This is a genomic window from Nocardioides sp. zg-1228 (assembly GCF_017086465.1).
GTDB lineage: Bacteria > Actinomycetota > Actinomycetes > Propionibacteriales > Nocardioidaceae > Nocardioides.
In genome coordinates this window covers 1,074,213-1,982,020 of the sequence record NZ_CP070961.1, presented here as the reverse complement: position 1 = coordinate 1,982,020, position 907,808 = coordinate 1,074,213, and the positions used below count along the sequence as shown (strand labels likewise).

Below are 907,808 nucleotides of genomic sequence, written 5' to 3'. Positions count from 1 at the left end.
TCCACACCCGGCGGCCGTTGCCGACGGCACGGGGGTTCTTCGACGAGCCGGGCCTGCCCTTGCGGGGCGAGCGCCGGTCGCGCATCAACCGGGAGCTGGCCCAGTCGTCGCGTGCGATGCGGGTGAGCTCGTCGTTGACCGGGGCCCCCTCCTTGACGAACCCGGCGCTCGCGTCGACGTCGGAGGAGGCGAACAGGTCGAGCAGGCGGCGCCCCACCATGACGTGCTGGAACAGCGGCACCGGCCGCTTCTCCTCCACGATGGTGGTGGTCTCGCCGCGCACGGTCTCCAGCCACTCGCCGAACTCCTCGGCGTTGGACACCGTCGCCGACAGCGACACCAGCGTCACCGACTCGGGCAGGTGGATGATCACCTCCTCCCACACCGCGCCGCGCATCCGGTCGGCGAGGTAGTGGACCTCGTCCATCACGACGAAGCCGAGGTTGAGCAGCGTGCGCGAGCCGGCGTAGAGCATGTTGCGCAGCACCTCGGTGGTCATCACGACCACGGGTGCCTCGCCGTTGACGACGTTGTCGCCGGTCAGCAGGCCGACGTTGGCGGCGCCGTAGCGCTTGACCAGGTCGTGGTACTTCTGGTTGGACAGCGCCTTGATGGGCGTGGTGTAGAACGCCTTGCGCCCGGTCTGCAGGGCGAGGTGGATGGCGAACTCGCCGACGATCGTCTTGCCCGAGCCGGTCGGGGCCGCGACGAGCACTCCGCGCCCGTCCTCGATCTCGCGGCAGGCACGCACCTGGAAGTCGTCGAGCTCGAAGCCGTAGAGGCCGGCGAAGTCCTTGAGCATCGGGTAGGGCTTGTCGCGACGGAACGCGGCGTAGCGCTCCGCCGGGGTGGACTGGTCGTCGTGCTCGCTCATGCGATCACCTCCAGGGCGCCGGGGACGCAGTCGATGGTCAGGGGCAGTGGGCCGAAGCGCTCGCCGTCGGCGTACGACACGATGCCGGGCGCCGCGACCGTCACCGAGCGCACCCGGCGGTGGACGTACTCGGCGACGCCGTGGACCTTGCCGGTGAACAGCCGCGGGTAGGAGCGCACCAGCTTGGTCTTGCTCATCCGGGTGATCACGACGACGTCGAGCAGCCCGTCGTCGAGCAGCGCGCCCTCGGTGATGCGCATCCCGCCCCCGAACGACGGACCGTTGCCCACCGCGACGAGCATCGCCTCGTGCTCGACGGTGTCGTTGTCGAGCTGCAGCACGTAGGGAATCGGCCGGAACGTGCGTAGCTCGGCGAGGGTGGCGAGGTTGTAGCGCATCTGCCCGCGCGGCCACGTCATCGCGTTGGCGCGCTCGTTGACGATCGCGTCGAACCCGGCGGCGAGCACCGTGACGAACCAGCGGTCGCCGCTGCGGGCGAGGTCGATGGTGCGTCGCCGCGAGGCGATCACCCGATCGGCGGCCGCTGCCGGGTCGGTGCGCGGGAGGCCGAGGTAGCGCGCGACGTCGTTGCCGGTGCCGCTCGGGATCAGGCCGAGGGGTACGCCGGTGCCGGCCACGGCCTGCAGGCCGAGGTGGACCAGCCCGTCACCGCCGCACAGCACGAGCGCCTCGACACCGTCGGCGACGCAGGCGCTGGCCAGGTCGGCCGCCTCGTCAGCGTCGCGGCCCTGGAGGTTGCGCACCACGAACCCGGCCTCGCGGAGCCGGGCCAGCGCGACGTCGCGGTGCCGGGCTCCGCGGCCGCCGCCGGCCGTCGGGTTGGTCAGCAGGGCGATCTCGCGCCCTCGCACCTGGTGCTCGGGAGCCGCGGGGTGGAGCATGGCGCGACCCTATCCCCCGGCACCGACTCGGGCGGGCGGGTACGTCGCCGGTGCGCGCCGCGAGCGGTCAGCCGAGCCGCAGCAGGGCGGCGTAGCGCTCCGGGCGGGCCCCCACCGCGCGGGCCAGACGCCCGAGGGCCTCCAGGACCAGCTCGGGGCCGAAGCCGGTGCCCGGGACGGCCAGGGCCAGCCGCGACCCGCGCTCACCGACCATCACCTGGCCGTGCCGCCATGCCTGATGCACCCGCAGCCGCGTCGGGTCGTCGACCACCGGGGCGGGGTAGGCCTCGTCGACCGCCAGCAGGTCGCACACGATCTCCTGCGCCGGGTCGTCGGCGGCCGTCAACCGGCCCTCCACCAGGTGCCCGGTGCGCAGCCCGGCGTCGGCGCGCCAGACCACGTCACTGGTGCCCAGCCACTCCGGCAGGTCGAACGGGTCGATGTCGGTGAGGGCGGCGTGCTGCATGGCACCACCCTGTCAGAGCGCCCTCAGAGGGGTGACAGCTCGTCCGGCGCGAGGCCCGCGTTGGGCGCGCGCCGCTCGCGTCGCCGGTCGTTGAACCGGGCGATCGCCTCGGAGGCGAAGAACAGCAGCACCATCGGCACCGCCATCAGCGTCATGGTGAAGGGGTCGGCCGAGGGCGTCGCGACGGCGGCGAAGATGAAGGTGCCGATGACGATCCACGGCCGGTAGGCCTTGAGGGCGGAGCCCTTGACGACGCCCGCGAAGTTGAGGAGCACCACGAACACGGGGATGTTGAACGCCAGCCCGAACACGAACAGGGTGCGGGTGAAGAACTGCAGGTAGTCGTTGAAGTCGATGAGGTTGGTGACGCCCTCGGGGTTGAAGCCGATGAGCACCTCGAGCGCCACGGGCAGCGTCACGTAGCCCAGGACGATGCCGGCGAGGAAGAGGGGCCCGGCGACCGCCACGAAGATGCGGCTCATCCGCCGCTCCTGCTCGTAGAGCCCGGGGAGGACGAACGCCCAGATCTGGTAGAGCCAGTAGGGCGCGGTCACGATGGCGGCGGCGAACCCGCACAGGGTCAGCCAGAGCAGCAGGCCGGCTCCGGCGCCGCTGGTGGTCGCGGTGGTGGTGCCCTCGGGGAGCTTGGCCTGCGCGTCCTCGTAGGGGCCGTAGACGAGGTCGATCAGGAAGTGCCGGAACACCAGCGCCACGGCCAGTGCCAGCACGAAGACGAGCAGGCACCGCAGCAGCCGGGCCCGGAACTCGCGGAAGTGGTCGGCGAGCGCCATCCGGCCGTCGGGGCCCACGGCGTCCTTCGGCGGCCCCTTGAACAGGCCGACGAGACCGGCGATCCTCACGCTCCTCGGGACTCCTGGACTCAGGCGGTGGTGTCGTCGCGCCGCTCGCGGAGCACCTCACCCGACGCGTCACCCCGGGGCGCACGGTCGAGGGTCTGGTCGTGGGACTGGCCGTGGGTCTGGTCGCGGGCGGCGTCGGCGGCCTTGGCGCGCGCCTCGATCTCGCGCTGCTCGGGCGTCTTGTCGGTGTCGTCGTCGCGCAGGCCCTTGGTCTCCGTCTTGAAGATGCGGAGCGCCTGTCCGGAGCTGCGGGCGAGGTCGGGCAGCTTGGCGGCACCGAACACGAGCACCACGATCGCCAGGATCACGAGCCACTCGAGACCCTGCGGCATGCCGATCATCGGGTTGAACATGGTCTCACTCCGTCATTCGTGCGGTTGTGTGGATGTCGCTCGGGCGATCAGTCGGAGTCTACGCCGTCGTGCGCGTAGAGGCGGAGCGCCGCCCGGGCGGCCGCCGTGAACGCCTCGGCCCAGGCCGTCGGCGCGAGCAGGGTGGCGTGGGGCGCCAGCCGCAGCAGCAGCGACTTGGCCCACTCCTCGCTGGCGACCTCCAGGTCGACGTCGAGCGTGCCGTCCGGGCCGGGACGGCGCCCCGTCACCGGGTAGTACTCGGCCACCCACCGCGCGGGGGGCGCCAGGCGCAGCGTCACGGTGGTGGTCTCGGCGTCGGTGAACCAGCCGCCGGTGAGGTCGCGGGCGCGCGCCCCGGGGTCGGCGACGGGGCTGTCGAGCTCGGTGGCGGCCACGATGCGGTCGACCCGGAACGCCCGGTCGCCGCCGGCCGTGTGGCACCAGGCGTCGAGGTAGAGCAGGTCCTCGACGCGGGCGAGGCCGCGCGGGTCGACGACCCGCTGGGACTCCTGGTCGCGCGACGGCACGTGGTAGGTGATCTCGACCTGGTGGCCGTGGGAGATGGCCGACTCCAGGACCGGCACCACGGCGCTGCGCTCGAGCGGGGTGGGGGCGACGTGGAGGCGCAGGAGGCCCTCGTCGTCCTGGCCCGCCGCCTCCTCCAGCTTGGCGAGGGTGCGCTCGATGAGCTCGCGGGCCTCGGCCGGGGCGGTGTCGACCATGGTGCGGAGCGCGACGACGAGCGAGGTGGCCTCGGCGGGCGAGAAGCGCACCGGACGGGCGAGGTAGTCGGCGTTGTCGACGCGGATGACCCGGTCGCCCTCGAGCGCGTCGAGGTCCACCTCGATCAGGTCGCCGGGCAGCCCCGGGGAGAGCCCGGTCATGAACAGCAGCCGCAGATCACGCTCGATCTGCTCGGCGTCGGTGCCGAAGTGCGCCGCGGCGTCCTCGAGGCGCACCTCGCCGCGGGCGAGCAGGTAGGGCACCAGCGCGAGCAGGCGCGCGACCTGGTCGGGCGCGGTGTCTCCGGCCTGCGCGGTCATCGGTCCTCCCCCGCTCCGGCCACGGCGCGCAGCCGGGCGACGACCTCGTCGCGCAGCGACTGCGGCGCCTCGGCGACCGCGTCGGCGCCGCAGGTGAGCACCTCGTCGGACAGCTCGGGCACCGTGCCCTCGACCACCACGGCGTCCCAGCCGGGACGGTCCGCGAGCGGGGTGACCGACTCCGCGCGCCGGCGCAGCCCGACACCCGTGCCCTGGCGCACCCGGATCTCCGCGCGGACCGAAGGCACCGACGGCGAGAGCCGCCGCGCGACCTCACGGACGTCGGTGCCCGCGGGGACGTCGTACGCCCCGGACCGGCCGCTGGCCCGGACCGGGCCGACGATGCGCGAGAGCCGGAAGACGCGCTCGGCGCCGCGGTCGACGTCGAAGCCGACGACGTACCAGCGGCCCGACGACCGCACCAGGCCCCACGGCTGGACGCGGCGGGTGGTCGGCTCGGTCTCGTCGGCGCGCTGGTAGGGGAAGCTGACCTGTCGGCGCTTGCCGGTCGCGTCCCACAGCGGCTCGAACGCCGGCTCGTCGGCGGTGATGGCGGGAGCGACGACCTCGAGGCGCGAGGGGTCGATCTCGACGCCCTGTCCCTTCAGCTTGGCCAGGGCGCGGCCGGTCGCCTTGGCCAGCGTCGCCTGCTGCCAGACCTGCGCGGCGAGGCCCAGCACGGCGGCCTCGTCGGACTCGAAGCGGATCTCGGGGAGCGACGTCTGCTCGGTGGGGATGCGGTAGCCGATCTCGTCGTCGAAGAACGCGTCCGCGCTGCCGACCTCGATGACCGCGCCGATCTGGCGCAGCGCGTCCTTGTCGCGCTCGAAGGCCCGTTCGAACGCCTCGTCGCCGGCCGGCCCGCGGGGGTGCTCGGGATAGCACGCCTCGCGGATCGCGTCCTTGCCGATGAAGCGCTTGGCTCCGAGCAGCAGGATGTGCAGGTTCATCAGCCGCTCTGCTCGTGGCGTCGCCATGCCTGCCCCGCTCCTCCCGCCGGCCCCTCGGATCAGGAGGCGGCCAGGATGTCGACGACGAAGAACAGGGTGTCGGTGCCCTTGATGCCGGCCTGGTCGTTGCCCTTGCCACCGTAGCCCTTGGCCGGCGGGATCTCGATGATCACCCGCGAGCCGACGGTGCGTCCGACCAGCCGCTCGTCCCAGCCCGGGATGACCTGCCCGACGCCGATGGGGAACTCGGCCGGCTCGCCGCTGTAGGACTCGTCGAAGGGCGCGTCGGCCCCGTAGACCTGGCCGAGGTAGTCGACGGTCAGGGTCTGCCCCGCCTTCACCTTGGCGCCGTCGCCCTTGACGAGCGTGGTGGCGATCAGCTCGCCGCTGGGCTCGTGAGCCGTCGTGAAGTCGAGGCCGGTGATCACGCCGTCCTTCTCGACGAGGCTCGGCGCCCAGCCCGCGGGCTTCTTCTTCTCGCCCTGGGGGCCGTCGAGGGGCGGCACGGTCTCGGCCGTGCCGAGGATGTCGACGACCGCCAGCACGGCGTCGCGGTTGCCGATGCCGATGTCGGGGCGGCCGCCCTCGCCGAACGCCTTCTCGGCCGAGGTCAGCAGCACCACGCGGTCGCCCACCTGGTTGCCGATGATGGCCTCCCGCAGGAACGGCAGCACGTCGTCGGCCATCTCCACCGACTTGGTCCCGCCGCCCTTGGTCCAGGTGCTCTGCGCCTCCTCCTCGGTGAAGCCGTTGCCGATCCACCAGTTGGCCTGCACGGTGTCGCCGTCGGCGACCTCGTCGCCGTCTCCCTCGACGAGGACCTCGGTCTCGTCCTTCGAGCCGTCGAGGCGCCCGTCGAAGGTCACCTTGGGCTCCTCGCCCTGCTTGCCCTCGATGGTCACCGAGCTGAGCGGCGCGCCACCCTCGTCGGTGTCGCTGGACTCCGAGCCGCACGCGGCCAGTCCGAGCATGCTGAGGGCGAGGACACCGCTGAGGGCAGCGGAACGTACACGAGACACGGATTCACCTGTTCGATCGGTCGGCGTTGCCCGGTCACCCTATCCAGCGATCCCCACCCGGCAGGCCCCGACACCGCCACGCGCGGCGTCGAGGATCCTCACATGCCGTCGATCAGCCGCTGGACGCGCTCGTCGTAGGCCTTGAACGGGTCCTTGCAGAGCACGGTGCGCTGGGCCTGGTCGTTGAGCTTGAGGTGCACCCAGTCGACGGTGAAGTCGCGGCGGCGCTCCTGCGCGCGGCGGATGAACTCGCCGCGCAGCCGGGCGCGGGTGTTCTGCGGCGGCACGCTCTTGGCCTCGAAGATCTTGAGGTCGCTGCTGACCCGGGCGACGGCCCCGCGCTTCTCCAGCAGGTAGTAGAGGCCCCGGCCTCGGTGGATGTCGTGGTAGGCGAGGTCGAGCTGCGCGATCCGGGCGTCGCCCAGCGAGAGCCCGTGCTTGGCGCGGTAGCGCTCGATCAGCTTGAGCTTGATGACCCAGTCGATCTCGCGGTCCACCAGGCCCAGGTCGTCGGACTCGACGGCCTTGAGGCCGCGCTCCCACAGGTCGAGCGCCCGCTCGATCGTGGGGGTGGAGATCTGACGGCGGTCGACGAAGTCGCGGGCCTTGGACAGGTATTCGGCCTGGATCTCCAGCGCGCTCGCCTCGCGACCGTTGGCGAGGCGGACCTTGCGGCGCCCGGTGGTGTCGTGGCTGATCTCGCGGATGGCGCGGATGGGGTTCTCCATGCTGAGGTCGCGCATCACCACCCCCTCCTCGATCATCCGGAGCACGAGGTCGCAGGAGGCGACCTTGAGCAGGGTGGTCGTCTCGCTCATGTTGGAGTCGCCGACGATCACGTGCAGGCGGCGGAACCGCTCGGCGTCGGCGTGCGGCTCGTCGCGGGTGTTGATGATCGGGCGGCTGCGCGTCGTGGCGCTGCTGACGCCCTCCCAGATGTGCTCCGCGCGCTGGCTCACGCTGTAGGACGCGCCGCGCGGGGTCATCACGACCTTGCCGGCGCCGACCACGATCTGGCGCGTCACCAGGAACGGGATCAGGATGTCGGCCAGTCGGCTGAACTCGCCGGCGCGGCCGACCAGGTAGTTCTCGTGGCAGCCGTAGGAGTTGCCGGCGGAGTCGGTGTTGTTCTTGAACAGGTAGATGTCGCCCGCGATGCCCTCCTCGTGGAGGCGCTGCTCGGCGTCGAGGAGCAGGCCCTCGAGGATCCGCTCCCCCGCCTTGTCGTGCGTGACGAGGTCGACGATGTCGTCGCACTCGGGAGTGGCGTACTCCGGGTGGCTGCCGACGTCGAGGTAGAGGCGGGCGCCGTTGCGCAGGAAGACGTTGGACGAGCGTCCCCAGCTCACGACCTTGCGGAAGAGGTAGCGGGCCACCTCGTCGGGGCTCAGCCGGCGCTGCCCCTTGAACGTGCACGTGACGCCGTACTCGTTCTCGATGCCGAAGATGCGCCGGTCCATGTCCACACCCTAGGACGGGGTGCCACGCGCGGTGGTCCGCCACGCACCGAAATCCCGGTGGGCGGTCCACGCTCTTGCCCCGACGTCTACCTTCTCGGGCATGGACGACACCCTCCTCGCCCCTGCCCACCCCCCGCGCACCAGCGCGCTCGACTCGTGGCCGGCCCACCTGGTGACCGCGGCGCTCACCGGTGTCGCGACCGCGCGCCTGCCGATGCAGCGCTGGTCACGACCGGCGCGCTGGGCGATGCACGGCGGGATGGGGGCGCTGGCCGGAGCGAGCGCCGCGCTGGTGGCCCACGACCCCGGGCGCTTCACCCCGGCCTCCGGCCGGGACGGTGACGCCCGCGGGCTGGGCACGGGCACCGCGGCGGCCGTCGGCCTGGCCACGGGCCTCGTCGTCGGCGGGGTGAGCCGGGCGACCGAGTCGGTCGACGGCTGGGCCGAGGGCTGGCTGCGCCGGCGCGGCGTACGCCGCCCGCGCCTGTGGATGGGCGTCGCGGCGGCCGGTGCCTCGCTGGCGATCAGCGCGCTCGACCGCCGGGTCGCGGCGCAGCGTGAGACGAGCCGGGAGGCTCAGATATCGCCCGGCTCGGTGGGCGGCGGAGGGGTGCCCGGGGCCGGCGGCTGACCGGGGGCCGGAGACGGCGGCGGGGTCGTCGGAGGCGCGACCGGAGGAGCGACGGGAGGCGCCACGGGCGGCTCGGCCGTGACCGGGTCCTCCAGGGGCGCGATGGCTCCCGAGACCTGGTCGGTCGGGTCGGCCGGGTCGTCCTCGCCGGACTGGCGGGGACCGGCCCCGGCGACGGCGTCCTCGGGGGCGGCCTCGTCGGCCTGCTCCGCTCCGCGTCCGCCGAGGATCTCGGTGATGCGGGAGGCTCGCACGCGCAGGAACTTGCGCGGCTGGGTGCGGGTGCGGTCGAGCGCGGCGACCTCGAGGGCGTCGGCGGGGATCACCCGGTCCTCGGTGTCGCTGTGCCCCAACGCCGCCACCGCCACGCGGAGGACGTCCTCGAGCGAGGCGCCGGCGACGTAGTGCTCGGCCAGGTGGCTCGCCACGACGTCGGCGGCACCACCCATCACGGCGTAGCCGTGCTCGTCGGCCACCTGGCCGTCGTAGGTGAGCCGGTAGAGCTGGTCGTCCTCGGGCGCGTCGCCGATCTCGGCGACGAAGATCTCGACCTCGTACGGCTTCTCGCCGCCGGAGGAGAAGATCGTGCCGAGCGTCTGGGCGTAGGCGTTGGCCAGCCCGCGGCCGGTGACGTCGCGGCGGTCGTAGGCGTAGCCACGCATGTCGGCGAGGCGTACGCCGGCGATGCGCAGGTTCTCGAACTCGTTGTAGCGCCCGACCGCGGCGAAGGCGATCCGGTCGTAGATCTCGCTGACCTTGTGCAGCGCCTGCGACGGGTTCTCCGAGACGAACAGCACGCCGTCGGCGTACTGGACCGCGATGACCGAGCGCCCGCGGGCGATGCCCTTGCGGGCGAAGTCGGCCCGGTCCTTCATCAGCTGCTCGGGCGAGACGTAGAACGGCATGCTCATGGGATGGGTGACTCCTGCGTCAGGTGAGGGGCGCGGCGGGGCCGTCGGGCCGCAGCATGCGGGCGGCGATCATCCGGTCGGCGATGACGGCGACCTCCGCGTCGGTCAGCCGGTGGCCGCCGTCGGGGGTGATCACGTGGACGACCGGGAAGATGCGCCGGGTCAGGTCGGGCCCTCCGGTCGCCGAGTCGTCGTCGGCGGCGTCGTAGAGCGCCTGGACCACGGCCGTGACCGCTCCCTCGGCGTCGAGGTCCTCGCGGTAGAGCTTCTTGAGCGACCCGCGCGCGAACAGCGAGCCCGAGCCCACGGAGTGGAAGGCCGTCTCCTCGTAGCGCCCGCCGGTCACGTCGTAGCTGAAGATCCGGCCGTGGCCGGCGGCGACGTCGTAGCCGGCGAAGAGCGGCACGACGGCCAGGCCCTGCATCGCCAGGCCGAGGTTGGCGCGGATCAGCGCGGCGAGACGGTTGGACTTGCCGTCCATCGACAGCGTGGTGCCCTCGATCTTCTCGTAGTGCTCCAGCTCGGTCTGGAACAGCCGCACCATCTCCACCGCCAGGCCCGCCGTGCCGGCGATGCCGACCACGGAGAACTCGTCGGCCGGGAAGACCTTCTCGATGTCGCGCTGGGCGATGATGTTGCCCATCGTGGCCCGGCGGTCGCCGGCCATCACGACGCCGCCGTCGAACGTGGCAGCGACGATGGTGGTGCCGTGCGGGGCGAGGTCACCGGCCTCGCCGGCGGGCACGGCACGCCGCGACGGCAGCAGGTCGGGGGCCTGCGCCCCGAGGAAGTCGGCGAAGCTGGACGTGCCGGGGGTCATGAACGCCGTGGGCAGGCGGCTCTCGCTCACTGTCCGCCCTTCTGGATGAACGACTTCACGAAGTCCTCGGCGTTGGTCTCGAGGACCTCGTCGATCTCGTCGAGGATCGCGTCGACGTCCTCGTCGATCATCTCCTTGCGCTCGGCGACGTCGGTCTCGGCGACCTCCTCGGTCGCCGTCTCCTCCTGCGAGGACTTACGCGGCTGCTTCTGCTCCTGGGCCATGACTCGACCCTATCCACTCCCACCGACGCCACAAGGAGGTTCCACGTCGACGGGCCGGCGCGTCGGCCGGCGACTCGGCTGGCGACTTGGCTGGCGACATGGAGGGGAAGTCCGACACCTGGAGGGGGTTGCAACGGCTTCCAGGTGTCGGAGTCCCCGCTCGAGCGGGGACTCCGACAGCGGGCCGGCGAGAGCTCGCGGACCCGGAAAACCCTCCTCGAGCCCGTCAGCGGGTGATCGCGGCGACGAGCGCCTGGGCGGTGTCGCAGCGGTCGATCAGCTCGCCGACGTGGGCGCGGGTGCCGCGGAGCGGGTCGATCGTCGGGACCCGCTGGAGCGACTCGCGGCCGGGGAGGTCGAAGATCACCGAGTCCCAGGACGCGGCGGCCACCGAGTCGGCGTACTTGTCGAGGCAGCGGCCGCGGAAGTAGGCACGGGTGTCGGTCGGCGGGTCGTGCATGGCCGCCTCGATGGTGGCGTCGTCGAGCAGCCGCTCGATGCGGCCCGCGGCAGCGAGGCGGTGGTAGAGGCCCTTGTCGGGGCGTACGTCGGCGTACTGCAGGTCGATCAGGTGCAGCTTGGCGTCGTCCCAGTCGAGGTCGTCGCGGTCGCGGTACTGGCGCAGCAGCTTCAGCTTGGCGACCCAGTCGAGCTCGGTGGCGCACTCGAAGGGATCCCGCTCGAGGCGGGTCAGCACCGACTCCCATCGCGTGAGGACGTCGACGGTCTGCTCGTCGGCGTCGGCGCCGTAGCGGTCCTCGACGTACTTGCGGGCGAGCTCGAGGTACTCCAGCTGCAGCTGCACGGCGGTGAGCCGGCGCCCGTCACGCAGGGTCACCAGGTGCCGCAGCGTCGGGTCGTGCGAGACGTCGCGCAGCGCCTTGACGGCGCCGTCGACGCTGAGGTCGCGGTCGATGAAGCCGTCCTCGATCATCGCCAGCACGAGCGACGTGGTGCCGGACTTGAGGTAGATCGACACCTCGGCGAGGTTGGCGTCGCCGAGGATGACGTGCAGGCGGCGGTAGACCGCCGGGTCGGCGTGCGGCTCGTCGCGGGTGTTGATGATCGGTCGCTTGAGCGTGGTCTCGAGGCCGACCTCGACCTCGAAGTAGTCGGCGCGCTGGCTGATCTGGAAGCCGCGCTCGGCGGTGGTGTCGCGCCCGTCCTGGCCGATGCCGACGCGTCCCGCGCCCGTGACCACCTGGCGGGAGACGAAGAACGGCGTCAGGTGCCGCACGATCTCGGCGAACGGCGTCGAGCGCCGCGTCAGGTAGTTCTCGTGGGCCCCGTAGGAGGCGCCCTTGTTGTCGGTGTTGTTCTTGTAGAGCACGATCGGCGTGCTGCCGGGCACCTGAGCGGCCATCCGCGAGGCGTCGAGCATGACCTGCTCCCCCGCCTTCTCCCACCGCACGACGTCGAGCGGGGTCGTGACCTCCGGCGAGGAGTACTCCGGGTGCGCGTGGTCGACGTAGAGCCGCGCGCCGTTGGTGAGGATGACGTTGGCCAGGCCGAGGTCCTCGTCGGTGAGCTGGCTCGCGTCGGCCACCTGGCGGGCCATGTCGAAGCCGCGCGCGTCGCGCAGCGGGGACTCCTCCTCGAAGTCCCAGCGCGCCCGCCTGGCCCGCACCGTCGAGCTGGCGTAGGCGTTGACGATCTGCGACGACGCGACCATCGGGTTGGCCGACGGCAGCCCCTGCACCGAGATGCCGTACTCGACCTCCGTGCCCATCACGCGTCGTACGCTCATGAGATGAGCCTACGGGTGTGGGACGAGCGGGTGGTGCCGCGACTGACCGACCTGAGCCTGCGCGGCCACGAGGTGGGCGAGCTGCGCACGCTCGCCTGCGCGGGCCTCACCGGGCGGGTGCTCGAGGTCGGCTTCGGCAGCGGGCTCAACGTCCGCTGGTATCCCCCGGCGGTCACCTCGGTGACCGCGATCGAGCCCTCCGACCTGGGCTGGGAGCTCTCCGAGCCGCGACGGGCGCGCGGCGACGTGCCGATCGAGCGGGCCGGGCTCGACGGCCAGCGCCTCGACCTGCCGGACGGATCGCACGACAGCGCCCTGGTGACGTTCAGCCTGTGCACGATCCCCGACCCGGTCGCGGCGCTGCGCGAGGCGAGGCGGGTGGTCGGCCCGGGCGGACGGCTGCACGCGCTGGAGCACGGTGCGGCTCCCGAGGAGTCCGTACGCCGCTGGCAGCGGCGCCTCGAGCCCGTGCAGCGCGCCGTCGCCGGCGGCTGCCACCTCACCCGGGACGTCGTCGCGCTCGCGGCGGACGCCGGCTGGCGGGTGGACCAGGTCGAGCAGTCCTACCTCCCGGGTCCGGGATTGTCCCGGCCCTGGACGTACGTCTACCGGCTCGGGGCCGGCTGACGTCCGAGGTCAGCGGCCGCGGCGGAGGAACCCGACGAGGAAGAGCACGACAACGACGACGACGACGATGATCAGGATGGTTCGCATCCGCACAACCTAGTGGTCCGCGCGTCGGCGTCAACCCCTCCCAGGAGGGGTCAGGGATCGCGCCGCTGCCCGTTGACCGCGGAGGCATGGGCGGCGTTGACCCCGATGATGCCCAGCCACGCGACGACCACGGCGGGCAGGCCCCCTCCGTCGGTGGCGACGGTGGTCGCGACGGTGATCGGGATGCCCGCGCCGACGGAGACGAGGCCGAGCACGAACTGCCGGATCCGGGCGCCCTCGTTGCCCGTGGAGCGGCGATGCTCGAGCGCGCGCTCCTCGGCGACCCGCCGCTCCACGGCCCGGTGGATCCGCTCGGCGAACCCGTCGACGAGCTCGGCGTCGTAGCGGGCCCCGAGCTCGCGGCGGGTCTCGAGGGCGGCCTCGATGTCGCGGTGACCGAGGTCCTCGTCGCGCGTCACCACCGTGGCCTCAAAGGTACTGGCCGGTGTTGGCGACCGTGTCGATGGACCGGCCCGGCTCGGTGCCCTGCTTGCCGGTGATGAGCGTGCGGATGAAGACGATCCGCTCGCCCTTCTTGCCCGAGATCCGCGCCCAGTCGTCGGGGTTGGTGGTGTTGGGCAGGTCCTCGTTCTCCTTGAACTCGTCGACGCACGCCTGGAGCATGTGCTGGACCCGCAGCCCGCGCTGGGCGGGGTTGAGGTCGCTGTCGAGGAGGTCCTTGATCGCCATCTTCTTGGCGCGGTCGACGATGTTCTGGATCATCGCACCGGAGTTGAAGTCCTTGAAGTAGAGGACCTCCTTGTCGCCGTTGGCGTAGGTGACCTCGAGGAACCGGTTCTCCTCCGACTCGGTGTACATCCGCTCGACGGTGGCGCGGATCATCGCGTCGACCGTGGCGGTGCGGTCCTGGCCGAACTCGGCGAGGTCCTCGGCGTGCAGCGGCAGGGTCGGGGTGAGGTACTTGGAGAAGATGTCGCGTGCCGACTCGGCGTCGGGGCGCTCGATCTTGATCTTCACGTCGAGTCGTCCCGGGCGCAGGATCGCCGGGTCGATCATGTCCTCGCGGTTGGAGGCGCCGATGACCAGCACGTTCTCCAGCGCCTCGACACCGTCGATCTCGCTGAGCAGCTGGGGCACGATCGTGTTCTCCACGTCGGAGGAGACGCCCGAGCCGCGGGTGCGGAAGAGCGAGTCCATCTCGTCGAAGAACACGATGACGGGCGTGCCGAGCGAGGCCTTCTCCCGCGCGCGCTGGAAGACGAGGCGGATGTGGCGCTCGGTCTCGCCGACGTACTTGTTGAGCAGCTCGGGGCCCTTGATGTTGAGGAAGTAGGACTTGCCCGAGGCGCCGGTGCGCTCGGAGACCTTCTTGGCCAGCGAGTTGGCGACCGCCTTGGCGATCAGCGTCTTGCCGCAGCCGGGGGGCCCGTAGAGCAGCACGCCCTTGGGTGGCTTGAGCTCGTGGTCGCGGAACAGCTCGGGGTGCAGGTAGGGCAGCTCGACGGCGTCGCGGATGGCGTCGATCTGGGTGGTGAGGCCGCCGATCTGCGTGTAGTCGATGTCGGGCACCTCCTCCAGGACGAGCTCCTCGACCTCCGACTTCGGCACGACCTCGTAGACGTAGCCGGCGCGCGTGTCGAGCAGCAGCGAGTCGCCGGCGCGGATGGTGACGTCCTCCGCGCACAGCGGCTCGGCGAGGCGGACGACCCGCTCCTCGTCGGCGTTGGCGATCACCAGCGCGCGCTCGCCGTCGGCGAGGATCTCCTTGAGCATCACGACCTCGCCGACCTGCTCGAAGTCGAGCGCGGCGACGACGTTGAGCGCCTCGTTGAGCATGACCTCCTGCCCGCGCACCAGGCCGTCGAGCTCGACGGCCGGGCTCACGCTGACGCGGAGCTTGCGGCCGCCGGTGAACACGTCGACCGAGTCGTCGTCGTTGCGGGCGAGGAAGGTGCCGAAGCCCGCCGGCGGCTGCGCCAGCCGGTCGACCTCCTCCTTGAGCGTGGTGATCTGGTCGCGGGCGTCGCGCAGCGTCTGCGCGAGCCGCTCGTTCTGGCTCGAGACCGCCGCGAGGGAGCGCTGCGTGTCGGCGAGGCGGCTCTCGAGGCCGCGGGACTGCGCGGGCAGGTCCTCCAGCCGGCGGCGCAGGTCGGTGACCTCCGCCTCCAGGTATCGCACCTGCGTGGCAAGCTGCTCGCGTGTCGGCTCAGACATCTCGCACCTCCTGTCCGACGACACTACCCATCGGGCCACGGGACGGAAGTGGATATCTCGCGTGTTGCCACACCGTTTCGCGACGTCGCCGCCGGAGCCGGGTCACCCGCCGTTGAGGCGGCGGATCTCGTCGAGCTCCTCGGGGGCCAGCCGACCGGACGCCTCGAGCACCTGCTGCAGCACCGCCGACTTCCCGGCGAGGTAGGAGTCGATGTCCATCCCGGGCTCCGCCGCGAGGGCGCGCTTGACGGCGGCGTACGCGTCGCGCAGGTCGTCGCGGGTGCGCAGCACGTCGCGGACCGCGAGGTGGTTGCGCACGTGCAGGGTGCCGGCGGTGCACACGTAGACGTTGCGCCGTGGCGGGCCGGGCGCGTGGAACGCCTCGCGGCCGGTGACGCCGAGGTCTCCGCGGTGGACGTGTCCGACGGACTCCAGGGCGGCGACAGCGGCGGCCACGTGCTCGGCCGCCACGATGACGTCGATGTCGAGCACCGGTTTGGCCGCCAGACCGGGCACCGACGTGGAGCCCACGTGCTCGACCCGGGCGGTCGGGACCTCGGCCAGCGCGGCGCGCAGACCCGTGGCGACCTCCTCGAACTGCTCGGCCCAGCGGGGCGAGGGGTCGACGACCTCGATCCCGCTCATGCCTCGTCGGGCTGGGTGACCTCGGGCTGCTCGACCGGCTCGTGCGGAGGGATGTCGGCGGGGCGGGGCCCGGTGTAGTCGGGCCCGTAGGCGCCGGGTGCGGGGCGCCGGGTCTTGCGCGGCGGCTTCGCCCCCGGGGCCATGCGTCGCGCGGTGACCAGGAACGCCGTGTGTCCGATCATCTTGTGGCCCGGCCGCACAGCGAGCCCCTCGACGTGCCAGTCGCGGACCATGGACTCCCACGGCTGCGGCTCGGTGAAGCCGCCGTGGGTGCGCAGCGTCTCGACCACCCGGGACAGCTGCGTCGTGGTGGCGACGTAGGCACAGACGATCCCGCCGGGCACCAGGGCGTCGGCGACGACGTCGACGCAGTTCCAGGGGTCGAGCATGTCGAGGATGACCCGGTCCACCTGGCCGCCGAGGGCCGGCAGGCCCTCCTTGAGGTCACCGAGGCGCAGGTCCCACGCGGGGTGGGTCTGCCCGTCGGGAGCGGAGAAGAACTGGTGCACGTTGCGGCGGGCGACCTCGGCGAACTCCGAGCGCAGCTCGAACGACGTGACCCGTCCCCACGGACCCACGGCGCGCAGCAGCGAGCAGGTCAGCGCCCCCGACCCGGCCCCCGCCTCCACCACGCGGGCCCCGGGGTAGATGTCGGCCAGCGCGACGATCTGCGCCGCGTCCTTGGGGTAGACGACCGCCGCACCGCGCGGCATCGAGACCACGAACTCGTTGAGCAGCGGCCGGAAGACGAGGTACTGCCCGCCGGCCGACGAGGTGACGGTGAAGCCCTCGTCGCGACCGATCATGTCGTCGTGGTCGAGGTGGCCCTTGTTGGAGAAGAACCGCTTGCCGGCGACCAGCTCGAAGTTGTGCTTGCGGCCCTTCTGGTCGGTCAGGCGCACCCACTCGCCCACGCGCAGGGGGCCGCGGTGGACGCCGGACCATGCCTCGGCGGGGACGTCGGGAGAGGGCTCGGACGGCTCGGACATGGCCCGCACCCTAGTGTCAGGAGGCCGGATTCCCCTCAGCGGCGGGCGTTCTCGCGGAACGCCCGGTCGACGTCGGCGGTGGCCAGCACGCCGTAGATGCGGCCGTCGTCCTCGACGAGCAGGTACTCCTCGGCCGGGCGGCGGCTGATCGCCATGACGAGGTCCTCGCCGGCCACCGTGGCGGGCAGCATCAGCCCGTCCTCCATCGTGCGCGCCACCGCGGACACCGCGACCCACGGACGCCGGTCGGCGGGCATGGCCGTCACGGCCGCCTCGCTGACGATGCCCACGGGCGTGCCGTCGGCGGCGACGGTGACGATGCTGCCGGCCTGTGCCTCCTGGGCGCGGCGCACGGCCTCGGCGAGGGGGAGGTCCTCGGGGACGGTGAGCGTACGCCGGGCGAGCGGCCGGGCGACCAGGTCGGGCAGGCGGCGTCGGAGCTGGGCGTGCGCCATCGCGGCCGTCGCGCCCGTCCACAGGAACAGGCCGACGACGAAGACGAGCACGATGTCGAGGACGGTGGGCGTCGTCCCGGTCAACGGCTCCATCACGAGCGGCCACGCGAGCAGGGCCAACGCGGTGACCCGGCCGCCCCACCCCGCGACGATGGTGCCGCGGTGCGGATCGCCGCTGGCACCCCACACGGCCGCCTTGAGCACCCGGCCCCCGTCGAGCGGGAGCCCGGGCACGAGGTTGAGCACGCCGATCAGCAGGTTGGACGCGGCCAGGCCGCCCACCGCCATGCCCACGAGCCCGTCGGGGAGCACCAGCCACGCCGCACCCGCGACGAGGCCGACCCCGAGCGAGGTGAGCGGGCCGACCACGGCGATCCAGAACTCGTGGCGGGGCGTGCGGGACGTGCCGTCGATCTCGGTCATGCCGCCCAGGAAGTGGAGCGTGATCGAGTTGACGCCGTAGCCGAGGCGTTGGGCGACGACGGCGTGGGACGCCTCGTGGAGCAGCACGGAGAGGTAGAGCACGACCGCGAACACGAAGCCCGCGACGTACTTCCAGAACCCGAGGCCCGGCTCGACCGCCTCGATCCGTGGACCGAACGCGACGGAGATCAGCAGCGCGATGACGAACCACGAGGTGGTGATCAGCACGTCGATGCCGGCGATCGACCCGATCCGGAAGGTGCCCGGGGCGCGGGGCGCCGCCTGACGGCGTGCGTCGGCGGGGGCTGGTTCGGTCGGGTCGGCCACGTCTGAACCCTAACGAACCCCGCCCACAGCGGCCGTCCGCCGCTGCGCGCCGGGACCTCCGGTGTCGTACGCCTCGCCTAGGGTGAGCCGAGCCATGACGAACCCGCTTGCCGCTCCCACCGATGCCGTGACCGAGTCCCCCGCCGAGCGGGTCTCGACACCGGTGGACGGTGTGGACGTGCTGGGCGCGATCTCGCCCAGCCGGGCAGGCGACTTCATGGCCTGTCCCCTGATGTACCGCTTCCGCACGATCGACCGGCTGCCCGAGGAGCCGTCGCCCGACGCCGTGCGCGGCACGGTCGTGCACAAGGTGCTGGAGGACCTCTTCGACCTCCCCGCCCCCGACCGCACCCCCGCGCGCGCCGACGACATGCTCGAGCCGGCGTGGGAGGCGCTGCTGGAGGCCGAGCCCGACCTGGGCGCGATGTTCGGCGGCGAGGGCCCCGACGTGGCGGCGTGGCTGGCGTCCTGTCGCACGGTGCTGGCGCGCTACTTCGACCTCGAGGACCCCCGGCGCCTCGAGCCGGCCGAGCGCGAGCTCTACGTGGAGACGCTTCTCGACTCGCGACTGCTGCTACGCGGCTTCGTCGACCGGGTCGACGTCGCTCCCGACGGCCGGATCAGGGTGGTCGACTACAAGACCGGTCGCAGCCCCGGCGAGGGCTACGAGGCCAAGGCCCTGTTCCAGATGCGGTTCTACGCCCTGGTCCTCTGGCGGCTGCGCGGCGTCGTGCCGTCGGTGCTCCAGCTGATCTACCTCGGCAACGGCGAGATCCTGCGCTACGAGCCCGACGAGGACGACCTCCGCGCCACCGAGCGCAAGGTCGAGGCGGTGTGGCGGGCGATCCAGGCCGCCCGCGAGTCCGGCGACTGGCGGCCGAGCCCGTCGCGGCTGTGCGACTGGTGCTCCTTCCACCAGCACTGCCCGACCAAGGGCGGCACGATCCCGCCCCTCCCCGCTCCCACCCCGCCCGTCACCGACGCCTCGGCCGACGAGTCCGCCGACTGACCTCGTCAGGGCGTGACGTACGCGTCGGGAGGCGTCGTGGGACCCGCGTCGATCGCGCCCAGCCCCTCGGTCACCAGCTCGGCGTCGACGCGGTGCGGCTGGATCGTGCCCGCGGCGATCTCCTCGGCGAAGTGGCACGCGACGCGGTGGTCGGACGAGGCGCCCTCGACCTCCACGACGCGCAGCTGGGGACGCTCGGTGTCGCAGCGCGTCTCCTGCCGCCACGGGCAGCGCGTGTGGAAGCGGCACCCGGTCGGCGGGTTGGCGGGCGAGGGCAGGTCGCCGGTGAGCAGGATCTGCTCGCGCGAGTCCTCGACCAGCGGGTCGGGCACCGGCACCGCCGACATCAGCGCGCGCGTGTAGGGGTGCAGCGGCACGTCGTAGAGCTCGGCGGCGCCGGACTCCTCGACGAGCCCGCCGAGGTACATCACGCCGATCCGGTCGCTGATGTGACGCACGACCGCGAGGTCGTGGGCGACCACCAGGTAGGTCAGGCCGAGCTCGTCCTGGAGGTCCTGGAGCAGGTTGATGACCTGCGCCTGGATCGAGACGTCGAGCGCGCTGACCGGCTCGTCGGCGACGATGAGGTCGGGTCCCACGGACAGGGCCCGGGCGATCCCGATGCGCTGGCGCTGGCCGCCGGAGAACTCGTGGGGGTACTTGCTGAGCGCCGCGGGCGGCAGTCCGACCGCCGACATCAGCTCGCGGAGGCGGGCGTGGGTCTTCGCCTTGTCGTCGGCCATGCCGTGGGCGCGCATCCCCTCGAGCACGAGCGACTCCACGGTCTGACGGGGGTCGAGGCTCGACATCGGGTCCTGGAACACCATCTGGAAGCGCTTGCGCTCGCGCCGCAGCGCCTCGCCCTTGAGCGAGGCGATGTCGGTGCCGTCGAAGACCACCGAGCCGGCCGTGGGCGGCTCGAGGTTGAGGATGGCCTTGCCGAGCGTGGACTTGCCGCACCCCGACTCGCCCACCAGGCCGTAGGTCTCGCCGCGGCGGATGACCAGGTCGACGCCGTCGACGGCGCGCACGTGGCCGACCGTGCGGTCGAACAGCAGGCCGCTCTTGATCGGGAAGTGCACCTCGAGGCCACGGACCTCGACGAGGACGTCGGACTCCCCCGTGCCTCGTGCCGGCTCCGTCATCGGACGCCTCCCTCGGGGTTGAAGCAGCGGAACCCGACCACCTGGTCGCCCTCCCACTGGGGCGTCTCCTCGGTGCAGACGTCGACCCGGTTGGCGCAGCGCGGGGCGAACGCGCACGCGGAGTCCCACGGCAGGTTGTCGGCGACCGACCCCGGGACGGGGTCGAGCTTCTCCCCGCGTGGGGCGTCGAGGCGCGGGATGGAGTGGAGCAGGCCGACCGTGTAGGGGTGGCGCGGGCGGGCGAAGAGGCCGTGGCGACCGCCACGCTCGACGACCTTGCCGCCGTAGAGCACGTTGACCTCGTCGCACAGCCCGGCGACGACGCCGAGGTCGTGGGTGATCATCACGAGCGCGGTGCCGGTGTCGACCACGAGCTCCTTGAGCAGCGCCAGGATCTGGGCCTGGATCGTCACGTCGAGGGCGGTCGTCGGCTCGTCGGCGATGAGCAGCCGCGGGTTGCAGGCCAGCGCCATCGCGATCAGCGCCCGCTGGCGCATCCCGCCGCTGAGCTGGTGGGGGTAGTTGATCAGCCGGGCCTTGGGGTCGGGGATGCCGACGCGGTCGAGCAGGTCGGCTGCCTTCGGGGTGGCCGCCTTGCGGCTGAGGCCCTGGTGGCGCTCCATCACCTCGGTGACCTGGCGACCGATCGTCACGACGGGGTTGAGCGAGGACAGCGGGTCCTGGAAGATCATCGCGATGTCGGCCCCGCGGCGGTCGCGCATCTGCGACGGCGACAGCGTGAGCAGGTCCTCACCGTCGAAGAACGCCTGTCCCTCGACGGTGTTGCCGCGGCCGGGCAGCAGGCCCATGATCGCGAGCGACGTGACCGACTTTCCGCATCCGGACTCGCCGACCAGGCCGACGGTCTGTCCGGGGCGGACGTCGAAGCTCACGCCGTCGACCGCCCGGAACGGCTGCTCGCCGTGCCGGGTGAACGTGACGCGCAGGTCGCGCACGGAGAGCAGCGGCTCGCCGGACGCCGCCGAGCGAACGGGCTGGTGCAGGGACTGGGTCATCGAGATCACCTCCTCGACTTCGGATCGAGCGCCTCGCGGAGGGACTCCCCCATGAGCGTGAAGCCCAGCGCGACGACGATGATGCACCCGGCCGGGTAGAACGCCAGGTGCGGGGCCTCGGAGATATAGTCCTGGGCGAGGCCGAGCATCTGCCCCCACTCGGGCTGTCGCTGGTCGGGGTTGCCGAGGCCGAGGAAGGACAGCGCAGCGGCGTCGACGATCGCCACGGCCAGCGAGAGCGTGGCCTGGACGATCACCGGTCCGAGCGAGTTGGGCAGCATGTGGCGGAACACGATCGAGCTCGGTCGCACCCCCAGCGACCGCGCGGCGAGCACGTGGTCGCTGCCGCGCTGCGCGAGCATCGAGCCGCGCAGCAGGCGCGCGAAGACCGGCACCTGGATGATCGCGATGGCGATGATCAGCGTCCACTGGCTCGGCTCGCGGGCGAGCGAGGCGACCGTGAAGGCCAGGAGCAGCGACGGGATCGACAGCATCACGTCGACGATGCGCATCACGACCGCGTCGACCCAGCCGCCGATGGCACCGGCGATCGTGCCGAGCGTCAGGCCGCCGATGAGCCCGAACAGCGTGGCGAACACGCCCACGATGAGGGTCTGGCGGCTGCCGACGAGCAGGCGGGAGAGCAGGTCGCGCCCGCGGTCGTCCGCGCCGAGCAGGTGGCCGGCCTCGGGGCCCGGCACGGGGTTGGACTGCGGTCGCACCTTGTCGAGCAGCGGCCGCGCGGTGGGGTCCCACGGCGCGAGCCACGGCGAGATGATCGCGAGCACGACGAAGGCCACCGTGATCACGAGCCCGAGGATGAAGATCGGGTTGCGTCGCAGTCGCTTCCAGGCGCTGCGGATGAGGGAGACGCCGGGCTCGTCGTCGACGGTGCCCGCCGTGGCGAGGGCGTCGATGCGGTCCCTGCGCATCCGGCCGTACGACGGTCGCCGCGGCGCGCGCTCGGGCGTCGGGCTCGTGGGGGCCGGGGTGGGGGTCGGGTCGGGCACGGGGCTCACCTCGTCCTGATCCGGGGGTCGATGACCGCGTAGGCCATGTCGACCAGAAGGTTGACGAGGACGTAGATCACCGCGGCGGCCATGATCAGCACCTGCAGCACGGGATAGTCCTTCTCGCGGAAGGCGGTGGCCAGGGCCTCGCCGATGCCGCGGTAGGAGAAGACGGTCTCGGTCAGCACCGCGCCGGCGAGCAGGCCGCCGACCTGCAGGCCGATGGTGGTGACGACGGGCAGCATGGCGTTGCGGAGCACGTGCCGGGCGCGGATCACGCGGGTGGTGAGGCCCTTGGCCTCGGCCGTGCGCACGTAGTCCTCGTCGAGCACGTCGAGCACCGAGGCGCGGGTGATGCGGAAGATCACCGCGAACGGGATCGTGGCCAGCGCCAGCGCCGGCAGGATCAGGTGCTTGAGCGCGTCCCACGCGGCGTCCCACTCGCGCGTCAGGATCCCGTCGAGGACGAACATCCCGGTCACCCGGGTGGCGTCCATGCCGGTGCTCTGGCGCCCGGACACCGGCAGCAGGTTCCACTCGACGGCGAAGAAGTACTTGAGGAGGAAGGCGGTGAAGAACACCGGCACCGCCACGCCCACGAGGGAGAAGATGACCGCCCCCGTGTCGACGACGGAGCCCTTGCGCCGCGCGGCGAGGTAGCCGAGCGGGATGCCGAGGGCGATCGCCAGCGCGAGCGCGAGGAACGACAGCTCCACCGTGGCCGGCAGCCGGTCGAGGAAGATCTGGAGCGCGTCCTCACCGGGCAGCACCTTGGTGGAGACGCCGAAGTCGCCCTGCACGGCCCGCTCGAGGAACCGGAGGTACTGCACGGGCAGGGGCTGGTCGAGCCCGAGCGCCGCCTCGAGGGCGGCGCGCCGCTCGGGCGTCTGCCGCTCGCCCAGGATGGCGGACACCGGCCCGCCGGGCAGCGAGCGCAACCACGCGAAGACGAGCACGGACAGCACGAGGACCACCAGGCACATCTGCAGCAGTCGTCGTACGACGAAGCGGATCACACGTTCTCCTCACACACGCCGACACGGTCCGGGGGCCGTCGCTGGGACGGCCCCCGGACGTCGTGCACTGTCGATCGGTCAGCGGACGGGGGTCACTTCCCACCCACGACGACCGTGTCGAACTCCTCGGCGGTGAGCGGGCTCGGCGTCACGCCGTCCACGCCGGGTCCCACGACGAGCGCGGGCGGCGAGTGGCTGATCGCCAGGCCGGGGAGGTACTCCTCCATGATCTGGCGGTTGATCTCCTCGAACGCCGCGCCGCGCTCGCCCTCGTCGACGATCGCGTCGGCGGCCTGGAGGTCGTCGGCGAGCTGCTTGCCCCACGGGTAGGCGGTGGTGCCGAAGTCGTTCTCCTTGAGGTTGCCGAAGAACGTGCCGATGAAGTTGTGCGCGGAGTCGTAGTCGCCGGTCCAGCCCAGGATGTAGGCGTCGTAGCGGCCGGCGGTGACGTTGTCGAGGTAGCCGCCGTTCCACGAGGCGGTCTTGACGTTGACCTTGACGCCCACGGCCTCGAGGTCGCTGCGCAGCGCCTCGAAGATCTTCTCCGGGTCCGGCATGTAGGGCCGGCTGACCTCGGTCGGGTAGGCGAACGTGAGCTCCAGGCCCTCGGCCCCGGCCTCCTGCAGCAGGCGCTCGGCCTCGTCGGGGTCGTAGGGGTAGGCCTCGAGGCTGGTGTTGTAGCCGCTCACCGTGTCGGGCATGAACTGCGTGGCCACGGCGGCGCCCTCGGGCAGCTGCGTCTGGACCAGCTGCTCACGGTTGAGGGCGTGGTAGAGCGCCTGGCGGACCTTGAGGTCCTTGAGCTTCGGGTTGGCCTCGGGGTTGAAGCCGAGGTAGAGGATGTTGAACGGGTCGCGCACCTCGACGCTGTTGCCGTCCTCCTCCAGACCGGCCCAGTCGACCGGGTTGGGCAGGTCGTAGCCGTTGATGCTGCCGGCCTCGAGCTCCTGGCGGCGGGTGCTCTCGTCGGGGATCACCCGGAAGACCAGCTCGCTGACCTTGGCCTTGTCACCCCAGTAGTCGTCGTTGCGCTCGAGGGTGATCTCGCCGTTGGCCTCGTCGTACTCACCGAAGGTGAACGGACCGGTGCCGACCGGGTTGTCGGCGTAGGCGGGGAAGCTGAAGCCCTCGCCCTCGGCGGCGATGCCGTTGGCGTCGCCCTCCTCGAGCGCCTTGGGCGACTGCATCGAGAGCGACTCGAGGGTCAGCATCGTCGGGAAGCCGGACGTCGGACCGCTGATGGAGACCACGGCCTCGAACTCGTCGGTGGCCTCGCAGCCCCGGTAGAGCGAGTTCTTCGCGTCGTTGGCGAACGCCCCCATGACGTAGCCCCAGTACTCGCCGGCGGTCTGCCCGGCCTCGTTCTGGTCGAACATCCGCTCGAAGTTGGCGCACACGGCCTCGGCGTTGAAGGGCTCACCGTCGTGGAAGGTGACGTCGTCACGCAGCGTGAAGGTCCACTCGGTGCCGTCCTCGTTGGGCTCCCAGTCGGTGGCAAGCTCGGGCACGACCTCGGCGCTGCCCGGCTCGATGCCGAGCAGGCCCTCGAACATCTGGCGGGTGACGCGGAACGTCTCGCCGTCCGTCGCGTAGAAGGGGTCGAACATCTCCGGCGCACCGGCCGCACCGAAGACGAAGGTGCCGTCGTCCCCGCTGCCGCTGCCGCCGCTCTCGCCGTCGTTGCGCTCGCTGTCGGCGCAGCTCGCCAGGGTGGCGGCCGCCAGGACCGCCGTGGTCCAGGTCGCCACGGTGCGTCTCACAGACATCCTGAGTCCTTCCGTCCGGTATTCGATCAGGTGTGTCCCGCACCCTAGACCGGCGGACGTGGGCCGGACCACAACGACATGGTCACGGTCGGATCACAGGTGGTGGGCGCCGCGGCCCGCGTCGAGCGCCACCCCGCCGCGAGCCCCCCGTCGTCCGCGTCGTACGACGAGGGCGGCCAGCCGAGCGGCGTCGAGCCCGACGAGCGTCTCGGCGAACACCCGCCGCTCCCCCGCCGGGACCGGTACGTGGTGGGGCACGCAGAGAACCGTGCAACCGGCTGCGACGGCCGACGTGGCTCCGGTGTCGGAGTCCTCGATGGCCAGGCAGTCGCCCGGCGCCAGGCCCAGGTCGGCGGCAGCGGTGAGGTAGGGCTCCGGGTGCGGCTTGCCCTGCGTGACCCGGTCGCCGACGACGATGCTGTCGAACGTGCCCGGCGGGAGCTGGGCCAGGATGGGGTCGACGAAGCGCTGCCACGACATGGTCACCAGCGCGCACGGGACGCCGCTCTCGCGCAGGTCGGCCAGCAGCTCGCGGGCGCCGGGACGCCACGGCACCTGGGTCTGCACGCGCGCCACCACGCCGTCGAGCAGCTCGTCGACGATCTGCTCGGGGGTCCGGTCGATGCCCATGTGCTCGCGGATGTAGGCGCCCGAGTCGAGCAGCGCGCGCCCGACGAGGTTGAGCGCGTGCTCCTGCGACCACGTGCCGCCGCACCTCTGCGCGAGGGCGTACTCGGTGTCGATCCAGTAGGGCTCGGTGTCGACGAGGGTCCCGTCCATGTCCCACAGGACAGCTGCCGGCATCACGGGCACATCGTCCCACGCGGCGCCGGGCCGACCCGTCGCGGGTCAGCCCTCGGTGAGCTCGGCCAGGAAGGCCCGGCCACGCTCGCTCGTGGGACGTTCGAGCACCTGCTCCGGGGTGCCCTGCTCGGCGATCCCGCGATCGGCCATCAGCACGACGCGGTCGGCGGCCCGGCGGGCGAAGCGCATCTCGTGGGTCACCACGACCATCGTCATCCCGTCGTCGGCCAGCGAGCGCATCACCTGCAGCACCTCGCCGACCAGCTCGGGGTCGAGCGCCGAGGTCGGCTCGTCGAAGAGCATCAGCTCGGGATGCATGGCGAGCGCCCGGGCGATGGCCACCCGCTGCTGCTGGCCACCCGAGAGCCGGTCCGGGTAGGCGTCCACCTTGTCGGGCAGGCCGACCCGCTCGAGCAGCTCCACCGCCCGGGCCCGCGCCTCGGCCCGGGACCGGCCGAGCACGTCGACCTGGGCCATCGTCACGTTGTCGATGACCTTGAGGTGCGGGAAGAGGTTGAAGGACTGGAAGACCATGCCGATCCGGCTGCGGGCGCGGTTGAGCTCCTTCTCCTGGTAGGACAGCTCCTCCCCGGCGAACCGGATGGTGCCGCCCTGGATGCGCTCGAGACCGTTGATGCACCGCAGCAGGGTGCTCTTGCCGGCGCCGGACGGGCCGATGAGCACCACGACCTCGCCTCGGTGCACGTCGAGGTCGACCCCCTCGAGCACCACGGTGTCGCCGTAGGACTTGAGGATGTCGCGCATCTCGACGACGAGCTCGCCCCCCTGGGGCGCGGACGTCTCGGGGCTGGTCATGCCGCTCACCTCCGGTGGGCGCTGAGTCGGTGCTCGAGGCGGTTCACCACGAAGGTGAGCGCGAGCACGATGGCCAGGTAGTAGAGGGAGACGATGAGGTACATCGTCAGCGGCTCGTAGGTGGCCGCCGCCTCGTTGCGCGCGCTGAGGAAGAGCTCCTGCAGGCCGATGAACGCCACCAGGGAGGAGTCCTTCACCGCGATGATGAACTGGCTGCCGAGCACCGGGAGGATCGCCCGCAGCGCGAGCGGGGCGCGCACCCGGCGCAGCGTCTTGAGCCGCGACATCCCCAGCGACCTGGACGCCTCGTCGAGTCCCTTGGGGACGGACTGGAAGCCGGAGCGGATGATCTCGGCGATGTAGGCCGCGTTGTGGACTCCGAGCGCGATCGCTCCCGCCCAGAACTTGTCCAGCGTGACGATCTCGGCGATGCCGAAGTAGAGGACGAAGATCTGGGCGATCAGCGGCGTGCCGCGGATGAGCCCGATGAACCCGGTCGCGATCCAGCGCAGGACCGCGACCCCGCTCATGGACATCGCCGCCACCACGGAGCCGAGGAGCAGGGCGAACACGAGCGCCGTGGCGGTGAGCCGCAGCGTGATCCACGTGGCGTCGAGGAAGACCGGCGCCGTGTCGACGAGGTGGTCGAGGAAGCTCATGGCGTCAGGAGATGTCCTGTCCGAACCACTTCTCGCTGATCTCGGCGTAGGTGCCGTCGTCCTTGATGGCGGCCAAGGCATCGTTGAGCTCGTCGACGAGCGCGGTGTTGCCCTCGTCCACCGCGAACGCGGGCTCCTCGCTGTAGAGCGGGTCGCCGCACGCGCGCAGGTCGCGCTCGGCGCGGTCGATCTGGTAGAGCCCGACGAGCCGGTCGGTCATCGCGCCGTCGAGTCGTCCCGCGTCGACGTCCTGGAGGGCGGTGACGTCCGAGGTGAAGGTCACCACCTCGCCTGCGAGGCCCTCGTCCTCGAGGAAGGTCTGGTAGGTCGTGCCGGACGCGACCCCAACCTTGGGGGAGTCCATCTCCCGCGGGTCCTCGCAGTCGCTGTCCTGGGCGACGAACATCGTCGCGCCGGAGGTGTAGTAGCTGTCGGTGAAGTCGACGGCCCGGTCGCGCTCCTCGGTCGGCGTCATCGACGCGATGAGCACGTCGTAGCGCTGGCTCTTCACGCCCTGGATGAGGGTGTCGAAGGCGCCGGTCTCGGTCTTGGGCTCGAGGCCCATCTCCTCGGCGATCGCGACGCCGATGTCGTAGTCGAAGCCGGTGAGCTCGTTGTCCTCGAAGTAGCTGAACGGCTGGAACTCGCCGCTCATGGCGATGACCAGCTCGCCGTCGTTGATCAGGCGGGGCTCGTCGGAGGCCGCGTCGCCGCCGTCGTCGCCGCACGCGGCGAGGGTCATCAGGGCAGCCGTCGCGAGGGCCGCGATGGCCCCCGTCCGCCGTCGGTCGGTCATCCTGCGCGGGAGCTTGTTCATCGTCGTCCTGCCTCCGTTCGGCCACCCCACGCGGTCGTGGGGCCGAGAGTCTCGCTTCGGTCAGGCGCACGAGGGTAGCGCCAGTCGCGAGAGCGTCGGCGACGCCCCCTGTCGGCATCCGGCCGGGATCCGGGCCTGATCCCGGCGTGCTGGGCCTCCGGACAGCCTCTGGCGAACTCCCGCCGTCAGCGGTAGACAGGGGGCACTCGGGAGCGTCTCGGGCCGCTGTCATCGGGAGAACCATGGTCGCCCTGCACACCGCCATCGCGATCGTCCTGGTCGTCGCCCTGATCATCAAGGGACGCATCGACCCGGTGATCTCGCTGATCCTCGGCTCGCTCTACCTCGGGCTCGCGGGCGGGGTCGGCTTCGCCGGCACGGTCGAGGCGATCACGACCGGCTTCGGCGGGATCATGGCCGAGGTCGGGCTGCTGATCGGCTTCGGGGTGCTCATCGGGGCGCTGCTGCACTCCACGGGCGCCTTCCGTCGCCTCGTCGCGCTGCTCGTGCAGAAGGTCGGCTCGGGACGGCTGCCCTACGCGCTGAGCTCGATGCTGGCGGTGGTCATGCCGTCGATCTACGTCGACGTGCAGGTCGTCCTCGCCGCGCCGGTGGCCCGTTCGGCGTCGCCGTTCGTCGGCAAGGTGGGCCTTCCGGTGCTCGCCTCGGCGCTGGGCTGCGGGATCTTCGCCGGCTACGTCTTCGTCATCCCCGGCCTGGCCGCGATCTCGATCGCCGGGCTCCTCGACATCCGCCTCGGTGACTGGCTCGTGTACGGGGTCGTGATCGGCCTCGTGACGGCGCTGGTGTCCACCCTGCTGATGCGCCTGTTGTTCGCCGCCGGCGGCTTCTGGAAGCCCGAGACCGACGAGGAGCTCGACGAGGCGATGGCCGAGCAGGAGGCCGCCGACCGGGCCTACCTCACCGGTGAGGCCGGCACGGCGCGGGAGGCACTGGCCCAGCGGGAGTCGGAGGCCGCTGCCGCCGAGGCGAAGGAGGGCGTACGCCGCCTGCCGCTCGCGGTGCTCATGCTGCCGATCGTGGTGCCGCTGCTGCTGATCGCGCTCGGGGCGTTCGCGGAGCTCGGCGGCTGGTCCACCACCTTCATCGCCTTCCTCGGCGACGCCAACATCGCGCTCTTCCTCGGCCTGCTCGGGGCCTACGCCCTGTCCCGCGCCTCCTCGGGCGGCGAGCACACCAACGAGGCCATGGAGGACGGCTTCCACACCACCGGCGAGATCCTGCTGATCACCGGTGTCGGCGGCTCGCTCGGCGCCGTCATCGAGGCCACCGGGCTCGACAGCGTGCTGGGCGACCTGTTCCAGGCCGACGCGGGCGCGCCGGTCGTGCTGAGCATCCTGCTGGCGTGGTTCATCGCCGCGGTGCTGCACCTGGCGATCGGCTCGGTGTCGGTGGCCGCGATCACGGCCGCCGGCATCATCGCCCCGATCCTCGACTCGCTGACCGTCTCCCCCATCGTGATCGGCCTCGCGATCGCGTCGGGCGCGATGTTCGCGCTGCAGGTCAACAGCAACTTCTTCTGGATGTTCAAGTCGCTGCTCGGCCTGTCGACCAAGGGCACCCTCAAGACGCTGACGCTCGTCACGTCGGTCGCCTCGGTGGTCTCGCTGCCGCTGGTGATGCTGGCGGCCGTGGTGCTCTGAGGGGCGCCCCCCGGTCGCCCGACGGGTCGGTCCTCGGGGTCAGTCCTCGGGGTCAGTCCTCGGGGTCGTAGCCCAGGTTGGGCGAGAGCCAGCGCTCGGCCTCGGCGAGGGTCCAGCCCTTGCGCTCGGCGTAGTCGGCGACCTGGTCGCGGGCCAGGCGGCCCACCACGAAGTACTGCGACTGCGGGTGGGAGAGGTAGAAGCCGCTGACCGAGGCGCCCGGCCACATGGCCATCGACTCGGTGAGCGTGATCCCGGTGTGCTCCTCGACGTCGAGGAGCTCCCAGAGGGTGCGCTTCTCGGTGTGCTCGGGGCAAGCGGGGTAGCCCGGGGCGGGGCGGATGCCGTCGTACTGCTCCTTGATCAGCCCGACGTTGTCGAGGTGCTCGTCGGGCGCGTAGCCCCACAGCTCCTTGCGCACGCGCTCGTGGAGGCGCTCGGCGAACGCCTCCGCCAGCCGGTCGCCGAGCGACTCGAGCAGGATCGCGTTGTAGTCGTCGAGCTCGTCGCGGAAGGCCGCAACCCGCTCCGCGAGGCCGTCGCCGGCGGTCACCGCGAAGGCGCCGACGTGGTCGCGCAGGCCGGTCTCCTTGGGCGCGACGTAGTCGGCGAGCGAGCGGTTGGGCACGCCGTCGCGGTGCCGCCCCTGCTGGCGCAGGTGGTGCAGCGTGGCGTGGACCCGGCTGCGGTCGCCGTCGAGGTAGAGCTCGACGTCGTCGCCCACCGCGTTGGCGGGGAAGAACCCGACCACGCCGTGGGCGCGGATCCACTTCTCCTCGATGAGCCGGTCGAGCATCGCCTGCGCGTCGTCGTAGAGCCTGCGCGCGGCGGGGCCGGAGCTCGGGTTGTTGAGGATGTCGGGGAAGGCGCCCTTCATCTCCCACGCGTTGAAGAACGGCTGCCAGTCGATGTAGCGGCGCAGGGTCGTGAGGTCCTGGTCGCGGATCACGCGTACGTGCTGGGTGACGGCGGTGCCGGTGAACGGCGACACGTCGTGGTCCTGCTGGAGCAGCATGTGCGGCTTGGGCGGGTGGTAGTCGGACCAGTCGAGGGGCGTGGCGTTGGCGCGGGCCTGCTCCAGCGTCACGAGCGGGCGGTCGTTCTTGGCCGCGTGGCGCGTGCGGAGGGAGTCGAAGTCGGCCTGGACGTCGGCCATCAGCTTGTCGCGGCGGGTCGGGCTGAGCAGCGCGGCGGCGGTGGGCACCGAGCGCGAGGCGTCCTTGACCCAGACCACGGGGCCGTCGTACTTCTGGTCGATCTTGACCGCGGTGTGGGCCCGCGAGGTCGTCGCGCCGCCGATGAGGAGCGGCAGGTCGAGGCCGACGCGCTGCATCTCGGAGGCGAAGCTGACCATCTCGTCGAGCGAGGGGGTGATCAGCCCGGAGAGCCCGATGATGTCGGCGTCGTGCTCCTGCGCCGCGTCGAGGATCTTCTGGGCGGGCACCATCACGCCGAGGTCGATGACCTCGTAGTTGTTGCACTGCAGCACCACGCCGACGATGTTCTTGCCGATGTCGTGGACGTCGCCCTTCACCGTCGCCATGACGATGGTGCCGTTGGTCTCCTTCTGCGCCGCCAGCGCGGGGTCCTTGACCTTCTCCTCCTCGATGTAGGGGATCAGGTAGGCCACGGCCTTCTTCATCACGCGCGCGCTCTTGACCACCTGCGGGAGGAACATCTTGCCCGCGCCGAACAGGTCGCCGACGACGTTCATGCCGTCCATCAGCGGACCCTCGATCACCTCGATCGGACGCCCGCCGGCCGCGGCGATCTCGGCCCGCAGCGCCTCGGTGTCGGCCTCGACGTGGGCGTCGATGCCCTTGACCAGGGCGTGGGTGATCCGCTCGCGCAGCGGCAGGCCGCGCCACTCGTCCTCGGTCACCTCGACGGCGCCTGCAGCGACGTTGAAGCGCTCGGCGATCTCGAGCAGGCGCTCGGCGGCGTCGGGGCGGCGGTTGAGCACGACGTCCTCGATGCGCTCGCGCAGCTCGGGGTCGACCTCGTCGTAGACGACCAGCGCACCGGCGTTGACGATGCCCATGTCGAGCCCGGCTCGGATCGCGTGGAACAGGAAGACCGCGTGGATCGCCTCGCGCACGGGGCCGTTGCCGCGGAAGGAGAACGACACGTTGGAGATGCCGCCGCTGACCTTGGCCCCGGGGAGGTGGTGCTTGATCCAGCGGGTCGCCTCGATGAAGTCCTCGCCGTAGGTGGCGTGCTCCTCGATGCCCGTGGCGACGGCGAAGACGTTGGGGTCGAAGATGATGTCCTCGGGCGGGAAGCCGACCTCGTCGACGAGGATCCGGTAGGCCCGCTCGCAGATCGCCTTGCGGCGCGCGAGGTTGTCGGCCTGGCCGTCCTCGTCGAACGCCATCACCACCACCGCCGCGCCGTACTTGCGGCACAGCCGCGCGTGGTCGCGGAACGCCTCCTCGCCCTCCTTCATGGAGATGGAGTTGACGATGGGCTTGCCCTGCACGCACTTGAGCCCGGCCTCGATGACCTCCCACTTGGAGGAGTCGACCATCACCGGGACGCGGCTGATGTCGGGCTCGGCGGCGATCAGCTTGAGGAAGCGGTCCATCGCCGCGACCCCGTCGATCATGCCCTCGTCCATGTTGACGTCGATGACCTGCGCACCGGCCTCGACCTGCTGGGCCGCCACGCTGAGCGCGGCGTCGTAGTCGCCGTCCTTGATCAGCTTGCGGAAGCGGGCCGACCCGGTGATGTTGGTGCGCTCGCCGACGTTGACGAACAGGCTCTCGTCGGTGATCGTCAACGGCTCGAGCCCGGCCAGCCGCATGACCGGCTGGTGCTCCACGGGCTCGCGGCGGGTCTTGTCCGCCACCGCGCCCGCGATGGCGGCGATGTGCTCGGGGGTGGTGCCGCAGCAGCCACCGACCAGGTTGAGGAAGCCGGCCTCGGCGAACTCGGCGAGCACCGCCGCGGTCTGGTCGGGCGTCTCGTCGTACTCGCCGAACGCGTTGGGCAGCCCGGCGTTGGGGTAGACGCTCACGAAGGAGTCGGCCAGGCGGGACAGCTCGGCGACGTAGGGGCGCATGTCGCGCGCGCCGAGCGCGCAGTTGAGGCCGACGGCCAGCGGGCGGGCGTGGCGCACGGAGTCCCAGAACGCCTCGGTGACCTGGCCCGACAGGGTGCGCCCCGAGGCGTCGGTGATGGTGCCCGAGATGATCACCGGCCAGCGGCGGCCCTGCTCCTCGAAGAGCGTCTCGACCGCGAAGATCGCGGCCTTGGCGTTGAGCGTGTCGAAGATCGTCTCGATCATCAGCAGGTCGGCACCGCCGTCGACCAGGCCGCGGGCGGCGGTCAGATAGGCGTCGGCGAGCTGGTCGAAGGAGACGTTGCGGGCCCCCGGGTCGTTGACGTCGGGCGAGATCGACGCCGTGCGGGTGGTCGGGCCCAGCGCTCCGGCGACCCAGCGCGGCCGGTCGTCGGTCGAGACCGCGTCGGCGGCCTGGCGCGCCAGCCGGGCGGACTCGAGGTTGAGCTCGTAGGCGAGGTCCTCGAGGCCGTAGTCGGACAGCGAGATCGCGTTGGCGTTGAAGGTGTTGGTCTCGATGATGTCGGCCCCGGCGCCGAGGTAGTCCTCGTGGATCGCGCGGATCAGCTGGGGCTGCGTGAGCGTCAGCAGGTCGTTGTTGCCGACCAGGTCGCTGGGGTGGTCGGCGAAGCGCTCGCCGCGGTAGCCCGCCTCATCGGGACGGTCGCGCTGGATCGCCGTGCCCATCGCGCCGTCCAGCACCATGATCCGCTCGCTCAGGATCGCCGTCAGGGCGGCGGTGGCGTCAGGACGGTGCTGTGGCTCCACGGTGCGTGGCTCCTCTCGGGTGGCGGTGACACCAGCCTAGGAACGGCGTCCGACAGGCGGACCGGGTTCCCACATGGTGGCACCGGCGCGTCGGGCGGCGAAATCACGACGGACGCGCTGGGGACGGGCCCTAGGCTGGAGTGGTGATCGAGTTCGACGACGTGCAGGACCTGGTCTCCCCCGTGGTGATCGCCGCCTTCGAGGGCTGGAACGACGCCGCCGACGCGGCGTCCGGTCTCGTGGACCACCTCATCGAGCAGTGGAGGGCCGAGGTCATCGGGGCCATCGACCCCGAGGAGTTCTACGACTTCCAGGTCAACCGCCCGATCATCAGCACCGACCCCCACGGGCACCGCCGGCTCAGCTGGCCCACCACCCGCATCGCCGTCGCCCGCCCGGCCGAGCTCGACCGCGACGTCATCCTGGTGCGCGGCATCGAGCCCAACATGAAGTGGCGCCAGTTCTGCGCCGAGCTGCTCGCCGCGTGCGACGACCTCGGCGCCGAGCTCGTCGTGACGCTCGGCGCCCTGCTCGCCGACACGCCGCACACCCGGCCCATCCCGGTCACCGGCACCGCGAGCGAGCCCGAGCTGGTCGACCGCCTCGCGCTCGAGCAGTCGACCTACGAGGGCCCGACCGGCATCGTCGGGGTCTTCAACGACGCCTGCACCCAGCTCGACATCCCGGCCGTCTCCTACTGGGCGGCGGTCCCCCACTACGTCGCCCAGCCGCCCTGCCCCAAGGCGACCCTCGCGCTGCTCGGCCGGCTCGAGGAGCTGCTCCAGGCCCCGATGCCCATCGGCGACCTCGCCGACGACGCCAAGGCGTGGGAGCGCGGTGTCGACGAGCTCGCCGCGGAGGACGAGGACGTCGCCGACTACGTCAGGGCGCTCGAGGAGACCCGTGACACCGCCGACCTCCCCGAGGCGTCGGGCGAGGCGATCGCCCGGGAGTTCGAGCGCTACCTCAAGCGCCGCGACACCGACTGACCCGACTGACCGGGCGCCGCGCGCGGCGTACGTCAGAGCGACAGGCCGAGCGCGGCGTCGAGGAGGCGGTGCACGGTCGCCGCGGCCTCCGGGTCAGAGGTGTCGGCGAGCCCGGTGGTGCCGAGCGTCGACTCGACCCACTCCTGCACGGCGGCGACCGCCGACGGCGCGTCGAGGTCGTCGGCCAGCGCATCGAGGACGGCGGTGACGACGGGCGCCGAGGGTGCGCCGGCGCCCAGCGCCAGTGCCCGGCGCCAGGTGCCGAGGGTGTCGACGGCGTCCCACAGCTGGTCGTCGGTCCACTCCCAGTCACTGCGGTAGTGGTGGCGCAGCAGCGCGAGGCGGATCGCCATCGGGTCGACGTCGCTCCTGCGGAGCGCGGAGACGAAGACGAGGTTGCCGCGCGACTTCGACATCTTCTCGCCGTCGTAGGCGACCATGCCGGCGTGGGCGTAGGCCCGGGCGAACGGCTCACCGGGGTGCGCAACCTGGGCGTGACCCGCCGACATCTCGTGGTGCGGGAAGGCCAGGTCGCTGCCGCCGCCCTGGACGTCGAACGCGGCGCCGAGGTGGTCGAGCGCGATCGCGGAGCACTCGACGTGCCAGCCCGGTCGGCCCGGACCCCACGGGCTGTCCCACGAGGGCTCGCCCGGACGCTCGGCACGCCACAGCACGCAGTCGAGCGGGTCCTTCTTGCCCTCGCGGTCGGGGTCGCCGCCGCGCTCGGCGAAGATCGCGAGCATGGCGTCGCGGTCGAGGCGCGACACCGAGCCGAACGTGTCGTCGGCGCCGACCGAGAAGTAGAGGTCGTCCTCGACGCGGTAGACCGCGCCGGCCTCGCCGAGGCGCTGGATCAGCGCGACGACCTCGGGGATCGACTCGACCGCTCCGGTGTAGTGGGCCGGCGGCAGGACCCGCAGGGCCTCCATGTCCTCCCGGAACAGCTGGGTCTCGCGCAGGGCGAGATCTGCCCAGTCGACCCCGACCTTCGCGGCGCGCTCGAGCAGCGGGTCGTCGACGTCGGTGACGTTCTGGACGTAGCTCACCTCGTGCCCGGCGTTGCGCCACGCACGGTTGAGCAGGTCGAAGCCCACGTAGGTGGCGGCGTGGCCCATGTGGGTGGCGTCGTAGGGGGTGATGCCGCAGACGTACATCCGCGCCGCACCGTCGGGCCGGGTCTCGACCAGGGAGTCGCTCGCCGTGTCGTGCACCCGCACGACGGGGCCCGTCACGGGCAGGATGGGAACGTCGGGGGACGACCAGGCGCGCATGCCGCGCAGCCTATCCGCCGGTCGTGAGCGGCCCGCGGCGCGCCTCTGTCGGGGCTGCTCGGCTCAGAACGGCGGCCAGGGGATGACGGGGTACGCCGACGACGCGGGGCCGGGGAACTCGCCCGCGGCGAGGAGCCGGGCGACCCGCCGCACGGTGGTCGCCACCTCGTCGTCGACCAGGAGGCCCGAGAGGACAGCCCCGAGCGCGCCGTCGAGCGCGGCAGCGAGTCGGCGCAGGCCGTCGGCCTCGTCGGGGCTGATCGGCTCGCCGACGAAGCCCCACAGCACGGTGCGCAGCTTGTGCTCCACGTGGAAGGTCAACCCGTGGTCGACGCCGTGGCGGTGCCCGTCGGGCATGGGGAGGACGTGTCCGCCCTTGCGGTCGGCGTTGTTGACGACCACGTCGAAGAGCGCCATGCGGCGCAGGGGGTCGCTGTCCTCGTGCACCAGCGACACGGCCCGGTCGTGGGCGTCGAGGCCGTCGAAGACGTGGCGGTAGCCGGGCGGCACCTCCCCCTCGCCGACGATGTCGACGGGCGAGGCGTCAGGCACCTCGTCGCGCCACAGCTGCACCATGCCAGGCCCGTGCGGCCCCTCGCGCAGGACCGTGGGCGGCACGACGTCCCAGCCCAGCGCCTCCGAGACGGCGTACGCAGCCACCTCGCGCGCGGCCAGCGTGCCGTCGGGGAAGTCCCAGAGAGGCCGCTCCCCCGCGATCGGCTTGTAGACCACCCGCACGCCGTCGACCTCGCCGACGAAGGTCGCGTTGGAGGCCGGCAGCACCCGTCCGTGGAGCGTCAGCTCCCCGGTGGGGAAGCCCTCGGGCAGGTCAGGGATCACGGCGCCGGAAGCCGTTGGCACGCACGCACAGGTGCCCGTCCGGGTCGACGGGCTCCCCGCAGAACGGGCAGTCGGGGCGACCGGCGCCGATCACCGACAGCGCCCTCTCCACGAACGAACGGGCGGCGGCGGCGGTGAGGCGGACCAGGAAGATCTCCTCCGGATCGGGCTCGAGCAGCTCCTCGAGGCCCTCCTGGAGCTGCTCGGGCGAGACCACCGCGGCCTCGGTGAACGGGAACACCTCGATCACCACGCGCTCGGCGGCGCCGTCCCACGACAGCGTCATCGTGCCGGCGCGGAACTCCTCCTCGATCGGCTGCTCGAGGGGCTGGGTGTCGGTCATGTCCCGCGGGGCGATCGCCGGGATGAGCACGTCTCCCCCGACGGCCCGCATCAGCTCGTCGAGCAGCTCGTCGATGCGCTCGGCGAGCGCCTGCACCTGCTGCTTCTCCAGCGAGACGCTCACCAGCCGCGCGCCGTCACGCGCCTGGAGGAAGAACGTCCGCTGGCCGGGCTCGCCAACGGTGCCGGCGACGAAGCGCTCGGGCGGGTCGAAGCGGTGCACGACGGGCATGTCACTCACCCTAGGACCCGTCCGTCTGGGGGCCTGCGCCTCCACCCACCTCGGCGTCCGCGCGTCGGCCCCGCGGGGCTCGCCGTGACTTCGGCGGCGGGGTCAGCCAGGCGAGGTCGCCGGCATGGGTGTTGGTGCCGATGACGAAGGGACGCGACTCGGTGTAGCGCACGACCGACACCGAGGCCGGGTCGACGTGGATGCGCTGGAAGAGGTCGAGGTGGGTGCCCAGCGCGTCGGCGAGGATGGACTTGATGACGTCGCCGTGGCTCACCGCGACCCACACGGCGTCCTCGCCGTGCTCGGCCGCGACCCGCGCGTCGTGGCGCCGGACTGCGGCCACCGCTCGGTCCTGCATCGCCCGCATCGACTCCCCGCCCGGGAACGTCGCCGCCGACGGCTGGGCCTGGACGGTCGTCCAGAGCCTCTCCTTGGCGAGGTCCTTGAGGGGACGCCCCTGCCAGTCGCCGTAGTCGCACTCGGACAGCTGCTTGTCGGTGCCCGCGCGCAGCGGGCTCGCCTGGCGCCGGGTGATCTCGCGACACGTCTCGCGGCACCGCTCGAGCGGGCTGGTCACCGCCGCGGCGAGGCGTACGCCCGCCAACCGCTCGCCGACCGCGACCGCCTGCCGCAGTCCGGTCTCGTCGAGGTGGACGCCGGGCTGTCGTCCGGCCAGGACGCCGGTCGCGTTGGCCGTCGACCGGCCGTGGCGCACGAGGATCACGGTGGGCATGCACCCGAGGCTAGTGGGACTAGCCTCGAGGGGTGATCGTCGACAACGCGTACTACCACCAGGGCAGGCGGGTCCCGCTCGGCGGCGAGGACCAGAGCCTGGGCATCGCCCGGGTGCCGTGCGACTCCGGCGACTTCCAGTGGATCGGCATGCACGACCCGAGCCCCGAGGAGCTCGAGCGCGTCGCCAAGGAGTTCGACCTCCACCCGCTCGCGGTCGAGGACGCCGGCGACTCCCACCAGCGGCCCAAGCTCGAGCGCTACGGCGACACGTTGTTCCTCGTGCTCAAGACGCTGTGGTACGTCGACGAGGACGACGCGGTCGAGACCGGCGAGATCAACGTCTTCGTCGGCGCGGACTTCGTGGTGACCGTCCGCCACGGCCTGGGCCTCGACCTCGCCGACGCGCGCCGCGACCTCGAGCGCCGGGCGACCGTGCTCGAGCACGGGCCGATGGCGGTGCTCTACGCCATCTGCGACCGGGTCGTCGACGAGTACGAGCGCGTGGGCGCGTCGTTGGAGGAGGACGTCGACGAGGTCGAGGCCTCGGTGTTCTCCGCCATGCGCACCGACGACTCCTCCCGCATCTACGTCCTCAAGCGCGAGATCGCCGAGGTCCGGCGCGCCGTGCTCCCGCTCCGCGAGCCGATGCGCCAGCTCGAGGCGGGTGGCGACGACCGGATCACGGCCGAGACCGCCACCTACTTCCGCGACGTCGTCGACCACCTGCAACGCGTCGCCGAGGTGGTCGACAACCTCGACGCCCTGCTGTCGACGGCCTTCGACGCGCACACCGCCCGCATCTCGGTGCAGCAGAACGACGACATGCGCAAGATCTCCGCCGGGGCAGCGGTGATCGTGGTCCCCACCCTGATCGCCGGGATCTACGGGATGAACTTCACCCACATGCCCGAGCTGCAGTGGACCTACGGCTACCCGTTCGCGCTGCTGCTCATGGTCGGCTCCGCGATCGTTCTCATCGTCTGGTTCAAGCGGTCCGGCTGGCTGTGACCCGTCCGGTGACCCGACCCGGTCAGGCGGCCAGCACCCCGGCGCCGAGCAGGATCAGCGTGCCGGCGCCCAGCAGGATGCGGTAGACCACGAACGGCGTGTAGGAGCGGGTGCTGACGTAGCGCAGCAGCCAGGCGATGGCGGCGTAGCCGACGACGAAGGAGACGACCGTCGCGGTGAGGGTCGGTCCCCAGCCGAAGTCGTTGTGCCCGTGGGGGATCTCCTTCAGCTCGAACAGCCCGGCGCCGACGACGGCGGGGATGGCGAGCAGGAAGGCGAACCGGGTCGCGGCCTCGCGCTCGAAGCCGAGGAGGCGGCCCATCGAGATGGTGGCGCCGGAGCGGGAGACCCCGGGGATCAGGGCGAGCGCCTGGGCGCCCCCCATCAGCAGCGCGTCCTTGAGCGTCAGCTTGCGCAGCGGCCGGTCGGTGCGTCCGACGCGGTCGGCGACGCCCAGCACGACACCCATCACGATCAGCGTGCAGCCGATGATCCACAGGTTGCGGAAGTCGCGCTCGATGACGTCCTTGAGCAGCACGCCGAGGACCACGATCGGCAGGGAGCCGACGATGATGAACCAGCCCATCCGCGCGTCCAAGCTGCCGCGGTACTCGGCCTTGAACAGCGAGCGCACCCAGGCGTTGCCGATCCGCCAGATGTCCTTGCGGAAGTAGATGAGCACGGCCAGCTCGGTGCCGATCTGGATGACGGCGGTGAAGGCGGCTCCCGGGTCGCCCCAACCGAAGAGCTCGGGGTAGATGCGCAGGTGGGCGCTGCTCGAGATCGGGAGGAACTCGGTCAGTCCCTGGATCACGCCGAGGACCACGGCCTTGAGGAGATCGGTCACGGGGGACGAGCCTACGGGCGAGTCAGGTGTGATCCGCGCACCACCCGTGGCTACCCTCACCCCCATGCAGCAGCGTTCCCTCGGCGCGACCGGGCTCAAGGTCTCCCGGCTCGGCCTCGGCACCATGACCTGGGGCCGTGACACCGACGAGCACGAGGCACGCGACCAGCTCGTCGCGTTCGCCGAGGCCGGCGGCACCCTGCTCGACACGGCCGCCGGCTACGGCGACGGTGCGAGCGAGGAGCTCATCGGCACGCTCGTCGGCGACGTCGTCGCCCGTGCGGACCTGGTGCTCGCCACCAAGGCCGGCATCTCGCGCCGCACCGGCGAGCGGGTGACCGACACCTCGCGCGGCCACCTGCTGACCGCACTGGACGCCTCGCTCAAGCGGCTGCGCGTCGACCACGTCGACCTGTGGCAGGTCCACGTGTGGACCGACGAGACCCCGCTCGAGGAGACCCTCAGCGCCCTCGACCTCGCCGTCAGCTCCGGCCGGGCGTCCTACGTCGGGGTCTCCAACTACACCGGCTGGCAGACGGCCCAGGCCGCCACCTGGCAGCGCGCGGTCCCCGGGCGTACGCCACTGGCCTCCACCCAGGTGGAGTACTCGCTGCTCAACCGGCACGTCGAGCACGAGGTCGTGCCCGCGGCCCGGGCGCTCGGCCTCGGCGTGCTGCCCTGGTCGCCGCTGGGCCGTGGCGTGCTCACGGGCAAGTACCGCACCGGCACCCCGTCCGACTCCCGTGCCGCCACCGAGCACTTCGGCCGGTTCGTCGGCGCCTACCTCGACGAGCGGGCCCGCGGCATCGTCGAGGCCGTCGCCCGCGCCGCCGACGGACTGGGCTGGTCGCCGCTGGAGGTCGCCCTCGTCTGGGTGCGCGACCGCCCCGGGGTCACCGCACCGATCGTCGGCGCGCGCACCGCCGCCCAGCTCGACGGCGCTCTCGGCACCGAGGAGCTGACCCTGCCACCGGAGATCGTCGAGGCCCTCGACGACGTGTCCACCGACTGACGTCTCACCCCCCGCGAGAAGGGAGAGAAGACATGGCGAGGATCCAGCGCCGCCCGCCCGGGCGTGGCGTGGAGTGGGAGTTCGAGACGCTCGTGCTCCCCAAGGACTTCTCCCGCAACGTGGTGACCCGGGTGCTCGTGGAGCGGGCCGAGCACGGCGGCTGGGAGCTCGACCGGCTCCGCATCGGCAACGACGGCAAGCGGCGCGTGGTGCTGCGCCGCAAGATCATCCGCCAGCGGCTCACCCTCTTCGCCGGCTGACCCGACAGCACCGCGGACCTCGGTCTACGTCGATGGGGTCCGGACCCCATGTACGTCCCCCGACTCGGGTGGTCGACTCGAAGGGACGGGGCCACCCCGGACCCGGTGAGGGGACGACGCAGATGGCGACACGCAAGCACAGGCCGGCACTCGGGATCGTCGAGCTCGCGGTCGACCCGGCGGACGTGGACCGCGAGACCTACCCGGTGCGGATCCGGCTGACCCGGCCGCTGACGACCTACGAGGTGGACGGGCTGGCATCCGCCGAGCCCGGACTGCGGAGTGAGGGCGACGCGATCGTGCTGCCCGCCGCGCGGCTCGACGACGTCGCCCGCGAGGTCGACTCCTGGATCACGCGGCTCGAACAGGTGCAGGCGCGCGCCGACGAGCTGGAGGGCGGGACCCTGGTGGCCGACCACCGGCGGCTGGAGGAGCAGACGCGGCACGGCTCGCACCTGCGCAGCCAGCAGGTCGACGACCGCGGCCTGCACTGACGCGCGTCGTCGGAGCCACCAGCCCGAGGAGCCCGGCACGCCCTTCACCGGCCCGTCGGCCGAGCGCAGGAGCACCGCGTACGGCTCGCCCACGGCCGCGAGCTCGCTCACGACGTGAGTCATCCCCTCGAACCCGCGCAGCACCCAGTCGAGGACGAAGCCGGAGCACAGGACCCTGCCAGGGTGCCGGTCAACGCCAGCACGCGCGCCAGCACGCGCGCCGGGTGGGCCGCCTGAGCCGGCGCCTCATCCGGCACCCCCTCCGGCACCCCCTCCGGCCGTGGCCTCCCGGGGCCCCAGCGCGTAGTCCCGCGCCACCTGCCCACGGCGACCCCCGCGCCCAGCGCCACCACCGGAGGGCATCGCCGCGGACTCACCGTCGGCTCCGGGTCGGGCCCGGGCGTGCCGCGCAGGTCGAGGACCGGCAGGTCCCCGTCCGTCCGGATCCGGTCCCTCCCCCGTCGCGGTGGTGGTAGCCGGAGGAGAAGTTCGTGATCACCGAGAGCCCGGCCGAGGGCACCGCACGCTGGACCGACGCGAGCACGAAGTCGCGCTCGACGTCGACGTCCGCGTCGAGCGGTGCGTGAACTGCCCCGTGAAGAGCGAGAGTCCGACCCGGCGGTCGTAGGTGGCAGCGGCCAGCCAGTCGGCCCGGAACCCGCCCGGGAGCAACCAGCCGTCGAGGACGGAGGCGGAGTGCCTCCGGTCCTCCTGAGGCCCCTCCCCGTCGATGCCCCGCATCTGGTCAGGATCCACGAGGGACCCCCGGGCGACCAGAGTCTGTCGGGCTATCGTGGCAGGGTGCTCGCGGGACTGGTCGCTGCAGCAGGGGCCGCCTGGTGCTACGGCGTGTCCTCGATCCTCCAGGCGCTCGCCAGCCGCAGCGCCGCCCCGGTCGAAGGGCTGGACCCCCGGCTGCTGGTCCGACTGCTGCGAAACTGGCGGTACGTGCTGGGCGTCTGCCTCGACGGGCTCGGCTTCCTGCTCAGCCTGGTGGCGGTGCGCAGCCTCCCGCTCTTCGTCGTCCAGTCGGTGGTGGCGAGCTTCCTGGCGATCACCGCCATCCTCGGCGCCGTCTTCCTGCGGATGCCGTTGCGCCGGCTCGACAGGATCGGCCTGGTCGTCGTGGTCGCCGGCCTCGTGCTGGTCGGGGTCTCGGCGACCGAGGACCGCAGCGTGGACGTCAGCCGCGCCGAGCAGTGGGGGACGTTGGTCGCCGCCGTGCTCCTCGGGCTGGCGGCGGTCCCGTTGGCCCGGCTCCGCGGTGCGGCGGGCGCCACCGCCCTGGGCGCTGTCGCCGGCCTCGCGTACGGCGTCACCGCGGTGGCCTCCCGGATCCTCCCGGGCGACCTCTCCCCCGAGCACCTCCTCGACGAGGTCGGACCCCTGCTGCGTAGTCCGGCCACCTATGCGTTGGCGGTCGCCGGCGGGGTGGCCATGCTCACCTACTCGATCGCCCTGCAGCGCGGCAGCGTCACCCGGGCGACCGCGCCGCTGGTGGTCGGTGAGACGGTCGGGCCGGCGCTGGTCGGGCTCTTCCTCCTCGGCGACCAGACGCGGGCCGGCTGGGGACCGGTCGCCGCCGCCGGCTTCCTGCTCTCGGTCTGCGGTGCGGTCAGCCTGGCGCGGCACGGCGAGGTGGAGGCACCCAGCGAGGAGGCCGCCAGCGTGCCGTAGTCCCCTTGCCGCACGCGATTCGCAACAAGGGGCCATCCGTGCGCCCCACCGGGCTCACCGACGAGAGCCCGCCGGCTGGCCGGGCGTGCCCTGCGAACTCGTCAGCCTCGGTCATGCGGCCGATCCGCGGACCGCCCCCACCCCGACGGCCGGCTCAGGTCGCGGCGGCCTCCGCGGCCGCGCGGAGCTCGCGCACCATGGCGTCGGGGTCGTCGGCGGAGTAGACGGCCGAGCCCGCGACGAAGACGTCGGCCCCGGCCTCGGCGCAGCGCTCGATGGTCTCCAGCGACACCCCGCCGTCCACCTGGAGCCAGGTCTCCACGCCGTGCTTGCGCATGAGCGCGCGGGCGGTGCGGATCTTGGGCAGGCACAGGTCGAGGAACTTCTGCCCGCCGAAGCCGGGCTCCACGGTCATCACGAGCACCATGTCGAGCTCGGGCAGCAGCGCCTCGTAGGGCTCGATCGGCGTCGCCGGATTGAGCGCCATCGCCGCGCGGGCGCCCTGCGCCCGGATCTCGCGGGCGAGCCGCACCGGCGCCCGCGTCGCCTCGACGTGGAAGGTGACCGACGCGCAGCCCGCCTCGGCGTACGCCGGCGCCCACCGGTCGGCGTCCTCGATCATCAGGTGCGCGTCGAGGGGCTGGCTCGCGTGTCGGCCGAGCGCCTCGACGACCGGCAGGCCGAGCGTGAGGTTGGGGACGAAGTGATTGTCCATCACGTCGACGTGGACCCAGTCGGCGCTGGGGATCCGGGCGACCTCGTCGGCGAGGCGCGACAGGTCGGCGTTGAGGATGCTCGGCGTGATCTGGATGCCCACGGGACGAGCCTAGTGACTACGCCGGGCCGCACGGTCCCGGGTCGTCCCCGACCCGTGGGGGCCGTGGCGATCGACTGCTCCCGGGCGGGCATCGTGGTGGCGCTGCCCGGCGACGCACCACCGCCCTGGAGGCGTGGCCAGGAGGCGAGTCCTCACGTAGGGTCGCCCGCCATGAGCTCGGCTGCCCGCGACGCCCGGGACCGCGTGTTCACGCGACGTGAGTACATGGTCTACCGCGCGGTCATGGCCGGCGCACCCGCGCTGCAGGCGACCGCGGCGGTCTCCTCCACGGCGCTCGACCACCCCGACTGGGACATGGACGAGACGATGACGTGGGCCCAGTGGGAGGCCCACGTCCGTCGCGTCAGGGCAGCGGGTCGGCGCTCGCCCACGACCCGCTGACGGACGTCAGGCCGCCGCGGTCGGTGGGGCTGGGGACTACGCGTCCTCGGGCTCGGGAGGCGCCTCCGCGCCCGCGGCCTCGTCGCGGTCGGCCCACGCCAGCAGGGGCGCGATGTCGAAGGGGTGGTCGTCGATGTCGGCGTGGAGGTCACCGATCTCGGCGAACCGCGCGGGCATCGTGAAGAGGGTGAAGTCGTCGGGCACGCAGTCGTCGACCTCGTCCCACCGGACCGGCGCGGAGACGCGCGCCTCCGGCACGCCACGCACCGAGTAGGCGGCGGCGATCGTGTGGTCGCGGGCGTTCTGGTTGTAGTCGACGAAGAGCTGCGAGGGGTCGCGATCCTTGCGCCACCACGCGGTGGTGACCTCTCCCCCGGCGCGCCGCTCGACCTCCCGCGCGAACGCCAGCGCGCCACGCCGTACGTCCTGGAAGCCGTGGTCGGGTGAAATCCGCACGTACACGTGCATCCCGGACCCGCCACTGGTCTTGGGGAAGCCGACGGCGCCGAGCTCGTCGAGCACCTCGTGGGCCACGTGGGCGACCCGTTGCACCACCTCCCAGGGGCACTCCGGGCCGGGGTCGAGGTCGATGCGCCACTCGTCGGGCTTCTCGGTGTCGGAGCGCCGGCTGTTCCACGGATGGAACTCGACGGTCGACATCTGCACCGCCCAGATCACGCTGCCCAGCTCGGTCACGCACAGCTCGTCGGCCGTGCGCTTCCAGCGCGGGAAGAACAGCTGCACCGTCTCGACCCAGTCCGGGGCGCCGGCCGGCAGCCGCTTCTGGTGCACCTTGTCGCCGGCCAGGCCCTTGGGGAAGCGGTGCAGCATGCACGGGCGCTCGAGGAGTGCGTTGACGATACCGTCGCCCACGGCGAGGTAGTACTCGACGAGGTCGAGCTTGGTCGCCCCCTGGGGCGCGGCCGAGGTGGGCGGGAAGTAGACGCGGTCGGGGTTGGTGACCTTGACGACGCGGTCGTCGACCTCGATCTCGGTGAACGGCGACGGCACGTCAGGAGCCTAGCCGGGACGGGCGGCTCCGGCGCGCTACTGCGAGGTGGGGGTCTCCGACGCGGGCTCGGGCTGCTGCTCGCCCGGCTGGCCACCGCCGTTGCCCTGGCCGCCGGCCTGACCCTGGCCGCCGCCCTGACTCTGGCCGCCTGCCTGGCCCTCGGGGCCGTCCTGCGGCGCGACGCTGACCGTCACGGTGTCCGACCAGCCCTCGTCGGCGTACTGGCTCTCGGGGCGGTGCCAGCGGTAGTCGGTGGTCGCCGAGACGGGGACGACGACGCGCGAGACCGCGTCGCGGCCGGCGAGGACGGGCTTGCCGACCGGGGCCCACTGGCGGCCCGGCGAGCGGGACTCGAGCACGAGCGGGTCGCCGGTCAGGCGTCCGGAGGCGTCGGTGACGCGTCCGGTGAGCTCGACCTCCTGGCCCGCCTGCACCTGCTGCCTGCCGGCGGCCACGGTGGTCGTGAGGGAGACGCCCTCGAAGTCGAGGGTGGACCCGGAGGCGCGCACGGCGTCGAGGTTGAACGCCCGGCCGTCGCAGCCGAAGCCGGTGATCGCGAAGCCCGGGCCGTCACCGTGCTCGGCGGCGAAGCCCGCGGGCGTCGCCGTCCCGGCGCGGTCGAGCACCCTGCCGGAGGCCAGGTCGACCAGCGCCCAGTCGTAGGTGGTCGCGGAGGTCGACACGGTCGTCCACCCCCCGGGCGGCGCCGAGAGCGCGGCCCGGCCGCGCCAGGCGGTGCCCCGGGGGCTCTGCCGTGTGACGGCCATGACCCACGAGACGCCGGAGCTGCCGCCCGTCGCCGCGACCGCGACCGAGGAGTCGAGGCGGGCCAGCGACGGGAACGATGCGTAGGGCCCGGAGGCGCTGCCCCCGCCGGCCGGGACGAGACCCAGCGAGCGGCGGCCGAGCGGAGCGGCGTAGGGACCGAGGTTGATGCGGGAGCCGGGCGCGGCCGCGTCGGCCATGAGGTCGTCGCAACGGACGTAGGTGAGGTAGAGATCGGGGTCGCCCGTGGCGGGACCCGACAGCGTGTGGGAGCCGCCCTCGGCGCCGGCGGGACCGGACAGGGACGTCCCCAGCGTCACCGCCACGGCGGTGGCGGCGACGGCCCCCCAGATCCTGCGCACCCGCATGTCCCCTGCTCTCGTGCCACGGCACGCCCTTGGCGGTGCGCCGAGCTTGTGTCCCATCATGCGCGTCCGTCACGCGGATGGGAACCTTCCGGGTCTCGAAGTCACCCCGATGGTGACCCGCCCCGGGCCGTTCGGCCGGAGCCCGATCGCGCTCGCTAGGTTGTCGCCATGCCACTGCGGGGAGAGGACCTTGCCCGCCATCCCGTACGCCGGATCGAGGCGCGCGGTGACCACGAGCTCGCTCCCGGCCGCTATCCCGCCTCCGTCCCCGCCGTCGCCCAGGTGATGAACGAGGGGCTCGACCTGGGGCCGGGAGTCACCTTCCTCGTCGGCGAGAACGGCTCGGGCAAGTCGACCCTGGTCGAGGCAGTGGCCGTGGCATTCGGGCTCTCGCCTGAGGGCGGCAGCACCCACAGCCGGCACTCGACACGGCCCACCGAGTCGCCGCTCAGCGACGCGCTCCAGCTGGTGCGTGGCGCCGGGGCGAGCAGGTGGGGCTTCTTCCTGCGGGCCGAGACGATGCACGGGTGGTACTCCTACGTCGAGGACCTCGGCGGCGACATCGCGTTCCACGAGATGAGCCACGGCGAGTCGTTCCTGGCCGTGCTGGAGTCGCGGTTCACCGGGCCGGGGTTCTTCTGCCTCGACGAGCCGGAGGCCGCCCTGTCGTTCTCCTCGACGCTGGGCCTGGTCGCGGCCCTGCAGCGGGTGGTCGCGCGACGCGGTCAGGTGCTGTGCGCGACGCACTCCCCCGTGCTGGCCGCCATGCCCGGGGCGCGGATCCTGGAGGCCGGGCCGTGGGGGCTGCGCGAGGCGGCCTGGGACGAGCTCGAGGTGGTGGAGCACTGGCGTCGCTACCTCGCCGACCCGTGGGCCTACCTGCGGCACCTCCAGGACGACTGAGGTCCGCGTCCGGTCAGTCCCTGTCGGACCAGGCCCGGCGCCGCAGGGTGGAGGCGAACATCGCGTCGGTGCCGTCGCGGTGCGGCCAGAGCTGGAAGCGGTCGACCTCGTCGGCGTCGGCGCGTCGGGCGAGCACCGAGCGCACCACCTCGGTGGTCTCGGCGACGACGGGCGAGCAGGTCGCGTAGACCACCACGCCGCCGGGTCGCACCGACTCCAGCGCGGCGTCGAGCAGCGCCTGCTGGAGGCCCGCCAGCTCCGCGACGTCGTCGGGCCGTCGCCGCCAGCGCGACTCGGGTCGGCGTCGGAGCGCGCCCAGCCCGGAGCAGGGGGCGTCGACGAGCACGCGGTCGAAGGTGCCCGGCACCCACGCCGGCCGGACGCCGTCGCCGGCGACCACGTGTGCGGTCCCGTCGGGCAGTGCCCGCAGGGCCGACGCGACGAGCGCCGCACGGTGGGGCTGGCGCTCGTTGGCGAGGAGCACGGCTCCGCGTCGAGCGGCGAGGGCGCCGAGCAGCGCCGACTTGCCGCCGGGGCCGGCGCACAGGTCGAGCCAGCGGGAGTCGCGGCCCTCCAGCGGAGCGTCGGCGAGGGCGATCGCGACGAGCTGGGACCCCTCGTCCTGCACGCCGGCGCGGCCCTCGGCGACGGCCGGGACGGCACCCGGGTCGCCACCGGTCAGCGTGACGGCGTAGGGCGAGCGTCCGGTGCGGGTGCCGCCGGCGGCCTCGAGCTCCTCGACGCTCGCCAGGCCGGGTCGGGCGACGAGGGTGACCCGCGGGGCCGCGTTGTCGGCCTCGAGCAGCGCGTCGAGCTCGTCGTCGGAGCCGAGCGCCTCGGCCAGCGCGTCGACCACCCAGCGGGGATGGGAGCGGGCCACGGCGAGGTGGCCGTGCGGGTCGGTCGCCGCATCGGGCGCGACCTCGGCGACCCACCCGGCGAGGTCGCGGCGGCTGACGGTGCGCAGCACGGCGTTGACCAGCCCCGCCGGGCCCTGGCCCACGCTCGCCCGGACGAGGTCGACGCTGGTGGAGATCGCGGCGTGGTCGGGCACCCGCATGGAGAGCAGCTGGTGCGTGCCGAGCCGCAGCACGTCGCGCACCTCGGGCTGCAGGCGCGGACGGGTGAGGCAGGCGTCGATGACGGCGTCGTAGAGCCCGTGCATCCGGATGGCGCCCGACGCCAGCTCGGTGGCCAGGCCGGCGTCGCGGCCGTCGAGCCCGTGCTTGCGCAGCACCTGGGGCAGCACGAGGTTGGCGTACGCGTCGTCCACGCGCACGGCGGTCAGGACGTCGAGCGCGGCACGGCGCGCCTTGTCGACCGGCCGGCGTCGGCTAGTCACCGAGGTGCTCCCGCACCAGCTTCCTGGGCGCCTTGGCGGCCCAGGCGTCGGTGATGATCTCCTCCAGCTCGTCGCGGTCGATCTCCCCGAGCCGCGAGAGCCGCACCAGCACGGCGCTGTGGCCGCGGAAGTGGTCGATGGTGAAGAACGGGGTCGACTCGTCCGCGACGAGCGCGTTCTTCTCGACCTCGGTCGGGGTCGTGATGACCACCAGGTCGTCCCACATCTCGCCGGTCTCGGGGTCGACCGCCGTCTTGTGCGGTGCCCGGTAGAGCACGAAGCCCTTGCCCTTCTCGCCGCGAGGGACCTTCCAGGTCGGCCGGTCGCCCCACGAGATCCCCAGCTCGGTCTCCGGCAGGCCGCCGCAGATCGCGTCGACGTCCTCGGGGCAGGCCGGCCTGGTCACGACGGCACGTCCGCCTCGCCAAGCGTCGCCCCGGACTGCAGGCGTACGCCCCGGGCCCAGTCGGCCGCGGACATCTGCTTCTTGCCGAAGGCCTTGACCTGGCCCAGCTCGACCGGCGTGGTGGCGGTGCCGACGAAGACGGCGTTCTTGGTGACCTCGAGGACGCCGGGAGCCAGTGCGTCCCGATCGACCGGGCGGACGGGGCCGAGCTTGATGCGCTCGCCCTCGTACGTGCTCCACGCGCCCGGCGCGGGGTCGCACGCGCGCACCTGGCGGTCGATGGCGACGGCGGGGTGGGTCCAGTCGACCCGGGCGTCCTCGACCAGGATCTTGGGCGCGAACGAGACGCCGTCCTCGGGCTGCTCACGCGCCTCGAGGGTGCCGTCCTCGATCCCGTCGAGGGTCTGCACCAGCAGTCCGGCGCCGCCCTCCGCGAGCCGGGCGAGGAGGTCGCCCGCCGTGTCGGTCGGGCGGATCCGCTCGGTCATCACCCCGAAGACGGGTCCGGCGTCGAGCGCCTTGACGATGCGGAACGTCGTGGCGCCGGTGACCTCGTCACCGGCCCAGAGCGAGTGCTGCACCGGCGCGGCGCCGCGCCAGGACGGGAGCACGGAGAAGTGGAGGTTGATCCACCCGTGCGGCACCAGGTCGAGCGCCGACTGCGGCAGCAGGGCACCGTAGGCCACCACGGGGCACGCGTCGGGGCGCAGCGCGGCGAGCGCCTCCTGGAACTCGGGGTCGCGCGGGTGCTCGGGCTTGAGCACGGGGACGCCGAGCTCCTCGGCACGCTGGGCGACCGGGCTGGCGACCAGCCTGCGACCGCGGCCGCTGGGGGCGTCGGGGCGGGTGACGACGCCGACGAGCTCGTGGCGGCTGTCGGCGATCGCGTCGAGCGCGGGCAGGGCGACCTCGGGAGTGCCGGCGAAGACGACGCGCATCAGAGGCCCAGTCCGTGGGTGGCGTGCGGGCTGACCCGGACGGTCGGTCGCTCGAGGCCGAACCAGTCGGACTCGCGGATCTCCTTCATCGCCGCCTTGCGGGCTGCGGTGTCGAGCTTGTCGATGAACAGGATCCCGTCGAGGTGGTCGGTCTCGTGCTGCATCGCGCGGGCGAGCAGGTCGGAGGCCACGATGCGCTGCGGCTCGCCGTACATGTCGAACCCCGTCGCGACCACCGACAGGGCGCGGATGCAGTCGTAGGTCAGCTCGGGCAGCGACAGGCACCCCTCGGCGCCGTCCTGGGTCTCCTCGGAGAGCTCCAGGGTGGGGTTGACCAGGTGGCCGACCTCGCCGTCGACGTTCCAGGTGAAGACGCGCAGGCCCACGCCGATCTGCGGTGCCGCGAGGCCGGCACCGGGCGCGGCGAGCATGGTGTCGGTGAGGTCGGTGACGAGCTGGCGGACCTCGCGGTCGAAGTCGTCGACCTCGATCGCTCGCTGGCGGAGCACGGGGTCACCGAAGAGGCGGATGGGCTGGACGGCCACGGAGCTCCCTTGGACGAGGTGGACGAGGTGGACGGTGGGGCCTGGGCAGGCGGCGTCAAGTCTAGGGACGCGTCCGTGGCCCCGTCATGGCGGCCGGGTCTGCGCCGCCTCAGACCGTGAGCGGATCGACCTGCACCCGGACGGGGTCGAGCTTGCGGGCCGAGCGGATCCGCTGGAGGTCGCCCAGCGAGCGCGAGAGCGCCTCGCCGCTCCCCCGAGGGACCCGGACCAGCACGCGGTGCTCGTCGTCCACCGGGACGGGGCCCAGCACCTCGGCGCCGTCGGGGAGGTCGAGCAGGTGGAGGACGTCGTCGAGGGCGCCGAGGTCGCCGGTCACGGTCGCCAGGCGCGCGGCCGGGGGCAGGTGGGCCTGGGAGCGCTCCTCGGCCTCGCGCCGCGCGAAGCCGGCCGGGTCCCACCGGACCAGCGCCTGGAGCGCGGGATGGGCCGGGTCACCCACGGCGACGACGTGGCCGCCGACCCGAGCCAGCGCGGCGGCGTTGAGCCAGCGGCGCAGCGCCTCCTCCGCGGCGCGCATGTCGTCGCGGGCCAGGCTCAGCCACGTGTCGAGGACGACGACGGCCGCGTAGCCCCCCTCGGCGACCGGCTCGGCCCCGACCGTCGCGACGACGAGGTCGGCGGCCGCGTCGACCCGGTCGACCACGCGCTCGCCACTGGAGGTGCGGACCGTGGTGCCGGGGAACATCCGCCCCAGCTCCTCGGCGGTGCGGGCCCCGCCCCGCACGGGGGCGCGCAGGCCGTGGCCGCCGCACGTCGGGCACGACCACGGCGCCTCGACGTGCCCGCACCAGCGGCACCGCGGCGGCACCACGGGGCCGTCGACCACCAGCGGGCCGGTGCACGCGGTGCACCGGGCCGGCGTACGACACGTGTCGCAGGCCAGCGAGGCGGCATAGCCGGCGCGCGGCGTCTGCACCAGCACCGGCCCGGCGGTCAGTCCCTGCCGGATCGCGTCGTAGGCGGCCCGCGGGATGCGCGTGCCGACGGAGCGGTCCTCGGCCGGCACCGCCTCGACCCGCACCCGGCGGCGCAGCACCTCGCGGGGCACCGCCAGCTCGTGGGCCCAGCCGCTCGCGACCAGCTGCTGCGCCTCGGGCGTACGGGCGACGCCGCCGAGCAGCGCGGCCGTGCCCTGCTGCTCGGCGCGCAGCAGGAGCACCTCGCGGGTGTGGGGGTAGGGCGCGCGGGGCTCGGCGTGCAGGTCGTCGCCGTCGTCCCACAGCGCCACCAGCCCGAGGTCGTGCACCGGGGCGAACGCGGCGGAGCGGGTGCCGACGACGACCCGCCGAGCGCCGCGCGAGACGGCGAGGAAGTCGCGGTAGCGGGCGGCCGGACCGCCGTCGGCGCTCAGGCAGACGTGGTGGCCCTCCCCCAGCAGCTCGGTGAGCGCCGCGTCGACGCGCGCGACGTCACGGCGGTCGGGCACGCAGACCAGCGCGCCCCGGCCTGCGGCGTAGGTCGCGGCGACGGCCTCGGCGATCATCGCCGGCCAGTCGTCGCCCGGGGCGGCCGACCAGACCGCGCGGGGGGCGCCGCCGGTGGCGACGTGGCTCAGGAACGCGTCGGCGTGGGGCACCTCGGCCCAGGCCGCGGGGACCGGCGGGGACGGCGCGGGCGGCGCGGGCGGGGAGGGCAGCTTCTCGGTGGCGGCGTGGCGGGGCGGCACCGCCAGGCGCAGCACGTCGGAGCGCGCGCCGGCGTACCGGTGGGCGATCGTGGCGCTGAGCTCGGCGATCTCCGGCGCCAGCACCGGCTCGGGGCTCACCACCCGGCGCAGCGGCTGGAGGATGCCCGTGTGGTCGGTGCGGCTCGCCCGCTCGACGACATAGCCGTCGACGTCCTGGCCGGCGAAGCGGACCTTCACCCGCGCTCCGGGCACGGCCGTCTCAGCCATGGCGATCGGGACGGCGTAGTCGAAGGGGCGGTCGAGGTGGGCCAGGGCGATGTCGACGAGCACCCGCGCGACGGGATCGACGGCGGCCGGCTCCCACGCGGCGGCCTTCCGGCGCCGCGTCGCGGCCGCCTTGGCGCGAGCGTCGTCCACGGCAGCACGAAGCCCCGGGAGCATGTCTGCTTCCGGGGCTTCGCGTGAGGTCATGCGGGCGATTGTGTCAGCGGCCACCGACCGTCGTACCTGGTGGGGAAGTCTGACACCTGGAGGGGGTTGCAACGGCCTCCAGGTGTCGGAGTCCCCGCTCGAGCGGGGACTCCGACAGCGACAGCGACAGCGACGGCGAGCGAACGACGGACGACGCCCGCCGCGGCGTCAGACGCCCGCGGCGGCCTTCAGCTTGTCGGCGCGGTCGGTGTTCTCCCAGGTGAACTCCGGCAGCTCGCGGCCGAAGTGGCCGTAGGCGGAGGTCTCGGCGTAGATCGGGCGGAGCAGGTCGAGGTCGCGGATGATCGCGGCCGGACGCAGGTCGAAGACCTCGAGGACGGCGTCCTGGATCAACTCGTCGGACACGACGCCGGTGCCGAAGGTCTCGATGAACACGCCGACCGGGGCGGCCTTGCCGATCGCGTAGGCGACCTGGGCCTCGCACCGGCGGGCCAGCCCGGCCGCGACGACGTTCTTCGCGACCCAGCGCATGGCGTAGGCGGCGGAGCGGTCGACCTTCGAGGGGTCCTTGCCGGAGAACGCGCCGCCACCGTGGCGGGCCATCCCGCCGTAGGTGTCGACGATGATCTTGCGACCGGTCAGGCCGGCGTCACCCATCGGGCCGCCGATGACGAAGGTGCCGGTCGGGTTGACCAGCATGCGGTAGCCCTCGGAGGGCAGGTCGACGTCGGCGAGCACGGGGTCGATGACGTGCTGCTTGATCTCGGCCTCGAGCTGGGCGTGCTCGACGCCGGGGTCGTGCTGGGTGGACAGCACGACGGTGTCGACGCGCACCGGGCGGTCGTCCTCGTCGTACTCGATCGTCACCTGGGTCTTGCCGTCGGGACGCAGGTAGCCGAGCGTCCCGCTCTTGCGGACCTGCGTCAGGCGCTGGGCGAGCCGCTGCGCGATGGTGATCGGGAGCGGCATCAGCTGCGGGGTGTCGTCGCAGGCGTAGCCGAACATCAGGCCCTGGTCGCCCGCGCCGCGCTTGTCGAGCTCGTCCTCCGACGAGCCGACGCGCGACTCGTGGCCGGCGTCGACGCCGGCGGCGATGTCGGTCGACTGGGCGCCGATGGCGACCTGGACGCCGCACGTGTGGCCGTCGAAGCCCTTCTCCGAGGAGTCGTAGCCGATCTCGAGGATCGCCCTGCGGACGATGTCGGCGACCGGTGCGTAGGCACCCGTGCGCACCTCGCCGGCGACGACCACGAGTCCGGTGGTCAGCAGCGTCTCGACGGCCACCCGCAGGTTGGCCTTGTCGGGGTCGGTGGCCATGAGGTGGTCGAGCACCGAGTCGCTGATGCGGTCGGCGATCTTGTCGGGGTGCCCCTCGGTCACGGACTCGGAGGTGAACAGGCGTCCAGCCACGTTGCTCTCGATTCTTCTCTGGGTCGGTCGGATGAAACGTACCTGCTGGCCGGCAGCTGGGACGCAGGTCTCAGTCGGCGAATCGCCGGACGACCTCGTCCCAGATCACGTGGGCCAGGGCGGTCTTGGTGCCGCGGGGCACCTCGACGGCCGCGCCGTCGGAGCCGAGCACCACGGCCTCGTTGTCGGCGCTGCCGAAGACCGCTCCGCCGCTGACGTCGTTGACGACGAGCAGGTCGCAGCCCTTGCGCGCGAGCTTGGCCCGCCCGAGGTCGAGCACGGAGCCGGTGGCGTCGCCGGTCTCGGCGGCGAAGCCGACGATGACGGCGTCCTCGCGGGCCCGGTCGTGGGAGATCTCGGCCAGGATGTCGGGATTCTGCTCGAGCGCGATGGCGGGCGCCGAGCCGTCGTCGGCCTTCTTGATCTTCGCCTCGCTCGTCGAGGTGGGCCGGAAGTCGGCGGGAGCCGCCGCCATCACGACCGCGTCGGCCGTGGCGGTCGCGGCGACGACCGCCTCGCGCAGCTGCGCGGTGGTCTCGACGCGTACGACGCTGGCGCCGGCCGGGTCGACGAGGCTGACGTTGGCGCTGACCAGGGTGACGTGCGCGCCCCGCGCGGCGGCGGCCCGGGCGAGGGCGTAGCCCTGCAGGCCCGAGGACCGGTTGCCGAGGAAGCGGACCGGGTCGAGGTACTCGCGGGTGCCCCCGGCGGACACGACGACCTTGCGCCCGGCGAGGTCCTGCGGGGCGTCGGCGCCGCGGTCGAGGACCTCGCGCACGAGCTCGAAGATCGGACCGGGCTCGGGAAGGCGGCCCTTGCCGGTGTCGGCGCCGGTGAGGCGCCCCACGGCGGGCTCGATGACGACCGCTCCCCGCTGGCGCAGCGTCGCGACGTTGGCCTGGGTCGCGGGGTGCTCCCACATCTCGGTGTGCATCGCCGGGGCGAACACCACCGGGCAGCGGGCCGTGAGCAGGGTGTTGGTGAGGAGGTCGTCCGCAAGGCCGTGCGCTGCTCGCGCGAGCAGGTCGGCGGTCGCCGGAGCGACCACGACCACGTCGGCCTGCTGGCCGATGTGGACGTGGGGCACGGCGTGGACGCCGGTCCACACGTCGGTCGCGACCGGCTTGCCCGAGAGCGCGGCCCACGTGGGCGCGCCGACGAACTCCAGCGCGGAGGCCGTGGGCACGACGGTGACGTCGTGCCCCGACTCGGTGAACCGGCGCAGCAGCTCGCAGGACTTGTAGGCCGCGATCCCGCCGGAGACGCCCAGGACGACCCGTGCGGTCATCGGGAGGCTCGCGTCACTCCGTGGCGTCGCCGGCAGCGGCCTCGGCGGCAGCGGCCTCGGCGGCGGGGTCGATGTCCTCGCAGGTCAGGAGGTCGTCGTTGATCTCGCGGAGCGCGATCGACAGCGGCTTCTCCTGCACGTGGGTGTCGACGAGCGGGCCGACGTACTCCAGCAGGCCCTCGCCGAGCTGGGAGTAGTAGGCGTTGATCTGGCGGGCACGCTGGGCGCTGTAGAGCACCAGCTTGTACTTGCTGTCGGTCTTGGTGAGCAGGTCGTCGATCGAGGGGTTGGTGACGCCCTCGGCGGCGATGGTGGGAGAAGCCACGGTGTGAGTGCCTCGCTAGTCGGTGGTGGAGGGGGTGGACGGAGCGGGTCCAACCATCAAGGCTACCAACTCGTCGGCTGCGGCGTGAACTTCGTGGTTGACGATGGTGACGTCGAACTCACTCTCCGCGGCCAGCTCGGCCCGGGCGGTCTCCAGCCGGCGCTCGCGCTGGGCCTCGGTCTCGGTGCCGCGGCCGACCAGGCGGCGGACGAGCTCCTCCCACGACGGCGGCTTGAGGAACACGAACAGCGCCTCGGGCATCGTCTCGCGCACCTGGCGCGCGCCCTGCAGGTCGATCTCCAGCATCGCCGGGCGACCCGCTGCCAGCGCGGCGTCGACGGGCCCGCGGGGGGTGCCGTAGCGGGCGGCGCCATGGACGACGGCCCACTCGAGCAGCTCGCCCCTGGCGATCATCGCGTCGAACTCCTCGTCGGAGACGAACCAGTAGTGGACGCCGTGCTCCTCACCCGGGCGCGGGGCGCGGGTGGTGGCGGAGACCGAGATCCACACCTCGGGGTGCGTGTCGCGCACCGCGGCGGCGACCGTCCCCTTGCCGACGGCCGTCGGACCGGCGAGGACGATCAGGCGCGAACGGGACGCCCGGGGGCCGGGCTGGTCGTCGGCGGGCGTCGGAGCGGGGTCGGTCACGACGCGTCGGGGCCGAACTCACGCTCGAGCGCGGCGACCTGCTTGACGCCGAGGCCCCGCACGCGTCGGCTCTCGGCGATGCCGAGGCGCTCCATCACCTGGCGGGCGCGCACCCGCCCCAGGCCGGGCACCGACTGGAGCAGCTCCACGACCCGCATCTTGCCGATGACCTCGTTGGTCTGGCCCTCGTGGAGGACGTCGACGACGGAGCCGCCGGAGTTCTTCAGCCGGTTCTTCACCTCGGCCCGCTCACGTCGGGAGGCCGCAGCCTTGTCGAGGGCTGCCTGGCGCTGCTCGGGCGTCAGAGGGGGCAAGGCCACGGAGGAGATCCTTCGGGGGTCGGGCAGGGGTCGGAAGGGGAGTTCCGGCTGGTGCGGATCAATCTAGTCACGTCGCGTCGGGTCGGGCAATCGGGCCCACGGCCCCGCCCGCTCGACGTGATGTTCCCCATGGGCGGCGCTGCGGGACACCGCGACGCTCACCCCGAGAGCGGCGTCCCGCAGACGTCGAGCGTGTGCTGCTCGACCTCGGCCATCGCCTCGACCGTCCGTGCGGAGCCGACGGCGCGGGCGGCAGCCTCGATCTCCGCCCGCGCGTCACCCGACAGTCCGGGCGGCGGGTCCTGGGCGGCGTAGGTCGAGGGGTCGACGTCGTGCTCGGCCAGGGCCCGGTCGAGCCGGTGGAGCGGCCGCAGGACCGTCGACCAGTCGTCGGCGATGCCGCGCGGCGCTCGGTCGGCGAGGTCGTCGTAGGCGTCCAGCGCCTCGAGGACGGCGCCGGGGTCGTCGGAGGACGCCACCTCGGAGAGCTCGGCCTGGTGCTCCTCCACGGCCTCGCAGTAGTCCTGCTCGCGGTCGCCCGAACACCCGCCGGCGGCGAGGCACGCCACCAGCAGCGCCGGGACGAGGAGTCTCACGCCCCGAGGCCCCGCACGGCGTCGTTGCCCCGCCGGGCGGCGTCGCGCAGCGCGGCCACGTCGGGCCCGGCCCGCAGCACCTCGCGCGAGGAGCTCGGCAGCGCCCAGCGCGCCGCGGCGCCGAGGATGCGGGTCAGGTCGTCCACCGTGCCGCCCTGGGCGCCGTAGCCCGGCACCAGCAGCGGCCCGTTGATGTCGAGGTCCTCGTCGGTGTCGCCGATCGTCGCCCCGACCACGGCGCCGAAGGAGCCGACCGGCTCCGCCCCGGCGTTGGCCTCCCGCAGGTGGGCCAGCACCGTGCCCGCGACCGTCGCGTCGCCGCTGCGGGCGTGCTGCACCTCCGGGCCCTCCTTGTTGGAGGTCAGCGCGAGGACGAACACCCCGCCGCCGTGGCGCCGCCCGGCCTCGATCATGGGCGCGAGCGACCCGAACCCGAGGTAGGGGCTCGCCGTGACGGCGTCCGAGCCGAGCGGCGAGGTGGGATCGAGGTAGGCGTCGGCGTAGGCCTGGCTCGTCGAGCCGATGTCACCGCGCTTGGCGTCCATCAGCACGAGCGCCCCCGCAGCCCGCGACTCGGCCACCACCCGCTCGAGCACGGCGATGCCGCGGCTGCCGAAGCGCTCGTAGAACGCGCTCTGCGGCTTGACGACACCGACCACCGGGGCGACCGCCTCGACGACGGTGAGCGCGAAGCGCTCCAACGAGGCGACGTCGTCGTCGAGCCCCCACTCGCGCAGCAGCCCGGAGTGCGGGTCGATGCCCACGCAGAACCTCCCCCGGTCCTCGATGGCGTGGGCCAGGCGGGTGCCGAACGGGGTCATCGGGTCTCCTCGGGTCGGGCATTCGGTCGGGGCGCGGGTCGGGCTGCGAGGTCGGCGCGCAGCCGGGTGACGGTCGTGGGGTCGTGGAGCAGAGCGGTGCCGACCTGCACGGCGCTCGCGCCGGCGTCGAGGTAGGCCTCGGCCGAGCGCAGGTCGTGCACGCCACCACACCCGACGACGGGCACCTCGGGCACGGCGCGGCGCACCTCCGCGACGCAGCGCAGGACGATCGGCGCGATCGCGGGCCCGCTGAGCCCGCCCGCCCGCCCGTCGAGCAGGGCGGCGGGGACGGCGTTTCCGATCACGACGGCCGTCGCGCCCGCCTCGTGGCAGGCGCGGGCGCCCTCGACGACGCGGGACACGTCGGGACGCACCTTGGCCAGGACCGGCCGGTCGGCGGGGAACTCGCGCCGCACCGCCGCGATCACGCTGGCCGCGTGGTAGGGCTCACGCACCGCGAACAGCCCGGCGCCCGCCTCGTCCGGCGCGCCGACGTTGATCTCGAGGCCGGCGACCCCGGGGGCGCGGCTGAGCCGGCGGGCGAGGTCGGCGTACTCCCCCATCGTCGCGCCGGCGATCGAGACGAGGACGGTGGCCCCGGCGCGCACCAGCCACGGCAGCTCGGTGGCGAGGAAGTGCTCGAGGCCGGGGTTGGGCAGGCCCACGGCGTTGACCAGCCCGCCCGGCACCTCGCAGACGCGCGGACCGGGGCCGCCGCTGCGGGGGTCGAGGGTGATCGAGCGGGTGACGAACGCGAGCCCGGCCAGACCGTCGGGACCGGCGTAGGCCTCGAGCTCGCGCCCGGTGCCGCCGCAGCCGGCGGCGACCATGACCGGGCCGGGGATCCCGACGACGGGGGCGGCACTCACAGGGCGTCCCACTGGACGCGGTCGCCGCGCACGACGGGACCCTCGGTGCAGGCACGGACGACGCGCTCGACGCCGTCCTCGCCGACGACGGGGAGCGGGCACCCGTGGCACAGCCCGGTGCCGCAGGGCGTCGGCGCCTCCACGGCGACCTGGCTCCAGGCGCCCGCACGCTCGGCGGCTGCCGCGGCGCTGCGGAGGACGTCGTGGGGGCCGGCGGCGTAGACGACGTCGGCGTCGCTGCGGCGGACGAGGTCGTCGACGTGGTCGGCGACCGGCCCGCGCAGGCCGACCGAGCCGTCGGCGGTGAGCACGGTGACGGACCGGGCGGACCGGCGGGCCTCGAGGGCCGACAGCAGGCGCGACTCGTCGGGGGCGGAGACCACCAGCGACACCGCGCAGCCGCGCTCGCGCAGGCGTTCGGCGAGCGGGAAGAGGGGCGCGGCGGCGTAGCCCTCCCCGACGAGCAGGCACGACACGGCGTCCTTGGGCAGCGCGAAGGGCCGCCCCAGTGGTCCGGTGATCGCGATCCGCGCGCCGACGGGCTGGGCGGCGAGCCACCGGGTGCCGCTCCCCCGGGGCTCCACGACGACGTCGAGGGTGGGGCCGAACGCGCTCGACGCGCGCACCCGGTGGATCCACAGCGCACGCCGCGCGACGTGCCCGGCGACGCTGACGGCCACGAAGTTGCCGGCCCGGAAGCGCTCGGGCACGCCCGGCGCGGTCAGGGTCAGGTGGCGGTAGCGCCCGGCGCGCTTGGTGCCGACGACCGCGCCGTCGACATGGACGCTGGAGGGGACGCTGGGGTGGACGCGGTCCCGGTCCCTGGTCCGGTCGCTCGCCTGCCCGCCGCCCGGCACCGGCCGTGGCTCAGCCATCCGTGGCGAGACCCCGCACGATCCGGCGCGGCCACAGCGGACCCTCGTAGACGAACGCCGTGTAGGCCTGCAGCAGGTCGGCGCCGGCCGCGAGCCGACGCCGCGCGTCGTCGACGGTGGTGATGCCGCCGACCCCGATGAGGGTGAGGCCGGGGCCCACGCGCTCGCGGAGCATCCGCACGACGTCCTCGGAGCGCTGGGTCAGCGGACGCCCGCTCAGCCCGCCGGCGCCGACCTCCTGCACGCGGGCGGCGGGAGTGGCGAGGCCGTCGCGGCTGATCGTGGTGTTGGTGGCGATGATGCCGTCGAGCCCGGTGGCGAGGGCGAGGTCGGCCACGGCCAGCACGTCGTCGTCGCTGAGGTCGGGCGCGATCTTCACCAGCAGCGGCACCCGGTCGTCGGGGCGCACCTCGTCGGCGCGACGGCGTACGGCGCCCAGCAGCGGCTCGAGCTTCTCCACCGCCTGGAGGTCGCGCAGGCCGGGCGTGTTGGGCGAGGACACGTTGACGACGAGGTAGTCGGCGTAGGGGGCGAGCAGGCCGGCCGACTTCTCGTAGTCGCGGGCGGCCTCCTCCTCGGGGACGACCTTGGTCTTGCCGATGTTGACGCCGAGGACGGTCGAGCCGCCCTCCGCGCGCCAGGCCGCCAGCCGCCGGGCCACGACCTCCGCGCCGTCGTTGTTGAACCCCATCCGGTTGACGATCGCCCGGTCGTCGGTGAGCCGGAAGAGCCGTGGCGCGGGGTTGCCGGGCTGTGCCTCACCGGTGACGGTGCCGATCTCGACGTGGCCGAAGCCGAGCGCGGCGAGCCCGTCGATCCCGACGGCGTTCTTGTCGAAGCCGGCGGCCAGGCCGAGGGGATGGGGGAAGCTCAGGCCGAGGGCCTGCACGGGCGCGGACGGGACGCGGAGGGCCCGGGCCGTCACGGGCGTCGCCGCCCGGATCGCCCGGAACGCGGCGTGGTGCGCCCGCTCGGGGTCGATCCGGGTCAGGCCCCGCTCGAAGACGATGTCGTAGGCCCCCACGGTCAGGCGTTCCGCTCGGCGCTCAGCGCCGCCCAGTCCTGCAGTGACCGCACCCCGATGTCGCCGCGCCGCATCGCCTCCAGGCCCTGCACCGCGGCGCCGAGGCCCTGGATGGTGGTGATGCACGGGATGTCGGTGATGACGGCGGCCGTGCGGATGTCGTAGCCGTCGGCGCGCGGCGAGCCGCCGCTGGTGGCGCCGTGGGGCGTGTTGATCACCAGGTCGACCTCACGGTCGCGGATCAGTCCCACGATCGTGCGCTCCCCGCCGGGGCCCTCGCCCTCGGACTGCTTGCGGACCACGGTGGCCTGGACGCCGTTGCGCCGCAGCACCTCGGCCGTGCCGGCGGTGGCGAGGATCTCGAAGCCCATGTCGGCGATCTGCTTGACCGGGAAGATCATGTGCCGCTTGTCGCGGTTGGCGACCGACACGAAGACCTTCCCCGACAGCGGCAGCGACCCGTAGGCGGCGGCCTGCGCCTTGGCGAAGGCAGTGCCGAAGAAGGCGTCGAAGCCCATCACCTCGCCGGTCGAGCGCATCTCGGGGCCGAGGAGCGCGTCGACCGTGCGGCCGTCGGCGGTCTTGAAGCGGTCGAAGGGCATGACCGCCTCCTTGACCGCGATCGGCGACCCGTCGGGCAGGTGGCCGCCGTCGCCCTCGGCCGGCAGCACCCCGGCCGCGCGGAGGTCGGCGATCGACTCCCCCAGCATCACCCGGGCCGCGGCCTTCGCCAGCGGCGTGGCGGTGGCCTTGGAGACGAACGGCACGGTGCGCGAGGCGCGGGGGTTGGCCTCCAGGACGTAGAGCACGTCGGAGGCCAGGGCGAACTGGATGTTGAGCAGCCCGCGCACCCCCAGCCCGCGCGCGATGGCGTCCGTGGAGCGGCGGATGCGCTCGACCTCCTCGCGTCCGAGCGTGATCGGCGGCAGCGCGCACGACGAGTCGCCGGAGTGGATGCCGGCCTCCTCGATGTGCTCCATGACCCCGCCCAGGAAGAGCTCGTCGCCGTCGAAGATCGCGTCGACGTCGATCTCCACCGCGTCGTCGAGGAACCGGTCGACCAGCACCGGCTGGCGCTCGTTGATCAGCCCGTTGGCGACGTACTTCGCCAGGTAGGCCTCCAGCGCGGCGTCGTCGTAGACGATCTCCATGCCGCGCCCGCCGAGGACGTACGACGGCCGCACCAGGACGGGGTAGCCGATCTCGTGGGCGATGCGGTGGGCCTGGGGGTAGGACGTCGCCGTGCCGTGCTTGGGCGCCGGCAGGCCGGCGTCGGCGAGCACCCGGCCGAACGCGCCGCGCTCCTCGGCGAGGTGGATCGCCTCCGGCGTGGTGCCGACGATCGGCACGCCGGCGTCGGCGAGGCCCTGCGCCAGGCCGAGCGGAGTCTGGCCGCCCAGCTGGCACACCACGCCGGCGACCGGGCCCGCCAGCTGCTCGGCGTGGACGATCTCGAGGACGTCCTCCAGCGTGAGCGGCTCGAAGTAGAGCCGGTCGGAGGTGTCGTAGTCGGTGCTCACCGTCTCGGGGTTGCAGTTGACCATGATCGTCTCGTAGCCGGCCTCTGCCAGCGCGAGGGAGGCGTGGACGCAGCTGTAGTCGAACTCGATGCCCTGGCCGATCCGGTTGGGACCCGAGCCGAGGATGATCACCGCCTCCTTGCCCTCCGTGCGGGGCCGCACCTCGGTCTCCTCGTCGTAGGACGAGTAGTGGTAGGGCGTGCGCGCGGCGAACTCGGCGGCGCAGGTGTCCACGGTCTTGAACACGGGCCGGATGCCGAGCGCATGGCGTACGCCGCGCACGACGTCGGCGCTGAGGCCGCGGATCTTGCCGACCTGCTCGTCGGAGAAGCCGTGGCGCTTGGCGAGGCGGAGCAGGCCGGGGGTCAGCTCGGTGGCCTCGATGAGCTCCACCGCGACCTCGTTGATCAGCGCGAGCTGGTCGACGAACCACGGGTCGATGGCGGTGGCCTCGAAGATCTCCTCGGCCGTCGCGCCGGCGCGGATCGCGTCCATCACCTTCTTGAGCCGACCGTCGTGCGGGACCCTGATCTCCTCGAGCAGCGCCGCCTTGTCGAGCTCGACGAACTCCTTGTGCCAGTCGAACGGCGCGTGGCTGCTCTCCAGCGACCGCAGCGCCTTCTGCAGCGCCTCGGTGAAGTTGCGCCCGATGGCCATCGCCTCGCCGACCGACTTCATGTGGGTGGTCAGCGTCGGGTCGGCCTCGGGGAACTTCTCGAAGGCGAAGCGCGGCACCTTGACCACGACGTAGTCGAGCGTGGGCTCGAAGGACGCGGGGGTCTCCTGGGTGATGTCGTTGCGGATCTCGTCGAGGGTGTAGCCGATGGCGACCTTGGCCGCGATCTTGGCGATGGGGAAGCCGGTGGCCTTGGACGCCAGCGCGGAGGACCGCGAGACCCGGGGGTTCATCTCGATGACGATCAGCCGGCCGTCCGCCGGATTGACGGCGTACTGGATGTTGCAGCCGCCGGTGTCGACGCCGACGGCGCGGATGATGCCGATCGCGAGGTCGCGCATCGCCTGGTACTCACGGTCGGTGAGCGTCATCGCCGGCGCGACGGTGATCGAGTCGCCGGTGTGGACCCCCATCGGGTCGAGGTTCTCGATGGAGCAGACGATGACGCTGTTGTCGGCGCCGTCGCGCATCACCTCGAGCTCGTACTCCTTCCAGCCGAGGATCGACTCCTCGAGGAGCACCTCGGTGGTCGGGCTGGCCGCCAGTCCGGCCCCGCCGATGCGGCGCAGGTCGGCCTCGTCGTACGCCATGCCGGAGCCGGTGCCGCCCATGGTGAACGACGGGCGGACCACCATGGGGTAGCCCAGGTCGTCGGCGGCGGCGAGCAGGTCGTCGATCGAGTGGCAGATGACGCTGCGCGCCGACTCGCCGCCGAGCTGCTCGACGATCTTCTTGAACTGCTGGCGGTTCTCCCCGCGCTCGATCGCCTCGATCGAGGCGCCGATCAGCTCCACGCCGTACTTCTCCAGCACGCCGGCCTTGTCGAGGGCCATCGCGCAGTTGAGCGCGGTCTGCCCGCCGAGGGTGGCCAGCAGGGCGTCGGGACGCTCCTTGGCGATCACCTTCTCGACGTAGTCGGGGGTGATCGGCTCGACGTAGGTCGCGTCGGCGAACTCCGGGTCGGTCATGATCGTGGCCGGGTTGGAGTTGACCAGGATGACCCGCAGGCCCTCCTCGCGCAGCACGCGGCAGGCCTGGGTGCCGGAGTAGTCGAACTCCGCCGCCTGGCCGATGATGATCGGCCCGGAGCCGATGACCAGGACGCTCTCGATGTCCGTGCGCTTGGGCATGTCAGGCGTCCTTCCGCTGGGGCCGCTGGGAGCTGACGTCGGCCATCAGGTCGCAGAACCGGTCGAAGAGGTAGGCGGCGTCGTGCGGGCCCGCGGCCGCCTCGGGGTGGTACTGCACGGAGAAGCTGACGAGCCGGCCGTCGGCGTCGCGCAGCTCGAGCCCCTCGACGACGTCGTCGTTGAGGCACACGTGGCTGACCGACGCCTCGCCGAACTCGGTCGTCGTCGAGCCCTCGAGCGGTGCGTCGACCGCGAAGCCGTGGTTGTGGGCGGTGACCTCCACCTTGCCGGTGGTGCGGTCCATCACCGGCTGGTTGATGCCGCGGTGGCCGTACTTCAGCTTGTAGGTGCCGAAGCCGAGCGCGCGGCCGAAGAGCTGGTTGCCGAAGCAGATGCCGAAGTAGGGCACGCCGGCGCGCAGCGCGTCCTGCAGCAGCCGGACCTGGCCGGTGGTGGCGGCCGGGTCACCGGGACCGTTGGAGAAGAAGAGCCCGTCGGGGGCGACGGCGAGGACGTCGTCGATGCCGGCGGTGGCCGGCAGCACGTGCACCTCGATGCCGCGCTCGCTCATCATCCGCGGGGTGTTGGCCTTGATCCCGAGGTCGACGGCGGCGACCGTGAAGCGCTTCTCGCCCACCGCGGGGACGACGTAGGGCTCCGCGGTGGTGACGGCCTCACTGAGGTTGGCGCCGCTCATCTGCGCCGACTCCCGCACCCGGTCGAGCAGGCGCTGCGGGTCGGTCTCTGTCGTCGAGATGCCCACGCGCATCGCGCCCCGCTCGCGCAGGTGGCGGGTCAGCGCGCGGGTGTCGACGCCGCTGATGCCCACCACGCCCTGTGCGCGCAGGTCGTCGTCCAGGGTGCGCACGCTGCGCCAGCTGCTCGGCACCCGGGCGGGGTCGCGCACGACGTAGCCGGCGACCCAGATGCGCGAGGACTCGACGTCCTCGTCGTTCATGCCGGTGTTGCCGACGTGCGGGGCCGTCATCACGACGACCTGGCGGTGGTAGCTGGGGTCGGTCAGCGTCTCCTGGTAGCCGGACATGCCGGTGGAGAAGACCGCCTCGCCGAAGGTCTCGCCCTCGGCTCCGAACGACTCACCGCGAAAGGTGCGCCCGTCCTCGAGGACCAAGAGCGCTGGGGCAGGCAGAGCCATGCCGTACCTCCTTCTCCGCCTCACGGGACGGATCGTTAAAGGATGTTCGAGCCGTCGCCGACCCTACCAGCGAGATCACGTGCCTGCGGCATCGTGCCGGCCTGTCGAGACACCGTGTGCGGGCCAGTCCGACGGCGGGTCGGGAGGCCGGTCGGGAGGCGGGCCGGACCCACCTGATGACCAAGGTCTCACCACGACGGGCCGGTCGGCCCCGTGAGCAGGGGCGCCGGGCTGCCACGCTGTGGCCATGCGCATCGTCGAGATCGACCAGGCCGTCCGCGAGGTGCGGGAGCACTGTGCCCCGCTCGGGAGTCCGCGGGTGGTGACCAGCGGCAACCACGCCACTCCGGTCACCCTCCTCGGCCCGCTGCTGGCGGAGCTGCCGCAGGCCCGCCTCCACGCCCTCAACGCCCAGCCCGACGTCCCGATCCACGACGGCGTGGTGCCCGAGACGACGTTCGTGGGGCCCGGTTTCCGCCGGCACCCTCGGCTGGCCTACGTGCCGTGCCGGCTCTCGATGGTCCCGCGGCTCTTCCACGGCCCGCTCGCGCCCGACGTGGTCGTGGTGCACACGACCACACCACGCGACGGCCAGGTCTCGCTGGGACTGGAGGTCAACGTGCTCCCGGCCGCGATCGAGGCGGCCCGCGAGCGCGGCGCCCTGGTCGTCGCCCAGCTCAACCCCCGGATGCCGTGGACCTTCGGCGACGCCGTCGTGTCGGTGGACGACCTCGACCTCGGCGTCGAGGTCGACGTCGCCCTGACGACCCACGTGGCCCGCCCACCGAGCGAGGACGCCCGCCTGATCGGGTCGCTGGTGGCCGCCGAGATCGGCGACGGCGCGACCCTGCAGGCCGGCATCGGCGAGGTGCCGGACGCCACGATCGCCGGAGTGCTCGAGCGCCGCGGCCTCAAGGTGTGGACCGAGATGTTCAGCGACGGCGTCCTGGTGCTGGAGGAGGCAGGAGCGCTCGACACCGCCACCCCCGTGCGCACGTCGTTCGTGTTCGGCAGCAGCGAGCTGTACGCGTGGGTGGACGACAACCCGCGGGTGCTGATGCTGCGCACCGAGACGACCAACTCCCCCGCCGTCATCGCCCAGCAGCCGGCGATGACGTCGATCAACACCGCTCTGCAGGTCGACCTGTTCGACCAGGCCAACGCGTCGCGGATCGGCGCCCGGATCCACAGCGGGTTCGGCGGCCAGACCGACTTCACCGTCGGCGCCAGCCACTCCCCGGGCGGGCGGGCGTTCATGGCGCTGCGCAGCTGGCACCCGCGCGCGGACGTGTCGACGATCGTGCCGCTCGTCGACGAGCCGGTCACCTCGCTCCAGCACGGGGCGGTGGTCACCGAGCAGGGCGTGGCGTGGATGTGGGGGCGCAGCGAGCGCGAGCAGGCGCGCAACCTCATCGAGCACGCCGCCCACCCGAGCGTGCGCGACGACCTCTGGGAGGAAGCGAGGGCGCTCGGCCTGGCCTGACGGGCGGCGCGCCCTCCCACCTCCAAACGTCATGGGAGTCCCCGGTCCCGACCGGGCGTCCTCATGACGTCCTGCCGGCGGATCAGGCGTACGTCAGGAGACGAGCACGCAAAACACGTGCCCCGCGGGGCTGGCGTAGGCCCGCAGCGGCTCCTCCTCGTCGTCGGTGCGGTCCAGGCGCGGCTCACCTCCGAGCTCGAGCACCAGGTCGTGCACGGCGTCCAGGGCCGACACCGACGGCACGGTCGTGTCGAGGTGCGACACCGCCGGATGTCCCGGCTCGGGCCAGCGGCTCGGCGGGAGGGCGTCGACCTGCTGGATCGCCAGGGCGCGGTGTCCGTCGGGGTGGGTGAGCACCACCCAGTCGGCGTCGTCGTCCGACCCGTCGTCCGGGGGCTCGTCGCCGGCTCGGTAGGCCAGGCCGAGCAGGCCGCGCCAGAACTCCGACTCCTGGCGAACGTCGACCGCGTCGAGGACGGTGTGCAGCAGGTGCGGCACGACGGGTGGGAAGTCGCTCATCAGTAGAGCCCCTTGTCGTAGTTGGCCGGGCGGTAGTAGTCCTCGAGCTCGGCGAGCCCCTGGCCGGCGACCGGCTCGAGCTCGTGGGCGATGACCGCGCGCGGCGGCACCTGCTCGGGGTCCCACGTGCCGGGCTCCCACAGCTGCGCACGCCGGAACGCCTTGGAGCAGTGGAAGAAGACAGTCTCGATCTCCACGACCATCGCCAGCACCGGGCGGCGACCCCGCACCGCGAGGGCGTCGAAGAACGGCGCGTCGGACACCAGGCGCGCGCGACCGTTGATGCGCAGCGTGTCGCCGCGCCCGGGCACGACGAACACCAGGCCGACGTGGGGGTTGGCCAGCACGTTGCGGTAGCCGTCGACGCGTCGGTTGCCCGGACGCTCGGCGATCGCGATGGTCGCGTCGTCCACGACGTGCACGAGCGTGCCGGCCGGGTCGCCCTTCGGGCTGGCGTCGCAGCGTCCGTCGGCGTCGGCGGTGGCGAGCACGCAGAACGGCGACGCCGCGAGCCAGGCGCGGTCGATGTCGCTCAGCCGTGCGCGCTCCTTGGTGCGCGCGCGCTCCCCCGGTCGTCCCACCAGGTCTTCGAGCTGATCGGGCGTGGTCACGGCGGGCCAGGCGGCCTCGTCCTCGGTCGTCGACGTGCGCATGACGCCGACGCTACTCGCCCCCGGTGGCAGGATGACCGACATGACGGCGTGGATCCAGGTCTTCCTCGACACGCCCGCGAGCGCGTTCGACGAGACCGTGCGGTTCTGGTCCGCCGTGACCGGGTGGACGCCGTCCGAGCGGCGCGGGGAGGACGGCCAGTTCCTCACCCTGGTGCCTGCGTCGGGTGCGGCGTACGTCAGGGTGCAGGCCGTCGACGCCCCGGCGGGCGTGCACCTCGACCTCGACTCGTCCGACCGGTCGGCGGCCGTGGCCCGCGCGACCTCGCTGGGCGCGACGCCGGCCTGGACCTACCACGACGTGGAGGTGATGCGCTCCCCCGGCGGCCTCGCGTTCTGCCACACGCTCGTGGACGGCGAGCCGCGACTGGTGCGCGACGGCGCCACGATCCTCGACCAGGTGTGCCTCGACGTGCCCTCCCGCCAGTGGGACGCCGAGATCGCCTTCTGGGCCGACCTCACCGGGCGCGGTCCGCAGCAGGGGCCGTCGCCCGCGTTCGTCCGACTGGTCGAGTACGGCATGCTCCGCCTGCTGCTGCAGCGCCTCGACGAGCCCGACGGGACGGTGCGCGCCCACGTCGACCTCGCGACCGCCGACCGCACGGCTGACGTGGCGCAGCACGTGCGGCTCGGCGCCCGGCTCGAGGCCGTCCGCGACCACTGGACCGTGCTCACCGCGCCGGGCGGGCAGGTCTACTGCCTCACCGACCGCGACCCGGCCACCGGCCGCGCCGGCTGAGGGCGCGGCTCAGACCAGGGCCCCGTCACGCACGGTGACCCGGCCGCCGTAGACCGTATGCACGACCCGCGAGGTGAGGCTGCGGCCGTGCCACGGGTTGTTGCGCGAGAGCGACGCCGAGCTGTCGCGGTCGACGGTGACCTGCGCGTCGGGGTCGACGAGCACGACGTGCGCCGGCGATCCCGCGGCGAGCGGCCTGCCCTGGTCGGCGAGCCCCGCGATCCGCGCCGGCGTCGCCGACATGACCCGCGCGATGTCGCTCCACGACAGCTCGGGCAGCGCGGTGCGTACGACGGCGAGCGCGGTCTCGATGCCGGTCATGCCGAAGGCGGCGTCGACGAACGCGTGCTCCTTGTCGTGGCGGGCGTGCGGCGCGTGGTCGGTGGCGACGGCGTCGATCGTGCCGTCGGCCAGCGCCTCGCGGAGCGCGTCGACGTCCTCCTGCGGGCGCAGGGGCGGGTTGACCTTGAACGTCGGGTCGTAGCCGGTGAGCAGGTCGGTGGTCAGCAGCAGGTGGTGGGGCGTGACCTCGGCGGTGACGTCGATGCCCTGGGCCTTGGCCCACCGAAGCACCTCGACCGAGCCGGCGGTCGAGACGTGTGCGACGTGCACGCGCGAGCCGGTGTGGCGGGCGAGCATCACGTCGCGGGCGACGATGACCTCCTCGGCGATCCCCGGCCAGCCGGGCAGCCCGAGGCGACCGGAGAGCTCGCCCTCGTGGCAGCAGGCGGCCGGCCCGGCGAGGGTCGGGTCCTGGGAGTGCTGCGACACCACGCCGTCGAACGCCTTGACGTACTCCAGCGCCCGGCGCATCACCCGCGCGTCGTGGACGCACTTCCCGTCGTCGGAGAACACCGTCACCGCCGCCCTCGACCGGTGCATCAGCCCCAGCTCGGCCAGCTCCTCGCCGGCCAGCCCGCGGGTCACCGCCCCGACGGGCTGCACGTGCACCAGCCCGGCCTCGCGGCCCAGCTCCCACACCCGGGTGGCCGCCTCGGCGGTGTCGGTCACGGGTGAGGTGTTGGCCATCGCCAGCACGGCCGTGTAGCCGCCCAGCGCCGCGGCCCGGGAGCCGGTCAGGATCGTCTCGGCGTCCTCGCGCCCGGGCTCGCGCAGGTGCGTGTGCAGGTCGACGAGCCCGGGCAGGGCGACCAGGCCGTCGGCGTCGATGGTCTCGGCGCCCGCCGGCGGCTCGTCGACCAGCCGCCCCGCGTCGTCGACGTACAGGTCCGCGGCCGCCTCGCCGAGCAGCGAGGCCCCCTTGATCACCAGCGACATCAGGCGTTCCCTCCCCGGGTCGCCCCGGCCAGCAGGTGGTAGAGCACGGCCATCCGGATCGCGAGCCCGCTGGAGACCTGCTCCAGCACCACCGACTGGGCCGCGTCGGCGGCGTCGGCGGCGATCTCGAGGCCGCGGTTCATCGGGCCCGGGTGGCAGATCGGCACGTCGGGCTTGAGCAGCGCGAGCCGGTCGCGGGTGAGCCCGTAGCCGACGGTGTACTCGCGCGGGCTCGGGAAGAACGCGCCCGACATCCGCTCGCGCTGGACCCGCAGCATCATCACGGCGTCGGCGTCGGGAAGCACCGCGTCGAGGTCGTACGACGTCTCGAAGCCCGCCGCGGCGGACCACGCGGCGATCCCGCTCGGCATCAGCGTGGGCGGCGCCACGACCGTGACGCGCGCCCCGAGCCTGGCCAGGCACTGGACGTTGGAGCGGAAGACGCGGCTGTGGGTCAGGTCGCCGACGATCGCGACGTGCCGGCCCTCGAGCGAGCCGAGGTGGCGCCGCAACGTGTAGGCGTCGAGCAGCGCCTGGGTGGGGTGCTCGTGCATGCCGTCGCCGGCGTTGACGACGGCCGCGTCGACCCACTGGCTGACCTGGAGCGCCGCGCCGCTGGCGGGGTGGCGGATCACGAGGCCGTCAACGCCCATCGCGCAGACCGTCAGCACGGTGTCGCGCAGGCTCTCGCCCTTCGACGTGCTCGAGCCCTTGGCGCTGACGTTGATGACGTCGGCGGAGAGCCACTTGCCGGCGATCTCGAACGACGACCGGGTGCGGGTGGAGTCCTCGAAGAACATGTTGACGACCGTGCGACCACGCAGGGCCGGCAGCTTCTTGACGTCGCGGGTCTGCACGTCGTGCATGTCGGCGGCCGTCTCGAACAGCTGGAGGATCTCGTCGGTCGTCAGGTCGTCGATGGAGAGCAGGTGCTTCACGAGATCGTCACCTCGTCGGCGCCGTCGACCTCGGCCAGCCGCACGCTGACGCGCTCGGCGAGGGCGCTGGGCAGGTTCTTGCCGACGTGGTCGGCGCGGATCGGCAGCTCGCGGTGGCCGCGGTCGACCAGCACGGCGAGGCGTACGGCGCCGGGCCGGCCGAGGTCGGCGAGCGCGTCGAGCGCCGCCCGGATGGTGCGCCCGGAGAACAGCACGTCGTCGACCAGGACGACGACCTTCCCGTCGATGCCACCGGGGGGCAGGGCCGTCTTGTGGGCCCGCCGGGTGGGCTGGGAGCGCAGGTCGTCGCGATACATCGTCACGTCGAGCTCGCCCACCGCGACCGGTGCGCCCTCGACCGCGGCGATCCTCTCGGCGATGCGTCGCGCGAGGGGCACTCCGCGGGTGTGCAGGCCGAGCAGCACCAGGTCGGTGGCGCCCTTGTTGCGCTCGAGCAGCTCGTGCGAGATCCGCGTCAGCGCCCGGGAGATGTCGTGGGCGTCGAGGACGGTGCGCTCGGTGCGGTCCGCGCTCCCGGTCGGTGCGGTCGCGTCGGGGACGGCGTCTGTCGCGGTGTCGTCGGTGGCAGGCATCTGCGCGCCGGACCTCCTTCTCCGCCTCACGGGACGGCTCGTTAAAGGATGTCGATCGGGAGCGACCCTAGCAGTCGGGCCCGCCAGGAGCGCCGGAGTAGTACGCTCGCAGAGCAGCGGTACTCTCCGCGCACGCAGGTCAGGAACTTCATATGGGCATCGGCTACGCCACCGCATATCGCGCCGGGATCACTCCCTGGGAGAAGGCGAGCCGCGAGGACCAGCCCACCCTCCTGCACCTCCTCGATCACGAGGAGACCCTTCGCCCCGACCGGCTCCGTCGCGCGATCGACCTCGGCTGCGGCCGCGGCGCCAACACCAAGCTCCTCGTCGACCGCGGCTGGGACGCCATGGGGATCGACTTCGTCCGCCAGGCCGTCGACGTCGCCGTGCGCCGCAACGGCCTCGACGACGCCCGGTTCGTCATCGGCGACGTGCGCCACCTGGTGCACTCCGGCGTGGGCAACCGGTTCGACCTGTTCCTCGACGTCGGGTGCTTCCAGAGCCTCGACGACGCCGGCCGCACCCTCATGGCCGGCGGTGTCACCGAGCTCGCCGAGCCCGACGCCACCATCCTGATGCGTACGGGCGGCCCGCGGGCGTGGCCCATCCGCGCGCGCAACGCCGTGCGTCACGACATCGAGCGCGCCTACCGCGGCTGGGACGTGACGGCCGTGTCGGGCATCGGCTCGACCGACGCCGCAGCTCCCGCCCGCGCGCCCGGCGGGCGTCGCGGCGAGTGGTTCCGCCTCACCCGCGCCTGATCCTGTCCGGGGGCCCAACTGGCTGCTGTCGGAGTCCCCGCTCGAGCGGGGAGTCTGACACTTGGAGGCCTTTGCAACCGCCTCCAGGTGTCGAAGTCCCCGCTCGAGCGGGGACTTCGACGACGACACGGGACGGCCAGGGACGGGGCCCGCGGGAGCTCAGCGCTCCAGGATGGCGACGACCCCCTGGCCGCCGGCGGCGCAGATCGAGATCAGCGCCCGGCCCGAGCCCTTCTGGGCGAGCAGCTTCGCGGCGACGGGGAGGATCCGGCCGCCGGTGGCGGCGAAGGGGTGGGCCGCGGCGAGCGAGGAGCCGTTGACGTTGAGCCGGTCGTGGTCGATGGCGCCGAGCGGGGCGTCGAGGCCGAGCCGCTCGGTGCAGAACACCGGGTCCTCCCAGGCCGCGAGCGTCGCCAGCACCTGCGAGGCGAACGCCTCGTGGATCTCGTAGTAGTCGAAGTCCTGCAGCGTGAGCCCGTTGCGCGCGAGCATCCGCGGCACGGCGTACGCCGGAGCCATCAGCAGGCCCTCGTGCCCGTTGACGTAGTCGACGGCCGCGGTCTCGGCGTCGACGAGGTGCGCGAGCACCGGCAGGCCGCGCTCCTGCGCCCACTCGTCGCTGGAGAGCAGCACCGCGGACGCACCGTCGGACAGCGGGGTGCTGTTGCCGGCGGTCATCGTGGCCGCTGCGCCCTTGCCGAAGACAGGCGGGAGCGCCGCGAGCCGCTCCACCGACGTGTCGGGGCGCAGGTTGTTGTCGCGCTCGACCCCGCGGAACGGCGTCACGAGGTCGTCGTGGAAGCCCTCGTCGTACGAGCGGGCGAGGTGGTGGTGCGAGCGCGCGGCCAGCTCGTCCTGGGCCTCGCGGGTGATCCGCCACTCGAGGGCGGTCAGCGCCGCGTGCTCGCCCATGGAGAGGCCGGTGCGGGGCTCGCCGTTCTGCGGGATGTCGAGGCCGATGTCGCCGGGACGGATCGAGCCGAGGGCCTTGAGCCGGCCGGCGGTGTCCTTGGCGGCGCTGACGCGCATCAGCTTGCGACGGAGCTTGTCGCTGATCGCGACCGGAGCGTCGGAGGTGGTGTCGGTGCCGCCCGCGACGCCGGCGTCCACGACGCCGAGGGCGATCTTGTCGGCCACCTGGATCGCGGCCTGCAGCCCGGTGCCGCACGCCTGCTGGATGTCGATGGCCGGGGTCTCGGGCGCGAGGCGGGAGCCGAGGACGCACTCGCGGGTCAGGTTGAAGTCGCGCGAGTGTTTGAGCACGGCGCCGGCGACGACCTCGCCGAGCCGCTCGCCCCGCAGGTCGAACCGGTCGACCAGGCCGTCGATCGCCGCGGTGAGCATCTCCTGGTTGGAGACCCCGGCGTAGACGGTGTGGGAGCGCGCGAACGGGATGCGGTTGCCGCCGACGACGGCGACGGGGCGGGTGGTGGGCTGCATGTTCCTATCCTTGCCGCAGCGCCGGCTCCCGCCAACGGCGGGAGGGCCACGCCACCCGAAGCGGACTCCGAGCCGCGCCCGTCCCGTCCCCCACCCCGCGAAGAGGCAGGCTCCCACCATGCGTGACCGCTACCAGGGCTTCGTGTCCTCCCCGATCGGCAAGCAGCTCGTCAAGGTCCTCGGCCTGCCCGACCCGACCCCGCTCCAGCGCTGGTCCGAGGGTGCGCCCCTGGTCGACGGGCTCGTGATCCTCGGCGGTGCGGGCCGCCTGGCCGAGACCCTCCCCACCACGCTCGACGGGCTCGGCATCGCCTCGGCGACGACCCTCGGGGACGACGCCCGCGCCAAGGCGCTCGTGTTCGACGCCACCGGCATCACCGACACCACCGCCCTGGTCGCGCTGCAGGAGTTCTTCACCCCGCTCATGCGGCGCCTCGAGCCGTGCCCGCGGGTCGTCGTCCTCGGGACGCCGCCCGAGCAGCGCACCGGCTCCGAGCGGGTCGCCCAGCGCGCGCTCGAGGGGTTCACCCGCTCGCTCAGCAAGGAGATCGGCCGCGGTGGCACCGTGCAGCTCGTCTACGTCGCCCCGGCCGCCGACGGCGCGATCGCCTCGACCCTGGCGTTCCTGCTCTCCCCCAGGTCGGCCTACGTCTCCGGCCAGGTGGTGCGCGTCGGCAGCCACGGCGCCGCGACCACCACCGTGCCGGCCACCGACCCGGAGCGCCCGCTGGCCGGCAAGGTCGCGCTGGTGACCGGGGCCAGCCGCGGCATCGGCGAGGAGATCGCGCGCGTCCTGCACCGCGACGGCGCGCGGGTCGTCGGCGTCGACGTGCCGCAGGCGGCCAGCGAGCTGCAGACCCTGATGGCCGAGCTCGACGGTGACCACCTGGTGCTCGACATCACCGTCAAGGACGCGCCGCAGCGCATCGCCCACCACCTGCGCGAGCACCACGGCGGCGTCGACGTGGTCGTGCACAACGCGGGCATCACCCGCGACCGGAGGCTCGCCAACATGGACGCCGAGCGCTGGAGCAGCGTCATCGCCGTCAACCTCACCGCGCCCGAGCGGATCACCCGCGAGCTGCTCGACTCGGGGGTCCTCCGCGCCGACGGCCGGATCGTCGGCGTCGCCTCCACCTCGGGCATCGCCGGCAACGTCGGCCAGACCAACTACGCCACGTCGAAGGCCGGCGTGATCGGGCTCGTCGAGAGCCTGCGCGACGAGCTCGACGGCGGCACCACCGTCAACGCCGTCGCTCCCGGCTTCATCGTCACTCAGATGACCGGGGCCGTGCCGTTCCTGACCCGGGAGGTCGGCCAGCGCCTCAACGCCATGTCGCAGGGCGGCCTGCCGATCGACGTCGCAGAGACGGTCGCGTGGCTCGCGAGCCCCGGGTCGGCGGCCGTCAACGGCAACGTCGTGCGGGTGTGCGGCCAGATGATGCTGGGGGCGTGATGGCGGGCGACTCGGTCGCCGCGCTGGTGCGCGCCGCGCTCCCGGCGGTGCCGCTCGTCAACCGGCTGCCCGGCATCCGCAAGGGCGACGTCGGCGAGTTCAGCGGCCTGGCCCGCAGCCGTGGCGGCGTGGTCGTCGAGCGGGCCCGCGTCGACGCGTACGCCGACGTGTGCGGCTTCCCCCGCCGCGACGTCGTGCCCGTCACGTACCCGCACCTGTTGGCGTTCCCGCTGCACGTGGCGATCATGACCGACCGGGCGTTCCCCTACGCCGCTATCGGGATGGTGCACGTGGCGAACAGCATCACCGCGCGCCGTGAGGTCGCGGTGGGTGAGCGCCTCGACGTCGCCACAGCGGTGGGCCGGCCGCGACCGCACGCGAGGGGCGTGCTGCTCGACTTCACCACCACGGTCTCCGGCGACGACGGCAGCGCGTGGGAGTCCACCTCCACCTACCTCCGCCGCGGGGCGTCCGTCCCCGGCGAGCCCGCACCCGGCCTGCAGGTCCCGGACCCGCCCAGCGGAGGCGTCGAGTGGCGGCTGCCCGCCGGCCTCGGGCGCACGTACGCCGGGGTGTCAGGCGACGCCAACCCGATCCACCTGCACGCCCTGCCGGCGCGGGCACTGGGGTTCCCGCGCCAGATCGCCCACGGCATGTGGACGCTCGCCCGGTCGGTGGCCGCGATCGAGAACCGGCTCCCGGCGGCCGTGACGGTCGAGGCTGCGTTCAAGAAGCCGGTGCTGCTGCCCGCCACCGTGGCCTACGCCGCGCGCCACGACGACCACGGCTGGACCTTGGCGCTGACCAACCCGACCGACGGGTCCCCGCACCTGCTCGGCCGGACCTCCCCCGCCTGACGGTTCATCAAGGTATGCAGGGCAACCCGCACTTCCCGGCCTCAATTGATCGAGGGAAGTGCCGGTCCAGCGACATACCTTGATGAACCATCGGCGACGGCGCGCCGCACCGCGGATCGGGCTAGGCGCGGTCGTCGCGCAGCCGGATCAGGCCCTCCTGGGCGACGGTCGCGACGAGCTCACCCGTCCGCGAGAACACCCGCGCCAGGGCGAGCCCGCGCGCTCCCCCGGCGAACGGCGCGAACTGGTCGTAGAGCCACCAGTCGTCGGCGCGGAAGGGACGGTGGAACCAGATCGTGTGGTCGAGCGAGGCGGGCTGGAGGCGGGGCGAGCCGATGTGGATGCCGTGCGGGACCAGGGTCGCGCCGAGCAGCGTCAGGTCGCTGGCGTAGGTGAACGCCGCCTGCTGCGTCGTGACGTCGTCGCCGAGGTCGCCGTCGACCTTGATCCAGAGCCGGGCGCGGGCCGGCTGGTCCGGGTCCTCGGGGATCCCCATCCCCGTCATGCCGACGTGGCGGATATCGAGCGCCGCCCACTCGCGCTCCCACTGCCCGACGGCGCCGGGCGACAGGCCGCGTGCGAGCTCCGACAGCGGCATCCCCTGCTCCGGGGTCGGCACCTCGGGCATCCGGTCCTGGTGCTCGAGGCCGGGCTCGACCACCTGGAAGTCGGCGGTCATGTAGTAGATCGCCCGCCCGTGCTGGCGCGCAGAGACGCGCCGGGTGACGAACGAGCGGCCGTCGCGGATGCGCTCGACGTCGTAGACGATCGGCACCGTGGTGTCGCCGGGGCGCAGGAAGTAGGAGTGCATCGAGTGCATCACGAAGGTGCTCTCGACGCTGCGGGTGGCGGCCACGACGGCCTGGGCCGCGACCTGGCCGCCGAACACCCGCTGCCGCTCGGTGTCGGCCTGGGCACCCCGGTAGAGGTCCACCTCGAGCTGCTCGAGGTCGAGGAGCGCGGTGAGCTCCGCGGCGCTGCCGGCCATCAGCGGCCGTCCCAGCCGGGGTCGTCGTCGCGCGAGCCGGAGTCGTCCTTGGGGTCGCCGTCGAGGTTGGCCAGGAACGCCTCGAACGCGCTGCCGATCTCCTCGCCGGTGGGCAGCGGGCCGTCGCCGGCCAGCAGGGACGACCCGCTCGCCTCGGCCTCGCGGAAGGAGTCGTACTGCTGCTCCAGGCCACGCACCACCTCGCCGACCTCGTCGTGGCTGGCGAGGTAGCGGTCGACCTCGGTCATGGTGATCTCGGCGGCCTCGCGGAGCTCGGTGAGGTCGATGGTGAGGTGGCCGCCGATCTCGAGGTGCTCGAGCAGCACCAGGGCGGCCTGGGGGTACTCCATCTGGGCGAGGTAGTGCGGGATGTGCGCGACGAAGCCGAGCGCGTCGACGCCCCACTCCCCCAGCCGGATCTCCAGCAGCGCCTGCGCGCTGGCCGGGACCCGCAGCTCGCCCTGCCACGGGCTCTCGCCCGGGACGAGGTCGGGGCGGTTGGCGTGCGGCGTGATGGCGATCGGCCGGGTGTGCGGCACCGCCATCGGCACGGCGCCCATGCTGACCACCCGCGAGACGCCGAAGCGCTCCACGACCTCCCGCACGGCGCGGGCGAAGCCCTCCCACCGGATGTCGGGCTCGGGGCCGGCGAGCAGCAGGAACGGCGTACCGCCGGTGTCGCGCATCGCGCGGACCACCAGCCGGGGCGCCTCGTAGTCGGTGTAGTGGTCGCGGATGAACGTCACGGGCGGGCGGCGCGCGCGGTAGTCGTGCAGCGAGTCGACGTCGAAGGTCGCCACGACCTTGCCCTCCGTCAGCCCGGCGAGGTGGCGCGCGGCGAGCTCGGCGGACTTGCCGGCGTCGAGGAATCCGGTGAGGACGACGACGAGCGTGAGGTCGCCGGCGTCGGCCGGCATCGACAGCTCGGCGTCGTCGACGATGTGCACGAGTCGTTCGGCCATGAGCAGGAGCCTAGTGAGTGCGACCTCGTGACCCGACACACACCCGCCGATGATGGGCAGGCGTTGTTACCCAAGGGTAACGTGGTCTCACCCTGTCCACTGAGAGCCTGGGAGTAGCCAGTGTCCCGACCACAGCGTGAGGTCGTCTTCGTCGACGGCGTACGCACCCCGTTCGGCAAGGCCAAGGGCCAGTACGCCGAGACGCGGGCCGACGACCTCGTCATCAAGTGCATCCGCGAGCTGATGCGCCGCAACCCGTCGCTGCCGCCCGAGCGCGTCGACGAGGTGGCCGTCGCCGCCACCACCCAGATCGGCGACCAGGGCCTGACGATCGGGCGCACCGCCGCCCTCCTCGCCGGACTGCCGCAGAGCGTGCCCGGCTACTCCATCGACCGCATGTGCGCGGGCGCGATGACCGCCGTCACCAACACCGCGTCCGGCATCGCTTTCGGTGCCTACGACGTCGCGATCGCCGGCGGCGTCGAGCACATGGGCCGCCACCCCATGGGCGAGGGCGTCGACCCCAACCCGCGCATCCTCTCGGAGCGGATCGTCGACCCCGACGCGCTCGTGATGGGCAAGACCGCGGAGAACCTGCACGACCGCTACCCCACGATCACCAAGCAGCGCGTCGACGAGTACGCCGTGCGCAGCCAGCAGAAGACCAAGGCCGCCTACGACGCCGGCAAGATCCAGCCCGACCTGGTGCCGGTCGCGACCCGCTCCGCCGAGGCGGGCTGGGGCCTGGCCACGCTCGACGAGCCGATGCGGCCCGAGACGACCATGGAGTCGCTCGCCGGGCTCAAGACCCCCTTCCGCTCCCACGGCAACGTGACCGCGGGCAACGCCGCCGGCATCAACGACGGCGCCACCGCCGCGCTGCTCGCCGACGAGGAGACCGCGCGCGAGCTCGGCCTCCCGGTGAAGATGCGCCTGGTCACCTACGCCTTCGTCGGCGTCGAGCCCGAGGTGATGGGCGCCGGCCCGATCCCGGCGACCGAGAAGGCGCTCAGGCTCGCCGGTCTCACCATCGACGACATCGACGCGTTCGAGGTCAACGAGGCGTTCGCCGTGCAGGTGCTCGCATTCCTCGAGCACTACGGCATCGCCGACGACGACCCGCGGGTCAACCCCTACGGCGGCGCGATCGCGATGGGCCACCCGCTGGCCTCCTCCGGCGTACGCCTGATGAACCAGCTGGCGCGCCAGTTCGAGGAGCGTCCCGAGGTCCGCTACGGCCTCACGACCATGTGCATCGGCATCGGCATGGGCGGCACCGTGATCTGGGAGAACCCGCACTGGACCGGCGCCGGCTCCAGCAGCTCCGACTCGACGGGAGAGACCAAGTGAGCACGCACGACACCAGCATCTACGAGCGCGCGCAGGCGATCGTCTCCGACGCCGAGCGCGTGACCCGCGCCCACCTGCGCACGGTGGCGCTGCCGGGCGTGACGTTCGGGCTGATCACCCTCGACAACGGCGAGGACCACACCAAGCCCAACACGTTCGGGCCGGCGTCGCTGCTCGCCCTCAACGAGGCGATCGACGCGGCCCTGGCCGACGAGACGATCGACGCGATCGCGGTGACGGGCAAGCCGTTCATCCTGGCGGCCGGCGCCGACCTCACCGCCATCCAGGGCGGCGGACCCGACGCCGTACGCACCGTCGGCGAGCTCGGCCACGCGGTGTTCCGCAAGCTGCAGGACGGCGGCAAGCCGTCGTTCGGCCTCGTCAACGGCCTCGCCCTCGGCGGCGGCCTCGAGGTGGCCCTGCACTGCACCTACCGCACCGTCATGGACTCCGCGCCGGCCCTCGGCCTGCCCGAGGTCATGCTCGGCCTGGTCCCCGGCTGGGGCGGCGCCTGGCTGGTGCCCAACCTGGTCGGTGCCGACAAGGCCGTCACGCTGATCGTCGAGAACCCGCTCAACCAGGGCAGGACGCTGGGCGGCCAGGCGGCCTACGACTTCGGGCTGGCCGACGCGGTGTTCGGCGGTGCCGACTTCCTGGAGCAGTCGCTGCTGTGGGCCGCGTCCGTCGTACGTGGCGAGACCGTCGTCGAGCGCCCAGAGGTCGACCGGGGCGAGGCCTGGGACGCCGCGATCGAGCGCGCCCGGGGCATCGTCGCGGCCAAGACCGGCGGCGCGTCCCCTGCCGCCGCGAAGGCCGTCGAGCTCATCGCCGCGGCGCGCGACAGCGACCGCGACACCGGCTTCGCGGCCGAGGACGACGCCCTCGAGGAGCTGTCGAGGACCGCCGAGCTGCTCGCCTCGCTCTACTCGTTCGACCTCGTGCAGAAGCGCGCCAAGCGGCCTGCCGGGGCGCCCGACCGGTCGCTCGCCCGTCCGGTGACGAAGGTCGGCATCGTCGGCGCCGGCCTGATGGCCAGCCAGCTCGCGCTGCTGTTCGTCCGTCGCCTGCAGGTGCCGGTCGTGCTGACCGACCTCGACCAGGAGCGTGCCGACAAGGGCGTGGCCTACGTCCACGCCGAGATCGACAAGCTCCTCGCCAAGGGCCGGATCAACCAGGACAAGGCCAACCGGCACAAGGCGCTGGTCACGGGTGAGACCGACAAGCAGGTCGCCTTCGGTGACGCCGACTTCGTGATCGAGGCCGTCTTCGAGGAGATGGCGATCAAGAAGACGGTCTTCGCCGACGTCGAGAAGGTCGTCTCGCCCGAGTGCGTGCTGGCGACCAACACCTCCTCGCTGTCGATCACCGAGATGGCGGCCGACCTCCAGCACCCCGAGCGGGTCGTGGGCTTCCACTTCTTCAACCCGGTCGCGGTCATGCCGCTGCTGGAGATCGTGAAGGGCGACGCCACCGACGACGCCACCCTGGCCACCGCGTTCGCGACCGGCAAGGCGCTGAAGAAGACCTCGATCCTGGTCAAGGACAGCCCGTCGTTCATCGTCAACCGCCTCCTCGGCCGCTTCCTGGGCGAGGTCGCCAAGGCGGTCGACGCCGGCACCCCGATCGAGACCGCGGACGCCGCGTTCGCCGGCATCGCCCCGATGCCGCCGTTCATGCTGCTCGGCCTCGTCGGCCCGGCGATCGCGCTGCACAACAACGAGACCCTGGCCGGAGCGTTCCCCGACCGCTTCTACGTCTCGCCGCTCCTGGAGCGGGTCGTGGCGGAGAAGAAGACCTCGTTCTACCTGCCCGACCTCTCCATCGACCCGGAGATCAAGGCCCTGCAGGAGCAGCCGGCGTCTCCGGTCGAGCTGACCAAGGAGGAGCTGCGCGTGGCGGCCCTCTCCGGGCTCGCCGAGGAGGCGCGCCTGATGCTCGACGAGGGCGTCGTCGCGGCCCCGCAGGACATCGACCTGGCGATGATCACCGGCGCCGGGTTCTCCTTCTGGAACGGCGGGCTCACCTTCATGCTCGACGTCCAGGGCATCTCGGAGAAGGTGACCGGCAAGCGGTTCCACTGAGCGGCACACGCCGAGCACGCCGAGTCGGCGCGTCCTGACGCCCCTGACACGTCGAGTCGGCGCGTCCTGACCATTGCGAGGTCAGGATGCGCCGACTCGGCGCCATTTCGGGGTCAGGATGAGCCGACTCGGCGCCATTTCGGGGTCAGGACGAGCCGACTCGGCGCCATTTCGGGGTCAGGACGAGCCGACTCGTGCCTGGGTGGGGTCAGCCGCCGGAGGGTGTGTCGGACGGCCGGGCGTGCTTGTCGTACTCCCCGCGGCCGAGCCGGGAGTGGGTGCGGCCGTACGCGAAGTAGACGACGAGGCCGATCGCCATCCACACCACGAACCGGACCCAGGTGTCGCCCTTGAGGTTGAGCATCAGGTAGCCGCACAGCAGCACCGAGACGCTCGCGACCAGCGGGGCGGCGGGCGTCCGGAAGCCGCGCGGGAGGTCGGGACGCTGGCGGCGCAGCACCACGACGCCCGCGCTGACCAGCACGAACGCGAACAGCGTGCCGATGTTGACCATCTCGACGAGGGTGGCGAGGTCGACGAACCCGCCCAGGCAGGCCACGGCGACGCCGGTGATGGCGGTGAAGATGTAGGGCGTCCCGAACCTCGGGTGGACCCGCGCCAGGCGTCGGGGTAGGAGACCGTCGCGCGCCATGGCGAACCCCACGCGCGTCTGGCCGAGCATCAGGATCATCACGACCACGATCAGGCCGATGCAGGCGCCGATCGCGATGAGCCGTCCCATCCATTCCATGCCGACCGCGTCGAACGCCGTCGCCAGCGGGGCGGCGTCGTTCTCGTCGATGTCGCGGTAGTTCTGCATGCCGGTGACGACCAGGCTGACGGCCATGTAGAGCACCGTGACGATCGCCAGCGACCCGAGGATGCCGCGCGGGATGTCGCGCTGGGGGTTGCGCGTCTCCTCGGCGGTCGTCGCGACGATGTCGAAGCCGATGAACGCGAAGAAGACCGTGGCCGCGGCGGCGATGACGCCGGCCACGCCGTACACCGCCGGGTCGATGCCGAGGAGGGTGCTGATGAGGGAGGAGTCCATGAAGCCGGCGTCGCCCGCGGGTGCCGGCTCCGAGGGCGGGATGAACGGCGAGTAGTTGGCGGTGTCGATGTGGCTGATGCCGAAGACGATGACGGCCGCGACGACCAGCAGCTTGATGGCGACGACGACCTGGTTGAGCACGCTGGAGAACTTGATGCCGGCGATCAGCACGACCGTCACGAGCAGCGAGATGATGATCGCCGGGAGGTCCATGGTGCCGCCGGCGGCCGAGCCCAGCGAGGCCGGCACCTCCAGGAACGTGCCGTCGAACACCTCCTGGAAGTAGCCGGAGAAGCTGGTCGCGAGCGCCGCCGACCCGATGGTGAACTCCAGCACGAGGTCCCAGCCGATGATCCAGGCGATCAGCTCGCCGAACGTGGCGTAGGAGAACGTGTACGCGCTCCCCGCGACGGGCACCGTCGAGGCGAACTCGGCGTAGCAGAGGGCGGCGAGCGCGCAGGCCAGGCCCGCGATCGCGAAGGCCAGGGTGATCGCCGGGCCGGCGTTGGTCTTGGCCACGGTGCCGGTGATGACGAAGATGCCGGCGCCGATGATGACCCCGACACCGAACACCATCAGGTCGAGGACGCCGAGGTTCTTCTTCAGCCGGTGCTCGGGCTCGTCGGTCTCGGCGATCGACTGCTCGACTGACTTCGTCCGGAAGACGCTCATCACAGCAACCTAGGACCGCCCGGCCCCGACCGTCGACCCCTCCGCCGAGCCTCCCGTCGGCAGGGACACCCGGGTGCTGTTCAGGCGGTGTGGTCGACCTCGACGACGGTGAGCCCCCGGTCGAGGGCGGTGACGTCCTCGACGATCGAGCGGGCGAGGGTCTGCGCGTCGAGCCCGATGCGGGCGAGGATGGCGTCGCGCTTGGCGTGGTCGAGGAACTCCTGCGGGATGCCGTGGAGGCGGAACGGCGTACGCACGCCCGCGTCGGTGAGCGCCTGGAGCAGCGCGGTGCCACACCCGCCGACGCGCCCGTTGTCCTCGACGCTCACCACGAGGCGGTGCTCGCGGGCGAGGTCGATCAGAGCGGGGTCGACCGGCTTCACCCAGCGGGGGTCCACCACCGTGACCCCGATCCCCTGGGCGGTCAGTCGCGACGCCACGTCGACGGCGGTCGTGGCCATCGACCCGACGGCCACGATCAGCACGTCGCGCTCACCCGAGCGCACGAGCACGTCGGCGCCGCCGGCGCGGCCGATGGCGGGGACGTCCTCCGGCGGCGGGCCCTTGGGGAAGCGCACCACCGTCGGGGCGTCGTCGACCTGGACCGCCTCGTCGAGCAGCTCGCCCAGCCGCGTGACGTCGCGCGGTGCCGCCAGCCGCAGGCCCGGGACGACCTGGAGGATCGACATGTCCCACATGCCGTTGTGGCTGGCCCCGTCGTCGCCGGTGACGCCCGAGCGGTCGAGCACGAACGTGACGCCGCAGCGGTGCAGGGCGACGTCCATCAGCACCTGGTCGAAGGCGCGGTTGAGGAAGGTCGCGTAGACGGCGAAGACGGGGTGCAGGCCACCCATCGCCAGGCCGGCGGCCGACGTGACGGCGTGCTGCTCGGCGATGCCGACGTCGAACGTGCGCTCGGGGTACTTCTCGGCGAACACGTCGAGGCCGACGGGGTGCATCATGGCCGCGGTGATCGCCACCACGTCCTCGCGGCGGGCGCCGAGGTCGACGATGGCCTCGGAGAAGTGGTCGGTCCAGATCTTGCCCTTGGGCTTCTCCGCACCGGTCTGCACGTCGAACGGGCCGGGCGCGTGGAACTGGTCGGCCTCGTGGCGCAGCGCCGGGTCGTAGCCCTGGCCCTTGCGGGTCAGGGCGTGGACGATCACGGGGCCGTCGAAGCGCTTGGCGCTGGCCAGCGCCTGCTCCATCGCGGTCCGGTCGTGTCCGTCGACGGGGCCGACGTACTTCAGGCCGAGGTCCTCGAAGAGGCCCTGCGGGGCGATCGCGTCCTTCATCCCCTTCTTGACGGCGTGGAGGGCGTCGTAGGCCGCGTGGCCGACGCCGGGCACGGCGTTGAGCCGCTTCTTCACCAGGTCGAGGACCTGCTCGTAGCGGGGGTTGGTGCGCAGCGAGGTCAGCGCGGTGGCGAGCCCGCCGATGGTCGGCGTGTAGGAGCGCTCGTTGTCGTTGACGACGATCACCAGGCGGCTCTTCTTCGCGATGGCGATGTTGTTGAGGGCCTCCCACGCCATGCCGCCGGTCAGCGCGCCGTCGCCGATGACGGCGACGACGTGGCGCTCGTCACCGCGGATCGCGTAGGCCTTGGCGAGCCCGTCGGCGTAGGACAGGGCGGTCGAGGCGTGCGAGTTCTCGACGATGTCGTGCTCGGACTCGGCCTGGCTCGGGTAGCCGCTGAGGCCGCCCTCCTTGCGCAGGGTGTCGAAGTCGGTGTGGCGCCCGGTGACGAGCTTGTGCACGTACGACTGGTGGCCGGTGTCGAAGACGACGCGGTCGTGGGGAGAGTCGAAGACGCGGTGGATCGCGAGCGTCAGCTCGACCACACCGAGGTTGGGGCCCAGGTGACCCGAGTTGGTCGCGACCGTGCGGATCATCACGTCGCGGATCTCGGCCGCGAGCTCGTCGAGCTGCTCCGCGGTGAGGCCGCGGAGGTCGCGCGGGGAGGCGATCGAGTCGAGGAGAGCCATGGGGCAGGAGTCTATTTCATGGACGGTCGATGACTGCTACCGACGGCTCGTGCAGGCTGCCCAGCCAGACGCGTCCGTCGTGCTCCCGCACCCCGGTCACCATGTGGAAGCCGGGGCCGTCGCCGGGCCGCTCGAGGTCGAGGTCGTGCACCAGCCGCCCTGTGTCGTCGTAGGCCTGCACCCGGATCGTCTGCGCCGGCCTGGGCTGGAGCCTCTCGGGGATCCGCGTGATCGCCCGACGCAGTAGGAGCGGCGCGGACCCCAGGCGCTCGACGAGGCCGTCGACCGGGCTCGCGACGGCCACCCAGATGAGCCCGTCGCTCCCCCGGCTGATGTTGTCGGGGTAGCCCGGGAGGTCGGTGACGAGGTGGTCGCGCTCCCCCGCCCTCGGCCCGGCCAGCCACAGGCGTACGACGGTGCGCCCGCGGCACTCGGCGACCGCGACGTAGGACTCGTCGGCGGCCAGCGCCACGCCGTTGGCGAACGCCAACCCGGTGAGCACCACCTCGACGGAGCCGTCGGGGTCGCGGCGCACCAGCCGGCCGGTGCGGGTGTCCTGGACGAAGTCGTCCTTCCACCGCTCGACGCCGAAGTGCAGCGAGGAGTCGCTGAACCAGATGGTGCCGTCGGCCGCGACGGCCGCGTTGTTGCAGAACATCATCGCCCGGCCCTCGACCCGGTCGACCAGCACCTCCACGGCGCCGGTCCCGAGCGACACCCGCAGCACGCCGCGGCGCGCGTCGCACACCACGAGGTCGCCGTCGGGCAGCAGCTCGAGCCCGAGCGGGCGGCCACCTGTGTCGGCGACCCGTCGGGTGCTGCCGGTGGCCGGGTCGAGCGCCCAGATCACGCCGTCCTCGGTGCCGGTGAGGACGGTGCCGTCCATGGTGACGACCACGTCCTCGGCACCCATCGACGGGACGGGGTGCACGGTCAGGCTGGGGCGGCTCATGGGGTCATCGTGGCGTAGACGTCGCTGCCGAGGAAGGCCGGAACGATGTCGATCGCGGCCGAGGTCAGGTCGAGCCCGCGCGCGACCTCGGGGTCGACGAAGATGATCCGGCGGCCCTCGCGGCAGTCGATGTCGGCGTCGGTCAGGTCGGTGGCGGCGACGAACACCTGCATCACGTCCCAGGTGCCGTAGGCCTCCCGGTGGTCGACGACGAACTCGCGGAAGAGCCGCAGCCCGCCGGGCGGAAGGCGTACGCCGGTCTCCTCCTCCAGCTCGCGGTGGGCAGCGGGCTCGAAGTCCTCCCCGGGCTCGACGTGGCCTCCGGCGAGTCCCCACTTCTCGGGGTCGATGCGCGGGTGCTCGTCGCGCTCCTGCAGCAGGATCCAACCCCTGCGGTCGACCAGGATGACGCCGGCGAAGCGGCGCGGGTCGGGGCCGGGGTCGAAGGGGTGGTCGTCGATCCACCGACCGAGGGACGGCTCGACGAGCCGGGTGGACGGGACGAGGTCGAGGTCGGCCAACCGAGCCGGCGCGACGAACACCATCTGCCGGCCCTCGTGGCACTCCAGGTCGCGGTCGCCGAGCGTCGTACGGGCCACGAAGGCGTGGAACCGGAAGGTCCCGCGGTCGGTGGCGAGCTCGAACCGGCCGAGGTCGGTGAGCTCATCGGGCGCCGCCGCGACGCCCGTCTCCTCGGCGAGCTCGCGCGCGGCTCCGACCACGGGCTCCTCACCCTCCTCGAGACCGCCACCGGGAAAGCACCACATGTCGGGCCAGACCGGGGCGTGCTCGTCGCGCTCCTGCATCAGCACGCGCCCGCGCGGATCGACCAGCGTCACCTGCACGAAGTCGGTCCGGATCGCGCTCGCGCACCACTGCCGCACCAGATCGAGGGTCAGCTCCGTTGCGCGGTGGAGCGGCCGGCCGGCGAGGTCGTCGAGGTCGACGAAGTCCATCTGCCGGCCCTCGCCGCACACGACGTCCTCGTCGGTGGCCCTCGTCCGCACCGCGAAGAGCTCGAACTCGTCGTCGCCGCCGCACCCGTCGCTGTGGAAGCGTCGTACCCCCAACGACTCGAGGTCGTCGGCCGCGACGACCAGTCCGGTCTCCTCCGCGAGCTCGCGGACGGCCGCCGCCGCGAAGTCCTCGCCGTCCTCGAGGTCGCCGCCGGGATAGCCCCAACGCCCCGGCTCGTGGACGGCGTCGTGCCCGCGCTCCTGCACCAGGACCCGCCCGTGTGGGTCGACGACGGCCACCGCGGCGAATCGATGCATCCGCCGACCCTAGCCAGCCCTCACATCCGCACCCGGTAGCGACGCCCGCGGAGCGCGTCCTCGACGAGACCCACCTCGCGGCGTACGCCGAGCAGGCGGGCGTCCTCGAGCTGGAAGGTCTGCACGGCCGCGAGGACGACCGCCTCGTCGGCCACGTCCTTGAGGTCGCCGCGGATCTCGCTCAGCCCCCGGCGCGTGGCGAGCTGCTGGGCCTCGACGTGCAGCACGGCGAAGCGGGCGAGCACGACGACGTGGCGGCGCAGGCCGGAGAAGCGGCGGTAGTCGGGTGGACAGATGTCGAGCAACCAGCTGGCGGCGGTCGCCTCCCAGTCGGGGGCGTCGGGAGGACGGACCTGCCGGGGCCAGCCGGGCGGGGCCACGCCGGGGTGGCCCGACGGCGGCGTGGGCCGTTGGCGGGGCTGCGGCGCAGGGAACACGCCGGCCATTCTATCGAACAGGTGTTCGATCCTACCGACCACCGCCGAGCGCCCGCTCCACCTCCCCGAGCTCCGGGTCGCGCAGGCCGACCAGGTCGAGGCGCCACCACGCGTCCGGGTAGACCAGCCGCCCCGTCATCCACGGTTCGTGGCCCGCGAGCAGCAGGACCTGGCAGGCCGGCTCGGGGATGCGGAACGAGGGCCGCTCGAGGCCGTGTGTCGAGGCCGGGCTCCAGCCGCGGTTGCCGTAGTAGCCGGGCGCACCCTCGAGGAACACCAGTGGCGCGCCGAGACGCTCGGCCACCGGGGGGACCTCGGCGAGCAGCCGGCTCCCGATGCCCCTGCCCTGGCGCTCGGGAGCGACCGCCAGCGGGCTGAGCACCAGCACGTCCACCAGCCGCTCGCGGGCGTCGAGCCAGGCACGGGACAGCGCGACGCACCCGACGATCTCGTCGTCGGCGACGGCGACCAGCTCGACCGCCATGTCCTCCTCGACACCGCGCAGCCGCGCCATCACGTCGTTGATGGCCACCCCGTGCTCACCGAACGCGGCCTCCACGATCCTCTCGACCGCGGGGGTGTCCACGTCGCCGGCCTCGCGCACCTCGACCGTGCCGCCGAGCGCCCTGCCGTCGCTCACGTCGTCACGCCGCGAGGAACGACCAGCGCACCTGGCGCTCGGCATTGTCGACGTTGAGGTCCACCAGGCAGATGCTCTGCCAGGTGCCGAGGGCGAGCGTCCCCCCGAGCACCGGCACGGTGCAGTGGGGCGGGACGATCGCGGGCATGACGTGGGAGCGCCCGTGGCCGGCAGAGCCGTGGCGGTGCCGCCACCGGTCGTCGGCGGGGAGCAGGTCGCCGAGCGCGGCCAGCAGGTCGTCGTCGGAGCCGGCGCCGGTCTCGATGACCGCGATCCCCGCGGTCGCGTGCGGGACGAAGACCTGGAGGAGCCCGTCGCCGCGCCCCGACACGAAGTCGGCCGCGTCCCGGGTCAGGTCGAGCACGACCTCGTCGCCACCGGTGCGATAGCTGCGCACCTCACTGTCCATCGCGCAACGCCTCCTCGATCCGCTCGACCTTGGCCCTCAGCTGGCCGTCGTAGCCGGGGCGGATGTCGGCCTTCAGCACGAGCCCGACCCGCGGGGACACCTCGGCGACGACGTCGACGGCTCGCTTGACCACCGCCATCACCTCGTCCCACTCCCCCTCGATGTTGGTGAACATGGCGTTGGTCTCGTGCGGCAGGCCGGACTCGCGTACGACGCGCACTGCGGCGGCGACCGCGTCCGTGACCGAGCCGGTCGGGTCGCTGGTCATGGGTGACAGTGAGAAGGCGACGATCATGTCGCCCACGCTAGGCCACTCCCGGCCTCCCCCGGCCCGCTGACCACCGCATCGTGACATCGTGGCGGATCCGAGCCACCTGGTGACTCGGATCCGCCACGGTGTGCGGCCGGAGCCGCGGTCAGGCGTTGGTGCCGGCGCCCGGCAGCCCACCCTGCGGGTCGGGCGTGCCGCCGCGACAGCTCACCCCGAACTCCGGGGCGGTGTGCCCGTCGCCGTACTCCTCGAGGAACAGCCCCAGCCGGCGGTCGTCGGCGCCGTCCAGGTGCAGCTGGGCGCCCCAGACCGTCACCACGACGGGCGAGGGGAGGTCCTCGCGCGGCGACATGATCCCGTTGGCGGGCAGCTGCTCGGCGAGCAGCGCACGGTCGGAGTCGGACAGGTCCGGGTCGTGGGTGATCCACACGGTGCCGTGCTCGAGGTCGTGCACCGCGTTCTCCTCGCGCACCGGCTCGTCGTAGACGCCGCAGTCCAGCCAGATCGGCGCGTGTGGCCCGCCCGCGGGCGGGTCCTGCGGATAGTCGACGTCGCCCTCCGTGTGGGTCCCGTCGGTGATCTCCCACGTCTCGACCAGGGTGAGGTCGAGGGCGCGCTGCGCGCGCTCGTCGCCCCGGATCGCCCGATCGACGAGGGGTGCCACGAGCGCGGCGCCCAGCACCAGGGCCGACGCGACGCTCGCCAGCACGAGCGGCAGGTTGCGGTGCGGCTGCTGGGCGGCGGGCGGGTACGCCGCCGCAGGCGCGGGCCGTGCGTCCGGCGCGTCGGTCCCCTGGACGGACCCGGGCGCACCCGTGGGACCGGACAGGTGAGGGTCGTCCACGTCGTCGGGTCGGTCGGTCACGACAGTGCCGCGCGCACGGCCTCGGCGCGCTCGTCGTACTCGGCCTGCGGGATGTCGGGCAGCATGTCGGCCCAGACCGGCAGGTTGGAGCCGCGGAGCTCGAGGACGCCGAGGGGCCGGGCCATCACGTTGACCGAGAGGTGGCCGCTGCCGTTCTCCCACTTGGTGAGGTGCACGTTGCCGACGCCGTCGAGCGCGGACACCGCGGCGTAGGTGCGGCCGATGAGCCGGCCGAGCTCGGCGTGGCCGTCGTCGTCCAGGTCGTCGATGAGCACGTGCTGGCGCGCGACGATGTTGGCCACGAAGGGCAGGCTGGTGCCGCCCGGGCGGATCACGGCGAGCCGATCACCGGTGTGCAGGACCTGGGCGGGCACGGTGAGGGACCGGCAGGTGCGGCAGTCCGCGGCGTCGCGGGACCGATCGGGCTCGGGGACGACCCGCTCCCCCATCGCCTTCGGGGTCAGGCCGTCGCGCTCGAAGGGGAAGACCTCCCAGTCGGCCATGCCGCCGAGCGGCGGCCGGCCGGCCGCGTCCAGGTGGTCCTGGACGCGGCCGCGCCACACGTCTGCCGGGTCGGCAGCGCGGTCGTTCATCCGCGCAGCAGGTTGCGCAGGACGTACTGCATGATCCCGCCGTTGCGGTAGTAGTTGGCCTCGCCCGGGGTGTCGATGCGGACGACGGCCTCGAACTCGCTGGCCTCACCGTGCGCCTGGTCGGTGCCGGGGGCCGGCTCGACCTTGACGGTGACCGTCCTGGGCGTGGTGCCGTCGTTGAGCTCGGTGATGCCGGAGATCGAGATGATCTCGGCACCGGTGAGGCCGAGGTCGTCGGCGGTCTTGCCCTCGGGGAACTGCAGCGGGATGACGCCCATGCCGATGAGGTTGGAGCGGTGGATGCGCTCGTAGGACTCGGCGATGACGGCCTTCACCCCCAGCAGCGCAGTGCCCTTGGCGGCCCAGTCGCGCGAGGAGCCCGAGCCGTACTCCTTGCCGGCCAGGACGACCAGCGGGACGCCGGCCTCCTGGTAGCTCTGGCTGGCCTCGTAGACGCTGGTGACCTCGCCGTCCTTGGTGAAGTCCTTGGTGACGCCACCCTCGGTGCCGGGCGCGATCTGGTTGCGCAGCCGGATGTTGGCGAAGGTGCCGCGGATCATCACCTCGTGGTTGCCGCGCCGCGAGCCGTAGGAGTTGAAGTCGCGCTGCTCCACGCCGTGCTCGGCGAGGTAGGCGCCCGCCGGGCTGTCCTTCTTGATGGCGCCGGCCGGGCTGATGTGGTCGGTCGTGACCGAGTCGCCCAGCTTGAGCAGCACCCGCGCGCCGACGATGTCCTGCACCGGCTCGGGCTCCCGCGGCATGCCGTCGAAGTAGGGAGGACGGCGCACGTAGGTGGAGTCCTCGTCCCACTCGAAGGTGTTGCCCTCCGGGGTGGACAGCGACTGCCAGCGCTCGTCGCCCTTGAAGACGTCGGCGTAGGACGAGCCGAACATGTCGGAGGTGATCGCCTGGGCGATCGTCTCCTCGACCTCCTGCGGGCTCGGCCAGATGTCCTTGAGGAACACGTCGTTGCCGTCGGTGTCCTGGCCCAGCGGGTCGTCGAACAGGTCGACGTCCATCGAGCCGGCGAGGGCGTACGCCACCACGAGCGGCGGCGACGCGAGGTAGTTCATCTTCACGTCCGGGTTGATCCGGCCCTCGAAGTTGCGGTTGCCCGAGAGCACCGAGACGACCGCGAGGTCGGCCTCGTTGACCGCGGCGGAGACCTCGGGGATCAGCGGCCCGGAGTTGCCGATGCAGGTGGTGCAGCCGTAGCCGACGAGGTTGAACCCGAGCTTGTCGAGGTAGGGCGTGAGGCCGGCGCGCTCGTAGTAGTCGGAGACGACCTTGGAGCCCGGCGCGAGCGTGGTCTTGACCCACGGCTTGCGCGAGAGGCCCTTCTCGACGGCCTTCTTGGCGAGCAGCGCGGCGCCGATCATCACGCTCGGGTTGGAGGTGTTGGTGCACGAGGTGATCGCGGCGATCACGACGGCGCCGTGGTCGATCTCGAACTCCTGGCCGTCGAGCGAGACACGCGTCGGGCTGCTCGCGCGGCCCTCGGCCTTGCTGGGGTGGACGGGCGCGCCGTTGCCGCCGCTGTGGCTCGGGGCGTCGGAGGCCGGGAACGACTCCTCCACGGCCTCGTCGTAGCCGCTCGCCTCGGCCGCGTCGTCGGGGTCGTTGTCACCCTCGTCGACGTAGTCCTTCAGCGCGCCGCGGAACGACTCCTTGGCGGCGGTGACCTCGACGCGGTCCTGGGGACGCTTCGGACCGGCGAGCGAGGGCACCACGGTCGAGACGTCGAGCTCGAGGCGCTCGCTGAAGCGCGGCTCCGCGCTCGGGTCGTGCCACAGGCCCTGCTCCTTGGCGTACGCCTCGACGAGCGCGAGCTGCTCCTCGGAGCGGCCGGTCATCCGCAGGTAGTCGACGGTCTGGTCGTCGATCGGGAAGACGGCGATGGTCGAGCCGAACTCGGGGCTCATGTTGCCGATCGTGGCGCGGTTGGCCAGCGGCAGCGCGGAGACGCCCTCGCCGTAGAACTCGACGAACTTGCCGACGACGCCGTGCTCGCGCAGCATCTCGGTGATCGTCAGCACGAGGTCGGTGGCGGTCGAGCCCTCGGGGAGCTCGCCGGAGAGCTTGAAGCCCACGACGCGCGGGATCAGCATGGAGACCGGCTGGCCGAGCATCGCGGCCTCGGCCTCGATGCCGCCGACGCCCCAGCCCACCACGCCGATGCCGTTGACCATCGTGGTGTGCGAGTCGGTGCCGACGCAGGTGTCGGGGTAGGCCACGCCGTCGCGCACCATGACCACGCGGGCGAGGTGCTCGATGTTGACCTGGTGGACGATGCCGGTGCCGGGCGGGACGACCTTGAAGTCGTCGAAGGCCCCCTGGCCCCAGCGCAGGAACTGGTAGCGCTCGCGGTTGCGCTCGTACTCGATCTCGACGTTGCGCTGGAAGGCGTCGGCCGAGCCGAAGACGTCGGCGATCACCGAGTGGTCGATGACCATCTCGGCGGGGGCGAGCGGGTTGATCCTGGTGGCGTCGCCGCCGAGCTCGGCCATCGCCTCGCGCATCGTGGCGAGGTCGACGACGCAGGGCACGCCGGTGAAGTCCTGCATGATCACGCGAGCGGGCGTGAACTGGATCTCCTGGTCGGGCGCCGCGCTGGCGTCCCAGCCGGCGATCGCCTTGATGTGGTCGGCCGTGATGTCGGCGCCGTCCTCGGTGCGGAGCAGGTTCTCCAGCAGCACCTTGAGCGAGAAGGGCAGGCTCTCGACGTCGAGGCCCTCGCCCTTGACCGCATCGAGGCGGTAGATCTCGTAGGACTGTCCGTCCACGTCCAGGGTGCCCTTGGCACCGAAGCTGTCCTGACTGGCCATCAGCCGTCTCCTCGGGAGTTCGCGGGTTCGCGTCCATCTTGCCGTCGCACCCTGGGGCGCGGGAAGTCAGGCGACCCTTAGTACCGGTCAAACTATCTCGATATCAAGATACACGAGGTCGAGGAGAGTGCCAACCGGGTACGCCCGCGTGTCGCGGCGCTCGGGCTACAGTCCGCCGGTGCCCACCCTCGTCCACCTCAACGGCCCCTCCGGCGTCGGCAAGACGACCCTGGCGCACGACCTCGCCGCCGCGCGACCCGGCACCCTCGTGTGCGACATCGATGAGCTCCGGTCGTGGGTCTCGGGCTGGGGGGACGACTTCGTCGGCACCGGGGAGGCGGTGCGCTCCTCCGCGCTGGCGCTGCTGACGGCCTACCTGCGCACGGGCCGCGACGTCGTGCTCCCCCAGCTCATCGTCACCCCCGCCCAGGCCGAGCGCTTCGAGGCGGCCGCGGCCGCGGCGGGAGCGGCGTACGCCGGCGTGGTGTTGGACGTGGCACCGGACGTCCTGCTGGCGCGGCTCCGCGGGCGTCCGCGGACCGCGGTCAACGTGGTGGTCTCGCGGATCATCGAGGAGCGCGGCGGCGACGAGCTCGTGCTGGAGGGTCGGCGCCAGCTGCTCGACCTCGCCACTGAGCACGGGTGGGCGGTCGTGGACGCGACCGACCGGCAAGCCGCCCTGGCGGAGCTCACCTCGCTCCTCGGAGGTTGACCGCTCAGTCGATGCCGGCCATCTGGTCGAGGCGCTGGAGCAGGTCGTGGGCGGCGAGCTCGACCGCCTTGTGACGCCACTCCGCCGCGCGGTAGACGCAGGCGATCAGGCCCGAGCGGTGCACGCGCCGCAGGTCGCCGTAGACGAAGGCGTAGCGCGCCTTCGTCCCGTCGTTCGCACCATCCGTGAGGCCGAGGTGCCAGGCGCTGTAGTCGTCCCACGAGTGCCGCTCGAGGTAGGCGTTCTCCGCCTCCGCGTCGGGCTGCACCTGCCCCCAGTCGCTGTCGAGGACGTACTGCCGGCCGTCGATGAGGCGGCGCGCGTGGGTGACGGCGGCCGGGTTGACGTCGTAGCTGGCCATGCGACCAGCCTCGCGCCGCACCGCGGACGTGGCAAGCACGCTCAGCGGCGCCGCGGCTCCAGCAGTGCCACGCACTCGACGTGGTGCGTCATCGGGACCCGCTATCTGAGCAGGTGCTCGAAGGCTCGCTCGAGCACCTGCGTGTGGGCAAGGTCGCCGTGGTCGGGGCGGAGGAAGTAGCTGCCGATCAACAGCGAGTACGCCTGGAGGCAGCGGGCCTCTGCATCGAGTGGTTCGGGACAGAACTGAAGGAAGAGGGACCGCATGAAGTCCATCCGCCGGCCGTCAATGCGACGAAGCCTCTCAGCGACGGCGGGATCCCGCCGGGCCCAATCTCGAATCGCAGGCTCTGCGCGAAGCCCGCCGTCCACGTCGGCCAGGAGGACGGCCACTTCGAAGAGCCCCGACAGGCGCTCCCGCGCCGCACCGCCATGAGTCTCGATGTGGCTGATGACCTCCTCGACGACCGTGGTCTCCCACGCGTCCAGCAACTTGTCGAGGAAGTCGCGCCGGTCCGCGAAATGCCAGTAGAAGCCACCTTTGGTTACGCCCAGTTCGGCGGCGAGTCGTTCGACCCGGACCGCGTCGGGACCACCCGAAGCCAGGGCCCGGAGGCCCGCGGCGATCCACTCCACAGCAGGGGTCTTCGCAGTTGCCATGCCCGGAATATACGCCAGCGTATTGACGCCGGCGCCACCCACGTCCTACGTTCCATACGCCGGCGTACACATCGTGGATGGAGATCACATGCGGGTATCCAGAGCAGAGCACCTGAACCTGAACCGGGCTTGGCGCATCCACGAGCTACTGCCGGACTTCACGCTCGAGGACGTCTGGGCCCAGCCGGAGATCTCCGGACCTGCTGCAGACTTTGAGCGCGTGGTCCGCTTGGCGACTGCGAGCAATCCCGCCACGTCTCCGCACAGACCAACGCGATTCCTGTGGCAGGTTCGCGACCTTCTTGGGCGCTGGTTCGATCTGGGTGGGATCTCGGCACCGCACGAGCCTGCGGGGTTGGCGATCCCCGGGACCGCGGAGCGAACATTGGCCGGGCGCCTTCCCTCGGACCTCATTGGCACGGCCGACGGCGTGAGATTCGAGCACCTGCCCTTTGTGCCGCTGTACCTCACCGCGGACGAGTTCGCCGCCGAGATCTCCAACAAGACCGTCCATGGAGTGATGCACCTGGGTTGGGCGCCTCGGGCCGGCGGTTCCTTCCACGCGCAGATGGCCGTGTATGTGAAGCCGCGCGGGCTTCTCGGAGAGGCCTACCTGGCCTTCATCAGGCCGTTCCGCTACCTCGTCGTGTACCCAGCCCTCGAGCGCCAGTCGGCCAGGACGTGGCGCCGCGATCTGCTCGCTGAGGCCACCTCGATGAACGTATCCGATGACCGGGCTGAGTCGGATCTGGGCTGGCGGCCGGCTCACCGCACATACCGCGAGGGGTTTGCCGCCTGGGCCAACAAGAGCACGGCAGGACGAGTGAAATGAGCACCGCCCGTGCCTTGCCCCCCGGACAGAGACGCATCGAGGGATTTCCGCGCTTCGGAACTCATCTGCACCGTCCGCCGCCGCAGACCCCGCGCGACCATCACATCGAGATCAGGGGTGCCGGCATGGACGCCTTCGTTGTTCCACTGCCCACTTTCCGCGCCCTCCCGAGGGTCTCCCGGACTCGCGACTTCCACTGCGTCGGAGGCTGGACCGCGACGGACGTGCACTGGGAGGGCGTCACCTTCCCCACGCTCTACGAGCATCTCATCGCACCTCGGTTGGCCACTGGAACGGAGATCACCCACGTCACGTTCGGCGGACTCGATGGCTACCGCTCAGTCGTCTGCGCCGAGGACGTCATGGACGACGACGTGCTGGTGGTCGACGTCCTGGACGGAGAACCGCTCTCGCCGGACCACGGCGCGCCGCTGCGCCTGGTCAGCCCGAAGCAGTACGGCTTCATCAGCACGAAGCATCTGTCCCTCATCGAGTTGCACACCGTCGAACCCGACTTCGACTTCGGCGCCGCCTCGAGCCTCGCGAGACTCGGCCTACGGCTCATCGTGTTCCGTCGCCACCCGCGCTCCAGGGTGTGGCTCGAGGAACGCCACGGATACCTCCCAGGCCCCGTCGTCCGGCGCTTCTACCGCCCCCTGATCCCACTGATCCGCCGGGTGTCAGCAACTCGAAGCCTGTCCCGTCCGGGGTCTGACCGGGGGCTCTCATTCCGCGGAGGGATGAGAGTTCAGGGCAGCACCGAGGATGTACCCGGATGAGCGTCGGGAGCGGGTGATCCGGATGGCGAGGCGCAGCGGATCGCTGAGCTCGAACGTGAGGTCAAGGAGCTGCGTCGGGCGAATCGAGGACCCGAATCGCATCACCGCAGGTCAGAGCCGGTTCTCTCCAGCAGCGCCACGCACTCGACGTGGTGCGTCATCGGGAAGAGGTCGAAGGCCCGGATCGCGGTGAGCTCGTAGTCGTGCTCGGCGAAGATGGCGACGTCGCGGCCGAGCGCGGCCGGGTCGCAGGCGACGTACGCCACCGCACGGGGGTGCCGGTCGACGACCTGCTCGACGACCGCCCGCTTGGCACCCTCGCGGGGCGGGTCGAGCACGACGAGGTCGAACGGCTCGTCGAGCCCGTCGCGCAGCACGCGGTCGGTCGGGCCGCACTCGACGGCGGCAGCAGTGAGGGCCGACAGGTTGGCCTTGGCGTGGCGGCAGGCGGTGCGGTCGGCCTCCACGGCCACCACGCGGGCGCCGGTGGCCTCGCCGACGAACCGGGCGAACAGCCCGACCCCGGCGTAGAGGTCGAGCGCGCGCTCCCCCGGCGCCGGCTGCAGCAGGTCGAGCACCGTCTCGACCAGGACGCCGGGGGCCGCGGGGTGGACCTGCCAGAAGCCGTCGGCGGCGACGGAGAACGGGTGGGTGGCGCTCCCCACGGTCACGTCGTGCGACGCCACGTCGGCCTCGGGCTCGCCCGGCGACCATTCGCCGTGCGGCCCCGGCTCGGCGCCGGGACGCGGACGCGCGTCCTCGGCAGCGATCAGGCAGTCGTCGACGGCGACCAGGCGGTGCGAGCGGTGTGCGCGCATCGCCGGGCGGCCGTCCGGGAGCACGGCGTAGCGCTGCCGGGTGCGCCAGCGCAGCCCGTCGTCGGCGCGACCGGGCACGGGGACCGCCTCGACGGTCAGCCCGCCGACCAGCTCGGAGTCGGGGTCGAGCCGGCCGAGCCGTACGAGCTGCTCGCGGACGACGGCGGCCTTGAGGTCACGCTGGGCCGGCAGCGCGACGTGCTGGAAGTCGCAGCCGCCGCAGAGGCCCGGCCCGGCGTAGGGGCACGGCGGCTCGACACGGTCCGGGGACGGCTGGTCGACGCGCACCGCGTCGCCGCGCCAGAAGCGGTCGCCGTCGGTGCCCTCGGTGATCTCGACGAGCACCCGCTCGCCGGGAAGCGCGTGGCGTACGAACACCACCCGCGACTCGGGCTCGGGGAGGCGGGCGACGCAGTGGCCGCCGTGGGCGACCGGCCCGACCTCGACCTCGAAGCGCTCCCCCACCCGCGAGCGGCCCCGGGCGCGGCGGGGGCGGTTGGTGCGGCTCACGACTCGTCCTCCTGCCGACCGGGATCGCGCCGGCCCACGCGGCCCCGGCGCAGGTCACCGGCGTGCACGCGTACCTCGTCGCGGCGCCGCTCCTCGGCCACCTGCGACGAGCGCAGCTGGTAGGGCACGGAGATGACCATGACGCCCGGCGTGAACAGCAGGCGGCCCTTGAGCCGCAGCGCGGTCTGGTTGTGGAGCAGCTGCTCCCACCAGCGGCCGACGACGTACTCGGGGATGTAGACCGCGACCACGCCGCGCGGGCTCGCCCGGCGGATCTCCTGGGTGTACTCCACGATCGGGCGCACGACCTCGCGGTAGGGCGAGTACAGCACCTTGAGCGGGATGTCGAGGTTGCGGTCGTCCCACTCCTCCAGCAGCTTGCTGGTGGCGCGGGGGTCGACGCCGACGTAGATCGCCTCGAGGACGTTGGGCCGGGTGGCGCGCGCGAAGGCGAGGGCCCGCAGCGTCGGCTTGTGCAGCTTGGACGCGAGCACGATGGCGTGGACCCGGGTCGGCATCACCTTGTCCTGCTCGTCGGCCGCCAGCTCCAGCTCCACCCGTGCGTAGTGGCGCCCGATCGCCTTCATGAGCAGGAAGAAGAAGCCCATCGCGAGGATCGTGATCCACGCGCCTGCCAGGAACTTGGTCACCAGCACGATCACCAGGACCACCGCGGTCATGCCGAGCCCGAACGTGTTGATCGCGCGCGAGCGGATCATCCGGCGCCGCTCGGCCGGGTCGCGCTCGGTGCGCAGGTGCCGCGACCAGTGCCGGATCATCCCGAGCTGGCTGAGGTTGAAGGAGACGAACACCCCGACGATGTAGAGCTGGATGAGCTTGGTGGTCTCGGCGTCGAAGATCCAGATCAGCAGGATCGACATCGCCGCGAGGAACACGATGCCGTTGCTGTAGGCGAGTCGGTCACCGCGCGAGCCCAGCGAGCGCGGCGCGAGTCCGTCCTGGGCGAGGATCGAGCCGAGCACGGGGAAGCCGTTGAAGGCGGTGTTGGCGGCCAGCACCAGGATGATGCCGGTGACCGTGAGCACGAAGTAGAAGCCCGGCGAGAAGTGGTCGAAGACGCCCGCGGCGATCTGGGCGATCACGGGGTGCTGGTCGTAGCCTGCGGGCAGGGCGTCGCCCGACGCCGTACGCAGCCGGTCGAGCTCGTGCGGGTCGACGTAGCGGATCGCCATCTGCTTGGCGAGCACGATGACGCTCATCATCATCGTGATCGCGATCAGCGCGAGCAGCAGCAGCGTGGTGGCCGCGTTGCTGCTCTTGGGCTTGCGGAACGCCGGCACACCGTTGCTGATCGCCTCGACCCCCGTCAGGGCCGCACAGCCCGACGAGAACGCCCGGGCCAGCAGGAACATCAGCCCGATCTGGGTCAACGGCTCCTCCCAGCCCGGCTGGGGCTGGATGACGAGGTCGGCGCTCTCCGCCTGCGGCAGGTCGCCGGCCACCAGGCGGAGCAGCCCGTAGGCGCACATGCCCAGGATCGCGACCATGAACAGGTAGGTGGGCACGGCGAAGAACGCGCCGGACTCGCGCACGCCACGCAGGTTCATCGCCGTCAGCAGCACGACGGCCACCACACCCACGGTCGCCTCGTGTCCGATGAAGACCGGGATCGCGCCGGCGGCGTACTGCGAGGCCGACGAGATCGACACCGCGACGGTGAGCACGTAGTCCACCAGCAGCGCGCTCGCCACGGTGACGCCGGCGTTGCGGCCGAGGTTGACGGTGGCGACCTCGTAGTCGCCGCCGCCGGACGGGTAGGCGTGCACCGTCTGCCGGTAGCTCGCCACCACCGTGAGCATCACCAGCGCGACGGCGAGGCCGATCTTCCACGACCAGACGTACGTCGACGCGCCGGCCACGGCCAGCATGATGAACACCTCGTCGGGCGCGTAGGCGACCGAGGACAGGGCGTCGCTGGCGAACACCGGCAACGCGATCCGCTTGGGGAGCAGGGTCTCGCCCAGCTGGCTGCTGCGCAGCTTGCGGCCCAGCAGGATCCGCTTGGACACATCCCCGACACTCACGGCGGCAGCCTAGACCCGCAGCGGACCGGGCCCCGGCTGGGATACGGTTCCGGCGTGCACGTCGTGATCATGGGTTGTGGCCGCGTCGGGTCGACGCTCGCCCGCAGCCTCGAGGACCGCAACCACACCGTGTCCATCATCGACAGCGAGCCCGACGCGTTCCGGCGACTCGGCCCCGAGTTCAACGGCGACAAGATCACCGGCTACGGCTTCGACCAGCAGGTGCTGGAGAAGGCGGGCATCCGCCGCGCCGACGCGTTCGCAGCGGTCTCCAGCGGCGACAACTCCAACATCATCGCCGCGCGGGTCGCCCGCGAGACGTTCGGCCTGCAGCAGGTCGTCGCCCGCATCTACGACCCGGGTCGCGCCGAGGTCTACCAGCGCCTCGGCATCACGACGGTGGCCACGGTGAAGTGGACGGCCGACCAGGTCCTGCGGCGCATCCTGCCCGCCGGTGCCGAGCCAGACTTCCGCGACCCGTCCGGCACGATCCGCGTCGACCACGTGCCGGTCCCCGACCCCTGGGTCGGCAACCGGACCGTCGAGTTCCAGATGCAGTCGCTCAGCCGGATCGCCTGGATCGACCGCCTCGGCGAGGGCATGCTGCCGACGCGCGAGACGGTGCTGCAGGAGGGCGACATGCTCCACCTGGTCATCCGCGAGGAGAACGCCGCCCACGCCTACGCCGTGCTCGAGTCCGGCCCCGAAGACGACTGACCCACCCCACGACACCCCGAGCCAGGAGCACTGCACATGCGCGTCGCCATCGCCGGAGCCGGAGCCGTGGGGCGATCGATCGCCCGGGAGCTGATCGAGAACGGCCACCAGATCCTCCTCATCGACAAGAGCCCGTCAGCGATCCGGCCCGAGCGCGTGCCGGACGCCGAGTGGCTGCTCGCCGACTCGTGCGAGCTGTCCTCGCTGACCGAGGCCCAGCTCGGCAAGTGCGACGTGGTCATCGCGGCCACCGGCGACGACAAGGCCAACCTGGTCACCTCGCTCCTGGCCAAGACCGAGTTCGGGGTGCCCCGCACGGTGGGTCGGGTCAACCACCCCAACAACGAGTGGCTCTTCACCGAGGCGTGGGGTGTCGACGTCAACGTCTCGACGCCGCGCATCATGTCCGCGCTGGTCGAGGAGGCCGTCTCCATCGGCGACCTGGTGCGGCTCTTCACCTTCCGCCAGGGCAACGCCAACCTCGTCGAGCTCACCCTGTCGGCCGACTCACCCTACGTCGGCACGCCTGCCGGCCTGGTGCCGTTCCCCGACAACTGCGCGCTCGTCACGATCCTGCGCGACGGCCAGGTCTACCCGCCCGACGCCGAGCAGCCGCTGGAGTCCGGCGACGAGCTCCTCTTCGTGGTGCCGGCCGAGGTCGAGGCCGAGCTCGAGCAGCTGCTCTCCCCCAGCCACCACCGCTGATCCGAGCTCGGTCCGCCGAGCTCGTGCGTCGGCTCGGTTCGGCTCAGGTGGGCTCAGGTGGGCTCAGGTGGGCGAGGCCTCCGGCGCGACGGGCGTGCGGTTGCGCGAGAGCAGCCAGATCATCGACCCGAGCGCGGCGAGCTGCAGCGGCCAGCCGAGCGCGATCTTGAGCACGCCGAGGGCCGCCACGGCGGCGTCGGCGTCGATCGAGCCGGAGCTGCCGGCGAGCCAGATGGGGGCCTGGATCGCGACCCGGAGGATGCACGGCGCGACCAGCAGCCACGTCAAGCGGCTGCACAGCTTCACGATCTGCTTGTCGGAGTGCCAGGCCGTCGGGTCGCCGGTGATGCTGCCCACCATGAAGCCGACCAGCGGCCAGCCGATCAGGCACGTGAAGGCGAGCACCACGGCGTACCCGCCGTTGTAGAGCAGGCCCGGCAGGAAGTAGGCGAGCGCCTGCTCCTGCTCCGAGCCTCCCGACTGCGCGGCGCGGTGGACGAAGAACCACCCGATGCCGATGCCGACGAGCGCGTTGACGACGAACTGCACCGTCGAGCGCTGCACCAGCCGCACGACCAGCAGCACGAGAGCCGCCCCGACGCTGACCGACAGCGCGAGCCGCAGGTCCTTCATGGTGAGCCAGGTGACGGTGAACAGGATCGTCGGCAGCGCGGCCTCGACCATCCCGCGCCGGCCGCCGAGCGCCTTGGCGAGCTGGCTGCGGACCACCGCCTCGACCGTGTCGGTGGCGACGGTGCTGCCGGTGCTCCCGGTGCTCCCCGTGCTCGCGGGGTGGCTGGGCTCGGTCACGGGCGCAGCTCGTAGCGCGGGTTGAACATGATCGGTACGCCGCCCTGCCGGCCGATGCAGCCGGCGACGCTCAGCGAGCGTCCCGGGTCGACGCCGGTGATGCGGCGACGGCCGAGCCACACGACGGTGATCACGCCGGAGCCGTCGTCGAGCTCGGCCTCGAGGGCCGGGACGCCGCCTCGCGGGCGCAGGGTCACGGTGCGGAGCACGCCGTTGACCACGACGGGCTCACGCTCGGGCGCGTCCGCGATGGCCAGCGCCTCGTCGTTGGTGTGCGACTCCCGCAGCTCGCGCTGGCGGGCCTCCGAGCTGTCGGCCCACCGTGACAGCGCGTGGCGCAGCCGGCCCTTCTCGCCCACCGCTCACCTGACCCGGCGGGCGTCGTCGGGCAGCTTCACGGGCAGCGGCTCACCCACGGGCATCGCCTGCTCCCCTCGGCGTACGACGACCTGCGCGAGGGCGTCCTCCCACTCGGGCGCCGCGTCGGGGTCGACGGCCGGTCGGCCGAGGAACGAGGCGCGCAGCATCCAGCGGTCGCCGTTGATCCCGACGATGCGCGACGGCTGGGTCGCGGTCGTCCCGTCGGGGCGCTTGACGGGCATCTGGCACACCAGCTCGGTGCCCCAGCGGCCCTCACGCTCGGTGGCCTGGCCGCCTCGGCGGACCATGTCCGCGGCGATCTGCGGGCGCACCTCCGACCACAGGTCGCCGTTGCGGGGGGCGGCGAACGGCTGGAACTCGCACGCGCCGTCCGAGCCGGCGAGCATCACCGCACGCACCTGGCCGCTCTTCTCGTCGACCTGCAGCCGCAGCTCGCGCTCGGCGATGGCCGGCACGAGCACGGAGCCGAGGTCGGCGCGCTCGATGCCGTCGCCCTCGACCTGCGAGGCGTCGAAGGGGCCTCCGGTCGGCGCCTCCCGGGCACCGGTGGCAGCGGTGTCGTCGGTCGCGTCTGCGGTCTCCGAGGACGGGTCGGCCTTACGGCGGAACTTCACGTCAGCACTCCTTCGATCAGCGCTCCTTCGAACGGGCCTCGGCTCATCGACGTGAACCGGTACCTGTAGAACCGTAGCCCCCGGCGCCCCGGACCGACTCCGGCAGCACCCCCACCTCGACGAACCGCGCCCGCTCGAAGCGCTGGATGACGAGCTGGGCGATCCGGTCGCCGCGGGCCAGGCTCACCGGCTCACCGGGGTCGTGGTTGACGAGGAGCACCTTGATCTCGCCGCGGTATCCGGCGTCGATCGTGCCGGGCGTGTTGACGATGGACAGTCCGTGCCGGTGCGCCAGGCCCGAGCGGGGGTGCACCAGGGCGACGAAGCCGTCCGGCAGCGCGATCGAGATCCCGGTCGGCACGAGTGCCCGCTCGCCGGGCGCGAGGGTGAGGTCGACGGTCGTGTGCAGGTCGGCCCCGGCGTCCCCCGGGTGGGCGTACGACGGCAGCGGGAGGTCGGGGTCGAGGCGGACGACCGCGACGTCCAGGTCGGGCTCCAGGTCGGGCGCGGGACGAGGGGTCGGGTCGTGGTCGGGCACGAGAAGTGAATCTATAGGCTCTGCGCCGTGGACTACGCCGAACGCCTCACCGTTCCGCTGCGCTGGTGGGTGCAGGGCACGATGCTCGTGGCCTCGCTGTGGCTGGCCGTCCTCGCCGCCACCCCCGAGGCCATCGCCTGGACGATCACGGCCGTCGCGATGCTGCTGCTGGTCGCCCTGCTGGGGGCCTACGGCCGGCCCCGGGTCTCGGTCGACAGCACGACCTTCCGGGCGGGCCGGGCACACATCCCGCTCGAGCTCATCGGCGACGTCACGCCGCTCGACGCCGAGGGCGTACGCCGTCAGGCGGGCGTCGACGCGGACGCGCGGGCCTACCTGTTGCTGCGTCCCTACATCAAGCGCGGCGTGCGCGTGGACATCGCGGATCCCTCCGACCCGAGCCCCTACTGGCTGGTCAGCACTCGTCGTCCCGAAGAGCTCGTCTCAGCCCTCGAGGCGGGGCGGGTGCGCCGATCTGCTGGGTAGGGTGACCACATGGCCTCCTCTTCCTCCTCGGACAACAGCAAGCTCTACTCCGCGTTCTCCCTCGTCGCCGCCATCGCCGCCGCGGCGGTGGCCAAGAAGGCCCTCAACACCTCGTGGCGCGCGGCCACCGGCAAGAACCCGCCCGCCAACCCCGCCGACCCCGACGTCAGCGTCGGCGAGGCCGTCCTGTGGGCGGCCGTCAGCGGCACGCTGATCGGCGTCGCGCGCATGTTCGCAGCCCGCCGCACCGCGCAGTACTACGCCAAGTCGACCGGCCACCTCCCCCCGCAGCTCAAGAAGGACGGCCAGGACGCCGACAGGGCCCCCGTCCCCGAGTCCTGAGCCACCACCGGGCCGCCCCGCGCCCGTAGGCATCCCGAGGTCGTCGCGCCCCGCCCGCCCGCAGGGCACCCCACGCCCGCCCTGGGCCGACCGGGCCCTCTCCGCCCGGGCACACCCGCGGTCGACGCGTGCTGCACCCACCGTCGCCACTGGCCAGTGAGTCGCTCAGCGACTCAACGTCGCCGCCCCGCCCCCCGACCCCGGCCTTTGGCCAGTGAGTCTCCCAGCGACTCACTGGCCAGTGGCCAGCACCGAGGGCGGGGGTCGGCCGGCAGCGCGCCCGGCTGGCCGCTGGGCGTCCACAGAGCGGCCTCGGACGGTGTGAGGGGCTCGCTTGTGGACGGATGGCGCCGGGTGTCGGCGGTGCGCGGTTCGCTCCTCGTACGACGACACGCGATCGCAGAGGAGGACGGCGGATGGGCCACACCGCGACGGCACCCGGGCCACCCGGGGCCCCGATCGAGCTGACTGAGGACGGGCAGGACTGGCTGCTGCTGATGGGGCCGGTCGAGGGGGACGTGCCGGGGCTGGTGCGACGCATCAGGCGGATCCTCGACGTGTCCCAGCGCGGGCTGGCCGAGGTGCTGGGGGTGTCCCAGTCGATGGTCGCCCGCTGGGAGACCGCGCGTACGAGCCCGCGCGCGAACGTCCTGCAGCAGCTGCTGCGGCTCGCCGGCATCGGGGTCGCGCTCCGCGACGAGTGGACCGGCGAACCCGTGGAGCCGATGCGCGAGGACGGCGCGCGCACCCGCGGTGGGAGCCGCTATCCCGCACACGTGGACCTCCGGGTCACCGGGTGGTGGGTGCCACGCGCGCTGAGGACGATGACGAGCGTCGAGTACGCCCGGAGCCGCGACCTGTCGCGCCGGTTCGGCGTGCCCTCGGTCCGCTACCGCGTCGCTCGGTGGATGAGGGCGATCGAGCGCAGGCACCACGGGACGCCCGCGGACCATCCGTCCTTCCGGCAGCTCGTGGCCGAGGCCGAGCACCTCGAGGAGGAGCGTCAGGCGCGCCGCGAGCGCGCCCTGCGAGCCCGGCGCCTCGCAGCCTGAGCAGCCGTCGGGCCGCCGTACGTGCCGCCGGACCGCCGTCACCCGCCGCGCACGACACAGCGCCCGGCCCCCTCGCGAGGACCAGGCGCTGTCGAGTCAGGTGGTGCCGGTCAGATGCAGTCGCGGCAGATGAGCTTCTTCTCATCAGCGAGCTGGGACCGGTGGTGCACCAGGAAGCAGCTCATGCACGTGAACTCGTCGTCCTGTCGAGGCATGACCTCGACCGCGAGCTCCTCGTGCGAGAGATCGGCTCCCGGCAGCTCGAAGGACTCGGCCGCCTCGGTCTCGTCCTCATCGACCTTGCCCGAGTTCTTGTCGTGGCGTCGGGCCTTGAGCTCCTCGATGCTCTCCTCGCTCTGGTCCTCCTCGGACTTGCGCGGTGCGTCGTAGTCGGTGGCCATCGAAATCTCTCCCCAATGCTGTGGACTCGTACCCGACCGGATTGCGGCGGGTCGTCCGAAGGTTTTGTGCGCGTCGTCGGCGCCAGATTGTGCACCATGGACAGGCCCCGTGGTGAGCCGGTCCGGAACGTGTCGCCTGAACAGTGGGCAAGGTCTGGGTATTCCCGCGCTCGCCCCACCTCGTCAGGTGTACCTCGGACCCCCTCAGGGTCCCCGTGGACGGGCCAGGAAGCGGCTCGCGGACGGGCCTGGACGCGCCTGGACGCCCGTCCCGCGCCGCCGTCAGGCGAGGAAGCCGGCCTCGGTGATCGCCGACACGAAGTCGTCCCACCCGTCGGCGGGCGCGCCCACGACGACGCGGCGCGCGGCGTGCTCCTCGACGTCGAAGGTCCCTTCGAGGAGCGCGAAGCGACCGCCCGCCTCACGCAGCACGAGCCCGCCGGCCGACCAGTCCCACGGCTGGGGCCCCGCCTCGACGTACCCGTCGCCGCTGCCGTCCGCCACGTGGCACAGGTCGAGCGCGCACGAGCCCATCCGGCGGATGTCGCGCACCTCCGGCAGCAGCGCGGCGACACAGCGGGCCTGGTGCTCGCGCACCCGGCGCTCGTAGCCGAAGCCGGTCAGCACCAGCCGCTCGGCCAGCGGCGGCGAGGGGCGTACGCCGATGGGGCGGCCGTCGCGCGTGGCGCCCTGGCCGACGGCGGCGGCGTACTCGACGTCGGTCGGGATGGTCACCACGGCTCCGGCGACGACCTCGCCGTCGACCTCCGCGGCCACCGAGACGGCGCAGTCGGGCAGGCCGTAGAGGTAGTTGACGGTGCCGTCGATCGGGTCGAGGACCCACCGCACGCCGGAGGAGCCGGACCGGTCGTCCCCCTCCTCGCCCAGGACGGCGTCGTCGGGCCGCTGGGCGGCGAGGCGCGAGCGCAGCAGCGTCTCGACCGCACGGTCGGCCTCGGTGACCACGTCGACGGCGCTGGTCTTGGTGTCGGCGACGTCGATCCCGCCCAGCCGCATCTCACGGGCCAGGGCGGCCCCCTCGTGGGCGAGCGTGCGGGCCAGGTCGCGCAGCTCCACGGGCGTGACGGTCACGAGTCGGCACCGCAGAGGGCCGGGCGGGGTCCGCGCGCGTTGGGGCAGCAGCCCGCCCCGCAGATGTCGGGACCGGCGGGCATCGAGCCGATGGCGGGTCGCTCGGGACGCTCCCCGCGCTCGGTCGCCGCCCGCTCCAGCAGGAGGTCGCGGACCATCGCCACGAACCGCGGGTCGGTGCCGGCCGTCGCGGCGCGGACCGCCCGCATGCCCAGGCGCTCGGCCGTCGCCATCGCCTCGGTGTCGAGGTCGTAGATGACCTCCATGTGGTCGGACACGAAGCCGATCGGCACCATCACGACCTGGCTCACGCCGTCGCTGGCCAGCCCCTCGAGGTGGTCGTTGACGTCCGGCTCGAGCCACGGCGTCGCAGGCGACCCCGAGCGCGAGCAGTAGACGAGGTCGTGGCGGTGGGAGCGGCCCGTGGCCGCCTTCACCCGGTCGGCCACCTCGTCGACGACGCTGCGGTGCTGCTTGACGTAGGCGCCGCGCGGCTGGGCGTGGGCCTCCGGCGGGGCTCCGCTCGTCTCGGCCATCTCCGTGGGGATGGAGTGGGTGACGAAGACCAGGTGTGCCGCCTCGCCGTTGGTGGGCAGGTCGGCCAGGGCCGCCAGGCACGCGTCGACGACCGGCTCCACGAAGCCGGGGTGGTTGTAGTACTGCCGCAGCTTGTCGAGCCGGGGCGCGCCCTCGGTCTGCTCGACCGCGTCCCACAGGTTCTCGCGGTACTGCCGGCACGACGACCACGACGAGTACGCCGAGGTGGCGAAGACCGCGGCGCGCTGCACGCCGTCGGCGGCCATCCGGGCGAGGGTGTCGGCCAGGTAGGGCTCCCAGTTGCGGTTGCCGAAGTAGACCGGCAGGTCGATCCCCTGGTCGGCGAAGTCCTTCTCCAGCGCCGCGATGAGCGCGCGATTCTGGTCGTTGATGGGGCTCTTGCCGCCGAACAGGAAGTAGTGCTCCCCCACCTGCTCGAGACGCTCGCGGGGGATGCCCCGGCCACGGGTGACGTTCTCCAGGAACGGCACCACGTCCTCCGGCCTCTCCGGGCCCCCGAAGGAGAGGACCAGCAGGGCGTCGTACGGCTTCACGTCGGGGCGACCCGCAGGATTCATGGTGCCAGCGTAGAGCGGCCTACCATGCGCGTGATGCTCGACTCCTACGGCCGGGTGCTGGCGCGCCCGGGTGCGCTGGCGTTCAGCAGCGCCGCCCTCGTCGCCCGGCTGCCGATCGCCATGGTCGGACTGGGCATCGTGCTCCTCGTCGAGCAGCGCACCGGCTCCTACGGCCTGGCCGGCACGGTGTCGGCCGTGTTCGTGCTCGCCGAGGCGGCGTTCGCGGTGCTGCACGGCCGGTGGGTCGACCACTACGGCCAGTCCCGCGTGCTGCCGCTGGCCATCTCGGTGTTCGCCGCCGGACTCGCCCTGATGATGCTCGCGGTCGAGCAGGACTGGCCCCGGATCTGGACCTACGTCTTCGCCGCAGTCGCCGGGGCCGCGCTCCCCCAGGTCGGCGCGAGCGTGCGCACGCGCTGGTCGCACCTGCTCGACGACCCCCGCGAGAAGCAGACCGCCTTCGCCCTCGAGGCGGTGCTCGACGAGGTGGTCTTCGTCGTGGGCCCCGTGCTGGTCACCCTGCTCGCCACGAGCTGGCACCCGGTCGCCGGACTCACCGCGGCGATCGTCAGCGGGCTCGTCGGCACGTACGCCTTCGCGGCCCAGCGACGCACCGAGCCGCCCCCCGGCCGCACGACGCCGACAGAGGTCCGGGCGCCGATGCCGTGGCGCCTGGTGCTGCCGCTCGCGCTCGTCTGCCTGACGCTCGGCGCGCTGTTCGGGGCCGCCGAGGTCACCACCGTCGCCTTCGCCGAGGAGCACGGCAAGCGCTGGGTGGCCGGCTGGCTCCTGGCGGTGTGGTCCCTCGGCAGCCTGGTCGCCGGGCTGGTGACCGGCGCGGTCGCCTGGCGCAGCGGTCCCGAGGTGCGGTTGCGCTGGGGCTCGGCCGCCATGGCCCTGGCGATGGCACCGCTGATGTTCGTCGACTCGATCCCGCTCATGGCGGTCGTGCTGCTCGTCGGAGGGCTGGCGATCGCCCCGACCATGATCAGCGCGATGACGATGGTCGAGCAGGGCGTCCCGTCCGGACGTCTCACCGAGGGGATGGCGATCCTGCACACCGGGATCGTCGCGGGGGTGGCCCCGGGCGCGAGCATCGCCGGGTTCGTCGTGGACCACAGCGGCGCCTCGGCGGCGTACGCCGTCGCCCTGGCCGGCGGCCTGCTGGGGGCGCTCGCGGCGCAGACCGCACGTGGCGGACGCCAGGCGGACCGGGCCCCTAGTCTGCGGGCATGAGCCCCGCCCTGCACGGCCACCTCTGGCGCAACTGGTCCGGTCTCGAGGAGGCGGTCCCCCGCCACGTCGAGACGCCGCGCTCGGTCGACGACGTGGTCGACGTCGTGTGCCGTGCCCGCGAGGCCGGGACGACGGTCAAGATGACCGGCACCGGGCACAGCTTCACCGCGATCGCCGCCCCGGAGCACACCCTGCTGCGACCGGACGGGCTCCGTGGGATCGTCACGGTCGACCGCCAGGCGATGACGGTCACCGCCCTGGCGGGCACGCCGCTGAAGGACCTCAACCTCGCACTCGAGCGCCTCGGGCTGTCCCTGCACAACATGGGGGACATCGCCGAGCAGACGCTCGCCGGCGCCACCTCGACCGGCACGCACGGCACGGGCGGCACCGCTGCCGGGCTGGCTGCCCAGGTCGCCGGCCTGGAGCTCGTCACCGGCACCGGCGAGGTGGTCCGCGCCACCGCCACCGAGAACGCCGACGTGCTCGACCTGGCCCGGGTCGGCCTCGGCGCGCTCGGCATCCTCACCACCCTGACCTTCCACGTCGAGCCGCTCTTCGTCGTGGAGGCCCACGAGCAGCCGATGGACTGGGACGGGGCGCTGTCGTCGTACGACGAGATGGTGGCCGCCGCGCACCACGTCGACATGTACTGGTTCCCCCACACCGACCGGATGCTGGTCAAGCAGAACGTGCGCACCGATCTCGACCCCGGCGAGCAGCAGCCGCCGTCCGCGCTCGCCGCGTGGTGGGAGGACGAGCTCGTCTCCAACACGGCGTTCGGCGCGTTGTGCCGGGTGGGCTCGCGGGCCCCGGCCGTGGTCCCCCGGATCAACCGCTTCGCCGGCCGCGCCCTGTCCGAGCGCCGCTACACCGACGTCGCCCACCGCGTCTTCGTGAGCCCGCGACGGGTGCGCTTCCGGGAGATGGAGTACGCCGTGCCGCGCGAGGTCGGGCTCGACGTGCTGCGCGAGTGCCGGCGGATCGTCGAGGCGAGCGACTGGCGGATCGCCTTCCCCGTCGAGGTCCGGACGGCGCCCGCCGACGACGTCGCGCTGTCGACCGCGCACGGTCGCGACACCCTCTACCTCGCCTTCCACGTGCCGGCCGACACCGACCACACGGCCTACTTCGGCGGGCTCGAGCCGGTGCTGCGCGAGGCCGGCGGGCGGCCGCACTGGGGCAAGGTGCACACCCGCACCGCCGCCGACCTGGCGCCGGCCTACGACCGGTTCGACGACTTCCTGGCGCTGCGCGACCGGCTCGACCCCGACCGGGTCTTCGCCAACGCCCACCTGCGCCGGGTGCTCGGCGACTGACCCGGCGACTGACCCGCGGGACGGGTCACACGCTGGCGGGTCCCTTCGGCAGCGGCGCCTGCCAGCCCCGCACGAGGGCGAGCAGCCGCCAGACCAGGCACGTGGCGAACCCCGCGGCCGCCACCACCAGCAGGGGCAGGTCGGTGCGGTCGAGCAGGACCGCCACGACCGCCCCGGCGAGGGCCGGGGTGGCGTAGAGGACGCCCTCGAAGATGACCGGGACGGTGCCCGCGAGGACGTCGCGGATCATCCCGCCGCCGATGCCGGTCACCATGCCCATCAGCGCGGCGGCGACCGGGTCGAGCCCGTAGTCGACCGCCTTGAGCGCGCCGGTGACGCAGAACATCGACAGGCCGACGGCGTCGAAGACCGTGACCACCCGCTCGAGCCGCCCCACCGTGGGGTGGAACGTGAAGGTGAGGAACCCCGCGACGACCGGGACGACCAGGTAGCGCCAGTCGGCCAGCGCTGCCGGCGGGGTGTCCCCGATCATCACGTCGCGGATGATGCCCCCGCCCAGCCCGGTGACCCCGCCCAGGACGAGCGCCGCGAACAGGTCGAGGTTGCGGCGCACGGCGACCAGCGCGCCCGCGACGGCGAAGAAGAAGATCCCGATGAGGTCGAGCGCGACGATCGTCGTCGCGAAGTCCGTAACGGGCACCACTCCAGCCTAGGGCGCGCCGCGGAGGTGCCCGCTCCGGCGCGCTGCGCTGGCGTAGGCTCGAGCGCACGGATGCCACCCGCACCCGCGACCATCCCCCGACCACCAGCCAGGCAGGAGCCCGCCGTCGATGGCCAAGCTGACGTTCACCGGACGCAGCAGGGACGGCAAGCGCCTGCTGCTGGTGGACGAGTCGGGCCAGGAGCACACCCTGGCGATCGACGCCCGGCTCCGCCGCGCGCTCGCCGGCGCCCACGACAGCAACGGCCAGTTGGAGATCCCGATGGAATCAAGCCTCCGTCCACGCGACATCCAGACGCGCATCCGAGCCGGTGAGTCACCGGAGGCGGTCGCCCACGCGGCGGGCACCTCGGTGGAGAAGATCATGCCGTTCGCCGCGCCGGTGATGGCCGAGCGCGCCCACGTCGCCGAGCGCGCCCAGCTCGCGTCCGTACGCCGCCGCGCCAGCGAGTCGGGTGCCCGGACGCTGGGCGAGGCGGTGAGCGCGCACCTGCGCTCGCACAACGTCGACCCGGCCACCATCGAGTGGGACGCCTGGCGCCGCGAGGACGGCCGGTGGACCCTCACGGCCCTCTACGAGGTGGCCGGCCGCGTCGGCACCGCCACCTTCTCCCACGACCCGCGCGGCAGCTTCGTCACCATCGACGACGACGACGCCCGCTGGCTCGTCGGCGACGCCGCCCCCGCCGCCACCAGCTCGCCGGCCGCCGACGACCTCACCGCCGCGCGCCAGCGTCGCCTCAGCGCGGTGGACGGCGACGTGCCCCTGGGCGACGACGCGATCGAGATGGTCACCGGCGAGGAGGCCTCCCCCGAGGAGACCACCATGGAGCTCGCCGACCCCGGCCTGGGCACCGACCGGCCCGTCACGGCCCACCGCGACGAGCACGAGACCCCGAGCGGTGGCGCCGCTCGCACGCCGGACGCGACCGAGCAGCAGTCCGACCGGCAAGACCCGCAGTCCGACCCGCAGTCCGACCCGCAGTCGGACGTGGCCACGGGCGAGCCCCGGTCCAAGCCGACCCGCAAGCGCGGTCGGGCGTCGGTGCCGAGCTGGGACGAGATCATGTTCGGCGGCGGCAAGGGCGACTGAGGGTCGCGCCCGGTCCACGCGCCGGTCAGCGACCGTCAGCCGGTCGCGACGGGCCGGTCGGGGTCGGTGATCCAGCCGCTCCAGCTCCCCGGGTAGAGCGCCGCGCGGATGCCCACCAGTTCCATCGCGAGCAGGTCGTGCGCCGCGGTGACGCCGGAGCCGCAGTAGGCCGCGACGGACGCGGCCGTGTCGGCGCCGACACGGGCGTACGCCTCGCGCAGCAGCGGCGGTGGCAGGAACCGGCCGCGGTCGTCGAGGTTGGCGGTGGTCGGCACGTTGACGGCGCCGGGGATGTGACCGGCGACGGGGTCGACGGGCTCGGTGTCGCCGCGGAAGCGCTCCGGCGCCCGCGCGTCGACGAGCACCTCGACGTCGAGCACCTGATCAGGCCCCACGACGGGCGTCTGTGGCACCGCCGCGACCGTGAAGTCGCCCGGCGCGACGTCCACCGGCCCCGTCTCGGCGGGATGGCCGTCCTCGAGCCAGGCGGTCCACCCGCCGTCGAGCACCCGCACGTCGCGGTGCCCGTGGTGGCGCAGCAGCCACCACGCCCGCGCGGCCGCCCGCCCCTGCCAGTCGTCGTACACGACGACCGGGCGGTCCCCGCGCACGCCCGCGCGCCGCATGGCCGCCTCGAACCGTGCCGGGTCGGGCAGCGGGTGGCGGCCCCCGGCGCCCGGCGGATCGGCGAGGTCGACGTCGAGGTCGACGTAGACCGCTCCCGGGACGTGCCCGGCCTCGTGCAGTCCGCGTCCCGGTGGCCCGCCCTGGAGGTAGCGCACGTCGAGGACGGTGACCTGCTCGGGGTCGGAGGCGCGCTCGGCGGCGAGCTCGTCAGGGCTGACCAGCGGCCCGCGGGAGAAGTCGTCCATGCGCGGCACGGTAGCCGCCCTTACGGGTCGGCACTGTGACAGGATTCCCCGGACATGGCTGAACTGCACTTCTTCACGGGCACGATGGACTCCGGCAAGTCGACGCTGGCGCTCCAGACCAACCACAACCACGCCGCCCGCGGACGCGTCGGCCGGATCTTCACGACCCACGACCGGTCCGGGCAGGCGGTGGTCTCCAGCCGGCTCGGGCTCACCCACGACGCGCTCGAGGTCGACGCCGGCTTCGACTTCTGGGCCTACGTCGTCGACACCCTGACCCGCGGGGGGCGCATCGACTACCTCGTGTGCGACGAGGCGCAGTTCTACTCCGCCGCGCAGATCGACCAGCTCGCGAAGGTCGTCGACGAGCTGCAGATCGACGTGTTCGCCTTCGGGATCCTCACCGACTTCCGCTCCCAGCTCTTCCCGGGCAGCGCGCGCCTGGTCGAGCTCGCCGACCGGATGAACGTCCTCCAGGTCGAGGCGCTGTGCTGGTGCGGCAAGCGCGCCACCCACAACGCCCGCACCGAGAACGGCGCGATGGTCGTCGAGGGCGACGTCGTCGTCGTCGGCGACGTGGACAGCGTCGACGAGCCGCCCGCCGACGTGGCCTACGAGGTGCTGTGCCGCCAGCACCACCGCCGACGGCTCACGGCGGCGCGCGCCAAGGCGGTCTCGCTGGCGCCGGAGCCGCTGCCGTTCGGCTGACCCGCGCCGCGGACCGGTCCTACCGGCGTCAGTCGACGAGGATCGGGATCAGCATCTCGGCCGAGGTGAGCGACCCGTGCAACCCGACCAGGGTGTCCTCGTAGGCGAAGTCGCGCGACGACATCACCGCGGCGTCGCCGTGGCAGGCGACCATCACGTCGCCCAGCCGTGGCAGCACGCCCGGGGCGACCGGGCCGAACCACCCCAGTCCGACGGCCTCGTCGCGGGTCACGACGCTCGCCCGCTCCCCCAGCACCTCGCGCCAGGTCGCGACCACGTCGGGGACGGCGCCGGCCGCGCAGTAGAGGTGGCGGAACCTGGCCTCGCCGCCGAGCAGCGCCACCCCGTCGCGCATGCCGGCGACCTCGTCGACGTCGACCCGCGCGTCGCGCGGGCTGTCGACCATGCCGTGGTCGGCGACCACCACGAGCCGGGTCGCGGGCGGCAGCGCCTCGCGCAGCTGCTCGGCCTCGGCGTCGACCATCGCGAGCTGCTGCAGCCACTGGGTCGAGGCGACGCCGAACTTGTGGCCCGTCCAGTCGAGGTCGGAGTCGTAGACGTAGGTCAGCGACGGCTGGTCGGCGGAGGCGGCCACGGCCGCGGCGATCCGCTCGCCGACGCGGTCTGCCCCGACGTACGCCGTCCCTCGCTGCGAGGCCACGGTGAGGCCGGAGCCCTCGAAGTCGCGCTTGTTGACCGAGGTGACGCTCACTCCGGCGTGCGCGAGGCGGCCGAGCGCGGTGGGGTGCGGCTGCCACTCGACCGGGTCGACGCCCTTGTCCCACCACAGGTGGTTGAGCAGCCGGTCGGTGCCCGGGATGCGCGCGGTGAACCCGACCAGCCCGTGCGCGCCCGGCACCAGCCCGGTGCCCAGCGAGGTGAGGGACGTCGCGGTGGTCGAGGGCACGCCGGCCGTGCCGGTGGCCGCACCGTCGAGGAGCGACGACAGGTAGGGGGCTGAGTGGGCGTAGCGGGCGAGCAGCTCGGCGCCCATCCCGTCGACGAGGAAGACGACGTAGGACGGTGCCGGCGGGAGCTCGAACCCGACGGGGTGACCGTCGAGCTCGACCCCGAGGGCGCGGGCCACCGAGGGCACCACGTCGGCGAGCGAGCGGTCACCGTAGGCCGGCGCGGTGAATCCGGCCGGCGCCTGGTCGGCCGTCACCGGTGGGTGCTCATCCGCGGGTGCGGGACGACAGCGCCTCGGCGAACGCCAGCAGGCCGGCCACGGCGTCGGCGCCCTCGGCGGCCGCCGACACCCGCAGGGTGTAGTCGTCGCCGGCGAGCGTGCCGGTGTAGCCGTGGTCGGCGTCGCAGCTCGGGTCGGAGCAGGCGGCCGGCTCGAGGTCGAGGCGACCCACACCGCCCCAGCCGATGGTCAGCACGGCCTCGGCGGGCGGTGCGACGCCCTTGGTCGGGTTGGCCACCATCCGCGTCACGACGACGGTGCGGATCGAGGTGAGGGTGACCGCCTCGGTGGTCGTCGACGTGTAGGGCTCGGGCAGCAGGTCGTCGCCCGGGTGCTCGTCGGTGTGCGCGATCACCAGGCGGGTGGGCGTGAGCAGGAGCGCCGTCAGGTGGCGACGCACCTCCTCGTGGTCGAACGTCGTCTCGTGGTGGACGAAGTAGGAAAGGACCTCCTCGCCGCCGGCCGCGGAGAAGACGCCGTCGGCGACGACCTCGGGGTAGTAGCCGGTGCGGTGGATCGCCTTGCGGAGGTCGTGGGAGACGTCCGCGTCACGGGTCGAGCGGGGCATGGTGGCAGTCTGTCACGCCTGGCTCAGTCGGTCAGGGTGTCCCCAGCCATCGTGCTCAGCCGTCGGACGAACCAGTCGGAGCGCGGGTCCTTGACCGGCTCGACCCGGACCGTGGCGCCGAGCACGGTCGCGCCCTTGGCGCCTGCCAGCACGAGGGGCAGCTGCAGCGCCCGGACCTGCGGCAGGTCGTGCTGGAGCTGGGCCACCTGCCGCACCAGGCGCTCGATCTCGGCCACGTCGACGCTCTCGCCGCCGCGGTAGCCGAAGAGGAGCGGGGAGGCCTTGATGTCGCGCACCATGTCCTGGGCGTCGTGGTCGGCGAGCGGCGGGATCCGGTAGGCCCGATCCCCCAGCAGCTCCGTGAGCGCGCCGCCGATGCCGAAGGACAGCACCGGGCCGAAGAGCGGGTCCTCCATCGTCGCGATGGTGACCGGCACTCCGGGCGGGGCGTTGCGCTGCACCACGAAGCCGGCCCGGTCGGGGTCGGTGATGACGTGGCTCAGCGAGCGCCACGCCTGCGCCATCTCCGCGGGCGTGTCGATGTTGCGCCACACGTGTGCCAGGTCGGGCCGGTCGCGCAGGTGGTCGGCGGTCGCCTTCAGCACCACGTCCCACCCCAGCGCCTCCCCCGCCGTGGTCGCCTCGTCGAGCGACGCGACGGCATAGGTGTCCCAGAGGTCGATGCCGTAGGCGGCCAGGAGCCGCTTCTGCTCCTGGTAGTCGAGGTCGCGGCCCTCGGGGTGGCGCATCAGGACCTCGTTGACGAGGTGGCGGGCCGCGTCCGCGTCGTGGGCGACCGGCGCGAGGGCCGGCGCCTGCGGCACCCGCAGCCACACGGCGTACTCGACGACGTGCGCGAGCGCGCGCACGGCGGCCTCGACCGCGGGGTACGACGGCACCGACCCGCGACCCGCGCTGGAGCCGGCCACGTCGGGCACCCGCAGCAGCTCCGGGACGCCCTCGGTGCCGAGGAAGGTCGACACGATCGGCTTGTCGGACTGCTCGCCGACGGCGGCGAGCACGTTGGCGACGTCCTCGCGGGCGCCCGCGACGTTGAGCGGCGGGATGAAGATCGCGACGACGGCGTCGACGTCGGGGTCGTCGATGGCGGCGTCGAGGGCGTCCTCGAAGTCCTCGGCGGTCGCGTCGGCACCGAGCGCCTCCTGGCGGTTGACGACCAGCCCGACGGAGTTGGCGGCGTCGGCGGCGAGCAGGCCGAGCGCGTCGGAGTTGCCCACGACGGCGACCCGGCGACCGCGCGGCAGGGGCTGGTGGGCGAGCAGCTGGGCGACGTCGAACATCTCCTCGAGCGACTCGACCTGGATGATCCCGGCCTGGCGGAACATCGCGTCGACCGCCTGGCCCGGGGCGCCGATCCGGCGCACGGCGTGGCCCATGGGCACGCCCTGGGAGCTGCGCCCCGAGCGGACCGCGACGATCGGCTTGCGGCGACTCACCCGCCGGGCGATGCGGGAGAACTTGCGCGGGTTGCCGATCGACTCGAGGTAGAGCAGCACCACCTCGGTGGCGTCGTCCTCCTCCCAGTACTGCAGGAGGTCGTTGCCCGACACGTCGGCGCGGTTGCCGGCGCTGACGAAGGTGGTGAGTCCCAGACCACGGTTCTGCACCTTCTCCAGGATCGCGGTGCCGAGCGCGCCCGACTGGCAGAAGAACCCGGCACGGCCGCGGGGCGGCATCACCGACGACAGCGAGGCGTTGAGCTGGACGTCGGGGTGGGTGTTGATGATGCCGAGGGCGTTGGGCCCGATCAGGCGCAGGCCGTAGGAGCGGGACAGCCCGACCAGGCGGCGCTGCCGCATGCGGCCCTCCTCGCCGGTCTCGGCGAAGCCCGAGGAGATGACCACCAGCCCGTGGACGCCCTTGGCGGCGCAGTCGAGCACGACGTCCTGGACCGCCTCGGCGGGCACCGCGACGATCGCCACGTCGACGTCGCCGGGGATGTCGCCCACCGACTTCCACGCCGGCATCCCCGACACCGAGTCGGCGCTGGGGTTGACCACGTGGATCCGGCCGGTGAAGTTGCCGAGCACGAGGTGGCGCACCAGGGCACGGCCGATGGTGTCTTGGCGTCGGCTGGCGCCGATGATGGCGACCGACCGCGGCGAGAAGAAGCGCTCGATCGAGGCGTACTCGGCCCGGTGCTCGCGCTGCTCCATCACGCCGAGCGCGGTGTCGGTCGGGTCGATCCGGAACACCATCTCCATCACGCCCTCCTCGAAGGCGCTCTTCACCTGGTAGCCGGCGTCGCGGAACGTGTGGATCATCGCCTGGTTGTCGGGCAGGACCTCGGCGACGAACTCCTCGACGCCGCGCTCGCGGCCGGCCTGGGCGAGGTGCTCGAGGAGGAGCTGGCCGATGCCGCGACCCTGGTGGGCGTCCTCGACGAGGAAGGCCACCTCGGCGTAGCCGGGGCGGATCGTGTCGTAGCGGCCGACCGCGATCATCTGGCCGGCCACGAGCAGGATCAGCGCGACCCGGTCGCGGTGGTCGACGCGGGTGAACCGGTCGAGGTCGCGCTCGGACAGCTCGGGCATCGGCGAGAAGAAGCGGTAGTACTTCGACTGGTCCGAGACCCGGCTGTAGAACTCGACGAGCAGCTCGCGGTCCTCGGGCTGGATCGGCCGGATGTGGGCCGTGCGCCCGTCGCGGAGCAGGACGTCGGCCTCCCAGTGCCGGGGCGCGGGCGTCGTACGCGGCTCGGGTGCTGCGGCGTCCGTGTCGGTCACGGTGGCAATCTATCGGGACTCCGCCCCCGCCCCACGGCGAGTGGGCGCGTCCTGGCCGCAATTTCCCGTCGAGGCGGCGCATTCTGACCGCGAAGCACCGCCGAGTCGGCGCATCCTGACCCCAAACCACCGCCGAGTCGGCGCATCCTGACCGGCGGTCGGCGAGGACGCGCCGACTCGACCCCGTATGCGCGCGAGGACACGCCGACTCGACCCCGAATGCGCGCCAGGACGCGCCGACTCGACCCCGTGCGTGAACCGGCGCGCCGCCGTCGGCGTGCCCCCGGTCGTCGGCGGCAGGGCAGCGGGGACAATGACCGCCATGGCACGACGCACGAAGCAGCAGCCCCTGCCGGACGACTTCGAGGAGCACATCCTCGACACCGACATCCGCGACGAGATGCAGACGTCGTTCCTGGAGTACGCCTACTCGGTCATCTACTCCCGGGCGCTGCCCGACGCGCGCGACGGCCTCAAGCCGGTGCAGCGGCGCATCCTCTACACGATGGACGAGATGTCGTTGCGCCCCGACCGCGGGCACGTCAAGAGCGCCCGCGTCGTCGGCGAGGTCATGGGCCGTCTCCACCCCCACGGCGACGGGGCGATCTACGACGCGCTGGTGCGGATGGCGCAGCCCTGGTCGATGCGCCTGCGCACCGTCGACGGCCACGGCAACTTCGGCTCCCCCGACGACTCCCCCGCCGCGATGCGCTACACCGAGTGCCGGATGGCGCCGGCCGCGGTGGCGATGACGGCCTCGATCGACGAGGACACGGTCGACTTCAAGCCCAACTACGACTCACGCGAGATGGAGCCGGTCGTGCTGCCGGCGGCCATCCCCCACCTGCTGGTCAACGGCTCGGCCGGCATCGCGGTCGGCATGGCCACCAACATCGCCCCGCACAACCTGGTCGAGGTGGTGCAGGCGCTCAAGCACCTCGTCACCCACCCGAAGGCCCCCCTCGACGACCTCATGCGGTTCATCCCCGGTCCCGACCTGCCGACCGGCGGCAAGATCGTCGGCCTCGACGGCATCCGCGACGCGTACGAGTCGGGCCGCGGCACCTTCAAGATGCGGGCCACCGCGCGCATCGAGTCGGTGACGCCGCGTCGCAAGGGCATCGTCGTCACCGAGCTCCCCTACGGCGTGGGCACCGAGCGCGTGATGGAGCAGATCAAGAAGCTCGTGATGGCCAAGAAGCTGCAGGGCATCGCCGACATCAAGGACCTCAGCGACCGCGAGCACGGCCTGCGGCTGGTGATCGAGATCAAGAACGGCTTCGTGCCCGAGGCGATCCTCGAGCAGCTCTACCGACAGACCGCGCTGGAGGACTCCTTCGGCATCAACGCGGTGGCGCTCGTCGACGGCCAGCCCCGCACCCTCGGGCTCAAGGAGATGCTCGACGTCTTCCTCGGCCACCGCTTCGACGTCGTCCGCCGCCGCTCGACCTTCCGCCGCGCCAAGGCCGCCGACCGGCTCCACCTCGTCGACGGCCTCCTCATCGCGATCCTCGACATCGACGAGGTCATCCAGGTGATCCGCGGCTCCGACAACGCGGCCGCCGCCAAGGAGCGGCTCATCGAGATCTTCGAGCTCTCCGAGGTCCAGGCCGACTACATCCTCGACATGCCGCTGCGCCGCCTGACCAGGTTCAGCAGGCTGGAGCTGGAGAAGGAGAAGAGCGAGCTCGAGCGCACGATCGAGTACCTCGACGCGATCCTGGCCGACGAGAAGCTGCTGCGGAAGGTGGTCTCCGACGAGCTCACCGAGGTGGCCAAGGAGCACGGCACCCCCCGGCGTACGGTGCTGCTCGGCGCGGCCCCCGCCGTCACGGCGGCCACCGACGTCGAGGTCAGCGACGACCCGTGCTTCGTGCTGCTCTCCTCCACCGGCCTGCTGGCGCGCACCAAGGACGCCGCCCTGCCGGGGCGCGGCGGTGGCCGCACCAACCACGACGTCACCGTCTCGGCGGTGCGCACCACCAAGCGCGGCGAGGTGGGGGTGCTCACCAACAACGGCCGCCTGGTCCGGCTCTCGGTGCTCGACCTGGGCAACGCCGAGCTCCCGTCGACCGCCAACGACCCCAACCTCCAGGGCACCCTGTCGCTGAGCGAGCTCGTGGCCCTCGAGCCCGGCGAGCGGCCGCTGGCCCTCACCTCGCTCGCCACCGACGGCCCGGGCCTGGCGCTCGGCACCCGCGACGGCGTGGTCAAGCGGGTCAACCCCGAGGTCCTCAACCGCGACGAGTGGGAGGTCATCGGGCTCAAGGACGGCGACGAGGTGGTCGGCGCGGTCGAGCTCACCACCGGCGAGGAGGAGCTCTGCTTCATCTCCACCGACGCCCAGCTGCTCCACTTCCCGGCGTCCGTGGTCCGGCCCCAGGGCCGGTCCGGCGGCGGCATGGCAGGCATCAAGCTGGGCGCCGGCCAGCACGTCGCGTTCTTTGGCGCCTTCGACTCCGCCGACGCGGTCGTCGTGACCGCGTCCGGGTCGTCCACGGCCCTGCCCGGCACCGAGGCGGGCTCGGTGAAGGTCACGCCGTTCACCGAGTATCCCGGCAAGGGGCGCGCCACCGGCGGCGTGCGCAGCCACCGCTTCCTCAAGGGCGAGGACACGCTGGTCACGGCGTGGGCCGGCCCCGGCCCGGCCCGTGCGGCGGCGTCGAGCGGCGCGCCGGTCGAGCTGCCCGACGCCGACGGCCGGCGCGACGGCTCGGGCGTTCCCGCGTCCCAGCCGATCGCCGCGGTGGCCTCCCCCGTGGCCGCCCAGGTGGCGTCTCGCGCCTCGGCGCACCCAGCGGCAGACGCGGACGCCGGTGACGCGCCCGCCCCTGTGGAAGGCTGAGCCGCATGTCCGCCCGTGCCCGCACCTCAGGACGACTCGTCACGACGGTCGCCGCCCTCGTCCTCGCCCTCCCCGCCCTGGCCGCCTGCTCCGGCGACGACGGAGGCGGCGGCGGTGCCGACGACGGTCCCACCCCCGAGGAGGCCCTCGCCGTGGCCGCGACCACCCTCGCCGAGACCAGCGGTGTCGACCTGACCCTGTCGACGCCGACCCTGCCCGACGGCGTCTCGGGCATCACCCGCGCGGTCGGCACCATCACCGACGCGCCCGCCTTCGACGGCTCGATCACCGTCGTGTTCGCCGGCCAGACCGTCGACGTTCCGGTCATCGCGGTCGGCAAGACCGTCCACGCCCAGCTGCCGTTCACCCCGGGCTGGAACGTGGTCAACCCCAAGGAGTACGGCGCGCCCAACCCGGCCAACCTGATCGGCGAGAAGGGCTTCGCCGGGCTGCTCGGGCTCACCGAGTCGCTCGAGGCCGGAGACAGCGTGCGCGGCGGCGCCGACAACTCCGAGATCCTCACCACCTACACCGGCACCGTGCCCGGCACGGCGATGAAGGCGATCATCCCGTCCTCCTCCGGCGACACCTTCGACGTCGAGTGGCAGGTCACCGACGAGGGCGAGCTGCGCAAGGCCACCCTCACCGGTGTCTTCTACCCGCGCGCCGAGCCGATGACCTACACCGTCGACTTCGCCGACTACGGGATCGACAAGGACATCACCGCCCCGTGAGCCGGACCGCGGGCGCGGCCGGACGGCAGCCCGGCGACGGGGCCCCGCGCGGCTCCCGGCTGCTGCTCGCCCTGGCGGCCGTCGCCGTGGCGTTCGCCGCCGCCGACACCTACGTCGTCGTCCTCGCGCTGCCCGACATGATGACCGGCGTCGGCGTGCCGATCGACCAGCTCCAGCGCGCCGCACCGATCGTCAGCGGGTTCCTCCTGGGCTACGTCGCGATGCTCCCGCTGATCGGCCGCATCGCCGACCTGCGCGGACGCGTACCTGTGCTGGTGATGGCCCTCGTGCTCTTCGCGCTCGGGTCGCTCATCACCACGGCGGCCTACGACATGCCCAGCATCGTGGCCGGCCGGTTCCTGCAGGGCGTCGGCGGCGGCGGGCTCGTGCCGGCGACGCTTGCCCTGGTCGCCGACCTCTACCCCGTCGAGCGCCGCGGCGTCCCCCTCGGCGTGGTCTCGGCCGTGCAGGAGATCGGCTCGGTCCTCGGCCCGCTCTTCGGCGCCGCGGTGCTCGCGTTCGCCGACTGGCGCGCGATCTTCGCGATCAACCTCGCCGTCGGCCTGGTGCTCGCCGTCGCGATCCGCTCGCTGGCGCCGCGTGCGACCACCACGGGCGGCACCGGCGACACGGACGGCATGGCCGGTACGACCGGTACGCCCGGCCGGCGCCGGCTGCCGGACCTCGTCGGTCTGCTGCTCGTGGCGGCCGCCCTCGCCGGCGCCGCCGTGGTGTTCGTGCGGCCCGCGTCGTTGATGCGCGACCTCACCTGGGGCCGGCTCTTCGTGCCGTTCGCCGGTGACGGCCGGTGGCTCACCCCGATCGGCGCCGTCACCGTCGTCGCGCTCGTGCTGCTGGTGGCGTGGTGCTGGCTCGCGCGCCGACCGCTGCTCGACCTGCGCGGCTGGGTCCGGGTGCTGGTGGACGCCGACCTCGTCGGCGCCCTGCTGCTCGCGGGGGCGCTGGGCGGCGTCATCCTCGCCTTCGCCACCGCCGACCCCAAGGTCGAGGTGTTCTCGCCGCAGGGGCGCTGGTACCTCCTCGGCGCCGCCCTGGCCGCCGTCGCCCTCGCGTGGCACCTGCGCCGCGCCGCGCAGCCGCTCGTGCCCCGCGGCGCGCTGCGGCGTACGCCGGCGTGGGGGGCGCTGCTGGTCAGCTTCTTCGTCGGCGCCGCGCTGATCGCCGCCCTCATCGACATCCCGCTCTTCGCGCGCACCACCGTCTACCCCGACGACCAGCTGCCGGCCGCGCTGGTGCTGGTGCGCTTCTTGCTGGCGCTCCCCGTCGGGGCGGTCGTCGGCGGCTACCTGATCCGCGTCGTCGCACCCGGCCCCGTCACGGCCGTCGGGATGCTGCTCGCCGCCGCCGGCTTCGTGCTGATGACCCGCTGGGGCCTCACCACGATCGAGGAGCCGATCGCCAACCTGGCCCTGGTGACGGGCGGGCTCGGCTTCGGCCTGGCGCTCGCCCCGATCAACGCCGCGCTGCTCGCGTCGACCGACGACGACGCCCACGGCGTCGCCAGCGCCTTCGTGGTGGTCGCCCGGATGGTGGGGATGCTCGTGGGCATCTCCGCGCTGACCACCATCGGACTGCGCCGCTACTACTCCGAGCAGCTCGCCGTGCCCCCGGTGCAGGAGGTCTGCGCCGGCAAGAGCCGGTGCTCCGAGTTCTCCGACCTGCTCCGCGTGGCCGGCATCGCCCAAGAGCACGCGGTCTTCTGGGGAGCGGCCGGCTGCGCGGTCGTCGCCGCCGTCCTCGCGCTGGTGCTGTTCCGCGAGGTGCGCCCCACCCGGCTCGCGGCGCGGGACGTCTTCCCGGCCGGCAGCTGAGGCGCGCTAGCCTGCCGGGCGTGAGCGACTTCGACGACCTCCTGCAGGCCAACCGCGAGTTCGCGGGCTCCTTCGACCTCGGCGGCTTCGACGGCAAGGCCCATGCCGGCATCGCGCTGGTGACGTGCATGGACTCGCGCATCGACCCGCTGGGCATGCTCGGGCTCCGGCACGGCGACGCCAAGATCTTCCGCAACCCGGGCGCCCGGGTGACCCCCCAGGCCCTCGAGGCGCTCGTCCTCGGCGTGCACCTGCTCAACGTGCAGCGGATCCTCGTCGTCCCGCACACCCGCTGCGCCATGGCGTCGGCCACCGAGCAGGAGCTGCGCGCCACGATCGGCGAGTCCGCCGGCGTCGACGCCAGCTGGGCGTCGTTCGACGTCGTCACCGACCAGCTCGACCAGCTGCGCCAGGACGTCGCCAAGGTGCGTACGCACCCGCTGATCGGCGAGCGCGCCAAGGTCGGCGGCTTCCTCTACGACGTCGACACCGGCCTGCTGGACGAGCAGGTCTGAGCGCCCGGCCCTCCGGGACGCCGGTTCGTACGCGGTCCGCTCAGTCTCCCGCGGACGACGGCCGGCCCGGCCGGAGGTCGGCCTGCATCGCCGCGATGCGCTGGTCCGTGCGGTCGATGCGGTAGGCGTCGAGTGTGCCGTGCCGCACCCCGAGCCGGATGATCCAGTAGAGCACCGCGGCCGGGAACGTCCACAGGATCACCAGGACGATCACTTCGGAGATGCTCGCGTCAGGCACGCGCGCAGCCTAGTCCCATCCGGCGTGCTGCGTGTCGGACAGGACAAACCCGCGCCCCGGTGGTCGGGCCAGCCGCGCACGCGGCCGCCGGCCGCACGTCGTCCTGTCCGACACGCCGGGGTACGCCCCGGGGGGCCGGCAGGGCGTGGGCGGGCGCGGGGCGGGCCGTCAGGCGTCCAGGGACTCCATGTCGACCTCGTAGGCGCCCTGCACGATGAACTCCTTGCGCGGGGCGACGTCGGAGCCCATGAGCAGGTCGAAGACCTTGCTGGCCTCGTCGACGTCGTCGATGGTCAGCTTGCGCAGCGTGCGGTGGCGGGGGTCCATGGTGGTCTCGGCCAGCTGGTCGGCGTCCATCTCGCCGAGGCCCTTGTAGCGCTGGATGGGGTCCTTCCAGCGCACGTTCTTCTTCTTCAGCTCCGCGAGCCTGCGCTGGAGCTCGTCGTCGGAGTAGGTGTAGATGTACTTCTCCATCCCCTTCTTGGGGTTGGACAGCTCGATGCGGTGCAGCGGTGGCACGGCCGAGAACAGCCGCCCGTCGCGCACCAGGTCGGGCATGTACTTGAAGAACAGCGTCGCGAGCAGGCAGCGGATGTGGGCGCCGTCGGAGTCGGCGTCGGCCATCAGGATGATCCGGCCGTAGCGCGCCGCCTCGAGGTCGAACGTACGGCCCGAGCCGGCGCCGACGACCTGGATGATCGAGGCGCACTCGGCGTTCTTGAGCATGTCGCCGACGCTGGCCTTCTGCACGTTGAGGATCTTGCCGCGGATCGGCAGCAGCGCCTGGAACTCGCTGCTCCGCGCGGCCTTGGCCGTGCCCATCGCCGAGTCGCCCTCGACGATGAAGAGCTCGGTGCGCTCGGTGTCGGAGCTGCGGCAGTCGAAGAGCTTGGCAGGGAGCGCCGAGGACTCCAGGGCGTTCTTGCGGCGCTGGTTCTCCTTGTGCTGCCGCGCGGCCAGGCGGGTCTTCGAGGCGCCGGCGACCTTCTCCATCAGGAGCTTGGCCTGGGCCCTCTCGGCCCGCTTGGTGGAGGTCAGGAACGCCTTGAGCTCGCCGGCCACCACCTTGCGGACGACGCCGCGAGCCGCCGGGGTGCCGAGGATCTCCTTGGTCTGGCCCTCGAACTGCGGCTCGGCGAGGCGCACGGTGACGACGGCCGTCAGCCCTTCGAGGACGTCGTCCTTGATCACGTCCGCGTCCGCGGCCTTGAGGACCTTCGCGGCGCGCATCGAGTCGTTGAACGTCTTGGTCAGCGCCGACTCGAAGCCGCTGACGTGGGTGCCGCCCTTGGGCGTGGCGATGACGTTGACGAAGGAGCGGACCTCGGTGTCGTAGGCGGTGTCCCAGCGCACCGCGACGTCGACGAACAGCTCGCGCTCGATCTCCTGGGGCGTCATGTGCCCCTTGTCGTCGAGCAGCGGCACCGTCTCGGTGAAGGTGTCCGTGCCCTGCAGGCGCAGGATGTCGGTGACCGGCTCGCCGTGGGAGAGGAAGTCCACGAACTCGGCGATGCCGCCGTCGTGGCGGAACTTCTCCTCGACCATCTCCGAGGAGCGCTGGTCGCGGATGACGAGCTCGAGGCCCGGCACGATGTACGACGTCTGGCGCGCGCGGCCGACCAGGCCCTCCATCTCGAAGCGGGCGTCCTTGGTGAAGATCTGCCGGTCGGGCCAGAAGCGGATGCGGGTGCCGGTGCGGCCCTTGGCGACCCGCTTGCCCTTGCGGGTCAGCCCGGACTGCGGGGTGAACGGCGCGTCGGGGCCCTCGCCGTCGAAGACGCCCGGCACACCGCGCTGGAACGACAGTCCCCGCTGGGAGGGCGAGCGGTCGACGTCGATGTCCATCCGCGAGGACAGCGCGTTGACCACCGACAGCCCGACGCCGTGCAGGCCGCCGGTCGCGACGTAGGACCCGCCGCCGAACTTGCCGCCGGCGTGCAGCTTGGTCGCCACGACCTCGACGCCCGACAGGCCCGTCTTGGGCTCCTTGTCGGTCGGGATGCCGCGCCCGTCGTCGTAGACCTCGACCGACCCGTCGTCGTGCAGGGTCACCTCGACGTGGTGGGCGACGCCGGCCAGCGCCTCGTCCACGCCGTTGTCGATGATCTCCCAGAGGCAGTGCATCAGCCCGCGCGTGTCGGTCGAGCCGATGTACATGCCCGGTCGCTTGCGGACCGCGTCGAGTCCCTCGAGGACGAGGAGGTGCGCGGCGTTGTAGGTGTTGTCTGCCGGTGCTGCCACAAGGGAAGAACCTACCCGCGACACGCCGGACGCCGACGGAGGCACGCCTGCCCCGCCACGCGCATGCTCGGGTCTAGCGTGGGGCACCTCACAGGCGTCGCCTCGGCGACGAACGGTCCACTGTCGGGGACATCACCACCGGGAAGGGGCACGGCGTGGTTGACTTGAAGCGTCCAGGGTCCGGGGGCCGGCGGGGAATCTTTGCCCCACTGGTTACGTTGGGCCTGACACCGATGAACAGAAACGAGGCTGACGTGACCACTGCCACCGCACCCACCCAAGCCGTCCTCACGGCCGGTGACCGCTGCGACCGCTGCGGTGCCCAGGCCTACCTCCGTGTGGAGCTCCAGACCGGCGGCGAGCTGCTCTTCTGCGCCCACCACGCGCGCGAGCACGGCGAGAAGCTCCGCGAGATCGCGGCCAACGTGCACGACGAGACGCACAGGCTCGACTCCCCCGCCGCGGGCAGCGAGGCCTGAGCTCGACCCACCCCCGACCACCGACTCCCAGCACGGCCCCGGACACGCTCTCCGGGGCCGTTCTGCGTGTCGGGACGGTTCCGCCCACCAGGGCGGGCGGGTGTCTGGGAGTCTGTGCCGCGTGAGCTCCACCGAGATCCTCGTCGCCCTCGTGATCGCCGTCGGCATCGCCGGCATCATCGTGCCCGTCCTGCCCGGGTCGATCCTCGTGCTGGGCGCCGTCCTCGTCTGGACGCTCGACATCGGTACGACGACGGCGTGGGCCGTCTTCGCCGTGTGCGCGGTGGTCCTGGCCGTCGGGGCGGTGGTGAAGTACCTCGTGCCGGGTCGCAGCCTCAAGGCCTCGGGTGTGCCCAACCGCACGCTCCTGGTCGGCGCCCTGCTCGCCTTCATCGGGTTCTTCGTCGTCCCCGTGGTCGGCGTCTTCCTCGGCTTCGTCCTGGGCATCTACGTCGCCGAGCGCGCCCGCGTCGGGGCCGCCGCGGCCGGGCCGTCGACCCGGTCGGCGCTCCGCGCCGTCGGCGTCTCGATCCTCATCGAGCTCGCGGCGGCAGCCGTCGCGGCGCTCGCATGGGTCGTCGGCGTCGCGGTCACCTGAGCGGCGGGGACCGGCCTCAGGCCGCCAGGCCCGGCGCGAGCGGCAGGCTCCAGCGACGCTGTCTGGGCGCCCAGTCGCGCACGGGGCGCGCCCCGGCCTGGTCGATCATCTTGACCGAGACCCGCACCGACGGCGACCGGTCGAGGCAGTCGCGGCTCACGACCGCGCGGAACACGTCCTGGCCCCACTTGGGACGCGCTCGGTAGTCGCACCGGACCTGGCCGTCGCTGCCTCGCCAGCCCTCGGCCGCGGTGAGGATGTAGTCGGTGCCGTCGCCCAGTCCGCTGCTGAGGACGTACTCGGGCCCCTTGCGGTCCCGGTCGGTGTCGAAGTAGACCGAGACCCCGGCCATGCTCGAGCGCATCAGCTCGGCGAACCGCACCTTGACGACCACGGCCTTGTCCCCGTGGCGGGCCTCGAGCCCGTAGATGTCGGTGAGTGAGCCCTTGGCGTCCGCAGGGTCGTCGACGGCGTAGAACTCCGCGTGCGCGGGCGCGGCGACGAGGACGGTCAGCGCCAGGACGTGGACGGCCAGGAGAGCGATCCGAGTTCTCATGCGTCGAGTGTGACACCGCGCACCCGTGCCGCGTCGACCGACTTCCGAGGGCTGGACTCCCCCGCGGTGGCACGATGGCCGCATGACCGGAGCGGGCGGCGCCGACACACGTCGTGGCGCCACGGTCCGCGCGCTCGTCGTCTGGCTCCTGGTCGGCCCGGCCCTCGCGGCGTGCGCCGCGGGCGCCCCGCCCGCGGACCCGAGCGAGCGGCCCGCGGGGACGTCGGCGGCGACGCCCGCCGCCCCGGAGCCGGACCGCACCGACGACGGGGCAGAGGAGGGGGGAGAGGAGGGGGCCGGACGCGGGCGCCCCGCCCCCGTGCGGATCGCCGTGGCGGGCGACATCCACTTCGAGGGCGCCCTCGCCGAGCGCCTGCGCCGCCCGGCGGACGCCCTGGCGCCGGCCGCCCGCGTCCTGGCCGAGGCCGACGTCGCCATCGTCAACCTGGAGACGTCCGTGGGTGACGGCGGCAGGCCTGAGCCCGGCAAGCGGTTCACCTTCTCCGCCGGCCCGCGTGCCCTCGCCGCGTTGGGGGCCGCCGGGATCGACGTCGCCAGCATGGCCAACAACCACGCGCTGGACTTCGGGCGGGACCGGCTCCCCTCGACGCTGCGCGCGGCCCGACGCGCGGCAGCCGCCGACCCGCCGCTCCGGGTGGTCGGCATCGGGGCCGACGCCGACGAGGCGCACCGCGCCGCTCGCACCGTGGTGGGCGGCACGGTGGTCGCCACCCTCGCGGCGTCCGCCGCCGACCAGGACCCGACCGCCGACCCCACCGGCCACTGGGCCGCCCGCCCGGGCCGCTCCGGCGTCGCCGACGCCACGGACCCTCGGCGACTGCTGCGCGAGGTCCGGCGCGCCGACAGCGAAGCCGACGTGGTCGTGGCCTACCTCCACTGGGGCGTGCAGGGCGAGCGTTGCCCGTCCCCCGACCAGCGGCGCCTGGCCCGCGCCCTGGTCGCGGCGGGCGCGGACGTGGTGGTCGGCAGCCACGCCCACGAGGTGCAGGGCGACGGCCGCCTCGGGGCGGGCTACGTCGCCTACGGGCTCGGCAACTTCGCGTGGTACTCCCCCGGCCCGACGGGCGTCCTCACCCTCACCGTCCGCCCCCCGCGCGAGCGGACCGGCCGGGCCCGGGTCACGGCGTCACGGTGGTGGCCCGCGACGATCGGTCCTGACGGGCTGGCCGCAGCCGACGCCGGCCCCGCGGCGGCCGCGTCACACGCCAGACGCGCGGCGCTGCGTTCATGCGCCGGCCTGGCACCGCCCCGGGCCCGCTAGCGCGGCGCCAGCCACGCGAGCACCACCCGACCGACCCGCTCGAGCTGCGCGGGCGACACGACGCCGGGCACGTCGCCGGCGGAGTGGTAGCCGGCGTAGGGGGTCGATCCCAGCCGGGCGGCCGGGAGCCCGTCGCGCACGAACGACCAGTGGTCGCTGCTGCGCTGCTCGGCGTCGGCGAGCGTCGGCACGCCGGCGCGCCGGGCCGCGGCCAGCAGCGACCGCTGCACCGGGTCCGTGGCGCCGGCCGACCCGATCGGCACCCGGTCGCCCACGCCGACCCGGTCCAGCGAGACCATCGCCCGCAGTGCGCGCCGCTCGGCGGGCGTCATCGCGGCCACGTAGCGTCGTGACCCGTAGTGGTGGTCGTCGTCGGAGGGGCCGCGGGGCTCCTCGGCACCGAACGCGACCAGCACCACCGGCAGCCGCGTACGCCGGCCCGCCACGGCCTCCGCCACCGCCAGCAGGACACCCACGCCGGAGGCGTTGTCCTCGGCGCCGGGCGCCTGCGGCACCGTGTCGAGGTGGGCGCCCACCACGAGGTGCGGCGCGGCGGGGTCCATCCCCGGGGGCCGGGCGACGACGTTGACGGAGGAGCCGCCCGCCACCGGGACGCCCCACGAGACGCCGGCCGGCACCTCGACGCGCTGGCGGGTGACGTCGTAGCCCAGCCGGCGCATCTCGCCGCCCACCCAGCGGGCGGCACGGGCGTACGACGCCCCGGTCGCCTCCCGCGGTCCGATCCGTCCGGCCAGCCGACGCACCGCACCGACGGCCGTCGCCCGGTCGAGGTCGTCCGGGGAGACGGCGACGGGCTCGGGTCGGGCGTCGGTCGGGGTCCCAGCGGATGCCGGCGGGTCGACGGGCCGGTCGGTGGCGGCCGCCCCGCTGCCCTCGCCGGGGCCGGGCTCCGGGGAGCCGACCTCGTCGCCGGCCGAGCAGCCCGCGGCCAGCACGAGGGCCGCGAGGACGGCGGCCAGCGCCCCTCGCCCACGACCCGTGCCCGGCTCCATGGGTCCACCCTGCCAGCACCCGCCCACCCCGGCCTGCCGTGCGCTCAACGCAGGCGGGCCGCGAGGTAGGCCGCGATCATCAGCTGGAGCTCGGCGAGGAGCGGGTCGCGGGCCGGGTCGCCGGCGGGGTGGCGGGCGAGGGCGTGCCGCACGGTCTCGATGCAGAGCCCCAGCACCTCGCGCAGCTCCGGGTCGGGCGTGGTGACCCCTGCACCGCGGAGGGCGCGGGCGAACTCGTCGACCAGCTGCTCGCGCACGACGTGGGCGGGCGAGTCGACGCGCTCGGGACTGACCTCCTCGGTGAGGCGGTAGTAGCCGGGATGCTTCAGCTGGAGGGCGGCCGCGCGTCGGAGCAGCTCGCCGAGCACGGGTCCGAGGTCGTCGAGGGACGCCATCTGGGCCACCGCGTCGGCGTACGCCCGGGTGGCCGCCTCGAGGTAGCGCGCGGCGAGGGCGCCCACGATCGCGTCGAGGTCGGGGAAGAACCGGTAGAGCGCGCCCACCGACAGGCCGGCGCGCGCCGCGATCCGGGTGGTGCTGGACAGGGCCACCCCGCGCTCGCCGACCTCCTCGTCGGCCGCCCGCAGGATGCGGTCGACGGTCTCCCGGGAGCGGTGCTGCTGGGGGTCGCGCCGGGCGCGGGTCACTGCGTGGTGATGACGCCCGACGAGGCGCGCGTGCAGGTCACCGACGCGCGGGCGGCCAACCACGCCCCGCGCAGGCACTGGCCGAGCGCGCGGTGCCCGGCCGCGTTGGGGTGCCACGACTCCTGGCAGGTCTGGTAGTAGTCGGAGCAGGTGTCGGTGACCCGCTTGATGTCGAGCTTGTCGTAGGGCCCGAAGCTCTGCACGTGGACACCGCTCGGGCCGTCCATCACCCGCAGGGGCGTCGCGAGGGAGTTGCCGGGGCTGCCCGGTGCCTCGCACAGCCGCGCCCCGTCGAAGGCGCGCTGCACGTTGAGGTAGGTGATCTTCGCGGCGGGTCGCTCGGCCCGCAACGTGGCGGCGACGCCGCCGACGAGGCTGCCGAGGTTCTGGCTGAACCGGTGGGCGGGAGCCAGCGAGTCGATGTCCGCGGGACATCCCGCGGCGTAGCGCTCGTCCACCAGGGCGCGGTACTTGTCGCGGGTGTCGCTGCGCCCGTCCTCGGTGCGGTACTGCTCGGCGTACGCCGGCGGGAGCGGGTTGGTGTAGTCCTGCAGCACGACCCGGTGGTCGCCGTCGGCGTCCACCTCGTCGAGCACGTCGAGCACCTGGCGCACGGCCGCGGTGGTCTCGGCGCGCGCCGCGGCGAGCTGGGCCGCGGTCGCGAAGTCGGCGTCGCTGCACGCGCGCTCGTTGAGCTCCTCCCCGGTCACCCAGTTGATGAAGTGGATCCACACCTCCCACCAGCCGGTGTAGCCGTCGGCGACGAAGCGGCCCGCGCACTCCGCGGCGACGCCGCCGAAGGTGAACTGGCTGTTGTTGGACCCCAGTCCCAGGAGCACGAGGTCGATGTCGCCGGTCTGCGCGACCGTCCGCAGCTGCGCGATCTGGGCGGCGACCGTACGTCCCGCTGGGCGCGCGCTCGACGCCGCGGCCATGTCGGCGGGCTGCGCCCCCGAGCACGCGAGGTTGACCCGGCGCGAGATGCCCGGCAGGTCGGCGACCTGGATGGACGCGTTGGCCGAGCGGTGGCAGAAGTAGGGGTTGCTGTTCGGCGACGCCCACCCGGGGAAGCCCTGCGCCACGCCGTTCTGGTCGGTCACCGCGACGTAGCCGCCCGCCCCCTCACCGCTGATGAAGCTGTCGCCCATCGCCACCGCGGTCGGCGGCAGCGGGTCGGCCGAGGCCGACGGCGCGAGCGCCAGCGTGCCGGCGGCGGTCGCCGCGGCCACGAGCAGCGCCCCGGCGAGCGAGGTCAGCGTACGAGCACCACGTCCGAGCATGGGGGCCTCCCGAGAGGAACGCGAAAGAGGATTCGCGTTCTCGATCGTGCGCCCGTCCACGGCTCCCGTCAAGGGTGGCCGTGGGTGGGCCTCAGCCGATGCCGAGGACGTTGGCCATCGTGGTGACGCCGGCGACGATGATCACGATGCCGATGATGTCGAAGACGATGCCCGAGCGCACCATCCGGGTGATCGGGACCAGCCCGGTGCCGTAGACGATCGCGTTGGGCGGCGTCGACACGGGCAGCATGAACCCGTAGGACGCGCCGAAGACCGCGGCGAGCGCCGGGATCGACGGGTTGACGTCGGCGGCGAGCGCGAGCTGGATCGCGATCGGCGCCACCACGCCCACGCTGGCGGTGTTGCTCGTCGTCTCGCTGATGACGACCGCGATGACGGTCGACAGGAGCGTGATCGACAGCAACGAGCTGACCCCGAGCAGGTCGCTCAGCCCGGTGCCCATCGACTCCGCCAGGCCCGTCGATCCCAGCAGGCCGCCGAGTGCGATGCCGGAGCCGAAGAGCACGATGGTGCCCCAGTCGATGCGCGACGCGTCGTTCCAGGTGATGGTGAACTGCCGCCGCGGCCAGTCGACGGGCAGCAGGAAGAGCAGGCTGGCGCCGAGGATGGCGACCGCCCCCTCCTGCAGGTGCGCCGACACGGACTCGTAGAACGAGCCCTCGCCGCCGGTCAGGAGCGCCACGAAGCCGGGCAGGATCCAGAGCGTCACCGTGACCGCGAACGCGATGAGCGTGTTGCGCCCGCCCCGGCCCATGGGGCCGAGGTTGGCGCGCTGCTCGCGAATGAACTGCTCGGCACCCTCGATCCGCTTGGTCTCGGGCTTGTTGAGCCGCAGCAGCACGATGCAGAGCGCGACGAACATCAGCGCCACGATGGGGAAGGCGAGCAGCATCCAGGTGAAGAACGGGATCTCCTCGCCGGTCTCCTGGGTGATCAGCTCGCGACCGATGAGGTTGGGCGGGCTGCCGACCGGCGTCAGCAGGCCGCCGACGCTGGCGCCGTAGGCCACCATCAGCAGCAGCGCGGTCGAGAACCGAAGCCGGCGTACGTCGTCGGGGTCGGCGTCCTCGTCGGACTGCGCCGACACGCGCCCGGCCAGGAAGCCGATGATCCCCATCGCGATCGGCATCAGCATCGCGGCGCTGGCGGTGTTGGACACGAACGCGCTCAGGCCCGCGCTGATCAGGCCGAAGGCGACCACGACCCGCACCGTGGAGGATGCGACACCGGGGATGCTCAGCACCCCGTAGGCGAACCGCTGGTCCAGGCCGTGCTTGCGCATCGCCTCGGCCAGCACGAAGCCACCGATGAAGACGAAGATCGTGGAGTTGCCGAAGAGGGCGAAGACATCCTCGGCCGGGGCGACGCCCAGCAGGACGCACGCCGCCATCGCGAGCATCGCGGTGACCGGGATCGGGATCGCCTCGGTCATCCACCACACGATCACCAGGCTGAGGATCCCGGCGAGCTTCTGGGCCGGCTCGTCGAGGCCGGAGCAGATCAGGTAGACCACGACGGCGACGACCGGGCCGATGGCCAGGCCCGACGTGCGCCGCAGCCGCTCGAAGCGCTGCTCGGCCGGGCTGAGCGTCTCCTCGACCTCGTCGAGGGTGCGGTACGTCGCGGGGCGGGCGTGGTCGGACACGGCGGGCTCCTCGGGTCGGAAGGCCCAGACGCTAGCCATCGCCGACGGGCCCGTCCACACCCCAACCGGTCGCCCCCGCGGACGCGACGACGGCCCGGATCCGCGGGGATCCGGGCCGTCGTCGTCAGGTCGTCCAGACGACCGGTGGTCGATCAGTCCAGGTAGTCGCGCAGCACCTGCGAGCGGCTGGGGTGACGCAGCTTCGACATCGTCTTCGACTCGATCTGGCGGATCCGCTCGCGGGTCACGCCGTAGACCTTGCCGATCTCGTCGAGCGTCTTGGGCTGGCCGTCGGTGAGGCCGAACCGCATCGACACGACACCCGCCTCGCGCTCGGAGAGCGTGTCGAGGACGGCGTGCAGCTGCTCCTGCAGGAGCGTGAACGACACCGCGTCGGCCGGGACGATCGCCTCGGAGTCCTCGATCAGGTCACCGAACTCCGAGTCGCCGTCCTCGCCGAGCGGCGTGTGCAGCGAGATCGGCTCGCGGCCGTACTTCTGGACCTCGATGACCTTCTCGGGGGTCATGTCGAGCTCCTTGGCCAGCTCCTCCGGAGTGGGCTCGCGGCCCAGGTCCTGGAGCATCTGGCGCTGGACGCGGGCGAGCTTGTTGATGACCTCGACCATGTGCACCGGGATGCGGATGGTGCGGGCCTGGTCGGCCATCGCGCGGGTGATCGCCTGGCGGATCCACCACGTCGCGTAGGTCGAGAACTTGTAGCCCTTGGTGTAGTCGAACTTCTCGACCGCACGGATCAGGCCGAGGTTGCCCTCCTGGATGAGGTCGAGGAAGAGCATGCCGCGCCCGGTGTAGCGCTTGGCGAGCGAGACGACCAGACGGAGGTTGGCCTCGAGCAGGTGGTTCTTCGCCCGGCGACCGTCCTCGGCGATCCACTCGTACTCCTCGAGCATCTTCGGGCTGATCCGGCCGCCCTTGGCGAGCTTCTCCTCCGAGAACAGCCCGGCCTCGATGCGCTTGGCGAGCTCGACCTCCATCTCGGCGTTGAGCAGCGGGACCTTGCCGATCTGCTTGAGGTAGTCCTTGACCGGGTCGGCGGTGGCGCCGGCCACCATGACCTGCTGCTCCGGCTCGTCGGTCTCGTCCGCCGCGGAGACCGTGAAGGCCTGCTTCTCGTCCTCCTTGATGGTCGGGTCGGCGACGACGTCCTTCTCGAACTGGTCGTCGGGGATGTCCGGGAGCACCTTCTTGCCGTCCGGTCCGACCACGACGGGCTCGACGGCACCGAGGTCGACGACCTCGTCGGCCGGGGCCGCGGCGGCCTTCTTGGCCGCACCCTTCTTGGCCGGGGCGGCGCTCTTGGCGGCGCTCTTCGGCGCGGCCTTCTTCGCCGCCGCGCTCTTGGCGGGCGCCTTCTTGGCCGCCGACGAGGTGGCGGCACGCTTGCTGGTCGCGGCGACCGCGCGAGTGCCCTCCGCGTCGATCTGGACCGAGATCCCGAGACCGCTGAGATGCACCAGCAGCGCCTTCAGGTGCCGAGGCTCGACCCCGGCCTCCTCACTGGCTCGCCGGACGTCCTCGGGGGACACGGTGCCCGCTGGGGTGGCACCGGCCAGGAGTGCGGCGATGGAGGGGTGCGTGAGCACCTCGGCGGGGAGCAACTTGCGTGCGTGTGAGGACACGAACACCTCTCGTCAAACAGCTTCGGGGCGCGGCGAGGCCCGGTGACGTCAAGAGCCGCGCCGTAATTGTGCCACGGCCCTCCTGAGGACCAACCACCGGTCGCACCACCGCGCGTGTCGGCGCCCGGCTGCGCTCAGCCGGAGACCTTCGGGGCGGACTTCGCGGCCGCCTTCGCGGCCTTCTTGTGGTCGCGCACCTTCTGCAGCGACTCGGCGTCGACGACGTCCGCGACCGAGCGGTGGCCGTCGAGCGCGTAGTCGCCGACGGCGGCCTCCCAGCCCTCGGGGCGCACTCCCAGCTGCTTGGCCAGCAGTGCGACGAAGATCTGCGCCTTCTGCTTGCCGAAGCCCGGCAGCGCCATCACGCGCTTGAGCAGGTCCTTGCCGTCCGCGGCCTCGGTCCACAGTCGCGAGGCGTCCCCGCCGTAGGTCTCCTCCACGATGCGGGCCAGCTCCTGGAGCCGGGCCGCCATCGAGCCCGGGAAGCGGTGGATGGCCGGCGGCGTCGCAGCCATCGCCGCGAACTCCTCCGGGTCGGCGGCCGCGATCGCCTCGGGGTCCACGCTGCCGAAGCGGTCGAGCACCTTCGCCGGGCCGCGGAACGCGTGCTCCATCGGGTACTGCTGATCGAGCATCATGCCCACGAGCAGCGCGAACGCGGAGTCGTCGAGAACCTTGTCGGCGGCGGGGTCGCCGGTGATCTGGAAGCCCATGGGGCGATTGTGCCCGACGTCGTGACCGCCTCGCGCGGGCTACGTGGCCTTGACCGCCAGGACGGGGCACGGGGCGTCGAGCAGGACGCGCTGGGCGTTGCTGCCGAGGATGAGCTTGCCCACGGGCGAGCGGCGGCGCAGGCCGATGACGAGCAGCTCGGCGCCGTTGGCCTCGGCGATGCTGATCAGGTCCTCGGCCGGCTCGAAGCCGCGCACCAGCTGGCGGACCTCGTGGTCGACGCCGCTGTCCTGGAGCTGCTTCTCGATCCCGGTGAGCTCGTCCTCGGCGGCGCGGGCGGCCGACCCGTCGAAGTCCTGGCCACCCCGGTGGGAGTTCACCACCACGAGCTTGCTGCCGCGCAGCTTCGCCTCGTTGATCCCGGCGGCGAGGGCGGCCTCGCCCTCCGGCTTGGGGACGTATCCGACGACGACGGTGCCCATGGTGTCTCTCCTCTTCTCGTGGCCACAGCGCCTCGCCGTTGGCCTGGTGGCACCGTAACGGAAACCACAGGTCTTACGCAGCCTGTGGAGGGGTGGGTCGCGAACCGCTCACTGGGGCACGCTGGGCGCGTGCCCCCGCCCCCTCCCGCGACAGGCCCCGCGACCCCTCCGGCGAGCCCGGTACGCATGCCGGTCGGTCCCCGGGTCGGCGCACCGCCCGCGGCCCAGCCGCCCGTGCTGGCGGCGGTGCACGCCCCGGTCGAGCGGTGGACCCACGACGTCCTGCGCGCCGCCACCCTCGAGCTCGTCGAGGGTGAGACCCGACGCCGGTTCCCGCCCGCGATCCACGCCGGCGTCCCGGGGCGCTCGGCCCGCCACGTCGAGGACCCTCCGGTCGCCGACGCCGGGGCGCGCGCCGACGTCGTCCTCGCCCTGCTGCGCACCGCGACGTCGCTGGCCCCCCGGCCGCTGCTGTGGCTGACCCGTCCCGGCGAGCTCTCGCCGCACGACGACGACCTGCGCTGGCTCGGTCCCGCCGCGTGGGCCGCGCGGGCCCTGGGCCTGCCGGTGGGCCTGGTGGTGGTGACCCGGCGCGGGTGGTTCGACCCGGTGAGCGACGTGCGCCGCGAGTGGCGTCGCCTGCGCCCGCGCCCCGGCGCCCGCTGAGCACCCGCACTCCCCCGTGCTGCGCGCGAGGTCGGTCCCGGGTCAGTCCCAGGTGTGCACGGGCTCGTTGCTGTGCATTCGGTCGCGGTAGTCGAGCAGGGTCGCCCGCAGCGCGTCGAAGCGGTCGGGGCCCCCGCGGGCGCGCACCCGGTCGACGAACCAGCCCGCGCCGCTCGCCTCGGTCTGGCAGCGCTGCTCGATGATGCCGAGGTAGCGGTCGCTCTCCTCGGTGGGCACGCCCCACGACTCGAGGCCCGCGCGCGCCATCGGCAGCAGCCGGCGCAGCATGAGCTCCGTGGCGCGGACCTGTCCCAGGCCCGGCCAGTAGACCTGCGCGTCGACGCCCATCTGGGCCGCGACGTGGAAGTTCTCCTCGGCCGCGGAGAAGGACATCTGCGACCACAGCGGGCGCTCGCTCTCGACGAGGTAGCGCACCAGGCCGAACCACAGCGCCGCGTTGGCGATGGTGTCGGCGACCGTCGGCCCGGCGGCGAGCAGCCGGTTCTCGACGCGGAGGTGCGGCATGCCCAGCGAGATGTCGTAGACGGGACGGTTCCAGCGGTAGACGGTGCCGTTGTGGAGCTTGAGCTCGTGGAGGGCGGGCGTGCCGCCCGACTCGAGCACCTCGAGCGGGTCCTCCTCGTCGGTGACGGGCAGCAGCGCCGGGAAGTAGCGGACGTTCTCCTCGAAGAGGTCGAACACCGAGGTGATCCACCGCTCGCCGAACCACACCCGCGGCCGCACCCCCTGCGCCTTGAGCTCCTCGCTGCGGGTGTCGGTCGCCTGCTCGAACAGCGGGATGCGCGTCTCGCGCCACAGCTCCTTGCCGAGGAGGTAGGGAGAGTTGGCCGACACCGCGAGCTGCACGCCGGCGATCGCCTGGGCGGCGTTCCAGTAGGCGGCGAACTGGTCGGGTGAGGTCTGCACGTGGAACTGGGTGCTGGTGCACGCCGCCTCGGGCACGATCGAGTCGGCCGTCGTGGTGAGCCGCTCCCTGCCGGAGATGCTGATCGTGATGTCCTCGCCACGCGCGGCGAGGATCTGCTCGGACAGGAGCTTGTAGCGCGGGTTGGAGCTGAGTGACGAGACGGTCATGTGGCCCTCGGCGAGCGTCGGGAGGATGCCGATCATCACCTGCTGGGCGCCCACCTCGGCGCCCTTCTCCTCGGCGTCGTTGAGGGAGCGGCGCAGGCTCGCCTCGAACTCCGAGAGCCCGCCCTCGCGCAGCTTGGCCGGCGCCACGTTGATCTCGATGTTGAACTGGCCGAGCTCGGTCTGGAAGTCGGGGTCGGCGATGGCCTCGAGGACCTCGGCGTTCTTCAGCGCCGGGTCGCCCACCTCGTCGATGAGGTTGAGCTCCATCTCGAGACCCGTCATCGGGTCGTCGGTGTCGAACGCCGACTCGCGGAGCATCCGCGCGAACACGTCGAGGTTGCGACGCACCTTCTCGCGGTGCCGCGTCCGGTCGGCCCGGCTGAACTCCTGCTGCGCGACCTCTTCACCCATGGCGGCACCCTAACCACGCGGCTGCCCGGTGGACACCGTCCCGAGGGCTGGGCTCACGCCGCCGGGTCGCCGCTCGCGCCGAGCGACGGGCGCAGGGCCGCCCAGGCGTCGGGCGGCGTGGCCGCCTCGAGGAGCTGGGCCACCAGCCCGGCGAGGGAGTGCGCCTCCTCGACCTCGCGGCACCGGTCGACCGCGCACCACGCGAGGGCGCCGTCGCCGGAGAGCCACGCGGCGAACGCCAGCACCGCGGCGGGGCCCGCGACGTGCGACGTCGGCAGCCGTCGCACCGCGTCGGACCACAGCTCCACCGCCGGGCGGGCCGTCGACCGGTCGAGCCACACCCACGCCTCATCGCGGCGGGCACCGACGCGGACGCTCGCCGCCACAGAGGCGAGCTCCGCGGCCGACAGCGTGGTGCCGGCCCGGACGTGACGACGCACCAGGCCGCCGAGGGCGCCCTCGGGCAGCGGCACCGCCCCCCGGAGGTGGGTGTCGGTGCGGCGAGCCGCGGCGGGGTCGGGGGCGAGCGTGGCGCGCAGGGCGTCGCGGCTGGCGTGGGTGACCCGGCCCTCGAAGACCGACCGGGCCGTGAACGGGTGCTCGGAGCGGGCGAACGGCACGCCCTGGTAGGCGGCGAGCGGGGCGCCCGGCAGCACGGCGTACCAGTGGTCGTCGTGGACGCGCAGCACCTCGCGCACGCCGATGCCGGCGGCGGTGAACTCGTCGTGGAGCGACCAGGCGGCCTCGTCGGCGACGGTCGTGTCGTCGTCGTAGACCACGGCGACGACCTCGCGGACGTCGTTGAGCCGGGCGGCACGCAGGAGCGCCTCCACGACGTCGTCGACGTCGTCGGGGTCGTGCGGCAGGTCGACGCGGGCATGCATCCCGCCCGGGCCGACGCTCACCACCACCGCGGAGCGCTGGGGCACGAAGCCGAGCGCGAGGGGCACGAAGGCGACGATGTCCTCGGGGGTGCGCGCGCGCATGGGGGCGGCGCCCGGGGCGAGGGCTGACGGAGGGACGGGCTCGAGGGGTTCCATGCCGAGGACGCTTCCCGCCGGCACCGACCGTCCACGCCCTCCGGCGCGCGGCGCTGTGGACGACGGCGGATCCGGCGGACCTGTGGACGACTGGCGGCCAGCCCTCGTGCCGTTCGGGAGGAGGGGGCGGCGGTGACGGGGACGCCGACCGGGATGCGGGAGGATGGCGGCGTGACGCAGTCCTCCGCCTCGGGCCGCACCGGCTGATGCGCGGCACCGCGTCGATCCTGCACCTCGACCTGGACGCGTTCTTCGCCGCGGTCGAGCAGCGCGACAAGCCCTCGCTGCGCGGCAAGCCCGTCGTCGTCGGCGGCACCGGCGGGCGGGGCGTGGTGTCCACCGCGTCCTACGAGGCTCGCAGGTACGGCGTGGGGTCGGCGATGTCCACGCGCGAGGCCAGGGCCCGGTGCCCCCACGCCGCGTTCCTCAGCGGGCGCTTCCACGCCTACCGCGACACCAGCCGACGGGTGATGCAGGTGCTGCGGGAGCTGTCCCCGCTGGTCGAGCCGCTGTCGCTGGACGAGGCCTTCGTCGACCTCGCGGCCGCCGACCTCCCCGACCTCGAGGTCGCCACCGTCACCGAGGCCGGCGCCGAGCTGCGGCGGCGCGTGCAGGAGGTGACGGGCGGGCTGACGGCGACGGTGGGCATCGCATCGTCGAAGTTCCTCGCCAAGGTGGCCAGCGAGCTCGACAAGCCCGACGGCATGACCGTGGTCCCGCCCGGCACCGAGCTCGACCTGCTCCGCCCGATGCGGGTCAAGGTCATCCCGGGCGTCGGGCCGGCCACGGCCGAGCGGCTGCGCCGCGCGGGCATCCACACCGTCGCAGAGCTCGAGGCGGTGACCGAGGACGAGCTCGTCCGGCTGCTCGGGCAGGCCCAGGGCCACGGCCTGTGGCAGCTCGCCCGGGCCCAGGACTCGCGGCCGGTGGTCGCCGAGCGGGAGGCCAAGTCGATCAGCGTGGAGAGCACCTACGACTCCGACCTCACCGACCGCCGGCTGATGGAGGGACTGCTGACCCGGCAGGCCCGCGAGGTGGGCGCTCGCATGCGCAAGAGCGGCTACAGCGGGCGCACCGTGACGATCAAGGCACGGCTGCACGACTTCACCACGCTCAGCCGGTCGAGCACCCTCCCCAGCCCGACCGACGACGCCGGCACCATCGCCCGGGTGGCCCGCGCGCTGCTGGCCGACCTCGACACGACCGGCGGCGTGCGCCTGCTCGGCGTCGGCGTGTCCGGTCTCGCCGACTGGGTGCAGGAGGACCTCTTCGGGGAGGCCGAGGAGGAGGACGAGGCCGAGATCGTGCTGCCCGAGCCGCCGCGGCGCACGTGGCCCCCCGGCGCGGACGTGGTGCACGACGAGATGGGCGCCGGGTGGGTGTGGGGCTCCGGCGCCGGGGTGGTGACCGTCCGCTTCGAGACCGCCGACACTCCCCCGGGGCCGGTGCGCAGCTTCCGGGTCGACGACCCGGCGCTGCGTCGCCTCGAGCCGCCGCCCGAGGACTGAGTCCCGCCGGCCGAGTCGGCCCGTCCTGACACGCCCAGCCCGTCGAGTCGGCCCGTCCTGACACGCCCAGCCCGTCGAGTCGGCCCGTCCTGACACGCCCAGCCCGTCGAGTCGACCCGTCCTGACACGCCCAGCCCGTCGAGTCGGCCCGTCCTGACATACCCAGCGCGTCGAGTCGAGGGTCAGGACGCGCCGACTCGACCCTGTTCGGCGGTCAGGACGCGCCCACTCGACCCTGTTCGGCGGTCAGGACGCGCCCACTCGACCCTGTTCGGCGGTCAGGACGCGCCCACTCGACCCTCCGACACCGCGACTCCGGCCGTCGCCAGCGCCCCCGCCGCCGAGCTCCACCTGGTGCTCGACGGCCGCATCACCCAGCTGCGGATCATCTTCGACCGGCTTCCGTTCGCCCTGGCGCGCGGCGACGTCGTCCGGCCGCCGGCCCCGTGAGCCCCCTCACACGACGCGGACCAGCACCTCGTCGCCGGGGCGCAGCTGGGCGCACCCGTCGAGGTCGTCGTCGTCGACCGTCGCGACGACCGGGTAGCCCCCGGTCGTGGGGTGGTCGGCCAGGAACACCACGGGCTGGCCCGACGGCGGCAGCTGCACCGACCCGAGCACGATGCCCTCGCTCGCGACCTCGCCCGCCCGCCGGGCCAGCCGCGGCCCCGTGAGCCGGAGGCCGACGCGGTCGCTGTCGGCGGCGACCGCGTACGTCGCCCCGTCGAGGTGGGCCCATCCGCGCGCGTCGAGCCAGTCGGCCCGCGGCCCGCGCCGCAGGCGCAGCACCGGCTCGCGCGGGCGTACGACGACCGCGGGCGGCGGCAGCGGCAGCCGCCCGGGGGTCCCCAGTGCGAGCACGTCGCCGGCGGCGAGCCGGGGCGGACCGATCCAGGCGAGGGTGTCGGTGGACCGCGACCCGAGCACCGCGTCGACCACGAGACCGCCGGAGAAGGCGACGTAGGACCGGACGCCCGTCGTGGCCGGTCCCACGGTGACCAGCGCACCCTCCGGCGCCGTGACCGCCGCGCCGTGCTCTACCGCCCTGCCCCCGACCCGCACGGCGCACGTCGCGCCGGTGACCGCCAGGGTCACCGCGCGCAGCGGCCGCAGCACCACCCCGCCCACCGTCGTCTCGACGACCGCGTCATCGGGAAGCCCGCCGACCAGGCGCCGGGCCAGCGCCGCGGCGCCGCGGTCCAGCGCGCCCGCTCGGGGGACGCCGAGGTGGGCCCACCCACACCTCCCCCGGTCCTGCAGCGTGGACAGCGGGCCGGGATCGACGACCTCGACGCCGCTCACCCGACGGCCTCGAACCGCACGCGGGTGCCCGGGGCCAGGAGCGCCGGCGGGTCGCGTCGGACGTCCCACAGCGCGGCGTCGGTCGTGCCGATGAGCAGCCAGCCGCCGGGCGATGCCGCGGGATAGACCCCGCACCAGGCGTCGGCGAGGCCGACCGCGCCGGCGGGCACTCGGGCCCGCGGCGACTCCAGCCGCGGCACGGCGCGCTCGGCGGGCAGCCCGGCGAGGTAGGCGAAGCCCGGCGCGAAGCCGCAGAAGGCCGCCGTCAGCTCGAGCGAGGTGTGGAGGTCCACCACCTCGGCGCTCGTGCAGCCCCAGTGCTCCGCCACGCGGGCGAGGTCGGGACCGTCGTAGCGCACCGGCACCCGCACGAGCGGGCCCTCGTCCGCGGACCCGTCGCTCGACCACGCGGGCAGCACCTCGCGCACCGCCTGCGGGTCGACACCGTCGAGCAGCACGGTCGCGGCGGCCGGGACGACCTCGTCGACCCGCAGCCCCGAGCGCCGCACCCAGGTGGCGAGAGCGGCGGCGGCCACCGCGTCCTGCACCTCGACCAGGCAGGCGCGGGCGCCGACGTCGATGACCCTCACGGCGGCCATTGTGCACCGGGGCGCCGCGCTCCCGGGCCTGTTCCCGCCGCCGGCCGACGGGCCGGAACGCCGCCGGAACGCGGCTGGAACGCGGCTGGAACGCTGGGGCATCATGGAGACGGATCCCGGTGCGCTGGGCGCACACAGGTGAGGGGCTCCCGGTGGTATGAGCACCAGGAGCCCCTCAATGTGATCGGGGTGGTGACGTCCGATCCACCGAACCGGCCTCCCGGCCCCCACAGTCCCCGCCACCGGGCCTGCGCGGCGAGCAAGTCGCCGTCTGGAGCTGTTCGTCCGATCCGATCCCCGACCCCGCCGGAGCGGTGTCGGTAGGCAGAGTTCTACGTGGTGCGGCGGGCGTCCCGCAAGGCTTTCGAGCGACAAACCCGCGGTCCCACAGGGTTGCCCACAGAAGTCATCCCGTGATCCACATCACAGCCCCTCTCCTCCACAGGGACGGGCTCAGCCTGTGGACGGCCAGCAGGTGGCGACGGACAGGCCCGCCAGCTCGAGCGAACGCCGGACGGCCGCCGCGGTCCGCACCGCCCCCGGCGAGTCGCCGTGGACGCAGACCGAGTGCACCGTGGCGGCGAGCTCGACGGCGCGCATCGCCACCTGGTCGGGATCGCTCACCAGCGCGCCCGGCCGGTCGCGCGCGAGCAGCCCGCCGTCGGCGGTGTAGCCGCGGTCGGGGAAGCCCTCGTGCCGCACCCCGCGGCCGCGGCGCTGCGCCATAGCCAGCAGGAGCGAGCCGGGCATCCCGAGCACCGGCAGCCGGCCCGAGCCGTCCAGCACGGCGGCCGCCTGCTCCTCGTCGCGGGCGACCCGGTGGTAGAGCGCGCCGTGCGGCTTGAGGTAGGACACGGCTGTCCCCTCGGCCGCCGCGAGCTCGGTCAGGACGCCCACCTGCTCGGCCACCTGCTCGCGCAGCACGTCGCCGGCCACGTCCAGCTCCACGCGGCCGAAGCCCGCGCGGTCGGCGTACGACACCTGGGCGCCGACCGCCACGCCCCGCCGGACCGCACCCGCGCACACCGCCCGCATCGTGGCGCGGGTGCCGGCGTGGAAGCCGCACGCGACGTTGGCGCTGGTGACCAGGGCGAGCAGCCCTTCGTCGTCGGTGACCTCCTCGCCGAGGTCGGCGTTGAGGTCCACCGCGAAGGGGTCGACGGCGTGAGGGTCGACCGCGTGGGAGTCGTCGGGGGCCGGCATGGGCCCAGTCTCCCCGGACGACCCCTGAGAAGTCCCTGAGAGTTGGTGGATCGTGCAACTCGAGTGGGTACTGACTCGTCAAGCCAGATGAAGGCACCGGATCCGGTGGGGAATCCCGCGACGGACACAGGCGTTGGATCAGATGTGCGACACGGGGTGGTCGCACGGGAGCAGGAGGACGAGATGAGCACCGCACAGGCCAACCGCACGACCACCACTCGTGAGATCGAGGGCCGCGACAGCGTGGGCCTCTACCTCGACGAGATCGCTCGCACCCCGCTCCTCGACGCCGAGACCGAGGTCGAGCTGTCCAAGACCATCGAGGCCGGCCTGCTGGCCCAGCACCTCCTCGACACCGGCCGGGTCGGTCGCCGCAAGGGCGGCGCCCCGATGAGCGCCAACGAGGCCGAGCTCGAGTGGCTCGCCGAGCAGGGTCGGCTCGCCGTCGACCGGTTCATCGAGGCCAACCTGCGCCTGGTGGTGTCCATCGCGCGCAAGTACGGCCGCTCGCAGATGCCGATGCTCGACCTGATCCAGGAGGGCAACACCGGCCTGATCCGCGCGGTCGAGAAGTTCGACTACACCAAGGGCTACAAGTTCTCGACCTACGCCACGTGGTGGGTGCGCCAGGCGATCACCCGCGGCATCGCCCAGCAGGCGCGCGTCGTACGCCTGCCCGTGCACGTCGTCGAGGAGCTCAACCAGGTCGGCAGCGCCCGCCGCACCCTCGAGCGCCAGCTGGGCCGCGACCCGGAGCCCCACGAGATCGCCACCGAGCTCGGCATGGACCTCGACCGCGTCCTCGACCTGATGAGCTGGGGACGCGACCACGTGTCGCTCGACACGCCGGTCGACGAGGACGGCGACACGTCGCTGGGTGACCTGATGGCTCAGGAGACCGCGCCCGGTCCCGACCTCAACGTGCTCGACGCGGAGGCCCGCCAGCGGCTCGACGACCTCGTCGGGATCCTCGACGAGCGTTCCGCCGACATCGTCCGCGCGCGCTACGGGCTCGCCGACGGGCGCCAGCACAAGCTGGCCGACATCGGTGCCCGCCACGGCATCTCCGCCGAGCGGGTCCGCCAGCTCGAGCGCGAGGCGCTGCAGAAGCTGCGCCGCGCCGGCGACCCGGACCTCGCTGCCTGACCCCGACCGGCAGCCTCAGTACGCCGCGGACTCCAGGTCCGCGCTCGCGGCCCGTGCCCGCTCGACCACGTCGGCGGGGACGGGCCGTCGTGCTGCCACCCGCGCCTGCCACAGCTGCACCGCCACGACCCGGGCCGCGGCCTCCTCCACGCGGCTGCGCGAGACCAGCCCGGAGTCGATGGCGTCGGCGACGATGCCGTGGGTGGTGGCGGTGTCGACCGGCATCAGGAGCAGGTCGGCGCCCGCCTGGAGGGCCTGCAGGGCCGGGGTCGGCCTGCCACCGACAGCGCCCATGCCGAGCGAGTCGGTGATGGCGACGCCCTCGAAGCCGAGGTCCTCGCGCAGCAGGTCGTAGACCTCCGGCGCCATGCTGGCCGGCACCCCGGGAGCGATGGCGGTCAGGTCGAGGTGGCTGAGCATGACCGCCGGCGCCTCCTGCCGGAACGCCGACTCGAACGGCGGCAGGTCCTGCGCCGCCAGCTCGGCGCGGGTCGAGTCGAGCACGGGGAGCGTGTCGTGGCTGTCGCTCGTGGCGCCGCCGTGGCCCGGGAAGTGCTTGACGGTCGACACGACGCCCGCGTCGTCGTAGCCCTTGATCGCCGCGCCCACCGCCTGGGACGCCAGCCGGGGGTCGGTCGAGGGAGACCGGGCGCCGATCGTGGGGTCGGCGGCTCCGATCGTGACATCGGCGACGGGGGCGAAGACCCAGGTGAAGCCGAGGTCGCGCAGCTCGAGGCCGGTGGCGAAGGCCGCGGCCCGGGTGACCCGGCGCCCGAGGCGGGCGTCGGCGGCGATGGCGAGGCCGGCGGTCTGGAAGTGCGGGAACTCGGTCGCGATGCCGCGCAGGTGCGACACGTAGCCGCCCTCCTGGTCGACGCCGATGACGGGCGGGTGGTCGCGGCCGTCGGCCGCGGCGGCGTCGACGATCGCCGACGTCATCGCCAGCACCTGGTCACGGTCGCTCACGTTGGCGCCGGTCACGGAGACGCCCGCGAGGTGCAGCTCGCGCACCATCCGGGCCGGCTCCTGGGGGTCGGTGCCGTGGAAGCGGCCCACGATCACCCCGCCGGCGAGCTGCTCGGAGCTCCACGAGCCGACCAGCTCGCGGGCCTGCTCGAGCTCACCCGTCGTCGGGCCCCAGCTCGTGGGGGCGTCGGGGTCCTCGGACTCCTCCGCCTCGGGGGCGGCCTGCCCGGAGTCGTCGGTCGTGGAGGGCGACGACGAGGACGTCGACGGATCCGCGTCGTCACTCGTCGAGGTGAGACCGGCGCACCCGCCCAGGAGCAGGACGCTCGTCGCGATCACGGCCAGGCGGGGTCGGAGCTGGGACACCCCGCGGAGGTTACCGGCCAGACCCGCGTCAGCCGGAAACGCGGGCGCGCTCCGCCAGCTCGGCGTGGATCGCCTCGACCTGTCGGCGCAGGTCGTCCAGCGAGCCGGTGTTGTCGACCACGTGGGTGGCGATCGCGAGCCGCTGCTCCCGCGTCGCCTGCGCGGCGATGCGGGCCTCGGCGTCCTCCCGCGTCCAGCCCCGGTCGCCCGTCATCCGCTCGACCTGCAGCTCGGCGGGCGCGTCGACGACCACGACCGCGTCGAACGACCCGGCCCGCCCCACCTCGGCGAGCAGGGGGATGTCGTGCACGACGACCGCGTCCGCGGGTGCGGCGGCCTCGAGCTCCGCGCTGCGCCGGTGCACCAGCGGGTGGATGATCGCCTCGAGTCGCCGGCGCGCGTCGGGGTCGGCGAAGACGAGCGCGCCCATGGCGGGCCGGTCGAGCTCGCCCTCCGGGGTCAGCAGCTCGGGCCCGAACTCCTCGACCACCGCCTCCAGCCCGGGCGTGCCCCGAGCCACCACCTCGCGGGCGATCAGGTCGGCGTCGACGACGACCGCCCCCAGCTCGGCGAGGACCGCCGACACGGTGCTCTTGCCCGAGGCGATGCCTCCCGTCAGGCCGACACGCACGGTCACAGGTCCTCCCCCACGACGACGGATCAGGAGGCCGTGGCGCGCTCGACGGCCTGCTCCGCCGCGGCCAGCAGCACGCAGGTCGCCACCGCCTCCATCGCGGCGGTGACCTCCTCGAGCGGCGGCATCGTGGGCGCCAGCCGGATGTTGGTGTCGTCCGGGTCCTGCTTGTAGGGGAACGACGACCCGGCCGGGGTCAGCGCGATGCCGGCGTCCTTGGCGAGCGCCACCACCCGGCTCGCGGTGCCGGGCACCACGTCGAGGTTGACGAAGTAGCCGCCGGCCGGGGCGTTCCAGGTCGCCACTCCGCGACCGCCGAGGCGCTCGGAGAGCACCCGGTCGACCTCGGCGAACTTGGGCGCGATGATCGCGCGGTGCCTGGCCATGTGGTCGCGCACGCCCTGCGGCGAGCCGAAGAACTCGGCGTGGCGAAGGTGGTTGACCTTGTCGGGGCCGATCGACCCGGTGCCGAGGTGCTGGAGGTACCAGCGGATGTTGTCGGTCGACGCGGCGAGGAACGCCACCCCCGCACCGGCGAAGGTGATCTTCGACGTGGAGGCGAACATGACCGGCCGGTCGGGGTGGTCGGCGGCCGCGGCGAGGCTCAGGATGTCGGCAGTCTCGGTCTCGTCGTCGCCGAGGTGGTGCAGCGCGTAGGCGTTGTCCCAGAAGATCTTGAAGTCGGGGGCCGCGGTCGGCATGGCCGCCAGCCGCTCGGCGACCTCGACGCTGCAGACGGCGCCCGTCGGGTTGGCGTACGTCGGCACGACCCACATGCCCTTGACGCTCGGGTCGTCGGCGACCAGCGCCGCGATGGCGTCGACGTCGGGACCGTCGTCGTTCATCGGCACCGTCAGCATCTCGATGCCGAGGCTCTCCAGCAGCGTGAAGTGGCGGTCGTAGCCCGGCACCGGGCACACGAACCTGACCTGGTCCTCCTTGCTCCACGGGCGCTTGGAGTCGACGGCGCCGAAGAGCATCATCCAGACCAGGCAGTCACGCATCATCGACAGGCTGGAGTTGCCGCCGGCGACGACCTGGTCGACCTCGACGCCCAGCAGCTCGGCGAACATCTCGCGCAGCTCGCGCAGGCCCTCGAGGCCGCCGTAGTTGCGCACGTCGACCCCGTTGGCGTCGCGGGCCTCGCTCGGGAGCCGCAGCAGGTCGTCGGCGAGGTCGAGCTGCTCGGCCGACGGCTTGCCGCGCGTGAGGTCCAGCTTGAGGCCCCGCGCCTTCAGGTCCTCGTAGGCCGCCCGCTGCTCCTCGAGCAGGGTGGCGAGGTCGGCGGCGGACATGTCGGCCAGCGGAGTCGCGTTCACCCCCCAAGGTTACCGAGCCGCGACGCGCTCCGGGCCGGTCGTACCCACGGAGCGGGACGCCCCGGCGACCGTTCGTGCGCACCCAACGGCGGGATCTCGCCGGGCACGCGCGGGATCGAGCGACGGGCTCGCCCGTTGGGTCCGTCCGACCGGCGCCGGATGCGGGCCGCGCGATCAGGCGGGCGTGCGGAACGTACGCCGGTACTCCTGGGGGCTGACGCCGCGGGCGCGGCCGAAGTGGTGGCGCAGGGTGGCGGCGTTGCCGAAGCCCACCTCGGCGGCCACCCAGTCGACCGAGTGGTCGGTCTGCTCGAGCAGCTCCTGGGCGGCCCGCACCCGCTCGCCGAGGATCCAGCTGTAGGGCGTGGTGCCGGTCTCGTCCTTGAAGCGCCTGGCGAAGGTGCGCCCCGACATGTGCATCTGCCGCGCCAGCGTCTCGACGTCCAGGTCGTCGGCGAGGTGGGCGCTGATCCACGCCAGCAGGGGCGCCAGCGCCTCCGACTCGCACAACGGCACCGGGCGGGCGATGAACTGCGCCTGCCCGCCGTCGCGGTGCGGGGGCACCACCATGCGCCGGGCGGTAGTGGCCGCCACCCTCGCGCCGAAGTGCTGGCGCATCACGTGGAGCGCGGCGTCGAGACCGGCCGCCGAGCCGGCGCCGGTCACGATCGGCCCGTCCTGCACGTAGAGGACATTGCCGTCGATGCTTGCCTCGGGGTGGCGGGCGGCGAGCTCGTCGACATAGCGCCAGTGCGTGGTCGCGCGCCGCCCGTCGAGCAGGCCGGCCTCGCCGAGGATGAACGCGGCGGTGCAGTGGGCGAACACCTGCGCGCCCCGGTCGTACGCGCCCCGCACCAGCTCGACGACCTCCGGCGACGGCTCGAGGTAGCCGCGCTTGGGGATCAGGCACACCAGGTCGGCGTCGGCGGCGTCGTCGAGGGAGTGCTCGACGTGCAGGTCGTATCCCGTCGCGCCCCGCACCCGCCCGGGTCGTGGCGTGGTGACGACGAAGTCGAAGACGGGGTTGTCGTCCTGGGGGTGGTAGGGCTCGCCCCACACCTCGCACATCGAGCCGAGGCCGAACGGCTCGGCGCCGTCCTGCACCACGGCTGCGACCTTCCTCATGCCGCCAGCCTGCTCCCCCGGTGGCAGGAAATCAACCAGTATCACGATTCCTGCCACGGGCGACCGGCTCGCGACAGCGGGGCCCGTTCCGGCGAGACGAAATCATCTTTTGCTTGACGTCACGCAAAAGTCGGCTCTAGCGTGACACAGGTCACAGGGCGCGACGCCCTGCGGCGCCCCGAACTCGGTTGTGGGAAGGCCCGCCATGCACCAGCGGTCTCGTCAGCTCGTCGTCTCGTTGCTCGCCCTGGTGACCGGCCTGGCGCTGGCCCTCGGCCTCACCGCCCCGGTCATGGCCGCGGTGCCCGACCCGGTCGCGCCACCGGCCGCCGCCGAGCGCGGGGACGGCTCCCCCGCCCCCGGCAAGGGGGCGAAGGACGCGGGCGCCCGCGCGCCGGCGGCGACGAGGGCGGCGGGCGCTGCCGCTCCCGACCTGACGAAGTTCCAGAAGGTCGTCCTCGGCCAGGGCACCGGCCTCGGCGAGGTCATGGAGCTGACCGTCGCGCCGGACGGTCGGGTCTTCTTCATCACCCGCGCCGGCGACATCTCGATGTACGACCCGGCCGACGGCAGCATCGAGATCATCATGAACAACCCCAGCCTCGGGGTGTGGAGCGGCCTCGAGGACGGCGGGCTGGGCATCACGCTCGACCCCGCCTTCGCCGACAACGGCTGGGTCTACGTCTACTACGCCCCGCTGCCCGCCTCGCTCACCGCCAACCGGCTCTCCCGCCTGACGGTCGAGACCGACGAGGACGGCGAGACGTTCATCGACAAGTCGTCGGAGAAGGTCATCCTCGAGGTCGGCACCCAGCGCAACGTGTGCTGCCACTCCGCCGGCTCGCTGCAGTTCGGCGACGGCGGCGTGCTCCACCTCGCGACCGGTGACAACACCTCCTCCTCCGACAACGACGGCTACTCCCCCCACGACGAACGGCCCGGGCGCTCCGACTACGACGCGCAGAAGTCCTCGGCCAACACCAACGACCTGCGCGGCAAGATCCTGCGGGTCGTCCCCCGCGACGACGACGCGGGCGACGTCGACCCGACCCCCGGTGACGGCGTCTCCTACGACATCCCCGACGGCAACCTGTTCGGCGAGGGCGGCGCCTACCCGTCCGCGCTCTACCCCGACGCCGACCCGGCCCGCACCCGCCCCGAGATCTACGTGATGGGCCTGCGCAACCCCTACCGCCTCGGCGTCGACCCCGACACCGACGCGCTCTACTGGGGCGAGGTCGGTCCGGACTCGCGGGTCAACAGCCCCAACCGCGGCCCGCGCCACTTCGAGGAGTTCAACCGCACCGAGGTCGCGATGAACGGCGGCTGGCCCTACTGTGGCGGCGAGGTCGGCCCCGACCTGACCAAGATGGACTTCGGCGGCGCGTACGTCGACTGGGACTTCGTGGCCAACCGCTACCGCACCAACCCCGACGGCAGCCCCAAGCGCTTCCCCTGCGACGACCCCGACGCGATGACGGGCGTCAACGACTCGCCCAACAGCACCGGCCTGCAGACCCTGCCCCCGATGACCGACGCGTGGATCCCCTACTCCGACGTGGGTCCCTACAAGTACGCCGCCGTCCAGGGCGCCACCCCGACGGGCGGCCAGGTCTACCGGCAGTCGCAGAACACCGCGGCCAAGGACACCGCCTTCCCTGCCGACTACGAGGGCTCCTACTTCATGTCGGAGATGAGCCGCGGCTGGATCAAGGAGGTCCGGATGGACGCCGCGGGCAACATCACCGCCATCAACGACTTCATGGACGGGTTTGTCGCCCCCGGTGACCTCGAGTTCGGCCCCGACGGCTCGATGTACGTCCTCGAGTACGGCACCGGCTTCTTCTCCGGCTCCCCCCAGACCAAGCTCGTCCGCATCGACTACGCCATCAACGGCTCCGCCCCGGTGGCGCGCGCCGGCGCCGACGTGACCGAGGGGCCGGCGCCGCTGGCCGTCCAGTTCACCAGCGCGGGCACGAGCGACCCCGACGGTGACGCCGTCACCTACGCCTGGGACCTCGACGGGGACGGCGACACCGACTCGACCGACGCCTCCCCCTCCCGCACCTACGACACCCCCGGCGACTACACGGTGCTGCTCACCGTGACCGACTCGACCGGCAAGTCCGCCACGTCGCAGGTCGTGATCAACGTCGGCAACACCGCGCCGAAGGTGACGATCGAGCTGCCCGCCGACGGCGGGTTCTACGCCTCCGGCGACGACATCCCGTTCGTCGTCGACGTGCAGGACGCCGAGGAGACGGTCGACTGCAGCGAGGTCGTGGTGCAGGAGGGCCTCGGCCACGACATCCACGTCCACCCCAACCTGTCGGTCACCGGCTGCGAGGGCACGATCCGCACGGCCGCCTCGGGCGACCACGGCCCGGACGCCAACACCTACGGCGTCCTCATCGCCACCTACCGCGACGGCGGCGCCAACGACGGCGCCAACGCGCCGCTGCAGGGCAGCGACACGGTCATCCTCCAGCCCAAGCTGCGCCAGGCCGAGCACGCGACCAACCGTCAGGGCGTCGGCTACACCGGCTACGACGACAAGTCCGGCACCCGACCCGGCGGCGGCGGCCTGATCACGGGCATGGGCAACGGCGACTGGGTGATGTTCGACCCGATGAGCCTGGTCAACATGACCGACGTGTCGATCCGCTACTCCGGCGGACCGCAGGCCGGCGCCACCATCGCGGTGCGTGCGGGCGCGGCCAACGGTCCCGTCGTGGCCACCGTGCCGCTCGCCGGGGGCACCGAGGGCCAGTACTTCTACAAGACCGTCAGCGCGCGCATCACCGCCCGAGACGCCGACCCGGGCGGGCGTCCGCTCTACTTCGTCTACTCCGGCAACGGCGAGATGAACTTCGACGAGTTCTCCGTCGCCGGCAAGGGCGTCGCGGGCAACACCTCCCCCGTCATCGCCTCCGCCACCGCGACGCCCGCCGACGGACTCGCGCCGCTCGAGGTGGAGTTCGCGGCCGAGGCCAGCGACCCCGACGGCGACGCCATCACCTACGCATGGGACTTCGGCGTCGAGGGCACCGACGACGACACCGCCACCACGCCCACCGCGTCGTGGACCTACCCCGAGACCGGCACCTACACCGCGACCCTGACCGTCGAGGACGCGACCGGCAAGTCCACCAGCCGTGCCGTCGAGGTCATCGTGCGGCAGCCCTGCGCCAGTGCGCCCACCGCGGACGACGGCTACGAGCTGCTCTTCGACGGCACCGACGCGTCGGCATGGAAGCAGGCCGGTCCCGGCGGCTTCACCGTGGAGGACTGCGCGCTCACCAGCCGCGGCGGCCTCGGCCTGTTCTGGTACTCCGAGCGCACCTTCGACGACTACGTGCTCAAGGTGCAGTTCAAGCTGTCCGACGACGGTGACAACTCCGGCGTCTTCACCCGCTTCCCCGACCCGGGCACCGACCCGTGGGTGGCCGTCGACGAGGGTCACGAGATCCAGATCAAGGAGGGCCAGCCGGGCGACGAGCCGCAGAAGACCGGCTCGGTCTACAACTTCGACCGCGAGGACGCGCGCAACGCCAAGCCGGTCGGCGAGTGGAACGACTACGAGATCCGGGTCGAGGGCCAGACCTACACGATGACGCTCAATGGCCAGGTGGTGAACGAGTACACCTCCGACGGCTCGCGCGGCACCGAGGGCTACGTCGGCCTGCAGAACCACGGCGACGCCGACGAGGTGAGCTTCCGCAACATCCAGATCCGGGAGCTCGACGTCGAGGAGCCGTTCGTCAACACGCTCACCGCGGAGCCCGTGCGCGGCGCCGCACCGCTCGAGGTCGACTTCACCGCCGAGGGCATCGACCGCCAGGGCGACGCGATCACCTACGAGTGGGACTTCGGCGACGGCTCCGACCCGGTCACCGGCGCGGGCGAGGTCTCGCACACCTACACCGAGGGCGGCACCTTCACCGCCGAGGTGACCCCCGTCGACGCCGACGGCAACCGCGGCCTGACCCGCACCACCGAGGAGATCACCGTCCTGGTCGACCCGGTCGCCACGGCGACCGCGACCCCGCGCTGCGGCGTGCTCCCCCTCGAGGTCGACTTCGACGCCTCGGCCACCGACCCGCAGGACCAGTCCGTCACCTGGCGCTGGGACTTCGGGGTCGACGGCACCGACGACGACACCTCCACCGAGCAGTCGCCCACCTACACCTACACGGAGGCGGGCGAGTACACCGCCACGGTCACCGCCACCGACCCCGACGGCAACACCGGCACGAGCTCGGTGCGCATCGAGGTGCTCGCCGACGGCGAGTGCCGCCCGGTGGCCGACCTGTCCGAGCTGTTCAACAACGACGGCATCTCCACCGACGCCAACCCCGGCGACGGCAACTTCGACGGCGGCGGGTGGACCTTCGCCGCCGAGCTCCTCCCCCAGGCCGTGCAGGAGGACGGCGGCCCGGTGCGGCTCAACGGCGTGGACTACGACTTCGGCAGCCCCGCCGACGGGAGGCTCAACAACGTCGAGGCCGACGGCCAGGTCATCACCCTGCCCACCGGCACCTACGACCAGCTCAGCGTCCTGGCCACCGCCCACAACGGCGACGTGCAGAAGGACGCCACCCTCGCCTACAACGACGGCACGACCGTCCAGGTGCCGCTGCGGTTCACCGACTGGGCGGTGGCGCCCAAGTTCGGCGAGGAGATCGCCATCGACATGCCCTACCGCCACAACGGGGGCGGCGACACCTCGCCGCGGGTCATGATCTTCACCCAGCCGATCCCGCTCGCGGCCGGCAAGCAGCCCGACACCCTGACCCTGCCGGTCGACCCGAAGCTTCACGTCTTCGCGGTCTCCGGCATGCGGTCGGAGGAGCCGGCGCCGCCGTGCGAGCAGCCCGAGCGCTCCGACGAGTTCAACGACACCGATCTGCTCGACAACTGCCACTGGACGGTGCGCCGGCCCGACGAGACGGCGTACGACGTCTCCGACGGCGCGCTGCACCTGACGGCGCGACCGGGCGAGTACAACGACACCCCCAACATCATCACCCAGGCCGCACCCGAGGGCCCGTGGACCGCGACGACCAAGCTCACCTGGGACCCGCTCGACGCCGGCCAGCAGGCCGGGCTGGTGGTCGCCGGCAGCGGCGGCTCCGGCTTCGCGAAGCTGACCTTCGTCGACAAGGGCAGCGACCGGGAGTGGATCGAGTTCCTGCGCTCGTCGAGCCCGAGCAACAGCGACTTCGACTTCAGCGGCAACTGGAACACCGGCGGCGGCAGCTTCGACGGGCCGTTCCTGCCCACGAGCTTCCCCACCACGTTCTGGCTGCGCTTCACCTCCGACGGCGCCCAGCTGCGCGGGTGGTACTCCACCGACGGCGAGCAGTTCACCGAGGTCGGCGACCCGCGCGCCCTGGCCGGGATCAGCAACCCCCGCGTCGGCGTGATGGCACTCACCGGAGGCGCGGCGGGCGGCCCCGTCGCGGACTTCGACTTCTTCCGCTGGTCGGGCGTCCAGGAGGGCGAGGACCCGACCGTGACCGCCACGGCCGAGCCGACCTCCGGCACCGCGCCGCTCGACGTCGACTTCCGCGCCGAGGGCACCGACCCGGAGGGTGGGGACCTCACCTACACCTGGGACTTCGGCGTGGCCGGCACCCAGGACGACACGGCCACGGGCGCGGACGCGAGCTGGACCTACACCGATCCCGGCACCTACACGGCGACCGTGACGGTCACCGACCCCGACGGCCAGACGGGTGAGGACACCGTCGAGGTGGTGGTCGAGGAGCCGGCCGGCGGCGACGTCTTCGTCGTCGACGCGGTCGACACGGCCACCGACAACCAGTGGGTCGCCGAGCAGACCGGCACGTCGACGGTCACCGTCGAGGTGGGCGACACCGTCGAGTGGCAGTTCGACCGGGCCACGATGGGCCACGACCTGACCTCGCGTGACACCGCCGACACGTGGTCCCCGCCCCTCCAGGAGTACCGCGACGCCAACGGCGCGCCGGTGCGCTACACCTTCACCCGCCCGGGCACCTACGAGTACTGGTGCAGCATCCACGGCGCCACCATGCGCGGCACGGTGGTCGTGGAGGAGCCCGCCGAGGACAACGAACCTCCGACGGCCGAGCCGTTCGTCTCGCCGCGCACCGGGCCCGCCCCGCTCTACGTCCACTTCGAGGCCCGCGCCAGCGACGCCGACGGCGACGCCCTCACCTACCTGTGGGACTTCGGCCAGAGCGACCAGCCGTCCGACCAGTCGACGCAGTCGCACGCCCACGTGACGTACGCCGACCCCGGCAGGTACGTCGCGACCCTGACCGTCAGCGACGGCAAGGGCGGGACCTACGAGGAGGAGTTCGAGATCTCGGTCACCGGGGAGGCGCCGCGCGTCAGCGTCTCGGCCACTCCCACGAGCGGCCGTGCTCCGCTGCCCGTCGCGTTCACCATCAACGCGATCGACGACCAGGGAGGTCCGCTGACCTACACATGGGACTGGGGGGACGGGACGACGTATACCGGCCCCAAGCCGCCGCTCAACCACGTCTACACGGCTTCCGGCAGCTACACCGCCACGTTGACCGTGACCGACCCCGACGGCAACGAGGGCAGCGACAGCGTCGAGATCAGCGTCGACGCGCTGCCGGACGTCGAGGCGAGCGCCACACCCGCGAGGGGCAGCGCCCCGCTGGAGGTCGACTTCGCCACGGCGGTCACCACGGGCGGTGAGCTCACCGCCTTCGCCGACGGCACCACGACCTACCCCGAGCTGTCCGGCACCGCCTCGATGGTCCGCTCGCGGGACACCACGGTGACCACGCTGGACGTCACCGGGCTCAAGCCCTCGGCCGCCCACATGGTGCACGTGCACGAGCAGTCGTGCGCGGACGGCAACGGCGGGGCGCACTTCCGCTTCGACACCGATCTCCCCTTCAGCGAGGACAACGAGATCTGGCTGCCGTTCACCAGCGATGCGGAGGGAGCCAGCGGCGAGGTGGTGGTGACCAGCGACCAGCGTGCCGACTCCGACGCCGTCGCCATCGTGATCCACGACCCGGACAACCCGGCCAGGCGGATCGGCTGCGTCGACCTCGACCCGAGCACCGCCGGGCTCACCTACGCGTGGGACTTCGGTGACGGCGCGAAGGCCGAGGGTCCTGACCCGACGCACACCTATGCCACGCCCGGCACCTACCGGGCCACGGTGACGGTGGGCAGCGCGGACGGGACCGACACGGTCACCGACACGGTCGAGATCGTCGTCACCGGCGACGGCCCGCCCCCTCCGGGCGACACCACTCCCCCGGACACCACCATCACCAGTGGTCCGAAGGGCCACGGCCGCGGGCGGGCGGCGACGTTCGCCTTCGTCTCCACCGAGCCCGGCAGCAGGTTCGAGTGCAGCCTGGACGGCGGAGCCTGGGCGGCGTGCTCGTCACCGAAGACGTTCACCAGGCTCGGCCAGGGCGAGCACGAGCTGAAGGTGCGCGCCACCGACGCGGCGGGCAACACCGACGCCAGCCCGGCGGTCCGCACCTGGACGGTCGACCGCGGCAAGCCCAAGGTCACGGTGGTCTCCGGGAGCGAGCCGACCCGCGACCGGACGCCGACCGTCCGCGCGCGGATCAGCGACCGCCATGACCAGCTCCGGGCGAGCGACGTGACGGTGCGCTTCGGCGGCCGGTCCGCGGCGGACGTGCGGGTGACCCGCAAGGGCCTCCTCATCGCGACGTCGAGGACCCTGGCCCCCGGACGCCACCGGGTGGTGCTCGTGGTCCGCGACGAGGCGGGCAACAAGCGCGTGGTCCGCTGGTGGCTGCGGGTGCTCCGCTGACGCAGTGCCTGACCAGCACCACCTCGCAGCGGCACCCGCCGGTCCCCCGACGGGTGCGGCTCCCCGTCGTACGTCGACCTGGTGCTGGCGCTGCTCGCCGACTCTGGGGCTTCGTCCCCGACGACGTCCACCTCGTGGTGAGCCCGACCACGATGTTCTGCGTGCCCACCCACCTGCAGCGCCTCTTCGCCCACTGGGACCGCGTCGGCGTGCCGGACCTCTCGTCGTTCCGGCTCGTCGCCACGCCGGCGCGCCGTGCCCCGCGCCGATCAAGCGCCGCCTGGTCGAGCTCTTCCCCGACGGCGCGGCTTGGGAGTTCTACGGGTCGACGGAGGGCCAGGTCACCACGTGCCGCTCGGAGGAGTGGCCCGAGGGCCCGCCTTCACCGTCGGCGACGTCGGGCGCCTCGACGCCGACGGCTACCTCCACCTCGACGGCCGGCGCCGAGCCCGAACTGTTTCTGCGACCTCACTACGTGCCCACTTCGATGCGCAATAGCTGCGGGCCGTCGAGCGTGGCTAGGCGAGGAACGGCGCCACCAGTCGGCGGAACCGCTCGGCGCCGTTGCGCCATGGGAAGTGGCCTGCACCTGGTTGGACGACGAAGTCGGCGTTCGCGAACAGTCTGGCGACCTGCTCGGCCAGCGCGGGTGGAACTCCGACGTCTAGGCCTCCGGCAAGCACAAGCACGGGCGCGTCGAGCCGTGACAGGGCGTCGCGCGTCGATGTTGCGTCGAAGGCACCGTCCGCACCGAAGGCCTGGATGTGTCGCGGATCGCGTCGCGCGTCCATCCGAGCGACGTACGCGCGGGTCGCGTCGTCCCAGCATCCGTGGCTGAACGGCTCCAGCAGTCCAAGTTGCTCAGCCGTCGCGGTGCCGACCCACGCCGCCTCGAGCGCCCCCATCGCGTCGGCGAACCACGGCTCTTCCGAGCGGAGGCGCGCTACCGTGCGCCGCGCATCATTCGGCACCTCAAGGTCCAGGCCGCGTACGGATGGCGCCACCAAGACGAGTCGACACACTCGACCGGGGCTTCTTTCGGCATAGCGATACACGACATTGGCGCCGGCGGAGTGCCCGAGCAGCTCGATGCGCGCTTCACCGAGGTGCTCTCGGAGCGCCTCGAGATCGTCGGCAAGCCGGTCGCAGCGACACGCTGACGGGTCGTCGGCCCCGCCCGATGAGCCGGTGCCCCGTGGATCAAGCAGGGCAAGTGCGCGGTCGGCGTGCAGTCCGCCGAGGTCGCCGAGGTAGTCGGAGTCGAGCATCGGCCCGCCGGGCACGCAGATCAAGGGCGGACGGGACGGCGAGGTGGAGCCGAGCAGGCGGAATGTCAGGCGTGCGCCGTCGCGAGCGAAGAAGGAGTGCAAGGTGAGGTCCATAAGGACTGCCTTTCGAAGTACTGGACAGTGGTAATCGGACTCACCTCCTCTGGTCGTTCGCGGGGCTGAGACCCTACATCTGCTGAGCCCCCGATGGAACGGTTGTTGTATCAACGGGTCGCGCGAGCCCGAAGACTTGGATCTGCCGAGATGAGTGCGCCTACCGCGCGGACAGGTTGTGCTACGCCAACACACGCTGGGCGAAAGTGCGGACGTCGATTTCACGAAGGTCTAGTTCGTCGAAGACCATGCCCGTCGTCACCATCTGGTTCTCAAGACCTGCCCACACGACGTCAACATGATATTCGCCCCACACGACGGCGACTCCGACCTGGCCGACCTGCAGTTCCTCGACGCCGTGGCCCGCGCGAGGTGCGTACTCGACGTAGACGCTGCGGCGCATTGCCTGAGTGTAGACCGCCAAGACATCCGGATCTGCCGCGATGATTCCATGATCGGCGGGGAGGCGGGGTCTACGTCCCAGCACTTCTTCCACCCTCCGGCGGAACCCGTCTCTCCCTCTTACCTGCCGCGATGGCCGGGGGCCGAACTCTCGGTTCTAGCGAAGGAACCCCCACCAGCCGCGCGCCAAGTCCATCGCCCAGTCTGCCTGGCAGATCAACGGGTATCCGACAATCATGGCGAACTCGGGTTCGCCCAACCGTTGGATCCCCGCGATATCGACAACCGCGGCGAGACTCGGGGTGAAGGTGCGGCTGCCGATCACAGACGCGGCCATTGTCACCATCGGCACCTCAAGGCTGTTGCCCATCGAGTCGATGCCGTTCGATGTGCCGTGCGACTCGAACAGGTATGGATGGGTGAGAACGAATGCTTGATCGACGACAGTCACTGCTGCGCCCGTATCCCAGATCGCACGGGCGGTCCCGCCGTGCTCAAACTCGACGTCGACGTGCGGGTGTCCGCCGGAGGACTGCACGAGAGGATGCTTGCCCTCGACGGGAGTCTCCGCATCGAGAGCAATCTCCGCGTCCGACATGCTGAGGTTGAGTCGGTGGTAGCGAAGGACGTCCAAGCCGAGGATCGCCGCGAGGTAATCCGGCCTAGGCTCCGCAAGTTCCACAGCCAGAGACTCGGCCCTGACTCCACCGACCTCAAGGGATGGCGCTACGACGCGAACCTCGGCTCCGGCGGCTTCGCCCAGTGCCCCGCGGCCGCCGCTCCCCTCGTCGCCCGCCCGTGCGAACGCCCGGGTGAAGTCGTTGGCCGGGATGCGGCTGCTCGACGCTCCGGTGTCGAGGAGCATGCGCACCGGCCGCCCGTCGACCAACACGTCGACGTACAACTCGGCGGCACCCAGTTCTTCGCGATCGGGATGCACGATTAGCGGGACTGGGCGCACATTGGCACCCTAGCCAGGGTGACCGGTGTGCGAGCAGGTGACGGCGACGGGATCGGAGGGACCCGGACACGCCCTACGTCGCAGATAAGGAAACGCACTCATCTGCCGCGATGAGTCCATGGTCGGCGGGGAGGCGGGGTCTACTTCCCAGCACTTCTCCCACCCTGGGGTGGAACCCGTCTCTCCCTCTTACCTGCCGGGATGGCCGGGTTCACCCTACGCACTTCCAGCGTCCGGATCTGCCGCGATCAGGTCGTCTTCTGCGCGCTGTCGGCGGCCGGCACTGCCGGGGCGAAGCCTTCGGCGGCGAGCCAGGCTCGGGCGCGTCCCCGCCGCCGTTCCGCGGAGTACACATACCAGCGATCTTGAAGGTCGGGCCAGCGTGTCAGCTCGTCTCTGAAACGGCGGAACGCGCCCCGACCCTCCAACGTCCGCGCCAAGCGGTCGACGAGGTCTGGTTCGGCGACCCCGGCGACGAACAGTTCCATGTCGCGGTACCCGGCGCGCGAGCCCTCGCTGACGACCCACAGCCAGCGTTCGCCGTCGTCGAGATCCTTATCCTTCCCCTCCTCCTCGCTCTCGATCCCGTACTCAAACACCGCCTCGGGCCACACCTCACCGGTGTGAAGATCGATGCGGCCGCCGCCCGCGACCGCGTCACCCTCGAGCACATCGACGAGTTGGTCGAGATCGACCGGCAAGCTCCTCAACAACGGGGCCGGCCCAGCGCCCAGTCTTGCCAACAACGCAGCAACCAGATCCTCGTCGCCCTCCCAGTCCCTCTCGCGCAGATCGGTCACGCACCGCTCAGCCAGCTCGCGCGCTGCCTCGATGTTCTGACCTAACGCCGCGAGCAGCCCATCACCGATCAACTGGAGCGCGTGACTTGGCCACGGACCCGCGCGGAGGAGCGACACCAGCGCCTCTCCATCCGCTGTGAACACGGCAGCGCGAAACTCTCGTAGCCGCTTTCGCTGGGACATGTCGGCATTCTTCCCATCGCTGCCATCCCGCGCACTACTCGCGGCATGTCCGGACGTTCATGGGCAACGGTGAAGCGTGCTCAAACGTCCCATGCCCGTGATGCAATTGCGAATGGCCGCTGCGAGTCTCTTGGTCCTCGCGCTCGGTGCCGCCTGTGGCGGCGATGAAAGCGCCGTTGTCGCCTCAACTTCCAACGGGAACGGTCCAGTCGTTGCGCACCCTGCCGAGGAAGACGGTTCCGGCGCCAGCGCCCAGATCGAAGGCCCACTATCTATGTCGAGCGGGTGCCTACTGGTCGGCGGGTATCCGGTGGTCTGGCCTTACGGCACGACGTGGGATGCGGACGCCCAAGCAGTCCGCTTGTCCGATGGTCAAGTAGTCGCCTTGGGCGATCGGGTTAGCGGAGGCGGCGGATACCCGCACTTGCCCGACCTTGGAACCGAGTTTGCCGAGCCACTGACGGACTGCCCGACGAACGAGTACGAGGAAGTCGCGATGTTCAATGCCGGGGATCAGATCACCGTCACCAAGTGATCGATGTTCTCACCAGCCAGCTGCAGACCCTTCGACGACCGGGGCGCATGCCACGCTCGCTCATCGGTGCGGGTTCAGGCGGTCAGCGCAACACCTCGGCTAGTGCTTGTGATGGTGTCTTGAAGCCGAGGGTCTGTCGAGGGCGTTCGTTGAGCTCTTGAGCGATGGCATCGAAGTCGTCTTGGGTCAAGGTGCGGAAGTCGACCCGGCGGGGCAGGTACTGACGCAGAAGTCCGTTGGTGTTCTCGTTGCTGCCACGCTGCCACGGCGACTTCGGATCGCAGAAGTAGACCTGCACACCGGTGGCGACGGTGAACCGCTGGTGTTGGGCCATCTCGTGGCCGAGGTCCCAGGTCAGGGACTTCGTCAGTTGCTGCGGCAGCGTCGTGACTGCGGCAGCCAGCGCATCGGCGACCGCGTCAGCCTTGTGATTGCCACCAGGTAGCGCGACCAGCATCAGGAACCGGGTCGAGCGCTCCACCAAGGTGGCAACGGGGCTCATCCCTTTGCCGAACACCAGGTCGCCTTCCCAGTGGCCGGGTACCGCCCGGTCCTCTACCTCGGCCGGTCGCTCGGAGATGTGCAGCGTGTTGGGCCGGCCGCCACGACCGTCGGGCAACCGAACTCCCTTGGGTCGCCGGATCACCCGCCCGGTGCGCAGGTGAGCGGTCAGTTCTTTGCGCAGCGCGCCGCGGGACTGGACGAACAGGGTGCGGTAGATGCTCTCGTGGGACACGTGCATCTCCGGGTCGTCGGGGTAGGTGGACTTGAGCCAGCCTGCGATCTGCTGGGGTGACCATCGTCGCTGAAGCTTCTCGGCCACGATGCCAGCCAGCACCGGGTTCACAGCCAGCTTGCACGCCTTGGGACGGGTCGCACGCGACCACGCCTCACGATCGGCTCTGGCTGCTCTGTATCGCCTGGGCCCGCCGTTGGTGTTGATCTCTCGGCTAACCGTCGAGGGCGCTCGACCCAATCGAGTCGCGATGGCTCGGATCGACTCCTGGGCCGCCAAGCCCCGAGAGATCTCCTCGCGCTCCGCCATCGACAGGCGACAACGTGATCGACGCCGAGGATCGGGTCTGACCCCACCACAGCGCAGCAGGTAGGTACGCACCGTGCTCGGTGACAGACCCAGTTGCCGAGCTGTCGGCTTCGCTGCCTGCCCCTCACGCAGCCTCGCCCACAGCGCGTCGATCGTCTCTGGCGTCAGCTTCTCGTAGTCACCACGTCCCACCGCAACCTCCTCGAGTTAAGGAAGTGTTGCGCTGACCCCTTGAGAGCACCGGCAGATCCGCGCTCTGAACGCGGCACACCTGGCCGTCACTCGGCGCAAGAGCGGACACTCGGATCGAGATGGTGCGGACGTGCGGCTCATGCGAACACGGACTACGGTGCTGAGGATGAGACTGCGTCACGTGACGATCGATTGCGCGGACCCCTACGAGCTGGCAACGTTCTGGAGCCGATTGATCGACTGGCCGATCTCCGACATCGATGAAGCCGGCGACGACGAGGTGCTAGTCGAAGCGCCGGACCAAGTGCCGGGTCTCCTGTTCGTCCGTGTACCCGAGCCGCGATCGGCCAAGAACCGGGTTCACCTCGACTGGGCGCCCGACCGGCGCTCCCGCGACGAGGAGGTCGAGCGGGCGGTCAGCCTCGGCGCCACGATCCACGAGGATCACAGGGGTCCAGAGGATCGCGGCTGGGTGACCCTGCGTGACCCCGAGGGCAACGAGTTCTGTATCGAACCACAATGAACTCAGGCGGCGCCCCAGACCGTGGGCACGGACATCGGCATGTGCGGTCGTCAGGTCGCTGAGGCCATGAACGCGGTCGTGCGCGGGTCGGCATGTCGAGCAGCGATCTGGACGTCGCGTAGGTCGACGCCGGCGTCGAGCATCGTGGTCACGAACGTGTGGCGCAGCATGTGTGGGTGCATGCGGGCGGTCGTGACGTTGGCCGACCTGGCGAGTGCTCGCAGGCGGCGGGTGGCTGCATGCCGGTCCATCCGTCGGCCGTAGCGGTTGAGCAGGATCGGGCCGACCGTTCGTTCGGCGATCGCCTGGTCGATGGCACGGCCGACAGCGGGAGGAAGCGGCACCAGGGCGGTCTTGTCGCCCTTTCCGTGCACGGTGAGGACACGGTGACCGCGAGCTTCGCCAAGCGCTTGGACGTTCGAGCCGGTCGCCTCGAACACGCGTAGGCCGAGCAGTCCGAGCATCGCGACGAGTGCAAAGTCGTTGGGGTTGGCGGAGTGGCGGCCGGCGGTGAGGATGGCCTCGAACTGCAGGTGGCTGAGCCCGAGTGTCGGCGACTCGAGTGGGACGTGCGGGCGTCGGACGTACTCGGCGGGTGAGTGCTCAAGATCTGGTCGATGACGCAGGTTCGGTAGAACGTGGCCAGCACGGATAGACGCCGCGACACCGTCGATGGTCGCAGGTGGCGGACTTCTTGCAGCCAGCGCAGGTAGAGCTCGACATGTGCTGGCTGCGCTTGCAGCCTGAGGTCCTTCTCCAGGCACCAGCGCAGGTAGGTGTTGAGGTCGGATGCGGTGTGGGCGCGGCTCTGCCCCTTGTAGCGGGCCAGGTGTGCGGCGACAGCAAGTCGCAGCATCGGGTCGTCGACGTCGGTCAGGGCGGGGAGAGTGTTGGTGTCCATCGGTCCACGACGCCTCGCCTCGGCAGGTTCGTCAACGCGCGCATGGTTCCCTCGCTCAGCTTCCTCGAGCCAGTCGGGATCCGCACATGCCGAGATGAGTGCCAGATCCGGACGTCGGGACACGCGGCACTGGTGGCTTCTGCCGGTCTGCCGCGATGAGGGCGCAGGACTACCAGCGTCCTGGCCGCCTCGATCGCGGTCCGCGGGCGCCGATCACCCGGCGCGGCACGCTCGAAGAGCTCGAGCACACGTTCAGCGCCTCACGCGGCGAAGCTCACCACCTCGCGCAGCTCGTCCCCAGTGAGGTCGATGCGCCCGTCCGGATCCAGACCCATCGTCTCGTTCCTGTCGTCGTTCGCCGTCAGCCGGCATCCTCCAGCACGAGCCCGGAGCCCGTCACCTGTCGGCGTCGGTGCCGAAGCCGGGCCTCCTCGCCCTGGTGGCCTGGTCCTCGAGCTCCTGGAAGACGGTGATCTCGAGTCCTGCGGGCGCGTTGAGCCGCGAGTTGAGGGAACGCCACGGCGTCTCGCGAGGGCTGGCGAGGAGCTCGGCGCCGGCAGCGGTGGCGGCGTCGGTCGTGGCGGCCGCGTCGTCGACCTCGAAGGCCACCCGCAGGGACGCCCCGGGGCGCCCTTCGTTCTCCACCTCGTCGATCACGCGCTTGTGGGTCGGGTTGGCGATCTCGAGGGTGGCGCGTCCGGCGTCGAGGATGGCGACGAGGTCGTCGCCCCCGTTGGCGAACGCGGCGACCTCCTCCATCCCGAGGACGTCACGGTAGAAGTGGAGTGCCTGCTCGTAGTCAGCGGCCTCGACGACCAGCCGCAGCTGCCTGACGTTCCTGTCGGTGTCGGTGTCCATGCTCCACAGGATCGGCCCTGACACCGGTGTCAGGTGCAAGCCGGGTCGCGCCGGGTCGCGTCGGGTCGCACGACCGACAGCTCGGCCCGCAGCCCGTCCAGCACGCGCTGGGCACGGTCGAGCTCGCGACGCTCGTCCTCGATGCGCTGCTGCTCCTCGCGCAGCCTCTCCTCGAGGAAGCCCGTGCGCTGCGAGACAGGTACGTCGAGGCACGGGAGGATCTCGGCGATGATGCGGGTGCCGAGACCGGCCGCGAGCATCTCCTGGATGCGGATGACGCGGTCGACGTCCTCGGGGGCGAACAGGCGCTGGCCCGAGCGGTCGCGGGTCGGGCGCACCAGCCCGCGGGCCTCGTAGTAGCGGATGGACCGCACGCTGACCCCGGTCAGGTGGGAGAGTCGGCCGATCTTCACCGGCACAGGATCCCACGGCCCGGAGGGCCCCGGCTGCGTGCCGCCGGCGAGCGGACCGACCGGCCCGCTCAGGCGGCCCAGACCGCGCCGACCCGGTCGACCAGGTCGCGCGACTGGCGCAGGCCCGCCTCCGCGGCCACGGCGCGCTTGGCCGGGTCGAGCAGGTTGCGGCCGAAGGCGGCCAGCGCGTCGGCGTCGGGGGTGACGACCGACCACGCCCGGGGCGCGACGCGCTCGACCTGAGCCCGGATCGACATCTTCCTGCTGACCGAGCGCGGCAGCGGCGCGAGCACCACGAGCCGCTCGGCGCCCGCGGCCACGTCGACGTTGGCGGTCGAACGCATGCCGCCGTCCATGTAGGTGCGCCCGTCGATCTCGACCGGCGGCCACACCGTCGGCACGGCACAGCTCGCCGCGACCGCCGCGACGAGGTCGGCCCCGGAGTCGGCCGTGAAGACGGTGAACTCCCCGCTGGTGGCGTCGACGGCGGTGATCCGTAGGTCGCGCTCGGGCCAGGCCCGGACCGGCAGCCGCGAGCGGATCACGGCCTCGCGGTCGACGCTTCCCGGCGCGTGCGAGGCCAGGGCGACCCGGCCGACGCGCGCCAGCTTGTCGCGTCCGCTGCCGGGCAGGACGTAGGGCGGGACGAGCTTGAGCGCCGCGATGCGCGACAGCCGTCCGCCGAGCTCGGCGTCGGCGGGCTCGAGCTGGGTGGCGTAGAGCTCCTCGAGGGACGGCCCGCCGGTCACCTGGGCACCGACCACGGAGCCGGCCGAGGTGCCCACCACGACGTCCGCGCCGGTGAGGTCGACGCCCTCGCGGGCGAGTCCGGTGAGGATGCCGAGCTCCCACGCGATGCCGGTGATCCCCCCACCGCCGAGCACCAGCGCCGACGTGCCATGACCAGTCATGTCGCCAGTTCTATCGGACCGACCCTGACGGGCAGCCCGACGACACGGGCACCACGGCCGCCGCGGCACCACGAACGACGACGGCCCGCCGGGAGTCCCGGCGGGCCGTCGTGGTGCTGCGTGGTGGTGCGTGTCGATCAGCGGATCAGTTGGAACCGCCGGTCAGCTTCTCGCGGAGCGCCTGCAGCGCCTCGTCCGAGGCGAGCGACCCGCCGGTCTCCTCACCGGGCTCGGCCGCGGTGTCGCCACCGGAGGAGTACGAGGTGGCCTCGCCGGCCTCGGCCTCGGCGACCTTGGCGTCGGCCTGCTGCTTGACGTGCTGCTCCCAGCGGGCGTGCGCCTTGGCGTACTGGTCCTCCCAGATCGCACGCTGCTCGTCGAAGCCCTCGAGCCACTCGCCCGTCTCGGGGTCGAAGCCCTCGGGGTAGACGTAGTTGCCCTGCTCGTCGTAGGTGGCGGTCATGCCGTAGAGCGTGGGGTCGAACTCCTCCACGTCGGAGGCGGCAGCGGTCTCGTTGGCCTGCTTGAGCGACAGCGAGATCCGGCGACGCTCGAGGTCGATGTCGATGATCTTGACCATGACGTCGTCGTTGACCTGCACGACCTGCTCGGGGATCTCCACGTGGCGCTCGGCCAGCTCGGAGATGTGCACCAGGCCCTCGATGCCCTCCTCGACGCGGACGAACGAGCCGAAGGGCACCAGCTTGGTGACCTTGCCCGGCACGATCTGGCCGATCTGGTGGGTGCGGGCGAAGTGCTGCCACGGGTCCTCCTGCGTCGCCTTCAGCGACAGGGAGACACGCTCGCGGTCCATGTCGACGTCGAGGACCTCGACGGTGACCTCGTCGCCCACGGCGACGACCTCGGACGGGTGGTCGATGTGCTTCCACGACAGCTCGGAGACGTGGACGAGACCGTCGACGCCGCCGAGGTCCACGAACGCACCGAAGTTGACGATCGAGGAGACGACACCCTTGCGGATCTGACCCTTCTGGAGCTGGGTCAGGAAGCCGTGGCGGACCTCGGACTGGGTCTGCTCGAGCCAGGCGCGACGCGACAGGACCACGTTGTTGCGGTTCTTGTCGAGCTCGATGATCTTCGCCTCGAGCGTCTGGCCGACGTAGGGCTGCAGGTCGCGCACGCGACGCATCTCCACCAGCGACGCCGGGAGGAAGCCGCGCAGGCCGATGTCGAGGATGAGGCCACCCTTGACGACCTCGATGACGGTGCCCTCGACGACGCCGTCCTCCTCCTTGACCTGCTCGATGGTGCCCCAGGCACGCTCGTACTGAGCACGCTTCTTGGACAGGATCAGGCGGCCTTCCTTGTCCTCCTTCTGGAGGACCAGGGCCTCGACCTTGTCGCCGACGCTGACGACCTCGTTGGGGTCGACGTCGTGCTTGATCGACAGCTCGCGCGAGGGGATGACGCCCTCGGTCTTGTAGCCGATGTCGAGGAGGACCTCGTCGCGGTCCACCTTGACGATGGTGCCGTCGACGATGTCACCGTCGTTGAAGTACTTGATGGTCGCGTCGATCGCCGCGAGGAAGTCCTCTTCGGACCCGATGTCGTTGATCGCCACCTGGGGGGCGTCGTAGTCCGGAAGAGTGGAGAGGGTGCTCGTCATGTGGAAGGAGGTTCCCTTGGATGGATGGAGTCGTGCGGACGCGTGCAGCGGTCCGTTTCACTGGTCCCCGACGGTGACAGATCACGCGCGGTGACACGGCGAGCCCGAGTTCGCTCGGTATGGAAGCCGGGCAGACGACTGACGCAACACCCAAGCCTACGCGTGCGCGCACCATCGCGTCCAACCGGCGCCGCACGCTCAGCCCACGCTCAGCGACCGCTGCCGCCCGCGGGCGCCGCAGCCCGCCCGACGCTCAGGTGCCGAAGGGCCAGGCGTGCAGGTCGCCGGTCGCCGCGACGGCCCGGAGCAGGGTCGCCGAGCGGTCCGCCACGGGGTTGGTCCCCTCCCGCGCGGCGAGGTCGACCAGCGCCCACAGGTCCGCGGCGCGGGCGCCCTCGAGGACGGCGTCGCGCTCGCCCCCGCGCAGTGACGTCCACGCGGTGAGGACCCCGTCGACGTAGGCCGGCTGCCGGTCGAACCGCAGCAGGTTGCCCAGGTCGGTCCACGGGTGGCCGGCGTGGGCGTACTCCCAGTCCAGGACGCCGGTCACCTCCAGCGTGTGCGGGTCGACCAGCAGGTTCTTGGGGTTGAGGTCGCTGTGGACCAGGCATGAGCGCCGCACCGTGTCCAGCAGCTCCAGGGCGGGCCACACCACCTCCCCCAGCGCCGCGCGGTCCTCCTCGGGCCAGTGCGCGAGCCGCGCCTCGACCCACTCGAGCAGGCCGATGTCGGGGAAGCGGCCCAGGCCGAGGTCGGGGTCGGTGAAGTGCCCCGGCCGCAGCATCGGCATCCCGGCCAGCGCGCCCGCGACCGCGCCCGTGTGGCCGCCCAGCCGGCGCAGTGCCTCGGCGTCCCCGGCGGCGGTGAGTCGCTGGACGACGAGGTCGCCGCGCTCCCCCGGCAGCCACGAGGTCACCAGCAGCCCGGGACGGCCCGCGGCCGGGTCGGCCCGCCGCACCTCGAGCACCTCGGGCACCGGCAGCAGGCCGCGCACCAGCTGCAGGGCCGCCTGGTCCACCTCCGGCGCGGCCGCGCCGCGCGGGTCGTCCGGAGGATAGAGGCGTACGACGGCGCGCTCCCCGCCGGCCTCGCCGAGGAAGGTCCGCCCCGAGTGACCGCCGGCCAGGGGTGCGAGGGACGCGTCGAAGGCACTCATCGCCCCGCATCGTGCCACGCGCCGTCCGGGCCACCGGCGGGCGGGAAGTACGCTCCGGGACGTGGAGGATCACCTGCCCCAGTCCGTGCGTGTCGAGCGGCGGTCGGTCTCCGAGCAGGAGTCGCGTCGCGCCAACGGTCCCGACTGGGACCGCTACGCCGACGAGTACCAGGCCACCCACGGCGCGTTCCTCGGCGACGCGGGCTTCGTCTGGGGGCCCGAGGGCCACACCGAGGACGAGCTGCGGGTCCTGGGCGACGTCGAGGGCCTCGACGTCCTCGAGGTCGGCAGCGGCGCCGGACAGTGCTCGCGCTGGGTGCGCCTGCACGGCGGCCGCGGCTTCGGCCTCGACCTGTCGCACCGCCAGCTGCAGCACTCGCTGCGCCTCGACGAGGAGACCGGCGTCGCGGTCCCGTCCGTGCGCGGCACCGCCACGGCCCTCCCCTTCACCGACCACAGCTTCGACGTCGTCTTCTGCTCCTTCGGCGCCCTGCAGTTCGTCAGCGAGATCGACGTCGCGGTCGCCGAGGTGGCGCGGGTGCTGCGCCCGGGGGGGCGCTTCGCGTTCTCCGTCACCCACCCGACGCGCTGGATGTTCCCCGACGACCCGGGCGAGGCGGGCCTCACCGCGACCCAGTCCTACTGGGACCGCACGCCCTACGTCGAGGTCGACGACGCCACCGGGGTGGTGTCCTACGTCGAGCACCACCGCACGATCGGCGACTGGGTGCGGCTGCTCGCGGCGCACCGCTTCCAGCTGGTCGACCTCGTCGAGCCCGAGTGGCCCGAGGACCACGACCGCGTGTGGGGCGGCTGGTCACGCGTCCGCGGGCTGCTGACGCCGGGCACGGCGATCTTCGTGGCGCACCTGCCGGGCTGAGCGGCTCCCCCGAGCCCTGGCCCGGCTCGCCAGGAGCGACGCCGGGTTGAGGTGCGACCACCACCGGCGGCGCCTGCCGGCCTCCGCCACGAGGCGGCGCCGCACCACCTGGCAGGCGTCCCAGAACTCCCTGCCGTCCTCTGCGGGCGGGGCCACCGGGGCGAAGACGGCCGCGTCGGCCCGCCGCGCGAGGTCGGGAGCGACGCCGAGCTGCCGGGCCTGCGCCAGGCGGCTCCACCCCTCCGGCACCGGGGTGCCGCGGTCGCGGGCCGCGTCGAGCACCTCCTGCCATCCTCCGACGTAGAGCGCCGACCACGACGGCGTACGCCGACGGCGCGCGCGGCGCAGCACCTTGACCAGCGGCACCAGCAGCAGACCGAGGAGGCCCGCACCCAGCACCACCGCGGCACCGGCCGCGGCGACCTGCCAGCCGGGCGTCCGCTCGACGGGGACCGGCGGCGGGTCGATCTCGCCGTCCGTCCCCCGCGCCGCCTGGTCGAGCTCGCGCTCGACGAACTGCGCGGGGTCGGTGGCCGGCGGTGGTGCGACGGTCGGGTCCTGGACCACCCGCGTGGACAGGTAGCGCTCGAGGTCGAGGGGGCGCCAGGTGCCGTCCGCGAACTGCAGCTCCACCCACGTCGTCAGGTCGCCGTAGTCGACCAGGCCCCGCCGGTCGGGCTCGGCCCCCGTCACCACCCGGGCGGCCACGCCGAGGCGGGAGGCACCGAGGGCCATGAGCGCGCTGTACTGGAACGGCGTGCCGCTCATCCGCTGCGAGCCCAGCATCCGCCGCCCGAGCATGTCGGGCGACTGGTCGAACTCCTCCGCCACCCGCACCGTGCCCTGGGTCCGCAGGTAGCGGGCCAGCAGCAGCACCCGCTCCAGCGGCAGCAGGTCGTCGCGGGCGAACGGGCGCAGGTAGGGGTCGGGGAACGCGCCCGCGCGCTGCCGCTGCTCGTCGGTGGGCTCACGCGTCGCGTCGCGGCGGGTGAAGTCGACCTCGCCGAGCACCGACTCGAAGCGGTACTCGTCGCGCACGTCGACCCCGCCGAGCACGAGCGCGCTGGCCGTGGCCTGGTTGTAGCGCACGTCGCCGACGTCGGTCCGGCCCGGGTTGAAGGCGAAGTCGATGCTGGTCAGCTCGCCGAGCATCGGCAGCCAGTCGCTGGAGTAGCCCGGCCGGAACCGCACCCGCACGACCTCCGTCGCGCCGGGGTGCAGGGCGGAGACGTCGGACCCGATCCGCTTGAACGTGCCGTAGCCGTCCGAGCCCGGGGAGCTGTCGGCGGGCACCCAGGCCGTCCCGGTGTAGAGGTCGAGCGCGGCCAGCCGAAGGCGGCGGCCCTCGGGCACGCCCCTGGCCCGGAACAGGCGGATGTCCTGGGTCCGGGCGGCGGGGAGCACCCGGGTGTCGGCGACGAAGGGGGTGTCGTTGCGGCCCCGGAGCAGCACGCGATCGGGGTCGTCGGCGTCCGGCACGACGAGCGCGGCCAGGCCCGACACCAGCACCACCGTCAGCACCGCTGACACCGCGGACGCGCCGGACCCGCGGGCGCCGTGCGCCGACGACTCGCTCCGCCGCGCGCGCACGGCCGCCCAGCCGAGCAGCACCACCCCGATGAGGACGGCCCGCGGCACCAGCAGGGTCGGTGCCAGCACGCCGAGCGGGATGGTCGCGGCGAGCGCGGCCAGCAGCGGGACCACCGGTGCCAGCGGGCGCGTCGAGGCGACGGCGAGCCAGGCCGCCGGGAGTGCGGCGAGGAAGCCGACGAGGAACGGCACCAGCATCACCTGGCCGGCCGCCTCCACGGGCGGGACCGTGCTGACCAGGGTGGTGGGCGCGTGGACGGAGTCGACGATCACCCGGCTGGCCGTGCGCAGCGTGGGCACCAGCCACGGTCCGGGCTCGCGCAGCGCGGCCCATGCCGCGACCGGGACGGCCGCCGCGAGCGCGACGAGGGAGTACCACCACCCGCCCTCGTGGACCCGGCGGGTCACCAGGGCCAGCCCGGCGAGCAGCACCACCGGCACCAGCCCGGCCACCAGGTAGCTGCGGTCGGCGAAGGTGTCGTCGAGGATCGAGAGGATCGTCGCGCAGACGACCACGACGACGAGCGCGTCAGCGACCCCTCCCTGCCGGGTCCTCACCGGATCCCCCGGGCCAGGAGCGCGCGGAGGCCGGCGAGGTCGGGCACCACGAGCTCACGCAGGGCACCGCTGTCGCGCGCGGACGCCTCGGTGGCACTGTCGGCGCGTACGACGAGCCAGTCCGCGCCGCGGCCGAAGCGGGCGGCCGCGGCGTCGAGGTCGACGAGGTCGCGGGCGGCACCGGTGACCTGGACGACGAGGCCGCTGCCGACTCCCGCCTCCGCCGCCTCCGCGGCGCAGGCCACGTGGTCGTCGCCGTCGTGGAGCGCGAAGCGGCACGCGACGTCGGTCATGGCGACCGGGTGGCGGCTGCGGGCCAGGTGCGGCCCGCACCGCAGGTAGGTGTCGAGGTCGTCACGCACCGCGCGCAGTGCGATCGAGGTCGCCGCCGACACCGCCAGCTCGAAGTCGTGCTCGCGCGGGTAGGAGGCGCGTGAGGCATCGACGAGCACCGTCACGTGACCGCGCCGCGTCTCGTGGAACTGCCGGACGAGCAGCTGCCCGGCCTTGGCCGAGGAGCGCCAGTGCACGTGGCGCAGGTCGTCGCCCACGGCGTACTCGCGCAGCGCGTGGAAGGCCAGGTCACTCATCGACAGCTGCCGGCTGGTCGCCCCGTCGAGGTCGCTGGTCATGCCGCCGGCGAAGACGGCGAGGTCGCACACCTGCGGGGACACGAGCAGGTCGAGCTCGTCGCCGAGCCGGTGGCTGCGGGTCATCAGGCCCACGGGGTCGGTCTTCTGGTAGGTCACCGTGCCGACGGTGTGCACGCCGCGGGGCAGGTCGGGGACCTCGACCACCTCCTGGTGTCGCGCGAACGGCCGCAGGAACGGCAGCCGCAGCCGCACGGCGGCCGGTCCCACTGGCACCACCACGCGCGGGAAGAGCATCGGGGCCGCTCCCGCCTCGACCTCGAGGACGGCGACAGGGGGCGGCGCCCCGACGACGGTGCGGTGCTGCCTGAGCGAGAGGGTGCCCGACAGCGCGCCGGGAAGCACCTGCCACACCAGCGCCACCAGCAGCAGGCCGAACGCGGCGACGGCGAGCTGGGTGAACTCGTGCCAGCTGAGCCACACGGCGAGGCCCGTCGCGACCACGGCGGTCGCCAGCACGCCGCGACCGAGCGGCGTCAGCAGGCGGGGCGGGCGAGCGAGCCGCGGCATCCGCCGCGCGGGCGCCCGGCGGGCCCCCCTGCGGGCGCCGGCCCGCTTGCTCACGCGCGGTCGCGCGGGGCGGGCACCTGCGCGAGCAGGTCGTCGATGACCGCGGCGGAGGTGGTGCCGCCGTAGACCGCCCCCGGTGCCATCAGGAGCCGGTGCCCGAGCACCGGGTGCGCCAGCGTGGCGACGTCCTCCGGGACCACGTGGCCCCGCCGCTCGGCCAGGGCCCAGGCCTTGGCGGCACGGATCCAGGCCAGGCAGCCGCGCGTGGACAGCCCCATGCGTACCTCGGGCACCTCGCGGGAGGCCTCGGCGAGGCGGCGTACGTAGCTGATGATCGCCGGGTCGACGTGGACGAGGTCGGCGAGTCGGCCCATCCGCTCGATGTCGCCGACCGTGACGACCGGGACGAGGTCGGCGGCCCGGTCACGGATGCGTGACTCGGCCAGCAGCGCCTCGGTGGACGCCGCGTCGGGGTGTCCGATGCTGGTGCGCATCAGGAAGCGGTCGAGCTGGGCCTCGGGGAGCTCGTAGGTGCCCGCCTGCTCGATCGGGTTCTGGGTGGCGATCACCATGAACGGGCGCCCGACCTGGTGGGTCGTGCCGTCGACGGTGACCTGTCCCTCCTCCATCACCTCGAGGAGCGCCGACTGCGTCTTGGGCGACGCCCGGTTGATCTCGTCGGCCAGGACCAGGCTGTGGAAGAGGGGGCCGGGGTGGAAGGAGAACTCGCCGTGCGCCTGGTCGTAGACCGTCACTCCGGTGACGTCGGAGGGCAGCAGGTCGGGGGTGAACTGGATCCGCGCGAACGAACAGTCCAGCGACCTCGCCAGCGCGCGGGCGAGCATCGTCTTGCCGGTGCCGGGGAGGTCCTCCAGCAGCAGGTGCCCTCCCGAGACCAGGCAGGCCAGCGAGAGGCGTACGACATGCGGCTTGCCGAGCACGGCCGTCTCGACGTTGCGCTGGACCCGCTCGAACGTGTCGGCGTACCACCCGACGTCGTCGGGTCCGACCGTGGTGAGCTCGGACATTGCCTCGGGGCGTCCCGGCCCCGGCTCAGGCGGTCTTGTCGCGGCGTCCGCGCAGCATCAGGAACCCGCCGGCCAGGAGCGCGATCGCCCCGCCGATGAACCCGACCAGCGGCAGCGTGGTGGTCAGCAGGCCGAGCAGCTGGCCGTTGTCCTTCGCCTCGGCGACGTTCTTCTCGACCTGCTCGTCGGTGAAGGCGAGCTGCATGTCGAGCAGCGTCGAGCCGTCCTCGAGCTCGCGCACCTCGTGCTGGGTCTGGTTGATGATCGAGCCGGTCGTCGGATCGATCCACAGGTACTTGTCCTGGGAGTAGACGCCCTCGATGCCGTCGACGACCTCGGCGGGCTGGTCCTCGATCAGCACGTGGTACTTGTACGTCTCGAGGCCCTCGATCGTCTCCGTGCCGTCGTAGGTGGCGTCGACCGCCTCGCCCAACATGCCGTCCCAGTAGGTGTAGTCCTTCTTCTGGGCGTCGAAGGGCCACTTGTTGACGAGGCCCGACTTCTCCTCGGAGCTCGGCGGCACGTACTTCGGGTCGTTGACCGCCTGGGCGGTGTTGCGGTTGGTGGCGAACACGTCGCTGCTGGCACTGACGAGCCGGTCGTCGGACTCGTCGACGCACTGGGGCGTGTCGCCGTCGTCGATCACCAGGCAGGTGGTGCTGACGAAGACCACGACGTCGTCGCTCGAGAGCTCGGCGTCGGCCTTCGTCACGCTGGCTGCCTTGACCTGGAGCGACTCGACCTCGCTCGTGGCGGGGTTGAGCTTGTCGGCCGTGCCGGACAGGTTGGTCAACGTGTCCGTGTCGAGCGGCGTCTTCTGGACGGCCGTGCCGCCCCAGAGCACCACGGTCAGCGCAGCGACGAGCAGGAACGAACCAAGACCGAGCAAGACGCCGGCAATGACCTTGCGCACGGGTACCCCCATAGATCAGTGAAGTCGCCGAAGGCTACCAGCAAGTAGATCCCTCGGGTAGGGAATCGTGACCACCCCTGCCGAGCGTGTTCCGGGGGGCCTCGAGGGGGCCGTGACTGGCATAGTCACGCCCGTGTCCCACGACGACGTCGCCCGCGAGAGCGAACACCTCCGCCGGCTCTACGCGCACCGCTTCGACCAGGACGCGGCCCAGCGCACGGCGCTCTGGCGCACCCTGTGCCGCTCCTACTTCCAGCGCTGGGTGCCGTCCGACGCGGTGGTGCTCGACCTGGCCGCCGGGCACTGCGAGTTCGCCAACAACATCGTGGCCGCGCGCCGGATCGCGGTCGACCTCAACCCGGCGGTGCACGAGCACGCCGACGAGGGCGTCGAGGCCCACGTCGCCAGCTCCACCGACCTGCACATGCTCGCCGACGCCACCGTCGACCGCGTGTTCGTGAGCAACTTCTTCGAGCACATCACCCGCGACGACATCCTCGCCACGCTCGCGGAGGTGCGACGCGTGCTGCGGCCGACCGGCAAGCTGCTGGTCCTGCAGCCCAACATCCGCTACTGCGCCCGCGACTACTGGATGTTCTTCGACCACGTCACGCCGGTCGACGACCGTGCCCTGGCCGAGGCGTTCGCCTCCACCGGCTTCCGCGTCGAGCTCAACCACCCGCGGTTCCTGCCCTACACGACCAAGAGCCGGCTCCCCTCGACCGACCGCCTGGTGCGGCTCTACCTCAGGTCGCCCTGGGCCTGGCGGGTGCTGGGCGGCCAGGCGTTCATGGTCGCCGTGCCGGACTGAACGGACAACCGACGGACGCGGGCCTCAGATGATCCCGTCGGCCATCGCCTGGCGCACCCACGGGACCACGACGTCGAGCATCTCGTCGAGGGACGTGGTGGCCTCGAAGCCCAGCACCTCGCGCGCCTTCGACACGTCGGGGACGCGTCGCTGCACGTCGTGCTCGAACGCGGGGTCGTGCTCGAGCGTGAGGGGGCGGTCGCCGTTGACCTTGGCCCAGATGATCGCGGCGAGCTCGCGGACGGTCGTGGACTCGGCCGTGGACAGGTTGAAGTCGTCGTTGCGGGCGGCCGGCGACTCCATCGCCTCGACGATGCCGCGCGCCAGGTCGGCGCCGTAGGTGTAGTGGCGCACCTGCTCGCCGTCGCCCAGCACGTGCAGCGGGTCCTGGCCCTTGAGCACCTTCTGGATCAGGTCGGGGACGACGTGGCTCATCGCGAGCTTGACGTTGCCGCTGGGGATCTCGACGTCCCCGAGGGCCCGCCCCTCCCCCACGCCCACGCAGTTGAAGGGCCGCACGATCGTGAACGGCAGGCCGTACTGGTCCCACGCGGCCCGAGCGAAGTACTCCACGGCGAGCTTCTGGAAGCCATAGGACGACAACGGCGGTGGGATCCTCCGCTCGTCACCCTCCACCGACGGCCAGTGCGTCGTGGACTCGAAGACCATCGACGACGACAGGTAGGTGACCTTCTCCAGGCCCCCCGTCGCGCGGGCCTTGATCGCGGCGTCGCAGGTGGCCGCGATGATCCGCTCGTTGGCGGCGAGCAGGTCGTAGGGGTAGGCATGGAAGTACGAGATGCCGCCGATCAGTGCGGCACCCGCGACCAGGTGCTCGCACCCGTCCAGCAGCCGCTCCATCAGCGCCACGTCGCGCACGTCTCCCTCGACGAAGGTGTAGCGCGGGTGGTCGTCATAGGACTTCGTCACCGGGCCGTACTTGGAGTAGTTGTCCACCCCGACCACCTCGTGCCCGCGCGCGAGCAGCTCCTCGACGACGTAGCCGCCGATGAAGCCGGCCGAGCCGGTGACCAGGACGCGACTCATGGGTGGACCTCCTGCTGGTTCCTGAGGGCGATGGCCGCCGAGCGTCGACGGACCTCCTCGAGCGAGAGCTCCGGGCCGAAGGCGAACCGGTACCACCGGAGGTACTTCGGGATCCACGCCCTCAGCTCGAAGCGCGAGTGCCCGACGGTGCGGTCGAGCCAGATCGTGGGCAGCTCGGCCACCGGCCGGCGCAGCCGCCGGGCCTTCGCCGTGAGCTCCAGGCCGATCTCGAACCCGGTCCGGCTGTCGATGCCGACCTCGCGCACGAACGCGGTGTCGTAGGCCTTGAAGCTGTTGGTGGCGTCGTCGGTGCCGACGCGGGCGAGCATCCCGAGCGAGCGCCCGGCCGCGTGGGAGAGGGCCGACTTGAGCAGAGGGCCCCCGACCTGCTGGCCGCCCGGGGCGTAGCGGGACGCAGCGGCCACGACGACGCCGCGCTCGACCAGCCGGGCCAGCGGGTCGATCAGCCGCGGGTCGTCCGAGCCGTCGGCCATCGTCACCACGACCACCGGGTGCGCCGCGTTGTCGATGCCGAAGCGGATTGCGTTGGCCGGGCCGCGGCCGTAGGTGCTCACGAGCGTGCGGACGCGGGGGTCGCCGCCGACGTGGTCGGCGACCGCCGCCAAGGTGCGGTCGTCGGGGAAGTCCACGACCACCAGCACCTCGAAGTCGAGCGTGATCGCGTCGACGATGCGGTCGAGCACGGGGCGGATCGCCTCGTCCTCCTGGTAGGCGGGGATCACCACCGACACGCTGGTCGCGCTCACGTGAGCGACCCCTCGCCGCGCAGGTTCCACACGTCGACGACCTCGCACGCGATCGGGAGGTCGCGGTAGGCCTCGTGGGGGGCGCCGATGACGACGAGGTCGGCCGCGGCCAGGACCTCGTCGAGCGGGAGGAGCTCCGGGTCGTCACGGACGAAGGGGTCGCTCGTGAGCACGCGTCCGGCGCGGAACCGCAGCACGCGCTTGAGCCGGTAGGACAGGCTGGAGCGCCGGTCGTCGCTCTCGGCCTTGAACGCCATGCCCAGGATCGCGACCGTCATCGTGGAGAGGTCGTGGCTGGCCTCGATCCGCTTGACGATGTAGTCGGGCAGGCCCTCGTTGACCAGCATCGCCGAGTGCCCCAGCGGGAACGACCCGCCCGTCACCGACGCCAGCTGCATCGTGTCCTTGAACAGGCACGGCCCGGCGGCCAGGCCCGGCCCGGGCAGGTCGGCGGCCCGCGGGTAGTCCTGCGTCATCGCGTCGCGGATCCGCGCGAAGTCGAGGCCGAGGTCGTTGGCCATCATGAAGTACTGGTTGGCCGCGGCGAACTTGATGTAGCGCCACGAGTTGGTGAACAGCTTGGCCAGCTCGGCCTCCTCGGGCTCGAGCTCGACGATGCGGTCGGTGAGCCGGCGGAACAGGTCGCCTGCGCGCTTCACCGCTCCGGGCGTACGGGCCGAGACGATCTGCGGGAGCTCGAAGAGCTCGGTCATCGCTCGCCCTTCGGCGATCCGCTCGGGGCAGAACGCCAGGTCGACCCCGCTGCGGCCGGCGAGCAGCTGCTCGACGCGTCGGGTGACCCCGGGGAACACCGTGCTCCGCAGCACCAGCAGCTGACCCGCCCGCAGCTGGCCGAGCAGGTCGCCCACCGCGCGCGGGACGGCCTCCGGGTCGGGACTGAGGTACTGGTCGACGGGCGTGCCCACCACGACGATCACGACCTCGGCGCAGGAGACCAGGGACAGGTCGTTGCGGGCGATCAGCGCGCCGCTGGCGAGCGCCTCCGCGAGGGGGCCCTCGACCCCCGGCTCGAGGAACGGCGCGACGCCGTCGCTGATCGACGCGACGGCGGCGTCGTTGATGTCGTGGATGGCCACGCGGAGGCCGCGCGAGGCGAAGGCGACCGCGAGCGGGAAGCCGACGTGCCCGGCACCGCCCACGATGCAGACGTCGAAGTCGAATGTGGTGCTCACCGTTTGCCTGCGCTCCTTCGTACGATCGCAGACAACCTACGTTACTGGCGGGTTGGACGCCGCCGATCGACACGACTCGGTGTGGCATGATGCGGCGCCGAAGGGGGCCACAGTGCGGCAGCTGGACTCGAAGTCGGTCTCGTGGAGACCGGCGTACACGCCATCTGTGGCACACGTCGTGACGGTCGGGGTCATTGTCGTGCTGCTGCACGCCGCCTTCCGTGGATGGGCCATTTGGTCGAGCTGGTTCCTCCTCGACGACTTCAATCTCCTGGATCAAGGCTCAGTCGGCTCGCCGGCCTGGTCCTATCTCGTCCAGACCTACAACGGGCACCTCATGCCCGGAGGACGTCTGATCGCATGGGCCGTCGCCCAGAGCGGGCACGTGAACTGGGGTCTGGCGGCACTGATCATGTGGGGACTACAGGTTCTCGCGAGCCTCTCGTGCTTGTGGATGCTCATCGTCCTCTTCGGCAAACGGTGGGGCGTGCTCGCACCGCTTCTTCTCTACACGACGAGCGCGCTGAGCGTCCCGTCGTTCGTGTGGTGGGCTGCAAGTCTCAACCAGACGCCCATCCACGTGTCCTTCTTCTGCGCGGTGGCGTGCTGGATCCACTACCTGCGTAGCCGCCAAGTTGGTTGGCTCGCGGGGACCTTGCTGGCGCTGGCATTCGGGCTCTTCTTCTGGGTCAAAGCGATTCTCCTGGTGCCGGTGCTGGCATTTCTCGCGTTGGCCTACTTCGCGCACGGCGGTCCAGTTGGGCGGCTGGTCGGTGTGGTCCGGACGTACTGGCTGGCGTGCGTCGTCGGGGCAGTGCTTGTGGCGTCGTACCTGGCCGTGTACCTCAGCCAAGGTGGAACCGAGCCGCTCGATGTCTCACCTTCGCTGTTCGGCGCCCTCGCCGAGACAATGCTCGGCAGCGCCTTCGCCACCGGGATCGTGGGCGGGCCCTGGCGCTGGAACAACTTCGCCCCTCCCACGGCCTACGCGGACCCACCTCTCTGGGCCCAGCAGGCAGCATGGGTCCTCATCTCTCTGGTCGTCGTCTATGCGTGGCTCCGCCGCACCAACACGCTGCGCGTCTGGGTGTTGGTCGCGGGCTACCTTGCAGCGCTGCTGGTCCTTCTCGCTACGTCCAGAGCCCCGCTGTTCGGCGCGGGTATCGGCATGGAGCTCCGTTACGTCGCGGACGCCATCCTCGTCACGACACTGGCGCTGGGCTTGATCACCATGCCTGTCGTCGGATCGCTGGAATCGAGCGCTCTACGGCAAGCACCACTTCTGGTCCGGCCGGCTCCCCGCTGGGTGGCTGGGGCGGTCGTGGGTGTCGTCGCCATTGGCGGCATCTACAGCTCAATCACCTACGCGGGCTATTGGCATCACGAGAATCCCGGCAAGTCCTACCTCCTGACATTGAAGTCCGACCTCGACCGGCGACCGCCCACCGAGATGGCCGCTCAGATCGTTCCCGAGGAGGTGTTCTCCTCTCTCGCCGCGCCGGCCAACAACACGGCGTTCCTCGCTCCCCTGTTGTCGGACAATGCAACCTTCGTCGACCGGTCATCGAACCTGGCGACTGTCGGTCCTGACGGGAGCCTGCGGCAGACCCTTATTGGGCCGGGAGTCGCGTCGCGGCCAGGCCCGATCGAGGACTGCGGATGGAAGGTCCGGACTCGGGGCCGCACCATTCCGTTGGTAGGACGCGCGTTCCACTACGTCTGGTGGGTGCGAATCGCCTACCTCTCCTCGGACGACTCACCAGTGAGGATCCGCGCAGGCGGGGTCGAGCACAGTTCGTGGATCATGTCTGGTCTCAACAACCTGTACGTTCGCGTCGAGGGGTCCTTCGATGACGTTCGGATCGACGGCCTGGACCCAGGTGTGACCATGTGCGTCGACGTGGTGGAAGTCGGTCCGCCGGAACCGGGAGGGCGGTTGCCATGAAGTTGCCGAGGTCGCCACGTTGGAGGGCCGCGTCGCCTCACGCTGACCCGGCAGTCGAGTTCCCCGTCCTCGACACGCTGCGCGCGATCGGGGCGCTCGCCGTCCTGACGACGCACACCGCGTTCCAGTCCGGCGACTACCTCCGCAACGGGGTCTGGGGGACGATCCTCGCGCGTCTGGACGTGGGCGTGGCGATCTTCTTCGTGCTGTCCGGATTCCTCCTCTCCCGGCCATGGCTCGCGCGCGCGGCCGACTCGGCCCGTCCGCCCTCGACGCGGCGCTACTACGAGAAGCGCCTGCTGCGGATCTACCCGGTCTACCTCGTGACGGTGGTGATCGCGCTCGTCCTGATCCCGGACAACGAAGGCGCCGGGCTCGGCACCTGGGTCTCGTCACTGCTTCTCGCCGACCCCTACACGTCCGAGAAGCTGCCCCACGGACTGACACAGATGTGGAGCCTGACCGCGGAGGCGGCGTTCTACGTGCTGCTGCCGATCCTGATGCGGCTGGCCATCGGATCGGGCCGGGGCTTGCGCCCGTGGCGGGTGCTCGCCGTGGCGACGGGAATGGTCGCCGTCAACGTCCTGTGGATCTACGTCCTCGCCGGCCTGGTGCAGGACCACACCGACGGAGCCCCCGGGCTGTGGCTCCCGGCGTTCGCCTCGTGGTTCGCCGTAGGGATCGTCCTCGCGTTGGTCCAGGTGCTGCACGACCGCGGACAGCTCCCCGTCCGTGCGCGTGCGATCGTCGACGTCGCCCGGATGCCTGGCGTCTGTTGGGCGATCATCGGCGGCCTGGTGCTCGTGGCCGCGACGCCGGTGGCCGGCCCGGTCATGTTCCAGGTCGGGAGCGACGGTCAGATCTTCGCCAAGCACCTGCTCTACGCGGTGATCGGTGGCCTGATGGTCCTCACCGGGGTGTTCGCCGACCGAGCAGGCACCTATGCGAGGGTCATGTCGTGGCCGCTCCTGCGGCACCTCGGCCACATCTCCTACGGGGTGTTCTGCATCCACCTCGCGATGCTGTCGTTGATCTACGCCGTCACCGACTACTCCGTGTTCAGCGGCGACGGGTTGCCTGTCTGGGCGCTGAGCGTCGTGCTCAGCGTCCTCGCCGCCGAGCTGCTCTACCGCGTGATCGAGGTGCCGTCAGCCCGGATCGCGGATCGGTGGCGTCGTGAGGAGTCGAGGGCGAGCGCGCCGAGGACCGAGCAGACCGCGGCCAGCACGAGGTAGTGGGGCCAGCCCCACGAGCCCGCCCACCCCGCGTTGGCGCCCCACGGACGCACGACGTACGACGCAGCTGCCGGGAGCAACAGGACGCCGACCAGCCACGCCGAACCCGTGGTAGGTGCCCGGCGGTGCACCAGCGCTCCTGCGGCCGCCGACGCCGCGGCGACGAGCAGGCCGGGTGTCCCCGCGAGCACGCCGCCAGCCGCGAGCGCGGTGGCCGCGGCAACGATGGATGAGCCGCGTCGTCCGGCTACCGGGGGAAGGTCCCTCCGCCTCGCGTCAGACCGGAGCAGCAGGAGCAGCAGGAGCAGCAGGGCCACCCCACCCACCAGGAGGGCAGCGCGGTAGGCCGTGTCAGGGGTGAACTTGGCGTCCACGCGCTCCCCTGCTCCGGCATCCAGTCGCCACCCCTGGCGCCATCCGTCGTAGGTCGCCGACTCGAGTGGTTGCGACCCCGCGTCGGCGGTCCACCCCGGGTTGACGTTCATGCCCGTGACGAGGTGGCGGCCAGCCTCCGGCGCGCCTGCCAGCAGCCGGGTGGGCGAGTCCATCGTCGACGAGAGTCCTTGCGCCGAAGCCGCGGGGGCGTCCCCGAGCACGACCGAGTCGACGACGAAGCCGCCGCCGGCCTCGACCTCGACCTCGTTGGCACCGGCTCGCAGCTCCAGCTCGTCGACACCGCACAGCTCGGCGCGTCCGGTCGCCCCGTCGTACAGCGCGGCAGGGTTCGCCGTGACCCGCGTGTCGTACGTCGTCTCGTTGATCCGCACGCGGGGTCCGGTCCCGCAGGCGGTGGTGCGGTCGGAGTCCGGGAGAAGGAACGGCACGAGCGGTAGCCCGCGCAGGCGCAGCTCGGAAATTCCGACTGGCACGGACGACATCGAGCCGTCGAATGCGATGTCCGTCGCCGGCTCGGCCTCGATCACACGGAGCGCCAGGCGCGTCGTGCGGATCGGCGGGAATCGCACCGTGCCGCGCTTGTTGGGGCGCACCGTCCGAGTGCCTCCGGGCCAGGTGAGCTCGAGCACCTCGGGGAGGCGCGCGGCGGCGCCCGGATCGACCGCGATGGACAGCCCGGTGATCTTCCGCCTGCCCAGCCAGTTGAGCGTCAGCTCCGGTCGAATGTCATCGGAGTCCGCGATCCAGGTCGTCGATGCCGTTCCGTCCACCGCCGCGACCGCGCGTGCCCGCGGGTCCGGTGCCACTGTGCTGGACGCGGAAACGGACACAGGCTGGTCGTCGAAGAGGTAGGCGTCCCAGGCCTCTCCCGGGTCGGCCGAGATCGCGATCCGGGCGGTGGTGGTCATCGGCCGCGGCAGGGTGAAGCGGCGCGCGAAGCCGAGCGGTTCCTCGTCGGCGGCCGCCTGGCCTGCGCGGCACCGAACGTTCGTCGCCACTCGGGCGCACCCCGTCCGGTCGTCCCGCACCCGACGCATGACCACAGCTGCGGGTGGGGCTGCGCCCTCCGGCGCGGCGGGCATGACCAGGGTTCGGTCGAGGTCCAGTCCCGCGACGCTCACGTCAGCGAGTGACAGCCGGTTGTCCGGTCGGCCGGACTGGTCCTCGATGCGCAGGACACGGGTGGGTCCTGGGATGGTGACCGTGCGGGTGTCGCCGGGCTCGAAGGTCAGCAGCGGGCTGGTCCACTCGTCGGTGCGGACCTGGAGCACCTCGCGCCCGTGGTCGGCCCCGACCGTGATCGAGGTACGCCCCGGGTAGGCCGGCGCACCCAGGTCGAGCTGCCACCAGTGCCCCAGGACCGAGCCAGGGCCGGAGACCCACGTGGATCGCGGGTCGTCGTCGATGGCTGCGAAGGGCATCGCGCCGGGCTGCACGGCCCCCGGCGAGTTGGCGTCGGACTGAGAGCTCGAGGCAGTGACGCTCGTGGCACCGTCCAGCTCGGCCCACGTCGACCAACGGGTGCCGTCGCCCACTTTGTAGTCCGGCGACCGGCTGGGCAGGTTTCGCGGCTGGTCGATCGTGCGGGTCTGGGACGTCGAGTCGTGCAACCGCCCGAAGTTGCGCTCCACGGCACGCATCCCGTCGGTCAGCACGACGGGCCATGAGGGATCGATGTCCTGCTCGTCAGCCGCGAGCAGCGCGGGGGCGGTGCCGAGCACCCCGAGCTCGGCTAGGTCACCGAGGTCCTCGGGGCCCCCGACGACCACCGTGGGACGGTCCGTCGACGAGACGCGTGAGACCTCGGCCCGCACGGCGTAGATCTCGATCGCGGGGTACTCGTCCTGCCATCCACCGTTGACCATGGCCTTGCCGAGCTCACCCTCGATCCGGGGTGCGCCGCCGATGAGGGGACCGAACGACCGCACACGCTCGATGCCGGGCGACTCGTCGAGTGCCTGGTGCACGAGCACGGGGTCCGGGACGTCGGCCGTGCGGGTCAGGTCGTTGCGCACCACGACGTGGCTGACCCCCGAGCGCGCGAGCAGACGGGCCAGACCGGCACCACCGCGCCCCTGCGCGAGCCGAGACTCCACGGCGTCGAGCATGCGGATGTTGCCCGCCGGCGCGAGCGGCACGGCGTTGCGGACCGCCCACGGCTTGTCGGCCAGCGACTGGAAGGGCTCGTCGCGGGGCGACCCCCAGACGTAGGTGCCGAAGGACGAGCCCGGGACCAGGAGCGCAGTGCCCTCGTCCTGGTCCTCCGCGAGCCAGTCTGCGGCAGCGGCCCAGTATCCGGGGACGTCGGCGAACCCGCCGGCCGGCGCGACGCGACCTACCGCCGCTGGCAATGAAGCGCCCAGGACCCCGACGACGCAGATCCCCACCAGTGGGACCAGCGTCACCCGCTGAGCGATCGCGCCGGGGCTGTGGTCACGGGCCAGCGCGGACCGGCGAGCCACCAGCTCATCGACGACGAACGCGAGTCCCACGACCATGGGCAGGCGGACCACCGGGTCGAACTTGTGGACGTTGCGCAAGGGCGCGAGCACCCCGTCGAGCAGGTCCTGCAGCTGGGGGGCGAACCACCCCTGCACCTGTCCGAGGTGTCCCATCGTGACGAGGACGAGCCCCACGAGCAGCCCCGAGAGCAGGAAGCCACGGTGCGGGTTTCGACGCAGCGCCAGTCCCACCAGGCCCAACAGCATGACCACGGCGCTGTTGAGGACGAGGTGCGCCTGCCGCAGGAGGTCGTTGCCTGCCCGAGATCCCGCGTCGACGTACGGGACCCAGTTCGACGTGCCCCGGAGCGCGTCGAAGAGCGTCGTCGGGAACGTGGTGTTGGCGCTCGACTCGATGAAGTCGAGGAAGGGAGGGCTGTAGCTGCCGAGCAGGAAGAGCGGGACGAGCCACCACAGCGTGGCCAGCAGGGTGAAGACCGGCCACCAGATCATCATCTGGCGCCGGCGGGGGCCCGGGGTGCGGGTGAGCAGCCAGAGGACCCCGAGCGGCAGCACGGCGCTGGTGGCCGCCGCGTTGACGCCGCCGACCATCGCGATCGCCAGCGCCGACAGCGCCGCGGCCCGCCGGGGGGAGCCGCGCTCCGCGCCCACGACGAGCGGGAGCAGCACCCAGGGGACGAGCGCCATCGGCCAGACCTCGATGGAGCTGGGCCCGATGACGGTGAGCATGCGCGGCGACAGCGCGTACGCCACGCCGCCGAGGACGCAGGCCAGGTCGGAGCGCACCCCGAGGGCGCGCGCGAGTCGGGCCGCGCCGACGAACGCGACGCACAGCACGAGCGCCGTCCAGAGGCGCTGCACCACCCAGCCGGGCGCGCCGAGGAGGTCGCCGAGCGCGAAGAACGGTCCCATCGGCCACAGGTAGCCGTAGGCCTGGTTCTGGAGCTGGCCGAACGCGCCCTCGCCGTCCCACAGGTGGGCGGCGCGCGACAGGAAGTCCCACGGAGCGATCGCCAGGTCGAGCTTGGTGTCGGCCACGAGCAGGCCCGGCGACTGGGTCATGGCCAGGCCGAGCAGCAGCACGCAGCCGGCGGTCAGCCGCCAGCGCCACGTCGTGCGGGCGCGGGTCACCTCCTCCTCAGCACGAGCACGAGGTTCCACGTCACCACCTCTCGCAGTCCGGGCACCCGTAGGAGCCAGCGGCTCCACCACGGGTTGTAGCGCGGGAGCACGTGCACGACGTCGGCCCCCTGCTGGGTGCGTGCCCACCGCAGTCCGTCGGCGACAGAGACCGCGAACAGCGACTCGCCGAACCGGTTCTTGGGCTCGTGGCTGTGGCGGCGAGCGTACCGGCGCCGGGCCCGGCGGCCCCCCAGGTAGTGCCACGGCGCCGTCTCGTGCCCGCCCCACGGGCCCCACCAGGTGGTGTAGCTGATGAAGACCAGCCCGCCGGGCCGGGTGACCCGCACCATCTCCTCCGCCATCCGCCACGGCTGCTCGACGTGCTCGAGCACGTTGGAGGAGTAGCACACGTCCACGGACGCGTCGCGGAACGGGAGCTGCATGCCGCTGCCGAGGACGGTGCGCGCGTCGATCTCACCCGTCCCGGCCAGCTCGCCGGCGTCCGCATCGAGGGCGACGTAGGAGGCCCCCGCCGACTCGAACGCCTGCCGGAAGTAGCCCGGCCCTCCCCCGACGTCGAGCATCAGCTGGCCGTGCAGGTCGTGGTACTGGGAGACCTGGAGGGCGGAGTCACGGGCCAGCGCGGTGTAGAACCGCGCCGGGTCGGACTGCTCGTGCCGGAACTCCCGGAACAGGTGCAGCGACCGGGAGAGGTCGGCGCGCCACGGCGGGTTCCTCGTCAGCACCCGCAGACCTTAGCCGACAAGTGACTCGGCGGTAGGGTTCGGCCCGATGACCGACCACGACGAGCTCGCGGGCCGCCATGTGGCCTTCCTCAGCTGGCGCGACACCCGCAACCCCGAGGGCGGCGGCGCCGAGCGCTACCTCGAGAAGATGGCGCACGGGCTGGTCGCGCGCGGCGCCGACGTCACCATCTTCTGCGCCGCCCACGCCGCGGCTCCGCCCGAGGAGGTCGTCGACGGCGTCCGCTTCGTCCGGCGCGGGTCCAAGCTCAGCGTCTACGCCGAGGGCTTCCGCGCGCTCGCCCGGGGCCGGCTCGGGCCGGTCGACCTCGTGGTCGACGTGCAGAACGGCCTGCCGTTCTTCACCCGGGCCGCCACCCGCGCACCCGTCGTCGTGCTCGTGCACCACGTGCACCGCGAGCAGTGGCCGGTCGTCTACCCGGGCCTCGTCGGCAAGGTGGGCTGGGCCGTCGAGCACCGGCTCGCACCATGGCTCTACCGCTCCAGTCAGTACGTCGCGGTGTCCCGGGCCACCCGCGACGAGCTCGCCACCCTCGGCGTGGACCGACGCCGCATCGCCGTCGTGCACAACGGCACCGACCCCGTCGTCGGCTCCGGGACGGGCACGTCGGCGCACCCCATGGTCGCGGTCGTCGGCCGGCTGGTCCCGCACAAGCAGGTGGAGCACGCGATCGACGCCGCCCTCACGCTGCGCGAGCGGTACCCCGACCTGCGCCTGCACGTCGTGGGCGGCGGGTGGTGGGAGGCCGAGCTGCACCGCTACGCGTCCGAGCGTGGCGCGAGCGACACGATCGTCTTCGAGGGGCACGTCGACGAGCGGCGCAAGCACGAGATCTACGAGCAGGCGTGGACACTGGCCCTCCCCTCGCTGAAAGAGGGGTGGGGGCTCGTCGTCGGCGAGGCCGGCATGCACCGCACACCCACCGTGGCCTACCGCTCAGCAGGCGGCACGCGCGAGTCGATCGCCCACGACCGCTCGGGGGTGCTGGTGGACCGGCAGCAGGACTTCGTCGAGGCCCTGGGGGCGCTGCTCGGCGACCCGGCGCTGCGGGCCCGCCTGGGCGACGGGGCGCTCGAGATGAGTCACCGGTTCACGTGGGAGCACGCGCAGGAGTCGTTCGCCCACGTCGTGGCGGCCGTGCTGCGTGGCGAGAGGGTCGACGCCCAGGACCCCGACGCCGAGTGAGCGGGACCGAGGCCGCTCAGCGCGACGTCACTCGCTGGTGACCCCGTAGCTGAACTCGGGCGAGTTGATCGTCCCCGGGGACTGCTCGGGCGCGCTGGTCTGGTTGGTGACCACGCCCATCAGGGTGGCAACGGCGAGCCCGCCGCCCACGATGCAGCTGACGATGGGTGCGACGATTGATCCCATGTGCGTGTGATCCTCCCTAGGCGATGCCAGCAAGGTACCAGCCGGTAGCCCCTACTGCGCAACTATCCGTCCGGCCCGTCGCCGGCGCCACACGGCCAGGAACAGCGCGAGGACCGGCAGGCCGCACCAGCCTGTCCACGCCAGCGCCATCACGACCGTCCACGCGGCCGGCACGCCCGAGGGCGGCCGTCCGGGACCGACGTCGACGAGGGTGAGGTCGTCGAGCTCGCCGACCTCCTCGCCGGCGACCTCGGGCACCTCGACGCCCGGCAGCCGCTCCACCACGACGTACCGGACCCCGGCCTCGCGCAGTCGCGCGGCGCGCTGACCGGGATCGGGCGCGGCCAGGGCGCGGCGCACGTCGGCGGCGCTCGGGTCCTCCCCCGCGAGTGCCCGCCCGTCGACGACGAGACGGTCCTCGACGACGACACGGCCCGGCAGGTAGCGGCCGAGAGGGGCCAGCACGGGGCGGGCGTCGTTGTTCCACGCCGGTGCCCGATAGCTCTGGAACGGCAGCACGGCGACGGTGCCCTCGGGCAGCGCGCGCAACTCGTCGACGAGCGCGTCGTAGGACGCGGGGTAGTCGACCGCGCTCACCCTCCCCGACAGGCCGAGAGCCGGGTCCGGCATGAGGGCGACGGGCACCAGCACGCACGCCAGCGCGATCATCGCGCGGGAGAGCGCGTCCGGCAGCAGCCGCACCAGCGCCTCCGCCCCCCGCCCGGCCAGCACCGCGGTCAACGGCGCCGCGAGTGCCAGCAGCCGCGAGCCGTCGCGCAGCACGCCCGCTCCGGGCACGGTGCTCGCCAGCCAGCCCGTGACCCCCGGCAGCGCCCACGCCGCCAGGGTGAGGCCCAGTCCCACGGCCCAGCACCACACCAGCGCCCGGCGCGGTCCCTGCGGCACCTTCGACCAGCCGCGGCGGACGCCGAGGACGGCAAGCGCCACGAGCACGAGGGCCATCGCCACCGCCAGCGGACCCGTGCGCGAGTCGGGGACCACCGCGGCGTTCCAGATCCCGCCGAGCGAGAGGAACGTCAGCGGCGCGGGCAGCATCCCCTCACCGCTCGGCGCGAAGACGTCCGCCCCCGCGGCGCTCGACGTGGCGCTGCCGGCGTGAAGCAGGCCCGAGACGACCCACGGAAGGTTGGCCAGCACGACGAGTCCCGCGAGCGCCAGCCATCGGTCGCGCCGGCGGCGGGCGGCGGAGACGCAGGCGGCGAACGCCGTGACGAGCCCCGTCGACGCGCTCAGGCTGCCCAGCAGGAGCAGCACGGGGAGCCGGGCGGGCATGACGCCGGACCTGCGCCACGCCGTGCCGGCGAGCAGGACCCACGGCAGCACGCCGTAGCCCACCAGAACCGGCCAGTGGCCGATCGCCAGCCGCTCGACCACGAACGGGTTCCACACCGCCACCGACACCGCCACGAGGCGTGCCACGACCCCCGGCCCGACCAGGGCCGCCGCACCGGTGCCCGCGGCCACGAGGGGCAGCAGCAGCACGAGCTTCTGCAGGAGCATCCCGCCCAGCACCTCGTCGAGGACCGCCACCACCGCGTCGGACGGGACCGCCCGCGGCAGGGCGGTGCCGAGGCCCAGCGCGTCCGCGCCCAGACGCAGGTCGGGCACCCACACCATGTCGTAGCTCAGGACGTACCCCGGGCCGAGCGCGCCGCCCAGCAGCAGCACGGCGAGCGCGGTGGCCCAGGCCCCCGGCCACAGCAGCGAGCGGGTGCGCGCCGTCGCCCGATCGCCCCGTGCTCCCACGGTGGGACACCTTAGGGTGTGCCGCATGCCCACACGAGCGCGCGACCGGTCCGACGCGGTCGCCGGTCCCCGCGGCAGGCTCGAGCGTCTGCTGGGCGGCAGCGGGCAGATCGCCGTGGCGATGCTGCTGATGAACCTCGCGACCTACGGCTTCACCATGACGGCGGCGCGGATCATCGGGCCGGTCCCCTACGGCGCGTTCTTCGCGCTGATGAACCTCGTGATGATCATCAGCGTCGTCATGCTCGGCCTCCAGGCGACCGCGGCCCGCCGGATCAGCTCGGATCCCGCCCACGTCGGGCAGATCGAGCGCGAGATCCTCCGGGTCTCGCTGCGGGCGTCCCTCCTCCTCGGCGCCGTCCTCCTCATGGGGGCGCCACTCCTCAACACGCTGCTCGACCTCGACAGCCTGCCGACAGCGGTGCTGGCCGCCTTCGCCGCGGTGCCGATGACGATGACCGGCGCCCAGGCGGGGATCCTCCAGGGTGAGCGGCGCTGGCGCGAGCTGGCCGTGCTGTACGTGCTCTCGGGGGTGCCGCGGCTCCTCGTCGGGGTCGTGCTGATCCTCTGGCAGCCGACCGAGTTCATGGCCTTCCTCGGCGTCACGATCGGCTTCTACGCACCATTCCTCTATGGGCTCGCCGTGCTGCGCCACGGGCGCGTGTCCGGCGAGACCCACGAGCGCCACGGGTTCGGGCCGATCATCAAGGAGGCGGTCGTCAACTCGCAGGCCCTCTTCGCCTACTTCGCGCTCACCAACGTCGACATGCTGGTCGGGCGCTCGGTCCTCGACTCGCACGACTCCGGGCTGTACGCCGCCGGCCTGATCGTCTCGCGGGCGGTGATGTTCCTGCCGCAGTTCGTCGTGGTCGTCGCGTTCCCCTCGATGTCGACGAGCCGCAACCGCTCGCGCGCCCTGGCCGGCAGTCTGCTGCTCGTCGGCGGCCTCGGCGGCGCGTGCGTGCTGGCCACCGCCGTGCTCCCCGACCTCGTGCTGGTCTTCGCCGGCGGCGGCGACTACGAGGAGGTGCGGAGCCTGCTGTGGGTGTTCGCGCTGCTGGGCACGTGCATGGCCGTGCTCCAGCTGCTGGTCTACTCGGTGCTCGCCCGCCAGGGCACGATGTCGATGGTGCTGATCTGGGTCGCGTTCGGCGTCGTGGTCGCCGTCGCGTCGACGCTGGTCTCGACCGTCGGCGAGCTGCTCGCGCTCGTGCTGAGCGTCGACGTGATGCTGCTGGTGGTGCTGCTGGCGATCAGCGCGGTCACGCTGCGCGGGCGGTCCCCCGCTCAGTGAGCGGCGTCGTGCCAGCTGCGCCCGGTGCCGATCGACACGTCGAGGGGCACGGCCAGGTCGGCGGCGCCGCCCATCTCGGCGCGGACGACCTCCGCGAGCGCGTCGCCCTCCCCCGGCGCGACCTCCAGGACGAGCTCGTCGTGGACCTGGAGGAGCATCCGTGAGCGCAGCCCGTGCTCGGCCAGGGCGCGCTCGACGCCGAGCATCGCGACCTTCACCAGGTCGGCAGCCGAGCCCTGGATGGGGGCGTTGAGCGCCATCCGCTCGGCGGTCTCGCGGCGCTGGCGGTTGTCGCTGGTGAGGTCGGGCAGGTAGCGACGACGCCCCATGATCGTCTCGGTGAAGCCCGAGCGGCGCGCCTCGTCGACGACGCCGGTCAGGTAGTCGCGGACCCCGCCGAACGTCTCGAAGTACTCGTCCATCAGGGCCTTGGCCTCCGAGGTGGAGATCCGCAGCTGCTGGGACAGTCCGAACGCCGACAGGCCGTAGGCGAGCCCGTAGTTCATCGCCTTGATCTTGGCGCGCTGCTCGACGGTGACGTCCTCGGCCGCGACACCGAAGACCCGGGCCGCGGTGATGGAGTGGAAGTCCTGGCCGGAGCGGAACGCCTCGATGAGCAGGGCGTCCTCGGACAGGTGCGCCATGATGCGCATCTCCACCTGGCTGTAGTCGGCCGTCAGCAGGGCCTCGCCGTCCTTGCCGACGACGAAGCCCTCACGGATGCGCCGGCCCGCCTCGGTGCGGATCGGGATGTTCTGCAGGTTGGGGTCGGTGCTGGAGAGCCGACCCGTGGCCGCGATGATCTGGTTGTAGGTCGTGTGGATCCGCCCGTCGGGGGCCACCGACTTGAGCAGGCCCTCCACCGTCTGGCGCAGCCGGATCACGTCGCGGTGGCGCAGCAGGTGCTGGAGGAAGGGGTGCTCGGTCTTCTCGAACAGCTGCTGCAGCGCGTCGGCGTCGGTGGTGTAGCCGGTCTTGGTGCGCTTGGTCTTGGGCATGTCGAGCTCGTCGAACAGCACCACCTGCAGCTGCTTGGGCGAGCCGAGGTTGATCTCCTTGCCGATCACGTCGTAGGCGTCCTGGGCCGCGGCGCGCACCTGGTCGCCGAACTCCGACTCGAGTCCCTCGAGGTAGTCGACGTCGACGGCGATGCCCACCTGCTCCATCCGCGCGAGCGTGCCGATCAGCGGCAGCTCGACCTCGTGCAGCAGGCGGGTGCCGCCGTGCTCCTCGACCGCGTCGTCGAGCGCGTCGGCGAGGTCGAGGACGGCCCGGGCGGTCAGCATGGCCGTGTCGCTGGCCGTCGTGTCGTCCATCGCGTCGAAGCTCAGCTGGTCGGCGTCGACGGTGTCCTGGCGCAGCTCGCGCTTGAGGTAGCGCAGGGTGAGGTCGGCGAGGTCGTAGGAGCGCTGGTCGGGCTGGACGAGGTAGGCCGCGAGGGCGGTGTCGACCTCGAGGCCGGCGAGCTCCCAGCCCCGGGCGGCCAGCGCGAGGCTCGGGCCCTTCGCATCGTGGACGGCCTTGGGGCGCGAGGGGTCGGCGAGCCAGGCTGCGACAGCGGCGTCGTCGTCGGTGTCGATGTCGGTCACGTCGATCCAAGCCGCCTGGCCCTCGCGCGTCGCCACGGCGAGGGAGACCACGTCGCCGGTGCCGGCGCGCCAGCTGCCCTGGACGGACAGCCCGACCCGGGTGCCCTCGGGGGCGTGCTCGGCGAGCCACGCGGCCGCCTCGCCCGTGCCGAGACGACGGCCGTCGAGCTCGAAGCCCGACTCGGCCTCGACGGCGTCGTCGGGGGCGGGGTCGATGGTGTCGAGCAGCCGGGCGCGCAGCTCCCCGCGGAACTCGAGCTCGTCGAGCAGCTCGAGGCCGGCGGTGCGGTCCCACGGCTGCCGGACCAGCCCGTCGGGGCGTACGGGCAGGGTGAGGTCGCGGACCAGGGCGTTGAGGCGGCGGTTGCGGATGACGTCGCCGAGGTGGGCGCGCAACGACTCGCCCTTCTTGCCGGTGATCTCGTCGGCGCGGGCGATCACGTTGTCGAGGCCGTCGAACTGGTTGATCCACTTGGCGGCGTAGCCCTGGCCGACTCCCGGCACGCCGGGCAGGTTGTCGGAGGTCTCGCCGACGATCGCCGCCAGCTCGGGGTAGCGCTCGGGCGGGACGCCGTACTTCTCCTGCACCGCTGCCGGCGTCAGCCGGGCCAGCTCGCTGACCCCTCGCATCGTGTAGAGCACGGTCGAGTCGTCGGTGACGAGCTGGATGGAGTCGCGGTCGCCGGTCATGATCAGCACCTCCATGCCCTCGGCGAGGCCCTGCGTGGCGAGCGTGGCGATGATGTCGTCGGCCTCGTAGCCGTCCATCGACAGGTGCTGGATGCGCAGCGCGTCGAGCACCCGGCGGATCAACGGCAGCTGGCTGCCGAACTCGTCGGGGGTCTTGTTGCGCTTGGCCTTGTAGTCGCTGTACTCCTCGAGCCGGAAGGTCTGGCGCGACTTGTCGAACGCCACGGCGACGTGGGTCGGCCGCTCGTCGCGGAGCACGTTGACCAGCATCGAGGTGAACCCGTAGACCGCGTTGGTGTGCTGTCCGGACGCGGTCGCGAAGTTCTCCACCGGGAGGGCGAAGAACGCGCGGTAGGCCAGGGAGTGGCCGTCCAGCAGGAGGAGGCGGGGGCGGGTCGTCTCGCTCGTCTCGGGCACCCGCCGACTCTAGCCGCCGCCGACGACAGGGGGCCCCGAGCCCCGGCACCGCACGGGCCCGCGGCTCGGCCACAATGGCGCCATGAGCGAGACATCCCCCACGCCCCCCGAGTCCCTGGCCGACCTCAGCATCGACGAGCTCATCGCGTTCCTCCCCCAGGGCAACGGGCGGCTCAACGACAAGATGGGGGTGCAGCTGGTCGAGGTCTCCGCCGAGCGGGTCGTGGCCACCATGCCCGTGGAGGGCAACACCCAGCCGTTCGGCCTCCTCCACGGGGGCGCGTCGGTCGTGCTGGCCGAGACGCTGGGCTCGATCGGGTCGGCCATCCACGCCTACCCGGCCAAGATCGCCGTCGGCGTCGACATCAACGCCACGCACCACCGCTCCGCCACCGAGGGCCTGGTCACCGGCGTCGCGACCCCGATCCACCTCGGCCGGTCGTCGACGAGCTACGAGGTCGTGATCACCGACGAGCAGGGCCGCCGGGTGTGCACCTCGCGCATCACCTGCGCGCTGCTCGACGCCCCCCAGGGCTGAGCGGGCCGTCGGGCTCAGCCGGGGACGCGCTCGCGGCGCACCCGGCGAGCGGCCAGCACCCGGTCGATGCGCTGGCGGCTCGACGCGGCCGGGCTCGCCTGGCGCCCCTGCGGCAGCCGCGCGCGCAGGGCGCCGGTGGTGGCCGCGCGGAGCGTGGCCTGCGGCGCGAGCGAGAGGCGGGCCATGAAGCGGTTGGCGTCTCGCGCCTCGGCGGCGGCGGCCGTCTGCACGTGGCTGATGCCGTGCTCCTCGGCGAAGCGACAGGCCGCCTCCATGAGTGCGCTGCCCACTCCCCTGCGCCGGAACTGCGCGAACACGTGCGGCGAGACCGCCAGCACGGCCGGCTCGAGGTTGAGCGGGGTGAAGGTGGCGGCCTCGAGGTAGACGGCCCCGGCCACCTCGCCGTCGATCTCCGCGACGACGACACACCGTTCGTCGCTCGCGCAGGCCGTCGAGACGATGCTCGTCACGTCGGCGAGCTGCTCGTCGGGACGGCCCTTGCGGAGGATGTCGCACCACAGCTCGCGCAGCGACGGTGCGTCGGAGGGATCGGCCGCTCGCACGACCACCGCAGTCCTGCTCATGTCGACTCCCAAGGATCAGCTCGATGTGACCGCTTCCCCCGTGCCCTGCCGCATCCGGCTCGGGCAGTGCCGCAGACCCTACGCCGTCGCGAGGGCTCTGTCAGGAGGGCCCCCACAAGGGTCTGCGGACAAGCGTCATCGGATCGTTGCCGACGCACCTGCCAAAGCCATCTTCCGGTCCGGTCCTTGTGGTCTAGGCTCCGCCGCATGCGCACTCGCACCCTTCACCGATCCCTGACCCTGGTCCCCGCTCTGGCCCTGGCCCTCACGCTCAGCGCGTGCGGCGACGACGCCGGCGACGACTCCACCGACGCCGGCAACGACACCAGCAGCGAGAGCAGCCTCGACACGGTGTCCTCGGGCACCCTCACGGTCTGCTCCGACGTGCCCTACCCGCCGTTCGAGGACTTCGACGACACGTCCGACTCCGGCTTCAAGGGCTTCGACATCGACATCGTGCAGGAGATCGCCGACGGCCTCGACCTCGAGCTCGCGGTCAAGGACTCCTCCTTCGACGCCCTCCAGAGCGGTCAGGCGCTCAACGCGGCCCAGTGCGACCTCGCCGCCAGCGCGATGACCATCACCGACGAGCGCAAGGCCGCCCTCGACTTCTCCGACGGCTACTACGACTCCCAGCAGTCCCTCCTCGTCGCCGACGACTCCGACATCGCCTCGATCGACGACCTCGACGGCGTGAAGATCGGCGTCCAGCAGGGCACCACCGGCAAGGCCTACGCCGAGGAGAACGCGAGCGGCGCGGAGATCGTGTCGTTCCCCAGCGACGCCGAGATGTTCCAGGCGATCAAGGCCGGCCAGGTCGAGGCGCTGCTGCAGGACCTCCCGGTCAACATCAACCACCAGGAGTCGGGCGGCTTCAAGGTCGTCGAGACCTACTCGACCGAGGAGTCCTACGGCCTCGCCATGAAGAAGGGCAACACCGCCCTCGTGGACGCGGTCAACGAGCAGCTCGGTGAGATGCGCGACGACGGCACCTACGACGAGATCTACAACACCTACTTCGCCACCGAGTGATCGGCACGTGGCTCTGAAGCGTTCGACGAAGCGCATCCTCAGCAGGGCGGTCCTCTACGCCGTCCTGCTGGGAGTGCTCCTCCTGGTGGGGTTCAGTGCCGACTGGGCGACCATCCGCGCCAACTTCTTCGCCCCGGCCGGCATCGGCAACCCGTTCAAGGGCGACTGGGGCACCTGGCCCGACCTCATCACGATCGGCGTCAAGAACTCCCTGATCTACACGGCCGTCGCCTTCGCGGCGGGCCTGGTGATCGGGGTCGTGCTCGCGCTCATGCGGCTGTCCCCCGTGGCGGCCTACCGCTGGCTCGCCACCGCCTACATCGAGTTCTTCCGCGGCCTGCCGGTGCTGCTCGTCGTCCTGGTGATGGCGTTCGGCATCCCGATCGCGTTCAACGGGTGGACCCCGCCCGGCGGCACCGTCGGTGCCGGCGTGGTCGGCCTGATCCTGGTCGCCGCCGCCTACATGGCCGAGACCATCCGCGCCGGCATCCAGGCCGTGCCGAAGGGCCAGACCGAGGCCGCTCGCTCGCTCGGCATGAGCGCCGGGCGCACCACGGCCACGGTGGTCCTGCCGCAGGCGTTCCGGATCGTGATCCCGCCGCTCACCAACGAGTTCGTGCTCCTCATCAAGGACACCGCGCTGCTCTTCGTCATCGGCTTCGCTGCCAGCCAGCGCGAGCTCACCACAATCGCGCGCGACTTCATGGCGTCCAGCGCCACGGCCGGGACCGCGACGAGCCTGATCCAGGCCTCGATCCTCTACCTCCTGATCACCCTGCCGCTCACCCGACTGGTGTCGTGGCTCGAGCGCAAGCAGCAGAAGGCCCGGTGACCATGACCGAGAGCGTCCAGGCGGCTCCCGCCATCCAGATCCGCGACCTGCACAAGTCGTTCGGGTCCAACGAGGTGCTCAAGGGCATCGACTTCCACGTCGACGACGGCGAGGTGGTCTGCGTGATCGGACCCTCGGGCTCGGGCAAGTCGACCCTGTTGCGATGCGTCAACCGGCTCGAGGAGCCCGACAGCGGCCAGATCCTCGTCGAGGGCATCGACATCACCGATCCGGAGACCGATCTCGACGCCATGCGCTCGCGCATCGGGATGGTGTTCCAGCAGTTCAACCTCTTCCCCCACATGAACGTGCTGCGCAACCTCACCGTCGCGCAGCAGAAGGTGAAGGGTCGTTCCAAGAAGGAGGCGATCGAGGTCGCCCGCGCCAACCTCGACAAGGTCGGGCTCAGCGGTCGCGAGAACGTCTATCCCGCCCACCTCTCGGGCGGGCAGCAGCAGCGCGTGGCCATCGCCCGGGCGCTGTCGATGGACCCCGACATGATGCTCTTCGACGAGCCCACCTCGGCGCTCGACCCCGAGCTGGTCGGCGACGTGCTCGAGGTGATGAAGACGCTCGCCTCCGAGGGCATGACGATGATGGTCGTGACCCACGAGATGGGCTTCGCCCGCGAGGTCGGCGACAAGCTGGTCTTCATGGACGACGGCGTCATCGTGGAGGAGGGCGACCCGCGCGAGGTGCTCGCCCACCCGCAGCACGAGCGGACCCAGGCCTTCTTGTCGAAGGTGCTCTGACGCTCCTCCGACGCCTCCCTCGACGACTCCCGCCCGGAGGCGCCACCACCTACGACGCAGGGCCCAGCCGGATCGGCTGGGCCCTGTGTCGTACGTGGTGGGTGACTCAGATGTCTCCGCCGAGGTAGGCGGCCTTGACGGCGTCGTCGCCGGCGAGGTCCCTCCCCTTGCCCGAGCGGACGATCTCGCCCGTCTCGAGGATGTGGGCGTCGTCGGCCGCCTTGAGCGCCTGGGCGGCGTTCTGCTCCACGAGCAGCACCGTGGTGCCCTGAGCGTTGATCTCCTTGATGATCGCGAAGATCTGCGCGATGAGCTTGGGCGCCAGGCCCATCGACGGCTCGTCGAGCAGGAGCAGCCGCGGCCGCGCCATGAGGGCACGCCCGATGGCGAGCATCTGCTGCTCGCCGCCCGACATCGTGCCGGCGGACTGGTTGATCCGCTCGGCCAGGCGCGGGAACAGCGCGAGCACTCGGTCGACGTCGTCCTGATAGGCCTGGGTCTTGCGGTCGTTGCGCACGAAGGCGCCCATCTCCAGGTTCTCGCGCACGGTCATGCCCACGAAGCAGCGACGTCCCTCCGGGGACTGGCTGATCCCCAGCTTGACCCGGTCGTAGGGGGCGTCGTGGGTGATGTCCTTGCCGTCGAACTTCACCGACCCGGTCCGCACCTTGCGGATGCCGGAGAGGGTCTTGAGCGTCGTCGTCTTCCCGGCGCCGTTGGCGCCGATCAGGGTCGTGACGCTGCCCTCGGGCACGCTGAAGCTGATGTCACGGATGGCCTCGATGTGCCCGTAGTTGACACACAGCCCCTCCACCTCAAGAAGCATCTTCTTCCTCCACTCCGAGGTAGGCGGCGATGACCGCAGGGTTGTCGCGGATCTCCGCCGGGGCGCCCTCGGCGATCAACTTGCCGAACTCGAGCACGACGATCCGGTCGGTGACGCCCATGACCAGACGCATGTCGTGCTCGATGAGCAGCACGGTGAAGCCCCGGTCGCGCACCTTGCGGATCAGGTCCATCAGGGTGCGCTTCTCCTGCGGGTTGAAGCCGGCCGCCGGCTCGTCGAGGCAGATCAGCTTGGGCTGGGTCGCCATGGCGCGGGCGATCTCGAGACGGCGCTGGTCGCCGTAGGACAGGTTGGCGGCCAGCTCGTCGGCCTGCCGGGCCAGTCCCATGAACCGCAGCAGCTCCATCGCCCGGTCGTGGCCGGCCGCCTCCTCCCGGCGGTGCTTGGGCAGCCGGAAGAGGGCGCTGACGATGCCCGTGGTGTGCTGGGCGTCGGCGCCCACGAGCACGTTCTCCAGCGCGGTCATGGCCGGGAAGAGTCGGATGTTCTGGAACGTCCGGGCGATCCCGGCCTGGGTGATCTGGAAGCGCTTCTTGCCCGCCAGCGACTCGCCCTGGAAGCGGATCGTCCCGGAGGTGGGCTTGTAGACGCCGGTGATGGCGTTGAAGCAGGTGGTCTTGCCGGCCCCGTTGGGGCCGATGAGGCCGAGGATCTCGCCCTCCTTGATGTCGAAGCTCACGTCGTCGAGCGCCGTGAGGCCGCCGAACCTGAGCGTCAGGTGGTCCACTTCGAGGATGCGTGCGTCAGACACGTGCCCCCTCCTCTCCTTCGGTGCCTTCTTCGAGCTCGTCGAGCTCGTGCTCCAGCTGCTTGGCTCGCACGGTCCGCTTCGGCGGGAACAGGCCCTCGGGTCGCAGGACCGCGAGCAGGACCAGTGCCAGGCCGAAGACGAGCACGCGGAAGTCGTCGAACTCGCGGAACCGCTGGGGCAGGTAGGCCACCAGCGCGGCGCCGACGAGGACGCCCCAGCGGTTGCCCTGTCCACCGACCACGACGGCGGCCAGGAACAGGATCGAGAAGAGCAGCAGGAAGGAGGCGGGGTTGATGAAGCTCTGTCGACTCGCGTAGAGCGAACCGGCCAGTCCGCCGATGAAGGCACCCGTGGCGAAGGCCAGCAGCTTGAACCGGAAGGTCGGCACGCCCATCAGCTCGGCGGCGTCCTCGTCCTCGCGGGTGGCCTCCCAGGCGCGGCCGACGCGGCTGTTCTTGATGAGGTAGTCGGCGAACAGGACGACGATGACGACCGTCAGGCCCATCCAGTAGTAGGGGATCTGGTCGAGCACGCCGAACACCAGGAACTTGGTGGTGTCCTGGGTGTCGAGCAGCACGGTGCCGTCGCCCCAGTAGAGGTGCGGGACCTCGAACAGGCCCTCGGTGCCGCCCAGGCTCGGCGGGCGGGCGATGTTGCTGATGCCCTTCGCGTCGCCCAGCCACTCGGTGTTGACCGCGACGAGGCGGATGATCTCGCCGAAGCCGAGGGTCACGATGGCGAGGTAGTCACCCCGCACCCGCAGCGTCGGCGCCCCCAGCATGACGCCGGAGATGGTGGTGGCCACGACGGCCGCGGGGATGGCCAGCAGCAGCGGCCAGTGGGCGTGGTACGACGTCAGGATGGCCGCGGTGTAGGCGCCGATCGCGTAGAACCCGACGTAGCCGAGGTCGAGCAGTCCGGCGTAGCCGACGACGATGTTGAGACCTAGCGCGACCAGCATGTACATGGTGACGATGAAGAGCACGCCGCCGAAGTCGACCCCGGGCGTGGTGATGAACGGGGGCTCCAGGAGCGGGAGCGCGTAGGCGAAGAGTGCGAGGAGGACCCAGAGCACGATCTTGACCGGCTTGGGCATCCGCGAGAGGGAGTCCTTGAGCTTGCTCATGCGCGGGCCTTTCCGAGCGACTCACCCAACAGGCCCGTGGGCCGGACGAGAAGGATGACCACCAGCAGAACGAAGGCGACGACGTGGCGCCACTCGGTGCCGAGGAGCGCAGCGCCCCAGTTCTCGGCGACGCCCAGCACCAGCCCGCCCAACAGAGCGCCGCGCAGGTTGCCGATGCCGCCGAGGACGGCGGCGGTGAACGCCTTGACGCCGAGCAGGAAGCCCATGTCGAACTTCGTCGTCTCGATCTTGAGCATGTAGAGGAACGCCGCGACGCCGGCCATCAGGCCGCCGATGAGGAACGTCATCTGGATGGTGCGCGTCGGGTTGACGCCCATCATCGACGCCGTCTCGGCGTCCTGGGCCGTGGCCCGGATGCCCTTGCCCAGCTTGGAGCGGCGCACGAACTGGTCCACGACGACCATCATCCCGACGGCGGAGCAGATCACCAGGATGTCGATGCTCGACACGTTGACGCCCCCGATCTCCCAGCGGGGCGCGTTGACGACGTCGGCGATGCTGTTGTTGATGCGGGCCTTGCCGACGTAGGCCGAGAGGTCGTCATCGAGCCCGAACCAGCCGGCGACCCGGTCGCGCAGGCCCATCAGCTCGGCGAGCACGAAGCTCGCGCCGATGGCCGAGATGAGCGCGATCAGGCGGGGGGCGTTGCGCTTGATCAGCGGGCGGTAGGCCACCCGTTCGAGGATCAGCGCGATGGCGGCGGACATCAGCATCGCCGCCACCAAGGAGGCCAACAGGATCAGCACGAGCTGCACACCGCTCGCGTCCGCTCCCCCCAGCGCCATGACGGTCCACAGCATGGCGAAGGTGCCGTACATGAACACCTCGGAGTGCGCGAAGTTGATCAGCTGCAGCACGCCGTAGACCATCGTGTAGCCCAGGGCGATCAGCGCGTAGATGGCGCCGAACGCGAGCCCGGACACGGTGAGCCCGGGCAGGTTGTTGAAGAAGAACTCGAAGTTCACGCAAGGCCTCCTGGCCGCAGTATCCAGCGCGTCGGATCGTGGACGTCGGCGCGGCCGGGGACGTCGTCCCCGGCCGCGCCTGTCGTGCGTACGATCTAGCGGTCGATCACTTGATCTCGCCCTCGGGGACGATCTCGCCGCCGTCCACCGTGTAGGCGTAGACGTGGACGTCCGCGGGCTCACCGGTCTCGTCGAACTTGAGCTGCTTGGTGATGCCGGCCTCGTCGTAGCTGTTGACGAACTCGAGCATCGCCTCGCGGTCGGTGACGCCGTCCTTGATGCCGTCGAGGAAGATCGTCGCGGCGTCGTAGGCCTCGGCGGCGTAGGTGCCGGGAGCCTCGCCGAACTCGTCCTCGTAGGCGGAGGCGAAGTCGGCCACGGCCGGGTCGGTGTCGGGGATGCAGGGGCAGGTGATGATCGTGCCCTCGGCAGAGCCACCGGCGTCGAGGAAGGCCGGGTCCTTCACGCCGTCCGCCACGACGAACGTGCCGTCGAAGCCGCCGTCGCGGAGCTGCCCGATGAGGATGGTCGCCTCGGCGTAGTAGCCACCGAAGAAGACGGCGTCGGCGCCGGAGTCGACGACCTTGCTGACGGTGGCGGAGAAGTCGGTGTCACCGGTCTGGATGGTGTCGGTGCCGGCCACGGCGTCGGCGCCGAGGTCCTTCTCGACGATGCCGGCCAGGCCTGCGCCGTACTCCGTGGCGTCGTCGATGATGTAGGACTTCTTGGCCTTGAGGGTGTCCTTGATGTAGGCCGCGGCGGCCGGACCCTGGGTGGCGTCGTTGCCGAGGGCGCGGTGGAAGGTGTCCCACCCGTTCTCGGACAGCGCCGGGTTGGTGGCCGACGGGCTGACGGTCGCGACGCCGGCCTCGGCGAAGATCGGGCCGGCGGCCGCGGACTCGCCGGAGAAGGCGGGACCGACGACACCGATGATCGACTCGTCGCCGGCGACCTCGGTGGCCAGGGACGGGGCCTCGTCGGGCGAGCCCTGCGAGTCGTAGTTGACCAGCTCGACCTCGCACTCGGCCTCGTCGTTGTACTGGTCGACGGCGAGCTCGGCACCCTGGATGATCGGCTTGCCGAGACCGGACGCGGGGCCCGTCTCCGGGCCGAAGAACGCCAGCTTCAGGTCGCAGGCGGCCTCGCTGCTGCCGCCGCCGCTGCCGCCCCCTCCGGCGCTCTCGCCGTCGTCCTCGGTCGTGCCGCACGCGGTCAGTACCAAACCGGCGACTGCCGCTGCAGCGACGGCCTGCCAGGACTTGGATGAGCGGATCATGGACCCCTCCGTAGTTCTCGGTGGACTGCCCACCTCGGCAGCCTCGTGGCGGGAACCTAACACTCGCGATGTGGCCCAGGACACGATTGCAGCCGCCGAGTTGCGGGCCGTTGCCGTTTCGTGACCAAGCGGTCCGTACCGGGGGCGAGCGCGAGCGCAGTGGCCCTCGACCCTCTTGAGGAACGCTTGACGAACGGCTGCGTCAGGCGGGATCCGCGGTCGCGCCGCCCTCGTCGGCCAGCCCGGCCACGCCGTGCTCCACGACCCCGTCGGCGACCTGCCTCATCGACAGCCGCAGGTCCATGGCGGTCTTCTGGATCCAGCGGAACGCCTCGGGCTCGGTCAGCCCCAGCTGCGCCTGCAGCACGCCCTTGGCACGGTCGACCGACTTGCGCGTGGCGAGCGACTCCCGGAGGTCGGAGACCTCGCGCTCGAGGACGGCGATCTCGGCGAAGCGGCTCACCGCCATCTCGATCGCCGGCACCAGGTCGCTGCGCTGGAAGGGCTTGACGAGGTAGGCCATCGCCCCGGCGTCGCGCGCGCGCGCCACCAGGTCGCGCTGGGCGAACGCGGTGAGGATGACCACCGGGGCGATCCGCTCCCCCGCGATCAGCTCGGCGGCGGCGATGCCGTCGAGGACCGGCATCTTGACGTCGAGGATCACCAGGTCGGGCCGGAGGTCGCGGGCCAGCTCGACGGCCCGCCGGCCGTCGCCGGCCTGCCCGACCACGTCGTAGCCCTCCTCGGCGAGCATCTCGGCCAGGTCCATCCGGATCAGCGCCTCGTCCTCGGCGATCACGACCCGGCGCACGTCGTCCGCGTCGGGGCTGGCGAGGGGTCGTCCGGCGTCGGGCTGCGTCACGACGCCAAGGCTAGTTCGGATAGGGTTCCGACGCCGACTCGGCCCCGGTAGCCCAACGGCAGAGGCGATGCTCTCAAACAGCATTCAGTGTGAGTTCGAATCTCACCCGGGGCACCCGCGACCTGGCGCCCCGCTGTCGGTGCCGCGGTCCACGATGGCGTCCGTGTACGGAGTCAGCGAGCGGACCCGGGCGCTTGCCCTGCTGTCGGCCGGGGCCACGGTGAGCGCCGTCAGCCGCGCGACGGGGGTGGCCCGGTCGACGATCCGATCGTGGGCGCACGGTCCGCCCACGCTCGGGCCCGGCTGTGCCGTCTGCTGGGGCGCGGCACCCTCGCCGGGGGCCGACTACGCGGCCCTGCTCGGCTTCTACCTCGGCGACGGCTGCGTCTCGCGGCACGGCAGCCACACCACCCTCCGCATCTCCTGCGACGCCACCCTCGCCGGCATCGTGGCAGACGTGGCGGGCCTGATGCGTTCGCTGCACCCGGGCGCGGTCTGCACCGTCGATGCTCCGGGCACGAGCGTCGTCCAGAGCAGCTGGAAGCACTGGCCGTGCCTGCTCCCCCAGCACGGCCCGGGCCGCAAGCACGAGCGACCCATCGTGCTCGAGGCGTGGCAGGAGGAGGTGGTGGCGGCGCACCCTGACCACTTCCTGCGCGGTCTCTTCCACTCCGACGGGTGCCGGGTGGTCAACCGCGCCACGCGCACCGTCGACGGCGTCACGCGCCGCCACGACTATCCGAGGTGGCAGTTCGTCAACGCCTCCGACGACATCCTCGGCCTGTGCACGTGGGCGCTCGACCTGGCCGGCGTCGCGTGGCGCCGGTCGGCGCCGCGGGTCGTGTCGGTCTCCCGCCGCGAGGCCGTCGCCCGGCTCGACGACCTGATCGGGCCCAAGCGCTGATCAGCCGGGACGGCGGTAGGCCGGGGCCACCCCGTGGATGGCGTCGCCCATCCGGTGGATGCGCAGCGCGTTGGTCGAGCCGGGGATGCCGGGCGGGGCGCCCGCGATGATCACCACGAGGTCGCCCTCCTTGACCCGGCCGATGGCGAGGAGGGCCTCGTCGACCTGGCGCACCATCTCGTCGGTGTGCTCGACCTGGGCGCCCTGGAAGGTCTCGACGCCCCAGGTGAGCGCGAGCTGCGAGCGCGTGCGGGCCCGAGGGGTGAAGGCGAGGATCGGGATCGGCCCGCGATAGCGCGAGAGACGCTTGGCCGAGTCTCCGCTGGTCGTGAACGCCACGACGTACTTGGCGTGCACGGCCTCGGCGACCTCGGCGGCCGCCTTGGCGATGATGCCCCCGCGGGTGTGCGGCTGCCACGTGACTGCCGCCATGTGGCTCAGCCCGTGGTCCTCGGTGGACTCCACGATGCGCGCCATCGTGCGCACGGCGACGATCGGGTACTCCCCCACGCTGGTCTCTCCGGACAGCATGACCGCGTCGGCACCGTCGAGGACGGCGTTGGCCACGTCGCTGGCCTCGGCGCGCGTCGGCGCGGGCGAGCTGATCATCGACTCCAGCATCTGCGTGGCGACGATGACGGGCTTGGCGTTGCGCCGGGCCTTGTCGATGATGCGCTTCTGGTGGATCGGCACGTCCTCGAGCGGGCACTCCACGCCGAGGTCGCCGCGCGCGACCATGATGCCGTCGAAGGCGTCGACGATCTCGTCGATGTTGTCGAGGGCCTGGGGCTTCTCGATCTTGGCGATGACGGGGACGTGGATGTTCTCCTCGCGCATCACCGCGCGCACGTCCTCGGCGTCCCCGGCGTGGCGCACGAAGCTCAGCGCCACGAAGTCCACCCCGAGCTTGAGGGCCCACCGCAGGTCCTCGGTGTCCTTGGCCGACAGCGCCGGCACCGACACCGCGACGCCCGGCAGGTTGATGCCCTTGTTGTTGGACACCCTGCCCGGCACGACGACCTCGGTGACGACGTCCGTGTCGTCGACGGAGACGACCCTGAGCCGCACCTTGCCGTCGTCGATGAGCAGCGGGTCGCCGGGCTTCACGTCGCGCGGCAGGCCCTTGTAGGTCGTGCCGCAGATCTCCGCGGTGCCCTCCACGTCACGGGTGGTGATGGTGAAGGTCGCGCTGCGCTTGAGCCTGACCGGACCGGCGGCGAACGTCTCGAGGCGGATCTTGGGTCCCTGCAGGTCGGCGAAGATGCCGATCGCGTGGCCGGTGTCGTCGGAGGCCTGCCGGACCAGCCGGTAGACGGCCTCGTGGTCGGCGTACGCGCCGTGGCTCATGTTGAGCCGGGCGACGTCCATGCCGGCATCGACGAGTGATCGGATCCCCTCGGGGGTGTTCACCGCGGGGCCGAGGGTGCAGACGATCTTTGCTCTACGCACGTACCTCACCCTATCGGAGATTGGATCGTTCCAAGCCCCTCCGCGCCTGCCGGCGGAGGTCTCGCCTCCCGGCGACGCGTCGAGCGCCGGCCCCGTCGCACGCCGCGCTGGGCCGGCGCCCGACGCGGTTCAGACGACGAGGGGGCGCTCGTGCGGCTTGATCGGGGCTGGCAGCGTCGTCGAGCCGGTGAGGTGGGCGTCCACCGCGGCGGCCGCGCTGCGGCCCTCCGCGATGGCCCAGACGATGAGCGACTGGCCGCGACCCACGTCGCCGGCGACGTAGACGCCCGGCACGGAGGCGGCGTACGACGCGTCGCGCCGCACGTTGCCCCGCTCGTCGAGGTCGACCCCGAGCTGGTCGATCAGACCCGGTCCCTCGGGACGGTCGCGCTCGGGACCGGTGAAGCCCATGGCCAGCAGCACCAGCTGCGCCGGGATCTCCCGCTCGGTGCCCTCGACGGGCTGGAACGACCCGTCGACCTCGACCAGGCGCAGCGCGGACACCCGGCCGTCGGCGTCGCCGAGGAACTCCTGCGTCGACACGGCGTAGACCCGCTCGCCGCCCTCCTCGTGGGCCGAGGAGACGCGGAAGGTCATCGGGTAGGTCGGCCACGGCTGTGCGGTGGGCCGGTCCTCGCCGGGCTGCGGCATGATCTCGAGCTGGGTGATCGACTGGGCACCCTGGCGGATCGAGGTGCCGAGGCAGTCGGCGCCGGTGTCGCCGCCGCCGATGATGACGACGTCCTTGCCGGTGGCCACGATCTGGTCGGAGCCGTCGGCGGTCGGGGCCTCGCCGAGCGCCACGCGGTTGGCCTGCGGCAGGAACTCCATGGCCTGGTGGATGCCGCCGAGCTCGCGTCCCGGGACGGGCAGGTCGCGCGCGGCGGTGGCGCCCATCGCGAGCACGACCGCGTCGTAGCGCTCGAGCAGCTTGTCGCCGGTGAGGTCTCCCCCGACGTCGACCCCGGGCCGGAAGACGGTGCCCTCGCGGCGCATCTGGTCGAGGCGCCGGTCGAGGTGCTTCTTCTCCATCTTGAACTCGGGGATGCCGTAGCGCAGCAGGCCGCCGATCTTGTCGGCCCGCTCGTAGACGGCGACGGTGTGTCCGGCCCGGGTGAGCTGCTGGGCGGCGGCCAGCCCGGCGGGGCCGGAGCCGATCACCGCGACGGTCTTGCCCGAGAGCCACTCCGGCGGCTGGGGACGGACGTAGCCCGAGCCCCACGCGCGGTCGATGATCGAGACCTCGACGTTCTTGATCGTCACCGGGTCCTGGTTGATGCCCAGGACGCACGCGGTCTCGCACGGGGCCGGGCACAGCCGCCCGGTGAACTCGGGGAAGTTGTTGGTGGCGTGGAGGCGGTCCATCGCGCCGTCCCAGTCGTCGCGCCACACCAGGTCGTTCCACTCCGGGATGATGTTGCCCAGCGGGCAGCCCTGGTGGCAGAACGGGATGCCGCAGTCCATGCAGCGCCCGGCCTGGGTGTTGATGATCGGCAGCAGCGCGCGCCCGATGCCGTCGGGGTAGACCTCGTCCCAGTCGTGGACGCGCTCGGCGACCTCGCGCCGGGAGGCGACCTCGCGGCCGTACTTCAAGAAGCCCTTGGGGTCAGCCATGCTGGTTCACCTTCTTCGCGTGCGGGCGGGCGGTGGAGGCGGTGCGTCGGGCGGGGTGCCCGCTCGCCGGGGCAGCCGGGTCAGCCATGGAGCACCTCCATGATGCGCGCGGCCGCCTCGTCCTCGTCGAGGCCCTCCTCGAGGGCCTCCTCCCGGGCCTCGAGCACGCGCTTGAAGTCGCTGGGCATCACCTCGGTGAAGCGGGCCAGCGAGGCGTCCCAGTCGGCCAGCAACGCGGCGGCGACGGCCGAGCCGGTCTCCTCCGCGTGCTGCTCGACCAGCGTCCTGAGCTCGTCGGCGGCCTTGCCGGTGACGGGCGACAACTCGACCAGCTCGGGGTTGACCCGCCCCTCGTCGAGGTCGAGCACGAACGCGTAGCCGCCCGACATGCCGGCGGCGAAGTTGCGCCCCGTGGGCCCGAGGACGACGACGACACCGCCGGTCATGTACTCGCAGCCGTGGTCGCCCACCCCCTCGACGACGGCGGCGGCGCCGGAGTTGCGCACGCAGAACCGCTCGCCCACGCGACCGCTGAGGAAGATCTGGCCAGACGTGGCGCCGTAGCCGATCGTGTTGCCGGCGATGATCTGCTCGGCCGCCTCGAACCTCGCGGCCCGGTCGGGCCGCACGACCAGGCGGCCACCCGAGAGCCCCTTGCCGACGTAGTCGTTGGCGTCGCCCTCGAGCCGCAGCGTGACGCCACGGGGCACGAACGCGCCGAACGACTGCCCGGCCGAGCCGGTCAGCGTGATGTCGATGGTGCCGTCGGGCAGGCCGGCGCCGCGGTGGCGCTTGGTGACCTCGTGCCCGAGCATCGTGCCGACGGTGCGGTTGACGTTGCGGATCCGCACCTGCGCGCGCACCGGCTCCCCGTGCTCCAGCGCCGGTGCGGCGATGGCGATGAGCTCGTTGTCGAGCGCCTTGTCGAGACCGTGGTCCTGCGTCCTGGTGTTGCGCAGGTCCTGGTGCTCGAACTGGCCGTACTCGCCGTGGGCGGAGGCCTGGTGGAGGATGGGCGTGAGGTCGAGCCCGGAGGCCTTCCAGTGCTCGACCGCCTCGACCACGTCGAGCGAGTCGACCTGGCCGATCGCCTCGTCGAGGCTGCGGAAGCCGAGCTCGGCGAGCAGCTCGCGCACCTCCTGCGCGATGAACTCGAAGAAGTTGACGACGTACTCGGCCTTGCCGCTGTAGCGCTCGCGCAGCACCGGGTTCTGGGTCGCGACGCCCACCGGGCACGTGTCGAGGTGGCAGACCCGCATCATGATGCAGCCGCTGACGACCAGCGGGGCGGTGGCGAAGCCGTACTCCTCGGCCCCGAGCAGGGCCGCCACGACGACGTCGCGCCCGGTCTTGAGCTGGCCGTCGGCCTGCACCACGATCCGGTCGCGCAGCCCGTTGAGCAGCAGCGTCTGCTGGGTCTCGGCCAGGCCCAGCTCCCAGGGACCGCCCGCGTGCTTGAGCGAGGTCAGCGGCGAGGCGCCGGTGCCGCCGTCGTGGCCGGAGACCAGGACGACGTCGGCGTGCGCCTTCGACACCCCCGCCGCGACGGTCCCGATGCCCACCTCGGACACCAGCTTGACGTGGACGCGCGCCGACGGGTTGGCGTTCTTGAGGTCGTGGATCAGCTGCGCGAGGTCCTCGATGGAGTAGATGTCGTGGTGCGGCGGCGGGCTGATCAGGCCCACGCCCGGCGTGGAGTGCCGGGTCTTGGCCACCCACGGGTAGACCTTGTGACCGGGCAGCTGGCCGCCCTCGCCGGGCTTGGCGCCCTGGGCCATCTTGATCTGGATGTCGTCGGCGTTGGTGAGGTACTCCGACGTGACGCCGAAGCGGCCCGAGGCGACCTGCTTGATCGCCGAGCGGCGCTCCGGGTCGTAGAGCCGGTCGGGGTCCTCGCCGCCCTCACCGGTGTTGGACTTGCCGCCCAGCCGGTTCATCGCGATGGCGAGGGTCTCGTGCGCCTCCTGGCTGATCGAGCCGTAGGACATCGCGCCGGTCGAGAAGCGCTTGACGATCTCGGAGACGGGCTCGACCTCGTCGATGTCGATCGGGTCGCGGACGCCGTCCTTGAAGGTGAACAGCCCGCGCAGCGTCATCAGCCGCTCCGACTGGTTGTTCACCCGGTCGGTGTACTGCTTGAAGATGTCGTAGCTGCCGGTGCGGGTGGCGTGCTGCAGCCGGAAGACCGTCTCGGGGTCGAACAGGTGCGGCTCGCCGTCGCGGCGCCACTGGTACTCACCGCCGGTCGCGAGCTCGCGGTGCGTCGGGGAGATGCCGCCACGCGGGTACGCCGTCGCGTGCCGGCGGGCCACCTCCTCGGCGATCGTGTCGAGCTCGATGCCGCCCAGCTTGGACGTCGTGCCGGTGAAGTAGCGGTCGATGACGGCCTGCGACAGGCCGACCGACTCGAAGATCTTCGCCCCGGTGTAGGAGGCGACGGTGGAGACGCCCATCTTGGACATCACCTTGAGCACGCCCTTGCCGAGGGCCTTGATCAGGTTGGCGACGGCCCTCTCCGGGTCGACCTTGACGTAGTAGGCCTCGCGGGCGAGGTCCTCGACCGACTCCATGGCCAGGTAGGGGTTGACCGCGGCCGCGCCGTAGCCGACGAGGAGGGCCACGTGGTGGACCTCGCGGACGTCGCCGGCCTCCACGAGCAGGCCCACCTGCGTGCGGGTCTTCTCGCGGACCAGGTGGTGGTGGACCGCGCCGGTGAGCAGCAGCGACGGGATCGGCGCCAGCTCGGCGGTGGCGTGGCGGTCGGAGAGCACGATGATGCGCGCGCCGGCGGCGATGGCGGTCGACACCTCGGCGCAGAGCTCGTCGAGCCTGGCCTCGAGCGCCGCTCCCCCGCCCTCGACGGGGTAGAGGCCGCGTACGACGTGCACCTGGAACCCCGGCATGTCGCCGTTGCGGTTGATGTGGCGGATCTTGGCCAGGTCGTCGTTGGAGAACACCGGGAACGGCAGCACGATCTGGCGGCACGACGCCGGGCTCGGGTCGAGCAGGTTGGCCTCGGGGCCGATGGAGCCGCTCAGCGAGGTGACGAGCTCCTCGCGGATCGCGTCGAGCGGCGGGTTGGTCACCTGGGCGAACAGCTGGGAGAAGTAGTCGAAGAGCAGGCGCGGCTTGTCGCTCAGCGCCGCGATGGGGGTGTCGGTGCCCATCGAGCCCAGCGCCTCGCCGCCCGTGTTGGCCATCGGCGTCAGCAGGATGCGCAGCTCCTCCTCGGTGTAGCCGAAGATCTGCTGGCGGCGGGTGACCGAGGCGTGGGTGTGCACGATGTGCTCGAGGTCGTCGATGTCGTCGAGGTGGATCTGGCCCGCGTGCAGCCACTCGTCGTAGGGCTGCTCGGCGGCGAGCTGGCCCTTGATCTCCTCGTCCTCGATGATGCGGTGCTCCTCGGTGTCGACGAGGAACATCCGGCCCGGCTGCAGCCGGCCCTTGCGGACGACGGCGGCGGGGTCGAGGTCGAGCACGCCGACCTCGGAGGCCAGCACGACCAGGCCGTCGTCGGTGACCCAGTAGCGCGACGGGCGCAGCCCGTTGCGGTCGAGGACCGCGCCGATCTGGGTGCCGTCGGTGAACACGACGCACGCCGGCCCGTCCCAGGGCTCCATGAGCATCGAGTGGAACTCGTAGAACGCCCGGCGCCGGGCGTCCATCTCGCGGTGGTTCTCCCAGGCCTCGGGGATCATCATCAGCACGGCGTGCGGCAGCGAGCGCCCCGCGAGGTGCAGCAGCTCGAGGACCTCGTCGAACGACGCGGAGTCCGACGCCCCGGGGGTGCAGATCGGGAACAGCCGCTCGAGGTCGCCGGGGATCAGGTCGCTCTCGAGCAGGGCCTCGCGCGCCCGCATCCAGTTGCGGTTGCCCATCACGGTGTTGATCTCGCCGTTGTGGGCGATGAACCGGAACGGGTGGGCCAGCGGCCAGCTCGGAAACGTGTTGGTGGAGAAGCGGGAGTGCACCACGGCCATCGCCGAGGCGACCCGCTCGTCGGTCAGGTCGGGGAAGACCCGGTCGAGCTGGTCGGTGGTGAGCATCCCCTTGTAGGCGAGGGTGCGCGAGGAGAGCGACGGGAAGTAGACGTCGGTCTCGGACTCGGCGCGCTTGCGCAGGCAGAACGCGAGGCGCTCGAGCGCCATGCCGCTCACCCGGGCGCCGCGGCCGGCGACGAACAGCTGGGCGAAGCGCGGCATCACGCTGCGCGCCGTGGCACCGAGGGTGGAGTCGTCGACGGGGACCTCGCGCCAGCCGAGGACGGCGAGCCCCTCCTCGTCGGCGATCTCCTCGATCCGCTTGCGGATGCCGGCCACCGCCTCGTCGTCACCGGGCAGGAAGGCGGTGCCGACGGCGTACGCCCTGGCGGGCGGGAGCTCGAAGTCGACCACCTCGCGGAGGAACGCGTCGGGCACCTGGAGCAGGATCCCGGCGCCGTCGCCGGAGTTGACCTCGGCGCCCGCGGCCCCGCGGTGGTCGAGGTTGCGCAGCGCGGTGAGGGCCTTCACCACGATGTCGTGGCTCGGCTCGCCGGTGAGCGTCGCGACCATGGCGACGCCGCAGGCGTCCTTCTCGTGGCGAGGGTCGTAGAGACCCTGGCTCGGCGGGAATGCGTGCATAGGGGCATTCTCCCGTCGTCGTCTCCGCTCGCCGCGGACCAGGTGCTGCGGTGGACCCACGGCAGGCGAGGGGGTGGAAGTTACCGCTGGGGACGACGTTGGCCCGAGCAACCGAAACCTACCACCGGCGCCGCCCGCCGGGGCGCGCCGTGTCAGGCCGTGGGACCGGCGGGCCGCTCGCCGCGGGTGCCGTCCACCGGCTCCGGCGTCTCGGGCCCGGGGTCGTCGTGGCTGGCGTCCTCGTGGTCGGCGTCGTCCGGCTCTCGGGTGCGGACGGACTCCTCCCGCCCGGGGTGGCGTCTCGCCGACCACACGAACCACGCCGCGGCGAGCACGAACAGCACGATCGAGGTCCACACGTTGAGCCGGAGGCCGAGGACGTCGTCCATCTGGACGTCGTCGATGCGCATGTTCTCGATCCAGCCGCGGCCGAGCGTGTAGAGCATGACGTAGAGCGCCACGACGCGGCCGTGGCCGAGGCGGAAGCGTCGGTCGGCCCACACGAGCAGCGCGAACGCGGCGAGGTTCCACAGGCACTCGTAGAGGAAGGTGGGGTGGAAGGTCGCCTGGTCGAGGTACTGGCTCGGCCGGTGCGCGACGTCGATCTCGAGACCCCACGGCAGGTCGGTGGGCCGGCCGTAGAGCTCCTGGTTGAACCAGTTGCCCCAGCGCCCCACCGCCTGGGCGACGAGGACGCCGGGCGCCATCGCGTCGAGCAGCGGCAGCACCTTGATCCCCCGCAGCCGGGCACCGATCCACACGCCGACGGCACCCAGGGCGATCGCGCCCCACACCCCGAGCCCGCCACGCCACACGTACAGCGCGGTGATCGGGTTGCGGCCCTCGCCGAAGTAGAGCTCCCAGTCGGTCAGCACGTGGTAGAGCCGGCCACCGACCAGGCCAAACGGGACCGCCCAGATGGCGAGGTCGCTGACCTCGCCGGGGCGCCCGCCGCGGGCCACCCAGCGTCGCTCACCGATCCAGATCGCGAGCACGATGCCGAGGATGATGCTCAGCGCGTAGCCGCGGATCGGGACGGGACCGAGGTTCCACACGCCGTCGGCGGGACTCGGGATGGACATCAGGGTCACCAACGGCGATCCGACGAGGGTGGGCACGGTGAGCATGGGCAGCATCATCCCTCGTCGAGCAGCATGGTGACGTCACCGGCCAGCTGTGCCTGCGAGACGTCGTGGTCCCACATGACGGGCGCCTGGTCGTCGGCGTCGACGGCGTAGACGCGCGTGCCGTGGGTGACGTCGTAGCCGCCGCTCGGGAGCCTCTCGCCCTTCTCGATGCCCACGGCGAGGCTGCGGCCCACCTCGACGATGTCGTCGAGGTCGCCGGTGAGCCCGATGATGCTGGGGTCGAACGCGCTGACGTAGGCCTCGGTCGCCTGCTCGTCGTCGCGCTTCGGGTCGGTGGTCACGAAGACCACGTCGAGGCGCTCCTTCTGCTCGTCGTCGAGGCGGGCGAGGGTGCCCGCGAGGGTGAACATCACCTGCCCGCAGATGTCGGGGCACGCGCTGTAGCCGAAGAACACGAGGGTGAGGTCCTTGTCGGTGTCCTCGGCCAGGCTGAAGGGCTTGCCGTCGGTGTCGACGAGCGGGGTCGAGGAGACCTCGAACGGCGGGTCGAGCACCGTGCCGGTCAGCTCGGCCGGACCGGCCTCGGCGCCCCCGCACGCGGTGGTGAGGAGCAGGACGGGCAGGGCGAGCAGGGTCCTAGCGCGCACGTCGTACGCCCTCCGCGAGGTCGGCGGTCAACGTGCGCAGGGCCTCGAGCCCGGCAGCCGGGTCGTCCGGGTGGTCGAGCAGGCAGCGGACGAACGCGGAGCCCACGATGACACCGTCGGCGTAGCGCGCCACGTCGGCGGCCTGGTCGCCGTTGCTGACGCCGATGCCGACCGCGACGGGGACGTCGCCGGCGGCGCGGACCCGGGCCACGAGCGGTCCTGCGAGGTCGGAGGTCGCCGCGCGCGTCCCGGTGACGCCCATGACGGCGGCGGCGTAGACGAAGCCGCGGCTCGCGGCGGCGGTCATCGCGATGCGCTCGTCGGTCGAGCTGGGCGCCACGAGGAACACCTTGTCGAGGCCGTGCTCGTCGGCCGCGGCGACCCACCGCGGGCCGTGGTCGGGGGTGATGTCGGGGGTGATCAGGCCGGCACCGCCGGCGGCGGCCAGATCGGCGGCGAAGCGCTCCACGCCGTAGCGCTCGACCGGGTTCCAGTAGGTCATCACGAGGGTGGGCACGCCGGTCGCGGCGACCGCCTCGACGACCCGCATCACGTCGGAGGTGCGGACGCCGCCGTCGAGGGCCGCCTGGGCCGCCGCCTGGATCGTGGGGCCGTCCATGACGGGGTCGCTGTAGGGCAGGCCTATCTCGATCGCGTCGCAGCCGGCCTCGACCATGACCTGCATCGCCTCGATGGAGCCGTCGACGCTCGGATAGCCGGCGGGCAGGTAGCCGATCAGCGCGGCGCGCTGCTCGGCCCTCGCGCGCTCGAAGGCCGTGCTGGTCGACGTCACTGCTGCTCCTCCGCGTCGAGCTCGGCCCCCGCCTCGGCCTCGGCCTCGACCCGGTCGAGGTCGGCATCGGGGCCCAGATCGGCGTCGCCGAGACCGAACCACTCGATGGCCGTGCCCATGTCCTTGTCGCCGCGTCCGCTCAGGTTGATGATGACGGTCGCGTCGGGGCCCTTCTCCCGGCCGAGCCGCTTGGCCACCTCGAGCGCGCCCGCGATGGCGTGCGCCGACTCGATGGCGGGGATGATCCCCTCGGTGCGGCTCAGCAGCGCCATCGCGTCCATCGCCTCGGCGTCGGTGACCGGCGTGTACGACGCCCGCCCGGCCGCGGCCAGCCATGAGTGCTGCGGACCGACGCCGGGGTAGTCGAGCCCGGCCGAGATGGAGTGCGACTCGACCGTCTGGCCGTCCTCGTCCTGCAGGACGTAGGTGCGGGCCCCGTGGAGCACGCCCGCCTCGCCGGCGTGGATCGTCGCCGCGTGGCGACCGGTCTCGACGCCGTCACCGCCGGGCTCGAAGCCGTGGATCTCCACGCCCTCGTCCTCCAGGAACGCGGTGAACAGGCCGATGGCGTTGGAGCCGCCGCCGACGCAGGCCGCGACGGCGTCCGGCAGGACGCCGTACTGCTCGAGGCACTGGGCGCGGGCCTCGTCGCCGATGCCGCGGCAGAAGTCGCGGACCATGCTCGGGAACGGGTGCGGGCCGGCGGCGGTGCCGAACAGGTAGGCCGTGTGGTCGACGCTGGCGACCCAGTCGCGCAGCGCCTCGTTGATCGCGTCCTTGAGCGTCGCGCTGCCCGACTCGACCGGCACCACGGTGGCGCCAAGGAGCTGCATGCGGGCGACGTTGAGCGCCTGGCGTCGGGTGTCGACGGCGCCCATGTAGACGGTGCAGTCGAGGTCGAACCAGGCGGCCGCGGTCGCGCTGGCGACGCCGTGCTGCCCGGCGCCGGTCTCGGCGATCACGCGCGTCTTGCCCATCCGCCGCGTGAGCAGCGCCTGGCCGAGCACGTTGCGGATCTTGTGGGCGCCCGTGTGGTTGAGGTCCTCGCGCTTGAGCAGCACCCGCGCCCCGGCGAGCTCGGAGAGCCGCTCGGCGTGGTAGAGCCGGCTGGGCGTGCCGGCGTAGTCGCGCAGCACCCGCTCGAAGTCGGCGACGAAGGACGCGTCGGCCATGGCGTCCTGCCAGGCCTCGGTGAGCTCGTCCAGGGCGGCGACGAGGGCCTCGGGCATGAAGCGCCCGCCCCACGTCTCGCCGAAGTAGCCGCGCTCGTCGGCCTCGAACCTGCCGGGCCCGGGCGCGCGTCCACCTGCCTGCCCACTCGTCTGCACGCTCACGGTGTGCCCACTCCTGTCATCGTGCGTACGGCAGCCTCGGGGTCGCCGTCCTTGACCAGCGCCTCGCCGACCAGCACCACGTCCGCGCCCTCCGCGACGAAGCGCTGCACGTCGGCGAGACCGGTGATGCCGCTCTCGGCGACGCTGACGCGGTCGTCGGGGATCTGCGGGACGAGGCGGCCGAAGACGTCGGGGTCGACGTCGAGGGTCTTGAGGTTGCGGCTGTTGACGCCGATGAGCTCGGCGCCGAGGTCGACGGCGCGGGCCGTCTCGTCCTCGTCGTGCACCTCGACCAGCACGTGGAGGCCGAGCTCGGTGGCCTCGGCGTGGAGCCGGCGCAGGGCGTCGTCGTCGAGGGCGGCGACGATCAGCAGGGCCAGGTCGGCGCCGGCCGCCCGGGCCTCGACGAGCTGGTAGGACTCGACGATGAAGTCCTTGCGCAGGATCGGGGTGTCGACGGCCGCGCGCACGGCGCGGAGGTCGGCCAGGCTGCCGCCGAAGCGGCGCTCCTCGGTGAGCACCGAGATGGCCGCGGCCCCGCCCCGGGCGTAGGCACGGGCCAGCGACGCGGGGTCGGGGATGTCGGCGAGAGCGCCCTTGCTGGGACTGCGGCGCTTGACCTCGGCGATCACGCTCGACCCCGCTGCCCGGAAGTGGGGCATCGGGTCGCGCGGCGCGGGGGCGTCGGCGAGGCGGGCACGCAGCTCGCGGAGCGGGAGCGCGGCCTCGCGGCGTGCGAGGTCGTCGCGGGCCCCCGCGATGATCTCGTCGAGCACGGATGCGGTCGCTGGCATGCCGTCAGCCTCTCACCCGGGCCCAGCCGCGACCGGGCCGGTGCCCAGTGGACGGACCGGCCGGACGGCAGGGCTGCGGGGTCAGTGGTCGGAGGCGTTGAAGCCGAGCCTGGACAGCACGAGGAACAGCGGGAAGGCGACGAGCGCGACGGCCACGCCGATCCAGAAGAGCGTCATCTGGGCGGGCTGCTGCAGCAGCGCGATGCTGCCCAGGACGAATCCGAGCATCGCGACCCCCACGGCGATCCATGCAGCGGGAGTGTTGCCGTGGCCTGCAGCCATCGTGGGTGCTCCTTCGTCGACTCGTGCGGTTGCGGGAGGAAGTCTAGGCGGTGCCTCAGGCGGTGGGGTCGCGGCCCTCGTCGAGGGCCTTCCAGATGTCGATGTTGTCGGTCGGACGGCCCGTCGCGTCCGTGTCGCCGGACGTCGGCGCGCCGGTCGGTGCGTCGTACCGCGTGCCCATCTCGGGCCAGCTGCGCACCAGCCGCAGGGCGAGGACGGCCGACGCCAGGACGAGGAGCCCGGCGAGGCACGCCAGCCAGAACCAGCCGGTCAGCGCGGTGTCGTCGAGCGTCGCGCCCGTGCGGCGGCGTACCTGCTCGACGAGATGGTCGGGCAGCGTGAACGGCGCCCACACGACGGTGGCGGCGTAGCCGAGCGCAGCCAGCACCCCCAGCGCTGCGATGGCCCGGCGGAACCGACCGCGGGTGACCAGCAGGACGCCCCAGCAGGCAAGCACGACGAAGGCGAGCGCCGTGCCGAGCGGCGAGGAGGCGACCTCACCGGGGTCCATCGTCGCGACACCGGGCGTGGTCTCGGCACCCGTGCCGTCCACCCACGGCTTGCTCGCCACCCAGGCCGCCAGCGCGGCGGAGGCGACGCCGAGGAGGACGACGGGACCGAAGGTGCGACGCGCGGGCGCTCGCCGTTCGGGCCGCTCGGGCTGCTCTGGCTGCTCAGCCATCGACCCGGTGCACCAGGCCGGCGTCGAAGCAGGTGCGGTCTCCGGTGTGGCACGCGGCCCCGACCTGGTCGACCACGAAGAGGAGGGTGTCGCCGTCGCAGTCGAGGCGGACCTCCTTGACCCACTGCACGTGCCCGGAGGTGTCGCCCTTGACCCAGTACTCGCGTCGCGAGCGCGACCAGTAGGTCGCCCGGCCGGTGTCGATCGTGCGGGCGAGCGCCTCGTCGTCGGCCCAGGCGAGCATCAGCACCTCGCCGGTGCCCTGCTGCTGCACGACGACGGGGACCAGGCCCTCCGCCGTGTGGCGCAGTCGTGCGGAGATCGCCGGGTCGAGGCCGGTGTCGGGGGTGCTCACGGATCCATGGTCTCAGCCTCGCGGGCGGACCACGTCTGCGCACACCGCCGGGTCACCGGGCCGGGCGCCGGCAGGTCGCGGTCGTCCCAACGGGCGATGGCCTGGACGTCGCGCGTGGTGGACACGAGGAACGCCTCGCTCGCCGCCGCCCGGACCTCGGCCAGCCGCGCGTCGACCTCGCGCGCCCCGCACCACTCGATGACCAGCTCGCGGGTGATGCCGGCCAGGCAGCCGGCGGCGAGCGTCGGGGTGCGCAGCTCGCCGTCGAGGACGTAGAACACGTTGGACCCGGTGCCCTCGCACAGGTCGCCGGCGGTGTTGGCGAACACGGCCTCGGTGCCGCCGTGGCGCTGCGCGTGGGCCAGGGCGATCACGTTCTCTGCGTACGACGTGGTCTTGAGGCCGGCGGTCGCGCCGTTCTCGTTGCGCGTCCACGGCACGGTGACGACGGTCGTCTCGGGCGCGGCGTGCGGGATCGGGCTGTAGGCGACCACGAGCGTGGCCGGCCCCTCGCCGCGTCCCGACCCCATCGGCTGCGGCCCCGCCGTCCAGGTGATGCGCAGCCGGCCGAGGGGGTCGGCCTCCGCGCCGTCGAGCACCGCCGCCACCCCGCGGCGTACGTCGTCGAGGTCGGGCGCGGGCAGCCCGAGGCCGGCGGCGCTGCGCTCGAGCCGGGTGAGGTGCCGGGTCAGCGCGAACGGTGCGCCGTGCAGCGTCTTCACCGCCTCGAACACCCCGTCGCCGACGGTGAACCCGTGGTCGGTGACCGCGACGGCCCCCTGGATCGGGTCGGCCAGCAGGTCACCGTCGATCCACGCGCGCATGGCGTCACTCTAGGGCGCCGGAGCAGGTGTCCGGACACTCGGACCTGGGGGTCGGTTTTGTGGCCTCGTCGGGCATGGGCTACTGTTCCACTCGCACTCAGGGCCGGTGAAACGGCCACGGGATGCAGGCGGACATAGCTCAGTTGGTAGAGCGCAACCTTGCCAAGGTTGAGGTCGCGAGTTCGAGTCTCGTTGTCCGCTCGGAAGGTCTCCCCCGTTCATTTCGGAACCTCCACGGTGGGTTGGCCGAGAGGCGAGGCAACGGACTGCAAATCCGTCTACACGGGTTCAAATCCCGTACCCACCTCGCAGTCACAACTCAAGACCCGGGCGATTGGCGCAGCGGTAGCGCGCTTCCTTGACACGGAAGAGGTCACTGGTTCAAACCCAGTATCGCCCACCAGAGAACATGCAGGTCAGAGGCCGGTTTCCGTCAGGAAGCCGGCCTCTCGTGCAACATACGTGCAACAAGGCCGACGCTGACCGGGCGCACTTGCAGCACCAGATGCGGGTTGTTGGGCAGTTCAGCCGCAGCGCCGGTCCTACCGGCAACGGCGTTTCAATCCTCAGGATTGGCCGGCCGGGATCTTCCGGTTCCGGAGATCGCTGAGAACCGGGCGGAACGCCTCAGGCGCAGCAGCGATGTAAGAGTCGTGATCGGTGATGGTGGCCATTATGTTCCTTCTCCTTAGGCAGGCGCCCTGGCATCGGGTGAAGGTCGCAGCATGACCGAGCATCGAAGCTCGACGAGCGTTGCGGATAGTCACGCGACGTCATCGGCATCCCGACGAGGCCCTGTGGGTGGAGCATCCGACTTGGCACGGTGAGCGTGCCCGGTTGGGGGTGCCACGGGCAACGTTTTTTGGGACGCGAACGTCCAATCTGGCGCGATGACCGCGCGGGCCTGTCGAGACACGTATGCACTCGTTTCGACTTCGGAGACCGCCCGACCGCAGAACGCGTCAGTCTCGTCCTTCGCGAACGTCGATGCCTTCTTCGGCGAACGCCTTGAAGTCGAGCATGTGCTGCCTCGTTTGCTTGATGAAGCTGCGCCGCATGAGCGGCGCGATCAGTCGCATGGGGCCGGAGAACCGGTACTCGTTCGCGCTCACCCAGCCAGTGGTGCCGGGCGAGGACTCGGACAGGGTCTCCTGTGCGGCGCTCCACATTCCCTCGGCGACGATCTCGCGGTCGAAGTGGACGACCTTGTCGTCGGGGAAGTCGCGGAGGTCGGTCGGCTCACGACGCGTAATGGTCTCGGTGCACTCCATGGTGCCCTTGCCTTGCCCGAAGACCACCCGCGACTCGGTCCCCACATGACCGTCCACGCCGGTCAACGGCTCGTGCGACACGAGTCCCTTTAGCCACTTCGGTCGGTTGGCCGGGTCGGTGAGCAGCTCGACCACGTGTTGGCGTGGCAACGCGATCTCGATCGAGGTAGTGAACTTCATGCGAGCCACGACGACCTTTCGTTGTGAACCGTTGTCTGCAGGTTAGCGAGCGCTTCTACGTCTCAGCGATGTAGGAACCGGAACCGTTCCATGCCCGAGTGCTGCTGGTGACCACCGCCTCCAACATCGTCATGATCCTCAGCCCGACGGCGGTCAACGGCACCAGGCTCCGACGCCGAATGTCCGGATCTGTCGCGATGAGTGCGTCCCGCAGACGGATCCGTGTGCGGCTCAGGGCGCCCCACGTGCGCCGGCCGTGCCGGAAGTAGCGGGTCCGCCCCGCCCGGCACGCGGGCGAGCAGCACTGCGGGACGCGCCTGGGCTGGTGGGAGGTTGTCGAACGTCTCCCAGGCGACGAGGACCATTCGGCCGATCCGCTCGGCGCGCTCGAGGACGACCACGAACTGGGGTGCTCCCCAGTCGTTCACTACGAGAGTGACGTCGCGCAGGTCGAGGGCGGCGTCGATGAAGTCGGCCAGGATCCGCGCCTGTCCTCCTTGCGAGAGGGTCGGCGTCCGCGCGCATCGGCAGTCGGTGGGCGCCGAGCGGAACGGTTGGTAGGACGCTCGGACGCCGAGGAGCAGCGGGACGACCTTGCGCCACTGCAGGTGGTTCATCGGGAAGCCGTGGGTGAGCACGAGGACGGGACCGCCGCCGCCGGTGTCGACGTACTCGACGGGTCCGGCCGGCGTGTCGACCCGGTGTGTCGTGGTCCTTGGCAGTTCCTTGGATCTCTCTTCCTCTGGAATGGTCGTTCTAGCGGGATCGTTCTAGGTTCGACTCACCCGGACGCAGGGATGCGGATGCCCTCCCAGGCGAGCCGTCTGCCTCGCTCCGGGTCAGCCTCCAGGCGCGAAGGGTCGTCGAAGACCAGCGTGCTGCGAAGCTCCACCGTGTACTGCGGCCACGGCGCCGACGGCCTGCCGTCGCGCGCGAACGCCAGCCAGTGGTCCTGCACCTCGTCTTGCACGGCGAGGAAGCCGCGCCGTCCGCCCGGCAGCGTCAGCAGCCGCACGGGCCAGCTGGACACGCCACCGAACACCGCCAGCAGCTCGATGCCGTGGATCGCCCCCAGCCCCGTAGCCCGCAACAGCTGCGGAGCGAAGTCGAACCGGTAGCAGAACGTCGGCGCGACGCCGCTGTGCCCTTGGAGCACTTCAAGCATCGGCCGCCATAGCACGAAGTCGGTGCTGACCTGGAGTGCGACCGCCCGCTGAGGGTAGCCGGGATAGGCGGCAACGACCCGCTCGTAGTCCGCCCCGCACCGGCCCAGTGCGGCCCGCAGCACCGACGGGCTCGTCGGCACGGTCAGGTCGAACTGGAACAGCGTGCACTCATCCCGATTGCTGCCGATGATCAGTGGCACCCGGTGCCCGTCCCCGGCCGCCAGCGCGTCCAGCGGGTTGACCGGCAGAAACTCCCCGTCGACGACCGGCGAAACCGCATACGTGCCTGGGTTGGCGTGCAGGGCCCCCTGCAGCGCTTGGTGCCCGGCGTCGAGCAGGGCCTTGACCGGCGCGGTGGCCAGCGCCTGCCTAGCGGTCTCCCGGCCCACACCGAGACACCCGATGAACCGCCGGGCGAACCGCTGGGCCTCCACGTCACCGATGGCCGCCCAGTCGGCCGCGGTGCTCTGCGCGATCGCCCGGTGAAATAGCCCCTCGGCCGACGGGGTCACCATCAGCGTGAGCACCGCGTCGCCGCCCGACGATTCGCCGAAGACGGTGACATTGTCCGGGTCGCCGCCGAACGCGGCGATGTTGCGCCGCACCCACCGCAGGGCAGCCACTTGGTCGCGCAGCCCCAGGTTGGCGTCGAAGCCGAACTCGCTGAAGTCGAAGTACCCGAGCGCGCCGAGCCTGTAGTTGATCGACACCACGACCACGTCGCCGCGCGCCGCCAGCGACTCGCCGGTGTACCGCGCGCCGGTGTCGAAGACATAGCTGCCCCCGTGGATGTACACCAGCACCGGCCGGGGCCGCGATGACGGCTCCAGCGGCGCGGTCACGTTCAGCGTTAGGCAGTCCTCGCCGGTCGGCCGCAGTCCTACCATCGGGTTGCGCCGCTGCGCCGCAGCGCTGCCGAAGCGCGTGGCGTCGCGCACTCCCGTCCACGGCCGTACCGGCTGGGGAGCGCGAAGCCGCAGCTCCCCGACCGGCGCTGCGGCGTACGGGATGCCGCGCCATTGCCGCGCGCGCTTGCCGACCCGGCCGCGGACGATGCCGTCCGCCGTCTCGACGTCAGTCACGCCGGTACCCGGCCGCTCGCGACCTGGTGGGCGCGACCGACCGGACCAGCGCGTTCGGTCAGGTCTTGGCCGTTCTGCGGCAGAGTTTGTGCGCTGATGAGGGCGAGTGTCGCGTCGAGAAGCGCGCAGGTCAGGGCGGGGAGCTGATCTGGGGATTCGGACAGCAGGAACAGCCAGGCGAAGACGGGGCCGACCAGCAAGGCGTTGAGGGTCGCTAAGTCGGGACGCGTGGTGAGTTCGCCGCGTGCGGTCGCGCGGTCCAGGACCTCCGCAAGGGTCTGGCGCTGGGCTCCGAGGTACTTCGCGTCGAACCGGTCCTGCAGTGCGGGGTCGGCGTGAATATCGGCCAGCAGACCTGGAATCGTCCCCGGCGGCGGCGTGGCCATGCTGTCAGCGATTTCGGCGAGCACGGCGGCTAGGTCGGCGCGCAGCGATCCGCGATCAGGTGCAGCGGCCAGGAACCGATTCGGCATGAGAACGTCAAAGATCATTTCCTGCTTCGTGGCATGGCGCCGGTAGATCGCAGCCTTGCCCACGGCGGCTCGCGCCGCCACCTCGGTCACCGTGAGCCGCGTGTATCCCACCTCGGTCAGCAGCTCTCGAACGGCGCAGGCGACGGCCTCGTCGACGCGACTGTCTCGGGGGCGCCCCCCTTGGTTGCGGGCTTGCTTCTCAACGGACATGGATGCAGGATACGAAACTAGGAGTTCCGATACAACCAGTTCCATAAACGTTTGGCCTATTGCGTCCCAAAGGGGCCGTCCGCGGTAGTGGCATGGCTTCACGCCGACAGTGCTGGTCGCCACCGACGACCGGTGCGCGCTGGCGGCGACGCCATCGCCGGGCCCTACCCGACCGGGTGGGCCCACCGCTCGAGAGGAATGACCGATGCGAATCCCGAAAGCAGCCCACACCGCACAGCCCTGGCGGATCCACGAGTTCACTCACGACTTCAAGATCGAGGACGTGTGGTCCTTCCGCGCGCCCGGCGCTGGCCCCGACGACTTCTTGGTGATGCTCAATGCGCTCAGGACGGCATACGACAACCGCAAGGATCCTGCTCCGGTTCGTTTCCTGTTCGCGGTGCGCTGGAAGCTGGGTGCCCTGCTCGGCTGGGACGCCCCTCGGGCGGGCCTGGGTGGTCGGGTCGTCTCGCTGCGGGACCGCCTCCCACACGACCTCGCGCAGACCGCGACCCATGCCGCCCCCTGCACCGACCCGTTCACCGAGGTCTACCAGCTCGACAACGAAGCGGCCCGCGAACTGGCCAACAAAACCGTCCACGACATCATGCATCTGGGCTGGGTGCCATCCGGTGACGGCGCATACGAACTGCGCATGGCGGCCCTGGTCAAACCCAACGGACTGTTCGGACGGCTCTACATGGCCGCCATCGCTCCATTCCGTTACCTCATCGTCTACCCGGCACTGACTCGCCAATGGGAACGTGCCTGGCTTGACCTCGGCCGCCCACACCGACACGCCGTACAGACCGCAGGCAGAGAAGCCGGCAACGCGGATTCCTAGCACGAAGCGAGCGCACGACGCAGGCTATGTCGACGTGCCGTCGCCCCAATCCTGCAACAGCATCGGTCGGACTGCTGCACGGACAGGTGACAGGGTTGGGACACGCCCCGCGTGACGGTCCCGCACTGGTCACGCTCGCGTCAGAGCCACGCTCGGATCGCGGTTCGCGCTCGTGGGAGGGTGTGCTCATGACCGACGGAGCGGCGCAGGGCCCCGAGATCATGCTGGAGACGGATCGCCTGCTGGTCCGGCCGTGGCGGGTTTCCGAGGCCGCCGCTCAGCGTCAGATGTGGGCCGAACGTGATCCACGAGTGCCGCCCCATCGCCGCATCGACGCCAACGGGCGCCCCACGGTCGCAGACTTCGAACAGGCGATTCGCTTGCGGGTGGTCGTAGCCGCGACGGTAGCGTCGATGACGCACGTCGCGAATGGGCGGACTCGTTGTCGAGTTCAGGATCCAGTGCTCCCCAGCTCAGCAAGCTCCTGGGGCGAGAGCCGCAGACCGCCGGCGGCTACGTTCTCCTCTAGGTGCGCGACGCTGCCGGTGCCGGGGATGACCAACATGTGGGGTCCTTGCTGAAGCGCCCAGGCGAGGCGGACCTGTTGGGTGGTCGCTCCGCGCGCCCGGGCGGCGGCTTGAACGGCAGCGTTCGCCTCCGTGGTCGCCCCCTGCTCACGGGCCGTTCCGGCGAGCGTGAAGAACGGGACGAACGCGATGTCGCGCTCGCCGCAAACGCGTACGACTTCATCATGCTGGCGCCGATAGTCGAGACCATAACTGTTCTGCAGACACACAACGGGGGCGATCGTCTGTGCCTCATCGACGTGATCAAGGGTGGCCGCGGATAGGCCGAGGTGCCTGATCAGACCCTCGGCCCTCATCTCCGCGAGCGCGCCGAATTCGTCCGCCAAGGTGCCATGGCCAGGGCCGGTCAGCCTGAGGTTGACGACGTCGAGATGGTCGCGTCCAAGACGGCGCAGGTTTTCCACCACCTGCGACCGCAACGCCGACGGCGTCCGGGCCCACCCCTCTTCGCCGGGTCCAACCTTGGTAGCTATCACCAAGTCATTCGGATATGGCCACAACGCTTCCCGAATCAGGTCAGTCGCCCATCTGGGAGATCCCGTTCCTACGCCAAGAGTTCCACCGGGTGAGACGTAAAACGCTGCAGTATCGAGATGATTGATCCCGAGCTCGATCGCGCGACGCAACAGTGCGACAGCCCGCGATCGATCGCGGTGAACGGTGATCCGCATGGTGCCGAAGCCCATCCTCCGCACCATCAGATCGCCCCCCAGCGACCAGGACCCGGCCGAGGAGACGCCGTCTTCGACAGTCAGCATTTTGTGTGACTGCTGATGACGCATTACCGAGCGCCGTCATAGGGGTGGCACCGCGTGGGCGAGCCGGCAGACCCATCAACGCCGCAGGTGACGTGTCGAGCGAGGTGCACGGATTCGGCTTCGTTCACTTGCATAGCTCCCGTTGTTTGCTGGATACCTGGTCACCACTCGAGCCAAGTCGAGTCGCGCCCTATCGGGACACGAGTCGATTCGGGCCGTCGTCGCGTCGCCCGGACGCGGGCTCATGCGGGGGTAACAGAGGCAGAGTCTCCGGCAGGACAGGGGCCTTGCGGCAAGCCCCCCACTGTGCTAGATGATAGTTGGAGGGGAGTTCGCATTTGGTGCTGTGGTGCTCCGCGGTTGGGATCTGCCGAGGCGCCCTGCGACTTCCGACGCCATGCTCGTCACCGACAGGCGTACGTCGTCGCCGCCAGCCCAGCCGTTCGTGTTCGAGTTCTCTGCTCGCGTCAGCACGCTCCCCCGGCTTCCGACACCCCAGCGGGACAACCGGCCACCGATCAGCCAACACTCGGACCGCTGCATCTGCAGAGGTTCGCTTACGGGATCCCGGAAAGCGACTGGACGGACGTTCAGCGTGTCAACGGTCCGTGAACGGCAGCCGCGGAGCGTGACCAGTACGGGATCGGCAATCGAAACGCTTCGACCTATACCAGTGAGTCGTCGTACGCGGCTGTAAGAGTGCCACCAGCGCTTCCGGTGTTCACTACGCCGACGGGTTCGATGAGCACGGCGTGGACCTCGCCGTCAGCGATTGGGCAGTGCTCAACGCCGCGCGGAACGACGAACATCTGGCCAGGACGAAGAGTGACGTCGCCATCGCGCAGTTGGATGGTCAACTCGCCGTCGATCACGAGAAACAGCTCGTCAGTGTCGTCATGGGTATGCCACACGAACTCGCCCTTGAGCTTGACGACCTTGACCTCGTAGTCGTTCAACCGCGCCACCACCTTCGGCGACCAATGCTCGGAGAACGACAAGAACTTCCCGGCGAGGTCTATGGGTACGTTGGTCATGGGCAAGTGTGACACACCAGGTCGGTCAGGCTCGGTCCGTAAGCGGATGGTGAACTGGCTTGCTTGGCGCCAGGCCGAGAGGTCCTTCGTCGCCAGGTTCGACAGGGCTTCGGCCATGACCTTGTCGCGGTTCTTGGCCGCGTGTTGGTAGCGCCGTGCTGCTTGATCTCGCGACGTCGGTCAGTGAGCCAGCCCTCGGCATCCTCAGCCGTCTCGAAGGTGACCCGCGCCTTGTGTCGAAGGGTGTCGGGGCCGAGGTAGGAGGCCTGCCACCGTCTAGATGGGAGCTTCGAGATGGCTCCGAAACCGCGCCTGCGGGCCATCCCTGGATCCCCCTCGCGTGCAAATTCGAACCCAGTATCGCCCACCAGCACCGCACGAGAGGCCGGCTCAGCCCTTGCCGCCCGGCACCACGAGCGTCGAGCGCGAGACCGCCGGCCGTACGAGGTCGGTGCCCGCGAAGCGGACGACCACGGGCCTGGTGCCCGGCGCGACGTCGCGGACGACGACGCGGGCCGTCCCTGCGACCAGCTCGCCCTCGACGGTGCGGCGGCCGATGGTGACGGTGATCGCGCCGGACGGCTTGGGTGCTCCCACGGCCCTGACGCGCAGGTCGACGACCACGCGGCCCCGCTTGACCTCCGGGCGGACCCGCAGGGTGGGCACGGCCCTGACGGGGGAAGCCACCGTGAGGGTCTCGGTCGTGGCCCGGAAGTGGCGGCGCGTCATCGTGACCTCGACCGCCAGCGCGTGACCGACGTCGCCCTTGCGGACGGTGTACGTGGCCTTCGTCGCCTTGGCGATGCGTCGCCCGTCGCGGAGCCAGCGGTAGGTGGCGGACGCGTCGCCCGGCTTGGCGCGACCGGGCTCCACGACGAGCCGGCGCCCCACCTGGGCCCTGCCCGTCACCCGGGATGGGCTGAGCAGCGTGACCGGCTTGGCCTGGACGGCCGCGGTCGCCGGTGCGTTCGACCTGGACTTGCGGTAGCCGTTCGCGCTCGCCGTGACGCGTGCGCTGATCTGCTGCCCGATCTGGTCACGGGTGAGGGTCAGGGTGTTGCCGGTGGCGTCGGCGAGGGGCTTGCCGTCGGCGTACCACTGGGTCGTGGACTTCTTCGGCTGCGGGGACCACGTCGACGGGGTGAGCGTGAGGGTCGAGCCGACCTGGGGCTCGCCCTGGATCGTCGGCAGCTGGGTGCGTGCGAAGGTGCCGGGTGCGACCGGAGGGGTCGCCAGGGCCGCGGCGCCGGGGGTGTAGCCGTCCAGCTGCGCCGTCACCTCGGCGGTCAGGGTCTTGCCCTTGACGTCGGGCGTGGGCACGTAGGCGGACCCGGTGGCTCCGGGGATGGCCGCTCCGTCGGCCAGCCAGCGGAAGGTGATGCTCGAGGGCGCGGGCGTCCAGGATCCGACGGCCACCTCGAGCGGCGAGCCGACCATGGCCGACCCGGCGATCGTGGGGGGCGAGGTGGGCTGCACCACGCGGTCGTTGAAGTGGATGAACCCGCTCGGCCAGCCGCCGCCGGTCTTGGTGATGCGGCGCCAGTAGAAGTCGCCGCCCCAGTAGTCCTCGGAGACGATGATCTCGGTGTCGGAGATGACCTGCTCCACGATGGCGACGTGCCCGTTCCCGCCGGCCGGCGTGACGTGCGGCCGATACCAGGCGACGGAGCCGACGGTGGGCGTCTGGTCGGTGATGGCGGCCATCGCGACGCCCCAGTTCGACGCGTTGCCGTTGCCCTCCCACGGCCGGACGTCGGGCATGCCCGACTGGATGAGCCGGTAGGCCACGTAGTTCGTGCAGTTGTGCCCGGCGTACATGCGCCAGTACTGCTTCGAGGAGACCTGTCGGTAGCCACCGTCGCCGTACCCCGCGGCCGCGCACCCCTGGTAGCCCGAGCACAGGTAGGTGGACGACGCGAGGGTGATCCGACCCGCGGTGGTCGGCACGACCAGGGCGAGCAGGACGAGCAACCCGGTGAGGAGCTTGGCCGTCCCGAGCGCCCGACCGACGACGTTCCGGACGGTCGTCAGGCGTGCTCGAACCGGGTGTGACTCGTGAGACTCGTGTGACGTTTGGGGCACAAGCGACGATCGTATGGGTCAAATGTCAAGCGCGCCACGCCGATGGGTGAACATCAAACGTGTAATTCGTCGCTCCAGCGGGAATCGACCGCCTCCCGGGGCGGACTTGGTGGGGAAGTCTGACACCTGGAGGCCGTTGCAACCCCCTCCAGGTGTCGGAGTCCCCGCTCGAGCGGGGACTCCGACGGGCGCGAGCGACCTCCGACCACGCCGCCACCTCAGAACCCGTAGCCGAACTCCTCGATCGTCCGGCGGAAGCGGGCGGCCACGATGTCGGCGTCCCCGGGGCCGTAGAGCTCGCGGTAGTGAGGCCCGCTCCCCTGCTTGGCGTGGGGCAGGTCGAGCTCGATGCCGAGGCGCGACGACAGGTCCGCCACCGCGGCGGGCAGCTCCTCGTAGCGGTAGACCCGGTCGACGACGACCCGCCCACCGAGCCGGTAGAGCCGCTCGTTGAGGGCGAGGCGCTCCATCCGCTTCGGGGTGCGGACGAACTCGGCGAAGGTCTTGGTGAACGACGGCTTGCGCGCGCTGTAGCGGTAGGACGAGGCGACCACGTCGAACGGGTTGCGCTCCACCGCGAAGGTGAAGTAGTCGTCCCACGTCTCGCGCCCGATCACCTCGATGACCCGGCGCGCGCCCATGTGGGCGTACGAGCTGGGCTCGGTGTCGTCGTTCTGCGGGCCCACTCCCCCGGCGGCCGCGCGCAGCTCCTCGTCCTCGGGGCTGATCCGGGTGACGATGTCGTCGGGGCCGCAGTGGCGCGACAACGCGATCTCGAGGCTGGTGCCGGCGGTCTTGCGGGTCTTGACGAACACGAAGCGGTGTCGGTGCGAGGCGATCACGGCTCAGTCGTCCTCGTCGGCCAGTTCCTCGCCGTGGGTGCCCGGGCGCGGCGCCCACGGCAGCTCCTTCGCCGGGCGTACGACGATGAGCCGGTCGCCGCGCGCGAGCAGGGACACCACGGGGTCGAAGTAGCGGTACACCTTCTCGTCGCGGATCACCGCGATGACCTGGTCGGGCAGCCGCTGGGGCTGCTTGCCGACCTCGGCGACGAGCAGGTCGCGCTCGGCGACCTCGAGGCCCTCGCCGTAGGTCATCAGGTCCTCCATCACCGAGCCGAGCATCGGCGACATCGACGACAGGCCGAGCAGCCGCCCGACCGCGTCGGAGGAGGTGATGACCGAGTTGGCCCCCGACTGGCGCATCAGCGGGACGTTCTCCTGCTCGCGCACCGACGCCACGATCCAGGCGTCGGGGTTGATCTGACGGACGGTGAGGGTGACGAGCACGTTGGAGTCGTCGCGGTCGGTGGTGATGATGACGTGGGTCGCCTTCTCCACCCCCGCCTGGCGCAGCACCCCGCGCCGCGTGGCGTCGCCGACGATGGCCACGAGCCGGTCGCGGTTGGCCTCCTCGACGGGCACGGGCTCGGGGTCGACGACCACGATCGACCTGCGGTCGTAGCCGTTGCTGACGAGGGTGTCGATCGCGCTGCGGCCCTTGGTGCCGTAGCCGACGACGACGACGTGCTGGTCCATCTTCTTGTTCCTCCACCGGGAGACCCGGAACATCTCGCGTCCCTGCGAGGCGAGGACCTCGAGGGTGGTGCCGATCAGCAGCACCAGGAAGGCGATGCGGGCCGGCGTGATCACCAGCGCGTTGACCAGCCGGGCCTGCTCCGACTCCGGTGCGATGTCGCCGTAGCCGGTCGTGCTGAGCGTGACGGTCGTGTAGTAGAACGCGTCGAGCAGGGTCAGGTCGCGGCCGGGGTGCGCGTTGTCGCGGTAGCCCTCGCGGTCGAGGTAGACGAGCAGGACGGTGCCGAACAGGATCGCGGCCGCCATCAGGATCCGGCGGCCGAGCTCCCACCAGGGAGACCGTTCGGTCTCCGGGAGGGAGACCCGGCCGACGCCGGGCTCCACGCTGTCAGCAGACACGGTCAGGAGTCTCGCACGCTCCTCCGCTCCCGCAGCCGCTGCACCATCTCGAGCCGCGCGCGCGTCGTGCTCTTCTGCGGGTAGACGGTGTCGAACGCCGCGTTGACCGCCGCCCCTATGAGCACGGATAGGGCCAGCAGGTAGAGCCACAGCAGCACGGCGATCGGCGCCGCCAGCGGCCCGTAGATCGACCGCGACTCCGCCGCGGTGACGGTGAGCACCCAGCGCAGCGTGTAGGACCCGGCGATCCAGCAGAACAGCGCGAAGACGGCGCCGGGCAGGTTGAAGCTCCAGTTGGTCCGCACCGGGACCGACACGTGGTAGAGCGTGGCGAGGAAGCAGATGCACACCACGAGCACGACGGGCCAGTAGAGGCTGTTGACGAAGTCGAGGCGCTCGGGCACCACCCGGTCGACCAGGCTCGGGCCGGCGACGACGAGCGGGATGCTCACCGCGCCGGTCACCATCGCGAGGACGTAGAGCACGAACGACAGCGCGCGGGTGGCGACGATCCCCCGATGCCCGCCGAGGCCGTGCATGATCGTGATGGTGTCGACGAAGACGTTGAGCGCGCGCGAGCCCGACCAGAGCGCCAGGATGAACCCGATCGAGATCACGTCGTAGCGCCCGCCGTCGAGGACCTGGTCGATCGTCGGGCGGATGATCGTGTTGACGGCCCTCTCGGTCAGGCCCTGCCGCGACATCTCGAGGACGGCATTGCGCACGTCCTCCACCTGGGTGTCGGTGAACCGCTCGCTGACGAAGCCGACCGCGCCGGCGAGGGCGAAGATCAGCGGCGGCACCGACAGCACCGCGAAGAACGCCGCCTCCGCGGCCAGGCCGGTGACGCGGTGCCGCAGGCACGACCCGACGCTCGTGACGATGATGCGCCAGGCCTGCTCCCGCCACCGGCGGAGGAGGACCTCGACGCGGCGCGGGGCAGGGGTGTCCTCCCGCGCCTCGACCATGCGGCCACGCTATCGAGCCGGCACGCTCGGTCACCGGACCCACGCGGCGGTTCCGCGTGCGACGTGACCGACCCCTCGTGGAGGGAGGAGCGGGGCCCTACCGTGGCGCCATGAGCGAGCGCCCCATCGTCGACCTCCGGACCGCGACCAACCAGGCGCCGCCCCTCGTCGGGCACAACGTGGTCACCTCCGACGTCGCCCTCACCGACGCGCTGGCCCGACACGGCGCCCCCGGGCTGGTCGACGAGCTCGCCCCGCTGGGCGCCGAGGCGGGCACCACCGAGGCGCGCGAGCACGGCATGCTCGCCAACCGCCACCACCCCGAGCTCGTGCCGTACGACCGCTGGGGCAACCGCATCGACGAGGTCGCGTTCCACCCCTCGTGGCACTGGCTGATGGAGCGCGCCGTCGGCCACGGCCTCCAGGCCGCGCCGTGGGAGCAGCAGGAGGCCGGCGACCCGCACGCCCACCTGCGGCGCGCGGCCGGGTTCTACGCGTGGTCCCAGACCGAGCCGGGGCACGGGTGCCCGATCTCGATGACGTACGCCGCCGTGCCGGCGCTGCGGGCCGACGAGGCGCTCGCCGAGGAGTGGACGCCGCTGCTGGCCTCACGCTCCTACGACCCGGGCGTGCGCAGCCGGTCGGCCAAGGCCGGCGCGCTCGCCGGGATGGGCATGACGGAGAAGCAGGGCGGCTCCGACGTGCGGGCCAACCAGACCCGCGCGACCCCGACCGCCGACGACGGTTGGTACCGCCTCGACGGCCACAAGTGGTTCACCTCCGCGCCGATGAACGACGTCTTCCTCGTCCTCGCCCAGGCCGAGGGCGGCCTCACCTGCTTCGTCGTGCCGCGCGTGCTGGACGACGGCACGCGCAACCGGATCGACGTCGTGCGGCTCAAGGACAAGCTCGGCAACCGGTCCAACGCCTCCAGCGAGCTCGAGCTCACCGGCACGCTGGCCCGGCGCCTGGGCGACGAGGGCCGCGGGGTGCGGACCATCATCGAGATGGTGGCGGCGACCCGGCTGGACTGCGTGCTGGGCTCGGCGGCGCTGATGCGCCACGCCCTGGCCGAGGCGTCCTGGCACGTCGCGCACCGCTTCGCGTTCGGCAGGCTGCTGGCCGACGCGCCGCTCATGCAGAACGTCGTGGCCGACCTCGCCGTCGAGTCGGAGGCGGCGACCGCGCTCGCGATGCGCCTCGCCGCGGCCGTCGACCGGCCCGGCGACCCGCACGAGGTGGCGCTGCGCCGCATCGCGCTCCCGCTGGCCAAGTTCTGGGTGTGCAAGCGCACCCCGGCGATGGTCGCCGAGGCGCTCGAGTGCCTCGGCGGCAACGGCTACGTCGAGGACTCGGGCCTCCCGCTGATGTTCCGGGAGTCGCCGCTCAACTCGGTCTGGGAGGGCTCGGGCAACGTCAACGCGCTCGACGTGCTCCGTGCCCTCGGCCGCGAGCCCGAGGTGCTCCACGCCTGGATCACGGAGGTCGGTGCGGCGCGCGGGGGCGACAGCCGGCTCGACCGGGCGGTCGACGACACCCTCGCCCTCCTTGGCGAGGCTGCCGGTGTCGAGGCGGGCGCGCGGCGGTTGGCCGGCCGGATGGCCGCGTGCCTCCAGGGCTCCCTCCTGGTGCGCTTCGCGCCGGGCGAGGTGGCCGACGCCTTCTGCGGCAGCCGCTTCGGCACGTCGTACGGTGGGACGTTCGGGATGCTGGAGAGCGGATCCCTCCGCGCCGTTGTCGAGCGGGCGACCCCGATGCTGTGACAGGCTCGTCGCGCGCACCGTCAGGACCAGCCCGACGGTGCGCCTAGCCGGGTCCGCGCTGTGGGAGCGCGGGCATGCCGGGAGGGGGAGGCCATGTCGGCCAAGGGCAGCACGTTGTTCACCGTCGGGACCCTGCTGCGGCACGCGCAGGACGCCGGCGCCGCCGTGCGACTGCTCGTCCAGGGCACGTGGCTCGAGGGCCGCATCGTCGGCGCCGACGGGCTCGGGGTGGTGCTCGACGACGGCAACGCCCAGCAGGTGCTGGTCCGTCTCGACGCGATCGTGGCGGTCAGCTTCTCCCGCACCGACATCGACGACCCCGACGGCAAGGACGGCCAGGACGCGCGGTCGCACGGGCGACGGCGCCGCGACCCGATCGAGGCGGGTCCGGTCGGCGGCTGACCTCGCCACCCCGCGGGTGCTCCTCAGCCCAGCGCCGCGCCGACCACCTGACGGGCCTCCTCCTGCACCTGCGCGAGGTGCTCGGGCCCCCGGAACGACTCGGCGTAGATCTTGTAGACGTCCTCGGTGCCGCTGGGCCGCGCCGCGAACCAGGCCGACTCGGTCGTCACCTTGAGCCCGCCGATCTTCGCCCCGTTGCCGGGCGCCTCGGTGAGCTTGCCGGTGATCGGCTCGCCCGCGAGCTCGGTCGCGGCCACGTCGTCGGGGGTCAGGGCGGCCAGCCGGGCCTTCTGCTCGCGGTCGGCGGGTGCGTCGATGCGCGCGTACGCCGGGTCGCCGTGGCGCTCGACCAGCTCGGCGTAGTGCTGGCTGGGCGTGCGACCGGTCGCGCCGAGGATCTCGCTCGCCAGCAGCGCGAGCACGATGCCGTCCTTGTCGGTGGTCCAGGTGGAGCCGTCACGCCGCAGGAACGACGCCCCCGCGGACTCCTCTCCCCCGAACCCGAACGACCCGTCCATCAGCCCGGGCACGAACCACTTGAAGCCGACGGGCACCTCGACCAGCGGCGCGCCGATCGACGCAGCGACCCGGTCGATCATCGAGCTCGAGACCAGCGTCTTGCCGATCCGGGCGCCGTCGGGCCAGCCGGGACGCGCCCCGCCGAAGAGGTGGGCGATGGCGACCGCGAGGAAGTGGTTGGGGTTCATCAGGCCCGCGTCGGGGGTCACGATGCCGTGCCGGTCGGCGTCGGCGTCGTTGCCCGTGGCGATGGCGTACTCGTCCTTGCGGCCCACCAGCGAGGCCATCGCGTAGGGCGAGGAGCAGTCCATCCGGATCTTGCCGTCCCAGTCGAGCGTCATGAAGCGCCAGGTCGGGTCGACGAGCGGGTTGACCACCGTCAGGTCGAGCCGGTGCCGCTCCGCGATCTCGCCCCAGTAGGCCACGCTCGCCCCGCCGAGCGGGTCGGCGCCGATGCGCACGCCGGCGTCCCGGATCACGTCGAGGTCGAGGACGGTCGGCAGGTCGTCGACGTAGGTGCCCAGGAAGTCGTAGGACCCGGCGGCGGCGCGGGCCTTGGCGAACGACACGCGGCGCACGCCCGCGACGTTGCCGCGGATCAGCTCGTTGGCCCGCGCGGCGATGACGCTCGTGGCGTCGGTGTCGGCCGGGCCGCCGTGGGGCGGGTTGTACTTGAATCCACCGTCCTGGGGCGGGTTGTGCGAGGGGGTGACCACGATGCCGTCGGCGAGCCCCGCACCGGTCGTACGCCCCCGGTTGGCGCGGATGATCGCGTGGCTGACCGCCGGGGTCGGGGTGAAGCCGTCGCGGTCGTCGACCAGCACGGTGACGTCGTTGGCGACCAGCACCTCCAGCGCCGTGGCCCACGCCGGCTCGGACAGCGCGTGGGTGTCGCGCCCGATGAACAGCGGGCCGTCGTAGCCCTGCTCGCGCCGGTAGTCGCAGATGGCCTGCGTGGTCGCGGCGATGTGCATCTCGTTGAACGAGGTGGCGAGCGAGGTGCCGCGGTGCCCGCTGGTGCCGAAGGCGACCTGCTGCGACACCTCGTCCGGGTCGGGCTCGAGGTCGAAGTAGGCCGTCACGAGGTGGGAGACGTCCACCAGGTCCTCGGTGCGGGCGGGCTGTCCGGCTCTCTCGTGGGTGGCCATGGCCCCATCTTGTCGGGTTTCGCGGTGGGTTCAGCAAGACCCACCCGAGAATGTGCCGTGTCGGCTGTCGATCCGGACGGGGGCCGTCCGTCAGAGTGGTGAGGCCGCAGCCGCGGCCCACGACACGAAGGAGCCACCGGCGATGAGCCGATACCTGATCCTGCTGCCCGCCCCCGAGGCGGCGTGGGACGACCTGCCGCCCGAGGAGCACGAGATGGGGCACCGCTCGCACGGCGAGTTCCAGCGCGACCTCGAGGCCGAGGGCCACATCCTCGTCACCGGCGGCCCGCTCGAGCCGTCCGTGCAGGCGACGTCCATGCGCCCCGACGGGGCCGGGGGCGCGCTGGTCACCGACGGGCCGTTCAGCGAGACCACCGAGCAGGTGGTCGGCTTCTACCTCGTCGACTCCACCGACGAGACGGCACTGCGCGCGACGTGCGAGCGGTTCGCCGCCCGCGGCGAGCACATCGAGTTCCGTCGGATGGCGGAGTGAAGGGGACCGACATGAGCCGCTACGTGCTGTTCATCGCCTACGAGTCCTCGGAGTGGGACGCCGCGAGTGCGGAGGTCCGCGAGTCCTACTACCGCGACCACGAGGCGTTCTCCGCCTTCGTCGCCGCGCACGGCACCGAGCACGCCTCGGGTGCCCTCGCCGACGCCGAGCGGGCGACGACGGTGCGACACCGCGGCGGCACCCGCGACGGCGAGATCGTGGTGACCGAGGGCCCGTTCGCGGAGACCGCCGAGCAGCTGGGCGGCTACTACGACGTGGAGCTGCCCGACCTCGACCACGCCGTCCGGGCTGCGGCGCTGCTGCCCGCCACGTACTCGGTCGAGATCCGACCCACCATCTCCATCGGCTGAGCGCCGTGACACGACGACGAGAGGACGAGCGATGAAGTACCTGGTGCTGTTGATGGACGACGGCGACGAGTTGCCCTGGGACGAGCAGACGGACGAGGAGAAGGCCGCCACCATGGCGAAGTTCGGCGAGTTCGACGCGGCCTGCGCGGCGCGCGACGGCGTGGAGATCCTCGCCGGCGAGGCGCTCGCCGGCCCGGAGTCGGCGACCACCGTCCGCCCGCGCGGCGGGCGGCTGCAGGTGAGCGAGGGCCCCTTCGCCGAGGCGGTCGAGGCGATGGGCGGCTTCTACCTGGTCGAGGCACCCGACCTCGACGTGCTCCTCGAGGTGCTCCCGGCGTTGCCCGCCTACGACCTGCACGTGCAGCCCGCGGTGGACATGGGCTGAGCGACCGCATGACCCTCCCCCAGGACCCCCTCGCCGAGGTCGTGCGCGAGGAGTGGGGCCGTCTGGTGGCCCTGCTCCTCGCGCAGTTCCGTCGCCTCGACCTCGTCGAGGACGCGCTGGGCGACGCCGTCGAGGCGGCCAGCCGCACCTGGCCGCTCGACGGTGTGCCCGCCAGCCCGCCCGCCTGGCTGATGACCGCCGCGCGCCGCCGGGTGCTCGACCGGCTGCGCACCGAGGACGTGGCCCGGCGCAAGGAGCAGCTGCTGCTCGTCGACGCCGAGCAGCACCAGCAAGGAGCCCGCACGATGGCCGACGCCGGCAGCCTGGTCGAGGACGACGTGCTGCGCCTGGTGCTGATGTGCGCCCACCCGGCGCTGGCGCCGGAGGCGGCCAGCGCCCTCAGCCTCCGGCTGGTGCTCGGCGTGCCGACCGCCGACATCGCACGGCTCTTCCTCGTGCCCGAGCCGACGATGGCCGCGCGGATCACCCGGGCCAAGAAGCGCATCGTCGGGGCCGGCATCCCCTTCGGGGTCCCCGACGCCTCCGTGCTGCCCGACCGGATGGACATGGTCGCCCAGACGGCCTACCTCGCCTTCACCGCCGGCTACGCCCCCGGCACAGGCCCCGACCTGCTGCGCGCCGACCAGGCCGGCGAGGCGATCAGGCTGGTGCGCGTGGTGCTCGCCCTGCGCCCTGGCGAGCCCGCGCTCGTCGCGCTGCTTGCGCTGATGCTGCTGCAGCACTCGCGGCGCGACGCCCGGGTGCGCGACGGGCGGCTGGTGCTGCTCGCCGACCAGGATCGCGACCGCTGGCACCACGACGACATCGCCGAGGCGACGCGGCTGCTCGCCCACCCCGTCCTGACCGGCGCGCTGACCGCGCTCGCCGCGTCCTACGTCCTGCAGGCACGCATCGCCGCCGAGCACGCCACCGCGCCGAGCACCGAGGACACCCGCTGGGACCGCGTCGTCGGCCTCTACGACCTGCTGCTGCGGGTGGCGCCGTCGCCCTCGGCACGGCTGGCGCGAGCGGTCGCGGTCGCGGTCGCCGAGCAGCACGGGCCGGCCGCCGGGCTCGAGGCGCTGGAGGGCCTGGAGATCCCCGCCAGCCACCGTCCGGCCGCCGTGCGCGCCGAGCTGCTCTCCCGCGCCGGCGACACCGACGCGGCGCGGGCGGCGTACGACCAAGCCATCGCCGCCTGCCGCAACGAGGTCGAGCTGGCGTTCCTCGTGGCCCAGCGCGATGCGCTCTAGTCCTCCGGGACCGACTGCTGCTTGGCCAGGACGGTGAGTCCCTCCTCGACGACGAACCCGCGAGCGCGGTCGGCGTCGTGGTCGACGCCGATGTGCACGCCGGGAGGCACGACGACGCCCTTGTCGAGGATCGCGTTGCGCACGACCGCTCCCTCGCCGACCCACACCCCGTCCATCAGCACCGAGTCGGACACCTCCGCGCCGTCCTTGACCCACGCGGCCGGCGAGAGCACCGACCGGTTGACCCGGCCGCCGCTGATCACCACGCCCGGCGACAGGATCGAGTTGAAGGTCGACACCTGGGCGCCGCTCGCGCCCTCGACCAGCTTGGCCGGCGGGTGCGGGCCGTAGCTGGTGTAGATCGGCCACGCGGTGTTGTAGAGGTTGAAGACGGGCAGCGGCGAGACCAGGTCCATGTGCGCGTCGTAGTAGGAGCGCATCGTCCCGACGTCGCGCCAGTAGCCGCGGTCGCGGTCGGTCGCGCCGGGGACCTCGTTGTCCTTGTAGTCGTAGACGGCCGACTCCGACTTGTCGACGAACCACGGCACGATGTCGCCGCCCATGTCGTGCTTGGACTCGTCGCGATCGGCGTCGCGGGTCACGGCGTCGCGCAGCGCGTCGGCGTCGAAGACGTAGTTGCCCATGCTGGCCAGCACCTCGTCGGGCGCGTCGGGGAGGCCGACGGGGTCGGTCGGCTTCTCGAGGAACGCGCGGATCCGCGACGGGCTGGCCGGGTCGACGTCGATCACGCCGAACTGGTCGGCCAGGCCGATCGGCTGACGGATCGCGGCGACGGTGCAGCCGGCGCCGGACTCGACGTGGTCGGCGACCATCTGGGCGAAGTCCATGCGGTAGACGTGGTCGGCGCCCACCACGACCACGATGTCGGGCCGCTCGTCGGTGAGCAGGTTGAGCGACTGGAAGATCGCGTCGGCGCTGCCGAGGTACCACCGCTTGCCGACGCGCTGCTGCGCGGGCACCGGGGTGACGTAGTTGCCCAGCAGGTTGGACATCCGCCAGGTCGTGGTGACGTGCCGGTCGAGGCTGTGCGACTTGTACTGCGTCAGCACGACGACCTTGAGGTAGCCGGAGTTGACGACGTTGGACAGCGCGAAGTCGATCAGCCGGTAGATGCCGCCGAACGGCACCGCGGGCTTGGCCCGGTCGGCCGTCAGCGGCATCAGGCGCTTGCCCTCACCCCCGGCCAGCACGACGGCGAGCACCTTCTTGCGCGGGGGCGTGATGGCCATGCCCCGAAACTAGCCGTCCGGTGGGGACGCGGTCGACCACCCCCGGGGACTACCTTCACCTCATGCGCATCGACGTCCTCAGCAAGGAGTACCCACCGGAGGTCTACGGCGGCGCCGGGGTGCACGTCGCCGAGCTGGTCCGCGCCCTGCGGGTGCTGCCCGACGTCGACGCCCGGGTGCGCTGCTTCGGCGCCCCCCGCTCCGAGGCCGGCACCACGGCGTACGCCGAGCCCGACTCGCTCGCCGGGGCCAACCCGGCGATCCGCACGCTCGGCGTCGACCTCGCGATGGTCGACGACTGCGACGGCGCCGACCTGGTCCACTCCCACACCTGGTACGCCAACATGGCCGGCCACCTCGCCGGGCTGATGCACGGCATCCCCCACGTCGTCAGCGCCCACTCGCTCGAGCCGATGCGGCCGTGGAAGGCCGAGCAGCTCGGCGGCGGCTACGCGCTGTCGAGCTGGGTCGAGCAGACGGCGTACGAGGGCGCTGCGGCCATCGTCGCGGTCAGCGCGGCGATGCGGGACGACGTGCTGCGCAGCTATCCGGCCGTCGACCCCGCCCAGGTGCACGTCGTGCACAACGGCATCGACACCACCGAGTGGGCGCCGCTCGACGACCCCGACCGGGTGCGCGAGCTGGGCGTCGACCCCGACCGGCCGAGCGTCGTCTTCGTCGGCCGGATCACCCGGCAGAAGGGCCTGCCGCTGTTCCTGCGGGCGGCCGCCGCGCTGCCCCCCGAGGTCCAGCTGGTGCTGTGCGCGGGCGCGCCCGACACCCCGGAGATCGAGGCCGAGGTGCGGGTCCTGGTCGAGGACCTCGCCGCCACCCGCTCGGGCGTCGTGTGGATCCCCGAGATGCTCCCCCGCACCGACGTCGTGGCGCTGCTGACCGCGGCGACCGTGTTCGCCTGCCCGTCGATCTACGAGCCGCTCGGCATCGTCAACCTCGAGGCGATGGCCTGCGAGACCGCCGTCGTCGCCACCGCGACGGGCGGCATCCCCGAGGTCGTGGTCGACGGCGAGACCGGGTGGCTGGTGCCGATCGAGCAGGCCACCGACGGCACGGGCACCCCCCTCGACCCCGAGCGCTACGTCGCCGACCTCGCCGCCGCGCTCACCGATGCCGTCAGCGACCCCGACCGCGCCCGCGCCTTCGGCGTCGCCGGCCGGCGGCGCGCCGAGGAGCACTTCAGCTGGGGCTCCATCGCCGCCCGCACGCTCGAGCTCTACCGCTCCCTGGTCTGACGGCAGTCGAGTCGGCGCATCCTGACCACGAGATCGAGTCGAGTCGGCGCACCCTGACCGCGACGTCGCGGCGAGTCGGCGCATCCTGACCGTCGTCCGCTCAACCTGACATGTCGTGGGCGTTAGGACGAGCCGACTCGACCCCGCCAGAGCGTCACAACGAGCCGACTCGATCCCGCCAGAGCGTCACAACGAGCCCACTCGACCCCGCCTGAGCGCCACGACGAGCCCACTCGTCAGCCGAGGACGAGGCCCGGGTAGAGCGGGTGCTTGTCGAGCATCTCGGCCGACCGCTTGGTGACGCGGTCGGCGACGCCGTCGCCGAGCACGTACGACGCCTTGCTGGGCCCGCCGGCCTTGGTGGTGCCTGCCCGGGTGTTGGCCAGCACGTCGACGATGAGCTCGGCCACGGTGTCGAACTCCTCGTGGCCGAAGCCGCGGGTGGTCAGGGCGGGGGTGCCGAGCCGGACGCCGGAGGTGTACCAGGCGCCGTTGGGGTCGGCGGGCACCGAGTTGCGGTTGGTCACGACGCCGGCCTCCAGGAGCGCGGACTCCGCCTGGCGGCCGGTGAGGCCGAACGACGACACGTCGAGTAGGACGAGGTGGTTGTCGGTGCCGCCGGTGACGAGGGTGGCGCCGCGGGTGAGGAAGCCCTCGGCCAGCGACTTGGCGTTGTCGGCGATGCGCTGCGCGTAGTCCTGGAACGCGTTGGTGCGGGCCTCCGCGAACGCGACGGCCTTGGCCGCCATCACGTGCGCCAGCGGGCCGCCGAGCACCATCGGGCAGCCACGGTCGACGTCGGCGGCGAACTCCTCCTGCGCCAGCACCATGCCGCCGCGCGGGCCGCGCAGCGACTTGTGCGTCGTGGTGGTGGTGATGTGGGCGTAGGGGACGGGGTCCTCCTCGCCGGTGAACACCTTGCCGGCCACCAGACCGGCGAAGTGGGCCATGTCGACCATCAGCACGGCGCCGACCTCGTCGGCGATCTCGCGCATCCGGGCGAAGTTGACCCGGCGCGGGTAGGCGGAGTAACCGGCGACGAGCACCAGCGGCTTGAACTCGCGCGCCTTGGCCGCGACCGCGTCGTAGTCGAGCAGCCCCGTCTCCGGGTCGGTGCCGTACTGCTGCTGGTGGAACATCTTGCCGCTGATGTTGGGCCGGAAGCCGTGCGTGAGGTGGCCGCCGGCGTCGAGCGACATGCCGAGCAGGCGCTGGTTGCCGAACTCGTGGCGCAGCCGCTCCCAGTCGGCCTCGCTGAGCTCGTTGACGTTCTTGGCCTGCATCTTCTCCAGGTAGGGCGACTCCACCTTGTTGGCCAGGATCGACCAGAACGCGACGAGGTTGGCGTCGATGCCGGAGTGCGGCTGCACGTAGGCGTAGGGCGCCCCGAACAGCTCGCGGGCGTGCTCCGCGGCCAGCGACTCGACGGTGTCGACGTTCTGGCAGCCGGCGTAGAAGCGGTGGCCGACGGTGCCCTCGGCGTACTTGTCGCTGAACCAGGTGCCCATCGTGAGCAGCACGGCGGGCGAGGCGTAGTTCTCCGAGGCGATCAGCTTGAGGGAGGCCCGCTGGTCGGCGAGCTCCTGCCGGGTGGCCTCCGCGACGCGGGGTTCGACCGAGGCGATGACCTCGAGGGCCTGGGAGTACGCACTGCTGATCAGGGAGTCCGTCATGGCGACAGCCTAGAGGCCGACCGGGCCCGGACCGCCCGCCACCCGCGCGCGCTGGACACCGCGGCACGGGAACCCCGGCGACGGGTGGCGCGTTGGACCCGCATGGCCCTCCCCTCTCCGTCCGACCAGGCCGAGCGGCTCGTCCGGCTCGGCGTCCACGACCTCTCCGGGACCGCCCCCGACCGGCTGCGGGGGGTGGCCGCCGGCGCGCCCTCCGGCGCGCTCCTGGTGACGTCGGCGCCCGCCTCGGCGCTGGCCCCGCTGCTGCGGCGCGGGGACCTGGCCGGCTTCGTCGTCAAGGACATGACCGACGTGGACGCGTTCGCCCCCGTCGAGGAGGTGCCACCGATGCCCTACGTCGCGATCGGTCTCGACCGGGGCGAGGCGTTCCTCGGCCGCACCCCCGCCGAGTCGGTGCCCGAGATCGTCGCCGCGGGCCGCTCGCCCCTCACCCTGGCCGAAGGCCTCCACTGGGTGCTTCAGGAGCCCGAGGTGCTGGAGCGCAACGCCTGCTTCATGGCGCCCGGCTCGCGACTGCGTCGCGCCAACGGGACGTACGACGCCCGCACCCCCGCGCTGTGGATCAGCAACGGCACCGGCCGCGACGGCGCCCAGCGCCGCGGCGCCACCAAGCTGGGCTGGTGCTGGTGGGGCAACCACCACACCTGGCTCGGCGTCGCCTCATGCGCGAGCCGCGGCTGAGGACTGGACCACCGGTGTGACCTGGGTCGCACTCCAGCCGCGCGGAGGCGTGACGCCCCGGGGCGCGTCTCACATCGTGGCGCTTGGTCTCGCGATACGAGATTCCGCCTTGTGGAACATCTGTCCAAGCCCTGAGACTTCTTGACATGGTCACCGCCTGCACCCACGCACACCTTGTGGTCCGACGTCATGTCGACCTCATGCGCGTGGGCAGCGCGACCTGTTGGCATCGCTGAACGCCGCCCAGCACATCCCCCTCCGCGCTCACCGTCGCGCGCGGCACCATCAGCGAACAGGACTCTCCTGACATGCCCGACCTCCGGTTCACGCCCCAGGCCGCCCAGCGCACCGAGATCCCGCGCCCCAAGCGCGCCGAGGGCCAGTGGGCGCTCGGCTACACCGAGCCGCTCAACAAGAACGAGCAGTCCAAGAAGGACGACGACCCGCTCAACGTGCGCGATCGCATCCTCCACACATACTCGCGCCGCGGCTTCGACTCGATCGACCCCGCCGACCTGCGCGGCCGCTTCCGGTGGATGGGCCTCTACACGCAGCGCGCTCCCGGCTTCGACGGCGGCAAGACCGCCCAGCTCGAGGAGGAGGAGCTCGACGACCGCTACTTCATGATGCGCGTGCGCACCGACGGCGCGGTCCTCGACGCGGCCGCCCTGCGGGCACTCGGCGAGGTGTCGACGGCCTACGCCCGCAACACCGCCGACATCACCGACCGCAACAACATCCAGTACCACTGGATCGAGATCGAGGACGTCCCGGCGATCTGGGAGCGGCTCGAGGCCGTCGGACTCAGCACGCTGGAGGCGTGCGGCGACAGCCCGCGACCGTTCCTCGGCTCCCCCGTCGCCGGCATCGCGAAGGACGAGATCATCGACGGCAGCGAGGCGCTGGCCGAGATCAAGCGCCGCGCGCTCGACAACCCGGAGTTCTCCAACCTGCCCCGCAAGTTCAAGACCGCGCTGACCGGGCACCCCAGCCACGACGTCGCCCCCGAGGTCAACGACGTGTCGTTCGTGGGCACCGTCCACCCCGAGCACGGCCCCGGCTTCGACCTCTGGGTCGGCGGCGGCCTGTCCACCAATCCCATGCTCGCGCACAAGCTCGGCGTGTGGATCCCCCTCGACGAGGTCGCCGACGCGTGGGAGGGCGTGGCCGGGATCTTCCGCGACTACGGCTACCGCCGGCTGCGCTCCAAGGCCCGCCTCAAGTTCCTCCTCGCCGACTGGGGCAAGGACAAGTTCCGCGAGGTGCTGGAGAACGAGTACCTCCACCGCGCGCTCGTCGACAACCCCTCCCCCGAGGCTCCCGTCACCCAGGGCGACCACATCGGCATCCACGAGCAGAAGGACGGGCGCTACTACATCGGCGCCGCGCCGGTGGTGGGCCGCATCGACGGCACCACCCTCACCGCGCTCTCCGAGGTGGTCGAGCGCCACGGCGCCCGCGGCGCCCGGCTCACCGCCTACCAGAAGCTGGTGGTGATCGGTGTGGCCGCCGAGGACACCGAGGCGTTCGCCGACGACCTGGAGCGGATCGGCCTCACCGCGCGCCCGAGCAACTGGCGCCGCTCCACGATGGCCTGCACCGGCATCGAGTTCTGCAAGCTCGCCATCGTCGACACCAAGGAGCGCGCCCGCCGCCTGGTCACCGAGCTCGAGAAGCGCTTCCCCGACCTCGACACCGCCATCTCGGTCAACGTCAACGGCTGCCCCAACGCCTGCGCGCGCACCCAGATCGCCGACATCGGCCTCAAGGGCCAGCTCGTCATGGACACCGACGGCCGCCAGGTCGAGGGCTTCCAGGTGCACCTCGGCGGTGCCCTCGGGCTCAACCCCGCGATGGGTCGCAAGCTGCGCGCCCACAAGGTCACCAGCGCCGGCCTCGACGACTACGTCTCCGCCGTCGTGTCGGCCTACCTGCGCGACCACACCGACGGCGAGCGCTTCGCCACCTGGGTCGCCCGCGCCGACGAGGTGCTGCTGCGCGGGGAGCCGGTGGCGTCCTGATGTCCGAGCGAGCCGTGCCCTTCCACTGCCCCTACTGCGGGGACGAGAACCTGTTCCCCCGCGAGGGCGCAGGCGCCTGGGAGTGCCGCTCGTGCCTGCGCAGCTTCACCGTGCAGATGACCGGGATGCTCCCGCACCCCGGCACCGACGGAGGCGCGCCGTGAGCCTCTCGACCCGCGCCGCCCGCGCGTTCAAGGGCACCCACACCGAGGGGCGTACGCCCGAGGAGCTGCGCGAGCTCGTCTCCCACGTCGGCGCCGAGCTCGAGCTCGCCCCCGCCGAGGTGATCATCGAGTGGGCCGTGGCGACGTTCGGCGAGCGGTTCGCCATCACCTCCTCGATGGGCGACGCCGTGCTGGCACACCTCGCCTCCACGGTGGCCCCCGGCATCGACGTGGTCTTCCTCGACACCGGCTACCACTTCCCGGAGACCATCGGCACCCGCGACGCCGTCGAGGCCACGCTGCCGGTCAACCTGCTGACCATCACGCCGGTCCAGAGCGTCGCCGAGCAGGACGCCGCGCACGGCACGGACCTCTACCGCACCGACCCCGACCTGTGCTGCGCGCTGCGCAAGGTCGCGCCACTCAACGAGGCCCTGTCGCGCTACGACGCCTGGGCCACCGGCCTGCGCCGCGCCGAGACCCACAACCGGGTCATCGCGCCCGTCGTCGGCTGGGACGCCCGCAAGGGCAAGGTCAAGGTCTCCCCCCTGGCCCGCTGGAGCGACGAGCAGGTGGACCGCTACGTCCTCGACCACGGCGTCCTGGTCAACCCGCTCGTCCACGACGGCTACCCGAGCATCGGCTGCCGGCCCTGCACGCGCCGCGTCGCCCCCGGCGACGACCCGCGCAGCGGGCGGTGGGCCGGCACCGGCAAGACCGAGTGCGGGATCCACGCATGACGTCACCCACGACCCTCGAGACCATCTCCCGCTCGACGCAGCGCGACAACGTCGTCCCGCCGCAGCACCACACCCTGATGCACCGCTCCACTCACGAACGGAGGCACGCCTGATGGCTGCTCCTGCTCTGGTTGCCCTGGCCCACGGAAGCCGGGACCCGCGTTCGGCCGCGACGATCAAGGCGCTCGTCGCCGAGGTCAAGGCGATGCGACCCGACCTCAAGATCGAGACGGCGTTCCTCGACCTCTCCAAGCCGAGCTTCGACACGGTCGTCGACCGGCTGGTGAAGGCGGGCCACGACGAGATCGTCGTCGTCCCGCTGCTGCTCACCGAGGCCTACCACGCCAAGGTGGACGTGCCCGAGGCCATCGCCGCCGCGATGGCCCGCCACGACGGGGTCCGGATCCAGGCCAGCCGCATCCTCGGCATGGAGGCCGCCTTCCTCGAGGTGCTCGACCTGCGCCTGCGCGATGCGCTCAAGGCCGCCCGGGTGCGTGAGCTCGACGCGCTGGTGCTGACGGCGGCCGGGTCGTCCGACCCGCTCGCCAACCAGGCGGTCGCCCGCATCGCCCGCACCTGGGGCGCGCGTCACCGGCTCCCGGTCACCGCGGCCTTCGCCTCGGCCGCTCCCCCGGCCGCCGGCGAGGCGGTGCGTGCGTTCCGTGCCGAGGGCAAGCGCCACGTCGCCGTCGCGTCGTTCTTCCTCGCTCCCGGCAGGCTGCCCGACCGGGCCACCGAGCTGGCCGTCGAGGCCGGTGCCGTGGCGGTCTCCGACCCGCTCGGGGCGCACCCGGCGGTCGCCCGCGCGATCCTCGCCCGCTACGCCGTGGGCGCCGTGGAGCTCGTCCCCGTCTGATCCGGCACGACGTCGTCGCGGTCGGTCGCTCGGGCGACCGGTCACCCGAGGTCAGGTGAGGTGCTTGAGCGCCTCGCGCCGCGACAGCCCGCTCAGCCGGTCGGCGTGGTCCTGCACGAAGGTGCGGACCCACGCCGGGTCGGTGCGCGCATGCTGTCGCAGCGCCCACCCCACCGCCTTGCGGACGAAGAACTCGCGCCCGTACGTCGTGTCATCGAGGTTGGCGACGAGCACCCGCTCCAGCAGGTCGGTGTCGGTCTGCTCGCCGTGGCGCAGCTGCGCCAGCACGGCCGTACGCCGCACCCACAGGCTGCCGGGGTCGACCGACCAGCCCTCGACGACCGGCGTGGCCGCACCCCGGTGGTCGAGCAGCACCTGGCCGACGGGCTGCGAGGCGATCTCGTCGACGACGTCCCACCAGGAGCCGAGCCGGACGAGGTGCTCGAGCAGGCGCAGCAGGTCGGGGTCGAGCCACGCGCGGTAGGCCGGGTCGCGCAGCAGCGCGACCGCGGCGTACCACTCCTCGCGGTGCTCGACGTCCTCGAACAGCTCGAGCACCGCGGCCTCCCACTGCGCCCGGTCGACGAAGCGGTGCTCGACCAGCAGGGGCCGCAGCAGGGCCCTGAGCTCCGGCGCCGTCAGGCCGGCGAACGGCAGCGCGGACTTCATGTAGGCCTGCTGCTGGGCCGCGCGCACCGGGTCGCCGGCCACGGCGAGGGCCGCGCGCACCGCACCGACGTACGTCATGGGCTAGCCGACGAGCCGCTCGCGCAGGTGGGCGAGCTGTCGCGCCGGGTCGGCGGTGAGACCTCCGTGCACCGGGCCCGGCTGCAGCACCGTGCTCCGCGGCGCCTTGAGGAACCCGAAGCGCTGCCCCAGCGACTGCCGGGCCGCCTCGCCGGCGCGCTCGTCGCCGCGGCACACCCGGTCGGCGAAGGTGAGGGCCTCGCACACGTGGTCGACGTCGATGCCGGGGTGGAGGGCGCGGAGCCGATCGGCGTCGACCGACCACGAGGCGTCGAGGTAGTCGGCGGCCTGGCAGTGCAGCACGACGCCGACGTTGACGAACTCCTCGCGCTCCGGGCGGGGCACGCACCGCAGCACGACGTACTGGTAGGCCATCCGGCGAGCGGTCATCGTGCGACCTCCGGCAGCCACTGGCGGGTGCCCAGGCGCGCGAGGAGGAACTCGACGTACGCCTCGCGCAGCGCACCGGGCGTCTCCGCGCCGGGCACCGGCTCCAGCCACACGTCGGGGACCGCGGCCAGCACGTCGACGAAGGCGTCCCGGTCGAGCCGGGCGGCGATCTCCTCGTCGAGCTCGCGCGCCCGGCCGGCGCAGGTCTCGAACACGTGGCCGGCGGCGTCCCACGGCTGCGCGGCGAACCGCGCCGGGTCGGTGACGCCCGAGCGCCAGCCGTGGTGGAAGTAGAGCGAGGCGCCGTGGTCGATCACCCAGAGGTCGCCGTGCCACAGCAGCAGGTTGGGGTTGCGCCACGAACGGTCGACGTTGGCGGTGAAGGCGTCGAGCCACAGCACCCGCGCCCCCTCGTCGTCCGCCGTGCCGACCTGGCCGTCGACGCCGAACGAGCCGGGCAGGAAGTCGATGCCGAGGTTGGGCCCGACGCTGGCGTTGAGCAGGTCCTGGACCTCCTCGTCGGCCTCGTAGCGCGCGAGCTCGGGGTCGAGGTCCAGCACGACCAGCCGCGGGGTGCGCAGGCCGAGGCGGGTGGCCAGGCCGCTGACGATGACCTCGGCGACGAGCACCTTCGCGCCCTGGCCGGCGCCGCGGAACTTGCACACGTAGGTGCCGAGGTCGTCGCCCTCCACGACGCCGGGCAGGCTGCCGCCCTCGCGCAGCGGGGTGACGTAGCGGGTGACCTGGACCGTCGGGAGGGGGCCGGTGACTGCGGTGCTCGTCACCGGACCGGTGCCTCCTCGGCGAGCCGCCGGATCTCGGCCGCGACGTCGAAGCGGGCGGCCGGCCAGTGCAGGTCGAGGCCGCGCAGGGTGTCGAGGAGGATGTGGGCGATCGCCAGGTTGCGATACCACTTCTTGTCCGACGGCACGACGTACCACGGCGCGGCGTCCGTGCCCGTGCGCTCGAGGGCGATCTCGTAGGCCTGGCGGTAGGCCGACCACATCGTCCGCTCGTCGAGGTCGCTCGTGTCGTACTTCCAGTGCTTGTCGGGGTTGGCCAGCCGCGCCGCGAGGCGGTCGTTCTGCTCGGCGGCGCTGATGTGGAGCATGCACTTGACGACCGAGACGCCCTCGTCGGTCAGCCGGGCCTCGAAGTCGTTGATCGCGCCGTAGCGGCGCTCGATCTCGGCGGGGTCGGCGAAGGAGCGGACGCGGCCGATGAGGACGTCCTCGTAGTGGGAGCGGTCGAAGACCCCGATGTAGCCGGCCTCCGGCAGCCCCTTCTCGATGCGCCACAGGAAGTCGTGCGCGAGCTCCTCCTCCGTGGGCGCCTTGAAGCTGGTGATGCGGATGCCCTGGGGGTCGACCAGGCCGATGGTGTGGCGCAGCACGCCGCCCTTGCCGCTGGTGTCCATGCCCTGGAGCACCAGCAGGATGCGCCGCTGGGAGCCGGCGGTGCGCTCGGCCCACAGCCGCTCCTGGAGGTCGGCCAGCTCGACCTGCATGTCGGCGAGCGCGGCCCTGCCGTCGGTCTTGGTGCCGTCGAAGCCGGGCGTGGCGTCGGTCGCGATCGTCGTGAGGTCGACGGGTCCGCCCGGCAGGCGGAGCGCGTCGGCGATGGCGGGTCTCATGGGGTCATCATGGCCCACCGGCGCCCGTACGACGGCGTACGCGTCAGTGCGCCATCGCGTCGGGATCCACGACCGGCGGCAGCACCGACCAGGGGAAGTCGATCCAGCGCTCGGTGACCCGCCACGAGTAGTCGGGTCGGATGACCGACTGGGGCTTCTCGTAGATGACGACCGTGCGCACCTCGGCGACGTGTCCCTCGCAGAACGCGTGGACGAGCTCCAGCGTGCGCCCGGTGTCGGCGACGTCGTCGGCCACCAGCACCTTCAGGCCCGACAGGTCGACGGCCGCCGGGGTCGGGGGGAGCATGATCGGGACGTCGAGGCGCTGGTCGACGCCGGTGTAGAACTCCACGTTGACCACGGAGATGTTCTTCACCGCCAGCGCGTATCCGAGCCCCATGCCGAGGGCGAGTCCGCCCCGGGCGATCGCGAGGATCATGTCGGGATGGAACCCCGAGTCGGCCACCTCCTGGGCCAGCTCGCGCGTCGCCGTGCCGAACAGGTCGTAGGTCAGGACCTCGCGCTCGCTCACGGCACCATCCCACCAGAGGCGGTCGCCCGTGGGAGAGGCGGGCCCGCAGCCCGGCCCCGGGTCAGAAGTCGGGGTGGGGCTCGTCGACCTCGGCTGCCCCGGCCAGCGCCTCGCGGACGACGGAGAACGCGAGGCCGGCGGGGTAGCCCTTGCGAGCGAGGAGGCCGGCCAGGCGGCGGGTGGCGACCTGGGGGTCGAGCCCTGCCATCGAGCGCAGCTTCTTGTCGACGAGCGCCCGGGCGGCGATGCGCTGGTCGTCCTCGTCGATCTGCTCGAGCGCGGCCTTGGCGTCGTCGTCGCCGACGCCCTTGCGCCGCAGCTCCTGGGCCAGGGCGCGTGGGGCGAGGCCGCGACTGCGGTGCCGGCTCTCCACCCACTGCCGGGCGTAGGCGGCGTCGTCGATCAGCCCGACCTCGGTGAAGCGGTCGAGCAGGCCGGCGGCGAGGTCGTCGGGCACGCCCCGCTTGGCCAGCTTGTCGGCCAGCTCCTGGCGCGAGCGCGCCTGCCCGGTGAGGGTGTCGAGGAGGATCCTGCGGGCCACCGCCTCGGGGTCGGCCTCGACCTCCGCGGCGGCAGCCTCCTCGCGGGCGAGCCTGGCCGCCTCGCGCTCCTCCCAGGTGCGGGTGCGTCCGCGACCACCCGAGCGACGGCCACCTCGACCCCCACCTCGATCGCTGCCGCGCCCAGCGCGATCGCCTCGGGCAGGGCGATCGGTGCCGGGCTCCGGGGTCTCGGCGCCGGTCCCGGTGGGCGTGGGTGGGACCTTCCCCACCCACGCCTCCACGCCGAGGCCGACGTCGCCGACCCACGACGGGGCCGGCCGGGTCTCCGGCCCGACCGCACCCGACGAGGGTCCGGATGCGGAGCCGGGCGCCCGGTCAGAAGTCATTGACCCCGATGGGCTCGTCGCTCAGGTCGTCGGCGGGCTTGTCGACGGCGGGAGTGACGCCCAGCTTCTCGAGGATGAGCTTCTCGATCTCGTTGGCGAGGTCGGGGTTGTCCTTGAGGAAGTTGCGCGAGTTCTCCTTGCCCTGGCCGAGCTGGTCGCCCTCGTAGGTGTACCAGGCGCCGGCCTTGCGGATGATGCCCGCCTCGACGCCAACGTCGATGAGACCGCCCTCGCGGCTGATGCCCTTGCCGTACATGATGTCGAACTCGGCCTGCTTGAACGGCGGGGCCACCTTGTTCTTGACGACCTTGACGCGGGTGCGGTTGCCGACCATGTCGGTGCCGTCCTTGAGCGTCTCGATGCGACGCACGTCGAGGCGCACCGAGGAGTAGAACTTCAGCGCGCGACCACCGGTCGTGGTCTCCGGCGAGCCGAACATCACGCCGATCTTCTCGCGCAGCTGGTTGATGAAGATGGCCGTGGTGCCGGAGTTGTTGAGGGCACCGGTCATCTTGCGCAGCGCCTGGCTCATCAGGCGGGCCTGGAGGCCGACGTGGCTGTCGCCCATCTCACCCTCGATCTCGGCGCGGGGCACGAGCGCGGCCACGGAGTCGATGACGATCAGCGACAGCGCGCCGGAGCGGACCAGCATGTCGGCGATCTCGAGGGCCTGCTCACCCGAGTCGGGCTGCGAGACCAGGAGCGCGTCGGTGTCGACGCCGAGCGCCTTCGCGTAGTCGGGGTCGAGCGCGTGCTCGGCGTCGATGAAGGCGACGATGCCGCCGGCCGCCTGCGCGCTGGCCACCGCGTGGAGGGCGACCGTCGTCTTTCCGGAGGACTCCGGACCGTAGATCTCCACGACGCGCCCGCGCGGCAGGCCGCCCAGGCCGAGTGCGACGTCGAGGGCGATCGACCCCGTGGGGATCACCTCGAGCGGGGCACGCGTCTCGTCGCCCAGTCGCATGACCGAGCCCTTGCCGAACTGCTTCTCCACCTGAGCGAGCGCGGCATCCAGGGCCTTCTCGCGGTCTGCACCAGCCATTGCAGTGTCCCGTCTTGTCGTCGTGTCGTGAGAGGTACGTCTGCGACGCTAGGGCGAGCCACCGACAGTCCCTGATCAGGACGGTCGAACGCTGTGGACAACCTCGCCCCTCGTCATACCTGTGGAAGCACAGTAGCCCGAACAGGTGTTCGATGTCGGCTCCGGGTGCGGCGTGTCGCGCCCGGTTCGTGAGTGGGCGGGGCGGGGTCGGGAGCAGGTCAGGCGTGGCGGTGGGTGAGGGTGCCCGCGACCAGCACCGCGCCCGCCAGCAGCGCGGCGAACATCGCGAGCACCGGATAGCCGAGCGAGCCGACGATGACGCCGGCGAGCGCGCCTCCCCCGGCGGCGGTGAGCGACATCGCCATGTCGGAGGTGCCCTGCACGTCGGTGCGCGCCTCGATGGGCGTGCGGTCGGCGATCACCGTCGACGCCGCGACGGTCGCGCACGACCAGCCGACGCCGAGCAGGAACAGCCCCGCGAAGATCTGCCACGACGTGCCCTGCGGCGACAGGCCGCACAGCGCGAGCGAGACCAGCAGCACGACTCCCCCGGCGACCAGGACCGCGGCGCGGCCGTAGCGGTCGGCGGCCCAGCCTACGAGCGGCGAGAAGGCGAACATGCCGAGCACGTGCACCGAGATCACGAAGCCGATGACCTCGAGGTGCGCACCGCCGTGCTCCATGTGGAGCGGCGTCATGATCATCACGGTGACCATGGCGGCGTGGGCGCAGGCCATCGCCACCACCGCGGCGCCGACCGCCGGCACGTCGCGTACGACGACGACGAACCGACGCCACGACCGCCCGCGCGGCTCGCGGTCGTCGGGCGCGGCGCCGGCCTCCTGCTGCGCGAGCAGCAACGGGTCGGGGCGCAGCCGCCACCAGACCCACCCCGCCGCGAGCACGAGGACGACGGCACCGATGGCGAAGCCGCCGGTCAGCTCGGGCACGCCGATCGACCGGGCGACGCTCGCGCCCACGCCGGTGAGGTTGGGCCCGGCGACGGCGCCGATCGTGGTGGCCCACACCACGACCGACAGCGCTCGGGCGCGGTGCTCCTCAGTGGCGAGGTCGGTGGCGGCGTAGCGCGAGCCGTTGTTGACCGCCGTCGTGGCGCCGAGCAGCACCGCGCCGAGCAGCAGCACCGCCATCGAGTCGACGACGCCGGCGACGACCGCCAGCACCGCGCCCGCCGCGCCCGCGAGGTAGCCGAGGACGAGCCCGACGCGTCGTCCGCGGCGTCGCATCACCCGCGCCAGGGAGTAGGCCGCCGCAGCCGTGCCGAGGACCTGGAAGGTCTGCGCGAGGCCGGCCATCGTCTCGCTGCCGGAGATGTCACGAGCCAGCAGGGAGGCCGTCGCCACGCCGATGGTCACGCCGACGGCGCCGACGGCCTGCGAGACGACGAGGGTGCGCACCGTGCGCCGCTGCACGTCGGCCACGGAGAGGCCAGCCTCCAGCCGGGTGGTCACCGCTCGCTGTCCGGGAGCTCGAGGTGGCGGCGCACCGCGGACCAGACCTGCTTGGGAGGGATGCCGGCGTCGAGCGCCTCGCGCGTCGTGCGCCCGTCGAGCTCGCGCACGACGGTCAGCTCGGCCCAGGTGCGCGAGTAGTCACGCCCGAGGACCTGGTCGAGCCGCGCCCAGAGCTCCGTGTGCCTCATGGGGACACCCCATCACGGACCGCCGACACCTCGAGCCACGACTCCGACCGCTTGCCCGAGATCTCGCCGCGCACCTCGACCTCGGCCCAGCCGGCACCGAGGACGACGGCGTGCAGGGCGTCGGCACGCCAGTAGGTGAAGTGGCGCCGGTGGCGGATCGACCCGTGCGTCGACCACCCCTCGCCGTCACCCTCCTTGAGGGAGATCCGCAGCAGCCCGCCGGGCCGGGTGACCTCGGCGAGGCGCCCGAGCACCGTCGGCAGGTCCGCCCGGGCGACGTGGAGCAGCGAGGCGTTGGCCCACACGGCGTCGTACGGGCCCTCCGGCGAGGTGAGGTCGTCGACGAGCGGGTCGAGGAGATCGGCCTGCCACCCCCGCTGGCGCAGGAGGTCGACGAAGCCCTGCGAGACGTCCGTACGCCGCACCCGCAGGCCGAGCTCCTCGATCAGCCGGGCGTCGCGACCCCCGCCGGACCCGATCTCCAGCACCCGGGCGCCCGGAGCCAGCCGGTCGACGAAGTCCTCGATGTCGGCACGGACCGAGGCCGGCATGACCGGTGACGCGTCGGCGTACGCCGCGGCGTCGAGGTCGTAGGCCCGGACCGTCTCGTTCACCCGAGCCCGGCCCCCACGTCGTGCAGGTGGTGCACGACGTCGTGCAGGTGGTAGGTGCCGAGGGAGGCGACGGTGAAGCGGTCGCCGTTGGAGCGCAGCCCGGGGCGGTCCGCGGCCGCGCCCGTCACACCGGCGTAGAGGTCGGCCACGTCTCCCGCCGCGCGCACCAGCTCGGCGGACACGACGGCCGGGTCCTGCCCGGCGTAGTCGCTCTCGACGGCGGTGGTGTCCTGGTCCCAGTTGGCGAAGGTCGGCTCGTCCTCGGTCAGCATCAGCCGCAGCCGCTCGCCGAAGAGCACGTGCACGTCACGGACGTGGCAGCCGTACTCCAGCGGCGACCACACGTCGGGCGCGGGCCGCCGGCGCGCGTCGCCGCGGGCGAGCGCCCGGGCCCACTCCGCGGCGCTCGCGCGCACCAGGTCGGGGAGGTCGGCCAGCCCCTGCGCTGCCGGGTCGAACCCGCACTCCGGGCACGACCGCTCCAGGACCCAGGTCCAGTCCTTGGTGTCGGGCGAGATGCTCATGCGTGCCATCCAACCAGCCGCCGGACGGGGGACAATGGCCGGAATGGACATCCGTCGCGCACTTCCCGCCGACCTTCCCGCCGTCGCGGCGATCTACGCCCGCGAGGCGCGCGAGGGCCATGCCACCTTCGACCTCGAGCCCCGGCCGATGGAGCTGTGGGAGGAGCGGCTGGCCGCCTCCGGGCCGCGCGACCACTTCCTGGTCGCCGAGCACGAGGGCGCCGTCGCCGGCTACGCCACCTCGTCGCCGTTCCGGCCCAAGCCGGCCTACTCCCACACCCGCGAGACCACGGTCTACGTCGCGCCCGGGCACCAGGGCCGCGGCGTGGGCCGGCGGCTGTACGACGCCCTGCTGGCGCGGCTCACCGACGACGGCGTGCACCTCGTCGTCGCCGCCGTCGCCCTGCCGAACGACGCGAGCCTCGCGCTGCACCGCGCGTGCGGCTTCGAGGAGGTGGGCGTGATGCGCGAGGTGGGCCGCAAGCACGACCGCTGGATCGACGTGGCGTGGATGCAGAGGGTGGTGGGCTGACCAGCGGTCAGCCCAGGCCGAGGCGCTGGGCGGACACCTCGCGCATCTCGACCTTGCGCACCTTGCCGGTCACCGTCATCGGGAGCTCCTCGACGACCATCACGTCACCGCGAGCGTAGGCGTCCATCGTCCGAACCCAGCCCGCCGGAGCGCCTCAGGTCAGCAGCAGCTTGTCGAGCCGGCGGCGCACGACGAGCAGCCCGACGATGCCCATCGCGACGAGGTAGACCACGGAGACGGCCGACTCCCAGGTCACCACGCCCGTGGTCAGCTCGCGGCACAGCACGACGCCGCGGTAGAGCGGGGTGGCCTCCACGACCCAGCGGAGCACACCGTCGCCGAACGCCTCGATGGGGAAGAACGTCGCCGAGAAGAGGAACAGCGGCATCTGCGCGAGCTGGATCTTGTCGAAGTCCTGCCATGACGTCATCCACGTCGTCAGGGCCATGCACACGGCCGAGAACGCGAACGCGATCAGGATCGCGGCCGGCAGGGCGAGGACGGCCCACCAGGTGTCGGTCAGGCCCATCAGCGCCATCACGACGAGGAACGCGGCGGAGTAGACCGAGCCGCGCATCAGGCCCCACGTGATCTCGCCGCGCGCGATGTCGCCGGTGGAGAGCGGCGTGGCGAGCATCTGGTCGTAGAGCTTCTCGTAGCGCAGCTTGAAGAACACGTTGTAGGTCGAGTCCAGCAGCGCGCCGTTGAACGCCGACGTGGCGAGCATGGCGGGTGCGACGAACTCGGCGTAGGGGATCGCCTCGCCGTGGAACTCGAAGGTGTCGATGAGCTTGCCGACGCCGATGCCGATGGAGAAGAGGTAGAAGACGGGCTCGAGGAAGCCGGTGATGAAGAGCTTCCACGCGTCCTTGTAGACGACGTAGTTGCGCAGCACCAGCACCTTGGTGGCGGCTGCGGGGGTGAGCGGGGCGGGGATCGGGTCGACGAGTGCCATATCAGACCTCCAGCCGACGGTCGAGGTGGCGCACGGCGAGGAACCAGCCGACGACGGTGAGCGAGACCAGGACCACGACGTGCACGGCGACGAGCGACCAGTCGACCTGGCCCACGCAGAACATCCGCGACAGCGAGACGCCGTGCCACAGCGGGGTCAGCCGGGCGAGCCACTCGAGCACCGGGCCGAGGTTGCTGATCGGGAAGAACGCCCCGGAGAACAGCGTCAGCGGGATCACGCCGAGGCGGAACAGCAGGCCGAACCCCTCCTCCGACCGCAGCCGCGCGCTGTAGGCGAAGACCAGGGTGGCGAAGGCGCAGCCGACCAGCACCTGCGACACCCACGCCAGGATCGGCCCCCACCACGTGGTGAAGACGCCGAACGGCGCGAGGACCAGCATGAAGACCGCGCAGGCCGAGGCGACCCGGAACACCACGAACGCGACGAAGGCGTTGACCAGGTCGCGCACGGCGAGCGGCGTGGCCAGCTGGGCGTAGAAGGTCTTGTGCCACTTGATGGCCCCCATGACGGGGTACGTCGACTCGTTGACCGCGATCGTCATGGCGTGCGAGGCGACGAGGCCGGGGACGACGAAGGCGAGGTAGGACGTCGCGCCGTCGAGCCGGTCGGGGTCGGCCTCGATGAAGCCACCGAGCAGCACGCCCATCGCGACGACGTAGAGCAGCGGCGTGAGGAAGCTGCTCACCACTCCCCCGCGCCAGGTGCGCTTGAGGACGGTGAGCCAGTAGTCGTACTGGCGGGCCATGCCCTCCCACGCCGACAGGGCGCCCGTCGGCGCCGGTCGGGCGGTGGTCACGGCGGCGCCGTCGGGGGCCGTGTGCGGTGTCGTCACGTCAGTCCGCCAGGCTCCGGCCGGTGAGGCGCAGGAAGACGTCCTCCAGGGTGGAGCGGCGCACCAGCGTCGCGATGGGGTGCAGGCCGCGGTCGATGACGGCCGCGACGACGTCCTCGCCGTGGTCGCTGTAGACGAGCAGCCGGTCGGGCAGCACCTCGACGCGCTCGCCGAGGTCCTCGATCTTCTCCGCGAGGGCCTCGTGCTCGCCGACCCCGAAGCGGAGCTCGGCCACCTCGCGGGTCGAGTGGGCGTCGATGAGCTCGCGCGGCGACCCCTCGGCCGCGATGCGCCCCTTGTCCATCACGACCAGGCGGTCACACAGCTGCTCTGCCTCGTCCATGTAGTGGGTGGTGATGACGAGGGTGACGCCGGCCTGCTTGAGCCGGAAGAGCTGGTCCCACAGGACGTGACGCGCCTGCGGGTCGAGACCGGTGGTCGGCTCGTCGAGCAGCAGCAGGTCGGGCCGGTTGATGAGGCTGCGGGCGATGGTGAGCCGGCGCTTCATGCCGCCCGAGAGGTTCTCGACCTTCGCCTTGGCCTTGTCGGTGATCTGCGCGAACTCGAGCAGCTCGTTGGCCCGCTCGCGGCAGGTGGCCCGGTCGATGCCGAAGTAGCGGCCGTAGATGTAGAGGTTGTCGAAGACGTTGAGCTCGTTGTCGAGCGTGTCCTCCTGCGGGCAGACGCCGAGCCGCCCGCGGATGGCCGGGCCGTCGGTGGCGGGGTCCATGCCGAGGATCCGCAGCTCGCCGCCGCTCACCGGGCTGACCGAGGCGATCATCCGCATCGTGCTCGACTTGCCCGCGCCGTTGGGGCCGAGGAAGCCGAACGCCTCGCCCCGGCGCACCTCCACGTCGATGCCCTTGACGGCTTCGAAGTCACCGAAGGACTTGCGCAGTCCCCGCGCCGAGATCATCGCTTCTGTCACAGGGGTCGACCCTAGAACAGCACGGGCCCGCCCGACCAACCCGTCACCCACAGGTCGCGCCTCCGGGCCCGCTGCTCGACGCCTGCCGCGGCCGCGTCGGGGTGCGCCGAACGCCGCACGGTGCGCTCCGGCCGGACCTAGGGTGGGGCCGTGGACGAGGCATGCGTCGAGCCCGTGTCGCCGGAGGCTCCGGCCCTGGCGGGCACCGTGATGATGAGCCAGCAGTGGCGCGACCTCACCTTCCTCCACTGGGCGCTCGACCCCGCCGACGTGGCCCGCCGGATGCCGCCCGGGGTCCGGCCCGACACGTTCCGGGGGCGGACCTACGTCGGGCTCGTCCCGTTCCGCCTGGTCGACGCCGGGGCGGGGCGGGGTCCGGCGGTCCCGTGGCTGGGCACCTTCCTGGAGACCAACGTGCGCCTCTACTCCGTCGACCGCACCGGGCGGCGCGGCGTCGTCTTCCTCGCCCTCGCCGCCGAGCGGGCCGCGGTGGTGCTCGGGGCCCGCTCCGCCCTGGGCCTGCCCTACCGCTGGGCGCGGATGCGCCACCACCGCGACGGCGACGTGCACACCTACGACGCGCGCCTGCGCGGGGCCGGTGCGCGGCCGGCCAGCCACGTCGTCGTACGTGCCGGAGCGCAGCGCGCGCCCACCGACCTCGACCACTTCCTCACCGCCAGGTGGGGACTCCACACGCGGTGGTGGGGACGCACCCTCCACGTCCCCAACCGGCACGAGCCGTGGCCGCTGCACGACGCCGAGGTGCTCGCTCTCGACGACGAGCTGATGGCGTCGCTGGGGCTCCCGGGCCTCGCCTCGCGCCCGCCCGACCACGTGGCCTTCAGTCCCGGCGTGCACGCGGACTTCGCGCTACCGGGCGACGCGGCCCGCCCGCGTCCGCGCTGACGCCTCTTGGCAGGCCGGGCGGGCCGGCGGAAAGATGTGGGACACCGATGTCGAAGCGCGTCGCGCCCGTTCGACGTACGTGCGAGAACACACCGACCCGCACACAGGAGGAGCGATCACGATGCCGCGTTTCATGGGATTCGTCAGGATGGAGGAGAACATCGACATGCCGCCGCAGTCGTTGTTCGACGCGATGGACGTCTTCATCGGCGAGCGGGCCGCCAACGGCTCGTTCCTCGACGGGGGCGGGCTCTACGGCACGGAGGACGCCGTCAACTTCGTCGTCCGCTCGGGCGAGGTGACCCGCGTCGACGGGCCCTACGCCGAGGGCAAGGAGGTCGTCGGCGGCTGGTCGCTGATGGAGTACGCCAGCCTCGAGGAGGCCGTCGCCGACCAGCGCCTCTTCGCCGAGCTGCACGCCAAGCACTGGCCGGACGCCACCGTCGTGGCCACGCTGCGCCAGGTGTCGGAGGGCCCTGAGGCCCCCGGCGACTGAGTCGGGACCGCACTACGCTGGCCGCGTGCCGGCAGGGACGACGTACGACGACCCCTCGGGGCCCCCGGGGCCCGACGGGGTCGTGATCGCCACGTGGCGGGCCGAGTCGGCCCGCCTCGTCGGCGCCCTCACCCGGATGACGCGCGACGTCGACCTCGCCGAGGACCTCGCGCAGGACGCGCTCGTGGCCGCGCTGGAGCAGTGGCCGGTGTCCGGCGTCCCGGACAACCCGTCGGCGTGGCTGATGACGACGGCGAAGCGCCGCGGCGTCGACCACTTCCGGCGTGCCGACACGCTGCGGCGCAAGGTCGCCGAGCTCGAGCACGCGCGGGGCGGGGAGGAGGCACAGGTGCCCGACCTCGACGACCAGGTCGACCACATCGAGGACGACGTGCTGCGGCTGGTCTTCCTCTCCTGCCACCCCTCGTTGACGCCCGAGTCGCGTGCCGCCCTCACCCTGCGCCTGGTGGGCGGGCTCACCACGGCCGAGATCGCCCGCGGCTTCCTCACCAGCGAGTCGACGCTGGGCCAGCGGATCTCGCGCGCCAAGCGGACGCTCGCCGAGGCCGGCGCCGAGCTCGAGCTGCCCACCGGCGCCGAGCGGACGGCGCGACTCGACGACGTGATGGCCGTGGTCTACCTGATCTTCAACGAGGGCTACACCGCCACCGCCGGCAGCGACTGGATGCGCCCCGACCTGGCGGCCGAGGCCACCCGGCTGGCCCGGATGCTCGCCGACCTCGCCCCCGACGAGCCCGAGGTGCTTGGCCTCCAGGCGCTGCTGGAGCTGCAGGGGTCGCGCACGGCCGCCCGCCTCTCCCCCGACGGCACGCCCGTGCTGCTCGACGACCAGGACCGCACGCAGTGGGACCAGCTGATGGTGCGGCGCGGGCTCGCCGCCCTGCGCGCCGCCTCCCGCCTGGCCGCCGGCGGCGCGCCGGTCGGCCGCTACTTCCTGCAGGCCTCCATCGCCGCCGAGCACGCGAGCGCCGCGCGGGCCGAGGACACCGACTGGACCAGGATCGCGGCGTTGTACGACGTCCTGGCACAGGCGGTGCCCGGACCGGTCGTCGAGGTCAACCGGGCCGTCGCCCACGGACGGGCCCACGGCCCCGCGGCCGGGCTGGCGGTGCTGGCCGCCGTCGACCCGTCGGCGCTGGGCGCCTCACCGCTCCTGCCGAGCGTGCGGGGCGACCTGCTCGAGCTGGCCGGGCGGCACGCCGAGGCGGCCGTGGCGTTCACCCGGGCGGCCTCGCTGACCCGCAACGAGGGTGAGCGCCGGGTGCTGCTGCGGCGGGCCGCGGGCAACGAGGCACGCTCCGCCGAGTGACCCCGGCCCGGCGAGGGCGTTCCGCTGGAGCGCCCACCGGGACATGATGGGACGACCCGGCGTTCGGACGATCGGGCGTTCGGACGATCGGGCGTTCGGACGATCGGGCGTTCGGACGATCCGGGTGGGAGGCGCCATGACGAGCGACGCACCGGTCTCCCGACGCGCGCGCCGACGAGGCCGAGGCCGGTTCGTCCTCGCCGACCTCGCGCGGCTGCTGGCCACCTGGCTGGTCTCCACCCTCCTCCTGTGGCTGGCTGACGCGCTGCTCCCCGACCTCGAGGCCTCCTCACTCGGGAGCCTGGCGGCGGTCGCGGCGGTCAGCGGTGTCGTCGGCTCGCTGGTGCGTCCGCTGCTGGTGGAGGTCGGCGTCCGCCTCGGCTGGCTGACGGTGCTCCCGCTGGCCTTCTGCGCCCAGGGGGTGGTGCTGCACGTCGCGATCCTCCTCGTCCCGGGGATCACCGCGACCTGGCCGGCCGCCTTCTGGGCGAGCTGGGTGTCCGCCGCCGGCGCGACGATCGCGGCCTACGTCCTGACCGCCGGCACCGACGAGTCGCTCACCACCGCCCTCGCCCGTCGGGGCCGGCCGGTGCGGCCGACCGACCCGGAGGTCGACGGCCTGGTCGTCGTCCAGCTCGACGGGGTGCCGTTCCCGGTGCTGCGCTGGGCCGTCCAGGCCGGCGGGGTGCCGACGATCCGCCGGTGGGTGACCACGGGCGCCTACCAGCTCCGCGAGTGGACCCCCCAGCTGCCGTGCACCACCCCGGCCAGCCAGCTCGGCCTGCTGCACGGCACCGTCGCCGGCATCCCGGGCTTCCGGTGGTACGACCGCGAGCTCGGCCGCGTCCTGGTCGCCAACCACCCCGGCGACGCGCGCATCATCGAGGAGCGCGCGAGCGACGGCCGCGGCCTGCTCTGCGAGGACGGCGTCTCGATCTCCAACCTCTTCTCCGGCGACGCGGACAACGCGCTGCTGACGATGAGCCGGGCCAGCCCCCGGGTCGGCTCGGCCCAGACCAGGAGGGCGTTGGCGTGGTTCATGCTCACCCCCACGGGCTTCTCCCGGAGCCTCACCCGCACGCTCGGCCAGGTGGCGAAGGAGCGCTGGCAGGCGCGCGCCCAGGTGCGGCACGACCTGGTGCCCCGCGTCCCCAGGAGCTGGACCTTCGCGCTGCTCCGGTCCGTCACCAACGGCCTGCTGCGCGACCTCAACACCGCGCTGATCGCCGAGGAGATGCAGGCGGGGCGCAAGGTGATCTACGTCGACTACGTCGACTACGACGAGGTCGCGCACCACGCCGGTCTCTTCCGGCACGAGTCCCTGGACGCCCTCGAGGGCCTCGACCGGGTGCTCGGCAACCTGGAGCTGCTCGCCGCGCACGCCGCCCGCCGCTACCGCCTGGTCGTCGTCTCCGACCACGGCCAGGCCCAGGGCCAGCCGTTCGCCGACCGCCACGGCGTGGACCTGCCGACCCTCTGCACCCGGCTGATGGGCGAGGACGTCCACGACTTCGAGGAGACCGACGAGGGCTGGGGCAGGGCCCACGCGCTGGTGCAGGACATCGGTGAGGAGGGCGTCGCGGGCCGGCTCACGGCTCCGGCCCGACGCCGGGTCGAGAGGGAGGGCGAGGACCGCGACGGCAGCCGTGCTCCGGACCGCCCGACCACCCGGCCCGTGGTCCTGGGCTCGGGCAACCTGGGACTGTTCTACGTGCCGGGCCCGACCCGTCAGAGCCTGGACGCGCTCACGGCTCGCTGGCCGCGCCTGCTCCCCGGACTGAGCAAGCACCCGGGCGTGGGGTTCATCGCCGGGATCGACGACCACGGGGTCCCCTGGGCCCACGGCGACGGCGGCCGGGTCGACCTGGCCTCGGGCGCCGTCACCGGCACCGACCCGTTGGCCCGGTTCGGCGAGCACGCCCGGCGGGTGCTGCTGCGGGCGGTGCTCGACCCGCGGGCCCCCGACCTCTACGTCAACAGCTCGGTGGACGACCACACCCTCGACATCGCGGCGTTCGAGGAGCTGGTCGGTGCGCACGGCGGCCTGGGCGGATGGCAGGACAGTGCGGTCCTGCTCGCGCCGCAGGACCTCGCCGGCTCCGTGCCGGAGCGCGTCGAGGGCGCCGAGCAGCTCCACCAGGTCCTGCTGGGGTTCCTCCGGCAGTCCGGCCAGCGCCTCGAGTCCGGGCCGCCGCACCCCGCCGTACCCGGCGGCGAAGGCCGACTTGGCGGGGAAGTCTGACACTTGGAGGGGGTTGCAACGGCCTCCAAGTGTCGGAGTCCCCGCTCGAGCGGGGACTCCGACAGCGCCCGGCTCCGACAGCGCCCGGCTCCGGCAGCGCCCGGCTCCGACAGCGCCCGGCTCCGGCAGCGCCCGGCTCCGGCAGCGCCCGACCCGCCCCGGACCCGACCCGACGAGCGAGACGTACGCCCGGGTCAGGTGTCGCCCGCGGGGGACCAGGTCTCCCCGTGCTCGACGGTGATCACCCGGCAGTCCGGCGCCGTGGCCGCGACCTCGGCCTCGAAGGCGGCGAGGGGGCGTTCGAACCAGTCGCCGAAGGTCGTCATCAGCGGGGCGTGCAGGGTGCCCCAGTGCACCGGCAGGGCGTAGCGCGCCCCGGTCGCGGCGCACGCCCGCGCCGCCTGCGCCGGTCCCATGTGGTTGGCCGACAGCCGCGGGCCCCACCCGCCGATCGGCACGATCGCCACGTCCACCCGCTCGGCGCCGGCCAGCGCGGGCAGGTCGGCCATCCCGTCGTACCAGGCGGTGTCCCCCGCCACCCACAGCGTGGTCGCGTCCGAGCGCACCAGGTGCCCGTGCGCCTCGTTGGGACGGTGCGGCATCGGGCGGCCGTGGTGGACGGCGGGCACCAGCCGCACCCGGACGGGGCCGACGTCGGTCCAGTCCTCCGCGCCCTGGCCGAGCAGGCCCTTGCCTCGCAGCCAGGCCGCGTTGCGGCTGCCGGTCAGGACGGGCACTCCCGCCACCATCCGCAGCGACCGGACCTCGGCGTGGTCGAGGTGCAGGTGGGAGAGCAGCACCGCGTCGGGGTCCGCCCACTGCTCGCGACTCGGCGGCACGGCCCTGCGGCGGAGCACGTTGTTGTGGGTGCGCAGCAGGGGGTCGGTCAGCAGTCGGCAGCCCGCGAGGTCGATCACCACCGTCGAGTGGCCCAACCACGTGAGCCTCAGCCGGTCGCCGGACGCGCGCACCTCATCGAGACTAGCCCTCGCCCGGCGGGCTCGCCGTACGACGTCATGGGGCTCAGCCGTCCGAACCGCGGATCCTCATGACGTCCCGCGTCGTTCGGCGACCAGCGCGACCCGACCTGCCACACGCCCGCGAGCCGCGGCCGGTCAGTCGACGACGTCGCCCGAACGGTCACCTGCCGCGTCGAGTGCAGCGGTCCCGGCCGTGTTGTGGGCGATGCCGACGAGCAGTCGGAGCGTCTCCTCCAGCCAACCGAACGTGACGTAGATCGACACCACGGCGACGAAGGCCCACAGGACCAGCACCGGCGCGGCGTCCGACCCGAGGTTGAGGACGGCGCCCAGGACCGCCATTGCGATGAACAGGATCTTGGCGGTCCCGATCGCGTTGGCGAGGCGCTTCGCGGGCAGCACGTAGGCGTGGCCGGCGTACGGCTCGGCAGCGATTCGTGGCGTGGTGGTGTCCCCCATGGCAGCACCGTAGGGGAAGCAAGACGCACGGGCGGACGGAATCGCCGCCACCGACCCGACGGCCGCCGGGGGCGTACGCCCGAGCAGGGCGCCGCGGCCCGCTCGGGCTCGCGACGCCCCCACTTCGGGGCCCAGCGGCGTCATCGCGCGACGAGGCCGGGACCGTGCCGTGGTGACGCGACCCGTGCGGCGCCCTCAGCGCGCCGGACGGGTCGAGGTGCCCACGGTCCGCCCGGCCGTGACGAGGGTGGCGACGACGGCCAGGGCGACGACACCCGCGCTCAGCGCGAGGTAGGCCGGGAGGTCGACGACGGGGACTCCCCAGCCGACGAGCCCGACGCTCGTGCCGAGCACGGCGGGCAGGACGGACACGGTGCCGATGACCCACGCCGCCAGCCCGGTGAGCACCGACTCGGCGCCGGTCATCGCGAGCAGCTGCCGCGGCGTCGCGCCGGTGCGGTGCAGCAGGCGGAACTCCCCGCCGCGGCCGGCCGTGAGCAGCACCAGGGCGTTGAGCGAGCCGAGCCCCACGAAGAGGAGCAGCATCAGGGTGAGGAGCGTCGAGAGGCGCTGGGCGCCCGCGTCGGCACTGGCGGCCGTGGCCACGTGGCGTGCGGTCGGCACGACCTCGACACCGTCGACGCGCACGGCCGCGTCCGCGGACACCAGCGCCAGCTCGGTCGTCGCGTCCACGCCGAGCCCGGCCGGCGTGGCCGGACCGACGATGTGGGGTCCGAGCCCGAGCCCGCGGTCGTACACCGCCACCACGCGCAGGTCCGTCTCGTGACCGTCCGACCGGACCCGGAGCGTGTCGCCCACGCCGGTGCTCGTCTCGAACGAGCTGTCGGAGCTGACGGCCACGGTGCCCGGCTCGGCCAGGTCGGCGAGGTCCCCGCTCACGACGCCGGGGTCCAGCACGGCGCGCTCGACGTCCGGCGGCACGACCAGCAGCCGGGTCGCCTCCCAGGCGAGCGCCTCGGGTCCTTCGTCGTCGACGCGGACCTCGGCCGGGGCGCCCGCGAGGGGGACGACGCCCGTGACGCCGGGGGCGCCGGCGAGGCGCGCGAGCCGGTCGGCGTCCAGGCCCCGGTCGGACGTCGCCACCATGCTGGTGCCGATGGCGTCCCCGAGCTGCCGGGTCGCGGCCTCCTGAAGGGCTCGGTCGACCGTGGTCTGCGTGGTGCCGACCGCCACGACGAGCGCCAGCGGGACGACCACGGCGGTGAGGCGGCGCGAGAATCCGTGCAGGTTGCCGACGGCCAGTCGGGTGCTGGCGCTGCCGCGACCGCCCGACACGGCCGCGGCGCGGCCGAAGGTCCACTCGACCAGCAGCGGGCCGGCCAGCGCGGCGGCACCGATCAGCAGGAACGCCGAGCTGGCGGCGAGGGCGCCGCCCATGGCGCCGGGCAGCACGGCCGGCGTCAGCGCGGCGGACAGCCCTCCGACGGCGGTCACGACCGCGGCGACCCGGCGCACCGGGCCGACCCGGCGCGAGTCCGCCGCGCTGTCGCGTACGGCCGTGGTGGGCGCCGTGCGCAGGGTCTCGCGTGCGGCGAGCCGTCCGGCCAGCAGCGCGGTCGGGACGACGACGAGGACGGCCGCGAGGACGGGGAGCGGCGAGAGGCTCGAGGTGTACCCGGCGTCGACGAGTCCCGCGTCCCGCAGCGCCTGGTCCAGCCAGCGGGCGAGGAACATCCCGGGGACCGCGCCGAGCGGCGCGGCGACCGCGCTGAGCAGCAGCAGCTCGGTGGACACCTGGCGGCGCACCTGGCCGCGGGTGGCGCCGACGACGCGCAGCAGGGCGAACTCGTGTCGGCGCCTGCGCAGCGCCAGGGTCGTCGTGGCGGCGACGACGAGGACGACGAGGACGAGCGCGGTGCCGGCGAACGACGTGCCGAGGGCGACCAGCATGCCGCCCTCGGGGCCGGGCAGCCGCAGCCCCGACTCGATGAGCACTCCGGTGACGGTCACGAGGGCCGACGCGAGCCCGACGACCAGTCCGGTCCCGATCGAGCCGGGCAGGTCGGCGCGGGCGCCCGAGGCGGCCAGCCGCAGCGCGCTCATCGGCTCGTCTCCAGCACGCGGGCGTTGACCTGCTCGGCACTCGGCGCGACGAGCGCGTCGACGACCAGGCCGTCGGCCAGCACGAGGACCTGCTCGGCGCTCGCCGCCACCCGGCTGTCGTGGGTGACGACCACGACGGTCTGCTCGAGGTCGCGCGCCGTGCTGCTCAGCAGCTCCAGCACGGCCGCGCCGGTCGCCGAGTCCAGCGCTCCGGTCGGCTCGTCGGCGAAGACGACGGTCGGGCGGGTGATCAGGGCGCGGGCGATCGCCACGCGCTTGGCCTGGCCTCCCGAGAGCTCGCCGGGCCGGCGCTCGAGCAGCCGCCCGAGGTCGGTGCGGGCGAGGAGGTGGTCGGTCCACGCCGGGTCGGGCCGGCGGCCCGCGAGCAGGAGGGGCAGCTCGAGGTTGTCCCGCACGCTCAGGTGGCCGACGAGGTTGTAGGACTGGAAGACGAACCCGACGTGCTCGCGGCGGAACCGGGTCAGCGCGTCGTCCGACAGGGTGCTGATGTCGTGCCCGCCGACGACGACGCTCCCGCTCGTCGGGCGGTCGAGCCCGGCGGCGCAGTTGAGCCCGCGCAGGATGCAACTTCCGGGCTTGCACCTTTGGGTGCAAGCCTCAGCCGTCGACCTCGACCACACCGTTCTGATAGGCCCACACGACCGCCTGCAGCCGCGACTTCACGCCCAGCTTGGGCAGCATCCGGGCGAGGTGCGACTTCACCGTCGAGGTCTCCACCACCAGCGTGCGGGCGACCTCGTCGTTCGACATCCCCTGCGCCAGGAGCAGCAGGATGTCGAGCTCGCGCGGGGTCAGCAGGTCGGTGGCGCGGGCGGCGACGACCGGCTGGGTGCGTCGCCGGGTGACCATCTCGGCCACGACCCGTCGGGTGAGGCTGTTGTCGAGCGTGCCGTGCCCGCCGGCGACCGCGCGGACGGCGTCGACGACGGTCTCCGGCTCGGCGTCCTTGAGCAGGAACCCCGAGGCGCCCGCCTCGAGCGCACCGAACAGGTAGTCGTCGACGTCGAACGTCGTGATGACCAGCACCGGGATCGGGTCGGCCACGTCCGGGCCGCACAGCTCGGCCGTCGCGGTGATGCCGTCGGTCCCGGGCATCCGGATGTCCATGCAGACCACGTCGGCGGCGAGGGACCGCGCGGCGTCGACGGCCGCCCGGCCGTCGGCCACGGCGGCCACCACCTCGAGGTCGGGCTCGGCGCCGATCATGGTCGTCAGCCCCGCGCGTACGAGCGGCTGGTCGTCGGCGACCACCACGCGGATCACGGCGTCGCTCACCGGTCCTCCTCCTCGCGCGGCACGGTCAGGGTGACCACGAAGCCGCCGTCGGGCGTCGGGCCGGTGACGAGGTCGGACCCGGTGAGCTCGGCCCGCTCGCGCATCCCGAGGATGCCGAACCCCCCACCACCACCGGGCAGCGGCGCCGAGGAGGGCGCGACGTTGCGGACGGTGAGGACGAGCGCGGCCGGGTCGCGGGCGTCGACGACGACCTCGCACGCGGCGGCCGGTGCGTGGCGCGCCGCGTTGGCCAGCGCCTCCTGCACCGTGCGGTGCGCCGCCAGCTGGGCCAGCGGCCCGACGTCCAGCTCGGCGAGGCGGTCCGTCGCCGCGCCCAGCACGGTGAGGGCGACGTCGCGACCGGCGGCGCGCGCGTCGCGCACCAGGCGCACCACGCCGTCCAGGGTCTCCGGCTCCACCTCCCGCGCGCCCTCGCCGGTGCCGCCGTCGTCGTCGCGCAGCAGCGCCACGAGTTGTCGTAGGTCCTTGAGCATCGCCGTGCTCTGCTGCCGGACCTGGCGCACCGCCACCTTGGCCCCGGCCGGGTCGGTGTCGATCTGCCGGTCGAGCGCGGCGGTCATCACCGCGATGCCCGAGAGGTGGTGCGCCGCGATGTCGTGCAGCTCGCGCGCCATCGCCGTGCGTTGCCGGGCGACCGCGGCCTGGGTGAGCGCGGCCTGCTCCCCCGCTTGGGCCCGGGCCTGCGCGGCGCGGGCCACGACGGCGTCGCGGCGCGCGACGACGACCGCCCCGACCACCGCGGCGAGCGCCACCGTTCCCACGCCCTGAGCCACCGCCAGACCCACCGATCCCGTCGTGAGTCCCTCGTCGCGGCTCGCGCGCACGACCTCCCCGAGGGCGAGCAGGATGCCCGCTCCCGCCAGCACCGGCACGGCCCGCCCCCACGCGGTCGTGAGCACCACGGCGTACGCCGCGACGAGCGCCGCCACCGTGGTGACGCCGGTTGCCACCCCCAGCCCCGCGGCTGCCGCCAGCGGCACGATCGCGCAGACCGCGAGGAGCGCCACCGCCGCCGACGTACGCCGTTGGACCAGGCCCCCGAGCAGCACGGCGGCCTGGGCGGTGATGGCCACCAGCCCCACGACGAAAGTGGCGAGCGTCGGTGCCGACTGCCCGTCCAGCGCGCGGGGCGACGAGGCCCCCACCACCCCGACACCGGCGAGGAGGACCAGCGCCACAGCCCACGCACCGACCACCGTCACGGGACGGAGCTGACTTGCCACAGCGGGGAGCCTACCCAGTACGCCGCCCTCTTCGCCCCGCCCTCGTCGCCCCGTGCGTTTCGGGGTAGTGAGGGACGGAACGGGTGGTCCGGGGGCCGATTTCCGACCAGACCGTCCCTCACTACCCCGAAACGGGACGAGGCGGGCGGCCGCCGGAGACAACGGAGTCCTGAGCCCCCATGGGCCCAGGACTCCGTCGGTTCTGGTGTCGGCCGGGTGCCGGCCGGGTGGGTCAGGCCTGCTGGCCGAGCGCGAACTGGATGTTGCCCTCCTCGTCCACGCCTCCGTCCAGCACCTTGTCGGCGAGGAACTCCGACGCCGGCCCGTCGACGTAGATCGTGGCTCCGTCCTGCTCGACGACCAAGTCGTCGGCCTCCGCGTGGTCGGCAGGGCTCACGGACAGGGACTGCCCGTCCGCCTCGGTGGCGATGCGGAGCGCGGAGATCTCCGGCACCTCCTCGGCGAGCCTCTTGACGATGTCGGTCACGTTCTCGGTGAGAGCAAGCACGGGCTCTCCTTCCGTAGGGAGAATGTGTCTGCTCCACCCTTGCTCGCACGTGCCGGTCAGGCAAACCGGCAGGTCACGAGGCGCTGTCGAGCACCCGCCGCACCACGCGCCGCCGCAGGGTGGGCGAGGCCACCACCTCGTAGCCGGCCTCGAGGAAGACCTGCACCAGGCCCACCGAGGCCTCGTCCCAGATCACGGTCTTTCCCGCCGGGGGGTCGATCGGGTAGCCCTCCAGGACGCGGGCGCCGGCCTGCTCGCCGTACGCCACGGTGGCAGCGGCGAGCTCGTAGGTCAGTCCCGCACGTCGCCAGCCCTTGCGCACGACGAAGCAGGTGACCGACCAGACCCCCTCGAGGTCGGGGTCCATCCGCATCCAGGCCTGCTTGCGGCTCCACAGCCGGGGGTAGTTCTCCCGCGGCTCCACCGCCACCCACCCGGCCGGCTCGCCGTCGACGTACCCGATCAGCCCGGACGTCGGACCGGCGGTGCCGCAGGCGGTCTGCTCGACCAGCGCGGTGTCCCTCTGCTCCTGGGTGGTGTCGCGCCAGATCCAGCCCGGCACCTTCATGGCCTGGCAACGGCACTTGTGAGCTCCCCCGGTGGCGAACACCGCCTCGACGTCCTCAGCCGTCGCGCGGTTGGCCGGGAGCCAGGTGAAGTCGGGCATGGGCCGACCCTACGACCGGCCGGGCCCGTGCGCGGGACGGATCGGAGACAGGGCGGGCGCCGGCGACGAGACCCTAGGGGAGCGCCTCGACGCGGATCCGGTCGACCAGGAGCACCGCAGGGAGCTCCGGGGCGTCGGTGTCGTGGCCGGGCCAGTCGCCCCCGATCGCCAGGTTGACGAGGAGGAAGAAGGCATGGTCGAACGGCCAGGGGCCGGGGACGTCGGACGGCGCCACCCGGTGGTGCTCCCGGCCGTCGAGGCGCCACGTGATCCCGGACCGGTCCCAGACGACGGCGTAGTCGTGGAAGTCCTCGGACAGGTCCGTGCCTGCGTCCATCGCCGAGCCGATGCCCCCGCCGATCCCGCTGAAGCCCGGGCCGTGGACCGTGCCGTGCGCGCGCCCGGGATCGGCTCCGACGTGCTCCATGACGTCGATCTCGCCACACCCGGGCCAGCCGACCTCGTCGATGTCGGTGCCCAGCATCCAGAAGGCGGGCCACGTGCCGCGGCCACCCGGCACCTTGATGCGCGCCTCGACCCGGCCGTACGTCGTGGCGAAGCCGGTGCGCGTCGTCAGGCGCGCCGAGGTGACCGTGCCGTCGGGCTCGCGTCGCGCCGTGATCGCGAGGTGTCCGGCGCCGTCGAGGGCGGCGTTGGCCACGTCGTCGGTGTAGACCTGTCGCTGCCGATCACCCCAGCCTCCGCCGCCGAGGTCGTGGGTCCACACCCGCGGGTCGGGCCGCTGCCCCGCTGCCCCCGCGAAGTCCTGGACCCACATCGGCCCAGTATGGCGGTCCCGGCGCCCTCACGGGCCGGGGCGGAGCGGCGCGCAACGGCTGCGGCTTCACCCGGACGTCGAGCACTCCAGCTCCGCGATCCGCACCCGGAGACACCGCTCCGCCGTACGCCAGAGGGTGGCGGAGTGCGCGTGGCGGTGCTGGACGGCGGTGCCGGGTCGCGCCCGGTCGCGGCAGGCCTCCTGCTCCTCGGCCCGCGCCGCGAACGAGTCGGCAGCGACGGCCAGCTCACGGACCACCGTGGCCGTCTCGTCGAGAAGAACTGCCGTCATGGCCCCACTCTGCGCGCGTGGACGCCGCACGCGCGGCTGTCGGCGCGAACATCCACCATTTGGTGGGGGCGACGCCGGACGGCCGCGCACCGCCTTCGGGCGGGTCCGGTGTCGGACCCCGGTGCAAGACTGCAGGCATGACCGCCCTCGACCGTTTCAGCGCGCCCACGCGCGCGTGGTTCGAGGCGTCGTTCGCGAGCCCGACCCCGGCGCAGGAGGGCGCGTGGGACGCCATCGCCGCCGGCAAGCACGCGCTCGTCGTCGCCCCGACCGGCAGCGGCAAGACGCTGAGTGCGTTCCTCCACGCCATCGACCGGCTGCTCAGCACGGAGCGCCCCGACGACAAGACCCGGCGCACCCGCGTCCTCTACATCTCCCCGCTCAAGGCGCTCGGCGTCGACGTCGAGCGCAACCTCCGCGCTCCCCTGACCGGCATCCGCCACACCGCCGAGCGGCTCGAGACCACGGTCCCCGACCTCACGGTCGGCCTGCGCTCCGGCGACACCAGCCCCGCCGAGCGGCGCAAGCTCGGCACCACCCCGCCCGACATCCTGATCACCACGCCCGAGTCGCTGTTCCTGATGCTCACCAGCCAGGCGCGCGAGACGCTGCGTGGCGTCGACACGGTGATCATCGACGAGGTCCACGCCGTCGCCGGCACCAAGCGCGGCGCCCACCTCGGCATCAGCCTCGAGCGCCTCGACGCCCTGCTCGACCGGCCCGCTCAGCGCATCGGCCTCAGCGCGACGGTGCGTCCCCTGGAGGAGGTGGCGCGGTTCCTCGGCGGCACCCAGCCCGTCGAGATCGTCGCCCCGCCGAGCACCAAGGAGTGGGACCTGCGGGTCGTCGTGCCGGTCGAGGACATGACGATGCCCGAGGAGTACGACGAGGAGTCGGGCGACCCGGGTCGCTCGAGCAGCATCTGGCCGCACGTCGAGGAGCACGTCGTCGACCTCGTCGAGCAGCACCGCTCCACGATCGTCTTCGCCAACTCGCGCCGCCTCGCCGAGCGGCTCACCGCGCGGCTCAACGAGATCGCCACCGACCGCGCCGAGCGGGCCGCCGCAGGAGTCGGGGAGGCCGACGGCCGGGAGGCTCCCGGCCACGGACCGCCGGCCCAGGTCATGGCCCAGTCGGGGCAGAGCAGCGGCGCCGGCACGATCATCGCCAAGGCCCACCACGGCTCGGTCTCCAAGGAGCAGCGCGCCGTCATCGAGGACGACCTCAAGCGCGGGCGGCTGCCCTGCGTGGTCGCCACCAGCAGCCTCGAGCTCGGCATCGACATGGGATCGGTCGACCTCGTCGTCCAGATCGAGTCCCCGCCGAGCGTCGCCAGCGCGCTCCAGCGCGTCGGTCGCGCCGGCCACCAGGTCGGCGAGGTCAGCCGCGGCGTGCTGTTCCCCAAGCACCGCGGCGACCTCGCGCAGACCGCCGTGTCGGTCGAGCGGATGCGCTCGGGCGCCATCGAGCGGATGGCGGTGCCGACCAACCCCCTCGACGTCCTCGCCCAGCAGGTCGTCGCCGCCCTCGCGATGGAGGAGTGGCACGTCGACGAGCTGTTCGCCCTCGTCACCCGCTCCGCCTCCTACACCCAGCTCCCCCGCTCGGCGTTCGACGCCACCCTCGACCTGCTGAGCGGGCGCTACCCCAGCGAGGAGTTCGCCGAGCTGCGCCCCCGCATCGTGTGGGACCGGGTGACCGACAAGCTCAGCGGACGCCCCGGCGCCCAGCGGCTCGCCGTCACCAGCGGCGGCACCATCCCCGACCGCGGGCTGTTCGGCGTCTTCCTCGTCGGCGAGAAGGCCAGCCGGGTCGGCGAGCTCGACGAGGAGATGGTCTACGAGTCGCGCGTGGGCGACGTCTTCGCCCTCGGCGCCACCAGCTGGCGCATCGAGGACATCACCCACGACCGCGTGCTCGTGACGCCGGCGCCCGGCATCCCGGGCCGCCTGCCGTTCTGGAAGGGCGACGCCCTCGGCCGCCCCGCCGAGCTCGGCGCGGCCGTCGGCGCGTTCACCCGCGAGCTGGCCGCCAAGCCGGCGGCCGCGGCGATCGCGAGTGTCCGCGAACGGGGCCTCGACGTCAACGCGGCCACCAACCTCGTCACCTACCTCGGCGAGCAGCGCGAGGCCACGCAGGTCGTGCCCAACGACGCCCAGATCGTGGTCGAGCGGTTCCGCGACGAGCTCGGCGACTGGCGCCTGGTCGTCCACTCCCCCTACGGCACCCCGGTCCACGCCCCCTGGGCGCTGGCCATCAACGCCCGGCTGCGTGAGCGCTTCGACATCGACGGCCAGGCGGTCGCCTCCGACGACGGCATCGTCATCCGCATCCCCGACACCGACGCCGAGCCGCCCACCGGCGAGGTCATCGTCTTCGAGCCCGAGGAGATCGAGCAGCTCGTCACCCAGGAGGTCGGCGGGTCGGCGCTGTTCGCCAGCCGCTTCCGCGAGTGCGCCGCCCGCGCCCTGCTGCTCCCCCGCCGCGACCCGGGACGGCGCAGCCCCCTGTGGCAGCAGCGCCAGCGCAGCGCCCAGCTCCTCGAGGTCGCGAGCCGCTACCCCGCGTTCCCCATCGTGCTGGAGGCCGTGCGCGAGTGCCTGCAGGACGTCTACGACCTGCCCGCCCTGGTCACGCTGCTGGGTCGCGTGCAGCGGCGCGAGGTCACCGTCCTCGACGTCGCGACCACCCAGCCCAGCCCGTTCGCCCGCAGCCTGCTCTTCGGCTACGTCGCGCAGTTCGTCTACGAGGGCGACTCCCCCATCGCCGAGCGCCGCGCCGCCGCGCTGTCCCTCGACCAGGGTCTGCTGGCCGAGCTGCTCGGCCGGGCCGAGCTGCGCGAGCTGCTCGACCCGGAGGTGCTGACCGAGGTCGAGTCCGAGCTCCAGTGGCTCGCCCCCGACCGTCGCGCCCGCGACGCCGAGGCCGTCGCCGACCTGCTGCGCCTGGTCGGGCCGCTGTCGACCGACGAGATCCGGGCGAGGTCGGTCGACGGCGCCGACGTCGAGGCGTGGCTGGCCTCCCTCGACCGCCGGGTCGCGCTGGTCCGGATGGCCGGGGAGGACCGGTGGACCGCGATCGAGGACATCGGCCGGCTGCGCGACGGCCTCGGCGTGCCCGTCCCCGTCGGCACCCCCGAGGCGTTCCTCCAGCTGCCCGACGACCCGCTCGGCGACCTCGTCTCGCGCTACGCCCGCAGCCACGGCCCGTTCACCACCGCCGAGGTCGCCACCCGGCTCGGGCTGGGCGAGGCGGTCGCGCGACAGACCCTCCAGCGGCTCGCGCACCGCGGGCGGGTGCTCGACGGCGAGTTCCGGCCCTCGGGATCGGGCACCGAGTGGTGCGACGCCGAGGTGCTGCGCAAGCTGCGTCGCCGCTCGCTCGCCCGCCTGCGCCAGGAGATCGAGCCGGTCGGCCACGACGCGGTCGCCCGCTTCCTGCCCGCGTGGCAGCGGGTGGGCGGCTCGCTGCGCGGGGTCGACGGGGTCGTCGCCGCCATCGACCAGCTGGCCGGCTGTCCCGTCCCCGCCAGCGCCCTCGAGCCGCTGGTCCTCGCGGCCCGCGTCCGCGACTACGAGCCGTCGATGCTCGACGAGCTCACCGCCTCCGGAGAGGTCATCTGGACCGGCCACGCGCCACTGCCGGGCAGCGACGGCTGGGTCAGCCTCCACCTCGCCGACCAGGCGCACCTGACCCTGCCCGAGGTCGAGGGCGACGAGCCCGACGGCCTCCAGCGGGCCGTCCTCGACGCGCTCGACCCGGGAGGGGCCTGGTTCTTCCGCCAGCTCGCCGACCGGGTCGGCTCCACCACCGACGCCGAGCTCAGCACCGCCCTGTGGGAGCTGGTGTGGAAGGGCCTGGTCACCAACGACACGCTCGCCCCGCTGCGTGCGCTCGTCCGCAGCGGCACGCCCTCCCACCGCACCCGGCGTACGCCACCGCGGATGGGGCGCACGACCCGGGGCCGGATGCCGGTGCGCACCGGCCCGCCCGAGACGGCAGGCCGCTGGGCGCTGCTCCCCGAGCGCGACGGCGACCCGACCCGGCGCGCCCATGCCCGCGCCGAGCACCTCCTCGAGCGGCACGGCGTCGTCACCCGCGGTGCCGTCGTCAGCGAGCGGGTGGCGGGCGGCTTCGCGGGTGTCTACAAGGTGCTCAGCGCCTTCGAGGACACCGGCCGCTGCCGCCGCGGCTACTTCATCGAGGGCCTGGGGGCCGCTCAGTTCGGCACCGCCGGCGCGATCGACCGGCTGCGCACCTTCGCCGAGCCCGACAGCGCCAGGGCCGGCACCAAGCCGACCGTCGTCGCCCTCGCGGCCACCGATCCGGCCAACGTCTACGGCGCCGCCCTGCCGTGGCCCGACGCCGGCGACCCCCAGCGCGCCGGGCACCGGCCCGGCCGCAAGGCCGGCGCGCTGGTCGTGCTCGTCGACGGCGCGCTGACCGTCTACGTGGAGCGTGGCGGCCGCACGTTGCTCACCTGGAGCGACGACCTCGACGTGCTCGGTCCCGCGATGGCCGCTCTGGCCGAGGCCGCCCGGCGCGGCGCGCTCGGCCGGCTCACCGTGGAGAAGGCCGACGGGCAGGCGCTCATCGGCAGCGGCGGAGAGACCCCGATCCGGCTGGCGCTGACGGCGGCGGGGTTCGTGGCGACGCCGAAGGGGTTGAGGCTGCGTGCCTGAGGGGGACACCGTCTACCGGGCCGCGGCCAGGCTCGACCGCGCGCTCACGGGCCACCGGCTCACGCTCACCGACTTCCGCGTGCCGGCCTTCGCCACCGTCGACCTCCGCGAGGGCACCGTCATCCGCACCCTGTCGCGCGGCAAGCACCTGCTCACCCGCGTCGACCACGAGCGCGCCTGGACGATCCACACGCACCTCAAGATGGAGGGCTCGTGGCACGTCTACCCCACCGGTGAGCGGTGGCGACGTCCCGACGCCCAGGTCCGCCTGGTGCTGGGCATCGCGGGCCGCACGGCCGTCGGCTTCCAGCTCGGCGTCGTCGAGCTGGTGCCGCGCGAGCAGGAGGCCGGGCTCGTGGCGCACCTCGGCCCCGACCTGCTCGGGCCCGACTGGGACGTCGACCGTGCCCTGGCCAACCTGCGCTCCCAGCCGGCTCGCGCGATCGGCGAGGCGCTGCTCGACCAGCGCAACCTGGCGGGCATCGGCAACATGTACATGGCCGAGCTGTGCTTCACGATGGGTGTCAACCCCGCCGACGCCGTGGCGACGGTCGACCAGCTCCCCCGGCTCGTGCGCCGCGGCCAGCAGATGCTCCAGGCCAACAAGGAGCGGGCGATCCAGACCACGACCGGCGACCTCCGTCCCCGGGAGCGGATGTGGGTCTACCGGCGCGACCGCTCGCCGTGTCGGCGCTGCGGCACGCCGATCGCGGTCGCGATGCTCGGCGACCCGGGGCGTGAGCGGGCCGCCTACTGGTGCCCGAGCTGCCAGCCCGCGCGATGAGCCGGGTCAGGCGGCGGAGGCCACCACGTCGCGGGCCGGGCGGGCGCTGACGACCATGCCGAGGGCCGCCTCCTCGATCGAGACCGCGTCGGCGACCTCGCGCAGCACGTCCGACAGCGGCAGGTCCATCGCCTGGCACAGCGACGCCAGGAGCTCGGACGACGCCTCCTTCTGGCCCCGCTCGATCTCGGAGATGTAGCCCAGGCTGACGCGAGCCTCGGCCGACAGCTCCCGCAGGGTCATCCCGCGCTGCATCCGCGCACGCCGGAGCACGTCGCCGAGCAGTCGTCGGAAGAGCACCATGCGTGAGTCCTTGCTCTCGGAGTTGCGTGGGTGAGGAAGTCTCTGCCCCAACGCTACCCGAGGGCCCCTTCTTCCCGACCGGTTACCCGCACTTCGACGCCGATCAGGACCTCAGCTGGTCCGCCAGGAGCGCCAGGACCGCGTCGCACGTGGCCTCGCGGATCGCCGCCCGGTCGCCGTCGAGGCCCAGCAGGCGCGCCGTCGACCCGTCCGGACCGGCCACCGCCACCCAGACCGTCCCGACCGGCCGGCCCTCCTGCTCGTCGGGCCCGGCGACCCCGGTGGTGGCCAGGCCCCACGTGGTCGCGAGGCGGTCGCGCACGCCGCTCGCCATCGCGAGCGCGCACTCCTGGGACACCACGCCGTGCTCCTCGACCACCGCGGCGGGGATGCCGAGCGTCGCGACCTTGACCCTCGTGGCGTATGACACCACTCCCCCGACGAAGCCGCGTGACGCGCCCGGCACGTCCGTCAGCCGCGCCGCCAGCAGCCCGCCGGTCAGCGACTCGGCCGTCGCGAGGGTCTCGTCGCGCCGCGCCAGGGACGCCAGGACGCGCGCGGCGGTGTCGCCTGCCCGATCCCCTGACCACATGTCGGCGAGACTAGCCGCATGGCACTTCCCATCGAGGACTACGCACTCATCGGCGACCGCGGCACGGCCGCTCTGGTGGGCAAGGACGGCTCGATCGACTGGCTCTGCCTGCCGCGCTTCGACTCCCCCGCGTGCTTCGCGGCGCTGCTGGGCACCGAGGACAACGGCCGGTGGCTGCTGGCTCCGGCCGACGAGGTCGTCGCCACCAGCAGGCGCTACGTCGACGGCACCGCGGTGCTCGAGACGACGTTCACCACCGCGGACGGCGAGGTGGTGCTGCTCGACGCGATGCCGGCCCGCGACGGCCGCGCGGACGTCGTACGCCGCCTGACGTGCACCCGCGGCACGGTGCGGATCCGCCACGACTGGGTGGTGCGCACCGACTACGGCCAGGTGCGGCCGTGGGTGAGCCGCGAGAGCGCGCACGGCAGTGAGCTGGTGGTGGCGGTCGCGGGTCCCGACAAGCTCGTCCTCCGGGGGCCCCACCTGCCCCGGGGCCACGACGGCCGCCACAGCGACGAGTTCGACCTCTCGGCCGGCGACGAGGTGACGTTCTCCACCACCTGGGTGCACTCGTGGAACGACGTGCCCGAGCCCCTGGACTTCGATCGGCGCATCGCCGCCACGATCGCCGACCAGCGTGCCTGGTCCGACCACGCGCCCGGCGACGTCGCGCACGCCGACCTGGTGCAGCGCAGCCTGCTCACGCTGCTGCTCATGACGCACGACGAGACGGGCGGGATCGTCGCCGCCCCGACCACCTCGCTCCCCGAGCACTTCGGCGGCGAGCGCAACTGGGACTACCGCTTCTGCTGGTTGCGCGACGCGGCCCTCACCCTGGAGTCGCTGCTCGGGGCCGGATACCCCGACGAGGCGCTCCAGTGGCGTGACTGGCTGCTGCGGGCAGTGGCCGGCGACCCGGCCGACCTGCAGATCATGTATGCCGTCGACGGCGGCCGCCAGCTGCCCGAGCGCGAGGTGCCGCACCTGCCGGGGTATGCCGACAGCAGGCCCGTGCGCATCGGCAACGGCGCCGTGTCGCAGCGCCAGAACGACGTGCTGGGCGAGGTGATGATCGCGCTCGAGCTGGCCCGCGAGGCGGGCCTGCACGAGACGCCCAACTCGTGGGCGCTCCAGCGCGCCCTCGTCGACGAGCTCGCCGAGCACTGGGACGAGCCCGACAACGGCCTGTGGGAGATCCGCGGTCCCCAGCGGCACTTCACGCACTCGCGCGTCATGGTGTGGGTCGCCTTCGACCGCGGCGTGCGGGCGATCGAGCGGCACGGCCTCGACGGCCCGCTGGAGCGGTGGCGCGAGCTGCGCGACCGGGTGCGCGAGGAGGTGCTCGACAAGGGCTTCGACCACCAGCGCGGCACCTTCACCCAGCACTACGACACCACCGAGGTGGACGCGTCGCTGCTCACGATCCCGCTGGTCGGCTTCCTGCCCGGTGACGACCCCCGCGTACTGGGCACGATCGGCGCGGTGCGCGCCGACCTGTCGGTCGACGGCCTCCTCCTGCGCTACCGCACCGAGACGGGGGTCGACGGGATCCCCGGCGACGAGAACCCGTTCCTGGCCTGCTCGTTCTGGCTGGTCTCCGCGCTTGCGGCCGCCGGGCGCCGCGACGAGGCGCACGCGCTGATGGATCGCCTCTGCGCACTGGCCAACGACGTGGGCCTGCTCTCGGAGGAGTACGACGTCGGTCACCGCCGGATGGCGGGCAACTTCCCGCAGGCCTTCAGCCACCTGACCCTCGTGCAAGCGGCCCTCGCCCTGCGCTGAGCAGGACGAGGGCCGCGAGCCGGGACAGGTGGACCGTCAGCTGCGACGGACCTTGACCGTGATGACCTCGCGGGCGCCGCGGACCTTGCGGCTCCCGGCGTACGACACGACGATCTTCTTCTTGCCGGCCTTGGCGAACCGGTCGAGGCGGACGAACGCCTTGCCCTTCTTGAGCTTGACCGTGTACTTCTTGCCACCGACCTTGACCACGACCTTGCCGGTGACGCCGGCGATGCCGAGCGCGGAGGTCTTGATCTTGAGCCGGGTGCGGGTCTCGCCGCGCACGATGCGTCCGGGCTTGGTGCGGACCTTGAGCGCGGCCTTGGCCTTGCGGACGTCGATCGGCAGCGAGAACGTCGTGCCGGTGGTCGGGCCGGTGAAGGTGATCAGCTGCTTGCCGGTCCTGACCTTGCCCTTGAGCTTCACCGACACCGCGGCGGTGCCGTAGTCGTCGTAGACGGCGGTGCCGAGGGTGTTGTTGACGGCCTGCGCGTCGAGCCCCTTGTCGCCGACCTTGACGTCGAGCTTGGCGTCCTTGGGGTCGGTGGGACCGGTCATCGCGAGCGACGACAGCGCGAGCTCCACCTTCTGGCCGAGCCGGTAGAAGCGCGGGGCGCCTGCCGGCCAGGTGACGTTGACGTGCTGCTGGTTGGTGTTCACGGCCAGCGGAGCCTTCGCGGCGAACTGGGCCATGTAGTCGACCATGGCCTGCAGGTCGACCTTGCCGGTGTCGCGCTTGGCCGTGGCCTGGTTGAAGGCGCGGAAGTTGTCGCCACCGCCCGCGAGGAACGAGTTGGCCGTCACCGAGTACTGCGTGGCGGGCTCGATCAGCTTGCCGTCGAGCCACATGCCGGTGACGCGGTCACCCTCGGCACGGGTGGGGTCGTAGGTGGCGAAGAAGCCCTTCGACACGCCCAGGCGCAGGAACGGCCGGGTCGGGACCGGGCCACCCGGGTTGGTCTGCCACTGCTGCTCGAGCAGCGTCTTGATCTGCGCGCCCGTCATCTTCATGTTGACCAGCGTGTTGGCGAACGACTGGACGTTGGCCGCCTGCTTGTAGGTCAGCTTGGCGGGGAAGCCGCCGGCCACGCCGCGCATGTCGTCGCGCAGGCCGCCGGGGTTCATGAACGCGATCTGCGCCGCTCCCGCCTCGGGCGTGGACGTGGCCCAGCGCTGGACCTCGGCGACCAGGTTGCTGAGGGTGGACTCGCCGCCCCGGTTCTCGGTGCCGCTCGCCAGGCGTGCCCGGTCGAACGCCCCCGCGACGGAGCCGAGCTCGGCGGCGCCGAGCACGTTGCCACGGGCGACGGCGGCGTCGACGGTCTGCTTGACCTCGGCCTTCAGGTCGATCGCGGCCTGCGCGGTGAGCGCGAGCGTGCCGGCAGCGACGACCTCCTGGCTCACGACGCTGACCGCGTCGGTGTCGGGGTCGACGCTGAAGACCAGCTTGTTGAGGTTGGTGCCGTACTGACCGGCCGAGACGACCGGGCGACCGTTGATCGTGTGGTTGTAGGCCAGGTGCGTGTGACCGGAGATGATCGCGCTGACGTCGTTGTCGACCCCGTTGACGATCCGGCCGAACGCGTTGTCGTTGCTCTGGGCGTCGGCCAGCTTGGTCGTCGGAGCGCCCTCGTGGACGAGCAGGATGACGAGGTCGGCGCCGTCCGCCTTGAGCGCGTCGGCCGCGGCGTTGGTCTCGGCGATGATGCTGCTCACCTTGACGTCGGCGATGCCGGTGGGGCTCACGAGCGAGGAGAGCTCCTCGGTGACGCCGCCGATGAAGCCGACCTTCACGCCGCCGACGGTCGTGGTCCAGGTGCCGCCGTCGGAGGCGTCGGCCGGGTCGGGCGTACGCGCGGTGATGTCGGGCAGCGCGTAGGAGCTGTCGGACTTCTTGCGGACGTTGGCGGCGATGTACTGCCACGTCGCCCCGCCGTAGGGGTTGCCGGTGGCGTCGAAGGGCGCCATCACGCGGTTGACGAGGTCGGCGTAGCCGCCGTCGAACTCGTGGTTGCCCGCCGCGGACACGTCGAGGCCGGCCGCGTTGAGGGCGTCGAGGGTGGGCTTGTCCTTCTGGATGAAGGAGTCGAAGGTCGAGGCGCCGATGAGGTCTCCGCCGGCGGCGAAGACGGTCGGGCCCGAGTGGTCGGCCTCGAGCTGGGCGACGGCGCCGGCGAACTGGGCGGCACCCGCCTCGGCGCCGTTGGCGAGCAGTCGACCGTGGAAGTCGTTGGTGGCGAGGATCTGGACGTCCGTCGGCACGGCGTTGGCCGGGGCGGCGGTGGCGACGACCGCGAGCGGTGCTGCGAGCAGCGCCGTCAGGGATGTCGCGAGGGCGAATCTGCGACCGGTTCGTGATGCTGGCACGAGTGGGTGGCCTTTCATCAGGGTGGGTGGGGGCACACCCTAACCCGCTCGCACGGCGGCTGACCGGCGAAGAACGAACCCGCTGTGGACATCTCCCGGCCCGGGCACGACAGCGGCCCCCGGCCTGCCGTAGCAGGGCGGGGGCCGCCGGTGGCCGAGGTGTCAGGTCAGCGCCTGATCCTCACCTTGACCACCGTCTTGTCGCGCTTGACCGTGTCGTCACCGAGGTAACGCACGACCACCTTCTTGGTGCCGGGACGGTTGAAGGCGGGGAGCTTGACCATGGCCTTGCCGTCCTTGACCTTGAACCGGAACACCTTCTTCGAGCCCTTGACGTTGACCTTGATCCAGCCGGTGGCCCTCTCGTCGCCGGCCTTGACCCGCACGGTGAACCGCACCTTCTTGCCGACCGTGCCCTTGGCGTCGCGCACCTTGAGGGTCGGGTCCACCTTCGTCGGCTCCGTGGTCGGCGGGACCGGTGCGTCCTTGGCGGTCACCGTGACGGTCACGGTGCCCTTCGAGGACGCGTGACGGTCGTCGCCGGTGTAGCCGATCGGCAGCCGGTGCACGCCGACCGGCAGGGCGCCGGCGGCGATCGCGATCGAGGCCTTCCCACCGACCAGCGTGGCGTCCAGCGTCATCTGCCCGAGGCCGAGGACGACCTGGCCGGTGGCGCTGCTGGGCGTGACCGCGACAGGGATCGATCCCGCGGAGCCGTCCTTGATGGTCACGTCGGTGGCCACCACGGTCGTCTCGATGCAGTCGACCTCGATCGGAACGAGCACAGTCGTGCCGGTCTTGTCACCGGTCAACGTCAACGTCTCGCCACTCGCGCAGTCGGGCAGCACGACGTCGACCGAGGCAGTGCCGGTCTCGTCGAAGCCCGGCAGCGCCGCCTGGACGGCCGTGGTCACCGGCGTCGTGCCGAGGACCTGGTCGCCGAGCGCGATCTCGAGCTCGGTGTCGGTCAGGTCGCCCGGACCGCTCATCGAGAGCGAGGACACGCTGAACTCGACGTCGTCGCCCGGAGCGTACGACGCCGGCGCCTGCGCCGGGAACGTGACGTTGACAGCGCGCTGCGAGTAGTCCACCGGCAAGGGCTGGTCGCCCGCGTCGGTGTCGGCGAACTCGGCCATGTACTCGACCATCGCGGCCAGGTCCACCTTGCCGGTGTCCTGCTTGCCCGTCGCCTGGTTGAACGCGCCGAAGTTGTCGCCGCCTCCTGCCAGGAACGAGTTGGCCGTCACCGAGTACGACGTGGTCGCATCGACCGGCTCACCGTCGAGCCACATGGCCGTGATGCGGGATCCCGCGGGCTTCGTGGCGTCGTAGGTGTAGGTGAAGCCCTCGGAGACGCCGAGTCGCAGGAACGGCCGGCTCGCGCCGGTCGGCTGCCACTGCTGCTCGAGGACGTCCTTGATCTGGGCACCGGTCATGTCCATGTTCACCAGGGTGTTGGCGAACGACTGGACGTTGGCCGCCTGGCGATAGGTCAGCGTGCGCGGGAATTCGCCCGACACGCCGACCATGTCGTCACGCATGCCGCCAGGGTTCATGAACGCGATCTGTGCGCCTCCCACTGTGGCGGGCGTCGCCCAGCGCTGCACCTCGGCCACCAGGTTGCCCAGGGTGGACTCGTTGCCGCGGTTCTCGGTCGTGCCGTTGGCCAGCTTGGACCGGTAGAACGGGCCGTTGATCTTGCCCAGCTCCTCCGCGCCGAGGGTGTCGGCCGCGTCGACGGCCGCGTCGACGATCGCCTTGGTCGGGGCATCGACGGGGTAGAGAGCCGCACCCGTGCCGTTCTCCAGGTCGAGCAGGGTCTGCGTCACGGCCTCCACCTCGCCGGTGGCGGGGTCGACCTCGAACAGCAGCTGGTTGAGGCGCGTGCCGTACTGACCGGCGGAGACCACCGGCCGCTCGGTCACCTCGCGGTCCGCCCAGCCCGCAACCGGGAAGGAGCAGTTGTAGGCGAGGTGGGTGTGGCCCGAGACGATGGCGTCGACGTTGTCGTTGACGCTGGTGATGATCGAGCCGAAGTCCGAGGCCGGGTCGTCGTCCATGGTGGCGCACGCGGTGCTCGGAGCACCCTCGTGGACCAGCAGGACGATCACGTCGACGCCGTCGGCCCGCAGGGCGTCGGCCTCGCGGTTGGTGGCGGTGACGATGTCCTCGATCTCGACGCCCTCGATGCCGGCCGGGGAGACCAGCTCGTCGAGGTGCTCGGTGACCGCGCCGATGAAGCCGACCTGGACGCCGTCCATCTCCTTGACGAACGTCGGCTCGAGCAGGTCCTCGGCGGCAGCGCCGGGCTTGTCGACGTTGGCGCCGATGTACTCCCAGTCGGCGAGCGGGATCACCCGGTCGACGAGGTCGGCGTAGCCGGCGTCGAACTCGTGGTTGCCGACCGCGGAGACCTCGAGGCCCGCCTCGTTGAGCGCGTCGATCGTCGGGACGTCCTTCTGGATGAAGGACTCGAACGTCGAGGCGCCGATGAGGTCACCGGCCGCGGCGAACACCGTGTTGGGCCGCTGCCCCCGCAGCTGCTTCACGGCACCGGACAGCACCGCTGCGCCGGCGTCGTTGGGGAACGGGGCGCCGGTGCTGTTGAGCAGGCGACCGTGGAAGTCGTTGGTGCCGAGCACCTGGATCTCCACCGGCCCGTCCGCGGCGGGCGCCGTGTCGATGCCCACGATCTCCGGGTTGTGGTCGGAGGAGCGGTACGGGTTGGCCACGTAGAGGTTGGTGACGTTGGTGTTGAAGCGCGCGTACTCGTAGTAGACCGACTCGTAGGCGTTGATGTCCCACACGTCGACGCCCTCGACGGTCGCGAGCGCCGCCTCGTTGGCGAGCACGTGGTCGAGCGAGCCGACCATGCCGTCGAAGTTGTAGCTCTCCTCGCCCTCAGTGTCGGAGTCGAGGTTGGTGTAGCCGGCCGCCTCGAGGACCTGGATCGGGTCCTCCTCGGAGTAGGCGTTGAAGTCGCCCGCCAGGAAGACGCGCGAGATGCCCCGAGCGGTCTTGAACTCGTTGGCGAACGTCACGAGCGCGTTGGCCTGCAGGATCCGACGGTCGTTGGCGTTGCCCTGACCGTTGGGATCTGCCGTGCCGGAGCCCTTGGACTTGAAGTGGTTGACGATGACGGCGAAGGCGTCGGCGTCAGCCGTTCCGACCTTCTTGAACGCCTGGGCGACCGGCTCACGGGCGTCGGCGAAGGCCTCGGTGCCCGTGGAGAGGTCGGCCAGGACGTCGGACGCCCCGACCAGCGCGACGTTGGCCGGCTGGTAGATGAATCCGTTGCGGATCACGTCCTGCTCGCTGAGCGGGGGCAGCTCGCTCGCCGCGGGCGACGGCACCGCGGCCCAGGTGCCCGCGCCGGCGGCCGCGTTGAGGGCGTCGACGAGCTTGTTGATCGCGAAGTCACGGTCCTTGCCGAACTGGACCGAGTTCTCGAGCTCCTCGAGCGAGACGATGTCGGCGTCGGCGGTGTTGATCGCCGCGACGATCTTGTCCCGCTGCCTGACGAGGTTCGCCTCGTTGGCCGCCCCGCGAGGTCCGTTGGGGTTGCACTGGTTGTTGCTGATGGGAGCGCCGCTGCGGTCGTTGTAGTAGGTGCACGTGCCCAGGCCCGAGCTCACGAACTCCGCGCCCGTGGTCGGGAAGAAGTTGAGCACGTTGAACGTGGCGAGCTTCAGGTCGCCGCCCACCTCCTCGGGAGCCGAGGGACGCGTCTGGCTGAAGTTGATCGTTCCGGTCGGGTCGCCGACGACCTGCGACTGGGGCAGGACGCGCCAGGCGTTGAAGCCGTAGGTGAACACGACGGGCTTGGGGAACGTGATCGCCGATCCCACGCGGACGCTGTGGGTGTCGGTGAACCACGGGAAGGGCTTGTCGTTGTTCTGCGTCGTGGAGAAGGTCCACGACGAGCCGTCGTCGAGGATGATCCGGTGCGCGTCGTTGTAGCGCTTGCGCTCGGCGACCTGAGCGGTGGCCTGCGCGTCGATGATCTCGGTCGGGGCGACGAGCGGCTCGGCGCTGTTGGCCACGACGCCGAGCTCGCCGCGGAAGGCGGTGGAGTTCGAGCCGTCGTTGTAGTAGGGGCCACCGTCGTAGACGTCGGTCGCGGTCCACGGGGCGGTCGGCTGGAAGAGCTCACCCTCGGCGAGCTCGCGGGCCTGGTCGAGCGCGGTGCCGGTGAGGCAGCTCGTGCCCGGCAGCGCGCAGTCGGTGCCGGGGATCACGGTCTTCGGCGTCACCGTGCCGAGCGAGGCGATCGAGGTCACGCCCGAGTCGGTGGCGACGATCTGGGTGGCCCCGGAGAACTCGGCGGCCTGGCCGGTCACCTTGACCGAGTCGCCCACGGCCGGGTAGCTCGCGAAGCCGGACGTGCCGCCATAGACGAACACGGCGTCGGACGCGTCAGGGGTGTCGGCACCCGGGGTCTGGATGTAGAAGCCGTTGAGGCCGCCCGCCGGGTACGACGCCGTGACGACGCCCTGGGTGGTGACGGTCTGGCCGTCGAGCGGGGTCGCCGCCCCGGTGCCCTGGATCTGGGCGATCGGGGTGACCGCGCCGGCTGCGGGCGTCACGGAGATGGTGAACGTCGTGGAGCCGGAGTCCTCATCGGCGTCGGTCGCCGTGACAGTCACCGAGGAGTTGCCGGTCGTCGCCGGCGTGCCGGAGACCTCGCCCGACGTGGAGCTGATCGAGAGCCCGGCGGGCAGGCCCGTCGCGGACCACGTGTACGGCGTCGCGCCGCCCGTCGCGGTGACGGTGAACGGCGTGATCGGCTCGCCGACCACGAAGGACTTGTTGGTCACGGTGGCGACAGCCGGGCCGGTGACCGGGCCGGCCGCGGACGCGGTCGGCGACGGTCCGGCGGTGGTGAAGTCCGCGCTGTTGTTGTCGGTGTCCTGGTTCCGGTTGAGCGACACGGTGGCCGACGCAGGTGCGCTGGTGGCGGCCGTCTCGAAGCTCGTCGCACCCGTCGTACCGACCATGTCGAGGATGCCCGGGGCGCCCGCGAGGTTGCCGGCAGTCGTGTTGGGGATGACCGAGGGGATGGTCGCGAGGATGACCTGACCACCCGCGCCAGCCATGCCGATGACCGGGCTGGCGGTCTGGTCAGGGGCCGGTAGCGCATCTCCCACCGCACCCACCCCAGACATCTGGACGAGCCACGTGCCACCCGCGGGGACGCTGCCACTCAGGGCGACCGGGTTGCCCCCGGAGTTGCCGGTGGCAGCGCGGTAGTGCAGGTACTTGCCCGCCAAGCTGATCGGGGCGGCCGTCGGGTTTCGCAGCTCGACGAAGTCTGCGTTGTAGACGGCGCCGGTGTTGCCGCCGGCGCCATAGACCTCGCTGATGACGAGGTCGGTGCCGGCAGGGTTGGCGGTTGCTGCTGCGATCGGGGTGAGTCCGGCGGCCAGGACGGCCAGACCCGCTCCCACCGCGATACGACGCGGTGAGGGGAGCGCGGGTGTGCGCATAGGTGCTCCGAATGTTCGGCTGGATGTGTCCGACGCATCTTCGCCTACGGCGGCCCGGAATCCGTTCCGCCCCTCGGGGCAATTCGTGCGAGTGTTGCCAAAACTTCACCGGCGGGTTGGTGATCGCGCGCAACCGCCGTCTCAGGCGCCTCGCGAGCCCCTCTGGCGCCTCACGTCACGGAAGAACTCGTACCCCGACCACATCGTCATGACGACCGCGGCGGCCAGCGTCGCCTGGGCGAGGTAGAAGACCACCTCGCCGAGCGGGCCGGGCCAGAAGTCGAAGGCCCCGCCGTGCGCGTCACCGTGCGGCAGCGGCATGATCAGGCCGGACAGGGCGACGGCCTGCAGCACCGTCTTGATCTTGCCGCTCTGCGCGGCGGGGATGACGACGTCCTTGAGGACCGACAGGCGCAGCAGCGTCACGCTCCACTCGCGCAGCAGCACCAGGATCGTGACCCACCACCAGACGTCGCCCACGACCGACAGCCCGATGAGGGCCATGCCGGTGATCGCCTTGTCGGCGATGGGGTCGGCGATCTTGCCGAAGTCGGTGATGAGGTTGTGCTTGCGCGCGAGGTCGCCGTCGATCTTGTCGGTGATCATGGCGACGGCGAACAGGCCGAACGCGACCCAGCGCCAGAGCGGGTCGTTGCCGCCGTCGTGCAGCAGCGCCCACCCGAAGAAGGGCACCATCACGATGCGCAGCGTCGTGAGCACGTTGGCGATGTTGAAGTTGGACGCCTGCTGGTGCTGGGTCGTCATGCGGCTGCCCCGTCCACCCGTGCGACGAGGTCGACGCCGTCGGTGCCGGTGACGGTGGCGCTCACCAGGTCGCCGACCCGGGCGTTGCCGGCGCCGGTCAGCAGGGTCGTGCCGTCCACCTCGGGGCCCTGGTGCGCGGCGCGTCCCTCGATCACGCCGTCCTCGACGGACTCGACGAGGACCACGACCCGCTCGCCGACGCGCTCCTCGGCCCGCTGGGAGTTGAGCTCCTCCACGAGCGCGGTGACGTGCTCGGTGCGGGCCCGGATCTCGTCCTCGTCGAGCTTGAGGTCGTCGGCGAACCCGGCCGCCTCGGTGCCGTCCTCGTCGGAGTAGCCGAAGACGCCGGTGACGTCCATGCGCGCGGCCTCGAGGAAGTCGCACAGGGCCTGCAGGTCGTCCTCGGTCTCCCCCGGGAAGCCCACGATGACGTTGGACCGAACGCCCGCCTCCGGGGCCAGCGAGCGGATCCGCTCGAGCAGGCCGAGGAAGCTCTCGGGGTCGCCGAAGCGGCGCATCCGTCGCAGCACCGCGGCGCTGGCGTGCTGGAACGACAGGTCGAAGTAGGGCACCACTCCGGGGGTGGAGGCGATCGCCTCGATGAGGCCCGGCCGGGTCTCCGCGGGCTGCAGGTAGGACACCCGGACGCGCTCGATGCCGTCGATGGCGCTCAGCTCGGGCAGCAGGGTCTCCAGCAGCCGGAGGTCACCGAGGTCCTTGCCGTAGGACGTGGAGTTCTCGCTGACGAGGAACAGCTCCTTGACGCCCTGGGTGGCCAGCCACTGGCCCTCCTGCAGGACGTCGCTGGGACGACGGCTCAGGAAGGACCCGCGGAAGCTGGGGATCGCGCAGAACGAGCAGCGCCGGTCGCAGCCGCTGGCCAGCTTGAGCGGCGCCATCGGGCCGGCGTCGAGGCGACGGCGTACGGCGCGCGGGCCGGTGGCGGGCGCACCGGCACCGATCTCACCCACCTCCCCGACCACGTCGTGGCCGGGCACCGACACCGCTGCGGCGTCGCGCTCGACCGGCGAGATGGGCAGGAGCCGGCGCCGGTCGGAGGGGGTGTGCGGGTGGTGGGTCTCCCCCGCCACGATCGCGCGCAGCCGCGCGGCGATGTCGGGGTAGTCGTCGAAGCCGAGCACCGCGTCGGCCTCGGGCAGCGACTCGGCGAGGTCCTTGCCGTACCTCTCGGCCAGGCAGCCGACGGCCACCACGGCCTGCGCCCGGCCGCCGTGCCCGGCCGACGCCTTGAGGTCAGCGGCCTCGAGCAGCGTGTCGACCGAGTCCTTCTTGGCCGCCTCGACGAAGCCGCACGTGTTGACCACGACGGTGTCGGCCTCCTCGGCGTCGTCGACGAGCACGAAGCCGCCCGCCTCGAGCCGTCCGGCGAGCTCCTCGGAGTCGACCTCGTTGCGGGCGCAGCCCAGCGTGACGACGGCGACCTGCAGCGGGGCCGGCAGGGCGTCGGTCAGGATCTCGGATTCAGTGGTGGTCATCGCACCCGTGAGTATGACGGGTCCAGGCCCGCGACCCCGCACCGCCGAGGCGTGAGGGCCGCCACGCGCGCCCCTGAGACGCACCCCTCACCGTTCATCCGTTGGGGCGTCACGCACCCCCCGGGATCAACCGTCGTCACCGGGGGTACTGCACCGGCATGGAGTTCACCACCATCAGAGGAGACCTCGGGGCGCCCCTCGAGGACGTCGCGCAGGAGGCCGTGGACGCCACGGCCGCGACGTACGCCCGCACGCCGGGAGTCGACGTGGCGGCGACGCTGCGCGAGCACCTGCGCGGGCGAGGCATCGACACCACCGACGCGACCGTCGAGCAGCTCGCCGAGGCGATCCGCGCCGGCCGCGAGGTGCGGCTCGGCCGGCACGACGGCTCGGTCGACCCGCACCCCTGACCGGGTCAGTCGACGACGAACGTCCCCTGGCCGGCGACACCCGGCTCGCCCACCGGGCGGGGGTCGCCGCCGGCGAGCGACACGGTCACGGCGCCGTCGGTCGAGTCGACCCGCACCGGCGGGGAGGCCTTGAGCTCGCGGCTCCCGCCGACGGCGAGGTTGCCCTTGAAGACCTGCTCCCCCGCGCCGTCGCGCACCACGACGCGCGCACCACCCGACGCGGCGGTGATGACGACAGCGACCGGCTCGGCCACGGGCGCGTTGCCCGCGCCCTGCGGGCCGCCCGAGCCGTTGAGCACCGGTGTCGTGCTGCGCAGCTCCGGCGGGGTGTCCATGACCAGGCGCGCGATCGACCAGGCCAGCACGAGGGCCATCACCACGGCGACGAGCACCGACCAGTTGGGTCCGCCGCGGGTGCCGCGGATCGAGCCGTGCGCGCCCGTGGCCAGCTCGGCCTCGAACACCCGGCGCGGGTTGATGGGCGCGTGGGCATAGCGCTCGTCGTAGGACGCCAGCAGGGGCGCGACGTCGATGCCCAGCACGCGGGCGAGGGTGCGCAGGTGGCCGCGGGCGTAGAAGTCGCCGCCGCACGGCTCGAAGTCGTCGACCTCGACCGCCTCGATGACGTGGGGGCGGATCCGGGTGCGCTCGGCCAGCTGGTCGACCGTGAGCCCCAGCCGGGTGCGCGCCGCCGCCAGCTCCGGGCCGATGACCGGGTCCTCGGCGGGCTCCACCTCGAAGTCGTCGAGCACCAACGGCTCGACCGGCTCACCGGGCCGCGCGATGGCCCGGACGCGGTCGCCCCACGACTGGGTCTCCTCCACCAGGCTCACCCGTCCCGGCCGGCGCAGCTCGCGTCCCTCGAGCTCGTCGTCCTCGGCCGTGACGATGTCGCGCCGCACCTCCGAGCGCCGGGCGGCACCGGTCTCGCGCAACGCCACCGGGGTGGGGCTCGCCACGACCGGCGACGCGACGTGCTCGGCAGGCTCGACCGGCTGGACGACCTCGGCGGGCTCGACGGCCTCGGCGGGCTCGACCACCTCGCCCTCCACGACCTCGTGCTCGGCGTGCTCGGCGGCGTCCGCCGACCCGGGGAGCTCCGCGTGCTCGGGCGCCTCGGGCTCGAGGACGACGATCTGGCTGCTGTCGCGGGCGACCCGGCCGAGCGCCTCGGCGAGGTCACCCGCGGTGCCCGTGACGTGGGTGGAGAGCCCGAGCGGCACGGCGAACGGCGCCCCGTGGAGCAGCCGCGACAGGCTGGTGTGGCGCCGGCCGGCGCGGGTCAGCTCGGCCTCGACCAGCTCGGGGTTGTGGGGCACGACGACGAGCCGGCCGTCGCGGAGCAGGCCGCGGCGCGGCGTGTGCTCGACGTGGTGCACCGCCGACCAGGGCAGGCCCCGCCAGGTGCGGCCCAGGCGGATCCGGATGCCCTGGGTGTCGGCGACGAGGAGCGGCGTGCGGGCGTCGACGAGGCCGGCGAGCCAGTAGGCGCCCAGCAGGCCCATCGCGACCACGAACGCCCAGTCGAGCGCCGAGCCGCTCTGCGTGGCGCGCGCCAGGTAGGCGATGGCGACCGCGGACGCGGTCAGTCCGACGCCCGCGGCGACGGCCGCGCTGCGGCGTACCTCCACCGCGTCCGGTGCGACCGCGAGCCCTCCGGGCTCACCGGTCGCGGCATGGTTGTCGTCCTCGTGCACTGCTGCCTGCATCGACGTGGCGCCCATCAGGCTCCCCCCTCCAACGTGGCGATCACGGAATCGATCTCGTCCGGCTTGACCAGGACGTCACGCGCCTTCGAGCCCTCGCTCGGCCCGACGACCCCGCGGCTCTCCAGGATGTCCATCAGCCGGCCGGCCTTGGCGAACCCGACGCGCAGCTTGCGCTGGAGCATCGAGGTGGAGCCGAACTGAGTGGAGACGACCAGCTCGATGGCCTGCACCACGAGCTCCATGTCGTCGCCGATGTCGTCGTCGAGCTCGCGCTTGGACTCCTTCGGCGCCGTCACGTCCTCGACGTAGGTCGGCTCGAGCTGGTCCTTGCAGTGCTTGACGACCTGGTGGATCTCGGCCTCGGTGACCCACGAGCCCTGGACGCGCACCGGCTTGGACGCGCCCATCGGCAGGAAGAGGCCGTCACCCTGACCGACGAGCTTCTCCGCACCCGGCTGGTCGAGGATGACCCGGCTGTCGCCGAGCGAGCTCGTCGCGAACGCGAGTCGCGAGGGGACGTTGGCCTTGATCAGGCCGGTCACCACGTCGACCGACGGGCGCTGCGTCGCGAGCACCAGGTGGATGCCGGCGGCGCGGGCGAGCTGGGTGATGCGCACGACCGAGTCCTCGACGTCGCGTGGCGAGACCATCATCAGGTCGGCGAGCTCGTCGACGATCACGAGCAGGTAGGGGTAGGGGGTGAGCGTGCGCTCGCTGCCCGCCGGCACCTCGACCTTGCCGGCGCGCACCGCCTTGTTGAAGTCGTCGATGTGGCGGAACCCGAAGTTGGCCAGGTCGTCGTAGCGCATGTCCATCTCGCGCACGACCCACGCCAGCGCCTCGGCGGCCTTCTTGGGGTTGGTAATGATCGGCGTGATCAGGTGCGGCACGCCCTCGTAGGCGTTGAGCTCCACCCGCTTGGGGTCGACCATGATCATCCGCACCTCGTCGGGCGTGGCCCGCATGAGGATCGAGGTGATCAGCGAGTTGATGAACGACGACTTTCCGGAGCCGGTGGCGCCGGCGACCAGCAGGTGCGGCATCTTCGCCATGTTGGCGACCACGAAGCCGCCCTCGACGTCCTTGCCGAGGCCGGCGACCATCGGGTGGTGGTCGGCGCGGGCCGTGCCGGAGCGCAGCACGTCGCCCAGCGACACGATCTCCTTGTCGACGTTCGGGATCTCGATGCCGATGGCCGACTTGCCGGGGATCGGGCTCAGGATGCGCACGTCGGCCGACGCCACGGCGTAGGCGATGTTCTTCGAGAGCGCGGTGACCTTCTCCACCTTGACCGCGGGGCCGAGCTCGACCTCGTAGCGGGTGACCGTCGGGCCACGGGTGTAGCCGGTGACTGTGGCGTCGATGCCGAACTCGTCCATCACCTGCATCAGCCGCTCGACGACCGCGTCGCTGGCCTTGGAGCGCGCCTTGTGCGGCGAGCCCGGCTTGAGCGCCGAGTTGTCGGGCAGCGAGTAGGTGATGTCGCCCGAGAGCGCGAGCTGCTCCACGCGGGCCGGGAGGGGCGTGTGGGGTGGCGGCTCGAGGGTGCCGGTGTCGTCCCTGCCGGCCCCCGCGACGGCCGGGGTGACCTCGGTGGGCGCGTCGCCCGAGAGGTCGGGGTCGGCGAACAGGTCGATGCCGTAGTCCTCCATCGGCTCGGCGTCCTTCTTGCGCCGACGCTTGGAGAGCTCGCGGTCGGCGAGCACCGGGCTGTCGTAGGCGGGATCGCCCATGTCGGGGTCGACCCCGTCGTCGAGCGCGGAGCGCCGGCGCGCGCGCACCGGCTTGGTCGGCTCCTCCGACCCCGGCTCGGGGGCCGGGGTGCGGCCCAGGGCCCGGTCGCGCAGCGCGGCGAGCCTCGCCGGCACCTGGTAGACGGGGGTCGCGGTGATGATGAGGACCCCGAAGACGGCGAGCAGCGTCAGCAGCGGCACCACGACGTACGTCGTCTGCATGAGGTCGAGCAGCAGGCTCGAGGTGACGTAGCCGATCGCGCCCCCGGCCTCCTGGAGGTTGGTCGCGTCGCCGAGGACGGGCTGCGGGTTGCCGTTGGCGATGTGGACGATGCCGAGCAGGCCGAGCCCGAACGCGGTCCAGCCGATCACCTGGCGGCCCGCGGGGCCGTTGCGCTCGGGGTCGCGCAGGGTGCGCCAGCCGGCGTAGACCAGGAACAGCGGCACCAGCCAGCCGACCTTGCCGACCGCGCCGGCGGTCATCGAGCGGGCGACGTCCATGACGCCGCCGGGCAGCTGCCACCACACGGCGGCGGCCGCGACCATCGCGAGGCCGAAGAGGAAGAGCCCGACCCCGTCACGGCGGTGCTCGGGGTCGAGGTCGCGGGCCGACTGCCCGATCGAGCGCGCGACCGCACCGACGGCGTGGGCGGCGCCGAGCCACACGGCGGCGACCACGCGGCCGAGGGCGCCGAACGCCCTCGCCACCGGTCCCGACCCGTTGCGCACCGCGCGGGGCGCGGGCCGCGAGCCGGAGCCTCGTGCGGACGCGCTCGAGCGGCTCCGACCCTTCGCCGAGGAGCGAGGGGCGGGAGGCTTGCTGGTACTCCGTGATCGGGTGCTCGAACCCTTGGTGGTGCGCTTGGATCCAGACGTGCTCGAGCTCCGCGACCCCGGCGGGGAAGACGTACGGGTCGCCATGGTCCGACCCTACGGCCACGTCACACCAGTCACAGGGACCACAGAGGTGCGTGTCGTCCGCCCGGGCCGGGCGGAGCGGAGGACGGGCGGCCCCGGCGCAGGGGGGCGGGAATTGGTCACCAAGGGGTCTTCCTGACCGACCGGACGGGCGCTTATGGTGACCCCGATCACCCGGCCGACCGGTGCCGGGGGACGTCTCGTCTCAGGGAAGAAGAACTACGTGAAGCTCCTCAACAGGGGGCTTGCACTCGCCGTCGTGGGCGCCGGCCTGGCCGCCGTCCCCACGCTCGGAGTGCAGGCAACAGCGGCACCGAGTGCCGAACCTTCGCTGCTCTCGCAGCTGCGCGACCAGGCCGAGGGCTCGGTCGCCATCAGCAAGGAAGCCGCCACCGGCAAGGCCGGTTTCGTCCGCACCAACGGTGACCTGCTTCCCGGCAGGGCCGCCCGCGATGCGGCCGGTGCCAGCGCCAAGGCCGACGCCTACCTCGACGAGTTCGCCGGTGTGCTCGGCGCGCGCAGCAGCGAGCTCGAGCAGGTGCGGGTGGACGCCGGCCCGCTCGGCTGGACCGTCACCTACACCCAGGCCTACCAAGGCGTCCCGGTCTTCGGATCGACCCTCAAGGCCAACGTGGACAAGCAGGGCGACCTCACCTCGGTCACCGGCTATGCCGCGCCCGACCTGTCGCTGAGCACCACGCCGGCGACCACCGCCGGCGAGGCCGGCGAGGCCGCGGTCGCGATCGTCAAGGAGTTCCCGCCCACCTCCGCCGACTCCTCTGCCGCCGACACCACCGGCCTGCGCGCGGGCGACGCCGAGCTCGTCGTCTACCGCAAGGGCTCGGTCAAGGGCGAGGACGGCGACGCCGTGCTCGCCTGGCAGGTGGACGTGTCCAACGTGACCGCGAAGGGCGGGAGCGTCCACGACGTCCTGTTCCTCGACGCCACCAGCCTCAAGCCGGTCAACCGCTACTCGCGCATCCACGAGGCGCTCGACCGCGAGCTGCTGACCGTCACCGACGACGGCGGCACCCCTGACGAGGTCAGCGACGACGTGCGCGAGCGGGTGTGGCAGGAGGGCGACCCGTTCCCGGGCGCCCTCGACCAGGACCAGCAGAACCTGCTGATCTCGAGCGAGGAGACCTACAACCTCTACGCGAACATGTTCGGCCGCGACTCCTGGGACGGCGCCGGTGCTCGGATGATCACCGTGCACAACCGCTCGGACCGCTGCCCCAACGCCTCGTGGAACGGCACCTTCGCCAGCTACTGCCCCGGTGTCTACGACGACGACACCGTGGCGCACGAGTGGAGCCACGCCTACACCCAGGAGACCTCCGGGCTGATCTACCAGTGGCAGGCCGGTGCGCTCAACGAGTCGATGTCGGACGTGTTCGGCGAGGTCGTGGACCTGGTCAACAACCGTGAGGACGAGGGTGAGGGCGACCTCTCCGCCAAGCGTCCCGACGGACTGTGCTCCACGCACTCCCCCGCGCTCCCGCAGCTCACGATCAACTCGCCCTCGTCGATCGCGAAGGACTGCCTCACCGGCGGTGCGTCGTTCGGCAGGCCGCTGACGGGCGCGGGCATCAGCGGCGACGTCGCGGCCCCCACCGACGCGGTCGAGGCCGGCGGCGGCACCAACCTCGACGGCTGCTCGCCCTACGACCAGGACGTGACCGGCAAGGTCGTCCTCGTCAACCGCGGCCTGTGCTCCTTCGAGGAGAAGGCCGAGGTCGCCACCGCCGAGGGCGCAGCCGCGCTCATCATCGGCAACCGCGAGGAGGCGCCGCTGGGCATGTCGGGTGCCGACCAGACCCTCGTCAGCACCGTCTCGATCGGTCTCTCCGACCGCGAGTCCATCCGCACCGCCATCGCCTCCGGCGCGACGGTCAACGTCACCATGCGCGACGTGGGCGGCGACCGCTTCGACTCCTACCGCTGGCTGCTGAGCGAGAAGTCGTCGGCGTTCGGCGGTGCCATCCGCGACATGTGGAACCCGACCTGCCACGGCGACCCGGGCAAGGTGTCGGACGCCGAGTACAAGTGCGGCACCGACGACGCCGGCGGCGTGCACAGCAACTCCGGCGTCCCCAACCACGCGTTCGCCCTCGCGGTGGACGGTGGCGCCTACAACGGCCAGACCTCGACCGGTCTCGGTCTCGACAAGGCCGTCAACCTCTGGTGGCGTGCGCAGTCGGCCTACCTGACGCCGACGTCGGACTTCACCGACCTGGCCGACGGCCTCGAGGCGTCCTGCGCCGACCTGACCGGCAAGCCGATCAACAAGATCACCCTGGGTGCCGGCGACGTCCAGCCGGCGGCGCCGATCACGGCCGCCGACTGCGGCGAGCTCGCCAAGGTCATCTCGGCCACGGAGCTCCGCAAGGAGCCGGTGCAGTGCGACTTCCAGCCGCTGCTCGACCCGAGCGCGCCGTCGCTGTGCGGTGACGGCTTCGTCACCGACGTCGCCTGGAGCGAGGACTTCGAGGACGGCCTGGCCGGCTGGACCGCCGGCAAGGAGGTCGTCTACCCGGGCGGCCTCAACGAGCCGTGGGTCTCCACGTCGGTCGAGGGACACCCGGGCAAGGTCGCCTTCGGCCCCGCCCCGGACAAGGGCGAGTGCTCCGGCACGGCCGGCGACTTCTCCAGCCGCGACTCGATCTCCAGCCCGGTGGTCGAGGTCGGTGAGATGCTCCACCCCAAGCTGACCTTCGACCACTCGGTCTCGACCGAGCTCGGCTACGACGGCGGCAACCTCAAGGTGAGCATCAACGGCGGCGCGTTCGAGACGGTCCCGGCGGACGCGTACCTCTACAACGCACCGATCGAGCTCGCCGAGGCGGGCAACACCAACCCGCTGGCCGGGGAGCCGGGCTTCACCGGCACCGACGGTGGCACCCTCAAGTCGGGCTGGGGCACGTCCGTGGTCGACATGGACGCGCTCGGCCTGGTCTCCGGCGACACGATGCAGCTGCGCTTCGACATCGGTCGCGACGGCTGCGGCGGCGTCATCGGCTGGTCGGTCGACAACGTCAAGCTGGTCGACTGCAAGCTGCCGACCAAGGTCGCCGTGGTGCGCAAGCCCGAGCCGAGCACGTTCGGCGAGGCCTCCACGGTGGACGTGACCGTGTCCCGCGACGGCAGCGTCGGCTCGGCCCCCACCGGCACCGTCAAGGTGACCGACGCCGCGGGCAAGGAGCTCGGCACCGCCGAGCTCGGCGCCAACGGCAAGGCCACCGTGGCCCTGCCGGCCGACCTCCCGATCGGCGCCAACGCGCTGACCGCGAGCTACCTCGGCAACCGTACGCAGGCGCCGTCGAAGGCGGCGTTCACCGCGACGGTCGTCGGCGCCTCCTCCACCAAGGCCCGGTCGAAGACCAAGGTCACGGTCAAGCCGAGCAGGCCGAAGGCCGGCACGAAGGTGACCTTCGTCGTCAAGGTCAAGGCCGACGTCAAGGTCACCGGCAAGGTCACGGTCAAGATCGGCGGCAAGAAGTACAAGGCCACGGTCAAGAAGGGCAAGGCCACGGTGTCGATCGCCAAGGGCCTGAAGGCCGGAAAGTACAAGGCGAAGGCGACCTACCTCGGGTCCGACACCGTCAAGCGCAGCACCGACACGGTGAAGTTCACCGTCAGGCGCTGACCGGCACCCAGCAGCACCCAGCACCATCACCGGAGGCCCCGGCGGAGCAGTCCGTCGGGGCCTTCGGCCTGCCTCAGGTCGCGTCGAGGCCGCTCAGCCAGGGCAGGACCACCTGCAGCGTGGGCGCGGCCAGGATCAGCACGGCGAGCAGCGAGACGGCTGCGGCCTGCACCCGGCGCGGACGCGGGTCGCGCAGCACCTCGACCCGGGCCGCGATCGAGCCGCCCGACCCGAGGGCGCCGGCAGGGGCGGGCGTGCCGGCCAGCGTCAGCAGGGCCGAGAGCAGGGCCCGTCGGTGGCCGTCCTGGCACGCTGCCCGGTCGGCGAGCACCTCGACCAGCACCTCCACCTCGTCGCGGGCGGCCGCACTGGCGACCCAGCGCGGGAACGCGCGGTGCAGCACCGTGAACGCCTCGAGCGCCAGGTCGTGGCGTGAGCGCAGGTGGGAGCGCTCGTGCTCGAGGACGGCGGCGAGCTCGGCGGGGGCGAGCCGGGTCAGGGTGGAGTGCGACACCACGATGCGCGAGCCACTCATGCCGGGCACGCAGTAGGCCACCGGCAGTGGGTGCTCGAGCACCGACAGCTCACCGTCACGACGGGCGACCAGGTCGACCCGGTCGCGGTGCTCGCGCCGGATCCGCCGCAAGGAGGTGCCGGTGCGGTGGCCGCTCAGCAGCAGCCTCGCCAGCACCACGAGGGTCATGCCGAGCGCGAGCGCCGCCACGGCGACGTCGCTCCTCGAGGCTCCGGGCCCCCACAGGCAGGCGGTCACCAGGGACAACCCGACACCGAGGGCAGCCAGGACGGCAGCCAGCGCCGTGCTCTGCCACAGCAGCATCGCCGCGGCCGGCGTCCGCCGCAGACGGGTCCAGCGCGACAGGGCCCACGGCAGCGGCCCGGCCAGCAGCACGGCGAGCACGCCGAGGACGAGGGGGGTCGGCATCGACAGGCCCGGTCAGCCGATCTCGTGGAGGGCGCGACGCAGCGCGGCGAGGTCCTCGGGGCTGGCCTCGCCGACGAACGAGACGAGGGCCTGCTCGCGGTCGCGGCCGGTCTCGGGGAGCGCCTCGTGCATCAGCTCGGCCGTCATCGCGGCGCGGGTGAGCCGCGGGGAGTAGCGGAACGCACGACCGTCGCGACGGCGTACGACGACGTCCTTGCGCGCGAGCCGGTCGAGGACGGTCATCACGGTCGTGTAGGCGAGCTCGCGGTCGCGGTGGCTGGTGAGGCGCTCGTGCACCTCGCGCCCGCTCGCGCCCGGAGCGTCCCGGCCGGAGGTGGCGTCGAGGTCCCAGAGCACCTCGAGGACGGCCTGCTCGAGCTCTCCCATCCGGGGGGACCTTGGACTCATGGACAGGAGTCTAGGGGCCCTGTCGGCCCACCTACGACTGACCGTAGTATCTACTACGCTCTGTAGTAATCTTGCGCCGAAAGGGTGCCCATGGACGTCCTCGACATCGCCCGGTGGCAGTTCGGGATCATCACCGTCTACCACTTCCTCTTCGTCCCGTTGACGATCGGGCTCACCGCCGTCATCGCCGGCCTGGAGACCGCCTGGGTGCGCACCGGCAAGGAGGAGTACCTCCGCCTGACCAAGTTCTTCGGCAAGCTCTTCCTGATCAACTTCGCGATCGGCGTCGTCACCGGCATCGTGCAGGAGTTCCAGTTCGGGATGAACTGGTCGGACTACTCACGCTTCGTCGGAGACATCTTCGGCGCCCCGCTGGCCGTGGAGGGCCTGCTGGCCTTCTTCCTCGAGTCGACGTTCCTGGGCCTGTGGATCTTCGGGTGGGACAAGCTCCCCCGCGGCCTGCACGCCGCGTGCATGTGGCTGGTGCACCTCGGCACGCTCGCGTCGGCGTGGTTCATCCTCGCCGCCAACTCGTGGATGCAGCACCCGGTCGGCTACCGGTTCAACCCCGACTCCGGGCGGGCCGAGCTCATCGACTTCTGGGCCGTGATGTTCAACAAGGTCCAGGTCATCACGTTCCCGCACGTGATCCTCGCGGCCTACATGACCGCCGGCACCTTCGTGCTCGGCGTGGCGGCCTACCTCTACATGAAGAAGCGCCACGAGGCCGACCGGCCGATGTACTACGGGGCGATCCGGCTCGGTGCGGCCATCACCCTGCTCGCCGGGCTCGGCGTCGCGATCACCGGCGACGTGCAGGGCAAGGTGATGACCGAGGTCCAGCCGATGAAGATGGCGGCGGCCGAGGGCCTCTACGAGACGAGCGACCGCTGCGCGCCGTTCTCCATCTTCACCGTCGGCACCCCCGACGGGAAGGAGGAGAAGTTCGCCATCACCGTCCCGTGCGTGCTCTCCTTCCTCGCCACCGGCTCCATCGACGGCAAGGTCCAGGGCATCGACCCGCTGAGCGAGGAGTACGTCGAGAAGTACGGCTCCGACCCGACGTCCAAGGCCTACACCGACGGCGACTACACCCCGGTCATCCCGGTGACCTACTGGTCGTTCCGGTTCATGATGGGCCTCGGCGTCTTCGCGGCGGCCGGTGCCGCGCTGATCCTGTGGATGACCCGCAAGGGCCGCCAGCCCCAGGTCCGATGGCTCGGCGCGCTCGGCATCAGCCTGCCCATCGCGACGACGCTGGCCTCGTCCTGGGGGTGGATCTTCACCGAGATGGGTCGCCAGCCCTGGGTCGTGTTCGGGCTGATGACCACCGAGTCCGGGGTGTCGCCGGGAGTCTCGGTCTTCGAGGCGGCGACGTCGCTCATCGTGCTGACGGCGATCTACGCCGTGCTCGCGGTGATCGAGGTCAAGCTGCTCATCACCTACGTGAACAAGGGCGCCGACCCCTACGAGGAGCCGCCCCGCGTCCCGGTCGGCGGCGGCTCCGACGAGGACGCCCCGCTCACCTTCGCCTACTGACCTGCCGACCCTGTTGCCCCGGAGAGAGACACCATGGAACTGACCACCGTCTGGTTCGCCCTGATCGCCGTGTTGTGGGTCGGCTACTTCTGCCTGGAGGGCTTCGACTTCGGCGTCGGCATGCTCCTGCCGGTGCTGGCCCGCGACGAGACCGAGCGCCGCGTCATGATCAACACCATCGGCCCGGTGTGGGACGGCAACGAGGTGTGGGTGCTGGTCGCAGGCGGCGCCACCTTCGCGGCCTTCCCCGAGTGGTACGCGACGCTGTTCAGCGGGTTCTACCTCCCGCTGCTGCTGATCCTCGTCGCGCTGATCGTGCGCGGCGTCTCCTTCGAGTACCGCCACAAGCGGGAGGAGATCGCGTGGAAGGGGCGCTGGGACCAGGCGATCATCTGGGGGTCGTTCGTGCCCGCCGTGCTCTGGGGCGTCGCGTTCGCCAACATCGTCGCGGGCGTGCCGATCGACGCCGACAAGGAGTTCACCGGCAGCATGCTCACGCTGCTCAACCCCTACGGGCTGCTCGGCGGCCTGGTCACGCTGACGCTCTTCGCCACGCACGGCGCCCTGTTCGTCGCCCTCAAGACCGACGGCGACATCCGCCACCGCGCCCGCGACCTCGCCCTGCGGATCGGCGTGCTCGCCGCTGTGCTCGCCGTGGTGTTCCTGGTCTGGACCCAGCTCAAGACCGGCGACACCCTGAGCGCGATCGCCTTCGCGGGCGCCGCCCTCGCCCTCATCGGCGGGCTCGTCTCGGCCGCCGCGGGCCGGGAGGGCTGGGCCTTCACCGGCACCTTCGTCACCATCGCGCTGGCGGTCGGCGGGCTGTTCCTGGCGCTGTTCCCCGACGTGATGCCCTCGACGACCGACCCCGCCTTCTCGCTCACCACCACCAACGCGGCCGCGACGGCCTACACGCTGAAGGTGATGACGTGGGTCGCGGTGATCTTCACCCCGATCGTCCTGGGCTACCAGGCCTGGACCTACTGGGTGTTCCGCCGGCGGATCTCCACGCACCACATCCCCACCGCGGTCCTCGCGGAATCCCCCCAGTGAAGCCGCTCGACCCGGCCGTCCTCACCCACCTCCGACCCGCTCGCGGCGCGCTGGCCGTCGTCGTCGCCGGCGGGATCGTGGGCGGCGTCGCCACGGTGGCGCAGGCGTTCGCCCTCGGGGCGCTCGTCGTCGCGGCCGTCTCGCCGCCCGACGGTGGGTGGCAGACCGCCGCCTTGGCGTTCGGTGCGGCCGTGCTGGTGCGCACGCTCGCGGCCTACGCCGGCCAGCGGGCGGCGGCGCGCGCCGGCGGCGAGGTGTCGGGCGCGCTGCGCCAGCGGCTGCTGGACGCCGCCCGCCGCACCGACGGCGTCGCCCCGGCCCGGCTCGTCGTCCTCGCCACGCGCGGGGTGGCGGGCGTCGAGCCCTACGTGACCCGCTACCTGCCGTCCCTGGTGCCGGCCGCCGTGCTGCCGGTCCTCACCCTCGCGGCGATCACCTGGCTCGACCCGCTGTCGGGCCTCGTCGTCGCCCTCACCCTCCCCCTCATCCCGGTCTTCGCGGTCCTCGTCGGGCTCACCACCCGCGACCGCGCCCGGACGCAGTGGCGCGCCCTCGAGGCGCTCTCGGGCCACTTCCTCGACGTGGTGCGCGGCCTGCCGACGCTCGTCGCGCACAACCGCGCGGAGGCGCAGGTCGCGACGATCCGCTCGGTCACCCACCGCTACCGCCGCGCCACGGTCGACACCCTCCGCCTCGCGTTCGCCTCCTCGTCGGTGCTCGAGCTCGTCGCGACGCTGTCCGTGGCGCTGGTGGCCGTGACCGTGGGCCTGCGGCTCGCCTCCGGGTCCGTCGGCTTCGAGGTCGCCCTCACCGTCCTGCTCCTCGCCCCCGAGGCCTACTGGCCGCTGCGCCGGGTCGGTGCCGAGTTCCACGCCGCCGCCGAGGGCACCGCCGCCCTGGCCGACGCCGACGCGCTCCTCGCCGAGGCCGCGGGCGACTCCCCCGCCGCCGCCGCGCGGCCCGACTCCCCGGCGCTGGCGACGAGGGGCCTCGAGATCGGCTACGCCGGCCCCCTCGCGGCACCCCTCACCGCGCCGCTCGACCTCGACCTCCCCCTCCGCGGGCTGGTCGCCGTCGCCGGTCCGTCCGGGTGCGGCAAGTCCACCCTCCTGGCCACCCTCCGCGGCGAGCTCGCCCCGCTCGCGGGCGACGTGCTCGTGGGCGGCACCGCGCTCGACCAGGTCGACCCGGCGTGGTGGCACGCGCAGGTCGCCTGGGCGCCGCAGCGGCCGTTCCTGCTCGCCGACACGATCACCGCCAACGTCCGGCTCGGCCGTCCCGGGGCGAGCGACGCGGAGGTCCGCGAGGCGCTGCGCAGCGTCGGGATGGACGACGTCGTGCGCGCCCTGCCCGACGGGCCGGCCACCGTGCTCGGCGAGGACGGAGCCGGGCTGTCCGCGGGCCAGCGGGCCCGCATCGGGCTCGCCCGCGTCGTGCTCGCCGATCGCCCGGTCGTGCTCCTCGACGAGCCCAGCGCCCACCTGGACGAGGAGACCGAGCAGGTGCTGCTCGACACCCTGGCCGTCCTCGCCCGCCGCAGCCTGGTCGTCGTGGTGGCCCACCGCCCGGCCGTGCTCGCCGCCGCCGACCGCGTCGTACGCCTGACCCCCTCCCCCGCCGCCGGGAGCGCCGAGCCCACCGGGGCCGTCGGGTCCCCCGAGGCTGCCGAGGCCGCCGCAGGCGCGCCCGCCGATCGCCCCGCGACCGCGCCCGTCGTGGTGGCCGCCGAGGACGACGACGCCCGACCCCGCTGGGGACTCCGGACCGCCACGGTGCTCGGCGCGCTGTCCACCGCCTCCGGCGTCGCGCTCACCGCCACCGCCGGCTGGCTGATCACCCGCGCCAGCGAGCAGCCGCCCGTGCTCTACCTCATGGTCGCGATCGTCGGCGTGCGCCTCTTCGGCCTCGCCCGGCCCGTGCTGCGGCACGCCGAGCGCGTGCTGAGCCACGACGTGGTGCTGCGCGAGCTGGCCGAGCGGCGGGCCGCCGTCTTCGCCGACCTGGTGCCCCTCGTTCCCGGTCGCCTCGGGCCACGCCGTGGCGACCTGCTCACCCAGGTCGTTGACGACGTCGACGCGCTGCTCGACGACCGCCTGCGGGTCCGCCAGCCGGTCGTGACCGCCGTGCTGGTCGGCGTGGCGGCGGCCTGCCTCGCGGCACTCGTGTCCCCCGTCGCCGGCGCCGTCGTGCTGGCGGTCGCGGCCACGGGCGGCCTCGCCTTCGTGCTCGCGCGGCGCGGCACCGCGGCGGCCGAGCCGCAGGTGGTGGCCCACCGGGCGCTGCTGGGCACCCGGGTCGAGGAGCTCGTCCACGGCGTGCGCGAGCTCGAGCAGTGGGGCGCGACCCAGCGTGCGCTGGACTCCGTGCGGGCGGAGTCGGACGCGCTCTCGCGCGCCCTGCGACGCTCGGCGCGCGCCGTCGCGGCCGGCACCGCCCTGACCACCGTCGCGGCGGGTGCCGGCGTCGTCGCGGTCGCGGCGCTCGTCGACCCGTCGAGCACCACCCCGGCCCGCCTGGCCCTGCTGCTCCTGGTGCCGCTGGCCCTGGCCGACGCCACCGGGACCCTCGCCGACGCCGGCGCGCTGGCGGTCCGCGCCCGCGCCGCGCGCGAGCGCCTCGACCGGCTCGCCCAGACTCCCCCCGCGGTCACCGACCCCGACGTGCCCGCCGCGATGCCCGAGGCGTACGACGTCGCGATGCACCACGCCGAGCTCGGCTGGACCGAGCGGCCGGCGCTGGCGCTGGAGCACCTCGCGCTGCGTCCCGGTGAGCACCTCGGCGTCACGGGGCCGTCCGGCTCGGGCAAGTCGACGCTCGCCGCCACGCTGGTCCGCTTCATCGACCCCCTCGCGGGAGAGGTCATGCTCGGCGGCACCGACCTGCGGCGGCTCGCGCTCCACGACGTACGCCGGCGCGTGGGGCTCGTCGACGACGACCCGCACGTCTTCGCCTCCACCGTCGCCGAGAACGTCCGGCTCGCGCGCCCCGGGGCCGACGACGACGCGGTCCGCGCCGCGCTCGACCGCGCGTCGCTCGGCCCCTGGGTCGACGCGCTCCCGGCCGGCATCCACACCCACGTCGGCGACGGCCGGCGCGAGGTGTCCGGCGGCGAGAGGGCGCGACTGGCGCTGGCCCGCTCCCTGCTGGCGGATCCGCCCGTCCTGGTCCTCGACGAGCCGACCGCCCACCTCGACGGCCCGACCGCTCGCGCCGTCGCCGACGAGATGCTCGGCTCCGCCGCGCGCGCGGGCCGCTCGATCGTGTGGATCACCCACGGCACCGTGGGCCTCGACGCGATGGACCGGGTGGTCCACCTGGAGCCGGGGGCGGCGCCCTCGGTCAGTGGGCGTGCTCTCGCGAGGAGCGCAACGGCAGGGTGAAGCGGAAGGTGCTCCCCCGGTCGAGCTCGGAGGACACCGACAGCGTGCCGCCGTGCGACTCCGCGATGCGCTGCGCGATCGGCAGCCCCAGCCCGGTGCCCGGCACCGACAGTGCGTTGGGGTTGGTGGAGCGGTGGAACGCTGAGAACACGCTCTGCTGATCGGCCGGGGAGATGCCGATGCCGGTGTCGGTGACCTCGACGCTCACCTCGTCGTCGCCCACCGACATGGCCACGGTCACCGCGCCGTCCTCGGGGGTGTACTTCACGGCGTTGTCGACCATGTTGTCGATGACCCGGGCGAGCTCCTCGGGATCGCCGAACACCACCACGGACCCCAGGGCGGGGCGGTCGAAGCGCAGCCTCACCCCGGCCTGGTTGGCCCGGATGCTCAGCAGGTCGACGCTGGCCTCGCACAGCTCGGCGAGGTCGACCGCACGCCGCACGGTCTCGCGCCGGCCCTGGATGCGGGAGTAGTGGAGCAGGTTGGCGACGAGGTTGTTGAGCCGGCCGGCGTTGCGGATGATCGCGTCGATCGACGCCAGCTCGGGATGCCGGTCGGCGATCAGCTCGGCGTGGCCGAGGATCGCGGTCAGCGGCGTCTTGAGCTCGTGGGAGATGGTCGCGATCAGCTCGCTGCGGTAGCGGGCCAGCTCGCGGAGCTCCTGCACGAGGCGCTGCTCGGTCTCCAGGACGCGGGACGCGCGCACGGTCTGCGCGACGAGCCTCCCCACCTCGAGCACCGCGTCGGCCTCGGCCGGGGTGACCGGGCGCGCCCGTCCACCGAAGCCGAGCACGAGGTAGCCGACGAGGTCGTCCTGGGAGACCAGCGGGCACACCAGCACCCGGTCGACCCGCAGGCCTCGCATCAGTCGTTGCAGGCCGGCCGCGCTCCGCGGCAGCTCCTCCGGCGTCTCGTCGTCGACCCCGAGCTCGAGGAGCACGAGCCGGTCCGCGAGGCGGGTGAGGTCCTCGCGGAGCCCGGGCACGTCCTGCTCGGGGGTGAAGGCGTGCGGGGCGCCGACGCCGAGCTCGCTGCCCTGGGCATCGCTGGGGAAGGTGCGCACCACCGTCTGCACGGTGCCGAGCGACTCGGCGACGGCCACCACGGCCGCCCCGAGCGCCTGGGCGAGGTGCTGCGCGGTGGCGGCGCCCGCGACCGTGGTGAGCATGCGGTCGAGGCGTACGCGGTCGGTGAGCCGCTCCCGCTCCCGGGCGTTGGAGAGCGCCACGCCGGCCTGCACCGCGAACATCTCCAGCAGCTCGCGGTCGGCCTCGTCGGGCACCCGTTCGTCGGCCGGCAGGTCGACGGCCATGTTGCCCAGCAGCTCCCCGCCCGCCGAGTAGAGCGGGGCGTAGAGCGCGTGCTCGGGGTGCCACGCCTGCGGGTCGGGGACGGGGTCGAGCTCGGGGATCCACGCCGCCTGCAGGCGCTCGGGCGACATCCGTCCGGCCGGGACGAAGCGGAGGATGCCCCACTTGTCGGCCTCGCGGAACTCGTCGAGGATCTGCTCGGCCGGGGTGCGGCGGTGCAGGATCTGCGCGACCACCTCGGGCGGTCCGGCGACGTGGGTCATCACGAGCGCGTCTCCCTCGAGCCGGGCGATCGCCGCGACGCCGTAGCCCAGCACGTCGACGACGCCGTGCGCGATCTCCTCGAGGATCACCTCGGTGTCGGTGGAGGAGTTGACCCGCCGCATCAGCTCGGCCAGCCGGCTGAGCGCGCCCTGGTTGCGCGGCATCCCCACCTCCCCTCGACGCCGACCGGCGCCCTGGTCCCTGTGCTGCCGGTCCCGCCCGGGGTCCTGCGTCGATGCTAGGGCCCGTCAGGCCTCGATCACCACAGGGATGATCATCGGACGACGCCGGTGCGCGCGGTTGACCCACCGGCCGACCACGCGGCGCACGGTCTGCTGGAGCTGGTAGCTGTCGTTGGTCCCCTCGGCGACGGCGGCGTCGATGGCGTCGATGATCGGCTGGCGGATGTCCTGGAGCGTCGCCTCGTCCTCGGCGAAGCCGCGGGCGTGGATCTCGGGCCCGGAGACGACCTTGCCCGTCACCGAGTCGACGACGACGATGACCGACAGGAAGCCCTCCTCGCCGAGGATCCGGCGGTCCTTCATCGAGGCCTCGGACACGTCGCCGATCGTGGTGCCGTCGACGAACACGTAGCCGACGTCGACCTTGCCGACGATGCGCGCCACCCCGTCGATGAGGTCGACGACGACCCCGTCCTCGGCCAGCACGACGTTCTCGACGCCCGTGGCGCGCGCGAGGTCGGCGTTGGCCCGCATGTGGCGGAACTCGCCGTGCACCGGCAGCACGTTGCGCGGCTTGACGATGTTGTAGCAGTAGAGGAGCTCGCCGGCGCTCGCGTGACCCGACACGTGCACCAGCGCGTTGCCCTTGTGCACGACGTTGGCGCCCAGGCGCGAGAGCCCGTTGATCACCCGGTAGACGGCGTTCTCGTTGCCGGGGATCAGGGAGCTGGCCAGGATGACGGTGTCGCCCTCCTCGAGGTGGACGAAGCTGTGGCTGCGCTGGGCGATCCGGCTCAGGGCCGACAGCGGCTCGCCCTGCGAGCCGGTGGAGACCAGCACCTGCTTCTCCGGCGGCAGGTCGGCGAGCTCCTTGGCGTCGACCATCACGCCGGGCGGGACGTTGAGGTAGCCGAGCTCCTGGGCGATGGCCATGTTGCGCACCATCGAGCGGCCGACGTAGCCGACCTTGCGACCGTGCGCCACGGCGGCGTCCAGCACCTGCTGAACGCGGTGCACGTGGGAGGCGAAGCAGGCGACGATGATCCGCTGGTCGCTCTTGGCGAAGACCCGCTCCAGGACCGGCGAGATGTCCTTCTCCGAGGTGGTGAAGCCCGGCACCTCGGCGTTGGTGGAGTCGGTGAGGAAGAGGTCGACGCCCTCGTCGCCGAGGCGGGCGAACTCGTTGAGGTCGGTGATCCGGCCGTCGAGCGGGAGCTGGTCCATCTTGAAGTCGCCGGTGTGCAGCACGACGCCGGCACCGGTGCGGATGACGACCGCGAGCGCGTCGGGGATCGAGTGGTTGACCGCGACGAACTCGAGCACGAACGGGCCGAACGTGATCGTCTGGCCCTCGGCCACCTCGTAGTGCACCGTCTCCTTGAGCCGGTGCTCGCGCAGCTTGGAGCCGAGCAGCGCCAGGGTCAGCTTGGAGCCGACGAGCGGGATGTCGCCCCGCTCGCGCAGCAGGTAGGGGGTCGCGCCGATGTGGTCCTCGTGACCGTGGGTGAGCACCAGCGCCTCGACGGCGTCGAGGCGGTCGCGGATGGGCGCGAAGTCGGGGAGGATCAGGTCGACGCCGGGGTGGTGGTCCTCGGGGAACAGCACGCCGCAGTCGACCAGCAGCAGCCGGCCGTCGTACTCGAACGCGGTCATGTTGCGGCCCACCTCGCCCAGTCCGCCGAGAGGGATGACCCGGAGGCCTCCTGCCGGCAGTGGGGCGGGCGCGCTCAGGTCGGGGTGGGGATGGCTCAAGGGATTCCTCGTGTTGGTGTGGTCGATCAGATCAGGCCGGCGGCTGCCAGGCCGGTGCGCAGCGCAGCGACCTCGTCCTCGTCGAGTGCGACGAGCGGGCCGCGGACGCGGCGGTTGTCCAGCACCCCGAGCAGCTCGAGGGCTGCCTTCGCGGTGGTGGCTCCGTAGTTGGGGACGCCCATGACGGCCGCGAAGGCCGGCACGAGCGCCGTGTGGATGCGCAGGGCCTCGGCGTGGTCGCCGCGGACCCAGGCGTCGATCATCGACGCCAGCTGGTCGCCCGCCGCGTGGCCGACGACCGAGACCAGGCCGACGCCGCCGTAGGCGAGGTAGCCCAGCGTGGCGACGTCGTCGCCGGAGTAGACGGAGTAGCCCATCTCGGTCAGCTGCGCGGCGCGGGGCAGCAGGCCGGAGGCGTCCTTGACCGAGGCGACGTGGTCGTAGCGCCGCATCGCCTCGTAGGTGTCGAGCTCGATGAGGCTCGCGGTGCGACCGGGCACGTCGTAGAGCATGACGGGCAGGTCGGTCGCCTCGGCCACGGCGGAGAAGTGGTGGCGCAGGCCGACCTGGCCGGGCTTGTTGTAGTAGGGGCTGACCAGCAGCACCCCGTCGACGCCGATCTTCTCGGCCTGGCGCGCCAGCTCGACCGAGTGGGCGGTGGAGTTGGTGCCCACGCCGGCCACCACCGTCGCGCGGTCGCCGACCGCGTCCTGGACGGCTCGCAGGATCTCGCCGTCCTCGGCCACCGACGTCGTCGGGCTCTCGCCCGTCGTGCCACTGACGACCACGCCGTCGTTGCCGTGGGCGACGAGGTGGGCGGCGATGCGCCCGGTGCCCTCGAGATCGACGCTGCCGTCCTCGTGGAACGCGGTGGCCATCGCGGTGAGGAGGCGACCGAACGGGGCGTTGGAGCTCATGGTCGAAGGTTATCGCCCCACCTCCGCGCGAGTCGCGGCGCCGAGCCGCACACGGGTGTCGGCGGGTCGCCCCATACTGGGCCGATGGCGTACGACGAGGTGCTGGCGCAGCGGATCGACGAGCTCCTGACGGGCGAGCAGGGCCTGACGTCGAGGAGGATGTTCGGCGGCCTGGGCTACCTGGTCGACGGCCACATGGCGGTGGCCGCCGGCAGCCAGGGCTCCCTCATGGTGCGAGCCGACCCCGCCGACGCCGAGGCGTGGGTCGACGGCGCCGCGGTGAGCCCGATGGTGATGCGCGGGCGACCGATGGCCGGCTGGCTCCTGGTGGCCGCCGAGGCGCTCGCCACCGACGACCAGCTGCAGCTCTGGCTCGACCGCGGCGTGGGCTACGTCCGCACCCTCCCGCCCACCTAGGGGCCGGCCTCCGTCAGCGCGCGGCGACCCGGGCCCGGAGCACCGGCAGCACGTGGTGCTCGAGCATCGGGGCCAGGTCGTCGGGGTGGTCGTCGAGCGGGGTCCAGCGCACCTCCGCGATCTCGCCCGCCGCGACCGGGTCGGCGTCCGACTCCACCCAGAAGACCGTGGAGTGCAGCGAGTGGCCGGGCTCGTTGGCCGCCTCGGAGAGGAACTCGCCCAGGAGGGTCGCCGACCCGATCTCGAGGCCGACCTCCTCGCGGGTCTCGCGCAGCGCGGCGTCGCGGGCCGACTCCCCCGGCTCGAGCTTGCCACCGACCAGCATGAAGCGTGCCGTCCCGCGCTTGCGGACCGTCAGCACGCAGCCGTCGCGCACCAGCGCGACCGCGGCGACGACGATGTGCCTGTCGTCCGTCTCGTCCATGGCTCGAGGATCCCATCCCACCGCAGCCCATCCCACCGCAGCCCATCCCGCCCGGACGGCACGCAGCCACCCTGACGGGGCTTACCCGCGGGTGGCTGCGTGGTGCTGCTCGCTGGTCCGTCAGCCGCCTCTCGGCGAAGGGCCGCTCGCAGCGGCGAAGGGTGAGGCCCGGGGGCATGATGCGGAGCCAGCTGTCCATACCAACGACCACCCGAGCACGGTCATTCCCGCGCATCGGCGCGCATCCACGGGGACGACCCCCTACGACCCCAGCGCGCGGCGCACCGCCGCGAGTGCGTCGGCCTCGGACGCGCCGAGCGAGCGGACCGTGTCGGCGTACGACGCCGCGGCCTCGCGCAGCGTCCGCTCCACGCCCGCGCCGCTCACGTACGTCCCGGCGCGCCCGCGGGTCTCGACGACCCCGAGGGCCTCGAGCTCCTTGTAGGCCCGCGCGACGGTGTTGGGCGCGAGGTCGAGGGAGGTGGCCAGGCTGCGGACCGGCGGGAGCCGGACGCCGGGAGCGAGCGCGCCGGAGTCGACCTGCGCCCGGATGGCCTCGCGCACCTGCTCGAAGGGCGGCACGCCCGACGCGGGGTCGACGGCGATCCGCACGGCGGGGCTCACGCCGCGGGCTCCATGCGCTCGAGCCACACGCGGTCGTAGCCGTCGAAGCGCTCGCGCCGCGTCTCGACCCACTCGTCGGCCGGGAACTGCGGGTAGTGCACGTCGCCCTCCGGCTCGAGGTCGACCTCGGTCAGCACCTGGTGCGTCGCCCAGGGCAGCAGCGCGGCGTAGACCTCACCGCCGCCGGCGACCATCACGTCGCCGGGCTGGGCGCCGGCGAGTGCGAGCGCCTCCTCGACCGTGTGGGCGACGAGGACGCCCTCGTGCGACCACCCGAGGTGCCGGGTCAGGACGATCGTCGTGCGCCCGGGCAGGGGGCGGCCGATCGACTCGAAGGTCGTGCGACCCATCAGCAACGTGTGGCCCCAGGTGAGCTCCTTGAACTGCGCCTGCTCGCCGGGCAGCCGCCACGGGATGTCGGGACCGTTGCCGATCACCCGGTTGCGGGCGTGGGCCGCCACCAGCACCACGCGCTGCTCGGGCCGGAGCGATCCGGTCGCACCGCCGGTCATACGGCGATGGGGGCCTTGATGCCCGGGTGGGGGTCGTAGCCCTCGACGGCGATGTGCTCGAGGTCGAAGCCGTCGATCTCCGTCACGGACGGGTCGAGCACCAGGCGCGGCAGCGCGCGTGGCTCGCGGGTGAGCTGGAGGCGGGCCTGGTCGACGTGGTTGAGGTAGAGGTGGGCGTCGCCCATGGTGTGCACGAAGTCGCCGACCTCGAGCCCGGTCACCTGCGCGACCATGTGGGTCAGCAGGGCGTAGGACGCGATGTTGAACGGCACGCCGAGGAACGTGTCGGCCGAGCGCTGGTAGAGCTGGCACGACAGCCTGCCGGGGCCGGCCGGGGTGGGCTCGACGTAGAACTGGAACAGCGTGTGGCACGGCGGCAGCGCCATGTCGTCGACGTCGGCGACGTTCCACGCCGAGACGATGTGGCGGCGCGAGTCGGGGTTGGTGCGGATGCCGTCGACGAGCCGGGCGATCTGGTCGACGTGCCGCCCGTCGGGCGTGGGCCAGGAGCGCCACTGGTAGCCGTAGACCGGGCCGAGGTCGCCCTGCTCGTCGGCCCACTCGTCCCAGATCGTGATGCCGCGGTCCTGCAGCCACTTGACGTTGGTGTCACCGCGCAGGAACCACAGCAGCTCGCCGAAGACCGAGCGCGTGTGCACCCTCTTGGTGGTCACCAGCGGGAAGCCCTCCGCCAGGTCGAAGCGCATCTGGTGGCCGAAGACGCTGAGCGTGCCGGTGCCGGTGCGGTCGGTCTTCTCCACGCCCTCGTCGAGGATCCGCTGGAGCAGGTCGAGGTAGGCGCGCACGGGGCGACTCTACGACGCAGGCTCAGGTCAGCAGCACAACCTTGCCGGTGGTTCGTCGCTCGGACAGCGCCCGGTGCGCCTCGGCTGCCTCGGCGAGGGGGAACCTGGTGGTCGCGGGCCGCCACTCGTCGGCGGCGAGTCGATCCACCGCCTCGCGTGCCAGCCCCTGGATCCCGTCCGGCCGGGCGAACATGCGGGCTCCGATGGCGGCGGTCACCGCGACCCCGCGCTCGAACACGTCCTGCGCCGACAGGGCGATCGCCTCGCCGGCCGTCCAGCCGAACATGACCAGCCGGCCGCCCGGAGCGACCAGGTCGAACGCCGCCCGGCCCACCGTGCCGCCCACCCCGTCGAGGGCGACGGTCACCGGGCGCTCGGCGCCGAGGAGGGCAGCCACCTCGGCGGGCCACCCGGGCTCGAGGTAGTCGACCGGGTGCGCGCCGTACGACGCCACGAGCGCCGACTTGGCCGCACCGCCGGCCACCCCGACGACGCGGGCGCCGGCCTGCACGCCGGCCTGGACCAGCAGCGTCCCCAGCCCACCGGCCGCGCTGGTGACCAGCACCGTGTCGTCCGGCCCGATCGCCGCCTCCTCGAGGATGCCCAGCGCGGTGCGGCCGGTCCCGACCATCGCGACCGCCTCTGCCTCGTCCACGTGCTCGGCCAGGGGGATCAGCGCCGCGGCAGGCGCCAGAGCGCGCGCGGCGTAGCCGCCACTGAGCACACCGAGGTGGGCGACCACCCGTCGACCGAGCCAGGACCCCTCGACGTCCGGCCCGACCGCGTCCACCACCCCGGCGACCTCGCGGCCGGGCGTCATGGGCAGCGCCGCTCGTCCGAAGGGACCGGCGACGCCCTCACGCAGGGTGGCGTCCAACAGGTGAACGCCGGCTGCGGACACGGCGATCCGCACCTGTCCCGCCGCCGGGTCCGGCTCGAGGACGTCCTCGAGCACGAGCACCTCCGGACCGCCGTAGTCCCTCTGCACGATCGCCTGCATCACGTCGGTCCTCGCTCGGTCGTCCTCGGCTCCTCCATGCCCAGGACGCTAGGAGCTCACGTGGACGTGAGGTCAAGCAGTCGCCGCACGAGGCGTGCCACCGGGGCACACCCCGTTCAGGACCGCGGCAGCCGGGCCTCCACCAGCACGCACTCGACGTCGAAGGCGTGGTGCGGGCCGAGGGCGTCGTACGCCGACCGCAGGCGGGCCCGCACGGCCTCGGGCTGGGCGCGCCACGCAACGCCGAAGTTGCCCACCGTGGTCAGACCGCACCAGAGGTCGTCGGCAGCGACGCGCCACGTCCACGAGCGGGCGCCGGCGGCGGTGACCGTGAGCCCGGCTTCGGCGAGGATGCCGGCGAGGCCGTCGGCGGAGCGCTCGAAGTCGCGCTCCGGCGCGAGCCGCGGTGACGCCACCCGCCGGGCGCCGGCGGCGTCGAGGAGCCCGCCCCACATCACCGCCTGCGGCGGCGGGGTCGCTCCCCAGATCGTCGCGCGCACCACCGCCCCGGGCGCCGCCACGCGTGCCAGCTCCCGCGCACCCGCGCGGGGGTCCTCGACGTGGTTGAGCACGAAGGCGGCCGTCACCACCTCGTAGCCGTCGTCGGCCATCGGCAGCTCGGGCAGGCCTCCCACGAGGACGTGCTCCCGGCCGAGGGCGGCAGCGGCCAGCCCGGCCATCTCGAGGTCGGGCTCGACCCCGACGGCGTCGTGCCCGGCCTGTCGTGCGGCTCCGACCAGCGCGCCGGTGCCGCAGCCCACGTCGAGCAGTCGCGCGCCGCGCGGCAGCCCGTCGAGGAGAGCCGGGATCGTGCCGGCACAGAGGCCGGCGAAGCTGCGCGCGTACGCCTGCGCCACGCCCGTCCAGAGTGCCTCCGCCACGAGGCGTGACCCTAGCGGTGGGGCTCAGCGCAGCAGGATGGTGCCGCCGGCGACGACGGTCACCGGCTCCCCGCACGCCGTCGGCGTACGGCACACGACGAGCGCCCGCCGGCCGGACTCCGACTGCCGGACGGCGTCCTGCGCGCCGTCGCGGCGCGAGGAGTCGATGAGGTGTGCCCAGCCCCCGTCGGCCATCGGCACGCTCTGCACCAGCACGTCGTAGGGGCCGAGCGCGACGACGGGTGGCGGCACCGGCACGTCGTCGAGCGCCGCGGGAGCCTCCTCCACCGGCTCGACGCCGCCCTCGGCGTCCACGCGGAGCACCTCACCGGACCGGAGCCGGGCGACCACGGCGGAGCCGTCGGCGACGAACGCCTCCACCCCGCGCAGCCGGACGACCACGTCCGCCAGGTGCAGCTCGCCCTCGGCGTACCACGCGACGGGCAGCGGGTTGGCCTCCTCGCGCACCGGGGGCGGCGCCGGCCGGGCGGCCCACCACGCCCACCCGGCGGCGAGCACCGCCGCGACCGCGACGCCCGCGAGCGCGCGGCGCGCCGCCAGCCGGCGACGTGCGGCCCGCACCCGCTCGGCCCGCTCGAGCCACCGTTCGGGACCGTCGCCGGGGTCGCGCGGGCCGAGTCCGTGGGGCGCCGGCTCCCCGGGCCGGGGCGCCAGCGCGGCCCGCTCGCGGGCCTCGGCCCACAGGGTGACGTCGACCTGCTCCTCGCGCACGCGGCGCCGCCACGAGCGCCGCGCGGCCACCAGGGTCTGGGCGACCGCGAGCCGCGCGTCGTCGGGCGCGACGCCGTCCTCCTCCAGGCCGGCGACGAGGTCGGGCCAGCGCGCGTCGACGTAGGTCTCGAAGTCCGACCCGTCCGCCGTGCCCACCTCGGTCCCCTCCCGTGCGTTCCTCGACCTCGCGTGCGGTCTCCCGGCTCGGCCTCGGGAGGCGTTCGGGGCCGGGGCCGGGGCGGATGGGTCAGGCGCTCAGCGACATCGGCCCGTAGACCTGGCGGTCGTGCTCGAACAACGTCACCGCGGCGACGCCGTGGTCGGCGAGGTCGGCCCAGATCTCGCCCACCCACGACTCAGCGTCGCCCTGCGTGGCGAACCGCTGGTCGGAGTGGCCGGCGACCTCGACCTCGGCGCCGGCCGCGTCCTCGAGGCGCCACCACCAGGGCCGGTCGGCGGCCGAGGGCTGGCGGAAGGTCGGGGGCTGTCCGGGGAGCACGTCAGGACTCCTTCACGGACGGGTCGACGAAGGGCGGCTTGACCAGCTGGAAGACCTCGCGCCGCCCACGGATGTCGACGCCCACCTCGGCGTCCTCGGCGACCATGGTCGGGATCAGCGCCAGGCCGATGCCCTTCCTCAGCGTCGGGGAGAACGTGCCGGACGTGATCTCGGCCAGTGGCACGTCGGGGGTCAGCGAGACGCTCATCCCGGGTCGGGGGATGCCTCGGCCGACGGCGAGCAGCCCGCGCAGCCGGCGCATCGGGCCCTCCTCCTTCACCTTCCGCACCGCGTCGCGGCCCCAGAAGGCGTCCTTCCTCCACCCGACCGCCCACGAGAGGCCGGCCTCGAGGGGGTTGGTGTCGAGACCGATGTCCTGGCCGTGGAGGGGGTAGCCCATCTCGGTGCGCAGCGTGTCGCGCGCACCGAGCCCGCACGCGACGATGCCCCACTCCTCGCCGGCGGCCATCAGGTCGTCCCACAGCCGTCCGGCGACGGAGTTGTCGACGACCAGCTCGTAGCCGCGCTCGCCGGTGTAGCCCGTGCGGCACACCACGACACCGACGCCGGTGTCGTGCAGCTCGGCCTCGACGAAGGACATGTACTCGTGCCCGACCGGCAGCCCGACCTTCTCGAGCACCTCGTCGGACCGGGTGCCCTGCACCGCCAGCACCGCGTAGTCGTCGTGGTGGCTGACCACCTTCACGCCCTCCGGGGCCGCGGCCTGCAGCCGCGCCACGACCTCGGCCGTGTTGGCCGCGTTGGGGACGAGCAGGACGTGCTCGTCGTCGTGCCAGTAGGCGATGAGGTCGTCGACGATGCCGCCGGACTCGTCGAGGCACAGCGTGTACTGGGCCTTGCCCGGCCGGATCTTGGCCAGGTCGTTGGACAGGGTGGCGTTGACGAAGTCGGCCGCACCCGGACCCGACACCATCGCCTTGCCGAGGTGGCTCACGTCGAACACGCCGACCGACTCCCGCACCGCCGTGTGCTCCTTCACCACGCCCGTCCGGTACTCCAGGGGCATCGACCACCCGCCGAACTCGGCGAACTTCGCGCCGAGGGCCTCGTGACGGTCGTGGAGCGGCGACTGCTTGAGCGATGCGGCCATGGCGCCGAACCTACCGCAGCGTGCCGCCCGTCCCCCCTCGCCTAACATGCCCGGGTGACCACCTACTCGTTGCGCAGCGCCAGCCCCGCCAAGACCCGAGCCGACGCCGTCGTGGTGGGAGTGGTCACCGGCGCCAAGGGTCCACGGCTGTGCGACGCCGCCGCCGACATCAGCGAGGCCTACGGTCGCCGGCTGCGCCCCTTCCTCAGCACGATGGGCGTCACCGGCAAGGCCGGCGAGTCGGTCAAGGCCCCGACCCGCGACGGCGTCAACGCACCCCTGCTGGTGTTCGTCGGGCTCGGTGCCGACCAGGCCGACCCCGTCGCCGTACGCCGGGCCGCGGGCGTCGCCGCCCGCAGCGTGCCCAACGCCGCCTCGGTCGCCCTCGCCCTGCCGAGCGACACGCCCGAGCTGGTCGAGGCCGTGGTCGAGGGACACCGCCTCGGCGGCTACACCTTCACCGGCTACAAGTCCCGCCAGCCCGACACGTCCGCGCCCAACGACGTCGTGGTGCTCACCGGGATCGCCCGCCGCGCCGAGGCCGTCGCCGCCCTGGAGCGCGCCGAGGTGCTCGCCGACGCGGTCGCGCTGACCCGCGACTGGGTCAACACCCCGCCCCGCGACTGCACTCCCCCGCTCCTCGCCGAGCTCGTGCGCGCCGCGCACAAGGACGTCACCTCCGGCCGCGGCGCCCCCAAGGTCACGCTCGAGGTCTTCGACCACGAGCAGCTCGCGGAGATGGGCTGCGGCGGCATCCTCAGCGTCGGCGACTCCTCCGCCGCGCCCTCCCGCCTGGTCAAGCTCACCTGGGCACCGCGGGGCGCGACCGTGCACCTCGCGCTGGTCGGCAAGGGTGTCACCTTCGACTCCGGCGGCCTGACGATCAAGCCGTCGTCGAGCATGGTCAACATGAAGGGCGACATGGCCGGCGCGGCCAGCGTCGTGGCCGCCACCCTCGCGATCGCGCGGCTGGGCCTGCCGGTCAAGGTCACGGCGTTCGCCCCGATGGCCGAGAACATGGTCTCCGGCACCGCGACCCGCCCCGGCGACGTGATCACCATGCACAACGGCTCGACGGTCGAGATCGCCAACACCGACGCCGAGGGCCGCATGCTGCTCGGCGACGCGCTGTCGATGGCGGTGCAGGACGAGCCCGACGTCGTGGTCGACATCGCCACCCTCACCGGGCACATGCAGCTCGCCCTCGGCGACAAGGTCGGCGCCGTCATGGGCACCGACCCGGAGGTGCAGTCGGTCCTGGCGGCGGGCGCGGCGGCGGGCGAGCAGCACTGGCCGATGCCGATCCCCGAGGAGATGCACGAGCGCGTCACCAGCTCCAAGGTCGCCGACCTGCTCCAGCACGACTGGGTGCGCTGGGGCGGCGGCCTCTACGCCTCGGCGTTCCTGCGCGAGTTCACCGGCGGCCTGCCGTGGGCCCACCTCGACATCGCCGGCAAGGAGATGAACACCGGCGGCCCCTACGGCCACGTCCCGTCCGGCGCGACCGGCTTCGGCGTCACCACGCTCGTCGAGCTCGCCCGGTCGCTGGCCGAGGCCCGGTCGAAGGGCTAGATCCCCTCGGCCTTCTTGCGCCGGTTGTAGTCGCGCATCCGCTGCGGCACGCCGACCACCGCGGCGTCGTACGACGGCACGCGGTGGCGGTTGGCGAAGTCGTGGGCCCACCGGACGCTCGGCACCCGGCGCCGGGTCCACTCCCCGTCGTGGGCGACCAGCAGCAGCGTCACGTCGCTGACCGCCGTGCGCGGCTCGACGAACCCCTCGACCCCCTGACGGGTGGTGACGAACCGCTCGAGGTGTCGCACGTCCTCCCCGTCGGAGGCCCGCACCCGGGTGGACCCGGTGCGGGTGGCGTCCTGCGCGGGGGCGCTGGTGCGGCCCTTGCGGCGGAGTCGGTCGAACAGGCCCATGGCGCACATTGTGCAGGGAGGGGCCGCATCGCGCTCGCGATCGCCGCTTCGACCCACCCGACCCGGTGTGGACAGCGTCACGAAGAGTGCAAAGATGGACGCGCCCCGAGATGGTCGGTGCGAGTCGAGCACGTGTGGAGGGAATGCAGTGGCGGACGCTGAGTTCGACGTACTCGTGCTCGGGGCCGGATCAGGCGGCTACGCCTGCGCCCTGCGAGCGGCCCAGCTGGGCCTGAGCGTCGGACTCGTCGAGAAGGGCAACCTCGGCGGCACCTGCCTCCACGTGGGCTGCATCCCGACCAAGGCCCTCCTCCACGCCGCGGAGGTCGCCGACTCCGCGCGCGACGCCGCCCGGTTCGGCGTGACCGCGTCGCTCGAGGGCATCGACATGGTCGGGGTCAACGCCTACAAGGACAAGGTCGTCGAGCGGCTCTTCAAGGGCCTCACCGGCCTGATCGCGTCGCGCGGCATCACGGTCATCCCGGGCACCGGCACGCTGAGCGGCCCGCGCGAGGTCACCGTCGACGGCACCGCCTACACCGGCCGGTCGGTCGTGCTGGCGTCCGGCTCCTACAGCAGGTCGCTGCCGGGCCTCGAGGTCGACGGCGACAAGGTCATCACCTCCGAGCACGCGCTGCGCCTCGACCGCGTCCCCGCCTCGGTCATCGTGCTCGGCGGCGGCGTCATCGGCTGCGAGTTCGCAAGCGTGTGGAGGTCGTTCGGCTCCGAGGTCACCATCGTCGAGGCCCTGCCGCGGCTCGTGGCCGCCGAGGACGAGGCCTCCTCGAAGGCGCTCGAGCGCGCCTTCCGCAAGCGCAGGATCGACTTCCGCACGGCGACCTCCTACAAGAGCGTCAAGGTCACCGACACCGGCGTCGCCGTCACCGTCGAGGGCGCCACGGACGGGGAGAGCGTGATCGAGGCCGAGGTGCTGCTCGTCGCCGTCGGGCGCGGACCCGTCACCGACGGCCTCGGCTACGTCGAGCAGGGCATCGAGATGGACCGCGGGTTCGTGCTCACCGACGAGCGGTGCCGCACCAACGTCGAGGGCGTCTACGCCGTCGGCGACATCGTCCCCGGCCTCCAGCTCGCCCACCGCGGCTTCCAGCAGGGCATCTTCGTCGCCGAGGACATCGCCGGGCTCGACCCGCGCCCCATCGACGAGACCGGCATCCCGCGGGTCACCTACTCCCACCCCGAGATCGCGTCGGTCGGCCTCGACGAGGCGGCGGCACGCGAGGTCCACGGCGACGCCGTCACCACCCTGACCTACGACCTCGGCGGCAACGGCAAGAGCCAGATCCTGCAGACCCAGGGCTTCGTCAAGCTCGTCGGCCTCGTCGACGGGCCGGTGCTCGGCGTCCACATGGTGGGAGATCGCGTCGGTGAGCTCATCGGCGAGGCGCAGCTGATCTACAACTGGGAGGCGCACGCCGACGACGTCGCGCCCCTGGTGCACGCCCACCCCACGCAGAACGAGGCCCTCGGCGAGGCGCACCTCGCGCTCGCCGGCAAGCCGCTCCACGCCCACTCCTGATCCACCCGCGACATACCTCCCCACCCACACGCGAGCGAAGGAACCACATGGCCTCCGAAGTCACCCTCCCCGCACTCGGCGAGTCCGTCACCGAGGGCACCGTCACCCGCTGGCTGAAGCAGGTCGGTGACACGGTCGCCGTCGACGAGCCGCTGCTCGAGGTCTCCACCGACAAGGTCGACACCGAGATCCCCTCACCGGTCGCCGGCACGCTGCTGGAGATCAAGGCCAACGAGGACGACACCGTCGAGGTCGGCACGGTCCTGGCCGTGGTCGGCGAGGAGGGCGAGTCGGCCGGTGACGCCTCCGGGACGGCCCAGCCCGAGGCGCAGCCCCAGGACGACGCCGAGTCGGAGAAGAAGGCCGAGCAGGAGGAGCAGGTCGCCGAGGAGACCGGCGAGCTCCCCGACGGCGACCAGACCCCCGAGTCGGAGAAGGACGACGCGCCCGCCCAGGAGGAGCCCGCAGCCGAGCAGGCCGCGTCCGGCGACTCCGGCTCCGGCGACTCGTCCGGCGGTGGTGGCGGCGGCGGTACGCCCGTGACGCTGCCCGCGCTCGGCGAGTCGGTCACCGAGGGCACGGTCACCCGCTGGCTCAAGCAGGTCGGCGACGAGGTCGCCGTGGACGAGCCGCTGCTCGAGGTCTCCACCGACAAGGTCGACACCGAGATCCCCTCCCCGATCGCCGGCACGCTGCTGGAGATCAAGGCCGCCGAGGACGAGACCGTCGAGGTCGGCGCCGAGCTCGCGATCATCGGCTCCGGCGACGCCGGGTCGGGCGCGACGTCGCAGCCGCAGTCGGACCAGGCGCAGTCGGACCAGGCGCAGTCGGACCAGGCGCAGTCGGACCAGGCGCAGTCGGACCCGGCGCAGGCCGAGGACGACGCCCCGACGGAGGCCGAGCAGGAGCGGTGGACCGCCGAGGAGCAGGGCGAGCAGCCCCAGCAGGTCGAGCCCGAGGCCAAGGGCGAGGCGCCCTATGCGCCGGCCCCGCAGGGCGAGCCCGAGCCGCAGCGCACCGACGCGGCCGCGCAGGCCCCGTCGGGTGGATCCTCCTCGTCGGCGTCCTCCTCCGACGGCGGCCGCGACCAGTCCGCGTACGTGACCCCGCTGGTCCGCAAGATGGCCGAGCAGCACGGTGTCGACCTCGCCTCGGTGCAGGGCACCGGCGTCGGCGGCCGCATCCGCAAGCAGGACGTCCTCGACGCTGCCGCCGCCGCCCAGCAGGCCAAGGCCCCGGCCGAGGCACCCGCCGCCGCGCCTGCTGCCGCCAGCGCTCCCCCGGCCGCCGCGGCTCCGTCGTCGGCGTCGCCGTCGCCGCTGCGCGGCACCACCGAGCCGCTGTCGCGGCTGCGCAAGGTGATCGCCTCGCGCATGGTCGAGTCGCTGCACGAGGCCGCCCAGCTCACGCAGGTGATGGAGGTCGACGTCACCGTGATCGCCCGCCTGCGGGAGTCGGTGAAGGCCGACTTCCTGGCGCGCGAGGGCGTGAAGCTGACCTACCTGCCCTTCTTCGCCAAGGCCGCGATCGACGCGCTCAAGCTGCACCCCAAGCTCAACGCGGCGATCGACGCCGAGAAGGGCGAGGTGACCTACTACGACCGCGAGAACATCGCGTTCGCCGTGGACACCGAGAAGGGCCTGCTGACGCCGGTCGTCAAGGAGGCGGGCGACCTGTCGATCGCCGGGCTGGCGAAGAAGATCGCCGACGTCGCCGAGCGCACGCGCACCAACAAGATCACCCCCGACGAGCTGTCGGGCGGCACGTTCACCATCACCAACCTCGGCAGCTTCGGGGCGCTCTTCGACACCCCGATCATCAACAAGCCGCAGGTCGCCATCCTCGGCCCCGGTGCCGTGGTGAAGCGGCCCGTCGTGATCGACGACCCCAACCTGGGCGAGACGATCGCGGTGCGGCACATGGTCCACCTCTCGCTGACCTACGACCACCGCCTGGTCGACGGAGCCGACGCCGGCCGGTTCCTCCAGGAGGTCAAGAAGCGCCTCGAGGCAGGACAGTTCGAGGTCTGATCCGGCTCGCACGACGCCCCGCCCACGCCACGTGGGCGGGGCGTCGTCGTCCCGGGCCCGCCGGTGGCCGTGTCGACATCGTCACAGCGGCGTGAGTCACACGAAAACGAGGCGCGCGATGTCGGTGCGGCCACGTAGCGTCTGGTGCTTGTGACGGTGACCGAGATCCAGACCCACGAGGCACCGGCGGCGACGTCCGCGACCGATGGGCTGCCGCCGGGCCGGGTGCCCGTCGACTGGCGCCGCGTGCGGCGTCCGCTGACCTATCTCTGCTTCTCGATGTCCCTGCTGGGCGCGGTCGCCGCGTCCCTCGGCTCCATGGTCGCGGGCCGGCTCGCCGACAGCCCCACCGAGCGCCTCCTGGTGCTCCTGGCGCTGTGCGTGGTGGGCGGCGCGGTCATCGACACCGTCGCCAAGACCGTCTGGGCCACGATCTGCGACCGCGCCGAGGGCCAGCTGCGCGCCGACCTGCTCGACGCGGCGATGGCGCAGCCGCTGTCCGAGCTGTCCGAGCAGGCCGTGGGCGAGGTGCTCGACCGCATCGACGACGACACCTGGGAGGTCGGCCAGCTGATGCGCTGGGGCGTGTGGCAGGCCGCGCGCACCCTCCTCGCGTCCGGCCCGCTGTGGGTGGTCGCCTCGCTCACCTGGTGGCCGGCCGTCTTCCTCTTCCCGCTGACCGCCGTCGTCACGTTCACGGTGATCCGCCGGCTGCTGCCGCTCGTCGCGCAGCGCAAGGTCATCGAGGAGGCCGCCTGGACCGACCACGCGGCGTCCACCGAGGAGGGCGTCGCCGCCCGCGACGACCTGCGCACCTCGCTCGGCCAGGCCCACGTCCTGCGCCGCAACGCCCACCTGGCGTCCGTCGTCCACCGCACCCTCGACGCCGTCCTGGCCGTCGAGGTGCGCATCACCCGCCGCAGCGGCGGCATGCTCCACGGCGCCCTGGCCGCGGTCGGAGTGGTCGGGGTGGCGCTGGTGCTCTCCGGCGACCTGAGCACGGCCCGCCTGGTCACCCTCTTCCTCGTCACCACGATGTTCGTCGGCGGCGTCGACATGCTCGCGCGCCACCTGCCCGACCTCCAGGAGGGGTTCGGCGCGGTGCTGCGGCTGCGCGGGATGCTCGCCTCGCCGGCCGAGCCCACGGGCGGCCTGCCCGTGCCCGACGGGCCCCTCGACGTCGAGTTCCGCCACCTCGAGTTCAGCTACGGCACCGGCACGTTCGCCCTTCGCGACGTCGACCTGCGGCTCAGCGCCGGCCACACCTGCGCGCTCGTCGGTCGCACCGGCTCGGGCAAGTCGACGCTGGCCTCCCTGCTCTCCCGCGCGGTCGAGCCCCCGCGCGGCACGGTCTTCCTCGGCGGGGTCGACGTCCTCGACCTCGACCTCCAGCAGCTGCGCTCCGCCGTCGGCGTGGTCACCCAGCGCACCGAGGTGCTCGCCGGCACGCTCGCCGACAACATCACCCTCTTCACCGACGTCCCGTCCGCCGTGGTGGAGGCGGCCGTGGCCGAGCTCGGCCTGACCGACTGGGTGGCCGGCCTGCCCGAGGGCCTCGACACCGTCCTCGGCCCCGGCGGCACCAGCCTGTCGGCCGGCGAGGAGCAGCTCGTCGCGTTCGCGCGGCTGCTCGTGCGCGACGTCAGCGTCGTGGTCCTCGACGAGGCCACCGCCCGCATGGACCCAGTCACCGAGGCCCGCGTGGTGCAGGCCGCCGACCGGCTGATCTCCGGGCGCACCGGCATCCTGGTCGCGCACCGGCTCTCCACCACCGAGCGGGCCGAGCAGGTGGCTGTGCTCGAGTCCGGGCGCGTCGTCCAGCAGGGCCCCCGCGGCCGCCTGGCCGCCGAGGACGGGCCCTTCCGCGACCTCCTCGAGGCAGCGGCCCACGAGCCCGTCGTCGAGGAGCACCACCACGACGAGTCGACGATCGGGTCCGTGCGCCGCAGCACCACTCCCCCGGCACCGCCCCGGCTCGCCCCGACGCCGAGCCTGGCCCGCCAGGTGGTCCACACGATCAGCATCCAGCCGCAGTGGGGCATGCTCGGCGCGTTCCTCTTCCTCGCCTCGTCGCTGACCGGCGCGTTCGGCGCGGTCACGGGGTGGGTGTGGGGTCACATCGTCACCGACCTGCAGGCGGGCGAGCGGCCCACCCTCCTGGTGGTGGCCCTGGTCGCCTCGCTCCTCATCGGCCCGCTCCTGCTCGCCCAGGCCTTCCGCTCCTACCCCCACTGGTGGGTGGAGGTACGGCTGCGGGTGCGCGCCGCGGTGCTGCACGGGCAGACCGCGCAGCGCCGGCTGCTCCGCACGCCGCCCGGCGAGGTCGTCGCTCGCACCATGGACGCCGACCGGCTGGCCCGCTACACCGACCGCTGGGTCGACTTCGTCAACGGTCTCGTCGTTGCGCTGGTGACCGCGCTCATCGCCCAGACCTGGCTCGCCGGCGCGGTCCTGCTGACGGTCATGGTCGCCTCGGCGCTGGCCTCCACCCTCGGGCGCCGGGTCGCCGGCCGCTCGGCCGCGGCCGCGTCGACGGCCCGCGCGCGGTTCGGCCAGTCGCTCGTCTCCGCGCTCGAGTCTGCCCGCACGGTCAAGCTGGCCGCCGCCACGCCGCAGGTCCACCAGCACCTGCGCGCCGTCGACGGCGGGCGCGTCGACGCCGCCGTGCGCGAGCACCGCGTCCAGGCCCTCCTCGACGGCGTTCCCGTCGTGATGGTGCAGTGTGGCGTCGTGGCCGCCTGGGCAGGTCTGCTCACCGGCCGCTGGGAGCTCGCGACCGCACTCCTCGTGGCCAACGCCGTCAGCGGCTTCGACTGGTTCGGCCGCGTGGCCGGGTCCGTCGTCACCGAGGCCCCCGGCACCCGCGCGTGGATGAACGCCACCAGCGAGCTCGCCGGCGGCGGCGACCTGATGGACCTCCCGCCGGGCGTCGACCTGGTGCGCGGCACCGGCCCGGTGCCCGCGACGGCGCACCGCGAGCCGCTGCGCACGCTGACGCTCCGCGACGTCTCCGCGGTGCACGACGACGGCACGCTGGGCGTCGAGGGCGTCGATCTCGACGTGCAGGCCGGCGAGCTCGTGCTCCTGCTCGGCCAGGTCGGCTCCGGCAAGTCGAGCCTGCTCGGCGCGCTCGCCGGGCTCGTCGGCAGCACGGGCGAGATCCGCTGGAACGACCGGCTCGTCGACAACCCCCAGATCGCGCTGCGCCCCGGCCGCGTGGCCCACGTCGCGCAGGTGCCGCGGGTGCTGTCCGGCACGTTCACCGACAACGTCGCCCTCGACCACGCCGACAGGTCGGTGATGCCCGCCCTCGAGGCGGCCCGCATGGGGCGCGACGTCACCGAGGCCGGCGGTCCCGACGCGCTCGTCGGCCACCGCGGCGTACGCCTGTCCGGTGGGCAGGTGCAGCGCCTCGCGCTGGCGCGGGCGCTGGCCACCGAGTCCGACGTGCTCCTGGCCGACGACGTGTCGTCCGCGCTCGACGCCGCCACCGAGATCGAGCTGTGGCAGGCGCTGCGCGCCCGGGGCACCGCCGTCGTGGGCGCGACCAGCAAGGCGGCCGCGCTCGCGCAGGCCGACCGGGTCGTGGTGCTCGACTCGGGCCGGGTGGTCGACCAGGGGCCCTGGCGCGAGCTCGCCGGGCGCTGGGCCCACCTGGCCGGCTGAGCCGGGCGCACGTCCCGTCCGCCCCCACCCGTCACGCCTCCCCGTCCCACCGCCGTCCCTCCCGCCTGCGTTCGTCGCGGCGCCCACGGGGCGTCCGGGCGGCTTGTGGCCCCATGGTTGGGTGGGGACATGCGCGTCGTCATCGCCGGTGCCTCGGGATTCCTCGGCACCCACCTGTCCGACCACCTCCGGGTGCACGGGCACGAGGTGACCGCCCTCGTCCGCAGCGAGCCGGCCTCCGCGCACCAGTCGCGCTGGGACCCCGCCGAGGGCGTGATCGACAAGGAGCTCGTCGGGCGCGCCCACGCGGTGGTCAACCTCGCCGGGGCGCCCATCGCCGGCAACCCGCACTCGAGGAAGTGGGCGGGCGAGGTGCTCGACTCCCGGGTCTCCACCACCCGCCTGCTCGCCGAGACCATCGCGGCCTCGGAGCGCCCGGCGGCCTTCATCGCCGGCAACGGCATCGCCTGGTACGGCGACCACGGCACGTCGGCGGTCACCGAGGACACGCCCAGCGCGGGCGACACGTTCCTCACCCGGGTCTCGCACGCGTGGTCGGCCGCCGCCGACGCGGCCCGCGACGCCGGGGCGCGGGTGTGCGAGCTGCGCACGGCCCCCGTCATGGACCGCACCTCCCCGCCGCTGAAGCAGCTGCGCCTGCTCTTCCAGGCCGGCGGCGGCGCCCGGCTCGGGTCCGGCGAGCAGTTCATGCCGATGATCTCGCTGCGCGACTGGATCGGCGCGGTGAGCTACCTCATCGAGTCACGTGACGTGTCCGGGGCGTTCAACCTCTGCTGCCCCCGCACGCCCACCAACGCCGAGTTCACCCGCGCGCTGGCCGCGGCGCTGCACCGCAAGGCGTTCCTCGCCGTGCCCGCGCCGCTCATGCGCCGCGCCGCCGGCGATCTGGCCCCCGAGCTCCTGGGCTCCGTCAACGCCCGGCCCGCCGCGCTCGAGCGGGCGGGCTACGACTTCGAGGACGAGGACGTGCGCGAGGTGCTGGCGGCCGCGCTGTCCTGAGCGCGGCCGACGTGGCGCACCTCCGCCACCAGCCACCTCCCGTCCGCACGGACCAGCACCACCCGTCGCGTCGACGGACGGCCGGCGGGCAGCGCGACGGGCGTCCCGGCCCCCACGGCCGTGCCGCCGACCACGCGGTCGGTCACGACGAGCTCCCGTCGACCGGGCGCCCGGGCGACCACCCGCAGCGCCAGCACCTGGGTGGTCAGCCCCTCCACGCGCAGGCCACGGCGTCGGTAGTCGCGCAGCTGGCCCACGTCGGCCGCGCCGGCCGCGGAGCCGTCGGCGTAGAGCCGCGCCAGCGCCTCGGCGTCCCCCGCCGCCCACGCCGCGGCCCGCTCGGCGTCCCAGGCGGCCAGCACCGCCGCGGGGCCGGTGCGCCGGGTCGCACTGGCGGCGGCGTCGCGCGACCGGCGCTCCGAGCCGGACTCCGGACGGGCCGCGGGGCCGCCCCGGTCAGGACGCGCCAGGGCCACCACGAGGGTCGCGACGACCAGGGCGCAGGCGAGCGCGGTGAGCGCGGGCAGCAGGCGGCGCGGATCCATCCCGCCAGCGTGCCGGATCCCCCACCCGCCCGCAGGCGTCATCCACAGCCTCCGCGGTACGTACGCCCTCCGGCAGCCGCGTAGGCTCGGGCACATGCCGCTCGAGCACGACGCCACCACCGCGCTGGACTTCGAGGTCGCCGGGCTGGGCGACGACGCCGTCGACTACCTGGCCGCGTGGGACCTCCAGCGCCGGGTGCACGAGGAGGTCGTCGCCGGCGAGCGGCCCGGCACCGTGCTGCTGCTCGAGCACCCGCCGGTCTTCACCGCCGGCAAGCGCACCGACCCGCACGAGCGGCCGCTCGACCCCGGGGGCGCCGACGTCATCGACGTCGACCGCGGCGGCAAGATCACCTTCCACGGCCCCGGCCAGCTCGTCGGCTACCCGATCGTGGCCCTGCCCGACCACGTGAAGGTCGTCGACTACGTGCGCCGCGTCGAGGAGGCGCTCATCGCCGTGTGCACCGACCTCGGCGTCACCACGGCCCGCATCCCCGGCCGCAGCGGCGTGTGGCTGCGCGAGGACGAGCGCGGACCGGAGCGCAAGATCGCCGCCATCGGGATCCGCGTGAGCCGCGGGGTGACGATGCACGGCTTCGCGATCAACTGCGACGTCGACCTCGGCTGGTACGACCGGTTCGTCCCCTGCGGGATCGCCGACGCCGGCGTGACCTCGCTGTCGCACGAGCTCGGCCGTGACGTCACCGTCGCCGACGTGCTGCCCGCCGTGCGCCGCCACTTGGCGACGTACCTGGCGTGGCAGCCCTACGACGCCACCCCCGACTACGACCCGCGCCCCGAGCCGGGCCGCGCTCGCATCGAGCTGGTGCGCCCGGGCGGCTGAGCCCCGACCCGGCACGTCGCCTCGCAGCAGGCGAGCCCGCGTGCGGATGCTGGTTGGGGGCGCTCGGAGCCCCGTCGTAGAGTGGCAGGTGTGACGACTGCTCCCGCACCCGAAGGACGCAAGCTCCTCCGACTGGAGATCCGCAACGCGGAGACCCCGATCGAGCGCAAGCCGGAGTGGATCAAGACCCGCGCCAAGATGGGCCCGGAGTACACCTCCCTGCAGAACCTGGTGAAGTCCGAAGGGCTCCACACGGTGTGCCAGGAGGCCGGCTGCCCCAACATCTTCGAGTGCTGGGAGGACCGCGAGGCCACCTTCCTCATCGGCGGCGACCAGTGCACGCGTCGGTGCGACTTCTGCCAGATCGACACGGGCAAGCCGCAGCCGCTCGACCGCGACGAGCCGCGCCGGGTGGCGGAGTCGGTGCAGAAGATGCAGCTGCGCTACGCCACCATCACCGGCGTCGCGCGCGACGACCTGCCCGACGGCGGCGCCTGGCTCTACGCCGAGACCGTGCGCGCGATCCACGAGCTCAACCCCGACACGGGCGTGGAGAACCTGATCCCCGACTTCAACGGCAAGCCCGACCTGCTGCGGGAGGTCTTCGAGTCGCGGCCCGAGGTGCTCGCCCACAACGTCGAGACCGTGCCGCGGATCTTCAAGCGGATCCGCCCGGCGTTCCGCTACGACCGCTCCCTCGACGTCATCACCCAGGCCCGCGACTTCGGCCTGGTCACCAAGTCCAACCTGATCCTCGGCATGGGCGAGACCCGCGAGGAGGTCAGCCAGGCGCTGCGCGACCTCCACGAGGCGGGCTGCGAGCTGATCACCATCACCCAATACCTGCGCCCCTCCCCCCGCCACCACCCCGTCGAGCGGTGGGTCAAGCCGGAGGAGTTCGTCGAGCTCAAGGCCGAGGCCGACGAGATCGGCTTCGCCGGCGCCCTGTCCGGCCCGCTGGTCCGCTCGTCCTACCGCGCCGGACGCCTGTACGGTCAGGCGATGGACGCGCGCGCCGCCGCCACCGCCTGACAGCACCACCGCTCCACCTCCCGAAGCACCTGTCGAAGCACCTGTTGAACACCTGACCGGACAAGGCCACCTCATGTCGACCCCCGCCACCACGCCCACCTCGCGCCGTGGGCAGATCATGCAGACCTACCAGATGGCCAAGCGGAGCGACCCGCGCCTGGGCCTGATCGTGATGGGCGTGTTCGTGCTCGGCGCGGCCCTCGGCTTCGCCGTGATGTGGGTGCTGCCGGGCGAGGGCCTGCTCGGCTGGATCATGTCCGTCGTCGGCGCGGTGCTCTTCGGCGCGCTCTTCGCGCTCCTCGTCTTCGGCCGCCGCGCCCAGAAGGCGGCGTACACGCAGATGGAGGGCCAGCCGGCCGCGGCCGCGGGCGCCCTGCAGATGCTGCGTCGCGGCTGGAAGGTCGACCCCGTCGTCGGGTTCACCAAGCAGCAGGACGTCGTGCACCGCGTCGTCGGTCCCCCCGGCATCGTCCTCGTCGGAGAGGGCTCCAGCCCCGCCCGCGTCCGCCAGCTGCTCACCACCGAGCACCGCAAGCACGAGCGCGTGGCCTACGGCGTGCCGATCCACGAGGTCGTGTGCGGTCGCGGCGAGGGCGAGGTGCCGCTGCCCAAGCTCGTGCGCCACGTCCAGAAGCTCGGCCGCAACGTCAAGCCGGCCGAGATGACCGACATCCTCCAGCGGCTCCGGGCCCTCGACGCCCAGCGCGGCAAGCTGCCGCTGCCCAAGGGGCCGATGCCGACCTCGATGAAGGGCATGCGCTCGCAGCAGCGCGGCCGCTGACCGCAGCCGGGATGCCTGCGCTCGACGGACTGACCGACGCCGAGGTGGCGATCGCGGCGGCTCGAGCAGGCGCCGACGTGGTGGCCCGCGCCTACGGATCCGCGCACGTGCGCTTCGCGAAGACCCCCACCGACTTCGCCACCGATACCGACCTCCGCGCCGAAGAGGCGATCGTCCGGGTCCTGCAGGAGCACCGCCCGGCCGACGCGCGCACGGGCGAGGAGTCGGGAGCCGGCGGCCCGGCCGCGGCGTCGCGGCGGTGGCTCATCGATCCGCTCTGCGGCACGCTCAACTTCGCGGCCACCACGCCTCTCATGGCGGTCAACGTCGCGCTCACCCACGACGGCGCCACCATCGCGGCCGCCGTCGTCGACCCGATCGCCGACGAGCTGTTCTGGACCGACGGATCCCGCGCGCTCGTCCGCCCGGGTGGCGGCACGGATCGGGCGCTCGAGCCGACCCCGGCATCCGGCCTGCTCGAGATCAACTGCGACGGGCCGCTGGACCGGCCGTTCGTCGGCGGGCAGCTCGTCCACGATCCCGGGGTCCGAGCCGCCTACGGTCCCCGGGTCATCTCCTCGACGCTGGGCGTCGTCTGGGTCGCCGTGGGTCGCCGGGCGTCCTACGTCTCCGACGGCTCGTTCCGGGGCAACCTCCACTTCGCCGCCGGGATCGCGGTGGCCGAGGCCGCCGGCTGCGTCGTCACGGACCTCGCGGGAGACCCCCTCCACACCGGCCGCGGCCTCGTCGTCTCGGCGGATCCCACGACGCACCAGGAGGTGCTCGCGCTGGTGCGGCCGCACCTGTCGGCCGTCGCCACCGTCGGCTGACGGGCGTACGCACCCTGGGTGCGGGCGCGGGTCAGATCCGGACGGTGCGCGTGCCGGCGGCGACGTCGTGCAGCCCGCGTCCGTCGTACGTCAGCAGCGGCGGCACGAGCAGCGCGACGAGCACCGAGCGGACGAGCGCCCGCAGCAGCGACACCGGTCGGCCGGAGCCGTCCGACCTGACCACCCGGAGCCGGGTCGCGAGCTTGCCGAACGACCCGCCGGCCAGGGCGGTGAACACCGCCGACTCGAGGACGAAGAGCGCCAGCGTGCCGAGGCCGTTGGGGTTGCCACCGAGCACGCCGGCCGCCACGAGGCCCTCGACCACGGCGAGGCACGCGATCCAGTCGACGACGAGCGCGAGGACCCGCCTGCGGAAGCTGGCTGACTCGAGCTCCGGTGTTACAGCGCTGGTCACGTGGCCAGCCTAGGAGGCGCGAGCAGCGGCCCATCGGCCGGTCACCTGTTACACGCGCGAAACAATCGGGATACGGTCAGGAAACTGCTCCCGCCTAGCGTGGCGGCACGGTGCAACGAGGCTCCGCTCCCGAACGCTGCAATCGACGTGCGCGCGCCGCCGTCAAGGAGGAACCGAATGTTCAACAACTCCGATGAGCTCCTGAAGTTCATCAAGGACGAGCGCGTCGAGATGGTCGACGTGCGCTTCTGCGACCTTCCCGGCGTGATGCAGCACTTCACGGTGCCCGCCGGCGCGTTCGGTCCGGAGGTGTTCGAGGACGGCCTCGCCTTCGACGGCTCGTCGATCCGTGGCTTCCAGGCGATCCACGAGTCGGACATGTCGCTGCTGCCCGACCCGACCACGGCCTACATCGACCCGTTCCGCACCGCGAAGACGCTGGTCATCAACTTCTTCATCCACGACCCGATCACCGGCGAGGCCTACAGCCGCGACCCGCGCAACATCGCCAAGAAGGCGATGGCCTACCTCGCCTCGACCGGCATCGGCGACACCGCCTACTTCGCCCCCGAGGCAGAGTTCTACGTCTTCGACGAGGTCCGCTTCGCCACCTCCGCCAACGAGGGCTTCTACCGCGTCGACTCCGAGGCGGGCGCGTGGAACTCCGGCGCCGCCGGCACCGCCGACCGCCCCAACCGCGGCTACAAGGTCAAGTACAAGGGCGGCTACTTCCCGGTCGCGCCCTACGACCACTTCGGCGAGCTGCGCGACGAGATGGTCAAGGAGCTCGAGGCCTCCGGCCTCTCCGTGGAGCGTGCCCACCACGAGGTCGGCACCGCCGGCCAGGCCGAGATCAACTACCGCTTCGACGAGCTGCTCAAGGCCGCCGACGACGTGATGAAGTTCAAGTACATCGTCAAGAACGTCGCCTGGCGCAACGGCAAGACAGCCACCTTCATGCCGAAGCCCATCTTCGGCGACAACGGCTCGGGCATGCACGCCCACCAGTCGATCTGGAAGGACGGCGAGCCGCTGTTCTACGACGAGACCGGCTACGCCGGCCTGTCGGACATGGCCCGCTACTACATCGGCGGCATCCTCAAGCACGCCCCGTCGCTGCTGGCGTTCACCAACCCGACGGTGAACTCCTACCACCGCCTGGTCCCGGGCTTCGAGGCCCCGGTCTCGCTGGTCTACTCCCAGCGCAACCGCTCGGCCTGCGTGCGCATCCCGATCACGGGCGCCAACCCCAAGGCCAAGCGCATCGAGTTCCGCTGCCCCGACCCGTCGGCCAACCCCTACCTCGCGTTCTCCGCGCTGCTACTCGCCGGCATCGACGGCATCCAGAACAAGATCGAGCCGCCGGCCCCGATCGACAAGGACATCTACGAGCTGCCGCCGGACGAGATGGCCGACATCGCCCAGGTCCCCACCTCGCTCGGCGCGGTGATGGAGAACCTCGAGCGGGACCACGAGTTCCTCACGGCCGGCAACGTCTTCACGCCCGACCTGATCGAGACCTGGATCGACTACAAGCGCACCAACGAGATCCTCCCGATCCAGCTGCGCCCCCACCCGCACGAGTTCGAGCTCTACTACGACATCTGAGCCACGCTCAGCGCTGACCTGCGGAGTCACCCGCTGATCCGCGTCTGACCTGCGAGAACGTCCCTGGACAGCTTCGGTTGTCCAGGGACGTTTTCAGTTGGCTGATGGGATGGGTGTCGCACGGACGCGACGGCGTCCGTTGGTCGCGGCCCGTAGCCCAACCCGCCCAGAATGACGCGACCCCCTGTAGCGGGCCGCGAGTTGGCCCCTAGGCGCGCCGCACACTTCGAGCGCCCACTTACTTGGCCTGGAGTACGCCGCGACGGGCCTGATTGGTCTGGTGTCGAGTCGGACTGATACCGGATGCGCCGGCATGCTTCCTTGTAGTATCGAATAGTGACGTATCCCCCGTCGGTGTGGCGCGAGTTTGGCTATCGTGGAAACCTCTATTCGACTGACCCGATCGAAGTGAGCAACGAAGGCAGGGCCCTTCTCGTTGGTCGAGAGACTGAACTGGCAAAAATCGCCAGACAACTAAGCGGTGGTGCCAGTGTCATCGCACTTGAGGGTGACTTCGGCGTAGGGAAGACCAGTCTCGCGGCGGCTGCTGCGTATGACGCTACGGGGTGGCGCGCGACTGGCGGCCCCTTGTTTATTGCGGCGAAATCGCGACTCAGTCTCCGTCCGGATGACACGCGAGATAGTTTTGAGCGCCGGACGATGCGCGTCGTAGCGGCTGCACTGATCGAAGCTGCCGAGCTACTCCGGGGCGAGGGGCGAGCCCTCGGGGCCGTCGACGCAATGAATCGCTGGCTCAACGAGCCCGAAGCTGTTTCTAGAAACGGCCAAGTCAGCGTGTCTGTCCTCGGCAGCGGCGGCGGCGGGGGCCTCGGCACCACGCGCACACCAAACGAAACTCAGGGGTTCGCCGAAGATGGCATGATCGCGCTCGTTGACGAGTGGCTCAAACAAGCGTTTCCTGACCGTGAATCCGGCGGCGTTATCTGCTTTCTGGACAACCTAGAGGAGTTGCGCGACAGTGCAACGGCCCTCGCAGTCATGGAGCCCCTCAGGGATGCGCTCTTCAAGCGTCCCGGCTTGAGATGGATCGTCGGCGGCGCACAGGGGATGGTGCGAGCAGCCTATTCCAGTCCAAAAATGACAGGCGTCTTCTTGAATCCTATCGACGTCTATCCCTTGTCCGACGATGTCGCCCCGGCGGTCATTGGGGCACGAGCATTAGCCCTGCGAGAGTCAGATGACGCCTTTCCTCCGGTGTCGGAACAGGCCTTTGCGCATCTCTATGTGTCAATCGGCAAGAACCTCCGCTATGCACTGAACCTCGCTGAGAGATACTCATTCGATCAGGATGCGGAGGCGCTTCGCGCGGTGACTGGAGCAGAACGCGACGCGCAGTTCGGCGAGTCGATCCTTCGCGAGGCGGACGCCGTGTACGGATCTTATGCATCGAATCTGACGAAAGCAGACTGGAAGGTGTTCGACACACTGCTTCGCGAGAAGTCGGGCTCGTGTAGCCCCAGCGACTTCAATGCGTTTGGCTACGCGGCGATGCCCCCTCTACTTGTGAGGGTACGAAAGCTGGAGAGCGCCCACTTGGTCAGCTATACGACGGATGACGCAGATCAACGCAGGCGTACGATTTCGGTGACTGATCACGGACGACTTGCGTACTATCGGCACGTGAATTCTTAACCCCCATACAGCGCGCCTGGGGGTTGGCGGCTCCTCCCGTGCAAATGGACAGAACGTCCGGATGCACAATGAGCGTTAGCCTCCGGTCCACGGCTCTGCGCGATGAGTTCGTCGCCGCCTGAGGGCTGCGCGAGACAACCTGGCTTATCGGTAGCAACGTGAGTCGCGTCCTCGTACGGTGTCGCCATGACACGGGGATCAAAGAGTAGGCCGCTGGTCGGTGCTCACGGACTCTTCTGGGACCGGCACGAGATCGACTGGAACGCGGGTCGCGGAACCACTTACCAAATGCTCGGATATGGAGGGGACCGACGACCGCGACTTGAGATCTGCGACTTCCGGAGAGCGCGCGGCACCTACGTTCTTTACAATGATTATGGACCGACCTACGTTGGCAGAGCGCGAGGCAACCAAGGTTTCGGAAACCGCTTGTCCGCTCATCACAGGGATAAGTCCAAGCGCTGGGTTAGGTTTTCGTGGTTCGCCTTCGACTCAGTAGAGAACTGGCCTGAACACGATTGCTGGCGGCGGCCCGCCGCCGACGATGCGTCCAATGCAGTCGGCAGCCAGAGCGCGATCGACGGTGTTGAAGCCTTGATGATCGTGGCCTTCGGCCTGAGCGGTCAAAGTCAGATGAAACTAGGCGACGGCGGGCCTTGGAAGCAATTGACCTACCAAGACTGCGGCCCTGGGGGCATCGGCAGACGAGTGGCCGCGAAACCGATCCGTACGCCGACGCTCCGCGAGGCCCTAGCCTTTCAGTGGGGGTAGAACCGGTTGCACGAGAGTTGGCCGAACTAGTCTCTGCCGCTGGTGGGCCTGCTGCCCCAATGGTTGGTAGCCCGATCTAGCCCATTCCGCCGCCTGACGGCGCAGCTCAGACTGGACGGCCGCCATGCGGCCCCCAATGACCCCTAGCCATGGTCGCCGGCGCTCACAAGGCGGAGCGAGCTACATCGTGGTTCCGCAAGCGGACATTGGCAGACACCCCGTGCGCCCGCACGAGCAACTTGGACACGTGCAAACCACGCTCGCTTCCAGCGGGCCGTCGCGGCCGCGATCGGTCGAGTGAACTGGACGCAATCGTCGGCGTGCTCCCATATCCGTTTGGCCGGTCCGCCGGCATCAAGGGCCAACTGCGCCCACGCCACCAGCACAAACAATGGGGTCCCATGAACGCTGCAGTCCGCCTACCTCGACATCGCGCGGGCGCTGGAATCGGACCCGAATCCGTATGACAGCAACTTGTCAATCGCCAGTTCGGGCCATTGACGGTGCCTCGATCGCCCAACACGATCGGCGTGTCCAGTTCGGACATACCTTTTTTCGGGAGGAAGAATGACATCTCGGGGTTGGAGAGGCATCGCTGCTATTGCGATCGCCTGCGTAGCCACTTTCCTACCTGCAACTTCAAGTAGTGCGGAGGACATGGCGGGAGACTGGACGGTCGTCGGACGTGCCGAGGATCCGTGCGGGAAAATGAATCCGATTCGGTACGGCTACTACAGCTTTGGCGACGATCGCGGGTGGGGCTGGAGCAAGATGTACTTCAAGCACGGCGTGACCGCGATGAACGTATGGCGCGGCACGATGACGGACTCGTGCGGCACCCCGGACGTCCCCGGGTCCACTACGTGGATTTATCGGTCGAAGCTCGTCTACGAGGTGTACCAGAACGGCCAGTGGGAGGAGGTAGACTCCGTAATCACTCGAGCCATCAACCAACGCGCTCAGTTCAACGGAGAGCGCAAGGGACTGATCACCCTCTACTGTGAGGGATACATGGGTCCTTGCCCCGCCTGGGTGAACCAAGTCATTGGTGGCTCACGAGTTGAAATGCGCCGAGGAGGGCTCGCTGTGGGAAAGGACGATCAGGAAGCGTCACGCGTGACGAGCCAGCCGGCACCCGCGCTGGATCCAGCGCCTGAATCAGTCCACGTGCCGGCCGTGATGGGCGCTGCGAAGGGCGGCCGGGCGACAGCCGTACTGGCTCGGTTGGAAGCCCAGGTTCGGAAACTGACGTACGGCCTCACACCTACCCTCGTGGAGTTGCGGCAATCGGATCCCAATACCGTTGAGATCATCTACACCTATCCCGGCTACGACGGCTTGATCGGGCTTCGCCGTGACGTTTCGGTGGAATCCCCGAACGTCGATCCGAACAGCAGGGTATACGCGCTGGCCGCCAATGAGAACAACCCCGAAGAGGTCGCGACGATGTTGCGGGTAGACCTCGAAGCGCCACCCCCTGTTGATCTGTTGAAGAAGGATCAGGCGGGTGTCGCGTGGTGGGGAACTACCCAGACGGACTAGCAATTCCTTGAGTCGAATCCGCCCCTTGGGATAACCAACACGGGGCGGATTCGGCACATTTCGCGAACCCCCTCCGATCCGCACGGGGTCCGGGTACGGGCGGCGCAGCGACACCCGTATGAAGTCGCGCAGACTCGGTCGCGACCCTTTGTCGGGGAAGACGGTTCGCAGGTGCGGCGGCGCAACGCGCAGACCTGCCGCCCCTCCCCGTCCAGGAACTCGCGTCATTGCGCCGCGTTCGTTCCCGGACCGCTGGGCCAGTCCTATACGCCACACTCTTGTCGGTCCTGTTTGGGAGTGGGTCTGAGGTCGAGTCGGCAGCTCGCGGGCACCGGCGCCAGGGACTGGCCCGACCGCCGTAGTCTTCGTTCCTCTCGCCTATCTTCGGTCAGGTCTGTGGCAAACCTTCGCCCGCGGCCGGGGCCTCGAGACCCGCGATCTAGATCTAGGAGTGCCATGGTCAGGACCTACACACCTGCAGACCAGGGCGCGCTGGTCGACCTGTTTGCCCGCGTGGGCGCAGACTCGCCGAGTGGCGACCTGTGGAAGCACTTGCCGTCTGAGCGAATGGCATACCTCGACCCCTACATCGAGCACTGCCCCGACACCCTCTTCCTCGCCGAAGCCGATGGCGACCTGGTCGGCTACCTCACTGGCTGTCCGGACACTGCCCTCCTGCCCGGGGAGGACGAACGCCTGACCCAGGCGATCATCCGGCACAAGGTGATGATCAGACCGCGCTCGCTGCCGTTCTTCGCCCGGAGCCTGTTCGACGTCGTCCGGGCGAAGGTGCGAGGCGTGGAGGTCGCGTCGGGTGAGAGTGTGGACCAACGCTGGCCCGCTCACCTGCACATCAACCTCGTGCCGGAGGCCCGCGGGACCGGCGCTGCGAACGAGTTGATGGCCGCTTGGCAGAGCTGGCTCACGCACACCGCGAGTCCTGGCTGCCACCTGCAGACCTTGGTCGAGAACTCGCGGGCCACGCGGTTCTTCGAGAAGTGCGGATTCGTCCCGCACGGTTCGACGCCCTTGGTACCGGGTGTTCGATTCCGGGGAAAGCCTGTGCATCAGCAGACCATGGTCTGGTCTCCCTCGCAGCAGGGTTGAGCCCCTGCTGGGCGACGTCCTTCCCGAGAGTCTGGTGCCACGGCCGCAAGGCCTGGAGGCCAAAAGTGTGGTGGCTGCTGTGTGCGGATCTGATGAACCGGTCGACGTTCATGAGCGGGTGGACTCGACGCTGCCGACCTGCGAGCTTCCACTTGGCTACCCGGCGCAGCGGTTTCGGAGAAGCGGTGCCGCGCCAGCTTGACTAGCGTCAATGGCACACGACTAAAGGGAATCACGATGAGCTACCAGGCTTACCTCGACGCTATCGAGAAGAAGACCCGCAAGACGCCCGAGGAGCTGTTGAGGGAGGCCGCTGCGCGCGGGTTCACTCCGCAGAGCAAGGCGGGCGATTTCGCGGCGTGGCTCAAGGACGACTACGACGTCGGCCGGGGACATGCGATGGCGCTGTTTGGCGTACTCAAGAATGGAGCGACGATCAGTGACAAGCACGTCAACAGCGGCACCACCCACTCCGATGCCTCCACCCAGCTGCGTTTGGACGGCGTCGACCGCCGCTGACGGGAGTCGTCGGCTCGGCGCACGCGCCGTCGGGCGCGTCATTGCGCCGCGACTACCGCACCCGGCGGATGCGAGGCCGTCCGAGGTAGCTTCTTCATTATTGGGGCAGAGCTGTCGACAGCCCGGGCAGCCCCTGGTAGTTCAATGCGCGCTCGTGAGCTACCCCGCACGCCGTCATTGACATTAGCCCCGCGCTGATCCTCAATCCGGCGAAACCCTTGTTCCCGCCGCCGAACCCAAGGCCAAGCCCTGCATCGAGCCCGCCGTGCGCCGCACCATTGAGCAGACGCCAGAACGGCTCGAAGGCTTCGGCGAGCAGATTGACTTCAGAGGTGAGGTATTCGCGCGTCAGTGAGGTCATCGATGGCCGTGGCTCGTCGCCGAACTGGCGCACATGCCCGGACTTGTCGAACTGCGCAGGGATGTCCAAACGTCTCGCCGTAGACAGGAGTGCCCCCTTGTTGTCACCCCTAATCGCGACGCTGTCGCGGCGCAGAGAATGCAACGCGTCGTTGAGGGCGCGGGAAGCTCGCGTCTGCGGTTCTACATCGGGGTCAAGGACGGCCACAGCTCGGGCACTCGCCTCGCAGCAACCTCGAGCAAGCGCGCTCAACGCAATGTCGATCCCGTCCAACGGCAGCAGTGCCGCCATGCCGCGCAGATGGTGCCGTGCGGCCTCTAGGAGGCCGGCGCTAACGAACGCGGGCAAGATGCTGTCGATGTCTGCGGTGCGGGCGCACCACGCCCGATCGAGGTCGTACAGGTTGCCCGGCGTTCGATCCCCGCGCGCAATGGCAAGCTTGTGATGAAACTCCGCGAGGTCGAGATGCCTCTCAATCAGAACGGCCACTTGCGCAGGGTCACCGACGAAGTCCCTCCACTGCTGGCCGCCTGGCTGCTGCCACTCCTGTCATCCTGTTTATCCACCCGCTCAATATGACGGCCCCAGGTCGTGACATCAGCACAACACCCAGGTCCGACTGGGCGCAGGGCGGCCGTGTGCGCCCGCCGAGTCGCTCTCGTCGAACGACTTGCGCCGTTTTGGAGGCGAGGGGTAGACCCGCGTCCTTCCGCCGCGTGTCGGCGCCGGGAGAACATCCGGATCTGATGGGCGGACCACTACCTGTCGAAGGGTCCCGGCACCGAATCCACTCGCTGGGGAGCTCAGCCAAACAGCTCGCCCAGCCAATGCTCCTTCTTCTTGCCGCGGTACCCGCTGGACCCCTCCGAGCGACGGTCACGATCGTCGGAGGTGGCTCGCGTGGGGTTCTGCACATCGCGGGCCGGTGCGGCGGGGGGTACGGCGGAACGCGACGCCTCCGCCTCCGCACGTTCGAGGATCTTGTCGAGCTCACCACGGTCGAGCCATACGCCCCGGCATTCCGGGCAGTAGTCGATCTCCACGCTGGCGCGCTCGCTCATGACCAGAGTCGTTGAATCGTTGGGGCACTTCATGGGAATCCTCCTTGGCACGGACAACTTCACTCAGACTAGGTCGGCATTGCGCGAGCAACGGCTCCGCTCCTCACACGCGTGGACCACCTCGCCTGGATCGGCCGCGACAGTGGCGTCACTCTGCCGCCTGACGGCGCCCTCGCAAACACCCCGGTCATGCGATGTCCGGATGACATAAGGCAGGTCTCAATGCCTTCGGCGGCTTCGATCTGGGCCTCCCGTCTGCCGAGCCACCGCGACCACGTTCTCGGCGGCAGTTCCTTGCGAAGATGCTCGGAGCCGCCGCCGCGATATCGTCGTCACAAGGTCATGCGCCTACTCAGGTTGGTCCTGCTGCCTGTGTTCGTCTTCGCGGCCATGCTGGTGCCTGTGGGCCCAGGGCCGGCGTACGCGTGTTCATGTGCGTACCAGCACACCGCTGACTTCGTGGAAGGTGCTGACGAGATCTTCGCGGGCACCCTGGTCAGCATGGCGGACCCACCGGAGCACGACGTCATGAGCAGCGCCGACCAGATCACCTACACCGTGGCAGTCGACGCGGTCTATCAAGGCGATGTCGCCTCTACCACCGTGTTCGAGTCACCCATATCCGGTGCTTCGTGCGGTCTGGAGGGAATGGTTGTCGACCGTCGCTACCTAGTTTTCGTGAGCACGGATGGCTCGGGCCGGACTGCGAGCCTTTGTGGCGGCACGGCGCCTGCTACGCCTGGACGGGTGAACGCCGTCGAACGGCTGACAGGAGCACCCGCGCAACCCGCGGTCGGGATGGACGATGCAGCAGCGGCGTCGGGAGGTGTGGCTGGAGCCACCGATGACGATGAGCCTGCACAGCCGGCCATCTCGCGGTGGACCATCAGCACCGCCGGCATCATCGGGGTTGCTGCGCTGCTGGGCGCAGGTCTCCAACTGCGTCGCCGCGCGACCCAAGGCGGAGCGCGCCAACGCTGATGCCCTGGGTTGGGCCCAGCGGGCGGGGGTCATGGACTTGCGGATCTCCCGCGACGATTGCGTCTTATCGCCGTCTGTACCGGTGGTTCCCTGCGTCTGGGCGACATCACGACTCGAGGACAGAAGCGGGTCTAATCGAGGGACTCCCACAGGCCGTTCTCGACCTCGCCACGGGAAAACGACTCTGCCCAACCCGCCCGGTGCGCGGCGTTGGCCTGGAACCGAGCCGGCAACTGGTTCTGCAGGTTGTACACGTCGCCCCTGGCGAAGATGTCGTCCGCGGCCGCGTTGACCTCCGAGCTCGTGCCCGTCAGGGCCGTCAAGAAGCCCTTGGGCTGGCCAGTGCCGGACCCGGTGGACGCGGTCGCCTGCAGCTGGTCGGCGGCGTCTCGCAGGACGGCTGACAGCTCTTCGGTGAACCGGGCCGGGTCCATGCCGACTTCGAAGCTGTAGGGCACGAACACGTCACCGAAGTGCACCGGGATCGGCTGGTCGTCGATCGTCGGGGATTCGTCCGCGGCTTGGGCGGCCTCGGCCTTCCACTCCGCGGTCGCGCCGGCCGACGTGATGCCCGTCCAGCCCTCGGTCGCGGTCTGCACCACCCGGGCGACCTGCCGCAGCGGGTTGATGCTTCCCGACCAAGGGCCCGGTCCGCCACTACCGGCCTGCCACCAGGCAGGTCCTTCGGCCGTGACCCGCGGGCCTTGACCATGACCTTGAGCTCGGCCATGGACCTGTTCCCTTCGTTCGCCCGCGACCAAGATCGGCGGCGGTGCTTCTCGCTCTGGGTCAGGTGCTTGACGGCGACGCGGATGGAGTAGGCAATGGCCTGCCGGCTCGGACGCGGTGAATGCGTGGGAAACTCCGGCGAGCTCCACGGTGTCGTTCGCTCCGGCTCGCTCGGCCATGAACCTCGATACGACCTACATCATCCCAGCCTCTATCCGACCGGCCCCGATTCGCCGCCGCTGCTCAGCTCGCGATCTGAACAGCGGCGGCGACTTCGGCCACAACAGCATCCCGGCGTCAGTCCGAGAGCCGCCCGGCGGCGTGGTTTGCAGCGATGTAGCCAAACACCAGACCTTGGGCGATCGTCGCACCCGGTCCGGGGTAGACCCGGCCGAAGGCGTTGCCGGCCGCGTTACCAGCGGCGTACAGGCCCTCGATGACCGATCCGTCTGGGCGCAGGGCGCGGGCGAACTCGTCGGCCTTCACGCCGCCGCAGGTGCCCAGGTCGCCAGGGACGACCTTGACCGCGTAGAACGGGCCCTGGTCGATCGGACCCAGGCACGGGTTCGGCTTGACGGCGGGGTCGCCGTAGTAGCGGTCATAGGCGCTGTCGCCGCGGCCGAAGTCGTCATCGTGCCCCGTGGCACACAGGGTATTGAAGCGTTGGACGCTCTGAGGCAGCGCCGGCATGCCCATCTCCGCGGCCAATTTCTCCAATGAGTCGGCCTTCTTGACAACGCCGGCGTCGTACCACTCCTGCGGGAAGGACTGGCGCGGGAAGATCGAGCCGCCGAAGACGTACCGGTTGCGGTAGCGCTGGTCGAAGACCATCCACACCGGCAGATCCTGGCGGAGCAGTTCCTTGCCGGCCGACATGTAGTTGACGGCCTCATTCATGAAGCGCTCGCCGGCCTGGTTGACGATGATCTGGCCCGGCAGTGAACGCTCGGCCAGCAGCGTGCCGGGCATGGGGCCGGGAATCGGCACCGCCGGGAACCACCAGGCCTCCTCCATGAAGGCCAGGTCCGCGCCCACATCCTGGGCGGCGATGGTGATCGCGTCGCCGGTGTTCGCCGGGTTGCCCAACGCCCAGTCGGTGTCGAGCTTCTCGGACTGGTACGCGTGTCGCATCGCCTCATTGCGGTCGAAACCGCCCGCCGACAGGATCACGCCGCGCTTCGCCCGGACACTGATGTCCTTGCCGTCACGATGCACCACCACGCCGACGACGCGGTCGTCCTCGACGAGCAGCTCCTTCAGGGGCGAGTCAAGCCACACCGGGATGTTCCGGTCCCGGACCCCGGCGTACAGCCCTGCGGCCAAAGCACCGCCACCGGCGATGTACTCCCGGCGAATGGCCAGGCCGCCGACGCCCATGCCCAGTAGGCGCGCCGCGACGGCGATGCCGCGCGGGGTCCGGGCGACCAGGTTGAGCCACTTGTAACTGCTGCCGGTCACCGGCATCGGGAACGGCGCTTCCAGCGCGGGCGGACGCAACTTGTCACGGTCGGTACCCAGCTTGCGGGCGTTGAAGGGTTTTGGCTCCATGGCCCGCCCGACGGCCGACCCTCCCGGGAGCTCCGGGAAGTAGTCGGCGTAGTTGGCCATGTGGCCGAACTTCAGCGGCGTCAAGCGGCGCAACGCATTCACCGCCTCGGCCCCATGAGACAGGAACGACTTCCAGCGCGCTTCGGGTGCTTCCCCGCCCGTGACCGCAGTGAGGTACTCAGTCGCCTGAGACATCGAGTCCGGCGCTCCGGCCTCGGCCAGCATCGAGTTGCACGGCACCCAGAAACCACCCCCCGACAGGGCAGTCGACCCGCCCACATACTCCGACTTCTCCACGAGCAGCACCGACATGCCTGCCTCGGCCGCCGCCAGCGCGGCGAGCATCCCTGTTCCCGTCCCAACGACCACGATGTCGAACGACTTGTTGTCCATCTCACACTCCCTTGTTTCGCAAATCTAACCACATGGCAGGTTTTCGCAGCGCCGAACCCGCCTACATCCCGCGAGTGGCGTGGCCGTGAGAGATAGTGGAGCCGTGACGAGGGTGGTGCGCGGGCCGTACAAGGTCGGATTGGCGAAACGAGCCGCGATCCTCGACGCGGCGCTGGAGGAGTTCTCGCGAGCGGGTTTCGAGGTCGCTTCACTACGGGCCATCGCCGCTCGGGTCGGGATCACCCACGCCGGCCTGCAGCACCACTTCGCGTCCAAGGACGACCTTCTGCTGGGCGTGCTCATCGCTCAGGAGGACGCCGACCGCCAGTTCTTCGACGAGGGCGCCCTGCTAGACATTGACGACCTCATCAGTGCGTACGCACGCGTCGCTGAGCGCCGCCGCTCCACCCCTGCCTGGACCCGGCTATGGATCAGCCTCAAGCTGAACGTCGCTGCGCAACCCGACCACGTCGCTGCCGACTTCGTCCGTCAGCGCGTCGCGGCATGGGATCAGGAACTGACCGAAGTGCTGAGTCGGGCTCAGAGCACCGGTGTCATCGCAGCCGACGTCGACTGCGTCGAGGCCGCCCGCGGCCTGCTCACCCTCCACGAGGGCCTGATGATCCGACAGATGCTCGACCCGAGCACCGACGTGGACAGCCCACTGCTCTGGACGCTGACCCAACTCCGCGCAAGCGCCCGTGAGTAGGCGGGTCTGCTGTACGAACCGCTGTCAGCTCGACGAAGGAGCCTGAGTGCCAGCCGTCTGGGGACCGCGACGCCAACATCGGGTGGGTGCGCTCCCCCGCTCAAAGCGCCCCTTAAAGCGGTCGCCGGCCAACATGCAATAGGGAGCGTGCAGGCAACTCGCGCACGCGGCGCCCGCCGGCGCGGTCAACCGGCCCGAGGCAGCCTGTCACCGGATCGCGCAGCAGACCCGAACGGCCGAACGGGCGTCCTCGAACTAGGTGAGTGACTCGGCGACCGCCCCGGTCTGGACGCCATGCAACTGTGCTGATCATGGACCCAGCTCCGAGTCACACCGAGCGCCGCCCGGCACACGGGACCCTTCGCTCGCACAGGACGACGACGGCAAGGACCGGCAGCCAGAGGTAGCCCGGCCAGAACGCCAGCCGCTCGAACAGACCACCGAGCTCGGCGCTGCCGGTGCGCGCCAGAAACGCGACCAGTCCGACGAGCGAGACCGCCCCGGCCACCAGCGCCGACCCCGACACCCCGCGTCGGTGGCGCAGGACGTAGGCGATGACGAGCAGGGCCAACGACTGCGCCACGAACGCTGGCAGCGCCACGAGACTGTGCAGGTCCAGGTCCTGGTCGAGCGGTACCAGCCCGGTCGCGACCGAGCTGAGCCCCGTGATGACCCACAACCCCACCGAGGTTGTAGCCGCAGCGCCCTTGGGGAGCCACCCTCGCAGCAGCACCGCACCAATAGCGAGCAGCAGGCCGAATACGATGAACGCACCGTTCACCAGCGGGTGCAGCGGTGAGCACACCGGGACGTCGCCGTAGGGGTAGGCGATGGTGGTGCACGTGGTCGCACCGAGGTCACTGATGGTGTTGTCGAGCAGGCTGTATGGAGCCGTGGCGGCCGCGGCGGCGATGAGCTCACAGACCACGTACAGAGGCTGAGGCACCCACATCAGTGCCCCGGCCGGGGCACGAGTCGATGAGGTGGCCGGCATCGTGGGAGTTGCGGTCATGGTGTGCGTCCTCCTGACGGGACGGTCCGATCGGCGCGAAGGACCTGGATGGTCAGCTGGTCGGCGTGCGTCGTCTGCGTCGCCACGCGAGCAGAACGACGAGACCGTAGATCACCACGCCGGCGGTGACCCCCGCAACGACCCATCCGATCTCCGACGCAGACCCGGTTCATGTCCGCACTCGCGCGTGAGGCGTTCCCCTCAGCGGGGGGGCGCCACTGCTAGCCCAGGAGGACGGTTGGGCCAGCAGTGGAGAAGGCGCGCACCGAGCGCACGTCCGCACAACCGTTGAACGGGGCACGGGCACAGGGCGCAGGTGTGAGTGACGACCATGGTCGGACCCGAGATGTGCCCCGGCACGTATGTCGGGACGCCGAGCGTGTCACCGCGGGGGCGCATAACGGCGGACGCCTAGACGGTATGGATTGACCGGCTCGTCCTGAGTTGGTCGTTGAACGCAGCCGGGATCCGCCGCGAGGTCGTGGCGCCGTCGAAGCTGCAACGGCCCAGCGGCGACAGGGTCAAGACCGACGCCAAGGACATCACCGCGGTGAGCGTTCCCAGCGTCGGCCAAGAGGCCGCACGTGACCTGGTCCGCGCCCGCGAGGACGCCCGGGGTGACCTGATGCCGGCCCGGCACCGGTCGTCGAAGCTCTTGCTGCGCCAGGGTTACGTCTACTCCGGCGCGAAGGCGTGAACCGGCGCCCACGACGTGTGGCTGCGCCGCGCCGGCGCCCAACTGGACTCCGCCGCGACCAGGCTGACCTTCGAGTCCGACTACGACGCCGTGCTCCACGTGAAGGCATGCCGCGACCGCCTCGACGACGCGATCACCACCACGGCCGCAGACTGCGAAGCTCACCCCGGTGCTGCGGCGGCTGGGCTGCCTGCGCGGAATCGGGCCCCTGACCGGGCTCGCGTTGGCGGGCGAGGTCGGCGACTGGGACCGATTCACCGGCAAGACCATCGGCTCGTTCATCGGGCTGGTGCCCAGCGAGTACTCCTCGGGCCAGTCACGGGTCCAGGGGTCGATCACCAAGACCGGCAACACCCACCTGCGGCGCCTGCTGGTCGAAGCCGCGTGGCACCACCGGCCCGCCTACCGCATCGGCAAGACCATGCGGGACCGGTGGGAGCTTGCCGGGCCTGCTGCTCGCGCCCGCTGCGACGAGGGCAACCGGCGACTCCACCACCGCTGGAGCACCATGCGCGCACGACCCAAGAGGCACACGATCGCCAACGTCGCGATCGCCCGCGAGCTGGCCGGCTGGTGCTGGTCGCTGGCCGTCCTCGAAGAATGAGGACCGATCCCTGAACTGCTTCGTCGACCCAGGCCCGCTGGCAGCAGCGCGAGGAGCGACCCGCGACACAGCTATGAGCAGCACCGAGAGCCACACCAGTGATCGGCGCGACGCTCGACCCTAGACACGCGATCCGCTCCAGCCGAACGGCCCGTCCTGCGGTAACCAACCCGCGCATATCAGCCTGACCGTGCGTCGCCAACGACACGCGACCAGCCGCCACACCCCGACGAAGCACGAGGCGCCCGCCCCACCATCAGTGGGACGGGCGCCTCAACCTGCCCTTGACAAGAGGTGCCTACATATCAGCTGACCGCCTGCCTTGCATTGGCCCCTGCGCGTGCGGGTGCCTACCTCTGGGTGCTGCACGTCACCCAGGATGCCGCAAGACGCGAGCGGAGGTGCTGGCACCGACGGTGTCGGCTCGGGACGAGTCAAGCGCTTGGCGTCTTGGAACGTAGGAACGAGGTCCGCGGTAGCCCGTCCGAGCCCCGAGTCGGGTATTCGCAGACCGGCGCACTCCCGAGGATCGTCGTCCTGCCAGCGCCGCTGGGTCCAATGATGCCGAAGATCTCCCTTCGTCAACGGTGAAGGAGACGTCGTTGACGGCAACGTGCTGTCCGTACAGCTTGTACAGATTTCGGACTTCCAAATGCCATCATGCGCGAAGTTGAGGGCCACCGAACCCCGTCACATCGACTGCAGCCTCTGAGCTTGGGTTGGTTCGTGCCTCCACCGTTCGGTGGGTGGGGCTGCATCGCAGTCCCGGGTCATCTCTTAGGCGAGCAGGGCGTAAAGCGCTGCGCGGTGGGCCCGGTAGGCACGATCGCCTGGGCGCGTCATGGTGTACGTCGTGGCCGAGCCCGGTCCGCGCCCGCGCTTGTTGACTTTGACGTAACCAGCCGACTCCAGCGCAGACATTTGTTTGGACAGGTCCGAGTCGGTCAGGTCGAGTTGTTCTTTGAGGAACCGGAATGTGGCGTACTCGGTGTTCGCCAGCACGGCCATCGCTATGAGCCGCTTCGGTGCGTGTAAGACAGGGTCGAGGTCGCCCAGGCTCATGGCAGCCGCTCCCGCACGACGGCCGCCGCACGCTCGTAGCGGGCTTGGAACAGCCGCAGGCCCACGGTCACCAGAGCGAACGCGGCACCGGACGCTGCCGGGACCCCGGCCAACCACATCACGCCCGCCACAAGGACGGCGATGCCCACCGCTCCGATGGCGTAGCACCGGTACTCCCGCCGGATCTCCGGCGGAGGAGTGCCACGACCGGGCATGGGGAAGGCATCGTACCGCCGGGCACACCACCCCACGAACGCGCCGACGCCGGCGGCGAGCGTGATCATCGCCAAAACGAAGGCGAACTCGCTCTCGCTCCAGAACGCGAATGCTCCCACATAGGCGGCGAACCACACGCCAAAGAGTGGTGGCACCCACCAAGGCGAAGGCCGCATCCGGATGTAGGGCGCCGCCTCGCCGCGCTCCAGCTCACGGATGCGCTCCAACGGCCCCAAAGAACTTTCCATAGGCGCAAGCATAAGAGAAGTTGCCATTTATGCAAGTAACATTCCGGGAGTCGCCCCCGGATGCGAGGGCGAGCCCGGGGGCGCGGCTAGCAGCTCAGCGCTCCGCTGGGTCTTGCTGTCACCAGAGGATGCAGCAGTCCCTCCGGCCTACTACCGGCGGTTCGGTTTCGTGCCGGCGAGTGAACTTGGACTGGCCCCCCAGACGTCGGCTACGGCGACGAGTTCCAGGTCGGTCCTCAAATGGGGCTTACATCCGCGGGCGCTCCCAGTTCACGGCCCCCCGCTCGCCTCTAATGACCAACGGTGCCGCCGGTCATCGAGTCGCTGGTCGCGCCGCGGTCCGCGACGGGTCGGGCGCGCGCGGGGCCTTCAATGTGCGTTGCTCCTGAACGGGCCGCATGCGCCGAGCCAACGTGGGCGGCTCCGCACCGTGACGCTGCGGCCGAGCGTCCCGGTCGGGAGGCGCTGGTGACAAGAAGTTCGGCTGTTGTTGCATACACCGCACACCCGGGGGGTACCCCCCGCTGTCCCCAACAGCCCAGCAACGGCGATCACGGGGCATCCAAATCAGGACACCAACATGTCGCACCACGTCTCCTCGTTCCATTTCGCCGGTCCCGATCACCTCATCGCACCCGCTGAGCTGGACCTAGCCGCTGTCCCCGACCTCGTGCGCTCCGTCCAGCAGGCGCATCGCAACGCCACCGGTCGGTGCCTGACCGTGGATCTGTCCGGGGTCGTGCGGATGGACCCACGCCTGGTCCGCTCGCTCACCTGGGCCAGCCGATTCACACGATGCCACGGAGGACGGATGCGGATCGTCCCACCCCGAACCGGTGTCCTGACCCCGCTTGCAACACTGGCGTTGCTACGCCACTGCGCGCCCACAGTCGTACCTCGGCACGCCCAGCTGCTCGACGTCGCTTAGCGCGTCACGCGGACCAGACCCTACTGACCTCTTCGGAGTGCTTCCTCCGCTTGAAGAACGGCTTCTCCATGAGCCTGGTGACCACCGAGTCCGGCCACCCATACATTGACCCCCATAGGGCGCCGAGGCGACCGTGGCGGCACGACGAGCATCGCCCATGCGGCAACTCCGAAGATCGATCCTGCTGATACCGCCGCGAGTCGGCTCGACGGTTCAAGGCGCGGGTTTTCCTCGACGCAGGTCCCGGGGAATCACGGACCGATCCGTTGCAATCGCGTGCATGTGCTGTGCCAGCGCCGGGGTCAACGGTCGCGTAGTCTGGAGTCAGAACCGCCCACGGACCCGAGACCGTGGGCGGTTCTTTCATGCCCGGCGGAGAACTTCAGCATCCGTCCAGCACAGCGCCGCTTCAGGCAGGGCATCATCTGTGCTCAGGGCACGCAGCGCCTCCCGCGACGCATCGGCAGGTGCGTCCTCACACCGCCGCCTTCGAGCTACTCAGCGGACGGCGCCGTGACCTATACCCGAGCCGCACGCGCTGGCACCTTGTCCCGCGGTCATACACCCACGCAGGTTGCAGCTCGAGCCCCAGTGCAGACCGACGCCTGGCGGACCAACGGCGAGTAGCGATGTCGATCTGTGCGCCGGCCGTTCGACGTACGGGTGACACCACTCTGGAGGAGCCATGCGCGACGTGACCCTGTACGCCCTGCTGTCCTTGGACGGAGTCGCGGAGGAGCCGGGCGACTGGATGTTCGAGGCGGACGAGACCGTGTTCCGCAACCTCGCTGACGTCATCGGGGTCCAGGACGACGTCGTCCTCGGCCGCGGTACGTACGACTACTGGGCCGACTACTGGCCGACGTCGGACGTGCAACCGTTCGCAGACTTCATCAACACGACCATCAAACACGTCGTGACCTCACATCCCCTGGACAAGGGCTGGGAGCAGTCGGTCGTCGTCGACTCCCCGCTCCCGTCCTACGTCAGACGGCTGAAGGCAGGGTCGGGAGGCGACATCGGCGTCCATGGCAGCATCGCCGTCGCCCAGACTCTGCTGGCCGAGGACCTGGTGGATCGTCTCGAGCTCGTCGTCGTCCCGACGTTGGCCGGCTCTGGGCGGCGTCTCTTCGAGGACGGCTCAGATCCCCTCAGACTGACCCTGGCGCGGGCTGAATCGTCGCCGACCGGTTGCGTGTTCCTGAGCTACCGGCGTCCTTCGTCCGATTGAGCTCAGACGCGCTACCGGGAGATCACGACCTTCAGCGCCTTGGTCTCCGCCGCCCGGCCGAAGGTGTCGTACGCGTCCATCATCTCGTCGAGCGTGAAGTGGTGGGTCGCGAACTTCTCGACCGCCAGCTTGTGCTGGGCCACCAGCTTCAGGAGCATCGGTGTGGTCGAGGTGCTGACCAGGCCCGTGGTGATGGTGAGGTCCATGATCCACAGGTCCTGCAGCTGCAGCTCCACGGGTGATCCGTGCACGCCCACGTTGGCGATGGAGCCACCGGGTCGGACGATCGTGGTGCAGGCGTCGAACGTCGCCGGGATGCCGACGGCCTCGATCGCCACGTCGACGCCGAGCCCGTCGGTCATCGCGAGCACCTGCTCACGCCAGTCCGCGCTGCCGCTGTCGACGGTGTCGGTCGCCCCGAAGCCCAACGCCTGTTCCAGCCGGTTGGCGTCGAGGTCGAGCGCGATGATCCGGGCCGCGCCGTAGAGCGTGGCGGTCATCATCGCGGCCAGTCCGATCGGCCCGGAGCCGACCACCGCGACCACGTCGCCGGGCTTCACCCGGCCATACCTGACACCGATCTCGAACGAGGTCGGGATGATGTCGGACAGCATGACCGCGGCCTCGTCGCTCACCCCGTCGGGCAGCTTGTAGACGGAGTTGTCCGCGAACGGCACCCGGACCAGCTCGGCCTGGGTGCCGTCGATCAGGTGACCGAAGATCCAACCGATGCCGCTGGCGCCCTCCTCGGCCAGGCAGTGCGCGTAGAGGCCCTGGTGACAGTACGAGCAGGCGCCGCACGCGCTGACGCACGAGAGCAGCACGCGGTCGCCGACGGCCACCGTGGACACCGCCGAGCCCACCTCGGTGACGGTGCCGACGCCCTCGTGGCCGAGGATCCGACCGTCGGTCACCGCCGGCACGTCCCCCTTGAGGATGTGCAGGTCCGTGCCGCAGATCGTGGTCGTGTCGATCCGCACGATGATGTCGGTGGGTTGCTGGATCTGGGGATCGGGAACGTCCTCCCAAGCCTTGTTGCCCGGACCGTGGTAGACCAGTGCCTTCATCTGTCCTCCTGATGTGCGTCGGCTGCCCGGTGGCGATCGCGAGCTCAGCTGCTCGATCCACGGGTGGTCGCTCCACTGGGGGCAGATCGCGGGGCTTCCGGCGATCGAGCGTGGATTTCGACGGTACGCCGCACCCGGACTCCGCGCACGAGGCGTATGGCCCCGGTCTTCCGCGCGCCGCCGCCGAGCCCTACCGGGTCAGCCCTCGCAGCGACTCCCTACGCGGACGGCGCGTCGGCGACCTCACGCGCTCCTCGACCCTGCCGCTCGGCGCGCCGCTGCGCGCGGCGCTCCTTGCGCCGCTCGACGAGCACGTAGAGGGCCGGCACCAGGAGGAGGGTCAGGAACGTCGAGGACAGCAGGCCGCCGATGACCACGACCGCGAGCGGCTGGGAGATGAAGGCGCTGCCGCCGGTGACGCCGAACGCCATCGGGGTGAGGGCGAGGATCGTGGCGAGCGCGGTCATCACGATGGGACGTACGCGCTTCCCGCCGCCGTCGGCCAGCGCCTCGGCGATGCTGGCCCCAGCCTCGCGGCGCTGGTTGACGAGGTCGATGAGCACGATGGCGTTGGTGACCACGATGCCCACCAGCATGAGCGCGCCGATGAGCGACGGGACGCCGAGCGGGATGCCCGTGAGGACCAGCAGCAGCATCGCACCGGTGGCCGCGAACGGCACCGAGACGAGCAGGATCAGCGGCTGCACGAGCGACTTGAAGGTCGCCACCATGACGACGTAGACGATCGCGATGGCGATGAGGAGCGCGAGGCCGAGCTGGCCGAACGCCTCGGCCTGGTCCTCCGACACGCCGCCGATGGAGACGTCGGTGCCCTCGGGGAGGTCGAGGTCGTCGACCAGGGCCTGCACGTCGGCGGTCACCGAGCCGAGGTCGTCGGCCGCGGGCTCGGCGGTGATGGTGACCGTGCGCTCGCCGTCGGAGCGGGTGATCGCGGTCGCGACGTCCTGCTCGACCAGCTCGGCGACCTGTCCCAGCGAGGCGCCGTCGCCGACGGGCAGCTGCCGCAGCTCGGCGATCGAGCTCGGCCGCGGGCCGCCGACCACGACGACGTCGAGCTGCTCGCCGTCGATGGTGGCCTGGCCGACGGGCGGCTGCGACAGGGCCTGGGCCAGCACGCCACCGAGGAACCCTGAGGTGAGGCCGGCGGCCTCGGCCTCGGGGCGGGCCCGGACCGACAGCACCGGCTGGGCCGCTGCGGCGTCCGAGGTCACCGTGCCGATGCCGTCGACGCCCTCCAGCTCGGTGGCCACGATCTCGGCGGCCTCGCCGAGTCGGGACTGGTCGGTCGCGGTCACCACGAGCTCGAGCGCCGAGGCGAAGCCGGCGTCGCCGGCGGTGACGGTGACGTCGCCGGTGGCGTCGGCCAGGGCCGCCTCGATCCGCTCAGCGGCCGCCTCGCTGTCGGCGTCCTCCGCCAGCGTGAGGGCGAAGGTCGTCGCGCCGCCGCCGAAGATGGCGGCCACGCCCTCCCCGGTGCCGACGGTGCTCTGGACCGTCTCGACCTCGTCGTCCTCGACGAGGACCGATTCGACCTCCCGCGCTGCGGCGTCCTGCCGGTCGAGCGTGGCGCCGGGCTCGAGCTCCTGGGTCACCGTGAGGGTGTTCTGGCCGCTGCTGCCCAGGAAGTTGGTCTTGATGAAGGGGGTCAGCCCCAGCGTCGCCACCAGGACGACGACGGCGACACCGACGGTGCGCCACGGGCGGCGGACCACCCAGCGCACGGTGGGGTCGTACGCGCGGCGCAGCCACGAGCGCTCCTCCTTGGCCTCGGCGTCCGCCTGCACCCGTGCCGGGTCGACGACCGTGTCGGGGCTCTTGAGGAACCAGTAGGCCAGCACCGGGATGATCGTGAGCGACACCAGGAGCGAGGCCAGCAGGGCGAGCGCCACGGTGACGGCGAAGGGGCGGAACAGCTCGCCGACCTGGCCGCCGACGACGCCGATCGGCAGGAACACCGCGGCCGTGGCGATCGTCGAGGAGGTGATGGCACCGCCGACCTCGCGCACCGCGGTGGTGATCGCGGCGACCTTGGACTCCCCGTAGGACAGGTGTCGCTTGATGTTCTCGATCACCACGATCGAGTCGTCGACCACGCGGCCGATCGCGACGGTCAGCGCGCCGAGGGTGAGGATGTTGAGCGTGTAGCCGCCCAGCCGCAGGCCGATCAGCGTCACCAGGAGCGACAGCGGGATCGACAGGGCCGTGACGAGCGTGGACCGGACGGAGAAGAGGAACAGCAGGATCACCAGGACCGCGAAGAAGAGCCCGAGGGCGCCCTCGGTGGTCAGGTCCTCCACCGACTTCTCGATGAAGGGTGCCTGGTCGAAGGCGACGGAGAACTCGGCACCGTCGCCCAGGTCGTCCTCGAGCTCGGGGATGAGCTCGGCGACCGCGTGGGAGATGTCGACGGTGTTGCCGTCGGGCGTCTTGGTGATCGCAACGGCGAGGCTCGTCTCGCCGTTGGTGCGGGAGTACGACGTCGGCGTCGCCTGCGCGGTGCGCACCTCGGCCACCTCGCCGAGCGGTCGCGTACCGCCCTCGGGCAGCGACACCGGCACCCGGCGCAGCTCGGCGAGGGTCGTCGGCGTGGCGCCGACCTGGACCGACAGGCTCGACCCGGCGTCGTCGACGGTGCCGGCAGGCACGAGCGAGGCGTTGGTCGACAGCGCGTCGGACACGTCCGCGGCGCTCACTCCGAGTTGGCGGGCCGCGGGCGTCGGGGTGACCTCGACGCGGTCGGTGGGGGCACCGGTGACGTCGACCTGGCGGACGCCCTCGACGTCCTCGAGGGACGGCACGACGAGGCGGTCGATGCGCTCGGCGAGCTGCGCGGGGTCGGCGTCGGAGGTGACCGCGAGCTGCACCACGGGGAACTGGTCGAAGCTGCCGGCGAAGACGACCGGCTCGACGGACTCCGGCAGGCCCTGCGCACTGCTCATCGCGCTCTCGGCCTGCTGCTGGGCGCGCTGGAGGTCGGTGCCGTACTCGAGGGTGAGCAGGACCAGCGAGACGCCGCTCGACGACGTGGAGTCGACCTGCTCGAGCCCGTCGACCCCGGAGAGTGCCTGCTCGGCGGGCGCCGTGACCTCCTGCTCGACCGCCTCCGGGGAGGCGCCGGCGTAGGGCAGGACCACGCCCACGGCCGGGAACTCCAGGTTGGGGATCAGCTCCTGCTTCAGCGCCCCCGCGGACAGCACGCCGAAGATCGCCACCATGACCGTGGAGAGGGCGATGAGGGCTCGGTTGCGAAGCGAGAAGGACGCGAGATGACCCACGGGGTGCGGCTCCTGTGTCAGGGCGGACCGGAGGTCCACGAAATCGTTAGCGCGATGCTAACGATATGGTGGTGACCGTGAGCAATCGGGACGAGGACGTCCGCGAGGTGGAGGCGCTCTCCTGCCGGCTGCAGGAGGCCTTCGCCCACGTCCGGGTCGACGAGGTCGTCGCCACCGAGCTGTCGGTCCAGCAGCTCAAGGTGCTCATGCTCGTGCAGTACCGCGCCCCGATGACGGCCCACGCCGTCGCCGACGCCCTCTGCGTCAGCGCGGCGACCGTGTCGGGCCTCGTCTCGCGACTGGTGGCGGGCGGGTTCCTCGTCCAGGAGCCGGCCCCGGACGACCGGCGCGCCCTGCTCCTGCGTACGACCGCGGCGGGCAGCGAGGCGCTCGAGGACGTCGCCGCCATGCAGCTGCGGCACTGGCGCGACGTCGTGCCCGGGCTCACCGACGCCGAGGTCGCCGGCCTCCGGCTCGGGCTCGCCGGCATCGAGCGCGTGATGCGCGGCACCCCAGGCGGCACGCGCGAGGGGTGACGACCTCCTGACCGCGGGGACGCGTGCGTCAGGACGCGCCGCCTCGACCCCGATTGGGCGTCAGGACGCGCCGCCTCGACCCCGAAGAGGCGTCAGGACGCGCCGCCTCGACCCCCAAAGGCTGTCAGGACGCGCCGCCTCGACCCCTAAGAGGCGTCAGGACGCGCCGCCTCGCGGCGGCGGCGGACGAGCACCCAGCCGCCCACCCCGACCAGCACGATCAGGAGCAGGACGTCGGCCGCGAGCCCGATGTCGTGCTCGAGCGCGCGGTAGGACGCGCCGACCAGGTAGCCCCCGACCGCGACCGCGCTCGCCCAGAGGACGCCACCGACGACGTTGAAGACGGTGAACCTGAGCCGCGCCATCCCGATCGCGCCGGCGGCACCGGGCAGCAGCGCGCGCACGACCGCGATCCAGCGTCCCAGCGCCACCGCCAGGCCCCCGCGACGCCGGAGCAGGTCGTAGGTGCGGTCGATGTCCCCGGGCCGGACGACGTGGCCCAGCAGGCGTCCCGCGAGCCGACCACCGTGGCGCCGGCCGAGCTCGTACCCGGCCTGGTCGCCGATCAACGCGCCCGACGACGCGGTGAGGATCACCGCCCACAGCGGCAGCTCGCCCTCGTGGGCGACGACACCGCCGATGAGCACGGCGATCTCCCCCGGGATGAAGACCCCGACCATCAGACCGGCCTCCGCAGCGGGGAGCGCGAAGACCACGAGCAGCACCAGCCACGGCGGCAGTGCGACCAGTGCGTCGACGATGCCCGTCACGAGCCCCTCTCCCCTCACCCTGGCGCGAGGTCCGCGCGACCCGCCGGGTACCGGGCACGCTACGAGGACCCCAGCCCCTCGGACAGTGCCGAAGGACCAGTGGGTTCCGGGGCCGGTGTGCTCCGCCGGCCGGCCCCCGCAGCGACGAGCATGGCGGTGTGCCGGCCCTGACCCCTCGCACCGCCTGGGCGATCGCCGTCGTGTCGGTGGCCTGCCGCCTGGCGCTGCGGGGCACCCACGGCGACCTCGTGCCCGACGTCATCGACCTCGCCGTCTACCGCGCCGAGGGCATGGCGCTCCGGCACGGGTGGGACCTCTACGGCGCCCTGCCGGGGGTGCGCGGCCTGATGACCTACCCGCCGTTCGCCGCGATCGTCTTCTCCCCGGTGAGCCTCCTGCCGATGGGCGTCCTCGCCCCGGCGTCCGTGCTGGCCAACGTGGCGCTGCTGGCGGTGGTGGGCCACCTCTCGCTCCGTCTCGCCGGCACCGAGGGCCGCCGGCTGAGCACGGGCACGGCCGTCGTGACCGCGGTCGCCGTGTGGTGCGAGCCGGTGCAGTCCACGATCGCGCTCGGCCAGGTCGACCTGCTGGTCGTCGCCCTCGTCCTTGCCGACCTGACCGTGCTGCGCGGCACCCGGTGGGCCGGGGTGGGCACCGGTCTGGCCGCCGGGCTCAAGGTGACCCCCGCGATCGTCGTCGGCTACCTGCTGCTGGCCGGCCCCCGGCGGACCGGGGTGAGAGCCGCCGTGACGGCGCTCGGCACGGTGGCGCTCTCCGCGATCGTGGACCGGCAGGCGACGTGGGACTACTGGACGCGCCACCTCTACGACGACCGACGGGTCGGGAGTCCGGAGAGGATCACCAACCAGTCGGTCCGAGGATGGCTGGTCCGTGCCTTCGGTGAGCGCGATCTCGCGGGTTGGCAGCTCGCCACGACGATGGTGGCCGTCCTCGCCGTGCTGCTGGTCGGGACGTACGTGGCCATCCGGGCCGGGCGCGCCGGCGACGACCTGGGCGGCCTGGTGGCCATCGCCGCCACCGGGCTGATGGTCTCGCCGATCTCGTGGACCCATCACTGGGTCTGGTGCGTGCCGATGCTGGTGCTGGGCTGGCAGCGCTCCCGGCTGCTGCTCGTCACCGTGCTGGCGACCACCGCGACGTACGTCGTCCGACGGATCGACGACGACCGACCGGAGCTGTCGTGGGACGCGCTCCAGGTGGCGGCCTCCGGTCCCTACGTCGTGCTCGGGCTCGTGGCCCTGGCCGTCGTCGCGCGGGGCGTGCCGCTGGCCCGTCGTACGGCCGGGACCTCGCCGGCTCGCGCGGCCTGACGTCGCCTCAGCCGGGCAGGACCGACCGGGCCGCGGTCACGCCGCGCCCGCCGCGACGGGGAGCCCGGACGTACGCCACTCCAGCATCCCGTCCTCGAGGCGCCGTGCCTCGACGCCGGCCCCGCCCAGGATGCGGACGGCGTCGTGCGCCATCACGCAGAAGCTGCCGCGGCAGTAGGCCACCACCGGCGGCGCGTGCCGCAAGGCGTCCGTCTCGCCGTCCAGCGTCTCGAGCGGCATGCTCCGGGCGCCCGGGATGTGGCCGGCGAGGTACTCCTCGGCGGGACGCACGTCGAGGAGGGTGACCTCGCCGGACGCCAGCAGCTGCTCGAGCTCGTCGCGCGTCACCAGGCCCACCTCCCCCGAGCCGGGCAGGTCGAGGTAGGCCTCGAGGGCCCGGCCGACGTCGGCGGAGCGGTCGCGGGCGACGGCGCGCATCGCGGCGTAGAGGTCGGCCACGTCGTCGCCCGCGAGGCGGTAGAACACCTTGGTCCCCTCGCGCCGGGTCAGCACCAGGTGGGCGAGCTTGAGGACCTGCAGGTGCGCCGAGACCGTGCTCACCCCCATCCCCGCGGCCCGGGCCAGCCCGTCGACCGTGCGCTCGCCCTGGGCGAGCAGGTCGACCAGCTCGAGCCGCTTGGCGCTGCCGAAGGCCTTGCCGACGACGGCGAGCTCGTCGAACAGGTGGTGGCGACGCTCTTCGTTCATCGTTCCTCCAATGATCTTTGGAAGATCGTAGGTTGTCTTGCTACGGTCCTCCCATACCCCCCAGGGTATCCATCGAACCTAGGAGGCCCCATGCCCATCCCCGTCACCGTCGTCCCGATCGACACCCCCGGCCTCGGCGACCGCACGTACGTGGCCCACGACGGCGCCGTCGCGCTCGTCGTCGACCCGCAGCGCGACATCGACCGCGTCCTGGCCGCCGCCGACGAGGCGGGCGTGCGGATCACCCACGTCTTCGAGACCCACATCCACAACGACTACGTCACGGGCGGGCTGGCCCTGGCCGAGGCGGTCGGCGCCGCCTACCTCGTCAACGTCGACGACCCGGTCGCCTTCGAGCGCACCCCCGTCCGCGACGGCGACGTCGTCGCCGTCGGCGACACCATGCGGGTGCGCGTGGTCCACACCCCCGGCCACACCCACACCCACCTGTCCTTTGCGCTCTCGGCCGGCGACGAGCCCGTCGCGGTGTTCACCGGCGGGTCGCTGCTCCACGGCTCCACCGGCCGTCCCGACCTGCTCGGCCCCGACCACACCGACGCCCTGGTCCACGCGCAGTGGCACTCCGCCCAACGCCTCGCCGACGAGCTGCCTGACGACACGTCGGTCTTCCCGACCCACGGCTTCGGCAGCTTCTGCTCGGCCACCCAGTCCGACGCGACCGCGAGCACCATCGGCGACGAGAAGCGGACCAACCCGGCCCTGACCAAGGACGAGGCGGACTACGTCGACGGCCTGCTCGCGGGCCTCGAGGAGTTCCCCGCCTACTACGCCGAGATGGGCCCCGCGAACACCGCCGGCCCGCGGGCGGCCGACCTGTCCGACCCCGAGCTCGCCGACCCGGCCGAGCTGCGCCGCCGCATCGACGCCGGCGAGTGGGTCGTGGACCTGCGGACCCGGTCGGCGTTCGCCGCCGGTCACCTCAGCGGCAGCGTCAACTTCGGCCTCGACGGCCAGTTCGTCACCTACCTGGGCTGGATCCTCCCCTACGACGCGACCATCACGCTGCTCGGCGAGACCCCCGAGCAGGTGGCCGAGGCGCAGCGCGAGATGGTCCGCATCGGCATGGACCCGGCCGCGATGGCCACCGGCACGCCCGAGGACTGGGCCGACGGCGCCCCGCTCGGCAGCTTCCCGGTCACCGACTTCGCCGGGCTCGCCGCGGAGATCCGCGAGGACCCTGCCGGCGAGCGCGTGGTCCTCGACGTGCGCCGCCCGGCGGAGTACGACGCCGGCCACATCGCCGGCGCCGTCAACGTCCCCGTCCACGCCGTCCTGGCCCACCTCGAGTCGATCCCGCAGCAGAGGCTCTGGATCCACTGTGCCGGCGGCTACCGCGCCGGCGTCGTCGCCTCGGTCCTCGCCGCGCGCGGCCACGACGTCGTCGCCATCGACGACTCGTACGACGAGAGCGCTGCCGAGGCCGGGCTCACGCTCGTCTGAACCTCGCACTCCCCCACCCCCCGATCAGGAGACACCTGCCATGACCAGCACCCCCACCGAAGCCCGCACCCTCGACGCCCACACCCTCCAGGAGCGCCTCGCCGACGGCGAGCCGCCGCGCATCCTGGACGTCCGGACCCCGGCGGAGTTCGACACCTCACACATCCCCGGCGCCTACAACGTCCCGCTCGACACGCTCCGCGAGCACCGCGACGAGCTGCGCCGCCACCTCGACGAGGACGTCGTCCTGGTCTGCCGCTCGGGCGCCCGGGCGACGCAGGCCGAGGGCGCGCTGCGCGAGTCCGGGCTCCCCGGCGTCCGGGTGCTCGACGGCGGCATGACCAGCTGGGAGGCCATCGGCGCCCCGGTCAACCGTGGCCGTCAGACCTGGGAGCTCGAGCGCCAGGTCCGCCTCGTGGCGGGCACCATCGTCGCCGGCAGCGTCCTCGCGAGCACCGCCGTCCCGCGGCTCAAGTGGGTCGCCGCGGCCATCGGCACCGGACTCACCGGCGCGGCGCTGACCAACACCTGCGCCATGGGCGTCGCGCTGTCGAAGATGCCGTGGAACCGCACCGCCGACTCGTGCGACATCGACGAGATCGTCGCCGCGCTCTCCGGGGACGACGCCGCATGAGCCCCACCGTCGCCGTCGTCGTGGTGCTGGCCGTGCTCGTCGGCGTCTCGCTCGGGATGCTCGGCGGCGGCGGCTCGATCCTGACCGTCCCGCTGCTCGTGTACGTCGCCGGGCTGGACGCCAAGGTCGCCATCGCGGCCTCGCTCTTCGTCGTCGGCGTCACCTCCGTGGCGGGCCTGGTCAGCCACGCCCGCCACGGGCGGGTCAAGTGGCGCACCGGCCTGATCTTCGGACTGGCCGGCATGATCGGCGCCTACTCCGCCGGTCTCGTCGGCGGGCACCTGCCCGGCAACGTGCTGCTCATCGCGTTCGCGGCGATGATGGTCGCGACCTCGCTGGCCATGCTCCGTGGGCGCAAGAACCCGCCGGCCCACGCGTCGGACGGCGAGCTGCCGGTCAGGCGGATCGTCGTCGACGGCCTCGTGGTCGGCGTGGCCACCGGCCTGGTCGGAGCCGGCGGCGGGTTCCTCGTCGTGCCGGCCCTGGTCCTGCTCGGCGGGCTGCCCATGTCGGTCGCGGTCGGCACGTCGCTGCTGGTCATCTCGATGAAGTCGTTCGCCGGGCTGGCCGGCTACCTCAGCTCGGTCGAGCTGCCGTGGGGACTCGTCCTCAGCGTCACCGCCGCCGCGGTCGTCGGCAGCGTTCTCGGCGGCCGGCTCGCGGGCCGGGTGCCCGAGGCCCGGCTCCGGCGGGCGTTCGGCTGGTTCGTGCTCGTCATGGGCGGCTTCGTCCTGGTGCAGCAGGGCCCGGCCTGGGCCGCCCCCGCCGCGCTGACGGTCATCGTCACGGCAGGGCTCGCCGCCGGCGCGTGCTGGCAGTTCGTCCGGGCCTGCCCGCTGCGCCGCGTGGTCGCCGGATAGCTCCGGTCGGTCAGTCCTGCCGTCCGGAGCGGTGCGGGTGGTCGTCGTGGCGCGGGTCCTGCTCGGGATAGCCCGCCTTGGGCTCGACGCCCTCCGGCTGCGGCTCCTCACCGCCCGGGCTCTGCTCGGGAGGTGCGTCGACCGGGGACCCCTGGGCCGAGGTGTCGCGGAGGCCGTCGGCCCCCTGCTGTCCCGGGCCGGTGTGACCGACCCACTCGCTGCTCGAGCCCATGCCGCCCGCGGCACCGTCGGGCCCCGAGCTGTTGGGGGTCGACTCCCGCTCGACCTGTTCCGGCTTGTCGTTTGTCATCGGCGCCTCTTCCTGTCGCGACGACCGGTCCGGGTCGTGCGTACGCGTGACGCCCGGACGCGGCCTGCCACCGGCGGTGGTGGTGACGCCCGGTACCCCCGCTCCCGCCTCGCATGTGCGGGCGCGTCGCCGATCCGGAGAGTCCACGGGGTCACGCCAGGGCCGAACGGCGCACGCCGGAACCGTGCACGTCGCACGCCCCGGACGTGCCACCCGAGCCGGCCGGGTTGCAGCCCCCGGCCGGCTCGGGAGCTCAGGTGGCCATGTCGAAGACCAGGCGCGCCGGGACCGCTCCCGACAGCACCTCCTCGAAGCAGGCGTTGACGTCCTCGAGGCGACGCGGCTCGGCGACCACGCGGGTGCGCCCGTTGGCGTGGAGGGCGAAGCAGTCGGCGAGGTCGTTGCGGGTGCCGACCAGCGACCCCGTCACCGAGATCCCCTTGAGCACCGTCTCGAACACCGGGAGCTCGAGCCGGTTGTCGGCGGGCAGGCCGACCAGCACGAGGCGGCCGTTGGGGTTGAGCGAGGCGTGGGCGGCACGCATCGCGGCGGGCGACGGGACGGTGACGACCGCGATGTCCACCCCGCCGAGGGCCTCGAGCTCCACGGCCTGGTTGCCCCGCCCATCCACGACGTGGTCGGCGCCGAGCTTCTTGGCCAGGTCGAGCTTGGCGTCCTCGACGTCGACGGCCACCGTGGTGGTGCCGAACACCTTGGCGTACTGCAGCGCGAGGTGGCCCAGGCCGCCGATGCCGACGACCATCGCGGTCTCGTTGGGCTGCGGGTGCGCCACCTTGAGCGCCTTGTAGGTGGTGACTCCCGCACAGGTGAGCGGCGCGGCGTCGAAGGCCGACACGCCGTCGGGCACCGGCACGGCGTGGCTGGCGTAGCCGATCGCGTACTCGGCGTAGGAGCCGTCGATCGTGTAGCCGGTGAACTCCGGGGTCACGCAGTAGGTCTCCCACCCACTGACGCAGTAGCGGCACCGACCGCAGGCACGACCGAGCCACGGCAGGGCGACCCGCGTGCCGACGACGGGCGTGTCCACGTCCGGGCCGACCGCGACGACCTTGCCGACGCCCTCGTGACCCGGGATGAGCGGCATCTTGGGCTTGATCGGCCACTCGCCGCGCGCGGCGTGGATGTCGGTGTGGCACAGCCCGCTCGCCTCGATCTTGACCAGCACCTGCCCGGGGCCGGGCTCCGGCGTCGGGATGTCGCGGATCTCCAGCGGCGCGCCCATCTCCGGGACTACTGCTGCTCGCATGTCGTTCTCCTCAGGTCGGTGCTGCGTGGGTGCTGCGTGGGCGCTACGGCGGTGCTGCGGGTGCTACTTGTTGAGCTCTCCTGCGTCCTCCAGGACCAGGTCGGCGGTCGACAGCCCGCGGTCGGACGGCACGATCCGCACCGGGCAGTGCGCATTGGCCATCACGGCGCGCGCGGTCGGGCCCAGGTGCAGGGCGGCCGCGACCCCGCGCGGCCTGCGGACCAGCACGATCTCGTCGACCCGCTCCGAGGCGCTCACCAGGGCGTGGGCCGGCTGGTCGTGGACGACGCGCACCTCGACCTCGACGTCGGGGTAGACCGCCCGCCACTGCTCGAGCTCGCGGTCGACCTCCTCGTGGGCGCGCTCGGCCCAGTCGGTCTCGGCGACGCGGTGGGCCACCACGTCCTCGTAGAAGCTGGGCAGTCGCCACGCGTGCAGGACCACCAGCCGGGCTCCGCGGGTCTGCGCGGTGGCGAACGCCTCGGCCAGGAGCTCGGGCGAGCCGTCGGGCCGCTTGATGCCGACCAGGACGGTCCCGGTGGGCTCGCCCCCGGGCCACGTCTCGGGCACCGTGACGACGGGGGCCCGCGAGCTCGCCGCGACGGCGGTCGACACGTTGCCGGTGAAGATGCGGGCGGCCACCGGACGACGGTCGGCGCCGAGCACCACGAGCGGGGCGTCCTCGCTGACCGCCAGCAGCGCCGGCACCGCGCCCTCGCGGGAGAGGCTCGTCGCGAGCCGGGTCGACTCCGGGGCCCGGGCCTCGTCCACCGTCCTCTGCACCACTGCCTGTCCGGCGGTGGTCAGGTCATCGACCGGCAGGGGGTACATCGGCGTCATCGGCACGAAGATCGGCACGGCGTGCACGACGTGCACGCCCGCCCCGAGGCGCGCAGCCTCGGCGACGGCGTAGCGCAACGCCTGGACGCCTGCCCGGGACCCGTCGACGCCCACCACCACGTCGCCGTCCCCTGCAGCCGACCTCCGGTCCTTCGACATCTCCACGCCTCCTCGTCCCGGCGGGCACCTCCCGCCACCACCATCCTTTCGGTGGACCGCGGCCGTTGGGGAGGGCCGACGGCCCGTCAGGACATGGGACCTTGTGCCCGGACGCCCTCAGCGGAGCGGGTCGAACGCGACGAGCTCGGCCGGCGTGGCTCCGGTCGCGATGCGCCGGGCGAGCAGCCTCCCGGTGAGCGGCCCGAGGGCGATGCCCCACATGCCGTGTCCCCCGGCGACGAAGACGTCCGGCGCGTCGGTCGCACCGATCAGCGGGAGCCCGTCCGGGGTGCACGGACGGGCGCCCACCCACTCGTCGCGCCGGTCGTCGAGGTCGATGCCGTCGAACAGCGGGCGGGTCGCCTCGACGATCGCCTCGATCCGGCGCGGGTCGAGGGGGGCGTCGGTGTCGCGGAACTCCATCATCCCCGCGACCCTCAGCCGGGGCCCGTCGGCGGTGGGCAGCGGCGTGCACGCGACGCGCTGGGCCGGGAAGTAGACCGGCGTCTCGGGCAGCCGGTCACCGCCGACGCTGAACGAGTAGCCGCGGCCCGCCTGCACCGGCTGGCGCACGCCGAACCGGCGGGCCAGGGTGCCGATCCACGCGCCATTGGCCAGCACGACGGCGTCGTAGCGCAGCGGTCCGGCAGCGGGGTCGTCGGTGGTGACCAAGGCGCCCCCAGCGGTCTGGCGCACGTCCGTCACGGCGCTCGACTCGCGGATCTCGCCGCCTCGCGCGACGAACGAGTCGGCGAGGGCCGCCAGGAACGCCGGCGGGTCGAGGTAGCGCTGCCCGTGCAGGACGACGGCGCCGCCGATGGCTGCGGTCAGCGACGGCTCCAGCGCGCGGGCCTCGCTGCCCGACAGGACGTCGTACGTCACGTCCTGTCCGGCGCTGCGCACGTGCTCGAGCTCCTCGACGAGCACCGCCCGCTCCTCGGCGGTGCGGAAACAGGCGAGGAACGGGTCCGCGAGGCGCGTGGTCGCCTCGACTCCCCCGGTGGCCAGCTCGTCGAACGCCGCCAGCGCCTGGCGGTTCATCGGGGCGTAGGCGCGCATGCCGATGCCCCACCGGCGCGCCGTGCTGTGGCGGACGAACCCGGCGAGGAAGCGCGCGAGCCGCGGGTCGAGCCGCGGCGGCAGGTAGACCGGCGAGGACGGGCTGAGCACGGCCCGCACCCCGTAGGTGAGCACGGCCGGCTCGGGCAGGGGCGCGGTCAGGGAGGGGGTGAGCCAGCCGGCGTTGCCCCAGGAGGAGCCGCCGGCGACGTGGCGGCGTTCGTGGACGGTGACGTGGAAGCCGTGCTCCTGGAGGAACCAGCCGGTGGACAGGCCCACCATCCCGGCTCCGACGATGGCGACGCGCTTGGTCATGGCTCTGCTTTCTGCAAGGGGAGGTCGGGAGGAACGCCGACGGGGCCGTCGTCGTCGCGGGGTCGGCGGGACGAGCGGCCGGGGCAGCGCGGCGCGACCCGGTGCGGGCGCGCGAGGGCTGCGTGCGGCGGGTGGGCGCGACGGTGGGCGCACCCGGGGCGGTCAGGTCAGCGGGGCCGGAGGGGCGCGGTCGACACTGCGCCGCAGGACGTCGAGGCCGCGGACGCCGCGGGCCTCCTCGCTGAGCTCGAGCGCCAGCAGCGCGGCGCCCGACGGCACCCGCGACGGCCGGTGGACGCGGTCGGCCGACGCCGCCGCCACACCCGTGCCGTCCACCATGGGGCGACCCTAGCGGGAGGGCCCGGTCGGCCCGCACCGGCCCGGGAGGGCGCGGCGACGGGCCGACGTGGTGGGACTGCGCGGCTCAGCGCCGGACGGTGAACCGCCACCTCTCCACGGTCCGGTTGCCCAGCGCATCCTCGGCGACGAGACGCACGGTGTGACGGCCGGGAGACAGCGCCCGCCTGGGCGTCCAGCTCATCCGCCCGCTCCGCGCGTCGTAGCGCACCCCGCCGACCTTGGTGCCGTCGACGAAGAGGGTCAGGTCGTCGGCGCGCACCCGGGAGTGCCGGTCGGAGACGACCGCGCCCACGGTGGGCGTCCGGTCGCGCGTGGTGCCGGTCGGGGTCAGCTTCCGTACCGTGGGCCCCGTGCGGTCGACCGTCCAGGTGGCCGTCGCCGGCGTGGCGTCGGTGCCGCCCGCTCCCACCGCCCGGACCCGCACCCGGTGCCGCCCGTCGTCGAGGTCGCGGTAGGTCTTCGGCGACGTGCACGCCCGCCAGGCCGACCCGTCGATGGAGCACTCGAACCTCGCTCCCCCGGCGCCGGGACCGGTGGCGGTGAACCGGATGGTCGCCGTCCGCGCCCGGGTGGCGTCACGCGGGGCGCCCGTGATCCTCGTGTCCGGGACCGGCTGCTCGGCCCGGGTGACCGTCACCGTCACGGTGCCGGTGTCGGTGTCGGTGCCGTCGGTCACGACGTAGTCGAACGTGTCGGTCCCGAGGTGGCCGGCGTCGGGGGTGTAGGTCACCGTGCCGTCGGCTGCCGCGACGGCCGTGCCGTGTGCGGGCTTGGTCACCGACTGCACCGAGAGCTCGTCGCCCTCGTCGGCGTCGGTGTCGTTGGCCAGCACGGCGACCCTGACAGCGGTGCCCTGCGGAGTGGTCGCCGTGTCGTCGACCGCCTTCGGGGCGGCGTTGCCCGGGTCGACCGGGTCCTCGCCGTCGACGAGGAAGGTGTCGAAGGAGACCTCGTCACCCTCCTGCAGCACGCCCGCGGCGAACACACCGAACCGCGGGCCGGTCATCGGGTTGACGACCGCCCGGGGCATCTCCACCCAGGTCGCGCCGCCGTCGAAGGACGCCTCCCCGGTGTAGGACGTGCCGGCCTTGGTGAGCCGGAACCGCATGTCGCTCAGGTCGGTGCCGTCGGGGATGGCGAGCTCGGGCTGCGGGTCGCCACCCACGATCCGGTCGTCGACCTCCGAGCGCAGCTCGACGCGGTTGGGCGCCGTCCGGCCATCGTCGGAGATCACTACGAGCTTCACGTAGTTGGCATCGTCGCCGTAGGCCATCAGGCCGGCCTGGCTGTAGCCGCCGTCGAGTCCCTCCACGTCGGCGTGTGCCTCGAGCGTCCAGTCGTCACCGGCGTGGTCGGGCGACTGCAGGATCAGGTTGGACTTGCCGGTGCCGCCCTGGTAGATCTCGCCCCGCGTCGTGGTGAGGAACAGCCGCCCGTCGGCCACCCGGCGCGTGGCCGGATCGTCGGCGACGATCGCGTCCCACCGGCAGGTGTCGAGCGCGTCCCCGTCGAACGTGTCGTCGGGGGTGTCGGTCTCACAGGTCTCGGCGACCGTGACGGTGACGGTGCCCGTGTCGGTGCCGCCGTTGCCGTCGCTGACCACGTAGTCGAACGTGTCGGTCCCGGAGTAGCCGGCCTCGGGCGTGTAGCGGACAGTGCCGTCGGTGTTGATCCTCGCCGTGCCGTGGGCGGGCGTGGTGACGGACTCGACGGTGAGGTCGTCGCCGTCGGGGTCGGTGTCACCGGCGAGCACCGAGATGGTGACCTCCCGCCCGGCCGTGGTGACGGCGGTGTCGTCGTCGGCGACGGGCGGACGGTTCTCCGCCGCTGCCGGGGTGAGCCGGAAGTAGTCGAACGACGCGGTCCGGCCCGGTTGCTGCACGCCGAGGGCGAACAGGCCGAGGTCCAGGTCGGCCGTGGGGTGGGTGACGGTGCCCACGGCCTGCCACTCGCCGCCGTCGACGGCGACCTCACCGGTGTAGCTCGACCCGTCCTTGGTCAGCCGCAGGCGGTACGACGTCACGTTGGCCGGCAGGTCGACCTGCGGCTGCGGGTCCTGGATGGCCCCACCCAGCTCGGAGCGCAGCTCGACCCGGTTGATCCGGCCCTGCCCGGTGTCGGAGATGACGTCGAGCTTGACGTAGTTGTCGTCGTCGCCGTAGGCGAGCAGGCCGCCCTGGGCGTAGCCGTCGGTGAACGTCGCCGACAGCCTGGTCTCCGCGACGTAGTCCGTCGGGAGGTTGGCGGCCGACTGCAGCACGAAGTTGGTCGCCCCCGCCGCGTTGGGCGTCTGGTAGATGTCACCTTCCGTGGTGGTGATGGTGAGCTCGCCGTCGGCCACCTCGTAGGTGGTCGGGTCCTCGCGGACGATGGCGTTCCAGCGGCACTCGTCGAGGGAGGTGCCGGTGAACTCGTCGCTCGGGTCGGTGGCGCCGCTCGTGCCGTCGGGCTCGAAGCGGATCCAGTCGAACGTCGCGGTCGGGCTCGTCGTCGCGCCGCCCGACACCGCGGCCGGACCGATCCGCGGCGTGGCGAACGTGCTCATCGGCGCGGGCCGCCCGACCGGGGAGAACGTCTCGCCGTCGGCGGAGTAGGACGCCCGAAGGTCGGTGCCGTCGGAGGTCAGCCGCACGTAGTAGGTCGACGGGAACCCGGCAGGCACGCCGCCGAGCTTGTCGGCCGCCTCGTTGCGCGGTGCGCCCTGCGCCTCGTAGATGAACTCCACGTCGCGGTTGCCGCCGGCGGAGATGAGGTGGACCGAGGCCCAGTTCTCGTCGTCGGAGTAGAGCCGCAGCCCGGCCTGGTGGTAGTTCTCGGTCACCTCGGCGGTGACCTTCGCGGTCACCTCGAACGCGCCGTCGGGCGCCTCCTGCACGATGATGTCCTTGGCGTTGCCGCCGATGCCGTAGAGGCTCCCGGTGTCGATCGGCAGCTGGAGACCGCCGTCGGCCACGCTCCAGGTGCCGCTGTCGCGGATGACGTCCCACTTGCCGTCGAGCGAGGTGCCGTCGAACTCGTCGGACTGCTGGACCCCGCAGGCGTTGAGCACCCGGATCGGGACCGTGGCCGAGCCCGACGCGCCGGACGGGTCGGTGGCGGTCAGCCGCGCGGTGTAGGAGCCCGGCTCGGTGTAGGTGTACTGGGCGTCGAGGCTGGTGGCCGTGTCGGCGTCACCCGGCACGCCGAAGTCCCAGCGGTAGGTCAGCTCGTCACCGTCGAAGTCGGACGCGGAGCCCTCGAAGTCGACGGTCAGCGGCGCGGTGCCCTGGCTGGGGGTGCCCTGCGCGCCCACCTGCGGACGTGAGTTGACCGAGACGCCCTTGCCGGCGGCGTCGAAGAAGTTGACGTTGAACAGCCCCGTGGCGGCGGGGTCGTCGTTGGTGAAGACCAGGAACAGCTCGTGCGAGCCCTCCCGCGCCGACTCGGCGATGTCCATGTCGACGAACTGCCACTGCTGCCAGCCCCCGGTCACCGGGACGTCGACCGAGCCGGCCAGCGGCCCGGTGGGGCTGTCGAGGTGGGCCTCGATGGTGCCTCCGACGCCTCCCGACGCGACCCGGAAGCGCAGGCGCGGCACCTGGTGGAGGCTGATCGGCGCGTAGGACACGTGGTCGCCCGCGTCGATGTTGGACAGGTTGCGCGAGCCGCCGAGGGGATCGGTCGTCGCCTCGGTGGCGACTCCCTGCTGGGTGTCGACGTGCTCGGCCTGCTTGCGCTTGGGCTGCAGGACGACCTCGTCCTCACCGGTCAGCGTGCGGACGCCGCCCCCTCCCTCGTCGGTGTAGCTGGCGTTGATCACCCCGAAGATGTCGGCGGAGGCGTCGTGGCCCTCGTCGCGGACGGTCGGCAGGACGACGTCGCAGCCGGTGCGCGAGCTGAGCGGGTGGCCGTGGGAGTCGTGGCCGAGGATGTAGTCGATCTCGACCCGGTCGCAGTCGATCTCCCCGTCCTCGGGGTCGGTCACGGTGACCTTGACCCGCACGGAGTCGCCGAACTCGAAGAACGCGCCGTCGGGCGGCATCTCGATCTCGACCGTGGGCCGGGTGTTGCCGACCGTCACGACCGCGGTGGCCACGCCGGTGCGACCGGTGGTGTCGGTGACGGTCAGACGGGCGTCGTAGACGCCGTTCTCGGTGTAGACGAACGTCGGGTCGGCCTCCCTGGAGTCGACGGTGCCGTCGTTCTGGAAGTCCCAGGCGTAGGACACGATCGAGTCGCCCTCGTCGGGGTCGCTCGATCCGGCGCTGGAGAACCGCACGGTCAGCGGGGCGGTGCCCGAGTCGGGCGTCGCGGTGGCCGACGCCGACGGCGAGCGGGCGCCCTCGTTGATGGCGTTGATCTTGTAGACGGCCGAGTTCTCGTTGCCGGTGAAGTAGCCGCCGTTGCCGTAGTCGAGGACGTAGAGCGAGCCGTCGGGTCCGAACTCCATGTCCATCGCGGCGTAGAGGGTCGAGGAGTCGAAGAACGGGTCGATGCCGGCCACGTCGCCCTCGGCGTCCATGGCGATGTCGCGGATCCAGCCGCGGGTCCACTCGCCGGCGAAGAAGTGGTTGTCGAAGTACTCGGGGAACTTCACGTCGGAGTCGAGGTCGGGGTCGTAGTTGTAGACGGGGCCCGCCATCGGGCCCTCGCCACCGCCGCCGAACTCGTTGGTGGTGACGCCGCCGTAGGTGACGCTCCCCCCGTCGTACTTGATCCAGGCGGGCTGGGCCGGCGGGAGGTTGGTCAGGCCGGTGTTGTGCGGGCTGTTGTTGACCGGCGCCGTGCAGTCGAACTTGGGGCCGGTGGTGTTGGTCGCGAAGTCCCACTCGTTGTAGGTCTCGGCCGGGGTGTTGGTGCCGGTGCAGTAGGGCCAGCCGAAGTTGCCGGCCTCGCGGATCTGGTTGAACTCCACGATGCCCCCGGGGCCACGGTTGGGGTTGGCGCCGCCGGCGTCGGGTCCGTACTCACCGAGGTAGACGTAGCCGGTGCGCTTGTCGACCGTCATCCGGAACGGGTTGCGGAAGCCCATCGCGTAGATCTCCGGGCGGGTCTTGCCCTGGGCGTCGTCGGCCTCCGGGAACAGGTTGCCGTCGGGCACTGTGTAGCTCGCGGCGGTCGGGTCGGGCGTGATGCGCAGCACCTTGCCCCGCAGGTCGTTGGTGTTGGCCGAGCTGCGCTGCGCGTCGTAGGCCGGGTTGCGGGTGGCGCGCTCGTCGAGCGGCGCGTAGCCGTCGGAGGCGAACGGGTTGGAGTCGTCGCCGGTGGAGAGGTAGAGGTTGCCGTCGGCGTCGAAGTCGATCGCTCCGCCGGCGTGGCAGCAGATGCCGCGGTTGGCGTCGACGCGCAGCAGCTCCTGCTCGGTGGAGGGGTCGAGGTCGTCGTCGACCATCTTCATCCGGGTCAGGACGTTGTAGCCCTGCCACGTCGCGAACTGCTCGGCGGTGCCCTCGTTGGGGGCGTCGCCGGCCGGCGTGGCGAGCGGCGGTGCGTAGTAGAGGTAGACCCAGCCGTCGTCCTCGAAGTCGGGACTGACGGTGAGGCTCTGCAGGCCGTCCTCGTCGTGGGAGTAGATCGGGACGTCGTGGAGGAGCGTGGTGTTGCCCTCGAGGTCGGTGAGGAAGATGCGGCCGTCGCGCGCGTTGTGCAGCACGCGGCCGTCCGGCAGCACCGAGATGCTCATCGGCTCGCCGACCTTGTCGACGCCCTTGGCCAGGGTGACCTGCTCGAACGACGCGTCGGTGGGCGGCGGCGCCGTGCAGCCGTCGGGTGCCTCGCCCGCGGCGTACTGGATGCCGCCGAGCAGGTGCAGACGGAAGAGGGGCTCGGAGAAGGACGCGTCGGTGTGGCCGCCGCCGGTGTAGAAGCTGCGGCCGCCGTCGAACTCCTGGTACCAGGCGATCGGGTGGTCGTCGTCGCCCGGAGCGCCGTCGTTCTCGTCGTAGGTCGACTCGTCGAGCGAGGCGATGACGTTGATGTCGCTGTTGGTGCGGGGGCTGTAGTCGGCGCCCCCGCCGTTGACGACGGGGTCGGTCGGCGACTGGAAGTTGTACCACTCGTCGGTGCGCGTCCACCGTGCCGGCAGCGCGCAGGACGACGGCGTGCTCCGGTCCTCGACGTCGATGGTGGCGGTGGGAGTGCCGGCGGGGTGGCTCTGGAAGTAGGCGCCGACGAGCCGGCCGTACCAGGGCCAGGTGTACTCGGTGTCGGAGGCCGCGTGGATGCCGACGTAGCCGCCGCCGGCACGGATGTAGGCCTCGAACGCCGCCTGCTGGGCGTCGTCGAGCACATCGCTGGTGGTGGACAGCCACACCACCGCCTCGTACTTCGCGAGGTTGGCCTCGGTGAACTGGGCGGGGTCCTCGGTGGCGTCGACGGTGAAGCCGTACTGCGCCCCGAGCCGCCTGACGGCCCGGACGCCCGCCGGGATCGAGTCGTGGCGGAACCCGGTGGTCCTGCTGAAGACGAGGACGTCGAAGGTCGGCTCCACCGCGGCGGCCACCGCAGCCGTGGGCGCCGCCGTCCGCTGGGTGGTGCCGGCCAGCGGTGGCGGGGCGGCGGCCGCGGCGGGGGCGGTGGCGATGCCCCCGGCGGCGACGGCCACCGCCACCAGTCCCGCGAGGGATGTCCTGACACGTGCCGCGGGTGAACGGAAGCTGCGCATGCTGTCCTGCCTTCTCATGGCCGTGCGGGGTTGCTGGCGCCGCTCGGGGACCGGGCGGCGAGGCCGGCTGCGAGGGCAGCGGCGCGGGAACGGGGCCGGAACGGGAGCCGCGACGAGCGCGGCGAGGACCCGGGGCGGGGCAGAGGGGAACTCGCCATGGCGACCGTGGCCCCTCTCCCGACGCGGGTGGCCGAGAGTCACCCGTGATGCTCGTCACACTAAGGACCCCATTTCGCCGGAGTCAACACACAAGTGCCCCCACTTCTCGCGATCGGCCGCCAGAACCCTCCCGACATCCGGCGGATCGGGGCGCGCGCAGGACGAGCCGGACGTCGGCCCGGTGAGGACCGACGCCCGGCTCGGCGTGGTGATCGACCCGGTCAGGGCAGGGGCGTCGGGTCGGTCGGGTCCGGCGGCACCGGCACCGATCCGCGGATCTGGTTCTGCGCCTGGCAGTGGCTGGTGCAGTTGGTGGCGCCGGCCGAGAGCTCGATGGCGTCCTCGCCGAGGACCCCGCCGAGCCGACCACCCGGCGCGACCGACCACCGGGTCGTGCGGCCGTCCTGGAACAGCTTCGTGGCGGCCTGGGGGCTGTCCTTGCCGAGCAGCATCTGGTGCGACCCCGGACCGGACGTCACCGCGTCGACGCCGTTGCCGAAGTTGATCTTCCCGGTGTAGCTGTTGACGAAGTAGAACAGGCCCGGGCCGAGCGTGTGCACGAGCTCGACGTTGCCGGCGAACTCCGGCTCCATCTGGAGGATCCCGCCCTGGGGAGCGTCCTTGGCCTGGACCTTGAGCTTGCCCGCGGCGGTGCTGAAGATCGCCTCGAACCGGTCGTCGCGGACCTCGAGCCGTTTGAGCACGGGCGCGCGGAGCTGCGCCGGCGTCAGCACCGGGACCTTGGAGGCGAAGACCACCGTCGGCTCCGTGACCATCCGCTCCGGCGACGCAGCGCCGGTGAGGGTGTAGTCCCGGACGCCGAACGTCGCCGCGTCGAGGGTGAACCGCGTGTGGGTGCCGACGACCGTCACGACGCCCGAGACCGGGAGGTCGCGCAGCCGGACGTCGCGCCCGGGAGCCGGGTCGTAGGTGCGGCCGTTGACGGTGACGGCGTAGTTGCCGGACGACGAGCCGCCGTGGTCGCGATCGTCGTCGCCCCCGTCGCCACCGCCCTTGGCGTGGGCGATGCCGGTGGTGGGGACGAGGAGCACGGCGCTCGCGAGGGCGGCAGTGGCGAGTCGGAGCTTGTTCATGGTGGCGGTTCCTCCCGGGACGTGCCGACCCGGTGGTCGGCTGGTGACCCCAGTCAAGGCCCGGCCGGGTCCCGGTCGACAGATGTCCGATGGTGCTAGTACCGCCTCGCCCGGGCGCGGATCAGCGCCGGCGACCTCGGGCCGCCAGGCCTACTCCCCGCCGGACGCGTCCTGCTCGCCGACGACGGCGAGCGCCTGCCGGGCGATCTCCCACTCCTCGTTGGTCGGCACCACCAGGACCGCGACGTCGGAGCCGTCGGCCGACACCGTGGCGGCCTCCTTGCGCCCCACGGCGACGTTGCGCTCGGGGTCGAGGACGATGCCGAGCCGATCGAGGCCGCCGAGGGCCGCGGCCCTCACGTCAGGGCTGTACTGGCCGACCCCGCCGGTGCAGACGACGGCGTGCACCTCGCCGAGCGCGGCGTAGTAGGCGCCGACGTACTTGCGCACCCGGTAGGCGAAGACGTCGAAGGCCAGCGCCGCAGCGGCATCGCCGTCCTCGCGGCGCTGCTCGAGCACGCGGAAGTCGTTGACGCCGGAGAGGCCGAGGACGCCCGACTCGCGGGTCAGCGCGCGGTCGATGTCCTCCAGCGACCAGCCGAGCGTGCGCTGCAGGTGGCCGAGGATCGCCGGGTCGATGTCACCGGAGCGGGTGCCCATCACCAGGCCCTCGAGCGGGGTGAACCCCATCGAGGTGTCGATCGACCGACCGCCCCGGATCGCGGCGGCCGACGCCCCGTTGCCGAGGTGCAGCACGATGAGGTTGGTGTCCTCGACCGTGCGGCCCAGCATCTCGGCGGCACGACGGGAGACGAAGGCGTACGACGTGCCGTGGAAGCCGTAGCGCCGGACGCGGTGCTCGTCGCGCCAGGCCACCGGCACCGCGTAGGTGTAGGCGTGCTCGGGCATCGTCTGGTGGAAGGCGGTGTCGAAGACCGCGACCTGCGGCACGTCGGGGAAGAGCTCGCGCGCGACCCGTAGTCCCTCCAGGTTGGCGGGGTTGTGCAGCGGCGCGAGCGGCACCAGGTCCTCGAGGGTCGCGAGCACGCGGTCGTCGACCACCGCCGGCTCCGAGAAGGAGCTGCCGCCGTGCACCACCCGGTGGCCGACCGCGGCCAGCGCGTCGCGGTCGATGGCGGGCCCGTGCTGGCGGAAGGCCTCGACGGTCGAGCGGAGCGCGTCCTCGAAGTCGGCGACAGGCCGCTCCTCGACGTGGGCCCGGCCGTCGACGGAGTGGGTGAGCCGGCCGGACTCCTCCCCGATCCGCTCCACCGACCCGGTCGCCTCGGCCACGCCGGTGATGCCGTCGAGGAGGCGGTACTTCAGCGAGGAAGAGCCGGCGTTGAGCACCAGCACCTGGGTGGTCATGAGAGCTCCTGTGCCTGGATGGCGGTGATCGCGACGGTGTTGACGATGTCGCGGACCAGCGCGCCGCGCGAGAGGTCGTTGACGGGTTTGCGCAGGCCCTGCAGCACCGGCCCCACCGCCAGCGCCCCGGCCGAGCGCTGCACGGCCTTGTAGGTGTTGTTGCCCGTGTTGAGGTCGGGGAAGACGAAGACGGTGGCCCGCCCGGCGACGGCGGAGTCGGGCAGCTTGGTGCGGGCGACGGCGGCGTCGATCGCGGCGTCGTACTGGATCGGGCCCTCGACGAGCAGGTCGGGCGCCCGCTCACGCACCCGCGCCGTGGCCTCGGTGACCTTGACGACGTCGGTGCCGCTGCCCGACGTGCCGGTCGAGTAGGACAGCATCGCCACCCGCGGCTCGATCCCGAACGCGGCGGCGGTGCGGGCGGAGGCGATCGCGATGTCGGCGAGCTGCTCGGCCGTGGGGTCGGGGTTGACGGCGCAGTCGCCGTAGACGAGCACCTGGTCGCGCAGGCACATGAAGAACACCGACGACACCACCGAGACCTCCGGCACCGTGCGGATCACCTCGAGCGCCGGGCGGATCGTGTGGGCCGTGGTGTGCACCGACCCCGAGACCATCCCGTCGGCCAGGCCGAGCTCGACCATCATCGTGCCGAAGTAGGAGACGTCGACCACGATGTCGCGTGCCGCCTCGAGCGTCACGCCCTTGTGCGCGCGCCGCTGGTGGTACTCCTGGGCGAACCTCTCGCGCAGCTCCTCGTCGTAGGGGCTGAGCAGCCGGGCGCCCGAGACGTCGATGCCGAGGTGGGCCGCCTTGGCCCGCACCGACATCGGGTCGCCGAGCAGGGTCAGGTCGGCGACGTTGCGCCGTAGCAGGACGTCGGCGGCGCGCAGGATGCGCTCCTCCTCCCCCTCCGGCAGCACGATGTGGCGCCGGTCGGCGATCGCGTCGTCGAGGACCTGGTGCTCGAACATCAGCGGCGTGACGACCGACGTGCGGGCCACCTCCAGGCCGCTCATCAGCTCCTCGCCGTCGACGTGGTCGGCGAACATGGTCAGCGCGGTCGCGATCTTGCGCGGGGAGTCCTTGTCGAGGCGGCCGCGCCGGTTGGTCAGCGCGGTCGAGGTGGCGTGGGTGCCGAGGTCGGTGGCCACGATCGGCAGCGCCACGTCGATCCCGTCGAGCAGCCGGTCGATCTGCTCTGGCAGCGGCAACCCGCCGTTGAGCACGATGCCCGAGATCTGCGGGAAGCTGGCCGACTGGTGCGCGCTCAGCACGCCGAGCACCACCTCGGGCCGGTCGCCGGGGGTGACCACGAGGGCGCCGTCGAAGAGCCGGTCCAGCACGTTGGGCAGCGTCATCGCCGCGACCACGAGGCCCGGCACCTCGCGCGCCAGCTGCTCCTCCTCGCCCCGCACGAGGCGCCCGTCGCAGGCCGCCATCAGGTCGGCCACCGAGGGGGCGCTCAGCAGCGGCTGCTCGGGCAGCGCGAACGCCGGCACGCCGTCTTGGCGCAGGGCCGTCGCCGTGCGGTCGAGGGCGGCGGGGTCGACGCGGTTGGCGATGACCGCGAAGAGCGTCGCGTGGTTGGCCGCGAGCTCGGCCTGGGCCATCGCGGCCGCCGTGCGCAGCTGCTCGACGCCCCGCTCGTGGCCGTTGAGCACCAGCAGCACCGGGGACCCGAGGTTGGCCGCGACCCGCGCGTTGAACGCGAACTCGGCCGGGGCGCCGACGTCGGTGTAGTCGCTGCCGACGACGACGACGGCGTCGCTCTTCTCCGCGACCTGGTGGTAGCGCGCGACGATGCGCTCCATCGCCGCGTCGGGGTCGGCGTGCACGTCGTCGTAGCTGACCCCCGCGCACTCGTCGTACGTCAGCGCGACGGCGTCGTGCGAGACGAGCAGGTCCAGGACATAGTCGTGGACCTCGCCGGCCGACGCCTCGGCACGGACCACGGGCCGGAAGACCGCGACCCGCGCCACCCGCCGCGAGAGCTGTTCGAGAACGCCGAGCGCCACCGCCGACTTGCCCGTGAAGCCCTCGACCCCCGCCACGTACACGCTGCGTGCCATGTGTCGAGACTAGACCGCTCGCCGGTGGGCTCTCCGGGGGGTACGAGAGCCCGGGCGCCCGCGCCGCTCGGACGGAGGCGGCGGGGTGGCTCCGGACCCGCGCTGTGATCTTGTACACGGTCTGTCCATGGTTTTCGCTTTTCGGCTGTTGGGCAGACCGTGGGCACGTCAGGATTCTGGGAGCTCGTACCCGAGCCACGACGCCGACAGACACCCCCGCCGGAAGGAGAACTCGTGGCCACCCTCACGACGCCCCCGCGTCTTGCGCAGGTCACCGTCCAGCCCACCACGATCGAACGTGAGGAGCGCGCGCGCCGCACGGCGTCGATCGTCGACGACCTCCGCCGTGCGAGCACCGAGGCCGAGCGCCAGGAGCTCGTCCACGAGCTGATCGAGGCCAACCTCGCTGTGGCCCGCTCGATGGCCGCCCGCTACCGCAACCGCGGGATCGACCTCGACGACCTCGAGCAGGTCGCCCTCGTGGGGCTCACCAAGGCGGCCCGCCGCTTCGACCCGGCCGCCGGCCACGACTTCCTGTCCTACGCCGTGCCCACCGTGCGAGGAGAGCTGCGCCGGCACTTCCGCGACTCCGGCTGGATGATCCGGGTGCCGCGACGCATCCAGGAGCTCCAGGCGCGCATCGGCGCGGTCCAGCACGAGCTCGAGGCCGAGCTCGGACGTTCCCCGCGCCCCTCCGAGGTGGCGACGCACCTCGGCGTCGACCTCGACGACGTGGTCGAGGCCCTGTCGGCCGACGGCTGCTTCCGCCCCACCTCCATCGACAGCAGCGACGACGAGGGCGCCGGGCCCATCGCCGACGTCCTCGGCTTCGAGGACCGCGGGTTCGCCTCGCTGGAGGCCCGGCTCGTGCTCGACTCGGCGGTCAGCCGGCTGCCCGAGCGCGACCGCAGGATCATCCACTGGCGCTTCGTCGACGAACGCACCCAGCAGGAGATCGCCGACCTCGTCGGGCTGACCCAGGCCCAGGTGTCACGGATCCTGGCCAAGGCCCTCGAGCGCCTGCGCGGCGACCTGTCCGACCTGGCCCCGGCCGCCTGAGCCACCGCGACGGGGCGGGCAGCCGGGCTACCAGGCGACCTGGTCGACGTCGGTGACGAGCGCCGCGCCCTCGCGCCTCAGGTCGTCGGGCGCGGCGTGCTCGCGCAGGCTCGCGAACGCGAGCCCGGTGCGCTGCTCGAGCAGGTCGAGCGGCACGAGGTAGGTGTCGAACTCGTCGAGGAAGTCGGGCACCGCGCGCTCGAGCCCGCTGAGGTCCTGGGTGAGCACGAACGCCTTGGCCCGCAGCTGGTCGTCGGCGACGTAGACGACCACCTTCCAGTACTCGACGGGCAGCCGGACGCCCCGGTAGAGCGGGTCGGTCGGCGCCAGCACCGGCCCGGCGAACAGGCTCAACCGGCGGTCCTGGAGCCCGTCGAGGGCGAGCACGGCGTTCTCGAGCAGGCCCCACACCCCGCCGCGACCGGACTGGTTGAAGTCCTGGTGCTGCGGGGTGATGTTGGTGAAGAAGAACGAGTCGGAGTTGGCCTGCCGGGCCTCCGCGAGGGTGCCCCACAGCAGGTCGGAGCGGCGCGCCACGTGGCCGCGGTCGAGGTCGTTGTCGGCGTACGCCGCCTCGCCGACCTGGGCGTCGGCGGGCAGGCGCGGGTCGAGCCGGAAGCGCTCGCCCGAGCGGCTGATGCTCTCCCCCGGGAACAGGCGCAGGCCGTCGATGTTCCACGCCACCCACCAGGCGAGCCTGCGCTCGGGATGCATCCGGACGGTGAAGTGCGTGTAGTCCAGCGGGGACGCCGCCACGGGGTCGTCGTCCTCGCCCGGCGCGGGCGCCGTGGGCGGGGCGAGCTCCGCCCCCGCGCCGGGATCGGCGTCGGGGTCGGGCCGCAGGAACCGCGCGTCGTACCCCAGTGCCATGGGTGCCGTGTCGCGCAGTCCGGGCGGTCGTGGCGGCGGCCGGCCCGCTCCCCGCGTCAGTCGGCCTCCCAGTAGGGCCCGGGCAGGTAGCGGTCGGGCTCGACCGTGGTGACCGGGCGGCGCACGGTGCGCCACACCGTGCGGGTGGTGCCGTCCGGGTCGACCACCGTGCGACGGACCCGGAAGTTGGCGTAGGTCGTGGTGTAGGCGTTGCGGGTGTTGCGCTTGTTGTTCCACTGGTAGTTGAAGTTCCTGAGGTACTTCTTCGCCACCTTCGCGCCCCGGATGGTGAACCACACCTCGTCGTTGGCCGTGCTCAGGCTGGACCAGTTGACCGAGCCGGTGAGCACCATCGAGGTGTTGGGCACGCCGTTGTAGGTGCCCTGGATGACGAGGTACTTCTGGTGGCTGTAGTAGTCGAGGATCAGGTCGTCCACGCCGTCGTTGTTGAGGTCGAAGTTGTCCTCGGTGTTGTAGTCCATCCCGGTGGAGCGCAGCGGGATCCGGCCCCGCCTGGTCGGGGCGCCGATGATGCCCTTGGTGCGATAGCCGATGAGCCCGTAGCTCACCCGCACGTCGCAGCCCTGGATCCACTTCTGGCGGATGGCCTCGGCCAGGTAGTCGCCGCGACTGCCGCGCATGGTGTGCATCGACAGGGCCAGGCGGGTGCGGGTGACCTTCCCGGTGACGGGGTCGACGTTGCGGCACCCGACCCGGTTGAGCAGGGTGACGACCAGGTCGTCCTTGAGGGGCGCGACCCGCGGGAAGGCGACGACGGTGTGCTTGTCGACGGAGTCGTCGCACACCGGCCCGACCGGGGTGCCGCAGAACGAGATCGGCGGCTGGCGGGTGTCGTAGTCGCGGCGCATGTCGTTGAAGAGGCCGACGAACTGGCGGTACAGCTCGTGGTCGCCCGAGGTGAAGTAGAGGTCGTTCCACTGGTGGATGGCGGCGTTGCGCGTCATGTTGGCCGAGCCCACCGCGATCACGTCCTCGCTCGCGCCGGCCTGGCTGAAGAGGTAGAACTTCGAGTGCAGGTTGTTGAACTCGTTGGCCGTCCCGCGGCAGCTCTGCTTGCACTTGTAGATGAAGCTGTTGCGACGCGGGTTCTTGCCGACCTCGGCCCGGATCAGCTTCATCGCCCTGGTCTCCCAGTGGTCGTTGAGCAGCATCTGGACCCGTACGCCGCGGCGGTGCGCCGCGACCAGCGCCTGGGCGACCGGCACCCGGTCGAGCGAGTAGATCGCGATCCGGATCGTCGACCCCTTCGGCGTGTGGTTGATCGTCTCGATCACCCGTCGCTCGATCTGGAAGTGCCCCTTGCGCAGGTGGGGGTCGTTGAAGAAGGGGCCCTTGAAGGCCTCCCAGCGCGCCGGTCTGGCCGACGTGCCGGCACTCGGACCGGCCTGGGCCGCGACCGTCCCTCCGGGCACTGCCCGACCGGGGGCGACCGGACCCAGCATCGCCACCACCAGGCCGACCAGCACCAGGCAGAGGCTCCCCACGAACCTCGACTTCATCGACACGACCCCCACCTCTCGACGCGCTGTGCCCTTCAGGATAAGCAGACCGGCCCGGCTCTGGGGGCCTCTGCGGCCACGTCCTCGGACCGCTTCTAGCACCTCGCCCGCAAGTCCGGCAGGGCAGGTCGACTGGCTTGACTCGTTCGAACGCCTGTTCGATCATGAGGGCATGTCGTCCGCCCGCTCCGTCGCCCTCGACCCGGGTCGCTCCGTGGTCGAGCAGCTGCGCGAGCGGGTGGCGGCCATGGAGAGCAGGATGGAGATCAAGGCGGCCGGGGAGCCCGTCCCCACCCTCCCCGGGCTGGCCGGCCTGATGTCCCTGCACGCGGGGGCAACCTACGCCGTCGACTCGGCGTCCCTGGCGCTGGCCCTCGCCGCCGGGGCCTCCCGGGCCGGGGAGTGGGTCGGCTTCGCCGGCTGGCCCGACTTCGGCGCCGAGGCCGCCGCCGAGCTCGGGATCGAGCTGTCCCGCACGGTGCTGGTGCCCGATCCCGGCGAGCACTGGCTCGAGGTGACGGCGGCGCTGGTCGACGTGCTCCGGGTCGTGGTGCTGCGCCCGCCGGCCACCGTCGACGAGCGCACGGCGGCGGTCCTCGACTCGCGGCTGCGCACCCGGTCGGCGGTGCTGGTCGTGCAGGGCGACTGGCCGCGCGTCGAGGCGCGGTTGAGCCTCGAGGGGTCGACGTGGAGCGGTCCCGCCGCGGGCGCCGGGCAGCTGGAGCAGCGCCGCGCGCACGTCGTCGTCCGCCGCGGGGCGCGGCCGGCCCGGCGTGTCGAGCTGGCCTGGCCGGGTGTGCGGCCGGTCGCCCCTGACGTCCCGCGGCGGGTGCGGGAGATCCACCGGGCCTCCGGATGAGCTCGCGGGTGGGGTCGCAGGTGAGGTCGCGGGTGGTGTCGCGGTGAGGGTGATGGTCGTGTGGTGCCCCGACTGGTCGGTGGTGGCCGCGCTCGACGAGGCGGGCAGGTCGCTGCGCTCCCCCGCTGCCGTGCTGGCGGCCAATGCCGTCGAGGTGTGCAACGGTCCGGCGCGCGCCGAGGGCGTACGCCGCGGGCAGCGCCGGCGCGACGCGCAGGCCAGGTGCCCGGAGCTGGTGCTGCTGCCGGCCAACCCCGACCGCGACGCCCGCGCCTTCGAGCCGGTGCTGGCCACCGTGGAGGACCTGCGTCCCGGGGTCGCGGCCCTGCGCCCCGGACTGCTGGCCGTCCGCGCCCCCGGCAGCTGGTACGGCAGCGAGACGGCCGCGGCCGCCACCGCCTGCCAGGCCATCGTGGAGGGCGGCGTGTGGGACGTGCGGGTGGGCATCGCCGACGACCTCTTCACCGCCGAGCAGGCCGCCCGCACGGCCGACGTGCAGGCGTGGACGGTCGTGCCGGCCGGCGGGTCGGCGGCGTTCCTGCGCGACCTGCCCGTGCAGGTGCTGGCCGACGACGGGGCGCGCGGGCGCGAGCTCGTCGGGCTGCTGCAGCGGCTCGGGCTGCCCACGCTCGGCGACCTCGCCGACCTGCCCGGCGACGCCGTCGAGCACCGGCTCGGCGCCTACGGGGCGAGCGTGCGCCGCCGGGCACGCGGCGAGGACCCCGCGCTGTTCGCCGCCCGGACGCCGCCCCCCGACCTCGACGCGGAGGTGGCGTTCGAGCCCGCCCTCGACTCGGTGGAGGCGATCACGTTCAGCGTGCGCACCACCGCCGAGCGCTTCGTCTCCCAGCTGGCGCACCACCAGCTGCTCGCGACGGGGGTGCGGGTCGAGGCGGAGTCCGACGGCGCCGTCTGCTCGTCGCGCACCTGGCTGCACCCCCGCCACTTCACCGCGCGCGACCTCGTCGACCGCGTGCACTGGCAGCTGCAGTCGGCGACCGTGGGCGGCTCGCTGCGGGCTCGCAAGCACGCCGGTGTCGTACACGCGCCCATCGACCGGGTCAGGTTCGTGCCCGACGTGGTCGAGCCCGCGGCGGCGCACGGCGAGGCGCTGTGGGGCAGCGCCTCCGACGACCTCGTCGAGCGCGGCGTGGCCAGGGTCCAGGGGATGGTCGGCTTCGACGCGGTGCGCCGACCGGTGCTCCAGGGCGGGCGCACCCCCGCCGCACGCCAGGCCCTGGTGCCGTGGGGCGAGCGGGCCGTCGACCTCCGACCCGTCGACCGGCCGTGGCCGGGCCGGGTGCCGGGGCCGGCGCCGGTGCGGGTCTTCGCCGCTCCCCCGGCGGCCGAGGTCGTCGACGAGGCGGGCCGCGAGGTGCGGGTCACCGACCGGGGCGTCGTCACCGGCGAGCCGCGACGCTTCCGGGTCGGCGGTGGCGTGCTGCCCTGGCAGCCGGTGACCGCGTGGGCCGGGCCGTGGCCGGTCGACGAGGGCTGGTGGTCGGGCGCGTCCGGGCCCACCGCCCGCTTCCAGGTCGTCGGGGCAGACGGCCGCGCCTGGCTGCTGGTGCGCGCCCCGGACGGGTGGGCCCTGGAGGCCGGCTATGACTGAGCGCCACGTGCACCACGTGCACCACGTGCACCACGGCAGGCGTCGGCTCGGTCGTGGGTGTGGGACCGGAGGCGTGCGCTGATGGGCTGGAACAACCCCGCCATGCGGTGGAAGGAGCTCGAGCGCCGGCTGAGCGGGCTGCCGGGCGCCGACGACGCCCCCGTGTCGCGACGCAAGCGCGCCACCCCCGAGGCGCGGGCGATCGAGCGACCCGCCACGGTGACGCCCTACGCCGAGCTGCACTGCCACAGCCACTTCAGCTTCCTCGACGGCGCCAGTTCGCCGGCGGAGCTCGTCGAGGAGGCCGTGCGGCTGGGCCTGTCCGCGCTGGCGATCACCGACCACGACGGCTTCTACGGGGCCCCGATGCTGGCCGAGGCCGCCGCGGCCTACGACCTGCCCACCGTCTTCGGCGCCGAGCTGTCGCTCGGGCTGAGCGGTCCGCAGAACGGCGTTCCCGACCCCGAGGGCAGCCACCTGCTCGTGCTGGCGCGGGGCGTGGAGGGCTACCACCGCCTCGCCGCGGCCATGACCGACGCGCACCTGCGCGGCGACGAGAAGGGCCGGCCCGTCTACGACCTCGACGAGCTCGGCGAGCGCGGGCGCGGGCACTGGGTGGTGCTGACCGGCTGCCGCAAGGGCACCGTGCGGCAGGCGCTGGCCGCCGGCGGCGAGCCCGCGGCGGCCGCGGCGCTCGACCGGCTGACGTCGCTCTTCGGCCTCGACGACGTGCTCGTCGAGCTCTCCCCACGACCGGGGTCCGACGCCACCAACGCCGCGCTCGCCGGGCTCGCGGCCGTCCACGGGCTCGACGTCGTCGCCGCCGGCAACGTCCACCACGCCACCCCCCAACGGCACCGGCTGGCCTCGGCGATGGCGGCGGTGCGGGCCCGCCGCAGCCTCGCCGAGCTCGACGGCTGGCTCGACCTGTCGGGCTCGGCCCACCTGCGCAGCGGCGCCGAGACCGCCGCCGCGCTGGCGTCCCACCCCGGGGCGGTCGAGCGCAGCGTCTCCCTGGCCGAGGAGCTGGCCTTCGACCTGCGCAAGGCCTCCCCCGCCCTGCCCAAGCGGCAGATCCCCGAGGGCCACACGGCCGACTCCTGGCTGCGGGTGCTCGCCGAGCGCGGCTTCGCCGAGCGCTACGCCGGGGTGCCCCACGAGCGCGAGGCCCGCGAGCGGCTCGAGCACGAGCTCCGGGTCATCGCCGAGAAGGACTTCGCCGGCTACTTCGTCATCGTCCACGACATCGTCGCCTTCGCCCGCGAGCGGCGCATCCTGTGCCAGGGCCGCGGCTCGGCCGCGAGCTCGGCGGTCTGCTACGCCCTGGGCATCACCGCCGTCGACGCGGTCTTCTACAAGCTGCCCTTCGAGCGCTTCATCTCCGCCCACCGCGACGAGGAGCCCGACATCGACGTCGACTTCGACTCCGACCGCCGCGAGGAGGTCATCCAGTGGGTCTACGACACCTACGGGCGGCGCAACGCCGCGCAGGTGGCCAACGTCATCGCCTACCGCCCCCGCATGGCCGTGCGCGACGCCGCCAAGGCGCTCGGCTTCTCCCCCGGCCAGCAGGACGCGTGGTCCAAGCAGATCGACGGGTGGAGCTCGGTCGTGTCCGGCGACCTGGGCGACCCGGCGGCCCACGACGTGCCCCCGGCGGTGGTCGCGCTCGCCGACGAGCTGATGGGCGCGCCGCGCCACCTCGGCATCCACTCCGGCGGCATGGTCCTCACCGAACGCCCGATCGGCGAGGTGTGCCCCATCGAGCGGGCCCGGATGGACCGGCGCACCGTGCTGCAGTGGGACAAGGACGCCTGCGAGTCGATGGGGCTGGTGAAGTTCGACCTGCTGGGCCTGGGCATGCTCGGCGCGCTCGACCACATGATGCGCCTGGTGGGCGAGCACCTCGGCGAGCACTGGGACCTCGCCACTATGCCCAAGGAGGAGCCGGCGGTCTACGACATGCTGTGCCGCGCCGACTCGATCGGGGTCTTCCAGGTGGAGAGCCGGGCCCAGATCGGCACGCTGCCCCGGCTGCGCCCGCGCGAGTTCTACGACCTCGCCATCGAGATCGCCCTCATCCGTCCCGGTCCGATCCAGGGTGGTGCCGTCCACCCCTACGTGCGCCGGGCCACCGGGCAGGAGCCGGTGACCTACGACCACCCCGAGCTGGTGCCGGTGCTCGAGCGCACCAAGGGCGTGCCGCTGTTCCAGGAGCAGCTGATGGCGATGGCGGTGACCCTCGGCGACTGCAGCCGCGACGACGCCGACCTGCTGCGCCGCGCCATGGGCTCCAAGCGCGGCGTCGAGCGCATCGAGTCGGTCAAGGCCAAGCTCTACGCCGGCATGCGGCGCCGCGGCATCACCGGCGAGCTCGCCGACTCGATCTACGTCAAGATCCTCTCCTTCGCCAACTTCGGCTTCGCCGAGTCGCACGCCCTGTCCTTCGCCCTGCTGGTCTACGCCTCGTCCTGGTTCAAGCTGCACTACCCCGCGGCGTTCCTCGCCGGCCTGCTGCGCAACCAGCCGATGGGCTTCTACTCCCCGCAGTCGCTGGTCCACGACGCCCGGCGCCACGACGTCGACGTACGCCGTCCCGACGTCACGCGCTCGGCCGCCCAGGCCGACCTCGAGCCCCTCGAGCCCCTCGAGCCCACCGAGTCCACCGGTGCCCGGCCGGTGGCCGCGACCGGGCTCGACGCGTGCCGCCGGCCGCGCTTCGAGCGGGTCGAGTGGGTGCCCGGCACGCCCGACCCGGTGCCCGCCCACCGGCGCGACGGCGCGCTCGCCGTACGCCTGGGCCTCGACTCGGTGCGCGGCATCGGCCTCGACGTGGCGCGCCGCATCGTGGCCGCGCGTGAGGAGGCCCCCTTCACCGACATCACCGACCTCTCCCGGCGCGCCGGGCTGACGTCGGCCCAGCTCGAGGCCCTGGCCACCGCCGGCGCGTTCGAGGCGTGGGGGCTCGATCGTCGTTCGGCGCTCTGGGCGGCCGGCTTCGCCGAGGGTGCCGAGCACCTCCCCGGCACCACCCCTGCCCCGGCCGCGCCCACGCTGCCCGGGATGTCCGAGCCCGAGATCACCCTCGCCGACCTCTGGGCCACCGGCGTCTCCCCGGAGCGGCACCCCGTCGAGCACCTGCGCGCCCAGCTCCGGCGAGCCGGCGTGCGCTCGATCGCCGAGCTCGCCACCGCCGAGGCGGGGCGGCGCGTCCACGTCGGCGGCCTGATCACCCACCGGCAGCGTCCCGGCACCGCCATGGGGGTCACCTTCCTCAACCTCGAGGACGAGACGGGCATGCTCAACGTCGTCTGCTCGATCGGGGTGATGAAGGCCCACCGGCAGGCCGCCCGCAACTCGGTGGCCGTGGTCGTGCGCGGCCGCCTCGAGCGCAACGAGGGGGTCACCAACCTCGTCGCCGACCGGGTCGAGGGCATCGACGTCGTCGTCCCCGGCGCCGGCGCGGTGCTGCAGGCCCGCGCCTCGTCCCGCGACTTCCGCTGACCCGGATCCCGTGGTCGGTGCGACCACGAGGCGACGCTCCCCCACCGTGGGTCCACCGCCGGGCGTCCCATCGCTGAGCCCAGCGTGGCGCCGCGGTCTGTGGACGACGTCGAGCTTCGTGGGGTGGTCCGACACCTGGTGGGGGTTGCAACGGCCTCCAGGTGTCGGAGTCCCCGCTCGAGCGGGGACTCCGACCCGGGGACTCCGACCACGGGCGAAACGAGACGCGCCACGCCCGTCGTCGCCCCTATGCTCGACACGAGCCGACCGTCCGGGTCGTGTCGCCGAGGGAAGGGAAAGCGTGAGCCCCGCCCCCACCGACCCCACCGACTTCTCCTACTCCGTCGTCATCCCGGTCTACAACAGCCAGGACGTCGTCGGGCGCACCGTCGCCGCCGTGCTCGAGGTCTTCGAGGCCGCCGGCCTGCGCCACCAGGTCGTGCTGGTCAACGACGGCAGCCGCGACGGCAGCTGGGACGTCATCGCCGCCCTCGCCGCCCAGTCGCCCCACGTCGTCGCCCTCGACCTGCTGCGCAACTACGGCCAGCACCACGCCAACCTCGCCGGCATGCGGGAGGCGAGCGGCGACTACGTCATCACCCTCGACGACGACCTGCAGAACCCGCCCGACCAGGCGCTGCTGCTGATCGACAAGGCGATGGAGGGCCACGACGTGGTCTTCGGCCGCTTCGAGCGCAAGCAGGCCCGTGGCCACCGCCGGCTCGGCAGCAAGGTGATCAGCATGATCAACCGCCGCGTCTTCGACCAGCCTGCGGGCCTCGCGGTGTCCAACTTCCGGATCCTGCGCCGCGACGTGGTGGACCGGATCTGCGCCTCGCGCACCGCCCACCCCTACATCACCGGCCAGGCGCTGATGTATTCCAGCGACCCCGCCGACGTGCTGGTGCGCCACGACCCGCGCCCGGTCGGCACCAGCTCCTACGGCCTGCGCCGCATCGCCTCGCTCGTGCTGACCATCCTGTTCAGCTACTCCGTCTTCCCGCTGCGCCTCGCCGCCGGCGTGGGGTTCGCGGTCGCCGGGGGCAGCTTCCTGCTCGGGCTCTTCTACCTCGTCCGGTCGCTGTTCGTGGACTCCCCCGTGCCCGGCTGGACGACGATCGCGGTGCTGCTGGCGCTGCTCAACGGCTTCGTCATCATGCTGCTGTCGATGCTCGGCGAGTACGTCGTGCGCACCCTCAACGCCGTCAGCGCCGTCAGCACCTACCACGTCGCGCGCCGGGTCTCCTCGTGAGCGGGTGCACCCATCGGCACCTGCTCGTGGTCGGCGCGCAGCGGTGCGGCACGACCTACCTCGCCACCGCGCTCGACGCCCACCCCGACGTGGCGATGGCCCGCCCGTCGCCCCCCGAGCCCAAGGTCTTCTGCGACGCGGAGCTGTCGACACGCGGTGCCGAGTGGTACGACCGGACGTGGTTCGCGCACGCAACCGACGAGGACCTGCTCGGCGACAAGAGCACCAGCTACCTCGAGGACCCGCGCGCCCCCGCCCGCGCCGCGGCGATGCTCGGCGAGCCGCATGTGGTCGTGCTGCTGCGCGACCCGGTGCGCCGGGCGGTGTCGCACTGGCGCCTCAGCACTGCGCACGGGATCGAGACCCGCGGGCTCGAGGAGGCGCTGCTCGCCGACCTTGGCGACGACCAGCCGTGGGACCGGCGGCGCTCGTCGGTGTCCCCGTTCGCCTACCTGCGGCGCGGTCGCTACGCCGAGCAGCTGGTCCCGTGGACGACTGCGTTCCCGGCGACGACCCACGTGCTGTTCCTCGAGGAGCTGCTCGCCGACCCCGCCGTCCTGCCGGCACTGGTGGGCGACCTGGGCCTCGACCCGGCCCGTACGCCGCCGCCGGCGGCCGGGCCGGTCAACGCGAGCGCCGGCGACCGGCCCGACCTCGACGCAGGCGTGAGCGAGGCCCTCGCGGGGTACTTCCGGGAGAGCAACGCCGACCTCGCGGCCCGGCTGCGGCGTCCGCTGCCGTGGTGAGCGGGAGCGGGATCGGCGACGACGAGAGGGAGGTGCCGGTGGTGGCACACGCACAGCAGCCGGGACCCGGCGGCACCGGCGACCTGCCGGACATCGCCTTCAACGTGCCCGCGGTCGTGGGACGCGAGCTCGACTACGTCCAGGAGGCCGTGCTCGGCGGCCACCTGTCCTCGGGGGGCGAGTTCGCCCGCCGCGCGGCGGAGATCCTGGCCGCCGACACCGGGTCCCCCGAGGTGCTGATGACCACCTCCTGCACCGCGGCGCTCGAGCTCTCGGCGATGCTGATGGACCTCCAGGAGGGCGACACCGTCATCGTGCCGTCGTTCACCTTCACCAGCACCGGGCTGGCCTACGCCCGCCAGGGGGCCGGGCTGCTGTTCTGCGACATCGAGCGCCGCACCCTCGGCCTCGATCCCGAGCACCTCTCCACCCTGCTCGACGAGCACGTCCGGGCGGTCGTGGTGGTGCACTACGCCGGCGTCGCCTGCGACGTCGAGGCGATCCGCGAGGTCCTCGCCGAGTGGCCCGAGGTGCGCCTGGTCGAGGACAACGCCCACGGCCTGTTCGGCACCTGGCGCGGCGAGCCGCTCGGCAGCCTCGGGCGCTACGCGACGCTGAGCTTCCACGAGACCAAGAACTTCACCTGCGGCGAGGGCGGGGCGCTCGTCCTCAACGACGCACGCGACGTCGACCGGGCCCGGGTGCTCTACGACAAGGGCACCAACCGCCACGCCTTCATGCTCGGCCAGGTCGACAAGTACACCTGGAAGGACACCGGCTCCTCGTTCGGCCTCTCCGACGTGCTGGCCGCCTACCTCCTCGCCCAGCTCGAGCAGCGCGAGGCGGTGCAGGCCGTGCGGCGGCGCATCCACGACCACTACGAGGCCGCGCTCTCGCCCCACGGCGACGAGCTGGGCTTCGAGGTGATGCGGGTGCCGGAGGAGCGGGAGCCGGCCCACCACATGTACTACGTGCTGCTGTCCGACCACGGCCGCCGCAACGACGTCCTGGAGCTGATGCGCAAGTCGGGGGTGCAGGCGACCTTCCACTACCAGCCGCTGCACACCTCGGACGCCGGGCGGGCCTTCGCCGTCCGGGCGACGCAGTGCCCGGTCGCCGAGGACGTCAGCGGCCGGCTGCTGCGCCTGCCGTTCCACAACACCCTCACCGACGGGGACCTCGACCGGGTCGTCGCGGCCTTCCTCGAGGCGGGCGCGGCCACCGCGCCCGCCCGGTGAGACCCCGATGAGCACCTCGATGAGCGCCGAGACGGACGCGCAGCCCGGCTCCTCCTCGCTGCGCCGCGAGGGCTACTGGTGGCACCGGGCCCGCGCCGACCTGCTGGACGCCGTGATGGCGCCCCACCTGGGCACCCCGCGGCGCACCCTCGACGTCGGCAGCGCCGACGCGCCCAGCGTCGCGTGGATGCGCGGCGCGCAGCAGCACGTCGCGCTGGACCTGTTCCCCGACGGGCTGAGGCCGGGCGAGGGCGTGGTCGGCTCGGCCACCGAGCTGCCGTTCGCCGACGCCACCTTCGACGTGGTCTCGGCGTTCGACGTCGTCGAGCACTGCGCGGACGACGCCCGCGCGGTCGCCGAGCTGCTGCGCGTCCTGGCGCCCGGCGGCCGGATGCTGATCTCGGTGCCCGCCTACCAGTGGGCGTGGTCGGACCACGACGTCCAGGCCGGCCACCACCGGCGCTACACCAGGCGCTCGGTCGTCGCGCTGGTCGAGGGTGCGGGTGCGCGGGTGCTGCGCACGACCTACGCCTTCGGTGGGGTCTTCCCGCTCTTCGCCGCCGAGCGGCTGCGCCGCCGGGTCCGGCCCGCACCCGCGGGCGACTCGCGCCTGCCCGAGGTGTCGCCGGCGCTCGACCGGGTGCTGAGCGGCGTGTGCCGTGCGGAGGCGCGGGTGCTGCGCCGCGGCGACCTTCCCTTCGGCTCCTCGGTGTTCGTCGCCGCGGTCAGGCCGACGTCCTCCGACCCGGCCTGAGCGCGCCGGACGCCACCACCGCGAGGAGCGCCGTGGCCACGACCTCGGCGGCCAGGAAGGCGACGGCCACGCGCTCGAGGGGCGCCGCCGCGCCGGTCGTGAGCAGCACGAGCGCCCCGGCGACGACGGCCAGGCACCAGGCGCCGCTCACCCGGCCCGGACGCTCCAGCGCGAGGGCGACCACCATCAGCACCACGTTGACCAGGGCCAGGGCGCACCCCGCCGCCACGAGCGTCGCGACGCCCGGCCCGACCTCGACGGAGCGACCGAAGACGGCCCGCACGAGCGGCGACCCCGCGACGAGCCCGACGACGGCGCCGATCGCCACGGTCGCGACAGCGAGCACGGCCAGCCGCCCCGCGAGCGCGCGAAGCGCCTGCCGGTCCTCCGCCGCGACGAGCCCGGTCACGTGGTGGGTGAGCTGGGGCAGCGTGCCCAGCACGACCATGTAGGGCGCCCGGAACAGCGCCAGCGTCGCGAACATGACCGTCACCTCGGCCGGCGACCCGCCGACGAGGGCCACCACCACCGCTCCCCCGGTGAGCACGCCCTGGGCGAACAGCTGGGCGGTGGCGGCGCCGCCCAGGAAGGCCAGCGACCCCGCCCGGCCCGCCTCGTCGTCGGCCGCGTGGAGGCGCCAGGCCGCCGGCCAGAGTGCGACCAGCGAGCCGGCGACGAGGGCCAGGCCGTGGGCGACGGGGTCGTGCACCCCCGCCAGCAGCAGCACGCCGACGAGCACGCACCGCAGCGCGTTCTCCGCGACCAGGCTCCACGCCGCCGCCCCCATCCGGCCGCGGCCGGCCAGGCCGCCACGCAGCACGCCGACGCACGCAGAGCCCCCGAACACCAGCGCGACGAGCACCGGGAACCAGCCGTCGTCGCGGCCGAAGAGCCGCTCGCGCAGCAGCCACGACAGCACCCCGGCGGTCACCGAGACGAGCACCACCACCGTCGCGACGCCCCCGGCCGAGCGGCCTACGTCGCCCTCGCGCCCGGCGGCGACGCACCGGGTGATCCAGTGCTGGAGCGGGAACGTGAGGGCGGCGCCCGCCAGCGCCCACGCGGTCCACAGCACCGAGACCGGAGCCGCCGCGGTGGCCCCCAGGGCGCGGGTGACCAGGACGAAGACGAGGTAGGCCAGCAGCCCGCTGACCACCGAGCCGGCGGCGAGCAGGGCCGGTGCCCGGCGGCTGCTCATCCGGCGGGCACCGGTGCGCGGGCGAGCGGACTGCTCGGGTCGTAGCCCGCCGCCGCCCGCAGGTCGGCGATGGTCGCCGGCCCGAGCGAGGCGCGGGCGTACCAGTCCCACAGCGGCGCGCTGCCGACGTAGACGTAGGCGGGCCGCAGCGACTCGCGCCACCCGGTCGAGACCGTCTCCCCCACCGCGACGAGGTCGGTGCCGTCGGCGACCAGGTCGCTGCGGAAGCCGGCCAGGCCTCCGGGCCAGGTGTCGTCCATGTAGTCCTGCAGGCCGCTGCGGAACATCTGGTAGCGGGTGGGGTTGGTGCGCCCGGCCAGGACGAGCGGCTGCGGTGCCTCGATCGAGGTGAGGGTGGCGCCGGGAGGCAGGGTCGCCAGCACGGCCTCCGTCGCCTCGCGCTGCTCGCGCAGCGTGTCGTCGCGCGAGGTCAGCGAATAGGTCAGGGCGAGCGCCACCCCGCCGACGGCCAGGGCGGCCGCCACCGCCGCCCGGCGCCGCGGCGCGAGCCCGTGCGCGGCCACCGCGTAGGCCGCGCCGAGACCGAGGGCGGCGAAGGGCAGCACCGCGAACAGGTCGGGCCAGGCGTCGTACTCCCGCCAGATCCAGGCCAGCCCGGCCACCAGGCCGGCCGCCATCGCGGGCAGCACCCGGAGCCCCGGCTCGGCGTCGCGGGCCCGGCGCGACACCGCGGCGAGGGAGACCAGCACCAGCAGCACCGTGCCGGCGAGGAGCAGCCACACCGTCACGCCGTAGGCCACCTGCAGGTCGTCCCACACCCGTTCCAGGTCCTCGGCGAGCGGATCGGGCACCGTGTAGCGGCGGTTGATCCCGTAGAAGCCGTCGTAGGCCTCGCGCAGCGAGCCGGCCAGGGCGAACCAGGCGGCGAGCACGGCGACGGGCACCAGCCCGCCCACGCCCACCTGCACCAGGGCGCGCACCCGTCGTCCGTGGGCGAGCAGCAGCGCCGCCACGACCACGGCGGTGACGGTGCTGAAGAACGCCGTCTGCAGGCACAGGGTGGCGAGGCTGGTGAACAGCCCCGCGGTGAACCAGCGGCGCCGGGTCGCCGCCCACAGCGCGACGAGGACGAACAGCGTCATCGGGGTCTTCTCGCGCGGCCCGCTCGAGGCGTACTGGATGAAGCCGTGGAAGGCGAGCATCGCGCTCGCGGTGACGAGGCCCGCCGGGCGGGAGCCGAGCAGGTCGCGACCGAGCAGGTAGGACACGCACACCGCGGCCGTGGCGAGGAGCATGAACAGCACGCGCATGGTGACCACGTCGTCGAGGCCGCCGACGCGCGCCACGAGCGCCCCTGCCCCCGGCAGCACGTGCGCCAGCGGCCCGGCGCGGTTGAGCACCCCGAGATAGGGCGGCACCCCGTCCGCGACCTGCTGGCCGGCATAGCTGTAGATGCCCAGGTCACGGGTCAGCGCGCCGTGGAAGCCGTGGAGCACGTAGACGACGACCGCGACGATCCCGACCACCGGGACGAGCGGGTCGACGGCGCGCAGCCGGGATGCCCCGCCGCGCCGGACGCCGTCGGACCGGTCGGGACGAGGGGGCACGCCCGCCACCCTACGGGGGCGCCACCCTGATTCGGCGGTGGTCCGATCGGCCTCCTAGGATGGATGCCAGCAGAGGGTTCAACGCGTCCTTGGAGGTGGGTTCGGCGCGTCGTACCGACGCACCCTGAAGGATCCCGTGAGCCCCCTCGCCTCCTACCGCCGACTCCTGTCGATCGCCGGCCCCTCCTACGTCCTCGTGGCCTTCGTCGGCCGCCTGCCGTTGGCGATGAGCCAGCTCGGCACCCTCCTGCTCGTCTCGACGGCCACCGGCAGCTACGGCCTCGGCGGGCTGAGCGCCGGCGCCCTGGCCGTCGCCAACGCCGCGGGCGCGCCGGTCGCGGGGTCGCTCGCCGACCGCATCGGGCAACGCCCCGTCGTCCTCGTCCAGTCGCTGCTCGGCGCCGCCGGGCTGGCCCTGCTCGTCGCGGTCGTGGCCGCCGACGCCGCCGACGGGCTGGTCGTCCTCACCGCGGCCGCCACCGGACTGGTGCTCCCCCAGGTCGGGCCGCTGGCCCGGGTGAGGTGGCGCCCCCTGACGCGCGCGACCGGTGCCCACCAGCGCCGGCTCGTCGACGCCGCCTTCTCCTACGAGGGCGCCGCCGACGAGGCGTCGTTCGCGATCGGCCCGGCGCTGGTGGGCCTCTCGGTCGCCGTCGTCTCGCCGTCCGGGGCGCTCCTGCTCGCCGCGGTGCTGCTCGCCGTCTTCGGCTCCGCGTTCGCGCTCGACCCGTCCGCCCGCCTGACCCACGAGACGGAGCGGGCCGTCGGCTCGGGCCGGCTCATCGCGCCCGCCTTCGTCGTGCTGGCCGCCGCGCAGGTCTCGATCGGCATGCTGTTCGGCGCCACCCAGACCGGCGCCACCGTGCTCGCCACGGAGGCCGGGACGCCGGGCGCCGCCGGGCTGGTGCACGCGACCCTCGGCGTCGGCAGCGCGGTCGCCGGTCTCGCCACGGCCTTCGTCCCCGAGCGGATCGGTCACGAGCGCCGCGCCCTCGTCGCCGCCTGGGTGCTGCTCGTGCTGTCGCTGCCGCTGCTGGCCGTCGGCTCGTTGGGCACCGCGACCGCGACCGTGCTGGTCCTCGGCTGCGCCGTCGCGCCCTACATGATCGCCGTCTTCTCGCTCGCCGAGCGGGCCGTGCCGCCGGCCCAGGTCGGCGCGGCGATGACGACGCTGGCCAGCGCGACCGGGCTGGGCTACGCCCTCGGCTCGAGCCTCGCCGGCCGCCTCGCCGACGAGTCGGGCGCCACTGCCGCGTTCGCCATCACCGTCGGCGCGACGGTGCTCGCGGTCGCGCTGATGTCGACGCAGCAGCGCCGTCTCCGCGCGGCAGCAGCCGACCGGAGCATCCCGCCGGCGACGCCCGGCGAGCACCGCGCGGACGTCCCGGTGGGCGGCAGCCGCTAGGTTGGACCCGTCCACCACGCGGAGGCACCGGGTCCCCGCCCCTGGCTGGACAGGTCGGACAAGCCATGGTGGAAGCATCAGGACGACAGCTCGATCCCGGCCGGCACGAGCAGCTGGCCGCGCTCCTCGACGACGTGCTCGTGGCCCGGCGTACGCTCGACCAGTCGCGGCACGCCACCCGGCTCGGCGAGCAGCAGCAGCTGCGCCAGGCGCTGCTCGACGCGCTGGAGGCCTACGCCGCGGCGCTGGCCGCGGCGGGCGCCCCGCTGCCACCGCGGCTGCGGTCGGAGATCGACCTCTACAAGGGCCTCCGCGGCCGGATGTGACCCACCCGGGGGCCGACGACGCACTCCGTGGGGAGGGCGACCCGGGTGCCCGCTTCTTGAGCACCCGGGTCTGGGGGCCGGTGACCTCCGGAGGTCACCCGCACCTGTGACTGGCGGTACCCCTGTGTCGACGACTCATGCCGCGTGCCGGCCGCGCGATGCCCGACCCGGATCGCGGCGCCGGTCACCGCGGGCGTCGGCGGCATGACGCCGCGCCTCGCGGGGTACGACACGAGCGTGGAACCGATCCCCGAGACGCTGCGCGCCCTGGACGACCTCGGTGCCCACGTCGACGACGACGCCGCACTCGCGACGAGCCTGTCGGCGGCCACCGAGACCGCGCGCCGCGTCGCGCCGGGGCTGGTCGGGGTGAGCCTGGCGTCCCGCGAGCTCGGCGTGACCTTCACCCTGGTCGCGTCCGACGACGAGATCGCGACCCTCGACGCGGTGCAGTACGTCGACAGCGGACCGTGCGTCGACGCCATCGACCTCGGCCACGGCATCACCACCTCCCCCGGCGGCCTGCTCAGTGAGTCGCGCTGGCACGACTTCGCCCGCGCGAGCGCCGCTGCCGGGGTGCAGAGCACCCTCACGCTCCCGGTCGTGCTCGACGACGAGGTGGTCGCGACGGTCAACCTCTACGGGGCCGCCACCGACACCTTCGCCGGCCGGCACCAGCAGCTGGCCGACGCCTTCGGGGCGTGGGCTCCCGGCGCGATCACCAACGCCGACCTCTCGTTCACCACCCGCACCCTGGCGCAGGAGGCCCCGGCGCACCTCGAAGGGCTGGCGCTGCTCGACGCCGCCACCGGGCTCGTCGCGGCCCAGCGCGACATCCCGGTCGCGCAGGCCCGCGCCCACCTCGAGGACGCCGCCCGTCGCGCCGGCGTCCCCGCCGTCCGGTTGGCCCGCGTCATCGTCGGGCTCCACGACGGCTGACCCGCGCACGGGTCCAGCCCGACCGGCCATCCGCAGGGACCGCGGCCCTACGCCGGCGTGACGTGGGTCTCGGGCGCTGGCGGCGAAGCGGAGGTCGGGGCCGCGGGCCGGTAGGTTCGCGCGGTGCCCGACACCCGCCCTCGCCGGACCTTCGCGGTCATCAGCCACCCCGACGCAGGCAAGTCCACGCTGACCGAGGCGCTCGCCCTGCACGCCCGGGTCATCACCGAGGCGGGCGCCGTGCACGGCAAGGGCGACCGGCGGGCCACCGTGTCGGACTGGATGGCGATGGAGAAGGCCCGCGGCATCTCGATCACCTCGGCCGCGCTCCAGTTCGTCTACCGCGACCACGTGGTCAACCTCGTCGACACCCCCGGTCACAGCGACTTCTCCGAGGACACCTACCGCGTGCTGTCGGCCGTGGACTCGGCGGTGATGCTGGTCGACGCCGGCAAGGGGCTCGAGCCGCAGACGCTCAAGCTCTTCAAGGTCTGCGCCCTGCGCGGCATCCCGGTGATGACGGTGATCAACAAGTGGGACCGTCCCGGCCTCTCGGCACTCGAGCTGATGGACCTGATCCAGGAGAAGATCGGGCTGCGACCCACGCCCCTCACCTGGCCCGTCGGCGAGGCCGGCGACTTCCGCGGCGTGCTCGACCGGCGTACGGGAGAGTTCGTGAAGTACACCCGCACCGCGGGCGGCGCGACCCGCGCGCCCGAGCGGCGGATGGCCGCCGACGAGGTCGACGACGCCGACGCGGAGACCTGGGCGGCCGCCGTGGAGGAGCACGAGCTGCTCACCCTCGACGAGGCCGACCACGACCAGGACCGGTTCCTGGCCGGCGAGACCACGCCCGTGATGTTCGCCTCGGCGCTGCAGAACTTCGGCGTGGCCCAGCTCCTCGACCTGCTGCTCGACATCGCGCCCGACCCCAGCGCGACCGCCGGCGTCGACGGGTCGGTCCGCGAGACCGGCGACGACTTCAGCGCCTTCGTGTTCAAGGTGCAGTCGGGGATGAACAACGCCCACCGCGACCGCCTCGCCTACGCCCGCGTCGTGTCCGGCACGTTCGAGCGCGGCATGGTGGTCACCCACGCCGGCAGCGGCCGCCCCTTCGCGACCAAGTTCGCCCAGTCGGTCTTCGGCCGCGACACCGCGGCGGTCGAGACCGCCGAGCCCGGCGACATCATCGGCTTCGTCAACGCCCAGTCCCTGCGGGTGGGCGACACCGTCTACGTCGGCGACCCGATCGAGTACCCGCCCGTGCCGAGCTTCGCGCCGGAGCACTTCGTCACCGCCAGCGCCAGCGACATCGGCCGCTACAAGCAGTTCCGCCGCGGCATCGAGCAGCTCGACCAGGAGGGCGTGGTGCAGGTGCTGCGCTCGGACCTGCGCGGCGACCAGAACCCCGTCCTCGCCGCCGTCGGACCGATGCAGTTCGAGGTCGTCGAGGACCGGATGACCAACGAGTTCAACTCGCCCATCCGGCTCTCCCGGCTCGACTACCAGGTCGCCCGCCGCACCGACGCCGACGGGGCGAGCGCCCTGGCCGGCAAGCGCGGCGTCGAGGTGCTCCAGCGCAGCGACGGCACCCGGCTCGCCCTCTTCGTCGACCAGTGGCGGGCGATGGTCACCGCCCGCGACAACCCCGACATCATGCTCGAGCCCCTGCCCGCCGGCGGCGGCTGACGCACGGGCCGTCCCCGCCGTCGGCGTACAGTCGAGGAGGTGACCTCGGCTCCCTCCCCGACCCTCGTCCTCGACGGCCGCTTCGCGCGCGAGCTGCCCGAGCTGGCCCTGCCGTGGCAGGCCGTCGCCACCCCGGATCCGCGGCTGCTCGCCCTCAACGCGCTGCTCGCCGCCGACCTCGGCCTCGACCCCGACTGGCTGCGCGCCGACGGCCTCGGGCTCCTCACCGGCACCCTCCTCCCCGAGGGCGCCACTCCTGTGGCCCAGGCCTACGCTGGCCACCAGTTCGGCGGCTACTCACCGCGCCTGGGCGACGGCCGCGCCCTCCTGCTCGGCGAGCTCGCCGACGACGACGGGCGGCTGCGCGACCTGCACCTCAAGGGCTCGGGCCGCACGCCGTTCTCCCGCGGCGGCGACGGTCTCGCCGCGGTCGGCCCGATGCTGCGCGAGTACGTCGTCAGCGAGGCCATGCACGCACTCGGGATCCCCACCACCCGCAGCCTCGCGGTCGTCGCCACCGGGCGTCCGGTGCAGCGCGAGACGGTGCTGCCGGGAGCCGTGCTGGCGCGGGTGGCGAGCAGCCACCTCCGGGTGGGCACGTTCCAGTACGCCCGCGCGAGCGACGACGTCGACCTGCTGCGCCGCCTCGCCGACCACGCGATCGCCCGCCACCACCCGGCCGCGGCCGAGGCAGACCACCCCCACCTCGCGCTCCTCGACTCCGTCGTCGCCGCCCAGGCCTCCCTGGTGGCGCAATGGATGCACGTCGGGTTCGTCCACGGCGTGATGAACACCGACAACATGACGATCTCCGGCGAGACGATCGACTACGGCCCGTGCGCGTTCATGGACGCCTTCGACCCCGCGACGGTCTACAGCTCCATCGACACCGGCGGGCGCTACGCCTACGGCAACCAGCCCGTCGTCGCCGAGTGGAACCTCGCCCGATTCGCCGAGTCGCTGCTCCCGCTGCTGGCCGACGAGCAGGACGCGGCGGTGGCGCTCGCGGTCGAGTCGCTCGGCAGGTTCCGCGACCTCTACTCCACCGCATGGTCGACCGGGATGCGCGCCAAGCTCGGCCTGCCCGACGACGTCGACCCGGCCGAGGCGTCGAGCATCGTCGCCGACCTGGTCGGCCTGCTCCAGGCCGAGCACGTCGACCACACGTCGTTCTTCCGCAGCCTCGGGGCCGCCGCCCGCGGGGACACCGAGCCCGCTCGCGGCCTGGTCCTCGACCTCGCCGCCTTCGACGCATGGGCCGCCCGCTGGCTGCGCCTGGGACCCGACGCGACCGCGATGGACCGGACCAACCCGGTCTACGTGCCGCGCAACCACCTCGTGGAGGAGGCGCTGGACGCCGCCACCGCGGGCGACCTCGCCCCGTTCGACCGGCTGGTCGAGGCCGTCACCTCGCCCTACGACGAGCGTCCGGGGCTGGAGCGCTACGCCGAGCCGGCTCCCGAGTCGTTCGCCGGCTACCAGACCTTCTGCGGCACGTGAAGGGCCCCGCGGACGTTCCGCGCTGAGCAGAACGCGTGAGGGCAACCGACCCCGAGGAGCTAGGTTCGAGCACATGGGAGACATCGTGCGGTTCCCCGATCCCGCGACCGGTCGCCTCGCCCGCCCGCCGGACGAGTCGGCAGACCAGGCGCCCGAGCCGCTGTGGCGCGAGCTCGTCGGACGCGAGCTGCACCGCGAGCGCCGGCGGCGCGGCGAGCGGCTCGTCGACGTCGCGGGCCGCGCGGGAGTGTCGGTGCAGTACCTCTCCGAGGTGGAGCGCGGCCTCAAGGACCCGTCGTCGGAGATGCTGCACGCCATCGCCGGCGCGCTCGAGTTGAGCGTGCGGCGGCTCGCGGTGCGTGCCGGCCGACCGGACGCCCTCGCCCTGGCCGCCTGACCCGCCCGGGCCCGCCCCGCCGCGCCCTCCCCGCCCTCCCTGCCCGCCTGTCAGCCCAGCGCCGGGCCCTGCTCGTGCAGCACGGTGTCGACGATCCCGTAGTCCACGGCGGCCGCTCCCGGCAGCACGAGCGTCCGGTCGGTGTCCTGCCGGATCTGCTCCGCGGTGCGGCCCGTGTGCCGGGCCAGCACCTCCTCGAGCAGCAGCCGCACGCGTGCCACCTCGTCGGCCTCCAGGATCAGGTCGGGGATGGTGCCGCGTCCCTGGGTGGCGGGCTGGTGCAGCACGACCCGGCCGTGGGGCAGGATCGCGCGGCGACCGGGTGCTCCGCCGGCCAGCAGGACCGCGGCGGTCCACGCGGCCTGTCCGACGCAGACGGTCTCGACCGGCGGCCGCACGAACTGCATCGCGTCGTAGACGGCCAGCATCGCGGTGATCGACCCGCCGGGCGAGTTGACGTAGAGGCTGATCGGGAGCTCGGAGTTCTCCGAGGCGAGGTGGAGCAGCTGGGCGATGACCGTGTTGGCCACGCCGTCGTCGATCTCCGTGCCGAGGTAGACGATCCGCTCGGACAGCAGGCGGGAGTAGAGGTCGAGGGTGCGCTCGCCGCGCGGCGTCTGCTGCACGACGTACGGGATCGCGTAGCTGCTCATCGCACACCCGCCAGGCCGACGGTGCGGGCGCGCGCCGGCGTCACGTGATCGACCGAGCTGATCACCTGGTCGACGAAGCCGTAGGCCAGGGCGTCGGGAGCGCTGAACCATCGGTCGCGGCGCGAGTCGCGCTCGACGGTCTCGCGGTCCTGCCCCGTGTGCTCGGAGATCAGCCCGAGCACGGTGTCGCGGGTGTGCCGCAGGTCGTCGGCCTGGATCTCGATGTCGACGGCCGTGCCGCCGATGCCCGCGGATCCCTGGTGGAGCAGGACCCGCGAGTGCGGCAGCGCGTAGCGCTTGCCGGGTGTGCCGGCGGAGAGGAGGAACTGCCCGGCGCTGGCGGCCATGCCCATCGCGAGCGTGCTGACGTCGTTGGGGATCAGCTGCATGACGTCGTGGACGGCGAGCATCGACGACACCGAGCCGCCCGGGGAGTTGATCCAGAGGCTGATGTCGGCGCGGGGATCCTCGGCCGACAGGAGCAGCAGCTGGTGCATGAGGCGGTTGCCGTTGTCCTCGCGCAGCTCCTCGCCCAGGACGATGATCCGCTGGAGCATCAGGCGGCGGACGAGCTCGTCCTCGATGCCGGAGGTGGTGTGGGTGGTCATGCCGCCAGCCTGACGGGCGCCGGGCGGGCGCCACAGGGCGTTCCGCCCGGGGCGGATCCGCTCCGGGCGGAGCCGGCTCAGTCGATCGGTGCGGAGGTGTCGCACACGAGCGCCGCCGGCGCACGCGTCAACCGACGCGCACTCCGCTACGTTGCTGCTCCATGTCGACAGTCTCGGAGACCCAGGAAGAACGCGGCCTCGCCCGCCTCGCCCAGCGCAGCGCCGCATGGACCGAGAAGTGGTTCCCCGACGCCTACGTCTTCGCCCTCGCCGGCGTCGTGCTGGTGTCGGTCGCGGCGATGGTCAACGGCTCGAGCCCGGTCACGGTGGCGGAGACCTTCGGCGGCGGCTTCTGGGACCTCGCGACGTTCACGCTGCAGATGGCGATGGTCGTGCTGACCGGCTACGTCGTCGCCACGTCCCCGCCGGTCGCGCGGATCATCGAGCGCATCGCGCTCTACCCCTCGACGCCGCGCGGTGCCGTGGCGTTCGTCGCGCTGCTGTCGTGCGTGGTGTCGATGCTCAACTGGGGGCTCAGCCTGGTCTTCAGCGGCTTGCTGGCCCGGGCGATCGCGCGCCGCGCCGACCTGCGCGCCGACTACCGGGCGCTCGGCGCGGCGGCCTACCTCGGCCTCGGCGCGGTCTGGGCGCTCGGCCTGTCCTCGTCCGCCGCCCAGCTGCAGGCGACCCCGGCGTCGCTGCCGCCGGAGCTGCTCGAGATCACCGGTGTCCTCGACTTCGGCGCGACGATCCTCACCTGGCAGTCGCTCGTGATGGCGGTCGTCCTCATCGTCCTCAGCGTCGCCGTCGCCTGGGCGTCGGCGCCACAGGGCGACGCGGTCCGCACGGCCGAGGACATGGACGTCGACCTCTCCGACGAGGTCGAGCCGATGGCGCCGCGCACCCGTCCCGGCGAGCGCCTCGAGTACTCGCGGGTGCTGCCGGCCCTCGTCGGGCTGCTGACCCTCGGCTGGCTCGTCCACCAGCTCGCGACCCTGCCCTTCCTCACCGTGATCAGCAGCCTCAACGGCTACCTCATGGTGTTCCTGATCCTCGGCCTGGTCCTCCACGGCACCCCGCGCGGGTTCCTCAACGCGGTCACCAAGGCCGTGCCGACCACCGCCGGCGTGCTGGTGCAGTTCCCGCTGTACGCCGCGATGGCCGCCGTGCTGACCCGCGCCGAGGGCCGCGGCGGGATCACCGTCTCCGAGCACCTCGCCGACCTGTTCACCGACATCGGCGGCGGCGGCGCGTTCGCCGTCGTCATCGCCATCTACACGGCGCTGCTCGGGCTCCTCGTCCCGTCCGGTGGGGGCAAGTGGCTGGTGGAGGCGCCGTACGTCATGCAGTCGGCCACCGACGTCGGGATGAACCTCGGCTGGACGGTGCAGATCTACAACGCCGCCGAGGCGCTGCCCAACCTGGTCAACCCGTTCTTCATGCTGCCTCTGCTGGCGGTGCTCGGGGTGCGTGCCCGCGACCTCGTCGGATTCACCTTCCTGCAGTTCGTCTTCCACCTGCCGGTCGTGCTGATCCTGCTGTGGCTGCTCGGGATGACCTTTGAGTTCGTCCCGCCCGTCATGCCCTGACCGGGCGCCGACGCGTCAACGCCGCAGCCGGATGCGGATCGGTCCGGTGGCCGCGGCCGGGTCGACGACCCGGCCGCCCTGGGTGATCTCGACCCGGCCCCGGTCGACGAGGCGACGGGCCGCCCGGCGCGCCGGCTCCATCAGCTCGCGCCACGAGTCGGCGTCGCCGACCGCCCGCGCCGCGTCGGACGGGCAGATCGTCGAGGTGGGGGCGCGGCGGGCCAGCAGCTCGAGGATGCTCGCCTCGAGCCGCCGATCCACATCGGCCGTCGCGGGCCGGCCCGACGGCGCGCCGGGTGTCGGGTCGCCGGGCATGCCCCCAGCGTGCGCCGCTCGCGCCGCTCCGACCTCACCCCCATGGGCACGGTCCGGCATAGCCGGCCCGGATCGGTGGTTGTGCCCTCTGTCCGTTCGACCTTCATCCGAGAGGCAGTCCCATGCGCGCACTCGTCCAGCCCAGGTTCGGCGACCCCTCCGAGGTGCTCTCGGTCCAGGAGGTGCCCGACCCCGAGCCCGGCCCGGGCCAGGCCCTCGTGCGCGTGCTGCTCTCGCCGATCCACAACCACGACCTCTGGACCGTGCGTGGCAGCTACGGCTTCAAGCCCGAGATGCCGGCCCGTGCCGGCACCGAGCTGGTCGGCGTGGTGGAGGCGCTCGGCGAGGGCGTCGACGGTCTCACCGTCGGCCAGCGCGTCGCCACGGGCGGCACCTTCGGCGCCTGGGCCGAGCGGGTCGTCGCCCCGGCAGCCGGGCTGACCCCCGTGCCCGACGGCATCAGCGACGAGGCCGCCGCGCAGCTGGTCTCGATGCCGTTCAGCGCCATCGCGCTGCTCGACTTCCTCGAGGTCTCCGAGGGCGACTGGATCGTGCAGAACGCCGCCAACGGCGCGGTCGGCCGCCTGGTCGCCCAGCTGGCCGCGGCGCGCGGCGTCAACGTCCTCGGCCTCGTCCGCCGCTCCGACGGCGTCGGCGAGCTGCGCGAGCAGGGCATCGAGCGGGTCGTCGCGACCGACGACGACGGCTGGCGCGAGCGGGTGCGCGAGATCGTCGGCGAGGCGCCCGTCGTCGCCGGCGTCGACTCGGTCGGAGGCACCTCGGCCGGCGACGTCGTCTCCCTCCTGGCGGAGGACGGGGTGCTGGTGGTCTTCGGCGCCATGGCCTCGCCCACGATGGAGATCAGCTCGGGTGACGTGATCTTCAAGCAGGTCGTCATCAAGGGCTTCTGGGGCAGCAAGGTCTTCCCCGCCATGGCGCGCGACAAGCGGGCAGCGCTGATGGGTGAGCTGGTCACCGGCATCGCGTCCGGGACGCTGACGCTGCCGGTCGAGAAGGTCTACGGCCTCGACGAGATCGCCGACGCCGCGCGTGCCAGTGCGGCGCCGGGGCGACGCGGCAAGATCCTGCTGCGCCCGTGACACCCACGCCGCGGGGTCACGCGCGCGCGACGCCGCGGCCCCTAGGCTGGGCGCACGGGGCGCGAGGAGCGCCCGACGGCCACCGAACGACGGGACGGGGACGATGATGAGGCGTGGTGTGGGAGCAGCACTCGCCGTGACGGCGGGCGGGCTGCTGCTGGCCGCGTGCGGCACCGGCGTCACGCCCACCGGGGTGAGCGCGACCGATCCGCCCGCCACCGAGCCCACCAGCGAGCCCACCGAGCCCAGCACCGAGCCGCCGAGCGAGCCCAGCACGGAGCCGGCGACCGAGCCCAGCACGGAGCCGCCGACCGCGCCGGCGACGCCCGACGGGCCCGCATTCGGTCCGGCCACCGAGGTGCAGCTCAGCGAGCCCTCCGGCGAGTGGGACCTGCAGCTGGCCGACGTGCGCCTCGGCGAGCACGACGGCTTCGACCGGCTGGTGCTGGAGCTCGCCGGCAGCGGTGCGCCGGGCTGGGCCGTGGAGTTTGCCGACCAGGCAGTCGCCGAGGGCAGCGGCGAGATCGTGCCGCTCGAGGGTGACCGCGTCCTGACGATCAGCGCGTCCGGCACCGCCATGCCCGAGCCGGGGTCCTACGAGACCCCCCGTCGCCTCGGCCCGTCCGGTGACCTGGCCGAGGTCCGCGTCGGCGGCTGGTTCGAGGGATACCTCCAGGTGTTCGTGGGCCTCGACGGCGACGCGCGCCCCTTCCGGGCGTTCGCGCTCACCGACCCGCCGCGCCTCGTCGTCGACGTCAGCCACCCGCCCTCCTGACCGGGCCGCGGCGCCTCACCCACCCACCGGTCAGCCGACCCGCATCTCGCCGAGCTCGTTCCAGCCGTCCTGGTCGACCTCGGTGCTCACGATGTCCGGGGTGCGGGCGAGGTACTGCGGGAGCTCGGCCTGGGCGGCCTTGAAGTGCTCCGAGCCGACGTGGGCAGCCCCGGCCGCACCGTCGCGGAAGGCCTCGACGAGGACGTACTCGTGGGGGTCGGCCAGGCTCCGCGACCAGTCGAACCACAGGCAGCCCTCCTCGGCGCGCGTCGCCTCGGTGAAGGCGCGCGAGATCTCGGGCCAGTCGTCGGCGTGATCGGGCTTCACGGAGAACTTCGCGGTGATGAAGATCAAGGTCTCACTCCTGGGGTGGACGGGGTTGTCACCCCCGAGCCTAGGACGCTGGCCGCTCGCTATCGTGGGCGCATGACCGGCCCGGCGCACCCCACCGCCCGATGACCCGGTCCCGTCGCCTGCTGCTCGTCGTCGACGCGCCGTCGCTGCTCCACCGCAACCACCACGCCCGCTCGCACACCGGGCTCCGCGACCGCCAGGGCCGGCCCATCTGGGCACTGCACGGGATGCTCCGCCAGATCCTCGAGTCGATCGACTCGTTCGCCCCCGACGCCGTGGTCTTCGGCCTCGACGACCGCACGGGCTCGCTGCGGCGCGACCGCTACCCCGACTACAAGGCCGGGCGGGCCGAGAAGGACCCCGAGCTCGTCGACCAGCTCGACCGGGCCGGTGCCCTCCTCGACGCGCTGGGGCTCGCGACCGTGACCCCGGCCGGGCTGGAGGCCGACGACGTGAACGCGTCAGGGGCCACCTGGGCCACCGCCAACGGCTGGGACTGCGTGATCATCACCTCCGACCGCGACGCCTTCGCGCACATCAGCCCCCACACCCGGGTGCTGCGCCTGATCGACGGCGGCATCCACGGCTCGCCGATGCTCAACCCCGCGCGGCTGTTCGACCTCTACGGGGTGCGCCCGGCCAACTACCTCGCGTTCGCGGCGCTGCGCGGCGACTCCAGCGACAACCTGCCGGGCGTGCAGGGCATCGGCGAGAAGACCGCCGCGATCCTGCTCGACGTCGCCGGGTCGATGGACGCCGCCTGGGCCGACGTCGACCACAACGACGGCGACGGGCTGCGTGCGGCCCTCGACGACTGGGCGGCCGAGACGGGCGGTCGCCGCGTCGGCAGCACCGTCGTACGCCGGCTGCGCGCCGACGGCGCCCGCGAGCGCTACGACTTCAACGTCGCGATGATGTCGGGCCGCGACGACCTCGACCTCGGGCTCACCCCCGACGTGCCCGGCTCGCGCGGGCTGCTGCCGCTCGACCTCGACCGGGTGACCAAGGTGGTCGGCTTCCTCGACAACGACTTCACCACCGACTTCGCGGTGCGGGTGCTCACCGGCCGGCCGGCGTCAGGCTGACTCCCGCCGCTCATCGCCCGACTCATCGCCCGACTCATCGCCCGACTCATTGCCCGACTCATCGCCCGCCTCGTCGAGCCGCGCCCGGAGCCGGTCGACCTCGTCCTCGAGGTCCAGCACCCGGGCGACGCCGGCGAGGTTGAGCCCGTCGGCCAGCAGGTCGCGGATCCGCGCGAGGCGCGCGACGTCGTCGGCGCTGTAGAGCCGGGTGCCGCCCTCCGTGCGGTCGGGGCGCAGCAGCCCGCGCCGCTCGTAGACGCGCAGGTTCTGGATCTCCATCGAGACCATCGAGGCCGCCACCGAGATGGCGTACACACCGTGGTCGTCAGCCGCCACGCGGGCACCTCCTCGGGTCGTCGGGATCGCGTCCCTCGTCGGTGTCGCGAGGGGCTTGCACCAAGTCTGACAGATGGGCTATAAGAAACCTATAACCATTAATACAGGTTGTGGACCCACGGTCCACCCGGCACCGAACCAGGAGGAGACGATGTTGCTTCGCACCACTGACCCGTTCCGTGACCTCGACCGGCTCACCCAGCAGCTGCTGGGCACGACCAACCGTCCCGCGGTGATGCCGATGGACGCCTGGCGCGAGGGTGACCGCTTCGTCATCGAGTTCGACCTGCCCGGCGTCAACGCCGACACCATCGACCTCGACGTCGAGCGCAACGTGCTCACCGTGCGCGCCGAGCGCGTCGCCCGCAACGGCGACTGGGAGCCGCTGGCCTCCGAGCGCCCGCGCGGCGCGTTCAGCCGCCAGCTCGTGCTGGGCGACAACCTCGACCTCGAGCGGATCGAGGCGTCCTACACCGACGGCGTGCTGCGGCTGATCGTCCCGGTCGCCGAGAAGGCCAAGCCCCGCAAGATCGAGATCACCCAGACGGGATCGGGGCGCGGCAGCGAGCACGCCGAGCTGAGCGCCTGATCCTCGCCCGATCCGTCGCCCGATCCCTCGCCCCTGGTCGCGGGACCGCAGCCCTTGCGCAGTGTGCTGCGGTCTCGCGACCGCTCCACGTCCGGACCCGGCAGACCACGGCGGCGCCGCGATCAGTTGCCGCTCGTCACCACGATCGGCACGACGACGGCGGTCATCATGGCCACGTTCATCGCCGCCACGGCCTTCGCCACCGCCTCGCCGGCGACGACGTCGGTGGAGATCTCCGCGATGCGCCGCTTGAGGTCCTTCCTGCCCAGGGCCCCCGACTCGTCCTCGAGCACCTTCGGCGCCACCTCGAGACCCTGCAGGATGCAGAGCAGGCTCGCGTCGGCGGGCGTCGGGGTGCTGCCCAGCAGGACCGCACGCAGCCGCTCGCGGACCCGTCGCTCCGGCTCGGGATCGCGCACGGGGTACTTCTCCGGCACCAGGCCGAGCGCGCGCTTCTCCTCGATGTCGATCGTCCCGGCCGCCTCGAGTGCCACCGCCACCTCGCGCTCGACGGCGAGCTTGCCGTCGGTCACCAGCGACGACAGCTTCTTGCCGTCCTTCTGCTCCAGGCGCGCCATCGCCGCGTCGAGCGCCGGGTGCCCGACCGGTCCCGGCACGAGCACCGTCATCCGGGGGTCCTTGTCGTCGCTCAGGGTGATCCGCTCCGCGACCACCAGGTCGGTGACGATGGCCGCGGCCAGGCCGTAGCCCCGGTGCGCCATGGCGCTCTCGGGCTTGCCGTCGTCGCGTCGCAGCAGCAGGAACAGCTCCTCGCAGATCAACATGGCGCTCAGACTAGGTCGACCGCTGATCGGCGGGATCCGCCTCCTGGTGGAGATCCAGCGACAGGATCCGCGCCGTGAGGTCCACCGCTGGACCGAGGAGCAGGATCACCGCGAGCGTCCCCACCCCCACGGTCGCGCCGAGCAGCCAGCCGCCCAGCGCTCCCCCGCCCTGCACGACGCTGTAGCTCCACCGGAAGGGCACCGGCGGGTCCCACGCGAGAGCCGCCGCCTCCGCCGGACCGGCGCCGGTGTGGCTGCCGAGGTAGAGCGCGATGCCCACCGCGAGCAGCGGGAACGCCGCGACGAGCAGCGCCACGCGCCACCCCAGCGCGTCCGGCGTCGCCAGCAGGTCGAGCACCGCCGACACGACGATGCCCACGAGCACCACCTGCACGACGGTGCCCACCCCCGGGCGGACCCCGCGCAGCATCGCCAGCAGCACCAGCACCACGCCGACCACCAGGTTGACGATCCAGAAGGCCACCCCGGAGGTGAGGGTGAGGCCGTTGACGAACGTCGAGTACCCGTCGGAGCCCAGGTCGGCCGCCAGCAGCAGCGCGACGCCGGTGCCGAGCACGACGCACCCGACGAGGAGCATGGCCGTACGCCGGGGGCTGGGGATCACGGGCGACAGCATCGCAGGGCCCGTCGTGGGGTCGGTGCCCTGGCAGCGATGTGGACGGCCGCACCCGTCTTCCACGACCGGGCGGCTGCGTCGTACGTTGGCGACCCCCTGACTCGGAAGGCACCCACCCCCATGCGCTCTCGGCACACCCGCCTCGCCCTCGCCGCCGTCGCGGCCCTCACCGTCGCCGGACTCGGCGGGCCCGCGCTCGCCTCGCCGGCCGCAGGGCCGGGCGGCACAGCCAGCGCCAAACCCGGCAATCCCACCAAGCCCGGCAAGCCCGGCACGCCGCCCCGGTCCACCGAGGTCCGCTTCGCCACCTTCAACGCCTCGCTCAACCGCGGCACCGAGGGCGGGCTGGTCGCCGACCTCTCGACGCCCGGCAACCCGCAGGCCGCCGGAGCCGCGGAGACGATCCAGCGCGCCGACGCCGACGTGGTGCTGGTCAACGAGTTCGACTACGCGCCGGACGGTGAGGCGGCCGAGCTGTTCCGCGACAACTACCTCGCCGTGGGCCAGAACGGCGCCGCCCCGGTGGACTACCCCTACTACTACGTCGCGCCGAGCAACACCGGCGTGCCGAGCGGCTACGACCTCGACAACAACGGCGTCGTCGGCGTCCCCGGCACCCAAGCCGGCGGCGACGACTCCCTGGGGTTCGGGCTGTTCCCCGGGCAGTACGGCATGGTCGTCTACTCGAAGTACCCGATCGCCACCGACGAGGTGCGCACCTTCCAGCGATTCCTGTGGAAGGACATGCGGGGCGCGGTGCTGCCCGACGGCTGGTACTCCCCCGCCGAGCTCGACGTCCTCCGGCTGTCCTCGAAGTCGCACTGGGACGTGCCGATCCGCATCCCGGGGCGCAAGCCGGTCCACTTCCTCGTCTCCCACCCGACGCCGCCGAGCTTCGACGGCCCGGAGGACCGCAACGGGCGGCGCAACCACGACGAGATCCGCTTCTGGGCCGACTACGTCAGCGGCGGCCGGGCGGCGTCCTACATCTACGACGACGAGGGCGCCACGGGTGGCCTCGGTCGCGGCCAGGACTTCGTGGTCGCCGGAGACCAGAACGCCGACCCGTTCGACGGCGACTCCTACGCCGACGCGATCCTCCAGCTGCTCGACCACCCGGGCATCCAGGATCCCCACCCCACCTCGGCCGGCGCGGTCGAGGCCACCGCACGCGACCGGGGCGCCAACCTCACCCACACCGGCCCGGCGGCCGAGGACACCGCCGACTTCGCCGACAACGCCCCCGGCAACCTGCGCGTCGACTACGTGCTGCCGAGCAGCCGCCTCGCGGTCGCGGGCGCCGGCGTGTTCTGGCCGGTCGCGGCCGACCCCCTGTTCCGCCTCGTCGGCACCTACCCGTTCCCGGTCACCGACCACCGCCTGGTCTGGCTCGACGTGCGGACCGGGCACGGGCACGGGCACGGGCACGGGCACGGGCACGGGCACTGACCGTCGCCGAGGGGGCGGCGGAGGCCGATCCGGTGCCCCCAGATCGCGGTCCGGGTCAGACGTAGTCCTTGGCCACGTAGCGGCCGTCGGGGGTGATCGGGTCGTCGACGTTGATCGCCTCGACGGCCTCGGTGAGCTCGGCCTCCGCCAGCGGCGGGCGCCGGTCGAGGTGGATGCCGGCGATCATGCACCGCACCGACCCGCCGGCCAGCTCGATGGTCGGGATCTCGACCGAGACGATCTCGCACGTCTCCTCGATGGCGGCCACCTGCGCGGGGCGCAGCGAGCGTCGGGCGCGGCCCGACATCGCCATCACGTAGCGACGCCTGCCGTCGGGCGTACGGCCGCACAGCTCGACGGCGTTGCCGGCGAACTCGCGCACCTGCGCCTCGGTGAGCTCGACGATGGTCCGCCCGGTGACGGCGAGCCGCTCGCGCACCTGCTCGCGGCGGTGCTCGTCGGGGATCATCTCCAGGGCGATCAGCGCGACGTCGGTGCCGATGCAGGCCAGCACGTTGGTGTGGTAGACCGGCACGCCGTCGGAGTCGACGGCGTCGAAGGCCATCGGCTCGTAGTTGAAGTCGGTGCAGAAGCGCTCGAGCACGGCGACATCGGCGCGGTGGCTGCGCGCGGTGTAGGCCACCCGCGAGACGTGGTCGAGCACCATGGCGCCGGTGCCCTCGAGGAAGACGCCGTCGGGCTCCAGGCCGGAGTAGTCGATGATCGCCTGCACGCGGTACTCCGACTTCAGCAGCTCCAGGACGTCGGCACGCCGCTCGTGGCGGCGGTTGGAGGCGTACATCGGGTAGACCGCCACGGTGCCACCGGCGTGGGTGGACACCCAGTTGTTGGGGAACACGCTGTCGGGGCGGGTGTGGTCGTCGTCGTCGAAGACGTGCACCCGTACGCCGACGTCGCGCAGCGCCGCGGCCAGCGCGTCCATCTCGGCCAGCGCCTTCTCGGCCGTCGTGTAGTCGGTCTGCCCCGCAGGGGCCTCGGACTGGAACGCGTTGTCGGCCGCGGTCGCGGGGTTGGGGACGAAGCTGGTCGCGCGGACGAGGATCACCGCGGTTGGGGCCTGGGCACTCACGGGAGGAATGTAGGCCACGGCCCCGCGACGCCCGGAGGCGCGGCGACCACGCCGGGCTAGGGGTGAGCCGCGCCCAGCCCGACGGCCGCGGCCATGGTGTCGGCCACCTCGGCCGGGTCGCGCCGGGACGCCGACTCGTAGCAGGTCAGCTCCGTCTGCACCCAGCCCGGCACGTCGGCGCCGCTCCACAGCCCGCACGGGACGAGGCCACGCTCCTCGACGAAGGCGATGACGCGCTCGTTGACCTCCTCGGCCGTGCCGGGCGCGTAGGCCAGGAAGGTGGCGATGTGGGGCTCGTCGGGCACGGTGCGGAAGCCGCGCTCGCGCAGCGCCACCGCCAGCGCGACCGCCCAGGCCCGATGCTCTGCGAAGTCGGACAGGTGCTCGTCGAGGCCCTTCAGCCCGCCGAGCGCCGCCGTCGTCATGGAGTAGAGCGTGCCGCCCATCCGCTGCCGCCACGACCGCAGCTCGCCGGCGAGGTCCTCGGGGCAGGCGACCAGTGCCCCGCTCGAGCCGCCGAGCCCCTTGTAGAGCGAGACGTAGACCGAGTCGAACAGCTCGGCCACCTCGGCCAGGTCGCGGCCCCAGTAGGAGACCGACTCCCAGATCCGGGCCCCGTCGGCGTGCAGCCGCACCCGGCGCTCGCGGGCGGCGGCGGAGAGGGCGACGAGCTCGTCCCACGGCGGCAGCAGACAGCCGGCGTCGCGCAGCGGCAGCTCGACCAGCGCCGCCCCGAGCCGGCCGCCGACGGCGGCGAGGTCCTCGTCGGTGGCGGTGCGGGGGCCGGTGGTGAGCCACTCCAGCTCCAGGCCGAGCACCCGCCGGGGACCGTCCTGCTCGTGCCGCACGAGGTGCGACAGGTCGGGCAGGGCGACGCGGCGTGAGCCCGCGCGGTCGCACCACGCGCGCAGGGTGGCCTGCTGGGCCATCACGCCGCTGGGGAACATCACCGCCGCCGGCTTGCCGAGCAGGCCGGCGACCCGCGCCTCGAGCTCGGCGACGGCCCCGCGCTCGCCGTAGCGGTCCCACCCGATGTCGTGGGCCTCGGCGAAGTCGGCGAGGTCGCGCAGCATCGCCGCGGGCGTCGACGGCGGACGGTGGAAGATCCACTCGGCGCCCGCCGACGCCGACCGGAAGCGGTCGTGGACCTCGCTCACGCCGGGATCAGGACTGGCGCTTGAACCAGTAGGTGGTCTCGACGCCCGGGATGACCTGCACCAGCTCCCAGCCGCTGAGGCCGAGGGTGGACAGCAGGTCCTCCCACGACTCGGTGTCCTCCACGAGGGCCTCGGGGTCGGCGTTGTAGCCGCCGACCTCCACGTTGCCCTGGTCGTCGACGGTGATCTCGAGGTGTGCCCAGGTAGCCATGCGGTGATCCTCGCACGTCCGGTCACCGACCGAGCGGCCACTCCGCCAGCACATGGCAGCGGTCGGTCTCCCACCAGGCGAGCTGGAGCCGGTCGAGCACGACGTCGACGGGCACGACGTCGGCGAGCCGCGCGGCGGTGGAGGCCAGGTCGACGTCGTCGGAGGCCGCGTCCACGGTCAGGTGGGGGCGCACGTCGCTGCCGAACTCCCCGCCGTACGGCGGCCACGCGGGGAACGCCGCGACAAGGCGCGCGGTCAGGTCTCGGAGCGCCTCGTCGGGCTCCGGCACGAGGTGGATGATCCCGCTGGGGAACTGGTCCAGCCGCGCCAGCCTGACCGCGACCGGCGGGGTCGCGGCCGCGATCGCCGCGACCGTGCCGAGGTCCGCGTCGGTGGGGCTGGGCGCGAAGGGACCGAGCGCGGTGATGTGCGCGTGCCCGAAGCGCGCGTCGGTCGAGACGAAACCGGCGTCGTAGTGGGCGGTGCGCTCGCGCACCCACTCCTCGAGCGCCGGCACCGGGAGCTGCAGGACGGAGTGGCCGGTCACCCGGGCAAGACTCGCAGGCCGTCCGGGCGCGCGCCTCACTAGGCTGGTGGCGCCATGACCCAGTCGCCGCGCATCGCCCCGCCCCCGTCCGAGATCGCCACCCTCGCGCGCGATCGCGTCGCCGCACTCGCCACCCCACCGGGGGCGCTCGGCCGTCTCGGCGAGCTCGGGGCGTGGCTGTGCGCCGCGCAGGGCGTCGTGCCCCCGCGCCCGCTGACCGACGTCCGCCTCGTGGTGCTGGCGGGCGACCACGGCGTCGCCGCCCACGGCGTGTCCGCCTACCCGGCGGCCGTGACCGAGGCGATGGTGCGCACCCTCGTGGCGGGGAGCGCGGGCGTGAGCGCGCTGGCGCGTGCGCACGGCGTCGCGGTGAGCGTGGTCGACGTCGCCGTCGACGCCGACCTCGACGACCTGCCCGACGCGGTCACCGCCCGCAAGGTGCGCCGCGGCTCCGAGCCCATCCACCTGGCCGACGCCCTGACGCGCGACGAGGCCGAGCGCTCGCTCGCCCTCGGCGCCGAGCTCGCCGCGGAGCAGATCGACGACGGCGCCCAGCTGCTCATGACCGGCGACCTCGGCATCGGCAACACCACGGCCGCGGCGGCTCTCGTCGCGACCGTGCTCGGGCTGCCCGCCGACGAGGTGACCGGTCGCGGCACCGGCATCGACGACGACGGGTGGCGCCGCAAGCGCGACGTGATCGAGCAGGCGCTGGCCCGCGCGCAGGGCCGCACGTCCGACCCGGTCGAGGTGCTCGCCGCGCTCGGCAGCGCCGACCTGGCCGCCACCGTCGGCTTCCTGGTCGAGGCGTCCACGCGGGGCGTCCCGGTCCTCCTCGACGGCCTGATGTCGCTCGCCTGCGCGGTCGTGGCCGAGGCGCACGCGCCGGGCGCCGCGGCGTGGTGGCTGGCCGGGCACCGCTCGACCGAGCCGGCGCAGGCGCACGCCCTGAAGTCCCTGGGCCTGGAGCCGGTCCTCGACCTCGGCATGCGGCTGGGCGAGGGGTCCGGTGCGGTCGCCGCCGTCCCGGTGCTGCGCTCGGCGATCGCCGTCCTGCGCGAAGTGGCGCTGCTGTCGGAGATCATGCCTTCGTGATCGTGCGCGACGCCTGGCTGCTCGCGACCGGGACCCTCACCGCCGTGCGGGTCCCGCCCCCGAGCCGGGTCGACCGCGGGGTCGCCGGGCTGGCGATGGCTCTCGCGCCGCTGGCCGTGCTGCCGCTCGCGGCCGCCGCGGCGGTCGTGGTGCTGGTCGGCGGCTGGATCGGCCTGCCTCCGCTTGCGACGGCGTACGTCGTGGTGCTGACGCTGGCCCTCGGCACCCGGGCGTTCCACTGGGACGGGCTCGCCGACACCGCCGACGGGCTCACCGCCTCCTACTCCCCCGCCCGCTCGCTGGAGGTGATGCGCACCGGCCCGGTCGGCCCGGCCGGGGTGGTCGCCGTGGTGCTCGTCGCCGGGCTCCAGGCGGCCGGGCTGACGGCCGTGGTGCGCGACGACCGGGGCTGGTGGGTCGTCGGGCTGCTGGTGTGCGTCTCGCGCGTCGCGCTGACCGTCTCGTGCGTGCGCGGTGTGCCCGCGGCACGCCCGGACGGCCTGGGAGCGACGCACGTCGGCTCGGTGCCGGTCGTCGCCGCCGTCGCGTCGCTCCTGGTCTGCGGCGCGGCCGCGGCCCTCGCGGGCCACGGGCTCGGCTCGGCCGCATCGACCGTGGTGGGACTGGCGGCTGCGGTGGCCGTCGTGCTGGCCCTGCTGCTGCGGTGCGTACGCCGCCTCGGCGGCATCACCGGCGACGTGCTCGGCGCGGCCGTGGAGGTCACCTTCGCCGTGCTGGTCCTGGCCGCCGCCACTGGCTGACGGCTGCTGCGCGCGGCCCTCTCCCGGGGTCGGTCAGTCGCCGGAGCCCGGCTCGGCCATCCTGCGGTGCATCGCCGCCTTGAGCTTGTCGGGCATCGCCTTGCCGGCGGCCTCCTGCACCTTGGTCTTCAGTCCGCCGCCGACCACCCGGGCCTTGCCGTCCATCAGCGCCTCGAAGCCCTGGCGGGCCACCTGCGCGGGGTCGTCCTTCTTCGACGTGCCGACCGCGGTGTCGTCGGCCATGTCGGCGCGCTCGAAGAAGTCGGTGTCCGTCGGTCCGGGCATCAGCGAGGTCAGCGTGACGCCGGTGTCCTTGAGCTCGTCCTGCAGCGCCTCGGTGAAGGACTGGAGGAACGACTTCGACGCGTTGTAGACCGCCTGGAACGAGCCCGGCATCGTCGCGGCGATCGACGACGTCACCAGCACCCGGCCCGCGTCGGCGGCCACCATGTCGCGGAGCACGAGCTTGGCCAGGCGCACGGTCGAGACGACGTTGAGGTCGATGATCGAGAGCTCGTCGGCGAGGTCCGTGTCGACGAACGCGCCGCCCTGTCCGTGGCCGGCGTTGAGCGCGATGGCGGCCACGGGGCGACCGTCCGCACGGATGGCGGTGTAGAGGGCGGCCACTCCCTGCTCGTTGCGCAGGTCAACCTGCACCGCCTCGACTTCCCCGTCGCCCTCGGCCCGCAGGACGGCCGCGGCGACCGTGATCTCGTCGTCCTCGGCCGCGACGAGGAGGTCGAAGCCGTGCTCGGCGAACTGCTTGGCGAGCTCGAGACCGATGCCGCTCGAGGCGCCCGTCACGACCGCGAGCGGACGACCGCCTCCCGAGGCGGTGTCGCCGGTCGTGTCGCCGGTCGTCTCTGCGGTGGCGTCGGCGGGACTGGACGGGGTCGGGTCGTCGGCGGTCATGTCGACCCGTACCCATGCGGCTGCGTCCGATCCGCGGCGACCTGACAGGATCGCGCCATGCGGATCCTGGTCACCGGCGGCGTGCGGTCGGGCAAGTCCACCCACGCGGAGGACCTGATCGGAGGCGCACCGGCCACCTACGTCGCCACCGGGACGCCCCCCGACCGCGAGCAGGACCCCGACTGGGCGGCCCGGATCGACGCCCACCGCGCCCGGCGCCCCGACTCCTGGGGCACCCTCGAGACGCAGGACCTGGCCGGGGCGCTCACCGCGGCCCGCGACCCCCTCCTCGTCGACTGCCTCGGCACCTGGCTGACCGCGATCATCGACACCCACGACGCGTGGGAGGACGACTCCGACGCCGTCCACGACCTCGTGCTGGCGCGCACCGACGAGGTCGTCGAGGCGCTGGTGCGGTGCGAGCAGGACGTCGTCCTGGTCACCAACGAGGTCGGCCTCGGCGTGGTGCCCGAGCACCGCTCCGGTCGCCTCTTCCGCGACCTGCTCGGCGTGGTCAACCAACGCGTCGCCGCCGCCTGCGACGAGGTGCACCTCGTCGTCGCCGGGCGCGTGCTGCGACTCTGACCGGACCCGTCCCTGCGTGACGACCGCGATGACCACCGCAGGTTCGTCCGCGCTGTGGTGCAATCGCGCCATGGTGAACATGCTGGCCGTCCCCGCAGGGCTCTACCGAGGGACGGTGACCGGGCCGGAGAGCGGGGACTGCCAGTGCCGCATCGATGTACGCCGACTGACCGAGCACGCGATGAGCGTCGACTACGAGGCCGTCGGTGTCTCCGGACTCCAGCACGTCGAGCACACCATCGTGACGGCTTCCGCTCTGCACGTCGTCGCCAGTGAGTTCCCCACGGTCGTCACCTTCCGGAGGACGGGCCCCGGACGCTACGTCGCGGACGTCGAGGGACCTGCCATGGAGATCCACCCGGGCTGGGACGGCGCCTCCCTGACATGGGCGTGGCACTGGGCTCCTCCGGGCGAGGAGGCCCGCGAGCAGTCCCGCGCGGTCGCGCGCCAGGTGCGCTGACGCAGGAGCGCGTTCATCGCGCGGCAGACCGTCGTCGTCGCGGTTGCAGGACAGGCTGATCCTGTGGCTGGCCCGTCAGGTGACGGCGGGCGGATGGTTGGGCTTGATCATCGCGCACCGCAGGGAGGCGTCGATCCCTGGGAGCGACGCCTCGTGTGCCATCGCCCGAGCCAGCTCCGGGCCGACGTGGTTGCTTGCAAGGACCCGATAGCCGAGACGGAGGTAGTAGGGGCCGTTCCACGGGACGTCTCTGAAGGTCGTCAACGTGGTGGCAGGAAGCCCGGCGTCGCGACCCCAGGCTTCCACGAACTCGAGCAAGGCCCGACCGATACGTCGACCGGCGTACGCGGGTGCTACCGACACCTGGGCCACGTGCGCGTTCCCGTCGAGCACCTCCGCGGTGATGTACGCCGCGATCTCCGCACCGAACTGCGCCACCCAGACCTGCGCTCGCTCAATGGCCTCGCGCAGATCGCTTCTGTCCGGCACGTCCTCAGCGACCTGTGACATGCCAACGGTGTGGAACAGCTGCCCCGCCTTGACCTCCACATCGACCAGACGCTCCATGTCGGCCTCATGAGCAGGACGAATGGTCGGGACGGTCACGGCTCCCACGCTCCCACACGTCGTGGACGGGCCCTCCACCTCGGGTGACCGGGGCGTCCGCACCTACGTCGGCGCGTACGTCAGGGCGGCCGGCTACAGGGGCGAGGATCAGGTGTTGCCCACGTTCGACCTTCACGGTGGTCCGGGGATGCGGAGTCTGGTGGCCTCCGACGACGTGGAAGGTTCGCTGAGGCTGGGTCTGGTCCCCGGGGCGAGTCGTCCGTGCGGGTCCAGTCAGTCAGCGCGCGAGCCAGATCTCGGTGCTGTCGCAGTAGGACGGGACGACCAGCCCGCCGACCCGACCCGTGGTGCTCCTGTCCACGCCTCCGTCGACGGAGACCTTCTCGCCGACAGCGATCTCGCCAACGCCGGGGAGCTCGATGGTGGTGGGGGCGTCGCTCGTCACCTCGGTGCCGTGCGGCCATACGACGACCGTGTCGCGATACGTAGTGACATCAGTGATGCCCAAGCACCCATCGACGACCGCAAGGGTTCCCTCGAGGCGTGCGTCCATGCCTCCACCAGTTCGTTCGGCAACCAGCACGGTCGCGTCACCGCCGTCGACGGCTCGTGCCCCGCCGCACGCGCTGAGCGAAATCACGACACAGGCAAGAGATACGGCTCTCCCCATCCGCCCGGCGCTCACTGAGGCAGTGTGGCGCACTCGCGCGACGCCTGCAGGGAGGTCGCTTGAAACGCCGGACCCGCCGCGAACCGAGCGCCCGCTCATGCCTGCGGGTTCAGGCGGTCAGCGCAACACCTCGGCTAGTGCTTGTGATGGTGTCTTGAAGCCGAGGGTCTGTCGAGGGCGTTCGTTGAGCTCTTGAGCGATGGCATCGAAGTCGTCTTGGGTCAAGGTGCGGAAGTCGACCCGGCGGGGCAGGTACTGACGCAGAAGTCCGTTGGTGTTCTCGTTGCTGCCACGCTGCCACGGCGACTTCGGATCGCAGAAGTAGACCTGCACACCGGTGGCGACGGTGAACCGCTGGTGTTGGGCCATCTCGTGGCCGAGGTCCCAGGTCAGGGACTTCGTCAGTTGCTGCGGCAGCGTCGTGACTGCGGCAGCCAGCGCATCGGCGACCGCGTCAGCCTTGTGATTGCCACAGGTAGCGCGACCAGCATCAGGAAACCGGGTCGAGCGCTCCACCAAGGTGGCAACGGGGCTCATCCCTTTGCCGAACACCAGGTCGCCTTCCCAGTGGCCGGGTACCGCCCGGTCCTCTACCTCGGCCGGTCGCTCGGAGATGTGCAGCGTGTTGGGCCGGCCGCCACGACCGTCGGGCAACCGAACTCCCTTGGGTCGCCGGATCACCCGCCCGGTGCGCAGGTGAGCGGTCAGTTCTTTGCGCAGCGCGCCGCGGGACTGGACGAACAGGGTGCGGTAGATGCTCTCGTGGGACACGTGCATCTCCGGGTCGTCGGGGTAGGTGGACTTGAGCCAGCCTGCGATCTGCTGGGGTGACCATCGTCGCTGAAGCTTCTCGGCCACGATGCCAGCCAGCACCGGGTTCACAGCCAGCTTGCACGCCTTGGGACGGGTCGCACGCGACCACGCCTCACGATCGGCTCTGGCTGCTCTGTATCGCCTGGGCCCGCCGTTGGTGTTGATCTCTCGGCTAACCGTCGAGGGCGCTCGACCCAATCGAGTCGCGATGGCTCGGATCGACTCCTGGGCCGCCAAGCCCCGAGAGATCTCCTCGCGCTCCGCCATCGACAGGCGACAACGTGATCGACGCCGAGGATCGGGTCTGACCCCACCACAGCGCAGCAGGTAGGTACGCACCGTGCTCGGTGACAGACCCAGTTGCCGAGCTGTCGGCTTCGCTGCCTGCCCCTCACGCAGCCTCGCCCACAGCGCGTCGATCGTCTCTGGCGTCAGCTTCTCGTAGTCACCACGTCCCACCGCAACCTCCTCGAGTTAAGGAAGTGTTGCGCTGACCCCTTGAGAGCACCCCGAGATGCGCGCGTAGAGGGCGCCATGTCCTGAGGTGTTTTCGGAGGTCGCCGCCCACTGAGGGACGGCGCCTCCTGGGGCCTGGCCCGACTCGAACGGTGCCGTCATCCTTGGGTTCAGTGACGCCCAGTACCAGCGCTGGGCGTTGAGCAGGCTGGCCGCTAACGATAAGGCAGGGTGCCAGAGTCGTCATCCGTGATGCACCCGGATCTGGCACCCCTCTGTGTCAAGGAGCGGCTTCGGCGTGGGTCTTCCGGGTGGCTGGGGGTGGGCGTCGACACACCCCCCGGATCGCCCCCTACCTTGGGTCGCGTGACCTTCTGGCAGCTGGCCTTCGACGCGAACGACCCGCGGCGGCTCGCGCAGCAGATCCGGTGCTGCGTCGCCGTGAGGGACGAACCCCGTGAGGTCTCCCGCTCGGCTGCGGACGTCAGCCCGGGCCGTGGGGGTGGGCGAGGTCGTAGGCGCGCGAGACCTTCTGCGGCACGACCAGGCGCCAGGCGTCGACGACGAGCTCGCGGGCCTCGGCAGGGTCCAGCGTCGCAAGGTCGGCGTGGACCCAGTGGAAGCGCAGGTCGGCCTGCGGGGGCAGGTGGAACCTGTGCGGCTCGCTCTCCACGAGTGCGGCGCGCTCCTCCTTGGGGAACCCGAACCCCATCACGCGCTCGTCGAGGGAGAACGCGACGTAGACGATCTGCTTGACCCGGAACTTCAGGCGCCCTCGTACGTAGACCTCGTAGGAACGTTCGAGCTCCGACCCGAGCGCGCGGACGTCGTCGATCACCGCCACTCTCGCACCACCACCGCACCGCCCCTCAGGACGCGGCCGCGGGGATCGCGAGTCGGCCCATCGAGACATCGTCCTCCCTCGTTGACCGGGTGTCACCGGCTCCTGCTCGCCCGATGACCGACCAAGACTGTCCCGCCCGTGCCTCCTATCTGCGTCGATGGAAGCGGAGGTCGCCGTTGGGGAGCCGGTCGACCCGGTGTCCGGCGTCGTGGACGCGGTGATGGTGGTGGGTGCAGAGCAGGAGGCCGTTGGCGAGGTCGGTGGGTCCGCCGTGGTGCCAGGGCTCGAGGTGGTGGGCCTCGCACCAGGTGGCGGGGATCTCGCAGCCCTCGGCACGGCAGGTGCGGTCGCGGACCAGGAGCGCCTTGCGCTGCGCGGGGGTGAAGAGGCGCCGGACACGGCCGAGGTCGATCGGCAGGCCCTCGCCGCCGAGGACCACCGGAAGGATCCTGGCGCTGCACGCCAGGCGGCGCGCCTCGGCGGCGGTGATCCGGTCCCCCGTGAGCTCGTCGCCCGGCACCAGCCCCGAGCCGAGCAGGTCCGCCGTGGCGAGCTCGGCCCTGAGCGACTCCAACGAGATGGTGACGACCACGGTGGTCGCGTCGCCGCCGTGGACCGGCAGCCGACCGGCGTCGAGGGTCTCGAGGAGCTGGATCCACGCCTCGCCCATCCGGCGCGGGTGGGGAAGCCGCTCGGCGACGTCGCCCCCGGCGGGACCAGCCAGTCGCGGGTTGGTCAAGGCCTCCAGGTAGGTCACCCACCGTGTCGCCGCGGCGTCGGGGAGCCGGCCGGAGATGCGGGTCGTGCCGTCGCCGAGCCGACGCATCGTCAGCCGGGTGTGCTCGCGGGCGTGGGCCTCGAGGTCGGCGAGCCGAGCGGCTTCGGCTCGCTCGGCGACCTCGGGCGCGACGACGTCGAGGATGCGGCGCCCGATGCGACCGAGCTCCTTGGGACCGAACTCCCCCGCCCGGTCGACGAGGTGCGCCTCGGCCAGCGACACCGTCTCGGCGTCGACGGCACCGGGCAGCGCGGTGAGCGCACGATCGATCACCCGCGCCTGCGCCAGGCTCGCGGCGCCCTCCCGCATGGCGGCCGCGAGGACCGGCCGGTGGCGGTCCAACGACTCGGCCAGGCGCAGGTCGGACCGCGCGTCCGCGAACGACGTGCGGGTCTGCTGCGCCAGCCAGCCGGCGGCGTCCCGGGCCGCGGTGTCGGCAGCGAGGTCGCCGGCCTCGGCGAGGATCCGCAACCGCAGCTCGGCCAGCTGTCCCTCGGCCCGACCCAGCTCACCCAACGCGCTCGCCTTCTCGGCGGTGGTCATGAACGTCGGGTTGGCCCCGGACACCGACTTGAGGCGCGCGCGGACGTCGCAGGCGGCGGCGATGATCGGGTGCACCACCACGGACCTCCTCCACGTCGACGACGAGCCGATCGCGCACGCGCGCGATCGATCGATGGTCGTCGCTCCTGGAGGCCCGGGTCCCCGGACTATTACGTCACCCTCGCAACTCGCTCCACTCAGCCATGGCCCGGGCGACGCCCTGGAGCCATGGACCTATGGTGCGTCCGATCAGACTACCCGCTCTTGCGCATATTCGCAAGCGTGTTCGATCGCGGACGAGCGGCGCGGAGCCCACCGTCGCGGGGACGGACGCCGCAGCGCCGCACCCGCCCGGGCGTCTCCCCCTCCGCAGGGAGCGGCTGCTGCTCGTACCGCCCGCGGGGCGACCCGCCCCGACCTGAGGTCCCCGCTCGCCGCCCGAGGCAGACACTCGCGCGGGGTGCGCCTATCGTCGCAGGGTGACGGCACGGGTGGCAGAGGTGATGCTGCGGTCCCCGATCGTCCTGGACGGGGAGGCGACGGTGGCCGATGTACAGGAGGTCCTCGCCAGCCCTCACGTCCACATGGTGCTGCTCACCGGCACGGGCCGGGTCGGCGAGCAGCTGCTCGGCACGCTCGTGCGCCGGGACCTCGCCGCCGCCGGGTCCGGGGAGCAGCCCGCGCTCGCGCATGCCGTGCTCGAGGGGCGCACCATCGGCGCCGACCTGCCCGCGGAGCAGGTACGCCGGGCGATGCGCGCCGTGGGCGAGCGGCGCGTCGCCGTGGTCGACCGCCAGGGGCTGCTGGTCGGGCTGCTCTGCCTCAAGCGCCACGGAGGTGGCTTCTGCACCGACGCCGGCGTCGCCTCGCGGCGCGCCGAGCGCACCGACGGCCCCGGCGCTCAGGCCAGCAGGACGTAGGAGCCCAGGGCCACCAGCCACGACACGAACGACCCCAGCAGGAAGTACTCGGTGAGCTGGTGGATCCGGTCCTGGTCGCGCCGCGACGAGAGCTCGGGGAAGCGCAGCAGCCCCTTGGCGGCGACGACCACGCTGGCCGCCGTCACCTGCCCGCCGAGGGCGAGGGCGAGGATGAAGACGCGCTCGAGCGGACCCAGCAGGCGCCCGCCCTTGAGCCGGGTGGGCGGCATCGCGCCGTCGGCCCGCGGGTTGATGGTGCCGGTCGCCTTGAGCACCAGCCGGACCAGCACGTTGCCGGTGGAGAGCTGGATCGCGAACGCGCCGAGAAGCAGCAGGAACCGGTCGGGACCGACGCCGTCGAGATCGCCCACGGCGAGGGAGTCGAGCCACCGGGCCAGCGGGCCGGAGGCCTCCGGCGCCAGCCCGGAGCAGGCGATCGCGCCCACCAGCGCCACCAGGAACACGCCGAGCGGCAGCCGGGCCGCCTTCGGTCCCGGGTGGCCGAAGCCCCACGTGACCGTCAGGCCCCACAGCAGCACCACGACCGCGATGCCCAGGAGCGCCGCCACGTCCCGCCCCGACGTCAGCCCGGCCAGCAGGCCGGTGCACAGCGCCACCAGCGCCCCGACGCACTCGGGCAGGTAGCGCGTGCGGCGCACGGCGTGGATCAGGTCGGTGACCGCGAACCCGATCAGCAGGATCCCGAGCCAGCTCATCGGTCTCCTTCCTCCCGGTCGTCGCCCCCACTGGCGGGCGCGAGCAGGTCGTGGGCCGCGACGATCGCCGCGAGCCCGTCGGCGCGCACCCGCTGCGACACCGCGGACGCGCTGATCCCCAGGGCGTCGGCGACGTCGCGCTGGGTCTCGTGGGACAGCAGACCACGCAGCACCGACACCGAGCGCGCCGACAGGCCGCTGACCCGCTCGTCACGCAGCACCAGCCCGGCGTTGACCAGGGCGGGGTCCGCTCCCCCGGCGGCGCCGTCGGCCACGACGTACGCCGTGCGCAGCCACCGCTGGGCCGGGCTGTGCTCCGCGCTGGCGGCGGCCTCGATCGCCACCCGGGCCGCCCACCACCCGGGTCCGTCCTCGATGCCGGTGTCCGCGTCGAGGACGGTCGTCGCTCCCCAGCCGATGCCGTGGCGCACGTCGTGGTCCGGGAGCAGCCGCGTCCGGACCAGCAGCGTGGCCCGCACGGCCTCCGCGACCGTCGCGAAGGCACCCTGGTACTCGTCCCCGACGGTGACCCACAGCGGCCGGAGCGGGTGCACCAGGTCGTTGACCTCGCCCAGCGCCGACTCGAGGCGCTGGTGGAGGTCGGCGCGGTCGTGGGAGGCTCGAGACCCCACGAGGTCGCCGATCAGCGTCGCGACGGCAGTCCTGGGCACTCCTCGATAATGAAGGTCATTGCTTCATTTGTCCATCGATGAAGCACATCGCTTCATTCCCAGAAGACCCGCTCGACCACGGCGTGGGCGCGGCGGGTGGTGCGCAGGTAGTCGTTGACCATCTCGTCCGACGCGCCCTGCGGGTAGCCCAGCACCCGCGCGACCGCGGCGCGCTCGCGGGCGTCGCTGGGCAGCTGGTCGGCCGGTCTGCCGCGCACGAGCGTGACGGCGTTGCGCACCCGGCTCACCAGCCGCCAGGCCTCCGCCAGCGTCGCCGCGTCGGCCTCGGCGACCAGCCCCGCCCCGGCCGCCGCCTCCAGGGCGGGCAGCGTCTGCGTCGTGCGCAGCCCCTCGACCCGCCCCGCGTGCCGCATCTGCAGCAGCTGCACGGTCCACTCGACGTCGGCCAGCCCGCCGCGACCGAGCTTGAGGTGGGTGTGCCGGTCCGCGCCGCGCGGCAGGCGCTCGTCGTCGACGCGTGCCTTGATCCGACGCACCTCGAGCACGGCGGACTCCGCGATGCCGTCGAGGGGGAAGCGCAGCGGGTCGATGAGCTCGGTGAAGCGGGCGCGCAGGTTGGGGTCGCCGACCACCGCGTCGGCTCGCAGCAGGGCCTGGAACTCCCACACGTCCGACCACTTCGCGTAGTAGGCGGCGTAGGACTCCACGGTGCGCACCATCGGGCCGTTCTTGCCCTCCGGGCGCAGGTCGGCGTCGATCTCCAGCGGCGGGTCGCTGGCCGGCAGCGAGAGCAGGCGACGTACCTCCGAGACGACCGCGGTCGCGAACGACGCCGAGGCCTGGGTGTCCGCACCGTGGGCGGCCTCGTGCACGAACATCACGTCGGCGTCGCTGCCGTACGACAGCTCGAACCCGCCGTAGCGACCCATCGCGACCACGGCGATCCGGCTCGGCGGCGCGTCCAGGCCACGCTGGCGCCGCACCGCCTCGATCGCGATGTCGAGCGTCGCCTGCAAGGTGGCGTCGGTGAGCCGGGTCAGCCCCTGGCCGACCACTGCCACGTCCGTGCCCGCGACGAGGTCGCCGCAGGCGATGCGGAGCAGCTCGCGCCGGCGCACCGAGCGCACAGCGGCGACCGCGGCCTCGGGCGAGTCGGCGCGCTCGGCGACCGCCTGCATCTCCGCCAGCGCCGCCTCGGCGGTCAGCGGCACCAGCGACTCCCCCAGCATCCTCACGCCCTGCGGCTCGCGCTCGAGCAGGTCGGTGGCGTAGCGCGAGGTGCCGAGGACGAGGGCGAGCCGCTGGGCGACCTCGCCCTCGTCGCGCAGCATCGTGAGGTACCACGGGGTGCGGCCGAGGCTCTCGCTGATCCGCCGGAAGCCGAACAGCCCCGCGTCGGGGTCGGGCGAGTCGGCGAACCACCCCAGCAGCACCGGCAGCAGGGTGCGCTGGATGTCGGAGGTGCGCGAGACCCCGCTCGTCAGCGCCTCGAGGTGGCGCAGCGCGGCCCGCGGGTCGGCGTAGCCCAGGGCGGACAGCCGGGCCTCCGCGGCCTCCAGCGACAGCCGTGCCTCCGAGCCGGGGAGCTTGGCGACGGCCCCGAGCAGCGGTCGGTAGAACAGCTTCTCGTGGAGCCGGCGCACCTCGCGGCGGTGGTGGCGCCAGCGCCGGTCGACCTGGGTGGCCGGCTCGGAGAAGATGCCGATGGAGCGGCCGAGACGACGCAGCGACGCCTCATCCTCGGGCAGCACGTGCGTGCGCCGCAGCTGGTAGAGCTGGATCCGGTGCTCGAGGGTGCGGAGGAACGTGTAGGCCTCGTGCAGCTTCTCGCCGTCCTCGCGACCGACGTAGCCGCCGTCGGTGAGGCGGCTCAGCGCGCTCAGCGTCGCGCCCTCGCGCAACGACGGGTCGGCCCGGCCGTGGACGAGTTGGAGCAGCTGCACCGCGAACTCGACGTCGCGCAGGCCGCCGGAGCCGAGCTTGAGCTGCCGCTCGGCCTCGTGCGCCGGGATGTGCTCGACGACTCGTCGGCGCATCGCCCGCACGTCCTCGACGAAGCCGTCGCGACCCGCGGCGCTCCACACCATCGGGGCCACCATCTCGCGGTAGCGACGGCCCAGGTCGGCGTCCCCCGCGACCGGTCGCGCCTTGAGCAACGCCTGGAACTCCCAGGTCTTGGCCCACTTCTCGTAGTAGCCCTGGTGGCTGGCGAGGGTGCGCACCAGCGGGCCCTGGCTGCCCTCGGGTCGGAGGTTGGCGTCGACCGGCCAGATCGTCCCCTCGCGCGTGTGGTCGGAGCAGATCCGCATCAGGTGCGAGGCGAGCTGGGTGGCCGCGCGCAGGGCGGCGCCCTCGTCGGCCCCGGGTGCCGGCTCGTGGACGAAGACGACGTCGACGTCGGAGATGTAGTTGAGCTCGTGGCCGCCGCACTTGCCCATCGCGACGACCGCGAGCCGCACCGTGCGGGCGCCGTCGCCGACCCGCGCGCGGGCCACGGCCAGCGCGCCCTCCAGGGTGGCCGCGGCGAGGTCGGAGATCTCGGCCGCCGCGTCGTCGAGCGCCACGTGGTGGGAGAGGTCGCGCGAGGCCAGCCGCAGCAGGTGCCTGCGGTACTCCACGCGCAGCGCGTCGACGGCCTCGGCGTCGGGGAGTCCGGCCACCGGCTCCCCAGCACGCGGGTCGGCGCCCACCGCGCGCAGCATCGCCTCGCGCAGGGCGTACGCGGCGGCCCGGGTGGTGCCGAGGGTGGGGTCGGTCAGCTCGCGCCAGTGCTCCGGGTGGCGGACCAGGTGCAGGGTCAGGGCGGCGCTCGCGCCGAGCACGCTGCACAGTCGCATCGCGGTGCCCTCGTCGTCGGCCACCTCGGTGAGCATCTCCGCGCCGGTGCCCTCGGCCTGCTCGTCGAGGGCCTCGGCGAGCCGGAGCAGGCCCTCGAGCGCGGCGTCCGGGTCGGCCGACGCGGCGAGCTCGTCGGTCAGCGGCGGACCCGCCTCGCCGAGCCGCGCGATCCCGCGGGCAGCGGCGGCGCCGTCGACGAAGCCCTTGCGGACGTACGACCCCGGCGTGTCCCCCATCTGCGTCAGTCCGCCGGGCTCAGAGGACCGGCAGCATCCGGTCGCGCTCGTAGGCGGAGACCTGGGTGCGGTACTCCTCCCACTCGGCGCGCTTGTTGCGCAGGAAGAAGTCGAAGACGTGCTCGCCGAGCGTCTCGGCCAGCAGCTCGGAGTCCTCGGCGATCCCGATGGCGTCCCACAGGCTGCGCGGCAGCGGCGCGATGCCGAGTGCCCTGCGCTCCCGCTCGGTCAGCGACCAGACGTCGTCCTCGGCCTCGCGGGGCAGCTCGTAGCCCTCCTCGATGCCCTTCATGCCCGCGGCCAGGACGACCGCGAAGGCGAGGTAGGGGTTGCAGGCCGGGTCGATCGTGCGCAGCTCGATGCGGGTGGACTGGCCCTTGTTGGGCTTGTACATCGGCACCCGGATCATGGCGGACCGGTTGTTGTGGCCCCAGCACACGCCGGACGGGGCCTCGCCCCCACCGAGCAGGCGCTTGTAGGAGTTGACCCACTGGTTGGTGACCACGCTGATCTCGCCCGCGTGGCGCAGGATCCCGGCGATGAACTGCCGGCCGGTCTTGGAGAGCTGGTACTGCGCGCCGGCCTCGAAGAAGGCGTTGCGATCGCCCTCGAAGAGCGACACGTGGGTGTGCATGCCCGACCCAGGGTGGGTGGTGAACGGCTTGGGCATGAAGGACGCCCAGATCCCGTGGCCGAGGGCGACCTCCCGGATGACCGTGCGGAAGGTCATGATGTTGTCGGCGGTGGTCAGCGCGTCGGCGTAGCGCAGGTCGATCTCCTGCTGGCCCGGGCCGCCCTCGTGGTGGCTGAACTCGACCGAGATGCCCATCGCCTCGAGCATCGTGATGGCGTCGCGGCGGAAGTCGGCTCCTCGCGACTGGGCGGTGTGGTCGAAGAAGCCGCTGCGGTCGACCGGCTCCGGCTCGTCGCCCTTCCCCGGCACGTCCTTGAACAGGTAGAACTCGATCTCGGGGTGGGTGTAGAAGGTGAAGCCCTTGTCGGCGGCGGTGCTCAGGGTCCGCTTCAGCACATGGCGCGGGTCGGCGTAGGACGGGCTGCCGTCGGGCATCACGATGTCGCAGAACATCCGCGCGGTGGCCGGGCCGCCCTCGTCGCCGGTGCGCCATGGCAGGATCTGGAACGTCGAGGCGTCGGGGTGCGCGAGCATGTCGGACTCGTAGACGCGGGCGAATCCCTCGATGGCCGAGCCGTCGAACCCGATGCCCTCCTCGAACGCGTTCTCGAGCTCGGCCGGTGCGACGCTCACGCTCTTGAGGAAGCCCAGCACGTCGGTGAACCACAGCCGCACGAACCGGACGTCACGCTCCTCGAGCGCCCGGATCACGAAGTCCTCTTGCTTGCCCATGCCACCAGCCTAGGGCCAGCGCGACGCGACGGTCGTTGGGTGTCCGCAGCCGAGTCAGAAACCCGCGTCCGACGGCATCCCGCCGCCGATCAGCGCCTCGCGCCGGGCCCTGTCGGCGATGTGCAGCTCGCGAAGCAGGCGCCGCAGCTCGGCCTCTTCGGCCACCAGCCCGACGCGCAGGTGGATGCCCGGCGGGTCGGGCTCGCGGTCGAGGGGAAGCAGTAGCCGGCTCGGTCGCCACCGGTACGACGGCGCGCCCGCCGCGGCGGTCAGCACCAGCGCGGCCCAGCGGGTGCCGAGGCTGTCGGGCACCACGGCGCCGACGTCGTCCCACGCCAGCTCGCTGTCGATGCCAATGCCGTGCAGCTCGACGAGGTCGGCCGAGATCCGCAGCTCGGGTCGCCGCGACCACGCACGCCACATCTCGGCGGCCAGCACCAGCACGAGCAGCGCCGGGACGCCGGCCACCACACGCACCCCGGTGCGCTCGTCGAGCACGGCCGCCAGCCCCAGGCCGATGCCGAGCGTCGTCAGCACGACGGCGACCGCGGGGGCCTGGCCGCGCTCGCCGAGCGCCAGCGCCCACGCGGGGCGTCCGCGCAGCTCGGTGCGCCGCCACGTCGAGGTGCTGCGCCGTTGGCCGAGGCCGACCATCGCGGCCACCGACACCATGAACGCGCCGAGCACGAGGTTGAGCAGGCGCTGCTCCGCGCGCGTCGCGGCCAGGTAGAGGGCGCCGACGCCGATCACGCCCGTGACCACGACGGTGAAGACACCGACGGGGCGCGAGGTGAACGCGTGGCGCCCGCTCATGCGCTCGGACGCTAGCACCACCGTCAGCCGCAGATGTTGACGTCCTGCGACCCGAGGACGCCGTCCCAGACCTCGCGCATCGGCGCGAGCCAGCTCTGGGTGGTGGGCACGAAGGCGATGCTTCCGTTGACCTTCTTGCGCACCCCGTCGACCCACACCTTCTCCACGACGAGCGGCACGATGACCCTCCGGCTGCGGACGCCCTCCCAGCACGCCGACGCGCGTCGCTTGGTCACGGCCTCCTCCACGGTGACGGGGTCGCCGACGCGCTTGCCGTTGTAGCGCCACGCGACCGTGGTGAGATAGCCGGTCTGGCCCTCCCAGGGCGCGACGACGGTGGCCGACATCCCCCACGTGCGCCTGGCGGCGACGCGGAAGGTCACCGATCCGTCGCGCACCTTCCTGGTGCGCGACTGCCACACGTGGACCACGACGTCCAGCGTGCGCCGGGCGTTGACGAGCTGGATCTCGCAGCCCTCGCAGTCGTCGACGGTGAAGGTCAGCGTCGTGCGGGCGGCGGCGCGCTCGGCGGGCTCAGCGGGGGCCGGCCGGGCGTGGGCGGGCGCGGACGCCAGCGAGCCGGCGAGCAGCGCGACGCCCGCGAGCGCGGTGGCCAGCGACCGGAGGGCGCCGGATGGGACGGTGGGACGGGCGGTGGATCGGTGGGTCATCTCTGTCTCCCCGTGAGGTGGTGTCAGCGATGGGGACGCGGGCTGCGGTCCATCGGGTGACACCGAGACTGGCACAAGGATCAGTCGTCGCCCAGCGTGTTTCGCTCGAGGTCGCCGAGCGTGGGCCGTCCGCGGTTGCAGAAGACGTCGAGCTCGACCGAGCTGCGACCGTCGCTGAAGACCGCCTCGACGTCGTCGTCCGGGCCCCGCTCCCAGCTCACGGCGCGCCAGCCCGCCTGCTTGTCCGCGCGCACACCGACGCCGTACGCCCAGGTGTCGCGGCACTCGACGAGGAAGGCCCCCCACTCCCCCGTGATCTCGTCGGACACGGCCGGACCGTCGGGCTCGGGCACGGTGGGGGACGGCACAGAGGCGTCGCGGGCGACCTCGTCGCCCACGGGACCGCGGTCGCGGATGGTGGCGCCCACGGTCGACACCGCGAACACGCCGGCGACCACGGCGAGGAGCGTGGCCGCGACCCACAGGCCCACGAGCAGCATCCGACGTCTCACGGGGCGCATCTTGCCGGTTCGCCGGTCAGCGTGGGGTGAGGAGCCGGTTAAGGCGCGGCTAAGGCCGCGGTGGCGCGCGTCGGGGACGGTACGGTCGATGGGTGGCCGAGGTGCTGATCATCGAGGACGACGACCGGATCAGGCCGTTGCTGGTGCGGGGCCTGCGCGAGTGCGGCCACACGGTCACCTCGGCGCCGACCGGGATGGGCGGGCTGCAGCTCGCCGTCGACTCCTCCCCCGACCTGGTCGTGCTCGACCTCGGCCTGCCCGACGTCGACGGCACCCAGGTGCTGTCGATGCTGCGGGCGGTGAGCGAGGTGCCGGTGATCATCGCCAGTGCCCGCGCCGACGACCCGTCGCTCGTCGGGGCCCTCGACGCCGGCGCCGACGACTACGTCGTCAAGCCCTTCACCAGCGCCCAGCTCGACGCCCGCGTCCGCGCGGTGCTGCGCCGCGCCGCGTCCGGCCGGCGGCGGCCCACGACCCTCACCGTCGGCGGCCTGTCCGTCGACCTGGCCGGTCGCCGCGTGCAGCTCGACGGCCGGGCGATCGACCTGACGCCGCGCGAGTTCGACCTGCTCGCCCACCTCGCCGAGCGACCCGGCGAGGTGGTGACCAAGCGTGACCTGCTGGTCGACGTGTGGCGCCAGCCGTGGGGCGGCTCGGACAAGACCGTCGACGTGCACCTGTCGTGGCTGCGCCGCAAGCTCGGCGAGACCGCCGGCTCGCCCCGCTACCTGACCACCGTGCGCGGCGTCGGCGTACGACTCGCCGCGCCCGGGCCCGACCAGGCCGAGGACGACTGAGGTGCGCCGCAGCCTCCTCGTGACGGCGGCGGCCGCGATCTCCATGGTCCTGCTCGCGATGCTCGTGCCGATGATGATCCTGGTGCGCAGCTACGCCCTGGAGGACCGGCTGGCCCGCGCCGCGCTGGAGGTCCAGGCGGTGGAGACCGTCGTGTCGGGCCAGGACGCGGGCGCGGTCGCGCAGTACGTCGACCGCGTCAACGACAGCGACCGCGACGCACGGGTGACCGTGCTCTACCCCGACGGGCCGGAGATCGGCCCCGACCCCGGACAGGGCGCGCTGGTCCTCGACGCCCGCAACACCGGTCGGGCGCGCGTGGACGACGTGCCCGGTGGGTCGCAGCTCCTCGTGCCGGTCTCGCGGGGCGGCAACTCCGCGCTCCCGTCGCAGACCCCGGTGATCCGTGTCGTCGTGGACGAGCCCGGCCTCGACTCGGCCGTCGGGGCGGCGTGGGGGCTCCTCGCGCTGCTCGCGCTCGTGCTCCTGGCCGGCTCGCTCGCCGTGGTCGACCGCCTGGGGCGCTCGTTCGTGCTTCCGATCCGGCAGCTCGCCCGGCACACCCGCTCGCTCGGCGGCACCGGCGTCGTCACCCCGCTCCCTGCGGTGTCGGGCCCGCCCGAGGTGCAGGAGCTCGCCAGCGCGGTGGACCGGCTGGTCGGGCGCATCCAGCTGCTCCTCGCGCGCGAGCGGGCCAACGTCGCCGACCTCTCCCACCGCCTGCGGACGCCGGTCACCGCCCTGCGGCTGCGGGTCGAGGCGGTCGACGACCCGTTGCTGCGCCACCGGCTCGGCGGCGACCTCGACGCCCTGCAGGCCACCGTCGACGAGATCGTCCGCGAGGCCCGGCGCTCCGAGCGCGAGGGGCTGGACCCCCGCACCGACGCGGTCGCGGTGATCACCGAGCGCGTACGCCACTGGGAGCCGCTGGCCGAGGACCAGGGCCGCCCCTACGAGGTCCACCTCGCACCGGCGGGGCCGCTCCTGCGGGCCAGCCGCGCCGACCTGGAGGCGCTGGTCGACGTGCTGCTCGACAACGTCTTCTCCCACACCCCCGACGACGCGGCCGTGCGGATCACCCTCGACGCGCAGGACGACGTGGTCGAGCTGGTCGTCGAGGACGCCGGCCCGGGCCTGCCGCCCGGGCTCGACGCCACCGGCCGCGGGTCGAGCGGAGGCGGCTCCACCGGGCTCGGCCTCTCGATCGCGGCCCGCACGGCCGAGAGCTGCGGCGGCGCGTTGGAGGCGGGCACCTCGGACATGGGAGGAGCCCGGGTCGCCGTCACGTTGCGGACGGCCTGACCCAGGCCCCTGCGGAGCCGTCGCTCAGCGCACGGTGACCTTCAGCGAGCAGGACTTCCCGCCGGCGGGCGTCACCGTCAGCTTGAAGGTGTCCTTGCCGGGGGTGTTGCGGCGGAACGTGTCGAGGCTGAGCTCGCCCTCGTCGTCCGCGCGCAGCACGCGGGACACCGCCAGCTTGCCGTCGTGACGGATGGCCACGCGCCACTGGCTGCCCGGGCGGGCCCGGTCGATGTCGGCGTCGACCTCGAAGCCGCGGCGGCCCTCGCGGTCGACGTTGAGCTCGAAGGTCGCGCCGGCGCAGGTGCCGCGCCGCTCGACGTCGGCGCTGGCGGGCGACGCGACGAGGACGGTGGTGCCGGCCGCGGCGGTGGCGACCAGGGCGGTGGTGGCGATGAGCGTCTTCTTCATGGGGTACTCCTCAGGTCGGGTGGCCCGGACGGGCCGCGCTTCGTGGTGGGTCAGGAGCCGATCGTGGCCGTGCAGGGCTCCCCGTCGGCGGGGGTGAAGGTGACGGAGTAGGACGCGTCGCCCGAGTCGCCGGAGCTGAAGGCGTCGACGTCGATCTCGCCGTCCTCGTCGGTCGTGCGGACGCCGCTGAGCAGGGACGTGTCGTCGCGGGTCAGCTCGACCTGCCACTCCTCGCCCGGTCCGGCCGACTGCAGCTCGGCGCTGACCTCGGTGCCGCCGTCCTCCCGCTCGGTCGTGAGCTCCCAGGTGGCGCCGCCGCACGTGCCGCGCTCGGTGGCGCTCTTGTCGGCCGCGTCGTCCACGGCCCACCACACGCCCAGCCCGATCGCGACCGCCACGACCACGACCACGGCGATGACCACGTTCATCCGCACATTTCCTCCTTCGTCGTCGGACGCCCGGGTGGCGTCCGTCGACCACGAGGTTGGCGGGCGGGGGGCTAAGCGCGCTCCAGCCGGCCGTTAAGGGCAGGCAAAGACCTCAGGAGGTCGGCACGTCCCGCTCGATCTCGGCGAGCCACGCGGTGCCCTTGGCGTCGCTGGGCATCCGCCAGTCGCCGCGCGGGCTCATGGTGCCGCTCGGGCTGACCTTCGGCCCGTTGGGCAGCGCCGAGCGCTTGAACTGGTTGGCGAAGAAGCGCTTGACGAAGACCTGCAGCCAGGTGCGGACCTCCTCGAGCGAGTACGCCACCCGCGCGTCCTCGGGGAACCCGGGCGGCCACTCCCCCGCCGCGGCGTCCTGCCACGCGTGCCAGGCCAGGAAGGCGACCTTGCGGGGCCGGAAGCCGTGGCGCACGACGAGCGCGAGCGTGAAGTCCTGCAGGTTGTAGGGACCGACGGTGTCCTGCGTGGCCTGCGGCCGCTGTCCCTCCTCGACCGGGATCAGCTCGGGGGTGATCTCCTGCTCCAGGATCTCCGCGAGGACCTCGTTGGCCTCCTCGAGCTCCCCGTGGCTGATCACCCAGCGGATGAGGTGCTGCACGAGCGTCTTGGGCACGCCGGCGTTGACGCTGTAGTGCGACATCTGGTCGCCGACGCCGTAGGTGCACCAGCCGAGCGCGAGCTCGGAGAGGTCGCCGGTGCCGACGACGATGCCCCCGCGCTGGTTGGCCAGCCGGAAGAGGTAGTCGTAGCGAAGCCCGGCCTGGACGTTCTCGAACGTGACGTCGTAGACCTTCTCCCCCTCGCTGTAGGGGTGGCCCATGTCGGCGAGCATCTGCTCGGCGGCGGGCCGGATGTCGAGCTCCTCGAACGTCACCCCGAGCGCCTGCGAGAGCCGGGTGGCGTACGACTTGGTGGTCGAGCCGGTCGCGAAGCCGGGCATCGTGAAGGCCAGCACGTCGCTGCGCGGGCGCCCGAGCCGGTCCATCGCCTTGCACGCGACGATCAGCGCGTGGGTGGAGTCGAGACCGCCGCTCACGCCGATCACGGCCTTCGGCGCGCCGATCGCGGTGAGCCGCTGCTCGAGCCCGGAGACCTGGATGTTGTAGGCCTCGTAGCAGTCGAGCTCGAGGCGCTCGGGGTCGTCGGGGACGAACGGGAAGCGGTCGACCTTGCGCATCAGCCCGATGTCGCCGACGGGCGGCTCGAGCTCCCACTCGACGGTGCGGAAGCGGTTGACCCGCTCGTGGTGGGTGCGCCGGTTGTCGTCGAAGGTGACCTGCCGCATCCGCTCCTGCCGGATCAGGTCGAGGTCGACGTCGACCACCGTGCGGCGCGGGCCGTCGGGGAACCGCTCGCTCTCGCCGAGGAGCGAGCCGCACTCGTAGACCATCGTCTGGCCGTCCCAGCTCAGGTCGGTCGTCGACTCGCCCTGGCCGGCGGCGGCGTAGACGTACGCCGCGGCGCACCGCGCGCTGGCGCTGCGCACCAGGAGCCGGCGGTCCTCGGCGCGGGCGATGGTGATCGGCGAGCCGCTCAGGTTGGCCAGCACGGTGGCCCCGGCGAGCGCGGCCTCGGCGCTCGGCGGCACCGGCACCCACAGGTCCTCGCAGACCTCGACGTGCAGGTCGAGGCCGGGCACGTCGAGGCAGCGGAAGATGAGGTCCGGCCCGAAGCGGACCTCCTGGCCGGCGACCGTGATCCACTCCAGCTCGCGGTCGTCGCCCGGGGCGAACCAGCGGCGTTCGTAGAACTCACGGTAGTTGGGCAGGTAGGACTTGGGCGCCACGCCGAGGACCGACCCGCGCTGCACCACGACAGCGCAGTTGAAGACCCGGGTGCCGTGCACCACCGGCGCCCCGATGACGAGCATCGTCATCAGGTCGGCGCTGGCCGCCACGATGTCGGCGATCGCCTCCTCGACCGCGGCGAGCAGGGTGTCCTGGAGGAAGAGGTCGTCGACCGAGTAGCCCGTCAGGCCCAGCTCGGGGAACACCGCGACCGCGACCGAGTCGTCGTGGCAGGCCCGCGCCTGCTCGATCACCTCGGCGGCGTTGGCGGCCGGGTCGGCCAGGTGCACGGGCACGGTGACGGCGGCGATGCGGGCGAACCCTTGGGCGTAGGCGGAGTAGAAGTCCACGCCGCCACTCTAGGGAAGCGGACCGGGCCGAGATCCCACCCCTCGGGGCACGCGGGCCGGCAAATGGGTGGGAGGACCGGGCCGACACGTCCTACGGTGCGGTCATGGCCCTCGTCATCACCCCGTGTGCCTCCGACGAGGACCTCGAGGCGTGGCGACAGGTGCGGATCGCGGTCGTGCCCTACGAGCGCGCCCAGTCGGTGGAGGAGATGCGCGCGCACGCCGGGCCCGATCGGCTGATGGTGCTGGCCCGTGAGGACGGCGTGGTGGTCGGCTCCGGCCTGGCCGACCGCTCGGAGACCAGCGGCGGCGGCTCGGTCGTGCCGCGCGTGCTCCCCGAGCACCGCAGGCGCGGCGTGGGCACGGCCCTGCTCGACCGGCTCGTCGCGCACGTCGCCGGCCTCGGCGTCCCGACGCTGCGCGCGGGCGCGGACGACGAGGGCTCGCTCGCCTTCGCACAGCGCTTCGGGTTCGAGGAGGTCAACCGCGAGGTCGAGCAGACCTTCCGCATCGACGCCCCGATCGCGGTGGCGCCGGCCCCTGATGGGATCGAGGTCGTCACCGCCCAGGAGCGGCCCGGGCTGTGGGAGGCGGCGTACGACGGCCTCGGGCTCGAGGCGCTGGCGGACTTCGCCGTCGACACCCCGCTCGACGTGACGCCGGAGCGCTGGGCGACGTCCTGGCTCGCCGACCCGATGTTCCTCGCGCTGCACGACGGGGAGGTCGTCGGCTGCGCGGGCCTGGGCCGCGACCCCGACCAGCCGACCCGCGCCGAGAACGGCCTGACCGCCGTGCGCCGTGCCTGGCGCGGGCGCGGCCTGGCAGTCCACCTCAAGCAGCGCGCCCTCGCCTGGGCGGCCGACCACGGGATCCACGAGGTCTACACCTGGACCCAGGACGGCAACGCAGCGATGCGCGCCCTCAACACCCGGCTCGGCTACGCCACCACCCGGGTCGGCATCCAGCTCGCCCGTCCCCTGCCGCCCGGCGAGCCACCCTTTACCGGCGCCCTCGCGCAGTCGTAGCGTCGGCGCCGTGCGCCAGCCCCTCCGCAGCACCCGGTGGTCCCTGTCCGTCGCCCTCGCCGCGCTCGTCGCCGGGCTCGTCACCCTTCCGCCGCCGGCGACCGGGGCCGGCGAACGTGCCGCCCCTCGCGACGAGCGAGCCCCACAGCTGCGGGTCCGCACCGTCGTCCGCGGGCTCCAGCACCCCTGGGACGTCCAGCAGGGACCGGGTGGCCGGCTGCTCGTCTCCGAGCGCGACCGCGCCCGGCTCAGCGTCGTACGGAAGGGGAAGCGCCGGACCCTCGCCGACCTCTCGACGCAGGTCTGGGTCTCCGGCGAGACCGGCCTGCTGTCGATCGCGGTGGACGCCGGCTCGCGGACGCTGTGGGCGTGCCACGGCGCCTCGACCCGGCGGGGCACGGAGGTGCGGGTGACGCGGTGGCGGGTCGACCCGCGGTGGCGCAGGCTCTCGCAGCCGCGCCTCGTGGTCGGCGACTTCCCGGCGACGTCGGGACGCCACGGTGGCTGCCGGCTGCTGCTCGACCGCGACAGCGACGCCCTGTTCGTCGGCACCGGCGACGCCGCCGTCGGCACCAACCCGCGCTCCCTCGACTCCCTCGGCGGCAAGGTGCTGCGGGTACACCGCCGCACCGGCGCGCCGATGCCCGGCAACCCGTTCGCGGACGCGAGCGGTGCCCGCCCGCTCGTGTGGACCTACGGCCACCGCAACGTCCAGGGCCTGGCCCAGCGCGACGACGGGACCCTCTGGTCGGTCGAGCACGGCAGCGACCGCGACGACGAGGTCAACCTGCTCGTCCCGGGCGGTGACTACGGCTGGAACCCGGTCCCGGGCTACGACGAGACCGTGCCGATGACCGACCAGTCGCTCCCGGGCCAGCAGCAGGAGGCCGCGTGGTCCTCCGGTACCCCGACGATCGCGACCTCCGGCGCCGCCTGGGTGCGCGGCTCCCAGTGGGGACCGCTCGAGGGGACGCTCGCCGTCGCCGCGCTCAAGGGCTCCGCGGTCCTGTTCCTCCGCTTCGACGCCGCCGGTCGGCTCACCTCCGTCACCCGTCCGCCCCGGCTGCAGCGCCTGGGCCGACTGCGCTCGGTCACCGCGGCGCGCGACGGCGACCTCCTCCTCACCACCGACAACGGCGCGCGCGACCGGGTCGTCCGCGTCTCGCCGCGCTGACGTCCGCCGCCGAGCGTGACGGCCGCCACAGCGCCCTACCGACCGGTCGCCACTAGCCTGACGAGTGGTCCGTGGACTCCAGCAGGGAGCCGCGAGATGACGAGGAGCGAGCATGCCCGAAGAGACTGCCCCCTACGGCTCCGGCCCGGCACCGTCGGCGCCCGTGAAGCGCGTACGCACCCATCACCTGCGGGAGATGAAGGAGCGCGGCGAGAAGATCACCATGCTCACGGTCTACGACATGTACACCGCGGCGGTCTTCGACGAGGCCGGCATCGACATCCTGTTCATCGGTGACTCCGCGGCCAACAACGTCCTCGGCTACGAGACGACGCTGCCCGTGACGGTCGACGAGCTCATCCCCCTCGTCCGCGCCGTCTCGCGCGCCGCGCGGCGCGGGCTGGTCCTCGCCGACCTCCCGTTCGGCTCCTACCAGGCGTCGCCGGAGCAGGCCTTCCACACGGCCGTCCGCTTCATGAAGGAGGCCGACGCGCACGCCGTCAAGCTCGAGGGCGGCGTCGAGGTGGCGCCCCAGGTGGAGAAGCTGTCGACCAACGGCATCCCCGTCATGGCCCACATCGGCTTCACCCCGCAGAGCGAGCACGCCCTCGGCGGCTACCGGGTCCAGGGGCGCGGCGAGGCGGCCGACCGGATCCTGGCCGCCGCGCACGCGATGGAGGACGCCGGCGCGTTCGCCGTGGTGATGGAGATGGTGCCCGGCGACGTCGCCGAGCAGGTCAGCAAGGAGCTGACCATCCCCACCATCGGCATCGGCGCCGGTCCGGCGTGCGACGGCCAGGTGCTCGTGTGGCAGGACGCGTTCGGCCTGCGCACGGGCCGGATGGCGCGCTTCGTCAAGCAGTACGCCGACGTCCACGGCGTGCTGCTCGAGGCGGCGCGGGCCTACGCCGACGACGTCCGCGGGGGCACGTTCCCCGGCCCCGAGCACACCTTCTGAGGTCCCCGGTCCGGCCCGCCGCGCTGCCGCCGGCGGGCCGGTGGCGGTGACAAGTCGGCCCCGGCACGGAAGGATCGAGGTCCCGACGACGCGAGGAGCCCGACGTGAGCGAGACCCCGGCCGGCAGGACGGCAGCCAAGAAGTCCCCGGCGAAGAAGTCGACCGCCACCAAGTCCGCGGCGAAGAAGTCCGCCACCACCAAGTCCGCGGCGAAGAAGTCCCCCGCGAAGTCAACGGCGAAGAAGTCCCCCGCGAAGTCAACGGCCAAGAAGTCGACCGCGACGAAGACCCCCGCCACGAAGTCTGCGGCGAAGAAGTCGCCGGCCACGAAGTCCGCCGCGAAGTCCGCCACGAAGAAGTCGACAGCCACGAAGACCACAGGCACGAAGTCGTCGTCGGCCACGGCGCCGGCGCGCCCGTCGGCCTCCCCGCCCGCTGGGCGGTCGGCCCAGCAGTCGACGCCGAGGCCAACGGCCAAGCCCATCGCGTCGTCGGCGCGGCGCTCGCCCGCCGAGCGCGCGGTCGACGTCGGCGCCCAGGCCATCAGCACCGCCGCGATGATCCAGAAGGTCGCGCAGGAGACCGCCGAGCGGGTCGCGGCCGAGACGGCAGCGCGGGTGAGCAAGCAGTACGAGGCGGCGATCGCCGACCTCACCCGCACCCTCGACAAGAACACCAAGCGCGCCCTCAAGAGCGTCCGCGCCGCGGCCGACCTGGCTCAGGCGGCCAACCCCGTCACCGGCAAGAAGGGCAGGAAGAAGTGATCACCTGTCGGGAGTCGCGTCGCTGACGCCGTCCCCCGGGGTCGCGGCCTCGTCGTTCCAGGCCGGGTCGTTGTCCCACTCCTCGTTGCGCTCCTCGACCTTCTCGAGCGCGCGGGAGGCCTCCGCCGCCGAGGCGTAGGGGCCGAGCCGGTCGCTGTTCTTGCAGCCGTCTCGTCCCTCGACCGTGCGGTGGGTCAGGCAGAACCAGTATTCGTTCTCGCTCATGGGCCGAAACTACACTCGGGCCGTGCCAGCCGTATCCCCCGCAGAGGTATCCGCACGCCGTGCCGTGCCCGCCCACATCGTCCGCCCGGAGTACGTCGACCAGCCGGCGCCGCAGCGCTTCACCGGCGAGGAGGTCAAGGACGCCGAGACGATCGAGCGGATGCGGGTCGCCGGCCGGCTCGCGGCCCAGGCGCGCGAGCTCGTCGGCTCGCACGTCGTGCCCGGCGTGACCACCGACGAGCTCGACCGGATCGGCCACGAGTTCCTCTGCGACCACGGCGCGTACCCGTCGACCCTCGGCTACCGCGGCTTCCCCAAGTCGCTGTGCGCCAGCGTCAACGAGGTCATCTGCCACGGCATCCCCGACAGCCGGGTCGTCGAGGACGGAGACATCGTCAACATCGACATCACCGCCTTCCTCGACGGCGTGCACGGCGACACCAACGCCACCTTCCTCGCCGGCGACGTCGACGAGGAGTCGCGGCTGCTCGTCGAGCGGACGAAGGAGGCGCTCGACCGGGCGATCAAGGCCGTCAAGCCCGGTCGCCGCGTCAACGTCATCGGCCGGGTGATCGAGGCCTACGCCAAGCGCTTCGGCTACGGCGTCGTGCGCGACTTCACCGGCCACGGCATCGGCACGGCGTTCCACTCCGGCCTGATCATCCCCCACTACGACGACGCGCGCTTCGACGACGAGATCCGGGTCGGGATGACCTTCACCATCGAGCCGATGCTCAACCTCGGCACCCCCGACTACGACATCTGGGACGACGGCTGGACGGCCGTGACCAAGGACGGGCTCCGCTCCGCGCAGTTCGAGCACACCTTGGTCGTCACCGACGATGGCGCCGAGGTGCTCACGCACCCCTAGACTTCCCCCTGAGTGGGTCGGCCGGGCGGCCGCGGCTCCACGTGAGTGGGGTCGAGGAAGGTCCGGGCTCCACAGGGCAGGGTGGTGGCCAACAGCCACCCGGGGCAACCCGCGGGATCAGTGCCACAGAGAACAGACCGCCTCCCTCTCCGGAGGGCGGTAAGGGTGAAACGGTGGTGCAAGAGACCACCAGTGCGCCGGGCGACCGGCGCAGCTAGGCAAACCCCACCCGGAGCAAGATCAGACAGGATGCGTTTGAGGGCGGCCCGCCCGAGCATCCGGGTAGATCGCACCAGGCGGCCGGCAACGGTCGTCGCAGATGGATGGTCGCCCCCGCGCGAGCGGGACAGAACCCGGCCTACAGGCCGACCCACTCCTCACCCCATCTGCCCCTCGGCAACGCCCGAGGCGATCAGCGGTTCGGCTTCACCAGCGGGAACAGGATGGTGTCGCGGATGCTGTGCCCGGTCAGGTTCATCACCAGGCGGTCGATCCCCAGCCCCATGCCGCCGGTCGGCGGCATGCCGTACTCGAGTGCGGCGAGGAAGTCCTCGTCGACCTGCATGGCCTCCACGTCGCCGGCAGCGGCGAGCAGCGACTGCGCCACCAGCCGCGCCCGTTGGTCGACCGGGTCCACCAGCTCGGAGTAGGCCGTGCCCTGCTCCGCGCCGAACATCACGAGGTCCCACTTCTCGGCCAGCCGCGGGTCGTCGCGGTGCGCGCGCGTCAGCGGGGCGTTCTCCTTGGGGAAGTCGGTGTAGAAGACGGGAGTGGTGGTCCGGGCCTCGCAGAGCTCCTCGTAGATCGCCTCGAGCACCGGACCCCAGGAGGGCTCGAGGTCGACCTCGAGGCCGATCCGCTCGGCGTGCCGGACGAGCTCGGCCAGGGGGGTGTCCGCGGTGACCTCCTCCCCCAGTGCCCCGGACACGGCCTCGCACACGGTGCGGGCCGGCCACTGGCCCGAGAGGTCGATCTCCACGATCGTGCCGTCCGCGTCCGCGCGACGGGCGACCGGTGAGCCGTAGACGGCCGTCGCGGCCTCCTGGACGAGCTCCTGGGTCAGGACCCGCATGCTGTCGTAGTCGCCGTAGGTCTCGTACACCTCGAGCGAGGTGAACTCCGGGTTGTGCTTGACGTCGGCGCCCTCGTTGCGGAACTGCCGACCGATCTCGAAGACCCGCTCCATCCCACCCACCACCAGCCGCTTGAGGTGCAGCTCGGTCGCGATGCGCAGGTAGAGGTCGAGGTCGTAGGCGTTGATGTGAGTCTCGAACGGCCGCGCGTTGGCCCCGCCGTGGATCGTCTGGAGGATCGGCGTCTCGACCTCGGTGAAGCCCCGCTCGTGCAGGCTGTCGCGGACGCTGCGGACGATGGCGGCGCGCCGGTAGGCCATCGTGCGGGAGTCGGGCCGCACGATCAGGTCGACGTAGCGCATCCGCACGCGAGCGTCCGGGTCGGTGAGCCCCCTGTGCTTGTCGGGCAGCGGGCGCAGCGCCTTGCCCGCCAGCAGGACCGACGTCGCCCGCACGCTGAGCTCGCCCGCGTGCGTCGTGACGACCTCGCCCGTGACGCTCACGTGGTCGCCGAGGTCGACGGAGTGCTCCCAGAACGCGAGCTGCTCGCGCCCGCCGTGGTCGGCGTCGACCATCACCTGGAGGTCACCGCTGCCGTCGCGCAGGGTCGCGAACCCCACCCCTCCCATGTCTCGCTTGAGCAGCACCCGGCCGGCCACCGAGACCCGGTGGCCGGTGTCGACGTCGGGGCCGACGTCGCCGACGATCGAGCGCACCTCCGCCAGCGTGTGCGTGCGCGGCACGGTGACCGGATAGGGCTCCACGCCGTCGGCGCGCAGCCGGTCGAGCTTGTCGCGCCGCACCCGCATCTGCTCCGGGAGGTGCGCACTCGACAGCGCCTCCGCGACCACGTCGCGCTCGGGACGCATCAGCGCCAGGACCTCCGCGGCGTGCTCGTCCCCGCCCGTGGCGAGCAGGTGCTCCTTCGTGTGGTGACGCAGCAGCGCGATGGACGGGGCGGTCAGGAAGCCCTCGGCGCTGCCCGCCGCCGTCCCGACCCGGGGCAGGTCGGAGGCGTACTCGAAGCCCATGTAGCGGGGCTGCCACTCCGGCTGGTACTTGGCGTTGGAGCGGTAGAGCGACTCCAGCTGCCAGTTCTTGCTCGCGAGGAGGAGGCCCTGGCGCCACAGCCGGGCCACCGGTCCCGCCCCGACCTCCGCACCGCGCTCGAAGGCCTCGCGGAACATCGCGAAGTTGAGCGAGACCGGCCCGACACCGAGGCGCGGGGCCTGGTCGGCGAGACTGGCGACCATCAGCTCGACGAGTCCGTTGTCGGCGGTGGGATCGCGACGCATCAGGTCGAGCGACAGCCCGGTGCGACCCCACGGGACGAAGCTCAGGAAGCCGCGCAGCCGACGGTCGGCGTCGTGCGCACGCACCAGCACGCACATCCCGTCCAGCGGGTCGCCGAGTCGTCCGAGCGCCATCGAGAACCCCCGCTCGTCCCCACCGTCACCGCGCCACTGGCCGGCGGCGACGGCCAGGGTGGCGAAGTCGTCCTCGCCGAGCGTGGCGTGGCGGACGACCGTCGCGGTGTAGCCGCGGCGGCGCAGACGCGACACCGACTGGCGCACGGGCTTCATGCCGGTCCCGTGGAGGGAGAAGGCGGCCAGGTCGACGATCGCCTCGTCGCCGATGTCGAGCATCGTCAGGCCCGCGTCGGCGAAGGCGAGCGCACCCTCGTGTCCCGCCCCCATGACCGCGAGCGACCACCCGCTCCGACGCGCCTCCTGGCGCCAGCGCCCGATCGCGTCGGGCCAGTAGCGCGGGTCACCGATCGGGTTGCCGCTGGCGAGGCTCACCGAGCCGACGACGCGGTACGACACCCCGGCTCGGGCGGTCGTGGGGGCGCCGGTGTCCCAGACGACCGACTTGTCGCGCCGCGTCGCGAAGTAGCCGAGCGAGTCGTGGTCGCCGGCGTCGCGCAGCATCGAGCGCACCGTGGCCTCCTCGGCGACGTCGGGCACCCGGCTGTCGCGGGGCGAGCGGAACAGCAGGACCGCGGTGGACAGCGCGACCACCGTGCCGACCGCGCCGATGAGTGCACGCACCCACCAGGGGGCGGTGACGTCGGTGCCCGGACCGACCCGTCCGACGTCGACAAGCGTGGCGTTCAGGACGTACGTCACCGCCTCGCCGAGGCCGGACGCCGTGCCGAAGCGCTGGGTGAGCAGCCCTCCACCCACGAGCAGGATCGCGCTGCCGGCGAGGACGAGCGCCGCCGCCGACCGGAGGGTGCCGGCGGCGCTGCGGGCGACGAACTGGTGCCGCACCCGCACCGCGAGCACGAGGACCGCGGTGATGACCACGAAGCCGATGCTCGCCGGCACGACCCGCTCGCCCTGGACGATCCACACCACCCGGCCGACCTGCGGCACGACCAGCAACCAGACCACCAGGACCCACCACGCGGCCCGCATCCGGCGTCGTAGCGCGACCGCGACGACGAGCACGAGCGAGGCGTAGACGACGCTGGGCACCACCGGCAGCAGCAGCAGCGACACGACGTCGTCGTTGCGTGCGAAGTGGCGCCCCCAGGAGGGGACGAGCGCCACGACGAGCACGAGGAACGCCCATGCGTAGGCGGCCGAGGCGAACAGGTCCGGCCACCGGTCGTCGGCAGGCGCGTGCTGCGGGACGCTGCGCTGGGGGGACGCCTCGGCGGGCGACCAGCGGGACCTCGTGCTCATCGGTCATCGGTCCTTGTCTCTGACGCGGCAGGTCTCTGCTCGTCCGGTCCGGCCGGGCGCTCGGGCCTCGAGCTCGGGTCGAGGTGGTGGGGGTGGGCGGCGACGACACCCAGGCAGACGATCCAGGCGCTGACGAAGAGGATGTGGATCCGTTGCGCGGCGCTGGCGATCCACATCGCGTCACTGAAGTAGCCGAAGTAGGCGAACAGGCTGGTGAAGACGACCCCGCCGATCCAGAAGTCCCAGAAGGCGACCCGGCGCAACCACACGGGGCCGGTCGCGTGGGTCGCGCGCCACACCGCCGCCATGCCGACGAAGAGCGCACCCTCCGAGACGAGGCTGGCACCGTTGTGGATGAGGGACTGCACCAGCTGGCGCGGGGCGTCGCAGGTCTCGCCCGGTCCGCAGGGCGTCGGGACCGCAGCCGCGGCGGCCGCTCCGATCGCGAACACGACGGTCCCCCAGACCGCGACCTCGCGCCACGGCCCGGGCGGGAGCAGCGAGCGTACGCGCGGCAGGAGCGCCAGGACCAGCACGCCGCACACCACGTCGGTGACCCGCAGCGCGACCGCGTGGGGCTCGCCGGGCGCCCCGAGCGTGCTGACGACCAGGTCCATCCCCTCGAACCCGCGCAGGATCCAGTCGAGGATGAAGTTGGCGTAGAGCAGCGCCGCCACGCATCCGACGACCAGCAGCCCGGGACGACGATCCGACCGCGCGCGGCTCACGGGTGCCCGCTTCGTGTCCGAGCACGACGGGCGACGGCGGACGCGTCGCGCGGCACGAGGTGGCTCGAGGGCGCGGCAGCCAGCGGGTCGGCCGGTTGCCAGCGCGCCACCTCGTGGCGCTCGCTGTCCGTGAGGGACATATCGACAGTGTGCCGGACGACCGACCGGGCCGGTCGCGTCGCAGCCGCGCTCCCCGGCGCGTCGGACAGGACGAACTCAGCTGGGGCGCCCGCCTCACGCGGTGGCCGCGAGCCCGCCGTCGACTTCGTCCTGTCCGACACCTACGAGCTGGGCGAGGGTCCAGCGGACATAGGTCCGCTCGAGCCTCACCTGCTCCCACGTGAACCGGAGCACCCGCCACCCGTGGAGCACCAGCAGGTTGTAGCGGGCGCAGTCGCGCGCATGGGCCCCTCGGGTCGCGTGGAAGGTCCACGAGTCGGCCTCGAGGACGACCTTCGGGGCCGGCACGACCAGGTCGGGATGCACGGTCCCCGACCCCAGGTCGACTGCGAGCTGCGGGTGCACGTCCAGCGAGGCATCGAGGCACAGCGCCCGGAGGACGGACCACCTGACCGGTCTCGACCGCGGCCCGGAGCAGGCGACGTGTCGTCAGCTGCAGGAGCTGCTGGTGCGAGGCGTGGCCGCCGTAGCGCTGCAGCGCCTCGACGGGTCCCCATGCCCGTCAGCCTGCCGACATCGGGCCGCGCCCGCTCCCGCTCTCCACAGCCGGGCCTCAGACGAGGCGGAACGCCACCTTCCGCGTGCGCGGGTCTGCCTCGACCAGCTCGACGGTGACCTCCTCGCCGAGGGGCAGGTCGGTGGTGGCGATGACCCGGGCCTCGATGGCGGGATCCTGGATGGTGATGTCGCCCTTCTGCCTGCTCTTGTCGTCGAGCTCGACGACGACGGCGGCGAAGCGCTCGCCCACCCGCTCGTGGAGCAGCTCGGCCTCGCAGAGGTCGACGACGGCGTTCTCGTAGCGGTTGGCCCGGCGGCCCGACTCGGTCATCGCGTCGGGCAGGCCGGCCATCGCCTCGACCACCCAGGTCGGCACCTCGGTGCCCGCGCACAGCGCCACGCAGATCTCGCCGGCGTAGCGGTCGACGAGCCGGCGCAGCGGCGCCGTCACGTGGGCGTACTCCGAGGCGAGGGCGGAGTGCTGGGCCTGCTCGGGCAGCTCTCCGTTGAACGTGACGTAGCCGGCGCCGCGCAGCAGGCGGGTGCACGCCACGATCATCGCCGCGTGCGTCGGCGTCGACGGGTCGAGCGTGCGGATGAAGTCGGGGTAGAGCTGCTCGGCCGGCCAGGCGATGCCGAGCGCGCGGGCGGTGCGGTGGAGGCGCTGCACGTCGCGGGGGTCGGCCGGCGGCAGGGTGCGCAGGATGCCCGTGCGGGCGTAGACCATCAGCGACGCGGCGGCCATCCCGGTGAGCAGCGAGATCTGCGCGTTCCACGTCTCGACCGGCGTGAGTCGCCGGAACTCCAGCTCCCAGTGGCCGCCCTCGCTCTCGACGAGCTCCTGCTCGGGCAGCGGCAACGAGACCCCGCCGCGGGCGGCCTCGCGGGCCAGGCGCAGCTCCCCGACCTCCCGCAGCAGGCCGACGAGGTCGGAGGCCTTGCCGGCGTCGAGCTCGGCCTGCACGCCCTCGTAGGACAGTTTGGCGCGCGAGCGGACCAGCGCCCGCTGCACGTCGACGTCGGTGCCCTCGCCCGTCTCGTCGACCTTGATGGTCCACAGCAGCGCCGGGCGGACCTCGTCGGGGAGCAGCGACGCCGCACCCTCGCTCAGCACGGGCGGGTGCAGCGGGATCTTGGAGTCGGCGCCGTAGAGCGTCTCGCCGCGACGGTTGGCCTCGACGTCGACCGGGTCGCCCGGCGCGACGAACGCCGCCACGTCGGCGATCGCGTAGTGCACGACGTAGCCGGTGCCGTCGCGCTCGATGTGCATCGCCTGGTCGAGGTCGCGGGCCGACTCGGGGTCGATCGTCACGAACGGGATGTCGGTGCGGTCGAGCTCGGGCAGCCGCGGCGAGGCGGCCGCCTCGGCGGCGGCGCGCTCGACGGCGTCGGGGAACGCCGCCGACACCTCGAGCTCCTGCTGGATCGCCGCGATGCCGTCGCGCATCTCCTGCGCCGTGACGCTGTCGCCCGTCGATCGGACCTTCACCACGCGGTTGCTCGGCATGCCCGCACCCTAGCCGTGCGGCCGGCAGCGGCGCTGCCTACGCTTGCGCCCGTGCTGATCCTGCTGCCACCCAGCGAGGGCAAGACCGCTCCGCGCCGGGGCAAGCCCCTCGACCTCGACGCGCTGTCGTCCCCGTCGCTCACCCCGACCCGCGCGTCGCTGCTCGAGTCGCTTGTACGCCTCTGCCGCGACGACCCGGAGGCCGCGGCCGCCGTGCTCGGCCTGGGTCCCGCCCAGCGCGACCTGGTGCAGCGCAACGCCGACCTGGTGGACGCCCCGACCGCCCGCGCCGACGCCGTCTACACGGGCGTGCTCTACGACGCGCTCGACCTCGCCACCCTCTCCCCCGCGGCCCGCCGGCGCGCCACGTCGCGCGTCGCCGTCACCAGCGCGCTGTTCGGCCTCGTGCGCCCGGGCGACAGGATCCCGGCCTACCGGCTCTCCGGCGACGCGTCCCTGCCCGACACCGGGTCGGTCGCCGGGGCGTGGCGCGAGATGCTCGGCGACGCCGTCACCGAGGCACTGGGCGCGGGGCTGCTCGTCGACCTGCGCTCCGGCACCTACGCCGCCTTCTGGCGCCCCGACGCGTCACTGGCCCGCCGCGTCGCGACCGTGCGCGTGCTGCACGAGGCCGACGGCCGGCGCACGGTCGTCAGCCACTTCAACAAGGCGACCAAGGGCCGGATCGTCCGGGCCCTCCTCGAGGACGGCGCCAACCCGCGCACGCCGCGCGCGCTCGCCGACGCGCTCACCCGGCTCGGCTGGACCGTCGAGGTCGGCGAGCCGACCGCCAAGGGCACCCAGCTCGACGTCGTCGTGACCGCCGTCTAGTTGTGATGTCCAGCTAGCGCAGCGGGATCGCGTCGGTCGCCTCGAGCGGGTCCATCCCGCAGAGCGCGAGCATGTCGGCGATGATCGAGCGCACCTGCGCGAGGATCACCTCCGCCGACAGGTCGTCGCTGTGCTCCACCTGCGCCGTGGCGCACCCGAGCGAGATCAGGTCCTCGATGACGGCGGCGGCCATCCGGTCGGAGACGAGCTCGTCGGCGACGCGGTCGCAGAGCGCGGCCAAGTCGCGCGTCAGGGAGGCGTACGACGCCGGCACGGGCTCACGGCGGTGACACGCCACCGCCACCCGGCGCACGACGACCCGGGTGTTGCGCAGCGCCACGTCGAGCGGCTCGACGAGCTCGGCGAGCCGGCGCTGGTGCTCGCCGTGCCGTCGCCGGAAGGGCGAGGAGCTCACCACCGACAGCCCTTCCTCCGACGCGGCGCGCAGCTCGGCGATGAGCACGTCGGTGGAGCGCGCGTCGCGCAGCGCGGCCAGCGCCCGCTCGACGTCGCCGTCGCCGAGCCGGTCGGCACTGGAGCGCAGCAGCTCGGCGATCTTGCGCACCACCACCGCGGCCTGGTCGCGCGGCTTGCGGAGCGGCGCCCGGGGCACGACGGTGGCCGCCACGAGCGCCACCGCTCCCCCGATGATCGCGTCGGTCCAGCGCAGGAACGCCTCGCCCGGGGCGGGGGCGAGCGCCGCGACCACGATGCCCTGCACCGCCGCCTGGATGACCAACAGCTGCCCCGCGTCGAGCAGCAGCGCGATCGACATGCCGGCGGCCACGATCAGCGCGATCTGCACGCCGCCCGACCCGATCAGGTGGGTCGTCGCGTCGCCGAGGAAGACCCCGAGCGCCACGCCCACGGTCACCTCCGCGACCCGGCGCTGCCGCTGGCCGTAGGACATGCCCAGCGAGACGACCGCCGCGATCGGCGCGAAGAACGGCAGACGGTGGCCGAAGACGTCCGAGGCGAGCCACCACGCGACGCCCGCGGCGACCGCGCACTGCCCGATCACCCAGCCCTTCGCCCGCAGCCGCGCCACCCGGGCGCGCAACGACATGCGACTGCGCTCCGCGACCACCTCGGCGTCGACGAAGCGCACGACGCGTCGTCCTCTCAGAGGCCGGACTCGTCGGTGCGCACCAGGATGCGCTGGCACTCCTCGCACCGGATGACCTCGTCGGCCGGCGCGGAGCGGATCCGCGACAGCTCGGAGGCGTCGAGGCCCATGTTGCAGCCGCCGCACTGGCGGGCCCGCAGCAGGGCGGCGCCGATGCCCTTCTGCTCGCGCAGCCGCTCGTAGAGCGCCATCAGGTCCTCCGGCATCCCCTCGGTCGCGGGGCCGCGGGCGGCGGTGACCTCGTCGAGGGCGCGGTCGATCTCGACGCGCTTGTCGTCGCGCGCGGTCACGAGCTCGGCGAGCCGCGCGTCGATGTCGTCGGCGCGGATGCCGAGGCCGTCGAGCACCTGCTGGGCCTCCTCGAGATTCTCCATCACCTCCAGCTCGGCGTCCTCGAGCGTGGTGATGCGGCGCTCGAGCGAGACCAGCTCGTGCTGCATCCGCTCGAGGTCCTTGGGGTTGGTGACCTGTCCGGTGTCCATCCGGGTGCGGTCCCGCTCGCGGCGGGCCTTGACCTGCTCGACCTCGCGGTCGGCCTTGGCCTGCTCGACGGTGAGGTCGTCGACGACGATGCGCGCGTCGCGGACCCGGTCGGTGAGCTCGGTGCGCTCGGCCTCCAACGCGCTGATCTCCGCCAGCTCGGGGAGGTGGGCTCGCTGGTGCCGCAGCTGGGCGGCGCGCGAGTCGAGCTCGGCGACGCCGAGCAGCGCGACCTGGTGGGTGGGATCGGCCTTCAACGGCTCTCCTGCTTCAGTGGCGGAACGTCCACGGGTCGGTGCACCGCGTGCTGACCCGGGTGTCGACCCTATCGTCCAGCGCCCGGCGCAGCCGAGCCTCCACCACCGGCAGCCACGTCCACTCCGCCGCCCAGTGGGCGACGTCGACCAGCGCAGGCCCTCCGTGCTCGAGGAACTCCCCGGCCCGGTGGTGCCGGAGGTCGCTGGTGACATAGGCGTCGACGTCGCTGTGCGCGAGCTCGTCGAGCAGGAAGTCGCCCGCCCCGCCGCACACCGCGACGCGGCGCACCGGCCGCTGCGGGTCGCCTGCGACGCGTACGCCGTGGGCGGTCGCCGGCAGCGCGGCCGCCACCCGTGCCGCGAACTGCTCCAGCGTGGTCTCCTCGACGCTGCCGGTGCGCCCGGTGCCGGTCGGGGCGAGGCCGGGGTCGGCGAGGGACACGACGTCGTAGGCCGGCTCCTCGTAGGGGTGGGCGGCGAGCATCGCCCGCACGACGGCCGTCCGGCGCCCGGGCGGCACGACCGCCTCGATCCGGGCCTCCTCGACCGCCTCGAGGCCGCCCACCGCGCCGATCGCGGGCGAGGCCCCCTCGAGCGGACGGAAGCGGCCCTCGCCGGTCGTGGTCCACGTGCAGGAGTCGTAGTCGCCGAGTCGGCCTGCCCCCGCCTCGGTCATGGCCGTGCGGACGGCGTCGGCCTGCGCCAGCGGCACGAAGACGACGACCTTGTCGAGCGGCTGCGCGGGTGCCGGGCGGATCGGGGCGAGGTCGCGCAGGCCGAGGGCCAGCGCCAGCGCCTCGGACACGCCGGAGGACGCCTGGTCGGCGTTGGTGTGGGCGGCGAGCAGGGCGCACCCGCCCGCGGTCAGCGTGTGCAGCGTGCGCCCCTTGGGGGTGTCCGCGGCGACCGAGCTGACCGGCGTGAGGAACAGCGGGTGGTGCACGACGAGCAGGTCGGCACCCCACGCGACGGCCTCGCGGGCGACCTCGACGGTCGGGTCGACGGCGAACATCACCCGCGCGACCTCCGCGGTCGGGTCGCCCGCCACCAGGCCCACGGCGTCCCAGCCGTCGGCCGTGCCGGGCGGGTACCACGCGTGGAGCAGGTCGACGACGTCGGCGAGGCTGGGCATCTGCGCAGGCTAGACGACGACCCCGGGGCGGCGGGGGTGGCGGGGCGTCCGGTGGGGCTAGTTGACCTGGCGCTCCTGCGCCTGCCAGTAGGGCTGGCGCAGCTTGAACTTCTGCAGCTTGCCCGTCGCCGTGCGCGCGAGCTCGTCGCGGAACTCCACCGAGGTCGGGGCCTTGTAGCCCGCGGCCTTGTCCTTGCACCACGCGATCAGCTCGGCCTCGTCGGCACTGGCGCCGTCGGCGAGCACGACCAGGGCCTTGATCGTCTCGCCCCACCTCTCGCTCGGCACGCCGATGACGGCGACCTCGGCGACCGCCGGGTGAGAGAACAGCACGTCCTCGACCTCGATCGAGGACACGTTCTCACCGCCGGTGATGATCACGTCCTTCTTGCGGTCGCTGATCGTGAGGTAGCCGTCGTCGCCGATCACGCCGCCGTCGCCGGTGTGGAACCAGCCGTCGACCAGGGCCTTGGCGGTCTCGTCGGGACGCTCCCAGTAGCCCTCGAGGATCACGTTGGAGCGCGCCAGCACCTCGCCCTGCGCGTCGGTGCGCAGGCGTACGCCGATGGCCGGCGCGCCGGCCCGCACCAGCTTGGCCGCCCGCTCCTCGGCCGACAGGTCGTCCCACTCCGCACGGCAGCGGTTGACCGTGAGCAGGGGCGAGGTCTCGGTGAGGCCGTAGATCTGGACGAACTCCCAGCCGAGCTCCTCCTCGACGCGCACCACGGTCCTGGTGGGCGGCGGGGCGCCGGCCATGATGATCCGCACGCGGTCGCGTCCGGGGATCTCGCCCTCCCAGTCCTGCGCCGCGTCGAGCACCGCGGCCGCCACGGCAGGCGCCGCGCACATCACGGTCACGCCGTGCTGCTCCACCCGGCGCAGGATCTCGGCGCCGTCGACCTTGCGCAGCACGACCTGCGGCACGCCCAGCCCGGTCATCGCGAACGGCATCCCCCAACCGTTGGCGTGGAACATCGGCAGCGTGTGCAGGTAGACGTCGCGGTCGCTCACCCCGGCGTGCAGCCCGAAGGTCACGGCGTTGGTCCAGAGGTTGCGGTGGGTCAGCTGCACGCCCTTGGGCCGGGCGGTCGTGCCGGAGGTGTAGTTGATCGTCGCGGTCGCGTTCTCGTCGGGCTCCCACGCCCGCGGCTCGGCGCCGGGCGCGGCGAACATCGCCTCGTCCTGCCCCAGCACGAACGTGTGCTCCACGTCGACCCCCCGCAGCGGCTCCACCAGTTCGGGGTCGACGTAGAGCACCCGGGCGCCGGAGTGCGACACGATGTAGGAGATCTCGTCGGGGCGCAGCCGGAAGTTGATCGGCACCAGCACCCGCCCCGAGCCGCACACGCCGAAGAACGACGTGAGCAGCCGCGCCGAGTTGTGGCTGATGATCGCCACCCGGTCCCCGACCTCGAGCCCGAGCTCGTCGAGACGGGCCGCCTGGCGCCGGGCCAGCTCGTACGCCTCCGCGTAGGTCACCGTGCCCAGCGACTCGGCCGGCTGGTCGGGCTCGTCGATGAAGCCCGGGCGCTCGCCGTAGACGGCCGCCGCGCGCTCGATGAAGTCGCTGACGCTGAAGGGGACGATCATGGACCCACTGTGGCACGCGTCACGCGCGCCGATCGAGGCCCGCGCGACGGACGGCAGGCAGGCCGCGACGAGCGGAGCCCGCCGCGCGACGGGCGGGAGACGCACCCGGTGGAAGGAGTGCGTCGGGACGGTTTCGAACCGCCGACCGCTCGGGTGTAAACCGAGTGCTCTACCGCTGAGCTACCGACGCGCAGTGGCACACCCTACGGGACCGCGCACCGCGCTCGGCAAACCGTCGGAGCGGGCCGTCTCACGCGGGGGCACCGTGCCCGGAAATGAGTTGAACCGCTGGCGTCTCGGGTCACCAGCGGTTCAACAAGAAGAACGTTACACGACCCCCTCAAGGGGGTGCCCCGAATCGCGGATCTGGGGACGATCGGTCTAGACCGCAGCGGCCCGGAGGCCCGGCTGGAGACCGGCTAGAGAGCCGCGTGCAGCTCGCGCAGGTGCTCCTCGAGGTCACGACCGTCGAGGCTCGCGTTGTGCACCGACCAGCGCAGCCGGCCCTCACGATCGATGACGTAGGACGAGCGGCGCGGGGCGCCCTTGGTCTCGTCGAAGACCTCGTAGGCGGAGGTGACGGCGCCGTGCGGCCACCAGTCGGACAGCAGCGGGAAGTTGAGCCCCTCGGCCTCGGCGAAGGTGCGCAGCGCGTAGACCGAGTCGCACGAGACGGCCAGCACCTCGGTGTCGAAGGTGAGGAACTCGTCGAGCCGGTCGCGGACCCCCGACAGCTCGCCGGTGCACACGCCGGAGAAGGCGAACGGGAAGAACATCAGCACGACCGCCTTGCGGCCGTGGAAGTCGCTGAGCCGCACGTCCTGGCCGAACTGGTCGCGCAGCGTGAAGTCGGGAGCCGCCTCACCCATGCACAGTCCGTTGCTCGTCACGTGGTCCCTCGCCGTCCTTCTCGTCGTCCGTCTCGTCGTCCCACCGGGCCAGGTCGCGCCTGAGGACCTTGCCCGTTGCGTTGCGCGGGAGCTCGTCGACGAAGACGATCTCGCGCGGCACCTTGAACCGGGCCAGGCTGACCCGCACGTGCTCGCGCAGCTCGTCGGCCGAGACCTCGCCGGTGCGCACCACGAAGGCGCGCAGACGCTGACCATAGTCCTCGTCGGCGACACCGACGGCGGCGACCTCCCCCACCGCCTCGTGGGCGACGAGGCAGTCCTCGACCTCGCGCGGAAAGACGTTCTCGCCGCCCGAGACGATCATGTCGTCGTCGCGGCCCGCGACGTGCAGGCGACCGGCCGCGTCGAGGTGGCCCAGGTCGCCGGAGCACATGAGCCCGTCGACGACCTCCTTCGAGCCGCCTCCGGTGTAGCCCTCGAAGAGCAGGCCGTTGCCGACGAAGATCCGCCCGGTCTCGCCGCGCGGGACCTCGTGGCCGGCGTCGTCGAGGATCCTCACGACCGTGCCGTGGGGCGGGCGACCGGCGGACGTCGGGTCGGCCCGCAGGTCCTCCGGCGTCGCGACCGAGGCGTAGGCGACCTCGGTCGAGCCGTAGATGTTGTAGAGGTTGTCGCCGAAGCGGTCCATCCACGCGTGCGCGAGGGTCGCGGGCAGCGCCGACCCGGACGAGGCGACGACTCGCACGCGGGAGAGGTCGACGCGGTCGAGGGCGGCGGGGTCGAGGGCGAGCATCCGCTGGAGCATCACCGGGATGACGACCAGCGACTCGCAGCGCTCGGACTCGGCGGTGCGCAGGGCATCCTCCGGGTCGAAGCCGCGCCGCAGCACGATCGTCGAGCCGAGCAGCATCGACAGCGCGAGGTGCGCGAAGCCCCAGGTGTGGAACAGCGGCGCCGCGATGTGGGTGCGGCGTCCGGCCCGCAGCGGCATCCGCGAGAGCAGCGCCACCGCCGCGTCGACCCCCGCCTCGCGGCGCGGGGCGCCCTTGGGCGGGCCGGTCGTGCCGGACGTCAGGACCACCACCCGGGCGTGGCGCGCCGGCGGGTGCAGGTCGCCGTCGTCGTACGCCGTCACCAGCCGCTCGACGGTCTCCTCGACGGCCTCCTCGCCCCCCACGACGGCGCCGGTCGAGGTGTCAGCCGGGGTGTCGGCCGGGGTGTCGGTGGGGGCGTCGGTCCAGGCCAGCACCCGCCGCTCGACCTCCGCGCGGGCGAGCAGGGGCGTGAACTCCTCGTCGTGCACGACCAGGCGCGGCGCCTCGCGGGCGAGCACGTCGACGAGCTGGGGGCCGGCGAAGGCGGTGTTGAGGTAGAGGATGTCGGCGCCCAGCTTGGCCGCCGCGACGGACGCCTCGACGAAGCCGCGGTGGTTGCGGCACATGATCGCGACCGCGTCGCCCTCGGCCACGCCGCGATCGGCCAGCGCGCGGGCCAGGGCGTTGGAGCGCCGGTCCAGCTCGCCCCAGGTGAGCTCACCGAGCTCGTCGACGATCCCCACCTGGTGCGGGGCTCGGGCGGCGAGGCTCGCGAAGCCGCCGGCCGGGCCGGTGCCCCAGCGCACGACCGTGCGCCCGACGTCGAGCAGGGTGCGGGGGGCGTAGGGGCGGATCACGCCCGCGCGGCCCAGCACGCGGACGGTGGTGGCGGCGCCCGACGCCCGGCCCACCAGGGTCGAGGCGAGGGCGCGAGCCGTCACGCGGGGGTCTTCGGGGCGACCAGCCGGGTGGCCTGCCAGTCCTTGCTCACTGCCGCGGTCGTCGTCTGCGCGAGGCCCGCGATCGGGGCCGCCTCGGAGATGTCGGCCGCGTCCACGCTCCCCGACCGGCCCACCTTCGGGGTGAGCAGCCAGATCGAGCCACCGCCGACGAGGTCGGTGAGCGCGTCGACGAGGCCGTCCACGAGGTCGCCGTCGTCGTCGCGCCACCACAGCAGGACCGCGTCGACGACGTTGCCGTAGTCGCCGTCGACCATGTCGGCGTCGATGGTGTCCTCGACCGCGACGCGAAGCTCGTCATCGGTGTCGTTGTCCCAGCCGAGTTCCTGGACGACCATGCCGGGCTTGAGGCCCAGCCGGTCCCCCGCTCCTGTCACCGGGGCAGAATCGCCCACCGTCGAGCTCACGCAGTGCCTCCCATGTCCGGGTGCCCGACCGTTGTGGTCAGGCAGTGCGCACAGTCCACAGGAACACGGCAGGCGCCGCAACCCCGGGCCACCCCCACCGGGTGGTCGCGCGTGCCCACGCGCCACGTCCGCGACCGTCCGGACGCCTCGGGCCGGGGCTGAGACGGCGCGTGCGTGCACGCACGATGGGACTACCCGCCGGTAGATTTCGTGGCGCGGTGGACCGTGACACGATGAGCAGGTGAGTGACGCCGAGAAGTCCAGCGAGAAGTCCAGCAAGAACCCGGCCATCGCGTCGGTGATCCACGAGGGTCTGCCCACCCAGCTGCCCGACATCGATCCCGACGAGACGCAGGAGTGGCTCGCGTCCTTCGACGCGATGCTGGACGATCGCGGCCGCGACCGGGCCCGCTACCTCATGCTGCGACTGCTCGAGCGCTCGCGCGAGAAGCAGGTCGGCGTTCCCGCGCTGCGCTCGACCGACTACATCAACACCATCCCGCCCGAGCGCGAGCCGTGGTTCCCCGGCGACGAGGAGGTGGAGCGCCGCATCCGCGCCTTCATCCGGTGGAACGCCGCGGTGATGGTGTCCTCGGCCAACCGCAAGGGCCTCGAGGTCGGCGGCCACATCGCCACCTACCAGTCCTCGGCCAGCCTCTACGAGGTCGGCTTCAACCACTTCTTCCGCGGCAAGGACCACGAGGGCGGCGGCGACCAGGTCTACATCCAGGGCCACGGCTCGCCGGGCGTCTACGCCCGCGCGTTCCTCGAGGGTCGGCTGAGCGAGTCGCAGCTCTACCGCTTCCGCCAGGAGGTCCAGCACGGCAAGGGCGCCGGCCTGCCGTCCTACCCGCACCCGCGCCTGATGCCCGACTTCTGGGAGTTCCCGACCGTGTCGATGGGCCTGACGGCCATCAACTCGATCTACCAGGCCCGCTTCAACCGCTACCTCGACAACCGCGGCATCAAGGGCACCGACCAGCAGCGCGTGTGGGCGTTCATGGGCGACGGCGAGATGGCAGAGCCTGAGTCGCTCGGCGCCATCCGCGTGGCGGCGCGCGAGGAGCTCGACAACCTCACCTGGGTCATCAACTGCAACCTCCAGCAGCTCGACGGCCCGGTCACCGGCAACGGCAAGATCATCCAGGAGCTCGAGGCCAACTTCCGCGGCGCCGGGTGGAACGTCATCAAGGTCGTGTGGGGCCGCGAGTGGGACGCGCTGCTGGCGCGCGACGTCGACGGCGTCCTGGTCAACCAGATGAACTCCACGCCCGACGGCGCGTTCCAGACCTACTCCACCGAGGACGGCGCCTACGTCCGCGAGCACTTCTTCGGCGGCGACCCGCGCCTGCGCGCGATGGTCCAGCACATGTCGGACTCGCAGATCGAGAAGCTGCCGCGCGGCGGTCACGACTACCGCAAGGTCTACGCCGCGTTCGACGCCGCGACCAAGCACACCGGTCAGCCGACGGTGATCCTCGCCCACACCATCAAGGGCTGGACGATCGACGCCCTCGAGGGCAAGAACGCCACCCACCAGATGAAGAAGCTGACCCTGGGCGACCTCAAGAAGTTCCGCGACCGGCTCTACCTGCCGATCAGCGACCGCGACCTCGAGGAGTCCTACGAGAAGACGGGCGGCGCCCCGTTCTTCCACCCCGGCTCCGAGGCCCCGGAGGTCGAGTACATGCTCGAGCGCCGCAGGGCCCTCGGCGGCTCGATCCCCCGCCGCGTCAACCGCGCCTCGTCCCTCAAGCTGCCCGGCGACGAGATGTACGCCGAGCTCAAGCAGGGCTCGGGCAAGAACAAGATCGCCACCACGATGGCCGTCGTGCGCCAGCTGCGCGACTGGATGAAGGACCCCGGCATCGGCGAGCGCATCGTGCCGATCGCGCCCGACGAGTACCGCACCTTCGGCATGGACTCGATGTTCCCGAGCGCCAAGGTCTACAACCCGGGCGGGCAGCAGTACGAGTCGGTCGACCGCAAGCTGCTGCTGTCCTACAAGGAGTCCGCGCAGGGCCAGATGCTCCACGAGGGCATCTCCGAGGCAGGTGCCGTGGCGTCGGCGACGGCCGCCGGCTCGGCCTACTCCACGCACGGCGAGCACATGATCCCGTTCTACATCTTCTACTCGATGTTCGGCTTCCAGCGCACGGGCGACTCGATCTGGGCGATGGCCGACCAGCTCGCCCGCGGCTTCCTCATCGGCGCCACCGCGGGTCGCACCACCCTGACCGGCGAGGGCCTCCAGCACGCCGACGGCCACTCGCCGCTGCTGGCGGCGACCAACCCGGCGGTCGTCCACTACGACCCCGCGTTCGCCTACGAGATCGCCCACATCATGCAGAGCGGCCTCCAGCGGATGTACGGCACCGGCGGGCCCGAGGGCCACGGCGAGGACGTCATCTTCTACCTCACCGTCTACAACGAGCCGGTCTCCCAGCCCGCCGAGCCGGCCGACGTCGACGTCGACGGGATCCTGCGGGGCATCCACCGCGTCGCCACCGCCGACGGCGAGGGTCCGCGGGTCCAGCTGATGGCCTCGGGCGTCGGCTACCCGTGGATCCAGGAGGCGGCCCGCCTGCTGGCCGAGGACTGGGGCGTCCAGTCCGACCTGTGGTCCGTGACGTCGTGGAACGAGCTGGCCCGCGACGGTGCCGCCGCCGAGCAGTGGAACCTGCTCAACCCGGGCGAGCAGCGCCGCACCCCCTACGTCAGCGAGAGGCTCGCCGACGTGCAGGGCCCGGTCGTCGCCGTGTCCGACTACATGCGGGCGGTCCCGCTCCAGATCGCGCGCTGGGTGCCGGCCGACTACCGCGTCCTCGGTGCGGACGGGTTCGGCTTCGCCGACACCCGCCCGGCCGCGCGCCGGTTCTTCCACATCGACGCCGTCAGCGTCGTCGTCCAGGCGCTCCAGGCCCTGGCCGACGCCGGCGACTTCCCGGTGGAGAAGGTCGTCGAGGCCGCCCAGCGCTACCGCATCGACGACCCGACCGCGACCCAGGACATCAAGCAGGAGGGTGGCGACGCCTGACGGCTCGCCGACGTCCGCGAAGCGCCGACGCCCGCCCGACCCGGACCACCGCCCGGGTCAGGCGGGCGTCGCGCGTACGTCGTCCAGCGGCGCGACGGGCGCGTCGCCGGCAGCCGCCTCGGCCGGGGCGAGCGCCGCACCGTCGTGCAGCAGCTCGCGCCACCGGTCTCGGTCGTGCCGGCTGGGCTCGGTGGTGCGGATGAAGTCGCGCACGATCCTGGCGAACCGCTCGGGGTGGTCGCGGTGCGGGAAGTGGCCGGCGTTGGGGATGATCTCGATCCGCGCGGTCGGCGCGAGGGTGCGGGCGGTGCCGGCGTGGCGGGCCGGGATGACCATGTCGTCGGAGCCCCACACGACGCACATCGGCATCGCCTCGGTGAGGTAGGCCCGGTCGGCCATCGTGACGACCTGGCCCCTCCAGTCCACGACGGCCCGCACGACGTGTCGGATCGCCGCCCGGGCGCTGGGGTCCTTGAACGAGTCGTAGATCGCGGCGACCTCGTCGAGGTCGCGCAGCCGGGACACCCCGGTGCCGGCGAGCACGCGCAGGGTGGTCGTGGCGGCGTGGCGCAGTCCCGGTGCGGTGAGCACGCCCATGACCTGGTGGAACCCCGGCGTGGTGATCGCGCGGATGGCCGGGTGCACCTCGGGGCCGAGGCCGCCGGACCCGACGAGCACCAGGCGCTCGGTCCGCTCGGGGTACTGGTAGGCGAACTGCATCGCCACTCCCCCACCGAAGCTGTGCCCGACCACCGTGGCGGTGTCGATGCCCAGCACGGTCAGCAGGTCGCGCATGCCGTTGGCGTAGCCGCCGACGCTGTAGTCGGCCCGGGGCTTGTCGGACGAGCCGTGGCCCAGCAGGTCGGGAGCGAGCACGGTGTGGGTCCGCGACAGCGAGGTGATCACCGGGTCCCAGGTGGTGTGGTCGCAGCCGAGGCCGTGGAGCAGCAGCACCACGGGCCCCGACCCGGCGCGGACGAAGGCGCGCCGGTGGCCGTGGACGGTCACGTGCTCGACCTGCGGGCTGCTGTTGCTGGGCACTCTCGACCTCCCCCTCGGCCGCGCGGCGCGGACTGTCGCGGATTCAACCAGAGTGGACGTCCACGTACCCCGCACCGCCCGCAGCGATGCGGACTCGTGACCTTCGACCCCACCCGCCCCCGACCCGGCCCCCCACCCGGCTCCCGCCCGCGCCACGCGGGTGGGCTTCGTGGGAATCCCACTACCCGGCCGGTCCCACTACAGTCGTGCCGTGTCCGCCTCCAGACGTCGCGCCGCCGAGGCGCTGCGCAACTCCACGGGAGCGCTCAGCACCGCGGCCACGGCCCGGATGTCGACCGACCTCCCGTGGTTCGACGACCTGAGCGCCGAGGACCGGTCGTGGGTCGGGCTGATCGTGCAGGCCGGCATCCGCGGCTTCGTCGACTGGTACGACCGCGAGATCGAGGCGTCGTCGCACGACCCGCTCGACGTGGTGGTGTTCGGCGCCGCGCCGCGCGAGCTGACCGGCGTGATCTCGCTCCAGCAGACGGTCGAGCTGGTGCGGCTCAGCATCCGGGTCGTCGAGACCACCATCGACGCCCTCCTCCACCCCGAGGACGCCCGCGAGGTGCACGACGCGGTGCTGCGCTACGCCCGCGAGGTCGCCTTCGCCACCGCCGCCGTCTACGCCCGCGCCGCGGAGTCGCGCGGCGCCTGGGACGCCCGCCTCGAGGCCCTCGTGGTCGACGCGGTGGTGCGGGCCGAGGCCGACGAGGCCGTGCTCTCCCGGGCGAGCGCGCTGGGCTGGGGAGCCCACGGCGACGTCGCCGTGGTGCTGGGCTCGCCGCCTCCGCACCGGGCGGAGCTCGACGTCTTCGAGTCCGTACGCCGCTCGGCGCGCGCCGGCGGGATGGACGCCCTGTGCGCCACGCAGGGTGATCGGCTCGTCGTCGTCCTCGGCGGGGTGAGCGACCCGCTGCCGGCCGCGACCCGGCTCCTCGAGCACTTCGGCGACGGCCCAGTGGTGGTGGGGCAGGTGACCGCCGACCTCGCCCACGCCAGCGCCTCGGCCCGCGACGCCCTGTCGGCCCACCGGGCCGCCACCGGTTGGCCCGACGCCCCGCGTCCGGTGGCCAGCCGCGACCTGCTCCCCGAGCGGGCGCTGGCCGGCGACGGGCACGCGCGCCGGCACCTCGTCGACGAGGTCTACCTCCCGCTGGTCGCGGCTCGCGGCACCCTCCTCGAGACGCTCGGGGCGTGGTTCGAGCAGGGCTCCTCGATCGAGGCGACCGCACGTGCGCTCTTCGTGCACCCCAACACCGTGCGCTACCGGCTGCGCCAGATCACCGACACCACCGGCTGGTCGCCGACGCGTCCGCGCGAGGCGTTCGCGCTCCAGCTCGCCCTGATCCTGGGACGCCAGTCCGGACGCACGGAGTTGTAGGAACCCTACAAGGATCCGGGGGTCAGATTCGTCGGCGTCGGACCGGCGGCGTGCGGTCGCCACCCGGCAGAGTGGGCGTGTGCTCGTCATCGTCGCCCCCGGCCAAGGGGCCCAGTCCCCCGGTTTCCTCACGCCCTGGCTGGAGGACCCGACCTTCGCCGCGCGCTTCGACTGGCTGGCGACCGTCGCCGGCGTCGACCTGGCGCACTACGGCACCGAGGCCGACGCGGAGACCATCCGCGACACCAAGATCGCCCAGCCGCTGCTGGTCGCGACCGGCCTGGTCGCCGCCCTCGACCTCTTCCCGCACCCGGGCGACGCGTTCGCCCGCATCGGCGCGGTCGCCGGCCACAGCGTCGGCGAGCTGACCGCCGCGACGGGTGCGCGCGTGATGACCGCCGAGCAGGCGATGGTGCTGGTGCGCGAGCGGGGCAACGCGATGGCCGACGCGGCCACCACCAGCGCCACCGGGATGACGGCCGTCCTCGGTGGCGACCGCGACGAGGTCCTCGCCACGATCGAGCGCCACGGACTCACCGCCGCCAACGACAACGGTCCCGGTCAGGTCGTCGCCGCCGGCACCATCGAGCAGCTGGCCGCGTTCGCCGACGACCCGCCCGCCAAGGCGCGGCTGATGCCGTTGAGCGTCGCCGGCGCGTTCCACACCGAGCACATGGCGCCCGCGGTCGACCGCCTCGCCTCCCTGGCCCGCTCGGTCTCCACCCACGACCCGCGCACCCCGGTGATCTCCAACCGCGACGGCCAGGTCGTCCACGACGGTCGCGACGTGCTCCGCCGCATCGTCGGGCAGATCGCCAATCCGGTCCGCTGGGACCTGTGCATGGAGACGATGGGCGACCTCGGCGTCACCGGCATCCTGGAGATGCCGCCCGCCGGCACGCTCACGGGCATCGCCAAGCGCGCGCTCAAGGGCGTGGAGACCTTCGCCCTCAAGACGCCCGACCAGCTCGACGCGGCCCGCGAGTTCTGCGACAAGCACGGCGAGGCCTCGATGATCGAGACCACCCCGACCTGGCGGATGATCGTCTCGCCCGCCAAGGGCACCTTCCACCTCTCCGCGGAGGCCGCGCAGCTCCACCTGCTCGCCCCCGGCGCCACGATCGGCGCGGTGGCGAGCCTGCGCGAACGCACCGACATCACCGCGCCGCACGGCGGCTCGGTCGTCGAGTGGCTCGTCGAGGACGGCGACCTGGTCTCCCCCGGCCAGCCCCTCCTGCGCCTGCACCCCGAGGCCTCGCTCTGATGGCGGCGATCACCGTCCCGACCGGCGCCGCCCACGCCCGCATCCTCGGCCTCGGCGTCTACCGCCCCTCGCGCATCGTGCCCAACTCCGAGGTGGTCGAGGCGATCGAGTCCAGCGACGAGTGGATCCAGCAGCGCTCCGGCATCCGCACCCGCCGCTTCGCCGCCCCCGAGGAGACGGTGCAGATGATGAGCGTCGCCGCCTCGCGGCAGGCCCTCGAGCGCGCCGGCATCAGCGCCGAGCAGATCGACTGCGTCGTCGTCGCGACGGTCAGCCATCTCCTCCAGACCCCGGCCATCGCGCCGGCGATCGCCACCGAGCTCGGCACCGACCACGCGGCGGCGTTCGACATCTCGGCCGCGTGCGCCGGCTTCTGCCACGCCGTCGCGCTGGGCGCCGACATGGTGCGCGGCGGCAGCGCCGGGCACGTCCTGGTGATCGGCGTCGAGCGGCTCTCCGACATCACCGACATGAACGACCGCGGCACCGCGTTCATCTTCGCCGACGGCGCAGGCGCCGCGGTGATCGGCCCCAGCGACGTCGCCGGCATCGGCCCCGTGGTGTGGGGCTCCGACGGGGAGCAGTACGACCTCATCCGCCAGCGCGAGGACTGGCGCGACGTCGTCGGCAGCGACACCACGCCCGGGTCCGGCGTGATGCCGCACCTGACGATGCAGGGCAACCCGGTCTTCCGGTGGGCGTCCTTCACGATGGCCAAGGTCGCCCAGCAGGCCATGGACGCCGCCGGCGTCAGCCCCGACGACCTCGACATCTTCGTCCCCCACCAGGCCAACATGCGCATCATCGACGCGATGGCGCGCTCGATGAAGCTGCCCGAGCACGTGCGGATCGGCCGCGACATCGCCGACCAGGGCAACACGTCGGCGGCCTCGGTCCCGCTCGCGCTCGACCGGATGATGCTCGAGGGCGACGCCCGCAGCGGCGACACCGCCCTCCTCATCGCGTTCGGCGCCGGACTGGCCTACGCCGCCCAGGTCGTCACCGTCCCCTGACCCCGCCCGGCCGCGCCGGGCACGGCGGAACGGCATCCCCACAGACCCGCACCAGCACAGACCGAGCAGCACCCACACAACAAGAAGGGAAGGCCCCATGGCCAGCACCGAAGAAATCCGTGCCGACCTCGCTGAGATCGTCAACGAGGTGGCCGGCGTCGACGCCGACGACGTCCAGCTGGACAAGTCCTTCGTGGACGACCTCGACGTCGACTCGCTCTCCATGGTGGAGGTCGTCGTGGCCGCCGAGGAGAAGTTCGGCGTGACCATCCCCGACGACGAGGTCAAGAACCTGAAGACCGTGGGCGACGCCGTCGCCTACATCGAGCGCGCCCAGGGCTGACGCTCGTCCCCTCACGTCACGGGTGGCCGGAGTCCAGCCCGGCCCCCGTGACCCAGGACCCCCCACAAGCGAGAACGGAACCTCACCTGATGCCCTCGACCCGCGTAGTCGTCACCGGCCTCGGCACCACCTCCCCCCTCGGAGGGGACGTCGCCTCCACGTGGCAGGCGATGCTGTCCGGCACCTCCGGCATCGCACGCCTGACCGACGAGTGGGTCGACCAGCTGCCGGTGAAGATCGGCGGCCGGGTCGCCGTCGAGCCGTCCGAGGTCCTCGAGCGCGTCAAGGCGCGCCGGCTCGACCGGTCCAGCCAGTTCGCCATGGTCGCCGCCGACCAGGCGTGGGCCGACGCGGGCCTCGAAGGGTCCGGCCTCGAGCCCGAGCGGCTGGGAGTGGCCCTCGCGTCGGGCATCGGCGGAGTCACCACGCTCCTGGCCAACTACGACGCGCTGCTCGAGAAGGGCGCCCGCCGGGTCTCCCCGCTGGCCGTGCCGATGCTCATGCCCAACGCGCCGGCGGCCAACGTGAGCCTCAAGTACGGCGCCCGCGCCGCCGTGCACGCCCCCACCTCGGCGTGCGCATCGGGCAACGAGGCCATCTCGATGGCCCTCGACCTGATCCGACTCGGTCGCGCCGACGTCGTCCTGGCCGGCGGCACGGAGGCCGCGATCCACCCGCTGCCCATGGCGGCGTTCGCCAACATGATGGCGCTGTCCAAGACCGCGAGCGACGACGGCGGCGACCCGACGACGGTCTCCCGCCCCTGGGACACCGGCCGCGACGGCTTCGTCCTCGGCGAGGGCGGTGCCGTGCTCGTGCTCGAGTCCGAGGAGCACGCCCGGGCCCGCGGCGCGACGATCTACGCCGAGGTGCGCGGCGCCGGCATCAGCAACGACGCCCACGACATCGCCCAGCCCGACCCCGAGGGTCGCGGCGGCACCCGGGCGATCCGGATGGCGCTGCGCGAGGGCGACGTCGACCCGGCCACCGTGGTCCACGTCAACGCCCACGCCACGTCCACGCCGAAGGGCGACATCGCCGAGGGCCTGATGCTCCACGCCGTGCTCGGCGAGCACGTCGACCGCTGCGTGGTCACGAGCACCAAGTCGATGACCGGCCACCTGCTCGGCGGGGCCGGCGCACTGGAGGCCGTCGCGACCGTGATGGCCCTCCGCGACCGGGTCAGCCCGCCCACGATCAACCTCGACGAGCGTGACCCCGAGGTCGAGCTCGACATCCCGACGGCCCGGCGCGACCTGCCCGACGGCGACATCGTGGCGCTCAACAACTCCTTCGGCTTCGGCGGCGCCAACGTCGCGGTGGCCTTCGGCAGCGTCTGAGCACCACCCCCACCCACGAAAGCCCCGCTCGCGACTCTCCCGGACGACACCGCGGGGAACCGGAAGGATCCTGATGACGACGACGGCCACCAAGCCCGCCAAGCTGCCCCGCGAGCAGGACCCGCGCAACCCGGTCCACCGGCTCACCGCGCTGCTCGACGAGGGCACGCTCGAGCTGATCACCCCCGACGACGACTCGGGGATGCTCGCCGCGGTGGGCCGCGTCGACGGCACGTCCGTGGTGGCCTTCTGCAGCGACGCCACCGTCATGGGCGGCGCGATGGGCGACGTGGGCTGCCGGGTGGTGGTCGACGCCTACCACCGCGCGATCACCGACGGTGTCCCGATCATCGGGCTGTGGCACTCCGGCGGCGCCCGCCTCGCCGAGGGGGTGCTGTCCCTCCACGCCGTCGGACGCATCTTCCAGGTGATGACGCAGGCCTCCGGCGTGATCCCGCAGATCTCGGTGGTGCTCGGCCCCGCCGCCGGCGGCGCCGCCTACGGGCCCGCGCTCACCGACGTGGTCATCCTCGGTCCCGAGGGCCGCATCTTCGTCACCGGCCCCGACGTGGTGCGCTCGGTCACCGGCGAGGACGTCGACATGCTCCGCCTCGGCGGGCCAGAGCCCCACGGCCGGCGCTCCGGCGTGGTGCACATCCTCACCGAGTCCGAGCGCGAGGCGCTCGACCGCGCCCGCACGGTCGCCTCGCTCCTCGGCGCCCAGGGCAGCCTGGCCGCCGACTCCGTGGAGGACCGCGACCTCGAGGCCCTGCTCCCGGAGTCGAAGAAGCGGGCCTACGACGTCCACCCGCTCGTCGAGGGAGTGCTCGACGAGGGCACGATGCAGGAGCTGCACGCCCGGTGGGCGCCCAACATCGTCACCGCCCTGGGCCGTTTCGGCGGCCGCACGGTCGGCGTGGTCGCCAACAACCCGCTGCGCCTCGGCGGCTGCCTCGACTCCCTGTCGGCCGAGAAGGCGTCCCGCTTCGTGCGCATGTGCGACGCGTTCGGGGTGCCGCTGATCGTTCTCGTCGACGTGCCCGGCTACCTCCCCGGCGTCGGCCAGGAGTGGGACGGCGTCGTGCGACGCGGTGCCAAGCTGCTGCACGCCTTCGGCGAGTGCGTCGTGCCCCGCGTCACGCTCGTGACCCGCAAGACCTACGGCGGCGCCTACATCGCGATGAACTCCCGTTCGCTCGGAGCCACCCGGGTGTTCGCCTGGCCCGGCGCGGAGGTGGCCGTGATGGGAGCGGTGGCCGCGATCCGGATCCTGCACCGCCGCCGGCTGGCCGAGGTCTCCCCCGAGATCCGTCCGCAGGTCGAGGCGGAGCTGGCCGCCGAGCACGAGCGCATCGCCGGCGGCGTCGACAAGGCCGTCGAGATCGGCGTGGTGGACGAGGTCGTCGAGCCCACCCGCACCCGCAGCGCGATCGCGCAGGCGATGCGCCACGAGATCGACACCTCGGGCGTACGCCGCGGGCACCACGGCAACATCCCGCTCTGACGCCGGCCCCTCCCGCCGCGGAGAGGATCAGGCCGAGAGGCGTCCCGGCTCGCTCACACCACCTGGTGGAGCCAGCGGACCGGGGCGCCCTCGCCCGCGTGCCGGAAGGTCTCCAGCTCGTCGTCCCACGGCTTGCCGAGCAGCTGGTCGATCTCGAGCAGCAGCGTGGTGTCGCCGAGGGCGGCCTTGACCACGGCCGCCTTGAGGCGGTCCTCGGGGATCAGGATGTCACCGTGCGGCCCGGTGATCGCGTGGAAGATGCCGAGGTCGGGGGTGCAGGAGAAGCGGGTGCCCTCGGTCGAGCTCGTCGGCTCCTCGGTGATCTCGAAGCGCAGGTGGTTCCAGCCACGCAGCGCCGACGCGACGGCCGCGGCGGTGCCGGCCGAGCCCGTCCACGACAGCTCGGCACGGTAGGAGCCCGGCTGGGCAGGCTGAGGCGTCCAGTCGAGGGACACGGCCACGCCCAGCACTCCGCCCACGGCCCACTCGATGTGCGGGCAGAGTGCGGAGGGAGCTGAGTGCACGTAAAGGATGCCCCTCGTGGCCGGACCGTCCGGACGGGAAGCAATGCGTGTGGTCACGGTGACCTCCTTGAGTTCCGACGCTCCAGATGCGCCTTCCCCAGCGGTCTGTCGTCAGTGCTCAACGAATGTCGAGTGACACGTATGTGATTAGGCCACCATTGTGACGCATGTGGCGTCCGAGCGCCAGTGATCACGCCGAACGCCCGTCCCGGGACCCGTCCCCCGCTGGCGCCGGGGCCGGCTCAGGACTGCCGCCGCTCCAGGGCGTCGGCTCGCTGCGCGGCGTCGGTCAGCTCCTCGGCGTCGATCGCGTGCGTGCGGTGGAACCACGCCAGCGCGTCGGACTCGCGCCCGGCGGCCTCGAGCGTGTCGGCGTAGGCGTAGCGCAGCCGCACCACCCAGGGCGCCCGACTGTTGGAGGTCAGCGGGGCGAGCTCCAGGGTGCGCAGCGCGGCATCGAGCTGGCCCATGTCACGGCGCGCTCCGGCCTCGACCAGCGTCATCTCGGCCTTCGCCTCGGCGCTGAAGTTGGCCACCGACGGGCTCTTGGCCAGCTTGATGGCCTGCTCGGGGTTGCCCAACGCGCGGTGACAGTCCGCCATGATCGGCAGGTAGTCGGTGGCGCCGTTCATCCGCTTGGCCGCCCGCAGCTCCGACAGCGCCTCGGCGTAGTGGCCGGCGGCGTAGGCGGTCTCGCCGGCAGCCTCGCGCACGACCGCGATCCGCGACGCGCGGGCGCGTGCGGCGAGGGCGTGACGGTAGGCGAGCTCGGGGTCCTGGTCGATGAACGCCCCGGCGGCAGCGAGGTGCCTGGCCACCCGGGCCGCGAGCTTCTCGGGCAGGCCCTTGAGCTGCGCGCGTACGCCGCGGTCGAGCTCGGCACCCGTGATCCCCTCGGGCAGGTCGGGTCCGTCGTAGGCGGCCTGGTCGACGGTGCGCGGTGCCTGCTCGGAGCGCCCGCGGAAGGAGCGCTCCTGACCGCGCTCGGGCCGCTTGCCACCGGTCGGCTTGCCCCCGGAGGCCTTGCCCCCGGAGGCCTTGCCCCCGGACGTCGGGCGGCCCGACGCGCTCCGACCCTCGCCGGAGCGGCTCGCGCCGCGGGCGTCGCCACGCGTGCTGCTGTCGCGTGAGTCGCTGCGCGGGCCACTGCGTGAGCTGGAGCCACCACGGCCGCCGGCGGTCGAGCCTCCTCGGCCGGCGCCGCTCCCGCCCCGTGACGGTCGCTGTCCTCGACGGTCCTCGGCCACAGCCGCACTTCCCTTCTCCTCGCGTTGTCCCCGTCCAGGGCCAACGCTACTCACACGTGGCGCAAAATGACGCAGGGGCCACCAGATCACTGGTGGCCCCTGCCAAATGTATGTCCGGCGGCGTCCTACTCTCCCACAACCTCTCGGTTGCAGTACCATCGGCGCTGAAAGGCTTAACTTCCGGGTTCGGTATGGGACCGGGTGTTTCCCGTTTCGCTATGGCCGCCGTAACTCTTTCAACTCAATCAAACCCTGCTGGGTTTGTTGGGTGGGAACTGCTTAGTGGACGCGAACATGTGTGTTCGTCTTTTGCGCGTGTGTGGTCTTGTACGGTGTTGGGACAAGCCCTCGGCCTATTAGTACCGGTCGGCTAGGCATTACTGCTGTACACCTCCGGCCTATCAACCCCATGTTCTGTGGGGGGCCTTACCCCATCTCTGGGTGGGAAACCTCATCTTGAAACGTGCTTCCCGCTTAGATGCATTCAGCGGTTATCACTTCCGAACGTAGCCAACCAGCCGTGCTCTTGGCAGAACAACTGGCACACCAGAGGTTCGTCCATCCCGGTCCTCTCGTACTAGGGACAGCCTTTCTCAAGTTTCCTGCGCGCGCGGCGGATAGGGACCGAACTGTCTCACGACGTTCTAAACCCAGCTCGCGTGCCGCTTTAATGGGCGAACAGCCCAACCCTTGGGACCTACTCCAGCCCCAGGATGCGACGAGCCGACATCGAGGTGCCAAACCATCCCGTCGATATGGACTCTTGGGGAAGATCAGCCTGTTATCCCCGGGGTACCTTTTATCCGTTGAGTGACCACGCTTCCACATGCCGTGGCCAGATCACTAGTTCCGACTTTCGTCCCTGCTCGACATGTCTGTCTCACAGTCAAGCTCCCTTGTGCACTTACACTCGCTACCTGATTGCCAACCAGGCTGAGGGAACCTTTGAGCGCCTCCGTTACATTTTAGGAGGCAACCGCCCCAGTTAAACTACCCATCAGGCACTGTCCCTGATCCGGATAACGGACCTAGGTTAGACATCTAGTACGACCAGAGTGGTATTTCAACGTTGACTCCACCTCCACTGGCGTGAAAGCTTCACAGTCTCCCACCTATCCTACACAAGCCGTACCAAACACCAATACCAAACTATAGTAAAGGTCCCGGGGTCTTTCCGTCCTGCCGCGCGTAACGAGCATCTTTACTCGTAGTGCAATTTCGCCGAGTCCATGGTTGAGACAGTAGGAAAGTCGTTACTCCATTCGTGCAGGTCGGAACTTACCCGACAAGGAATTTCGCTACCTTAGGATGGTTATAGTTACCACCGCCGTTTACTGGGGCTTAAATTCTCAGCTTCGACCACAAGTGGTCTAACCGGTCCTCTTAACCTTCCAGCACCGGGCAGGAGTCAGTCCGTATACATCGTCTTACAACTTCGCACGGACCTGTGTTTTTAGTAAACAGTCGCTTTCCCCTGGTCTCTGCGGCCATCACCGCTTCCCCCAGCAAGTGGGTTCACGGATCCGGCCCCCCTTCTCCCGAAGTTACGGGGGCATTTTGCCGAGTTCCTTAACCATGGTTGTCTCGATCGCCTTAGTATTCTCTACTTGATCACCTGAGTCGGTTTGGGGTACGGGCGGCTCGTTGCTCGCTAGAGGTTTTTCTCGACAGCATAGGATCACCCACTTCGCCAAGATTGGCTCCGCGTCACGTCTCAGACTCCACACTGAAGTGGATGGTGCGGATTTGCCTACACCACGTCCTACGCGCTTGCCCACAGACAACCATCGCTGTGGCTGGGCTACCTTCCTGCGTCACCCCATCGCTTGACTACTACCAGCTCGGGTCCCACGCTCCGCCTCCCAGCCTCGCCCCGAAGGGTCCGGTCCGAGAGGTTTCGGGTGGTTAGCATCACCAGGTTCGTCATGGGCGCAACTTCGCCGGTACGGGAATATCAACCCGTTGTCCATCGACTACGCCTGTCGGCCTCGCCTTAGGTCCCGACTTACCCAGGGCAGATTAGCTTGACCCTGGAACCCTTGATCATTCGGCGCACGGGTTTCTCACCCGTGATTCGCTACTCATGCCTGCATTCTCACTCGTGTGGCCTCCACGCCTGGATCACTCCGACGCTTCACTGCCCACACGACGCTCCCCTACCCATCCAGCGCACTGAACACCGATTCCTCGATGCTGATGTATTCGCTGAATGCCATAGCTTCGGCGGATGACTTGAGCCCCGCTACATTGTCGGCGCGGAATCACTTGACCAGTGAGCTATTACGCACTCTTTCAAGGGTGGCTGCTTCCAAGCCAACCTCCTGGTTGTCAATGCGACTCCACATCCTTTTCCACTTAGTCACCGCTTAGGGGCCTTAGCTGATGGTCTGGGCTGTTTCCCTCTCGACTACGGAGCTTATCCCCCGCAGTCTCACTGCTGCGCTCTCACTTACCGGCATTCGGAGTTTGGCTAACGTCAGTAACCTTGTAGGGCCCATTAGCTATCCAGTGCTCTACCTCCGGCAAGAAACACGCAACGCTGCACCTAAATGCATTTCGGGGAGAACCAGCTATCACGAAGTTTGATTGGCCTTTCACCCCTATCCACAGGTCATCCCCTCAGTTTTCAACCTAAGTGGGTTCGGTCCTCCACGTCGTCTTACCGACGCTTCAACCTGCCCATGGATAGATCACTTCGCTTCGGGTCTTGAGCGCGCTACTGAATCGCCCTATTCGGACTCGCTTTCGCTACGGCTTCCCCACACGGGTTAACCTCGCAACACACCGCAAACTCGCAGGCTCATTCTTCAAAAGGCACGCCGTCACCCACACACACCCCAAAGGGAATGCACAAGCTCCGACGGATTGTAGGCACACGGTTTCAGGTACTATTTCACTCCCCGCCAGGGGTACTTTTCACCTTTCCCTCACGGTACTTGTCCGCTATCGGTCATCAAGGAGTATTTAGGCTTAACGGGTGGTCCCGCCAGATTCACACGGAATTTCAGGGGTTCCGTGTTACTTGGGAACACGCTCCAGAGCCAGCGCTTTACGTCTACGGGCCTATCACCCTACGGTACGGCTTTCCAACCGACTTCGACTTCCACACTGGTTTCTTACTCTGCTCCTCACCGGCAGATGAGAATGAGCGGTCCCACAACCCCCCGAGTGCAACCCCTGCCGGGTATCACACACTCGAGGTTTGGCCTCTTCCGATTTCGCTCGCCACTACTCTCGGAATCACTGTTGTTTTCTCTTCCTGTCGGTACTGAGATGTTTCACTTCCCGACGTTCCCTCCACACACCCTATGTGTTCAGATGTGGGTAACACGACATGACTCGTGCTGGGTTTCCCCATTCGGACACCCCCGGATCACAGTTCGGTTGCCAACTCCCCAGGGCTTATCGCAGGCTCCAACGTCCTTCATCGGCTCTTGATGCCAAGGCATCCACCATGTGCCCTTCATAGCTTGTCTCAACAACGTCAAAACAACACACGCTGAAACAAAAAACGAAAAAACACACCACCCACCCCCAATCAAAGGGCAGGTGATTCACTCACAACCCACACCACACCCAGCCCACACCCACACCACCGCACCCCCCCCCCCAACAAACAAGAAAGGAAAGGATCCGACACGTGCGTGCGCACCAAGGCGGCATCGGTTGCAAAGATGCTCGCGTCCACTATGCAGATCTCAAACAACAACCCCACCAACCCCCACCACCACCCCAACGGGCACCAGCAGACGAAGAGGGAACAGAAGGCGCCTCACGGCTGATCCTTCAGGACCCAACAGTGTGTCTGACCCCACCCCCACCAACGCAGGACCTGGGTGAACCACCCACCACCAACCCCCCACCCACGAACCCGTCCCGAAGAACAAGCCCATGCATGAGCGACCAGCAGCAGCTGACGTCGACGATTCCACTAGTGAGACACCACCATGCGTGCCGAAACATTCGCCCGGCATCGGGGTGTGTGCTCCTTAGAAAGGAGGTGATCCAGCCGCACCTTCCGGTACGGCTACCTTGTTACGACTTCGTCCCAATCGCCAGCCCCACCTTCGACGGCTCCCTCCACAAGGGTTGGGCCACCGGCTTCGGGTGTTGCCGACTTTCGTGACGTGACGGGCGGTGTGTACAAGGCCCGGGAACGTATTCACCGCAGCGTTGCTGATCTGCGATTACTAGCGACTCCGACTTCATGGGGTCGAGTTGCAGACCCCAATCCGAACTGAGACCGGCTTTTTGGGATTCGCTCCCCCTTACGGGATCGCAGCCCTTTGTACCGGCCATTGTAGCATGCGTGAAGCCCTGGACATAAGGGGCATGATGACTTGACGTCATCCCCACCTTCCTCCGAGTTGACCCCGGCAGTCTCCTATGAGTCCCCACCATTACGTGCTGGCAACATAGAACGAGGGTTGCGCTCGTTGCGGGACTTAACCCAACATCTCACGACACGAGCTGACGACAGCCATGCACCACCTGTACACCCCCAAAAAAGCCCCATCTCTGGAGCGGCAGGGTGTATGTCAAACCCAGGTAAGGTTCTTCGCGTTGCATCGAATTAATCCGCATGCTCCGCCGCTTGTGCGGGCCCCCGTCAATTCCTTTGAGTTTTAGCCTTGCGGCCGTACTCCCCAGGCGGGGCGCTTAATGCGTTAGCTGCGGCACGGAATCCGTGGAATGGACCCCACACCTAGCGCCCAACGTTTACGGTGTGGACTACCAGGGTATCTAATCCTGTTCGCTCCCCACACTTTCGCTCCTCAGCGTCAGGTAATTCCCAGAGAACCGCCTTCGCCACCGGTGTTCCTCCTGATATCTGCGCATTTCACCGCTACACCAGGAATTCCGTTCTCCCCTGAATACCTCTAGTCTGCCCGTATCGAAAGCAAGCGCCGTGTTAAGCACGGCGTTTTCACTCCCGACGCGACAAACCGCCTACGAGCCCTTTACGCCCAATAATTCCGGACAACGCTCGCACCCTACGTATTACCGCGGCTGCTGGCACGTAGTTGGCCGGTGCTTCTTTACCTGTTACCGTCACTTGCGCTTCGTCACAGGCGAAAGAGGTTTACAACCCGAAGGCCGTCATCCCTCACGCGGCGTTGCTGGATCAGGCTTCCGCCCATTGTCCAATATTCCCCACTGCTGCCTCCCGTAGGAGTCTGGGCCGTGTCTCAGTCCCAGTGTGGCCGGTCACCCTCTCAGGCCGGCTACCCGTCGAAGCCATGGTGAGCCATTACCTCACCATCAAGCTGATAGGCCGCGAGCACATCCCTGGCCGAAAAACTTTCCACCACACCGCATGCACGACATGGTCATATCCGGTATTAATCACCGTTTCCGGTGGCTATCCCGAAGCCAAGGGCAGATTACTCACGTGTTACTCACCCGTTCGCCGCTCGAGTACCCCCGAAAGGGCCTTTCCGCTCGACTTGCATGTGTTAAGCACGCCGCCAGCGTTCGTCCTGAGCCAGGATCAAACTCTCCATCGAAAAACACGCACCCACACCCACCACCAACAGGCAGCAGACACAAGCACGACAATCAATAAGAGCCACATCCATGACAAAAAACGAAACTGACATGTTGTCAGAATCATCGTCAAAGAAACCGCGACACCATCCACCAACCCACACCCAAAGGCACAAGCCAGAACATGACGTCAACGGGGCAAAACAAACTAATTCGTCGACTAATCAAACACACTGTTGAGTTCTCAAGTATCAGACGCACCCACATCGCGATCCGGTGAGGATCTCGGTTGCGTGAGGCAACTGGTCAAACCTAGCGAGCGACTTTCTGCCGTGGCAAATCCTCGGCTGTTTCGCTCTGACCCGGTGGTGTCACCGTGACCGATGACCGCTTCGGGTTGTCCTGCCCGGGGCCGGGAGCCCGACCTGACCGGTCTTGCTCCCCGCCGCTCCCTGGCGACAAAGAGAACATTATTCACTCCGCACCGATCGCGCAAATCGAAACGGTGTGACCGCGCGCACATCTGCGTTTCCGCAGGTCAGCGGCCTGTTGGGGCCCCTGGGGCGGGTGGGAGCGCGTCCCCGCACCCCGTGGGAGGGGTCCGCGAGCGCCCGCCCACCGCGTCCTCAGGACACCTCGACACCGGCGAAGTTCTTCTTCCCGCGCCGCAGCACCAGCCACGATCCGGCGACGAGGTCGGCGTCGGTCGGCCGGAGCTCGGGGTCCTCCACGCGGACGTTGTTGAGGTAGGCGCCGCCCTCGGCGACGGTGCGCCGGGCCTCCCCCTTGCTCTTGGCGAGACCGGCTGCCACGAGCAGGTCGAGGATGCCGGGCAGCTCGCCGGCGGGGAGCGTCGTGCCGCCGGCCTCGCGCAGGGCGGCGGCGAGGGTGTCGGGCTTGATGGCGGCGAGGTCTCCCCCACCGAACAGCGCGGCGGCGGCGGCCTTGGCGTGCTCGACCTCCTCCTCGGAGTGCACCAGCGCGGTGACCTCGTCGGCGAGCCGCTTCTGGCCCGCGCGCAGGAACGGCTTGTCGACCGTCTGCTGCTCGAGGTCCTCGATCTCCTCGCGCGAGAGGAAGGTGAAGATGCGCAGCAGCTCACCGACCTTCTCGTCCTCGACGTTGAGCCAGAACTGGTGGAAGGCGTAGGGGGAGAGCATCTCGGGGTCGAGCCACAGGGCGCCGCCCTCGGTCTTGCCGTACTTGGTGCCGTCGGTCTTGGTGATGAGCGGCGTCGCGAAGCCGTACGCGTTCTCGCCCGTGACCCGGCGGACCAGGTCGGCTCCCCCGGTGATGTTGCCCCACTGGTCCGAGCCCCCGAACTGCAGCCGCACGCCGTGCTCGCGGAAGAGGTTGAGGTAGTCCATCGACTGCAGCAGGACGTAGGAGAACTCGGTGTAGCTGATGCCCGACTCGAGCCGGCGCCGCACGGTGTCGCGGGCGAGCATCCGGTTGACCGGGAAGTGCTTGCCGATGTCGCGCAGGAAGTCGATCGTCGACAGCGACGCCGTCCAGTCGTAGTTGTTGACCGTGGTGGCGGCGTTGTCGCCCTCGAAGCTGACGAAGCGCGAGACCTGCCGGCGCACCCGCTCGGTCCACTCCTTCACCGTGTCGAGGGAGTTGAGGGTGCGCTCGCCGGAGTCGCGCGGGTCACCGATCATCCCGGTGGCCCCGCCGACCAGGATGTACGGCGTGTGACCGGCGTCCTGGAGGCGCCGGGCGGTGACCAGCTGGACCAGGTTGCCCATGTGGAGGCTGGGGGCCGTGGGGTCGAAGCCCACGTAGAACCTGACGCTCCCCTCGCCCAGCGCGGCGCGGAGCGCATCGCGGTCGGTGGAGTGCGCGACGAGGCCGCGCCACTCCAGCTCGTCGAGGACATTGGGCGTCGTCACGGGGGTGTTCCTTCTGCTGGGGCGGACTCGGGTACGGGCACTAGCCTAGGGCGACGACGCAGGAGGGACGGCACGTGATCGCAGGCAGGTACACGCTCGAGAGGCAGATCGGGCGCGGCGGGTCCGGCACGGTGCACCTCGCCCGCGACGAGGTGCTGGGCCGGCTGGTGGCGATCAAGCGGATCGGTGTGATCCCGGGCTCCGACAGCGCCGGGGTGGAGCGTGCCGAGCGCGAGGCGCGGCTGGCCGCGGCGCTCAACCACCCCCACGTCGTCTCGGTCTTCGACCTCGTCGACGAGCAGGACGTGCGCTGGCTGGTGATGGAGTACGTCGACGGCGAGACGCTGAGCGAGCGCGTGGCGACGTCCGGGCCACTGGCCGCCGAGGAGGCCGCCGCCCTGCTCGCCCAGACTGCCGACGCGCTCGTCGAGGCCCACGCGCACGGCATCGTCCACCGCGACGTCAAGCCGAGCAACATCCTGATCTCCGGCGGGTCGGCCAAGCTCAACGACTTCGGGATCGCCCGGTCGGAGGACGACCACTCGCTCACCCAGACCGGCCTGGTCACCGGCTCCCCCGCCTACCTGGCTCCCGAGGTCGCCTCCGGCGCGTCGGCCACCCCCGCGAGCGACGTGTGGTCGCTGGGCGCGACGCTCTACCACGCCGTCACCGGCACGCCGCCCTACGACGTCGGCGACAACCTCATCGGCGCGCTCTACAAGATCGTGCACGAGGACCCGCCGCGACTGCCCGACGACCACCCGCTGGCCGGCCTGCTCACCATGATGATGAACCGCGACCCCGACGCCCGCTGGCCGATGGCCCGCGTGCGCGACGAGCTGGCCCGCGTCGCGCGCGGACAGGCCTCCACCGTCGCCCCGGCGCCGGTCACGACCACGGCCCGCCGTGAACGCACCGGCGAGCTGCCGACCCTTCGCGAGCCGGCACCCGCACCCGGCCCGCCGCGGCGTCGGCGCGCCGCCCGCTGGGCGTGGCCGGTGGCCGCGGCCGCGCTGGCGCTCGCCGCAATCGCCGCGGCGTACGTCTGGGCCGGCCGCGGCACGCCCGAGGCGCTCCCCGAGGAACGACAGCGCACGTCGCCGGAGACCTCGCAGACCCCGGTCGGCAGCGCTCCCCCGGCCACCGCCGAGGACACCCGCAAGCAGATGGACGCCTTCATCGGCTCCTACCTCTCCACCGTGACCAGCGACCCCCGGGACGCGTTCGACCAGCTCACCCCGGAGTTCCAGGACGCCAGCGGGGGCTTCGAGGGCTACATGGGGTGGTGGAGTCAGGTGCGCTCCGCCTCGCTGGTGGACGTCACCAGCGATCCCTCCGACCTCACGGTGGGCTACACCGTCGACTACGTGATGAAGTCGGGCGAGCGCAGCACCCAGCGCGTACGGCTCCAGCTCGAGCGGCGCGACGACCGGCTGCTCATCGCCGGCGAGGGCTAGGGCGCCGCAGGGCTGGTCGACGGCCCGTCGAGGTCGTGACGCTGGACCCACAGCGCTGCCTGGGTCCGGTCGGCGACCCCGATCCGCTGGTAGGCCGAGGTGAGGTGGGCCTTGACGGTGCGCTCCGTGATGCCGAGGCGTTGGGCGATCTGCTTGTTGAGCAGCCCCTCGACCACGAGGCGCAGCACCTCCGCCTCCCGCGGGGACAGCTCTGCTTGCGCCGTGCCCTGGCCGGTCGCGCCGGGCGCCGAGCGGCGGCGCGACAGCACGCGCCTCGCGGCGCGGGGGTCGAGGGGGGACTCCCCGCGTGCGACCGCGCGGATGCCGTCGAGGAGGACGTCCGGCTCGGCGTCCTTGAGCAGGTAGCCCACCGCACCGGCCTCGATGGCCGCGTCGATCCGCGCGTGGTCGGAGAACGATGTCAGCACCAGCACCTCGGTGCTCCCGCCGGCCCCGACGATCGCGCGGGTCGCGGCGACACCGTCGAGTTCGGGCATCTGCAGGTCCATCACCACCACGTCCGGGGTGTGCTCGCGCACCTGCTCGACCGCCTCGTTGCCGTCCCTGGCCACGCCGACGACCTCGAGGTCGTCGGACGACTCGATCAGGCCGGCCAGGCCGCGGCGCACGACTGCGTGGTCGTCGGCCACCACCACACGGATCATCCGACCGGCACCTCCACGCGCACCATCGTCCCCGAGCCGGGTGCCGACTCCACCTCCCAGGTGCCGCCGTGCTCGCGCACGAGGCTCTCGGCCGCCCGCAGGCCGAAGTGGTCGTCGTCGCCGCTGGCGCCCGGGTCGAACCCGACGCCGTCGTCGACCACCTCCAGGACCAGTCGGTCGTCCTCCCGACGCACGGTGAGCGACATCCGGTCGGCGCGGGCGTGCCTCGCGACGTTGCGCACGCTCTCCTGCGCCACCCGCCACACCAGCGCGAGCGCCGAGCGGGGCACGTCGCCGGTGCCGCTCACGTCGACGTCGACCCGGGTGCCCGACGCGGCGAGCGGGGCGACCAGGTCGTCGATCGACGCCGCCAGGCCCGCGGTGTGCAGGTCGGGCGGGTAGATGTCGACCAGCAGCGAGCGCAGTGACCGCATGCTGACCCGCAGGGACCGGCCGACGTCCTCGAGCTCGCGCCGGTGCTGCTCGTCGGACCGCGCCGCCAGCGCCGAGAGCGCCATCGACGAGCCGGACAGGTCCTGGACGACGCCGTCGTGCAGATCACGGGCGATGCGCAGCCGCTCGGCGTCGGAGGCGTGTACCGCCGCCTCCAGGAGGCGCTCGCGCTCGCGCGCCGCCCGCGTGAGACGCCGCGACAGGAGCACGACCAGCGGGGTGCCGAGCGCCACCAGGGCGACGAGGGCGCCGATGGTGATCGGCAGGAAGCGGTCGAGGATCTGCGCGCGGCTGGCCCGGATGTCGTCGACGCCGAGGTAGGCCTCGAAGAGCAGGGGCTCGCCCTCGGGGGACCGGACGCGGGTGTAGACCTCCAGCAGGTCGCCACCGAGGTCGCGCTCGTAGCGGTTCTCGGGGCGGGAGAGGTCGGACAGCTCGGCATCGGTGCCGCCCTCGCGCAGCACCTCGAGCTCGTCGTCGCCGAGCGGGTAGACCGTGCCGATCAGCTCGGTGCGGTCGCTGTAGACCACCGTGCCGTCGGCGTCCCAGAGCTTGATCCGCAGCACGTCGTCGACGAGCAGCCGGTCGAGCGCCGTGCGGTCCATCCGGTCGATGGCGGCGGCGTCGCCGTCGCGGAGGCCCGGCGGGATCGCCGGCTCGGCCACCGACGCGGCGAGCACGCGGGTCAGCGAGCGGGCATCGGCGACGGCCTCCTCGTCGGCGGCCGAGCGGCTCAGGGCGCTGGTCGCGACGACGACGACCACGAGCGTGGCGAATCCCGCGGCCAGGAACTGCACCACGGGACTCGTGAGCCATCGCATGCGGATCGTCCCCCGGGGAGATCAGTGGAAGGTCAGTAGTTGACCACACCAGCGCACGTCTGCCCGGCACGGACGGCGCGGAACGCGAGGGTGTCGGTGCCGCGCAGGTCGACGACCTTGCGCTCGACCTCGAAGGAGCCGCTGCGCGCGGTGGTGGTGCCGACCCCGCGGTCGCTGACCGAGCCGTTGTGGCGCAGCGTCCAGCGCCACTGCTGGCCGGCGACGAAGCTGTCGATCTCACCCTCGACCTCGAGCCGGCCGTCATCGGTCTTGACCTTGAGCTTCCAGTCGGCACCGGCGCCGCAGGCGCCGGTGCGGATCACCCGGTCGTCGTCGCGCCCGCCGCTGTCGCCGCTGCCGCCGTTGTCGTCGCCCGGACCGTCGTCGGTGCCGCCACCGTGACTGCCGTGGTCGTCATCGTGGTCGTCATCGTGGTCGTGGTCGTCACCACCGCCGCGCCACGACGTCGGGTGCTCGGCGCTCGCCGGGTCGACGGCGTCAGCCGCGTCGGCGGCCACCGTCGTGAGCGACCCGAGCAGCAGGGCGGCCAGGGCGACGGCCGCGGCGAGCAACCCGGCGAGGAAGCCGGCGAGGTCGCGGGTCGCCGACGTGGGAGGGGTGGGACGGGCTGGGGTACGGGCGGTGGTGCGGGTCATGGGTCCTCCTCGGTAGGTGTGACCCAGCCTGCGCGAGCGCCGCAGCGCCGGCGAGATGGCCGATGGTGCTAGTACCCCCTGGGCGGGCCCCGTGGGGTGAGGACGCCGCCGCGCAGATGACTAGCCTTGTGCGTCAGCCACGAGAGGGGGACACGTGATCGCAGGCAGGTATCGCCTGGAGAGGGAGATCGGCCGCGGTGGAGCCGGGGTGGTCCACCTCGCGCACGACGAGCTGCTCGACCGCCCGGTCGCGGTGAAGCGCATCGGCCTGCTCCCGGGCACCACCGACGACGACGTCGTACGAGCCCAGCGCGAGGCGCGCCTGGCCGCCGGGATCAACCACCCCCACGTCGTGTCGATCTTCGACCTGGTCAAGGACGAGGACTGCTACTGGCTCGTCATGGAGCACGTCGACGGCCGCACGCTGGCGGAGCTGGTCGCGAGCGAGGGCCCGCTGCCCGACCGTCGCGCGGCGGCGATCCTCGCCCAGGCCGCCGACGCGCTGCTGGAGGCCGGGTCGGCCGGCATCGTGCACCGCGACGTCAAGCCCAGCAACATCATCCTCACCGGCGCCGACCGGGCCAAGCTCGGCGACTTCGGCATCGCCCGGTCCGCGAGCGACACGGCGCTGACGCAGACGGGGCTGATCACCGGGTCGCCCGCCTACATCGCCCCCGAGGTCGCGTCGGGACAACCGGCCAGCGAGGCCAGCGACGTCTGGTCGCTCGGGGCGACGCTCTACCACGCCGTCGTCGGGCGACCTCCCTACGACGTGGGCGACAACGTCCTCGGTGGCCTCTACCGGATCGTGAACGAGGACCCGCCCCGCCTCACCGGCGACCACGCCGTCGCGGGTCTGCTATCGGTGATGATGGTCAAGGACCCCGCGCAGCGCTGGCCCGTGGCGCGCGTGCGCGACGACCTGCGACGGATCGCGCGGGGCGAGCCGAGCACCGCCCCGCTGCCCGCGACGCCCGTCCCCGTCTCCGAGCAGACCGACCCCGACGCGACCGTCGCGATGGCGGCCCCGACGGGGACGTCGGGCCCGGGGTCCGCCCGGGGGGACGCCACGCGGACCACCCCGACCACCCCGGCACAGGCGGCCGCCGCGTCGACACCGGTCACCGACCACGACCCGCCACCGCCGCAGGGGCCGACCCCCACTCCCCCGCCGGCCACGACCCCGGCCGGGTCGCGCGGCCGGTCGGCGGGGTGGCTGGCCGCGGCGCTCGCGCTGGCGCTGGTGGCGGGCCTCGGCGCATGGCTGCTGTGGCCGCGCGACGAGGACCCGACCGGGTCCACCGCCGGCGACGACGCGCCGGGCGCGTCGGCCGACCCGAGCTCGGAGGAGCCGTCCGACTCGACGTCCGAGCCCACCTCCGAGCCCACGTCCGACCCGACCTCCCAGCCCACCGAGAGCCCGACCGAGAGCCCGTCCGAGGAGACGACCACCGACCCCGGCGCGTCCGGGGCGACGCCGGCCGCCGCGCGGGCGTTCGTCCGCGACTACTTCGCGCAGGTCACCTCCGACCCCGCGTCGACGTTCGAGCTGCTGACCCCGGAGTTCCAGGCCGCGAGCGGCGGCCTCGGGAGTTACACGGGGTTCTGGAGCACGATCGAGTCGGCGACACCTCGTGCCGTCCGGGTGGATCCGCAGACCCTGACGGCGTCCTACACGATCGACTTCGTGACGACGTCCGGCCGGACCATGACCGAGCAGGGCCGGCTGCAGCTCGAGGAGCAGGGCGACCAGCTCCTCATCGCCGGGGAGGGCTGATCGCCGCGACGCGAGCCTGCGTAGGGCGGGTGGGGCTCGAACCCACGACCCAAGGATTATGAGTCCTCTGCTCTGACCGACTGAGCTACCGCCCCTCGGGGCGCACCCTAGGCGATCCGCGCCTCGACCTCGTACATGTGCTCCACCACCCGGAAGCCGAGGGCGGTGTTGGTGCGGTGCATCGCGGTGTTGGAGGGGGCGGTCCAGGTGTGCACGAGCCGGACGTGCGGGGGCAGGCCGGCGTAGTTGGCGGCCTTGAGCGCCGCACCCAGCCGGTGACCGCGGTGCTCGGGCATCACCAGGGTGTCGTCCTGCCAGCCGTAGTCGGTGCCGTGCGGGACGAAGAGCAGCGAGTAGCCGCCGAAGGTGCCGTCCGAACGCCGGCGAGCGGCGGCCACCCGGACGTCGTACGCCCGCATCAGCCGCTCCTCCGAGGAGGCCAGCCGCTCGTCGTCGAGGACCTCGGGGTCGAGCTCGAGGTCGCCGGTCGGGACGTCGGAGTTCATCTGGTTGCGCATCGCCAGGTAGGCGGCCCGGTGCTCGTCGGGGCACCGGCCGCGCCAGGTCACCAGGTCGTAGGCAGGGTCCGCCGGCGAGGCGGTCACGGGCAGGTCGGCGACGAGGTGGTCCTCGCGGTGCTTGTCGACCGCTCCCATGGCGGCGGCGAACTCGTGGGCCGGTCCCGGCTCGGCGACGTCGACGGTGACCTCTCCCCCGAGCCGGGTGCGGCCCGCAGCGCCGGCGCGCTCCACGAGCGCCTGCCAGAGCGCACGGCCGATGCCGGCACGCCGGTGCGCGGGGAGCACCTGCACCTCGCCCCAGGCGACATCGGTGTTCTCGGTCAGGGGCAGCTCGAGCTCGGCCACGCCGATCACCTCACCGCCCGCCACGGCCTGGAGCCAGGTGCGCGCGTAGTGGGTGCTGGGCGAGGTGGCGGTCACCTCGAACGCCTGCAGCGTCGTGGTCAGCGCGTGCGGGCGGTCGGCCCGGACCGCGCGCTCCATGACGTCGTGCCACGCAGCCCTGGCCACCGGGTCGGTCGGGTCGAGCTCGACGATCTCCACGACCGCATGGGACCGCACGCGAGCGTCCGCACGCAAAATGGGATCTCGGTTCGGCTTCGCAAGGGGTCCTCGGCGTGGGACAGTGGCCCGTCGCAGAAGCGGCGCGCGTAGGGGAGGACCTCGGTGGCCAAGGATCGATCTGCACTGCTGCCACCGTCGCAGCGCCACCTCGTGACGCGCTTCGGCTACGGCGTCGACGCCACCCTCGCGCGCGACGTGCAGCGCGCAGGCGGCGCGTCGGCGTGGTTCGAGCAGCAGCTCACCGCGCCCGGCTCCTTCCCCGACGGGTCGGCCGACGCCGTCCGCGGGTGGTGGCCCGACCTCGACCGGAAGCCTGCCGACCTGTGGAAGCGCCAGGCCCAGGAGATCCGCGGCGGCTGGCAGGTGATGGAGGACTACGGGCGCTGGCTGCTGCTCCGGCGCATCCGCACGCGCCGCCCGGTGCTGGAGAAGATGACCGAGTTCTGGGAGGCGATGCTCCACGTCCCGGTGACCGGCGACGCCCAGTTCACGTGGCGCGCCGACTACGGCGACACGATCCGGCGCCACGCCCTCGGCCGCTTCGACCAGATGCTGGTCGAGACCACCACCCATCCGGCGATGCTGATCTTCCTCTCCGCCGCGACCTCCACCAAGCGGGCCCCCAACGAGAACCTCGGGCGCGAGCTGCTCGAGCTGCACACCCTCGGCGCGGGCAACTACGACGAGGACGACGTCAAGGCCTCCGCGCGGATCCTCACCGGCTGGCACGTGGACCTCTGGAAGACGTGGAAGCGGTCCTACGTCAAGGAGGACCACTGGACCGGACGGGTCAAGGTGCGCGGCTTCCGCCACGACAACCGCAAGGCCGACGGCCGCGAGGTCACCCGCGAGTACCTGCGCTACCTCGCCCACCACCCGTCGACCGCGCAGCACGTCGCGACGCGACTGGCGACCAAGTTCGTCCACGACGAGCCGCCGCCGGCGCTGGTCCGCCGGCTCGCGAAGGTCTACCTGCGCAACGACACCGCGATCGTCCCGGTGCTCCGCGCCCTCGTGGCGAGCAAGGAGTTCCGCAGGTCGGCCGGCGACAAGCTGCGCGACCCCGGCGAGGACGTCGTCGCGACCTACCGCGCCCTCGGCGTCGAGGTCGGGCGTCCGCGCCGCAACGACTCCGCCGCCAACGCGATCCTGTGGCAGGCCGGAAGCCTGGGCCTCACCCCCCACGCCTGGCCGCGACCCGACGGCACCCCGGTCACCGACACCACCTGGGCGTCCCCGTCCCGTGCGCTCGGCTCGATGAGCATGCACTGGTCGATGGCGGGCGGCTGGTGGCCCTCCGAGGGCCTGCGCCACCGCAGGCCGAGCGCCTGGGTGCCGGCCACGAAGCCGATCCGGTTCGAGGACCTCGTCGACGCCGTGAGCCGCGACCTGCTGCACCGGCCGGCCACCGCGCGCCTCGTCGAGACCGCCTGCCTGGCCACCGGCTGCAAGGCCAGGGAGAAGATCGACCGCGAGCACGGCCTCTACGAATGGGGCTTCCCGCGGCTGCTGGCCGCTGTCCTCGACTCCCCCGACCACCTGGCGTGCTGACATGACTGATCCCCACACCCCGTCCGGCGCGGCGTCGCCCCGCTCGTGCGGATGCCCCGACTACGACCAGGCCCGGATGGCGCTGAGCCGGCGCTCGCTGCTGGGCACCGCCCTCGCCGGCGGTGCCGTCGCGCTCGGCCCCTCGCTGTCCGGCGCGGGTCCCCGTGCGTACGCCGTCACCGGCCGGTCGGCGTCGTCGCTGGCCATGCCCGGCGGCTCCGTGCTGGTGCTGCTCTCGCTGCGCGGCGCGGCCGACGGGCTCTCGCTCGTCGTCCCGCACGGCGACCCGGTCTACTACGCCGCGCGCCCCCGGCTCGCCATCGCCGCCCCGTCGCTCCTGGCGGCCGACGCGATGTTCGGGCTGCACCCCGCCCTCGCCCCGCTGCTGCCGATGTGGGAGGCCGGATCGCTCGCGGCCGTGCACGCCACCGGCATGGCGACGCCCAACCGGTCGCACTTCGCGGCGATGGAGGCCATCGAGGACGCCGCCCCGGGATCGAGCGAGCGCACGGGGTGGCTCAACCGGCTCCTCGGCGAGCTGCCCGGCACGACGCCCCTGCAGGGCACCGCGATGGGCAACCAGGTGCCGACGTCGCTGTTCGGCACCCAGCCCGCGTTCGTGGTCAGCCGCGTCGACCAGGCCAAGGTCGCCGGTGCCGAGGCGGACGGGCGCCGGCTGGCCTCGCTGTCCCACGCCTGGAAGGGCAGCAGCCCCATGGGACGAGCCGTGCGCGACGCGATCTCCGGGGTCCAGTCCTTCGGTGCGGCGCGCGAGACCACGGCCGGCACGCCCACCCCGGCGTTCCCGTCCAGCGGACTCGGCAAGGCGCTCTCCGACGTCTCCCGGATCGTGCGCTCCGGCGTCGCCGCCGAGGTGATCACCGTCGACCAGGGCGACTGGGACATGCACACCGACGCCGGCACGCTCGAGTGGGGCGACATGCGGCGCAACGCCGGCGACCTGGCGAGCTCGATCGCGGCGTTCTTCGCCGACCTCGGCCCCGCCGCGGACCGGGTCACCCTCGTCACCCTCAGCGAGTTCGGCCGCCGGGTGAAGGAGAACGACGACTACGGCACCGACCACGGCTTCGGCAACGTCATGTTCGTCGCCGGCGCCGGCGTCCGCGGCGGGCAGTACTACGGCTCCTGGCCGGGCCTGCAGGACACGCTCGACGCCGACGTGCTCGTCACCACCGACTACCGCAGCGTGCTGGCCGAGGTCGTGACCAGACGGTTCGGGGTCTCGGTCGCCCAGGTGTTCCCCGGCTTCGCCCCGCAGGCAGTCGGCGTGATGGCCTGACCCGCGGACGGCGGGCTCACGCGACGCGTACGGGGTGGCGCACCACGGCGTCGAAGAAGTAGCCCTGCGTGTTGTGGACGGCCGCGAGCGGCTGCGTGCGCCCCTGGTCGTCAGTGGCACGTGCGAGCAGCTCGTGGCGCCCGGGCCGCGGGCGGGCCCAGCGCACCGACCACTGCGTCCAGCCCTCCTCCTGGCGCGAGCGCCGGTCGAGGACGGCGGGGCGCCAGCTGGCGCCGCCGTCCAGGCTCACCGAGACGCGACTGATCCGGCCGGCGCCGCTCCACGACCGCCCGGTCAGGGTGACCGGGCGCGCCGGCAGCACCTGGTCGCGGGCGAGCTCCCACGCCGAGCGCACCGGGTTGACGGTCAGCGGCGGGGAGTCGGCCGGCCACTCGGGCCCGGTCATCCGGTAGAAGGTGGTGTTCCACGGCGACGTCAGCTCGGTCGTGGAGACCTCGAGCGAGCCGAGCCACTTGATGCTCGCGATGCCCACCCACCCCGGGAGCACGAGGCGCAGCGGGTAGCCGTGGTCGGGCAGCAGGTCCTCGCCGTTCATGCCCCACGCCAGGAGGGCGTCGTCGAGCGCCTTCGCGACCGGGAACGGGCGTCGCACGCGGCCGTAGTCGGTGCCGCCGGAGACGAACGGGTCGTCCAGTCCCGTCGCCTGGATCGACACCGCATCCGGGGACAGCCCCACCGCGGCCAGCACGTCGCGCAGGCGTACGCCGCTCCACCGCACCGTCCCGACGGCACCCAGCCCCCACGAGGTGCCGGACACCGACTGCCCCTGCTGGTCGCGGAACAGGCTGCGGCCGTTGCCCGTGCACTCGAGCACGGCGGTGAGCTCGTGGCGCGGCAGCCGCCGGAGGTCGGCGTAGGAGAGGCTCAGCGCCTGGGCCTCGGTGCGCGGGGTGGCCAGCCCGTCGCCGTGCACCCGGAGCGCGTAGGTCGAGCGGTCGATCACGGGCGTGCGCGTGTGGTTTCGCACGAACAGACGCGACTGCGGCGTGAGGTAGCGCCCGGGGTCGACCGAGCTCCAGAGCATCTCGGCGTTGGTGCCGAAGTCGGTGAACCAGGCCGGCGGCGTCGGCTTGAGCACGAAGGGGGACGCCGCGAAGGCGGAGCCGGTGCGCCAGAGGGCGGGCGGCGCGGCCGCGAGGCCGGCGGCCGCGGCGGCGGCGGTGAGGAAGCCACGACGGGTGGGCGTGATCGAGGTCATGGACGGACCATATACGAGTAAGTGACCTATTTGACTAGACAACACGTCGCGGTGTCATGCTCCCCCCATGACCGACACCCGACCCGAGCCCCCCGCCTACGAGCCGCTCCCCGAGGACTGGGAGACCGCGTTGTTCGTCGTGGCGCACCCCGACGACATCGAGTACGGCTCGGCGGCGGCGGTCGCCCGCTGGACCGGGCAGGGCAAGAAGGTCGTCTACTGCATGGTGACCAGCGGGGAGGCCGGGATCGACGGCCTGCACCCCGACGAGTGCGGTCCCCTGCGCGAGGCGGAGGAGATCGCCTCGGCCGCCACGGTCGGCGTCGACGAGGTGGTGTTCCTCCGCCTCCCCGACGGGATCCTGGAGTACGGCGTGGAGCTGCGGCGCGCGCTGGCGAAGGTGGTCCGCGAGCAGCGACCGGACGTCGCCCTGACCATCAACTTCCGCGACACCTTCGGCGGCACCCGGCTCAACCAGGCCGACCACATCGCCGTCGGCAAGGCGCTCCTCGACGCCGTGCGCGACGCGGGCAACCGGTGGGTGTTCCCCGAGCAGCTCACCGACGGCCTCGAGCCGTGGGGCGGCGTCGGGGCGGTGTGGGTGGGCGGGTCACCGCAGGCGACGCACGCCGTCGACGTCACCGACACCTTCGCGGCGGGGGTGGCGTCACTGAAGGAGCACAGGGCCTACATCGAGGGCCTCGGGTGGGAGGGCTGGGACCCCGAGGAGTTCCTCGACGGCATCCTCCGCGCCGGCGGCCAGGGCATCGGCGTCACGCACGCGTCGACCTTCGAGGTGTTTGCGATGGGGTGGGGCTGAGCGACTGGCGGCCGAACCGCCGGCGGCGCGGCGCGCGGGGCTCGCGTTCCCCCGCCCCGGCGAACCGGGCGCCCACCAGGGGCGGCGGGCTCGGCGCCACCGGCGCGGCCTCCTCCTGGGCTGGCGCAGCGGCCCCGCTGTCCGGGACGACCGGCGCCGACGCCGTGGACAGGTCGTGGCCCGCGAGGACCGCACGCACCTCGTCGACCATCGCCAGGAGCGCGTCGTCGTCGGTGACGTCCGTCTGGGCGACCAGGGCGTGGCGCCCCAGCGAGGCGCCCACCACGGCGCCCTGCTCGAAGCGCAGCCGCACGAACCCGGCGGCGCTCTGGTCCTCCAGCGAGCGCAGGATGGCGAGCATCCGGTTGCCCACGTCGGCGAGCTGGTCCGACCCGTCATGGCCGGACACGGCGACGACGCGCGAGGCGGCCGTGACGACAGCGCTCCACCGCACCCCGTCGATCGCCGTCATCCGGGAGACGCAGTGGGCGAGCGCCGACGACGTGTCGGCGGCTCCCACCACGGTGTAGGTCGGCACCTCGCGGGGCCCGGCGGGAGTCGCCACCGCCCGGTAGGTGCCCTCCCCGGCGGGGGTCCACGTCACGCCGACGACGAAGCGGCGCAGGCCGGACGCCTCCATCGCCCGCAGGTCGCCCACGTCGAGGAGCTCCCCCGCTCGCCGCGCCAGCCGCCCGGTGTAGGGCAGCGCGGCCGCCACCGCGCCCGCGGCGCCGTCGTCGCCGACCAGCGTCCCGTCGGGGCGTACGACGAACTCGGCCGTCCCCTGCCCGCTCGGCACCCGGTCTGCGCACATGGCACCACCCTGACGCAGCGCGCGACCCTCCGCGAGCGGCGTAACGCACAGTTCACACGGGGCGGCGAAAGCGTTACGCCACGGCAACCGGCGCTAGGTGGTCGGGGTGGCGGAGGCCGTCGAGGTGATCGAGGTGGTCGAGCCCGGCAGGGTGCCCGTCTCGACCACGTGCTGGGCGACGGCGAAGAGCTTGATGTTGTGCTGGGAGGAGAGCCGCTTGAGCACGGCGAACGCCTGCTCCGAGGTCAGCGAGAAGCGCTCGCGCAGGATGCCGGTGGCCTCGCCGATCAGCTGGCGGCTGCTGATCGCCGTGTGCATCTGGTCGTGCTGCACCGTGGCGCTGAGGGCCACGGCTGCGTGGGCGGCCACGACGAGGCCGTCGAGGCGGTCGTCGTGGTCGAACGCGCCGGGCTCGTAGGCGTAGAGGTTGAGCATCCCGATGCTGTCGCGCTCGACGAACAGCCGGAAGCCCAGGTAGGAGCGGACCCCGGTGCGCTCGACCACGCCGGCCGCCCACCGGGGCCACGGCGCGTCCCCGGCCAGGTCGGGCACGGCGACCACGTCGGCGGTCGGGGCGTCCTCCATGGCCGGCCCCTCGGCGAGGTCGTGCTGCAGGTCGTCCATGAGCTGGAGCGAGACATGGGAGTGCGCGCAGGTGTCGTGGCGCGACGAGCGCAGCACGCAGACACCGGCGACGTCGCAGGCATCGATGAGCTCGACGGCCATCTCGGCGATGCGCCGCACCGTGTCGCCGGGTCCCTGGTTGCCCGACATCCCCCTGGCGGCGTCGGCAAGGCGTCGGCCGAACTCCTGACGATCCATGTACGGCCTTCTCTCCGAGTCCCACGACCCCTCACGCATCGTATCGACGGACCGGTGACGCGGGCCTCGCCGCGCCCGGCCACTCGTCCCGGGCCGGACGCAGAACCGCCTCCGACCTGTCGGAACAGGTCGGAGGCGGTGGACGCTCCCCCGGTTGGACTCGAACCAACAACCCTCCGGTTAACAGCCGAATGCTCTGCCAGTTGAGCTACAGGGGATCGCTTGTGCAGCGAGGCGAAACCTTAGCAAGCCCAGAGTACGCGGGCGAAATCAGGGCAGGCCGACATCGCGCCGAGCCAGCTCCAGGGCCTCGCGGGCGGCGACGCGGACCAGCGGGTCGTCGGGGTCGACGCCCTCGTCGTACTCGTAGACCCACTGCACGCCCCCCGCCCCGGACGGGGCGCGCCGCGCGATCACCCGCAGGGCACGACGCCCGTCGAGCGAGACGTGGCGCTGCAGCACCACGCTCGCCGTGACCCGCTCGTGGACCAGCTCGAGGAGCCGTCCGGGCTCGTCGAGGACGGCGGTGTGGACGGGCCGCTCCTCGCCCCAGCTGCCCACCTCGGTGAGCCGGAACGTCTCGGTGTCGAGGTCCCAGCCGGCGGCCTCGACCTGCTCCCACGGCACCCGACGGGACCCGCCCGAGCCGTCGACGACGTAGAACGCGTCGCGGGTGCCGGCAAGCACCGTGCCGTCGGTCGCGATCGCCGTGGCGAGCACCCGCTCCCCCGGCGCGACCTCGACGGACGCGCGCGGTCCGCGGCGGCGCCACCTGCTCACGACTGTCCTCCCGGCTGGCCGACGGCGCCCTCGCGCAGCCGTCGGCGGTGCTGCTCGAGGACCACGAGCTCGCCGAACATGCGGTTGTAGTCGAGCGCCTGCTCGACCGGGTTGGTGCGCTGGAGACGGGCCTTGACGTCGGCGATGCGGCGGGACGTGGTGAGCTCCTGGAGTCGGTAGACGTAGGCCACGGCGAACGTCGGGGTGGGGTCGGAGGTGCCGCGCACCGGCTCGACGCCGAGCTCGGTGACGGCGGCGATCACGGCGGGGTCGGTGGCCGCCGCTCGCACCCGGGCGGCCCACCCCGGGTCGTCGCCGGCGCCGGCCGGGCCGCCTGCGGCGGTGACGGCGGCCCACACGCCCTGGAAGGTGGGGTGGGTGAAGTCGTCGGTGGTCACGTGGGCGGTGGTGCGCCCCACCCCGGCGGGGTGCTGGATGACGAGCTTGAGCATCTCGCGCTCGATCAGGAACCGCGGGTCGGACAGGCTCGGCAGGGCGGGCCGGGCCGGCTCGGCCGGGGCGGCCTCCGGGACGCGGGAGGTGCGCCGGTCATCGGTGCGCGGGGGCCGGCTGGCGGCCCGGCGGACCTCGGCGCGCACCTCGTCGACGTCCATGCCGACCATGTGGGCGAGCTCGCGGGAGAAGGAGTCGACCTTGGTCCGGTCGCGGATGCTCGCGACCAGCCCGGCCGCGTCGCGCAGCGCGTCGACCCGGCCGTCGGCGCGGTCGAGGTCGTAGCGGGCGAGGATGTTGCCGAGCGCGAAGCGGTAGAGCGGCTGGCGCTTGGCGACCAGCTCGCGCACCGCCTCGTCGCCCTCCCGCAGCCGCAGGTCGCAGGGGTCCATCCCCTCGGGCGCGACGGCGACGTAGGTCTGCGAGGCGAAGACCTGGTCGCTCTCGAGCACCTTCATCGCGGCCTTCTGCCCGGCGGAGTCGCCGTCGAAGGTGAAGATCACCTCGCCGCCGGAGGAGCCGTGGTCGCCGAGGAACCGGCGCAGCACGCGGGCGTGGTCCTGGCCGAACGCCGTGCCGCACGAGGCGACCGCCGTCGTGACGCCCGCGAGGTGGCACGCCATCACGTCGGTGTAGCCCTCGACGACCACCGCCTGCTGGCTGTCCTTCATCGCGGTGCGGGCCAGGTCGATGCCGTAGAGCACCTGGCTCTTCTTGTAGATCGCGGTCTCGGAGGTGTTGAGGTACTTCGCCTCGATGCGGTCGTCGTCGAAGATGCGCCGGGCGCCGAAGCCGATGGTGTCGCCGTTGGCCTCGCGGATCGGCCACACCAGCCGGCCACGGAAGCGGTCGTAGGCCGAGCGCCCGAGCGCGGCCAGACCGGCCGCGACCTGCTCCTCGTCGGTGAACCGTCGCCCGCGCAGGTGGCGCACCAGCGCCTCGCCGTCGCGGGGGGCGAAGCCCACACCGAACATCTCCGCCGCGGCCTGGTCGAAGCCACGCTCGTGGAGGAACTGGCGCGCCACGACGGCGTCGGGACCGCCCAGTTGCTCGGCGTAGAACTCCTGGGCCACCTTGTGCGCCTCGATCAGCCGGCCGCGCGAGGGGCCCCGGGGGCGGGCGGGCTGGTCGTCTCCGTCCTCGCGGCGCAGCTGGACGCCGAACTTCTCCGCGAGCCGCTCCACCGACTCGGTGAAGGTGAGCCCGTCGACCTTCATCAGGAACGAGATGACGTCGCCGCCCTCTCCGCACCCGAAGCAGTGGAAGAACTGGCGGGCCGGATTGACGTTGAACGACGGGGTCTTCTCGTCGTGGAACGGGCACAGGCCCTTCAGCGAGCCGCCGCCGGCGCGCTTGAGCGTGACGTAGCCGGACACCACGTCGTCGATCCGCGCCTTCTCGCGCACCTCGGCGATGTCGTCGTCGCGTATCCGGCCTGCCACGCCGGGGAGTCTACGGGCGGGCTCCCACGCCCACCGCGGGGTCTCCACAACCCCCGCGACGGGCTCGCGCGCGGGACCGGCCACCCCTTGGGGCGTACGGCGCTGGTGTGGGCCCGGTGGGTCTGCCAAGGTCGACGCATGACTGCTCAGCACGGAGCGCCAGAGAGTCAGACTCTCGGAGCGCTCGTCCACCAGCTGTCCGAGCAGATCCCAGAGCTGGTCCGCTCGGAGATCCGCCTAGCGCAGGCCGAGGTCACTCAGAAGGGCAAACGGGCCGGCGTCGGGATCGGCATGTTCAGCGTCGCCGGGCTGCTCGCCTTCTTCGCCCTCGGCTCGCTGGTCGCCACCGCGATCCTCGGCCTCGCCCACGTCGTCGACGCCTGGCTCGCCGCGCTCATCGTGGCGCTGGTCCTGCTCGCCGCCGCTGCCGTGGCAGGGCTGATCGGCAGGAGCAAGGTCGCCGAGGCCGGGCCGCCGGCCCCCGAGAAGGCGATCCAGGGCGTCAAGGAGGACATCGCGACCGTGAAGGGTGAGCACCGTGGATGATCAGCAGAAGACGCCCGAGGAGCTGGAGGCCGAGATCGCGCTGCAGCGCGAGCAGCTCGCGCACACCGTCGACGAGCTGACGGCCAAGCTCGACGTGAAGTCGCAGGCGCGCCAGAAGCTCGCCTCGCTGAAGGACTCCGCCACCACCGAGACGGGCGAGCCGCGCACCGAGGTGCTCGCGGCCGCCGCGTCGCTCGTGGCGATGGCCGTGGTGCTGCTGCTCTGGCGGCGCCGCGGCGCCCACTGACCGACCAGGGAAGGGAGAACCATGAAGAAGCTCATGCTGCTCGTCGCCGGAGGTGTCGGCTACGTGCTCGGCGCCCGCGCCGGCAGGGAACGCTACGAACAGATCAAGAGGACGGCCACCCGGGTCAAGGAGGACCCGCGGGTGCAGGAGAAGGCTCACCAGGCCGCCGACCTCGCCAAGGACAAGGCTCCGGTGGTGAAGGACAAGGTCGCCTCGGTCGCCGGCACCGCCGCCGACAAGGTCACCCCGTCGAACAACGGCGGGCACCGCTCCGACCTCGAGGACCAGCTCCACCCCGACAGCACCGCCCGGCAGGACGACCCCTACCCGCAGGGCGACCTGCCGTAGCCCGTCCCCGACCCGCCGCGCAGGCCGCTCAGCCGAGCGCCGCGTGGCGGGTCACGGCACTGGCGTCGGTCAGCGACGCGACCTGGTCGATGACCACGCGTCGCCGGCCGGCGTCGTCGCCTGCCCGCTCCCAGTCCTCGACGAAGACCCGGTCGAGCGCGGCGGCGCCGCGCACCCAGATCCGCTCGACGAGCTCGGCGACGAGCTCACGCTGGCGCTCCATCAGCACCACCCGGTCGTCGGCCTGCATCACGTAGTGGGCCGCGATGCCCTTGAGCACCCCGATCTCGACCTCGGTCGCCTCCGGGACGACGAGGTCGGCGCGGTGGCGCACCGGCGGCTCCCCGTCGGTCGCGGCGAACGTCGCCTGCTGGACGCTGCCGCAGAAGCGCCCGATGAGGTCGCTGGTGAGGTTCTTGATGGCGGCGAGGCTGCGCCGGCTCCCGTCGTAGGACGACCGCGGCCAGCTCCCGACGGCGCGCAGTCCGGCCAGCGCGGCGTCGAGCGCCGCGTCATCCGCGCCGGGGAGGTACCACGAGCGCACGGTCTCCCACAGGGCGTCGCGGTCGAGGCGGGTGAGGTCGAGGCGGCCCGCCACGATGCCGTCCTCCACGTCGTGCACCGAGTAGGCGACGTCGTCGGCGAGGTCCATCACCTGCGCCTCCAGGCAGCGGCGCCTGCCCGGCACGCCGGCGCGCACCCAGTCGAAGACCGGCCGGTCGTCGTCGTAGACGCCGAACTTGACGACCACCCGTGGGGTGCCGTCGGCGTGCACGCCGTGCGGGCCGGTGGCCTCCGTGCGAGACCACGGATACTTCGTGCAGGCGTCGAGGGTCGCCCGGGTCAGGTTGAGGCCGACCGATCGGCCGTCGGCGTCGAAGGTCTTCGACTCCAGCCGGGTGAGCAGCCGCAGGGTCTGGGCGTTGCCCTCGAACCCGCCGCAGTCGCCGCTCAGCTCGGCGAGCACCCGCTCGCCGTTGTGGCCGAACGGGGGGTGGCCCAGGTCGTGGGCCAGCGCGGCCGTCTCGGTGATGTCCGGGTGGGTGCCGATGGCGCGGGCCAGGTCACGGGCGATCTGCGCCACCTCGAGGCTGTGGGTGAGCCGGTTGCGGACGAAGTCGTCGGTCTGCGGGCCGACCACCTGGGTCTTGGCGGCCAGGCGCCGCGACGCCGCGGCGTGCACCACGCGCGCCCGGTCGCGCTCGAACGCCAGGCGCACGGGCGCGTCGACCCGCTTGGGCGGCTCGGCGACGATGCGCTCGCGCGCCGCGTCGTCGTAGAGATCCTCGATGCTCATCGGCCGGTCAGCCTAGCGACGCCCCCTGCCGTCCGCCGACACCCGCCCACATCGAGGGAGGCGACCGCGTAGGCTGGCGGGGAAGGACCGGTGACCCGGCTGCCACCAGGCAGGCCTTCCCGGTCGAGAGGCGGACGTCATGACGACGCCGGACAGTTCCCAGCACGCGCGCGACACCCTGGACCAGATGGTCGAGGAGACCGAGGCACCGGTGCGGCTGCGGCTGGCCCAGCACCTCGGGCGCAACGCCCTCGACGGCGGCTGGTGGCCGCGCACCCGCGACCTCGGCAGCGAGCTGCGCCTGCTCGTCGACCAGTTCCCGGTCGACCTGGGCCGGATCACCCAGGTGCGCGTCTCGCCCTCCGACTGGGGGACGCGACCGCGCACCGTCCAGGTCGCCCGCGGCCTGGTGAGGGTCGGCTCGTTCACCACCGACGACAGCCACGTCGCCCACCTCAGCACCTCCAACCGCACGCTGCTGCGCGTGCTGGTGGTGCCGGCCGAGCTCACCGACTACCAGGGCGAGGAGGCACTCCTCGCGGCCGCGACGGCGGGCAACGCCCACTCGGCGCTCGAGCTGATCCGCACGGTCACCGACAGCCCGGACGTGGACCCGCGCGACCGCTGGACCTGATCCCGGGCCGAGCCTCGCGGCCGGACCCAGGTGCCGGGATCCGTCAGTAGACCGTGACGTGCACGTGGTCGTAGTGGTTGGCGGTGACCGACCCGCGGTCGGACATCGCGCGCCACCCCTCGCCGGAGCGCTCCACCGACCAGATCTTCTGGGCGTAGATGATGTACTCGATCCCCAGCGCGCCGTAGTTGGCGCGCAGGAAGTCGGCGATCGCCCAGCCGGTGGCGCCGCTGACCATGATGTCGATCGCGCGGCCCTGGCCGTGCTCGCCGTCGCCGCGCCACGTGCCGTAGCTGGTGATCGAGGGCCAGTTGGCGCAGACCACCTCGTGGATCTCGTGGAGCGACGCGCGCCCGGCCTCGATCGAGGAGCCGTTGGCGCAGGATCCGCCCAGGCTCGGGCCGGAGGCGGCCCGCTTGGCCTCGACGACCTTCTCGGGCTTCGGCTTCTTCTGGCTGAGGTAGTCGGCGGTGACCCAGCGCGACTGACCGTCGACGACGATCTGGGCGCGACCGAGCTGCTGGCGACCGGTGATGGAGACCCGCTTCAGCGCCGCGACCAGGCCGAGCTTGTCCGCCTTGTCCGACGGGCCCTCCCAGAGGTTGAGCGGCGCGGTGGTCCACATCGTGTCGTCGAGCCTCTTGGCGAGCCGGCGGGCCTTGCGGTCCACGCTCATGTCCTCGCGGGCGGCAGCCTCGGCCCTGGCCGCGTGACGGATCTGCGAGCGGGACACGGGGGTCCCGCTGCGGCGGCTGAGCGCCGTGGCGCCCGCCGCCGAGGAGCCGGCCGCGGCGTTGTCGGCCTGGTCGGTGGTGGCCGACGACGTGCCGGAGGCCGCGAGCAGGCTGTCATCGGGGCTCGCCGGCGCTGCGGCGAGGACGCCCATGGTCACCGCGGACAACGTCGCCACCACGGCGAGCGGCGCGGACACCAGGACGGAACGGGGGACTCGGGACGGACGGGGGGAGATAGCAGGGGCTTCCCGCTTGTGGCGATGCTGAGCCACAGCGCTGATCCTTTGCACTTGCTGACGGGGGACGGTGCGCCGAACCACGAGGTGGAACCAGGGGAAGGACTCGTGCCCACGTCGACGCGGATCATCGAGTGAAGCACAGGATTCTCGGCCTGTCCCAATCTCCCCCAGTTAATTTCGGCGTGTTCCGACTCACCCCTACGGATGCGCGCATACGCCGACCCCACCGGGGCTCAGCCGCCGGTGGCCTCGTCGGCGTCCTCGCGCAGCTGCGCCCCGCGCCCGTCGGTGTCGTCGAGCCACCCCTCGGGGAGCACGACCTTCTTGCGTGGCGCACCCTGGCGGCCCCGCGGCGTGCCCAGCTCGCGAGCAGGGAACGGCGCGTCATCGTCGAGGCCGTCGAGCAGCACGTCGAGCGAGGCCAGCGAGTCGACCAGGGCCAGCTGGTGGCGCAGCTCGCCCCCGGCCGGGAAGCCCTTGAGGTACCAGGCGATGTGCTTGCGGAACTCCTTGCAGCCCCGCTCCTGGCCCATGTGCTCGGAGAGCAGCTCGGCGTGGCGGCGCATCATCGCCTTCACCTCGCCGAGCCTCGGCAGGGTCGCGACGGCCTCGCCGTGGAAGGCAGCGGCCAGGTCGCGGAAGAGCCAGGGTCGGCCGAGGCAGCCGCGGCCCACGACGACGCCCGCGGCGCCGGTCTGCTCGACCATCCGCAGCGCGTCTGCCGCCTCCCAGATGTCGCCGTTGCCCAGCACGGGGATGTCGACGTGGTCGACGAGCGCGGCGATGGCGTCCCAGTCGGCCTGGCCGGAGTAGGCCTGCTGGACCGTGCGCCCGTGCAGGGCGATGGCCGCGACGCCGGTCTCCTGGGCGATGCGCCCGGCGTCGAGGTAGGTCAGGTGGTCGTCGTCGAGGCCCTTGCGGGTCTTCATCGTCACCGGGACGTCGTACGGCGCCGCCGCGGCGACCGCGTGCTCGAGCACCTCGCCGAGCAGGCCGCGCTTCCACGGCAGCGCTCCCCCGCCACCCTTGCGGGTCACCTTGGGCACGGGGCAGCCGAAGTTGAGGTCGACGTGCGAGACCCCGAAGTCGGCGCAGAGGATCTCCACGGCCTTGCCGACGTAGACGGGGTCGGTGCCGTAGAGCTGCACCGAGCGGACCGACTCGAGGTCGTCGAAGACGAGCATCTTCCTCGTCGTCTCGTCACCCTCGACGAGACCCCGGCTGGTGATCATCTCGCAGACGTAGAGGCCCGCGCCCTGCTCGGCGCACAGGCGGCGGTAGGCGGCGTTGGTGATGCCGGCCATCGGCGCCAGCACGACCGGCGTCTCCACGCGCAGCGACCCCAGCGTGAGGGAGTCGGGCACGGCGGGCATGGGCCCATTCTCCGAGCGCGGGCCGTCCGGGCCCAAATCAGGCGGCTTCGGCCCCGGCCATGATCGCCACCCCTACTGCGAGGCTCACCACCACATGAAGGACTCGTGCGGGAACGAGATGTTGCCCCCGACGTCCGACGCGCGCTGGCACGACTGCGCGAGGTCGCAGCGCACGAGCACCGCACCACCGCGCGCGGGCAGCTGGAAGACGAAGCGCCGGTTGCCCTCCCACGCGGCCGTCTGCTCGTGCTCGGAGGTGATCGACCAGCTGTCCTCGGTGATCCTGCGCCCGAAGGCGATCGAGTCGAGCAGGGCACCGTCGCTCATCCGGCGCACGTCGAGGACGGCGGGGCTGTTGAACCCCGAGCCGGAGATCCGCAGCCCCACGGCGGTCTCGCCGTCAGGCGAGATCGCGAGCGGCGAGAACGGCGCGGCCCACGCGGGCTCGACGGGCGCCGAGATCGGGCTCGGGCCGTAGAGCCGCCCGGTCGTGCGCACGAACATCAGGTCGTCGCGCAGCGAGACCCAGGTGGCGTTCCGTGCGATCTCGGTGCGCGACGTGCGCGGCACCCAGTCCATGACCCGCAGGCGGTAGTGCTTGTCCTCCCCCCAGGTCGCGATGTGGCCGGCGTCGGCGTCGAAGGGGGTGAAGTAGCTGCTGCTGTAGCGGCCACCGAGGTAGTCCCCGGCCAGGGTCAGCACGCTGCTCGTGCCGCCGCCGCGGTCGTACGTCGTGGAGACGAGCATCTCGCCGTCGCGGGACAGCAGCCAGCCGATCGCCGCGTCACCTTGGCCGTAGGTCGTGGTGCGGGTGTGCCGCACCTCCTGCGGGGCCTTGCCCTTCCGGATCGCGACGACGCGGCCGAGGTAGCCCTTGCGCACGGCGACGAGCCAGCCCATGCGGCTCTCCCCCAGCAGCATCCGCTGCTCGCCGTTGGCGGGCGTGCGGATCGACAGCGTGTCGCCGCCGGCGGTGTGGATCACGCCGTCCTGCATGTGGTCGAGCCGGGCGTCGCTCCCGCGCGGGAGCCGCATGGGCGTGATCGTGCGGGTCGGCGGATCGTCCGCGCGGGCCGTCACGACCTGAGGCGGTGCCGAGGCCGCGGAGGCCACTGCGCCGGGCGCGAGCCCGACGAGCAGCGTGAGTGCGAGCAGTCGCGCGCGAGCTCCCATGACATCCCCCGATGCGTGCGTGTGGGTCATCGCCCACACTGCCACACCTCATGGGCGCGGGGACCCTCAGCAGCCGAGCAGCTTCTCCGCGAAGTAGCGGCTGATGCCGTCCAGGCTGACCCGCTCCTGCGCCATGGTGTCGCGCTCGCGGACGGTGACCGCGTCGTCGTCGAGGGTCTCGAAGTCGACGGTCACGCAGAACGGGGTGCCGATCTCGTCCTGGCGGCGGTAGCGCCGGCCGATGGCACCGGAGTCGTCGAACTCGACGTTCCAGTTCTGCCGCAGCTCGGCGGCGAGCGCCTTGGCCTTGGGCGAGAGGTCGGAGTTGCGGCTCAGCGGCAGCACCGCGACCTTCACCGGCGCCAGGCGCGGGTCGAGCTTGAGCACGACGCGCTTGTCGACGCCACCCTTGGTGTTGGGGGCCTCGTCCTCGGTGTAGGCGTCGATGAGGAACGCCATCAGCGACCGGGTCAGGCCGGCCGCGGGCTCGATGACGTAGGGCACGTAGCGCTCGTCGGCGGCCTGGTCGTAGTAGGACAGGTCCTTGCCGGAGAACTCGCTGTGCTGCTTGAGGTCGAAGTCGGTGCGGTTGGCGATGCCCTCGAGCTCCTCGAAGTCACGACCCGAGAACCCGAAGCGGTACTCGATGTCGGTCGTGCCCTTGGAGTAGTGGGACAGCTTCTCCTTCGGGTGCTCGTAGTGGCGCAGGTTGGCCGGGTCGATGCCGAGGTCGACGTACCAGCGGGTGCGCTCCTCGATCCAGTAGCGGAACCACTCCTCGTCCTCGCCGGGCTTGACGAAGAACTCCATCTCCATCTGCTCGAACTCGCGGGTGCGGAAGATGAAGTTGCCCGGCGTGATCTCGTTGCGGAAGCTCTTGCCCATCTGGGCGATGCCGAAGGGCGGCTTCTGGCGGCTCGAGGTCACCACGTTGGCGAAGTTGAGGAAGATGCCCTGCGCGGTCTCGGGCCGCAGGTAGTGCAGGCCGGACTCGTCCTCGATGACGCCGAGGTAGGTCTTGAGCATCATGTTGAAGTTGCGCGGCTCGGTCCACGCGTTGCGGGTGCCGCAGTTGGGGCAGGCGACCGACTCGTTGATGTCGACGGTGTCGGGGTCGTCGATGCCCTTCTTGGCCGCGTGGTCCTCCTGCAGGTGGTCCTCGCGGAACCGCTTGTGGCAGGACTGGCACTCCACCAGGGGGTCGCTGAACGTGCTCAGGTGGCCGGAGGCCTCCCAGGTGCGCGTGGGCAGGATGACGCTGGAGTCGAGGCCGACGACGTCGTCGCGGCGGGTGACCATGAACTTCCACCACTGGCGCTTGATGTTCTCCTTGAGCTCCACGCCGAGCGGGCCGTAGTCCCAGGCCGACTTGGTGCCGCCGTAGATCTCACCGCACGGGTAGACGAAACCTCGGCGCTTGGCGAGGGAGACGACGTTGTCCAGGGCGGTCGGGGCGGGCTTGGCCACGGTGGGTTTCCTCGGGGTGGGAGCAGGTCGGGCCGGCTGGCTGCCGGCTCGCGCGAACGAGCGCTCAGCCTATCGAGCGCGGCTGCGCCTCGTTGAGGTCGGTCCCCTCCTCGACCACCTCGTACGCGCTGGGCTCGTCGACCGCGTGCACCATCAGCGGCTGGATGTGCATCTTGCCCTCGTAGGAGCCGAGTGCCCGCCGGTAGGAGCCGACGTTCTCCCAGCGGGTGGTGAGCACCCACAGCGCCGGGTCGTCGACGTTGCGGCCCACCTCGCCGCCGATCCACCCGGGCTTCGCGGCGAGGATGTCGCGGGCGCGGAGTAGACCGCTGCGCAGCTCGGCCTCGGCGGCGGGGTCGGGACGTGGGACGCGGAGGCGGGTGACGACGAGCACGCCACCAGCCTAGAGGTGCACGGTTTTGACAATGGTTCTCAACCGGCGTGAGAATCGTTCTCATGTCGCCTCGGCCCCTCGCCCTCGCCGCCACCCTCGCCTCCACCGCCCTGCTCGCCGCCTGCGGCGGGTCGGGCGACACGAGCGGGAGCGACGGGAGCAGGCACTCCGCCGTCGCCGCGTTCTACCCCCTGGCGTGGGTGACCGAAGAGGTGGCCGGCGACGACTGGGACGTCACCAACCTCACCGCGCCGGGCTCGGAGCCGCACGACCTCTCCCTCGACATCCGGCAGACCGCGGCCGTCGCCGAGGCCGACCTCGTCGTGCTCGAGCACGACTTCCAGCCCGCCGTCGACGCCACCGTCGAGGCCAACGCCGGCGATGCCGCGGTGCTCGACGCCGCCGAGGTGCTCGAGCTCATGCCGACCTCCGACCACGACCACGCGCACGACGAGGCCGGCCACGACCACGGCGAGCTCGACCCGCACTTCTGGCTCGACCCGCTCCTGATGGCCGACCTCGGCGACGCCGTGGCCGAGCAGCTCGCCGAGATCGACCCCGACCGGGCGGCGACCTACCGGGACAACGCGGCGGCGCTGCGCGAGGAGCTGGAGGCCCTCGACCAGCAGTACGCCGACGGCCTGGCCGAGTGCGCGCGCACCACCACCGTCGTCAGCCACGAGGCGTTCTCCTACCTCTCCCGCTACGGCCTGCAGTTCGAGGCGATCGCCGGCCTCTCCCCCGACGCCGAGCCGACCCCCGCCGACCTGGCCCGGCTGCAGGAGCTGATCCGGGAGGAGGGCATCACCACGGTGTTCTCCGAGCGGCTCGCCAGCAGCAAGATGGCCGACTCCCTCGCCGGCGACCTCGGGCTCGCGACCGCTGTGCTCGACCCGATCGAAGGCCTCTCCGACGACACGGCCGACGACGACTACCTTTCCCTCATGGGCCACAACCTCGAGGCACTCCGCAAGGCCAACGGATGCCGGTGAGCGCAGGGCCCCCTCCGGTCGCGGTCCGCGGCGGGTCGGTCGCCATCGGCGGCCGCCCGATCCTGCGCGGGATCGAGCTCACCGTCGAGCCCGGTGAGTTCGTGGCGCTGATGGGCGCCAACGGCTCCGGCAAGTCGACGCTCGTACGCGCGATCACCGGCCTGCTGCCGCTGACCGGCGGCGCCGTCGACCTCTTCGGCACGCCGTTCGACGACTTCCGCGACTGGCACCGCGTCGGCTACGTGCCGCAGCGGCCGTCCGCGGCGAGCGGGGTGCCCGCGACCGTGTGGGAGGTCGTCGCGTCCGGGCGCATCACCCGCCGCCGGCTCTTCCGCCCCATGTCGCGCCAGGACCGGCAGGCCGTCACCGACGCGATCGACGTCGTCGGCCTCGCCGACCGCGCCGGCGTCGGCGTCTCGCAGCTCAGCGGCGGGCAGCAGCAGCGCGTCCTCATCGCCCGCGCGCTCGCCGGGCAGCCCGACCTCCTGGTGCTGGACGAGCCGACCGCGGGGGTCGACCTGGAGAACCAGCGCGCCCTGGCCGACGCGCTCGCCACCTTCAAGGACCGGGGAGCCACGATCGTGCTGGTCGCCCACGAGCTCGGCCCGATGGCGCCGCTCATCGACCGCGCCGTGGTGATGCGCGACGGGCGCATCGCCTACGACGGCCCCGCCCTCGACGAGGAGGACGCACACGGCCACCACCACCCGGTGGACGGCACCCACGACCACGTCCCCCACGTGGGCTCACCGCTCGACGGGCTGGGCGGCGGACGATGAGCGAGTTCCTCGACCTGTTCTCGTTGCCCTTCATGCAGCGCGCGCTGCTCGCCGCGCTGCTCACGGGCCTGGCCGCACCCGCCATCGGCACGTTCCTCGTCCAGCGGCGCCTCGCCCTCCTCGGTGACGGCATCGGCCACGTGGCCGTGACCGGCGTGGCCATCGGCCTGCTGACCAACACCTCGCCGACCTGGACGGCCGTGCTGGTCGCCGTTCTCGGCGCGGTGCTCATCGAGTTCATCCGCGAGCGCGGCCACACCAACGGCGACGTCGCCCTGGCGCTGCTCTTCTACGGCGGCCTGGCGGGCGGCGTGCTGATCACCGGGCTCGCCGGTCAGGGCGCGGCACGGCTCCAGGAGTTCCTCTTCGGCTCGTTGACCAGCATCACCGCCGGCGACGTGTGGTTCACCCTCGGCCTGACCGTGGTGCTGCTCGGGGCGACCCTGGGCCTGCTCCCCCAGCTCTTCGCCGTCGCGAGCGACCCCGACTTCGCCCGGGTCGCGGGACTGAGGGTGCGCTTCTACAACCTGCTCGTCGCCGTGCTGGCCGCGGTGACGGTCACCGTCGCGATGCGCACGGTCGGCCTGCTCCTGGTCTCGGCACTCATGGTGGTGCCGGTCGCCACCGCTCAGCAGCTCGCCCGCTCCTTCCGCACGACCATCGCCGGGGCGATGGTGGTCGGCGTCCTGGCCGCCCTCGGCGGACTGCTGCTGAGCGCCGCCCTGTCGTTCCGCGCGACGGTGGCCCCGGGGCCCACCATCGTGCTGCTGGCCCTCGTGATGTTCGCCTCGACGTGGCCGATCGGCGTGTGGCTGCGACGCCGGCGGCGGCTCCACTCGCCGTTCCCCAGCGTGACGGTCGCAGACCACACCGTCACCGACGAGCACCCGCACGAGCACGGCACGGACTGCGGCCACCCCGCGGTGCCGCACGACGACCACGTCGACTACGTGCACGACGGCCACCGCCACGCCGCCCACGGAGAGCACTATGACGAGCACTGACCCGAGCCCGCGGCCCTCGGTGCGGCCCACCCGCCAGCGTCGCGCGGTGGCGGCCGCGCTGGCCGGGTTCGACGACTTCCGCAGCGCGCAGGAGATCCACGACCTGATCTCACGACAGGGCGACTCGGTGGGGCTGGCGACCGTCTATCGCACCCTGGCCGCGCTGGCGGACACCGGCGAGGTCGACATGCTGCGCAACGAGGACGGCGAGGCGATCTGGCGCAGGTGCTCCGACACGCACCACCACCACCTCGTCTGCCGCGCCTGCGGCGCGACCGTGGAGGTCGAGGGCCCGGCCGTGGAACGCTGGACCAACGCGATCGCGACCGAGCACGGGTTCGCCGACATCAGCCACACGCTGGAGATCTTCGGGACCTGCCCGGCCTGCCGCTAGCCCTGCTGCTCGTTGGGCAGGGCGCCGCCGTAGCGCCGGTCCCGGCTGGCGTAGGTCTCGATGGCCGACCACAGGTGGCGCCGGTCGACGTCGGGCCACAGCACGTTGGTGAAGACCATCTCGCTGTAGGCCGCCTGCCAGAGCATGAAGTTGGACAGCCGCTGCTCCCCCGACGTGCGCCAGACGAGGTCGGCGTCGGGCAGCTCGGGGACGTAGAGGTGACGAGCGAAGGTCCTCTCGTCGATCTTGTCGGGATTCAGCCGTCCAGCGGCGACCTCGCGGCCGATCGAGCGGGCGGCGTCGGCGAGCTCGGCCCGGCCGCCGTAGTTGACGCACATCGTCAGGGTCAGGACGTCGTTGTCCTTGGTCATCTCCTCGGCGACCTGGAGCTCCCTGATCACCGACTTCCACAGCCGCGGCGCGCGGCCCGCCCACCGCACCCGTACGCCGAGCTCGTGCATCTCGTCGCGGCGGCGTCTGATCACGTCGCGGTTGAACCCCATCAGGAAGCGCACCTCGTCGGGCGAGCGCGACCAGTTCTCGGTGGAGAACGCGTAGGCGGAGATCGCCTTCACTCCGATCTCGATGGCTCCCTCGACGACGTCGAAGAGCGTGCTCTCGCCCTCCTCGTGCCCCTTGGTGCGCGGGAGCCCGCGCTGCTTGGCCCACCGGCCGTTGCCGTCCATGATGATCGCGACGTGCTCGGGCACCAGGTCGCGCTGCACCTGCGGCGGCGTCGCCCCACTCGGATGCGGTGTCGGCGGCCTCACCTCTCGCTTCACGGTGGAGAGCCTAGAACGGCGGCCCGTCCGAGCGCCGAGCCGGCCGGGCTGGACCCTGAGTCGCCCAGAGACTCAACGCGCATCCCGGGCGTGTCGCGGGCCGCCCCTGCCGCACGCTGGACTCTGAGTCGCCCAGAGACTCAACGCGCATCCCGGGCGTGTCGCAGAGTCGGGCAGCCGGCACTGGGCCTTGAGTCGCTGGGAGACTCAAGGGCCAGCGCAACGCGGGCGTCATGAGATCTCGCGGTTCGCACCGCGGATTCCCCTGACGTCAGCCCAGGCGAGTCGATCGGCCGGTCAGCGCTCGACATAGGCCATCGAGCGCAGGCCGCGCTCGAGGTGCCAGGCGAGGTAGGCCGAGACGAGGTTGCTCGCCTCGCGCAGGTGGCGCGGGTCGGCGGCGTGGACGACCGGCCAGTCGCCGACGAGGAGGGCGCCCAGCACCAGCACCGTCTCGGCGGCGGGGGTGGCCGAGCCCGGCAGCCGGTCGGAGGCGCACAGCACGCCACCGGCGGAGGGGTTGAAGAAGCGGTGCGGGCCCTCGACGCCGCACTGGACGCAGTGGTCGAACGACGGCGCGTAGCCGGCGACCGACAGCGAGCGCAGGAGGTAGGAGTCGAGCACCTGCTTGGCCGGGTGCTCGCCGCCGGCCATCGCGCGCAGGCCACCCACGAGCAGCAGGAACTGCTGCACCGCCGGCTCCTTCTCCTCCGTGACCAGCCGCTCGGCGGTCTCGAGCATCACGGTGCCGGCGGTGTAGCGGTCGTAGTCGAGCCCAAGCCGGGCATGGAACGGGTCGAGGGTCTCGGCCTGGGTGATCACGTCGAGGCTGCGGCCCTCGGCGAGCTGGAGGTCGACGTGGGTGAACGGCTCGAGGCGCGAGCCCCAGCGCGACGTCGTACGCCGCACGCCCTTGGCGACCGCGCGCACGCGCCCGTGCTGACGCGTCAGCAGGGTGATGATGCGGTCGGCCTCGCCCAGCTTGTGGGTGCGGAGCACGACCGCCTCGTCGCGGTAGAGGGGCACCCGTCCATTGTCCCCCACCGGCTGCGTCCGGAGCCTGCCGGACGCCGCGCGGCGCGTCAGCGTGTCCGGGAACCGGAGTCGCTCGTGGCCGGCTGGTCGCTCCAGCAGTCCAGGGCGAAGTCGGTCGCGGCGGCGGTGAGCCGCTCGGGGCGCAGGCGCCACTCGAGGATGGAGGACGCCCGCTCCAGGCGTGCGTGGGGCAGCTCGGCGGCCAGCATGTCGGCGTCGACGAAGGGGTGGATCGGGTCGACCGGGTGGCCGATGAGGAGCACCGGGGCCTGGATCCGGCGGCGCTGGCTCGACGACGGGGCGATGCGACCGAAGATGACCCCGTGGAGCACCGAGGCGACGGCATCGGCGCGGTGGTCGAGGGTGTCGAGCCCGATCCCCGCCCAGAACGGGACGATGCCACGAGGCACCGACCGCGCCAGCCGCTGCACGGTGTTGGCGGTGACCGGGAGGTAGCGCGCGGCCAGCATGATGGGGACGAACGCGAGGACGCCGGCCACCAGCGCGTTGTTGAGCACCGGCATCTCCACGAGCAGACCCCGCACCCGCTCGGGCGCGATGACCGCCACCTCGAGCGAGACGTTGGCGCCCAGCGACGTGCCGCCGATGACCGCCTGGTCGGCGCCGAGGTGGTCGAGCAGCTCCACCACCTGCTCGCCGAAGGACGTCATCGAGTAGACGAGCGGGTCGGCCGGCTGGTCCGAGCGGCCGTGGCCCAGCAGGTCGAGCGTCACCACGTGCAGCCCCCGCACGGCCATCGCCCGGGCCAGCGGCTGCTGCATCCGCCGCGGCATGAGCAGCCCGTGCAGCAGCACCACCCAGTCGTCGCCCGAGCCGTACTCGGTGTACTCCAGTCGGTCGCGCCCGCCGTCGGACTCGACGAAGAACTGGCCGACCCGCTCGCTGACCACCATGGCGCGAATCTAGCGCCGCCGGCGCTCAGGCGCGGTTGATCGCGCTGATGACGGCCTTGAGCGAGGCGGTGACGATGTTGGCGTCGAGCCCCACGCCCCAGAGCACCTTGTCGCCGACCGCGCACTCGACGTACGCCGCGGCGGTGGCGTCGCCACCGGCCGACAGGGCGTGCTCGGCGTAGTCGAGGACGCGTACGTCGCCGCGGCCGACGTAGGCCGGGTTGCCGGCCGCCTGCTCGGCCTCGACGAGCTCGTTGAGCGCGTTGGTGAAGGCGTTGATGGGCCCGTTGCCGGAGCCCGTGAGCTCGCGCCGCTCGCCGTCGACGTAGACGTGGACGGTGAGCTGGTCCTTCTCCCCCGCAGCGCTGGAGGTGTGGACCGAGTCGAGCTTGAGCGGCGCCTCGCGGTCGAGGTACTCGCTGCGGAAGGCGGCCCAGATCGCGGCCGGGGCGACCTCTCCGCCCTCGGCGTCGGTGCGCTGCTGGATGACCCGGCTGAACTCGATCTGCGCGCGACGCGGCAGGTCGAGCTTGTGCTCGTGCTTGAGGATGTAGGCCACGCCGCCCTTGCCCGACTGGCTGTTGACCCGGATGACCGCCTCGTAGGTGCGGCCGACGTCCTTGGGGTCGATGGGCAGGTAGGGCACCGCCCACTCGTGGTCGTCGACCGGGACGCCGGCGCGCTGGGCGTCGGCCTCCAGCGCCTCGAACCCCTTCTTGATCGCGTCCTGGTGGGAGCCGGAGAACGCGGTGTAGACGAGGTCGCCCCCGTAGGGGTGGCGCTCGTGGACCGGCAGCTGGTTGCAGTACTCCACCGTGCGTCGGATGCCGTCGATGTCGGAGAAGTCGATCTCGGGGTCGATGCCCTGGGTCAGCAGGTTGAGCCCCAGCGTGACCAGGCAGACGTTGCCGGTGCGCTCGCCGTTGCCGAACAGGCACCCCTCGATCCGGTCGGCGCCGGCCAGGTAGCCGAGCTCGGCCGCCGCGACCGCGGTGCCGCGGTCGTTGTGCGGGTGGAGGGACAGGACGACGTGCTCGCGGTGGTGCAGGTGGCGGCTCATCCACTCGATGGAGTCGGCGTAGACGTTGGGCGTGGCCATCTCGACGGTCGCGGGCAGGTTGATGATCACCGGTCGCTCGGCGGTGGGCTCGAACACGTCGAGGACGGCGTTGCAGACGCGGACCGCGAACTCGAGCTCGGTGCCGGTGTAGGACTCGGGCGAGTACTCGTAGAAGACCTCGGTGCCGGGGACGAGCTCCTCGTACTTCTTGCAGATCTCCGCACCGCGCACCGCGATGTCCTGGATGCCGTCCTCGTCGAGGCCGAAGACCACCCGGCGCTGCAGGGTGGAGGTCGAGTTGTAGAGGTGGACGATCGCCTGCTTGGCGCCGCGCAGCGACTCGTACGTGCGCTCGATGAGCTCCTCGCGGGCCTGGGTGAGCACCTGGATGACGACGTCGTCGGGGATCAGGTCCTCCTCGATGAGCATCCGCACGAAGTCGAAGTCGGTCTGCGACGCGGCCGGGAAGCCGACCTCGATCTCCTTGTAGCCCATCTGGACCAGGAGCTCGAACATCTCCCGCTTGCGCGCCGGGCTCATCGGGTCGATGAGCGCCTGGTTGCCGTCACGCAGGTCGACCGCGCACCAGCGCGGCGCCTGGGTCATCCGCTTGGTGGGCCAGGTGCGGTCGGCCAGGTCGACCGGGATGAAGGGGAGGTAGCGCTGGGGCTTCATGCCGCTGGGGCGCTGGGGGTTCCGCTCGTGGGGCGGGGTGCTGCTCAGGGTGGTCATGAGTTCCTCGGTCTGCTCGAAGGGGCGACCGGCACGCGCCACACTCCGCAACGAGGGGGCCGGGTCAGGCCTCGCTGCGGCGGCGAAGGAGAAGGCTGCGCATCATGACGCAGACATGCTAGCCCGTCTCCACGACGGCGCGCCGCCCGGCTCCCGGGTCGTGAGACGGGGGGTCAGGCACGGCCGCGGGCGGCGTGCGCCACGGCGGTGATCTCGAACGGTCCCGCGCCGAGGCGACGACGCAGCACCGACTCGAGGTCCCGGCGCCCGTCGGGGCCGAGCGCGGCGACCGCCTCCCCTGCCGGACCGACGCCGAGGAGGTAGGGCTCCCACCACTCCTCGAAGCTCGAATGGGTGACGCTCACGTCGATCTCCACCGACTCGACGTCGTCGAGCCCGGCGTCGGCCAGGATCGCCACGAGCGACTCGCGGGAGCTGCCCGGGAGGTCGCCGCGCTCGCCCGGATGGTCCGGCCTGAGCTCGGCCACCGCCTCCCACAGCGGCCACATCGGCGCGCGCGAGCCGGCCAGGTCCCACACGGTGGCGCCGACCCGGCCGCCCGGCCGGGTCACCCGGGACATCTCCGCGACGCCCGCGACGGGGTCGGTCATGAAGTGCACCACCAGACAGGCGGCGGCGACGTCGCACGTGTCGTCGCCGAACGGCAGGGACTCGGCCGTTCCCAATCGCACGTCCACGCCGGGGAAGCGCTCGCCGCACGCCGCGACGAAGGGCTCGGACGGATCGATCGCGCGGACCCGCTCGACCCCCAGCCGCTCGACCAGCACGCCGGTCAGCGCTCCCGGCCCGGAGCCGACGTCGACGGCCTGCTGCCCGGGCGACACCTCGAGCCAGTCGGCCAGACGCGCCGCCAGCGGCCGCGAGTACCGCCCCATGAAGCGGTCGTAGGTCTCACCCGCCACGTCGAACGTCATGCCTCGACGGTACGCCGCGCACAGGCTGGGTGAGTAGCCTCAGCCCCGTGCCGCGCCTGCTGATCGTCCACCACTCGCCGACGCCGTCGGTCGCCACGCTGACCGAGGCGGTCGTGGCCGGCGCCTCGGACGAGGCGATCGAGGGTGTCGAGGTGGTCGTCCGCCCCGCGCTGGAGGCCGACGCCGACGACGTGCTGGCCGCCGACGGCTACGTGCTCGGCACCACCGCCAACTTCGGCTACATGAGCGGCGCGCTCAAGCACTTCTTCGACTCCATCTTCCTGCAGGCCGGCGGTGCGCTGACCGACGACGGGTCGGCGGCGACGGTCGACGGCGGCCCGAAGCCGTTCGGCCTCTACGTCCACGGTCGCTACGACACGACAGGGGCGGTGCGCTCCGTGCAGTCGATCGTGGGCGCCCTCGGCTGGCGGCAGAGCGCACCGGTCCTCGAGGTGCTCGGCGACGTCGGCGAGCCGGCGCGCGAGTCGGCGTACGAGCTCGGCGGCACGATCGCCGCCCTGGTGATGGGATGAGGCGCGTGCTCGTGGCCGCGGCCGCCGCGCTCGTGCTGTCGGGATGCACGTCGGGGCCGACCACGCCCGACGACGATCCGACGCCCTCGGGATCGCCGACCTCCGCCGGGAGCGAGCCCCGGGCGGACCCGGGCCCACGGCCCAAGGTCGGCGAGTGCCACGCGCTCACCTTCCGCCAGGCCGTCGCGGTGGTCGGCCGCACCGCGCCGGTGGCGTGCCGCAAGCCGCACACCGCCCAGACCTACTTCGTCGGCCGGCTCGACCTCACCACCAAGTCCGGCTTCACCCGGCGCGTGGACTCCGGTGCCGCCCAGCGGCAGATGAGCCGGGCCTGCACCCGGCGGCTCCCCGCCCACCTCGGGCGTACGCCCCGCGAGCTGCGGCTGCGGATGGTGCGCGCGGTCTGGTTCAGCCCGAGCCAGGCACGTGCCGACGTGGGCGCCGACTGGTTCCGGTGCGACGTCGTGGCGGTCGCGGCACCCCGCCGGCTGCTGCGCCTGCCGCGCCGGACCACGGGGTGGGCGGGCCCCGCGATGTGCGCCACGGCGCCCCCCGGCACCCCGCGCTTCGAGCGGGTCGCCTGCAGCGCGAGGCACTCGTGGCGGGCGGTCGCCACCGTCGACATCCCCGGCAAGCGCCTCCCCCGGCGCCCCGCGATCACCGACCGGATGGAGCCGGTGTGCCGCAACGCCGCCGCCGGCCGCACCGACGACCCGCTCGACCTCACCTGGTCGCAGGAGAGCCCGACCCGCGCCCAGTGGGCCGCCGGCCAGCGCTACGGGATCTGCTGGGTGCCCGCCTGAGCGCGGGCGAGCCGGTCAGAAGCCCAGCTTGCGCAGCTGGCGCGGGTCGCGCTGCCAGTCCTTGGCGATCTTGACCTGCAGGTCGAGGTAGACCGGGGTGCCCAGCAGCGCCTCGATCTGCTGACGAGCGGCCGTCCCGACGGCACGCAGGCGCGAGCCCTTGTGGCCGATCATGATGCCCTTCTGGGAGTCGCGCTCGACGTAGAGGTTGGCGACGATGTCGAGCAGCGGCTTGTCGTCGGGGCGCCCCTCGCGCAGGCCCATCTCCTCCACCACGACGGCGATGGAGTGCGGCAGCTCGTCGCGCACGCCCTCGAGCGCCGCCTCGCGGATCAGGTCGGCGGCCAGCGCCTCCTCGGGAGCGTCGGTGAGGTCGCCGTCGGGATAGAGCGGCGGACCCTCCGGCAGCAGCTTGACGAGCAGGTCGGCGAGCAGGTCGACCTGGTCGCCGGCGACCGCCGACACCGGGACGATCTCGGCCCACTCGGTCTTCGTCTCCTCACCGAGCGCGGCGATGTCCATCAGGTGGTGGGCGAGCTGCTCGGGCGTCACCAGGTCGGTCTTGGTGGCGACCGCGATGCGCACGGTGCGGCGCACCTTCGCCAGCTCGGTGACGAGGAACCGGTCACCGGGCCCGATCTTCTCGTTGGCCGGGAAGCACACCGCGACCACGTCGACCTCGGCCCAGGTCGTGCGGACGAGGTCGTTGAGCCGCTCGCCCAGCAGGGTGCGCGGGCGGTGCAGGCCGGGGGTGTCGACGAGGATCAGCTGGGCGTCGTCGCGGTGCACGATGCCGCGCACGACGTTGCGGGTGGTCTGCGGCTTGGAGGACGTGATGACGATCTTCTGGCCCACCAGCGCGTTGGTCAGCGTCGACTTCCCCGCGTTGGGGCGCCCGACGAAGCTGGCGAACCCGCTGCGGTAGCCCTCGGGCGCCTCGTAGAACGCGCCGGCCGGGGCGACCCCGGAGAGGTCGAAGTCGTCGTCCAGCTCGTCGTCCAGCTCGTCGTCGTCCTCGTCCGGCTGGTCGTGCGGCTCGTCGTGCGGCTCGCCGCCCGGCTCGTCGTTCGGCTCGTCGTGCGGCTCGTCGTGGTCAGCCATCGGTCGTCTCCCTGGCGGCGTCGTAGTCGGCCCAGATCTGCTCATCAGTCTTTCCTGCTGCCGTGCCTGCGCGCCAGATCGGGCCGGGGTCGACGGCGCGCGGCTGGCGCCCGGCCGTGGCGCGCCAGTAGCCCATCACGTCGTAGTGGCTGGTCGGCAGCGCGACCTCGCGCATCAGGTGCTTGCGGATCGCGCGCATCTGTGCCGACTCGCCCGCCATCCAGAAGTAGCCCTCGCCCTCTGGCCAGTCGATGCCTTCCACGACCTCCGCCAGCGCGCTCTGACCGGGGGCGGGCGGGGTGAGCCAGGTGACGTCGACGTCGGCGGGCAGGTAGCCGGCGAGGTCGTCGGGCACCTCCGCGAGGACGCGGGTCGGCAGCTCCGGGTGGGACTCGGTGATGCGGGCCATCGCGGGCATCGCGGTCAGGTCGCCCACGAGCAGCAGCCACCCGGCACCGGGAGGCGGGGCGAACGACGCCTTGGGCTCCGTGACCGTGACCGTGTCGCCGACGCAGTCGCGCATCGCCCACTCGGTGACCAGGCCGACGTCGTGGACGACGACGTCGAGGGTCAGCTCGCCGTCAGTGAAGGACCGCACGGTGTAGTAGCGGCTCTGGAACTGCCCGGGCACCACGAGGCCGACCCACTCGTCGGGGACGCCCGTCGAGACGAACCCGTCGAGCCCGTCGAGCACGAGGCGCACGAGGTGGTCCGACAGCGACTCCCGGCGGCGCACGGTCGCCTGGAACTGCGCTGCGCGGGTGCTCACCAGAGGAGGCTATCGGTGGCTCACCAGTGCGGACGCATCGGGAAGTCGGAGCGGCCGTCGTCGTGGTTGCGAGTGGCGAGGACCTGGTGCAGCTCGACCTCGTCGCGCTCGAAGCCGAGCCGCGAACCGGCGATGTAGAGGCCCCACACCCGGGCCGTGCCCTCCCCGACCTCGGCCACGCACTCGTCCCAGTGCTCGACGAGGTTGCGGTTCCAGTCGCGGAGCGTGGCGGCGTAGTGCGGGCGCAGGTTCTCGCTGTGCTGCACCTCCAGGTCCTGGTCCTGGGCGGCCGCGATGATCGTGCCCGAGGCGATGAGCTCCCCGTCGGGGAACACGTAGCGGTCGATGAACCGCCCGGTCTCCCGGCGGGTGTTGTGGCGCCGGGTGATGCAGTGGTTGAGCAGCCGCCCGCCGGGTCGGAGCCGGTCGCGCAGGTGGCGGAAGTAGCTCGGGTAGTTGCGCACGCCGATGTGCTCGGTGAGCCCGATCGAGCTGACCGCGTCGAACCCGGTCTCCGCCACGTCGCGGTAGTCGAGGTGGCGCACCTCGGCCAGGTCGCCCAGCCCCTCGCGGTCGATGGCCTCCTTGGCCCACTGGGCCTGCTCGAGCGACAGCGTCACCCCCAGCGCGCGTACGCCGTGCTCGCGGGCCGCGTGGCGGACCATCGTCCCCCAGCCGCAGCCCACGTCGAGCAGGCGCTGGCCGGGACGGAGGTCGAGCTTGCGGCAGACCAGCTCGAACTTCGCCGCCTGCGCCTCCTCGAGCGTCGCGTCGGGTGTCTCGTAGAGGGCGCACGTGTAGGCCATCGAGGGCCCCAGCACCATCTCGTAGAAGCGGTTGGACACGTCGTAGTGGTGCGCGATGACCTCGGCGTCGCGGGTCATCGAGTGCCGCAGCCCCTCCACCGCGCGCCGCCACCGCGGCAGGTGCTCCTGCGGCGGCGGGGCCGGCGGTCGGAGGTGGGCGAGTCCGAGGTCGCGGGCGATGTGCAGCGCCTCGGACGGCGTCGGCACCCGGAACCGCGTGTGGTCCTTGAGCAGCGCCAGTGCGTCGTAGGGGTCGCCGGGGTGGACGCCCGAGAGGTCGAGGTCGCCGCTGACGTAGGCGCGGGCCAGGCCGAGGTCGCCCGGCGCCGTCATCACGTAGGCGAGCCCGCGCTCGCTGCGCAGGTGCATCCCCACGCCGGCGTCGGGCGGGCCGGCGCTGCTGCCGTCGTAGGCCGTGAAGAGCAGCGGCAGCCCTCCCCGCACGAGCCGGTCCATGGCGTCGCCGATGGACATCCGTCCACGCGCGCCCGAGCCGAGGTCGGAGCTGGTCATCGTCGTCGCACCACCTTGTCGTAGAGGCAGGTCAGCCGGTCGTCGGGGTCGTGCACGGCCTTGACGCGGGCCAGCTGCGCGCCGCCGTAGAGGCGGTCGAACTCGTCGGGCGGGTAGAAGGCCTCGGAGTAGAGGCTCTTGTGGCCGCCGAGCTCGGAGACCTTCGCCTCGATGGCGCGGTTGCGGGGCGACGAGGGGGCCTCCGGCCCGACGTTGACGATCCCCCAGAAGCCCACGTTGACGTAGGTCGTGCCGGCGCTCAGCGGGTAGCCCGGCCACGGGCGCTCGCCGTCGGCCTCCCCCGAACGGCGCAGCCGCAGGGGGCACAGCCACACCGGCCGCATCCCGACCTCGCGGTCGAACCAGTCGAGGAACTCCGCGAGCCGCTCGACCGGCACCTCGACGTCCTGCACGACGCGCTCGCCCTGCGGCCGGCCCGCACGCCGGTCGAGCCGGTCGGCGACGCCGAGGCGGCGGTCGAGCGCGACGAGCTTCCAGTAGACGTCGGAGCGGCGCAGCCGGCGCGGCCACACCCGGCGCACCACCGGGTGCTGGGCCCCGAACGCCCGCGAGCACCAGAACCAGTCGGTGTCCCAGCGCCAGAGGTAGTCGTGGACGGTGAGCCGGTCGGTGGAGCGCTGCTGCAGGGAGCGGTAGAAGACCTGCCGGCCCGTGTAGTCACTGGTCGGGCCGGGGGCGTCGGTCCACCGGGCGAGGGTGAGGTAGAGCTCGTCGGGCGCGAACGCGACCCCGTCGAGGGCGTCGACCCGCTCGCCCTGCCACGCCCGGTCGCGGACGACCTGCCCGACCCCGTCGGCGAGCGCGGCGGGGCCGTCGAAGCGCACGTGGCGCAGCGCGACGTACGACGGGACCGGCTCGAGCTCGATGCGCAGCCGGGTGGCGTAGCCCAGTGAGCCGTAGGAGTTGGGGAACGCGTCGAACAGCTCGTCGCCGGGCTTGGTCGTCACGATCTCGCCGGCCCCGGTGAGCACGTCCATCTCGAGGACCGACTCGTGGGGCAGGCCGCTGCGGAAGCTCGTCGCCTCGATCCCGAGCCCGGTGACCGCGCCGCCGAGCGTGATGGTGCGCAGCTGCGGGACCACGAGCGGGATGCGGCCGTGCGCCAGCGTCACCTCGACGAGGTGCTCGTAGGTGCACATGCCCTGCACCTCGGCGACGTCGCCGTCGACCTCGATGACGCCGGTGAGCCCGGAGACGTCGAGACCCGGGCCGGCGTCGGAACGGCCGCGGAAGAGGTTGCTCGTGCGCTTGGCCAGGCGGACCGGGGCGCCGGGCGGCACCGCGGCGTACGAGGCGACGAGCCTCGCCGTCCCAGCGGCGTGCTCGGCCCATCCGACGGGGGTGCGCACGCGCCCACGCTAGCGAGACGAGGCGACGTCCGCGAGGCTCACGGGCCGATCGGCAGGGGCCCTCAGGTGGCGAGGGTGCGGGCGAGGTCTCCGCGGGCGTCGCCCACGTGGACGGGCACGCCCGGGCCGGCGAGGTCGCGGACCGCGTCGAGGCCGGGGTCGCCGTCGAGGAGCACCACCGCCGCCTCGAGGCCGCTCGCCCCCGACGAGAGCGCCATCGCCACGCACACCTCCAGCGCGGAGAGGGAGAGGTGCTCGAGCCGCACGCTCGCCGCGGCGTAGGTGCGGCCGTCGAGGTCGCGCACCGCGGCTCCCTCGTCGGAGCGTGCCCTCGCCCGGGTCGCCCGCGCGAGGGTCACCAGCTTGGCGTCCTCGGCGCTCAGCGCGTCCGGGGAGCCGGCGGGCAGGTCGTTGCTCATGGCAGCACCCTAGTGAGCGCCCGAGCGTCCCGCCGAGGTGACCGGGTGGTCGTCCTCGGCCCCCTGCTCCTCGTCGGCGAGCACCGTGACCAGGACGGTCTCGATCTTGTTGCGACGTCCGGTGGCGCGCTCGGCCTCCAGCCGCAGGCCGTGGCACTCCACCACGGACCCGGGGATCGGCACCTTGCCGAGGTGCTTGGCCATCAGGCCGCCGACGCTGTCGACGTCGTCGTCCTCGACCGAGAAGCCGACCAGCTCGTCGAGGTCGTCGACCGGGTAGCGCGAGGAGACGCGGATGGCGCCGCCCTCGACGTGCTCGACCTCCACCTCGTCGTCGTCGTACTCGTCGGTGATCTCCCCGACGATCTCCTCCAGGACGTCCTCGATGGTGATCAGCCCGGCCGTGCCGCCGTACTCGTCGACCACGACGGCGATGTGCTGGCGCCGGGCCTGCAGCTCGCGCAGCAGGTCGTCGACCGGCTTGGAGTCGGGGACGTAGTGCACCGGGCGCATCACCTCGTCGACGCGCTGGGTGAACTCCACGTCGGGCGCCTCGAAGTCGCGGCGGACCAGGTCCTTGAGGTAGGCCATCCCCACGATGTCGTCGAGGTTGTCGCCGATCACCGGGATGCGGGAGTAGCCGCTGCGCAGGAACAGCGAGAGCGTCTGGCGGATGTTCTTGTGGCGCTCGATGTAGACCACGTCGGGGCGCGGCACCATCACCTCGCGGGTGATCGTGTCGCCGAGCTCGAAGACCGAGTGGATCATCCGCCGCTCGCCGGACTCGATGATCGCGCCGGCCTCGGCGAGGTCGACGAGCTCGCGCAGCTCGGTCTCGGTCGAGAACGGGCCCTCGCTGAATCCCTTGCCGGGCGTGATCGCGTTGCCGAGCAGGATCAGCAGCGCCGGGATCGGGCCGAGGATCGTCGTGACGAGGGAGAGCGGGCCCGCCGAGGCGAGCGCCACGCGTACGTCGTGCTGGCGACCCACGGTGCGCGGCGCGACGCCGATGACGACGAACGAGACGACCAGCATCACGCCGATGGTGGTGAGGAACGTCGGGACGGGCGAGCCCTGGTAGGCGTCGCGCGCCCACGTGGCCACCAGGACGATGGCGCTGATCTCGCACAGCAGGCGCATCAGCAGCGCCGTGTTGAGGTAGCGCGCGGGGTCGTCGAGGAGCTTGACCAGGCGCACCGCGCCGGGTCGCCCCTCGGCCTTCAGCTCCTCGGCACGCGCCCGGGAGAACGCCCCCAGCGCCGCGTCCGCCGCGGAGAACAGGCCCGCGAGGACGACGAGCAGGGCGGCCGAGCCGAGCTGCCAGATGTCAGCGGTCATGTCAGGCGGGATCGGCGGTGGAACGCCACTTGTCGAGCAGCTCGCCCTGGAGACCGAACATCACCGCGTGCTCCTCGGGCTCGGCGTGGTCGTAGCCGAGGAGGTGCAGGATGCCGTGCACCGTCAGCAGGTCGATCTCCGCCTCGCGGCCGTGACCGGCCTCCTCGCCCTGCCGCCCGGCGACCGCCGGCGCCAGCACCAGGTCGCCGAGCACGCCCTCCTCGGGCTCCTCGTTGACCTTGCCGGGGCGCAGCTCGTCCATCGGGAAGGCGAGCACGTCGGTCGGCCCCTCCTTCTCCATCCACTGGCCGTTGAGCTCGGCGATGGTGTCCTCGTCGACGGCCTTGATGCACAGCTCGGCCTGCGGGTGCACGCGCATCTGGTCCATCACGAAGCGCGCCAGCTGCGAGAGGCGGCGCACGTCGACCTCCTGGCCGGACTCGTTGAGGACCTCGATGCTCATCGCTGGCTCCGCGGGCCGGACGTCGCGCCGCCGGACTTCGGGCCCGCCTGCGGGCCCGACTTCGGCGCGCCGGTCCTCGGACCGGGGCGGGTCGCCTCGCGCTCGGCGTCGAAGACCTCGTAGGCCTCCACGATGCGTCCCACCAGGCGGTGGCGCACGACGTCGGTGCCGGTGAGGCGGCAGAAGGTGATGTCGTCGACGCCGTCGAGGATGCCCTCCACGACGCGCAGGCCCGACTGGGTGCCCGAGGGCAGGTCGACCTGGCTGGTGTCGCCGGTGACGACGATGCGCGAGCCGAAGCCGAGCCGGGTGAGGAACATCTTCATCTGCTCGGGCGTGGTGTTCTGCGCCTCGTCGAGGATGATGAACGAGTCGTTGAGCGAGCGGCCGCGCAGGAACGCCAGCGGGGCGACCTCGATGGTGCCGGCGGCCAGCAGCTTGGGGATCGTCTCGGGGTCGACCATGTCGTGCAGCGCGTCGTAGAGCGGGCGCAGGTAGGGGTCGATCTTCTCGCTGAGCGTGCCGGGCAGGAACCCGAGCCGCTCCCCCGCCTCGACGGCCGGCCGGCTCAGGATGATCCGGTTGACCTCCTTGGCCTGCAGGGCCTGCACGGCCTTCGCCATCGCGAGGTAGGTCTTGCCGGTGCCGGCGGGGCCGATGCCGAACGTGACGGTGCTCTTGTCGATCGCCTCGACGTAGCGCTTCTGGTTGAGCGTCTTGGGCCGGATCGTGCGTCCGCGGTTGGACAGGATGTTGAGGCTCAGCACGTCGGCCGGCCGCTCCTGCGTCTCCGTGCGGAGCATCTGGATGATCCGCTCGACCGTCTCGCCGGTGACGCCCTGGCCGGTGCGCACCAGCGTGACGATCTCGTCGAGGAGCCGCTCGGCCGTCGCCACCTCGGCGGACTCCCCGGCAAGCGTGATCCGGTTGCCGCGCACGTGCACGGTGGCCTCGAAGGCCCGCTCGATCAGCCGGAGGTGCTCGTCACCGGGCCCCAGGACGGAGACCATGTCGATGCTGTTGGGGACGACCACGGTGTGGGTGGGTCGGTCCTGTGGGGTGCCGGGTTGGTTCGTCGCAGTCATGGATGCCCGTGTCGGGCGGCCTTCCGGGTCGATGGCGGAGCCCTCCCATGCTACCGACCGGGAGGCGTCCGGCCCACCTCGTTGTCGCCCCGCCCCGCGACGGCGCCCGCGCGAGGGGCGACGCGGGGGTCAGACGAGGGACTCGGACAGCCGCGAGGTGCCACCGAGCACGTGGAGGTGGGTGTGGAAGACCGTCTGGCCGGCGCCCGCACCGGTGTTGGCGACCAGGCGGTAGTCGTCGTTGCCCGACGCCCGCGCCACCTCGTCGGCGAGGGACACCAGCCGACCGATGACGGCGGGGTCGGCGGCCGCGGAGGCGGCGGCGTTCTCGTGGTGCTCCACCGGGACCACCAGCACGTGGAAGGGCGCCTGCGGGTGGAGGTCCCGGATGGCGATGGCGTGGTCGTTGCGGGCGAGGACCTCGGCGGGGATCTCCCCGGCGACGATCCGGCAGAAGACGCAGTCGTCGGACGTGGTGCTCATCGCCCCAGCCTAGGGTCTGCCCGGGCGTGCCCGTGGGCGGCGTGTGACCCGTCGTCCGGGCCGTCGGCCCCACTACCGTGAGCGCCATGACCTCCCCCGGACCCGTACGACGCTGGGTCGGCGCGGCCGCCGTCGTCGTGGCGAGCACCCTGTCGCTGGCCGCGTGCAGCGCCGACCCCGCCCCGGTATCCGGAGAGGCGAGCCAGCCCACCGCGACCGACGACGCGCAGCCGTCCTCCCCGGGGTCGCCGACCGGGTCCCCCACCTCGTCGAGGTCACCGTCCGGGTCGTCCGGGTCGCCGTCTGCGCCCTCCGCTGCCGGCACGGCCGTCCCGGTCTACTTCGCCGGCGACGGACCGGGCGGGCGCACCGTGCTGTTCCGCGAGTTCCACCGGGTGCAGGGCGACCCGCTCACCGAGGCGGCCCGGCTGGTCGCGGGCGGCGGCCAGCCCGCCGACCCCGACTACCGCACGCTCTGGCCGGGGGTGGAGATCTCCTCGGTGCGGGCGACCGACGGTGTGCTGCTCGTGGAGGTGCCCGCCGACGGGTTCACCGACCGCCCGGACGGGATGTCGCGGCGCGACGCCCGCCTCGCGCTCCAGCAGCTGGTCTACACGCTGCAGGGCGTGCAGCAGGAACGGGTGCCCGTGGTCGTCCGCCGCCCGGACGCCGAGCCGCTGCTCTTCGGCCTCCGCACCGACCGCGAGCTCACCGCGGCCAACGCCCTGCGCACCCTCAACCTGGTCAGCATCACCTCGCCCGCCGAGGGCGACACGGTCACCGGCGACACCCTGACCGTGACCGGGGTCGCCAACTCCTTCGAGGCCAGTGGGCCGTGCCGGCTCCTGCAGGGCGGCACGGAGATCGCGCTCGAGGGCTACCAGGCAGAGGCCTGGATGGACAAGCGGCTCTTCCCGTTCGAGGTGGACCTGCCGCTCGGCGACGTCTCCGGTGAGGTCGTGGTCCAGTGCGAGACCGACGACCCCACGGGTGGCACCGAGGGCCCCGGCCCGGCCGTCGACACCAAGACGATCACGGTCACGTAGCCGTCACCCGGGCGGCGTCCCGCGCGGCCGGCCGATGCGTCCCGCGCGTGTCGGACAGGAGGAAGTCGCCGAGGTCGTACGCCGGGAGGCGCAGTCGTACGCCCGCCCGGCGGGTTCGTCCTGTCGGACGCGCCGTCAGGCCCAGCGGTTGGTGCGGGCGAGCACCGCGGCCACGGCGACGACCCCGGCGGTGGACGTGCGCAGCACCTCGGCCCCGAGGCGTACGACGTGGGCGCCGGCGTCGGCCAGCACCGCGAGCTCGTCGGGGCTGATGCCGCCCTCCGGTCCGACGACGAGCACGATCCGGCCTGCTTCGGGGACCTCCAGCGCACCCAGGGGCAAGGTGGCGTCCTCGTGCAGCACCAGTGCGAGGTCGGCCTCGGTGACCAGGGCCGCCAGGTCGGCCGTGGTCGCCAGCGGGGCGACCGTGGGCAGCCACGACCGGCGCGACTGCTTGGCTGCCTCGCGGGCGGTGGCCTGCCACTTCGCGTGCGACTTCGTCGCCCGCTCGCCCTTCCACACCGCCACCGAGCGCGACGCGGCCCACGGGACGATGCGGTCGACGCCGACCTCGGTGAGCACCTCGACGGCGAGCTCGCCGCGCTCGCCCTTGGGCAGCGCCTGGACGACGGTGATGGCCGGCTCGGGGCGCTCGTCGTGGGAGACGTCCTCGACAGTGACGGCGAAGACCCGCTTGCCCGTCGACGCAACCGACCCCGTGGCGCAGGTGCCCCGGCCGTCGGTGAGGACGACCCGCTCACCCTCGCGGAGCCGGCGTACGGCGACCGCGTGGTGCGCCTCGTCGCCGCTCACCTCGACGAGCGTGCCGGGCGCTGCTCCGTCCAGCGACTCGACGAGATGGACCGGGAGCGACACCCCGGCTCAGCCCTGGAAGGCGTCGCGGAGCCGGCCGAACATCGACTTGTGCGGCGCCTCGTTCTTGCCGTCGGGCTGCTCCTCGCCGCGGATGGCGGCCAGCTCGCGCAGCAGCTCCTCCTGGCGGGGATCGAGACGGGTGGGGGTCTCCACGGCGATGCTGACGACGAGGTCGCCGCGACCGCCGCGCAGGCTGGGCACGCCGAAGCCGCGGATCACCTGCTCGCTGCCCGACTGCGTGCCGGGACGGATGTCGACGTCGTAGGTCGTCACGGTCTCCGAGGACTCCTCGGACGACGCGGACAGGTCGGCCTCGAGCAGCGGCAGCGTGAGGTGCGTGCCGAGGGCGGCCGCGGTCATGGGCAGCGAGATCGTGGTGTGCAGGTCGTTGCCGTGACGGGTGAAGGTCGGGTGCGGCTCGACGTGGATCTCGACGTAGAGGTCGCCCGCGGGGCCACCGCCGGGACCGACCTCGCCCTGACCGGTGAGCTGCACGCGCGTGCCGTGGTCGACCCCGGCCGGGATCTTGACCGTCAGCGTGCGCCGGGAGCGGATCCGGCCGTCGCCGGAGCACTCACGGCACGGGTCGGGGATGATCGAGCCGTAGCCGCGGCAGGCCGCGCAGGGGCGCAGGGTGCGGATCTCGCCGAGGAACGAGCGCTGCACGACCGCGACCTCGCCCTGGCCGTGGCAGGTCTCGCAGGTGACCGGCTTGGTGCCGGGCGCGGTGCCCTCGCCGTGGCAGGCCTCGCACCGCAGCGCGGTGTCGACCTTGAGGTCGCGGGTCACGCCGAAGGCGGCCTCGGCGAGCTCGACGTCGAGCCGGATCAGCGCGTCCTGGCCGCGCCGGGCGCGCGAGCGCGGGCCGCGGGTCTGCGCGCCGCCTGCGGCACCGCCGCCGAAGAACGCGTCCATGATGTCGGTGAAGCTGAAGCCCTGCCCGGCGCCGAACCCCTGGCTGAACGCGTCGCCGCCGCGGTCGTACGCGGCACGCTTGCCGGGGTCGCTCAGCACCTCGTAGGCGCGCGAGACGTCCTTGAAGCGCTCCTGCGTGGCCGGGTCGGGGTTGACGTCGGGGTGGAGCTGCCGCGCGAGCTTGCGGTAGGCCTTCTTGATGTCGTCGGCGCTCGCGTCGCGCGAGACGCCGAGGATGTCGTAGGGATCCTGGGTCACTGGTTTCCTTCATCGAGGATCCGCGAGACGTAGCGCGCGACCGCGCGCACGGCTGCCATGGATCCGGGGTAGTCCATGCGGGTGGGGCCGACCACGCCGAGGGAGCCGAGGTGCAGCTCCTGCGGGCCGTAGCCGGTGGCCACGACGCTCGTGGCCGCGAGCTCGGAGTAGGGGCCCTCGTGGCCGATGCGCACCGTCAGCGCGTCGACGCCCGACTCCCCGAGCAGCTTGAGCAGCACGACGTGCTCCTCGAGCGCCTCGAGGAGCGGACGGACGGCGGTGTCGAAGTCGCCGTAGCGGGCGAGGTTGGCGGTGCCGCCCACGGCGACCCGCTCGTCGCTGCGGTGGTCGGACATCGCCTCGGTGAGCACGCCCACGATCGCCCGGGCCGAGTCGGCCTGCTCGGGGCGCAGTCCGTCCGGGAGGTCGGCGAGCGCGGCGGCGGCCGCGGCGATCTGCACGCCGGAGCTGGCCTGGTTGACCGCCACGCGGAGCTCGGCGAGGTCGCTGTCCACCGTGGGCTCGTCGAGCTCGACGAGGCGCTGCTCGACCCGGCCGGTGCTCAGGATGAGGATCACCATCACCCGGGTCGGGGTCAGCGACACCAGCTCGATGTGGCGCACGGTCGAGCGGGAGAGGGTGGGGTACTGGACGATGGCGACCTGCCGGGTCAGCTGGCTGAGCAGCCGCACCGAGCGCTGCACCACGTCGTCGAGGTCGACCGCCCCGTCGAGGAGGGTGGCGATCGCGCGCCGCTCGGCCGCGCTCATCGGCTTGAGCGTGGCGAGCCTGTCGACGAAGAGCCGGTAGCCCTTGTCGGTGGGCACCCGCCCGGCGCTGGTGTGGGGCTGGTGGATGTAGCCCTCCTCCTCCAGCGCGGCCATGTCGTTGCGCACCGTGGCCGGTGAGACGCCCAGTCCGTGGCGCTCGACCAGCGCCTTGGACCCGACCGGCTCCTCGGTGGCGACGTAGTCCTCCACGATCGCGCGGAGCACGTCGAGCTTGCGGTCGTCGACCATCTGCTCTCCTCTCGCATCGGATCCGGTTTCTGGCACTCGTTCGCCCTGAGTGCCAAGACTACTCGCACTCCGTAGGCTCGCGCCCATGCCCGACGACACCCCGCGGTTCACCGAGGTCGCCCCGCGCGTGTGGGTCGCGCACTACGACTGGATGCACGTCAACATCACCCTCGTCGGCGGCTCCGACGGCCTGCTGATGGTCGACACCCACGGATCCGCCGCGCAGGCGCGCGCGGTCGCCGACGACGTACGCCGGCTCGGCGCCGGACCGCTCACCGCGCTGGTCAACACCCACGAGCACTGGGACCACCACTTCGGCAACGCGACCATGGTCGAGCAGTTCGGCGACCTGCCCATCCACGCCACCGACTGGGCGGTCGAGCACATGGAGGAGTCGGCGGCCCGCACCTTCGAGAAGTTCGAGCAGGACGCCGACGACCCGCGACGCGACGAGGTGCTGGCGACCACGCTCCGGCTGCCCACCCGCACCTTCTCCTCCGCCGTCCAGCTCGACCTCGGCGACCGGGCGGTCGAGCTGATCCACCCCGGGCGCGGGCACACCGCCGGCGACCTCGTCGTCCGCGTGCCCGATGCCGACGTGCTGCTGGGCGGCGACCTGGTCGAGGAGTCCGACCCGCCGTTCATCGGCGACGACTCCTGGCCGCTGGAGTGGCCGCTCACGCTCGACCTGGTCCTGGGCCTGATGACCGATGCGACCGTCGTCGTGCCCGGGCACGGCGCGGTGGTGGACAAGGCGTTCGTGCAGGACCAGCGACTCGAGCTCGGCGTGATCGCCGAGACCATCCGCGACCTCGCCGGCCGCGGCGTGCCGCAGTCCGAGGCCCTCGCCGCCGGGGAGTGGCCGTGGGACCCGGAGCGGCTGGTGAGCGCGGTCCGGCTGGGCTACGAGCACCTGCCCCGCAGCCAGAAGCGACTGCCCCTCATCTGAGCCCCCACCCCGCGGGGGCTGGTCTCGGCGGCGCCGGGCCAGTAGGACTGGTGCATGAGCGAGAACAGCGAGTCCCAGACCGACAACACCGAGTCGACCGACACGCCGAAGGCGGGCAGCCGCACCAGCCCGGCCGACTCCGACCACTCCGGCGGCACCGCGTCGCCCGACGAGGCCACCCTCGGCGGCATCTCCGACGACCAGCTCCCCGACGACCTCCAGCCGGGCGAGGACAACCCGCTGGCCGAGCCGCTCGACCCCGACGACGAGGCCACCAAGAGCCGCGACGAGCTCGAGATGGACGCCACCCAGGAGGACCTGGGCAACAGCGACAGCGGGGACGGCGGGGAGACCGGCGACGACGCCAACAGTGGCGACGGCGCCCAGGGCGCCGGCATCGCCGGGGGCTGAGCCCCGTCAGGTGCGGTGTCGCGGGTGGTGGCTGACGACCGCTCGGCGTGCCACCCCCACCTCGGGGCGTCGGGCCCCTACCGTGGTCCGGTGCCTCAGGATCGCTACGGAACCGACGTCCTCTCCGGTGACTGGCGCGCGCCTCGCAACGGTCGCGCCACCGAGGTGCCGACCGCGCTCGGCATGGTCGTCGAGGAGGTCACCACCGACTGGTGCGGCGAGGTCGTCGCCGTCGACCGCGACATCGACACCCTCACGCTGGAGGACCGCCGTGGCAAGCGACGCACCTTCCCGCTCGGCCCCGGCTTCCTGCTCGAGGGCAAGCCGGTGATCCTCACCCGACCCGTCCGCGCCGGCGCGCCCGCCGCCCCCACGCGTACGGCGTCGGGCTCGGTGGCGGTGCCCCACGCACCGGCCCGCGTCGCCCGAGCGAGCCGCATCTTCGTCGAGGGCCGCCACGACGCGGAGCTGGTCGAGAAGGTCTGGGGCGACGACCTGCGCATCGAGGGCGTGGTGGTGGAGTACCTCGGCGGCGTCGACGACCTCGCCGAGCACCTGCGCGACTTCCGGCCCGGCCCGCAGCGCCGCGTCGGCGTACTGGTCGACCACCTCGTGCCCGGCTCGAAGGAGGCGCGGATCGCCGAAGCCATCGCCCGCTCCCCCATCGGCAAGCACGTCCTGGTGGTCGGGCACCCGTTCATCGACATCTGGCAGGCGGTCAAGCCCGACCGGCTCGGGATCCCGGCGTGGCCCAGCGTCCCCCGCGGCATCGACTGGAAGACCGGCACCTGCCAGCAGCTCGGCTGGCCGCACCGCGACCAGGCCGACATCGCCCGCGCCTGGAAGCACATCCTCGGCCGGGTGAGCTCCTACGCCGACCTCGAGCCGGCCCTCCTCGGCCGGGTCGAGGAGCTCATCGACTTCACGACGGCGCCGTAGCCGTATTTCCCGTGACGATGGTTCATCAAGGTATGCAGGCGAACCCGCACTTCCCGGCGTGAACTGATCGAGGGAAGTGCCTGCTGGGCTGCATACCTTGATGAACCGTCAGCGGGAGCGGCGGGTCAGTCCACGAGGTCGCGGACGATGGCGTCGGCGAGGAGACGGCCGCGCTGGGTGAGCACGAGGCGCTCGGTGGCCAGCTCGACGAGGCCGTCGGCGACGAGCCGGGCCACCTGCGAACGGCCGGTCGCCTCGAGCGCGGTGACCGGGAGTCCCTCGACGAGGCGGATCTCGAGCAGGATCCGCTCGACCCGCTGGTCCTGGTAGCCGAGGACCTCGCGAGCGAGGGCGGGCGAGACGCCGCGGGCCAGCCGCGCGGCATAGGCCGCCGGGTGCTTGACGTTCCACCAGCGGACACCGCCGACGTGCGAGTGCGCCCCCGGCCCGACGCCCCACCAGTGCCCGCCGGTCCAGTAGAGGAGGTTGTGGCGGCACCAGTGCTGGGGCGAGGTCGCCCAGTTGGACACCTCGTACCAGCTCATCCCCGCGGACGAGAGCTTCTCGTCGACGAGGTGGTACTTGTCGGCGAGGTCGTCCTCGTCGGGCATCGGCAGCTCGCCGCGGGCGACCTGGCGGCCCATCGCGGTGCCCTCCTCGACGATGAGCGAGTAGGCCGATACGTGGTCGGGACGGCAGGCGAGGGCGGCGTCGACGGAGGTCTCCCAGTCGGCCAGCGACTCCCCCGGCGTGCCGTAGATCAGGTCGAGGCTGACGTCGTCGAAGCCCGCCTGGCGCGCCCACTCGACGACCGCGGGCACCCGCATCGGGTCGTGGGTGCGGTCGAGGGTGCGCAGCACGTGGTCGACGGCCGACTGCATGCCGAAGGAGATCCGGTTGAAGCCGGCGGTGCGCAGCTCCTCGAGGTCCCAGACGGCGACGCTGTCGGGGTTGGCCTCGGTCGTGATCTCGATGCCGTCGGACAGGCCGAACTCGGCGGCCGCGCTGGCCACCACGGCGCCGAGGTCGGCCGGCTTGAGCAGGGTCGGCGTGCCGCCGCCGAAGAAGATGGTGTCGATCTTGACGTCGCGGTGGCCGAGCACCTGGCGGGCGAACCGGATCTCGCGGATCGCCGCCTCGGCGTAGGACGAGCGGCCGGCGCCGACCTCGTCACCGAGCTCCTCGGCGGTGTAGGTGTTGAAGTCGCAGTAGCCGCAGCGCACCGAGCAGAACGGGACGTGGACGTAGAGACCGAACGGCTTGGTGCCGAACTGGGCCCACGCCTCGTCGGGCAGCAGGCCGTCCTCGGGGGCGACGTCGCCGTCGGGCTGGGCGGGGGGCACGCCGGTATCCAACCATGTGGGCCACGTGCGAACGGGTGCCAGTGGTCTCCCACCGGCACCCGTTCACCAGTACGCGCGTGCGCCCGCGGCCGGGCGCGCCGGATCCGTCAGGCGTACATCTCCTCGATGATCGCGCGGTGGTTGTCCTGCACCACGTTGCGCTTGACCTTCATGGAGGGGGTCAGCTCGCCCGACTCGATGGTGAGGTCGTGGTCGAGGAGCCGCCACCTCTTGATGGTCTCCCAGCGGTTGAGGTGGCTGTTGAGCTCCTCGACGTAGTCGCCGACCATCTTCTGCACCGCGTCGGAGGTGACGATCTCGGTGTAGGAGGCCCCGCTCATGCCGTTCTCCTCGGCCCAGCCGGCCATGGCGTCCGGGTCGAGGGTGACGAGCGCGACGCAGTAGTTGCGCTCGTCGCCGAACACCATGAACTGGCTGGCGTAGGGGCACACGGCCTTGAACTTCGACTCGATCGCCGGCGGGGCGATGTACTTGCCGCCGGACGTCTTGAAGAGCTCCTTGATCCGCCCGGTGATGACCAGGTGGCCGTCCTCGTCGATGGCGCCCTTGTCACCGGTGTGCAGCCAGCCGTCGGAGGTCAGCGTCTTCGCGGTCTCCTCGGGAAGGTTGTGGTAGCCGTCCATGATGCCGGGGCCCTTGATCATGACCTCGTCGTTCTCGCCGAGCTTGACCTCGCTGCCCGGGAAGACCGAGCCGACCGTGCCGAACTTGTTGTCGTCGGGGTGGTTGACGAAGGACCCCGCCGAGCTCTCGGTGAGGCCGTAGCCCTCGAGGATGGTGATGCCGGCGGCGCCGAACCACTCGGCGATGTCGCGGTTGAGCGCGGCGGCGCCGGAGATGAAGAAGCGGACGTTTCCGCCGAACCGGTCGCGGATCTTGCTGAACACCAGCTTGTCGAACAGGCCGTGCTGCACCTTGAGGCCCAGCGGCACCGGCTTGCCCTCGCGCTTGCGGCGCTCGACGTCGAGACCGACCTCGAAGGCCTTCTTGAAGATCTTCTCCTTGGCTCCACCCTCGGCGGCCTGCATGGTGACGATCCGGCCGTGGGCCTTCTCGAAGATGCGCGGCGCGGCGCCCATGAACGTCGGCTTCACCACGCCCAGGTTGTCGACGATCTTGTCGACGCGACCGTCGATCGCCGCGGCGAACCCGCACGCCATCTGCGTCGACATCAGCACCTTGCCGAACGAGTGCGCCATCGGCAGCCAGCGGAACTCGAGGTCGTCGGGGCCGAGGATGCCCTGCGCGCGGATCGCCTCGCCCTCGTAGACCCAGGACGAGTGCCGCAGCCGCACGCCCTTGGGGCGTCCGGTCGTGCCGGAGGTGTAGATGAGGGTGGCGAGCTGGTCGGGACGGATGGCCTGCGACGTCGTACGCACCACGTCGGGCTCGGTGGCGAGCCGCTCCGCGCCGAGCGCGGCGAGGTCGTCGAGGGAGATGATCCAGTCGCCGTCGGTGGCGCCGTCGAAGACGACGACCTTGGTGACGTGGGGCAGCTCGCCGCGGTGCGCGGTCAGCTTGGCGACCTGCTCGTCGTCCTCGGCGAAGACCACCCGGCTCTCGGAGTCGGCGAGGATGTAGACGGTGTCCTCGGCGTTGGTGGTCGGGTAGACGGTGGTGGTCGCCCCGGCCGCGCACATGACGGCGAGGTCGGCCAGGATCCACTCGTAGCGCGTGCCGGAGGCGATGCCGACGCGCTGCTCGGGCTCGACGCCCACCGCGATCAGGCCGGCGGCGAGCGCCTCGACCTTGTCGCCCGCCTGCTTCCAGGTGACGGACTCCCACGCCTCCCCCCGCGGGAAGCGGAACGCCTCGGCGTCGGGAGTGGCGCTCACGCGGTCGAAGAACTGCACGGCGACGTTGGGCGGCATCTGGTCGAGGAAGGCCGTGTCGATCGTGGTCGGCATCTGTTACCTACTCATTCGTCGGGACGTGGCGGCGGGCGCCACAGGGGATGCTGGGGGGCGTGCTGGAGGGGGATGCTGGTGACGTGTGGGCTGTAACCTAGATCACTGCGTTTACCGAGCGGTAGCAAATGGGGGGAATGTCCAGTCCTGCCGCCGACTTTCCGACTTTCGACCCACTCCGACGCGATCGCGGGACACGTCCGTGGGCCGTCGCGTCGCGGCCCGGGGCGCAGGAGCCGAGACGCTCCCGTCAGTCCTGCACGGCCTTGATCACCGCGATGCAGCGGGTGATCCAGTCCCGTTCGTCACCCGTCAGCCGGCGCCCGGCCCCCTGGGCGTCCTGCACCGTCCAGCCGGCGTTGAGCACCATGCGGACCACGACCCAGTCACGGGCGCGCGCCTCGTCGAGGCCGCCCGCGTCGACGAGCGCGTGGAAGCGCCGGCGCAGCCCGTCGCGCACCGACCCGACCGCGAGCGGGCCGCTGAGCTCCTCCATCCGGTTCCAGAGCATCGGCGCCGGCTCGTAGTGGGGGTCGCCGGCCATCGGCTTGGGGTCGATCGCGCGCCACTCCCCCGTCTCGTCGGCCATCACGTTGGCGTAGTGCAGGTCGCCGTGGACGACGACCGGGGGCGCGTCGGTGGCGAGGAGGTCGGGGCCGAGGGACAGGGCCTGCTCGACGTAGCGCCGCGGCACCGGGATGTCGAGGCCGAGCGCCTCGAGCTCGCTCAGCCACCGCTCGACGTACGACGTGACGCTCGCCAGCTGCGGCAGGGCGGGGATGTGGAGCCGGGTGTAGAGCTCGCCCACCACCTCGCACGCCTCGACGTCCCACGCGTCGGTGAGGTCGGGCCCGGGGAGCCAGTCGAGCAGCAGTGCGCGCCTGCGCGGGTCGGCCGTGCGCAGCCGGACGGCACCGCTCCCGCCCCAGTGCTGCAGCGCCAGCCCTTCGTGGAGGGACTCCTCGTCGCCGTCGAAGCTGATCTTGAGCGCCCCGGTGAGGCCGTCGGCGTCGCGCACCGGGACGACCAGCGAGCACCAGCCGTGGAGCGGGTCCCCGTCCGGGCGCAGCCCCCAGTCGGCGAGCAGCTCGCTCGTCAGTCGCGGCAGCCGGTCGAGCCAGCGCGCCCAGTCCTCCCCGAGCGCACGGCGCGACTGCAGCCCCGAAGGGATGGTGACCGGCATGCGGGCGAGCCTAGGGTGGCCCGCATGGGTGAGCGCCAGCAGCCGTGGTCCGACGACAGGGCCGAGCACGGCCGCATCCTGGTCCTGACCGACAACCCCATCTCCCGCGCCATCGCCGCCATCGCCTCCGCGGCCGGTCGCAACGTCGTGGTGGAGGCCATGGACGACGGCGGTCCGGGGCTCGACCCGCAGCCCGGCGACGCCGTGGTGCTCTGCGACCACGACGCCCCCGACGCCCCCGCGGTGCTGCGCGCGGCACTGGCCTCGGACGCCTCCTACGTGGCGATGATGGCCAGCCGCGCCCGCGCCGCCGGCCTGCTCGACGAGCTCGCCGCGGAGGGCGTCGACACGTCGGCCCTCCACGTGCCGGCCGGCCACGACCTCGGCGGCAAGGGGCCGGGCGAGATCGCGCTCTCGGTGGTCGCGGAGGTCGTCGCCGAGTCCTACGGCCGCCCCGGCGGTCCGATGCGCGGCTGAGGTGGCGCTCGGCTGGGACGACCTCGCGGCAGCCGCGCTCGCGCGTCAGTTCCCCGACGACCCCGGCACGGTCGCGGAGCAGGTGCGCGCCATCGGCGCCATGCAGACCCAGACCGCGCGGTCGGCGTTCATCGGCCTCGGGGCGCGCTTCCCCGGCGTGAGCCACGCGGCGATCAGCGAGGCGTACGACCGTGGCGAGATCGTCCGCGGCAGCACGATCCGCGGCACCGTCCACACCGCGACGCCGGAGACCTACACCGTGCTCGCCGAGGCGACCCGCGTCGGGCAGCACCAGCGGTGGGCCCGGATGCTCGGCATCACCGACGAGCAGATCGCCGACCTGTGGGCGTCGGTCGAGGACCACGCCCGGGAGTGGCGCAGCCCCGACGACCTGCGCGAGCACGCGCGTCGCTGGCTCGCCGAGCACGCTCCCGCGTCGGCGGGCGTGGTCGACGACGGCCCCGCCCGCCACGTGGCGCTCACCCATGGCGGCCTCGTGCGGCGACCGGCCTCGGGTGACCGGTGGGAGGGCCAGGGCACGCCGGTCTACGGCACCTTCCACCCCACGGGCCCGGCCACGCTGGCCGACGTCGTCGCACTGCACCTGCGCGCGCACGGCCCCGCGTCGCGCCAGGACGTCGGCTGGTGGGCCGGGCTGCCGCTCAGGGCGGTCGAGGAGGGCATCGCCGGGCTCGAGGTGGTCGAGCACGAGGGACCCGGCGGGCGGGCGTACGTCGACCTGCCGCACGCGCCGCCCCCGCGCGACCTCCCCGGGGTGCGCCTGCTGCCGGAGTTCGACGCGCTGCTCTGCGGCTACGACTCCAAGGCGCGGGACCGGTTCGTGACCCCGGAGCACCACAGGCGGCTGTGGAGCGAGTCCAACGGCATGCTGCTGCCGCCGCTGCTCGTCGACGGCCGGATCACCGGCCACTGGCGTGCCGGCGGGACGGCACGACGCCGGCCGATGGAGGTGACGTGGTTCGCCCGCACCCGTCGTCCACGCCGCGCGGAGCTCGAGCAGCCGGTGGCGGCGCTCGAGACAGCGCTCGGCATCACGGTGACCGAGGTGGGGATCACGCGCGAGTCCGTGTGAGCGCGCGACCCGGACCGGCGGCCTGCGGCGAGGGCTAGGGGCGAGCGGGCTGGTCGAGCGAGGGCTCGCCGCCGCGCTCCTCGCGCAGGGTCACCCAGGCCGCGCGGACGTGGGCGCGCATGACCGACTCCGCCCACACGGCGTCGCCCGCCCGCAGGGCATGCACGATCTCGTGGTGGTGGGCCAGGCTGCGCTGCATCGCCTCGGCCGAGTAGTGCGAGAACGTGCGCCACACCAGGGGCACCTCCACCACCGACGACACCAGCCCGACCAGGCGGGTGTTGCCCGAGGCCTCCAGGATCGCGCGGTGGAAGCGGTTGTTGAGCTCGGTGATGGCGTCGAGGTCGGGCGGCACGCGCCGGGCCTCGCGGTCCATGCCGTCGGCGAGCCCGGCGAGCAGCTCGAGGTCGGCACCGCCGGTGGTCGCGGCGAGGCCGCACCCCCACGGCTCGAGCTGCGAGCGGAGGCTGAAGATCTCGTCGAGGTCGCCCACGCCCCAGTCCTCGACCTGCACCCCGCGATTGGGCTCGTGCCTGACCAGGCCCTCCGCGGCCAGCCGGCGCAGCGCCTCGCGCACCGGCGTACGGCTCACGCCGATCACCGCGGCGAGGTCGCCCTCGCGCAGCCACTCGCCGCCGGCCCGCTCGCCGCTGAGGATCTGGCGGCGGATGGTCAGGTAGGTGACCTCGGCGGCCTTGCCGGCGTCCGCGCCCGCGTCGAGGGTCATGGTCGCGAACCCTAGCAGCGCCGCTCGCGGGGACGATTGTATGCAACTTTCTGCACGGCCGTTGACGGGTCGCCGGACACAGCGCTAGCGTCGCGTCATCGCCGTATGATCTACCTCACACTCGGCGCCGCGTTTGCATACGAAAGGCTCCGCTGTGCCGGATCCAGGCCCCCTCCCCCTCGACGACCTGCGCGTGGTGGAGCTCGGCCAGCTGCTGGCCGGGCCCTTCTGCGGCCAGCTGCTCGGCGACTTCGGTGCCGAGGTGATCAAGGTGGAGGACCCCGCCCACGGCGACCCCATGCGCCAGTGGGGCCGGGAGAAGCCCTACGGCCAGTCGCTGTGGTGGCCGGTCGTGGCCCGCAACAAGCAGTCGGTGACCGCCGACCTGCGCACCGAGCGCGGCCAGGACCTCGCGCGGCGCCTGGTGGACAGGGCCGACGTGCTCATCGAGAACTTCCGCCCGGGCACCCTCGAGCGCTGGGGGCTGGCCCCCGAGACGCTGTGGGAGACCAACCCCGGCCTGGTCGTCACCCGGGTCACCGGCTTCGGCCAGACCGGCCCCTACGCCGCGCGCGCCGGCTACGGCTCGATCGGCGAGGCGATGGGCGGCATCCGCTACGTCACCGGCGACCCCGACCGCCCCCCGGCCCGCGCCGGGGTCTCCCTCGGCGACTCCCTCGCCGCCACCTTCGCCTGCCTGGGCACCCTCGTCGCCCTGCACCAGCGCGGGCGTACGGGCCGGGGCCAGGTGGTCGACTCCGCCATCTACGAGGCGGTGCTGGCGATGATGGAGTCGCTCGTGCCGGAGTGGCAGGTGGCGGGCTACCAGCGCGAGCGGACCGGCACGACGCTGCCCAACGTGTCGCCGAGCAACGTCTACCCCACCGCCGACGGCGAGATGGTGCTCATCGCGGCCAACCAGGACACGGTCTTCCGTCGCCTCGCCGAGGTGATGGGGCAGCCCGGGCTCGCCAGCGACGAGCGCTACGCGACCCACGGCGCCCGCGGCCGGCACATGGACGAGCTCGACGGCCTGATCGCCCAGTGGAGCAGCACGATCGCGGCCGACGACCTGCTCGAGCGGCTGCACGCCGGCGGTGTCCCGGCGGGCCGGATCTTCCGCGCCAAGGACATGCTGGCCGACGAGCACTTCGCCGCCCGCGAGGCGATCGTGCGGCTCGCGCACCCCGACCTGGGCGAGTTCGCCATGCACAACGTCGCCCCCAGGCTCTCGGAGACCCCCGGGTCCGTCCGGCACGTCGGACCGGCCCTGGGCGAGCACAACGACGCCGTCTACCGCGGCCTGCTCGGCATCAGCGACGACGAGCTCTCGTCCCTGCGCGCCGCGGGCGTCATCTGATCCGCACCACTCCCTCCGACCCCACTCACCCGACCCCGGCACCGACCACCAAGGAGAGCACCCATGACCTATCGGCTCGGAGTCGACGTGGGCGGCACGTTCACCGACATCCTGCTCATCGACGAGGACTCCGGCGCGACCTTCCGCGCCAAGACCTCCTCCACACCCGAGGACCAGTCGGTGGGCGTGCTGCGCGGCATCGACCAGGCGTGCGCCGCGGCCGGGATCGACCGCGGCGTCGTCGGCGACGTCTTCCACGGCACGACGGTCGCCACCAACGCGATCCTGGAGGGCAAGGGCGCGCGGGTCGGCCTGGTGACCACCCACGGCTTCCGCCAGGTGCTGCAGATCGGACGGTCGTTCGTCCCGGGCGGGCTGGCCGGCTGGATCATCTGGCCCAAGCCCGAGCCCCTCGCGGCCCTCGAGGACACCGTCGAGGTGCGCGGTCGCATCGCGAGCGACGGCAGCGTCGTGACCGAGCTCGACGAGGACGACGTCCGCGCCCAGCTCCGCAGGCTGGCCGGGCGTGGCATCGAGGCGCTGAGCATCTGCCTGATCAACTCCTACGCCAACCCCGCTCACGAGCAGCGGGTGGGCGAGATCGCCGCCGAGGAGCTGCCCGACATCGCCGTGTCGCTGTCGTCGGAGGTGCTGCCCGAGCTGCGGGAGTACGAGCGCACGATCACGACCGTCGCCAACGCGGCCGTGCAGCCGCACGTCACGAGGTACGTCGCCAACCTGGCTGGCCAGCTGCAGGACTCCGGGGTCGACGGCTCGCTGTCGATCCTGCGCAGCGACGGCGGTCTGGTCTCGGCGGGCGTGGCCGCCGACAACCCCGTCAACCTGCTCCTGTCCGGCCCCGCCGGAGGGGTCACCGGCGCCGCCTGGGTGGCCGCGCAGACGGGCCACCGCGACTTCCTCACCTTCGACATGGGCGGCACCTCGACCGACGTGGCCCTGGTCGAGGACCTCACCCCCCGCATCGGCCGCGAGACCACCGTCGGTGACCTCAAGGTGCGCGCGACCTCGGTCGACGTCCGCACGGTGGGGGCCGGCGGCGGCTCCGTCGCCCACGTGCCGGCGCTGACCCAGGCGCTGCGGGTCGGCCCGCAGTCGGCGGGCGCCGCGCCCGGGCCCGCTGCGTACGGCGCCGGGGGCGTCGAGCCCACCGTGACCGACGCCAACGTCGTGCTCGGCCACCTGCCCACCGCGCTCGCGGGCGGCGAGGTCACCCTCGACCCCCACGCCGCCAGGACCGCGGTGCAGACGATCGCCGACGCGACCGGACTGGACTCGGTGGAGGCCGCGGCGGCCGGGATCATCGACATCGTCAACGAGAACATGTTCGGTGCGCTGCGGCTGGTGTCGGTCCAGCAGGGCTACGACCCCCGCGACTTCGCACTCGTCGCCTTCGGCGGCGCGGGCCCGCTGCACGCCAACGCCCTCGGTCGGCTCACCGGCTCCTGGCCCGTGATCATCCCGCCGTCCCCGGGCGTGCTCTGCGCCTACGGCGACGCCACCACCAGCCTGCGCGACGAGTCGGTCCGCACCCTGGTCCGCCGCTTCGGCGACCTCACCGACGGCGCCCTGCGCACCATCCTCGACGACCTCGCCACCGCGGCCCGGGCGACGCTGAGCGCCGAGGGCGTCCCTGACCACCAGCTGCGGGTCACCTACGCGGCCGACCTGCGCTACCACGGGCAGGGCTTCGAGATCCCCGTCACCGTCGACATCGACGGCTTCGACGGCCGCGGGGGTGGGCTCGAGGCGCTCGGCAAGGCGTTCGACACCGAGCACGACCGGCTCTTCTCCTTCGTGCTCGACACCGAGCACGAGCTGGTCACCCTCAGGGCCACCGCGGACGCCCCCCGCCCCGACGTCGGCGCCGTCGTGCTGGCCGAGGGCGGCGACGACCCCTCGGTGGCGCGGGTGCAGCAGCACCGGATCTGGTCGGACGGCGCGATGGTCGATGCCGACGTCTACGACCGCTCGCTGCTGCGGGCCGGCAACGTCGTCGTCGGCCCCGCGGTGATCACCGAGATGGACTCCACCACCCTCGTGCTGCGCGACCACGCCGCCACCGTGCATCCCAGTGGCAGCCTCCTCATCCGACCCGTCGACCAGGCCCAGGAGGGCTGAGCCGTGGCACACCTCATCGAGACCAACACCTCCCCCCTGCAGCAGGTCGACGTCGACCTGGTCACCCTCGACCTCGTCGAGAACGCCCTGCGCAACGCGCGCTACGAGATGGACGAGGTGCTCTTCCGCACCGCCCTCTCCCCCGGCATCCGCGAGCAGCACGACGAGTTCCCCCTCATCGCCAACCGCGACGGGAAGATGATGGTCGGCCAGTTCGGGCTGTCCATCCCCGACTTCCTCGACAACTTCGACGGCACGATCGAGGAGGGCGACGTCCTGCTCACCTCCGACCCCTACTCGTGCGGGGCCGCGATCAGCCACGCCAACGACTGGCTGGTGGTCATCCCGGTGTTCTTCGACGGCCGCATCGTCGGGTGGACGTCGATGTTCGGCCACATGTCCGACGTCGGGGGCAAGACCCCGGCCTCGATGCCGACCGACGCCCGCACCATCTTCGAGGAGGGCGTCGTCATCCCGCCCTTCCGCCTCTACAAGAAGGGCGTCCTCGACGAGGACGCGCTCCGGATCATCCTCAACCAGGTGCGCAAGCCCGACTGGAACCGCGCCGACCTCAACGGCATCGTGGCGGCCTGCCGCACGGCCGCCCGTCGGGTGCAGGAGCTGTGCGCCCGCTTCGGCGTCGACACCTACAGCTCCGCGCTCGACGCGCTGCTGGAGCGCAACTACCGCGCCATGAAGACGCTGCTGGCGATGGTGTTCGAGGAGGGCCGGACGCTGTCGTTCACCGACTACATCTGCGACGACGGCCTCGGCTACGGCCCCTACGAGCTCCGGCTCAGCCTGACCCGCACCGGCGACAAGGTGCTGCTCGACTTCACCGGCAGCAGCCCGCAGGCCCAGGGCCCGATCAACTACTACATCAACGAGAACCTGGTGCGGATGTTCTTCGGGATCTACATGATCACCGTCGCCGACCCGCAGATCCTCTGGAACGACGGCTTCTACCCACTCGTCGACGTCGAGATCCCCGACGACTCGTTCTGGAAGCCGCAGTACCCCGCCGCCCTCAACGCCCGCAACCACGGCATCGGACGGGTCTTCGACCTCTTCGGCGGCCTGCTCGGGCAGACCAACCCCGACCTGCTCAACGCCGCCGGGTTCTCCTCCTCCCCCCACTTCATGTACTCCGGCACCTACGGCGAGGGCGACCGCAAGGGCGAGTGGTTCCAGCTCTACTCCATCGGCTTCGGCGGCATCCCGGGCCGGCCGATCGGCGACGGCCCGGACGGCCACTCGCTGTGGCCGTCGTTCGTCAACATCCCGTGTGAGTACCTCGAGTCCTACTACCCGCTGCGGATCGAACGCTGGGAGACCGTCACCGACACCGGTGGGGCCGGGCTGCACCGCGGCGGCAACGGCGTCGACGTCACCTACCGCTTCCTCGAGGGCGGCACCATCGCGATCCACGACGACCGGTGGCTGACCTACCCGTGGGGCGTCAACGGCGGCGAGCCCGGCGCGCGTGGGCGCAAGTGGCTCGTGCGCGCCGACGGCACCACCGAGGTGCTGCCCAGCAAGGTCCACGACGTCCCCGTCGCGCCGGGCGACCTGCTGCACTTCGTCACCTGGGGCGGCGGCGGCTGGGGAGACCCGCTCGCCCGCGACCCCGCGCTGGTCGGGCTGGAGGTCACCCGCGGCCTGGTCAGCGCCGAGGGCGCGCGCCGCTACGGCGTGGTGTGCGACGAGTCGGGCACGGTGGACGCCCCCGCCACCGAGTCGCTGCGCGCCGAGCTGGGCGCCGGGCGCCCCAGCCCGCTGCCGACCTTCGACATGGGACCGCCGATGGAGACGATCCTCGAGCGGGCGCTCGAGGAGACCGGGCTGCCCGCCCCGCGTCCCCCGGTCCCCCGGTGACGCCCGTGGGCGACCAGCCCTCCGAGGCCGGGACGCCGCAGCCCTTCGGGGGCTCGCTGCGTCCCGGCGCGGTCCCGGCGGTGCTCGCGGTCGACATGATGCGCGCCTACTTCGACCCCGCCAGCGCACTGTGCCTGCCGTCGGACGCGTGCCTGGACTCCGCCGCGCGGGTGCTGGCGTGCGCCCGGCAGCAGGGGGTGCCCGTGGTGCACACCCGGGTCCGCTACGCCGCCGGCGGCGCCGACGGGGGCGTGTTCTTCCGCAAGGTGCCCGCGCTGCGCGACCTGGTCGGCGACGGACCCATGGGCGAGCTGGTGCCGCAGGTGGCGCCCTCGGACGACGAGCTGGTGGTGGTCAAGCAGTACGCGAGCGCGTTCTTCGGCACCACGCTCGCCTCGACCCTGCACGCCTGGGGCGTCGACACCGTCGTCGTGGTCGGGGTCAGCACCAGCGGCTGCATCCGGGCCAGCGCCGTCGACGCGGTCCAGCACGGCTTCGTGCCGCTGGTGGTGGCCGACGCGGTCGGCGACCGCGAGCCCGGGCCGCACCACGCCAACCTGCACGACCTGTCCACCAAGTACGCCGAGGTGGTCGACGAGGCGACGGCGCTCGCCTACCTCGCCGACCGCCCCGCCCCGGGAGCGCCCGCGTGAGCGCCCCCGGCTCGGTCACCGTCCTCGAGGTGGCACCGCGCGACGGGCTCCAGAACGAGGAGACGATCCTCTCCACCGACGACAAGGTCGAGCTCGTCGAGCGCGCCGTGCGCGCCGGGTCGAGGCGCATCGAGGTCACCAGCTTCGTCAACCCCGCCCGCGTGCCGCAGATGGCCGACGCCGACGAGGTGATGGCCGCCCTGCCTCGCCCCGACGGCGTCAGCTATGCCGGGCTGGTGATGAACGGGCGCGGCCTCGACCGTGCCCTCGCCGCCGGAGTCGACGAGGTCGACGTGGTGGTCGTGGCGACCGACACGTTCTGCCGGCGCAACCAGGGCGTCGGCACGGCCGAGGCGTGCGAGCAGGCGGCCACGATCGTGGCGCGGGCCCGCGACGCCGGCGTCCTCACGACGGTCACGATCGGCGCGGCGTTCGGGTGCCCGTTCGAGGGGGAGGTCGCTGAGGGCAGGCTGCGCGAGGTGGTGCGCCGCGTCGCCGACGCGGGCCCCGACGAGCTGGCGCTGGCCGACACGATCGGGGTGGCGGTGCCCAGCGACGTCTCGGCCCGGGTGGCCCTGGCCGCCGAGGTCGCCGGTCCGGGGGTGTCGCTGCGCCTGCACCTGCACGACACCCGCCACACCGGAGTGGCCAACGCCGTGGCCGGGCTCACCGCCGGCGTCACCACCCTCGACGCCAGCATCGGCGGCACGGGCGGGTGTCCCTTCGCCCCCGACGCGACGGGCAACGTCGCCACCGAGGACCTCGTCTACCTCCTCGACCGGATGGGCGTGGCCACCGGCATCGACCTGGCCGCCACCACCGCGACGACGGCCTGGCTGGAGGAGCGGCTGCACAAGCGTCTGCCCGGCGCCCTGCTCAGGTCCGGCGGCTTCCCCGACCAGGAGCGCTAGGTGTGAGGCCCAGCGAGGTTGTCCGACTTGGTGATGGGTGATTGCTTGCCGGTGGCCGAGTGGGGCCGGTGGTCGGTGTACACGTGGAAGCGTTCGATCTTGCCGTCGGTCTGCGGGCGGTAGGGCCGAGTGCGCTGCGGGTGATGGCAAGCTCGGCACAGGTGTCGCGCCACAGGTGCGAGCGGTGGCAGCCGCCGTTGTCGGTCAGGACTCGCGGACGGTGACGCCGCGCCCGGCGAACCACGCCACCGCGTTGCGCAGCACTGCGGCTGCGGTCTCTTTCGTCTCGTCGTCGTGAGCCTCGACGTAGGACGCGGGCGTGTCGTCACACGATCTCGACCAACGTTCCTGAACATCACAACTAGACACGTCCCGTCCCCGCTAGGACACCCGGATCCGGGCCGTTGAGCGGGGACATCCCCGCTCAACCCCGGGGGTTTCCACCTTCCGAGCTCATTCAGATCGTGTCGGCACCGTCCCCGGTCGACGCCTCCCGGGCGCGGGTGGCGGCGGGCGTCAGCACGCCGGCGAAGACGAACCCGACCGACCAGAACGCCGCGTTGCCGTCGCCGACCAGGTACATCGCGTAGCCGAGCGCCAGGGCGACGGCGGCCGAGACGGCGTAGTGGCGCAGCTCCACGCGCTCCGTCCCCTCGCCGGGCGGACGGCCGAAGGAGCCGAGGAAGAGCATCATCCAGAGGGCCAGCGCGAGGACGGCGCCCACCAGGAAGTGCCAGCCGCCACCGGAGGCACCGCCGACGACGAGCGTGACGGCGAGCGCGACGGCCAGGTGTCCGAGGAGCGGGCGCACGCCCGCACCATGCCCGCGAGGACGCGGTCTGTCAACCGTTGGTTGACGGCGGGGCCGGCTGGTCGCGGAGGTACTCCCCCGGCGTCATGCCGGTGACGGTGCGGAAGTCGTGGGTGAAGTGCGCCTGGTCGGCGTAGCCCAGGTCGGCCGCGACCTCGGCGAGGGTGCCGGCGCCGGCCTTGAGCGCCTCGACGGCCCCGTGCAGCCGGCGCCGCTGGAGCAGCCACTTGGGGCTCAGCCCGACGCGCTGCTCGACCAGGCGCTGGAGGCTGCGCTCGGACAGCCCCACGGCCCGGGCGAGCTCGTCGACACGGGTCACCTCCGGGTGCTCGCCCAGCCACGCCACCAGCCGGTTGACCAGCAGGCCCGGGGCGTCGACGGGCAGGTGGGTGGCCAGCCACCCCTCGACGTGCCCGATCGCCGCGAGGTGGGCGGCCGGGCCGTGGGGGTCGGCGGCCATCGCCGCGCGCACCTCGTCGACGAGGCCGGGGTCGGGCAGCAGGCCGCGCAGCTCGATCCACGTGTCGGTGACCTCGGCGACCGAGCGCCCGAGCACGAGCCGCCCGGCGGCGGGGCTGAGCATCGTGCCGACCGCCCAGCCGTCGCCCTCGAGCGTCACGCTCGACCGGCCGCGCGCGACGCCGTAGAAGCGGGCGTAGGTGTTGCTCACCACCACCAGGCAGACGGGGTGCTGGAGGGTGCTCTGGGTGGACGGCTCGGGCAGCGACCAGACGGGGATCCAGTGGCGGTCGACGAGGTCGGCGAGGCGCTCGCTCGGGGCGTAGCGGTGGATCGGCGGCGAGGGCCGGCTCACCCCCGTCAGGTGGGCCCGGTCGATCGGGTCCACCGGCCGGGGACCTCCCGCACTCGTCCGGCTGCTCATCTGTCGGATTATTCCAAGCAGCACCGACAGCGCGGCGGCGAGAGTGGGCGCATGACCCAGACCACCACCTCCTCACCGACCCCGTCACCCGCCCACCAGCTCTCCCTGTTCCAACAGCGCGCCGACCGGTTCGCCCGGGTCCTCGACGCCGTCGAGGTCGCGGGCGGCGACTGGGACGTGCCGTCGCCGTGCGAGGGCTGGACCGCCCGCGACGTCGTCGGGCACGTGATCGAGACCCAGCGCGACTTCCTGCGCCAGCGCGACCTCGACGCCGGCCCGGATCCCGACCTCGCCGACCCGGCCGCCGCCTGGCGACGCCAGCGCGCGCACGTCACCTCGGTGCTCGCCGACGGCGTGGCGGCTCGCGAGTACGACAGCTACTTCGGTCCCACGACCATCGCCGCCACCATCGCCGACTTCTACGGCTGGGACCTCGTGGTGCACGGCTCGGACGTCGCCCGGGCCACCGGCCAGGAGTGGACCGTCAGCGACGAGGAGGCCGCCGCGCTCCACGCCACCGCCGACGGCTGGGGCGACACCCTGCACTCCGAGGGGATCTGCGCCCCGGCGGTCGAGGTGGGCCCGGACGCCTCGGTCACCGACCGGCTGCTCGCGCGGCTGGGCCGCGACCCCGGCTGGCGGCCGGCGCGCTGACCGGCCCGGTCCGTCCGGCCGGTCCCGGCGGTCCGCTCAGCCGATGCGCTCGAGGGTGACGACCGCGACGGTGCAGCGTCCGGTGACCTCGCCGGGACCGATCACGAGCGTGCCCGTCGCGATCGCGTCGCGGGTGCCGGAGACGACGTACGCCGCCTGGTCGGCCGCGAGCGGCAGCGCCGAGGACCGGCCCAGCTCGAGCACGGTCACGAACGGTCGCACGAGGGTGGGGTCGACGACGACGTCGAGCGCGCGTACGGCTCCCTCGGGCACCGACGCCACGGCGGCCGCGTCGCCGGGGAGGGCGAACGGGCGTTGCGGCTCGACGACGTGCGCCTCGTCGTCCACCTCGAGGTCGAGGACCGGGCCGTCGACCACGGTGAGCACGCGCAGCGTGCCCGCCGACGTCGGGACCGGGCCGTCCGCGGTGACCTCGGCGAGGCCGATGCGCCACGCTCCGTCGTCGCCGCGTGCCAGCTCGCGGATGGTGCTGCGGCCCGCGGCCCACGGCTGCGGCGCCACGTCCTCGCTGCGGACGACGGATCCCACGTCGAGTCCTCCCTCGTCGACTCCTACTTCTTGCCCGGCTTGTCGGAGGGCTGCGTGGTGGACAGCGCGGCGACGAACGCCTCCGGCGGCACCTCCACGGACCCGATGTTCTTCATCCGCTTCTTGCCCGCCTTCTGCTTCTCCAGCAGCTTGCGCTTGCGGCTGATGTCGCCGCCGTAGCACTTGGCGAGCACGTCCTTGCGGATCGCGCGGATGGTCTCGCGGGCGATGACGCGGGCGCCGATGGCGGCCTGGATCGGCACCTCGAACTGCTGGCGCGGGATGAGCTCCTTGAGCTTGCCGGCCATCATCACGCCGTAGGAGTAGGCGGCGTCGCGGTGCACGATCGCGCTGAACGCGTCGACGGGCTCGCCCTGGAGCAGGATGTCGACCTTGACCAGGTCGGCGGCCTGCTCGCCGGAGCGCTCGTAGTCGAGGGACGCGTAGCCCTTGGTGCGCGACTTGAGCTGGTCGAAGAAGTCGAAGACGATCTCGCCCATCGGCAGGGTGTAGCGCATCTCGACGCGGTCCTCGGAGAGGTAGTCCATCCCCTGCAGGTTGCCGCGCTTGAGCTGGCACAGCTCCATGATCGTGCCGATGTAGTCCGACGGCGCGAGGATCGTCGCCTTCACGACCGGCTCCCGCACCTCGGCGACCTTGCCGTCGGGGTACTCACTCGGGTTGGTCACCTCGACCTCGGTGCCGTCGTCGAGGACGACCTCGTAGACCACGTTGGGAGCCGTCGAGATGAGGTCGAGGTCGAACTCGCGCTCGAGGCGGTCGCGGGTGATCTCCATGTGGAGCAGACCGAGGAACCCGCAGCGGAAGCCGAAGCCCAGCGCGCCCGAGGTCTCCGGCTCGTAGGTCAGCGCCGCGTCGTTGAGCTGGAGCTTCTCCAGGGCGTCGCGCAGCGTCGGGTAGTCGTCGCCGTCGATCGGGTAGAGACCGGCGTAGACCATCGGGTTGGGGTGCTTGTAGCCGCCCAGCGACTCGGTGGCCCCGTGGTGCTGGGAGGTGACGGTGTCACCGACGCGCGACTGGCGCACGTCCTTCACACCGGTGATCAGGTAGCCGACCTCGCCGACGCCGATCTCGCGGGCCTTGACGGGCTCGGGGCTGATCACGCCGACCTCGAGCATCTCGTGGACCGCGTTGGTCGACATCATCTTGATCCGGTCGCGGTGGCTGAGCTTGCCGTCGACGACCCGCACGTAGGTGACCACGCCGCGGTAGGTGTCGTAGACGGAGTCGAAGATCAGGGCACGGGCCGGGGCGTCCGCGTCGCCCACCGGCGCCGGGGTCTGCTTCACGATCTCGTTGAGGAGCGTCTCGACGCCGACGCCGGTCTTGGCGCTGGTGAGCAGCACCTCCTCCGGCTCGCAGCCGACCAGGCCGGCCAGCTCGGCGGCGTACTTCTCGACGTTGGCGCTCGGCAGGTCGATCTTGTTGAGCACCGGGATGATGTGGAGATCGGCGCCCATCGCGAGGTAGAGGTTGGCCAGGGTCTGCGCCTCGATGCCCTGTGCGGCGTCGACGAGCAGGACGGCGGCCTCGCAGGCCTCGAGGCTGCGGGAGACCTCGTAGGTGAAGTCGACGTGGCCCGGGGTGTCGATCATGTTGAGGACGTAGGTGCCGGGCTCGGCGCCCTCGGCGTTGCCCGCCGGCACCGTCCACGGCATCCGCACGGCCTGCGACTTGATGGTGATGCCGCGCTCGCGCTCGATGTCCATCCGGTCGAGGTACTGCGCACGCGACGCCCGCTCGTCGACGACCCCGGTGAGCTGCAGCATCCGGTCGGCCAGGGTCGACTTGCCGTGGTCGATGTGCGCGATGATGCAGAAGTTGCGGATGATCGACGGGTCGGTCGAGCCAGGCTGCGGCGCGTTGGTGAGGCTCACGGACTGCTTTCGGGGGTACGACGGCTGGGTCGGCTCATTCTTCCACGCGCGCCGCGGGCCGCCGAACCGGCGACGCGGCGCGGGCGCGAGCCCGCAGCCGGCCGCTGCGCGCCGGGCTACCGCCCCGTCGCCACCCAGTAGCGCCGCTTGTCCCCCCGCACGTCCTCCAGCACGCCGCCGGCCGCCTCGATGACCCCGATCGAGCCGATGTTGTCGGTGTCGCAGGTGACCAGCGCGGGGTCGATGCCGAGCCCGCGCGCCCACGGCAGGGCGTGTCGCAGCATGGCCGTCGCGTGCCCCTCTCGCCGCCGGGTGGGGCGCACGTCGTAGCCGATGTGCCCGCCCACCTCGAGCAGGAAGTCGTTGAGCCGGTGCCGCACGGCGATCCGGCCGAGGTAGTGCTCGCCGTCTACCCACCACAGCGTCGTGCACGGCACGTGCACCCGCGGACGCGGCGTCTCCTCGAGGGCGTCGGCACGCACCGCCTCGACGAAGGCCGCGAAGACGTCGGGGTCGCTCCAGCCCGGGGCGTTGCGCGCGATCCAGGCCGCCGTCTGGCTGTCCTCGGCGCCCTCGGCGACGAACTCGTCCATCGCCTCGAGGAAGGACTCACGGACGGCGGTGGTCGGCAGCACGAGCTCGGGCATGGCGTCAGTCTGGTCCGCACGCCGCCTGCCCTGTCCAGCGGATATCCCGTCGTGGTCCGCGTCGGGGTGGGCAAGGATGGCGCCATGGCCCGCTCCCCCTCGATCGCCCCCTACCCCGCACCGCACGGCAGGACCGCGCGTCGCCTCGAGTGGGCGTTCCTCCCGCCCGGCCTGCGGGCCTGGATCGAGCGCACGTGCGGCTCACCGGTCGCGTCGGCGATCTCGCAGACCAGCGGGTTCACCCCCGGGTTCGCGTCCGTGCTGGTGTGCGAGGACGGCTCGCGCCACTTCGTGAAGGCGGCCTCGGTGAAGGCCCAGCGGATGTTCGCCGACTCCTACCGCGAGGAGGCGCGCAAGCTCGCCGCACTGCCTCCGGAGGTGCCGGCCCCGAGGCTGCTGTGGCACCTCGACGACGACTGGGTGGTGCTCGGCATCGAGTACGTCGCCGCCCGGACGCCCGAGCGGCCGTGGCGGGCCGACGAGCTCGACGCCGTGCTCGACGCGCTCGAGCAGGTCGCCGACGCGCTCACCCCGCCGCCCGCGGGGCTCGACCTCGACCCGGCCGAGTCCGACTTCGCGCCGCTGCTCGAGGGATGGCCGGCGCTTCGCGACCGGCGTACGGACCTCGGCGCCGCCCGGCTGGAGGAGGCCGAGGCGCTCGCACGCCGCTACGCCGAGGTGGTCGGCGGCGACACCGTGGTCCACACCGACGTCCGCTCCGACAACGTCCTCATCGACGCCGACGGTCGCGCGCTGGTCTGCGACTGGAACTGGCCGGTGCGCGGAGCCGCGTGGTTCGACTCCCTCGCCGCCCTCATCGGCCCGCGCGGGGAGGGCATCGACGTCGAGCCGGTCATCGCCGGGCGCCGCCTGCTGGCCGGGGTCGACCCCGAGGCGATCGACATCGCCCTCGCGCTCTACGTCGGCTACTTCCTCACCCAGTGCGAGCTCCCGGTGCCGCCGACGTCGCCGCACATCCGCGACCACCAGCGCTGGCAGGGCGAGGTGTGCTGGGACTGGCTCGGCGAGCGCCGGGGCTGGTGGTGACCGCACCGCGCGCGGTCGGCGTCCGCCTGGCCTACGACGCCGTCCCCGCCGCGGTCCGCGCCTGGGTCGAGGACACCCTCGGCTCCCCCGTCGTGGCCACCGCCGAGCAGGTCGGCGGCATGTCGCCGGGCTGCGCGACCCGGCTGACGTGCGCCGACGGCACCCGCGCGTTCGTCAAGGCCGTCGGTGCCGAGCTCAACCCCGACACTCCGGGGTTGTTCCGGCGCGAGGCCGGGGTGCTCGCCCACCTCGGCGCGCACGAGCTCTGGGCACGGCTGTTGGCGTCGTACGACGACGGCGCGTGGGTGGCGCTGCTGGTCGAGGACGTCGAGGGGCGCCACCCCGACTTCGGCGATCCTGCCGAGCTCGATGCGGTCCTCACGGGCGTCGACCGGCTGGGCGCGGTGCTGCGGCAGCGTGACCTGCCGGTCTCGGTCGACCTCCTCGACGTCGGCCGCGTGCTCGGCACGTGGGCCGACACCCTCGCCTCCCTCGCCGACGCCCCGGCCGCCGCTCCCGTGCCGCACTGGCTGCGCGACGACCCGTACGGCTGGGCCGACGTGCTCCGCCACCACGCCGCCGCCCCGATGCCGCACGTCATCCACTGGGACATCCGCGTCGACAACCTGCTGCGCCGCCCCAGTGGCGAGGTCGTCTTCGTCGACTGGGGCACGGCGGCCCGCGGCCCCGCCTGGGCCGACCCCCTCCTGGCCCGGCTCGAGCGCGTCGACGAGGCGTGGTTCGACACCTCCGTCCTCGCCTCGCCCGCCCTGTGTGCGGTCGGCGACGACCTCGTCACGGCGGTCCTCGCCGGGTTCGGCGCGCACCTCGCCGCCCGGTCGGTCGTCGCGGTGGACGTCAACCTGCCGACGCTCAACGATTTCCGCATCCGGGAGTCGGAGCGCATGCTGGGGGCCGTCGCGCGCCGCACGGGCCGGTGAGCACCGGCCAGGGGCGCGGCAGGCGATTTGGGCGCCCACGGAGGGTGACGGTAGAGTTCACCACTGCGTGTCCGGCGCCCGACCCTGTCCGGGGTTGCCAGGCAGCCGACAGCACCAGACTTCTCATCCTGACCAGTTCGAGCATTCGAGGATCCGCACGTGGCGAACATCAAGTCCCAGATCAAGCGCAACAAGCAGAACGAGAAGGCGCGCCAGCGCAACCAGGCCGTCAAGTCTCGCCTGAAGACTGCCGTGCGCAAGTTCCGCGAGCTGTCGGAGGCCGGCGACAAGGACGCCGCCGTCGCGGCGGGCCGTGACGCCATGAAGGCCCTCGACAAGGCCGCCTCGAAGGGCGTCATCCACGCCAACCAGGCCGCCAACCGCAAGTCCTCGATCGCCAAGAAGGCCGCGTCGCTCTGACGTCCCGCTTTCACCGTCGACACCCGCCCTCGTGGCGGGTGTCGTGCATTTCGGGGGCGTACGCGGTGGTCACGCGGGCGCGGGTCAGCGCCCGTCGCGCAGGCCCGCCACGGTGAGCACCAGCCGCTCGAGCGTGTAGGACGCGTCGTGGGCGCGGCCCTTGATGTCGGCGTCGGCCAGGGCGACCGCACGCACCGCGGCCGCGATGCCCTCGGCGCTCCACGACCGTGACTGGTCGCGCACCGTGCGCACCTTCCACGGCGGCACGCCGAGGTCGCGGGCCAGGTCGCCGTCGCGGGCTCCGCGAGGAGCGCCGAGGTAGCGCGCCAGGCTGCGCGCGGACGCCGCCATCGCGGAGGTGACCAGCACCGGCGACGTGCCGGAGTCGAGCGCCCAGCGCAGCTCCTCCAGGGCGGCCGCCCGCCGGCCGGCGAACGCGGCGTCGGCGACGGTGAACGACTTGGCCTCGGCCCGGCCGCCGAAGTAGCGCTGGACCTTGTCGACGGTGAGCTGCTCGCCGTGGAAGTCGTTGGTGAGCTGGTCGGCAGCGGCCGCCAGCGAGCGCAGGTCGGTGCCGACGGCCTGCACGAGGAACGCCGCGGCGTCGGGGTCGATGCGCGCGCCGTGGGAGGCGACCTCGGAGGTCACGAAGCCCGGCATGTCGCTGGCCCTGATCTCCTCGGACTTCACCTCGGTGACGGGCGACAGCTTGCGCAGCTTGGTGAGCACGCCGCTGCCCTTCGGCCCGCCGGAGTGCACGAGCACGAGCGCCACGTCGTCGGCAGGGGCGGCGCAGTAGGCCAGCAGGCCGTCGACCGACTCGTCGGGCAGGTCCTCCAGGCCGCGCACGACGACGCACCGGATCGAGGAGAACAGCGACGGCGCGGACATCTCGCCGAGTGACGCGAGCGTGAGGTCGGCGGCCGCCGACTCCGCCATCTCCGCCTCGGGGTCGTGGGCGCGGACGGCGTCACGGACCGAGACGACGGTGCGCGCGGAGAGGTATTCCTCCTTGCCCGTCACCAGGACGACGTGGCCGAGGACCTGCGCGGCGGAGGGGGTGCGAGCCATGGTGGCCACACCCTATCCGCGGCCCACGACACCGGGCGTCCCGTCCTCGACCACCACGACCACGTCGCCGCCCACGTCGGTGCGGCGTACGTCGGCGCCGGCCGCCGCGAGCGCGTGGAGCAGGTCGGGGGCGGGGTGACCGTAGTCGTTGTCCTCCCCCACCGACACCAGCGCGAGGCGCGCGCCCAGGGACGTCAGCCAGTCGAGGTCCTGGTGCCGGCTGCCGTGGTGCGGCACCTTGAGCACGTCGACCTGCACCCCCGCGAGGTCACGGGCGAGCGCGGCCTGGGCCGACGGCTCGAGGTCGCCGGTGAGCAGGATCCGGACCCCGGCCACCTCGGCGAGCAGCACGACGCTGGCGTTGTTGGCCGCGCTCTCCCCCGCGTCGCCAGCGGCGACGCCCGGGCGGGGCCACACGGCCTGCAGCGTGACCTGTCCGACCCGGCGGGTGAGGCCGTACGCCGCCGGCACGGCCGGGCGCCCGGTCACCTCCTCGACCGACCTCGCCCCGGCCTCGGGTTCGCGCAGGGCCGTGCCCTCGACGACGTCGATGCGGCGCCCGTCGGCCACCCCGGCGACTCCGCCCACGTGGTCGGCGTGGAAGTGGGTCAGCACGAGCAGCGGCACCGACGCGACGTCGAGGCGGTCGAGGCAGGCGTCCGTCACCGCCGGCTCGGGTCCCGCGTCGACGACCACCGCGCTGTGCTCGCCGGCCCGCAGCACCAGGGCGTCGCCCTGGTCGACGTCGCACATGGCGAGCACCCAGCCCTCCGGCGGCCAGCCGGGTGAGGGAGGGCGGACGAGCATGACCACGACGAGCAGGCCGGTGCAGGCGAGGGTCGTACCCGCCCGGCCGAGCACCCGCGGGGCGAGGGGCACCGCCAGCACGCACAGGAGCGTGAGCAGCCCCAGGGACACCGGGCCGGTGCCCCAGTCGACCGCCGCCGTCGGCACGCCCGCGCCCCACCGGGCGACCGCGATGATCCACGCCGCCGACCACGCCGCCGGGGCGGCGACCACCGCGCCGAGCGGACCCCACACCAGCCCGAGGAGTCCCCCGGCCAGTCCCAGCACCGTCGCCGGGGCGACCGCCGGCGCCGCCAGCAGGTTGGCGCCCACGGCGACCAGGCTGACCTGACCCGAGAGGGCCGCCACCACCGGCGTGCAGGCGACCTGCGCGGCCAGGGGCACCGACACCGCCTCCGCCACCCACCGGGGCGTCCAACGCATCAGCGCGTCGCGCCACACCGGCGCCAGCAGCAGGATGCCGGCCGTGGCCAGGGCGGACAGCGCGAACCCGGGCGTGAGCGCCAGTCGCGGCCAGACCAGCAGCAGCGCCAGTACCGCCACGCCCAGCCCCCGCACGCCCCGCGAGAGGCCGTTGCGCCCCATCCCGACCAGCGCGACCGTGCCCATCGCGGCGGCGCGCACGACGCTGGGCTCGGCGCGCGCGGTCAGCACGAAGCCGACGATGCCGAGCACGCCGAGGGCGTAGAGCCAGGGTCCGCGCACCCCGACCCACCGCCCGAGCACCAGCAGCGAGCCGACGACGAGGGTCAGGTTGGTGCCGCTCACCGCGAGCAGGTGGGTGAGCCCGGTCGTGCGGAAGTCGTCGGCCAGGTCCGAGTCGAGGCCGCCGTCGTCCCCGACCACCAGCGCCGGCACCAGCTCACGCGCGTCGACGCCGCGCCCGGAGACCGCGTCGCGCACCGACCGTCGTACGGCCGCCGCGGCGTCCCACCACGGGCCGGGCCGGTCGAGCACCCTCGGCTCACCCGTCGGCCGGACCAGCGCCGCCACGTCGTCGTCCGCGGCGACCAGCCGCGCCGTCGTCTCGAGCGTGGTGCCGAGCGGCAGCCGGGGCCAGTCGGCGCCGGCCATCACCACGACCGGCGCGTCCAGGGTCCACGCCGTCCCGCGACCCGCCACCTGGGTGGCATCGGCCCGCACCACCTGCAGGTCGCCATAGGCCCCGCTCACCACGCGCACGTCGGAGGTCAGCTCCAGGCGCACCGACACCACCGCTCCCTCGGCGGCGAGCGCCGTCAGCGGCGAGGTGGCGACCAGGGCGTGGTGGAGCGCGGCGACGCCCGCCACCGAGACCAGCGCCGCCAGCGGCCCGAGCCACGCCGGAGACCACCACCGGCGCCCCACGCCGGCGACGAGCACGCCGGTGACCAGCGCGACCGAGCCCAGGGCCGGCCGGGCCGGCAGGACCAGCACGAGCAGCGCCCCGGCCCAGGCCCCCGCGCCGAGCGCCACCGCGCGCAGGTCGGGCACCGGGCGCCCCGCTCAGAGGGTGACGAGCGGGGCGAGGTCGGCGAGCGTGGCCTCACCGATGCCGTCGACCTCGAGCAGCTCCTCGACCGAGGTGAAGGCGCCGTTGGCGTCGCGCCAGGCCAGGATCGCGCCGGCGGTCACCGGCCCCACGCCGGGCAGGGTGTCGAGCGCCGCCTCGTCGGCGGTGTTGAGGTTGACCAGCGCCGTCCCGGCCGGGACCTGCGAGTCGATCGTGCCGGCGACCCCGGCCGCCGGGGCGACCCCGACCAGGATCTGCTCGCCGTCGACCACCGGTCGGGCGAGGTTGAGGGCGGTCAGGTCGACACCCCGCCGCGCCCCACCGGCCGCCTCGAGGGCGTCGACCACCCGCGAGCCCGGGGGCAGGACGGCGATGCCCGGGCTCCGCACCTTGCCGGCGACGTCGACCACCAGGTCGGCGCCGTCCTCCCCCTCGGCGCCAGCCCCGGCCGTGCCGGGCGGCCCGACCGGCACCAGCGGGGTCGCCGCCACGGCAGGGGTCTCGGAGGTGCCGGTCGCGGCCGTCTCGAGCGGCACCACCCGCGCCTGGTCGCGCACCACCCACCAGGCCGCGAGGCCCACGGCGAGGGCCGCGACCACGGCCACCACCGCGAGGTGCACCGGTCCGAGCCGGAACGCCCCGACCCGCAGCCGGCGAGAGGCGTGGCGGCCCGGGAGCGGCGCGACGAGCGGTGCGGGCGCCCCCGCCCGGCCGGTGGGGTCGGCGCCCGCGGACGTCCGGTCGACGGTCGGGTCCGGGCGCTCGCGCACGCGGGTGTGGCCCTCGACGGGGCCGGGTGGCTCGTGGCGCACAGCGGCGAGCTCGGCGCTGAGCGTCGCCAGTCGCCGCGACACCGCCTCGGCGTGCTCGGAGGAGGACTGGGAACGGCGCATGCCTCCACGCTAGGAACGCCGGAGCACGGCCGACAGGTGGCGTCGGCAATCTGTGGAGAGCCGACGGACGACGCGCGCCGAGACCGGCCGGAGCCGGGGCGGCGTCAGCCGGCGGGTCGCGGGGAGACGCAGACCGCCACCATGCCCGGGCCGACGTGCGCCCCCAGCACCGCGCCGAGCTCGCCGCACATCACCTCGCGACCCTCGAGGCCGTCGGAGAGCCGCTCCCCCAGCGCCTCGGCGAGCTCCTCGGCGCGAGCGGCGTTGGCCAGGTGCGACACGCAGACGTCGACGGGGCGATCGCCGGCCGACTCGACGGCCAGCTCGGCGAGTCGGGCCAGGGCGCGCGAGGCCGTGCGGACGCGCTCGCGGGGGGCGACGCGGCCCTCGGCGATCTCCAGCAGCGGCTTGACCGACAGCGCACTGCCGACGATCGCGGCCGCGGCGCCGATGCGCCCACCCCGCCGCAGGTGCTCGAGCGTGTCGACGTAGAACAGCGAGGTGGCCGCCTGGCCGCGAGCGAGCGCCGCCTGAGCCGCCTGCTCCCCGGTGCCACCGGCGTCGAGGACGTCTGCGGCGGTCAGGGCGGCGTAGCCCGTGGCGATGCCGACCTGGCCGGAGTCGACGACGTGCACCGGCAGGTCGACCTCGAGCCCCGCCAGCTGCGCGGACTCGAAGGTGCCGCTCATCTCGCGGGAGAGGTGGACCGAGACGACCTCCTCGGCCCCCTCGGCCGCCAGCGAGCGATAGAGCTCGGCGAAGAGCGCCGGCGCCGGGCGCGAAGTGCTCACCGGGACGAAGTCGCGCAGCGCCTCGGCCACCACGTCGGGCGTCGCGCCGTCGGGGCCCTCGTCGAGCACCTGCGCCCCGATCACGACCTGGAGCGGGACGACTCGGATGTCGCGACTCTTCGCCAGCTCGGCGGGAAGGCTCGCGGTCGAGTCGGTCACCACCACCACACGGGACATGGCGTGACCCTAGCCTCCGGGCGGCCGCGGCCGGCCCGCCTCCTCCCCGGTCCGCGTCGCTGGGCGGGCGCGCCCGGACGCCGTACCGTGGGAGCACGCGCCGTTCTCCAGGGGGGCCGATGGCCGAGTCAGCGATCCGAGTGCTCGTGCTCGAGGACGACCGTGACGCCGCCCACTTCATGCGGGCCAGCCTGAGCAGGCTCGGCGGCATGGAGGTCGACCTCGCGGGCACGGCCGACGAGGCCGTCGCGGCGATGCGACGCCAGCGCTACGACGTGCTCGTGACCGACATCCGGCTCCCGGGCCGCTCCGGGCTCCAGGCGCTGCCGGAGTTCCGCGCGATCGACGCGACCGTGGCGGTCCTCGTGCTCACTGCCTACCCGACGTTCGACCACGCCGTGGGGGCGCTGCGCGAGGACGTCGACGACTTCCTCGTCAAGCCGGTCGGCGCCGAGGAGCTGGTCAGCCGCGTCGAGGAGCTCGCCGACCTGGCCCGCCGTCGTCGCGCGCCGTCCCGGCTGCGGGTGCTCGCCGTCGGTGCGCACCCCGACGACGTCGAGCTGGGGGTCGGGGCGACGCTGGCGGCCCACGCGGCGGCCGGCGACGAGATCACCACCCTCGTGCTGTCCGGGGGCGCGGTCGGCGGCAGCACGGACATGCGCCACGGGGAGGCCGTGAGCGCGGCCGCGCTGGTGGGCGCCCGCCTCATCCACCTCGACTTCGCCGACACCCACATGTCGCCGGCCGACGGCCTGATCACCGCGGTCGAGCGGGCCGTCGCCGAGGTCGCCCCCGACCGCATCTACACCCACGGCATCCACGACCGCCACCAGGACCACCGCGCCGTGCACGAGGCCGTCGAGATCGGCGCGCGCTCGGTCGGCGACCTGTGGTGCTTCCAGAGCCCGTCGTCGACCGTCGACTTCCGGCCCAACCGGTTCGTCACCGTCGACGGCTTCGTCGACACCAAGCTCGAGATGCTCGCCGCCTTCGCGTCCCAGGCGCACCGCGACTACATGCAGCCCGACGCTGTGCGGGCGAGCGCGCGCTACTGGGCGCGTTTCACCACGGCCCGGGAGGTCGAGCCCCTCGAGACCGTCCGGGTGACCCAGACGGTGCGCGTCGCGACCAGCGTGCAGGCGCCGCAGGCCGTCGACGACCCGGCGGCCGACGCCGCGCACGGCGGCTGCGGCTGATGGTGCGCACCTCGGTGGGCGCCCGGGCGCGGGAGCTGTCCAACCGGATGATGATCGCCTGGCCGACCCCGGACGCCTCGGGCTGGCGCCACCTGCCGTTCTCGGTGCTGGTGCTGGTGGTCGCCTACATCCTCTACGAGATCCCGCTGCACCACCGACCGCTGCTGCTCGCCGCCGGCGTGGCCGTCGCGCTGGCGGTCCAGGCAGCCGCGAGCCTGGGCAGACCGGCCCGGTGGCCCCCCGGCTGGCGCCTGGCGCTCCCCCTCGGCCAGATGCTGGCGGTCGGCCTGCTCGACCTCGGCAGCGGCGATCCCATGGGATCGGTCATCATGCTGCTCTTCGTGCCAGGAGTGAGCCTGGCGCTCGCGCCCGGGGGCCGCCCGCTGCTGGCTGGGCTGCTCGGCGTGGTGGTGGTGTCCCTCGTCCCGGTGATCTTCACGACCGGCCGTCTCTACCCGGGACTGCACAGCACGATCAACGCCGTGCTCATCGGCGCGGTCATGCTCCATGTCCACGCGATCATGGAGACCACGCGGCGCCAGGAGCGCCAGCTCCTCGCCGCCTACGACCTGTTGCGCAGCATCATGCTCGCCGCCACCGAGCAGGCGATCATGGCCACCGACGAGACGGGCCGGCTGCTCACGGCGAGCAGCGGCGCCGAGCGCCTCTTCGAGGTCCCGCGGGAGCAGCTGAGGGGCACCGACCTGACCGAGCTGGTCGACGGCCCCTCGCTGGGCGAGCTGGTCGGGGCGGCCGCCGACGGTGGCTCGCACGTGTCCCTGTGGCGCCGCTCCGTCGGCAGCTCGCCGCGCATGGTCGAGTACGTCGTGACGTCCCGCCCGTCCATCGGGCCCGCGGACGAGCCCGACCCGATGCGCGGCTACCTCGTCGTCGCCACCGACGTCACCGACCGCGAGGAGGAGCTGCGGCGCCAGGAGCAGCTCATCGGCCTGGTCAGCCACGAGCTGCGCACCCCGTTGGTGTCGATCCTCGGCTACGTCGACCTGCTCCGGCTGGATCCCGGTGGGCTCACCGACGAGCAGCGCGAGTACGTCGACGTGCTGACGCGCAACGCCCGCCGCCTGCGGTCCCTCGTCGACGAGCTGCTGATGAGCGCCCGCGTCGTCGCCGGCGACCCGATGTCGCCCGAGGAGGTCGACGCCGTGCAGGTCGCGCGCGCCGCGATCGCGAGCGTGCGGCCCATGGCCGAGGCCGCGGACGTGAGGGTGGCCCTCTCCGGCGACGAGGTCGTGCCGCTCGTCTCCGACCCACAGCGGCTCGGGCAGGTCGTCGACAACCTGCTCACCAACGCGATCAAGTACAGCGACGCCGGGGGCGAGGTCCGCGTCGAGGTCGTGGCCGAGCCCTCGCCCGACGGGCAGCGGGGGGTGCGGATCCGGGTCGCCGACGACGGCACCGGCATCACCGCCGACGAGCTGCGCCGGATCACCCAGCCGTTCTACCGCACGCGCGACACCCGGCGACGCCACATCGCCGGGGTCGGCCTCGGCCTCACGCTCGTCCAGGCACTGGTCTCCGACCACCGGGGCACGCTCGTCATCGACAGCGAGCCCGGGCGTGGCACCGAGGTGACCGTCCGGCTGCCCGACGTACCCCTCGCCGCAGACCCCGAGGCCGCCCCTCCCCGCTAGGTGCCGTCCGGGTTCCACACCGACGCGAGGGCGCTCCAGTACTCCGGCGACATCAGCGACAGGGGCGTGACGTTGACCGAGGTGATGCCGTGGGTCTCCGCCGCGCGCAGGGCGGCGACGAACGGCGCGAGGTCGATCGGCCCGACCGGCGGTCCGGGCGGGCGCTCCCACAGGCCGACCGACACGGTGAGCCGCGACGTGTCGAGCCCTTCGGCCTCCAGGCGCCCGAGTATCCGCTCGACGTCCGCCGGTCTCCGGGTGCGGTAGAGGTAGGCCCACAGGACCAGGCGCTCGACCTCGCCGAGCAGGACGTCGTACTCGTGCCCGCTGGCCAGGTCGCCCCGGGCCGGGTACTTCCAGTTGATCCGTACGTCCATGGCGAGGTCGACGCGCGCCCCGTCGCCGCCCCGGGTCGCGTCCATCCGCTCCCGCATCCGCGCGAGCAGGTCGGCGATCACCGCCGCCCGCCAGGCCTTGATGCTGGACGCGTCCTCCTTGATCGACCCGTCGCTGGCGCGGGGCCAGTCGGGCAGTCCGGTCATCCGCCGGAAGAGCCGCAGGTCGTCGTCACCGAACGTGAAGTCGCTGAGGAACAGCTCGGTGATCGAGATCTGGCTTGGGTGATAGCGCTCGCACAGCGTGCCGACGAGGTCCACCAGGCGCCTGCCGACCTCGCCGTCGACGAGCTCGCTCGCCGAGGCCTGGTAGACCGCCCGCCGACCGTCGGCGGCGACCCCGGCAGCCTCCGGGTGGTCGGCCAGCCAGTTCGGCGCCATCGTGTCGACGATGAGACCGACCTGGCGGTTCGAGCCGTCCGCCGCCCGGTGCAGCGCCCGGGCCGCGCGGGTGAGGTGGTCGGTGCCCGGCTCCGCGGCCGCGTCGGGGTGCGCCTCCCAGTCGAAGGCGGTGAACTCGATCCGGCCCGCGTTCAGCTCGACCGCGTTGGCCCCGGCCTCGTCGAGGCGGGCGTTCACCGCCGCCCAGTCGGTGTCCCGGTCGACGACGCTCGCGAAGTCGATGCTCACCGACCTGGTCCGGTCGGGGAGCTGCGCGGGGCGCATCGTCGGCGGCGTCTCAGCCGTGGGCGGCGTGCCCGACTCGCCCGACTGCCACGGCCGCGAGATCGCCAGCGCAGCCACCAGCGAGGTGACCACGATGCCGGCCACGATCAGGAGCCAGGGCCATCGTCGTCGCTCAGGCCACGCACCGACACCGTCCCGGTCCGCTCCAGCTTGTTCCATCGGTTCTCCGCATTCCCGAGCTCGAGCCGGACGGCATCGAGCACGACGAAGGTCATCAGGGTCGAGTAGAGCGGCCACAACGGGACGGTCCACAGGTGGCGCAGGTCATCGGCGGCCCGGTCGAGCGCGAGGGCGAGCGCCAGCAGCGCCAGCGACGCCGGCACCCCCAGCAGGAGCACCCACGACCACCAGGTGCCGGGCAGCCAGCCGGAGCCGTCCACGGCGACCAGCCACCCCACGTTCACCGCGGCTGCGAGCTGGAGGAAGGGGGCGATCACCTGGGTGACGGTGTTGAAGAGCAGGTAGACGCCGAACGCGCCGTAGCGCGGGTTGCCGATCATCGACCAGTGCATCTCGGTGGCCTGCAGCAGCCCACGCGCCCAGCGGACCCGCTGCCGCCACAGGCCACGCAGGGTGGAGGGAGACTCGGCGTACACGAGCGCGTCGGGGGCGAACGCCACCTGGAAGCCCGCCTCGTGCACCCGCCAGGTCAGCTCCAGGTCCTCGCCGAGCGTGTCCGTGCGCAGCGGACCCACCCGCTCGAGCACGTCACGGCGGAAGGCGCCGATGTTGCCGGAGACGACGGGCAGGCAGCCCAGCACGTCGAGGGCGCGACGCATCAGGCCGGTGCCGACGTGGCTGATGACGGAGAGGAGGCGGGTGAGCGTCCGGTCGAGGTTGACGGGCTTGTCGTTGCCGCAGACCGCACCGATCCGCGGGCTGCGGAAGCCCCGCAGCAAGCGGGCCAGCGTGTCGGGGCGGAACACCCCGTCGGCGTCGACGAGCACGAGGACCTCGCCTCGGGCGGCGGCGATGCCGGTGTTGAGGGCGGCGCCCTTGCCGGCGTTGTCCTGCCGCAGCGCCCGCACCATCCCGGGGTGTGCGGCGGCCAGCTGCCGCATCCGCGCGAAGGTGTCGTCGGACGACCCGTCGTCGACGCACACGATCTCGAGGCGTGGGTAGTCGCTGCGCGCGATCGAGCGCACGCACTGGTCGATGACGCGTGCCTCGTCGAAGGCCGGCACCACCACGCTCAGGGAGGGGGCCTCGGCGAACATCGGGCCGTAGCCGGCCCGTCCGGACCGGCTGCGCCGGGCCCGGACCTCGAAGACCAGCGCGAACGGCACCATCGCGAGGCGCACGACTCCGGCGACCGCGAGCGGGACGAGCAGCACGAGGACCAACGCCGCCATGAACGCGACCACGGGTCACCCTGTCCACTCGGCAAGCACGTCGGCGAGGAGCTCCGGGGCCTGCGCGGACAGCGCACCGAACCTGCTGTTGACCTCGAGCACCACGGGGGTGCCGTCGCTCGACCTGCGTACGTCCAGGTCGACCGGTCCGACCAGGTCGAGTGCCTCCACGGCACGCACGGCGAGCGCCTCGACGTCGGGCTCGGCACCGTCGCCGAGTCTCTCGACCGCCGCGGCGTTGCCCACCCGGCCCTGCGTGAGCTCGGTCTTGCGCAGCACCACGACCCGGCACCTGCCGCTGTGCGGTGAGCGGTAGACCTGGGGGCTGTACTCCACCCCCGGCGCGTAGCCCTGGACCAGCCAGGTGGCGTCGAGGGAGTCCCACACCGGGTCGCCACCGTCCTCGACGACGTGCACGCCGCGACCACCGCGGCTCACCCGCGGCTTCACCACCACGGGCCCGCCGCCCCAGGCCACGGCGTCGGCGGCGGAGCCGGCCTCGGCGACGGTGGCGTGCGGAGGCACCGCGACGCCGCTCGCGGCCAGCGCCCACATCGTCAGCAGCTTGTCCGCGGCGACGGCGACGGGGCCCGGCGCCGAGAGCACCAGTCCCGGGCCCATCCCCGCCGCGAGCCCGAGCACGGCGAGCCGGGGCAGCTCCTCGGCCACGGTGGGGACGACGAGGTCAGGGTCGAGGCGAGACACCAGGTCGCGCATGTCCTCGTCGTACGCCGGGTCGGGCGCGCCCGGCACCGGCAGGACCGTCTCGTAGCCGGGCACGGGGGCCGGCGCGAGGTCGACCCCCAGCAGGCGCAGCCCACCACCGCGCTCGGCGCGCGCCAGGACCTGCGCGCCGAGGGCCCGCCCCGCGGGTCCGGCCGCACCGGTGACGAGGATGGTCGTGCGCTCCGAGGCGGCACCCATCCGCCGAGTCTAGGCGCGGCGCCGCTCCGGGCGGCGCCGCGCGCTCAGACGACGATGTTGACGAGCTTGGGCGCGCGCACGATCACCTTGCGCACCGTCGCCCCCTCGAGCGCCCGCTGCACGGCGGGATCGGCCAGCGCCGCGGCCTCGAGGTCGGCGTCGGAGACGTCGGGCGAGACCTCCAGGCGCGCCCGGACCTTGCCCTTGACCTGGACGACGGCGGTGACGGTGTCCTCGACCAGCAGCGCCTCGTCGACCTCGGGCCAGCCGGTGCGCGCGACGGTGGGCTCGTGACCCAGCCTTTCCCACATCTCCTCGGCCGTGTAGGGCGCGACGAGCGACAGCAGCACGGCCACCGCCTCGGTGGCCTCCCGCACGGCCGGGTCGGCCGGACCGCAGCCGGAGTCGATGGCCTTGCGGGTGGCGTTGACCAGCTCCATCACCCGCGCCACCATCACGTTGAAGCGGTAGGTCTCGACCAGCTCGGCGGCGTCGTGCACGGTGCGCGCGGTCGTACGCCGCAGCGCGAGGTCGCCGGTCGACACGTCGGCACCGGGCGCCGAGGTGACGTCGCCCGAGAGCCGCCAGGCCCGCTGCAGGAAGCGCAGCGACCCCTCCGGCGACATGGTGGCCCAGTCGATGTCGTCCTCGGGCGGTCCGGCGAACACGAGGGTCAGCCGCACCGCGTCGACGCCGAAGGCCGACAGCTGCTCGCCCAGGTTGACGCCGTTGCCCAGGGACTTGCTCATCTTCTTGCCCTGGTTGATCACGAAGCCCTGGTTGAGCTGCGCCGACCACGGCTCGCGGAAGTCGACCAGGCCCATGTCGTTGAGGACCTTGGTGAAGAAGCGGCCGTAGAGCAGGTGCAGCACCGCGTGCTCGACGCCGCCGACGTAGAGGTTGCACGGCATCCAGGCGTTGACCTTCGCGCTGTCGAACGGCGCCTCGGTCTCGTGCGGGGAGCAGTAGCGGAACATGTACCACGACGAGTCGACGAACGTGTCCATCGTGTCGGTGTCGCGGGTGGCCGGGCCCCCGCAGGTCGGGCAGGTCGTCTCGACCCACTCCGTCGCCCCTCCCAGCGGCGAGGTGCCCTTGGGCTTCAGGTCCGCGCCCTTCAGCATCGGCAGCGTCACCGGCAGCTGGTCCTCGGGCACCGGGACCTCGCCGTCCACCGGGCAGTGGACGATCGGGATCGGCGCGCCCCAGTAGCGCTGGCGGCTCAGCAGCCAGTCGCGCAGGCGGAAGTTGACCGCCCCGGAGCCGCGGCCCTCGGCCTCGAGCCGCTCGATGATCGTGCGGATGCCCGACGCCTTGTCGCTCAGCCCGTCCAGTGGCCCGGAGTTGACGTAGGTGCCGTCGCCCGAGGTCGCCACCCCGGACTCCGCCGGGTCGTCCTGCCCGGGCACGTCGATGACCCGCCGCACCGGCAGTCCCATCGCCCGGGCGAAGTCGAGGTCGCGCTGGTCGTGCGCGGGCACGGCCATGATCGCGCCGGTGCCGTAGTCGGCCAGCACGTAGTCGCTCGCCCAGACCGGGATCTCCTCGCCCGACACCGGGTTGGTGGCGGTGATGCCCAGGTCGACGCCCGTCTTGGGGCGGTCGGTGGCCAGCCGGTCGATGTCGGAGGCCTTGCGCACCTCCACCAGGTAGTCCTGCAGCGCCTGCGCGCGGTCGGGGTGCACGATCTCCGCGGCCAGCGCCGCATCGGCGGCCACCACCATGAACGTCGCGCCGTACAGCGTGTCGGGACGCGTGGTGTAGACCTCGACGTCGCGCTCACCGCCGGCGGTGTGCAGCGTGAAGGTGACGTGGGCACCCTCGGAGCGGCCGATCCAGTTGCGCTGCGCGGTGACGACGCGGTCGGGCCACGTGTCCTCCAGCTCGTCCAGGCCGTCGAGCAGCTCCTGGGCGTAGTCGGTGATCTTGAAGTACCACTGGGTCAGCTCCTTCTTGGTCACCTCCGCACCGCACCGCTCGCAGGTGCCGCCGACGACCTGCTCGTTGGCCAGCACGGTCTGGTCGACCGGGCACCAGTTGACCGGGCTGTTCTTGCGGTAGGCCAGCCCGCGCTCGTAGAACTTCAGGAACAGCCACTGCGTCCAGCGGTAGTAGTCGGGGTCGCTGGTGTTGAACGTGCGCGACCAGTCGAACGACGCGGCGTAGGTGCGGCACGACTCGATCGAGCGGGCGATGTTGGCGCGGGTGTAGGTGTCGGGGTGCTCGTCGTTGCGGATGGCGGCGTTCTCCGCCGGCAGGCCGAAGGAGTCGAAGCCCATCGGGTTGAGCACCTCGTAGCCGCGCTGCCACCAGTAGCGCGCGACCACGTCGTGCAGCGCGAACACCTCGGCGTGGCCCATGTGGAGGTCCCCGCTCGGGTACGGGAACATCGTGAGCGCGTAGCGCTTCTCACGCGGGCTGTCGTCGTCGGCCCGGAAGGGCTCGAGCTCCTCCCAGACCCGCTGCCACTTCGTCTCGGTGGCCTCGATGTCGTACGTCGCGCGCGCCTCGCTCGCGTCGTGGGCTCCGGTGTCGGTCGTCATCGCGTGTCCTCGTGCTGGCTGTTGCTGTGGCGGGGGTCGGGCATGAAAAAACCCCTCGCATGGAGGGGTGGCCGCGCGTCGGTCTCCGTGGGTGGGAGGACTCGATCAGCGCGGCTGGGCAAGAAGGAGCTGCTCGTGCACGGCACCAGCATACTCGCCCCCCGGGCCGCCTGCCGATCAGGTGGGGCGGCGCCCCGACCCCGCTGGGGCCCGGTCGGGATACCGGGCACCGGAGCCCTGCCTCCGCGGCGCCGGCCGGCCCGACGACAATGTCTGTCCAAGTCTTCCCACCGGTCCCCCACCGGGGTACAACGAGATTCCCACGTTTCTCGGACACGGCGGCCGCGGTCGCCGGAAGGGACCCACCGATGCACCTCAGTTCTCGGGTCGGAGGAGTCGGCGCTGCCCTCGTGACGCTCTCCCTGGCAGCAGCTCTCGCACCGTTCGCCTCGCCGGCCTCCTCGGCCGGCCCACCACCAGGGGGTCCGCCCGGCGCCGGCGCCGGGTTCCAGGGAGAGGACTCCACCTCCCGCGACAAGGACGTCCGCGACGGCCGGGCCGCGCCGACCGCGAAGCAGCGGTCCGCTGCCGCGGACCTCGACGCCACGGCCCGGTGGAACAAGCTCGGCACGCCGGCCGTGCTGATGGCCACGGACGCGCCCCTCGCCACGGGGCTTCCCGCCGACCCCGAGGCGGCCGCGCTCGCGTTCCTCGCCGGGTCCCGCGACGTCCTGGGCCTCACCGCCCGGGCCGCCGAGTCCGTCGAGGTGCTCGCCAGCCGCCCGCTGGGCGAGGACGCCGACGTGGTGATCGTGCGCCAGCAGTTCGGCGACCTCGCGGCGGGCGTCGACGGCATCGCCGCCGTGGGCCTCCGCAACGGCAAGGTGCTCTACGTCAGCTCGTCGCTGGCACGCGACGCGGCCGCGCCGGCTCCGGCCACCCTGACGGCGGCCGACGCCGAGCGGCTCGCCGCCCGCGACGCCGGCATCGCCGCGCCCGTCGTGCTCGGCACGACCGAGGTCGCGGTGCCTGTGCCGGGCGCCGCGGCGCGCGCCGCCTTCCAGGTGGTGCTCCGCTCCGAGGGCGACGAGGCCGTCGGCTTCGCCAGCTACGTCGACGCCCGCTCCGGCGAGGTGCTGGTCCGCGAGGACCTCGTCGACCACGACGCCGACAACCCCGAGTGGGAGGTGTTCCCGAGCAGCCCGCCGGTGGACTACTCCTCCCGCGACGCCCGGGCGACGTGGTGCTGGACGCCGCTGACCGGCTGCGAGGAGACGGTCGGCACCAGCGCCTCGCTGCCCTGGGACGTCGACCCGGCGACCAACCTGCCGACGTTCACCACGCTGGGCAACAACGCCATCGCGGTCGAGAACCGCAACAGCAACAACTCGCGGACCGTCGGCACCGAGACGGCGACCGCGTCGCCGACCCGTGACTACGCCTACCCGTGGACCAACCAGTGGTACGAGGAGGGCTGCAACCCCGCGACGTTCGGGTCCCCCGACAACGTCGACCTCGACGCCGCCCGCGCCAACCTCTTCGCGATGCACAACCGCATGCACGACTGGTCCTACCACCTCGGGTTCGTCGAGAGCACCTGGAACATGCAGAAGGACAACCTCGGCCGGGGTGGCCTCGGCAACGACTACGAGCAGGGCAACGCCCAGGCAGGCGCGATCTCGGGCGGTCCGCCGACCTTCGCCGCGCGCAACAACGCCAACCAGTTCACCCCGCCCGACGGCCAGGCGCCGATCACCAACATGTACATGTGGCAGCCGATCGCCGGCTCCTTCTACGCCCCGTGCGTCGACGGCGACTACGACATGAGCGTCATCGGCCACGAGTACGGCCACGCGATCAGCAACCGGATGATCGCCGGCCCCAACGGCGGCGTCAGCTCGCCGCAGGGCATGAGCGAGAGCTGGAGCGACCAGCTGGCCATGGAGTACCTCCACGAGCACGGCTACGCCGCCTCCGGTCTCCAGGCCTTCACGATCGGCCAGTACACGACCGGCGACCCGGTGGCCGGCATCCGCAACTACAACATGAGCCGCAGCCCGCTCAACTACACCGACATCGGCTACGACGTCACCGGCCCGCAGGTGCACGCCGACGGCGAGATCTGGACCGCGACCAACTTCGACATCCGGCAGGCCTTCATCGATCGCTACGGTGCCGGCGACGCGGCCCTCAACAAGTCGTGCGCCAACGGCCAGACACCGGTCAGCGGGTGCCCGGGCAACCGGCGCTGGATGCAGCTGGTGTTCGACTCGTTCCTCCTGATGGCCAACAGCCAGGTCAGTCAGGTCGACTCCCGCAACGCGATGCTGGCCGCCGACCTGCTCCGCTTCAACGGGGCCAACCAGGACATCCTCTGGAACGCCTTCGCCCGTCGCGGCCTCGGCGAGGGTGCCACCAGCGCCGGCAACGCCGACGCCGACCCGGTGCCGAGCTTCCGCTCGGCCTACGCCGACGAGTCGGCGGTCACCTTCGCGCCGCGCGACGAGCAGGGTCGCCTGGTGCGCGGAGCCCAGCTCTTCGTGGGCCACTACCAGGCACGGGCCGTGCCGGTGGCCGACACCGACCCGACCACGGCGCTGCCCAACCGGGTGGAGCTGGTGCCGGGCAACTACGAGTTCGTGGCCCGCGCCCCCGGGCACGGCCACGCCCGCATCCCGCTGACGGCGTTCGCCGCCGGCCGGGCCAAGACCCTCAAGCCACGGATGGACACCAACCTGGCGTCCGTCACCAACGGCGCGGCGGTCGAGGGCACGGGCACCGACCTGGTCAGCCTCGTCGACGACGAGGAGGGCACCCAGTGGGCGGCCCTGGGCGCTCCGGTCGCGGAGCAGCACGTGATCGTCGACCTGGCCGGCACCAAGCGCCAGGACGTGCGGCGGGTGCAGGTCAGCACCCACCTGCGACCGGCCCGGACCAACCCCGACGGCACCCCGGCCGAGCCGAGCCAGAGCCGCTACTCGGCCCTGCGGCAGTTCGAGGTCTGGTCGTGCTCCATCGCCCGCGGGGTCGACTGCGACGAGCAGGACGAGTTCACCCGGGTGTTCGTCAGCCCGGAGGACGCGTTCCCGGCCACGGCCCCCCGGCCGCGGGCGCCGGACCTGATCCTCCGCTCGTTCGACATCCGGCGCACCAAGGCGACCCACCTGTGGCTCCAGGTCGTCACCAACCAGTGCACCGGCGGGCCCGACTACGCCGGTGAGCAGGACCAGGACCCGCGTGCGGTGAGCGACTGCTCGGCAGGCAGCGACCAGGACCTCAACGTGCGGGCGACGGAGTTCCAGGCCTTCGGCCGCTGATCGACACGGCTGCACCCCCGAGGCCCCGGCACGTGAACGTGTCGGGGCCTCGGCGCGTCGGCTCGCTCGGGTGGGCTCGGGTGGGATCAGGTGGGCCCAGGTGTGGTCAGCGGACGAACTGCGGGGTGAAAGGCGGGTTCCACCACTCCCCGTTGTAGGCCTTGACCGCTCCGATGACGTGCAGGACGGCCGCGACGACGAACGGGACTGCGAACACCGGCAGGAACACGACGAAGCCGATGCCGAGCGTGATGACGCCCAGGACGACGTAGATCACCCCGGCGACGAGGAGCCAGATGAACATCGAGATCTGCACGTTGATCGAGTTGGCTGCGTGCGCCCGCACGAACGGGCCCCGGTCCTTGTGGACCACGTAGACGGCGATCGACGCCAGGAACCCGAGGAAGCCTGCCGAGCACACCATCGCGACCACCGCGCCGGCGTGGCTGATCGCTCCCCAGGTGCGCTCGTCCTGCGGCGACATGGTCGTGGGCGTCGCCCGGTAGGCGGTCGTGGGCTGCTGGGGGTCCCGCTGGTAGCCCCCCGGGTCGTACGGGCTCGGGTACTGGTCGGACATCTGGCTCACTCCTCGGCGGGCCGGGCGCCCGCTCTCATCAAGGCAAGCCAAGCACGTCGAGGGCGCCGAATCACGTGGTTCGACCCGGTTCAGGGCCGGATTCAGGGCCGGATCCAGGGGTGGATTCAGGGTCGGGTCAGGGGTGTGCCGGAGGCCTCCGGCGCAGCCGAGCCATAGTCGGCCGGCCAGACCACCCAAGAAGTGTTTGACAGTCGAGACCCACCCGCGCAGACTTGCCCCCCAAGACTTCTTGGAGGGTGAGCCTTGACCGACGACCTGACGGACCCGGAAGCGGTCTCGGCACTGCGCGCGGTGGCGCACCCGGTACGACTCCGGATCCTCTCGCTGCTGACCGCGGAGGCGATGAGCGCGGCCGAGGTCGCCCGCGAGCTGGACCTGACCCACGCCAACGCGTCCTACCACCTCCGGGTGCTGCACGAGGCGGGCGAGCTGGTGGTCGAGAGCGAGGAACGCATCCGCGGCGGCGTCGCGAAGCGCTACCGCTACGTGGTGGTCGACGCCCCGCCCGCCACGCGCGCGAGCAACGACGACCGCATCGCCTACGTGCGTGCCACCGCCCGCGAGATCACCCGACGCCAGCTCTCGCACCGGTCCGGGGTCGGGCAGATGTCCGACATCGAGACCTGGGTCGATCCCGAGACCTGGGCCCGGGCCGTGGACCTGTTGCGCGAGGCCGGCGACCTCCTCCACGCCGAGGCCCGAGCGCCCCGCTCCCCCGGCACCATCCACGTCAGCGCGTCCCTGTTCGCCTTCCGGATGTCCGACCCGGGCCAGGAGTCGTCGTGACCTGGTCGAGCGCCCTGGCTCCGCTGCGCAACCGCAACTTCGCGTGGTACTTCGCCTCCCGCACCACCAACACCCTCGGCACGATGATGGCCAACATCGCGCTGACCTTCGCGGTGCTCGACATCGACGGCCGGGCCGTCGCCATCGGCCAGGTGCTGGCCGCCCACACGATCCCGATGATCCTGCTCCTGCTGTGGGGCGGTGTGCTGTCCGACCGCTTCCCCCGGGCGGTCGTGCTCCAGGCCTCCAACATCGCCTCCGCCCTCACCCAGGGCGTGATCGCGGTGCTCGTCCTCACCGGCACCGCCGAGCTCTGGATGGTGATCGTGCTGAGTGCCGTGCACGGCGCGGTGTCGGCGATCTCGATGCCGGCGATGGCCGGCATGGTCCCGCAGCTGGTGGCGCGCGAGCAGCTGCAGCCGGCCAACGCGCTGCTGTCGCTGACCCGCAACGGGCTCACGGTCCTCGGGCCCACCGTCGGCGCGCTGCTGGTCGTCACGGCCGGTGCCGGCTGGGCGCTCGCCATCGACGCGCTCGCGTGGGCGCTGGCCGCACTGTGCCTGACCCGGGTCCGGATCCCCCCACTGGAGCGGGCCGCGTCCGACAGCACCATCGCGGAGCTCCGCGAGGGCTGGACGTTCTTCCGCCGGACCACCTGGCTGTGGGTGGTCGTGCTCGGCTTCGGTGGTCTCAACGCCATCCACCACGGCGCGATCTTCACCCTCGGGCCGGTGGTCGCCGAGGACACCATCGGCCGGCAGGGCTGGGGCTACGTGCTGTCCGCCGAGGCGCTCGGCCTGCTGGTGATGACGGTGATCCTGCTGCGGGTGCGCCTCGAGCGGCCGCTGCTGTGGGGCATGCTCGCCTGCGCGTCCATGTCGTTGCCGATGCTCATGCTCGGCCTCGACCCGGTGCTCGTCGCCCTCGTCGTCGCCGCCTTCGTCGGCGGCATGGGCCTCGAGGTCTTCGGCATGGGGTGGAACCTGGCCATGCAGGAGAACATCGACGACCACCTGCTGTCGCGGGCCTACTCCTACGACATGCTCGGCTCCTTCATCGCGATGCCCATCGGCCAGCTCGCGTGGGGTCCGCTGGGCGAGGTGTTCGGCAACGACCGCGTGCTCGTGGCCTCGGGGGTGGCCTACGCCGTGATCTGCGCGCTCGTGCTGTGCTCGCGGTCGGTGCGCACCCTGCCGCGCGCGCCCGTCGCACCGGCGGCGACGGCGAGCGGCCCCACGCCGTAGGGTCTCGACATGACCGTCATGGACCTCTTCCGTCTCGACGACAAGGTCGTCATCGTCACCGGCGCGTCGAGCGGGCTGGGCGTGGCGTTCGCCCACTGCTTCGCCGAGGGCGGGGCCGACCTGGTGCTCGGAGCCCGCCGCGCCGACCGGCTCGAGCGGGTCGCCGACTCCGTGCGCTCGACCGGCCGCCGCGTGCAGACCGTCGTGACCGACGTCGCCGACCCCGAGCAGTGCCAGCACCTCGTCGACGAGACGATGGCGACGTTCGGCCGGGTCGACGTGCTCATCAACAACGCCGGCGTCGGCACCGCGGTGCCGGCCACGCGCGAGACGCCCGAGCAGTTCCGCTCGGTGATCGACGTCAACCTCAACGGCTGCTACTGGATGGCACAGGCGTGCGGCCGGGTGATGCAGCCCGGATCGAGCATCATCAACATCTCCTCCGTCCTCGGCATCACCACCGGCGCCCTCCCGCAGGCGGCCTACTCCGCGTCCAAGGCCGGGCTCGGCGGACTCACCCGGGACCTCGCCCAGCAGTGGACGGGCCGCAAGGGGATCCGGGTCAACGCGCTCGCGCCGGGCTTCTTCGCCTCCGAGATGACCGACACCTACCCCGAGGGCTACCTCGACCTCGCCCTGCAGCGCGTGCCCGCCGGACGCACCGGCCGCCCGCACGAGCTCGCCGCGACCGCCATGTGGCTGGCCTCCGACGCCGCCGGCTACGTCACCGGGCAGATGATCCCGGTGGACGGCGGCCTCACGATCGCCTGAGCCCGGCCCGAGCCGGCCCCGGCCGGGGTCGGGCGCGTCAGAGCCAGGCCGCGCCCGCGACGACGCCGTCCCTGCGCCGTCCCTGCGCGGCGTCGGCGAGCCACCGCTCGCCGTCGTCGACCCCGGAGCTCCCCCAGCCGTCGAGCGAGCGGCGCACGACCCGCTCGCCGTCGCGGACCGCGTAGACGCCGCCGGACAGGGCCAGCACGAACGCGTCGTCGACCCTCTCGAGGAGGTCGGCGGACCCGGTGTCGCACGCGTCGCAGCCGCAGTCGGGCTGGCTCACCAGGACCTCCGCGGGGTCCCCGACCCCGATGGCGACGAACGCCTCGGTGGCGCCCGGCGACGGCGCGACGCCCACGACGACCGGTTGCGTGCCCGCTCGTCCGCGGACCACGGTGACCCGGCTGGACTCGAGCACCGGCGCGCCCCACCGCACCGACCGCGGGTCGACCTGCTCGGCGACGCCGAGCCCGGCCGACACGATGGCCTCCACCCACGCGTCCGCACGCACGGCGAGCAGCCGGTACTTCCCCGGGTCGAGGCAGCGCGAGTACTCCTCCTCGTCCGCGGGGGCACCCTGCGGGTGCGGGTCCGGCCAGTCGGCGAGGTCGCCGCGCAGCCGCGCGAACACCTCGTCGACCGCCGGGAGCAGCGCGGCGGCGGCGAACCGCCGACGATCGGGGCGGGTGGTGACCACGACGCCGTCCAGGGTGAGGCGGGTGGACGCCTCGACGGGCAGCGCGAGGGACAGCTCGGCGAGCTCCCCCCGCCCGTCGTCCGTCCCCACGATCGCCCACACGACGCCCTCGCTCCGCTCCGGGCGCCCGAGCGGCAGCAGGGAAATGTGGGTGCCGCCGGGCTCGAGGAAGACCCGGCGCGGGAAGTGGCGGTCGGCGTGGAGGCCCAGGGCCAGCAGCAGGTCGGCGAGCCGGTCCGGGTCGGGCGGGGTCAGCTGAAGGTGCTCCACGACCGGCCCGTCGCCCGGCCCCGGGCCCATCGGCGACGTCCACTCGATGAGGAACGGCAGGAAGCCCTCGTCCGACCCTCCGTCGACCTCGCACACGCGCCACTCGATGAGCTCCCCGTCGGGGGTGCGGCGCGAGCCGGGCATCGGCGGATCGGGCGCGAAGCCCGCGGCGAGCAGTGCCCGTCGCGCGTCGTCGAGGTCGTCGACCGCGATCGCCCACGCGATCGGTCCACGGCTCGCACGGAGCCGGTCGAGCCACGGGCCGGTCGCGTGCCTCCCCGGTGCCACCAGCTCGACGTAGGCCGGTCGTGGGCCGCGGACGAGCAGGTTCTCCGTGCCGCCCGGGTGGGCTCCCCCGCGCTCGGCGCGGATGCCGGCCGCGCGCCACCGCTGCGCCGCCTCGTCGAGGTCGGCGACGGCGATGACGAGGTGGTCGAAGCGTGCCTCCATGCCCGACAGGCTAGGAGCACCGTCCAGCCATTTGGCGGGTCGTCAGGCGGTGAGGACCTCGGTGACGGCGGCGACGAGCACCGCGACGTCCTCGTCGCTGGCGACGAGCGGCGGGGCGAAGCGGACGGTCGAGCCGTGGGTGTCCTTGGCCAGGATGCCGCGCGCCATCAGCGCCTCGGACATCTGCCGGCCCGTCATGAGCGTCGGGTCGATGTCGATGCCGGCCCAGGCACCGCGGACCCGGACCTCGGACAGACCCCGACCGACCAGCGGCGAGAAGCCCGCCTCGAGCAGCTCGCCGATCTCGGTCGAGCGCCTCTGGAACGTGCCCTCCTCGAGCATCGCGACGACCTCGGTGCCGATGGCGGCGGCCAGCGGGTTGCCGCCGAACGTCGAGCCGTGGGAGCCGGGCGTGATGACGTCCATGACCTCGTGGTCGGCCGCGATCGCGGAGACCGGGTAGAGGCCGCCGCCGAGTGCCTTGCCCATCACGTAGATGTCGGGCACGACGTCCTCGTGGTCGCAGGCGAAGGTGCGCCCGGAGCGGGCCAGGCCCGACTGGATCTCGTCGGCGACCATCAGCACGTTGCGCTCGGTGCAGAGCGCGCGGAGGTCGCGCAGGAAGCCCTCGGGCGGCATCACGACGCCGCCCTCGCCCTGGATGGGCTCGAAGAGGACGGCGACCGTCGTCTCGTCGATGGCCGACGCCACCGCCTCGATGTCGCCGTACTTCACGCCGCGGAAACCGGTGGTGAACGGCGCGTACCCCGAGGTCGCGACGTCGTCGTCGGAGAAGCTGACGATCGTGGTGGTGCGGCCGTGGAAGTTGCCCTCCATCGTGATGATGGTGGCCTGCCCGGCCGGCACGCCCTTGACCTCGTAGCCCCACTTGCGGCTGACCTTGATCGCGGTCTCGACGGCCTCGGCCCCGGAGTTCATCGGCAGGACCATGTCCTTGCCGGTCAGCCGGCACAGCGCCTCGGCGAACCCGCCGAGCTTGTCGTTGAAGAACGCGCGGCTGGTCAGGGTCAGCCGGCCGAGCTGCTCGCGCGCGACCGCGACGAGGCGCTCGTTGGAGTGACCGAAGTTGAGCGCGGAGTAGCCCGCGAGGCAGTCGAGGTAGCGGTTGCCGTCGACGTCGACGACCCAGGCGCCCTCACCCTCGGCGAGGACGACGGGCAGCGGGTGGTAGTTGTGCGCGGCGTAGCGCTCGGTGGCCTCGATGTGGGCCCGGGTGCGCTCGGAGACGGCGGGGGTGGTGCCGTGCGGAACGTCGGTCGCGGTCATGGGCCCATCGTGCCACCGGGTGTTTCAGTTCGCCGACTCGGCGGACCGGTGCTCCGGAGTCGCTGGCTGCTCCGGTCGCGACCGGCCCAGCGACAGGCTGGCGAGCAGGCCCAGGATCAAGAACATGGCCGCGGCGGCCGCGGAGATGCGGGTCGCGTCGGTGAACGCCTCGCGCGCGTCCTGCGCCGCCGACGCGGTGGCCGGGTTCTTGCCCAGCTCCGGGATCGCGGCGCCGGCGCTGCCCTTGACCGCCTCGACGATGCGGGTGCGTTCCTGGTCGGGCACGTCCTGGTCGGCGAGGTGCGCGTCGAGCCGGGCGCCCAGCACGGTGAAGAGGATGGTGCCCAGGATCGCGATGCCGAATGCCGACCCCACCTGCCTGGCGGTGCTCTGCGTGCCGGATCCCTGGCCGCTGAGCTCGACCGGGACGTCGACCAGCACGACGCCGGTGAGCTGGGCCGTGGCGAAGCCGACGCCGACGCCGTAGACGAACAGCAGCGGAGCCGTGACCCACCACGGCGAGTCGGTGCGCAGCAGCAGCGCGATGCCCGCGATGCCCGTGATCTCCAGCGAGATGCCGAGGCGCACGATGAAGACCGGCGAGTGGTTGCGTCCGATCACCGTCGTCATCCCGCTCGCCGCGAAGCTGCCGACGGCGAGCGCGAGGAGCACGAGTCCGGTCTGGAACGCCGTGTAGCCCAGCACGTTCTGGAACCACAGCGGCAGCGCGAACAGCAGCCCGAACTCGCCCAGGCTGACGATCAACGCGGCGATGTTGCCGTTGCGGAACGAGGTGATGCCGAACAGCGACAGGTCGAGCATCGCGACCCGTCCGGCCGCGTTGCGCCGCCGCTGGACCGCGACGAACATCCCCAGCAGGGCGAGGCCGATGACGAACGAGAGGGGGATCGGCGAGACCTCCCACGGCCAGCGGCGGCCGAAGAGGGTCAGCGTCTCGTCGGTGCGCAGCCAGCCGTAGGTGCGCCCCTCGATGAGGGCGAACACCACCGCGCCGAAGCCGAGCGTGGCGAGGAGCGCACCGACCCAGTCCAGGCCCTTCTTCGTGCTGGGCTCGCGCGACTCGCTGACCAGGAGGTAGAGGCCGGTGATGACGACGATCGTGAACGGCACGTTGAGCCCGAACGCCCACCGCCAGGAGAAGTCGGTGGTGAGCCACCCGCCCAGGAGCGGGCCGAGGGCGGCCGTGCCGCCGATCGTCGCGCCCCACACGCCGAACGCGATCCCGCGCTCACGGCCACGGAAGGTGGCGTTGAGCAGCGACAGGGAGGTGGGCAGCATCATCGCGCCACCGAGGCCCTGCAGCGCGCGGGCGCCGATCAGCCAGGCGCCGCTCTCGGCGGTGGCGGCCAGGATGCTCGAGAGCCCGAAGACCAGCGCGCCGATGGCGAACAGGCGTCGTCGTCCCCACTGGTCGGACAGGCGGCCGAAGACGAGCAGCAGTGCCGCGAAGACCAGCGTGTAGACCTCCTGCACCCACTGCGCCTGCGTGGAGGTGATGCCGAGGTCGTCGATGATGGACGGCACGGCGACGTTGACGATCGTCGAGTCGACGATGATCAGCGAGACGCCGAGGCTGATGACGACCAGTCCGTACCACCGCCGCCGGTCGGGCGGAGCAGCGGCGACGTCGGGCTGTGCGGTCGGGTCGGTGGCCATGCCATCCACGGTAAGCCGCCCGCCCGCGCGTGGCGGCGGCGCGCCGCGCGCCACCGCGATCGGCGCGGCACCCCCCGAAAGAACGAGAGGCCGGGCCCTCGGGCCCGGCCTCTCGTGTCCATCTCCTCCTGGTGGAGCTGAGGGGACTCGAACCCCTGACCCTCTGCATGCCATGCAGATGCGCTACCAGCTGCGCCACAGCCCCAACAGCCGAGAACACTAGCCGACGCCCGACGGCAGGTGAAATCCGGGGGGTCCTGCTCAGGTCAGCCAGCGCCAGAGGAACCAGATCCCGAGCACCGTCGCCACCACACCGGCGACCACCGGCACCAGCATCAGCGCCACGGCGCCGACGACGTACGCCGTGCTCGGGGGCTCGCGCAGCGGCTGGCGCTCGATCTCGCGCATCAGCAGGCGCACGTTCTTGCGGTTGGCCCGGTGGGCGACGTCGAGCAGGTCGCCGACCCCCGGGACGAGGCCCAGCAGCGCGTCGACGAGGAGGTTGAGGCCCATCCACGCCAGCACCGGCATCGGCACCCGGGCACGGATGGCGTCGCGGACGATGATCCCCGACAGGGCGCTGCCGACGGCGTCGCCGATGCCCGGCACGAGCCCGACGAGGGCGTCGAGACCGACGCCGATGCGCGTCCCGGGCACCGTCACCGCGTCGTCCATCACCCGCGCCAGCTGGCGGCTCAGGGTGACGTCGACCTCGCGGGCCCGCTCGCTCACGCCACGACCCGGTTCCACGCCGTGAGCCGCCAGCGCACGGCGCCACCGGTCCACGCGGAGGCCGAGTGGGTGAGCTCGACCCACCCGCAGTTGGCCAGCACGCCCAGACCGTCCCCGGCGTCGTCGCCCCAGCCGAGGAAGGCAGGGACCGCGGTGCGCAGGGCGGCCCCGTGCGAGACGACGATGCCGGTCTCGCCCTCCCCCAGCCCGTCGGCGTACGACGTCAGCGCCGGCAGGAGCCGCGCCACCACGTCGGCGCGGGTCTCCCGGCCCGGGATCGCCGCGATGTCGCCGGCCAGCAGGGCGGCGTGCTCGTCGGGGTGGGCGCCGGCGTACTGCTCGTCGGTGAGCCCGACGCGGTTGCGCCCGACGTCGTACTCGCGCAGCCGCGGGTCCAGCACGGGCTCCAGCCCGGCCTCCGCGGCCACGACGGCCGCCGTCGCGGCCGCCCGGGCCAGGTCGGAGGACCACACCGCGACGGGCCGCAGCGCGGCCAGGACGGGTGCGACCGCCTTGGCCTGCGCCTCACCGACCTCGTCGAGGGGGACGTCGGCGTGGCCCTGCGCGCGCCCGGTGTCGTTCCACTCCGTGCGGCCGTGGCGGAGCAGGACGAGGCGTCTCACGTCAAGGTCAGCGGGATGAGCGGGCAGTCGCTCCACAGGCGCTCGAGGGCGTAGAAGGTGCGCTCCTCCTCGTGCTGCACGTGCACGACGATCTCGCCGTAGTCGAGCAGCACCCACCGCCCCTCCTTGTGGCCCTCGCGCCGGATCGGCTTGGCGCCCACCTCGCGGAGCTTGTCCTCCACCTCGTCGACGATGGCGCCGACCGCGCGCTCGTTGCTGGCGCTGGCCAGCACGAAGGCGTCGGTGATCGCGAGCTGGTCGCTGACGTCGAACGCCAGGACCTGGTCGGCCTTCTTGTCGTGGGCGGCCTGGGCCGCGACGGCGACGAGGTCGAGGGCGTGGTCGGTGGCAGTCATGCCGTGTCCTTGCTGCTGGAGGTGCTGCGGGGAGTGCTGCGGGGAGTGCTGCGGGGAGTGCTGCTGGGAGTGCTGCTGGTGACGCGGGCGGCCCCGGGGCCGGAGCGGCCGGGAGCCGACGCGCCGTCGGTGTAGAGGCCGTGCTTGGCGATGTACTGCACCACACCGTCCGGCACGAGGTACCACACGGGCTCGCCGCGACGCTTGCGCTCGCGGCAGTCGGTCGAGGAGATCGCCAACGCCGGGATCTCGACCATGGTCACCCGGTCGGCCGGGATCTTGGCCAGCGCGCTGGGGTCCATCTCGTAGCCGGGCCGGGTGCAGCCCACGAAGTTGGCGAGCGCGAAGAGCTCGTCGGCGTCGCGCCAGGTGAAGATGTCGGCGAGCGCGTCGGCACCGGTGATGAAGAACAGCTCGGCGTCGGGCATCTCCGCCTTGAGGTCGCGCAGCGTGTCGATCGTGTAGGTCTTGCCCGCGCGGTCGATGTCGACGCGGGAGACGTTGAAGCGCGGGTTGGCGGCCGTGGCCACCACGGTCATCAGGTAGCGGTGCTCGGCGCCCGCGACCTCCCGGTCGCTCTTCTGCCACGGGTCGCCGGTGGGCACGAAGACGACCTCGTCGAGGTCGAACCAGGCCTGCACCTCGGACGCCGCGACCAGGTGGCCGTGGTGGATGGGGTCGAAGGTGCCACCCATCACCCCGACGCGACGCTGCCCCACCGGACCGGCCACGGGCTCAGCTGTGCTCGCGACCGCCACCGAAGGAGACCACGGCGAACAGCAGGACGAGCAGCAGGCCCAGGGCGATGGCCCCCACGGCGTAGGGGTGGATCGCGGGCGAGTGCTCGCCGGTCTCGGCGGCAAGCGGGATGACGGTGCTCAGCATGGACTCACCCTACCGGCATCACCGGACGTGGCCCTCGCCGACCACGACGTACTTGCTCGACGTCATCTCCGGGAGCCCCATCGGGCCGCGTGCGTGGAGCTTCTGGGTGGAGATGCCGATCTCGGCCCCGAAGCCGAACTCACCGCCGTCGGTGAACCGGGTGGACGCGTTGACGATCACCGCGGCGGAGTCGACGGCGGCGACGAAGCGGCGGATCGTGGCCTGGTCGCGCGCGACGATCGCCTCGGTGTGGCCCGAGGACCAGCGGCGGATGTGCGCGATCGCGCCCTCGACGTCGGTGACGACGGCTGCGGAGATCTCCGGGCCCAGGAACTCGGCGGCGTGGTCCTCGTCGGTCACCGGGACCACGTCGTCGTACTCCGCGAACGAGCGGTCGCCGTGGATCAGCACCCCGGCGTCCTGCAACGCCTCGACGACGGTCGGCAGGAACTCGTCGGCGACGTCCTCGTGCACGAGGAGCGACTCGGCCGCGTTGCACACGCTCGTGCGGTGGGTCTTGGAGTTGAGCACGATCGCGAGCGCCTGCTCGAGGTCGGCCGAGGCGTCGACGTAGACGTGGCAGTTGCCCACCCCCGTCTCGATGACGGGCACGGTCGACTCCTCGACGACGCTGCGGATCAGCCCGGCACCGCCGCGCGGGATGAGCACGTCGACGAGGCCGCGCGCCCGCATCAACGCCTTGACGCTGTCGTGCGACTCCCCCGGCACGAGCTGCACGGCGTCCTCCGGCAGGCCGCTGCCGGCCAGCGCACCGCGCATCGCGGCGACGATGGCGCCGTTGCTCGACCGGGCGCTCGACGAGCCCCGCAGCAGCACCGCGTTGCCGGCCTTGAGGCAGATCCCGGCCGCGTCGGCCGTGACGTTGGGACGCGCCTCGTAGATCATCCCGACGACCCCGAACGGCACCCGCACCTGACGCAGCTCCAGGCCGTTGGCGAGCGTGCTGCCGCGCAGCACCTCGCCGACGGGGTCGGGCAGCGCGGCCACGTCGCGCAGGCCCTGCGCCATCGCCTCGAGGCGGGAGTCGTCGAGCCGGAGCCGGTCGACGATGTGGGCGGGCGTGCCGGCCGCGTCGGCCCGGGCGACGTCCTCGGCGTTGGCGGCCAGGATCTCCGGGCTGGACGACACGAGGGCGTCGGCCATCGCCCGCAGCGCGGCATCCTTGGTCGCCCGTGTCGCCGTGGCCAGGTCGTGGCTCGCGGTCCGGGCGCGCTGGGCCGCCTGCCTGACGTCGTCCTCGCTGCTCATGCGCACGAGGGTAGGCCGAGCCGGCCGGCCCGCGGGCGGCGTCTCGCATCACGACGGCGGGGTCGTGGCCCGGACGCGCAGCGACCCGGCAGGAGTCCTGCCGGGTCGCTGTGCACGGTCGGGCGTGCGGGTCGCTCAGCCCTTGCGCTCGGCGATCTTCTCGGTGGCGGCGGGCAGCACCGTGTGGAGGTCTCCGACGACACCGAAGTCGACGAGCTCGAAGATCGGGGCCTCCGGGTCCTTGTTGACCGCGACGATGGTCTTCGAGGTCTGCATGCCGGCGCGGTGCTGGATCGCACCGGAGATGCCGTTGGCCACGTAGAGCTGCGGCGAGACGGTCTTGCCGGTCTGGCCGACCTGGAACGCGTGCGGCATCCAGCCCGAGTCGACCGCGGCACGCGAGGCGCCCACCGCGGCACCGAGCGAGTCGGCGAAGCCCTCGATCGGGTCGAAGTTGCCGCCGGTGCCACGACCGCCCGAGACCACGATCGCGGCCTCGGTCAGCTCGGGACGACCGGTGGACTGGCGCGGCTGGGTGGCCACGACCTGCGCACCCTTGGCGGCGTCGGACACGGTCGCGGCGAACGCCTCGACCACACCCGCGCCCTCGGCCTCCTCCGGAGCAGCGGAGTTGGGCTTGACCGTGATGATCGGCGTACCGGTGGTGACCTTCGCCTGGACGGTGAAGTTGCCGGCGAACACGCTCTGCGTCGTGACGCCGCCCTCCTGCACGTCGACGGCGTCGGTGATCAGCCCGGAGCCGATCTTGATCGCCAGCCGCGCGGCGACCTCCTTGTTCTCGAACGTCGAGGGCAGCAGGATCGCGGCCGGGTTGCTCTTCTCGACCAGCTGCTGCAGCGCCTCGGCCTTGGGCGCGACGAGGAAGCCCTTGATCGGGGCGTCGTCGATCACGTAGACCTTCGCGGCCCCGTACTTCTTGACCTTCTCGGCCACCGCGTCGCCCTGCTCGGGCGAGCCGAAGAACACCGCGGACGGCTCGCCGAGGCGGCGCGCGATGGTGAGCAGCTCGTAGGTCGGCTTCTTGACCTCGCCGGCGGCGTGGTCGATGACAACAAGAACCTCAGACATGTGGTGTCTCTCTCCAGTCTCGGCAGCCGGCTCAGATGAACTTCTTGGACGCGAGGAAGTCGACCAGCGCGCCGGCGCCCGAGCCGTCCTCGTCGGTGACGATCTCACCGGCGGTGCGCGGCGGACGCGCGGTGGTGTCCTCGACCCGGCTGTAGGCCACCGACAGCCCGACCTGGTCGGCATCGAGCCCGAGGTCCGACAGCGACCACGTCTCCAGCGGCTTCTTCTTCGCCGCCATGATGCCCTTGAACGACGGGTAGCGGGCCTCGCCCGACTGGTCGGTCACGCTGAGCACGATCGGCAGCGTCGCGCCGATGACCTCGGTCGAGCCCTCGTTGTCACGCTTGATCCGCACCTGGTCGCCCTGCGACTCCACCACCGAGGCCAGTGTCACCTGCGGCAGGCCCAGGCGCTCGGCCAGCATCGCCGGCACCACGGACCCCGCGGCGTCGGTCGAGGCCATCCCGCAGATCACCAGGTCGGCACCGGTGTCGGCCTTGACCTTCTCGATCGCCTTGGCCAGCACCAGCGAGGTGCCGAGGTAGTCGGAGCCCGCGATCGCGTCGTCGACCACGTGGACACCGGCGTCGGCGCCCATCTGCAGCGCCTTGCGCACCGCGTCCACGGCCTTCTCCGGCCCCACGGTCAGCGCGGTCACGGTGATCTCCTCACCCTCGCGCTTCTCGCGGAACTGCAGCGCCTGCTCCACGGCGTACTCGTCCAGCTCGGACAACAGCCCGTCGACGCCGACGCGGTCGACCGTGAAGTCGTCCTCGAACTTGCGGTCGGCCGTCGCGTCCGGCACGTACTTCACACAGACAACAATGTTCATGGTGGTGTGGCCTCGCGGCCCCTCCTGTGCACTCGGATGTGTGGGTGAGGCTACCGGCCGGTCATGACCGATCGGAATGGTCGTGCGGGTGCGGTGGCTCACAGTGGCGCACAGTGGCGCACAGTGGCGCCGACGGCGTCAGGGTCGGACGATGCGCTCGAGGATCCGCCCGGCGACCAGCCAGGCCACCGCGCCGAGGCCCCAGTTGAGCAGCGCGTTCTTGACCTCCGCGCCCCGCCCGCGGAAGTCCTTGATCCCGTCGTGGCGGGAGAACACCCCGAGGTCGGCGAGGTCGGCGGCGCGGAGCACGACGTCGACGAGGGCGTTGGACCTGTTGGCCTCGAGGGCGATCAGCAGCGCCCCGACCGCCAGCAGCAGTGCCGCGAGCGCGCACGCCAGCCAGATGAGCTGGGCGAGCGTCGCCCGGATCTTGGTGACCACAGCGCAGTGCCTCCCCGTGTCTTCCCGTGTCTTGCCGGCGTCGTTCAGCGGCCCACGAACGTGGCCTTGCCGGGCCCGTTCTCGACGAACGACGTCATGCCGCGGGTGCGGTCCTCGGTGGCGAAGATGCCGGCGAACTGCTGGCGCTCGATCTCCAGCCCCGTCTCGAGGTCGACCTCGCTCCCCCGGTCGATGCACTCCTTGGCGGCGCGGATCGCCAGCGCGGCGGCCCCGCGGAACTGCGCGGCGTAGGCCACCGACTCCTCCAGCACCTTCGCGGCCGGGACCACCCGGTCGACCAGGCCGATGCGGAGCGCCTCGTCGGCCTTGACGAAGCGGCCGGTGAAGACGATGTCCTTCGCCTTGGCCGTCCCGACCAGGCGGGCGAGCCGCTGCGTGCCGCCCGCGCCGGGGATGATGCCGAGCAGCACCTCGGGCTGGCCGAACACGGCGTCCTCGGCCGCGAAGCGCAGGTCTGCGGCCAGGGTGAGCTCGCAGCCGCCGCCCAGGGCGTAGCCGTTGACGGCGGCGATGACGGGCTTCGGGATCCGGGCGATGGCCGTCGTGGCCGAGCTCACCGACGCGGAGAGCTTGACCATCTCGGCGTGGGTCATGCCCGCCATCTCCTTGACGTCGTTGCCGGCCGCGAAGACCCGCTCGCCGCCCCACAGCACCACGGCCCGTACGTCGTCGCGCTCGGTCACCTCGGCGGCGGCCTCGCGCAGGTCGGCCTGCACCTGGCTGCTGATCGCGTTCATCTTCGGACGGTCCAGCCGCAGCACCGCGACCCCGTCGGTCACGTCGATCGAGACGAACTCCATGGTGGCTCCCTGGTCGAGTGGTTGGCGCGGCCCGTGCGTGGCGCATTGTGCCGTGCCGCGGCGATGGCACCACAATGGCCCGCGTGACGCCACCCCCGGAGACGACGCCCGTGTGGAACCACGACGGCGAGACCCGGTCGGTGTGGCCGGGTCGCAACCACCCGCTGGGGGCGACGTGGTCCGCCGAGTCGACCAACTTCGCCGTCTACGCCCCGGAGGCGACGGCGATGTGGGTGTGCCTGTTCGACGAGGACGGCTCCGAGACCCGCCACCGGCTCACCGAGCACTCGCTGGGCGTGTGGCACGGCGCCCTGCCCGACGTGGCGCCGGGCACCCGCTACGGCTACCGGGCCGACGGTCCGTGGAACCCCGACGCCGGGCTGAGGTTCAACCCCGCCAAGCTGCTGCTCGACCCCTACGCCAGGGCCGTCTCGGGCGACCTGGTCGTGGACGACGCCATCTTCGGCTACGTCAAGGGCGAGCCGGCGAGGCGCAGCGACCTCGACTCGGCGCCCTACGTCCCGCGCAGCGTCGTGGTCCACGACGACTTCGACTGGGGCGAGGACCGGTCGCCGGACCGGCGGTGGCGCGACACGGTCATCTACGAGCTGCACGTCAAGGGCATGACCGAGCTGCACGACCGCGTGCCCGAGCACCTGCGCGGCACCTATGCCGGCCTCGCCGCCCCCGCGGTGACCGACTACCTCAAGGACCTCGGCGTGACCGCGGTCGAGCTGCTGCCGGTCCACCAGTTCTTCTCCGAGCCCGCCCTCTCCGCGCGTGGGCTGGTCAACTACTGGGGCTACAACTCGCTGTGCTTCTTCGCCCCGCACAACGCGTACTCCTCCTCGGGCGACCGCGGCGAGCAGGTCGCCGAGTTCAAGCAGATGGTCAAGGACCTCCATGCCGCCGGGCTCGAGGTCATCCTCGACGTGGTCTACAACCACACCGCCGAGGCGGGTCCGTCGGGGCCGACGCTGAGCTTCCGGGGCCTCGACGACCGCGGCTACTACCAGCACGTCGTGCCGCGCGAGCCCGCGACGGGCAAGGCGCCGGAGCCGGTGCGCTACTGGGACGTGACCGGGTGCGGCAACACCGTCGACGCCACCCGCACCCAGAGCCTGCGGCTGATCCTCGACTCGCTCCGCTACTGGGTCGACGAGATGCACGTCGACGGGTTCCGGTTCGACCTGATGAGCGCGCTGTCACGCACCGACCAGGCGGTCGACATGGGCTCGCACCTGCTCACGGCGATCGGCCAGGACCCCGTGCTGCGGCACGTGAAGCTGATCGCGGAGCCGTGGGACGCCTCCATGGAGGGCTACCGGGTCGGACAGTTCCCCCCGCCGTGGATCGAGTGGAACGACCAGTTCCGCGACACCGTGCGCGACTTCTGGCGCGGCCACTCCGGCGGCGTACGCACGGTCGCGACGCGGCTGGCCGGATCGAGCGACCTCTACGCAGACGACGGCCGCTCCCCCTACGCGTCGGTCAACTTCATCACCGCCCACGACGGCTTCACGCTGCGCGACCTGGTGTCCTACGACGTCAAGCACAACGAGGCCAACGGGGAGGACAACCGCGACGGCAGCGACAACAACCGGTCGTGGAACTGCGGCGTCGAGGGCGAGACCGACGACCCCACCATCCTCGCGCTGCGCCGCCGCCAGGCGGCCAACCTGATGGCCACGCTCTGCTTCTCCAGTGGCGTGCCGATGCTCACCGCCGGCGACGAGCGCGGGCGCACCCAGCACGGCAACAACAACGCCTACGGCCAGGACAACGAGACGTCGTGGATCGACTGGCGCCCCGACGACGCGTGGCTCGACGTCTACGAGATCACCAAGGCCGCGCTGCGACTGCGCCGGGAGCACCCGGTGCTGCGCCAGCGGCACTGGTTCGCGGGCCGCCCCACCATCAAGGGCGGGATGAAGGACCTCGTCTGGGTGCACCCGAGCGGACGCGAGATGACCGTCGCGGACTGGAACGACGACTCCATCCGGACCATCGGGATGTTCCTCAACGGCGCCCCGCTCCGCTCCCCCGGCCCACGCGGGGAGCAGGTGCGGGACCGCTCGTTCATGATCTGGCTCAACGCCGGGGTCGACGACGTCGAGCTGGTCCTGCCCGCCAACACGTGGGTCCACCACGGCGAGGTGGTGCTGTCGACCAACCCCGACGTGGCGGTCGGCACGCCGGTCGTGGCGGGCGGGACGCTCGGGCTCCAGGCCCGCTCGGTGCTGGTGCTGCGCGAGACCTGAGACCCCGGCCAGGTACGGCTAGGCGGGTGCGCCCACCCACTCCATCGGGTCGCCGGCGTCGAGGTCGGCGATCCCCAGCTTCTCCAACGCGCCGAGCACGACGAGGCGTCGTACGGCCGCGAAGGTCAGCACGTGCGCGACCATCCCGCCGTAGGTGAAGACCCGCGGCGTCTCGCAGGTGACGTCGACGAAGGTGTCGTCGAGACGCCCCTCCTCGACGGTCGTGCGCACCTGGCTGAGGAACGCCGGGCCCTCCTCGGCGAGCTCGCGCCGCAGGGCGCTGGGCGACTTGCCCCGCTCCTGGGCCCAGTCGTAGGAGCGCTGGTCGACGGCGGCGTTCCACTGGGCCAGCTGGCCGACCAGGCGGCCGAGCACCGACCGGACGGTCATGTCGTCGTCGATGGTGCCGATGGGCACCTCGATCGGGGCGTCGAGCTGTTCGTCGGTCAGGCGCGAGGCCCGCTCGATCATCTCGCCGGTCAGCCAGATGTGGTGCTCGATCATGCGTGTCACCAGGTCCATCGGTGTCACCTTTCGTGAGGTCGGCAGCCGCAGGCTGCCGGGCGGGTGGAAGTGCACTCCGCTCGCGCCCTCGATCTGGGTGCGGGTGGGGTGCAGACGCCAGCGGCTCGGCGGGGTGCCGTACTCCCGCGCGAACGCCCGGGTGAACGCCTCGTGGGAGCCGAAGCCGGCCTCGAACGCGATGTCGACCACCTGGTGGTCGCTGGTGATCAGGCGGTGGGCCGCGCGCTCGAGCAGCAGCCGGCGACGCATCCGCTCCGGTGCCTCCCCACCGGCCGCCGACACCACCCGGGTGAGGTGGAACCGGGACAGGTGGAGCCGGCGGGCCCGCGCCTCGCCACCGAGGTCGAGGGTCTCGGCCAGGGCGTCGAGGAAGGCCGCGAAGGTGTCGGCCGCTGTCGTCATGACCACCACCTTCGTCCGTGGCGGGACGGGGCGCTTGATCGCACGTGCGCAGTCTGCACCCGTCAGGCCGGCGCGGTCTCCGTCGCTGCCTTGGCGGCGCCGATGACCTCGGTCAGCCGGTCGCGCAGATCCACCAGATCGGCCAGGTCCATCCCGAGCCGGCACAGGATGGTGCCGGGCACCTCGAGCGCCTGCGCCCGCAGGCCGCGGCCCTTCTCGGTCAGCGCCACCGCGAGGCTGCGCTCGTCCGCCGGGTTGCGGTCGCGGCGGACCAGCTCGGCCGCCTCCAGCCGCTTGAGCAGCCGCGACAGCGTGCCCGGGTCGAGCTCGAGGCGGCGGCTGAGCTCGGTCACCGACAGCGGCTCCTCGCCCCACAGCGCCAGCATCACGAGGTACTGCGGGTGGGTCAGCCCCATCGGCTCCAGCACGGGCCGGTAGACCGAGATCACCGTGCGGGACGCCACCGCGAGCGCGAAGCAGACCTGCTGCTCGAGGGCGAGAGGATCCTCGATTGGGCGCGGCGTGGACACCTTGTTAGCCTAGCAATCGTTGTCGCAACAACCGATTCGTCGAGAGAGGCACCTCAGATGGCTGGCAGCGTCCCCGCGCGACGTACCGAGAAGGGCCGCGGCCACCTCCTCGACCTCGACGCGCCGCGCCGGGTGGTCGCCGATCCCGAGAAGGACGCCCGCGACCTCGCCCGCGTGCAGCGATGGGTGATGTCCACCCTCGCCGTCAGCACGATCCTGCACCTCGTCGTCGGCCTCGTCGCCGCGGCCGTGATGCTCGACGACGTCCCCGACTCCTCCAAGATCGGGCTCACCATCATCGCGGGCATCTTCGGCGCCTTCGCGGTCGCGGCCGGCCTGGCGATCCACGGCCGGCGCATCGTGTCGCCGTGGCTGCTGCTGGGGCTGGTCCCCACCGGCGTCGGGCTCTGGCTGACCTTCGCCTGACCGTCGACGCGGCCCTACAGACCCAGCACCCGGGCGGCGACCAGGTAGGCCGCGCGCACCCCGTCGGGGTCGTGGGGGCCGGCGTGGCCCTCGACGCCCGCCGCGCGCGAGCGCACGGCCGCGCCCGGGTCGGACGCCACCAGGTCGGCGGCGAGCGCCGTGACAGCGATCGTGCGGTCGTGCTCGTCGAGGTGGTCGAGCGCGAGGCTGTCGTGCAACCGCCCGGCCGCCTCCGCCATCAGCTCCCGGGCGAGCTCCCCGTCGACCTCGGGCCGGGCAGCGGCCGCCGAGTCGGCCGCAGCGAGGAAGGGTGCCAGGAGGTCCGGGGGCGGCGGCGCGGCCATGGGGCCATGGGGCCATCGTCGTCGCGACGCCCGGCGGTGGCAACGGGGTTTCGCCCGCCCCGCGCGCGACGCTCAGGCGGGCTCGGCCACCAGGCCCAGCTCGGCCACCGAGGCCAGCGACGGGTTGCGCGGCACCACGCGGACGGTGTAGCCGAACGGTCCGGAGACCGCCAACGGCACCGAGGCGTCGAAGCGGTGGCGGTTGCCGTCGTAGGACTCCCCCACCTGCATCGGCGTGACCGTGGTCGCGGTCAGCACGTCGTCGGCGCCGGTGCGGCCGTGCACGACCTGGACCTCGACGTCGTCCGGGGAGAGCGAGCCGAGCGCCACGTAGGCGCGCACGCCGAGCGTGGCACCCACCACCGCCTGGTCGCCGACGCCCTCGGAGTCGACGTGCTCGACACGGACGCCGGGCCACGCGGCGCGCACCTCGGCCTTCCAGTGCGACAGCGTGCGGGCGCCGGTGTAGTCGGAGTTGAGGGTGCGCGCGGTGCGCGCGGCCGGGGCGTAGAGCTCACGGACGTAGTCGCGCACCTGGCGGGTGGCGAGCACCTTGGGGCCGAGCGACTTGAGCGTGTGGCGCACCATCTCCAGCCACCGCGGGGGCACGCCCTCGTCGTTGGTCTCGTAGAAGCGCGGGACGACCTCGATCTCGATGAGGTCGTAGAGCGCGGCGGCCTCGAGGTCGTCGCGCCGGTCGGGGTCGACGATCCCGTCGGCTGACGGGATCGCCCAGCCGCTGTCGCCGTCGTACCACTCGTCCCACCAGCCGTCGAGGATCGAGAGGTTGAGGCCGCCGTTGAGCGCGGCCTTCATGCCGGAGGTGCCGCAGGCCTCGTAGGGCCGCAGCGGGTTGTTGAGCCACACGTCGCAACCGGGGTAGAGCGGCTGCGCCATCGCGATGTCGTAGTTGGGCAGGAACGCGATGCGGTGGCGGACCTCGGGGTCGTCGGCGAAGCGCACCATCTCCTGGATCAGCCGCTTGCCGGTCTCGTCGGCCGGGTGGGCCTTGCCGGCGATGACGAGCTGGACGGGACGCTCGGGGTCGAGCAGCAGCCTCTTCAGGCGCGCGGGGTCGCGCAGCATGAGCGTGAGCCGCTTGTAGGTCGGCACGCGCCGCGCGAAGCCGATCGTCAGCACGTCGGGGTCGAGTGCGGTGTCGATCCACGTCGTCTCGGCGGGGGCGAAGCCCCGCTTGGCCGCCGAGCGACGCATCCGGTCGCGGGCGTCGTCGACGAAGCGCGTGCGCAGGCGGCGCTTGAGGTCCCAGATCTCGCTGTCGGCGACCTGGTCGACCAGCGGCCACAGGGCGTCGGTGTCGTCGCCGTCGACGTCGGCGCCGCGACTGGCGGCGAGCTCGACGACCTCACGTGCGATCCACGTCGGTCCGTGGACGCCGTTGGTGATGGAGGTGATCGGCACCTCCGCCTCGTCGAACGCCGGCCAGAGGCCGTTGAACATGCCGCGCGAGACGTGCCCGTGCAGCTCGGAGACGCCGTTGGCGCGCTGGGCGAGGCGGAAGCCCATCACCGCCATGTTGAACACGTTGGCGTCGCCGCCCTCGTAGTCCTCGGCGCCCAGCGCCAGCACGCGCTCGACCGGCACGCCCGGCGTCGGGGAGTTGCCCCCGAAGTACTGCGAGACGAGCTCGCGCGGGAAGCGGTCGATGCCGGCGGGCACCGGCGTGTGGGTGGTGAACACGGTGCCGGCACGGGAGACCTCGAGCGCGGTGTCGAAGTCGAGGTGCGGTCCGTCGTCGGCGACGGTGAGCTCGCGGATGCGCTCGATGCCGAGGAACCCGGCGTGCCCCTCGTTGGTGTGGAAGACCTCCGGGACCGGGGCGCCGGTGATGCGCGACCACGCCCGGAGCGCACGGACGCCGCCGACGCCCAGCAGCAGCTCCTGGCGCAGCCGGTGCTCGGAGGTGCCGCCGTAGAGCCGGTCGGTGACGTCGCGGTAGTGGGCGCTGTTGTCCTCGATGTCGGTGTCGAGCAGGAGCAGCGGCACCCGCCCGACCTGCGCGACCAGGATCCGGGCGATGAGGTCGGGGCCGTCGGGCAGCGCGATCGACACCGTGGCGCGGGTGCCGTCTGCCTCCCGCAGCTGCGAGAGCGGGAGCTCGTCGGGGTCGAGCACCGGATAGCTCTCCTGCTGCCAGCCGTCGCGGTCGAGGGACTGCTCGAAGTAGCCGTGGCGGTAGAACAGCCCGACACCGATCAGCGGGATGCCGAGGTCGGAGGAGGCCTTCAGGTGGTCGCCGGCGAGGATGCCGAGGCCGCCGGAGTACTGCGGCAGCACCGAGGTGATGCCGAACTCGGGCGAGAAGTACGCGATCGCGCGCGGGGCGTCGGCGCCCGCCTTGCGGGCGTACCACCGGTCCTCGGAGAGGTAGCGCTCCAGGTCGGCGTGGGCGGCGTCGAGGCGCGCGCGGAAGTCGGCGTCGCCGGCCAGCTCGTCGAGCCGCTCGCGACCGACGGCGCCGAGGAAGCGCACCGGGTCGCCGGACACCTCGCGCCACAGCGCCGGGTCGATCGAGGAGAACACGTCCTGGGTGGGCGGGTGCCACGACCAGCGCAGGTTTCCGGCCAGGACGGACAGCGCCGTCAGCGGCTCGGGCAGGACGGGACGGACAGTGATTCGTCTGAACGCTCGCACCGGCATGACGCTAGGGCATTTGTTGGAACGCTCAAAGGGCGCCCCCGCTTCGCCGGACCGCGTCGCCACGACACCGTCGGTCGCGTGCGTCACACGCACGCCCCGGCCGGCCACCAGCGAGCCGTCCCAAGGGGTGGCCTCGACCCCGGTCGGCTTGCGTGCGCGGGGTCGGGTTCGCAAGTGTGGGGCCATGGTTGGACGGATACCCGTGATGGATGTCTCGCCCGTGGTCGACCTCGGTCGGCAGTCGGCCAAGGCGACGGTCGGCGAGCCGATGCCCGTACGCGCGTCGGTGTTCCGCGAGGGGCACGACCAGCTGTCCGCCGAGGTGGTCGCCATCGATCCGTCGGGCCGTTCGCGCCCCCCGGTCCGGATGACCCCCGAAGGCGCGGAGCCCAACCGCTACGTGGCGCACATCACCCCGGACGTCGAGGGCGAGTGGACCTTCGAGATCCACTCCTGGTCCGACCCGATCGCGACCTGGCAGCACGACGCCGGTCTCAAGATCCCTGCCGGCGTCGACGTCGAGCTCATGTTCACCGAGGCCCGGTTGCTGCTCGAGCGCGTCTCCAGCGCCACCGGGGCCGACGCGCTCGACGAGCACGCGGCAGCGGTGGTGGCCGGCGCCCACGCGGCCGCGAGCGACACCGAGCGGCCCGTGGCGGCTCGGCTGGCCGCCCTCCAGGACCCCGAGCTCGACGCCGTGCTGCTCGCCCACCCGGTGCGCGAGCTGCTGACCGTCACCGGCCCGTTCCGCTTCCGCGCCGACCGCACCCGCGCCCTCTACGGCAGCTGGTACGAGTTCTTCCCCCGCTCGGAGGGCGCGACCCGCGACGAGAGGACCGGCAAGGTCACCACCGGCACCCTCCGCACGGCCGCCGAGCGGCTCGACCGGGTCGCCGAGATGGGCTTCGACGTCATCTACCTCCCCCCGATCCACCCGATCGGCGAGGTCAACCGCAAGGGACCCAACAACAGCCTCGACCCCGGCCCCGACGACCCCGGCTCGCCGTGGGCGATCGGCAGCCGGCACGGCGGTCACGACGCCATCCACCCCGACCTCGGGACGTTCGAGGACTTCGACGCGTTCGTGGCCCGCGCGCGCGAGCTCGGCCTGGAGGTCGCCCTCGACCTGGCGCTGCAGGCGGCGCCCGACCACCCGTGGGTGACCACGCACCCGGAGTTCTTCACCACCCGGGCCGACGGCACGATCGCCTTCGCCGAGAACCCGCCGAAGAAGTACCAGGACATCTACCCGGTCAACTTCGACAACGACCCCGCCGGCATCTGCCGCGAGGTGCTGCGCATCGTCAAGCTGTGGATGGCGCACGGGGTGCGGGTCTTCCGCGTCGACAACCCCCACACCAAGCCGCTCGCCTTCTGGGAGTGGCTGCTGGCCGAGGTCCGGCGCACCGACCCCGACGTGGTCTTCCTGTCCGAGGCGTTCACCAAGCCGGCGATGATGCACGGCCTCGGCGCGGTGGGCTTCCACCAGAGCTACACCTACTTCACCTGGCGCACGGCCCGGCGCGAGATCGAGGACTACCTCCTCGAGCTCTCGCACCGGTCCGACCACCTGATGCGGCCCAACTTCTGGGTCAACACCCCCGACATCCTCCACGCCTACCTGCAGTACGGCGGCCCGGCGGCGTTCAAGGTGCGCGCCGCGCTCGCGGCCACCGGCTCGCCGAGCTGGGGCGTCTACGCCGGCTACGAGCTCTTCGAGCACGTGGCCGTCAAGCCCGGCTCGGAGGAGTACCTCGACTCGGAGAAGTACCAGATCCGCATCCGCGACTGGGAGCGGCACGACGCCGAGGGGACGACCCTGGCGCCCTACCTGACCCGGCTCAACGAGATCCGTCGACAGCACCCCGCGCTCCAGCTGCTGCGCAACGTGACGATCCATTCCAGCGACGACGAGCAGGTGCTGGTGTTCTCCAAGTCGCACACCCTCCCCGACGGGCAGCGAGACATCGTCATCAGCGTCATCAACCTCGACCCGCACGGCACCCGCGAGACGATGGTCCACCTCGACATGCCCGCGCTCGGCATGGACTGGCACGACTCCTTCATCGCCCACGACGAGATCACCGGCGCCGACTGGAGCTGGACCGCGCACAACTACGTACGCCTCGACCCCGGTTACGAACCCGCCCACGTCATCTCCATCAGGAGGACCCCTTGACCGACCACCCCACGTCCGCCGCGATGCCGACGGACGCCACCCGTGCGACCGCCGTGCTCAACGCGGAGCCCGAGTGGTTCCGCACGGCGGTGTTCTACGAGGTGCTGGTGCGGTCCTTCCACGACTCCAACGGGGACGGGACGGGCGACTTCAAGGGGCTGATCGAGAAGCTCGACTACCTCGAGTGGCTGGGCGTCGACTGCCTGTGGGTGCCGCCGTTCTTCACCTCGCCCCTGCGCGACGGCGGCTACGACGTGGCCGACTACAACAACATCCTCCCCGAGTGCGGCACGGTCGAGGACTTCCACGAGTTCATCGACGCCTGCCACCAGCGCGGCATCCGGGTGATCATCGACTTCGTCATGAACCACACGAGTGACGCCCACCCGTGGTTCCAGGCCAGCCGCAGCGACCCCGAGGGCCCCTACGGCGACTTCTACGTGTGGTCCGACACCGACGAGCTCTACCAGGACGCCCGCGTCATCTTCGTCGACACCGAGCCGTCCAACTGGACGTGGGACCCGGTGCGCCAGCAGTACTTCTGGCACCGCTTCTTCCACCACCAGCCCGACCTCAACTTCGACAACCCCAAGGTCCACGACGCGATGCTGGACGCGATGGCGTTCTGGCTCGACATGGGCCTCGACGGCTTCCGCCTCGACGCGGTGCCCTACCTCTACGAGCGCCCCGGCACCAACGGCGAGAACCTCCCCGAGACCCACGAGTTCCTCAAGAAGTGCCGCCGCTTCGTCGACGAGAACTATCCCGGCCGCGTGCTGCTGTGCGAGGCCAACCAGTGGCCGGCCGACGTGGTGGAGTACTTCGGCCCCGAGCGCACCGAGGACGGCCGCTGGGTCGGCACCGAGTGCCACATGGCGTTCCACTTCCCCGTCATGCCGCGCATCTTCATGGCGGTGCGGCGCGAGTCGCGCTTCCCGATCTCGGAGATCCTCGAGCAGACGCCCCAGATCCCCGAGGGCTGCCAGTGGGGCATCTTCCTGCGCAACCACGACGAGCTCACGCTCGAGATGGTCACCGACGAGGACCGCGACTACATGTGGTCGGAGTACGCCCACGACCCGCGGATGAAGGCCAACATCGGCATCCGCCGTCGGCTCGCGCCGCTGCTCGACAACGACGTGAACCGGATGGAGCTGTTCACCGCGCTGCTGCTCTCGCTGCCCGGCTCCCCCGTGCTCTACTACGGCGACGAGATCGGGATGGGCGACAACATCTGGCTCGGCGACCGCGACGGCGTCCGCACCCCGATGCAGTGGACGCCCGACCGCAACGCGGGCTTCTCCGCGGCGACGCCGGGCAAGCTGCACCTGCCGGCCATCCAGGACCCGGTCTACGGCTACCAGTCGGTCAACGTCGAGGCGCAGCTGGAGAACACGTCCTCGCTGCTGCACTGGACCCGGCGGCTCGTGCACGCGCGGCGGCGGCACCCCGCGTTCGGCCTCGGCGACTTCGTCGACCTCGGCGGCTCCAACCCGAGCGTGCTGTCCTACATCCGCGAGCACGACGGACCCGACGGGCGCGACGTGATCCTCTGCGTCAACAACCTGTCGCGCTTCCCGCAGCCGGTCGAGCTCGACCTGCGGCAGTGGGAGGGCATGATCCCGGTCGAGCTGCTCGGCGGCGTGCCGTTCCCGGCGATCGGCGAGCTGCCCTACCTGCTGACGCTGGGCGGCTACGGCTTCCTCTGGCTGAGGCTGACCGATCCGAGCACCACGAGGGTGGAGCCATGAGCAGGACAGAGATCAGGAGCTGGATCGACGGCGCGCGCTGGTTCGGCGGCAAGGGGCGCGACTGGGAGCTGGGCGACGTACGCCGCGTGGGCGTCCTGCCCGGGGCGCCCGACGGCCTGCGCGTGACCGTCGAGCTCGCCGAGGTGGCGTTCGACGACGGGTCGAGCGAGCTCTACCAGCTGCCGCTGGCGTTCTACACCGAGCCGCAGGAGCGCATCGCGCACGCCCTCATCGGCGAGTGGGACGACGAGGAGGCGGGACACGCCTTCGTCTACGACGCACTCCACGACCGGCAGGCGATGGCCCTGTGGCTGGCCGGGTTCGCCCGCCACGGAGTCGCCCCGGCACCGCCGTCCGACGCGCGCGGCGACCTGATGTTCCACCGGCTCCCGGGCCACGAGCTCGACCTCGAGGCGCACTCCACGCTCTTCTCCGGAGAGCAGTCCAACTCCTCGGTCGCCTTCGGCGAGGACGCGCTGATGAAGGTCTTCCGCAAGGTGACCCCGGGCGTCAACCCCGACATCGCGATCCACCAGGTGCTGACCGAGGCCGGCTCGACCCACGTCGCCGCGCTCTACGGGTGGCTCGACCTGGTCGACGAGGAGACCAACACCACCATCCAGCTCGCGATGCTCCAGCAGTTCCTCCGCACCGCCAGCGACGGGTGGGACCTCGCGCTGGCCAGTGTGCGCAACCTCTTCGCCGAGGCCGACCTGCACGCCGACGAGGTCGGCGGCGACTTCGCGGGCGAGGCCGCCCGGCTCGGCGTGGCGCTCGCCGAGGTGCACGCCGACCTGGCCGCGCACTTCCCCGTCGAGCGGCGCGACGCCACGGCCATCGACGAGCTCGCCAGGGCGATGGAGGAGCGGCTGGTCGCGGCCCTCGACGTGGTGCCCGACCTCGCCCCCCACGAGGCCGGGCTGCGTGAGCGGTTCGCCCGCCTGCGCGAGCTCGACGCCGTCGAGGTGCAGCAGGTCCACGGCGACCTGCACCTGGGGCAGACGCTGCGGACGGTCAAGGGCTGGAAGATCGTCGACTTCGAGGGCGAGCCGGCCAAGCCGCTCGCCGAGCGTCTCCGGCCCGACTCGGTGTGGCGCGACGTCGCCGGCATGGTCCGCTCGTTCGACTACGCGCCGCGCGTCGTGGCCCTCTCGAGCACCGGCGCCGAGGCGCCCGGCGAGGCCGAGCAGCGTGCCTACCGGGCCTCGGAGTGGGCCGCGCGCAACCGTGCGGCGTTCCTGGACGCCTACACCGCCCAGCTGGGCGAGGACTCCCAGGACGCCAACGGGGTACTGCTCGACGCCTACCTCGCCGACAAGGTCGTCTACGAGGCGGTCTACGAAGCCCGCAACCGTCCGGGATGGATCTCCATCCCCCTGGCAGCGTTGGAGGAGACGTCATGACCCAGCCCCCCCGCACCCCCCGCACCCCCCGCTCGGGGTCCCCGAGCCAGGCGCCCGCGGCCCCCGCCGCTCCCCCCGTCACTCCCCCGGCCTCGCCGGTCTCCCCTCCCGCCTCCCCTCCCGTCGAGGCCCCTCCCGTGTCCCCGCCTGCTCCCCCCGTCTCCGCCCCCGGGACCCCGGCCGGCGACCCGCACGCCCCGGGCGAGCTCGACCTGCACCTGATCGGCGAGGGCCGCCACGAGCTGCTGTGGACCGTGCTCGGCGCGCAGGCCGGCGCCGACGGCACGTCGTTCCGCGTCTGGGCCCCCAACGCGCTCGAGGTCCAGGTGGCCGGCGACTGGGCCGGCTGGGACGGTGCCGCGCACCCGATGACCCGGCTCGACGGCTCGGGCGTCTGGCACGCCCACGTCGAGGCCGCCGGCGTCGGCTCGCACTACAAGTACCGCATCCGTGGCGCCGACGGGCAGTGGGTCGACCGTGCCGACCCGCTCGCCCAGTACGCCGAGAAGCCGCCGCGCTCGGCCTCGGTCGTGTGGAGGTCCCAGCACGAGTGGAACGACGACGCGTGGCTGGAGAGGCGCCGCACCGCCCAGCCCGTCGACGAGGCGATGTCCACCTACGAGGTGCACCTCGCGTCGTGGCGCAAGCACTACTCCGGCGAGCTCTACTCGTGGGACGAGATCGCCGACGCGCTCGTGCCCTACGTCTCCGACCTCGGCTTCACCCACGTCGAGTTCATGCCCGTGATGCAGCACCCGTTCGGCGGCTCCTGGGGCTACCACGTCACCTCCTACTTCGCCCCCGACTCGCGCTTCGGCGACCCCGACGGCCTCAAGCGGCTCATCGACCGGCTGCACCAGGCCGGCATCGGCGTGATCCTCGACTGGGTGCCCGGCCACTTCGCCACCGACGAGTGGGCGCTGGCCCGCTTCGACGGCACCCCGCTCTACGAGGACCCCAACCCGCAGCGCGGGTGGCACAAGGAGTGGGGCTCCCACATCTTCAACTTCGGGCGCAACGAGGTGCGCAACTTCCTCTACGCCAACGCGGTCTACTGGCTCGAGGAGTACCACGCCGACGGTCTGCGCGTGGACGGCGTCGCCTCGATGCTCTACCTCGACTACGCCCGCGAGCACGGCGAGTGGTCGCCCAACAAGCACGGCGGACGCGAGAACCTCGAGGCCGTGCAGTTCCTCCAGGAGATGAACGCCACCGTCTACAAGCGGGTGCCCGGCATCGTCACCATCGCCGAGGAGTCGACCGCGTGGCCCGGGGTCACCGGACCCACCAGCGAGGGCGGCCTCGGGTTCGGCTTCAAGTGGAACATGGGCTGGATGCACGACTCGCTCAACTACGTCGCCAAGGACCCGCTCTACCGCAGCCACCACCACGGCCAGCTGACCTTCTCCCTGGTCTACGCCTACGCCGAGAACTACGTGCTGCCCATCAGCCACGACGAGGTCGTGCACGGCAAGGGCTCCCTGCTGCGCAAGATGCCGGGCGACCGGTGGCAGCAGCTGGCCAACCTGCGCGCCTACCTCGCCTACATGTGGGCGCACCCCGGCAAGCAGCTGCTCTTCATGGGCTGCGAGTTCGGCCAGGAGTCGGAGTGGGCGGAGAGCCGGGAGCTCGACTGGTGGCTCCTCGAGCACCCCGAGCACGCCGGCGTCCACGCGCTCGTACGCGACATGAACCACGCCTACACCGAGACCGCCGCGCTGTGGGGCCGGGACAACGACCCGTCCGGGTTCCAGTGGATCGACGCCAACGACGCGGGGCGCAACACCTTCTCGTTCGTGCGCCGCTCCCCCGGCGAGCCCGACTTGGTGTGCGTGGCCAACTTCGCCGGCACCCCCCACGAGGGCTACCGCCTCGGCATGCCGTCGGCCGGCACGTGGACCGAGATCCTCAACACGGACGCCGACGCCTACCACGGCTCCGGCGTGGGCAACCTCGGCTCGGTGACGGCGGTCGCGGGCGACCACCACGGGCAGCCGGCGTACGCCGACATCGTCGTACCCCCGCTCGCCACCGTCTGGTTCCGCAAGGCCGACTGACCCCCGCGCTCGCCGCTGGTTCATCAAGGTATGTCGTCGAACCCGCACTTCCCACGGTCAGCTCACCGTGGGAGGTGCGGGTTCGTCTGCATCCCTTGATGAACCAGCAGACGGCGACACGGAGAGGTGCGCGGACCACGAGCCGTCCCCAGCCCTCCTTCGCGGGTGGTTGTCCACAGTGAGGTGGACCGCCACTGCCGGCGTGGGCATTGCGCGGTCGAGGGTGCTGTCATGGATGACCCGCTTCGTGCCGTCTCCCGGGAGAGCGGCTTCTTCACGCGTGCCCACGCCCGTGAGGCCGGGTACGACGATCGCGCGGTGGCGCGCGAGCACCGGTCGGGCAGGTGGCTGCGGATCCGGCGCGGCTACTACGTCTTCCCCGACGTGTGGCACGCCGCCAGTGCCGAGGAACGACACCTCGTGCGCTGTCGTGCGGTCCTCGACTCGTTGGGCGACGTCGTCGCCCTGAGCCACGTCTCGGCGTGCCTCGCGTGGGGGATCGACGTCTGGGGCGTGCCGCTGGACCGCGTCCACGTCACCCGGCTCGACGGTGGCCCCGGGCGCGTGGAGGGCGATGTGGTCCACCACGAGGGCTTCGTGGCCGACGACGAGGTGACCGAGGCTGGTGGCGTCCGCGTGCTGACGGCGCCGAGATGCGTCCTCGAGGCGGGTTCCGCGGCGACCGCGGAGGCGGCGCTCGTGCTGCTCAACTCAGCGCTGCACCGAGGAGAGTGCACGATCGCCGACATCGGCAACCAGTTCGACCTCATGGCTCGGTGGCCGCGCATGCGCCATCTCCACGTGCCGGTGCGCATGGCGACCGACCAGGCGGAGTCGGTAGGCGAGTCCCGCGGGCTGTGGCTCTTCTGGGTCGAGCACCTGCCCGCGCCCGTCCTGCAGCACGAGGTGTACGCCGGCGCACGGCTCGTGGGGCGTACGGACTGGGCATGGCCGCGCCACCACGGCCTGGGTGAGTTCGACGGCAGGGTGAAGTACGGCCGGCTCCTCCGGCCGGACCAGGAGCCCGGCGAGGTGGTCTTCCGCGAGAAGCGACGTGAGGACGAGCTCAGGGAGGTCACCGGCGCCTGGATGGTCCGGCTCGTCTGGGCCGACCTCGACCAGCCTGCTCCCACGGCCGCACGCCTGCGCCGGCTGATGTCTGCGGCCAGCTGACGTCGTGCGCCCCGCTCGCGGGCCGCATGAGCGGTGACGGTTCATCAAGGTATGCAGCCGAACCAGCACTTCCCGCGCTCAACTCGCCGAGGGAAGTGCGGGCTGGGCTGCATACCTTGATGAACCAGCAGGGGGCCGCCCCCACCCCGCTCTGGCTAGGGTGGTCCGGTGCCTGCCCCCCAGCCGACGCTGACTGACGGGACCGTCACGCTTCGACCGTGGCGCGACGACGACATCGAGCCCGCCGCGGCGGGACACGACGACGACATCGACTTCTGGTTCGGCAACGCCGAGCGCCCCACGGTCGAGGCGCAGCGCGAGATCGTGCGCGGGTGGCGCGAGCGCGCCGCGAGCGGCGACTTCGCCAGCTTCGTCATCGAGGAGGCGACGACCGGCGGACCGGCGGGGGTGGTCGAGGTGCGCCGGATCGCCGAGCGGGGCGTCGAGCTCTCCTGGTGGTTGTACGCCGGCCGGCGCGGTCGCGGGCTGGCGACGCGTGCCGTGCGCGTGGTCACCGACTGGGCGCTGACCGGCGCCGACCAGGGCGGCTGGGGCGCGACCCGCGTCCAGGCCCGGGTCGAGCCGGGCAACCGGGCGAGCATGCGCGTGGCCACCCGGGCCGGCCTGCGCCAGGAGGGTGTCCAGCGGGTCGAGCCCGGGTCGGGCGACCGCCCGGAGACCACCGAGTACGTCGTGCTGGCGCGGCTGGCCGGCGACCCGCCGCTGTCGGACCCCGAGAGCTTCCGCTCGCTGCTCAACTCCTTCCTGCCCCGCAAGCGGGCCATCTCCCAGATGCTGCTGCGCGACCCCGACGGCCGCGTGCTGCTGTGCCAGCTCACCTACAAGCGCGACTGGGACCTCCCCGGCGGCGTCGTCGAGGTCGGCGAGTCCCCGCGGCTCGCGGTGCAGCGCGAGGTGGAGGAGGAGCTCGGCCTCGAGGTGGAGCCCGGCGCCCTCGTGCTCACCGACTGGTTGCCGCCGTGGGGCGGCTGGGACGACGCGCTGTGCCTGGTCTACGACGGCGGCACCCACGCCCCGGAGGTGCTGGAGGACGTGGTGATGCAGGAGCGCGAGATCCGCGACGTGCGCTTCTGCACGCTCGAGGAGGTCGACGAGCTGGCCGCGGACTTCACCGCCAGGCGGGTGCGCGCGGCCGTTGAGGGGACACTGCCGTATACGGAGTCCGGCCGCTGAGGCAGGATGCGACCATGACCTGGGTCTACGACTTTGCGGACGGAAACAAGGACCAGAAGGACCTCCTGGGCGGCAAGGGAGCCAACCTGGCGGAGATGACGAGGCTCGGGCTGCCGGTCCCACCGGGCTTCACCATCTCGACCGAGACCTGTCGCGCCTACCTCGCCGAGGGTGGCGAGCCCGAGGGCCTGGCCGAGGAGGTCACCGCCCACCTCGCGGCGCTCGAGGAGGCCATGGGCAAGAGGCTCGGCGACGCCGACGACCCGCTCCTGGTCTCGGTGCGCTCGGGCGCGAAGTTCTCCATGCCGGGCATGATGGAGACCGTCCTCAACGTCGGCCTCAACGACACCTCCGTCGCCGGTCTCGCCGCGCGCAGCGAGTCGGACCGCTTCGCCCAGGACTCCTACCGTCGGCTCCTCCAGATGTTCGGCAGCACCGTCCTGCACGTCGACGCCGAGCTGTTCTCCGACGCGCTCGACGAGGCCAAGCGGGCCAAGGGCACCGACTCCGACCTCGACCTCGACGCCGACGACCTGCGCGGGGTCGTCGAGGCGTTCAAGGCGATCATCGTCGACCAGACCGGCAGCGAGTTCCCGCAGGACCCCCGCGACCAGCTGGACCTGGCGGTCCGGGCGGTCTTCGACTCCTGGAACACCGATCGCGCCCGCCTCTACCGCCGCCAGGAGCGCATCCCCGAGGACCTCGGCACCGCGGTCAACGTGCAGGCGATGGTCTTCGGCAACTTCGGCATGGACTCCGGCTCGGGCGTGGCCTTCACCCGCGACCCCGCCAGCGGCGAGCAGGGGGTCTACGGCGACTACCTCCAGAACGCCCAGGGCGAGGACGTCGTCGCCGGCATCCGCAACACCGTCCCCCTCGCCGACATGGCCGAGATCGACCGTCGGTCCTACGACGACCTGATGGGGATCATGACGCGCCTGGAGCGGCACTACCGCGACATGTGCGACATCGAGTTCACCGTCGAGCGCGGCAAGCTGTGGATGCTCCAGACGCGCGTGGGCAAGCGCACGCCGGAGGCGGCCTTCCGCATCGCGGTGCACATGGTCGACGAGGGCCTGATCCAGCTCGACGAGGCCGTGCTCCGGGTGAGCGGTGACCAGCTCGCCCAGCTGATGTTCCCCCGCTTCGACGAGACGTCGGAGCGCACCCTGCTCGCCACCGGCATGAACGCCTCCCCCGGCGCGGCCGTGGGCAAGGCGGTCTTCGACTCCGACACCGCGGTCGAGTGGGCCGAGCGCGGTGAGGACGTGATCCTGGTCCGCAAGGAGACCAACCCCGACGACCTGCGCGGCATGGTCGCCGCCCGCGGCATCCTCACCAGCCGCGGCGGCAAGACCTCCCACGCCGCGGTCGTCGCGCGCGGCATGGGACGTACGTGCGTGTGCGGGGCCGAGTCGCTCGACGTCGACGCGCGGGCCAAGGAGTTCCGCGTGCGCGACGGCGAGATCGTCCGCGAGGGCGACGTGATCTCGATCGACGGCACGACCGGCGAGGTGTTCGCCGGTGCGGTGCCCGTCGCCGACTCCGTCGTGGTGCGCCACTTCGAGGGCGAGAGCCTCGACGACGACCTCGCGCACGCCGTCGCCCGCATCATGGCCCACGCCGACGGCGCCCGGCGGCTGCGCGTGCGCACCAACGCCGACACCCCCGACGATGCCGCCCGCGCCCGCCGCTTCGGCGCCCAGGGCATCGGCCTGTGCCGCACCGAGCACATGTTCCTCGGCGAGCGCCGCGAGCTCGTGGAGCAGCTCATCGTGGCCCAGGGCGAGGACGGCGTGGAGGACGCGCTGGCCGCGCTGCTGCCCCTGCAGCGCCAGGACTTCACCGAGATCCTCGAGGCGATGGACGGGCTCCCGGTGACGATCCGGCTCCTCGACCCGCCCCTGCACGAGTTCCTCCCCGACCTCACCGACCTGAGCGTCGAGGTGGCGCTCGCCGAGGAGCGGGGCGAGGTCGACGAGCGCGCGGCGACCCTGCTCACCCACGTGCGGCGCCTGCACGAGCAGAACCCGATGCTCGGCCTGCGCGGCGTGCGGCTCGGCATCCAGATCCCCGGACTGTTCCGCATGCAGGCCCGGGCCATCGCCGAGGCCGCGGCCGACCGGATGGCCGCCAACGGCAGCCCCCGCCCCGAGATCATGGTGCCGCTGGTCGCCAGCGTCCGCGAGCTCGAGATCGTGCGCGCCGCGATCGAGCAGCAGGTCGCCGCGGTCGAGGAGGAACGCGGCATCACGCTCGACATCGCGATCGGCACGATGATCGAGCTCCCCCGCGCGGCGTTCCTCGCCGACCGCATCGCCCAGGCGGCCGACTTCTTCTCCTTCGGCACCAACGACCTCACCCAGATGGCGTGGGGCTTCTCCCGCGACGACGTGGAGTCGTCGTTCTTCTCCCGCTACTTCGAGCACGGCATCTTCGACGTCTCGCCGTTCGAGTCGCTCGACCAGCGCGGCGTGGGCGGCATGGTGGAGATGGGCACGACGAAGGGCCGCGAGACCCGTCCCGACCTCAAGGTCGGCGTCTGCGGGGAGCACGGCGGCGACCCGCGGTCGGTGCACTTCTTCGACGACGTCGGCCTCAACTACGTCTCGTGCTCGCCCTTCCGCGTGCCGGTGGCCCGCCTCGAGGCCGGACGCTCGGTGCTGGCGAAGCGCGACTCAGAAGAGCGCTGAGGCCAGGTTGCGACGACCCGCCAGCACGCGCGGGTCGTCGTTGCCGACGGCCGCGAACAGACCGAGCAGGTGGTCGCGGGCGCGCTCGCGGTCCTTGTCGCTCGTGCGGGCGACCAGGCCGACCAGCCGGGCGAAGGCGTCCTCGACGTGGCCGCCGAGCATGTCGAGGTCGGCGACCATGGTCTGGGCATCGACGTCGTCGGGGTTGTCGGCGGCCGCCGCACGCGCGGCGGCGAGGTCGACCCCCTGCGTACGCTGCATGACCTTGGCGATCGCGAGCCCGCCCGCGGCCTCGACGTCGGCCGGGTTGGCGTCCACGAGCTTCTGGTACTCCGCGACGGCGGCGTCGATGTCGCCGGCGGCGAGCGCGTCCTGGGCGGGCGCGTAGCGCGGGTCGACGGTCTCCTCCTCGCCCTCGGCGTCGGGCACCGCGCCGGTGCGCGGCTGGTGGCGGCCCGTGATGCCCTGGGCGGTGAGCTGCTGGGCGACCTGCGTGAGCGCGGTGCGCAGCTCGTCAATCGGCAGCGGGTCCTGCAGCAGCGGCATCGGGCGGCCGTCGACCACGGCGACGACCAGCGGGATCGACGGGATCTGCATGGCCTGCGCGATCTGCGGCGTGGCGTCGATGTCGACGAGGCCGAGCAGGTAGCGACCCTCGTGCTCCTCGACCACGGTCGCGAGGTCGTCGGCGAGCTGCCCACTCTCGGGCATCCGGGAGCGCGAGTAGAAGGCGAGGAGCACGGGCGCGGTCGTCGACTGCTCGAGCAGGCCCTGGAAGCTCTGCTCGTCGACGGTCACGCTGTAGGAGTGCGCGCCGGTCGGCGAGGTGGGGTGGGGAGCGGGTGCGCCCGCCTGGGGTGCGGGCCGGCCGAGACCGGACAGGTCGATGGCACCGGGGCGGCTGAACGGCTGCTGCGTCATGGGCCCAATCCTAGGGAGCGCGACCATGCTCGCGCGCCCGGGTCGGTAGCCTCACGGCATGGGATCCCGGGCGGCCGCCCTGCTGACGCGGCACCGGCGCAACGTCGGCCTGCTCGCCCGCTTCGGTGTGGTGGGCGCCTCGGGCGTGCTGGTCAACCTGCTCACGCTGGTCGTGCTGCGCCGCCTCGGCCCGCACTTCGACGACGCCGTCGTCGCGATCGGCTCGTCCGGCTTCAACCTGCGCTGGTACCACGTCTACTCCACGATCGCCTTCCTCGTGGCCAACCTGTCCAACTTCCAGCTCAACCGCACGTGGACCTTCAAGAGCAGCGGCGCCGCGCCCTGGTGGCGCGAGTACTGGCCGTTCTTCGTGGTGGGCGTCGGCTGCCAGGTGGTCGGACTCGCGCTGCTCACCCTCCTCATGCATCCCCACTCCCCGATCGGCCTGTCGCGCGAGCTGCTCGACGACTCCTCGGGCCTGCGCAACCGGCTCTACTGGGCCCAGCTGATCGTGATCACGCTGGTGACCCCCCTGTCGTTCGTGGTCAACAAGCTGTGGACGTTCGCCGCGGTGCGCACGGCCCGCGTCGACCTGGGCGAGCCGCGCCGGGCCGACGACGTACGGACGCGGTGAGCGTCGGCGCGCGACGGGGCTGAAGAGGCCCCCTCCAGCACCTGTCACTGGGGGGCTACTGCGTGGTACAACAAGCCGGGGTCCGACGGGAGGGGTGCGACGGGCATGACGACATCCGGGTCGTACGACTTCACCGGCTACCAGGTGCTGGTCGTCGGTGGCGCGCGCGGCGAAGGGCACGCCATCGCCTCCGACTTCGCGTCCTCCGGCGCCTCCGTGACCGTGACCGGCACGATGATGCTGCGCTCCCTCTACGACACCGATCTCTCGGCGTTCGACTACGAGTCGGTCAACCTCGCTCGGCAGGACTCGATCGACCACCTCGCCGCGTCGATCACGCACATCGACGTCCTGGTGCTGGCGGCGCCCTGCGCCCTCCCCCACGGCCTTCCCCCCGACGAGCAGGCCTTCATCGCCCAGGCCGTCCGGTCGGGGCTGCTCGGACCGACGTTCCTCACCACTCGGCTACGGCTCAAGCTCGGGCAGAGCCCGGCCCTGGGCGGGGGGTGCGTCGTCCACACGGGGGCGGTGACGAGCTGGCTGCAGCTCTCCGGCACCCCGGAGGCGGCCCGCCGCGACCTCGTCGAGACGACGGCCCGCGCCGGCCACAACTGGGCCGGACTCGGCGTGCGCGTCAACGCCGTGCTCCCGATGTCGCCGTCGGTGCTGCCGCGCCAGTACGCCCCCGGCCCCGCGTCTGGCGGCGGCAGCCGGACCGCCGGCGGCACGCTCGTGCGGGCCCGCTCGCCGCAGGTCGCCGACGCCGTCGCCGATGCGACGCTCTTCCTGGCGAGCAGTGCCGCCGCCCGGATCACCGGCCAGACCCTGCTGATCAGCTGACGCCGCAGCCCCGGGCGGTTCCCGCTCAGTCGGCCAGCAGCTCGTCGGCCGCCGCGTAGGGGTCGACGTCGCCCGCGGCCACCCGCCGGGCCAGGACGTCGAGCTCGGCTCCCGCCTCGGTGCGCCCCCAACGCTCCCGCAGCGCGGCGAGCGCGATCGCCTCGACCTCGTGCCGGGCACGGAGCGTACGACGGCGCGCGAGCTCGCCCGACTCCGCGAGCCACGCGGCGTGCCGGTCGACCTCGCCGAGCAGCGCGTCGACCCCCTCGCCGGTGCTCGCCACGGTCTGGACCACGGGCGGACGCCACGCCCCGTCTCGACGCTCCGCCATGGACAGCATGGTGCGCAGCTCGCGGCGGGTGCGGTCGGCGCCCTCGCGGTCGGCCTTGTTGACCGCGTAGACGTCACCGACCTCGAGGATCCCCGCCTTGGCGGCCTGGATCCCGTCACCCATTCCCGGGGCGAGCAGCACGAGCGTCGTGTCGGCCAGCCCGGCGACCTCGACCTCGCTCTGCCCCACGCCGACGGTCTCGACGACCACGACGTCGCACCCGGCCGCGTCGAGGACGCGGACCGCCTGCGGCGTGGACCACGCGAGCCCGCCGAGGTGGCCGCGGGCACCCATCGAGCGGATGTAGACGTCGCGGTCGAGGGCGTGGTCGCCCATCCGGACCCGGTCGCCGAGCAGCGCCCCACCGGAGAACGGCGACGAGGGGTCGATGGCCAGGACGCCGACGCGCCTGCCCGAGCGCCTCAGCCCGGTGACGAGCGCGTTGGTCGTGGTCGACTTGCCCACGCCCGGCGCGCCGGTGATGCCCAGCACGTGGGCGCGCCCGGCGTGCGGGCCGAGCGCGGCCATCACCTCCCGCAGGAGCGGGGACGCGTCCTCGACGAGCGTGATCAGCCGGGCCACGGCGGCCGGGTCGCCCCGGCGGGCGCGATCGACGAGGTCGGGCACCGTTACGGCGCCACGCCTCGTCATGCCGCCGGACACGCCCCCGCCGCCGCGCCGGTGCGCTCAGGCAGAGGGGACCCGGACGATCAGGGCGTCGCCCTGGCCGCCGCCGCCGCACAGCGCGGCCGCGCCGACGCCCCCGCCGCGGCGCTGGAGCTCCAGCGCGAGGGTGAGCACGACCCGGGTGCCGGACATGCCCACGGGGTGGCCGAGGGCGATCGCGCCGCCGTTGACGTTGACCTTGGCGTCGTCGATGCCGAGCTCGCGCGCCGAGGCGATCCCGACGGCGGCGAACGCCTCGTTGAACTCCACGAGGTCGAGGTCGGTGGGCGAGATGCCCTCCTTCTCGCAGGCCCTCGCGGTGGCGGCGGCCGGCTGCAGCTGGAGGGTCGAGTCGGGCCCGGCGACCTGGCCGTGCGCGCCGATCTCCGCGAGCCAGGTCAGACCGAGCTCCTCGGCCTTCGCCTTGCTCATCACGACCACCGCGGCGGCGCCGTCGGAGATCTGCGAGGCCGAGCCCGCCGTGACGGTGCCGGCCTTGCTGAAGGCGGGCCGCAGCTTGCCCAGCGACTCGACCGTGGTGTCACCGCGCACGCCCTCGTCCTCGGCCACCACGACCGGCTCGCCCCGGCGCTGCGGGACCTCGACCGGCACCACCTCGTCGGCGAAGACGCCGTTCTTCCAGGCGACGGCGGCCTTCTGGTGCGAGTAGGCGGCGAAGGTGTCCTGCTCCTCGCGGGTGAGGTTGGCGCCCGCGGCGTTGCACTCCTCGGTCAGCAGGCCCATCGCCTGCGAGGTGAACTGGTCGAACAGCGCGTCGTAGGCCATCGAGTCGACGAGCGAGACGTCGCCGAACTTCACGCCCTCGCGCGACTTGGGAAGGAAGTGGGGCGCGTTGGTCATCGACTCCATGCCGCCCGCGACCACGATCTCGCACTCGCCCGCCCGCACGAGCTGGTCGGCCAGCGCGATGGCGTTGAGCCCGGAGAGACAGACCTTGTTGATCGTGATCGAGGGGACGTCCATCGGGACCCCGCCCTTCACCGCGGCCATGCGGGCCGGGTTCTGGCCGGCGCCGGCCTGGATGACCTGGCCCATGATCACGTAGTCGACCTGGTCGCCCGTGACCCCGGCCTTCTCGAGGGCGCCCTTGATCGCGACGCCGCCGAGGTCGGCGGCGGTGAGGTCCTTCAGCCCGCCGAGCAGGCGGCCGATCGGGGTGCGGGCCCCGGCGACGATGACGGATCCGGACATTGAGGTGCCTCCAGTCGAAAGGATCGAGGTGCTGCTCCTTCGGACCCTACCCACCTCGGTGACGGCGCCGGGAGGGTGTGGTGCCGGCGTCCCGTGAGGCACGCGTCACACCCCGGGTCGGCGCTCTCGTTCCGGGACCCCCGCTCAGTCCGCGTGGTGACGCTCACACCCCCTCGCCCCCGGGCGCCGCGTCGGCCACCATGTGCGCATGAGCCCCGACCTGCCCGGACACCCCCTCGGTGACGTCCAGCACCTGTTCACCGCCATCGACCACGTGGGCATCGCCGTCCCCGACCTCGACGAGGCGATGGCCTTCTACCGCGACACCTACGGCATGGAGGTCCTCCACGAGGAGGTCAACGAGGAGCAGGGCGTGCGCGAGGCGATGGTCGGGGTGGGCGACTCCGGCTCGTGCATCCAGCTGCTCGCCCCGCTGACCCCCGAGTCCACGATCGCGAAGTTCCTCGACCGCAACGGCCCGGGCATCCAACAGCTCGCCTTCCGCGTCGACGACGTCGAGCACGTGGCGGGCGTCCTGCGCGAGCGTGGGCTGCGCCTGCTCTACGACGCCCCGCGCCGTGGCACCTCCGACAGCCGGGTCAACTTCATCCACCCCAAGGACGCGGGCGGCGTGCTGGTCGAGCTCGTCGAGCCCGCCGCGTCCGCGCACTGACGCCCCCGCCCACCAGCACCCGCGGGCTCGCCCCGGGCCCCACCGCGACGTACGTCACACCACCCACCACCAGTGGTTACTCGCCGGTATCGTCCCCGGCACTCGTCCCCCCGATGCCGCACCAGGAGACACCCGTGCACCACATCCTCGACGCCATCCAGTCCGGCAGCGCCACGGCGGAGGACTTCGCCAGCCTCGACCTCCCGGAGTCCTACCGCGCCGCCTTCGTCAAGAAGGACGAGGTCGACATGTTCGAGGGGGTGGCGTCGAAGGACAAGGACCCGCGCGCGTCGCTCCACGTCGAGGACGTGCCGCTGCCCGAGCTCGGACCCGGCGAGGCCTTCGTGGCCGTGATGGCGAGCGCCATCAACTACAACACCGTGTGGACCTCCATCTTCGAGCCGGTGTCCACCTTCGGGTTCCTCGAGCGCTACGGCCGCAACAGCGAGCTGACCAAGCGCCACGACCTGCCCTACCACGTGGTGGGCTCCGACCTGTCCGGCGTCGTGCTCAAGACCGGCCCCGGCGTCACCAAGTGGAAGCCCGGCGACCGGGTGGTGGCCCACTGCCTCTCCGTCGAGCTCGAGGGTCCCGACGGCCACAACGACACCATGCTCGACACCGAGCAGCGGATCTGGGGCTTCGAGACCAACTTCGGCGGCCTGGCCGACGTGGCGATGGTCAAGGCCAACCAGCTCATGCCCAAGCCGGAGCACCTGACCTGGGAGGAGGCCGCCTCCCCCGGCCTGGTCAACTGCACCGCCTACCGCCAGCTCGTCAGCAAGAACGGCGGCGACATGAAGCAGGGCGACAACGTCCTGATCTGGGGCGCCTCCGGCGGCCTGGGCGGGTTCGCGACGCAGTACGCCCTCAACGGCGGGGCGACCCCGGTGTGCGTGGTCTCCAACGAGGAGAAGGCTTCCATCGCCCGCAGCATGGGCGCGGAGCTGATCATCAACCGCTCCGAGGAGGACTACAGGTTCTGGAACGACGAGGGCACCCAGCAGGACCCGCGGGAGTGGAAGCGCTTCGGCGCCCGCATCCGCGAGCTCACCGGCGGCGAGGACATCGACATCGTCTTCGAGCACCCCGGCCGGGAGACCTTCGGCGCCTCGGTCTTCGTCACCCGCAAGGGCGGCACCATCACCACCTGCGCGTCCACCTCGGGCTACATGCACGAGTACGACAACCGCTACCTGTGGATGAACCTCAAGCGCATCATCTCCAGCCACTTCGCCAACTACCGCGAGTCGTGGGAGGCCAACCGCCTCATCGCCAAGGGCAAGATCCACCCGACCCTGTCGAAGACCTACACCCTCCAGGAGGTCGGGCAGGCGGCCCTCGACGTCCACCAGAACGCCCACCAGGGCAAGGTCGGCGTGCTCTGCCTGGCCCCCGAGGAGGGCCTCGGCGTCCTCGACCACGAGATGCGCGCCCAGCACGAGACCGCGATCAACCGCTTCCGCGGCGTCTGAACGCCCCGCGCCCGCACCCGGCCTGCGAGGGTCGTCACACCCCGGTTCGCCGACCAGATCCCGGTCGCCCGCGAGCCGGGGTGTGAACTTGAGGACCCATCGGAGAGACTGGCCGGGACGCAGTCCGTACGACGTGAGAGTGGGTGCCGCAGCATGGCTTCCGACCAGGGCCTGTCCATCTTCGACGAGCCGGAGCCCGCCGACGGCAAGGCCACCCCTTCCGGCCCCGCCGGCGCCGGCACCGAGAGTCGGACGACCCCGGACTCCGCCGCCGAGGAGACCCAGGTCCTCCCGGTGACCCCGAAGGAGACGCCGGACGACGAGCCACGCCGCGCCCCCGCCGGTGGGGCGACGACCCCCGCTCCCCCGCCGGCCACCCCGCCGGCCACCCCGCAGGCCACCCAGCCGGTCCGCGCAGCGGCCCCGGTGCCGCGGGGCGAGACCACCCGGCGAGCGCCCGTGGTCCCCCCGCCCGCGCAGCTCCCCCCGGTGCCCGCACCGGCAGCCGGTCCGCTGCCGGTGGTGCGGCGCGGTGGCTACGACAAGGCGGCCGTCGACCAGCGCCTCGGCCAGCTCCTGAGCGAGAAGTCGGGCCTGGCCACCAGCCTGGCCAGCAGCGAGCAGCAGGTCATCGAGCTCGAGGCCGAGCTCGAGCGGCTGCGGGTCGAGGTCGCGGAGAACGCCAACCCGACCTACGCCGGACTGGGCGGCCGGGCGACCTCCATGCTCAAGATGGCCGAGGACGAGGCCGCCGACGTGCGCGCCGCCGCCCGCCGCGAGGCCGACGAGATCCGCGCGCAGGCCGAGCGCGACGCCCACAGCATCCGGGCCGACGCGGCCCGCGAGGCCGACGACATGCGGATGGTCCAGCTCAAGGAGCTCGACGAGATGCGCTCGCGCCTGACCACCGACGCCGAGACCGAGCGCGCCCTCGCAAAGGCCGAGGCCGACGACCTGCTCGCGGCCGCCCGGCGCGAGGCCGACCAGCTCCGCCTCGCCGCACAGCAGGAGACCAACGAGGTGCGCGTGACGGCGACCCGCGAGGCCGAGCAGGCCCGCGCCGCCGCCGACCGCGAGGTCCAGGAGGCGCGGCGCACCCTGGCGGTGGAGAAGGAGCGCCTCGCCCGCGAGGCCGCCGAGCACCACAGCAACGCCACCGCCGAGACCCAGCGCCTGGTCGCCGAGGCCGAGGCACGCGCCAACGCCGCCGAGCAGCGGGCGCGCGAGGCGACGGCCCAGGCCACGGCCCACCGCCAGCAGGCCCAGTCGGAGTCCGAGGGCCTGCTCTCCCGCGCCCGGCGCGAGGCCGAGCAGATCGTCGCCTCGGCCCGCACCCAGGCCGACTCCATCGGCGCCACCCGCATCGCCCAGGCGGAGCGGGAGCTGGCCAACATCCAGGCGGAGGTCGATCGCGCGGCCAAGCGCCGCGACGCGATCACCGCCCAGCTCGGCGCCCTGCGCGACGTGGTCGCGGGCTTCGCCGAGGACGAGTCCTGAGCTGGCGCGACCGGCTCCGGGCGCTGGTCGCCTCCGGGTCCGGGAACTCGCCCGACCACTCGGGCCGCATCTCCGTGGACACCCGGACCGCCGAGACGCCGCGCTCGCTCGACGGGGTCGCCGCACGGGTCGCCGAGCAGGTCGCCGATGACGCCGACCGCGCCGAGGCGGCCGCCGACGCGGCAGAGGGGGCGGCCCACGACTCCGCGCGCTCGGCCGTCGACATCGCGGAGCGGATCGACGACGCCACCGATCTCGTGGTCGACGAGGCCCTCGACGTGCCCTACGTCCCGGCCGAGCCGGTCCCCTCGCCGATGCTGTTGCGGCACTCCCCCTTCAACATCGGGTTCTTCGGCGCGCTCGGCGCGGTCGTCGCGATCTTCCTCAGCCAGCAGCTGTTGAGCATCTCCTCGATCCTCGTGCTGCTGGTGATGTCGATGTTCCTGGCCATCGGCCTCAATCCCACGGTCGAGTTCTTCATGCGGCGCGGCGTGCGGCGCGGGCTGTCGGTGCTCCTGGTCCTCGTCGTCGTGCTCGGCGTGCTCGCCCTCTTCGTCGTGGCCGTCGCGCCGGTGATCAGCGAGCAGATCGCCGCGATCACCCGGAGCGCCCCCGGCTGGCTCGACGACCTGCAGTCCAACGCCCAGGTGCAGAGGCTCGACGACAAGTACGACGTGATCGCCAAGGTGCGCGACTACATCCAGAACGGCGACTTCGGCCAGCGCGTCTTCGGCGGCGCGCTCGGCGTCGGCCTGCGGGTGCTCTCGGTGGTCACCAACAGCCTCATCGTCCTCGTGCTGATGATCTACTTCCTGGCCTCGCTGCCGAGCATCAAGCACGCGGCCTACTCCCTGGCGCCGGCGTCGCGGCGTCGGCGCGTCAGCGAGCTGGGCGACGGCATCATCCGCTCGACGGGCGCCTACGTCGCGGGCGCCTTCTTCGTCGCGTTGTGCGCGGGCATCAGCACGCTGGTGTTCTCGACCCTCATCGGGCTGGGTGACTACGCCTTCGCGCTGGCCTTCGTCGTGGGCCTCTTCTCGCTCATCCCGATCGTGGGCGCCTTCGTGTCCGGCGCGATCATGACGCTGCTCGGCCTGACGGTCTCCCCCACGGTCGCCCTGGTGGCGCTGGTCTACTACCTGGCCTACCAGCAGTTCGAGTCCTACGTGATCTACCCGCGCATCATGAAGAGGTCGGTCGACCTGCCGGGCTCGGTCACCGTGGTCGCGGCCCTCGTGGGCGGGTCGCTGATGGGCGTGGTGGGCGCGCTGCTGGCCGTCCCGGTCGCCGCGGCGCTGCTCCTGCTGCACCGCGAGGTCTTCCTCACCCGGCAGGACGCCCGCTGACGGGGTCAGGGTCCGCCGCGGGGAGCGGCTCCGCCAGGAGCGGCGCCCGCTCCTCGCCCAGCTTGACCACGACCACACCGGCCAGCACCAGCAGCCCGCCGGCGAGCTGGATCGGTCGCGGCAGCTCGTCGAGCAGGAGCCAGGCCCACACCACCGCGGCCAGCACCTCCCCGAGCGCGACGAACGACGCCAGCCGGCTCCCGAGCCGGCGCCCGGCCTCGATGCCGGTGACGTAGGCGAACGCGGCCGTGACCAGCCCGAGCGCCAGGACCGTGACCCACCAGGGCACCGCGACGCCGGCGTAGGCCGCGTCGGCCGTCGAGGTGCGGAACGGCAGGACGCCGATGGCCCCGGCCGCGCCGAGGACCGCGGTCGCGACGAACAGCCCGCCCGCGGCGAGGCTGATGCCGGGCAGCCCGTTGCCCTCGTCGGCGGAGATGACGAAGTAGCTCGCCGCCCCGACCATGGCGCCGAGCGCCCACAGCACCCCGGCCGTGCTCAGCTCGGCGCCCGAGACGACGTCCAGCACGAGCACCAGTCCGGCAGCGGCGATCGCCGCGCCGATCACCGTGAGCCCCGAGGGCCGGTGGCCGTGGCGCACCCAGAGCCAGACGACCACCGCGACCGGCGCGGTGTACTCCAGCAGCAGCGCCACGCTCACCTGCATGTAGGTGACGGCGTAGAAGTAGCACAGCTGGGCGCCGGCGACCGCCGTGATGCCGTAGACGGTGACGAGCCCGGCATTGGCCCGGAGCACGTGGAGGCGCCCGCGCAGGGCCAGCAGGCCGGGCACCAGCAGGACGAGCGCGGCGATCGCGGTGCGCAGCGTCACCGCGGCGCCCGCGCTCCAGCCGGTGTCGAGCAGCCCGCGGGCGAGCGCGCCGGAGAGGCCGAAGGTGAGCGCCGACGCGAGCGCGAGGAGCAGGCCCGCTGCGGTCCGGGACGATCGCGCGTCATGGGTCAAAGCTGTCACACCCATGACGCTAGGCGCGGTGACTGTAATGTGTCAACGTGCATTTCACCGATGACACGGACGCCGCGCTCCAAGCGGCCGTCGCCCTCGCCAACTCCACCGACGAGCCCGGAGATCCCCTCGGCTCGATCGACGACCTGTCCGCCTTCCTCGCCCGGTGGACCTACACGGGCCGCCACGACGCGACGACCGCCGAGCTGGAGGCGGTGCGCCGGCTGCGTCCCGACCTCCGCTCCCTGCTGCTCGCCGAGCGCGACCGGGCCGCAGAGATCGTCAACGACATGCTCGCCCGGTCCCGTGCGCTGCCCCAGCTCCAGCGGCACGGCGACTGGGACTGGCACCTGCACGCCGTCGACCCCGACCGTCCCCTCGACGAGCGGGTGGTCGTCGAGACGGCGATGGCGATGGTCGACGTGATCCGCGCCGACGAGATGTCGCGCCTGGCCACGTGCGCGGCCGACGACTGCGAGGACGTCGTGCTCGACCTCTCGCGCAACCGCTCCCGCCGCTTCTGCTCGACGACCTGCGGCAACCGCGAGGCCGTCGCCGCCTACCGGGCGCGCCGGCGCAGCTGATCCACGCCGAGGTCAGGCGAGGAAGCGCCGCAGCACCTCGAGGAAGACCTCCGGCTGCTCGGAGTGCACCCAGTGCCCGGCGCCCTTGACCAGGACCCGGCGGTTGCGCGGGAACCGGCGGTCCATCTCGGCGGCGTGCTCGTCGGAGATGTAGTCCGAGCGCGCGCCGCCGACCCACAGCACCGGCCCGTCGTACGTCGCGTCGCCGAGCTCCTCGTCGGGCCAGCCGACGAGCTGGTCCATGTGCTCGCCCAGCAGCTCGAGGTTGACCTGCCAGTGCCAGCCGTCGTCGGTGCGGCGCAGGTTCTGCAGCAGGAACCCGCGCACCGTCGGGCTGGGCACCGCCTCCGCGAGGGCGGCCTCGGCCTGGTCGCGGCGCTCGAGCGAGCCGAGGTCGAGGGCGCGCATCGTCTCGATGTAGCCGACGAACTCCCGCCCGCTCTCGTACGCCACCGGGGCGATGTCGACGACCGCCAGCCGGTCGACGAGCTCGGGGTGCCGCAGCGCGACGCACATCGCGATCTTGCCGCCCATCGAGTGCCCGACCAGGGCGACCGGCTCGTCGCCGAGCTCGGCGGCGACGAGGTCGGCCAGCTCGAGGAAGTCGAAGCGCTCGGTCCACGACGACCGCCCGTGGTTGGGCATGTCGAGCAGCAGGACGCGGTGGTCGGCGCTGAGCGCCTTCGCGACCTGCGTCCAGTTCTTGCCCTGGCCGAAGAGTCCGTGGCAGAACACGACGCGGGGTCCGGACTCACCGAGCTCGGTGCGGTGCAGGCTCACGCGGCCATCCTGACGCACCCCGCTCGACCGCCCGCCACCGACCCTTCGCCGGCCGGTGCGGGTGGTGACCGGACTCAGAAGTCGAAGCCGTCGAAGAGGTCGCCGATGCCGTCGCCGATGCCGCCGAACAGGTCGCCGATCCCCTCACCGATCGCCCCGATCCCCTCACCGAGGCCGTCGAAGCCGCCCCCGAACAGCATGCCCATGAACATCCAGTCCATCGGCGAGAAGGCACCGAAGTAGCCTTGGGCGTAGGGCTGGTAGGCGCGCCCGCCCTGCCAGTAGGGCACGCGCCGCGAGCCGACCATCACCTTGCGGATGTCGGGCTCGGCCCCGGCCCGCACCCGCTCGATGTCGAGCGCGCAGGCCGGCACGTCGCGCGGGGCGCCGCCGGGCGGGGTCCACGGAACGTCGGCGACCGACAGGCCGTGCCGGGGGTCGAAGAAGCACGGAGGGCGGCGCTGGGGCAGCGGCTCGCCCGCGACCCGCGCTCGCACGCACGCCATCGCGTAGCGCCCGTCCTCGAGGATCTCGGTGACGTGCTTGACGTCCTCGGCGCGGGTGAGTCCCGCGGCAGCCGTCTTGGCCGACTCGTAGGAGTCGAGGGCGCGCTGGTAGTCGGCGTTGGCACCGGCGTCGAGCGGCTCGCCGGCCAGGTCGATGTCGAGGTCCTGCAGCTCCACGCCGAGGGCGGTGACGTCCTCCTCGGCGAGCCTCCTCACGGGGGCGACCTCCGCCTCGGCGCGCGCCAGCTCACGCTTCTTGCCCGTCCGCCCCGCGGCGACCGCGACCGCGGTGAGCCCGCCGAGGACGATCAGCACGAGCACGAGTTCCATGGCTCAAGCCTACGCAGTCGCGACAACGTGCCCGCACCGGATCCGACGCCCGTTCGCGGCGGCCCGCGAAGGCGGGGCGAGACCTGCGAGGGCAGGTCGCCCATCGACCCCCGACGATGTGCGACCTGCCCTGACAAGCGGCCGGTGGGCGGCGGGGCCATCCCCTCGCGCGGCCCCGTCCCCTCGGCGTACGCCAACCCTCCCGCGACGGAGGCCGGCCCGGCATCCGTAGTCCTACCTAACTGCGGTCCCCGGGGGCGATAGATTCGTACCCGTGCTGTCCCCCTGTCTCGGTCGCGACGACGTCCAGCGAGCACTGGAGGAGGCCCTCGGGGAGGCGCGGTGGGTGACGGTCGTGGGCCCGCCCGGCAGCGGCAAGACCCTGCTGGTGCGCCACGCGGCCGCCGGCGTGCCCGTGTCCTGGGTCGACGCGCGCACCCTCCGCACCCTCGACGAGGTGCTCGTGGCGGCGCTCGAGAGCCTGGGCGCGGAGACCGCCCCGGGCGACTCGCTGGTCGGCGCGCTGGGGCGCGCGGTCGACGGCCGCGACTGCCTGCTCGTGCTCGACGGGCTCGACCTCGACACCACCGGCGCCGGCCCGGTGCTGCAGTCGGTGCTGGATGGCACCACCGACGCGCGCGTGGTCGTCACGGCGCTGACGACGGCCGGCCAACCCGCCGAGTCGGTCGTCCGGGTCGGACCGCTGCCCGTCCCCTCTGTCCGCGGGCCGCTCGAGGGACCCGCGGTGGAGCTGTTCCTCCAGCGCATCCGCGCGGCCGGGGGCCAGCGGGTCGACCTCGACGTGCAGGCGCCCGAGGTGCGCCGCCTGCTGCGCGCCACGGGTGGCCTGCCGCTGCTGATCGAGCAGGTCGCCGTGCAGTCGGCGCTCGTCGGGCTCAGCAACGCGATGGCCACCGTGAGCCTGGACCAGGCCGTCGACTCCGCCCACGACCTCCTCGACCCCGCCAGCGCCACCGCGCTGCGCCGCATCGGCCTGCTCGACTTCGGCGTCGGGCTCGGGGTGCTCGCGCAGGTGCTCGACGTGCCGGTGCCCGAGGCCGCCGAGCTCGCCGGCAACCTGGTGCGCCGCAGCCTCCTCGAGGTCGACGCCCAGGGTCGCTTCGACATGCTCTCGCCCATCCGCGGTCGGGCCCGCGTCCTCGCCGGGCCCGACGACGAGGCGGCGGTCCGCACCGGCCTCCTCGCCTGGGCCCAGGCGCACGCGCCCGCCCACGACAACTACGGCGCGGCCGACGCCGAGTGGCTCGGCGACCTGCCCGCGATGCGCCAGGCGGTCCTCGCCGCGTGCGCCGACCCGGCCACCCGGGCCGAGGGCTACTCCGTGGCCAACCGCATCTTCTCCTCCCTCTACACCTCGATGCGCGCCCGGGAGGCCGTCGAGATCCTCGAGGGGGCCCTCGCGAGCGGCGACGGCCCGCCCGCCATCGGCGCGCAGGTGGCGCGTCGCGCGGGCATCGCCGCCTCCGAGATGCGCGGCACCTACGAGGGGCTGTGGCTGCTCGAGCGCGCCGACCAGCACGCCTCGTCGGCCCCCCGTCCCGAGGAGCAGCTCGCCAAGACGGCCTCGATCCGCGCCGAGATGCACCTCGACGCCGGCGACCTGGCGAGCGCGGAGTCCGAGGCCAGGCGCGCCATCGAGCTCGACCCCGACGGGTCGATCGGCCGGCAGGCCACGCGCACGCTGGCCGACCTCTACGCCTCGCAGGGCCGCTTCGCCGAGGCCACCCGGGCCGTGGCGGACGCGATGCCGTCTCGTACGACCCGCGACGAGCGCTGGATCGACCTGTCCGCGCGCACCATCCTGGCCCGCATCGCGCTCGAGCAGGGCCGCATCGCCGAGGCCGTCGCCGGCACCCGCGCGGTCGTCGTCGAGGCCCGCGAGCTGGCCGAGGACCGGGTCGGGCTGCTGGCCGAGACACTGCTGCGCGGTCTCGATCCGACCTGGGTGGCCAGCGACGTCGTGCGCGAGACGCTGCCCTGGGCGGTGCGGCTGCCGGTGCTGGCCCAGGACGGCCGCGAGCTGCTGGCCCGGGGCGACGCGCGCCAGGCCGCCGGACTCGCCGCCGACGTCGTCGCGCTGGCCGACTCGGCGCGGCTCGGACGCGACGGCGTCGACGCCCGGCTGCTGCTCGGGCGGGCGCTGGTCCAGCTCGACGACCTCGACCAGGCCACCACCACCTACCTCACCGCGCTCGAGCAGTGCGCCACGATGCGCCTGCCGCTCCGCGCCGCCGACGTGCTCGACGGCCTCGCGGGCGTGGCCCGGGCACGCGAGTTGCCCGAGGCGCGCTCGCTCGCGGCGGCGGCGTTGGCGCTGCGCAGCCCGCGGATGGCGGTGCGCTGGGGCTACTCCGCCGACTATGACGTGGTGCCCGCGAGCCGGCCGCCCGCGGAGTGGCTCGACGGCGACGACCTGTCCGCGCACGCCGTCGCGCTCGTGACGGAGATCTTCGTCGGCGCGCCGTCCCTGCGCCCCTCGGTGCTCGACGTCCTGACCCCCGCTGAGCGGCAGGTCGCCGACCGGGTCGCCCACGGCCTGACGAGCCGCCAGATCGCCCAGGAGCTCTACGTCTCACCGCGGACCGTCGACGCGCACCTGACCCACATCTACCGCAAGCTCGACATCAACACGCGGGCGCGGCTCGCGGCCCTGGTGGTCGACAACCGCTGACTGTCGGTGGGCGGGTGCAGGATGACGGGATGAGCCGGACCATCCAGGTGACCTTCGACGCCCACGACCCCGAGACGCTCTCCCGCTTCTGGGCAGCCGCCATGGGCTACGTCAACCCGCCACCACCCGGGCGCGAGCTCGCGCCGGGCCAGGACGTCTTCGAGGCGTGGCACGACTTCCTCCGCGAGGTCGGCGTGCCCGAGTCGGAGTGGAACTCCGCGTCCGCGGCGCAGGACCCCGACGGCGTGGGGCCGCGGCTGTTCTTCCAGCGCGTGCCCGAGGGCAAGGCGGCGAAGAACCGCGTGCACCTCGACCTGCGCGCCGCCCCCGGCCTCGAGGGCGAGGAGCGGATGTCCGCGCTGGAGACCGAGTCCGAGCGTCTCGTGGCCCTCGGCGCGACGCGGGTGGAGCGTCACGAGCCGTCACCCCCGATGGACGCGGGTCACCTGGTGATGACCGACCCCGAGGGCAACGAGTTCTGCCTCGACTGAGGTGCCGGCCGGCTCAGCGGCTGCTGTAGTCGCGGAAGCCGCGACCGGCCTTGCGCCCGAGGTAGCCGGCGGTGACCAGGTGCTCGAGCAGCGGTGCCGGGGCGAAGCCCGGCTCGCGGAACTCCAGGTAGAGCTCGCGCTGGATGGCCAGCGACACGTCGTTGCCCACCACGTCGAGCAGCTCGAACGGCCCCATCGGCAGCGCACAGCCCTGCTTCATCGCGGTGTCGATGTCGTCGGCCGTGGCGTAGTGCGCCTCCAGCATCTTGACGGCGTCGTTGAGGTAGGGGAAGAGCAGCGCGTTGACGATGAAGCCCGAGCGGTCCCCGCACCTCACCGGCACCTTGCCGACCTTCTCGGCGATCGCGAGCACGGTCTCGGTGACGGCCTCGTCGGTGGCCACGGTGGAGACCACCTCGACCAGCTTCATGACCGCGGCCGGGTTGAAGAAGTGCATGCCGATGACGTCCTGCGGGCGCGAGGTCGCCCTGGCGATGGAGATGATCGGGAGCGACGAGGTGGTCGTCGCCAGGATCGCGCCCGGCTTGCAGATCTCGTCGAGGTTCTCGAACAGGGTGGTCTTGACCGCGAGGTCCTCGGCGATGGCCTCGACCACGAGGTCCACGTCCTTGAGGTCGTCGAGCGAGGTGGTGCCGCGCACCCGGGCCAGGGCGTCGGCCTTCTGCTCCTCGGTGGCCCGGCCGCGCTGGATCTGCTTGTCGAAGCTCTTGGTGATGCCCGCGACGACGCCGTCGACCTTGTCCTGCCCGCGGCCGGTGAAGACCACGTCGTAGCCGGCCTTCGCGAAGACCTCCACGATCCCCGACGCCATGGTGCCCGTGCCGACGACGCCGACGAGCTCGACGTCGTGGCGCAGCTGGGGCTTGTCCTCCGAGCTCGGGGTCTGGGCGTCCGCGACGACCACCGGGCTGTCGGGCGCCTCGTAGGTGTAGAAGCCACGTCCCGACTTGCGGCCCAGCAGGCCGGCGGTGACGTACTGCTTGAGGATCGGCGCGGGGGCGTGCAGGCGGTCGCGGCCCTGCTTGTACATCGTGTCGAGGATCTCGTAGGCCGTGTCGAGGCCGATCAGGTCGAGCAGCGCCAGGGGGCCCATCGGGTAGCCGCAGCCGAAGCGCATCGCCGCGTCGATGTCCTCGCGCGAGGCGTACTTGCCCTCGTACATCGACACGGCGTGGTTGAGGTAGCCGAACAGCAGGGTGTTGGCGATGAAGCCCGCCTTGTCGCCGCACACGACGGGGTTCTTGCCGACGCTGCGCAGCAGTCCCTGCACGCTCGCCAGGACGTCGGGCTCGGTGACCACGGTGCGGACGATCTCGACGAGGTCCTGCACCGGCGCGGGGTTGAAGAAGTGCACGCCGACGACCCGTCCCGGCCGGGAGCTGGCCGTCGAGATCTCGGTGACGCTCAGCGACGAGGTGTTGGTGGCCAGGATCGCGTCGGGGCGCACCACGTCGTCCAGCGCGCGGAAGATCGACTTCTTCAGCTCCAGCGACTCCACCACTGCCTCGACGACGAAGTCGGCGTCGGCCAGGTCGGCCATCGAGGTGGTGAAGGTGACGCGGCCCAGCAGCTCGGCCTGCTCCTCGGGCGTCATCTTCTCGCGCTTCACCGCCCGCGCCGTGGAGTGCTCCAGGTGCTCGCGTCCGCGCTGGACGGCGGCCTCGGTGACCTCCACGCCGACGACCGAGTAGCCGTTGCGGGCGAACACCTCGGCGATGCCGGCGCCCATGGTGCCGAGGCCGATGACGCCGACGGTGGTGAACTCGCGAACGGGCGTGTCAGTCATGGACGCATGCTCCCACGGCGCGGGGCCCGCGGGGCTGTGGGAAGCGTCACGCAGGCGGGTGCCCCGGCACCCCGGGTGCTCCCCCACTCCGCACCACGGACGCACGGTAGATTCCCCCGTCGTGAGGATCGTCGTCGCGCGCTGCCAGGTGGACTACGCCGGACGGCTCACCGCCCACCTGCCGCTGGCCACCCGGGTGCTGATGCTGAAGTCGGACGGCTCCGTGCTGATCCACTCCGACGGCGGCTCCTACAAGCCGCTCAACTGGATGTCGCCGCCGTGCACGGTGCGTGAGGGGCTCTCCGAGGACGGCCGCGCCGAGTGGCTGGTGAGCGCCACCAAGTCCGACGACACCCTGCGCATCCTCATCGACGAGGTGCTCCACGACAGCTCGCACGACCTCGGCATCGACCCCGGCCTGCAGAAGGACGGCGTCGAGAAGCACCTCCAGGAGCTGCTCGCCGAGCACCCCGCCACCCTCGCCGACGGCCTGACCCTGGTCCGCCGCGAGTACATGACCGCCATCGGTCCGGTCGACCTGATGTGCCGCGACGCCGACGGCCTGTCGGTCGCGGTCGAGATCAAGCGCCGCGGCGAGATCGACGGCGTCGAGCAGCTCACCCGCTACCTCGAGCTCCTCAACCGCGACCCGATGCTCACCAGCCGGGGGCCGGTCCGCGGCATCTACGCGGCGCAGGAGATCAAGCCCCAGGCGCGGGTGCTCGCCACCGACCGCGGCATCGCCTGCGCCCTGGTCGACTACGACGCCCTGCGCGGGATGGACGACGCCGAGCACCGGCTGTTCTGACCACCGGGCCCGGGCGGACCTCGTGGATGGTCCGAGCCACCAGGTGACGCGGATCGTCCACGATCGTGCGTCGGCGCTCGCCCGGGGTCGTGAGGGCGTGGGGCTCGCTACGCTCGCACGGTGACCGCCACCCCGCCCGAGCGCATCTTCCACATCGCCACGGCGGCCGACTGGCGACGGGCCCTGGCCACCGGGACCTACACGACCTCGACCCTCGGGCGCAGCCTCGAGGAGGAGGGGTTCATCCACGCCAGCCGGCGTGACCAGGTGCAGGGCGTCTTCGACCGCTACTACCGCGACGTCCGCGAGCACCTGGTCCTGCTCACCATCGACCCGGCGCGCCTGACCGCGGCGGACGTACGCGTCGAGCCCGTCGGCGACGACACCTATCCGCACGTCTACGGACCCCTCGACCGCCGCGCCGTGGTCGACGTCGTCCCGCTGGATCGCCGCGGGCGCAGCGAGAGCCTGATGTCGCTGTGGGTCAAGGGGATGGCGGCGCGGATGGGCGTCGCGCTGCTCGTGATGGCCGCGATCGTGGCGCTGCTGTGGGCGCTCGGCGTGACGCGCTGACCGAGGCCGGCGGGCCGGCCGGCCGTCAGTCGAGCGTGCGCCCCGCCCACGACCGGGCGACCCAGCCGTCGGCGTCGGCCTCCAGCGCGACCAGCTCGCAGTTGCCCAGCGGCAGGTCGAGGGCGTGCTCGGGGGCGAGGTTGCGGGCCAGCACCGGCAGCGCCAGGCACGTCGCGCCGCCGTGGCTGACCACGAGCACCGCCTCGCCGCGGTGCGCGTCGGCGACCTCGTCGAGGACGGCGCCGTAGCGGGCCAGCACCTCCAGACCCGTCTCGGCGCCGGGGATCCGGGCGGACAGGTCGCCGCCGAGCCAGGCGGCGAACGTCTCGGCGAACGGGTCCGGGTCACCGGTCGTGCCCGCCGCGTGCCCGACGCCGAACTCGCGCAGGCCCTCCCGCACCACCACGTCGACGCCGAGCCCCGCGGCGGCGATCTCGGCCGTCTGCACGGCCCGCGACATCGGGCTCGACCACACGGCCGCGACCCGCTCGCCCCCCAGCCGGGCGGCGAGGTCGCGCGACTGCTCGCGCCCGCGCCGGGTCAGCCAGCCGCCGGAGTCGCTGAGCAGCTCGCTCTCGTAGGACGCCTCGCCGTGCCTGGCCACGAACACCCGGGCGGCGCACTGCAGGTCAGTCACCGGCGAGCCCCACCACGTCGTCGGCGCAGCCCCACGACAGGGTCACGCCGGCGCCACCGTGGCCGTAGCAGTGGATGACCTCGCCGACCCGCTCGAGGCGCACCGCGGGCCGCGCGGGCCGCAGCCCGACCTTGTGCCGCAGCACGCGGGCGCCCTCCAGCTCGGGCACCAGTGCGCAGGCCCGGTGCAGCACCTGCCGGGCGACCTCCGGGTCCGGCGTGCGGCTCCACTCGCCCTCGACGTCGGTGCCGCCGAGCACGATCTCGGCGCTGCGGGGCACGACGTACGTCAGTCCGCCACCGTCGAGCGTCCAGCGGTCCAGGCCCACCTGCTCCACCACCACGACCTGGCCACGCACGGGTGTCACCGTCGGGTCCGCGCCGAAGTGCCGTGCGCCGAGCCCGGTCGCGTTGACGACGAGACTGCCGTCGTCGGGCAGCGTCGAGAGGTTCATCCGGGTCAGCGTGCCCCCGAGCTCCTCGATCCGAGCGACCAGCCAGCGGAGGTGGACCGGCATGTCGATCACCGGCGCGACGAAGGTCCATCCGTCGTCGTAGCCCGGCGGCAGCGCCGTCTCGCGGTCCAGCGACGGGACCGCCGAGCGCCACCACGGGTCGGGCTGCGGTGAGCGGAGCACCTCGGTGCCGGTGAGCATCCGCACGCCGCTCTCGTCGTCGGCGGCGAGCTCCGCGAGGACGCCGTACGACGTCGCGGACCACGCGGTCACGTGGTCCTGGGGCAGCGCACGGTAGGGGTACCAGAGCGCGGCCGCGATCGCCGACGTGGTCTCGAGCGGCAGGTCGCGCGCGACGACGTCGACGCGGTGCCCGGCCTCGAGCAGGCGCACGGCGCAGGTCAGCCCGACCACGCCCGCCCCCACCACGATGACGCGTCGCGGGAAGGTGGCCATGGCCGCAGTCTGCCAGCGTCAGGCGCCGGCCTGCCGCGGAGCGGTCGGGTCGACGCCTTCGGCGCCCTGCTCGCGCGCGACGTACTCCTCGATGTCCTCGATGTCGTCGCGGTTGCGCGTGGTGACGGCGAGCAGGTCGGTCATGGTGGCGACCTCCTCGACCTGCTCCTTGATGAACCACTGCATGAACTGCTCGGAGGCGAAGTCGCCTTCCTCCCGGGCGATGCGCAGCAGGCCGTTGATCTGCTCGGTCACCGTGCGCTCCTGGTCGAGCGCGAGCTGCACGGGCTCCACGACGTCGGCGAAGTCCGAGCGCGGGGCCGGGACCGCCGGGACGACGACGTCGGCGTCGGTGTCGAGGAGGTACTGCACCATCATCATCGCGTGTGCCCGCTCCTCGAGCGCCTGCTCGTAGAAGAAGGCCGCCATCCGGGGCATGGTCAGCGCGTCGTAGTGGATCGCGCAGGCGAGGTACTGGTTGTGGGCGGCCAGCTCGTTGCCGATCTGGGTGTTGAGCTGGTCGATGAAGCGGGGTGCCGGCACGTGGGCTCCTGGGTCGGGGACGAACGGGGTGGGATGAGGCTCAGGCGGCCTTGGCGAGCTTCTTCTTGGTGACCTTCTTGCCGTCGAGTCGCACCAGCTTGCGCTTGTGGACCGTGTAGCCGGCGGGCAGCGTGCCCTCCTTCAGCATCCGGAGCGGGCACCGCTCGCAGCGCTTCTTCGACACGCAGCACTCGGTCTTGGGGAGCTTGCGCGGGGTCGTCCGGGCGGCGGCCTTGGCCGTGGCCCGCGCCTTCTTGCCCTCCTGCTTGCCCTTGCCCACGCCCCGGACCCTAGCATGTGGTTAGGGTTGCCTTACCTCTGGTTCGAGCCCGTGGGCGCGACGGATGACGTCGACGAAGCCGTCCATGATCTCGGTGAGCCCGAAGTCCTTGGGGGTGTAGACCGCGGCGACCCCGCGCTCGACGAGCGCCCGGGCGTCCGAGGCGGGGATGATGCCGCCGACGATCACGGGCAGGTCGCCCAGCCCGGCGGCGGCGAGGCCGTCGAGCACGTCGGGCACCAGCTCCATGTGCGAGCCGGACAGGATCGACAGCCCGACGAGGTGGACGTCCTCGGCCACCGCGGCGGCGACGATCTGCTCCGGCGTGAGCCGGATGCCCTGGTAGATCACCTCGAACCCGGCGTCGCGGGCGCGTACGGCGACCTGCTCGGCACCGTTGGAGTGCCCGTCGAGCCCCGGCTTGCCGACGAGCACCCGCAGCCGGCCGCCCAGCTCCTCACCCGTCCGGCGCACCCGCTCGCGCACCGCGCCGAGCTCGGCACCGGCGTCGGCCACGCCCACCGCGCCGCTGACGCCGGTGGGCGCGCGGAACTCGCCGAAGACCTCGCGCAGGGTGCCGGCCCACTCCCCCGTCGTCGCGCCAGCGCGGGCGGCGACGAGCGTGGGGTGCATCAGGTTGGCGTCGGTCTTCGCCGCCTCGGCCAGCGCGGCCAGCGCCTCGGCCACCGCGATCTCGTCGCGCTCGGCCCGCCACGCCTCCAGGCTGGCCAGCGCCGAGCGCTCCGCCTCCGGGTCGGCGGCCTGGATGGCGGCGTCGAGGTCGGCGGTCAGCGGGGACGGCTCGGTCGTCTCGAACCTGTTGACGCCGACCACCACCTCCTCGCCCGACTCGATCCGGGCGCGGCGCGCGGCGTGCGCCGAGACGAGGTTCTGCTTCATGTAGCCCGACTCGACGGCGGCGACGGCGCCACCCATCGCCTGGACCCGTTCGATCTCGGCCCGGGCGCCCTCGACCAGCTCGGCCACCTTGGCCTCGATCACGTGGCTGCCGGCGAAGATGTCGTCGTACTCCAGCAGGTCGGACTCGTAGGCGAGCACCTGCTGGAAGCGCAGCGACCACTGCTGGTCCCACGGACGCGGGAGGCCGAGGGCCTCGTTCCACGCGGGGAGCTGCACGGCGCGGGCGCGGGCGTCCTTGGACAGGGTGACGCCGAGCATCTCGAGCACGATGCGCTGGACGTTGTTCTCGGGCTGCGCCTCGGTGAGGCCGAGCGAGTTGACCTGGACGCCGTAGCGGAAGCGGCGCATCTTCGGGTCCTGCACGCCGTAGCGCTCGCGGGTGATCTCGTCCCACAGCTGCACGAACGCGCGCATCTTGCAGGTCTCCTCGATGAAGCGGACACCGGCGTTGACGAAGAAGGAGATCCGGCCGACGACCTTCTCGAAGTCGTCCTCCGAGACCTGCCCCGAGCCCCTCACCTGGTCGAGCACGGCGATCGCGGTGCACATGGCGTAGGCCAGCTCCTGCACGGGCGTCGCGCCGGCCTCCTGCAGGTGGTAGCTGCAGATGTTGATCGGGTTCCACTTCGGGATCTCGTGGACGGTGTAGGCGATCAGGTCGCCGATCAGCCGCAGCGACGGCTCGGGCCCGAAGACGTAGGTGCCCCGGGAGAGGTACTCCTTGATGATGTCGTTCTGGGTCGTGCCGGCGAGCAGGTGGGCGACCTCGTCTGGCGAGAGGTCGGGGTTCTGCTCCTCGGCGACGACCTGGTACATCGCGAGCAGCCACATGGCCGTCGCGTTGATCGTCATCGAGGTGTTCATCTCCGTCAGCGGGATGTCGCGGAAGAGCTTGCGCATCTCGCCGAGGTGCGGGACGGGCACGCCGACCTTGCCGACCTCGCCGCGGCTGAGCGGGCTGTCGGGGTCGTAGCCGGTCTGCGTCGGCAGGTCGAAGGCGACGCTGAGGCCGGTCTGGCCCTTGGCCAGGTTGGTGCGGTAGAGCGCGTTGGAGGCCTCGGCCGTGGAGTGGCCGGCGTAGGTGCGCATCACCCAGGGGCGGTCCTTCTGGTGGACCGGAGCCGCAGATTCCGTCATGGCGACACAGTAGGGCGGCGGTTACCCGTCAGTCACCGCCGCGGGCTGTGACTGATGCCTCACCTCGGACCGTCAGGCGGTCGCGGCCACCCGCTCGACCTCGATGGCGTGGGCGAGGCGGGTGAGGTGGGCCATCCGGCGCACGGCGGGCCCGGGGTTGCGGACGGTGAGGCTGTGTCCCGACAGCCACGCATGACGGGTGGCGACCACCAGCACGCGGAGGGCCGTGGCGTCGATGGTCGACACGTCGGTCATGTCGATGACCACGTCGTCGTCGAGCCCGTCGAGGTGCTCGTAGATCGCGTGGCGCACCTCGCCGGTGCTGCGCACGTCGAACGCTCCGTGCAGGACGAGCGTGTGACCGTCCGAGACGATGTCCATCCGGTGCTCCTCACCGGCGTCCCCCGACGCCTGCTGTGACTGCTGTCACCTCTCCTGACGTAGTTGTACCTCGCGGGGTTGCCCCCGTGCCTCATCTTTTCCGGCGAGTCCGGCCCGTTAGGCTCCGCCCATGGTCAACCTGACGCGCATCTACACCCGCACCGGTGACGCCGGCCGCACCCGGCTCGGCGACATGAGCGAGACCTCGAAGACCGACCCGCGGCTCGAGGCGTACGCCTGCGTCGACGAGGCCAACGCCCACATCGGCGTCACCCTCGCCCACGGCGGACTGGAGGACGACGTCGTCGAGGTGCTCACCCGGGTGCAGAACGACCTCTTCGACGTCGGCGCCGACTTCTGCACCCCGGTGGTGCCCGACCCGGAGTACCCGCCGCTGCGCGTGGAGCAGGACTACGTCGACCGCCTCGAGGCGTGGTGCGACCACTACAACGAGCACCTGCCCGCCCTGCGGTCGTTCATCCTCAACGGCGGCACCGTCGCCGCGGCCAACCTGCACGTGGCGCGCACGGTGGCGCGACGCGCGGAGCGGGCCGCGTGGGCGGCCTGGGCCGAGCACGAGGAGACCATGAACATCCTCGCCATCACCTACCTCAACCGGCTCTCAGACCTGCTGTTCATCCTCGCCCGCCACGCCAACCGCGCCAACGGCGACGTGCTCTGGGTGCCCGGCGGCGACCGCTGACCCGACGGGCGCCCACAGGCTGACGCACTCCGAGGAGGACGCCCCGGAGCCGACCCCCGACTCCGCGCGCTGGGTCTAGGGCCCCTCGCCGGCGGCCGGCCGCTCCCCCGTCCGCTGCTCGCGGGCGGCGGGCACGACGAGGGCGGCGGGCACCAGCAGCAGCGCGACCACCAGCAGCGCGTCGAGCGTGCCGACCCGGTCGCCGACGAACCCGAGGAGCGGCGGTCCGGCGAGGAACGCCGCGTAGCCGATCGTCGACACCACGCTCACCCGCGCCGCGGCCCGGGCCGGGTCGTCGGCGGCCGCGCTCATCCCGACGGGGAAGCCGAGCGAGGCACCGATCCCCCACAGCACGATGCCGGTGACCACGAGTGCCGGGTGGTCGGCCAGCACCATCAGCAGCACCCCCACGGCGGCGACGACCATGGTGGCCCAGAGCACCGCCACCCGGCCGAACCGGTCGATGAGCCCGGTGCCGGCGAACCGGCCGGCGGTCATCGCCAGCACGAAGACCGCGAAGCCCGCGACGCCGACCGCGTGCGAGACGTCGTGGCCGTCGACGAGCGCGACGGCGAGCCAGTCGTTGGCGGTGCCCTCCGTCATCGCCAGCGCCAGCACCATCACGCCGATGAGGAGCGTGCGCGGCTCGAGCCACGCACGCGCCGCCGACGCGGCGCTCTCCTGGTGCCGATCGGCCACGGGCAGGAACGACGGCGAGGAGCGCCACACCAGCACGACGGACACCGCGACCACCGCGACGAGGTGGACGGCGGCGGGCACGCCGAGCTCGATCAGCAGCGCGCCCGCGAGCGCGCCGACCACGGTGCCCGCGCTGAACCCGGCGTGGAAGCGGGGCATGATCGTGCGGCGCAAGCCCCGCTCGACCTCGGCGCCCTCCACGTTCATCGCCACGTCCCACACCCCGATGCCGAGGCCGTAGACGAACAGCCCTGCGACGGTCACCGCGAGCAGGTGGCCCAGGCCGAGGGCGGCGGCCGCCATGCCGAGCGCCGCCGCCGTGGCCCCGAGCCGCACGACGCGCACGGTGCCCAGCGCGTTGATCGCGGCGCCCGTCGTGGGCAGGGCGAGCACGGAGCCGAGCGCGATCGCGAGGAGCACGAGCCCGAGCTGGCCGTTGGTGAGGTCGAAGCCGGAGCGGACCTCCGGGATGCGCGAGACCCAGCTGGCGAAGACGAGCCCGTTGAGGAAGAACGTCAGCCCGACCGCGTTGCGGGCGACCCTCAGCGCGGGCACGCTACTGGCGCCGGTTCCAGTCCGTGCCGGGCGGGCCCGACTCCAGCCACGACTGGAAGCCGGTGAGCGACGCCTCGCTCATCGCGATCTCCAGCGGCTCGCCGTCGTAGCGGCAGCTCGCCACCAGGTGCCCGGCGTAGAGCGACATCTCCTCGGCCCCCTCCGGCGAGCGGCGGCCGGTGTACTCGAGGTGGTCGCGCGCCCACACGCGCTTGGGGCGCGGCGACAGCGAGAAGATGCGGAACCACTCCAGCGTCTGGCCCGAGTAGCGACCGATGCCCAGCAGCCAGCCGCGACCAGGGTGATCGGTGCGCGCGCGGTAGCTGAGCTCGAAGGTGCCGCCGTGGCGCGCGAGGAGGCGGCGGCGGACGATGAGGGTGATGCCGTAGAGCAGGACGAGGAGAAGGCAGAGCCCGACGATGTCGAGCGCCCATTCCCAGACCGCCATCCACACCCTCCGAAACGCAGTGAGCGCACGAACCGGTCGGTTCGTGCGCCCACCCTAGCGAGTCAGCTCGGAGGCCTCGTCAGGAGGCCCGCTCCACGGCGCGGATCCGCGCCTCGGCACGCCTCACGGCCTCGTTGGCGGCGTCGTCGTTCTCGCCGGAGGCCTGGGCCCGCTCGAGCTCCTGGCGTGCCTTCTCCAGGTCGATCTCGTGCGACATCTCGGCCCGCTCCGACAGGATCGAGACCCGGTTGTCGGCCACCGACAAGAAGCCGGCGTCGACCGCGGCGATCCAGGTCTCTCCGTCCACCGTCTGCACGTCCACCACACCCTCGATGATCGAGGACAGCAGCGGGGCGTGGTTGGGCAGGATGCCGACGTCGCCCTCGGTGGTGCGGGCGATGACCATCGTGGCCTGGCCCGACCAGACGAGCCGGTCGGCGGCGACCAGCTCGACCTGGAGGGACTTGTCGGTGGAGGCCATCAGAGGCTCTTCTGGATCTCGGCCCACTTCTTCTCGACGTCGTCCAGACCGCCGCACATGAAGAAGGCCTGCTCGGCCACGTGGTCGTACTCGCCGTCGGCGATCTTGTTGAACGCCTCGATGGTGTCGGCCACCGGGACGGTCGAGCCCTCGATGCCGGTGAACTGCTTGGCCACGTAGGTGTTCTGCGACAGGAACCGCTGGATGCGACGCGCCCGGGACACGATGATCTTGTCCTCCTCGGAGAGCTCGTCGACACCGAGGATGGCGATGATGTCCTGGAGCTCCTTGTTGCGCTGCAGGATCTGCTTGATCCGCACCGCGCAGCGGTAGTGCTCCTCGCCGATGTACTGCGGGTCGAGGATCCGCGAGGTCGACGTCAGCGGGTCGACGGCCGGGTAGATGCCGAGCGAGGCGATCTCTCGCGAGAGCTCCGTCGTGGCGTCGAGGTGCGCGAACGTCGTGGCGGGCGCAGGGTCGGTGTAGTCGTCGGCGGGCACGTAGATCGCCTGCATCGAGGTGATCGAGTGACCACGCGTCGAGGTGATGCGCTCCTGCAGCTGGCCCATCTCGTCGGCGAGGTTGGGCTGGTAGCCCACCGCCGACGGCATGCGGCCCAGGAGCGTGGAGACCTCGGAGCCCGCCTGGGTGAAGCGGAAGATGTTGTCGATGAAGAGCAGCACGTCCTGCTGCTGCACGTCGCGGAAGTACTCCGCCATCGTCAGCGCCGACAGGGCGACCCGCAGGCGGGTGCCCGGCGGCTCGTCCATCTGGCCGAAGACCAGGGCGGTCTGGCCGATGACGCCGGCCTCCTCCATCTCGACGATGAGGTCGTTGCCCTCACGGGTGCGCTCGCCGACTCCGGCGAACACCGACACGCCACCGTGGTCCTTGGCGACGCGGGCGATCATCTCCTGGATGAGCACGGTCTTGCCGACGCCGGCACCACCGAACAGGCCGATCTTGCCGCCCTGCACGTAGGGGGTGAGCAGGTCGATGACCTTGATGCCGGTCTCGAACATCTGGGTCTTCGCCTCGAGCTGGTCGAACGCCGGGGCCTTGCGGTGGATGCCCCACCGCTCCTTGACGTCGAGGGTCTCGCCCTCCGCCAGGTTGAGGCAGTCACCGGTGGTGTTGAACACCTTGCCGAGGGTCGCGTCCCCGACGGGCACGGTGATGGACTCACCCGTGTCGGTCACCTGGGCGCCTCGGACGAGGCCGTCGGTCGGCTTCATCGAGATGGCACGGACCATGCCGTCACCGATGTGCTGGGCGACCTCGAGGGTGATCGTCGTGGTCTCGCCGCTCAGGGTCAGGTCGACCTTCAGGGCGTTGTAGATCGCCGGCATGGCGTCGGTCGGGAACTCGATGTCCACGACCGGGCCGATGACGCGCGTGATGCGACCGACCGAGCCGGCGTTGCCGCTCGTGGTGGTCTCTTCAACAGTGGCAGTCATTTCTCTCACTCACTCCCGGCGTTGGCGTCGGCAAGGGCGTTGACGCCACCGACGATCTCGCTGATTTCCTGGGTAATGCCGGCCTGGCGGGCCTGGTTGGCGATTCGGGTGTACTTCTTGATGAGCTCGTCGGCGTTGTCCGTCGCGGACTTCATCGCCTTCTGGCGGGCGGCCAGCTCGGAGGCGGCCGCCTGCAGCAGGGCGAAGAAGATCCGGCTCTGGACGTAGCGCGGCAGCAGGGAGTCGAGCACGTCGGACGGAGACGGCTCGAACTCGTAGAGGGGCAGCAGGTCGCCCTCGGCGGGCGGCTCGGTGCCCTCGACGACCTCCAGCGGGAGGAGTCGTACGGCCGTGGGCTCCTGGCTGAGCATCGAGCGGAACCGCGTGAAGACCACGTGGACCTCGTCGACCGGCCGGGCGTCGGTGTCGTCGTCCTCGTCAGCGAGGAACGCCGCGATCAGCGTGGCGCCGATCTCGGCCGCGACGTCGTAGGTGGGCTGGTCGGAGAAGCCCGTCCAGGCCCGCACGACGTCGCGCTGACGGAACTTGAAGTAGGCCTCACCCTTGCGACCGCTGGTGTAGAGGTCGACGTCCTTGCCCTCGCCCTTGAGCTTCTCGACGAGGCGCTCGGCCTCCTTGAGCACGCTCGAGGAGTAGGCGCCGGCCAGGCCGCGGTCGGAGGTGACCACCAGGACGGCGGCCCGCTTGGGGTCCGCCGGCTCGGTGGTCAGCGCGTGGTCGACGTTGGAGAACGTCGCCACGGCCGACACGGCGCGGGTCAGCTCGCGGGCGTAGGGCGCAGCCGCCTGCGCGCGCTGCTGGGCCTTGATGATCCGCGAGGCAGCGATGAGCTCCATCGCACGCGTGATCTTCTTCATCGACTCCGTCGACTTGATCCGCGCGCGGTACTCGCGTACGGAGAGGGCCATTGCGTCAGCTCCGCTTCTGCTTGACGATCTGCTCCTGCTCGACGTCCTCGTCCGCGAGGGCGACGTGCTCTTCCTTGCCGGCCTTGATGCTCTGGCCGTCGGAAGTCTCGAACTGGTCGAGGAAGGAGTCGTAGGCGCTCGCGAGCTCGGCGTCGGCGTCGTCGTCGAACTTCGTGGTCTCACGGATGCCGGCGAGGATGCCCTCGTGGCTGCGCCGCAGGTAGTCGAGGAACTCGTGCTCGAAGCGCAGCACGTCGTCGGTCGGGACGCGGTCGAGGCGGCCGGTGGTGCCGAGCCACAGCGAGGCGGTCATCTCCTCGACCGGGTACGGCGAGTACTGCGGCTGCTTGAGCAGGGCCATCAGCCGCTGCCCGCGATCGAGCTGCTGGCGCGAGGCCGCGTCGAGGTCGGAGGCGAACATGGCGAACGCCTCCATCGCGCGGAACTGCGCCAGGTCGACCTTGAGCGAGCCGGTGACGGCCTTCATCGCCTTGGTCATCGCCGAGCCGCCCACACGCGAGACCGAGACGCCCACGTCGATGGCAGGGCGCTGGTTGGCCGCGAAGAGGTCGGACTGCAAGAAGATCTGGCCGTCGGTGATCGAGATGACGTTGGTCGGGATGAACGCCGAGACGTCGTTGGCCTTGGTCTCGATGATCGGCAGGCCGGTCATCGAGCCCTTGCCCATCTCGTCGGACAGCTTCGCGCAGCGCTCGAGCAGCCGGCTGTGCAGGTAGAACACGTCGCCCGGGTAGGCCTCGCGGCCCGGCGGGCGGCGCAGCAGCAGCGACACGGCGCGGTAGGCCTCGGCCTGCTTGGTGAGGTCGTCGAAGACGATGAGGACGTGCTTGCCCTCGTACATCCAGTGCTGGCCGATGGCCGAGCCGGTGTAGGGGGCGAGGTACTTGAAGCCCGCCGAGTCGGACGCCGGCGAGGCCACGATGGTGGTGTACTCGAGGGCGCCGGCCTCCTCGAGCGCGCCACGCACGGAGGCGATGGTCGAGCCCTTCTGGCCGATGGCGACGTAGATGCAGCGGACCTGCTTCTCCGGGTCGCCCGACTCCCAGTTGGCCTTCTGGTTGATGATCGTGTCGATCGCGATCGTGGTCTTGCCGGTCGCGCGGTCACCGATGATCAGCTGGCGCTGGCCACGGCCGATCGGGGTCAGCGCGTCGATGGCCTTGATGCCGGTCGCGAGCGGCTCGTGCACCGACTTGCGCTCCATCACGGACGCGGCCTGGAGCTCCAGGGGGCGACGACCGGAGGTCTCGACGTCGCCGAGACCGTCGATCGGGGTGCCGAGCGGGTCGACCACGCGGCCGAGGTAGCCGTCGCCGACCGGGACGGAGAGGATCTCGCCGGTGCGGCGGACCGGCTGGCCCTCCTCGATCTTGTCGAAGTCACCGAGGACCACGACGCCGATCTCGCGGGTGTCGAGGTTGAGGGCGATGCCCAGCGTGCCGTCCTCGAACTCGAGCAGCTCGTTGGCCATGACCGAGGGCAGGCCGCTGACGCGGGCGATGCCGTCGCCGGCCTCCGCGACGGTGCCGACCTCCTCCGTGGTCGCCGTGTCGGGCTTGTAGTCGGACACGAAGCGCTGGAGCGCGTCCCGGATCTCGTCCGGACGGATGGAAAGCTCCGTCATCTCATCTCACCTGTTCCTGGTCTGGTCTGCTCGAAGGTTCTGGGTGGTGCTGGGTGGCGTGCCTGGCGCCGGGGTGCTCAGCCGGCGAGGCGGCGGCGGGCTTCGTCGAGACGGCTGGAGACCGTCCCGTCGATCACGTCGTCACCGGTCTCGACGCGGATGCCGCCGATGACCTCGGGGTCGACGACGACGTTGAGGTGGATCTCCCGACCGTAGTTGCGGGAGAGGGCGTCGGCCAGCCGCTGGCGGTCGGCGTCGGACAGGGGACGCGCGACGCGGACGGTCGCGACTCCCTGGCCGCGGACCTCTGCGGCCACCTTCTGGTAGTCGGCCAGGGCCACCCCGACCGTGCGGTAGCTGCCGGACAGCGACTGCTGCACCAGCGCCACCGTCGCCGGGAGCACCTTGTCCCCCAGCAGGTCGGCCAGCAGGCGCGACTTGTCGTCGCGGCTGCGGGCCGGGTCGGACAGCGCGTCGCGCAGCCCGGGGTTGTCCTTCACGACCTGTCCGAAGGCGAACAGCTCGTCCTCGAGCCGACCGGCGTCGCCGCCGGCCGACGTCACCACCGAGACCACGCCGAGACGCTCGAGGGCGTCGGCGAGGTCGCGGCCGTTGGTCCAGCGCTGCCCGACCGCGATGGTCACCACGGCAAGCGCCAGCTCGGAGACCTTGCCGGCCAGCACCTCGCGGAGCAGGCCGGCCTTCGCGTCGCCGTCGATCGACGCATCGGTCATGACCCGCCGCAGCGCGGGCTCGGCGCGGAGCAGGTCCGCCACGCCGAACAGCTCCCGACCGACGGTCCCCGCGTCACCGGCGCCCGTGAGGGCACCGGCGGTGGCGGCGTACGCGTCGGCAGACGCACCTCGGAACATCAGTTGACACTCCCTGCGGTGGTGCCGCCGCGCGCCTCGAGCTCGGAGAGGAACCGGTCGACCACGCGGCTCTGGCGAGCCTCGTCGTCCAGGCTCTCGCCGACGATGCGACCGGCGAGACCGGTCGCCAGGGCGCCGACCTCGGCCCGCAGCGAGGTGACCGCCTGCTGGCGCTCGGCCTCGATCTGCGTCTTGCCGTGCTCCACGATCCGGGTGGACTCGGCCTGGGCCTGCTCCCGCATCTCGGCGATGATCGCGGCGCCCTGCTCGCGCGCCTCCTCACGGATGCGCGCTGCCTCGTGCCGGGCGTCGGCGAGCTGCTTCTCGAGCTCGGCGAGCTTGGCGTCGGCCTCGGCCTGCTTGGACTCGGCCGCGCTGAGCCCACCCTCGATGGCCGCCGTGCGCTCCGCGAACGTCTTCTCGAACATCGGGACGACGAACTTCGTCACGAGGACATAGAGGATCGCGAAGACGATGAGGGCGAGGATGACCTCTGACCAGACCGGCAGCACCGGACTGTGGGTCTCGCCCTCCGCCGCCGCCAGGACGATGTGGTCCATGAGTCGAACTCCTACGGTCTAGAGCTGGGGTGCGACGGTCGTCAGAGAGGCAGGACGAACGCGAGCGCGACGGTGATGATGAAGAGCGCCTCGGCGAGAACGAAGCCGAGAATCGCGATCGACTGCAGACGGCTCTGGGCCTCGGGCTGGCGGGCGACACCGGAGATGAACGCGGCGAAGATGAGGCCGATGCCTACGCCGGGACCGATGGCGGACAGGCCGAGACCGACCAGGTTGATGGAGCCTTCCACGGCTTTTCCTTTCGTCGGCGACGCGTCTCTCGCGCCGCTGTTTGGCGAAACTTGTGGGTGGTGCGGATCAGTGCTCGTCGGCGAGGGCCTCGCCGATGTACATCGAGCTCAGGAGGGTGAAGACGTAGGCCTGGAGGAACATGACCAGCATCTCCAGGAAGCTGACGCCGATGCCGAGCCCGAAGGACAGCACGCCGACGGCGCCGTAGAGGATGTTGCCGCTGGCCAGCAGGGCCGCACCGCCGGTCGCGAACAGGATCAGCAGCAGGTGGCCGGCGAACATGTTGCCGAACAGACGCAGCGTGAGCGTGACCGGGCGGATGATGATGTTGGAGAAGAACTCCAGGGGCACGAGCAGCAGCAGGATCGGACCCTTGACGCCGCCGGGCATGGTGGCGTGCTTGAGGTAGCCGAGCGGGCCGTGCTTCCAGATGCCGGCACCGACGTAGATCAGCCAGCTCAGCATGGCGAGCGGCACGATGAAGCCGATGCGGGAGAAGCTGGGGAACTGCAGGAAGGGGATCACGCCGTAGTAGTTGTTCACCAGGATGAAGGTGAACAGCGTGAAGAGGTAGGGCACGAACTTCATGTAGTGCTCGCTGCCGATGTTGTCGCGAGCCATGTTGTTGCGCACGAAGCCGTAGATCATCTCGCCGGCGAACTGCAGGCGGCCCGGCACGAGCGAGGCCTTGCGCGAGGCGGCGTAGAAGAACCCGAAGACCAGCACCGCCGACAGGACCAGCAGCACCATCGGCTTGGTGACGTCACCGAAGATCGGCGGCAGCTCGAAGCTCCCGGGGCCGGGGGCGTGGAATCCCGAACCGCCCTCTGCCGCGACAGGCTGGCTGATGATCACTCCGACTCCTCGTTGTTCGTGTTGCTCGTGGTGTGACGCGTGTTGCTCGTGCCGCCGTCGTGCTCGTGCTCGGCCGCTGTCTGGCGGTTGAGCTGCACGACCATCATGTAGGTGCCCAGCGCGCCTCCGAGCAGGACCCCCGCCGCCACGAGGAAGCGGGTGTCCAGCCACTGGTCCAGCAGCCAACCGACCGCCCCGTAGAAGAGCACCCCCGCCACCAGGTAGCTGGGGGCACTGATGCGCGACGGCTGGGAGGAAGAGGCACCGGACTCGGCCATGGCGCTGCGGACTTTAGCAGTCGTGGCACTCACGACTCACCCCCGGGGAGGTCGAAGTAGGGCGTGCGCTGCCGCGCGGTCAGCACGAGGTGAGCGGCGGTCCACACGACGGTGGCGAGCACCATCGAGGCGGCCAGCCAGCCACGGGCCTGGTCGCCGGGGAACAGCCCGCCCCGGGTGATGGCCACGAACACCAGCAGCACGATCGCGAGCTGCGTCGCGTAGGTCGCCAGGGCGACCAGCAGGGACGCCGTCGGCATCGCGCTGGCGACGACGTGCAGCGACAGCGTGCCGAAGGACACGACCAGCACCACCAGGCCCGCCCCCACGGCGGCAGCGGCAGCGGCCTCCGACCCGTGCACCACGGCGGCGAGGGCCACCAGCACGGCGCCGGCGAGCACCGTCGCGACCGCGGCACCGGCGACGACTCGCGCGCCCGCCGCGAGGCTGCGGCGGCGGGTGGCCGCGCTGCTCTCGCTGGTCTCGGTCGTCATGTCGGCGGCCTGTCTGGTCTGGTGCGGGCGGTGCGGGTACGCTCGTGAAAACTATCACAAAGTCGTCGAACGGCTGAATTCAGGGACCCGCCGCGGGCTCGTCGGCCCGCCCCTCCACGGTCGCGTTGTGGGGCAGTCCGGTGTCGCCGAGGCCGGTCTTGCGCGGGCGGTGCATCTTGGGCAGCACGAACGTCAGGGCGACCGCCAGCGCCAGCATCGTGCCCACGCTCCACCACACCCACGCGGCGTCGAACAGGCTCACCACGACCGCGCCGGTGGCGATCGTGAACGCCCACGTCCACATGATCAGCACCGCGCGGCGCTGCGAGTGGCCGATCTCGAGGAGCCGGTGGTGCAGGTGCTGCTTGTCGGCGCTCATCGGCGAGCGGCCCGCCCGCGTGCGTCGTACGACCGCCAGCACCAGGTCGACGATCGGCACCATCAGCAGGGAGATCGGCAGCAGCACCGGCAGCACGGTCACGAACAGGCTGTTGCCGGTCGTGACGGGCATGCCGACGAACTGGCCGGTGAGCGTCAGCGCGCTCGCCGAGAGGACGAGCCCGATCAGCATCGACCCGGAATCGCCCATGAACAGGCGCGCGGGGTGGAAGTTGTGGGGCAGGAACCCGGCGCACGCCCCCGCCAGCGCGGCGCTCAGCAGCGCCCCCGTGGTCGCGAGCGTGAGGTTGGCCTGCGCCGAGGCGAAGTAGCAGTAGAAGAAGAACGCGGCCGCGCCGATGCCCACCACGCCGGCCGCCAGCCCGTCGAGGCCGTCGACGAAGTTGACGGCGTTCATCGTGCCGATCACCACGACCAGGGTCAGCACCGCGCCCTGCACGTCGTCGAGTGAGAACTGCGTGCCGTCGGCACCCGGGAAGTAGTAGAAGCGCACCCCCATCGCGACCAGCAGCCCGGCGGCGAGGACCTGCCCGCCCAGCTTGGTCAGGGCGTCGAGGTCGAAGATGTCGTCGATGACGCCGACGGCGCAGACCAGCGCCCCGGCGAGGAGCACCACGCCGGCGTCCTTGAAGACGAAGCCCTCGCTGCGCTGGCCCAGGAAGGGCAGCTCGCGCGCCACGAGGTAGGCGGCGGAGAGGCCTCCGAGCATGGCCAGGCCGCCGAGGTAGGGGATCGGCTCGGCGTGCACGTCACGGTCGCGGACCGCGGCCACCGCACCGGTGCGCAGGGCGATCTCGCGGGCGATGACGGTCAGCAGGTAGGTCACCGAGAGGGCGACCAGGAAGACGAGGAGGTACTCCCGCATCCGCCTATCCCTGGTCCTGGAGCACCACGCCGTGCTCCTCGATCGCCGCGTTGAGCTGCTCCAGCGAGAGCGCGCCGAGGCGCAGCACCCGTCCGTCCGGGACCGTGACGTCGACGATGGTGGACGCCTCGCCGCCCGGCGAGGGGCCGGCGTCGACGATGACGGCCACCGCGTCGCCGAGCATCTCCTCGGCCTGGTCGGCATCGGCGGCCGCGGGACGGCCGGTGAGGTTGGCCGAGCTGACCGCGAGAGGGCCGGTGCGCTCGAGGACGGCGAGCGCCACCTCGTCGTCGGGCATCCGCACCGCGACGGTGCCCCGGGTCTCGCCGAGGTCCCACATCAGCGAGCCCTGCTGGTGGCACACGAGGGTCAGCGGGCCGGGCCAGAACTCCTCGACCAGCGTGCGCGCCCACGGCGGCACCCGCTCGGCGAGCGCGTCGAGGGTGGTGGCGGCCGAGACGAGCACCGGCGGCGGCATGTCACGGCCGCGCCCCTTGGCCTCGAGCAGTGCCCGCACGGCGTCGTGGGAGAACGCGTCGGCGGCGATGCCGTAGACGGTGTCGGTGGGGATGACCACCAGCTCGCCACGGCGTACGGCGGCCGCGGCGGCGCTGACCGCCGCCTCCCGCTCCTCCTCGGTCGAGGTCGCACGCCTGTCCACGACGCTCATCGTGCCAGCCGAGCCGTGAGGAAGCGCGCCCGACCCGCGAGGTCGGTGTGGTCGCTGACCTCGACCCACCGCCCGGTGGCGGCGAAGACGCCCGGAGCCGACTCGCCCTGGACGTCGGCGTGCTCGGCTCCCACCACTCCCCCGGGCCGCAGCAGCACCGCCGCGCGCCGCTCGAGCAGCCGCATCGCGTCGAGGCCGTCCTGGCCGGAGAACAGTGCGAGGTGCGGGTCGTGGTCGCGGGCCTCGACGGCCACCGACTCCCATGCCTCCAGCGGGATGTAGGGCGGGTTGCAGACCACCACGTCGACGGTGCCGGCCAGGTCGTCGAAGGCGGCGAACGCGTCGCCGAGGCGCAGGTCGACGTCGGCGAGGTTGGTCCGGGCGTAGGCGTGGGCCTCCGGGCTCAGCTCGACGGCGTGCACGTCGGCGTGCGGCACCTCGTCCTTGACGGCCGCGGCGATCGCCCCCGAGCCGGTGCACAGGTCGACGACGACCGGCACACCGGGGACGGCGCTCGCCTCCTCGACGGCCCAGCCGGCGAGGAGCTCGGTCTCGGGTCGCGGCACGAAGACCCCGGGGCCGACGGCCAGCTCGACGTGGCGGAAGGCGGCGGTGCCGGTCAGGTGCTGCAACGGCTCGCGGGCGGCCCGGCGCGCCACCAGCGCGTCGTACGCCGCCTCCTGCTCGGGAGCCAGGGCGTCGACCAGCGGCAGTCGACCGAGCGGGACGTTCAGGACGTGGGCGAGCAGCAGGTCGGCGTCGCGCTCGGGCGAGGCCACCCCCGCCTCGCGCAGGCGCTCGGCCGCGGCGCGGCGCAGCTGCCTCACGACTCGAGCGCCGCGAGCCTGGCGGCCATGTCGGTCTCCACGCACGAGTCGAGCACCGGCTGGAGGTCGCCGTCGAGCACCTGGTCGAGGTTGTAGGCCTTGTAGCCGGTGCGGTGGTCGCTGATCCGGTTCTCGGCGTAGTTGTAGGTGCGGATCCGCTCGGAGCGATCGACGGTGCGCACCTGCGAGCGCCGGGCCTGGCTGGCCTCGGCGTCGGCGGCGTCCTGCGCGGCCTGGAGCAGCCGCGCGCGCAGGATGCGCATGGCCTGCTCCTTGTTCTGCAGCTGGCTCTTCTCGTTCTGGCAGCTCACCACGATCCCGGTCGGCAGGTGGGTGATCCGCACGGCCGAGTCGGTGGTGTTGACGCTCTGCCCACCGGGCCCGCTCGAGCGGAAGACGTCGATGCGCAGGTCGTTGTCGTCGATCGTGACGTCGACCTGCTCGGCCTCGGGCATCACGAGCACGCCGGCGGCCGAGGTGTGGACGCGCCCCTGCGACTCGGTGACCGGCACGCGCTGGACGCGGTGCACGCCGCCCTCGAACTTGAGGAGTGCGTAGGGCGCGCGGCCGGGCTCGACGGCGCCGCGGGCCTTGACCGCGGCGGTGACGGACTTGTAGCCGCCGAGGTCGGACTCGGTCGCGTCGAGGATCTCGACGCTCCAGCCGCGGGTCTCGGCGTAGCGGGAGTACATCCGCAGCAGGTCGCCGGCGAAGAGCGCCGACTCCTCGCCGCCCTCCCCCGACTTGATCTCGAGCAGCGCGTCCTTGCCGTCGGCAGCGTCGCGGGGCACCAGCAACCGCCGGAGGCGCTCGCCCGCTGCCTCACGGCGAGCCGCGAGGTCGTCGGCCTCGGCCGCGAACGCGGGGTCGTCGGCGGCGAGCTCGCGCGCGGCCTCGATGTCGTCGCCGAGCCGCAGCCACTCCTGCCAGGTCGAGACGACCGCCGTCAGCTCGGCGTAGCGCTGGTTGAGCTGCTTGGCCAGGCGCTGGTCGGCATGGGTCTCGGGGAGCGAGAGGCGCCGCTCGAGGTCGGCGTGCTCCTCGCGCATGCCCTCGACGGCCTCGAACATCGGGTGGGCTCCTCGGGGTCGGACGCGTGGCGGGGACGGTGTGGCTGGTCTGGCCGGGGTGCGAGACGGCAGACGGCAAGGCGCCGGCCACCCGCTCGAAGCGGGCGACCGGCGCCTGACGTGGGCTACTTCTTCTCGGCCGGGGCCTTCTTGGCGTAGCGGGCCTCGAAGCGGGCGACGCGGCCGCCGGTGTCGAGGATCTTCTGCTTGCCGGTGTAGAACGGGTGGCACTGCGAGCAGACGTCGGCGTGGATGGAGCCGGAGGTCGCGGTGCTGCGGGTCGTGAACGACGCGCCGCAGGTGCAGGTCACCTGGGTCTCGACGTACTCGGGGTGGGTGTCCTTCTTCATGGGTGTCCTCTCGAAGTGTTCCGGGTCGCCCGCGTGGATCGCGTACTGACGTGAACCGGAACCGGCGCACAAGTGTGCCACCGGTCTGAACAACAGCGCCAATCCCGAGATTCCCGGCCCGGGGCCGGCGCCGCCTGCGATCGTCAGCGGCCGCTGACGACCTTGGCCACGGCCTGCTGCGAGTCGGCCGCGGCCAGCTTCTTGCGGATGTCGCCGACCACCGCGCCCTCGGCCGGGGCGAGCAGCCGCTCCTCGTGTCGCGTGCCCGAGGCGGTCACGTCGACGGCGGGGACGATGCCCTTGGCGGCCCGCTCGGCGCTGAGCGCGAGCTCCCAGTTCTCGGTGCCGGCGATCTCCTCGAGGAAGAACTCGTCGGTCGCCGACCCGGTGCCCACCGCCACCGTCGCGAGGACGGTCAGGGAGCCGGCGTCCTCGATCGTGCGGGCGGCGCCGAAGAACTCCTTGGTGGGGTGCACGGCGGACGCGTCCACGATGCCGGCCAGCACCCGGCCGTTGGCGGGGGCGGCCAGGTTGTAGGCGCGGCCGAGGCGGGTCAGCGAGTCGAGCAGCACGACCACGTCGTGGCCGAGCTCGACGAGTCGCTTGGCCCGCTCGATCGCCAGCTCGGCCACCAGGGTGTGGTCGGCGGGCTGCCGGTCGAACGTCGACGCCACGACCTCGCCCTTGACCGCGCGCTGGAAGTCGGTGACCTCCTCGGGCCGCGCGTCGACCAGCACCACCATCACGTGGCACTCGGGGTTGTTGGTCGTCACCGACTGCGCGATCGACTGCAGCAGCGACGTGGCGCCCGTGCGGGGCGGGGTCAGGATCAGCCCGCGCTGGCCCTTGCCCACCGGCGCGGCGATGTCGATGACCTTGCCGGTGAGGTTGTCGTCGGCCGTGGCCAGGCGCAGCCGCTGGTGGGGGTGCACCGGCACCGCGTCGGAGAACTGCGGCCGCTCCTTGGCGCCGTCGGCCTCGGTGCCGTTGACGCTGTCGATGCGGACCATCGGGTTGAACTTCTCGCGGCGCTCTCCCTCGCGGGGCTGGCGCACCTGGCCCACGACGGCGTCACCACGGCGCAGGTGGTACTTCCGCACCATCGACAGCGACAGGTAGACGTCCTCGGGTCCGGGGAGGTAGCCCGAGGTGCGCACGAACGCACAGTTGTCGAGGACGTCGAGGATGCCCGCGGCCGGCACGAGCACGTCGTCCTCGAGGATCGTGGTGTCGGGCTCGTTGCGGCTGCCCTGGCGCGCGACCGTCCGGTCACGCCCGCGACGACGCCGGTTGCGCCGGCTGCCGCCCTCGCCGTCGTCGTCGTCGTCGGGGTGCTGGCCCTGGTCCTGCTGGTCCTGGCGGTCCTGCCGGTCCTGCCGGTCCTGCCGGTCCTGCCGGTCCTGCCGGTCCTGCCGGTCCTGCCGGTCCTGGCGGTCCTGGCGGTCCTGCTTGCCCTGGCCCTGCTGGTCCTGCTGCTTGTGCTTGCCCTGGCCCTGCTGGCCCTGCTGGCCCTGCTGCTGCTTCTGCTTGCCCTGCTTCTGGTCCTGCTTCTGGTCCTGCTGCTTGCCCTGCCGGGCGCCCGCGCGCTGCTCGGACCCCTGCTCGGACCCCTGCTCGGACGCCTGGTCGGCCCCCTGCTCGGACGACTGCTCGGACGACTGCTCGGACGACCGGCCCGGCTGCTCCGGTGCCTGCTCGGACTGCTGACGGTCGGCCTGCTGCTCGGCCTGGCGCTGCTTGCGGGTGCGGGTGCGCACGGTCGTCTGCACGGCCGTCGGGGCGGCCGACTCCTCGCCGCCGGCGGTCTCGACCGTGCGCGCCTCGGGACGCGACTGCGCCTGCGGTGCCTGCTCGGCGCCATCCCGCTCGGGCCGGGTCTCGGTGCGGGTCCTCTCGGCGGGCGCGCCTCCCGACTGGTGGGTCCGGATGGCCTCCACGAGCTGGGCCTTCTTCATCGCACCGGCGCCGGGGATGCCGAGGCCGGCGGCCATCGACTTGAGGTCGGCGAGCAGCATCGAGCTGAGGCCGCCCGATCGCTTGGCGGGCTTGGCCGCCCCGGTGGTGCCGGCCGTCTCGGGGGCGGCGTTCTCCGCAGGGGTGGCGGGGGTCTCGGTCACGTGGATCCTTCGCACGTTGCGTCGCCCGCGACGCCGCGAAGGCGGTGCGCGAGGCGGATGGTGGGCGCCCGTCCACGCGGACCCCGAGGAGGCACGGGATCCGGGACGAGCAGGTACGCCGAGCGGCGCGCGGTCAGGTTAGCAGGAGCGCGCCGTGGGGCTCGATCGACAGGGCGTGGCAGGCCCAGCCGTCCGGGCAGGCGGCGGTGAGCGCCGAGGAGTCGGCGGTGCCGAAGGCCAGCACCGTCGGCCCCGCTCCCGACACCACGGCCGGCACGCCGGCGGCGCGCAGGCGGCGCACCAGCGCCAGCGTGTCGGGCATCGCCGGCTCGCGCTGGTCCTGGTGCAGCCAGTCGCGGGTCGCGGCGAGCAGGTGCTCGGGCTGCCCGGCCAGGGCGGCCACGAGCAGCGCGGCCCGACCGGCGTTGGCGGCGGCGTCCGCGTGGGGCACCGTCGCGGGCAGCAGCCCGCGGGCGACCGACGTCTCGACCCCGGTGGGCGGGACGAAGACGACCGCGGTGACCCGCGGGTCGACGCCCACCCGCACGGCGTACCAGTGCCCGTCCTCGCGCCCCGAGACGACGAAGCCGCCGTAGAACGCGGGCGCGACGTTGTCGGGGTGGCCCTCGAGGTCGGCGGCGAGGTCGAAGAGCGCGTCGTCGGAGGCCAGCAGCTGCCCGCCCGGCACGAGCGCGCGCGCGAGCACGACGCCGGCGACGATCGCCGCCGAGGAGGAGCCCAGGCCGCGGGCGTGCGGGACGACGTTGTGACACGACAGCCGCAGGCCGGGCGGCTGCTGGCCCATCAGCTCGAACGCCGCCCGCATGGAGCGGACCACCAGGTGCGACTCGTCGCGCGGCACCCCGTCGGCACCGGCCCCGTCGACCTCGACGACCAGGCCTTCGGGCAGCACCTCGGCCTCGAGCTCGTCGCGCAGCGACAGCGCCAGGCCGAGGGAGTCGAAGCCGGGGCCCAGGTTGGCCGACGTCGCCGGGACCGAGACCCGCACGGGACCGTCGACGAACCGTCCCATCAGGCCAGGCCGGCGGCTGCGGCGGCGGCGTCCACGTCGGCGTCGATCACCGTGTCGACGATGTCGCCGCAGGACTCCAACGCGGTCGCGGTGTCCTTGAGGCCGTGCCCGGTGACCGTGATCGCCACGGTGGCGCCGGTGAACACCTGGCCGGACTCCAGCGCTGCGAGCAGCCCGGCGACGCCCGCCGCCGAGGCGGGCTCGACGAAGACGCCGTCGTTGCGGGCCAGCTCGAGCTGCGCGGCGAGGATCTGGGCGTCCGAGAGCGCGGCGAAGCCGCCCTCGGACTCCTTGGCCGCCTGCTCGGCGAGGTGCCACGAGGCGGGGTTGCCGACGCGGATCGCGGTCGCCCTGGTCTCGGGGTCGGGGAACGGCTCGCCGGTCACCAGCGGGGCGGCGCCCTCGGCCTGGAAGCCGAGCATCCGGGGCCTCCGGGTCGCGCGGCCGAGCTCGGCGTACTGCTGGTAGCCCAGCCAGTAGGCGGAGATGTTGCCGGCGTTGCCGACCGGCAGCAGGTGCAGGTCGGGGGCGTCGCCGAGGAAGTCGACGATCTCGAACGACGCGGTCTTCTGCCCCTGCAGGCGCACCGGGTTGACGGAGTTGACCAGCTCGACGGCGTAGCCCTTCGACAGCCCGATCGCCATCGCCAGGCAGTCGTCGAAGTTGCCCCGCACCATGATCACCTGCGCGCCGTGCACGACCGCCTGGGCCAGCTTGCCGGCCGCGATCTTGCCCTCGGGGATCAGCACCAGCGGCTTGAGGCCCGCCTTGGCTGCGTAGGCGGCCATCGACGCCGAGGTGTTGCCCGTCGAGGCGCACACGACCGCCTCGGCCCCGAGGTGGCGGGCGTGGGAGATCGCGGCGGTCATCCCCCGGTCCTTGAAGGAGCCGGTCGGGTTGTCGCCCTCCACCTTGAGCCACACCTGGCCACCGGTCAGCCCCGAGAGCCACTCGGAGTGCACCAGCGGCGTGCCGCCCTCGCGGAGGGTCACCGCAGGCATGTCCTGGGGAAGGTCGAGCAGGTCGCGGTACTCCTCGATCACCCCGCGCCACTGGTGGGTGGTCGTGCTCGCCTGCGTGCTCATTCGTCTCCTCCCTCGACGCGCATCACCGAGGTGACCTCGCGCACGATCTCCATGCTGCGGAGCTGGTCGACGGTCGCCCGGAGGGCGGCGTCGGGTGCGGTGTGCGAGACGACGACGAGCTGCGCGTCGGCGCCGCGGCCCTCCTGGCGCACCGTCTGGATCGAGACGTCGTGGTCGGCGAACGCGTTGGCCACGGCGGCCAGCACGCCGGCGCGGTCGTCGACGTCGATCGCCACGTGGTAGCGCGTGAGGGTCTCCCCCATCGGCTGGACGGTCCGGTCGGCGTAGGCCGACTCGCCCGCGCCGCGGGTCTCGGCGAGCCTGTTGCGGGCCACCGTGACGAGGTCGCCGAGCACCGCGCTCGCGGTCGGCGCGCCGCCGGCGCCCGGCCCGTAGAACATCAGCTGCCCCGCGGCCTCCGACTCGACGAAGACCGCGTTGAACGCCTCGCGCACGCTGGCCAGCGGGTGGGAGCGCGGGATCATCGCCGGGTGGACGCGGGCGGCCACCTGCTCCTGCCCGTCGGGCCCCCGTCGCAGCTCGCAGATCGCGAGCAGCTTGACGACCGCGCCCATGTCGCGGGCGCTCGCGACGTCGGCCGCGGTCACCTCCGAGATGCCCTCGCGGTGCACGTCGGCCGCCGTCACCCGCGAGTGGAACGCCAGGCTGGCCAGGATCGCGGCCTTGGCCGCGGCGTCGAAGCCCTCCACGTCGGCGGTCGGGTCGGCCTCGGCGTAGCCGAGCTCCTGGGCCTCCTCGAGCGCCTCGGAGAATCCCGCGCCGGAGGTGTCCATCTTGTCGAGGATGAAGTTGGTCGTGCCGTTGACGATGCCCAGCACGCGGGTCACCCGGTCGCCGGCGAGCGACTCGCGCAGCGGCCGCAGGATCGGGATGGCGCCGGCCACGGACGCCTCGTAGTAGAGGTCGCGCCCGGCCTCGGCGGCCGCCTCGAACAGTGTCGGCCCGTCCTCGGCGAGCAGGGCCTTGTTGGCCGTCACCACGCTGGCGCCGTTGTCGAGCGCGGCGAGGATCAGCGACCGGGCGGGCTCGATGCCCCCGATCACCTCCACGACGAGGTCGACGTCGTCACGCGCCACCAGGCCGTGGGCGTCGGTGGTCAGCAGTCCCTCGGGCACGTCGACCTCGCGGGGCGCGTCGAGGCGTCGTACGGCCACCCCCACCAGCTCCACCGGCGCGCCGACGCGCGCGGCCAGGTCGTCGTGCTGCTCGGCCAGCAGCCGCACCACCTGCGACCCGACCGCACCGCAGCCCAGGACCGCGACGCCGAGCCGCCGCTTGTCACCCTCACTCATCAGAGAACACCCACATCGGTCGCCAACAGGTCGGCCACAGTCTCTCGTCGCAGCACGGTGAAAGTCTTCCCGTCCCGCACTCCGATCACCGGAGGACGCAGCACATGGTTGTAGTTGGACGCCATGGATCTGCAGTAGGCGCCCGTGCCGGGCACCGCGACGAGGTCGCCGGGGCGCACGTCGGCGGGCAGGAACTCGTCCTTGACGACGATGTCGCCGGCCTCGCAGTGCTTGCCGACGACCCGCGACAGCGCGGGCCGCGCCGCGGAGGCCCGGGAGGCGAGCGTCGCGGAGTAGTCGGCGTCGTAGAGGGCGGTGCGGATGTTGTCGCTCATCCCACCGTCGACCGAGACGTAGGTGCGCCGGGCGCCGCCGTCGAGGGCGACCTCCTTGACCGTGCCGACCTCGTAGACGGTGCACATCGACGGCCCCACGATCGCCCGGCCGGGCTCGATCGACAGGCGCGGGACGGCCACCCCGTGCGCGCGGCACTCGTGCTCGACGATCGCGGTGATCTCGGCGGCCAGCCGCGCGGGGTCGGACGGGTCGTCCTGGGTCGTGTAGGCGATGCCGAAGCCGCCGCCGAGGTCCATCTCGGGCATCTCGACGCCCAGCTCGGCGCCGATCCGGGCGTGCAGCGCGAGCACCCGGCGGGCCGCCACCTCGAAGCCGGACGTGTCGAAGATCTGGCTGCCGATGTGGGAGTGCAGCCCCAGCAGTCGCAGCCCCGGGGCCTCGTGGACGCGTCGTACGGCCTCGAGGGCGTCGCCGCTGGCGATCGAGAAGCCGAACTTCTGGTCCTCGTGGGCGGTGGCGATGTACTCGTGGGTGTGGGCCTCCACCCCCGCGGTGACCCGCACCATGACCCCCGTCGTGCGGCCGAGCTCCGCGGTGACGGACGCGAGCCGCTCGACCTCGTGGAAGGAGTCGACGATGATCCGGCCCACACCGAGCTCGACGGCGACCCCGAGCTCGCCCAGCGTCTTGTTGTTGCCGTGGAAGCCGACCCGCTCCATCGGGAAGCCGGCCCGCTCGGCGACGGCCAGCTCCCCACCCGAGCAGACGTCGAGCGAGAGGCCCTCGTCGGCGAGCCACCCGGCGACGGTGGTGCAGAGGAAGGCCTTGCCGGCGTAGTAGACGTCATAGCCGGAGAACGCGTCGCGGAACGCAGCGGCGCGGCTGCGGAAGTCGGCCTCGTCGAGCACGTAGGCCGGGGAGCCGTGCTCGCGGACGAGCTCGGGCAGCGGCACGCCCCCGACGCTCAGGACGCCGTCGGCCTTGGCCGCGGTGCGCGACCAGAGCAGCGGCACGAGGGCGTCAGGGTCACTCGGCTCGCGCAGCCACTGGGGCCCGCGGAGCGCACCGTCAGCGTGGGCCCAACCGGACGGGTGCGCGGTGGGCACGCCCGCTCACATCCTCTCGGGAGCCGAGACGCCGAGCAGGTCGAGGCCGTTGGCCAGCACCACCCGGGTGGCGTCGACGAGCATCAGGCGCGCCCGGTGCAGGTCGCTGACCTCCTCGTCGCCGCGCGGGAGCACCCGGCAGCTGTCGTAGAAGCGGTGGTAGGTGCCGGCCAGCTCCTCGAGGTAGCGCGCGACGCGGTGGGGCTCGCGCAGCTCGGCGGCCGCCTTGACCACGCGCGGGAACTCCGCCAGCGCGCGCAGCAGCTCACCCTCCTTCTCGTGGGTGAGCAGCTCGGGGTGCGACTCGGCCGTGACCCCGAGGTCGGCGGCGTTGCGCATCAGGCTCGAGACCCGGGCGTGGGCGTACTGCACGGTGTAGACCGGGTTGTCGTTGGTCGCGCGCGACCAGATGTCGAGGTCGATGTCGATGGGGCTGTCGCTGTGGTAGCGCGCCAGGGCGTAGCGGCTGGCGTCGACCCCGATCGCGTCGACGAGATCGTCGATGGTGACGACCGTGCCGGCGCGCTTGGACATCCGCATCGGCTCGCCGTCCTTGAGCAGGTTGACCATCTGCCCGATGAGGATCTCGAGGTTCTTGCCCGGCTCGTCGCCGAACGCGCTGCACATCGCGTTCATCCGGCCGACGTAGCCGTGGTGGTCGGCGCCGAGCATGATGAAGCAGCGGTCGAAGCCACGCTCGCGCTTGTCGAGGTAGTAGCCGAGGTCGCCGGAGATGTAGGCCGGGGTGCCGTTGGACCGGATGATCACCCGGTCCTTGTCGTCGCCGTACTTCTCGGTGCGCAGCCACAGCGCGCCGTCGGCCTCGTAGGTGTTGCCCATCTCGGTCAGCCGCTCGATCGCGCGCTCGACCGCGCCGGAGTCGTGCAGCGACTTCTCGTGGAAGTAGACGTCGAAGTCGACGCCGAAGTCGTGCAGCGACTTCTTGATCTCCTCGAACATCATCTCGACGCCGACCTCGCGGAAGACCTCCTGCGCCTGCGCGTCGTCGAGGTCGGTGACGTCGGGGCGCTGGGCGACGACGGCGGCGGCGATGTCGTGGATGTACTGCCCGCCGTAGCCGTCCTCCGGGGGCGGCTCGCCCTTGGCGCTGGCCAGGAGCGAGGAGCTGAAGCGGTCGATCTGCGCGCCGTGGTCGTTGAAGTAGTACTCCCGCGTCACGTCGGCGCCGGTCTTCGCGAAGATCCGGCCCAGCGCGTCGCCGACCGCGGCCCAGCGCACGCCACCGAGGTGCAGCGGCCCCGTCGGGTTGGCGGAGACGAACTCGAGGTTGATCTTCTCGCCGGCGAAGGCGTCGGAGGAGCCGTAGTCGGCCCCGGCCGCGACGATGTCGGCGGCCACCTGGCCCTGCGCGCCGGCCTCGACGGTGATGTTGAGGAAGCCCGGCCCGGCGACCTCCACCTCGGCGATGCCGTCGGACGCCCGGAGCCGCTCGGCCACCAGGTCGGCGAAGGCACGGGGGTTGGTGCCCGCCTTCTTGGCCAGCTGGAGGGCGACGTTGGTGGCGTAGTCGCCGTGCCCCTTCTGCCGGGGTCGCTCCACCGTGACCTGGGCCGGCACGCCGTCAGGCAGCGTGACCGCGCCGTCGGCCACGAGGGCCTCCAGCGCATCGACGATGGTCGAGGAGAGCTGATCGGGGTTCACCTGACAAGCCTATCGGCGCCGCCTCCGGCGAGCCGATCGGGTTTCACGCCCTGGCCCGTGGGCCGTCCACAGGGCTGCCCTAGGCTTGCCGGCGTGACGACGCACCCGACCTACGACCAGCTTCTCGAGCTCCCCGCCTACGTCGAGCAGCCCGTGCCGATGCCCTTCGAGGACATCAACGGCCACCTCAACGTCCGGCACTACATCGGCATCGCCAGCGAGGGCCTCGACGAGTCGCTCGTCGAGGTGGGCATCCCGCAGATGTGGCCGCTCACCGACGGGCACGCCTGCTTCACCGCCGAGCACCACGTCACCTACTTCCACGAGCTGCGCACCGGCGACACCATGTCGGCGCGGGTGATCCTGCTCGGACGCTCCGAGCGGGCGGCACACGTGCTGATCTACCTGCTCGACGAGACCCACCAGCGAGTGGCGTGCGTCGTGGAGGAGATCTTCCTGCACATCGACCTGGAGACTCGGCGCACCGCGCCCTGGCCCGAGGACGTCGCGGCCAAGCTCGACGCCCGGATCGCCGAGCACAGGGCCCTGCCCCTCCCCATCACGACCTCGGGGTCGATGGCCCTGCGCTGAGGCGGTTTCACCACCGCGACCGAGGACCGGTAGTCTTCACCGCGCACCGGCCCCGGGTCACCCCGGACCGGTGCGGGCCTCCGTAGCTCAGGGGATAGAGCACTGGTTTCCGGTACCAGGTGCCGCAGGTTCGAATCCTGCCGGAGGCGCTTTCCGGACGGACCCACGAGACGTGGGTCCGTTCGTCATTTCGGCTCGCGCCAGGCGGGGAGGAACCCGCTCAGCACCCGCGGAGGGTGGCGTCGGGCCGGGCCGCGCCCCCGAGGCGCCGCGCCTGCGCCACGTCGGGGAAGACCACGCTCGCGGCGCCCACGAAGCCGACGCGACCGCGTACGACGCACGTGGTGATCCGACGCGGGTCGACCTGGGCGACCGCCTGGGCGATCTCGAACAGCTCGGCCGGCGAGGCGTTGGTGTCGGTGTGGGCCATCACGGTCATCACGCCGCGCTCGATGAACCCGGGCACGGCGGCCTGCGCGCGGATCCGGGCGTGGATGCCGCGCAGCGTGCGCTGCTGGTTGGCCGAGCGGTCGAAGTCGCCCCCGGCCAGCCCCTTGCGGATCCGGGAGAACGCCATCGCGTTGTAGCCGTCGAGGTGGATGCGACCCTGCTTGAAGCCCTCCTTCTTGAGGTAGGGATCGGCGAAGCGGCGCGGGTTGGTGACGGTGATGCCGCCGATGTCGTCGACCATGTCCTCGAAGAACGGGAAGCGCGAGACGACCACGTAGTCGGGCTCGATGCCGACGAGGTTGCGCACCGCCCCGGCCATGCCGCGCGGTCCTGCGAAGTAGAGCGCGGAGTTGATCTTCTCCCGGCCGTGGCCGGGGATGGCGACCCAGGAGTCGCGGGGGACGCCGATCGCGGTCGCGGCACCCGTGCGGGTGTTGATGCCGACGAGCTGGATGGCGTCGCCGCGGGCACGGGTCATCGCCTGGCCCGGACGGGCGTCGGAGCCGACCGCGAGGATCCACACCACGTCCTTGCCGCCGGTGGCGACGCCCTGGGCGTGCCGGATCCTGACCAGGCTGACGTCGCTCGGCTGCACCGCCGACGGGGGCACGACCAGCGCGGTCACCGCGAGCACGGCCGCCAGCACGGTCGCCTTGACCAGCCTCATCGACCGCTTCATCACCGGGCTCCCTTCGCGACGTCGTAGCCGAAGATCCGCCATGCCCCGCGCTTGTGGGTCAGGAACAGGCGCCCCCGCACCGTGGTGGTGCCGGTCTTGGGCCCGGTGGTGTCGAACGCGAGCACGAAGTGGGCGGTCACGGCGCGCGCCCGGCCGCCGGTGGCGAGGATGTCGAGGGTGATCCTGCGCTTGCGGGGGGTCACCGACTCGATGCGCGGCCCGCCGGTCTGGTTGGTCAGCAGCGCCTTGTCGGCGCGGGCGCGCTGCTCGGCCGCGGCGGTGAAGCCGGGGAACGCCGCGGGGAACCTGCTGCGGGGGTAGGTGCCGCCGAGGTAGGACGCCTCCCACCACCGGTCGACCACGGCCCCGACCTGGCGACGCACGGCCTTGCGCCGGGCCACCGGCAGCCGACCGTGGACCCGGTGGATCCCGGTCCTGGTGGGCGCCGGGTGGGAGGTCAGCGTCGCCTGGGCGTCGTTGCGGCTGAGCCGCTCGGGTGCGGACGCGGGCTCGTCCGCCGACTGGCAGGAGGCGAGGGGGACGAGCAGGACGAGCGCGAGTCCCACGAGGCGACGACGGGCCCGGTGGGCACGGCCCGGTGCGGGGCGGGGCATGAGGACTCCAGCGGTGCGTACGACGAAGGATGAGCGCGGAACGGGGCAGACCCGGGAAGAAGGATGAACGAGCGACGGACGGGCGGTGCACGCGGGGTGGACGAGGGGCCGGTGCCTGTGGTCCACACCATGCCCCAAAGGTCGAGCCCGCTCCTGCATTTGCCTGCGTGTGCGACTAGCCTTGTCGGCTACGTGGTCTAACTCTCGCGCGATGAGATCTGGAAGAGGCGAAACAAGCGTGGCGCAGTCCCCCAACGGGCAGTCCGGCAACCAGTCCTCGGTTGCACCGTCATCTGACCTGGGAGCCAACGAGTGGCTCGTGGAGGAGATGAAGGAGCAGTACGACAAGGATCCCTCGAGCGTGGGTCCGGAGTGGGCACGCTACTTCGGCAACGGCAGCTCGGCCGCCGTGTCGACCAGCGCCTCCGGCGCAGGCTCCGCCACCGGCGCGCGGACCGCCTCGGCCCCGACCGCCTCGAAGGCGCCCGCCGCGGCTCCCCCGCGCGCCGCGCAGCAGGGCCAGCAGCAGGCCCCGAAGCCGGCCGCCAAGCCCGCCGCGACCGCCACCAAGACCGACGCGAAGCCCGACAGCAAGCCCGACAGCAAGGCCGACACCAAGCCCGACACCGAGCCCGCCTCCGCGACCCCGCGCCCGAAGGCCACCGCCGACGAGCCGGCCAAGGGCACCAGCAGCCCGGTCGCCAAGGACGCCAAGCCGGCCGCCCCGGCCGCCTCGGCCGACGAGCCGACCTACACCGTGCTGCGCGGCGCACCGGCGCGCACCGCCGCCAACATGGACGCCTCGCTGTCGGTCCCGACGGCGACGTCGGTGCGCTCGGTGCCGGTCAAGCTGCTCTGGGACAACCGCACCGTCATCAACAACCACCTCGCCCGCGCCCGCGGCGGCAAGGTGTCCTTCACCCACCTCATCGGCTACGCGCTGGTCAAGGCGCTCCGGTCGATGCCGGAGATGAACGTCGGCTTCGAGGTCGTCGACGGCAAGCCCAACCTGATCACTCCCGCGCACATCAACCTCGGTCTCGCGATCGACATGAAGAAGCCCGACGGCACCCGGCAGCTGCTGGTGCCGAGCATCAAGGGCGCCGAGGCGATGGACTTCGCGGCGTTCTGGACGGCCTACGAGGACGTGGTCCGCAAGGCCCGCGACAACAAGCTCACCGTCGCCGACTTCCAGGGCACCACGATCTCGCTGACCAACCCCGGCGGCATCGGCACGGTGCACTCCGTGCCCCGCCTGATGGCCGGCCAGGGCGCGATCATCGGCGTCGGCGCGATGGAGTACCCCCCGGAGTGGCAGGGCGCCTCCGAGGAGGCGATCAACCGCAACGCGATCAGCAAGTCGATGACGCTGACCTCGACCTACGACCACCGCGTCATCCAGGGCGCCCAGTCGGGCGAGTTCCTCAAGCGGGTGCACAGCCTGCTGCTCGGCGAGGACGGCTTCTACGACGAGATCTTCCGCTCGCTGCGCATCCCCTACGAGCCGATCCGCTGGGCTCGCGACGTGGTCGCCACGCACGACGACGACATCGTCAAGCAGGCGCGCATCCTCGAGCTCATCCACGCCTACCGCGTGCGCGGCCACCTGATGGCCGACACCGACCCGCTGGAGTACCGCCAGCGCACCCACCCCGACCTCGAGATCGAGTCGCACGGCCTGACCCTGTGGGACCTCGACCGCGAGTTCGCCACCGGCTCGTTCGGCGGCGAGGGCCGCCGGTTCATGAAGCTGCGCAACATCCTCGGGATCCTGCGCGACTCCTACTGCCGCACCACCGGCATCGAGTACATGCACATCATGGATCCCGAGCAGCGCAAGTGGATCCAGGAGCGCGTCGAGCAGCCGCACGTCAAGCCGCCCCGCGAGGAGCAGCTGCGCATCCTGCTCAAGCTCAACCAGGCCGAGGCGTTCGAGACGTTCCTGCAGACCAAGTTCGTCGGCCAGAAGCGCTTCAGCCTCGAGGGTGGCGAGACGACCGTCCCGCTGATCGACGAGATCTGCGAGGCGGCGGCCGAGACCGGGCTCGACGAGGTCTGCATCGGCATGGCGCACCGTGGCCGGCTCAACGTGCTGGCCAACATCGTGGGCAAGAAGTACAGCCAGATCTTCCGCGAGTTCGAGGGCAACATCGACCCGCGCACGGTCCAGGGCTCCGGCGACGTGAAGTACCACCTCGGCGCCGAGGGCGAGTTCGTCGCCGGCTCCGGCGACAAGATCAAGGTCTCCGTGGCGGCCAACCCCTCGCACCTCGAGGCCGTCAACCCGGTCCTCGAGGGCATCGCCCGCGCCAAGCAGGACATCCTCGACCAGGGCGAGAAGTTCCCGGTCCTCCCGCTCCTGGTGCACGGCGACGCCGCCTTCGCCGGGCAGGGCGTGGTCGCCGAGACGCTCAACCTCTCGCAGCTGCGCGGCTACCGCACCGGCGGCACGGTGCACCTGGTGATCAACAACCAGGTCGGCTTCACGACCGCGCCGGGCTCGTCGCGCTCGTCCCTCTACGCCACCGACGTGGCGCGGATGGTGCAGGCGCCGATCTTCCACGTCAACGGCGACGACCCCGAGGCGTGCATCCGCGTCGCGCGGCTCGCCTTCGACTACCGCCAGACCTTCAACAAGGACGTCGTCATCGACCTCGTGTGCTACCGCCGCCGCGGCCACAACGAGGGCGACGACCCGTCCTACACCCAGCCGCTGATGTACGACCTGATCGAGCAGAAGCGCTCGGTGCGCAAGCTCTACACCGAGTCGCTCATCGGTCGTGGCGACATCACGATCGAGGAGGCCGAGCAGGTCCTCAAGGACTACCAGCAGCAGCTCGAGCGGGTCTTCACCGAGGTGCGCCAGGCCAGCTCGGAGGCGCCCACCGAGTGGACGACCGTCCCCGACTACCCGGACAAGCCGGCCGGCGACTTCTCGACCGCCGTCACGCCGGAGGTGCTCAAGCGCATCGCCGACAGCTACATCACGCCTCCGCAGGACTTCACCGTCCACCCCAAGGTGATGCCGCAGCTGCAGCGTCGCTCCGCCGCGATCACCGATGGCCCGATCGACTGGGGCACCGGCGAGATCCTCGCCTTCGGCTCGCTGCTCATGGACGGCCGCCCGGTCCGCCTGGCCGGCCAGGACTCGCGCCGTGGCACGTTCGTGCAGCGGTTCGCGACGATCATCGACCGCACCAACGCCGACGAGTGGACGCCGCTGACCAACCTCACCGAGGACCAGGCGAAGTTCCACGCCTACGACTCGCTGCTCTCCGAGTACGCCGCCCTCGGCTTCGAGTACGGCTACTCCGTGGCGCGTCCCGAGGCGCTGGTGCTGTGGGAGGCGCAGTTCGGCGACTTCGTCAACGGCGCCCAGACCATCATCGACGAGTTCATCTCCGCCGGCGAGACCAAGTGGCGCCAGCAGTCCGGCGTCGTGCTGCTGCTCCCCCACGGCTACGAGGGCCAGGGTCCCGACCACTCGTCGGCGCGCATCGAGCGCTTCCTGACCATGTGCGCCGAGGACGCGATGGTCGTCGCGCAGCCCTCGACGCCCGCGTCCTACTTCCACCTGCTCCGCCGCCACTCCCTCGGCGAGGAGCACCGCCCGCTGATCGTCTTCACCCCCAAGTCGATGCTCAAGCGCAAGGAGGCCGCCTCGCAGCCGGCCGACTTCGTCGGCGACACCACCTTCCGCCCGTTCATCGGCGACGACGCGGCCGACCGCGACAAGGTGGAGACGCTCATCATGTGCTCGGGCCGGGTGACGTGGGACCTGATGGTCGACCGCGCCAAGCGCGAGAACGGCGAGAAGTTCGCCATCGGCCGCGTGGAGCGCCTCTACCCCAACCCGGTCGAGGAGATCCGCGCCGAGCTGGCGAAGTACCCCAACCTCAAGGCGGTCCGCTGGGTGCAGGACGAGCCGCGCAACATGGGCCCGTGGCCGCACTACCAGCTCAACGTGTGGCCGCATCTCGACGTGGAGGTCGAGCCGGTGACCCGCCCGTCGTCGGCGTCCCCGTCGGTGGGCACGGTCAAGCGCCACGTCGAGGAGCAGAAGACGCTGCTCGACGCCGCCTTCGAGTCGCCGCGCAGCGTCGGCAACGACTACTGAGGCGGAGCGGGCGGTGTACTTCACCGATCGGGGGATCGAGGAGCTCGAGCGGCGCCGGGGTGACGAGGAGGTCACCCTGGCGTGGCTCGCCGAGCAGCTGCAGGCCTTCGTCGACGCCCACCCCGACTTCGAGGTGCCGATCGAGCGGCTCGCCACGTGGCTGGCGCGCCTCGACGACCCCGAGGACTGAGCCCCGGTGCGACCCCCTGACGCGGGCCTGGCCGCGGAGCTCGGCTACGCGCACAGCACGGCCAACCCGCTCCACCGGCTCGTGCGCTGGGGCGCCGGCACCGCCGCGGGCGGGTGGCTGTTCTCCCGCACCCTGCGCCATCTCGACGACCTGGTCGCCCGGCTCTCCCGCGGCCGGCACAGCGGCCCGGCCCTGCTGGCGGGTCTGGCGGTGCTCGACGTCACGACCACCGGCCGGCGCTCGGGTCAGAGGCGCACCAGCCACCTCATCGCGACGCCGTACGCCGGCGGGCTGGCGCTGATCGGCAGCAACTTCGGCCAGCAGGCCACACCGGCGTGGGCGCTCAACCTCGAGGCCGACCCCCGGGGCCGGGTGTCCTACCGCGGCACGTCGCGCGAGGTCGTGGCCCGGGCGGCGACACCGGCGGAGGCCGAGGAGGTCTTCACGCGGGCTGAGCGGTTCTACCCCGGCTACCTGCGCTACCGCGCCCGGGTCGGCCAGGCCCGGCGGATCCGGGTGTTCGTGCTCGAGCCGGCCTGATCATGAGCCTGATCAGGAGCCCGGTCGCGGCGCGACCGGGCGCAGGGTCACGTCGGGGATCGTGGCGCCAGCCGGCAGGTCGACGACGTGCAGGATCGTGTCGGCCACGGCCTCCGGGCTGAGCCACCGGGAGGCGTCGTAGTCGCGGCCCTCCTGTCCGTGCACCTTCTCCTGCATCGGCGTCGCGGTGCGGCTGGGGTAGACCGTGCTGACCCGCACGCCGTGCTCGGCCTCCTCGGCCCGCAGCGCGTCGGCGAGCGAGCGCAGGCCCGACTTGGAGGCGGCGTACGCCGACCAGTCGGCGTGGGCGACCAGGCCGGCGGAGGAGTTGACGAAGACGACCGTGCCGCGGCCGGCGCGCACGTGCGGCAGCATCTCGCGGGTCAGCACCGCCGGCGCGGTGAGGTTGACCGTGAGCTGCTCCTCCCACTCCGCCAGCCGCAGCCGCTCGACCGGGGCCAGGTCGACCACCCCCGCCACGTGGACCACCGAGTCGACGGGACCGTCGACCAGGCGGCCGACACCGTTGAGGGTGCCCGGGTCGGCCAGGTCGGCGACCAGGAGCTGGGCCTGGGGGAAGGTGCGCGCGAGCTCGGCGGCACGCGCCTCGCTGCGGGCGAGGAGCACCAGCTCGTCGCCGCGCCCGGCGAGCCGGTGCGCGAGCGCGAGCCCGATGCCCGAGCCCGCCCCGGTGAGGACGTGCCGGCGCGTCATCGCGTGAAGACGACCTTGCCGAAGACGTCACCGTCCGCCATCGCGGCGAACCCCTCCCGGGCCTGCTCCATGGGCAGGGTGCGGTCGATGACCGGCCGGGCGCCGGTGGCGTGGAGGAACTTGACCAGCAGGTCGAGCTCGCCGCGGGTGCCCATCGTCGAGCCGATCACCGAGAGCTGGGTGAAGAAGATCCGGGTCAGACCGGCGTCGTCGACGTTGGGGCCCGACGTCGTGCCGCTGATGACGATGCGGCCGCCCGGGCGCAGCGAGCGGACCGAGTGGCTCCAGGTGGCCCGGCCGACCGTCTCCATGACCGCGTCGACCTTGACGGGCAGGCGGGTGCCGGACTCGAAGACCTCGTGGGCGCCGAGCTCCAGCGCACGTGCGCGCTTGGCCTCGTCGCGGCTGGTCGCGAGGACCCGCAGGCCGCCGGCACGGCCCAGCGTGATGAGCGCGGTGGCGACGCCGCCCCCGGCACCCTGCACCAGCACCGTCTCGCCCGGCTTGCAGGCGCCCTGCACGAAGAGCATGCGGTAGGCGGTGAGCCACGCGGTGGGCAGGCAGGCCGCCTCCTCGAACGACAGCGACTCGGGCTTGGGCACGAGGTTGCGCCGCGGCACGACCACCTGGTCGGCGAAGGTGCCCTGGTGGCGCTCGGAGAGCAGCGACCGGCCGGGGTCGTCGGCCTCGTCCCCGGTCCAGCGCGGGTCGCCGATCACCCCGTGCACCACGACCTCGTTGCCCTCGTCGTCGACGCCGGCGGCGTCGCAGCCCAGGATCATCGGCAGCGCCTCCTCGCGCAGCCCGATGCCCCGCAGCGACCACAGGTCGTGGTGGTTGAGGCTCGCGGCCCTGACGGTCACGGTGGCCCACCCGTCGGGAGCCTCCGGTGCGGGCCGCTCCCCCACCACCAGGCCGCTCAGCGGGTCGTCAGGGGAGAAGGACTCGGCGTAGACGGCGAACATGCACCGACCCTAGCGAGTGACCCCCGTTAACCGGTTGCAGGTCGGCACCGGCGCAGATTGGCTGGGCGGGTGAGCATTGTCGTACGCCCGTCCGAGGACGCCGGGAAGTACCTGGCCACCGACCAGCTCGTCTGGTTCGGCGAGGTCACCGACGACGACGCCGAGCACCTGCGGCTCGGCCTGCCCGAGGACCAGCGGTTCGTCGTCGACCTGCCCGACGGCCCCGACGACCTGCACAGCGGGATCTACGGCGTGCGGCCGATGTCGATGTCGCTGCCCGGCGGCAGCGTCGTCCCGGTCGCCGGCCTCACCTGGGTCGGCGTCCACCCCGACGCGCGGCGCCGCGGCGTGCTCGCGGCGATGATCCGCGACCACCTCGACCGCACCCGTGCGGCCGGCACCGCGATCTCGGTGCTGCACGCCAGCGAGGCGGCGATCTACGGCCGCTTCGGCTACGGCAACGCCGTGCTGACGCACCAGGTCGACCTGGGCCGCGGCACGACGTTCACCGCGCCGCACCTCGAGGACGAGGTCGCCGGCGTGACGACCCACCTCCACGACATGGCCGCGCCCGGCATCGCCGAGCGGATGCGCGCCTGCCAGCTGGCGTCGGCACCCCACTTCCCCGGCACCGTCGTCGGCTCCCCCGACTACGTCTCGCTCCTGGGCCACGAGGCGCCCGAGCAGCTGCGCGACAAGGAGCCCCGTCGCGTCCTCATCGCCCGCCGCGCGGGCGCCGACGTCGGCTTCGTCGGCCTGCGCCGCCAGCACAAGTGGGACAACGCCCGGCCCGCGGGCACGGTGGTGGTCGGCACCTTCTTCGGCGACCCCGCGGCCAGGCTCGCCCTCGCCCGCCGCGTCGTCGAGCTCGACCTGATGGGGACGAGCAGGTTGGAGAGCATCGGCCTCGACGACCCGCTGCTGGCCTGGATCGGCGGCCACCGCAGCACCGGTGACCTCAAGACCTGGGACAGCACCTGGGTGCGCCTGGTCGACCTGGAGGCCGCGTGGGCACTGCGGTCCTACGAGGCCGACTGCGACGTGGTCGTCGAGGTGGCCGACCGCCACGTGCCGGGCAACGCCGGGCGTTGGCGCCTGACGGCCTCCGCGGGCCGCGGCACGGCGTCCCCCGCCGGCTCCCCCGCCGGCACCCCCGCCGACGTCACCCTCGACATCGGCGTGCTGGGAGCGGGCTACCTGGGGCACGGGATCGGTGCGCTGCTCCGGGCCGGCCTCGTCGCCGAGCACCGCGCGGGGGCCTACGCCGAGCTGGCCCGGGCGATGCGCACGCTGGTCGCGCCGGAGCCGTCGATCGGGTTCTGAGCGATCAGCCAGATCGCTCAGCCAGATCGCTCAGCCCGACCGCTCAGCCAGCCGCTCGAGGTCGCGCCGGACGTAGCGCAGGTGGGCCCACTCCTCCTCCAGGACCACGCGCACGCAGTCGCCGACGCTGGGGTGCCAGTCGAAGCCCCACGGGTCGTCGCGCTCCTCGGCGAGCACCTCCGGTGTGACCGTGGCCAGGAAGTCGGTGACCAGCTGCTGCCGCTCGGCGCGCACGGCGAGGACCTCGTCGTAGTCGGGCGGATCGGTGCGGAAGGCGGAGGTGTCGACGCCCATCTCCTCGGCTCCGGTGAAGAGCAGGCCGACCTCGTGGAACGGCTGCTCCACCCGCAGGATCGCGCCGCGCAGCCAGGTGTCGGTCGCCAGCACGAGGTGCCGCAGCGTCTGGGCGAGGGACCACTCGTCCTCGACGTGGGCGTCCACCAGCTCGGGCGGCGTGCTCGCCACCGTGTCGGCCCACGCGGCCTGCACCGCGACCCACGCGTCACGGAGCCCGTCGGGCGTCTGGGCGTTCTGCAGCTCGCGGCCCGGGAAGCGGCGGTTGAGCTCGGCGTCGACCAGCGGCACCACGTCGACCCCGTTGACGACCAGGCTGCCCGTGAACAGGTCGTGGCTGTCGATGTCGAGCCCGTCGACGTCGACGCCGCGCATGGTCACGCCGCTGACGTCGGAGAAGCGCAGGGTCGCGCCCTTGAAGCTCGTCCCGGTGAAGGTCACGCCCTCGAAGTCCTGGGGGTCCGCAGGGGTCGTCATCGCCCCATCATGGCCCGAGCGCGCGCCCACCGGAACCGTCCCGCACGCGGGCGGCCGGGACGAGTGCCCGCAGCGCGGATCAGCGCCGGGCGACCCCGTCGCGCCTCGCCGCGTCGGCGACCGCCTGCCGCACGGCGCCGGGCACCCGCGGGTCGAACGGGGACGGGATGACCAGCTCCTCGCTCAGGTCGTCGCCGACCAGCTCGGCCAGGGCCGTGGCCGCGGCGACCTTCATGCCCTCGGTGATCGCGGTGGCGTGGACGTCGAAGGCGCCGCGGAAGATGCCGGGGAAGGCGAGCACGTTGTTGATCTGGTTGGGGTAGTCGGAGCGCCCCGTGGCGACGACGCGGGCGTACTTGTGCGCCAGGTCGGGGTGCACCTCGGGCGTCGGGTTGGCGAGGCCGAAGATGATCGCGTCGTCGGCCATCGAGGCGACGATCTCCTCGGGCACCTGGCCACCGGAGACGCCGATGTAGACGTCGGCTCCGGCCATCACGTCGGCGAGCGTGCCGCGGCGGTCGAAGTGGTCGGCGGTGTCGCGGGCGAGGGCCGCCTTGACCTCGGTGAGGTCGGAGCGCGAGGAGTGGAGCACGCCCTTGCGGTCGAGGACCGCGATGTCGGTGATCCCGGCCTCGAGGAGGATGCGCGCGACCGCGACGCCGGCGGCGCCGGCTCCCTGCACCACCACCCGCGCGGTCGCCGCGTCGCGACCGGTGAGCCGCAGCGCGTTGGTCAGCGCGGCCAGGGCGACGACGGCGGTGCCGTGCTGGTCGTCGTGGAAGACGGGGATGTCGAGGCGCTCCTTGAGCCGCGCCTCGATCTCGAAGCAGCGGGGCGCCGAGATGTCCTCGAGGTTGATGCCGCCGAAGCTCGGGGCGAGCCGCACGACGGTCTCGATGATCTCCTCGACGTCGGTGGTGTCGAGGCAGATCGGCACCGCGTCGACGCCGCCGAACTGCTTGAAGAGCACGGCCTTGCCCTCCATGACCGGCATCGCGGCGGCCGGGCCGATGTCACCGAGGCCCAGGACGGCGGTGCCGTCGGTGACGACGGCGACCGTGTTGGGCACCCACGTGTAGTGCTGGGTCATCGACGGGTCGGCGGCGATCGCCTCGCACACCCGGGCGACGCCGGGGGTGTAGGCGAGGGACAGCTCGTCGGGACCGGTCAGTGCGACCGTCGAGACGATCTCCATCTTGCCGCCGACGTGCAGGTCGAACACGGGGTCGCCGGCGTGCGGGTGCGAAGCCATGCTGGCGATACTCGCACAGCTCAGTGGCCCCGAAGCGCGCGTCCCACACGTGGGGAAGGCCACACCCGCAGTCGTACGACACCCAGCACGTCGCCCTCCGGCACGGTGCCGCGGTGGCGCGAGTCGACGCCCTCGGCGGGGTTGTCGCTCAGCAGCCACCAGCCCGCCCCGCCCGATCGAGTACGCCGCTCCTCCACCGCCCGCTTGACCGCCACGGTGCCGTCGGGGAAGCGGGCGACCACGAGGTCTCCCGGGCGGGGCGGGACGCCGTGCCGGACGAGGAGCAGGTCTCCCTCGCGCAGCGTCGGGAGCATCGAGCGACCACGCACGACGGCGGTCCCGAAGGGGGGTCCGGACCGCCCACCCCGCGGGGCGAGACCCCGCTGCCGACGCCACTCCACGCGGAGTAGTGTCGCAGCAGATGCACATCTTCCCGATCGAGAGGAACCCGATGCTTCGCCACCTGCTCGCCCCCACTGTCGAGGTCTCCGCGCACTGCGACCTCCCCTGCGGCGTCTACGACCCCGCCCAGGCCCGCATCGAGGCGGAGTCGATCAAGGCGATCATCGCCAAGGTCGCCGACAACGACGACCCCGACTTCCGCACCCGCGCCATCCTGATCAAGGAGCAGCGCTCGGAGCTCGTCAAGCACCACCTGTGGGTGCTGTGGACCGACTACTTCAAGCCCCCGCACTTCGAGAAGTACCCCCAGCTGCACACGCTGGTCAACGAGGCCACCAAGCTGGCCGGCGCCTCGGGCACCAAGGGTGAGCTCGACGCCGCCAAGGCCGACGAGCTGCTCGCCAAGATCGACGAGATCGCCGAGATCTTCTGGGAGACGAAGAAGGCCTGAACGAAGTGAAGGCCTTCGAGTCATCCAGCGCGAGCGAGCCTGCGAGGTCGCGACCGCGGAAGAAGGCCTGAACGAAGTGAAGGCCTTCGAGTCATCCAGCGCGAGCGAGCCTGCGAGGTCGCGACCGCGGAAGAAGGCCTGAACGAAGTGAGGGCCCTCGAGGCCTGACCCGCACCCTCCGACGCCGCCCCGGTCCCCTGTGGACCGAGGCGGCGTCCGGCTTCTCGCCGCTGGCTAGGCTCGAGACGAGGGACGGAGGCCCGATGATCGAGCAGGTCGCGCTGCGCGACGGCACCGACGCGTTCGTCGTGCCGCTCGAGCGCACCGACCGGGCGACGCTCGCGGCCGAGTTCGACTCGCTGTCGCCTGAGTCGCAGCGCCGCAGGTTCCTGGCGCCCGTGCGGCACCTGTCCGACGCCATGCTGGCGCACCTCGTCGACGACGTCGACGGCATCAACCACATCGCTCTCGTGCTGTGCGCGGAGACGAGTCCCGACGTCTACGACCCTGTCGCCCTGGCGCGACTCGTGCGCTACACCGACGCCTCCGAGGCCGCCGACCTGGCGGTCACCGTCAAGGACGCGTGGCAGGGCCGCGGCGTGGCCACGGCGCTCCTCTCGGTGCTGATGCGGCACCGACCCGCGGGCGTGCACCGCATCGTGACCGAGGTGCTGCGCGACAACCCGGCGTCGCTCGCGATGCTGCGCAGGCTCGGCCGGCTGAGCCTGCGCGACGACGGCAGCGGGGTCTACAGCGTGGTCGTCGAGCTCGAGCCGCTGTCGGACGAGGAAGCAACCGGGGAAGCGCGCCCGGCAGCGACGGACGCGGTCGCGCAGGCAGGCCGACCGGCGCCCCCGACGGCGCCGCCCGAGGAGGAGGCCCGAGCCCCCGCGCTCGTGGGCGACGCCGAGCAGCGCCACGCGTTGCGCACGCGCGACCAGGTGTGTCCGTGGTTCGACTGAGCGGCACGGCTAGGGTGTGCGCAGCATCGGCCTCGAGGATGGGACATTGACGCAGATGGCAGACAACACGGGGGATTCGCGCGCCGACGTGGAGCTGAGGCTGCCCGCGGAGAGTGCGTTCGCGACGATCGTGCGTACGACCGCGGCCGGGCTCGCGGCGCGCCTCGATTTCACCATCGACGACATCGAGGACCTCCGCATCGCCATCGGCGAGGCGACCGCACTCGTCATCCCCGAGGCCGACCCCGGCACCGACCTCGTGGCCTCCTTCTGGTTCGGCCGGGGCTCGATGACCGTCGAGCTGCTGGCCGAGGCGGTGGACGACCCGCCACTCGACACCGAGAGCTTCGCTTGGCAGGTGCTCGACACGATGGCGCAGGAAGCGTCGGCGGGACCGGAGGGAGGACGCTTCCGCGTCCGCTTCACGGTCTCGTCGGCGGTCGGCGCGGGAATGACAGGTGCCGAGCTCTGACATGAGCACAGACACGGGGGACACGGGGGGCGAGACGGGGCTCGAGGCCACCGTCGACCACGGGCTCGACGACGACGTCGTGCCTCGTGGTCTGGAGCACGTGCGCGCGCGCAGCGCCGAGCTCTTCGCGGTGATGCGCGACGACGAGGCGAGCAGCGCCGAGCGGGCGGCGGCACGCGACGACCTGGTGCACCTGCACCTCTCGCTGGTCGAGCACTGCGCGCGCCGCTTCCGCAACCGCGGCGAGCCGTTCGAGGACCTCGTGCAGGTCGGCACGATCGGCCTGATCAAGGCGGTCGACCGCTTCGAGACCGACCGCGGCGTCGAGTTCTCGACCTACGCCACGCCGACGGTGATCGGCGAGATCAAGCGCCACTTCCGCGACAAGGGCTGGGCGATCCGGGTGCCGCGCCGGCTCCAGGAGCTGCGGATGCAGATCGGCGGGGCGACCGGTGAGCTGACCCAGAGGCTGGGCCGCTCCCCCACGCCCCGTGAGCTCGCCGAGGTCATCGGCTGCACGGTCGAGGAGATCATGGAGGGCATCGAGTCGTCCCACGCCTACGCGACGCTCTCCCTCGACGCCTCCGACGACAACGACGAGGGCCCGCCCGCGATGCTCGCCACGCTGGGGATCGAGGACGCCAACATCGAGCACGTCGAGATCCGCGAGTCGATCAAGCCGCTGCTCGACGGCCTCGGGGAGCGGGAGAAGCGGATCCTGCTGCTGCGCTTCTTCAAGAACATGACCCAGTCGCAGATCGCCGAGGAGATCGGCGTCTCCCAGATGCACGTCTCCCGGCTGCTGACCCGCACGCTCGCCCAGCTGCGCACCTCTCTCGAGGCCGACTGAGCATCCGTCTCCCCACGCCCGCCTGGCTAGACATCCCAGCTAGGCGTCGAGCCGGTCGTTCTCCTCCAGCACCCGCGTCGTCGCGGGGTGGAGCAGCCCGCCGATGACCAGCAGCGCGGCCAGCGCGAGCCCTCCCGGCAGCACGACCGACCAGACGTCGCGGAGGTTCCAGGCCATGCCCAGCTGGATCAGCTGCGCCATCACGACCGGCCCGCGGGCCGAGCGGCGTGCGTTGCGCAGCGCCCACGCGCACCAGGCGAGCGCGGCCGCGCCGGCCACGAAGAACGCCGCGGTGGTGACACCCATGGCGAGCCGGACGGCGCGCAGGTGGAACAGCTCGACGACGCCCAGGCCCAGCAGCAGGAGTGCCTCGAGCCCCACCAGCGCCGCCGCGACCAGGAGCGGGGGCGGGGCGTCGAGCGCGGGACGGGAGGGACCTGGCGGGGGCGTAACGGTCACCGGACAACAGTAGTTGTGACGGACGCGACGGGTGGTGGGGGTTGTGGGAACGTTCAAAGGTTGGGAGTCTGGACGTTGCGCACATCGGCGCCCGGGCCAGCTGAACGTCCGTAAACAGCAACCGACGTGATGTGAAAGAGGGATTCCCCGACCCATGGATTGGCGCAGCCGCTCAGCATGCCTCGACGAGGACCCCGAGCTGTTCTTCCCCATCGGCAACACCGGTCCTGCGATCCTCCAGATCGAGGAGGCCAAGCAGGTGTGCCGTCGATGTGAGGTACGCGAGCAGTGTCTCGCGTGGGCCCTCGAGGCCGGCCAGGACCACGGAGTGTGGGGTGGCCTCAGCGAGGACGAGCGCCGCGCGCTCAAGCGGCGCAACGCCAGGGCGCGCATCCGCACCGCCTGAGGACGGTCAGTCGACCGGCAGGTCCGCCTGCACCCGCGCGCCCCGGCTTCCGGGGCCGATCTCGAGCACGCCGCCGAGCTCGGACTCCACGAGCGTGCGCACGATCGACAGCCCGAGCTGGGTGGACGCCTCGGGGTCGAAGTCGTCGGGCAGGCCTCGGCCGTCGTCCTCGACCACCAGGTGCAGCCGGCCCGTGATGCGGCGCGCCGTGACCACCACGCGCCCCGGCTGCTCGAGCGTCGCCGGGTCCTGGCCCGCGTAGCCGTGCTCGACGGCGTTCTGCAGCAGCTCGGTGAGCACCATCGCGAGCGGCGTGGCGGCCTCCGAGGCCAGCTTGCCGAAGGAGCCCTCACGCACCACGCGCACCGGCACCTCCACCCCGCTGACGTCGACGACCATCGAGCCGAGCCGGTCGGCGATCTCGTCGAAGTCGACGGTCTCCTCCACGGCGTGGCTCAGCGTCTCGTGCACGATGGCGATGGAGCCCACCCGGCGCACCGCCTCCTCCAGGGCCGCCCTGGCGTCCTCGGCGCGGGTGCGCCGCGCCTGGAGGCGCAGCAGCGCCGCGACGGTCTGGAGGTTGTTCTTCACCCGGTGGTGGATCTCGCGGATGGTGACGTCCTTGGTGACCAGCTCGCGGTCGCGGCGACGCAGCTCGGTGACGTCGCGCACCAGCAGCAGCGCGCCGGTGCGCTCGCCTTGCGGGCGCAGCGGGATGCTGCGGACGATCAGGGTCACCTCGTCGGTGCCGACCTCGGTGGCCCGGCCGTCGCGACCGCCCAGCACGGCGCTGAGCGTCTCCTCGTCGGGGCGCTTGCGCGCCGGCACCAGCTCGCGGGTCAGGTCGGTGAGGACGAGCCCGGCGAGGTCGCCCTGCAGGCCGAGGCGGCGGTAGGCCGAGAGGCCGTTGGGGCTGGCGTAGACGACGCGCCCCGTGTCGTCGAGCCGGACGAAGCCGTCGCCCACCCGCGGCGAGTCGGCGTGGTCGCTGCGCTGCCCGCTCAGCGGGAAGCGGCCCGCGGCGATCATCTGGGTCAGGTCGGACGCGGTCTGCAGATAGCTGAGCTCGAGCCGGCTCGGGGTGCGTACGCCGATGAGGTTGGTGTTGCGGGCGATGGTGGCGATCACCCGACCCGCGCGGCGCACCGGGATGACCTCCACCCGCACCGGCACGTCGTCGCGCCACTCGGGGTCGCCCTCGCGCACGACGCGGCCGGTGCCGAAGGCCTCGTCGAGCATCCGGCGCCGGCCGACGGGGACGAAGGTGCCCAGCACGTCGTCCACGAGGGCGGTCGGCCCGGTGGTCGGCCGCATCTGGCCGCCCGCCCAGTAGCCCTTGCCCTCCCGGTCCGGCAGCCAGAGCACGAGGTCGGCGAACGACAGGTCGGCCAGGATCTGCCAGTCCGCCATGAGCCGCTGGAGCCAGGCGATGTCGTCCTCGACGAGGTCGGTGTGGGCTCGCACGAGCTCGGGGAGGGAGGGCACCCGCCCAGACTAGGGCGGTGCGGGAGGCGGCTGGCAGGATGTCCCCCATGTCGCTCGGGTACTGGAACCAGGTGCAGGCCACCGGGTTCGAGGTGCCCTCGGACCGTCCGCTCGACGACCTCACCGCCGAGCTGACCACCATGCTCGGCTCGACCCGGGCCGAGGTCCGCGACGGCACCGCCTACCCCGCCCTGGCGACCTGGATCGACAACGGCGTCTACGACGACCTGCTGGCCGGGCTCGGCGACGGCATGGTCGCGGGGCTCGCGGTCGGGCTGGGCGAGTCCGGCACCGACACCGTCTTCCGCCGCAGCTTCAGCGCGCTCATCGTCGCCGAGTGCCTCGAGCGCGACACCGCGCACCGCCTCCTGCCGGCCGCCAGGATCCTCGACTGGGGCGACCGCATCGCCGTGTGGTTCCTCGCCGAGCGCGACACCCGGGGCTTCGTGCCGGGCAAGGGCTGGGCGCACGCGGTGGCTCACGGCGCAGACGCGATCGGCGCCCTCGCCGAGTCGCCCCACCTCGGCGGGCCCGAGCACGAGGTGCTCCTCGACGTCCTGGCCGAGCGCGTGCTGCGGCAGCCTGCCGACGAGCCACTGGCGTCCGGCGAGCTCGACCGGATGGCCCACGCCGCGATGCGCGTCCTGCGCCGCGACACGCTCGGCAGCGACGCGCTCGAGCCGTGGGTGCACCGCATCGCCGCGGCGGGCAACGCGTTCGGCAAGGGTGGCGACTCCGACCCGTTCCTGACGACGGCGATGCCCCAGGCGTACCTCCGTGCCCTGTTCGTCCACCTCTCCCTGGCGCCCGACCCGCCCGAGGTGCGTTCCGACCTGCTGCTCACGGTCATCGAGGCGCTGCGCCTGACCAACGTGCACTACCTGCAGGCACCCACCCACTAGCCTGCTCGCATGACCGAGATCACCGGCCACAGCGGCGAGCTCGCCGTCCATGTCGCCCGCGCCCACGGCGTCCAGACGATGTTCACCCTCTCCGGGGCCCACGTGTTCCCGATGTACGACGGCGTGGTGCGGATCAACAAGGACGGCCAGGACCCGCCGATGCGCCTGATCGACGTGCGCCACGAGCAGACCGCCGCGTTCGCCGCCGAGGCCACGGGCAAGCTCACCCGCGTGCCGGGCCTCGCCGTCCTCACCGCCGGCCCCGGCGTCACCAACGGCATCAGCGCGATCGCGCAGGCCCAGTTCGCCGGCTCGCCGATGGTCGTGGTCGGCGGTCGCGCCCCGCAGAACCGCTGGGGCACCGGCTCGCTCCAGGAGCTCGACCAGCCGCCGATCATCGCGCCCGTCGCGAAGGCGGCGACCACGCTGATGACGGCCGGCGAGGTCGCGGCCGGCATCGACGAGGCGTTCACCCTCGCGCGCTCCAGCCACCGCGGTCCGGTCTTCGTCGACGTGCCGATGGACGAGTTCTTCAACTCCGCCTCCGGCACCGTCGGCTCGGGCGAGGGCACCCGCATCGAGCCCGACGGCGACGCGATCGAGACGGTCGCGCGCCTGCTCGCCCGCGCCGAGCGGCCCGTGCTGGTGCTGGGCACCGACGTGTGGGCCGACCACGCCGAGGCGGCAGCCCTCCGCTTCGTCGACGACCTCGGCATCCCCACGCTGACCAACGGCATGGGACGCGGCCTGATCCCCGGCGGGCACCGCAGTCTCGTCGCCAAGGCCCGCGGCGCCGCCCTCGCCGGTGCCGACCTCGTGGTCGTGGTGGGCACGCCCCTCGACTTCCGCCTCGGCTACGGCGTCTTCGGCGGGCCCGACAAGAGCCCGACGGGCGCGTTCGCCCGGGTCGTCCACATCGCCGACTCCCCCGGCCAGGTCTCCCACCACGCCGACCTCGCGGCGTCCGTCTCGGGCGACCTCACCACGGTGCTCGACGGCCTGCAGGCCGCGATCGAGCGCGGCGACAAGCCCGACTGGCGGGCCTGGTCCGACCAGCTCGCCGACCAGGTGAAGGCCGCCGCCGAGCGCGACGCCCAGCTCCTCACGGCCGAGGCCGACCCGATCCACCCCGCGCGGATCTACGGCGAGCTCGTGCCCCGCCTCGAGGACGACTCGGTGGTGATCGGCGACGGTGGCGACTTCGTGTCGTTCGCCGGCAAGTACGTCGAGCCGAAGCGTCCCGGCGGCTGGCTCGACCCCGGCCCCTACGGCTGCCTCGGCGCCGGACTCGGCGCCGCGATCGCGGCTCGCATCGCCCGCCCCGACGCCCAGGTCACCCTGCTGCTCGGCGACGGCGCGGCCGGCTTCTCACTGATGGACGTCGACACCCTGGTCCGCCACGACCTGCCGGTCGTCATGGTGATGGGCAACAACTCCGCCTGGGGCCTGGAGAAGGGCCCCATGCAGATGCTCTACGGCTACGACGTCGCCGCCGACCTGGCCCAGCGCACGCCCTACGACCAGGTGGTCACGGCGCTCGGCGGCGCCGGGGAGACCGTGACCGACCCCCGCCAGATCGGGCCCGCGCTGGACCGGGCGTACGCCTCCGGCGTGCCCTACCTCGTCAACGTCATCACCGACGTCGACGCGGCCTACCCGCGCAACACCTTCGGCATCTGAGGCTGCGTCGGTGACCGGGCTGGAGCTGCGCAGGATCCACCGCCCGGAGACGTCCGCCGCCGGCGACGTGTGCGTGGCGGCCTACGGGCCGTTCCTCGCCCGCGCCGGCGACGACTACCGCCGCCGCCTGCACGACGTGGCCACCCGCGACGAGCAGGCCGAGGTGTGGGTGGCGCTCGACGGCGACCAGGTGCTCGGCAACGTGACCTACTGCCCGCTCGGGTCGCGCTGGCGCGAGATCGCGCGTGACGACGAGGGTGAGTTCCGGATGCTGGCGGTCGCCCCGGCCGCGCAGGGCCGCGGGGTCGGCACGGCGCTCGCCCGCCTGTGCGAGGACCGCGCCCGCGAGGACGGTGCCACGTCCATGGTGCTGTCGTCGCTGGCGGTCATGTCGGCGGCGCACCGCGTCTACGAGCGCCGGGGCTACGCCCGTGACCCGGGCCGCGACTGGTCGCCGCGGCCCGGCGTGGACCTGCTCGCCTTCACCAAGCCGCTCTGAGGCCTCAGCAGGAGCGGGCCGTCGTCGGGTCGTCGACGTCGTCGAGGCAGACGGTCCCCCACGGCAGCGCGGCCATCTCGGTGCCGGAGACCATCTGCCACCGCCACGCCCCCCAGGTGCCGTCCTCGCCCTCGACGGTCGAGACGAGGTCACCGTCGGTGGTCAGCCACGTGCGGGTGCCGTCGGCGGTGAGCGCGATCTCGCCGGTCGGCACGAGGACACGCAGCCGGTCGCCGTCCTGCACCACGACCTGGACCCGCGACGGGTCCGAGGCCGAGGTCACCACCAACGCGGCACCGTCGGACAGGACCGAGGCCGGCTGCACCGTCGAGACGCGCGGGTCGGCCACGTCGAGCCGGTGGCGTGCGGTGCCGTCGCCCCCCTCGACGACGAGCACCGGGGGGGCGCCCGCCTCGATGCGGGCGGTGAAGCGGTAGCCGATGTCGAAGGCGGCGCCCTCCCCCGGCCCGAAGGTGTCCTCCGACGCAGGGGCCAGGTCGGGCAGCGCGTCCTCCGTGTCGTCGCCGCACGGCCGGTCCGGCGACGGCTGCCCGAGCCCCATCCGCAGGCACCCGGCCCCCGTCGCCCGGAGCACCCCGTCGTCGTCGAGGCCCCACCGCCACGCGTCGACCACGATGGTCTCGGGCCGCAGCAGGCTCATGCCGCCCTCGGCGTACGCGTCGACCGACCGGCTCGACCACAGCTCGCCGTCCTCGATCCAGTAGTCGTGGAGGTGGACCATCCGGTAGTGCTCGGTCTCGCTCCCCCCGACGGGGACGTAGCCGCGCACCAGCAGGTCGGGCTCCTCGGGCACCGCCTGCACGAGCAGCCCGGCGCGCAGGTCGAAGACCAGCGGGTGGCCCAGCCCTCCGGGGCCGCCCTCGCCGAGGTCGTCGTAGTAGAGCACCAGCTCCTGGTCGCCGTCGCCGTCGGCGTCGACGGGCTCGAGGGCAGTGGTGCCGATGGTGGAGCCGAGCTCGGCGATGCCGTAGGCCTCCCGGCCGGTGCTGCTGACGATCGTCTGGATCCGGATCCGACCGTCGTAGTCCTTGGTGCGCTCGGCGAGGAACTGGACCTTCTCCTTCACCCCGTCGCCGTCGAGGTCGAGCCGGGCCGGGCTCGACAGGTCGTCGGCCTTCCAGTCGCGCCCGACGTCGGCGGGCAGCTCCACCTCCGGCGCATCGGGCCTCGGCGCGACGTCGTCGGACCGGGTGTCGCGGCCGAGGCCCTGGACGACGATGCCCAGCACGAGCAGCACCGCGGCGGCCGTGGCCAGCAGCACCCACGGCGAGCGCCAGCGCGGGCGCAGCGGCGCCACCGGGGCGGGTGGCGCGAGGTCCTCGGGGCGGACCAGCTCGGCGCGAGCGGCCAGGGCGGCGCGCAGCCGGTCCTCGATGGCGGGACCGGCGCCGGGTGTGGTGCTCATCGCTGCTCCTCCCCCAGGTCGTGGGCGGACGTCATGGCCCTCTCCAGCGCGACCAGCGCGCGGCTGGCGGTCGACTTCACGGTGCCCGGGCTGATGTCGAGCGTCCGGGCGATCTCCGCCTCCGACAGGTTGGACCAGTAGCGCAGCACCAGGACCTCCCGCTGCCGCGGGGCGAGCCGCTGCAACGCCTCGATGACCTCGCGGTGCTCCTCCGCCAGCACGGCGCTGTCCTCCGGCGTCGGCGGCGAGGGATCGTGCGGTGGCGAGTACGCCCGCGCCGTACGCCGCCGGCGCAGCGCCGAACGGGCGGTGTTGACGACCGAGACCCGCAGGTAGGCCAGCGCCCTCGACGGGTCCCGGACCGCGTCGGGGCGACGGGCGAGCGCGGCGAAGGCGTCCTGCACGACGTCCTCCGCGGACGCGAGGTCGTCGACGAGGAGCACGGCGAGCCGCACCAGGCCGAGTCGGTGGGCGGCGTAGAGCTCGGTGATGTCCACGGACGGCTCCATCCCCATCCCCACCCCTGCGGTCCTCGCGCTCATGTCTGGTAGACGTGTGTGTGCTCCTCAGGTTGCCGCACCGACCTCACGTTCCCCGGAAGGCCTGCCCATGCCCGACCTCGCGCCCGCCACGCTGACCTACACCGTCACCGACGACGACACCGCAGCCGCGGTGGGCAGCGGGTCCCTCCCCGTGCTCGGCACCCCGCGGCTGCTCGCCTGGCTGGAGGCCGCCACCTGCGCCAGCCTCGACCCCGCGCTCGACGAGGGGTCCACCAGCGTGGGCACGCGGGTGCAGGTCGAGCACCTCGCAGCCAGCCCCGTCGGCGCCGAGGTGGAGGTCAGCGCCTCCAGCGCCTACGCGGACGGCCGGCTGCACCGCTTCACCGTCAGCGCCCGCGACACCACCACGGGCAAGGTGCTCGCGGCCGGCGAGATCACCCGCGTCGTCGTCGACGCCGAGCGGTTCCTCTCGCGCCTCTGACGACGGAGGATGCGGGCTCAGGCGGTCAGTGCGACACCTCGGCTGCGACAGTGGTCGATAGCCAGCCCGCACACGCGGATCAGCCGATGCCGAAGAGGTCTTCCCGGATCTCACCGATCAGCGCCACCACGGAATGATCGATGGGGCACACCCACGCCGCATTCGACGCGGCAACGCTCGCGCGCAACGGGTGGCTTGCGGGATGGATCGGACACGGAGGCCAGTTGGTGGGCGCCGAGGTCCACAGCCGATTCTCGATGGCCCACTCCTGCACCTGGTCGGCCGCGTGCGCAACGCGTTCTTCGCGGGATGCTGCCCGTCGCACGGACAATCCCGAACCGCTGCCGTCTGCGCTCCACATCATGCACGACACGTACTCGCGGTCGCCGATCCAGTCGTGGTCGTCGAACCTCGGCGCGTCCACCTGCGTGCGGGCGAGGTCCCGCAGGACGGGCTCGACCGACTCGGACAGGACTGGATCCATGGCCGCACCATGTCAGGTCGGGGTCCTCGACGTCCGGGCATGCGCACTGGTGGTGCGCGGATCTGCAGGTCAGCGGGCCCCGGGTGATCGAGTGCCGCCGGAGCGCGGCGTCACAGGGCGGTGCGTGCGAAACTGGCCCACGTGCGCCGTGCCGCAGTCGTGCTCACGCTGGCCCTGGCAGGGTGCAGCACCGGTCCGTCTGTCGATCAGCCCCCGGCCCCGTCCCTCCGCCCCGACCACGTCGCTCCACCGCGCCAGGTCTTCCACGAGGACCGCCCCTACCGGCTTCAGAACTCGATGCGCGGCCTGCGCCTGGCCGCTCGGACAGCCACCTGGATCGACATCGACTCCAACTACTGCTGGGACGCTGCCCGACGACACCGCGTCCCCCTCGCAACGCATTGGCCAAACGTCGCCCGCGAGCGGTTCCGCGACCCCCTGGGCCTCATCAGCCCGGACGCGGCCTTCGCCGACCTGACCCTTCCGGAGGTCCGCCGGCTCAGGTCGGGCGACCCCGTGCCCTACCGGATCTCGACGATGGTGGAGATGGTCCGCGCGGCGGCCCGCGTCGGGCTGACGGGGATCGAGTGGGAGGTCAAGGGTGGACGGGCCTTCGAGCGGCCCGGCACCTACCGCCGGGTCCTCGGTGCGGCGGACGAGGTCGGCATCGCGATCAACGTCAAGACGCTTGCCCACATCGGCGGCAGGGACGCCGCCCTGCGCCGACTGCGCGCCGCCAAGCGGGCAGGGGCCGCGACGATGCTCCTCGGCGGAGGCGACCGGCCACCCCGGATCACGGACTCGCAGTCCCGCTACATCGACTTCGTGCGTTGAGCCTGCACGTCCGGGGTGGCCACCCGGGACACACCGACCGAGGCCGACGGCGCCCGTCAGAGCTCGCGGATCACCCGGGCCGGAGAGCCCACCGCGACGACTCCGGAGGGCAGGTCGCGGGTCACGACCGACCCCGCCCCGACGACCGTGTCTGCCCCGATCGTCACTCCGGGGCACACGATCACCCCGCCGCCGAGCCAGCCGTTGTCGCCGATCGTGATGGGCTCCGCGGCCTCCCACTTGTCGCGCCGCGGGCCGGGCTCGATCGGGTGCGTGGCGGTGAGCAGCTGGACGTGGGGGCCGATCTGCACGTCGTCGCCGATCGTGATCCGCGCGACGTCGAGGAGCACCACGCCCCAGTTGATGAAGGTCCGGGCGCCGATCGTCGTCTGGTAGCCGAAGTCGCAGTGCAGGGGCGGGCGCAGCTGGCTGCCCTCCCCGAAGCCCTCGAACAGCTCCTCCAGCAGCTCGCGACGCCCCACCGTGTCGTTCGGGCTCAGCGTGTTGATCCGGTGGGCCAGCAGCTGGGCGCGCCGGGACTCCTCGGCCAGGACGGGGTCGTCGGCGATGTAGGGCTCGCCGGCGAGCATCCGATCGCGCATCGTCTTCTCGCTCATCTCGCCACCGTACAAGCCACCCGGCCCGTGCCCGGACGTGCAAAAGTCCCCGCCGCAGCGGGGACTTCTACGAGATGACGGCGCGGGTGCGCGTCAGGCGTTGGGGCGCTTGCCGTGGTTCGCGCCCTTCTTCTTGCGAGCGCGGCGCTTGCGTCCGGTCTTGCCCATGGTGGTCCTCCTGGAGTCGGTGCTCGGAGCAGTGTCTCAAATCCGCCCGGAGGCGGCGAATCGGGTCGGCCTCGGGGCCTGTCGGCTCAGGCGCCGGCGTCCGTGATCCGGACGTGGACCTGGTGCAGCTGCAGTCGTACGCGGTCGCGCAGCGACTCCGGCGCCGACTCCGAGCACGACCGCGCGACGAGCTGCTTGACCGCACGCTGGAGGTCGTAGCGCTCGAGGCAGGGACCGCACTCGCGCAGGTGCATCTCGACGACGGTGCAGTCGGCCTGGTCGAGCTCGTTGTCGAGGAGGTAGACGATGCGCTCGATGTAGTCGACGCAGTCGTCGTCGCTGTCGTCGGGGCCGTGGTGCTCGTGGCTGCTCACGCCTTGCTCCCCTCTCCCGGTCCGGGCACCGTGGACGCCGGCAGGAGGTCGTTGGTCCGCACGTAGTCGGCCAGCATGTCGCGGAGCTGGCGACGACCGCGGTGCAGGCGGGACATCACGGTGCCGATGGGCGTGTCCATGATCTCCGCGATCTCCTTGTAGGGGAATCCCTCGACGTCGGCGAGGTAGACCGCGAGGCGGAACTCCTCGGGAAGGCGCTGCAGGGCGTCCTTGACCTCCGAGTCGGGCAGGTGCTCGAGCGCCTCCATCTCGGCCGACCGCAACCCGGTCGAGGAGTGCGACTCCGCGCGGGCGAGCTGCCAGTCCTCCACGTCCTCCGACATCGACTGCTGCGGCTGCCGCTGCTTCTTGCGGTAGGTGTTGATGTAGGTGTTGGTGAGGATGCGGTAGAGCCAGGCCTTGAGATTGGTGCCCGGCTTGAACTGGTGGAAGGCGCTGTAGGCCTTGGCGAAGGTCTCCTGCACGAGGTCCTCGGCGTCGGCGGGGTTGCGGGTCATCCGCATCGCCGCGCCGTAGAGCTGGTCCAGGTAGGGCAGCGCATCGCGCTCGAAGCGCGTGGTGCGCTCGTCGGAGCTCTCGTCCTCGACGGCGATCTCGACAGGGGGGGACGTCTCGTCCCGGAGCGATTCAGTCATCGCGTCCCAGCGTACCGCCGTGGGTGGATCCAGGGTCGTCGCAGTCACACCGACCCAACACCTCACCCCGCCCGGGGATTCCCGACGATCTCGCGCACCAGCCACTCCAGGGTCGACTCGACCACGATGCCCATCGCCTCGTCCTGGCTGATGTCACCCCGCGCGGGGACCTTGAGCCCGTGATCGGCCCCCGGGACCACGACCAGGTCGAGCCCGCCGAGGTCGCCGGGGAACTCCTCGGGCCGCCCCATCGCGTCGCGCTCGCCCTGCACCACGAGCGTCGGCAGGCCGACGGACCGCAGCTCGGGGAGGCGGGTGGGCTCGGCGCGACCGGGCGCGTGGAGCGGGAACGACAGCGCCAGGCAGCCGCTGGCGCCGAGCGAGCGGGCCGTGCGGGCCGCCGAGCGGGCGCCGGCGGAGCGTCCACCGACCACGAGGGGCGTACGCACCCGCATCGCGTCGGCGGCGCACGTCAGCGCGACGTCGAGGGTCGGCGGTGCGGTGGCGATCTTGCGCCCCGCGACGCGCCACGGCTGCTCGAACAGCACGACGGAGAAGCCCTGCGCGGGCAGCGCGTCGGCCAGGGCCCACAGGTCGCGGGCGTCCACGCCCCCGCCGGCGCCATGACTGAGCAGGAGGGTGGCGATCGGCCGGTTGGCGCGCCGGGTGTGGAGGCGGCCCTCCCCGTGCGGGGTGGCGACGGTGCGGACGGAGGCCTTCTTCACTCGTCCTCCAGGGGCAGCGGCTCGATCAGCTCGGGGCCGTTGTTGCGCACGTTGCTGACCAGCCTCGGCACGGCGTAGGCCTCGAGGCGGCCCGGTGCGGCCGGCACCAGGAGGGAGGTGTCGCCCGGCGTCGTCGGGTCGAGCCACTCGTGCCAGCGCTCGCGCTCCACCATCAGCGGCATCCGGTCGTGGATGTGCCCGAGCGAGTCCTCTGCCTCCGTGGTCAGCACCGTGCAGGTCCAGCGGAAGCGGTCGGGGTCGTCCTCGGCCCTCGACGGGTCGCGCCAGATCTCGTAGAGCCCCGCCATCGCGAGCACCCCGCCGTCCTTGGGACGGATGAAGAACGGCTGCTTGACCGGCTTGCCCTTCGCGTCGGTGCGCGAGGTGGGATACCACTCGAAGTAGCCGTCGGCGGGCAGCAGCGCGCGACGGGACGCGAACGCCTTGCGGTAGGCCGGCTTGTCCGCCACCGTCTCCATCCGCGCGTTGATCATCCGGTTGCCGATGGAGGGGTCCTTCGCCCACGACGGCACCAGGCCCCAGGTGAGGACCCGCAGCTGGCGCTGCGGGGGCTCGTCGGAGTCGCGCGACGGCGGCCGCTCGACGACGGCCGCTCGACGACGGCGTAGACCTCCTTGGTGGGCGCGACGTTGTAGTCGGCCGCCAAGGGGGCAGCGATGCGGCTCTCGACGACCTCGAACTCCTCGACGAGGTCGTCGGCGCTCCGGGACGACGCATAGCGACCACACACGTGGCCCACCCTAGGGGAGCCGGGCGTCGGCCTCAGTGGCACGGCGCGAGTGGCACCGCGCGGCACCGGCGCACCCCTGCGGGCGCGGCAGCGCCGCGAGGACATCGTGTAGACAGGGCGCATGACGATCACCCGGTTGCTCGCACGCCCCATGTTGGCCACGATCTTCGTCGCGGGCGGCATCAACGCCCTCCGCAATACCGAGGGGCACGCTCAGAGGGCCAAGAAGGTGGTCGACCAGGTCGTGCCGGTCGTGGAGCAGGTCGCGCCCGGCGCGCCGATCCCCACCGACCCGGCCACGCTGGTCCGGATCAACGCCGGCGCCCAGATCGTCGCCGCCGCCGCCCTCGCCACCGGCCGGGCGCCGCGCCTGAGCGCGACCGTGCTCGCGGCCTCGCTCGTGCCGACCACGCTGGCGGGGCACGCCTTCTGGAACGAGACCGAGCCGCAGGCCAAGAACGCCCAGCGCCTGCAGTTCTTCAAGAACACCTCCGTCCTCGGTGGCCTCCTGCTGGCCGCGGTCGACACCGAGGGCAGGCCCGGGCTGGCCTGGCGGGCCCGGCGCGCCGCGTCCGACGTGCGCCGCGAGGCCCGGCACGTCGCCAAAAACGCCCGCCGCGAGGCCAAGCTGGCCAAGGCCCAGCTGACCTGAGGTCTCGATAGGGTGCGCGGGTGAGTGAGCTCTGGCCGGCCCCGCGCCCCCACGACCCCGTCGACCGGGTCGTGTCGCTGCCGGGCAGCAAGTCGCTGACCAACCGGGCGCTCGTCCTCGCGGCGCTCGCCGACGGCCCCAGCGTCGTACGACGTCCGCTGCGCTCGCGCGACACCCTGCTCATGGTCGGCGCGCTCACCGCGCTCGGCACGGAGGTCCACGACACCAGCGGCCCCGGCTCGGGCGACTGGGCCGTCTCCCCCGCCCCCTGGGACCGCGACGCCGACGTCGACTGCGGCCTGGCCGGCACGGTGATGCGCTTCGTGCCGCCGATCGCCGGCCTGGCGCGCGGCACGGTGCGCTTCGACGGCGACCCGCACATGCGGCAGCGCCCCGTCGGCCCGATGCTCGCGGCGCTGGGCGCGCTCGGGGTGCGGGTCGACGACGGCGGCCGGGGAGCGCTGCCCTTCGCGGTGGCGGGCACGGGATCGGTGCCCGGCGGCACGGTCACCATCGACGCCAGCGCCTCGTCGCAGTTCGTATCCGCCCTGCTGCTCGCCGGCGCCCGCTACGAGCACGGTGTCGACGTGCGCCACGTCGGCAAGCCCGTGCCGTCGCTGCCCCACATCGAGATGACCGTGCAGATGCTGCGCCGCCACGGTGTCGAGGTCGACGACGGCGACGCCAACCGCTGGGCGGTCTCCCCCGGCCCGGTGCGGGCGGTCGACCACGACATCGAGCCCGACCTCTCCAACGCCGCGCCGTTCCTCGCCCTCGCGGCCGCGACCGGAGGCCGCGTGACCGTCACCGACTGGCCTTCCTCGACCACGCAGCCAGGCGACGAGCTGCGCGAGATCCTCACGCTGATGGGCTGCGAGGTCGCCCTCGGCGACAACGGCCTCACCGTGGTCGGGCCGCCGCGGCTCTCGGGTGTCGACCTCGACCTGCACGACGTCGGCGAGCTGACTCCCGCCGTGGCCGCCCTCTGCGCGCTGGCCGACTCGCCCTCCCACCTGCGCGGCGTCGCGCACATCCGCGGCCACGAGACCGACCGGATCGCCGCGCTCGCCGCCGAGCTCGGCCGGCTCGGGGCCGACGTGACCGAGCGCGAGGACGGACTGACCATCCGGCCGGCGCCCCTGCACGGCGGCACGTTCCGCACCTATGCCGACCATCGCATGGCCCACGCCGGCGTCATCCTCGGCCTCGCCGTGGACGACGTGCTCGTGGAGGACATCGCCACCACCTCCAAGACCTTCCCCGACTTCGCCGGGGCCTGGAGCCGGGCCGTAGGCGCCGCCCCGAGCGGCGTCGGGGCGAGCTCGTGACGGGTCGCTACTCCGAGCACGACCACGAGCACTACGAGCGGCCACGGCGCCGCACCCGTCCCCGCACCAAGGACCGGCCCACCTACGACGACGCCGTCGAGGCCCGGGTGGTCACCGTCGACCGCGGCCGCTTCACGCTGCTCGTCGACGGCCACCGCGCGATGGCGATGAAGTCGCGCCCGCTCGGACGCAAGGGCGTCGTGGTGGGCGACCGGGTGCGGGTCGTCGGCGACACCAGTGGCGCCGACGGGTCGCTGGCCCGCATCGTCGAGGTGGTCGAGCGCACCACCACGCTGCGCCGCACGGCCGACGACGACGACCCGGTCGAGCGGGTCATCGTCTCCAACGCCGACCAGCTGGTCGTCGTGACCGCCCTGGCCGACCCCGAGCCGCGCCCGCGGCTGATCGACCGTGCGCTGGTGGCGGCCTACGACGCCGGGATGGCGCCGCTGCTGTGCCTGACCAAGGCCGACCTGGCCGACCCCGAGACGCTGCTCTCGACCTACCGGTCGCTGGGGGTGCCGTGGGTGGTGACCCAGCTCAAGGGCGAGGGCGCCGGCGACCTCACCGAGCTGCGCGACCGGCTGAGGGGGCGCACGAGCGTGCTGGTGGGCCACAGCGGCGTCGGCAAGTCCACCCTGGTCAACGCGCTGATCCCCGACGCCGGCCGCGAGGTCGGCATCGTCAACGCCGTGACCGGCCGCGGGCGCCACACCTCGACCAGCGCCTACCTGCTCGAGCTGCCCGACGGCGACGGCTGGATCATCGACACCCCCGGCATCCGGTCCTTCGGGCTCGCCCACGTGCGGCCGGAGAACCTCATCGAGGCGTTCCCCGACCTCGACGAGATGACCGAGACGTGCCCGCGCGGCTGCACCCACGGCGGCGACGAGCCGGAGTGCGGCCTCGACGAGGCGATCGCGGCGGGCGAGGCCGACCCCGACCGGGTGGAGTCGTTCCGGCGGCTGCTCGCCGCCCGTGAGGCCTCCACCGACTGGTGAGCGCCCGGCGCCGGACCGGAGCGCCTAGCCCCAGACCGCCGTCGTGCCGGAGTCCCCGGCGAGGTAGACCGTGACGAGGACGGCCACCGACGCGGCGACGAGCAGCACCGCCACCGGGACGCCGAAGCGGGTCTCGCGGGCACCCCGGCCGGAGGCGAGCGCCGAGGCGCCGCCCAGGGCCCAGGCGGCGAGTCCGGCGACCACGACGTAGCCGAGGACCACGTTGCGCAGCATCCCCCCCGCATCCTCGTGGTCGGCCACGATGGGCGCGAGCTCGGGGCGCGACGCCAGCAGGTCCTCCCCGGCCTGCACCGCGAGGAGCGCCGCGCCGGCCACCACGACCGCGAGGACCACGAGCGGCCACCGCAGCAGCCAGCGCCACCGCGGCACGGCGGCGTACGCCAGTCCCGTCAGGGCGGCCAGCGGCCCGAGCACGACGACGGCGTGGACGACGAGCGGGTGCAGCGGCACCCCGTTGAGCTCCATGGGGTGCAGGCTAGGGCGCGAGGCTGGGAATAGCCTGTGAACATGCCCCGCACCGGCTCGACCGATCACACCGACGACCTGCGCCTGGCCCACGTCCTGGCCGACGACGCGGACTCGCTGACCCAGTCCCGCTTCAAGGCCCTCGACCTCCACGTCATGAGCAAGCCCGACCTGACCCCGGTCACCGACGCCGACCGGGCCGTCGAGGAGGGGATCCGGCGCACCCTCTCGCGGGTCCGCTCGCGCGACGCCGTGGTCGGCGAGGAGCAGGGCACGACCGGGCACGGACAGCGGCGGTGGATCGTGGACCCGATCGACGGCACGAAGAACTTCGTGCGCGGCGTGCCGGTCTGGGCGACCCTGATCGCGCTCGCCATCGACGACGAGGTCGTGCTCGGCGTGGTCTCCGCGCCCCAGCTGCAGCGCCGGTGGTGGGCCTCGGCGGGCAACGGCGCGTGGACGGGCCGCTCCCTGCTCAAGGCCACGCGGTGCGAGGTGTCCGACGTGCGACGCCTCGAGGACGCGTCGCTCAGCTACTCCTCGCTGTCGGGCTGGGACGAGCGCGACCGCCTCGACGACTTCGTCTCCCTCTCCCGGCGCTGCTGGCGCACCCGCGCCTACGGCGACTTCTGGTCCTACATGCTGCTCGCCGAGGGGGCCGTCGACCTGGCGGCCGAGCCGGAGCTCGAGCTCTACGACATGGCCGCCCTCGACGTCATCGTGCGCGAGGCGGGCGGCCGGTTCACCTCGCTCGACGGCACCGACGGGCCGTGGGGCGGCAACGCGCTGGCCTCCAACGGCCACCTCCACGACGCCGCCCTGTCGTTCCTGGGCGCGGCGGACGACGACACCGACCCCGACGTGCCCCGTCGCGGCCCCGGCTCGGTCAGCACCCTGCGCACCCGGCAGGCGCCGCCGGTGCTCGACTGACGGGGACGCGGCACCCCTGTCCCTCGGTGCCGGGCTTGGCTACGGTGACCTCTCACCCGTTCTGCCGGACGAGAGGTCGAGACCATGAAGATCAAGGACGTCATCCAGGGCAAGGGCAGCCAGGAGGTCGTGACGATCGGCCCCGACGCCTCCGTGCGCGAGCTGGTGGCCCTGCTGGCCGAGCACAACGTCGGCGCCCTGGTGGTGAGCGAGGACGGCGAGCACGTGGCGGGCATCGTCAGCGAGCGCGACGTCGTACGCCGCCTGCACGACGACTCCGGCGTGCTGGAGAGCACCGTCAGCTCGATCATGACCGCCGACGTGCGCACGTGCACGGCCGGCGACGGGCTCACCGAGCTGATGCAGACCATGACCGAGCACCGCGTCCGGCACGTCCCGGTGGTGGACTCCGGACGGCTCACCGGCATCATCAGCATCGGTGACGTGGTCAAGAGCCGGATCGGTGAGCTCGAGTTCGAGCGCGACCAGCTCGACAGCTACGTCCACCAGACCTGACCCACCTGCCTGACTCGAATGGAGAGATCGTGAGCGAGAAGCCCGACGTCGACCCCCACATGGGCGACGCGCCCGCCGACCTGGAGGTCACCGACCTCGTCGAGGGAGAGGGTGCCGAGGCCACAGCCGGCTCCACCGTCTCCGTGCACTACGTCGGCGTCGCCCACTCCACGGGCGAGGAGTTCGACGCGTCCTACAACCGCGGCACGCCGCTGGAGTTCCGCCTCGGCATCGGCCAGGTCATCTCCGGCTGGGACACCGGCGTGCAGGGCATGAAGGTCGGCGGCCGCCGCCGCCTGGTCATCCCGCCGCACCTGGGTTACGGCGACCGCGGCGCCCCCGGTGCCATCAAGCCGGGCGAGACGCTGATCTTCGTGGTCGACCTGCTCGACGTGCGCTGAGCCCCCGGACCCCTCACCCAGCCTGGGCGTCGTGGACCGGGATCGCGACCTGCACCCGGTCCTCGACGCCCAGCTCGGTGAACACCGCCCGACAGGGTCCTCACCGACGGACGCCCTCGGTCCGCAAGACTGGGCCCATGATCAGAGTCGAGAACCTCACCAAGCGCTACGGCGGGTTCACCGCCGTGGACGACATCTCGTTCGAGGTCCGCCCGGGCAGCGTCGTCGGCTTCCTCGGACCCAACGGGGCCGGCAAGTCCACCGCCATGCGGATGATGACGGGCCTCACGCCGCCACGTCCGGACGCGCCACCATCCTCGGTCGCCCCTACCGCGACCTCCACAACCCCGGACGCCAGGTCGGCGTCATGCTCGACGCGTCCGCCCAGCACCCCGGCCGGACCGGCCGCGAGGTGCTGCGGGTCGCCGCGATCTCGCTCGGCGTCTCCAAGGCCCGCGTCGAGGAGGCCCTCGCCCTCGTGGGGCTGACCGACGAGGAGGCCGGCCGCCGGGTGCGCAACTACTCCCTCGGCATGCGCCAGCGCCTCGGCCTCGCCGCCGCGCTGCTCGGCGAGCCGCAGGTGCTCGTCCTCGACGAGCCGGCCAACGGGCTCGACCCGCAGGGCATCCACTGGATGCGCGGCCTGCTGCGCCGCTTCGCCGACGGTGGCGGGACGGTGCTGCTCTCGAGCCACCTGCTCCACGAGGTGCAGGTCGTCGCCGACGACCTGGTGATGATCGGCCGCGGGCGGATCGTGGCGATGGGCTCCAAGGACGAGCTCCTCCGGCGCGGCGGCACCTCGGTCACCTCGACCGACGACGACCGACTGGCCCGGCTCCTGCAGGACAACGGGGTCGACGTGACGCGGACCGGCGCCGGCCTCGTCGTCGACGCCGAGCCCCGGGTGGTCGGCGAGATCGCCGCCCGCGAGTCCGTCGTGCTCCTCGAGCTGCGCAGCGGCGGCTCGGACGGCCTGGAGGAGATGTTCCTCGACCTCACCGCCGCCACCTCTCGTGAAGGAGACGCAGCATGAGCACCGACACCGCCACCACCACCCCCGCCGTCGGCGACGGGTCCACCGGCCGACCGGGCGACCCGACGCCGCTGGCCGGCCGCCCCGGCGTGCCGTTCTCGCGCACCCTGCACGCCGAGGTGCGCAAGATGGTGGACACCCGCGCCGGCCGGTGGATGGTCATCGTGATGGCCGCGCTGACCGTGCTGATCCTGGGCGCGTTCGTGATCTGGGGCCCGACGGACGACGCGTCGTTCACCGACCTCGTGCAGATCGCCATCCAGCCGCTCGCGATGCTGCTCCCGGTGATCGGCATCATGGCCGCCACCGCCGAGTGGTCCCAGCGCACCGGCCTGGTCACCTTCACCCTGGAGCCGCGCCGCGGGCGCGTCGTGCTCGCCAAGGCGCTGGGCGCACTGGTGCTCGGGCTCGTCGTCATGGCCGTCGCCTTCGCCGCGGCCGCGCTCGCCAACCTGGCCAGCGGCGGCACCTGGGACCTCGGGGCGGGCGCCGCCGGCAAGCTCGTCCTGGCCCTCCTGATCTTCGTCCTGCAGGGCGTCGCGTTCGGGCTGCTGTTCCTCAACACACCGGTCGCCATCGTGACGGTGCTCGTCCTGCCGACCGCGTGGACCATCGTCACCCAGGTCGTCGGCTCGCTCTCCGGCGTCGGCGCGTGGCTCGACCTGAACGCTGTCACCCGCCCCCTGCTGAGTGGGGACATCACCGCCCGCGACTGGGCGCAGCTCGGCACCGGGGTCGGCGTGTGGGTGCTGCTGCCCCTGGCCGTCGGCACCTGGCGGGTGCTGGCGCGCGAGGTGAAGTAGCCCGCTACCGGAGACGACCGCAAGGGACGTCACCAGGGGACGTCACAGGGGACGTCACAGGGGACGTCACCAGGGGACGTCACCAGGGGACGTCGATCTCGACCTCTCCGGTGGCGACCCGGGCCGCCTGCCCGCCCAGCGCGACCACGTCGCCGGGGGCGAGCTGGCGGCCCCGGCGCGTCTCGACCTCCCCGTTGACGAGCACCGCGCCGTCGGCGAGCACCGGCTTGGCATCGGCACCGCTCTCGACGAGGTTGGCCAGCTTGAGGAACTGACCGAGCCGGATCGACTCGTCGCGGATCGGCACGTCGACCGGCTCGGGCTGTGCGGACGGGGACGACGGCGACTCGGGCGACATGAGGCCAGTGAACCAGCCCGGGCGCGTTCCGTGCCAAGGTGTGCGGGTGGTGCGACGTGTGGGACTGGTGGCCGGGCTCCTGTCGTGCCTGCTCGCGCCGCTCCTGGCGCTCACCGCACCCGCCAGCACCGCACCCGCCAGCACCGCACCCGCCAGCACCGCACCCGCCAGCACCGCACCCGCCAGCACCGCACCGGCCCCGGGCGAGCGCCCGGTCGCCGCGCCCGGGCAGAGCGGGTGCCGGGCCGAGGGCGGCATCGAGGTGTGCTTCACCTCGCCGCCGACCGTGCCGCGCGACCCGACCGTGCTCGACCGGCCCAGCCGGCTCTTCGACACCGCGGGCCCGGGTGACACGATCCGCATCGCGATGTTCCGGTGGGACATCAAGCCGCCGACCGACGCGATCCTGGCCGCGCAGCGGCGCGGCGCGACGGTGCTGCTCGTCGGCGACGACGACCTGCGGCTCAACAAGCAGGGCCGCCGGCTCATCGAGACGCTCGAGCAGCAGGACCCCACGATCCGCAACGTGACCATCTGCAAGGGCGCCTGCCTCCCGTGGCGCGCCCCGGGACCCTTCCCCGACAGCCAGGACGTGCAGCACCTGAAGTTCTTCCTGACCGACATCGGCGGGGTGCAGTCCTTCATCACGTCCTCGGCCAACCTCGAGGACCGTCAGTACCGCCAGTACAACTCGTTCATCAAGATCGACGACCCCGGGCTCCACGCCTTCGGCGTCGACTACTTCGCCCGGCTGCAGGCCCAGCGGCTGACGGTGGACGGCGAGCGCTGGGACGACCGACGCAAGGTGTGGTCCAGCGGGGACGTCACGGCGGCCGTCTACCCCAACCGCAGCGACCTGCTCCTCTCGACGCTCAGGTCCCTCCGGTGCACCCCGGGCGCCCGCGACGTGTCGGCGATGATCGCGGTGATCCAGCGCGCCGACGTGCGCGCCCAGCTGGCCCGGCTCTCCGCCCGCGGCTGCCGGGTGCGGATCGTGACCTCGCGCGACACGGTGGAGAACTGGGTGCAGCGCGCGCTGCCCAGCGGCGACATCCCCGACGGCCGGGTCCGCACCGTCCTCACCCACGACAAGATGCTCGTCGCGCACGCGCGCTTCCGGGGCAGGACCACGCACCTCGTGGTGACCGGCACCTCCAACACCACCTGCGGCGGCCTGCTCTACAACGACGAGGTCATGCTGCGCGTGGTGGGCAACCGATGGCTGCACGACCAGTACCTCGCACACTTCGACGACGCGTACGCCCGTGCGCACCAGAGCCGCTCGCGGGTCATGCCGGTCATGAGGCCCTGCCGGCGCTGACCCCCGCCGACCGGGTGGGTTGCCGGGGGCCCGGTCAGTGCACCGCCAGGCTCACCGCGTGGATCACGACGCCCACGAGGCCGCCGACGATCGTGCCGTTGATGCGGATGAACTGGAGGTCGCGCCCGACGTGCAGCTCGATGCGCCGCGCCGCCTCCTTGCCGTCCCACCGCTCGATCGTCGAGGTGATGACCGTCGTCACCTCGGCGCCGTAGCGCTCGACCGCGAAGACCGTGAGGTCGGCCGCGACGCGGTCGAGCCGCTCGCGCAGTGCCGCGTCGTCGCGCAGCCGCTCGGCGAACACGCCGAGCTCCTCGAGCACCCGCTGGCGCACGGCGCCCTCGGGGTCGCGGATGGAGCCGAGCAGCGCCGAGCGCATCGCCTTCCACAGCGAGATCGCCGTCGTGACGACCTGGGGGTGCTCGAGCAGGCGCTCCTTGAGGGCCTCCGTGCGGCGCACCGTCTCCCCGTCGTTGAGCAGGTCGTGGGCGAGCTGGCCGAGCATCGAGTCGAGTGCTTCGCGGGCCCGGTGGTGCGGGTCGTCGCGGATGTCCTCCAGCCAGGCCATCGCCTGCACGTGCATCCGCGAGGTGACGACGTCGTTGAGCCGGGGCGGCGCCCACCAGGGCGCCCTCTCCTCCAGCACCCGGATGAACGTGTCGGGGTTGTCGCGCAGCCAGGTGTGCAGCTCGTCGACGGCGAGGTCGACCAGCCCGTGGTGCAGGTCGTCGCGCAGCACCTCCATCAGGGTCGTGCCCAGCAGCGGCGAGATCGGCTCGTCGCGGAACCGCGGGACGAGCGCCTGGCTGACCAGGTCGGCGACGTGGTCGTCGCGCACCTTCCCGAGGGCGATCACCGCCACCTCGGCGGCCTCGTCGACCACGCGGCGCGCGTGGGCGGGGTCCCCCAGCCATGCGCCCACCCGCGCCGAGATCGTCGCGGCGGCCACCCGCTCGCGGATGATGTCCTCCTGGAGGAAGTTCTCCCCGACGAACTCCTGGAGCCCCCTGCCCAGCTCGTCCTTGCGCTTGGGCACGAGGGCGGTGTGCGGGATCGGCAGCCCCAGGGGGTGCTTGAACAGCGCGGTCACGGCGAACCAGTCGGCGATCGCGCCGACCATCGACGCCTCCGCGCCGGCGTTGACGAACCCCCAGAAGCCGTCGCGACCGAGAGTCGCGACGTAGACGCAGGCGGCGAGCAGCAGCAGCCCGACCGCGACCGTGCGCATCCGGCGCAGCCCTCGTCGCCGGGCCTCGTCGGCGCCCGGGTCGGGGGTGATCAGCGTGATCGGCGGGGGGCTCGGGGACGAGCCGGCCGGCGAGGTGGCGGAGGTGGCGACCATGCGGGCCATCCTCCCCCACCACCCGTCACGCACCGCGTGCCAGAATGCCGCGCATGCCTCGCACCGTGATCACCTTCGGCACGTTCGACGTGTTCCATGTCGGACACCTGCGCGTGCTCGAGCGTGCCGCCGAGCTCGGCGAGCGACTGGTCGTCGGCGTCTCCGCCGACGCGCTCAACGAGCGCAAGAAGGGTCGTGCGCCGATCTTCAGCCAGCGCGAGCGCCTCGCGATCGTCGGGGCGCTCAAGGTCGTCGACGAGGTGTTCGTCGAGGAGAGCCTCGAGCAGAAGCGTGACTACCTCCTCGAGCACGGCGCCGACGTGCTGGTGATGGGCGACGACTGGGCCGGGAGGTTCGACGACCTGGCCGACGTCTGCGAGGTCGTCTACCTGCCCCGCACGCCCGCCATCTCCACCACGGCCATCATCGAGCACATCGCCGACCTCTGAGCCGACCTCTGAGCCGACCTCTGAGCCGCCGAGACCCCCGGCCACACCCGCCCGTCGACACCCTCGTCGGGTCGCGGCGGGGTTAGGGTCGGGCACGACATGATCGACACGAGGGGAACCATGCGCAGATTCGTCACCACCGCTGTGGCCATCGCACTGGTGGGCGGGGCGCTCGGCGCTCCGGCCGTCGCGGCCGCCAACGACCGTCCGGGCAGCACGCCCGGCACATCCGGGGTCCTCGACCCCTCTGACCTGTTCGAGCTCACTCCGGAGCCGGCCCTGCCCGTGCTGGAGGAGGACCTCGAGCCCACCGCCTCCGAGACCCTCGCGACCGCTCGCCGTGTGCTCGCCGGCGACGCCCGGGCGGGCGACCCGTCGGCGACCCTGGTGCTGCGCGACCTCTGGATGAAGCGCACCCAGCTCGAGGGCGACCAGCGTCGCCAGGCCGACGCGCTCCTCGCGCGCCCGACCGACGGCGTCACCGACCCCCAGGGGTTCGGCTACACCGAGGCCGAGGCAGCGCCGCTGTGCAACACCCGCATCTGCGTCCACTACGTCCCGACCGGGATCGACGCCCCGCCGTCGCCCGACTGGCCGGCCCAGAACCTCGCGGTCATGGACTCGGTGTGGTCGACCATCGTCGACCAGATGGGCTTCCGCGCGCCGGTGACCGACGGCAGCAAGGGCGGCGGCCCGCAGTTCGACGTCTACCTCAAGGACCTCGGCGGCTCCCTCTACGGCTTCTGCGCCGGCGAGAAGCGGGCCAAGAAGCGCACCGCGTCGGGCTACTGCGTGCTCGACAACGACTTCGCCGCGTCGCAGTTCCCCAACGGGACGCCGCTGGACAACCTGACCGTCACGGCAGGCCACGAGTTCTTCCACGCCGTCCAGTACGCCTACGACTACGCCGAGGACCCGTGGATGATGGAGTCCACGGCGACCTGGATGGAGGAGCGGATCGCGACCGCGGTCAACGACAACCGCCAGTACCTCCCGGTCAGCCAGATCTACGCCCCCAACATCCCGCTCGACGCGTTCAGCCGCACCAACGGGTTCCAGTACGGCAACTGGGTGTTCTGGGAGTACCTCACCTCGCGCTACGGCAACGGGCTGATGCTCAAGACCTGGAAGCAGGCCGGCAGCCTGAAGAAGGACGGCAAGAAGTACAGCCTCCAGGCCCTGCAGAAGGTGCTCAAGCGCAAGGGTGGCTTCACCAAGAACTACGCCCTGTTCGCCGCCGGCAACCTCACGCCCGCCGCCAACTTCCCCGAGGGCGCCGAGTATCCCGGCCCCAAGGTCCGCGGCGCCAAGCTGCTGAGCAAGCGCAAGCGCGCCAAGCGGTTCGGCACCAAGATCGACCACCTGGCCTCCGCGTCCTACGTCTACGGCCCCGGCAAGGGCCTCGACGGCAAGAAGTGGAAGCTCGCGCTGCGCATCACGGGCCCGGACAAGCGCACCTCGCCGGCCGCCGTGGTGGTCGTCCACCGTCTCGACGGCAAGCGCAAGGTCAAGCTGGTCAAGCTCAACCGGCGCGGCGACGGCACCACCAGGGTGCCCTTCGACAACCGCAAGGTCGCCGCGGTGTCGGTGACGCTGGTCAACGCCTCGACCCGCTTCCGCTGCGGGCGCAACACGGTGCTGGCCTGCGCGGGCAAGCCGATCGACGACCGGCTGCGCTTCGCGGTGAAGGCGCGCGCCACCAAGTGACGCGCCGATGATCAGGAGCTGATCCGCAGCAGGGCGTGGAGCGCGGCGACGCACTCCTCCACCAGTTGCGACAACGGGACCGGGCGCTCGTCTGGCGGCACAGCCGACCAGGTGAGCGCCCGGTCCTCCGTGTAGGCCCACCAGGCGTGCACGACGATCCTGGTCGAGGAGCGCTGCGACTCCGGCACGCCGAGCGCCGCCACGACGCGGTCCGTGCTGACGTCGCGCACGGAGTCCATCACCTCGCTGACCCGCGGGTCGGCGACCCCGTGCCCGTGGACGAGCGCGAGGTAGGACCGGCGCCGGCGGTCGATCTGCTCGATCATCAGGCGCGTGGTCATCTCGACCTGCGCCTCCCCCGCCAGCGACTCGTCGGGAGCCGTGTTGCGCAGGATCCGGCGACCGGCCGCCGCGATGCAGGCGAGGTAGAAGTCGGTCTTGGTCGGGAAGTAGTGGAACAGTAGTCCGCGCGAGATGCCGGCCTCCGCGGCGATGTCGTCCATCGACAGGTCCTGGATCGGCGTCTCGACGATCATCGCGAGGCCGATGCCCACCAGCTGGCGGCGCCGGTCGTCGGCGCTCAGCCGTCGTCGTACGACGGGCGCGTCGGCGGGCGGCACCGGGGCGTCGGACATCTGTTGAGCATTGCTCAACAGTGTGCGAAGGTCAACGCCATGGACTTCTCCCTCTCCCCGCGCGCGGCCGACCTGCGCGAGCGCGTGCGCGCGTTCGTCACCGACGAGATCGAGCCCGTCGAGGCCGAGGCGCACCGCCGGATCACCCGGCTCCGCGAGTCCGGCGGCGACAACTGGACCCCCGACCCCGTCATCGCCGAGCTGCAGGCCAAGGCCCGCGCCGAGGGTCTGTGGAACCTCTTCCTCCCCGCCTCGCACGCCGGGCGGTACGCCGCCGACTTCGGCACCGACGGCGGCGACGGGCTCACCAACGTCGACTACGCGCCGGTCGCCGAGGCGATGGGCCGCTCGTTCCTGGCCCCGCTGGTCTTCAACTCCAACGCCCCCGACACCGGCAACATGGAGGTGCTGCTCAAGTACGGCACCGAGGAGCAGAAGCAGCAGTGGCTCGAGCCGCTCCTGCGCGCGGAGATCCGCAGCGCCTTCTGCATGACGGAGCCCGACGTGGCGTCGTCGGATGCCACCAACATGGCCGCCACCGCGGTGCTCGACGGCGACGAGGTCGTCATCAACGGCCGCAAGTGGTGGTCGACCGGCGTCGGCAACCCCGACTGCAAGGTCTTCATCTTCATGGGGCTCTCCGACCCCGACGCCGACCGGCACTCGCGCCACACCATGGTGCTGGTGCCCCGTGACGCCGAGGGCGTCGCCGTCGAGCGGATGCTCACCACGATGGGCTACTACGACGAGCCGCTGGGCCACGGCGAGGTCTCCTTCGACGACGTGCGGGTCCCGGCCTCCCACGTCCTGCTCGGCCCGGGACGCGCGTTCGAGATCGCCCAGGGCCGGCTCGGTCCCGGCCGGGTCCACCACTGCATGCGAGCGATCGGCCTCGCCGAGCGGGCCCTCGAGCTCGCCTGCGCCCGTGCGCTCTCGCGCACCGCCTTCGGCAAGCCGATCGCCAGCCTCGGCGGCAACCGCGAACGCATCGCCGACGCGCGGATCGCCATCAACCGCTCGCGACTGCTGGTGATGCACGCCGCCTGGCTGCTCGACCAGGGCATGAGCCGGGAGGCCTACTCCGCGGTGAGCGAGATCAAGGTCGAGGTGCCGGCGATGGCCCTGGACGTGATCGACATGGCGATCCAGCTGCACGGCGGGGCCGGGATGTCCGACGACTTCCCGCTCGCGGCCGCCTGGGTCGGGGCCCGCACGCTGCGGCTGGCGGACGGACCCGACGAGGTGCACCGCAACGTGGTCGCCAAGATCGAGCTCGGGAAGCACGCCTCGTGAGCGCCCCGTCGAGCAGCAGCGCGCGACGCGTCCTGGTCACCGGTGCCGCCTCGGGGCTCGGTGCCGCGCTGGTCACCGCCTTCCGCGAGAGGGGTGACGAGGTGCTCGCCACCGACCGGGTCGACGCCGACGGCATCGACCTCGTCCTCGACATCACCTCCGACGCCGACTGGGACGCGGCCGTGGACGCCGTCCGGGAGCGGTGGGGCGGTCTCGACGTGCTGGTCAACAACGCCGGCGTCGCCGGTGGCGGGCGGGTCGACCGCTGCACGATCGAGGAGTGGCAGTGGATCACCGACGTCAACCTCTTCGGCGCGGTCCGCGGCACCCGGGCGTTCGTCCCGATGCTCAAGGAGCGGCGCTCGGGCCACCTCGTCAACGTCGCCTCCCTCGCCGGGCTCGTGCACCCGGGCGGGATGGGCTCCTACAACGCGGTGAAGGCTGCTGTCGTGGCCTTCACCGAGACGTGCGGCCACGAGCTGGCGTCCCACGGCATCCGCGCGAGCGTCGTCTGCCCGTCCTACTTCCGCACCAACCTGATGGACTCCCTGCAGGGCAGCGACGAGGCCGTGGGCCGGGTGGTCGCCGGGCTGGTCGAGCGCTCGACCACCACCGCTGACGACATCGCCGCCGCGGTCCTGGCCGGCATCGACGCCGGCGACGACGTGATCGTGCCGGACGAGGCGGCCCGGCAGGCCTTCTTCCTCAAGTGGGCCGACCGACCGGCCTACGACGCGATCATGCGCGACCAGGCCGCGAAGCTCGAGGCGGGAGCGGGCTCGTGAGCGACGTGCCGGGCGCCCGCGAGGTGCGCGCGGAGGACGCGTTCGACGTCCCCCGGGTCGCGGCCTGGCTCCGCGACCACGCCGAGCACGCCGACGGGCTCGACGGCGAGCCGGAGGTCCGCCAGTTCACCGGCGGCGCCTCCAACCTCACCTACCTGCTGCGCTACCCCTCGGGCCGCGACCTCATCGTGCGACGCGCCCCGGCCGGCACCAAGGCGCGTGGGGCGCACGACATGCACCGCGAGCACGCCATCCAGTCGGCGCTCGCGCCGGTCTTCGGCTACGTCGCCCCGATGGTCGCCTTCTGCGACGACGCCGACGTCATCGGCGCCGACTTCTACGCGATGGAGCGGATCCCCGGCGTGATCCCGCGCAGCGAGTGGCCGGGCGACGTGCCCCTGTCCGCCGAGCAGGCGCGCGAGCTGTGCCTGCACGCCGTCGACGTGCTCGCCGAGCTGCACGGCATCGACCCCGGGGCGGCGGGCCTCACCGGTCTCGGCAAGGGCCGCGGCTACGTCCGCCGCCAGGTCGAGGGCTGGTCGACGCGCTACCGCAACGCCCGCACCGACGACGTGCCCGACCTCGAGTCGGTGATGGCGTGGCTCGACGCGCACCAGCCCGACGACGTGGCCACCTGCGTGATCCACAACGACTACAAGCTCGACAACCTGGTGCTCGCCGAGGACGACGTGACGCGCGTGGTCGGGGTGCTCGACTGGGAGATGGCGACCCTGGGCGACCCGCTGATGGACCTCGCGGGCTCGATGGCCTACTGGGTGCAGGCCGACGACGACGAGGAGTTCCAGCTGATGCGGCGGGTGCCGACGCACCTGCCGGGGATGCTGACCCGCGGCGAGTTCGTGGCGGCGTACGCCGAGCGCACCGGCCGGTCCGTCACGCCCGAGCAGTGGCGCTTCTACGAGGTCTTCGGGCTCTTCCGGATGGCCGTGATCGCCCAGCAGATCTACTACCGCTACGTCCACCGCCAGACGACCAACGAGATGTACGCCCTGTTCGGCGCGGCCGTGCAGGTCATCGGCCGCCGCGTCGACGGACTGATCGTCCGGTGAGCAGCATCCTCCTCGTGCGGCACGGGCAGGCCTCGTTCGGCGCCGCCGACTACGACGAGCTCTCCCGGACCGGCCACGAGCAGTCGCGGCTGCTGGGCGCCGCCCTCGCCGCCCGGGGGGTCGTGCCCGACCTGGTCGTGACGGGCGGGATGAGGCGCCACGCCCAGACGGCGGCCGGCGTGCTCGACGGCGCGGGCTGGTCGACCCCGGCGGACGTCGACCGCGGCTGGAGCGAGTTCGACCACCTGCAGGTGCTGGCCGTCCACGACCAGCCCACCACGGCCGGCGGCGAGTCGGAGAAGGCCGCCTTCCAGCGGTGGTTCGAGGAGGCGACGCGCCGCTGGACGTCGGGCGACCACGACGAGTCCTACGACGAGTCGTTCGCGGCGTTCACCGCCCGGGTGGGCGCGGCGCTCGACCGGCTGGCCGACGCGCTGCCCCGCAGCGGCACGGCCGTCGTGCTGACCAGCGGCGGACCGGTGGCCTGGGCGGCGGCCTCGCTCCTCGCCGACGGCGAGCCCACGCGGACCGACCTGTGGCTGCGGCTCAACCCCGTGTCGATCAACACCGGCACCTCGACCGTCGTCCGTGGCTCGCGCGGCACCACGCTCGTGACGTTCAACGCCGCCGACCACCTCTCCCCCGACCTGATCACCTACCGCTAGGACCCCCGTGCCGACCACCCTCATCACCGGAGCGAGCAGCGGCCTGGGCGCCGAGATGGCCCGCCAGCTGGCCGCCCGCGGCCACGACCTCGCGCTCTGCGCGCGGCGGACCGACCGGCTCGACGCGCTGCGCGACGAGATCGTGGCCGCCCACCCCGAGCGCCGCGTGGCGGTCAAGGCGCTCGACGTCGACGACCACGACGCGGTCTTCCGCGTCTTCGGCGAGCTCCGCGACGAGCTCGGCGGACTCGACCGGGTCGTCGTCAACGCCGGGATCGGGAAGGGCCAGCCGCTCGGCACGGGCCGCTTCGACGCCAACCGCCAGACCGCGATGACCAACTTCGTCGGTGCGCTGGCCCAGACCGAAGCGGCGGCGGCGATCTTCCGCGCCCAGGACTCCGGCCACCTGGTGGTGGTCTCCAGCTTCTCGGCCCTGCGCGGCATGCCGCGCAACATGACGACGTACGCCGCCTCCAAGGCCGCGGTCGCCCACCTCGCCGAGGGCTTCCGCGCCGACGTCCACGGCACGCCGATCAAGGTCACCGTGCTCTACCCGGGCTTCATCGTCTCGGAGATGTCGGCCACCGCCACCGCCACTCTCCTGGTCGCCTCGACCGAGAAGGGCGTGCGCGCCATGGTCGAGGCGATGGAGAAGGAGAAGGGCTCCGCCGTGGTCCCCGCCTGGCCCTGGGTGCCGCTGGGGTTCCTGATCAGGCGCGTGCCGCTCGGGGTGCTTCGGCGCCTGGCATAGCGCCGGCGCCGGTGCCTCGTTCGCCCGGGTGAGCCCGAGCCTGCTCGGGCCATGGCGGGGTGGATGTCGGTATGGCGGTGCAGAGTGTCCGGCATGGTCACATTCGAGGATCAAGACATGACTGGTGCCGAGTTTCGCGAGTGAGACATGACCCGGGCTCGTCTGATCGGCGTGGTGATGCAGGACGCGGTCATCGACGGGCTGGTCACCAACCTGGTGGCAACGGAGTCGAAGTGACGGCGTACGTCGAGGCCGAGCTGGACCGGCGGCACCCGGTGCGAGCGCTGATGCGATCAACCGACCCCACAGACCTACGCGAGGCCGAGCGAGGCCTGCGGGACAGCTGGGCATCCACGGTCGCGCGACTGCGCGGCATGCCCGAGGGGTCAGAGCACCAGCGCGTCGGCGGCGAATGGTCGGCGGTAGAGACCCTGCGCCACCTGGTGTTCGTGCACGACTCGTGGTTCCGTCGCTGCTGCCTTGGGTCACCTCGACGGTTCACGGCAATCGGGTTGGCACCGGCCTTCGTGCCTGACCAGGAGGAGCAAGGCCTGGACCGAGCGGCTGCGCCTGGCCTCGACGAGGTGCTGACGGTGCGCGAGGAGCAGGCCGCCGAGCTCGAGCGTTGGTTGGCGAGCGTGACGACCGATGAGCTGTCGGCGCCCGCGCCCGTGCCTGCTGGGCCGGGCTGGCCGCCGTACGCCGCGGGGAAGACGGTGCTCGAGTGTCTGCGGGTGGTCTTGAACGAAGAGTGGGCGCATCACGGGTTCTGCGAGCGCGACCTCGACCTGCTGGGGGGTGATCGTCGGACGCGATGAGCCATCGGTGGGTACGAGCGGGGGCAGACCCGCGAGGTTCCCCTCCATCTCGACGGCAGGTCGACGAACAACGGCTGGGAAACCGCCGCCCTTCTCCGTCACGCGGCGATGACGCACCCTCCCGACGCACGCCCAGCGGCAGCTCCGGATGGCCGACGCCTCGCACGCCATGGGCATGAGCGGGCGCCTTGAGTCGTCCTTGCCACACATCGGAACTGGTAGTTTCGCCAGGTGCGTCGTGGCGAGCTGTGGTGGGCAGAGATCGACGGGAAGCGACCGGTGGTTGTGCTGTCGGACGAGGCGCGCTCTGAGGTCCACGTCATGCAGATCGTCGCACCGGCCACGTCGGCCGAGAAACGCGGCTTCCTGATCATGTCCGGCGACCAGGCGGTCGACGCCGACAACCGGCGCCGCATGGTCGCCGAAGCCGGTCAGGTTCAAGCCATCGGGATCGAGGTCTGGTTCGGCAGCTCGGAGGGGCTGGCCGAGGAAGGTGTCGTGCGAGTCGCGCTCCCGCAGAACGCGACGGTCTTCTGCACCTGGGGTACGCGCCTCGGCGAGGAACTTCTTGTCGAGCGGATCGGCGCCTGTTCGCCGGAGAAGCTCCGTGAGCTCGACGCCGCCATCCAGTTGGCCGGCCCCTGACGTTCACAGGTGCAGCGTTGTCGGCAACCGGATGGCACAACCAGACCATGCAGGAGGCGGACAGCGGCTGTCCGGGTGCTTTCCAGGTGGCGCGGACAGGCGGCCGAACGGCCAAGGTCGGGGCCGGCACCGATTCGTGCAGCGGACCCCACCTGGTCAGGGCAGCGTCACAGGCGCGTCGTACACGAACCAGGCAAGTGCCACGCAGTTGGCGATGACCGTGAACCAGAAGATCGTGCGGAACGGTTGCTTGGTCGTCTTGTGTCGGAAGACCCGTCGCGCGACCAGCGCACCCGGCCAGCCACCCAGGAGGGCGATCGTGTGGAGGGTGGACTCCGACGTGCGCCACCTACCCTGTTCCGCTGCGGACTTGTCGGCGCCGTACATCAGGAACGCCACTCCGCTGCACAGGCCGTAAGCAGCCAACAGCGTGACTGGCAGCTCGTCCAGCACGAGAAGGCCCACCAGGAGGGTGAAGAACAGCGTCGCTGAGGCGAGCGCCAAGGGCATCCCGGTGACGCCTGGACGGCCGGCCCAGACGGCGCCGACGTATCGCACCTCCGATGCACGCGCCCGGTTGCGCTCGTCTCGAAGCTCGGCGTAGGTGACCTCGCACCCGGTGACGGGCCGCCGACCACGAGGGAACGCACTTACGTGCACGAACACACGCGGGCCTCCAACAGCGGGCGTGATGAAGCCGAAGCCCCGGTCGTCGTTCCAATCCGCCAGGACCCCCTGCTGCCGCCCGACGACGGCGTCAGAAGTCACGTCTTCGGCTCCTTGGCTCGGGTGTCGCCAGGCTGGTCAGCCTGGATCGCGGCACAGGTGGCTCCCGCCCTCGGAGCACCGAGCACCTGTGATCGGCATTATGCGACGTTCGATCTCGCGACGGGTCGAACTCCGAGAAGACGTGACACGAGCGTGCCCAGGCGAGCGGAGACATCGTCGGTCAAACGGCGATGACCCTCACGTCCTCCTGGTGAAGCGGACGTCGCCGTTGGGGAGGCGCGCAGCGTTGTACGCCGGATCGTGGGCGCGGTGGTGATGGTGGCTGCAGAGCAGGACGCCGTCGTCGAGGTCGGTGCGGCCGCCGGAGAGCCAGGGGTTCCAGTGGTGGGCCTCTGCCCAGGTGCCGGGGATGTCGCAGCCCTCGCCGCGGCAGGTGCGGTCCCGGATGAGCAGGGCGCGCTGCTGGGCGGGGCTGAACAGGCGGCGGGTGCGGCCGAGGTCGAGGACCTCCGAGGGGCCGCCGAGGACGGCGGGCAGGATCCTCGCGCTGCACGCGAGTCGGCGGGCCTCGACGGCGGTGATCATGTCCCCGGACCCCGCCGGCCCGTCGGCGTCGCCGGGCACGGCCGGGGCGATGAGCCCGGCGGTGGCGAGGTCGGCACGCAGTGAGTCGAGACCGATCGTGACGACGAGGGTGGTGGCGTCGCCGCCGTGGACCGGGAGGCGGCGCGGGTCGACGGCCTCGAGGAGCCGGCAGAACGCCTCGCCGAGCTTGCGCGGGTGCGGGAGCCGTCCGACCGCGTCTCCCGCGGCAGGGGCGGTCGTGCCGTCGTCGCGGCGGGGGTTGGTGTACGCCGTGAGGTAGGTGACGAACCGGTGCGCGACGGCGTCGGGGACGAGCGAGGTGATCCGGGTGGTGCCGTCACCGAGCCGGCGCACGGTGGTGCGGGTCTTGCGGTGCGCCTCGGCCTCGAGCTCGGCCAGCCGCCGGGCCTCGGCGTCGTCGACGACCTCGGGGGCGACGGTGGCGAGGATGTGTCGGCCGACCTTCGCGAGCCGCTGCGGGTCCAGGGTCGCGGCGTGGCCGACCAGGGCGCCCTCGGCAGCGGCGAGGACGTCGCCGGGGACGGTGTCGGGCAGGTTGTCCAGCGCCCGCACGATGACGCGGGCCTGGGCGAGGTTGGCCGACCCCTCCCGCAGCGCGGCACCGACCACCGGCCAGCGCCGGTCGACCGCCGACGCGAGGCGCAGGTCGGCGCGGGCGTCCTCGGGACGCGACAGCGTGGCCCACGCGAGCCAGCCGGCGGCGTCGCGGGCGGCCGCACCCGCGGCCACGTCACCGGCGCCAGCCAGCACCCGCAACCTCAGCTCCGCCAGCCGGGTCTCGAGCCGGATCAGCTCGCCCAACGCGGCGGCCTTGTCGGACGTCGACATGAACGTCGGGTTGGCGTCCGCGACGCTCTTGAGCGTCTCGTCGATGATGCCCGCGGCAGCGAGGATCGGGTGGGCCACTGATGGTCCTCCTCCCCCGTCGGCGTCGTTCGAGCGTCGCTCGATCCTACCGCTATTCGGGCTCTATTCGAACAAAGTTTCGATCAAGGATCCGGCAATCATTCCCCCATCCGAGGGACATTCGCGCGCCCGTCGAGCGTCGTCGTACGGGTGTGGCGCTCCCGATCGGGGGTAGGTTCGCGCGCATGGACATGCTGCGGGGGCCCCAGATCGCCGAGGCGGACCTGACCGACTGGCGCAAGCTCGCCCAAGGACTGCACGCGCGCTACCTGACCGACGGCTTCGGCGCCGCGGTCCGGTTCGTGACCGCGATCGGTGAGGCGGGCGACGCGATCGGCCACCACCCGAGGGTGAGCATCGGCACCGGGCACGTCGACCTCGAGCTGGTCACGGGCGACGCGATCTACCGCGACGACGAGGGCACCGAGCACGTCGTCGAGTGGGTGACCCAGCAGGACATCGACCTCGCCCGCCGGATCACCGACATCGCCGCCGACCACGGGCTGACTGCCGACCCGGCGTCCGTCAGCGAGGTCGAGCTCGGCCTCGACACCTCGCGCTCGGCGACGGTCGCGCCTGTGTGGGCCGCGCTCCTCACGGGAGATGCCGACTCACAGGGCAGGGGCTCGCCCGGCGACGAGGTCCGCGACGCCACCGGACGCGTGCCCAACCTGTGGTTCGACGACAGCGCCGACGAGGGCGCGTCCCACCAGCGGCTCCACGTCGAGGTGTACGTGCCGCTCGAGGTGGTCGAGGAGCGGATCGCCGCCGCCGTCGCCGCGGGCGGGACGGTCGTCGACGACACCCAGTCGCCCGGGCTCACCGTCCTCGCCGACCCCGACGGCAACACCGGCGTCGTCTGCGCCGACGTGTCCGCGGCCGGCAGGGGCTGACGCAGTCGATCGCCCGTCGTCTCGCCTGAGCCCGTCCAGGAGCCGGGTCAGGACAGTCCCACCTCCCTGAGCTGGCGGCGGCGAGAGCCGATGTCCAGCCTGCGGAAGATGTGGCGCAGGTGGGCGTCGATCGTGCGCGGGCTGAGGAACGGCTGCGAGGCCGCCTCCCGCGAGGTCGCCCCGGTGGTCATCACCGACGCGACCCGGACCCGCAACGCCTCCCGTCCCTGGAGGCCGACGATCCGGCGAGCACATCGGTGACTTTCACCGACGCGGTGGTGCCGTCATCAGCACGAGCCTGATGACACACCACCACCTCGACCCGAAGGATCCCCATGTCCACCAGTCCCGTCATCGATGTCGCCGACCTCCACGTCACGTACGGCGACTTCACCGCCGTCAAGGACCTCTCGTTCCAGGTCGGACAAGGCGAGCTCTACGCCCTCCTGGGCACGAACGGGGCCGGCAAGACGTCCAGCCTCGAGGTCGTGGAGGGTCACCGGCCGGCCGCCTCCGGCGCGGTCCGGATCTTCGGGCAGAGCCCGATGGACAGGCGCGCGGTGCGGCCGCGGATGGGCATCATGCTGCAGGAGAGCGGCTTCTCCGCCGACCTGACGGTGCGGGAGTCGGTGGGCCTGGTCGGCTCGTTGAGCGGGCGGCTGGACGACGTCGACCGGTTGCTCGACGTCTCCGGTCTCACCCGCCGGGCCGACACCCGCGTGGCGCAGCTGTCGGGGGGCGAGAAGCGCCGCCTCGACTTCGCCACGACGATCTACGGCGGGCCCGACCTGGTCATCTTGGACGAGCCCACGACGGGTCTGGACATCCAGTCCCGCGACGCGCTCTGGGACGCCGTCGAGCGGCTGCGCGAGGACGGCGCCACGATCGTGCTCACCACCCACTACCTGGAGGAGGCGCAGGAGCGCGCGGACCGCATCGGGCTCATGCACGAGGGCACCCTGCGACGCGAGGGCACCGTCACCGAGCTCACCGAGTCCCTGCCCTCCGTCATCACCTTCACGCTCCCCCCCGGCGCGCCCGAGCCGCCCCTCGTCGGCGCGCTCAACGGCGCCTTCCATGTCGAGACCTTCCGCCTGCAGGAGGACCTCCACCGGCTGCTGGGCTGGGCGGACGACTCCGGGGTGGAGCTGCGGGAGCTGGCCGCCGGGCCGACGCGGCTCGACGACGTCTTCCGCACGCTCGATGCGGCCTGAGGCCTCTGCGCCGCCACCCACCGCACCCGCGCCCGCCGACCGGCGTACGCCCCCACACCCGAAGGGAACCACCCATGCTCGAGATCGCTCGCAGCGAGCTCATCCAGATCTTTCGCAACCGGCTCGTCCTGGTCACCGGACTCGTCATCCCGGTCGCCGTCGGCGGCTACTTCGTCCGCCAGCACGAGACCTTCTCCGAGCTCGGCAGCCTCGGCTACGTCGCCGGGATCGTGATGTTCACCGTGCTCGCGTTCGGCCTCTACACCACCGCCGTGACCACCCTGGCCGCGCGCCGGCAGAACCTCTTCCTCAAGCGACTGCGCTCGACCGCGGCGAGCGACCGGAGCATCCTCGCCGGGCTGGTCCTGCCCATCACGGTCATCTCGCTCATCCAGGTCGTCGCCATCCTGGTCGTGCTGGGGGCGGTGGTCCGCAGCCCCGCGCACGTGCCGCTGCTGGTCGTCGCGGTGCTCGCGACGACGGCGATGATGCTCGCCCTCGCGCTGGCCACCGCCGGGCTCACGAACTCGCCCGAGCACGCCCAGGTCACCACCCTGCCGGTCAGCCTCGCGGTGATCGCGATCGCGAGCTGGGTGGGGATCACCGGCACGGAGGAGCTGGCCTACCTCAAGCGCCTCCTTCCCGGTGGCGCGGCGACCGAGCTGGTCGTCGACGCCTGGAACGGTGGGGTGCCCCTCCGCGACTCGCTCCCCCTGCTGGCGCCCACGCTCGCCTGGGTCGCCGCCTCCGTGGCGCTCGCCGAGCGATTGTTCCGGTGGGAGCCGCGCCGATGATCGCGGAGTCGGTCGTCGACGGCCGCTACGCGGTGGGTGACGTCATCGGGCGGGGCGCCACGGCCGAGGTCCACCGCGGCCACGACCTCCGCTCGGGGCGCCCCGTCGCCATCAAGGTGCTGCGCCAGGACCTCGCCCGCGACCCTGCGGCCCGGTCCCGGTTCCGGCGCGAGGCACGGACCGTGGCTCGCCTGGACCACCCCGCCATCGTGTCGGTCTACGCCGCTGGCGACAGCGCCGACGAGGGGCTCGGGGGCGAGACTGCCGGCGGGGTCCCGTTCCTCGTCCTGGAGTACGTGGCGGGGCGCACCCTGCGCGAGCTCCTGGCGACCCGCGACCTCGGGCGCGACGAGGCGATCCACTACCAGACCGGGATCCTCGCCGCGCTCGACGCCAGCCACCGGGCGGGCGTCGTCCATCGCGACGTCAAGCCGGCCAACGTGATGATCACGCCCGAGGGCGCCGTCAAGCTGCTGGACTTCGGCATCTCGAGCGCCGGGACCGACCCCGCCGCGACCCAGACCCACGGGCGGACGTTCCTCGGGACCCCGTCGTACACCTCCCCCGAGCAGGTGCGGGGTCACCCGGTGGATGCCCGCAGCGACCTCTACGCCGCCGGCTGCGTGCTCCACGAGCTGCTGACGGGGCGGCCGCCGTTCGTCGGGGACGACGCCGTCTCCGTGGCCTACCAGCACGTCCACGAGGCGCCCGCCGCCGTCAGCACCGCCCTCGCCCCGCTCGACGCGGTGCTGGCGAGGGCCCTGGCCAAGGAGCCGGACGACCGGTTCCAGGACGCGTCCACGTTCCGCGACGCGCTCCTGTCCGCGGCGTAGCAGCGACGCGAGGGCGGTCGTTCCTCGCCCGAGGGGCTGTCAGCCGCCGCCCGGCGAGGCGCTGGTCGGCCGGGCGTCAGGGTCGTGGATCGGGTCACCGCGCTCGTCGAGGTGCGCGTGCACGGCCCGCTGCGCGTACGTCGTGGGTGGGCCACCGACGCGCAGCCTCGAGTGACCGTGGCCCGTCGCCCCCGGCGGGCCGACCTCGACGAAGAGGTCCTCGTGCTCGGCGGCGTAGAGCTGCTCGCACGTCTCCAGGTCCGCCAACGACCACAACTCGCCCAGCTCGTGGTCGAGCGCGGCGGCGACGGCGGCTCGTCGCTCGTCCCACCGGCCGTCGTCGGCGAAGAGCCGCAGGAACCGCGAAGGGGTCATGTCGGCGAGGAGCGCCCGCACCGACTCGCGGGACACGACACCCGCGCCGCCGCCGACGGGGTCGGGCGCGGGGCCGGGGCGGGCGGTGGCGAGGAGGACGCGCGCCACCCAGTCGGCCCCGGCGTCGAACGCCACGGGCACCTGCTGCGCAGCGGCATGGTCCATGACCCGGCCCAGCCACCAGATCCGGCGCATCGTCGCTCCCGCGTAGATCACCGAGCCGGCAGGCGAGATCCCGCGGCCCTGGCGAAGCGCGACGAGCGCGTCGACGTCGTCGCGGGAGAAGTCGCTGTCGACGTGGGCGAGCCGGGAGGGCGCCGGCATCTCGGTGAGCCGCTCCCCTGCCCGGGCGGCGCTCGCCTCAGCGGCCAGGCACTGGAGCATCGAGCGGATCCAGACGCAGAGGACCGCGACGCGCGCGGCGGCCAGGTCGGTGCCCGGCCTCGCGGGGCCGGTGGGGTCGGTCCCGTCCGCGGTCAGGGTCGGTCGTGCCCCGTCGACGGTGCCGCGGCTCGAGCAGTCGAGCAGCAGCCCGTCCGGCGTGCACCCGGCCACCGCGATGACGCCCGGGGCGCGGGCGAGGTCGTCGAGGGTGCCCGGGCGCGGCCCCCAGTCGCCCGCGGCCGCCACCACGAGCCGGTTCCTCTCGCGCAGGAACCGGGTGGCGTGCGCCAGCGGGTCGGACTCGGGATCCCGCGAGCGGGTCACCCCCAGGCTGAGGCGGTAGACGTGCGCGTCGTGGGCCTTGGCGGCATCCAGCGCGTGGAGGAGGCGCAGCCGGGTGCGCGGGTAGCGCGGCCACGTGCGCAGCACCTCGAACCTCGGGTCGGGAGGCACTCCGGCGGGCCAGGCCAGGAGGGGCAGCCCGCGGAACACGATCCCGCCGTCGGCGGTGTCGTACGGGTCGCCGTCGCGCAGGTCCGGAGGGGCGGGCAGGAGGTGCACGTCGAAGCGTCGTGCCATGCCTGCCTCCCTCGGTCCCCGGCCACGTGGCGGGACCGCCCTCACTCGTGGGGCGTGGACGTCACCGTGGCGGTGCCGCGGACCTGCCGGTCCCGGGCCATGGCCCGGACCCCGTCGGTCACGCCCATCCGCTCTCCCGTTCCTGCGGCTCCCCCTGCTCGGGGCGCCTACGTCCACGGTGACCCCTGCCCCGCGCCACGGTCAAGGCCGGACGGCCCGGGTCGCCGACGCCGATCGGGGAGGATCCGAGCCACCTGGTGGCCTTGATCCACCACGATCACGCGGGCGCGGTCAGTAGTCGTCGGGCTCCGCGGGCTCGGGCTCGCGGGTGACGTGCATCGCGGCCTCCTCGGCCGACGCGCCGGCGCCGTCGATGCCGACGTCGTGGGCGATCTCCTGCTTGTCGCGGTCCTCGCCCAGACCCTGGTCGGGAGCGACGAGGCGGCCGGTGCGCTCGTCGGGCTCGTCGAGGCCGAGCTGCTCGTCGAGCGCGTTCTCGTCCTCGCTGTCGTCGTCGGCGTCGTCCTGGGCGTAGGGGTCGGGGTCCGGCTCCTCCTCGGCCAGCCGCTCGTCGAGGGACTCGCCCTGGCGGCGCTCGGCCTCGGTCGGGTAGTCGTCGTAGCCCTTCGGCGCGCGGTCGGGCGGGGAGTAGCCGCGGTCGAGCACGTCGTCGAGGTCGGTGTCGTCGAGCGTGTCCTCGGGCTGGAGCTGGTCCTCGTCGTCGATGGACATGTCGAGGTAGGTCTCGCGGTCCTCCGTCATGCCTACAGGCCTACCCGACCCGCGCGGGGCGGGCAAGGGCCGGACGGGACCGCTCAGCCGAGCTCGCGCTCGAGCGCCTCGGTCAGCAGCGTCACCAGCGCCTCGGTCTGGATGTTGGCCGAGGACGACACCTCCTCGTCGGAGCCGTCGAGCGCCCGGGCGGCGAGGCCGGCCTTGGAGTCGATCAGCTCGGCGATGCGGGTGTCGATGGTCTGCGCGGCGATGATGCGCCACGCGGTGACCGGGTCGCTCTGGCCGATGCGGTGCACGCGGTCGATCGCCTGGGTCTGCTCGGCGTCGGTCCACGACAGCTCGGAGAGCACGACGTTGGAGGCGACCTGCAGGTTGACGCCGACGCCGGCCGCGGCCAGCGAGCAGACGATGACCTGGACGTCGGGGTCGTTGACGAAGGCGTCGATCGCCTTCTCGCGGGCCCGGGGCGTCTGGTCACCGCGGATCGAGGTGTGCTTGAGGCCGCGGCGGGTGAACGTGTCCTCGGCGATGTCCATCACGTCGACGTGGCGGGCGAAGAAGACGACCTTGCCGACGTTGCGGGCCAGCTGCGCGGCGTAGTCGGCGGCCAGGCCGGCCTTGGCGCGCCCGATCCTGCGGAACATCGAGAAGACGTTCTCGCCGCCGGTGCCGGAGTCCATCTCCTCGCGCTCCCACGTCGCGACGCGGCGGACGAGCTCGTGGTCGATGCCGTCGACGACCGAGCCCGTACGACGTGTCTCGAGCGCGGCCCTGTAGCGCTGCACGAGGCGACGGGCGAGGTCGTCCTCGGCCGCCCGGATGGAGCGGGTGTCCTCGTCGTCGAGCTCGACGGGGATGTCGGCGATGCGGCGGGCCGGGATGTCCTCGGCCACGTCGACCTTGCGGCGACGCACGATGCCCATGTCGATCACGGCCTTGCGCGCCGCGGGGTAGAACGGCGGGTCGGCCGGGGTCAGGTCGGTCTCCTCGAGCGCCTCCATCAGCCGGGCCAGCGGCTTGGTGTCGTCGATCCAGCCCAGGAACTGCCAGATCGCGCGGAAGTCCTCGATGTCGTTGATCAGCGGGGTGCCGGTCAGCGCCATGAGCAGCGGGCGGGCGGTGCGCGCGCGGAGCTGCTCGGAGAGCTCGAGCACGTGGCGCGAGCGCTGCGAGGTCTTGTTCTTGATGAAGTGGGCCTCGTCGACGACCATCCCGCGGAAGCCGAAGGAGCCGAGCCAGCCGACGTGCCGGTCGAGGATCTCGTAGTTGACGATGATGACGTCGGCGAACGCGTCGACCTCGTCGCCGTCGCCGTGGATCACGGTGGCCCGGCGGCGGGGCGTCCAGCGCTCGGTCTCGCGGGCCCAGTTGGTCTTGACGACGTTGGGGCACACCACGAGCAGCGGGAACGCGTCGGCGGCCTGCGCGGCGAGCAGCGCCTGCGCGGTCTTGCCGAGGCCGGGCTCGTCGGCGAGGAGGAAGGTGCGGTGGCCCTCGGCCGCGGCGGCGATGAGTCGCGCCTGGTGCGGCATCAGCTCGAGCTTGCCGGGGGCGCTGAGCGAGGTGGCCTCGGGCAGGTCCATGCACGAGGAGGCGCCACCGAGCTCGAAGGAGCGGAAGAGCGGGCCGAGGAGCTCCCACGACGACAGCCGGCCGTGGATGCTGCGGCGCTCGCGGCCGATGCCGAAGTCGGGCACGAGGAACGGGTTGGCCAGCTGGTGCTGGACCACCGAGCGGGGCACCACGCGGCGCTCGCCGAGACCGGGGCCGGCCTCGTCGTCGGGCTTGGGCTCCTCGGGGGCCACCTCGACGCCGGCCCGGCGCAGCATCTCCAGGCGCAGGTCGCGGGCGCTGTCGGTGACCACGGCCTCCTCCGAGAGCAGGCCGAAGAGCGAGGGGTCGCGGGTGGCGGTCTTGGCCAGGATCGTGGCGATGCCGTCGAGGCGCTTGAGCTCGTCGGCCTTCTGGGCCTCGCTCAGCTCGGTGGAGGCCCGCACGTCGGTGCGGTGCTCGCGCACCAGCAGCGCGACGACCTGGAAGCGCACCCGCTGGCCGGGGGCGAGCGGGCCGCGCTGCACCGCCGACTCGAGCTCGCGCACGGCGCGCGCCAGGACCGGGACGATGCCCTCGTTGTCCTTGTGGCGGGCGTGCGCAGGGGTGCGGCGACTGCCGCGTTGGCGCTGGCGCTGGGCCAAGGTGGTCCTCCCGGACTGGGTACGCGTCGTGGAGCAGGCGACCCGTACGGCTCTGCCTGGCACGCCACGGCGTGGAGGTGTGGAGCGGGCGTCAGGTGCGCGGTGGCGACGGATCAGGGGCGATCACTGCGGCACGGCGTCTGGACGCTCGGACCACTGTACCGCCCGCGCGGCGGTTGCCGGTAAACGCATTGCCTCAGCGCGCCGCGCGGTGGTCGACGATGCGGCGCATCTTGCCCACCGAGCGCTCGATGGAGGCCACGTCGACGACCTCGACGCCGACACTGACGCCGATGGAGGCCTTGATCCGCTGCTGCAGCTCGGACTGCGCGTGGGCGGCCTCGGTGTCCGTCGTGGCGTCGCGTCGCTCGACCCGCACGGTGAGGCTGTCGAGGTTGCCCCGGCGCTCGAGGTGGCACTGGAAGTGCGGCGAGAGGGTCGCGATGCCGAGCACGATCTCCTCGATCTGCGTGGGGAACAGGTTGACCCCGCGCAGGATGATCATGTCGTCGGTGCGTCCGGTGATCTTCTCCATCCGCCGCATGCTGCGGGCGGTGCCGGGCAGCAGCCGGGTCAGGTCGCGGGTGCGGTAGCGCAGGACCGGCATCGCCTGCTTGGTGAGCGTGGTGAGGACCAGCTCGCCCTCCTCGCCGTCGGGCAGCACCTCGCCGCTGACGGGGTCGATCACCTCGGGGTAGAAGTGGTCCTCCCAGACGTGCAGGCCGTCCTTGGACTCCACGCACTCGCTCGCCACCCCGGGACCGATCACCTCGGACAGGCCGTAGATGTCGACCGCGTGCATGTCGGTGCGCTCCTCCATCTCCCGGCGCATGTCGTTGGTCCACGGCTCGGCGCCGAAGATGCCGACCTTCAGCGACGTCGAGCGCGGGTCGACGCCCTGCGCCTCGAGCTCGTCGAGGACCGAGAGCATGTAGGACGGGGTGACCATGATGATGTCGGGCTCGAAGTCGAGGATCAGCTGCACCTGGCGCTGCGTCATGCCGCCCGAGACGGGCACGACGGTGCATCCCAGCCGCTCGGCGCCCGCGTGCGCGCCGAGGCCGCCGGTGAAGAGCCCGTAGCCGTAGGCGTTGTGCAGCACCATCCCCCGCCGGCCGCCCGCGGCCCGGATCGAGCGGGCCACGACGTCGGCCCACATGTCGAGGTCGTCGCGGGTGTAGCCGACGACGGTCGGCTTGCCGGTCGTCCCGCTGGAGGCGTGCACGCGCACGACGTCCTCGCGCGGCACCGCGAACATCCCGAACGGGTAGTTGTCGCGCAGCGTCGCCTTGGTGGTGAACGGCAGCCGGCCCAGGTCCTCCAGCGACCGTACGTCGTCGGGGACGACGCCGGCCTCGTCGAGGGCGCTGCGGTAGTGCGGGACGTTGTCGTAGGCGTGGCGCACCGACCACCGGAGCCGCTCGAGCTGGAGGGCGCGCAGCTGCTCGACGGGTGCGGTCTCGATCGGCTCGAGGTCGCCGGGCTGCGGAGTCAGGTCGTGCACGGTGGGGTCCTCAGGGTGGCGGGTCGGGTCGCGGGTCGGGTCGTGGGAGGCTGGGGCTCATGACGGAGGGAGCGACGCGGCGCGGACGCCCGGGCCACGACCAGCACTCCGTGGTGCGGGTGGCGGTCGAGCTCTTCAACCGGCAGGGCTACGACGCCACCAGCGTCGGCGACGTGGCCCGCGAGCTGGGGCTGACCAAGTCGGCGATCTACCACCACGTGCCGAGCAAGGAGCACCTGCTGCAGAGCGCTGTGGACGAGGCGCTCGACGCGCTCACCGCCGCGCTCGACGAGGTGGCGGACACCGAGGGCCTCGACGCCGGCCAGCGGCTGCGGGTGGCCGTGCGGGCCAGCGTGACGGTGCTGGTGCACCACCTGCCGGCGGTCACGCTGCTGCTCCGGGTGCACGGCAACACGCCCGTCGAGAAGGCGGCCCTCGCGCGCCGGCGCGCGATCGACGAGCGACTGGCCGACATGGTGCGCGACGCGGTCGACGAGGGCGTGCTGCGCGACGACCTCGACCCGCTCGTGATCAGCCGGCTGCTGTTCGGGATGGTCAACTCGCTGGTCGAGTGGGTGCGTCCCGGCATCGACGCCGACGCGCTCGGCGACGCCCTGGTGGCGCTGGCCTTCGACGGTCTCACCCACGGGACAGCACCCGGCTCCGGCCGCGGAACTGCGCGATGACCTCGCCGGCGTCGGGGTCGTCGGCACGCACGGTCACGTCGTAGAGCCCGGACCGACCGCGCAGCCACACCTCGCGCGCCCCGGCGTGGAGCGTCTGGCCCAGGCGCGCGGGCGCCAGCAGGTCGACGGAGAACCCCGCCGCCACCGTCACGGGCCCGCGGGAGTTGCAGGCGAGCGCGAACGCCGAGTCGGCGAGCGACGCGACCAGGCCGCCGTGGCACAGGTCGTGGCCGTTGACCATGTCGGGACGCACGACCATCGAGACCCGCGCGGCGCCGTCGCCGACGTCGGCGAGCCGCATCCCGAGCATGGCGCTGGCCGCGTCGGCCGCCCACATCTCGCGCGCCGGGTCAGGCATCGAAGTCGATGGTCACGGCGTCGCCGACCGGATAGGTCTGGCAGGTCAGCACGAACTGCCGGGCGACCTCGTCGGGCTCGAGGGCGTAGTTGCGCACCATCTCCACGTCGCCCGCGACGACCTTGGCCCGGCAGGTGCCGCACACCCCTCCCTTGCACGCGAACGGCAGGTCGCTGCGCACGGCCTGGGCGGAGTCGAGCACCGTCGCGCCCCGCGGCATCGGCGTGGTCGTCGTACGCCCGTCGAGGACGACGGTGACGTCGCTCGTCACGCCCTCGACCACGCGGTCGGCGTGGTGCAGCTCCGGCGGCGGCTCGTCGACGTAGAACAGCTCGAAGTGCACCTTGTCCTCGGGCACACCCAGCTCGGCGAGCACGGCGCGGGAGTCCTCGATGAGGCCGAGCGGGCCGCAGAGCCACACGTGGTCGAGCGCCCCCAGCGGCACCTTCAGCGGCAGCAGCCGGCGCAGTCGGGCGGCGTCGAGGCGCCCGCTGAAGAGCTCGACGTCGCGGGGCTCGCGCGAGAGGACGTGCACGAGGTCGAAGCGCGGGCCGTGCAGGTTCTTGAGGTCGCTGAGCTCCTCGGCGAACATCACCGACGTCGTCTCGCGGTTGCCGTAGAGCAGGGTGACCGAGCTGGCCGGGTTGGCCAGCACGGACGCAGCGATCGAGAGCATCGGGGTGACGCCCGACCCGGCGGCGATGCACAGGTGGCGCCCGGCCATCGCCGGGTCGGCACGGAAGCTGCCCGACGGCGCGGCGACCTCGATCCGCTCCCCCGGCCCGACCTCGCGGATGAGCCAGGACGAGAACATGCCCCCGGGGATCTCGCGCACCCCGATCCGGGGCGCGGCGCCGGCCGGGGCGCAGATGGAGTAGCTGCGGCGGTGCTCGACCCCGTCGACGACCCGGCGCAGCGTCAGCGACTCCCCCGGCTCGAAGGCGAACACGTCACGCAGGTCGTCGGGGACCTCGAAGGTGACGGCGGCCGAGTCGTCGGTGAGCGGCTCGACGCGGCTCACGGTCAGCTCGTGGAAGGCGGTGGCCACGCTCAGATCTCCTTGACGTGGTCGAAGGGCTCGCGGCAGGCGGTGCAGCGGTAGTGCGCCTTGCAGGCGGTGGAGCCGAACTCCGAGACCAGCTCGGTCGCGGCCGAGCCGCACTGCGGGCAGCGGACCTGGCGGGCCGTCGGCAGCAGGGTGAGCGGGATCGGCCCGGTCGCCGACGGCGCAGGTCCGGGAGGCGAGATGCCGGCCGCGGCGAGGGCGGCGCGGCCGGCGGGCGTGATCCAGTCGGTCGTCCAGGCCGGGGTGAGGCTGACGCGCACCTCGACGCGGGCGAAGCCCGCCGCCTGCAGCTCGCGCACCAGGTCGTCGCGCATCGTCGCCATCGCCGGACAGCCGGAGTAGGTCGGGGTGATCTCGACGACGACGTGGGAGTCGCCGACCACCTCGACGTCACGCAGCACGCCGAGGTCGGCCAGCGTCAGCACCGGGAGCTCGGGATCGGTGACCCGCTCCGCCACGCGGCGGGCGCGCTCGGTCGTGCGGCTCGTCAGCCTCACCACAGCCCCCTCGGGTGGGCCCGCGCGACCGACTGCATCTCGGCGAGCATCCGGCTCAGCGGCTCGCCGTGCATGCCGTCGCGGCCGGTGCGGCCGAGCACCCCGGCGCGCCGGGCGACCTCGGGGCGCGGCACGTCGGCGGCGGCCAGCACCTGCCCGAGGACGGCCTCGGCATCGTCGCGCACCGTCGCGGGGTCGACGCCCACCCCGCCCGCGGCCGCGGCCGCCTCGACCGGGTGGGTGTCGAACAGCTCGGGCCACAGCGGCCACAGGGCGTCGAGCGCGGCGACGAGCCGGCGACGCGACTCGTCGGTGCCCCCGGCGAGGGTGACGAACCACCGGGCGGCGTAGTCGCGGTGGTAGGCCAGCTCCTTGACGCCCTTGGCCGCGACGGCCGCGAGCACGTGGTCGCGGCTCTCCCGCAGCCGCTCGAAGGTCGCCAGCCGCCAGACCGAGAACAGCAGCACCCGCACCGTGGCCTCGGCGAAGTCGCCGTTGACCAGCTCGACGAGCCGCACGTTGCGGAACTGGTGGGCGTCGCGGAAGAACGCCAGCGCGTCGTCGGGCGGGGCAGGCGAGCCCTCGGGGAGCGTCGGCACGAGTGACGCGTCGGCCTTCGCGGCGCGGGCGAGCAGGAGCCGCGCCTGGCCGAGCAGGTCGAGCGCCAGGTTGGACAGCGCGATGTCGTCCTCGAGGTCGGGCGCGTTGCTCGTCCACTCCGAGACCCGGTGCGACATCACCAGCGCGTCGTCGCCGAGCATCAGCGCGTACGCCGCCAGCTCCGCGGCGTCGACGCCCTCGGGGACGCTCGTGTCGACGCCGGCGAGCGGGTCCTCGCCGTGTCCGTCAGGAACGGGGGCGGCGCCGAACGCCCAGTGGGCGTCGTTGACGAGCAGCCCGGAGTAGGCGCTGTCGTGCTCGTCCTCGTCGGGTGTCGCGATGTGGGAGTCCATGGCCTCGATCCGTCGACTGTCGGCAGGGGGTGGGACGACGTCACATGTGCGGGACGTCGGCGGGGATGTCGTAGAACGTCGGGTGGCGGTAGACCTTGTCGCCGCTCGGAGCGAACATCGGGTCCTTCTCGTCCGGGCTCGAGGCGGTGATCGCGGCGGCGCGCACGACCCAGATGCTCACGCCCTCGCTGCGCCGGGTGTAGACGTCGCGGGCGTGGAGCAGGGCCATCCGGTCGTCGGCGGCGTGCAGCGAGCCGACGTGGACGTGGTTGAGCCCGCGCTTGCCACGCACGAAGACCTCGTAGAGCGGCCACTCCGGCTCGGGGGCGGGCACCCCCTGCCCCGTCGGGACGCCCTGGAGCGGGACGGCGCCGTGGCCGCCCTCGGCGGAGAGGTCGGCCCCGGTCGGCTGGTCGCTCATCGGGCGCCTCCCTGCGTGCGGGCGTACGCCGTCGCGGCCTCGCGCACCCAGGCGCCGTCCTCGTGGGCGCGGCGCCGGTGGGCCATCCGCTGGGCGTTGCACGGGCCGTTGCCCTTGACGCCCTCCATGAACTCGTCCCAGTCGGGCTGGCCGAAGTCGTGGTGACCGCGCTCGGCGTTCCACCGCAGCTCGGGGTCGGGCAGCGTGACGCCGAGCGCTTCGGCCTGCGGCACGGACATGTCGACGAACTTCTGGCGCAGCTCGTCGTTGGTGTGGCGCTTGATCCCCCACGCCATCGACTGGGCGGTGTTGGGCGAGGCGTCGTCGGGCGGGCCGAACATCATCAGCGCCGGCCACCAGAAGCGGTCGACCGACTCCTGCACCATCGCGCGCTGCTCGTCGGTGCCGCGCATCATCGTGGCGAGCAGCTCGTAGCCCTGGCGCTGGTGGAAGGACTCCTCCTTGCACACGCGGATCATCGCGCGGCCGTAGGGTCCGTAGGACGTGCGGCACAGCGGCACCTGGTTGCAGATCGCGGCGCCGTCGACCAGCCAGCCGATCGTGCCGACGTCGGCGTAGGTCAACGTCGGGTAGTTGAAGATGGAGGAGTACTTCTGCTTGCCGGCGACGAGGAGCTCGGTGAGCTCGAGCCGGGAGACGCCGAGCGTCTCCGCGGCGGAGTAGAGGTAGAGCCCGTGACCGGCCTCGTCCTGCACCTTGGCGAGCAGGATCGCCTTGCGGCGCAGGCTCGGGGCGCGGGTGATCCAGCTGCCCTCGGGCTGCATCCCGATGATCTCGCTGTGCGCGTGCTGGGCGATCTGGCGCACGAGCGTGCGGCGGTAGCCCTCGGGCATCCAGTCGCGCGGCTCGATGCGCTCGTTGCGCGCGACGGTGGCCTCGAAATGGCGCTCGAGCTCCTCCTCGGACGCCCCGGGCGCGGTCTGGGTCAGCGTCATCCGTCCTCCAGCCTGGGCAGTGCGGCCACATTTACTGACCGATCGGTCTGTATTAGTGTGGCATCCATCACCCCCTGGAAGCAAACACCGATCGGCGAGGAGCCCACCGTGACCCGACTGCTCGAGAGCTATGCCGCCGGCCGGTGGTACGCCGCCCCCACCGAGGGCGATCCGCTGCTCGACGCCGCGACCGGCGAGGAGGTCGCCCGGATCTCGAGCGCCGGCCTCGACCTCGGGGCGATGACGCACCACGCGCGCGCCGTCGGCGGGCCGGCGATCCGCGAGCTGACCTTCCACGAGCGCGCGCTGCTGCTCAAGGAGCTCGCGACGCACCTGAACGGGCTCAAGGACGAGCTCTACGAGGTCTCCCTGGCCACGGGGGCGACCCGGCGCGACTCGATGATCGACATCGACGGCGGCTTCGGCACGGTCTTCAGCTATTCGTCCAAGGCCCGGCGCGAGCTGCCCAACGACGTCGTGGTGTGCGACGGCGACCTCGAGCAGCTCGGCCGCACCGGGGTCTTCCTCGGCCAGCACGTCTACACCTCGCGCCCCGGGGTGGCGGTGCAGATCAACGCCTTCAACTTCCCCGTCTGGGGCATGCTCGAGAAGCTCGCGCCGGCCTTCGTGGCCGGCCTGCCGACGATCGTCAAGCCCGCCAGCCAGACGGCCTACCTCACCGAGCTGGTGGTGCGCCGCATCATCGAGTCCGGCATCCTCCCCGAGGGCTCGCTGCAGCTGCTCGCCGGCTCGGCCGGCGACCTGCTCGACCACCTCGGGGTGCAGGACTCGGTCGCCTTCACCGGCTCGGCGCACACCGCGGGCATCCTGCGGCAGCACCCCTCGGTCCTGCACGGTGGCGTCGAGCTCCAGGTCGAGGCCGACTCGCTCAACTGCTCGGTCCTCGGCCCGGACGTCACCCCGGACGAGCCCGAGTGGGACCTCTTCGTCAAGGGCGTGGTGACCGAGATGACCGCCAAGGCCGGCCAGAAGTGCACGGCGATCCGGCGCGCGATCGTGCCGTCCGCGGTGGCCGGGGAGGTGACCGAGGCGATCGCGGCTCGGCTGGCCACCATCACCGTCGGCGACCCCGGCGACGAGTCGGTGCGGATGGGCCCGCTCGCCTCCCTCGGTCAGCGCGAGGAGGTGCGCAAGGCGGTCGAGGCGCTGCGCTCCTCCGCGGACGTGGTCCACGGCGACCCCACGGCCACCTCGGGCTTCCTCGGCGACGCCGAGCGCGGCGCGTTCATGCAGCCCGTGCTGCTGCGGGCCCGTTCCGGGGCGCTCGAGCCCCACGACGTCGAGCCGTTCGGGCCGGTCTCGACGGTGCTGACCTACGACTCGCTCGACGAGGCGGTCACCCTCGCGGCACGCGGCAAGGGGTCGCTGGTCGGCTCGGTCGTGACGCACGACCCGGGCGTGGCCCGCACGCTCGTGCTCGGCCTCGCGCCGTGGCACGGGGCGGATCCTGGTCCTCGACCGCGACGACGCCCCGGAGAGCACCGGGCACGGCTCGCCCCTGCCGACGCTCGTGCACGGCGGCCCGGGCCGCGCCGGCGGCGGCGAGGAGCTCGGCGGCGTACGCGGGGTGCTCCACCACATGCAGCGCTCCGCGATCCAGGCCTCCCCCGACATGCTGACCGCGATCACCGGGCGGTGGACGCGCGGCTCCCGGCGCACCGAGACCCCGGAGCACCCGTTCCGCCACTCGCTCGCCACGCTGCGCATCGGCGACACCATCACCTCCGAGCCGCGCACGATCTCGCGCGACGACATCGACCACTTCTCCGACTTCACCGGCGACACCTTCTACGCCCACACCGACCCGGAGGCGGCGGCGCGCAACCCGCTGTTCGGGGGCATCGTCGCCCACGGCTACCTCATCGTCTCGATGGCCGCCGGGCTCTTCGTCGACCCGGCGCCCGGCCCGGTGCTGGCCAACTTCGGCGTCGACGACCTGCGTTTCCTCACCCCGGTCAAGGCCGGTGACACGATCCGGGTGACGCTCACGGTCAAGCAGATGACCCCGCGCGCGTCGGCCGACTACGGCGAGGTGCGGTGGGACGCCCTGGTGACCAACCAGGACGGCGACCCCGTGGCGACCTACGACGTGCTGACGCTGGTGGCCAAGGAGGCCTGAGCGCGCCGGCCCGGCGCCGGCCCCGGTAGCGTGCGGCCATGGCACAGAAGAAGTCGTGGAGCGACCTGACGCCCACCCAGAGGAAGCTCGTCGCCGCGGCCGGGATCGTCGAGGTCGCCCTCACCGCCTGGTGCGCCCGCGACCTCAAACGGCGCCCCTCCGACCAGGTGCGCGGGCCCAAGCTGCTGTGGGTACCGGCGCTGTCGGTGCAGCCGGTCGGCCCGATCGCCTACCTCGTCCTCGGCCGCAAGGGCTGAGGCCCGCGCCTCATCCGTCGTAGGGGACCTCGGAGCGCCAGTCGGCCTCGTCCGTCCTCACGGCCGACCACAGCGCCTCGGCGACCCGGTCCGGGGCGAACGCGCCCTCGCGTGCCAGGGCGCCGCGCACCGTCACCGAGACGGCGCGGATCCCGTGGGGCGCGAGCGTCTTGTCGATGCTCTGCACGAGGTTGCGCACGCCGGCCTTCTGCACGCCGAGGGACGCCGCGCCCTCCCACGGCTCGTCGGCGGCCACGCTGCCGGTCACGCTGATCCGCGCGCCGGCCGACATGAAGGGCCGCGCTGCCTGCACGGCCGTCAGCAGCGCACCCACTCCCAGCGCGACGTCGGCGAGCAGCTCGGCGACGGTGAGCTCCAGCGGGTCCTTCTGCCGGAAGACGCTGGGGTTGAAGTGCAGCACGTCGATCCGGCCGCTGTGCTCGCCGAACCGGCGTACGGCCGCCCGGGTGGCCTCGTCGTCGGTGACGTCCACGCGGGCGTGCCCGACCGTGGCGCCCCGGCGCTCGAGGTCGGCCGCGAGGTCGTCGAGGACGTGCTGGTCCTGGCCGAGCAGCGCCACGTCGTACCCCTCGTCGGCGGAGCGGCGCGCGAGCGACCCGCTCACGCCCGGACCGGCACCCACGACGACGATCACTGGTCGGCTCATGGGACGTTCCTACAGGACCAGCGTGCGGGTCCCGGCCCAGGGGGCCGGTGGGCTCAGGGCTTGTGGGGGTGCTCGCCGGTCGGGTCGTCCGGGATCGCGTCGGGTCCTTGCGCGCCCTCGTCGACCTCGCCGGGGTGGGGGTCGGGCTGCCCGGCCACGGAGTCGCCGGAGCTGATCGGCTCGGGCTCACCGCCGGCCGCGGCCATCTCGGAGACCTGCCCGTCCTGCTGGTCCTGCTGATCGTCGTGTCCGTCGGTGCCGCTCATGCGTGCCTCCTGCTTCGTCGGGGACCCTCCACACAACCAGCAGGCCCGCGCGCACACCTCACCTCGCCGGGTGGTGGGTGCCCTGCGGCGGCTGGCTACCGTCGCAGCATGACGCGTTTCGGCTACACCCTGATGACCGAGCAGAGCGGCCCGCGGGAGCTGGTGTCGTACGCCGTCGCCGCGGAGCGGGCCGGCTTCGACTTCGAGGTGATGAGCGACCACTACTCCCCGTGGCTGACCGAGCAGGGGCACGCCCCGTACGCCTGGACGACGCTGGGAGCGGTGGCGCAGGCGACCGAGCAGGTCGGGCTGATGACCTACGTGACGTGCCCGACCCTGCGCTACCACCCGGCCGTGGTGGCGCAGAAGTCCGCGACGCTGCAGATCCTCGCCGAGGGCAGGTTCGTCCTCGGCCTCGGCAGCGGGGAGAACCTCAACGAGCACGTGGTGGGCCAGGGCTGGCCGGCGCTCGCCGAACGGCAGGACATGCTGGCCGAGGCCATCGAGGTCATCCGCGCGCTGCACACCGGCGACCTGGTCGACCACCGCGGCGAGTTCTTCCAGGTCGACTCCGCCCGGGTCTGGGACATTCCCGAGCAGGGCGTCGACATCGGCGTCGCCGTGGCCGGCGATCGCGCGATCGAGCGCTTCGCGCCCCTGGCCGACCACCTGGTGGCCGTCGAGCCCAAGGCGGAGATCGTGGAGTCGTGGAACTCCGTCGACGGGGCCCCGCGCATCGGCGACGGAGCCCGCGCGGTCGGCCAGATCCCCATCTGCTGGGACCCCGACGAGGACGCGGCCCTCGCGCGCGCCCACGAGCAGTTCCGCTGGTTCGGCGGCGGCTGGTCGGTCAACGCCGACCTCCCCACCCCCGCCGGCTTCTCCGGCGCGACGACCTTCGTCCGCCCCGAGGACGTCGCGGAGTCGATCCCCTGCGGGCCCGACCTCGACAAGATCGTCGAGGCCGTCTCGGCCTACTGGGAGGCGGGCTTCACCGACGTGGCGCTCGTGCAGGTCGGCGACGAGGGCCAGGACCGCTTCCTCACCGAGGCCGCCCGGCCGCTCCTCGACAAGCTCCGGGCCGCCGCCCCCTGACCCCGCGGGGTTGCTCCGCCCGCCCTCGTCGGAGTCCCCGCTCCGCCCGCCCTCGTCGGAGTCCCCGCTCGAGCGGGGAGTTCGACACCTGGAGGGGGTTGCGAAGGCCTCCAGGTGTCCGACTCGCCCTCCAAGTCCGGCCCGAGGACGTACGCCGAGCGGCCGCGCCCAGCGGAGTCAGCGCCAGCCGAGGCCGGGGGCCACGTCGGTGAGCACCGACTCCAGCAGGTGCGCGTTGTAGTCGACCCCGAGCTGGTTGGGCACCGTGAGCAGGAGCGTGTCGGCGGCGGCGACCGCCTCGTCGCCGGCGAGCTCCTCGACCAGCACGTCGGGCTCGGCGGCGTAGGTCTTGCCGAAGACCGCGCGCAGGTTGGCCTCGATCTGGCCGAACTGGTCGGAGCTGCTGCCCTCGTGGCCGAAGTACATCCGGTCGAGGTCGGTGGTGATCGGCATGATCGAGCGGCTGACCGACACCCGCGGCTCGCCCGCGTGCCCGGCCTCGCGCCAGGCCTCGCGGAACACCTCGATCTGCTTGCGCTGCTGGACGTGGAAGGGCTCGCCCGTCTCGTCGGCCTTGAGCGTGGAGCTCATCAGGTGCATGCCCTTCTCCGCCGCCCACCGGGCGGTGGCGTCGGAGGCGGCGCCCCACCAGATGCGCTCGCGCAGGCCCTCGGAGTGCGGCTCGATGCGCAGCAGGCCGGGCGGGTTGGGGAACATCGGGCGCGGGTTGGGCTGGGCGAACCCCTCGCCCTCCAGCACCTGCAGCAGCACCTCGGTGTGGCGGCGGGCCATCTCGGCCTGGTCCTCGCCCTCGGCGGGGGCGTAGCCGAAGTAGCGCCACCCCTCGATCACCTGCTCCGGTGACCCGCGGCTGATGCCGAGCTGCAGCCTGCCGCCGGCGATGAGGTCTGCCGAGCCGGCGTCCTCGGCCATGTAGAGAGGGTTCTCGTAGCGCATGTCGATCACGCCGGTGCCGATCTCGATCCGGCTGGTGCGCGCGCCGACGGCGGCCAGCAGCGGGAACGGCGAGGCGAGCTGGCGGGCGAAGTGGTGCACGCGGAAGTACGCACCGTCCGCGCCGAGCTCCTCGGCGGCCACGGCGAGGTCGATCGACTGCAGGAGCGTGTCGGAGGCCGAGCGCACCGCGGACTGCGGCGAGTCGGTCCAGTGGCCGAAGTTGAGGAACCCGATCTTCTTCATGACTGGTTCAACGCTCAACCATCGTGGATGTTCCCGGGCACGCGTACGACGCTCGGCGGGCGCCCCGGCGCGGCCAGCGACAGCACCGCCCGCATGATGTCCGGGCGTTGCGCGAGCTCGTCCTCGAGCCGCTGCAGCTGCTCGGCGGCCTCGCTCTCGACGTGGTCGCCGACCAGGTCGACCGACCCGACGAGGAAGAGCCGCTCCGGGCCGACGTACTCCAGGTGCAGGGTGTTGACCGACTGCACCTCGGGTCGCTCCTCCAGCCAGCGGAGCACCGAGGCGTAGATGCGCGGATCGGCGACCTGGCCGACGAGGAACGCCATGTTGCGGCGCAGCAGGTAGATCGCGATGAAGCCGAGCAGCAGGCCGACGAGGATCGACCCGATCGCGTCCCACGCGGCGTCGCCGGTGACCTGGTGCAGCGCCAGCCCGGAGATCGCGATGACGATGCCGACCAGCGCCGCGGCGTCCTCGAAGAAGACCCCCCGCAGCGTCGGGTCGGACGTCTGGTCCACGAACTGCGCCCCGCTCACCTTCGCCGAGAGCGCGCCCCGCCTGACCTCCCGGCGGGCCTGGAGGAACGACGTGCCCTCGAGCACGAACGCGGCGCCCAGCACGAGGTAGGCCCACAGGTAGTCGGCGTCGCGCTCGTCGGCGCCGAGCGACTGGATCCCGTGGATGACCGACACCGCCGCGCCGACGGCGAACAGGCCGAACGCGGCGATCATCGACCACACGTAGGCGGCACGGCCGTAGCCGAGGGGGTGCTCGTCGTCGGGCGGCTTGTCCGACCTGCGCTCGGCCACCACCAGGAAGATCTCGTTGCCGGTGTCGGCCCAGGAGTGCGAGGCCTCGGCGACCATCGACGCGGAGCCGGTGACGACCGCGGCGACGGTCTTGAGCACGGCCAGGATCGCGTTGGCGGTGAGCGCCACGATGACGGTCAGCATGACCTCAGTGTGCGCCCTCCCCGCCCTTCCGCGGCTGGCCCGCGCGACTGCCGACGTACGCACGCTCGCGCACCGCGGCCAGCCAGTGCGGGCCGAGCCGCCACGGCCGCGGCCGGTGCAGCACCGGGTCGAGGTCGGGACGCGGCGCCTCGGACCGGCGCTCCACCCGGACCGTGGCCGTCTGCACGTCACCGCCCGCCCCCACGACGCGCAGGGTGAGGTCGACGGGCAGCCGCCCGACGAGCACGTCGGGCTCCGGCGAGTCCAGGCGCGGGTCGGGCACGTCCACGACGACCTGGAGCCGCTCCCCCGACGGCGAGCGCCACCACATCAGGGAGGTCAGCGTCGCGCCGCCCCACCGCATCCCCGGCGCGAGCAGGTAGCGCTGCCACCGCGCGCCCCCCGGCGCCGTCGTGCACAGCACGTCGACGGGCGGGTCGTGGAGCAGGCGGACGCCGAGGCCGAGCAGGTCCGGCACCCCGCGCGGCGTGCCGATGCCCTTCGAGAGCCGGACCAGGCAGTGCACCACGCCCACCGGCAGCGGCCCGGCGCCGTGCACCTCGGCGCGACCCTCGTACACCACGCCGCGGGGATGGAACGCCGGCGCGGAGCGGGCCGCGGCGAGCGCGGCGAAGGAGCGCACGACGGCGCGGGTGGCGAGCGAGGGCATGGTCGGTGGGTACCCCCTTGACCGGTCCGCCATATTGAGGGACCCACCCCGATGCAGGGAGACCCCGTGATCCTCGACCGGTTCGAGCGCCACCCGCTCACCTTCGGACCCTCGCCCGTGCACCACCTCCGGCGCCTGAGCGAGCACCTCGCCGCCCGCGGTGGCGGGGCGCAGGTGTGGGCCAAGCGCGAGGACGTCAGCAGCGGCCTGGCCTACGGCGGCAACAAGGTCCGCAAGCTCGAGTACATCGTCCCCGACGTGCTGGCCAGCGGCGCAGACACGCTGGTCTCCATCGGCGGCTACCAGTCCAACCACACCCGCCAGGTGGCCGCCGTCGCCGCCCACCTCGGCCTGAAGTGCCGCCTGGTGCAGGAGAGGTGGGTGCCGTGGGACGACCCGGCCGCCACGCAGGTCGGCAACATCCTGCTCAGCCGCATGATGGGCGCCGACTCCCGGCTCGACCCGAGCGGCTTCGACATCGGCATCCGCGACTCGTGGAAGGACGCGATCCGCGAGGTCGAGGAGGCCGGCGGCACGCCGTACGCCATCCCGGCCGGCGCGAGCGAGCACCGGCTCGGCGGCCTCGGCTTCGCCCGCTGGGCCTTCGAGCTGGCCGAGCAGGAGCAGGCGCTCGGCGTCACCTTCGACACGATCGTCGTCTGCACGGTGACCGGCTCCACCCACGCGGGCATGGTCGCCGGCTTCGCGGCCCTCGAGGACCTCACCGGCGTCCGCCGCCGCGTCCTCGGCATCGACGCCAGCGCGACCATCGACAGGACCCGCGACCAGGTCGAGCGCATCGCGCGGCACACCGCCGAGCTCATCGAGCTCGGCCGCGACCTGCGCGACGACGAGGTCACGGTGCTCGAGGGGTGGGCGGGCGACCTCTACGGGATCCCGGTCGACGCGACGATGGAGGCGATGGCGCTGGGCGCGCAGCTCGAGGCGATGATCACCGACCCGGTCTACGAGGGGAAGTCGCTCGCCGGCCTGGTCGACCTGGTGAGCGCCGGCGACATCCCCCGCGACTCGCACGTGCTCGACGCCCACCTGGGCGGTCAGCCGGCCGTCAACGCCTACCACTCCCTCTGGCCGGCGCCGGGCTGACCGACCGCCGCTCCCCGGGGCCGGGGCGACGTCAGGCCAGCGCGAAGTCGACGGCCGCCAGCGCGTGGAGGCGGGTGGTGGCGAAGACCGGGACGTCGACGTCGTCGGGGCCGAGCAGCAGCTCGATCTCGGTGCAGCCGAGCACCACGCCCTCGGCGCCGCGGGCGACCAGCCGCGCGACCACGTCGACGTAGGCCGCCCGCGACTGCGGGCGTACGACGCCGCGGACCAGCTCGTCGTAGATCACCCGGTGCACGACCTCGAGGTCGTCGCCCGCGGGCACGATCGCCTCCACGCCGTGGCCGGCGAGCCGCTCGCGCACGAACGTCTGCTCCATGGTGAACCGCGTGCCGAGCAGGGCGACCCGGCGCAGCCCGGCGCCGCGGACCGCTGCCGCGGTCACGTCGACGATGTGGATCAACGGGATCCGGATCGCCGCCTCGATCGCCCCGGCCACCTTGTGCATCGTGTTGGTGCACAGCACCAGGCACTCCGCGCCCGCCGACTCGAGCGCCGCGGCCTCGGCCGCCAGCAGCGCGCCCGCCGCGTCCCAGTCGCCCGCCGCCTGGAGTGCCTCGACGTCGGCGAAATCGACCGAGGCCATCACCACCCGCGCCGAGTGGTAGCCGCCGAGCCGGTCGCGGACGGCCTCGTTGACGATCGCGTAGTAGAGCGCCGAGCTCTCCCAGCTCATCCCGCCGAGGAGCCCGATCCGGCGCACGACCGGTGTCGCTGGTGCGTCCATCGCCCCATTCAACATCGCGCCGTCCACCACCGTCGCCGGCCGCACGATGTCGGCGCGCAGCGCTAGCGTGCACCATGGCCACGACTCCCCTCGTCGCCTCAGGCGACCTCACCGTCCACCCGGCCACCCACGCCCGCTTCGACGACGTGCGCACCATGGTCGGCCCGAAGAACCCAGGCTCCAACGTGTGCTGGTGCCTCAGCCACCGCATCCCGGCCAAGGACAACCGCGAGCTGGTCGGTTCCGCGCGCGCGGCCCGGGTCGAGGCGCTGACCCGCCGCGCGACCAAGCCGGGCGTGCTGGCGTACGACGGGAGCGAGGTCGTGGGGTGGGCGGCCGTCGCCCCGCGCGCCGAGCTGCCCTTCGCCCGCTCCACCAGGATCCCGGTGATCGACGACCAGTCCGCCTGGTCGGTGTGGTGCATCCGGGTCCGTCCCGGCCACCGCGGCCGCGGCATCTCGCACGTCCTGCTCGAGGGTGCCGTGGCCTACGCCGCCCGCCGCGGCGCGCCGGTCGTCGAGGGCTACCCCGTCGACAACCGCGGGGAGAAGGTCGACCTGACGATGGCCTACGTCGGCACCCGCAAGCTCTTCGAGGACGCCGGCTTCGAGGTGGCCGCTCCCACCACGGCCACGTCGGCCGGGTTTCCCCGCGTGGTGATGCGCCGCACGACGTGATCGCCACGCCGAGACCCGGATGCGCGGGAGGCCGCCTGCTCCTGATATCGTAAGTCGAGTAAACCAGTTGACTAAAGGAGAATGCGCTGTGGTGACGAACGAGGGGGACTGTCGGGTCGTCGTGGTCGGAGCGGGCGCCGGCGGCACGCTGGTCGCCACCCACCTCGTGACGGCGCTCTCCTCCCGCTTCCGGGTCGAGCTGGTCGACCCGGCCCCCGGCACCGGTCGCGGCCAGGCCTACTCCACCACCGACGAGCGGCACCTCCTCAACGTCCCGGCGTCGGGCATGAGCGCCTTCCCCCGCGATCCCGAGCACTTCCTGCGCTGGCTCCGCGCGCACCACGACCCCGACTTCCAGCCCCACGACTTCGCCCCGCGCGCCGTCTTCGGTCGCTACGTCGAGACCCTGCTGACGACCGCGACCGAGTTCCCGGGCAACGCCCAGCTCGTACGCCGTCGCGCGGAGGTCGCCGACATCGCCCGCTCCGGCGACGGGTTCGTCGTGGACCTCTCCGACGGCGACCGGCTCGAGGCGCGCGCGGTCGTGCTCGCGACCGGCAGCCGCCCCGGCACCGGCTGGGCCCCGCCCGAGCTGGCCGACGACCCCCGGCTGGTGGCCGACCCGTGGACGCAGCCGATCCCGGCTGTCGGCGACGTGCTGATGCTCGGCTCGGGCCTGACGATGGTCGACCTCGCGATCAGCGCCGACCGCCCCGACCGCACCATCCACGTCGTCTCGCGCACCGACGCGATGCCGCACGCCCACGTGCTGCCGACCACCCCGCCCGTCCCGCCGCCGCCCGGCATCACCCGCACCCAGGACCTCGACACGCTGCGCTCCACGCTCGCCGCGCACGTCCACGAGACCGTCGAGGCCACCGGCGACTGGCGCGCCGCCATCGACGGGCTGCGCCCGGTCACCGCCCAGCTCTGGCGCGGCCTGTCGGAGGCCGACAAGCGTCGCTTCATCGCCGAGGACGCCCGCGCGTGGGACGTCCGTCGCCACCGGATGGCCCCCGCCACGGCGCGCCGCCTCGACGCCGTCGCCGCCGAGGGCCGGCTCGTGCGCCACCGGGGCACCCTCGCCGCCGTGCGGGCCGACGACACGGCCCTTCACGTCACCCTCGACGACGGCACGACGCTGCGGGTCGCGGCGGTCGTCAACTGCACCGGCCCCGTCGGCTCCATCGCGGCCGACCCGCTGCTGACCCGGCTGGCCCAGTCGGGCCTCGTCCGACCCGGCCCCGCGGGCCTGGGCATCGACACCGCCGACGACGGCCGCATCCTCGGCACCCTGCCCGACACGCTCCCGTTCCTCGCCGTCGGCTCGCTGCGCCGCGGCAACCTGTGGGAGTCCACGGCCATGCCCGAGATCCGCGAGCAGGCCTACGACGTCGCCCGCATCGTCAGCCGCTCGCTGCACGGCGAGTCGCGCCGCCGCCCGGTCGACCCCTACGGACTCACCCTGTCCACCAGCCAGGACGCCGCCGAGCGCTACAACGCGGCCCTCGGCCGTCTGCTCCGCCTGCAGGAAGGCGTCGAGGAGGGGCTCATCGACGCCGTCGCCGCCGATGAGGGCTTCGTGCTCGCCCACGCCGCCCTGGCGCTGCTCGGGCACGAGTGGGGCACCACCGCCCAGTGGCGGGAGTCCCTGCGCGCCGCGCACCGGGCGGCGGCCGAGCGCCACCTCGACGACCGCGAGTCGTCGTTCCTCGACGCCGTCACCACGCGCCTGCGCACCGACGAGGCCACCGGCGCCGCCGCCCTCCTGCGGCACGTGCGCCTGTTCCCCCGCGACGCGCTCGCCGTCAGCGTCGCGGTGCCGACCGTCGCCTTCGGCGGCCTGACCAGCGGCCCCCAGACCGCCGACCTCGTCGAGTCGCTGGGCCGTGCCTACGGCGACGACTGGTGGTACGCCGGCCAGCTGGCGTTCGTCCGGCAGGACCAGGAGCGCTGGGCCGAGGCCGAGGACCTGGCCTCCTACGCCCTCTCGGTCGAGCCGGCCTCGGGCCACGCGGTCCACGCCCGCGCCCACGTCCACTACGAGACCGGCGACCACGCCGCCGGGCTGGCCTGGCTCGACGAGTGGATCCACACCCGCGGTCCGGAGGCCAACCACCGCTCCCACTTCTCCTGGCACGCCGCGCTCCACGAGCTGATGCAGGACGACGTGGAGGCGGTCCGCCGCCGCTACGCCCGCGAGCTCGCCCCCTCGGTCGTGAGCGGCAGCCGGGTCGTGGTGGACAGCGGGTCGCTGCTGTGGCGCGGGCGGATGACCGGCGCCTGGACCGACGACCTGCCCGTCGCCGAGGTGCGCGCCCAGGCCCCCGCCGAGTGGCTCACGACCCCGCCCACGCCGTTCGCGGCGATGCACAGCGCGGTGCTGCTCGCGGCCGACGGCGACGCGTCCGCGCTGGCCGCGCTGGCCGTCCGGTCCCGCGCGAGCGACGACCGGGTGCTCCGCGACGTGGTCGCCCCGCTCTGCGACGGACTCCTGCAGGTCGTCGAGGAGCGCTGGGACGCCGCCGCGACGACCCTCACCGGCATCGTCGGCAGGTTGTCGCCGCTGGGCGGCAGCCGGGCGCAGCGCGAGGTCGTCGAGGACACCCTCGTGCACACGCTCGCGATGGCCGGCCGCACCACGGAGGCCGCGGGGCTGCTCGACCAGCGGCTCACCCGCCGCTCCTCGGCCCTCGACGCGCGGCGCCGGGCGGCGGTCACCGCCGCCCGCGCGGCGGCCCCCGGCACGACCCCGCAGCACAGTCGGTCGCTCGGGCGCTGATCGCGGTGCACCTCGACGGGTTCGGCTCGGTCGCGGCGACCACGATGGTCGCCGTGGTCATGGCCGACCTGCACGTCGAGGTGGTCGCCGGCGCCGCCGCGTGGCTGGCGGGGTGGTGGCTGCTGCGCGAGGCCGGTCCGCCCCGCGCTGACGGCTAGGGAACGGGTGCCGCGGGCGTGCGCGCCACGACCGCGAGGTGGTCGACGTGCACGGCTCAGCCCTCCAGGTCGCCGGTGCGGGCGACGAGGTCGGCGAGCAGGGCCGGCATGCCGCCGGCGGCCACCACCCGGCGCTGGCGGTTGGGCTCGGTCTCCCCCGCCAGCGTCGCGTCCAGCGCGTCGAGCGGTGCGTCGATCCGATCGGGAGCCAGCACCGCGCGCGCCTCGGCGACCACCCGGCCCGCGATCTCGCGCATCGGCCGGAGGTGCTGGTCGACGTCGACCACGCGGGTGTCGAGGCCGTAGCGCGACGCCCGGTGGTCGTTGACGGCCAGCACGTCGTCGTCGAGGTCGTGCTCGTCGGGCGCCTCCACGGCGCGACGTGCGATGCCCTGCACGAGGGCGGTCAGCGCGGCGACGCTCGTCAGGGACGGCACGGAGTCCATCACCCGGACCTCGAGGGTCCCGAGCAACGGGCGCGGGCGCATCTCCCACCACACGTAGGTGTGGTCGGACGCCTCGGCGGCCCGCATCAGCGACTCGGTGCGCGCGACGTAGTCGTCCCACGACCGCAGCAGCGGCGGCATCGTGGTGCGCGGGTAGGAGCGGATGATCGCGGCGCGGGCCGTGGCCTGCCCGGAGTCGAGCCCGTGCCAGTAGGGCGATCCGGCGGCGAGGGCGCGCAGCAGCGGCAGCCGGTTGCGCAGCCCGCGGTAGGCCAGGATCGCGGTGCGCTCGTCTGGCAGCCCGACGTGCACCTGCAGCGCGGCCGTCGGCGTGCGCAGCAGGCCGGCGTACTCGTCGATGATCCGGTCGTAGCGCGGCGACGCGGCGATGTCGGCGACGCCGACCGGGGCGGTCGGGTGCACCCCTGCGGCGAGGACCCGGCCGCCGTTCTTGCCGACGAGCGCGCGCAGCTCGCGCAGCGCGCGCCACGCGTCCTCCGCGGTGGCGCAGACGGGCGTGTTGAGCTCGACCTGGTCGACGTAGATCTCCCCGGTCACCACACCCGCGTCGGGCCTCGACTGCGACATCGCCGCGACCAGCGGGCCCGCCGCCGCGCCCATCAGCGCGTCCTGGTCGTCGACGAGCATCAGCTCCTCCTCGACGCCGACGGAGAACTCACCGCCCGGCACGTGCGCCGGCACACCCACGTCGTCCGGGACCTCCCCCGACATCCCGTTCGTCATGCGCCCCTCGTGCCCCGCGGACGACCCCGGCATGCGCCCTCGCCGCGCCCGTCCTCGCGGGTCAGCGGTCGGTCCTCGTGGGTCAGCGGCGCGGGGGCAGCGACAGCCGGAGGACCCGGTGCCAGGCGCTGGCGACCTGGCGCAGCAGCGGGGCGCTCCGGTAGGCCAGGCCGTGCCGCTCGAAGAGGTCGCGGACGGGACCGGCGATCTCGCGGTAGCGGTTGCTCGGGAGGTCGGGGAACAGGTGGTGCTCGATCTGGTGCGACAGGTTGCCGCAGAGCACGTGCAGCAGCGGCGGGCCGGAGATGTCGGCAGAGCCGAGCATCTGGCGCAGGTACCACCGCCCGCGCGTCTCGTGCTCGTCGACCTCCTCGACCTCGAAGACCTCCACGCCCTCGGGGAAGTGGCCGCACATGATCACCGAGTGGCTCCACACGTTGCGGGCCAGGTTGGCGACCAGGTTGGCGGTCAGCGTGGTGCGCGCCGAGCCGGTGGGCAGCGACAGCAGCGGGTGGAGCACGTAGTCGCGGAACGCGCTGCGCGCCACCCGGCGCCCCGTCGTGCGCATCTCCTCACGCTGCTCCGGGGAGAAGCCGGTGCCCGAGCGGAGCGACTCGCCCAGGTCGAGGTCGTACATCGCGATGCCGTACTCGAAGATGCAGGCGTTGACGAGGTTCAACAGCGGCTGGGCCAGGTGGCGCGGCTCCCACTCCTGGGCCTCGTCGACGCGCAGGATGCCGTAGCCGAGGTCGTTGTCCTTGCCGAGCACGTTGGTGTTGGCGTGGTGGCGGTCGTTGTGGGCGCGCCGCCACTGCTCCGGCGCCGAGGCGTGGTCCCAGTCCCAGGTCGAGGAGTGGATCTTGGGGTCGCGCATCCAGTCCCACTGCCCGTGCAGGACGTTGTGGCCGATCTCCATGTTGTCGAGCACCTTCGACAGCGCGAGCGAGGTCGTGCCCAGCCACCACGCGACGCGGCTGCGGCTGCCGAGGAGGACCACCCGACCGCCCACCTCCAGGCACCGCTGCACGGCGATGACGCGGCGGACGTAGGCCGCGTCCCGTGCCCCGCGGTCGGCCAGCACCTCCTCGCGCAGCGCGTCGAGCGTGCGGCCGATCTCCTCGATCTCGGCGTCCGTCAGGTCGGCGTACGAGCGGGTGGCCGGCGGCGGCGCAGGGGCGTGCTGGAGGAGGGGGGCCATCGTTCCCAGTGCCCCTCTCCGGCCTCCCCCATGCATCTCGAAAAGTCCGCCCCCAGGGGTGGAGTGTGCGGCAGGTCGATGGGTACGGAGCGCCATGACAGACGACTCGTACCACGACCAGGACGCCGACCCGCCGACCCCTGACGGCCGAGAGCCCGACCAGGAGCAGCTCGAGCCGGACTCCGAGCCGGCGAGCGACCCCGACCCGGATCCGGGCGCAGGCCCGGGCACATCCACCCAGTCCGAGGAGGACGAATGACGACCTACGGAAACGAACCAGCAGGCACCACCACCGGCAGCGACCCGGCCAGCACGGGCGGCTACGACGCGAGCGGCTTCACCCCGGGCTCGACCGGCACCGGTGACTCGAGCACGACCGACAAGGCCAAGGAGACGGCCGCCACGGCCGCCGACCAGGGCAAGCAGGTGGCCGGGACCGCCAAGGACGAGGCGCTCAACGTCGCCGGGACCGCGGCCGCGCAGGCCCGCACCGTCGTCGGCGAGGCCCGTCAGCAGGTCACCAGCCAGCTGAGCGACCAGGCCACCACGGGGCGCGACAAGCTGGCCCAGACGCTCGTCACGCTGGGTGACGACCTCCAGCAGATGGCCCAGGGCGAGGGTGCGTCGCAGGGCCTCGCGAAGGACCTGGCCCAGGAGGTCTCCGACCGCGTCCGCGCGCTCGGCAGCCACCTCGAGGACCGCGACCCCGCGCAGCTGCTCGACGACGCCCGCGACTTCGCGCGGCGCCGCCCGGGCACCTTCCTGCTGGGCGCCCTCGCCGCGGGCGTGGTCGCCGGGCGGATGTTCCGGGCCACCGCCGACGGCGCGGCTGCGGCGTCGCTCGCCGACTCCGGCACCACCGGCACGCCGGGCACGACCTACGGCAGCACCGGCGTGGGCACGGGACCGATGGCCACCGCCAGTGGGGACGCGCCGCTCGCCGCGCACTCCAGCACCGACAGCCCGGGCACGACGGGCTACGACACCCCGGCGACGGACCCGGCGCCCTCGTCCCTCGACCCGACGACGTCCGGCCTCCCGGGACAGCGCACCCAGGACACGCCGTGACGGGCGTCCCGGGCGCGGATCCGGTGTCGGGCGTGGGTCCCCTGCCGACCGGCTCACCGGAGCCCGGCCCCCACGTGGCCGGCGCCGCGGACGAGCGCAGCCTCGGCCAGATCGTGGGCGACCTGAGCCACGACCTGACGACGCTGGTCAAGCAGGAGCTCGACCTGGCCCGCACCGAGCTCAAGGCGGAGGCGGCCAAGGCCGGCAAGGGCGCCGGGATGCTCGGTGGCGCCGGCGTCGCCGGCCTGCTGACGCTGATCCTGGCGAGCTTCGCGCTGAGCTACCTGCTCGACAACTGGATGCCGGTGGAGCTGGCGTTCCTGATCACGACCGTGCTCTGGGCCGTCGTGGCCGCCGTCCTGGCGGCCCGTGGACGCGCGGAGCTGAAGAAGACCAACCCCCAGCTGCCGGAGACGCAGCAGACACTCAAGGAGGACGCGGCATGGGCCAGAGCACAGAAGAGCTGAGCAACGACATCGCGCACACGCGCGAGTCGATGACCGCCAACGTCGACGCGCTGCAGGACCGCGTGAGCCCGTCGGCCATCGTCGAGCGGCGCAAGCAGGCGACCCGCAACCGCCTGCTCGGCGTGCGCGACAAGGTGATGGGCACCGCCCAGGGCGTGGGCTCCTCGGCCTCGGGCACGTCGGGGTCCGCCAAGGACTCCGCGACCGGCGCCGTCGACTCGATCAAGGGCACCGCACAGGGCGCCGTCAGCGGGGCCCAGGACAGGGTGCAGGGCACGCCCCTCGCCGCCGGCCTGGTCGCCTTCGGCCTGGGGATGGTCGTCTCGGCGCTGATCCCCGCCTCGGAGAAGGAGGCGGTGGCCGCAGGACATGCCGTCGACGCGGCCAAGGAGCACGGTCAGCCGATCGTGGACCAGGCGAGGTCGGTGGCGCAGGACGTCGCCGACGGCGTCAAGGAGACGGCCACCCAGGCTGCTCAGGAGGTCAAGGACGCCGCCACCGACAGCGCCGGGCGGGTGAAGTCCGAGGGCCAGTCGGGAGTCGACGAGGTCCGCTCGCAGACGCAGTCCTGACCCGACCCCTCCTCCCCACCGGTTCGCCGGCCGGCCCCCACCGGGGCCGGCCGGCGAACCGGTGGCCCAGCCCCTCCCGGTCCAGCTCCGCCCCGCCCCGCCCCATCACAGGAGGCACGCCGTGCGCGCCATGGTCTACCGCGGTCCCTACCGCGTCCGCGTCGAGGACAAGCCCCGCCCGCGGATCGAGCACCCCGCCGACGCCATCGTGCGGGTGCGACGCGCCGCCATCTGCGGCTCCGACCTCCACCTGTTCCACGGGATGATGCCCGACACGCGGGTCGGGCACACGTTCGGCCACGAGTTCGTCGGCGTGGTCGACGAGGTCGGTCCCGCGGTGCGCGACCTGCAGGTCGGCGACCGCGTGATGGTGCCGTTCAACATCTACTGCGGCACCTGCTTCTTCTGCGCCCGCGGGCTCTACTCCAACTGCCACAACGTCAACGCCAACGCCACGGCCGTCGGCGGCATCTACGGCTACTCCCACACCACCGGCGGCTACGACGGCGGGCAGGCGGAGTACGTCCGCGTCCCCTTCGCCGACGTCGGTCCGATGGTGATCCCCGAGTGGCTCGACGAGGAGGACGCCCTCCTGATGACCGACGCCTTGGCCACCGGCTACTTCGGCGCCCAGCTCGCCGACATCCGCGAGGGCGACACGGTCGCCGTGCTCGGCGCCGGGCCGGTCGGGCTCTACGCCGCCCGCAGCGCCTGGCTGATGGGCGCGGGCCGCGTCGTCGTGATCGACCACCTCGCCGAGCGGCTGGCCAAGGCACAGACGTTCGCGCACGCCGAGGTCCTGGACTACGACCAGATCGACGACGTGGTCGTGGCGATGAAGGAGACGACCGGTCACCTCGGCTTCGACCGCGTCATCGAGGCCGTGGGCGCCGAGGCCGACGGCAACCTCACCCAGCACCTGACCGCGGCGCGGTTCAAGCTCCAGGGCGGCGCCCCGACCGCGCTCAACTGGGCGATCGACGGCGTGCGCAAGGGCGGCACCGTGTCGGTCATGGGCGCCTACGGCCCGATCTTCAGCGCCGTCAAGATGGGCGACGCCGTCAACAAAGGGCTGACCCTGCGGATGAACCAGTGCCCCGTCAGGCGCCAGTGGCCCCGGCTGCTCGAGCACGTGCGCAACGGCCACCTCAAGCCCAACGACATCGTCACCCACCGCTTCGACCTCGAGGACATCGCCGAGGCCTACCACGTGTTCTCCGCCAAGCTCGACGGCTGCATCAAGCCGGTCATCGTGGTCGGCGACTGAGGAAGGACGACCCATGCCCTACACCCCGGACAAGCCCGCACTCCCCGAGGACGTCGAGCAGCTCCGCGCGCGCATCCCCGGCTGGGGTGCCGACCTCGACCCCGCGGACCGGCCCTCCTTCCCGCGCGAGGTCCTCGACCCGGCCGTCGTCGGGCGGCCCCTCCCGGAGCAGCAGCCCGGCGGGCAGGGACGCGAGCGCTCGATCGAGCACGCCCGGCTCACCCCCGCCTTCGGCACCGCGCAGCCCATGACCGGACTCTCCGGGACCATCCGCCGCTACGCCTACGCCAGGCACAGCGAGGCCAAGGCGGCGCACTGGCTGCTCCTCATGGCCGCCGACCGCGTCGACGTCACCGAGCACGTGGTCCGCTCCCTCGCGACGACACGGCCCGACAACCCGCTCACGCAGAGCGGGATCCGCGCCGAGGCGACCTACGGCGGCATCCGCTCGCGCCGCGGACGCAGCGACGTGCGCCACCAGGTGCTCGACCCGGTCGTCAACGGACTGCCGTGGGCGCTCGCGACCTACGTCGCCTGGCGGGCGGCGCGGTCCCTGCGCCGGGGGTGACCGGACCGGCCCGCGGGCGCGTGCGAGGGCGCACGCGTGGGTACGACGGAGGATGACCTCACTCGCAGAGCAGGACCTCGACCAGCTCGGCGGCCGGCTGAGCATCCTCACCCGCCAGAAGCGCGACCACGAGCGGCTCGACCGGCTGCTGCACCGCCTCGGCCGGAGCGCGCCGGGCGAGGAGGAGGACGCCACGCTGCACGCGATCGCCCGACTTGTCTTCCCGCACGCGTTCGCGGAGGAGTCGGTGCTGTGGCCCGAGGCCCGGCGGGTGCTCCCCGACGGCGAGGCGCTCACGCTCCAGGTGGAGCGGGAGCACCAGGAGGTCAACGAGCTGTGGACCTCGCTCGAGCGGCTGCCCTCGGGCAGCCCCGATCGCCGCGAGGTACTCACCCGGCTCGCCGCGGTGCTGCGCGAGGACGTCCGCGACGAGGAGGACGAGCTGCTGCCCCGCCTGCAGGACGCCGTGGACACCCGCCGCCTCCAGGTGCTCGGCGTCGCGTGGGAGGCCGTGCGGCGCACGGCGCCCACCCGCCCCCACCCGGTCGTGTCGCGCCGCCCTCCCGGCAACGCGCTGGCGGCCGTGCCGCTCACGGTGCTCGACCGCAGCCGCGACCTGCTCGACGCCGGCGCCCGGCGCTTCCCGCGGGCCCACGAGCCCGCCTCACGGGCCAGCCGCGGTCTGGCCCGCGCTGCCGGACGGGTGGAGCGGGCCGGGGTGCTGCGCCGCGGCGAGCACCCCTCCACGCACCGCGACTGATGCGCCTGCCGAGCGCACCACCGCCCGGCGAGCCGCGTGCTGCGCCGCCAGGACGCCGAGCACGACCAGGGCCATCGTCACGCCCCACCAGGTGCCGGTGAGCGCGCAGCACAGGGCGAGCACCCGCTGCAGCCCGTCGTGGTGGCTCGGGCGGGCGGCGTGGCGCGCATGACGGACGGGCTGAAGGACCGGGGGAACGACGGGCACGGACATGATCTGCCTCCGGGATGAGGTGGTCAGGTGAGGACGAGGAACGCCAGCCCCACGAGCAGCGCGGGGATGGTGGTGAGCACGGTGGCGGCCAGGGCCGAGCGGTGCTCGAGGGCCAGGAGGGGCAGCAGGGCGTCCCCGTCCTGGCTGATGGTGTTGGCGACGAAGGTCGCCAGCGGCATGCCCCCGGCGGCGAAGATGCCGACGAAGACGATCTGCACCGCGCACCCCGGCACGAGGCCGATCAGTGCTCCCACCAGCACCCCCGCGAGGCCCAGCACGGGCAGCTGCGAGCCGTCGAAGCCGGTGAGGTGCGTGAGCAGCGACCACGCGAGGTAGGCCACGGCCACCCACACGGTCACGAACGCCACCTCGTGACCACCGTGGCGCAGCACCGCGGCCATCGACGTCTCCCCCGCGCTGCGCTCGTCGTCGTCGGCGAGCCGGCAGCCGCTGCGCACGAACACCACCAGCGCCACGACGGCGCCCAGCACGCCCAGCGCGAGGTAGACCGTCTCGGGGTCGAGGAGCTGGAAGGTGACCGGGACGCTGACCGTGGCTCCCCCGCCGATCGCCAGCCAGAGCAGCACCGGCAGCACGCCGACCTCGTGGAGCGCGAGCACCGGGCGCGCCCGCACCGGTCGGGCCGCCGTCACGACGGGCGACGGCACGAGCGCCGCCCGCGCGCCGGCGTCCACCGGGGCGGGCGCGGGGGACGGCGTACGCTGGCGCGGGTCGATGCCGATCGCGTCGACCAGCCATCCGGTCGTGGCCCCCACGACGAGCAGCAGCCCCTTGAGCTGCACCGTGAGCCACGGGTCGTGGGCCAGGAGCACCCACGACGCGTCGCCCATCGTGGCGACCAGCGCCGCGACGGCCGCCCCGTAGGACACGGCCCCTCGGCCGTAGGCGGCCATCACCAGGATCGCCCCGCCGCACCCGGGCGGCATGGTGAGGGCGGCCGCCACCAGCGGACCCGCCGCCCGACGCCGCTCCAGTGCGGCGTCGAGGCGGTGGCCCCACCGGCAGCGGGCCCAGCCGAAGGGCGCGACCATGAGGGCGACGAACACGCCGACCTGCATGAACGCGTCGGCCAGCGGCCGGAGCAGGAGCTCGGTCATCCCAGGCGCTCGCTCGGCAGCTCACTCGCCGGGAGTGAGCTTCTCCTTGGCCTTGTTCATCAGGTTCTGCATGCCCTGTGCGTAGGCGCCACCGGCGGTGCCGGGCTTGCCCGGCCCCTTCGACCCGTCGTAGGTCGCGAAGTGCAGCGGGTCGGGAGCCGGCAGCTCCTGCACGTCGTCGGTGAGCGCGCGGCCCTCCTCGAACCTGATCTCGCCCTCCCCGGTGAGGGAGGCGCCCTGGGCCCAGCGGCCCTCGCCGGCGGTGCTGCCCTCGTGGAAGCTGTAGAACACGGTGGCCTGCTCGGACGCCTCCTCGTCCTTGCGGGAGCTCTCGAAGCCGTCGGTGTGCCCGTCCTCGATGAGCTGCTCGATGCCGAGCAGCCACTGCTGCTGGTGGAAGGTGTCGCGGGCCAGCGCGAACGACAGCGTCTCCTTCACGCCCGGGTCGTCGGTCATGCCGATGAGGCGCGACACCTGCAGCCGGCCCTGGGCCTCGGCGGCGACGTTGTGCCGGAAGTCGGCGAGCAGGTTGCCGCTGGCCACGATGTAGCCGGCGTTCCAGGGCACGCCCTGGCTGTTGGTCGGCATCGCGAAGCCGCCGCTGACGATGGCCTGTTGCGGGTTCTGCCCGCCGAGGATCGCCGCGAGCGCCGGGTTGGCGGCGGCCGCCTCGGCCTGCGTCTCCGACGGGGCCCCCTCGAGCAGCCGGGCCAGAAGCGTGGTGAGCATCTCGACGTGGCCGATCTCCTCCGTGCCGATGTCGAGGATCATGTCCTTGTACTTGCCCGGCGTGCGGCAGGCCCAGCCCTGCCACATGTACTGCATCATCACGGTCATCTCGCCGAACTGGCCGCCGATCACCTCCTGCAGCTTGGCGGCGTAGAGGGCGTCGGGGCGCTCGGGCCGGGCGCTCCACTGGAGCTCCTTGGTGTGCCGGTACATGTCGTGCCTCGCAATCTGTCGGGTGAGGCGGAGCGGTCGGCTCCGCTGCGACGACCACGATTCCGGGGGCCCGTCGCGGGGTCGTGACGCCGGCGACCACACCGGCGTACGTCCGTCGGTCCGCCCGCCATTCGACGGGCGTCCGGCCGTCGGCTCCGAGGCGTCACCGTTGCGTCACGCATGCATGCACACCGGGGCGAGGGGCACTGTCTTCGCACGCGATCCTGGAGGCGCACGTGGCGTTGGCGGCACGACTCGACCTGCTGGGCGGGTTCCGGCTGGACCTCGACGGTCAGCCGCACCCCGTCCCGGCCAGTGCGCGCCGGCTGCTCGCCCTGCTCGCGGTGTGCCACCGCGGACGTCGCGCCCCCCGCGCGGCGCTCGCCGAGATGATGCGCCCCGACTCCGACCCCGCGCGGGCGACCTCGACGCTGCGCTCGGTGCTGTGGCGGCTGCCCCGCGACCGCGGGCGGGCGCTGGTGCAGGGCGACGCGCTGGAGGTCTGGCTGCACCCCGAGCTCACCGTCGACCTCTGGGAGGCCGAGGCGGAGGCCCAGCGGCTGTGCCGCAGCGAGGCGCCGCCGGTCGACGAGCTGCCCGACCTGTCCCTGCTGGCCCAGGACCTGCTGCCCACCTGGCACGACGACTGGCTGACGGTGGAGCAGGAGGCGTTCCGGCAGCGTCGGCTCCACGCCCTCGAGCGGAGCGCCGACCTGCTGTGCCGCGCCGGTCACTACCACGACGCCCTGAGCGCCGGGCTCGGAGCGGTGCGTGCGGAGCCGCTGCGCGAGAGCGCGCACCGGCGGGTGATCGCGGTGCACCTCGCCGAGGACAACCACGCTGAGGCGCTGCGGCAGTACGACGGCTACCGCCGCCTGCTGGCGTCCGAGCTCGGACTCGCGCCGAGCCCGTCGATCCGCAGCCTGGTCGCGCCCCTGCTCGGGCGCCCGGTCGACCTGCCGACCGGCACCGACTGACCCCGGCTCAGGACGGCGGCGCCGACGGGTCGAGGCTCACGACCTCCCCCCGGGCCGGGCAGCGCAGCTCGGCCTCGAGCCCGGCGTCGCGGGCGCGGGTGACGAAGTCGGACAGCGGCGAGCGGAAGACGGTGTAGTCGTCGTGGTGCACCGGCACCACGACCCTGGGCCGCGTCCGCTGGACGAAGTCGACGCCCATCCGGCCGTCCATCGTGACGGTCCGCAGCAGCACCCGGGTGCCGCCGAGGTGCACGACGGCGGCGTCGATGTCGGGGAACCGCTCCCGCACCTCGTCGACGTGCGCGCCGGTCAGCGTGTCGCCGCTGACGTAGACGCGCCGGCGCACCTCGCCGTCCACGAGGTGCTCCAGGACGCTGCCCATCACCGGCGGCAGCATCCGCCCGAGGAGGCCACGCGCGTGCACGGCGGGCACGGCGGTCACCCGCAGCTCCTCGCTCCCCTTGACCAGCGTGTGCCGGTCCCAGGTCTCGATCGCCCGTGCGTCGAAGCCCCAGGGGCCGAGGCGACGCACTGCGTGCGGGGTCGAGAGCACGGGAGGCGACCTGTCGAGGCGTGCGCGGGCGACCCGGTCGAAGTGGTCGCCGTGCAGGTGCGAGAGCAGCACCGCGTCGAGCGCCGGGAGCTCCTCCGGCTCGACGGCCGGGTCGGTCAGCCGGCGGCTGGACAGCCCCCAGCCGAGGTAGGCGCGCTGCCCGCGGTGCAGGAAGTTGGGGTCGGTGAGCAGCGTGAAGGAGCCCAACGACAGCACCGTCGTGGCGGTGCCGATGAAGTGGAGCCGGTCGCTGGTCGTCATCGGCTCGCTCCTCAGCGTCCGAGGCCGGTCGTGCCCGGCCGCCTGGCGAGCACGACGGCGAGGGCGATCATGCCCACGCCGAGGACGAAGTGCAGCCAGTCGTCGGCGGTGTTGAGCGGGACGAAGTTGGCCTGCGAGTCCTTGTCGACGACGAGCCCGTAGAGCCACAGGGCGAGGTAGACCGCGCCCCCGCCGAGCAGGTAGCCGCGAGCGCTCGCCGCGGTGCGGGCGAGCACCATGCCGGCGACGCCGAACAGCAGGTGAAGGACGTTGTGCAGCACCGAGACCTGGAAGAGGCCGAGGAGCTCGGCGTGCGACTCGTGCCCGGCGGCCTCGAGGCCGTCGTGGCCGGTCGTGACGCCCGGGATGAAGCCCAGCACCCCGACGAGGAGGAACGCTGCCCCGACGAGGACGGCGGCCGCCTGGATGGGTGATCCGGTCGCGGTCGCGGTCGACGTCGAACGCAGGCGCATGTCGTCGGTCATCGGAGGCTCCTTCGGTGGTGCCGGTCCGTTCCGGGAGCGGCGTGGCTGGGGCTCGGTCCGTACCCTGCTGCGGTCGAGGCACACGTCGTCCCACCCGTTGTGACGTGCTCGAACGACGTGCTGGGCCCGTGGTGAAGATCACGGATGCCGGGGGCCGCACCGGGGTACGTGGACCGCGTCCGTCGACGCCGAGAACTGACGAGAGGACCGCAGGTGAACCCGATCCGCCTGGTCTCCGGAGCCATCGCCCTGCCCGCCCACGCCGCTGCCGCCGTGCTCGGAGCGTCCGTCGGGATCGCCACGACCGGCGCCCTCGCCACCGCGCGAGCCGTGGGACGGGTCATCGAGCGCGCGTCTGCCGCCGACCGCGCCGCTCCCGGCCCGTGGCCGGAGCCTCCGGCGGCCCGCGAGGTCGACCCGATCCCCGGCACCCGTACGCACCCGGCGGCAGGCGCCGAGCCGGCCGCGGCCCCCGAGCAGGCGCCGGCACGCAAGCAGCCCACGGCGACGCCCGCGACGCGGCCTGCGCGGAAGACCGCCACGAAGACTGCGAAGACGACTGCGAAGACGGCTGCGAAGAAGGCCCCGTCGAAGGCCCCGAGGAAGGCCTCGTCGAAGCAGGCGGCCGTGCTCGCGCCCGCGCTGGGCCTGAGCGAGACCGAGGTCGAGAAGGCCGTGGCCGACTCGGGCACCGGCTCCGACGACGGACCGACCACGCCGTCCGGCATCCCCGCGGCCGGCGCCGGGGTCAACCCCGACACCACCGAGACCGACCTCCACCAGCCCGGCACGGAGCCCCTCATGGACCCCGCCACGGTGAAGTCGGTGGCGAGCGAGTCCGACGTGCTCAGGCGGGCCGCCGAGGTCGACAAGGGCTGAGGGTCCCGGGAGCGGCCAAGGCCGAGCGCACGGGCCGCCCCCAGGCCGAGGTCGACCGGGTGATCGAGTGGCTGGCCGGATCCGCTCGTGCGGCGGATCCGCTCCCTCGACAAGCTCGTCGACGAGCTCGCCCAGGGACGCCCGATGGAGAAGGTGCTGCGCGCCTGAGCCCCGCCCGCGCGTGCTCCGCCTCGCGCTGGGTACGGGGGCCGCATGGATCCCCGACCCGACCCCGGCGCGTGGCGACGGCGCACCGTGCGCGGCGACGGCGTCGACCTGGCAGTGCTCGAGGCAGGCGACCCGGAGGCACCCGCCCTCGTCCTGGTGCACGGCTGGCCCGACACGCACCGGGTCTGGCTGCCCGTGGCACAACGGCTCGCCGCCGACCTCCGGGTCGTGGTCTACGACACGCGCGGCCAGGGCCTGTCCCCCACGGACGCCCCCGACAGCGCGTTCGCCCTCCCGCACCTCGCGGCCGACCTGATGGCCGTGCTCGACGACGTCGACCCGGCCCACCCGGTCCACGTCGCCGGTCACGACTGGGGCTCCGTGCAGGCGTGGGAGGCGGTGTGCGAGCCCGGTGCCACGGACCGGATCGCCTCGTTCACCTCGATCAGCGGTCCCAACCTCGACCACGTCGGGGCGTGGGCCCGCAGCACGCTGCGGCACCCGACCCCGGCCGGCGTGGCAGGTCTCCTGGGGCAGGCCGTGTCGTCGTCCTACGTGCCGTTCCTCGTCTCCCCCCTCGCGCCTGCGGTGCTGCGCGTCCTCGGGCACCGCGACATGGTCTCCGGGCTGCGCTACTACCGCGGCAACGTGGGCCGACCGGCCCGCGGCCCCCGCCCGCGACGTACGAGCGTGCCGGTCCTCCAGCTCGCCCTGGACCGCGACCCCGCGATCCGCGAGGCGGCGCTCGTCGCCAGCGAGCCGTGGTGCGACGACCTGCGTCGCCACCACCTCCCCCTCGGCCACTGGGCGCTGCGGACCGACCCCGATGCGGTGGCCGAGGCGGTGCTCGGCCACGTCTCCGCCGTCGAGGCACGTCGGCCCGCCACCGACGCGTGAGCCGGGCGCCGTCACGGGCGGGCACGGGGCGGGGAGCCTGCCCCCGGGTGTCACGTGCCGATCGTGACGTGGGCGACCAGCACCCCGACCAGCCGCACCAGCACCATCCCCACCGCGCCTCCGACGAGGAGGCCCACGGTGACGAGGACCAGCACGGCCATCGCGGTCGCGATCCACGGCCGGCGCTCGGGGAAGTAGCGCTCCGGGAGCGTGCGCCTGTGGAGCAGCGGCGTACCTGCGAGCCGGACGGTGGGGAGTCTCATCGCCGCAGCGGCGCGACGCGCCCCGCGCCCGCCTGCCTCTCGGGTCGCACCGTGGCACGGGCGGCACCCCGCCCGTCCTGCGGACCGTGCCGGCCGGCGGCTGCGTGGTCGCGGATCAGCCGGCGGGCGAGCGCCTCGCACAGCGCGAGGGCGTCGGGGCCGCTGACGGCGATGGGGGCCACGAGACGGTCGGCGCGGTGGACCATGCGCAGCACCCGGCCCGCCGGGACCACGGGGCCGTACTCCGCGACGAGCCGCTCCCCCAGGTCCGCGACGCTCCTGCGGTGGTCGAGCGGCGTGGTGACGAGGTCGGCGGCGTGGTCGTCGAGCAGCCCGCGGGCGACCGCCTCGCAGAGGGCGAGGGCGTCCGCCGCGTCGCTCGCGGCTGTGGCCACGAGCCGGTCGGCGCGATGCACGATCCGCAGCACCCGGCCGGCGGGGATGTGTGCCGCGAACTCCGCGGCGAGCCGCTCGCAGAGCTGGTCGAGCTGCCTCCTGTGCGCCGTTGGGTCCATGGGGTGCTCCTTCGTCGCGCATCAGGTGGCTCACCTGAAGCATCGAAGGAGCGGGGGCAGGGCGCGCAGAGGCCAAGTGCTCGCTGCCGCGATGACCTCCGCAATGGGCCCCCGGTCCGCGCGCACCGGAGCCTCGTGACCGGCAGGGGAAGGGCGGCGCACACCGCGGGATGACGGGCACCGCTGGTCGGCCGGAACCGGATCGCAGACGGCATGTTAGACGTGGTCCGGGCGCCGCGGTAGTGCCGAACGGCCGCCAACACGCGTGACTTCATACCACGTCACGGAACCGGTGCACAGCGGTACTTTGGTCGCATGGCACAGCCTTCTCGGGCGGCGGCCGGCACGTCGCGACGACCCGTCTCCGTCTATCTGCTCGACGACCACGAAGTGGTGCGTCGCGGGCTCCGCAGCGTCCTCGAGCACGACGGCGACATCGTCGTCGTCGGCGAGTCCGGACTGGCCCAGCAGGCGGCCCGGCAGATCCCTGCCCTGCGCCCGCAGGTCGCCATCCTCGACGTCCGGCTGCCCGACGGCTCGGGCGTCGAGGTGTGTCGCCAGATCCGCTCGGTCGATCCCGGCATCGCCGCGCTGATGCTCACGTCCTACGACGAGGACGAGGCGCTGTTCGCGGCCATCATGGCCGGAGCGGCCGGCTACCTGCTCAAGCGGGTCAAGCCCGCGGACCTCGCCGAGACGGTGCGCCGGGTCGCCGACGGGCAGTCGATGCTCGACCCCGCGGTCACCTCGCACGTCCTCGCCCGCCTGCGCGACACGCGCCCCGAGGACCCGCTCACCCGCCACCTCACCCCCAAGGAGCAGCAGGTCCTCGAGCTGCTCGGCGAGGGCATGACCAACCGCGAGATCGCCTTCGCGCTGCACCTGTCCGAGAAGACCACGAAGAACTACGTGTCGTCGGTGCTCGGCAAGCTCGGGGTGAGGTCGCGCACGCAGGCCGCCATCCTCGCCAAGAGCCCGCAGGCCCACCTCGGCGATCGTCACGGCTGAGCCATGCAGCGGGGGGAGACGGGTCGGACCAGGGTCCGCCGCTGCGGCGGCCGGTGCTGTCGCTCGCGCGGTCGCGGTCGTGCCCGACCCCCTAGGGGTGAATGTCGGATGAAGGAGACGCCGTCAGGGCGCATGATCATGTGACACAGCGACACATCTTGGGGGGAACAGGAATGCAGGAGATCTCGCACGACGTCGGGGGCGGCACCCAGGCGTGGAGGCAGGAGAGGTCGACCTTCGACGACCTCATGCACATGGCCAGCCGTGGCGGCCGGGCCGACGACGAGACCGACCGGTGGGAGCGGCTGCTGGCTGCCGCGTCGACCCTGTCGTCGGGCTCGGCGCTCGACGACGTGCTCAACCAGGTGCTCCGGGTGGGGGCCGAGATCACCGGCGCGCGCTTCGGGGCCCTCGCCATCGCCGACTGGGGCGCGCCCCGGCCGATGCGCCTGCTCTTCACCCACGGCGACCTCGGCAGCCACGACACGCGGCTCGACGACCTGCTCACCCAGGGGCTCGTGGTCTCCCCCGACGATGCCGGGTCGCCCTCGGCGGCCGACGAGACCGCCGCCCGGCGCCCCCCTCGCCGCGCCGAAGGGGGCGCGCGCGACATCCTCAGCGTGCCGGTGCGCGTCGCCGACCGCGCCGTCGGCACGCTCTACTTCTCCGAGAAGACGAGCGGGCCGGCCTTCCTCGACCGCGACGAGCAGGTCGCGCGGGCCCTGGTCGGCGTCGCTGCGATGGCCATCGAGAACTCCCGGCTCCACGACCAGGCCTCGCACCGCGAGCGGTGGGTCTCGGCTGCCAGCGAGCTCGTCACGTCCAACCCCGACGACATGTCGCTGCAGATCGTCGCCGACTGGGCCCGCGACCTGTCCGGTGCCGACGCCGCCTGGATCGCCTCGGGCGAGGACCCGGCCCACCTGCAGCTGCGCGTGGTGTCCGGCTTCGACGCCGACCCCGACGGCATGGCCGAGGTCGACTTCACCACCTCGCTCACCCGGTGCGTGACCTTCAGCGGCCGTCCGCTGAAGGTGCAGAACATCTTCGAGCACGGTCGCGGGGTCGACGTCTCGGCGGCGCTCGGCCACGGCCCGATGGCCTCCGCCCTCGTCGTCCCGCTCTACAGCTCCGCCGACGGCGACGCCGCGGTCACCCTCGCCTGGGTGGACGAGGTCGACCCGGCACGCCTGCACCACGACGCCGCCCTCCCCACCCTGCTGGCGCAGCAGGCGCCGCTGGTGCTCCACGTCGCCCGCATCCGCCAGGACGAGAGGCGCCTCGCCGTCCTCGAGGAGCGCGACCGGATCGCCCGCGACCTGCACGACCTGGTCATCCAGCAGCTGTTCGCGCTGGGCCTCGAGCTGCACAGCGCGTCGTGGGTCGAGGACCCCTGCGACATGGCCGCGCGCATCGACCGCGCGACCGAGGAGATCGACGACGTCATCCGCGAGATCCGTACGACGATCTTCCGCCTCGGCCCGGTCGCCGCCGCGTCCGACCCGCGGGCGGCCGTCGTGGAGGTGGTCGAGCGCGCCGCCCGGACGATGAAGGTGCGTCCGGTCGTGCGCTTCGACGGCCCCGTGGGGTCCGTGCTCGACACCGACCTGCTGCCCGAGGTCCTCGCGGTGATCACCGAGGCGCTGTCCAACGTGGTGCGCCACGCCCACGCCTCGACGTGCGCGGTCGACGTGGCCGTCGACTCCGAGGTCGTCGTGCGGGTGCGCGACGACGGGGTCGGGATGCCCGACGGCGTGCACGAGACCGGCGGGCTGGCCAACCTCCGGCTGCGGGCCGAGCAGCGCCACGGGCACCTGCACGTCGCGACGGCCGATGGCCGTGGGACCACGGTGACCTGGTCGGCGCCCCTCACCTGACCGCGGCGCCGGGTGGCCGACGAGGCACGGCTAACCTGAGCCCGACGACGCGCCGCGGCAGCACCGGCGGGTCCCGGACCCTCAGGAGGGGCGACATGTACGGCGAGGTGGTCTCCACCCGACAGCTGGGCTCCCACCTGGTCCGCGTGGTGCTGGGCGGGCCCGGGCTCGACGGCTTCACGACGACCGGGAACGCCGACGAGTACGTCAACTGCTACTTCCTCCCCCCGGACGCGCCCTACGCGCCTCCCTTCGAGGACGAGGCGGTCCGCGACCTGCCCCGCCCGCAGCGCCCACGACCGCGCCGCATCACGGTGCGGAGCTGGGACGACGCGCGCCGCGAGCTCACCCTCGACATCGCCGCCCACGGCGACGTCGGGCACGCCGGCCGCTGGGCGACCCGGGCCCGGCCCGGTGACCGGCTGCAGCTGCGCGGACCGGCGGGTGGCTACCACCCCCATCCCGACGCCGCGTCCTACCTGCTGGTGGGCGACGAGAGCGCCCTGCCGGCGATCGCCGCGTGCGCCGAGGCCGTGCCCGAGGGTCGGCCCGTGACGGCCGTGCTCGAGGTCGAGGACGCCGCCGGTGAGGTGCCGCTCCACTCCCCCGGTGTGCTCCACGTCCGGTGGGTCCACCGCACCGGTCACGCCGACCCCGAGGGCCTGCTCGCCGACGCGGTGCGCGCCCTGCCTCCAGCACCGGGGCCGGTGAGCGCCTTCGTGCACGGCGAGGCGGGCGCGACGCGGGCCGTGCGGCGGGTGCTCCTGGGCGAGGGCGTCGTCGACGAGCAGATGCTCTCCTGCTCGCCCTACTGGCGGCGCGGGCTCGACGACGAGCAGTGGCGCGCGGTCAAGGCAGACTGGGTGCGGGCGCTCGCCGCGGAGGACGTCACCGCCTGAGCGGTGGCCGGAGGCCCGCCCGCCGCACGCAGGGCGTACGCCCGCCCTCAGGCGAGCGACAGGAAGAGCTTCTCCATCTTCTTCACGTCGATGTCGTCGGCGCCGCCGTCGCCGTTGAGCAGGCACTGCTGCAGGCCGTTGGCCACGATGGCGAAGCCCGCGCGGTCCAACGCCTTGGAGACCGCAGCGAGCTGGGTGACGACGTCCTCGCAGTCGCGCCCCTCCTCGAGGAGGCGGAGCACGCCCGCGAGCTGGCCCTGGGCGCGCTTGATCCGGTTGATGACCGGCTTCATCGAGGTGGGGTCGAGCTCCATCGGTTCTCCTGGGTGCGAGGGTCGGGGCGCTGGGTGCGGCAGCGCAGCCCGGCGTCGGCCGCGATACCCCCCATCGTATGCCGGGGCGCGGGCACCTCCACGGCGCCCGTCGCGCGCACGTAGCGTCGATCGCCTCGACCGTCGGCTCGTCCCGGCAGCGACGCCGTATGGTGATGGTGAACGCATCAGGCGAGAACGGCCGCGAGGGAGCGAGCGTATGAGCCAGGTAGAGCCGCCGCGGATCGCGGCGCTGCTGGCCCAGGCGGCCACGAGCATCACAGCCGCCCGCACCACCCACGACATGGTCGAGGCGATCGTCGCCGCCGCACCGGACGCCGTGCCGGGCTTCGACCACGCCAGCGTGACCATCCGGGGCAAGGACGGGCAGAACGAGACCTACGCCGCCTCCAGCAACGTGGTGGAGAAGCTCGACCTCATCCAGTACGACTGCGGTGAAGGACCGTGCCTGGACGCCCTGGTCGACGGGGGCACGGTCATCTCGGACCACATGCGACATGAGCACCGTTGGCCCAGCTTCGTACCCCGCGCCCTCGAGGCCGGGGTCACGGCCCAGATGGGGATCGGGCTGCACGAGGTCGACAGCGCCGGCGGCGCCGTGCTCAACCTCTGCAGCACCACCGGTGATGGCATCGGCCCCGAGTCGCGAGACCTCGCTCAGCTCTTCGCGCTCTATGCCGCCACCGCCCTGGGAGGGCGACACAACGAGGAGCACCTCACCACCGCCCTGTCCAGCCGGAAGGTGATCGGACAGGCCGTCGGCATCCTCATGGAGCGCTACCGGATCAACGAGTCGAATGCCTTCGACTACCTGGTACGCGTCTCCTCCACCGCCAACATCAAGCTCCGCGACGTCGCCGCGGAGGTCGTGACGCAGAGCGACACCCGCTACACGACCGACCCACCGCACTGAGCGGGGCCAGCGCGGCCCAGGCGCGAGTCGAGTGCTGGAGGCGTCGTCGTCCGCGCGAGGGACAGCACTCGACGCCGGCAGCGGACGGCCGGGACACCCGCTCGCGGCTTCCGCCCGCAGTGGGCCGACGTGCTGGCCCGCCGGGGGCCGAGCCAGGTCCGATGGACAACCCGCTCGGCGCCTTCAGCGGGTACGACGGCTACCAGGTCCTGCTGTTCCTGCACGAGGCCGGACACTTCTCGGTGCTCTTCGGCTGCCCGATGGCCGACGACGGGCTGAAGCCACTCCGGCTCGACGCCGTCTTCGACGCTGCCTGTCGCGCCGTCCCCGCACTCGCCCGCTGGACCGACCCGGAGCGGGCGCGACCGCCCAGCCCGGTGATGGTGGGCGGCGCCCTGCGCAACGTGTACCGGCCCCAGCGGCGGATCGCGGCTCGCATCGGTGGGTGACGTCGTGGCCACCACGACACCCACCCGCGGCCGCGGCATCGCGATGGCGTTCACCCAGATCGACAACCTCCTCCGCCTGCTCGACGACGGCGCGGATCCGGCGTCGCTCGCCGACCCGTTCGGTGCCTGGTGCGACGAGCAGATCCGCCCCTGGGTCGAGGACCACATCGCCATCGACACCGATGCCGTGGCGCGCTGGCAGGGCGCCGAGCTCGACCTGGCCCGGCCGTTGACGACCGAGCGGATCCGCGAGGCCGCCCAGGCGGACCCCCGGATCGGCGAGTACGCCGGACCGTACTTCTCGATGACCGCGCTCCCCAGCTGCCCCACGCCGGCCGAGCCCCTGGCGCGGGCGGTCTACGAGACCGGCTGGCGGGCGCCGTACGCCGCCGGCCCCAGCCGGGACGAGCTGGTCGCCGTGATCGAGGAGACCCGAGCGCGCCTGGACCGAGGGAAGTGAGCGGGGGGATCCCCGGGGAAGCGACAAGGCCTGATCCGCATCGCTGCAGATCAGGCCTCGTCCTTTGTAGCGGGGGCAGGATTTGAACCTGCGACCTCTGGGTTATGAGCCCAGCGAGCTACCGAGCTGCTCCACCCCGCGTCGGTGAACAGAACCTTACAGGGGTGGTCGGGCGGAGCCCAAATCGGGGTCAGCGTGCCGCTCGGACCGCCTCCTCGATGAGCGCGCGACCCTCGTCCATGAGGCGTGCCCAGCGCACGGTGTCGCCGTTGCGCTGCGCCTCGTCGGCCCGGGAGAACTTGTCCTCGGCCTGCTCCAGCAGCTCGCGGACCGTGGACGGGGTGCCGGGCTCCGTGGTCGGCTGCTCACCCGGCGACTCCGACGGCTCCTCGGTCGGCTCCTCCGTGGGGTCCTCCGTGGGGTCCTCCGTCGGGTCGGTCGTCCCGTCGTCCGAGGCGTCGGAGGTCAGGGCGTCCTCGATCGCGTCGACGAGCGTGGTGCCGATGCCGACCCGGTTCTCGTAGGAGACGAGCACGAACCGCAGGATCGGGAAGTTGGACTCACCGTCACGGCGCGTGTAGACCGGCTGCACGTACATGAACGTGTCGTCGATCGGCAGCGTGAGCAGGTTGCCCGGCACCCGGTCGGCGTCACCGGTCGTGTAGGGCAGCAGCGCCTGGCTGATGTCCTCGTTGGTGGCGAACGTGTTGGCGATCTGCAGCGGCCCGCCCGTGGGCTCGTTGGGCAGCTGCAGCACCCTGACCTTGCCGTAGTCGTCGCTCGTCGCGTCGCTGTTGACCGACAGGTAGGCGGCGAGGTTGTTCTCCTTGCGCCGCGGCACGTAGACCGAGGTCAGCGACCAGGTCTCGCCGTCGCCGGTGTCGGCGAAGAGGCGGTAGGGCGGCTGCAGCCGGGTGGTGCGCTGCGGGTCGCTCGGCACCTCCCAACGGCTGGAGCCCTCGAACCACGCCGACGCGGACGTCTCGTGGTAGCGCTGGAACTGGAAGCGCTGGGCCTTGAACAGGTCCTCGGGGTAGCGCAGGTGCTCGCGCAGCGAGTCGGGGATGTCGTCCTTGGGCTGCACGACGTCGGGGAAGACCGCCTCCCACGCCTGCAGGATCGGGTCCGCCTCGTCCCACTCGTAGAGCGACACGGTGCCGTCGTAGGCGTCGACGGTGGCCTTGACCGAGTTGCGCAGGTAGTTGATCTCGTCGGTCGGCAGGGTCTGGAACCCGGTGTTCTCCTGCAGCGAGTCGTCGGTCATCTCCTCGAGCGACTCCCGCTGCGACAGCGGGTACTTGTCGGTGACCGTGTAGCCGTCGAGGATCCACAGGATCCGCCCGTCGACCACCGCCGGGTAGGGGTCGGAGTCGACGGTCAGCCACGGCGCGACCTTCTCCACCATGCGGCGCGGGTTGCGGTCGTAGAGGATCTTGGAGTTCTCGTGCACGCGGCTCGACAGCAGCAGGTTGGGCTCGCTGAAGCGCACCGCGTAGAGCAGCTGGTTGACGATGTTGCCGATCGGCACGCCCGCCTTGCCGTCATAGGTCGTCGCGACGTCCTCGTCGGTGCGCTCGCCGCGCGGCAGGTCGAACTCCACCGGCTTCCCGTCGGGGTTGAGCCCGACGATGCTGTAGGTCGGGCTCTGCTCGCCGAAGTAGACGCGGGTCTCGTAGCCCTCGTCGCCGGCGAGCCTGGTGAGTGCGTCCTCGTCGGCCTCCTGGCCCTCGGCCCACTGGATGCCGGTCTGCTGGACCGAGTCATCCCCCGGGCGCTGGTTGGCGTACGCGGCGATCACGCCGTTGCCGTGGGTGTAGGCGGTGTGCAGGTTGGACCAGTTCTGGTCGCCCTCGGCGAGGCCGCTCTGGTCGAGCTCGCGCACGCCGAGCACGACGGCGCGGTCCTTGCCGTCGATCTCGTAACGGTCGACGTCGAGCACGTTGGGCACCGAGTAGTAGGCGCGCACCTGCTGCTGCTGCTCGAAGATCTCGCTGACGATCTGGGGGTCGACCAGCGGGATGCCGGCGGTCATGCCGTCGAGCTCCTCGAGCCGGCCGTCGTTGGCCACACCGGTGCCGGCGACGTTGCGGACCTCGATCTGGTCGAGCTGGTAGGCGGCGCGGGTCGCGTCGATGTTGGCCTTGATGTAGGGGCCCTCGCGGTCCGGCACGTTGGGGTTGACGCGGATCGCCTGGACCACCGTCGGCACGATCAGGCCGAGGATGATCGCGGACAGGGCGAACAACGCGACACCGACCGACGGCAGCAGCCAGGTGCGTCGCCAGATGTTGGCGAGGAACAGCAGCGCGCAGACGATCGCGATGCCGGCGAGGATCTCCTTGGCCGGCAGGACTGCCTTGTCGTCGGTGTAGCCCATGCCGGTGAAGATCGAGCCCGAGTTGGTGACGAGGTCGAAGCGGTCGAGCCAGTAGTCCACGGCCTTGGCGAGCACGAACAGCGCGAGAAGCGCGGAGACCTGGATCTGCGCGGCACTGGTCAGCCGCTCACCGGGGCGGGCGGAGAGCCGGATGCCGCCGAAGAGGTAGTTGGTCAGCAGCGAGGCGATCAGGCCGACGACGGCAGCGGCCATCACGAAGTCGACGAGGTAGTGCCAGAACGGCAGCTGGAAGACGTAGAACCCGACGTCCTTGTTGAAGTAGGGGTCGGTGGTGCCGAACTGCTCGCCGTGGCGCCACAGCGAGAAGCTGCGCCACTGGCCGGAGGCCGACGCGCCCGCGAAGAGCCCCATCACGCCGGCGGCGACCGCGATCACCAGGCCCATCCGCGGGGCGAGGAGCGCGCGGTAGCGGTCCATGCCGTCATCGGGCGTCCCGGGCATCCCCGGCCACAGCAGCGGGCGGAAGCGGTAGGCCATCGCCATGGCGATGGCCACCGCGGCCGCCATCAGCCCGGCGAAGACGAAGAACAGCCCGACGCGGGTCAGCAGCAGGGTGTTGAAGACCTCCTGGTAGCCGACCGAGCCGAACCACAGTCGCTCGGTCCAGAAGGAGGCGAACGCGCTCAGCAGCATGAACCCCACGACCAGGACGATCGCGGTGATGACCAGCGCTCCCGGCCGGCGTGACGCGGCTGCGGGCCGTGCGCCTCCTGTGCCGCCGGGTCCGCCAGGCCGCTGGGGGCCGTCGGGTCCGGAGGGTCCTGTGGGTCGGTCGAACGGATTGCTCATCTTGACTAGGCCTGCTCAGGGTTCTCGTCGGGGCGGGGAGGGGTGTCGTGCAGTGTCTCGTGGAGCAGCTGGAGGAGTCCGGGCACCAGCTCGGTGCCGTTGACCACCGACTGCTCGTCGTCGTGGGCCCGCAGCCGCAGGGCGCAGTAGGACGCACCGGCGCGGGTCACGCCCGCGACCATGCGCACCTCCTGGCGGTCGGGGTGCTCGCGCGCGAACAGCTCGGCCGCGGCGGGGTCGTCGGGGATGTCGTCGTCGACGCCGGGCGGCAGCACCAGTCGCTCGATGACGGCGGCGCAGCCGGCCACGCTGTCGGGCCAGGCGATGCCGTGCAGCACGTCCTCGAGGACCTGGCCGGGGGGCAGCCCGTCCTGCTCGATCGGCGTGAGCGAGCCGTCCTCGGCGGGACCGTCGATCTCCATCACCGCGGCGAGCGCCGGCTCCTGCGCGACCAGCTCGGCGGTGTCGACCAGGGCGTAGAGGCGGGCCGGCTGGTCCCAGCCGTCCTGGGCGACGTGCGCCTCGATCTCGAGGACGGCAGTGGCCAGGGCGGGGTCCTCCGGCAGCGCGTCGGGTGCGGCCGCGTCGGCCGGACCGGCGTCGGGCGCCGGTGGGGTGGGGTCGGTCATGAAGCGGTGTCCTCGCAGGTCGGCAGGTCGGTGTCGGGGTCGGCCACCCAGTCGGACAGGGTCTCGACGGCGGCGTGCATCGTGGTGGCCTTCGCCAGGCGCATGTCGCCGGGGTCCACTCCCCCGATGCCGCCGCAGTTGGCGGCCGGCACGAAGAACAGGTCGGCTCCGGCGTCGCGGGCGGCGGCGATCTTCTGCTGGATGCCGCCGATGGGGCCGACCTCCCCGGTGGGGGTGATCGTCCCGGTGCCGGCGATCTCGGCGCCGCCGGTGAGCGAGCCCGGCGTCAGGGTGTCGTAGATGGCGAGAGCCATCATCAGCCCGGCGCTGGGGCCCCCGATCCGTTCGGAGATGTCGACGCTCACGTCGAAGGGGAAGTCGAAGCCGAGGCCGGGCGCGATGCCGATGCGGAGGTCGCCCTCGACCTCCTCGGGGGTGACGTCGACGCTGACCTCCTTCTCGCCGCGGCGCACGAGGAAGGTGAGGGGCTCGCCGGGGGACGCCTCGTCGACGGCATCCACCACGTCCTGGGCCTCCCGGATCGGCGTGTCGCCGACGCGCAGCAGCACGTCGCGCACCTCGAGCTTGCCGTCGGCGGGCAGCCCGGGGGTCACGTCGAGGATCTTCACGACGGAGTCGACCTCCTCGCCGAGCTCGGTGAGGGCCGCCGCCACGGCTGTGTCCTGGGAGGACGCCATCGCCGCCTCCGACTCGCGGTCGGTGGACTCGTCGGTCTCGTCGGGAGCGTAGATCGAGGACCGCGGCCACACGGCGGCGTCGGGGTCGAAGTAGGCCTGCAGCAGCTCGGGCAGGGAGACGTCCTCCTGCGGCGTGCTGACGTAGACGGTGGTCATCCGCAGCTCGCCGTCGTCGTGGTAGGCCTTGCGGCCCGCGACCTGGACGATCTCCTTGCCGTCGTCGTCGGCGAGTATGTCGACGGTCGGTCCTGGGTAGTAGGTGACGTAGGGCAACGGCACGAACGCCGCCGCCGCCCACAGTGCTGCGAGCAGGCAGAGCGCGAGCAATCCCGCACCTGTCCGCTCCTTCATGTCCCCAACTCTCTCAAATGGCGGCAACCGGCCGACGACGAGCCACCCCGGGCGGACTCCTCAGGAGGCGCGCCGGCCCGCGTCGTCGCGGGGCGCGGCGCCGTGGCTGGGGCGGACGGCGATGCCGGTGCTGCGGTCGCGCCCGGGCGCCGGCGTACGCCGGGGGGGCGCCGGCAGGTCCTTCGACAGCGCCCTGCCGAGGCGCTCGGCGGCCACGTCACGGTCGACCTCGCCGCGGCCGTCGCGCCCGGCCCACGACACCCACGCCATGGCGGCGACAGTGACGACGGCCGACGGCACGAGCCACAGGAGGATCTCCACCCGACGAGCGTAGGCGCAGGGACCTCCCGGGACCGGGAGGCCTACGGCGTGCCGACCCACTCCTCGCTCTGGTCGTCGAAGACCTGGTGCTTCCAGATCGGCACCTCGGCCTTGAGGGTGTCGATGAGTGCCCGGGACGCCGCGAAGGCATCACCGCGGTGGGCTGCGGTGGTGGCGACGACGACTGCGAGGTCGCCGATGCGCAGCTCGCCGACCCGGTGCACGGCCACCACTCCCCTGACGTCGTGGTCCCGCGCCACCTGCCGGCAGACGTCCTCGAGCCGGGCCAGTGCGGACGGGTGGGCGGAGTAGTCGAGCGCCACCACGCCCTTGCCCCCGTCGTGGTCGCGGACCTGGCCGACGAAGAGGACGAGGCCGCCGGCCCCGTCGTCGCCGAGGGCGTCGAGCACCTCGACGACGTCGAGCGGGGTGTCGCGGATGTCGACGAGGCGCAGCGGATCACGGACGGGGTCACGGACGGGGTCACGAAGCGGGTCACGACGCGGGTCGCGGAGGGGGTCGCTCACCCGGGCGAGTCTAGGTCCGGCGCGCCCGTGGGGGCAGGCGTGGCGCAGGCGCGGGGGCTGCTGGGCCGGGTGGGTAACGTTGGCCCCATGAGTGACACCCCCGGCGGACCCGGGTCGTCCGGTCAGGGTCCCGATGACAACAACCCCTTCAAGGGCACGCCCTTCGAGCAGATCTTCTCCCAGATGGGCGGGTTCGGCGCGGGAGGCGGGATGCCCGACCTCAACTCGCTGATGGCGCAGATGCAGTCCCTGTTCGCGCCCCACGACGGGGCGGTCAACTGGGACACGGTCACCGACCTGGCCCGCCGCACGGCCGCGCAGGAGCCCGACCCGACCGTCAGCGCGGCGCAGTCCGCCGCGGTCGACGACGCGGTGCGCCTGGCCGACCACTGGCTCGACACCACCACCGAGTTCCCGTCCGGGGTGAGCACCACCGCCGCGTGGTCGCGGGCCGAGTGGATCGTGGAGACCATCCCCGTGTGGAAGGTGCTCGTCGAGCCGATCGCCGGCTCCGCCACCCAGGCGCTCGGCCAGGCCATGCCCGAGGAGATGAAGCAGCTGGCCGGCCCGTTGATGGCCATGATCGGCAGGGCCAGCGTTGCGATGGTCGCCACCCAGGTCGGCAGCGGCCTGGGCGCGCTGGCCGGTGACGTGCTCAGCGCCTCCGACATCGGCCTGCCCCTCGGCCCCATCGGCAAGGCGGCCCTGCTGCCGACCAACGTCGCGGTCTTCGCCGAGGAGCTCCCCGACGTCTCGGCCGACGACGTGCTGCTCTACCTCGCGCTGCGCGAGGCGGCGCACCAGCGGCTGTTCGCCGGGGTGCCGTGGCTGCGCGACCACCTCATCGGGGCGGTCGCCGAGTACGGCGCCGGCATGGACTTCGACACCTCCGGCATGGAGGCCAAGCTCCGAGAGGTCGACATCGCCAACCCGCAGGCGATGCAGGACGCCCTCACCGGTGGCCTGTTCGACCCCGAGCCGTCGGCCGCCCAGAAGGCGGCGCTGGAGAAGCTCGAGGTGACGCTCGCGCTGGTGGAGGGCTGGGTGGACGAGGTGGTCGGCCAGGCCACCGCCGAGCGGATGCCCGCCGCGGCCAAGCTGCAGGAGACCGTACGCCGCCGGCGCGCCGCCGGCGGTCCCGCCGAGCACACCTTCGCCACCCTCGTCGGACTCGAGCTGCGGCCCCGGCGCCTGCGCGACGCCTCCACCCTGTGGGGCTCGCTGCGCACCCGGCAGGGCACCGAGGCCCGCGACGGCGTCTGGATGTCGCCGCACCTGCTGCCCACCGCCGCCGACCTCGACGACCCGCTGGGCTTCCGGGAGGACTCGGTGACGCCCGACGAGCTGTCGGAGGAGGAGTTCGACGCCGGCCTGCGCGACCTGCTCGGCGGCGGCCAGGACGACCCCGACGACGGCCCCGACAAGGGCCCGGAGCACAGCCCGGAGGACGGCCCGGAGGACGGCCCGGAGGACAGTGCCGACGGCGGGTCCCGCCCCACCGGGTGAGCGCTCAGCTCCACGCGACCGCGGTCGCCACGCTGACGGGCTGGGTCGCCCCGACCCCCGGCCAGGACGCCCTGCGCAGGCGCTTCCTCGCCCACCTCGCCGCGCACCCCGACGGGCTGGCCAAGGCCTGCTTCCCCGACCACCTCACCGCCGGGGCGATCGTCGTGTCGCCCGACGGCGGCCGGGTGCTGCTCAACCACCACCGCAAGGCCGACGCGTGGCTGGCCTTCGGCGGTCACCTCGAGCCGGGCGACGCCTCGCTCGCCGACGGCGCACGACGCGAGCTCGTGGAGGAGTCGGGGTTGGCGTCGTTCGACCTCGCCGAGGAGCCGTTGTCGGTCGACGAGCACGCCGTGGAGTTCTGCTCCGAGCGGGGCACCGTGCACCACCTCGACGTGCGCTTCCTCGCCACGGCGGAGCCCACGGCCGCCCACGCCACGAGCGAGGAGTCGATCGACGTGCGGTGGTGGCCCGTCGACGCGCTGCCGGCGACGTTCGACGACATGTACGTCCTCGTCGACGCCGCCGTGGCGCGCGTGCGGTCGCGTCAGTCGACGTCGTCGCCCGGCGGCGGCTCGAGCCGCGCGGCCGCGGAGTAGCCCTCGAGGTAGCCCTTCGCCTTCTCCGCGCGGGGGTAGCGGTCGACCCACGCCCAGAACGCGGGCGTGTGGCCCGACTCCAGCAGGTGGGCCAGCTCGTGGACCAGGACGTAGTCGACCACCCAGGCGGGCACCTTCTGGAGCCTGTCGCTGAGCCGGATGGTGCGCTCGCCCGGGGTGCACGAGCCCCAGCGCGCGTTCTGGTTGCTCACCCACCGCACCGAGGCGGGGATGGCGAGGCCACCGAAGTAGAGGTCGTTGAGCTTGGCCGCCCGCACCACCAGGTCGCCGTCGGAGCGCAGCCGCCGCTTCTCCTGCCGCTCGATGCGGGCGACCATGTCGGCGACCCAGGTCGCCTCGTCGCGCTTGCTCATCGAGGCCGGGATGAGCACCACGATGCGGTCGCCGTCGCGGTAGGCCGAGACCGTGCGCCGCCGGCGGCGCGAGCGGCGCACCTCCACCTCGGGCGGGCTGGCCGGCGTGCTCATGTGCCGAACCTAGCCTCCTGCACCCACATCGGCAGGCGAACGCGCTGGCCGCCTGCCGGGGCGGCCAGCGCTCAGGACCGCGAGCCGGCCCACTCCAGCAGGCGGTCGCGATCCCACGTGTTGACGATGCGCTCGGGGTCGATCCCGGCCTCGGTGGCCCGGGCGGCGCCGTGGTCGAGCATGTCGAGCTGGCCCGGGGCATGGGCGTCGGAGTCGATGGAGAACAGGCAGCCGAGGTCGCGCGCCAGCTCGAGCAGCCGGGTGGGCGGGTCGCGCCGCTCGGGCCGGGAGTTGATCTCGACGGCCACCCCCTCCTCCGCGCAGGCGGTGAAGACGGCCGTCGCGTCGAACCTGCTCGGCGGACGCACGCCCCGGTTGCCGGTCACCAGGCGGCCCGTGCAGTGGCCCAGCACGTTGGTGTGCCGGTTGCGCACCGCGGCGACCATCCGCCTCGTCATCGGCTCGGGGTCCATCTTGAGCTTGGAGTGCACCGATGCGACCCGCACGTCGAGCCGGTCGAGCATCTCCGGTGTCTGGTCGAGCGAGCCGTCGTCGAGGATGTCCACCTCGATCCCCTTCAGCAGGGTGAACGACCCGCCGAGGTGCTCGTTGACCGCGTCGACGACCCCGAGCTGGCGGGTCAGCCGCTCCGCGCTGAGCCCGTTGGCGACCCGCAGCCGCGGGCTGTGGTCGGTGAGCACGAGGTAGTCGTGGCCCAGCTCCATGGCCGTCATCGCCATCTCCTCCAGCGGCGAGCCGCCGTCGGACCAGTCGGAGTGGGAGTGCAGGTCGCCGCGCAGCCTGGCGCGCAGCTCCTCCCCACCCCGGGCGAGCGGTCCCGCGGTGGTCTCCAGCCGGGCCAGGCGCTCGGGGACGACGCCGTTGCAGGCGTCGGTGATCACGGCGGCGGTGCTCGGCCCGATGCCCGGCAGGTCGGTGAGCGTGCCGTCGGCGGCGCGGCGGCGTACCTCCTCGTCGGGCAGCGGCAGGATCGTGCGGGCGGCCTTGCGGAACGCCTCGATCCGCCGGCTCTCCTCGCGCTGGCGCTCCATCAGGAACGCGATGCGCCGCAGGGTCGCGACCGGCCCGCGCGCGCCGCCCTGCTCCGTCTGGTCCACTACTTCTCCTCCACAGCCCCCGCACCGGCTCGTGCGCTGGTCAGGGGCACAGTACGGCGCGCGGGCCGGGCGTGTCGCGCACAGGCCCGTCCCCATGTGGGAGGCCGTCGTCCACGGCCCGCGGGCCACGGTGCACACGGTCTCCACAGGGCTGTCCACAGGCGTGGACATCGCGCTGTTGACCGCCCGGGGGGTCGGCCCTAGCGTTGCGGCCAGAAGGGCCCCGCGGCTCCTCGACGCCAGCAGGGGAAGGCAGGCGCCAAGGGCCGTGGGGCCCTCCTACGTGCAGCGTGCCTCAGCGGCCGCGGAACTCCGGCGCCCGCTTCTCCCGCGCTGCCGCGATGCCCTCCTGGAGGTCGGCGGTGGCGAGGGTCACCGGCTGGGCGAGCGCCTCCCACTGGAGCGCCGACTCGACGTCGGCGGGTCCGCCGCCCGCCAGCGCGACCTTGGTCAGCCGCGACGCGATGGGAGCCGTGGCCGCGATGCCGGCCGCCGTCTCGAGCACGTCGTCGAGGAAGGTCGCGCGGTCCACGACCCGGGAGACGAGCCCGAGGCGCAGCGCCTCGTCGGCCTCCACGACCCGGCCGGTGAGCAGCAGGTCGCGTGCGTGCGCCGCCCCCACGACGTCGGGCAGCAGTCGGGTGGCGGCCATGCCGGCGTGCATGCCCAGCTTGGTGAAGGGCACGCCGAGCTTGGCACCCTCGGCGGCGTAGCGGATGTCGCAGGCAAGTGCGAGGCAGAGCCCGGCGCCGATCGCGTGCCCGTTGACCGCCGCGATCGTGGGCACCTCCAGGCGCCGGATCGAGAGCCACGAGCGGTAGAACGGCAGCATCCGCGAGCGGAGCCGGTCGACGCCGGCGTCGGGCTCGCTCGCGATCCACGAGGTGTCGCCGCCGGAGCAGAAGGCACTGCCCTCCCCCGTGACGACGACTGCCCGCACCGACGGGTCCGCCGCGATCGCGTCGGTGGCCGCGACCCAGGACGAGGTCATCTGCTCGCTCATCGCGTTGCGCATGGCGGGGTTGTCGAGGGTCAGCAGGACGACCCCCTCTGACGGGCGCTCGAGGCGCAGGTGCGTGAGGTCTGGGGACTTCGCTGGCATGGGCCGAGGGTACTGATCCGGCCGGGGCGCGGCCGGGCCGGGCGGGCGCCCGACGGCGGTCCGGCGACGGTCGGGCGGTGGTCGGGCGGTGGTCGGGAGGGAGCCGGGAGGGGGCCAAACGGCGGCCGAACGGGTGCCGGTCCCGGAAGCGGGTTTCCACGCGTGGCGCGTGTGGTGCGTGAGCGTGGCCCGAGCGTGGCGTAGGGTCGTCCGCGGAGCGCTGGCAACCGCCAGTTATCCCCGGCGGGCTTCCCCTACGACAACCCCGTCGCGACGACCACGAAGAAACAAGCAAGGAGGCCGTCATGGCGGAGACCTGGAGCGGTGAGTTCTACTGCGTCAAGTGCAAGGAGAAGCGCGAGGCGGAGGGCGAGATCAAGGTCAACGACAAGGGCACCAAGATGGCCAAGGGCGTCTGCCCGGTCTGCGGCACCAACCTGAACCGCATCCTCGGCAAGGCGTGAGCCTCACCTCTTGAGCTCACTGCGGCGGCGTCACCCCTGGGGTGGCGCCGCCGCTGTCGTTCCCGGGCACGGATCCGCCTGTGGAGGACGCCCCGACCGGGGCCCCGAGGTGGCACGGTCGAGGGGTGACCGCGCGTCCTAGTCCGCCGTACGCCCACCTGCTGCGGGCGCAGCTCGACTGCCCTGACGCGTGGACCCCGCCCGTGGTCGCGGCGCTGACCGCCGCCGGCGTCCTCCTCGACCGCGAGGCGCCCGTGGGCGTCGCGGTGACGCCGGGGCGGACCGTGTCGAGCACCGTCGATGCGTGGTCGGTCGACTCGCTGCCGCACGTCCTGCTCGCGGTGCACCCGTGGGCGGTGGAGGTGGGACCGTGGGTGGCCCCGGGCCTGGGCCCGTGCGCGAGGTGCGTCGCCGCGGCGGTCCTCGAGGAGGGCGGCGCGCCGGGCGCCGACGACGTGCCGCGCCCGCTGCTCGCCCTCGGGGTGGGCACGGCCGCGCGCGACCTCGCCGCCTGGTCGCGCGGCGAGCTGCCGCACACGTGGCTGACATCGTGGCGCCTCGACCACGAGCCGCTGCCGGCCGTGCGGCGCTGGCGGCGCCACCCCTATTGCGGGTGCGGGTGGTTCGAGGCCCCGTGAGGCGGGGTCGCGGTCACCACCACTCGCTGTCGAGCTTGCTCTCCATGGCCCGCAGGTGCGTGCGTGAGCACGTGTCGCAGAAGGCGCGGCGGCGGCCGTTCTCGACGGCGACGGTCCAGGTGAGGGTCTGCTCCTGCGGGGCGCTGGCGCCACAGAAGTCGCACGTGACGGGCTCGCTCACGCCCCGAGGCTACTCCGCACGGGCCGCACGGGCCGCTCGGAGACGCCGGTGAGCCGGTGCGTCGTCACCGTGACGACGCACCGGCTCACCGGGTGTGGACTCACCCGCGATCAGGGCGAGGGGGTCCGGGGCCGAGGGGCCCCGGAGCATCAGAGCGCGCGGGCGAGGGCGAGGCGCGCCTGCTGCGCGGCCTGCTCGGCCTTGCGGCTCATCCGACGGGCCAGGGCCAGCTGGTGGCCGCGTCGCAGCTCGTGCGCCTCTCCCAGGCGCGCGGTCATTTGCGCGCGTGCGAGTTCTTCGTGCATGAGATTCATGTCGTGTCGTCCGTTTCGGTAGGTCTTCATGGGATGTGTGTCCTGTGGTTCCTCGGAGGTGGGTGAGCGGGTGGCGCCTACGCGGCGGCCCCGTCCTTCTGGTTCTGGCCGGCCTGGGTGGCGACCTGCTCGGACTTGCGGGGCCGGCCTCGCGGCCGCTTGCGCGGGATCACCACGCCCTGGAGGAAGAGCTCGCCTCCCCAGACGCCCCACGGCTCGCGCCGTTGGAGGGCTCCGTCGAGGCACAGCGCCTGCACGGGGCAGTCGATGCAGAGGGCCTTGGCCTGCTCCACGTCCGCGGGGGACTCGGCAAACCACAGCTCTGCGTCGTTGACGCGGCAGGGCAGCAACTCCTCATCCACTCCGGCAGCTGCGTCGTGCAGGGCTCCGAGCGGGGCCTGGGGCTCCATCCCGGTTGCGTCGGCAGCTCGGTTGCGGTCGAGAACGCTGATGGTCATGTGTTCACCTCCTGTCGTTGACCTGATCGCGGGTGGTTAGGACAAACAGAAAGGCCGCGGATCCCGGGTGTCGGGTTCCGCGGCCTGGAGGCTGCCGATGTAGGTGGATGACCTATGTCGACGGACTCCAGGCGGGAGGACCCGGGAAATCGCCCTTGATGCGCACGATCGCGGCGGCGTCGCCCTGGACAGCCTCCACGCCGGCACCGACAACGCGCGTGTGCGCACAGGGGCGGCCGAGGGCGGACATGCCGAAGGACGGCGACCACGCCGTCATCGTCTTCGTGTAGTTCTCCACGGGGGGCACCTCCTTCGGGGCGTCAGGCGCGGATCGTCGTCAGCGATCCCATGCGCGGGTTGTCGTGAGAGGAAACGTTAGACCCCTCACATCGTGAGGGGCAAACCATTTACTGGGTATTACCGTGATTTCTTCTGCGGAGGCGTCTCGGACCCCGCAGCGGCACCCTCGACGGGCCTCTCGACGGCCCTCTCGGCGGGCCTCTCGACGGCCCCGCCGGCGACGAGCGCGAGCACCTCGTCGCCGTACTTGGCGATCTTGCCGGGCCCGACGCCGCTGATGGCGCGCAGCCCTTTCTCGTCGGTCGGGACGTGCTCGGCGATGAGCTGCAAGGTGGCGTCGGTGAACACGACGAACGCCGGGACGCTGTCGTCGGCCGAGCGCGCCAGGCGCCACTCGCGCAGCCGCTCGAAGAGTGCCTCGTCGTAGGAGGCCGGGCAGTCGGCGCACCGCCCGGTCTTCTTCTCCACCGAGGTCGACAGCGCGCCGCCGCACTCGCGGCAGTGCATCGCCGCCCGGTTGCGCCGCGTGCGCTCGCGCCGCTGCCCGGTCAGGCCGGGGACGCCGTCGAGCAGGGGCGCGAGGAACGGCGAGCTCCGCCGGTGGGAACGTCCGCCCGGCTCGCGCGCGGTGGCCCACGAGACGGTGAGCTCGTCGCGGGCGCGGGTCATCGCGACGTAGAGGAGGCGGCGCTCCTCCTCGACCTCCGCCGGCGTCTGGGCCTGGGAGATCGGCATCATCTTGTCGTGCATGCCGGCCACGAAGACGGCGTCCCACTCCAGGCCCTTGGCGGAGTGGATCGTGGCGACGGTGACCGCGTCGGCGACGGGTGCGTGCTGCTCGCTGGCGCGCCGGTCGAGGTCGTCGACGAAGTCGCCGACCCCGGCGTCGGGGCGATCGCGGCTGAAGTCGGCGGCCAGGTCGACGAGCGCCTGCAGCGACTCCCACCGGTTGCGCACCTCTCCCCTGCCCTCGGGCGGCTCGGTGGAGTGGCCCATCTGCGACAGCACGGCCAGGACCGCCTCGGACACGGGTCCGGAGGCCTCGCCGGAGCGCGCCGCGCCCCGCACGAGGGTGATCGCCTGGCGCACCTCGGGACGGTCGAAGAAGCGGGCCGCGCCGCGCACGACGTAGGGGATGCCGCGGGCGGCGAGCGCCTCCTCGAAGCGCTCCGACTGGGCGTTGATCCGCAGCAGCACCGCCATCCGGCTGGCGGGCGTGCCGGAGGCACGGAGCGCGGCCACGCGGTCGGCCACGCCGTCGGCCTCCGCGACCTCGTCGGCGGCCTCGCGCCAGGTGATGCGGGCCCCCGAGGGTCGCTGGGCGCGGAGGTCGACGCCCTTGCTGGGCGTGCCGTCGAGCAGCCGGTTGGCCGCGGAGACGATCTCGGGGGTGGAGCGGTAGTTGCGGACCAGCTCGACGCTCGTGGCCGAGGGAAAGCGCTGGGTGAACTCGCGCAGGTAGCGGGCGTCGGCGCCGGCGAAGGAGTAGATCGTCTGGGCGGGGTCGCCGACGACGCACAGCTCGTCGCGGCCGCCGAGCCACAGGTCGAGGAGGGCGTACTGGAGGGGCGAGACGTCCTGGAACTCGTCGACGACGAACCACTTGTACTGGCGGCGCACCTGGGCGGCGACGGCGTCGTTGTCGGCGAGCAGCCCGGCGCCGAAGAGGAGCACGTCCTCCATGTCCATCCGGCCCTGGCCGCGCTTGACCTCCTCGTAGGCGTCGAAGGCGCGCGCCACGACCTCCGGGGCGAGGCCGGACACCGCCCGGCCGCGGCTGCGCGCGACCGCGGCGTAGGTGTCGGGGCTGACGTTGGAGACCTTGGCCCACTCGATCTCGCTGGCGAGGTCGCGCAGCGTGGCCTGGTCGACGCCGAGGCGCTGGCGACGGGCCGCCAGCGCGATCATGCCGAGCTTGGACTCGACCAGCTCGGGCAGCTCGCGCTGGTGCACCCGGGGCCAGAAGAACCGCAGCTGGCGCAGGGCCGCGGAGTGGAAGGTGCGCGCCTGCACCCCGGGCGCGCCCAGCGCCCGCAGCCGCTCGCGCATCTCGCCCGCAGCGCGCGTGGTGAACGACAGGGCCAGCACCTCGGTGGGGGCATAGACCCCCTGCGCGACCCCGTGGGCGATGCGGTGGGTGATGGCCCGGGTCTTGCCGGTGCCGGCGCCGGCCAGGACGCGCACCGGCCCGCGGAGTGCCTCGGCGACCTGTCGCTGCTCGGGGTCGAGCGCTTCGAGCAACGGAACAACTCCTGCGAGGTGGTGGTTGGAACTGGTGGCGGGTGGAGCGCACCCGCCTTCCTCACCCTAGACGCCGGAGGGGACACTCCATCCATGACCTTCACCATGTTCACCACGCCGTGGTGCGGCTACTGCCACCGCCTCAAGAGCCAGCTCGACCGCGAGGGCATCGAGTTCTCGATCGTCGACATCGAGCAGCAGCCCGACGCGGCGGTCACCGTCGAGCAGGCCAACGGCGGCAACCAGACCGTGCCGACGCTGCTGTTCTCCGACGGCAGCACGCTCACCAACCCGTCGGTGGCGCAGGTCAAGGAGAAGCTGGCCTCGCTCTCGTGAGGCTGGCCTTCGTGTCCGTGAGCGGTCCGCGTTAGCCTGAGCCCGTGTCACTGCTGAACTCGATCGACCGCGACCACGTGCTCACCGCGATGGAGACCTGGGACGCGGCGGGCGGGCACAACTACATGCTCGTGCGCGGCGGCGTCTCGACCCACGTGGTGCTCCACCACGGCAAGGAGTACGACGCCGCGGCCATCGCGGGCATCGCCCACGGGCTCGCGACCGGGCGCACCCTCACCCCGGCGGACATCCCCGGTGGCTCCGAGGGCGCGAGCAAGGCGCTGAGGCGCCTCGGCTTCGAGATCCGCGACGACTCGCCCCCCGGCGAGCGGGTGCCGGGCACCCGCGCGCGCACACCGCGTACGCCGCGGGCGGCCACCACGCGGGCGACCACCACGCGGGCGACGACCTCGCGCCCGCGGGTCGCCGCCAGCGACCGGGTCGACAAGCTGTGCCCGACCTGCTTCCTCGCACTGCCCGCCACGGGCATCTGCGACAACTGCGCCTGACCGGCGTCTGACCGGCGTCTGACCGGCGCCTGGGGCTCAGCCCCAGCCGGGACCGTCGAGCGGGCGGCCGAACCAGCTCTCGATGAGCGACGACGAGATCGAGATGCCGCGCGGCACGACCAGCTCGCCCGCACGGCCGGCCGCCTCGAAGTCGGCGCGCGTCCACCAGCGCGCCTCCTCGATCTCCGCCCCGTCGACGTCGATGTCGGTGGTGAGGGCGCGGCCGGTGAACCCGAGCATCAGGCTCGCCGGGAGCGGCCACGGCTGGCTGCCGAAGTAGGCCACCTCGCCGACGGTGACGCCGACCTCCTCGTGCACCTCGCGGCGAACCGCGTCCTCGAGGGTCTCCCCCGGCTCGCAGAACCCCGCCAGCGTCGACCACCGGCCGGCGGGCCAGGCGGTGTTGCGTCCCAGCAGGATCGCCTCGTCGTCGCCCTCGCCGTGGGTGATCGCCATGATCACCGCCGGATCGGTGCGGGGGAACTGCGCGCGGTCGCACTGGGTGCAGCGCAGCTCGTGGCCCGCGGCGCGGCTGGCCAGGGTGCCGCCGCAGCGCGGGCAGAAGCGGGTGGCGTGGTGCCACTCGGCCAGTCCGACGGCGTGCATGACCAGGGGCGCCTCCTGCGGGCTGCCGTCGGCGAGGAGCGTCAGCACCGAGCGCAGCGGGACCCACTCCTCCGGCGGGCCCGGCGCGCGGTCGGGGGGCACGATCACGGCGAGGTGCACGACGTCGTCGCTGGCACCCAGCAGCACCAGGGTGCCGTCGGGAGCCTCGTCGGGACCGACCCAGTGGACGGCGCCGTCCACCGGCCGCAGCCGGTTGCCCGCCACCACCAGGACGCGCGTGGCCGGGTCGGCCATCTGCTCGGCGAGCCACGCCTCGTCGGTCCGGCGCAGGCCCATCCGGTTGTGGGCGTGGGCGGAGAGGGCGACGTGCGGGAGCAGGCGTTCGTGAGGCACGTCGTTCAGGCTAGCGACCGACGTCGCGGGCCTACGCTGTGCGCCATGAGCACGCACATCGGCGCCCAGCCCGGGGACATCGCACCCACCGTCCTGCTGCCGGGCGATCCGCTCCGGGCGAGGTGGATCGCGGAGGCCTTCCTCGACGACGCCCGCTGCTACAGCGAGGTGCGCGGGATGTACGGCTACACCGGCACGTGGAACGGCACGCCCGTGTCGGTGCAGGGCTCCGGGATGGGCCAGCCGTCGATGGCGATCTACGTCCACGAGCTCTTCACCGACTACGACGTGCGGTCGATCGTCCGGGTCGGCTCCTGCGGTGCGCTCACCGAGCGCGTCGGCGTGCGCGACCTGGTCATCGCCTCGGGCGCGTGCACCGACTCAGGGATCAACCGCATCGCGTTCCACGGCCTCGACTACGCGCCGGTCGCCGACTTCGGCCTGCTGCGCGGTGCCGTCGAGGCGGCCGAGGCGCGCGAGGACGGCTCGCCGTTCCACGTGGGGCTGATCTTCTCCAGCGACTCGTTCTACCCCGCGCGGCCCGAGCTGCTCGAGCGGATGGTCGCCTGCGGCGTCCTCGCGGTGGAGATGGAGGCGAGCGCGCTCTACACGCTGGCCGCTCGCCACGGCCGTCGCGCGCTGGCGATCTGCACGGTCTCCGACCACATCGTCACCGGTGAGGAGACCACCGCGCAGGAGCGCGAGCAGACGTTCGGCGAGATGGTCGAGATCGCCCTCACGGCCGCCCTGGCCGACGACCGCTGACCGGCCCCAGCCGTCGTACGACCCGCGGTGGCCGAGCCGCGAGCGTCAGAGCGCCAGCAGCTCCTCGAGGCCGGCGCGGTCGGGCAGGTCGTCGAGGTGGACCGTGCGCCCGGTGCGGACGTAGTGGAAGGCGGCCCGCACCTGCGCGAGGGGCGTGCCGGTGAGCTCCGACCAGGCGAGACGGTAGAACGCCAGCTGGAGGGGGTCGGCGGTCTCGTGGCGTCCGGTCTTCCAGTCGACGACGAGGTAGCCGCCGTCGGGCTCGCGGTAGACCGCGTCGATGCGGCCGCGGACCACCTGCCCGGCGAGCACGAGGGCGAACGGCGCCTCCACGGCGTGGGGTGCCCGGTCGCCGAACGGACCGTCCTCGAAGCGCTTGACCACCTCGCCCAGGTCGGCCTCGTCGTCGATGCCGGCGTCGGCGCGACCGGGGAGCTCGTCGGGCTCGATCAGCGCCTGCTGGCCGAAGCGGTGCTCGATCCACGCGTGGAACGCCGTGCCGAAGCGCGCCGCGGGAGCGGGGGGTCGCGGCATCGGGCGGGCCAGCTCGCGCGCGAACGCCTCGGGGTCCTCGCGCAGCCGGGCCAGCGCCGTCACCGACAGGCTCTCGGGCAGCGGCAGGTCGACGGTGGTCGCGCGCTCGGCGCGCGCCTCGGTGAGCAGCTGGGCGAGGTCGTCGTCCCACTCCGCCACCCGGGCCGCCTCGACCACGTCGAGGCCCTCGTCGGGAGCGGTGCGGTCGACCGTGCGGACGAGCTCGGCCGCCGCGAGGCGACGGCGCGCCTCCTCCCCCGTGCCGGGCACCGGCCAAGGCCGGGAGGTGTCGACCTCGTCGTTGGGGTTGGGTGACTTGGGCGGCGGCTTCTCCAGCCACCGCTCGACGGGCTGGCCCCACTCCTCGAGCTGCTCGCGCACCACGCGCTGGTAGTCGGAGGGACCGAACGGCGTGGACCGCTGGCCCCAGACGTAGGACGTGACACTCAGGTGGTGGGCGGCGCGGGTGTAGGCGACGTAGCCCAGGCGCAGCTCCTCCTCGGCGTCGTGCGCCTTGGTGGCGGCCCGGTAGGCGTCGAGCGCGGCCTTGTCGTGCCCGACCAGCTGGGGCTGGTCGGCGCGGTCGCCGCGCAGCGGCGCGGGCAGCACCGCGGGCGACGACGTCCAGAGCGTGCGGGACCGGTTGCTGGGGAAGCGGGTCTCCCCCACCCCGACGCAGAACACCGACGACCACTCCAGGCCCTTGGCCCGGTGGACGGTGAGCAGCTTGACCGAGTCGGCGGCCGTGGGGGTGGCGACGTCGAGCCCGTTGCCCTGGTCGTCCTCGGCGGTGAGGTAGGCCAGCAGCGCCGGCAGCGTGACGTCGCCGTCGACGGACTGGAACTCCGCGACCGCCTTGACGAACAGGTCGAGGTTGTCGCGGCGGGCCGCGGCGGCCGGCGACGTGGCCGAGGCGAGCTCGACGTCGACGCCGGTGGTGTCGATGATGCGGCGCACGACGTCGAGCAGCGGGTCGCCGACGTGGCTGCGGAGCCGCCGCAGCTCGGCCGACAGCAGGGCGAGGCGATCGCGCGCCTCGGCGGAGTAGGCCGCGTCGCCGGGCGACTCGACCGCGTCGCTGAGGGCGGGCAGCTCGGAGACGTCGATGCCGTCGGCGATCTGCAGGAGCTGGTCGGCGATCGTGGCGGTCTCGGCGCGCCCCCGCACGCCGGCGATCTCGGCGGCCCGCTCGGCGAGCAGCCGCAGGTCGCGCGGACCGATCGCCCACCGGGGGCCGGTGAGGAGCGTGAGCATGGAGGGATTGGCCGTGACGTCGTGCATGAGCGTGAGGGTGGCGACGACCTCGGCGACCTCGGGCAGGCGGATCAGCCCCGACAGCCCGACGATCTCGACCGGGATGCCGGCCGAGGTCAGGGCGTCGTAGACGTCCTCGGCCTGGGCGTTGTCGCGGCTGAGCACGCCGATCTCCGCCCATGGGGTGCCGGAGGCGTGCACCCGCTGGACCTCCGTCGTGAGCCACGCCAGCTCGTCGACCGCCCGCTCGAACACGTGGGTCTCGACGTGGCCGTCGGCGGCGCGGTCGGCCGCCCGCAGGCGCGCGACCTTGTCACCGTAGGCGGACAGCAGGGGCTCGGCGAGCCGGTTGGCGACGTCGAGGATGCGCCGGTCGGAGCGCCGGTTGACGGTGAGCGGCAGCCGCCCGGGCTCGCCGTCGACCGCCGGGAACGTGTCGGCGAAGTTGAGGATGTTGGACACCGAGGCGCCACGCCAGCCGTAGATGGCCTGGTTGGGGTCGCCCACCGCCATCACCGGGTGGCCGAGGCCGCGCTCGGGGTCAGGCCCGGAGAAGAGCCGCGCGAGCATCGTCGCCTGCGCCACGGAGGTGTCCTGGTATTCGTCGAGGAGGACGACCTTGAAGCGGGCCCGCTCGAGCTCGCCCACCTCCGGCTGCTCCTCGACCAGCCGGGCGGCCAACGCGATCTGGTCGCCGAAGTCCATCAGCCCGAGGTCGGCCTTGAGCCTGCGGTAGCCGGTGACGAGCTGGAGCAGCTCGGCGCGGCGGTCGATGGCGTTGATCGCCTTGGCCGGCGGGTCGAGGTAGGTCTTGCGGGCCTTGCCGGCCAGCTCCTCCTCGACGGCCCGCTCGAACCCCCGGCGCGCCTCCTGGTCGACGCGGCGGACGTCGTCGGCGTCGACGAGGTGCTCGCTCATCGCGCCGTCGAGGGCGAGGAGGTTCTGGATGGCGGTCGCGGGGTGGTCGGTGAGCAGCTCGATGTGGCCGGTGAACCGCTCGATGACCCGGGCGCCGAGCTGGTAGCGCGAGGCGTCGGACACGACGCGGGTGTCGGGCTCGTGGCCGATGCGCAGCCCGTGGTCGGTGAGCAGGTTGGCGGCGTAGGCGTGGTAGGTCGCGACCGTCGGCTCGAGCACGTCCTCGCCCTCGACGACCACCGACCGGTCGAGCAGGCCGGCGGCGCCGAGGGCGGCGGTGACCCGCTGGCGCAGCTCGGCGGCGGCCTTGGTGGTGAAGGTGAGGCCCAGCACCTCCTCGGGACGCACCTTGCCGGTGGCGACGAGCCACACGACGCGCTGCGCCATCAGGGTGGTCTTGCCGCTGCCGGCGCCGGCCACGACGACCGTGGGCCGCAGCGGTGCGGTGATGGCGGCCCACTGCTCGTCGCTGGCGGCGTGCTCGGCGCCCATGAGGGCCCGCAGGTCCTCGGGCGAGTCGAGCCGGACCGGCGGACGGTGACCGGCGGGCAGGACACCAGATGGTGCGGTGAGGTCGCTCACTGGACGGTCACGCTCCCGGCGCCCCGGGCGGGGCAGATGGCCGTGAACGGGCAGTCACGGCAGTGGGGTCCCGCCGTCGCGGGGAAGCTCTCGGCCCGGACCAGGTCGGCGGCGCGGGCCAGGCCGGCGCGCAGCAGCAGGCGCTCGGGACCCGTGTCGGCGTGGGCGGGCTGGGCCTGCACCTTGGCCGTGGCGGAGTCGTCGTCGATGCCGAGCTGCACCAGCTCGGCGCCGCCGGAGGCCATCGGGCGCCCGGCGGCCTCGTCGAGGGCACCGGAGTCGACGGCGTACTGGTAGAGGGCGAGCTGGAGGTTGCCGGCGACCGCGGGGCCGCTGGGGGCGGTGCGCGCGCTCTTGAAGTCGACGACGACGACCCGGCCGTCGTCGTCGATCTCGAGACGGTCGGCGAACCCCGTCAGCCGCACGGGCCGGCCGTCGACGTCGACGACGCTGTGGAAGCGCTGCTCGGCGCCGAGGAACTCGCGCGGGTTGTCGAGGTGCCACCGGACGAACCGCGCGACGGCCTTGCGGATCCGGGCGAGCTCACGCTGGCGCGACCACGGGGTGCGGAACGCGAGCCGGTCCCACACCGCCTCGACCTCGGCCATCAGCGGCTCGACCTCGGCGGGCAGCTCGCCCACCGCGACCCGCTCGGCGAGCGCGTGGAGCACCTGCCCGAGGTTGGCCGACTGGTGGACGGCGCAGACCCCGCCCGCCTCGCGCTCGAAGAACCACTGGGCCGGGCAGACGAGGATCGACTCGAGCATGCTCGCCGAGACCGGCACCGGCCGCTCGGGGTCGCGGATCGGCTGGATCGAGCGGGTCGCGCTGCGGGTGCCCCACCAGGTGGACGGGTCGGCGGTCGGCACGAGCTGGCGGCCGTCGACCTCCTCCGCCGCCAGCGCGGCGAGCCGTCGAGCGGCCGCCTCGCGCAGCGGCGGGCTGACCTCCGGGTCGGCGGCGGTGCGGCGCAGCTCGGCGACGAGCCCGCCCAGTGACAGCGGCCGCGGCGGCCGGCCGTCCTGGTGGTGGACGGTGACGCCGAGCTCCTCGAGGAAGCGGGAGGGCTGCTCGCCGTCGTCGTCGGGTGAGCGCACCGCGGTCACGACGAGCCGTCGCCGGGCGCGGGTGCAGGCGACGTAGAAGAGCCGCCGCTCCTCCATCAGCAGGGCCCGGCTGGTCACGGGCGGGACGAGGTCGGGGTGGCCCGCGGCGTCGACGCCGATGCGGTCGGCGCCGAGCAGGGTGGTGCGGCGACGCAGGTCGGGCCAGCCCTCCTGCTGCACGTGGGCGACGACGACGAGGTCCCACTCGAGGCCCTTGGAGCGGTGGGCGGTGAGGAGGCGGACCGCCGAGCCACGCACCCCCTGCTCGGCGAGGGTGTCGGCCGGCAGCTGCTGGGCGACGACGCTGGCGAAGAACGCCGCGACGCCGACGTGGTCGCGCTGGTCGACGGCGCGGGCCGCGAGGTCGAAGAGCGCGACCACCGCGTCGAGGTCACGGTGGGCGCGGCGTGCGCTCGCCCCTCCGGCGTCCACCTGGCGCCGCAGCCGCTGGGGCCAGGAGGTGCCGGACCACAGGTGCCACAGCACGTCCTCGACGCCGGCGCGGTCGGCCAGCATGACTGCCGCCTCGCGCAGCAGCCGGGCGAGCGCGGCCGCGCGCTCCACGTCGGGACCCGCCAGGCCGTCGAGGAAGCCGGGCTCGACGACCGAGAGGCGGAGCAGCTCGCGCGAGGTGCGGCGCACGGCGGGGTCGGAGACGGTCTTCTCGCGCGCCCGCAGGCGCCGGACGAGGGCGCGCAGGTCGGAGGCGTCGAGGCCGCCGAGCGGCGAGAGCAGCAGCGACTCGATGCGGCCGGGGTCGAGGTGGTCGGGCGAGTCGGGGTCGTCGTTGTCGAGGTTGACCACGGCGCGCAGGCCGTCGAGGAGCGGGACGACGGCGGGGTCGCGCACCAGCGGCAGGTCGTCGGAGGCCACCTCGACGGGGACGCCGGCCGCGGCCAGGGCGCGGCGCAGCGGCGGGATGCTGGTGCGGCCGGACCGCACGAGGACCGCCATCCGGTCCCACGCGATGCCGTCCTCGAGGTGGGCGCGGCGCAGCAGGTCGGCCAGCCGCTCGGCCTCGGCGCGCTCGGTGTCGTAGGTGACGACCTCGACGCGCCCGTCGCCGTGCGGGCCCGGGACCGCCTCCGGGGACAGGAAGTCGCGGCGGGCGTCGGCGGTGATGCTGCCGGTGAGGGTGAGCCGGTCGGCCACCCGCCCGGCGGCGAGCAGGATGCGCGGACCGAACCGCCGCGTGCGCCGCAGCACCACGACGGGCGCGGGCTCGCCGATCGCGGTGGGGAAGCTGGCGGGGAAGTCGAGGATGCCGCGGACGTCGGCGCCGCGGAAGCCGTAGATCGACTGGTGCGGGTCGCCCACGACCGTGAGGTTGCGGCCGTCGCCGGCGAGCGCCCGGAGCAGGGCGACCTGCCCGGGGTCGGTGTCCTGGTATTCGTCGACGAACACGTGCTGCCAGCGTGCGCGCAGCTCGTCGCGGTGGGTCTCGGCCTCGATCACGGCCCGGCGGATGAGGTCGGAGTAGTCGGTGGCGCCCAGGCTGTCGAGGACGGTGAGGTATTGCTCGAGGAAGAGCCCGGCCGCCACCAGCTCGGGCAGGTCGTGCTCGATGCCGAGCGCGCGGAGGCCGGCGGGGTCGAGGCCCTTCTCACGGGCCCGCGCCAGGACCGCCTGCACCTCCCGCACGAAGCCGCGCGTGCCGGCGGCGCGGCGCAGCGGCTCGGGCCACACGACCGACTCGGGGTTGTCGCGGAGCAGCTCGCGCAGCACGACGTCGGCCTCGGGCGCCGACAGCAGCCGGATGGCGCCCTCGTAGAGCTCGGCGGGCGCGTAGGCCCGGACGAGAGCGTAGGCGAAGGAGTGGAACGTCGAGCAGGAGGCCGCCCCGGTCGTGCGCGCGACCCGCGCCGTCACCCGGTCGCGGAGCTGCTCGGCGGCCTTGCGGGAGAACGTCAGCGCGAGCACGGCGTCGGGTGAGGCGCCCCGGTGCTCGACGCGGTCGACGATCGCCTCCACGAGGGTCGTGGTCTTGCCCGTGCCGGGGCCGGCCAGCACGAGGAGGGGGCCGCCCTCGTGGTCGACCACGCGCTGCTGGTGCTCGTCGAGCTGCGGGACCACGACCTCGCGCTCGGGCCGCACCAGCCGGTAGCGGGTGGACGTGTCGTTCATGGGAACACCTCATCACGCGGGACCGACAGCGCGCTGCCGGCCCCGCGGACGGATGTGGGACGACGCCGGCGGGCCTCAGCCCAGGTCGACGATGGCGGCGACCGGGCCGCCGCCCTCGGGGCCCTGGTGGGCCGCGGAGACCGAGACGAAGACGGCCGGGTCGCCCGTCACGGCCGCGGTGACGCCGCCGACGCACGCCTTGATCTGGCGGTGCCAGTGCACGTCGGAGTCGTCGAGCATGGCGTTGCGGCGCCCGCGGACCATGCCGTCCTGGCTGGCCTCGCACTTGAGGAACACGTTGACCAGCCGGCCGTCGAGGTCCTCGGTGCGGGGACGCTCGGGCAGGTCGAGGCCGGCGGAGCGGATGGCCTCCCAGATGCCGTCGGCGTCGAGGGCGTCCTCCATCACCGAGTGGCCGATGCGGTAGCGCCCACCCACGCCCGTGGCGTTGCCGACGACGACGATCTGGGCCTGGTCGAGCTCGACGCCCGACGAGCACGAGGCCACCGAGGAGTAGAGCTCGCGGTTGTGCATGACGTCGGCGTCGGTGGGCATGTCGATCTCGCCGAGCGCGACGGCGATGCCGAGGCCGGTGGTGCCGTTGGAGAGGTCCATCGACTCGTGGGTGTGCTCGGTCCACACCGTCCTGCCGCGCGACTTGGCGTCGCGGATGGTGTGGATGGTCAGCAGCGGCGTCTTGGTCTGCACGTAGTGCACGTCGGCCGGGTCGGTGATGCCGGCGCGCTCCATGGCGACCTTCACGCCCGCGGCGACCTTCTCGATCATCGCGGTGTAGCCGATCTCCTCCGGCAGGAGCGGCTCGCTCATCGCGAAGCCGGCGGTCAGCCGCAGCTCCTCGCGCGACGGGTCGTCCTCGGGCACGTCGGTGGTGGCGAAGATCGTGGCGTGCGGGCTGATCACCCCGTCGGTGCCGCCGGACCACACGATCGGGATGCCCTTGACCTCCTCGGCGTCGGCGCCCGCGGCGACCAGCGCCTCGCGGAACGCGCGGTCGGCGATGATCCGGGTGTAGTCGTTGACGCCGCCGTTGCCCTCGGTCTTGCCGATGATCGCGAACACGCGGTCGGCGGCGATGACGCCCTCGTCGATGAGCCGGGTCAGCTCGGAGGCGTCGGCGACGGAGTGGATGGGGACCTTGCGGACCTCGATGGCGGAGGGCATGGGCAGGCTTCCTTTCGTTGCGGTCAGGTGGGTACGACGACGGTGCCGGCCTTGCCGGCGACGGCCGCGGTGATCTGGTCGAGGCTGGTGATGACCCCGGTGCCGCCGGTGGCCTCGACGAAGCGGCACACGGCGTCGACCTTGGGGCCCATCGAGCCGGACGCGAAGTGCCCGTCGGCGGCGTGGGCGCGCAGCTCCTCGACGGTGACCCGGCCGAGGGGCTCGGCGTCGGGGCGCCCCCAGCGGATCACGGCGTGCGGGACGTCGGTGGCCACCACGAGCACGTCCGCGCCGGTGGTGCGGGCCAGCAGCGCGGCGCCGAGGTCCTTGTCGATGACCGCCTCGACCCCGGCCAACGAGCCGTCGGGTCGGCGTACGTGCGGGATGCCGCCGCCTCCGTTGGCGACCACGACGAAGCCGGCCTCGATCAGGGCGAGGACGGCAGGGGCGTCGACGATCTCGCGCGGCTCGGGCGAGGCGACGACCCGGCGCCAGCCCTTCTCGCCGCGGTCCTCCCACGTCTCGCCGTGGCCGATCAGCACCCGGGCCTCGGCCTCGGGCAGGTGGCGCCCGATGGGCTTGGTCGGGCGGGTGAATCCGTCGTCGTCGGCGTCCACGACCGTACGGGTCACGAGCGTGGCACTGCGCCGGTCGATGCCGCGGGCGCCGAGCTCGCGGTCGAGCGCGTCCATCAGCACGAAGCCGAGGGTCGCCTGCGTCTGCGCCCCGCACCAGTCGAGCGGGACGGGCGGCACGACGCTGGCGGCGAGCTCGTTCTTGACCAGCAGGTTGCCGACCTGGGGGCCGTTGCCGTGGGTGACGACGACCTCGTGGTCGTGCTCGATCAGCCCGGCGACCGCGGCCATCGCGACCCCGGCCGCCTCGATCTGGGCCTCGGGTCGGGCCCCGCCGTCCGCGCTGGTCATGGCGTTGCCACCGAGTGCGAGCAGGACCCTCATGCGGCAACCGTAGTGATCCGCACCGCCCGCACCCACCGTCAGGAACGGCCAACCGATCGCGGCATCGTTGGCAAGGTGTGCCAACGGTCCGGCGTCAGCGGCCCCCCGCGACGCGCAGCGTCGTCCCGGTGACGTAGGACGCCTCGTCCGACATCAGCCAGCCGACCGCGTCGGCCACCTCCTCGACCCGACCGGCCCGGCCGAGCGGCACCCGGGGCCCGACGCGCCCGACCCGGCCGGGGTCGCCGGCGTCGGCGTGGATGGTGGTGTCGATGATGCCCGGGGCGACGCCGACGACGCGGATCCCGTCGTCGGCCACCTCCTGGGCCAGGCCGAGGGTGAGGGCGTCGACCCCCGCCTTGGCGGCGGCGTAGTGGACGTACTCCCCCGGCGAGCCGAGCGTGGCCGCGCCCGAGCTGACGTTGACCAGCACGCCCCCGGAGCCGCCGCGCGAGCGACCCATCGCCAGGACGGCGGACCGGGCCACGAGCAGCGCGGAGGTGAGGTTGAGGTCGACCGTGGCGCGCACCACCTCGGGCGGGGTGTCGGCGAGCGCCCCGAGGTGGAGCGTCGCGCCCGCGTTGTTGACCACGCCCGTCAGCGCCCCGGCTGCCGCGAACACCTCCTCGACACCGGCCGCGGTGGTGAGGTCGGCGCGCACGGTGGTGCACTCCACCCCGAGCGCCCGGCACTCCGCGGCCGTGCGCCCGGCGGCCGCGTCGTCGCGGGCGTAGCCGAGCACGAGGTCGTGACCGTCGGCAGCCAGTCGGCGGGCGACGGCGGCGCCGATCCCGCGGGTGCCGCCGGTGACCAGGGTGCGCATGCGCCCTGTCTACCGGATGTGGCTACCGGATGTGGCCACGGATGTGCCCACCGGACGCTCACGCCCAGGCGAAGTAGCGCAGGTAGACGTAGACCCAGGCGACCAGCAGCGTCATCACGGTCACCACGACGCCGTACTTGGTGAAGCCCCAGAAGCTGATCGGCTCGCCCGCCTTGGCCGCGATGCCGAGCACGACGACGTTGGCGCCCGCCGCCACCGCGGTCGCGTTGCCGCCGAGGTCGGCGCCGAACACGAAGGCCCACCACAGCGGGCTGTCCGCTCCGGCGGTCGCGGTGCCGGACACCATCTCCTCGACGACGGGCACGGTCGCGGTGGTGTAGGGGATGTTGTCGACGAACGCCCCCACGACGCCGGAGCCGAAGAGCAGGGCGGTCGCGCCGAGCAGCTCCCGCTCGCCCATCGCCTCGGCGGCCCACTCACTGATCGCGCCGATGACGCCGACCTGCACGAGCGCGCCGACGAGGACGAAGAGCGCCATGAAGAACGCGAGGGTGGCCCACTCGACCTCCTCGAGGAACTCCTCGGGCTCGGTGCGCGAGACCAGCACCATCGCCCCCGCGCCCATCATCGCGACCACCGACGGGTCGAGGTGCATGACCGAGTGCAGGCTGAAGGCGACCATCACCAGCAGGAGCACGACGAGCGAGCGGCGCAGCATCCGCACGTTGGTGATGGCGTCGACCGGACGCAGGTCGTCGAGGCCGTGCACGTTGCCCATCCGCGTCATGTCCTTGCGGAAGAGCCAGCGCGCCATCACCACGAACAGCACCAGCAGGATGATCGTCAGCGGCAGCGAGTGGACCAGGAAGTCGGTGAACGTCAGGCCGGCCCGGCTCGCGATGATGATGTTGGGCGGGTCGCCGATCAGGGTCGACATGCCGCCGATGTTGGAGGCGAGGATCAGCGAGATCAGGTAGGGCGCCGACGGTAGCCCGAGGCGCCGGCAGACCGACAGGGTGACCGGGGCGACGAGGAGCACGCAGGTGACGTTGTCGAGGATCGGCGCGACCGCCGCGCCGACGAGGACCAGCAGCACGAGCAGCTTGTAGGGGTGGCCGCCCGACTTCTTGGCCGCCCAGAGCGCGAGGAACTCGAAGAGCCCGGTCTGCTTGAGCACGCCGACGATGATCATCATCCCGAAGAGCAGGAAGATGACGTTCCAGTCGACGCCGGTGTGGTGGTCGAAGAACGCCGTCTCGGCGTCGACGAGGCCGATGACGACCATGCCGGCGACACCGCCGAGGGCGGCGGCGACGCGGTGGACGCGCTCGGTCGCGATGAGGGCGTAGGCGATGATGAAGATCGCCAGCGCCGCGGAGGTCAGGATCACGCGATCCGCCTGCGCACGCCGAACGCGCGTGCCGAGCCGGAGCCGTCGTCCATGTCCTCGGCCCAGCTCGCGAGGCGGCCGTAGCGGCTGACCGAGCGGAGCCGGTCCTCCACCCGCGCGACCTGGCCGAGCGCCGCGACGACGAGGACCTGGTCGCCGGTGCGCAGCACGGTGCGCGAGTCGGGGACGATGACCTCCTTGCCGCGGGCGAGGATGGCGACCCCCGATCCGACGGGGAGCCGCAGCTCGCCCACCTCCACGCCCGACAGCCGCGAGGACGGCTCCACCTCGAAGCGCAGCAGCACCGCGTCGAGCCGGTCGAGGGTCGCGAAGCCGATCGAGACCTTGTGGACGAAGCTGCCCTTCTCCTGCCAGCGGGGCTGGCGACCGCGACCGACGGCGAGCCCGATCGCGAAGCCGATCGCCGAGGCGATCAGCGCCACCGACACCGCGACCTCCAGGAGGTACTCCGTCCCGGTGCTCACACCGCACCCCCCGTCAGCCGGGCCTCGACCTCGGTGACCGACAGGGCCGTGGCCTCGGTGCCCAGCGGCAGCAGGCGGGTGAGCTCGGCGGGCCAGCGGTCCTGCAGCTCGTCGAGGTCGTCGACCAGCGTGCCCACCTCGAGCTGCTCGACCGCGCGCGCGACGACGTCCTCGGCCGACCGGGCGGCGTGCGCCGAGGGGGCGTACGCCGTGCCCGGCTCGACGTCGTGCACCAGGAGCGTCAGGTCGGCGAGCGCGACGACGTCGACGCCGTCGCACGTGCGGGAGCGGACCACCAGCGGCAGGACCCGCGGGTCGGTCGGCACGGCCTCGAAGCGCTCGAGCCCCGGCCACCGCGCGACGAGCCCGTTGCGCCGCACGCGGACCACGGTCCCGCCGCGGACCACGAGGACCAGCTCGCCGGGCGCCACCCGGCGCAGGCAGAGGAGGGTCACGAACAGCAGCCCCGGTCCGACGATGACCAGCCACACCACCCAGGCGGCGCCCGTCGGGTCGAGCGTGGCGTTCTCGTCCGGCGGGGGCATGCGACGAGTGTCGAGGTGGCGCACGGCCGGCGACCATGGGTGCCGGACCCCATCTGCGGGATGGGAGGGTTGCCGCATGCGCCTGCCCAGCCACCTCCCGTTGTTCTGGACGATCTGTCTGATCAACGGTGTGGTGCTGGTGGGCGCGGCCCTGCTGCTGGTCCTGTCCCCCGCCCGCGTCTCCGCCGACGCGGTGCCCTCGGAGATCCTCGTCATCGGCCTGGGGCTGGTCGTGATCATCTTGACCAACGCCCTGCTCATCCGCTGGGCGCTCGCACCGCTGCACCGGCTGATCTCCCGCCTGGAGGGCATCGAGCACCTCGAGCCGACGGAGCTCCCCGAGGAGGGGTCCGGCCCCGTGCTCGGCATCGCCCGCAGCGTCAACGGCCTGCTCGACCGCCTGGGCGAGGAGCGCCGCACCGGCGATGCCCGGGCGCTCGCCGCGCAGGAGGCGGAGCGGCACCGCATCGCCCAGGAGCTGCACGACGAGGTCGGCCAGAGCCTGACGGTCGTGCTGCTGGGACTCAAGCAGCTGGAGTCGCAGGCCGCGCCCGGGCTGGTGCCCGAGCTCGCGGCGGTCCGCGAGAGCGCCCGCGCCGGCCTCGACGACGTACGACGGGTGGCGCGACGGCTGCGTCCCGGGGTGCTGGAGGACCTCGGGCTCGCGAGCGCGCTGGCCGCCCTGGCCACCGAGTTCGCCGACCACAGCTCGGCGTCGGTGCGCCGCTCGTTCGCGCCCGGCCTCCCGCCGCTGAGCCCGGAGGCGGAGGTCGTCGTCTACCGGGTGGCCCAGGAGGCGCTCACCAACGCCGCCCGGCACGCCGACGCCGGCGAGGTCGAGCTGTCGCTGCACCGGCTCGGGTCCCACGTGGTCCTCGAGGTCCGCGACGACGGCCGCGGCTTCACCGGGCTCTCCGAGGGGTCCGGGCTGATGGGGATGCGCGAGCGCGCCGCGCTGGTGCGCGCCGAGCTGTCGGTGATCAGCCAGCCGCGGCACGGTACGACCGTGCGGCTCAAGGTCCCCGTCGACGCGATCGAGGAGGTGCCCGCGTGATCCGGATCCTGCTGGCCGACGACCACACCCTCGTGCGCCGCGGCGTACGCCTCATCCTCGAGCAGGAGCCCGACCTGACGGTCGTCGCGGAGGCCGCCGACGGGACGGAGGCCGTCGAGCGGGTGCGCGACACCGAGGTCGACCTGGTCGTGCTCGACATCGCGATGCCCCGGATGACCGGGCTGCAGGCGGCCGCCGAGATCGCGCAGCGCCGCGACCCGCCGAAGATCCTGATGCTGTCGATGCACGACAACGAGCAGTACTTCTTCGGCGCCCTCAAGGCCGGCGCGAGCGGCTACGTCCTCAAGTCGGTCGCCGACGAGGACCTCGTCGGCGCCTGCCGCGCGGCGATGCGGGGCGAGACGTTCCTCTACCCGGGCGCCGAGAGCACGCTCGTGCGCGACTACCTCGACCGGCTGCGCCGCGGCGAGCGGGTGCCCGCCTCGGTGCTCACCGCCCGCGAGGACCAGGTGATCAAGCTGATCGCCGAGGGACGCTCCTCGCGCGAGATCGCCAAGGAGCTGCACATCGCACTGAAGACCGTGGAGGGCCACCGCGCCAACATCCTCGCCAAGCTCGGGATGCGCGACCGGGTCGAGCTGACCCGCTACGCGATCCGCGCGGGGCTCATCGAGCCCTGACCCGCCTCCTGCGAGGGTGGACCCACACCCGGACCCCACATCCGGACCCCACGCCGGACCCCACAGCTGGACCCACAGCTGACCCACGAGGAGGACCCGTTGATCATGCGCACCTGGCGCGGTGCCGTCCGACCCGAGGACGCCGACCGCTACCTCGACCACCAGTCCGGCACCGGGGTGCGGGAGTACCGCGCGACCCCGGGCAACCTGGGCGTGCTGGTGCTCAGGCGACCGGCCGGCGACCTGGTCGAGGTCACGACGGTCTCGCTGTGGGAGTCGATGGAGGCCATCCGGGCCTTCGCCGGCGACGACCCCGCGGTCGCCCGCTTCTACCCCGGCGACGACGAGCTGCTGGCCGAGAAGGACCTGCACGCCGACCACTTCGAGGTCGTCAGCACCGACCTCGACCCCGGCGTGCTGGCTCAGACCCGGTCGACCTCGGCGAAGGCGGCGCCCCCGGCCAGCGAGGCGTAGCCGGGGCCGCGGTCGAAGAACGCGTCGTCGTCGCGGCTCCATGCCGCCCGCGACGACCGCTCGGCGGCGGTGGCTGACTCGTCGAAGCCCAGCGTCCCGTCGCCGGTCGAGCCGGTCAGCACCACGCCGTAGTCGCGCAGCGCGGCCTCGGCCGACACCTTGCGCCAGACCACGTCGCGGACGACGGACTCCGGGTCGCGGGCGAGCGGGTCGCCCCAGCCGCCGCCGCCCGTCGTCCGGATCCGGACGAGCTGGCCGGCCTTGATCTCCTCGGCGTCGGCGAGGGCGTCGACCTCGCGCTCGTCGGGGCCGCCGGGGTCGATGACGACCTGGAACGGCGCGCCCGCCTTGCCGCCGCGTACGCCCCAGCAGGCCAGGATCGAGCGGTCGGCGATGGACATGAAGCGGGCGTCCTCGAGCATCCGCAGGTGCTTCTCGTAGCCCAGGCCGCCGCGGTGCTCGCCCGCGCCGCCCGAGTCCATCGCGAGGCCCAGGCGCTCGACGATGAACGGGAAGCGCGACTCGGTGAACTCGGTGGGCAGGTTGCGGGAGTCGGGGACGACGTGGATGGTGTCCTCGCCGTCGGCGTAGTAGCGCCCACCCGAGCCGCCGCCGAGCACCTCGCGCATGAGGTAGTCGTTGCCGTCGCGGTCCTTGCCGTAGACGCCGGTGTAGCGGATCGTCTCCTGGTCGGCGGGCATCCTGCCGTCGACCGCCTTGGCCACGACGCCGGCGAGCACGCCGAGCAGCCGCAGGATCACGAAGGTGCGGGCGTTGGTCGGGGCGGGGTGGATCGGCGTGAGCAGCGTGCCCTTCTCGGGGAATCGCATCTCGATCAGCGGCACGATGCCCTCGTTGACGTCGAGCTCGGCCATCCGCTCGGGGGTGTCGGCGAGGTTGCGCAGGATCGGCGCGAGCCACTTCTTGAGGAAGTTGCCGCCGACGTAGTCGCCGCAGTGGTTGATCGGGCCCTTCGCCTGGGCGCTGGTGCCGGTGAAGTCGATGATCAGGCGGGGCCCGGCAGGACGGCCGTGGTCCGGGTCGGCGGGGGCGTCGCTGACCTTGGTGAGGGTGATCCGCTGGGTGTGCAGCTGCGGCTCGTCGATGCCGTCGTGCTCGGCGTAGTCCTCCCAGACGTAGGTGCCGTCGGGGATCTGGGACAGGATCTCGCGGCGGTAGGTCTCGGTCGTCGCGTCGAGGATCGCGTCGAACGACGCCTCGATCGCGTCGCGGCCGTAGCGCTCGAACAGCTCGCCGAGGCGCCGCGCGCCCATCAGGCAGGCCGAGCACTCGGCGTCGAGGTCGGCGGCGAGGCTGTCGGGCATGCGCGAGTTGCGGGTCATGATCCGCAGCGCCGCCTTGTTGGGCGCCCCGGCGTCCCACAGCTTGATCGGTGGGACGGCCAGCCCTTCCTCGAAGACGCTGGTCGCGTTGCTCGGCATCGACCCGGGAACGGCGCCCCCGATGTCGTCGTGGTGGCCGAAGGCCTGCACGAAGGCGACGACCTCGCCGTCGTGGAAGACCGGCACGGTGACGCACAGGTCGGGCAGGTGGCCGATCCCGCCCTCGGACTCGTAGACGTCGTTGTGGAAGAAGACGTCGCCCTCGCGCATCTCCTCGATCGGGTGGTCGCGCACGACCGGGTGGACCAGCGCGCTGTAGGAGCGCCCGGTCAGCTTGCGCAGCTGGCGGTCGTGGATGCCGGCGCGGAAGTCGTGGGCGTCGCGGATCATCGGCGAGCGGCTGGTGCGCCCGATGGCGGTCTCCACCTCCATCTCGACGCTGGCGAGCGTGCCCTGCACGATCTCGACGAGGATCGGGTCGACGGTGGTGCCCTCGGCGGTCAGCCGGTGGCCGTGCTCGTACGCCGTGGGCAGGCCGGCCGGGTTGACCGGCGTCGCGGTGACGTAGGCCGGGTCGACGGGACGGGTGCTGAGGTCGGTCATCGGGCCGACTCCTTCCGGATCACGAGGTTGGCCCAGTCGTCGACCACGACCTCGAAGCCGGGGTGGACCGGGATGGTGGAGCCGAACTCCTCCACGATGGCCGGGCCGCCGAACGTGTCGCCGGCACCGAGGTCGGCGCGCCAGAGGACGGGCGTGTCGACGTAGCCCTGCTCGGCGTCGAAGCAGACGGCGCGGCGGCCGCGGACAGCCCGCTCCTCCACGGTGCCGGCGGCCTTGTCGAGGGTGGGGATCTCCGGGCGGGTGATCGGGCCGATGCCGCTCACGCGCAGGTTGACCCACTCGACCTGCTGGTCCGGGTCGCCGCGGAAGTCGTAGCCGTAGAGCTGGCGGTGCTCGGTGTGGAACGCGTCGGCCACCTGCTCGACGTACGCCGCGTCGACGCCCCGCCCGTCGCCGGCCTCCGGCGCGGCGACGCGGACCTCGAAGGCCTGCCCGACGTAGCGCACGTCGATGGTGTGCTGGAAGCGGTGCTCGTCCGGGGAGAAGCCCTCCTTGGCCAGCGCCGCGCGGGCCCGGTCGGTCAGGTCGTCGAGGATCGCCTGCACGGTCGCGTGGTCGAGCGCCGACTCCTTCGCGACGTGGGTCTGGACGTAGTCGTTCTTCACGTCGACGGTCAGCAGCCCGAACGCGCTCACGTTGCCCGGGTTGGGCGGCACGACGACGCCGGCGAGGTCGAGGATGTCGACGAGCCGGCAGGCCAGCAGGGAGCCGGAGCCGCCGAAGGTGGTGAGCATGAAGTCGCGCACGTCGAGGCCGCGCTTGACGCTGACCTGGCGCAGGGCGTTGGCCTGGTTCCACGCGGAGATCTCGAGGATGCCGGTCGCGCAGCGCTCGAAGTCGAGGCCGAGCCGCTCGGCGAGGTCGGCGATGCCCCCGCGGGCGGCCTCCACGTCGAGCGGGATCTCGCCGCCGAGCAGGTGCGGAGGGATGCGGCCGAGGGTGACGTGGGCGTCGGTGATGGTCGGCTGGGTGCCGCCGTTGCCGTAGCAGAGGGGGCCGGGATCGGCGCCGGCCGAGTGCGGGCCGACCTTGAGGGTCCCCTCCGGCGAGAGCCAGGCGATCGAGCCACCGCCGGCACCGACGGTGACGACGTCGATCATCGGGATCTTGCTCGGGTAGGCGCCGACCGTGCCCTCGGTCGTCAGCGTCGGCTCGCCGTCGAGGACGACCGACACGTCGGTCGACGTGCCGCCCCCGTCGCAGGTGAGGATCCGTGGGAAGCCCGCGACCTCGGCGATCAGCGCGGCGCCCAGCGCGCCCGCCGCGGGGCCGGACAGCACGGTGGTGATCGGCTGGTGCACGACCTCGTCGGCCGACAGCACGCCACCGTTGGACTTCATCACGTAGAACGGGATCGGCTGGGTGTCCCGGCCGGCGCCGGTGAAGTCGCGCAGCCGCTCGGAGATGTTGGAGACGTAGCGGCTGACGTTGGGCTTGACCGCCGCGTCGACGAGCGTGGTCATCGAGCGCTCGTACTCGCGGTACTCGCGCAGCACCTCGCTCGAGATCGACACGACGGCGTCGGGGTGCTCGCGGCGCAGGACGTCGCGCATCCGCAGCTCGTGGGTGTCGTCGGCGTAGGCGTGGAGGAAGCAGACGCCGATCGTGGTGATGCCCTGGGCCTTGAACCACCGGGCCGCGGCCACGGCCTGGTCCTCGTCGAACGGACGGACCTCGGCGCCGGTGAAGTCGAGGCGGCCACCGACCGTGCGGACCCGGTCGGCCGGGACGATCCGGTCGGGCTTGACCCAGAAGTAGGAGTTGCCGTAGCCGTCGGGCACCGACTGGCGCGCGATCTCGAGCATGAACTCGTAGCCCTCGGTGGTGATGAAGCCGAGCGCCTCGACCTTGCCCTCGAGGAGCTTGTTGGTGGCCACGGTGGTGCCGTGCGAGACGGCGGTGATGTCGCTGCCCTCGCCATCCACGAGGGCGAGGATCTTCTCGATGCCGGCGATGAAGCCGTCGGCGGGGTTGCCCGGGGTGCTCGGGGTCTTGGTGGTGACCAGCTCGCCCGAGTCCTCGTCGAGGGCCACCACGTCGGTGAAGGTGCCGCCGGTGTCGATGCCGATCCTGATCCGCCGCGAGCTCATGGGCTCGATTCAACCGAGGCAGCCGCCGCGGCGGCCACGGCAGACCTTGCCGACGGAACGCACGTCCAGCGTCAAGAGTTGCGCCGCCCGAGGACCTGCGACACAAAGGTGAAGGGCCCTCGGCGGTATGAGCGCCAAGGGCCCTTCGGGTGGCCGGTCGAGTGATGCTCGCGGCCGACAGCCCCGTCCTTCCGGTCCCAGCCACCGCATCACCCGGTGCCTGCGACTCGTCCCCAGCGGACTGGTTCGGAGTCGGGTGGACCATCTCTCTGGAGCCATCCCGCGGCCCCTTGCGGGGCTGCGTAAGGAGAGTTCTATGCCGTGGACCACGCTCGCCGCAAGAGCTGGAGGCCACGATCGTCGACATACTTCGGGTTCCGGCGAGTCGTCCCCAGCCGAACGGCGGTCATCCCCAGCTGTGGGTCAGTTGTCCACACCGTCATGCACAGCTCAGTCCCCGGCCACGAGCTCCTCCAGCGCGGCCGCCACCTGCAGCAGCTGACGGTCCGCGCCGTGCCGCGCGACGAGCTGGACGCCGACGGGCAGACCGTCGGCGGTGCGTCCGGCGGGCACGGAGATCGCGGGGCAGCCGGTGACGGTGATGAAGTAGGCCGAGCGCATCCAGGCGAGGTAGTCGGGCATCTGCTCGCCGTTGATCGTGTCGGGGTACTCCTGCTCCACCGGGAACGGCGGCACCTGCGAGGTGGGAAGCAGCAGCACGTCGTGGTCGCCGAAGAAGAGCCGCATCGTCTCCGACAGCGAGGTGCGCTGGGTGTAGGCCCGCGCGACGTCGGCGCCGGTGAGCGGCTCGCCGGCGCGGATGTTGGCCTCCAGGGTGGGCTTGAACGACGTCGGGTGCTCGGCGAGCAGCTCGGCGAACCTCGCCCGGAAGTGCCAGGCCCGCAGCGTGCGGAAGGTGTCGTCGGCCAGCGACAGGTCGGGGTGTGCCTCAGCCACCGACGCACCGGCGTCGGACAGCCGCCGCGCGGTGGTGCGTACGACGTCGGCGACCTCGTGGTCGACCACCAGCGCGCCGCCGAGGTCGACCGAGCACGCCACCCGCAGGCCGGCGAGCGGCGCGGGCGTGAGCGGCGGGGCCAACGACGACCCGGGGTCGCCGAGCGCGAGCGGGGTGCGGGGGTCGGGTCCCGCGATGACCGACAGCAGCAGCGCCAGGTCGCCGACGTTGCGGGCCAACGGGCCGCCGACCGACGTGCTCTCCCACTGGTTGTAGAGCGGCCACTCCGGCACGCGTCCCAGCGAGGGGCGCATGCCGACGACGCCGCAGAACGACGCCGGGTTGCGCAGCGATCCGCCCATGTCGGAGCCGTCGGCCAGCGGCACCATGCCCGACGCCAGCGCGCACGCCGCTCCCCCGCTCGACCCGCCGGCCGAGCGCGAGGGGTCGACGGGGTTTCGGGTGACGCCGAAGACCGTGTTGAAGGTGTGGGAGCCGGCCGCGAACTCCGGCACGTTGGTCTTGCCGATGAAGACCGCCCCCGCCGCGCGGATGCGCTCGACGAGCAGGTCGTCGTGGTCGGCGACGGCGTCGGCGAAGATCGGCGAGCCGTAGGTCGTGCGCCAGCCCCGGAGGGCGTGGGTGTCCTTCACCGCGAAGGGCAGCCCGTGCAGGGGGCCCACCTCCTCGCCGGAGGCCTGCGCCTGGTCGGCGACCGCGGCCCACGCCCGCGCGCGCTCGGCGTCGAGGGACACGATCGCGTTGAGCTCGGGGTTGCGCTCCTCGATCCGGTCGAGGTGCAGCTCGAGCAGCTCGGCCGCCGAGATCTCGCCCGAGCGGACCGCTGCGGCCTGCTCGCGCGCGGTGGACTCGACGGTGAGGCCGCTCACCGGCGACGCCCGACGATGCCGCCCACGATGACTCCCGCGAGCACCAGGCCGGCGCCGACGGCGACGCCGGTGAGGAAGTCCTGCCGCGACCCGGCGGCGGAGGGGGCCGGCGCGACGAAGACCTGGCCGACGGCGGCGGGCTCGGCAGCCACCGGTGCGACGCCGTCGGCCGTGGGACCAGGGTCCGGACCACCCGCGAGGGCCGCGTCGACGTTGCCGAAGAACTCCCCCGCCATCCGCTTGGAGACCGAGGTGAGCATCCGCTGACCGACGCCGCCGATCATCCCGCCGACGACGGCGTCGGCGTCGTACGAGACGCGCGTCGCGGAGCCCTCGGGCGCGAAGCGGACGTTGACCGTCGCGCCGATCGTGCCGGGGGCGCCGGCGCCGTCGAGCCTCATCACCAGCGACTCGTGCTCGACGAGGTCGCGCAGCTCGCACGAGCCGGCGTAGGTCCCCTTGATCGACGCGACGCCCGCGGTGACGGTCATCGCGTAGGCGTTCTCCCCGGTGGCCTCGAGCCGCTCGCAGCCTGGGATCGTCCGGACCAGGACCCCCGGGTCGAGCAGCGCGTCCCACGCCCGCGCGACGTCCGCGGCCAGGACGTTCTCTCCGGTGAACTTCATCTCGGGACTCCTCGGGTGGGCTGGGTAGTGAGGGACGGGGTGGCGGGGGTGGCGGGGGCGTGCGCGAGGCGCAGGTCGAAGAGCTCGGACGGCGAGATCGGCATCGACGTGATCCTCAGCCCCGGGCTGGAGGGCAGCTCGGCGTCCTCGATGGCAGCCGCGAAGACGGCGGCCGACGGGATCACGCCGGCCTCTCCGGCGCCCTTGATGCCGAGGGGGTTGAGCGGCGACGGCGTCTCGAGGTGGTCGATGTCGATCGAGGTCGGGACCTCGGTCGCGTAGGGCATCAGGAAGTCCATGAACGACGCGTTGAGCAGCTGGCCCGACTCGTCGTAAGCCATCCGCTCGTAGAGCGCGCCGCCCACGCCCTGCGCGACGCCGCCGTGGATCTGGCCTTCCACGATCATCGGGTTGATCAGGTTGCCGCAGTCGTGGACCACGGCGTACTTGAGGATCGTGATCTCGGCGGTGTCGGGGTCGGTCTCCACGATGACGGCGTGCATGCCGCTGGCGAACGTCGAGCGCGGCGGGGAGAAGAAGTCCTTGCCCTCCAGGCCCGGCTCGTCGCCCTCGGCCACCGGCGGCTTGCCGGGATCGCCGACGGAGAACTGGGTGGCGGCCTTCGACGCCTCGTCGAAGGCGTAGCGCAGCGGGTTGGACAGCACCGCCACGGTGCCGAGGTCGATGCGCGTCTGCGGGGACGCGTCGGTGCCGCGCACCGACACCACGCCGTCGGTGATCTCGAGGTCGTCCTCGGCCGCCTCGAGCGCCTCGGCCGCGATGCGCAGCGCCTTCTCCCGCGCGCGGAGGGCGGCGAGGTGGATCGCCGAGCCGCTCATCACCGCCGCCCGGGAGGCGAAGGTGCCCACGGCGTAGGGCATCTTGCGGGTGTCGCCGGTCGTGACCTCGACGTCCTCGAAGCGTACGCCGAGCGTGTCGGCCACGATCTGGGCGAACGCCGTCTGGTGGCCCTGCCCCTGGGTGGTGAGGCCCGTGGCGACCTTGACCTTCCCGGACGTCTCCACGTGCACGTGGGCGCCCTCGTAGGGCCCGACCCCGGTGCCCTCGACGTAGCAGGCCAGGCCGATGCCGACCCGGCGCCCCTGGGCGGCCATCTCGGCGCGGAACTCCTCGAACTCGTCCCACCCGACGAGCTCCTTGAGCCTGGTCAACGACGCCGGGTAGTCGCCCGAGTCGTAGGTCAGCTCGCGGCCGTCCTGGAAGACCAGGCCGTGCTCGAACGGGAATTCGTCGGGCTGGATGAAGTTGGTCGCCCGCACCTCGGTGCGGTCCTTGCCGAGGTAGGCCGCGATCGCGTCCATGGTGCGCTCCATGACGAAGCATCCCTGCGGACGTCCCGCGCCGCGGTAGGGCGTGACGATGACGGTGTTGGTGTAGAGCGACTCGAAGACGACGCGGTAGTTGGCCGGCTTGTAGGGCCCGAGCAGCTGCGTGGAGGTGATGATCGGGACGATCAGCCCGTAGGGGGTGTAGGCGCCGTGGTCGTGCCAGAACTCGACGTCGAGCCCCAGCAGCCGGCCGTCGTCGTCGAAGCCGACCTCGACGTGGTGGTGCTGGGCACGCTCGTGGGCCGACGAGATGAAGTGCTCGCGCCGGTCCTCGGTGAACTTCACCGGCCGCCCCAGCGTCATCGCCGCGAGCGGCACGAGCAGCTCCTCGGGCCAGGGGTGGTTGATCTTCACGCCGAAGCCGCCGCCCACGTCGGGCGTGATCACGTCGACCTTGGCCAGGTCGAGGCCGAGCTTGGCGGCCACGCAGCCGCGCACGCCGGTCGAGGTCTGCGTCGAGGACCACACCGTCAGCCGGGACGTGTCGGGGTCCCAGCGCGCCACCGTGCCGCGGCCCTCCATCGGCGTGCACGCCGAGCGCTCGACGTCGAGCTCGAGGGTCAGGGTGTGGGGCGCGCGGGCGATGGCCGCGCGGGCGTCGCCGTTCTCCTGCTCCATGCGCGCACCGACGTTGTCGGGCACGTCGTCGTGCACGGCGGTGCGTGCCGCCCGCGCGGCCGGGATGCCGACCACCGGCGCGAGCACCTCGTAGTCGACGCGGATCCGGCCCACGGCGTCCTCGGCGACGTAGCGGTCGACCGCGACGACGAACGCGACGGCCTCGCCGGCGTAGTTGACCTCGTTCCTCGCCAGGGCGTACTGCGTGCGGCCGTGGGTGAGGCTCGGGTGCGGGATGAGCAACGGCAGCGGCTCGGCCATCGGGCCCTCGAGGTCGTCGTGGGTCCACACGGCCACCACGCCCTCGACGTCGAGCACGTCGGCGACGTCGATGTCGACGATGCGGGCGTGGGCGTGCGGCGAGCGCAGCACCGCCGCGTGCAGCAGCCGCGGGTCGTCGGTGAGCAGGTCGTCGACGTAACGGCCCTGGCCGCGCAGGAAGCGCTGGTCCTCCACCCGCGGCACCTTGGCGCCGAACATCTTGGTGGTCATGCCTCACCCCGCGTGATCTCGGCCGCCCGGAGCACCGAGCGCACGATGTTCTGGTAGCCCGTGCAGCGGCACAGGTTGCCGGCGATCATCTCCCGCGCCTCGTCCTCGGAGGGGTCGGGCGTCTCGCGCAGCCCGGCGGTGATGGTGGTGAGGAAGCCCGGGGTGCAGAAGCCGCACTGCAGGCCGTGGCAGTCGGAGAACGCCTGCTGCACCGGCGAGAGCGACCCGTCGTCCTCCGTGAGCCCCTCGACGGTGGTGATCTCGGCGTCGACCGCCGACACGGCCAGCATCAGGCACGAGCGCATCGGCGCGCCGTCGACCAGCACCGTGCACGCCCCGCACACGCCGTGCTCGCACCCGACGTGCGTACCGGTCAGGCCGCAGTCGTGGCGCAGCGCGTCGGAGAGCAGCCGGCGCGCCGGCACGCGTACCTCGTGGACGGAGCCGTTGACGTGCAGGCGCACCTCGTGGAGCTGTTCGGTGGTCACGGGTGGGACGCCTCTCCTGCCCGCGAGCGGGCGTGGTCGGTGGCAGCCGCCAGGACGCGCGGTGCCAGCACCGTCACGAGGTGGGCGCGGTAGGCGGCCGTGGCGTGGATGTCGCCGGCCGGGTCGAGCTCGGCCAGCGCGGCGCCGGCGGGGTCGCCGGCCGGGTCGCGCACGGCGTCGGTGACGTCGACGACGACGGGCACGTCGCTCACCGACACGAAGCCGACCCGGGCCCGGGTGACGGCATCGCCGTCGGTCTCGACGTGGGCGGCCACCCCGACGAGGGCGTAGTCGCCGTGGCGGCGGGCGATCTCCTCGAAGGCGACGCCGGCGCCGGGCGCGAGCCCCGGGAAGAACGCCTCGACGGCCACCTCGTCCTGGGCGAGGGTGCTCTCGAGCGGCCCGGCGAACAGCTCGGCCGCCGGCACCGTACGGCGACCGCGCACCGACGCGACGTCCACCGATCCCTCCAGCAGCCGCAGCACCATCGGCATCTCGGCCGCGGCGTCGGCGTGCACGATCGAGCCGACGGTGGTGCCGCGGTTGCGGATGGTCGGGTGGGCGACGTGGCTCAGTGCCATCGCGAGCAGCGGCTGCGCCTCGCCGGCCTCGGCGGACCCGAGCACGTGGGCGTGGCGGGCCAGGGCCCCGACCCGGACCCCGTCCTCGTCCACGCGCACGTGGTCGAGGCCGGGGATGGCGTTGATGTCGACGAGCATCGACGGCGCGGCCAGCCGCATCGACAGCAGCGGGACGAGCGACTGGCCGCCGGCCAGCACCTTCGCCCCCTGCTCCCCCGCGAGCGCCGCGAGGGCTTCCTCGAGGGTGGAGGGTCGCAGGTAGGCGAAGGGTGCCGGCTTCATCGCTGGTGCGTGCCTCCGGAGGCTGCGTCGTCGACGCCCTCGTCGTAGTCGGGGTGGCTGAGGTTGCGGGTCGCGCCGCCCGGTCCCCCGGTGCCACCGCGGCCACGGACCATGTGGAAGAACACGATGACCAGGATCGTGCCGAGGGCGATGCCGCCGAGCTCGAAGTCGTCGCCGAAGGTGAGGGTGACGCCGCCGATGCCGGCGATGATGCCCGCGGAGAGGCCGACCAGGTTGACGGGGTTGCCGAAGTCGATGTTGTTCTCCACCCAGATCTTGGCCCCCACCAGCCCGATCATCCCGTAGAGGACGACGGTGATGCCGCCGAGCACTCCGCCGGGCGTCGCGTTGACGATCGCGCCGAACTTGGGGCACAGCCCGAGCAGGATCGCCACGAGGGCGGCGACGTAGTAGGCCGCCGAGGAGTAGACGCGGGTGGCGCCCATGACACCGATGTTCTCGGCGTACGTCGTGGTCGGGGAGCCGCCGAACGCGCTGGCGAACGCGGTGGCCAGGCCGTCGGCGCCGATCGCGCGACCCATGTAGGGGTCGAGGTCCTCGCCGGTCATCTCGGCGACCGCCTTGACGTGGCCGGTGTTCTCCGCGACCAGCGCGATCACGCCGGGCAGCACGAGCAGGATGGCGGTGAGCGAGAACGACGGCCCGTGGACGACCGAGACGCCGTCGGCGAGGGTGCCGCTCGGCAGGCCGATCCAGTCGGCCGCCTGCACGCCGGCCCACGACACCCGGTCGTGCTCGGTGGCCTCGGTCGCACCGCCGAGCACGGACGTGATGGGGCCGAAGACGCCGTCGAAGATCCAGGACAGCACGTAGCCGAAGATGAGTGCGAGGAAGACCGCGATCCGCGACCAGAAGCCCGGCAGGGCGACCGCCGCGAAGACCATGAAGGCCGCCGTCAGCAGCGCGACCCACTGGTCCTGCGGCCAGTAGGTGCCGGCCACGACGGGCGCGAGGTTGAAGCCGATGAGCATGACCACCGCGCCGGTCACGGCGGGCGGGAGGATGCGGTGGATGAGCCCGGCGCCGGCGAAGTGCACGAGCACGCCGATCGCGGCCAGCACGAGGCCGCCGACCAGGATCGCGCCGGTGACGTAGGACGAGTCGTTGCCCTCGTCGAGCGCGCGGATCGCGGCGACCGACGCCACGAACGAGGCGCTGGTGCCGAGGTAGCTGGGCACCCGGTTCTGCACGATCAGCAGGAACAGGATGGTGCAGAGGCCCGAGAACATGATGGCGAGGTTGGCGTCGAGCCCCATCACCAGCGGGAAGACGAAGGTGGCGCCGAACATGGCGACCACGTGCTGGGCGCCGAGCCCGATCGTCTTGCCCCACGGCAGGCGTTGGAGCGGGAGCACCGGCTGGCCGGGGGCGGGATCGACCACGTCCCACTTGAACATCGACATGCGCTGGCCTCCAGATTCGCAGGGGTGTGGTGCCCGAGGAGCCACAAACTAGTGCGGCTCATCTCACACCCTCACTGGCGACATCTGCCGAAGGAACGCCGCGCCGGCTGACAAGTTCTCGGCTGCAATGCCCGCACTCCCTACCCTTCGAGCATGGCCCTGCCCCTCACCGACGACGCCTGGCCGGCCGGGTCGTTGCGCACCGAGCGGCTGCTGCTGCGCGCGCCCGAGGCGCGCGATCGCGAGGCGTTCCTCGACCTCGGCTCAGACCCGGTCGTCAACCAGCACCTCGCCGGCGGCCAGGACCGCGCCACCCTCGACGCCAGCCTCCCCGAGGTGCCCGCCGACCGCCCGGCCCAGTACGTCCTGGAGCACGAGGGCCGCTTCGTGGGCTGGATCGGGCTGAGCCGCCGGGAGGCGGAGCGCCCCGGCCGGCTGGTCGCCACGGACGGGTCCGAGCCCGCCGTCGCGGGGCCGGGCGTCGTCGAGCTGAGCTACGTGCTCCCGGTCGACCCGTGGGGCCGCGGCTACGCCGCCGAGGGGTGCGCGGCGCTGCTCGACCTGGCCGACGAGCGCCTCGGCGAGGACGTCGTGCTGTGCACGCAGGTCGCCAACGCCCGCTCCCGCGCGCTGGCTGATCGCCTCGGCTTCGACGAGGCGGACCGGTTCGAGGAGCACGGCGCGGAGCAGTGGTTCGGTGTCCGGCACCCGGCGCTGCGCCGCGCGGTCGCGACGGACGCCGAGGCGGTGCGGCGCGTCGCCGAGGCGGCGTACTCCCCCTACCTCGCCCGGATGGGCGGCCTGCGCCCCGGCCCCCTCGAGACCGACTACGCCGCTGCGATCGATGACACGGAGGCCTGGGTGGCCCTCGACGGCTCCTCGGTCGTCGGCCTCCTGCTCCTGGTGCCCGAGGACGACGGCGTCCTCCTGGACAACGTCGCCGTCCTCCCCACCCACCACGGACGCGGGGTCGGGCGGCGCCTCCTCCGGCTCGCCGAGTCGCGCGCCCGCGCCCTCGCGCTCCCCCGCGTCCGCCTCTGCACCCACCACACGATGGTGGAGAACCAGGCGCTCTACGCACGGGTGGGCTACGTCGAGACCCACCGCGCCGGTGAGGCCGGTCTCGTCCGGGTGTTCTACGAGAAGCTGCTCTGAACCCGGCCCGTCAGTCGACGATCTCGAGCGCCCGCAGCGCCACCGCCACGTCGAGGCGCAGGTGCGGGTCGGTGGCGACCGGGCCGAGGATCCGCTGCAGCTTGCCCACGCGGTAGCGCATCGTGTTGTAGTGGAAGAACTGCGCGCGGGCGGCCTCCGCGACGTTGAAGTTGGTGTCGATCAGCACCTGCAGCGTCTCGCGCAGGTCGGCGGCCTCCGGGGTGCGCGCGGCGAGCGGCCCGAGGACGTCGGCGGCGAACGCGCTCAGCTCGGCGCCGTCGGGCACCAGGGCGAGCAGCCGGTGCAGGCCGAGCTGGTCGAAGCGGATCACCGAGCCCCCGCCGTGCACGCGCCGCCCGATCTCGACCGCGCGCTGGGCCTGCCGGAACGCCTCGGGCAGGTCACCGAGACCCTCGGCGACGCGGCTCACCCCGGCCGAGAACGCGACGCGCCCACCGCCGCGGTCGCCGCGCACCGCGGCGATGATGCGGTCCACGGTGAGCTGCGCGCCCTCCGGCCCGGTCGACGGGTCGACGGGCACGAGCGTGACCACCTCGCGGCTGAACGCGACCGAGGCGATGGTCTCGTCGACGGTGGCGGAGACCTGGCGCCAGGCGTGGGCGAAGCGGTCGTGCCACGCGCGCCGGTCGTCGGGCTCGGGGGCCAGGACGGCGATGGCGTCGGGGTCGAGCACGGCCACCACCACCATCACCGGACGGTCGAGGTGCCAGCCGAACGCCTGGGCGTGCTCGGCGACGTACTCCTCCTCACCGGCCCGGCCGAGGAACACGTCGCGCAGGAAGTCGCCGCGGTACTTGTTCTCCACCGCGGTGATGGCCTCGACGCGGGTGACGAGCAGCGCGGCGACGATCGCTGCCCGCTCGAGCGCGTGCACGTCGGAGGCGTGGATCGTGCCGTCGGGCTGCAGCGCCACGAGTCGGGCCAGGTCGACGCCGGCCGCGACGACGCGGCGTACGAGCGCCTCCCCCTGGCCCACGGCGGTGCCCGCGGGGTCGATGCGCTCGACGCGCACCCGGCCGGTGGGGTCGACCAGGTCGGCCCGGGCCAGCGCCTCGCGCTGCGCCTGGTCGAGGTGGGCGGCGCGCTCGCGGCCGTCGGTGGAGGTGAACACGACGCCGTAGCCGAGCGCGTCGCCGACCGCCTCAGCGATGGCGTCGAGGTCGCCACCCTCGAGCACGATGTGGGTCAGGGCGGTGTGGAGCGCGTCGGCGCGCTCGAGGGCTGCGACGGCCTCCGGGTCGCTTATCAAGTCTTGGCGCACATCCACCTCGCGGTCCGACAAGTTCTCACATTCGCGAGTGTCCCACGAGCCGTTAGCGTCTGTGGCGTGACGACCGGACCGATCCCCGTGGCGGCACCACACCGGGTCCACGAGCGGCTGCGGGCGGCGTCCGACGGTCCGCGCGAGGTGGTCCACGCGAGCGGAACGGCGATCTACGTCGACCTCGACGGCTGGTGCCTCGGCCTGGTGTCGGGAGCCGCGACGCGCGTGCCGTGCGCGCTGTGGTCGACGCTGCCCAGCCTCGACGTCCTCACCGGCGGCCTCCCCCGTCCGGCGGTGCGGGTGCGGGGCGGCGAGCTGGTGGTGGGCGAGCGGGCGGTGCGGGTCGCCCGGGTCGTCGACGTCACCGCCCCCGCCCCCGGACGCCATGAGGATCCGCGGTCCGCACCGGAGGTCCTGATGACGTCCGGGCTGGACCTGGCACCGGGCCACCTCGACCGGCTCGTCGGCCGCGGCCCCGGCCTCACGCCGCTCGGCGACGACGTGCTCGCCGGGTGGCTCACCACCCGGGCCGCACTGGGGCGTCCCGACGACGCCCTCGCCGGGGCCGTGCGCGACCGGCTGGGAGCGACGACCCTCCTCTCGGCCACACTGCTCGAGTGCGCGGTGCGCGGCGAGGCGCTCCCCGAGCTGTCCGCCTGGCTCGCCGACCCGACCGACGCCGCCGAGCGCGCCCTGCTGGCCGTCGGCGCCACCTCGGGCGCCGGCCTCCTCGCCGGGGCCGCGCTGGCCCTGGCGTCCACCACGTCCAGCACGCCTCACCCCACTCCCCGGAGGGCAGCATGAAGGACCACGTCGAGCTCCGCAGCGGCGCCTACGCCGACTCCGTGACCCTGCTCCAGGTCAGCCGGGCGGTGCAGGCCACGCCCGGCGTGGTGGCCGCCCAGGTCGCGATGGCCACCGGTCTCAACCTCGAGGTGCTCGAGGGGATGGGCTTCGACGTCCCCGCGTCGTCGCCCAACGACATGGTCGTGGCCGTGCGCCTCGACGACGCCGGCGACCTGTCCGCCGCCCTCGCCGCGGTCGACGCCGCCCTCGCGCCGACCCGGCCCGGCGACGGCGGCACCACGCTCGCCCCGCCGCGCACCACGGCCAGCGCGCTGCGGCGCGCGGACGCCGGCGCCGTCGCGCTCGTCTCGGTGCCCGGCGCCAGCGCCACCGTCGAGGCGATGGACGCCCTGGAGGCCGGCCACGACGTGATGGTCTTCAGCGACAACGTGCCCGTGGCCGAGGAGGTCGCCCTCAAGGCGTACGCCTCCACGCGCGGCGCGCTCGTCATGGGGCCGGACTGCGGGACGGCCGTTCTCGACGGCGTCGGGCTGGGCTTCGCCAACACCGTGCGCCCCGGGCGGATCGGGCTGGTCGCCGCGTCGGGCACCGGCTGCCAGCAGCTGCTCGCCCTGCTCCACCACGCCGGCGAGCGGCTCGCCGCCGACGGCCACGACGGCGTCGGGGTGCGGCACGCGCTGGGGGTGGGCGGGCGCGACCTGTCCGCCGCGGTCGGCGGTGCCTCCACCCGCGAGGCGCTGCGCCGCCTCGACGCGGACGCGGACGTCGACCTGGTGGTGGTCGTGTCCAAGCCGCCCGCCCCCGAGGTGGCCGAGGCGCTGGCCCGCGAGGCCGGTGCCCTCGCCACGCCCGTCGAGCTCGGGCTGCTCGGCCGCGGACAGCGCGACCTCACCACCGTCGCGGACGACGTGCTGGCGCGGCTCGGCCACCCTGCGCCCGAGTGGCCGGTGCACGGCGCCGACAACACCGGCCCGGCGACGGGCCCCCTGCTGCGCGGCCTCTTCGTCGGCGGCACCCTCTGCGACGAGTCGATGCTCCTGGCCACCGACGCGCTCGGCCCGGTGCGCAGCAACATCCCGCTCTCCGACGACCTCGCGCTGGACCCGGGCGAGACGGGTGACCTGCTCGCCGACGACCACACGATGGTCGACTTCGGGGACGACGCGCTCACGCAGGGACGGGCGCACCCGATGATCGACCCCACCCTGCGCACGGAGCAGCTCGCCCGGGCGGCCGCCGACCCGGCGACCGGCGTCATCCTGCTCGACGTCGTGCTCGGCCACGGCGCCGAGCCCGACCCGGCGGCGCGCCTCGCGCCCGCCATCGAGGCCGCGCGCAGCGACCGCCCGATCCCGGTCGTGGTGAGCCTCGTGGGCACCGACCTCGACCCCCAGGGCCTCGCCGCCCAGCGCGATGCCCTCGTCGCCGCCGGCGCCGAGGTGCACCTGTCCAACGCGGGCGCGACGCGCCGCGCCATCGCCCTGCTGGGCGCACCCGAGGGGAAGGACGCCCGATGAGCCAGCCCACCGTCGTCACGGTCGGAGCCGACATGCTCGCCGACGCCGTCGCCGACCAGGCCGTCGAGGTCGAGCGCGTCGACTGGCGCCCGCCGATGCCCGGCACCGAGGCCGACCTCGCGACCGTCGCCACCGACCCCCGCCGCCCCGGGGCCAACCGCCGGGCGGTCGAGGCGATGCTCGGCGTCACCGCCCACCTCGTCGACGTCGCGCCGGCCTCGGAGGTGCTGGGCCTCGAGCCGGGCCAGTTCCTCCACGCCGGTCCCCCGATCGGCTGGGACCGGGCGTCCGGACCGCTGCGGGGCGCGCTGATGGGCGGCGCCGCGCTCGAGGGGCTCGTCGACGACCCCGAGGACGCGGTCGCCCTCTTCGAGTCCGGCGGCAGCGTCAGCCTCGAGCCCTGCCACCACCGCAGCGCGGTGGGACCGATGGCCGGCGTCGTCACTCCGTCGATGTGGATGTGGGTGCTCGAGGACCGCGAGACCGGGCGGCGCACCTACTGCTCGCTCAACGAGGGCCTCGGCAAGGTGCTGCGCTACGGCGCCTACTCCCCCGAGGTGCTCACCCGGCTCCGCTGGATGGGCGACGTGCTCGGCCCGCTCCTGCAGGCCGCGGTGCGCGGCACCGAGGAGGCCACCGACGTCACCGGCATCCTCACCCAGATGCTGCAGATGGGCGACGAGGCCCACAACCGCAACCGCGCCGGCACGCTGATGCTCCTGCGCGACCTCGCCCCGGCGATGGTCACCGCCGGGTTCGACGCCGGCTTCTCCGGCAAGGACGTCGCCGACGCCCTGCGCTTCGTCGGCGGCAACGACCACTTCTTCCTCAACCTCGCCATGCCCGCCTGCAAGCTCGCGCTCGACGCGGGCCGCGACGTCCCCGGCTCGACGATGGTCGTCGCGATGGCCCGCAACGGCACCGACTTCGGCATCCAGGTCTCCGGCACGGGCGACGAGTGGTTCACCGGGCCGGCACAGGTGGCCGAGGGTCTCTTCCTCGGCGACTACGGCCCCGACGACGCCAACGCCGACATCGGCGACTCCGCGATCACCGAGACGGCCGGCATCGGCGGCTTCGCGATGGCCACGGCCCCGGCGATCGTCCGGCTGGTCGGCGGCTCGGTGCCCGACGCGCTCGCCACCACCCGCCGGATGCACGAGATCACGCTGGCGGAGAACCCGCGCTGGACCGTCCCGGTCCTGGAGTTCCAGGGCACGCCCACGGGCATCGACGTCACCCGCGTCTGTCGCACCGGCATCCTGCCCCAGATCAACACCGGCATGGCCGGCAAGGTCGCGGGGGTCGGCCAGGTCGGCGCCGGGCTGGTCACCCCGCCGGCCGAGATCTTCCCCCGGGCGCTGGCCGCGCTGGCGGCTCAGGCCGACGCGGGCCGCTCGTTGTAGATCCCGGCCTGCTCCTGGCCGGTCAGGTCGGCGATCGCGCCCATGATGCGGTCGGTGAGGTCGCGGCGCGCCCGGCCGGTCGGGACGCCGTCGTACTCCCCCGCGACCGTGATCGGCTCGCCGAAGCGCACCGTCACGGCGACCTTGCCCAGCCGCGGCCGGCTCGCGCCCACCGGCTGGATGTCCGGGGTGCCGACGAGGCCGACCGGGACGACGGGGCAGCCGGCGGTCAGGGCGAGGTGCGCCACCCCGGTGCGGCCGCGGTAGAGCCGGCCGTCGCGCGAGCGGGTGCCCTCGGGATAGATGCCGAACGCCTCGCCGCGACGCAGCACGTCGAGCGCGGTGTCGAGGCTCGCGATCGCGGCCCGGGTGTCGTCGCGGTCGACGGGGAGCATCCCCAGCCCCTCGAACCACGCCCGCGTCAGCGTGCCCCGCACGCCGGTGCCGGTGAAGTAGTCGGACTTGGCGAGGAAGACCACCTTGCGCGGCACGACGACCGGGATGACGACGCTGTCGAAGAACGAGAGGTGGTTGCTCGCCACGATCACCGGACCCGTCGCCGGCACCCGCTCGAGGCCCTCGACGCGCGGGCGCCACACGGCGCGGGCGAGCGGGGGGATGACGCCGTGCGCGACCGTGTAGAGCATGGCGGTCATTGTGCCCCGAGTCGCGGCGGGCAGAACGCCCGCGCCAGATCCACGGACCCGCCCGGGAGCAGCGGGGTGCCCTCCTCGAGGTAGGCCTGCCGCGCCTCCTCGCCGTGCGACGGCGGCAGCGAGCCGTCGGCGCGCACCACCCGCCACCACGGCACCCCGCCGCCGTGGGCGGCGAGCACCGAGCCGACCAGCCGCGGACCACCGCGGCCCAGGCGCTGGCCCACGACGTCGGCGATCGCCCCGTAGGTCGTGGCCCGCCCGCGCGGGACCGACTCGGCGCACTGCAGCACCAGCTCGGCGTAGAGCTCGCGCTCCTCCTCGGTCGTCACGGCACCTCCGGACGGGTCAACCGGCCCGTGACGAGCAGCAGCCCGACCGTCACCAGCCCCGTCGCCAGCCACACCCACGACGGCGCCAGCGCAGGGTCGAGGCCACGGACCGCCACCCAGGTGGGGAGCACCGGCACCAGCGCCAGAAGCCCTCGGCCCAGCCAGAGCCTGGCCAGTCGGCGGTCGAGCGCGAGGGTGGGCGGGCCGTACGACGCCAGGGTGGCCGCGACGTGCGCCGCGACCAGCAGCACGGCGACGACCAGGATCCGACCGTCCACCACCCCGTGGGCGGCCCACCACCCCCCGACCAGCACGAGCGGGACCACCCCGATCGCGTGGTCGGGCAGCAGCGCCCACCCGGCGGCGCTCAGCACCACCCCGCCGACCACCGCCCAGTGCGGCACCTCGGGCAGCGCCAGGGCCAGGGCGGCGCACGGCAGCACGAGGACGAGCACCCGCAGCCCGACGGCGGACGCGGCGGCACCGCGGGCGTACGGCCGCATCAGGCACGCACCTTCGGCACCCGCGCGCGCCGCGCGAGCTGCTGGAGCACGGTGTCGAGCGTGCCCGGCCCGCGCCACGGCACCACGGGCGTGCCCAGCGCCGCCAGCCGGCGGAGACGGTCGTCGCGCTCGATCCGCTGCATCCGGGCGGCCAGCGCGGGCAGCGACAGCCGGTCGGCCTCCCGGCCCGCGAACGCCTCGCCGAGGGTGTCGATGACGACCACCGAGGTGCCGCCGCGCTGCAGGCCGGCGGTCGCGGTGACGAGCGGCGTGAAGAGCATCGGCGACAGCACGTGGACCACGCTGCCGGCACCCGCGCCGAGGTCGAGCCGCTCGGGCGGCACGCTCCGAGCCTCGGGCCGCACCCGGGCGAGCGTGCCGAGGAGGCGCTGCAGGTGCCGCGGCCCGGCGCCGAGCGGCACCCGGGCGCCGTCGGCGGCCACGACGAGCATCCCCACGCGGTCGCCGGTGCGGACGTGGTGCTCGGCCAGCGCGGCCGCCGCGCGGACGGTGAGGTCGAGGGTGCTCGCCGGGCCGTCGATGCCGCCGGAGGTCCCGATGTCGCGCAGGCCGTCGACGACGAGCCACACCCCCGCGTCCTGCTCGGCGCGGGTGGTGACGACGTGCAGCTCGCCGGTGCGCAGGGAGACCGGCCAGGTGATGCGCCGGAGCCGGTCGCCGGCCGCGAAGAGCCGGATGCCCTCGAACTCGGTGCCGCTGCCGAGCCGGCGCGAGCGGTGCCGCCCGACCAGGCCGTCGGGCTGCGGCACCTCCGCGCGACTGTCGTACGGCGCCGTCTGCGGCAGCACGGTCAGCCCGTTCTCCGGCAGGTCCACGGGTCCCCAGCGCCAGCCCGCCCACGCGCTGGTGAGGGCGACCCGCTCGGCCCCGATCGCGCGTCGTCCCCACCGGCGCGGGCTGAACCACAGGACCGGGAGGCCGTCGGCGACGAGCGACCCGGCCGCGCCCTGGGGCGGCGAGGCGGCCACGTGGGCGGTGGCGGCGGCGACGCGCGTGCAGTGCTCCACTCCGGTCAGGTCGTCGACGTCGACCCGCGACGTCGTCCCCTGGCCCTCGTGGAGCCGGTGGTGGTCGAGGCGTGCGCCGACGCGCACCGGGCCGCGGGGGCGCGACGCGAGCCCCATCGCGGCGAGCACGACGAACGGGGCGGCCAGCACCACCAGCACCTCCTGGCCGAGCGCCACGCCCCCGCAGATGCCGCCGAGCGCGAGCAGGCACGCGCGGACCAGGGCGGACGTGGGCCGCCAGCCGGTCACCGCGACTCCAGCGTCCGGGGGGTCTCGACCGACGACAGCACGGCGTCGACGACGCGGGCGCCCGATGCCTGGGTCATCCAGAGGTCGGGCTTGACGGTGATCCGGTGCGCCAGGACCGCACGCGCGACGACCTTGACGTCCTCCGGCACGACGTAGTCGCGACCGCGGATCGCGGCCCAGGCGCGCGCGGTGAGCACGAGGCCGAGGCTGCCGCGCGGCGAGGCGCCGGTCAGCACGTCGGCATGGGTGCGGGTGGCGGCGACCAGCGCCACGCAGTAGCGGGCCACCGACTCGTCGACGACCACCCGCTCGACGGCTGCCTGCGCGGCCGAGAGCCCGGCGGCGTCGGTGACCTGGGCGAGGTCGACCTCCTCGCGCCGGCGGTCGAGGCGGCGGCGCAGGACGTCGTACTCCTCGCCCGCGCTCGGGTAGCCGAAGCCCACCCGCAGCAGGAACCGGTCGAGCTGCGCCTCGGGCAGCGGGTAGGTGCCCTCGTACTCGACGGGGTTGGCGGTGGCCAGCACGTGGAAGGGGCTCGGCAGCCGGTGCGTCTGGCCCTCGACGGTGACCTGTCCCTCCTGCATGGCCTCGAGCAGCGCGGCCTGCGTCTTGGGCGGGGTGCGGTTGATCTCGTCGGCGAGCAGCAGCCCGGTGAAGACGGGGCCGGCGCGGAAGTCGAACTCCGCGCGGCGCTGGTCGTAGACGTAGGAGCCGGTGAGGTCGGCGGGCAGCAGGTCGGGGGTGAACTGCGCGCGGGCGAACTCCAGGCCGAGCGCCGACGCGAAGGACCGCGCCGCGAGGGTCTTGCCCAGCCCCGGGTAGTCCTCGAGCAGCACGTGGCCCTTGGCCAGGATGCCGGCGAGCACCAGCGTCAGCGCGTCCCGCTTGCCGACCACGGCGCGACCCACCTCGTCCAGCACCTGCTCGGCGAGCCGGGAGACGTCGGCGGTGGGGGTCTCAGCGTCGGTCACGGAGGTCCTCGATTCGGGTCAGGATGCGGTCGATGTCGCCGGGCGAGAGGCGCCCGCCGTCGGTGGTCTCGTGCTGGATCTCCTCGGCCAGGCCCGGGTCGCGGGCGCGCGCGAGCTCCACCAGCCGGCGGGCGAGGGCGTCGGAGGGGTGGTCGGCGCTGCGGTGGCTGGTGAGGATGCGCAGGTCGGAGGTGACCTCGTCGACCCGGTCCGCGGGCGGCGGGCCCGTGCGCCACTGAGCCGCCGGGACGTCGACGGTGTCGACGACGAGGTAGGTCATCGCCAGCACGACGACCGCCCACACGACGTACGGCAGCGGCCGGGGGTCGAAGTCGAGCGCGACGGCGAGCCCGTAGCCGATCGCGGCCAGGACGACGCCGCCGGCGACGCGCCCGCGCCACCGCGCGAGGAGGCGGCTCACGTCCGCACCCCCAGGCTGCGCCGGATGCCGGCGAGGGCGGCCACCGCCTCGGCGCGATGGTCCTCGGTGATCGGGTGCCGGGAGAACCTGGCCTCGCGGTAGAGCTCGGCGAGCCGGTTGACCGGCGCGGTGTCGGCGTCGACGAGGTCGAGGATGCGCAGGGCGTACTCCGAGGACGTCTCGGAGGCACGGCGCGCCACACCGGCCCGTTCCCCCAGCACCTCGAAGCGGTGCCAGGCCGCGACGATGGCGTTGCGCGGGTCGCCGCCGCGCAGCAGCGCGTCCTGCTCCTCGGCCCCGGCGGCCAGCTCCTGCGCCACCCGGTCCGGCTCGTCGAGCGCGGTGAACGCGACGTCGATGCGCTCGGCGCCACCGCGGCGCGCCAGCACCGCCCGGGTCGCGACGACCAGCAGCCCGAGCACACCGGCGGCCACCCCCGCGAGCAGGGCGCCGAGGAGGATCCAGACCAGCACCTTGACCCACAGGGGCGGCGGGCTGTCCTCGACGATCTCGCGATAGTCGTCGAGCCCGGCCGGGGGTGGGTCGCAGTAGTCGCGCTCGGCGAGGTCGTCGGGGACCTCCACCGTCGTGGACCCGTCGGGCGCGGTGCGCACGGGCAGAGGGATGCACGACTCGGTCGTCGTCGACAGCGGCGCGGGACGCGGGCCCGGCCCGGTGAAGACCCGGTCGGGGCCGACGAGCGTCGCCCAGGCCACCAGCACCATGAGGAGGCAGGTGAGGGCCACCGCGAGCGTCGCGCGCACCGCTGGGGTGAGTCCGGGCGCCCGCATGGCGTGACCCTAGGCGACGGGGTCGTGCCGCGCGAGCGGTGCCCGACCCCGTCGGGGGCGGTGGCTAGTAGGCCGGCTGGCTCGGGTCGATCTGGCTGACCCACGCCACGACGCCACCACCGACGTGCACGGCGTCGGCGTAGCCCGCGCCCTTGACGATCGCCAGCACCTCGGCCGAGCGCACGCCCGACTTGCAGTGCAGCACGATCGGCTTGTCGGCGGGCAGGTCGCCGAGGGCGTTGCCGTTGAGGAACTCGCCCTTGGGCACCAGCCGGGAGCCGGGGATCCGGTTGATCTCGTACTCGTTGGGCTCGCGCACGTCGATGAGCTCGAAGTCGCGGGTGCCCTCCTCGCGCTCCTTGAGCATCGCCTCGAGCTGGGTGACCGAGATCGTCGAGCCGGCAGCGGCGTCGGCGGCCTCGTCGGACACGGCGCCGCAGAAGGCGTCGTAGTCGATCAGGCCGGTCACGGTCGGGTTGTCGCCGCACAGCGCGCAGCTGGGGTCCTTGCGGACCTTGAGCTTGCGCCACTCGAGCTCGAGGGCGTCGTAGATGACCAGCTTGCCGATGGCGGGGTCGCCGATGCCGGTCAGCAGCTTGATCGCCTCGTTGACCTGGATCGACCCGATGCTCGCGCAGAGCACGCCCAGCACGCCGCCCTCGGCGCAGCTCGGGACCATGCCCGGCGGCGGGGGCTCGGGGTAGAGGCAGCGGTAGCACGGCGCGTCGTCGGCGAGGGTGGGTGCGAAGACCGACGCCTGGCCGTCGAAGCGGTAGATCGACCCCCACACGTAGGGGATCTTCAAGAAGTAGGCCGCGTCGTTGACCATGTAGCGGGTCGCGAAGTTGTCGGTGCCGTCGACGATGAGGTCGTAGCCCTCGAAGACCTGCAGGACGTTGTCGTTGTCGAGGCGCTCGGGGTGCACCACCACCTCGACGTAGGGGTTGACCTCGGCGATCGACTCGCGCGCGGACTCCGCCTTGGGCCGGCCGATGTCGGACATGCCGTGGATGATCTGGCGCTGCAGGTTGGACTCGTCGACCTCGTCGAACTCCGCGATGCCCAGCGTGCCGACGCCGGCCGCGGCCAGGTAGAGCAGGGCCGGGGAGCCCAGGCCGCCGGCGCCGATCACCAGCACCTTGGCGTTCTTCAGGCGCTTCTGCCCGGTCATCCCGACGTCGGGGATGATCAGGTGGCGGCTATAGCGGCGCACCTCGTCGGTGCTGAGCTCGGCGGCGGGCTCGACAAGTGCAGGGAACGACACGACTTCTCCTCGACTCGGGTGTCGGTGCAACAGCACCGGCGCGTTCCATGTTCCCCGCGTGCCCCAAGCGCCCCCGACCGGTCCCGCGATGCGGACGTGGCGCTCACGGGGGGCACGCCCGACCCGTGCCGCGACTACCTCCGAGTACGCTGCGGGCTCACCCCCGATGCAGCAGAGGAGCACCCGTGGGCGTTGAACGGTTGGAGTCGAGCGGGCCGCGACCCCGCGGGGGGCGCATGCCCCGACGCGAGCGTCGCGCGCAGCTGCTCGAGTCCGCGCTCGAGGTGTTCGTCGCGCAGGGCTACCACGCCGCCGCGATGGACGACATCGCCGAGCGGGCGGGGGTGTCCAAGCCCGTGCTCTACCAGCACTTCCCCGGCAAGCTCGACCTCTACCTCGCGCTGCTCGACACCTCGTGCGACCTGATCATCGACAACTGCCGCGAGGCGCTGGCGTCGACCAACGACAACCGCGACCGCGTCATCGCGACGATGAAGGTCTTCTACAGCTACGTGGCCTCGGAGGAGGGCGCGTTCCGCCTCGTCTTCGAGTCCGACCTCACCAGCGAGCCCGACGTGCGCGAGCGCGTGGACCGGGTGACGACCGAGTGCGCGTCGATGATCGCCGACGTGATCCGCACCGACACCGGCCTGCCCGACGAGGCCTCCGAGCTGCTCGCGGTGTCGCTGGTGGGAATGGCGCAGGTGTCGGCCCGGTTCTGGCTGGCGGGAGGCGGGCGCATCCCGCAGGACGACGCGGCCTCCCTGATCGCCGGGCTGGCGTGGCGCGGCATCCGGGGCTACCCCATGACCGACGGCGACTGACGTCGCTCCACCCCGACCGGGCCACCACCCACCCGGCATCATCGACTCGTCACCCAACACCCTGAGCTAGGAGCAACATCGTGGAGGTCAAGATCGGCGTGCAGCACGCGCAGCGCGAGCTGGTGCTCGACACCGACAGCACGCCCGAGGACATCGAGGCGCAGCTCTCGCAGGCGCTGTCCGACGGCGGCGTCCTGCGGCTGGCCGACACCAAGGGCCGCGCGGTCGTCGTGCCCGCGGACAAGATCGCCTACGTCGAGCTCGGCTCGGCGACGTCCAGCGCCGTCGGCTTCCGCTGACCGCCCCGCCGTGGGGGTGGTGACACCTCATCCCTAGGGGCGCACGGTGATTGCTACCGGGACCGGTCGCCGACATCATGGGCGAGCCGGTATACACCATGCCGGTCCTCCCGTCACGAGTTCGTGGCAAAAGAAAGGGTGATCCATCATGGTCGTAGATCTCATCGTCCTCATCATCGTCGGAGCGATCATCGGACTGCTCGGCAAGCTCGTCGCTCCCGGCGACAAGGACAACATCCCCATCTGGCTCACGATCCTCTGCGGCATCGGCGGCGTGCTGCTCGGCTACTGGATCTACTCGTTCTTCGGCGGCGACGGCTCCGACGGCGTCGACTGGGTCCGCTGGATCGTCGCGATCATCACCGCGGCCGTCCTCGTGGTGATCGCCTCCACGGTCACCGGACGCAACGCCGGGAACCGCACGCGGCTCTGACCGCTCGCACGACCACACGAGGCCCCGCATCCCACGGATGCGGGGTCTCGTCTCGTCCGGGGCCTCAGGCCTCCACTCAGGCCTCGAGGCCGAGCTCGGCCATCCGCTCAGTGTGCCGCTCGGTCAGCCGGGCGAACATCCGGCCCAGCGCCGCCAGGTCGAGCCCCGGCCGGTCCACTCCCCCGGCGAGCAGCGCCGTGAGGGAGTCGCGGTCGCCGGCGACCCGCTGGGCCTGGGTGAGGGCCTCGCCCATCAGCCGCCGGCCCCACAGCGCCAGCCGGCCGCCCAGCCGGTGGTCGGCGGCGATGCCCGCGCGTACGCGCTCGACGATGAACGCCGTCTGCCCGGAGTCCTCCAGCGAGCTGATGATGACCTCGCGGGTCTCGGCGTCGAGGTAGGCGGCGATCTCGCGGTAGAAGTCGGCGGCGAGCCCGTCGCCGACGAAGGCCTTGATCAGCCCCTCGTAGTAGTCGGAGGGCGCCGTGTGGGCGTGGAAGCGGTCGAAGCTGGGCCGGAAGACCTGCATCGCCTCGACCGGGTCGGCACCGAGCTGCTCGAGTCGCTCGACCAGCTTCTGGAGGTGCCCGAACTCGGCGGTGGCCATCGCGCCGATGGCGATCTTGTCGTCGATCCCCGGCGCCATCTTGGCGTCCTCGACGAGTCGCTCGAACGCCGAGAGCTCGCCGTAGGCGATCGCACCGAGGAGGTCGACTGCGGCGCGGCGGTAGTCCTCGTCGGGCGATTCCGTCATGTTCGCAGCCTAGCGATAGCATCGGGGGGACCGAGCCGCCGACTCGACGCCGGTGGCCGCCTGTATGTGCGCGGTCGGCACTTGCCCCGCCGGGGCCTCTCGAGTGGGCTGACCGCATACGCGTGGGACAACCCGACTCATCAGAGAGCGACACTTCGTGACCACCTTCCGTGAACTGGGCGTGCTGCCCGAGATCTGCGACGCGCTCGACCGCGCCGGCATCACCACCCCCTTCGCCATCCAGGAGATGACCCTCTCGGTCGCACTCCTCGGCACCGACCTCATCGGCCAGGCCCGCACGGGCACCGGCAAGACCCTGGCCTTCGGCATCCCGGTGCTCCAGCGCTCCATCGCGCCGAGCAACCCGGCCTACGCCGACCTGCCGCAGGGCAAGCCGCAGGCCCTCATCGTCGCCCCGACCCGCGAGCTCGCGCTCCAGGTCTCCAGCGACCTCGCGCTGGCCAGCAAGGACATGGGCCTGCGGGTCCTCACCGTCTACGGCGGCGTGGGCTACGACCACCAGCTCGAGGAGCTCGAGTCGGGCGTCGACATCGTCGTCGGCACGCCGGGTCGCCTCATCGACCTGGCCAACCGCCGCGCGCTCGACCTCTCGCACGTGCACGCGCTCGTGCTCGACGAGGCCGACGAGATGCTCGACCTCGGCTTCCTCCCCGACGTCATCACTCTGCTGTCGAAGACCCCGGAGACCCGCCAGACGATGCTGTTCTCGGCGACCATGCCGTCGGCGATCGTCGCGCTCGCCCGCACCCACATGCGCCACCCGATGAACATCCGCGCCGAGTCGTCCTACGACACCACGATGGTGCCGGCGACCGCGCAGTTCATCTACCAGGCCCACGACCTCGACAAGCCCGAGATCATCGGTCGCATCCTCCAGGCCGAGGACGCCGAGAAGATGATCGTCTTCACCCGCACCAAGCGCCAGGCGCAGCGGATCGCCGAGGACCTGCAGGAGCGCGGCTTCAATGCCTCGCCCCTCCACGGCGACATGGCGCAGGTGGCGCGCGAGAAGGCCCTGGCCCGCTTCCGCGAGGACAAGATCCAGGTCCTCGTGTGCACCGACGTCGCCGCCCGCGGCATCGACGTGCGTGGCGTCTCCCACGTCATCAACTACACCTGCCCCGAGGACGACAAGACCTACGTCCACCGCATCGGTCGCACCGGCCGCGCGGGCGCGTCGGGCACCGCGATCACGTTCGTCGACTGGGCCGACCTGCACCGGTGGAAGATGATCAACAAGGCGCTCGACCTGCCCTTCGACAACCCGCAGGAGACCTACTCCACCTCCGAGCACCTCTTCCACGACCAGGGCATCCCGGCCGGCACCAAGGGCCGCGTCGTCGACCCCGCCCCGGTCGAGAAGAAGGAGCGCGCGCCCCGCGAGCGGCGCTCGGGCTCGGGCCGCGGCGACTCGGGGTCCTCGGGCTCCTCGCGCTCCGAGGCCTCCTCCGGCTCCTCGGCCTCCGCGTCGGAGAAGTCGAGCGACGCCCCGCGTCGCCGCAACCGCAGCCGCCGGCGCACGCGCGGCGGCCAGTCGGTCGAGACCCCCAACGCCTGACCCGGCGCCTCAGCGCGTCACGCGAGCGGGCCCCGACGCCACTCCTCCGATGTGGCGACGGGGCCCGCTCGGCGAGGCTCCGGTCGGTGGGACGCTAGCCCTTCCCGACCACGACGGTGGTCGAGGCCGAGCTCGGCCGTACGAGCCGGTTGCCGACGTGGCGCACCCGCAGGACGTGCTTCCCACTCCGGTCGAGACGGTCGAGGCGGACCACGACGCGGCCGTCTCGAAGGCGAGCTGAGCCCACCTCACGGCCCCCGGACCTGACCACGATCCGGCCGCGTGCCGCGAACGCGATGTCGCGCGGACGCACCACCAGCCGGACCGGCAGGTGGACGCGCGCTCCCCGGACGGTCCGCACGGGCCGCAGCCGCAGCTGCGCGCGGGCCTTGAGCACCTTGACGCGTGTCGGAGAGACGACTCGGTCGGCGCCCGACGCATCCACGTAGACCACGTCGACGTCGTGCCGGCCCGGGCGCAGGCGGGCGGCGGGCAGGATCACGGACCGGACCCCCGGCTGGCCCGAGGTGGTGGCCAGCACCCGCCCTCCGTCGCGGATCTCGATCGATCCCGTGGGCTCGAGTGCGGCCGGCGCCAGGTCGATCCGCACCACGGGCGACTGACCGTAGCGACTCGTCTCCGCCGAGGCGGAGATCCGCGGAAGGGCCGGCGCGGTGCCGCCGTCGAGGGTCAGCCTGACCGACTCGTCACCGGACATCGCGACCTCGCCGGTCACGGTGTCCGATCCCTTGGTGGCGCTCAGCGCGCAACGACCCGACGGGACCCGGGTCCTGGTGACCCCCGCCTCGTCGGTGCGTCCGGCGTCGTGGCTACCGTCGCCGCAGTCCACCAGCACCTGGGCGCCGGACAGGGGCGCTCCGTCCTTCGTCACCGCGGTGACGGTCAGGGCGTTGAGCGCGTTCTCGATGACCGCTCCGCCGATGACGTCGAGGGTGATCTGCAGGCGCGGCTCGCTGACGTTGTTCATCCCGTCGCTGGGCTGGTGGTACTCGGGCTCGGTCCGGTAGCTGCCGCGGGCGATGGACTCGCAGGTGCTGGGCGCGACCGGGTCCTGATAGTCGAGCCAGATGAAGAGGGCCGCCGGGATGCCGGCGTCGAAGAAGGCCTGGTGGTCCGACTGCCCGAGCTTGCAGTTGTCCAGGCCGCCGAACCCGTCGCGCGCGGCCGCGGCGTAGGCCTGCTCGACGACGTAGTTGCTCCTGCCGTCGGGGGTGAGCGCCCACAGGCGGGCCGGCTCGTGGGTCGTGCCGACCATGTCCATCTGCCACTCGCCGACGAACCGCTTCCGCGTGGCCGGGGTGAGCGTGTCGACGTAGGCGCGGGCGCCCAGCAGGCCGCCCTCCTCCCCGCCGAACCCGCCGATGCGGATCTCCTTGTCGTAGGGCAGCGTGGCCAGCACGCGAGCGATCTCCGTGGAGACCCCGTTGCCGGAGGCGTCGTCGTGACCACCCGGTGCGCCGAGCACCGAGTCGATGTGGGCCCCGACCATCACGATCGGGGCCGTCGTGCCCTGCGGGTCGCCCACCGCGTGCCGGGTGGCGATGATGTTGGTGCCCATCGGGTTGACGTACTCGTTGGTGACCAGGCGCAGTGAGACCGGGCCGGCCTGCAGCGCCTGGTCGAGCCACACCGTGTGGTCCGACCCGGCGCCGAGCACCGGGATCGCGACGGCGGCCGTGCCTGCCGGAACGGTCGGGTTGCGCGGAGCGGTCTTGCCGCTGGCGGGCACCGGGGGCGCCAGGATCACGGCCACCGCGCCGTTGGCCGCGGCGAGGGTCATCGCCGTGCCGCGCTCGGCCGGCGTCGAGACGACGGCGTAGGCGATGGCACCGGACGCGTCGGCGTAGTCCTCCGCGGTCTGGCCGGTGCCGACCGGCACCACCGGTGCGGTCACGGGAGCGCCGTCGCCGGTGTAGACCCCCGACGGTGAGGCGGCCATCTGCCACTTGGGACCGCCGGGCAGGGGTGCGCCCGCAGTGACGACGTCCGCGGTGCGCTTGGTGCTCACCGGACCCCACGACTGCAGCTCGACCTCGTAGCCGTAGGGCTCGAGCACGTCGCGGAGGTAGGCCGCTCCGCGGCGCTCCGCCGGCGTGCCGTTGACCCGCGGACCGATCTGCTCGACGAGGTGCTTGACGGTCGCGTACGCACGACTGCCGTCCAGCTGCTCGGTCAGGTCGCGCTCATAGGTGGGAGGCGTCGCCGCGGCCGCAGCGACGGGGGTGGCGTCCTGCGCCGGCGTGTCCCCCTGGGCGACGCTCTGGGTGCCGGCGACGAGCCCGGCGACGGCCAGCGCGGCCGCCCCCAGCCCGGCGGTGGCGCGTCGCGCGCGGGTGGTGGCGCGGAAGGTCGTGGAACGCATCGTGGGCAGCCCCTTCGGGACGTCGTGTGGCGACAGTGATCCTCGTCACTGTCACCCATGCGTCCCTGAAGGTAAAGACCTCATCGGGGTGGGTCGCCCGCCCGCACGCCGGCCGTCGGTCGAGGCACCCTGGGCCCGGGCCCCCTACCGGGTCGCGCGAGCGACGAGGTTGCGGGCGACCTCGCGGTAGGCCGTGGCGCCCTTGCTGCTGCGGCTGGTGGCGAGGATCGACCGGCCCGCGGCCGGGGCCTCGGCGAACTTGATGGTCTTGGGGATCGGCGGCTCGACGACCTCGAGGTCGTAGGTCTCGCTGATCGTCTCCAGCACCGTGCGCGCGTGGGTGGTGCGGCCGTCGTAGAGCGTCGGCAGCACGCCCCACACCTCGAGCCCGCGGTTGGTGAAGCGGCGCACGTCGTGGACGGTGTCGAGCAGCTGCCCGACCCCGCGGTGCGACAGCGTCTCGCACTGCAGCGGCACCAGCACGCCGTCGGCCGCGGTGAGCGCCGCGACCGTCAGCACGCCGAGCGAGGGCGGGCAGTCGAGCAGCACCCAGTCGTACGGGCCGTCCTCGGTGTCGGCGAGGTCGTCGGCCAGCTGCTCGAGCACGCCCTTGATCACGTGCTCGCGACCCGTGCGGGTGAGCAGGTCGGCCTCGGCGCGGGCGAGCTCGATGGTGGCGGGCAGGAGGTCGACGCCGTCCTCGGTCGCGAGGATGACGTCCGCCGGGTCGACGCCCTGGGTCAGCACGTGGTGCACCGACGTCTCGACGTCCTCCGGGTCGATGCCCAGGGAGAACGTGAGGCACGCCTGCGGGTCGAGGTCGACGAGCAGCACGCGGTGCCCGAGCTCCGCGAGCGCGGCGCCGATGGACGCGACGGAGGTGGTCTTGGCCACCCCGCCCTTCTGGTTGGCGACGGCCAGCGTGACGGGGGCCGCTCCCCGGCTCTTGGTGCTCATTGCCTGCAATTGTGCCGGACCGGGGTGCGAGCCGGGGCCGGTGCTGAAATGCTGTCCGCATGAGCACCGCACTGATCACCGGCGCGAGCGCCGGCATCGGCCACGAGTACGCCGTCCAGCTCGCCGCTCGCGGCGACGACCTGGTCCTCGTCGCACGCGACGCCGCCCGGCTCGAGCAGGTGGCCGAGGAGCTGCGTCGCGCCCACGGGGTGCAGGTCGAGGTGCTGGTCGCCGACCTCGGCGACCGCGAGCAGCTCGCCACGGTCGAGGCCCGGGTCGCCGACCGCGAGCGCCCCGTCGACCTGCTCGTCAACAACGCCGGCTTCGGGCTCAAGCAGCGCTTCCTCGACAACTCCGCCGACGACGAGACCGCGATGCTCGAGGTCCTGGTGACCGCGGTGCTGCGGCTCAGCCACGCCGCGCTCGGCGCGATGGCCGAGCGCGGCCACGGCGGCATCATCAACGTCTCCAGCGTCGCGGCGTTCCTCCCCCGCGGCACCTACTCGGCCGCCAAGGCGTGGGTCAACAGCTTCAGCGAGTGGGCCCACCTGGAGTACCGCTCGCGCGGCGTCACGGTCATGGCGCTGTGCCCCGGCTTCACCAAGACCGAGTTCCACCAGCGCATGCAGGTCGCGCGCGGCGACGGCTTCCTGTGGCTCGACGCCGACTTCCTGGTCCGCACGTCGCTGGAGGACTTCGAGAAGGGCCGCGCCTTTTCCATCCCCGGCGCGCAGTACAAGACGATCGTCGCGCTGACCCGGGCCATCCCCCACCGGGTGCTCCGGCTGACCCAGTCGATCGGTCGTCGGTGACCGCACGCATCGCCCCCGCCGAGGTCGGTGACGCCGAGGCGCTCGGCGACCTGCACCTCGAGCGGCGGATGGTGCGCAGCTAGGCCGGGATCGTGGAGGATCCGAGTCACCTGGTGGCTCGGATCCTCCACGATCTCGTCGCCGCGCCCCGGGAGCGTGAGGTCAGTCGGCCGGCGCGAGGGTCGCGAGCCACGCGTCCAGGTCGCGCGGCCTGCGGAAGAGGAGCACCGGCGGCCCATCGGGAGAGCCGGCCCAGGCCCGCATCCGCGCGCGCTTGCGGCCGAAGGACCGGAAGTGCCACACGAGGATCGAGTCGCGGCGCAGCATGGCCCGCCACGTCTCGATGTTGCCGTTGCACCGGGGCTCGCGCGTGATCGCGCCCGACGCCGTGCGCCGGACCAGCCGGCCGAACGAGAGCCAGCGCGGGTAGTCGAGGCCCACCACGAGCTGGGCGCGCGGGAGCACGAGGTCGAGCCACGCGCCGTACGCCGAGTCGAGCAGCCACCGCTCGTCCGCGACGACCCGCCCGATCACCTCGCGCTGCACCTCCGGGTCGACCGGCACCCACCCAGGCAGCCAGGTGAGCTCGTCGACCAGCGTCACGGGGTGCGGGCGCCGACGGCGAGCGCGGCCGTGCTCTTGCCCGACCCGGTGACGCCGTAGACCAGGACGCGCTCGGGGAGCCCGGTCGGGAGCCTCGTCGGGGGCCCGGTCGTGGGCTCAGCCATCGAGCGGGTTGCGGGCCAGCGAGAGCAGCCGCTCGTACTGCTCGGCGTCGGTGGTGTTGACGCCGAGGTCGTGGTCGACCTTGCCGAGGCCGTGGTGGTCGCTGCTGCCGGTGACGACGAGGTCGAGGTCGGCGGCGATGCCGCGCAGTCGGGCGCGCACCTCGGGCGGGTGGTCCTGGTGGTCTACCTCGATGCCGGCGAGCCCGGCCTCGGCGAGCGAGGCGAGCGCCTCCTCGTCGAGGACCGTGCCCCCGCTGCGGCCCCACGGGTGCGCGATCACGGCCACTCCCCCGGCGTCGGTGACCAGGCCGATCGTCTCCTCGAGCGCGGGGGCCCAGCGGTTGACGTAGCCGGGGCGGCCCGGGTCGAGCAGCACCTGGAACGCCTCGGTGCGGTCGGCGACCAGGCCGAGGCGCACCAGCGCGTCGGCGACGTGGGGCCGGCCGGCCGCGACGGAGCCGCCGGCCTCGCGGTGCACGTCGTCCTCGGTGATGTCGATGCCCTCCGCGCGGAGCGCCGCGACGATGGCGGGCGTGCGCTCGGTGCGTCCGGCGAGGATCCGGTCGAGCGTGGCGGCGAGCGCCGGATGCGTCGGGTCGGGGAGGTAGCCGAGCAGGTGGACGCCGCGGTGGCCGTACCTCGTGCTGATCTCGAGGCCGGGCACGAGCGTGATGCCGACCTCGTCGGCGGCGCGGCGCGCCTCGGCCCACCCGGACATCGCGTCGTGGTCGGTGAGCGCGACGACGTCGAGGCCGGCCGCGGCGGCCTCGCGCACCAGGTCTGCGGGGGTGTCGGTGCCGTCGCTGGCCGAGGAGTGCGTGTGGAGGTCGATCCGCACGTCAGCTGTTCCAGCTCAGGAGGGTGGGGTGCTCCCGCTCGTAGCCGAGGACCGAGATGGTCGAGGTGTCGAGCTTGAAGAACCGGCCCTCCGCCGGTGACTGCTCGAGCCACCGCGCCGTGAGCACGCGCAGCGAGTGGCCGTGGGCGAAGACGAGCGCGCGGTCGTGGCGCCGCGCGCGGGCGACGACGCGGTCGAGGCGCGCCGCGACCTCGTCGGGCGTCTCGCCGCCGGGCGTGGGGTGCGTCCACACGGTCCAGCCGGGCACTGTCTCCCGGACCTCCGCGGTCGTCACGCCCTCGTAGTCGCCGTAGGCCCACTCGACGAGGTCCTCGTCGACCTCCGCGTCGGGGAAGCCGGCCAGCTCGGCCGTACGACGCGCGCGCCGGCGCGGGCTGGTGAGCACCAGGTCGAACGCCACCTCGGCCAGCCGCGGCGCCAGCGCGGCGGCTGCCGCCTCGCCGTCCTCGGTGAGCGGCAGGTCGGTGGTCGAGGTGTGCCTGCCGTCGCGGCTCCACTCCGTCTCGCCGTGCCGGACCACCCAGAGCTCGGGACCATCGGAGGACATGTCGCGGAAGTCTGCCACGACGGGCGGGGAGGGCTGCCACGATGCTCAGCATGACGACGGTGGGACGGAGCGGGGCGGAGCCCGAGCTGCGCCGGGCGCGCGAAGCGATCTCGGCGGCGTTCGGCGTGCAGGGCCTGGTCTTCATCAGCCTCACCACCCGGCTCCCCCGATTCCAGGACCGGTGGGACCTCGACGAGCTCGCCCTGTCGGGCGTCCTGCTGATGATGGTGCTCCTCGCCGGGGTCGGCTCGCTGGTCGCCGAGCGGCTCGCCCCTCGCCTCGACAGCGCGGTCGTGCTGCGCGCCGGCCTGCTCGTGGTCGCGGTCTCGGTGGCGGTCGTGGTCCTGGCGCCCACCACGCTCGTCTTCGTGCTCGGCCTCGCGGCGTACGGCGTCGGGCTGGGGCTGGTCGACGCGACGGGCAACATGCAGGCGGTGGCGCTCGAGCACCGGCTCGGTCGCGTCGTGCTGCCGTCGTGCCACGGCGCCTGGACGCTCGGCGGTGTGGTCGGTGCCGTCGGCACGCTCGCCGCGGGCGACCTCCCGTGGTCGGCGGTCGCGCTGGTCGCGGTGCTGCCGCTGGCCGCCGCGGTGGCGCCCTTCCTGGCGCGCGACCACGGCGTGGCCGCGAGCGGCACGCCGGTGGACGTCCCGTGGCGGGCGATCGTCGCGGTCGGCCTGGCCCTGGTCGTCTTCTACACCGTCGACACCGCCGCGGCGACGTGGGGGCCGGTCTACCTCGACGCCGTCTTCGACGCGCCCGAGGGGCTGGTCGCCCTGGCCACGCTGCCCTACCTCGTCGCGAGCGGGCTGGTGCGGCTCGCCGGCGACCGGCTCACCGAGCAGGTCGGCGCGGTGCGGCTGCTGCGGGTCGGGGCGGGGGTGGCCCTCGTCGCGCTCGCGGTGGTCGTCGCGGCACCCTCGTGGCCGGTGGCGGTGCTCGGCTTCACGCTGCTGGGCTGCGGGGTCGCGGTCGTCGCGCCGCTGAGCTTCTCCGCCGCGGCGGCGCTCGCGGGCCGCGACGCCGACCCGGCGACCCGCCGGGCGCGCGTCGACGCGGTGGTCGCGCGGTTCAACCAGTTCAACTACGCCGGCGCGCTGCTCGGCGCGGTGATGACGGGGGCGGTCGGCTCAGGATCGCTGCGGATCGGCTTCGCCGTCCCCCTGGTGCTCGTCGTGGCGCTGTTCTGGCTGGCGCGGGCCTTCGCGCCGGCGGACGAGGTGCCCGCCGGCGCGAGGTGACCGCCCATCCGGGTCACGCGCCTCCGCCACCGGCCTTGCGCCGGTGCATCGGCTTGGCGACGTTCTTGTCGTTGACCTCGGATCCGTGCGCCTTCTCGCGCGACCCGGCCGTGTCGTCGGGGTGGTCGTGGCCCTTCTTGCGATCGAGGGCCTCCCGCATCTTCGCCTTGATGTCTGCGTTGGGGTCCTGATCAGCCATGTGGTCCTCCTGGATCGATGACGGTCTATCGATGACGGTCTGAGGCGCCACCCTGCCAAACCCGGCGCGCCGGGTCGAGCGCTTAAGGCCGGCGCAGCACGTCGAGCCGCGCGCCGAGCCCGCCCGTCATCCGGTGGACCTGCCAGCGGCACCGGGCCACCGTCACGTCGTAGGCCGCGTCCCCGAACTCCGCGCGGTAGCGCTCCGGCTCGCGCAGCAGCCGGGCGAGGTGCAGCAGCGCGCGACCGGCGGTGCCGTCGTGCTCCTGCGACCACTCCGCCCACTCCGAGGACAGGTCGATGCTGTCGACCACCTCGAGGCCGGAGCGCTCGATCGCGGCGTCGACCGCCCGCGGGTCGGCGGCGGCCGGCACCACGCCCAGCACGTCGAAGAGCCACGCGGCCTCCACGTCGCCGAGCAGGTCGGTGGCGACCACCTGGTGGGCCACGACGTAGCCGCCCGGGCGCAGCACCCGGGCGAACTCGGCGAGGGCGTCCTCGGGGTGCCCGACGTGCACCATGGCGTCGCGGCACCAGACCAGGTCGAGCATGCCGTCGCGCACCGGCAGGTCGGTGGCGGTGCCCCGCTCGAAGGCCAGGCGTGAGGCGATGTCGGGCACGAGGTCGCGCCGGACGGCGCGGGCGTGGTCGAGGTGTCCTTGGACGACGTCGAGGCCGAGCACCCGGAAGCCGAAGTGGGTGGTCAGCCGGACGGCGTGGTCGCCGTCGCCGCACGCGACGTCGACGACCCGGCTGTCGGGCGGCAGGCCGAGCTCGCGGACCACCTGGAGCAGCATCGAGGGGTCGCGCGGGGCGAGGCTCTCGTCGAGCCGGGCCTCGAACGCCGTCTCGGTCCGCCGGTCGATGTCGTGGAGGAGGTCGCGGTCGCGGTGCACGGATCGAGTCTGCCGTCACCCAGTAGGGTCACCGGCATGGCTCGCCGTGTGTTCCTCCACGTCGGGACGGCGAAGTCCGGCACCACCTTCCTCCAGGACCTGTGGTGGCGCCACCGCGACGAGCTGCGGGCCCGCGGGCTGCTGCTCCCCGGCGGCAGGCGCCGCGACCACTTCGCGGCCGCGGCCGTCGTCAAGGGCATGTCGGGCGTGGTCGACACCCTCGACGCGCGCGAGCGGGACGCGTGGCCGCGGCTGGTCGAGGAGACCCGCGCGTGGCCGGGCGACGCGCTGGTGTCCAACGAGCACTTCTCCGACTCGCCGGACGGCGCCGCGGCGGCCGCCCTCGCCGACCTGGCCGGCGCCGCCGACGAGGTGCACGTCGTCGTGACCGCCCGCGACCTCGGCCGGGTGCTGCCCTCGGCGTGGCAGCAGCGGGTCAAGATGGGCGCCCGCCAGCCCTACCGGCGCTTCCTCGCCACCGTGCGGCGCGGCGAGGGCGACCAGAAGTTCTGGCGCTACCAGGACGTGCCGGCCATCCTCGCCCTGTGGTCCGCCGGCCTCCCCGGCGAGCGGGCCCACCTCGTCGTCGTGCCGCCCGCGGGCGCGCCGCGCGAGGAGCTGTGGCTGCGCAGCGCCGCCGTGCTCGGCGCCGACGTCACCGGGCTCGACACCGAGGCCCGGCGCCCCAACGACTCGCTCGGGCTGGTCGAGGCCGAGCTGCTCCGGCGGGTCAACGAGCGCCTGCCGCGGTCGCAGCGCTCCCCCGCCCTGACCCGCCACGTCAAGGCGACGTTCGTGCCGCGGGCGCTCGCCGGCGCGGCGCCCCGCGAGTCGTTCGTCCTGCCCGCGCGCCACCACGGGTGGGTCCGCGAGCGGTCCGAGGCGACGGTGGCCGACCTCCGATCGCGGTCCTACGACGTCGTCGGCGACCTCGACGACCTGCTGCCCGCCGACCCGCGCACCGGTCGTACGCCCGACGACGCGACGGACGCCGAGCTGCTCGACGCCGGTCGCACCGTCCTGGCCCGGCTCGGACTCGACCCGGCCGGCTCCCTCGACGACGCGCTCGACGCGATCGCGGCCGACCTGCTCCGCACCGGCGGCGGGCCTCAGCGCGGGACGAGCGCCCAGTAGTCCAGGTCGAGCAGCACGCCGTCGGTGTAGGCGCCGTCGTCGCCGCGCAGCGTCATCGACTCGTCGCGGCCCTTGGTGGCCACCAGCCGCAGCCGCAGCGCCCCCACGCCCGGGGCGTCGAGGACGGCCGTGTCGAGCACCTCCGACCACGCGTGCACGGTGTCGCCGGCGAACGCGGGTGCCACGTGGGCGCCGGCGTTGATCGCGGCCACGAGCTGGGCGTTGGCCAGCCCGTTGAACGACAGCGCCCGCGCCAGCGAGATCACGTGGCCGCCGTAGACCAGGCGCCTGCCGTCCGGGCGTGCCTCGGTGCTGAAGTGCACCTTGGCGGTGTTCTGCCACAGCCGGGTGGCCATCATGTGCTCCGCGTCGGTGAGCGTCACGCCGTCGACGTGGTCGATGCGCTCGCCCACCTCGTAGTCGCCGAGCCGGTGCGGCTCGCCCGCAGCCACCACGTCGTACGACGAGAGATCCAGGCCGGCCGGCACCACGAGGTCGCCGGCATCGACCGCGCCGGCCAGCGCCGGCACCACGGTCTCCGGGGCTGGGGAGTCCGCCGAGCGCTTGTGCACCATCACCCAGCGGGCCCAGTCGACGACGACCTCGCCGCGCTGGTTGGTCGCGGTCGAGCGCACCCACACCACGCCGGTCCGCCCGTTGGAGTTCTGCTTGAGGCCGATCACCTCCGAGCGGGTGCGCAGCGTGTCGCCCGGCACGACGGGCAGGTGGAAGCGGCACTCCGCGTAGCCCAGGTTGGCGACGGCGTTGAGCGACACGTCGGGCACCGTCTTGCCGAAGGCGATGTGGAAGGCCACGAGCTCCTCGACCGGGTGGGGCGCCAGCCCGACCGACGCGGCGAACTCCGCGGACGAGGGGACCGCGAAGCGGGTCGGGTAGATCGCGCCGTAGAGCGCCCGGTCGCCCTCGGTGACGGTGCGCGGGGTGGCGTGCTCGATCACCTGCCCGACGGTGAAGTCCTCGAAGAAGCGGCCGGGGTTGGTCTTGACCTGCGTGCCCATGCCGGACATCGTGCCGCAGCCGTGGCGCCCCCGGCGGCCGCGCTCACGTGGGATCCGTCACGCGTCGACGTCGACGCAGCTCCCGCCCCGCGCCGCGCTCTCCTCGATCGCGGCGAGCACGCGCTGCACGGCCAGGCCGTCCTCGAACGACGGGGTGGGCTCCTCACCGGCCGCGAGGGCGGCGAGGAGGTCCGCCGCCTGGTTGGTGAACGTCGCGTCCCAGCCGAGCACGTGGCCGGGCGGCCACCAGCCGTCGATGTAGGGGTCGTCCTGGTCGGTCACCAGGACGCGGCGGAAGCCCTCCGAGCCGTCGAGGCAGAGGTCGAGGTGGTTGAGCGACTCGAGGTCGAAGCGCAGGGCGCCGTTGCTGCCGTAGACCTCGATCCCGAGCGCGTTCTTGCGGGCGGTGGCCATGCGGGTGACCTCGAGGCTGACCACGGCGCCGCCGTCGGTGCGCAGGGTGCCCCACGCGGCGTCGTCGACGCTCACCTCCTCGGGACCGTCGACGCCCTGGCGCTCGCGCACGAACGTGTGGGTCAGCGCATTGACCGCCGTGACCTCCTGGCCGAGCAGGAACCGCACCTGGTCCACGGCGTGCGAGCCGAGGTCGCCGAGGGCGCCCGACCCGGCGAGCTCGCGGCGCAGCCGCCAGGTCATGGGCGCGGCGTCGTCTGCCAGCCAGTCCTGCAGGTAGGACACGCGCACCTGGCGCACGTCGCCGAGCCGGCCCTCGGCGATGTGCCGCCGCGCGAGCACCAGCGCCGGGACGCGCCGGTAGTTGAAGCCGACCATCGAGTGCACCCCGTGCTCGCGGGCGGCTCGGGCGGTGGCGACCATCTTCTCCGCCTCGCCCAGGGTGTTGGCGAGCGGCTTCTCGGCGATGACGTGCTTGCCGGCCTCCAGCGCGGCGATCGCGACCTCGCCGTGCAGGTGGCCGGGGACGCAGACGTCCACGATGTCGACGTCGTCGCGCTCGATCACCGCGCGCCAGTCGGTGGCCGACTCGGCCCAGCCGTACTGCCTGGCCGCCATCGCCACCGCCTCCGGGTCGCGACCGACCAGGACCTGCTGGCGCACGCCGGGGGCGCCGGGTCGGAGCGAGGCGACGTTGCGCCAGGCGTGGGAGTGGGCCTTGCCCATGAACGCGTAGCCGATGACGGCGACTCCCGGGGACCCGGCGGCGCCCGATGCGCTGGGGGTGCTGGTCACGTGCTTCTCCTGCCGTGAGGTGGCGGTCGCTCAGGCGAGCGACCGGAGGAACGACAAGCCGTCTCGGGCGAGCTCGTCCTGGGTGGGTGCCAGCGGACGCCAGATGGAGGCGGCCGTGGCGATGGAGGCGTTGTCGGCCGTGAAGCTCTCGATGACGAGCGGGCCGTCATAGCCCACGTCGTCGAGGCCGCACACGAACGCCCGCCAGTCGGTCTGGTCGCCTCCCGGCGCGCCGCGGTCGCTGCCGCAGACCTGGACGTGCGCCAGGTGGGGGCCGGCGGCCCGGATCGCGCCCGCGCTCGAGCGCTCCTCGATGTTGAGGTGGTAGCTGTCGAGCGCGAGTCCGAGGCCGTCGCCGAGCAGCGGCCCGAGCGCATCCAGCGCCTGGTCGACGGTGTTGACCAGGGAGGTCTCGTAGCGGTTGAGCGGCTCGATGCCCAGGCGCACGCCCCGCTCGGCCGCGTGGTCGACCACGGGTGCGAGGTGCCGGCGGACGTCGTCGTACGCCGCCCGCCGCGCGTCGGCGTCCATGCGCCACACGCGGCCGGTGGCGGCGTAGAACGGGCCGCAGACCGTCCGCGCGCCGATGCCGGCCGCGAAGTCGATGCAGGCCCGCAGGTAGTCCTGGGTGTCGGCGACGCACGCGGCGTCGACGAGGTCGCGCCCCGGTGCCATCGCCCCCACGACGCACGGCGTCAGGCCGGTCTCGGCGAGCACCTCGGCCACGACCGGGACGGTGAGGTCGCCGGTGTTCTCGAGGGGCAGCTCGACGGCGTCGAAGCCCATCGTGGCGACGTGCCGCAGCAGTCCGGCCACGTCCGCGTCGGTCAGGGGTGAGGTCCAGACCCACGTGTTGACGCCGATCTCTCGCATGGAGGTCCTTCCGGATGCTGGGCAGCGGGGTGGAGGGGACGGACGTCGGTGGGCCGGGCGGCCCGGCCCACCGACGGGTGCATCAGTCGATCATCGCCTGATCAGGGGATCTGGCGCTCCTGCCAGACGTCGGGGTAGCCGACGAGGTCCTCGCCGCCGAACTTGGCGTAGTGGCCGTCGGGCATGCCGTCGTTGGCCTCGAGGTAGTCGCCGCGCTCGTCCTCGGTGATCGGGGCCTGCGGGAGCACCCACTCCCGGGGGACCTCCTCGCCGGCGAAGATCTTCTGCAGCGCGAGGAGCGGGGTGCGCCACTGGAAGTTGGAGTAGACGGGCGCCAGGCCGGTCAGCCCGGTGTCCTCCCACTTGCGCAGGAAGCTCATCTCGTCCTCACCGGTCATCACCGGGTAGTCGGCACCGAAGTCCTCGAAGGCCTCGATCGCCGCGACGGCGCCGTCGCCGGCGTCCATCCAGACACCCTGGACCTCGCCCTTGCCGAGCTCGTCGGTGATGATCTTCTTGATCTCGGTCGGGTCGGCTCCGGTGAAGTAGTCGACCGCCTCGATGCCGTTCTCCTCGAAGAGCTTCTCCGCCGCGGCCCAGCGCTGCTCGAGCACGTCGACGCCGGGCAGGATGCGCAGCGCGACGACCTTGTCGCCCTCCTCGAGGTTGTCGATGAGGAACTCGGCGGTGTCGATGCCCCACGCGAAGCCACCGATCGGGTGGATGAAGGTGGTGGCGCAGTCGGTCTGCACGCCGCGGTCGAAGACGACGACGGGCTTGCCGGTCTCGCACGCGCGCTCGACCGCGTCGGTCATCGCGGCGGTGGAGTTGGGCGAGATGATGAAGGCGTCGCAGTCGCCCTCGGAGATGAAGTAGTCGATGTCGGCGATCTGGGTGTTGTCGTCGTCACCGGCGTCGCGCGTCTCCATCTCGGAGATGACGCCCTCGTCCTGCAGGGCCTTGAGCTGCTGGTTCATGGTGATCCAGCCGGTCTGGCGCCACGGGTTGGAGATGGAGGCGTTGGCGAAGCAGGCCTTCTGGGCGCCCTTGGCCTTGTAGTCGGCCGTGTCGGTCATCTCGCCGTCGATGTACTGCAGGTAGGGCGTCTCGGGGTCGCCCTCGAAGGTCGCCGAACGTTGGTCGAACTGGGTGTCGTAGACCTCCTGGTCGAACCATTCCTGCTCCTCGGCGGGGCTCTCCTCGGAGGCGTCCGGGGACTCGGACGTCTCCGAGCTCTCGTCGGTGCCGGCGGTGGAGTCCGTCGGGTCCTCGGTGCTGCACGAGGTGGCGAACACCCCGAGCAGCAGGGCCGAGGCCACTGCCATCGGCGCGCGGTGGATCGTGTGGCGCATCAGTTGTCTCCTGGTTCGGTGCCCGGTCGGGCAGTGGTGGGTGGTGGTGCGGGTGCTGCGGGGCGAGACGAGGGACGCCGACCCAGCGACCAGGCGCGGGCCGCCAGGGCGACGGCGAGGATGATGATCACGCCCTGGACGGAGTTCCTCCAGGTCGACTCGACCTCCTGGAAGTTGAGGAACGAGAACAGCAGCTCGAGGGCGAACGCCCCGGCCGCCGCGGAGAGGAGCCAGCCCCGCCCGCCGCCGAGCACGACCCCGCCGAGCACCACGGCCGTGATCGCCTGGAACTCGTAGCCGGCGCCGACGGAGGGGTGCACGCCTGCGTAGCCGACGAGCAGGATGCCCGCGACGGTGGCCGAGAGTGCGGACAGGATGAACGCCCGCGTCTTGACCCACCAGACCTGTGCGCCCGCGACGCCGGCGGCGTCGGGGTTGTCGCCGGTCGCGACCAGCGTGCGGCCGAACGGCGAGCGCATCAGCCAGACGCCGGCCGCCGCGACGGCCACGAGGATGACGACCGAGTAGGGAAGGACGTCGAGGACGGGCACGTCCTGGATGCCGCCGCGGCCGATCTCGCGGAAGGCGTCGACCGGGTTGCCGGTGGCGGCGCCCCCGGTCAGGTAGCGCACCAGACCGCCGAGGGCGAGCATCGTGCCGAGCGTGACGATGAAGCTCGGCACCTGCAGGATCGTGGTGCCCAGCCCGTTGACCAGGCCGACGACCACCCCGATGAGCAGCATCAGGCCGATGGCCGGCAGCACGCGTCCCTCGTCGTCGCCGATGTAGTTGCCGGCGATGACGACCTGCGTCGCGATGACCGCGCCCATGGAGAGGTCGAACTCACCGGAGACGATCACGTAGTACTGCCCCATCGCGGCGATCGCGATCGGTGCGGTGCGGCCGATGAAGCGGATGAGCTGCGGCGGCTCCCCGAAGGACGGGTTGACCCACACGACGGCGATGAGGAGCAGGGCGAGCAGGATGAACACCGCCCCGCCCGGGGTCAGCGCACCGCGCAGGATCCGCTGCGGCAGGGAGCCCTCCGTGAGCGGCAGGGTGCGGCCGGCGGCCGTGGCGGCCGGGGAGCCGGAGGTCGCGGTGCTCATGCGGTCTCCTCCTTCGTCGTGGATCCGGTCGTGGAGCCGGGGGCGGGCAGCGTGGGCCGGTCGGGGCCGAAGCGGGGTGGCCGGCGTACGACGCTGCGGCGGGCGTAGACCGCGACGGCGAGCACGATGACCAGGCCGCGCACGAAGTCCTTGAGGAACGGGTTGACCTGCATGACGCCCATGACGTTGTCGAGCACGGCGAAGATCGCGACGCCGCCGATGGTGCCGACCACGCTCCCCTTGCCGCCGGCCAGCAGGGTGCCGCCGAGCACGACGGCCGCGATGGACAGCAGGTCGTAGCGCCCCTGCGAGCCGATGGTGGGCAGGCCGACCCCCGTGCGCGAGAGCAGCAGCAGGCCCGCCACGCCGGCGAGGAGCGAGCAGAGGACATGCGCGGCGACCACGGGCATCGTCGTGCGGACACCCGACATGCGGGCCACGTCGCGGTTGCCGCCGATGGCGTAGAGGTGATGGCCCAGGCGGGTGTAGCGCAGCATCAGCGTGACCAGCAGCGCGGCCACCAGCAGCAGGATGAACGCCGTCGGGACCACGGCCGCGATGCCGCTGCGGCCGAGCAGCTCGAGCGCGGGCGAGGCGTCGCCGTGGCTGCCCTGGTAGTTGGTGGCGAGGTAGCCGCTGACGATGAGGCCCACGCCCAGGCTGGCGATGAACCCGTGCACGTCGAAGACGCTGACCACCACGCCCATGACCAGCCCGACCAGCGCGCACAGGACGAGGGTGTTGAAGATCGCGGGCCACAGGTTGCCGTCCAGGCCCTTCATCCCGTCGGCAGCGATGACGGTGGCCAGGCTGACGACGTAGGGCACCGACAGGTCGAGGCTGCCCACGAGGATCACCAGGGTCTGGCCGATCGCGATCAGGCCCAGCACGCTCATCGCCGTCAGCACGGCCCAGGTGTTGCCCTGGCTGAAGAAGTTGCGGCCCTCGACCGCGGTCAGCAGCGCCGACGCGACGACGACGACGAGCAGCACCAGATAGATGAGAGCGGTCGAGTCGAGCCGGCGCGCGCCGCGCGGGCGCGCCGCACGACTGCGGCGTGCCGGGTCGCGGGGCTCCCGGCCCGGCGCGGAGGCGGGTATCCGGGCCGGGTCCGGCGTCCGGTCGGTGGTGGCGCTCATGCGGCCTCCTCGCTCGCGGCCCCGGTGGCCATCGCCAGCACGGCCTCCTCGCTCGCCCCCGACGGGAGCGAGCCGGCGAGGGTGCCGTCGCGCATCACGAGGATCCGGTCGGACATGCCGATCACCTCGGGAAGCTCGCTGGAGACCATCAGCACGGCGACGCCCTGACGCGTCAGCTCGCGCATCAGCTCGTAGACGCGGTGCTTGGCCCCGACGTCGATGCCGCGGGTCGGCTCGTCCATCAGCACCACGAGCGGGTCGATGCTGAGCCACCGGGCCAGCACCACCTTCTGCTGGTTGCCGCCGGAGAGGAACTGGACCTCCTGGCCCAGGCTGTGGGCGGCGACGTCCAGGTTGGACAGCACGCCGGGCATGTCACGGCGGGCAGCGCCGGTGCGCCGCGGGAAGACGGCCCGCACGACGCCGAGGGCGTTGTCGAGGATCGACTGGTTGAGCGCGAGGCCCTTGGCCTTGCGGTCCTCGGTGATGAACGCGAGCCGGGCGCGTACGCCCTGGCGGGGGCTGGCCACCTCGAGCGGGGCGCCGTCGAGGGCGATGGTCCCGCGCGCGACGGGGTGCACGCCGAAGACGGTCTCGAGGAGCTCGGTGCGACCGGAGCCCTGGAGGCCGGCGATCCCGACGATCTCGCCCGCGCGGACCTCGAGGGAGACGTCGTCGACGTAGCCGTTGCCGACGCCGGACAGCGCGAGTCGGACGTCGCCCGCGGTGACGTCCGCCGGCTTGTCGGGGAAGTAGGTGGTGAGCGGCCGACCCACCATCAGGCGCACGAGCTCGGCCTCGCTGAGCTCGCCGACCGGCCGGGTCGCGACCTGCCGGCCGTCCTTGAGGATGGTGATCGTCGAGCAGAGGTCGAAGACCTCCTTGAGGCGGTGGGAGACGTAGAGGATGGCGACGCCACGGTCGGCGAGGCGTCGGATGATCGAGTAGAGGAGCTCGACCTCGTGGTCGGCGAGGGCCGCCGTGGGCTCGTCCATCTGGATCACCTTGGCGTCGAAGCTGACAGCCTTGGCGATCTCGACGATCTGCTGCTCGGCCACCGACAGGCTCCGCACCAGCGTGCCGGCCCAGAGGCCGGACACGCCGAGGCCCTCGAGCAGCTCCTCGGTGTCGCGGCGCATGCGCGCGGTGTCGACCGGGCCGAGGCGGCCCAGGCGCCGGGGCTCCCGGCCGAGCCAGATGTTCTCGGCGATGGTGCGCTCGAGCAGGAGGTTGAACTCCTGGAACACCGTGGACACACCCGCCCGCTGGGCCTGCACGGGGTGGCTGAACGAGACCTGCTCGCCGCCGACGACGATCGTGCCGCTGTCGGGGGTGTGGACCCCGGCGAGCATCTTCATGAGTGTGGACTTACCGGCTCCGTTCTCGCCGACGAGGCCGTGGACCTCACCGGCGAGCAGGGTCAGGTCGACGCGGTCGAGCACGGTGTTGCCGAAGAAGCTCTTCGTCATCCCGGCGGCCGCCAGGGCGGTGTCGGAGGGGGTGTTCGCAAGGGCGTTCGCGGGGGTGTTCACGGGCACGTTCGCAGGCACGGGCCACACTGTGGCACGCGTCACGGGCTTCTGTCGAGAACGTGACAAAAGTGTCTGGTTACGCGTGCAAAGTCGCGCATGTGCTTGACTCCGCATCGTGCGAACCGGCGAGCTCTTTGACCTGCTGCGAGACGGAAGGCCCTGGACCCGTGCCCAGCTGGCCGAGGCGACCGGGCTGGCCCGCTCGACGATCACGGCCCGGATCGACACCCTCATGCGGCTGGGCCTGGTGGCGCCCTTCGGCGGCGCCCGGTCGACCGGCGGGCGCCCCCCGGCGCTGTTCGCGCTCAACCCCACCGCCAAGCTCGTCGTCGGCGTCGACCTCGGCGCCACCCACGCGACCGCGGCGCTGACCGACCTCAACGGCTCGATCCTCGGCGAGGTCGACGCCCGCATCGCGGTCGGCGACGGTCCCGAGGCCGTGCTGTCCTGGGTCGTGGAGTCGGTCCGCGACCTCCTCGCGGCCAGCGACCGGCCGATCGACGACCTCGCGGCCATCGGCATCGGTCTCCCGGGGCCGGTCGAGCACGACACCGGGCGCCCGATCAACCCGCCGATCATGCCGGGCTGGGACCGCTTCGACGTGCCGGCCTACCTCCAGGAGCAGTACGCCGTGCCGGTGCTCGTCGACAACGACGTCAACATCATGGCGCTCGGCGAACGACGCCAGCACCTGCGCGACGTCGACGACCTGGTGCTCATCAAGGTCGCCACGGGCATCGGTGCCGGCATCGTCTCCGGCGGCGTGCTCCAGCGCGGCGCCCAGGGCACGGCCGGCGACCTGGGCCACGTCCGGGTCCCGGGCGCCGACGACGTGATGTGCCGCTGCGGCAACTCGGGGTGCCTCGAGGCCGTCGCGGCGGGCCCGGCGCTGGCGGCCGCGGTCCGCGCGCAGGGTGAGGCCGCGGAGGACGGCGGCGACGTGGTCGAGCTGGTCCGCTCGGGCAGCCGGGTCGCGATGGGCGTCGTACGTCAGGCCGGGCGCGACATCGGCGAGGTCGTGGCCACCATGGTCAACCTGATCAACCCCTCGGTCGTCGTCATCGGCGGCCAGGTGGCGGGGGCGGGCGAGCACCTGCTCGCCGGGATCCGCGAGTCGGTCTACCACCGGTCCCTGCCGCTGGCGACCGAGCACCTGCGCATCGTCACCTCACGAGCCGGCGGCGAGGCGGGCGTGCTCGGCGCCTCGGCGCTGGCGATCGAGCACGTGCTGTCCCCCGACGTCGTCGAGGCCGCCAGCGAGGCGCTGGCCGCGGCCGACGCCGCTGCGGAGACCGCCGGCTGACGCGGCCGCGCCTCCGTCGCCCGCGGCGGGGCTCAGCCCAGCTTGTAGTCCTTGAGCAGGCTGCGACCGATGATCATCTTCTGGATGTCGGAGGTGCCCTCGCCGATGAGCATGAACTTCACCTCGCGCATCAGCCGCTCGATCTCGTACTCCTTGGAGTAGCCGTAGCCGCCGTGGATGCGGAAGGAGTCCTCCACGACCTCGTTGGCGTACTCGCTGGCGACCATCTTGGCCATGCCGGCCTCGACGTCCATGCGCTGGCCGGTGTCCTTGAGGCGTGCGGCCTTGACCATCATCGTGTGCGCGACCTCGACCTTGGTGGCCATCTCCGCGAGACGGAACAGCACCGCCTGGTGCTCGGCGATCGGCTTGCCGAAGGTCTTGCGCTGCTGGGCGTAGGCGATGGCGAGCTCGAAGCCGCGCCACGCCAGCCCGCACGCACGGGCGGCGACGTTGACCCGGCCCACCTCGACGCCGTCCATCATCTGGAAGAACCCCTTGCCGGGCTCGCCGCCGAGGATCTGGTCGGCACCGATGCGGTGGCCCTCGAAGATCAGCTCGGTCGTCTCGACGCCCTTGTAGCCCATCTTCTCGATCTTGCCCGGCACGGTGACGCCCTGGGCGGTCTCGCCGAACCCGGCCTCCTTCTCCACCAGGAAGGTCGTCATGTTCTTGTAGACGCTCTCGGCACCCTCGTCGGTCTTCGTCAGCACCGCCACCAGCGTCGACGTCGCCCCGTTGGTCAGCCACATCTTCTGACCCGTGATCGAGTAGCTGCCGTCGTCGGCCCTCGTGGCCTTGGTGGACACCGCGGACACGTCGGAGCCGAGGCCCGGCTCGGACATCGAGAACGCCCCGCGCACCTCGCCGGTCGCCATCCGCGGCAGGTACTTCTGCTTCTGCTCCTCCGTGCCGTGCTGGACCAGCATGTAGGCGACGATGAAGTGGGTGTTGATCACGCCGGAGACACTCATCCAGCCCCGCGCGATCTCCTCGACCACCAGCGCGTAGGTCAGCAGCGACTCCCCCAGCCCGCCGAACTCCTCGGGGATCGTCAGGCCGAAGACGCCGAGCTCCTTGAGCCCCTCGATGATCTCGGTCGGGTACTCGTCGGCGTGCTCGAGCTCCTGCGCGACCGGGATGATCTGCTCGTCGACGAACTGCCGCACCGCCTTGAGGATCTCGCTCTGGTCCTCGGAGAGGCCGTCGGTCTGGCAGAGGCGGGGCATGTGATGGCTCCTGGACGCTCGCGGCTGGATCGCACGGAGTCTAGGTCGCCGGCGACGGCCGGGGGCAGGGTCCGGCGCCGAGACAGTCGTCACACGGGACCCGGCCCCGGACGCCCGTGAGAGACTGGCGCGCATGCGACCCATCCGTGTGATCGGACCAGCCCTGGGAGCCTCCCTCGTCCTGCTCGCCGGCGCGTGCGGCGACGACGCCTCGACCCCTGACACCGGCGTCGACCCCTCGTCGGAGACCTCGTCCGCCTCCCCCACCGAGAGCGTGACCCCGGTCGAGCCGATCGACTTCGGCACCGAGCCGGCGGTGTCGCCGCGCTACAAGAAGGCCGCGCTCCGCGCGACCGCCGACGGGCTGATCACGATGGTGCCCTCGACCCTGCCCGACGGCTGGACCGCCGTCGGCGGCGGCTACCAGCCCGACCCGCAGTGGTGGCGCCTGGAGTTCACGGCGCCGGCCGGCGAGGTCGTCCTCGACCAGCTCCCGGGCACCAGCGCCGAGGTGCTCGGCGACCAGCCCGACCTCACCGCGGCCGACGACGTCGACCTGTCCGACTGGGGCACCGGCACCTGGTCGGCATGGGACCACGCCGGCGCCACCGTCCTCGCGCACGACCTCAGGGGCAGCACCGTGGTGCTGCAGGGCCCCGACCTCGAGACCGTCCGCGGGCTCGCGGAGTCCCTCCTGCCGGCCGACGAGGCGGGCGCGCAGGAGGGCTGAGGCACCTCGGTCAGTCGTTCTCCCAGGTGGGGCCGCCGGCGCTCAGCCCGTCGGGCTCGACCGTCACCATCGGCCCGACCCCGACCCGACGGCCGTCGACGGTCTTCCACGACGAGTAGGTCGTGGTGTACGCGTCGCGGCTGAAGGGCTTCTTCCACATCAGGTTGAAGTTCTTCATGTAGTCGCGCACCATCCCGCGCCCGTGCATGCTGAAGAGGATCTCGTCCTGGGGCGTGCCCAGGCTCGACCAGTTGGTCGACCCGGTCCACACCATGTGGCTGTCGATGTTGCCCTTGTAGGACCCGCGCAGCACGAAGTACTTGTGGTGGGTGTAGCGCTCGATGGCCTCGGGCATGTTGTCGATCTCGGGGTCGCCGGTCGGCACGTCGTCCCTGAGGTTGAACCCGGTCGAGCGCAGCGGCACGCGGCCGCGGGCGGTCGGGGCGCCGATGTGCTGCTTGGTGTGGAAGCCCATCAGCCCGTAGTTGACCCGCAGGTTGCACCCGTCGGCGTAGAGCTGGCGCAGCCGATCGGCGATGTAGTTGCCGCGGCCACCGCGCATGGTGTGCATCGACAGCGCGAGCTGGGTGCGCCGCTGCGTCCCGGCCGCGTCGGTGTAGACGCACTGGATGTTGTTGAGGATGTCGAGGATGACGTCCTTGTTGGGCGTGGTGTGGCGGGGGAAGACGATGTTGAAGTACTTGTGCTGGTCGCCGGAGGGGCACGTCGTGCCGGCCTCGCAGAACGCGTAGGAGGCACGGCGCTTGTCCCAGTCGGGGCGCATGTCGTTGAACAGTCGGATGAACTGGTCGTAGAGGGTCTTCTTGCCGACCGTGGTCCACAGGTCGTTCCACTGCCAGCGCACGGCGTTCATCGTCATGTTCTGCGAGCCGAGCATCACGACGTTGCGGTTCTTGCCGGTGCGGCTGAACAGGTAGAACTTGCTGTGCAGGTTGTTGTACTCGTTGTCGTCGGCGCGGCAGCCCGACTTGCAGCGCTTGAGGAAGCTCGACTTCTTGGTCTTGTGACCGAGCACCCGCTGGATGCGCACCTGCGCGTTGGGCACGAGGTGGTCGTTGAGCAGCACCTGCACCTTCACGCCGCGGCGGTGGGCGCGGATGAGCTCGTCGGCGAACACCTGCCGGTCGAGGGAGTAGGCGGAGATGACGATCTTCTCCCCGCGCGGCGTGTTGCGGATCGCGCGCAGGATGTGGCGCTCGATGACGTAGCGGTCCTTCTCGACCATCGGGTTGTTGAACTTGGCCCCGGTGGGGACCTTCCACTTCTTGTTGGGCTTGCCGGGCTTGCGCGCGGCGGGCGCGCCGGGCGCGGCCGACGGAGCGACCTGGCCGACCTGGCCGGCGGGCGCGGGACCGGCGGACGCCGCTCCGGACGTGGGCGCCACCAGGGCGGCCACCAGCCCACAGGCGGCGAGCAGGGCAACGGACTTGGAACGCACAACGACTCCTACGTGGCACCGGATGGCGCCCCGTGGCGCCCGGATCAGGGGTTCCCCCGACGTGGCGGCACATCACCTGTGCTCGCGCGGACGTCGGCCACGATATCAGCGACGAGGCGTGAGGCAGATTCCAGAAGCTCCTCGGCGGTGACCGTGTCGGGCTCTCGTCCCGGTGGACCCGTCGGCTCGGCCGTCAGCGCGGAGAGCTCGCCCAGCACGTGGAATCCCCGCTCGGCGATCAGGGCGGCGGCGGCGCGGTCGAGCTCGGCGAACCGCGCCCGGTGGTGTGCCGGCATTCCCCCGCGCTCGCGGGGCTGGCGGGCCAGCAGGTCCTCGGCGAGGTAGCCGCGGATCCACACGCCGCGCTCGTGCGCGGAGTAGCGGGGCAGGTGCTCGTTGACCAGCCGGAGGGTCTCGATCTGCACGATGCCCAGGGCGGGGTTGACCGCCTCGGCGGGTGCCGGGTAGTCGTCGGGGTCGATGCCGAGCACGTCGGCGAAGTGACGCCAGTGCAGGTCGCGCGGCTGCCCCGCCCCGGGCATCACCAGGACGTGCACCCGCTCGCTCGGCAGCTCGGCGGTCCAGCGCTCGAGCACCCCGGCGAGGTCCCAGGTGCGCATGCTGAACTCCGGACCGCCCGCGGCCCGGCCGGCCATCACCGCGTCGAGGCCGACGGTGCCGCCGTTCTTCACCGACTCCTGCCACCCGGCGGAGACGACGCTCGCGGCGTCGCGCGCGGTGACGACGAGGTGCACCTCGGCCCCCGGGAAGTCCGCGACCGCGCGGGCGGCCTGCTCGGCGCTGGCGCCACAGAGGAACTCGTGGGTGATCAGCACGTCGCCGGGGTGCGCGGCGGCCTCGTCGACCAGCCGGCGCCAGGTGCCCGGAGCGTCCGGGTGCCGCTTGGCCAGCCTGGGCCGCTCCTGCAGGTCGAGGGCCGCCCACAGGTGCTCGCGGTGCCCGAAGCCGGGCAGCAGCACGCCGTCGGCGAGCAGGCGGTCGCGGTTGCCCCAGACCACCTGCTGGAGGTAGGTCGTGCCCGTCTTGGGCAGTCCGATGTGGAGGAAGACCCGACGCGGTCCGCCGCGGCGCTCGCGCGGGCCAGGGCTCAAGAGAAGTCCCCTCGATACTTCTCGAGCAGCTCCGCCAGCCTCTCCTCGTCGCGCGCCGCGACCGGCAGCAGCAGCTCGGTCACCACGTCGGTGAGCTCGGCGACGCGCACGTTGAGCGCGCGATTGTCCTGCACGGCCTCCTCCAGCGCCGCGACGCGCCTCTCGAGGTCGCGGGTGTCCCCGGTGACGGAACGGTTCCTGCGTCCGAACATGTCTGCTCCCACCTCACGCGTTCCAGTCGATGATCATGCGGCACACCTGCGAGCTCCCGGGGGCCGACGACACCGGCTCGCGGACCTCCTCCACGATGCGCCCGCCGGACTCGGCCACCTCGGCGGCCACGACCGCGGGGTCGAGGGGCTTGCGGGCACCGGTGCGGCGAGCGTAGCCGTCGCGCCCCTTCTCGCTGAGGAACTGCAGGTGCAGGGCGCCGTCGGTGCCGGCCAGCATCATCCGGGCCGCGCGCAGCATGTTGAGGCGCCCGCGGCGACCCAGCCGCTCGATCACGTGCACGCACCCGACCGCCCGCGGTCCGGGCAGCCGCGCGATCCAGGCGGGGACGGCCAGCACGTGGCGCAGCTCGAGGAGGTTGAAGAGCTGGAAGGTCACGCGCTCGTCGTCGGCGCGGCGCCGCGCCTCCTCGTCGAAGGCGTAGGGCTGGAAGTCCAGCCCGATCGCGGTGACGCCGCGGTCGGCGAACCAGGCGACGTCGGTGCCGCGACCGCACCCGATGTCGACGTAGGTCGCCAGGTCGGGGTGGCGCTCGGCCACCTCGCGCGCGACGGGCGACACCGACGCGGGGTGGTGCGCCGTGCGCTTGTGGTAGGCGTGCCAGCCGGCACGACCGGTGCGCATCCCCCGGAACCAGCCGTTGAACAGCTCGATGGTGCTCTCGGGCGTGGTGAACTTGTAGGCCGGGTCGGGCACGCGCCAGTGCGGGCCGTAGGTGGCGGTGAGGAACTTGTCGGCGTGGGCGGGCACCGGGAACTCCCGGCCCTCCAGCGACGCCGTGCCCAGCGGGTAGATCCACTCGCGCTCGAACGGCACGGCGATCTCGCCCATCAGGTAGAGCATCCCGTCGCGCATGAACCCGCCGAACACGTCGAGCCCACGGTCGAGGCCGTCGCTCTCGAGGACGTGGACCTTGAGGGCGATCGCGCTGTAGCGGGTCACCCGGTAGCCCATGTCGGTGAGCGCCCGCTGGATGCGGAACGACTCCCGGATCACGTCGACGGGGTGGTCGTGGCCGCTGACGTAGCCGAGGTCGGCGTCGCTGTCGTGGCCGATCAGGCCGCCGTCGCGGATGGCGCCGAGTGCGGTGCCGTAGGCGAGGAAGGCATCGAGGCCCACCTCGCGCAGCGCGCCGAGCACCTCCTCGATGGCGTCGAGCAGCGGCTCGACCTGGGCGGCGTCGCGGGTGTCGAAGGTCTCGACGAGCTTGAGCGACTTGTCGAGGGCCAACGGCCGGCCGGCCGGGTTGACGACCTCGATGCGGTCGGTGCCCTCACCGAACTGCACCGTGCGGGAGAACAGCACGGTGTCGGTGCCGGGGTCGGTGAGCGTCACCTCGGTGACGCCGTCGAGGAACGGGCGCAGCGGCTTGGGCCAGGCGAGGGTGATCCCGTCGTCGCCCGGCACGCCGTCGCGCAGCAGCCAGAACGACCAGATCCGCCGACCGTCGAAGGCCACGTCGACCAGCTGCTCGCGTGCGCCGCCGACGAGCAGGCCCGCGGCGTCGATCCGGAGGACCTCCAGCGCGACGGGACGCCTCAGCTGGCTCAGGGACCTCACGGGGCGTGAGTATATCGACGGCTCGGCCGAGCGCCTCGCCCGCTCCTGGGCGCGCGCCCCCGGGGCTCCGGCGCGTCGGCGCCTACTCCCCCGTGCCGCCCTCGTCGTCGGGGACGTCGAGCACCCCGCCGGAGGTGAGCGTGGCCGTCGAGTGGACCATCGCGTGGTCGGAGGCGTTGCCCGTGTCGGTCACCGCGTAGTCGGTGAAGGCGACACCCGTGGACCCGAAGATCCAGTCGACGCCCATCCGCGGCGGTGGCGAGCAGCCGCCGACCCCGCTGCCACCCGCGGCCGCGGCGAAGACGCCGGTGGCGGCGAAGCGGCAGAAGATCGCTTCGCGCTCGTTGTAGTCGCCGGTGGCGATGACCGGCAGCCCCTCGGCCTGGTGGAGCTGGGTCAGGTGGGACACCTCGATGGCCGCGGCCTCGGCCCGCCAGCGCCCGTTGCTGCCCAGCCTCGCGGTGTCGGCCGGGTTGTGGAAGTTGGCGAACCACGCGCGCCGGCCGGTGCTGGTCGACTCCAGCAGCACGACCGGCATGGCGATGCGGCTGCCGCCGGCGTAGGGGATGGACAGCGTGTGGGCATCCACCATCCGGAACATGTCGGAGCGCCACGCGATGTTGAACCGCACCGACTTGTTGCCCAGCGTCATGCCCGGGTAGAGGGAGTACTCCCCCGCCCGCGCGGTGAACATGGCGTACTGGCTCTGCTCGAACTCCTGGAACCCCACCACGTCGATGCCGTTGCTGCGCAGCGTGGAGATGGCCATGTCCATGCGCGGACCGCCGTCGGGGTAGCCCGGCTTGTTGCCGCCCGGGCCGGTGTGGGAGTCGCCGAGGACGTTGAAGCTCGCGACCTGGAACTCGATGGGCTGGTTGCGCCTCTCGGCCACCTCGACCTGGCGCGAGACCCGCTGGGCGAGCCGGCGCTGGGCGGCGCGGAAGCGGCGTACGGACGCCTCGAGCTGCTCGGGCTCGTGGTGCTCGGGCTCGGCACCGGGCGACCCGGCGCCTCCATCGCCCGCGGCCTCGTCGTCGCCCTCGTCGTCGGCCTCGTCGTCGGTCCCCGTGGCGCCGGAGACGGCCGTGGCCCGCGACTCACGGTCGCTCTCGACCGCCGCGTCGGACCAGAACGACGCCCACACCACGGCCGCGACCACCACCAGCACGAGCACCGGCGCCCAGAGCTCGAGGCGCGCGCGGCGACGGCCGGACGCGGGCTCGGGGTCGGTCACGGGGTCGGTCACGGCCACCTTCTGCGAGGGGTGAGCCGACTGCCCCCGGCGGAGACTCCACGCCGGGCGTGGACGGCTCGGAGAGCCAACCCTAACCGGGCGCCGCCACCGGGGAGCAAATATCGCCGATCAGGACCCCGGCACCAGCAGCGGGTCGAAGGCCTGGAAGCGCTGCTCGGTGTTCATCGTCGAGCCCGGCACCGGCGGCACGCCGAGGGCGCGCGTGACGAGGTTGGTGAGGTCGCCGACCCGGATCGGCTGGGCGCCGGAGTAGCCGACCTGCTGCTTGCCGGGGGAGGTGGCCGACGGGTTGAGCCCGTAGAGGTCGCTGCCGGCCGGGACACCCGGGCCGGTCACCCACATGGGCACGCGGTAGCTCTGCGCCCAGGTGCGGGAGGAGCCACGCGCCTTCTGCGCGCCGCCGGTGCCGGTGACGACCAGCAGCGTCGTGCCACCCATGGTCGGCGACTTGGCGATGCTGCGACGGATGCTCGCCACGCGCTGGAAGGCCTTGCGCACCGCCTTCTCGTAGTCCTTGCCCCGGAAGCCGCCGTCGAGACCGGCGTCGAGCACGCCCGACAGCTCGATCACGCTCAGCTGGGCGGGCTTGCGCGCGATGGTGTCGCGCCACCAGCCGACGCTGCGCGAGTCGTCACGCATGATCTTGAACCGGTCGATCTTCGCCGGGCCGTCGTCGACGCCGTAGGGGTCCTTGCCGCCCGTCTTGCGGTTCCAGCTGCGCAGCACGAGCCCGGTCTCCTGACGGCTCGAGGCGAACATCGTGCGGGCGGAGTTGTTGTGCGCGAGGTCGAAGACGCTCGAGACGTACTGCCCGGCCGAGTCGTGCACCGTCGAGGGCAGCTTCTTCGTGGCACCGACGCCGTGGCCGCCCGCCTTGGGGAAGACGCGTCGGCCGCTGAGCAGCGACATCAGGTTGGCGTCGGGCCCGGTGTTCTCGGTCGCCGTGCGCGCATTGGTGGTCGACGCGCCGTTGGTGGCCATCCGCGAGGCCTCCCCGGGGGCGCTCGTGCCGCGTACCGCGTTCGAGGTCAGGCCGGGCACGGCCACGACCACGACGTGGTCGACGCCGACGGGCGCCGAGGCGGGGACGACCGCATTGGCGTAGTAGAGCGGGTGGTCGCTGGTGCGGGAGACGTAGTCGTTCCACACGCGGGTGTAGCTGTTGAAGAACACGTCCTTGGTGCCCATGATCCAGTCGATCGCACCGCCGCTGGGGGGCTGGCACGTGCTGCCGTCGACGTAGCCACCGCTGGCGGACCACATGTCCGCACCAGGGGCCACGGCGCAGTAGTAGTCGCTGCCGCGCTCGTTCTTGTCGCCGAGGGAGATGAAGGGGGCGTCGGGGTAGGCGGCGCGCAGCTCGTTGGCGAGCGCCACCTCCATCGCGAAGCCGGTGTTGCGCCACGCCTGGGCGGGCCCACGGGTGTCGGCGGGGTTGTGGGTGTTGAAGAACCACACCCGGCGCCCGGTGTCGATGTTCTGGAGCAGCACGGCCGGCATCCGGCTCGGCACGCCGTCGAAGTAGGGGATCGGGATGGTGCGGGCCTCGAGGAGGGTCCACACGTCGGTGCGCCAGCCGATCGAGTTCACCGACGGCCCGGCCGGGTTGTCGATGCCCGGGTAGGTCTGCCACGAGGTGCCCATCAGCTCCTGGAAGCGCAGCGCCTGCGGCGGCTGGAACTCCTGGAAGCCCACCACGTCGAGCAGGTTCTCCTGCAGGAGGCCGACCACCCGGTCCATCCGCACCACGCCGGACTCCCAGCCCTTGCGCTTGCCGCCGGGAGCGGTGTGGTCGGCGCCGAGGACGTTGAAGTTGCCCACCCGGAACGAGGTGGCCGGCGTGGTCTGGGCGGTGTCGAGCGCGCGCGCGGCCACCGGCGTCGCGGCCGGCTCGGCCGCGCGGGCCGTCGCGGGGCCGTCGGTGGCGGCCGGGGCCACCAGCAGCGCGGTCGCGAGGGCGAGCCCGCCGACGCAGAGGCGACGCAGGCTTCGGGGGCTTCGGGGGCTTCGGGCGGAGGAGGTGCGCGCGGGAGCGGTCGTGCCGGACAGGAAACCGGACATGGAACGGGCCTCACAGATGTCGGGGAAGTGGCGTCGTCGAGGTGACCCGACCGCGACCCCTCACCGCACGCATCGCGTGCTTGGCCCGGGCCCCGGTCGATGTGACGGAAGTGACTCGTGCGACTTCAGCGTACACCAACCCCCCGGCGCGGACAGCGGTTCGCGGAGGACGCGGCACGCTACGGTGGCGGGCGTGAGCACCACCCCGACCCGCGTCTTCGTGGCCCGGCTCGTCGGGCTGCCGATCTTCGACCCGCAGGGCGACCAGGTGGCCAAGGTGCGCGACCTGGTGGTCGCGCTCCGCACCGAGACGAGCCAGCCGCGCGTCCTCGGCATGGTCGCCGAGGTGTTCGGCCGACGCCGGATCTTCGTGCCGATGACCCGCATCACCGCCATCGACAGCGGTCAGGTGCACACCACGGGGCTGCTCAACATGCGGCGCTTCGAGCAGCGGTCCACCGAGACCCTCGTGGTGGGCCAGATGCTCGACCGCACCGTGACCATCAAGGAGTCGGGCGTGACGGGCGTGGTCTACGACGTCGCGATGGAGCAGGCGCGCAACCGCGACTGGGTGCTCTCCCGGGTCGCGGTGCAGGAGCCCAGCAGGGGGTTCCGGCGCCGGGGGCAGACCCATGTCGTGGAGTGGCGCGACGTCACCGGGCTGACCCGGCAGGAGCCGACCCAGGGCGCCACCCACCTGATCGCGGCGCTCAACGACATGCGACCGGCCGACGCGGCCAACGTGATCCACGACCTCCCGCCGGAGCGGCGGACGGCCGTGGTGGCGGCGCTCGGCGACGAGCGCCTCGCCGACGTGCTCGAGGAGCTGCCCGACGAGGACCAGGTGGAGATCCTCGAGCACCTCGACTCCGAGCGCGCCGCCGACGTGCTCCAGGAGATGTCGGCCGACGACGCCGCCGACCTCATCGCCGACCTCAGGCCCGAGATCGCGGCGACCCTGCTGGGACTGATGGAGCCCGACGAGGCCGAGGACGTGCGGCGGCTGATGTCCTACGAGGACGACACCGCCGGCGCGATGATGACCCCCGAGCCGGTGATCCTCTCCCCCGACGCGACCATCGCCGACGCCCTCGCCCAGGTGCGCAACCCCGAGCTCACCCCGGCCCTCGCCGCGCTCGTCTACGTGTGCCGCCAGCCGCTCGAGACGCCCACCGGGCGCCTCCTCGGCGCCGCGCACATCCAGCGGCTGCTGCGCGAGCCGCCGTCGACCCTGGTCGCGGCGGCGCTGGACGAGTCGATGGACCCGCTGCGCCCCGACGCCTCCCTCGACGAGGTGGCCGCCCACCTGGCCACCTACAACCTGGTCGCCGCGCCGGTCGTCGACGACGAGGGGCGGCTGATCGGGGCGGTGACGGTCGACGACCTGCTCGACCACATGCTGCCCGAGGGCTGGCGCGACCGTGCCCCGCGGCCCGGGCCCATCGCCGGAGGTGCCCGATGAGCGCAGACCGTCGCCCGCGGCTCGACACGCCCCGCGAGACGCGACGCCCGCTGGTGCGCCGGCCCACGGTGGACGCCGACGCGTTCGGTGTCTTCGCCGAGTCGTTCGCGCGCTACATGGGCACCGCGAAGTTCCTGCTGTGGATGACGATGTTCGTCGCCGCCTGGCTCGCGTGGAACACCCTCGCGCCCACCGACCTGCGCTTCGACGAGTTCCCGTTCATCTTCCTGACGCTGATGCTCAGCCTGCAGGCGTCGTACGCCGCGCCGCTGATCCTGCTCGCCCAGAACCGCCAGGAGAACCGCGACAAGGTGCTCGCCGAGCAGGACCGCCGGGTCAACGCCCAGTCGCAGGCCGACATGGAGTTCCTGGCCCGCGAGGTGGCGTCGCTGCGCATGGCCGTCGGGGAGGTCGCCACCCGCGACTTCCTCCGCTCGGAGCTGCGCGGGCTGATGGGCGACATCGAGGACCTGTCCCGCCGGGCACCCGGCGACGAGCCGGGACCGTGAGGTCACGGGGCGGCTCGTAGACTTCTGCATCATGAGCACCCCCACGCAGCAGCAGGTGATGGACGCCCTGGCGACCGTCAACGACCCGGAGATCAAGCGCCCCATCACCGACCTGGGGATGGTCGACTCCGTCGCGGTCGCCGAGGACGGCTCGGTCGCGGTCCACGTGCTGCTGACGGTGGCCGGCTGCCCGCTCAAGGACACCATCAACCGCGACGTCACCGCGGCGGTGACCAAGGTCCCGGGCGTCGCCTCGGTCGACCTCACCCTGGGCGTGATGAGCGCCGAGCAGCGCGCCGGCCTCAAGGAGATCCTCAGCGACGGCCGCGCCCAGCGCGAGATCCCCTTCGCCCAGCCCGGCTCGCTGACCAAGGTCTACGCGATCGCCAGCGGCAAGGGCGGCGTCGGCAAGTCGTCCGTCACGGTCAACCTCGCGCTGGCGATGGCGGCCCAGGGCCTCAAGGTCGGCGTCGTCGACGCCGACATCTACGGCCACTCGGTGCCGGCGATGCTCGGCATCGCCGACGCCCGCCCGACGCAGGTCGACGACCTGATCATGCCGGTGCCGACGCCGTCCGGGGTCTCGGTGATCTCGATCGGCATGCTCAAGCCGCGCCGCGACCAGGTCGTGGCCTGGCGTGGGCCGATGCTCGACCGCGCGCTCGTGCAGATGCTCGCCGACGTCTACTGGGGCGACCTCGACGCCCTGCTCCTCGACCTGCCGCCCGGCACCGGCGACGTGGCCATCTCGCTCGGCCAGCACCTGCCCAACGCCGAGGTCGTCGTCGTCACCACCCCGCAGGAGGCGGCCGCCGAGGTCGCCGAGCGTGCCGGCACGATGGCCTCGATGATGCACCAGCGGGTCGTCGGCGTCGTCGAGAACATGAGCTACCTCCCCTGCCCGCACTGCCCGGCCGACGACGACCACCGCCTCGAGGTCTTCGGCAGCGGCGGTGGCGCCCGGGTCGCCCGGACCCTCTCGGAGCGGTTCGGCTACGACGTGCCGGTGCTGGCCCAGATCCCGCTCGACATCTCGCTGCGCGAGGGCGGCGACGTCGGCAAGCCCATCGTGGAGGCCGACCCGACCGCCCCGGCCGCGCGCGAGCTCACCCGGGTCGCCGAGACCCTGTCCGGTCGCGGCCGCGGTCTCGCGGGCATGCAGCTCGGGCTGACCCCGTCCAGCAAGTTCTGACCGGGGCCAGGCAGTAGGTTCTGGGGCATGTTCGACGTCGGGCTGCTCGAGCTGGCCGTGATTGCCCTCGTGGCGGTCATCGTGCTGGGTCCCGACAAGCTGCCCGACCTCGCGCGGCAGGCCGCCCAGCTGCTCCACCGGGCCCGCGGGCTCGCCACCAACGCCCGTGACGAGCTGCGCAGCGAGCTCGGCCCCGAGTACGCCGACCTGGAGCTGCGCGACCTCGACCCGCGCTCGATCGTGCGCAAGCACATCACCGAGGCGATGGCGGAGGTCGACCGCGAGGAGGCCCGGTCCGCCCGGCAGGCCTCGCTCCCCGAGGGCCAGGTGCCGCCCTACGACGTCGAGGCCACCTGACCCCTGACCCCGGCTCAGTCCTCTCGGCTCTGCACGGCCACCAGCCCTGCGTAGGGGACCAGCACGGCCCGACCGGCCGGGTCGCGGCACTCCACGAAGTCGGCGCCGACGCGCTCGACGTGCGCCTCGTGGCGGGTGCCGTCGACGAGGTGCACCACGCACCGCTCACCCGCGTCGGCCACGCGGCGCAGGGCCGCGCGCAGGCCGAGCCGGTCGACCGGCGACCACGCCACCTCGGGCACCGAGCGCCCGCTCGCGCCCTGCACCGCGGTGACGGCGCGCAGCGGCACGATCCAGTCCTGCCCCGCCGCGCCCAGCAGGCACCAGTCCTCCGCCACCCGGGACAGCCTGCCCTCCAGCCGCCCGAGGTGGGGCAGGACGAGCGCGACGTCGTGTCCGCGCGAGGCCATGAGTCGACTGGCGAGGGTGACGGCGCCGTACTCGGTGCGGGCCCGGTCGGCGAGCTCGGCCTCGCGGTCGGCCTCCCACGCCGCGGCCGCCTGCCCCTCGAGGTCGTCGAGCAGCGCGAACAGCTCGTGCTCCCAGGACATGACCGCAGCCTAGGGCGGCGCGGCCCTGTGGAACAGCCGTTGACGACGGTCGCATCCAGACGTTGAATGAATCAAACACACGCAAACGAAAGGGTTGCGATGTCTCGGGGGATGCATACAGGCCGGTTGAGCGCCGTGTGGCTGGGGGTGAGCGCGGCCGCCGCCTCGGCGGCATGGTCGCTGCCCGCCGCCTGGCACGAGGCGGGGCAGGGCTCGACCGCCGCCGACCGCACCGCCGACGTCGTGGTCGCCGGGTGCGCCACGGCGCTGGCCGCGGCGCTGGCCTGGCTCTGGGTGGTGACGTCGGTGACGGTGGCCGCGCTCGCGAGGGGCTCGGTCCCGACGGGTGGTGGGGCCGTGCGCCGTCTGGTGCTCGCCGCCTGCGGCGTGGCCGTGGTGGCCGGCGGGGCACTTCCCGCCCAGGCCGCGGCAGGCGACGGCGCCGAGGTGCTCGCCGGGCTCCGGCTCCCCGAGCGGGCCGTCACGCCCGCCGTGGTCGCGCGCTCCGGCGCGCATCGCGCGGCGCCCGCGGCCACCTCCCGCGCGGGCCGCCCGGTGGGCGAGGAGGACTACGTCGTGCGGGCGGGCGACTCCCTGTGGTCGATCGCGCGGGCGCACCCCGCGCCCGGCTCCGACACGGAGACCCGGTGGCGCGCCATCTGGCACCACAACCGCGCCGTGGTCGGCGACGACCCCGACCTGATCCATCCCGGCCAGGCGCTCCGCCTGCCAGCCAGCCACCCCCAGACCGACATCCCCACGGGCACCGACACCGACACGGACGGAGAACGACGATGAGCACTCCCGACACCGCCGACGCCGAGGTCGTCGTCCTGCGACCGGCCCCGGGCAGGGCCAGCGTCCAGGGGGCGCTCGCGCTCGACCTGACCCCGCGCACCGCTCCCCCGCGCCCCCGGCTGCGCAGCACCCGCGCGAGCGACCTCGTCGACCTGGAGCGGGCCTCGCGGGAGCAGGTCGACGCATTCGTCGGCCGCTGCCTGCAGGCCGCCGTGGAGATCGCCGCCGGCGACCGGCCGGTCACCCAGCTCCTGCGCCACGCGGTGCCGGAGGTGGTGGAGTCGCTGTCCGTACGCGCCCGCACCGTGGCGGCGGCGGGCGGGCTCGCGCCGGGTCGGGTCCGCGCGCCCAACCCCGCGCGTCCCGTCGTGGTCGGCGTGCGCACCGCCCTGATCCGCTGCGACGCGCTCGAGGCGAGCGCGCACGTGCGCTACGGCCGCCGCTCCCGCGCGGTGGCCGCGCGGTTCGAGGTCGTCCGCGAGCGCTGGCAGTGCGTCGCGCTCGAGCTCGGCTGATCCCGCTCGTCAGCCGCCCATGGTCGCGCGACCGCTGGCGCCGCCCGGGGCGCCGTGGCAGCGCTTGAACTTCAGCCCGGAGCCGCAGGGGCACAGCGAGTTGCGGCCCACGCCGGCGAACGGGTCGCCCTCGGCGTCGGGTGCGGCGTGGACCTCGGCCTCGCCGTCCTCCGACGGTGCGCTGTAGGACAGGTTCTTGGGGCGGTTGGGCTTGTCGAGGCCCTTGGCGCGGATGGTCGGTCCGTGCGACTGCGCCTGGGCGAAGTCGATCTGGGGAGTCGCGGCGGAGACCTGCGGCGCCTGCGGAGCGGCCGCCATCACCTCGTCCTGGGCGGGCTCGCCGGCCGCGTCGTCGTCCTCCTCCTCGACCTCGACCTGGAGGTTGAACAGGAAGCCGACCGACTCCTCCTTGATGCCGTCCATCATCGCGGTGAACATGTCGAAGCCCTCGCGCTGGTACTCCACGAGCGGGTCGCGCTGGGAGTAGGCGCGCAGGTAGATGCCCTCGCGGAGGTAGTCCATCTCGTAGAGGTGCTCGCGCCACTTGCGGTCGAGCACGGAGAGGACGACCCGGCGCTCGAGCTCGCGCTGGACCTCCTCGCCCATCTCGTCCTCGCGGCGGTCGTAGGCCTCCTGCACGTCGCGCTGGAGGTCCTCGATCAGCGACTCACGGGTGAGCCCCTCGGGGCCGCCCGCGGCCTTGATGACGCCCTCCTTGGTGAGGCCGACCGGGTAGAGCTGGCCCAGGGCGGTGAACAGGCCGTCGAGGTCCCACTCCTCTGCGTAGCCCTCGGTCGCGCCGCGGACGTAGCCGGCGATCACGTCGTCGAGGAAGCCGCGGATCTGCTCGCCGAGGTCGGCGCCCTCGAGCACGCGGCGGCGCTCGGCGTAGATGACCTCACGCTGGCGGCTCATCACGTCGTCGTACTTGAGGACGTTCTTGCGCGACTCGAAGTTCTGCGACTCGATGTTGGCCTGGGCGCCGGCGATGGCGTTGCTGACGCGCTTGGCGTCGATCGGCACGTCGTCGGGGACCTTGAGGACCGTGAGGATCCGGTCGACCCACTCCGACTTGAACAGCCGCATCATCTCGTCCTGCAGCGACAGGTAGAAGCGGGACTCCCCGGGGTCGCCCTGACGGCCCGAGCGACCGCGCAGCTGGTTGTCGATGCGGCGCGACTCGTGACGCTCGGTGCCGACGACGTAGAGACCGCCGAGCTCCCTGACCTCGTCGTGCTCGGCCGCGACCCGGGCCTTGATCCGCTCGACCATCTCGGGCCACGCGGCGTCGTAGGCCTCGGGGTCCTCGGCGGGGTCGAGGCCCTGCTTGCGCAGCTCCTGGTCGGCGAGGAAGTCGACCGAGCCACCGAGCATGATGTCGGTGCCTCGACCGGCCATGTTGGTCGCGACGGTGACCGCGCCCTTGTGGCCGGCCAGCGCGACGACCTTGGCCTCGTCGGCGTGCTGCTTGGCGTTGAGGACGGTGTGCGGGATGCCGCGCTTCTTGAGCAGGTCGGAGAGGTACTCCGACTTCTCCACCGACACGGTGCCGATGAGGACCGGCTGGCCCTTCTCGTGGCGCTGGGCGACGTCGTCGGCGACAGCGTCGTACTTCGCCTCCTCGGTGCGGTAGACGAGGTCGACGTTGTCGACGCGCAGCATGGGGCGGTTGGTCGGGATCGGGACGACGCCGAGCTTGTAGATCTTGTCGAACTCCGAGGCCTCGGTCATCGCCGTGCCGGTCATGCCGGAGAGCTTGTCGTAGAGGCGGAAGTAGTTCTGCAGCGTGATGGTGGCGAGGGTCTGGTACTCCTCGCGGACGGTCACGCCCTCCTTGGCCTCGATGGCCTGGTGCAGGCCGTCGTTGTAGCGGCGCCCGGCCAGGATGCGGCCGGTGTGCTCGTCGACGATGAGCACCTCGCCGTCCATGACGACGTACTCCTTGTCCTTGCGGAACAGCTCCTTGGCCTTGATGGAGTTGTTGAGGAAGGAGATGAGCGGGGTGTTGACCGAGTCGTAGAGGTTGTCGATGCCGAGGTGGTCCTCGACCTTGGTGATGCCGGGCTCGAGCACCGAGATCGTGCGCTTCTTCTCGTCGACCTCGTAGTCGGTGTCACGCACCAGCGTCCGCGCCACCTTGGCGAACTCGCCGTACCACTTGACCTCGTCCTGGGTCGGGCCGCTGATGATGAGCGGGGTGCGGGCCTCGTCGATGAGGATCGAGTCGACCTCGTCGACGATGGCGAAGTTGTGCCCGCGCTGGACGCACTCCTCGACCGAGTCGGCCATGTTGTCGCGCAGGTAGTCGAAGCCGAGCTCGTTGTTGGTGCCGTAGGTGATGTCGCAGGCGTAGGCCTCGCGGCGCTCGGCCGGGCGCATCGACGGCAGGATCACGCCGGTCGTGAGGCCGAGGAAGTGGTGGACGCGGCCCATCTGCTCGGACTGGAACTTCGCGAGGTAGTCGTTGACCGTGACGACGTGGACGCCCTTGCCCTCGAGGGCGTTGAGGTAGGACGGCAGCACGGCGACGAGCGTCTTGCCCTCACCGGTCTTCATCTCGGCGATGTTGCCCAGGTGGAGCGCCGCGGCGCCCATCACCTGCACGTCGAAGGGACGCATGCCGAGCACGCGCTTGCTCGCCTCGCGGACCGTGGCGAACGCCTCGGGCATGATGTCGTCGAGCGTCTCCCCGTTGGCGAGCCGCTCGCGGAACTCATCGGTCATCCCGCGGAGCTCCTCGTCGCTCATCGAGACGAAGTCGTCCTCGATGGCGTTGACGGCCTTGGACACGGCTTCGAGCTCACGGAGGATCTTGCCCTCGCCGATGCGGAGGAGCTTGTCGATGATGGCAGGCACGAGTGGTAACTGTACCTACCTCGACAACGCCGCTCCCAATGCACGCGACAGCGCGCCCCGCTCCCCCACGATCACGTCGTCCAGGCCCAGCCACCCGGCCAGCCGGCGCAGCTCGCCCGCGAGCTCGTCGGCCGTCTCCGGCGGGGCGGACGCCTCGGCGAAGGCGCCCGGGACGAGCAGGCGCCCCGACGCCCGGTCGGCCTTGAGGTCGACACGGGCGACCAGGCGGTCACCGAGGAGGAACGGCAGCACGTAGTAGCCGTGGATCCGCTTCTCCGCCGGCACGTAGATCTCGATGCGGTAGAAGAAGTCGAACAGGGCCTCGGCCCTGCTGCGCTCCCACACCACGGGGTCGAAGGGGCTGAGGAGGGCCCGGGCACCGACGCGGCGCGGCAGCCGGGCGTCGCGGTGGAGGTAGGCCGCGCGCTTCCAGCCCTGCACCGCGACCGGGACCAGCTCGCCCGACTCCACGAGCTCGTCGACGGCGGCCTTCGCGCTGGCCTTCCCCGGCGCGGGCTGCAGCCGCAGGCGGTAGTAGTCGGCCAGGCACGCGGCGCTCGCCACGCCGTGGGAGCGGGCCGCCCTGCGGACGAGCTCGGTGACCGCCTCCTGAGGGGTCGGCGTGGGCGCGGCGAGGACGGCGGCGGGGAGCACCCGCTCGGGAAGGTCGTAGACCACCTCGAACTGGCTGTTGCGACCGGCCACCGCGACGTCGCCCACGAGGTAGAGGTAGTCGAGGACCTTGCGGGCCTCGGACCAGTTCCAGCCCCAGTGCTCCCTGGTGCGCGGCCCGGTGCTGAGGTCGTCCTCGAGGTCGCGCGCCGTCACCGGCCCGCGCTCGCGCACGGCGTCGAGCACCCGCGGCTCGAGCCTCGGGTCGGCGGTGAACCCCCACTTGCCGCGCTCGCCGCGGTACTTCTCCATCCGGTGGCGCATCAGCGGCCACAACTCGACCGGCATCAGCGCCTGGACGTGCGCCCAGTACTCCACGAGCCGGCGCGGCCGGCGCGCCGTGTGGGTCTGCGCGCGACGCAGCAGCTCGACGTCGTAGGGACCCGTCCGCGAGTAGAGCGGCATGAAGTGCGCGCGCTGGAGCACGTTGACCGAGTCGACCTGGAGCACGCCGGTGCGCGCGAGCGTGCGCTCGAGGGTCGCCATGGACGGCGTGGCGTGCGGGCGATCGGTGAAGCCCTGCGCGGCCAGCGCGATGCGCCGGGCCTGGAGCTTCGTGAGCTGGTCCACGTCGCGCACTCAACCAGACGGCACCGACACCCTCAGCCGCTCGTCAGGGCAGGTCGAGCAGCTTCTCGCGCATCGCGTACATGACCGCCTCCATGCGGGAGTGCAGCTGCAGCTTCTCCAGGATGTTGCGCACGTGGTTCTTGACGGTGTTCTCCGAGATGAAGAGCTCCTTGGCGACCTCGCGGTTGTTGAGGCCCTTGGCCACCAGCCGGAGGACCTCGAGCTCACGCTCGGTGAGCCGCAGCGCCGGGCCCTGCTCGCGCTCGGGCTTGGACATCTGCTTGAACTCGTCGATGAGCTTGACGGCCATCGACGGGCTGATCAGCGACTGGCCCTCGTTGACCACGCGGACCGCCTGGGCGACCTCCTCGATCGAGGAGTCCTTGAGGAGGTAGCCGGCTGCGCCGTTCTTGACCGACTCGTAGAGGTCGGCCTCCTCGTCGGAGACGGTCAGCATGATGATCTTGGTGGCCGGCACGGCCTCCTTGATCGCCCGGCAGGCCTCGACGCCGGTGCGGCGCGGCATGCGGACGTCGAGGAGGATCACGTCGGGCGCCGTGGTGATCGCCAGGTCGGTCGCGGTGATGCCGTCGGCGGCCTCGCCGACCACCTCGATGTCGCTGTCGCCGCCGAGCAGCATGATCAGGCCGCGACGGAACAGCTCCTGGTCGTCGACCACCAGGACACGGACGGGTTCGGTGCCAACTGCTGTTGCCTCGGTCACGCGCGCATCATGTCATGCGCGCGTGACCGGGGGCAGGTGAAGCGTCAGTCGAGCTCGAGCGAGATGACGCCGTAGTCGTAGCCGCGGCGGCGGTAGACGACCGCAGGACGCTCGCTCTCCTTGTCGACGAACAGGTAGAAGTCGTGCCCGACGAGCTCCATCTCGTAGAGCGCCTGGTCGAGCGTCATCGGGGACGCGGTGTGCGACTTCTCGCGCACCACGAGCGGACCCTCGCCGGTGACGGTGATCGGCCCGACCTTGTGCTCGACGACCTCGGTGTCGGCGTCGGCGTCGCTGTCGGTGTCGTCCACCTCGGGCAGCGCGGCCAGCGCCTCGCCGACCGACAGGTGCTCGTTGCGTCCCTTGTGGACCCGGCGCCGGTCGGCGGCACGGCGCATCTGCGCCTGCATCTTGTCGAGGGCCAGGTCGAGCGCCCCCATCTTGTCCTCGGCCGCTGCCTCGGCGCGGATCACCGGGCCCTTCGAGAAGGCGGTGAGCTCGACCCTGGTGGACCGGTCGGCCTGGCGGGGGTTCTTCTCCACAGCCACCTCGACCTGCACGCGGATGATGCGGTGGTCGTGCTTCTCCAGGCGGGTGAGCTTCTCGGACACGTGCTCGCGGAACCGGTCGGACACCTCGCAGTGCCGTCCCGTGACCACAACCTCCATGTGAACCTCCTCAACTAGCGAACGGTCCGCACCCTTCCAGGTAGCCACGGCAGCACACCGCCGCGGCGGGGTGGGATGGAGCCCGCCCGGCCGACCTGGTCTTCGACCCCACAACCGCCTGCTGAGACGTTCGCAACTTCTCCGTCACTACTGGCCTTCTCCCGGCATCCGGCACATCTGGTGCCGGAGACGGGGCAGGACTTACTTCTAAGCCGCACCGTGATCGTCCCTCGGGCAGCGCGCTGCGGAGCACCGCAGTGCCCGGGGACTTACGTGGACCGTTTCGCCTGCGACTGGCATCGGCTTGCCACGGGTCTGGCCTGGCGTCCCACCTCGCGGTGCGGCGCACAGCCCTCTCCGTGACGCAACCACGGACCCGGGCGGACTCCATGACAAAACGCTAGCCCCTCCCCTGTCGCGAACCAACAGTGGGGCCACCAGTCGGGCCGCCACGCCCTCCTCCGCCCGATGGGCCTTCCGACCGGCCCTCCCGGTCACGCCGTCGGGTGCCGGCCACCGCGGCCACGGCGACCGGTGGCAGGCCCACCGCCTCGAGCGCCCGCTGGGCCTCGCGGGCGGTCGACCCCGTGGTCACCACGTCGTCGCAGACCACGACGAAGGCCGCGCGACGGCGACGAGCCACGCGTGCCAGCGCGCGGGAGGGACAGTGCATCGAGCCCGCGACGTTGGCCGCACGGCCCGCCGCGTCGAGCCCGGCCTGGTCCGCGGCACCCCGCGAGACGAGCAGCGGCGCGACCTCGACCGGACGCTCGCCCCGCAGGCGGGACGCGGCCGCCCGGGCGAGCGCGGCGGTGGCCTCGTAGCCGCGCCGGCGACCCGCGCCGGGGCTCGACGGGACCGGGACGAGCAGCAGCGGGACGCGGGGGTCGAGGCCCGCCGCGGCGGCGCCCACGGACCGGGCGAGCAGGTCGCCGAGCACCCGTCGGTGCCCCCACTGGCCGCGGTCCTTGTGGCCGACCACCAGGGCGCGGACGGCGCCGTCGTAGGACTCCGCGACCCACGGCGGCACCAGCCCCTCGGGGACGGGCGAGGGCCACGCGATCCCCGCGGTGCGCGACAGCCCGGCCCGGCACGCCGGGCACAGCATCCGGCCCGGCAGGTCGCACCCCACGCACCGGCTGCCGAGGAACAGGTCGAGCGCCTCGTCGAGCACGCCGCCATGCCAGCAGCCCGAGGCGTACGACGACAACCCCCGTCGCGGCGGCTGTGGATCAGCCGACGTAGGTCAGCGCGCGCAGGCCCTGCGGCAGGTCGGGCACCGCACGCTCGGGGCGGGTCACGCTGGTGACGGCGCGGCCGGCCAGGGCGTAGACCTCACCGTCGGCAGGACTCGACACGAGCACCCGGGTCGGCCCGCGCAGCAGCGTCGCGCCGCCCGCGGCGATCTCGCCGGGGGCACCGTCCACCGCGAGCGTGCGCACGTCGGAGTAGTCGTCGTTGATGACGCTCAGGACCGACACCGTGGTGGGCGAGCGCCAGCCGACGTCGCGGATCCGGGCACTGCCCTCGGCGGGCAGGGCGAGCGTCTGCGGCTCGGTGAAGCCGATGACCGCGCCCGCGGCGTCGTGCCGGAGCCGGACCGACACGACCCTGTCGACCTTGCGCCCCCGGACCACACCGACCAGCCGGGTGCCGTCGCGGGAGACGACCAGGTCGGTGACGCGCCGGCCGCTGAGCCCGGGCACGACGACCTCGCCGGCGACCCCGTCGACGACCTGGATCACCCTGGCCCGGCCGTTGCCGCGGTCGAGCACCCAGATCCGGTCGCGGTAGTCCCAGTGCGGGGCCGCCAGGTCGGCGGCGCCGACCACGACGGTCGCGACCTCGCCGGAGGGCGCGTCGGTGGGGGCGAGGACCAGCTCGGTGCCGGTGGCCGTGACCCCGGCGACGCGCGAGCCGGTGAGGCTGACGCCGATGGAGCGCAGGTCGTAGCCGGACTCCTCCTGCCCCAGCGGTCCTGCGGTCGGGACCAGCTCGTCCATCCGGCCGCTGACCACGCGCCCGGTGTCGAGGGCGAACAGGTCGGTGCTGGCCGGCACCCCGTTGGGGTCGTAGGCGCCCCCGAACTGGAGGCTGACCTGCGGCGATCCGCTCGGCCCGGCGATGGCCCGTCCGCCGATGCTGAGCTGCACGGCGCTGATCCGCGGCTCCTGCCGCAGCGTCCACACCAGCTGGGCCAGCATCCGCTGGGCGGTCAGCTCGTCGACGGCGTCCGGGTCGCCCGACAGCGACACCTCGGCGATGCCCGAGGTGATCGGCACGAGGCCGTGGGTGGTGCCGGGCGGGAAGTAGCTGCGCGTGACGTCGCGCAGGTCCTGCGCGGAGCCGGTGAGCAGCCCGCGCACGAGCGAGGAGGCGAACTGCTCGCCGCGCGGGACGAAGACCGGCTCCGGCACGAGCACCTCGGTCGCCGGGTCGAAGTAGTAGAGCGAGGCGCGCTCGTACCAGTCGTCGAACCACGAGTCGGGGACGATCAGCGCGTCGGGCACCTCGTCGATGCGCCACTCGCCGCCCTCCTCGACGAGCCGGAGCGGCACGGTGGTCTCCCCCTGCGTGCGCTTCCACGACCCGCGGACGTCGTAGCGGTTGACCTCGGTCAGCGGCACCCGGACCGAGGTGCCGGCGGTGGCGTCACCCAGCTCGGCGTACGTCATGATCTGCTGCTCGGGCGCCCACGCCTCGGCGGCGGCGTTCGAGAGGAACTGCCGCGCCACGGTGGGGCTCACCGGGGTCGCCTTCATCGCCTCGAAGAACCCGTCGACGATCTCCCCGGGCGACTCACCGGCCTGCGGGGGGCGCGGGTCGTAGGAGATGCCGGGGGCGTCGTCGCTGTCGGTGGTGACCTCCGACTCCACGACCGGTCCCTCGACGGGCATGCGCACGCACCCGGCGAGCAGGACCGCCACGGCCACCGCGCCCGTCGTACGCACGGCGCGCCGGGCGTTCACGCCGTCACCCGGGCGTCGAGGGGCACGAGGGGCAGCGGCGAGTGGCGCAGCTGGGTGCCGAGGTGTCGAGGCAGGGTGAGCCGGAACTGGGCGCCCTCGCCGGGACGACCCCACGCCTGGAGCCAGCCGCCGTGGAGGTGGGTGTCCTCGAGCGAGATCGAGAGCCCGAGCCCGGTGCCGCCGCTGGTGCGGGCCCGCGCCGGGTCGGCGCGCCAGAAGCGGTTGAAGACCATCGCCGACTCGCCGGGGCCGAGGCCGACCCCGTGGTCGCGCACCGCGATGGCGGCCGACTGGCCGTCGGCGCCGACGTAGATGTCGACGTCGCGGCTCTCCGCGTGGTCGATGGCGTTGGTGACCAGGTTGCGCACGATGCGCTCCACGCGGCGCACGTCGGCCTCGGCGACGCACGGCACGCCGGGGTCGTGCAGCACGACGCGGGTGTCGCGCTGATCGGCGAGCACGGACGTCATGTCGACCACCCGCCGGGCGACGTCGACGAGGTCGACGTCCTCGGCCTCGAGCACCGCCGCCCCCGCGTCGAAGCGGCTGATCTCGAGCAGGTCGGCGAGCAGCGTCTCGAAGCGGTCGAGCTCCTTCTGCAGCAGCTCCGCCGCGCGACCGGTGACCGGGTCGAGGTGCGGGCGGGCGTCGTGGATCACGTCGCTGGCCATCCGGACGGTGGTGATCGGGGTGCGCAGCTCGTGGGAGACGTCGGAGACGAAGCGCCGCTGGAGCCGGCTGAGCTCCTCGAGCTGGCGGATCTGCTTCTGCAGGTTGGACGCCATCTGGTTGAACGACGTCGCCAGCCGGGCCAGGTCGTCCTCGCCGGTGACCCGCAGCCGCTCCTGCAGCTGGCCGGCGGCAAGGCGCTCGGCGACACGACGCGCCATCCGGATCGGGGTCACCACCTGGCGGGTGACGAGCCACGTCAGGCCGGCCACCAGGAGGAGCAGCGGCACGCCCGCGATGAGCATGGCGCGGCCGACCAGGGCGAGGGTCTCCTGCTGCTCGGCGAGCGGGTAGAGGTAGTAGAGCGTGTAGGTGTTGTCGTCCGCCGGCAGCCGCACCTGGCTGCCCACCACGATCCCCGGGCCCTTGGGCAGCCCCTGGATCGGGCGGGTGGTGCGGATGTCGGTGTAGGTCCACGCCGTCGGGGACACCTCGTCGAAGCGGGCCTCCAGCGTCTCGGGCACGCTCGCGAGGTCGAGCCCCTCGGTGAACTTGGCGCCGCCGTCGGCCAGGCGGAGGCCCTCGCCGATGGGCGGTGACAGCACGACGGCGAAGCCGCGGGTCGCGCCGCGCGCCTGGATGGGCTCGACGAGGGCCTGCTGCTGCGCCGACTCGTCGACGTCGAGCCCGGGGGCGGCGGCCAGCGCCGCGCGCGCGGCCTCGGTCTCGCTCTCGGCCTCCTGCACCACGGCATCGACCCGGTGGTCGAGCAGGCCGGCGCGCGTCTGCTGCATCAGGAACCAGCCGACGATGCCCACCACGGCAGCGGACAGCAGGACCGTGCTCACCACGACGCGCGCCTGCACCGAGCGCCGCCAGAAGACGGGCCCGCGCCGCAGCACCGGTGGGAGCCGGTCGAGGATGCTCACCGCAGGGCGCCTAGGACTTGCCGGCCTTGTAGCCGACACCGCGCACCGTCAGCACGACCTCGGGGTTCTCCGGGTCGTGCTCGACCTTGGAGCGCAACCGCTGCACGTGCACGTTGACCAGCCGGGTGTCGGCGCTGTGCCGGTAGCCCCAGACCTGCTCCAGCAGCACCTCGCGGGTGAAGACCTGCCAGGGCTTGCGGGCCAGGCACACCAGCAGGTCGAACTCGAGGGGGGTCAGGTTGATCGGCGCGCCGTTGCGCGTCACCGAGTGTCCGGCGACGTCGATCGACACGTCGCCGATGGTCAGGCCCTCGTCCTGCGTGACGTCGTTGCGACGCACCCGCGCGCGCACCCGGGCGATGAGCTCCTTGGGCTTGAACGGCTTGACGATGTAGTCGTCGGCGCCGGACTCCAGGCCGACGACCACGTCGACCGTGTCGCCCTTGGCGGTGAGCATCACGATCGGCACGCCGGACTCGGCGCGGATCTCCTTGCACACGTCGATGCCGTCCTTGCCGGGCAGCATCAGGTCGAGCAGCACCAGGTCGGGCCGGTAGTCACGGAACGCGTCGAGGGCCAGGTCGCCGCGGCCCACGATGCGGCTGTCGAAGCCCTCCTGGCGCAGCACGATGGAGAGCATCTCCGCCAGGGACGCGTCGTCGTCCACGACGAGCACGCTGCCCCGCGCGGGCTCGGCGACGTCGGTCATGGCGCCAGTGTAGGGCTGGCGCCATGACCCGACGGGGCGAAGCGGGAACGGCTCAATAGCGGTAGTGGTCGGACTTGAAGGGCCCCTCGACCGGGACGCCGAGGTAGGCGGCCTGCTCCTTGGTGAGCTCGGTCAGCTCGACGCCGAGGGCGTCGAGGTGGAGCCGGGCGACCTCCTCGTCGAGGTGCTTGGGCAGCACGTGGACGCCCAGCTCGTAGGAGTCGGCCTTGGAGAAGAGCTCGATCTGGGCCAGCACCTGGTTGGTGAAGGAGTTGGACATCACGAACGACGGGTGGCCGGTGGCGTTGCCCAGGTTGAGCAGGCGGCCCTCGGACAGCACGATGACCTTCTTGCCGGGCTTGCCGTCCTCGGCGGGGAAGATCCACTGGTGGACCTGCGGCTTGATCTCGTCCTTGACGATGCCGGGGATCCTGGCCAGGCCGGCCATGTTGATCTCGTTGTCGAAGTGACCGATGTTGCCGACGATCGCCTGGTGCTTCATCTTGTGGAAGTGCTCCACGGTGATGATGTCGAAGTTGCCGGTGGTGGTGATGAAGATGTCGGCGGTCTCGACGACCGACTCGAGGCGGCGCACCTCGTAGCCGTCCATCGCGGCCTGCAGCGCGCAGATGGGGTCGATCTCGGTCACGATGACGCGGGCGCCCTGGCCGCGCAGCGACTCCGCGCAGCCCTTGCCGACGTCGCCGTAGCCGCAGACGACGGCGACCTTGCCGCCGATCATCACGTCGGTGGCGCGGTTGATGCCGTCGATCAGCGAGTGGCGGCAGCCGTACTTGTTGTCGAACTTGGACTTGGTGACCGAGTCGTTGACGTTGATCGCCGGGAACAGCAGGGTGCCGTCCTTGAAGCGCTCGTAGAGGCGCAGCACGCCGGTGGTCGTCTCCTCGGAGACGCCCTTGACGAGCGGGGCGCGCTTGGTCCAGCGCTGCGGGTCGGCCTCGAGCGAGCGGGCCAGGACGCGCAGCACCTCCTTGAACTCCTCGTTGTCGGTGGAGTCCTGCGACGGGACGGCGCCCGCCTTCTCGTACTCGACGCCGAGGTGCAGCAGCATGGTGATGTCGCCGCCGTCGTCGAGGAGCATGTTGGGCCCGCCCTCGGCGAAGTCGAAGACCTTCTCGGCCTCGTCCCAGTACTCGGCGAGGGTCTCGCCCTTCCACGCGAAGACGGGGACGCCCTTCGGGTCCTCGGGCGTGCCGTCACGCCCGACGACGACCGCGGCGGCGGCGTGGTCCTGGGTGGAGAAGATGTTGCAGGTGGCCCAGCGGATGTCGGCGCCGAGAGCCGCGAGGGTCTCGATCAGCACGGCCGTCTGGATCGTCATGTGCAGCGAGCCGGCGATGCGCGCGCCCTTGAGCGGCTGGTCCTTGCCGTAGCGCTCGCGCATGGCCATCAGACCGGGCATCTCGTGCTCGGCGAGCTCGATCTCCTTGCGGCCGTAGGCGGCGAGGGTGAGGTCGGCGACCTTGAAGTCCATCAGTTGTCTCCTGGTGTGGTGGAGCCGTTCGCGCCGCACATCTGTGCGTCCTCGGGATCTCCCGCGCGGACCAGAAGAGAGTAGGACCGGCGTCAGGGATTCGGAGAATCCTCGGCGGGCGGCTCGACGGCCGTCGAACCGGCGGTCCTGCCGGGCTCGTCGCGGGCCGTCGTGCCGCTCTTCGCGCCGTGCTCGGCGCCGTCCGCGGTGCCGTCCGCGGTGTCGTCCGCGGTGCCGTGCTCGGCGTCGTGCTCGGCGCCGTGGCCGCCCCCGATGCCGACGGCGTGCAGGGCAGCCAGCACGATCGCGCCGACCACCAGGCCGACGACGCCGGACAGGACGGTGTTGAGCAGCCAGCCGAGGAGGCTCCCGAACGCGCCACCCACGGCGTCGTGGACGGCGACCTCCCAGTGGTGCACGAGGTCGTACGGCGCGTGCAGCACGTCGCCGAAGGTCGTGCCCTCGAGCAGCCCGTCGTGCCCGCCGATCTCGTAGAGGCTGACCAGGAAGATGTGGCCGCCGACCCACAACATCGCGAGCGTGCCGATGAGCGAGATCGCCGTGAGCAGGCGCGGCATGGCGGAGACGAGCGCCAGGCCGAGTCGCTGGGAGCCCTTCGACGGCTTCTCGGCGAGGTGCAGGCCGACGTCGTCCATCTTCACGATCAGCGCGACCACGCCGTAGACCAGCACCGTGATGAGCACGGCGACGACGGCCAGCACGATCGCCCGCATCCAGATGGACGCGTCGGGGTCGGAGCCGACGACCTCCTTGAGCGCGATCACCATGATCTCGGCGCTGAGGATGAAGTCGGTGCGGATCGCGCCGCTGATCGTCTTCGCCTCGTGCTCGGGGCTCAGCTCGCCCGTCGCGGTGAGCTCGTCCTCCGCAGCGGCCGCCACCGGCTCGTGGCCCCTGATCTTCTCCCACACCTTGTGCGCGCCCTCGTAGGCGAGGAAGCCACCGCCGAAGATGAGGATGACCGGCAGCAGCTCGGGAAGGAACTGCCCCAGCAGCACTGCGGCCGGCAGGATGAACAGCAGCTTGTTGCGCAGCGAGCCGATCGCGATCTTCTTGATGATCGGCAGCTCGCGCGCGGCGGGCGATCCGTGGAGGTACTGCGGGGTGACCGCGGTGTCGTCGACGACCACGCCGGCGGCCTTCATGCTCGCGCGGGCCGCGGCGGCGCCGACGTCGTCCACGCTCGCAGCGGCGATCCGGGCCAGGGCGGCGACGTCGTCGAGCAGGGCGAACAGTCCGCCGGCCATGGGTGATCCTTCGAGAGTGGGACGGGTGGTGCGTCGAGTGGATGCAGCCTATCGGCGGCGCGTACGCCGTTCGCTCCCCCGGGCTGCCGTAGTGCTGGCAGGATCCTCCCCATGTCTGCGGTCGACCGTCTGCGCGCGGTGGCGGTGGCGTGCCTGGTCGCGCTGTGCATCGGCGCGACGGCGGGCTGCTCGGGCGAACCCGTCCAGCCGGTCACCGCGGAGGCCTGGGTGCCGGGGGACGGTCCGCCGCCCTACTGCTCGCCGTCGACCGCAGCGGACGCCGACTTCTGGACCATCGTGCACGCCTCCTGCGTCATCGCGCAGGACGGTGACGTCGCCCAGGCCGAGGCTCTCCGCCACCTGCTCGACTCCTACGGCACGGGCCGGATCGAGCGCTTCCACCGGTCGTTGGTCCGGCTCAACCACGAGCTCGCGGTCGCCTCGGACGTGGCCGACGACCTGTGCGCACCGGGACTCGGCCTCGGCGACGACCTGGGCACCGACTACCGGAGCTGGGTGATCGCGCACGGGCAGTCGGCGTACGACGCGGTGCTGGCGGACCCCGACGTGCTCCGCGACTTCCCCGACGCCGAGCTCGGCTGCGGGCTCGGCGAGCCCTTCGGCGCGGCGGCCCTCGACCTCTACCTCGACCGGACCGGCCAGGGTCTCGACGAGGCCGGACTGCCGCTGCTGGCGGGCTGACGGCCACGCCCGGTCATCGTGCCTCCGACGGCGGTCGCCGGGTGTAGGTGAGGAGCTCGGCGTGGGGCGGGAGGGGGCCGCGGATGGGCTCGCCCGTCGGCTGCCACCCGTGCTTCTCCCAGAAGCGTCGCCCGCGCGCATTGCCGGCGTAGACGTGCAGGTGGGGGCGTTCGACGCCACGTGCTTCGAGGTGCTCGACCAGCTCGTCGTGCGCGAGCGTCGCCAGCCCGCTCCCCCACGTGTCCAGGGCGGTGCCGAAGTGCAGCACCTCCTCGTCCCTGACCGCGGCGAACCCCGCCACCCGCCCGCCGGCCTCGACGACGAAGCACTCGATGCCGGGGTCCGCCACCTCGTCCCGCCAGCGGGCCGCGATCACCTCGCGGGGAAACGGGTGGCGCTCCTGCGGGAACACCTCCGACAACCCCGCGACCGCCGCCGGCTCCTGGACGGCGACCACCGCGGGGATGTCCTGCTCGCGCATCTCGCGGAGGATGTGCAAGCGGTGGGCCATGTCGGGACAGTAGCCTCGCCGGATGGCGACACCGGTGCGTCCGACCCCGTCCGACACTGCCGACCACGCCTGGCTCATCGAGGAGCGGGAGCACGCGCGGCACGAGGTGGCCGAGCGATACGCCCGGTCCGGGGGCGACGGCCCTCCGGCCACGCGCCTGGATGCAGGCGTGGGCATGTGTCCGCAGGACCTCGTGGTCGAGAAGACCGCCCGCAGCGCCTACTTCCCTGGCTCCTCGGGACCTTCCCGGCCTCTTGGCGGCACGCGGCGACAGAGGCGCGAGATCCGCCTCGGGAACCGGGTCGAAGTTCCTGACCACTCACCGTCCACAGGCCTGTCCGCTGTCGGTGGCTCGCCGTAGAATCGAACACATGATCGAACTGCTGGCGAAGGCGGAGGCAGGTGGGGTCGACGACCTCACCGCCTCTGGCCTGCTCGCGCTCGCACGGGAGCAGAAGGCGACGGAGGAGCGGGCAGCCGCGGGGCTGCTCGTCACGGCGGCTCAGTGGGCGGACCTCCACCCGCCGGAGTCGATCCACCACGCGGCGACTTTCGCCGTGCCCGGCTGTGAGCACGAGGAGCCCATCGCGGGCGCCGGGACGCCGCTGGTGGCGGAGTTCTGCGTCGCCGAGCTCGGCGGCGTCCTCGGCATCTCGACGACTGCCGCGAAGAGACTCATCGGCCACGCCCTCGAGCTGCGCCACCGCCTCCCCCGGCTGTGGGCCCAGGTCCACGCCGGGCGGGTGCCGGCGTGGCGGGCCCGGGCGGTCGCCGAGGCCACGATCCACGCGACGCCGTCGCTGACGGTCGAGGCAGCTGCGTTCGTGGACGCCCAGGTCGCCGCCGTCGCCGGACGCATCGGGCCGGCGCAACTCGACCGCCTCGTCGCCGAGACCATCAAGCGCTACGACCTCGCCGTCCCCGACCCGGCCTCCGATCCGGAGGACGGCTACCTCTACGTCGACCCCCGCCACGCCACCCTCCACGACCAGGAGGTCCACTTCGCGGGCACGATGCGGTTCGAGGCCGAGCTCGACATGGCCGACGCCCTCGACCTCGACCGGGCACTGGCCCACGGCGCCGCCACGCTTGCTGCGCTCGGCTCGGTCGAGCCGCTCGACGCCAGACGGTCCGCGGCACTCGGTGACCTCGCGCGCACCCAGACGGCACTCGACCTGCACCACCAGGGCACCGCGACCACGCGCACCGCTGACGGACTGCCGGTCGCTCGGGAGGTGGTGCTGCACGCCCACTTCGACGCGACGTTCTCCGGTGACGCCACCGTCTTCGGTCCCACCGGGCGGCTCGAGGAGCGCCAGCGGCTCGTGCTGCTCGACCACATCCGCGACTGGTGCGCCGACTCGCGCACCAAGGTCACCATCAAGCCGGTCATCGACCTCAATGCCCACCTCACCGCGCCCGGCTACGCGATCCCCGACCGGATCCGGGAGCAAGTCGTTCTGAGGGACCGCACCTGCGTGTTCCCGTGGTGCACCCGCCCCGCCCGACGGGCAGATATCGACCACGTCATCCCCTACGACCACGACGCGGCGGCAGACGGCCGGCCCCAGCCCGGACCTACGCAGAGCGACAACCTCGCCGCCCTGTGCCGGTCGCACCATCGGCTCAAGACCCACACCGCCTGGCGCTACGCGACGGTCGGGCCGGGCGCATTCGAGTGGACCAGCCCCCACGGCCACCGCTACCGCCGCGACCCCACCGGCACCACCCGGATCGACGAGTCGGACCCACCCGACCCACCCGGCATCCCAAGCCCCCGCCGACGATGACCCCGCCCCGGCACCCCGCCACCCGTCAGGTGGCGGGGCCACCGGCACGTCCGGAGTGATCGACGGGGCCTGCGCGGATCGCCCTGCCATCGCACCCCGCGCGGGTTGTGTGCGTCGCCAGATGTGATGCCCAGGCAGGTTGTCCCACCTCGTGATGGGTGGCGCTTCGCGATCGGCCAAGTGGACGACCAGTGCGGGACGCCGCTGTCAGGATGGCGCGATGAGCGAGACGGTGCTCTACACCGGAGACGACTTCTACTGCGACGTGGCGATCCCGCGCGCGGCGCCGTTGCACGTGGTGCACGAGGACGAGCTCGTGCTCGGCTACCACCACACCCGGCCGTTCTGGCGCGTCCACCTCGTCGTGGTGCCCAAGCGACACATCGCCTCCCTCACGACGGCGGGCCACGACGACGAGGAGGACGTGCGTGCGCTGCTCACCGTCGTGCAGCGGCTCGCGCGCGACGTCGAGCGCGCGTACGGCGCCGCCGCCGTGCTCACCAACCTGGGCCGCTACCAGGACTCCCGGCACCTGCATGTCCACGTCCACTCCGGCGCGCAGCGGCGTGCCTGAGGCGCGGCTGAGGACGTTCTGCACCCGATGTCAGACCCCCACGCCAGACTGCGCCCCATGGACGCCCGCGCACTGCTCAGCCGACTCGCCGAGGTGATCGACGCCCACGACTGGGACGGCTTGCCCGCCCTGCTGCGCGACGACTTCACCTGCCGCTACGTGCACACGGGCGAGGTCTTCGATCGAGACGGGTGGGTGCGGCTCAACGCCGACTACCCCGGATTCGAGCGGATGTGCGTGGAGGACCTCGTCGCCGACGGCGACCGCGGGGCGCTGCGGGCCCGCGTGACGTCGACGGACGACGCGGGTGAGCGCCTCGGGTTCGCCGTGGCCAGCTTCGCGACCGTGCGCGACGGGCTGCTCCACGAGCTCGTCGAGGTCTGGACCGACGTCGACCAGCAGCCACCCGCCGGGACCCGCTGAGCGCGGCGGAGCCCCGGGCCGACCCGCGCACGGCGGTCGGCCCGGGGCTCCGGAGGCGAGGGCTCGAGCCCTGGGTCACCGCATGTTCTTGGCGGCGACCTTCGCGAGCTTCTTCATCGTGGAGGCGTCGATCGGTGCGTCGTCGGCCACGACGATGCTGGCGATGCGCTTGCCGTCGCGGATCAGCACGCTCGCGGAGTGGGTGGTGAAGGTGGAGATGGCGGTCTCCTGCACGATCGACAGGGACTCCTGGCCGAGCTTGGAGCCCTTGGTCGGCCGCACGGTGACGGTCGCGCCGCTGGCGGGATCGGTGTAGCTGGCGCACTGCTTGACGTACGACGTGAAGGCCTTGAAGTAGGTCTTGGCCAGGCCGCTGGACTTCACCTCCGCGACGCCGGCCACGACGATCGGGTCGCCCGCGCCGGAGAGGCCGGCGATGCTGACCGCGGAGGTGGCCTTCTTCTGCGTGTTGGCGCCGCAGGTGCCGTCCGGCACGGCGATCTTCTTGGTCCGCTCGGTCTTGAACTCGCCGTCCGCCAGCTCGGGGAAGAGCTTCACGATGTCGGCCTTGCCCAGTGCGTCCTTGGGGCCGACGGCAGCCTGCGCGGCGGGCGTCGACACCAGGAGCAGGGCGGTGGCGAGACCACCGGCGAGGGACAGGGACGTGCGGTTCATGGATGCTCCTGCAGGCAGAGGAAGTGCTGACCGCCCTGTCCTGCCCGGCGCCGCCCGGCTCAAACCTCCCGGCCGCGAGCGTCCCGCGGGTCGGGCTCAGTCGTCGACGAGGCCGATGCGGAGGTACTCGGCGGCGTAGGTGCCGCCGAGCAGGAGTGAGGCGTAGCGCGCCACCTCGGCGTCCGCGTCGGTCTCGAGGGACTCCACGCGTACGCCGTGGCGCGCGGCGGCGGCCCTCAGCTCGCCGGCCTGCTGGCGCACGGCCGGGTCGTCGGAGCGGTCGTCGAGGACGAGCAGCAGCGGCCGGATCTCGCCGGGGTCGCCGGCGAACGGGTCGGCGAACAGGTCGCGGGACTTGGTGGCCTCGATGACGGGCAGCAGGTGCTCGGCGTCGCCGGCGATCGCGGACCGACCGCTCGTGCGGCGCAGCAGCTCGGCGAGCCGGCGGGCCGCCCGCGCGGCCAGGACCGAGCCGCCCCACACGAGCGGGTTGGTGTCGGCCATCGCGATGGCCAGCATCTTGGCCGGGTTGACCGCGAGGTCGCGGTGCGGCGAGCAGCTCTCCGCGACCTGGTCGAGCGAGGCGGCGACGGACTCGGCGTCCGCCCTCGGTCCGAGACGCACCTGGGCGAGGTAGTCGAGCACCACCACGGCCGTCGCGAGCTGGTCGCCCGTCACGGTCGGCAGCACCGTCACGTGCCGCCCCGCCGCGTGCTCGCCCACCAGCGAACGCTCGGGGCAGGCCACCACGACCTGCGCCCCGCGGCGCACGGCCTCGGCGACCGCCGACGCGGACCCGGCGTCGTTGCCCTCGGGCGCCAGCATGACGACGAGGTCGAGCGAGCCCGCCCAGCCGGGCAGGCCCGGGTTGGGCCAGGCCACGAACGGCACCGGGCACCACGGCTCGAGCACCGCGCGCAACAGGCGCGAGTCGGGCCCGGCGGCGATCACCGCGCGCGGACGGGCCTCGTCACGACCCCGGGCGATGGCCTCGGCGGTCGCCGCGGCCGACTCGTGGGCCTCGCGCCGCACGCGGGCACCGCTCTCGGCGAGGGTGCGCAGGCGCAGGTCTACGGTGTCGAGCACGCGGGGATCGTCCAGCCGGGACTCGTCGAACCAGGTCGCCACAGCCAGCTCCTCAGACGGGCTTGCGGGCCTCGTCGACCAGCAGCACCGGGATGTCGTCGCGGACCGGGTAGGCGTTGCCGCACCCCTGGCACACGAGCTCCTCGGCACCGCCGGACGCGTCCGGCGACAGCTCGCCGTGGCAGGCCGGGCAGACGATGATGCTCAGCAGCTGCTCGTCGATGTTCACGCCGATGATCCTAGGGGGTGCCGGGCGCTGTCAGTCAGTGGAGGTGAGCACCCGCAGGTGCCCCCGCTTGGCGCCGCGGGACGAGTCGTCGGTGGAGTGCAGCGGCGCCGGGGCCGGGGCCGGCCGGGCCGCCTCGCGCACGGCGTCGGCCAGCGCGAGGAGGTCGTCGCTGCTCGGCCCCTGCGCCGCGGGGTCGCCCGCGAGCCGCAGCACCTCCCAGCCGCGCGGGGCGGACAGCCGCTCGCTGTGCAGCTCGCAGAGGTCGTAGGCGTGCGGCTCGGCGTACGTCGCCAGCGGGCCGAGGACGGCCGTCTGGTCGGCGTAGACATAGGTCAGCGTGTTGACCGCAGAACGGCCACACGCCGTCCGCGAACAACGACGGGCAAGGCTCACGGCCCTGACGCTACCCGCCGCACCCACGTGCGGCGCTTAGGCTCGCGGCGTGGACATCGGGGTGGGCAGCGAGGCACGCGGACCGGACAGTGGACCGGAGGGCGGCGAGACCCGCGCGCGCCGCACCCGTGACCGGCGCGGGCGCGGCATGCGCGGCCCGGGCGTGGCGCCCGCCCGGCCCGGCACGCCGGCGCTGCGCACCGCTCGGCAGCGCTTCGACCAGCTCGTGCTCGACGTGGTGACCCCCCTCGACGAGCGGTGGCACCGCCACCTCGGGCTGGTGGAGTACGCCGTCGAGGACGCGCCCATGCTTCCCGACGACTGGGGCGACGAGACGGTGCCGCTGTCGTCGCTGGTGCGCGGCAAGGGCCAGGACCCCACCCGGCTGGTGATCTTCCGACGCCCGATCGAGCACCGCTCGAGCAGTCGCGACGAGCTCGAGGCGATGGTGCACACCGTCGTCGTCGAGCAGATCGCCGAGCTGCTCAACCTCACGCCCGGGCAGGTCGACGAGAGGTACGCCGACTGAGGCTCGTGGGCAGGAGTCCCGGCTAGCGCTGGGCCGGACGCACGTCGGGCACCTGGCTGGTGGTGTCGAGCTGCGGCAGGGGCAGCACCGACAGGCCGCGGTCGTCCACCTCGACCGACACCACCGCGCTGGTGCGCTCGACGCTCAGCAGGGCCAGCGCCGCGTCGTCGGGCACCTTGATCCGCGCCGCGGTCGCCGGGTCGAGCTCGACGCGGCGCTCGCGGACCACGGCGGTCCCGTCCTCGTCCCATGCCCGCAGCGTGACCAGGCCGGGCGCGGTCGCGCCCGTGACGACGAAGCGCTTGGCCCCGGCGGGGAGCGCGACGGCCGCGTCGCCGTCGATCGCGGAGCCGGCAGCGGCGAGCGCGAGGTCGCCCGCCGTGCGGGTGCGCAGCGAGGCGGTGACCGGACCGGTCGCCTCCAGCCGAAGCGCCTGCACGCCCTGCAGCAGGCGCCCACGCAGGACGCCGGTGAGGTCGACCTCGGTGACCGTCGCGGGCGCGAGGGTCACCTCGTCCACGCCCTCGGGCGCGAACTCGCTCTCCTCGCTGACCAGCTCCAGGGCGACCCGGACCTCGCTGTCGCCGGGGTTAGCCAGGGTCAGGAGGCGGTCGGCGCGCGACGTGCCCACCCCCGCGACGTAGGACGTCGCGGCGGGCTCGGCCTGCGACGGCAGCCACTCGCGCAGCGGGCGGGCGCGACCCACCGGGTCGACGACGTCGACGACGCTCGACGCGAGCCGGCCGCGGGTGACGACCACCCGCAGGGCGAGGGCGTCGCGGTTGGGCACGACCTTCGCGAGGTCGAAGGAGGTGGACCGGCCGCCGGGGACGCGCACGCCCCGCAGCGCCGGGACGTCCACCTGCCCGCTGCCGTCCCAGACGGTGACGTCGGCGACGGCCGGGCCGCGGTCGGGGTTGATCAGGGTGAGCGTCGAGGTGTGCTCCGCCGATGCGCCGACGCCGGTGAACCACCGCTCGGGTGCCGGCTGGTCGCAGTCGGTGGCCGAGCCGCCCCCGGAGCGGGACGCGACGAGGCCCTCGGCCAGCTCGCCGGTGCCGTTGACGACGACGTAGCGCCGCTCCTCGCGGGCCGCGACCCCGTCGGTCACGGGCTGGGTCACCTCGCGGCGACCGACTCGCAGCGCCAGGTCGCCCGAGGCCAGCCCGGTGCTGCCGAAGCGCACCTCGTCGGCGCCGGGCAGCCGGGCGGGACAGACCGTCGTGACCCGGTCGAGCGGCGCGTCGGTCGGTGCGTGGGACGCCTGCGGCTCGGCGGCCGGCCGCACCAGGGCGAGCGCGGCGACGGTCAGCAGCGGGATCGCCACGGCCAGGATCGTCAGTGGCGAGGGCCGGCGGCTCGTGGTCTCGGCCGCCCTGCGGCGGCCCCCGCCGGGGGTGGGTGCGGTGGGCTCAGGCATCGCGGTCCCCCTGCCGTCGCGTCCGGACGGTCGGGGCGGCGAGCACGAGCGCGAGCACGATGGCGGCGCCCTGCACCACCAGCAGCACGGTGCGCCACCACGGGCTCGGCCCGTCCACCGAGTCGGGGTCGAGGGGCCGGTCCACGCGCCAGGCGCGGGTGGCGCGGTCCTCGGCGCTGGCCTGCTCGAGGCCGGCGGTGGCGTCGAGGAGCGAGGAGATCCGGCCGTCGGCGGGCGAGCTCAGCACGACGTACTCGATGCCGCGGGCACCGAGGTCGGCCACGACGGCGGGCGTCGGCGCGGAGACCAGCGCCTGCACGTCGCTGGTCAGGCCGGGGTCCTCGTCGGCCAGGGTGAGGATCTCGTCCTCGCCGACGGTGGTGCCGTCGTCGCGCCGGATGCGGTAGGCGACCCCGTCCTCGACCGAGCCGTCGATGACCAGCACGCCGTGCTCGTCGCCGAGCAGCGAGCTCTGCTCCATGTAGACCGGCACGGTCTGCTCGCTGTCGTGCGAGAGCACCTCCTCGTCGGCCGACGTGGTCAGCCACCAGCCCAGCCCGCCGAGCGGCACGACCGCGGCGGCGATGGCCAGCGCCGTCGCCACACCGCGCTGCCACCACGGGTGGTGGTCGGTGAGCCGGCGCAGGTAGGCGTCGGCGCCGAGCACGACCGCCACGACCGCCGTGCCCTGCAGGATCACCACGAACAGGCCCAGGGTGGGCCGCGTGGTGACCGCGGGCAGGTCGAGGGTCACGTGCGACAGCAGGCCGGAGACGACCGCCGCGGCGAGCGCCACCAGCCAGCACAGGAGCACCGCCACCCGCGTCCGCCGCGGGACCAGGGCGACGACCGCCAGCAGGGCGAGCACCACGCCGAGCCACCAAGGGGCGCCGAGGTCGTTGAGCCGGCCGGTGACGAGGCCGCCGAAGGTGACCTGATCGACCGTGAGTCGACCGGCCTCGAGCAGCAGCCCGGACGCCGAGCCCGTCGTCAGCAGCGGCACCAGCCAGGGGGCGAGCAGCACCGGGGTCGCGGCCACGGCGACCACCGGCGGGCCCCAGCTGTCGCGCTCGCGCAGCAGCCGCGGGGCGATGACGGCCGCCGCGCCCAGGACGACGGCGGTGGCGAGCAGGGCGAAGAGCCAGAGGCCCGGGACGAACGCCGCGCCGAGGGCCAGCAGCAGCGCCGTGCGCCACGCGGCTCGCCAGCGCCGGTCGCGGTCGGGGTCGACGAAGCCGAGGGCGGCGTGGGCGGTCCACGGCAGCAGCGCGGCGACCGCGACGATGCCGAACCGGCCCTCGGCCCACGCCCCCGACGTGACCGGGACGAGCGCGTAGGTCAGCGCGCCCCACACCACGAGCCAGCGCGGCAGGCCCAGCGGGTCGACGAGCCGGCCGACGACCTTGAGCAGGCGCCACGCGCCCCAGGCCGCGAACGGCACCGCCAGCAGCATGAGCGCGGACACCACGGCGCTGGTGCTGCCCAGGAGGACGGTGGCGCCCAGCGCGAACGGCAGCACGTAGGCCGGCGCGGGCACGTCGGTGCCGGTGCCGAGCGGGTGCCAGCTCGACACGTGCAGCCGCCACCAGTCGGCGGCGGCCTCGGGCACCGGCGAGAGCGCGCCCCCGGTGATCGACCCGAACGCCTCGCGCCCGGCGACCAGCGCGAGGACCGCGAAGAGGGCCAGCACGACCGCGACGGGGTTGGTGAAGAACCGCGCCACGATGCCCGTGTCGGTGAGGAAGGCGTCCTCGTCGTCCTCGACCGGGCCGCGACGCTCGATGCGCGAGCCCGCGGCCGGGGACGACTCGGTCGCCTTGGCGAGCCGGCGCCGCTCGGCGACGTCGACGGCCTGGCTCGTGGCCGCGGAGGCGAGGTCGGTGACGAAGTCGAGGCCGTGCCGGTAGGGCAGCCACCACGGCGCCAGCAGGCGGCGTACGTCGGCGGCCTCGCCCTGCCGTGCCCGGGCCCGCTCGCGCCGGGCGGCGAGGAGCTGCCCGAGACGCCCGTGCACGGACAGCGTCGCCGCCAGCTCGTCGAGGGCCTCCCCCACCGAGCGCACGGCGAGGAACCCCAGCACCCGCAGCAGCGAGCCGAGGAAGAGCCGGACGTACTGCCAGGCGAAGCCGCGCGTGGACACGTTGGCCAGCGACGTGAAGAGGGCGGCGCGACGCTCCTGGTAGTGGGTGTGGCGCCCGGTGAGCGGCGTGCGCCGGATGCCGCGGTGGGCGGCCTCGGCGTGGAACACGACCGCCTGCGGCACCACGAGGGCGTGGTGGCCCGCGAGCGCGGCCCGCCAGCCGAAGTCGATGTCGTTGCCGAAGATCGGCAGCTCCTCGTCGAGCCCGCCGAGCGACTCGAGCACGCGGCGACGCACCAGCATGCCGGCGGTGTTGACCGCGAGCACCTCGCGCACCGCGTCGTGCTGGCCCTGGTCGTACTCGCCGCGCTCGAGGCCCGTCTCGCGCCGGCCGGTGCCGGTGATGGTGAGGCCGACCTCCAGGAGCCGGCGCAGCGAGGGCCACTCGCGCAGCTTGGGCCCGAGGATCGCCACGTCGGGGTGCTCCGCGGCGGCAGCGAGCAGCTCGGCGAGGGCCGTCGGGGCGGGGTTGGCGTCGTCGTGGAGCAGCCAGACCCACTCGTCGTCGTCGGCCGCGGGCGCCAGCTCGAGGCCGTGTCGCACGGCGGCGGGATAGCTCGTCGAGCCGGGCACCACGTCGAGGACGACCCGCTCGCCGAGGGCGGCGCGGACGAGGTCGGCGCTCTCGTCGCGGCTGGTGGTGTCGACGGCCACGACGCGGTCGACCGGGTGGGTCTGCCCGGTCAGGCCGGAGAGGACTGCTGGGAGCCAACGCGCCCCGTCATGACTGACGAGAAGCGCAGTGACGGTCACCGCAGCACCCTAGCGAGGGGCTCGGCGCTCCATGAAACCGTCGGGGCGGTGCGGGTGGTGGGGCCGGTGGTGGTGCTGGGGACGGGCCGGCGGGGGGTCCGGCCGCGGCCCTCAGACCGCGCGCTTCTTGAGCTTGCGGCGCTCCCGCTCGGAGAGGCCGCCCCAGATGCCGAAGCGCTCGTCGTTCATCAATGCGTACTCGAGGCAGTCGTCGCGGACCTCGCACGTCAGGCAGACCTTCTTGGCCTCCCGCGTGGAGCCGCCCTTCTCGGGGAAGAACGCCTCGGGATCCGTCTGCGCGCAGAGCGCGCGGTCCTGCCACCCGAACTCCTCGCCCTCGGGCTCGAGGAGAAACAGTTCTGCTCTCATGGCTGACGCCCTTTCGACCCTGTTTTCAGAACTGACCGACACCGGTTCACTGAACGACACTACTGGAATTACATGCCTGTCGTACCCACGTAGTCAAGCCCGGATCTGATATGGCCGTTCCGCTTCCGGCAGGCTGCTCCTATGTCATCATCCGCAGCCACGCTCCGTCGTATCACCGTCCTGTCCGGCGGTGTCGGCGGGGCCCGCTTCCTCCAAGGACTCCTCCACGGCCTCCGCACGGGCACCGTCCCGGGCGGCTCCGGCGACACCGAGGTCACGGTCGTGACCAACACCGCCGACGACTGGTGGATCCACGGGCTCAAGGTCTGCCCCGACCTCGACACCGTGATGTACACCCTCGGCGAGGGCATCGACGTCGAGCGCGGATGGGGTCGCCGCGACGAGACCTGGAGCGCCAGGACCGAGCTGGAGGCCTACGGCGTCGAGCCGACGTGGTTCGGCCTGGGCGACCGCGACATCGCGACCCACCTGGTCCGCACGCAGATGCTCGAGGCCGGGTACACGCTCTCGCAGGTCACCGAGGCGCTGTGCCGCCGCTGGATCACGCCGCTCCACGGTGACCGCGTGCGGCTGCTCCCGATGTCGGACGACCGCGTGGAGACGCACGTGGCCGTGGCCGACCCCGAGAGCCCGAGCGGGCGGCGGGTCGTGCACTTCCAGGAGTACTGGGTGCGGCTGCACGCCGCCGTGCCCGCCGAGGCGGTCGTGGTGGTCGGGCAGGACGCCGCCACGCCCGCACCCGGTGTCCTCGACGCGATCGCCGGGGCCGACCTCGTCGTGCTCCCGCCCTCCAACCCGGTCGTCTCGGTCGGCACGATCCTCGGGGTCCCGGGCATCCGCGACGCGGTGCGCGCCACGCCCGCCCCGGTGGTCGGGATCTCCCCCATCGTCGGCTCCGCGCCGGTGCGCGGCATGGCGGCGCAGATGCTCGCCGGCATCGGTGTCGAGGTGAGCGCGGGTGCCGTCGGCGCCCACTACGGCGCGCGCCGCGACGGCGGGGTGCTCGACGGGTGGCTCGTCGACGAGCGCGACGCCGACCAGGTGGCCGGCCTCGAGCGGGCCGGGATCGCCGCGGCGGCCGTCCCCCTCATGATGACCGACCACGACGCCACCGCGGCGATGGCCGCCGCTGCCGTCTCGCTCGTCACCGCCGACGCGGCGGGATCGCGGTGAACCACCTGGAGGTGTGGGCCCCCGACGGGATCCCCGAGGTCTCGGCGGGCGACGACCTCGCGGCGCTGGTGCTGGACGCGCTCGACCGGGCCGGACCGGACGCCGCCCTGGGCGACGGGGACGTCGTGTGCGTGACGAGCAAGGTGGTGAGCAAGGCCGAGGGCCGCACCCGGGTGGGCGAGCGGGACGCCGCCGTCGAGGAGGAGACCGTGCGCGTCGTCGCGCGCCGGGGTCCGGTGCGGATCGTGCGCAACCGCCTCGGCCTCACCATGGCCGCGGCCGGGGTCGACGCCTCCAACGTCACGGCCGGCTCGGTCGTGCTCCTCCCCCTCGACCCCGACGCCTCCGCGCGGTCGTTGCGCCGGGAGCTGCTCCGGCGCACCGGGACCAACGTGGCGGTCGTCGTCACCGACACGTCCGGTCGGGCGTGGCGCGAGGGGCAGACCGACATCGCGATCGGTGCCGCCGGCCTCCTGGTCGCCGAGGACTTCGCCGGCCGCACCGACCCCCACGGCAACCCCCTCGCGGTGACGCTGCCCGCGGTGGCCGACGAGATCGCCGGGGCCGCCGAGCTCGCGCAGGGCAAGCTGGCCGGCCGCCCGGTCGCGGTCGTACGGGGCCGTGCCGACCTCGTCCTGCCGCCCGGCGAGGACGGCCCCGGCGCCGTGTCACTCGTGCGCCCCGACGGGGGCGACCTCTTCGGCTGGGGCGCCCGGGAGGCCGTCGTACGCGCGCTGGCCGGCGACGAGTCCGACCGCGCGCCGTTCGGGGCGCCCGCGCCGCCGGAGGAGGTGCACGAGGCGCTGAGCCGCGTCGTCGGTGCCGGTCGAGCGCTGTCGTCGGCCCTGATGCTGCGCGTCGACGACGACCCCGGTCGCGTCGAGCTGCACCTGCCCGCGGGCTCGGACCGAGGCGCGGTCGCCGCTGTGTGCTTCGCCCACGGCTGGCGGATCGCCGGCTGGGAGACCACCGGAAGTCGCGTCGTGTGCCACCTGTCACCCGCGACTACGTAGACTCTGCCCGCGCAGGCGCAACCAGCGCGGCGAGCACCACCCCCAGCAGTCGACCGAGAGACACCGAGCACCGTGGCCAAGCAGGCAAAGACCGACCGTCAGGCGGTCATCGACTCCATCCGATCACAGCAGTCCAAGCGCGAGAACCGCCGCGGCCTGGCCATCGTGGGCGTGTGCGTCCTCGTCGCCGTCGTGATCGTGGGCGCCGCGGCGTTCAAGCCCGTCAAGGACTGGTGGGACCTGCGTGCCTACGCCTCCGCCTCGCTCGGCGAGATCGGCGCGAAGGCGTCGGTGTGCCAGGACGTCACGACCAAGTCGGCCGAGGGCAACCAGGACCACGTCGAGATCGGCACGCCGATGACCTATCCCGACGCGCCGCCGGCCTTCGGCCAGCACTGGAACGTGTGGGACAGCATGGACCGCAAGCTCTACACGAAGTCCGACCGCCCGGAGCTCGGCGAGCTGGTGCACAACCTCGAGCACGGCTACACGATCCTCTGGTACGACGAGACGATCGCCGACGACTCCGAGCAGATGGACCACCTGCGCGGCATCGCCTCGAAGCTCCAGGGCACCGACAACCTGCGCGACAAGTTCAAGGCCGTGCCGTGGACCTCCGAGGACGGCAAGGCCTTCCCCAAGGGACAGCACGTCGCCCTCACCCACTGGTCGCTCGGCGGCGTCGGCGAGACCGACCCCACCAAGCAGGTCGGCGTGTGGCAGTACTGCTCCGAGGTCAGCGGGCCTGCGCTGGAGACGTTCATGCAGGACTACCCCTACATGGACTCCCCGGAGCCCAACGCCGTCTGAGGCGTCCGGCGCCGATGGTCCCTCCCGCCACGTTCAGCGAGGTGCTCGCGGCGCAGCTGCGACGCGAGCCCGGCCGCCCGCTGGTGACGTTCTACGACCACGCGAGCGACGAGCGCGTCGAGCTGTCGGTCACGACGTACGCCAACTGGGTGGCCAAGGCGTCCGGCCTGCTGAGCGACGTCGCCGACCTGGAGCGTGGCATGTCGCTGCGCATCGACCTGCCTCCGCACTGGCTCTCGCCGGTCTTCCTGGGCGCCGCCTGGACGCTCGGGCTGCGGGTCACCACGTCCGACGCGCCGGACGCCGTGGTGTGCGGCCCCGACGGCCTGGATCGGTGGGCGCCGCGGGCTGCGACCGTGCCGGTGCTCGCCTGCAGCCTGCGCCCGCTGGGCGTCCGCTTCGCCGAGCCGCTGCCGGCCGGGGTGCTCGACGTGGGGGTGGAGATCTGGTCGCAGCCCGACGGCTTCACGGCGTGGGACCCGCCCACCGGCGACGACCCGGCCACCGACGACCTGTCCCAGCGTGAGCTGTTCGGGCCGCGCGCGGAACGCCCGGACGACCTGACGGCCGCCGCCGGGAGCGTGCTCACCGACGGCGGCCGTCTTCTCTCGGTGGCCGACCCGGCTTCCCCACCAGGAATGGCCACCTTCACCGAGCCCCTCGCACGAGGCGGCTCGCTGGTCCTCGTCCGCAACCCCGACCCGGCTCGCCTCGACGGCGTCTACGACGCCGAACGGGCGACGGCGCGGGTCTGAGGACGCGGCTCGTCCGTGCCTGCTCACCCGGCCAGGTCGAAGGCCCCCAGTCCCTCGCCCAGCACCCGCGGGTCGGACACGCCCTTCTTGCGGCCGCTGTAGACGTACGCCACGCCGCTCGCGCGGTCGCGCACCACGTAGTCGGCCGAGCCCTTGAGCGTCATCGCCTGGACCTCGAGCACCCAGTCGAAGCCGGAGAGGTCGGAGGGAAGCCCGGCCCGCGACGGCACCGCTCCCCCCTTGATCGGGACGCCTGCGTTGAAGCTGGAGCCGTTGCCGGGCCACACCGTCGGAGGACCGCCGGCCGGGGTCCCCACCAGGTCGGGGAGACCGTCGCCGGTCACGTCGCCGACCGCGGTGAGCCCCTCGATCCCGCCCCAGCCCTCGGCCAGGACCTGTCCCTGCGCGAGGGCGCCGGTGCCGTTGCCGGCGAAGAGCCACAGCCGGCCGGAGACGTCGCGGGTGAGCACGTCGCCGAAGCCGTCGCGGTTGACGTCGCCGGCGTTGAGGATGCGGTCCATGCCGGCGAACGACACCCCGGTGTCGATGGGCGAGCCGAGCTCGAAGGTGTCGCGGTTGGCGACGACGACGAGCTGCTTGCCGGACACGCCGATGAGGTCTGCGCCCGCACCGCCGACGAGGTTGACGCCGGTGATCCAGCGCATCGACTTGAGGTTGGTGGCGGGTCCCAGCGCGGCACCGAACGTGCCGTCGCCGCGACCCGGCTTGAGCATCATCGTGCCCTTGGACGAGCGGGCGACCAGGTCGGTGCGCCCGTCGCCGTTGAAGTCCCCGGCCACGATGCGGTTGTAGCCGCTCCACGCTCCGGCGACGCGCCGGGGCGCCGCGAACCGGCCGGTGCCGTAGCCGGTCTGCAGGAACAGCCGGTTCTTCTTGCGCACCAGCAGGTCGGCGCGGCCGTCGCCGTTGACGTCGCCGGCTCCGATGAGCTGGCGGTAGTCGCCGTAGCCCTTGCGCGTGACCTTGCGGGCGAAGCCGCCCTTGCTGGTCGCCAGCAGCGTGACGAGGCGACCCTTGAAGCGGGCGGCCAGGTCGTTGCGGCCGTCGCCGTTGATGTCGCCGACCGCGGTCAGCAGCGAGTAGTTGCGCAGCCGCATCTTGCGGGTGGTCTTGCCGAAGTTGCCGTTGCCCTTGCCGGCCCGGATGCGCACGACGCCGGACTTGTCGGCCGTCACCAGGTCGGGCAGGCCGTCGCCGGTGAGGTCCGGTGAGACGAGCACGTCGGCGCGCTTGTCCCAGCCGCGCTTGCCCACCACGATGCGCTTCTGGAACGACGTCAGGCCGCCCGTCGGCAGCACCAGGCCGCGGCCGTCGGACGCGCGGCGCACGACGAGGTCGGGATAGGGCGAGGCGTCGAGGTTGTTCTGCGGGGCGGGCTCGGAGATCGCGAGCTCCGTCGGCGTGGTCACGACCGGCGCCGCCTGCGAGGCGTAGGTGCGGATGAGCGGCAGCTGGGCGTAGAGGTACTTGCCGGGGCAGGCCGTCGACCCTGCGTCGCGGTGGCCGCTGATCGCCGGGAAGGTGCCGCGCCCGATCGTCTGCGCGGTCGAGGCGGGGTTCACGCCGTGCAGCGACAGCTTCCACGCGAACAGCTGGCCGTAGGCGCGCAGCATCACGTCGGGCGGCTGGACGACGTCGAAGTTGCCGATGGCCGACATCGCGAACGAGTAGTCGTTGTAGTTGAGCGTGTGGGCGCCGACGACGGGGCGGTCGATGCCGCCGTAGCGGCCCTCCCAGATCCGCCCGAAGCGGTCGACGAGGAAGTTGTAGCCGATGTCGCTCCAGCCGCGCGACTTCACGTGGTAGGCGTAGATGCTGCGCAGGAGGGCCGGCACCTGGGCCTCGGTGTAGTTGTTGGCGTTGACCGTGTGGTGCACGAACCCGCCGTTGATCGATCCGTAGCGCAGCGACTTCTTGTTGCGGATGCTCTCGTCGGCGCCCCACTGCGCGCGGGAGTAGATCGTGGGCTGCGCGACCGTCTGCTGGCGCGACGCCACGGTGGCCGACTGCAGCGCGAGGCCGTCGGTCGTCGGGGTGGAGCCGTCCTGCGCGGCGTACTCCTCGTCGTACGACGCGCTCGGGTCGTCGCTGGCCGTCTCGGCCGGAGCCTCGGTCTCGGTGCGCGTCGCCGAGCCGGGGTCGACCAGGGCCAGGGAGAGGTCGTCGGGCAGGGCCACACCGTCGGTGCGGGCCTCGACCTGGACGTCGTCGACGTCGCCGACGAAGGTGGGCTCGGTGCCCGGGCGCGCGCCCGCCGCCTCGGCGCTGCCGGGGTCGGGCCCGTGCTCGTCGTGATACTCCAGGTCCTCCCAGTCGCTCCACTCCTCGCCGGTGCGGGTGCGGACGCGGAGGGTGATCTGGTCCTCCTCGAGCACCTCGCCGGCACCCCAGGTGACGCCCACAGCGCCGAACGCGTCGACCGGTTGCGGGGTGCTGACCACCCGGGCCTGGGTGGCACCACCGGCGACGCTGCGTCCGCGCAGGCCGGCGAACCCACCGGACTCACCGGTGAGCGGCACCTCGGTGACCGTCGGCGTGACCGCCTTCGTCGGCACGGTGGCCGACATCAACGCGGCGGGTGCCGCGGAGGCGGACGGGGCGCCGGGCGCCTCGCCCACGATGTCGAGGGACACGACACCGGAGGCGGGGGTGAGCACGACGAGCACGACACCCAGCGCCAGCACCTGCTGGCAGAGGGTGACGAGACGGGACTGAAGAGGACGCATGGGGATCTCTACTCCTGTGTGGGGGAAGGTCACACAAGGGATGAGTTCACACCAGTCACACCAGTCACGGAAGAGTTTCTGAGTAACTACAACGTTGTAATTTCCACTCGACACGCCGTTGCGTCGGTGTAATTATCGCCGATCGGCGTCGGAATCAGGCGAGATTCGGTTCGGAGTGTCGATCCCGGGGTCAGGAGCCCGCCGCGCCCGTGCCCACGAACCGAGCACCGCGACTCCCACGATCGGCACCCAGGCGGCGGCGGTGGCGCCTCCTTGCACGGAGGTGCCGAGGGACAGCAGGTAGGCGAAGACGGCCACCGGCACCATGACCACCACCGCAGACACCGCAAGAAGCAGGACGCCTCGCCGGCTCGGCCGCCGCGGCGCCAGGACGAACGCCGCAGCGACTGCCGCGACCATGGCCCCGATCGACCAGAGCCACCACGCCCGACGCCACCTCTCCGGGTCCTCCAGCGTGCCGCACGGCGCCGTCTGGCAGGCGGCGCCTGTGGGGATCATCTCCGGCTGCACGGGCGCCCAGGCGCCAGCGACCGCCATCACGGCGAGCCCCACCGCGCCCAGCAACAACCAGCCCCCCGGCCTCATGGAGCGATCCTGCCCCTTGAGGCTCCGCTCCGCGAGGCTCCGATCTGCCGCGACCCGCGCTCCTGCCGTGTCCGGGGCGTCTGCGTGGCACGGTGACGCTCCCGCAGACCGAGGAGTACTGCCCCCTTGTGGGCTGTCGGAGTCCCCGCTCGAGCGGGGACTCCGACACGATCGTGGAGGATCCGAGCCACCAGGTGACCCGGATCCTCCACGATCGCCTCATCCACAGAGGAGGTCGGCCTGCTGCTCAAGGGTCCCGGACGGCCCGCTCATGCCCCGGCCCGGGCATCAGGCCGTTCAGCGCGGGAGGTTGCCGGCGGCCGTCTCGGCAGGGTCTTCCTCGGGTAGCACTCGTCGTAGTCGTGCCAGCCCGTCGCGCGCATGCGACCTCACCGTACGTCGGGCAGCACGACCCGATCCTCGGAACCTGCGGGCCCGACGGACTGGGTGCGCTCGAGGAGTGGTGGTGTCACGGCCATGCCGAGCAGGCCCACCACCGCGATCCCGGCGAGGACGGCACCTGTCCGTCTGCGGTGGCGGCGGCGAGCCTCTCGAGCCGGTCGGCGACGTCGCCGGCGGGTGCGAGCATGCGTGAGCTCCTCGGGTGGGTGGACAGCCTCACACGTCCACACGCCACGAAGGTGGGATCCGGTGGGGTGCCGCGGTCCTCTTTCTCGGAGCGGGACGCGAGCCACGGATCTGGGCTCGCGCCGGGACGCGTGCGAGGACGCGGACGGCGCGGCGCTCCCCGGTGGGATGTCGAGCTCAGATGTCGGCGCCGAGGCCGTCGTCCTCGCCGGAGTCGTCGTCGCTCTCGTCGTAGTGGAGGTAGCGGATGCCCTCCTCGACGTCGCCGTCGAAGCCGAGCCGCCCGTTCTCCATCACCAGGACGCGGTCGCAGAGGTTGCGCACCGATCCGGGGGCGTGGGAGACGTAGAACATCGTCACGCCCGACTTCACGATCTGGTCCATGCGCTTCTTGCACTTGCGCTTGAACGGCCGGTCCCCCACCGCGAGGGCCTCGTCGGCGATGAAGATGTCGGCGTCGACGTTGACCGCGACGGAGAAGCCGAGGCGGGCCTTCATGCCGGAGCTGTAGTAGGCCACGTCGGTGTCGAGGAACTTGCCGAGGTCGGCGAAGTCGACGATCTCGTCGAACTTGCGGTCGGTCTCGGCCCGCGACATCCCCAGGATGGCGGCGTTGAGGTAGAGGTTCTCCCGGCCGCTGAGGTTGTTGTCGAAGCCGGTGCCGGTGGCGATCAGGCCGGCGATGCGGCCGCGGGTGAGCACCGAGCCGGAGTCGGGCCGCATCACGCCGCTGATGAGCTTGAGCAGCGTCGACTTGCCGGAGCCGTTGAGCCCCATCAGGCCGACCGACTCCCCCTCGCGCACGGTGAAGCTGACGTCGTCGACGGCGTTGAACGTGTCGTGGGTCTTGCGGCCGCGGACCTTGGCCAGCACGGTCTGCTTGAGGGAGCGCTGGTAGGACAGCGTGAAGGCCTTGGTGGCGTTCTCCACCTGGATCATGGTCGTCATGCGGGGTCCCTGCGGAAGCGTGGGCTGGAGGAGCGAAGCGGGGGAAGGCCGCGGTTTCGTGGGGTGCTCATCACAAGCGCTCCGGGACCTTGGACTCGAGGCGCGCGAAGATCCGCTGGGCCAGCACGAGCAGCACGAGCGAGAGGCCCGTCATGACGAGCCCGCGGGTGAACAGGTGGTCGGGCAGGTGCGCGGCCGCCGTCGCGTCGGGGTCGCTGGTGGTGCCGATCCAGAAGCCGCGCTGGATGAGCAGCACCGCCTCGGCCATCGGGTTGAGGAGGTAGTAGCTCGCGATCGGCTCGCCGAAGCGCTCCTGGACGAGCGTGAAGGGGTACATCATCGGCACGCTGAAGGTGACGAACTGGGTGAGGGTCTGGGCGACCTTGCCGATGTCGCGCATGAAGACGTTGCCGACGCTGAACAGCAGGCCCAGCGCCAGCCCGAGCGCGGCGGCCAGGCTGAAGCCGAGAAGGGCGGCCGCCATCCCCACCAGGTCGGGACGCCAGCCGAGGAAGAGGCACGGGATGACCAGGATCACGATCATCGGCACCGTGTGCCACCCGGCGACGAGCATGCGGGCCACCGGGAACATCTCGCGCGGCACGGGGAGCTTGGTGATCAGCGAGCGGTTCTGCACCAGCGACTGGGTGCCGCCGTTGAACGTCTCGGTGAAGAAGTGGACGATCACCATGCCGGCGAAGAGATGGATGGCGAAGTTCTCCATCCCCGCGCCACGGCCGATCATGACCTGGAACAGGAAGTAGAACATGCAGAACCGGATGGCCGGCTGGAGGTAGCTCCACAGCCACCCGAGCACGGTGCCCTGGTAGCGCGACTTGATGGTGTTGCGCACCAGCATGCCGAGCAGGTAGCGCCGGCGCACGACCTCGCCGAGGCCCGTCGCGGCAGGCGGAGCCAGCGGCAGGGCCTCGAGCTCGCCCGTGGTGCGCCGGGCCGGGCCGGAGGCGGTGGCGCTCACCGGCGGCTCACTCGGGCGTGCCCGACGGGCCGCCCGCGGGGCCCTCTGCCGGGTCGGTCCAGGGCGCGAAGGTCTTCTCCCACGCCTCCGGGGACGTGATCTCGCCGAGCGCCTCGCGGTACTGCTGGGCGAGGGCCGGCCACTCGCGGTGGAAGCGCCGGTGGATCTCGATCGTGCGTCGCAGCAGGTCGCGGTAGCGCGACGGGTCGCGCCGGTAGAGCGCGACGGAGGAGCCGTCGTTCATCGAGACCACGGCCGAGTCATAGCGGGCGAGGTTGTACCAGCTGGCGTCCATCGCGGTGAGCTCGGCCTCGGGGTAGTCCTCGGCCATCCTCCGCACCGGCCGCAGCTGGCGCAGCGGGGCGAGCCCCGCGGCCAGCAGCGTGGCCTTGCGGCCGGGGATCTCGATGTCGGACTTGCCCTTCTTGGGCGGCTTCTCGCGGCGCACCGGGGGCAGGTCGTCGCGGTCGGCGTGGAGCTGGGCGTCGGAGAACTGCGCCCGGAACGCGTTGATGTCGGCGAGCTTGGTGGCCAGCTCGCCGTGCAGGGCGTGGGGCCCGCGCAGCACGTCCTCCATGGCGAGGTGGCGCAGCTCGGCGGTGGAGTACTGCAGGGAGGCGAGGTGCTTGACCTGGTGGTTGAGGCTCTCGCGCACCATCCGGCCGCCGCGCTCGTAGGGCGAGTGCAGCAGCGCCGCGATGATCCGGTTGCGGTGGTGGAAGTAGGACTGCCAGTCGACGCCGTCGTTCTTGTCGGTCCACGGCACGTGCCAGACCGCCGCACCGGGGAAGGACACCGTCGGGTAGCCCGCCTCCTTGGCGCGCAGCCCGAACTCGGAGTCGTCCCACTTGATGAAGATCGGCAGGGAGAGGCCGATCTCCTCGAGCACGACGCGCGGGATCAGGCACATGAACCAGCCGTTGAAGTCGACGTCGGCGCGCTTGTGCAGCCAGCGCGCGGAGCGCAGGTTGCGGGCGGCGAAGTCCCACTGGCTGTAGCCGTCGAGGCGGGTCTGCCACCAGAAGCGCCACGGCTGGACGATCTCGCCGAAGGAGTGCAGCTCGGCGCGGTTGTAGAGGTTGAACATGTGGCCGCCGACGATGGTCGGCCGCTTGGCCAGGTCGCCGAACGTGACCGCCCGGATGATGCCCTCGGGCTCGCAGACGACGTCGTCGTCCATCATCATCGCGTAGGTCGCGGTGCCCTTGCGGACGCTCTCCAGCTGGCCGCGGGCGTAGCCGCCCGACCCCCCGAGGTTGCCCTGCACGATCACCCGCAGCATGTCGCCCAGGCCGCGCTCGGCCTCGGGGAAGTAGGGGCTGTCGGTGACCTTCTGCTTGCCCTGGTCCATGACCATCACGGTGTCGAGGTAGGGGTGCAGCTCCTCGGCCGCGCCGAGCTGGCCGAGCAGCTGGGCGCTCATGTCGGGCAGCATCGTGGTGATGCAGAGGTCGACGGTGCCATGCTCGGCGCGGTCGGCCGGCACCTGCGCCGTCCACTCGGCGCCCTCGATGCTCGCGCCGTGGTCGCCGGCGACGACGTCGTACCAGTACCACCCGCCGTCGACGAAGGGCTTGAGCGTCAGCGCGAACGAGAGCCTGGCGCGCGCGTCTGGGCCCTCGCCCGCCACGACGGCGGACTCGATGCGCTGGGCGTGGCCGCGCGCCATCGACTTGTAGACGGTCACGACGGTGCCGGCGCCGACGACGTCGACGGTGAGGTCGACGTCGGTGACGACGGTGTGCCGGCGCCAGTAGGAGGCGGGGAAGGCGTTGAAGTAGGTGCCGAACGACAGCGGCTGCGAGGGCCGCAGCCGCAGCTCGGTGCGCGAGCGGATCTGGTCAGGGTGCAGCTTCTTGCCGGTCGAGGTGGACTGGCGGATCGCCGCGTTGTTGAGGTCCTTGGCGGCCTTGTCGCCACCGACGGCGTGCCGGTCGGTGTCGAGCTTGGCCTCCTCGAGGTCGACGTAGAGCGGGAACACCTCGGTGTTCTTGTCGACCGGCAGGATCTGGCGCTGCAGCAGCCGGGTGACGGTCGCGGCCGCGTGCGTGCCGGGTGTGCTGGTGCCGGGTGTGGTGGCGGGTGTGGTGGTGCTCATGCGTCGATGCCTCCGCTGGTGAGCTCGGCGCCCTCGGTGAAGTGCGGCTTGAGCTTGTTGTCGTACATCGACAGCGCCGACCCGATGGCCATGTGCATGTCGAGGTACTTGTAGGTGCCGAGCCGGCCGCCGAACAGCACCATCGGCTCGGCCTTGGCGAGCTCGCGGTACTTGAGCAGCTTGGCGCGGTCGTCGGCGGTGTTGACCGGGTAGTAGGGCTCGTCACCCTCCTCGGCGAAGCGGCTGTACTCGTGGACGATCACGCTCTTGCCGGGCAGGTGGGTCTTCTCCCGCTCGGGGTGGAAGTGCTTGAACTCGATGATCCGGGTGAAGGGGACGTCCTGGTCGTTGTAGTTGATCACGCCGGTGCCCTGGAAGTCGTCGGTGTCCACGACGCTCTCCTCGAGGTCGACGGTGCGCCACGACAGGCGGCCCTCGGAGTTGCCGAAGTACTCGTCGACGGGCCCGGTGTAGACGATCGGGACCGTGCCGCGGTAATCGTCGGCGACCTCGAAGAAGTCGGTCTCGAGGCGCACCTCGATGTTGGGGTGGTCGGCCATACGGGTCATCCACGCGGTGTAGCCGTCGACGGGCAGTCCCTCGTAGGTGTCGCTGAACCACCCGTTCTCGAACGTGTAGCGCACCGGGAGCCGGGTGATGATGTCGGCGCTGAGCTCGGTGGGGTCGGTCTGCCACTGCTTGGCGGTGTAGCCCTTGATGAACGCCTCGTAGAGCGGGCGGCCGATCAGGCTGATCGCCTTCTCCTCGAGGTTGGAGGCGTCCTCGGTGGCCATCTCGCTGGACTGCTCGGCGATCAGCGCGCGGGCCTCGTCGGGGGTGTGCGAGCGGGCGAAGAACTGGTTGATGAGCGCGAGGTTCATCGGCAGGGAGTAGACCTGCCCCTGGTACTTGCCGAAGACCCGGTGCCGGTAGTCGGTGAAGGAGGTGAACCGGTTGGCGTACTCCCAGACCCGCTCGTTGGAGGTGTGGAACAGGTGCGCACCGTACTTGTGCACCTCGACGTTGGTCTCCGGGTCACGCTCGGAGTAGGCGTTGCCGCCGATGTGGTGGCGACGCTCGAGGATGAGCACGCGGAGGCCGAGCTCCTCGGCGCACCGCTCGGCGATCGTGAGACCGAACAGCCCGGCGCCGACGATGACGAGGTCGGGACGCGGTGCGGTGTCTGTGGTGGGGCCCTGGGACAAGGGAGGAACTCCTTGGGTGAGAAACGCGGGGTGAGTCTATCGAGGGGGGCGGGCGGAGGCCGTCAGGCGGCGCATGCCTCGCGCGGACGCCATGGCGCGGGTCACGTTGCGGGCCTCGGCCCGGCCGCCGCGCACCGGGCTGAGCAGCACGACCACGGCCGTGATCAGCCAGGGCTTGAGCCGCACGAGGACGTTCTCCCCGTGGCGCAGGTGCACCACGAAGAGGTTGCGGTACATGTAGAAGCCCTTCCAGCCCGACAGGTCGTGCTGCTGGTTGAAGTCGAGCTGGCGCACCAGCACGGCGTCGCGGACCGCCCAGATGCGGTGGCCCGCGCGGCGTGCACGCACGGCGTACTCGGCGTCGTCGTAGAAGATGAAGAACGACGGGTCGGGGAACCCGATCTCCTCGATCACCCGGCGCCGCGCCATGAAGCCCTCGAAGGCCACGTTGTGGACCTCGACCAGCTCGGGCATCGACGCGCGGTCGGCGTAGGTGCTGTCGACCGAGGCGCGCTTGGGCTTGATGGCGAGCGGGTTGCGCAGGTCGAAGTCGACGGCGGCCTTCTCGACCAGGGCCCCGGTGCGGTCCTCGCGGACCGCGATCAGGCAGTCCTCGTCCACGGCCATCAGCGCCTCGAGACAGCCGGGGGCGGGCACGACGTCGTCGTCCATCAGCCACACGCGGTCCCAGCCCGCGTCGTACGCCGCCCGCACCCCGAGGTGGAAGCCGCCGGCCCCGCCGAGGTTGTCGTCGCTGTGGGTGACGTGGAGCGGGAGGTCGGTGCGCGCCTGCAGCACCTCGCGGGTGTGGTCGGTGCTGGCGTTGTCGACCACGATGACGGCGTCGGGACGCCGTGTCTGGGCGGCCAGGCCGTCGAGCATCCCGACGAGCAGGTCGGCGCGGTTGTAGGTGACCACGACGACCGCCACTGTCTCCGGTGCGGCCGGGGTGGTCACGACAAGAACCTCCGGTGGCCGTCGAAGTCGCCGGCGATGCCCGCGCGCATCGCCGAGGCGCTGAGCCGCAGCCGCGACAGGCTGGGCCGGGTGAAGGTGTAGAACCACGCCGTCTTCACCACGAACGCCAGCGCGTGGAGGGGCCCGCGGTAGTCGCGCAGGTTGACCAGGTTGTTGCGGGCCATGCAGTAGTGCTTGAGGTCGCTCGGCGAGTCGTTGTAGGTCGTGCGACCGAACATCATCGGGGTGCCGAGGTTGCCGACGCTGGGGTGGCGGACCGTGGCGGTGACGACCGTGGCCACCCGGGCACCCGACTCCTCGGCGCGCAGGCGGTACTCGTGGTCGTCGCCCCAGATGAAGAACTCCTCGCGGGGCAGGCCGATCCGGTCGACGAGCTCCTTGGTCACCAGGACGCCGTTGAAGGGGATGACGATCCCGTCGATGCGGTCGGCCCGCGCGGCGCGGCGGACGTCGTCGACGGCGTGCACGACGCGGGTGCCGCCGGGCAGCCGGATCGGGAACACCAGGCGCTCGGGGTCGGCCTCGTCGACCACGAGCGGGCCCCAGAAGTCGAGGTTGCCCGCCTGGTCCAGCAGGTGGTCGAGGCAGTCGAGGTCGGGCAGGCCGTCGTCGTCCATCAGCCAGACCAGGTCGGCGTCGCGGTCGATCGCCCACGCCAGGCCGTCGTGGAAGCCGCCGGCGCCGCCGCGGTTGGTCGTCAGCGTGCGCGCGCTCAGCGGGATCTCGCCGGTGGTGGGACGGGCGGCGAGCCACTCCCCCGTGCCGTCGGTGGAGGCGTTGTCGACCACCAGCACCTCGGCCACCCCGTCGACCTGGCCGAGCCGCGCGACGAGCCGCTCGAGCAGCGGCAGGCGGTTGAAGGTGACCACGACCGCGACGATGCGAGGCAGCGGTCCGGTGGTCACGGCCTACACCCTAGGGGCGGGCGGTGCGCGCTCAGCAAACCGCGCCCAGGTCCTCCGACTGGTTGGCGGCGTAGCCGGTCGACAGCGAGCCGAGGGACCCGCCGGTGACGGCCGGCGGCGGGGTCGGGGTCACCGTCTCGGCGGGCTCGGTCTCGGCGGGCTCGGTGTCGGCGGCCGGCTCGTCCCCGGTCGGCTCTTCCGGGCCCCCGGCGTCGCCGCCCGCGGGGGCGGCCTCGGCGGTGTCGGAGTCGTCGGCGGGGTCCGGCTGGGTCGGGCTCGCCGGTGCCCGGCCCTCGGCCTTGGCGATCGCGGCGGCGACCTTGGCGTGGACCAGCTCGATGTCCGGGTCGGCGGTGTTGATCATCGGCGGCACCAGCGAGAGGGTGGCGATCTTCTGGCTCTTCGCCTTGAGCGCGAGGTCGACGAACCGGTCGACCTCCCCGCGCGGGAGGTCGGTGGAGACCATCGCCGAGCTGGCCCCGGCGATCGCCTCGAAGTTGCGCAGGGCCGCCTGCGGGCTGACCTGCTGCAGCATCGCGCTCATCACGCACTTCTGCCGCGCCATGCGCGAGTAGTCGTCCGAGCCCTCGCGCGCCCGGGCGAACCAGAGCGTGTCGTGCCCGTCGAGCGTGCGCTTTCCGGGCTCGATGTAGTGGAAGGTCTTCTCGTGCGGCAGGCCGACCGGGATCGGCTGGCGGACGTTGAGCTCGACGCCGCCGACCGCGTCGACCAGGTCCTTGAAGCCCTCGAGGTTGACCATCGCCCAGTAGTTGATGTCGAGGCCGGTGATCCCCTCGACACCCTGGACGGTGGCGTCGACGCCCGGGTTCTTCGAGCCCTTGAACAGCTCGGCGTGGTCGAGCGCCCACGTCGCGAGGCCGTTGAGGTACATCCCCTCCACGTCGAAGCCGTCGGGGAACTGCTCGTCCATCACCGAGCCCTCGGCGAAGGGGAAGTTCTGCATGTTGCGGGGCAGGGAGATCAGGACGGTCTTGCCGGTCTCGGCGTCGATGCTGGCCACCGTCATCGCGTCGGGGCGAAGGCCCCAGCGCCCGGCGCCGGAGTCGCCGCCCAGCAGCAGGACGTTGTAACGGCCGTGGCTGGCGCCGACGGCCGAGCCCTCGCCGAACATCGAGATCATGAACTGGCGCTGGACGCCCACCATGTGGGCACCGAAGAGCAGCGCCCCGGCGACGCTGAAGCACAGGAAGCCGTTGACGCCGACGACGGCGAGGCGGTGCTGGCGCTGCAGCGTCAGCGGCTGGCCCAGGCGCCACGCGTCGACGAGCAGGTAGGCCCACCCGACGGCCAGCGCCATCAGGACCAGGCGCAGCAGCTGGAGGAAGGTGGTGCTGGTGCCGGCGCTGAACGCGAGCCCGTGCCAGAAGTACGCCGTCACCGCCCCGAGCACGCCTGCGACCAGCAGCACGAGCCAGGTCCACATCGCGATGCGACCCACCCGGCGGTTGCCGGACACGAGCTGGGCCGACCCCGGCAGGACCAGCGTCATCAGCATGAGCGTCACTGCGCGTCGGAACCGCACGCGCTGGGCGCGGTCGAGCGTGGTGAATCGCGGCTGCGGCGACCCGGAGGGGGTGGCGGGCGGCATCGAAGGGCCTCTCTGCTGGGGGAAGTCAGCCCGCCCAGTATCACCAGTCACACCCGTCACACCGGCCCGCGACGCGCCGTGGCCGCGGGTGCGATCGGGTCACAGCCGGCTCAGTCCTCGCGGCCCTCGTCGATCTCGGCCTTGCGGGCCAGCCGGTGCGCGCGCCGGATCTCGGCCTCCCGCTGACGTCGTACGTCGCTGGGCGTCTCGGTCTCCAGCGGCGGCACGGGACGTGGGTGCCCGTCCTCGTCGATGGCGACGAAGACGAAGTAGGCGCTGGCGACGTGGACCGGCTCGTCGCCGGCGTTGCCCCACGGCTGCGCCTCGACGCGCACGCCGATCTCCATCGACGACGTGCCGGCCCAGTTGACCTGCGCATAGGTCTTGATGATGTCGCCGACGTGCACCGGGGCCAGGAAGGTCATCTCGTCCATCGCGGCCGTGACCGCCGGCCCCCCGCTGTGCCGGTGCGCGACGGCCCCCGCGGTGGAGTCGGCGAGCTTCATGATCTCCCCGCCGTGGACGTTGCCCAGCAGGTTGGCCTCGCTCGCGTGGGCCATGATGCCGAGGCTGACGCGGCTGTAGGAGGTGGGTCGCGCCGCGCCGGGGACCGCTCGCTCGATGCGCTCGCTCATGCGTCGCACGGTAGCGTCTTCGCCCATGGCTGATCGTCCGCAGGGCTCCGGGGTGCCCGAGAAGGGAACACCCGAGTACGACTGGCTCTACGGGAGCCAGTCGTCCACGCCGCCGAGCGACGCCACGCAGCGGATGGAGGCGCAGCAGCCCTCGCGGGCCCGCGCCGACGAGACCCGGGTGATGCCGGTGGCGCGTCGTGAGGCACGCGGCTCGGGCGGCTCACCCCCCGGCCCGGCGCGAACGCCCGCCGCGGCCCCGGCGCCGCGGCCGAAGCGGCGCCGCTGGCGCCCGCGCCTCGCGATGATCCCCCTCGTGCTGGTCCTGCTGCTGGTCTACCTGCTCGGCATCCCGCTCTACCAGTGGACCCGGATCGAGAAGGTCGACGCGATCCCCGCCGGCGACCGGCCCGCCGACCAGCCCGGCACCAACTACCTCATCGTCGGCTCCGACAAGGCCGACGACCTCTCCGACGCGCAGCGCAAGGCGCTGCAGACGGGCCCGCGCGGCGGCACCAACACCGACACGATCATCGTGCTGCACACCGGCCCGGGCGGTCGCACGATGATGTCGATCCCGCGCGACACCCTCGCCGAGATCCCCGGCCACGGCACGCAGATGATCAACGCCGCCTTCGCGATCGACGGCCCGCCGCTGCTGGTGGCCACCGTGGAGCAGCTGACCGGCATCCACGTCGACCACTACGTCGAGCTCGGCTTCGGCAGCGTCATCAACACCGTCGACGCCTTCGGCGGGGTCGAGATCTGCCCGACGCAGGACATGAAGGACCCGATGGCCCGCCTCGACATCTCCAAGGGCTGCCAGGAGGTCGACGGCCTGACCGCGCTCGCCTACTCACGCTCGCGCCACGTCACCGCGCTCAGCGACCTCGACCGGGTCGCCCGGCAGCGCGAGGTGATCAGCGCGCTGGGCGACGAGGCGCTCTCGCCGTGGACCTTCCTCAACCCCGTGCGCTACTGGCGCATCACCGACGCGGCCGCCGACGCGATCCGGATCGACGAGGAGATGAACCCCCTCGACCTCGGCCGGTTCGCCCTCGCCATGACCGGCAAGAGCCAGACCTGCACGATGCCCAACCTGCCCGCGCCCAGCGACCCCAACCGCATCATCGCCGACCCCGACCGGGCCCCCGCCCTCTTCGACGCGATCATCGAGGGCACGTCGGTGCCCCAGCAGGCCTGCACACCGACCGGTCGCGCGCGCTCGTAGGCGCGGGGCGCCCTGCGCGCCCGTTCGTGCTCGGACCTTGTCGGGTCCCTGAACTCGGCGTACGCTCGCGATATATCGCGATACGTCACCGATAGATCACGACGTACCGCTCCGACGCAGACACCGATCACCGTCACTCATCCGAGGAGCACCCCATGGGACACCACTGGCCCGGCGCCGACTGGCCCGGCGACGACGACACCGCCCAGCCCGACGACCACGCCACCTCCAACGACACCCCCGGCGACCACCCCGGCGCGCGCGACTACCGGCGCCCGGGCGCCCAGGACTGGGCCAGCTGGGGCAGCGCATTCACCGGCGCCCGCGGCCGCCGCGCCGGCGGCCCGCCGCCGTGGCTCGGCGAGATCTTCGGCTTCGCCTCTGCTCCGCAGCGCCCGCAGCAGCGCGGCCCGCGGGTGCGTCGCGGCGACGTGCGCACGGCGATCATCGACGTGCTGCACCGCGCCCGCAAGGCCGAGGAGCCGATCAACGGCTACCAGGTGATCCAGGAGATCGCCGAGCTCAGCCACGGCGAGTGGCGCCCCTCCCCCGGCTCGGTCTACCCGACCATCCAGCAGCTGCAGGACGAGGGCCTCGTCGAGGCCGACGACGCCCGCGGCCGTCGCACCATCCGGCTCACCGACGCCGGCGTCGCCTGGGCCGAGGACAACGGCAGCGAGCTCGCCGCCGTCTGGGCCCCCTTCACCCCCACCCAGGAGACCGCTCCCGAGCAGCCGTCCGGGCACGCCGACATCAAGAGCGAGATCGGGCAGGTGGTCAGCGCCGTGTGGCAGCTCGCCACCCAGGGCTCGGACCAGCAGAGGAAGGCGGCGCTCGACGTCCTCGTCGACACGCGCCGCAGGCTCTACGGCATCCTCGCCGACGGGCGGGACGGCGAGCGATGACTGCGCCCGACCCTCGGGTGCGCATCGCCGACAGCGACCGGGAGCGGGCGATGGCCGACCTGGCCCTGCACTACACCGACGGCCGGCTCGACCACGAGGAGTACGACGAGCGGCTCGACGCGATCTGGACGGCGCGCACCCGGGCCGACCTGGCCGTCCTGTTCAGCGACCTGCCGCGGCTGCCGGCGCCGCACCCGACCCGCGCTCCGGCGTCCACCGCACGCACGGCCCGCGCACGCACGGCCGGCCCCCGCTTCCGCGTCCCGTTGCTGCCGGTGCTGGTGATACTCCTCGCGCTGAGCGTGCTCCTCGAGGCGCCGCTGTTCCTGCTGATCTTCCCGGTGATGTGGTTCGCGCACCGGCGCCGCGGCCCGGCGCACCAGCGCCGCCACGGGCACACCGACTACCGGCGTCCGGGGCGTTCGCACGGGTGGTGAGCCGATCCCCCACCGGGGACGCGGCTCTGCCATCATGACCGCGTGGAATGGGAGGCGAGGCTCGCGCACGCACGTGCGCCCCACGCCCTCCCCCGCGCCCTGACGGCGACGGTCGCGACCGTCACCGGGGCTGCCGCCGCCCACACCTGGGCCGGCGGCACCGTCCCCACCGGTCCCGGCCTCGCGCTCGTCGCCGGCGTCGTCCTCGGCGCCAGCCTGCTGGTCTTCCGCCGCGGCGTGCCCGGCTGGGCGCTGCTCCCCGCGGTGGCCGCCGCCCAGCTCGGCGTGCACCAGTCCTTCGGCCTGGTCGGCCACCACCACTCCGACGCCGTGCCCGCCCACGCGCACCCCGCCGTCGCCGCGACCTCTGGCTGGTCGTGGCAGATGCTCGCCGCGCACGTGTTCGTCGCCGTGCTGGTGGCGGCGCTGTGGTGGGCCGGGCGCCGCGCCGCGTCGTATGCCGTACACCTGCGGGCCCGGTCCGCGCCGCCGGTCGCCGTCCGGCTGGTCCGCCCGGCCGAGCCGCCGGCGCACTCGACCCCCGTCCTCCTGCTCGTCCCGCCCCGGCGCGGGCCGCCCCCGGCGGTCCTGTCCGCCTGAGCCCGGTCCGGGCTCGGGTGGTCGACACGACCCCCAGACCCGCACCACATCCCAGGAGAGACATGTCCATCCGTACCCTCGCGCGCCTCGGCGTGCTCCCGGCCGCCACGGCAGCCGTCGCCCTCTCGCTCGTCCAGCCCGCCGGCGCCCACGTCACGGCGACGCCGTCGACCGCGGCCGCGGGCTCCTACTCCATCGTCACGTTCAGCGTCGGCCACGGCTGCGAGGGCTCGCCCACGCGCAGGCTCGAGATCCAGCTCCCGGAGTCGGTGCTGTCGGCGACCCCGACCCGCCACCCCCTCTACGACGTCGAGGTCGTGCGCGACGAGCTCGACGAGCCGCTCACCGACAGCCACGGCAACGAGGTGACCGAGCGGGTCGGCTCCATCGTCTACACGGCCCGCACCCCCCTCCCCGAGGGCCAGCGCGACGCGTTCGAGCTGTCCTTCCAGGTGCCCGACACCGAGGGCGAGGTGCTCGCCTTCCCGACCGTCCAGACCTGCCAGAAGGGCGAGACCGGCTGGACCCAGGTCCCCGCCGACGGCCAGGACCCCGACGAGCTCGAGAGCCCGGCCCCGTCGTTCGAGGTGCTGCCCGCCGAGGGAGGCGGCCACGGCGCGGCCGCCGAGCCGGCCGCCGACGCGGACGACACCGACTCCGATGACGACCCGGTCGCCGACGACGCGGACGACGACGGCTCGTCCGCCCTCGGCTGGGCGGGCCTCGTCGCCGGGCTGCTGGGCCTCGCCGCCGGCGGTCTCGCGCTGGCCAGGACGCGCACCACCACGTGACCACGTCGGCGCGACCGGCGCGGCGCCGCCCGGCCCTCTCCCTGGGGTCACGGGTGGGCGCCGTGCTGGTCGCGCTCGCGCTCGTCGTGCTCGGCGCGGCCCCCGCGTCGGCGCACGCCGAGCTGGTCGACAGCGACCCCGCCGAGGGGGCGGTCGTCGAGACGGCGCCCGAGGTGGTGACGCTCACCTTCAACGAGCCGGTGCGGCTGACCGCGCAGGAGATCGCGGTCTACGACGCCGCCGGCGAGCCCGTCGAGGCGACCGCCGGCGCGAGCGGCACCGAGGTCACCGTCGAGCTGCCGGGCGCCGCCGACCTCGCCGACGGCAGCTACGTCGTGTCGTGGAACGTGCTGTCCGGCGACGGCCACCCCGTCGCCGGGGCGCTGACGTTCTCGGTGGGCGCGCCCAGCGCCTCCGTGTCCGCGCCGCCGGAGGCAGAGACGTCGTCGGCCGCCGTGACCGTGCTGCGCGACGTCCTGAGCATCGTGACGCTGGTGGGGCTCCTGCTCGCGGCGGGACTCGCCCTCTTCGTCGCACAGGTGCTCCCCCGGACGTGGCCGGGCACCACCACGCGGGCCCGGCTGCGCCGGCTGATGACGTACGCCGCCGCCGCGGGCGCCGTGGGCGCGGTGCTGCAGGTCCCGGTGGCCGCGGTCTACGGTCAGGGCCTCGAGCTCACCGACGTCGCCTCCGCGCTCGACCCCGGCCTCGTCGTCAACGAGGTGCTCGGCGCGGTGCTGGTCGTCGTGGGGATGGGACTGCTCGTCCGGACGACCACCGACTCCCCGCCGAGCCGGGCCGGCGGCGCACTCCTGGTCGGGGCCGCCGTGCTGGCACTGGCGGGCCCCTCGCTCGTCGGCCACACCCGCGCCTTCGCGCCGACGCCGCTGCTCGTCGCGGCCGACGTCCTCCACCTCGTCGCCGGAGCCACCTGGCTCGGCGGCCTCGTCGGCCTGGCCCTCAGCCTGCGCGCCCTGGCCGGGCGCGAGGTGGTCGCGGCGGCCACGCTGGCACGCTTCTCCTCCCTGGCCGCCGGCGTGCTGCTCGCCGTCGCCGCGACGGGGACGCTGCTCGGCTGGCGGATCCTCGGCTCGTGGGGCGCCCTGGTCGCGACCCGCTACGGCTGGCTGCTGCTGGCCAAGGTGGGGGTCGCGCTGCTCGTCGCGGCGCTCGGCGGCTGGAACCGGTGGCGGACGCTCCCCGCGGTCACCCGCGCCGTGGGCTTCGGCGACCGCGAGCGGGCCGCCGCCGCCGTGACCCGCACGGTGCGGGTGGAGGCGGCGCTGCTGGTCGTCCTGCTCGCCATCACCGGCGTCCTCGTCAACCAGTCGCCGCGGGCGGCCTCGGTCGCCCCGGTGTCCGGCACGACCGGCGTCGGCACGGCCACCGCGGGCGACCTCCGCGTGCTCGCCGTGCTGGACCCACGTCGCACGGGCCCCAACACCCTGCTCGTGCAGGTGCAGGACGCCGCGGGCGAGCCGTACGACCCGCCCGTCAACCCCGTCGTCGAGATGCGCACCGACGGCCTCGACATCGGCACGGTGACGGTCACGCCGATCGCCGCCGGCACCTACCGGGGCGAGGTCGTGGTGCCCCGGGCCGGCGAGTGGGAGGTGCAGGTCAGCGTCGCGCTGAGCCCCTTCGACAACCCGGTGACGACGCTCAGGCTGACCGTGCGACCGTGAGCTCGACCGGCACCGTGTGCAGGAAGCCGTCCACGCGCACCTGGGCGAACAGCCGGTAGTCGCCCGGCTCCGGGATCTCGGCGTGGAAGGTCAGCTCCGAGCCGTCCTCGGTGACGTCGGGGGCGGCGAGCGGGTGCAGGTGCACCATCGCCCCGCTCTCGCGGTGGAAGCCGGTGACGTGGCTGTAGGCGCCGAGGTAGGTGCCCAGCTCCACCGGTCTCCCCTCCGCGTCGCGCACGACGAGCCGGAGCTCGCCGTCGCGCCCCGCGACGGGCGCCTGGGAGACCGCGACCGTGACGGCCCGGTCCTCCGCCGCGGTGTCGCCCGGGTCGCCCTCGGGCAGCGCCAGCCTCCTGCCCAGCACGACGTGGTCGCCGTTGCCGCCCTCGTCGACGGCGACGAACTCGGCGATCACCCGGTAGCCGCCGGCGTCGGGCACGTCGAACGGCGCTCGCCAGGTGCCGTCGTCGCCGCGCGCGGGGTGCAGGTGACGGAACACGGTGAGGTCGTCGTCGACGACGTAGAGGTGCAGCTCCTTGGTGAGCTCCTCGACGAACTCGGTGACCGGCTCGCCCCGGTGGTCCTCGATCCGGAAGCGCAGCTCGCCGATGCCGCCGTCCCGCTCGCGCACCCGCACGCCGGTGAGCGAGTAGCCCACCTCGCTCGCCCGGGTGCCGTCGCCGACGGCCAGTGACGTGTGGCCCTGGCCGGGCGCATGGGTGTGGTCCTCCTCGACCTGCCCGTCGCGACCGTCCCCGTCGCCGCCGCTGCACCCGGCCAGCACGGCGGCCGTGAGCGCACCGGCCACGGCCAACGGGAGGCGGAGCCGGAGGCGGGGCGGGCGGGCAGGGCGGACGACCGGGGTCATGGGACGACCATCCCCCGCGGGTCCGGTGCGCCGAGGGCGGTGTCGAGCAGCGACCGGAGGCTGGCGAAGTGGCGCTCACAGGACTCCTCGTCGTACATCGAGGTGTCGGCCATGGCGTAGCCGTGGGGGCCCGGGAAGACCTCGTTGCGCGCCGTCAGCCCGGCCTCGGCGAGGGCGGCGCCGAGGGCCGCGACGGCCTCGGGCGGCATCGATGCGTCGTCGGAGGCGTGCCCGAAGGCGAACGCCGCCCGAGCGGTGCGCAGCGCGAGGTGGGGACTGTCGGGTGCGTCGGTCACCAGGCCGGCGCCGTGCCAGCCGCCCACGGCGACGACGCCGGGGTCCATCCCGGCCGCGCGCACGGCGATGCGCGCACCCATGCAGTAGCCGGTGGCCCCCACCTCCTCGCCCCGCGTCTCGGGGAGGGAGCGCAGCGCGGCGAGGTAGGCCGGCAGGTCGCGGGCGACCAGGTCGGGCGTGAGCGCGCGGACCCGCTCCATCGCGGCGGGCATGAAGGCCTCGCGGGCTCCGGGCTCGCGCAGGTCTCCCCGCGGCGCGAGCTCGGCCGCGGTCCCCGCGCGGTGGAACACGTGCGGGGCCAGGACCGTGTAGCCCCAGGAGGCGATCCGGTCGGCCATCTCCTCGATCCGCGGCCGGAGGCCGATCGCGTCGACGACGAACAGGACGCCCGGGGCGGGCGCGCCACCGGGCGCGGTCGCGAGGTAGGCCTCGGCCTCGCCGTCGGGCGTGGTCAGCATGAGGGTCGGCACGCCCCGAGGCTAGCCACCGGTGCCACCCCGTCGGCGCCACCCCGTCGGGGAAAGAGGTCCAAGGGCCCTGTGCAATCGCGCCGCACCCGCCGTACGGTCCGGGTATGGATGAGCCGATCACCCGCATGGACACCGAGGAGTGCTGGGAGTTCCTGCGCACTCACGAGCTCGGCAGGCTGGCCCACCACCTGGCCGACGAGGTGCACATCACCCCGATCAACTACGCCGTCGACCACGACCCGGCCACGGGTCGCCGGAGCCTGCTGTTCCGCACCGCCGAGGGCTCCAAGCTGCTGGGCGTCGTGATGAACCCCGACGTCGCCTTCGAGGTCGACGAGATCGTGGGCGACCAGGCGACGAGCATCGTGATGCGCGGGCGCGCGCGCAAGCTCGAGGAGGACGAGGAGCACCGGGCCGAGAACGTCCCCCTCCGGCCGTGGGTGAGCACCGAGAAGTGGAACGTCGTCGAGATCGACGTCACCGAGATCAACGGCCGCCGCTTCGAGCTCTCCCGTCCCTGGCAGCACATGCTCACGGACTGACCGGACCGCGTCCTCGTCCACTCTCCGCACGGACCGGCACCTTGCTGCGCTCGGTGGCCCGCGCCGCCGGGGGCTGGCGGCCGTGCGTCGCCCCGCGGGGCTCCGACTGCCCCCTGGCAGCACGTGCTCACGGACCGACCGGGACGCGTCCACTCTCCGCACGGATCGGCACTGCGGTCACCACCTTGTACTTCGTGTAGTGGAAGTGGCCGTTGGGGTAGACGACCCGGTCGCTGCAGCTGATGAGCAGGAGACGGTGCGGGCCCGTGGTCCGGAACAGCCGCTGCGGCAGCTTGCGCGTCCGGTCGTAGGTCGCGACGTCGGACACCCGGTAGCGCTGGGTCTGACCGCCCCTCGTGATGGTGACCGTGTCGCCGCGCTCGGCGCGCCGCAGTCCCCACATCGCGCCCGGACGGTCGCTCCGGTCCGAGACGTGACCGGCGATGACCGACGTGCCGATCGTGTCGCCGAAGCCGGCGGACCTGCGCAGCCAGCTGGTCCGTGCGACCTTCTCGGGCAGTCGCATCCTCCCGCGCACGATCGTGGTGGGCACGACCGGGGCGTTCAGCCCGAAGCCCGGCGCACGCACCTTCGCGCGGGCGGCAGCCTCGCGGTCGGAGCCGGGCAGGACGCCCGCGAACCCTCCGCTCACGATCGGAGCCACGTAGGGCGGCTTCGCGACGGTGGTCGTCTCCGGCGGGAGCCCGCACCGGGTGGTGGCCGCGGCGGCCGTGGCGGTCGCCTGCGTGGTCACCTGCCAGGTGTAGACGCCGGGTTCGCTCACCTCCACGGCTGCGGTGCGACTCCAGCCCGCGCCGGCTCGCCACCGCACGGTGCGGGCGAGCGTCCCGGGCCGGCAGGAGGCGTCCGCGAGGGACTCGAACGGACCGTAGAGGCGGGCGGTCGCGGGGACCGAGGCGCCATCGGGGAGCCCGGTGATCCGGACCCGGTCGTGGAACCGCTCGCCCGGCTCGACGTCGCGGTCGGAGGTGCGGGTGCGGATCGACGGGGTGGCCACCGGGGGGGCCACCGGGTTGATCTCGACCACGGCGCCGTCGGGGGCGGAGGAGGTCGCGCCGCCGCTGGGGCCGTTGCCGGTGGCGCGGGCGACGTTGCGCAGCTGACCGGTGGCCAGGTCGGCGGCGGTGACGACGTACACGCTCGTGCAGTCGACGCTCTCCCCCGGGGCCAGGCGTGCAGCGCTCGGCGGGCAGGTCGGCGTGGGGAGGTCGCCGGAGCCGGTGAAGCCGTCCTCCACGATCGAGACGGCGCTCAGGGGGACGTCGCCGACGTTGGTGACGCGGAACGTGTACTGCACCTGCTGTCCGGCAGCGGTGACCGTGGCGGGGCTCGCGGTCTTGACGATCTGGAGTGCCGGCCGCTCGGTGCCGTTCAGGGTCGCCGAAGCGGAGTTGTTGGTGGTGTCGGGGTCGTAGGGCACGGCGCGCGCGCGGTCGGACGAGGCGGTGTTGGTGAGCGGGCCGGTGCGGGTGACCTGCGCGGTGATCTGCAGGACTTCCTGGTCTCCGGTGGCCGGGAGGTCCGTGGGCGCCAGCTGGCCCACGTCCCAGACGCCGGTGGCAGCGTCGTAGGTGCCGCGAGAGGCTGTGCTGCTGACGTAGGTCAGGCCGTCGGGCAGGACGTCGTTGACGATGACGTCCTCGGCGGTGTCGGGGCCGAGGTTGCGCACCCCGACCGTGAAGGTGACGGTCGCGCCGGGGACCGGGGTGGGGTTGTCGACGGCCTTGGTGACCGCGATGTCGGCGACCGGCACGAACAGCTCCTCGTCGTCGATGTTGTCGTCGGGGTTGGGGTCCTCGACCCGGGTCTGCTGGATCGCCGCCAGGTTGCGGTAGTGCCCGGAGGCGCTGTCGCCGACCAGCACCGAGACCTCCAGCGTCGCCGTCTGGCCGGATTCCAGCCGAGGGATGGTCCAGACGCGGGACGTCTCGTCGAAGGTCCCGTCCTCGGTGGTGTGCCCGGTGATGTTGGCCTGGATGAGCGCGGGGTCGTGGGCGATCGTGTCGTCCGTGGCGTTGGGCCCGTTGTTGGTGACGGTGATCGTGTAGACGACCGTGTCGCCCGGCTGGGCGACCGGCTGGTCGACGGTCTTGGTGATGGTGAGGTCGGCGAGCTCGACGAAGGTGGCCACCGCCGAGGCCGAGTTGTTGGTCGGATCGACGTCGCGCTGGTCGAGGCTGGACAGGCTCGCCGTGTTGCTCTGCTGCCCGACCACCGTGCCGGTCGCGGTGATGGTGAGGGTGACCGTGGTCCCGACCGGGATGGACCCGACGGTCCAGGTGCCGGTTTCGGGGTCGAAGTCACCGTCGCCGGTGGCGGACACGAAGGTCAGCCCCTCCTGGAGGAGGTCGGTGAAGACCGCGTTGGTGACGGTGGTCTCGGGTGCGCCCGAGACCCCGGTGTTGGTGGCGGTGACCGTGAACACCGCGTCCTGGCCGAGCGGGATCTCCGAGGCGGATCCCCCGCCGGCCGCGGCCACGGACTTGGTGACGGCGACGTCGACCGCGGGGGCCAGCGTGGTCAGGGTGGCCGACGACTCGTTGTCCTCCGGCGTCGGGTCGTCGAGCAGCGGCGCGTCGACCGTGGCGAGGTTGACCTTGGTCCCCTCGGAGTCGAGCCGAGCGGTGAGGGTGAGGGTGGCGGACTGGCCGGACGCGAGCCTGCCGACGTCCCATCGACGCGTGGCGAGGTCGACGGTGCCCTGGGAGGGGTCGGCCTCGACGAGGGTCACGCCCTCGGCGCCGGTGTCGGTGACGAAGACGCCGCCCACCGGGTCGGGGCCGCGGTTGAGGACGGTCACCGTGTAGGTGACCGTGTCATCGACGACGGCCTCCTGCGGCGAGACGCCCTTGACGATGACGAGGTCGGCGTTCGGGGTGCGAACCGCGACGGTCGCGGAGTCGGAGTTGTTGGCACTGTTGATGTCGGTGGGCGAGACGGAGGCGAGGCTGACCGCGTTGGTGAACGTGCCCGCGGCGCTGGTGTCGAGGACGAAGTCGAACGTCGCGGTCTCGTCCACGCCGAGGGCGCCGATGGTCCAGATGCTGGTGCTCGGGTCATAGCTGCCGGTGCCGCCCGACTGGCCGGGCAGGTAGGTCAGGCCGGGGGGCAGGTCCTCGCTGATCGTGATGCCGGTGCCGGGCTGCGGACCGAGGTTGGTGACCGTCACCCGGAACGTGACCGGCTCGCCGGCCGCGACCTCCCCGGAGCCGATGACCTCCTTGGTCACGGCCAGGTCGAGGGCGCGCGCGTTCAGCGTCACGGTGGCGCTGTTGTTGGACGGATCGGTGTCGAGCTGGTCGAGCCTGGTCAGGGTCGCGGTGTTCGAGGTCACCCCGTTGGTGTCGACCCGCGCGGTGATGGTCAACGTGACGGCGTTGCCGACGGCCAGCGCGGGGATGGACCACGCCCCCTCCTCGGCGCCGTAGGCGGACGGCTGGGGCCCCGAGGTGGTGGCGCTCTGGAGCGTGAGCCGGCCGGCGGGAAGCAGGTCGGTGACCAGGAGGTCCGTGGCGGCCGCCGGGCCGTTGTTGGTCGCGGTGACGGTGAAGGTGACCGTGTCGCCGACGCTCGGGGTGGGGTCGTCGACGGCCTTGGTGATCGCGATGTCGGTGTTGACGCCGATGCTCGCCTGGGCCTCAGGCGACTCGACCTCCTGGCCGAAGGGTGTCTCCCCCCTCGCGATGGCGGTGTTGACGATGCTCCCGGCAGCGTTGGCCTCGGCGGTGTCGACCAGGTAGGTGCCGGTGCAGGTGGTCGACGCACCCGGGGCCAGGACGTTCGCCTCGCAGACGAGGGACGCCGGGGAGACGCGATCGTCGGTGACGGCGATGTTCGTCACCGTGGATCCGCCGGTGTTGGTGACGGTGTAGAGGTACTCGACCTCCTGCCCGGCGACGTACGGCGGGTCGGTCTGCACGCTCTTGGCCAGGTCGAGGCTCGAGACCAGCGGGACGGTGACGGTGGCCTCCGGCGAGGTGACCGTCTCGCCTCCGGGATTCACGGCGTTCGCGACGGCGGTGTTGACGACCTCGCCCGTCGAGACGTCAGCCGCGGTGACGGTGTAGGTGCCTCGACACACCGTGGTCGACCCCGGTGCCGGCGCGGGTGGGAGCGTGGTGGCGTCGCAGGTGATCGGCCCGGTGATCGTGTCGTCGGCGATCGCGAGGGTCGAGAGGTTCTCCGCCCCCGCGTTGGTGACGGTGTACTGGTAGGGGATCTCCGTGCCGGCGGTGATGACGGCCGGCAGGGTGCCCGAGCTGCGGTCGACCTGCTTCTCCAGCTGCAGCTGGGGCAGCGGGTCGACCGTCCGGACCACGGCGTTGCGGATCAGGTGGACGTCGGTGACCCCGCCGGTGGCGCCCGACAGACCGAACTTGTAGGTGCTCGGCAGGCCCTCGGGTGCCGGCTCGTCGAGCTCGGTGACCCACGGGCTGGCGGGGTTGGCGGGGTTGTAGCGGACCTGGACGATGACGCGCGGGTCCGGCGCGGGCGTCACCGTGATGTTCACCTGCCGCCATGACGCCGCGAGGGTGCGGCCGCGCAGCGTCCCGGAGAGCGTGGTGCCCGGGTCGTCGGGGTCGTCGGCGTCCGCGGACGTGGTGGAGGCGAGGTAGCAGTAGCCCGTGAAGCCGTCACCGGGTCCGCGCAGCGTGATCACGTTCGGGGCCACAGCGCCCTCGGCGGTCGACGGCGAGCGTTGCCCCTCGGGGCATCCGTTCCCGCGATTCTCGCCGTCGTCGTAGTAGTTGCCGTACGCGTCCAACCCGACGCCGAGCACGCCGCCCTCGACGCCCGGCTCCGCGACCTCGCCCTCGACCGTGCGCTGTGCGTAGCCCAGGCTGCCGCCCGGCGCGCCGGTCGCGTTCAGGTTGGTGGCGCCGTCGACGAGGAAGAAGCCGATGCCGTCGGCCCCGGTGCCGCCGTACTGGAACTGGTCGAAGGTGATGGTCACCCCGGCCGTCGCCGGGATCGGCTTGTTGTAGAGCACGCTGCCGGCCGTCTGGGTGGTCGTGTCGGTGAGCTGCAGGTAGCCGGGAACGAGGCCGAGAGTGGGCACCGGACCGACCCGATGTGTCGCGCAGGTCGGGATGTTGGCGGCACCCGTCGGCGGTGGGGTGATGGCGCCCGTCAGGCAGCTGTCGCCCTGGGCGGTCCATGCCGGGTCCGCGACGGACCGGCCGGTGAACGTCTCGGTCGCGATCGTGGTTCCACCGGTCGGCGGATCCGCGGAGGCCGGGGCGGCAGCCCCCTGCGCCAGGAGGGCGAGCATGGACACAGTCATGCACCACGTGACGGTGGTGGCGATCAGGCGTCGGGTCATGGCGCGCTTCACCTTCGGGGTGGGTGGACGGTTCTCCACCATGTCCCGGACCACGTCGACCGTGCAGGGTCGGATGGCACGGGTCCTCGCGACAGCCCCCGGCGTCTGTCCCCGTGCCGCCCGGGCCCGTAGCCTGTACGTATCCCGAACGCTTGTACGCACTGCGAACATCGAGGTAGACCATGACCGCCCACATCTACGCCGCCGCACGCACTCCCTTCGGCAGGTTCGGAGGAGCCCTCGCCGGCTCGCGTCCCGACGACCTCGCGGCGCGCGCCCTGCGCGCCGTGCTCGACAAGGTGCCCGCCCTGGACTCCGCTGAGATCGGTGACGTGGTCTGGGGCCTGGCCAACGGCGCCGGCGAGGACAACCGCGACGTCGCCCGGATGGCCGTCCTGCTCGCGGGCCTGCCCACGTCCGTACCCGGCACCACGGTCAACAGGCTGTGCGGCTCCAGCCTGGACGCCGCCATGATGGCCTCGCGCACCATCGAGTCCGGCGACGCGGACGTGGTCGTCGCGGGCGGGGTGGAGTCCATGACGCGGGCGCCCTGGGTGCTGCCCAAGTCCACCCGACCGTTCCCGGCCGGCGACGTCACCGCCGTCTCCACCACGCTCGGTTGGCGGCTCGTCAACCCCGCGATGCCGAGCGCGTGGACGGCGTCCCTGGGCGAGTGCAACGAGCTGCTGCAGGAGAGGTTCGCCATCTCGCGCGAACGGCAGGACGAGTTCGCGGCACGCTCCCACACCCTGGCCGACGCCGCCTGGAACGACGGCTTCTACGACGCCCTGGTCGTCCCCGTCGACGGCGTCGACCTGACCCGCGACGAGACCATCCGGCCCGGCACCACCGCCGAGACGCTCGCCGGGCTCAAGCCCTCCTTCCGACCCGACGGCACCATCACCGCCGGCAACGCCTCACCGCTCAGCGACGGAGCCTCCGCGCTCGTCCTCGGCTCCGAGACCGCCGCCGACCGGATCGGGGCCGCTCCCCTGGCGCGGATCGCCGGCCGCGGGGCATCCGCACTCGACCCCCGCATGTTCGGGTTCGCCCCCGTCGAGGCCGCCGACGCCGCACTCGCGCGTGCCGGCATCGGCTGGGCCGACGTCGGCGCCGTCGAGCTCAACGAAGCGTTCGCCGTCCAGTCCCTCGCCTGCATGGACGCATGGAAGGTCGACCCCGACATCGTGAACACCAGGGGCGGCGCGATCGCCCTCGGGCACCCCCTCGGCGCGTCCGGCGGCCGCGTCCTCGGCACCCTCGCCCACGTGCTGCGCGAACGCGGCGAGCGCTGGGGCGTCGCGGCGATCTGCATCGGCGTCGGCCAAGGACTGGCCGTCGTCCTCGAGAACGTCGAGACCACCCGATGAGCCGCGCCACCATCCACGACGACGCCCCGAGCTCGTGGAGTCGTCCGTGAGGGACCGACCCAGCGCCGGCGGCGAGTTCGTCCAGTCGCTGGCACGCGGACTGGACGTCATCCGGGCGTTCGACGCCGACCGGCCCGCGATGACGCTCAGCGAGGTGGCCGACGTGACCGGACTGAGCCGTGCCGCCGCACGCCGGTTCCTGCTCACCCTCGTCGAGCTCGGGTTCGTCCGGTACGACGGCAAGCACTTCGCCCTCACGCCCCGCGTGCTGCGGCTCGGCACGGCGTACCTGTCGGGGCTCCAGCTCCCCGAGATCGCACGCCCACACCTGGAGGCCCTCTCCGCGCAGGTCGGCGAGTCCACGTCGCTCGGCGTGCTCGACGGCACCGACGTGGTCTACGTCGCCCGGGTCGCGTCTCGCAGCATCATGAACGTCGCCATCACCGTCGGCACCCGCTTCCCCGCCCACGCGACGTCCATGGGACGCGTGCTGCTCGCCGGCCTCAGTGCCCGCGAGCTCGACGACTGGTTCGCCGGCGCCGAGCTCACCGCCGTCACCCAGCACACGCCCACCGACGAGGGCGCGCTGCGACGCTTGCTGGACGCGGCCGCCGAGCAGGGGTGGGCCGCCAACGACCAGGAGCTCGCACCGGGACTCCGCTCGATCGCCGCCCCGGTGCGTGACCGCTCGGGGCACGTCGTGGCCGCCGTGAACGTCTCCTCCACGGTCCTGCACGACCCGCAGGCCGAGTACCTCGAGTCGTTGCTCGGCACCGCGGATGCCGTCAGCGCCGACCTCGGCCACTCGGGCTAGGGGCCCCAGCCAGCCCCTCGAGGCCCGGAGGAGCCGCAGCTCAGAGCTCGGACTGGACCCCGGCGAGGAGCTGGCGTGCCATCACGATCCGCTGCACCTGGTTGGTGCCCTCGTAGATCTGGGTGATCTTGGCGTCGCGCATCATCCGCTCGACCGGGTAGTCGCGGGTGTAGCCGTAGCCGCCGAGCACCTGCACGGCGTTGACCGTGACCTCCATCGCGACGTCGGAGGCGAAGCACTTGGCGGCGGCGCCGAAGAAGGTGAGGTCGTCGTCGCCGCGCTCGGAGCGGCCGGCGGCGGCGTAGGTCATCTGCCGGGCCGCCTCGACCTTCATGCCCATGTCGGCGAGCAGGAACTGCAGGCCCTGGAAGTCGGCGATCGACCTGCCGAACTGCTGGCGCTCCTTGGCGTAGTCGAGCGCGTAGTCGAGAGCGCCCTGCGCGACGCCGACCGCCTGGGCCGCGATGGTGACGCGGGTGTGGTCGAGGGTCTTCATCGCGGTCGTGAAGCCGGTGCCCTCCTCGCCGATCATCCGCGAGGCGGGGATGCGGACCTTGTCGAGGTAGACCTCGCGGGTCGGGCTGCCCTTGATGCCGAGCTTCTTCTCCGGTGCACCGAAGGACACGCCCTCGTCGGACTTCTCCACCACGAACGCCGAGATGCCGCCGCGGGTCTTCTTCTCGGGGTCGGTGACGGCCATGACCGTGTAGAACTCCGACTCGCCCGCGTTGGTGATCCAGCGCTTCACGCCGTCGAGCACCCACTCGTCGCCGTCGCGCACCGCGCGGGTCTTCATGCCGCCGGCGTCGGAGCCGGCGTCGGGCTCGGAGAGGCAGTAGGAGAAGCCGCCCTCGCCGCGGGCGAGCGCGCCGAGGTAGTGCTGCTTGAGCTCCTCGGAGCCGGCGATCTGCACGGGCAGCGAGCCGAGCTTGTTGACGGCGGGGATCAGCGAGGACGACACGCACGCGCGGGCGACCTCCTCGATGACCAGCACCGTGGCGAGCGCGTCGGCGCCGGCACCGCCGTAGGCCTCGGGCACGTGGGGGGCGTGGAAGTCGGAGGCGAGCAGCGCCTCGGCCGCCTCGTGCGGGTAGCGGGCCTCCTCGTCCACGGCGGCCGCGAAGGGCGCGATCTTGGCCTCGGCGACGGCGCGCACGGCCTCGCGGATGGCCTGGTGCTCCTCGGAGAGGGCGTAGAGGGGGAACTCGCTCATGCGCGAATTGTAGGACGTCCATGCATCTCCACGAGACGCCTGACGGTGTGGTCATCCCCACTCCCCGCCCGTGCGCACGGCAGGAACGACGAACGCCCGGCCGGTGCCGAGGCACCGACCGGGCGGGACAGGCGTGGAGCGGGTCAGCGGACCCGGATCACGACCTTCTTGTCCTTCGACTTCTTGGTGTAGTCGTCACCGAGGTAGAGCACGTTGACCTTGGTCTTGCCGGCCGGCAGCGCCTTCTTCAGCGTGACCTTCGCCTTGCCCTTGCCGTTGAGCACGCCCTTGCCGAGGGTCTTCTTGCCGAGCATGACCTTGACCTTGCCGGTCGGCACCTCGTTGGCCGCGTCCACGACCACCTTGAGCGTGGTCTTCTTGCCCAGCTTGGTGACCTTCTTGGTCGGGGTGGCCTCGGTGGTCGACTCGTTGGCGGCGAGGACGATCGAGCCGAGGCTCGACGGGGAGCCCGCCTTGAAGACGCACGGCACGTCCGCGAGCATCGTCACGTCGCCCTGCTTGGTGGCGGTGAACGTGAACGCCGACGGCACCACGATGTCGTAGGTGCCCTTGCCCGGCAGGTTGACCGGCACCGTGCCGGCCGGGACGGCGCCCGGGGTGGCGAGCGGGTTGGGCGTGTCGAGCTTGACCGGCGTGTTGGCCGTCTCCGGGAGGGCCGTCTGCGGGAAGCGCACGTTCTCCAGGGGCAGCTCCGCCGAGGCGTCGGAGGACAGCTCGTCGAGGGTGGCGACCATGTCGTTGGAGAAGCCGCCGATGCTGGTGGCCTGGAAGAGGCCCTTGGCGGCGTCGACGACGTCGCCCGGGAGCGTGACGCTGAGCAGCACCGGAATGGACGGGGCGTCCAGGCCGGCGTTGGCCGCGGCGGGGAGGTTGGCCGTGATCGCGACGGGGATGTCGCGGGCGCCGAGCGCCGGGAAGGTGCAGGTGTAGGTGGTCGAGGCGGTGGCCGCGGTCGCGGTCGGCGCCGCCAGGGCGACCAGGGCGCCGGCGGTCAGCGCGCCGGCAGCAGCGACGGCGCCGAGGCGCCGGGATGCGGTGTGGAGCATGTGAGTTCCCCTCGTGGGTGTGATGTGACGTGGGTCATCCCACCACATCCGCCACCGGGGCCCCAACACCCCCGCCACTTTCGCTACCTCCTGGTAACCGGGGGGCGTTCCTACGCGCTCCCCGGGGTGGGGGCCGTGCGGCTACCGTGGCGCCATGGGCAGCGAGTGGCAGGACCCCGCGGTGATCGACCGGATGCTCGACGACGCGCACATCTGGGCCGTCGTCGGCCTCTCCGGCGACCCCGGCCGTACGGCCTACTCGATCGCGGCGCTGCTGCAGGAGCGCGGCAAGCGGATCATCCCCGTGCACCCGGTGTTCGCCGACCCGGGCGCGCCGGCCGTGCTGGGCGAGCAGGGCTACGCCACCCTCGCCGACGTGCCCGACGCGATCGACGTCGTCGACGTGTTCCGTCGCTCCGAGGCGGCCGGCGAGTTCGCCGACCAGGCCGTCGCGGTGGGCGCCGGCGGCGTGTGGTTCCAGCTCGGGGTCGTCGACCACGACGCCTTCGCCCGCACGACCGCGGCCGGCGTGCCGATGGTGATGGACACCTGCCCGGCCATCGAGTGGCGTCGGCACCGCCGCTGAGCCCCGCGCGGGCGGCGTCTCAGACGACGCCCATCGCGAGCATCGCGTCGGCGACCCGGACGAAGCCGGCGATGTTGGCGCCCAGCACGTAGTCGCCGGGCCGGCCGTAGTCGTCGGCGGCCGCGGCGCACCGCTCGTGGATGCCCGCCATGATCTCGGCCAGCCTCGTCTCCGCGTGGTCGTGGGTCCACGAGTCCCGCGAGGCGTTCTGCTGCATCTCCAGCGCGCTGGTCGCGACCCCGCCCGCGTTGGCCGCCTTGCCGGGCGCGAACAGCACGCCCGCGTCCACGAAGGTCGCCACACCGGCGGGCGTGGTGGGCATGTTGGCGCCCTCCGCCACCACGACGCAGCCCTGCCTGACCAGCGTCCGGGCGGCGGCGTCGTCGAGCTCGTTCTCGGTCGCGCACGGCAGCGCGACGTGGCACGGCACGTCCCAGATCGACCCGCCGGCCACGTAGGACGCCCCCGGGCGCCGCTCGGCGTACTCGCTGATCCGCGCCCGCTCGACCTCCTTGAGCTGCTTGAGCAGCTCGAGGTCGATGCCGGCCTCGTCGACGACGTAGCCCGCCGAGTCGGAGCACGCCACCACGGTGCCGCCCATCTCGTGGACCTTCTCGATCGCGTAGATGGCCACGTTGCCCGAGCCCGAGACGACGACCCGCCTGCCGTCGAGGGACTCGCCGCGCTGGCGCAGCATCTCGCGCACGAAGAAGGCGGTGCCGTAGCCGGTGGCCTCCTTGCGGACCGCCGACCCGCCCCACCCGGTGCCCTTGCCGGTCAGCACGCCCGACTCGTAGCGGTTGGTGATCCGCTTGTACTGCCCGAAGAGGTAGCCGATCTCGCGCCCGCCCACGCCGATGTCGCCGGCCGGCACGTCGGTGTACTCCCCGATGTGGCGGTAGAGCTCGGTCATGAACGACTGGCAGAAGCGCATCACCTCGCCGTCGGAGCGACCCTTGGGGTCGAAGTCGGCGCCGCCCTTGGCGCCGCCGATCGGCATGCCGGTGAGCGCGTTCTTGAAGACCTGCTCGAAGCCCAGGAACTTCACGATGCCCAGGTAGACGCTGGGGTGGAACCGCAGGCCGCCCTTGTAGGGGCCGAGGGCGGAGTTGAACTCCACCCGGAAGCCGCGGTGGATCTCCACCCGGCCGGAGTCGTCGACCCACGGCACCCGGAAGATGATCTGCCGCTCGGGCTCGCAGATCCGCTCGATCACGCGCGCGTCGGCGTACTCCGGGTGGCGGGCCACGACGGGCCCGAGGCTGTCGAGCACCTCCCGCACCGCCTGGTGGAACTCGTCCTCGCCGGGGTTGCGCTGGACGACGAGGTCGTAGATCGAGTGCAGTCGGGAGTCCTCACGGGTCACCACCGCACCCTAGGCACTCACCGCACCCCGAGCGCACCGGGTCCGAGTCCTGAGCCGGGCTCAGACCTCGACCGTGGCCTCCGCCATCGTGATGCCGAGCTGGGCCAGCGCCTCCTCCAGCACCCACATCACGTCGAGGGTGTCCTGCAGCGGCATCAGCGGACTCTCGGTCAGCCCGGCCGCCAGGCAGCGCTGCACCTCCTCGGCCTGGTGGACGTAGCCGCGGCCGCTGGGCAGGCGCTCCACCTCCTCGGGCTCGGCGCCGTTGCGGCGTACGACGACCGTGCTGGGGTGGTAGAACGGCGGGACGATCTCGACGGTCCCCCCGGTGCCCACCAGGAGCGCCCGGCCGGGCGTCTGGCTCGCGAGCGTGCAGGTCAGCGACGCGGCGCGGCCGTCGTCGTAGGACAACTGGATCGCCGCGGAGCGGTCGGCGCCGTCGGGGTAGGTGGTGCCAGTGGCGGTGACCCGGTCCGGGCGGCCGAGGAGGTGCTGGGCCAGGGAGACCGGGTAGACGCCGAGGTCGAGGATCGAGCCGCCGCCGAGCGCGAGGTCGAACAGCCGGCTTCCCGGGTCGTAGTCGCGCTGAGCGCCGAAGTCGGCCTGCACCAGCAGCACCTCGCCGATGTCGCCGGCCGCGACGAGGTCGCGCACGTGGGCCACGGCCGGCTGGAAGCGGGTCCACATGGCCTCCATGCAGAACACCCCGGCGGCGCGGGCGGCGGCGACGACCTCCTCCGCCCCGGCGAGCGTGGCGGTGAACGCCTTCTCGACCAGCACCGGCGTGCGGGCCTCGATCGCGGCCATCGCGAGGTCGCGGTGCTGGGGGTGCGGGGTGGCGAGGTAGACGACGTCGACGTCGCCGCGCCGACCCGCCTCGAGCAGGTCGCGATAGCTGCCGGCACCGGCGCCGTCGGCGGCGAAGCGGGCGGCGAAGTCGGCCGCCGACGCGGGCGAGCGGCTGCCCACGAAAGCGATCTCGGCGTCCGGGGTCAGAGCGAGGTCGGAGGCGAAGGCGGCGGCCATGCCGCCCGTGGCGGCGATGCCCCAACGTGTGGTCATGCCCCGACCCTAGACATCACCGCACCCGCGGGACGCACATCTCACGCGCGGTGCTGCCACACCTCGTCCACCACGTGGGCGGCGATGGCCAGGCTGGAGGTGGCCCCGGGCGAGGGCGCGTTGCGCACGCACGTGACGCCGTCGGCGCGGGTGATGCGGAAGTCGTCGACCAGGCTGCCGTCGCGGTCGACCGCCTGGGCGCGGACGCCGCTGCCGGCGCGCCGCACGTCGGCGACCCCGATGTCGGGCACGTAGCGCGAGGCCGAGCGCATGAACGCGCGCCGGGACGCAGAGCCGACCACCTCGTCGACGCCGGTGCGCCAGTGGGCCCGCGCCATCCGCCAGAACCCCGGCCACGCGAGGGTGTCGCGGAGGTCGGCGGGCGAGACGTCGCGGCGGCGGTACCCCTCCCGCCGGGTCGCCAGCACCGCGTTGGGGCCGACCTCCAACGACCCGTCGACCCTCCTGGTGAAGTGCACGCCGAGGAACGGGTAGCGCGGGTCGGGCACCGGGTAGACCATGCCGCGCACCAGGTCTCGCTTGGCGGCGCTGACCCCGAGGTACTCCCCGCGGAACGGCAGGATCGCCGGGCCGCGCTCGCCGTCCACGAGCGCCGACACCCGGTCGGCCTGCAGGCCGGCGGCCACCACGACGTGGTCGAACCGCAGCGGCGTCGGGTCACCGTCGACCTGGACGAGCACCGCGTCGCCGTCGCGCCGGATGCCGACCACGCGCGCGCCGAGGCGTACGCCGCCACCGGCCGCGAAGACGTCGTCGGCGAGGGCCGCGGTGATCGCCGGGTAGTCGGTGATGGCGGTCTCGGGCGAGTGGAGCGCCGCCAGCCCGCGGGCGTGGGGCTCGACCTCGGCGATCTGCTCGGCCGCGAGCCGCCGGAGGCCGGGGACGCCGTTGGCGCGGGCGGACCGCTCGAGGGCGTCGAGGCGGCCCAGCTCGTCGGCGGCTACCGCGACCACGAGCTTGCCGCACGCGTCGTAGGCGATGGCGCGCTCGAGGCAGAAGTCGCGGAGCAGCCCGCGCCCACGCGCGCACAGCTCGGCCTTGAGGCTCCCCGGGCGGTAGTAGATGCCGGCGTGGACGACACCGGAGTTGTGCCCGGTCTGGTGGGCGGCCAGCCGGTCCTCCTTCTCCAGCACCACCACCTCGGTGCCCGGGCGGCGGCGCACCACCTCGCGCGCGATGGCGACGCCGAGGATGCCCCCGCCGACCACGCCGACCCGCTGCTCCCCCATGGCCGAGACGCTCGCCGCTCACCCGGCCGCCGTCAAGCGGGAGGGGGTTTCATCCCACAATGGGGGGATGCGCGACCTCCACGTCCCGGCCGGACCCGGCCTGCCCGACGGGCTGGTCGTGCCGGCGGCCGAGCTGGTCGAGCGGTTCTCGCGCTCGCCGGGACCGGGCGGCCAGTCGGTCAACACCAGCGACTCGCGCGTCGAGCTCGACTTCGACGTCACCACCTCCCAGGCCCTCACCGACGCGCAGCGGGCGCGGGCGCTGCGGCGCTGGCCGTCGGGACGGGTCAGCATCGCGGCCTCCGAGCACCGCTCCCAGCACCGCAACCGGGTGGCTGCCCGCGAGCGCCTCGCCGACCTGCTGCGCCAGGCGCTCGCCCCGCCACCGCCGTCGCGGCGGCCCACGCGTCCCAGCCGCGGGGCCAAGGAGCGCCGGCTGAAGGCGAAGAAGCAGCGAGGCCGGACGAAGGCGCTGCGCGGCCGGATCGACGACCAGAAGTCGACCTGACCCGGGGCGGAGGAGCCGGGCTAGAAGCCGACCCGTGGGGTGTCGCCGCCCGCGGCGCGGCGGACGACCTCGCCCTTGGCGTGCGCGGTCTCGGCGAGCCCGGCCTGGTAGTCGACGAGGCGCTGCTGGAGGGCGGGGTCGCTCGTGCCGAGGATGCGCGCGGCGAGGATGCCGGCGTTCTTGGCGTTGCCGATGGCGACGGTGGCGACCGGGATCCCGCCGGGCATCTGCACGATGGAGAGCAGCGAGTCCATCCCGTCGAGGTACGCCAGCGGCACCGGCACCCCGACGACGGGCAGCGGCGTGACCGAGGCCAGCATGCCGGGCAGGTGGGCGGCGCCCCCGGCGCCGGCGATCACGACCGACAGCCCGCGGGTGTGCGCCTCGCGGCCCCAGGCGATCATCTCGGTGGGCATCCGGTGCGCGGAGAGGACGTCGGCCTCCCAGGCCACCCCGAGCTCGGTGAGCACCTCGCCGGCGGCCTGCATGACCGGCCAGTCGGAGTCGGAGCCCATCACGATGCCGACCCTGGCGCCGGCCTGCTGCGTACCGCTCGTCTGCTCGCTCATCTGCTCGCCCTCACTCGCTCTCGTTGCCCAGGTCGCCGCGGAACCACGCGGCCGCGTGGCGGGCCCGCTCGAGGCAGTCCTCGAGGTCGTCGCCGTAGGCGTTGACGTGCCCGACCTTGCGCCCGGGGCGCAGGTCCTTGCCGTAGAGGTGCACCCGCAGGCGCGGGTCGCGTGCCATCGCGTGCGGAAGGCCGTCGTAGAGGTGGCCGGAGTCGGTGGGTCCGCCGAGGATGTTGACCATCACGGTCCAGCGCTCGCGGGGCGCGGGCGAGCCGAGCGGGAGGTCCATGACGGCGCGCAGGTGGTTCTCGAACTGCGAGGTCACGGCGCCGTCCTGGGTCCAGTGGCCGGTGTTGTGCGGGCGCATCGCCAGCTCGTTGACCAGGATCCGGCCGTCGGTCGTCTCGAAGAGCTCCACGGCGAGGATGCCCGTGACGTCGAGCGCGCCGGCGACCCGCAACGCGATCTCCTGCGCCTGCCCGGCCAGCGCGGGCGCGAGGTCGGGGGCGGGGGCGACGACCTCGTGGCAGATGCCGTCGAGCTGGGTCGATGCGACGACGGGGTAGGCCGCGGCCTGGCCGCTGGGCGAGCGCGCCACCAGCGCCGAGAGCTCGCGCCGGAAGTCGACGAGCTCCTCGGCCAGCACCTCCACGCCCGCAGCGGCGGCGGCGTCGAAGGCGACCTGCGCCTCGTCGAGCTCGCGCACCACCCACACCCCCTTGCCGTCGTAGCCGCCCCGGGTGGTCTTGAGCACGCACGGCAGGCCGAAGGCGGCCACGTCGTCGGTGGAGACGACCACGGCGTTGCGGGGGCAGGGCACGTCGAGCTCGCCGAGGCGGCGGCGCATCACCGCCTTGTCCTGGGCGTGCACGAGGGCGTCGGGGCCGGGGCGGACGGCGACGCCGTCGGCGGCGAGCGCGCGCAGGTGGGAGGTCGGGACGTGCTCGTGGTCGAAGGTGACGACCGCCGCCCCCGCGGTCACCCGGCGCAGGGTGGGGAGGTCGGTGTGGTCGCCGACGAGGTGGTCGGGGATGACCTGGGCGGCCGAGACCCCCTCGGCCTCCGCGAGCAGGCGCAGCGGGAGCCCGAGCGCGATCGCGGGCTGGGCCATCATCCGCGCCAGCTGGCCACCCCCGACGACGGCGAGCGTGGGAGCGCGGTGCGAGCCGGTCGAGGACACGTCCGGAGCCTATAGAAGCCGCGCACGCCGCGCGGGCCGGGGCTTGACGCCGAGACGCGCCAGGTTGTTAAGTGCTTCACAATGACCGATCCCGAGCCCCTCTCCCGACGCTTCGCCCTCGCGCTCCACCGGGCCACCGCCCTCGTCGACCGCGTGGCCGACGCCCACCTCCGTCCTGCCCACGGCATCGGGGTGTCCGAGCTGGCCGCCCTGGCGAGCATCGACGCCCTCGAGCCCGCGCGCCAGAGCGCCCTCGCGGCCGCGCTCGACGTCTCGCGGTCCGCCGTGACCCAGCGGCTGGCGTCGCTGACGCGGGACGGGCTGGTCGTCGTCGTCGCGGACCCGGGCGACCGCCGGGCCAACTCCGTCGCCCTCACCCCGTCCGGACGCGCGCTGCTCACGGCGGCGTGGGAGTCGCTCGCGCGGCACGACGACGGGTTGGAGGACGGGGTCGACGTCGCGGGGCTCATCGCCGCGCTCGACCGCGTCGCCGCCAACGCCGAGCGCCACCTGGCCGGCACCGGCCGACGATGAGCACGCCCGACCTGGTCGCGGTCCTCCTCGCCACCCTCGTGCTGGCGGGGATCGGCGCCGTCCAGGTGCTGGCGGCGGCCGGACGGCCCTGCGGCCGACTCGTCTGGGGCGGGCGGCATGAGGTACTCCCGAGGGGCCTGCGCGTCGGGAGCGCGCTGTCGGTCCCGCTCTACGCCGCCGCGGTGGGCGCGCTGCTCGTGCGGGCCGGCGCGTGGGGGCGCTCGGGCACGGAGGCCGAGGTGGTGGCGTGGGCGCTGGTCGGCTACTTCGCGATCGGCATCGTGCTCAACGCGATCTCGCGCAGCCGGCCCGAGCGGCTGACGATGACCCCTGCGTGCGTGGTGCTCACGGCGTGCTGCCTCGTCGTGGCGAGCGGCTGACGATCAGCCGGCCACGGCGCTGGAGGCCGGCTCGAAGCGCAGGCCGCGGCCGCGGTGGGTCGTGATCAGCGTGGGACTGCGCGGGTCGTCGCCGAGCTTGCGGCGCAGCCAGCCCAGGTGCACGTCGATGGTCTTGGAGCTGGTGTAGAACGTCGTCTGCCACACCTCGGCCATCAGCTCGCCGCGGGTGACGATGTCGCCCGGTCGCGCCATCAGGGCGTGCAGGAGCTGGAACTCCTTGCGCGAGAGCCTGATCTCGCGCTCACCACGCCACACGCGTCGCGAGAGGGGGTCGAGTCGCACGTCCTGCACAGCCAACACGGCCAGAAACGTAGGGATGACCGCGCGCCGGCGTGACCCTTATGGGTGGAATCGGGCGAGTGGTCTGGTCCACGCGACGCGTCAGCGGCGGCGTACGGCGACCGGCTCGACGAGGCCGAAGCCGCGCACCGGACGGGCCGGCAGCCGGCGGTGCTCCCACTCCTCGTGGGGCAGCCGGTCGGCGGTGCTCTGGTCCACGATGAGCCGGTTGCGGCGGGCGACCTGGGTGAGCCGGGCCGCCATGTTGACCGGGGGTCCGAAGATGTCGCCCAGCCGCTGGACCACGGGGCCGCTGGCCAGGCCGAGGCGGACGTCGGGCATCTTCGGGTCGCGCCCGATCACGTTGATGATCCCCTCCGCCACCCCGACCGCCTCCTCGGCGGTGTTGGTGACGAAGAGGACGGAGTCGCCGAGGCTCTTGATGATCCGGCCGCCGAAGCGGGCGACGACGTCCTGGCACCGGCTCTCGAAGACCTCGACGAGGTCGCCGAGCTCGTCGCGGTCGAGGGTGTTGGACAGCGCGGTGAAGGCGACCAGGTCGGCGAACCCGACGCTCACCTCGATGGTGTGCAGGTCCTCGTCCTTGGCGCCCATCGCCTCGATCCGGCCGACCGCGGCGGCCAGGTGGCGACGCCACGCGTAGACCAGGAGCCGCTCGAACGGCGGGTTGACCTCGTCGATGAGCCGCATCGCCGAGCCGACGCGCGAGCCGGTGGCCTCGTCGCCGGCCTCCATCTCCTCGACCCGGCTGACGAGCGTGGAGACCTCCCAGTCGGCGAGGCGCGCCATCGTCTGGCCGACGCCGCGGGTGAGGTTGACGGCCACGTCGAAGTCGACCGCGCCGGAGTCGACGAAGCCCATGAGGGTCGACACCGCCTCGATGTCGGCGGCCGTGTAGGCCTTCTCCCCCGTGAACTCGGGGAAGCCGAGCGCGCGCCACAGCCGCCGCGCCTGCTCGACCGTCACGCCGGTGTGCTCGGCGACCTCGACAGCGTTGAACGCCGGGTCGCTGCGCAGGATCGCCTGGTCGAGCTGCTCGCCGGCAGGCCCCGGGTCGGGGCCGGGGTCGAGGCCGGGGGCGTGGACCGGGTCGGGGCCGGTGTCAGGGTCGGGCCGGCCGCCTCGACGCCTGCGCTCAGGCGCCATCGTCGCGGCGGTCGCCACCCGAGAGGCGGTGGAGCTCGTCGGAGACCTGCAGCTGCACCTTCTCCACCTCGGGGATGTCGTGGAGCCGGGCGCTGCCGTCGGTGCTCGCGTCGGTGACGACCAGCGTGCCGCAGCCGAAGAGGCGGTCGATCACACCGATCTCGAAGTCGACACCGCTGATGCGGTTGAGCGGGATCGTGCGACCGGAGGTGGCGATGAACCCGGTGCGCGTGATGAAGCGGCGGTCGGTGAAGGTGTAGGTGGTGGTCAGCCAGCGCAGCAGCGGCCCGACGACGAACCACACCACCACCGCGGCGAGCAGCGCCCACACCACCAGGCTCGCGACCCGCGGGTCGATGAGCCGGTCGAGGAAGACGGCGGCCGCCAGCGCGAGCAGCACGGCGAGGCCGGGGAGGATCAGCGCCTTGACGTGGGTGCGGGTGGAGACGACGACGCGCTCACCGGGGTTGAGGAGCTTGCTCGGGAACGGCACGCGCCGATCATGTCACTAGGCGGGACGCACGTGCACCACGTCGCCCGCGGCCACGACGAACGTCCCGTCGTCGGTGCCGACCACGAGCGCGCCGCTCGCGTCGATGTCGAGCGCCTCGCCACGACGTACGTCGCCGCCGGGCAGGTGCACGTCGACCGTCCTGCCGAGCGTCACGCACACGTCGGCGTACGCCGCGCGCAGCGAGTCGACGTCCTCGAGCAGCCCCTGCAGGCCGTGCAGCGAGCCGAGCACCTGGCTGAGCAGGCCGGTGCGCTCGACCGGCTCGCCCGTCTCGAGGCTGATCGAGGTCGCCAGCGCGACCGGCAGCTCGTCGAGGGTCTGGTCGACGTTGATGCCGACCCCGACCACCGCCACCGGGCCGTGGGCGGTCGCCACGCGCTCGACGAGGATGCCGCACACCTTGCGTCCGCTGCCCGAGGCGCCGTCGACGAGCACGTCGTTGGGCCACTTCAGGGCGATGTCGGGCAGCCGGTCGGCGAGCGCGGCCTGCACGGCGTACCCGGTGAGGAGCGGCAGCCAGGACCACGAGGACGGCGGGAGGTCGGGGCGCAGCAGCACCGAGAACGTCAGCGAGGCGCGCGCCGGCGTCTCCCACACGCGGTCGAGGCGACCGCGTCCGGCGGTCTGGTGCTCGGTGACCAGCACCAGGCCCGGCTCCTCGCCCGCGCGGGCCCGCTCGGCGACGGCGGCGTTGGTCGACGGGACCGCCTCGACGACCTCGACGCGCCACCCCGCCGGGGCCACCAGCCGGTCGAGGTCGAGGGGTGGGCGCGGTGCGGGCTCGGGCGTCATGGGGTCTAGATTGCCCCACGGGCGGAGCGCGCAGCACCGGTCCCCAGACCGTCTCGCACCGTCTCGCAGCAGACACGACCCCACAGGAGGCCACCGCGTGAGCGCACAGCCGGGTGAAGGCACCGACGTCCCCCCGCAGTCGGAGATCGACGTCCACACGACCGCGGGCAAGCTCGCCGACCTCGAGCGGCGCCTCGACGAGGCGGTGCACGCCGGCTCGGCCAAGGCGATCGAGAAGCAGCACGCCAAGGGCCGCCGGACCGCCCGCGAGCGCATCGAGATGCTCTTCGACGAGGGCACCTTCGTCGAGCTCGACGAGCTCGCGCGGCACCGCTCGACGGCGTTCGGGCTGGAGAAGACCCGGCCGTACGGCGACGGCGTGGTGACCGGCTACGGCGAGGTCAACGGCCGGATGGTCTGCGTGTTCAGCCAGGACTTCACCGTCTTCGGTGGGTCGCTGGGCGAGGTCTACGGCGAGAAGATCACCAAGGTGATGGACCTCGCGATCAAGACCGGCTGCCCCATCGTCGGGATCAACGAGGGCGCCGGCGCCCGGATCCAGGAGGGCGTGGTCTCCCTCGGCCTCTACGGCGAGATCTTCCGCCGCAACGTGCACGCCTCCGGCGTCATCCCCCAGATCAGCCTGATCATGGGCAACTGCGCCGGCGGGCACGTCTACTCCCCGGCCGTCACCGACTTCACCGTCATGGTCGACCAGACCTCGGCGATGTTCATCACCGGCCCCGACGTCATCAAGACCGTCACCGGCGAGGACGTCTCGATGGAGGACCTCGGCGGCGCGCGCACCCACAACACCAAGTCGGGCAACGCCCACTACATGGCCTCCGACGAGGAGGACGCCATCGAGTACGTCAAGGCGATGCTGTCCTACCTCCCGCAGAACAACCTCGACCCCGCTCCGGTGCACGACCCCGAGTCGGGCGAGGCGCCCCAGATGGAGGTCACCGACCTCGACCGGGCGCTGGACACGATCATCCCCGACTCGCCCAACCAGCCCTACGACATGCACGACGTGATCACCGCCGTGCTCGACGACGAGGAGTTCCTCGAGGTCCAGGAGCTGTTCGCTCCCAACATCCTCGTCGGCTTCGGCCGCGTCGAGGGCCACACCGTGGGCGTCGTGGCCAACCAGCCGATGCAGTTCGCCGGCACCCTCGACATCGACGCCTCCGAGAAGGCCGCCCGGTTCGTCCGGTTCTGCGACGCGTTCAACCTCCCGGTGCTCACCTTCGTCGAC

General features: G+C 72.6%; 852 protein-coding genes, 10 tRNA genes, 3 rRNA genes, 1 other RNA gene and 4 pseudogenes (2 of these 870 cut by a window edge). 325 read left to right on the top strand and 545 right to left on the bottom strand.

What is annotated here, in order from left to right; all coding sequences use genetic code 11:
* From JX575_RS09460 to pafA, 9 genes are all read right to left on the bottom strand, one after another.
* Positions 1 to 874, bottom strand: partial view of a DEAD/DEAH box helicase gene (locus JX575_RS09460; RefSeq protein WP_186342167.1) — the start only. 1,931 nt of this gene lie to the left of the window's left edge; the window shows 874 of its 2,805 coding nt (coding positions 1–874); it begins with the start codon at positions 872 to 874; its stop codon lies beyond the left edge, outside the window.
* Entirely contained in the window at positions 871 to 1,776 is a 906-nt protein-coding gene (locus tag JX575_RS09455) for a diacylglycerol kinase (protein ID WP_186342166.1), read from the bottom strand. The genes JX575_RS09460 and JX575_RS09455 overlap by 4 nt, the downstream gene beginning before the upstream one ends.
* Before the next feature lie 67 nt (positions 1,777 to 1,843).
* Positions 1,844 to 2,242, bottom strand: a complete 399-nt coding sequence (locus JX575_RS09450) for a hypothetical protein (RefSeq protein ID WP_186342165.1) — start codon at positions 2,240 to 2,242, stop codon at positions 1,844 to 1,846.
* A gap of 23 nt (positions 2,243 to 2,265) precedes the next feature.
* Complete coding sequence (gene tatC, locus JX575_RS09445) at positions 2,266 to 3,102, bottom strand: twin-arginine translocase subunit TatC (protein WP_186342164.1); 837 nt, start codon at positions 3,100 to 3,102, stop codon at positions 2,266 to 2,268.
* A 20-nt stretch (positions 3,103 to 3,122) separates the two neighbouring features.
* The gene (gene tatA, locus JX575_RS19815; protein ID WP_186342163.1) at positions 3,123 to 3,455 is read right to left on the bottom strand and encodes a twin-arginine translocase TatA/TatE family subunit; all 333 of its coding nucleotides are present in this window, start codon (positions 3,453 to 3,455) and stop codon (positions 3,123 to 3,125) included.
* A gap of 47 nt (positions 3,456 to 3,502) precedes the next feature.
* Complete coding sequence (locus JX575_RS09435) at positions 3,503 to 4,498, bottom strand: WYL domain-containing protein (protein WP_186342162.1); 996 nt, start codon at positions 4,496 to 4,498, stop codon at positions 3,503 to 3,505.
* Entirely contained in the window at positions 4,495 to 5,448 is a 954-nt protein-coding gene (locus JX575_RS09430; protein WP_241005406.1) for a WYL domain-containing protein, read from the bottom strand. The genes JX575_RS09435 and JX575_RS09430 overlap by 4 nt, the downstream gene beginning before the upstream one ends.
* 59 nt (positions 5,449 to 5,507) lie before the next feature.
* Positions 5,508 to 6,467 (bottom strand): FKBP-type peptidyl-prolyl cis-trans isomerase, encoded by a 960-nt coding sequence (locus tag JX575_RS09425; RefSeq protein WP_186342160.1) that lies wholly within the window; start codon positions 6,465 to 6,467, stop codon positions 5,508 to 5,510.
* 98 nt (positions 6,468 to 6,565) lie between these two features.
* A complete protein-coding gene (gene pafA, locus JX575_RS09420) occupies positions 6,566 to 7,927 on the bottom strand; it encodes a Pup--protein ligase (RefSeq protein ID WP_186342159.1) in 1,362 nt (453 codons plus the stop codon).
* Positions 7,928 to 8,027: 100 nt separating this feature from the next.
* Here pafA and JX575_RS09415 point away from each other — a divergent pair, with 100 nt between their 5' ends.
* Entirely contained in the window at positions 8,028 to 8,558 is a 531-nt protein-coding gene (locus JX575_RS09415; protein ID WP_186342158.1) for a hypothetical protein, read from the top strand.
* Here JX575_RS09415 and prcA read toward each other — a convergent pair.
* The 4 genes from prcA to dop all read right to left on the bottom strand — a co-directional run bounded on the left by prcA (position 8,504) and on the right by dop (position 12,260).
* Positions 8,504 to 9,469, bottom strand: a complete 966-nt coding sequence (prcA, locus tag JX575_RS19810; RefSeq protein WP_186342157.1) for a proteasome subunit alpha — start codon at positions 9,467 to 9,469, stop codon at positions 8,504 to 8,506. The genes JX575_RS09415 and prcA overlap by 55 nt on opposite strands.
* Before the next feature lie 19 nt (positions 9,470 to 9,488).
* Positions 9,489 to 10,319 (bottom strand): proteasome subunit beta, encoded by an 831-nt coding sequence (gene prcB / locus JX575_RS09405; protein WP_241005405.1) that lies wholly within the window; start codon positions 10,317 to 10,319, stop codon positions 9,489 to 9,491.
* Positions 10,316 to 10,513: a ubiquitin-like protein Pup gene (locus tag JX575_RS09400; RefSeq protein WP_186342156.1), complete on the bottom strand. Its 198-nt coding sequence runs from the start codon at positions 10,511 to 10,513 to the stop codon at positions 10,316 to 10,318. Before JX575_RS09400 ends, prcB begins: the two co-directional genes overlap by 4 nt.
* 226 nt (positions 10,514 to 10,739) lie before the next feature.
* On the bottom strand, positions 10,740 to 12,260 hold the full coding sequence (gene dop, locus JX575_RS09395) for a depupylase/deamidase Dop (RefSeq protein WP_186342155.1): 1,521 nt from the start codon (positions 12,258 to 12,260) through the stop codon (positions 10,740 to 10,742).
* Between the two features lie 3 nt (positions 12,261 to 12,263).
* On the opposite strand from dop, the gene JX575_RS09390 reads away from it, so the two are divergent.
* Complete coding sequence (locus JX575_RS09390) at positions 12,264 to 12,887, top strand: class I SAM-dependent methyltransferase (RefSeq protein WP_186342154.1); 624 nt, start codon at positions 12,264 to 12,266, stop codon at positions 12,885 to 12,887.
* 137 nt (positions 12,888 to 13,024) lie between these two features.
* Here JX575_RS09390 and JX575_RS09385 read toward each other — a convergent pair whose 3' ends face one another.
* The 5 genes from JX575_RS09385 to JX575_RS09365 all read right to left on the bottom strand — a co-directional run bounded on the left by JX575_RS09385 (position 13,025) and on the right by JX575_RS09365 (position 17,988).
* Positions 13,025 to 13,393, bottom strand: a complete 369-nt coding sequence (locus JX575_RS09385) for a hypothetical protein (protein ID WP_186342153.1) — start codon at positions 13,391 to 13,393, stop codon at positions 13,025 to 13,027.
* 10 nt (positions 13,394 to 13,403) lie between these two features.
* The gene (gene arc, locus JX575_RS09380; protein WP_186342152.1) at positions 13,404 to 15,149 is read right to left on the bottom strand and encodes a proteasome ATPase; all 1,746 of its coding nucleotides are present in this window, start codon (positions 15,147 to 15,149) and stop codon (positions 13,404 to 13,406) included.
* A gap of 102 nt (positions 15,150 to 15,251) precedes the next feature.
* Positions 15,252 to 15,794 carry a GrpB family protein gene (locus tag JX575_RS09375; protein ID WP_186342151.1) on the bottom strand — a complete coding sequence of 181 codons (543 nt, stop codon included), beginning with the start codon at positions 15,792 to 15,794 and terminating at the stop codon, positions 15,252 to 15,254.
* On the bottom strand, positions 15,791 to 16,783 hold the full coding sequence (locus JX575_RS09370; RefSeq protein WP_186342150.1) for a tRNA (adenine-N1)-methyltransferase: 993 nt from the start codon (positions 16,781 to 16,783) through the stop codon (positions 15,791 to 15,793). The genes JX575_RS09375 and JX575_RS09370 overlap by 4 nt, the downstream gene beginning before the upstream one ends.
* Before the next feature lie 35 nt (positions 16,784 to 16,818).
* The gene (locus JX575_RS09365) at positions 16,819 to 17,988 is read right to left on the bottom strand and encodes a site-2 protease family protein (protein ID WP_186342149.1); all 1,170 of its coding nucleotides are present in this window, start codon (positions 17,986 to 17,988) and stop codon (positions 16,819 to 16,821) included.
* A gap of 94 nt (positions 17,989 to 18,082) precedes the next feature.
* Here JX575_RS09365 and JX575_RS09360 point away from each other — a divergent pair, with 94 nt between their 5' ends.
* Positions 18,083 to 18,997, top strand: coding sequence for a PD-(D/E)XK nuclease family protein (locus tag JX575_RS09360; RefSeq protein ID WP_186342148.1), 915 nt, complete (start codon positions 18,083 to 18,085; stop codon positions 18,995 to 18,997).
* 5 nt (positions 18,998 to 19,002) lie between these two features.
* Here the strand turns inward: JX575_RS09360 and JX575_RS09355 are convergent, their stop codons facing one another.
* The 9 genes from JX575_RS09355 to JX575_RS09315 form a co-directional block, all read right to left on the bottom strand.
* Positions 19,003 to 20,142, bottom strand: a complete 1,140-nt coding sequence (locus tag JX575_RS09355) for an oligopeptide/dipeptide ABC transporter ATP-binding protein (RefSeq protein WP_186342147.1) — start codon at positions 20,140 to 20,142, stop codon at positions 19,003 to 19,005.
* Complete coding sequence (locus tag JX575_RS09350) at positions 20,139 to 21,158, bottom strand: ABC transporter ATP-binding protein (RefSeq protein WP_186342146.1); 1,020 nt, start codon at positions 21,156 to 21,158, stop codon at positions 20,139 to 20,141. Before JX575_RS09350 ends, JX575_RS09355 begins: the two co-directional genes overlap by 4 nt.
* Positions 21,159 to 21,163: 5 nt before the next feature.
* Positions 21,164 to 22,168 (bottom strand): ABC transporter permease, encoded by a 1,005-nt coding sequence (locus JX575_RS09345; RefSeq protein WP_241005404.1) that lies wholly within the window; start codon positions 22,166 to 22,168, stop codon positions 21,164 to 21,166.
* 5 nt (positions 22,169 to 22,173) lie between these two features.
* Positions 22,174 to 23,184, bottom strand: coding sequence for an ABC transporter permease (locus JX575_RS09340; RefSeq protein ID WP_186342145.1), 1,011 nt, complete (start codon positions 23,182 to 23,184; stop codon positions 22,174 to 22,176).
* Between the two features lie 92 nt (positions 23,185 to 23,276).
* The gene (locus JX575_RS09335; RefSeq protein ID WP_206054571.1) at positions 23,277 to 24,944 is read right to left on the bottom strand and encodes an ABC transporter substrate-binding protein; all 1,668 of its coding nucleotides are present in this window, start codon (positions 24,942 to 24,944) and stop codon (positions 23,277 to 23,279) included.
* 99 nt (positions 24,945 to 25,043) lie between these two features.
* On the bottom strand, positions 25,044 to 25,754 hold the full coding sequence (locus JX575_RS09330; protein ID WP_241005403.1) for an HAD family phosphatase: 711 nt from the start codon (positions 25,752 to 25,754) through the stop codon (positions 25,044 to 25,046).
* 45 nt (positions 25,755 to 25,799) lie between these two features.
* Entirely contained in the window at positions 25,800 to 26,570 is a 771-nt protein-coding gene (locus tag JX575_RS09325; RefSeq protein WP_186342143.1) for an amino acid ABC transporter ATP-binding protein, read from the bottom strand.
* A gap of 5 nt (positions 26,571 to 26,575) precedes the next feature.
* On the bottom strand, positions 26,576 to 27,229 hold the full coding sequence (locus JX575_RS09320; protein ID WP_186342142.1) for an amino acid ABC transporter permease: 654 nt from the start codon (positions 27,227 to 27,229) through the stop codon (positions 26,576 to 26,578).
* Between the two features lie 4 nt (positions 27,230 to 27,233).
* Positions 27,234 to 28,046: a transporter substrate-binding domain-containing protein gene (locus JX575_RS09315; protein WP_186342141.1), complete on the bottom strand. Its 813-nt coding sequence runs from the start codon at positions 28,044 to 28,046 to the stop codon at positions 27,234 to 27,236.
* A 242-nt stretch (positions 28,047 to 28,288) separates the two neighbouring features.
* Here JX575_RS09315 and JX575_RS09310 point away from each other — a divergent pair, with 242 nt between their 5' ends.
* Positions 28,289 to 29,710 (top strand): SLC13 family permease, encoded by a 1,422-nt coding sequence (locus JX575_RS09310; RefSeq protein ID WP_186342140.1) that lies wholly within the window; start codon positions 28,289 to 28,291, stop codon positions 29,708 to 29,710.
* A 52-nt stretch (positions 29,711 to 29,762) separates the two neighbouring features.
* Here JX575_RS09310 and metH read toward each other — a convergent pair whose 3' ends face one another.
* A complete protein-coding gene (gene metH, locus JX575_RS09305; protein WP_277395320.1) occupies positions 29,763 to 33,539 on the bottom strand; it encodes a methionine synthase in 3,777 nt (1,258 codons plus the stop codon).
* 143 nt (positions 33,540 to 33,682) lie between these two features.
* On the opposite strand from metH, the gene JX575_RS09300 reads away from it, so the two are divergent.
* Positions 33,683 to 34,528, top strand: a complete 846-nt coding sequence (locus tag JX575_RS09300) for a PAC2 family protein (RefSeq protein ID WP_186342139.1) — start codon at positions 33,683 to 33,685, stop codon at positions 34,526 to 34,528.
* Between the two features lie 32 nt (positions 34,529 to 34,560).
* Here JX575_RS09300 and mshC read toward each other — a convergent pair whose 3' ends face one another.
* The 4 genes from mshC to JX575_RS09280 form a co-directional block, all read right to left on the bottom strand.
* A complete protein-coding gene (gene mshC / locus JX575_RS09295) occupies positions 34,561 to 35,799 on the bottom strand; it encodes a cysteine--1-D-myo-inosityl 2-amino-2-deoxy-alpha-D-glucopyranoside ligase (protein WP_186342138.1) in 1,239 nt (412 codons plus the stop codon).
* Positions 35,800 to 35,862: 63 nt separating this feature from the next.
* Entirely contained in the window at positions 35,863 to 36,639 is a 777-nt protein-coding gene (locus JX575_RS09290) for an SCO1664 family protein (RefSeq protein ID WP_241005402.1), read from the bottom strand.
* Entirely contained in the window at positions 36,629 to 37,213 is a 585-nt protein-coding gene (locus JX575_RS09285) for a DUF3090 domain-containing protein (protein ID WP_186342137.1), read from the bottom strand. Before JX575_RS09285 ends, JX575_RS09290 begins: the two co-directional genes overlap by 11 nt.
* A gap of 10 nt (positions 37,214 to 37,223) precedes the next feature.
* A complete protein-coding gene (locus tag JX575_RS09280; RefSeq protein ID WP_186342136.1) occupies positions 37,224 to 37,946 on the bottom strand; it encodes a histidine phosphatase family protein in 723 nt (240 codons plus the stop codon).
* Positions 37,947 to 37,978: 32 nt separating this feature from the next.
* Here JX575_RS09280 and corA point away from each other — a divergent pair, with 32 nt between their 5' ends.
* Positions 37,979 to 38,956, top strand: a complete 978-nt coding sequence (gene corA / locus JX575_RS09275) for a magnesium/cobalt transporter CorA (protein ID WP_186342135.1) — start codon at positions 37,979 to 37,981, stop codon at positions 38,954 to 38,956.
* A gap of 22 nt (positions 38,957 to 38,978) precedes the next feature.
* Here corA and JX575_RS09270 read toward each other — a convergent pair whose 3' ends face one another.
* Positions 38,979 to 39,803 (bottom strand): undecaprenyl-diphosphate phosphatase, encoded by an 825-nt coding sequence (locus tag JX575_RS09270; RefSeq protein WP_241005401.1) that lies wholly within the window; start codon positions 39,801 to 39,803, stop codon positions 38,979 to 38,981.
* 64 nt (positions 39,804 to 39,867) lie between these two features.
* Between JX575_RS09270 and JX575_RS09265 the strand changes: the two genes are divergently transcribed.
* From JX575_RS09265 to JX575_RS09255, 3 genes are all read left to right on the top strand, one after another.
* Positions 39,868 to 40,815 carry an aldo/keto reductase gene (locus tag JX575_RS09265; protein ID WP_186342133.1) on the top strand — a complete coding sequence of 316 codons (948 nt, stop codon included), beginning with the start codon at positions 39,868 to 39,870 and terminating at the stop codon, positions 40,813 to 40,815.
* A 32-nt stretch (positions 40,816 to 40,847) separates the two neighbouring features.
* Positions 40,848 to 41,075 carry a DUF5703 family protein gene (locus tag JX575_RS09260; protein WP_179620627.1) on the top strand — a complete coding sequence of 76 codons (228 nt, stop codon included), beginning with the start codon at positions 40,848 to 40,850 and terminating at the stop codon, positions 41,073 to 41,075.
* Positions 41,076 to 41,197: 122 nt separating this feature from the next.
* Entirely contained in the window at positions 41,198 to 41,569 is a 372-nt protein-coding gene (locus JX575_RS09255; RefSeq protein ID WP_186342132.1) for a hypothetical protein, read from the top strand.
* A 625-nt stretch (positions 41,570 to 42,194) separates the two neighbouring features.
* On the opposite strand, the pseudogene JX575_RS19885 reads toward JX575_RS09255, so the two are convergent.
* A pseudogene (locus JX575_RS19885) lies at positions 42,195 to 42,310 on the bottom strand (hypothetical protein); the annotation flags it as partial.
* A 60-nt stretch (positions 42,311 to 42,370) separates the two neighbouring features.
* On the opposite strand from JX575_RS19885, the gene JX575_RS09250 reads away from it, so the two are divergent.
* On the top strand, positions 42,371 to 43,246 hold the full coding sequence (locus JX575_RS09250) for a hypothetical protein (protein WP_186342131.1): 876 nt from the start codon (positions 42,371 to 42,373) through the stop codon (positions 43,244 to 43,246).
* Positions 43,247 to 43,400: 154 nt separating this feature from the next.
* Here JX575_RS09250 and rpe read toward each other — a convergent pair whose 3' ends face one another.
* A complete protein-coding gene (gene rpe / locus JX575_RS09245) occupies positions 43,401 to 44,063 on the bottom strand; it encodes a ribulose-phosphate 3-epimerase (RefSeq protein WP_186342130.1) in 663 nt (220 codons plus the stop codon).
* Positions 44,064 to 44,234: 171 nt separating this feature from the next.
* Here rpe and JX575_RS09240 point away from each other — a divergent pair, with 171 nt between their 5' ends.
* Positions 44,235 to 44,465, top strand: coding sequence for a hypothetical protein (locus JX575_RS09240; protein ID WP_186342129.1), 231 nt, complete (start codon positions 44,235 to 44,237; stop codon positions 44,463 to 44,465).
* Positions 44,466 to 44,501: 36 nt separating this feature from the next.
* On the opposite strand, the gene ligD is transcribed toward JX575_RS09240, so the two are convergent.
* Positions 44,502 to 45,476: a non-homologous end-joining DNA ligase gene (ligD, locus tag JX575_RS09235; RefSeq protein ID WP_186342128.1), complete on the bottom strand. Its 975-nt coding sequence runs from the start codon at positions 45,474 to 45,476 to the stop codon at positions 44,502 to 44,504.
* Positions 45,477 to 45,512: 36 nt separating this feature from the next.
* Positions 45,513 to 46,610, bottom strand: a complete 1,098-nt coding sequence (locus JX575_RS09230; protein ID WP_186342127.1) for a hypothetical protein — start codon at positions 46,608 to 46,610, stop codon at positions 45,513 to 45,515.
* A gap of 168 nt (positions 46,611 to 46,778) precedes the next feature.
* Between JX575_RS09230 and JX575_RS09225 the strand changes: the two genes are divergently transcribed.
* Complete coding sequence (locus JX575_RS09225) at positions 46,779 to 47,513, top strand: AAA family ATPase (RefSeq protein WP_186342126.1); 735 nt, start codon at positions 46,779 to 46,781, stop codon at positions 47,511 to 47,513.
* Between the two features lie 13 nt (positions 47,514 to 47,526).
* Here JX575_RS09225 and JX575_RS09220 read toward each other — a convergent pair whose 3' ends face one another.
* The 17 genes from JX575_RS09220 to carA form a co-directional block, all read right to left on the bottom strand.
* The gene (locus tag JX575_RS09220) at positions 47,527 to 48,855 is read right to left on the bottom strand and encodes a transcription antitermination factor NusB (RefSeq protein ID WP_186342125.1); all 1,329 of its coding nucleotides are present in this window, start codon (positions 48,853 to 48,855) and stop codon (positions 47,527 to 47,529) included.
* Positions 48,848 to 49,261, bottom strand: a complete 414-nt coding sequence (locus JX575_RS09215) for an MmcQ/YjbR family DNA-binding protein (protein ID WP_186342124.1) — start codon at positions 49,259 to 49,261, stop codon at positions 48,848 to 48,850. The genes JX575_RS09220 and JX575_RS09215 overlap by 8 nt, the downstream gene beginning before the upstream one ends.
* Positions 49,258 to 50,199, bottom strand: a complete 942-nt coding sequence (gene fmt, locus JX575_RS09210; protein WP_186342123.1) for a methionyl-tRNA formyltransferase — start codon at positions 50,197 to 50,199, stop codon at positions 49,258 to 49,260. The genes JX575_RS09215 and fmt overlap by 4 nt, the downstream gene beginning before the upstream one ends.
* On the bottom strand, positions 50,199 to 50,744 hold the full coding sequence (def, locus tag JX575_RS09205) for a peptide deformylase (RefSeq protein WP_186342122.1): 546 nt from the start codon (positions 50,742 to 50,744) through the stop codon (positions 50,199 to 50,201). The genes fmt and def overlap by 1 nt, the downstream gene beginning before the upstream one ends.
* Positions 50,745 to 50,853: 109 nt before the next feature.
* Positions 50,854 to 52,863, bottom strand: coding sequence for a primosomal protein N' (locus JX575_RS09200; RefSeq protein ID WP_186342121.1), 2,010 nt, complete (start codon positions 52,861 to 52,863; stop codon positions 50,854 to 50,856).
* A 168-nt stretch (positions 52,864 to 53,031) separates the two neighbouring features.
* Positions 53,032 to 54,234, bottom strand: coding sequence for a methionine adenosyltransferase (gene metK / locus JX575_RS09195; RefSeq protein ID WP_186342120.1), 1,203 nt, complete (start codon positions 54,232 to 54,234; stop codon positions 53,032 to 53,034).
* Between the two features lie 70 nt (positions 54,235 to 54,304).
* Positions 54,305 to 55,522, bottom strand: coding sequence for a bifunctional phosphopantothenoylcysteine decarboxylase/phosphopantothenate--cysteine ligase CoaBC (gene coaBC, locus JX575_RS09190; RefSeq protein WP_186342119.1), 1,218 nt, complete (start codon positions 55,520 to 55,522; stop codon positions 54,305 to 54,307).
* 13 nt (positions 55,523 to 55,535) lie between these two features.
* A complete protein-coding gene (rpoZ, locus tag JX575_RS09185; RefSeq protein WP_172261153.1) occupies positions 55,536 to 55,847 on the bottom strand; it encodes a DNA-directed RNA polymerase subunit omega in 312 nt (103 codons plus the stop codon).
* A gap of 15 nt (positions 55,848 to 55,862) precedes the next feature.
* Entirely contained in the window at positions 55,863 to 56,495 is a 633-nt protein-coding gene (gmk, locus tag JX575_RS09180) for a guanylate kinase (protein ID WP_186342118.1), read from the bottom strand.
* Entirely contained in the window at positions 56,492 to 56,815 is a 324-nt protein-coding gene (gene mihF, locus JX575_RS09175; RefSeq protein WP_186342117.1) for an integration host factor, actinobacterial type, read from the bottom strand. Before mihF ends, gmk begins: the two co-directional genes overlap by 4 nt.
* Before the next feature lie 158 nt (positions 56,816 to 56,973).
* Positions 56,974 to 57,411 carry a hypothetical protein gene (locus JX575_RS09170; RefSeq protein ID WP_186342116.1) on the bottom strand — a complete coding sequence of 146 codons (438 nt, stop codon included), beginning with the start codon at positions 57,409 to 57,411 and terminating at the stop codon, positions 56,974 to 56,976.
* Positions 57,408 to 58,232 carry an orotidine-5'-phosphate decarboxylase gene (gene pyrF, locus JX575_RS09165; RefSeq protein WP_186342115.1) on the bottom strand — a complete coding sequence of 275 codons (825 nt, stop codon included), beginning with the start codon at positions 58,230 to 58,232 and terminating at the stop codon, positions 57,408 to 57,410. The genes JX575_RS09170 and pyrF overlap by 4 nt, the downstream gene beginning before the upstream one ends.
* Positions 58,229 to 59,101 (bottom strand): tRNA-dihydrouridine synthase, encoded by an 873-nt coding sequence (locus JX575_RS09160; protein ID WP_186342114.1) that lies wholly within the window; start codon positions 59,099 to 59,101, stop codon positions 58,229 to 58,231. The genes pyrF and JX575_RS09160 overlap by 4 nt, the downstream gene beginning before the upstream one ends.
* Positions 59,098 to 59,976: a dihydroorotate dehydrogenase electron transfer subunit gene (locus JX575_RS09155; RefSeq protein ID WP_186342113.1), complete on the bottom strand. Its 879-nt coding sequence runs from the start codon at positions 59,974 to 59,976 to the stop codon at positions 59,098 to 59,100. The genes JX575_RS09160 and JX575_RS09155 overlap by 4 nt, the downstream gene beginning before the upstream one ends.
* Complete coding sequence (locus JX575_RS09150) at positions 59,969 to 61,000, bottom strand: quinone-dependent dihydroorotate dehydrogenase (protein ID WP_186342112.1); 1,032 nt, start codon at positions 60,998 to 61,000, stop codon at positions 59,969 to 59,971. Before JX575_RS09150 ends, JX575_RS09155 begins: the two co-directional genes overlap by 8 nt.
* Before the next feature lie 2 nt (positions 61,001 to 61,002).
* Positions 61,003 to 64,326, bottom strand: coding sequence for a carbamoyl-phosphate synthase large subunit (gene carB / locus JX575_RS09145; protein ID WP_186342111.1), 3,324 nt, complete (start codon positions 64,324 to 64,326; stop codon positions 61,003 to 61,005).
* Between the two features lies 1 nt (position 64,327).
* On the bottom strand, positions 64,328 to 65,482 hold the full coding sequence (gene carA, locus JX575_RS09140; RefSeq protein ID WP_186342110.1) for a glutamine-hydrolyzing carbamoyl-phosphate synthase small subunit: 1,155 nt from the start codon (positions 65,480 to 65,482) through the stop codon (positions 64,328 to 64,330).
* A 247-nt stretch (positions 65,483 to 65,729) separates the two neighbouring features.
* On the opposite strand from carA, the gene JX575_RS09135 reads away from it, so the two are divergent.
* Positions 65,730 to 66,965: an acetyl-CoA hydrolase/transferase C-terminal domain-containing protein gene (locus JX575_RS09135; protein ID WP_186342109.1), complete on the top strand. Its 1,236-nt coding sequence runs from the start codon at positions 65,730 to 65,732 to the stop codon at positions 66,963 to 66,965.
* Between the two features lie 93 nt (positions 66,966 to 67,058).
* On the opposite strand, the gene JX575_RS09130 is transcribed toward JX575_RS09135, so the two are convergent.
* Together JX575_RS09130 and JX575_RS09125 are read right to left on the bottom strand one after the other, a co-directional pair.
* Positions 67,059 to 67,484, bottom strand: a complete 426-nt coding sequence (locus tag JX575_RS09130) for a VOC family protein (protein WP_186342108.1) — start codon at positions 67,482 to 67,484, stop codon at positions 67,059 to 67,061.
* A complete protein-coding gene (locus JX575_RS09125) occupies positions 67,484 to 68,137 on the bottom strand; it encodes an MSMEG_1061 family FMN-dependent PPOX-type flavoprotein (RefSeq protein ID WP_186342107.1) in 654 nt (217 codons plus the stop codon). The genes JX575_RS09130 and JX575_RS09125 overlap by 1 nt, the downstream gene beginning before the upstream one ends.
* Positions 68,138 to 68,177: 40 nt before the next feature.
* Here JX575_RS09125 and JX575_RS09120 point away from each other — a divergent pair, with 40 nt between their 5' ends.
* Complete coding sequence (locus tag JX575_RS09120) at positions 68,178 to 68,894, top strand: VOC family protein (protein ID WP_186342106.1); 717 nt, start codon at positions 68,178 to 68,180, stop codon at positions 68,892 to 68,894.
* 9 nt (positions 68,895 to 68,903) lie between these two features.
* Here JX575_RS09120 and JX575_RS09115 read toward each other — a convergent pair whose 3' ends face one another.
* From JX575_RS09115 to pyrR, 3 genes are read right to left on the bottom strand one after another with little or no spacing between them, the layout of a single operon-like run.
* A complete protein-coding gene (locus JX575_RS09115) occupies positions 68,904 to 70,172 on the bottom strand; it encodes a dihydroorotase (RefSeq protein ID WP_186342105.1) in 1,269 nt (422 codons plus the stop codon).
* Positions 70,172 to 71,110 carry an aspartate carbamoyltransferase catalytic subunit gene (locus JX575_RS09110; protein WP_186342104.1) on the bottom strand — a complete coding sequence of 313 codons (939 nt, stop codon included), beginning with the start codon at positions 71,108 to 71,110 and terminating at the stop codon, positions 70,172 to 70,174. Before JX575_RS09110 ends, JX575_RS09115 begins: the two co-directional genes overlap by 1 nt.
* Complete coding sequence (pyrR, locus tag JX575_RS09105) at positions 71,107 to 71,703, bottom strand: bifunctional pyr operon transcriptional regulator/uracil phosphoribosyltransferase PyrR (protein ID WP_186342103.1); 597 nt, start codon at positions 71,701 to 71,703, stop codon at positions 71,107 to 71,109. Before pyrR ends, JX575_RS09110 begins: the two co-directional genes overlap by 4 nt.
* 152 nt (positions 71,704 to 71,855) lie before the next feature.
* Between pyrR and JX575_RS09100 the strand changes: the two genes are divergently transcribed.
* The gene (locus JX575_RS09100; protein WP_186342102.1) at positions 71,856 to 72,467 is read left to right on the top strand and encodes a methyltransferase domain-containing protein; all 612 of its coding nucleotides are present in this window, start codon (positions 71,856 to 71,858) and stop codon (positions 72,465 to 72,467) included.
* A gap of 159 nt (positions 72,468 to 72,626) precedes the next feature.
* On the opposite strand, the gene JX575_RS09095 is transcribed toward JX575_RS09100, so the two are convergent.
* Positions 72,627 to 73,907 carry an acetyl-CoA C-acetyltransferase gene (locus JX575_RS09095; RefSeq protein WP_186342101.1) on the bottom strand — a complete coding sequence of 427 codons (1,281 nt, stop codon included), beginning with the start codon at positions 73,905 to 73,907 and terminating at the stop codon, positions 72,627 to 72,629.
* 118 nt (positions 73,908 to 74,025) lie between these two features.
* Here JX575_RS09095 and JX575_RS09090 point away from each other — a divergent pair, with 118 nt between their 5' ends.
* Both JX575_RS09090 and JX575_RS09085 read left to right on the top strand, forming a co-directional pair.
* Positions 74,026 to 75,363 carry a 3-oxoacyl-ACP reductase gene (locus JX575_RS09090; RefSeq protein WP_186342100.1) on the top strand — a complete coding sequence of 446 codons (1,338 nt, stop codon included), beginning with the start codon at positions 74,026 to 74,028 and terminating at the stop codon, positions 75,361 to 75,363.
* A complete protein-coding gene (locus JX575_RS09085) occupies positions 75,363 to 76,220 on the top strand; it encodes a MaoC/PaaZ C-terminal domain-containing protein (RefSeq protein ID WP_186342320.1) in 858 nt (285 codons plus the stop codon). The genes JX575_RS09090 and JX575_RS09085 overlap by 1 nt, the downstream gene beginning before the upstream one ends.
* A gap of 121 nt (positions 76,221 to 76,341) precedes the next feature.
* Here JX575_RS09085 and JX575_RS09080 read toward each other — a convergent pair whose 3' ends face one another.
* A complete protein-coding gene (locus JX575_RS09080; protein WP_186342099.1) occupies positions 76,342 to 77,208 on the bottom strand; it encodes an acyl-CoA thioesterase II in 867 nt (288 codons plus the stop codon).
* On the bottom strand, positions 77,208 to 78,170 hold the full coding sequence (locus JX575_RS09075) for a PAC2 family protein (RefSeq protein ID WP_186342098.1): 963 nt from the start codon (positions 78,168 to 78,170) through the stop codon (positions 77,208 to 77,210). The genes JX575_RS09080 and JX575_RS09075 overlap by 1 nt, the downstream gene beginning before the upstream one ends.
* A 120-nt stretch (positions 78,171 to 78,290) precedes the next feature.
* On the opposite strand from JX575_RS09075, the gene JX575_RS09070 reads away from it, so the two are divergent.
* Positions 78,291 to 79,520, top strand: a complete 1,230-nt coding sequence (locus JX575_RS09070; RefSeq protein ID WP_186342097.1) for a thiolase family protein — start codon at positions 78,291 to 78,293, stop codon at positions 79,518 to 79,520.
* Entirely contained in the window at positions 79,517 to 81,601 is a 2,085-nt protein-coding gene (locus tag JX575_RS09065) for a 3-hydroxyacyl-CoA dehydrogenase NAD-binding domain-containing protein (protein ID WP_186342096.1), read from the top strand. Before JX575_RS09070 ends, JX575_RS09065 begins: the two co-directional genes overlap by 4 nt.
* Positions 81,602 to 81,809: 208 nt before the next feature.
* Here the strand turns inward: JX575_RS09065 and JX575_RS09060 are convergent, their stop codons facing one another.
* The 11 genes from JX575_RS09060 to JX575_RS09000 form a co-directional block, all read right to left on the bottom strand.
* On the bottom strand, positions 81,810 to 83,324 hold the full coding sequence (locus tag JX575_RS09060; RefSeq protein WP_186342095.1) for an amino acid permease: 1,515 nt from the start codon (positions 83,322 to 83,324) through the stop codon (positions 81,810 to 81,812).
* Between the two features lie 80 nt (positions 83,325 to 83,404).
* On the bottom strand, positions 83,405 to 85,309 hold the full coding sequence (gene dxs / locus JX575_RS09055; protein ID WP_186342094.1) for a 1-deoxy-D-xylulose-5-phosphate synthase: 1,905 nt from the start codon (positions 85,307 to 85,309) through the stop codon (positions 83,405 to 83,407).
* 16 nt (positions 85,310 to 85,325) lie between these two features.
* The gene (locus JX575_RS09050) at positions 85,326 to 86,261 is read right to left on the bottom strand and encodes an SMP-30/gluconolactonase/LRE family protein (protein WP_186342093.1); all 936 of its coding nucleotides are present in this window, start codon (positions 86,259 to 86,261) and stop codon (positions 85,326 to 85,328) included.
* Positions 86,258 to 87,535, bottom strand: a complete 1,278-nt coding sequence (locus JX575_RS19805) for an NUDIX domain-containing protein (protein ID WP_277395319.1) — start codon at positions 87,533 to 87,535, stop codon at positions 86,258 to 86,260. Before JX575_RS19805 ends, JX575_RS09050 begins: the two co-directional genes overlap by 4 nt.
* Before the next feature lie 20 nt (positions 87,536 to 87,555).
* A complete protein-coding gene (locus JX575_RS09030; protein ID WP_186342092.1) occupies positions 87,556 to 87,972 on the bottom strand; it encodes a hypothetical protein in 417 nt (138 codons plus the stop codon).
* Positions 87,973 to 88,003: 31 nt separating this feature from the next.
* The gene (locus JX575_RS09025) at positions 88,004 to 88,612 is read right to left on the bottom strand and encodes an N-acetyltransferase (protein ID WP_206054570.1); all 609 of its coding nucleotides are present in this window, start codon (positions 88,610 to 88,612) and stop codon (positions 88,004 to 88,006) included.
* 4 nt (positions 88,613 to 88,616) lie between these two features.
* The gene (locus tag JX575_RS09020) at positions 88,617 to 89,021 is read right to left on the bottom strand and encodes a YjbQ family protein (RefSeq protein WP_186342090.1); all 405 of its coding nucleotides are present in this window, start codon (positions 89,019 to 89,021) and stop codon (positions 88,617 to 88,619) included.
* A complete protein-coding gene (locus tag JX575_RS09015) occupies positions 89,011 to 89,316 on the bottom strand; it encodes an MTH1187 family thiamine-binding protein (protein WP_186342089.1) in 306 nt (101 codons plus the stop codon). The genes JX575_RS09020 and JX575_RS09015 overlap by 11 nt, the downstream gene beginning before the upstream one ends.
* A gap of 121 nt (positions 89,317 to 89,437) precedes the next feature.
* Complete coding sequence (locus JX575_RS09010) at positions 89,438 to 90,157, bottom strand: DUF3105 domain-containing protein (protein WP_186342088.1); 720 nt, start codon at positions 90,155 to 90,157, stop codon at positions 89,438 to 89,440.
* Positions 90,154 to 90,750 carry a hypothetical protein gene (locus JX575_RS09005; protein ID WP_186342087.1) on the bottom strand — a complete coding sequence of 199 codons (597 nt, stop codon included), beginning with the start codon at positions 90,748 to 90,750 and terminating at the stop codon, positions 90,154 to 90,156. The genes JX575_RS09010 and JX575_RS09005 overlap by 4 nt, the downstream gene beginning before the upstream one ends.
* The gene (locus tag JX575_RS09000; RefSeq protein ID WP_186342086.1) at positions 90,747 to 93,575 is read right to left on the bottom strand and encodes an aconitate hydratase; all 2,829 of its coding nucleotides are present in this window, start codon (positions 93,573 to 93,575) and stop codon (positions 90,747 to 90,749) included. The genes JX575_RS09005 and JX575_RS09000 overlap by 4 nt, the downstream gene beginning before the upstream one ends.
* Before the next feature lie 178 nt (positions 93,576 to 93,753).
* Here JX575_RS09000 and JX575_RS08995 point away from each other — a divergent pair, with 178 nt between their 5' ends.
* Entirely contained in the window at positions 93,754 to 94,287 is a 534-nt protein-coding gene (locus JX575_RS08995; RefSeq protein ID WP_186342085.1) for an AAA family ATPase, read from the top strand.
* A 4-nt stretch (positions 94,288 to 94,291) separates the two neighbouring features.
* Here JX575_RS08995 and JX575_RS08990 read toward each other — a convergent pair whose 3' ends face one another.
* Both JX575_RS08990 and JX575_RS08985 read right to left on the bottom strand, forming a co-directional pair.
* The gene (locus JX575_RS08990) at positions 94,292 to 94,648 is read right to left on the bottom strand and encodes a hypothetical protein (protein WP_186342084.1); all 357 of its coding nucleotides are present in this window, start codon (positions 94,646 to 94,648) and stop codon (positions 94,292 to 94,294) included.
* Between the two features lie 101 nt (positions 94,649 to 94,749).
* Positions 94,750 to 95,307 (bottom strand): TetR/AcrR family transcriptional regulator, encoded by a 558-nt coding sequence (locus JX575_RS08985; protein ID WP_186342083.1) that lies wholly within the window; start codon positions 95,305 to 95,307, stop codon positions 94,750 to 94,752.
* Positions 95,308 to 95,395: 88 nt separating this feature from the next.
* Here JX575_RS08985 and JX575_RS08980 point away from each other — a divergent pair, with 88 nt between their 5' ends.
* Both JX575_RS08980 and JX575_RS08975 read left to right on the top strand, forming a co-directional pair.
* Positions 95,396 to 96,139, top strand: a complete 744-nt coding sequence (locus JX575_RS08980) for a DUF2867 domain-containing protein (protein ID WP_186342082.1) — start codon at positions 95,396 to 95,398, stop codon at positions 96,137 to 96,139.
* Complete coding sequence (locus JX575_RS08975; RefSeq protein ID WP_186342081.1) at positions 96,136 to 96,918, top strand: molybdopterin-dependent oxidoreductase; 783 nt, start codon at positions 96,136 to 96,138, stop codon at positions 96,916 to 96,918. The genes JX575_RS08980 and JX575_RS08975 overlap by 4 nt, the downstream gene beginning before the upstream one ends.
* Positions 96,919 to 97,019: 101 nt before the next feature.
* Here the strand turns inward: JX575_RS08975 and JX575_RS08970 are convergent, their stop codons facing one another.
* Both JX575_RS08970 and JX575_RS08965 read right to left on the bottom strand, forming a co-directional pair.
* A complete protein-coding gene (locus tag JX575_RS08970) occupies positions 97,020 to 98,246 on the bottom strand; it encodes a TRAM domain-containing protein (protein ID WP_186342080.1) in 1,227 nt (408 codons plus the stop codon).
* Positions 98,243 to 100,291: an APC family permease gene (locus JX575_RS08965; protein ID WP_186342079.1), complete on the bottom strand. Its 2,049-nt coding sequence runs from the start codon at positions 100,289 to 100,291 to the stop codon at positions 98,243 to 98,245. Before JX575_RS08965 ends, JX575_RS08970 begins: the two co-directional genes overlap by 4 nt.
* Positions 100,292 to 100,345: 54 nt before the next feature.
* On the opposite strand from JX575_RS08965, the gene JX575_RS08960 reads away from it, so the two are divergent.
* Together JX575_RS08960 and JX575_RS08955 are read left to right on the top strand one after the other, a co-directional pair.
* Positions 100,346 to 101,008, top strand: coding sequence for a TrkA family potassium uptake protein (locus JX575_RS08960; RefSeq protein WP_186342078.1), 663 nt, complete (start codon positions 100,346 to 100,348; stop codon positions 101,006 to 101,008).
* A 36-nt stretch (positions 101,009 to 101,044) separates the two neighbouring features.
* Positions 101,045 to 101,713 carry a TrkA family potassium uptake protein gene (locus JX575_RS08955; protein WP_186342077.1) on the top strand — a complete coding sequence of 223 codons (669 nt, stop codon included), beginning with the start codon at positions 101,045 to 101,047 and terminating at the stop codon, positions 101,711 to 101,713.
* A gap of 63 nt (positions 101,714 to 101,776) precedes the next feature.
* On the opposite strand, the gene JX575_RS08950 is transcribed toward JX575_RS08955, so the two are convergent.
* From JX575_RS08950 to dut, 4 genes are read right to left on the bottom strand one after another with little or no spacing between them, the layout of a single operon-like run.
* Positions 101,777 to 102,523, bottom strand: a complete 747-nt coding sequence (locus JX575_RS08950) for a DUF3159 domain-containing protein (protein ID WP_241005400.1) — start codon at positions 102,521 to 102,523, stop codon at positions 101,777 to 101,779.
* Positions 102,520 to 102,882 carry an OB-fold nucleic acid binding domain-containing protein gene (locus tag JX575_RS08945; RefSeq protein ID WP_186342076.1) on the bottom strand — a complete coding sequence of 121 codons (363 nt, stop codon included), beginning with the start codon at positions 102,880 to 102,882 and terminating at the stop codon, positions 102,520 to 102,522. Before JX575_RS08945 ends, JX575_RS08950 begins: the two co-directional genes overlap by 4 nt.
* Positions 102,883 to 102,885: 3 nt before the next feature.
* Positions 102,886 to 103,518, bottom strand: a complete 633-nt coding sequence (locus JX575_RS08940; RefSeq protein WP_186342075.1) for a DUF3710 domain-containing protein — start codon at positions 103,516 to 103,518, stop codon at positions 102,886 to 102,888.
* A gap of 43 nt (positions 103,519 to 103,561) precedes the next feature.
* Positions 103,562 to 104,017, bottom strand: coding sequence for a dUTP diphosphatase (dut, locus tag JX575_RS08935; RefSeq protein WP_186342317.1), 456 nt, complete (start codon positions 104,015 to 104,017; stop codon positions 103,562 to 103,564).
* A 66-nt stretch (positions 104,018 to 104,083) separates the two neighbouring features.
* On the opposite strand from dut, the gene JX575_RS08930 reads away from it, so the two are divergent.
* The 3 genes from JX575_RS08930 to JX575_RS08920 all read left to right on the top strand — a co-directional run bounded on the left by JX575_RS08930 (position 104,084) and on the right by JX575_RS08920 (position 105,936).
* Positions 104,084 to 104,542: a DUF3093 domain-containing protein gene (locus JX575_RS08930; RefSeq protein ID WP_186342074.1), complete on the top strand. Its 459-nt coding sequence runs from the start codon at positions 104,084 to 104,086 to the stop codon at positions 104,540 to 104,542.
* Between the two features lie 9 nt (positions 104,543 to 104,551).
* Positions 104,552 to 104,884 carry a DUF4235 domain-containing protein gene (locus JX575_RS08925; RefSeq protein WP_186342073.1) on the top strand — a complete coding sequence of 111 codons (333 nt, stop codon included), beginning with the start codon at positions 104,552 to 104,554 and terminating at the stop codon, positions 104,882 to 104,884.
* A gap of 416 nt (positions 104,885 to 105,300) precedes the next feature.
* On the top strand, positions 105,301 to 105,936 hold the full coding sequence (locus JX575_RS08920) for a helix-turn-helix transcriptional regulator (RefSeq protein ID WP_186342072.1): 636 nt from the start codon (positions 105,301 to 105,303) through the stop codon (positions 105,934 to 105,936).
* Between the two features lie 110 nt (positions 105,937 to 106,046).
* Here JX575_RS08920 and JX575_RS08915 read toward each other — a convergent pair whose 3' ends face one another.
* The 3 genes from JX575_RS08915 to JX575_RS08905 all read right to left on the bottom strand — a co-directional run bounded on the left by JX575_RS08915 (position 106,047) and on the right by JX575_RS08905 (position 108,544).
* Positions 106,047 to 106,337 (bottom strand): DUF4193 domain-containing protein, encoded by a 291-nt coding sequence (locus tag JX575_RS08915; RefSeq protein WP_056600397.1) that lies wholly within the window; start codon positions 106,335 to 106,337, stop codon positions 106,047 to 106,049.
* A 282-nt stretch (positions 106,338 to 106,619) separates the two neighbouring features.
* Positions 106,620 to 107,429 carry an inositol monophosphatase gene (locus tag JX575_RS08910; RefSeq protein ID WP_241005399.1) on the bottom strand — a complete coding sequence of 270 codons (810 nt, stop codon included), beginning with the start codon at positions 107,427 to 107,429 and terminating at the stop codon, positions 106,620 to 106,622.
* Positions 107,426 to 108,544: a ferrochelatase gene (locus JX575_RS08905; protein WP_186342071.1), complete on the bottom strand. Its 1,119-nt coding sequence runs from the start codon at positions 108,542 to 108,544 to the stop codon at positions 107,426 to 107,428. Before JX575_RS08905 ends, JX575_RS08910 begins: the two co-directional genes overlap by 4 nt.
* 33 nt (positions 108,545 to 108,577) lie before the next feature.
* Between JX575_RS08905 and JX575_RS08900 the strand changes: the two genes are divergently transcribed.
* Both JX575_RS08900 and JX575_RS08895 read left to right on the top strand, forming a co-directional pair.
* Complete coding sequence (locus JX575_RS08900; protein ID WP_186342070.1) at positions 108,578 to 109,780, top strand: MFS transporter; 1,203 nt, start codon at positions 108,578 to 108,580, stop codon at positions 109,778 to 109,780.
* Positions 109,777 to 111,099, top strand: a complete 1,323-nt coding sequence (locus JX575_RS08895; RefSeq protein WP_186342069.1) for a D-arabinono-1,4-lactone oxidase — start codon at positions 109,777 to 109,779, stop codon at positions 111,097 to 111,099. Before JX575_RS08900 ends, JX575_RS08895 begins: the two co-directional genes overlap by 4 nt.
* 25 nt (positions 111,100 to 111,124) lie before the next feature.
* Here the strand turns inward: JX575_RS08895 and JX575_RS08890 are convergent, their stop codons facing one another.
* The gene (locus JX575_RS08890) at positions 111,125 to 111,760 is read right to left on the bottom strand and encodes a trimeric intracellular cation channel family protein (RefSeq protein WP_186342068.1); all 636 of its coding nucleotides are present in this window, start codon (positions 111,758 to 111,760) and stop codon (positions 111,125 to 111,127) included.
* Between the two features lie 130 nt (positions 111,761 to 111,890).
* On the opposite strand from JX575_RS08890, the gene sepH reads away from it, so the two are divergent.
* A complete protein-coding gene (gene sepH, locus JX575_RS08885; protein WP_186342067.1) occupies positions 111,891 to 112,874 on the top strand; it encodes a septation protein SepH in 984 nt (327 codons plus the stop codon).
* A gap of 35 nt (positions 112,875 to 112,909) precedes the next feature.
* On the opposite strand, the gene JX575_RS08880 is transcribed toward sepH, so the two are convergent.
* Positions 112,910 to 113,746 carry a sulfurtransferase gene (locus JX575_RS08880; RefSeq protein ID WP_186342066.1) on the bottom strand — a complete coding sequence of 279 codons (837 nt, stop codon included), beginning with the start codon at positions 113,744 to 113,746 and terminating at the stop codon, positions 112,910 to 112,912.
* 54 nt (positions 113,747 to 113,800) lie between these two features.
* Here JX575_RS08880 and JX575_RS08875 point away from each other — a divergent pair, with 54 nt between their 5' ends.
* On the top strand, positions 113,801 to 114,454 hold the full coding sequence (locus JX575_RS08875; protein ID WP_186342065.1) for a thymidine kinase: 654 nt from the start codon (positions 113,801 to 113,803) through the stop codon (positions 114,452 to 114,454).
* Between the two features lie 28 nt (positions 114,455 to 114,482).
* Here JX575_RS08875 and JX575_RS08870 read toward each other — a convergent pair whose 3' ends face one another.
* From JX575_RS08870 to JX575_RS08860, 3 genes are read right to left on the bottom strand one after another with little or no spacing between them, the layout of a single operon-like run.
* Complete coding sequence (locus JX575_RS08870) at positions 114,483 to 115,619, bottom strand: nucleotide pyrophosphatase/phosphodiesterase family protein (protein WP_186342064.1); 1,137 nt, start codon at positions 115,617 to 115,619, stop codon at positions 114,483 to 114,485.
* 10 nt (positions 115,620 to 115,629) lie between these two features.
* Complete coding sequence (locus tag JX575_RS08865) at positions 115,630 to 116,211, bottom strand: DUF5998 family protein (RefSeq protein WP_186342063.1); 582 nt, start codon at positions 116,209 to 116,211, stop codon at positions 115,630 to 115,632.
* Positions 116,212 to 116,234: 23 nt separating this feature from the next.
* On the bottom strand, positions 116,235 to 118,958 hold the full coding sequence (locus tag JX575_RS08860; protein ID WP_186342062.1) for a bifunctional GNAT family N-acetyltransferase/acetate--CoA ligase family protein: 2,724 nt from the start codon (positions 118,956 to 118,958) through the stop codon (positions 116,235 to 116,237).
* A gap of 322 nt (positions 118,959 to 119,280) precedes the next feature.
* On the opposite strand from JX575_RS08860, the gene JX575_RS08855 reads away from it, so the two are divergent.
* From JX575_RS08855 to JX575_RS08840, 4 genes are read left to right on the top strand one after another with little or no spacing between them, the layout of a single operon-like run.
* Positions 119,281 to 121,803, top strand: coding sequence for a DNA topoisomerase (ATP-hydrolyzing) (locus tag JX575_RS08855; protein ID WP_186342061.1), 2,523 nt, complete (start codon positions 119,281 to 119,283; stop codon positions 121,801 to 121,803).
* A gap of 5 nt (positions 121,804 to 121,808) precedes the next feature.
* The gene (locus JX575_RS08850) at positions 121,809 to 122,537 is read left to right on the top strand and encodes an LppX_LprAFG lipoprotein (RefSeq protein ID WP_186342060.1); all 729 of its coding nucleotides are present in this window, start codon (positions 121,809 to 121,811) and stop codon (positions 122,535 to 122,537) included.
* The gene (locus JX575_RS08845; RefSeq protein ID WP_186342059.1) at positions 122,534 to 124,369 is read left to right on the top strand and encodes an MFS transporter; all 1,836 of its coding nucleotides are present in this window, start codon (positions 122,534 to 122,536) and stop codon (positions 124,367 to 124,369) included. Before JX575_RS08850 ends, JX575_RS08845 begins: the two co-directional genes overlap by 4 nt.
* Before the next feature lie 20 nt (positions 124,370 to 124,389).
* Entirely contained in the window at positions 124,390 to 124,884 is a 495-nt protein-coding gene (locus JX575_RS08840; protein WP_206054569.1) for a carbonic anhydrase, read from the top strand.
* A 40-nt stretch (positions 124,885 to 124,924) separates the two neighbouring features.
* Here the strand turns inward: JX575_RS08840 and JX575_RS08835 are convergent, their stop codons facing one another.
* The gene (locus JX575_RS08835; protein ID WP_186342058.1) at positions 124,925 to 125,122 is read right to left on the bottom strand and encodes a hypothetical protein; all 198 of its coding nucleotides are present in this window, start codon (positions 125,120 to 125,122) and stop codon (positions 124,925 to 124,927) included.
* Between the two features lie 168 nt (positions 125,123 to 125,290).
* Positions 125,291 to 127,363, bottom strand: coding sequence for a DNA topoisomerase IV subunit B (locus tag JX575_RS08830; protein ID WP_241005398.1), 2,073 nt, complete (start codon positions 127,361 to 127,363; stop codon positions 125,291 to 125,293).
* A 233-nt stretch (positions 127,364 to 127,596) separates the two neighbouring features.
* On the opposite strand from JX575_RS08830, the gene JX575_RS08825 reads away from it, so the two are divergent.
* Both JX575_RS08825 and JX575_RS08820 read left to right on the top strand, forming a co-directional pair.
* On the top strand, positions 127,597 to 127,842 hold the full coding sequence (locus JX575_RS08825; protein WP_186342056.1) for a hypothetical protein: 246 nt from the start codon (positions 127,597 to 127,599) through the stop codon (positions 127,840 to 127,842).
* 121 nt (positions 127,843 to 127,963) lie between these two features.
* Complete coding sequence (locus tag JX575_RS08820; protein ID WP_186342055.1) at positions 127,964 to 128,440, top strand: DUF456 family protein; 477 nt, start codon at positions 127,964 to 127,966, stop codon at positions 128,438 to 128,440.
* Positions 128,441 to 128,456: 16 nt separating this feature from the next.
* Here JX575_RS08820 and JX575_RS08815 read toward each other — a convergent pair whose 3' ends face one another.
* Complete coding sequence (locus JX575_RS08815) at positions 128,457 to 128,996, bottom strand: hypothetical protein (RefSeq protein ID WP_186342054.1); 540 nt, start codon at positions 128,994 to 128,996, stop codon at positions 128,457 to 128,459.
* An 82-nt stretch (positions 128,997 to 129,078) separates the two neighbouring features.
* Here JX575_RS08815 and JX575_RS08810 point away from each other — a divergent pair, with 82 nt between their 5' ends.
* On the top strand, positions 129,079 to 130,278 hold the full coding sequence (locus tag JX575_RS08810) for a CapA family protein (RefSeq protein WP_186342053.1): 1,200 nt from the start codon (positions 129,079 to 129,081) through the stop codon (positions 130,276 to 130,278).
* Here the strand turns inward: JX575_RS08810 and JX575_RS08805 are convergent.
* The 7 genes from JX575_RS08805 to JX575_RS08775 all read right to left on the bottom strand — a co-directional run bounded on the left by JX575_RS08805 (position 130,275) and on the right by JX575_RS08775 (position 137,678).
* A complete protein-coding gene (locus JX575_RS08805) occupies positions 130,275 to 131,291 on the bottom strand; it encodes a M28 family metallopeptidase (RefSeq protein ID WP_186342052.1) in 1,017 nt (338 codons plus the stop codon). The two genes, JX575_RS08810 and JX575_RS08805, sit on opposite strands and share 4 nt — an antisense overlap.
* A 44-nt stretch (positions 131,292 to 131,335) precedes the next feature.
* On the bottom strand, positions 131,336 to 131,938 hold the full coding sequence (locus JX575_RS08800; RefSeq protein ID WP_186342051.1) for a TetR/AcrR family transcriptional regulator: 603 nt from the start codon (positions 131,936 to 131,938) through the stop codon (positions 131,336 to 131,338).
* A complete protein-coding gene (locus tag JX575_RS08795; RefSeq protein WP_186342050.1) occupies positions 131,935 to 133,218 on the bottom strand; it encodes a hypothetical protein in 1,284 nt (427 codons plus the stop codon). Before JX575_RS08795 ends, JX575_RS08800 begins: the two co-directional genes overlap by 4 nt.
* Positions 133,219 to 133,309: 91 nt before the next feature.
* Complete coding sequence (locus tag JX575_RS08790; protein ID WP_206054568.1) at positions 133,310 to 134,884, bottom strand: DASS family sodium-coupled anion symporter; 1,575 nt, start codon at positions 134,882 to 134,884, stop codon at positions 133,310 to 133,312.
* A 152-nt stretch (positions 134,885 to 135,036) separates the two neighbouring features.
* On the bottom strand, positions 135,037 to 136,530 hold the full coding sequence (locus JX575_RS08785) for an RNA polymerase sigma factor (protein ID WP_206054567.1): 1,494 nt from the start codon (positions 136,528 to 136,530) through the stop codon (positions 135,037 to 135,039).
* 128 nt (positions 136,531 to 136,658) lie between these two features.
* Entirely contained in the window at positions 136,659 to 137,237 is a 579-nt protein-coding gene (locus tag JX575_RS08780; RefSeq protein WP_186342048.1) for an HhH-GPD-type base excision DNA repair protein, read from the bottom strand.
* A gap of 39 nt (positions 137,238 to 137,276) precedes the next feature.
* Positions 137,277 to 137,678, bottom strand: a complete 402-nt coding sequence (locus tag JX575_RS08775; RefSeq protein ID WP_186342047.1) for a universal stress protein — start codon at positions 137,676 to 137,678, stop codon at positions 137,277 to 137,279.
* 186 nt (positions 137,679 to 137,864) lie between these two features.
* On the opposite strand from JX575_RS08775, the gene JX575_RS08770 reads away from it, so the two are divergent.
* Entirely contained in the window at positions 137,865 to 138,344 is a 480-nt protein-coding gene (locus tag JX575_RS08770; RefSeq protein WP_186342046.1) for a hypothetical protein, read from the top strand.
* 42 nt (positions 138,345 to 138,386) lie between these two features.
* Here JX575_RS08770 and JX575_RS08765 read toward each other — a convergent pair whose 3' ends face one another.
* Both JX575_RS08765 and JX575_RS08760 read right to left on the bottom strand, forming a co-directional pair.
* A complete protein-coding gene (locus JX575_RS08765) occupies positions 138,387 to 139,850 on the bottom strand; it encodes a glutamate-cysteine ligase family protein (RefSeq protein WP_186342045.1) in 1,464 nt (487 codons plus the stop codon).
* Positions 139,851 to 139,903: 53 nt separating this feature from the next.
* Positions 139,904 to 140,890 carry a DUF4192 domain-containing protein gene (locus tag JX575_RS08760; RefSeq protein WP_186342044.1) on the bottom strand — a complete coding sequence of 329 codons (987 nt, stop codon included), beginning with the start codon at positions 140,888 to 140,890 and terminating at the stop codon, positions 139,904 to 139,906.
* A 206-nt stretch (positions 140,891 to 141,096) separates the two neighbouring features.
* Here JX575_RS08760 and JX575_RS08755 point away from each other — a divergent pair, with 206 nt between their 5' ends.
* Positions 141,097 to 142,398: a DNA polymerase IV gene (locus JX575_RS08755; protein WP_186342043.1), complete on the top strand. Its 1,302-nt coding sequence runs from the start codon at positions 141,097 to 141,099 to the stop codon at positions 142,396 to 142,398.
* Between the two features lie 456 nt (positions 142,399 to 142,854).
* Here the strand turns inward: JX575_RS08755 and JX575_RS08750 are convergent, their stop codons facing one another.
* The 3 genes from JX575_RS08750 to JX575_RS08740 form a co-directional block, all read right to left on the bottom strand.
* Positions 142,855 to 143,700 (bottom strand): biotin-dependent carboxyltransferase family protein, encoded by an 846-nt coding sequence (locus tag JX575_RS08750; RefSeq protein WP_186342042.1) that lies wholly within the window; start codon positions 143,698 to 143,700, stop codon positions 142,855 to 142,857.
* The gene (locus JX575_RS08745; RefSeq protein WP_186342041.1) at positions 143,697 to 144,290 is read right to left on the bottom strand and encodes an allophanate hydrolase subunit 1; all 594 of its coding nucleotides are present in this window, start codon (positions 144,288 to 144,290) and stop codon (positions 143,697 to 143,699) included. The genes JX575_RS08750 and JX575_RS08745 overlap by 4 nt, the downstream gene beginning before the upstream one ends.
* Before the next feature lie 462 nt (positions 144,291 to 144,752).
* Positions 144,753 to 145,502, bottom strand: a complete 750-nt coding sequence (locus JX575_RS08740; RefSeq protein WP_186342040.1) for a 5-oxoprolinase subunit PxpA — start codon at positions 145,500 to 145,502, stop codon at positions 144,753 to 144,755.
* Positions 145,503 to 145,685: 183 nt separating this feature from the next.
* Between JX575_RS08740 and JX575_RS08735 the strand changes: the two genes are divergently transcribed.
* Positions 145,686 to 146,648 (top strand): sigma-70 family RNA polymerase sigma factor, encoded by a 963-nt coding sequence (locus JX575_RS08735; RefSeq protein ID WP_186342039.1) that lies wholly within the window; start codon positions 145,686 to 145,688, stop codon positions 146,646 to 146,648.
* Positions 146,649 to 146,663: 15 nt separating this feature from the next.
* Here JX575_RS08735 and JX575_RS08730 read toward each other — a convergent pair whose 3' ends face one another.
* The 4 genes from JX575_RS08730 to JX575_RS08715 form a co-directional block, all read right to left on the bottom strand.
* Entirely contained in the window at positions 146,664 to 147,980 is a 1,317-nt protein-coding gene (locus JX575_RS08730) for a glycoside hydrolase family 3 N-terminal domain-containing protein (protein WP_241005397.1), read from the bottom strand.
* Between the two features lie 28 nt (positions 147,981 to 148,008).
* On the bottom strand, positions 148,009 to 148,611 hold the full coding sequence (gene coaE / locus JX575_RS08725) for a dephospho-CoA kinase (protein WP_186342312.1): 603 nt from the start codon (positions 148,609 to 148,611) through the stop codon (positions 148,009 to 148,011).
* Between the two features lie 29 nt (positions 148,612 to 148,640).
* Positions 148,641 to 149,909: an aminotransferase class I/II-fold pyridoxal phosphate-dependent enzyme gene (locus tag JX575_RS08720; RefSeq protein WP_186342311.1), complete on the bottom strand. Its 1,269-nt coding sequence runs from the start codon at positions 149,907 to 149,909 to the stop codon at positions 148,641 to 148,643.
* 198 nt (positions 149,910 to 150,107) lie between these two features.
* Complete coding sequence (locus tag JX575_RS08715) at positions 150,108 to 151,058, bottom strand: helix-turn-helix domain-containing protein (protein WP_186342038.1); 951 nt, start codon at positions 151,056 to 151,058, stop codon at positions 150,108 to 150,110.
* Between the two features lie 205 nt (positions 151,059 to 151,263).
* Between JX575_RS08715 and JX575_RS08710 the strand changes: the two genes are divergently transcribed.
* On the top strand, positions 151,264 to 158,877 hold the full coding sequence (locus JX575_RS08710) for a PKD domain-containing protein (RefSeq protein ID WP_186342037.1): 7,614 nt from the start codon (positions 151,264 to 151,266) through the stop codon (positions 158,875 to 158,877).
* 518 nt (positions 158,878 to 159,395) lie between these two features.
* Here JX575_RS08710 and JX575_RS08705 read toward each other — a convergent pair.
* The 4 genes from JX575_RS08705 to JX575_RS08690 all read right to left on the bottom strand — a co-directional run bounded on the left by JX575_RS08705 (position 159,396) and on the right by JX575_RS08690 (position 162,605).
* On the bottom strand, positions 159,396 to 160,259 hold the full coding sequence (locus tag JX575_RS08705; RefSeq protein WP_186342036.1) for an alpha/beta hydrolase: 864 nt from the start codon (positions 160,257 to 160,259) through the stop codon (positions 159,396 to 159,398).
* A 181-nt stretch (positions 160,260 to 160,440) separates the two neighbouring features.
* Positions 160,441 to 160,662 (bottom strand): hypothetical protein, encoded by a 222-nt coding sequence (locus tag JX575_RS08700; RefSeq protein WP_186342035.1) that lies wholly within the window; start codon positions 160,660 to 160,662, stop codon positions 160,441 to 160,443.
* A 156-nt stretch (positions 160,663 to 160,818) separates the two neighbouring features.
* Positions 160,819 to 161,622, bottom strand: a complete 804-nt coding sequence (locus JX575_RS08695) for an aspartyl protease family protein (RefSeq protein ID WP_186342034.1) — start codon at positions 161,620 to 161,622, stop codon at positions 160,819 to 160,821.
* A gap of 248 nt (positions 161,623 to 161,870) precedes the next feature.
* Positions 161,871 to 162,605, bottom strand: a complete 735-nt coding sequence (locus tag JX575_RS08690; RefSeq protein ID WP_186342033.1) for a UPF0158 family protein — start codon at positions 162,603 to 162,605, stop codon at positions 161,871 to 161,873.
* A gap of 76 nt (positions 162,606 to 162,681) precedes the next feature.
* On the opposite strand from JX575_RS08690, the gene JX575_RS08685 reads away from it, so the two are divergent.
* A complete protein-coding gene (locus JX575_RS08685; protein WP_186342032.1) occupies positions 162,682 to 163,140 on the top strand; it encodes a hypothetical protein in 459 nt (152 codons plus the stop codon).
* Between the two features lie 82 nt (positions 163,141 to 163,222).
* On the opposite strand, the gene JX575_RS08680 is transcribed toward JX575_RS08685, so the two are convergent.
* Positions 163,223 to 164,377, bottom strand: coding sequence for an IS30 family transposase (locus tag JX575_RS08680; protein WP_186341833.1), 1,155 nt, complete (start codon positions 164,375 to 164,377; stop codon positions 163,223 to 163,225).
* A gap of 166 nt (positions 164,378 to 164,543) precedes the next feature.
* Here JX575_RS08680 and JX575_RS08675 point away from each other — a divergent pair, with 166 nt between their 5' ends.
* Entirely contained in the window at positions 164,544 to 164,900 is a 357-nt protein-coding gene (locus tag JX575_RS08675; RefSeq protein WP_186342031.1) for a VOC family protein, read from the top strand.
* Between the two features lie 50 nt (positions 164,901 to 164,950).
* On the opposite strand, the gene JX575_RS08665 is transcribed toward JX575_RS08675, so the two are convergent.
* The 6 genes from JX575_RS08665 to JX575_RS08640 form a co-directional block, all read right to left on the bottom strand.
* Positions 164,951 to 165,664, bottom strand: coding sequence for a tyrosine-type recombinase/integrase (locus JX575_RS08665; RefSeq protein WP_241005396.1), 714 nt, complete (start codon positions 165,662 to 165,664; stop codon positions 164,951 to 164,953).
* A gap of 533 nt (positions 165,665 to 166,197) precedes the next feature.
* Positions 166,198 to 166,659: a VOC family protein gene (locus JX575_RS08660; protein WP_186342030.1), complete on the bottom strand. Its 462-nt coding sequence runs from the start codon at positions 166,657 to 166,659 to the stop codon at positions 166,198 to 166,200.
* Positions 166,660 to 166,688: 29 nt separating this feature from the next.
* Complete coding sequence (locus JX575_RS08655; RefSeq protein WP_186342029.1) at positions 166,689 to 167,072, bottom strand: MerR family transcriptional regulator; 384 nt, start codon at positions 167,070 to 167,072, stop codon at positions 166,689 to 166,691.
* Between the two features lie 68 nt (positions 167,073 to 167,140).
* Positions 167,141 to 167,983, bottom strand: a complete 843-nt coding sequence (locus JX575_RS08650; protein WP_186342028.1) for a patatin-like phospholipase family protein — start codon at positions 167,981 to 167,983, stop codon at positions 167,141 to 167,143.
* A 145-nt stretch (positions 167,984 to 168,128) separates the two neighbouring features.
* Positions 168,129 to 169,610 carry a 30S ribosomal protein S1 gene (gene rpsA / locus JX575_RS08645; protein ID WP_186342027.1) on the bottom strand — a complete coding sequence of 494 codons (1,482 nt, stop codon included), beginning with the start codon at positions 169,608 to 169,610 and terminating at the stop codon, positions 168,129 to 168,131.
* A gap of 253 nt (positions 169,611 to 169,863) precedes the next feature.
* The gene (locus tag JX575_RS08640; RefSeq protein ID WP_186342026.1) at positions 169,864 to 170,766 is read right to left on the bottom strand and encodes a phosphotransferase; all 903 of its coding nucleotides are present in this window, start codon (positions 170,764 to 170,766) and stop codon (positions 169,864 to 169,866) included.
* 61 nt (positions 170,767 to 170,827) lie between these two features.
* Between JX575_RS08640 and JX575_RS08635 the strand changes: the two genes are divergently transcribed.
* Entirely contained in the window at positions 170,828 to 171,646 is an 819-nt protein-coding gene (locus JX575_RS08635; RefSeq protein WP_186342025.1) for a class I SAM-dependent methyltransferase, read from the top strand.
* On the opposite strand, the gene JX575_RS08630 is transcribed toward JX575_RS08635, so the two are convergent.
* Genes JX575_RS08630 through JX575_RS08615 form a run of 4 tightly spaced genes read right to left on the bottom strand, consistent with a single transcriptional unit; the run spans position 171,584 to position 176,895 of the window.
* Entirely contained in the window at positions 171,584 to 173,794 is a 2,211-nt protein-coding gene (locus JX575_RS08630) for a transglutaminase domain-containing protein (protein ID WP_186342024.1), read from the bottom strand. The two genes, JX575_RS08635 and JX575_RS08630, sit on opposite strands and share 63 nt — an antisense overlap.
* Positions 173,791 to 175,008, bottom strand: a complete 1,218-nt coding sequence (locus tag JX575_RS08625) for a DUF58 domain-containing protein (protein WP_186342023.1) — start codon at positions 175,006 to 175,008, stop codon at positions 173,791 to 173,793. Before JX575_RS08625 ends, JX575_RS08630 begins: the two co-directional genes overlap by 4 nt.
* Complete coding sequence (locus tag JX575_RS08620) at positions 175,005 to 175,982, bottom strand: MoxR family ATPase (protein WP_186342022.1); 978 nt, start codon at positions 175,980 to 175,982, stop codon at positions 175,005 to 175,007. The genes JX575_RS08625 and JX575_RS08620 overlap by 4 nt, the downstream gene beginning before the upstream one ends.
* Before the next feature lie 25 nt (positions 175,983 to 176,007).
* On the bottom strand, positions 176,008 to 176,895 hold the full coding sequence (locus JX575_RS08615; protein ID WP_186342021.1) for a DUF3068 domain-containing protein: 888 nt from the start codon (positions 176,893 to 176,895) through the stop codon (positions 176,008 to 176,010).
* 133 nt (positions 176,896 to 177,028) lie between these two features.
* Between JX575_RS08615 and JX575_RS08610 the strand changes: the two genes are divergently transcribed.
* Positions 177,029 to 177,706 carry a class I SAM-dependent methyltransferase gene (locus JX575_RS08610; RefSeq protein ID WP_206054563.1) on the top strand — a complete coding sequence of 226 codons (678 nt, stop codon included), beginning with the start codon at positions 177,029 to 177,031 and terminating at the stop codon, positions 177,704 to 177,706.
* A gap of 24 nt (positions 177,707 to 177,730) precedes the next feature.
* Here the strand turns inward: JX575_RS08610 and JX575_RS08605 are convergent, their stop codons facing one another.
* The 3 genes from JX575_RS08605 to JX575_RS08595 are packed head-to-tail and all read right to left on the bottom strand — an operon-like array spanning position 177,731 to position 180,713.
* Positions 177,731 to 178,753 (bottom strand): NAD-dependent epimerase/dehydratase family protein, encoded by a 1,023-nt coding sequence (locus JX575_RS08605; protein WP_186342020.1) that lies wholly within the window; start codon positions 178,751 to 178,753, stop codon positions 177,731 to 177,733.
* Positions 178,750 to 179,520 carry a glycosyltransferase family 2 protein gene (locus tag JX575_RS08600; RefSeq protein WP_186342019.1) on the bottom strand — a complete coding sequence of 257 codons (771 nt, stop codon included), beginning with the start codon at positions 179,518 to 179,520 and terminating at the stop codon, positions 178,750 to 178,752. Before JX575_RS08600 ends, JX575_RS08605 begins: the two co-directional genes overlap by 4 nt.
* Positions 179,517 to 180,713, bottom strand: a complete 1,197-nt coding sequence (locus tag JX575_RS08595) for a nucleotide sugar dehydrogenase (RefSeq protein WP_186342018.1) — start codon at positions 180,711 to 180,713, stop codon at positions 179,517 to 179,519. Before JX575_RS08595 ends, JX575_RS08600 begins: the two co-directional genes overlap by 4 nt.
* A 166-nt stretch (positions 180,714 to 180,879) precedes the next feature.
* On the opposite strand from JX575_RS08595, the gene JX575_RS08590 reads away from it, so the two are divergent.
* Together JX575_RS08590 and JX575_RS08585 are read left to right on the top strand one after the other, a co-directional pair.
* A complete protein-coding gene (locus tag JX575_RS08590) occupies positions 180,880 to 182,658 on the top strand; it encodes a hypothetical protein (protein WP_186342017.1) in 1,779 nt (592 codons plus the stop codon).
* Positions 182,655 to 183,893 (top strand): acyltransferase, encoded by a 1,239-nt coding sequence (locus JX575_RS08585; RefSeq protein WP_186342016.1) that lies wholly within the window; start codon positions 182,655 to 182,657, stop codon positions 183,891 to 183,893. Before JX575_RS08590 ends, JX575_RS08585 begins: the two co-directional genes overlap by 4 nt.
* Here JX575_RS08585 and JX575_RS08580 read toward each other — a convergent pair.
* The gene (locus JX575_RS08580; protein WP_186342015.1) at positions 183,785 to 187,912 is read right to left on the bottom strand and encodes an alpha-(1->3)-arabinofuranosyltransferase; all 4,128 of its coding nucleotides are present in this window, start codon (positions 187,910 to 187,912) and stop codon (positions 183,785 to 183,787) included. The two genes, JX575_RS08585 and JX575_RS08580, sit on opposite strands and share 109 nt — an antisense overlap.
* Complete coding sequence (locus JX575_RS08575; RefSeq protein ID WP_241005395.1) at positions 187,879 to 188,619, bottom strand: class I SAM-dependent methyltransferase; 741 nt, start codon at positions 188,617 to 188,619, stop codon at positions 187,879 to 187,881. Before JX575_RS08575 ends, JX575_RS08580 begins: the two co-directional genes overlap by 34 nt.
* A gap of 46 nt (positions 188,620 to 188,665) precedes the next feature.
* Here JX575_RS08575 and JX575_RS08570 point away from each other — a divergent pair, with 46 nt between their 5' ends.
* Positions 188,666 to 189,823 carry a glycosyltransferase family 4 protein gene (locus JX575_RS08570; RefSeq protein WP_186342014.1) on the top strand — a complete coding sequence of 386 codons (1,158 nt, stop codon included), beginning with the start codon at positions 188,666 to 188,668 and terminating at the stop codon, positions 189,821 to 189,823.
* Positions 189,824 to 189,850: 27 nt separating this feature from the next.
* Here the strand turns inward: JX575_RS08570 and JX575_RS08565 are convergent, their stop codons facing one another.
* Positions 189,851 to 190,009: a hypothetical protein gene (locus tag JX575_RS08565; protein ID WP_186342013.1), complete on the bottom strand. Its 159-nt coding sequence runs from the start codon at positions 190,007 to 190,009 to the stop codon at positions 189,851 to 189,853.
* A gap of 51 nt (positions 190,010 to 190,060) precedes the next feature.
* Complete coding sequence (locus tag JX575_RS08560; RefSeq protein WP_186342012.1) at positions 190,061 to 191,776, bottom strand: hypothetical protein; 1,716 nt, start codon at positions 191,774 to 191,776, stop codon at positions 190,061 to 190,063.
* Positions 191,777 to 191,801: 25 nt separating this feature from the next.
* Here JX575_RS08560 and JX575_RS08555 point away from each other — a divergent pair, with 25 nt between their 5' ends.
* The gene (locus JX575_RS08555) at positions 191,802 to 193,070 is read left to right on the top strand and encodes an oligosaccharide flippase family protein (protein ID WP_186342011.1); all 1,269 of its coding nucleotides are present in this window, start codon (positions 191,802 to 191,804) and stop codon (positions 193,068 to 193,070) included.
* On the opposite strand, the gene polA is transcribed toward JX575_RS08555, so the two are convergent.
* The gene (polA, locus tag JX575_RS08550; protein ID WP_186342010.1) at positions 193,064 to 195,766 is read right to left on the bottom strand and encodes a DNA polymerase I; all 2,703 of its coding nucleotides are present in this window, start codon (positions 195,764 to 195,766) and stop codon (positions 193,064 to 193,066) included. The two genes, JX575_RS08555 and polA, sit on opposite strands and share 7 nt — an antisense overlap.
* Before the next feature lie 82 nt (positions 195,767 to 195,848).
* On the opposite strand from polA, the gene JX575_RS08545 reads away from it, so the two are divergent.
* Positions 195,849 to 196,304: a hotdog fold thioesterase gene (locus JX575_RS08545; protein WP_186342009.1), complete on the top strand. Its 456-nt coding sequence runs from the start codon at positions 195,849 to 195,851 to the stop codon at positions 196,302 to 196,304.
* Between the two features lie 14 nt (positions 196,305 to 196,318).
* Here the strand turns inward: JX575_RS08545 and JX575_RS08540 are convergent, their stop codons facing one another.
* On the bottom strand, positions 196,319 to 196,888 hold the full coding sequence (locus tag JX575_RS08540; RefSeq protein ID WP_186342008.1) for a GNAT family N-acetyltransferase: 570 nt from the start codon (positions 196,886 to 196,888) through the stop codon (positions 196,319 to 196,321).
* Positions 196,889 to 197,095: 207 nt separating this feature from the next.
* Between JX575_RS08540 and JX575_RS08535 the strand changes: the two genes are divergently transcribed.
* The 3 genes from JX575_RS08535 to JX575_RS08525 are packed head-to-tail and all read left to right on the top strand — an operon-like array spanning position 197,096 to position 199,504.
* Positions 197,096 to 197,920, top strand: coding sequence for an ABC transporter substrate-binding protein (locus JX575_RS08535; RefSeq protein ID WP_186342007.1), 825 nt, complete (start codon positions 197,096 to 197,098; stop codon positions 197,918 to 197,920).
* A gap of 7 nt (positions 197,921 to 197,927) precedes the next feature.
* Positions 197,928 to 198,752: an amino acid ABC transporter permease gene (locus JX575_RS08530; RefSeq protein WP_206054562.1), complete on the top strand. Its 825-nt coding sequence runs from the start codon at positions 197,928 to 197,930 to the stop codon at positions 198,750 to 198,752.
* A 2-nt stretch (positions 198,753 to 198,754) separates the two neighbouring features.
* Positions 198,755 to 199,504 (top strand): amino acid ABC transporter ATP-binding protein, encoded by a 750-nt coding sequence (locus JX575_RS08525; RefSeq protein WP_186342006.1) that lies wholly within the window; start codon positions 198,755 to 198,757, stop codon positions 199,502 to 199,504.
* Between the two features lie 106 nt (positions 199,505 to 199,610).
* On the opposite strand, the gene JX575_RS08520 is transcribed toward JX575_RS08525, so the two are convergent.
* From JX575_RS08520 to JX575_RS08495, 6 genes are all read right to left on the bottom strand, one after another.
* Positions 199,611 to 200,330 (bottom strand): ABC transporter ATP-binding protein, encoded by a 720-nt coding sequence (locus JX575_RS08520; RefSeq protein ID WP_186342005.1) that lies wholly within the window; start codon positions 200,328 to 200,330, stop codon positions 199,611 to 199,613.
* The gene (locus JX575_RS08515; RefSeq protein ID WP_241005394.1) at positions 200,320 to 201,102 is read right to left on the bottom strand and encodes an ABC transporter ATP-binding protein; all 783 of its coding nucleotides are present in this window, start codon (positions 201,100 to 201,102) and stop codon (positions 200,320 to 200,322) included. The genes JX575_RS08520 and JX575_RS08515 overlap by 11 nt, the downstream gene beginning before the upstream one ends.
* Complete coding sequence (locus JX575_RS08510; protein WP_186342004.1) at positions 201,095 to 202,228, bottom strand: branched-chain amino acid ABC transporter permease; 1,134 nt, start codon at positions 202,226 to 202,228, stop codon at positions 201,095 to 201,097. The genes JX575_RS08515 and JX575_RS08510 overlap by 8 nt, the downstream gene beginning before the upstream one ends.
* The gene (locus tag JX575_RS08505) at positions 202,225 to 203,214 is read right to left on the bottom strand and encodes a branched-chain amino acid ABC transporter permease (protein WP_186342003.1); all 990 of its coding nucleotides are present in this window, start codon (positions 203,212 to 203,214) and stop codon (positions 202,225 to 202,227) included. The genes JX575_RS08510 and JX575_RS08505 overlap by 4 nt, the downstream gene beginning before the upstream one ends.
* A 106-nt stretch (positions 203,215 to 203,320) precedes the next feature.
* Positions 203,321 to 204,490, bottom strand: coding sequence for a branched-chain amino acid ABC transporter substrate-binding protein (locus JX575_RS08500; protein WP_186342002.1), 1,170 nt, complete (start codon positions 204,488 to 204,490; stop codon positions 203,321 to 203,323).
* 202 nt (positions 204,491 to 204,692) lie between these two features.
* Positions 204,693 to 205,352 (bottom strand): response regulator, encoded by a 660-nt coding sequence (locus JX575_RS08495; RefSeq protein ID WP_277395318.1) that lies wholly within the window; start codon positions 205,350 to 205,352, stop codon positions 204,693 to 204,695.
* A 41-nt stretch (positions 205,353 to 205,393) separates the two neighbouring features.
* Here JX575_RS08495 and JX575_RS08490 point away from each other — a divergent pair.
* Positions 205,394 to 205,466, top strand: a tRNA-Leu gene (locus JX575_RS08490).
* A 49-nt stretch (positions 205,467 to 205,515) separates the two neighbouring features.
* Positions 205,516 to 206,256 (top strand): transcriptional regulator, encoded by a 741-nt coding sequence (locus JX575_RS08485; protein WP_186342001.1) that lies wholly within the window; start codon positions 205,516 to 205,518, stop codon positions 206,254 to 206,256.
* Here the strand turns inward: JX575_RS08485 and pyk are convergent, their stop codons facing one another.
* The 12 genes from pyk to JX575_RS08425 form a co-directional block, all read right to left on the bottom strand.
* Positions 206,257 to 207,705, bottom strand: a complete 1,449-nt coding sequence (gene pyk / locus JX575_RS08480; RefSeq protein WP_186342000.1) for a pyruvate kinase — start codon at positions 207,703 to 207,705, stop codon at positions 206,257 to 206,259. It abuts the gene before it with no gap.
* Positions 207,706 to 207,834: 129 nt separating this feature from the next.
* Entirely contained in the window at positions 207,835 to 209,319 is a 1,485-nt protein-coding gene (locus JX575_RS08475; RefSeq protein ID WP_186341999.1) for a glutamate synthase subunit beta, read from the bottom strand.
* 80 nt (positions 209,320 to 209,399) lie between these two features.
* Positions 209,400 to 213,941 (bottom strand): glutamate synthase large subunit, encoded by a 4,542-nt coding sequence (gene gltB / locus JX575_RS08470; RefSeq protein WP_186341998.1) that lies wholly within the window; start codon positions 213,939 to 213,941, stop codon positions 209,400 to 209,402.
* A gap of 152 nt (positions 213,942 to 214,093) precedes the next feature.
* Positions 214,094 to 215,068 (bottom strand): prolipoprotein diacylglyceryl transferase, encoded by a 975-nt coding sequence (gene lgt, locus JX575_RS08465; RefSeq protein ID WP_186341997.1) that lies wholly within the window; start codon positions 215,066 to 215,068, stop codon positions 214,094 to 214,096.
* A gap of 8 nt (positions 215,069 to 215,076) precedes the next feature.
* A complete protein-coding gene (locus tag JX575_RS08460; RefSeq protein WP_186341996.1) occupies positions 215,077 to 215,676 on the bottom strand; it encodes an SCO family protein in 600 nt (199 codons plus the stop codon).
* Positions 215,666 to 216,469, bottom strand: a complete 804-nt coding sequence (gene trpA / locus JX575_RS08455) for a tryptophan synthase subunit alpha (protein WP_186341995.1) — start codon at positions 216,467 to 216,469, stop codon at positions 215,666 to 215,668. Before trpA ends, JX575_RS08460 begins: the two co-directional genes overlap by 11 nt.
* The gene (trpB, locus tag JX575_RS08450) at positions 216,466 to 217,797 is read right to left on the bottom strand and encodes a tryptophan synthase subunit beta (protein ID WP_277395322.1); all 1,332 of its coding nucleotides are present in this window, start codon (positions 217,795 to 217,797) and stop codon (positions 216,466 to 216,468) included. The genes trpA and trpB overlap by 4 nt, the downstream gene beginning before the upstream one ends.
* A 2-nt stretch (positions 217,798 to 217,799) precedes the next feature.
* On the bottom strand, positions 217,800 to 218,597 hold the full coding sequence (trpC, locus tag JX575_RS08445) for an indole-3-glycerol phosphate synthase TrpC (protein WP_186341994.1): 798 nt from the start codon (positions 218,595 to 218,597) through the stop codon (positions 217,800 to 217,802).
* 81 nt (positions 218,598 to 218,678) lie between these two features.
* Positions 218,679 to 218,879 carry an HGxxPAAW family protein gene (locus JX575_RS08440; RefSeq protein WP_186341993.1) on the bottom strand — a complete coding sequence of 67 codons (201 nt, stop codon included), beginning with the start codon at positions 218,877 to 218,879 and terminating at the stop codon, positions 218,679 to 218,681.
* Between the two features lie 55 nt (positions 218,880 to 218,934).
* Complete coding sequence (locus tag JX575_RS08435) at positions 218,935 to 219,561, bottom strand: Trp biosynthesis-associated membrane protein (RefSeq protein WP_186341992.1); 627 nt, start codon at positions 219,559 to 219,561, stop codon at positions 218,935 to 218,937.
* Positions 219,554 to 219,916: a phosphoribosyl-AMP cyclohydrolase gene (hisI, locus tag JX575_RS08430; protein WP_186341991.1), complete on the bottom strand. Its 363-nt coding sequence runs from the start codon at positions 219,914 to 219,916 to the stop codon at positions 219,554 to 219,556. Before hisI ends, JX575_RS08435 begins: the two co-directional genes overlap by 8 nt.
* Positions 219,913 to 220,740, bottom strand: coding sequence for an aminotransferase class IV (locus JX575_RS08425; RefSeq protein WP_186341990.1), 828 nt, complete (start codon positions 220,738 to 220,740; stop codon positions 219,913 to 219,915). Before JX575_RS08425 ends, hisI begins: the two co-directional genes overlap by 4 nt.
* Positions 220,741 to 220,868: 128 nt before the next feature.
* Between JX575_RS08425 and JX575_RS08420 the strand changes: the two genes are divergently transcribed.
* The 3 genes from JX575_RS08420 to JX575_RS08410 all read left to right on the top strand — a co-directional run bounded on the left by JX575_RS08420 (position 220,869) and on the right by JX575_RS08410 (position 221,143).
* Positions 220,869 to 220,941 (top strand) — tRNA-Gly (locus JX575_RS08420).
* Between the two features lie 35 nt (positions 220,942 to 220,976).
* Positions 220,977 to 221,047, top strand: a tRNA-Cys gene (locus JX575_RS08415).
* A gap of 21 nt (positions 221,048 to 221,068) precedes the next feature.
* Positions 221,069 to 221,143: transfer RNA gene (locus JX575_RS08410), tRNA-Val, on the top strand.
* Positions 221,144 to 221,702: 559 nt separating this feature from the next.
* On the opposite strand, the gene JX575_RS08405 is transcribed toward JX575_RS08410, so the two are convergent.
* The 3 genes from JX575_RS08405 to JX575_RS08395 form a co-directional block, all read right to left on the bottom strand.
* Positions 221,703 to 222,191 carry an SRPBCC family protein gene (locus JX575_RS08405; protein ID WP_186341989.1) on the bottom strand — a complete coding sequence of 163 codons (489 nt, stop codon included), beginning with the start codon at positions 222,189 to 222,191 and terminating at the stop codon, positions 221,703 to 221,705.
* Between the two features lie 781 nt (positions 222,192 to 222,972).
* Positions 222,973 to 224,439, bottom strand: a complete 1,467-nt coding sequence (locus JX575_RS08400) for a carboxylesterase/lipase family protein (RefSeq protein ID WP_186341988.1) — start codon at positions 224,437 to 224,439, stop codon at positions 222,973 to 222,975.
* Positions 224,436 to 225,122, bottom strand: a complete 687-nt coding sequence (locus JX575_RS08395; protein WP_186341987.1) for a TetR-like C-terminal domain-containing protein — start codon at positions 225,120 to 225,122, stop codon at positions 224,436 to 224,438. Before JX575_RS08395 ends, JX575_RS08400 begins: the two co-directional genes overlap by 4 nt.
* A gap of 205 nt (positions 225,123 to 225,327) precedes the next feature.
* On the opposite strand from JX575_RS08395, the gene JX575_RS08390 reads away from it, so the two are divergent.
* Positions 225,328 to 225,966, top strand: a complete 639-nt coding sequence (locus JX575_RS08390) for a DUF2867 domain-containing protein (RefSeq protein ID WP_186341986.1) — start codon at positions 225,328 to 225,330, stop codon at positions 225,964 to 225,966.
* Positions 225,967 to 226,417: 451 nt separating this feature from the next.
* Here the strand turns inward: JX575_RS08390 and JX575_RS08385 are convergent, their stop codons facing one another.
* From JX575_RS08385 to JX575_RS08360, 6 genes are all read right to left on the bottom strand, one after another.
* On the bottom strand, positions 226,418 to 227,311 hold the full coding sequence (locus tag JX575_RS08385) for an aldo/keto reductase (RefSeq protein WP_186341985.1): 894 nt from the start codon (positions 227,309 to 227,311) through the stop codon (positions 226,418 to 226,420).
* Between the two features lie 665 nt (positions 227,312 to 227,976).
* Positions 227,977 to 228,462 (bottom strand): cupin domain-containing protein, encoded by a 486-nt coding sequence (locus tag JX575_RS08380; protein ID WP_241005393.1) that lies wholly within the window; start codon positions 228,460 to 228,462, stop codon positions 227,977 to 227,979.
* Positions 228,463 to 228,735: 273 nt separating this feature from the next.
* Positions 228,736 to 230,316, bottom strand: a complete 1,581-nt coding sequence (locus tag JX575_RS08375) for a CHAP domain-containing protein (RefSeq protein ID WP_186341984.1) — start codon at positions 230,314 to 230,316, stop codon at positions 228,736 to 228,738.
* Positions 230,317 to 230,645: 329 nt separating this feature from the next.
* Complete coding sequence (locus JX575_RS08370) at positions 230,646 to 231,269, bottom strand: hypothetical protein (RefSeq protein ID WP_186341983.1); 624 nt, start codon at positions 231,267 to 231,269, stop codon at positions 230,646 to 230,648.
* 3 nt (positions 231,270 to 231,272) lie between these two features.
* Complete coding sequence (locus JX575_RS08365) at positions 231,273 to 232,364, bottom strand: potassium channel protein (protein ID WP_241005392.1); 1,092 nt, start codon at positions 232,362 to 232,364, stop codon at positions 231,273 to 231,275.
* Positions 232,365 to 232,366: 2 nt separating this feature from the next.
* On the bottom strand, positions 232,367 to 233,332 hold the full coding sequence (locus JX575_RS08360) for a YihY/virulence factor BrkB family protein (RefSeq protein WP_186341982.1): 966 nt from the start codon (positions 233,330 to 233,332) through the stop codon (positions 232,367 to 232,369).
* A 110-nt stretch (positions 233,333 to 233,442) separates the two neighbouring features.
* Here JX575_RS08360 and JX575_RS08355 point away from each other — a divergent pair, with 110 nt between their 5' ends.
* Entirely contained in the window at positions 233,443 to 235,095 is a 1,653-nt protein-coding gene (locus JX575_RS08355) for an acyl-CoA dehydrogenase family protein (protein ID WP_186341981.1), read from the top strand.
* A 93-nt stretch (positions 235,096 to 235,188) separates the two neighbouring features.
* On the top strand, positions 235,189 to 235,497 hold the full coding sequence (locus tag JX575_RS08350; RefSeq protein WP_186341980.1) for a hypothetical protein: 309 nt from the start codon (positions 235,189 to 235,191) through the stop codon (positions 235,495 to 235,497).
* 23 nt (positions 235,498 to 235,520) lie between these two features.
* Here JX575_RS08350 and pgm read toward each other — a convergent pair whose 3' ends face one another.
* A complete protein-coding gene (gene pgm / locus JX575_RS08345) occupies positions 235,521 to 237,164 on the bottom strand; it encodes a phosphoglucomutase (alpha-D-glucose-1,6-bisphosphate-dependent) (protein WP_186341979.1) in 1,644 nt (547 codons plus the stop codon).
* A gap of 142 nt (positions 237,165 to 237,306) precedes the next feature.
* On the opposite strand from pgm, the gene JX575_RS08340 reads away from it, so the two are divergent.
* From JX575_RS08340 to JX575_RS08325, 4 genes are read left to right on the top strand one after another with little or no spacing between them, the layout of a single operon-like run.
* On the top strand, positions 237,307 to 237,657 hold the full coding sequence (locus tag JX575_RS08340; RefSeq protein ID WP_186341978.1) for a YciI family protein: 351 nt from the start codon (positions 237,307 to 237,309) through the stop codon (positions 237,655 to 237,657).
* Positions 237,658 to 237,668: 11 nt separating this feature from the next.
* On the top strand, positions 237,669 to 238,028 hold the full coding sequence (locus JX575_RS08335; RefSeq protein ID WP_186341977.1) for a YciI family protein: 360 nt from the start codon (positions 237,669 to 237,671) through the stop codon (positions 238,026 to 238,028).
* A gap of 31 nt (positions 238,029 to 238,059) precedes the next feature.
* The gene (locus JX575_RS08330) at positions 238,060 to 238,413 is read left to right on the top strand and encodes a YciI family protein (protein WP_186341976.1); all 354 of its coding nucleotides are present in this window, start codon (positions 238,060 to 238,062) and stop codon (positions 238,411 to 238,413) included.
* An 8-nt stretch (positions 238,414 to 238,421) separates the two neighbouring features.
* On the top strand, positions 238,422 to 239,666 hold the full coding sequence (locus JX575_RS08325; protein ID WP_186341975.1) for a DUF6596 domain-containing protein: 1,245 nt from the start codon (positions 238,422 to 238,424) through the stop codon (positions 239,664 to 239,666).
* Here the strand turns inward: JX575_RS08325 and glgC are convergent.
* The gene (glgC, locus tag JX575_RS08320; RefSeq protein ID WP_186341974.1) at positions 239,663 to 240,916 is read right to left on the bottom strand and encodes a glucose-1-phosphate adenylyltransferase; all 1,254 of its coding nucleotides are present in this window, start codon (positions 240,914 to 240,916) and stop codon (positions 239,663 to 239,665) included. The genes JX575_RS08325 and glgC overlap by 4 nt on opposite strands.
* 62 nt (positions 240,917 to 240,978) lie before the next feature.
* Between glgC and glgA the strand changes: the two genes are divergently transcribed.
* Positions 240,979 to 242,166 carry a glycogen synthase gene (glgA, locus tag JX575_RS08315; RefSeq protein WP_186341973.1) on the top strand — a complete coding sequence of 396 codons (1,188 nt, stop codon included), beginning with the start codon at positions 240,979 to 240,981 and terminating at the stop codon, positions 242,164 to 242,166.
* 236 nt (positions 242,167 to 242,402) lie between these two features.
* Here the strand turns inward: glgA and JX575_RS08310 are convergent, their stop codons facing one another.
* Positions 242,403 to 243,839, bottom strand: a complete 1,437-nt coding sequence (locus tag JX575_RS08310) for a glycine hydroxymethyltransferase (RefSeq protein WP_186341972.1) — start codon at positions 243,837 to 243,839, stop codon at positions 242,403 to 242,405.
* Between the two features lie 102 nt (positions 243,840 to 243,941).
* Here JX575_RS08310 and JX575_RS08305 point away from each other — a divergent pair, with 102 nt between their 5' ends.
* The 5 genes from JX575_RS08305 to JX575_RS08285 all read left to right on the top strand — a co-directional run bounded on the left by JX575_RS08305 (position 243,942) and on the right by JX575_RS08285 (position 248,322).
* Complete coding sequence (locus JX575_RS08305) at positions 243,942 to 244,541, top strand: DUF5701 family protein (RefSeq protein ID WP_186341971.1); 600 nt, start codon at positions 243,942 to 243,944, stop codon at positions 244,539 to 244,541.
* Positions 244,542 to 244,849: 308 nt separating this feature from the next.
* Positions 244,850 to 246,562: a nitrite/sulfite reductase gene (locus JX575_RS08300; protein WP_186341970.1), complete on the top strand. Its 1,713-nt coding sequence runs from the start codon at positions 244,850 to 244,852 to the stop codon at positions 246,560 to 246,562.
* Positions 246,562 to 246,726 (top strand): Insertion element protein, encoded by a 165-nt coding sequence (locus JX575_RS08295; RefSeq protein WP_186341969.1) that lies wholly within the window; start codon positions 246,562 to 246,564, stop codon positions 246,724 to 246,726. The genes JX575_RS08300 and JX575_RS08295 overlap by 1 nt, the downstream gene beginning before the upstream one ends.
* The gene (locus JX575_RS08290) at positions 246,723 to 247,466 is read left to right on the top strand and encodes a phosphoadenylyl-sulfate reductase (RefSeq protein WP_186341968.1); all 744 of its coding nucleotides are present in this window, start codon (positions 246,723 to 246,725) and stop codon (positions 247,464 to 247,466) included. Before JX575_RS08295 ends, JX575_RS08290 begins: the two co-directional genes overlap by 4 nt.
* A gap of 112 nt (positions 247,467 to 247,578) precedes the next feature.
* Positions 247,579 to 248,322 (top strand): sirohydrochlorin chelatase, encoded by a 744-nt coding sequence (locus JX575_RS08285; RefSeq protein WP_186341967.1) that lies wholly within the window; start codon positions 247,579 to 247,581, stop codon positions 248,320 to 248,322.
* 51 nt (positions 248,323 to 248,373) lie between these two features.
* Here the strand turns inward: JX575_RS08285 and JX575_RS08280 are convergent, their stop codons facing one another.
* From JX575_RS08280 to JX575_RS08230, 11 genes are all read right to left on the bottom strand, one after another.
* Positions 248,374 to 249,069: a DNA alkylation repair protein gene (locus tag JX575_RS08280; RefSeq protein WP_186341966.1), complete on the bottom strand. Its 696-nt coding sequence runs from the start codon at positions 249,067 to 249,069 to the stop codon at positions 248,374 to 248,376.
* Between the two features lie 3 nt (positions 249,070 to 249,072).
* Positions 249,073 to 249,459 carry a DUF3037 domain-containing protein gene (locus tag JX575_RS08275; RefSeq protein WP_186341965.1) on the bottom strand — a complete coding sequence of 129 codons (387 nt, stop codon included), beginning with the start codon at positions 249,457 to 249,459 and terminating at the stop codon, positions 249,073 to 249,075.
* Positions 249,456 to 250,244 (bottom strand): HipA family kinase, encoded by a 789-nt coding sequence (locus JX575_RS08270; protein ID WP_186341964.1) that lies wholly within the window; start codon positions 250,242 to 250,244, stop codon positions 249,456 to 249,458. The genes JX575_RS08275 and JX575_RS08270 overlap by 4 nt, the downstream gene beginning before the upstream one ends.
* The gene (locus JX575_RS08265; RefSeq protein WP_186341963.1) at positions 250,241 to 251,092 is read right to left on the bottom strand and encodes a PPK2 family polyphosphate kinase; all 852 of its coding nucleotides are present in this window, start codon (positions 251,090 to 251,092) and stop codon (positions 250,241 to 250,243) included. The genes JX575_RS08270 and JX575_RS08265 overlap by 4 nt, the downstream gene beginning before the upstream one ends.
* A 43-nt stretch (positions 251,093 to 251,135) precedes the next feature.
* Entirely contained in the window at positions 251,136 to 251,624 is a 489-nt protein-coding gene (locus tag JX575_RS08260; RefSeq protein WP_186341962.1) for a phosphoribosyltransferase family protein, read from the bottom strand.
* A 61-nt stretch (positions 251,625 to 251,685) separates the two neighbouring features.
* Positions 251,686 to 252,513: a regulatory protein RecX gene (locus JX575_RS08255; protein WP_186341961.1), complete on the bottom strand. Its 828-nt coding sequence runs from the start codon at positions 252,511 to 252,513 to the stop codon at positions 251,686 to 251,688.
* Entirely contained in the window at positions 252,503 to 253,555 is a 1,053-nt protein-coding gene (gene recA / locus JX575_RS08250; protein ID WP_186341960.1) for a recombinase RecA, read from the bottom strand. Before recA ends, JX575_RS08255 begins: the two co-directional genes overlap by 11 nt.
* Before the next feature lie 218 nt (positions 253,556 to 253,773).
* Positions 253,774 to 254,997, bottom strand: a complete 1,224-nt coding sequence (locus tag JX575_RS08245) for an MFS transporter (protein ID WP_241005391.1) — start codon at positions 254,995 to 254,997, stop codon at positions 253,774 to 253,776.
* A gap of 26 nt (positions 254,998 to 255,023) precedes the next feature.
* Positions 255,024 to 255,218 carry a DUF3046 domain-containing protein gene (locus tag JX575_RS08240; protein WP_186341959.1) on the bottom strand — a complete coding sequence of 65 codons (195 nt, stop codon included), beginning with the start codon at positions 255,216 to 255,218 and terminating at the stop codon, positions 255,024 to 255,026.
* On the bottom strand, positions 255,215 to 255,832 hold the full coding sequence (locus tag JX575_RS08235; protein ID WP_206054561.1) for a class I SAM-dependent methyltransferase: 618 nt from the start codon (positions 255,830 to 255,832) through the stop codon (positions 255,215 to 255,217). Before JX575_RS08235 ends, JX575_RS08240 begins: the two co-directional genes overlap by 4 nt.
* Positions 255,829 to 256,356, bottom strand: coding sequence for a DinB family protein (locus tag JX575_RS08230; RefSeq protein WP_186341958.1), 528 nt, complete (start codon positions 256,354 to 256,356; stop codon positions 255,829 to 255,831). Before JX575_RS08230 ends, JX575_RS08235 begins: the two co-directional genes overlap by 4 nt.
* A 43-nt stretch (positions 256,357 to 256,399) precedes the next feature.
* On the opposite strand from JX575_RS08230, the gene JX575_RS08225 reads away from it, so the two are divergent.
* Positions 256,400 to 256,888, top strand: coding sequence for a GNAT family N-acetyltransferase (locus JX575_RS08225; RefSeq protein ID WP_206054560.1), 489 nt, complete (start codon positions 256,400 to 256,402; stop codon positions 256,886 to 256,888).
* 154 nt (positions 256,889 to 257,042) lie between these two features.
* Here the strand turns inward: JX575_RS08225 and JX575_RS08220 are convergent, their stop codons facing one another.
* From JX575_RS08220 to JX575_RS08210, 3 genes are read right to left on the bottom strand one after another with little or no spacing between them, the layout of a single operon-like run.
* Positions 257,043 to 257,843 (bottom strand): ABC transporter permease, encoded by an 801-nt coding sequence (locus JX575_RS08220; protein WP_186341956.1) that lies wholly within the window; start codon positions 257,841 to 257,843, stop codon positions 257,043 to 257,045.
* 1 nt (position 257,844) lies between these two features.
* Positions 257,845 to 258,696, bottom strand: coding sequence for an ABC transporter permease (locus JX575_RS08215; protein WP_241005390.1), 852 nt, complete (start codon positions 258,694 to 258,696; stop codon positions 257,845 to 257,847).
* 1 nt (position 258,697) lies between these two features.
* A complete protein-coding gene (locus tag JX575_RS08210) occupies positions 258,698 to 259,612 on the bottom strand; it encodes an ABC transporter ATP-binding protein (protein WP_186342299.1) in 915 nt (304 codons plus the stop codon).
* A gap of 162 nt (positions 259,613 to 259,774) precedes the next feature.
* Between JX575_RS08210 and JX575_RS08205 the strand changes: the two genes are divergently transcribed.
* The 4 genes from JX575_RS08205 (at position 259,775) to JX575_RS08190 (ending at position 264,598) form a co-directional block, all read left to right on the top strand.
* On the top strand, positions 259,775 to 260,530 hold the full coding sequence (locus JX575_RS08205) for a DUF2071 domain-containing protein (protein WP_241005389.1): 756 nt from the start codon (positions 259,775 to 259,777) through the stop codon (positions 260,528 to 260,530).
* A 133-nt stretch (positions 260,531 to 260,663) separates the two neighbouring features.
* On the top strand, positions 260,664 to 261,026 hold the full coding sequence (locus JX575_RS08200; RefSeq protein ID WP_241005388.1) for a YciI family protein: 363 nt from the start codon (positions 260,664 to 260,666) through the stop codon (positions 261,024 to 261,026).
* Between the two features lie 25 nt (positions 261,027 to 261,051).
* Complete coding sequence (locus JX575_RS08195; protein ID WP_241005387.1) at positions 261,052 to 262,356, top strand: sigma-70 family RNA polymerase sigma factor; 1,305 nt, start codon at positions 261,052 to 261,054, stop codon at positions 262,354 to 262,356.
* 136 nt (positions 262,357 to 262,492) lie between these two features.
* A complete protein-coding gene (locus tag JX575_RS08190; RefSeq protein ID WP_186341954.1) occupies positions 262,493 to 264,598 on the top strand; it encodes an alkaline phosphatase family protein in 2,106 nt (701 codons plus the stop codon).
* 194 nt (positions 264,599 to 264,792) lie between these two features.
* Here the strand turns inward: JX575_RS08190 and JX575_RS08185 are convergent, their stop codons facing one another.
* The 10 genes from JX575_RS08185 to JX575_RS08140 all read right to left on the bottom strand — a co-directional run bounded on the left by JX575_RS08185 (position 264,793) and on the right by JX575_RS08140 (position 272,885).
* The gene (locus JX575_RS08185; RefSeq protein WP_186341953.1) at positions 264,793 to 265,569 is read right to left on the bottom strand and encodes an MBL fold metallo-hydrolase; all 777 of its coding nucleotides are present in this window, start codon (positions 265,567 to 265,569) and stop codon (positions 264,793 to 264,795) included.
* A gap of 144 nt (positions 265,570 to 265,713) precedes the next feature.
* Positions 265,714 to 266,037 (bottom strand): hypothetical protein, encoded by a 324-nt coding sequence (locus tag JX575_RS08180; protein ID WP_186341952.1) that lies wholly within the window; start codon positions 266,035 to 266,037, stop codon positions 265,714 to 265,716.
* A 195-nt stretch (positions 266,038 to 266,232) separates the two neighbouring features.
* Positions 266,233 to 268,101, bottom strand: a complete 1,869-nt coding sequence (locus tag JX575_RS08175; protein ID WP_186341951.1) for an FtsX-like permease family protein — start codon at positions 268,099 to 268,101, stop codon at positions 266,233 to 266,235.
* Positions 268,098 to 268,742, bottom strand: coding sequence for an ABC transporter ATP-binding protein (locus tag JX575_RS08170; RefSeq protein ID WP_206054559.1), 645 nt, complete (start codon positions 268,740 to 268,742; stop codon positions 268,098 to 268,100). The genes JX575_RS08175 and JX575_RS08170 overlap by 4 nt, the downstream gene beginning before the upstream one ends.
* Positions 268,720 to 269,397, bottom strand: a complete 678-nt coding sequence (locus JX575_RS08165) for a response regulator transcription factor (RefSeq protein ID WP_277395317.1) — start codon at positions 269,395 to 269,397, stop codon at positions 268,720 to 268,722. Before JX575_RS08165 ends, JX575_RS08170 begins: the two co-directional genes overlap by 23 nt.
* Positions 269,394 to 270,641 (bottom strand): histidine kinase, encoded by a 1,248-nt coding sequence (locus JX575_RS08160; protein WP_186341950.1) that lies wholly within the window; start codon positions 270,639 to 270,641, stop codon positions 269,394 to 269,396. Before JX575_RS08160 ends, JX575_RS08165 begins: the two co-directional genes overlap by 4 nt.
* A 232-nt stretch (positions 270,642 to 270,873) precedes the next feature.
* Positions 270,874 to 271,149, bottom strand: a complete 276-nt coding sequence (locus JX575_RS08155; protein WP_186341949.1) for a Fe-S cluster assembly protein HesB — start codon at positions 271,147 to 271,149, stop codon at positions 270,874 to 270,876.
* Between the two features lie 73 nt (positions 271,150 to 271,222).
* Positions 271,223 to 271,816: a GNAT family N-acetyltransferase gene (locus tag JX575_RS08150; RefSeq protein ID WP_186341948.1), complete on the bottom strand. Its 594-nt coding sequence runs from the start codon at positions 271,814 to 271,816 to the stop codon at positions 271,223 to 271,225.
* Positions 271,817 to 271,889: 73 nt separating this feature from the next.
* Positions 271,890 to 272,594 carry a glycoside hydrolase family 16 protein gene (locus JX575_RS08145; RefSeq protein ID WP_186341947.1) on the bottom strand — a complete coding sequence of 235 codons (705 nt, stop codon included), beginning with the start codon at positions 272,592 to 272,594 and terminating at the stop codon, positions 271,890 to 271,892.
* Between the two features lie 66 nt (positions 272,595 to 272,660).
* Positions 272,661 to 272,885, bottom strand: a complete 225-nt coding sequence (locus tag JX575_RS08140; RefSeq protein ID WP_186341946.1) for a hypothetical protein — start codon at positions 272,883 to 272,885, stop codon at positions 272,661 to 272,663.
* 137 nt (positions 272,886 to 273,022) lie between these two features.
* On the opposite strand from JX575_RS08140, the gene JX575_RS08135 reads away from it, so the two are divergent.
* Complete coding sequence (locus JX575_RS08135) at positions 273,023 to 277,567, top strand: ATP-dependent helicase (RefSeq protein ID WP_186341945.1); 4,545 nt, start codon at positions 273,023 to 273,025, stop codon at positions 277,565 to 277,567.
* Positions 277,560 to 278,351, top strand: a complete 792-nt coding sequence (locus tag JX575_RS08130; protein WP_186341944.1) for an Fpg/Nei family DNA glycosylase — start codon at positions 277,560 to 277,562, stop codon at positions 278,349 to 278,351. Before JX575_RS08135 ends, JX575_RS08130 begins: the two co-directional genes overlap by 8 nt.
* A 6-nt stretch (positions 278,352 to 278,357) precedes the next feature.
* On the opposite strand, the gene JX575_RS08125 is transcribed toward JX575_RS08130, so the two are convergent.
* A complete protein-coding gene (locus tag JX575_RS08125) occupies positions 278,358 to 278,654 on the bottom strand; it encodes a helix-turn-helix transcriptional regulator (RefSeq protein WP_186341943.1) in 297 nt (98 codons plus the stop codon).
* 103 nt (positions 278,655 to 278,757) lie between these two features.
* The gene (locus tag JX575_RS08120; RefSeq protein WP_186341942.1) at positions 278,758 to 279,246 is read right to left on the bottom strand and encodes a CinA family protein; all 489 of its coding nucleotides are present in this window, start codon (positions 279,244 to 279,246) and stop codon (positions 278,758 to 278,760) included.
* 18 nt (positions 279,247 to 279,264) lie between these two features.
* Here JX575_RS08120 and JX575_RS08115 point away from each other — a divergent pair, with 18 nt between their 5' ends.
* Complete coding sequence (locus JX575_RS08115) at positions 279,265 to 281,031, top strand: glycoside hydrolase family 15 protein (RefSeq protein WP_186341941.1); 1,767 nt, start codon at positions 279,265 to 279,267, stop codon at positions 281,029 to 281,031.
* A gap of 36 nt (positions 281,032 to 281,067) precedes the next feature.
* Here JX575_RS08115 and JX575_RS08110 read toward each other — a convergent pair whose 3' ends face one another.
* The 4 genes from JX575_RS08110 to rimO form a co-directional block, all read right to left on the bottom strand.
* Positions 281,068 to 283,398 carry a bifunctional UDP-sugar hydrolase/5'-nucleotidase gene (locus tag JX575_RS08110; RefSeq protein ID WP_186341940.1) on the bottom strand — a complete coding sequence of 777 codons (2,331 nt, stop codon included), beginning with the start codon at positions 283,396 to 283,398 and terminating at the stop codon, positions 281,068 to 281,070.
* Positions 283,399 to 283,565: 167 nt separating this feature from the next.
* Positions 283,566 to 288,884: an ExeM/NucH family extracellular endonuclease gene (locus tag JX575_RS08105; protein WP_186341939.1), complete on the bottom strand. Its 5,319-nt coding sequence runs from the start codon at positions 288,882 to 288,884 to the stop codon at positions 283,566 to 283,568.
* Between the two features lie 141 nt (positions 288,885 to 289,025).
* On the bottom strand, positions 289,026 to 289,649 hold the full coding sequence (gene pgsA, locus JX575_RS08100; RefSeq protein ID WP_186341938.1) for a CDP-diacylglycerol--glycerol-3-phosphate 3-phosphatidyltransferase: 624 nt from the start codon (positions 289,647 to 289,649) through the stop codon (positions 289,026 to 289,028).
* Positions 289,646 to 291,097 carry a 30S ribosomal protein S12 methylthiotransferase RimO gene (rimO, locus tag JX575_RS08095; RefSeq protein WP_206054611.1) on the bottom strand — a complete coding sequence of 484 codons (1,452 nt, stop codon included), beginning with the start codon at positions 291,095 to 291,097 and terminating at the stop codon, positions 289,646 to 289,648. The genes pgsA and rimO overlap by 4 nt, the downstream gene beginning before the upstream one ends.
* 206 nt (positions 291,098 to 291,303) lie before the next feature.
* Here rimO and JX575_RS08090 point away from each other — a divergent pair, with 206 nt between their 5' ends.
* Positions 291,304 to 291,555: a hypothetical protein gene (locus tag JX575_RS08090; protein WP_186341936.1), complete on the top strand. Its 252-nt coding sequence runs from the start codon at positions 291,304 to 291,306 to the stop codon at positions 291,553 to 291,555.
* A gap of 5 nt (positions 291,556 to 291,560) precedes the next feature.
* Here the strand turns inward: JX575_RS08090 and JX575_RS08085 are convergent, their stop codons facing one another.
* Positions 291,561 to 293,279, bottom strand: coding sequence for a helix-turn-helix domain-containing protein (locus tag JX575_RS08085; protein WP_206054558.1), 1,719 nt, complete (start codon positions 293,277 to 293,279; stop codon positions 291,561 to 291,563).
* Positions 293,279 to 295,918, bottom strand: a complete 2,640-nt coding sequence (locus JX575_RS08080) for a DNA translocase FtsK (RefSeq protein WP_186341935.1) — start codon at positions 295,916 to 295,918, stop codon at positions 293,279 to 293,281. Before JX575_RS08080 ends, JX575_RS08085 begins: the two co-directional genes overlap by 1 nt.
* 220 nt (positions 295,919 to 296,138) lie before the next feature.
* Between JX575_RS08080 and JX575_RS08075 the strand changes: the two genes are divergently transcribed.
* Positions 296,139 to 299,561, top strand: coding sequence for a M4 family metallopeptidase (locus JX575_RS08075; protein WP_186341934.1), 3,423 nt, complete (start codon positions 296,139 to 296,141; stop codon positions 299,559 to 299,561).
* A 73-nt stretch (positions 299,562 to 299,634) separates the two neighbouring features.
* Here the strand turns inward: JX575_RS08075 and JX575_RS08070 are convergent, their stop codons facing one another.
* On the bottom strand, positions 299,635 to 300,504 hold the full coding sequence (locus JX575_RS08070; RefSeq protein ID WP_186341933.1) for a M56 family metallopeptidase: 870 nt from the start codon (positions 300,502 to 300,504) through the stop codon (positions 299,635 to 299,637).
* Positions 300,505 to 300,516: 12 nt separating this feature from the next.
* Positions 300,517 to 300,912 carry a BlaI/MecI/CopY family transcriptional regulator gene (locus tag JX575_RS08065; protein WP_186341932.1) on the bottom strand — a complete coding sequence of 132 codons (396 nt, stop codon included), beginning with the start codon at positions 300,910 to 300,912 and terminating at the stop codon, positions 300,517 to 300,519.
* A gap of 90 nt (positions 300,913 to 301,002) precedes the next feature.
* Between JX575_RS08065 and JX575_RS08060 the strand changes: the two genes are divergently transcribed.
* The 3 genes from JX575_RS08060 to cydD are packed head-to-tail and all read left to right on the top strand — an operon-like array spanning position 301,003 to position 306,884.
* Positions 301,003 to 302,451, top strand: coding sequence for a cytochrome ubiquinol oxidase subunit I (locus tag JX575_RS08060; RefSeq protein WP_186341931.1), 1,449 nt, complete (start codon positions 301,003 to 301,005; stop codon positions 302,449 to 302,451).
* Positions 302,452 to 302,484: 33 nt separating this feature from the next.
* Positions 302,485 to 303,504, top strand: coding sequence for a cytochrome d ubiquinol oxidase subunit II (gene cydB, locus JX575_RS08055; protein WP_186341930.1), 1,020 nt, complete (start codon positions 302,485 to 302,487; stop codon positions 303,502 to 303,504).
* Positions 303,501 to 306,884: a thiol reductant ABC exporter subunit CydD gene (cydD, locus tag JX575_RS19800; RefSeq protein ID WP_186341929.1), complete on the top strand. Its 3,384-nt coding sequence runs from the start codon at positions 303,501 to 303,503 to the stop codon at positions 306,882 to 306,884. Before cydB ends, cydD begins: the two co-directional genes overlap by 4 nt.
* Here cydD and JX575_RS08045 read toward each other — a convergent pair.
* The 3 genes from JX575_RS08045 to dapA form a co-directional block, all read right to left on the bottom strand.
* Positions 306,844 to 308,625 (bottom strand): ATP-binding protein, encoded by a 1,782-nt coding sequence (locus JX575_RS08045; RefSeq protein ID WP_186341928.1) that lies wholly within the window; start codon positions 308,623 to 308,625, stop codon positions 306,844 to 306,846. The genes cydD and JX575_RS08045 overlap by 41 nt on opposite strands.
* Before the next feature lie 84 nt (positions 308,626 to 308,709).
* The gene (locus JX575_RS08040) at positions 308,710 to 310,395 is read right to left on the bottom strand and encodes a ribonuclease J (RefSeq protein ID WP_186341927.1); all 1,686 of its coding nucleotides are present in this window, start codon (positions 310,393 to 310,395) and stop codon (positions 308,710 to 308,712) included.
* A gap of 26 nt (positions 310,396 to 310,421) precedes the next feature.
* Positions 310,422 to 311,312, bottom strand: coding sequence for a 4-hydroxy-tetrahydrodipicolinate synthase (dapA, locus tag JX575_RS08035; protein WP_186341926.1), 891 nt, complete (start codon positions 311,310 to 311,312; stop codon positions 310,422 to 310,424).
* A gap of 84 nt (positions 311,313 to 311,396) precedes the next feature.
* Here dapA and JX575_RS08030 point away from each other — a divergent pair, with 84 nt between their 5' ends.
* Positions 311,397 to 311,729: a TfoX/Sxy family protein gene (locus JX575_RS08030; protein ID WP_186341925.1), complete on the top strand. Its 333-nt coding sequence runs from the start codon at positions 311,397 to 311,399 to the stop codon at positions 311,727 to 311,729.
* Between the two features lie 13 nt (positions 311,730 to 311,742).
* On the opposite strand, the gene JX575_RS08025 is transcribed toward JX575_RS08030, so the two are convergent.
* The 9 genes from JX575_RS08025 to gcvT form a co-directional block, all read right to left on the bottom strand.
* Positions 311,743 to 312,153, bottom strand: coding sequence for an NUDIX domain-containing protein (locus JX575_RS08025; RefSeq protein WP_186341924.1), 411 nt, complete (start codon positions 312,151 to 312,153; stop codon positions 311,743 to 311,745).
* Positions 312,154 to 312,414: 261 nt separating this feature from the next.
* A complete protein-coding gene (locus tag JX575_RS08020; protein WP_241005386.1) occupies positions 312,415 to 312,777 on the bottom strand; it encodes a GntR family transcriptional regulator in 363 nt (120 codons plus the stop codon).
* Positions 312,774 to 313,289, bottom strand: coding sequence for a dihydrofolate reductase (locus JX575_RS08015; protein ID WP_186341923.1), 516 nt, complete (start codon positions 313,287 to 313,289; stop codon positions 312,774 to 312,776). Before JX575_RS08015 ends, JX575_RS08020 begins: the two co-directional genes overlap by 4 nt.
* On the bottom strand, positions 313,286 to 314,095 hold the full coding sequence (locus tag JX575_RS08010; protein ID WP_186341922.1) for a thymidylate synthase: 810 nt from the start codon (positions 314,093 to 314,095) through the stop codon (positions 313,286 to 313,288). The genes JX575_RS08015 and JX575_RS08010 overlap by 4 nt, the downstream gene beginning before the upstream one ends.
* A gap of 22 nt (positions 314,096 to 314,117) precedes the next feature.
* The gene (locus JX575_RS08005; RefSeq protein ID WP_186341921.1) at positions 314,118 to 315,095 is read right to left on the bottom strand and encodes a zinc-binding dehydrogenase; all 978 of its coding nucleotides are present in this window, start codon (positions 315,093 to 315,095) and stop codon (positions 314,118 to 314,120) included.
* 116 nt (positions 315,096 to 315,211) lie between these two features.
* On the bottom strand, positions 315,212 to 315,976 hold the full coding sequence (locus JX575_RS08000; protein ID WP_186341920.1) for a class I SAM-dependent methyltransferase: 765 nt from the start codon (positions 315,974 to 315,976) through the stop codon (positions 315,212 to 315,214).
* A 24-nt stretch (positions 315,977 to 316,000) separates the two neighbouring features.
* Positions 316,001 to 316,864 carry a hypothetical protein gene (locus tag JX575_RS07995; protein WP_186341919.1) on the bottom strand — a complete coding sequence of 288 codons (864 nt, stop codon included), beginning with the start codon at positions 316,862 to 316,864 and terminating at the stop codon, positions 316,001 to 316,003.
* Positions 316,865 to 316,955: 91 nt separating this feature from the next.
* Positions 316,956 to 317,207: a hypothetical protein gene (locus JX575_RS07990; RefSeq protein WP_186341918.1), complete on the bottom strand. Its 252-nt coding sequence runs from the start codon at positions 317,205 to 317,207 to the stop codon at positions 316,956 to 316,958.
* Between the two features lies 1 nt (position 317,208).
* Complete coding sequence (gcvT, locus tag JX575_RS07985) at positions 317,209 to 318,318, bottom strand: glycine cleavage system aminomethyltransferase GcvT (RefSeq protein ID WP_186341917.1); 1,110 nt, start codon at positions 318,316 to 318,318, stop codon at positions 317,209 to 317,211.
* A 54-nt stretch (positions 318,319 to 318,372) separates the two neighbouring features.
* Here gcvT and JX575_RS07980 point away from each other — a divergent pair, with 54 nt between their 5' ends.
* Positions 318,373 to 319,890 (top strand): leucyl aminopeptidase, encoded by a 1,518-nt coding sequence (locus tag JX575_RS07980; RefSeq protein ID WP_186341916.1) that lies wholly within the window; start codon positions 318,373 to 318,375, stop codon positions 319,888 to 319,890.
* On the opposite strand, the gene JX575_RS07975 is transcribed toward JX575_RS07980, so the two are convergent.
* A complete protein-coding gene (locus JX575_RS07975) occupies positions 319,887 to 320,246 on the bottom strand; it encodes a hypothetical protein (RefSeq protein ID WP_241005385.1) in 360 nt (119 codons plus the stop codon). The two genes, JX575_RS07980 and JX575_RS07975, sit on opposite strands and share 4 nt — an antisense overlap.
* 148 nt (positions 320,247 to 320,394) lie before the next feature.
* Here JX575_RS07975 and lpdA point away from each other — a divergent pair, with 148 nt between their 5' ends.
* The 4 genes from lpdA to JX575_RS07955 all read left to right on the top strand — a co-directional run bounded on the left by lpdA (position 320,395) and on the right by JX575_RS07955 (position 328,499).
* On the top strand, positions 320,395 to 321,783 hold the full coding sequence (gene lpdA, locus JX575_RS07970) for a dihydrolipoyl dehydrogenase (protein WP_241005384.1): 1,389 nt from the start codon (positions 320,395 to 320,397) through the stop codon (positions 321,781 to 321,783).
* Between the two features lie 47 nt (positions 321,784 to 321,830).
* The gene (gene sucB / locus JX575_RS07965) at positions 321,831 to 323,813 is read left to right on the top strand and encodes a 2-oxoglutarate dehydrogenase, E2 component, dihydrolipoamide succinyltransferase (RefSeq protein WP_186341914.1); all 1,983 of its coding nucleotides are present in this window, start codon (positions 321,831 to 321,833) and stop codon (positions 323,811 to 323,813) included.
* A gap of 156 nt (positions 323,814 to 323,969) precedes the next feature.
* Positions 323,970 to 327,479 carry an ABC transporter ATP-binding protein gene (locus JX575_RS07960; RefSeq protein ID WP_241005383.1) on the top strand — a complete coding sequence of 1,170 codons (3,510 nt, stop codon included), beginning with the start codon at positions 323,970 to 323,972 and terminating at the stop codon, positions 327,477 to 327,479.
* Between the two features lie 129 nt (positions 327,480 to 327,608).
* A complete protein-coding gene (locus tag JX575_RS07955; protein WP_186341913.1) occupies positions 327,609 to 328,499 on the top strand; it encodes a TIGR01777 family oxidoreductase in 891 nt (296 codons plus the stop codon).
* Here JX575_RS07955 and JX575_RS07950 read toward each other — a convergent pair.
* Complete coding sequence (locus tag JX575_RS07950) at positions 328,445 to 329,044, bottom strand: hypothetical protein (protein WP_186341912.1); 600 nt, start codon at positions 329,042 to 329,044, stop codon at positions 328,445 to 328,447. The genes JX575_RS07955 and JX575_RS07950 overlap by 55 nt on opposite strands.
* Before the next feature lie 94 nt (positions 329,045 to 329,138).
* Between JX575_RS07950 and lipB the strand changes: the two genes are divergently transcribed.
* The 4 genes from lipB (at position 329,139) to JX575_RS07930 (ending at position 332,531) form a co-directional block, all read left to right on the top strand.
* Positions 329,139 to 329,888: a lipoyl(octanoyl) transferase LipB gene (gene lipB, locus JX575_RS07945; RefSeq protein ID WP_186341911.1), complete on the top strand. Its 750-nt coding sequence runs from the start codon at positions 329,139 to 329,141 to the stop codon at positions 329,886 to 329,888.
* 90 nt (positions 329,889 to 329,978) lie between these two features.
* Positions 329,979 to 330,920, top strand: coding sequence for a lipoyl synthase (gene lipA, locus JX575_RS07940; protein WP_186341910.1), 942 nt, complete (start codon positions 329,979 to 329,981; stop codon positions 330,918 to 330,920).
* Positions 330,921 to 330,993: 73 nt separating this feature from the next.
* On the top strand, positions 330,994 to 331,701 hold the full coding sequence (locus JX575_RS07935; RefSeq protein WP_186341909.1) for a DUF4191 domain-containing protein: 708 nt from the start codon (positions 330,994 to 330,996) through the stop codon (positions 331,699 to 331,701).
* 11 nt (positions 331,702 to 331,712) lie between these two features.
* Positions 331,713 to 332,531, top strand: coding sequence for an inositol monophosphatase family protein (locus JX575_RS07930; RefSeq protein WP_186341908.1), 819 nt, complete (start codon positions 331,713 to 331,715; stop codon positions 332,529 to 332,531).
* 31 nt (positions 332,532 to 332,562) lie between these two features.
* Here JX575_RS07930 and JX575_RS07925 read toward each other — a convergent pair whose 3' ends face one another.
* Positions 332,563 to 332,946 (bottom strand): RDD family protein, encoded by a 384-nt coding sequence (locus tag JX575_RS07925; protein WP_186341907.1) that lies wholly within the window; start codon positions 332,944 to 332,946, stop codon positions 332,563 to 332,565.
* A 177-nt stretch (positions 332,947 to 333,123) separates the two neighbouring features.
* Here JX575_RS07925 and glnA point away from each other — a divergent pair, with 177 nt between their 5' ends.
* The 5 genes from glnA to JX575_RS07900 all read left to right on the top strand — a co-directional run bounded on the left by glnA (position 333,124) and on the right by JX575_RS07900 (position 340,146).
* Positions 333,124 to 334,554 (top strand): type I glutamate--ammonia ligase, encoded by a 1,431-nt coding sequence (gene glnA, locus JX575_RS07920; protein WP_186341906.1) that lies wholly within the window; start codon positions 333,124 to 333,126, stop codon positions 334,552 to 334,554.
* Positions 334,555 to 334,890: 336 nt separating this feature from the next.
* Positions 334,891 to 336,207, top strand: a complete 1,317-nt coding sequence (locus JX575_RS07915) for a MarR family winged helix-turn-helix transcriptional regulator (RefSeq protein ID WP_186341905.1) — start codon at positions 334,891 to 334,893, stop codon at positions 336,205 to 336,207.
* 1,428 nt (positions 336,208 to 337,635) lie between these two features.
* On the top strand, positions 337,636 to 338,520 hold the full coding sequence (locus JX575_RS07910; RefSeq protein ID WP_186341904.1) for a hypothetical protein: 885 nt from the start codon (positions 337,636 to 337,638) through the stop codon (positions 338,518 to 338,520).
* A 456-nt stretch (positions 338,521 to 338,976) separates the two neighbouring features.
* Entirely contained in the window at positions 338,977 to 339,627 is a 651-nt protein-coding gene (locus tag JX575_RS07905) for a GNAT family N-acetyltransferase (RefSeq protein WP_186341903.1), read from the top strand.
* Between the two features lie 237 nt (positions 339,628 to 339,864).
* Positions 339,865 to 340,146, top strand: a complete 282-nt coding sequence (locus JX575_RS07900) for a DUF4287 domain-containing protein (RefSeq protein WP_186341902.1) — start codon at positions 339,865 to 339,867, stop codon at positions 340,144 to 340,146.
* A 97-nt stretch (positions 340,147 to 340,243) separates the two neighbouring features.
* On the opposite strand, the gene JX575_RS07895 is transcribed toward JX575_RS07900, so the two are convergent.
* The gene (locus tag JX575_RS07895) at positions 340,244 to 340,996 is read right to left on the bottom strand and encodes a hypothetical protein (protein ID WP_186341901.1); all 753 of its coding nucleotides are present in this window, start codon (positions 340,994 to 340,996) and stop codon (positions 340,244 to 340,246) included.
* Between the two features lie 314 nt (positions 340,997 to 341,310).
* On the bottom strand, positions 341,311 to 341,601 hold the full coding sequence (locus JX575_RS07890) for a zf-TFIIB domain-containing protein (RefSeq protein ID WP_186341900.1): 291 nt from the start codon (positions 341,599 to 341,601) through the stop codon (positions 341,311 to 341,313).
* A gap of 426 nt (positions 341,602 to 342,027) precedes the next feature.
* Between JX575_RS07890 and JX575_RS07885 the strand changes: the two genes are divergently transcribed.
* A complete protein-coding gene (locus JX575_RS07885) occupies positions 342,028 to 342,549 on the top strand; it encodes a hypothetical protein (RefSeq protein WP_186341899.1) in 522 nt (173 codons plus the stop codon).
* Between the two features lie 131 nt (positions 342,550 to 342,680).
* Here the strand turns inward: JX575_RS07885 and JX575_RS19795 are convergent, their stop codons facing one another.
* Complete coding sequence (locus tag JX575_RS19795) at positions 342,681 to 343,457, bottom strand: phage major capsid protein (protein WP_260988909.1); 777 nt, start codon at positions 343,455 to 343,457, stop codon at positions 342,681 to 342,683.
* A gap of 118 nt (positions 343,458 to 343,575) precedes the next feature.
* Entirely contained in the window at positions 343,576 to 345,219 is a 1,644-nt protein-coding gene (locus JX575_RS07875; RefSeq protein WP_186341897.1) for an FAD-binding protein, read from the bottom strand.
* Positions 345,220 to 345,322: 103 nt separating this feature from the next.
* On the opposite strand from JX575_RS07875, the gene JX575_RS07870 reads away from it, so the two are divergent.
* Positions 345,323 to 345,928: a TetR/AcrR family transcriptional regulator gene (locus tag JX575_RS07870; protein WP_186341896.1), complete on the top strand. Its 606-nt coding sequence runs from the start codon at positions 345,323 to 345,325 to the stop codon at positions 345,926 to 345,928.
* Positions 345,929 to 346,256: 328 nt separating this feature from the next.
* On the opposite strand, the gene JX575_RS07865 is transcribed toward JX575_RS07870, so the two are convergent.
* Entirely contained in the window at positions 346,257 to 346,856 is a 600-nt protein-coding gene (locus JX575_RS07865) for a DUF998 domain-containing protein (protein ID WP_186341895.1), read from the bottom strand.
* A gap of 535 nt (positions 346,857 to 347,391) precedes the next feature.
* Here JX575_RS07865 and JX575_RS07860 point away from each other — a divergent pair.
* Together JX575_RS07860 and JX575_RS07855 are read left to right on the top strand one after the other, a co-directional pair.
* Positions 347,392 to 347,637: a hypothetical protein gene (locus tag JX575_RS07860; protein ID WP_206054556.1), complete on the top strand. Its 246-nt coding sequence runs from the start codon at positions 347,392 to 347,394 to the stop codon at positions 347,635 to 347,637.
* 169 nt (positions 347,638 to 347,806) lie between these two features.
* Positions 347,807 to 348,241: a transposase gene (locus JX575_RS07855; protein WP_206054555.1), complete on the top strand. Its 435-nt coding sequence runs from the start codon at positions 347,807 to 347,809 to the stop codon at positions 348,239 to 348,241.
* Between the two features lie 777 nt (positions 348,242 to 349,018).
* Here JX575_RS07855 and JX575_RS07850 read toward each other — a convergent pair.
* Both JX575_RS07850 and JX575_RS07845 read right to left on the bottom strand, forming a co-directional pair.
* Positions 349,019 to 349,303, bottom strand: coding sequence for a transcriptional regulator (locus JX575_RS07850; RefSeq protein ID WP_186341894.1), 285 nt, complete (start codon positions 349,301 to 349,303; stop codon positions 349,019 to 349,021).
* Positions 349,300 to 349,746, bottom strand: a complete 447-nt coding sequence (locus JX575_RS07845) for a hypothetical protein (protein ID WP_186341893.1) — start codon at positions 349,744 to 349,746, stop codon at positions 349,300 to 349,302. The genes JX575_RS07850 and JX575_RS07845 overlap by 4 nt, the downstream gene beginning before the upstream one ends.
* A 1,634-nt stretch (positions 349,747 to 351,380) precedes the next feature.
* Here JX575_RS07845 and JX575_RS07835 point away from each other — a divergent pair.
* Positions 351,381 to 351,926: a dihydrofolate reductase family protein gene (locus JX575_RS07835; RefSeq protein WP_186341891.1), complete on the top strand. Its 546-nt coding sequence runs from the start codon at positions 351,381 to 351,383 to the stop codon at positions 351,924 to 351,926.
* Between the two features lie 11 nt (positions 351,927 to 351,937).
* Here the strand turns inward: JX575_RS07835 and JX575_RS07830 are convergent, their stop codons facing one another.
* Positions 351,938 to 352,993 carry a zinc-dependent alcohol dehydrogenase family protein gene (locus tag JX575_RS07830; protein WP_186341890.1) on the bottom strand — a complete coding sequence of 352 codons (1,056 nt, stop codon included), beginning with the start codon at positions 352,991 to 352,993 and terminating at the stop codon, positions 351,938 to 351,940.
* 218 nt (positions 352,994 to 353,211) lie between these two features.
* Positions 353,212 to 356,289 (bottom strand): efflux RND transporter permease subunit, encoded by a 3,078-nt coding sequence (locus JX575_RS07825; protein WP_186341889.1) that lies wholly within the window; start codon positions 356,287 to 356,289, stop codon positions 353,212 to 353,214.
* Between the two features lie 77 nt (positions 356,290 to 356,366).
* Here JX575_RS07825 and JX575_RS07820 point away from each other — a divergent pair, with 77 nt between their 5' ends.
* Entirely contained in the window at positions 356,367 to 356,825 is a 459-nt protein-coding gene (locus tag JX575_RS07820; protein ID WP_186341888.1) for a MarR family transcriptional regulator, read from the top strand.
* A 146-nt stretch (positions 356,826 to 356,971) separates the two neighbouring features.
* Here JX575_RS07820 and JX575_RS07815 read toward each other — a convergent pair whose 3' ends face one another.
* Positions 356,972 to 357,595, bottom strand: a complete 624-nt coding sequence (locus JX575_RS07815; protein ID WP_206054554.1) for a DedA family protein — start codon at positions 357,593 to 357,595, stop codon at positions 356,972 to 356,974.
* A gap of 158 nt (positions 357,596 to 357,753) precedes the next feature.
* Here JX575_RS07815 and JX575_RS07810 point away from each other — a divergent pair, with 158 nt between their 5' ends.
* Positions 357,754 to 358,926, top strand: a complete 1,173-nt coding sequence (locus JX575_RS07810; protein ID WP_186341887.1) for a glycosyltransferase 87 family protein — start codon at positions 357,754 to 357,756, stop codon at positions 358,924 to 358,926.
* Between the two features lie 36 nt (positions 358,927 to 358,962).
* Here the strand turns inward: JX575_RS07810 and JX575_RS07805 are convergent, their stop codons facing one another.
* The gene (locus JX575_RS07805) at positions 358,963 to 359,634 is read right to left on the bottom strand and encodes a metalloregulator ArsR/SmtB family transcription factor (protein WP_186341886.1); all 672 of its coding nucleotides are present in this window, start codon (positions 359,632 to 359,634) and stop codon (positions 358,963 to 358,965) included.
* A 90-nt stretch (positions 359,635 to 359,724) separates the two neighbouring features.
* On the opposite strand from JX575_RS07805, the gene JX575_RS07800 reads away from it, so the two are divergent.
* From JX575_RS07800 to JX575_RS07790, 3 genes are read left to right on the top strand one after another with little or no spacing between them, the layout of a single operon-like run.
* Positions 359,725 to 361,095, top strand: a complete 1,371-nt coding sequence (locus tag JX575_RS07800; protein ID WP_186341885.1) for an MBL fold metallo-hydrolase — start codon at positions 359,725 to 359,727, stop codon at positions 361,093 to 361,095.
* 40 nt (positions 361,096 to 361,135) lie between these two features.
* Positions 361,136 to 361,729 (top strand): rhodanese-like domain-containing protein, encoded by a 594-nt coding sequence (locus JX575_RS07795; RefSeq protein ID WP_186341884.1) that lies wholly within the window; start codon positions 361,136 to 361,138, stop codon positions 361,727 to 361,729.
* The gene (locus JX575_RS07790) at positions 361,726 to 362,589 is read left to right on the top strand and encodes a sulfite exporter TauE/SafE family protein (protein WP_186341883.1); all 864 of its coding nucleotides are present in this window, start codon (positions 361,726 to 361,728) and stop codon (positions 362,587 to 362,589) included. The genes JX575_RS07795 and JX575_RS07790 overlap by 4 nt, the downstream gene beginning before the upstream one ends.
* Before the next feature lie 10 nt (positions 362,590 to 362,599).
* Here JX575_RS07790 and JX575_RS07785 read toward each other — a convergent pair whose 3' ends face one another.
* The 9 genes from JX575_RS07785 to pta form a co-directional block, all read right to left on the bottom strand.
* Positions 362,600 to 362,899: a hypothetical protein gene (locus tag JX575_RS07785; protein WP_186341882.1), complete on the bottom strand. Its 300-nt coding sequence runs from the start codon at positions 362,897 to 362,899 to the stop codon at positions 362,600 to 362,602.
* A 253-nt stretch (positions 362,900 to 363,152) separates the two neighbouring features.
* On the bottom strand, positions 363,153 to 364,166 hold the full coding sequence (locus tag JX575_RS07780; RefSeq protein WP_186341881.1) for a zinc-dependent alcohol dehydrogenase: 1,014 nt from the start codon (positions 364,164 to 364,166) through the stop codon (positions 363,153 to 363,155).
* A 63-nt stretch (positions 364,167 to 364,229) separates the two neighbouring features.
* Positions 364,230 to 365,165 carry a universal stress protein gene (locus tag JX575_RS07775; RefSeq protein ID WP_186341880.1) on the bottom strand — a complete coding sequence of 312 codons (936 nt, stop codon included), beginning with the start codon at positions 365,163 to 365,165 and terminating at the stop codon, positions 364,230 to 364,232.
* A 117-nt stretch (positions 365,166 to 365,282) separates the two neighbouring features.
* The gene (locus JX575_RS07770; protein WP_186341879.1) at positions 365,283 to 366,539 is read right to left on the bottom strand and encodes an FAD-dependent oxidoreductase; all 1,257 of its coding nucleotides are present in this window, start codon (positions 366,537 to 366,539) and stop codon (positions 365,283 to 365,285) included.
* A gap of 162 nt (positions 366,540 to 366,701) precedes the next feature.
* A complete protein-coding gene (locus JX575_RS07765) occupies positions 366,702 to 366,878 on the bottom strand; it encodes a hypothetical protein (protein WP_186341878.1) in 177 nt (58 codons plus the stop codon).
* Between the two features lie 85 nt (positions 366,879 to 366,963).
* Entirely contained in the window at positions 366,964 to 373,542 is a 6,579-nt protein-coding gene (locus JX575_RS07760; protein WP_186341877.1) for a ThuA domain-containing protein, read from the bottom strand.
* A gap of 380 nt (positions 373,543 to 373,922) precedes the next feature.
* Complete coding sequence (locus JX575_RS07755) at positions 373,923 to 374,795, bottom strand: hypothetical protein (protein ID WP_186341876.1); 873 nt, start codon at positions 374,793 to 374,795, stop codon at positions 373,923 to 373,925.
* Positions 374,796 to 374,945: 150 nt separating this feature from the next.
* Entirely contained in the window at positions 374,946 to 376,163 is a 1,218-nt protein-coding gene (locus tag JX575_RS07750) for an acetate kinase (protein ID WP_186341875.1), read from the bottom strand.
* Positions 376,160 to 378,235: a phosphate acetyltransferase gene (pta, locus tag JX575_RS07745; RefSeq protein WP_186341874.1), complete on the bottom strand. Its 2,076-nt coding sequence runs from the start codon at positions 378,233 to 378,235 to the stop codon at positions 376,160 to 376,162. Before pta ends, JX575_RS07750 begins: the two co-directional genes overlap by 4 nt.
* 234 nt (positions 378,236 to 378,469) lie before the next feature.
* Here pta and JX575_RS07740 point away from each other — a divergent pair, with 234 nt between their 5' ends.
* The gene (locus JX575_RS07740; RefSeq protein WP_241005381.1) at positions 378,470 to 379,294 is read left to right on the top strand and encodes a SigB/SigF/SigG family RNA polymerase sigma factor; all 825 of its coding nucleotides are present in this window, start codon (positions 378,470 to 378,472) and stop codon (positions 379,292 to 379,294) included.
* Positions 379,295 to 379,321: 27 nt separating this feature from the next.
* Here the strand turns inward: JX575_RS07740 and JX575_RS07735 are convergent, their stop codons facing one another.
* Both JX575_RS07735 and JX575_RS07730 read right to left on the bottom strand, forming a co-directional pair.
* Positions 379,322 to 380,164 (bottom strand): DNA/RNA non-specific endonuclease, encoded by an 843-nt coding sequence (locus tag JX575_RS07735; RefSeq protein ID WP_186341873.1) that lies wholly within the window; start codon positions 380,162 to 380,164, stop codon positions 379,322 to 379,324.
* 56 nt (positions 380,165 to 380,220) lie between these two features.
* The gene (locus tag JX575_RS07730) at positions 380,221 to 381,684 is read right to left on the bottom strand and encodes a phospholipase D-like domain-containing protein (protein ID WP_241005435.1); all 1,464 of its coding nucleotides are present in this window, start codon (positions 381,682 to 381,684) and stop codon (positions 380,221 to 380,223) included.
* A 172-nt stretch (positions 381,685 to 381,856) separates the two neighbouring features.
* On the opposite strand from JX575_RS07730, the gene JX575_RS07725 reads away from it, so the two are divergent.
* The 7 genes from JX575_RS07725 (at position 381,857) to JX575_RS07695 (ending at position 391,649) form a co-directional block, all read left to right on the top strand.
* Positions 381,857 to 382,543: a hypothetical protein gene (locus JX575_RS07725; RefSeq protein WP_186341871.1), complete on the top strand. Its 687-nt coding sequence runs from the start codon at positions 381,857 to 381,859 to the stop codon at positions 382,541 to 382,543.
* Between the two features lie 52 nt (positions 382,544 to 382,595).
* On the top strand, positions 382,596 to 384,155 hold the full coding sequence (locus JX575_RS07720; protein ID WP_222129723.1) for a DNA polymerase Y family protein: 1,560 nt from the start codon (positions 382,596 to 382,598) through the stop codon (positions 384,153 to 384,155).
* An 81-nt stretch (positions 384,156 to 384,236) separates the two neighbouring features.
* Positions 384,237 to 387,659 (top strand): error-prone DNA polymerase, encoded by a 3,423-nt coding sequence (locus tag JX575_RS07715; RefSeq protein ID WP_186341869.1) that lies wholly within the window; start codon positions 384,237 to 384,239, stop codon positions 387,657 to 387,659.
* A 301-nt stretch (positions 387,660 to 387,960) separates the two neighbouring features.
* Positions 387,961 to 388,911 (top strand): glycosyltransferase family 2 protein, encoded by a 951-nt coding sequence (locus tag JX575_RS07710; RefSeq protein ID WP_186341868.1) that lies wholly within the window; start codon positions 387,961 to 387,963, stop codon positions 388,909 to 388,911.
* Complete coding sequence (locus JX575_RS07705) at positions 388,908 to 389,657, top strand: sulfotransferase domain-containing protein (protein WP_186341867.1); 750 nt, start codon at positions 388,908 to 388,910, stop codon at positions 389,655 to 389,657. Before JX575_RS07710 ends, JX575_RS07705 begins: the two co-directional genes overlap by 4 nt.
* On the top strand, positions 389,654 to 390,895 hold the full coding sequence (rffA, locus tag JX575_RS07700; protein ID WP_186341866.1) for a dTDP-4-amino-4,6-dideoxygalactose transaminase: 1,242 nt from the start codon (positions 389,654 to 389,656) through the stop codon (positions 390,893 to 390,895). Before JX575_RS07705 ends, rffA begins: the two co-directional genes overlap by 4 nt.
* A gap of 19 nt (positions 390,896 to 390,914) precedes the next feature.
* Positions 390,915 to 391,649 (top strand): class I SAM-dependent methyltransferase, encoded by a 735-nt coding sequence (locus JX575_RS07695; RefSeq protein WP_241005380.1) that lies wholly within the window; start codon positions 390,915 to 390,917, stop codon positions 391,647 to 391,649.
* On the opposite strand, the gene JX575_RS07690 is transcribed toward JX575_RS07695, so the two are convergent.
* Both JX575_RS07690 and JX575_RS07685 read right to left on the bottom strand, forming a co-directional pair.
* Positions 391,621 to 392,847 carry an oligosaccharide flippase family protein gene (locus tag JX575_RS07690; RefSeq protein WP_186341864.1) on the bottom strand — a complete coding sequence of 409 codons (1,227 nt, stop codon included), beginning with the start codon at positions 392,845 to 392,847 and terminating at the stop codon, positions 391,621 to 391,623. The genes JX575_RS07695 and JX575_RS07690 overlap by 29 nt on opposite strands.
* Positions 392,844 to 394,415, bottom strand: a complete 1,572-nt coding sequence (locus JX575_RS07685; RefSeq protein ID WP_186341863.1) for a hypothetical protein — start codon at positions 394,413 to 394,415, stop codon at positions 392,844 to 392,846. Before JX575_RS07685 ends, JX575_RS07690 begins: the two co-directional genes overlap by 4 nt.
* 136 nt (positions 394,416 to 394,551) lie before the next feature.
* On the opposite strand from JX575_RS07685, the gene JX575_RS07680 reads away from it, so the two are divergent.
* The 6 genes from JX575_RS07680 to JX575_RS07655 all read left to right on the top strand — a co-directional run bounded on the left by JX575_RS07680 (position 394,552) and on the right by JX575_RS07655 (position 400,671).
* Positions 394,552 to 395,820: an MFS transporter gene (locus JX575_RS07680; RefSeq protein ID WP_186341862.1), complete on the top strand. Its 1,269-nt coding sequence runs from the start codon at positions 394,552 to 394,554 to the stop codon at positions 395,818 to 395,820.
* 68 nt (positions 395,821 to 395,888) lie between these two features.
* Positions 395,889 to 396,146, top strand: coding sequence for a hypothetical protein (locus JX575_RS07675; RefSeq protein ID WP_186341861.1), 258 nt, complete (start codon positions 395,889 to 395,891; stop codon positions 396,144 to 396,146).
* Positions 396,147 to 396,383: 237 nt separating this feature from the next.
* The gene (locus tag JX575_RS07670) at positions 396,384 to 397,085 is read left to right on the top strand and encodes an ANTAR domain-containing protein (protein ID WP_186341860.1); all 702 of its coding nucleotides are present in this window, start codon (positions 396,384 to 396,386) and stop codon (positions 397,083 to 397,085) included.
* A gap of 123 nt (positions 397,086 to 397,208) precedes the next feature.
* Positions 397,209 to 398,774 (top strand): peptide chain release factor 3, encoded by a 1,566-nt coding sequence (locus JX575_RS07665; protein ID WP_186341859.1) that lies wholly within the window; start codon positions 397,209 to 397,211, stop codon positions 398,772 to 398,774.
* Positions 398,775 to 398,813: 39 nt separating this feature from the next.
* Positions 398,814 to 400,274: a protein adenylyltransferase SelO gene (locus JX575_RS07660; protein WP_186341858.1), complete on the top strand. Its 1,461-nt coding sequence runs from the start codon at positions 398,814 to 398,816 to the stop codon at positions 400,272 to 400,274.
* Between the two features lie 73 nt (positions 400,275 to 400,347).
* Positions 400,348 to 400,671, top strand: a complete 324-nt coding sequence (locus JX575_RS07655; RefSeq protein WP_186341857.1) for a helix-turn-helix transcriptional regulator — start codon at positions 400,348 to 400,350, stop codon at positions 400,669 to 400,671.
* 50 nt (positions 400,672 to 400,721) lie between these two features.
* On the opposite strand, the gene JX575_RS07650 is transcribed toward JX575_RS07655, so the two are convergent.
* Both JX575_RS07650 and JX575_RS07645 read right to left on the bottom strand, forming a co-directional pair.
* Complete coding sequence (locus JX575_RS07650; protein ID WP_186341856.1) at positions 400,722 to 401,324, bottom strand: ATP-dependent Clp protease proteolytic subunit; 603 nt, start codon at positions 401,322 to 401,324, stop codon at positions 400,722 to 400,724.
* Entirely contained in the window at positions 401,321 to 401,932 is a 612-nt protein-coding gene (locus JX575_RS07645) for an ATP-dependent Clp protease proteolytic subunit (RefSeq protein ID WP_186341855.1), read from the bottom strand. The genes JX575_RS07650 and JX575_RS07645 overlap by 4 nt, the downstream gene beginning before the upstream one ends.
* Before the next feature lie 161 nt (positions 401,933 to 402,093).
* On the opposite strand from JX575_RS07645, the gene JX575_RS07640 reads away from it, so the two are divergent.
* Positions 402,094 to 403,521 carry a TIGR00366 family protein gene (locus JX575_RS07640; protein ID WP_186341854.1) on the top strand — a complete coding sequence of 476 codons (1,428 nt, stop codon included), beginning with the start codon at positions 402,094 to 402,096 and terminating at the stop codon, positions 403,519 to 403,521.
* Between the two features lie 15 nt (positions 403,522 to 403,536).
* On the opposite strand, the gene JX575_RS07635 is transcribed toward JX575_RS07640, so the two are convergent.
* Entirely contained in the window at positions 403,537 to 403,836 is a 300-nt protein-coding gene (locus JX575_RS07635; RefSeq protein ID WP_186341853.1) for a DUF3253 domain-containing protein, read from the bottom strand.
* Positions 403,837 to 403,958: 122 nt separating this feature from the next.
* On the opposite strand from JX575_RS07635, the gene JX575_RS07630 reads away from it, so the two are divergent.
* Both JX575_RS07630 and JX575_RS07625 read left to right on the top strand, forming a co-directional pair.
* Positions 403,959 to 404,936 carry a zinc-binding dehydrogenase gene (locus JX575_RS07630; RefSeq protein WP_186341852.1) on the top strand — a complete coding sequence of 326 codons (978 nt, stop codon included), beginning with the start codon at positions 403,959 to 403,961 and terminating at the stop codon, positions 404,934 to 404,936.
* Positions 404,937 to 405,054: 118 nt separating this feature from the next.
* Positions 405,055 to 405,711, top strand: a complete 657-nt coding sequence (locus JX575_RS07625; RefSeq protein ID WP_186341851.1) for a hypothetical protein — start codon at positions 405,055 to 405,057, stop codon at positions 405,709 to 405,711.
* Between the two features lie 30 nt (positions 405,712 to 405,741).
* Here JX575_RS07625 and JX575_RS07620 read toward each other — a convergent pair whose 3' ends face one another.
* On the bottom strand, positions 405,742 to 406,065 hold the full coding sequence (locus tag JX575_RS07620; RefSeq protein WP_186341850.1) for a putative quinol monooxygenase: 324 nt from the start codon (positions 406,063 to 406,065) through the stop codon (positions 405,742 to 405,744).
* Positions 406,066 to 406,166: 101 nt separating this feature from the next.
* On the opposite strand from JX575_RS07620, the gene JX575_RS07615 reads away from it, so the two are divergent.
* Positions 406,167 to 407,150 carry a 5'-3' exonuclease H3TH domain-containing protein gene (locus tag JX575_RS07615; RefSeq protein ID WP_186341849.1) on the top strand — a complete coding sequence of 328 codons (984 nt, stop codon included), beginning with the start codon at positions 406,167 to 406,169 and terminating at the stop codon, positions 407,148 to 407,150.
* On the opposite strand, the gene JX575_RS07610 is transcribed toward JX575_RS07615, so the two are convergent.
* Positions 407,142 to 407,486 (bottom strand): MerR family transcriptional regulator, encoded by a 345-nt coding sequence (locus JX575_RS07610; RefSeq protein ID WP_186341848.1) that lies wholly within the window; start codon positions 407,484 to 407,486, stop codon positions 407,142 to 407,144. The genes JX575_RS07615 and JX575_RS07610 overlap by 9 nt on opposite strands.
* Positions 407,487 to 407,637: 151 nt before the next feature.
* On the opposite strand from JX575_RS07610, the gene JX575_RS07605 reads away from it, so the two are divergent.
* On the top strand, positions 407,638 to 408,075 hold the full coding sequence (locus tag JX575_RS07605; RefSeq protein ID WP_186341847.1) for an Hsp20/alpha crystallin family protein: 438 nt from the start codon (positions 407,638 to 407,640) through the stop codon (positions 408,073 to 408,075).
* 122 nt (positions 408,076 to 408,197) lie between these two features.
* On the opposite strand, the gene JX575_RS07600 is transcribed toward JX575_RS07605, so the two are convergent.
* Positions 408,198 to 408,860: a GPP34 family phosphoprotein gene (locus tag JX575_RS07600; protein WP_186341846.1), complete on the bottom strand. Its 663-nt coding sequence runs from the start codon at positions 408,858 to 408,860 to the stop codon at positions 408,198 to 408,200.
* Positions 408,861 to 408,870: 10 nt separating this feature from the next.
* The gene (locus JX575_RS07595) at positions 408,871 to 409,485 is read right to left on the bottom strand and encodes a hypothetical protein (RefSeq protein ID WP_186341845.1); all 615 of its coding nucleotides are present in this window, start codon (positions 409,483 to 409,485) and stop codon (positions 408,871 to 408,873) included.
* Between the two features lie 132 nt (positions 409,486 to 409,617).
* Between JX575_RS07595 and JX575_RS07590 the strand changes: the two genes are divergently transcribed.
* The gene (locus tag JX575_RS07590; protein ID WP_186341844.1) at positions 409,618 to 410,946 is read left to right on the top strand and encodes an endonuclease/exonuclease/phosphatase family protein; all 1,329 of its coding nucleotides are present in this window, start codon (positions 409,618 to 409,620) and stop codon (positions 410,944 to 410,946) included.
* Positions 410,947 to 411,001: 55 nt separating this feature from the next.
* Here the strand turns inward: JX575_RS07590 and JX575_RS07585 are convergent, their stop codons facing one another.
* Genes JX575_RS07585 through JX575_RS07570 form a run of 4 tightly spaced genes read right to left on the bottom strand, consistent with a single transcriptional unit; the run spans position 411,002 to position 413,951 of the window.
* A complete protein-coding gene (locus JX575_RS07585; protein WP_186341843.1) occupies positions 411,002 to 412,036 on the bottom strand; it encodes an arginine deiminase-related protein in 1,035 nt (344 codons plus the stop codon).
* Positions 412,037 to 412,092: 56 nt separating this feature from the next.
* Entirely contained in the window at positions 412,093 to 413,193 is a 1,101-nt protein-coding gene (locus tag JX575_RS07580) for a beta-eliminating lyase-related protein (RefSeq protein ID WP_186341842.1), read from the bottom strand.
* A 7-nt stretch (positions 413,194 to 413,200) separates the two neighbouring features.
* Positions 413,201 to 413,404, bottom strand: coding sequence for a hypothetical protein (locus JX575_RS07575; RefSeq protein ID WP_186341841.1), 204 nt, complete (start codon positions 413,402 to 413,404; stop codon positions 413,201 to 413,203).
* Positions 413,405 to 413,426: 22 nt separating this feature from the next.
* Entirely contained in the window at positions 413,427 to 413,951 is a 525-nt protein-coding gene (locus JX575_RS07570; protein WP_186341840.1) for a 2'-5' RNA ligase family protein, read from the bottom strand.
* Positions 413,952 to 414,005: 54 nt separating this feature from the next.
* On the opposite strand from JX575_RS07570, the gene cobT reads away from it, so the two are divergent.
* A complete protein-coding gene (gene cobT, locus JX575_RS07565; protein WP_186341839.1) occupies positions 414,006 to 415,046 on the top strand; it encodes a nicotinate-nucleotide--dimethylbenzimidazole phosphoribosyltransferase in 1,041 nt (346 codons plus the stop codon).
* Positions 415,043 to 415,807, top strand: coding sequence for an adenosylcobinamide-GDP ribazoletransferase (locus tag JX575_RS07560; protein WP_241005379.1), 765 nt, complete (start codon positions 415,043 to 415,045; stop codon positions 415,805 to 415,807). The genes cobT and JX575_RS07560 overlap by 4 nt, the downstream gene beginning before the upstream one ends.
* 33 nt (positions 415,808 to 415,840) lie before the next feature.
* Here the strand turns inward: JX575_RS07560 and JX575_RS07555 are convergent, their stop codons facing one another.
* Complete coding sequence (locus JX575_RS07555; protein WP_186341838.1) at positions 415,841 to 416,719, bottom strand: SDR family NAD(P)-dependent oxidoreductase; 879 nt, start codon at positions 416,717 to 416,719, stop codon at positions 415,841 to 415,843.
* A gap of 57 nt (positions 416,720 to 416,776) precedes the next feature.
* On the opposite strand from JX575_RS07555, the gene cobU reads away from it, so the two are divergent.
* Together cobU and JX575_RS07545 are read left to right on the top strand one after the other, a co-directional pair.
* Positions 416,777 to 417,304, top strand: coding sequence for a bifunctional adenosylcobinamide kinase/adenosylcobinamide-phosphate guanylyltransferase (gene cobU / locus JX575_RS07550; RefSeq protein ID WP_186341837.1), 528 nt, complete (start codon positions 416,777 to 416,779; stop codon positions 417,302 to 417,304).
* Positions 417,305 to 417,374: 70 nt separating this feature from the next.
* Positions 417,375 to 417,764 (top strand): hypothetical protein, encoded by a 390-nt coding sequence (locus JX575_RS07545; RefSeq protein WP_186341836.1) that lies wholly within the window; start codon positions 417,375 to 417,377, stop codon positions 417,762 to 417,764.
* 75 nt (positions 417,765 to 417,839) lie between these two features.
* Here the strand turns inward: JX575_RS07545 and JX575_RS07540 are convergent, their stop codons facing one another.
* The 5 genes from JX575_RS07540 to JX575_RS07520 form a co-directional block, all read right to left on the bottom strand.
* On the bottom strand, positions 417,840 to 418,370 hold the full coding sequence (locus JX575_RS07540) for a GNAT family N-acetyltransferase (RefSeq protein ID WP_186341835.1): 531 nt from the start codon (positions 418,368 to 418,370) through the stop codon (positions 417,840 to 417,842).
* A gap of 238 nt (positions 418,371 to 418,608) precedes the next feature.
* Positions 418,609 to 419,016 (bottom strand): hypothetical protein, encoded by a 408-nt coding sequence (locus JX575_RS07535; RefSeq protein ID WP_186341834.1) that lies wholly within the window; start codon positions 419,014 to 419,016, stop codon positions 418,609 to 418,611.
* Positions 419,017 to 419,118: 102 nt separating this feature from the next.
* A complete protein-coding gene (locus tag JX575_RS07530; RefSeq protein WP_206054552.1) occupies positions 419,119 to 420,273 on the bottom strand; it encodes an IS30 family transposase in 1,155 nt (384 codons plus the stop codon).
* A gap of 481 nt (positions 420,274 to 420,754) precedes the next feature.
* The gene (locus JX575_RS07525) at positions 420,755 to 421,114 is read right to left on the bottom strand and encodes an MmcQ/YjbR family DNA-binding protein (protein WP_186342624.1); all 360 of its coding nucleotides are present in this window, start codon (positions 421,112 to 421,114) and stop codon (positions 420,755 to 420,757) included.
* 145 nt (positions 421,115 to 421,259) lie between these two features.
* The gene (locus tag JX575_RS07520; protein WP_186342625.1) at positions 421,260 to 422,513 is read right to left on the bottom strand and encodes an HNH endonuclease signature motif containing protein; all 1,254 of its coding nucleotides are present in this window, start codon (positions 422,511 to 422,513) and stop codon (positions 421,260 to 421,262) included.
* A 401-nt stretch (positions 422,514 to 422,914) separates the two neighbouring features.
* Between JX575_RS07520 and JX575_RS07515 the strand changes: the two genes are divergently transcribed.
* Complete coding sequence (locus JX575_RS07515; RefSeq protein ID WP_186342626.1) at positions 422,915 to 423,355, top strand: CBS domain-containing protein; 441 nt, start codon at positions 422,915 to 422,917, stop codon at positions 423,353 to 423,355.
* Here JX575_RS07515 and JX575_RS07510 read toward each other — a convergent pair.
* From JX575_RS07510 to JX575_RS07480, 7 genes are all read right to left on the bottom strand, one after another.
* Positions 423,337 to 424,071 carry a hypothetical protein gene (locus JX575_RS07510; RefSeq protein ID WP_186342627.1) on the bottom strand — a complete coding sequence of 245 codons (735 nt, stop codon included), beginning with the start codon at positions 424,069 to 424,071 and terminating at the stop codon, positions 423,337 to 423,339. The two genes, JX575_RS07515 and JX575_RS07510, sit on opposite strands and share 19 nt — an antisense overlap.
* Positions 424,068 to 424,742, bottom strand: a complete 675-nt coding sequence (locus tag JX575_RS07505; protein WP_206054551.1) for a SatD family protein — start codon at positions 424,740 to 424,742, stop codon at positions 424,068 to 424,070. The genes JX575_RS07510 and JX575_RS07505 overlap by 4 nt, the downstream gene beginning before the upstream one ends.
* 53 nt (positions 424,743 to 424,795) lie before the next feature.
* Positions 424,796 to 427,777: a bifunctional [glutamine synthetase] adenylyltransferase/[glutamine synthetase]-adenylyl-L-tyrosine phosphorylase gene (locus JX575_RS07500; RefSeq protein WP_186342628.1), complete on the bottom strand. Its 2,982-nt coding sequence runs from the start codon at positions 427,775 to 427,777 to the stop codon at positions 424,796 to 424,798.
* A gap of 19 nt (positions 427,778 to 427,796) precedes the next feature.
* Positions 427,797 to 429,143, bottom strand: coding sequence for a glutamine synthetase family protein (locus JX575_RS07495; protein ID WP_186342629.1), 1,347 nt, complete (start codon positions 429,141 to 429,143; stop codon positions 427,797 to 427,799).
* 54 nt (positions 429,144 to 429,197) lie between these two features.
* On the bottom strand, positions 429,198 to 429,956 hold the full coding sequence (locus JX575_RS07490; RefSeq protein WP_186342630.1) for a hypothetical protein: 759 nt from the start codon (positions 429,954 to 429,956) through the stop codon (positions 429,198 to 429,200).
* A 23-nt stretch (positions 429,957 to 429,979) separates the two neighbouring features.
* Entirely contained in the window at positions 429,980 to 430,627 is a 648-nt protein-coding gene (locus JX575_RS07485) for a hypothetical protein (RefSeq protein WP_186342631.1), read from the bottom strand.
* A gap of 80 nt (positions 430,628 to 430,707) precedes the next feature.
* Entirely contained in the window at positions 430,708 to 431,139 is a 432-nt protein-coding gene (locus JX575_RS07480; protein ID WP_186342632.1) for a hypothetical protein, read from the bottom strand.
* A 101-nt stretch (positions 431,140 to 431,240) separates the two neighbouring features.
* On the opposite strand from JX575_RS07480, the gene JX575_RS07475 reads away from it, so the two are divergent.
* Positions 431,241 to 431,945: a response regulator transcription factor gene (locus JX575_RS07475; protein WP_186342633.1), complete on the top strand. Its 705-nt coding sequence runs from the start codon at positions 431,241 to 431,243 to the stop codon at positions 431,943 to 431,945.
* Position 431,946: 1 nt separating this feature from the next.
* Positions 431,947 to 433,245 (top strand): HAMP domain-containing sensor histidine kinase, encoded by a 1,299-nt coding sequence (locus JX575_RS07470; protein ID WP_186342634.1) that lies wholly within the window; start codon positions 431,947 to 431,949, stop codon positions 433,243 to 433,245.
* 24 nt (positions 433,246 to 433,269) lie between these two features.
* Here JX575_RS07470 and JX575_RS07465 read toward each other — a convergent pair whose 3' ends face one another.
* The 3 genes from JX575_RS07465 to JX575_RS07455 all read right to left on the bottom strand — a co-directional run bounded on the left by JX575_RS07465 (position 433,270) and on the right by JX575_RS07455 (position 436,233).
* Entirely contained in the window at positions 433,270 to 433,653 is a 384-nt protein-coding gene (locus JX575_RS07465) for a hypothetical protein (RefSeq protein WP_186342635.1), read from the bottom strand.
* Between the two features lie 50 nt (positions 433,654 to 433,703).
* Positions 433,704 to 434,081 (bottom strand): hypothetical protein, encoded by a 378-nt coding sequence (locus tag JX575_RS07460; protein ID WP_186342636.1) that lies wholly within the window; start codon positions 434,079 to 434,081, stop codon positions 433,704 to 433,706.
* Between the two features lie 112 nt (positions 434,082 to 434,193).
* Complete coding sequence (locus JX575_RS07455) at positions 434,194 to 436,233, bottom strand: NAD(+) synthase (protein ID WP_186342637.1); 2,040 nt, start codon at positions 436,231 to 436,233, stop codon at positions 434,194 to 434,196.
* Positions 436,234 to 436,337: 104 nt separating this feature from the next.
* On the opposite strand from JX575_RS07455, the gene JX575_RS07450 reads away from it, so the two are divergent.
* The 4 genes from JX575_RS07450 (at position 436,338) to JX575_RS07435 (ending at position 440,154) form a co-directional block, all read left to right on the top strand.
* Positions 436,338 to 437,258: a GNAT family N-acetyltransferase gene (locus tag JX575_RS07450; RefSeq protein WP_186342638.1), complete on the top strand. Its 921-nt coding sequence runs from the start codon at positions 436,338 to 436,340 to the stop codon at positions 437,256 to 437,258.
* A gap of 10 nt (positions 437,259 to 437,268) precedes the next feature.
* Entirely contained in the window at positions 437,269 to 438,432 is a 1,164-nt protein-coding gene (locus JX575_RS07445) for a PQQ-dependent sugar dehydrogenase (protein ID WP_186342639.1), read from the top strand.
* Positions 438,433 to 438,544: 112 nt separating this feature from the next.
* A complete protein-coding gene (gene panB, locus JX575_RS07440) occupies positions 438,545 to 439,390 on the top strand; it encodes a 3-methyl-2-oxobutanoate hydroxymethyltransferase (protein ID WP_186342640.1) in 846 nt (281 codons plus the stop codon).
* Positions 439,391 to 439,494: 104 nt separating this feature from the next.
* Positions 439,495 to 440,154: a hypothetical protein gene (locus JX575_RS07435; protein ID WP_186342641.1), complete on the top strand. Its 660-nt coding sequence runs from the start codon at positions 439,495 to 439,497 to the stop codon at positions 440,152 to 440,154.
* Here JX575_RS07435 and JX575_RS07430 read toward each other — a convergent pair whose 3' ends face one another.
* Positions 440,155 to 440,379, bottom strand: coding sequence for a hypothetical protein (locus JX575_RS07430; protein ID WP_186342642.1), 225 nt, complete (start codon positions 440,377 to 440,379; stop codon positions 440,155 to 440,157).
* Between JX575_RS07430 and map the strand changes: the two genes are divergently transcribed.
* The gene (gene map, locus JX575_RS07425; protein WP_186342643.1) at positions 440,378 to 441,250 is read left to right on the top strand and encodes a type I methionyl aminopeptidase; all 873 of its coding nucleotides are present in this window, start codon (positions 440,378 to 440,380) and stop codon (positions 441,248 to 441,250) included. The genes JX575_RS07430 and map overlap by 2 nt on opposite strands.
* Positions 441,251 to 441,263: 13 nt before the next feature.
* An RNA gene (gene rnpB / locus JX575_RS07420) (RNase P RNA component class A) lies at positions 441,264 to 441,627 on the top strand.
* Between the two features lie 35 nt (positions 441,628 to 441,662).
* On the opposite strand, the gene lysX is transcribed toward rnpB, so the two are convergent.
* The 4 genes from lysX to JX575_RS07400 all read right to left on the bottom strand — a co-directional run bounded on the left by lysX (position 441,663) and on the right by JX575_RS07400 (position 447,926).
* Positions 441,663 to 445,013: a bifunctional lysylphosphatidylglycerol synthetase/lysine--tRNA ligase LysX gene (gene lysX, locus JX575_RS07415; protein WP_186342644.1), complete on the bottom strand. Its 3,351-nt coding sequence runs from the start codon at positions 445,011 to 445,013 to the stop codon at positions 441,663 to 441,665.
* Positions 445,010 to 445,741, bottom strand: a complete 732-nt coding sequence (locus JX575_RS07410) for a DUF998 domain-containing protein (protein WP_186342645.1) — start codon at positions 445,739 to 445,741, stop codon at positions 445,010 to 445,012. The genes lysX and JX575_RS07410 overlap by 4 nt, the downstream gene beginning before the upstream one ends.
* Before the next feature lie 234 nt (positions 445,742 to 445,975).
* Positions 445,976 to 446,227 carry a DUF559 domain-containing protein gene (locus JX575_RS07405; RefSeq protein ID WP_186342646.1) on the bottom strand — a complete coding sequence of 84 codons (252 nt, stop codon included), beginning with the start codon at positions 446,225 to 446,227 and terminating at the stop codon, positions 445,976 to 445,978.
* A 247-nt stretch (positions 446,228 to 446,474) separates the two neighbouring features.
* Positions 446,475 to 447,926, bottom strand: coding sequence for an RNB domain-containing ribonuclease (locus JX575_RS07400; protein WP_186342647.1), 1,452 nt, complete (start codon positions 447,924 to 447,926; stop codon positions 446,475 to 446,477).
* Between the two features lie 51 nt (positions 447,927 to 447,977).
* On the opposite strand from JX575_RS07400, the gene yaaA reads away from it, so the two are divergent.
* Positions 447,978 to 448,757: a peroxide stress protein YaaA gene (gene yaaA, locus JX575_RS07395; protein ID WP_186342648.1), complete on the top strand. Its 780-nt coding sequence runs from the start codon at positions 447,978 to 447,980 to the stop codon at positions 448,755 to 448,757.
* A 13-nt stretch (positions 448,758 to 448,770) separates the two neighbouring features.
* On the opposite strand, the gene JX575_RS07390 is transcribed toward yaaA, so the two are convergent.
* From JX575_RS07390 to JX575_RS07355, 8 genes are all read right to left on the bottom strand, one after another.
* On the bottom strand, positions 448,771 to 449,865 hold the full coding sequence (locus JX575_RS07390) for an FUSC family protein (RefSeq protein WP_241005377.1): 1,095 nt from the start codon (positions 449,863 to 449,865) through the stop codon (positions 448,771 to 448,773).
* 14 nt (positions 449,866 to 449,879) lie between these two features.
* Complete coding sequence (locus tag JX575_RS07385) at positions 449,880 to 450,620, bottom strand: C4-type zinc ribbon domain-containing protein (protein ID WP_186342649.1); 741 nt, start codon at positions 450,618 to 450,620, stop codon at positions 449,880 to 449,882.
* Positions 450,621 to 450,633: 13 nt separating this feature from the next.
* On the bottom strand, positions 450,634 to 451,752 hold the full coding sequence (locus JX575_RS07380; RefSeq protein ID WP_186342650.1) for a Nif3-like dinuclear metal center hexameric protein: 1,119 nt from the start codon (positions 451,750 to 451,752) through the stop codon (positions 450,634 to 450,636).
* 57 nt (positions 451,753 to 451,809) lie between these two features.
* Entirely contained in the window at positions 451,810 to 453,342 is a 1,533-nt protein-coding gene (locus JX575_RS07375) for an AMP-binding protein (RefSeq protein WP_186342651.1), read from the bottom strand.
* Positions 453,343 to 453,460: 118 nt separating this feature from the next.
* Positions 453,461 to 453,532: transfer RNA gene (locus JX575_RS07370), tRNA-Val, on the bottom strand.
* 229 nt (positions 453,533 to 453,761) lie between these two features.
* Positions 453,762 to 454,211 carry a peroxiredoxin gene (locus JX575_RS07365; protein ID WP_186342652.1) on the bottom strand — a complete coding sequence of 150 codons (450 nt, stop codon included), beginning with the start codon at positions 454,209 to 454,211 and terminating at the stop codon, positions 453,762 to 453,764.
* The gene (locus JX575_RS07360; RefSeq protein ID WP_241005376.1) at positions 454,204 to 455,949 is read right to left on the bottom strand and encodes an AMP-binding protein; all 1,746 of its coding nucleotides are present in this window, start codon (positions 455,947 to 455,949) and stop codon (positions 454,204 to 454,206) included. Before JX575_RS07360 ends, JX575_RS07365 begins: the two co-directional genes overlap by 8 nt.
* Positions 455,946 to 456,344 carry a DUF3052 domain-containing protein gene (locus tag JX575_RS07355; RefSeq protein ID WP_277395316.1) on the bottom strand — a complete coding sequence of 133 codons (399 nt, stop codon included), beginning with the start codon at positions 456,342 to 456,344 and terminating at the stop codon, positions 455,946 to 455,948. The genes JX575_RS07360 and JX575_RS07355 overlap by 4 nt, the downstream gene beginning before the upstream one ends.
* 271 nt (positions 456,345 to 456,615) lie before the next feature.
* On the opposite strand from JX575_RS07355, the gene aceE reads away from it, so the two are divergent.
* On the top strand, positions 456,616 to 459,411 hold the full coding sequence (gene aceE / locus JX575_RS07350; RefSeq protein WP_241005375.1) for a pyruvate dehydrogenase (acetyl-transferring), homodimeric type: 2,796 nt from the start codon (positions 456,616 to 456,618) through the stop codon (positions 459,409 to 459,411).
* Positions 459,412 to 459,468: 57 nt separating this feature from the next.
* On the opposite strand, the gene JX575_RS07345 is transcribed toward aceE, so the two are convergent.
* The gene (locus JX575_RS07345; RefSeq protein ID WP_186342654.1) at positions 459,469 to 460,452 is read right to left on the bottom strand and encodes an alpha/beta fold hydrolase; all 984 of its coding nucleotides are present in this window, start codon (positions 460,450 to 460,452) and stop codon (positions 459,469 to 459,471) included.
* Between the two features lie 211 nt (positions 460,453 to 460,663).
* Between JX575_RS07345 and JX575_RS07340 the strand changes: the two genes are divergently transcribed.
* The 6 genes from JX575_RS07340 to JX575_RS07315 all read left to right on the top strand — a co-directional run bounded on the left by JX575_RS07340 (position 460,664) and on the right by JX575_RS07315 (position 467,300).
* On the top strand, positions 460,664 to 461,836 hold the full coding sequence (locus tag JX575_RS07340) for a helix-turn-helix domain-containing protein (RefSeq protein ID WP_241005374.1): 1,173 nt from the start codon (positions 460,664 to 460,666) through the stop codon (positions 461,834 to 461,836).
* A 79-nt stretch (positions 461,837 to 461,915) separates the two neighbouring features.
* Positions 461,916 to 463,100, top strand: coding sequence for an acyltransferase domain-containing protein (locus JX575_RS07335; RefSeq protein ID WP_186342655.1), 1,185 nt, complete (start codon positions 461,916 to 461,918; stop codon positions 463,098 to 463,100).
* Positions 463,100 to 464,113 (top strand): beta-ketoacyl-ACP synthase III, encoded by a 1,014-nt coding sequence (locus JX575_RS07330; RefSeq protein WP_186342656.1) that lies wholly within the window; start codon positions 463,100 to 463,102, stop codon positions 464,111 to 464,113. Before JX575_RS07335 ends, JX575_RS07330 begins: the two co-directional genes overlap by 1 nt.
* Before the next feature lie 97 nt (positions 464,114 to 464,210).
* The gene (locus tag JX575_RS07325; protein ID WP_172260204.1) at positions 464,211 to 464,456 is read left to right on the top strand and encodes an acyl carrier protein; all 246 of its coding nucleotides are present in this window, start codon (positions 464,211 to 464,213) and stop codon (positions 464,454 to 464,456) included.
* An 89-nt stretch (positions 464,457 to 464,545) separates the two neighbouring features.
* On the top strand, positions 464,546 to 465,796 hold the full coding sequence (locus JX575_RS07320; RefSeq protein WP_186342657.1) for a beta-ketoacyl-[acyl-carrier-protein] synthase II: 1,251 nt from the start codon (positions 464,546 to 464,548) through the stop codon (positions 465,794 to 465,796).
* 73 nt (positions 465,797 to 465,869) lie between these two features.
* Entirely contained in the window at positions 465,870 to 467,300 is a 1,431-nt protein-coding gene (locus JX575_RS07315; protein ID WP_186342658.1) for a carboxyl transferase domain-containing protein, read from the top strand.
* Between the two features lie 53 nt (positions 467,301 to 467,353).
* Here the strand turns inward: JX575_RS07315 and JX575_RS07310 are convergent, their stop codons facing one another.
* The 6 genes from JX575_RS07310 to tyrS form a co-directional block, all read right to left on the bottom strand.
* The gene (locus JX575_RS07310; protein WP_186342665.1) at positions 467,354 to 467,869 is read right to left on the bottom strand and encodes a DUF3145 domain-containing protein; all 516 of its coding nucleotides are present in this window, start codon (positions 467,867 to 467,869) and stop codon (positions 467,354 to 467,356) included.
* Positions 467,870 to 468,066: 197 nt separating this feature from the next.
* Complete coding sequence (locus JX575_RS07305; protein WP_186342659.1) at positions 468,067 to 469,071, bottom strand: tetratricopeptide repeat protein; 1,005 nt, start codon at positions 469,069 to 469,071, stop codon at positions 468,067 to 468,069.
* Positions 469,072 to 469,183: 112 nt separating this feature from the next.
* Positions 469,184 to 469,301: ribosomal RNA gene (rrf, locus tag JX575_RS07300) — 5S ribosomal RNA — on the bottom strand.
* Between the two features lie 106 nt (positions 469,302 to 469,407).
* A 23S ribosomal RNA gene (locus JX575_RS07295) occupies positions 469,408 to 472,547 on the bottom strand.
* A gap of 517 nt (positions 472,548 to 473,064) precedes the next feature.
* Positions 473,065 to 474,578, bottom strand: a 16S ribosomal RNA gene (locus JX575_RS07290).
* Together the 16S, 23S and 5S rRNA genes form the textbook arrangement of a ribosomal RNA operon.
* 606 nt (positions 474,579 to 475,184) lie before the next feature.
* Complete coding sequence (gene tyrS / locus JX575_RS07285) at positions 475,185 to 476,450, bottom strand: tyrosine--tRNA ligase (protein WP_186341771.1); 1,266 nt, start codon at positions 476,448 to 476,450, stop codon at positions 475,185 to 475,187.
* A 74-nt stretch (positions 476,451 to 476,524) separates the two neighbouring features.
* Between tyrS and JX575_RS07280 the strand changes: the two genes are divergently transcribed.
* Positions 476,525 to 477,907, top strand: coding sequence for a serine/threonine-protein kinase (locus JX575_RS07280; protein ID WP_186341770.1), 1,383 nt, complete (start codon positions 476,525 to 476,527; stop codon positions 477,905 to 477,907).
* Here JX575_RS07280 and JX575_RS07275 read toward each other — a convergent pair.
* The 3 genes from JX575_RS07275 to JX575_RS07265 are packed head-to-tail and all read right to left on the bottom strand — an operon-like array spanning position 477,904 to position 480,502.
* The gene (locus JX575_RS07275; protein ID WP_186341769.1) at positions 477,904 to 478,572 is read right to left on the bottom strand and encodes a response regulator transcription factor; all 669 of its coding nucleotides are present in this window, start codon (positions 478,570 to 478,572) and stop codon (positions 477,904 to 477,906) included. The two genes, JX575_RS07280 and JX575_RS07275, sit on opposite strands and share 4 nt — an antisense overlap.
* Positions 478,569 to 479,846: a sensor histidine kinase gene (locus JX575_RS07270; protein WP_186341768.1), complete on the bottom strand. Its 1,278-nt coding sequence runs from the start codon at positions 479,844 to 479,846 to the stop codon at positions 478,569 to 478,571. Before JX575_RS07270 ends, JX575_RS07275 begins: the two co-directional genes overlap by 4 nt.
* A 32-nt stretch (positions 479,847 to 479,878) precedes the next feature.
* The gene (locus JX575_RS07265; RefSeq protein WP_186341767.1) at positions 479,879 to 480,502 is read right to left on the bottom strand and encodes a hypothetical protein; all 624 of its coding nucleotides are present in this window, start codon (positions 480,500 to 480,502) and stop codon (positions 479,879 to 479,881) included.
* A gap of 154 nt (positions 480,503 to 480,656) precedes the next feature.
* Here JX575_RS07265 and JX575_RS07260 point away from each other — a divergent pair, with 154 nt between their 5' ends.
* Entirely contained in the window at positions 480,657 to 482,279 is a 1,623-nt protein-coding gene (locus JX575_RS07260) for a protein kinase (RefSeq protein WP_186341766.1), read from the top strand.
* 21 nt (positions 482,280 to 482,300) lie between these two features.
* Here JX575_RS07260 and JX575_RS07255 read toward each other — a convergent pair.
* Positions 482,301 to 482,374, bottom strand: a tRNA-Ile gene (locus tag JX575_RS07255).
* 12 nt (positions 482,375 to 482,386) lie between these two features.
* Positions 482,387 to 483,343: a GNAT family N-acetyltransferase gene (locus JX575_RS07250; protein ID WP_186341765.1), complete on the bottom strand. Its 957-nt coding sequence runs from the start codon at positions 483,341 to 483,343 to the stop codon at positions 482,387 to 482,389.
* 123 nt (positions 483,344 to 483,466) lie between these two features.
* Between JX575_RS07250 and JX575_RS07245 the strand changes: the two genes are divergently transcribed.
* Together JX575_RS07245 and JX575_RS07240 are read left to right on the top strand one after the other, a co-directional pair.
* A complete protein-coding gene (locus JX575_RS07245) occupies positions 483,467 to 484,915 on the top strand; it encodes a DUF1800 domain-containing protein (RefSeq protein WP_186341764.1) in 1,449 nt (482 codons plus the stop codon).
* A gap of 1 nt (position 484,916) precedes the next feature.
* Positions 484,917 to 486,215 carry a DUF1501 domain-containing protein gene (locus JX575_RS07240; RefSeq protein WP_206054550.1) on the top strand — a complete coding sequence of 433 codons (1,299 nt, stop codon included), beginning with the start codon at positions 484,917 to 484,919 and terminating at the stop codon, positions 486,213 to 486,215.
* Positions 486,216 to 486,231: 16 nt separating this feature from the next.
* Here the strand turns inward: JX575_RS07240 and JX575_RS07235 are convergent, their stop codons facing one another.
* Positions 486,232 to 487,434, bottom strand: coding sequence for a sulfite oxidase (locus JX575_RS07235; protein ID WP_186341763.1), 1,203 nt, complete (start codon positions 487,432 to 487,434; stop codon positions 486,232 to 486,234).
* A 67-nt stretch (positions 487,435 to 487,501) separates the two neighbouring features.
* Here JX575_RS07235 and JX575_RS07230 point away from each other — a divergent pair, with 67 nt between their 5' ends.
* A complete protein-coding gene (locus JX575_RS07230; protein WP_186341762.1) occupies positions 487,502 to 488,254 on the top strand; it encodes a PIG-L deacetylase family protein in 753 nt (250 codons plus the stop codon).
* Here the strand turns inward: JX575_RS07230 and JX575_RS07225 are convergent.
* The 5 genes from JX575_RS07225 to dnaG all read right to left on the bottom strand — a co-directional run bounded on the left by JX575_RS07225 (position 488,208) and on the right by dnaG (position 492,565).
* Entirely contained in the window at positions 488,208 to 489,068 is an 861-nt protein-coding gene (locus tag JX575_RS07225) for a hypothetical protein (protein ID WP_186341761.1), read from the bottom strand. The two genes, JX575_RS07230 and JX575_RS07225, sit on opposite strands and share 47 nt — an antisense overlap.
* Before the next feature lie 93 nt (positions 489,069 to 489,161).
* Positions 489,162 to 489,890: a GAF and ANTAR domain-containing protein gene (locus JX575_RS07220; RefSeq protein ID WP_186341760.1), complete on the bottom strand. Its 729-nt coding sequence runs from the start codon at positions 489,888 to 489,890 to the stop codon at positions 489,162 to 489,164.
* Positions 489,891 to 490,035: 145 nt separating this feature from the next.
* Positions 490,036 to 490,108, bottom strand: a tRNA-Asn gene (locus tag JX575_RS07215).
* A gap of 52 nt (positions 490,109 to 490,160) precedes the next feature.
* Positions 490,161 to 490,670 (bottom strand): hypothetical protein, encoded by a 510-nt coding sequence (locus JX575_RS07210; RefSeq protein ID WP_206054549.1) that lies wholly within the window; start codon positions 490,668 to 490,670, stop codon positions 490,161 to 490,163.
* Positions 490,667 to 492,565 (bottom strand): DNA primase, encoded by a 1,899-nt coding sequence (gene dnaG / locus JX575_RS07205; RefSeq protein ID WP_186341759.1) that lies wholly within the window; start codon positions 492,563 to 492,565, stop codon positions 490,667 to 490,669. The genes JX575_RS07210 and dnaG overlap by 4 nt, the downstream gene beginning before the upstream one ends.
* A gap of 138 nt (positions 492,566 to 492,703) precedes the next feature.
* Here dnaG and JX575_RS07200 point away from each other — a divergent pair, with 138 nt between their 5' ends.
* The 3 genes from JX575_RS07200 to JX575_RS07190 are packed head-to-tail and all read left to right on the top strand — an operon-like array spanning position 492,704 to position 493,706.
* A complete protein-coding gene (locus tag JX575_RS07200) occupies positions 492,704 to 493,111 on the top strand; it encodes a phage holin family protein (RefSeq protein ID WP_186341758.1) in 408 nt (135 codons plus the stop codon).
* Positions 493,104 to 493,358: a DUF3618 domain-containing protein gene (locus JX575_RS07195; RefSeq protein ID WP_186341757.1), complete on the top strand. Its 255-nt coding sequence runs from the start codon at positions 493,104 to 493,106 to the stop codon at positions 493,356 to 493,358. Before JX575_RS07200 ends, JX575_RS07195 begins: the two co-directional genes overlap by 8 nt.
* Before the next feature lie 21 nt (positions 493,359 to 493,379).
* Positions 493,380 to 493,706 (top strand): YtxH domain-containing protein, encoded by a 327-nt coding sequence (locus tag JX575_RS07190; protein WP_186341756.1) that lies wholly within the window; start codon positions 493,380 to 493,382, stop codon positions 493,704 to 493,706.
* A 28-nt stretch (positions 493,707 to 493,734) separates the two neighbouring features.
* Here JX575_RS07190 and JX575_RS07185 read toward each other — a convergent pair whose 3' ends face one another.
* A complete protein-coding gene (locus JX575_RS07185; RefSeq protein ID WP_186341755.1) occupies positions 493,735 to 495,003 on the bottom strand; it encodes a deoxyguanosinetriphosphate triphosphohydrolase in 1,269 nt (422 codons plus the stop codon).
* 139 nt (positions 495,004 to 495,142) lie between these two features.
* Here JX575_RS07185 and JX575_RS07180 point away from each other — a divergent pair, with 139 nt between their 5' ends.
* Positions 495,143 to 495,637 carry a DUF5994 family protein gene (locus JX575_RS07180; RefSeq protein WP_186341754.1) on the top strand — a complete coding sequence of 165 codons (495 nt, stop codon included), beginning with the start codon at positions 495,143 to 495,145 and terminating at the stop codon, positions 495,635 to 495,637.
* A gap of 43 nt (positions 495,638 to 495,680) precedes the next feature.
* Here JX575_RS07180 and JX575_RS07175 read toward each other — a convergent pair whose 3' ends face one another.
* The 5 genes from JX575_RS07175 to JX575_RS07155 form a co-directional block, all read right to left on the bottom strand.
* Complete coding sequence (locus JX575_RS07175) at positions 495,681 to 496,568, bottom strand: SH3 domain-containing protein (protein ID WP_186341753.1); 888 nt, start codon at positions 496,566 to 496,568, stop codon at positions 495,681 to 495,683.
* 275 nt (positions 496,569 to 496,843) lie between these two features.
* Entirely contained in the window at positions 496,844 to 497,983 is a 1,140-nt protein-coding gene (gene dusB / locus JX575_RS07170) for a tRNA dihydrouridine synthase DusB (protein ID WP_186341752.1), read from the bottom strand.
* Between the two features lie 84 nt (positions 497,984 to 498,067).
* Positions 498,068 to 499,156 (bottom strand): hypothetical protein, encoded by a 1,089-nt coding sequence (locus JX575_RS07165; protein ID WP_186341751.1) that lies wholly within the window; start codon positions 499,154 to 499,156, stop codon positions 498,068 to 498,070.
* 66 nt (positions 499,157 to 499,222) lie between these two features.
* Complete coding sequence (locus JX575_RS07160; RefSeq protein WP_186341750.1) at positions 499,223 to 500,623, bottom strand: glycine--tRNA ligase; 1,401 nt, start codon at positions 500,621 to 500,623, stop codon at positions 499,223 to 499,225.
* Between the two features lie 64 nt (positions 500,624 to 500,687).
* Positions 500,688 to 501,017: an antibiotic biosynthesis monooxygenase family protein gene (locus tag JX575_RS07155; protein ID WP_186341749.1), complete on the bottom strand. Its 330-nt coding sequence runs from the start codon at positions 501,015 to 501,017 to the stop codon at positions 500,688 to 500,690.
* A 62-nt stretch (positions 501,018 to 501,079) separates the two neighbouring features.
* Here JX575_RS07155 and JX575_RS07150 point away from each other — a divergent pair, with 62 nt between their 5' ends.
* Genes JX575_RS07150 through JX575_RS07135 form a run of 4 tightly spaced genes read left to right on the top strand, consistent with a single transcriptional unit; the run spans position 501,080 to position 504,186 of the window.
* The gene (locus JX575_RS07150; RefSeq protein ID WP_186341748.1) at positions 501,080 to 502,009 is read left to right on the top strand and encodes a zinc ABC transporter substrate-binding protein; all 930 of its coding nucleotides are present in this window, start codon (positions 501,080 to 501,082) and stop codon (positions 502,007 to 502,009) included.
* Positions 502,006 to 502,788: an ABC transporter ATP-binding protein gene (locus tag JX575_RS07145; RefSeq protein WP_241005373.1), complete on the top strand. Its 783-nt coding sequence runs from the start codon at positions 502,006 to 502,008 to the stop codon at positions 502,786 to 502,788. The genes JX575_RS07150 and JX575_RS07145 overlap by 4 nt, the downstream gene beginning before the upstream one ends.
* Positions 502,785 to 503,792: a metal ABC transporter permease gene (locus JX575_RS07140; protein WP_186341746.1), complete on the top strand. Its 1,008-nt coding sequence runs from the start codon at positions 502,785 to 502,787 to the stop codon at positions 503,790 to 503,792. The genes JX575_RS07145 and JX575_RS07140 overlap by 4 nt, the downstream gene beginning before the upstream one ends.
* Positions 503,779 to 504,186, top strand: coding sequence for a transcriptional repressor (locus tag JX575_RS07135; RefSeq protein WP_186341745.1), 408 nt, complete (start codon positions 503,779 to 503,781; stop codon positions 504,184 to 504,186). Before JX575_RS07140 ends, JX575_RS07135 begins: the two co-directional genes overlap by 14 nt.
* Here the strand turns inward: JX575_RS07135 and JX575_RS07130 are convergent.
* From JX575_RS07130 to JX575_RS07110, 5 genes are all read right to left on the bottom strand, one after another.
* Positions 504,183 to 504,968 carry an isoprenyl transferase gene (locus JX575_RS07130; protein ID WP_186341744.1) on the bottom strand — a complete coding sequence of 262 codons (786 nt, stop codon included), beginning with the start codon at positions 504,966 to 504,968 and terminating at the stop codon, positions 504,183 to 504,185. The two genes, JX575_RS07135 and JX575_RS07130, sit on opposite strands and share 4 nt — an antisense overlap.
* A 297-nt stretch (positions 504,969 to 505,265) precedes the next feature.
* Complete coding sequence (gene recO, locus JX575_RS07125; protein WP_186341743.1) at positions 505,266 to 505,994, bottom strand: DNA repair protein RecO; 729 nt, start codon at positions 505,992 to 505,994, stop codon at positions 505,266 to 505,268.
* Positions 505,995 to 506,050: 56 nt separating this feature from the next.
* Positions 506,051 to 506,917 (bottom strand): alpha/beta fold hydrolase, encoded by an 867-nt coding sequence (locus JX575_RS07120; protein WP_186341742.1) that lies wholly within the window; start codon positions 506,915 to 506,917, stop codon positions 506,051 to 506,053.
* 25 nt (positions 506,918 to 506,942) lie between these two features.
* The gene (leuA, locus tag JX575_RS07115; protein ID WP_186341741.1) at positions 506,943 to 508,709 is read right to left on the bottom strand and encodes a 2-isopropylmalate synthase; all 1,767 of its coding nucleotides are present in this window, start codon (positions 508,707 to 508,709) and stop codon (positions 506,943 to 506,945) included.
* Between the two features lie 173 nt (positions 508,710 to 508,882).
* Positions 508,883 to 509,644, bottom strand: coding sequence for a methyltransferase domain-containing protein (locus JX575_RS07110; RefSeq protein ID WP_186341740.1), 762 nt, complete (start codon positions 509,642 to 509,644; stop codon positions 508,883 to 508,885).
* A 47-nt stretch (positions 509,645 to 509,691) separates the two neighbouring features.
* On the opposite strand from JX575_RS07110, the gene JX575_RS07105 reads away from it, so the two are divergent.
* Together JX575_RS07105 and JX575_RS07100 are read left to right on the top strand one after the other, a co-directional pair.
* On the top strand, positions 509,692 to 510,177 hold the full coding sequence (locus tag JX575_RS07105; protein ID WP_186341739.1) for a flavodoxin family protein: 486 nt from the start codon (positions 509,692 to 509,694) through the stop codon (positions 510,175 to 510,177).
* On the top strand, positions 510,174 to 510,980 hold the full coding sequence (locus JX575_RS07100) for a septum formation family protein (protein WP_186341738.1): 807 nt from the start codon (positions 510,174 to 510,176) through the stop codon (positions 510,978 to 510,980). Before JX575_RS07105 ends, JX575_RS07100 begins: the two co-directional genes overlap by 4 nt.
* A gap of 15 nt (positions 510,981 to 510,995) precedes the next feature.
* Here JX575_RS07100 and era read toward each other — a convergent pair whose 3' ends face one another.
* The 9 genes from era to JX575_RS07055 form a co-directional block, all read right to left on the bottom strand.
* A complete protein-coding gene (era, locus tag JX575_RS07095) occupies positions 510,996 to 512,081 on the bottom strand; it encodes a GTPase Era (RefSeq protein WP_206054548.1) in 1,086 nt (361 codons plus the stop codon).
* Positions 512,074 to 512,850, bottom strand: a complete 777-nt coding sequence (locus JX575_RS07090) for a siderophore-interacting protein (RefSeq protein ID WP_186341737.1) — start codon at positions 512,848 to 512,850, stop codon at positions 512,074 to 512,076. The genes era and JX575_RS07090 overlap by 8 nt, the downstream gene beginning before the upstream one ends.
* 20 nt (positions 512,851 to 512,870) lie before the next feature.
* A complete protein-coding gene (locus JX575_RS07085; protein ID WP_186341736.1) occupies positions 512,871 to 514,169 on the bottom strand; it encodes a class I SAM-dependent methyltransferase in 1,299 nt (432 codons plus the stop codon).
* Positions 514,166 to 515,539 carry an FAD-binding oxidoreductase gene (locus tag JX575_RS07080; RefSeq protein WP_186341735.1) on the bottom strand — a complete coding sequence of 458 codons (1,374 nt, stop codon included), beginning with the start codon at positions 515,537 to 515,539 and terminating at the stop codon, positions 514,166 to 514,168. Before JX575_RS07080 ends, JX575_RS07085 begins: the two co-directional genes overlap by 4 nt.
* A gap of 62 nt (positions 515,540 to 515,601) precedes the next feature.
* Entirely contained in the window at positions 515,602 to 515,958 is a 357-nt protein-coding gene (locus JX575_RS07075; RefSeq protein ID WP_186341734.1) for a cytidine deaminase, read from the bottom strand.
* Positions 515,959 to 515,967: 9 nt separating this feature from the next.
* Positions 515,968 to 517,296, bottom strand: a complete 1,329-nt coding sequence (locus JX575_RS07070) for a hemolysin family protein (RefSeq protein ID WP_186341733.1) — start codon at positions 517,294 to 517,296, stop codon at positions 515,968 to 515,970.
* Position 517,297: 1 nt separating this feature from the next.
* The gene (gene ybeY, locus JX575_RS07065; RefSeq protein ID WP_186341732.1) at positions 517,298 to 517,759 is read right to left on the bottom strand and encodes an rRNA maturation RNase YbeY; all 462 of its coding nucleotides are present in this window, start codon (positions 517,757 to 517,759) and stop codon (positions 517,298 to 517,300) included.
* The gene (locus tag JX575_RS07060; RefSeq protein ID WP_186341731.1) at positions 517,756 to 518,844 is read right to left on the bottom strand and encodes a PhoH family protein; all 1,089 of its coding nucleotides are present in this window, start codon (positions 518,842 to 518,844) and stop codon (positions 517,756 to 517,758) included. The genes ybeY and JX575_RS07060 overlap by 4 nt, the downstream gene beginning before the upstream one ends.
* A gap of 129 nt (positions 518,845 to 518,973) precedes the next feature.
* On the bottom strand, positions 518,974 to 519,327 hold the full coding sequence (locus JX575_RS07055) for an HIT domain-containing protein (RefSeq protein WP_186341730.1): 354 nt from the start codon (positions 519,325 to 519,327) through the stop codon (positions 518,974 to 518,976).
* Positions 519,328 to 519,413: 86 nt separating this feature from the next.
* On the opposite strand from JX575_RS07055, the gene JX575_RS07050 reads away from it, so the two are divergent.
* Positions 519,414 to 520,373: a Gmad2 immunoglobulin-like domain-containing protein gene (locus tag JX575_RS07050; RefSeq protein ID WP_186341729.1), complete on the top strand. Its 960-nt coding sequence runs from the start codon at positions 519,414 to 519,416 to the stop codon at positions 520,371 to 520,373.
* 135 nt (positions 520,374 to 520,508) lie between these two features.
* On the opposite strand, the gene JX575_RS07045 is transcribed toward JX575_RS07050, so the two are convergent.
* From JX575_RS07045 to hrcA, 3 genes are read right to left on the bottom strand one after another with little or no spacing between them, the layout of a single operon-like run.
* Positions 520,509 to 521,249 carry a 16S rRNA (uracil(1498)-N(3))-methyltransferase gene (locus JX575_RS07045; protein ID WP_186341728.1) on the bottom strand — a complete coding sequence of 247 codons (741 nt, stop codon included), beginning with the start codon at positions 521,247 to 521,249 and terminating at the stop codon, positions 520,509 to 520,511.
* 6 nt (positions 521,250 to 521,255) lie between these two features.
* Positions 521,256 to 522,422: a molecular chaperone DnaJ gene (gene dnaJ, locus JX575_RS07040; RefSeq protein ID WP_186341727.1), complete on the bottom strand. Its 1,167-nt coding sequence runs from the start codon at positions 522,420 to 522,422 to the stop codon at positions 521,256 to 521,258.
* Positions 522,419 to 523,441 carry a heat-inducible transcriptional repressor HrcA gene (hrcA, locus tag JX575_RS07035; protein WP_186341726.1) on the bottom strand — a complete coding sequence of 341 codons (1,023 nt, stop codon included), beginning with the start codon at positions 523,439 to 523,441 and terminating at the stop codon, positions 522,419 to 522,421. Before hrcA ends, dnaJ begins: the two co-directional genes overlap by 4 nt.
* 85 nt (positions 523,442 to 523,526) lie before the next feature.
* Here hrcA and JX575_RS07030 point away from each other — a divergent pair, with 85 nt between their 5' ends.
* From JX575_RS07030 to JX575_RS07020, 3 genes are all read left to right on the top strand, one after another.
* On the top strand, positions 523,527 to 524,390 hold the full coding sequence (locus JX575_RS07030) for an MBL fold metallo-hydrolase (protein WP_186341725.1): 864 nt from the start codon (positions 523,527 to 523,529) through the stop codon (positions 524,388 to 524,390).
* Between the two features lie 54 nt (positions 524,391 to 524,444).
* Entirely contained in the window at positions 524,445 to 524,801 is a 357-nt protein-coding gene (locus JX575_RS07025) for a hypothetical protein (RefSeq protein WP_186341724.1), read from the top strand.
* Positions 524,802 to 524,891: 90 nt separating this feature from the next.
* Positions 524,892 to 525,740 (top strand): DUF3097 domain-containing protein, encoded by an 849-nt coding sequence (locus JX575_RS07020; RefSeq protein WP_186341723.1) that lies wholly within the window; start codon positions 524,892 to 524,894, stop codon positions 525,738 to 525,740.
* Between the two features lie 125 nt (positions 525,741 to 525,865).
* On the opposite strand, the gene hemW is transcribed toward JX575_RS07020, so the two are convergent.
* The 3 genes from hemW to JX575_RS07005 form a co-directional block, all read right to left on the bottom strand.
* Positions 525,866 to 527,083 (bottom strand): radical SAM family heme chaperone HemW, encoded by a 1,218-nt coding sequence (gene hemW / locus JX575_RS07015; RefSeq protein WP_186341722.1) that lies wholly within the window; start codon positions 527,081 to 527,083, stop codon positions 525,866 to 525,868.
* Between the two features lie 107 nt (positions 527,084 to 527,190).
* The gene (locus JX575_RS07010; RefSeq protein WP_186341721.1) at positions 527,191 to 529,011 is read right to left on the bottom strand and encodes a long-chain fatty acid--CoA ligase; all 1,821 of its coding nucleotides are present in this window, start codon (positions 529,009 to 529,011) and stop codon (positions 527,191 to 527,193) included.
* A 250-nt stretch (positions 529,012 to 529,261) separates the two neighbouring features.
* Entirely contained in the window at positions 529,262 to 530,194 is a 933-nt protein-coding gene (locus tag JX575_RS07005; RefSeq protein WP_186341720.1) for an aminoglycoside phosphotransferase family protein, read from the bottom strand.
* A gap of 24 nt (positions 530,195 to 530,218) precedes the next feature.
* Between JX575_RS07005 and JX575_RS07000 the strand changes: the two genes are divergently transcribed.
* Both JX575_RS07000 and JX575_RS06995 read left to right on the top strand, forming a co-directional pair.
* Entirely contained in the window at positions 530,219 to 530,671 is a 453-nt protein-coding gene (locus JX575_RS07000; protein ID WP_186341719.1) for an XdhC family protein, read from the top strand.
* Position 530,672: 1 nt separating this feature from the next.
* Entirely contained in the window at positions 530,673 to 531,764 is a 1,092-nt protein-coding gene (locus JX575_RS06995; RefSeq protein WP_186341718.1) for a winged helix DNA-binding domain-containing protein, read from the top strand.
* Positions 531,765 to 531,798: 34 nt separating this feature from the next.
* Here JX575_RS06995 and JX575_RS06990 read toward each other — a convergent pair whose 3' ends face one another.
* A complete protein-coding gene (locus JX575_RS06990; protein WP_186341717.1) occupies positions 531,799 to 532,491 on the bottom strand; it encodes a GntR family transcriptional regulator in 693 nt (230 codons plus the stop codon).
* 154 nt (positions 532,492 to 532,645) lie between these two features.
* Between JX575_RS06990 and JX575_RS06985 the strand changes: the two genes are divergently transcribed.
* The 5 genes from JX575_RS06985 (at position 532,646) to JX575_RS06965 (ending at position 539,429) form a co-directional block, all read left to right on the top strand.
* Entirely contained in the window at positions 532,646 to 533,851 is a 1,206-nt protein-coding gene (locus JX575_RS06985) for a CaiB/BaiF CoA-transferase family protein (RefSeq protein ID WP_206054547.1), read from the top strand.
* A 63-nt stretch (positions 533,852 to 533,914) separates the two neighbouring features.
* Positions 533,915 to 535,990, top strand: a complete 2,076-nt coding sequence (locus JX575_RS06980; RefSeq protein ID WP_186341716.1) for a hydantoinase/oxoprolinase family protein — start codon at positions 533,915 to 533,917, stop codon at positions 535,988 to 535,990.
* Positions 535,991 to 535,993: 3 nt separating this feature from the next.
* Positions 535,994 to 537,865 (top strand): hydantoinase B/oxoprolinase family protein, encoded by a 1,872-nt coding sequence (locus JX575_RS06975; RefSeq protein ID WP_186341715.1) that lies wholly within the window; start codon positions 535,994 to 535,996, stop codon positions 537,863 to 537,865.
* A 5-nt stretch (positions 537,866 to 537,870) separates the two neighbouring features.
* Positions 537,871 to 538,518, top strand: coding sequence for an isochorismatase family protein (locus JX575_RS06970; RefSeq protein WP_186341714.1), 648 nt, complete (start codon positions 537,871 to 537,873; stop codon positions 538,516 to 538,518).
* Complete coding sequence (locus JX575_RS06965) at positions 538,515 to 539,429, top strand: hydroxymethylglutaryl-CoA lyase (protein WP_186341713.1); 915 nt, start codon at positions 538,515 to 538,517, stop codon at positions 539,427 to 539,429. The genes JX575_RS06970 and JX575_RS06965 overlap by 4 nt, the downstream gene beginning before the upstream one ends.
* Here the strand turns inward: JX575_RS06965 and JX575_RS19605 are convergent.
* The 3 genes and pseudogenes from JX575_RS19605 to JX575_RS06950 form a co-directional block, all read right to left on the bottom strand.
* A pseudogene (locus JX575_RS19605) lies at positions 539,426 to 539,741 on the bottom strand (DDE-type integrase/transposase/recombinase); the annotation flags it as partial. The gene JX575_RS06965 and the pseudogene JX575_RS19605 overlap by 4 nt on opposite strands.
* A 145-nt stretch (positions 539,742 to 539,886) precedes the next feature.
* The gene (locus tag JX575_RS06955) at positions 539,887 to 540,240 is read right to left on the bottom strand and encodes a hypothetical protein (RefSeq protein ID WP_186341712.1); all 354 of its coding nucleotides are present in this window, start codon (positions 540,238 to 540,240) and stop codon (positions 539,887 to 539,889) included.
* A gap of 31 nt (positions 540,241 to 540,271) precedes the next feature.
* Positions 540,272 to 541,123: an AraC family transcriptional regulator gene (locus JX575_RS06950; protein ID WP_186341711.1), complete on the bottom strand. Its 852-nt coding sequence runs from the start codon at positions 541,121 to 541,123 to the stop codon at positions 540,272 to 540,274.
* A 51-nt stretch (positions 541,124 to 541,174) separates the two neighbouring features.
* Between JX575_RS06950 and JX575_RS06945 the strand changes: the two genes are divergently transcribed.
* On the top strand, positions 541,175 to 541,777 hold the full coding sequence (locus tag JX575_RS06945; RefSeq protein ID WP_186341710.1) for a TIGR03086 family metal-binding protein: 603 nt from the start codon (positions 541,175 to 541,177) through the stop codon (positions 541,775 to 541,777).
* A gap of 36 nt (positions 541,778 to 541,813) precedes the next feature.
* Here the strand turns inward: JX575_RS06945 and JX575_RS06940 are convergent, their stop codons facing one another.
* The 3 genes from JX575_RS06940 to JX575_RS06930 all read right to left on the bottom strand — a co-directional run bounded on the left by JX575_RS06940 (position 541,814) and on the right by JX575_RS06930 (position 544,871).
* On the bottom strand, positions 541,814 to 542,326 hold the full coding sequence (locus JX575_RS06940) for a HutD family protein (protein ID WP_186341709.1): 513 nt from the start codon (positions 542,324 to 542,326) through the stop codon (positions 541,814 to 541,816).
* Between the two features lie 23 nt (positions 542,327 to 542,349).
* A complete protein-coding gene (gene lepA / locus JX575_RS06935) occupies positions 542,350 to 544,224 on the bottom strand; it encodes a translation elongation factor 4 (protein WP_186341708.1) in 1,875 nt (624 codons plus the stop codon).
* A gap of 116 nt (positions 544,225 to 544,340) precedes the next feature.
* Positions 544,341 to 544,871 carry a GNAT family N-acetyltransferase gene (locus tag JX575_RS06930; RefSeq protein ID WP_186341707.1) on the bottom strand — a complete coding sequence of 177 codons (531 nt, stop codon included), beginning with the start codon at positions 544,869 to 544,871 and terminating at the stop codon, positions 544,341 to 544,343.
* A gap of 84 nt (positions 544,872 to 544,955) precedes the next feature.
* On the opposite strand from JX575_RS06930, the gene JX575_RS06925 reads away from it, so the two are divergent.
* The 3 genes from JX575_RS06925 (at position 544,956) to rpsT (ending at position 547,279) form a co-directional block, all read left to right on the top strand.
* The gene (locus tag JX575_RS06925) at positions 544,956 to 545,918 is read left to right on the top strand and encodes a phosphotransferase (protein ID WP_186341706.1); all 963 of its coding nucleotides are present in this window, start codon (positions 544,956 to 544,958) and stop codon (positions 545,916 to 545,918) included.
* Entirely contained in the window at positions 545,915 to 546,859 is a 945-nt protein-coding gene (locus tag JX575_RS06920; RefSeq protein ID WP_186341705.1) for a phosphotransferase, read from the top strand. The genes JX575_RS06925 and JX575_RS06920 overlap by 4 nt, the downstream gene beginning before the upstream one ends.
* Before the next feature lie 159 nt (positions 546,860 to 547,018).
* Positions 547,019 to 547,279, top strand: a complete 261-nt coding sequence (gene rpsT, locus JX575_RS06915; protein ID WP_186341704.1) for a 30S ribosomal protein S20 — start codon at positions 547,019 to 547,021, stop codon at positions 547,277 to 547,279.
* An 84-nt stretch (positions 547,280 to 547,363) separates the two neighbouring features.
* Here rpsT and holA read toward each other — a convergent pair whose 3' ends face one another.
* From holA to JX575_RS06895, 4 genes are all read right to left on the bottom strand, one after another.
* Positions 547,364 to 548,350 carry a DNA polymerase III subunit delta gene (holA, locus tag JX575_RS06910; protein WP_186341703.1) on the bottom strand — a complete coding sequence of 329 codons (987 nt, stop codon included), beginning with the start codon at positions 548,348 to 548,350 and terminating at the stop codon, positions 547,364 to 547,366.
* 12 nt (positions 548,351 to 548,362) lie between these two features.
* A complete protein-coding gene (locus JX575_RS06905) occupies positions 548,363 to 550,630 on the bottom strand; it encodes a ComEC/Rec2 family competence protein (RefSeq protein WP_186341702.1) in 2,268 nt (755 codons plus the stop codon).
* Positions 550,631 to 550,642: 12 nt separating this feature from the next.
* Positions 550,643 to 551,542, bottom strand: a complete 900-nt coding sequence (locus JX575_RS06900; protein ID WP_206054546.1) for a ComEA family DNA-binding protein — start codon at positions 551,540 to 551,542, stop codon at positions 550,643 to 550,645.
* Positions 551,543 to 551,646: 104 nt separating this feature from the next.
* Positions 551,647 to 552,510 carry a DegV family protein gene (locus JX575_RS06895; RefSeq protein ID WP_186341701.1) on the bottom strand — a complete coding sequence of 288 codons (864 nt, stop codon included), beginning with the start codon at positions 552,508 to 552,510 and terminating at the stop codon, positions 551,647 to 551,649.
* Positions 552,511 to 552,629: 119 nt separating this feature from the next.
* Between JX575_RS06895 and JX575_RS06890 the strand changes: the two genes are divergently transcribed.
* Both JX575_RS06890 and JX575_RS06885 read left to right on the top strand, forming a co-directional pair.
* The gene (locus tag JX575_RS06890; protein WP_186341700.1) at positions 552,630 to 553,706 is read left to right on the top strand and encodes a response regulator; all 1,077 of its coding nucleotides are present in this window, start codon (positions 552,630 to 552,632) and stop codon (positions 553,704 to 553,706) included.
* On the top strand, positions 553,706 to 555,358 hold the full coding sequence (locus tag JX575_RS06885) for an ATP-binding protein (protein ID WP_186341699.1): 1,653 nt from the start codon (positions 553,706 to 553,708) through the stop codon (positions 555,356 to 555,358). Before JX575_RS06890 ends, JX575_RS06885 begins: the two co-directional genes overlap by 1 nt.
* On the opposite strand, the gene JX575_RS06880 is transcribed toward JX575_RS06885, so the two are convergent.
* From JX575_RS06880 to leuS, 4 genes are read right to left on the bottom strand one after another with little or no spacing between them, the layout of a single operon-like run.
* Positions 555,355 to 556,524: a hypothetical protein gene (locus JX575_RS06880; RefSeq protein WP_186341698.1), complete on the bottom strand. Its 1,170-nt coding sequence runs from the start codon at positions 556,522 to 556,524 to the stop codon at positions 555,355 to 555,357. The genes JX575_RS06885 and JX575_RS06880 overlap by 4 nt on opposite strands.
* A gap of 2 nt (positions 556,525 to 556,526) precedes the next feature.
* Positions 556,527 to 557,804, bottom strand: a complete 1,278-nt coding sequence (locus JX575_RS06875) for a glycosyltransferase family 2 protein (RefSeq protein ID WP_206054545.1) — start codon at positions 557,802 to 557,804, stop codon at positions 556,527 to 556,529.
* A 3-nt stretch (positions 557,805 to 557,807) separates the two neighbouring features.
* Positions 557,808 to 558,716 (bottom strand): ATP-grasp domain-containing protein, encoded by a 909-nt coding sequence (locus JX575_RS06870; protein WP_186341697.1) that lies wholly within the window; start codon positions 558,714 to 558,716, stop codon positions 557,808 to 557,810.
* A gap of 44 nt (positions 558,717 to 558,760) precedes the next feature.
* On the bottom strand, positions 558,761 to 561,259 hold the full coding sequence (leuS, locus tag JX575_RS06865; protein ID WP_186341696.1) for a leucine--tRNA ligase: 2,499 nt from the start codon (positions 561,257 to 561,259) through the stop codon (positions 558,761 to 558,763).
* A gap of 410 nt (positions 561,260 to 561,669) precedes the next feature.
* Here leuS and JX575_RS06860 point away from each other — a divergent pair, with 410 nt between their 5' ends.
* Positions 561,670 to 564,576: a M36 family metallopeptidase gene (locus JX575_RS06860; protein WP_241005372.1), complete on the top strand. Its 2,907-nt coding sequence runs from the start codon at positions 561,670 to 561,672 to the stop codon at positions 564,574 to 564,576.
* Positions 564,577 to 564,682: 106 nt separating this feature from the next.
* Here the strand turns inward: JX575_RS06860 and JX575_RS06855 are convergent, their stop codons facing one another.
* Positions 564,683 to 565,153 carry a DUF4870 domain-containing protein gene (locus JX575_RS06855; RefSeq protein ID WP_186341694.1) on the bottom strand — a complete coding sequence of 157 codons (471 nt, stop codon included), beginning with the start codon at positions 565,151 to 565,153 and terminating at the stop codon, positions 564,683 to 564,685.
* 264 nt (positions 565,154 to 565,417) lie between these two features.
* On the opposite strand from JX575_RS06855, the gene JX575_RS06850 reads away from it, so the two are divergent.
* The 3 genes from JX575_RS06850 to JX575_RS06840 are packed head-to-tail and all read left to right on the top strand — an operon-like array spanning position 565,418 to position 567,975.
* Positions 565,418 to 565,960: a helix-turn-helix domain-containing protein gene (locus JX575_RS06850; protein WP_206054544.1), complete on the top strand. Its 543-nt coding sequence runs from the start codon at positions 565,418 to 565,420 to the stop codon at positions 565,958 to 565,960.
* Complete coding sequence (locus tag JX575_RS06845; RefSeq protein ID WP_241005371.1) at positions 565,957 to 567,204, top strand: MFS transporter; 1,248 nt, start codon at positions 565,957 to 565,959, stop codon at positions 567,202 to 567,204. Before JX575_RS06850 ends, JX575_RS06845 begins: the two co-directional genes overlap by 4 nt.
* A 9-nt stretch (positions 567,205 to 567,213) precedes the next feature.
* A complete protein-coding gene (locus JX575_RS06840) occupies positions 567,214 to 567,975 on the top strand; it encodes a 3-oxoacyl-ACP reductase family protein (protein ID WP_186341693.1) in 762 nt (253 codons plus the stop codon).
* A 37-nt stretch (positions 567,976 to 568,012) separates the two neighbouring features.
* Here JX575_RS06840 and JX575_RS06835 read toward each other — a convergent pair whose 3' ends face one another.
* From JX575_RS06835 to JX575_RS06770, 14 genes are all read right to left on the bottom strand, one after another.
* Positions 568,013 to 569,395 (bottom strand): DUF6226 family protein, encoded by a 1,383-nt coding sequence (locus JX575_RS06835; protein WP_186341692.1) that lies wholly within the window; start codon positions 569,393 to 569,395, stop codon positions 568,013 to 568,015.
* A gap of 42 nt (positions 569,396 to 569,437) precedes the next feature.
* The gene (rocD, locus tag JX575_RS06830; protein WP_186341691.1) at positions 569,438 to 570,682 is read right to left on the bottom strand and encodes an ornithine--oxo-acid transaminase; all 1,245 of its coding nucleotides are present in this window, start codon (positions 570,680 to 570,682) and stop codon (positions 569,438 to 569,440) included.
* 24 nt (positions 570,683 to 570,706) lie between these two features.
* The gene (locus tag JX575_RS06825; protein ID WP_186341690.1) at positions 570,707 to 572,359 is read right to left on the bottom strand and encodes an MFS transporter; all 1,653 of its coding nucleotides are present in this window, start codon (positions 572,357 to 572,359) and stop codon (positions 570,707 to 570,709) included.
* Positions 572,360 to 572,488: 129 nt separating this feature from the next.
* A tRNA-Ala gene (locus JX575_RS06820) sits at positions 572,489 to 572,564 on the bottom strand.
* A gap of 56 nt (positions 572,565 to 572,620) precedes the next feature.
* Positions 572,621 to 573,091, bottom strand: coding sequence for a DUF4112 domain-containing protein (locus JX575_RS06815; protein ID WP_206054543.1), 471 nt, complete (start codon positions 573,089 to 573,091; stop codon positions 572,621 to 572,623).
* Complete coding sequence (locus tag JX575_RS06810; RefSeq protein WP_186341689.1) at positions 573,088 to 573,714, bottom strand: histidine phosphatase family protein; 627 nt, start codon at positions 573,712 to 573,714, stop codon at positions 573,088 to 573,090. The genes JX575_RS06815 and JX575_RS06810 overlap by 4 nt, the downstream gene beginning before the upstream one ends.
* A complete protein-coding gene (gene rsfS, locus JX575_RS06805; RefSeq protein WP_186341688.1) occupies positions 573,711 to 574,070 on the bottom strand; it encodes a ribosome silencing factor in 360 nt (119 codons plus the stop codon). The genes JX575_RS06810 and rsfS overlap by 4 nt, the downstream gene beginning before the upstream one ends.
* Positions 574,067 to 574,789 (bottom strand): nicotinate-nucleotide adenylyltransferase, encoded by a 723-nt coding sequence (gene nadD, locus JX575_RS06800; RefSeq protein WP_277395321.1) that lies wholly within the window; start codon positions 574,787 to 574,789, stop codon positions 574,067 to 574,069. Before nadD ends, rsfS begins: the two co-directional genes overlap by 4 nt.
* Before the next feature lie 16 nt (positions 574,790 to 574,805).
* Positions 574,806 to 574,955 carry a hypothetical protein gene (locus tag JX575_RS06795; protein ID WP_206054541.1) on the bottom strand — a complete coding sequence of 50 codons (150 nt, stop codon included), beginning with the start codon at positions 574,953 to 574,955 and terminating at the stop codon, positions 574,806 to 574,808.
* Between the two features lie 18 nt (positions 574,956 to 574,973).
* Complete coding sequence (locus tag JX575_RS06790) at positions 574,974 to 576,224, bottom strand: glutamate-5-semialdehyde dehydrogenase (protein WP_186341686.1); 1,251 nt, start codon at positions 576,222 to 576,224, stop codon at positions 574,974 to 574,976.
* A 135-nt stretch (positions 576,225 to 576,359) separates the two neighbouring features.
* Positions 576,360 to 577,313 (bottom strand): electron transfer flavoprotein subunit alpha/FixB family protein, encoded by a 954-nt coding sequence (locus JX575_RS06785; RefSeq protein ID WP_186341685.1) that lies wholly within the window; start codon positions 577,311 to 577,313, stop codon positions 576,360 to 576,362.
* 31 nt (positions 577,314 to 577,344) lie between these two features.
* The gene (locus JX575_RS06780) at positions 577,345 to 578,145 is read right to left on the bottom strand and encodes an electron transfer flavoprotein subunit beta/FixA family protein (protein ID WP_186341684.1); all 801 of its coding nucleotides are present in this window, start codon (positions 578,143 to 578,145) and stop codon (positions 577,345 to 577,347) included.
* A gap of 138 nt (positions 578,146 to 578,283) precedes the next feature.
* Positions 578,284 to 578,586 (bottom strand): hypothetical protein, encoded by a 303-nt coding sequence (locus tag JX575_RS06775; protein ID WP_186341683.1) that lies wholly within the window; start codon positions 578,584 to 578,586, stop codon positions 578,284 to 578,286.
* A 44-nt stretch (positions 578,587 to 578,630) separates the two neighbouring features.
* Complete coding sequence (locus tag JX575_RS06770) at positions 578,631 to 579,407, bottom strand: enoyl-CoA hydratase-related protein (protein ID WP_186341682.1); 777 nt, start codon at positions 579,405 to 579,407, stop codon at positions 578,631 to 578,633.
* An 83-nt stretch (positions 579,408 to 579,490) separates the two neighbouring features.
* Here JX575_RS06770 and glgX point away from each other — a divergent pair, with 83 nt between their 5' ends.
* Entirely contained in the window at positions 579,491 to 581,668 is a 2,178-nt protein-coding gene (gene glgX, locus JX575_RS06765) for a glycogen debranching protein GlgX (RefSeq protein ID WP_241005369.1), read from the top strand.
* 18 nt (positions 581,669 to 581,686) lie between these two features.
* On the opposite strand, the gene JX575_RS06760 is transcribed toward glgX, so the two are convergent.
* Positions 581,687 to 582,595 (bottom strand): AraC family transcriptional regulator, encoded by a 909-nt coding sequence (locus tag JX575_RS06760; protein ID WP_186341680.1) that lies wholly within the window; start codon positions 582,593 to 582,595, stop codon positions 581,687 to 581,689.
* Between the two features lie 62 nt (positions 582,596 to 582,657).
* Positions 582,658 to 583,125: a MarR family transcriptional regulator gene (locus JX575_RS06755; RefSeq protein WP_241005368.1), complete on the bottom strand. Its 468-nt coding sequence runs from the start codon at positions 583,123 to 583,125 to the stop codon at positions 582,658 to 582,660.
* A 57-nt stretch (positions 583,126 to 583,182) separates the two neighbouring features.
* Between JX575_RS06755 and JX575_RS06750 the strand changes: the two genes are divergently transcribed.
* Positions 583,183 to 583,551 (top strand): hypothetical protein, encoded by a 369-nt coding sequence (locus JX575_RS06750; protein ID WP_186341679.1) that lies wholly within the window; start codon positions 583,183 to 583,185, stop codon positions 583,549 to 583,551.
* Positions 583,552 to 583,565: 14 nt separating this feature from the next.
* Here the strand turns inward: JX575_RS06750 and JX575_RS06745 are convergent, their stop codons facing one another.
* Both JX575_RS06745 and glgP read right to left on the bottom strand, forming a co-directional pair.
* Positions 583,566 to 583,895, bottom strand: a complete 330-nt coding sequence (locus JX575_RS06745) for a hypothetical protein (RefSeq protein WP_186341678.1) — start codon at positions 583,893 to 583,895, stop codon at positions 583,566 to 583,568.
* Positions 583,896 to 583,967: 72 nt separating this feature from the next.
* Positions 583,968 to 586,550: an alpha-glucan family phosphorylase gene (gene glgP / locus JX575_RS06740; RefSeq protein ID WP_186341677.1), complete on the bottom strand. Its 2,583-nt coding sequence runs from the start codon at positions 586,548 to 586,550 to the stop codon at positions 583,968 to 583,970.
* A 190-nt stretch (positions 586,551 to 586,740) separates the two neighbouring features.
* On the opposite strand from glgP, the gene JX575_RS06735 reads away from it, so the two are divergent.
* The 7 genes from JX575_RS06735 to ppdK all read left to right on the top strand — a co-directional run bounded on the left by JX575_RS06735 (position 586,741) and on the right by ppdK (position 599,006).
* The gene (locus JX575_RS06735; RefSeq protein WP_186341676.1) at positions 586,741 to 588,735 is read left to right on the top strand and encodes an alpha-1,4-glucan--maltose-1-phosphate maltosyltransferase; all 1,995 of its coding nucleotides are present in this window, start codon (positions 586,741 to 586,743) and stop codon (positions 588,733 to 588,735) included.
* A 23-nt stretch (positions 588,736 to 588,758) separates the two neighbouring features.
* Positions 588,759 to 590,486 carry a maltose alpha-D-glucosyltransferase gene (treS, locus tag JX575_RS06730; protein ID WP_186341820.1) on the top strand — a complete coding sequence of 576 codons (1,728 nt, stop codon included), beginning with the start codon at positions 588,759 to 588,761 and terminating at the stop codon, positions 590,484 to 590,486.
* A complete protein-coding gene (locus JX575_RS06725) occupies positions 590,483 to 591,889 on the top strand; it encodes a hypothetical protein (RefSeq protein ID WP_186341675.1) in 1,407 nt (468 codons plus the stop codon). The genes treS and JX575_RS06725 overlap by 4 nt, the downstream gene beginning before the upstream one ends.
* Before the next feature lie 137 nt (positions 591,890 to 592,026).
* On the top strand, positions 592,027 to 593,946 hold the full coding sequence (gene glgB, locus JX575_RS06720; RefSeq protein WP_241005366.1) for a 1,4-alpha-glucan branching protein GlgB: 1,920 nt from the start codon (positions 592,027 to 592,029) through the stop codon (positions 593,944 to 593,946).
* Between the two features lie 231 nt (positions 593,947 to 594,177).
* The gene (locus JX575_RS06715) at positions 594,178 to 595,119 is read left to right on the top strand and encodes a type IV toxin-antitoxin system AbiEi family antitoxin domain-containing protein (protein WP_186341673.1); all 942 of its coding nucleotides are present in this window, start codon (positions 594,178 to 594,180) and stop codon (positions 595,117 to 595,119) included.
* A gap of 168 nt (positions 595,120 to 595,287) precedes the next feature.
* Positions 595,288 to 596,313, top strand: coding sequence for a GNAT family N-acetyltransferase (locus JX575_RS06710; RefSeq protein WP_186341672.1), 1,026 nt, complete (start codon positions 595,288 to 595,290; stop codon positions 596,311 to 596,313).
* A gap of 14 nt (positions 596,314 to 596,327) precedes the next feature.
* Positions 596,328 to 599,006 (top strand): pyruvate, phosphate dikinase, encoded by a 2,679-nt coding sequence (gene ppdK, locus JX575_RS06705; RefSeq protein ID WP_186341671.1) that lies wholly within the window; start codon positions 596,328 to 596,330, stop codon positions 599,004 to 599,006.
* Here the strand turns inward: ppdK and JX575_RS06700 are convergent.
* Complete coding sequence (locus JX575_RS06700; RefSeq protein WP_186341670.1) at positions 598,992 to 599,927, bottom strand: tetratricopeptide repeat protein; 936 nt, start codon at positions 599,925 to 599,927, stop codon at positions 598,992 to 598,994. The genes ppdK and JX575_RS06700 overlap by 15 nt on opposite strands.
* 58 nt (positions 599,928 to 599,985) lie before the next feature.
* Between JX575_RS06700 and JX575_RS06695 the strand changes: the two genes are divergently transcribed.
* Both JX575_RS06695 and JX575_RS06690 read left to right on the top strand, forming a co-directional pair.
* Positions 599,986 to 600,561: a GtrA family protein gene (locus JX575_RS06695; protein WP_186341669.1), complete on the top strand. Its 576-nt coding sequence runs from the start codon at positions 599,986 to 599,988 to the stop codon at positions 600,559 to 600,561.
* Between the two features lie 105 nt (positions 600,562 to 600,666).
* Positions 600,667 to 601,401 (top strand): SDR family oxidoreductase, encoded by a 735-nt coding sequence (locus tag JX575_RS06690; RefSeq protein ID WP_186341668.1) that lies wholly within the window; start codon positions 600,667 to 600,669, stop codon positions 601,399 to 601,401.
* A 25-nt stretch (positions 601,402 to 601,426) separates the two neighbouring features.
* Here the strand turns inward: JX575_RS06690 and meaB are convergent, their stop codons facing one another.
* Positions 601,427 to 602,383, bottom strand: coding sequence for a methylmalonyl Co-A mutase-associated GTPase MeaB (gene meaB, locus JX575_RS06685; protein ID WP_186341667.1), 957 nt, complete (start codon positions 602,381 to 602,383; stop codon positions 601,427 to 601,429).
* A gap of 36 nt (positions 602,384 to 602,419) precedes the next feature.
* Complete coding sequence (locus JX575_RS06680) at positions 602,420 to 603,610, bottom strand: acetyl-CoA C-acetyltransferase (protein WP_186341666.1); 1,191 nt, start codon at positions 603,608 to 603,610, stop codon at positions 602,420 to 602,422.
* 208 nt (positions 603,611 to 603,818) lie between these two features.
* On the opposite strand from JX575_RS06680, the gene mce reads away from it, so the two are divergent.
* From mce to JX575_RS06660, 4 genes are all read left to right on the top strand, one after another.
* A complete protein-coding gene (mce, locus tag JX575_RS06675) occupies positions 603,819 to 604,283 on the top strand; it encodes a methylmalonyl-CoA epimerase (protein WP_186341665.1) in 465 nt (154 codons plus the stop codon).
* Positions 604,284 to 604,417: 134 nt separating this feature from the next.
* Entirely contained in the window at positions 604,418 to 605,758 is a 1,341-nt protein-coding gene (gene ccrA, locus JX575_RS06670; protein ID WP_206054540.1) for a crotonyl-CoA carboxylase/reductase, read from the top strand.
* Between the two features lie 153 nt (positions 605,759 to 605,911).
* Complete coding sequence (locus tag JX575_RS06665) at positions 605,912 to 607,255, top strand: hypothetical protein (RefSeq protein ID WP_186341663.1); 1,344 nt, start codon at positions 605,912 to 605,914, stop codon at positions 607,253 to 607,255.
* Positions 607,256 to 607,329: 74 nt separating this feature from the next.
* Positions 607,330 to 608,601, top strand: a complete 1,272-nt coding sequence (locus tag JX575_RS06660) for an AI-2E family transporter (RefSeq protein ID WP_186341662.1) — start codon at positions 607,330 to 607,332, stop codon at positions 608,599 to 608,601.
* On the opposite strand, the gene JX575_RS06655 is transcribed toward JX575_RS06660, so the two are convergent.
* Entirely contained in the window at positions 608,579 to 609,574 is a 996-nt protein-coding gene (locus JX575_RS06655; RefSeq protein ID WP_241005365.1) for a DMT family transporter, read from the bottom strand. The two genes, JX575_RS06660 and JX575_RS06655, sit on opposite strands and share 23 nt — an antisense overlap.
* A gap of 38 nt (positions 609,575 to 609,612) precedes the next feature.
* On the opposite strand from JX575_RS06655, the gene JX575_RS06650 reads away from it, so the two are divergent.
* Positions 609,613 to 610,149, top strand: a complete 537-nt coding sequence (locus tag JX575_RS06650) for a CGNR zinc finger domain-containing protein (RefSeq protein WP_186341660.1) — start codon at positions 609,613 to 609,615, stop codon at positions 610,147 to 610,149.
* Between the two features lie 12 nt (positions 610,150 to 610,161).
* Here the strand turns inward: JX575_RS06650 and JX575_RS06645 are convergent, their stop codons facing one another.
* Positions 610,162 to 610,929, bottom strand: a complete 768-nt coding sequence (locus tag JX575_RS06645; RefSeq protein WP_186341659.1) for an alpha/beta fold hydrolase — start codon at positions 610,927 to 610,929, stop codon at positions 610,162 to 610,164.
* A 74-nt stretch (positions 610,930 to 611,003) separates the two neighbouring features.
* A complete protein-coding gene (locus JX575_RS06640; protein ID WP_186341658.1) occupies positions 611,004 to 611,765 on the bottom strand; it encodes a hypothetical protein in 762 nt (253 codons plus the stop codon).
* Positions 611,766 to 612,039: 274 nt separating this feature from the next.
* On the opposite strand from JX575_RS06640, the gene JX575_RS06635 reads away from it, so the two are divergent.
* Together JX575_RS06635 and JX575_RS06630 are read left to right on the top strand one after the other, a co-directional pair.
* Positions 612,040 to 614,457: a LuxR family transcriptional regulator gene (locus JX575_RS06635; protein WP_186341657.1), complete on the top strand. Its 2,418-nt coding sequence runs from the start codon at positions 612,040 to 612,042 to the stop codon at positions 614,455 to 614,457.
* Between the two features lie 29 nt (positions 614,458 to 614,486).
* Entirely contained in the window at positions 614,487 to 614,948 is a 462-nt protein-coding gene (locus JX575_RS06630) for a VOC family protein (protein WP_186341656.1), read from the top strand.
* Positions 614,949 to 614,961: 13 nt separating this feature from the next.
* On the opposite strand, the gene JX575_RS06625 is transcribed toward JX575_RS06630, so the two are convergent.
* A complete protein-coding gene (locus tag JX575_RS06625) occupies positions 614,962 to 616,755 on the bottom strand; it encodes a 3-hydroxybutyryl-CoA dehydrogenase (protein WP_186341655.1) in 1,794 nt (597 codons plus the stop codon).
* A 121-nt stretch (positions 616,756 to 616,876) separates the two neighbouring features.
* Here JX575_RS06625 and nucS point away from each other — a divergent pair, with 121 nt between their 5' ends.
* Both nucS and JX575_RS06615 read left to right on the top strand, forming a co-directional pair.
* On the top strand, positions 616,877 to 617,563 hold the full coding sequence (nucS, locus tag JX575_RS06620; RefSeq protein ID WP_186341654.1) for an endonuclease NucS: 687 nt from the start codon (positions 616,877 to 616,879) through the stop codon (positions 617,561 to 617,563).
* A gap of 120 nt (positions 617,564 to 617,683) precedes the next feature.
* Complete coding sequence (locus tag JX575_RS06615; protein WP_241005364.1) at positions 617,684 to 618,136, top strand: DUF952 domain-containing protein; 453 nt, start codon at positions 617,684 to 617,686, stop codon at positions 618,134 to 618,136.
* 25 nt (positions 618,137 to 618,161) lie between these two features.
* Here JX575_RS06615 and JX575_RS06610 read toward each other — a convergent pair whose 3' ends face one another.
* From JX575_RS06610 to JX575_RS06585, 6 genes are all read right to left on the bottom strand, one after another.
* Positions 618,162 to 618,773: a histidine phosphatase family protein gene (locus tag JX575_RS06610; protein WP_186341653.1), complete on the bottom strand. Its 612-nt coding sequence runs from the start codon at positions 618,771 to 618,773 to the stop codon at positions 618,162 to 618,164.
* Positions 618,766 to 619,683 carry an FAD-dependent oxidoreductase gene (locus JX575_RS06605; RefSeq protein WP_186341652.1) on the bottom strand — a complete coding sequence of 306 codons (918 nt, stop codon included), beginning with the start codon at positions 619,681 to 619,683 and terminating at the stop codon, positions 618,766 to 618,768. The genes JX575_RS06610 and JX575_RS06605 overlap by 8 nt, the downstream gene beginning before the upstream one ends.
* Positions 619,684 to 619,701: 18 nt before the next feature.
* Complete coding sequence (locus tag JX575_RS06600) at positions 619,702 to 620,226, bottom strand: ferritin (RefSeq protein ID WP_186341651.1); 525 nt, start codon at positions 620,224 to 620,226, stop codon at positions 619,702 to 619,704.
* Positions 620,227 to 620,266: 40 nt separating this feature from the next.
* Positions 620,267 to 620,506, bottom strand: a complete 240-nt coding sequence (locus JX575_RS06595; protein WP_186341832.1) for a hypothetical protein — start codon at positions 620,504 to 620,506, stop codon at positions 620,267 to 620,269.
* Between the two features lie 21 nt (positions 620,507 to 620,527).
* Entirely contained in the window at positions 620,528 to 622,564 is a 2,037-nt protein-coding gene (locus JX575_RS06590) for a protein meaA (protein WP_186341650.1), read from the bottom strand.
* 72 nt (positions 622,565 to 622,636) lie between these two features.
* A complete protein-coding gene (locus JX575_RS06585) occupies positions 622,637 to 622,945 on the bottom strand; it encodes an STAS domain-containing protein (RefSeq protein ID WP_186341649.1) in 309 nt (102 codons plus the stop codon).
* 130 nt (positions 622,946 to 623,075) lie between these two features.
* Between JX575_RS06585 and JX575_RS06580 the strand changes: the two genes are divergently transcribed.
* Complete coding sequence (locus JX575_RS06580) at positions 623,076 to 623,648, top strand: cob(I)yrinic acid a,c-diamide adenosyltransferase (RefSeq protein WP_186341648.1); 573 nt, start codon at positions 623,076 to 623,078, stop codon at positions 623,646 to 623,648.
* Between the two features lie 75 nt (positions 623,649 to 623,723).
* On the opposite strand, the gene JX575_RS06575 is transcribed toward JX575_RS06580, so the two are convergent.
* The 23 genes from JX575_RS06575 to argS all read right to left on the bottom strand — a co-directional run bounded on the left by JX575_RS06575 (position 623,724) and on the right by argS (position 645,967).
* Positions 623,724 to 624,902 (bottom strand): MFS transporter, encoded by a 1,179-nt coding sequence (locus JX575_RS06575; RefSeq protein ID WP_186341647.1) that lies wholly within the window; start codon positions 624,900 to 624,902, stop codon positions 623,724 to 623,726.
* 1 nt (position 624,903) lies between these two features.
* Positions 624,904 to 625,350 (bottom strand): DUF2550 domain-containing protein, encoded by a 447-nt coding sequence (locus JX575_RS06570; protein ID WP_186341646.1) that lies wholly within the window; start codon positions 625,348 to 625,350, stop codon positions 624,904 to 624,906.
* Positions 625,351 to 625,429: 79 nt separating this feature from the next.
* Positions 625,430 to 625,831, bottom strand: a complete 402-nt coding sequence (locus JX575_RS06565; protein ID WP_186341645.1) for a F0F1 ATP synthase subunit epsilon — start codon at positions 625,829 to 625,831, stop codon at positions 625,430 to 625,432.
* Complete coding sequence (gene atpD, locus JX575_RS06560; RefSeq protein WP_186341644.1) at positions 625,831 to 627,288, bottom strand: F0F1 ATP synthase subunit beta; 1,458 nt, start codon at positions 627,286 to 627,288, stop codon at positions 625,831 to 625,833. Before atpD ends, JX575_RS06565 begins: the two co-directional genes overlap by 1 nt.
* 5 nt (positions 627,289 to 627,293) lie before the next feature.
* Positions 627,294 to 628,217 carry a F0F1 ATP synthase subunit gamma gene (locus tag JX575_RS06555; protein ID WP_186341643.1) on the bottom strand — a complete coding sequence of 308 codons (924 nt, stop codon included), beginning with the start codon at positions 628,215 to 628,217 and terminating at the stop codon, positions 627,294 to 627,296.
* A gap of 4 nt (positions 628,218 to 628,221) precedes the next feature.
* Complete coding sequence (atpA, locus tag JX575_RS06550; RefSeq protein ID WP_186341642.1) at positions 628,222 to 629,862, bottom strand: F0F1 ATP synthase subunit alpha; 1,641 nt, start codon at positions 629,860 to 629,862, stop codon at positions 628,222 to 628,224.
* 77 nt (positions 629,863 to 629,939) lie between these two features.
* Positions 629,940 to 630,734: a F0F1 ATP synthase subunit delta gene (locus JX575_RS06545; RefSeq protein WP_186341641.1), complete on the bottom strand. Its 795-nt coding sequence runs from the start codon at positions 630,732 to 630,734 to the stop codon at positions 629,940 to 629,942.
* Entirely contained in the window at positions 630,734 to 631,294 is a 561-nt protein-coding gene (locus JX575_RS06540) for a F0F1 ATP synthase subunit B (protein WP_186341640.1), read from the bottom strand. Before JX575_RS06540 ends, JX575_RS06545 begins: the two co-directional genes overlap by 1 nt.
* 41 nt (positions 631,295 to 631,335) lie before the next feature.
* Complete coding sequence (atpE, locus tag JX575_RS06535; RefSeq protein WP_030482691.1) at positions 631,336 to 631,545, bottom strand: ATP synthase F0 subunit C; 210 nt, start codon at positions 631,543 to 631,545, stop codon at positions 631,336 to 631,338.
* Between the two features lie 67 nt (positions 631,546 to 631,612).
* On the bottom strand, positions 631,613 to 632,401 hold the full coding sequence (gene atpB / locus JX575_RS06530) for a F0F1 ATP synthase subunit A (RefSeq protein WP_241005363.1): 789 nt from the start codon (positions 632,399 to 632,401) through the stop codon (positions 631,613 to 631,615).
* Positions 632,398 to 632,679, bottom strand: coding sequence for an AtpZ/AtpI family protein (locus tag JX575_RS06525; RefSeq protein WP_186341639.1), 282 nt, complete (start codon positions 632,677 to 632,679; stop codon positions 632,398 to 632,400). Before JX575_RS06525 ends, atpB begins: the two co-directional genes overlap by 4 nt.
* A 29-nt stretch (positions 632,680 to 632,708) precedes the next feature.
* The gene (locus tag JX575_RS06520; protein WP_186341638.1) at positions 632,709 to 633,173 is read right to left on the bottom strand and encodes a hypothetical protein; all 465 of its coding nucleotides are present in this window, start codon (positions 633,171 to 633,173) and stop codon (positions 632,709 to 632,711) included.
* Between the two features lie 79 nt (positions 633,174 to 633,252).
* Positions 633,253 to 634,437 carry an MraY family glycosyltransferase gene (locus JX575_RS06515; RefSeq protein WP_186341637.1) on the bottom strand — a complete coding sequence of 395 codons (1,185 nt, stop codon included), beginning with the start codon at positions 634,435 to 634,437 and terminating at the stop codon, positions 633,253 to 633,255.
* A gap of 4 nt (positions 634,438 to 634,441) precedes the next feature.
* Positions 634,442 to 635,107 carry an L-threonylcarbamoyladenylate synthase gene (locus JX575_RS06510; protein ID WP_186341636.1) on the bottom strand — a complete coding sequence of 222 codons (666 nt, stop codon included), beginning with the start codon at positions 635,105 to 635,107 and terminating at the stop codon, positions 634,442 to 634,444.
* Positions 635,104 to 635,934: a peptide chain release factor N(5)-glutamine methyltransferase gene (prmC, locus tag JX575_RS06505; protein ID WP_186341635.1), complete on the bottom strand. Its 831-nt coding sequence runs from the start codon at positions 635,932 to 635,934 to the stop codon at positions 635,104 to 635,106. The genes JX575_RS06510 and prmC overlap by 4 nt, the downstream gene beginning before the upstream one ends.
* Positions 635,931 to 637,004 carry a peptide chain release factor 1 gene (prfA, locus tag JX575_RS06500; protein WP_186341634.1) on the bottom strand — a complete coding sequence of 358 codons (1,074 nt, stop codon included), beginning with the start codon at positions 637,002 to 637,004 and terminating at the stop codon, positions 635,931 to 635,933. Before prfA ends, prmC begins: the two co-directional genes overlap by 4 nt.
* Before the next feature lie 125 nt (positions 637,005 to 637,129).
* Complete coding sequence (rpmE, locus tag JX575_RS06495; protein WP_186341633.1) at positions 637,130 to 637,354, bottom strand: 50S ribosomal protein L31; 225 nt, start codon at positions 637,352 to 637,354, stop codon at positions 637,130 to 637,132.
* Positions 637,355 to 637,497: 143 nt separating this feature from the next.
* A complete protein-coding gene (rho, locus tag JX575_RS06490; RefSeq protein WP_206054539.1) occupies positions 637,498 to 639,471 on the bottom strand; it encodes a transcription termination factor Rho in 1,974 nt (657 codons plus the stop codon).
* A gap of 133 nt (positions 639,472 to 639,604) precedes the next feature.
* A complete protein-coding gene (thrB, locus tag JX575_RS06485; RefSeq protein WP_186341631.1) occupies positions 639,605 to 640,504 on the bottom strand; it encodes a homoserine kinase in 900 nt (299 codons plus the stop codon).
* Positions 640,504 to 641,589, bottom strand: coding sequence for a threonine synthase (gene thrC, locus JX575_RS06480; RefSeq protein ID WP_186341630.1), 1,086 nt, complete (start codon positions 641,587 to 641,589; stop codon positions 640,504 to 640,506). The genes thrB and thrC overlap by 1 nt, the downstream gene beginning before the upstream one ends.
* Entirely contained in the window at positions 641,586 to 642,902 is a 1,317-nt protein-coding gene (locus JX575_RS06475) for a homoserine dehydrogenase (RefSeq protein WP_186341629.1), read from the bottom strand. Before JX575_RS06475 ends, thrC begins: the two co-directional genes overlap by 4 nt.
* Positions 642,902 to 644,305: a diaminopimelate decarboxylase gene (gene lysA, locus JX575_RS06470; RefSeq protein WP_186341628.1), complete on the bottom strand. Its 1,404-nt coding sequence runs from the start codon at positions 644,303 to 644,305 to the stop codon at positions 642,902 to 642,904. Before lysA ends, JX575_RS06475 begins: the two co-directional genes overlap by 1 nt.
* A 6-nt stretch (positions 644,306 to 644,311) precedes the next feature.
* Complete coding sequence (argS, locus tag JX575_RS06465) at positions 644,312 to 645,967, bottom strand: arginine--tRNA ligase (RefSeq protein WP_186341627.1); 1,656 nt, start codon at positions 645,965 to 645,967, stop codon at positions 644,312 to 644,314.
* A gap of 93 nt (positions 645,968 to 646,060) precedes the next feature.
* On the opposite strand from argS, the gene JX575_RS06460 reads away from it, so the two are divergent.
* Positions 646,061 to 646,558 (top strand): thioesterase family protein, encoded by a 498-nt coding sequence (locus JX575_RS06460; RefSeq protein ID WP_186341626.1) that lies wholly within the window; start codon positions 646,061 to 646,063, stop codon positions 646,556 to 646,558.
* Between the two features lie 76 nt (positions 646,559 to 646,634).
* A tRNA-Arg gene (locus tag JX575_RS06455) sits at positions 646,635 to 646,707 on the top strand.
* 71 nt (positions 646,708 to 646,778) lie between these two features.
* On the opposite strand, the gene JX575_RS06450 is transcribed toward JX575_RS06455, so the two are convergent.
* Together JX575_RS06450 and JX575_RS06445 are read right to left on the bottom strand one after the other, a co-directional pair.
* The gene (locus tag JX575_RS06450) at positions 646,779 to 647,675 is read right to left on the bottom strand and encodes an LCP family protein (RefSeq protein ID WP_241005362.1); all 897 of its coding nucleotides are present in this window, start codon (positions 647,673 to 647,675) and stop codon (positions 646,779 to 646,781) included.
* An 11-nt stretch (positions 647,676 to 647,686) separates the two neighbouring features.
* The gene (locus JX575_RS06445) at positions 647,687 to 648,301 is read right to left on the bottom strand and encodes a hypothetical protein (RefSeq protein WP_186341624.1); all 615 of its coding nucleotides are present in this window, start codon (positions 648,299 to 648,301) and stop codon (positions 647,687 to 647,689) included.
* 211 nt (positions 648,302 to 648,512) lie between these two features.
* Here JX575_RS06445 and JX575_RS06440 point away from each other — a divergent pair, with 211 nt between their 5' ends.
* Genes JX575_RS06440 through JX575_RS06430 form a run of 3 tightly spaced genes read left to right on the top strand, consistent with a single transcriptional unit; the run spans position 648,513 to position 653,148 of the window.
* Positions 648,513 to 652,418, top strand: coding sequence for a multifunctional oxoglutarate decarboxylase/oxoglutarate dehydrogenase thiamine pyrophosphate-binding subunit/dihydrolipoyllysine-residue succinyltransferase subunit (locus JX575_RS06440; protein WP_186341623.1), 3,906 nt, complete (start codon positions 648,513 to 648,515; stop codon positions 652,416 to 652,418).
* A 13-nt stretch (positions 652,419 to 652,431) separates the two neighbouring features.
* Complete coding sequence (locus JX575_RS06435; protein WP_168218509.1) at positions 652,432 to 652,608, top strand: DUF6104 family protein; 177 nt, start codon at positions 652,432 to 652,434, stop codon at positions 652,606 to 652,608.
* Positions 652,609 to 652,614: 6 nt separating this feature from the next.
* Positions 652,615 to 653,148: a nitroreductase family deazaflavin-dependent oxidoreductase gene (locus tag JX575_RS06430; RefSeq protein ID WP_186341622.1), complete on the top strand. Its 534-nt coding sequence runs from the start codon at positions 652,615 to 652,617 to the stop codon at positions 653,146 to 653,148.
* Positions 653,149 to 653,160: 12 nt separating this feature from the next.
* On the opposite strand, the gene JX575_RS06425 is transcribed toward JX575_RS06430, so the two are convergent.
* Positions 653,161 to 653,862, bottom strand: a complete 702-nt coding sequence (locus tag JX575_RS06425; protein WP_186341621.1) for an SDR family oxidoreductase — start codon at positions 653,860 to 653,862, stop codon at positions 653,161 to 653,163.
* Entirely contained in the window at positions 653,859 to 654,827 is a 969-nt protein-coding gene (locus tag JX575_RS06420; RefSeq protein WP_186341620.1) for a zinc-binding dehydrogenase, read from the bottom strand. Before JX575_RS06420 ends, JX575_RS06425 begins: the two co-directional genes overlap by 4 nt.
* 69 nt (positions 654,828 to 654,896) lie before the next feature.
* On the opposite strand from JX575_RS06420, the gene JX575_RS06415 reads away from it, so the two are divergent.
* Entirely contained in the window at positions 654,897 to 656,150 is a 1,254-nt protein-coding gene (locus tag JX575_RS06415; RefSeq protein WP_186341619.1) for a GNAT family N-acetyltransferase, read from the top strand.
* Between the two features lie 30 nt (positions 656,151 to 656,180).
* On the opposite strand, the gene JX575_RS06410 is transcribed toward JX575_RS06415, so the two are convergent.
* From JX575_RS06410 to JX575_RS06400, 3 genes are all read right to left on the bottom strand, one after another.
* Positions 656,181 to 656,921, bottom strand: a complete 741-nt coding sequence (locus JX575_RS06410; protein ID WP_186341618.1) for a DinB family protein — start codon at positions 656,919 to 656,921, stop codon at positions 656,181 to 656,183.
* 79 nt (positions 656,922 to 657,000) lie between these two features.
* A complete protein-coding gene (locus tag JX575_RS06405; protein WP_186341617.1) occupies positions 657,001 to 658,173 on the bottom strand; it encodes an NADP-dependent malic enzyme in 1,173 nt (390 codons plus the stop codon).
* A 20-nt stretch (positions 658,174 to 658,193) separates the two neighbouring features.
* The gene (locus tag JX575_RS06400) at positions 658,194 to 658,502 is read right to left on the bottom strand and encodes a S24/S26 family peptidase (protein WP_277395315.1); all 309 of its coding nucleotides are present in this window, start codon (positions 658,500 to 658,502) and stop codon (positions 658,194 to 658,196) included.
* A 122-nt stretch (positions 658,503 to 658,624) separates the two neighbouring features.
* Here JX575_RS06400 and sodN point away from each other — a divergent pair, with 122 nt between their 5' ends.
* The 4 genes from sodN to JX575_RS06380 all read left to right on the top strand — a co-directional run bounded on the left by sodN (position 658,625) and on the right by JX575_RS06380 (position 661,310).
* Positions 658,625 to 659,026 carry a superoxide dismutase, Ni gene (gene sodN / locus JX575_RS06395; protein ID WP_056601510.1) on the top strand — a complete coding sequence of 134 codons (402 nt, stop codon included), beginning with the start codon at positions 658,625 to 658,627 and terminating at the stop codon, positions 659,024 to 659,026.
* Positions 659,027 to 659,289: 263 nt separating this feature from the next.
* Positions 659,290 to 659,988, top strand: coding sequence for a GNAT family N-acetyltransferase (locus JX575_RS06390; protein ID WP_186341615.1), 699 nt, complete (start codon positions 659,290 to 659,292; stop codon positions 659,986 to 659,988).
* 55 nt (positions 659,989 to 660,043) lie between these two features.
* Positions 660,044 to 660,460 (top strand): anti-sigma factor, encoded by a 417-nt coding sequence (locus JX575_RS06385; protein ID WP_186341614.1) that lies wholly within the window; start codon positions 660,044 to 660,046, stop codon positions 660,458 to 660,460.
* A 1-nt stretch (position 660,461) separates the two neighbouring features.
* Positions 660,462 to 661,310, top strand: coding sequence for an RNA polymerase sigma factor SigF (locus JX575_RS06380; RefSeq protein WP_186341613.1), 849 nt, complete (start codon positions 660,462 to 660,464; stop codon positions 661,308 to 661,310).
* A 39-nt stretch (positions 661,311 to 661,349) separates the two neighbouring features.
* On the opposite strand, the gene JX575_RS06375 is transcribed toward JX575_RS06380, so the two are convergent.
* A complete protein-coding gene (locus JX575_RS06375; protein WP_186341612.1) occupies positions 661,350 to 661,769 on the bottom strand; it encodes a hypothetical protein in 420 nt (139 codons plus the stop codon).
* A gap of 154 nt (positions 661,770 to 661,923) precedes the next feature.
* Here JX575_RS06375 and JX575_RS06370 point away from each other — a divergent pair, with 154 nt between their 5' ends.
* On the top strand, positions 661,924 to 662,175 hold the full coding sequence (locus tag JX575_RS06370; protein WP_056601527.1) for a WhiB family transcriptional regulator: 252 nt from the start codon (positions 661,924 to 661,926) through the stop codon (positions 662,173 to 662,175).
* A gap of 6 nt (positions 662,176 to 662,181) precedes the next feature.
* On the opposite strand, the gene JX575_RS06365 is transcribed toward JX575_RS06370, so the two are convergent.
* Positions 662,182 to 663,660 (bottom strand): PAS domain-containing sensor histidine kinase, encoded by a 1,479-nt coding sequence (locus tag JX575_RS06365; protein WP_186341611.1) that lies wholly within the window; start codon positions 663,658 to 663,660, stop codon positions 662,182 to 662,184.
* A 47-nt stretch (positions 663,661 to 663,707) separates the two neighbouring features.
* On the opposite strand from JX575_RS06365, the gene JX575_RS06360 reads away from it, so the two are divergent.
* Genes JX575_RS06360 through JX575_RS06350 form a run of 3 tightly spaced genes read left to right on the top strand, consistent with a single transcriptional unit; the run spans position 663,708 to position 666,741 of the window.
* Positions 663,708 to 664,562, top strand: a complete 855-nt coding sequence (locus JX575_RS06360; protein WP_186341610.1) for a DUF2785 domain-containing protein — start codon at positions 663,708 to 663,710, stop codon at positions 664,560 to 664,562.
* 9 nt (positions 664,563 to 664,571) lie between these two features.
* Positions 664,572 to 666,242, top strand: a complete 1,671-nt coding sequence (locus tag JX575_RS06355) for an acetolactate synthase (protein ID WP_186341609.1) — start codon at positions 664,572 to 664,574, stop codon at positions 666,240 to 666,242.
* Positions 666,243 to 666,252: 10 nt separating this feature from the next.
* Positions 666,253 to 666,741: a GNAT family N-acetyltransferase gene (locus tag JX575_RS06350; protein ID WP_186341608.1), complete on the top strand. Its 489-nt coding sequence runs from the start codon at positions 666,253 to 666,255 to the stop codon at positions 666,739 to 666,741.
* Positions 666,742 to 666,745: 4 nt separating this feature from the next.
* On the opposite strand, the gene JX575_RS06345 is transcribed toward JX575_RS06350, so the two are convergent.
* On the bottom strand, positions 666,746 to 668,167 hold the full coding sequence (locus JX575_RS06345; protein WP_186341607.1) for a hypothetical protein: 1,422 nt from the start codon (positions 668,165 to 668,167) through the stop codon (positions 666,746 to 666,748).
* A complete protein-coding gene (locus tag JX575_RS06340; protein WP_241005360.1) occupies positions 668,164 to 668,676 on the bottom strand; it encodes a SigE family RNA polymerase sigma factor in 513 nt (170 codons plus the stop codon). The genes JX575_RS06345 and JX575_RS06340 overlap by 4 nt, the downstream gene beginning before the upstream one ends.
* A gap of 100 nt (positions 668,677 to 668,776) precedes the next feature.
* Between JX575_RS06340 and JX575_RS06335 the strand changes: the two genes are divergently transcribed.
* Entirely contained in the window at positions 668,777 to 669,151 is a 375-nt protein-coding gene (locus JX575_RS06335) for a thioesterase (protein WP_186341605.1), read from the top strand.
* Between the two features lie 79 nt (positions 669,152 to 669,230).
* On the opposite strand, the gene JX575_RS06330 is transcribed toward JX575_RS06335, so the two are convergent.
* Entirely contained in the window at positions 669,231 to 669,635 is a 405-nt protein-coding gene (locus JX575_RS06330) for a hypothetical protein (protein ID WP_186341604.1), read from the bottom strand.
* A gap of 141 nt (positions 669,636 to 669,776) precedes the next feature.
* Between JX575_RS06330 and JX575_RS06325 the strand changes: the two genes are divergently transcribed.
* A complete protein-coding gene (locus tag JX575_RS06325) occupies positions 669,777 to 670,469 on the top strand; it encodes a hypothetical protein (RefSeq protein ID WP_186341603.1) in 693 nt (230 codons plus the stop codon).
* 56 nt (positions 670,470 to 670,525) lie between these two features.
* On the opposite strand, the gene JX575_RS06320 is transcribed toward JX575_RS06325, so the two are convergent.
* From JX575_RS06320 to JX575_RS19880, 6 genes are all read right to left on the bottom strand, one after another.
* A complete protein-coding gene (locus tag JX575_RS06320) occupies positions 670,526 to 671,086 on the bottom strand; it encodes a sugar O-acetyltransferase (RefSeq protein WP_186341602.1) in 561 nt (186 codons plus the stop codon).
* Positions 671,087 to 671,340: 254 nt separating this feature from the next.
* A complete protein-coding gene (gene rsrA, locus JX575_RS06315; protein WP_186341601.1) occupies positions 671,341 to 671,628 on the bottom strand; it encodes a mycothiol system anti-sigma-R factor in 288 nt (95 codons plus the stop codon).
* The gene (locus tag JX575_RS06310; RefSeq protein WP_186341600.1) at positions 671,625 to 672,284 is read right to left on the bottom strand and encodes a sigma-70 family RNA polymerase sigma factor; all 660 of its coding nucleotides are present in this window, start codon (positions 672,282 to 672,284) and stop codon (positions 671,625 to 671,627) included. The genes rsrA and JX575_RS06310 overlap by 4 nt, the downstream gene beginning before the upstream one ends.
* Before the next feature lie 62 nt (positions 672,285 to 672,346).
* Positions 672,347 to 673,009 (bottom strand): alpha/beta family hydrolase, encoded by a 663-nt coding sequence (locus JX575_RS06305; protein WP_186341599.1) that lies wholly within the window; start codon positions 673,007 to 673,009, stop codon positions 672,347 to 672,349.
* Positions 673,006 to 673,542, bottom strand: a complete 537-nt coding sequence (locus JX575_RS06300; protein ID WP_346776143.1) for an SOS response-associated peptidase — start codon at positions 673,540 to 673,542, stop codon at positions 673,006 to 673,008. The genes JX575_RS06305 and JX575_RS06300 overlap by 4 nt, the downstream gene beginning before the upstream one ends.
* Positions 673,500 to 673,865: an SOS response-associated peptidase family protein gene (locus tag JX575_RS19880; protein WP_346776146.1), complete on the bottom strand. Its 366-nt coding sequence runs from the start codon at positions 673,863 to 673,865 to the stop codon at positions 673,500 to 673,502. The genes JX575_RS06300 and JX575_RS19880 overlap by 43 nt, the downstream gene beginning before the upstream one ends.
* A 16-nt stretch (positions 673,866 to 673,881) precedes the next feature.
* On the opposite strand from JX575_RS19880, the gene JX575_RS06295 reads away from it, so the two are divergent.
* Genes JX575_RS06295 through rsgA form a run of 3 tightly spaced genes read left to right on the top strand, consistent with a single transcriptional unit; the run spans position 673,882 to position 676,741 of the window.
* Entirely contained in the window at positions 673,882 to 674,412 is a 531-nt protein-coding gene (locus JX575_RS06295) for a DoxX family protein (RefSeq protein ID WP_186341598.1), read from the top strand.
* 20 nt (positions 674,413 to 674,432) lie between these two features.
* Positions 674,433 to 675,740 (top strand): 3-phosphoshikimate 1-carboxyvinyltransferase, encoded by a 1,308-nt coding sequence (aroA, locus tag JX575_RS06290; protein ID WP_186341597.1) that lies wholly within the window; start codon positions 674,433 to 674,435, stop codon positions 675,738 to 675,740.
* A complete protein-coding gene (gene rsgA / locus JX575_RS06285) occupies positions 675,737 to 676,741 on the top strand; it encodes a ribosome small subunit-dependent GTPase A (RefSeq protein WP_186341596.1) in 1,005 nt (334 codons plus the stop codon). The genes aroA and rsgA overlap by 4 nt, the downstream gene beginning before the upstream one ends.
* Before the next feature lie 24 nt (positions 676,742 to 676,765).
* On the opposite strand, the gene JX575_RS06280 is transcribed toward rsgA, so the two are convergent.
* A complete protein-coding gene (locus JX575_RS06280) occupies positions 676,766 to 677,227 on the bottom strand; it encodes a DUF2231 domain-containing protein (protein ID WP_186341595.1) in 462 nt (153 codons plus the stop codon).
* Positions 677,228 to 677,269: 42 nt separating this feature from the next.
* On the opposite strand from JX575_RS06280, the gene JX575_RS06275 reads away from it, so the two are divergent.
* The 6 genes and pseudogenes from JX575_RS06275 to JX575_RS06255 all read left to right on the top strand — a co-directional run bounded on the left by JX575_RS06275 (position 677,270) and on the right by JX575_RS06255 (position 680,910).
* Positions 677,270 to 678,157 (top strand): inositol monophosphatase family protein, encoded by an 888-nt coding sequence (locus JX575_RS06275; RefSeq protein WP_186341594.1) that lies wholly within the window; start codon positions 677,270 to 677,272, stop codon positions 678,155 to 678,157.
* A gap of 84 nt (positions 678,158 to 678,241) precedes the next feature.
* Positions 678,242 to 678,673, top strand: a complete 432-nt coding sequence (locus tag JX575_RS06270) for a CBS domain-containing protein (protein ID WP_186341593.1) — start codon at positions 678,242 to 678,244, stop codon at positions 678,671 to 678,673.
* 29 nt (positions 678,674 to 678,702) lie between these two features.
* Entirely contained in the window at positions 678,703 to 679,074 is a 372-nt protein-coding gene (locus tag JX575_RS06265) for an FKBP-type peptidyl-prolyl cis-trans isomerase (protein WP_277395314.1), read from the top strand.
* Positions 679,075 to 679,211: 137 nt separating this feature from the next.
* Positions 679,212 to 679,319 (top strand): annotated as a pseudogene (locus tag JX575_RS19875) (ABC transporter ATP-binding protein); the annotation flags it as partial.
* Between the two features lie 68 nt (positions 679,320 to 679,387).
* Positions 679,388 to 680,107 carry an ATP-binding cassette domain-containing protein gene (locus JX575_RS06260; RefSeq protein ID WP_346776145.1) on the top strand — a complete coding sequence of 240 codons (720 nt, stop codon included), beginning with the start codon at positions 679,388 to 679,390 and terminating at the stop codon, positions 680,105 to 680,107.
* Positions 680,104 to 680,910, top strand: a complete 807-nt coding sequence (locus JX575_RS06255; RefSeq protein WP_186341592.1) for an ABC transporter permease — start codon at positions 680,104 to 680,106, stop codon at positions 680,908 to 680,910. Before JX575_RS06260 ends, JX575_RS06255 begins: the two co-directional genes overlap by 4 nt.
* A gap of 79 nt (positions 680,911 to 680,989) precedes the next feature.
* On the opposite strand, the gene JX575_RS06250 is transcribed toward JX575_RS06255, so the two are convergent.
* Entirely contained in the window at positions 680,990 to 681,268 is a 279-nt protein-coding gene (locus tag JX575_RS06250; protein WP_186341591.1) for an RNA-binding S4 domain-containing protein, read from the bottom strand.
* A 46-nt stretch (positions 681,269 to 681,314) separates the two neighbouring features.
* On the opposite strand from JX575_RS06250, the gene JX575_RS06245 reads away from it, so the two are divergent.
* On the top strand, positions 681,315 to 682,589 hold the full coding sequence (locus JX575_RS06245) for a phospholipase D-like domain-containing protein (protein ID WP_186341590.1): 1,275 nt from the start codon (positions 681,315 to 681,317) through the stop codon (positions 682,587 to 682,589).
* A 34-nt stretch (positions 682,590 to 682,623) separates the two neighbouring features.
* On the opposite strand, the gene JX575_RS06240 is transcribed toward JX575_RS06245, so the two are convergent.
* A complete protein-coding gene (locus JX575_RS06240) occupies positions 682,624 to 683,931 on the bottom strand; it encodes a DUF445 domain-containing protein (RefSeq protein ID WP_186341589.1) in 1,308 nt (435 codons plus the stop codon).
* 53 nt (positions 683,932 to 683,984) lie between these two features.
* On the opposite strand from JX575_RS06240, the gene JX575_RS06235 reads away from it, so the two are divergent.
* Positions 683,985 to 684,380: an adenylyltransferase/cytidyltransferase family protein gene (locus JX575_RS06235; RefSeq protein WP_186341588.1), complete on the top strand. Its 396-nt coding sequence runs from the start codon at positions 683,985 to 683,987 to the stop codon at positions 684,378 to 684,380.
* 120 nt (positions 684,381 to 684,500) lie between these two features.
* Positions 684,501 to 686,087 (top strand): MXAN_6640 family putative metalloprotease, encoded by a 1,587-nt coding sequence (locus JX575_RS06230; RefSeq protein ID WP_186341587.1) that lies wholly within the window; start codon positions 684,501 to 684,503, stop codon positions 686,085 to 686,087.
* 11 nt (positions 686,088 to 686,098) lie between these two features.
* On the opposite strand, the gene JX575_RS06225 is transcribed toward JX575_RS06230, so the two are convergent.
* The gene (locus tag JX575_RS06225; RefSeq protein ID WP_206054538.1) at positions 686,099 to 686,722 is read right to left on the bottom strand and encodes a TetR/AcrR family transcriptional regulator; all 624 of its coding nucleotides are present in this window, start codon (positions 686,720 to 686,722) and stop codon (positions 686,099 to 686,101) included.
* 39 nt (positions 686,723 to 686,761) lie between these two features.
* Here JX575_RS06225 and JX575_RS06220 point away from each other — a divergent pair, with 39 nt between their 5' ends.
* The 7 genes from JX575_RS06220 to JX575_RS06190 all read left to right on the top strand — a co-directional run bounded on the left by JX575_RS06220 (position 686,762) and on the right by JX575_RS06190 (position 692,749).
* Complete coding sequence (locus JX575_RS06220; protein ID WP_186341586.1) at positions 686,762 to 688,015, top strand: acyl-CoA dehydrogenase family protein; 1,254 nt, start codon at positions 686,762 to 686,764, stop codon at positions 688,013 to 688,015.
* The gene (locus tag JX575_RS06215) at positions 688,012 to 688,800 is read left to right on the top strand and encodes an SDR family NAD(P)-dependent oxidoreductase (RefSeq protein ID WP_186341585.1); all 789 of its coding nucleotides are present in this window, start codon (positions 688,012 to 688,014) and stop codon (positions 688,798 to 688,800) included. Before JX575_RS06220 ends, JX575_RS06215 begins: the two co-directional genes overlap by 4 nt.
* Positions 688,797 to 689,870: a phosphotransferase family protein gene (locus tag JX575_RS06210; protein ID WP_186341584.1), complete on the top strand. Its 1,074-nt coding sequence runs from the start codon at positions 688,797 to 688,799 to the stop codon at positions 689,868 to 689,870. The genes JX575_RS06215 and JX575_RS06210 overlap by 4 nt, the downstream gene beginning before the upstream one ends.
* On the top strand, positions 689,867 to 690,535 hold the full coding sequence (locus JX575_RS06205; protein WP_186341583.1) for a histidine phosphatase family protein: 669 nt from the start codon (positions 689,867 to 689,869) through the stop codon (positions 690,533 to 690,535). The genes JX575_RS06210 and JX575_RS06205 overlap by 4 nt, the downstream gene beginning before the upstream one ends.
* Positions 690,536 to 690,542: 7 nt before the next feature.
* Complete coding sequence (locus tag JX575_RS06200) at positions 690,543 to 691,286, top strand: SDR family oxidoreductase (RefSeq protein ID WP_186341582.1); 744 nt, start codon at positions 690,543 to 690,545, stop codon at positions 691,284 to 691,286.
* 233 nt (positions 691,287 to 691,519) lie between these two features.
* Entirely contained in the window at positions 691,520 to 692,104 is a 585-nt protein-coding gene (locus JX575_RS06195; RefSeq protein WP_206054537.1) for a DinB family protein, read from the top strand.
* A 231-nt stretch (positions 692,105 to 692,335) separates the two neighbouring features.
* The gene (locus JX575_RS06190) at positions 692,336 to 692,749 is read left to right on the top strand and encodes a type II toxin-antitoxin system PemK/MazF family toxin (protein ID WP_186341581.1); all 414 of its coding nucleotides are present in this window, start codon (positions 692,336 to 692,338) and stop codon (positions 692,747 to 692,749) included.
* 156 nt (positions 692,750 to 692,905) lie between these two features.
* Here JX575_RS06190 and JX575_RS06185 read toward each other — a convergent pair whose 3' ends face one another.
* Together JX575_RS06185 and JX575_RS06180 are read right to left on the bottom strand one after the other, a co-directional pair.
* The gene (locus JX575_RS06185) at positions 692,906 to 693,517 is read right to left on the bottom strand and encodes a cold shock and DUF1294 domain-containing protein (protein WP_186341580.1); all 612 of its coding nucleotides are present in this window, start codon (positions 693,515 to 693,517) and stop codon (positions 692,906 to 692,908) included.
* Between the two features lie 198 nt (positions 693,518 to 693,715).
* On the bottom strand, positions 693,716 to 694,990 hold the full coding sequence (locus tag JX575_RS06180) for an HNH endonuclease signature motif containing protein (RefSeq protein WP_186341579.1): 1,275 nt from the start codon (positions 694,988 to 694,990) through the stop codon (positions 693,716 to 693,718).
* Between the two features lie 185 nt (positions 694,991 to 695,175).
* Between JX575_RS06180 and JX575_RS06175 the strand changes: the two genes are divergently transcribed.
* On the top strand, positions 695,176 to 695,883 hold the full coding sequence (locus JX575_RS06175; RefSeq protein ID WP_186341578.1) for a VOC family protein: 708 nt from the start codon (positions 695,176 to 695,178) through the stop codon (positions 695,881 to 695,883).
* A 47-nt stretch (positions 695,884 to 695,930) separates the two neighbouring features.
* Here JX575_RS06175 and JX575_RS06170 read toward each other — a convergent pair whose 3' ends face one another.
* Entirely contained in the window at positions 695,931 to 696,074 is a 144-nt protein-coding gene (locus JX575_RS06170) for a LuxR C-terminal-related transcriptional regulator (protein ID WP_186341577.1), read from the bottom strand.
* A 144-nt stretch (positions 696,075 to 696,218) separates the two neighbouring features.
* Between JX575_RS06170 and JX575_RS06165 the strand changes: the two genes are divergently transcribed.
* The 3 genes from JX575_RS06165 (at position 696,219) to JX575_RS06155 (ending at position 698,724) form a co-directional block, all read left to right on the top strand.
* Positions 696,219 to 697,097, top strand: a complete 879-nt coding sequence (locus JX575_RS06165; RefSeq protein WP_186341576.1) for an ABC transporter ATP-binding protein — start codon at positions 696,219 to 696,221, stop codon at positions 697,095 to 697,097.
* A 74-nt stretch (positions 697,098 to 697,171) separates the two neighbouring features.
* Positions 697,172 to 697,891, top strand: a complete 720-nt coding sequence (locus tag JX575_RS06160) for an ABC transporter permease (protein WP_186341575.1) — start codon at positions 697,172 to 697,174, stop codon at positions 697,889 to 697,891.
* A complete protein-coding gene (locus tag JX575_RS06155) occupies positions 697,888 to 698,724 on the top strand; it encodes a protein kinase (RefSeq protein WP_186341574.1) in 837 nt (278 codons plus the stop codon). The genes JX575_RS06160 and JX575_RS06155 overlap by 4 nt, the downstream gene beginning before the upstream one ends.
* 39 nt (positions 698,725 to 698,763) lie before the next feature.
* Here JX575_RS06155 and JX575_RS06150 read toward each other — a convergent pair whose 3' ends face one another.
* From JX575_RS06150 to paaK, 4 genes are all read right to left on the bottom strand, one after another.
* Positions 698,764 to 700,062: a S8 family serine peptidase gene (locus JX575_RS06150; RefSeq protein ID WP_186341573.1), complete on the bottom strand. Its 1,299-nt coding sequence runs from the start codon at positions 700,060 to 700,062 to the stop codon at positions 698,764 to 698,766.
* A 291-nt stretch (positions 700,063 to 700,353) separates the two neighbouring features.
* Entirely contained in the window at positions 700,354 to 700,824 is a 471-nt protein-coding gene (locus JX575_RS06145) for a DUF5709 domain-containing protein (RefSeq protein WP_186341572.1), read from the bottom strand.
* Between the two features lie 53 nt (positions 700,825 to 700,877).
* The gene (locus JX575_RS06140) at positions 700,878 to 702,992 is read right to left on the bottom strand and encodes a DEAD/DEAH box helicase (protein WP_186341571.1); all 2,115 of its coding nucleotides are present in this window, start codon (positions 702,990 to 702,992) and stop codon (positions 700,878 to 700,880) included.
* Positions 702,993 to 703,188: 196 nt separating this feature from the next.
* Entirely contained in the window at positions 703,189 to 704,496 is a 1,308-nt protein-coding gene (gene paaK / locus JX575_RS06135; RefSeq protein ID WP_186341570.1) for a phenylacetate--CoA ligase PaaK, read from the bottom strand.
* A gap of 59 nt (positions 704,497 to 704,555) precedes the next feature.
* Between paaK and JX575_RS06130 the strand changes: the two genes are divergently transcribed.
* Positions 704,556 to 705,182, top strand: coding sequence for a TetR/AcrR family transcriptional regulator (locus JX575_RS06130; RefSeq protein ID WP_186341569.1), 627 nt, complete (start codon positions 704,556 to 704,558; stop codon positions 705,180 to 705,182).
* Here JX575_RS06130 and paaI read toward each other — a convergent pair.
* From paaI to paaA, 6 genes are all read right to left on the bottom strand, one after another.
* The gene (gene paaI, locus JX575_RS06125) at positions 705,136 to 705,540 is read right to left on the bottom strand and encodes a hydroxyphenylacetyl-CoA thioesterase PaaI (protein WP_186341568.1); all 405 of its coding nucleotides are present in this window, start codon (positions 705,538 to 705,540) and stop codon (positions 705,136 to 705,138) included. The genes JX575_RS06130 and paaI overlap by 47 nt on opposite strands.
* Positions 705,533 to 706,588, bottom strand: coding sequence for a 1,2-phenylacetyl-CoA epoxidase subunit PaaE (gene paaE, locus JX575_RS06120; protein WP_241005358.1), 1,056 nt, complete (start codon positions 706,586 to 706,588; stop codon positions 705,533 to 705,535). The genes paaI and paaE overlap by 8 nt, the downstream gene beginning before the upstream one ends.
* A gap of 2 nt (positions 706,589 to 706,590) precedes the next feature.
* Positions 706,591 to 707,103 (bottom strand): 1,2-phenylacetyl-CoA epoxidase subunit PaaD, encoded by a 513-nt coding sequence (gene paaD / locus JX575_RS06115; RefSeq protein WP_241005357.1) that lies wholly within the window; start codon positions 707,101 to 707,103, stop codon positions 706,591 to 706,593.
* The gene (gene paaC / locus JX575_RS06110; RefSeq protein ID WP_186341567.1) at positions 707,100 to 708,056 is read right to left on the bottom strand and encodes a 1,2-phenylacetyl-CoA epoxidase subunit PaaC; all 957 of its coding nucleotides are present in this window, start codon (positions 708,054 to 708,056) and stop codon (positions 707,100 to 707,102) included. The genes paaD and paaC overlap by 4 nt, the downstream gene beginning before the upstream one ends.
* Before the next feature lie 40 nt (positions 708,057 to 708,096).
* A complete protein-coding gene (paaB, locus tag JX575_RS06105) occupies positions 708,097 to 708,390 on the bottom strand; it encodes a 1,2-phenylacetyl-CoA epoxidase subunit PaaB (protein ID WP_241005430.1) in 294 nt (97 codons plus the stop codon).
* Positions 708,391 to 708,473: 83 nt separating this feature from the next.
* Entirely contained in the window at positions 708,474 to 709,433 is a 960-nt protein-coding gene (paaA, locus tag JX575_RS06100; protein ID WP_186341565.1) for a 1,2-phenylacetyl-CoA epoxidase subunit PaaA, read from the bottom strand.
* Between paaA and paaZ the strand changes: the two are divergent.
* From paaZ to JX575_RS06090, 3 genes and pseudogenes are all read left to right on the top strand, one after another.
* A pseudogene (gene paaZ, locus JX575_RS06095) lies at positions 709,380 to 710,834 on the top strand (phenylacetic acid degradation bifunctional protein PaaZ); the annotation flags it as partial. The gene paaA and the pseudogene paaZ sit on opposite strands and share 54 nt — an antisense overlap.
* 199 nt (positions 710,835 to 711,033) lie before the next feature.
* A complete protein-coding gene (locus JX575_RS19600; RefSeq protein WP_313960525.1) occupies positions 711,034 to 711,573 on the top strand; it encodes a MaoC/PaaZ C-terminal domain-containing protein in 540 nt (179 codons plus the stop codon).
* 38 nt (positions 711,574 to 711,611) lie between these two features.
* The gene (locus tag JX575_RS06090; protein WP_186341564.1) at positions 711,612 to 711,830 is read left to right on the top strand and encodes a PLD nuclease N-terminal domain-containing protein; all 219 of its coding nucleotides are present in this window, start codon (positions 711,612 to 711,614) and stop codon (positions 711,828 to 711,830) included.
* Between the two features lie 10 nt (positions 711,831 to 711,840).
* Here JX575_RS06090 and JX575_RS06085 read toward each other — a convergent pair whose 3' ends face one another.
* On the bottom strand, positions 711,841 to 712,497 hold the full coding sequence (locus tag JX575_RS06085) for an SDR family oxidoreductase (RefSeq protein ID WP_186341563.1): 657 nt from the start codon (positions 712,495 to 712,497) through the stop codon (positions 711,841 to 711,843).
* Positions 712,498 to 712,550: 53 nt separating this feature from the next.
* Complete coding sequence (locus JX575_RS06080) at positions 712,551 to 712,763, bottom strand: hypothetical protein (RefSeq protein WP_186341562.1); 213 nt, start codon at positions 712,761 to 712,763, stop codon at positions 712,551 to 712,553.
* A 108-nt stretch (positions 712,764 to 712,871) separates the two neighbouring features.
* Between JX575_RS06080 and JX575_RS06075 the strand changes: the two genes are divergently transcribed.
* A complete protein-coding gene (locus JX575_RS06075; protein ID WP_186341561.1) occupies positions 712,872 to 713,858 on the top strand; it encodes an LLM class F420-dependent oxidoreductase in 987 nt (328 codons plus the stop codon).
* 177 nt (positions 713,859 to 714,035) lie between these two features.
* On the opposite strand, the gene JX575_RS06070 is transcribed toward JX575_RS06075, so the two are convergent.
* The 3 genes from JX575_RS06070 to JX575_RS06060 are packed head-to-tail and all read right to left on the bottom strand — an operon-like array spanning position 714,036 to position 716,681.
* Complete coding sequence (locus JX575_RS06070) at positions 714,036 to 715,058, bottom strand: LLM class flavin-dependent oxidoreductase (protein ID WP_186341560.1); 1,023 nt, start codon at positions 715,056 to 715,058, stop codon at positions 714,036 to 714,038.
* Positions 715,059 to 715,072: 14 nt separating this feature from the next.
* The gene (locus tag JX575_RS06065; RefSeq protein ID WP_186341559.1) at positions 715,073 to 716,011 is read right to left on the bottom strand and encodes a cation diffusion facilitator family transporter; all 939 of its coding nucleotides are present in this window, start codon (positions 716,009 to 716,011) and stop codon (positions 715,073 to 715,075) included.
* A gap of 4 nt (positions 716,012 to 716,015) precedes the next feature.
* Positions 716,016 to 716,681: a hypothetical protein gene (locus JX575_RS06060; protein ID WP_186341558.1), complete on the bottom strand. Its 666-nt coding sequence runs from the start codon at positions 716,679 to 716,681 to the stop codon at positions 716,016 to 716,018.
* Between the two features lie 66 nt (positions 716,682 to 716,747).
* Here JX575_RS06060 and JX575_RS06055 point away from each other — a divergent pair, with 66 nt between their 5' ends.
* Positions 716,748 to 717,788 carry a 1-aminocyclopropane-1-carboxylate deaminase gene (locus JX575_RS06055; protein ID WP_186341557.1) on the top strand — a complete coding sequence of 347 codons (1,041 nt, stop codon included), beginning with the start codon at positions 716,748 to 716,750 and terminating at the stop codon, positions 717,786 to 717,788.
* 31 nt (positions 717,789 to 717,819) lie between these two features.
* On the opposite strand, the gene JX575_RS06050 is transcribed toward JX575_RS06055, so the two are convergent.
* Positions 717,820 to 718,533 carry an aspartate/glutamate racemase family protein gene (locus tag JX575_RS06050; RefSeq protein ID WP_222129644.1) on the bottom strand — a complete coding sequence of 238 codons (714 nt, stop codon included), beginning with the start codon at positions 718,531 to 718,533 and terminating at the stop codon, positions 717,820 to 717,822.
* A 74-nt stretch (positions 718,534 to 718,607) separates the two neighbouring features.
* Between JX575_RS06050 and JX575_RS06045 the strand changes: the two genes are divergently transcribed.
* From JX575_RS06045 to JX575_RS06035, 3 genes are all read left to right on the top strand, one after another.
* A complete protein-coding gene (locus JX575_RS06045; RefSeq protein ID WP_186341556.1) occupies positions 718,608 to 719,210 on the top strand; it encodes a GNAT family N-acetyltransferase in 603 nt (200 codons plus the stop codon).
* A gap of 91 nt (positions 719,211 to 719,301) precedes the next feature.
* Positions 719,302 to 721,992 (top strand): FAD/NAD(P)-binding protein, encoded by a 2,691-nt coding sequence (locus JX575_RS06040; RefSeq protein WP_186341555.1) that lies wholly within the window; start codon positions 719,302 to 719,304, stop codon positions 721,990 to 721,992.
* Between the two features lie 5 nt (positions 721,993 to 721,997).
* Entirely contained in the window at positions 721,998 to 722,150 is a 153-nt protein-coding gene (locus tag JX575_RS06035) for a hypothetical protein (protein ID WP_186341554.1), read from the top strand.
* Between the two features lie 56 nt (positions 722,151 to 722,206).
* Here the strand turns inward: JX575_RS06035 and JX575_RS06030 are convergent, their stop codons facing one another.
* Both JX575_RS06030 and JX575_RS06025 read right to left on the bottom strand, forming a co-directional pair.
* A complete protein-coding gene (locus tag JX575_RS06030; protein WP_186341553.1) occupies positions 722,207 to 723,340 on the bottom strand; it encodes a YbdK family carboxylate-amine ligase in 1,134 nt (377 codons plus the stop codon).
* 82 nt (positions 723,341 to 723,422) lie between these two features.
* Positions 723,423 to 724,538 (bottom strand): acyl-CoA desaturase, encoded by a 1,116-nt coding sequence (locus tag JX575_RS06025; protein WP_186341552.1) that lies wholly within the window; start codon positions 724,536 to 724,538, stop codon positions 723,423 to 723,425.
* A gap of 94 nt (positions 724,539 to 724,632) precedes the next feature.
* Between JX575_RS06025 and JX575_RS06020 the strand changes: the two genes are divergently transcribed.
* The 7 genes from JX575_RS06020 (at position 724,633) to JX575_RS05990 (ending at position 729,240) form a co-directional block, all read left to right on the top strand.
* Positions 724,633 to 724,797 (top strand): hypothetical protein, encoded by a 165-nt coding sequence (locus JX575_RS06020; RefSeq protein WP_186341551.1) that lies wholly within the window; start codon positions 724,633 to 724,635, stop codon positions 724,795 to 724,797.
* Positions 724,794 to 725,606 carry a hypothetical protein gene (locus JX575_RS06015; protein WP_186341550.1) on the top strand — a complete coding sequence of 271 codons (813 nt, stop codon included), beginning with the start codon at positions 724,794 to 724,796 and terminating at the stop codon, positions 725,604 to 725,606. The genes JX575_RS06020 and JX575_RS06015 overlap by 4 nt, the downstream gene beginning before the upstream one ends.
* Positions 725,607 to 725,638: 32 nt before the next feature.
* On the top strand, positions 725,639 to 726,073 hold the full coding sequence (locus tag JX575_RS06010) for a phage holin family protein (RefSeq protein WP_206054535.1): 435 nt from the start codon (positions 725,639 to 725,641) through the stop codon (positions 726,071 to 726,073).
* On the top strand, positions 726,049 to 726,645 hold the full coding sequence (locus JX575_RS06005; protein ID WP_186341549.1) for a DUF3618 domain-containing protein: 597 nt from the start codon (positions 726,049 to 726,051) through the stop codon (positions 726,643 to 726,645). The genes JX575_RS06010 and JX575_RS06005 overlap by 25 nt, the downstream gene beginning before the upstream one ends.
* A gap of 130 nt (positions 726,646 to 726,775) precedes the next feature.
* The gene (locus tag JX575_RS06000; RefSeq protein WP_222129686.1) at positions 726,776 to 727,912 is read left to right on the top strand and encodes a zinc-dependent alcohol dehydrogenase; all 1,137 of its coding nucleotides are present in this window, start codon (positions 726,776 to 726,778) and stop codon (positions 727,910 to 727,912) included.
* Between the two features lie 13 nt (positions 727,913 to 727,925).
* Positions 727,926 to 728,480, top strand: a complete 555-nt coding sequence (locus JX575_RS05995) for a hypothetical protein (protein WP_186341547.1) — start codon at positions 727,926 to 727,928, stop codon at positions 728,478 to 728,480.
* Positions 728,481 to 728,532: 52 nt separating this feature from the next.
* The gene (locus JX575_RS05990; protein ID WP_186341546.1) at positions 728,533 to 729,240 is read left to right on the top strand and encodes a hemerythrin domain-containing protein; all 708 of its coding nucleotides are present in this window, start codon (positions 728,533 to 728,535) and stop codon (positions 729,238 to 729,240) included.
* A gap of 236 nt (positions 729,241 to 729,476) precedes the next feature.
* Here JX575_RS05990 and JX575_RS05985 read toward each other — a convergent pair whose 3' ends face one another.
* Together JX575_RS05985 and JX575_RS05980 are read right to left on the bottom strand one after the other, a co-directional pair.
* The gene (locus JX575_RS05985) at positions 729,477 to 730,571 is read right to left on the bottom strand and encodes a putative manganese transporter (protein WP_186341545.1); all 1,095 of its coding nucleotides are present in this window, start codon (positions 730,569 to 730,571) and stop codon (positions 729,477 to 729,479) included.
* 21 nt (positions 730,572 to 730,592) lie between these two features.
* Positions 730,593 to 731,513 (bottom strand): manganese catalase family protein, encoded by a 921-nt coding sequence (locus JX575_RS05980; protein ID WP_186341544.1) that lies wholly within the window; start codon positions 731,511 to 731,513, stop codon positions 730,593 to 730,595.
* 236 nt (positions 731,514 to 731,749) lie between these two features.
* Here JX575_RS05980 and JX575_RS05975 point away from each other — a divergent pair, with 236 nt between their 5' ends.
* On the top strand, positions 731,750 to 732,490 hold the full coding sequence (locus JX575_RS05975) for a BTAD domain-containing putative transcriptional regulator (RefSeq protein ID WP_206054534.1): 741 nt from the start codon (positions 731,750 to 731,752) through the stop codon (positions 732,488 to 732,490).
* A 7-nt stretch (positions 732,491 to 732,497) separates the two neighbouring features.
* Here JX575_RS05975 and JX575_RS05970 read toward each other — a convergent pair whose 3' ends face one another.
* Together JX575_RS05970 and JX575_RS05965 are read right to left on the bottom strand one after the other, a co-directional pair.
* Positions 732,498 to 733,304 (bottom strand): MBL fold metallo-hydrolase, encoded by an 807-nt coding sequence (locus tag JX575_RS05970; protein WP_186341542.1) that lies wholly within the window; start codon positions 733,302 to 733,304, stop codon positions 732,498 to 732,500.
* Positions 733,305 to 733,315: 11 nt separating this feature from the next.
* Positions 733,316 to 733,789: a DUF4383 domain-containing protein gene (locus JX575_RS05965; RefSeq protein ID WP_241005355.1), complete on the bottom strand. Its 474-nt coding sequence runs from the start codon at positions 733,787 to 733,789 to the stop codon at positions 733,316 to 733,318.
* 213 nt (positions 733,790 to 734,002) lie between these two features.
* Between JX575_RS05965 and JX575_RS05960 the strand changes: the two genes are divergently transcribed.
* From JX575_RS05960 to JX575_RS05950, 3 genes are all read left to right on the top strand, one after another.
* Positions 734,003 to 734,668, top strand: a complete 666-nt coding sequence (locus JX575_RS05960) for a hypothetical protein (protein WP_186341831.1) — start codon at positions 734,003 to 734,005, stop codon at positions 734,666 to 734,668.
* Between the two features lie 87 nt (positions 734,669 to 734,755).
* Entirely contained in the window at positions 734,756 to 734,836 is an 81-nt protein-coding gene (locus JX575_RS05955; RefSeq protein ID WP_241005429.1) for a DUF2200 family protein, read from the top strand.
* 45 nt (positions 734,837 to 734,881) lie between these two features.
* Positions 734,882 to 735,733 carry an alpha/beta fold hydrolase gene (locus JX575_RS05950; protein WP_186341541.1) on the top strand — a complete coding sequence of 284 codons (852 nt, stop codon included), beginning with the start codon at positions 734,882 to 734,884 and terminating at the stop codon, positions 735,731 to 735,733.
* 50 nt (positions 735,734 to 735,783) lie between these two features.
* On the opposite strand, the gene JX575_RS05945 is transcribed toward JX575_RS05950, so the two are convergent.
* Entirely contained in the window at positions 735,784 to 735,996 is a 213-nt protein-coding gene (locus JX575_RS05945; protein ID WP_186341540.1) for a hypothetical protein, read from the bottom strand.
* Entirely contained in the window at positions 735,993 to 736,511 is a 519-nt protein-coding gene (locus JX575_RS05940; protein WP_186341539.1) for a hypothetical protein, read from the bottom strand. The genes JX575_RS05945 and JX575_RS05940 overlap by 4 nt, the downstream gene beginning before the upstream one ends.
* A 315-nt stretch (positions 736,512 to 736,826) precedes the next feature.
* On the opposite strand from JX575_RS05940, the gene JX575_RS05935 reads away from it, so the two are divergent.
* From JX575_RS05935 to JX575_RS05925, 3 genes are all read left to right on the top strand, one after another.
* A complete protein-coding gene (locus JX575_RS05935) occupies positions 736,827 to 737,519 on the top strand; it encodes a response regulator transcription factor (protein ID WP_186341538.1) in 693 nt (230 codons plus the stop codon).
* A gap of 173 nt (positions 737,520 to 737,692) precedes the next feature.
* Positions 737,693 to 739,396, top strand: a complete 1,704-nt coding sequence (locus JX575_RS05930) for a GAF domain-containing sensor histidine kinase (protein WP_186341537.1) — start codon at positions 737,693 to 737,695, stop codon at positions 739,394 to 739,396.
* Between the two features lie 95 nt (positions 739,397 to 739,491).
* A complete protein-coding gene (locus tag JX575_RS05925; protein WP_186341536.1) occupies positions 739,492 to 740,295 on the top strand; it encodes a siderophore-interacting protein in 804 nt (267 codons plus the stop codon).
* Positions 740,296 to 740,342: 47 nt separating this feature from the next.
* On the opposite strand, the gene JX575_RS05920 is transcribed toward JX575_RS05925, so the two are convergent.
* Entirely contained in the window at positions 740,343 to 740,609 is a 267-nt protein-coding gene (locus JX575_RS05920; protein WP_186341535.1) for a metal-sensitive transcriptional regulator, read from the bottom strand.
* 217 nt (positions 740,610 to 740,826) lie between these two features.
* Between JX575_RS05920 and JX575_RS05915 the strand changes: the two genes are divergently transcribed.
* The 3 genes from JX575_RS05915 to JX575_RS05905 all read left to right on the top strand — a co-directional run bounded on the left by JX575_RS05915 (position 740,827) and on the right by JX575_RS05905 (position 742,449).
* Complete coding sequence (locus tag JX575_RS05915) at positions 740,827 to 741,540, top strand: ANTAR domain-containing protein (protein ID WP_186341534.1); 714 nt, start codon at positions 740,827 to 740,829, stop codon at positions 741,538 to 741,540.
* A 161-nt stretch (positions 741,541 to 741,701) separates the two neighbouring features.
* Complete coding sequence (locus JX575_RS05910; protein WP_186341533.1) at positions 741,702 to 741,989, top strand: hypothetical protein; 288 nt, start codon at positions 741,702 to 741,704, stop codon at positions 741,987 to 741,989.
* A 4-nt stretch (positions 741,990 to 741,993) separates the two neighbouring features.
* Positions 741,994 to 742,449: a hypothetical protein gene (locus tag JX575_RS05905; RefSeq protein WP_186341532.1), complete on the top strand. Its 456-nt coding sequence runs from the start codon at positions 741,994 to 741,996 to the stop codon at positions 742,447 to 742,449.
* A 67-nt stretch (positions 742,450 to 742,516) separates the two neighbouring features.
* Here JX575_RS05905 and JX575_RS05900 read toward each other — a convergent pair.
* The 6 genes from JX575_RS05900 to JX575_RS05875 all read right to left on the bottom strand — a co-directional run bounded on the left by JX575_RS05900 (position 742,517) and on the right by JX575_RS05875 (position 748,162).
* A tRNA-Met gene (locus JX575_RS05900) sits at positions 742,517 to 742,590 on the bottom strand.
* A 49-nt stretch (positions 742,591 to 742,639) separates the two neighbouring features.
* A complete protein-coding gene (locus JX575_RS05895) occupies positions 742,640 to 745,636 on the bottom strand; it encodes a UPF0182 family protein (protein WP_260988840.1) in 2,997 nt (998 codons plus the stop codon).
* 5 nt (positions 745,637 to 745,641) lie between these two features.
* Positions 745,642 to 746,265 carry a PPA1309 family protein gene (locus JX575_RS05890; protein ID WP_241005354.1) on the bottom strand — a complete coding sequence of 208 codons (624 nt, stop codon included), beginning with the start codon at positions 746,263 to 746,265 and terminating at the stop codon, positions 745,642 to 745,644.
* Positions 746,262 to 747,314, bottom strand: coding sequence for a S16 family serine protease (locus JX575_RS05885; RefSeq protein ID WP_186341530.1), 1,053 nt, complete (start codon positions 747,312 to 747,314; stop codon positions 746,262 to 746,264). The genes JX575_RS05890 and JX575_RS05885 overlap by 4 nt, the downstream gene beginning before the upstream one ends.
* A gap of 60 nt (positions 747,315 to 747,374) precedes the next feature.
* Positions 747,375 to 747,635 (bottom strand): hypothetical protein, encoded by a 261-nt coding sequence (locus JX575_RS05880; RefSeq protein ID WP_186341529.1) that lies wholly within the window; start codon positions 747,633 to 747,635, stop codon positions 747,375 to 747,377.
* A 41-nt stretch (positions 747,636 to 747,676) separates the two neighbouring features.
* Positions 747,677 to 748,162, bottom strand: coding sequence for a molybdenum cofactor biosynthesis protein MoaE (locus tag JX575_RS05875; RefSeq protein ID WP_186341528.1), 486 nt, complete (start codon positions 748,160 to 748,162; stop codon positions 747,677 to 747,679).
* A gap of 87 nt (positions 748,163 to 748,249) precedes the next feature.
* On the opposite strand from JX575_RS05875, the gene JX575_RS05870 reads away from it, so the two are divergent.
* A complete protein-coding gene (locus tag JX575_RS05870; protein ID WP_186341527.1) occupies positions 748,250 to 749,668 on the top strand; it encodes a zinc-dependent metalloprotease in 1,419 nt (472 codons plus the stop codon).
* Entirely contained in the window at positions 749,665 to 750,267 is a 603-nt protein-coding gene (locus tag JX575_RS05865) for an NUDIX domain-containing protein (RefSeq protein WP_186341526.1), read from the top strand. The genes JX575_RS05870 and JX575_RS05865 overlap by 4 nt, the downstream gene beginning before the upstream one ends.
* Here the strand turns inward: JX575_RS05865 and JX575_RS05860 are convergent.
* The 3 genes from JX575_RS05860 to JX575_RS05850 all read right to left on the bottom strand — a co-directional run bounded on the left by JX575_RS05860 (position 750,216) and on the right by JX575_RS05850 (position 752,975).
* On the bottom strand, positions 750,216 to 750,755 hold the full coding sequence (locus tag JX575_RS05860; protein ID WP_186341525.1) for a M48 family metallopeptidase: 540 nt from the start codon (positions 750,753 to 750,755) through the stop codon (positions 750,216 to 750,218). The genes JX575_RS05865 and JX575_RS05860 overlap by 52 nt on opposite strands.
* A 71-nt stretch (positions 750,756 to 750,826) precedes the next feature.
* Positions 750,827 to 751,873 carry a PHP domain-containing protein gene (locus tag JX575_RS05855; RefSeq protein WP_241005353.1) on the bottom strand — a complete coding sequence of 349 codons (1,047 nt, stop codon included), beginning with the start codon at positions 751,871 to 751,873 and terminating at the stop codon, positions 750,827 to 750,829.
* 295 nt (positions 751,874 to 752,168) lie between these two features.
* Entirely contained in the window at positions 752,169 to 752,975 is an 807-nt protein-coding gene (locus JX575_RS05850) for an enoyl-CoA hydratase/isomerase family protein (protein ID WP_186341524.1), read from the bottom strand.
* 305 nt (positions 752,976 to 753,280) lie between these two features.
* Here JX575_RS05850 and JX575_RS05845 point away from each other — a divergent pair, with 305 nt between their 5' ends.
* Complete coding sequence (locus JX575_RS05845; protein ID WP_090969683.1) at positions 753,281 to 753,439, top strand: DUF5679 domain-containing protein; 159 nt, start codon at positions 753,281 to 753,283, stop codon at positions 753,437 to 753,439.
* Positions 753,440 to 753,564: 125 nt separating this feature from the next.
* Positions 753,565 to 754,077 carry a hypothetical protein gene (locus JX575_RS05840; RefSeq protein WP_186341523.1) on the top strand — a complete coding sequence of 171 codons (513 nt, stop codon included), beginning with the start codon at positions 753,565 to 753,567 and terminating at the stop codon, positions 754,075 to 754,077.
* Between the two features lie 13 nt (positions 754,078 to 754,090).
* On the opposite strand, the gene JX575_RS05835 is transcribed toward JX575_RS05840, so the two are convergent.
* The 5 genes from JX575_RS05835 to JX575_RS05815 all read right to left on the bottom strand — a co-directional run bounded on the left by JX575_RS05835 (position 754,091) and on the right by JX575_RS05815 (position 757,571).
* The gene (locus JX575_RS05835; protein ID WP_186341522.1) at positions 754,091 to 754,258 is read right to left on the bottom strand and encodes a hypothetical protein; all 168 of its coding nucleotides are present in this window, start codon (positions 754,256 to 754,258) and stop codon (positions 754,091 to 754,093) included.
* 149 nt (positions 754,259 to 754,407) lie between these two features.
* Positions 754,408 to 754,602, bottom strand: a complete 195-nt coding sequence (locus JX575_RS05830; RefSeq protein WP_186341521.1) for a hypothetical protein — start codon at positions 754,600 to 754,602, stop codon at positions 754,408 to 754,410.
* A gap of 47 nt (positions 754,603 to 754,649) precedes the next feature.
* Entirely contained in the window at positions 754,650 to 755,030 is a 381-nt protein-coding gene (locus JX575_RS05825) for a WhiB family transcriptional regulator (protein WP_313960524.1), read from the bottom strand.
* A 112-nt stretch (positions 755,031 to 755,142) separates the two neighbouring features.
* Positions 755,143 to 755,328: a hypothetical protein gene (locus JX575_RS05820; protein WP_186341520.1), complete on the bottom strand. Its 186-nt coding sequence runs from the start codon at positions 755,326 to 755,328 to the stop codon at positions 755,143 to 755,145.
* 119 nt (positions 755,329 to 755,447) lie between these two features.
* Positions 755,448 to 757,571: an ATP-dependent DNA helicase UvrD2 gene (locus JX575_RS05815; RefSeq protein WP_186341519.1), complete on the bottom strand. Its 2,124-nt coding sequence runs from the start codon at positions 757,569 to 757,571 to the stop codon at positions 755,448 to 755,450.
* Positions 757,572 to 757,664: 93 nt separating this feature from the next.
* On the opposite strand from JX575_RS05815, the gene JX575_RS05810 reads away from it, so the two are divergent.
* Positions 757,665 to 757,907 (top strand): mycoredoxin, encoded by a 243-nt coding sequence (locus tag JX575_RS05810; protein WP_186341518.1) that lies wholly within the window; start codon positions 757,665 to 757,667, stop codon positions 757,905 to 757,907.
* A gap of 44 nt (positions 757,908 to 757,951) precedes the next feature.
* Entirely contained in the window at positions 757,952 to 758,416 is a 465-nt protein-coding gene (locus tag JX575_RS05805) for a hypothetical protein (protein ID WP_186341517.1), read from the top strand.
* A gap of 36 nt (positions 758,417 to 758,452) precedes the next feature.
* Here the strand turns inward: JX575_RS05805 and nudC are convergent, their stop codons facing one another.
* Positions 758,453 to 759,376, bottom strand: a complete 924-nt coding sequence (gene nudC / locus JX575_RS05800) for an NAD(+) diphosphatase (protein ID WP_241005352.1) — start codon at positions 759,374 to 759,376, stop codon at positions 758,453 to 758,455.
* 45 nt (positions 759,377 to 759,421) lie between these two features.
* On the opposite strand from nudC, the gene deoD reads away from it, so the two are divergent.
* On the top strand, positions 759,422 to 760,141 hold the full coding sequence (gene deoD, locus JX575_RS05795; protein ID WP_186341516.1) for a purine-nucleoside phosphorylase: 720 nt from the start codon (positions 759,422 to 759,424) through the stop codon (positions 760,139 to 760,141).
* Positions 760,142 to 760,186: 45 nt separating this feature from the next.
* Here deoD and JX575_RS05790 read toward each other — a convergent pair whose 3' ends face one another.
* The 8 genes from JX575_RS05790 to JX575_RS05755 form a co-directional block, all read right to left on the bottom strand.
* On the bottom strand, positions 760,187 to 763,429 hold the full coding sequence (locus tag JX575_RS05790; RefSeq protein WP_241005351.1) for an ATP-dependent DNA helicase: 3,243 nt from the start codon (positions 763,427 to 763,429) through the stop codon (positions 760,187 to 760,189).
* Positions 763,426 to 766,659 (bottom strand): ATP-dependent DNA helicase, encoded by a 3,234-nt coding sequence (locus JX575_RS05785; protein ID WP_186341515.1) that lies wholly within the window; start codon positions 766,657 to 766,659, stop codon positions 763,426 to 763,428. The genes JX575_RS05790 and JX575_RS05785 overlap by 4 nt, the downstream gene beginning before the upstream one ends.
* A 75-nt stretch (positions 766,660 to 766,734) precedes the next feature.
* Positions 766,735 to 767,841 carry a ring-opening amidohydrolase gene (locus JX575_RS05780; RefSeq protein WP_186341514.1) on the bottom strand — a complete coding sequence of 369 codons (1,107 nt, stop codon included), beginning with the start codon at positions 767,839 to 767,841 and terminating at the stop codon, positions 766,735 to 766,737.
* A 23-nt stretch (positions 767,842 to 767,864) separates the two neighbouring features.
* On the bottom strand, positions 767,865 to 768,800 hold the full coding sequence (arcC, locus tag JX575_RS05775) for a carbamate kinase (protein ID WP_186341513.1): 936 nt from the start codon (positions 768,798 to 768,800) through the stop codon (positions 767,865 to 767,867).
* Between the two features lie 94 nt (positions 768,801 to 768,894).
* Positions 768,895 to 769,623 (bottom strand): SDR family oxidoreductase, encoded by a 729-nt coding sequence (locus tag JX575_RS05770; RefSeq protein ID WP_186341512.1) that lies wholly within the window; start codon positions 769,621 to 769,623, stop codon positions 768,895 to 768,897.
* Positions 769,624 to 769,681: 58 nt separating this feature from the next.
* Positions 769,682 to 770,974, bottom strand: coding sequence for an ArsB/NhaD family transporter (locus JX575_RS05765; RefSeq protein ID WP_313960523.1), 1,293 nt, complete (start codon positions 770,972 to 770,974; stop codon positions 769,682 to 769,684).
* Positions 770,971 to 771,459 (bottom strand): TrkA C-terminal domain-containing protein, encoded by a 489-nt coding sequence (locus JX575_RS05760; RefSeq protein WP_186341511.1) that lies wholly within the window; start codon positions 771,457 to 771,459, stop codon positions 770,971 to 770,973. Before JX575_RS05760 ends, JX575_RS05765 begins: the two co-directional genes overlap by 4 nt.
* Entirely contained in the window at positions 771,456 to 772,004 is a 549-nt protein-coding gene (locus tag JX575_RS05755) for an SPFH domain-containing protein (RefSeq protein ID WP_186341510.1), read from the bottom strand. Before JX575_RS05755 ends, JX575_RS05760 begins: the two co-directional genes overlap by 4 nt.
* Positions 772,005 to 772,080: 76 nt before the next feature.
* Between JX575_RS05755 and JX575_RS05750 the strand changes: the two genes are divergently transcribed.
* The 3 genes from JX575_RS05750 to JX575_RS05740 all read left to right on the top strand — a co-directional run bounded on the left by JX575_RS05750 (position 772,081) and on the right by JX575_RS05740 (position 774,173).
* The gene (locus JX575_RS05750) at positions 772,081 to 773,058 is read left to right on the top strand and encodes a sensor histidine kinase (RefSeq protein ID WP_186341509.1); all 978 of its coding nucleotides are present in this window, start codon (positions 772,081 to 772,083) and stop codon (positions 773,056 to 773,058) included.
* A complete protein-coding gene (locus tag JX575_RS05745) occupies positions 773,055 to 773,699 on the top strand; it encodes a response regulator transcription factor (protein ID WP_186341508.1) in 645 nt (214 codons plus the stop codon). The genes JX575_RS05750 and JX575_RS05745 overlap by 4 nt, the downstream gene beginning before the upstream one ends.
* 105 nt (positions 773,700 to 773,804) lie before the next feature.
* Positions 773,805 to 774,173 (top strand): antibiotic biosynthesis monooxygenase, encoded by a 369-nt coding sequence (locus JX575_RS05740; protein ID WP_346776144.1) that lies wholly within the window; start codon positions 773,805 to 773,807, stop codon positions 774,171 to 774,173.
* Here the strand turns inward: JX575_RS05740 and JX575_RS05735 are convergent.
* The 8 genes from JX575_RS05735 to JX575_RS05700 form a co-directional block, all read right to left on the bottom strand.
* Complete coding sequence (locus tag JX575_RS05735; protein ID WP_186341506.1) at positions 774,122 to 776,119, bottom strand: hydantoinase B/oxoprolinase family protein; 1,998 nt, start codon at positions 776,117 to 776,119, stop codon at positions 774,122 to 774,124. The two genes, JX575_RS05740 and JX575_RS05735, sit on opposite strands and share 52 nt — an antisense overlap.
* A complete protein-coding gene (locus JX575_RS05730; protein WP_186341505.1) occupies positions 776,116 to 778,230 on the bottom strand; it encodes a hydantoinase/oxoprolinase family protein in 2,115 nt (704 codons plus the stop codon). Before JX575_RS05730 ends, JX575_RS05735 begins: the two co-directional genes overlap by 4 nt.
* Before the next feature lie 450 nt (positions 778,231 to 778,680).
* Positions 778,681 to 780,078, bottom strand: a complete 1,398-nt coding sequence (locus tag JX575_RS05725; protein ID WP_186341504.1) for an amidase — start codon at positions 780,076 to 780,078, stop codon at positions 778,681 to 778,683.
* Positions 780,075 to 780,704 carry a carbon monoxide dehydrogenase subunit G gene (locus JX575_RS05720; RefSeq protein WP_186341503.1) on the bottom strand — a complete coding sequence of 210 codons (630 nt, stop codon included), beginning with the start codon at positions 780,702 to 780,704 and terminating at the stop codon, positions 780,075 to 780,077. The genes JX575_RS05725 and JX575_RS05720 overlap by 4 nt, the downstream gene beginning before the upstream one ends.
* Entirely contained in the window at positions 780,701 to 783,163 is a 2,463-nt protein-coding gene (gene cutA / locus JX575_RS05715) for an aerobic carbon-monoxide dehydrogenase large subunit (RefSeq protein ID WP_186341502.1), read from the bottom strand. The genes JX575_RS05720 and cutA overlap by 4 nt, the downstream gene beginning before the upstream one ends.
* Complete coding sequence (locus JX575_RS05710) at positions 783,160 to 783,651, bottom strand: (2Fe-2S)-binding protein (RefSeq protein WP_186341501.1); 492 nt, start codon at positions 783,649 to 783,651, stop codon at positions 783,160 to 783,162. The genes cutA and JX575_RS05710 overlap by 4 nt, the downstream gene beginning before the upstream one ends.
* Entirely contained in the window at positions 783,648 to 784,514 is an 867-nt protein-coding gene (locus JX575_RS05705; RefSeq protein WP_186341500.1) for an FAD binding domain-containing protein, read from the bottom strand. The genes JX575_RS05710 and JX575_RS05705 overlap by 4 nt, the downstream gene beginning before the upstream one ends.
* Positions 784,511 to 785,938 (bottom strand): solute carrier family 23 protein, encoded by a 1,428-nt coding sequence (locus JX575_RS05700; RefSeq protein WP_206054533.1) that lies wholly within the window; start codon positions 785,936 to 785,938, stop codon positions 784,511 to 784,513. The genes JX575_RS05705 and JX575_RS05700 overlap by 4 nt, the downstream gene beginning before the upstream one ends.
* Before the next feature lie 153 nt (positions 785,939 to 786,091).
* Here JX575_RS05700 and JX575_RS05695 point away from each other — a divergent pair, with 153 nt between their 5' ends.
* A complete protein-coding gene (locus tag JX575_RS05695) occupies positions 786,092 to 787,093 on the top strand; it encodes a GNAT family N-acetyltransferase (protein ID WP_206054532.1) in 1,002 nt (333 codons plus the stop codon).
* 10 nt (positions 787,094 to 787,103) lie between these two features.
* Here the strand turns inward: JX575_RS05695 and JX575_RS05690 are convergent, their stop codons facing one another.
* Positions 787,104 to 788,363 (bottom strand): helix-turn-helix domain-containing protein, encoded by a 1,260-nt coding sequence (locus JX575_RS05690; protein WP_186341499.1) that lies wholly within the window; start codon positions 788,361 to 788,363, stop codon positions 787,104 to 787,106.
* A gap of 78 nt (positions 788,364 to 788,441) precedes the next feature.
* Between JX575_RS05690 and JX575_RS19790 the strand changes: the two genes are divergently transcribed.
* The 3 genes from JX575_RS19790 to JX575_RS05675 are packed head-to-tail and all read left to right on the top strand — an operon-like array spanning position 788,442 to position 792,108.
* On the top strand, positions 788,442 to 789,182 hold the full coding sequence (locus tag JX575_RS19790; protein WP_186341498.1) for a DUF2877 domain-containing protein: 741 nt from the start codon (positions 788,442 to 788,444) through the stop codon (positions 789,180 to 789,182).
* Positions 789,179 to 790,702 carry an FdrA family protein gene (locus JX575_RS05680; RefSeq protein ID WP_186341497.1) on the top strand — a complete coding sequence of 508 codons (1,524 nt, stop codon included), beginning with the start codon at positions 789,179 to 789,181 and terminating at the stop codon, positions 790,700 to 790,702. Before JX575_RS19790 ends, JX575_RS05680 begins: the two co-directional genes overlap by 4 nt.
* A complete protein-coding gene (locus tag JX575_RS05675; protein ID WP_186341496.1) occupies positions 790,699 to 792,108 on the top strand; it encodes a DUF1116 domain-containing protein in 1,410 nt (469 codons plus the stop codon). Before JX575_RS05680 ends, JX575_RS05675 begins: the two co-directional genes overlap by 4 nt.
* Here the strand turns inward: JX575_RS05675 and JX575_RS05670 are convergent.
* The 8 genes from JX575_RS05670 to moeZ form a co-directional block, all read right to left on the bottom strand.
* On the bottom strand, positions 792,081 to 792,755 hold the full coding sequence (locus tag JX575_RS05670) for a lysophospholipid acyltransferase family protein (RefSeq protein ID WP_186341495.1): 675 nt from the start codon (positions 792,753 to 792,755) through the stop codon (positions 792,081 to 792,083). The genes JX575_RS05675 and JX575_RS05670 overlap by 28 nt on opposite strands.
* 5 nt (positions 792,756 to 792,760) lie before the next feature.
* Positions 792,761 to 793,093: an MGMT family protein gene (locus tag JX575_RS05665; protein WP_186341494.1), complete on the bottom strand. Its 333-nt coding sequence runs from the start codon at positions 793,091 to 793,093 to the stop codon at positions 792,761 to 792,763.
* The gene (locus JX575_RS05660; RefSeq protein WP_186341493.1) at positions 793,090 to 793,596 is read right to left on the bottom strand and encodes a hypothetical protein; all 507 of its coding nucleotides are present in this window, start codon (positions 793,594 to 793,596) and stop codon (positions 793,090 to 793,092) included. The genes JX575_RS05665 and JX575_RS05660 overlap by 4 nt, the downstream gene beginning before the upstream one ends.
* A complete protein-coding gene (locus tag JX575_RS05655) occupies positions 793,596 to 794,873 on the bottom strand; it encodes a DUF58 domain-containing protein (RefSeq protein WP_186341492.1) in 1,278 nt (425 codons plus the stop codon). The genes JX575_RS05660 and JX575_RS05655 overlap by 1 nt, the downstream gene beginning before the upstream one ends.
* Positions 794,870 to 795,844 carry a MoxR family ATPase gene (locus JX575_RS05650; protein WP_186341491.1) on the bottom strand — a complete coding sequence of 325 codons (975 nt, stop codon included), beginning with the start codon at positions 795,842 to 795,844 and terminating at the stop codon, positions 794,870 to 794,872. The genes JX575_RS05655 and JX575_RS05650 overlap by 4 nt, the downstream gene beginning before the upstream one ends.
* Positions 795,831 to 796,265 (bottom strand): hypothetical protein, encoded by a 435-nt coding sequence (locus JX575_RS05645; protein ID WP_186341490.1) that lies wholly within the window; start codon positions 796,263 to 796,265, stop codon positions 795,831 to 795,833. Before JX575_RS05645 ends, JX575_RS05650 begins: the two co-directional genes overlap by 14 nt.
* Complete coding sequence (locus tag JX575_RS05640; protein ID WP_186341489.1) at positions 796,262 to 797,056, bottom strand: DUF4129 domain-containing protein; 795 nt, start codon at positions 797,054 to 797,056, stop codon at positions 796,262 to 796,264. The genes JX575_RS05645 and JX575_RS05640 overlap by 4 nt, the downstream gene beginning before the upstream one ends.
* Positions 797,057 to 797,120: 64 nt before the next feature.
* The gene (moeZ, locus tag JX575_RS05635) at positions 797,121 to 798,320 is read right to left on the bottom strand and encodes an adenylyltransferase/sulfurtransferase MoeZ (protein ID WP_186341488.1); all 1,200 of its coding nucleotides are present in this window, start codon (positions 798,318 to 798,320) and stop codon (positions 797,121 to 797,123) included.
* 236 nt (positions 798,321 to 798,556) lie between these two features.
* On the opposite strand from moeZ, the gene JX575_RS05630 reads away from it, so the two are divergent.
* The 3 genes from JX575_RS05630 (at position 798,557) to JX575_RS05620 (ending at position 799,876) form a co-directional block, all read left to right on the top strand.
* Positions 798,557 to 799,144 (top strand): TetR/AcrR family transcriptional regulator, encoded by a 588-nt coding sequence (locus tag JX575_RS05630; RefSeq protein ID WP_186341487.1) that lies wholly within the window; start codon positions 798,557 to 798,559, stop codon positions 799,142 to 799,144.
* An 80-nt stretch (positions 799,145 to 799,224) separates the two neighbouring features.
* A complete protein-coding gene (locus JX575_RS05625; protein ID WP_186341486.1) occupies positions 799,225 to 799,443 on the top strand; it encodes a DUF3107 domain-containing protein in 219 nt (72 codons plus the stop codon).
* 148 nt (positions 799,444 to 799,591) lie between these two features.
* Positions 799,592 to 799,876, top strand: a complete 285-nt coding sequence (locus tag JX575_RS05620) for a GlsB/YeaQ/YmgE family stress response membrane protein (RefSeq protein WP_186341485.1) — start codon at positions 799,592 to 799,594, stop codon at positions 799,874 to 799,876.
* 76 nt (positions 799,877 to 799,952) lie between these two features.
* Here JX575_RS05620 and JX575_RS05615 read toward each other — a convergent pair whose 3' ends face one another.
* Positions 799,953 to 800,627: a ferritin-like fold-containing protein gene (locus tag JX575_RS05615; protein ID WP_186341484.1), complete on the bottom strand. Its 675-nt coding sequence runs from the start codon at positions 800,625 to 800,627 to the stop codon at positions 799,953 to 799,955.
* Between the two features lie 157 nt (positions 800,628 to 800,784).
* On the opposite strand from JX575_RS05615, the gene JX575_RS05610 reads away from it, so the two are divergent.
* Positions 800,785 to 802,206, top strand: coding sequence for a DEAD/DEAH box helicase (locus JX575_RS05610; RefSeq protein ID WP_241005350.1), 1,422 nt, complete (start codon positions 800,785 to 800,787; stop codon positions 802,204 to 802,206).
* Positions 802,207 to 802,300: 94 nt separating this feature from the next.
* Here JX575_RS05610 and JX575_RS05605 read toward each other — a convergent pair whose 3' ends face one another.
* Together JX575_RS05605 and JX575_RS05600 are read right to left on the bottom strand one after the other, a co-directional pair.
* The gene (locus tag JX575_RS05605; protein ID WP_186341483.1) at positions 802,301 to 804,589 is read right to left on the bottom strand and encodes a M28 family peptidase; all 2,289 of its coding nucleotides are present in this window, start codon (positions 804,587 to 804,589) and stop codon (positions 802,301 to 802,303) included.
* Positions 804,590 to 804,733: 144 nt separating this feature from the next.
* The gene (locus JX575_RS05600; RefSeq protein WP_186341482.1) at positions 804,734 to 805,546 is read right to left on the bottom strand and encodes a ParA family protein; all 813 of its coding nucleotides are present in this window, start codon (positions 805,544 to 805,546) and stop codon (positions 804,734 to 804,736) included.
* 59 nt (positions 805,547 to 805,605) lie between these two features.
* Between JX575_RS05600 and JX575_RS05595 the strand changes: the two genes are divergently transcribed.
* The gene (locus JX575_RS05595; protein ID WP_186341481.1) at positions 805,606 to 806,358 is read left to right on the top strand and encodes an SDR family oxidoreductase; all 753 of its coding nucleotides are present in this window, start codon (positions 805,606 to 805,608) and stop codon (positions 806,356 to 806,358) included.
* Positions 806,359 to 806,520: 162 nt separating this feature from the next.
* Here JX575_RS05595 and JX575_RS05590 read toward each other — a convergent pair whose 3' ends face one another.
* Genes JX575_RS05590 through JX575_RS05575 form a run of 4 tightly spaced genes read right to left on the bottom strand, consistent with a single transcriptional unit; the run spans position 806,521 to position 808,492 of the window.
* A complete protein-coding gene (locus JX575_RS05590) occupies positions 806,521 to 806,961 on the bottom strand; it encodes an adenylate kinase (protein WP_206054531.1) in 441 nt (146 codons plus the stop codon).
* Positions 806,958 to 807,086 (bottom strand): ATP-binding protein, encoded by a 129-nt coding sequence (locus JX575_RS05585; RefSeq protein ID WP_206054530.1) that lies wholly within the window; start codon positions 807,084 to 807,086, stop codon positions 806,958 to 806,960. The genes JX575_RS05590 and JX575_RS05585 overlap by 4 nt, the downstream gene beginning before the upstream one ends.
* Positions 807,079 to 807,924, bottom strand: coding sequence for a PHP domain-containing protein (locus tag JX575_RS05580; protein WP_186341480.1), 846 nt, complete (start codon positions 807,922 to 807,924; stop codon positions 807,079 to 807,081). The genes JX575_RS05585 and JX575_RS05580 overlap by 8 nt, the downstream gene beginning before the upstream one ends.
* A 1-nt stretch (position 807,925) precedes the next feature.
* Complete coding sequence (locus tag JX575_RS05575; RefSeq protein ID WP_186341479.1) at positions 807,926 to 808,492, bottom strand: histidine phosphatase family protein; 567 nt, start codon at positions 808,490 to 808,492, stop codon at positions 807,926 to 807,928.
* 50 nt (positions 808,493 to 808,542) lie between these two features.
* Here JX575_RS05575 and JX575_RS05570 point away from each other — a divergent pair, with 50 nt between their 5' ends.
* Positions 808,543 to 809,733: an MFS transporter gene (locus JX575_RS05570; protein WP_206054529.1), complete on the top strand. Its 1,191-nt coding sequence runs from the start codon at positions 808,543 to 808,545 to the stop codon at positions 809,731 to 809,733.
* 13 nt (positions 809,734 to 809,746) lie between these two features.
* Here the strand turns inward: JX575_RS05570 and JX575_RS05565 are convergent, their stop codons facing one another.
* Together JX575_RS05565 and JX575_RS05560 are read right to left on the bottom strand one after the other, a co-directional pair.
* Complete coding sequence (locus JX575_RS05565) at positions 809,747 to 809,932, bottom strand: DUF5302 family protein (protein WP_186341478.1); 186 nt, start codon at positions 809,930 to 809,932, stop codon at positions 809,747 to 809,749.
* A gap of 82 nt (positions 809,933 to 810,014) precedes the next feature.
* Positions 810,015 to 810,827 carry a class I SAM-dependent methyltransferase gene (locus JX575_RS05560; RefSeq protein ID WP_186341477.1) on the bottom strand — a complete coding sequence of 271 codons (813 nt, stop codon included), beginning with the start codon at positions 810,825 to 810,827 and terminating at the stop codon, positions 810,015 to 810,017.
* A gap of 36 nt (positions 810,828 to 810,863) precedes the next feature.
* Here JX575_RS05560 and JX575_RS05555 point away from each other — a divergent pair, with 36 nt between their 5' ends.
* Positions 810,864 to 811,961 carry a hypothetical protein gene (locus JX575_RS05555; protein ID WP_186341476.1) on the top strand — a complete coding sequence of 366 codons (1,098 nt, stop codon included), beginning with the start codon at positions 810,864 to 810,866 and terminating at the stop codon, positions 811,959 to 811,961.
* On the opposite strand, the gene JX575_RS05550 is transcribed toward JX575_RS05555, so the two are convergent.
* The 7 genes from JX575_RS05550 to JX575_RS05520 all read right to left on the bottom strand — a co-directional run bounded on the left by JX575_RS05550 (position 811,937) and on the right by JX575_RS05520 (position 820,194).
* Entirely contained in the window at positions 811,937 to 812,980 is a 1,044-nt protein-coding gene (locus JX575_RS05550; protein WP_186341475.1) for a MaoC family dehydratase, read from the bottom strand. The two genes, JX575_RS05555 and JX575_RS05550, sit on opposite strands and share 25 nt — an antisense overlap.
* A 57-nt stretch (positions 812,981 to 813,037) precedes the next feature.
* Entirely contained in the window at positions 813,038 to 814,189 is a 1,152-nt protein-coding gene (locus JX575_RS05545; protein ID WP_186341474.1) for a Gfo/Idh/MocA family oxidoreductase, read from the bottom strand.
* Positions 814,190 to 814,219: 30 nt separating this feature from the next.
* Entirely contained in the window at positions 814,220 to 815,062 is an 843-nt protein-coding gene (locus JX575_RS05540; RefSeq protein ID WP_186341473.1) for a sugar phosphate isomerase/epimerase family protein, read from the bottom strand.
* 101 nt (positions 815,063 to 815,163) lie between these two features.
* Positions 815,164 to 816,414 (bottom strand): substrate-binding domain-containing protein, encoded by a 1,251-nt coding sequence (locus tag JX575_RS05535; protein WP_206054527.1) that lies wholly within the window; start codon positions 816,412 to 816,414, stop codon positions 815,164 to 815,166.
* Positions 816,414 to 817,523 (bottom strand): ABC transporter permease, encoded by a 1,110-nt coding sequence (locus JX575_RS05530; protein ID WP_186341472.1) that lies wholly within the window; start codon positions 817,521 to 817,523, stop codon positions 816,414 to 816,416. Before JX575_RS05530 ends, JX575_RS05535 begins: the two co-directional genes overlap by 1 nt.
* Positions 817,520 to 818,662 carry an ABC transporter permease gene (locus tag JX575_RS05525; RefSeq protein WP_186341471.1) on the bottom strand — a complete coding sequence of 381 codons (1,143 nt, stop codon included), beginning with the start codon at positions 818,660 to 818,662 and terminating at the stop codon, positions 817,520 to 817,522. Before JX575_RS05525 ends, JX575_RS05530 begins: the two co-directional genes overlap by 4 nt.
* Positions 818,659 to 820,194 carry a sugar ABC transporter ATP-binding protein gene (locus JX575_RS05520; protein WP_206054526.1) on the bottom strand — a complete coding sequence of 512 codons (1,536 nt, stop codon included), beginning with the start codon at positions 820,192 to 820,194 and terminating at the stop codon, positions 818,659 to 818,661. Before JX575_RS05520 ends, JX575_RS05525 begins: the two co-directional genes overlap by 4 nt.
* A 115-nt stretch (positions 820,195 to 820,309) precedes the next feature.
* Here JX575_RS05520 and JX575_RS05515 point away from each other — a divergent pair, with 115 nt between their 5' ends.
* Positions 820,310 to 821,497 (top strand): ROK family transcriptional regulator, encoded by a 1,188-nt coding sequence (locus JX575_RS05515; RefSeq protein ID WP_241005349.1) that lies wholly within the window; start codon positions 820,310 to 820,312, stop codon positions 821,495 to 821,497.
* Positions 821,498 to 821,529: 32 nt separating this feature from the next.
* Here JX575_RS05515 and JX575_RS05510 read toward each other — a convergent pair whose 3' ends face one another.
* A complete protein-coding gene (locus JX575_RS05510) occupies positions 821,530 to 822,726 on the bottom strand; it encodes an acyl-CoA dehydrogenase family protein (protein WP_186341470.1) in 1,197 nt (398 codons plus the stop codon).
* Between the two features lie 133 nt (positions 822,727 to 822,859).
* Here JX575_RS05510 and JX575_RS05505 point away from each other — a divergent pair, with 133 nt between their 5' ends.
* The gene (locus tag JX575_RS05505) at positions 822,860 to 823,456 is read left to right on the top strand and encodes a hypothetical protein (RefSeq protein ID WP_186341469.1); all 597 of its coding nucleotides are present in this window, start codon (positions 822,860 to 822,862) and stop codon (positions 823,454 to 823,456) included.
* A 10-nt stretch (positions 823,457 to 823,466) separates the two neighbouring features.
* Here the strand turns inward: JX575_RS05505 and JX575_RS05500 are convergent, their stop codons facing one another.
* The 6 genes from JX575_RS05500 to JX575_RS05475 all read right to left on the bottom strand — a co-directional run bounded on the left by JX575_RS05500 (position 823,467) and on the right by JX575_RS05475 (position 831,134).
* The gene (locus tag JX575_RS05500) at positions 823,467 to 824,915 is read right to left on the bottom strand and encodes a phospholipase D-like domain-containing protein (RefSeq protein WP_186341468.1); all 1,449 of its coding nucleotides are present in this window, start codon (positions 824,913 to 824,915) and stop codon (positions 823,467 to 823,469) included.
* Positions 824,916 to 824,959: 44 nt separating this feature from the next.
* Positions 824,960 to 826,027 (bottom strand): hypothetical protein, encoded by a 1,068-nt coding sequence (locus JX575_RS05495; RefSeq protein ID WP_186341467.1) that lies wholly within the window; start codon positions 826,025 to 826,027, stop codon positions 824,960 to 824,962.
* Positions 826,024 to 826,239 (bottom strand): DUF6752 domain-containing protein, encoded by a 216-nt coding sequence (locus tag JX575_RS05490; protein WP_186341466.1) that lies wholly within the window; start codon positions 826,237 to 826,239, stop codon positions 826,024 to 826,026. Before JX575_RS05490 ends, JX575_RS05495 begins: the two co-directional genes overlap by 4 nt.
* A 13-nt stretch (positions 826,240 to 826,252) precedes the next feature.
* Entirely contained in the window at positions 826,253 to 827,818 is a 1,566-nt protein-coding gene (locus JX575_RS05485) for a class I SAM-dependent methyltransferase (RefSeq protein ID WP_186341465.1), read from the bottom strand.
* Between the two features lie 82 nt (positions 827,819 to 827,900).
* Positions 827,901 to 829,064 (bottom strand): endonuclease/exonuclease/phosphatase family protein, encoded by a 1,164-nt coding sequence (locus JX575_RS05480; RefSeq protein ID WP_186341464.1) that lies wholly within the window; start codon positions 829,062 to 829,064, stop codon positions 827,901 to 827,903.
* A gap of 117 nt (positions 829,065 to 829,181) precedes the next feature.
* Positions 829,182 to 831,134, bottom strand: a complete 1,953-nt coding sequence (locus JX575_RS05475; protein WP_186341463.1) for an endonuclease/exonuclease/phosphatase family protein — start codon at positions 831,132 to 831,134, stop codon at positions 829,182 to 829,184.
* A 193-nt stretch (positions 831,135 to 831,327) separates the two neighbouring features.
* Here JX575_RS05475 and JX575_RS05470 point away from each other — a divergent pair, with 193 nt between their 5' ends.
* The 4 genes from JX575_RS05470 to JX575_RS05455 are packed head-to-tail and all read left to right on the top strand — an operon-like array spanning position 831,328 to position 834,654.
* On the top strand, positions 831,328 to 832,596 hold the full coding sequence (locus tag JX575_RS05470; RefSeq protein ID WP_186341462.1) for a CBS domain-containing protein: 1,269 nt from the start codon (positions 831,328 to 831,330) through the stop codon (positions 832,594 to 832,596).
* A complete protein-coding gene (locus tag JX575_RS05465) occupies positions 832,593 to 833,105 on the top strand; it encodes a DUF1003 domain-containing protein (RefSeq protein WP_186341461.1) in 513 nt (170 codons plus the stop codon). The genes JX575_RS05470 and JX575_RS05465 overlap by 4 nt, the downstream gene beginning before the upstream one ends.
* A 31-nt stretch (positions 833,106 to 833,136) precedes the next feature.
* Positions 833,137 to 834,297 carry an Mrp/NBP35 family ATP-binding protein gene (locus JX575_RS05460; protein ID WP_186341460.1) on the top strand — a complete coding sequence of 387 codons (1,161 nt, stop codon included), beginning with the start codon at positions 833,137 to 833,139 and terminating at the stop codon, positions 834,295 to 834,297.
* Positions 834,298 to 834,324: 27 nt separating this feature from the next.
* The gene (locus JX575_RS05455; protein ID WP_186341459.1) at positions 834,325 to 834,654 is read left to right on the top strand and encodes a sec-independent translocase; all 330 of its coding nucleotides are present in this window, start codon (positions 834,325 to 834,327) and stop codon (positions 834,652 to 834,654) included.
* A gap of 14 nt (positions 834,655 to 834,668) precedes the next feature.
* Here the strand turns inward: JX575_RS05455 and JX575_RS05450 are convergent, their stop codons facing one another.
* The gene (locus JX575_RS05450) at positions 834,669 to 835,205 is read right to left on the bottom strand and encodes a hypothetical protein (protein WP_186341458.1); all 537 of its coding nucleotides are present in this window, start codon (positions 835,203 to 835,205) and stop codon (positions 834,669 to 834,671) included.
* Between the two features lie 135 nt (positions 835,206 to 835,340).
* Here JX575_RS05450 and JX575_RS05445 point away from each other — a divergent pair, with 135 nt between their 5' ends.
* Together JX575_RS05445 and JX575_RS05440 are read left to right on the top strand one after the other, a co-directional pair.
* Positions 835,341 to 836,003 (top strand): LysM peptidoglycan-binding domain-containing protein, encoded by a 663-nt coding sequence (locus JX575_RS05445; protein ID WP_241005427.1) that lies wholly within the window; start codon positions 835,341 to 835,343, stop codon positions 836,001 to 836,003.
* Positions 836,000 to 836,518: an Rv3235 family protein gene (locus tag JX575_RS05440; RefSeq protein ID WP_186341456.1), complete on the top strand. Its 519-nt coding sequence runs from the start codon at positions 836,000 to 836,002 to the stop codon at positions 836,516 to 836,518. Before JX575_RS05445 ends, JX575_RS05440 begins: the two co-directional genes overlap by 4 nt.
* Before the next feature lie 9 nt (positions 836,519 to 836,527).
* Here the strand turns inward: JX575_RS05440 and secA are convergent, their stop codons facing one another.
* The 10 genes from secA to JX575_RS05390 all read right to left on the bottom strand — a co-directional run bounded on the left by secA (position 836,528) and on the right by JX575_RS05390 (position 850,047).
* Complete coding sequence (gene secA / locus JX575_RS05435; RefSeq protein WP_186341455.1) at positions 836,528 to 839,374, bottom strand: preprotein translocase subunit SecA; 2,847 nt, start codon at positions 839,372 to 839,374, stop codon at positions 836,528 to 836,530.
* 15 nt (positions 839,375 to 839,389) lie between these two features.
* Positions 839,390 to 840,616 carry a crosslink repair DNA glycosylase YcaQ family protein gene (locus JX575_RS05430; RefSeq protein ID WP_206054524.1) on the bottom strand — a complete coding sequence of 409 codons (1,227 nt, stop codon included), beginning with the start codon at positions 840,614 to 840,616 and terminating at the stop codon, positions 839,390 to 839,392.
* Between the two features lie 43 nt (positions 840,617 to 840,659).
* Positions 840,660 to 841,298, bottom strand: a complete 639-nt coding sequence (locus tag JX575_RS05425; RefSeq protein ID WP_186341796.1) for a response regulator transcription factor — start codon at positions 841,296 to 841,298, stop codon at positions 840,660 to 840,662.
* A gap of 86 nt (positions 841,299 to 841,384) precedes the next feature.
* Entirely contained in the window at positions 841,385 to 842,008 is a 624-nt protein-coding gene (gene raiA / locus JX575_RS05420; RefSeq protein WP_186341454.1) for a ribosome-associated translation inhibitor RaiA, read from the bottom strand.
* 400 nt (positions 842,009 to 842,408) lie between these two features.
* Positions 842,409 to 843,182, bottom strand: a complete 774-nt coding sequence (locus tag JX575_RS05415) for a ComF family protein (RefSeq protein WP_186341453.1) — start codon at positions 843,180 to 843,182, stop codon at positions 842,409 to 842,411.
* A 58-nt stretch (positions 843,183 to 843,240) separates the two neighbouring features.
* Entirely contained in the window at positions 843,241 to 844,977 is a 1,737-nt protein-coding gene (locus JX575_RS05410) for an LpqB family beta-propeller domain-containing protein (RefSeq protein WP_186341452.1), read from the bottom strand.
* A complete protein-coding gene (gene mtrB, locus JX575_RS05405) occupies positions 844,974 to 846,575 on the bottom strand; it encodes an MtrAB system histidine kinase MtrB (RefSeq protein WP_241005347.1) in 1,602 nt (533 codons plus the stop codon). The genes JX575_RS05410 and mtrB overlap by 4 nt, the downstream gene beginning before the upstream one ends.
* A 10-nt stretch (positions 846,576 to 846,585) precedes the next feature.
* Positions 846,586 to 847,284, bottom strand: coding sequence for an MtrAB system response regulator MtrA (gene mtrA, locus JX575_RS05400; RefSeq protein WP_186341451.1), 699 nt, complete (start codon positions 847,282 to 847,284; stop codon positions 846,586 to 846,588).
* Between the two features lie 52 nt (positions 847,285 to 847,336).
* Positions 847,337 to 848,779, bottom strand: a complete 1,443-nt coding sequence (ahcY, locus tag JX575_RS05395; RefSeq protein WP_186341450.1) for an adenosylhomocysteinase — start codon at positions 848,777 to 848,779, stop codon at positions 847,337 to 847,339.
* 92 nt (positions 848,780 to 848,871) lie between these two features.
* Entirely contained in the window at positions 848,872 to 850,047 is a 1,176-nt protein-coding gene (locus JX575_RS05390; protein WP_186341449.1) for a DUF808 domain-containing protein, read from the bottom strand.
* Positions 850,048 to 850,158: 111 nt separating this feature from the next.
* Here JX575_RS05390 and JX575_RS05385 point away from each other — a divergent pair, with 111 nt between their 5' ends.
* Positions 850,159 to 850,749 carry a DUF4240 domain-containing protein gene (locus JX575_RS05385; protein ID WP_186341448.1) on the top strand — a complete coding sequence of 197 codons (591 nt, stop codon included), beginning with the start codon at positions 850,159 to 850,161 and terminating at the stop codon, positions 850,747 to 850,749.
* A 13-nt stretch (positions 850,750 to 850,762) separates the two neighbouring features.
* Here JX575_RS05385 and JX575_RS05380 read toward each other — a convergent pair whose 3' ends face one another.
* Entirely contained in the window at positions 850,763 to 851,260 is a 498-nt protein-coding gene (locus JX575_RS05380; protein WP_206054523.1) for a GNAT family N-acetyltransferase, read from the bottom strand.
* A gap of 371 nt (positions 851,261 to 851,631) precedes the next feature.
* On the opposite strand from JX575_RS05380, the gene JX575_RS05375 reads away from it, so the two are divergent.
* From JX575_RS05375 to JX575_RS05365, 3 genes are all read left to right on the top strand, one after another.
* Positions 851,632 to 853,050: an HNH endonuclease signature motif containing protein gene (locus JX575_RS05375; RefSeq protein WP_186341447.1), complete on the top strand. Its 1,419-nt coding sequence runs from the start codon at positions 851,632 to 851,634 to the stop codon at positions 853,048 to 853,050.
* Between the two features lie 220 nt (positions 853,051 to 853,270).
* Positions 853,271 to 853,624: an HIT family protein gene (locus tag JX575_RS05370; protein ID WP_186341446.1), complete on the top strand. Its 354-nt coding sequence runs from the start codon at positions 853,271 to 853,273 to the stop codon at positions 853,622 to 853,624.
* Between the two features lie 57 nt (positions 853,625 to 853,681).
* Positions 853,682 to 854,047 carry a nuclear transport factor 2 family protein gene (locus JX575_RS05365; protein WP_186341445.1) on the top strand — a complete coding sequence of 122 codons (366 nt, stop codon included), beginning with the start codon at positions 853,682 to 853,684 and terminating at the stop codon, positions 854,045 to 854,047.
* A gap of 75 nt (positions 854,048 to 854,122) precedes the next feature.
* On the opposite strand, the gene JX575_RS05360 is transcribed toward JX575_RS05365, so the two are convergent.
* The 4 genes from JX575_RS05360 to JX575_RS05345 all read right to left on the bottom strand — a co-directional run bounded on the left by JX575_RS05360 (position 854,123) and on the right by JX575_RS05345 (position 856,430).
* Complete coding sequence (locus tag JX575_RS05360) at positions 854,123 to 854,722, bottom strand: hypothetical protein (protein WP_186341444.1); 600 nt, start codon at positions 854,720 to 854,722, stop codon at positions 854,123 to 854,125.
* A 96-nt stretch (positions 854,723 to 854,818) separates the two neighbouring features.
* The gene (locus JX575_RS05355; RefSeq protein ID WP_241005346.1) at positions 854,819 to 855,808 is read right to left on the bottom strand and encodes an SIS domain-containing protein; all 990 of its coding nucleotides are present in this window, start codon (positions 855,806 to 855,808) and stop codon (positions 854,819 to 854,821) included.
* A 52-nt stretch (positions 855,809 to 855,860) separates the two neighbouring features.
* The gene (locus tag JX575_RS05350) at positions 855,861 to 856,031 is read right to left on the bottom strand and encodes a Trm112 family protein (protein WP_206054599.1); all 171 of its coding nucleotides are present in this window, start codon (positions 856,029 to 856,031) and stop codon (positions 855,861 to 855,863) included.
* 36 nt (positions 856,032 to 856,067) lie between these two features.
* Positions 856,068 to 856,430, bottom strand: coding sequence for a DUF3499 domain-containing protein (locus JX575_RS05345; RefSeq protein WP_186341441.1), 363 nt, complete (start codon positions 856,428 to 856,430; stop codon positions 856,068 to 856,070).
* Between the two features lie 49 nt (positions 856,431 to 856,479).
* Between JX575_RS05345 and JX575_RS05340 the strand changes: the two genes are divergently transcribed.
* Entirely contained in the window at positions 856,480 to 856,959 is a 480-nt protein-coding gene (locus JX575_RS05340; protein ID WP_241005345.1) for a metallopeptidase family protein, read from the top strand.
* 22 nt (positions 856,960 to 856,981) lie between these two features.
* Here the strand turns inward: JX575_RS05340 and JX575_RS05335 are convergent, their stop codons facing one another.
* The 3 genes from JX575_RS05335 to JX575_RS05325 all read right to left on the bottom strand — a co-directional run bounded on the left by JX575_RS05335 (position 856,982) and on the right by JX575_RS05325 (position 861,641).
* A complete protein-coding gene (locus tag JX575_RS05335) occupies positions 856,982 to 858,379 on the bottom strand; it encodes a DUF5719 family protein (RefSeq protein ID WP_186341440.1) in 1,398 nt (465 codons plus the stop codon).
* The gene (locus tag JX575_RS05330; RefSeq protein ID WP_186341439.1) at positions 858,372 to 861,272 is read right to left on the bottom strand and encodes a glycosyltransferase family 2 protein; all 2,901 of its coding nucleotides are present in this window, start codon (positions 861,270 to 861,272) and stop codon (positions 858,372 to 858,374) included. Before JX575_RS05330 ends, JX575_RS05335 begins: the two co-directional genes overlap by 8 nt.
* A 111-nt stretch (positions 861,273 to 861,383) precedes the next feature.
* Positions 861,384 to 861,641: a WhiB family transcriptional regulator gene (locus JX575_RS05325; RefSeq protein WP_056605988.1), complete on the bottom strand. Its 258-nt coding sequence runs from the start codon at positions 861,639 to 861,641 to the stop codon at positions 861,384 to 861,386.
* Between the two features lie 141 nt (positions 861,642 to 861,782).
* Here JX575_RS05325 and cofD point away from each other — a divergent pair, with 141 nt between their 5' ends.
* From cofD to JX575_RS05305, 4 genes are all read left to right on the top strand, one after another.
* Positions 861,783 to 862,835, top strand: coding sequence for a 2-phospho-L-lactate transferase (gene cofD / locus JX575_RS05320; RefSeq protein ID WP_186341438.1), 1,053 nt, complete (start codon positions 861,783 to 861,785; stop codon positions 862,833 to 862,835).
* The gene (gene cofE / locus JX575_RS05315; protein WP_186341437.1) at positions 862,832 to 863,848 is read left to right on the top strand and encodes a coenzyme F420-0:L-glutamate ligase; all 1,017 of its coding nucleotides are present in this window, start codon (positions 862,832 to 862,834) and stop codon (positions 863,846 to 863,848) included. The genes cofD and cofE overlap by 4 nt, the downstream gene beginning before the upstream one ends.
* Before the next feature lie 72 nt (positions 863,849 to 863,920).
* On the top strand, positions 863,921 to 864,658 hold the full coding sequence (locus JX575_RS05310; protein WP_186341436.1) for a DUF3105 domain-containing protein: 738 nt from the start codon (positions 863,921 to 863,923) through the stop codon (positions 864,656 to 864,658).
* A gap of 14 nt (positions 864,659 to 864,672) precedes the next feature.
* Positions 864,673 to 865,413, top strand: coding sequence for a TIGR03089 family protein (locus JX575_RS05305; RefSeq protein ID WP_186341435.1), 741 nt, complete (start codon positions 864,673 to 864,675; stop codon positions 865,411 to 865,413).
* A 23-nt stretch (positions 865,414 to 865,436) separates the two neighbouring features.
* On the opposite strand, the gene JX575_RS05300 is transcribed toward JX575_RS05305, so the two are convergent.
* The 10 genes from JX575_RS05300 to JX575_RS05255 form a co-directional block, all read right to left on the bottom strand.
* The gene (locus JX575_RS05300; protein ID WP_186341434.1) at positions 865,437 to 868,160 is read right to left on the bottom strand and encodes an FG-GAP-like repeat-containing protein; all 2,724 of its coding nucleotides are present in this window, start codon (positions 868,158 to 868,160) and stop codon (positions 865,437 to 865,439) included.
* Between the two features lie 132 nt (positions 868,161 to 868,292).
* Complete coding sequence (locus tag JX575_RS05295; protein ID WP_186341433.1) at positions 868,293 to 868,766, bottom strand: hypothetical protein; 474 nt, start codon at positions 868,764 to 868,766, stop codon at positions 868,293 to 868,295.
* 765 nt (positions 868,767 to 869,531) lie between these two features.
* Positions 869,532 to 870,302: an ABC transporter ATP-binding protein gene (locus tag JX575_RS05290; RefSeq protein WP_186341432.1), complete on the bottom strand. Its 771-nt coding sequence runs from the start codon at positions 870,300 to 870,302 to the stop codon at positions 869,532 to 869,534.
* A gap of 70 nt (positions 870,303 to 870,372) precedes the next feature.
* A complete protein-coding gene (locus tag JX575_RS05285; protein WP_241005344.1) occupies positions 870,373 to 871,281 on the bottom strand; it encodes an ABC transporter permease in 909 nt (302 codons plus the stop codon).
* 7 nt (positions 871,282 to 871,288) lie between these two features.
* Entirely contained in the window at positions 871,289 to 873,379 is a 2,091-nt protein-coding gene (locus JX575_RS05280; protein WP_186341431.1) for a glycosyltransferase, read from the bottom strand.
* Positions 873,376 to 874,584, bottom strand: a complete 1,209-nt coding sequence (gene glf / locus JX575_RS05275; protein WP_186341430.1) for a UDP-galactopyranose mutase — start codon at positions 874,582 to 874,584, stop codon at positions 873,376 to 873,378. Before glf ends, JX575_RS05280 begins: the two co-directional genes overlap by 4 nt.
* Before the next feature lie 36 nt (positions 874,585 to 874,620).
* Positions 874,621 to 875,541, bottom strand: coding sequence for a glycosyltransferase family 2 protein (locus JX575_RS05270; RefSeq protein ID WP_186341429.1), 921 nt, complete (start codon positions 875,539 to 875,541; stop codon positions 874,621 to 874,623).
* Positions 875,538 to 876,467: a glycosyltransferase gene (locus tag JX575_RS05265; RefSeq protein WP_241005343.1), complete on the bottom strand. Its 930-nt coding sequence runs from the start codon at positions 876,465 to 876,467 to the stop codon at positions 875,538 to 875,540. Before JX575_RS05265 ends, JX575_RS05270 begins: the two co-directional genes overlap by 4 nt.
* 31 nt (positions 876,468 to 876,498) lie before the next feature.
* On the bottom strand, positions 876,499 to 878,076 hold the full coding sequence (locus JX575_RS05260; RefSeq protein ID WP_186341428.1) for an LCP family protein: 1,578 nt from the start codon (positions 878,074 to 878,076) through the stop codon (positions 876,499 to 876,501).
* A gap of 110 nt (positions 878,077 to 878,186) precedes the next feature.
* A complete protein-coding gene (locus tag JX575_RS05255) occupies positions 878,187 to 878,711 on the bottom strand; it encodes an acyl-CoA thioesterase (protein ID WP_186341427.1) in 525 nt (174 codons plus the stop codon).
* A 25-nt stretch (positions 878,712 to 878,736) separates the two neighbouring features.
* Here JX575_RS05255 and JX575_RS05250 point away from each other — a divergent pair, with 25 nt between their 5' ends.
* From JX575_RS05250 to JX575_RS05225, 6 genes are all read left to right on the top strand, one after another.
* Complete coding sequence (locus JX575_RS05250; protein ID WP_186341426.1) at positions 878,737 to 879,939, top strand: LCP family protein; 1,203 nt, start codon at positions 878,737 to 878,739, stop codon at positions 879,937 to 879,939.
* A 155-nt stretch (positions 879,940 to 880,094) separates the two neighbouring features.
* Positions 880,095 to 880,844 carry a PadR family transcriptional regulator gene (locus JX575_RS05245; protein WP_186341425.1) on the top strand — a complete coding sequence of 250 codons (750 nt, stop codon included), beginning with the start codon at positions 880,095 to 880,097 and terminating at the stop codon, positions 880,842 to 880,844.
* Positions 880,841 to 881,281, top strand: a complete 441-nt coding sequence (locus JX575_RS05240) for a DUF1707 domain-containing protein (protein ID WP_186341424.1) — start codon at positions 880,841 to 880,843, stop codon at positions 881,279 to 881,281. Before JX575_RS05245 ends, JX575_RS05240 begins: the two co-directional genes overlap by 4 nt.
* 42 nt (positions 881,282 to 881,323) lie before the next feature.
* The gene (locus JX575_RS05235) at positions 881,324 to 881,881 is read left to right on the top strand and encodes a hypothetical protein (protein WP_186341423.1); all 558 of its coding nucleotides are present in this window, start codon (positions 881,324 to 881,326) and stop codon (positions 881,879 to 881,881) included.
* A gap of 62 nt (positions 881,882 to 881,943) precedes the next feature.
* The gene (locus JX575_RS05230; RefSeq protein ID WP_186341422.1) at positions 881,944 to 882,672 is read left to right on the top strand and encodes a YcnI family protein; all 729 of its coding nucleotides are present in this window, start codon (positions 881,944 to 881,946) and stop codon (positions 882,670 to 882,672) included.
* Between the two features lie 53 nt (positions 882,673 to 882,725).
* Positions 882,726 to 884,357 carry a copper resistance protein CopC gene (locus JX575_RS05225; RefSeq protein WP_186341421.1) on the top strand — a complete coding sequence of 544 codons (1,632 nt, stop codon included), beginning with the start codon at positions 882,726 to 882,728 and terminating at the stop codon, positions 884,355 to 884,357.
* Here JX575_RS05225 and JX575_RS05220 read toward each other — a convergent pair.
* Both JX575_RS05220 and JX575_RS05215 read right to left on the bottom strand, forming a co-directional pair.
* Entirely contained in the window at positions 884,335 to 885,225 is an 891-nt protein-coding gene (locus JX575_RS05220) for a hypothetical protein (RefSeq protein WP_186341420.1), read from the bottom strand. The genes JX575_RS05225 and JX575_RS05220 overlap by 23 nt on opposite strands.
* Complete coding sequence (locus tag JX575_RS05215; protein WP_241005342.1) at positions 885,222 to 885,992, bottom strand: dienelactone hydrolase family protein; 771 nt, start codon at positions 885,990 to 885,992, stop codon at positions 885,222 to 885,224. The genes JX575_RS05220 and JX575_RS05215 overlap by 4 nt, the downstream gene beginning before the upstream one ends.
* 104 nt (positions 885,993 to 886,096) lie before the next feature.
* On the opposite strand from JX575_RS05215, the gene JX575_RS05210 reads away from it, so the two are divergent.
* A complete protein-coding gene (locus JX575_RS05210; RefSeq protein ID WP_186341419.1) occupies positions 886,097 to 886,534 on the top strand; it encodes a pyridoxamine 5'-phosphate oxidase family protein in 438 nt (145 codons plus the stop codon).
* A gap of 127 nt (positions 886,535 to 886,661) precedes the next feature.
* Here the strand turns inward: JX575_RS05210 and JX575_RS05205 are convergent, their stop codons facing one another.
* Positions 886,662 to 891,878 carry a sortase gene (locus JX575_RS05205; RefSeq protein WP_186341418.1) on the bottom strand — a complete coding sequence of 1,739 codons (5,217 nt, stop codon included), beginning with the start codon at positions 891,876 to 891,878 and terminating at the stop codon, positions 886,662 to 886,664.
* A gap of 182 nt (positions 891,879 to 892,060) precedes the next feature.
* On the opposite strand from JX575_RS05205, the gene JX575_RS05200 reads away from it, so the two are divergent.
* Both JX575_RS05200 and JX575_RS05195 read left to right on the top strand, forming a co-directional pair.
* On the top strand, positions 892,061 to 893,248 hold the full coding sequence (locus JX575_RS05200) for a thiolase family protein (RefSeq protein WP_186341417.1): 1,188 nt from the start codon (positions 892,061 to 892,063) through the stop codon (positions 893,246 to 893,248).
* A 46-nt stretch (positions 893,249 to 893,294) separates the two neighbouring features.
* On the top strand, positions 893,295 to 894,062 hold the full coding sequence (locus JX575_RS05195; RefSeq protein ID WP_206054522.1) for an IclR family transcriptional regulator C-terminal domain-containing protein: 768 nt from the start codon (positions 893,295 to 893,297) through the stop codon (positions 894,060 to 894,062).
* A 40-nt stretch (positions 894,063 to 894,102) separates the two neighbouring features.
* Here the strand turns inward: JX575_RS05195 and JX575_RS05190 are convergent, their stop codons facing one another.
* Complete coding sequence (locus tag JX575_RS05190) at positions 894,103 to 895,275, bottom strand: acyl-CoA dehydrogenase family protein (RefSeq protein WP_186341415.1); 1,173 nt, start codon at positions 895,273 to 895,275, stop codon at positions 894,103 to 894,105.
* Positions 895,276 to 895,418: 143 nt separating this feature from the next.
* On the bottom strand, positions 895,419 to 896,342 hold the full coding sequence (locus tag JX575_RS05185) for a DUF6801 domain-containing protein (RefSeq protein ID WP_186341414.1): 924 nt from the start codon (positions 896,340 to 896,342) through the stop codon (positions 895,419 to 895,421).
* Between the two features lie 154 nt (positions 896,343 to 896,496).
* Between JX575_RS05185 and JX575_RS05180 the strand changes: the two genes are divergently transcribed.
* Positions 896,497 to 896,928 (top strand): CoA-binding protein, encoded by a 432-nt coding sequence (locus tag JX575_RS05180; RefSeq protein ID WP_186341413.1) that lies wholly within the window; start codon positions 896,497 to 896,499, stop codon positions 896,926 to 896,928.
* 19 nt (positions 896,929 to 896,947) lie between these two features.
* Here JX575_RS05180 and gdhA read toward each other — a convergent pair whose 3' ends face one another.
* From gdhA to lhgO, 3 genes are read right to left on the bottom strand one after another with little or no spacing between them, the layout of a single operon-like run.
* Positions 896,948 to 898,294 carry an NADP-specific glutamate dehydrogenase gene (gdhA, locus tag JX575_RS05175; RefSeq protein ID WP_186341412.1) on the bottom strand — a complete coding sequence of 449 codons (1,347 nt, stop codon included), beginning with the start codon at positions 898,292 to 898,294 and terminating at the stop codon, positions 896,948 to 896,950.
* A gap of 60 nt (positions 898,295 to 898,354) precedes the next feature.
* Positions 898,355 to 899,356 (bottom strand): Gfo/Idh/MocA family oxidoreductase, encoded by a 1,002-nt coding sequence (locus tag JX575_RS05170; RefSeq protein WP_186341411.1) that lies wholly within the window; start codon positions 899,354 to 899,356, stop codon positions 898,355 to 898,357.
* A gap of 41 nt (positions 899,357 to 899,397) precedes the next feature.
* On the bottom strand, positions 899,398 to 900,606 hold the full coding sequence (lhgO, locus tag JX575_RS05165) for an L-2-hydroxyglutarate oxidase (RefSeq protein WP_186341410.1): 1,209 nt from the start codon (positions 900,604 to 900,606) through the stop codon (positions 899,398 to 899,400).
* 67 nt (positions 900,607 to 900,673) lie between these two features.
* Between lhgO and arfB the strand changes: the two genes are divergently transcribed.
* On the top strand, positions 900,674 to 901,114 hold the full coding sequence (gene arfB, locus JX575_RS05160) for an alternative ribosome rescue aminoacyl-tRNA hydrolase ArfB (protein WP_186341409.1): 441 nt from the start codon (positions 900,674 to 900,676) through the stop codon (positions 901,112 to 901,114).
* Positions 901,115 to 901,134: 20 nt separating this feature from the next.
* Here arfB and purE read toward each other — a convergent pair whose 3' ends face one another.
* Both purE and JX575_RS05150 read right to left on the bottom strand, forming a co-directional pair.
* Positions 901,135 to 901,683 (bottom strand): 5-(carboxyamino)imidazole ribonucleotide mutase, encoded by a 549-nt coding sequence (purE, locus tag JX575_RS05155; protein ID WP_186341408.1) that lies wholly within the window; start codon positions 901,681 to 901,683, stop codon positions 901,135 to 901,137.
* Between the two features lie 10 nt (positions 901,684 to 901,693).
* A complete protein-coding gene (locus tag JX575_RS05150) occupies positions 901,694 to 902,863 on the bottom strand; it encodes a 5-(carboxyamino)imidazole ribonucleotide synthase (RefSeq protein WP_186341407.1) in 1,170 nt (389 codons plus the stop codon).
* Positions 902,864 to 902,944: 81 nt separating this feature from the next.
* Here JX575_RS05150 and JX575_RS05145 point away from each other — a divergent pair, with 81 nt between their 5' ends.
* On the top strand, positions 902,945 to 903,397 hold the full coding sequence (locus JX575_RS05145) for a MarR family winged helix-turn-helix transcriptional regulator (protein ID WP_186341406.1): 453 nt from the start codon (positions 902,945 to 902,947) through the stop codon (positions 903,395 to 903,397).
* A complete protein-coding gene (locus JX575_RS05140; protein WP_186341405.1) occupies positions 903,394 to 903,777 on the top strand; it encodes a hypothetical protein in 384 nt (127 codons plus the stop codon). The genes JX575_RS05145 and JX575_RS05140 overlap by 4 nt, the downstream gene beginning before the upstream one ends.
* 3 nt (positions 903,778 to 903,780) lie before the next feature.
* Here the strand turns inward: JX575_RS05140 and JX575_RS05135 are convergent, their stop codons facing one another.
* The 4 genes from JX575_RS05135 to JX575_RS05120 form a co-directional block, all read right to left on the bottom strand.
* Positions 903,781 to 904,098 carry a winged helix-turn-helix domain-containing protein gene (locus JX575_RS05135; RefSeq protein WP_186341404.1) on the bottom strand — a complete coding sequence of 106 codons (318 nt, stop codon included), beginning with the start codon at positions 904,096 to 904,098 and terminating at the stop codon, positions 903,781 to 903,783.
* 81 nt (positions 904,099 to 904,179) lie between these two features.
* Positions 904,180 to 905,244, bottom strand: a complete 1,065-nt coding sequence (locus JX575_RS05130) for an adenylate/guanylate cyclase domain-containing protein (protein WP_186341403.1) — start codon at positions 905,242 to 905,244, stop codon at positions 904,180 to 904,182.
* Positions 905,234 to 905,737 carry a PH domain-containing protein gene (locus JX575_RS05125; RefSeq protein ID WP_186341402.1) on the bottom strand — a complete coding sequence of 168 codons (504 nt, stop codon included), beginning with the start codon at positions 905,735 to 905,737 and terminating at the stop codon, positions 905,234 to 905,236. The genes JX575_RS05130 and JX575_RS05125 overlap by 11 nt, the downstream gene beginning before the upstream one ends.
* A 15-nt stretch (positions 905,738 to 905,752) precedes the next feature.
* Complete coding sequence (locus JX575_RS05120) at positions 905,753 to 906,550, bottom strand: biotin--[acetyl-CoA-carboxylase] ligase (RefSeq protein WP_186341401.1); 798 nt, start codon at positions 906,548 to 906,550, stop codon at positions 905,753 to 905,755.
* A gap of 97 nt (positions 906,551 to 906,647) precedes the next feature.
* Between JX575_RS05120 and JX575_RS05115 the strand changes: the two genes are divergently transcribed.
* Positions 906,648 to 907,808, top strand: partial view of an acyl-CoA carboxylase subunit beta gene (locus JX575_RS05115; protein ID WP_186341400.1) — the 5' portion only. It continues 477 nt past the right edge of the window; 1,161 of the gene's 1,638 nt are visible here — the first part of the coding sequence; its start codon is at positions 906,648 to 906,650; its stop codon lies beyond the right edge, outside the window.

Excerpts from the sequence above, each read along its gene's own strand:
- JX575_RS06160 (WP_186341575.1), top strand. The coding sequence starts at position 697,172 with ATGCTCGAGATCGCTCGCAGCGAGCTCATCCAGATCTTTCGCAACCGG.
- JX575_RS06310 (WP_186341600.1), bottom strand. The coding sequence starts at position 672,284 with ATGACTGAATCGCTCCGGGACGAGACGTCCCCCCCTGTCGAGATCGCC.
- JX575_RS07005 (WP_186341720.1), bottom strand. The coding sequence starts at position 530,194 with ATGCCGGTCACCATCCCTTCGGGGCTGCAGTCGCGCCGTGCGCTCGGG.
- JX575_RS05300 (WP_186341434.1), bottom strand. The coding sequence starts at position 868,160 with ATGCGTCCTCTTCAGTCCCGTCTCGTCACCCTCTGCCAGCAGGTGCTG.
- JX575_RS08975 (WP_186342081.1), top strand. The coding sequence starts at position 96,136 with ATGAGCACCGCCCGTGCCTTGCCCCCCGGACAGAGACGCATCGAGGGA.
- JX575_RS08425 (WP_186341990.1), bottom strand. The coding sequence starts at position 220,740 with ATGCGCGCGTGGATCGACGGTGACCTGCTGGCCGACCCGATCCAGGGG.
- dusB (WP_186341752.1), bottom strand. The coding sequence starts at position 497,983 with ATGCCCGCCGTGCCCGACTCCCTCACGCTGGGGTCGCTGCGCGTGGAG.
- JX575_RS07730 (WP_241005435.1), bottom strand. The coding sequence starts at position 381,684 with ATGAAGTCGAGGTTCGTGGGGAGCCTCTGCCTGGTGCTGGTCGGCCTG.
- JX575_RS05730 (WP_186341505.1), bottom strand. The coding sequence starts at position 778,230 with ATGAGCTCGCGGCGGATCAGGATCGGCATCGACACCGGCGGCACCTTC.
- JX575_RS05700 (WP_206054533.1), bottom strand. The coding sequence starts at position 785,938 with ATGTCGATGTTCAAGTGGGACGTGGTCGATCCCGCCCCCGGCCAGCCG.
- JX575_RS07000 (WP_186341719.1), top strand. The coding sequence starts at position 530,219 with ATGGGTGAGCGCCAGCAGCCGTGGTCCGACGACAGGGCCGAGCACGGC.
- JX575_RS08865 (WP_186342063.1), bottom strand. The coding sequence starts at position 116,211 with ATGCCCCGCTCGACCCGTGACGCGGACGTCTCCCACGACCTCCGCAAG.
- JX575_RS09230 (WP_186342127.1), bottom strand. The coding sequence starts at position 46,610 with ATGCGGGTGCGCAGGATCTGGGGGGCCGTCGCCGCCACCGCCGTGGCG.
- JX575_RS07110 (WP_186341740.1), bottom strand. The coding sequence starts at position 509,644 with ATGACGTTCGACGTGGCGGGTGAGACCTACGACCGCTTCATGGGGCGG.
- JX575_RS09075 (WP_186342098.1), bottom strand. The coding sequence starts at position 78,170 with ATGGCCGAACGACTCGTGCACATCGTCGACGACGCCGAGCTGTCGATG.
- JX575_RS06555 (WP_186341643.1), bottom strand. The coding sequence starts at position 628,217 with ATGGCCCTCTCCGTACGCGAGTACCGCGCGCGGATCAAGTCGACGGAG.
- JX575_RS07030 (WP_186341725.1), top strand. The coding sequence starts at position 523,527 with ATGCCCGACGACACCCCGCGGTTCACCGAGGTCGCCCCGCGCGTGTGG.
- JX575_RS05705 (WP_186341500.1), bottom strand. The coding sequence starts at position 784,514 with ATGAAGCCGGCACCCTTCGCCTACCTGCGACCCTCCACCCTCGAGGAA.
- JX575_RS08175 (WP_186341951.1), bottom strand. The coding sequence starts at position 268,101 with ATGAGCGCGCTGCGGCTGGCCGCCTCGGGCGCCCGCGCCGACCTGCCC.
- JX575_RS05915 (WP_186341534.1), top strand. The coding sequence starts at position 740,827 with ATGAGCCAGGTAGAGCCGCCGCGGATCGCGGCGCTGCTGGCCCAGGCG.
- JX575_RS08060 (WP_186341931.1), top strand. The coding sequence starts at position 301,003 with ATGGACGTCCTCGACATCGCCCGGTGGCAGTTCGGGATCATCACCGTC.
- JX575_RS06360 (WP_186341610.1), top strand. The coding sequence starts at position 663,708 with ATGTCGCTCGGGTACTGGAACCAGGTGCAGGCCACCGGGTTCGAGGTG.
- JX575_RS07910 (WP_186341904.1), top strand. The coding sequence starts at position 337,636 with ATGGCGGGAGACTGGACGGTCGTCGGACGTGCCGAGGATCCGTGCGGG.
- JX575_RS07805 (WP_186341886.1), bottom strand. The coding sequence starts at position 359,634 with ATGAACGAAGAGCGTCGCCACCACCTGTTCGACGAGCTCGCCGTCGTC.
- JX575_RS06520 (WP_186341638.1), bottom strand. The coding sequence starts at position 633,173 with ATGACGACCGAGACCAGCGAGAGCAGCGCGGCCACCCGCCGCCGCAGC.
- JX575_RS07235 (WP_186341763.1), bottom strand. The coding sequence starts at position 487,434 with ATGACCTCGATCACGCCCACCCGTCGTGGCTTCCTCACCGCCGCCGCC.
- JX575_RS08120 (WP_186341942.1), bottom strand. The coding sequence starts at position 279,246 with ATGTGGTCAGGGGATCGGGCAGGCGACACCGCCGCGCGCGTCCTGGCG.
- JX575_RS08145 (WP_186341947.1), bottom strand. The coding sequence starts at position 272,594 with ATGTGGGTCCAGGACTTCGCGGGGGCAGCGGGGCAGCGGCCCGACCCG.
- JX575_RS05145 (WP_186341406.1), top strand. The coding sequence starts at position 902,945 with ATGACCGATCCCGAGCCCCTCTCCCGACGCTTCGCCCTCGCGCTCCAC.
- lhgO (WP_186341410.1), bottom strand. The coding sequence starts at position 900,606 with ATGGGGGAGCAGCGGGTCGGCGTGGTCGGCGGGGGCATCCTCGGCGTC.
- JX575_RS05630 (WP_186341487.1), top strand. The coding sequence starts at position 798,557 with ATGCCCCGACGCGAGCGTCGCGCGCAGCTGCTCGAGTCCGCGCTCGAG.
- JX575_RS05245 (WP_186341425.1), top strand. The coding sequence starts at position 880,095 with ATGGGACACCACTGGCCCGGCGCCGACTGGCCCGGCGACGACGACACC.
- JX575_RS07575 (WP_186341841.1), bottom strand. The coding sequence starts at position 413,404 with ATGGCTACCTGGGCACACCTCGAGATCACCGTCGACGACCAGGGCAAC.
- JX575_RS07650 (WP_186341856.1), bottom strand. The coding sequence starts at position 401,324 with ATGAGCAGCTACGCGATCCCGTACGTCGTGCAGCAGACGCCGCGCGGC.
- JX575_RS06385 (WP_186341614.1), top strand. The coding sequence starts at position 660,044 with ATGGCAGACAACACGGGGGATTCGCGCGCCGACGTGGAGCTGAGGCTG.
- JX575_RS05670 (WP_186341495.1), bottom strand. The coding sequence starts at position 792,755 with ATGCTCTACACGGTCGCGCACGGCGTCATCCCCCCGCTCGCCCGCGCC.
- JX575_RS06080 (WP_186341562.1), bottom strand. The coding sequence starts at position 712,763 with ATGAGCGGCACCGACGGACACGACGATCAGCAGGACCAGCAGGACGGG.
- JX575_RS08380 (WP_241005393.1), bottom strand. The coding sequence starts at position 228,462 with ATGGCCGAAGCCCTGTCGAACCTGGCGACGAAGGACCTCTCGGCCTGG.
- JX575_RS09320 (WP_186342142.1), bottom strand. The coding sequence starts at position 27,229 with ATGAGCTTCCTCGACCACCTCGTCGACACGGCGCCGGTCTTCCTCGAC.
- JX575_RS05360 (WP_186341444.1), bottom strand. The coding sequence starts at position 854,722 with ATGAACCGCACGTCCCTGTCCCTCGCCGGTGGTCTCGCCACCGCCCTG.
- JX575_RS06280 (WP_186341595.1), bottom strand. The coding sequence starts at position 677,227 with ATGGAGCTCAACGGGGTGCCGCTGCACCCGCTCGTCGTCCACGCCGTC.
- JX575_RS06590 (WP_186341650.1), bottom strand. The coding sequence starts at position 622,564 with ATGACGGAATCTGCGGCTCCGGTCCACCAGAAGGACCGCCCCTGGGTG.
- JX575_RS05780 (WP_186341514.1), bottom strand. The coding sequence starts at position 767,841 with ATGCCCTCCGCCATCGAGGTCCGCAAGGTCCCCATCCACTCCGTCGCC.
- JX575_RS05525 (WP_186341471.1), bottom strand. The coding sequence starts at position 818,662 with ATGAGCGCCACCACCGACCGGACGCCGGACCCGGCCCGGATACCCGCC.
- JX575_RS06540 (WP_186341640.1), bottom strand. The coding sequence starts at position 631,294 with ATGGACCACATCGTCCTGGCGGCGGCGGAGGGCGAGACCCACAGTCCG.
- glgC (WP_186341974.1), bottom strand. The coding sequence starts at position 240,916 with ATGGCCATCACGCCCCCGCGCAAGAAGGTGCTCGCCGTCGTGCTGGCC.
- JX575_RS08620 (WP_186342022.1), bottom strand. The coding sequence starts at position 175,982 with ATGTCCGAGCTCACCACGGTCGGACCCGACGACGTCGGGTGGTACGCC.
- JX575_RS08190 (WP_186341954.1), top strand. The coding sequence starts at position 262,493 with ATGACGAGCGACGCACCGGTCTCCCGACGCGCGCGCCGACGAGGCCGA.
- JX575_RS07720 (WP_222129723.1), top strand. The coding sequence starts at position 382,596 with ATGGTCGTGTGGTGCCCCGACTGGTCGGTGGTGGCCGCGCTCGACGAG.
- JX575_RS07010 (WP_186341721.1), bottom strand. The coding sequence starts at position 529,011 with ATGCCGACCACGATCGACACGGCCTTCCTCGACCAGATGCCGCCCAAC.
- JX575_RS07085 (WP_186341736.1), bottom strand. The coding sequence starts at position 514,169 with ATGACCAGCTCCGACCTCGGCTCGGGCGCGCGTGGACGGATGTCCATC.
- JX575_RS06225 (WP_206054538.1), bottom strand. The coding sequence starts at position 686,722 with ATGTCCGACGCCCCGGTGCCGCCCGCCGACGCGCCCGTCGTACGACGA.
- pgsA (WP_186341938.1), bottom strand. The coding sequence starts at position 289,649 with ATGACGACCCAGCACCAGCAGGCGTCCAACTTCAACATCGCCAACGTG.
- JX575_RS08740 (WP_186342040.1), bottom strand. The coding sequence starts at position 145,502 with ATGCCGGCCCCCGACGACTCCCACGCGGTCGACCCTCACGCCGTCGAC.
- JX575_RS07075 (WP_186341734.1), bottom strand. The coding sequence starts at position 515,958 with ATGAGCAACGACCTGCCCGCCGGCTCCCCGGACGCGCTGAGCGCCGAG.
- JX575_RS05850 (WP_186341524.1), bottom strand. The coding sequence starts at position 752,975 with ATGCCAGCGAAGTCCCCAGACCTCACGCACCTGCGCCTCGAGCGCCCG.
- JX575_RS07775 (WP_186341880.1), bottom strand. The coding sequence starts at position 365,165 with ATGTCGAAGGACCGGAGGTCGGCTGCAGGGGACGGCGACGTGGTGGTG.
- JX575_RS05675 (WP_186341496.1), top strand. The coding sequence starts at position 790,699 with ATGAGCCAGCCCACCGTCGTCACGGTCGGAGCCGACATGCTCGCCGAC.
- JX575_RS09360 (WP_186342148.1), top strand. The coding sequence starts at position 18,083 with ATGACGAACCCGCTTGCCGCTCCCACCGATGCCGTGACCGAGTCCCCC.
- JX575_RS07930 (WP_186341908.1), top strand. The coding sequence starts at position 331,713 with ATGCCTGCGCTCGACGGACTGACCGACGCCGAGGTGGCGATCGCGGCG.
- JX575_RS05695 (WP_206054532.1), top strand. The coding sequence starts at position 786,092 with ATGGCCCTGCCCCTCACCGACGACGCCTGGCCGGCCGGGTCGTTGCGC.
- JX575_RS06945 (WP_186341710.1), top strand. The coding sequence starts at position 541,175 with ATGACCCAGACCACCACCTCCTCACCGACCCCGTCACCCGCCCACCAG.
- JX575_RS05785 (WP_186341515.1), bottom strand. The coding sequence starts at position 766,659 with ATGAACGACACGTCCACCCGCTACCGGCTGGTGCGGCCCGAGCGCGAG.
- JX575_RS05585 (WP_206054530.1), bottom strand. The coding sequence starts at position 807,086 with ATGGCTGAGCCCACGACCGGGCCCCCGACGAGGCTCCCGACCGGGCTC.
- JX575_RS06735 (WP_186341676.1), top strand. The coding sequence starts at position 586,741 with ATGGTTGGACGGATACCCGTGATGGATGTCTCGCCCGTGGTCGACCTC.
- JX575_RS07165 (WP_186341751.1), bottom strand. The coding sequence starts at position 499,156 with ATGGGAGCTCGCGCGCGACTGCTCGCACTCACGCTGCTCGTCGGGCTC.
- JX575_RS07600 (WP_186341846.1), bottom strand. The coding sequence starts at position 408,860 with ATGTTGATCTGCGAGGAGCTGTTCCTGCTGCTGCGACGCGACGACGGC.
- JX575_RS05475 (WP_186341463.1), bottom strand. The coding sequence starts at position 831,134 with ATGTCCGGTTTCCTGTCCGGCACGACCGCTCCCGCGCGCACCTCCTCC.
- JX575_RS05930 (WP_186341537.1), top strand. The coding sequence starts at position 737,693 with ATGCAGGAGATCTCGCACGACGTCGGGGGCGGCACCCAGGCGTGGAGG.
- JX575_RS06420 (WP_186341620.1), bottom strand. The coding sequence starts at position 654,827 with ATGTTCGCCGTCTACGCCGAGTCCTTCTCCCCTGACGACCCGCTGAGC.
- JX575_RS07765 (WP_186341878.1), bottom strand. The coding sequence starts at position 366,878 with ATGGTGGACGGCACGGGTGTGGCGGCGGCGTCGGCCGACCGCGTCCAC.
- prcA (WP_186342157.1), bottom strand. The coding sequence starts at position 9,469 with ATGAGCATGCCGTTCTACGTCTCGCCCGAGCAGCTGATGAAGGACCGG.
- arfB (WP_186341409.1), top strand. The coding sequence starts at position 900,674 with ATGCGCGACCTCCACGTCCCGGCCGGACCCGGCCTGCCCGACGGGCTG.
- JX575_RS05505 (WP_186341469.1), top strand. The coding sequence starts at position 822,860 with ATGCGACCCATCCGTGTGATCGGACCAGCCCTGGGAGCCTCCCTCGTC.
- JX575_RS07655 (WP_186341857.1), top strand. The coding sequence starts at position 400,348 with ATGGGAGACATCGTGCGGTTCCCCGATCCCGCGACCGGTCGCCTCGCC.
- JX575_RS08230 (WP_186341958.1), bottom strand. The coding sequence starts at position 256,356 with ATGAGCATCTCGCCCGACACCAAGGACTGGACCTGGGTCCTGGAGCGG.
- fmt (WP_186342123.1), bottom strand. The coding sequence starts at position 50,199 with ATGCGCGTCGTCTTCGCCGGCACTCCCGAGGTCGCCCTGCCCGCGCTC.
- JX575_RS05895 (WP_260988840.1), bottom strand. The coding sequence starts at position 745,636 with ATGAGCAATCCGTTCGACCGACCCACAGGACCCTCCGGACCCGACGGC.
- JX575_RS07400 (WP_186342647.1), bottom strand. The coding sequence starts at position 447,926 with ATGCCGAGCAACCGCGTGGTGAAGGTCCGATCGACGGGCGACAGCGTC.
- JX575_RS06030 (WP_186341553.1), bottom strand. The coding sequence starts at position 723,340 with ATGACGAACGGGATGTCGGGGGAGGTCCCGGACGACGTGGGTGTGCCG.
- JX575_RS06085 (WP_186341563.1), bottom strand. The coding sequence starts at position 712,497 with ATGAGCCGACCAGTGATCGTCGTCGTGGGTGCCGGTCCGGGCGTGAGC.
- JX575_RS07460 (WP_186342636.1), bottom strand. The coding sequence starts at position 434,081 with ATGAACGTGGTCATCGCCGTGGTCGTGGTCGTGGCGGTCGCGATCGGG.
- JX575_RS06335 (WP_186341605.1), top strand. The coding sequence starts at position 668,777 with ATGCCCGACCTCGCGCCCGCCACGCTGACCTACACCGTCACCGACGAC.
- JX575_RS08025 (WP_186341924.1), bottom strand. The coding sequence starts at position 312,153 with ATGGACGAGACGGACGACAGGCACATCGTCGTCGCCGCGGTCGCGCTG.
- JX575_RS05910 (WP_186341533.1), top strand. The coding sequence starts at position 741,702 with ATGGACAACCCGCTCGGCGCCTTCAGCGGGTACGACGGCTACCAGGTC.
- JX575_RS06585 (WP_186341649.1), bottom strand. The coding sequence starts at position 622,945 with ATGGACATCGTCTCGGACGGTCACACGCTCGTCCTGCACGGAGCGTTC.
- JX575_RS08360 (WP_186341982.1), bottom strand. The coding sequence starts at position 233,332 with ATGGTCGAGGCGCGGGAGGACACCCCTGCCCCGCGCCGCGTCGAGGTC.
- JX575_RS06795 (WP_206054541.1), bottom strand. The coding sequence starts at position 574,955 with ATGCTGAGCACCGTCATCCCGCTTGCCGCCGAGACCGGCGAGCACTCG.
- JX575_RS09330 (WP_241005403.1), bottom strand. The coding sequence starts at position 25,754 with ATGCCGGCAGCTGTCCTGTGGGACATGGACGGGACCCTCGTCGACACC.
- JX575_RS08805 (WP_186342052.1), bottom strand. The coding sequence starts at position 131,291 with ATGGAGCCGGGCACGGGTCGTGGGCGAGGGGCGCTGGCCGCCGTCCTC.
- JX575_RS05385 (WP_186341448.1), top strand. The coding sequence starts at position 850,159 with ATGTCTGCGGTCGACCGTCTGCGCGCGGTGGCGGTGGCGTGCCTGGTC.
- purE (WP_186341408.1), bottom strand. The coding sequence starts at position 901,683 with ATGAGCGAGCAGACGAGCGGTACGCAGCAGGCCGGCGCCAGGGTCGGC.
- JX575_RS08125 (WP_186341943.1), bottom strand. The coding sequence starts at position 278,654 with ATGGTGCTCTTCCGACGACTGCTCGGCGACGTGCTCCGGCGTGCGCGG.
- JX575_RS05325 (WP_056605988.1), bottom strand. The coding sequence starts at position 861,641 with ATGAGAGCAGAACTGTTTCTCCTCGAGCCCGAGGGCGAGGAGTTCGGG.
- JX575_RS08880 (WP_186342066.1), bottom strand. The coding sequence starts at position 113,746 with ATGGACGACTTCTCCCGCGGGCCGCTGGTCAGCCCTGACGAGCTCGCC.
- JX575_RS05250 (WP_186341426.1), top strand. The coding sequence starts at position 878,737 with ATGGCTGATCGTCCGCAGGGCTCCGGGGTGCCCGAGAAGGGAACACCC.
- thrC (WP_186341630.1), bottom strand. The coding sequence starts at position 641,589 with ATGAGCACGCAGGCGAGCACGACCACCCACCAGTGGCGCGGGGTGATC.
- JX575_RS09315 (WP_186342141.1), bottom strand. The coding sequence starts at position 28,046 with ATGAACAAGCTCCCGCGCAGGATGACCGACCGACGGCGGACGGGGGCC.
- JX575_RS06475 (WP_186341629.1), bottom strand. The coding sequence starts at position 642,902 with ATGAGTGAGGGTGACAAGCGGCGGCTCGGCGTCGCGGTCCTGGGCTGC.
- JX575_RS07790 (WP_186341883.1), top strand. The coding sequence starts at position 361,726 with ATGAGCCCCACCGTCGCCGTCGTCGTGGTGCTGGCCGTGCTCGTCGGC.
- JX575_RS07695 (WP_241005380.1), top strand. The coding sequence starts at position 390,915 with ATGAGCGCCGAGACGGACGCGCAGCCCGGCTCCTCCTCGCTGCGCCGC.
- rocD (WP_186341691.1), bottom strand. The coding sequence starts at position 570,682 with ATGACCGCGACCGACGTTCCGCACGGCACCACCCCCGCCGTCTCCGAG.
- JX575_RS08520 (WP_186342005.1), bottom strand. The coding sequence starts at position 200,330 with ATGCTTCTTGAGGTGGAGGGGCTGTGTGTCAACTACGGGCACATCGAG.
- JX575_RS07265 (WP_186341767.1), bottom strand. The coding sequence starts at position 480,502 with ATGACCCGCACCACCGCCCGTACCCCAGCCCGTCCCACCCCTCCCACG.
- JX575_RS08405 (WP_186341989.1), bottom strand. The coding sequence starts at position 222,191 with ATGAAGTTCACTACCTCGATCGAGATCGCGTTGCCACGCCAACACGTG.
- JX575_RS09285 (WP_186342137.1), bottom strand. The coding sequence starts at position 37,213 with ATGCCCGTCGTGCACCGCTTCGACCCGCCCGAGCGCTTCGTCGCCGGC.
- JX575_RS09090 (WP_186342100.1), top strand. The coding sequence starts at position 74,026 with ATGCGTGACCGCTACCAGGGCTTCGTGTCCTCCCCGATCGGCAAGCAG.
- JX575_RS08720 (WP_186342311.1), bottom strand. The coding sequence starts at position 149,909 with ATGTCCGCCGCCGACCTCGCCACCCTGCTCGAGGAGCAGCGGGCGGCC.
- JX575_RS08780 (WP_186342048.1), bottom strand. The coding sequence starts at position 137,237 with ATGGGCTTCCAGATCACCGGCGACCCCGCCGCCGACAAGGTTCTCGAC.
- JX575_RS09080 (WP_186342099.1), bottom strand. The coding sequence starts at position 77,208 with ATGGCCGGCAGCGCCGCGGAGCTCACCGCGCTCCTCGACCTCGAGCAG.
- carB (WP_186342111.1), bottom strand. The coding sequence starts at position 64,326 with ATGCCCAAGCGCACGGACATCGAGAGCGTCCTGGTCATCGGCTCCGGG.
- JX575_RS07640 (WP_186341854.1), top strand. The coding sequence starts at position 402,094 with ATGTCGACAGTCTCGGAGACCCAGGAAGAACGCGGCCTCGCCCGCCTC.
- JX575_RS08200 (WP_241005388.1), top strand. The coding sequence starts at position 260,664 with ATGGGATTCGTCAGGATGGAGGAGAACATCGACATGCCGCCGCAGTCG.
- JX575_RS05615 (WP_186341484.1), bottom strand. The coding sequence starts at position 800,627 with ATGACGGAATCGCCCGACGAGGACTACCGCCGCGCCGCAGTCGACCTC.
- JX575_RS06410 (WP_186341618.1), bottom strand. The coding sequence starts at position 656,921 with ATGACGACCCCTGCGGACCCCCAGGACTTCGAGGGCGTGACCTTCACC.
- JX575_RS07465 (WP_186342635.1), bottom strand. The coding sequence starts at position 433,653 with ATGAAGAAGACGCTCATCGCCACCACCGCCCTGGTCGCCACCGCCGCG.
- JX575_RS05370 (WP_186341446.1), top strand. The coding sequence starts at position 853,271 with ATGAGCGAGACGGTGCTCTACACCGGAGACGACTTCTACTGCGACGTG.
- JX575_RS06890 (WP_186341700.1), top strand. The coding sequence starts at position 552,630 with ATGGCCGAGTCAGCGATCCGAGTGCTCGTGCTCGAGGACGACCGTGAC.
- JX575_RS08295 (WP_186341969.1), top strand. The coding sequence starts at position 246,562 with ATGTCCGAGCGAGCCGTGCCCTTCCACTGCCCCTACTGCGGGGACGAG.
- JX575_RS06870 (WP_186341697.1), bottom strand. The coding sequence starts at position 558,716 with ATGGGTGCCGCCTCGGAGCGCACGACCATCCTCGTCACCGGTGCGGCC.
- JX575_RS07850 (WP_186341894.1), bottom strand. The coding sequence starts at position 349,303 with ATGAGCCTGGGCGACCTCGACCCTGTCTTACACGCACCGAAGCGGCTC.
- JX575_RS05565 (WP_186341478.1), bottom strand. The coding sequence starts at position 809,932 with ATGGCTGATCAGGACCCCAACGCAGACATCAAGGCGAAGATGCGGGAG.
- JX575_RS06825 (WP_186341690.1), bottom strand. The coding sequence starts at position 572,359 with ATGGCCACCGACCCGACCGCACAGCCCGACGTCGCCGCTGCTCCGCCC.
- JX575_RS07485 (WP_186342631.1), bottom strand. The coding sequence starts at position 430,627 with ATGACCCACCGATCCACCGCCCGTCCCACCGTCCCATCCGGCGCCCTC.
- JX575_RS08065 (WP_186341932.1), bottom strand. The coding sequence starts at position 300,912 with ATGAGTCCAAGGTCCCCCCGGATGGGAGAGCTCGAGCAGGCCGTCCTC.
- JX575_RS06320 (WP_186341602.1), bottom strand. The coding sequence starts at position 671,086 with ATGAGCGAGAAGACGATGCGCGATCGGATGCTCGCCGGCGAGCCCTAC.
- JX575_RS08915 (WP_056600397.1), bottom strand. The coding sequence starts at position 106,337 with ATGGCCACCGACTACGACGCACCGCGCAAGTCCGAGGAGGACCAGAGC.
- JX575_RS08900 (WP_186342070.1), top strand. The coding sequence starts at position 108,578 with ATGCTCGACTCCTACGGCCGGGTGCTGGCGCGCCCGGGTGCGCTGGCG.
- JX575_RS07900 (WP_186341902.1), top strand. The coding sequence starts at position 339,865 with ATGAGCTACCAGGCTTACCTCGACGCTATCGAGAAGAAGACCCGCAAG.
- JX575_RS08440 (WP_186341993.1), bottom strand. The coding sequence starts at position 218,879 with ATGGCTGCAGGCCACGGCAACACTCCCGCTGCATGGATCGCCGTGGGG.
- JX575_RS06345 (WP_186341607.1), bottom strand. The coding sequence starts at position 668,167 with ATGAGCACCACACCCGGCGCCGGTCCCGCCATCGAGGACCGGCTGCGC.
- JX575_RS06780 (WP_186341684.1), bottom strand. The coding sequence starts at position 578,145 with ATGAACATTGTTGTCTGTGTGAAGTACGTGCCGGACGCGACGGCCGAC.
- JX575_RS07450 (WP_186342638.1), top strand. The coding sequence starts at position 436,338 with ATGGCCCTCGTCATCACCCCGTGTGCCTCCGACGAGGACCTCGAGGCG.
- panB (WP_186342640.1), top strand. The coding sequence starts at position 438,545 with ATGCCCGAAGAGACTGCCCCCTACGGCTCCGGCCCGGCACCGTCGGCG.
- JX575_RS06130 (WP_186341569.1), top strand. The coding sequence starts at position 704,556 with ATGACGGAGGGAGCGACGCGGCGCGGACGCCCGGGCCACGACCAGCAC.
- JX575_RS08570 (WP_186342014.1), top strand. The coding sequence starts at position 188,666 with ATGACCGACCACGACGAGCTCGCGGGCCGCCATGTGGCCTTCCTCAGC.
- JX575_RS05530 (WP_186341472.1), bottom strand. The coding sequence starts at position 817,523 with ATGAGCACCGCGACCTCCGGCTCCCCGGCCGCCACGGCCGCCGGCCGC.
- JX575_RS09415 (WP_186342158.1), top strand. The coding sequence starts at position 8,028 with ATGGACGACACCCTCCTCGCCCCTGCCCACCCCCCGCGCACCAGCGCG.
- JX575_RS08920 (WP_186342072.1), top strand. The coding sequence starts at position 105,301 with ATGGGCCACACCGCGACGGCACCCGGGCCACCCGGGGCCCCGATCGAG.
- JX575_RS08850 (WP_186342060.1), top strand. The coding sequence starts at position 121,809 with ATGTCCGCCCGTGCCCGCACCTCAGGACGACTCGTCACGACGGTCGCC.
- JX575_RS05740 (WP_346776144.1), top strand. The coding sequence starts at position 773,805 with ATGCGCACCTGGCGCGGTGCCGTCCGACCCGAGGACGCCGACCGCTAC.
- JX575_RS06270 (WP_186341593.1), top strand. The coding sequence starts at position 678,242 with ATGAAGATCAAGGACGTCATCCAGGGCAAGGGCAGCCAGGAGGTCGTG.
- JX575_RS07785 (WP_186341882.1), bottom strand. The coding sequence starts at position 362,899 with ATGACAAACGACAAGCCGGAACAGGTCGAGCGGGAGTCGACCCCCAAC.
- JX575_RS05640 (WP_186341489.1), bottom strand. The coding sequence starts at position 797,056 with ATGCGGGCGCCCGGACTCACCCCAGCGGTGCGCGCGACGCTCGCGGTG.
- dop (WP_186342155.1), bottom strand. The coding sequence starts at position 12,260 with ATGAGCGTACGACGCGTGATGGGCACGGAGGTCGAGTACGGCATCTCG.
- JX575_RS08300 (WP_186341970.1), top strand. The coding sequence starts at position 244,850 with ATGCCCGACCTCCGGTTCACGCCCCAGGCCGCCCAGCGCACCGAGATC.
- JX575_RS06070 (WP_186341560.1), bottom strand. The coding sequence starts at position 715,058 with ATGAAGAAGATCGGGTTCCTCAACTTCGGCCACTGGACCGACTCGCCG.
- JX575_RS08385 (WP_186341985.1), bottom strand. The coding sequence starts at position 227,311 with ATGCTGACTGTCGAAGACGGCGTCTCCTCGGCCGGGTCCTGGTCGCTG.
- pta (WP_186341874.1), bottom strand. The coding sequence starts at position 378,235 with ATGGCACGCAGCGTGTACGTGGCGGGGGTCGAGGGCTTCACGGGCAAG.
- JX575_RS05535 (WP_206054527.1), bottom strand. The coding sequence starts at position 816,414 with ATGCGCCACACGATCCACCGCGCGCCGATGGCAGTGGCCTCGGCCCTG.
- JX575_RS08340 (WP_186341978.1), top strand. The coding sequence starts at position 237,307 with ATGAGCCGATACCTGATCCTGCTGCCCGCCCCCGAGGCGGCGTGGGAC.
- JX575_RS06745 (WP_186341678.1), bottom strand. The coding sequence starts at position 583,895 with ATGGCCGCGCCGCCGCCCCCGGACCTCCTGGCACCCTTCCTCGCTGCG.
- atpA (WP_186341642.1), bottom strand. The coding sequence starts at position 629,862 with ATGACGGAGCTTTCCATCCGTCCGGACGAGATCCGGGACGCGCTCCAG.
- JX575_RS06950 (WP_186341711.1), bottom strand. The coding sequence starts at position 541,123 with ATGAGCAGCCGGACGAGTGCGGGAGGTCCCCGGCCGGTGGACCCGATC.
- JX575_RS05550 (WP_186341475.1), bottom strand. The coding sequence starts at position 812,980 with ATGGGCACGCAGGTCAAGACCAACCCCGGCCGCTTCTTCGAGGACTTC.
- JX575_RS06640 (WP_186341658.1), bottom strand. The coding sequence starts at position 611,765 with ATGGAACTCGTGCTCGTGCTGATCGTCCTCGGCGGGCTCACCGCGGTC.
- rsfS (WP_186341688.1), bottom strand. The coding sequence starts at position 574,070 with ATGACTGCCACCGACCACGCCCTCGACCTCGTCGCCGTCGCGGCCCAG.
- JX575_RS08585 (WP_186342016.1), top strand. The coding sequence starts at position 182,655 with ATGAAGTTGCCGAGGTCGCCACGTTGGAGGGCCGCGTCGCCTCACGCT.
- JX575_RS05825 (WP_313960524.1), bottom strand. The coding sequence starts at position 755,030 with ATGACCATCAGCGTTCTCGACCGCAACCGAGCTGCCGACGCAACCGGG.
- JX575_RS06145 (WP_186341572.1), bottom strand. The coding sequence starts at position 700,824 with ATGACGGAGGACCGCGAGACCTACCTCGACATGTCCATCGACGACGAG.
- JX575_RS08180 (WP_186341952.1), bottom strand. The coding sequence starts at position 266,037 with ATGGGGGACACCACCACGCCACGAATCGCTGCCGAGCCGTACGCCGGC.
- JX575_RS07635 (WP_186341853.1), bottom strand. The coding sequence starts at position 403,836 with ATGCCCGGCGACCCGACACCCGGCGCGCCGTCGGGCCGGCCCGCGACG.
- JX575_RS09015 (WP_186342089.1), bottom strand. The coding sequence starts at position 89,316 with ATGATCGTCGCCTTCTCACTGTCACCCATGACCAGCGACCCGACCGGC.
- JX575_RS06515 (WP_186341637.1), bottom strand. The coding sequence starts at position 634,437 with ATGCGGGAGTACCTCCTCGTCTTCCTGGTCGCCCTCTCGGTGACCTAC.
- JX575_RS08925 (WP_186342073.1), top strand. The coding sequence starts at position 104,552 with ATGGCCTCCTCTTCCTCCTCGGACAACAGCAAGCTCTACTCCGCGTTC.
- JX575_RS07755 (WP_186341876.1), bottom strand. The coding sequence starts at position 374,795 with ATGAACAAGCTCCGACTCGCCACTGCCGCCCTCGCGAGCGCCGTGCTC.
- JX575_RS08875 (WP_186342065.1), top strand. The coding sequence starts at position 113,801 with ATGGCTGAACTGCACTTCTTCACGGGCACGATGGACTCCGGCAAGTCG.
- JX575_RS08755 (WP_186342043.1), top strand. The coding sequence starts at position 141,097 with ATGCGCGGCACCGCGTCGATCCTGCACCTCGACCTGGACGCGTTCTTC.
- JX575_RS08690 (WP_186342033.1), bottom strand. The coding sequence starts at position 162,605 with ATGTCCCAGCGAAAGCGGCTACGAGAGTTTCGCGCTGCCGTGTTCACA.
- cutA (WP_186341502.1), bottom strand. The coding sequence starts at position 783,163 with ATGACCACCAAGATGTTCGGCGCCAAGGTGCCGCGGGTGGAGGACCAG.
- JX575_RS09050 (WP_186342093.1), bottom strand. The coding sequence starts at position 86,261 with ATGAGCCGCCCCAGCCTGACCGTGCACCCCGTCCCGTCGATGGGTGCC.
- JX575_RS08760 (WP_186342044.1), bottom strand. The coding sequence starts at position 140,890 with ATGGAACCCCTCGAGCCCGTCCCTCCGTCAGCCCTCGCCCCGGGCGCC.
- JX575_RS06895 (WP_186341701.1), bottom strand. The coding sequence starts at position 552,510 with ATGTCCCGTGTGGTGGTGGTGACCGACTCGACCGCGAGCCTTCCCGCC.
- JX575_RS05255 (WP_186341427.1), bottom strand. The coding sequence starts at position 878,711 with ATGAGCGAGCGCATCGAGCGAGCGGTCCCCGGCGCGGCGCGACCCACC.
- JX575_RS06990 (WP_186341717.1), bottom strand. The coding sequence starts at position 532,491 with ATGACCCTCGACGCGGGCGCGGACGCCGGCAAGGCCGCCGAGGTCACC.
- prfA (WP_186341634.1), bottom strand. The coding sequence starts at position 637,004 with ATGTTCGAGGCCGTCGAGGGCATGCGCGAGGAGCACGCCGACCTCGAG.
- JX575_RS06625 (WP_186341655.1), bottom strand. The coding sequence starts at position 616,755 with ATGACTGACACGCCCGTTCGCGAGTTCACCACCGTCGGCGTCATCGGC.
- pyrF (WP_186342115.1), bottom strand. The coding sequence starts at position 58,232 with ATGACCCCGTTCGGCACCCGCCTGGCCCACGCCATCGAGGACCGGGGG.
- JX575_RS05335 (WP_186341440.1), bottom strand. The coding sequence starts at position 858,379 with ATGCCTGAGCCCACCGCACCCACCCCCGGCGGGGGCCGCCGCAGGGCG.
- JX575_RS07645 (WP_186341855.1), bottom strand. The coding sequence starts at position 401,932 with ATGACCACCCACACCACCTCCGGCATCGAGGACGAGCTCGTCCGCCGC.
- JX575_RS08255 (WP_186341961.1), bottom strand. The coding sequence starts at position 252,513 with ATGACTTCTGACCGGGCGCCCGGCTCCGCATCCGGACCCTCGTCGGGT.
- JX575_RS09450 (WP_186342165.1), bottom strand. The coding sequence starts at position 2,242 with ATGCAGCACGCCGCCCTCACCGACATCGACCCGTTCGACCTGCCGGAG.
- JX575_RS05680 (WP_186341497.1), top strand. The coding sequence starts at position 789,179 with ATGAAGGACCACGTCGAGCTCCGCAGCGGCGCCTACGCCGACTCCGTG.
- JX575_RS06630 (WP_186341656.1), top strand. The coding sequence starts at position 614,487 with ATGAGCCGGACCATCCAGGTGACCTTCGACGCCCACGACCCCGAGACG.
- JX575_RS06340 (WP_241005360.1), bottom strand. The coding sequence starts at position 668,676 with ATGGAGCCGTCCGTGGACATCACCGAGCTCTACGCCGCCCACCGACTC.
- JX575_RS07050 (WP_186341729.1), top strand. The coding sequence starts at position 519,414 with ATGACCTCCCCCGGACCCGTACGACGCTGGGTCGGCGCGGCCGCCGTC.
- JX575_RS08510 (WP_186342004.1), bottom strand. The coding sequence starts at position 202,228 with ATGAGCAAGCTCAAGGACTCCCTCTCGCGGATGCCCAAGCCGGTCAAG.
- deoD (WP_186341516.1), top strand. The coding sequence starts at position 759,422 with ATGAGCACGCACATCGGCGCCCAGCCCGGGGACATCGCACCCACCGTC.
- JX575_RS07275 (WP_186341769.1), bottom strand. The coding sequence starts at position 478,572 with ATGATCCGTGTGGTGGTGGCCGACGACCACGCAGTCGTGCGCCGCGGC.
- JX575_RS06750 (WP_186341679.1), top strand. The coding sequence starts at position 583,183 with ATGGCTGGCAGCGTCCCCGCGCGACGTACCGAGAAGGGCCGCGGCCAC.
- JX575_RS05605 (WP_186341483.1), bottom strand. The coding sequence starts at position 804,589 with ATGCGTTCCACGACCTTCCGCGCCACCACCCGCGCGCGACGCGCCACC.
- JX575_RS06175 (WP_186341578.1), top strand. The coding sequence starts at position 695,176 with ATGGACATGCTGCGGGGGCCCCAGATCGCCGAGGCGGACCTGACCGAC.
- JX575_RS06150 (WP_186341573.1), bottom strand. The coding sequence starts at position 700,062 with ATGGCACGACGCTTCGACGTGCACCTCCTGCCCGCCCCTCCGGACCTG.
- carA (WP_186342110.1), bottom strand. The coding sequence starts at position 65,482 with ATGGCTCTGCCTGCCCCAGCGCTCTTGGTCCTCGAGGACGGGCGCACC.
- JX575_RS08390 (WP_186341986.1), top strand. The coding sequence starts at position 225,328 with ATGCGAATCCCGAAAGCAGCCCACACCGCACAGCCCTGGCGGATCCAC.
- JX575_RS06050 (WP_222129644.1), bottom strand. The coding sequence starts at position 718,533 with ATGGACGCACCAGCGACACCGGTCGTGCGCCGGATCGGGCTCCTCGGC.
- JX575_RS07430 (WP_186342642.1), bottom strand. The coding sequence starts at position 440,379 with ATGAGCGAGAACGAATACTGGTTCTGCCTGACCCACCGCACGGTCGAG.
- JX575_RS08640 (WP_186342026.1), bottom strand. The coding sequence starts at position 170,766 with ATGAGTGCCTTCGACGCGTCCCTCGCACCCCTGGCCGGCGGTCACTCG.
- JX575_RS06075 (WP_186341561.1), top strand. The coding sequence starts at position 712,872 with ATGACGCGTTTCGGCTACACCCTGATGACCGAGCAGAGCGGCCCGCGG.
- JX575_RS07320 (WP_186342657.1), top strand. The coding sequence starts at position 464,546 with ATGCCCTCGACCCGCGTAGTCGTCACCGGCCTCGGCACCACCTCCCCC.
- JX575_RS05200 (WP_186341417.1), top strand. The coding sequence starts at position 892,061 with ATGACCGCCCACATCTACGCCGCCGCACGCACTCCCTTCGGCAGGTTC.
- JX575_RS05770 (WP_186341512.1), bottom strand. The coding sequence starts at position 769,623 with ATGCGCACCCTGGTCACCGGCGGCACCCGCGGGATCGGCGCCGCCGTC.
- JX575_RS05510 (WP_186341470.1), bottom strand. The coding sequence starts at position 822,726 with ATGCCCCGCCTCTGCCAGACCGACGGCCTCTCCGAGGACCAGAGCGAG.
- lipB (WP_186341911.1), top strand. The coding sequence starts at position 329,139 with ATGCCGCTCGAGCACGACGCCACCACCGCGCTGGACTTCGAGGTCGCC.
- JX575_RS09125 (WP_186342107.1), bottom strand. The coding sequence starts at position 68,137 with ATGCGCACGTCGACGACCGAGGACGAGGCCGCCTGGCCCGCCGTGACC.
- JX575_RS06785 (WP_186341685.1), bottom strand. The coding sequence starts at position 577,313 with ATGTCTGAGGTTCTTGTTGTCATCGACCACGCCGCCGGCGAGGTCAAG.
- JX575_RS05995 (WP_186341547.1), top strand. The coding sequence starts at position 727,926 with ATGCCCTACACCCCGGACAAGCCCGCACTCCCCGAGGACGTCGAGCAG.
- ahcY (WP_186341450.1), bottom strand. The coding sequence starts at position 848,779 with ATGGACTTCAAGGTCGCCGACCTCACCCTCGCCGCCTACGGCCGCAAG.
- JX575_RS06255 (WP_186341592.1), top strand. The coding sequence starts at position 680,104 with ATGAGCACCGACACCGCCACCACCACCCCCGCCGTCGGCGACGGGTCC.
- JX575_RS06380 (WP_186341613.1), top strand. The coding sequence starts at position 660,462 with ATGAGCACAGACACGGGGGACACGGGGGGCGAGACGGGGCTCGAGGCC.
- JX575_RS06440 (WP_186341623.1), top strand. The coding sequence starts at position 648,513 with ATGAGATCTGGAAGAGGCGAAACAAGCGTGGCGCAGTCCCCCAACGGG.
- JX575_RS07025 (WP_186341724.1), top strand. The coding sequence starts at position 524,445 with ATGAGCGAGAACAGCGAGTCCCAGACCGACAACACCGAGTCGACCGAC.
- JX575_RS05920 (WP_186341535.1), bottom strand. The coding sequence starts at position 740,609 with ATGGAGCTCGACCCCACCTCGATGAAGCCGGTCATCAACCGGATCAAG.
- JX575_RS07060 (WP_186341731.1), bottom strand. The coding sequence starts at position 518,844 with ATGACTGCGACGAACCAACCCGGCACCCCACAGGACCGACCCACCCAC.
- JX575_RS07375 (WP_186342651.1), bottom strand. The coding sequence starts at position 453,342 with ATGATCGTCCCCTTCAGCGTCAGCGACTTCATCGAGCGCGCGGCGGCC.
- JX575_RS06170 (WP_186341577.1), bottom strand. The coding sequence starts at position 696,074 with ATGACCACCGGGGCGACCTCGCGGGAGGCGGCCTCGCAGCCGTTCCTC.
- JX575_RS06000 (WP_222129686.1), top strand. The coding sequence starts at position 726,776 with ATGGTCTACCGCGGTCCCTACCGCGTCCGCGTCGAGGACAAGCCCCGC.
- JX575_RS08810 (WP_186342053.1), top strand. The coding sequence starts at position 129,079 with ATGACCGGAGCGGGCGGCGCCGACACACGTCGTGGCGCCACGGTCCGC.
- JX575_RS05945 (WP_186341540.1), bottom strand. The coding sequence starts at position 735,996 with ATGAGACTCCCCACCGTCCGGCTCGCAGGTACGCCGCTGCTCCACAGG.
- JX575_RS07905 (WP_186341903.1), top strand. The coding sequence starts at position 338,977 with ATGGTCAGGACCTACACACCTGCAGACCAGGGCGCGCTGGTCGACCTG.
- JX575_RS19880 (WP_346776146.1), bottom strand. The coding sequence starts at position 673,865 with ATGTCCTCGCGGCGCTGCCGCGCCCGCAGGGGTGCGCCGGTGCCGCGC.
- rpmE (WP_186341633.1), bottom strand. The coding sequence starts at position 637,354 with ATGAAGAAGGACACCCACCCCGAGTACGTCGAGACCCAGGTGACCTGC.
- JX575_RS06235 (WP_186341588.1), top strand. The coding sequence starts at position 683,985 with ATGCCTCGCACCGTGATCACCTTCGGCACGTTCGACGTGTTCCATGTC.
- JX575_RS08275 (WP_186341965.1), bottom strand. The coding sequence starts at position 249,459 with ATGACCGCTCGCCGGATGGCCTACCAGTACGTCGTGCTGCGGTGCGTG.
- JX575_RS08735 (WP_186342039.1), top strand. The coding sequence starts at position 145,686 with ATGAGCACCGCACAGGCCAACCGCACGACCACCACTCGTGAGATCGAG.
- JX575_RS09325 (WP_186342143.1), bottom strand. The coding sequence starts at position 26,570 with ATGACCAGCCCCGAGACGTCCGCGCCCCAGGGGGGCGAGCTCGTCGTC.
- paaA (WP_186341565.1), bottom strand. The coding sequence starts at position 709,433 with ATGACGCTGACCCAGACCGCGCCCGGGGCGTCCGAGGAGGAGCTCGAG.
- JX575_RS06565 (WP_186341645.1), bottom strand. The coding sequence starts at position 625,831 with ATGGCCTCCACCGACAAGTCCCTCCAGGTCGAGCTGGTCGCCGCCGAC.
- JX575_RS09400 (WP_186342156.1), bottom strand. The coding sequence starts at position 10,513 with ATGGCCCAGGAGCAGAAGCAGCCGCGTAAGTCCTCGCAGGAGGAGACG.
- JX575_RS08140 (WP_186341946.1), bottom strand. The coding sequence starts at position 272,885 with ATGACGGCAGTTCTTCTCGACGAGACGGCCACGGTGGTCCGTGAGCTG.
- JX575_RS07240 (WP_206054550.1), top strand. The coding sequence starts at position 484,917 with ATGACTGATCCCCACACCCCGTCCGGCGCGGCGTCGCCCCGCTCGTGC.
- JX575_RS06510 (WP_186341636.1), bottom strand. The coding sequence starts at position 635,107 with ATGAGCGTCGTGGACAGGCGTGCGACCTCGACCGAGGAGGAGCGGGAG.
- JX575_RS08030 (WP_186341925.1), top strand. The coding sequence starts at position 311,397 with ATGGCGTACGACGAGGTGCTGGCGCAGCGGATCGACGAGCTCCTGACG.
- JX575_RS08350 (WP_186341980.1), top strand. The coding sequence starts at position 235,189 with ATGTCGGCCAAGGGCAGCACGTTGTTCACCGTCGGGACCCTGCTGCGG.
- cydB (WP_186341930.1), top strand. The coding sequence starts at position 302,485 with ATGGAACTGACCACCGTCTGGTTCGCCCTGATCGCCGTGTTGTGGGTC.
- JX575_RS08825 (WP_186342056.1), top strand. The coding sequence starts at position 127,597 with ATGAACAGAAACGAGGCTGACGTGACCACTGCCACCGCACCCACCCAA.
- JX575_RS05620 (WP_186341485.1), top strand. The coding sequence starts at position 799,592 with ATGGTCGTAGATCTCATCGTCCTCATCATCGTCGGAGCGATCATCGGA.
- JX575_RS06405 (WP_186341617.1), bottom strand. The coding sequence starts at position 658,173 with ATGGCTTCGCACCCGCACGCCGGCGACCCCGTGTTCGACCTGCACGTC.
- JX575_RS05890 (WP_241005354.1), bottom strand. The coding sequence starts at position 746,265 with ATGACCGACCCCACCCCACCGGCGCCCGACGCCGGTCCGGCCGACGCG.
- JX575_RS06760 (WP_186341680.1), bottom strand. The coding sequence starts at position 582,595 with ATGACGACAGCGGCCGACACCTTCGCGGCCTTCCTCGACGCCCTGGCC.
- JX575_RS06060 (WP_186341558.1), bottom strand. The coding sequence starts at position 716,681 with ATGCCCTCGCTCGCCACCCGCGCCGTCGTGCGCTCCTTCGCCGCGCTC.
- meaB (WP_186341667.1), bottom strand. The coding sequence starts at position 602,383 with ATGACGAGGCGTGGCGCCGTAACGGTGCCCGACCTCGTCGATCGCGCC.
- JX575_RS07270 (WP_186341768.1), bottom strand. The coding sequence starts at position 479,846 with ATGCGATGGCTCACGAGTCCCGTGGTGCAGTTCCTGGCCGCGGGATTC.
- ybeY (WP_186341732.1), bottom strand. The coding sequence starts at position 517,759 with ATGAGCATCGAGGTCCTCAACGAGTCCGGCCAGGAGGTCGACGTGCGC.
- JX575_RS09095 (WP_186342101.1), bottom strand. The coding sequence starts at position 73,907 with ATGCAGCCCACCACCCGCCCCGTCGCCGTCGTCGGCGGCAACCGCATC.
- JX575_RS05185 (WP_186341414.1), bottom strand. The coding sequence starts at position 896,342 with ATGCTCCACACCGCATCCCGGCGCCTCGGCGCCGTCGCTGCTGCCGGC.
- JX575_RS07500 (WP_186342628.1), bottom strand. The coding sequence starts at position 427,777 with ATGGGGGACACGCCGGGGTCGTACGTCCGCAAGGGCTTCGTCGACGGC.
- JX575_RS06025 (WP_186341552.1), bottom strand. The coding sequence starts at position 724,538 with ATGGCCCCCCTCCTCCAGCACGCCCCTGCGCCGCCGCCGGCCACCCGC.
- JX575_RS06930 (WP_186341707.1), bottom strand. The coding sequence starts at position 544,871 with ATGCCCGAGCTCGTGCTGCCGACCACCGCCGTCCGTGAGTCCTTCCTC.
- gltB (WP_186341998.1), bottom strand. The coding sequence starts at position 213,941 with ATGCACGCATTCCCGCCGAGCCAGGGTCTCTACGACCCTCGCCACGAG.
- JX575_RS05750 (WP_186341509.1), top strand. The coding sequence starts at position 772,081 with ATGCGCCTGCCCAGCCACCTCCCGTTGTTCTGGACGATCTGTCTGATC.
- JX575_RS05845 (WP_090969683.1), top strand. The coding sequence starts at position 753,281 with ATGGCGGAGACCTGGAGCGGTGAGTTCTACTGCGTCAAGTGCAAGGAG.
- JX575_RS07220 (WP_186341760.1), bottom strand. The coding sequence starts at position 489,890 with ATGGATCGTCAGGAGTTCGGCCGACGCCTTGCCGACGCCGCCAGGGGG.
- JX575_RS08330 (WP_186341976.1), top strand. The coding sequence starts at position 238,060 with ATGAAGTACCTGGTGCTGTTGATGGACGACGGCGACGAGTTGCCCTGG.
- JX575_RS08090 (WP_186341936.1), top strand. The coding sequence starts at position 291,304 with ATGGAGTTCACCACCATCAGAGGAGACCTCGGGGCGCCCCTCGAGGAC.
- JX575_RS08715 (WP_186342038.1), bottom strand. The coding sequence starts at position 151,058 with ATGAGGAAGGTCGCAGCCGTGGTGCAGGACGGCGCCGAGCCGTTCGGC.
- cobU (WP_186341837.1), top strand. The coding sequence starts at position 416,777 with ATGCGGATCCTGGTCACCGGCGGCGTGCGGTCGGGCAAGTCCACCCAC.
- JX575_RS05120 (WP_186341401.1), bottom strand. The coding sequence starts at position 906,550 with ATGACGCCCGAGCCCGCACCGCGCCCACCCCTCGACCTCGACCGGCTG.
- JX575_RS09350 (WP_186342146.1), bottom strand. The coding sequence starts at position 21,158 with ATGACCCAGTCCCTGCACCAGCCCGTTCGCTCGGCGGCGTCCGGCGAG.
- JX575_RS08990 (WP_186342084.1), bottom strand. The coding sequence starts at position 94,648 with ATGGCCAGCTACGACGTCAACCCGGCCGCCGTCACCCACGCGCGCCGC.
- JX575_RS08605 (WP_186342020.1), bottom strand. The coding sequence starts at position 178,753 with ATGAGTCGCGTCCTGGTCACCGGCTCGGCCGGCTTCATCGGCGGCTAC.
- glnA (WP_186341906.1), top strand. The coding sequence starts at position 333,124 with ATGTTCAACAACTCCGATGAGCTCCTGAAGTTCATCAAGGACGAGCGC.
- JX575_RS05885 (WP_186341530.1), bottom strand. The coding sequence starts at position 747,314 with ATGAAGGAGCGGACAGGTGCGGGATTGCTCGCGCTCTGCCTGCTCGCA.
- pafA (WP_186342159.1), bottom strand. The coding sequence starts at position 7,927 with ATGGACCGGCGCATCTTCGGCATCGAGAACGAGTACGGCGTCACGTGC.
- JX575_RS05240 (WP_186341424.1), top strand. The coding sequence starts at position 880,841 with ATGACTGCGCCCGACCCTCGGGTGCGCATCGCCGACAGCGACCGGGAG.
- JX575_RS06250 (WP_186341591.1), bottom strand. The coding sequence starts at position 681,268 with ATGTCGCCCGAGTCGCCGTCGTCCCCGTCCGCACAGCCCGAGCCGGTC.
- JX575_RS08335 (WP_186341977.1), top strand. The coding sequence starts at position 237,669 with ATGAGCCGCTACGTGCTGTTCATCGCCTACGAGTCCTCGGAGTGGGAC.
- JX575_RS06065 (WP_186341559.1), bottom strand. The coding sequence starts at position 716,011 with ATGCTGACCGTCATCGTGGCGCTCACCGCCAACGCGATCCTGGCCGTG.
- JX575_RS06230 (WP_186341587.1), top strand. The coding sequence starts at position 684,501 with ATGCGCAGATTCGTCACCACCGCTGTGGCCATCGCACTGGTGGGCGGG.
- JX575_RS07830 (WP_186341890.1), bottom strand. The coding sequence starts at position 352,993 with ATGAAGGCACTGGTCTACCACGGTCCGGGCAACAAGGCTTGGGAGGAC.
- JX575_RS06355 (WP_186341609.1), top strand. The coding sequence starts at position 664,572 with ATGACCGAGATCACCGGCCACAGCGGCGAGCTCGCCGTCCATGTCGCC.
- JX575_RS08080 (WP_186341935.1), bottom strand. The coding sequence starts at position 295,918 with ATGGCGACCCGTACGTCTTCCCCGCCGGGGTCGCGGAGCTCGAGCACG.
- lgt (WP_186341997.1), bottom strand. The coding sequence starts at position 215,068 with ATGCTCACCGTGCCCACCCTCGTCGGATCGCCGTTGGTGACCCTGATG.
- JX575_RS06425 (WP_186341621.1), bottom strand. The coding sequence starts at position 653,862 with ATGACGCGCCGGCACGTCCTCACCGGGGCGGGCTCGGGCATCGGGCTC.
- JX575_RS07715 (WP_186341869.1), top strand. The coding sequence starts at position 384,237 with ATGGGCTGGAACAACCCCGCCATGCGGTGGAAGGAGCTCGAGCGCCGG.
- JX575_RS07495 (WP_186342629.1), bottom strand. The coding sequence starts at position 429,143 with ATGGGCAAGCAAGAGGACTTCGTGATCCGGGCGCTCGAGGAGCGTGAC.
- JX575_RS05465 (WP_186341461.1), top strand. The coding sequence starts at position 832,593 with ATGAGCGCAGACCGTCGCCCGCGGCTCGACACGCCCCGCGAGACGCGA.
- JX575_RS05980 (WP_186341544.1), bottom strand. The coding sequence starts at position 731,513 with ATGTACCGGCACACCAAGGAGCTCCAGTGGAGCGCCCGGCCCGAGCGC.
- JX575_RS07380 (WP_186342650.1), bottom strand. The coding sequence starts at position 451,752 with ATGCCCAGCCTCGCCGACGTCGTCGACCTGCTCCACGCGTGGTACCCG.
- JX575_RS06665 (WP_186341663.1), top strand. The coding sequence starts at position 605,912 with ATGGCTTCCGACCAGGGCCTGTCCATCTTCGACGAGCCGGAGCCCGCC.
- JX575_RS08660 (WP_186342030.1), bottom strand. The coding sequence starts at position 166,659 with ATGGACACCGACACCGACAGGAACGTCAGGCAGCTGCGGCTGGTCGTC.
- JX575_RS09255 (WP_186342132.1), top strand. The coding sequence starts at position 41,198 with ATGGCGACACGCAAGCACAGGCCGGCACTCGGGATCGTCGAGCTCGCG.
- JX575_RS05390 (WP_186341449.1), bottom strand. The coding sequence starts at position 850,047 with ATGGCCGGCGGACTGTTCGCCCTGCTCGACGACGTCGCCGCCCTGGCC.
- arcC (WP_186341513.1), bottom strand. The coding sequence starts at position 768,800 with ATGAGGGTCCTGCTCGCACTCGGTGGCAACGCCATGACCAGCGCGGAC.
- JX575_RS06605 (WP_186341652.1), bottom strand. The coding sequence starts at position 619,683 with ATGGCCACCTTCCCGCGACGCGTCATCGTGGTGGGGGCGGGCGTGGTC.
- JX575_RS08775 (WP_186342047.1), bottom strand. The coding sequence starts at position 137,678 with ATGGGCACCGTCGTCGTCGGATACGTCCCCAAGCCGGAGGGCGAGGCC.
- JX575_RS05230 (WP_186341422.1), top strand. The coding sequence starts at position 881,944 with ATGTCCATCCGTACCCTCGCGCGCCTCGGCGTGCTCCCGGCCGCCACG.
- JX575_RS07490 (WP_186342630.1), bottom strand. The coding sequence starts at position 429,956 with ATGAGCGGGCGCCACGCGTTCACCTCGCGCCCCGTCGGTGTCTTCACC.
- JX575_RS08355 (WP_186341981.1), top strand. The coding sequence starts at position 233,443 with ATGAGCGAGCGCCCCATCGTCGACCTCCGGACCGCGACCAACCAGGCG.
- JX575_RS05280 (WP_186341431.1), bottom strand. The coding sequence starts at position 873,379 with ATGAGCACCACCACACCCGCCACCACACCCGGCACCAGCACACCCGGC.
- JX575_RS05595 (WP_186341481.1), top strand. The coding sequence starts at position 805,606 with ATGAGCACCGCACTGATCACCGGCGCGAGCGCCGGCATCGGCCACGAG.
- JX575_RS05290 (WP_186341432.1), bottom strand. The coding sequence starts at position 870,302 with ATGACGACCATGATCCAGGTGGAGAACGCCACCAAGGCCTTCACGCTG.
- JX575_RS06770 (WP_186341682.1), bottom strand. The coding sequence starts at position 579,407 with ATGGAGTTCGTCTCGATCGACGTGACCGACGGGGTCGCGGTGCTGCGG.
- JX575_RS08980 (WP_186342082.1), top strand. The coding sequence starts at position 95,396 with ATGCGGGTATCCAGAGCAGAGCACCTGAACCTGAACCGGGCTTGGCGC.
- JX575_RS09260 (WP_179620627.1), top strand. The coding sequence starts at position 40,848 with ATGGCGAGGATCCAGCGCCGCCCGCCCGGGCGTGGCGTGGAGTGGGAG.
- JX575_RS06165 (WP_186341576.1), top strand. The coding sequence starts at position 696,219 with ATGTCCACCAGTCCCGTCATCGATGTCGCCGACCTCCACGTCACGTAC.
- JX575_RS05555 (WP_186341476.1), top strand. The coding sequence starts at position 810,864 with ATGGCTCGCCGTGTGTTCCTCCACGTCGGGACGGCGAAGTCCGGCACC.
- JX575_RS05830 (WP_186341521.1), bottom strand. The coding sequence starts at position 754,602 with ATGAAGACCTACCGAAACGGACGACACGACATGAATCTCATGCACGAA.
- dxs (WP_186342094.1), bottom strand. The coding sequence starts at position 85,309 with ATGGCTCTCCTCGACTCGATCGCCTCCCCGCGCGACCTCCGCGGCCTC.
- JX575_RS09100 (WP_186342102.1), top strand. The coding sequence starts at position 71,856 with ATGGGCATCGGCTACGCCACCGCATATCGCGCCGGGATCACTCCCTGG.
- JX575_RS09115 (WP_186342105.1), bottom strand. The coding sequence starts at position 70,172 with ATGTCGCTGGTGATCAAGGGGGCCTCGCTGCTCGGCGAGGCGGCCGCG.
- JX575_RS08525 (WP_186342006.1), top strand. The coding sequence starts at position 198,755 with ATGACCGAGAGCGTCCAGGCGGCTCCCGCCATCCAGATCCGCGACCTG.
- JX575_RS09000 (WP_186342086.1), bottom strand. The coding sequence starts at position 93,575 with ATGGCCAGTCAGGACAGCTTCGGTGCCAAGGGCACCCTGGACGTGGAC.
- JX575_RS08220 (WP_186341956.1), bottom strand. The coding sequence starts at position 257,843 with ATGGCACTCGTCGACCCGATCCCCGCCCCGCTCACCCCCGCAGCCGCC.
- hrcA (WP_186341726.1), bottom strand. The coding sequence starts at position 523,441 with ATGGTCGACGACCGCAAGCTCGACGTGCTCCGCGCGATCGTGGAGGAC.
- sucB (WP_186341914.1), top strand. The coding sequence starts at position 321,831 with ATGGCCTCCGAAGTCACCCTCCCCGCACTCGGCGAGTCCGTCACCGAG.
- JX575_RS08765 (WP_186342045.1), bottom strand. The coding sequence starts at position 139,850 with ATGGGTGAAGAGGTCGCGCAGCAGGAGTTCAGCCGGGCCGACCGGACG.
- paaI (WP_186341568.1), bottom strand. The coding sequence starts at position 705,540 with ATGCCTGACCCGGCGCGCGAGATGTGGGCGGCCGACGCGGCCAGCGCC.
- thrB (WP_186341631.1), bottom strand. The coding sequence starts at position 640,504 with ATGGGACGGTTCGTCGACGGTCCCGTGCGGGTCTCGGTCCCGGCGACG.
- JX575_RS05570 (WP_206054529.1), top strand. The coding sequence starts at position 808,543 with ATGACGACGGTGGGACGGAGCGGGGCGGAGCCCGAGCTGCGCCGGGCG.
- JX575_RS06545 (WP_186341641.1), bottom strand. The coding sequence starts at position 630,734 with ATGTTCCGAGGTGCGTCTGCCGACGCGTACGCCGCCACCGCCGGTGCC.
- JX575_RS05460 (WP_186341460.1), top strand. The coding sequence starts at position 833,137 with ATGAGCACCCCCACGCAGCAGCAGGTGATGGACGCCCTGGCGACCGTC.
- JX575_RS08475 (WP_186341999.1), bottom strand. The coding sequence starts at position 209,319 with ATGGCTGACCCCAAGGGCTTCTTGAAGTACGGCCGCGAGGTCGCCTCC.
- JX575_RS06835 (WP_186341692.1), bottom strand. The coding sequence starts at position 569,395 with ATGGAGGCACGCTTCGACCACCTCGTCATCGCCGTCGCCGACCTCGAC.
- JX575_RS06295 (WP_186341598.1), top strand. The coding sequence starts at position 673,882 with ATGACGATCACCCGGTTGCTCGCACGCCCCATGTTGGCCACGATCTTC.
- JX575_RS06695 (WP_186341669.1), top strand. The coding sequence starts at position 599,986 with ATGGGATCCCGGGCGGCCGCCCTGCTGACGCGGCACCGGCGCAACGTC.
- JX575_RS07200 (WP_186341758.1), top strand. The coding sequence starts at position 492,704 with ATGACTGCTCAGCACGGAGCGCCAGAGAGTCAGACTCTCGGAGCGCTC.
- JX575_RS06220 (WP_186341586.1), top strand. The coding sequence starts at position 686,762 with ATGGACTTCTCCCTCTCCCCGCGCGCGGCCGACCTGCGCGAGCGCGTG.
- JX575_RS08280 (WP_186341966.1), bottom strand. The coding sequence starts at position 249,069 with ATGACGTACGTCGGTGCGGTGCGCGCGGCCCTCGCCGTGGCCGGCGAC.
- holA (WP_186341703.1), bottom strand. The coding sequence starts at position 548,350 with ATGGCTCGCACCCCCTCCGCCGCGCAGGTCCTCGGCCACGTCGTCCTG.
- JX575_RS07225 (WP_186341761.1), bottom strand. The coding sequence starts at position 489,068 with ATGTGCGCAGACCGGGTGCCGAGCGGGCAGGGGACGGCCGAGTTCGTC.
- JX575_RS05755 (WP_186341510.1), bottom strand. The coding sequence starts at position 772,004 with ATGCCCCCGCCGGACGAGAACGCCACGCTCGACCCGACGGGCGCCGCC.
- JX575_RS07135 (WP_186341745.1), top strand. The coding sequence starts at position 503,779 with ATGACGAGCACTGACCCGAGCCCGCGGCCCTCGGTGCGGCCCACCCGC.
- JX575_RS09375 (WP_186342151.1), bottom strand. The coding sequence starts at position 15,794 with ATGAGCGGGATCGAGGTCGTCGACCCCTCGCCCCGCTGGGCCGAGCAG.
- JX575_RS06020 (WP_186341551.1), top strand. The coding sequence starts at position 724,633 with ATGACAGACGACTCGTACCACGACCAGGACGCCGACCCGCCGACCCCT.
- JX575_RS06690 (WP_186341668.1), top strand. The coding sequence starts at position 600,667 with ATGACGACATCCGGGTCGTACGACTTCACCGGCTACCAGGTGCTGGTC.
- JX575_RS08395 (WP_186341987.1), bottom strand. The coding sequence starts at position 225,122 with ATGTCCGTTGAGAAGCAAGCCCGCAACCAAGGGGGGCGCCCCCGAGAC.
- JX575_RS07070 (WP_186341733.1), bottom strand. The coding sequence starts at position 517,296 with ATGACCGCTGACATCTGGCAGCTCGGCTCGGCCGCCCTGCTCGTCGTC.
- leuA (WP_186341741.1), bottom strand. The coding sequence starts at position 508,709 with ATGACCACCCTGAGCAGCACCCCGCCCCACGAGCGGAACCCCCAGCGC.
- JX575_RS07190 (WP_186341756.1), top strand. The coding sequence starts at position 493,380 with ATGAAGAAGCTCATGCTGCTCGTCGCCGGAGGTGTCGGCTACGTGCTC.
- JX575_RS05365 (WP_186341445.1), top strand. The coding sequence starts at position 853,682 with ATGGACGCCCGCGCACTGCTCAGCCGACTCGCCGAGGTGATCGACGCC.
- JX575_RS05220 (WP_186341420.1), bottom strand. The coding sequence starts at position 885,225 with ATGACCCCGGTCGTCCGCCCTGCCCGCCCGCCCCGCCTCCGGCTCCGC.
- JX575_RS08650 (WP_186342028.1), bottom strand. The coding sequence starts at position 167,983 with ATGACTGGTCATGGCACGTCGGCGCTGGTGCTCGGCGGTGGGGGGATC.
- JX575_RS06900 (WP_206054546.1), bottom strand. The coding sequence starts at position 551,542 with ATGCGCCGTTCCCAGTCCTCCTCCGAGCACGCCGAGGCGGTGTCGCGG.
- JX575_RS08435 (WP_186341992.1), bottom strand. The coding sequence starts at position 219,561 with ATGGCTGAGCAGCCAGAGCAGCCCGAGCGGCCCGAACGGCGAGCGCCC.
- JX575_RS05455 (WP_186341459.1), top strand. The coding sequence starts at position 834,325 with ATGTTCGACGTCGGGCTGCTCGAGCTGGCCGTGATTGCCCTCGTGGCG.
- JX575_RS08015 (WP_186341923.1), bottom strand. The coding sequence starts at position 313,289 with ATGACCGGCGGTGCGACCGGATCGCTCCGGCCCGAGCAGCGCGTGGTG.
- JX575_RS06840 (WP_186341693.1), top strand. The coding sequence starts at position 567,214 with ATGACCGTCATGGACCTCTTCCGTCTCGACGACAAGGTCGTCATCGTC.
- JX575_RS05140 (WP_186341405.1), top strand. The coding sequence starts at position 903,394 with ATGAGCACGCCCGACCTGGTCGCGGTCCTCCTCGCCACCCTCGTGCTG.
- JX575_RS08105 (WP_186341939.1), bottom strand. The coding sequence starts at position 288,884 with ATGCGCACACCCGCGCTCCCCTCACCGCGTCGTATCGCGGTGGGAGCG.
- JX575_RS05735 (WP_186341506.1), bottom strand. The coding sequence starts at position 776,119 with ATGACCGACCTCAGCACCCGTCCCGTCGACCCGGCCTACGTCACCGCG.
- JX575_RS08905 (WP_186342071.1), bottom strand. The coding sequence starts at position 108,544 with ATGAATCCTGCGGGTCGCCCCGACGTGAAGCCGTACGACGCCCTGCTG.
- paaC (WP_186341567.1), bottom strand. The coding sequence starts at position 708,056 with ATGGACTCCCACATCGCGACACCCGACGAGGACGAGCACGACAGCGCC.
- JX575_RS08150 (WP_186341948.1), bottom strand. The coding sequence starts at position 271,816 with ATGCCCGACTTCACCTGGCTCCCGGCCAACCGCGCGACGGCTGAGGAC.
- map (WP_186342643.1), top strand. The coding sequence starts at position 440,378 with ATGGGCCGAAACTACACTCGGGCCGTGCCAGCCGTATCCCCCGCAGAG.
- JX575_RS08770 (WP_186342046.1), top strand. The coding sequence starts at position 137,865 with ATGCCGGTCGGTCCCCGGGTCGGCGCACCGCCCGCGGCCCAGCCGCCC.
- JX575_RS09135 (WP_186342109.1), top strand. The coding sequence starts at position 65,730 with ATGCGCATCGTCGAGATCGACCAGGCCGTCCGCGAGGTGCGGGAGCAC.
- JX575_RS07975 (WP_241005385.1), bottom strand. The coding sequence starts at position 320,246 with ATGGGCCTGTTCGACCGACTCCGCCGCAAGGGCCGCACCAGCGCCCCC.
- recA (WP_186341960.1), bottom strand. The coding sequence starts at position 253,555 with ATGGCTGGTGCAGACCGCGAGAAGGCCCTGGATGCCGCGCTCGCTCAG.
- coaBC (WP_186342119.1), bottom strand. The coding sequence starts at position 55,522 with ATGACCGCACGGGTCGTCCTGGGCGTCTCCGGCGGGATCGCGGCCTAC.
- gcvT (WP_186341917.1), bottom strand. The coding sequence starts at position 318,318 with ATGGCCGCATCGCTCAAGCAGTCGCCGCTCCACGACCGTCACGAGGCC.
- JX575_RS05970 (WP_186341542.1), bottom strand. The coding sequence starts at position 733,304 with ATGACGACCAGCGACCGGCTCCACTTCATCGGCACCGCCACGACGGTG.
- JX575_RS06045 (WP_186341556.1), top strand. The coding sequence starts at position 718,608 with ATGGCCACGACTCCCCTCGTCGCCTCAGGCGACCTCACCGTCCACCCG.
- JX575_RS07315 (WP_186342658.1), top strand. The coding sequence starts at position 465,870 with ATGACGACGACGGCCACCAAGCCCGCCAAGCTGCCCCGCGAGCAGGAC.
- JX575_RS05450 (WP_186341458.1), bottom strand. The coding sequence starts at position 835,205 with ATGTCCTGGGAGCACGAGCTGTTCGCGCTGCTCGACGACCTCGAGGGG.
- JX575_RS09370 (WP_186342150.1), bottom strand. The coding sequence starts at position 16,783 with ATGTCCGAGCCGTCCGAGCCCTCTCCCGACGTCCCCGCCGAGGCATGG.
- JX575_RS08045 (WP_186341928.1), bottom strand. The coding sequence starts at position 308,625 with ATGCCGCGCAACCAGGGCGCGCTCAGCCGGCTGGCCGAGCTGATGCGG.
- JX575_RS05295 (WP_186341433.1), bottom strand. The coding sequence starts at position 868,766 with ATGAGGCCGGGGGGCTGGTTGTTGCTGGGCGCGGTGGGGCTCGCCGTG.
- JX575_RS08555 (WP_186342011.1), top strand. The coding sequence starts at position 191,802 with ATGCCCACACGAGCGCGCGACCGGTCCGACGCGGTCGCCGGTCCCCGC.
- JX575_RS05490 (WP_186341466.1), bottom strand. The coding sequence starts at position 826,239 with ATGTTCGGACGCAGGAACCGTTCCGTCACCGGGGACACCCGCGACCTC.
- JX575_RS08265 (WP_186341963.1), bottom strand. The coding sequence starts at position 251,092 with ATGAGACCCGCCATCGCCGACGCGCTCCGCCTGCCGGGCGGACCCGTC.
- dapA (WP_186341926.1), bottom strand. The coding sequence starts at position 311,312 with ATGAGCTCCAACGCCCCGTTCGGTCGCCTCCTCACCGCGATGGCCACC.
- JX575_RS07760 (WP_186341877.1), bottom strand. The coding sequence starts at position 373,542 with ATGCGCAGCTTCCGTTCACCCGCGGCACGTGTCAGGACATCCCTCGCG.
- JX575_RS07780 (WP_186341881.1), bottom strand. The coding sequence starts at position 364,166 with ATGCGAGCAGCAGTAGTCCCGGAGATGGGCGCGCCGCTGGAGATCCGC.
- JX575_RS05380 (WP_206054523.1), bottom strand. The coding sequence starts at position 851,260 with ATGGCCCACCGCTTGCACATCCTCCGCGAGATGCGCGAGCAGGACATC.
- JX575_RS19600 (WP_313960525.1), top strand. The coding sequence starts at position 711,034 with ATGCAGCGCTCCGCGATCCAGGCCTCCCCCGACATGCTGACCGCGATC.
- JX575_RS06700 (WP_186341670.1), bottom strand. The coding sequence starts at position 599,927 with ATGACGCAGCAGCCGTTCAGCCGCCCCGGTGCCATCGACCTGTCCGGT.
- JX575_RS06445 (WP_186341624.1), bottom strand. The coding sequence starts at position 648,301 with ATGCCCCGCCCCGCACCGGGCCGTGCCCACCGGGCCCGTCGTCGCCTC.
- JX575_RS05260 (WP_186341428.1), bottom strand. The coding sequence starts at position 878,076 with ATGCCGCCCGCCACCCCCTCCGGGTCGCCGCAGCCGCGATTCACCACG.
- JX575_RS09280 (WP_186342136.1), bottom strand. The coding sequence starts at position 37,946 with ATGCCCACCGTGATCCTCGTGCGCCACGGCCGGTCGACGGCCAACGCG.
- JX575_RS09310 (WP_186342140.1), top strand. The coding sequence starts at position 28,289 with ATGGTCGCCCTGCACACCGCCATCGCGATCGTCCTGGTCGTCGCCCTG.
- JX575_RS05925 (WP_186341536.1), top strand. The coding sequence starts at position 739,492 with ATGTACGGCGAGGTGGTCTCCACCCGACAGCTGGGCTCCCACCTGGTC.
- JX575_RS05305 (WP_186341435.1), top strand. The coding sequence starts at position 864,673 with ATGGTCCCTCCCGCCACGTTCAGCGAGGTGCTCGCGGCGCAGCTGCGA.
- JX575_RS05190 (WP_186341415.1), bottom strand. The coding sequence starts at position 895,275 with ATGAGCGAGTTCCCCCTCTACGCCCTCTCCGAGGAGCACCAGGCCATC.
- JX575_RS09225 (WP_186342126.1), top strand. The coding sequence starts at position 46,779 with ATGCCACTGCGGGGAGAGGACCTTGCCCGCCATCCCGTACGCCGGATC.
- JX575_RS07325 (WP_172260204.1), top strand. The coding sequence starts at position 464,211 with ATGGCCAGCACCGAAGAAATCCGTGCCGACCTCGCTGAGATCGTCAAC.
- JX575_RS06580 (WP_186341648.1), top strand. The coding sequence starts at position 623,076 with ATGGTCAACCTGACGCGCATCTACACCCGCACCGGTGACGCCGGCCGC.
- JX575_RS06855 (WP_186341694.1), bottom strand. The coding sequence starts at position 565,153 with ATGTCCGACCAGTACCCGAGCCCGTACGACCCGGGGGGCTACCAGCGG.
- JX575_RS08675 (WP_186342031.1), top strand. The coding sequence starts at position 164,544 with ATGAGACTGCGTCACGTGACGATCGATTGCGCGGACCCCTACGAGCTG.
- JX575_RS05540 (WP_186341473.1), bottom strand. The coding sequence starts at position 815,062 with ATGCGAGAGATCGGCGTCAACACGTGGGTCTGGACCTCACCCCTGACC.
- JX575_RS08325 (WP_186341975.1), top strand. The coding sequence starts at position 238,422 with ATGACCCTCCCCCAGGACCCCCTCGCCGAGGTCGTGCGCGAGGAGTGG.
- JX575_RS05990 (WP_186341546.1), top strand. The coding sequence starts at position 728,533 with ATGACCTCACTCGCAGAGCAGGACCTCGACCAGCTCGGCGGCCGGCTG.
- JX575_RS07055 (WP_186341730.1), bottom strand. The coding sequence starts at position 519,327 with ATGAGCACCACGTCCGACGACTGCGTCTTCTGCCGGATCGTCGCCGGG.
- JX575_RS07615 (WP_186341849.1), top strand. The coding sequence starts at position 406,167 with ATGACCCGGTCCCGTCGCCTGCTGCTCGTCGTCGACGCGCCGTCGCTG.
- JX575_RS08855 (WP_186342061.1), top strand. The coding sequence starts at position 119,281 with ATGGCACGACGCACGAAGCAGCAGCCCCTGCCGGACGACTTCGAGGAG.
- treS (WP_186341820.1), top strand. The coding sequence starts at position 588,759 with ATGCCGACGGACGCCACCCGTGCGACCGCCGTGCTCAACGCGGAGCCC.
- JX575_RS06525 (WP_186341639.1), bottom strand. The coding sequence starts at position 632,679 with ATGGCCGAGTCCGGTGCCTCTTCCTCCCAGCCGTCGCGCATCAGTGCC.
- JX575_RS05965 (WP_241005355.1), bottom strand. The coding sequence starts at position 733,789 with ATGACCGACGACATGCGCCTGCGTTCGACGTCGACCGCGACCGCGACC.
- JX575_RS06330 (WP_186341604.1), bottom strand. The coding sequence starts at position 669,635 with ATGGATCCAGTCCTGTCCGAGTCGGTCGAGCCCGTCCTGCGGGACCTC.
- JX575_RS07955 (WP_186341913.1), top strand. The coding sequence starts at position 327,609 with ATGCGCGTCGTCATCGCCGGTGCCTCGGGATTCCTCGGCACCCACCTG.
- JX575_RS08700 (WP_186342035.1), bottom strand. The coding sequence starts at position 160,662 with ATGCGCCGCAGCGTCTACGTCGAGTACGCACCTCGCGCGGGCCACGGC.
- JX575_RS07890 (WP_186341900.1), bottom strand. The coding sequence starts at position 341,601 with ATGAAGTGCCCCAACGATTCAACGACTCTGGTCATGAGCGAGCGCGCC.
- mshC (WP_186342138.1), bottom strand. The coding sequence starts at position 35,799 with ATGCGCGCCTGGTCGTCCCCCGACGTTCCCATCCTGCCCGTGACGGGC.
- mtrA (WP_186341451.1), bottom strand. The coding sequence starts at position 847,284 with ATGACCGACGTCGCCGAGCCCGCGCGGGGCAGCGTGCTCGTCGTGGAC.
- JX575_RS08070 (WP_186341933.1), bottom strand. The coding sequence starts at position 300,504 with ATGCCGACCCCCCTCGTCCTCGGCGTGCTCGCCGTGCTGCTGGCCGGG.
- JX575_RS07605 (WP_186341847.1), top strand. The coding sequence starts at position 407,638 with ATGTTGCTTCGCACCACTGACCCGTTCCGTGACCTCGACCGGCTCACC.
- JX575_RS09085 (WP_186342320.1), top strand. The coding sequence starts at position 75,363 with ATGGCGGGCGACTCGGTCGCCGCGCTGGTGCGCGCCGCGCTCCCGGCG.
- ppdK (WP_186341671.1), top strand. The coding sequence starts at position 596,328 with ATGACCTGGGTCTACGACTTTGCGGACGGAAACAAGGACCAGAAGGAC.
- JX575_RS07750 (WP_186341875.1), bottom strand. The coding sequence starts at position 376,163 with ATGACCACCCAGGTGCTGGTGCTCAACGCCGGCTCTTCCTCGCTGAAG.
- JX575_RS07725 (WP_186341871.1), top strand. The coding sequence starts at position 381,857 with ATGTCGTCCGCCCGCTCCGTCGCCCTCGACCCGGGTCGCTCCGTGGTC.
- JX575_RS19805 (WP_277395319.1), bottom strand. The coding sequence starts at position 87,535 with ATGCATCGATTCGCCGCGGTGGCCGTCGTCGACCCACACGGGCGGGTC.
- JX575_RS08240 (WP_186341959.1), bottom strand. The coding sequence starts at position 255,218 with ATGAGGCACACGGAGCTCTGGGCGCGGCTCGACCAGGTCCTCGGGCGT.
- JX575_RS08285 (WP_186341967.1), top strand. The coding sequence starts at position 247,579 with ATGGCTGCTCCTGCTCTGGTTGCCCTGGCCCACGGAAGCCGGGACCCG.
- JX575_RS06240 (WP_186341589.1), bottom strand. The coding sequence starts at position 683,931 with ATGGTCGCCACCTCCGCCACCTCGCCGGCCGGCTCGTCCCCGAGCCCC.
- mce (WP_186341665.1), top strand. The coding sequence starts at position 603,819 with ATGAGCCCCGACCTGCCCGGACACCCCCTCGGTGACGTCCAGCACCTG.
- JX575_RS07150 (WP_186341748.1), top strand. The coding sequence starts at position 501,080 with ATGTCGCCTCGGCCCCTCGCCCTCGCCGCCACCCTCGCCTCCACCGCC.
- tatA (WP_186342163.1), bottom strand. The coding sequence starts at position 3,455 with ATGTTCAACCCGATGATCGGCATGCCGCAGGGTCTCGAGTGGCTCGTG.
- JX575_RS06275 (WP_186341594.1), top strand. The coding sequence starts at position 677,270 with ATGCCCCGCACCGGCTCGACCGATCACACCGACGACCTGCGCCTGGCC.
- JX575_RS05950 (WP_186341541.1), top strand. The coding sequence starts at position 734,882 with ATGGATCCCCGACCCGACCCCGGCGCGTGGCGACGGCGCACCGTGCGC.
- JX575_RS08705 (WP_186342036.1), bottom strand. The coding sequence starts at position 160,259 with ATGGACCTCACCTTGCACTCCTTCTTCGCTCGCGACGGCGCACGCCTG.
- JX575_RS06370 (WP_056601527.1), top strand. The coding sequence starts at position 661,924 with ATGGATTGGCGCAGCCGCTCAGCATGCCTCGACGAGGACCCCGAGCTG.
- JX575_RS08225 (WP_206054560.1), top strand. The coding sequence starts at position 256,400 with ATGGACATCCGTCGCGCACTTCCCGCCGACCTTCCCGCCGTCGCGGCG.
- JX575_RS05440 (WP_186341456.1), top strand. The coding sequence starts at position 836,000 with ATGAGCACTCCCGACACCGCCGACGCCGAGGTCGTCGTCCTGCGACCG.
- JX575_RS19795 (WP_260988909.1), bottom strand. The coding sequence starts at position 343,457 with ATGGCCGAGCGAGCCGGAGCGAACGACACCGTGGAGCTCGCCGGAGTT.
- leuS (WP_186341696.1), bottom strand. The coding sequence starts at position 561,259 with ATGACGACCGACACCGGAGCCCACGACGCGAGCGAGGCGCGCGCGACG.
- JX575_RS07545 (WP_186341836.1), top strand. The coding sequence starts at position 417,375 with ATGGTGAACATGCTGGCCGTCCCCGCAGGGCTCTACCGAGGGACGGTG.
- rpsA (WP_186342027.1), bottom strand. The coding sequence starts at position 169,610 with ATGACGAGCACCCTCTCCACTCTTCCGGACTACGACGCCCCCCAGGTG.
- JX575_RS09200 (WP_186342121.1), bottom strand. The coding sequence starts at position 52,863 with ATGACCTCACGCGAAGCCCCGGAAGCAGACATGCTCCCGGGGCTTCGT.
- JX575_RS07875 (WP_186341897.1), bottom strand. The coding sequence starts at position 345,219 with ATGGACAACAAGTCGTTCGACATCGTGGTCGTTGGGACGGGAACAGGG.
- lysX (WP_186342644.1), bottom strand. The coding sequence starts at position 445,013 with ATGAGCACGAGGTCCCGCTGGTCGCCCGCCGAGGCGTCCCCCCAGCGC.
- JX575_RS07835 (WP_186341891.1), top strand. The coding sequence starts at position 351,381 with ATGCGCGACGTGACCCTGTACGCCCTGCTGTCCTTGGACGGAGTCGCG.
- JX575_RS09435 (WP_186342162.1), bottom strand. The coding sequence starts at position 4,498 with ATGACCGCGCAGGCCGGAGACACCGCGCCCGACCAGGTCGCGCGCCTG.
- JX575_RS05870 (WP_186341527.1), top strand. The coding sequence starts at position 748,250 with ATGAGTGACACCCCCGGCGGACCCGGGTCGTCCGGTCAGGGTCCCGAT.
- JX575_RS07180 (WP_186341754.1), top strand. The coding sequence starts at position 495,143 with ATGACGACGCCGGACAGTTCCCAGCACGCGCGCGACACCCTGGACCAG.
- JX575_RS08115 (WP_186341941.1), top strand. The coding sequence starts at position 279,265 with ATGGCACTTCCCATCGAGGACTACGCACTCATCGGCGACCGCGGCACG.
- JX575_RS05170 (WP_186341411.1), bottom strand. The coding sequence starts at position 899,356 with ATGACCACACGTTGGGGCATCGCCGCCACGGGCGGCATGGCCGCCGCC.
- JX575_RS09020 (WP_186342090.1), bottom strand. The coding sequence starts at position 89,021 with ATGGACAGTGAGGTGCGCAGCTATCGCACCGGTGGCGACGAGGTCGTG.
- JX575_RS06450 (WP_241005362.1), bottom strand. The coding sequence starts at position 647,675 with ATGAGGCTGGTCAAGGCGACCGTGCTGGCGGCCGTGCTCGCGGTGACC.
- JX575_RS09155 (WP_186342113.1), bottom strand. The coding sequence starts at position 59,976 with ATGGCTGAGCCACGGCCGGTGCCGGGCGGCGGGCAGGCGAGCGACCGG.
- JX575_RS06005 (WP_186341549.1), top strand. The coding sequence starts at position 726,049 with ATGGGCCAGAGCACAGAAGAGCTGAGCAACGACATCGCGCACACGCGC.
- JX575_RS07800 (WP_186341885.1), top strand. The coding sequence starts at position 359,725 with ATGCCCATCCCCGTCACCGTCGTCCCGATCGACACCCCCGGCCTCGGC.
- JX575_RS06680 (WP_186341666.1), bottom strand. The coding sequence starts at position 603,610 with ATGTCCGGATCCGTCATCGTCGCCGGGGCCCGCACCCCGATCGGCCGC.
- JX575_RS09060 (WP_186342095.1), bottom strand. The coding sequence starts at position 83,324 with ATGAGCGTCTTCCGGACGAAGTCAGTCGAGCAGTCGATCGCCGAGACC.
- arc (WP_186342152.1), bottom strand. The coding sequence starts at position 15,149 with ATGTCTGAGCCGACACGCGAGCAGCTTGCCACGCAGGTGCGATACCTG.
- JX575_RS07795 (WP_186341884.1), top strand. The coding sequence starts at position 361,136 with ATGACCAGCACCCCCACCGAAGCCCGCACCCTCGACGCCCACACCCTC.
- JX575_RS05205 (WP_186341418.1), bottom strand. The coding sequence starts at position 891,878 with ATGACCCGACGCCTGATCGCCACCACCGTCACGTGGTGCATGACTGTG.
- JX575_RS08310 (WP_186341972.1), bottom strand. The coding sequence starts at position 243,839 with ATGACGGACTCCCTGATCAGCAGTGCGTACTCCCAGGCCCTCGAGGTC.
- JX575_RS08895 (WP_186342069.1), top strand. The coding sequence starts at position 109,777 with ATGAGCCCCGCCCTGCACGGCCACCTCTGGCGCAACTGGTCCGGTCTC.
- JX575_RS07950 (WP_186341912.1), bottom strand. The coding sequence starts at position 329,044 with ATGGATCCGCGCCGCCTGCTGCCCGCGCTCACCGCGCTCGCCTGCGCC.
- JX575_RS07690 (WP_186341864.1), bottom strand. The coding sequence starts at position 392,847 with ATGAGCAGCCGCCGGGCACCGGCCCTGCTCGCCGCCGGCTCGGTGGTC.
- JX575_RS08305 (WP_186341971.1), top strand. The coding sequence starts at position 243,942 with ATGGCCCTCCCCTCTCCGTCCGACCAGGCCGAGCGGCTCGTCCGGCTC.
- JX575_RS05810 (WP_186341518.1), top strand. The coding sequence starts at position 757,665 with ATGACCTTCACCATGTTCACCACGCCGTGGTGCGGCTACTGCCACCGC.
- sodN (WP_056601510.1), top strand. The coding sequence starts at position 658,625 with ATGCTTCGCCACCTGCTCGCCCCCACTGTCGAGGTCTCCGCGCACTGC.
- JX575_RS07555 (WP_186341838.1), bottom strand. The coding sequence starts at position 416,719 with ATGACCGCCGACGACCCGACCCCGTCCAGTCCCGCCGACGCCACCGCA.
- JX575_RS05180 (WP_186341413.1), top strand. The coding sequence starts at position 896,497 with ATGGGCAGCGAGTGGCAGGACCCCGCGGTGATCGACCGGATGCTCGAC.
- JX575_RS05600 (WP_186341482.1), bottom strand. The coding sequence starts at position 805,546 with ATGAGCACCAAGAGCCGGGGAGCGGCCCCCGTCACGCTGGCCGTCGCC.
- JX575_RS07590 (WP_186341844.1), top strand. The coding sequence starts at position 409,618 with ATGCGCTCTCGGCACACCCGCCTCGCCCTCGCCGCCGTCGCGGCCCTC.
- JX575_RS09390 (WP_186342154.1), top strand. The coding sequence starts at position 12,264 with ATGAGCCTACGGGTGTGGGACGAGCGGGTGGTGCCGCGACTGACCGAC.
- JX575_RS07935 (WP_186341909.1), top strand. The coding sequence starts at position 330,994 with ATGTCGACCCCCGCCACCACGCCCACCTCGCGCCGTGGGCAGATCATG.
- JX575_RS05985 (WP_186341545.1), bottom strand. The coding sequence starts at position 730,571 with ATGACCGAGCTCCTGCTCCGGCCGCTGGCCGACGCGTTCATGCAGGTC.
- JX575_RS08795 (WP_186342050.1), bottom strand. The coding sequence starts at position 133,218 with ATGCTCGGACGTGGTGCTCGTACGCTGACCTCGCTCGCCGGGGCGCTG.
- atpD (WP_186341644.1), bottom strand. The coding sequence starts at position 627,288 with ATGACTGCCACTGTTGAAGAGACCACCACGAGCGGCAACGCCGGCTCG.
- JX575_RS08540 (WP_186342008.1), bottom strand. The coding sequence starts at position 196,888 with ATGAGCAGGACTGCGGTGGTCGTGCGAGCGGCCGATCCCTCCGACGCA.
- JX575_RS06015 (WP_186341550.1), top strand. The coding sequence starts at position 724,794 with ATGACGACCTACGGAAACGAACCAGCAGGCACCACCACCGGCAGCGAC.
- JX575_RS05660 (WP_186341493.1), bottom strand. The coding sequence starts at position 793,596 with ATGCGGCCGTACGCCCGCGGTGCCGCCGCGTCCGCCGTCGGGCTGCGG.
- JX575_RS06715 (WP_186341673.1), top strand. The coding sequence starts at position 594,178 with ATGGATGACCCGCTTCGTGCCGTCTCCCGGGAGAGCGGCTTCTTCACG.
- raiA (WP_186341454.1), bottom strand. The coding sequence starts at position 842,008 with ATGGAGGTTGTGGTCACGGGACGGCACTGCGAGGTGTCCGACCGGTTC.
- JX575_RS07630 (WP_186341852.1), top strand. The coding sequence starts at position 403,959 with ATGCGCGCACTCGTCCAGCCCAGGTTCGGCGACCCCTCCGAGGTGCTC.
- JX575_RS09430 (WP_241005406.1), bottom strand. The coding sequence starts at position 5,448 with ATGAACCTGCACATCCTGCTGCTCGGAGCCAAGCGCTTCATCGGCAAG.
- JX575_RS05720 (WP_186341503.1), bottom strand. The coding sequence starts at position 780,704 with ATGAAGTTCACCGGAGAGAACGTCCTGGCCGCGGACGTCGCGCGGGCG.
- glgA (WP_186341973.1), top strand. The coding sequence starts at position 240,979 with ATGCGCATCGACGTCCTCAGCAAGGAGTACCCACCGGAGGTCTACGGC.
- JX575_RS07330 (WP_186342656.1), top strand. The coding sequence starts at position 463,100 with ATGGCGGCGATCACCGTCCCGACCGGCGCCGCCCACGCCCGCATCCTC.
- sepH (WP_186342067.1), top strand. The coding sequence starts at position 111,891 with ATGGCCAAGCTGACGTTCACCGGACGCAGCAGGGACGGCAAGCGCCTG.
- JX575_RS07120 (WP_186341742.1), bottom strand. The coding sequence starts at position 506,917 with ATGGTGGTCAGCGAGCGGGTCGGCCAGTTCTTCGTCGAGTCCGACGGC.
- cofD (WP_186341438.1), top strand. The coding sequence starts at position 861,783 with ATGTCATCATCCGCAGCCACGCTCCGTCGTATCACCGTCCTGTCCGGC.
- JX575_RS06725 (WP_186341675.1), top strand. The coding sequence starts at position 590,483 with ATGAGCAGGACAGAGATCAGGAGCTGGATCGACGGCGCGCGCTGGTTC.
- JX575_RS06790 (WP_186341686.1), bottom strand. The coding sequence starts at position 576,224 with ATGAGCAGCGAGGACGACGTCAGGCAGGCGGCCCAGCGCGCCCGGACC.
- era (WP_206054548.1), bottom strand. The coding sequence starts at position 512,081 with ATGGCTGACCACGACGAGCCGCACGACGAGCCGAACGACGAGCCGGGC.
- JX575_RS09455 (WP_186342166.1), bottom strand. The coding sequence starts at position 1,776 with ATGCTCCACCCCGCGGCTCCCGAGCACCAGGTGCGAGGGCGCGAGATC.
- JX575_RS06090 (WP_186341564.1), top strand. The coding sequence starts at position 711,612 with ATGGCACAGAAGAAGTCGTGGAGCGACCTGACGCCCACCCAGAGGAAG.
- pgm (WP_186341979.1), bottom strand. The coding sequence starts at position 237,164 with ATGGCCACCCACGAGAGAGCCGGACAGCCCGCCCGCACCGAGGACCTG.
- JX575_RS05935 (WP_186341538.1), top strand. The coding sequence starts at position 736,827 with ATGGCACAGCCTTCTCGGGCGGCGGCCGGCACGTCGCGACGACCCGTC.
- JX575_RS08135 (WP_186341945.1), top strand. The coding sequence starts at position 273,023 with ATGACCGCCCTCGACCGTTTCAGCGCGCCCACGCGCGCGTGGTTCGAG.
- pyrR (WP_186342103.1), bottom strand. The coding sequence starts at position 71,703 with ATGCCTGCCACCGACGACACCGCGACAGACGCCGTCCCCGACGCGACC.
- JX575_RS05130 (WP_186341403.1), bottom strand. The coding sequence starts at position 905,244 with ATGGCGCCTGAGCGCAGGCGTCGAGGCGGCCGGCCCGACCCTGACACC.
- JX575_RS07510 (WP_186342627.1), bottom strand. The coding sequence starts at position 424,071 with ATGAGCTGGCTCGGGATCCTGCTGATCGGGTTCGCGGTCACCGACCTG.
- JX575_RS07770 (WP_186341879.1), bottom strand. The coding sequence starts at position 366,539 with ATGACCAAGCGCGTCGCCATCGTCGGAGCCGGGATGGTGGGCCTGTCC.
- JX575_RS08500 (WP_186342002.1), bottom strand. The coding sequence starts at position 204,490 with ATGATCCGCTCATCCAAGTCCTGGCAGGCCGTCGCTGCAGCGGCAGTC.
- JX575_RS06980 (WP_186341716.1), top strand. The coding sequence starts at position 533,915 with ATGACCTATCGGCTCGGAGTCGACGTGGGCGGCACGTTCACCGACATC.
- JX575_RS09240 (WP_186342129.1), top strand. The coding sequence starts at position 44,235 with ATGAGCTCGGCTGCCCGCGACGCCCGGGACCGCGTGTTCACGCGACGT.
- JX575_RS07185 (WP_186341755.1), bottom strand. The coding sequence starts at position 495,003 with ATGAGCATCGAGGATCTCTACGACGACGCGGCGCGCGAGCGCATCGTC.
- JX575_RS07230 (WP_186341762.1), top strand. The coding sequence starts at position 487,502 with ATGACCGACACCCGACCCGAGCCCCCCGCCTACGAGCCGCTCCCCGAG.
- JX575_RS07365 (WP_186342652.1), bottom strand. The coding sequence starts at position 454,211 with ATGGGTGAGGCGGCTCCCGACTTCACGCTGCGCGACCAGTTCGGCCAG.
- trpC (WP_186341994.1), bottom strand. The coding sequence starts at position 218,597 with ATGCCAGCGACCGCATCCGTGCTCGACGAGATCATCGCGGGGGCCCGC.
- JX575_RS09130 (WP_186342108.1), bottom strand. The coding sequence starts at position 67,484 with ATGAGCGACTTCCCACCCGTCGTGCCGCACCTGCTGCACACCGTCCTC.
- JX575_RS08210 (WP_186342299.1), bottom strand. The coding sequence starts at position 259,612 with ATGATCTCGGCGCGGGGACTGCGCAAGTCCTTCGGTGACTTCGAAGCC.
- JX575_RS09265 (WP_186342133.1), top strand. The coding sequence starts at position 39,868 with ATGCAGCAGCGTTCCCTCGGCGCGACCGGGCTCAAGGTCTCCCGGCTC.
- JX575_RS08545 (WP_186342009.1), top strand. The coding sequence starts at position 195,849 with ATGAGCGAGACATCCCCCACGCCCCCCGAGTCCCTGGCCGACCTCAGC.
- JX575_RS07140 (WP_186341746.1), top strand. The coding sequence starts at position 502,785 with ATGAGCGAGTTCCTCGACCTGTTCTCGTTGCCCTTCATGCAGCGCGCG.
- JX575_RS09120 (WP_186342106.1), top strand. The coding sequence starts at position 68,178 with ATGACGGCGTGGATCCAGGTCTTCCTCGACACGCCCGCGAGCGCGTTC.
- JX575_RS08085 (WP_206054558.1), bottom strand. The coding sequence starts at position 293,279 with ATGGGCGCCACGTCGATGCAGGCAGCAGTGCACGAGGACGACAACCAT.
- JX575_RS05860 (WP_186341525.1), bottom strand. The coding sequence starts at position 750,755 with ATGAGCACGCCGGCCAGCCCGCCCGAGGTGGAGGTGCGCCGCTCGCGC.
- JX575_RS08535 (WP_186342007.1), top strand. The coding sequence starts at position 197,096 with ATGCGCACTCGCACCCTTCACCGATCCCTGACCCTGGTCCCCGCTCTG.
- JX575_RS06155 (WP_186341574.1), top strand. The coding sequence starts at position 697,888 with ATGATCGCGGAGTCGGTCGTCGACGGCCGCTACGCGGTGGGTGACGTC.
- JX575_RS08565 (WP_186342013.1), bottom strand. The coding sequence starts at position 190,009 with ATGGGATCAATCGTCGCACCCATCGTCAGCTGCATCGTGGGCGGCGGG.
- JX575_RS06570 (WP_186341646.1), bottom strand. The coding sequence starts at position 625,350 with ATGGCGGTCTGGGAATGGGCGCTCGACATCGTCGGGCTCTGCCTTCTC.
- cobT (WP_186341839.1), top strand. The coding sequence starts at position 414,006 with ATGACCCAGTCGCCGCGCATCGCCCCGCCCCCGTCCGAGATCGCCACC.
- JX575_RS06885 (WP_186341699.1), top strand. The coding sequence starts at position 553,706 with ATGGTGCGCACCTCGGTGGGCGCCCGGGCGCGGGAGCTGTCCAACCGG.
- JX575_RS06925 (WP_186341706.1), top strand. The coding sequence starts at position 544,956 with ATGGCCCGCTCCCCCTCGATCGCCCCCTACCCCGCACCGCACGGCAGG.
- JX575_RS05575 (WP_186341479.1), bottom strand. The coding sequence starts at position 808,492 with ATGTCCTCCGATGGTCCCGAGCTCTGGGTGGTCCGGCACGGCGAGACG.
- JX575_RS09005 (WP_186342087.1), bottom strand. The coding sequence starts at position 90,750 with ATGAACGACCGCGCTGCCGACCCGGCAGACGTGTGGCGCGGCCGCGTC.
- JX575_RS08815 (WP_186342054.1), bottom strand. The coding sequence starts at position 128,996 with ATGAGAACTCGGATCGCTCTCCTGGCCGTCCACGTCCTGGCGCTGACC.
- JX575_RS05375 (WP_186341447.1), top strand. The coding sequence starts at position 851,632 with ATGATCGAACTGCTGGCGAAGGCGGAGGCAGGTGGGGTCGACGACCTC.
- JX575_RS05210 (WP_186341419.1), top strand. The coding sequence starts at position 886,097 with ATGGATGAGCCGATCACCCGCATGGACACCGAGGAGTGCTGGGAGTTC.
- JX575_RS07100 (WP_186341738.1), top strand. The coding sequence starts at position 510,174 with ATGAGGCGCGTGCTCGTGGCCGCGGCCGCCGCGCTCGTGCTGTCGGGA.
- JX575_RS08955 (WP_186342077.1), top strand. The coding sequence starts at position 101,045 with ATGCGCGTCGCCATCGCCGGAGCCGGAGCCGTGGGGCGATCGATCGCC.
- JX575_RS06390 (WP_186341615.1), top strand. The coding sequence starts at position 659,290 with ATGATCGAGCAGGTCGCGCTGCGCGACGGCACCGACGCGTTCGTCGTG.
- JX575_RS08985 (WP_186342083.1), bottom strand. The coding sequence starts at position 95,307 with ATGGCAACTGCGAAGACCCCTGCTGTGGAGTGGATCGCCGCGGGCCTC.
- JX575_RS09355 (WP_186342147.1), bottom strand. The coding sequence starts at position 20,142 with ATGACGGAGCCGGCACGAGGCACGGGGGAGTCCGACGTCCTCGTCGAG.
- JX575_RS08710 (WP_186342037.1), top strand. The coding sequence starts at position 151,264 with ATGCACCAGCGGTCTCGTCAGCTCGTCGTCTCGTTGCTCGCCCTGGTG.
- JX575_RS05940 (WP_186341539.1), bottom strand. The coding sequence starts at position 736,511 with ATGGACCCAACGGCGCACAGGAGGCAGCTCGACCAGCTCTGCGAGCGG.
- JX575_RS08005 (WP_186341921.1), bottom strand. The coding sequence starts at position 315,095 with ATGCAGGCGATCGTGCAGAGGGACTACGGCGGTCCGGAGGTGCTCGTG.
- JX575_RS07735 (WP_186341873.1), bottom strand. The coding sequence starts at position 380,164 with ATGGCACTGGGGTACGACGCGCGGTTCCTGCGGCCCGACCCCGACGCC.